This is a genomic window from Reyranella sp. (genome assembly GCF_965279465.1).
In the GTDB taxonomy this organism is placed as follows: Bacteria; Pseudomonadota; Alphaproteobacteria; order Reyranellales; family Reyranellaceae; genus Reyranella.
In genome coordinates this window covers 1,785,906-2,683,570 of record NZ_OZ257242.1, presented here as the reverse complement: position 1 = coordinate 2,683,570, position 897,665 = coordinate 1,785,906, and the positions used below count along the sequence as shown (strand labels likewise).

The 897,665-nt window shown below is 65.9% G+C and carries 879 protein-coding genes, 2 tRNA genes, 3 pseudogenes and 4 riboswitches (2 of these 888 cut by a window edge); of the genes and pseudogenes, 401 read left to right on the top strand and 483 right to left on the bottom strand.

The window, feature by feature from the left end:
• From ACQY8M_RS13155 to ACQY8M_RS13140, 4 genes are all read left to right on the top strand, one after another.
• Positions 1-140: the 3' portion of a serine hydrolase domain-containing protein gene (locus ACQY8M_RS13155; RefSeq protein WP_428672634.1), read on the top strand. 1,090 nt of this gene lie to the left of the window's left edge; only the last 140 of its 1,230 coding nucleotides appear in the window; its start codon lies beyond the left edge, outside the window; the stop codon is at positions 138-140.
• An 8-nt stretch (positions 141-148) separates the two neighbouring features.
• A complete protein-coding gene (locus tag ACQY8M_RS13150) occupies positions 149-1,024 on the top strand; it encodes a TauD/TfdA dioxygenase family protein (protein WP_428672632.1) in 876 nt (291 codons plus the stop codon).
• 163 nt (positions 1,025-1,187) lie between these two features.
• Entirely contained in the window at positions 1,188-2,549 is a 1,362-nt protein-coding gene (locus ACQY8M_RS13145; protein WP_428672630.1) for an MFS transporter, read from the top strand.
• A 94-nt stretch (positions 2,550-2,643) separates the two neighbouring features.
• The gene (locus tag ACQY8M_RS13140; RefSeq protein WP_428672628.1) at positions 2,644-3,999 is read left to right on the top strand and encodes an MFS transporter; all 1,356 of its coding nucleotides are present in this window, start codon (positions 2,644-2,646) and stop codon (positions 3,997-3,999) included.
• A gap of 27 nt (positions 4,000-4,026) precedes the next feature.
• On the opposite strand, the gene ACQY8M_RS13135 is transcribed toward ACQY8M_RS13140, so the two are convergent.
• Both ACQY8M_RS13135 and ACQY8M_RS13130 read right to left on the bottom strand, forming a co-directional pair.
• Positions 4,027-4,470, bottom strand: a complete 444-nt coding sequence (locus tag ACQY8M_RS13135; protein WP_428672626.1) for a GFA family protein — start codon at positions 4,468-4,470, stop codon at positions 4,027-4,029.
• A 138-nt stretch (positions 4,471-4,608) separates the two neighbouring features.
• Positions 4,609-5,568, bottom strand: a complete 960-nt coding sequence (locus tag ACQY8M_RS13130) for a GlxA family transcriptional regulator (protein ID WP_428672624.1) — start codon at positions 5,566-5,568, stop codon at positions 4,609-4,611.
• A 62-nt stretch (positions 5,569-5,630) separates the two neighbouring features.
• Between ACQY8M_RS13130 and ACQY8M_RS13125 the strand changes: the two genes are divergently transcribed.
• On the top strand, positions 5,631-6,305 hold the full coding sequence (locus ACQY8M_RS13125; protein WP_428672622.1) for a DJ-1/PfpI family protein: 675 nt from the start codon (positions 5,631-5,633) through the stop codon (positions 6,303-6,305).
• 49 nt (positions 6,306-6,354) lie between these two features.
• Here the strand turns inward: ACQY8M_RS13125 and ACQY8M_RS13120 are convergent, their stop codons facing one another.
• From ACQY8M_RS13120 to ACQY8M_RS13105, 4 genes are read right to left on the bottom strand one after another with little or no spacing between them, the layout of a single operon-like run.
• Positions 6,355-6,900 (bottom strand): hypothetical protein, encoded by a 546-nt coding sequence (locus ACQY8M_RS13120; protein ID WP_428672620.1) that lies wholly within the window; start codon positions 6,898-6,900, stop codon positions 6,355-6,357.
• Between the two features lie 9 nt (positions 6,901-6,909).
• Complete coding sequence (locus ACQY8M_RS13115) at positions 6,910-8,079, bottom strand: acyl-CoA dehydrogenase family protein (RefSeq protein ID WP_428672618.1); 1,170 nt, start codon at positions 8,077-8,079, stop codon at positions 6,910-6,912.
• 9 nt (positions 8,080-8,088) lie between these two features.
• Positions 8,089-9,108, bottom strand: coding sequence for an ABC transporter substrate-binding protein (locus tag ACQY8M_RS13110; RefSeq protein WP_428672616.1), 1,020 nt, complete (start codon positions 9,106-9,108; stop codon positions 8,089-8,091).
• Positions 9,105-9,893: a YdcF family protein gene (locus ACQY8M_RS13105; RefSeq protein ID WP_428672614.1), complete on the bottom strand. Its 789-nt coding sequence runs from the start codon at positions 9,891-9,893 to the stop codon at positions 9,105-9,107. The genes ACQY8M_RS13110 and ACQY8M_RS13105 overlap by 4 nt, the downstream gene beginning before the upstream one ends.
• Positions 9,894-9,948: 55 nt before the next feature.
• Here ACQY8M_RS13105 and ACQY8M_RS13100 point away from each other — a divergent pair, with 55 nt between their 5' ends.
• A complete protein-coding gene (locus tag ACQY8M_RS13100; RefSeq protein ID WP_428672612.1) occupies positions 9,949-11,187 on the top strand; it encodes an aminotransferase class III-fold pyridoxal phosphate-dependent enzyme in 1,239 nt (412 codons plus the stop codon).
• A gap of 40 nt (positions 11,188-11,227) precedes the next feature.
• Here ACQY8M_RS13100 and ACQY8M_RS13095 read toward each other — a convergent pair whose 3' ends face one another.
• The 6 genes from ACQY8M_RS13095 to ACQY8M_RS13070 all read right to left on the bottom strand — a co-directional run bounded on the left by ACQY8M_RS13095 (position 11,228) and on the right by ACQY8M_RS13070 (position 17,088).
• Positions 11,228-12,088: a hypothetical protein gene (locus ACQY8M_RS13095; protein ID WP_428672610.1), complete on the bottom strand. Its 861-nt coding sequence runs from the start codon at positions 12,086-12,088 to the stop codon at positions 11,228-11,230.
• A gap of 215 nt (positions 12,089-12,303) precedes the next feature.
• Positions 12,304-13,191: a TonB-dependent receptor gene (locus tag ACQY8M_RS13090; protein ID WP_428672608.1), complete on the bottom strand. Its 888-nt coding sequence runs from the start codon at positions 13,189-13,191 to the stop codon at positions 12,304-12,306.
• 38 nt (positions 13,192-13,229) lie between these two features.
• Positions 13,230-14,783, bottom strand: coding sequence for a TonB-dependent receptor plug domain-containing protein (locus ACQY8M_RS13085; RefSeq protein WP_428675355.1), 1,554 nt, complete (start codon positions 14,781-14,783; stop codon positions 13,230-13,232).
• 84 nt (positions 14,784-14,867) lie between these two features.
• The gene (locus ACQY8M_RS13080) at positions 14,868-15,890 is read right to left on the bottom strand and encodes a FecR family protein (RefSeq protein WP_428672606.1); all 1,023 of its coding nucleotides are present in this window, start codon (positions 15,888-15,890) and stop codon (positions 14,868-14,870) included.
• 108 nt (positions 15,891-15,998) lie between these two features.
• Entirely contained in the window at positions 15,999-16,457 is a 459-nt protein-coding gene (locus tag ACQY8M_RS13075; protein WP_428672604.1) for a sigma-70 family RNA polymerase sigma factor, read from the bottom strand.
• 328 nt (positions 16,458-16,785) lie between these two features.
• Positions 16,786-17,088 carry an HU family DNA-binding protein gene (locus ACQY8M_RS13070; protein WP_428672602.1) on the bottom strand — a complete coding sequence of 101 codons (303 nt, stop codon included), beginning with the start codon at positions 17,086-17,088 and terminating at the stop codon, positions 16,786-16,788.
• A gap of 182 nt (positions 17,089-17,270) precedes the next feature.
• Here ACQY8M_RS13070 and ACQY8M_RS13065 point away from each other — a divergent pair, with 182 nt between their 5' ends.
• From ACQY8M_RS13065 to ACQY8M_RS13055, 3 genes are read left to right on the top strand one after another with little or no spacing between them, the layout of a single operon-like run.
• On the top strand, positions 17,271-18,167 hold the full coding sequence (locus ACQY8M_RS13065) for an acyl-CoA thioesterase (protein ID WP_428672600.1): 897 nt from the start codon (positions 17,271-17,273) through the stop codon (positions 18,165-18,167).
• A gap of 12 nt (positions 18,168-18,179) precedes the next feature.
• Complete coding sequence (locus tag ACQY8M_RS13060) at positions 18,180-18,380, top strand: hypothetical protein (protein WP_428672598.1); 201 nt, start codon at positions 18,180-18,182, stop codon at positions 18,378-18,380.
• A complete protein-coding gene (locus ACQY8M_RS13055) occupies positions 18,377-19,798 on the top strand; it encodes an amidase (RefSeq protein ID WP_428672596.1) in 1,422 nt (473 codons plus the stop codon). Before ACQY8M_RS13060 ends, ACQY8M_RS13055 begins: the two co-directional genes overlap by 4 nt.
• Before the next feature lie 144 nt (positions 19,799-19,942).
• Here ACQY8M_RS13055 and ACQY8M_RS13050 read toward each other — a convergent pair whose 3' ends face one another.
• Positions 19,943-21,421: an aldehyde dehydrogenase family protein gene (locus tag ACQY8M_RS13050; RefSeq protein WP_428672594.1), complete on the bottom strand. Its 1,479-nt coding sequence runs from the start codon at positions 21,419-21,421 to the stop codon at positions 19,943-19,945.
• A gap of 452 nt (positions 21,422-21,873) precedes the next feature.
• Here ACQY8M_RS13050 and ACQY8M_RS13045 point away from each other — a divergent pair, with 452 nt between their 5' ends.
• Positions 21,874-22,068: a hypothetical protein gene (locus tag ACQY8M_RS13045; protein WP_428672592.1), complete on the top strand. Its 195-nt coding sequence runs from the start codon at positions 21,874-21,876 to the stop codon at positions 22,066-22,068.
• A 153-nt stretch (positions 22,069-22,221) separates the two neighbouring features.
• Here ACQY8M_RS13045 and ACQY8M_RS13040 read toward each other — a convergent pair whose 3' ends face one another.
• From ACQY8M_RS13040 to ACQY8M_RS13030, 3 genes are all read right to left on the bottom strand, one after another.
• Positions 22,222-22,773, bottom strand: coding sequence for a carboxymuconolactone decarboxylase family protein (locus ACQY8M_RS13040; protein WP_428672590.1), 552 nt, complete (start codon positions 22,771-22,773; stop codon positions 22,222-22,224).
• A 10-nt stretch (positions 22,774-22,783) separates the two neighbouring features.
• The gene (locus tag ACQY8M_RS13035; protein WP_428672588.1) at positions 22,784-23,323 is read right to left on the bottom strand and encodes a peroxiredoxin; all 540 of its coding nucleotides are present in this window, start codon (positions 23,321-23,323) and stop codon (positions 22,784-22,786) included.
• A gap of 98 nt (positions 23,324-23,421) precedes the next feature.
• Positions 23,422-23,856: a VOC family protein gene (locus ACQY8M_RS13030; RefSeq protein WP_428672586.1), complete on the bottom strand. Its 435-nt coding sequence runs from the start codon at positions 23,854-23,856 to the stop codon at positions 23,422-23,424.
• Between the two features lie 58 nt (positions 23,857-23,914).
• Here ACQY8M_RS13030 and ACQY8M_RS13025 point away from each other — a divergent pair, with 58 nt between their 5' ends.
• The gene (locus tag ACQY8M_RS13025) at positions 23,915-24,907 is read left to right on the top strand and encodes an LLM class flavin-dependent oxidoreductase (RefSeq protein ID WP_428672584.1); all 993 of its coding nucleotides are present in this window, start codon (positions 23,915-23,917) and stop codon (positions 24,905-24,907) included.
• Positions 24,908-24,920: 13 nt separating this feature from the next.
• Entirely contained in the window at positions 24,921-26,177 is a 1,257-nt protein-coding gene (locus ACQY8M_RS13020; protein ID WP_428672582.1) for an amidohydrolase family protein, read from the top strand.
• An 89-nt stretch (positions 26,178-26,266) separates the two neighbouring features.
• Here the strand turns inward: ACQY8M_RS13020 and ACQY8M_RS13015 are convergent, their stop codons facing one another.
• Complete coding sequence (locus tag ACQY8M_RS13015) at positions 26,267-26,848, bottom strand: hypothetical protein (protein ID WP_428672580.1); 582 nt, start codon at positions 26,846-26,848, stop codon at positions 26,267-26,269.
• Between the two features lie 76 nt (positions 26,849-26,924).
• Here ACQY8M_RS13015 and ACQY8M_RS13010 point away from each other — a divergent pair, with 76 nt between their 5' ends.
• Positions 26,925-29,558 carry a DUF6600 domain-containing protein gene (locus tag ACQY8M_RS13010; protein WP_428672578.1) on the top strand — a complete coding sequence of 878 codons (2,634 nt, stop codon included), beginning with the start codon at positions 26,925-26,927 and terminating at the stop codon, positions 29,556-29,558.
• A 4-nt stretch (positions 29,559-29,562) separates the two neighbouring features.
• Here the strand turns inward: ACQY8M_RS13010 and ACQY8M_RS13005 are convergent, their stop codons facing one another.
• Positions 29,563-30,531 carry a D-2-hydroxyacid dehydrogenase gene (locus ACQY8M_RS13005; RefSeq protein WP_428672576.1) on the bottom strand — a complete coding sequence of 323 codons (969 nt, stop codon included), beginning with the start codon at positions 30,529-30,531 and terminating at the stop codon, positions 29,563-29,565.
• A 67-nt stretch (positions 30,532-30,598) separates the two neighbouring features.
• Complete coding sequence (locus tag ACQY8M_RS13000) at positions 30,599-31,825, bottom strand: NAD(P)/FAD-dependent oxidoreductase (RefSeq protein ID WP_428672574.1); 1,227 nt, start codon at positions 31,823-31,825, stop codon at positions 30,599-30,601.
• Positions 31,826-32,503: 678 nt separating this feature from the next.
• Between ACQY8M_RS13000 and ACQY8M_RS12995 the strand changes: the two genes are divergently transcribed.
• From ACQY8M_RS12995 to ACQY8M_RS12985, 3 genes are all read left to right on the top strand, one after another.
• Complete coding sequence (locus tag ACQY8M_RS12995; RefSeq protein ID WP_428672572.1) at positions 32,504-34,213, top strand: P-loop NTPase fold protein; 1,710 nt, start codon at positions 32,504-32,506, stop codon at positions 34,211-34,213.
• A gap of 178 nt (positions 34,214-34,391) precedes the next feature.
• Positions 34,392-35,252: an HpcH/HpaI aldolase family protein gene (locus tag ACQY8M_RS12990; RefSeq protein ID WP_428672570.1), complete on the top strand. Its 861-nt coding sequence runs from the start codon at positions 34,392-34,394 to the stop codon at positions 35,250-35,252.
• Complete coding sequence (locus ACQY8M_RS12985; RefSeq protein WP_428672568.1) at positions 35,249-37,360, top strand: S9 family peptidase; 2,112 nt, start codon at positions 35,249-35,251, stop codon at positions 37,358-37,360. Before ACQY8M_RS12990 ends, ACQY8M_RS12985 begins: the two co-directional genes overlap by 4 nt.
• 45 nt (positions 37,361-37,405) lie before the next feature.
• Here ACQY8M_RS12985 and ACQY8M_RS12980 read toward each other — a convergent pair whose 3' ends face one another.
• From ACQY8M_RS12980 to ACQY8M_RS12955, 6 genes are all read right to left on the bottom strand, one after another.
• Positions 37,406-38,614: an adenylate/guanylate cyclase domain-containing protein gene (locus tag ACQY8M_RS12980; protein ID WP_428672566.1), complete on the bottom strand. Its 1,209-nt coding sequence runs from the start codon at positions 38,612-38,614 to the stop codon at positions 37,406-37,408.
• 43 nt (positions 38,615-38,657) lie between these two features.
• On the bottom strand, positions 38,658-39,506 hold the full coding sequence (locus ACQY8M_RS12975) for an SMP-30/gluconolactonase/LRE family protein (RefSeq protein WP_428672563.1): 849 nt from the start codon (positions 39,504-39,506) through the stop codon (positions 38,658-38,660).
• 10 nt (positions 39,507-39,516) lie between these two features.
• Complete coding sequence (locus ACQY8M_RS12970; RefSeq protein WP_428672561.1) at positions 39,517-40,269, bottom strand: ABC transporter ATP-binding protein; 753 nt, start codon at positions 40,267-40,269, stop codon at positions 39,517-39,519.
• Between the two features lie 99 nt (positions 40,270-40,368).
• Positions 40,369-42,150, bottom strand: a complete 1,782-nt coding sequence (locus ACQY8M_RS12965) for an ABC transporter permease subunit (protein WP_428672559.1) — start codon at positions 42,148-42,150, stop codon at positions 40,369-40,371.
• 31 nt (positions 42,151-42,181) lie between these two features.
• Entirely contained in the window at positions 42,182-43,051 is an 870-nt protein-coding gene (locus ACQY8M_RS12960) for a branched-chain amino acid ABC transporter permease (RefSeq protein ID WP_428672557.1), read from the bottom strand.
• Between the two features lie 3 nt (positions 43,052-43,054).
• Positions 43,055-44,227: an ABC transporter substrate-binding protein gene (locus ACQY8M_RS12955; RefSeq protein ID WP_428672555.1), complete on the bottom strand. Its 1,173-nt coding sequence runs from the start codon at positions 44,225-44,227 to the stop codon at positions 43,055-43,057.
• Positions 44,228-44,344: 117 nt separating this feature from the next.
• On the opposite strand from ACQY8M_RS12955, the gene ACQY8M_RS12950 reads away from it, so the two are divergent.
• Both ACQY8M_RS12950 and ACQY8M_RS12945 read left to right on the top strand, forming a co-directional pair.
• On the top strand, positions 44,345-45,694 hold the full coding sequence (locus tag ACQY8M_RS12950) for a sensor histidine kinase (protein ID WP_428672553.1): 1,350 nt from the start codon (positions 44,345-44,347) through the stop codon (positions 45,692-45,694).
• 1 nt (position 45,695) lies between these two features.
• Positions 45,696-46,040, top strand: coding sequence for a response regulator (locus ACQY8M_RS12945; protein ID WP_428672551.1), 345 nt, complete (start codon positions 45,696-45,698; stop codon positions 46,038-46,040).
• Positions 46,041-46,042: 2 nt separating this feature from the next.
• Here the strand turns inward: ACQY8M_RS12945 and ACQY8M_RS12940 are convergent, their stop codons facing one another.
• The 3 genes from ACQY8M_RS12940 to ACQY8M_RS12930 all read right to left on the bottom strand — a co-directional run bounded on the left by ACQY8M_RS12940 (position 46,043) and on the right by ACQY8M_RS12930 (position 48,644).
• A complete protein-coding gene (locus tag ACQY8M_RS12940; protein WP_428672549.1) occupies positions 46,043-46,957 on the bottom strand; it encodes a polysaccharide deacetylase family protein in 915 nt (304 codons plus the stop codon).
• A 92-nt stretch (positions 46,958-47,049) separates the two neighbouring features.
• On the bottom strand, positions 47,050-47,883 hold the full coding sequence (locus ACQY8M_RS12935) for a phytanoyl-CoA dioxygenase family protein (protein WP_428672547.1): 834 nt from the start codon (positions 47,881-47,883) through the stop codon (positions 47,050-47,052).
• Positions 47,883-48,644 carry an SDR family oxidoreductase gene (locus tag ACQY8M_RS12930; RefSeq protein WP_428672545.1) on the bottom strand — a complete coding sequence of 254 codons (762 nt, stop codon included), beginning with the start codon at positions 48,642-48,644 and terminating at the stop codon, positions 47,883-47,885. The genes ACQY8M_RS12935 and ACQY8M_RS12930 overlap by 1 nt, the downstream gene beginning before the upstream one ends.
• Positions 48,645-48,732: 88 nt before the next feature.
• Between ACQY8M_RS12930 and ACQY8M_RS12925 the strand changes: the two genes are divergently transcribed.
• From ACQY8M_RS12925 to ACQY8M_RS12915, 3 genes are all read left to right on the top strand, one after another.
• Positions 48,733-49,896: a serine hydrolase domain-containing protein gene (locus tag ACQY8M_RS12925; protein ID WP_428672543.1), complete on the top strand. Its 1,164-nt coding sequence runs from the start codon at positions 48,733-48,735 to the stop codon at positions 49,894-49,896.
• A 56-nt stretch (positions 49,897-49,952) separates the two neighbouring features.
• Complete coding sequence (locus ACQY8M_RS12920; protein WP_428672541.1) at positions 49,953-51,143, top strand: MFS transporter; 1,191 nt, start codon at positions 49,953-49,955, stop codon at positions 51,141-51,143.
• A gap of 125 nt (positions 51,144-51,268) precedes the next feature.
• On the top strand, positions 51,269-51,592 hold the full coding sequence (locus ACQY8M_RS12915) for a response regulator (protein WP_428672539.1): 324 nt from the start codon (positions 51,269-51,271) through the stop codon (positions 51,590-51,592).
• Positions 51,593-51,595: 3 nt separating this feature from the next.
• On the opposite strand, the gene ACQY8M_RS12910 is transcribed toward ACQY8M_RS12915, so the two are convergent.
• Positions 51,596-52,576 carry an aldo/keto reductase gene (locus tag ACQY8M_RS12910; RefSeq protein WP_428672537.1) on the bottom strand — a complete coding sequence of 327 codons (981 nt, stop codon included), beginning with the start codon at positions 52,574-52,576 and terminating at the stop codon, positions 51,596-51,598.
• A gap of 104 nt (positions 52,577-52,680) precedes the next feature.
• On the opposite strand from ACQY8M_RS12910, the gene ACQY8M_RS12905 reads away from it, so the two are divergent.
• Positions 52,681-52,842: an Rdx family protein gene (locus ACQY8M_RS12905; protein WP_428672535.1), complete on the top strand. Its 162-nt coding sequence runs from the start codon at positions 52,681-52,683 to the stop codon at positions 52,840-52,842.
• Positions 52,843-52,899: 57 nt separating this feature from the next.
• On the opposite strand, the gene ACQY8M_RS12900 is transcribed toward ACQY8M_RS12905, so the two are convergent.
• Positions 52,900-53,886, bottom strand: coding sequence for a hydroxyacid dehydrogenase (locus tag ACQY8M_RS12900; protein WP_428672533.1), 987 nt, complete (start codon positions 53,884-53,886; stop codon positions 52,900-52,902).
• A 69-nt stretch (positions 53,887-53,955) separates the two neighbouring features.
• On the opposite strand from ACQY8M_RS12900, the gene ACQY8M_RS12895 reads away from it, so the two are divergent.
• Together ACQY8M_RS12895 and ACQY8M_RS12890 are read left to right on the top strand one after the other, a co-directional pair.
• Positions 53,956-54,627: a hypothetical protein gene (locus ACQY8M_RS12895; RefSeq protein ID WP_428672531.1), complete on the top strand. Its 672-nt coding sequence runs from the start codon at positions 53,956-53,958 to the stop codon at positions 54,625-54,627.
• Positions 54,587-55,222: a hypothetical protein gene (locus ACQY8M_RS12890; protein WP_428672529.1), complete on the top strand. Its 636-nt coding sequence runs from the start codon at positions 54,587-54,589 to the stop codon at positions 55,220-55,222. Before ACQY8M_RS12895 ends, ACQY8M_RS12890 begins: the two co-directional genes overlap by 41 nt.
• 103 nt (positions 55,223-55,325) lie before the next feature.
• On the opposite strand, the gene ACQY8M_RS12885 is transcribed toward ACQY8M_RS12890, so the two are convergent.
• Positions 55,326-55,805, bottom strand: a complete 480-nt coding sequence (locus ACQY8M_RS12885; RefSeq protein WP_428672527.1) for an Lrp/AsnC family transcriptional regulator — start codon at positions 55,803-55,805, stop codon at positions 55,326-55,328.
• 91 nt (positions 55,806-55,896) lie between these two features.
• Between ACQY8M_RS12885 and ACQY8M_RS12880 the strand changes: the two genes are divergently transcribed.
• The 3 genes from ACQY8M_RS12880 (at position 55,897) to ACQY8M_RS12870 (ending at position 57,433) form a co-directional block, all read left to right on the top strand.
• Positions 55,897-56,148, top strand: coding sequence for a DUF6356 family protein (locus ACQY8M_RS12880; protein ID WP_428672525.1), 252 nt, complete (start codon positions 55,897-55,899; stop codon positions 56,146-56,148).
• A gap of 62 nt (positions 56,149-56,210) precedes the next feature.
• The gene (locus tag ACQY8M_RS12875; protein WP_428672523.1) at positions 56,211-56,984 is read left to right on the top strand and encodes an alpha/beta hydrolase family protein; all 774 of its coding nucleotides are present in this window, start codon (positions 56,211-56,213) and stop codon (positions 56,982-56,984) included.
• Positions 56,985-57,049: 65 nt separating this feature from the next.
• Positions 57,050-57,433: an HPF/RaiA family ribosome-associated protein gene (locus ACQY8M_RS12870; RefSeq protein WP_428672521.1), complete on the top strand. Its 384-nt coding sequence runs from the start codon at positions 57,050-57,052 to the stop codon at positions 57,431-57,433.
• On the opposite strand, the gene ACQY8M_RS12865 is transcribed toward ACQY8M_RS12870, so the two are convergent.
• Genes ACQY8M_RS12865 through ACQY8M_RS12855 form a run of 3 tightly spaced genes read right to left on the bottom strand, consistent with a single transcriptional unit; the run spans position 57,430 to position 59,994 of the window.
• Positions 57,430-58,029: a DsbA family protein gene (locus ACQY8M_RS12865; RefSeq protein WP_428672519.1), complete on the bottom strand. Its 600-nt coding sequence runs from the start codon at positions 58,027-58,029 to the stop codon at positions 57,430-57,432. The genes ACQY8M_RS12870 and ACQY8M_RS12865 overlap by 4 nt on opposite strands.
• Complete coding sequence (locus ACQY8M_RS12860) at positions 58,019-59,194, bottom strand: M20 aminoacylase family protein (protein ID WP_428672517.1); 1,176 nt, start codon at positions 59,192-59,194, stop codon at positions 58,019-58,021. The genes ACQY8M_RS12865 and ACQY8M_RS12860 overlap by 11 nt, the downstream gene beginning before the upstream one ends.
• Positions 59,195-59,199: 5 nt before the next feature.
• A complete protein-coding gene (locus ACQY8M_RS12855) occupies positions 59,200-59,994 on the bottom strand; it encodes an alpha/beta fold hydrolase (RefSeq protein ID WP_428672515.1) in 795 nt (264 codons plus the stop codon).
• A 73-nt stretch (positions 59,995-60,067) separates the two neighbouring features.
• On the opposite strand from ACQY8M_RS12855, the gene ACQY8M_RS12850 reads away from it, so the two are divergent.
• Positions 60,068-60,427, top strand: a complete 360-nt coding sequence (locus tag ACQY8M_RS12850) for an MliC family protein (protein WP_428672513.1) — start codon at positions 60,068-60,070, stop codon at positions 60,425-60,427.
• A 93-nt stretch (positions 60,428-60,520) separates the two neighbouring features.
• Here ACQY8M_RS12850 and cydB read toward each other — a convergent pair whose 3' ends face one another.
• The 3 genes from cydB to ACQY8M_RS12835 are packed head-to-tail and all read right to left on the bottom strand — an operon-like array spanning position 60,521 to position 64,329.
• On the bottom strand, positions 60,521-61,528 hold the full coding sequence (gene cydB / locus ACQY8M_RS12845; RefSeq protein WP_428672511.1) for a cytochrome d ubiquinol oxidase subunit II: 1,008 nt from the start codon (positions 61,526-61,528) through the stop codon (positions 60,521-60,523).
• 1 nt (position 61,529) lies between these two features.
• Positions 61,530-62,939 carry a cytochrome ubiquinol oxidase subunit I gene (locus ACQY8M_RS12840; protein ID WP_428672509.1) on the bottom strand — a complete coding sequence of 470 codons (1,410 nt, stop codon included), beginning with the start codon at positions 62,937-62,939 and terminating at the stop codon, positions 61,530-61,532.
• A 13-nt stretch (positions 62,940-62,952) separates the two neighbouring features.
• Entirely contained in the window at positions 62,953-64,329 is a 1,377-nt protein-coding gene (locus ACQY8M_RS12835; RefSeq protein WP_428672507.1) for a PLP-dependent aminotransferase family protein, read from the bottom strand.
• A 73-nt stretch (positions 64,330-64,402) separates the two neighbouring features.
• On the opposite strand from ACQY8M_RS12835, the gene ACQY8M_RS12830 reads away from it, so the two are divergent.
• Entirely contained in the window at positions 64,403-64,777 is a 375-nt protein-coding gene (locus ACQY8M_RS12830) for a DUF983 domain-containing protein (RefSeq protein ID WP_428672505.1), read from the top strand.
• Here the strand turns inward: ACQY8M_RS12830 and ACQY8M_RS12825 are convergent.
• The 4 genes from ACQY8M_RS12825 to ACQY8M_RS12810 form a co-directional block, all read right to left on the bottom strand.
• Entirely contained in the window at positions 64,774-65,790 is a 1,017-nt protein-coding gene (locus ACQY8M_RS12825) for an asparaginase (RefSeq protein ID WP_428672503.1), read from the bottom strand. The genes ACQY8M_RS12830 and ACQY8M_RS12825 overlap by 4 nt on opposite strands.
• Positions 65,790-66,293, bottom strand: coding sequence for a hypothetical protein (locus ACQY8M_RS12820; protein WP_428672501.1), 504 nt, complete (start codon positions 66,291-66,293; stop codon positions 65,790-65,792). The genes ACQY8M_RS12825 and ACQY8M_RS12820 overlap by 1 nt, the downstream gene beginning before the upstream one ends.
• 20 nt (positions 66,294-66,313) lie before the next feature.
• Positions 66,314-68,002 carry a hydantoinase B/oxoprolinase family protein gene (locus tag ACQY8M_RS12815; RefSeq protein WP_428672499.1) on the bottom strand — a complete coding sequence of 563 codons (1,689 nt, stop codon included), beginning with the start codon at positions 68,000-68,002 and terminating at the stop codon, positions 66,314-66,316.
• 111 nt (positions 68,003-68,113) lie between these two features.
• The gene (locus ACQY8M_RS12810) at positions 68,114-69,349 is read right to left on the bottom strand and encodes an acyl-CoA dehydrogenase family protein (protein WP_428672497.1); all 1,236 of its coding nucleotides are present in this window, start codon (positions 69,347-69,349) and stop codon (positions 68,114-68,116) included.
• A 144-nt stretch (positions 69,350-69,493) separates the two neighbouring features.
• Between ACQY8M_RS12810 and ACQY8M_RS12805 the strand changes: the two genes are divergently transcribed.
• Together ACQY8M_RS12805 and ACQY8M_RS12800 are read left to right on the top strand one after the other, a co-directional pair.
• The gene (locus ACQY8M_RS12805) at positions 69,494-71,830 is read left to right on the top strand and encodes a xanthine dehydrogenase family protein molybdopterin-binding subunit (RefSeq protein ID WP_428672495.1); all 2,337 of its coding nucleotides are present in this window, start codon (positions 69,494-69,496) and stop codon (positions 71,828-71,830) included.
• Between the two features lie 222 nt (positions 71,831-72,052).
• Positions 72,053-73,405, top strand: a complete 1,353-nt coding sequence (locus tag ACQY8M_RS12800) for a bifunctional 3-(3-hydroxy-phenyl)propionate/3-hydroxycinnamic acid hydroxylase (protein ID WP_428672493.1) — start codon at positions 72,053-72,055, stop codon at positions 73,403-73,405.
• An 89-nt stretch (positions 73,406-73,494) separates the two neighbouring features.
• Here ACQY8M_RS12800 and ACQY8M_RS12795 read toward each other — a convergent pair whose 3' ends face one another.
• Positions 73,495-73,890, bottom strand: a complete 396-nt coding sequence (locus tag ACQY8M_RS12795; protein WP_428672491.1) for a Zn-ribbon domain-containing OB-fold protein — start codon at positions 73,888-73,890, stop codon at positions 73,495-73,497.
• Between the two features lie 4 nt (positions 73,891-73,894).
• Positions 73,895-75,067 (bottom strand): thiolase domain-containing protein, encoded by a 1,173-nt coding sequence (locus ACQY8M_RS12790; RefSeq protein ID WP_428672489.1) that lies wholly within the window; start codon positions 75,065-75,067, stop codon positions 73,895-73,897.
• A gap of 121 nt (positions 75,068-75,188) precedes the next feature.
• Between ACQY8M_RS12790 and ACQY8M_RS12785 the strand changes: the two genes are divergently transcribed.
• On the top strand, positions 75,189-75,998 hold the full coding sequence (locus ACQY8M_RS12785; RefSeq protein ID WP_428672487.1) for a metal-dependent hydrolase: 810 nt from the start codon (positions 75,189-75,191) through the stop codon (positions 75,996-75,998).
• A gap of 41 nt (positions 75,999-76,039) precedes the next feature.
• Here the strand turns inward: ACQY8M_RS12785 and ACQY8M_RS12780 are convergent, their stop codons facing one another.
• The 4 genes from ACQY8M_RS12780 to ACQY8M_RS12765 all read right to left on the bottom strand — a co-directional run bounded on the left by ACQY8M_RS12780 (position 76,040) and on the right by ACQY8M_RS12765 (position 80,418).
• On the bottom strand, positions 76,040-77,206 hold the full coding sequence (locus tag ACQY8M_RS12780; RefSeq protein WP_428672485.1) for an ABC transporter ATP-binding protein: 1,167 nt from the start codon (positions 77,204-77,206) through the stop codon (positions 76,040-76,042).
• Positions 77,203-78,033 (bottom strand): ABC transporter permease, encoded by an 831-nt coding sequence (locus tag ACQY8M_RS12775; RefSeq protein ID WP_428672483.1) that lies wholly within the window; start codon positions 78,031-78,033, stop codon positions 77,203-77,205. The genes ACQY8M_RS12780 and ACQY8M_RS12775 overlap by 4 nt, the downstream gene beginning before the upstream one ends.
• A 180-nt stretch (positions 78,034-78,213) precedes the next feature.
• Entirely contained in the window at positions 78,214-79,122 is a 909-nt protein-coding gene (locus tag ACQY8M_RS12770; protein ID WP_428672481.1) for an ABC transporter permease, read from the bottom strand.
• Positions 79,123-79,137: 15 nt separating this feature from the next.
• Complete coding sequence (locus ACQY8M_RS12765) at positions 79,138-80,418, bottom strand: ABC transporter substrate-binding protein (protein WP_428672479.1); 1,281 nt, start codon at positions 80,416-80,418, stop codon at positions 79,138-79,140.
• A gap of 132 nt (positions 80,419-80,550) precedes the next feature.
• Here ACQY8M_RS12765 and rutA (ACQY8M_RS12760) point away from each other — a divergent pair, with 132 nt between their 5' ends.
• Positions 80,551-81,642 carry a pyrimidine utilization protein A gene (gene rutA / locus ACQY8M_RS12760; protein ID WP_428672477.1) on the top strand — a complete coding sequence of 364 codons (1,092 nt, stop codon included), beginning with the start codon at positions 80,551-80,553 and terminating at the stop codon, positions 81,640-81,642.
• Between the two features lie 90 nt (positions 81,643-81,732).
• Positions 81,733-82,614: a TauD/TfdA dioxygenase family protein gene (locus tag ACQY8M_RS12755; protein ID WP_428672475.1), complete on the top strand. Its 882-nt coding sequence runs from the start codon at positions 81,733-81,735 to the stop codon at positions 82,612-82,614.
• On the opposite strand, the gene ACQY8M_RS12750 is transcribed toward ACQY8M_RS12755, so the two are convergent.
• On the bottom strand, positions 82,562-83,200 hold the full coding sequence (locus ACQY8M_RS12750; protein WP_428672473.1) for a TetR/AcrR family transcriptional regulator: 639 nt from the start codon (positions 83,198-83,200) through the stop codon (positions 82,562-82,564). The two genes, ACQY8M_RS12755 and ACQY8M_RS12750, sit on opposite strands and share 53 nt — an antisense overlap.
• Before the next feature lie 188 nt (positions 83,201-83,388).
• On the opposite strand from ACQY8M_RS12750, the gene ACQY8M_RS12745 reads away from it, so the two are divergent.
• From ACQY8M_RS12745 to rutD, 9 genes are all read left to right on the top strand, one after another.
• A complete protein-coding gene (locus ACQY8M_RS12745; RefSeq protein ID WP_428672471.1) occupies positions 83,389-84,186 on the top strand; it encodes an ABC transporter ATP-binding protein in 798 nt (265 codons plus the stop codon).
• The gene (locus ACQY8M_RS12740; protein WP_428672469.1) at positions 84,179-84,988 is read left to right on the top strand and encodes an ABC transporter permease; all 810 of its coding nucleotides are present in this window, start codon (positions 84,179-84,181) and stop codon (positions 84,986-84,988) included. Before ACQY8M_RS12745 ends, ACQY8M_RS12740 begins: the two co-directional genes overlap by 8 nt.
• Positions 84,985-85,752 (top strand): ABC transporter permease, encoded by a 768-nt coding sequence (locus ACQY8M_RS12735; RefSeq protein ID WP_428672467.1) that lies wholly within the window; start codon positions 84,985-84,987, stop codon positions 85,750-85,752. Before ACQY8M_RS12740 ends, ACQY8M_RS12735 begins: the two co-directional genes overlap by 4 nt.
• 20 nt (positions 85,753-85,772) lie before the next feature.
• On the top strand, positions 85,773-86,792 hold the full coding sequence (locus ACQY8M_RS12730) for an ABC transporter substrate-binding protein (RefSeq protein ID WP_428672465.1): 1,020 nt from the start codon (positions 85,773-85,775) through the stop codon (positions 86,790-86,792).
• A gap of 24 nt (positions 86,793-86,816) precedes the next feature.
• Positions 86,817-88,358 carry an AMP-binding protein gene (locus ACQY8M_RS12725; protein ID WP_428672463.1) on the top strand — a complete coding sequence of 514 codons (1,542 nt, stop codon included), beginning with the start codon at positions 86,817-86,819 and terminating at the stop codon, positions 88,356-88,358.
• A gap of 68 nt (positions 88,359-88,426) precedes the next feature.
• Complete coding sequence (rutA, locus tag ACQY8M_RS12720) at positions 88,427-89,518, top strand: pyrimidine utilization protein A (protein ID WP_428672461.1); 1,092 nt, start codon at positions 88,427-88,429, stop codon at positions 89,516-89,518.
• The gene (rutB, locus tag ACQY8M_RS12715; RefSeq protein ID WP_428672459.1) at positions 89,515-90,270 is read left to right on the top strand and encodes a pyrimidine utilization protein B; all 756 of its coding nucleotides are present in this window, start codon (positions 89,515-89,517) and stop codon (positions 90,268-90,270) included. The genes rutA (ACQY8M_RS12720) and rutB overlap by 4 nt, the downstream gene beginning before the upstream one ends.
• Positions 90,270-90,659, top strand: coding sequence for a pyrimidine utilization protein C (gene rutC, locus ACQY8M_RS12710; protein WP_428672457.1), 390 nt, complete (start codon positions 90,270-90,272; stop codon positions 90,657-90,659). Before rutB ends, rutC begins: the two co-directional genes overlap by 1 nt.
• Entirely contained in the window at positions 90,656-91,438 is a 783-nt protein-coding gene (gene rutD, locus ACQY8M_RS12705) for a pyrimidine utilization protein D (protein WP_428672455.1), read from the top strand. Before rutC ends, rutD begins: the two co-directional genes overlap by 4 nt.
• Before the next feature lie 16 nt (positions 91,439-91,454).
• Here rutD and ACQY8M_RS12700 read toward each other — a convergent pair whose 3' ends face one another.
• Positions 91,455-92,666: an LLM class flavin-dependent oxidoreductase gene (locus ACQY8M_RS12700; RefSeq protein ID WP_428672453.1), complete on the bottom strand. Its 1,212-nt coding sequence runs from the start codon at positions 92,664-92,666 to the stop codon at positions 91,455-91,457.
• A 51-nt stretch (positions 92,667-92,717) separates the two neighbouring features.
• Here ACQY8M_RS12700 and ACQY8M_RS12695 point away from each other — a divergent pair, with 51 nt between their 5' ends.
• From ACQY8M_RS12695 to ACQY8M_RS12645, 11 genes are all read left to right on the top strand, one after another.
• On the top strand, positions 92,718-95,090 hold the full coding sequence (locus ACQY8M_RS12695; protein ID WP_428672451.1) for a CoA transferase: 2,373 nt from the start codon (positions 92,718-92,720) through the stop codon (positions 95,088-95,090).
• A 2-nt stretch (positions 95,091-95,092) separates the two neighbouring features.
• A complete protein-coding gene (locus ACQY8M_RS12690) occupies positions 95,093-96,058 on the top strand; it encodes an NAD(P)H-dependent flavin oxidoreductase (RefSeq protein ID WP_428672449.1) in 966 nt (321 codons plus the stop codon).
• A gap of 105 nt (positions 96,059-96,163) precedes the next feature.
• Positions 96,164-96,409, top strand: a complete 246-nt coding sequence (locus ACQY8M_RS12685; RefSeq protein ID WP_428672447.1) for a CopG family ribbon-helix-helix protein — start codon at positions 96,164-96,166, stop codon at positions 96,407-96,409.
• On the top strand, positions 96,406-96,696 hold the full coding sequence (locus ACQY8M_RS12680) for a type II toxin-antitoxin system RelE/ParE family toxin (RefSeq protein ID WP_428672445.1): 291 nt from the start codon (positions 96,406-96,408) through the stop codon (positions 96,694-96,696). Before ACQY8M_RS12685 ends, ACQY8M_RS12680 begins: the two co-directional genes overlap by 4 nt.
• 81 nt (positions 96,697-96,777) lie before the next feature.
• On the top strand, positions 96,778-97,890 hold the full coding sequence (locus ACQY8M_RS12675; protein WP_428672443.1) for an S-(hydroxymethyl)glutathione dehydrogenase/class III alcohol dehydrogenase: 1,113 nt from the start codon (positions 96,778-96,780) through the stop codon (positions 97,888-97,890).
• A 10-nt stretch (positions 97,891-97,900) separates the two neighbouring features.
• Positions 97,901-98,782, top strand: coding sequence for an MBL fold metallo-hydrolase (locus ACQY8M_RS12670; RefSeq protein ID WP_428672441.1), 882 nt, complete (start codon positions 97,901-97,903; stop codon positions 98,780-98,782).
• The gene (locus tag ACQY8M_RS12665; protein ID WP_428672439.1) at positions 98,779-99,594 is read left to right on the top strand and encodes an SDR family NAD(P)-dependent oxidoreductase; all 816 of its coding nucleotides are present in this window, start codon (positions 98,779-98,781) and stop codon (positions 99,592-99,594) included. Before ACQY8M_RS12670 ends, ACQY8M_RS12665 begins: the two co-directional genes overlap by 4 nt.
• A 97-nt stretch (positions 99,595-99,691) precedes the next feature.
• Positions 99,692-100,246, top strand: a complete 555-nt coding sequence (locus ACQY8M_RS12660) for a carboxymuconolactone decarboxylase family protein (RefSeq protein ID WP_428672437.1) — start codon at positions 99,692-99,694, stop codon at positions 100,244-100,246.
• Between the two features lies 1 nt (position 100,247).
• On the top strand, positions 100,248-101,048 hold the full coding sequence (locus tag ACQY8M_RS12655) for an SDR family NAD(P)-dependent oxidoreductase (RefSeq protein ID WP_428672435.1): 801 nt from the start codon (positions 100,248-100,250) through the stop codon (positions 101,046-101,048).
• 28 nt (positions 101,049-101,076) lie between these two features.
• The gene (locus ACQY8M_RS12650; RefSeq protein ID WP_428672433.1) at positions 101,077-101,835 is read left to right on the top strand and encodes an SDR family NAD(P)-dependent oxidoreductase; all 759 of its coding nucleotides are present in this window, start codon (positions 101,077-101,079) and stop codon (positions 101,833-101,835) included.
• 160 nt (positions 101,836-101,995) lie between these two features.
• Positions 101,996-102,466 (top strand): DoxX family protein, encoded by a 471-nt coding sequence (locus tag ACQY8M_RS12645; protein WP_428672431.1) that lies wholly within the window; start codon positions 101,996-101,998, stop codon positions 102,464-102,466.
• Positions 102,467-102,501: 35 nt separating this feature from the next.
• On the opposite strand, the gene ACQY8M_RS12640 is transcribed toward ACQY8M_RS12645, so the two are convergent.
• From ACQY8M_RS12640 to ACQY8M_RS12610, 7 genes are all read right to left on the bottom strand, one after another.
• Positions 102,502-103,095: a TetR/AcrR family transcriptional regulator gene (locus tag ACQY8M_RS12640; protein WP_428672429.1), complete on the bottom strand. Its 594-nt coding sequence runs from the start codon at positions 103,093-103,095 to the stop codon at positions 102,502-102,504.
• A gap of 2 nt (positions 103,096-103,097) precedes the next feature.
• A complete protein-coding gene (locus ACQY8M_RS12635) occupies positions 103,098-103,520 on the bottom strand; it encodes an ester cyclase (protein ID WP_428672427.1) in 423 nt (140 codons plus the stop codon).
• A gap of 79 nt (positions 103,521-103,599) precedes the next feature.
• Positions 103,600-104,523: a ketopantoate reductase family protein gene (locus tag ACQY8M_RS12630; RefSeq protein ID WP_428672425.1), complete on the bottom strand. Its 924-nt coding sequence runs from the start codon at positions 104,521-104,523 to the stop codon at positions 103,600-103,602.
• Positions 104,524-104,644: 121 nt separating this feature from the next.
• A complete protein-coding gene (locus ACQY8M_RS12625) occupies positions 104,645-104,989 on the bottom strand; it encodes an antibiotic biosynthesis monooxygenase family protein (protein WP_428672423.1) in 345 nt (114 codons plus the stop codon).
• A 324-nt stretch (positions 104,990-105,313) separates the two neighbouring features.
• Complete coding sequence (locus tag ACQY8M_RS12620) at positions 105,314-106,492, bottom strand: 3-hydroxybenzoate 6-monooxygenase (protein ID WP_428672421.1); 1,179 nt, start codon at positions 106,490-106,492, stop codon at positions 105,314-105,316.
• Positions 106,479-107,693: a CoA transferase gene (locus ACQY8M_RS12615; RefSeq protein ID WP_428672419.1), complete on the bottom strand. Its 1,215-nt coding sequence runs from the start codon at positions 107,691-107,693 to the stop codon at positions 106,479-106,481. Before ACQY8M_RS12615 ends, ACQY8M_RS12620 begins: the two co-directional genes overlap by 14 nt.
• Complete coding sequence (locus ACQY8M_RS12610) at positions 107,690-108,841, bottom strand: NADH:flavin oxidoreductase/NADH oxidase (RefSeq protein WP_428672417.1); 1,152 nt, start codon at positions 108,839-108,841, stop codon at positions 107,690-107,692. Before ACQY8M_RS12610 ends, ACQY8M_RS12615 begins: the two co-directional genes overlap by 4 nt.
• 79 nt (positions 108,842-108,920) lie before the next feature.
• Between ACQY8M_RS12610 and ACQY8M_RS12605 the strand changes: the two genes are divergently transcribed.
• Positions 108,921-110,627, top strand: a complete 1,707-nt coding sequence (locus ACQY8M_RS12605) for an N-acyl-D-amino-acid deacylase family protein (protein WP_428672415.1) — start codon at positions 108,921-108,923, stop codon at positions 110,625-110,627.
• A gap of 9 nt (positions 110,628-110,636) precedes the next feature.
• Here ACQY8M_RS12605 and ACQY8M_RS12600 read toward each other — a convergent pair whose 3' ends face one another.
• The 16 genes from ACQY8M_RS12600 to ACQY8M_RS12525 form a co-directional block, all read right to left on the bottom strand.
• The gene (locus ACQY8M_RS12600; RefSeq protein WP_428672413.1) at positions 110,637-111,020 is read right to left on the bottom strand and encodes a type II toxin-antitoxin system VapC family toxin; all 384 of its coding nucleotides are present in this window, start codon (positions 111,018-111,020) and stop codon (positions 110,637-110,639) included.
• Positions 111,017-111,274 carry a type II toxin-antitoxin system Phd/YefM family antitoxin gene (locus ACQY8M_RS12595; protein WP_428672411.1) on the bottom strand — a complete coding sequence of 86 codons (258 nt, stop codon included), beginning with the start codon at positions 111,272-111,274 and terminating at the stop codon, positions 111,017-111,019. Before ACQY8M_RS12595 ends, ACQY8M_RS12600 begins: the two co-directional genes overlap by 4 nt.
• Positions 111,275-111,392: 118 nt before the next feature.
• Positions 111,393-112,088 (bottom strand): urea ABC transporter ATP-binding subunit UrtE, encoded by a 696-nt coding sequence (gene urtE / locus ACQY8M_RS12590; protein WP_428672409.1) that lies wholly within the window; start codon positions 112,086-112,088, stop codon positions 111,393-111,395.
• A 3-nt stretch (positions 112,089-112,091) separates the two neighbouring features.
• Positions 112,092-112,862, bottom strand: coding sequence for an urea ABC transporter ATP-binding protein UrtD (gene urtD, locus ACQY8M_RS12585; RefSeq protein ID WP_428672407.1), 771 nt, complete (start codon positions 112,860-112,862; stop codon positions 112,092-112,094).
• Positions 112,859-113,977, bottom strand: a complete 1,119-nt coding sequence (gene urtC / locus ACQY8M_RS12580) for an urea ABC transporter permease subunit UrtC (RefSeq protein WP_428672405.1) — start codon at positions 113,975-113,977, stop codon at positions 112,859-112,861. Before urtC ends, urtD begins: the two co-directional genes overlap by 4 nt.
• A gap of 13 nt (positions 113,978-113,990) precedes the next feature.
• Positions 113,991-115,604: an urea ABC transporter permease subunit UrtB gene (urtB, locus tag ACQY8M_RS12575; protein ID WP_428672403.1), complete on the bottom strand. Its 1,614-nt coding sequence runs from the start codon at positions 115,602-115,604 to the stop codon at positions 113,991-113,993.
• Positions 115,605-115,681: 77 nt separating this feature from the next.
• Complete coding sequence (gene urtA / locus ACQY8M_RS12570; RefSeq protein ID WP_428672401.1) at positions 115,682-116,989, bottom strand: urea ABC transporter substrate-binding protein; 1,308 nt, start codon at positions 116,987-116,989, stop codon at positions 115,682-115,684.
• 315 nt (positions 116,990-117,304) lie between these two features.
• Entirely contained in the window at positions 117,305-117,922 is a 618-nt protein-coding gene (ureG, locus tag ACQY8M_RS12565; protein ID WP_428672399.1) for an urease accessory protein UreG, read from the bottom strand.
• A gap of 13 nt (positions 117,923-117,935) precedes the next feature.
• Positions 117,936-118,355, bottom strand: coding sequence for a DUF3995 domain-containing protein (locus ACQY8M_RS12560; protein ID WP_428672397.1), 420 nt, complete (start codon positions 118,353-118,355; stop codon positions 117,936-117,938).
• Positions 118,352-118,780, bottom strand: coding sequence for a DUF3995 domain-containing protein (locus ACQY8M_RS12555; RefSeq protein WP_428672395.1), 429 nt, complete (start codon positions 118,778-118,780; stop codon positions 118,352-118,354). Before ACQY8M_RS12555 ends, ACQY8M_RS12560 begins: the two co-directional genes overlap by 4 nt.
• On the bottom strand, positions 118,777-119,475 hold the full coding sequence (locus ACQY8M_RS12550) for an urease accessory protein UreF (protein WP_428672393.1): 699 nt from the start codon (positions 119,473-119,475) through the stop codon (positions 118,777-118,779). The genes ACQY8M_RS12555 and ACQY8M_RS12550 overlap by 4 nt, the downstream gene beginning before the upstream one ends.
• 49 nt (positions 119,476-119,524) lie before the next feature.
• A complete protein-coding gene (locus ACQY8M_RS12545; RefSeq protein WP_428672391.1) occupies positions 119,525-120,013 on the bottom strand; it encodes an urease accessory protein UreE in 489 nt (162 codons plus the stop codon).
• 127 nt (positions 120,014-120,140) lie between these two features.
• A complete protein-coding gene (gene ureC / locus ACQY8M_RS12540) occupies positions 120,141-122,192 on the bottom strand; it encodes an urease subunit alpha (RefSeq protein WP_428672389.1) in 2,052 nt (683 codons plus the stop codon).
• A gap of 12 nt (positions 122,193-122,204) precedes the next feature.
• The gene (locus ACQY8M_RS12535; protein WP_428672387.1) at positions 122,205-122,507 is read right to left on the bottom strand and encodes an urease subunit gamma; all 303 of its coding nucleotides are present in this window, start codon (positions 122,505-122,507) and stop codon (positions 122,205-122,207) included.
• Positions 122,508-122,588: 81 nt separating this feature from the next.
• Positions 122,589-123,395 (bottom strand): hypothetical protein, encoded by an 807-nt coding sequence (locus ACQY8M_RS12530; RefSeq protein WP_428672385.1) that lies wholly within the window; start codon positions 123,393-123,395, stop codon positions 122,589-122,591.
• A gap of 89 nt (positions 123,396-123,484) precedes the next feature.
• Positions 123,485-124,303, bottom strand: coding sequence for an urease accessory protein UreD (locus ACQY8M_RS12525; RefSeq protein ID WP_428672383.1), 819 nt, complete (start codon positions 124,301-124,303; stop codon positions 123,485-123,487).
• A gap of 27 nt (positions 124,304-124,330) precedes the next feature.
• Here ACQY8M_RS12525 and greB point away from each other — a divergent pair, with 27 nt between their 5' ends.
• Positions 124,331-124,882 (top strand): transcription elongation factor GreB, encoded by a 552-nt coding sequence (gene greB, locus ACQY8M_RS12520; protein ID WP_428672381.1) that lies wholly within the window; start codon positions 124,331-124,333, stop codon positions 124,880-124,882.
• A gap of 97 nt (positions 124,883-124,979) precedes the next feature.
• On the opposite strand, the gene ACQY8M_RS12515 is transcribed toward greB, so the two are convergent.
• The 6 genes from ACQY8M_RS12515 to ACQY8M_RS12490 form a co-directional block, all read right to left on the bottom strand.
• Positions 124,980-126,566 carry an ABC transporter substrate-binding protein gene (locus ACQY8M_RS12515; RefSeq protein ID WP_428672379.1) on the bottom strand — a complete coding sequence of 529 codons (1,587 nt, stop codon included), beginning with the start codon at positions 126,564-126,566 and terminating at the stop codon, positions 124,980-124,982.
• A gap of 67 nt (positions 126,567-126,633) precedes the next feature.
• Entirely contained in the window at positions 126,634-127,998 is a 1,365-nt protein-coding gene (locus ACQY8M_RS12510; protein ID WP_428672377.1) for an ankyrin repeat domain-containing protein, read from the bottom strand.
• Positions 127,999-128,147: 149 nt separating this feature from the next.
• A complete protein-coding gene (locus ACQY8M_RS12505; RefSeq protein WP_428672375.1) occupies positions 128,148-129,806 on the bottom strand; it encodes an N-acyl-D-amino-acid deacylase family protein in 1,659 nt (552 codons plus the stop codon).
• Positions 129,807-129,829: 23 nt separating this feature from the next.
• The gene (gene pcaG / locus ACQY8M_RS12500; RefSeq protein WP_428672373.1) at positions 129,830-130,393 is read right to left on the bottom strand and encodes a protocatechuate 3,4-dioxygenase subunit alpha; all 564 of its coding nucleotides are present in this window, start codon (positions 130,391-130,393) and stop codon (positions 129,830-129,832) included.
• A 2-nt stretch (positions 130,394-130,395) separates the two neighbouring features.
• Positions 130,396-131,094 (bottom strand): protocatechuate 3,4-dioxygenase subunit beta, encoded by a 699-nt coding sequence (gene pcaH / locus ACQY8M_RS12495; protein ID WP_428675354.1) that lies wholly within the window; start codon positions 131,092-131,094, stop codon positions 130,396-130,398.
• A 17-nt stretch (positions 131,095-131,111) separates the two neighbouring features.
• A complete protein-coding gene (locus ACQY8M_RS12490; RefSeq protein ID WP_428672371.1) occupies positions 131,112-132,647 on the bottom strand; it encodes an alkaline phosphatase family protein in 1,536 nt (511 codons plus the stop codon).
• A 70-nt stretch (positions 132,648-132,717) separates the two neighbouring features.
• On the opposite strand from ACQY8M_RS12490, the gene ACQY8M_RS12485 reads away from it, so the two are divergent.
• Positions 132,718-133,764, top strand: coding sequence for a C-terminal binding protein (locus ACQY8M_RS12485; RefSeq protein ID WP_428672369.1), 1,047 nt, complete (start codon positions 132,718-132,720; stop codon positions 133,762-133,764).
• Between the two features lie 29 nt (positions 133,765-133,793).
• Here ACQY8M_RS12485 and ACQY8M_RS12480 read toward each other — a convergent pair whose 3' ends face one another.
• Both ACQY8M_RS12480 and ACQY8M_RS12475 read right to left on the bottom strand, forming a co-directional pair.
• Complete coding sequence (locus ACQY8M_RS12480; RefSeq protein ID WP_428672367.1) at positions 133,794-133,994, bottom strand: hypothetical protein; 201 nt, start codon at positions 133,992-133,994, stop codon at positions 133,794-133,796.
• Complete coding sequence (locus tag ACQY8M_RS12475; protein WP_428675353.1) at positions 133,987-134,964, bottom strand: NAD(P)-dependent oxidoreductase; 978 nt, start codon at positions 134,962-134,964, stop codon at positions 133,987-133,989. The genes ACQY8M_RS12480 and ACQY8M_RS12475 overlap by 8 nt, the downstream gene beginning before the upstream one ends.
• A 122-nt stretch (positions 134,965-135,086) precedes the next feature.
• Here ACQY8M_RS12475 and araD point away from each other — a divergent pair, with 122 nt between their 5' ends.
• From araD to ACQY8M_RS12455, 4 genes are read left to right on the top strand one after another with little or no spacing between them, the layout of a single operon-like run.
• Positions 135,087-136,829, top strand: a complete 1,743-nt coding sequence (gene araD, locus ACQY8M_RS12470) for an L-arabinonate dehydratase (RefSeq protein ID WP_428672365.1) — start codon at positions 135,087-135,089, stop codon at positions 136,827-136,829.
• Positions 136,830-136,834: 5 nt separating this feature from the next.
• Entirely contained in the window at positions 136,835-138,100 is a 1,266-nt protein-coding gene (locus tag ACQY8M_RS12465) for a 3-phosphoshikimate 1-carboxyvinyltransferase (RefSeq protein WP_428672363.1), read from the top strand.
• A 27-nt stretch (positions 138,101-138,127) separates the two neighbouring features.
• Positions 138,128-138,838, top strand: a complete 711-nt coding sequence (locus ACQY8M_RS12460; protein WP_428672361.1) for a ribonuclease activity regulator RraA — start codon at positions 138,128-138,130, stop codon at positions 138,836-138,838.
• 12 nt (positions 138,839-138,850) lie between these two features.
• A complete protein-coding gene (locus ACQY8M_RS12455; RefSeq protein ID WP_428672359.1) occupies positions 138,851-139,402 on the top strand; it encodes a hypothetical protein in 552 nt (183 codons plus the stop codon).
• On the opposite strand, the gene ACQY8M_RS12450 is transcribed toward ACQY8M_RS12455, so the two are convergent.
• The 9 genes from ACQY8M_RS12450 to ACQY8M_RS12410 form a co-directional block, all read right to left on the bottom strand.
• Positions 139,399-141,126 (bottom strand): N-acyl-D-amino-acid deacylase family protein, encoded by a 1,728-nt coding sequence (locus tag ACQY8M_RS12450; RefSeq protein WP_428672357.1) that lies wholly within the window; start codon positions 141,124-141,126, stop codon positions 139,399-139,401. The two genes, ACQY8M_RS12455 and ACQY8M_RS12450, sit on opposite strands and share 4 nt — an antisense overlap.
• A gap of 18 nt (positions 141,127-141,144) precedes the next feature.
• Positions 141,145-141,543 (bottom strand): oxalurate catabolism protein HpxZ, encoded by a 399-nt coding sequence (hpxZ, locus tag ACQY8M_RS12445; RefSeq protein WP_428672355.1) that lies wholly within the window; start codon positions 141,541-141,543, stop codon positions 141,145-141,147.
• Between the two features lie 205 nt (positions 141,544-141,748).
• Complete coding sequence (locus ACQY8M_RS12440; RefSeq protein ID WP_428672353.1) at positions 141,749-143,131, bottom strand: AtzE family amidohydrolase; 1,383 nt, start codon at positions 143,129-143,131, stop codon at positions 141,749-141,751.
• A complete protein-coding gene (locus ACQY8M_RS12435) occupies positions 143,128-143,316 on the bottom strand; it encodes a DUF4089 domain-containing protein (RefSeq protein WP_428672351.1) in 189 nt (62 codons plus the stop codon). Before ACQY8M_RS12435 ends, ACQY8M_RS12440 begins: the two co-directional genes overlap by 4 nt.
• A gap of 23 nt (positions 143,317-143,339) precedes the next feature.
• A complete protein-coding gene (locus ACQY8M_RS12430) occupies positions 143,340-144,293 on the bottom strand; it encodes an oligopeptide/dipeptide ABC transporter ATP-binding protein (RefSeq protein ID WP_428672349.1) in 954 nt (317 codons plus the stop codon).
• Entirely contained in the window at positions 144,290-145,258 is a 969-nt protein-coding gene (locus ACQY8M_RS12425; protein WP_428672347.1) for an ABC transporter ATP-binding protein, read from the bottom strand. Before ACQY8M_RS12425 ends, ACQY8M_RS12430 begins: the two co-directional genes overlap by 4 nt.
• Positions 145,255-146,100 carry an ABC transporter permease gene (locus ACQY8M_RS12420; RefSeq protein WP_428672345.1) on the bottom strand — a complete coding sequence of 282 codons (846 nt, stop codon included), beginning with the start codon at positions 146,098-146,100 and terminating at the stop codon, positions 145,255-145,257. Before ACQY8M_RS12420 ends, ACQY8M_RS12425 begins: the two co-directional genes overlap by 4 nt.
• A gap of 1 nt (position 146,101) precedes the next feature.
• Positions 146,102-147,115, bottom strand: a complete 1,014-nt coding sequence (locus ACQY8M_RS12415; RefSeq protein ID WP_428672343.1) for an ABC transporter permease — start codon at positions 147,113-147,115, stop codon at positions 146,102-146,104.
• Between the two features lie 24 nt (positions 147,116-147,139).
• Complete coding sequence (locus tag ACQY8M_RS12410) at positions 147,140-148,744, bottom strand: ABC transporter substrate-binding protein (protein ID WP_428672341.1); 1,605 nt, start codon at positions 148,742-148,744, stop codon at positions 147,140-147,142.
• A 307-nt stretch (positions 148,745-149,051) separates the two neighbouring features.
• Here ACQY8M_RS12410 and atzF point away from each other — a divergent pair, with 307 nt between their 5' ends.
• The gene (gene atzF / locus ACQY8M_RS12405; RefSeq protein ID WP_428675352.1) at positions 149,052-150,824 is read left to right on the top strand and encodes an allophanate hydrolase; all 1,773 of its coding nucleotides are present in this window, start codon (positions 149,052-149,054) and stop codon (positions 150,822-150,824) included.
• Here the strand turns inward: atzF and ACQY8M_RS12400 are convergent.
• Positions 150,821-152,320, bottom strand: coding sequence for an alkaline phosphatase D family protein (locus ACQY8M_RS12400; protein ID WP_428672339.1), 1,500 nt, complete (start codon positions 152,318-152,320; stop codon positions 150,821-150,823). The genes atzF and ACQY8M_RS12400 overlap by 4 nt on opposite strands.
• 84 nt (positions 152,321-152,404) lie before the next feature.
• Here ACQY8M_RS12400 and ACQY8M_RS12395 point away from each other — a divergent pair, with 84 nt between their 5' ends.
• A complete protein-coding gene (locus tag ACQY8M_RS12395) occupies positions 152,405-153,157 on the top strand; it encodes an SDR family oxidoreductase (RefSeq protein ID WP_428672337.1) in 753 nt (250 codons plus the stop codon).
• A gap of 116 nt (positions 153,158-153,273) precedes the next feature.
• On the opposite strand, the gene ACQY8M_RS12390 is transcribed toward ACQY8M_RS12395, so the two are convergent.
• A complete protein-coding gene (locus tag ACQY8M_RS12390; protein WP_428672335.1) occupies positions 153,274-154,359 on the bottom strand; it encodes an alpha-hydroxy acid oxidase in 1,086 nt (361 codons plus the stop codon).
• Between the two features lie 56 nt (positions 154,360-154,415).
• Here ACQY8M_RS12390 and ACQY8M_RS12385 point away from each other — a divergent pair, with 56 nt between their 5' ends.
• From ACQY8M_RS12385 to ACQY8M_RS12375, 3 genes are all read left to right on the top strand, one after another.
• Complete coding sequence (locus tag ACQY8M_RS12385) at positions 154,416-155,384, top strand: TauD/TfdA dioxygenase family protein (RefSeq protein ID WP_428672333.1); 969 nt, start codon at positions 154,416-154,418, stop codon at positions 155,382-155,384.
• 177 nt (positions 155,385-155,561) lie between these two features.
• Positions 155,562-155,792: a hypothetical protein gene (locus tag ACQY8M_RS12380; protein ID WP_428672331.1), complete on the top strand. Its 231-nt coding sequence runs from the start codon at positions 155,562-155,564 to the stop codon at positions 155,790-155,792.
• A 22-nt stretch (positions 155,793-155,814) separates the two neighbouring features.
• Positions 155,815-157,719, top strand: a complete 1,905-nt coding sequence (locus tag ACQY8M_RS12375) for an ABC transporter substrate-binding protein (RefSeq protein WP_428672329.1) — start codon at positions 155,815-155,817, stop codon at positions 157,717-157,719.
• 76 nt (positions 157,720-157,795) lie between these two features.
• Here ACQY8M_RS12375 and ACQY8M_RS12370 read toward each other — a convergent pair whose 3' ends face one another.
• The 3 genes from ACQY8M_RS12370 to ACQY8M_RS12360 are packed head-to-tail and all read right to left on the bottom strand — an operon-like array spanning position 157,796 to position 160,041.
• Positions 157,796-158,401 (bottom strand): alkylhydroperoxidase domain protein, encoded by a 606-nt coding sequence (locus ACQY8M_RS12370; RefSeq protein WP_428672327.1) that lies wholly within the window; start codon positions 158,399-158,401, stop codon positions 157,796-157,798.
• 8 nt (positions 158,402-158,409) lie between these two features.
• Positions 158,410-159,006, bottom strand: coding sequence for a CMD domain protein (locus ACQY8M_RS12365; RefSeq protein ID WP_428672325.1), 597 nt, complete (start codon positions 159,004-159,006; stop codon positions 158,410-158,412).
• Positions 159,007-159,018: 12 nt separating this feature from the next.
• Entirely contained in the window at positions 159,019-160,041 is a 1,023-nt protein-coding gene (locus ACQY8M_RS12360) for a putative FMN-dependent luciferase-like monooxygenase (protein WP_428672323.1), read from the bottom strand.
• A 233-nt stretch (positions 160,042-160,274) separates the two neighbouring features.
• Here ACQY8M_RS12360 and ACQY8M_RS12355 point away from each other — a divergent pair, with 233 nt between their 5' ends.
• Genes ACQY8M_RS12355 through ACQY8M_RS12340 form a run of 4 tightly spaced genes read left to right on the top strand, consistent with a single transcriptional unit; the run spans position 160,275 to position 164,831 of the window.
• Entirely contained in the window at positions 160,275-161,432 is a 1,158-nt protein-coding gene (locus ACQY8M_RS12355) for an ABC transporter substrate-binding protein (protein ID WP_428672321.1), read from the top strand.
• Positions 161,433-161,434: 2 nt separating this feature from the next.
• Positions 161,435-163,258, top strand: coding sequence for an ABC transporter permease (locus ACQY8M_RS12350; RefSeq protein WP_428672319.1), 1,824 nt, complete (start codon positions 161,435-161,437; stop codon positions 163,256-163,258).
• The gene (locus ACQY8M_RS12345; protein ID WP_428672317.1) at positions 163,255-164,106 is read left to right on the top strand and encodes an ABC transporter ATP-binding protein; all 852 of its coding nucleotides are present in this window, start codon (positions 163,255-163,257) and stop codon (positions 164,104-164,106) included. Before ACQY8M_RS12350 ends, ACQY8M_RS12345 begins: the two co-directional genes overlap by 4 nt.
• Positions 164,103-164,831: an ABC transporter ATP-binding protein gene (locus tag ACQY8M_RS12340; RefSeq protein WP_428672315.1), complete on the top strand. Its 729-nt coding sequence runs from the start codon at positions 164,103-164,105 to the stop codon at positions 164,829-164,831. The genes ACQY8M_RS12345 and ACQY8M_RS12340 overlap by 4 nt, the downstream gene beginning before the upstream one ends.
• Positions 164,832-165,028: 197 nt before the next feature.
• On the opposite strand, the gene ACQY8M_RS12335 is transcribed toward ACQY8M_RS12340, so the two are convergent.
• Positions 165,029-166,216, bottom strand: a complete 1,188-nt coding sequence (locus tag ACQY8M_RS12335) for an acyl-CoA dehydrogenase family protein (protein ID WP_428672313.1) — start codon at positions 166,214-166,216, stop codon at positions 165,029-165,031.
• 158 nt (positions 166,217-166,374) lie between these two features.
• On the opposite strand from ACQY8M_RS12335, the gene ACQY8M_RS12330 reads away from it, so the two are divergent.
• Positions 166,375-166,569: a hypothetical protein gene (locus ACQY8M_RS12330; RefSeq protein WP_428672311.1), complete on the top strand. Its 195-nt coding sequence runs from the start codon at positions 166,375-166,377 to the stop codon at positions 166,567-166,569.
• A 30-nt stretch (positions 166,570-166,599) separates the two neighbouring features.
• Here the strand turns inward: ACQY8M_RS12330 and ACQY8M_RS12325 are convergent, their stop codons facing one another.
• From ACQY8M_RS12325 to ACQY8M_RS12315, 3 genes are all read right to left on the bottom strand, one after another.
• Positions 166,600-167,574, bottom strand: coding sequence for an SDR family NAD(P)-dependent oxidoreductase (locus ACQY8M_RS12325; protein WP_428672309.1), 975 nt, complete (start codon positions 167,572-167,574; stop codon positions 166,600-166,602).
• On the bottom strand, positions 167,574-168,155 hold the full coding sequence (locus ACQY8M_RS12320) for a 3-keto-disaccharide hydrolase (RefSeq protein ID WP_428672307.1): 582 nt from the start codon (positions 168,153-168,155) through the stop codon (positions 167,574-167,576). Before ACQY8M_RS12320 ends, ACQY8M_RS12325 begins: the two co-directional genes overlap by 1 nt.
• 62 nt (positions 168,156-168,217) lie before the next feature.
• Positions 168,218-171,556, bottom strand: coding sequence for a carboxyl transferase domain-containing protein (locus tag ACQY8M_RS12315; protein WP_428672305.1), 3,339 nt, complete (start codon positions 171,554-171,556; stop codon positions 168,218-168,220).
• Positions 171,557-171,570: 14 nt separating this feature from the next.
• On the opposite strand from ACQY8M_RS12315, the gene ACQY8M_RS12310 reads away from it, so the two are divergent.
• Together ACQY8M_RS12310 and ACQY8M_RS12305 are read left to right on the top strand one after the other, a co-directional pair.
• Positions 171,571-172,029 (top strand): flavodoxin family protein, encoded by a 459-nt coding sequence (locus ACQY8M_RS12310; protein WP_428672303.1) that lies wholly within the window; start codon positions 171,571-171,573, stop codon positions 172,027-172,029.
• Positions 172,030-172,071: 42 nt separating this feature from the next.
• Entirely contained in the window at positions 172,072-172,482 is a 411-nt protein-coding gene (locus ACQY8M_RS12305; RefSeq protein ID WP_428672301.1) for a RidA family protein, read from the top strand.
• Positions 172,483-172,502: 20 nt separating this feature from the next.
• On the opposite strand, the gene ACQY8M_RS12300 is transcribed toward ACQY8M_RS12305, so the two are convergent.
• Both ACQY8M_RS12300 and ACQY8M_RS12295 read right to left on the bottom strand, forming a co-directional pair.
• On the bottom strand, positions 172,503-173,804 hold the full coding sequence (locus ACQY8M_RS12300; RefSeq protein ID WP_428672299.1) for an LLM class flavin-dependent oxidoreductase: 1,302 nt from the start codon (positions 173,802-173,804) through the stop codon (positions 172,503-172,505).
• A 130-nt stretch (positions 173,805-173,934) separates the two neighbouring features.
• Positions 173,935-174,705, bottom strand: coding sequence for a glucose 1-dehydrogenase (locus tag ACQY8M_RS12295; RefSeq protein ID WP_428672297.1), 771 nt, complete (start codon positions 174,703-174,705; stop codon positions 173,935-173,937).
• Between the two features lie 97 nt (positions 174,706-174,802).
• On the opposite strand from ACQY8M_RS12295, the gene ACQY8M_RS12290 reads away from it, so the two are divergent.
• The 4 genes from ACQY8M_RS12290 (at position 174,803) to ACQY8M_RS12275 (ending at position 178,635) form a co-directional block, all read left to right on the top strand.
• Positions 174,803-175,276 (top strand): tripartite tricarboxylate transporter TctB family protein, encoded by a 474-nt coding sequence (locus tag ACQY8M_RS12290; RefSeq protein WP_428672295.1) that lies wholly within the window; start codon positions 174,803-174,805, stop codon positions 175,274-175,276.
• A gap of 2 nt (positions 175,277-175,278) precedes the next feature.
• Complete coding sequence (locus ACQY8M_RS12285) at positions 175,279-176,778, top strand: tripartite tricarboxylate transporter permease (RefSeq protein ID WP_428672293.1); 1,500 nt, start codon at positions 175,279-175,281, stop codon at positions 176,776-176,778.
• A gap of 19 nt (positions 176,779-176,797) precedes the next feature.
• Positions 176,798-177,763, top strand: coding sequence for a tripartite tricarboxylate transporter substrate binding protein (locus ACQY8M_RS12280; RefSeq protein WP_428672291.1), 966 nt, complete (start codon positions 176,798-176,800; stop codon positions 177,761-177,763).
• Between the two features lie 104 nt (positions 177,764-177,867).
• Complete coding sequence (locus tag ACQY8M_RS12275) at positions 177,868-178,635, top strand: SDR family NAD(P)-dependent oxidoreductase (protein ID WP_428672289.1); 768 nt, start codon at positions 177,868-177,870, stop codon at positions 178,633-178,635.
• A gap of 45 nt (positions 178,636-178,680) precedes the next feature.
• On the opposite strand, the gene ACQY8M_RS12270 is transcribed toward ACQY8M_RS12275, so the two are convergent.
• Entirely contained in the window at positions 178,681-179,733 is a 1,053-nt protein-coding gene (locus tag ACQY8M_RS12270) for an Ldh family oxidoreductase (RefSeq protein ID WP_428672287.1), read from the bottom strand.
• Here ACQY8M_RS12270 and ACQY8M_RS12265 point away from each other — a divergent pair.
• Complete coding sequence (locus tag ACQY8M_RS12265; protein WP_428672285.1) at positions 179,719-180,963, top strand: LLM class flavin-dependent oxidoreductase; 1,245 nt, start codon at positions 179,719-179,721, stop codon at positions 180,961-180,963. The genes ACQY8M_RS12270 and ACQY8M_RS12265 overlap by 15 nt on opposite strands.
• A gap of 101 nt (positions 180,964-181,064) precedes the next feature.
• Here ACQY8M_RS12265 and ACQY8M_RS12260 read toward each other — a convergent pair whose 3' ends face one another.
• The 3 genes from ACQY8M_RS12260 to ACQY8M_RS12250 form a co-directional block, all read right to left on the bottom strand.
• Entirely contained in the window at positions 181,065-182,639 is a 1,575-nt protein-coding gene (locus ACQY8M_RS12260) for an ABC transporter substrate-binding protein (protein ID WP_428672283.1), read from the bottom strand.
• A gap of 136 nt (positions 182,640-182,775) precedes the next feature.
• Complete coding sequence (locus tag ACQY8M_RS12255; RefSeq protein WP_428672281.1) at positions 182,776-183,999, bottom strand: acyl-CoA dehydrogenase family protein; 1,224 nt, start codon at positions 183,997-183,999, stop codon at positions 182,776-182,778.
• Positions 184,000-184,116: 117 nt separating this feature from the next.
• Positions 184,117-185,217, bottom strand: coding sequence for an acyl-CoA dehydrogenase family protein (locus ACQY8M_RS12250; protein ID WP_428672279.1), 1,101 nt, complete (start codon positions 185,215-185,217; stop codon positions 184,117-184,119).
• An 86-nt stretch (positions 185,218-185,303) separates the two neighbouring features.
• Here ACQY8M_RS12250 and ACQY8M_RS12245 point away from each other — a divergent pair, with 86 nt between their 5' ends.
• Together ACQY8M_RS12245 and ACQY8M_RS12240 are read left to right on the top strand one after the other, a co-directional pair.
• Positions 185,304-185,651 carry a DOPA 4,5-dioxygenase family protein gene (locus ACQY8M_RS12245; protein ID WP_428672277.1) on the top strand — a complete coding sequence of 116 codons (348 nt, stop codon included), beginning with the start codon at positions 185,304-185,306 and terminating at the stop codon, positions 185,649-185,651.
• 3 nt (positions 185,652-185,654) lie between these two features.
• Complete coding sequence (locus ACQY8M_RS12240) at positions 185,655-186,137, top strand: CinA family protein (RefSeq protein WP_428672275.1); 483 nt, start codon at positions 185,655-185,657, stop codon at positions 186,135-186,137.
• Here the strand turns inward: ACQY8M_RS12240 and ACQY8M_RS12235 are convergent.
• The gene (locus tag ACQY8M_RS12235) at positions 186,134-186,832 is read right to left on the bottom strand and encodes a hypothetical protein (RefSeq protein WP_428672273.1); all 699 of its coding nucleotides are present in this window, start codon (positions 186,830-186,832) and stop codon (positions 186,134-186,136) included. The genes ACQY8M_RS12240 and ACQY8M_RS12235 overlap by 4 nt on opposite strands.
• A gap of 119 nt (positions 186,833-186,951) precedes the next feature.
• On the opposite strand from ACQY8M_RS12235, the gene msrB (ACQY8M_RS12230) reads away from it, so the two are divergent.
• Genes msrB (ACQY8M_RS12230) through ACQY8M_RS12220 form a run of 3 tightly spaced genes read left to right on the top strand, consistent with a single transcriptional unit; the run spans position 186,952 to position 188,124 of the window.
• On the top strand, positions 186,952-187,446 hold the full coding sequence (msrB, locus tag ACQY8M_RS12230; RefSeq protein ID WP_428672271.1) for a peptide-methionine (R)-S-oxide reductase MsrB: 495 nt from the start codon (positions 186,952-186,954) through the stop codon (positions 187,444-187,446).
• An 11-nt stretch (positions 187,447-187,457) separates the two neighbouring features.
• Positions 187,458-187,865, top strand: coding sequence for a peptide-methionine (R)-S-oxide reductase MsrB (gene msrB / locus ACQY8M_RS12225; RefSeq protein WP_428672269.1), 408 nt, complete (start codon positions 187,458-187,460; stop codon positions 187,863-187,865).
• A 13-nt stretch (positions 187,866-187,878) separates the two neighbouring features.
• Entirely contained in the window at positions 187,879-188,124 is a 246-nt protein-coding gene (locus ACQY8M_RS12220) for a type II toxin-antitoxin system Phd/YefM family antitoxin (protein ID WP_428672267.1), read from the top strand.
• A gap of 136 nt (positions 188,125-188,260) precedes the next feature.
• On the opposite strand, the gene ACQY8M_RS12215 is transcribed toward ACQY8M_RS12220, so the two are convergent.
• Together ACQY8M_RS12215 and ACQY8M_RS12210 are read right to left on the bottom strand one after the other, a co-directional pair.
• Positions 188,261-189,064: an SDR family NAD(P)-dependent oxidoreductase gene (locus ACQY8M_RS12215; protein ID WP_428672265.1), complete on the bottom strand. Its 804-nt coding sequence runs from the start codon at positions 189,062-189,064 to the stop codon at positions 188,261-188,263.
• A complete protein-coding gene (locus ACQY8M_RS12210; protein ID WP_428672263.1) occupies positions 189,065-189,838 on the bottom strand; it encodes an enoyl-CoA hydratase/isomerase family protein in 774 nt (257 codons plus the stop codon). It lies immediately after the preceding gene.
• Between the two features lie 78 nt (positions 189,839-189,916).
• Between ACQY8M_RS12210 and ACQY8M_RS12205 the strand changes: the two genes are divergently transcribed.
• Positions 189,917-190,846, top strand: coding sequence for a 3-hydroxyacyl-CoA dehydrogenase family protein (locus ACQY8M_RS12205; protein WP_428672261.1), 930 nt, complete (start codon positions 189,917-189,919; stop codon positions 190,844-190,846).
• Here ACQY8M_RS12205 and ACQY8M_RS12200 read toward each other — a convergent pair.
• The 3 genes from ACQY8M_RS12200 to ACQY8M_RS12190 all read right to left on the bottom strand — a co-directional run bounded on the left by ACQY8M_RS12200 (position 190,843) and on the right by ACQY8M_RS12190 (position 198,805).
• Positions 190,843-192,417 (bottom strand): DEAD/DEAH box helicase, encoded by a 1,575-nt coding sequence (locus ACQY8M_RS12200; RefSeq protein ID WP_428672259.1) that lies wholly within the window; start codon positions 192,415-192,417, stop codon positions 190,843-190,845. The two genes, ACQY8M_RS12205 and ACQY8M_RS12200, sit on opposite strands and share 4 nt — an antisense overlap.
• Before the next feature lie 231 nt (positions 192,418-192,648).
• Positions 192,649-196,968 (bottom strand): DEAD/DEAH box helicase, encoded by a 4,320-nt coding sequence (locus ACQY8M_RS12195; protein WP_428672257.1) that lies wholly within the window; start codon positions 196,966-196,968, stop codon positions 192,649-192,651.
• 145 nt (positions 196,969-197,113) lie between these two features.
• Complete coding sequence (locus tag ACQY8M_RS12190; protein WP_428672255.1) at positions 197,114-198,805, bottom strand: N-acyl-D-amino-acid deacylase family protein; 1,692 nt, start codon at positions 198,803-198,805, stop codon at positions 197,114-197,116.
• 52 nt (positions 198,806-198,857) lie between these two features.
• Between ACQY8M_RS12190 and ACQY8M_RS12185 the strand changes: the two genes are divergently transcribed.
• The gene (locus tag ACQY8M_RS12185; protein ID WP_428672253.1) at positions 198,858-199,931 is read left to right on the top strand and encodes an LLM class flavin-dependent oxidoreductase; all 1,074 of its coding nucleotides are present in this window, start codon (positions 198,858-198,860) and stop codon (positions 199,929-199,931) included.
• Positions 199,928-200,803: a DMT family transporter gene (locus ACQY8M_RS12180; protein WP_428672251.1), complete on the top strand. Its 876-nt coding sequence runs from the start codon at positions 199,928-199,930 to the stop codon at positions 200,801-200,803. Before ACQY8M_RS12185 ends, ACQY8M_RS12180 begins: the two co-directional genes overlap by 4 nt.
• Here ACQY8M_RS12180 and ACQY8M_RS12175 read toward each other — a convergent pair.
• Positions 200,784-201,572: an SDR family NAD(P)-dependent oxidoreductase gene (locus tag ACQY8M_RS12175; protein ID WP_428672249.1), complete on the bottom strand. Its 789-nt coding sequence runs from the start codon at positions 201,570-201,572 to the stop codon at positions 200,784-200,786. The two genes, ACQY8M_RS12180 and ACQY8M_RS12175, sit on opposite strands and share 20 nt — an antisense overlap.
• 55 nt (positions 201,573-201,627) lie before the next feature.
• Here ACQY8M_RS12175 and ACQY8M_RS12170 point away from each other — a divergent pair, with 55 nt between their 5' ends.
• Positions 201,628-202,107, top strand: a complete 480-nt coding sequence (locus tag ACQY8M_RS12170; RefSeq protein WP_428672247.1) for a GFA family protein — start codon at positions 201,628-201,630, stop codon at positions 202,105-202,107.
• A complete protein-coding gene (locus ACQY8M_RS12165) occupies positions 202,059-202,586 on the top strand; it encodes a hypothetical protein (protein ID WP_428672245.1) in 528 nt (175 codons plus the stop codon). Before ACQY8M_RS12170 ends, ACQY8M_RS12165 begins: the two co-directional genes overlap by 49 nt.
• A gap of 142 nt (positions 202,587-202,728) precedes the next feature.
• Here ACQY8M_RS12165 and ACQY8M_RS12160 read toward each other — a convergent pair whose 3' ends face one another.
• Positions 202,729-203,760, bottom strand: coding sequence for an alpha/beta fold hydrolase (locus tag ACQY8M_RS12160; RefSeq protein ID WP_428672243.1), 1,032 nt, complete (start codon positions 203,758-203,760; stop codon positions 202,729-202,731).
• A 14-nt stretch (positions 203,761-203,774) separates the two neighbouring features.
• Between ACQY8M_RS12160 and ACQY8M_RS12155 the strand changes: the two genes are divergently transcribed.
• A complete protein-coding gene (locus ACQY8M_RS12155; RefSeq protein WP_428672241.1) occupies positions 203,775-204,587 on the top strand; it encodes an enoyl-CoA hydratase-related protein in 813 nt (270 codons plus the stop codon).
• 93 nt (positions 204,588-204,680) lie between these two features.
• Here the strand turns inward: ACQY8M_RS12155 and ACQY8M_RS12150 are convergent, their stop codons facing one another.
• The 5 genes from ACQY8M_RS12150 to ACQY8M_RS12130 all read right to left on the bottom strand — a co-directional run bounded on the left by ACQY8M_RS12150 (position 204,681) and on the right by ACQY8M_RS12130 (position 208,343).
• Positions 204,681-205,670: an NADP-dependent oxidoreductase gene (locus ACQY8M_RS12150; protein WP_428672239.1), complete on the bottom strand. Its 990-nt coding sequence runs from the start codon at positions 205,668-205,670 to the stop codon at positions 204,681-204,683.
• 4 nt (positions 205,671-205,674) lie between these two features.
• Positions 205,675-206,478: a crotonase/enoyl-CoA hydratase family protein gene (locus ACQY8M_RS12145; protein WP_428672237.1), complete on the bottom strand. Its 804-nt coding sequence runs from the start codon at positions 206,476-206,478 to the stop codon at positions 205,675-205,677.
• Complete coding sequence (locus ACQY8M_RS12140) at positions 206,475-206,693, bottom strand: hypothetical protein (RefSeq protein WP_428672235.1); 219 nt, start codon at positions 206,691-206,693, stop codon at positions 206,475-206,477. Before ACQY8M_RS12140 ends, ACQY8M_RS12145 begins: the two co-directional genes overlap by 4 nt.
• Positions 206,690-207,445: a TSUP family transporter gene (locus ACQY8M_RS12135; RefSeq protein ID WP_428672233.1), complete on the bottom strand. Its 756-nt coding sequence runs from the start codon at positions 207,443-207,445 to the stop codon at positions 206,690-206,692. Before ACQY8M_RS12135 ends, ACQY8M_RS12140 begins: the two co-directional genes overlap by 4 nt.
• Before the next feature lie 67 nt (positions 207,446-207,512).
• Positions 207,513-208,343: an ABC transporter substrate-binding protein gene (locus tag ACQY8M_RS12130; protein ID WP_428672231.1), complete on the bottom strand. Its 831-nt coding sequence runs from the start codon at positions 208,341-208,343 to the stop codon at positions 207,513-207,515.
• 87 nt (positions 208,344-208,430) lie between these two features.
• Here ACQY8M_RS12130 and ACQY8M_RS12125 point away from each other — a divergent pair, with 87 nt between their 5' ends.
• From ACQY8M_RS12125 to ACQY8M_RS12105, 5 genes are all read left to right on the top strand, one after another.
• Positions 208,431-209,876: an amidase gene (locus ACQY8M_RS12125; RefSeq protein WP_428672229.1), complete on the top strand. Its 1,446-nt coding sequence runs from the start codon at positions 208,431-208,433 to the stop codon at positions 209,874-209,876.
• Between the two features lie 59 nt (positions 209,877-209,935).
• Positions 209,936-210,133, top strand: coding sequence for a YgaP family membrane protein (locus ACQY8M_RS12120; protein WP_428672227.1), 198 nt, complete (start codon positions 209,936-209,938; stop codon positions 210,131-210,133).
• A gap of 215 nt (positions 210,134-210,348) precedes the next feature.
• A complete protein-coding gene (locus ACQY8M_RS12115; protein ID WP_428672225.1) occupies positions 210,349-210,576 on the top strand; it encodes a hypothetical protein in 228 nt (75 codons plus the stop codon).
• A gap of 115 nt (positions 210,577-210,691) precedes the next feature.
• A complete protein-coding gene (locus ACQY8M_RS12110; protein WP_428672223.1) occupies positions 210,692-211,513 on the top strand; it encodes a DUF692 domain-containing protein in 822 nt (273 codons plus the stop codon).
• Positions 211,510-212,100, top strand: coding sequence for a hypothetical protein (locus tag ACQY8M_RS12105; protein ID WP_428672221.1), 591 nt, complete (start codon positions 211,510-211,512; stop codon positions 212,098-212,100). The genes ACQY8M_RS12110 and ACQY8M_RS12105 overlap by 4 nt, the downstream gene beginning before the upstream one ends.
• 848 nt (positions 212,101-212,948) lie before the next feature.
• Here ACQY8M_RS12105 and ACQY8M_RS12100 read toward each other — a convergent pair.
• A complete protein-coding gene (locus tag ACQY8M_RS12100; RefSeq protein WP_428672219.1) occupies positions 212,949-213,260 on the bottom strand; it encodes a hypothetical protein in 312 nt (103 codons plus the stop codon).
• Entirely contained in the window at positions 213,212-213,781 is a 570-nt protein-coding gene (locus ACQY8M_RS12095; protein WP_428672217.1) for a hypothetical protein, read from the bottom strand. Before ACQY8M_RS12095 ends, ACQY8M_RS12100 begins: the two co-directional genes overlap by 49 nt.
• A gap of 111 nt (positions 213,782-213,892) precedes the next feature.
• On the opposite strand from ACQY8M_RS12095, the gene ACQY8M_RS12090 reads away from it, so the two are divergent.
• Together ACQY8M_RS12090 and ACQY8M_RS12085 are read left to right on the top strand one after the other, a co-directional pair.
• A complete protein-coding gene (locus ACQY8M_RS12090; protein WP_428672215.1) occupies positions 213,893-214,864 on the top strand; it encodes a Bug family tripartite tricarboxylate transporter substrate binding protein in 972 nt (323 codons plus the stop codon).
• Positions 214,865-214,872: 8 nt separating this feature from the next.
• Complete coding sequence (locus ACQY8M_RS12085; RefSeq protein ID WP_428672213.1) at positions 214,873-215,232, top strand: DMT family protein; 360 nt, start codon at positions 214,873-214,875, stop codon at positions 215,230-215,232.
• 217 nt (positions 215,233-215,449) lie between these two features.
• Here ACQY8M_RS12085 and ACQY8M_RS12080 read toward each other — a convergent pair whose 3' ends face one another.
• The 3 genes from ACQY8M_RS12080 to ACQY8M_RS12070 all read right to left on the bottom strand — a co-directional run bounded on the left by ACQY8M_RS12080 (position 215,450) and on the right by ACQY8M_RS12070 (position 218,962).
• Positions 215,450-216,748 (bottom strand): PepSY-associated TM helix domain-containing protein, encoded by a 1,299-nt coding sequence (locus tag ACQY8M_RS12080; RefSeq protein WP_428672211.1) that lies wholly within the window; start codon positions 216,746-216,748, stop codon positions 215,450-215,452.
• Positions 216,749-216,812: 64 nt separating this feature from the next.
• On the bottom strand, positions 216,813-218,690 hold the full coding sequence (gene feoB / locus ACQY8M_RS12075; RefSeq protein ID WP_428672209.1) for a ferrous iron transporter B: 1,878 nt from the start codon (positions 218,688-218,690) through the stop codon (positions 216,813-216,815).
• Positions 218,687-218,962, bottom strand: a complete 276-nt coding sequence (locus ACQY8M_RS12070) for a FeoA family protein (RefSeq protein WP_428672207.1) — start codon at positions 218,960-218,962, stop codon at positions 218,687-218,689. Before ACQY8M_RS12070 ends, feoB begins: the two co-directional genes overlap by 4 nt.
• A gap of 58 nt (positions 218,963-219,020) precedes the next feature.
• Between ACQY8M_RS12070 and ACQY8M_RS12065 the strand changes: the two genes are divergently transcribed.
• The 3 genes from ACQY8M_RS12065 to ACQY8M_RS12055 are packed head-to-tail and all read left to right on the top strand — an operon-like array spanning position 219,021 to position 221,367.
• Positions 219,021-219,731, top strand: coding sequence for an alpha/beta fold hydrolase (locus ACQY8M_RS12065; RefSeq protein ID WP_428672205.1), 711 nt, complete (start codon positions 219,021-219,023; stop codon positions 219,729-219,731).
• The gene (locus tag ACQY8M_RS12060; RefSeq protein WP_428672203.1) at positions 219,728-221,104 is read left to right on the top strand and encodes a CoA transferase; all 1,377 of its coding nucleotides are present in this window, start codon (positions 219,728-219,730) and stop codon (positions 221,102-221,104) included. The genes ACQY8M_RS12065 and ACQY8M_RS12060 overlap by 4 nt, the downstream gene beginning before the upstream one ends.
• A gap of 26 nt (positions 221,105-221,130) precedes the next feature.
• Positions 221,131-221,367 carry a type II toxin-antitoxin system Phd/YefM family antitoxin gene (locus ACQY8M_RS12055; protein ID WP_428672201.1) on the top strand — a complete coding sequence of 79 codons (237 nt, stop codon included), beginning with the start codon at positions 221,131-221,133 and terminating at the stop codon, positions 221,365-221,367.
• 279 nt (positions 221,368-221,646) lie between these two features.
• Here the strand turns inward: ACQY8M_RS12055 and ACQY8M_RS12050 are convergent, their stop codons facing one another.
• The 4 genes from ACQY8M_RS12050 to ACQY8M_RS12035 form a co-directional block, all read right to left on the bottom strand.
• Positions 221,647-223,041, bottom strand: coding sequence for an alpha,alpha-trehalose-phosphate synthase (UDP-forming) (locus tag ACQY8M_RS12050; protein ID WP_428672199.1), 1,395 nt, complete (start codon positions 223,039-223,041; stop codon positions 221,647-221,649).
• Entirely contained in the window at positions 223,026-224,828 is a 1,803-nt protein-coding gene (locus tag ACQY8M_RS12045; protein ID WP_428672197.1) for a glycoside hydrolase family 15 protein, read from the bottom strand. The genes ACQY8M_RS12050 and ACQY8M_RS12045 overlap by 16 nt, the downstream gene beginning before the upstream one ends.
• Positions 224,829-224,852: 24 nt before the next feature.
• A complete protein-coding gene (otsB, locus tag ACQY8M_RS12040) occupies positions 224,853-225,554 on the bottom strand; it encodes a trehalose-phosphatase (protein ID WP_428672195.1) in 702 nt (233 codons plus the stop codon).
• A 230-nt stretch (positions 225,555-225,784) separates the two neighbouring features.
• Positions 225,785-226,030, bottom strand: coding sequence for a DUF1127 domain-containing protein (locus tag ACQY8M_RS12035; protein WP_428672193.1), 246 nt, complete (start codon positions 226,028-226,030; stop codon positions 225,785-225,787).
• A 161-nt stretch (positions 226,031-226,191) separates the two neighbouring features.
• Here ACQY8M_RS12035 and ACQY8M_RS12030 point away from each other — a divergent pair, with 161 nt between their 5' ends.
• The 3 genes from ACQY8M_RS12030 to ACQY8M_RS12020 all read left to right on the top strand — a co-directional run bounded on the left by ACQY8M_RS12030 (position 226,192) and on the right by ACQY8M_RS12020 (position 231,220).
• Positions 226,192-227,340, top strand: a complete 1,149-nt coding sequence (locus ACQY8M_RS12030) for an aminotransferase class V-fold PLP-dependent enzyme (protein WP_428672192.1) — start codon at positions 226,192-226,194, stop codon at positions 227,338-227,340.
• Between the two features lie 146 nt (positions 227,341-227,486).
• Positions 227,487-229,565 carry a hydantoinase/oxoprolinase family protein gene (locus ACQY8M_RS12025; protein WP_428675351.1) on the top strand — a complete coding sequence of 693 codons (2,079 nt, stop codon included), beginning with the start codon at positions 227,487-227,489 and terminating at the stop codon, positions 229,563-229,565.
• Positions 229,562-231,220: a hydantoinase B/oxoprolinase family protein gene (locus ACQY8M_RS12020; protein ID WP_428672190.1), complete on the top strand. Its 1,659-nt coding sequence runs from the start codon at positions 229,562-229,564 to the stop codon at positions 231,218-231,220. Before ACQY8M_RS12025 ends, ACQY8M_RS12020 begins: the two co-directional genes overlap by 4 nt.
• A gap of 125 nt (positions 231,221-231,345) precedes the next feature.
• Here the strand turns inward: ACQY8M_RS12020 and ACQY8M_RS12015 are convergent, their stop codons facing one another.
• On the bottom strand, positions 231,346-231,828 hold the full coding sequence (locus ACQY8M_RS12015; protein ID WP_428672188.1) for a GFA family protein: 483 nt from the start codon (positions 231,826-231,828) through the stop codon (positions 231,346-231,348).
• A 50-nt stretch (positions 231,829-231,878) separates the two neighbouring features.
• Positions 231,879-232,181 carry a DUF1330 domain-containing protein gene (locus ACQY8M_RS12010; RefSeq protein ID WP_428672186.1) on the bottom strand — a complete coding sequence of 101 codons (303 nt, stop codon included), beginning with the start codon at positions 232,179-232,181 and terminating at the stop codon, positions 231,879-231,881.
• Positions 232,182-232,349: 168 nt separating this feature from the next.
• Here ACQY8M_RS12010 and ACQY8M_RS12005 point away from each other — a divergent pair, with 168 nt between their 5' ends.
• From ACQY8M_RS12005 to ACQY8M_RS11990, 4 genes are all read left to right on the top strand, one after another.
• Positions 232,350-233,828, top strand: a complete 1,479-nt coding sequence (locus ACQY8M_RS12005) for a helix-turn-helix domain-containing protein (RefSeq protein ID WP_428672184.1) — start codon at positions 232,350-232,352, stop codon at positions 233,826-233,828.
• A 191-nt stretch (positions 233,829-234,019) separates the two neighbouring features.
• Positions 234,020-234,970, top strand: a complete 951-nt coding sequence (locus ACQY8M_RS12000; RefSeq protein WP_428672182.1) for an SMP-30/gluconolactonase/LRE family protein — start codon at positions 234,020-234,022, stop codon at positions 234,968-234,970.
• Between the two features lie 13 nt (positions 234,971-234,983).
• The gene (locus tag ACQY8M_RS11995; RefSeq protein WP_428672180.1) at positions 234,984-236,189 is read left to right on the top strand and encodes an MFS transporter; all 1,206 of its coding nucleotides are present in this window, start codon (positions 234,984-234,986) and stop codon (positions 236,187-236,189) included.
• A complete protein-coding gene (locus ACQY8M_RS11990; RefSeq protein WP_428672178.1) occupies positions 236,176-237,393 on the top strand; it encodes an MFS transporter in 1,218 nt (405 codons plus the stop codon). The genes ACQY8M_RS11995 and ACQY8M_RS11990 overlap by 14 nt, the downstream gene beginning before the upstream one ends.
• Before the next feature lie 43 nt (positions 237,394-237,436).
• Here ACQY8M_RS11990 and ACQY8M_RS11985 read toward each other — a convergent pair whose 3' ends face one another.
• Complete coding sequence (locus ACQY8M_RS11985) at positions 237,437-239,977, bottom strand: HWE histidine kinase domain-containing protein (RefSeq protein WP_428672176.1); 2,541 nt, start codon at positions 239,975-239,977, stop codon at positions 237,437-237,439.
• Complete coding sequence (locus ACQY8M_RS11980; RefSeq protein ID WP_428672174.1) at positions 239,970-240,659, bottom strand: biliverdin-producing heme oxygenase; 690 nt, start codon at positions 240,657-240,659, stop codon at positions 239,970-239,972. Before ACQY8M_RS11980 ends, ACQY8M_RS11985 begins: the two co-directional genes overlap by 8 nt.
• Here ACQY8M_RS11980 and ACQY8M_RS11975 point away from each other — a divergent pair.
• On the top strand, positions 240,652-240,987 hold the full coding sequence (locus ACQY8M_RS11975) for a response regulator (RefSeq protein WP_428672172.1): 336 nt from the start codon (positions 240,652-240,654) through the stop codon (positions 240,985-240,987). The genes ACQY8M_RS11980 and ACQY8M_RS11975 overlap by 8 nt on opposite strands.
• A gap of 33 nt (positions 240,988-241,020) precedes the next feature.
• Positions 241,021-242,181, top strand: coding sequence for a mandelate racemase/muconate lactonizing enzyme family protein (locus tag ACQY8M_RS11970; RefSeq protein ID WP_428672170.1), 1,161 nt, complete (start codon positions 241,021-241,023; stop codon positions 242,179-242,181).
• Between the two features lie 3 nt (positions 242,182-242,184).
• On the opposite strand, the gene ACQY8M_RS11965 is transcribed toward ACQY8M_RS11970, so the two are convergent.
• Together ACQY8M_RS11965 and ACQY8M_RS11960 are read right to left on the bottom strand one after the other, a co-directional pair.
• The gene (locus ACQY8M_RS11965) at positions 242,185-243,144 is read right to left on the bottom strand and encodes a Bug family tripartite tricarboxylate transporter substrate binding protein (protein WP_428672168.1); all 960 of its coding nucleotides are present in this window, start codon (positions 243,142-243,144) and stop codon (positions 242,185-242,187) included.
• 147 nt (positions 243,145-243,291) lie between these two features.
• Positions 243,292-243,483, bottom strand: coding sequence for a hypothetical protein (locus ACQY8M_RS11960; RefSeq protein WP_428672166.1), 192 nt, complete (start codon positions 243,481-243,483; stop codon positions 243,292-243,294).
• Positions 243,484-243,613: 130 nt separating this feature from the next.
• Between ACQY8M_RS11960 and ybaL the strand changes: the two genes are divergently transcribed.
• Entirely contained in the window at positions 243,614-245,227 is a 1,614-nt protein-coding gene (gene ybaL, locus ACQY8M_RS11955; RefSeq protein WP_428672165.1) for a YbaL family putative K(+) efflux transporter, read from the top strand.
• A 163-nt stretch (positions 245,228-245,390) separates the two neighbouring features.
• A complete protein-coding gene (locus tag ACQY8M_RS11950) occupies positions 245,391-245,840 on the top strand; it encodes a YHS domain-containing (seleno)protein (RefSeq protein WP_428672163.1) in 450 nt (149 codons plus the stop codon).
• Between the two features lie 5 nt (positions 245,841-245,845).
• Here ACQY8M_RS11950 and ACQY8M_RS11945 read toward each other — a convergent pair whose 3' ends face one another.
• Complete coding sequence (locus ACQY8M_RS11945) at positions 245,846-247,708, bottom strand: tetratricopeptide repeat protein (protein WP_428672161.1); 1,863 nt, start codon at positions 247,706-247,708, stop codon at positions 245,846-245,848.
• Positions 247,709-248,148: 440 nt separating this feature from the next.
• Positions 248,149-249,153 carry an aldo/keto reductase gene (locus ACQY8M_RS11940; protein WP_428672159.1) on the bottom strand — a complete coding sequence of 335 codons (1,005 nt, stop codon included), beginning with the start codon at positions 249,151-249,153 and terminating at the stop codon, positions 248,149-248,151.
• 303 nt (positions 249,154-249,456) lie between these two features.
• On the opposite strand from ACQY8M_RS11940, the gene ACQY8M_RS11935 reads away from it, so the two are divergent.
• From ACQY8M_RS11935 to ACQY8M_RS11915, 5 genes are read left to right on the top strand one after another with little or no spacing between them, the layout of a single operon-like run.
• Entirely contained in the window at positions 249,457-250,623 is a 1,167-nt protein-coding gene (locus tag ACQY8M_RS11935; protein WP_428672157.1) for an ABC transporter substrate-binding protein, read from the top strand.
• Between the two features lies 1 nt (position 250,624).
• Positions 250,625-251,386 (top strand): ABC transporter ATP-binding protein, encoded by a 762-nt coding sequence (locus tag ACQY8M_RS11930; protein ID WP_428672155.1) that lies wholly within the window; start codon positions 250,625-250,627, stop codon positions 251,384-251,386.
• Positions 251,383-252,114 carry an ABC transporter ATP-binding protein gene (locus tag ACQY8M_RS11925; RefSeq protein ID WP_428672153.1) on the top strand — a complete coding sequence of 244 codons (732 nt, stop codon included), beginning with the start codon at positions 251,383-251,385 and terminating at the stop codon, positions 252,112-252,114. Before ACQY8M_RS11930 ends, ACQY8M_RS11925 begins: the two co-directional genes overlap by 4 nt.
• Complete coding sequence (locus ACQY8M_RS11920) at positions 252,111-252,965, top strand: branched-chain amino acid ABC transporter permease (RefSeq protein ID WP_428672151.1); 855 nt, start codon at positions 252,111-252,113, stop codon at positions 252,963-252,965. Before ACQY8M_RS11925 ends, ACQY8M_RS11920 begins: the two co-directional genes overlap by 4 nt.
• A gap of 10 nt (positions 252,966-252,975) precedes the next feature.
• On the top strand, positions 252,976-253,959 hold the full coding sequence (locus ACQY8M_RS11915; RefSeq protein WP_428672149.1) for a branched-chain amino acid ABC transporter permease: 984 nt from the start codon (positions 252,976-252,978) through the stop codon (positions 253,957-253,959).
• Here the strand turns inward: ACQY8M_RS11915 and ACQY8M_RS11910 are convergent.
• The 6 genes and pseudogenes from ACQY8M_RS11910 to ACQY8M_RS11885 form a co-directional block, all read right to left on the bottom strand.
• Positions 253,856-254,833: a CobW family GTP-binding protein gene (locus ACQY8M_RS11910; RefSeq protein ID WP_428672147.1), complete on the bottom strand. Its 978-nt coding sequence runs from the start codon at positions 254,831-254,833 to the stop codon at positions 253,856-253,858. The genes ACQY8M_RS11915 and ACQY8M_RS11910 overlap by 104 nt on opposite strands.
• Complete coding sequence (locus tag ACQY8M_RS11905) at positions 254,826-255,155, bottom strand: hypothetical protein (RefSeq protein ID WP_428672145.1); 330 nt, start codon at positions 255,153-255,155, stop codon at positions 254,826-254,828. The genes ACQY8M_RS11910 and ACQY8M_RS11905 overlap by 8 nt, the downstream gene beginning before the upstream one ends.
• Before the next feature lie 115 nt (positions 255,156-255,270).
• Complete coding sequence (locus tag ACQY8M_RS11900) at positions 255,271-256,152, bottom strand: polysaccharide deacetylase family protein (protein WP_428672143.1); 882 nt, start codon at positions 256,150-256,152, stop codon at positions 255,271-255,273.
• A 127-nt stretch (positions 256,153-256,279) separates the two neighbouring features.
• On the bottom strand, positions 256,280-256,516 hold the full coding sequence (locus ACQY8M_RS11895; protein ID WP_428672141.1) for a hypothetical protein: 237 nt from the start codon (positions 256,514-256,516) through the stop codon (positions 256,280-256,282).
• Positions 256,517-256,879: 363 nt separating this feature from the next.
• Positions 256,880-258,253, bottom strand: a complete 1,374-nt coding sequence (guaD, locus tag ACQY8M_RS11890) for a guanine deaminase (RefSeq protein WP_428672139.1) — start codon at positions 258,251-258,253, stop codon at positions 256,880-256,882.
• Between the two features lie 149 nt (positions 258,254-258,402).
• Positions 258,403-258,492 (bottom strand): annotated as a pseudogene (locus ACQY8M_RS11885) (nicotinamidase); the annotation flags it as partial.
• Between the two features lie 268 nt (positions 258,493-258,760).
• On the opposite strand from ACQY8M_RS11885, the gene ACQY8M_RS11880 reads away from it, so the two are divergent.
• The 4 genes from ACQY8M_RS11880 (at position 258,761) to ggt (ending at position 261,953) form a co-directional block, all read left to right on the top strand.
• Entirely contained in the window at positions 258,761-259,579 is an 819-nt protein-coding gene (locus ACQY8M_RS11880; protein ID WP_428672137.1) for a metallophosphoesterase, read from the top strand.
• A 78-nt stretch (positions 259,580-259,657) separates the two neighbouring features.
• Complete coding sequence (locus tag ACQY8M_RS11875) at positions 259,658-259,867, top strand: type II toxin-antitoxin system VapB family antitoxin (RefSeq protein ID WP_428672135.1); 210 nt, start codon at positions 259,658-259,660, stop codon at positions 259,865-259,867.
• Between the two features lie 5 nt (positions 259,868-259,872).
• Positions 259,873-260,253: a type II toxin-antitoxin system VapC family toxin gene (gene vapC / locus ACQY8M_RS11870; RefSeq protein ID WP_428672133.1), complete on the top strand. Its 381-nt coding sequence runs from the start codon at positions 259,873-259,875 to the stop codon at positions 260,251-260,253.
• 14 nt (positions 260,254-260,267) lie between these two features.
• Positions 260,268-261,953 carry a gamma-glutamyltransferase gene (ggt, locus tag ACQY8M_RS11865; RefSeq protein WP_428672131.1) on the top strand — a complete coding sequence of 562 codons (1,686 nt, stop codon included), beginning with the start codon at positions 260,268-260,270 and terminating at the stop codon, positions 261,951-261,953.
• On the opposite strand, the gene ACQY8M_RS11860 is transcribed toward ggt, so the two are convergent.
• Complete coding sequence (locus ACQY8M_RS11860; protein WP_428672129.1) at positions 261,954-262,808, bottom strand: ribokinase; 855 nt, start codon at positions 262,806-262,808, stop codon at positions 261,954-261,956.
• 122 nt (positions 262,809-262,930) lie between these two features.
• On the bottom strand, positions 262,931-263,440 hold the full coding sequence (locus ACQY8M_RS11855) for a hypothetical protein (protein WP_428672127.1): 510 nt from the start codon (positions 263,438-263,440) through the stop codon (positions 262,931-262,933).
• Positions 263,441-263,931: 491 nt separating this feature from the next.
• On the opposite strand from ACQY8M_RS11855, the gene ACQY8M_RS11850 reads away from it, so the two are divergent.
• Positions 263,932-264,432 carry a hypothetical protein gene (locus ACQY8M_RS11850; protein WP_428672125.1) on the top strand — a complete coding sequence of 167 codons (501 nt, stop codon included), beginning with the start codon at positions 263,932-263,934 and terminating at the stop codon, positions 264,430-264,432.
• 105 nt (positions 264,433-264,537) lie between these two features.
• On the opposite strand, the gene ACQY8M_RS11845 is transcribed toward ACQY8M_RS11850, so the two are convergent.
• Both ACQY8M_RS11845 and ACQY8M_RS11840 read right to left on the bottom strand, forming a co-directional pair.
• Positions 264,538-267,261: an eCIS core domain-containing protein gene (locus tag ACQY8M_RS11845; protein ID WP_428672123.1), complete on the bottom strand. Its 2,724-nt coding sequence runs from the start codon at positions 267,259-267,261 to the stop codon at positions 264,538-264,540.
• Between the two features lie 183 nt (positions 267,262-267,444).
• Positions 267,445-267,618, bottom strand: coding sequence for a hypothetical protein (locus ACQY8M_RS11840; RefSeq protein WP_428672121.1), 174 nt, complete (start codon positions 267,616-267,618; stop codon positions 267,445-267,447).
• Between the two features lie 613 nt (positions 267,619-268,231).
• On the opposite strand from ACQY8M_RS11840, the gene ACQY8M_RS11835 reads away from it, so the two are divergent.
• The 7 genes from ACQY8M_RS11835 to ACQY8M_RS11805 all read left to right on the top strand — a co-directional run bounded on the left by ACQY8M_RS11835 (position 268,232) and on the right by ACQY8M_RS11805 (position 274,061).
• Positions 268,232-268,363, top strand: coding sequence for a glutamate cyclase domain-containing protein (locus tag ACQY8M_RS11835; RefSeq protein ID WP_428675350.1), 132 nt, complete (start codon positions 268,232-268,234; stop codon positions 268,361-268,363).
• Between the two features lie 119 nt (positions 268,364-268,482).
• Positions 268,483-268,638 carry a hypothetical protein gene (locus tag ACQY8M_RS11830; RefSeq protein ID WP_428672119.1) on the top strand — a complete coding sequence of 52 codons (156 nt, stop codon included), beginning with the start codon at positions 268,483-268,485 and terminating at the stop codon, positions 268,636-268,638.
• A gap of 116 nt (positions 268,639-268,754) precedes the next feature.
• Entirely contained in the window at positions 268,755-270,236 is a 1,482-nt protein-coding gene (locus ACQY8M_RS11825) for an ABC transporter substrate-binding protein (RefSeq protein ID WP_428672117.1), read from the top strand.
• Between the two features lie 24 nt (positions 270,237-270,260).
• Positions 270,261-271,211, top strand: coding sequence for an ABC transporter permease (locus ACQY8M_RS11820; RefSeq protein ID WP_428672115.1), 951 nt, complete (start codon positions 270,261-270,263; stop codon positions 271,209-271,211).
• Positions 271,212-271,213: 2 nt separating this feature from the next.
• Entirely contained in the window at positions 271,214-272,119 is a 906-nt protein-coding gene (locus tag ACQY8M_RS11815) for an ABC transporter permease (protein WP_428672113.1), read from the top strand.
• Positions 272,116-273,102: an ABC transporter ATP-binding protein gene (locus ACQY8M_RS11810; protein ID WP_428672111.1), complete on the top strand. Its 987-nt coding sequence runs from the start codon at positions 272,116-272,118 to the stop codon at positions 273,100-273,102. Before ACQY8M_RS11815 ends, ACQY8M_RS11810 begins: the two co-directional genes overlap by 4 nt.
• A complete protein-coding gene (locus ACQY8M_RS11805) occupies positions 273,099-274,061 on the top strand; it encodes an ABC transporter ATP-binding protein (protein WP_428672109.1) in 963 nt (320 codons plus the stop codon). Before ACQY8M_RS11810 ends, ACQY8M_RS11805 begins: the two co-directional genes overlap by 4 nt.
• Before the next feature lie 18 nt (positions 274,062-274,079).
• Here the strand turns inward: ACQY8M_RS11805 and ACQY8M_RS11800 are convergent, their stop codons facing one another.
• From ACQY8M_RS11800 to ACQY8M_RS11775, 6 genes are all read right to left on the bottom strand, one after another.
• Complete coding sequence (locus tag ACQY8M_RS11800) at positions 274,080-275,390, bottom strand: NtaA/DmoA family FMN-dependent monooxygenase (protein ID WP_428672107.1); 1,311 nt, start codon at positions 275,388-275,390, stop codon at positions 274,080-274,082.
• Between the two features lie 106 nt (positions 275,391-275,496).
• The gene (locus ACQY8M_RS11795) at positions 275,497-275,622 is read right to left on the bottom strand and encodes a hypothetical protein (RefSeq protein ID WP_428672105.1); all 126 of its coding nucleotides are present in this window, start codon (positions 275,620-275,622) and stop codon (positions 275,497-275,499) included.
• 245 nt (positions 275,623-275,867) lie between these two features.
• A complete protein-coding gene (locus ACQY8M_RS11790) occupies positions 275,868-276,677 on the bottom strand; it encodes an alpha/beta fold hydrolase (RefSeq protein ID WP_428672103.1) in 810 nt (269 codons plus the stop codon).
• A gap of 14 nt (positions 276,678-276,691) precedes the next feature.
• Positions 276,692-277,762: an amidohydrolase family protein gene (locus ACQY8M_RS11785; protein ID WP_428672101.1), complete on the bottom strand. Its 1,071-nt coding sequence runs from the start codon at positions 277,760-277,762 to the stop codon at positions 276,692-276,694.
• A 12-nt stretch (positions 277,763-277,774) separates the two neighbouring features.
• Positions 277,775-279,046: a CaiB/BaiF CoA transferase family protein gene (locus tag ACQY8M_RS11780; protein WP_428672099.1), complete on the bottom strand. Its 1,272-nt coding sequence runs from the start codon at positions 279,044-279,046 to the stop codon at positions 277,775-277,777.
• 5 nt (positions 279,047-279,051) lie between these two features.
• Positions 279,052-280,758, bottom strand: a complete 1,707-nt coding sequence (locus tag ACQY8M_RS11775; RefSeq protein ID WP_428672097.1) for an N-acyl-D-amino-acid deacylase family protein — start codon at positions 280,756-280,758, stop codon at positions 279,052-279,054.
• Between the two features lie 180 nt (positions 280,759-280,938).
• Between ACQY8M_RS11775 and ACQY8M_RS11770 the strand changes: the two genes are divergently transcribed.
• Genes ACQY8M_RS11770 through ACQY8M_RS11760 form a run of 3 tightly spaced genes read left to right on the top strand, consistent with a single transcriptional unit; the run spans position 280,939 to position 283,759 of the window.
• The gene (locus tag ACQY8M_RS11770) at positions 280,939-281,958 is read left to right on the top strand and encodes a TRAP transporter substrate-binding protein (protein WP_428672095.1); all 1,020 of its coding nucleotides are present in this window, start codon (positions 280,939-280,941) and stop codon (positions 281,956-281,958) included.
• Positions 281,955-282,488 carry a TRAP transporter small permease gene (locus tag ACQY8M_RS11765; protein ID WP_428672093.1) on the top strand — a complete coding sequence of 178 codons (534 nt, stop codon included), beginning with the start codon at positions 281,955-281,957 and terminating at the stop codon, positions 282,486-282,488. Before ACQY8M_RS11770 ends, ACQY8M_RS11765 begins: the two co-directional genes overlap by 4 nt.
• A complete protein-coding gene (locus ACQY8M_RS11760; RefSeq protein ID WP_428672091.1) occupies positions 282,485-283,759 on the top strand; it encodes a TRAP transporter large permease in 1,275 nt (424 codons plus the stop codon). The genes ACQY8M_RS11765 and ACQY8M_RS11760 overlap by 4 nt, the downstream gene beginning before the upstream one ends.
• Positions 283,760-283,767: 8 nt before the next feature.
• On the opposite strand, the gene ACQY8M_RS11755 is transcribed toward ACQY8M_RS11760, so the two are convergent.
• The 5 genes from ACQY8M_RS11755 to ACQY8M_RS11735 all read right to left on the bottom strand — a co-directional run bounded on the left by ACQY8M_RS11755 (position 283,768) and on the right by ACQY8M_RS11735 (position 288,605).
• Positions 283,768-284,499 (bottom strand): IclR family transcriptional regulator, encoded by a 732-nt coding sequence (locus ACQY8M_RS11755; protein ID WP_428672089.1) that lies wholly within the window; start codon positions 284,497-284,499, stop codon positions 283,768-283,770.
• Between the two features lie 314 nt (positions 284,500-284,813).
• Entirely contained in the window at positions 284,814-285,368 is a 555-nt protein-coding gene (locus ACQY8M_RS11750) for a cupin domain-containing protein (protein WP_428672087.1), read from the bottom strand.
• Positions 285,369-285,554: 186 nt separating this feature from the next.
• A complete protein-coding gene (locus ACQY8M_RS11745) occupies positions 285,555-286,433 on the bottom strand; it encodes an efflux RND transporter periplasmic adaptor subunit (RefSeq protein WP_428672085.1) in 879 nt (292 codons plus the stop codon).
• 5 nt (positions 286,434-286,438) lie between these two features.
• Complete coding sequence (locus tag ACQY8M_RS11740) at positions 286,439-286,639, bottom strand: DUF1656 domain-containing protein (RefSeq protein ID WP_428672083.1); 201 nt, start codon at positions 286,637-286,639, stop codon at positions 286,439-286,441.
• A gap of 4 nt (positions 286,640-286,643) precedes the next feature.
• Complete coding sequence (locus ACQY8M_RS11735) at positions 286,644-288,605, bottom strand: FUSC family protein (RefSeq protein ID WP_428675349.1); 1,962 nt, start codon at positions 288,603-288,605, stop codon at positions 286,644-286,646.
• 331 nt (positions 288,606-288,936) lie between these two features.
• Here ACQY8M_RS11735 and ACQY8M_RS11730 point away from each other — a divergent pair, with 331 nt between their 5' ends.
• From ACQY8M_RS11730 to ACQY8M_RS11715, 4 genes are all read left to right on the top strand, one after another.
• Positions 288,937-290,157 (top strand): helix-turn-helix transcriptional regulator, encoded by a 1,221-nt coding sequence (locus ACQY8M_RS11730; RefSeq protein ID WP_428672081.1) that lies wholly within the window; start codon positions 288,937-288,939, stop codon positions 290,155-290,157.
• A 392-nt stretch (positions 290,158-290,549) separates the two neighbouring features.
• Complete coding sequence (locus ACQY8M_RS11725) at positions 290,550-291,203, top strand: UbiX family flavin prenyltransferase (RefSeq protein WP_428672079.1); 654 nt, start codon at positions 290,550-290,552, stop codon at positions 291,201-291,203.
• On the top strand, positions 291,194-292,675 hold the full coding sequence (locus ACQY8M_RS11720; RefSeq protein WP_428672077.1) for a UbiD family decarboxylase: 1,482 nt from the start codon (positions 291,194-291,196) through the stop codon (positions 292,673-292,675). Before ACQY8M_RS11725 ends, ACQY8M_RS11720 begins: the two co-directional genes overlap by 10 nt.
• Before the next feature lie 30 nt (positions 292,676-292,705).
• Positions 292,706-293,233: a phenolic acid decarboxylase gene (locus tag ACQY8M_RS11715; protein ID WP_428672075.1), complete on the top strand. Its 528-nt coding sequence runs from the start codon at positions 292,706-292,708 to the stop codon at positions 293,231-293,233.
• Between the two features lie 99 nt (positions 293,234-293,332).
• Here ACQY8M_RS11715 and ACQY8M_RS11710 read toward each other — a convergent pair whose 3' ends face one another.
• On the bottom strand, positions 293,333-293,809 hold the full coding sequence (locus ACQY8M_RS11710) for a hypothetical protein (RefSeq protein ID WP_428672073.1): 477 nt from the start codon (positions 293,807-293,809) through the stop codon (positions 293,333-293,335).
• 50 nt (positions 293,810-293,859) lie between these two features.
• Between ACQY8M_RS11710 and ACQY8M_RS11705 the strand changes: the two genes are divergently transcribed.
• Both ACQY8M_RS11705 and ACQY8M_RS11700 read left to right on the top strand, forming a co-directional pair.
• Positions 293,860-294,207, top strand: coding sequence for a hypothetical protein (locus ACQY8M_RS11705; RefSeq protein WP_428672071.1), 348 nt, complete (start codon positions 293,860-293,862; stop codon positions 294,205-294,207).
• Positions 294,204-294,572 (top strand): nitrile hydratase subunit alpha, encoded by a 369-nt coding sequence (locus tag ACQY8M_RS11700; protein ID WP_428672069.1) that lies wholly within the window; start codon positions 294,204-294,206, stop codon positions 294,570-294,572. The genes ACQY8M_RS11705 and ACQY8M_RS11700 overlap by 4 nt, the downstream gene beginning before the upstream one ends.
• Positions 294,573-294,609: 37 nt before the next feature.
• Here ACQY8M_RS11700 and ACQY8M_RS11695 read toward each other — a convergent pair.
• From ACQY8M_RS11695 to ACQY8M_RS11685, 3 genes and pseudogenes are all read right to left on the bottom strand, one after another.
• Positions 294,610-294,930: pseudogene (locus ACQY8M_RS11695) on the bottom strand (CoA-transferase); the annotation flags it as partial.
• A gap of 75 nt (positions 294,931-295,005) precedes the next feature.
• Positions 295,006-296,592 carry a benzoylformate decarboxylase gene (gene mdlC / locus ACQY8M_RS11690; protein WP_428672067.1) on the bottom strand — a complete coding sequence of 529 codons (1,587 nt, stop codon included), beginning with the start codon at positions 296,590-296,592 and terminating at the stop codon, positions 295,006-295,008.
• A gap of 241 nt (positions 296,593-296,833) precedes the next feature.
• Positions 296,834-297,304, bottom strand: coding sequence for a MaoC family dehydratase (locus ACQY8M_RS11685; protein WP_428672065.1), 471 nt, complete (start codon positions 297,302-297,304; stop codon positions 296,834-296,836).
• 327 nt (positions 297,305-297,631) lie between these two features.
• Here ACQY8M_RS11685 and ACQY8M_RS11680 point away from each other — a divergent pair, with 327 nt between their 5' ends.
• Complete coding sequence (locus ACQY8M_RS11680) at positions 297,632-299,248, top strand: GMC family oxidoreductase (protein WP_428672063.1); 1,617 nt, start codon at positions 297,632-297,634, stop codon at positions 299,246-299,248.
• 120 nt (positions 299,249-299,368) lie between these two features.
• On the opposite strand, the gene ACQY8M_RS11675 is transcribed toward ACQY8M_RS11680, so the two are convergent.
• The gene (locus ACQY8M_RS11675) at positions 299,369-301,588 is read right to left on the bottom strand and encodes a hypothetical protein (RefSeq protein ID WP_428672061.1); all 2,220 of its coding nucleotides are present in this window, start codon (positions 301,586-301,588) and stop codon (positions 299,369-299,371) included.
• A gap of 253 nt (positions 301,589-301,841) precedes the next feature.
• Here ACQY8M_RS11675 and ACQY8M_RS11670 point away from each other — a divergent pair, with 253 nt between their 5' ends.
• Complete coding sequence (locus ACQY8M_RS11670; protein ID WP_428672059.1) at positions 301,842-303,311, top strand: glycosyltransferase; 1,470 nt, start codon at positions 301,842-301,844, stop codon at positions 303,309-303,311.
• Positions 303,308-303,430 carry a hypothetical protein gene (locus ACQY8M_RS11665; protein ID WP_428672057.1) on the top strand — a complete coding sequence of 41 codons (123 nt, stop codon included), beginning with the start codon at positions 303,308-303,310 and terminating at the stop codon, positions 303,428-303,430. The genes ACQY8M_RS11670 and ACQY8M_RS11665 overlap by 4 nt, the downstream gene beginning before the upstream one ends.
• On the opposite strand, the gene ACQY8M_RS11660 is transcribed toward ACQY8M_RS11665, so the two are convergent.
• The 5 genes from ACQY8M_RS11660 to ACQY8M_RS11640 all read right to left on the bottom strand — a co-directional run bounded on the left by ACQY8M_RS11660 (position 303,417) and on the right by ACQY8M_RS11640 (position 308,096).
• The gene (locus ACQY8M_RS11660; protein WP_428672055.1) at positions 303,417-304,022 is read right to left on the bottom strand and encodes a histidine phosphatase family protein; all 606 of its coding nucleotides are present in this window, start codon (positions 304,020-304,022) and stop codon (positions 303,417-303,419) included. The two genes, ACQY8M_RS11665 and ACQY8M_RS11660, sit on opposite strands and share 14 nt — an antisense overlap.
• The gene (locus tag ACQY8M_RS11655) at positions 304,007-304,978 is read right to left on the bottom strand and encodes an ATP-grasp domain-containing protein (protein WP_428672053.1); all 972 of its coding nucleotides are present in this window, start codon (positions 304,976-304,978) and stop codon (positions 304,007-304,009) included. The genes ACQY8M_RS11660 and ACQY8M_RS11655 overlap by 16 nt, the downstream gene beginning before the upstream one ends.
• A gap of 20 nt (positions 304,979-304,998) precedes the next feature.
• On the bottom strand, positions 304,999-306,108 hold the full coding sequence (locus ACQY8M_RS11650) for a PIG-L family deacetylase (RefSeq protein ID WP_428672051.1): 1,110 nt from the start codon (positions 306,106-306,108) through the stop codon (positions 304,999-305,001).
• Between the two features lie 4 nt (positions 306,109-306,112).
• Complete coding sequence (locus ACQY8M_RS11645) at positions 306,113-307,447, bottom strand: tetratricopeptide repeat protein (protein WP_428672049.1); 1,335 nt, start codon at positions 307,445-307,447, stop codon at positions 306,113-306,115.
• Positions 307,448-307,664: 217 nt separating this feature from the next.
• A complete protein-coding gene (locus tag ACQY8M_RS11640; RefSeq protein ID WP_428672047.1) occupies positions 307,665-308,096 on the bottom strand; it encodes an FKBP-type peptidyl-prolyl cis-trans isomerase in 432 nt (143 codons plus the stop codon).
• 321 nt (positions 308,097-308,417) lie between these two features.
• Between ACQY8M_RS11640 and ACQY8M_RS11635 the strand changes: the two genes are divergently transcribed.
• The 10 genes from ACQY8M_RS11635 (at position 308,418) to ACQY8M_RS11590 (ending at position 313,897) form a co-directional block, all read left to right on the top strand.
• On the top strand, positions 308,418-309,014 hold the full coding sequence (locus ACQY8M_RS11635) for an NUDIX domain-containing protein (protein WP_428672045.1): 597 nt from the start codon (positions 308,418-308,420) through the stop codon (positions 309,012-309,014).
• Between the two features lie 350 nt (positions 309,015-309,364).
• Positions 309,365-310,324, top strand: coding sequence for a Bug family tripartite tricarboxylate transporter substrate binding protein (locus ACQY8M_RS11630; RefSeq protein WP_428672043.1), 960 nt, complete (start codon positions 309,365-309,367; stop codon positions 310,322-310,324).
• Positions 310,325-310,762: 438 nt separating this feature from the next.
• Positions 310,763-310,969, top strand: coding sequence for a hypothetical protein (locus ACQY8M_RS11625; RefSeq protein ID WP_428672041.1), 207 nt, complete (start codon positions 310,763-310,765; stop codon positions 310,967-310,969).
• A 384-nt stretch (positions 310,970-311,353) separates the two neighbouring features.
• Positions 311,354-311,815, top strand: coding sequence for a DUF433 domain-containing protein (locus ACQY8M_RS11620; protein ID WP_428672039.1), 462 nt, complete (start codon positions 311,354-311,356; stop codon positions 311,813-311,815).
• 16 nt (positions 311,816-311,831) lie between these two features.
• Positions 311,832-312,212, top strand: a complete 381-nt coding sequence (locus ACQY8M_RS11615; protein ID WP_428672037.1) for a hypothetical protein — start codon at positions 311,832-311,834, stop codon at positions 312,210-312,212.
• A 112-nt stretch (positions 312,213-312,324) separates the two neighbouring features.
• A complete protein-coding gene (locus ACQY8M_RS11610; protein ID WP_428672035.1) occupies positions 312,325-312,504 on the top strand; it encodes a hypothetical protein in 180 nt (59 codons plus the stop codon).
• Between the two features lie 365 nt (positions 312,505-312,869).
• A complete protein-coding gene (locus ACQY8M_RS11605) occupies positions 312,870-313,046 on the top strand; it encodes a hypothetical protein (protein ID WP_428672033.1) in 177 nt (58 codons plus the stop codon).
• Positions 313,043-313,315, top strand: coding sequence for a hypothetical protein (locus ACQY8M_RS11600; protein WP_428672031.1), 273 nt, complete (start codon positions 313,043-313,045; stop codon positions 313,313-313,315). The genes ACQY8M_RS11605 and ACQY8M_RS11600 overlap by 4 nt, the downstream gene beginning before the upstream one ends.
• Positions 313,293-313,571 carry a hypothetical protein gene (locus ACQY8M_RS11595; protein WP_428672029.1) on the top strand — a complete coding sequence of 93 codons (279 nt, stop codon included), beginning with the start codon at positions 313,293-313,295 and terminating at the stop codon, positions 313,569-313,571. Before ACQY8M_RS11600 ends, ACQY8M_RS11595 begins: the two co-directional genes overlap by 23 nt.
• A 2-nt stretch (positions 313,572-313,573) precedes the next feature.
• The gene (locus ACQY8M_RS11590) at positions 313,574-313,897 is read left to right on the top strand and encodes a hypothetical protein (RefSeq protein WP_428672027.1); all 324 of its coding nucleotides are present in this window, start codon (positions 313,574-313,576) and stop codon (positions 313,895-313,897) included.
• 254 nt (positions 313,898-314,151) lie between these two features.
• Here the strand turns inward: ACQY8M_RS11590 and ACQY8M_RS11585 are convergent, their stop codons facing one another.
• The 3 genes from ACQY8M_RS11585 to ACQY8M_RS11575 form a co-directional block, all read right to left on the bottom strand.
• Complete coding sequence (locus tag ACQY8M_RS11585) at positions 314,152-314,391, bottom strand: hypothetical protein (RefSeq protein ID WP_428672026.1); 240 nt, start codon at positions 314,389-314,391, stop codon at positions 314,152-314,154.
• 491 nt (positions 314,392-314,882) lie between these two features.
• The gene (locus ACQY8M_RS11580; RefSeq protein ID WP_428672024.1) at positions 314,883-315,029 is read right to left on the bottom strand and encodes a hypothetical protein; all 147 of its coding nucleotides are present in this window, start codon (positions 315,027-315,029) and stop codon (positions 314,883-314,885) included.
• Positions 315,030-315,121: 92 nt separating this feature from the next.
• The gene (locus tag ACQY8M_RS11575; RefSeq protein ID WP_428672022.1) at positions 315,122-315,373 is read right to left on the bottom strand and encodes a hypothetical protein; all 252 of its coding nucleotides are present in this window, start codon (positions 315,371-315,373) and stop codon (positions 315,122-315,124) included.
• A 97-nt stretch (positions 315,374-315,470) separates the two neighbouring features.
• Between ACQY8M_RS11575 and ACQY8M_RS11570 the strand changes: the two genes are divergently transcribed.
• Complete coding sequence (locus ACQY8M_RS11570) at positions 315,471-315,674, top strand: hypothetical protein (RefSeq protein ID WP_428672020.1); 204 nt, start codon at positions 315,471-315,473, stop codon at positions 315,672-315,674.
• A gap of 45 nt (positions 315,675-315,719) precedes the next feature.
• Complete coding sequence (locus ACQY8M_RS11565) at positions 315,720-316,616, top strand: hypothetical protein (RefSeq protein ID WP_428672019.1); 897 nt, start codon at positions 315,720-315,722, stop codon at positions 316,614-316,616.
• 109 nt (positions 316,617-316,725) lie between these two features.
• Here the strand turns inward: ACQY8M_RS11565 and ACQY8M_RS11560 are convergent, their stop codons facing one another.
• A complete protein-coding gene (locus ACQY8M_RS11560; protein ID WP_428672017.1) occupies positions 316,726-317,127 on the bottom strand; it encodes a hypothetical protein in 402 nt (133 codons plus the stop codon).
• Between the two features lie 561 nt (positions 317,128-317,688).
• Between ACQY8M_RS11560 and ACQY8M_RS11555 the strand changes: the two genes are divergently transcribed.
• Both ACQY8M_RS11555 and ACQY8M_RS11550 read left to right on the top strand, forming a co-directional pair.
• Positions 317,689-317,925 carry a hypothetical protein gene (locus ACQY8M_RS11555; RefSeq protein ID WP_428672015.1) on the top strand — a complete coding sequence of 79 codons (237 nt, stop codon included), beginning with the start codon at positions 317,689-317,691 and terminating at the stop codon, positions 317,923-317,925.
• 314 nt (positions 317,926-318,239) lie between these two features.
• The gene (locus tag ACQY8M_RS11550; protein WP_428672013.1) at positions 318,240-318,542 is read left to right on the top strand and encodes a hypothetical protein; all 303 of its coding nucleotides are present in this window, start codon (positions 318,240-318,242) and stop codon (positions 318,540-318,542) included.
• Positions 318,543-319,553: 1,011 nt separating this feature from the next.
• Here the strand turns inward: ACQY8M_RS11550 and ACQY8M_RS11545 are convergent.
• The 3 genes from ACQY8M_RS11545 to ACQY8M_RS11535 all read right to left on the bottom strand — a co-directional run bounded on the left by ACQY8M_RS11545 (position 319,554) and on the right by ACQY8M_RS11535 (position 322,774).
• Positions 319,554-319,742, bottom strand: coding sequence for a hypothetical protein (locus ACQY8M_RS11545; RefSeq protein WP_428672011.1), 189 nt, complete (start codon positions 319,740-319,742; stop codon positions 319,554-319,556).
• A gap of 389 nt (positions 319,743-320,131) precedes the next feature.
• Positions 320,132-320,428, bottom strand: a complete 297-nt coding sequence (locus ACQY8M_RS11540) for a hypothetical protein (RefSeq protein ID WP_428672009.1) — start codon at positions 320,426-320,428, stop codon at positions 320,132-320,134.
• Positions 320,429-321,211: 783 nt separating this feature from the next.
• Entirely contained in the window at positions 321,212-322,774 is a 1,563-nt protein-coding gene (locus ACQY8M_RS11535) for a hypothetical protein (protein ID WP_428672007.1), read from the bottom strand.
• Positions 322,775-323,177: 403 nt separating this feature from the next.
• On the opposite strand from ACQY8M_RS11535, the gene ACQY8M_RS11530 reads away from it, so the two are divergent.
• Positions 323,178-323,561 (top strand): hypothetical protein, encoded by a 384-nt coding sequence (locus tag ACQY8M_RS11530; protein WP_428672005.1) that lies wholly within the window; start codon positions 323,178-323,180, stop codon positions 323,559-323,561.
• A 64-nt stretch (positions 323,562-323,625) separates the two neighbouring features.
• Here the strand turns inward: ACQY8M_RS11530 and ACQY8M_RS11525 are convergent, their stop codons facing one another.
• From ACQY8M_RS11525 to ACQY8M_RS11515, 3 genes are all read right to left on the bottom strand, one after another.
• Positions 323,626-323,946: a hypothetical protein gene (locus tag ACQY8M_RS11525; RefSeq protein WP_428672003.1), complete on the bottom strand. Its 321-nt coding sequence runs from the start codon at positions 323,944-323,946 to the stop codon at positions 323,626-323,628.
• A 418-nt stretch (positions 323,947-324,364) separates the two neighbouring features.
• A complete protein-coding gene (locus ACQY8M_RS11520; RefSeq protein ID WP_428672001.1) occupies positions 324,365-325,093 on the bottom strand; it encodes a hypothetical protein in 729 nt (242 codons plus the stop codon).
• A 137-nt stretch (positions 325,094-325,230) separates the two neighbouring features.
• Positions 325,231-325,605 carry a hypothetical protein gene (locus ACQY8M_RS11515; protein WP_428671999.1) on the bottom strand — a complete coding sequence of 125 codons (375 nt, stop codon included), beginning with the start codon at positions 325,603-325,605 and terminating at the stop codon, positions 325,231-325,233.
• A 180-nt stretch (positions 325,606-325,785) separates the two neighbouring features.
• Between ACQY8M_RS11515 and ACQY8M_RS11510 the strand changes: the two genes are divergently transcribed.
• Entirely contained in the window at positions 325,786-326,430 is a 645-nt protein-coding gene (locus ACQY8M_RS11510) for an SOS response-associated peptidase family protein (protein ID WP_428671997.1), read from the top strand.
• Between the two features lie 4 nt (positions 326,431-326,434).
• Positions 326,435-327,073, top strand: a complete 639-nt coding sequence (locus ACQY8M_RS11505; protein WP_428671995.1) for an SOS response-associated peptidase — start codon at positions 326,435-326,437, stop codon at positions 327,071-327,073.
• Between the two features lie 399 nt (positions 327,074-327,472).
• Here ACQY8M_RS11505 and ACQY8M_RS11500 read toward each other — a convergent pair whose 3' ends face one another.
• Positions 327,473-328,324 (bottom strand): S1/P1 nuclease, encoded by an 852-nt coding sequence (locus tag ACQY8M_RS11500; RefSeq protein WP_428671993.1) that lies wholly within the window; start codon positions 328,322-328,324, stop codon positions 327,473-327,475.
• Between the two features lie 133 nt (positions 328,325-328,457).
• Here ACQY8M_RS11500 and ACQY8M_RS11495 point away from each other — a divergent pair, with 133 nt between their 5' ends.
• The 4 genes from ACQY8M_RS11495 to ACQY8M_RS11480 all read left to right on the top strand — a co-directional run bounded on the left by ACQY8M_RS11495 (position 328,458) and on the right by ACQY8M_RS11480 (position 331,178).
• The gene (locus ACQY8M_RS11495) at positions 328,458-328,751 is read left to right on the top strand and encodes a putative quinol monooxygenase (RefSeq protein WP_428671991.1); all 294 of its coding nucleotides are present in this window, start codon (positions 328,458-328,460) and stop codon (positions 328,749-328,751) included.
• A gap of 162 nt (positions 328,752-328,913) precedes the next feature.
• A complete protein-coding gene (locus ACQY8M_RS11490; RefSeq protein WP_428671989.1) occupies positions 328,914-329,690 on the top strand; it encodes a DUF4760 domain-containing protein in 777 nt (258 codons plus the stop codon).
• A gap of 579 nt (positions 329,691-330,269) precedes the next feature.
• A complete protein-coding gene (locus ACQY8M_RS11485) occupies positions 330,270-330,521 on the top strand; it encodes a hypothetical protein (RefSeq protein ID WP_428671987.1) in 252 nt (83 codons plus the stop codon).
• A 240-nt stretch (positions 330,522-330,761) separates the two neighbouring features.
• Positions 330,762-331,178 (top strand): DUF2721 domain-containing protein, encoded by a 417-nt coding sequence (locus ACQY8M_RS11480; protein ID WP_428671985.1) that lies wholly within the window; start codon positions 330,762-330,764, stop codon positions 331,176-331,178.
• Between the two features lie 59 nt (positions 331,179-331,237).
• Here the strand turns inward: ACQY8M_RS11480 and ACQY8M_RS11475 are convergent, their stop codons facing one another.
• The gene (locus ACQY8M_RS11475) at positions 331,238-331,633 is read right to left on the bottom strand and encodes a hypothetical protein (RefSeq protein ID WP_428671983.1); all 396 of its coding nucleotides are present in this window, start codon (positions 331,631-331,633) and stop codon (positions 331,238-331,240) included.
• Between the two features lie 303 nt (positions 331,634-331,936).
• On the opposite strand from ACQY8M_RS11475, the gene ACQY8M_RS11470 reads away from it, so the two are divergent.
• Positions 331,937-332,242 carry a hypothetical protein gene (locus tag ACQY8M_RS11470; RefSeq protein ID WP_428671981.1) on the top strand — a complete coding sequence of 102 codons (306 nt, stop codon included), beginning with the start codon at positions 331,937-331,939 and terminating at the stop codon, positions 332,240-332,242.
• A gap of 317 nt (positions 332,243-332,559) precedes the next feature.
• Here the strand turns inward: ACQY8M_RS11470 and ACQY8M_RS11465 are convergent, their stop codons facing one another.
• On the bottom strand, positions 332,560-332,739 hold the full coding sequence (locus tag ACQY8M_RS11465; RefSeq protein ID WP_428671979.1) for a hypothetical protein: 180 nt from the start codon (positions 332,737-332,739) through the stop codon (positions 332,560-332,562).
• 261 nt (positions 332,740-333,000) lie between these two features.
• Here ACQY8M_RS11465 and ACQY8M_RS11460 point away from each other — a divergent pair, with 261 nt between their 5' ends.
• Both ACQY8M_RS11460 and ACQY8M_RS11455 read left to right on the top strand, forming a co-directional pair.
• The gene (locus tag ACQY8M_RS11460; RefSeq protein ID WP_428671977.1) at positions 333,001-333,192 is read left to right on the top strand and encodes a hypothetical protein; all 192 of its coding nucleotides are present in this window, start codon (positions 333,001-333,003) and stop codon (positions 333,190-333,192) included.
• Between the two features lie 216 nt (positions 333,193-333,408).
• Positions 333,409-334,200: a Hint domain-containing protein gene (locus ACQY8M_RS11455; protein ID WP_428671975.1), complete on the top strand. Its 792-nt coding sequence runs from the start codon at positions 333,409-333,411 to the stop codon at positions 334,198-334,200.
• A 321-nt stretch (positions 334,201-334,521) separates the two neighbouring features.
• Here the strand turns inward: ACQY8M_RS11455 and ACQY8M_RS11450 are convergent, their stop codons facing one another.
• The 4 genes from ACQY8M_RS11450 to ACQY8M_RS11435 all read right to left on the bottom strand — a co-directional run bounded on the left by ACQY8M_RS11450 (position 334,522) and on the right by ACQY8M_RS11435 (position 336,403).
• Positions 334,522-335,397, bottom strand: coding sequence for a Hint domain-containing protein (locus tag ACQY8M_RS11450; protein ID WP_428671973.1), 876 nt, complete (start codon positions 335,395-335,397; stop codon positions 334,522-334,524).
• A 104-nt stretch (positions 335,398-335,501) separates the two neighbouring features.
• Positions 335,502-335,627 (bottom strand): hypothetical protein, encoded by a 126-nt coding sequence (locus tag ACQY8M_RS11445; RefSeq protein ID WP_428671971.1) that lies wholly within the window; start codon positions 335,625-335,627, stop codon positions 335,502-335,504.
• Positions 335,628-335,667: 40 nt separating this feature from the next.
• A complete protein-coding gene (locus tag ACQY8M_RS11440; protein ID WP_428671969.1) occupies positions 335,668-336,126 on the bottom strand; it encodes a thermonuclease family protein in 459 nt (152 codons plus the stop codon).
• 37 nt (positions 336,127-336,163) lie between these two features.
• Positions 336,164-336,403, bottom strand: a complete 240-nt coding sequence (locus tag ACQY8M_RS11435) for a hypothetical protein (RefSeq protein ID WP_428671967.1) — start codon at positions 336,401-336,403, stop codon at positions 336,164-336,166.
• A gap of 340 nt (positions 336,404-336,743) precedes the next feature.
• On the opposite strand from ACQY8M_RS11435, the gene ACQY8M_RS11430 reads away from it, so the two are divergent.
• Genes ACQY8M_RS11430 through ACQY8M_RS11415 form a run of 4 tightly spaced genes read left to right on the top strand, consistent with a single transcriptional unit; the run spans position 336,744 to position 337,771 of the window.
• Positions 336,744-336,920 (top strand): hypothetical protein, encoded by a 177-nt coding sequence (locus tag ACQY8M_RS11430; RefSeq protein ID WP_428671965.1) that lies wholly within the window; start codon positions 336,744-336,746, stop codon positions 336,918-336,920.
• A complete protein-coding gene (locus ACQY8M_RS11425) occupies positions 336,917-337,189 on the top strand; it encodes a hypothetical protein (protein WP_428671963.1) in 273 nt (90 codons plus the stop codon). Before ACQY8M_RS11430 ends, ACQY8M_RS11425 begins: the two co-directional genes overlap by 4 nt.
• Complete coding sequence (locus tag ACQY8M_RS11420; RefSeq protein ID WP_428671961.1) at positions 337,167-337,445, top strand: hypothetical protein; 279 nt, start codon at positions 337,167-337,169, stop codon at positions 337,443-337,445. The genes ACQY8M_RS11425 and ACQY8M_RS11420 overlap by 23 nt, the downstream gene beginning before the upstream one ends.
• Before the next feature lie 2 nt (positions 337,446-337,447).
• Positions 337,448-337,771, top strand: coding sequence for a hypothetical protein (locus ACQY8M_RS11415; RefSeq protein WP_428671959.1), 324 nt, complete (start codon positions 337,448-337,450; stop codon positions 337,769-337,771).
• A 762-nt stretch (positions 337,772-338,533) separates the two neighbouring features.
• Here ACQY8M_RS11415 and ACQY8M_RS11410 read toward each other — a convergent pair.
• Positions 338,534-338,821 (bottom strand): DUF1330 domain-containing protein, encoded by a 288-nt coding sequence (locus tag ACQY8M_RS11410; RefSeq protein ID WP_428671957.1) that lies wholly within the window; start codon positions 338,819-338,821, stop codon positions 338,534-338,536.
• A gap of 548 nt (positions 338,822-339,369) precedes the next feature.
• Positions 339,370-339,495, bottom strand: coding sequence for a hypothetical protein (locus tag ACQY8M_RS11405; protein ID WP_428671955.1), 126 nt, complete (start codon positions 339,493-339,495; stop codon positions 339,370-339,372).
• A gap of 903 nt (positions 339,496-340,398) precedes the next feature.
• On the opposite strand from ACQY8M_RS11405, the gene ACQY8M_RS11400 reads away from it, so the two are divergent.
• From ACQY8M_RS11400 to ACQY8M_RS11380, 5 genes and pseudogenes are all read left to right on the top strand, one after another.
• Complete coding sequence (locus tag ACQY8M_RS11400; protein WP_428671953.1) at positions 340,399-340,812, top strand: hypothetical protein; 414 nt, start codon at positions 340,399-340,401, stop codon at positions 340,810-340,812.
• 387 nt (positions 340,813-341,199) lie between these two features.
• A pseudogene (locus ACQY8M_RS11395) lies at positions 341,200-342,267 on the top strand (ATP-dependent DNA helicase); the annotation flags it as partial.
• A gap of 350 nt (positions 342,268-342,617) precedes the next feature.
• Entirely contained in the window at positions 342,618-343,070 is a 453-nt protein-coding gene (locus ACQY8M_RS11390; RefSeq protein ID WP_428671951.1) for a DUF2924 domain-containing protein, read from the top strand.
• Positions 343,071-343,138: 68 nt separating this feature from the next.
• Entirely contained in the window at positions 343,139-344,383 is a 1,245-nt protein-coding gene (locus tag ACQY8M_RS11385) for a recombinase family protein (protein ID WP_428671949.1), read from the top strand.
• Positions 344,380-344,775: a hypothetical protein gene (locus ACQY8M_RS11380; RefSeq protein ID WP_428671947.1), complete on the top strand. Its 396-nt coding sequence runs from the start codon at positions 344,380-344,382 to the stop codon at positions 344,773-344,775. Before ACQY8M_RS11385 ends, ACQY8M_RS11380 begins: the two co-directional genes overlap by 4 nt.
• A gap of 281 nt (positions 344,776-345,056) precedes the next feature.
• On the opposite strand, the gene ACQY8M_RS11375 is transcribed toward ACQY8M_RS11380, so the two are convergent.
• The 13 genes from ACQY8M_RS11375 to ACQY8M_RS11315 all read right to left on the bottom strand — a co-directional run bounded on the left by ACQY8M_RS11375 (position 345,057) and on the right by ACQY8M_RS11315 (position 365,432).
• Positions 345,057-345,545, bottom strand: coding sequence for a hypothetical protein (locus ACQY8M_RS11375; protein ID WP_428671945.1), 489 nt, complete (start codon positions 345,543-345,545; stop codon positions 345,057-345,059).
• Positions 345,546-345,589: 44 nt separating this feature from the next.
• Positions 345,590-346,279, bottom strand: a complete 690-nt coding sequence (locus ACQY8M_RS11370) for a DUF3482 domain-containing protein (protein ID WP_428671943.1) — start codon at positions 346,277-346,279, stop codon at positions 345,590-345,592.
• A gap of 108 nt (positions 346,280-346,387) precedes the next feature.
• Positions 346,388-347,605, bottom strand: a complete 1,218-nt coding sequence (locus ACQY8M_RS11365; RefSeq protein ID WP_428671941.1) for a hypothetical protein — start codon at positions 347,603-347,605, stop codon at positions 346,388-346,390.
• A 72-nt stretch (positions 347,606-347,677) separates the two neighbouring features.
• Positions 347,678-348,946 carry a hypothetical protein gene (locus ACQY8M_RS11360; RefSeq protein WP_428671939.1) on the bottom strand — a complete coding sequence of 423 codons (1,269 nt, stop codon included), beginning with the start codon at positions 348,944-348,946 and terminating at the stop codon, positions 347,678-347,680.
• A gap of 15 nt (positions 348,947-348,961) precedes the next feature.
• On the bottom strand, positions 348,962-350,770 hold the full coding sequence (locus tag ACQY8M_RS11355) for a S1 family peptidase (protein WP_428671937.1): 1,809 nt from the start codon (positions 350,768-350,770) through the stop codon (positions 348,962-348,964).
• A gap of 171 nt (positions 350,771-350,941) precedes the next feature.
• A complete protein-coding gene (locus tag ACQY8M_RS11350) occupies positions 350,942-352,669 on the bottom strand; it encodes a formylglycine-generating enzyme family protein (protein ID WP_428671935.1) in 1,728 nt (575 codons plus the stop codon).
• Positions 352,662-353,867 (bottom strand): FtsX-like permease family protein, encoded by a 1,206-nt coding sequence (locus ACQY8M_RS11345; protein WP_428671933.1) that lies wholly within the window; start codon positions 353,865-353,867, stop codon positions 352,662-352,664. Before ACQY8M_RS11345 ends, ACQY8M_RS11350 begins: the two co-directional genes overlap by 8 nt.
• Complete coding sequence (locus ACQY8M_RS11340; RefSeq protein ID WP_428671931.1) at positions 353,864-354,577, bottom strand: ABC transporter ATP-binding protein; 714 nt, start codon at positions 354,575-354,577, stop codon at positions 353,864-353,866. The genes ACQY8M_RS11345 and ACQY8M_RS11340 overlap by 4 nt, the downstream gene beginning before the upstream one ends.
• A gap of 44 nt (positions 354,578-354,621) precedes the next feature.
• Positions 354,622-356,589: a vWA domain-containing protein gene (locus tag ACQY8M_RS11335; protein WP_428671929.1), complete on the bottom strand. Its 1,968-nt coding sequence runs from the start codon at positions 356,587-356,589 to the stop codon at positions 354,622-354,624.
• Positions 356,586-357,617 (bottom strand): hypothetical protein, encoded by a 1,032-nt coding sequence (locus ACQY8M_RS11330; protein WP_428671927.1) that lies wholly within the window; start codon positions 357,615-357,617, stop codon positions 356,586-356,588. The genes ACQY8M_RS11335 and ACQY8M_RS11330 overlap by 4 nt, the downstream gene beginning before the upstream one ends.
• A gap of 22 nt (positions 357,618-357,639) precedes the next feature.
• Positions 357,640-360,315 (bottom strand): virulence factor SrfC family protein, encoded by a 2,676-nt coding sequence (locus ACQY8M_RS11325; protein ID WP_428671925.1) that lies wholly within the window; start codon positions 360,313-360,315, stop codon positions 357,640-357,642.
• Between the two features lie 30 nt (positions 360,316-360,345).
• Positions 360,346-363,291, bottom strand: a complete 2,946-nt coding sequence (locus ACQY8M_RS11320; protein WP_428671923.1) for a virulence factor SrfB — start codon at positions 363,289-363,291, stop codon at positions 360,346-360,348.
• A 1,223-nt stretch (positions 363,292-364,514) separates the two neighbouring features.
• The gene (locus tag ACQY8M_RS11315) at positions 364,515-365,432 is read right to left on the bottom strand and encodes a LysR family transcriptional regulator (protein ID WP_428671921.1); all 918 of its coding nucleotides are present in this window, start codon (positions 365,430-365,432) and stop codon (positions 364,515-364,517) included.
• A 109-nt stretch (positions 365,433-365,541) separates the two neighbouring features.
• Between ACQY8M_RS11315 and ACQY8M_RS11310 the strand changes: the two genes are divergently transcribed.
• The 3 genes from ACQY8M_RS11310 to ACQY8M_RS11300 are packed head-to-tail and all read left to right on the top strand — an operon-like array spanning position 365,542 to position 367,409.
• Positions 365,542-365,916, top strand: a complete 375-nt coding sequence (locus ACQY8M_RS11310) for a hypothetical protein (protein ID WP_428671920.1) — start codon at positions 365,542-365,544, stop codon at positions 365,914-365,916.
• A gap of 34 nt (positions 365,917-365,950) precedes the next feature.
• On the top strand, positions 365,951-366,406 hold the full coding sequence (locus ACQY8M_RS11305) for an SgcJ/EcaC family oxidoreductase (protein WP_428671918.1): 456 nt from the start codon (positions 365,951-365,953) through the stop codon (positions 366,404-366,406).
• Positions 366,407-366,422: 16 nt separating this feature from the next.
• Entirely contained in the window at positions 366,423-367,409 is a 987-nt protein-coding gene (locus ACQY8M_RS11300) for a Bug family tripartite tricarboxylate transporter substrate binding protein (protein WP_428671915.1), read from the top strand.
• A 901-nt stretch (positions 367,410-368,310) separates the two neighbouring features.
• On the opposite strand, the gene ACQY8M_RS11295 is transcribed toward ACQY8M_RS11300, so the two are convergent.
• Positions 368,311-368,652 carry an H-NS family nucleoid-associated regulatory protein gene (locus ACQY8M_RS11295; protein WP_428675348.1) on the bottom strand — a complete coding sequence of 114 codons (342 nt, stop codon included), beginning with the start codon at positions 368,650-368,652 and terminating at the stop codon, positions 368,311-368,313.
• Positions 368,653-368,947: 295 nt separating this feature from the next.
• Here ACQY8M_RS11295 and ACQY8M_RS11290 point away from each other — a divergent pair, with 295 nt between their 5' ends.
• Positions 368,948-369,472 carry a hypothetical protein gene (locus tag ACQY8M_RS11290; RefSeq protein ID WP_428671913.1) on the top strand — a complete coding sequence of 175 codons (525 nt, stop codon included), beginning with the start codon at positions 368,948-368,950 and terminating at the stop codon, positions 369,470-369,472.
• 911 nt (positions 369,473-370,383) lie between these two features.
• Here ACQY8M_RS11290 and ACQY8M_RS11285 read toward each other — a convergent pair.
• The 6 genes from ACQY8M_RS11285 to ACQY8M_RS11260 all read right to left on the bottom strand — a co-directional run bounded on the left by ACQY8M_RS11285 (position 370,384) and on the right by ACQY8M_RS11260 (position 377,235).
• Positions 370,384-373,659 (bottom strand): DUF7146 domain-containing protein, encoded by a 3,276-nt coding sequence (locus ACQY8M_RS11285; protein WP_428671911.1) that lies wholly within the window; start codon positions 373,657-373,659, stop codon positions 370,384-370,386.
• On the bottom strand, positions 373,656-374,039 hold the full coding sequence (locus tag ACQY8M_RS11280) for a hypothetical protein (protein WP_428671909.1): 384 nt from the start codon (positions 374,037-374,039) through the stop codon (positions 373,656-373,658). Before ACQY8M_RS11280 ends, ACQY8M_RS11285 begins: the two co-directional genes overlap by 4 nt.
• Positions 374,036-374,242 carry a helix-turn-helix domain-containing protein gene (locus ACQY8M_RS11275; RefSeq protein ID WP_428671907.1) on the bottom strand — a complete coding sequence of 69 codons (207 nt, stop codon included), beginning with the start codon at positions 374,240-374,242 and terminating at the stop codon, positions 374,036-374,038. The genes ACQY8M_RS11280 and ACQY8M_RS11275 overlap by 4 nt, the downstream gene beginning before the upstream one ends.
• A gap of 84 nt (positions 374,243-374,326) precedes the next feature.
• On the bottom strand, positions 374,327-374,845 hold the full coding sequence (locus ACQY8M_RS11270) for a hypothetical protein (protein ID WP_428671905.1): 519 nt from the start codon (positions 374,843-374,845) through the stop codon (positions 374,327-374,329).
• 857 nt (positions 374,846-375,702) lie between these two features.
• Entirely contained in the window at positions 375,703-376,947 is a 1,245-nt protein-coding gene (locus tag ACQY8M_RS11265; protein ID WP_428671903.1) for a tyrosine-type recombinase/integrase, read from the bottom strand.
• 198 nt (positions 376,948-377,145) lie between these two features.
• A tRNA-Ser gene (locus tag ACQY8M_RS11260) sits at positions 377,146-377,235 on the bottom strand.
• A 237-nt stretch (positions 377,236-377,472) separates the two neighbouring features.
• On the opposite strand from ACQY8M_RS11260, the gene rplU reads away from it, so the two are divergent.
• The 12 genes from rplU (at position 377,473) to ACQY8M_RS11200 (ending at position 388,733) form a co-directional block, all read left to right on the top strand.
• Positions 377,473-377,772, top strand: coding sequence for a 50S ribosomal protein L21 (gene rplU / locus ACQY8M_RS11255; RefSeq protein ID WP_428671901.1), 300 nt, complete (start codon positions 377,473-377,475; stop codon positions 377,770-377,772).
• 24 nt (positions 377,773-377,796) lie between these two features.
• A complete protein-coding gene (rpmA, locus tag ACQY8M_RS11250) occupies positions 377,797-378,069 on the top strand; it encodes a 50S ribosomal protein L27 (RefSeq protein WP_428671899.1) in 273 nt (90 codons plus the stop codon).
• A gap of 72 nt (positions 378,070-378,141) precedes the next feature.
• Positions 378,142-379,155: a GTPase ObgE gene (gene obgE / locus ACQY8M_RS11245; protein ID WP_428671897.1), complete on the top strand. Its 1,014-nt coding sequence runs from the start codon at positions 378,142-378,144 to the stop codon at positions 379,153-379,155.
• The gene (proB, locus tag ACQY8M_RS11240; protein WP_428671895.1) at positions 379,155-380,282 is read left to right on the top strand and encodes a glutamate 5-kinase; all 1,128 of its coding nucleotides are present in this window, start codon (positions 379,155-379,157) and stop codon (positions 380,280-380,282) included. The genes obgE and proB overlap by 1 nt, the downstream gene beginning before the upstream one ends.
• Before the next feature lie 16 nt (positions 380,283-380,298).
• The gene (locus ACQY8M_RS11235) at positions 380,299-381,579 is read left to right on the top strand and encodes a glutamate-5-semialdehyde dehydrogenase (protein ID WP_428671893.1); all 1,281 of its coding nucleotides are present in this window, start codon (positions 380,299-380,301) and stop codon (positions 381,577-381,579) included.
• Complete coding sequence (locus ACQY8M_RS11230; protein WP_428671891.1) at positions 381,576-382,634, top strand: nicotinate-nucleotide adenylyltransferase; 1,059 nt, start codon at positions 381,576-381,578, stop codon at positions 382,632-382,634. The genes ACQY8M_RS11235 and ACQY8M_RS11230 overlap by 4 nt, the downstream gene beginning before the upstream one ends.
• Positions 382,631-383,089: a 23S rRNA (pseudouridine(1915)-N(3))-methyltransferase RlmH gene (rlmH, locus tag ACQY8M_RS11225; protein ID WP_428671889.1), complete on the top strand. Its 459-nt coding sequence runs from the start codon at positions 382,631-382,633 to the stop codon at positions 383,087-383,089. The genes ACQY8M_RS11230 and rlmH overlap by 4 nt, the downstream gene beginning before the upstream one ends.
• A gap of 205 nt (positions 383,090-383,294) precedes the next feature.
• Positions 383,295-383,888: a hypothetical protein gene (locus tag ACQY8M_RS11220; RefSeq protein ID WP_428671887.1), complete on the top strand. Its 594-nt coding sequence runs from the start codon at positions 383,295-383,297 to the stop codon at positions 383,886-383,888.
• The gene (gpmI, locus tag ACQY8M_RS11215) at positions 383,888-385,480 is read left to right on the top strand and encodes a 2,3-bisphosphoglycerate-independent phosphoglycerate mutase (protein WP_428671885.1); all 1,593 of its coding nucleotides are present in this window, start codon (positions 383,888-383,890) and stop codon (positions 385,478-385,480) included. Before ACQY8M_RS11220 ends, gpmI begins: the two co-directional genes overlap by 1 nt.
• 130 nt (positions 385,481-385,610) lie before the next feature.
• Positions 385,611-387,008 (top strand): S41 family peptidase, encoded by a 1,398-nt coding sequence (locus ACQY8M_RS11210; protein ID WP_428671883.1) that lies wholly within the window; start codon positions 385,611-385,613, stop codon positions 387,006-387,008.
• A 31-nt stretch (positions 387,009-387,039) separates the two neighbouring features.
• Positions 387,040-388,158, top strand: a complete 1,119-nt coding sequence (locus ACQY8M_RS11205; RefSeq protein ID WP_428671881.1) for a divergent polysaccharide deacetylase family protein — start codon at positions 387,040-387,042, stop codon at positions 388,156-388,158.
• A complete protein-coding gene (locus ACQY8M_RS11200) occupies positions 388,155-388,733 on the top strand; it encodes an RNA pyrophosphohydrolase (RefSeq protein ID WP_428671879.1) in 579 nt (192 codons plus the stop codon). Before ACQY8M_RS11205 ends, ACQY8M_RS11200 begins: the two co-directional genes overlap by 4 nt.
• Here ACQY8M_RS11200 and ACQY8M_RS11195 read toward each other — a convergent pair.
• From ACQY8M_RS11195 to ACQY8M_RS11165, 7 genes are all read right to left on the bottom strand, one after another.
• The gene (locus ACQY8M_RS11195; RefSeq protein ID WP_428671877.1) at positions 388,657-389,475 is read right to left on the bottom strand and encodes an acyl-ACP desaturase; all 819 of its coding nucleotides are present in this window, start codon (positions 389,473-389,475) and stop codon (positions 388,657-388,659) included. The two genes, ACQY8M_RS11200 and ACQY8M_RS11195, sit on opposite strands and share 77 nt — an antisense overlap.
• Before the next feature lie 134 nt (positions 389,476-389,609).
• A complete protein-coding gene (gene atpC / locus ACQY8M_RS11190) occupies positions 389,610-390,023 on the bottom strand; it encodes an ATP synthase F1 subunit epsilon (RefSeq protein ID WP_428671875.1) in 414 nt (137 codons plus the stop codon).
• A 4-nt stretch (positions 390,024-390,027) separates the two neighbouring features.
• The gene (atpD, locus tag ACQY8M_RS11185; protein WP_428671873.1) at positions 390,028-391,452 is read right to left on the bottom strand and encodes a F0F1 ATP synthase subunit beta; all 1,425 of its coding nucleotides are present in this window, start codon (positions 391,450-391,452) and stop codon (positions 390,028-390,030) included.
• Between the two features lie 37 nt (positions 391,453-391,489).
• The gene (locus ACQY8M_RS11180) at positions 391,490-392,377 is read right to left on the bottom strand and encodes a F0F1 ATP synthase subunit gamma (protein ID WP_428671871.1); all 888 of its coding nucleotides are present in this window, start codon (positions 392,375-392,377) and stop codon (positions 391,490-391,492) included.
• An 18-nt stretch (positions 392,378-392,395) separates the two neighbouring features.
• Positions 392,396-393,922: a F0F1 ATP synthase subunit alpha gene (gene atpA, locus ACQY8M_RS11175; RefSeq protein WP_428671869.1), complete on the bottom strand. Its 1,527-nt coding sequence runs from the start codon at positions 393,920-393,922 to the stop codon at positions 392,396-392,398.
• Positions 393,922-394,479, bottom strand: coding sequence for a F0F1 ATP synthase subunit delta (locus tag ACQY8M_RS11170; RefSeq protein ID WP_428671867.1), 558 nt, complete (start codon positions 394,477-394,479; stop codon positions 393,922-393,924). The genes atpA and ACQY8M_RS11170 overlap by 1 nt, the downstream gene beginning before the upstream one ends.
• A 174-nt stretch (positions 394,480-394,653) precedes the next feature.
• Entirely contained in the window at positions 394,654-396,804 is a 2,151-nt protein-coding gene (locus ACQY8M_RS11165; protein WP_428671865.1) for a primosomal protein N', read from the bottom strand.
• A gap of 94 nt (positions 396,805-396,898) precedes the next feature.
• Between ACQY8M_RS11165 and fsa the strand changes: the two genes are divergently transcribed.
• The 3 genes from fsa to ACQY8M_RS11150 are packed head-to-tail and all read left to right on the top strand — an operon-like array spanning position 396,899 to position 399,244.
• Entirely contained in the window at positions 396,899-397,555 is a 657-nt protein-coding gene (gene fsa / locus ACQY8M_RS11160; RefSeq protein ID WP_428671861.1) for a fructose-6-phosphate aldolase, read from the top strand.
• Entirely contained in the window at positions 397,552-398,277 is a 726-nt protein-coding gene (locus ACQY8M_RS11155) for a DUF484 family protein (protein ID WP_428671859.1), read from the top strand. Before fsa ends, ACQY8M_RS11155 begins: the two co-directional genes overlap by 4 nt.
• Before the next feature lie 10 nt (positions 398,278-398,287).
• Positions 398,288-399,244, top strand: coding sequence for a tyrosine recombinase XerC (locus tag ACQY8M_RS11150; RefSeq protein WP_428671857.1), 957 nt, complete (start codon positions 398,288-398,290; stop codon positions 399,242-399,244).
• Between the two features lie 22 nt (positions 399,245-399,266).
• Here ACQY8M_RS11150 and ACQY8M_RS11145 read toward each other — a convergent pair whose 3' ends face one another.
• Positions 399,267-400,109 (bottom strand): dienelactone hydrolase family protein, encoded by an 843-nt coding sequence (locus tag ACQY8M_RS11145; protein WP_428671855.1) that lies wholly within the window; start codon positions 400,107-400,109, stop codon positions 399,267-399,269.
• 47 nt (positions 400,110-400,156) lie between these two features.
• Positions 400,157-400,732, bottom strand: coding sequence for a VOC family protein (locus ACQY8M_RS11140; protein WP_428671853.1), 576 nt, complete (start codon positions 400,730-400,732; stop codon positions 400,157-400,159).
• Between the two features lie 150 nt (positions 400,733-400,882).
• Here ACQY8M_RS11140 and ACQY8M_RS11135 point away from each other — a divergent pair, with 150 nt between their 5' ends.
• The 3 genes from ACQY8M_RS11135 (at position 400,883) to ACQY8M_RS11125 (ending at position 402,675) form a co-directional block, all read left to right on the top strand.
• Positions 400,883-401,263, top strand: coding sequence for a COG4315 family predicted lipoprotein (locus ACQY8M_RS11135; RefSeq protein WP_428671851.1), 381 nt, complete (start codon positions 400,883-400,885; stop codon positions 401,261-401,263).
• 111 nt (positions 401,264-401,374) lie between these two features.
• Positions 401,375-401,881, top strand: coding sequence for an RNA polymerase sigma factor (locus ACQY8M_RS11130; RefSeq protein WP_428671849.1), 507 nt, complete (start codon positions 401,375-401,377; stop codon positions 401,879-401,881).
• Positions 401,878-402,675 carry an anti-sigma factor family protein gene (locus tag ACQY8M_RS11125; protein WP_428671847.1) on the top strand — a complete coding sequence of 266 codons (798 nt, stop codon included), beginning with the start codon at positions 401,878-401,880 and terminating at the stop codon, positions 402,673-402,675. The genes ACQY8M_RS11130 and ACQY8M_RS11125 overlap by 4 nt, the downstream gene beginning before the upstream one ends.
• Here the strand turns inward: ACQY8M_RS11125 and ACQY8M_RS11120 are convergent.
• The 10 genes from ACQY8M_RS11120 to zapE form a co-directional block, all read right to left on the bottom strand.
• Positions 402,639-402,908 (bottom strand): hypothetical protein, encoded by a 270-nt coding sequence (locus ACQY8M_RS11120; protein ID WP_428671845.1) that lies wholly within the window; start codon positions 402,906-402,908, stop codon positions 402,639-402,641. The two genes, ACQY8M_RS11125 and ACQY8M_RS11120, sit on opposite strands and share 37 nt — an antisense overlap.
• A gap of 92 nt (positions 402,909-403,000) precedes the next feature.
• Entirely contained in the window at positions 403,001-404,413 is a 1,413-nt protein-coding gene (gene lpdA, locus ACQY8M_RS11115) for a dihydrolipoyl dehydrogenase (RefSeq protein ID WP_428671843.1), read from the bottom strand.
• A gap of 121 nt (positions 404,414-404,534) precedes the next feature.
• The gene (gene odhB / locus ACQY8M_RS11110; protein WP_428671841.1) at positions 404,535-405,797 is read right to left on the bottom strand and encodes a 2-oxoglutarate dehydrogenase complex dihydrolipoyllysine-residue succinyltransferase; all 1,263 of its coding nucleotides are present in this window, start codon (positions 405,795-405,797) and stop codon (positions 404,535-404,537) included.
• Positions 405,798-405,809: 12 nt separating this feature from the next.
• Positions 405,810-408,704 carry a 2-oxoglutarate dehydrogenase E1 component gene (locus tag ACQY8M_RS11105; protein ID WP_428671839.1) on the bottom strand — a complete coding sequence of 965 codons (2,895 nt, stop codon included), beginning with the start codon at positions 408,702-408,704 and terminating at the stop codon, positions 405,810-405,812.
• Between the two features lie 107 nt (positions 408,705-408,811).
• Complete coding sequence (sucD, locus tag ACQY8M_RS11100) at positions 408,812-409,687, bottom strand: succinate--CoA ligase subunit alpha (RefSeq protein ID WP_428671837.1); 876 nt, start codon at positions 409,685-409,687, stop codon at positions 408,812-408,814.
• Positions 409,687-410,883 carry an ADP-forming succinate--CoA ligase subunit beta gene (sucC, locus tag ACQY8M_RS11095; RefSeq protein ID WP_428671835.1) on the bottom strand — a complete coding sequence of 399 codons (1,197 nt, stop codon included), beginning with the start codon at positions 410,881-410,883 and terminating at the stop codon, positions 409,687-409,689. The genes sucD and sucC overlap by 1 nt, the downstream gene beginning before the upstream one ends.
• A 152-nt stretch (positions 410,884-411,035) precedes the next feature.
• Positions 411,036-412,001, bottom strand: coding sequence for a malate dehydrogenase (gene mdh, locus ACQY8M_RS11090; protein WP_428671833.1), 966 nt, complete (start codon positions 411,999-412,001; stop codon positions 411,036-411,038).
• Between the two features lie 90 nt (positions 412,002-412,091).
• Positions 412,092-412,952 carry an alpha/beta fold hydrolase gene (locus ACQY8M_RS11085; RefSeq protein ID WP_428671831.1) on the bottom strand — a complete coding sequence of 287 codons (861 nt, stop codon included), beginning with the start codon at positions 412,950-412,952 and terminating at the stop codon, positions 412,092-412,094.
• Positions 412,953-412,959: 7 nt separating this feature from the next.
• Positions 412,960-413,835, bottom strand: coding sequence for a dienelactone hydrolase family protein (locus ACQY8M_RS11080; RefSeq protein ID WP_428671829.1), 876 nt, complete (start codon positions 413,833-413,835; stop codon positions 412,960-412,962).
• An 82-nt stretch (positions 413,836-413,917) separates the two neighbouring features.
• Positions 413,918-415,081 (bottom strand): cell division protein ZapE, encoded by a 1,164-nt coding sequence (zapE, locus tag ACQY8M_RS11075; protein WP_428671827.1) that lies wholly within the window; start codon positions 415,079-415,081, stop codon positions 413,918-413,920.
• Between the two features lie 50 nt (positions 415,082-415,131).
• Between zapE and fmt the strand changes: the two genes are divergently transcribed.
• Both fmt and truA read left to right on the top strand, forming a co-directional pair.
• Positions 415,132-416,094 carry a methionyl-tRNA formyltransferase gene (gene fmt / locus ACQY8M_RS11070; protein ID WP_428671825.1) on the top strand — a complete coding sequence of 321 codons (963 nt, stop codon included), beginning with the start codon at positions 415,132-415,134 and terminating at the stop codon, positions 416,092-416,094.
• Between the two features lie 3 nt (positions 416,095-416,097).
• The gene (truA, locus tag ACQY8M_RS11065) at positions 416,098-416,886 is read left to right on the top strand and encodes a tRNA pseudouridine(38-40) synthase TruA (RefSeq protein ID WP_428671823.1); all 789 of its coding nucleotides are present in this window, start codon (positions 416,098-416,100) and stop codon (positions 416,884-416,886) included.
• Here the strand turns inward: truA and ACQY8M_RS11060 are convergent.
• The 5 genes from ACQY8M_RS11060 to ACQY8M_RS11040 all read right to left on the bottom strand — a co-directional run bounded on the left by ACQY8M_RS11060 (position 416,842) and on the right by ACQY8M_RS11040 (position 424,198).
• Positions 416,842-417,420 (bottom strand): hypothetical protein, encoded by a 579-nt coding sequence (locus ACQY8M_RS11060; protein WP_428671821.1) that lies wholly within the window; start codon positions 417,418-417,420, stop codon positions 416,842-416,844. The two genes, truA and ACQY8M_RS11060, sit on opposite strands and share 45 nt — an antisense overlap.
• 6 nt (positions 417,421-417,426) lie before the next feature.
• A complete protein-coding gene (dapE, locus tag ACQY8M_RS11055) occupies positions 417,427-418,626 on the bottom strand; it encodes a succinyl-diaminopimelate desuccinylase (RefSeq protein ID WP_428671819.1) in 1,200 nt (399 codons plus the stop codon).
• 121 nt (positions 418,627-418,747) lie between these two features.
• Positions 418,748-422,404 carry an AAA family ATPase gene (locus ACQY8M_RS11050; protein ID WP_428671817.1) on the bottom strand — a complete coding sequence of 1,219 codons (3,657 nt, stop codon included), beginning with the start codon at positions 422,402-422,404 and terminating at the stop codon, positions 418,748-418,750.
• 22 nt (positions 422,405-422,426) lie between these two features.
• Positions 422,427-423,086: a DsbA family protein gene (locus ACQY8M_RS11045; protein ID WP_428671815.1), complete on the bottom strand. Its 660-nt coding sequence runs from the start codon at positions 423,084-423,086 to the stop codon at positions 422,427-422,429.
• A 53-nt stretch (positions 423,087-423,139) separates the two neighbouring features.
• Positions 423,140-424,198 carry a DciA family protein gene (locus tag ACQY8M_RS11040; protein ID WP_428671813.1) on the bottom strand — a complete coding sequence of 353 codons (1,059 nt, stop codon included), beginning with the start codon at positions 424,196-424,198 and terminating at the stop codon, positions 423,140-423,142.
• A 46-nt stretch (positions 424,199-424,244) separates the two neighbouring features.
• Here ACQY8M_RS11040 and mutY point away from each other — a divergent pair, with 46 nt between their 5' ends.
• Positions 424,245-425,300, top strand: a complete 1,056-nt coding sequence (mutY, locus tag ACQY8M_RS11035) for an A/G-specific adenine glycosylase (protein ID WP_428671811.1) — start codon at positions 424,245-424,247, stop codon at positions 425,298-425,300.
• A 21-nt stretch (positions 425,301-425,321) separates the two neighbouring features.
• Here the strand turns inward: mutY and ACQY8M_RS11030 are convergent, their stop codons facing one another.
• From ACQY8M_RS11030 to ACQY8M_RS11015, 4 genes are all read right to left on the bottom strand, one after another.
• Entirely contained in the window at positions 425,322-426,407 is a 1,086-nt protein-coding gene (locus ACQY8M_RS11030) for a site-specific DNA-methyltransferase (RefSeq protein WP_428671809.1), read from the bottom strand.
• A 135-nt stretch (positions 426,408-426,542) separates the two neighbouring features.
• Entirely contained in the window at positions 426,543-427,169 is a 627-nt protein-coding gene (locus tag ACQY8M_RS11025; RefSeq protein ID WP_428671807.1) for a glutathione S-transferase family protein, read from the bottom strand.
• 94 nt (positions 427,170-427,263) lie between these two features.
• The gene (locus ACQY8M_RS11020) at positions 427,264-427,494 is read right to left on the bottom strand and encodes a hypothetical protein (RefSeq protein WP_428671805.1); all 231 of its coding nucleotides are present in this window, start codon (positions 427,492-427,494) and stop codon (positions 427,264-427,266) included.
• 16 nt (positions 427,495-427,510) lie between these two features.
• Positions 427,511-428,155, bottom strand: coding sequence for a ribonuclease HII (locus ACQY8M_RS11015; RefSeq protein WP_428671803.1), 645 nt, complete (start codon positions 428,153-428,155; stop codon positions 427,511-427,513).
• Positions 428,156-428,185: 30 nt separating this feature from the next.
• On the opposite strand from ACQY8M_RS11015, the gene ACQY8M_RS11010 reads away from it, so the two are divergent.
• The gene (locus ACQY8M_RS11010) at positions 428,186-428,722 is read left to right on the top strand and encodes a nucleotidyltransferase family protein (protein WP_428671801.1); all 537 of its coding nucleotides are present in this window, start codon (positions 428,186-428,188) and stop codon (positions 428,720-428,722) included.
• 2 nt (positions 428,723-428,724) lie between these two features.
• On the opposite strand, the gene ACQY8M_RS11005 is transcribed toward ACQY8M_RS11010, so the two are convergent.
• The 3 genes from ACQY8M_RS11005 to ACQY8M_RS10995 form a co-directional block, all read right to left on the bottom strand.
• Complete coding sequence (locus tag ACQY8M_RS11005) at positions 428,725-429,162, bottom strand: hypothetical protein (RefSeq protein WP_428671799.1); 438 nt, start codon at positions 429,160-429,162, stop codon at positions 428,725-428,727.
• 142 nt (positions 429,163-429,304) lie between these two features.
• The gene (locus ACQY8M_RS11000) at positions 429,305-429,928 is read right to left on the bottom strand and encodes a glutathione S-transferase family protein (protein ID WP_428671797.1); all 624 of its coding nucleotides are present in this window, start codon (positions 429,926-429,928) and stop codon (positions 429,305-429,307) included.
• Between the two features lie 12 nt (positions 429,929-429,940).
• Positions 429,941-431,074, bottom strand: a complete 1,134-nt coding sequence (locus ACQY8M_RS10995; protein WP_428671795.1) for a PA0069 family radical SAM protein — start codon at positions 431,072-431,074, stop codon at positions 429,941-429,943.
• A 67-nt stretch (positions 431,075-431,141) separates the two neighbouring features.
• Between ACQY8M_RS10995 and ACQY8M_RS10990 the strand changes: the two genes are divergently transcribed.
• Positions 431,142-431,606, top strand: a complete 465-nt coding sequence (locus tag ACQY8M_RS10990; protein WP_428671793.1) for a GNAT family N-acetyltransferase — start codon at positions 431,142-431,144, stop codon at positions 431,604-431,606.
• Here ACQY8M_RS10990 and ACQY8M_RS10985 read toward each other — a convergent pair.
• Complete coding sequence (locus ACQY8M_RS10985; RefSeq protein WP_428671791.1) at positions 431,601-432,554, bottom strand: phosphotransferase; 954 nt, start codon at positions 432,552-432,554, stop codon at positions 431,601-431,603. The genes ACQY8M_RS10990 and ACQY8M_RS10985 overlap by 6 nt on opposite strands.
• A gap of 28 nt (positions 432,555-432,582) precedes the next feature.
• Positions 432,583-433,131 (bottom strand): molybdenum cofactor biosynthesis protein B, encoded by a 549-nt coding sequence (gene moaB, locus ACQY8M_RS10980; RefSeq protein WP_428671789.1) that lies wholly within the window; start codon positions 433,129-433,131, stop codon positions 432,583-432,585.
• Between the two features lie 59 nt (positions 433,132-433,190).
• Here moaB and ACQY8M_RS10975 point away from each other — a divergent pair, with 59 nt between their 5' ends.
• Positions 433,191-433,655 carry a cupin domain-containing protein gene (locus ACQY8M_RS10975; RefSeq protein WP_428671787.1) on the top strand — a complete coding sequence of 155 codons (465 nt, stop codon included), beginning with the start codon at positions 433,191-433,193 and terminating at the stop codon, positions 433,653-433,655.
• A 101-nt stretch (positions 433,656-433,756) separates the two neighbouring features.
• Here the strand turns inward: ACQY8M_RS10975 and ACQY8M_RS10970 are convergent, their stop codons facing one another.
• From ACQY8M_RS10970 to ACQY8M_RS10940, 7 genes are all read right to left on the bottom strand, one after another.
• The gene (locus tag ACQY8M_RS10970; RefSeq protein ID WP_428671785.1) at positions 433,757-434,212 is read right to left on the bottom strand and encodes a hypothetical protein; all 456 of its coding nucleotides are present in this window, start codon (positions 434,210-434,212) and stop codon (positions 433,757-433,759) included.
• Between the two features lie 17 nt (positions 434,213-434,229).
• Entirely contained in the window at positions 434,230-434,775 is a 546-nt protein-coding gene (locus ACQY8M_RS10965) for a T4 RnlA family RNA ligase (protein WP_428671783.1), read from the bottom strand.
• Positions 434,776-435,062: 287 nt separating this feature from the next.
• On the bottom strand, positions 435,063-435,674 hold the full coding sequence (locus tag ACQY8M_RS10960; protein WP_428671781.1) for a cysteine dioxygenase: 612 nt from the start codon (positions 435,672-435,674) through the stop codon (positions 435,063-435,065).
• The gene (locus tag ACQY8M_RS10955; protein ID WP_428671779.1) at positions 435,671-436,792 is read right to left on the bottom strand and encodes a CaiB/BaiF CoA transferase family protein; all 1,122 of its coding nucleotides are present in this window, start codon (positions 436,790-436,792) and stop codon (positions 435,671-435,673) included. Before ACQY8M_RS10955 ends, ACQY8M_RS10960 begins: the two co-directional genes overlap by 4 nt.
• Positions 436,793-436,804: 12 nt before the next feature.
• Complete coding sequence (locus tag ACQY8M_RS10950; protein WP_428671777.1) at positions 436,805-437,209, bottom strand: type II toxin-antitoxin system VapC family toxin; 405 nt, start codon at positions 437,207-437,209, stop codon at positions 436,805-436,807.
• Complete coding sequence (locus tag ACQY8M_RS10945; RefSeq protein WP_428671775.1) at positions 437,103-437,471, bottom strand: type II toxin-antitoxin system Phd/YefM family antitoxin; 369 nt, start codon at positions 437,469-437,471, stop codon at positions 437,103-437,105. Before ACQY8M_RS10945 ends, ACQY8M_RS10950 begins: the two co-directional genes overlap by 107 nt.
• 48 nt (positions 437,472-437,519) lie before the next feature.
• The gene (locus ACQY8M_RS10940) at positions 437,520-439,436 is read right to left on the bottom strand and encodes a lytic transglycosylase domain-containing protein (RefSeq protein WP_428671773.1); all 1,917 of its coding nucleotides are present in this window, start codon (positions 439,434-439,436) and stop codon (positions 437,520-437,522) included.
• 51 nt (positions 439,437-439,487) lie between these two features.
• Here ACQY8M_RS10940 and ACQY8M_RS10935 point away from each other — a divergent pair, with 51 nt between their 5' ends.
• From ACQY8M_RS10935 to ACQY8M_RS10905, 7 genes are all read left to right on the top strand, one after another.
• Positions 439,488-441,689: a rhodanese-like domain-containing protein gene (locus ACQY8M_RS10935; protein WP_428671771.1), complete on the top strand. Its 2,202-nt coding sequence runs from the start codon at positions 439,488-439,490 to the stop codon at positions 441,687-441,689.
• A 107-nt stretch (positions 441,690-441,796) separates the two neighbouring features.
• Complete coding sequence (locus ACQY8M_RS10930) at positions 441,797-442,186, top strand: AtpZ/AtpI family protein (RefSeq protein WP_428671769.1); 390 nt, start codon at positions 441,797-441,799, stop codon at positions 442,184-442,186.
• An 18-nt stretch (positions 442,187-442,204) separates the two neighbouring features.
• Complete coding sequence (locus ACQY8M_RS10925) at positions 442,205-442,933, top strand: F0F1 ATP synthase subunit A (protein ID WP_428671767.1); 729 nt, start codon at positions 442,205-442,207, stop codon at positions 442,931-442,933.
• Positions 442,934-442,988: 55 nt separating this feature from the next.
• A complete protein-coding gene (locus ACQY8M_RS10920) occupies positions 442,989-443,213 on the top strand; it encodes a F0F1 ATP synthase subunit C (protein WP_428671765.1) in 225 nt (74 codons plus the stop codon).
• Between the two features lie 110 nt (positions 443,214-443,323).
• Entirely contained in the window at positions 443,324-443,818 is a 495-nt protein-coding gene (locus tag ACQY8M_RS10915) for a F0F1 ATP synthase subunit B' (protein ID WP_428671763.1), read from the top strand.
• Positions 443,815-444,345: a hypothetical protein gene (locus tag ACQY8M_RS10910; RefSeq protein WP_428671761.1), complete on the top strand. Its 531-nt coding sequence runs from the start codon at positions 443,815-443,817 to the stop codon at positions 444,343-444,345. The genes ACQY8M_RS10915 and ACQY8M_RS10910 overlap by 4 nt, the downstream gene beginning before the upstream one ends.
• Before the next feature lie 296 nt (positions 444,346-444,641).
• On the top strand, positions 444,642-445,457 hold the full coding sequence (locus ACQY8M_RS10905; protein ID WP_428671759.1) for a YkgJ family cysteine cluster protein: 816 nt from the start codon (positions 444,642-444,644) through the stop codon (positions 445,455-445,457).
• Here ACQY8M_RS10905 and ACQY8M_RS10900 read toward each other — a convergent pair.
• Positions 445,420-446,457, bottom strand: coding sequence for a TIGR03617 family F420-dependent LLM class oxidoreductase (locus ACQY8M_RS10900; protein WP_428671757.1), 1,038 nt, complete (start codon positions 446,455-446,457; stop codon positions 445,420-445,422). The two genes, ACQY8M_RS10905 and ACQY8M_RS10900, sit on opposite strands and share 38 nt — an antisense overlap.
• Positions 446,458-446,575: 118 nt before the next feature.
• Between ACQY8M_RS10900 and ACQY8M_RS10895 the strand changes: the two genes are divergently transcribed.
• The 3 genes from ACQY8M_RS10895 (at position 446,576) to ACQY8M_RS10885 (ending at position 447,584) form a co-directional block, all read left to right on the top strand.
• Positions 446,576-446,815 (top strand): type II toxin-antitoxin system VapB family antitoxin, encoded by a 240-nt coding sequence (locus tag ACQY8M_RS10895; RefSeq protein WP_428671755.1) that lies wholly within the window; start codon positions 446,576-446,578, stop codon positions 446,813-446,815.
• The gene (locus ACQY8M_RS10890; protein WP_428671753.1) at positions 446,815-447,216 is read left to right on the top strand and encodes a type II toxin-antitoxin system VapC family toxin; all 402 of its coding nucleotides are present in this window, start codon (positions 446,815-446,817) and stop codon (positions 447,214-447,216) included. The genes ACQY8M_RS10895 and ACQY8M_RS10890 overlap by 1 nt, the downstream gene beginning before the upstream one ends.
• Positions 447,217-447,380: 164 nt before the next feature.
• Positions 447,381-447,584, top strand: a complete 204-nt coding sequence (locus ACQY8M_RS10885; protein ID WP_428671751.1) for a hypothetical protein — start codon at positions 447,381-447,383, stop codon at positions 447,582-447,584.
• Positions 447,585-447,625: 41 nt separating this feature from the next.
• Here the strand turns inward: ACQY8M_RS10885 and gcvPB are convergent, their stop codons facing one another.
• Genes gcvPB through gcvT form a run of 4 tightly spaced genes read right to left on the bottom strand, consistent with a single transcriptional unit; the run spans position 447,626 to position 452,059 of the window.
• Positions 447,626-449,194 (bottom strand): aminomethyl-transferring glycine dehydrogenase subunit GcvPB, encoded by a 1,569-nt coding sequence (gene gcvPB, locus ACQY8M_RS10880; protein ID WP_428671749.1) that lies wholly within the window; start codon positions 449,192-449,194, stop codon positions 447,626-447,628.
• The gene (gene gcvPA / locus ACQY8M_RS10875; protein WP_428671747.1) at positions 449,194-450,540 is read right to left on the bottom strand and encodes an aminomethyl-transferring glycine dehydrogenase subunit GcvPA; all 1,347 of its coding nucleotides are present in this window, start codon (positions 450,538-450,540) and stop codon (positions 449,194-449,196) included. The genes gcvPB and gcvPA overlap by 1 nt, the downstream gene beginning before the upstream one ends.
• A 13-nt stretch (positions 450,541-450,553) precedes the next feature.
• Positions 450,554-450,928, bottom strand: a complete 375-nt coding sequence (gene gcvH / locus ACQY8M_RS10870; protein WP_428671745.1) for a glycine cleavage system protein GcvH — start codon at positions 450,926-450,928, stop codon at positions 450,554-450,556.
• A 9-nt stretch (positions 450,929-450,937) separates the two neighbouring features.
• Entirely contained in the window at positions 450,938-452,059 is a 1,122-nt protein-coding gene (gene gcvT, locus ACQY8M_RS10865) for a glycine cleavage system aminomethyltransferase GcvT (RefSeq protein ID WP_428671743.1), read from the bottom strand.
• 57 nt (positions 452,060-452,116) lie between these two features.
• Positions 452,117-452,221: riboswitch (glycine riboswitch) on the bottom strand.
• A 4-nt stretch (positions 452,222-452,225) separates the two neighbouring features.
• A riboswitch (glycine riboswitch) is annotated at positions 452,226-452,316 on the bottom strand.
• Between the two features lie 244 nt (positions 452,317-452,560).
• On the opposite strand from gcvT, the gene ACQY8M_RS10860 reads away from it, so the two are divergent.
• Both ACQY8M_RS10860 and ACQY8M_RS10855 read left to right on the top strand, forming a co-directional pair.
• Positions 452,561-453,136, top strand: coding sequence for a TetR/AcrR family transcriptional regulator (locus ACQY8M_RS10860; RefSeq protein ID WP_428671741.1), 576 nt, complete (start codon positions 452,561-452,563; stop codon positions 453,134-453,136).
• 3 nt (positions 453,137-453,139) lie between these two features.
• Complete coding sequence (locus ACQY8M_RS10855) at positions 453,140-453,862, top strand: adenosylcobinamide amidohydrolase (protein ID WP_428671739.1); 723 nt, start codon at positions 453,140-453,142, stop codon at positions 453,860-453,862.
• 117 nt (positions 453,863-453,979) lie between these two features.
• Here ACQY8M_RS10855 and ACQY8M_RS10850 read toward each other — a convergent pair whose 3' ends face one another.
• Positions 453,980-455,320, bottom strand: coding sequence for a (Fe-S)-binding protein (locus ACQY8M_RS10850; protein ID WP_428671737.1), 1,341 nt, complete (start codon positions 455,318-455,320; stop codon positions 453,980-453,982).
• Positions 455,321-455,421: 101 nt separating this feature from the next.
• On the opposite strand from ACQY8M_RS10850, the gene ACQY8M_RS10845 reads away from it, so the two are divergent.
• Positions 455,422-455,733, top strand: a complete 312-nt coding sequence (locus ACQY8M_RS10845) for an NIPSNAP family protein (RefSeq protein WP_428671735.1) — start codon at positions 455,422-455,424, stop codon at positions 455,731-455,733.
• On the opposite strand, the gene ACQY8M_RS10840 is transcribed toward ACQY8M_RS10845, so the two are convergent.
• Both ACQY8M_RS10840 and ACQY8M_RS10835 read right to left on the bottom strand, forming a co-directional pair.
• Positions 455,734-456,264: a hypothetical protein gene (locus tag ACQY8M_RS10840; protein WP_428671733.1), complete on the bottom strand. Its 531-nt coding sequence runs from the start codon at positions 456,262-456,264 to the stop codon at positions 455,734-455,736.
• 8 nt (positions 456,265-456,272) lie between these two features.
• Positions 456,273-456,515, bottom strand: a complete 243-nt coding sequence (locus ACQY8M_RS10835) for a CDGSH iron-sulfur domain-containing protein (RefSeq protein ID WP_428671731.1) — start codon at positions 456,513-456,515, stop codon at positions 456,273-456,275.
• A 90-nt stretch (positions 456,516-456,605) separates the two neighbouring features.
• Here ACQY8M_RS10835 and ispH point away from each other — a divergent pair, with 90 nt between their 5' ends.
• The 3 genes from ispH to rnhA are packed head-to-tail and all read left to right on the top strand — an operon-like array spanning position 456,606 to position 458,966.
• Complete coding sequence (gene ispH / locus ACQY8M_RS10830) at positions 456,606-457,556, top strand: 4-hydroxy-3-methylbut-2-enyl diphosphate reductase (protein ID WP_428671729.1); 951 nt, start codon at positions 456,606-456,608, stop codon at positions 457,554-457,556.
• A complete protein-coding gene (locus ACQY8M_RS10825) occupies positions 457,556-458,506 on the top strand; it encodes a homoserine kinase (RefSeq protein ID WP_428671727.1) in 951 nt (316 codons plus the stop codon). Before ispH ends, ACQY8M_RS10825 begins: the two co-directional genes overlap by 1 nt.
• Before the next feature lie 10 nt (positions 458,507-458,516).
• Positions 458,517-458,966 carry a ribonuclease HI gene (gene rnhA, locus ACQY8M_RS10820; RefSeq protein ID WP_428671725.1) on the top strand — a complete coding sequence of 150 codons (450 nt, stop codon included), beginning with the start codon at positions 458,517-458,519 and terminating at the stop codon, positions 458,964-458,966.
• A 62-nt stretch (positions 458,967-459,028) separates the two neighbouring features.
• Here the strand turns inward: rnhA and ACQY8M_RS10815 are convergent, their stop codons facing one another.
• Together ACQY8M_RS10815 and ACQY8M_RS10810 are read right to left on the bottom strand one after the other, a co-directional pair.
• Positions 459,029-459,679 carry a hypothetical protein gene (locus ACQY8M_RS10815; RefSeq protein ID WP_428671723.1) on the bottom strand — a complete coding sequence of 217 codons (651 nt, stop codon included), beginning with the start codon at positions 459,677-459,679 and terminating at the stop codon, positions 459,029-459,031.
• Between the two features lie 33 nt (positions 459,680-459,712).
• Positions 459,713-460,570, bottom strand: coding sequence for a tetratricopeptide repeat protein (locus ACQY8M_RS10810; protein ID WP_428671721.1), 858 nt, complete (start codon positions 460,568-460,570; stop codon positions 459,713-459,715).
• A 36-nt stretch (positions 460,571-460,606) separates the two neighbouring features.
• Between ACQY8M_RS10810 and ACQY8M_RS10805 the strand changes: the two genes are divergently transcribed.
• Complete coding sequence (locus ACQY8M_RS10805) at positions 460,607-461,461, top strand: SDR family oxidoreductase (protein ID WP_428671719.1); 855 nt, start codon at positions 460,607-460,609, stop codon at positions 461,459-461,461.
• Positions 461,462-461,532: 71 nt separating this feature from the next.
• Here the strand turns inward: ACQY8M_RS10805 and ACQY8M_RS10800 are convergent, their stop codons facing one another.
• Complete coding sequence (locus ACQY8M_RS10800) at positions 461,533-462,288, bottom strand: alpha/beta fold hydrolase (protein WP_428671717.1); 756 nt, start codon at positions 462,286-462,288, stop codon at positions 461,533-461,535.
• A gap of 21 nt (positions 462,289-462,309) precedes the next feature.
• Here ACQY8M_RS10800 and ACQY8M_RS10795 point away from each other — a divergent pair, with 21 nt between their 5' ends.
• The 4 genes from ACQY8M_RS10795 to infC all read left to right on the top strand — a co-directional run bounded on the left by ACQY8M_RS10795 (position 462,310) and on the right by infC (position 466,648).
• Positions 462,310-463,443 carry a glycosyltransferase family 4 protein gene (locus ACQY8M_RS10795; protein WP_428671715.1) on the top strand — a complete coding sequence of 378 codons (1,134 nt, stop codon included), beginning with the start codon at positions 462,310-462,312 and terminating at the stop codon, positions 463,441-463,443.
• A gap of 2 nt (positions 463,444-463,445) precedes the next feature.
• Positions 463,446-463,898 carry a hypothetical protein gene (locus ACQY8M_RS10790; RefSeq protein ID WP_428671713.1) on the top strand — a complete coding sequence of 151 codons (453 nt, stop codon included), beginning with the start codon at positions 463,446-463,448 and terminating at the stop codon, positions 463,896-463,898.
• A gap of 200 nt (positions 463,899-464,098) precedes the next feature.
• Positions 464,099-466,054 (top strand): threonine--tRNA ligase, encoded by a 1,956-nt coding sequence (gene thrS / locus ACQY8M_RS10785; protein ID WP_428671711.1) that lies wholly within the window; start codon positions 464,099-464,101, stop codon positions 466,052-466,054.
• A 57-nt stretch (positions 466,055-466,111) separates the two neighbouring features.
• Positions 466,112-466,648 carry a translation initiation factor IF-3 gene (gene infC, locus ACQY8M_RS10780; protein ID WP_428675347.1) on the top strand — a complete coding sequence of 179 codons (537 nt, stop codon included), beginning with the start codon at positions 466,112-466,114 and terminating at the stop codon, positions 466,646-466,648.
• Between the two features lie 245 nt (positions 466,649-466,893).
• Here infC and ACQY8M_RS10775 read toward each other — a convergent pair whose 3' ends face one another.
• From ACQY8M_RS10775 to ACQY8M_RS10730, 10 genes are all read right to left on the bottom strand, one after another.
• The gene (locus ACQY8M_RS10775) at positions 466,894-467,649 is read right to left on the bottom strand and encodes an SDR family NAD(P)-dependent oxidoreductase (protein ID WP_428671709.1); all 756 of its coding nucleotides are present in this window, start codon (positions 467,647-467,649) and stop codon (positions 466,894-466,896) included.
• Between the two features lie 14 nt (positions 467,650-467,663).
• A complete protein-coding gene (locus ACQY8M_RS10770; protein ID WP_428671707.1) occupies positions 467,664-468,881 on the bottom strand; it encodes a CaiB/BaiF CoA transferase family protein in 1,218 nt (405 codons plus the stop codon).
• A gap of 12 nt (positions 468,882-468,893) precedes the next feature.
• Positions 468,894-469,871 (bottom strand): ABC transporter ATP-binding protein, encoded by a 978-nt coding sequence (locus ACQY8M_RS10765; RefSeq protein WP_428671705.1) that lies wholly within the window; start codon positions 469,869-469,871, stop codon positions 468,894-468,896.
• A gap of 10 nt (positions 469,872-469,881) precedes the next feature.
• Complete coding sequence (locus tag ACQY8M_RS10760) at positions 469,882-471,201, bottom strand: TRAP transporter large permease (RefSeq protein WP_428671703.1); 1,320 nt, start codon at positions 471,199-471,201, stop codon at positions 469,882-469,884.
• A 3-nt stretch (positions 471,202-471,204) separates the two neighbouring features.
• A complete protein-coding gene (locus tag ACQY8M_RS10755; protein ID WP_428671701.1) occupies positions 471,205-471,744 on the bottom strand; it encodes a TRAP transporter small permease subunit in 540 nt (179 codons plus the stop codon).
• Between the two features lie 5 nt (positions 471,745-471,749).
• Positions 471,750-472,790, bottom strand: coding sequence for a TRAP transporter substrate-binding protein DctP (gene dctP / locus ACQY8M_RS10750; RefSeq protein WP_428671699.1), 1,041 nt, complete (start codon positions 472,788-472,790; stop codon positions 471,750-471,752).
• A 128-nt stretch (positions 472,791-472,918) separates the two neighbouring features.
• On the bottom strand, positions 472,919-473,896 hold the full coding sequence (locus tag ACQY8M_RS10745) for an ABC transporter ATP-binding protein (protein ID WP_428671697.1): 978 nt from the start codon (positions 473,894-473,896) through the stop codon (positions 472,919-472,921).
• Positions 473,893-474,798 (bottom strand): ABC transporter permease, encoded by a 906-nt coding sequence (locus tag ACQY8M_RS10740; RefSeq protein WP_428671695.1) that lies wholly within the window; start codon positions 474,796-474,798, stop codon positions 473,893-473,895. Before ACQY8M_RS10740 ends, ACQY8M_RS10745 begins: the two co-directional genes overlap by 4 nt.
• A gap of 111 nt (positions 474,799-474,909) precedes the next feature.
• Positions 474,910-475,827 carry an ABC transporter permease gene (locus ACQY8M_RS10735; RefSeq protein WP_428671693.1) on the bottom strand — a complete coding sequence of 306 codons (918 nt, stop codon included), beginning with the start codon at positions 475,825-475,827 and terminating at the stop codon, positions 474,910-474,912.
• A 13-nt stretch (positions 475,828-475,840) separates the two neighbouring features.
• Positions 475,841-477,481: an ABC transporter substrate-binding protein gene (locus ACQY8M_RS10730; protein ID WP_428671691.1), complete on the bottom strand. Its 1,641-nt coding sequence runs from the start codon at positions 477,479-477,481 to the stop codon at positions 475,841-475,843.
• A gap of 222 nt (positions 477,482-477,703) precedes the next feature.
• On the opposite strand from ACQY8M_RS10730, the gene rpmI reads away from it, so the two are divergent.
• From rpmI to ACQY8M_RS10700, 6 genes are all read left to right on the top strand, one after another.
• Positions 477,704-477,907, top strand: coding sequence for a 50S ribosomal protein L35 (rpmI, locus tag ACQY8M_RS10725; protein WP_296390567.1), 204 nt, complete (start codon positions 477,704-477,706; stop codon positions 477,905-477,907).
• A gap of 3 nt (positions 477,908-477,910) precedes the next feature.
• Positions 477,911-478,267, top strand: coding sequence for a 50S ribosomal protein L20 (gene rplT / locus ACQY8M_RS10720; RefSeq protein ID WP_428671689.1), 357 nt, complete (start codon positions 477,911-477,913; stop codon positions 478,265-478,267).
• Between the two features lie 99 nt (positions 478,268-478,366).
• The gene (gene pheS, locus ACQY8M_RS10715; protein ID WP_428671687.1) at positions 478,367-479,446 is read left to right on the top strand and encodes a phenylalanine--tRNA ligase subunit alpha; all 1,080 of its coding nucleotides are present in this window, start codon (positions 478,367-478,369) and stop codon (positions 479,444-479,446) included.
• Complete coding sequence (gene pheT / locus ACQY8M_RS10710; RefSeq protein ID WP_428671685.1) at positions 479,443-481,839, top strand: phenylalanine--tRNA ligase subunit beta; 2,397 nt, start codon at positions 479,443-479,445, stop codon at positions 481,837-481,839. Before pheS ends, pheT begins: the two co-directional genes overlap by 4 nt.
• 63 nt (positions 481,840-481,902) lie before the next feature.
• Positions 481,903-483,705: a translation elongation factor 4 gene (gene lepA / locus ACQY8M_RS10705; protein ID WP_428671683.1), complete on the top strand. Its 1,803-nt coding sequence runs from the start codon at positions 481,903-481,905 to the stop codon at positions 483,703-483,705.
• Between the two features lie 49 nt (positions 483,706-483,754).
• Entirely contained in the window at positions 483,755-484,492 is a 738-nt protein-coding gene (locus ACQY8M_RS10700; RefSeq protein WP_428671681.1) for a hypothetical protein, read from the top strand.
• Between the two features lie 44 nt (positions 484,493-484,536).
• On the opposite strand, the gene ACQY8M_RS10695 is transcribed toward ACQY8M_RS10700, so the two are convergent.
• The 3 genes from ACQY8M_RS10695 to ACQY8M_RS10685 are packed head-to-tail and all read right to left on the bottom strand — an operon-like array spanning position 484,537 to position 486,416.
• Positions 484,537-484,887 (bottom strand): hypothetical protein, encoded by a 351-nt coding sequence (locus ACQY8M_RS10695; RefSeq protein ID WP_428671679.1) that lies wholly within the window; start codon positions 484,885-484,887, stop codon positions 484,537-484,539.
• 11 nt (positions 484,888-484,898) lie between these two features.
• Positions 484,899-486,005: an LLM class flavin-dependent oxidoreductase gene (locus ACQY8M_RS10690; protein ID WP_428671677.1), complete on the bottom strand. Its 1,107-nt coding sequence runs from the start codon at positions 486,003-486,005 to the stop codon at positions 484,899-484,901.
• 51 nt (positions 486,006-486,056) lie between these two features.
• Positions 486,057-486,416 carry a hypothetical protein gene (locus tag ACQY8M_RS10685; protein ID WP_428671675.1) on the bottom strand — a complete coding sequence of 120 codons (360 nt, stop codon included), beginning with the start codon at positions 486,414-486,416 and terminating at the stop codon, positions 486,057-486,059.
• Between the two features lie 109 nt (positions 486,417-486,525).
• On the opposite strand from ACQY8M_RS10685, the gene ACQY8M_RS10680 reads away from it, so the two are divergent.
• Positions 486,526-486,615, top strand: a tRNA-Ser gene (locus ACQY8M_RS10680).
• Positions 486,616-486,636: 21 nt separating this feature from the next.
• On the opposite strand, the gene ACQY8M_RS10675 is transcribed toward ACQY8M_RS10680, so the two are convergent.
• Together ACQY8M_RS10675 and ACQY8M_RS10670 are read right to left on the bottom strand one after the other, a co-directional pair.
• A complete protein-coding gene (locus ACQY8M_RS10675; protein ID WP_428671673.1) occupies positions 486,637-487,923 on the bottom strand; it encodes an alpha/beta hydrolase in 1,287 nt (428 codons plus the stop codon).
• A 67-nt stretch (positions 487,924-487,990) separates the two neighbouring features.
• Entirely contained in the window at positions 487,991-488,719 is a 729-nt protein-coding gene (locus ACQY8M_RS10670) for an esterase/lipase family protein (RefSeq protein ID WP_428671671.1), read from the bottom strand.
• Positions 488,720-488,807: 88 nt separating this feature from the next.
• Between ACQY8M_RS10670 and ACQY8M_RS10665 the strand changes: the two genes are divergently transcribed.
• Positions 488,808-489,122 carry a hypothetical protein gene (locus ACQY8M_RS10665; protein ID WP_428671669.1) on the top strand — a complete coding sequence of 105 codons (315 nt, stop codon included), beginning with the start codon at positions 488,808-488,810 and terminating at the stop codon, positions 489,120-489,122.
• On the opposite strand, the gene ACQY8M_RS10660 is transcribed toward ACQY8M_RS10665, so the two are convergent.
• Positions 489,100-490,011, bottom strand: a complete 912-nt coding sequence (locus tag ACQY8M_RS10660; protein WP_428671667.1) for a LysR family transcriptional regulator — start codon at positions 490,009-490,011, stop codon at positions 489,100-489,102. The genes ACQY8M_RS10665 and ACQY8M_RS10660 overlap by 23 nt on opposite strands.
• A 121-nt stretch (positions 490,012-490,132) precedes the next feature.
• Here ACQY8M_RS10660 and ACQY8M_RS10655 point away from each other — a divergent pair, with 121 nt between their 5' ends.
• The 11 genes from ACQY8M_RS10655 to ACQY8M_RS10605 are packed head-to-tail and all read left to right on the top strand — an operon-like array spanning position 490,133 to position 500,435.
• The gene (locus tag ACQY8M_RS10655; protein ID WP_428671665.1) at positions 490,133-491,152 is read left to right on the top strand and encodes a glutamate cyclase domain-containing protein; all 1,020 of its coding nucleotides are present in this window, start codon (positions 490,133-490,135) and stop codon (positions 491,150-491,152) included.
• A 29-nt stretch (positions 491,153-491,181) separates the two neighbouring features.
• Complete coding sequence (locus ACQY8M_RS10650; protein ID WP_428671663.1) at positions 491,182-492,210, top strand: glutamate cyclase domain-containing protein; 1,029 nt, start codon at positions 491,182-491,184, stop codon at positions 492,208-492,210.
• A gap of 15 nt (positions 492,211-492,225) precedes the next feature.
• Positions 492,226-493,794: an ABC transporter substrate-binding protein gene (locus tag ACQY8M_RS10645; protein WP_428671661.1), complete on the top strand. Its 1,569-nt coding sequence runs from the start codon at positions 492,226-492,228 to the stop codon at positions 493,792-493,794.
• 6 nt (positions 493,795-493,800) lie between these two features.
• Positions 493,801-494,751 carry an ABC transporter permease gene (locus ACQY8M_RS10640; RefSeq protein ID WP_428671659.1) on the top strand — a complete coding sequence of 317 codons (951 nt, stop codon included), beginning with the start codon at positions 493,801-493,803 and terminating at the stop codon, positions 494,749-494,751.
• A 2-nt stretch (positions 494,752-494,753) separates the two neighbouring features.
• Positions 494,754-495,656, top strand: a complete 903-nt coding sequence (locus ACQY8M_RS10635) for an ABC transporter permease (RefSeq protein WP_428671657.1) — start codon at positions 494,754-494,756, stop codon at positions 495,654-495,656.
• Positions 495,657-495,659: 3 nt separating this feature from the next.
• On the top strand, positions 495,660-496,628 hold the full coding sequence (locus tag ACQY8M_RS10630) for an ABC transporter ATP-binding protein (RefSeq protein ID WP_428671655.1): 969 nt from the start codon (positions 495,660-495,662) through the stop codon (positions 496,626-496,628).
• The gene (locus tag ACQY8M_RS10625; RefSeq protein ID WP_428671653.1) at positions 496,625-497,599 is read left to right on the top strand and encodes an ABC transporter ATP-binding protein; all 975 of its coding nucleotides are present in this window, start codon (positions 496,625-496,627) and stop codon (positions 497,597-497,599) included. The genes ACQY8M_RS10630 and ACQY8M_RS10625 overlap by 4 nt, the downstream gene beginning before the upstream one ends.
• Complete coding sequence (locus ACQY8M_RS10620) at positions 497,596-498,315, top strand: DUF1028 domain-containing protein (RefSeq protein WP_428671651.1); 720 nt, start codon at positions 497,596-497,598, stop codon at positions 498,313-498,315. Before ACQY8M_RS10625 ends, ACQY8M_RS10620 begins: the two co-directional genes overlap by 4 nt.
• A complete protein-coding gene (locus ACQY8M_RS10615) occupies positions 498,312-499,028 on the top strand; it encodes a DUF1028 domain-containing protein (RefSeq protein ID WP_428671649.1) in 717 nt (238 codons plus the stop codon). The genes ACQY8M_RS10620 and ACQY8M_RS10615 overlap by 4 nt, the downstream gene beginning before the upstream one ends.
• Positions 499,025-499,729 (top strand): DUF1028 domain-containing protein, encoded by a 705-nt coding sequence (locus tag ACQY8M_RS10610; RefSeq protein WP_428671647.1) that lies wholly within the window; start codon positions 499,025-499,027, stop codon positions 499,727-499,729. The genes ACQY8M_RS10615 and ACQY8M_RS10610 overlap by 4 nt, the downstream gene beginning before the upstream one ends.
• Before the next feature lies 1 nt (position 499,730).
• Positions 499,731-500,435, top strand: a complete 705-nt coding sequence (locus ACQY8M_RS10605; RefSeq protein WP_428671645.1) for a DUF1028 domain-containing protein — start codon at positions 499,731-499,733, stop codon at positions 500,433-500,435.
• Positions 500,436-500,606: 171 nt separating this feature from the next.
• Here ACQY8M_RS10605 and ACQY8M_RS10600 read toward each other — a convergent pair whose 3' ends face one another.
• Entirely contained in the window at positions 500,607-500,981 is a 375-nt protein-coding gene (locus ACQY8M_RS10600) for an H-NS family nucleoid-associated regulatory protein (protein WP_428671643.1), read from the bottom strand.
• Between the two features lie 639 nt (positions 500,982-501,620).
• On the opposite strand from ACQY8M_RS10600, the gene ACQY8M_RS10595 reads away from it, so the two are divergent.
• Positions 501,621-502,088 carry a hypothetical protein gene (locus ACQY8M_RS10595; RefSeq protein WP_428671641.1) on the top strand — a complete coding sequence of 156 codons (468 nt, stop codon included), beginning with the start codon at positions 501,621-501,623 and terminating at the stop codon, positions 502,086-502,088.
• A 42-nt stretch (positions 502,089-502,130) separates the two neighbouring features.
• Here the strand turns inward: ACQY8M_RS10595 and rfbA are convergent, their stop codons facing one another.
• The 6 genes from rfbA to grrA all read right to left on the bottom strand — a co-directional run bounded on the left by rfbA (position 502,131) and on the right by grrA (position 507,317).
• The gene (gene rfbA / locus ACQY8M_RS10590) at positions 502,131-503,003 is read right to left on the bottom strand and encodes a glucose-1-phosphate thymidylyltransferase RfbA (RefSeq protein ID WP_428671639.1); all 873 of its coding nucleotides are present in this window, start codon (positions 503,001-503,003) and stop codon (positions 502,131-502,133) included.
• Entirely contained in the window at positions 503,000-503,854 is an 855-nt protein-coding gene (gene rfbD, locus ACQY8M_RS10585) for a dTDP-4-dehydrorhamnose reductase (RefSeq protein ID WP_428675346.1), read from the bottom strand. The genes rfbA and rfbD overlap by 4 nt, the downstream gene beginning before the upstream one ends.
• A 105-nt stretch (positions 503,855-503,959) precedes the next feature.
• On the bottom strand, positions 503,960-504,514 hold the full coding sequence (rfbC, locus tag ACQY8M_RS10580) for a dTDP-4-dehydrorhamnose 3,5-epimerase (protein WP_428671637.1): 555 nt from the start codon (positions 504,512-504,514) through the stop codon (positions 503,960-503,962).
• Positions 504,515-504,841: 327 nt separating this feature from the next.
• Positions 504,842-506,362 carry a DHA2 family efflux MFS transporter permease subunit gene (locus tag ACQY8M_RS10575; protein WP_428671635.1) on the bottom strand — a complete coding sequence of 507 codons (1,521 nt, stop codon included), beginning with the start codon at positions 506,360-506,362 and terminating at the stop codon, positions 504,842-504,844.
• Between the two features lie 355 nt (positions 506,363-506,717).
• On the bottom strand, positions 506,718-506,876 hold the full coding sequence (locus tag ACQY8M_RS10570; protein WP_428671633.1) for a hypothetical protein: 159 nt from the start codon (positions 506,874-506,876) through the stop codon (positions 506,718-506,720).
• Between the two features lie 75 nt (positions 506,877-506,951).
• Positions 506,952-507,317, bottom strand: a complete 366-nt coding sequence (gene grrA, locus ACQY8M_RS10565) for a GrrA/OscA1 family cyclophane-containing rSAM-modified RiPP (protein ID WP_428671631.1) — start codon at positions 507,315-507,317, stop codon at positions 506,952-506,954.
• Between the two features lie 243 nt (positions 507,318-507,560).
• On the opposite strand from grrA, the gene ACQY8M_RS10560 reads away from it, so the two are divergent.
• Genes ACQY8M_RS10560 through glmS form a run of 3 tightly spaced genes read left to right on the top strand, consistent with a single transcriptional unit; the run spans position 507,561 to position 509,931 of the window.
• Positions 507,561-507,827 carry a hypothetical protein gene (locus ACQY8M_RS10560; RefSeq protein WP_428671629.1) on the top strand — a complete coding sequence of 89 codons (267 nt, stop codon included), beginning with the start codon at positions 507,561-507,563 and terminating at the stop codon, positions 507,825-507,827.
• The gene (locus tag ACQY8M_RS10555) at positions 507,824-508,102 is read left to right on the top strand and encodes a hypothetical protein (protein ID WP_428671627.1); all 279 of its coding nucleotides are present in this window, start codon (positions 507,824-507,826) and stop codon (positions 508,100-508,102) included. Before ACQY8M_RS10560 ends, ACQY8M_RS10555 begins: the two co-directional genes overlap by 4 nt.
• Before the next feature lie 8 nt (positions 508,103-508,110).
• Entirely contained in the window at positions 508,111-509,931 is a 1,821-nt protein-coding gene (gene glmS / locus ACQY8M_RS10550) for a glutamine--fructose-6-phosphate transaminase (isomerizing) (RefSeq protein WP_428671625.1), read from the top strand.
• 96 nt (positions 509,932-510,027) lie between these two features.
• Here the strand turns inward: glmS and ACQY8M_RS10545 are convergent, their stop codons facing one another.
• The 8 genes from ACQY8M_RS10545 to ACQY8M_RS10510 all read right to left on the bottom strand — a co-directional run bounded on the left by ACQY8M_RS10545 (position 510,028) and on the right by ACQY8M_RS10510 (position 518,697).
• Positions 510,028-510,816, bottom strand: coding sequence for a maleate cis-trans isomerase family protein (locus ACQY8M_RS10545; RefSeq protein ID WP_428671623.1), 789 nt, complete (start codon positions 510,814-510,816; stop codon positions 510,028-510,030).
• A 13-nt stretch (positions 510,817-510,829) separates the two neighbouring features.
• Positions 510,830-512,008 (bottom strand): amidohydrolase, encoded by a 1,179-nt coding sequence (locus ACQY8M_RS10540; protein ID WP_428671621.1) that lies wholly within the window; start codon positions 512,006-512,008, stop codon positions 510,830-510,832.
• A 16-nt stretch (positions 512,009-512,024) separates the two neighbouring features.
• On the bottom strand, positions 512,025-513,632 hold the full coding sequence (locus ACQY8M_RS10535; protein ID WP_428671619.1) for an ABC transporter substrate-binding protein: 1,608 nt from the start codon (positions 513,630-513,632) through the stop codon (positions 512,025-512,027).
• 128 nt (positions 513,633-513,760) lie between these two features.
• A complete protein-coding gene (locus tag ACQY8M_RS10530; protein WP_428671617.1) occupies positions 513,761-514,717 on the bottom strand; it encodes an ABC transporter ATP-binding protein in 957 nt (318 codons plus the stop codon).
• Positions 514,717-515,520 (bottom strand): ABC transporter ATP-binding protein, encoded by an 804-nt coding sequence (locus ACQY8M_RS10525; protein ID WP_428671615.1) that lies wholly within the window; start codon positions 515,518-515,520, stop codon positions 514,717-514,719. Before ACQY8M_RS10525 ends, ACQY8M_RS10530 begins: the two co-directional genes overlap by 1 nt.
• Positions 515,517-516,383, bottom strand: coding sequence for an ABC transporter permease (locus tag ACQY8M_RS10520; RefSeq protein ID WP_428671613.1), 867 nt, complete (start codon positions 516,381-516,383; stop codon positions 515,517-515,519). Before ACQY8M_RS10520 ends, ACQY8M_RS10525 begins: the two co-directional genes overlap by 4 nt.
• Positions 516,380-517,396, bottom strand: coding sequence for an ABC transporter permease (locus ACQY8M_RS10515; protein ID WP_428671611.1), 1,017 nt, complete (start codon positions 517,394-517,396; stop codon positions 516,380-516,382). The genes ACQY8M_RS10520 and ACQY8M_RS10515 overlap by 4 nt, the downstream gene beginning before the upstream one ends.
• Complete coding sequence (locus tag ACQY8M_RS10510; protein WP_428671609.1) at positions 517,396-518,697, bottom strand: NtaA/DmoA family FMN-dependent monooxygenase; 1,302 nt, start codon at positions 518,695-518,697, stop codon at positions 517,396-517,398. Before ACQY8M_RS10510 ends, ACQY8M_RS10515 begins: the two co-directional genes overlap by 1 nt.
• A gap of 91 nt (positions 518,698-518,788) precedes the next feature.
• Here ACQY8M_RS10510 and ACQY8M_RS10505 point away from each other — a divergent pair, with 91 nt between their 5' ends.
• Entirely contained in the window at positions 518,789-519,871 is a 1,083-nt protein-coding gene (locus tag ACQY8M_RS10505) for a PLP-dependent cysteine synthase family protein (RefSeq protein WP_428671607.1), read from the top strand.
• 121 nt (positions 519,872-519,992) lie between these two features.
• On the opposite strand, the gene ACQY8M_RS10500 is transcribed toward ACQY8M_RS10505, so the two are convergent.
• Positions 519,993-521,558, bottom strand: coding sequence for an AMP-binding protein (locus ACQY8M_RS10500; RefSeq protein WP_428671605.1), 1,566 nt, complete (start codon positions 521,556-521,558; stop codon positions 519,993-519,995).
• Positions 521,559-522,086: 528 nt separating this feature from the next.
• Here ACQY8M_RS10500 and ACQY8M_RS10495 point away from each other — a divergent pair.
• The 3 genes from ACQY8M_RS10495 to ACQY8M_RS10485 all read left to right on the top strand — a co-directional run bounded on the left by ACQY8M_RS10495 (position 522,087) and on the right by ACQY8M_RS10485 (position 525,193).
• Positions 522,087-522,977 (top strand): alpha/beta hydrolase, encoded by an 891-nt coding sequence (locus tag ACQY8M_RS10495; protein ID WP_428671603.1) that lies wholly within the window; start codon positions 522,087-522,089, stop codon positions 522,975-522,977.
• A gap of 7 nt (positions 522,978-522,984) precedes the next feature.
• Positions 522,985-524,067 (top strand): LLM class flavin-dependent oxidoreductase, encoded by a 1,083-nt coding sequence (locus ACQY8M_RS10490; RefSeq protein ID WP_428671601.1) that lies wholly within the window; start codon positions 522,985-522,987, stop codon positions 524,065-524,067.
• A 61-nt stretch (positions 524,068-524,128) separates the two neighbouring features.
• Entirely contained in the window at positions 524,129-525,193 is a 1,065-nt protein-coding gene (locus ACQY8M_RS10485) for a hypothetical protein (protein ID WP_428671599.1), read from the top strand.
• Between the two features lie 28 nt (positions 525,194-525,221).
• On the opposite strand, the gene ACQY8M_RS10480 is transcribed toward ACQY8M_RS10485, so the two are convergent.
• The 4 genes from ACQY8M_RS10480 to ACQY8M_RS10465 are packed head-to-tail and all read right to left on the bottom strand — an operon-like array spanning position 525,222 to position 529,603.
• Positions 525,222-526,535: an amidohydrolase family protein gene (locus ACQY8M_RS10480; protein WP_428671597.1), complete on the bottom strand. Its 1,314-nt coding sequence runs from the start codon at positions 526,533-526,535 to the stop codon at positions 525,222-525,224.
• Positions 526,536-526,537: 2 nt separating this feature from the next.
• Positions 526,538-527,569: an LLM class flavin-dependent oxidoreductase gene (locus tag ACQY8M_RS10475; protein WP_428671595.1), complete on the bottom strand. Its 1,032-nt coding sequence runs from the start codon at positions 527,567-527,569 to the stop codon at positions 526,538-526,540.
• A 2-nt stretch (positions 527,570-527,571) separates the two neighbouring features.
• Positions 527,572-528,717, bottom strand: a complete 1,146-nt coding sequence (locus tag ACQY8M_RS10470; RefSeq protein WP_428671593.1) for a Gfo/Idh/MocA family protein — start codon at positions 528,715-528,717, stop codon at positions 527,572-527,574.
• Between the two features lie 13 nt (positions 528,718-528,730).
• Positions 528,731-529,603, bottom strand: coding sequence for a 3-keto-5-aminohexanoate cleavage protein (locus ACQY8M_RS10465; protein WP_428671591.1), 873 nt, complete (start codon positions 529,601-529,603; stop codon positions 528,731-528,733).
• A gap of 44 nt (positions 529,604-529,647) precedes the next feature.
• Here ACQY8M_RS10465 and ACQY8M_RS10460 point away from each other — a divergent pair, with 44 nt between their 5' ends.
• Together ACQY8M_RS10460 and ACQY8M_RS10455 are read left to right on the top strand one after the other, a co-directional pair.
• A complete protein-coding gene (locus ACQY8M_RS10460; RefSeq protein WP_428671589.1) occupies positions 529,648-531,210 on the top strand; it encodes a GMC family oxidoreductase in 1,563 nt (520 codons plus the stop codon).
• A gap of 114 nt (positions 531,211-531,324) precedes the next feature.
• Positions 531,325-532,518, top strand: a complete 1,194-nt coding sequence (locus ACQY8M_RS10455) for a glycosyltransferase family 61 protein (RefSeq protein WP_428671587.1) — start codon at positions 531,325-531,327, stop codon at positions 532,516-532,518.
• 97 nt (positions 532,519-532,615) lie between these two features.
• Here the strand turns inward: ACQY8M_RS10455 and ACQY8M_RS10450 are convergent, their stop codons facing one another.
• Positions 532,616-534,289, bottom strand: a complete 1,674-nt coding sequence (locus ACQY8M_RS10450; RefSeq protein WP_428671585.1) for an N-acyl-D-amino-acid deacylase family protein — start codon at positions 534,287-534,289, stop codon at positions 532,616-532,618.
• A gap of 111 nt (positions 534,290-534,400) precedes the next feature.
• On the opposite strand from ACQY8M_RS10450, the gene ACQY8M_RS10445 reads away from it, so the two are divergent.
• The 6 genes from ACQY8M_RS10445 (at position 534,401) to ACQY8M_RS10420 (ending at position 541,352) form a co-directional block, all read left to right on the top strand.
• Positions 534,401-536,017 carry an AMP-binding protein gene (locus ACQY8M_RS10445; protein ID WP_428671583.1) on the top strand — a complete coding sequence of 539 codons (1,617 nt, stop codon included), beginning with the start codon at positions 534,401-534,403 and terminating at the stop codon, positions 536,015-536,017.
• A gap of 88 nt (positions 536,018-536,105) precedes the next feature.
• Positions 536,106-537,080, top strand: coding sequence for an ABC transporter ATP-binding protein (locus ACQY8M_RS10440; protein ID WP_428671581.1), 975 nt, complete (start codon positions 536,106-536,108; stop codon positions 537,078-537,080).
• The gene (locus ACQY8M_RS10435; protein ID WP_428671579.1) at positions 537,074-538,042 is read left to right on the top strand and encodes an ABC transporter ATP-binding protein; all 969 of its coding nucleotides are present in this window, start codon (positions 537,074-537,076) and stop codon (positions 538,040-538,042) included. Before ACQY8M_RS10440 ends, ACQY8M_RS10435 begins: the two co-directional genes overlap by 7 nt.
• Positions 538,043-538,064: 22 nt before the next feature.
• The gene (locus tag ACQY8M_RS10430) at positions 538,065-539,561 is read left to right on the top strand and encodes an ABC transporter substrate-binding protein (RefSeq protein ID WP_428671577.1); all 1,497 of its coding nucleotides are present in this window, start codon (positions 538,065-538,067) and stop codon (positions 539,559-539,561) included.
• Positions 539,562-539,571: 10 nt separating this feature from the next.
• Positions 539,572-540,492 (top strand): ABC transporter permease, encoded by a 921-nt coding sequence (locus tag ACQY8M_RS10425; RefSeq protein WP_428671575.1) that lies wholly within the window; start codon positions 539,572-539,574, stop codon positions 540,490-540,492.
• Entirely contained in the window at positions 540,489-541,352 is an 864-nt protein-coding gene (locus tag ACQY8M_RS10420; RefSeq protein ID WP_428671573.1) for an ABC transporter permease, read from the top strand. The genes ACQY8M_RS10425 and ACQY8M_RS10420 overlap by 4 nt, the downstream gene beginning before the upstream one ends.
• 89 nt (positions 541,353-541,441) lie before the next feature.
• Here ACQY8M_RS10420 and ACQY8M_RS10415 read toward each other — a convergent pair whose 3' ends face one another.
• The 4 genes from ACQY8M_RS10415 to ACQY8M_RS10400 all read right to left on the bottom strand — a co-directional run bounded on the left by ACQY8M_RS10415 (position 541,442) and on the right by ACQY8M_RS10400 (position 546,813).
• Positions 541,442-542,746: an NtaA/DmoA family FMN-dependent monooxygenase gene (locus ACQY8M_RS10415; protein ID WP_428671571.1), complete on the bottom strand. Its 1,305-nt coding sequence runs from the start codon at positions 542,744-542,746 to the stop codon at positions 541,442-541,444.
• Between the two features lie 140 nt (positions 542,747-542,886).
• A complete protein-coding gene (locus tag ACQY8M_RS10410; RefSeq protein WP_428671569.1) occupies positions 542,887-544,194 on the bottom strand; it encodes an NtaA/DmoA family FMN-dependent monooxygenase in 1,308 nt (435 codons plus the stop codon).
• 1 nt (position 544,195) lies between these two features.
• A complete protein-coding gene (locus tag ACQY8M_RS10405; protein ID WP_428671567.1) occupies positions 544,196-545,503 on the bottom strand; it encodes an NtaA/DmoA family FMN-dependent monooxygenase in 1,308 nt (435 codons plus the stop codon).
• Positions 545,504-545,508: 5 nt separating this feature from the next.
• A complete protein-coding gene (locus ACQY8M_RS10400) occupies positions 545,509-546,813 on the bottom strand; it encodes an NtaA/DmoA family FMN-dependent monooxygenase (RefSeq protein ID WP_428671565.1) in 1,305 nt (434 codons plus the stop codon).
• A 207-nt stretch (positions 546,814-547,020) separates the two neighbouring features.
• Here ACQY8M_RS10400 and ACQY8M_RS10395 point away from each other — a divergent pair, with 207 nt between their 5' ends.
• The 8 genes from ACQY8M_RS10395 (at position 547,021) to ACQY8M_RS10360 (ending at position 564,513) form a co-directional block, all read left to right on the top strand.
• The gene (locus ACQY8M_RS10395; protein ID WP_428671563.1) at positions 547,021-550,089 is read left to right on the top strand and encodes an alpha-1,4-glucan--maltose-1-phosphate maltosyltransferase; all 3,069 of its coding nucleotides are present in this window, start codon (positions 547,021-547,023) and stop codon (positions 550,087-550,089) included.
• Positions 550,086-553,376, top strand: a complete 3,291-nt coding sequence (gene treS, locus ACQY8M_RS10390) for a maltose alpha-D-glucosyltransferase (RefSeq protein ID WP_428671561.1) — start codon at positions 550,086-550,088, stop codon at positions 553,374-553,376. Before ACQY8M_RS10395 ends, treS begins: the two co-directional genes overlap by 4 nt.
• Positions 553,373-555,562: a 1,4-alpha-glucan branching protein GlgB gene (glgB, locus tag ACQY8M_RS10385; RefSeq protein ID WP_428671559.1), complete on the top strand. Its 2,190-nt coding sequence runs from the start codon at positions 553,373-553,375 to the stop codon at positions 555,560-555,562. The genes treS and glgB overlap by 4 nt, the downstream gene beginning before the upstream one ends.
• A gap of 2 nt (positions 555,563-555,564) precedes the next feature.
• A complete protein-coding gene (gene glgX / locus ACQY8M_RS10380) occupies positions 555,565-557,664 on the top strand; it encodes a glycogen debranching protein GlgX (protein WP_428671557.1) in 2,100 nt (699 codons plus the stop codon).
• Positions 557,661-559,367 (top strand): malto-oligosyltrehalose trehalohydrolase, encoded by a 1,707-nt coding sequence (gene treZ / locus ACQY8M_RS10375; protein WP_428671555.1) that lies wholly within the window; start codon positions 557,661-557,663, stop codon positions 559,365-559,367. Before glgX ends, treZ begins: the two co-directional genes overlap by 4 nt.
• Positions 559,364-561,205, top strand: coding sequence for a 4-alpha-glucanotransferase (gene malQ, locus ACQY8M_RS10370; protein ID WP_428671553.1), 1,842 nt, complete (start codon positions 559,364-559,366; stop codon positions 561,203-561,205). The genes treZ and malQ overlap by 4 nt, the downstream gene beginning before the upstream one ends.
• Positions 561,202-563,544, top strand: a complete 2,343-nt coding sequence (treY, locus tag ACQY8M_RS10365; protein ID WP_428671551.1) for a malto-oligosyltrehalose synthase — start codon at positions 561,202-561,204, stop codon at positions 563,542-563,544. The genes malQ and treY overlap by 4 nt, the downstream gene beginning before the upstream one ends.
• Before the next feature lie 228 nt (positions 563,545-563,772).
• A complete protein-coding gene (locus tag ACQY8M_RS10360; protein WP_428671549.1) occupies positions 563,773-564,513 on the top strand; it encodes a glutathione S-transferase family protein in 741 nt (246 codons plus the stop codon).
• A 188-nt stretch (positions 564,514-564,701) separates the two neighbouring features.
• On the opposite strand, the gene ACQY8M_RS10355 is transcribed toward ACQY8M_RS10360, so the two are convergent.
• Both ACQY8M_RS10355 and ACQY8M_RS10350 read right to left on the bottom strand, forming a co-directional pair.
• Complete coding sequence (locus ACQY8M_RS10355) at positions 564,702-565,568, bottom strand: isocitrate lyase/PEP mutase family protein (RefSeq protein WP_428671547.1); 867 nt, start codon at positions 565,566-565,568, stop codon at positions 564,702-564,704.
• Positions 565,569-565,588: 20 nt separating this feature from the next.
• Positions 565,589-566,134, bottom strand: a complete 546-nt coding sequence (locus ACQY8M_RS10350) for an ester cyclase (RefSeq protein WP_428671545.1) — start codon at positions 566,132-566,134, stop codon at positions 565,589-565,591.
• A gap of 65 nt (positions 566,135-566,199) precedes the next feature.
• On the opposite strand from ACQY8M_RS10350, the gene ACQY8M_RS10345 reads away from it, so the two are divergent.
• Genes ACQY8M_RS10345 through ACQY8M_RS10335 form a run of 3 tightly spaced genes read left to right on the top strand, consistent with a single transcriptional unit; the run spans position 566,200 to position 569,317 of the window.
• On the top strand, positions 566,200-567,849 hold the full coding sequence (locus tag ACQY8M_RS10345) for a GMC family oxidoreductase (protein WP_428671543.1): 1,650 nt from the start codon (positions 566,200-566,202) through the stop codon (positions 567,847-567,849).
• Positions 567,849-568,226: a DUF1304 domain-containing protein gene (locus ACQY8M_RS10340; RefSeq protein WP_428671541.1), complete on the top strand. Its 378-nt coding sequence runs from the start codon at positions 567,849-567,851 to the stop codon at positions 568,224-568,226. The genes ACQY8M_RS10345 and ACQY8M_RS10340 overlap by 1 nt, the downstream gene beginning before the upstream one ends.
• The gene (locus tag ACQY8M_RS10335; protein ID WP_428671539.1) at positions 568,223-569,317 is read left to right on the top strand and encodes a phospholipase; all 1,095 of its coding nucleotides are present in this window, start codon (positions 568,223-568,225) and stop codon (positions 569,315-569,317) included. The genes ACQY8M_RS10340 and ACQY8M_RS10335 overlap by 4 nt, the downstream gene beginning before the upstream one ends.
• A gap of 88 nt (positions 569,318-569,405) precedes the next feature.
• On the opposite strand, the gene ACQY8M_RS10330 is transcribed toward ACQY8M_RS10335, so the two are convergent.
• Together ACQY8M_RS10330 and ACQY8M_RS10325 are read right to left on the bottom strand one after the other, a co-directional pair.
• The gene (locus tag ACQY8M_RS10330; RefSeq protein WP_428671537.1) at positions 569,406-571,496 is read right to left on the bottom strand and encodes an adenylate/guanylate cyclase domain-containing protein; all 2,091 of its coding nucleotides are present in this window, start codon (positions 571,494-571,496) and stop codon (positions 569,406-569,408) included.
• Position 571,497: 1 nt separating this feature from the next.
• Positions 571,498-572,760, bottom strand: a complete 1,263-nt coding sequence (locus ACQY8M_RS10325) for a patatin-like phospholipase family protein (protein ID WP_428671535.1) — start codon at positions 572,758-572,760, stop codon at positions 571,498-571,500.
• Between the two features lie 66 nt (positions 572,761-572,826).
• Here ACQY8M_RS10325 and ACQY8M_RS10320 point away from each other — a divergent pair, with 66 nt between their 5' ends.
• A complete protein-coding gene (locus ACQY8M_RS10320; protein ID WP_428671533.1) occupies positions 572,827-574,212 on the top strand; it encodes an amidohydrolase family protein in 1,386 nt (461 codons plus the stop codon).
• Between the two features lie 89 nt (positions 574,213-574,301).
• On the opposite strand, the gene ACQY8M_RS10315 is transcribed toward ACQY8M_RS10320, so the two are convergent.
• Both ACQY8M_RS10315 and ACQY8M_RS10310 read right to left on the bottom strand, forming a co-directional pair.
• The gene (locus ACQY8M_RS10315) at positions 574,302-575,267 is read right to left on the bottom strand and encodes a Bug family tripartite tricarboxylate transporter substrate binding protein (protein WP_428671531.1); all 966 of its coding nucleotides are present in this window, start codon (positions 575,265-575,267) and stop codon (positions 574,302-574,304) included.
• Entirely contained in the window at positions 575,264-576,115 is an 852-nt protein-coding gene (locus ACQY8M_RS10310; RefSeq protein ID WP_428671529.1) for a TauD/TfdA dioxygenase family protein, read from the bottom strand. Before ACQY8M_RS10310 ends, ACQY8M_RS10315 begins: the two co-directional genes overlap by 4 nt.
• A gap of 226 nt (positions 576,116-576,341) precedes the next feature.
• Between ACQY8M_RS10310 and ACQY8M_RS10305 the strand changes: the two genes are divergently transcribed.
• On the top strand, positions 576,342-576,851 hold the full coding sequence (locus ACQY8M_RS10305; RefSeq protein WP_428671527.1) for a hypothetical protein: 510 nt from the start codon (positions 576,342-576,344) through the stop codon (positions 576,849-576,851).
• Between the two features lie 27 nt (positions 576,852-576,878).
• Here the strand turns inward: ACQY8M_RS10305 and ACQY8M_RS10300 are convergent, their stop codons facing one another.
• From ACQY8M_RS10300 to cbiE, 12 genes are all read right to left on the bottom strand, one after another.
• Entirely contained in the window at positions 576,879-577,571 is a 693-nt protein-coding gene (locus tag ACQY8M_RS10300; RefSeq protein ID WP_428671525.1) for a hypothetical protein, read from the bottom strand.
• Positions 577,572-577,650: 79 nt separating this feature from the next.
• The gene (locus ACQY8M_RS10295) at positions 577,651-578,394 is read right to left on the bottom strand and encodes an ABC transporter ATP-binding protein (RefSeq protein WP_428671523.1); all 744 of its coding nucleotides are present in this window, start codon (positions 578,392-578,394) and stop codon (positions 577,651-577,653) included.
• Positions 578,391-579,371 carry a FecCD family ABC transporter permease gene (locus ACQY8M_RS10290; RefSeq protein WP_428671521.1) on the bottom strand — a complete coding sequence of 327 codons (981 nt, stop codon included), beginning with the start codon at positions 579,369-579,371 and terminating at the stop codon, positions 578,391-578,393. The genes ACQY8M_RS10295 and ACQY8M_RS10290 overlap by 4 nt, the downstream gene beginning before the upstream one ends.
• On the bottom strand, positions 579,368-580,231 hold the full coding sequence (locus ACQY8M_RS10285) for an ABC transporter substrate-binding protein (RefSeq protein WP_428671519.1): 864 nt from the start codon (positions 580,229-580,231) through the stop codon (positions 579,368-579,370). The genes ACQY8M_RS10290 and ACQY8M_RS10285 overlap by 4 nt, the downstream gene beginning before the upstream one ends.
• Positions 580,232-580,272: 41 nt before the next feature.
• Positions 580,273-582,408 (bottom strand): TonB-dependent receptor, encoded by a 2,136-nt coding sequence (locus tag ACQY8M_RS10280; RefSeq protein ID WP_428671518.1) that lies wholly within the window; start codon positions 582,406-582,408, stop codon positions 580,273-580,275.
• 200 nt (positions 582,409-582,608) lie between these two features.
• A complete protein-coding gene (locus ACQY8M_RS10275; protein WP_428671516.1) occupies positions 582,609-583,367 on the bottom strand; it encodes a methyltransferase domain-containing protein in 759 nt (252 codons plus the stop codon).
• 109 nt (positions 583,368-583,476) lie between these two features.
• Positions 583,477-583,658: riboswitch (cobalamin riboswitch) on the bottom strand.
• Between the two features lie 16 nt (positions 583,659-583,674).
• A complete protein-coding gene (gene bluB / locus ACQY8M_RS10270) occupies positions 583,675-584,325 on the bottom strand; it encodes a 5,6-dimethylbenzimidazole synthase (protein WP_428671514.1) in 651 nt (216 codons plus the stop codon).
• Positions 584,322-585,638 carry a cobyrinate a,c-diamide synthase gene (locus ACQY8M_RS10265; protein WP_428671512.1) on the bottom strand — a complete coding sequence of 439 codons (1,317 nt, stop codon included), beginning with the start codon at positions 585,636-585,638 and terminating at the stop codon, positions 584,322-584,324. Before ACQY8M_RS10265 ends, bluB begins: the two co-directional genes overlap by 4 nt.
• A 94-nt stretch (positions 585,639-585,732) precedes the next feature.
• Positions 585,733-586,521 (bottom strand): uroporphyrinogen-III C-methyltransferase, encoded by a 789-nt coding sequence (gene cobA, locus ACQY8M_RS10260; protein ID WP_428671510.1) that lies wholly within the window; start codon positions 586,519-586,521, stop codon positions 585,733-585,735.
• Positions 586,518-587,279, bottom strand: a complete 762-nt coding sequence (cobM, locus tag ACQY8M_RS10255) for a precorrin-4 C(11)-methyltransferase (protein ID WP_428671508.1) — start codon at positions 587,277-587,279, stop codon at positions 586,518-586,520. Before cobM ends, cobA begins: the two co-directional genes overlap by 4 nt.
• On the bottom strand, positions 587,276-587,659 hold the full coding sequence (locus tag ACQY8M_RS10250) for a cobalamin biosynthesis protein (RefSeq protein ID WP_428671506.1): 384 nt from the start codon (positions 587,657-587,659) through the stop codon (positions 587,276-587,278). Before ACQY8M_RS10250 ends, cobM begins: the two co-directional genes overlap by 4 nt.
• Positions 587,656-588,888, bottom strand: a complete 1,233-nt coding sequence (gene cbiE / locus ACQY8M_RS10245; protein ID WP_428671504.1) for a precorrin-6y C5,15-methyltransferase (decarboxylating) subunit CbiE — start codon at positions 588,886-588,888, stop codon at positions 587,656-587,658. Before cbiE ends, ACQY8M_RS10250 begins: the two co-directional genes overlap by 4 nt.
• Positions 588,889-588,892: 4 nt before the next feature.
• Between cbiE and ACQY8M_RS10240 the strand changes: the two genes are divergently transcribed.
• Entirely contained in the window at positions 588,893-589,642 is a 750-nt protein-coding gene (locus ACQY8M_RS10240; protein ID WP_428675345.1) for a cobalt-precorrin-6A reductase, read from the top strand.
• Here the strand turns inward: ACQY8M_RS10240 and cobJ are convergent.
• Genes cobJ through ACQY8M_RS10205 form a run of 7 tightly spaced genes read right to left on the bottom strand, consistent with a single transcriptional unit; the run spans position 589,615 to position 597,293 of the window.
• Positions 589,615-590,358: a precorrin-3B C(17)-methyltransferase gene (gene cobJ / locus ACQY8M_RS10235; RefSeq protein WP_428671502.1), complete on the bottom strand. Its 744-nt coding sequence runs from the start codon at positions 590,356-590,358 to the stop codon at positions 589,615-589,617. The genes ACQY8M_RS10240 and cobJ overlap by 28 nt on opposite strands.
• Positions 590,355-591,113, bottom strand: a complete 759-nt coding sequence (locus ACQY8M_RS10230) for a precorrin-2 C(20)-methyltransferase (protein ID WP_428671500.1) — start codon at positions 591,111-591,113, stop codon at positions 590,355-590,357. The genes cobJ and ACQY8M_RS10230 overlap by 4 nt, the downstream gene beginning before the upstream one ends.
• Positions 591,110-591,733 carry a precorrin-8X methylmutase gene (locus ACQY8M_RS10225; protein ID WP_428671498.1) on the bottom strand — a complete coding sequence of 208 codons (624 nt, stop codon included), beginning with the start codon at positions 591,731-591,733 and terminating at the stop codon, positions 591,110-591,112. The genes ACQY8M_RS10230 and ACQY8M_RS10225 overlap by 4 nt, the downstream gene beginning before the upstream one ends.
• 1 nt (position 591,734) lies before the next feature.
• Entirely contained in the window at positions 591,735-592,775 is a 1,041-nt protein-coding gene (locus tag ACQY8M_RS10220) for a precorrin-3B synthase (RefSeq protein ID WP_428671496.1), read from the bottom strand.
• Positions 592,772-595,888, bottom strand: coding sequence for a cobaltochelatase subunit CobN (locus ACQY8M_RS10215; protein WP_428671494.1), 3,117 nt, complete (start codon positions 595,886-595,888; stop codon positions 592,772-592,774). Before ACQY8M_RS10215 ends, ACQY8M_RS10220 begins: the two co-directional genes overlap by 4 nt.
• A gap of 2 nt (positions 595,889-595,890) precedes the next feature.
• Positions 595,891-596,937, bottom strand: coding sequence for a cobalamin biosynthesis protein CobW (cobW, locus tag ACQY8M_RS10210; protein WP_428671492.1), 1,047 nt, complete (start codon positions 596,935-596,937; stop codon positions 595,891-595,893).
• Positions 596,934-597,293 carry a DUF1636 family protein gene (locus ACQY8M_RS10205; RefSeq protein WP_428671490.1) on the bottom strand — a complete coding sequence of 120 codons (360 nt, stop codon included), beginning with the start codon at positions 597,291-597,293 and terminating at the stop codon, positions 596,934-596,936. The genes cobW and ACQY8M_RS10205 overlap by 4 nt, the downstream gene beginning before the upstream one ends.
• A 36-nt stretch (positions 597,294-597,329) precedes the next feature.
• Positions 597,330-597,524: riboswitch (cobalamin riboswitch) on the bottom strand.
• Between ACQY8M_RS10205 and cobO the strand changes: the two genes are divergently transcribed.
• Both cobO and ACQY8M_RS10195 read left to right on the top strand, forming a co-directional pair.
• Entirely contained in the window at positions 597,509-598,120 is a 612-nt protein-coding gene (cobO, locus tag ACQY8M_RS10200) for a cob(I)yrinic acid a,c-diamide adenosyltransferase (RefSeq protein WP_428671488.1), read from the top strand. Its footprint overlaps the riboswitch before it by 16 nt.
• 29 nt (positions 598,121-598,149) lie before the next feature.
• The gene (locus ACQY8M_RS10195; RefSeq protein WP_428671486.1) at positions 598,150-599,595 is read left to right on the top strand and encodes a cobyric acid synthase; all 1,446 of its coding nucleotides are present in this window, start codon (positions 598,150-598,152) and stop codon (positions 599,593-599,595) included.
• Here the strand turns inward: ACQY8M_RS10195 and cbiB are convergent.
• Positions 599,579-600,550, bottom strand: a complete 972-nt coding sequence (gene cbiB, locus ACQY8M_RS10190; RefSeq protein ID WP_428671484.1) for an adenosylcobinamide-phosphate synthase CbiB — start codon at positions 600,548-600,550, stop codon at positions 599,579-599,581. The two genes, ACQY8M_RS10195 and cbiB, sit on opposite strands and share 17 nt — an antisense overlap.
• Positions 600,551-600,580: 30 nt before the next feature.
• On the opposite strand from cbiB, the gene cobD reads away from it, so the two are divergent.
• A complete protein-coding gene (gene cobD / locus ACQY8M_RS10185; protein ID WP_428671482.1) occupies positions 600,581-601,540 on the top strand; it encodes a threonine-phosphate decarboxylase CobD in 960 nt (319 codons plus the stop codon).
• A gap of 221 nt (positions 601,541-601,761) precedes the next feature.
• Here the strand turns inward: cobD and ACQY8M_RS10180 are convergent, their stop codons facing one another.
• The 4 genes from ACQY8M_RS10180 to ACQY8M_RS10165 all read right to left on the bottom strand — a co-directional run bounded on the left by ACQY8M_RS10180 (position 601,762) and on the right by ACQY8M_RS10165 (position 605,590).
• Positions 601,762-602,901: a glycosyltransferase gene (locus tag ACQY8M_RS10180; RefSeq protein ID WP_428671480.1), complete on the bottom strand. Its 1,140-nt coding sequence runs from the start codon at positions 602,899-602,901 to the stop codon at positions 601,762-601,764.
• Positions 602,898-603,593: a hypothetical protein gene (locus tag ACQY8M_RS10175; RefSeq protein ID WP_428671478.1), complete on the bottom strand. Its 696-nt coding sequence runs from the start codon at positions 603,591-603,593 to the stop codon at positions 602,898-602,900. The genes ACQY8M_RS10180 and ACQY8M_RS10175 overlap by 4 nt, the downstream gene beginning before the upstream one ends.
• Entirely contained in the window at positions 603,590-604,723 is a 1,134-nt protein-coding gene (locus tag ACQY8M_RS10170) for a hypothetical protein (protein ID WP_428671476.1), read from the bottom strand. Before ACQY8M_RS10170 ends, ACQY8M_RS10175 begins: the two co-directional genes overlap by 4 nt.
• Positions 604,724-605,098: 375 nt before the next feature.
• Positions 605,099-605,590, bottom strand: a complete 492-nt coding sequence (locus ACQY8M_RS10165) for a hypothetical protein (RefSeq protein ID WP_428671474.1) — start codon at positions 605,588-605,590, stop codon at positions 605,099-605,101.
• Between the two features lie 76 nt (positions 605,591-605,666).
• Between ACQY8M_RS10165 and ACQY8M_RS10160 the strand changes: the two genes are divergently transcribed.
• Positions 605,667-606,527: a TauD/TfdA dioxygenase family protein gene (locus ACQY8M_RS10160; RefSeq protein ID WP_428671472.1), complete on the top strand. Its 861-nt coding sequence runs from the start codon at positions 605,667-605,669 to the stop codon at positions 606,525-606,527.
• A gap of 224 nt (positions 606,528-606,751) precedes the next feature.
• Here ACQY8M_RS10160 and ACQY8M_RS10155 read toward each other — a convergent pair whose 3' ends face one another.
• A complete protein-coding gene (locus tag ACQY8M_RS10155) occupies positions 606,752-607,447 on the bottom strand; it encodes a dienelactone hydrolase family protein (RefSeq protein ID WP_428671470.1) in 696 nt (231 codons plus the stop codon).
• A gap of 607 nt (positions 607,448-608,054) precedes the next feature.
• Here ACQY8M_RS10155 and ACQY8M_RS10150 point away from each other — a divergent pair.
• On the top strand, positions 608,055-609,041 hold the full coding sequence (locus ACQY8M_RS10150) for an MBL fold metallo-hydrolase (protein ID WP_428671468.1): 987 nt from the start codon (positions 608,055-608,057) through the stop codon (positions 609,039-609,041).
• 84 nt (positions 609,042-609,125) lie between these two features.
• Positions 609,126-610,424 carry a tetratricopeptide repeat protein gene (locus ACQY8M_RS10145; protein ID WP_428671466.1) on the top strand — a complete coding sequence of 433 codons (1,299 nt, stop codon included), beginning with the start codon at positions 609,126-609,128 and terminating at the stop codon, positions 610,422-610,424.
• On the opposite strand, the gene ACQY8M_RS10140 is transcribed toward ACQY8M_RS10145, so the two are convergent.
• From ACQY8M_RS10140 to ACQY8M_RS10115, 6 genes are all read right to left on the bottom strand, one after another.
• Positions 610,421-610,816, bottom strand: coding sequence for a cupin domain-containing protein (locus ACQY8M_RS10140; protein ID WP_428671464.1), 396 nt, complete (start codon positions 610,814-610,816; stop codon positions 610,421-610,423). The genes ACQY8M_RS10145 and ACQY8M_RS10140 overlap by 4 nt on opposite strands.
• A complete protein-coding gene (locus ACQY8M_RS10135) occupies positions 610,813-611,658 on the bottom strand; it encodes an SDR family NAD(P)-dependent oxidoreductase (RefSeq protein WP_428671462.1) in 846 nt (281 codons plus the stop codon). Before ACQY8M_RS10135 ends, ACQY8M_RS10140 begins: the two co-directional genes overlap by 4 nt.
• 42 nt (positions 611,659-611,700) lie before the next feature.
• Entirely contained in the window at positions 611,701-612,279 is a 579-nt protein-coding gene (locus ACQY8M_RS10130; RefSeq protein WP_428671460.1) for a hypothetical protein, read from the bottom strand.
• 226 nt (positions 612,280-612,505) lie between these two features.
• Complete coding sequence (locus ACQY8M_RS10125; protein ID WP_428671458.1) at positions 612,506-613,564, bottom strand: ABC transporter ATP-binding protein; 1,059 nt, start codon at positions 613,562-613,564, stop codon at positions 612,506-612,508.
• Entirely contained in the window at positions 613,561-615,267 is a 1,707-nt protein-coding gene (locus ACQY8M_RS10120) for an ABC transporter permease (protein ID WP_428671456.1), read from the bottom strand. Before ACQY8M_RS10120 ends, ACQY8M_RS10125 begins: the two co-directional genes overlap by 4 nt.
• A 3-nt stretch (positions 615,268-615,270) precedes the next feature.
• The gene (locus ACQY8M_RS10115; RefSeq protein ID WP_428671454.1) at positions 615,271-616,350 is read right to left on the bottom strand and encodes an ABC transporter substrate-binding protein; all 1,080 of its coding nucleotides are present in this window, start codon (positions 616,348-616,350) and stop codon (positions 615,271-615,273) included.
• A 127-nt stretch (positions 616,351-616,477) separates the two neighbouring features.
• Here ACQY8M_RS10115 and cofD point away from each other — a divergent pair, with 127 nt between their 5' ends.
• The 3 genes from cofD to cofH all read left to right on the top strand — a co-directional run bounded on the left by cofD (position 616,478) and on the right by cofH (position 620,412).
• Positions 616,478-617,434, top strand: a complete 957-nt coding sequence (gene cofD / locus ACQY8M_RS10110; RefSeq protein WP_428671452.1) for a 2-phospho-L-lactate transferase — start codon at positions 616,478-616,480, stop codon at positions 617,432-617,434.
• A 64-nt stretch (positions 617,435-617,498) separates the two neighbouring features.
• Positions 617,499-618,008, top strand: coding sequence for a DUF2064 domain-containing protein (locus ACQY8M_RS10105; protein ID WP_428671450.1), 510 nt, complete (start codon positions 617,499-617,501; stop codon positions 618,006-618,008).
• Entirely contained in the window at positions 617,998-620,412 is a 2,415-nt protein-coding gene (cofH, locus tag ACQY8M_RS10100) for a 5-amino-6-(D-ribitylamino)uracil--L-tyrosine 4-hydroxyphenyl transferase CofH (protein WP_428671448.1), read from the top strand. Before ACQY8M_RS10105 ends, cofH begins: the two co-directional genes overlap by 11 nt.
• A 189-nt stretch (positions 620,413-620,601) precedes the next feature.
• Here the strand turns inward: cofH and ACQY8M_RS10095 are convergent, their stop codons facing one another.
• Both ACQY8M_RS10095 and ACQY8M_RS10090 read right to left on the bottom strand, forming a co-directional pair.
• Entirely contained in the window at positions 620,602-621,384 is a 783-nt protein-coding gene (locus ACQY8M_RS10095; protein ID WP_428671446.1) for an IclR family transcriptional regulator, read from the bottom strand.
• A gap of 10 nt (positions 621,385-621,394) precedes the next feature.
• Positions 621,395-622,534, bottom strand: a complete 1,140-nt coding sequence (locus ACQY8M_RS10090; protein WP_428671444.1) for an ABC transporter substrate-binding protein — start codon at positions 622,532-622,534, stop codon at positions 621,395-621,397.
• A gap of 144 nt (positions 622,535-622,678) precedes the next feature.
• Here ACQY8M_RS10090 and ACQY8M_RS10085 point away from each other — a divergent pair, with 144 nt between their 5' ends.
• The 7 genes from ACQY8M_RS10085 (at position 622,679) to ACQY8M_RS10055 (ending at position 631,077) form a co-directional block, all read left to right on the top strand.
• Positions 622,679-623,566, top strand: a complete 888-nt coding sequence (locus tag ACQY8M_RS10085) for a branched-chain amino acid ABC transporter permease (protein ID WP_428671442.1) — start codon at positions 622,679-622,681, stop codon at positions 623,564-623,566.
• Entirely contained in the window at positions 623,563-624,516 is a 954-nt protein-coding gene (locus ACQY8M_RS10080) for a branched-chain amino acid ABC transporter permease (RefSeq protein ID WP_428671440.1), read from the top strand. The genes ACQY8M_RS10085 and ACQY8M_RS10080 overlap by 4 nt, the downstream gene beginning before the upstream one ends.
• Positions 624,517-624,526: 10 nt before the next feature.
• A complete protein-coding gene (locus tag ACQY8M_RS10075; RefSeq protein ID WP_428671438.1) occupies positions 624,527-625,324 on the top strand; it encodes an ABC transporter ATP-binding protein in 798 nt (265 codons plus the stop codon).
• A gap of 91 nt (positions 625,325-625,415) precedes the next feature.
• Positions 625,416-626,150, top strand: coding sequence for an ABC transporter ATP-binding protein (locus ACQY8M_RS10070; RefSeq protein WP_428671436.1), 735 nt, complete (start codon positions 625,416-625,418; stop codon positions 626,148-626,150).
• Between the two features lie 5 nt (positions 626,151-626,155).
• Positions 626,156-628,237: a hydantoinase/oxoprolinase family protein gene (locus ACQY8M_RS10065; protein ID WP_428671434.1), complete on the top strand. Its 2,082-nt coding sequence runs from the start codon at positions 626,156-626,158 to the stop codon at positions 628,235-628,237.
• A complete protein-coding gene (locus ACQY8M_RS10060) occupies positions 628,234-629,970 on the top strand; it encodes a hydantoinase B/oxoprolinase family protein (RefSeq protein WP_428671432.1) in 1,737 nt (578 codons plus the stop codon). Before ACQY8M_RS10065 ends, ACQY8M_RS10060 begins: the two co-directional genes overlap by 4 nt.
• A 99-nt stretch (positions 629,971-630,069) precedes the next feature.
• Complete coding sequence (locus ACQY8M_RS10055; protein WP_428671430.1) at positions 630,070-631,077, top strand: LLM class flavin-dependent oxidoreductase; 1,008 nt, start codon at positions 630,070-630,072, stop codon at positions 631,075-631,077.
• On the opposite strand, the gene ACQY8M_RS10050 is transcribed toward ACQY8M_RS10055, so the two are convergent.
• The 3 genes from ACQY8M_RS10050 to ACQY8M_RS10040 form a co-directional block, all read right to left on the bottom strand.
• Positions 631,058-632,113: an LLM class flavin-dependent oxidoreductase gene (locus ACQY8M_RS10050; RefSeq protein WP_428671428.1), complete on the bottom strand. Its 1,056-nt coding sequence runs from the start codon at positions 632,111-632,113 to the stop codon at positions 631,058-631,060. The genes ACQY8M_RS10055 and ACQY8M_RS10050 overlap by 20 nt on opposite strands.
• Before the next feature lie 92 nt (positions 632,114-632,205).
• Positions 632,206-633,270: an LLM class flavin-dependent oxidoreductase gene (locus ACQY8M_RS10045; protein WP_428671426.1), complete on the bottom strand. Its 1,065-nt coding sequence runs from the start codon at positions 633,268-633,270 to the stop codon at positions 632,206-632,208.
• Between the two features lie 32 nt (positions 633,271-633,302).
• Positions 633,303-634,163 (bottom strand): TIGR03620 family F420-dependent LLM class oxidoreductase, encoded by an 861-nt coding sequence (locus ACQY8M_RS10040; RefSeq protein ID WP_428671424.1) that lies wholly within the window; start codon positions 634,161-634,163, stop codon positions 633,303-633,305.
• A gap of 37 nt (positions 634,164-634,200) precedes the next feature.
• Between ACQY8M_RS10040 and gnd the strand changes: the two genes are divergently transcribed.
• The 4 genes from gnd to ACQY8M_RS10020 all read left to right on the top strand — a co-directional run bounded on the left by gnd (position 634,201) and on the right by ACQY8M_RS10020 (position 637,946).
• Entirely contained in the window at positions 634,201-635,181 is a 981-nt protein-coding gene (gene gnd / locus ACQY8M_RS10035; RefSeq protein ID WP_428671422.1) for a phosphogluconate dehydrogenase (NAD(+)-dependent, decarboxylating), read from the top strand.
• 14 nt (positions 635,182-635,195) lie between these two features.
• Positions 635,196-636,041: an LLM class F420-dependent oxidoreductase gene (locus ACQY8M_RS10030; RefSeq protein WP_428671420.1), complete on the top strand. Its 846-nt coding sequence runs from the start codon at positions 635,196-635,198 to the stop codon at positions 636,039-636,041.
• Positions 636,038-636,979 (top strand): LLM class flavin-dependent oxidoreductase, encoded by a 942-nt coding sequence (locus ACQY8M_RS10025; RefSeq protein WP_428671418.1) that lies wholly within the window; start codon positions 636,038-636,040, stop codon positions 636,977-636,979. The genes ACQY8M_RS10030 and ACQY8M_RS10025 overlap by 4 nt, the downstream gene beginning before the upstream one ends.
• 127 nt (positions 636,980-637,106) lie before the next feature.
• Positions 637,107-637,946: an LLM class F420-dependent oxidoreductase gene (locus tag ACQY8M_RS10020; RefSeq protein ID WP_428671416.1), complete on the top strand. Its 840-nt coding sequence runs from the start codon at positions 637,107-637,109 to the stop codon at positions 637,944-637,946.
• A 92-nt stretch (positions 637,947-638,038) separates the two neighbouring features.
• Here ACQY8M_RS10020 and cofE read toward each other — a convergent pair whose 3' ends face one another.
• The 3 genes from cofE to ACQY8M_RS10005 all read right to left on the bottom strand — a co-directional run bounded on the left by cofE (position 638,039) and on the right by ACQY8M_RS10005 (position 640,161).
• The gene (gene cofE, locus ACQY8M_RS10015) at positions 638,039-638,785 is read right to left on the bottom strand and encodes a coenzyme F420-0:L-glutamate ligase (RefSeq protein ID WP_428671414.1); all 747 of its coding nucleotides are present in this window, start codon (positions 638,783-638,785) and stop codon (positions 638,039-638,041) included.
• Positions 638,785-639,792: a glucose-6-phosphate dehydrogenase (coenzyme-F420) gene (gene fgd / locus ACQY8M_RS10010; protein WP_428671412.1), complete on the bottom strand. Its 1,008-nt coding sequence runs from the start codon at positions 639,790-639,792 to the stop codon at positions 638,785-638,787. The genes cofE and fgd overlap by 1 nt, the downstream gene beginning before the upstream one ends.
• A 168-nt stretch (positions 639,793-639,960) precedes the next feature.
• Positions 639,961-640,161, bottom strand: coding sequence for a DUF433 domain-containing protein (locus tag ACQY8M_RS10005; protein ID WP_428671410.1), 201 nt, complete (start codon positions 640,159-640,161; stop codon positions 639,961-639,963).
• 136 nt (positions 640,162-640,297) lie between these two features.
• Between ACQY8M_RS10005 and ACQY8M_RS10000 the strand changes: the two genes are divergently transcribed.
• The 6 genes from ACQY8M_RS10000 (at position 640,298) to ACQY8M_RS09975 (ending at position 644,831) form a co-directional block, all read left to right on the top strand.
• Positions 640,298-641,083 (top strand): alpha/beta fold hydrolase, encoded by a 786-nt coding sequence (locus ACQY8M_RS10000; RefSeq protein WP_428671408.1) that lies wholly within the window; start codon positions 640,298-640,300, stop codon positions 641,081-641,083.
• 5 nt (positions 641,084-641,088) lie between these two features.
• Complete coding sequence (locus ACQY8M_RS09995; RefSeq protein WP_428671406.1) at positions 641,089-642,333, top strand: LLM class flavin-dependent oxidoreductase; 1,245 nt, start codon at positions 641,089-641,091, stop codon at positions 642,331-642,333.
• A gap of 4 nt (positions 642,334-642,337) precedes the next feature.
• Positions 642,338-643,240: an LLM class F420-dependent oxidoreductase gene (locus ACQY8M_RS09990; RefSeq protein ID WP_428671404.1), complete on the top strand. Its 903-nt coding sequence runs from the start codon at positions 642,338-642,340 to the stop codon at positions 643,238-643,240.
• A complete protein-coding gene (locus tag ACQY8M_RS09985) occupies positions 643,237-644,115 on the top strand; it encodes an LLM class F420-dependent oxidoreductase (RefSeq protein WP_428671403.1) in 879 nt (292 codons plus the stop codon). The genes ACQY8M_RS09990 and ACQY8M_RS09985 overlap by 4 nt, the downstream gene beginning before the upstream one ends.
• An 87-nt stretch (positions 644,116-644,202) precedes the next feature.
• A complete protein-coding gene (locus ACQY8M_RS09980) occupies positions 644,203-644,412 on the top strand; it encodes a FitA-like ribbon-helix-helix domain-containing protein (RefSeq protein ID WP_428671401.1) in 210 nt (69 codons plus the stop codon).
• Positions 644,412-644,831 carry a type II toxin-antitoxin system VapC family toxin gene (locus ACQY8M_RS09975; RefSeq protein ID WP_428671399.1) on the top strand — a complete coding sequence of 140 codons (420 nt, stop codon included), beginning with the start codon at positions 644,412-644,414 and terminating at the stop codon, positions 644,829-644,831. The genes ACQY8M_RS09980 and ACQY8M_RS09975 overlap by 1 nt, the downstream gene beginning before the upstream one ends.
• Here the strand turns inward: ACQY8M_RS09975 and ACQY8M_RS09970 are convergent, their stop codons facing one another.
• The 9 genes from ACQY8M_RS09970 to ACQY8M_RS09930 form a co-directional block, all read right to left on the bottom strand.
• Complete coding sequence (locus ACQY8M_RS09970; RefSeq protein WP_428671397.1) at positions 644,832-645,098, bottom strand: hypothetical protein; 267 nt, start codon at positions 645,096-645,098, stop codon at positions 644,832-644,834.
• A 31-nt stretch (positions 645,099-645,129) separates the two neighbouring features.
• Positions 645,130-645,831 (bottom strand): class I SAM-dependent methyltransferase, encoded by a 702-nt coding sequence (locus ACQY8M_RS09965; protein ID WP_428671395.1) that lies wholly within the window; start codon positions 645,829-645,831, stop codon positions 645,130-645,132.
• A 9-nt stretch (positions 645,832-645,840) separates the two neighbouring features.
• Entirely contained in the window at positions 645,841-646,947 is a 1,107-nt protein-coding gene (locus ACQY8M_RS09960; protein WP_428671393.1) for a CobW family GTP-binding protein, read from the bottom strand.
• Positions 646,944-647,396: a Fur family transcriptional regulator gene (locus ACQY8M_RS09955; protein WP_428671391.1), complete on the bottom strand. Its 453-nt coding sequence runs from the start codon at positions 647,394-647,396 to the stop codon at positions 646,944-646,946. The genes ACQY8M_RS09960 and ACQY8M_RS09955 overlap by 4 nt, the downstream gene beginning before the upstream one ends.
• 44 nt (positions 647,397-647,440) lie before the next feature.
• Positions 647,441-648,568 (bottom strand): iron-containing alcohol dehydrogenase, encoded by a 1,128-nt coding sequence (locus ACQY8M_RS09950; RefSeq protein WP_428671389.1) that lies wholly within the window; start codon positions 648,566-648,568, stop codon positions 647,441-647,443.
• A 14-nt stretch (positions 648,569-648,582) separates the two neighbouring features.
• The gene (locus tag ACQY8M_RS09945; RefSeq protein WP_428671387.1) at positions 648,583-648,828 is read right to left on the bottom strand and encodes a hypothetical protein; all 246 of its coding nucleotides are present in this window, start codon (positions 648,826-648,828) and stop codon (positions 648,583-648,585) included.
• A gap of 38 nt (positions 648,829-648,866) precedes the next feature.
• A complete protein-coding gene (gene zigA / locus ACQY8M_RS09940; RefSeq protein WP_428671385.1) occupies positions 648,867-650,075 on the bottom strand; it encodes a zinc metallochaperone GTPase ZigA in 1,209 nt (402 codons plus the stop codon).
• Positions 650,065-650,610 carry a DUF1826 domain-containing protein gene (locus ACQY8M_RS09935; protein WP_428671383.1) on the bottom strand — a complete coding sequence of 182 codons (546 nt, stop codon included), beginning with the start codon at positions 650,608-650,610 and terminating at the stop codon, positions 650,065-650,067. The genes zigA and ACQY8M_RS09935 overlap by 11 nt, the downstream gene beginning before the upstream one ends.
• An 86-nt stretch (positions 650,611-650,696) precedes the next feature.
• Positions 650,697-651,665: a CobW family GTP-binding protein gene (locus ACQY8M_RS09930; protein ID WP_428671381.1), complete on the bottom strand. Its 969-nt coding sequence runs from the start codon at positions 651,663-651,665 to the stop codon at positions 650,697-650,699.
• A gap of 768 nt (positions 651,666-652,433) precedes the next feature.
• On the opposite strand from ACQY8M_RS09930, the gene ACQY8M_RS09925 reads away from it, so the two are divergent.
• A complete protein-coding gene (locus ACQY8M_RS09925) occupies positions 652,434-652,775 on the top strand; it encodes a hypothetical protein (RefSeq protein ID WP_428671379.1) in 342 nt (113 codons plus the stop codon).
• Here ACQY8M_RS09925 and ACQY8M_RS09920 read toward each other — a convergent pair.
• From ACQY8M_RS09920 to ACQY8M_RS09905, 4 genes are all read right to left on the bottom strand, one after another.
• Positions 652,754-653,053: an ArsR/SmtB family transcription factor gene (locus tag ACQY8M_RS09920; RefSeq protein WP_428671377.1), complete on the bottom strand. Its 300-nt coding sequence runs from the start codon at positions 653,051-653,053 to the stop codon at positions 652,754-652,756. The two genes, ACQY8M_RS09925 and ACQY8M_RS09920, sit on opposite strands and share 22 nt — an antisense overlap.
• A gap of 150 nt (positions 653,054-653,203) precedes the next feature.
• Positions 653,204-654,196: an LLM class flavin-dependent oxidoreductase gene (locus tag ACQY8M_RS09915; protein WP_428671375.1), complete on the bottom strand. Its 993-nt coding sequence runs from the start codon at positions 654,194-654,196 to the stop codon at positions 653,204-653,206.
• Positions 654,193-655,134, bottom strand: a complete 942-nt coding sequence (locus ACQY8M_RS09910) for an LLM class flavin-dependent oxidoreductase (protein ID WP_428671373.1) — start codon at positions 655,132-655,134, stop codon at positions 654,193-654,195. Before ACQY8M_RS09910 ends, ACQY8M_RS09915 begins: the two co-directional genes overlap by 4 nt.
• Entirely contained in the window at positions 655,127-656,266 is a 1,140-nt protein-coding gene (locus tag ACQY8M_RS09905) for a pyridoxal-phosphate dependent enzyme (RefSeq protein WP_428671371.1), read from the bottom strand. Before ACQY8M_RS09905 ends, ACQY8M_RS09910 begins: the two co-directional genes overlap by 8 nt.
• Positions 656,267-656,459: 193 nt before the next feature.
• Between ACQY8M_RS09905 and ACQY8M_RS09900 the strand changes: the two genes are divergently transcribed.
• From ACQY8M_RS09900 to ACQY8M_RS09890, 3 genes are all read left to right on the top strand, one after another.
• Positions 656,460-657,155 carry a YoaK family protein gene (locus ACQY8M_RS09900; RefSeq protein ID WP_428671369.1) on the top strand — a complete coding sequence of 232 codons (696 nt, stop codon included), beginning with the start codon at positions 656,460-656,462 and terminating at the stop codon, positions 657,153-657,155.
• Position 657,156: 1 nt separating this feature from the next.
• On the top strand, positions 657,157-658,122 hold the full coding sequence (locus tag ACQY8M_RS09895) for a histone deacetylase family protein (RefSeq protein ID WP_428671367.1): 966 nt from the start codon (positions 657,157-657,159) through the stop codon (positions 658,120-658,122).
• Positions 658,123-658,196: 74 nt separating this feature from the next.
• On the top strand, positions 658,197-659,558 hold the full coding sequence (locus ACQY8M_RS09890; protein WP_428671365.1) for a carbohydrate porin: 1,362 nt from the start codon (positions 658,197-658,199) through the stop codon (positions 659,556-659,558).
• A gap of 66 nt (positions 659,559-659,624) precedes the next feature.
• On the opposite strand, the gene ACQY8M_RS09885 is transcribed toward ACQY8M_RS09890, so the two are convergent.
• The 6 genes from ACQY8M_RS09885 to ACQY8M_RS09860 form a co-directional block, all read right to left on the bottom strand.
• Complete coding sequence (locus tag ACQY8M_RS09885) at positions 659,625-660,341, bottom strand: ABC transporter ATP-binding protein (RefSeq protein ID WP_428671363.1); 717 nt, start codon at positions 660,339-660,341, stop codon at positions 659,625-659,627.
• Positions 660,338-661,063, bottom strand: a complete 726-nt coding sequence (locus ACQY8M_RS09880; protein WP_428671361.1) for an ABC transporter ATP-binding protein — start codon at positions 661,061-661,063, stop codon at positions 660,338-660,340. The genes ACQY8M_RS09885 and ACQY8M_RS09880 overlap by 4 nt, the downstream gene beginning before the upstream one ends.
• On the bottom strand, positions 661,053-662,006 hold the full coding sequence (locus ACQY8M_RS09875; protein WP_428671359.1) for a branched-chain amino acid ABC transporter permease: 954 nt from the start codon (positions 662,004-662,006) through the stop codon (positions 661,053-661,055). Before ACQY8M_RS09875 ends, ACQY8M_RS09880 begins: the two co-directional genes overlap by 11 nt.
• Complete coding sequence (locus tag ACQY8M_RS09870; protein WP_428671357.1) at positions 662,003-662,866, bottom strand: branched-chain amino acid ABC transporter permease; 864 nt, start codon at positions 662,864-662,866, stop codon at positions 662,003-662,005. Before ACQY8M_RS09870 ends, ACQY8M_RS09875 begins: the two co-directional genes overlap by 4 nt.
• A gap of 182 nt (positions 662,867-663,048) precedes the next feature.
• Positions 663,049-664,308: an ABC transporter substrate-binding protein gene (locus tag ACQY8M_RS09865; RefSeq protein ID WP_428671355.1), complete on the bottom strand. Its 1,260-nt coding sequence runs from the start codon at positions 664,306-664,308 to the stop codon at positions 663,049-663,051.
• Between the two features lie 63 nt (positions 664,309-664,371).
• A complete protein-coding gene (locus tag ACQY8M_RS09860; protein ID WP_428671353.1) occupies positions 664,372-665,508 on the bottom strand; it encodes a mandelate racemase/muconate lactonizing enzyme family protein in 1,137 nt (378 codons plus the stop codon).
• Positions 665,509-665,674: 166 nt separating this feature from the next.
• Here ACQY8M_RS09860 and ACQY8M_RS09855 point away from each other — a divergent pair, with 166 nt between their 5' ends.
• From ACQY8M_RS09855 to ACQY8M_RS09835, 5 genes are read left to right on the top strand one after another with little or no spacing between them, the layout of a single operon-like run.
• Positions 665,675-666,688: an NADP-dependent oxidoreductase gene (locus tag ACQY8M_RS09855; RefSeq protein ID WP_428671351.1), complete on the top strand. Its 1,014-nt coding sequence runs from the start codon at positions 665,675-665,677 to the stop codon at positions 666,686-666,688.
• A gap of 9 nt (positions 666,689-666,697) precedes the next feature.
• Positions 666,698-667,882 carry a CaiB/BaiF CoA transferase family protein gene (locus ACQY8M_RS09850; RefSeq protein WP_428671349.1) on the top strand — a complete coding sequence of 395 codons (1,185 nt, stop codon included), beginning with the start codon at positions 666,698-666,700 and terminating at the stop codon, positions 667,880-667,882.
• Positions 667,879-668,424 carry a HutD/Ves family protein gene (locus ACQY8M_RS09845; RefSeq protein WP_428671347.1) on the top strand — a complete coding sequence of 182 codons (546 nt, stop codon included), beginning with the start codon at positions 667,879-667,881 and terminating at the stop codon, positions 668,422-668,424. The genes ACQY8M_RS09850 and ACQY8M_RS09845 overlap by 4 nt, the downstream gene beginning before the upstream one ends.
• Positions 668,415-669,338 (top strand): ketopantoate reductase family protein, encoded by a 924-nt coding sequence (locus ACQY8M_RS09840; RefSeq protein WP_428671345.1) that lies wholly within the window; start codon positions 668,415-668,417, stop codon positions 669,336-669,338. Before ACQY8M_RS09845 ends, ACQY8M_RS09840 begins: the two co-directional genes overlap by 10 nt.
• Positions 669,335-670,087 carry a molybdate ABC transporter substrate-binding protein gene (locus tag ACQY8M_RS09835; RefSeq protein WP_428671343.1) on the top strand — a complete coding sequence of 251 codons (753 nt, stop codon included), beginning with the start codon at positions 669,335-669,337 and terminating at the stop codon, positions 670,085-670,087. The genes ACQY8M_RS09840 and ACQY8M_RS09835 overlap by 4 nt, the downstream gene beginning before the upstream one ends.
• A gap of 129 nt (positions 670,088-670,216) precedes the next feature.
• On the opposite strand, the gene ACQY8M_RS09830 is transcribed toward ACQY8M_RS09835, so the two are convergent.
• Both ACQY8M_RS09830 and ACQY8M_RS09825 read right to left on the bottom strand, forming a co-directional pair.
• Positions 670,217-671,506: an aspartate aminotransferase family protein gene (locus ACQY8M_RS09830; RefSeq protein WP_428671341.1), complete on the bottom strand. Its 1,290-nt coding sequence runs from the start codon at positions 671,504-671,506 to the stop codon at positions 670,217-670,219.
• Between the two features lie 9 nt (positions 671,507-671,515).
• Positions 671,516-671,866: a hypothetical protein gene (locus ACQY8M_RS09825; RefSeq protein WP_428671339.1), complete on the bottom strand. Its 351-nt coding sequence runs from the start codon at positions 671,864-671,866 to the stop codon at positions 671,516-671,518.
• Positions 671,867-671,915: 49 nt separating this feature from the next.
• On the opposite strand from ACQY8M_RS09825, the gene ACQY8M_RS09820 reads away from it, so the two are divergent.
• Entirely contained in the window at positions 671,916-672,578 is a 663-nt protein-coding gene (locus tag ACQY8M_RS09820; RefSeq protein ID WP_428671337.1) for an HAD family hydrolase, read from the top strand.
• A gap of 101 nt (positions 672,579-672,679) precedes the next feature.
• On the opposite strand, the gene ACQY8M_RS09815 is transcribed toward ACQY8M_RS09820, so the two are convergent.
• Positions 672,680-673,381, bottom strand: coding sequence for an SDR family NAD(P)-dependent oxidoreductase (locus ACQY8M_RS09815; protein ID WP_428671335.1), 702 nt, complete (start codon positions 673,379-673,381; stop codon positions 672,680-672,682).
• 71 nt (positions 673,382-673,452) lie between these two features.
• On the opposite strand from ACQY8M_RS09815, the gene ACQY8M_RS09810 reads away from it, so the two are divergent.
• Entirely contained in the window at positions 673,453-674,127 is a 675-nt protein-coding gene (locus ACQY8M_RS09810; protein WP_428671333.1) for a DsbA family oxidoreductase, read from the top strand.
• A 52-nt stretch (positions 674,128-674,179) separates the two neighbouring features.
• On the opposite strand, the gene ACQY8M_RS09805 is transcribed toward ACQY8M_RS09810, so the two are convergent.
• The 4 genes from ACQY8M_RS09805 to ACQY8M_RS09790 all read right to left on the bottom strand — a co-directional run bounded on the left by ACQY8M_RS09805 (position 674,180) and on the right by ACQY8M_RS09790 (position 681,463).
• Positions 674,180-677,401: an AsmA family protein gene (locus tag ACQY8M_RS09805; protein WP_428671331.1), complete on the bottom strand. Its 3,222-nt coding sequence runs from the start codon at positions 677,399-677,401 to the stop codon at positions 674,180-674,182.
• Between the two features lie 112 nt (positions 677,402-677,513).
• The gene (locus ACQY8M_RS09800; protein ID WP_428671329.1) at positions 677,514-679,154 is read right to left on the bottom strand and encodes an ABC transporter permease; all 1,641 of its coding nucleotides are present in this window, start codon (positions 679,152-679,154) and stop codon (positions 677,514-677,516) included.
• Between the two features lie 8 nt (positions 679,155-679,162).
• Positions 679,163-680,155: an ABC transporter ATP-binding protein gene (locus tag ACQY8M_RS09795; protein WP_428671327.1), complete on the bottom strand. Its 993-nt coding sequence runs from the start codon at positions 680,153-680,155 to the stop codon at positions 679,163-679,165.
• Between the two features lie 300 nt (positions 680,156-680,455).
• On the bottom strand, positions 680,456-681,463 hold the full coding sequence (locus ACQY8M_RS09790) for an extracellular solute-binding protein (RefSeq protein WP_428671325.1): 1,008 nt from the start codon (positions 681,461-681,463) through the stop codon (positions 680,456-680,458).
• A gap of 130 nt (positions 681,464-681,593) precedes the next feature.
• Between ACQY8M_RS09790 and ACQY8M_RS09785 the strand changes: the two genes are divergently transcribed.
• A complete protein-coding gene (locus ACQY8M_RS09785) occupies positions 681,594-683,189 on the top strand; it encodes an ABC transporter substrate-binding protein (RefSeq protein WP_428671323.1) in 1,596 nt (531 codons plus the stop codon).
• A gap of 62 nt (positions 683,190-683,251) precedes the next feature.
• Here ACQY8M_RS09785 and ACQY8M_RS09780 read toward each other — a convergent pair whose 3' ends face one another.
• From ACQY8M_RS09780 to ACQY8M_RS09765, 4 genes are read right to left on the bottom strand one after another with little or no spacing between them, the layout of a single operon-like run.
• On the bottom strand, positions 683,252-684,211 hold the full coding sequence (locus ACQY8M_RS09780; RefSeq protein WP_428671321.1) for a Bug family tripartite tricarboxylate transporter substrate binding protein: 960 nt from the start codon (positions 684,209-684,211) through the stop codon (positions 683,252-683,254).
• Entirely contained in the window at positions 684,208-684,669 is a 462-nt protein-coding gene (locus ACQY8M_RS09775; protein ID WP_428671319.1) for a YaiI/YqxD family protein, read from the bottom strand. The genes ACQY8M_RS09780 and ACQY8M_RS09775 overlap by 4 nt, the downstream gene beginning before the upstream one ends.
• On the bottom strand, positions 684,666-685,769 hold the full coding sequence (locus ACQY8M_RS09770; protein ID WP_428671317.1) for an enolase C-terminal domain-like protein: 1,104 nt from the start codon (positions 685,767-685,769) through the stop codon (positions 684,666-684,668). Before ACQY8M_RS09770 ends, ACQY8M_RS09775 begins: the two co-directional genes overlap by 4 nt.
• Positions 685,766-687,283, bottom strand: coding sequence for a carboxylesterase/lipase family protein (locus ACQY8M_RS09765; protein WP_428671315.1), 1,518 nt, complete (start codon positions 687,281-687,283; stop codon positions 685,766-685,768). The genes ACQY8M_RS09770 and ACQY8M_RS09765 overlap by 4 nt, the downstream gene beginning before the upstream one ends.
• Positions 687,284-687,323: 40 nt before the next feature.
• Between ACQY8M_RS09765 and ACQY8M_RS09760 the strand changes: the two genes are divergently transcribed.
• The 4 genes from ACQY8M_RS09760 to ACQY8M_RS09745 all read left to right on the top strand — a co-directional run bounded on the left by ACQY8M_RS09760 (position 687,324) and on the right by ACQY8M_RS09745 (position 695,985).
• Complete coding sequence (locus ACQY8M_RS09760) at positions 687,324-688,049, top strand: transporter substrate-binding domain-containing protein (RefSeq protein WP_428671313.1); 726 nt, start codon at positions 687,324-687,326, stop codon at positions 688,047-688,049.
• Between the two features lie 167 nt (positions 688,050-688,216).
• Complete coding sequence (locus ACQY8M_RS09755; protein WP_428671311.1) at positions 688,217-693,667, top strand: HAMP domain-containing protein; 5,451 nt, start codon at positions 688,217-688,219, stop codon at positions 693,665-693,667.
• 34 nt (positions 693,668-693,701) lie between these two features.
• Entirely contained in the window at positions 693,702-695,573 is a 1,872-nt protein-coding gene (locus ACQY8M_RS09750) for an HWE histidine kinase domain-containing protein (protein WP_428671309.1), read from the top strand.
• Between the two features lie 199 nt (positions 695,574-695,772).
• The gene (locus ACQY8M_RS09745) at positions 695,773-695,985 is read left to right on the top strand and encodes a hypothetical protein (protein WP_428671307.1); all 213 of its coding nucleotides are present in this window, start codon (positions 695,773-695,775) and stop codon (positions 695,983-695,985) included.
• 6 nt (positions 695,986-695,991) lie between these two features.
• Here ACQY8M_RS09745 and ACQY8M_RS09740 read toward each other — a convergent pair whose 3' ends face one another.
• The 5 genes from ACQY8M_RS09740 to ACQY8M_RS09720 all read right to left on the bottom strand — a co-directional run bounded on the left by ACQY8M_RS09740 (position 695,992) and on the right by ACQY8M_RS09720 (position 701,193).
• The gene (locus tag ACQY8M_RS09740; RefSeq protein WP_428671305.1) at positions 695,992-697,323 is read right to left on the bottom strand and encodes an NAD(P)/FAD-dependent oxidoreductase; all 1,332 of its coding nucleotides are present in this window, start codon (positions 697,321-697,323) and stop codon (positions 695,992-695,994) included.
• A 9-nt stretch (positions 697,324-697,332) separates the two neighbouring features.
• The gene (locus ACQY8M_RS09735) at positions 697,333-698,112 is read right to left on the bottom strand and encodes an ABC transporter permease (protein ID WP_428671303.1); all 780 of its coding nucleotides are present in this window, start codon (positions 698,110-698,112) and stop codon (positions 697,333-697,335) included.
• Positions 698,109-698,924 (bottom strand): ABC transporter permease, encoded by an 816-nt coding sequence (locus ACQY8M_RS09730; protein ID WP_428671301.1) that lies wholly within the window; start codon positions 698,922-698,924, stop codon positions 698,109-698,111. Before ACQY8M_RS09730 ends, ACQY8M_RS09735 begins: the two co-directional genes overlap by 4 nt.
• 175 nt (positions 698,925-699,099) lie before the next feature.
• Complete coding sequence (locus ACQY8M_RS09725) at positions 699,100-700,137, bottom strand: ABC transporter ATP-binding protein (RefSeq protein ID WP_428671299.1); 1,038 nt, start codon at positions 700,135-700,137, stop codon at positions 699,100-699,102.
• Between the two features lie 3 nt (positions 700,138-700,140).
• Positions 700,141-701,193, bottom strand: coding sequence for an ABC transporter substrate-binding protein (locus tag ACQY8M_RS09720; RefSeq protein WP_428671297.1), 1,053 nt, complete (start codon positions 701,191-701,193; stop codon positions 700,141-700,143).
• Positions 701,194-701,303: 110 nt separating this feature from the next.
• Here ACQY8M_RS09720 and ACQY8M_RS09715 point away from each other — a divergent pair, with 110 nt between their 5' ends.
• From ACQY8M_RS09715 to ACQY8M_RS09695, 5 genes are all read left to right on the top strand, one after another.
• Positions 701,304-702,206 (top strand): ABC transporter substrate-binding protein, encoded by a 903-nt coding sequence (locus tag ACQY8M_RS09715; RefSeq protein ID WP_428671295.1) that lies wholly within the window; start codon positions 701,304-701,306, stop codon positions 702,204-702,206.
• Positions 702,207-702,241: 35 nt separating this feature from the next.
• Positions 702,242-703,165, top strand: coding sequence for a hypothetical protein (locus ACQY8M_RS09710; RefSeq protein ID WP_428671293.1), 924 nt, complete (start codon positions 702,242-702,244; stop codon positions 703,163-703,165).
• A 22-nt stretch (positions 703,166-703,187) separates the two neighbouring features.
• A complete protein-coding gene (locus ACQY8M_RS09705) occupies positions 703,188-703,499 on the top strand; it encodes a tripartite tricarboxylate transporter substrate-binding protein (protein WP_428671291.1) in 312 nt (103 codons plus the stop codon).
• 104 nt (positions 703,500-703,603) lie between these two features.
• Complete coding sequence (locus tag ACQY8M_RS09700; RefSeq protein WP_428671289.1) at positions 703,604-703,789, top strand: hypothetical protein; 186 nt, start codon at positions 703,604-703,606, stop codon at positions 703,787-703,789.
• Between the two features lie 68 nt (positions 703,790-703,857).
• On the top strand, positions 703,858-704,022 hold the full coding sequence (locus tag ACQY8M_RS09695) for a hypothetical protein (RefSeq protein WP_428671287.1): 165 nt from the start codon (positions 703,858-703,860) through the stop codon (positions 704,020-704,022).
• 61 nt (positions 704,023-704,083) lie between these two features.
• Here the strand turns inward: ACQY8M_RS09695 and ACQY8M_RS09690 are convergent, their stop codons facing one another.
• The 4 genes from ACQY8M_RS09690 to ACQY8M_RS09675 all read right to left on the bottom strand — a co-directional run bounded on the left by ACQY8M_RS09690 (position 704,084) and on the right by ACQY8M_RS09675 (position 708,465).
• A complete protein-coding gene (locus tag ACQY8M_RS09690; RefSeq protein ID WP_428671285.1) occupies positions 704,084-704,986 on the bottom strand; it encodes a carbohydrate ABC transporter permease in 903 nt (300 codons plus the stop codon).
• Positions 704,979-705,935, bottom strand: a complete 957-nt coding sequence (locus tag ACQY8M_RS09685; RefSeq protein ID WP_428671283.1) for a carbohydrate ABC transporter permease — start codon at positions 705,933-705,935, stop codon at positions 704,979-704,981. Before ACQY8M_RS09685 ends, ACQY8M_RS09690 begins: the two co-directional genes overlap by 8 nt.
• A gap of 67 nt (positions 705,936-706,002) precedes the next feature.
• Positions 706,003-707,331 (bottom strand): ABC transporter substrate-binding protein, encoded by a 1,329-nt coding sequence (locus ACQY8M_RS09680; protein ID WP_428671281.1) that lies wholly within the window; start codon positions 707,329-707,331, stop codon positions 706,003-706,005.
• An 81-nt stretch (positions 707,332-707,412) separates the two neighbouring features.
• Complete coding sequence (locus ACQY8M_RS09675; RefSeq protein WP_428671279.1) at positions 707,413-708,465, bottom strand: ABC transporter ATP-binding protein; 1,053 nt, start codon at positions 708,463-708,465, stop codon at positions 707,413-707,415.
• 171 nt (positions 708,466-708,636) lie between these two features.
• Between ACQY8M_RS09675 and ACQY8M_RS09670 the strand changes: the two genes are divergently transcribed.
• From ACQY8M_RS09670 to ACQY8M_RS09615, 12 genes are all read left to right on the top strand, one after another.
• A complete protein-coding gene (locus ACQY8M_RS09670; RefSeq protein WP_428671277.1) occupies positions 708,637-709,029 on the top strand; it encodes a DoxX family protein in 393 nt (130 codons plus the stop codon).
• A 13-nt stretch (positions 709,030-709,042) separates the two neighbouring features.
• Positions 709,043-709,192: a hypothetical protein gene (locus ACQY8M_RS09665; protein ID WP_428671275.1), complete on the top strand. Its 150-nt coding sequence runs from the start codon at positions 709,043-709,045 to the stop codon at positions 709,190-709,192.
• Between the two features lie 16 nt (positions 709,193-709,208).
• The gene (locus ACQY8M_RS09660; protein ID WP_428671273.1) at positions 709,209-710,192 is read left to right on the top strand and encodes a tripartite tricarboxylate transporter substrate binding protein; all 984 of its coding nucleotides are present in this window, start codon (positions 709,209-709,211) and stop codon (positions 710,190-710,192) included.
• Positions 710,193-710,303: 111 nt separating this feature from the next.
• Positions 710,304-710,642 carry a Lin0512 family protein gene (locus ACQY8M_RS09655; RefSeq protein ID WP_428671271.1) on the top strand — a complete coding sequence of 113 codons (339 nt, stop codon included), beginning with the start codon at positions 710,304-710,306 and terminating at the stop codon, positions 710,640-710,642.
• 10 nt (positions 710,643-710,652) lie between these two features.
• On the top strand, positions 710,653-710,997 hold the full coding sequence (locus tag ACQY8M_RS09650) for a Lin0512 family protein (protein ID WP_428671269.1): 345 nt from the start codon (positions 710,653-710,655) through the stop codon (positions 710,995-710,997).
• Positions 710,997-711,776 (top strand): glutathione S-transferase family protein, encoded by a 780-nt coding sequence (locus tag ACQY8M_RS09645; protein WP_428671267.1) that lies wholly within the window; start codon positions 710,997-710,999, stop codon positions 711,774-711,776. The genes ACQY8M_RS09650 and ACQY8M_RS09645 overlap by 1 nt, the downstream gene beginning before the upstream one ends.
• 185 nt (positions 711,777-711,961) lie before the next feature.
• Positions 711,962-713,620, top strand: a complete 1,659-nt coding sequence (locus ACQY8M_RS09640; RefSeq protein WP_428671265.1) for an ABC transporter substrate-binding protein — start codon at positions 711,962-711,964, stop codon at positions 713,618-713,620.
• Entirely contained in the window at positions 713,617-714,564 is a 948-nt protein-coding gene (locus ACQY8M_RS09635) for an ABC transporter permease (protein ID WP_428671263.1), read from the top strand. The genes ACQY8M_RS09640 and ACQY8M_RS09635 overlap by 4 nt, the downstream gene beginning before the upstream one ends.
• Positions 714,564-715,577: an ABC transporter permease gene (locus tag ACQY8M_RS09630; protein ID WP_428671261.1), complete on the top strand. Its 1,014-nt coding sequence runs from the start codon at positions 714,564-714,566 to the stop codon at positions 715,575-715,577. Before ACQY8M_RS09635 ends, ACQY8M_RS09630 begins: the two co-directional genes overlap by 1 nt.
• 7 nt (positions 715,578-715,584) lie before the next feature.
• Positions 715,585-716,571 (top strand): ABC transporter ATP-binding protein, encoded by a 987-nt coding sequence (locus ACQY8M_RS09625; protein ID WP_428671259.1) that lies wholly within the window; start codon positions 715,585-715,587, stop codon positions 716,569-716,571.
• Positions 716,568-717,608, top strand: a complete 1,041-nt coding sequence (locus ACQY8M_RS09620; RefSeq protein ID WP_428671257.1) for an oligopeptide/dipeptide ABC transporter ATP-binding protein — start codon at positions 716,568-716,570, stop codon at positions 717,606-717,608. The genes ACQY8M_RS09625 and ACQY8M_RS09620 overlap by 4 nt, the downstream gene beginning before the upstream one ends.
• Before the next feature lie 28 nt (positions 717,609-717,636).
• Positions 717,637-718,383, top strand: a complete 747-nt coding sequence (locus tag ACQY8M_RS09615; protein ID WP_428671255.1) for an SDR family NAD(P)-dependent oxidoreductase — start codon at positions 717,637-717,639, stop codon at positions 718,381-718,383.
• Between the two features lie 23 nt (positions 718,384-718,406).
• Here the strand turns inward: ACQY8M_RS09615 and ACQY8M_RS09610 are convergent, their stop codons facing one another.
• The 5 genes from ACQY8M_RS09610 to ACQY8M_RS09590 form a co-directional block, all read right to left on the bottom strand.
• Complete coding sequence (locus ACQY8M_RS09610) at positions 718,407-718,655, bottom strand: hypothetical protein (RefSeq protein ID WP_428671253.1); 249 nt, start codon at positions 718,653-718,655, stop codon at positions 718,407-718,409.
• Positions 718,656-718,665: 10 nt separating this feature from the next.
• Positions 718,666-719,190 carry a UGSC family (seleno)protein gene (locus tag ACQY8M_RS09605; RefSeq protein ID WP_428671251.1) on the bottom strand — a complete coding sequence of 175 codons (525 nt, stop codon included), beginning with the start codon at positions 719,188-719,190 and terminating at the stop codon, positions 718,666-718,668.
• Positions 719,191-719,206: 16 nt separating this feature from the next.
• Complete coding sequence (locus ACQY8M_RS09600; protein ID WP_428671249.1) at positions 719,207-720,265, bottom strand: hypothetical protein; 1,059 nt, start codon at positions 720,263-720,265, stop codon at positions 719,207-719,209.
• 83 nt (positions 720,266-720,348) lie between these two features.
• Entirely contained in the window at positions 720,349-721,263 is a 915-nt protein-coding gene (locus ACQY8M_RS09595; RefSeq protein ID WP_428671247.1) for a LysR family transcriptional regulator, read from the bottom strand.
• A complete protein-coding gene (locus ACQY8M_RS09590) occupies positions 721,263-722,339 on the bottom strand; it encodes an LLM class flavin-dependent oxidoreductase (RefSeq protein WP_428671245.1) in 1,077 nt (358 codons plus the stop codon). The genes ACQY8M_RS09595 and ACQY8M_RS09590 overlap by 1 nt, the downstream gene beginning before the upstream one ends.
• A gap of 56 nt (positions 722,340-722,395) precedes the next feature.
• Here ACQY8M_RS09590 and ACQY8M_RS09585 point away from each other — a divergent pair, with 56 nt between their 5' ends.
• A complete protein-coding gene (locus ACQY8M_RS09585; protein WP_428671243.1) occupies positions 722,396-724,009 on the top strand; it encodes a gamma-glutamyltransferase family protein in 1,614 nt (537 codons plus the stop codon).
• A 21-nt stretch (positions 724,010-724,030) separates the two neighbouring features.
• Here the strand turns inward: ACQY8M_RS09585 and ACQY8M_RS09580 are convergent, their stop codons facing one another.
• On the bottom strand, positions 724,031-724,450 hold the full coding sequence (locus ACQY8M_RS09580; protein WP_428671241.1) for a CBS domain-containing protein: 420 nt from the start codon (positions 724,448-724,450) through the stop codon (positions 724,031-724,033).
• A gap of 91 nt (positions 724,451-724,541) precedes the next feature.
• Here ACQY8M_RS09580 and ACQY8M_RS09575 point away from each other — a divergent pair, with 91 nt between their 5' ends.
• The 3 genes from ACQY8M_RS09575 to ACQY8M_RS09565 are packed head-to-tail and all read left to right on the top strand — an operon-like array spanning position 724,542 to position 728,279.
• Positions 724,542-725,168 carry a 2Fe-2S iron-sulfur cluster-binding protein gene (locus ACQY8M_RS09575; RefSeq protein WP_428671239.1) on the top strand — a complete coding sequence of 209 codons (627 nt, stop codon included), beginning with the start codon at positions 724,542-724,544 and terminating at the stop codon, positions 725,166-725,168.
• 3 nt (positions 725,169-725,171) lie between these two features.
• Positions 725,172-726,155, top strand: a complete 984-nt coding sequence (locus tag ACQY8M_RS09570; protein WP_428671237.1) for an FAD binding domain-containing protein — start codon at positions 725,172-725,174, stop codon at positions 726,153-726,155.
• Positions 726,156-726,158: 3 nt separating this feature from the next.
• On the top strand, positions 726,159-728,279 hold the full coding sequence (locus ACQY8M_RS09565) for a molybdopterin cofactor-binding domain-containing protein (protein ID WP_428671235.1): 2,121 nt from the start codon (positions 726,159-726,161) through the stop codon (positions 728,277-728,279).
• A gap of 34 nt (positions 728,280-728,313) precedes the next feature.
• Here the strand turns inward: ACQY8M_RS09565 and ACQY8M_RS09560 are convergent, their stop codons facing one another.
• The gene (locus ACQY8M_RS09560) at positions 728,314-728,646 is read right to left on the bottom strand and encodes a hypothetical protein (protein WP_428671233.1); all 333 of its coding nucleotides are present in this window, start codon (positions 728,644-728,646) and stop codon (positions 728,314-728,316) included.
• 76 nt (positions 728,647-728,722) lie between these two features.
• Here ACQY8M_RS09560 and ACQY8M_RS09555 point away from each other — a divergent pair, with 76 nt between their 5' ends.
• From ACQY8M_RS09555 to ACQY8M_RS09510, 10 genes are all read left to right on the top strand, one after another.
• Positions 728,723-730,312 (top strand): ABC transporter substrate-binding protein, encoded by a 1,590-nt coding sequence (locus ACQY8M_RS09555; RefSeq protein ID WP_428671231.1) that lies wholly within the window; start codon positions 728,723-728,725, stop codon positions 730,310-730,312.
• Positions 730,313-730,376: 64 nt separating this feature from the next.
• Complete coding sequence (locus ACQY8M_RS09550) at positions 730,377-731,309, top strand: ABC transporter permease (protein WP_428671229.1); 933 nt, start codon at positions 730,377-730,379, stop codon at positions 731,307-731,309.
• Between the two features lie 3 nt (positions 731,310-731,312).
• Positions 731,313-732,137: an ABC transporter permease gene (locus tag ACQY8M_RS09545; RefSeq protein WP_428671227.1), complete on the top strand. Its 825-nt coding sequence runs from the start codon at positions 731,313-731,315 to the stop codon at positions 732,135-732,137.
• The gene (locus tag ACQY8M_RS09540; RefSeq protein ID WP_428671225.1) at positions 732,134-733,111 is read left to right on the top strand and encodes an ABC transporter ATP-binding protein; all 978 of its coding nucleotides are present in this window, start codon (positions 732,134-732,136) and stop codon (positions 733,109-733,111) included. Before ACQY8M_RS09545 ends, ACQY8M_RS09540 begins: the two co-directional genes overlap by 4 nt.
• Positions 733,104-734,072: an ABC transporter ATP-binding protein gene (locus ACQY8M_RS09535; protein WP_428671223.1), complete on the top strand. Its 969-nt coding sequence runs from the start codon at positions 733,104-733,106 to the stop codon at positions 734,070-734,072. Before ACQY8M_RS09540 ends, ACQY8M_RS09535 begins: the two co-directional genes overlap by 8 nt.
• Before the next feature lie 58 nt (positions 734,073-734,130).
• Positions 734,131-735,348, top strand: coding sequence for an adenylate/guanylate cyclase domain-containing protein (locus ACQY8M_RS09530; RefSeq protein WP_428671221.1), 1,218 nt, complete (start codon positions 734,131-734,133; stop codon positions 735,346-735,348).
• A 108-nt stretch (positions 735,349-735,456) separates the two neighbouring features.
• Positions 735,457-736,782 carry an ABC transporter substrate-binding protein gene (locus ACQY8M_RS09525; protein ID WP_428671219.1) on the top strand — a complete coding sequence of 442 codons (1,326 nt, stop codon included), beginning with the start codon at positions 735,457-735,459 and terminating at the stop codon, positions 736,780-736,782.
• A 47-nt stretch (positions 736,783-736,829) separates the two neighbouring features.
• Entirely contained in the window at positions 736,830-737,759 is a 930-nt protein-coding gene (locus ACQY8M_RS09520; protein ID WP_428671217.1) for a carbohydrate ABC transporter permease, read from the top strand.
• A 1-nt stretch (position 737,760) separates the two neighbouring features.
• Positions 737,761-738,612, top strand: a complete 852-nt coding sequence (locus tag ACQY8M_RS09515) for a carbohydrate ABC transporter permease (RefSeq protein ID WP_428671215.1) — start codon at positions 737,761-737,763, stop codon at positions 738,610-738,612.
• A 6-nt stretch (positions 738,613-738,618) separates the two neighbouring features.
• On the top strand, positions 738,619-739,710 hold the full coding sequence (locus ACQY8M_RS09510) for an ABC transporter ATP-binding protein (RefSeq protein ID WP_428671213.1): 1,092 nt from the start codon (positions 738,619-738,621) through the stop codon (positions 739,708-739,710).
• A 21-nt stretch (positions 739,711-739,731) separates the two neighbouring features.
• Here ACQY8M_RS09510 and ACQY8M_RS09505 read toward each other — a convergent pair whose 3' ends face one another.
• From ACQY8M_RS09505 to ACQY8M_RS09420, 18 genes are all read right to left on the bottom strand, one after another.
• Positions 739,732-740,850 (bottom strand): LLM class flavin-dependent oxidoreductase, encoded by a 1,119-nt coding sequence (locus ACQY8M_RS09505; protein WP_428671211.1) that lies wholly within the window; start codon positions 740,848-740,850, stop codon positions 739,732-739,734.
• Positions 740,851-740,872: 22 nt separating this feature from the next.
• Positions 740,873-741,388 (bottom strand): SDR family NAD(P)-dependent oxidoreductase, encoded by a 516-nt coding sequence (locus ACQY8M_RS09500; protein WP_428671209.1) that lies wholly within the window; start codon positions 741,386-741,388, stop codon positions 740,873-740,875.
• Positions 741,389-741,553: 165 nt separating this feature from the next.
• On the bottom strand, positions 741,554-742,192 hold the full coding sequence (leuD, locus tag ACQY8M_RS09495; protein ID WP_428671207.1) for a 3-isopropylmalate dehydratase small subunit: 639 nt from the start codon (positions 742,190-742,192) through the stop codon (positions 741,554-741,556).
• Positions 742,192-743,598, bottom strand: coding sequence for a 3-isopropylmalate dehydratase large subunit (gene leuC / locus ACQY8M_RS09490; protein ID WP_428671205.1), 1,407 nt, complete (start codon positions 743,596-743,598; stop codon positions 742,192-742,194). The genes leuD and leuC overlap by 1 nt, the downstream gene beginning before the upstream one ends.
• 8 nt (positions 743,599-743,606) lie before the next feature.
• Positions 743,607-744,464 (bottom strand): isocitrate lyase/PEP mutase family protein, encoded by an 858-nt coding sequence (locus ACQY8M_RS09485; RefSeq protein WP_428671203.1) that lies wholly within the window; start codon positions 744,462-744,464, stop codon positions 743,607-743,609.
• A 21-nt stretch (positions 744,465-744,485) separates the two neighbouring features.
• Positions 744,486-744,914: a GlcG/HbpS family heme-binding protein gene (locus ACQY8M_RS09480; protein ID WP_428671201.1), complete on the bottom strand. Its 429-nt coding sequence runs from the start codon at positions 744,912-744,914 to the stop codon at positions 744,486-744,488.
• A 30-nt stretch (positions 744,915-744,944) separates the two neighbouring features.
• Positions 744,945-745,754 (bottom strand): IclR family transcriptional regulator, encoded by an 810-nt coding sequence (locus ACQY8M_RS09475; protein WP_428671199.1) that lies wholly within the window; start codon positions 745,752-745,754, stop codon positions 744,945-744,947.
• Between the two features lie 106 nt (positions 745,755-745,860).
• Entirely contained in the window at positions 745,861-747,066 is a 1,206-nt protein-coding gene (locus ACQY8M_RS09470) for an ABC transporter substrate-binding protein (RefSeq protein WP_428671197.1), read from the bottom strand.
• Between the two features lie 208 nt (positions 747,067-747,274).
• Complete coding sequence (locus ACQY8M_RS09465; RefSeq protein ID WP_428671194.1) at positions 747,275-748,126, bottom strand: 5'-nucleotidase, lipoprotein e(P4) family; 852 nt, start codon at positions 748,124-748,126, stop codon at positions 747,275-747,277.
• Entirely contained in the window at positions 748,123-749,082 is a 960-nt protein-coding gene (gene add / locus ACQY8M_RS09460; RefSeq protein WP_428671192.1) for an adenosine deaminase, read from the bottom strand. The genes ACQY8M_RS09465 and add overlap by 4 nt, the downstream gene beginning before the upstream one ends.
• Positions 749,079-749,876: a phytanoyl-CoA dioxygenase family protein gene (locus ACQY8M_RS09455; RefSeq protein ID WP_428671189.1), complete on the bottom strand. Its 798-nt coding sequence runs from the start codon at positions 749,874-749,876 to the stop codon at positions 749,079-749,081. The genes add and ACQY8M_RS09455 overlap by 4 nt, the downstream gene beginning before the upstream one ends.
• On the bottom strand, positions 749,873-751,195 hold the full coding sequence (gene deoA, locus ACQY8M_RS09450) for a thymidine phosphorylase (protein WP_428671186.1): 1,323 nt from the start codon (positions 751,193-751,195) through the stop codon (positions 749,873-749,875). The genes ACQY8M_RS09455 and deoA overlap by 4 nt, the downstream gene beginning before the upstream one ends.
• 4 nt (positions 751,196-751,199) lie before the next feature.
• Positions 751,200-751,982 carry a purine-nucleoside phosphorylase gene (locus ACQY8M_RS09445; RefSeq protein ID WP_428671183.1) on the bottom strand — a complete coding sequence of 261 codons (783 nt, stop codon included), beginning with the start codon at positions 751,980-751,982 and terminating at the stop codon, positions 751,200-751,202.
• Positions 751,979-752,368: a cytidine deaminase gene (locus ACQY8M_RS09440; protein WP_428671180.1), complete on the bottom strand. Its 390-nt coding sequence runs from the start codon at positions 752,366-752,368 to the stop codon at positions 751,979-751,981. Before ACQY8M_RS09440 ends, ACQY8M_RS09445 begins: the two co-directional genes overlap by 4 nt.
• A gap of 1 nt (position 752,369) precedes the next feature.
• Entirely contained in the window at positions 752,370-753,290 is a 921-nt protein-coding gene (locus ACQY8M_RS09435) for an ABC transporter permease (protein ID WP_428671177.1), read from the bottom strand.
• Positions 753,290-754,357: an ABC transporter permease gene (locus ACQY8M_RS09430; protein ID WP_428671174.1), complete on the bottom strand. Its 1,068-nt coding sequence runs from the start codon at positions 754,355-754,357 to the stop codon at positions 753,290-753,292. The genes ACQY8M_RS09435 and ACQY8M_RS09430 overlap by 1 nt, the downstream gene beginning before the upstream one ends.
• Positions 754,354-755,901, bottom strand: a complete 1,548-nt coding sequence (locus ACQY8M_RS09425) for an ABC transporter ATP-binding protein (protein ID WP_428671171.1) — start codon at positions 755,899-755,901, stop codon at positions 754,354-754,356. The genes ACQY8M_RS09430 and ACQY8M_RS09425 overlap by 4 nt, the downstream gene beginning before the upstream one ends.
• On the bottom strand, positions 755,898-756,905 hold the full coding sequence (locus tag ACQY8M_RS09420; protein ID WP_428671169.1) for a BMP family lipoprotein: 1,008 nt from the start codon (positions 756,903-756,905) through the stop codon (positions 755,898-755,900). The genes ACQY8M_RS09425 and ACQY8M_RS09420 overlap by 4 nt, the downstream gene beginning before the upstream one ends.
• Positions 756,906-757,027: 122 nt before the next feature.
• On the opposite strand from ACQY8M_RS09420, the gene hydA reads away from it, so the two are divergent.
• The 3 genes from hydA to ACQY8M_RS09405 all read left to right on the top strand — a co-directional run bounded on the left by hydA (position 757,028) and on the right by ACQY8M_RS09405 (position 762,439).
• A complete protein-coding gene (gene hydA, locus ACQY8M_RS09415) occupies positions 757,028-758,473 on the top strand; it encodes a dihydropyrimidinase (RefSeq protein WP_428671166.1) in 1,446 nt (481 codons plus the stop codon).
• A 712-nt stretch (positions 758,474-759,185) separates the two neighbouring features.
• Positions 759,186-761,249, top strand: coding sequence for a hypothetical protein (locus ACQY8M_RS09410; RefSeq protein ID WP_428671164.1), 2,064 nt, complete (start codon positions 759,186-759,188; stop codon positions 761,247-761,249).
• Between the two features lie 821 nt (positions 761,250-762,070).
• Complete coding sequence (locus ACQY8M_RS09405) at positions 762,071-762,439, top strand: hypothetical protein (protein ID WP_428671162.1); 369 nt, start codon at positions 762,071-762,073, stop codon at positions 762,437-762,439.
• Between the two features lie 184 nt (positions 762,440-762,623).
• Here the strand turns inward: ACQY8M_RS09405 and ACQY8M_RS09400 are convergent, their stop codons facing one another.
• Positions 762,624-764,180, bottom strand: a complete 1,557-nt coding sequence (locus tag ACQY8M_RS09400) for a Fic family protein (protein ID WP_428671160.1) — start codon at positions 764,178-764,180, stop codon at positions 762,624-762,626.
• 344 nt (positions 764,181-764,524) lie between these two features.
• On the opposite strand from ACQY8M_RS09400, the gene ACQY8M_RS09395 reads away from it, so the two are divergent.
• The 5 genes from ACQY8M_RS09395 (at position 764,525) to ACQY8M_RS09375 (ending at position 768,343) form a co-directional block, all read left to right on the top strand.
• The gene (locus tag ACQY8M_RS09395) at positions 764,525-764,977 is read left to right on the top strand and encodes a (2Fe-2S)-binding protein (RefSeq protein ID WP_428671158.1); all 453 of its coding nucleotides are present in this window, start codon (positions 764,525-764,527) and stop codon (positions 764,975-764,977) included.
• A gap of 2 nt (positions 764,978-764,979) precedes the next feature.
• On the top strand, positions 764,980-767,268 hold the full coding sequence (locus ACQY8M_RS09390; RefSeq protein WP_428671156.1) for a molybdopterin cofactor-binding domain-containing protein: 2,289 nt from the start codon (positions 764,980-764,982) through the stop codon (positions 767,266-767,268).
• A gap of 88 nt (positions 767,269-767,356) precedes the next feature.
• Entirely contained in the window at positions 767,357-767,518 is a 162-nt protein-coding gene (locus ACQY8M_RS09385) for a hypothetical protein (RefSeq protein WP_428671154.1), read from the top strand.
• 247 nt (positions 767,519-767,765) lie between these two features.
• Complete coding sequence (locus ACQY8M_RS09380) at positions 767,766-768,161, top strand: SMI1/KNR4 family protein (RefSeq protein WP_428671151.1); 396 nt, start codon at positions 767,766-767,768, stop codon at positions 768,159-768,161.
• Entirely contained in the window at positions 768,158-768,343 is a 186-nt protein-coding gene (locus tag ACQY8M_RS09375; protein ID WP_428671149.1) for a hypothetical protein, read from the top strand. Before ACQY8M_RS09380 ends, ACQY8M_RS09375 begins: the two co-directional genes overlap by 4 nt.
• A 242-nt stretch (positions 768,344-768,585) precedes the next feature.
• Here the strand turns inward: ACQY8M_RS09375 and ACQY8M_RS09370 are convergent, their stop codons facing one another.
• Positions 768,586-769,257, bottom strand: a complete 672-nt coding sequence (locus tag ACQY8M_RS09370; RefSeq protein WP_428671147.1) for an isochorismatase family protein — start codon at positions 769,255-769,257, stop codon at positions 768,586-768,588.
• The gene (locus ACQY8M_RS09365; RefSeq protein ID WP_428671145.1) at positions 769,257-772,112 is read right to left on the bottom strand and encodes an FAD-dependent oxidoreductase; all 2,856 of its coding nucleotides are present in this window, start codon (positions 772,110-772,112) and stop codon (positions 769,257-769,259) included. Before ACQY8M_RS09365 ends, ACQY8M_RS09370 begins: the two co-directional genes overlap by 1 nt.
• Positions 772,113-772,148: 36 nt before the next feature.
• Here ACQY8M_RS09365 and ACQY8M_RS09360 point away from each other — a divergent pair, with 36 nt between their 5' ends.
• Together ACQY8M_RS09360 and ACQY8M_RS09355 are read left to right on the top strand one after the other, a co-directional pair.
• Positions 772,149-773,057 carry a dihydrodipicolinate synthase family protein gene (locus tag ACQY8M_RS09360; RefSeq protein WP_428671143.1) on the top strand — a complete coding sequence of 303 codons (909 nt, stop codon included), beginning with the start codon at positions 772,149-772,151 and terminating at the stop codon, positions 773,055-773,057.
• A 102-nt stretch (positions 773,058-773,159) separates the two neighbouring features.
• Positions 773,160-773,816: an FABP family protein gene (locus tag ACQY8M_RS09355; RefSeq protein WP_428671141.1), complete on the top strand. Its 657-nt coding sequence runs from the start codon at positions 773,160-773,162 to the stop codon at positions 773,814-773,816.
• A gap of 68 nt (positions 773,817-773,884) precedes the next feature.
• On the opposite strand, the gene ACQY8M_RS09350 is transcribed toward ACQY8M_RS09355, so the two are convergent.
• From ACQY8M_RS09350 to ACQY8M_RS09295, 12 genes are all read right to left on the bottom strand, one after another.
• Positions 773,885-774,592: an amino acid ABC transporter permease gene (locus tag ACQY8M_RS09350; protein WP_428671139.1), complete on the bottom strand. Its 708-nt coding sequence runs from the start codon at positions 774,590-774,592 to the stop codon at positions 773,885-773,887.
• Positions 774,593-775,429: an ABC transporter substrate-binding protein gene (locus ACQY8M_RS09345; protein WP_428671137.1), complete on the bottom strand. Its 837-nt coding sequence runs from the start codon at positions 775,427-775,429 to the stop codon at positions 774,593-774,595. It lies immediately after the preceding gene.
• A 58-nt stretch (positions 775,430-775,487) separates the two neighbouring features.
• Entirely contained in the window at positions 775,488-776,702 is a 1,215-nt protein-coding gene (locus tag ACQY8M_RS09340; protein WP_428671134.1) for a M20 family metallopeptidase, read from the bottom strand.
• A gap of 84 nt (positions 776,703-776,786) precedes the next feature.
• Positions 776,787-777,554 carry an aspartate dehydrogenase domain-containing protein gene (locus ACQY8M_RS09335; protein ID WP_428671132.1) on the bottom strand — a complete coding sequence of 256 codons (768 nt, stop codon included), beginning with the start codon at positions 777,552-777,554 and terminating at the stop codon, positions 776,787-776,789.
• Positions 777,551-778,714 carry an LLM class flavin-dependent oxidoreductase gene (locus ACQY8M_RS09330; protein WP_428671130.1) on the bottom strand — a complete coding sequence of 388 codons (1,164 nt, stop codon included), beginning with the start codon at positions 778,712-778,714 and terminating at the stop codon, positions 777,551-777,553. Before ACQY8M_RS09330 ends, ACQY8M_RS09335 begins: the two co-directional genes overlap by 4 nt.
• Before the next feature lie 218 nt (positions 778,715-778,932).
• On the bottom strand, positions 778,933-780,384 hold the full coding sequence (locus ACQY8M_RS09325; RefSeq protein WP_428671128.1) for an amidase: 1,452 nt from the start codon (positions 780,382-780,384) through the stop codon (positions 778,933-778,935).
• A 238-nt stretch (positions 780,385-780,622) separates the two neighbouring features.
• Positions 780,623-782,272 carry a DUF4157 domain-containing protein gene (locus ACQY8M_RS09320; protein WP_428671127.1) on the bottom strand — a complete coding sequence of 550 codons (1,650 nt, stop codon included), beginning with the start codon at positions 782,270-782,272 and terminating at the stop codon, positions 780,623-780,625.
• A 153-nt stretch (positions 782,273-782,425) separates the two neighbouring features.
• On the bottom strand, positions 782,426-783,118 hold the full coding sequence (locus ACQY8M_RS09315; RefSeq protein ID WP_428671125.1) for a glutathione S-transferase C-terminal domain-containing protein: 693 nt from the start codon (positions 783,116-783,118) through the stop codon (positions 782,426-782,428).
• Positions 783,119-783,193: 75 nt separating this feature from the next.
• The gene (nthB, locus tag ACQY8M_RS09310; RefSeq protein ID WP_428671123.1) at positions 783,194-783,853 is read right to left on the bottom strand and encodes a nitrile hydratase subunit beta; all 660 of its coding nucleotides are present in this window, start codon (positions 783,851-783,853) and stop codon (positions 783,194-783,196) included.
• A complete protein-coding gene (gene nthA / locus ACQY8M_RS09305) occupies positions 783,850-784,485 on the bottom strand; it encodes a nitrile hydratase subunit alpha (RefSeq protein ID WP_428671121.1) in 636 nt (211 codons plus the stop codon). Before nthA ends, nthB begins: the two co-directional genes overlap by 4 nt.
• Before the next feature lie 10 nt (positions 784,486-784,495).
• Positions 784,496-785,728, bottom strand: a complete 1,233-nt coding sequence (locus ACQY8M_RS09300) for an MFS transporter (RefSeq protein ID WP_428671119.1) — start codon at positions 785,726-785,728, stop codon at positions 784,496-784,498.
• Positions 785,725-787,956, bottom strand: coding sequence for an arylsulfatase (locus tag ACQY8M_RS09295; protein ID WP_428671117.1), 2,232 nt, complete (start codon positions 787,954-787,956; stop codon positions 785,725-785,727). The genes ACQY8M_RS09300 and ACQY8M_RS09295 overlap by 4 nt, the downstream gene beginning before the upstream one ends.
• An 86-nt stretch (positions 787,957-788,042) precedes the next feature.
• Here ACQY8M_RS09295 and ACQY8M_RS09290 point away from each other — a divergent pair, with 86 nt between their 5' ends.
• Complete coding sequence (locus tag ACQY8M_RS09290; protein ID WP_428671115.1) at positions 788,043-788,807, top strand: alpha/beta fold hydrolase; 765 nt, start codon at positions 788,043-788,045, stop codon at positions 788,805-788,807.
• A 6-nt stretch (positions 788,808-788,813) separates the two neighbouring features.
• Positions 788,814-789,530: a DNA-3-methyladenine glycosylase I gene (locus ACQY8M_RS09285; protein ID WP_428671113.1), complete on the top strand. Its 717-nt coding sequence runs from the start codon at positions 788,814-788,816 to the stop codon at positions 789,528-789,530.
• A 203-nt stretch (positions 789,531-789,733) separates the two neighbouring features.
• On the opposite strand, the gene ACQY8M_RS09280 is transcribed toward ACQY8M_RS09285, so the two are convergent.
• Genes ACQY8M_RS09280 through ACQY8M_RS09250 form a run of 7 tightly spaced genes read right to left on the bottom strand, consistent with a single transcriptional unit; the run spans position 789,734 to position 794,496 of the window.
• Positions 789,734-790,333, bottom strand: coding sequence for a hypothetical protein (locus ACQY8M_RS09280; protein WP_428671111.1), 600 nt, complete (start codon positions 790,331-790,333; stop codon positions 789,734-789,736).
• Between the two features lie 31 nt (positions 790,334-790,364).
• Entirely contained in the window at positions 790,365-790,943 is a 579-nt protein-coding gene (locus ACQY8M_RS09275; protein ID WP_428671109.1) for a hypothetical protein, read from the bottom strand.
• A 5-nt stretch (positions 790,944-790,948) separates the two neighbouring features.
• Entirely contained in the window at positions 790,949-792,205 is a 1,257-nt protein-coding gene (locus ACQY8M_RS09270) for a hypothetical protein (protein WP_428671107.1), read from the bottom strand.
• 6 nt (positions 792,206-792,211) lie between these two features.
• Positions 792,212-792,667 (bottom strand): hypothetical protein, encoded by a 456-nt coding sequence (locus tag ACQY8M_RS09265; RefSeq protein WP_428671105.1) that lies wholly within the window; start codon positions 792,665-792,667, stop codon positions 792,212-792,214.
• Between the two features lie 36 nt (positions 792,668-792,703).
• On the bottom strand, positions 792,704-793,075 hold the full coding sequence (locus ACQY8M_RS09260) for a hypothetical protein (RefSeq protein ID WP_428671103.1): 372 nt from the start codon (positions 793,073-793,075) through the stop codon (positions 792,704-792,706).
• Between the two features lie 53 nt (positions 793,076-793,128).
• The gene (locus tag ACQY8M_RS09255; protein ID WP_428671102.1) at positions 793,129-793,485 is read right to left on the bottom strand and encodes a hypothetical protein; all 357 of its coding nucleotides are present in this window, start codon (positions 793,483-793,485) and stop codon (positions 793,129-793,131) included.
• 12 nt (positions 793,486-793,497) lie between these two features.
• On the bottom strand, positions 793,498-794,496 hold the full coding sequence (locus tag ACQY8M_RS09250) for a hypothetical protein (RefSeq protein WP_428671100.1): 999 nt from the start codon (positions 794,494-794,496) through the stop codon (positions 793,498-793,500).
• A 506-nt stretch (positions 794,497-795,002) separates the two neighbouring features.
• Here ACQY8M_RS09250 and ACQY8M_RS09245 point away from each other — a divergent pair.
• Complete coding sequence (locus ACQY8M_RS09245) at positions 795,003-795,743, top strand: aspartate/glutamate racemase family protein (protein WP_428671098.1); 741 nt, start codon at positions 795,003-795,005, stop codon at positions 795,741-795,743.
• A 9-nt stretch (positions 795,744-795,752) separates the two neighbouring features.
• Here the strand turns inward: ACQY8M_RS09245 and ytfE are convergent, their stop codons facing one another.
• Positions 795,753-796,430: an iron-sulfur cluster repair protein YtfE gene (gene ytfE / locus ACQY8M_RS09240; RefSeq protein WP_428671096.1), complete on the bottom strand. Its 678-nt coding sequence runs from the start codon at positions 796,428-796,430 to the stop codon at positions 795,753-795,755.
• Entirely contained in the window at positions 796,427-796,903 is a 477-nt protein-coding gene (locus tag ACQY8M_RS09235) for a group III truncated hemoglobin (RefSeq protein ID WP_428671094.1), read from the bottom strand. Before ACQY8M_RS09235 ends, ytfE begins: the two co-directional genes overlap by 4 nt.
• A gap of 58 nt (positions 796,904-796,961) precedes the next feature.
• Between ACQY8M_RS09235 and ACQY8M_RS09230 the strand changes: the two genes are divergently transcribed.
• From ACQY8M_RS09230 to ACQY8M_RS09200, 7 genes are all read left to right on the top strand, one after another.
• Positions 796,962-797,387 (top strand): RrF2 family transcriptional regulator, encoded by a 426-nt coding sequence (locus tag ACQY8M_RS09230; RefSeq protein ID WP_428671091.1) that lies wholly within the window; start codon positions 796,962-796,964, stop codon positions 797,385-797,387.
• A gap of 390 nt (positions 797,388-797,777) precedes the next feature.
• Positions 797,778-798,932 (top strand): hypothetical protein, encoded by a 1,155-nt coding sequence (locus ACQY8M_RS09225; RefSeq protein WP_428671089.1) that lies wholly within the window; start codon positions 797,778-797,780, stop codon positions 798,930-798,932.
• Positions 798,933-799,070: 138 nt separating this feature from the next.
• A complete protein-coding gene (locus ACQY8M_RS09220) occupies positions 799,071-799,901 on the top strand; it encodes a fumarylacetoacetate hydrolase family protein (protein WP_428671087.1) in 831 nt (276 codons plus the stop codon).
• Complete coding sequence (locus tag ACQY8M_RS09215; RefSeq protein WP_428671084.1) at positions 799,885-801,129, top strand: MFS transporter; 1,245 nt, start codon at positions 799,885-799,887, stop codon at positions 801,127-801,129. The genes ACQY8M_RS09220 and ACQY8M_RS09215 overlap by 17 nt, the downstream gene beginning before the upstream one ends.
• Complete coding sequence (locus tag ACQY8M_RS09210; RefSeq protein ID WP_428671082.1) at positions 801,117-801,956, top strand: NADPH-dependent oxidoreductase; 840 nt, start codon at positions 801,117-801,119, stop codon at positions 801,954-801,956. The genes ACQY8M_RS09215 and ACQY8M_RS09210 overlap by 13 nt, the downstream gene beginning before the upstream one ends.
• Positions 801,957-802,054: 98 nt before the next feature.
• On the top strand, positions 802,055-802,549 hold the full coding sequence (locus ACQY8M_RS09205) for a Spy/CpxP family protein refolding chaperone (protein WP_428671080.1): 495 nt from the start codon (positions 802,055-802,057) through the stop codon (positions 802,547-802,549).
• Positions 802,550-802,561: 12 nt separating this feature from the next.
• Positions 802,562-802,840, top strand: coding sequence for a hypothetical protein (locus tag ACQY8M_RS09200; protein WP_428671078.1), 279 nt, complete (start codon positions 802,562-802,564; stop codon positions 802,838-802,840).
• Between the two features lie 92 nt (positions 802,841-802,932).
• On the opposite strand, the gene ACQY8M_RS09195 is transcribed toward ACQY8M_RS09200, so the two are convergent.
• The 3 genes from ACQY8M_RS09195 to ACQY8M_RS09185 are packed head-to-tail and all read right to left on the bottom strand — an operon-like array spanning position 802,933 to position 805,298.
• The gene (locus ACQY8M_RS09195; protein WP_428671076.1) at positions 802,933-803,373 is read right to left on the bottom strand and encodes a potassium channel family protein; all 441 of its coding nucleotides are present in this window, start codon (positions 803,371-803,373) and stop codon (positions 802,933-802,935) included.
• Positions 803,370-804,500: a zinc-binding dehydrogenase gene (locus ACQY8M_RS09190; protein WP_428671074.1), complete on the bottom strand. Its 1,131-nt coding sequence runs from the start codon at positions 804,498-804,500 to the stop codon at positions 803,370-803,372. The genes ACQY8M_RS09195 and ACQY8M_RS09190 overlap by 4 nt, the downstream gene beginning before the upstream one ends.
• Positions 804,501-804,554: 54 nt before the next feature.
• Positions 804,555-805,298 carry an SDR family NAD(P)-dependent oxidoreductase gene (locus ACQY8M_RS09185; protein WP_428671072.1) on the bottom strand — a complete coding sequence of 248 codons (744 nt, stop codon included), beginning with the start codon at positions 805,296-805,298 and terminating at the stop codon, positions 804,555-804,557.
• Between the two features lie 74 nt (positions 805,299-805,372).
• Between ACQY8M_RS09185 and ACQY8M_RS09180 the strand changes: the two genes are divergently transcribed.
• From ACQY8M_RS09180 to ACQY8M_RS09155, 6 genes are all read left to right on the top strand, one after another.
• Entirely contained in the window at positions 805,373-808,735 is a 3,363-nt protein-coding gene (locus tag ACQY8M_RS09180; protein ID WP_428671070.1) for a DUF2126 domain-containing protein, read from the top strand.
• 138 nt (positions 808,736-808,873) lie between these two features.
• The gene (locus ACQY8M_RS09175; RefSeq protein WP_428671068.1) at positions 808,874-811,387 is read left to right on the top strand and encodes a circularly permuted type 2 ATP-grasp protein; all 2,514 of its coding nucleotides are present in this window, start codon (positions 808,874-808,876) and stop codon (positions 811,385-811,387) included.
• Positions 811,388-811,391: 4 nt separating this feature from the next.
• Positions 811,392-812,270, top strand: coding sequence for a transglutaminase family protein (locus tag ACQY8M_RS09170; RefSeq protein WP_428671066.1), 879 nt, complete (start codon positions 811,392-811,394; stop codon positions 812,268-812,270).
• 39 nt (positions 812,271-812,309) lie between these two features.
• Positions 812,310-812,615 (top strand): type II toxin-antitoxin system RelE/ParE family toxin, encoded by a 306-nt coding sequence (locus ACQY8M_RS09165; protein ID WP_428671064.1) that lies wholly within the window; start codon positions 812,310-812,312, stop codon positions 812,613-812,615.
• Positions 812,612-812,980: an addiction module antidote protein gene (locus ACQY8M_RS09160; protein WP_428671062.1), complete on the top strand. Its 369-nt coding sequence runs from the start codon at positions 812,612-812,614 to the stop codon at positions 812,978-812,980. The genes ACQY8M_RS09165 and ACQY8M_RS09160 overlap by 4 nt, the downstream gene beginning before the upstream one ends.
• 294 nt (positions 812,981-813,274) lie before the next feature.
• On the top strand, positions 813,275-813,406 hold the full coding sequence (locus ACQY8M_RS09155) for a type II toxin-antitoxin system HicA family toxin (protein ID WP_428671060.1): 132 nt from the start codon (positions 813,275-813,277) through the stop codon (positions 813,404-813,406).
• Positions 813,407-813,411: 5 nt separating this feature from the next.
• On the opposite strand, the gene ACQY8M_RS09150 is transcribed toward ACQY8M_RS09155, so the two are convergent.
• Complete coding sequence (locus ACQY8M_RS09150; RefSeq protein WP_428671058.1) at positions 813,412-814,272, bottom strand: isocitrate lyase/PEP mutase family protein; 861 nt, start codon at positions 814,270-814,272, stop codon at positions 813,412-813,414.
• Positions 814,273-814,421: 149 nt separating this feature from the next.
• Between ACQY8M_RS09150 and ACQY8M_RS09145 the strand changes: the two genes are divergently transcribed.
• From ACQY8M_RS09145 to ACQY8M_RS09115, 7 genes are all read left to right on the top strand, one after another.
• Positions 814,422-815,804, top strand: a complete 1,383-nt coding sequence (locus ACQY8M_RS09145) for an MFS transporter (protein ID WP_428671056.1) — start codon at positions 814,422-814,424, stop codon at positions 815,802-815,804.
• Positions 815,805-815,819: 15 nt separating this feature from the next.
• Positions 815,820-817,028, top strand: coding sequence for an acyl-CoA dehydrogenase family protein (locus ACQY8M_RS09140; protein WP_428671054.1), 1,209 nt, complete (start codon positions 815,820-815,822; stop codon positions 817,026-817,028).
• An 11-nt stretch (positions 817,029-817,039) separates the two neighbouring features.
• Positions 817,040-817,441 (top strand): VOC family protein, encoded by a 402-nt coding sequence (locus ACQY8M_RS09135; RefSeq protein WP_428671052.1) that lies wholly within the window; start codon positions 817,040-817,042, stop codon positions 817,439-817,441.
• Positions 817,442-817,491: 50 nt separating this feature from the next.
• The gene (locus ACQY8M_RS09130; RefSeq protein ID WP_428671050.1) at positions 817,492-819,333 is read left to right on the top strand and encodes an alpha/beta hydrolase domain-containing protein; all 1,842 of its coding nucleotides are present in this window, start codon (positions 817,492-817,494) and stop codon (positions 819,331-819,333) included.
• Positions 819,333-820,097, top strand: coding sequence for an alpha/beta fold hydrolase (locus tag ACQY8M_RS09125; protein WP_428671048.1), 765 nt, complete (start codon positions 819,333-819,335; stop codon positions 820,095-820,097). The genes ACQY8M_RS09130 and ACQY8M_RS09125 overlap by 1 nt, the downstream gene beginning before the upstream one ends.
• A gap of 104 nt (positions 820,098-820,201) precedes the next feature.
• Positions 820,202-821,266 (top strand): ketopantoate reductase family protein, encoded by a 1,065-nt coding sequence (locus ACQY8M_RS09120; RefSeq protein ID WP_428671046.1) that lies wholly within the window; start codon positions 820,202-820,204, stop codon positions 821,264-821,266.
• Between the two features lie 122 nt (positions 821,267-821,388).
• Entirely contained in the window at positions 821,389-822,501 is a 1,113-nt protein-coding gene (locus tag ACQY8M_RS09115; RefSeq protein ID WP_428671044.1) for an endonuclease/exonuclease/phosphatase family protein, read from the top strand.
• A 12-nt stretch (positions 822,502-822,513) separates the two neighbouring features.
• Here the strand turns inward: ACQY8M_RS09115 and ACQY8M_RS09110 are convergent, their stop codons facing one another.
• From ACQY8M_RS09110 to ACQY8M_RS09070, 9 genes are all read right to left on the bottom strand, one after another.
• Positions 822,514-823,017 (bottom strand): flavin reductase family protein, encoded by a 504-nt coding sequence (locus ACQY8M_RS09110; RefSeq protein ID WP_428671042.1) that lies wholly within the window; start codon positions 823,015-823,017, stop codon positions 822,514-822,516.
• A 146-nt stretch (positions 823,018-823,163) separates the two neighbouring features.
• Positions 823,164-824,780 carry a GMC family oxidoreductase gene (locus ACQY8M_RS09105; RefSeq protein ID WP_428671040.1) on the bottom strand — a complete coding sequence of 539 codons (1,617 nt, stop codon included), beginning with the start codon at positions 824,778-824,780 and terminating at the stop codon, positions 823,164-823,166.
• A gap of 37 nt (positions 824,781-824,817) precedes the next feature.
• Positions 824,818-826,449, bottom strand: a complete 1,632-nt coding sequence (locus ACQY8M_RS09100; RefSeq protein WP_428671038.1) for a GMC family oxidoreductase — start codon at positions 826,447-826,449, stop codon at positions 824,818-824,820.
• A 54-nt stretch (positions 826,450-826,503) separates the two neighbouring features.
• On the bottom strand, positions 826,504-827,475 hold the full coding sequence (locus ACQY8M_RS09095) for an ABC transporter ATP-binding protein (protein WP_428671036.1): 972 nt from the start codon (positions 827,473-827,475) through the stop codon (positions 826,504-826,506).
• On the bottom strand, positions 827,468-828,457 hold the full coding sequence (locus ACQY8M_RS09090) for an ABC transporter ATP-binding protein (protein ID WP_428671034.1): 990 nt from the start codon (positions 828,455-828,457) through the stop codon (positions 827,468-827,470). Before ACQY8M_RS09090 ends, ACQY8M_RS09095 begins: the two co-directional genes overlap by 8 nt.
• Positions 828,454-829,347 carry an ABC transporter permease gene (locus ACQY8M_RS09085; protein ID WP_428671032.1) on the bottom strand — a complete coding sequence of 298 codons (894 nt, stop codon included), beginning with the start codon at positions 829,345-829,347 and terminating at the stop codon, positions 828,454-828,456. Before ACQY8M_RS09085 ends, ACQY8M_RS09090 begins: the two co-directional genes overlap by 4 nt.
• 4 nt (positions 829,348-829,351) lie before the next feature.
• The gene (locus ACQY8M_RS09080; protein WP_428671030.1) at positions 829,352-830,296 is read right to left on the bottom strand and encodes an ABC transporter permease; all 945 of its coding nucleotides are present in this window, start codon (positions 830,294-830,296) and stop codon (positions 829,352-829,354) included.
• Positions 830,297-830,430: 134 nt separating this feature from the next.
• On the bottom strand, positions 830,431-832,032 hold the full coding sequence (locus ACQY8M_RS09075; protein ID WP_428671028.1) for an ABC transporter substrate-binding protein: 1,602 nt from the start codon (positions 832,030-832,032) through the stop codon (positions 830,431-830,433).
• A gap of 87 nt (positions 832,033-832,119) precedes the next feature.
• Entirely contained in the window at positions 832,120-832,479 is a 360-nt protein-coding gene (locus ACQY8M_RS09070; RefSeq protein ID WP_428671026.1) for a VOC family protein, read from the bottom strand.
• A gap of 74 nt (positions 832,480-832,553) precedes the next feature.
• Between ACQY8M_RS09070 and ACQY8M_RS09065 the strand changes: the two genes are divergently transcribed.
• Complete coding sequence (locus tag ACQY8M_RS09065) at positions 832,554-833,339, top strand: HpcH/HpaI aldolase family protein (RefSeq protein ID WP_428671024.1); 786 nt, start codon at positions 832,554-832,556, stop codon at positions 833,337-833,339.
• Positions 833,340-833,426: 87 nt separating this feature from the next.
• Here the strand turns inward: ACQY8M_RS09065 and ACQY8M_RS09060 are convergent, their stop codons facing one another.
• A complete protein-coding gene (locus ACQY8M_RS09060) occupies positions 833,427-835,073 on the bottom strand; it encodes a thiamine pyrophosphate-binding protein (RefSeq protein WP_428671022.1) in 1,647 nt (548 codons plus the stop codon).
• Positions 835,074-835,112: 39 nt separating this feature from the next.
• Here ACQY8M_RS09060 and ACQY8M_RS09055 point away from each other — a divergent pair, with 39 nt between their 5' ends.
• From ACQY8M_RS09055 to ACQY8M_RS09045, 3 genes are all read left to right on the top strand, one after another.
• Complete coding sequence (locus ACQY8M_RS09055) at positions 835,113-836,579, top strand: FAD/NAD(P)-binding protein (RefSeq protein ID WP_428671020.1); 1,467 nt, start codon at positions 835,113-835,115, stop codon at positions 836,577-836,579.
• A gap of 76 nt (positions 836,580-836,655) precedes the next feature.
• The gene (locus ACQY8M_RS09050) at positions 836,656-838,266 is read left to right on the top strand and encodes a GMC family oxidoreductase (protein ID WP_428671018.1); all 1,611 of its coding nucleotides are present in this window, start codon (positions 836,656-836,658) and stop codon (positions 838,264-838,266) included.
• Positions 838,263-838,598: a hypothetical protein gene (locus ACQY8M_RS09045; protein WP_428671016.1), complete on the top strand. Its 336-nt coding sequence runs from the start codon at positions 838,263-838,265 to the stop codon at positions 838,596-838,598. The genes ACQY8M_RS09050 and ACQY8M_RS09045 overlap by 4 nt, the downstream gene beginning before the upstream one ends.
• A 37-nt stretch (positions 838,599-838,635) precedes the next feature.
• Here ACQY8M_RS09045 and ACQY8M_RS09040 read toward each other — a convergent pair whose 3' ends face one another.
• Complete coding sequence (locus ACQY8M_RS09040) at positions 838,636-840,318, bottom strand: thiamine pyrophosphate-binding protein (protein ID WP_428671014.1); 1,683 nt, start codon at positions 840,316-840,318, stop codon at positions 838,636-838,638.
• A 68-nt stretch (positions 840,319-840,386) separates the two neighbouring features.
• Between ACQY8M_RS09040 and ACQY8M_RS09035 the strand changes: the two genes are divergently transcribed.
• Positions 840,387-841,409 (top strand): zinc-dependent alcohol dehydrogenase family protein, encoded by a 1,023-nt coding sequence (locus ACQY8M_RS09035; protein WP_428671012.1) that lies wholly within the window; start codon positions 840,387-840,389, stop codon positions 841,407-841,409.
• Between the two features lie 171 nt (positions 841,410-841,580).
• Here ACQY8M_RS09035 and ACQY8M_RS09030 read toward each other — a convergent pair whose 3' ends face one another.
• Entirely contained in the window at positions 841,581-842,555 is a 975-nt protein-coding gene (locus ACQY8M_RS09030) for a Bug family tripartite tricarboxylate transporter substrate binding protein (protein WP_428671010.1), read from the bottom strand.
• A 20-nt stretch (positions 842,556-842,575) separates the two neighbouring features.
• Positions 842,576-843,331, bottom strand: a complete 756-nt coding sequence (locus ACQY8M_RS09025; protein WP_428671008.1) for an alpha/beta fold hydrolase — start codon at positions 843,329-843,331, stop codon at positions 842,576-842,578.
• A 119-nt stretch (positions 843,332-843,450) separates the two neighbouring features.
• Here ACQY8M_RS09025 and ACQY8M_RS09020 point away from each other — a divergent pair, with 119 nt between their 5' ends.
• Positions 843,451-844,611: an acyl-CoA dehydrogenase family protein gene (locus ACQY8M_RS09020; RefSeq protein WP_428671006.1), complete on the top strand. Its 1,161-nt coding sequence runs from the start codon at positions 843,451-843,453 to the stop codon at positions 844,609-844,611.
• A 119-nt stretch (positions 844,612-844,730) separates the two neighbouring features.
• Complete coding sequence (locus ACQY8M_RS09015; RefSeq protein ID WP_428671004.1) at positions 844,731-845,216, top strand: DUF3237 domain-containing protein; 486 nt, start codon at positions 844,731-844,733, stop codon at positions 845,214-845,216.
• A gap of 130 nt (positions 845,217-845,346) precedes the next feature.
• On the opposite strand, the gene ACQY8M_RS09010 is transcribed toward ACQY8M_RS09015, so the two are convergent.
• The 11 genes from ACQY8M_RS09010 to ACQY8M_RS08960 all read right to left on the bottom strand — a co-directional run bounded on the left by ACQY8M_RS09010 (position 845,347) and on the right by ACQY8M_RS08960 (position 854,366).
• Positions 845,347-846,144, bottom strand: a complete 798-nt coding sequence (locus ACQY8M_RS09010) for a class II aldolase/adducin family protein (protein WP_428671002.1) — start codon at positions 846,142-846,144, stop codon at positions 845,347-845,349.
• Between the two features lie 140 nt (positions 846,145-846,284).
• Positions 846,285-846,782 (bottom strand): Lrp/AsnC family transcriptional regulator, encoded by a 498-nt coding sequence (locus ACQY8M_RS09005; protein ID WP_428671000.1) that lies wholly within the window; start codon positions 846,780-846,782, stop codon positions 846,285-846,287.
• Between the two features lie 45 nt (positions 846,783-846,827).
• A complete protein-coding gene (locus tag ACQY8M_RS09000) occupies positions 846,828-847,142 on the bottom strand; it encodes a hypothetical protein (RefSeq protein WP_428670998.1) in 315 nt (104 codons plus the stop codon).
• Positions 847,143-847,200: 58 nt separating this feature from the next.
• Positions 847,201-848,148, bottom strand: a complete 948-nt coding sequence (locus ACQY8M_RS08995) for a TAXI family TRAP transporter solute-binding subunit (RefSeq protein ID WP_428670996.1) — start codon at positions 848,146-848,148, stop codon at positions 847,201-847,203.
• Between the two features lie 177 nt (positions 848,149-848,325).
• On the bottom strand, positions 848,326-849,099 hold the full coding sequence (gene soxA / locus ACQY8M_RS08990) for a sulfur oxidation c-type cytochrome SoxA (RefSeq protein WP_428670994.1): 774 nt from the start codon (positions 849,097-849,099) through the stop codon (positions 848,326-848,328).
• Complete coding sequence (soxZ, locus tag ACQY8M_RS08985) at positions 849,096-849,416, bottom strand: thiosulfate oxidation carrier complex protein SoxZ (RefSeq protein WP_428670992.1); 321 nt, start codon at positions 849,414-849,416, stop codon at positions 849,096-849,098. Before soxZ ends, soxA begins: the two co-directional genes overlap by 4 nt.
• On the bottom strand, positions 849,416-849,856 hold the full coding sequence (locus ACQY8M_RS08980; RefSeq protein WP_428670990.1) for a SoxY-related AACIE arm protein: 441 nt from the start codon (positions 849,854-849,856) through the stop codon (positions 849,416-849,418). The genes soxZ and ACQY8M_RS08980 overlap by 1 nt, the downstream gene beginning before the upstream one ends.
• A gap of 94 nt (positions 849,857-849,950) precedes the next feature.
• Positions 849,951-850,364 (bottom strand): sulfur oxidation c-type cytochrome SoxX, encoded by a 414-nt coding sequence (gene soxX, locus ACQY8M_RS08975; RefSeq protein WP_428670988.1) that lies wholly within the window; start codon positions 850,362-850,364, stop codon positions 849,951-849,953.
• The gene (locus ACQY8M_RS08970) at positions 850,361-851,617 is read right to left on the bottom strand and encodes an FCSD flavin-binding domain-containing protein (RefSeq protein ID WP_428670986.1); all 1,257 of its coding nucleotides are present in this window, start codon (positions 851,615-851,617) and stop codon (positions 850,361-850,363) included. Before ACQY8M_RS08970 ends, soxX begins: the two co-directional genes overlap by 4 nt.
• Before the next feature lie 118 nt (positions 851,618-851,735).
• A complete protein-coding gene (locus ACQY8M_RS08965) occupies positions 851,736-853,898 on the bottom strand; it encodes a molybdopterin cofactor-binding domain-containing protein (protein WP_428670984.1) in 2,163 nt (720 codons plus the stop codon).
• Positions 853,899-853,913: 15 nt separating this feature from the next.
• The gene (locus ACQY8M_RS08960; RefSeq protein ID WP_428670982.1) at positions 853,914-854,366 is read right to left on the bottom strand and encodes a (2Fe-2S)-binding protein; all 453 of its coding nucleotides are present in this window, start codon (positions 854,364-854,366) and stop codon (positions 853,914-853,916) included.
• Positions 854,367-854,515: 149 nt separating this feature from the next.
• Here ACQY8M_RS08960 and ACQY8M_RS08955 point away from each other — a divergent pair, with 149 nt between their 5' ends.
• The 5 genes from ACQY8M_RS08955 to ACQY8M_RS08935 all read left to right on the top strand — a co-directional run bounded on the left by ACQY8M_RS08955 (position 854,516) and on the right by ACQY8M_RS08935 (position 862,823).
• Positions 854,516-856,606, top strand: coding sequence for a hydantoinase/oxoprolinase family protein (locus ACQY8M_RS08955; RefSeq protein WP_428670980.1), 2,091 nt, complete (start codon positions 854,516-854,518; stop codon positions 856,604-856,606).
• Entirely contained in the window at positions 856,596-858,326 is a 1,731-nt protein-coding gene (locus ACQY8M_RS08950; RefSeq protein ID WP_428670978.1) for a hydantoinase B/oxoprolinase family protein, read from the top strand. Before ACQY8M_RS08955 ends, ACQY8M_RS08950 begins: the two co-directional genes overlap by 11 nt.
• Positions 858,327-858,458: 132 nt before the next feature.
• Entirely contained in the window at positions 858,459-861,833 is a 3,375-nt protein-coding gene (locus ACQY8M_RS08945) for a carboxyl transferase domain-containing protein (protein WP_428670976.1), read from the top strand.
• 104 nt (positions 861,834-861,937) lie between these two features.
• The gene (locus ACQY8M_RS08940; RefSeq protein WP_428670974.1) at positions 861,938-862,393 is read left to right on the top strand and encodes a MarR family winged helix-turn-helix transcriptional regulator; all 456 of its coding nucleotides are present in this window, start codon (positions 861,938-861,940) and stop codon (positions 862,391-862,393) included.
• Positions 862,394-862,421: 28 nt separating this feature from the next.
• Entirely contained in the window at positions 862,422-862,823 is a 402-nt protein-coding gene (locus tag ACQY8M_RS08935) for a DUF1398 domain-containing protein (protein ID WP_428670972.1), read from the top strand.
• 178 nt (positions 862,824-863,001) lie between these two features.
• Here the strand turns inward: ACQY8M_RS08935 and ACQY8M_RS08930 are convergent, their stop codons facing one another.
• The 5 genes from ACQY8M_RS08930 to ACQY8M_RS08910 form a co-directional block, all read right to left on the bottom strand.
• Positions 863,002-864,060, bottom strand: coding sequence for a redoxin domain-containing protein (locus ACQY8M_RS08930; protein WP_428670970.1), 1,059 nt, complete (start codon positions 864,058-864,060; stop codon positions 863,002-863,004).
• A 115-nt stretch (positions 864,061-864,175) separates the two neighbouring features.
• Positions 864,176-865,810, bottom strand: a complete 1,635-nt coding sequence (locus tag ACQY8M_RS08925; RefSeq protein WP_428670968.1) for a thiamine pyrophosphate-requiring protein — start codon at positions 865,808-865,810, stop codon at positions 864,176-864,178.
• Between the two features lie 100 nt (positions 865,811-865,910).
• The gene (locus ACQY8M_RS08920) at positions 865,911-867,092 is read right to left on the bottom strand and encodes a vWA domain-containing protein (protein WP_428670966.1); all 1,182 of its coding nucleotides are present in this window, start codon (positions 867,090-867,092) and stop codon (positions 865,911-865,913) included.
• 15 nt (positions 867,093-867,107) lie between these two features.
• Positions 867,108-867,956 (bottom strand): AAA family ATPase, encoded by an 849-nt coding sequence (locus tag ACQY8M_RS08915; protein ID WP_428670964.1) that lies wholly within the window; start codon positions 867,954-867,956, stop codon positions 867,108-867,110.
• Between the two features lie 99 nt (positions 867,957-868,055).
• Positions 868,056-868,742, bottom strand: coding sequence for a cytochrome b/b6 domain-containing protein (locus tag ACQY8M_RS08910; RefSeq protein WP_428670962.1), 687 nt, complete (start codon positions 868,740-868,742; stop codon positions 868,056-868,058).
• A 189-nt stretch (positions 868,743-868,931) separates the two neighbouring features.
• On the opposite strand from ACQY8M_RS08910, the gene ACQY8M_RS08905 reads away from it, so the two are divergent.
• Positions 868,932-869,387, top strand: coding sequence for a c-type cytochrome (locus tag ACQY8M_RS08905; protein ID WP_428670960.1), 456 nt, complete (start codon positions 868,932-868,934; stop codon positions 869,385-869,387).
• A 170-nt stretch (positions 869,388-869,557) separates the two neighbouring features.
• On the opposite strand, the gene ACQY8M_RS08900 is transcribed toward ACQY8M_RS08905, so the two are convergent.
• Complete coding sequence (locus ACQY8M_RS08900; protein WP_428670958.1) at positions 869,558-870,127, bottom strand: TetR/AcrR family transcriptional regulator; 570 nt, start codon at positions 870,125-870,127, stop codon at positions 869,558-869,560.
• A gap of 362 nt (positions 870,128-870,489) precedes the next feature.
• Between ACQY8M_RS08900 and ACQY8M_RS08895 the strand changes: the two genes are divergently transcribed.
• From ACQY8M_RS08895 to ACQY8M_RS08880, 4 genes are all read left to right on the top strand, one after another.
• Positions 870,490-870,792, top strand: coding sequence for a hypothetical protein (locus ACQY8M_RS08895; RefSeq protein WP_428670956.1), 303 nt, complete (start codon positions 870,490-870,492; stop codon positions 870,790-870,792).
• A gap of 307 nt (positions 870,793-871,099) precedes the next feature.
• Entirely contained in the window at positions 871,100-871,486 is a 387-nt protein-coding gene (locus ACQY8M_RS08890; protein ID WP_428670954.1) for a hypothetical protein, read from the top strand.
• Positions 871,483-872,688 carry a tetratricopeptide repeat protein gene (locus tag ACQY8M_RS08885; protein WP_428670952.1) on the top strand — a complete coding sequence of 402 codons (1,206 nt, stop codon included), beginning with the start codon at positions 871,483-871,485 and terminating at the stop codon, positions 872,686-872,688. The genes ACQY8M_RS08890 and ACQY8M_RS08885 overlap by 4 nt, the downstream gene beginning before the upstream one ends.
• Before the next feature lie 17 nt (positions 872,689-872,705).
• A complete protein-coding gene (locus ACQY8M_RS08880) occupies positions 872,706-873,170 on the top strand; it encodes an MmcB family DNA repair protein (RefSeq protein ID WP_428670950.1) in 465 nt (154 codons plus the stop codon).
• Positions 873,171-873,297: 127 nt separating this feature from the next.
• Here ACQY8M_RS08880 and metK read toward each other — a convergent pair whose 3' ends face one another.
• From metK to ACQY8M_RS08860, 4 genes are all read right to left on the bottom strand, one after another.
• Positions 873,298-874,584, bottom strand: a complete 1,287-nt coding sequence (metK, locus tag ACQY8M_RS08875) for a methionine adenosyltransferase (RefSeq protein ID WP_428675344.1) — start codon at positions 874,582-874,584, stop codon at positions 873,298-873,300.
• A gap of 183 nt (positions 874,585-874,767) precedes the next feature.
• On the bottom strand, positions 874,768-875,226 hold the full coding sequence (locus ACQY8M_RS08870) for a helix-turn-helix domain-containing protein (RefSeq protein ID WP_428670948.1): 459 nt from the start codon (positions 875,224-875,226) through the stop codon (positions 874,768-874,770).
• 167 nt (positions 875,227-875,393) lie between these two features.
• Positions 875,394-877,010, bottom strand: a complete 1,617-nt coding sequence (gene lnt / locus ACQY8M_RS08865; RefSeq protein WP_428670946.1) for an apolipoprotein N-acyltransferase — start codon at positions 877,008-877,010, stop codon at positions 875,394-875,396.
• The gene (locus ACQY8M_RS08860) at positions 876,943-877,815 is read right to left on the bottom strand and encodes a hemolysin family protein (protein WP_428670944.1); all 873 of its coding nucleotides are present in this window, start codon (positions 877,813-877,815) and stop codon (positions 876,943-876,945) included. Before ACQY8M_RS08860 ends, lnt begins: the two co-directional genes overlap by 68 nt.
• 129 nt (positions 877,816-877,944) lie before the next feature.
• On the opposite strand from ACQY8M_RS08860, the gene ACQY8M_RS08855 reads away from it, so the two are divergent.
• Entirely contained in the window at positions 877,945-878,772 is an 828-nt protein-coding gene (locus ACQY8M_RS08855; protein ID WP_428670942.1) for an aldo/keto reductase, read from the top strand.
• 14 nt (positions 878,773-878,786) lie between these two features.
• On the opposite strand, the gene ybeY is transcribed toward ACQY8M_RS08855, so the two are convergent.
• From ybeY to ACQY8M_RS08825, 6 genes are all read right to left on the bottom strand, one after another.
• Entirely contained in the window at positions 878,787-879,248 is a 462-nt protein-coding gene (gene ybeY / locus ACQY8M_RS08850) for an rRNA maturation RNase YbeY (RefSeq protein WP_428670940.1), read from the bottom strand.
• Positions 879,217-880,161 (bottom strand): PhoH family protein, encoded by a 945-nt coding sequence (locus ACQY8M_RS08845; RefSeq protein WP_428670938.1) that lies wholly within the window; start codon positions 880,159-880,161, stop codon positions 879,217-879,219. The genes ybeY and ACQY8M_RS08845 overlap by 32 nt, the downstream gene beginning before the upstream one ends.
• Positions 880,158-881,507 carry a tRNA (N6-isopentenyl adenosine(37)-C2)-methylthiotransferase MiaB gene (gene miaB, locus ACQY8M_RS08840; RefSeq protein WP_428675343.1) on the bottom strand — a complete coding sequence of 450 codons (1,350 nt, stop codon included), beginning with the start codon at positions 881,505-881,507 and terminating at the stop codon, positions 880,158-880,160. Before miaB ends, ACQY8M_RS08845 begins: the two co-directional genes overlap by 4 nt.
• A 100-nt stretch (positions 881,508-881,607) precedes the next feature.
• Positions 881,608-882,369, bottom strand: a complete 762-nt coding sequence (locus ACQY8M_RS08835) for a lysophospholipid acyltransferase family protein (protein WP_428670936.1) — start codon at positions 882,367-882,369, stop codon at positions 881,608-881,610.
• Between the two features lie 62 nt (positions 882,370-882,431).
• Positions 882,432-883,280 carry a GNAT family N-acetyltransferase gene (locus ACQY8M_RS08830; RefSeq protein ID WP_428670934.1) on the bottom strand — a complete coding sequence of 283 codons (849 nt, stop codon included), beginning with the start codon at positions 883,278-883,280 and terminating at the stop codon, positions 882,432-882,434.
• 65 nt (positions 883,281-883,345) lie between these two features.
• Positions 883,346-883,783 carry a Fur family transcriptional regulator gene (locus tag ACQY8M_RS08825; RefSeq protein WP_428675342.1) on the bottom strand — a complete coding sequence of 146 codons (438 nt, stop codon included), beginning with the start codon at positions 883,781-883,783 and terminating at the stop codon, positions 883,346-883,348.
• Between the two features lie 97 nt (positions 883,784-883,880).
• On the opposite strand from ACQY8M_RS08825, the gene ACQY8M_RS08820 reads away from it, so the two are divergent.
• On the top strand, positions 883,881-884,063 hold the full coding sequence (locus ACQY8M_RS08820) for a sulfurtransferase TusA family protein (RefSeq protein WP_428670932.1): 183 nt from the start codon (positions 883,881-883,883) through the stop codon (positions 884,061-884,063).
• On the opposite strand, the gene rimI is transcribed toward ACQY8M_RS08820, so the two are convergent.
• Positions 884,047-884,523 carry a ribosomal protein S18-alanine N-acetyltransferase gene (gene rimI, locus ACQY8M_RS08815; protein WP_428670930.1) on the bottom strand — a complete coding sequence of 159 codons (477 nt, stop codon included), beginning with the start codon at positions 884,521-884,523 and terminating at the stop codon, positions 884,047-884,049. The genes ACQY8M_RS08820 and rimI overlap by 17 nt on opposite strands.
• Before the next feature lies 1 nt (position 884,524).
• Positions 884,525-885,187, bottom strand: coding sequence for a tRNA (adenosine(37)-N6)-threonylcarbamoyltransferase complex dimerization subunit type 1 TsaB (tsaB, locus tag ACQY8M_RS08810; protein WP_428670928.1), 663 nt, complete (start codon positions 885,185-885,187; stop codon positions 884,525-884,527).
• Between the two features lie 39 nt (positions 885,188-885,226).
• Between tsaB and ddpX the strand changes: the two genes are divergently transcribed.
• Positions 885,227-885,784, top strand: a complete 558-nt coding sequence (gene ddpX, locus ACQY8M_RS08805; protein ID WP_428670926.1) for a D-alanyl-D-alanine dipeptidase — start codon at positions 885,227-885,229, stop codon at positions 885,782-885,784.
• A gap of 44 nt (positions 885,785-885,828) precedes the next feature.
• On the opposite strand, the gene ACQY8M_RS08800 is transcribed toward ddpX, so the two are convergent.
• The 6 genes from ACQY8M_RS08800 to ACQY8M_RS08775 form a co-directional block, all read right to left on the bottom strand.
• Entirely contained in the window at positions 885,829-886,923 is a 1,095-nt protein-coding gene (locus ACQY8M_RS08800) for a glucosaminidase domain-containing protein (protein WP_428670924.1), read from the bottom strand.
• Positions 886,924-887,045: 122 nt separating this feature from the next.
• Entirely contained in the window at positions 887,046-887,597 is a 552-nt protein-coding gene (locus ACQY8M_RS08795) for a NifU family protein (RefSeq protein ID WP_428670922.1), read from the bottom strand.
• 288 nt (positions 887,598-887,885) lie between these two features.
• Positions 887,886-888,371, bottom strand: a complete 486-nt coding sequence (locus tag ACQY8M_RS08790; protein ID WP_428670920.1) for a universal stress protein — start codon at positions 888,369-888,371, stop codon at positions 887,886-887,888.
• 28 nt (positions 888,372-888,399) lie between these two features.
• Positions 888,400-889,251, bottom strand: coding sequence for a TIGR02186 family protein (locus tag ACQY8M_RS08785; RefSeq protein ID WP_428670918.1), 852 nt, complete (start codon positions 889,249-889,251; stop codon positions 888,400-888,402).
• A complete protein-coding gene (locus tag ACQY8M_RS08780; protein WP_428670916.1) occupies positions 889,248-890,174 on the bottom strand; it encodes a sulfite exporter TauE/SafE family protein in 927 nt (308 codons plus the stop codon). Before ACQY8M_RS08780 ends, ACQY8M_RS08785 begins: the two co-directional genes overlap by 4 nt.
• A gap of 9 nt (positions 890,175-890,183) precedes the next feature.
• Positions 890,184-891,215, bottom strand: a complete 1,032-nt coding sequence (locus tag ACQY8M_RS08775) for a DUF2333 family protein (protein ID WP_428670914.1) — start codon at positions 891,213-891,215, stop codon at positions 890,184-890,186.
• 59 nt (positions 891,216-891,274) lie between these two features.
• Between ACQY8M_RS08775 and ACQY8M_RS08770 the strand changes: the two genes are divergently transcribed.
• Together ACQY8M_RS08770 and ACQY8M_RS08765 are read left to right on the top strand one after the other, a co-directional pair.
• Positions 891,275-892,228 (top strand): alpha/beta hydrolase, encoded by a 954-nt coding sequence (locus ACQY8M_RS08770; protein WP_428670912.1) that lies wholly within the window; start codon positions 891,275-891,277, stop codon positions 892,226-892,228.
• A gap of 93 nt (positions 892,229-892,321) precedes the next feature.
• Positions 892,322-893,494, top strand: a complete 1,173-nt coding sequence (locus tag ACQY8M_RS08765) for an MFS transporter (RefSeq protein WP_428670910.1) — start codon at positions 892,322-892,324, stop codon at positions 893,492-893,494.
• A 41-nt stretch (positions 893,495-893,535) separates the two neighbouring features.
• On the opposite strand, the gene ACQY8M_RS08760 is transcribed toward ACQY8M_RS08765, so the two are convergent.
• Positions 893,536-894,597 (bottom strand): Bug family tripartite tricarboxylate transporter substrate binding protein, encoded by a 1,062-nt coding sequence (locus ACQY8M_RS08760; protein ID WP_428670908.1) that lies wholly within the window; start codon positions 894,595-894,597, stop codon positions 893,536-893,538.
• 122 nt (positions 894,598-894,719) lie between these two features.
• Between ACQY8M_RS08760 and ACQY8M_RS08755 the strand changes: the two genes are divergently transcribed.
• Positions 894,720-895,499, top strand: coding sequence for a GntR family transcriptional regulator (locus tag ACQY8M_RS08755; protein WP_428670906.1), 780 nt, complete (start codon positions 894,720-894,722; stop codon positions 895,497-895,499).
• A gap of 7 nt (positions 895,500-895,506) precedes the next feature.
• Here ACQY8M_RS08755 and ACQY8M_RS08750 read toward each other — a convergent pair whose 3' ends face one another.
• Positions 895,507-896,691: an amidohydrolase family protein gene (locus tag ACQY8M_RS08750; RefSeq protein ID WP_428670904.1), complete on the bottom strand. Its 1,185-nt coding sequence runs from the start codon at positions 896,689-896,691 to the stop codon at positions 895,507-895,509.
• A 175-nt stretch (positions 896,692-896,866) separates the two neighbouring features.
• Here ACQY8M_RS08750 and ACQY8M_RS08745 point away from each other — a divergent pair, with 175 nt between their 5' ends.
• Positions 896,867-897,313: a MarR family winged helix-turn-helix transcriptional regulator gene (locus ACQY8M_RS08745; protein WP_428670902.1), complete on the top strand. Its 447-nt coding sequence runs from the start codon at positions 896,867-896,869 to the stop codon at positions 897,311-897,313.
• Positions 897,310-897,665, top strand: the 5' portion of a protein-coding gene (locus ACQY8M_RS08740) for an AAA family ATPase (RefSeq protein WP_428670900.1). Its footprint extends 151 nt past the window's final position; 356 of the gene's 507 nt are visible here — the first part of the coding sequence; the start codon lies at positions 897,310-897,312; its stop codon lies beyond the right edge, outside the window. The genes ACQY8M_RS08745 and ACQY8M_RS08740 overlap by 4 nt, the downstream gene beginning before the upstream one ends.

Here is an 897,665-nt window from a genome sequence, read left to right as displayed (position 1 = left end):
GCGGCGCCGCCTCGACGGCCTTCTGGTGCGACCCGGTGGAAGACATGGCAGTCGTGATGCTGACCCAGCTCATGCCGTCCTCGACCTATCCGATCCGCCGCGAGCTGCGCGTGCTGTCGTATCAAGCCATCGTCGACTGAGGCCCACCATGCGCAACACAGGACCGATCAAGGTCACGAAGCTCCATCCGCTGTTCGGTGCCGAGGTTTCCGGCATCGACATCACGCGGCCGCTAAGCCAGCGCGAGTTCGGGCCGATCCGTGCCGCCTTCGAGGAGCATTCGGTCCTGCTGTTCCGCGACCAGCCGATGGACGACGACAAGCAGATCGCGTTCAGCGAGTACTTCGGCCCGCTCGAGACGACGGGCAGCGCCAACCCTGCTTCCGGCACCAAGTTCGCGCGCCAGTCGAACCTCGACATCCTGACCGGCGAGCCGATCCCGCCGGACGACATGCGCATGATCTACCAGAAGGCCAATTACTTCTGGCATTCCGACTCGTCGTTCAAGCGCGTGCCCTCGTTGTGCTCGATCCTGACCGCGCGCATCTGTCCGCCAGAAGGCGGCAACACCGAGTTCCTCAACATGCGCGCCGCCTGGGACGTCCTGCCGCCGGCGCTGCAGGCGACGATCCATCCGCTGGTCGCCGAGCATGCGCTCGCCCATTCGCGCGACCGGGTACAGAAGGGCATCCTGAGCGCCAAGGCGCTCAGCGAGCTGCCGCCGGTCAAGCAGCGCCTGTTCCGCGACAACCCGATCAACGGCCGCCGCGCTCTCTATATCGGCGCCCATGCCGGCCATATCGTCGATTGGCCCGAGCCGATCGGCAAGGCGCTGCTCTACGAGCTGTCCTATCGCGCCGAGCAGCCGGAATTCATGCTCTCCCACGCCTGGCGCGAGGGCGACGTGATCGTCTGGGACAATCGCGCCGTCCTGCACCGCGCGACCTATTACGACGCCATAAAGCACAAGCGCCTTATGCAGCGCACGACGATCGGCGGCGACGAGCTGACCGTCCTTCAATGACGCCATCAGATGTTCACCTCCCCCGTAATCGGGGGAGGTGGCGCGGTAATCCGCGACGGAGAGGGAGGGCAAACGAGATCGTGCGCCACACCCCCTCCGTCGGCGTATGACGCCGACACCTCCCCCGCGAGCGGGGGAGGAAATAACTGCGCCATACGACGGCATGCCGCCCGGCCTGCCGCGCGGCATGGCGATCGCCACGGTGACCATCGGCCTGTCGATGGCCGTGCTCAGCAACTCGATGACCAATCTTGCGCTGCCGTACATCGCCCACGACCTGGGCATCTCGGCGGAAAACTCGATCTGGGTCGTGAATGCCAGCCAGATAGCGCAGATGGTGTCCCTGTTGCCGATCGCGGCGCTGGCCGACATCCTGGGCTACCGGCATGTCTATCGCAGCGGCATCCTGGTTTTCTGCATCGCCTCGATCGCCTGCGTGCTGTCGCCGACCCTGCCCTGGCTGATCGCCGCCCGCGTCTTCCAGGGCCTGGGTGCGGCGGCCATGATGGGCATCCAGCCGGCGCTGGTGCGCGCGATCTACCCGCGCAACATGTTGGGCCGGGGCCTCGGCTTCAACACCACCGTGATGGCCACGATGCTCGCCGCCGGACCGACCCTGGGCGCCGTGCTGCTCACGATGTCGTCCTGGCCGATCCTGTTCGCGGTCTACATCCCGCTCGGCATCATCTCGTTCCTCCTCGGCGAACGCTTCCTTCCCCGCACCGTGCACGTCCGGCGCCCGTTCGACATACCGTCGGCCATCCTGTCCGGCTTCACCTTCGGCCTGCTGATCTTCGCGATCGATGGCGTGGCGCACGGCCACTCGTGGAAAGTGATCGTCGCCGAGCTCGCCGGCACCGCGCTGTTCGGCACGCTGTTAATCATGCGTCAGAAGCGCCTCGTCCATCCCATGATGCCGATCGACATCTTCAACCGGCCCATCTTCTCGCTGTCGCTCGCCGCCTCGACCTGCACCTTCACGGCGCAGGGCCTCGCCTTCGTCAGCCTGCCGTTCTTCTTTCACACCGTGCTGGGGCGCAGTCCGACCGACACCGGCATCCTGTTGACGGCATGGCCCGTCGCCCTGGCCACCATCGCGCCCATCGCCGGCCGCCTGGCCGACCGCCACCACCCGGGCGTGCTGGGCGCGATCGGCCTCACCAGCATGACGGCAGGCCTGGTGCTCACCGCCCTGCTGCCGCCCGACCCGTCGGCCCTCGACGTGATGTGGCGGCTGGTGCTGTGCGGCGCAGGCTTCGGCATCTTCACCTCGCCAAACAACCGGCTGATGATGAATGCCGTGCCGCGCGAGCGCAGCGGCAGTGCGGGCGGCACGATCGCCACCTCGCGCACGCTCGGCCAGACGATGGGCGCCGCCCTGGTGGCCCTGATCTTCGGCCTCTTCGACTTCTCCGCCGGCGGCGAAGCGGCGTCCACCGCAGCGAACGCCGCGCTCTGGCTGGGTGCCGCCTTCGCCGGCACCGCGTTGGTAATCGGCAGCTTCAGGCTCAGGATGCAGCGCTGACCCGCGCGACAACGGCCTGCAGGACCAAAGTGACACCATGACGGAAACGGCAGCCCCTCACGCAAGGCCCGGGGACGAGAGTCTCCAGGACGGCATGCCCTCGGGCTGGCCGCGCTTCTTCGCGGTCGTGACGATCACCATCGGACTGTCGATGTCGGTGCTCGCCAATTCGATGACCAACCTGGCGCTGCCCTACATCGCGGACGATCTCGGCATCTCCGCCGAAGCCTCGATCTGGATCGTCAATGCCAGCCAGATCGCGCTGATGGTCACCTTGCTTCCGATCGCGGCGCTGGCCGACATCATCGGCTACCGGCACGTCTACCGCGCCGGTCTGGGCCTGTTCACCGTGGCCTCGCTGGGATGCGTGCTGGCGCCGTCGCTCCCCTGGCTGATCGCGGCGCGCACGCTGCAGGGGCTGGGCGGCGCCGCCTTGATGTCGGTCCAGCCGGCACTGGTGCGCGCGATCTATCCGCGCAACATGCTGGGCCGCGGCCTTGGCTTCAACACGACGGTCGTGGCCACCTCCCTTGCTGCCGGTCCCTCGCTCGGCGCCGCCGTGCTGACCCTGTGGTCATGGCCCGCTCTCTTCGCAGTCTATATCCCGCTCGGCATCGTCTCCTTCATCCTGAGCGAACGCTTCCTGCCGCGCACTACGCACGATCATCGGCCTTTCGACATCCTGTCGGCGGTCCTGTCGGGCGCCACTTTCGGCCTGCTGATCTTCGGCATCGACGGCATCGCGCACGGTCATGGTCCGGCGCTGATCATGGCAGAGCTGGGCGGTTCGATCGTCATGGGCGCCCTGTTCGTCTGGCGTCAGGCGCGGCTCGCGCACCCCATGATGCCGATCGATATCTTCAAGCGGCCGATCTTCACCCTGTCGATCACGACCGGCAGCTGCACCTTCACCGCACAGGGCCTCGCGTTCGTGAGCCTGCCGTTCTTCTTTCATACGGTGATGGGCAAGACTGCGACCGAGACCGGCCTCCTGCTGACGGCCTGGCCATTGGCAATCGCCGCGATGGCCCCTCTCGCCGGCCGCCTCTCCGATCGCTACCACGCCGGCGCGCTGGGGGCCGTGGGTCTCGCCTGCATGACCGCGGGCCTTTTCCTGACGGCAATGCTGCCGCCCAACCCCGGCGCGGCCGACATCATGTGGCGGCTGGTGCTGTGCGGCGCGGGCTTCGGGATCTTCTCCGCCCCCAACAACCGATTGATGATGAGCGCCGTGCCGCGCGAGCGCAGCGGCAGCGCGGGCGGCATCATCGCCACCGCGCGCACGCTCGGCCAGACCCTCGGCGCCGCACTGGTCGCGCTGGTCTTCGGTCTGTTCGATTTCTCCGGCGGGGGCGCCGCCGACGCCGCCAAGGCCGCGATGTGGCTCAGCGCCGGCTTCGCCGCCACCGCCCTCGTGATCGGCAGCCTGCGGATGCGGCTGCAAAGGTAAAGGAATCGCAACGGCCAGGAAGATCGTTCAAGAGTCCGCTTGCAGCATCGCCAGCATATCGGGCAGCTCCGGCAGCGTGTCGAAACAGGGCGCACCGGTAGCGGTCGGATCCCAGCTCGCCTTGGATGCCGTGTGGAAATGCGCGACGATCTCCAATCGGTCGCCGTCCTCGAGCAGGCCCGCCGGCACCCAGACATAGGGCAGGCCTCGCAGTGGATTGGGAACGGGCGAGCCGCACGTCGAGCAGAAATCCGACCGGAAGCCGCTGTCCCGTCGCCACGAAGAAACGAGGGTGGCGCCGGAAATCCAGCGAAACCTGGACGCGGCGACGACAGTCGCCGCGTTCGACATCGCGCCGCCCTGCCGCCGGCACAATGAGCAATGACACTGGTAGAGACGCAGGTCATGGCCGTCGATCTCGAATTCGACCTGTCCGCACAGGCAGTTGCCACGCATGAAGTGACCGCGCATATCGCTAACCTTTCCCAGCCTACGCCCTGTGTCATCCCGAGCGCAGCGAGGGATCTATGCCGCTCCGACCGTAGATCCCTCGCTGCGCTCGGGATGACACAGGGCGGGAAGCAGGACACGAAGATGGGTATTTATCCCTCAGCTCGCCAATTCCGGGGACGCGTGCATCTCGCGGAACAGAGAGGGCGCCATGCCGAAACGGCGCTCGAAGGCCTGGCCGAGCCGGGCCGATGATTTCAGCCCGACCCGGCCGGCGATCAGCTTCAGCGACAGGCCCTTCGACAACAGCGTGCGGGCCGCATCGAGGCGCAGGTCCTCGACGAAGTGCGCCGGGGTCTTGCCTGTCGCCTCGGTGAACTTGCGGTAGAAGCTGCGCTCGCTGTAGCCCGCATGCCGCGCCAGGGTCGGTACGTCGAGCTCGCGGTCGAGATGGTCCTGCATCCAGTCGATCAGTGCGGCAAACGGGGCGTCGGCGGCCGCCTGCGCCTGGAGCATCGGGCTGAACTGCGACTGGTAGCCGGGACGGCGCGCATAAAGCACGAAGTGGCGGGCGATCAGGTTGGCGGTCGCCGCGCCGAGATCGGCTTCCACAAGCGCCAACGCCATGTCGATGCCGGTGGTGACGCCGGCCGAGGTCCAGACCTTGCCGTCGACGACGTAGAGCGCCTCGGCATCGACCGAGACGGCGGGAAAGCGCTCGGCGAGACGGGCACAGCTTGCCCAGTGCGTCGCGACCCGTTTGCCGTCGAGCAGGCCGGCCGAAGCGAGCACGAAGGCGCCGGTGCAGACCGAGCCGTAGCGGCGCGTGCCCGGTGTCACCTTCTGCAGCCAGCGCCGCACGTCCGCGTTCATCATCGCGGCCTTCAGCCCGCGCGAGCCTCCGGCGACCAGCAGCGTATCGGGCTGGCCACCGATCTTCCTCGACTGCACGGCCACGCCGCAGTTGGTGGTCACGAGGCCGCCCTCGGCGGAGACGATCTGAAGGTCGTAGGCAGGCTTCTCAATCGCATCGTTGGCCGCGCCGAACACGGCGGCGGGGCCGGTGACGTCCAGCAGCTGGCAGCCGTCGTAGGCAAGGATGAAGAGCTTGTGCGTCATTGGCAGAAAATAGGCTCTCTTTGTCATTCCTGCCAATCGCGTTTTCAGCCAATGTCAGCCGCATGCATATCGGTATCCTGATCTTTCCCGCCGTCACCCAACTCGACGCCACCGGACCTGCACAGGTCCTCGCCCGCACGCCGGGCGCCACGATGCACATGATCTGGAAGACCCGCGATCCGGTGAAAACCGACGCCGGCTTCTCGATCGTGCCCACCACCACCTTCGCGGATTGCCCGCAGCTCGACGTGATCTGCATTCCCGGCGGCGCCGGGCAGATCGACCTGATGACCGACGCCGAGACGCTCGCCTTCGTCGCGGCACAGGGCGCCAAGGCGCGCTACGTCACGTCGGTCTGCACCGGCTCGCTGGTGCTGGGCGCCGCGGGCCTGCTGAAGGGCTACAAGTCGGCCTGCCATTGGGCGTCGCGCGACCTGCTCGCGGCGTTCGGCGCGATCCCCGTGGCCGAACGCGTCGTGCACGACCGCAACCGTTTCTCGGGCGGCGGCGTCACGGCGGGCATCGACTTCGGCCTCACCTTGCTGGCCGAGCTCGCGGGCGAGGAGGTCGCGAAATCGGTGCAGCTCGGTCTCGAATACGACCCGCAGCCGCCGTTCCAGTCGGGCAGCCCCGAGAAGGCCGGCCCGGATCGCACCGCTCGGGTTCGCGCGCAGATGGAGAAGATGATTGCGCGACGCCAGGAGGCCAATGCCCGGGCTGCCGCGCGCGTGGCATAAGCAAAGCCGGTTCCTCCCTGGGCCCTGCGCAGGGAGGACAGATTGAACATCAGGCGCTGGCGGAAGCGCTTTCGATGGTGATCGCCTTGCCGGCGGCCATGTCGTATTTCAGCCGCCGCACATGGTCGAGGTCGCGACCGGTGACCCGGACGAAGCGGCTGCCTTCGGGATAGTCGATCGCGTGCACGTCGCCCACGTCGTAGACGCCGGCATGGCCGGGCTCCAGGCGATAGGACTTCACCTTCTCGAGCTTCGCGTCGCCGGCGTCGTTGCCGCCGTCGAGCCGCTTGTAGACGCTCATGTCGGTGTACTTGATCGCCTGGCCGTACACCGCCCAGGACGACCCGTGGTCGTGCGGCGGGCTCTTGTGACCTTTGGCGTTGACGTGCGCCAGCACGACGAAGCCGAGATCCTTGTCCTCGTAGAGCTTGCGCGTGCCCATCGGCGCGGCGGGACCAACCGCCTCGTCGACGAACTGCTGATTGGCCAGCAGCTTCTCGAGCAGCACACGCACCTGCTCGCGGCCGGCGGGGCTGTTGTCGGCTGCCAGCGCGGCCTTGGCGTCCTTGGTGAAAGCGTCGAGCGTGTAGGTCATGGCTGCCTCCTAGCGGCCGCCCAGAACGCGGCGCGCGATGACCATACGGTGCACCTCGGTCGGGCCTTCGTAAACCCGCATGGTGCGGACCTTCTGCGCCATGATGGCGAGCGGCAGCTCCTGGGTGACGCCCATCGCGCCGAACGACTGCTGGGCGTGGTCGATCACCTCGGTCGCCATCTCGGTGGCGAAGACCTTGATCATCGAGGCTTCCATACGCACGTCGCGGCCCTCGTCCTGCTTGACCGCGGCATCCATCACCATCAGGCGGCAGGCGTGCAGCTTGGTCGCGGCATCGGCGATCCACCACTGGATCGCCTGACGATCGGCGAGCTTCTGGCCGAAGGTCTCGCGCTGGCTGACATGCTCGACCATCATGTCGAGCGCGCGCTGCGCCATGCCGATGCACCACGAGCCCATCTGCAGGCGGCGCACGGTGAGGCGGAGCTGCATCGGCGCGAAGCCGGCGCCGATGCGGCCCAGCACCTGACTCTCGTGCACGCGGCAATCCTCGAACACGACCTCGTAGGTGCGCTGCCCGGCCAGCATCGGGATGGCGCGCGCCACGACCAGGCCCGGCGTGCCCTTGTCGACCAGGAAGGCGGTGATGCCGCCGCGCGAGCCGCGCTCGGGATCGGTCACCGCCATCACGATCGTGAAATCGGCCTTGGCGATGCGGCTGATCCAGATCTTGCGGCCGTTGATCAACCAGTGATCGCCGTCCTTCACCGCCCGGGTCTTCATGCCGGCCGGATCGCCGCCCGCGCCCGGCTCGGAGATGGCGATCGCCGAGGTCGTCTCGCCGGCGGCATAGGGCTCGAGGTATTTCTTGCGCTGCTCCGGCGTCACCGTCTGCAGCATCATGTGCAGGTTGGGCGAATCCGGCGGGAAGGTGAAGGGCACGCAGGTGTAACCCAGCTCCTCGTTGACGCCGACCAGCGCCACCGCCGGCAGGTTGGCGCCGCCCGCCTCCTCCGGCACGTCGAGTGCCCACAGGCCGAGATCCTTGCACTGCTTGAAGAGCTTCTGGTTCTCCTCGTCGCTGAGCGCCGCGGGCTGGCCCGAGGCGAAGCGATCGAGGATGTTCTTCTCGAGCGGCATCAGCTCGTTGCGCACGAACTTCTTCACGAGGTCGCGCAGCATCCCCTGCTCTTCCGTCACCTTGAACATCCCGTCCATCGCGTCCTCCTACTTTCTGCCAATGCCCTTGTTCACGAATTCCAGCGTATAGGCCTGCCGCACGTCCAGCCCCTTCGGGAGCACGTCGACGTCGGTCATCGAATCGTAGAAATTCTTCCAGCGCGCATCCGACATGGCGCCGACGCCGCCGGTCAGCGCTTCGCCCGAATTCACGATGCCGCGCTCGTTCAGCACCTTGATGGCGTAGGCGATGCGCGCGTCGGTCTGGTCGGGATTGTGCTGCTTGATCAGCGCGTTCGCCGCCTCGATCGCCGGCCCGCCCTGCAGATATTGCACCCAGCCTTCGAGCGTGGCGTCGACGAAGCGCTGCACCATATCCTTCTTCTCCGTCGCGAGCGCTCGCGAGGTGGCGATCGTGGTCTGGTAGGCGCTGAAGCCTGCATCGGCGATCAGCATCACCTCGGGCTGATTGCCCAGCGCCTCGGCGATCGAGAACGGCTCCGACGAGACGAAGCCCTGCTGGATCGCCTGGGGGTCGGCGAGGAACGGCGACATATTGAAATTGTACGGCCGGAGCTGCGCATCGGAGAGTCCGTATTTCTTGCGCAGATAGGGCCAGAAGGTGGAACGGCTGCCGTTGGAGATCAGCAGCGGCCGGCCTTTCATCTTCTCGAAGCTGTCGAACCCGGAGCCCGGATGGGCGATCAGGACCTGCGGATCCTTCTGGAAGATCGCCGCGATGGTGAAGAACGGCGCGCCGACGCGCACGTAGGTGAAGGCCTCGAAGCTGTTCGACATGGTCATGTCGACTCGGCCGGCCAGCAGCATCTGTCCAATGTTGAGGCTTGGCCCGCCCTGGCGCAGGTCGACCTCGAGACCGCGCGCCTTGTAGAGGCCGGCGGCGACCGCATGGTAGAAGCCGCCATGCTCGGCCTGGGCGCGCCAGTCGGTGTGGAAGGAGAGCCTGTCCAGCGTCTGCGCCCGCGGCGGCCGCGCGAGCGGCAGCAGCAGCGGAGCGGCGATGAGGCCGAGCGCGGCGCGCCGGTCGAGGCGAAAGGCACCTGTCATGGAATGGGACTCGCACGTCGGAAATCGAGGTTCAGGGCGATGAGTTCCTTGATCGCCGTGATCGACGAGTACAGGCCGTTGATCGAAGGCAGCCAATTGTCCCACGGCAACCGCGCCGAAGGCGTGGCCCGGTAGTCGGTCGGAAAGGCGCCGGCGTTGAGCTTCGCCTGTGCGGCAATCCGCAACGCGCGCGGCATGTGATAGGCCGATGTCACCAACGCCACGAGGCCGTCGCCGACCGCGGCACGCACGTTGCGGATATTCTCCAGCGTGTTCAGCGATCCGGGCTCCTCGACGATCGCCTCAGCCGGCACGTCGAGATCGAGAAGGAAGGCGCGCATCGCTTCGGCCTCGGTGGCCGGTGGCCCGCCGTGCCGGGCGAGAAACGAGCCGCCGCTGACGAGGATGCGGGGCGCCAGGCCGCGATGATAGAGCCGCGCGGCGTGCCAGATACGATCAGCGCTATCGGACAGGTCGGGCAGCGGCTGCTCGGGCGGATAGGCGGGCGAGATTCCGCCGCCCAGCACGACGATTGCCGCGTAGCAGCAGGCTGGCGCCCGTCGCTCCTCATCTCGCGCCCGGTCCTCGAGCAGGCGCATGAGCGCGTCGCCGACCGGCTGGAACGAGAGGACTATCGTTTGAGCGACTCCCAGCGCCATCACGCCTTGAGCCGTTCGCCGCCAACCGGACAGCGCCAGGATCAGTGCCAGGGCCGCCGCCAGGCCGAGCGACGCCGGCGGGAAGATCAAGGCAAAGAGAATCTTGGGAATGGAGAAGGTTTCCATGCGGCCGGCTGTTGCCCGGCTATACTAGGCGCCATCCTGTCAGGCAAAGAGTTCCATGATTTCCAATTCGCTTCCCAACGATACCGCCCTGCGGACACGCGCCAAAAGCGTGATCCCCGGCGGCATGTACGGCCACCTCAATGTCGCGCGCCTGCCGCCCGGCTATCCGCAGTTCTTCGCCCGCGCCGAAGGGGCGACACTCTGGGACGTCGACGGCAACGCCTATGTCGACTTCATGTGCGCCTACGGCCCGATGGTGCTGGGCTACGGCAATCGCGAGGTCGAGGCGGCAGCCGATGCCCAACGCAAGCTGGGCGACGTGCTGACCGGCCCGTCGGAGCGGCTGGTCGAGCTGGCGGAAAAGCTAGTCGGCATGGTGGCCCATGCCGACTGGGCGCTGTTCCAGAGGAACGGCACCGATGCCACGACGCTGTGCGTCGTGATCGCCCGGGCCGCGACGAAGAAACGGAAGATCCTGGTCGCGCGCGGCGCCTATCACGGATCGGCGCCGTGGTGCACGCCGCATCCCGCCGGCACGACCGCCGAAGACCGCGTCCATCTGGTGCACTACGAATACAACGACGTCGCCAGCCTGCAGGCCGCAGCGCTGTCGGCCGAGGGCGACATTGCGGGTGTCATCGCCTCGGCGTTCAAGCACGATTACGGCCACGACCAGGAGCTTCCCACGCCGGCATTCGCGCAGGCGGTGCGCGCCTTGTGCGACACGACCGGCGCGGCCCTGATCCTCGACGACGTGCGCGCGGGCTTCCGCCTGCATCTCGGCGGCAGCTGGGAGACGGTCGGCGTGCGCCCCGATCTCGCCGCCTACTCCAAGGCGATCGCCAATGGCCATACGCTCGCCGCCGTCACCGGCAGCGACAAGTTCCGCGATGCCGCCGCTTCGGTGTTCATGACCGGTTCGTTCTGGTGCGGCGCGGCGTCGATGGCGGCGTCGCTCAAGACGCTCGAGATCTTCGAGCGCGACGACACGATCGCCCATATCGAGCGCATCGGCCAACGCTTCCGCGACGGCCTCGCCGCGCAGGCAAGCGCCCACGGCCAGGTGCTGAAGCAGACCGGCCCGGTGCAGATGCCGACAGTGCTGTTCGCCGACGATCCGCAGGTCGAGAAGGGCCGGCTGTTCACCGTCGAAGCCCTGCGCGGCGGCGCCTGGCTGCATCCGCAGCACAACATGTTCCTGTCGGCAGCGCACACGGAAGCCGATATCGACCGCGCGCTGCAGGCCACCGATTCGGCAATGGCGGCCGTGCGCAAGAGCTTCGGGCGGGGGTAGATCTTGCTTCCCCGCGCGCAAGCGCGGGGAAGAACGATTTCTATCGCCGCCAGGGCTCCGGCATGCTCGAAGACGGGCAGTAGCGCGCTTCCGTCGCGCCGGAATGCTCGCCGAAGCGGAAGGTGGTCGGGTTCACGATCACATAGACGTCCGTCATGGTCTCCGGCTTGGATTCGCGCGGATCGACCAGTTCCTGGGTGACGCGATATCGGGTCGGGTCGATCTTCTCGACCTTCCTGAAGGTGCCCGCCTGATGCCCGATGCTCACGCCGGTCGGGTCGACGTACCACAGCGTCGCGAAGCTCGCCTTGCCGCAGGGCGTGTCGGCGTTCACGTAGAAGCCGGGCTTCAGCGGCAGGCCTCCCGTTGGCGCCGCGGCACCCTTGCCCTGTGCCGATGCCTGTGGGCTCGGCGTCGCCGGGGCGGCCGGTAGCGGCGCAGGCGCGGAGCCCGGCCGCGTGAAGCGGTCGACGCAGGAATTGAGTTCGGCGAGCGCCATGCTGGTCCCGTCTAGGCTCAAGCCGAGCTGCCCTCCCGGCGCGAAGAGCGTCATCTGGCGACCCTGCCGCATCGTCTCGAACAGGCTCGCATTGGCCGGCAGCTCAGCGGCCACCAGTGTCTTGTTCTTCGCGGCCGCCGCAAGCTCGGCGGGCGGACCGCCATCGATCGAATAGCGCAGATGGATCTGCTGGCCGGGCCGCAAGTTCCACGACGGATAAAGCCAACCGACGTTCCAGCGCCGCTGCGCGCTGATCGAGAAGATCATCATGATCCCGCTGCGATAGCGCGCAAAGATCGTACAGTGGGAGAAGCCCTTGCCCGGCTGATCATGCGCGTCGAGGGTCCAACCCTGGATGGTCCGCTGGCTTCCCGGAATGATGTCCGCCCTGACCTCGGCCACAAGCCCGCACAGGCAAAGGATCGATAACGCAAGAACGCGCAATGCAGGTCCACCCCAGTATCGCGGGGAGTTTGGCACACGGATGCCGGCGGGCGCCAGACATCCAAGCTGCGGGACCGAAGCCGGAATTGTTCCGAAGCTCGCGGTGAGCGCGGAATTGCGGACGGGCCCCTGCCGTCCAGACGCCTGTCTTGTCGGTCCGAGGCGCAGGCTCGCTAAAAGCTCGCCGTCGCCGACAGCTTGAAGGTACGGGGAGCGCCTTGGATGAGATACCCATAGAAGGACGTCGCCCAATAGCTCGCCCCAAGCAGGTTCTCGGCGTTGAGACGCAGCGTCACCGGCTTGCCGGTCGGGCTCTGCGCATTGTCGAAGGTATAGCGCACACCGGCATCGAAGCGCGCCCAATCGGGGATCGTGCGGCGCGGATAGGACGTGTCGATGTACTGCGCCCCCGTGTAGATCATGCGCCCGTTCACCGTCTCGCCACGTGCGAAGGGCACATCCCATTCGCCGGCGAGATTGACCTGGACGTTCGGCGTCCCGAACGCCTGCCAGCCGTCGGTCAGGCCGTCCTGCGTCTGCGTCAGGATCGGTTCGAGAAACATCGCCCCGCCCAGCACCCGGACACCCTTCGTGGGCTCGCCGAATAAATTGAACTCGATGCCTCGGTTGCGCTGCTGGCCAGCCGGGACGTAGCTGTTGCTCGCAGTGTCGACGATCGCGACGGGCTGCGTGATCTGAAAGGCACTCACCGTCGTCGTCAGCTTGCCCCAGTCGATCTTGAATCCGACCTCGAGCTGGTTCGCCTTGTACGGCGCGAAGGCCTGCCCGGCGTTGGCAAAGCCGGCCGGCACGACCTCGCCGGGCTGCAGACCCTGGATCCAGTTGCCGTAGATCGACACGTCGCGCCACGGCTTGAAGACCAGTGCAAAGGCCGGCGAGAAGGCGTCCTGATCGTAGGCCGATGTCTGGGCACCGGTCGCGGCGTCGTAGTTCGTTGCCCGCACGTTCTGCAGGCGCCCCCCGGCGGTGAGCTGGATGCGCTTGTCGGCAACCGACAACGTATCGGCAAACCCCAAGCCTGAAAGGATCAGAAGGCTCACCTTGTTTGCCGTCGGCATGGCGAGGTCGGGCCGCGCGATCAGGTTGGGCGAATAGATGTTCGAGGTAAAGGCCGTGCCGTTGACCGAGCCCGCGCCTGCCTCCTGCTGCAGGGTCGTGGCGCTGACGGCGAGCTCGTGGCCGATCGGCCCGTGTCGAACAGCGCCCTCACCCCGGCCTCGCCGGTCAGGAAGGTATTGTAGACGGCTTGCCGGAACGGCGACTGCACGATGGTGCCGTCGGCGGAGGTTGCTACGGGGCTGCCACCCGCGAAGCTCATGACGCGGTTGTCGTGCACGCCGAACGCGGCGTAGGCGGTGATGCTTTCCGTGACGTCGATCTCGCCGCGCACCACGGCGAAAAGATCGCGCTTGGCAGTGTCGGTCCAGGTCTGCCCGAAATTCGACGAGTTGCGCGGCGCCGCCGGGACGGCCACGCCGACATCAGGCGCCACGAAGGAGACGAGGCCGCCGATGTACTGCAATTGGAAGCCCAGGTCGGCCGACAACCGCACCCGCTCGCCGCGAAAGTCGAGGCCGAGCGAGCCCACCCCGACCTGTTCGGTGTTGCGGTCGACAGCGGTGTTGCCCGCGCGGAAGACGCCGTTGAAGCGCAGGCCGATCGACTCGTCCGGCGCGAATCGGCGTCCGAAGTCGACGTGGCCGCTGAACTGACCGGAATAGCCGTAACCCGCAGTCGCCTGGTTGAGCGGCTCGCTGCCAGCGCGCTTGGGGACGACATTGATGGTGCCGCCGATGCCGCCGCCCGGCGGCATGCCGTTCAGCATTGCGCTCGGCCCCTTCAGCACCTCGACCCGTTCGGCTATCTCCGCCGGGACCGAGGCGACCGGCAGGATGCCGTAGAGACCGTTGAAGGCGGTGTCGAGGCTACTGACCGAAAAGCCGCGAATCCATACCGTCTCGTCGAGGCTGCCGCCGGTCGGCCAGAGGGGTCGGATCGAGGGATCATCGACCAGCACATCGCGTACCGTGCGCGCCTGCTGGTCCTGTGCCTTGCGCGCGGTGTAGCTTATCTGATTGAACGGCGTGTCCATCACGTCGCGGTTGCCGAGCAGGCCCAGCTGGCTGCCGGTAGCCACCTGCCCGCCGGCATAGGGCGGCGGCACGTTGTCGATCAGCGCCTGTGGCGGCGTGGCGGCCTGCACGCGCACCGGGTCAAGCTGCAACGCGCCTTGATCGCCGGCACCAGCCAAACGATGGATGGATATCGTGGTGCGGCTGGGCAGCGAGTAGGTAAGTCCCGTGCCCGACAGCAGGCGATCGAGTGCCGCGCCGATCACCATCGAGCCCTGAACGCCCGGGGTGTTGATGTTGCGGACGAGCGCGCCATCGACCGTGATCTGGCGGCCGGACTGCTGGCCGAAGATGCCCAAGGCCGCCGCAAGCGGCTGCGGAGGGATGTCAAAGGTACGCGCTTCGGTGGCCTGGGCGATGGCCGCCGGCGCCTGGCCGTCTTGTGCGAGCACCTCCGCTGGAAGCGCGCAAACGACGGACGCCATCGCGATCGTCACAGCCGGAATCTTCCGGCGCAGCCGTACACTGGTCTTCACCCCGATCTCCATCGGGGTGAACACGCGCAACGCGCGCCTCTCACTCACCCCCATTCAAAAGGACGAGCCAGCAAAAGACGTTTCCCAAAATACTGCCGACGAGCACGGTCAGGACGACGAGATTACGATCAGCCACGGAGTGACGCGGCGGACGACGGCGCCGTGCGCGCGCGCCATGCCGCGCAAGGCATCCTCGGGGTCATTCAGGTTATACGCCCCTGTGATCGGCTTGCCTGCCAGCGCGTCGTCGGCAAGCACGATGGTGCCGCCGTAGTAGGGACGTAGTTGCGCCACCGCATCGCGCAGAGGCTCGTCCTGCAGGATGAGCTGTCGCCGGCGCCAGGCGGCAACGAGCTGCGGTGGAACGCTCGAGCGCAACGCGCCGCCCTGCCAGGACAGATGGATCGCCTCGCCAGGTCCGAGAGTATGGACGGTTCTGCCTGCGGTTGCAGAGGTGACTTCGACGGTGCCCTCCTCAACGGTTACCTTGACGCCTGCCGAATCCCGACGGACATCGAAGCGTGTCCCGATCACCGTGCTCTCGACGTCGCTTGTTCCAACGCGAAACGGGCGCGAGGCGTTGGGCGCAACCTGGAAGAAGGCCTCGCCCTTGAGAAGATCGACGCGCCGCAGGTCGGCGGCGTAGGACATCGCCACCGCACTTCCTGCCGCCAGCGTGATCCGGCTTCCGTCCGGAAGGTCCAGCTGGCGGATTTCAGCCGTGTCGGTAACGGCGTCGGATTGCAGGCGGAGAATCAGCGATGGCCCGACCACCAGCCCAAGGCAGGCAGCGATGGCGACGGCGGCTGCCGCAAGCCTTGCGCGCCGATGCCCTCGGCCAAATCTGCGATCCGGCGAACCCCTCGCCTGCACCCTCGCCGCGCGCTCGGCGGCACGGTGGCTCGCGAGCAGCGGCTCCCATTCGGCCGCCAGCTCGGGTTGCACGGCGGCGGCGACCTGCGTGAGATGCTGAACGGCCGCCCAAGCCCGCGCATTCGGAAGGCTGGTGATCTTCCATGCCTCGAAGCGCCGACGCAACGCCACATCATCCGGCGACTCCTGCAGCATGATCAACCAGGCAGAAGCTTCCCGTGAGGCACGCGTTGCCGCCGGCTCCGGCGCAGATCTCATTCCATCCCTCACGGCAAGCATAGTGCACTTTTCAGCGGGCGACGTAGAGGCCCTACACTGTAAGACGAGGCATCCGCCCTCGATTACCAAAATAGTGAGGTGTCTTCTCTACGGCCAACCGAGCCGATGCTTGCAGTGCTCGAGCCCGTCCATGACGAGGAGCTGTGCGGCAGTCACCGAGATGCCGAGCACGGCGGCGATCTCGTGCAGCTTGCAGCCCTTCAGGCGATGCATCTCGAAGGCGACGTGCGTCCGATTCGGCAATTCCCGCAGGGCTTCCTGCAGCAGACGGAGATCGTCCTTGTGGACGACGACGGCTTCCGCTGTCGGCCGCGCATCGGGAAAGGCAGCGATCGCCTCTTCGGCACTGCCCTTGAATATCCGCTTCTCGACGTCGAGCCGGCGCTTGCCGTCGAGCGCGAGGTTGCGAACGATTCGGTACAGATAGTTCAGCGGCTCGTTGAGGAACTGGCGGCCCGTCGCTTCATCGAAGCGCACCCAGGCTTCCTGGACGAGATCTTCCGCCTGCGCCCGCGAGCCGACGATGCCCGCCGCATAGTCGATCAAGGCGCGCCGGTTCTCCGAAAAGATCGTGAGTGCATTCGCAGGCACAGCTGTCCGGGCTTCCCTGGCGGCCCGCCAATCGGGCCATCACGGGCCCTTAGCGCATATGCGAATGATTCTCAATACCAATCACGTCGTTCATCGTCGATGCGAGCACTTACTCTTGCACCGCCGAGCGGGTGATTTTTTCAATGGAGAGGCTTGTAGCCTGTCTCGCTGGGCAGCGCGGCTCCGCGCGATCGACAAATTTACAAACTTACGAGAGAGCCGGATAAAGAAAAGGGCGGGCTCGGTCGTGTGCCGATGCCCGCCCGATTCCTGGATGAAGCGCCTAGATCGCTTCCTTGAGATCCTTGGCGACGCGGAAGGCGACCTTCTTCGACGCCTTGATCTTGATCGCCTCGCCCGTGGCGGGGTTGCGGCCCATGCGAGCCGGACGGGCGCGCACCTGAAGGATGCCGAGGCCCGTGATGCGGACCTTGTTACCCTTCTTGAGGTGCTTCACGACCAGGCCGACGAAATCGTCGAGGGCGCCGGTGGCGTCCTTCTTGGTCATGCCCGTCTTCTCGGCCAATTCGGCCGCGACCTTGGACAGCGGGACGGTCGGAGCAGCGGGTTTGGTTGCGGTAGCCATGGTGGAGGGGTCCTTACATTTTTTGTTTCGCCAGCGTCTCCTGACGCCCCAGGAAGCGCTGACACCCCAAGGTTATCCACGAATCGCGGTCCCGCAAGCCCTCAAAGCGCGAAAAATGTCGATTTCTGGGGCTTTTTCGGCCATTTGAGGCGGCCATCCACAACGAAAAGCGAGTGTTTCGCGTGTCTTCAGCCGAACTCGTCCCGACTTTCGCTACCGCCGTGAACACCTGGCAGTGCGACGAAAACGACCATTTGAACGTGCAGCACTATACCGAGTTCGGCCACGAGGCGTCGGCTCACCTGCTTCACCAGCTGAGCTTCGGACCGCGCGCGCAGCGCGTCGCCGGCACAACCCTGCATATCGTGGACGACCATATTCGCTATCTGCGCGAGTTCCGGGTCATCGATTCCGTCGAGGTCCGCTCAGCGCCCGTCGAGATCTCGGAGTACGGGCTCACCCTCTACCATGAAGTCCGCAACCCGGCCGACGGCACCGTCGCCTCGACGATCCGCCGCCGTGTCGTAAGCGACGAACCCTGGCCCGCCGCGATGCGTGAGCGTGCGGAAAAGGCACGGGTGGCGCTGCCGGCCAATGCACGGCCGCGCAGCGTCGGCGAACTCGCCCTGCCCGAGCTGTCGCTCGCGCAGGCGGCGAGGACCGGCCTGATCGATGTCGGGCGCACGGTGGTGAAGCCCGGCGAATGCGACGAGCACGGCGAGTTCCTGCCGCGCCACCAGTTCGGCCGCTACTCCGACGGCGCGCCGTGGCTGTGGAATCATCTCGGCTTCGATCGCACGGCAATGCAGGAGCGCGGAGAAGGTTCGGTCGTGGTCGAGATGTTGAACCACTATCGGCGGCCGCTGCATGCCGGCGACCTCGTCGTCGTGATGAGCGGGCTCGCGGACTTCAGCGACAAGGTGCTCAAGTTCACGCACTTCCTGTTCGAGGCCGAGAGCGGCATGCTTGCTGCTTGCGCCGAGGCGGTGGGGATGAAGTTCGACCAGAAGATCCGCAAGATCATGACCTTCACGGCCGAGGACCAGGCGCGGCTCGCCAAACGCAAGCTGCGCTTCTGACGGGAGATCGAGATGGATGACAAGACGAAGACGGCGGCCGGCATCGCCGCGGGACTACAAGGGCTGAAGTACGACGACAAGCGGCTGGCGGAGATTGCCGCCGAGGTCGAGGTGCTGAACGACGCGGTGCGCAAGGCAGCCGAAACCCGCCTCACCTTCGACGACGATCCCGCGGCGTTCGCGAGCATCATGGCCAAGGAAGCGCGCTCATGAGGAACGATGATCTCGCGCTTTGGGAGCTGAGCGAAATCGCAGACGCTATCGCGGCGAAGCGCATCACTTCCGTCGAAGCGACGGAAGCCTGCCTGGCCCGCATCGAGATCTGGCAGCCGCGGGTGAATGCCTTCCTGAGGATCTACAAGGAGAAGGCGCTGGCGCAGGCCAAGGCGATGGACGCCGAGCTTGCCGCCGGCAAGCGCCGCGGGCCGCTACACGGCGTGCCGATGGCGCACAAGGACATGTATTACCGCAAGGGCGAGCTCTCGACCGGCGGCAGCGCGATCCGCAAGGATTGGCGCGCGCCGGTGACGGCGACGGTGCTCGACAAGCTCGACGCGGCCGGCGTGGTCGAGCTCGGCTTCCTCAACATGGCTGAGTTCGCGGCGGGCCCGACCGGCCACAACGTGCATCACGGCCATTGCCGCAATCCGTGGGACCAGACGCGCGTGACGGGTGGCAGCTCGAGTGGTTCGGGAGCCTCGGTCGGTGCGCGCATGGTGTTCGGCGCGCTGGGTTCCGACACCGGCGGCTCGATCCGCCTGCCCGCCGCAGCCTGCGGCGTGGTCGGCATGAAGGCGACCTACGGGCGGGTCAGTCGCGCCGGCGCCGTGGCGCGCTCCTGGAGCCTCGACCATGTCGGGCCGCTGACCCGCACGGTGCGCGACAATGCGCGGATGCTGGCGGTGCTCGCCGGCTACGATCCCAACGATTCGACAACCAGCGAAAAGCCGGTGCCGGATTACGAGGCGCTGCTCGACGGCGGCGTCGCCGGCCTCAAGATCGGCCTCGCCTTGCCGACCGACGGCCCCGCGCCGCTCGATGCGCAGGTGGGTGCGGCGGTGCAGTCCGCCGCCGACGTGCTCGGCCGCCTGGGCGCGAAGATCTCGACCGTGATCTTGCCCGACTTCACCGCGCTCTACCGTTCGGCCGAGGTGATGGTGAAGTGCGAGGCCGCTGCCATGCACCGGCCGTGGATGGAGAAGACTCCTGAACTCTACGCCAACCAGGTGCGCACGCGCATGGAGGCGGGCTTCTTCATCCCGGCGACGCAGTACATCGACGCCTTGCGCCTGCGCGCGCATTTCGTGGCGGAGTTCCTGGCGACCTCGATGGCCGGCGTCGATGCCATCGTGCTGCCGGCGATCCCCTTCCCCATTCCCACGATCGAGGAGACCGACACCGAGGAGAAGGGCGGCCCGGCCGTGCTCAAGATGGTCGCCGGCTTCACCGGCCTCACCCGCCCGTTCAACACGCTCGGCGTGCCGGCGCTATCGGTGCCCTGCGGCTTCGACAGGAACGGCGCCCCGATCGGCCTGCAACTCGTCGGCCGCCCGTTCGACGAAGCCATGCTCTACCGCATCGGCCACGCCTACCAGGGTGCGACTGACTTCCACCAGAAGGTGCCGGTGTAAGGCGGGAGCTGAATTGTAGAGCCGCCTCATTAGAGCTGCCTCATAGAGCCTCCCTCCCCCGCTTCGCGGGGGAGGGAAAACCTCATTACCAAGTGCTTTTCTGATCGGACTCTCTGATCAGATCCCAGATCACCCTGCGTCTGATCACACCGCCAGATTCACCGTCACGCTCTTCCTCTGCGTGAAGCTGTCGAGCATGCCCTCCAGGGAGAATTCACGGCCGAGGCCGCTCTGCTTGTAGCCGCCGTAGGACATGCCCGGCGTCTGGCCGCCGCCCTGGTTGACCTGGACCCAGCCGGACTCGATTGCGTGCGCGGCGCGCAGGGCCTTGCCGATGTCGTGCGTCCAGACATAGGCCGCGAGGCCGTAGTGGCTGTCGTTGGCCATGCGGATGGCCTCGGCCTCGTCGCTCCAGCGGATCGCGACCAGCACCGGCCCGAAGATCTCCTCGCGCGCCAGGCGCCAGTCGTTCGAGCGATCGGCGAAGACGGTCGGGATGGTGAAGTAGCCCTCGCTCAGCGGGCCGGTCTTGGGCGGCAGGCCACCGAACACCAGCCTGGCGTCGGAGCGGTCGAGGCCGTCCTGCACGTACTTGCAGACCTTGGTGTACTGCTTGTTGTTGATGATGGTGCCGATGTCGCTCGCCTCGTCGAGCGGATCGCCGATCTTGAGCGCGGTCGTCTTCTTCTCGAGCTTCTCGAGGAAGCTGTCGAAGATGTCCTCGTGCAGGAACAGGCGCGATCCAGCCGTACAGCTCTGGCTTTGCCGGGTGAAGCGCATCGCATTGATGATGCCGTCGACCGCCCAGTCCTCGTCGGCGTCGGGATAGACGATCGACGGGCTCTTGCCGCCGAGCTCGAGCGACACCGGCACGATGCGCTCGGCCGCCGCGCGCATGATGATCTTGCCGACCTCGGTCGAGCCGGTGAAGGAGAGCTTGCGCACCTTGGGGTGGTTGGCGAGCGCGCCGCCGGCTTCCGCGCCATAGCCGGTCAAAACGTTCAGCACGCCAGGCGGCAGGAACTCCTGGCAGATGTCGGCCATCATCAGCACACCCATCGGCGCGTCCTCGGCCGCCTTCATCACCATCACGTTACCGGCGCACAGCGCGGGCGCGATCTTGAGCGCGCCCAGCATGACGGGCGCATTCCACGGGATGATCGCGCCGACGATGCCGATCGGCTCGCGTCGGGTGTAGGACAGCACGGTCTCGCCGAGCGGCACGGTCTCGCCCTTCAGCTCCGAGGCGAGACCGCCGAAATAGCGGAAGATGTCGGCCGTCATGTTGGCCTCGCCACGCGCCTGGGTGCGCAGCGCGTTGCCGGTTTCGAGCGCAATGGTGCGAGCCAGTTCCTCGGTGCGCGCCTGGATCGCCTCTGCGATCTTGAGCAGCAGCTTGCCACGCTCGCGCGGCACGACCTTCTTCCACGATGCGAAGGCTTTGTCGGCGGCCTCGACCGCGGCATCGACATCGGCCGCGTCGGCGCGCGGCACATCGGTGATCCCCTTGCGCTTGGCCGGGTTCTCGACAGTGAAGTGCGCGCCGGAAGCACTGGCGACCCACTTGCCGCCGATCAGCATGCCCTTGGGCTGGTACGTGTTCGCGGGCTGGGCAGTGGACATGACTCACCTCTGTTTCTTGAAGGACGCGGAGTTTCGCTTCTCGATCTAGTCGGAAAATGCCTACTCTTGAGATCTCACGTGATGTCGGAACCCCAGCCCACCATTTCACCCACCCGGCCCGGATGGAACAGGCTTCGTCGACGCAGCGAGTGTGAGGTGAGCCGCGTGCGGCTTCCATGTCGGGCAAGATCGTGGCCGAGCACGTCCCAGACCGTCTCTCCTGGTCAGATGGTGGCGCCTTGTCTGCAGGCCGGGCCGTGCACCGCCAGCGGCAGCGTGGCACTGCGCGGCACCATCGATACCGCGACCCAATAGTTTCCTAATGTGACTTACTATCGCGACAGTCCGCTATCCGGCGGCCGCGCACACTACCCGAAAGGGGTACCCCCACAGCGACCTCCTTTCCTCCCGCTAATTAACATATGATGGTTGCATTCATGAGGAGAGATGCAATGCAGTTGTATGCTGGCCGGTCCGACCACCACGCGTGGTACAGCGTCGAAACAAGCCAAGCTTTTCATGAGATCAAGTTGCCGGTTGAAGAACGGCTCATGACCGCCGAACAGCGGCGCGCCTATCACGCTCTGCTCGAACTCTCCGAGCAGTACGGCACTGGCATCCGCCAGTCGCCGCATAGGAACCGGTGACTGCGAGCTCGGACTACTGAGGCGCCGGCGCGAGCGGTATCCTCGGCGCCGGGGCGACTCCAGGCACCCCACAGAATTTCGGCGGCTATATCGCCGCCGAAATAAGGCGTTGGAAGAAGGTCGCCCAAGATGCCGGCGTCAAGCCGGAGTAAGCTACGCCGCCTGCGCGAGGGCCGGCGTCAAGGCCTCCTCGGCCGCCAGGGTGCGGGCGGCGGCATGGACCGTCGCGGCGATCCGTACGCCGGCCTGCACCTGCTCGGCCGAGAGGCCGTGGTCGCGCAACACCTTCTCATGCGCCTCGAGGCACATGCCGCAGCCGTTGACGGCCGAGACGACCAGCGACCAGAGCTCGAAGTCGGCCTTGTCGACGCCCGGCTTGGCCATCGCGGTCATGCGCAGCTTGGCCGGCAGGGTCTTGTAGTCGGCTGCGTGCACGAGATGCACGAAGCGATAGTAGATGTTGTTCATCGCCATCAGCGATGCTGCGATCTTGACGGCGTTCAGCGCCTCGGGCGAGAGATCGCCCGAGAAGGCATCGACCACGGCTTGGGTGGTCGGTGCGTGGTTGGCAGCAAGCGCAGCAGCGATGAAGCTGCCGGCCTTCTGCTGCGGCGTCAGGAGCTGCTCGGACGCGAGGCTCGATAGATTGAGCTTCACGTCGCGCGCATAGTCCGGCAGCCGGTCCTTCAGCGTGTCGATCGACATGATCGCCTCCTTATGCGGCCTTCAGGACCTCTTCGCCCTTCTGCCAGTTGCAGGGGCAAAGCTCGTCGGTCTGCAGCGCATCGAGCACACGCAGCACTTCCTGCGGATTGCGGCCGACCGAGAGGTCGTTCACCGACACGAAGCGGATGATACCTTCGGGATCGACGATGAAGGTCGCGCGCAGGCAGACGCCCTCGCTCTTGTCGAGGATGCCGAGCGCCGTCGACAGCTCGCGCTTGAGATCGGCCAGCATGGCGATCGGCAGGGTCTTCAGGTCGGCGTGGTTCTGGCGCCAGGCGAGATGGACGAATTCGCTGTCGGTCGACACGCCGTAGACGACGGCGTCACGCTCGACGAACTCCTTGTTGAGCTTGCCGAAGGCCGCGATCTCGGTCGGGCAGACGAAGGTGAAGTCCTTCGGCCAGAAGAACACGACCTTCCACTTGCCCGCGTCGGTCTTGTCGTTGACCTGCGTGAAGGCCGTCTTGGCATCGGTGCTCACCACCGCCTTGAGGTCGAAGGAAGGAAACTTGTCGCCAATGGTCAGCATGAAACGCTCCGGTTAAGATTCCAGTTTGGAACGTTTCTAAATTTAGAGAGTTCAACCTCAATTGCAAGTCATTCGCAGAACTATTTCAAGGTATAAAACTATCCGTTCGTTTTCCGTGGTTTACGCTTCTTCTTCGCGGTCAGTTCGCCGTACTTCATTCCCTCGAGCTTGATTCCGTCGGGGTCGAGGAAGAACACGGCGTAGTAGTCCTCGTAGTATTCGTCGGCCGGATCGACGATCCGGACCTTCGCCTTCTCGAGGAACGCCTGCAGCGCATCGACATCGCGGCGGCTGCGCAGCTGGAAGGCGTAGTGGTGCAGCCCGACATCGCCGATCCTGTATTTCTTCCTGCCCTCGGCACCGGCGATCCAGTAGCGGGTCTTGCCGTTGGTCCAGCCGATCGTGCCGGGATATTCGTCCGAGACCTCGAAGCCCAGGAACTCGAACAGCTTCGAATAGAAGGCCTTCGACTTCTCGTAGTCGCTAACCCTGATCGAGATGTGGTCAATCCCGACGACCTTCGACACGAGCATGGCTTCCTCCTCTCGCTGGATGTTGGACAACCGGCCGGCAGTCCCTAAGTTCCTCGCAATGCGCCTTTCCGTTCTCGACCAGTCCGTCGCCGTCGACGGCCGCCCCCACGACCAATCGATCCGCAACACCGTGGCCCTCGCCAGACACTGCGAGATGCTGGGTTACGATCGGTTCTGGGTGTCGGAGCATCACAACCATCCCACCATCGTCGGCACGGCACCGGAGATCGTGATGGCCGCGATCGCCGCCACCACCGAGCGCATCCGCATCGGCAGCGCCGGCATCATGCTGCCGCACTACGCGCCGTTCAAAGTCGCCGAAGTGTTCCGTGTTCTCGACGCCCTGGCGCCGGGCCGCATCGACATGGGACTTGGCCGCGCCCCGGGCTCCGACGGCCGCACTGCCTTCGCGCTCAATCCCGCAGCCAACGAGCGACCCGAGCATTTCCCTTCCGATGTCCGCGACCTGATGGCCTGGGTGCAGAACGAGCCGCTGGTGACCGGCCATCCCTTCGCCGCGGTGAAGGCGTTCCCGCAAGGCGCCACCTCACCCGAGGTCTGGATCCTCGGCAGCTCCGACTACGGCGCGCAGGTCGCCGCCCTGTTCGGCCTGCCCTACTGCTACGCTTGGTTCTTCAGCGACGGCGCCGGCGGCGAACGCGCGATCGACCTCTACAAGCGCACCTATCGGCCGAGCGAACGCCATCCCAAGCCGCACTCGGGCCTCTGCGTGTGGGCGCTCGCCGCGCCGACCATGGAAGAGGCGCAGTACCATCTCACCTCGCGCGTGCTGTCGCGCATCAACCGCGACCGCGGCCTGCTCGGGCCGCTGGTGTCTCCCGACGAAGCCGCGCAGGCTTTGAAGCCGCATGACCAGGCACGCATCGCGAAGATCCGGAAGGATACATTCGTCGGCACCGGCCCCGAGGTGATGGCCCGCATCGTCGAGCTGAAGGACAAGGTCGGCGTCGACGAGATGGCCGTCGTCACCTGGACCTATGACGAAGCCATCCGCCGCCAGAGCTATGCGGAGCTTGCCAAGGCATTCTAACCGGGCGGAAGCGATGACACAGACGCTGTTCACCAACGCAAACCTCGTCCTCGACGGGTTCGCCGATCTGCAACCCTCGTTCAACGTCCTGGTGAAGGACAACCGCATCGTGTCGGTGTCGGCGGAGCCGTTCAGCGCGCCGGAAGCGACGGTCGTCGATGCCGGCGGAAGGACGTTGATGCCAGGGCTGATCGACGCCCACGCCCACATCACCGGGCTGTCGCTGACGCCCAAGAACATCGCCTATCCCGCCGCGGAAATCGCCATTGCGTCGGCGAACTACCTGCGCAACTGCCTGATGGACGGTTACACGACCATCCGCGAGGCAGGCGGCGCCGACCACGCGACGGCCCGGCTGCTCGCCGAGGGGCACATCGTCGGCCCGCGGCTGTTCTATTCGGGAAAGGCGCTGACCCAGACCGGCGGCGGCGCCGATTTCCGGACACCCGACGAGGCGATCGATCCCTGCGGCCATATCGGGCCGTTTTCGAACATGTCAGTGATCGCCGACGGCACCGCCGAGGTGCGCAAGGCTGCCCGCGAAGAGCTGCGAAAAGGGGCCACGCAGATCAAGCTGTTCGCGTCGGGCGGTGTGGTGTTCCCCGCAGAGGGTCATGCGACGCGCTACGAGTTTTCCGTGGAAGAGCTGGAGGCCGTCGTCGAGGAGGCGACGGCACGCGACACCTACGTCATGGCGCACGTCTATACCGACGAGGGGGTGCGGCGTTGCCTCAAGGCCGGTGTGCGCTCCATCGAGCATGCCAACTTCGTGACCGAAGACACCGTGGCGATGATGGCGGACTACCATGCGTTCTACGTTCCGACCTTCATCTCGCTCGTGCAGCGGGTCGAGAGCGCCGCCGAGACCCATCTGCCGCCCACCATCGTCGACACCCTGCAGCGCACGATCGCTCGCGGCAGGCAGGTCTACGGATGGGCCCGCAAGCACAAGGTGCCGGTCGGCTTCGGCACCGACCTGTGGGGCCCCGAGGCACAAAAGGCCCAGCTGCGCGAATTCGAGATGCGTCAGGATCTCGATCCTCCGGCCGATATCCTGCACTCGGCCACCGTGACCAATGCCGAGTTGCTGATGGAAAAGGGCACGCTCGGCGTCATCGCCGAAGGCGCCTACGCCGATCTGCTGATCGTCGACGGCAATCCCCTGCAAGATCTCGGCGTCCTGATGAATCCGCAGAAGAACCTGAAGTTCATCATGAAGGACGGCGTGGTCTACAAGAACGAGCTGACGGCCACGACCCACGAGCCCTGACTGTGGAGGTCCCTGGGGTGGGTGCCCCGGAAACTCCGCAAAGACTTCGCGGAGTTTCCGGGGCCCTACCGGCGCGGCTCTCGAGCAGGCTAGCGCGGCTCCGTCCAGCTTTCGGAGAAGGCCAGCGCGCAGGTGCTGAAGGGCTGGCCCTCGCGCTCCCGCGCCCAAGGCTGGCCCTTGGCTTCCTTGCCGTCGACGGTCAGCCGTGCGCCGAGCGCGGGGATGAGCAGCGTGCACACGCCGTAGGGGCGCGGGTTCGGGGCCTGGTTGGGCTGCGTATGGATCAGCAGCGGCTCACCGATATCGTACCAGGTGAGCGCAAGCTCGGAATCGATGGCCGAAACATGTTCGGTCCAGAAATAGCGCGGATCGCCCGACTTCTCGAACGCAGCGTCGGTGACCGGAATCGTCAGGTCCTTCAGCTCCGGATTGAGCATGCCCTGCACGGTCTTCTGCAGCCAGCGCGCCATCGCGATGTTGTCGGAATAGATGCGCCAGCGGCCGTCGGTCAGCTCGCTTTTGACATACAGCACATGGCCCGGCCCCATCGGGCAATGGATGATCCGCCAGTAGCTGGCATCGGTCGAATTGGGATCGCCGTCCTTGCTGCTGAGGCGAATGAACGGGTTCTCTCCCGTCAGGATCGTTCGATTGGGGTCGGCAACGCTCATCTCGGTCCTCCTGTTCCGGAACTCGCTCGTCGAGTCCGGCGTTGTTCCTGCTGCTGGAGAATGCAGGAGCGCTCCCATGGTCGTATTTCGCCGCGCCATTGTCATCTTCGTTACGGGAAGCTTGGGTTACGCTGGCGCTACGGTCGCACAGACGGGACCGGGCGATCCGCCGGGCCGCGTCGGGCGGCTGGCCTTCATCCAGGGCACCGTCTCGTTCCACGACAACGAGCAGACCGACTGGGCGCCCGCTCTGGTGAACACGCCGGTGACGAGCGGCGATGCGATCTGGACCGAGCCCAATGCCCGGAGCGAGATCTCGATCGCTGGCACGCGCCTGCGCATGGACAGCGCAACTCAGCTCGACATGCTCGCCCTCGACGACACGCAGACGCGGATGCAGCTCGATCAGGGCCGCATCGACATCAGGACCTTCACCTACGACACCAGGCAGCCCTACGAAATCGTCACCCCGCGCGGCACCATCTCGTTGCAGCAGCAGGGCGACTACTACGTCGAGGCGGGCACGACTGAGGATCCGACACGGCTCGGCGTGCGCCAGGGCGCGGCACAGATCCAGGCGCCCAACGGGCACGTACTGGCGGTGCGCGCGGGCGAAGTCGGCGAGATTTCCGGGGATGGCAGCGCGCCGCAGCTCCACACGATCCAGACCGCCCCGCCACCAATGCCGGCGTCGTGGGCGGAGCGCGACCGACAGGTCGTCTACGACAAGCCGCCGCAGTACCTCAGCAGCAGCATCACCGGATACGAAGATCTGAATGCCTACGGTACGTGGAGCAACGATCCGGAATACGGCCAGGTGTGGTCCGCCCGGTCGGTGCCGGCCGGCTGGTCGCCCTACAGCACCGGCCGCTGGAGCTACGAGCGGACCTACGGCTGGACCTGGGTCGACGAGCAGCCATGGGGCTTCGCGCCCTATCACTACGGCCGCTGGGCACAGCGCAACAACCGCTGGTTCTGGGTCCCGCCGGAGCGCCAGCAGCGCGCCGTCTATGCGCCGGCATTGGTCGCCTTCGTCGGCGGCACCGAGCTCGGCGCGGCGATCGGGCAGCAGAATCGCGCGCCGGTCGGCTGGTTCCCGCTCGGACCACGTGAAGCCTACGTCCCGCCCTACACCAGCAATCGCGATTACTACCGTCGCCTGAACGCCGGTGCGCGCGTCCAGCAGCAGGTCCTGGAGGATCGTTGGCAGCGGGCCCAGCGGCGTGAGGCGATCGCCAACGACAATCGGCAGTTCGCACTGATGAACCGCCGCTTCGCGACGGTGGTGCCGGCCGAGGACTTCGCCCGGTCACGCCCCGTCCAGCGGGTCGCGATCCGGGTGCCGGCCGACAGGCTCGCCACCGCGCCGGTGGCCTTGCTCGCGGCGCCTCCCTCGCCGACACAGTCGATCCGGGCAAGCCGCGGATGGGATGACGACAACCGTCGGGACGGCGTCAATCGCCCGAACGATCCGCGCGGGAACGATCGCACTGTGCGGGACAACGACCGCAATACCCGCGACAACGATCGGAACGGCCGGGACAACGATCGGAACCGCCCGGATCAGGCAAACGCGCCCGGCGCTCCGTCGCGTCTCGCCACCATGCAAGCCATCAAGCCCGAGCCGGAGCGGGAGAAGGCGCCCGGTCCGAAGTTCACCCCGCGCGCCGCCGTAGCTGCCAATGCTACGGAACCCGGCAAGACCGCCGAGCCCGCGAAGCCGGGCGAGCCCTCCAAGGCCGCCGACGGCAAGGTGCCGCTGCCGCTCCTTGCCCCGCGCAACGCATCCGCTCCGCCCCCCGCCAAACTCGAGGGTGAGCGCCGGCCGGTGCAGGGCCAACAGGGCAATGCTCCTGACAAGCGGCCGGCGGACGCTGATCGTCCGGGAACGCCGCCACGTCCGGGCGAAGCCAATCGCCCCGAGCCGCAGCGGCCCGATCAGCCCGGCCAGGCCAACCTGCCCCCGGTCCGTGATCGCAGCACGAATCGTCCGGAGACGCCGAGGACGGGCGACGTCCAGCGCACGGAGCCCAATCGCGCGGAACCCTCGCGCCCTGCGGCACAGAGTCCAGAGCCGCCGCGCCCAGGGCAGCCGGACCAGGCCAAGCTGCCGCCGGTACGTGACCGCAACGAGCAGCGGCCGGAGTCGCCGCGGACGGGCGATGCCCAGCGCAACGAGCCCAACCGCGCGGAGCCTCCGCGTGCCGCCCAGCCAGCACAGCCGCCGAAGGCTGCCGCGGAGCCGCCGCGCCAGACAGAGGCCCCGAGGCCTCCGCAGGCCCAGCCCGCCCCGCAGCAGCGTCCAGCTGAAACTCCGAAGCCGCCGCAGGTCGCAAAGCCGGCCGAGGCTCCCAAGCAGCCACAGGCTGCACCGCAGGCTCCTCATCAGGCGACGCCGCCGGCTCCCGGGCCGCAGCGCGACCGTGAGACTCGCGCGGCTCCCCCGCCTCAGCCGCAGCGTCAGGCGCCGCCTCCCCAGCAGCAGACTCGTGCTCCGGCACCCCAGCCGCCGGTTCAGCACGCAGCGCCACCGCAGCAGGCTCAGGCGCCGCGCCCAGCTCCTCAGCCGCAGCAGCAGGTCCAGCGGCCGGCGCCCCAGCCGCAGCAGGCCCAGGCGCCTCGCCCCCAACAGCAACAGCAGCAGCCGCAGCACAATCAGCAGGCGCAGGCGCCACAGAACGATAAGAACGACAAGAACGACAAGAAGTAGTGGTCTACAGCACCTGATTTCGGAGAACCTGGTCGCCCTTCCAAAGGCGGTCCAGGTTTTCGACCAGGATGTCGATCACGTTGTCCTCGTAGGCGCGCGTCTCGCCCGCCGTATGGGGCGTGATGAACACATTGGGCATCGTCCACAAAGGCGATGCCGCCGGCAGCGGCTCCTCGGCGGTCACGTCGAGCGCCGCTGACGCGATCTTGCCGGCCTGCATCGTGGCGATCAGGGCGGCCTCGTCGGCGACCTTGCCGCGCGCCACATTCACGAACATCGCCGACGGCTTCATCGCCGCGAACGCCGCGGCGCTCATCAGGCCGGTGGTCTCGGGCGTCAGCGCACAGGTCAGTGCCACGATGTCCGCCTGCGGCACGAGCGTCACCAGCTCGCCCATGGCGTGGATCGAATCGGCGCCGTTGGTGCCCTTCCCCGGATCCTGGCGGATGCCGATCACCTTCATGCCGAACGCCTTGCCGAGCATGGCGAGATGGCTGCCGATGCGGCCCATGCCGACCACCAGCAGGGTCTTGCCGCCAAGCTCGTCCTCGCGCTGCGTCAGGTCGCCGATCATGCCGCGCCAGAACTTCTTATGCTGGTTATCGCGCGCCTCGGGCAGGCGCCGCGCCACCGCCAGGATCAGGGCGATCGCATGCTCGGCCACGGCGCGCGCATTGACGCCCGCCGCGCTGCACAGCCGCACGCCCTTGGCAGCAAGCTGCTCCTTCGAATACTGATCCATGCCCGAGCTGATCGACTGGATGAACTTCAGCTTCGAGGCGGCAGGGATCAGGTCGTTCTTCCACATGCCGGAGACGACCACGACATCGGCCTCGCCGACGCGCTTCTGGAAGTCGTCGTAGTTCCAGACCTGGAAGTTGCGGATGCCGGTCTGGCGCAAATCGAATCGCGCCTGCATCTGATAGGCCGCGTGCGCGAAACAGATGGTCAGGTCCTGCTGTGCCGGAAACATGTCTCTCCCCTTGGATCAGGAGGGACGCCGTACGCGGGTTCTTCCGCGCCAGCAAGAGTGTTCCGCGTCAGAAGCGATCGGGCCGGAACGGCGCCAGGTCGACGGTGGTCGGCTGGCCAGTGGCGAGCTCGGCCACCAGCTTGCCGGTGATGCCGGCCATGGTGAGGCCGAGATGGTCGTGGCCGAAGGCGAAGAAGACGTTCCTGTGGCGCGGCGAGCGGCCGATCACCGGCTTCGAATCGGGATGCGACGGACGCGGCCCCATCCAGCGCGACACCGGCTCGCCCCGGAGGCCCGGCACAAGCGCCCTGGCATGGCGCATCACCCGGTCGGCGATACGCATGTCCGCCGGCGCATCGGGCGCGGCGAACTCGGCGACGCCGGTGGCGCGGATGCCCTCGTGCATATGGGCCAGCGAGACGCTGCGGTCGGCCGAGACCAGCGCGCGCTTCAGCCCGAAGTCCTGCGGCGCGAACATGACGTGATAGCCGCGCTCGGCCTCGAGCGGCACCGAGGTGCCGAGCTGCCGGGCCAGCGGCCGCGACCAGACGCCGGCCGCGAGCACGACCTGCTCGACATCGATCGGCGCGCCGTCGGTCAGGAGCTTCGTCGGACCCTCGCTGCCGATCGCGAAGCCGCGCACCTCGGCCGTCACGATCTCGCCGCCGCGACGCCGGAAATCCTGGACCAGCGCACTGGTGAGCCGGAACGGATCGATGGTGCGGCTGACGTCGGGCAGCGACACCGCCTTGATCACGCTCCGGGCCAGCGCCGGCTCCATCTGCCGCGCCTCGTTGCCGTCGAGGATGTCCATGTGCACGCCGTTGCGGCGGCGCAGGTCGAGCGCATACGCCGCGCCCTCGAACGCCGCCTCGCTCTCGAACACCATCATCAGCCCGTTGTGGTCGACCCATTGCGCGGCATCGGCGCCCTCGATCAGCGGCGCGTAGCCGGCGTGGGTATGGACCAGCAGGCTGTTGCGCGCCGCGGCGATCGCCTCGACCCGCGACGGCCGCGACGCCTCGACGAGGCGCAGGAAGAACGGCAGCGCCTTCGGCACGTGGCTCCAGCGCAGCTTGAGCGGCGATTCGGAGTCGAGCAGCATCCCCGGCACCTTCTTCAGCACCCCCGGCAGGGCGAAGGGCACGCAGGAGGCGGTGCCGAAGCTGCCGGAGTTGCCGAACGAGGTCTTCATCCCCGGCTCGCCCTTCTCGACCAGCCGGACTTTGAAGCCCTCGCGTTGCAGATGCAGCGCGCAGCAGACGCCGACGATCCCGGCGCCGATGACCGTCATGGATCTTTCAGGTGCCATTGAGCGCGTCCTCTCGCTAAGCTCAGGCTGCCAGTTTCATCTCACACGAGGTACTGCTGTCATCCTGCGAAGCGAAGATCTTATCGAACGATTGGACTCGGGTCGCGTAGTCGGTGTGAGGTCCTTCGGTTCGCTGGGATCGGCGTCACCCCCCACCGCAAGACTTCCCAGACCTGTGGGAGAAGGGCGTAGAGCGCGTAAAATCGTTTATTCGTAAGCTTGGCCAGCGCGAGGTATCGACAGGCTCGGACTAGAAGATCAACCCACCCGTTAGATGAGCTTCTGGAAGAGGGTGGGCAGTGGCGATGGCTCTTGGGTGCTGACCGAGAAATCCCCGATTGCCTCGCAACCAGGCTTCAGCTCAACCAGTCGAGTAACGCTAAGGACGACGGGATTTCGACTCCAGTTCCGCCGCCAAGATGAATCATGTGCGATCTGTGGACAGTTTGCTGTTGCTCTCCACAGGCAAGCGGCATCAATCAATGAATAGCTCGCCGGTCACCTCGCCCGTCGGAGCGCCCATGTACATCAGCATCGCGATTTCGCTCGAAGCTCTCGTGCTGGTAGCAATACCACTGCGTGTATTCGGGCATTGGTGATAGCATGTCCCTGCTCGCCGGGGGTACACCGGCCTAACGTCGAAGCGATCCTATACCTACGATGTCCCTGACAGCCATCGAGAGCGAACTCGCTCGATTCATTACGTCAACAGAGCCTGAAGTATTGTGCTTGAGAGGCCAATGGGGCGTTGGAAAATCTTACCTTTGGGAGCGGGCGATAAGGAATTCCGCCACGGCAGGGAGGGTTGGACTACAGAAGTATTCGTATGTTTCTTTGTTCGGTTTAGACTCGCTCGACCAGCTTAAATATGCCGTGTTTGAAAATAGTGTAGATGCTAAGTCTATGAGTACGGGGCCGACCGTCGAGACTTGGGACAAGAATGTATCAGAGCTTGGCAATCGGTTAGGACGAAAATTCGGGACGCAGCTAATTGCCGTGCTCAGAGGGAAAGATGCCGCCACCATCGCTCAGTCTCTGGCATTCCTTTCATTCAGCGAGACCATCGTCTGCATCGATGACCTTGAGCGAAAAGGTCGCAATCTATCCATTAAAGATGTCTTGGGTTTGGTTTCTCATCTTAAAGAGAAAAAGAAGTGTAAAGTTGTTCTCATTTACAACGATGTGCAGTTGGCTGAGGATGATGCTGAAGCGAAGGACTTTGGAAAGCATAGCGAGAAAGTTGTAGATATATCGGTCAACTACGCGCCTACAGCTGAAGAGAACATCGCTGCGGCATTTCCAAAGGCAACTGAGCTGGGAAATATGCTCGCGTCGCGATGTAGGACTCTGAAAATATCGAACATTAGAGTTTTAAAGAAGATTGAGCGGATTGCTATTCGCGTCGCTCCTCTGCTAGAAGCTCTCGACCATCGTGTTCTGGAACAGGCTGTTCACACGCTCTCTCTATTCGGCTGGCTGATCTACACTGGCCAAGATGCGATGGCCGCTTTTGCGAAAGCAAAGCGGGGCCGGGGGATGTACGGCAAGACCGGCGGAAAATTGACCGCCGAAGAACAGGAATGGGACAACCTTCTGGACCGCTGTGAATTTTCGAATGCTGACGCGTTCGACCTTGTCTTGATTGACGGTATTCGTTCAGGGTACTTCGATTTCGCCACCATAAGGCAAGCGGCTGAGGAGCGGGATAGGGCAATCAAGGCTGGCGACGCCGAAGCATCATTCCAGGCGGCATGGCGACTTTATCACGACAGTTTTGATGATAATGAAGCTGAATTGGTGGAGAGGCTGCTTTCTTCGTTTATGCAGTCTGCAAGGCAGATCAGTCAAAGTAACTTAAACGGGACGGTTGTCTTCCTAAAAGAGCTCGGCCATGCGGACAAGGCCGCGCAAATAATTGAGCACTACATGGCTGACCACCAAGCTGAAGGCCGAGACTTTTTCGACGTGTCGGAAATATCATCTTTTGGTGAGATATCCGATCCTGATGTTCAGCAAGCGTTTACGAAAACGCTTCAAACATTTGATGCGGAGCACAGCCCAGAAGAAGCCCTTCGCGCTATAGGGGGCAGTCAAGGCTGGAATGCGCAAGATGAAAGGATAGCAAATGCGCTTACCGCGGATCGACTCTACAAGATTTTCAAGGGCGCTAACGGCCGGGAGTTGAGACAACTAATTCGAGGCGCCCTAGTCGGCAAACGGACAGCGGGTGCAGAGAGATTAAAGCCACTCGCCGACCGAGCCGAGGGCGTACTTCAACGGATCGCCAGCGAGTCAGCTTTGAACCGGTTGCGCGTTGAGAAGTTCGGAGTCCGAGTCAACGAGACGCCCGATAAGGAAGAGTCGCCTTAGCCGCGAGCACCACCTAGTTACTGATATTCTGTAGCAGCGACAAGCCCACTCTCGCACACGTTACTTTCGCATGGCGCGCTCGCGTAATCCGCCGCCCATGCTCACGCCCAGTATCGCCGTGCTGGCCTTCCGAGCGACAGCCGCGCACTATGGAGGCGACCAACCTCGAGGGACCGCCATGGCCATGCGCCGCAATCTGCTTCGTGAACGTCTCAACGCCGGCCTGCCGACCGTCGGCACGCATATCCTGTCGTGCTGGCCGACGCTGGTGGAGTTGATCGGCCATTCCGGCCAGTACGACTATGTCGAGTTCACCGCGGAATATGCGCCGTTCGACATGCACGATCTCGACAATCTCGGCCGGGCCTTCGAGGTCGCGGGACTGGGCGGCATGATCAAGATCGAGCAGACGCAGTACACGCACCAGGCGATGCGCGCGATCGGCTCGGGCTTCCAGAGCGTGCTGTTCGCCGACATCCGCTCGGTCGAGGACGCGAAGCTGGCCGTCGACGCGGTGCGCGCCGAGACGACGATGGCGGCGGGCGCACGCGGCCGCGGCCGGCTCGGCGTCGGCATGCGGCGCGACGTCGGCACCGTCCGCCACGGCGGAACGCCGGCCTATGTCGATGCGCTGAACGAGGTCGTGATCGCCATCATGGTCGAGAAGAAGTCGTGCGTGGACGATCTCGAGAGGATCCTGTCGGTGCCCGGCATCGACATGGTGCAGTTCGGCGGCTCGGACTTCTCGATGAGCATCGGCAAGCCTGGCCAGCATGGCGACCCCGAGGTCGTGGCGGCCGAGAAGAAGACGATCGAGATGGCGCTGAAGATGGGCAAGAACCCGAGGGTCGAGCTGCGCGATCCGAGCCAGGCGGCGAAGTATCTCGACATGGGCGTCCAGCACTTCTGCATCGGCTGGGATGTGCGCATCCTCGCCGACTGGTGGGATGCCAAGGGCGTCGAGATGCGCAACCTGGTCGAAGGCAAGGCCAAGCCGGCTGCCGACGCGAAGCCCGCCAAGGTCGGCAACTACGCGTGAGTTCGCCGCCGGTCGCCCCGAGGCGCCCGGCGCCGTTCACCCGGCACGGCGTCACGGTCGCCGACGACTACGCCTGGCTGAAGGACCCCGACTGGCAGAAGGTGCTGCGCGATCCGTCGCTGCTGCAGCGCGACATCCGCGCCTATCTCGAGGCGGAGAACCGCTTCGCCGAGGAGATCCTCGCGCCGACCGACGCGCTGCAGAAGCAGCTCGTCGCCGAGATGCGCGGCCGCATCAAGGAGGACGATTCCGGCGTGCCGATGCCGGACGGGCCGTTCGCCTATGCCTGGAAATTCCGCGAGGGCGGGCAGCATGAGCAGATCGGCCGCCTGCCGCGCGACGGCGGTGAGTTCCGGACCATTCTGGACGGCGATGCGCTCGCCAAGGCGTCGGACTACTTCAAGTTCGGCGGACGGCGGCATTCGCCCGACCATCGCCTCGAAGCCTGGAGCGCCGACCTGCGCGGCTCGGAGTATTTCACCCTTCGTGTTCGACGCTGGGACACCGGCGAGGACCTGCCCGACACGCTGGCCCAGACCGGCGGCAGCGTGGTGTGGAGCCGCGATTCGACGTTCTTCTTCTATGTGCTGATCGACGAAAATCACCGGCCGCTCAAGGTCTTCCGCCATCGGCTGGGCACACCGCAAAGCGACGACGTGCTGGTCTACGAGGAGCCGGACGCCGGCTGGTTCATTCACATCGAGGAAAGCGCCAGCGGCCGTTTCTGCATCATCGCCGGCGGCGATCACGACACATCGGAGCAGCGGCTGGTCGATCTCGCCGATCCGAACGCGACGCCGCGCCTGATCGCGCTGCGCGAGAAGGGCGTGCGCTACAGCGTCGCCGACCGCGGCGACGAGCTGTTCATCCTGACCAACGCCGATGGTGCGGTCGACTTCCGCATCGCCACGGCTCCGCTCGCAAATCCGGACCGCACGCAGTGGCGCGAGCTGGTCCCGCACCGGCCCGGCGTCTATATCCTGTCAACGGAACTCTATGCCGGCCATCTGGTGCGGCTGGAGCGGTCGAACGCCCTCCCCTCGATCGTGATCCGCGACCTCGCGACGGGCGCCGAGCACGGCATTGCCTTCGACGAGGCGGCCTATGCGCTCGACATGCAGAGCGGCTACGAGTTCGACACGACGACCTTGCGCTTCTCCTACTCGTCGATGACGACGCCGGCCGAGGTCTACGATTACGACATGGCGAGCCGGCAGCGGACCCTGCGCAAGCGCCAGGAGATCCCGTCCGGGCACGATCCGTCGACCTACGTCACCACCCGCATCTTCGCGAAGTCCTACGACGGCGCCGAAGTGCCGGTGTCGCTGCTGCATCGGCGCGATTTCGTGCCCGACGGCAAGGCTCCCCTGCTGCTCTACGGCTACGGCTCCTACGGCATGGCGATGCCGGCGTCGTTCTCGGCCAATCGCCTGTCGCTCGTCGATCGCGGCTTCGTCTATGCCATCGCCCATATCCGGGGCGGCGCCGACAAGGGCTGGAACTGGTACCTCGACGGCAAGCGCGAGAAAAAGACCAACACGTTCGACGATTTCGCGGCGGCAGGTCGCGCCTTGATCGAGCGTCGCTATACCTCGGCCGGGCGCATCGTCGGTCACGGCGGCAGCGCGGGCGGCATGCTGATGGGCGCCGTCGCCAACCGCGCGCCCGAGCTGTTCGCCGCCATCGTGGCCGAGGTGCCGTTCGTCGACGTGCTGAACACCATGCTCGACGAAACGCTGCCGCTCACGCCGCCGGAATGGCCCGAATGGGGCAACCCGATCACGGATGCCGAGGCGTTCCGCACCATCCTCGCCTACTCGCCCTACGACAATGTCACAGCCCAGCGCTACCCCGCGATCCTCGCCATGGCCGGCCTGACCGATCCCCGCGTCACCTACTGGGAGCCGGCCAAGTGGATCGCCCGCCTGCGCGCGACCATGACCGGCGGCGGCCCGGTGCTGCTGCGCACCAACATGGGGGCAGGCCACGGCGGCGCGTCGGGCCGCTTCAGCCGCCTCGACGAGGTGGCGATCGCCTACGCCTTCGCGATCTCGATCGTGGGTCTCGGTCTTCCGGACCGCGAGCCTCTGGCTCGCTCAAGCGCATGAGCGAGCCGGAGGCTCGCGGTCCGGAAGAGCATGATCCGAAGATGACTATCCGGCGAGCGTGAAGAGTTCCGCCTCTTCCCGCACGCCGCGCAGGCGGTGGCGGCCGAGCGACACCAGATGGCTGCGGCTGTCGGCCGCCGCCTCGGCGAAGGCCTGGGAAACCAGCAGCGGATGGCCGAGCGCCTTGCACAGGGCCTCGATGCGTGCGGCCTCGTTGACGGCCGGCCCGATCACCGTGAAGTCGAGCCGCGCGGCGGTGCCGACATTGCCGTACTGCACCGTTCCGACATGCAGCGCGATGTCGAGGCCGGGCGTCGTCTGGCCGGCCTCGCGACGGCGCGCAGCCAGCAGGTCCATCAGGTCGAGGGTGTCGCTGGCAGCCGATAGGGCGGCGGCGCAGGTCGCGGCCCGCCGGCGGTCGTCGGTGCGGAAGATCGCGAGCAGGCCGTCGCCCAGGAATTTCAGCACCTCGCCGCCGCGCCGCGCCATCGGCCGGACCATGCAGTCGAAGCACTCGTCGAGCAGGGCGATCAGCTCGCGGCCCGGCAGCGTGTCGGCCAGTGCCGTGAAGTCGCGCAGGTCGGCATAGAACAGCACCGCCTCGACCTCGTGCACCTCGCCGCGCCGCACCGCACCCGACAGCACGCGCGCCGCCGGGTCCGTGCCGAGATAGGCCTCGAGCAGTCCCTGCCCGACCGCGCGCATGGCGACCGCCTTTACCGCGAGGGCAAAGACCGGCAGCAGCTCGCGCAGCCTGGCGAAGGCGGCGTCGTCAAAACCGTCGACCGAGTCAGTCGCGACCGAGCAGACGAGCCAGAGCTGGCCGACCCCCTCTTCGGCACGCGGGCCATCGCCGGGCGCCAACTCGCCGAACGGAAAGATGTTGCCCAGCCAGTCCGTCATGCCGAGGCCGCGCAGTTCGTCGAAGACCGGCTCCTCGTCGTCTGGCGGAGGTTGCCGGAGATCGAGGCGCCGCTCGGACGTGCCTGCCCTCAGCATCGCAGCGAACGGGCTTTGCTGCATGATCGGCCGATCTATCTCGGCATGCTGGAACTCGAAGCGCGTGGCCGGTCCCGTCGTGCGATCCCAGGTGAGGGCCCGCGCCAGCACCATGGGGTGCAGCGCATTCATGCCGACGAAGATCCGCGCGACCGGCACGCCCTCGGCGCCGAGCCGGCGCGCGAAGCCGTCGACCAGTTCCTCGAGCGGCAGGTTGCGCAGGCCCGACTCGGCCAGCCAGAGGGACAAGCTCATCGCATCAGCTTAAGGCAATTCCTCTTCGCCGGGAGCGCGGCTCTTACAGCGCGACCTTGGCGAGCGGCAGCGGCATGCCCGGGACGTCGGCGCGCGTCTTGAAGATGCTGCCGCAATTCTCGTGCGGCCCGCCGCGTGAGCCGGTGACGATGTAGAGATCGCGCAAGTCGTCGCCCGCAAAGCAGAGGCTCGTGACCATCGGCAACGGCACCGCGATGTCCTGGCGATGCGAGCCGTCGGGATTGAACACGGCGACCCGCCCGCCGTGGGCGTCGGCGACCCAGACCGAGCCGTCCTGCGCCACCTTCAGGCCGTCGGGCACCTTGTCGTCACCGAGCGACACGAATTTGCGCCAGGGACCGACGCTGCCGTCGGGTTTCGCGTCGTACACGCGCACGTATGGCCCGCGCGCATCGCAGTGATAGAGGAGCTTGCCGTCCGGCGAGAAGCCCAGTCCGTTGGTCAGCAGCACGCCGTCCGACAGGGTGCGCATCGAGCCGTCGAGGTCGATGACGTGCAGATGGCCGGGCTTGGGCGTCTCGCCACCGAACACCCTGAAGGCGAGCGAGCCGACGTAGATGCGGCCAGCGGCGTCGGTCGTGAGGTCGTTGAAGCCGGTCGCGCCGGGAATCGCGTCGAGCGACAGCAGCGGCTTCGTCGTGCCGTCGGTCAGCGACACGCAGGCGATGTCGCGGCCGCCGACGACGATGCCGCCCGACTCGTGCAGCGCCATGCCGCCGATGCCGCGGCGCTTTGGAACGGCGGTCGAGACCTCGCCGGCCCGATCGAGCAGGAAGACGCCGCCGTTCATCACGTCGCTGAAATACAGGCCGCGTTGCGGATCCCAGACCGGGCCTTCGATCAGGCCGTAGCCGGTGGCCACTCGCTGCATGGGTCCACCTCTAGTGTGCGGCCAGCGGGGCGCTGGCATCCGCGCCGAAATAGGCGTGCTCCAGGCGATTCGCGAGATCGCCCTCGTTCGCCCGCGCCTCGAGGACGATCGAGCCCCGCGCCAGGGCGTAGACGCGATCGACCACGGCGACCGCCTTCTCGATCAGCTGCTCGACGAGCAGCACGGCAGTGCCGGCTTCGCGCAGCCGCACGACGGCGGCGAGCACGCGGTCGACCAGCACGGGCGACAGGCCAGCGGAGGGTTCGTCGAGCATCAGGAGGCGCGGACGCGCAACCAGTCCCTGGGCAACGGCGAGCATCTGCTGCTGGCCGCCGGACAGGGTGACGGCGCGATCGTTGCGCTTGGCGGCGATCTCCGGGAAGAAGGCCAATGCCTCCTCGACGGACGTTGCACGCACGTCACGCGACAGGCCGTAGCCCGCGAGCAGGAGGTTGTCGAAGACGCTGAGCTGCGTGAACACGCGATGCCCCTCGACCACATGGACGAGGCCGGCACGCACCGTCTCGCGCGGGCTGGCGGTCGAGATGTCCTGGCCCGCAAAACGCACCTGCCCGGTGCGCGGTAGCAGGCCGGACATGGCGCGCAGCAGGGTCGTCTTGCCCGCGCCGTTGGGGCCGAGCAGCGCCACGGCCTCGCCGGCGGCGATGGTGAGCGCGATGTCGCGCAATACCACGATCTTGCCGTAGCCGGCCGTCAGGCCGCTCACCTGCAGCAGGGGGCCCTGATTAGCTGTGCCGTTCAAGCCAGGCCTCTTTTGCTGGGAGCGCGGCTCTCCAGAGCCGCTCTTCTTCGTATGGCCACATTCCACGAGCGGCTCAGGAGAGCCGCGCTCCCAGCAGGGTTAAGCGCCGAGATAGGCACTGACCACCTCCCGATGCGAGCGGATCTCGGCCGGCGTGCCGGCGGCCAGAACCTTGCCGAGATTGAGCACGGTCACGCGATCGCAGATGTCGAAGATCAGGTCGGCATGATGCTCGACCAGCAGCACGGCGGTGCCCGCGCGGCTGACCGCCTTGATCAGCGCGCCGAGGCGGCGGATCTCCTCGGCGGACAGGCCCGCGGCGGGCTCGTCGAGCATCAGGCAGGCAGGCCGCAGCATCAGCGCGCGGGCGATCTCCACGAAGCGCAGCTCGCTGTGCTGAAGGCGGTCGGCGCGCACCGCGGCGAGCGCATCGAGGCCAACCGTGGCGAGGGCCAGCATCGCCGCCTCACGCAGCTGCGCCTCGTCGCGGCGATGGCGCGGCAGGGTGAGAAGCGATTCGGCGAAGGTGCCATGCCCGTCGATCGTGCCGCCGATCATGACATTCTCCAGCACCGAGGCGCTGCCGATCACGCGCGGCGTCTGGAAAGTCCGGGCGATGCGATGCGGCGCGCGGAGGTGCGGCGCAGCCGGCGGCAGCACCGCCGCGCCCAATTTCACCTCGCCTCTCTGGGGTGCATAGTAGCCGGAGATCACGTTCAACGTCGTGGTCTTGCCGCTGCCGTTCGGGCCGATCAGACCATGGACCTCGCCGGGCCGGATCTCGAGATCGAGGCCGGCGATGGCGCGTACGCCGCCGAAGGAGAGCTCGATGCCCTTGAGCGTCAGCAACTCGCCGGCACGCCGGTCGCCGAGCAGGTGCGGCAACAACTCGGGCCGCGGCGCAATCTCGCGATGCTGCTCGAGCGGCCGGCGGTTCTTGTAGTCGAGCAGGTCGGCGATCCCGCCGGGAATTACCAGGACGATGACCAGCAGCAGGGCGGCGTAGAGGAACGTCGACCATTGCACGAGCGGCGCCGCGAACTCGGGCAGCGCCGTCAGGAGGATGGTGCCGAGCGCGGGTCCCAGGATCGAGCCGCGCCCGCCGATCAGGATGCCGATGAAGAACAGCACCGACATCTCGAAGGTGAAGGCGTCGGGCGTGATGTAGGATTGCAGCGACGAGAACAAGCCGCCCGCCACGCCGCCCAGGGCACCCGCGAGCAGGAAGACCATCACCAGCAGCCTGGGCTTGGCGACGCCCGAGGCTTCGGCCGCCACCTCGGCGTCGCGAATGGCGATCAGGGCCCGGCCGTAACGGCTCGAGGCGATGTTGGCCGTCATCCAGGTCGCGATCGCCGCGAGCAGGAAGCAGAAGTAGTAGAAGCCCCAGCCCGGGTCGAATGGCCAGGGGAACACCGGACCGGGCGTGCCGACGCCGCCGCCTGTCACGCTCTTCCAGGCCAGCGCCACCTGGGTGACGATCGTGGCAAAGCCCAGCGTCGTCATGGCGAAGTAGAAGGTGCGCAGCCGCAGTGCCGGCAAGCCGACGATGACGCCGAATGCCGCACCGACCACACCGCTCGCCACCAGCGCGAGATAGGGATGCCAGGGTTCACCGACGTTGCCGGCGGCCAGAGCGGCCGTGGTGTACGCGCCGAGCGTCAGCATCGACACCCAGCCGATCGCGATCTGGCCGGCATAGCCGACCACCAGGTTCAGGCCGGCGCTCAGGACCCAGTAGATGTAGGCGCGTTGGGCGATGACGCCGATGTAGGAATCGTCGAGCAGCGGCAGCAGCAGGCCGACCAGCCCGAGCACGATCCACGACAGCTTGCCCTCGAGCTTGCCGAACAGGCCCGCACCGACGGTTCGGGTTTGCATGGGGGCGGTGGTGTCCGTCATACGCCGCCCCTCATACCCGTCTGGCCGTCGCCGCGCCCGCCAAGCCCTCGGGCCGCAGCAGCAGGACGACGATGAAGACCACGAACACCGCGACCGCAGCGAAGATGCCGCCGACCAGGAAGTTCGCCGCCTGCTGGAAGAGCCCCAGCGCCAGGCCGCCGATCACCGCGCCCCGGTTGGAGCCCATGCCGCCCAGCGCGACGGGCACGAAGCCGTAGAAATTCAGGATCGCCTGGTTGCCGATGAAGGCGAGCAGCATCTGCGCCCCGGTGAAGCCCGCCAGGGCGCCGATCATGCCGGCCAGCGCGTAGCTCGCCATCCTGAGCCGCGTCTCAGGCAGGCCGAGCGCGCGGGCCGCGTAGCTGTCCTCGGCGATGGCGAGGAAGGCGCGGCCGATCAGCGTCTTGCGGTAGAGGAACTCGAGGCCCGCGATGGTGACGGCGCAGGCCAGCACGGGCAGCCAGAATTTCTGGTCGATCCTGCCCCAGATCGAACCCGGGTCGATCGGGATCAGCACTGGGAAAGGATAGGCCTCGGTGCCGTATTCGATGGCAGTGACCTGCTGGACCATCAGCGCGAAGGCGAGCGTCGACAGCACATAGAGGTGCTGCTCGATGCTCTTCAGCACCGGGCGCACGGTCAGCACCTCGGTGACAATGCCGAGCAGCGCGCCGCACGCGAGCACGAGCACCAGCGCCACCGCGGCATTGAGGCCAAATTTGTTGATGAAGAGCGCGCCCAGCACACCACCCAGCATTCCCAGCATGCCAGCGGTGAAGCTGAACACACGCGACGCCGAGAACATCACGTTGTACGTGATGCCGATCAGTGCGTAGACCGCTCCTACCGCAAGCCCGTAGGAGACGATCGACTCGAACATGGCCTAGCTGCTGTAGCCCGGAGCGACGTTGAAGGCGCCATCCTTCAGCGAGTTGACCTCGCACATCACCACCTCCGAATCGGGGAAGCCGTTGTGCTGCTCCGGCGTCCAGGTGACGGTGCCATAGATGCCCGGCCAGTCCTTGACCTTGTTCATATAGGCCACGATGTCCTCGTTCTTGGTGCCGGCGGTCTTGAAGATCTCGGCCATGAGCGTGGCACTGTCCCAGCCCAGGGCCACCCACCACAGCAGAGTGTCGCTGAACTCGATCTTCGCCTTCTTCAGCCGCTCGACATAGTCCGCCGCCTTGGGGAGCAGCTTGCCGTTGATGTAGCAGACCTGGCGGAAATTGTTCGAGTAGACCTTGTTCCAGTACTCGGGCTTCTCGAGCAGGGCCTTGGTCTGGCCCGAGCCGAGCGTGGTCTGGCCGACGATCGGCACATCCCAGCCCATGGCGCCGCGCGTATTGCAGATGCGCGACAGGAAGCCGGCATTGACGCTCCACGGCATGATCACCTGAGCGCCGGCATTCTGCATGCGCAGCAGTTCGGGCTTGAGATCGGGATTCGCCGCGTCGATATGGTTGGTGTAGACGACGTCGGCGCCCTTGGCCTTCAGCATCGGCACGTAGGTGTTCACGGAGGCCGTGCCGTAGCCGGTGGTGTCGCTGACGACGGCGATCTTCTTCAGCTTCAGCACGTCGACCACGTAATGGTTGGCGCCGCCGCCGATCTGGGTGTTGGTCGGAGCGATCCGGTAGGCCATCGGGTACTTCTTGACGTCGATCAGCTCGTCGACCCAGCACGGATGCAGCATCGGCACCTTGTCGCGCGCGATCAGCGGCGTCGCTGCCAGCGCCTCGCCCGAATTGACCGGGCCGAAGATCATGGCAACCTTCTGCCGCTGGGTGAGCTCGGCGACGGCGTTCACCGCCTTTGTCGGGTCGCTCTGCGTGTCGCGGCTGATCAGCTCGATCTTGCGCCCGTTGACGCCGCCGGCATTGTTGATGGCTTCGACGCCGAGCTGGACACCCCGGTTGATGCCGACACCGGTCGACGAGCTCGGCCCGGTCAACGCCGGGAGGTATCCGATCTTGATCGGTTCGTTCTGTGCGATGGCAGGCGCAGAGAGCCCGGTTGCAAGTGAGACGGCGCCGGCGGCCGAGCCGGACAGCATTTGTCGACGCTTTATTGGCATAGCTTTCCCTTCCCTAACGGCGATTCATTTGTTGGAGCACAGCATAGACGTTGGCCCTTGGCGGTCAACGAGAGACGCCGCTAAGGTACCGCTTGCATGCTCGCCGAACGCGACGCCGATACGCTGCTCGCCACGATCCTCGATGGGATCGGCCAGCCCTTCTATGCGGTCGACGGCAACTGGCGCATCTATTTGTACAATCATGATGCGGCGCAGCATTTCGGACGCCCCGCCGAACAGATGATTGGCACGATGCTCTGGGACAGTTTTCCGCAGGATGTCGACTCCGAGCGCAGCCGCATCCTGCATGACGCCATGTCACGGCGCGAGACCGTCAAGGGCGAGACGATGTCGCTCGTGGGCCGCTATGTCTCGTACGTCATTTTCCCGCTGGGCGACGGGCTGGGCGTGGTCTTTCGCGACGTCACCGACCGGCGCGTTGCGGAGAAGCAGCGCGAGATCGCCGAGGACGCGCTGCGCAAGCGCTCAGCCGAGCTCGAGGCGGTGCTCGAGACCATCCCCACGGCGGTATGGTTCACCACTGACCCTGAAATGCGCAACGTGATCGGCAATCGCCGCGCCACCGAGATGTTACGCATGTCGCGCGAGGCAGACCTGTCGTCGGCGCTGCACCAGCCGTCCCACTTCACCGTGTTCCGCGACGGGCTGGAGATCGCCCCGGACGCGCGGCCGCTGGATCGCGCCGCCCGTGGCGAAGAAGTCTCCGACGAGGTGCTCGAAGTTCGCTTCGACAACGGGGACCGAAAGGTCCTGCTGCTGCGCGCCTCGCCGCTTCGCAACACCGACGGCACGCTGCAGGGTGCGGTGTGCGCGGCCGCCGACGTCACCGAGCGGCACCGCTACGAGGATCACCTCAAGCTCCTGGTGAACGAGCTCGATCATCGGGTGAAGAACACGCTGGCGATCGTGCAATCGATCGCCACCCTGACCCTGAAGGATGTCGATCCGGTCGTGCGCGCCGCCTTCGAGCAGCGGCTGCTGACGCTCAGCGCCGCGCACGGCCTGCTGACCGACGAGAGCTGGGACGGCGCCCATCTCGCTGCGGTGGCCCGCGCCTCGCTACGCGCCGCCCACGAGCGGGTCAGCTTCGAGGGCGGGGATCTTCGCCTCAAGCCCAAGAGCGCTGTCGCGCTGTCGATGGCGCTGCACGAGCTCGGCACCAACGCCTTGAAGTACGGCGCGCTCTCCGTCGAGCAGGGCTCGGTCACGGTGCGCTGGTCGACCGGCGGCGGGCGCTTCCGCCTGCGCTGGGAAGAGAAAGGCGGGCCACCGGTCTCCCCGCCCACTGATCGCGGCTTCGGCTCGCGCATGATCGAGCGCGGCCTGGCGGCCGAGCTGCGCGGCGAGGTCCGCATCGACTGGCGTCCGGAAGGCGTGGTCTGCACCGTCGACGCGCCGCTGGTGGCGATCCATGAGAAGGACTGACATGCGGCGCGCGCTGGTCGTCGAGGACGAAGTGCTGGTCGGCATGCTGGTCGAGGAGATGCTGCAGGAACTGGGCTATCAGCTTGCGGTGCTCGCGACGCATCTCGACGAGGCGCTTGCGCTTGCGCGAACGGCGTCGTTCGACTTCGCGGTGCTCGACGTCAACCTCAACGGCAAGCAGAGCTTTCCCGTGGCCGACGTGATCCGGGCGCGCGGCTTGCCGTACCTGTTCGCAACCGGCTACGGCAGCCGCATCCTGGAAACGCCCTACACCGACGTGCCCGTCCTGCAGAAACCGTTCAGCCTCGAAGAACTGCGCCGAGCGCTGGAGCAGGCCGGCCTTTAGCGTCAGGTCGCCGGGGGCACCATCGTGCCCTTGGGCAGCGACGCGCAGTGATCGTAGATGTCGGACGGCCGGGTGAACCAGACCTTGTCCTTCTGCGGATGGTTGGCGATGTGCTGCAGCGCCTCGCGCAATGCGCGCAGTCGGTAGGGCTGGCCGACGATCATGGTGTGGAGCGCGATGCCGCAGACCAGCGGCTGCTTCGCCGACTGGCGCAACAGCTCCTCGAACTGGCCGATGATCATGTCGCGGAAATCGTCGCCGGTGTGGTGGCGCACCAGGATCTGCGGGCTGTCGTTGACCTCGATCGGATAGGGCACACTCATCAGCGGCCCCGAACGGGTCTTCATCCAGATCGGCTGGTCGTCGTTCGGCCAGTCCATCAGGAAATCGTATCCCGTCTCCTTGAGGAGATCGGGCGTGACGCGCGTGGAGGCCATCCACGGCGCCATCCAGCCGCGCGGCCGCTTGCCCGAGGCCTTCTCGATCGAATCGCGGATCTCTTCGAGGAAGCGCCGCTCGTCGGCTTCCCACATGCCGCCGTGGCGCTCGGCATTGGTGCGGCCGTGGCCGATGAACTCGTCGCCACGCGCCTTCAGGGCGTCGACGATCTGCGGCGCGTAGTCGAACACCGTGGTGTTGATCAGGTGCGCGGCCGGCAGGTTGAGCTCATCGAACAGCTCCAGGCACCGCCACACGCCGACCCGGTTGCCGTAGTCGCGCCATGCGAAGGTGCGCGGATCGGGCGGCGGATTGGCGACGGTGAGCAGATGCCCCTCGCCCGCACCGAAGGCAAAATGCTCGATGTTGAGGCCGAGATAGACGGCGAGCCGCTTGCCGCCCGGCCAGGAGTAGTCCTTGCGCTCGACGATCGGCGAATAGGGATAGCGGTCGTGATAGGGCAGGCGGATCGTATGCATTATTTCCTCGCTGGGAGCACGGCTCTCCAGAGCCGCTCTTTGCTTCGGCTTGCCACAGACCATGAGCGGCTCTGGAGAGCCGCGCTCCCGGCTCAGGACGGCAGGATGGGTTTGGCAATCTCTGCATTCATCCGGCGGAAGGTGGCGACGGCGTTCGCGTGGAATGTCCGCTCCTCCGGCCCGGCCTCGACCAGCGGCCGCCGCTCCTCATCGAAGTGGCCGTAGGTATCCTCGCCGCGCACCAGCATCGCGCTGACGCGCGTCGGCATGGTGCAGCGCGCGTGGGTCGGGATGTAGCTGATGCCGAGCCCAACGCGACGCTGCGTCGAGCGATTGGGCCGCGAGTTGTGGACCAGGTGTGTGTGATGGAGCGAGAACTGTCCGGCCTTGACCGCCATGTAGGCGGTGCGCGACTGGTCGACTTCCGCCGCCAGAGTCTGGCCGCGTGACAACAGGTTGTCGGTGTCCTGCATGTCGGAGTGGCGCAGTTGCCCGAGCTTGTGCGAGCCCGGCACGACCTCCATGCAGCCCGCTTCGACCGGCGCATCGGTCAGCGCCACCCAGGCGGTGACGTGACAGATCGGATCGAGTGCGAAGTAGGTCGCGTCCTGATGCCAGCTCACATAGGTGCCGGTGCCGGGATCCTTCGGCCAGACCGAGAGGTGGAACAGGCGGATGCTCGGGCCGATCAGGTCCTCGACCGCATCGAGGATCTCGGGCGAATGCACGATCTCGTCGACCCACGGAAACAGAAGATGCGGCTTGAAATTATGGCCGCGCGTCATCTTCTGGCCCTCGGCACGCTCGAACGCCTGCAGTCTCTCGTGCCAGGCCGCCGCGCGTTCGGGAGAGAAGGCATCGACTGGGCAGACGAATCCATCGCGCTCGTATTGCCCGATCTGATCGGGTGTCAGCTTCTTGGACATCAGTGCGCCGTCCAGCCGCCGTCGACGAACAGCAGCGTACCGGTTACGAAGGACGAGTCGTCGCTCGCCAGGAACAGGGCCGCCTTCGCCACCTCCTCGGGCTGGCCGATGCGGCCGATCGGGTGGCGCTGCTTCCAGAAGCTGCGCGCCGCCTCGGGATCGGCCTGGCGCTGCAGCGAGCGTGCCGGCATCGGCGTGTCGATGACGCCGGGCATCAGCGCATTCACGCGGATGCCTTGCGGCGCATGATCGACGGCGATGGTCTTGGTGAAGGAGGCGATTGCGCCCTTCGAAGCGACGTAGGCGGCATTCTTGCCGAGGCTCGATTGCGCGAGCTGCGAACCGACGGTGACGATCGCGCCCGACCTGGCAACGATCATCGGCTGGATGGCGTGGTGGATCCAGAGATAGGTGCCCTTTACGTTGATCGCGAAGGTGCGGTCCCAGGTCGCCTCGCTCAGCATGTCGACGGTTCCGCCGAGAGAGATGCCGGCGGCGGTCATCAGCACGTCGATGCGGCCCCATGTCTCCATCACGCGTGCCACGCCGTCGCGCGCCGCCTCGGCCTGGCTCACGTCTGCGGCGATGGTGATCGCCTTCCCGCCTTTGGCCTCGATGTCGGCCGCGACCTGGCCCAGCCCGACCTCGTCGAGGTCGACGAGCGCAAGCTTCGCACCCTCCGCCGCGAACAGCCGCGCCGAGGCGGCGCCGATGCCGGAGGCGGCTCCCGTGACGACGGCAACGCGATCCTTGAGCTTCATGTGACGCGAGCTTAGCCTGTGCACCCGGCCTCGCTCCAGTGGCGCGCAGGCAGCTCAAGACAAGAAATTTACATCCCGGAGGAACGCCATGAGGGTCGCGGTGGACAGGCTACTCGAGGACAGTGTGGGCAAGGGCGAGGTACCGGGCGTCGTCGCCGTGGCGACAGACTCCAAGGGAACGACCTATGAGGGTGGTTTTGGCAAGCGCGTGCTCGGCCAGCCTGCCGAGATGACGCCCGATACGGTGGTGTGGATGGCCTCGATGACGAAGGCGATCACCGGTGCAGCCGCGATGCAGCAGGTCGAGCGCGGCAAGATCGGCCTCGATGCGCCGGCCAAGGAGGTGATCCCGTACCTCGGCGAGGTCGAGGTCCTCGAAGGATTCGGTGCAGACGGCAAGCCCCGGACGCGCAAGCCTCGGCGCGACATCACCCTCCGGCACCTGCTCACCCATACCGCCGGCTTCAGCTACGAAATCTGGAATGCCGACATCATCAGCTACCAGACGGCGATGGGCGTGCCGGGCATCACCGGCTGCGAGAACAAGGCTTTGACAACCCCGCTGCTGTTCGATCCCGGCGAGCGCTGGGACTACGGCATCAATATCGACTGGGCCGGCAAGATGGTCGAAGCGACCAGCGGCAAGAAGCTCGGCCAGTATCTGAAGGACAACGTGCTCGGGCCGCTCGGCATGGACAGCACGGCCTTCTTCATCACGCCGGCGATGCGCGAGCGCCTCGCCCGCATCCACCATCGCGGCCCGGATGGCTCCCTGACCCCCGACATGGCCCTCGAGATCCCGCAGCAGCCGGAATTCGAGATGGGCGGCGGCGGACTCTACGGCACGGCCGGCGACTACGCGAAGTTCGTCCGCATGATGCTGAACCAGGGGCGGTCGGACCGCGGCGATCAGGTGCTGAAGCCCGACACCGTGGCGCAGATGTCGAAAAACGCGATGGGCGACACCAAGGTCTGCCTGCTCAAGACGGCGATCCCGCCGCTGTCGAACGACGCCGAGTTCTTCCCCGGCATCGACAAGCAATGGGGCCTTTCCTTCATGATCAACAATGCGCCGGCGCCGACCGGCCGGTCGGCCGGCAGCCTCGCCTGGGCGGGCCTCGCCAACACCTACTACTGGATCGACCAGGCCAAGGGTGTCGGTGGCGTATACGCCACCCAGATCCTGCCCTTTGCGGACACCAAATCGCTGCCGCTTTTCCACGCCTTCGAAAAGGCAGTCTACGACGCCTGAGCGACCGCTGACGCGGCGCTGGGCGCGACCGCAAAAGTGAGCTAAGGGACGGACCAGTGTCGCGTCCCGAAGCTCAGCGTTCCGCCCCCGCCTTTGCAATCGTCCTGCTGTCGGTGGCAGCCTTTGCTTCCGCCGCCAACATGCGCGTGATCGACCCGCTGCTGGTCCAGCTCGGCCTCGAGTTCGGCGTGACGGTGGGCGCCGCCTCGGTCGCCGCAACGGCCTTCCTGCTCGCCAATGGCGTGTTCGTGCTGGTGCACGGCCCGTTCGGCGACCGCCATGGCAAGATGCCCGTGGTCGCCATCGCCTGTCTCGCCGCCGCCGTGTGCTGCGCGCTCAGCGCAGTCGCCAGTTCACTCGCTCTGCTGGCCTTCGCACGCTTCCTCACCGGCGTGACCAGCTCGGCGATCATCCCGCTCGCCATCGCCTGGCTCGGCGACAACGTCCCCTACGACAAGCGCCAGGCGACCCTGGCCCGCTTCCTGACCGGCCAGACGCTCGGCCTGATGACAGGCTCCGCGATGGGTGGCGCGCTCGGGGATTGGCTGGGCTGGCGGTCCGTCTTCTGGGTGCTGGCGGCGATCTATGTCGCAGCCGGCGTCGCGCTGTTCGCCGTGATGAGGGCGCGGCCCGAGATCGCGCGGCCCGGGGAGCGCGCCGCGGGCTCGATGGTCAGCCAGATGCTGGGCGTGCTGAAGCGGCGGTGGGCGCGCACGGTGATCGTCGTCGTGGCGCTGGAGGGCGGCGTGTTCTGGGGCAGCTTCACCTTTGTCGGCGCCGACCTGCACGAACGCTTCGGGCTGGGCTTCGCCGCCGTCGGGCTGGCGGTCGCGGCATTCGGTGGCGGAGGTTTCCTTTATGTGACGGTGGCTCACGTCCTGGTCCGGTTGCTGGGCGAGCGCGGCCTCGTGCTCTGGGGAGGCTGCGGGCTCGGGCTTTCCTTCGCGATCCTGGCCCTGGCGCCCAACGCGATCGTGGCCTTCGCCGCGATCGTCGGCTGCGGCATCACCTTCTACATGCTGCACAACACGCTTCAGACTCACGGCACACAGATGGCGCCTGAAGCGCGCGGCTCGGCATTGGCGCTGTTCGCCCTCTGCCTGTTCGTCGGCCAGGCGGTCGGCGTGCCGGTCGCCGCACCGATCGTCGACCGCTGGGGCGCCGTCCCGATATTCTGGGGGGCCGCCCTGTTCCTGCCGGCGTTGGCGCTCTACTTTGCCTTTGCTCTTCGCAATCATCGCGCGTAACTGTCGATACACTTCGCGTGTTGACAGAATTCGGCTCTTGTCCGCCTATCGCACCGATGACCGATATATCCTCCGGCCTCAACTTCGAACCTTGCGACGTGCTTGTCGTGGAGGACGAACTCTCGTTGGCGGAAACGATCAGCCAGTTCCTGATGCGCGGCGGCTTGCGGGTCCGGACGGCGCATGGCGCCGCCTCGGCGTTGCGCACGGCCAGCATCGCGCCGCCACGCGTCGCCATCATCGACTATCAGATCCCCGGCATGAACGGCCTGGACCTCGCCGCGAGGCTTCGCGCCGACTTGCCGACGCTCCAGATCATCCTGATGTCCGCGAACGACCTGCATTTCGACCGGAAGACCCTCGATAGTGCGGGCGTGAAGGTGTTCGTCAACAAGCCGATGCCGCCGGGTCCGCTCCGGCAGGCCGTGCTGCGGCTGCTTCAGGCCTGATGGTCAGTTGGCCGGCGAAACCCGGAACTGGTAAGGCTCCTCGAGTGCCTTCGCTTCGTCGGACGTGATCGTGAATTCGGTCGCCTTGGCGGCCGAGCTCAGCTGCTCGAGATCGGTAGCGCCGATAATCGGCGCGGCCATGTAGGGCTTGCTCAGCAGCCAGGCGAGGGCTGCCTGTGCCGGCGTGCAGTTCTTGCCCAGCGCGATCTTCTTCAAGCGGTCGACGATCTCCCAGTCGCTGTCGCGATAGGTGCCGGCCTGGACCTGCGCGTCGTTCCTGGAACGCTCGGTGGCGCCGCCGCCTTCCTTGTTGCGGTTGCCCGCCAGGAAGCCGCGCGCGAGGGGCGAATAGGGAATGAGGCCGACGCCCTGCTCCTCGCACAGCCGATTCATCTCGCGCTCTTCCTCGCGCTGGATCATGTTGTACAGGTTCTGCATCGCAATCGGCCGGGCGTAGCCCTTCCAGTCGGCGATCATGATCATCTGCGCGAACTTGTAGGCCGGCATGGTCGAGCCGCCGATGTAGCGGACCTTGCCCGAGCGCACGAGCTGGTCGAGCGAATACATCGTCTCCTCGATCGGCGAGTAAGGGTCGAGGCGGTGGACCTGGTAGACGTCGATGTAATCGGTCTGCAGGCGCTTGAGCTGCTCGTCGACCGCCGCCATCAGATGCTTGCGGCCGGTGCCCTGGTCATTCTGCGCGGGGCTCATGCGGATGCCGACCTTGGTCGAGAGCACAATCTCCTCGCGCTTCACCAGCTTCATGAGGGTGGCGCCCATGATCTCCTCGGACCGGCCCGCGTTGTAGGCGTCCGCCGTGTCGAAGAAGGTGATGCCGACATCGAGCGCGCGCCTGAAATAGGCAGGCGCCTCGGCCTCGTCGAACTTGCCCCAGCCGCGGCGGCCCTTGGCGCCCCACGAATTGCCGCCGAGGCAGATCCGGCTGACGATCAGGCCGGAGCGGCCGAGAGGTCCGTACTTCATCTCAAGCTCCCCTTGCTGGCGGCAGCTTAAGCTCCCACCTTGAGGGCATGAAAGTCCTGATCGAATATTGCGGCGCCTGAGGCTACAAGCCGCAAGCCCTCCGTGTGAGGGAACGCCTCGAGAAGATGGGCGCGACCGACTTCGAGTTGCGCCCCGGCAGATCCGGCCAGTTCGACATCACCGTCGACGGCGCGCTCAGATATACCCGCAGCAAGACCGGCCGCTTTCCGACCGATGCCGAGATCGCAGACCTTCTGCCGGGCTAGACTCATGTTCCCTCCGAAGCGATGGAGGGAAGTTAAGCTCGCTCACACTCCAAGGCGTCAGCCATAGATCTCCTTGTTCACGCAATGGGCGACGATCGGCTTGCCGTCGAACACCGAGAGGATGTTCTCCATCACGGCGATCGCCATGCGATCGTTGGCCTCCTTGGTCACACCGGCCATGTGCGGGCTGAAGATCACGTTGTCCAGGCCGAGCAGCTTGTTGCCCGGATCGGGCGGCTCGCGGTCGAGCACGTCGAGACCGGCGCCGCGCAGCGTGCCCTTGGTCAGGGCGTCGTAGAGCGCGTCTTCGTTTACGATGCCGCCGCGCGCGGTGTTCACCAGGAACGCGCCGGGCTTCATCAGGCCGATCGTCTCGGCATTGAACATGTCGACCGTCTCGGGCGACTTCGGGCAGTGCACCGACACGAAATCGACCTTGGGCAGGATTGCCTTGAGATCGGTCACCTTGGTGGCACCGGCCGCCTTGATGTCGGCCTCGGAGATGTTCGGATCGAGGACGTGGACGTCCATGTCGAAGGCCACGCAGCGCTTCACCGTGCGCGAGCCGATGCGGCCCATGCCGACCACCAGAATCGATTTGCCGGCGAGGTCGGCCGGCTGGTCCGACAGCCGCTCGTGCCAGGTGTTCTCGCGCACATAACGGTCCATCTTGCGCGTCAGGCGCGCCGAGGCGAGCAGCATGTACATGGCATGCTCGGCAACCGACACCGAGTTGGCAATGCCGGTGGTCATCAGCGGGATCTTTCGCTTGCTGAGCGCCGGAACCTCGACCTGGTCGAAGCCGACGCCGAGCCGCGCCACCACTTCCATGACCGGCGAGACGTCGAGTTCGGCCTGCTTGTACGGCGTGCCGCCCAGCGTGACCGCGTGGGCGTCCTTGAGCTTGGCATGGTACGATGAGGCCACATCCTTGAGCGGCAGGATCTCGAAGTCGACATCGTCGCGCTTCTGAAGGACCTCCATACCTGCCTGTGGCATCCAGCCGACGATCAGCACTTTCTTGCGGTTCTTGCCCGTGGTCATCGTTTCCCCTGCCGTTCGCTATCGGCCACGATCCTATCAAGGGGCAACGGGAGGCGCGACCCCGCGTTGATGGGCATGGAATTCCGCGACGCAATCGAGAAAGATGCCGAGGACCTGCACGCACTCGCCGATCGGGCAGCCGCCGCATCGCGACAGGACGATCTGCTGCCCCGCCCCGTCAGGAGCGGCAACGACTGGCTGACCCAGGAACGGCAACTCGACGCTGCGGCCATGACCCTGCGCCACAATTGGCTCGGCGTGGCCCATCGGCCGGGCGACGCCACGCTCAAGAGCCCGCGCGCCGGGCACATCGCCCATGTCGCCTGCGGCTCCGAGGTGAGCTTCGGCTACGAGCGGGACATCGACGTCTCCATGCTGGAGCAGCGCAAGGGCTACCTGCGAGCGCCGGCTTGCTGGGCGGCCGACCTTGTCCTGTTCCGCAGCGGACAGGCGGCCCTCGCCTGCCTGGTCCACTTCGCCGCCGCGCAGTGGGGCAGGACCGGTCCGCTCACCGTTGCCCATGCCGGCTCCTATTTCGAGACGGCGTCGCTGCTCGCTTCATGGCCGCAGCGCATGATCCGGCAAGTCGACGATGCGGCCGTCGCCGATGTCGTCATCGCCGAACCCGTATGGTGCGACGGACAATTCGGCTGCGGAGAGCGTCTGCCAACGGCGTCACGCGCTCCTGCTCGACATTACAATGTCCGGCCCGACGTACGATCTCGAGCCGCATCTCGGTGACTGTCCCCTGGTAATCGCCTACAGCTCCGGACTGAAGCTCGACCAGGCTGGCCTCGAACTCGCCAATGCCGGGATCGTTCGTGTGCTGGCGCGCGATGACGCCAAGAACGTGGGCATGGCGCTACGTCAACTCCGCGGACTCACGGGAAGCGGCCTCACGCTCGACGAGCTGTCGGCCCTCTCCGCGCCGTGGTTCATGGATCGCGCCTATGCCGATCGCTACACCGCAGCCATCTTCACCAACAACCGCGCGCTCGCCGACGCAATCGGCACGCGCTCACCGGTCTTCGGCGCGCGCTGTCATCCTTCCCTCGTCGATCCCGCCGCCGAAGCGCCGTTCTGCGCACTGACGCTCAATGAGCCCTCACCCGAAAACTATCGCGCCCTCGAAGCGAGGGTCGCTCACGAATGCAAGCGCCGCGGCCTGCTCGCCGCCAAAGGCGGTTCGTTCGGCTTCCGCGGCCATCGCTTCGAGCTCATCGAGCCGGAAGGCTCCCCGACGTTCTTGCGCGTAGCATTGGGCTGGCGAGACGGCTGGAGCCGGCAAGGCCTGTGCGAGCTGTTTGCCGAACTGGCAGCACGGCCGTCGTCCTGAGCGAAGCCAAGGACCGCACTCTTCTCCGGAGAGCATCTTTGCAGGTAACGCTGATTCTTTGGCTCCGCTCGGGATACCAGGAATTTCACTTTCGAGTCGGGCACTACGGCAGGTAGGTCAACGGCAGCCGTGTCGTCGATTTGATCTCCTCCATGGCGAACATCGAGGTGACGTCGCTGAGCTCGACCTTGGCGATCAGACGTTTGTAAAACGCGTCGTAGGCATCGATGTCGGGCAGCACGAGCCGGATCAGATAATCGATCTCGCCGCTCATGCGATAGCAGTCCATCACCTCGGGAAACGAGGCGATCGCCTTGGCGAAGCGGCCGAGCCATGCCGCATTGTGCTGCGCGGTGCGCACCGCCACGAACACCGTGACGCCCGCATTCAGCGCCCGGCGGTCGAGCAGCGCCACCCTGGCACGGATGACGCCCTGGTCCTGCAGGCGGTTGATGCGGCGCCAGCACGGCGTGGTCGACAGGCCGACGCGCCTGGCGATCTCCGCCAGCGGCATGTCGGCGGTGTCCTGGAGGCAATCCAGGATCTTTCTGTCGAATGAATCGAGCGATATTTTCTCGACCATTGGCACATCCTTGGAACAGATTTCTCCAGATTGGCCAGATCCGCGGAAACCAAGCAACCCGTTTCCTGCCGCAGCGCGTAGAATTACTTTTATGTTGCGCCGCTTCACCGATCACCCCTCTACGGTCAACGAGACTTACTTCGAGCATATGGCCATGGCCTTCGGCTTCGGCGGCCGCATGCTGCTGGGCAGCCTCGCCTGTTTCCTGCATGGTCTCTTCCCATGGCTGTGCCTGACTCGCGGCAGCGACACGATCCGCACGCTGCACCATCGCATGGTGACGCATCGCACAGCGTCGCCGGAGAGCCCGGTCGGCACCACGGCCGCCGCGGCCGGCGATTAGCCCCGCTTCTCCTCGTCAGCCTGCTCGCGGCGGCCCTTCCCGCCACCGCGCAGGAAAGATCGATGGTGCCGGTTTTCATCGACGGCGAGCAGGTGAAGCTCGCCGTCATCACCTACAAGCCGGCCGGCGACGGCCCCTTCCCCACGCTGGTCTTCCACCACGGCTCGACCGGGCGCGGTGACAATCCCTCCTACTTCGCCCATCCCTCCGATCCCAAGTTACTTGCCGGTTGGTTCACAACGCGTGGCTGGGCCGTCCTGCTGCCGTCGCGACGTGGTCGCGGCGGATCGGAAGGCCTCTACGATGAAGGCTTCTCGCTCGATAGGACAGGCTACAGCTGCAATCCGACGCTGGCGCTCCCGGGTGCCGACCGCGCCTTGCGCGACATCGATGCGGTGACGCCCGTGCTCCTCAGCCAGCCCTTCGTCGACCGCACCAGGGTGGCGGTCGGCGGCCAGTCGCGCGGAGGCATCCTCTCGATCGCCTGGAGCGGCCATCGGCCCGCAACGCCGCGCGCGGTGATCAATTTCGTGGGCGGCTGGACGGGCGCAAGGTGCCGGACCGCCAGCACGATCAACCAGAACCTGTTCATCCGAGGCGCGGCCTTCGCCCAGCCCACGATCTGGCTCTACGGAGAAAACGATCCGTTCTACCCTCTGTGGCACAGCCGGTCTAATTTCGCGGCGTTCGAAGCCGCCGGCGGCAAGGGTACCTTTCACGAATACGGCGTGTCTGCAGTCGTGAACGGACACGACATAGCCACCGTTCCCTCGCTGTGGAGCAGCACGCTGCAAGCCTATCTCGAGGAGCATGGGTTGCCGGCCAGGGCGAAGTGACGGCTTGCAACCGGCCTGTCCCATCCCACGTTCACTAGGAGAGTGAACGAACCAAGGAGGGCACGATGGAGACACCCCTGAAAATCAGCTTCCAGGGTGGCGATGCCAGCGAAGCCCTCAGCATCCTGATCGGCGAGAACGTCGAGGCGCTCGAGAAGCTCTATGGCCGGATGACCGCTTGTCACGTGGTGGTGCGGATCCCCGACCGTCATCACCGGACGTCCCAGTTCGCCGTCAATGTTCACCTCAGCCTGCCGGGCGGAATCGACGTGAACATCGACCACGCGCCCCAGAACGACAACCATTTCGCCAACGCCCAGGCAGCCGTGCACGACGCGTTTCGCCGCGCCAAGCGATTGCTCAAGGACCGTGCCAGCAAGCAGCGCGGCGAGGTGAAAACCCTGCACGAGCGCATCGAACGGACTGTCGACCAGCCGCCGGACGCCTAGCGCCGCCTGACGGCCTTTTCGTCCAGCCGCTCACGCAGCAGGCCGATCCGGTCGCCACCCCAGAACAGCTCGCCGTCGAACACGAAGGTGGGAACACCGAACACTCCCGAGGCCTCTGCCTCGGTGCGGAGCTGGTCATGCAGCGCTCCGCCCTCGCCCGCCAGGAACGCAGCGAAGCCCGGCGGCGCGCCGGCTTCGATCAGAAACGCTTCCACCGCAGCGACATCTTCGGGATTGAGCTCGCGCCGCCAGAAGCGGTCGAAGACGAGGTCGTTGTAGCGGCGGAAGGCGCCGTGCTGTTGCGCGTAGAGCATTCCGGCGTTGGCGGGCCGGGCATAGAACACCTTGGTCGGTCCCTTCAGGATCAAGCCCTGCTTGTTGGCGAACCGGCGCGCGTCCATGTAGGCGTAACGCACCCGCCGCCAGTGATGCGGATCGCGCTCGGCGACCGATTGCTGGAACGAAGCGATGTCCAGCGTGTACGGCCGCCATTCGAGCACGAGGTCGTAGTCGCGCTCGAGGTCATAGGCCCACGCCTTCGCAACGAAGGCATAAGGGCTTACATAGTCGATCCAGAGCCGAACGTTAGCGGGCATCCTTCGCCAGCCTGGTTTCCACCACACGCGACCACAGGGTGGCGCCGAGCGTGATGATCTCGTCGTTGAAATCGTAGCCCGGATTGTGGACCTCGCAGCCGCCTTCGCCGCCGCCGTTGCCGATGTTGATGAAGGCGCCCGGCACCTTCTCCAGCATGTAGGAAAAATCCTCGGAGGCCATCACGTACGGCCCTTCGCGATTCATGTTCTCGTCGCCGACGATCCTGGCCGCGACGTCGGCGATGAACTTCACCGCATCCCGGTCGTTGACCAGCGGCGGAAAGACCACGCGCACATCGGCTTTGGCGCTGCCGCCCAGCGTCTTGGCGATACCCTCGGAGATCGTCTCGATGCGCTCTTTCACCAGAGCCATCGTCTCCTTGCGGAAGGCGCGGATAGTGCCGCGCAGCACCGCCTCCTGCGGGATCACGTTGTAGGCGTCGCCGGCATGCATCTGGGTCACGGAGATCACCGCCGAATCGAGCGGCGCGACGTTGCGCGACACGACGCTCTGTAGTGCCGAGATGATCTGCGTGGCGATGATCACGGGATCGATGCCCGACTCTGGACGTGCGCCGTGCGCGCCCTTGCCGGTGATATGGACGTCGAACAGCCCGCCACCGGCCATCTGCGGTCCGGAGCGGATCGCGAACTTGCCAACATCGAGCTTCGGACGATTGTGCATGCCGAAGATCTGCTCACAGGGAAATTTGTCGAACAGCCCGTCCTTGACCATCGCCTCGGCGCCACCACGGCCCTCCTCGGCCGGCTGGAAGATGAAGTGGACAGTGCCGTCGAAGTTGCGCGTCGCCGACAGATACTTCGCGGCGCCGAGCAGCATGGTGGTGTGGCCGTCGTGGCCGCAGGCATGCATGCGACCCTTGTGCTGGCTGCGATGGTCGAAGGTGTTGTGCTCGTCCATTGGCAGCGCATCCATGTCGGCGCGCAGGCCGATTGCGGTCGGATTGTTGCCGACCCGGATCGTGCCGACCACGCCGGTCTTGCCGATCCCGGTGGCGACCTCGACACCCCATTCCCGGAGCTTCTCGGCGACGATGCGGCTGGTGCGCTCCTCCTCGAAACCCAGCTCGGGATGCGCATGGATGTCGCGGCGGATGGCGGTCAGCTCGGCGGATGCGGCGGCGATCTTGGGCTCGATGTTCATGCGATTCAGGACTCCAGCAGGAAGGACGTCATTACACGCCGAAATTCGCCGCCATGCACGTTCGGATAGAAGTGCCCGCCATCCGGCAGGACGTAAGCGCGGGCGTTGGGGATCGATCGAACCAGCTCTTCCGTGAAATAGAGCGGCGTCACCATGTCGTCGCGCGCACAGATCGCCAGGGTCGGCGCCCTGACCTTCTGCAACTGATCGCGCCGGTCGTGCGCCACGATCGCCGCAATGCGTGACAACACGATCTCCGGGATCGGAATGGTCTCGTTTGCCTTCGCCTCCGCCGCCGTGAGCTCGGCATCGTGATCGCGCACCCACCAGGGCGAATTGAGCGACAGCGCGCTCGACTTCTGGTAGGCGGCCGGCCCCAGCTCTTTCAGCATCAATGCACGTGTCTCGAACAGTCGCCGGAAGAAGGCGTCGGTCCTGGCCCAGGTGGCGCTCAGCACCAGCCGGTCGATCCGTTCGGGGTGCTCGATCGCCAGCACCTGGCCCATCGCGCCGCCGGTGGAATGGCCGCACCAATGAACCTTCTCGAAGCCCAGGGCGTCGATCAGCTGCAGCGCATCGTCGGCCATCTGGGCGACGCTGTAGTCGATCTTCGAGAGTGTGCTGCGGCCGGTGCCCCGGTGATCGTGCACGACGACCGTGAATTCCCCGGCGAGCTTTGCCGCATTTTCGCCCCACCATCGGCCGTCGCCGCCCAGTCCCGGCACGAGCAGCAAGGGCGGTCCGTTGCCGTACTTCTCGTAATAGAGCTCTGCGCCGTCGCGCAATTTTACGTGTGGCATTTGTTGCATTGCTCCCTCACGCGAGCCAGATAAGCTCGCGCCGCTGAAATTCGCCCCGGGAGGAAACCGCAGGATGCGTCGCTTGTCGATTGCCGCTCTCGTGCTGCTCACGCCGCTCGGAGCCTGCAACCAGGGTCCGACGACGGCCTGGACCCCGATCGCACGGCCAGCACCCGACGATGCGACGCCGGCGGGCATCGCCTATGTTTGCGAGGGCCGCAAGGAAGTGGCCGTGGTCTACGCCAAGAACCGCGCATCGGTGACTTTGGACAATAGGACCTGGCGCACCGAGTATCAGCCGACCGGGGACGGCTTCCGCTATGCCGACGCCACGGTGGAATGGTCGGGGCGCGACGACCTCGCCGTCCTGCGCCAGAACGGCAGCGCCAAGCCGTTGGCCTTCAATTGCAGGCCAGCCCGACGGACTACATGAGCCAGAGCTTGATCGCGTAGCCGACGATCGCGGTCACCCCGACGCCGCCGGCCCAGAGAGCGACGAACCACAGCCACTGCCGCGGCGCGGGCATCAGTGGTAGCCCTCATGCCCGGTCTTGCCGCGGAACACCCAGTAGGCATAGCCGGTGTAGATCAGGATGATCGGCACCATGATCGCGGCACCGACGAGCATGAAGCCGAGGCTCTTGGCCGGTGCTGCGGCGTCCCAGATCGTGAGCGCGCGCGGCACCACATAGGGATAGAGGCTGATGCCGAGCCCGATCAGGCCGAGAGCGAACAGGCCGAGCGCGATCAGGAAGGGCCAGTAGCTGCGCTTGTGGCGCAGCGCGAAGAAGAAGCCGACCGAGGCCACCGCCACCAGCAGCGGCACCTGCGCGGTGAACAGCACCTGCGGCCAGGCGAACCAGCGAAGGTAGTAGTCGTTGGCGAGGAACGGCGTCCAGGCGCTCACTGCCGCCATGCCGACGATGGTCGCGACCGCGAAGCGCAAGGCCAACCGGTAGCAATGATCGAGCAGCGAGCCTTCGCTCTTCATGATCAGCCATGTGGCACCAAGCAGCGCATAGCCGCAGACCAGCGCCACGCCGACCAGCAGGCTGAACGGCGACAGCCAGTCCCACCAGCCGCCGGAATAGGAGCGTGCGTCGACGGAGATGCCCTGCAGCAGGCCACCGAGCGTGATGCCCTGCGCGAACGCCGCCACGATGGAACCCAGGGTGAAGGCGGCGTCCCAATACTTGCGATGGCGCGGGTCGCGCCAGCGGAACTCGAAGGCGACGCCGCGGAAGATCAGGGCCAGCAGCATGGCGATGATCGGCGTGTAGAGCGCCGACAGGATCACGCCATAAGCCATCGGGAACGCCGCCATCAGCCCGCCGCCGCCCAGCACCAGCCAGGTCTCGTTGCCGTCCCATACCGGGGCAATCGAATTCATTGCGGAGTCACGCTCGCGGCCTTCGGAGAAGGCGGGGAAGAGGATGCCGATGCCGAGGTCGAAGCCGTCCATCACGACATAGGCGAAGATCGCGAAGGCGATGATGAAAGCCCAGATGGTGGGCAGGTCGAAGGCCATCGGCATGTCAGACCTTCCCTCGCGTGACCGCGACGGCGGAGGCCGGCGTGATGCCGGCGGCGCGCGCCGGCATGCTGCCGTGCGGACCTTCCTCGCCATGGTGCGGCGGCTGGCTCATCAGCCGCAAGATGTAGTAGACGCCCGCACCGAACACGATGAAATAGACGCAGATGAAGGCCACGAGCGACGTGGCGACCGCCGGCGCCTGCAACGGCGACACCGAATCGGCGGTGCGCAGCAGGCCGTACACCGTGTAGGGCTGCCGTCCGACCTCGGTCGTGACCCACCCCGCGATCACCGCGACGAAGCCCGCGGGCCCCATGGCGAGCGCGAGGCGATGCAGCCACGTCCAGTCATAGAGCGCCCGGCGCGTCCGCGCGAGCAGGCTCCAGCCGGCGAGCAGCAGCATCAGCATGCCCAGCCCGACCATGATCCGGAACGCCCAGAAGACGATCGGCACCGGCGGCCAGTCGCTGCGCTTCACCGTGTCGAGCCCCGCGAGCGGCGCATCGAGCGAATGCTTCAGGATCAGCGACGAGAGCTTCGGAACCGAGATGTCGTAGAGGACCTTGCCTTCCTTCATGTCGGGCCAGCCGAACAGCACCAGCGGCGCGCCGTCGGAATGGCTCTGGAAATGGCCTTCCATGGCCATGACCTTGACCGGCTGGTGCTCGAGCGTATTGAGGCCGTGCTGGTCGCCGGCCAGGATCTGGATCGGCGCGACGACCGTGATCATGCCCATCGCCATCGAGAACATCACGCGAGTGCCCTCGGTCTTGCGGCCCGCGAGAAGATGCCAGGCACCGACGCCGCCCACGACCAGCGCTGTGGTGAGATAGGCCGCCAGAACGGTATGGACGAGGCGATAGGGGAACGATGGATTGAAGATGACCCCGAACCAGTCAACCGGCACGAACTGGCCGTTGGCGGCGATCGCATGGCCGGCCGGCGTGTGCATCCAGCTGTTGGCGGAGAGGATCCAGAAGGCGGAAATGAAGGTGCCGACAGCGACGGCCAGCGTCGCCGTGAAATGCAGCGACTTGCCGACCCGGTTCATGCCGAACAGCATGACGCCCAGGAAGCCGGCCTCGAGGAAGAACGCCGTCAGCACCTCGTAGGCCATCAGCGGGCCGATCACCGGCCCGACCTTGTCGGAGAACACCGACCAGTTGGTGCCGAACTGGTAGGACATAACGATGCCCGATACGACGCCCATGCCGAAGGCGAGCGCGAAGATCTTCAGCCAGTACTTGAACAGGTCGAGATAGACCGTGCGGCCCGTCCACAGCCACAGCGCCTCGAGCACCGCGAGATAGCTCGCCAGCCCGATCGAGAACGACGGAAAAATGAAATGGAAGGAGACGGTGAAGGCGAACTGCAGCCGCGCCAGCAGTGTTGCGTCGAAAGCGTCGAACATGGCGTCCCCCGTCTCAGACGATACGTGACACCGACACGGGCGACTTCAATGCGACACTTAGCACATCGAGTGCGCCCGCCAGGTCGGCCCTGCTGCGCGCCGCACCCAACGCGATGCGAATCGCATGCTCGGGCGCGTCGTCGACAGAGAAGCTGTCGCTGGTTACAACAGCAAGTCCCTGTCGTTGGACATGAGCGGCGAATTCCAGGCGGCTCCAGGCTGCCGGCAGGCGCAGCCAGACGTGATGGCCGCGCGGGTGCGCGGCATAGTCCTGCCCGGCCAATGCCCTGGCCGCGAGCTTCTGGCGCGCCGCCGCTTCCGTGGCAATGGCAGCGATGATCGCGTCAGCGCTGCCGTCGGCCAGCCAGCGCAAGGTAAGCGCGACCATCAGCGGCACGGGCATCTGCGCCACTGTGCGCAGCGCGTTGCCCAGCAATGCCGCCGCAGCGCGATCGGGCGTCACCATCAGCGACATGCGCAGGCCGGGCGCGATGCACTTGGACAGGGTCGCGGCAAGATAGCTGCGCTCGGGAACGAGCGTCGCGATCGGTGCGAGCCTGGGCTCGAATGCGCCATAGGCGTCGTCCTCGAACAGCAGCAGGCCGCACTTGCGAAACATTGCCGCAAGCTGTTCACGCCGGGCCGACGGCAAAGTGAGCGTTGTCGGATTGCTGATGGTCGGCACGAGATAGACGGCCTTGGGCTTGTACCGCTCGCAGGCTTCCTCCAGCGCCGCGGGAATCATGCCCGACTGGTCCGCCTCGACGCCAATGAGGCGCACCCCGGCGGCCGAAGCGGCCGACTTGAAGCCGGGATAGGTCAGGCGGTCGGTCAGCACCGCATCGCCCGGCTTCGTGAGAGACAGCAGCAGCGCCATCAGCGCGGTTTGCGTGCCAGGGAAGATCAGCAGCCGGTCCGGGGCCGCCGTCCGCACCCGCCTGCGCAGCCAGTCGGCCGCGACGCCACGATCGGCCTCGCTGCCACCAGCCTGCTGGTAGCTTAGGAAATCGGTCAGGCCGTAATCGCGCCGCAACCCATCGAGGCCGCGCGCGATGCGGCCTTCGAGATCGGCCTCGACCGGCTCCGGCGGCAGGTTCATCGACAGGTCGAATTCGATGCCGGCCGCGGCGGCGCGCGGTGCGCGCGCCTGGCTCTCGGCAACGAAGGTGCCCTGCCCGACCCGCGCCTCGGTCAGGCCACGGCGGCGCGCCTCGTTGTAGGCGCGCGTGACAGTGGTGAGATCAACGCCCAGCGCCTTGGCCAGCGCCCGATGGGTCGGCAGCCGCTCGCCGCGATGCAGGCGCCCGGAGGCCACATCGGCGGCGAGTGCTTCGACGATGGCTTCATAGACCGGGCCGGGCCGGTCGCCGAGTGTCGGGAGCCAATCCATACAATCCTCGTTCTTACCCTTGAATGTATGGCATATTGTACGGATATTCAACCGCACACGAAGGGAGTGTTCGATGACCGGTGCGGCCACCTACCTGATGCGCGGATTTGCGGGGCGCTGCCCGAACTGCGGCGAAGGCCATCTGTTCCGTGCCTTCCTGAAGGTCGCCGACCATTGCGAGAAGTGCGGCGAGCCATTCCGCTATCATCGCGCGGATGATTTTCCGGCCTATCTGGTGATCATCCTCATCGGCCACATCGTCGTGCCGATCGCGATGTGGATCGAGATTGCCTACAGCCCGTCCTACTGGCTGCAGGCCGCGATCGGGCTGCCGCTGATCGTCGGCATGGCACTCGGGCTCTTGCAGCCGATCAAGGGTGGGGTGGTCGCGCTCCAGTGGCACATGGGCATGCACGGCTTCGCCGAATCGAAGCTCTCCCGTTCCTAGCCAAAGGCGTCGAACAGCTCCGCGATCACCGCACGATCGAGGCCGGCGCGCAGGCAGGTTTCCAGCAACACGCGGGCCTTCAACGGATGCAGCCGGCCGCCCCAGATCAGGCCGGCCTCGCGCAACGCGATCTCCGAGCTTGGCCCGCCATAGGTCTTGCGCAGCATCGGCCCGCCGCCGGCGCGCGGAGAGACGACAGTCGGCATCGACTTGGCGAGACGGATGACATTCTCCGTGGCGCGCTCCGGCGTATGGCCGCCGCCCATCGCCGCGATCACGGCACCGCGATAACCGAGACGATCCGGGGCCGCGAGCATCAGCGGCATCAGCGCGGCATCGTCGTCGAGCGACATCCAGAACAGCGCAATCGGCGCGGCCTCGCCGCTCACCCCAGCAAGCTTCTTGCGCGCTTCGATAACGGCATCGCGCACCGGCAGTGCGAACGGCACGACGCGATCCTCGACCAGTGCGGCCAACGGACCGGTCTGGGTCGAGGCGAAGGCATTGAGCCGGGTCGGATGGACCTTGAGCACGTCCGAAGCCGCATAGACCTCGTCGAGCATCACGGCGATCACGCCCAGCGCCTTCGCGTTCCTGCGCACCCATGGATCGGCAGCGACCCGCACGGCGGCCAGCAGGTTGCCGGGCCCGTCGGGCGAGGTCAGCGCGGGATTGCGCATCGCGGCCGTAACGATCACGGGGATGTCGAGATCGAGCAGCAGGTCGAGCAGGAAGCTCGTCTCCTCGAGCGTGTCGGTGCCCTGCGTGACGACCACGCCATCGGCCTTCAGGCCGCGGATCCGGCCCGCGAGCGCATGGATCTGGTCGAACGACAGCGAGTGGCTGCCGACCCGCGACACGGTTTCGGCACCGATCTCCGCGACCTCATTGAGCAACGGGACGGCAGCGACGAGATCGTCGGCACCCAACCCCATCTGCATGGCGCCGGTCGGATCGGGACGCGTGGCGATGGTGCCGCCCAGCGCGAGGATATGGATACGCGGCTTGCTCATCACTTCAACTTCAGCGACTGGAAGAAGCGGTTGGCCTCGGGGCCGGTGACGCTGGGGCCGAGGAAGGCAAGCGACACGAAACGCCGCTCTCTCAGAAGCGAGATCATGCGCAGCATCGTGCCGGCGTGAACGGTGCCGATCGCTTCGACGCCGGCATCGGTCTGGCGCCAATCGACGCGATCCCATTGGCGGCTGGCCAGTTGCGCCGCGCGGCCATCGAGCGACGCCTGCAGCACGCGCCGCGGCTGGGCAACGTCGACGTCGGCCGGATAGAGCGCGGTCTGAGCGACGTAGGAGAAGCCGCCGCTTTCGAGGCTGTAGGAATGCAACGCGAAAGCCGTGCCGCGCGCGGACACATCGTTGATGATCCTATGATCCGGGATACCCGGCATCTCGACGGTGAAGGCATTCTCCTCGACCTTCACCGCATACCACTTCGTCGGGACATCGAGTTTCTTCTGGGCATGAACGATCGAGGGCGCCGCGATTGCTGCCGCGGCCAAGACGAAACGACGCCTACAGCTCATGGTCGAACGCCGAACTTCTCGCGGGCCTGTTCCGGCGTGTAGTAGCCGCGGGCGACGTCGCGCTCGACCAGCTCGGTCTTGCGCCTGGCGGGATCGCCGAAGCCGCCGCCGCCCGGCGTCTGCACACGGACCACGTCGCCGACCCCGATCTCGATATCCTGGTCCTTGGAGAGATGCGGCGGCTTGTAGGTCTTGTCGCCTTGCGTCACGACAACGGTGTTGACGCCGCCCGCCTCGCCGCCCAGCACGCCCTGCGGGCCGGTGCGGCCGTGGTCCATCACCATCGACACCCTCGCCTCGCCGCGGCGGAGCTTGATCGCATAGTTGATGCCGAAGCCGCCGCGGAACTCGCCGGCGCCGCCCGAGCCTTCGCGCAGGGAGAACTCCTCGAACAGGATCGGATAGAACTGCTCGAGCACCTCGACCGGCGGCATCTTCGAGATGCCGATGGTCGAGCAGCCGTTGCTGAGGCCGTCGCCGCCCTGGAAGCCGCCGTATCCTCCGCCGGTGAAGAGATACATGATGTAGTTGCGCTTGCGCTCGGGATCGTAGCCGCCGACGCCGAGATTGCCCGAGGTGCCGGCGGGCGCCGCGAACAGCAGGTCGGGGATCGCGTGGGTGAGCGCCGCGAACACCGCCTCGGCGATGCGCTGGCTCACCTCGGCCGCGCAGCCCGACACCGGCCGCGGATACTTCGCATACAGGAACGTCCCCTCGGGCTCGATGATATGCAGCGGCTCGAAGGTGCCGCGATTGATCGGCACGTCGGGGAAGATATGCTTGATGGCAAGGTAGATCGCCGACTTGGTGGTGGCGATGACGCTGTTCATCGGCCCGCGGCAGGGCGGGCTCGAGCCGGTCATGTCGAAGGTCAGGTCCTCGCCCTTCTTGGTGATCTTCATCCGAATCAGCAGAGGCTCGTCGACGACGCCGTCGCTGTCGACCTGCGAGCTGCCCTCGTACACGCCATCGGGAATGTCGGCGATCTTCGCGCGCATCTGGCGCTCGGCGCGATGGCGCATCTCGGCGATCGCCTGCTTCACCACGCCGGCGCCGTAGCGGTCGATCAGCATGGCGAGCCGCTGCTCGCCGGTGGTGAGCGCCGCGCCCTGGGCCTTGATGTCGCCGATGCGCTGGTCGGCGATGCGCATGTTGCTCATCAGGATGGCCAGGATCTCCTGGTCCAGCACGCCTTTCTTCCAGAGCTTGACCGGTGGCAGGCGCAGGCCTTCCTGCTCGACCTCGGTGGCGCTGGCCGAGAAGCCGCCCGGCACCATGCCGCCGATGTCCGGCCAGTGGCCGGTGTTGGCCAGCCAGGCGAACAGCTCGCCCCTGTAGAAGAACGGCTTAACGAAGCGCACGTCCATCAGATGCGTGCCGCCGAGATACGGGTCGTTGACGATGAACACGTCGCCCGGATCGACCGTGCCGGCGTAATGCGACTTCACCCGGTCGATCACCGCCCCGGTCGAGAACTGCATGGTGCCGACGAATACCGGCAGGCCGAGCTCGCCCTGCGCGATCAGCGAGCCGTCGATTGCATCGTAGATGCCGTCCGACCTGTCCATCCCCTCGGAGATCACCGGCGAGAAGGCCGCGCGCACGAAGGCGAGGTCCATCTCGTTGCAGACCTGGATCAGGCCGTTCTGGATGACGGTGAGCGTGACGGGATCGAGGTTCGACATCGCTCAAGCCTATCGTGTCATCCCGAGCGAAGCGAGGGATCTATGTTGCGGCCGTTAGATCCCTCGCTTCGCTCGGGATGACACGATGTTACGCTCGGGCATGACGGATAATCACAGCTCTGTGTCCCCCTTCAGCAGCCGCTGCACGATCGAGCGGTTGAGGATCTCGTTGGTGCCGTCGGCGACGTTGACGATGCGCAGCGAGTGCCAGGCGTGGTGCAGGCCCAGCTCGTTGGTGAAGCCCATGGCGCCATGGGTCTGCATGGCGCGGTCGACCGCCTTATAGCCGACCTGCACGGAGTAGGCCTTGGTCATGGCGAGTTCCTTCACCGCCGGCGCGCCCTGGTCGAGCAGGGCAGCGACATTGAGGCCCATCAGGTGCGCGCCGTGCAGCTCCATGGCGCTCTCGGCCAGCGGGAAGGTGACGCCCTGGTATTCCGCGATCGCCTTGCCGAACGCCTTGCGCTGCTGGGCGTAGTCGAGCGCCTTCTCGAGCGCCCAGCGGCCGTAGCCGACGGCGCGCGCCGAATTGTAGATGCGGCCCAGCGACACGCCGTACAGCGCCGCCGCGAAGCCCTGATGCAGCTCACCGACGAGCTGCCACGGCTCGACCCGCACGTCCTCCAGCCGCAGCTCGGCCTCGTCGCCGCCGATATGGCCGAACAGCTTGATGATGCGCTGGACCTCGAAGCCCGGTGACGCGGTCGGCACGAGGAAGGCCGAGATACCGCCCTTGCGCGCCGCCGCCCGCTCGGGATCGGTGACCGCAAAGACGATGCAATAGTCGGCGACCGGGGAATTGGACGTCCAGATCTTGCGACCGGTCAGGCGCCAGGCATTGCCGTCGGGCACGGCCTTGGTCGAGAGCGCCGCGGCATCGGAGCCGGCGCCGGGCTCGCTGAGGCCGAAGCACATCGACGCCTCGCCCGCCATCATCGGCGCGAGGATCTTCTCACGCGCCTCCTCCGTGACTTTTTCGAGCAATCGGCTCGGTCCGAACGCCCAATGGCTGATGACATAGAGCATCAGCCAGTTCTGCGGCCCGCACAGGTGGAACAGCGCCTCCCAGCCCACGTAGTAGGCAAGATGCGCCAGCCCGCCGCCGCCCAGCGCTTCGGGCACGCACATATTGTAATAGCCGGCTTTGGCGGCGGCGCGCCGTACCTCGCCGATAAGACCCTTCAGTTCGTCGGAGAATCGCCCGTCCTCGCGATAGAGCAGCCGCGGATTCTCGAACAGCTCGCGGTGCCTATCATGCCGCGGCAACACTTCCCTGCGGGCGAAATCGATCAGCCCGTCACGCACCGCACGCACGTCTTCCGGCAGTTCCCATGCAATCGCGGACATCAGCCCTCCCGACAATGGATGGGCACCATTCTTGCAGCGGTAACCGAGAGGGACTACAGGACGAACACGCGATGAACCGCGATACGAGACCGTTTTCGCGCTATAGTCGACGGGATATTACCCCACCTTTTTGATGGACGGCCCATGAACGCGCCTTTCGCTGCGGACTCTCTCGACTCGATAAAATTCGCCGTCGGCCAGCCGGTGCCGCGCAATGAGGACCCCACCCTGCTGAAGGGTGAGGGCCGCTACAGCGACGATGTCAACATGCCGAACCAGGCCTGGTGCGTGATGGTGCGCAGCCAGGTGGCGCACGGCATCATCAAGGGCATCGACACGGAGGAAGCGCGCAGGATGCCGGGCGTGCTCGGCATCTGGACGGGCGCCGACCTCAATGCGGCGGGCTATGGTGCGCTCAAGACCGTGATGATGGTGCCGCAGCGCGACGGCTCGCCGATGAAGACTCCGACACGTTATTCGCTGGCCACCGACAAGGTCCGCTTTGTCGGCGATCCGGTGGCCTTCGTCGTCGCCGAGACCCAGGCGCAGGCCAAGGATGCGGCCGAGGCGGTCGCGGTCGACATCGAAGCCCTGCCCGCCGTCACCGAGGCCCGCGAGGCCGCGCAGCCGGGCGCGCCCGAAGTGTTCGACGACGTGCCGGGCAATGTATGCGCCGACTACCACTACGGCGACACGCCCAAGGTCGACGAGGCCTTCGCCAAGGCCGCACACGTCACGCGCCTGCGCCTGATCAGCAACCGCATCGTGGTCTGCGCGATGGAGCCGCGCTCGGCCGTCGCCTTCTATGACAAGGAGACCGACCGCTATACGTTCCAGGCCGGCAACCAGGGCGCGTTCGGCCTCAAGAACCAGATGGCCCAGCTCCTCGGCGTCAAGCCGGCGCAGGTCCGCATCCTCACCGGCAATGTCGGCGGCTCGTTCGGCATGAAGGGCTCGCCCTATCCCGAATATGCCGGCATGTTCCATGCCTCGAAGCTGCTCGGCCGGCCGGTGAAGTGGACCGACGAGCGCAGCGGCAGCTTTCTCAGCGACCAGCACGGCCGCGACCACGACTTCGACGCCGAGTTGGCGCTCGACAAGGACGGCACCTTCCTCGCCGTGCGCCTCGTCGGCTACGCCAACCTCGGCGGCTACCTCTCGAACGTCGGCGCCGCGATGGGCGCTCTCGGCGTGACGCGCAATCTCGCCGCGATCTACCGCACGCCGCTGATCTCGGTGTCGACCAAGGTATGCTTCACCAACACCTCGCCGATCGGCGCCTATCGCGGCGCGGGCCGGCCCGAAGCCAACTATTTCATGGAACGGCTGATCGCGACGGCCGCGCGCGAGATGGGCATCGATCAGGTGGAGATGCGCAGGCGCAACCACATCAAGCCGGAAGAGATGCCCTACAAGACCGCCTCGGGCACGGTCTACGATTCGGGCGAGTTCACGGCGCTGCTCGACAAGGCGCTGGAGCTGGCCGATGTCGACGGCTTCGCCGCGCGCAAGGAAGAGAGCAAGGCGCGCGGCAAGCTGCGCGGAATCGGCATCGGCGACTATCTCGAGGTCACCGCGCCGCCGATGAACGAGATGGGCGGCATCCGCTTCGAGCCCAACGGCGATGTCACCATCATCACCGGCACGCTCGACTACGGCCAGGGCCACTGGTCGGCTTTCGCCCAGGTGCTGACCACCAAGCTCGGCATCCCGTTCAAGAAGATCAAGCTGATCCAGGGCGACAGCGACCTGCTGATCGCGGGCGGCGGCACCGGCGGCTCCAAGTCGATCATGGCATCGGGTGCAGCGATCATCGAGGCCTCGGACAAGGTGATCGACAAGGGCAGGCTGATCGCGGGCGTGGCGCTCGAAGCCTCGGCGGCGGACATCGAGTTCAACGCCGGCCGCTTCACCATCGTCGGCACCGACCGCGGCATTGGCATCATGGAGCTGGCGGAGAAGCTGCGCAGCGGCATGAAGCTGCCCGAGGGCGTGCCCGATTCGCTCGATGTCAGCCATGTCCACGAGGCCGCGCCATCGGCCTATCCCAACGGCACGCATGTCTGCGAGGTCGAGATCGATCCCGATACGGGCATCGTCGACATCGTGAAATACACGATGGTCGGCGACTTCGGCACGGTCATCAATCCGCTGCTGGTCGAAGGCCAGAGCCATGGCGGGGTGGTGCAGGGCATCGGCCAGGCGATGCTCGAGCATGTCGTCTACAGCGAGGAAGGCCAGCCGCTGACCGGCAGCTTCACCGACTACGCCCTGCCGCGTGCAGACGATGTGCCGTTCTTCGCGATGGGCTATCACTCGGTGCCGGCCACGACCAACGTGCTGGGCGCCAAGGGCTGCGGTGAGGCAGGCTGCGCGGGCTCCCTGCCCTCGGTGATGAACGCCATCGTCGACGCGCTCGGCGGCAAGCACATCAACATGCCGGCCACACCGGAGCGGGTGTGGGAAGCGCTGCAGGGGTGAGGCGTATCACAACGCCTGATGTATGATCATCCTCCTCCTCGCGCGCCGCTGCGCGGGGAGGGGCGCCATCTTACGGCCACCGAGGGGCATGGCCCGCACCATGATTGTGGCCCTTGACCCCCACGCCCCTTCGGGGCACCTCCCCGCGCAGGGAGGAACGAGAGACATGCCGAATAAAGGGCGCTCACCGATCGGGTCGAAGCGCGGACGAGGGATCTGCCGGTGAGCCCGAAACACGACGTCGCCATCGTGGGCTATGGCCCGGTCGGTGCGCTACTGGCGAACCTGCTGGGGCAGGCCGGGCTCTCTGTCGCGGTGTACGAACGCGACACCACGATCCATCCGCTGCCGCGCGCGGTCCATTTCGACGGCGAGGTCATGCGCATCTTCCAGTCGGCCGGGCTAGCCGAGCATATCGCGCTGGCGGCGCGGCCGTCGTCGCAGGGCATGCACTTCGTCAACGCCACCGGCCAGACGCTGATCGTGCGCCGCGGCGTCGACGGGCCCGGCCCGCAGGGCTGGCCGAACAACTGGTATTTCCACCAGCCGATGCTCGAGCAGATCCTGCGCGAGGGCGTCGGCCGATTCCCCCACGTCGAGGTCAATCTCGGCCACGAGGTCACCGACGTGGCCGATCTCGATGCGCACTACGTCGTGGGCTGCGACGGAGCGCGCTCGCTGGTGCGGCGCGCGATCGGCAGTCGCACCTTCGATCTCGGTCTGCACCAGCCGTGGCTTGTGGTCGACCTGCTGTGCGACCCCTCCTCCCGCCGCGTCAAGGAGCTGCCCAACTACACCGTCCAGCTCTGCGACCCCGGGCGGCCGATGACGATCGTCAATGTCGGCGGCGCGCGGCGGCGCTGGGAGATCATGCTGATGCCGGGCGACGATCCGGCGCGCGTGGCCGAGCCCGCGACCTTCTGGCCACTGATCGAGCGCTGGCTCCGCCCGGAGGACGCTCGTATCGAGCGCGCCGCCGTCTACACCTTCCACTCGATCGTGCAGGAAGGCTGGCGCAAGGAGAACCTGCTGCTGGCCGGCGACGCCTGCCACCAGACGCCCCCCTTCCTCGGTCAAGGCATGTGCGCGGGCATGCGCGACGTGGCCAATCTTGCCTGGAAGCTCACCGCCGTGCTGCGCGGCAGCGCGCCCGATTCCCTGCTCGACACCTACGAGAGCGAGCGCGTGCCGCATGTCCGCACCTTCATCGAGCTCGCCGTGACGCTTGGCGCCGTGCTGCAGGAGACCGACCCGGCTGCTGCCGCGGCGCGCGATGCCCGCTTCGCCGCGGGTGCGGAGATGTTCGACTTCCCCCAACCACAGCTCGGTCCTGGTTGCCGCGCCGACAGACCGTCGCCGGTCGGCACGATCTTCCCCCAACCGCGCCTGCCCGACGGCCGGCTGATGGACGAGGCGATCGGTCCTCACTTCGCGATCGTCGGCGAAACCGGCCTGCTCGCGGCCGAAAGACCGGACGCGGTGCTGCTGCCCGGCGTTGGCGAGGTCTGGCTCGCGCAGAACGGCGTGCGCGCGGCGCTCCTGCGCCCTGACCGGTATATATCGGCCGTTCGCTGACCTCGAACCCTCGACCGCGGGCGCGACGAGGCAAAAGGGTCATACGTGCCAGGGCGCGGCTCTGGAGAGCCGCGTCCGGGCGATCGCTCTCAGGCCGGCGTAAACATCGGCAGCGGCGGACCGCCATCGGTCGGCTTGAAGACCAGCTTCACCGCCTGCTCGCACTTAAGCTTGTCGAAGTCGCAGTCGACGATATTGGTCACCATGCGCGGCCCCTCGGCCAAGGTCACGTAGGCCATGGCGTAGGGCACCGGCGCGCGGCGCATCACGCTGTAGGAATAGATCGTGCCCTTGCCCGAAGCCTCGATCCATTCGGTCTTGTCGCTGAAGCAGAACGGGCAGATCGTGCGCGGATAATGGTGCGCCTGCCCGCAGCTCGTGCACTTGCGCACCAGCAGCTTGCCCTGTGCGGCGGCATCCCAATAGGCCTGCGTTTCCTGGCTCACGGCCGGCGCCGGCAGCTTGCGTTCCTTGGTGTCGGCCATCGGACTATTCCCTCTCCAGAATGACGGTCGAACTGCCGTGACGCAGTCCCAGCGACCCACCGGTGCCGTGCGCGATGGCGAGGTCGCAATTCTTCACCTGCACCTTCGGATGCGCCTCCCCGCGCAGCTGGCGCACGGCCTCGAGCACCTTGGTGAGGCCGCCGCGATTGGCAGGATGGTTGCTGCACAGCCCGCCGCCGTCGGTGTTGAACGGCAGCTTGCCGACGCCGGAGATCAGGTTACCGTCCGCCACGAAGGCGCCGCCCTTGCCCTTCTCGCAGAAGCCGAGATCCTCGAGCTGCATCAGCACCGTGATGGTGAAGCTGTCGTAGATCGCGGCGAACTTGATGTCCGAGGGCTTCACGCCCGCCTCGGCGAAGGCCGTTGCGCCGCTGAAGCGCGCACCGGAATAGGTCAGATCGACCTTGCCGCCCATCTGGGTCTTCACGAATTCGCCGGCGCCGATCAGCTTGACCTTGGGCCGCTTGAGCTTTGCGGCGATCTCCGGCGCGACGACGACGATCGCGCCGCCGCCGTCCGTGATGACGCAGCAGTCGAGCCGGTGCAGCGGGTCGGAGATTATCGGCGAATTCACGACCTGCTCGACCGTGACCACGTCCTTCAGCAGCGCATGCGGATTGTATTGTGCATGGTGCGAGGCTGCGACCTTGATCCAGGCGAGTTGCTCGGCGGTGGTGCCGAACTCGTACATGTGCCGCATTGCGCACATCGCATACATGTTCACCACGGTCGGCCCGTAGGGGAACTCGAACGGGTCGTCCGGCGTCGGCGTGCCGCCGCGCGAGCGCGGCACGGTGCCGGTCGCCATGCCCTCGGCGCGCGGCCGTCCGGCCAATGTGATCAGCGCAACTTTACATTTGCCCGCCGCAATGGCCTCGGCCGCATGGCCGACATGGATCACGTAGGACGATCCTCCGGTGTCGGTCGAGTCCACATGGCGCGGCTTCAGCCCCATGTACTCGACCATCGACATCGGGCCCAGGCCAGGCGCATCGCCGGCGCAGAAGTAGCCGTCGACGTCGTCCTTGGTGAGGCCCGCGTCCTCGAGCGCGCCCTTGGCCACCTGTGCGTGGATCTGCGCGAGCGAGATGTCCGTCGCGAGCCGCGTCGGATGCTCGTAGATGCCGGCTATGTAGGCTTTGCCCTTGATGCTCATCGGTGGGCGATCTCCCTGGTCAATGTTGCGCCGCATCGTAGGCGAATGTGGCTCACGGAAAAGCGACTTCTTTCGTCAAGAGGAACCCGTATTAATGTCGGCGATTGATAGGGAGGGAAGAATGATGCTTCGGTTTTTGGGGATGATCGTTGCTGCCTGCCTGGCCTTTGCGGGGACCGCACAGGCACAGGGCAAGACCGAAGTGCTCTGGTACAGCCAGGCTGCCTTCAAGATCACGACACCCGGCGGCAAGGTGATCATGATCGATCCCTGGATCATGGGCGCGACCAGGATTCCGCCCGAGCTGAAGGACCTCGGCAAGATCGGCAAGGTCGACCTGATCCTGGTAACGCACGGTCACGGCGACCATCTCGGCGACGCGCTCGAGATCTCGAAGACCAACAGTGCGCCGATATGGGGACCGGCAGGCATGAACCAGTGGCTGGCCACGCTCGGCAAGATGCCGGCCAATCTCGTGCCGCGCATGAACAAGGGCGGCACGATCGAGCCCTTCCCCGGCGTCAAGATCACCATGACCCACGCCGAGCATTCTTCCGAGATGATCCTCAAGGACGAGCACGGCAAGGACACGAGCTATCCGGCCGGCGAGCCGGCCGGCTTCATCATCCAGATGGAGAACGGCTTCAAGATCTATCACATGGGCGACACGGGCGTGTTCGGCGACATGAAGTGGATCGGCGAGTACTACAAGCCCGACCTGATCCTGATCCCGATCGGCGGCCATTTCGTCATGGACCCGAAGGATGCCGCCTACGCCACCAGGGAACTGATCAAGCCCAAGATGGCGTGGCCGATGCACTACGCTTCCAACCCGATGCTCAAGGGCACCCCGGCCGAGTTCAAGGCGGCGCTGGGCGACAGCAAGATCGAGATGATCGTCGCCGAGCCGGGCACCAAGATGGAATTCTGATCATTGGACCGCGCGCATCCCTGCGCGCGGTCCAACGCTGATCAATTTCCCGAGGCAGCCCTCGCCTCGGTCGCGGCGGCCTCGAGCGCGATCGGGCCGTCGTCGAGCAGCTTTATGTCGGAAGCCGACCACCGGGCCTCGACCTTGTCGCCAATGTCGAGCGGGCCGCGGAAGAAGGCGTCGTCCGGCACATGGGCGACGAACTCTTCGCCATTGTCGAGGTCGATGGTGACCTTCACGTAGGATCCCTGATTCTCGAGCGTGTGCACCTCGCCGACGATCGAGTTCAGCCCGCCGGCTGGCTTTGCCCCGGGCAGCACCTTCTCGACGCCGATACGGTCGCGGCGGATCGAGCCATACAGCTTCGAGCCGCGCGCCGGCCGGATGTCGCCGACCGGAAACGCGAAGCGCGCTCCTTTGTCGCTCGCAATGGCCGCCGTTCCATTCATCGTGCTCTCGACCGTGCCGGACAGCACGTTCTGGCCGCCGACGAAGCGCGCGACATAGGCGTTGCGCGGCGCGACGAAGATGTCGCGGGCGCTGGCCGCTTGCTCGATGCGGCCCTGCGCCATCACCACGACCATGTCGGCGACAGCGATCGCCTCGAGCTGGGTGTGAGTCACATGGACGAAGGTGATGCCGAGCTCCTTCTGCACGCGGCGCAGCTCGCCGCGCATGCGCAGGCGAAGATATTCGTCGAGCGCCGACAGCGGCTCGTCGAGCAACAGCACCTTCGGGTTGGTGATCAGTGCGCGGGCGAGAGCCACGCGCTGTTGCTGGCCGCCCGACAGCTCGGCCGGCAGCCGGTTGGCGAACTTCTCGAGCTGCACCTTGGTCAGCAGTTCGCGGGCCGTGTTGTGGCGCGCCGGCAGGCCGATGCCGCGCACCTTGAGCGCGAAGGCCACGTTGTCGAGCACGGAGCGGTGCGGGAACAGCGCATAGCTCTGGAACATCATCGCCGTGCCGCGCTCGACCTGCGGCAGGCCGACCACCGACTTGCCGCCGATCCGGACATCTCCGGTCGTGGGATTCTCGTGCCCCGCGATCATGCGCAGGATCGTGGTCTTGCCGCAGCCGCTGGGGCCCAGCAGGCAGCAATAGGAGCCGTGCGGAATGGTGAGGCTGAGTTCCTTGACCGCGACGGTCTCGCCGAAACGCTTGGTGACGCCTGCGACTTCTACCTGACCGCTGCCCGTTACCTGGGTCATGTCTTGCTCCGACTACGCCGGCGCTGGATGGCGCCAATGGAGGTGAGGGCCACGACGATCACGACGAACGAAACGATGGTGGTGACCGCGCCGACCGCATAGAGCGTCGGTGAGGTGACGTTGGTCGTCATCGCCCAGATCTCGAGCGGCAGCGTGTTCTTGGCGCCAGCTGCCAATGCCGTCCGCGCGATCTCGTCGTAGCTGAGGGTAAATCCGAACAGCGCCACGCCGATGATGCCGGGCAGCAGCATGGGGATCGTCACCTCCTTCAGCTTCTGCCAGTTGGTGGCGCCGAGATCGGTCGCCGCCTCCTCGTAGGAGCGGTTGAAGCGGCCCAGGACGGCGAACATGATCAGCAGCCCAAACGGGAGCGTCCAGGTGAGCTGGGCGCCGAGGCCCGACGCCCACCAGCTCGTCGGCAGGCCGAGCAGCCGGAAGGTGAGCGCGATGCCGAGGCCTACGAAAAGGCCAGGCATGATCAGGCTCGCGATCGCGAGATAGAAGGCGAAGGCCGAGCCGCGGAACGGCCGGCGGAAGGCGAGACCGGCCAGGACCGACACCAGCACGGTGATGATCGCCACTATCGCCGCCAGCCCGATCGAGCGCTGGAAAGAGCCGGCGATGTCGCCCACCCGGGACTGCGAGATTAGCGCGTCGAACCAGTGCAGCGACACGCCATTTAGCGGGAAGGTCATGCCGCCGTTCGGGCCCTGGAACGACAGGATGTAGATCACCACCATCGGGCCGTAGAGGAAGGCCACGAACAGCGCGAAGAACGCCGCGAAAGCGTAGAAGGTCCAGGGGCGGGAGCCGTCAGCCGCGTACATCAGCGCCTCTCCTTACCGGATGAGTGCTCCCTCCCCCGCTCGCGGGGGAAGCGGCGCGGTAATTCGCGACGGAGGGGGTGTGACGCACCATCTCGCGCCACGCCCCCTCCGTCAGCGTAAGACGCTGACACCTCCCCCGCGAAGCGGGGGAGGGAGAGCTATGGCTATGAACGTGCGCCGTCATCGCGCCAGCTCCTTGCGCACATCGACCAGACGCAGGATACCCGCCACCATCAGCGTGACGATGATCACCATGATGACGGCGCTCGCTGCTGCGGGTGGATACTGCAGGGCCGCGACCTCGTTCTGCAGGGCAGAGACGACCGAGGCGCTCTGCCCGCCGCTCATGGTGCGCACCACGAAGGAATCGCCCATCACCAGGGTGATCACGAAGATCGAGCCCAAGGCGATCCCGGTGCGCGACAAGGGCAGCACGACCTCGAATACCGTGCGGATGCGCCCCGCTCCGGCGTCTCGCGCCGCCTCCAGGAGGCTTTTGTCGATGCGCGCCATCGCATTGAAGATCGGCACGACCATGAACAGGGTGAACAGGTGGACGTAGGCCACGACCACGGCGAAGTCGGAGAACAGCAGGAACTCCAGCGGCTGGCTGGTCACGCCCGCGCCCTGGAGGGCCTGGTTGAAAATTCCATTACGGCCGAGGAACGGGATCCACGAGATCATGCGGATGATGTTCGAGGTCAGGAACGGCACCGTGCAGAGCAGAAAAAGGCCGATCTGGAACAGCAGGCCGCGCACGTGGAAGACCAGGAAATAGGCAATGTTGAACCCGAGCAGCAGGGTGATGGCCCAGACGATGAGCGCGAACTTGATCGAGCTGGCGTAGAGCCGCAGCGTAACCTCTCGGGTGAAAAGCTCGACGTAGTTGTCGAAGATGAAGGCCGGGATGATGTCGCTGCGGCTGAAGTCGAAGAAGCTTACAACGAACACCACAAGCATGGGCAGGCCGAAAAACAGCGCCAGCACGGCAACCATTGGCGCGACCTGCCACCAGGAGGCACGTTCACCGGCATTCTCGGCCGGCGGCGCCTCGTGCAGGAGAGACGCCGCATGTTCGATGCTTGTCATGGCTGGAGGTGACGCTCAGGACGAGATGAACTCGTTCCAGCGCCGCGTCAGATAGCGATCCTCATCCATCACGGTGTTCCAGCAGGCAATGTTGCCCATGCGGTCCCAGATCGCGCCGCCGTCGCGGGTCGTGCCCTTCTTCTCCATCAGCGCGCCGTACGGGTCCTTGATGTCCACGGCGGCCGGCTTGCCGTCGTACCAGTAGTCCCACTCCTCGGGCGTGAGGAACTTCTTGGCCGTCGCCGGGACCGCCGAGTAGTAACCCTGCTTGGCGATGAAGCCGCCCTGCCAGCCCGAGTTGAACCAGTTCATGTATTCGTAGGCGCAATCGAGCTTTAGCCCGCTGAGATGGGCCATCGGCGCCAGCCCGACGAACCAGCCGCGATAGCCTTCCTTGAGCGGCACGTAGTAGCAGTCGATGCCGCGGCTGCGGACGGCGGTGACGGCCGGCGACCACATGGACTGGACGACCACCTCGCCGGAGGCCATCAGGTTCACCGACTGGTCGAAGGTGCTCCAGAAGGAACGGAAGTGGCCGCCCTTCTTGAGATCGATCATGATCTTGACGGTCTTGTCGATCTCCTCCTTCGTCATATTGCCCTTGTCTTTGTACGTGAAGTCGCCGCGCGCCTCGAGCGCCATGGCGACGTCCATCACCCCGACCGGGGCGTAGTCGACCAGCGCCGACTTGCCCTTGTATTTGGGATCGAGCAGGTCCTTCCAGCTCGTGATCTTGTCGCGGCCACCGACCAGATCCGGGCGGATGCCGAGCGTGTCGGCGTTGTAGATCGTCGGGATCATGGTCAGGAAGTCGGTCGGCTTGGATGCGAGCTTCTTGCCGTCGGCGGCCTCGTAGAACATCGCCTCGATCGGGGCGAGACCTTGGGTGGAGGCCATCTGGCCATTGGGATAGCTGCCCTTGGTGAAGAGCGGAACCGTCTCGCCCCACAGCTTGTATTTCGACACAGGGATCGACGCGAGGACGCCCTTGCCCGCGAGGTAGGGCAGCTTGGTGCTGTCGATGTTGTTGATGTCGATCGTGGTGGGCTGGGTCAGCGAACGGTTGAGCTGCACGTCGTCGGTGATCGCCTGCATCACGATCTTGAAGCCGAGGTCCTTGGTCGCCTGCTCGCCGATCTCCTTGATCGCCGCGTACGAGCCGCCGGCATGGACCAGCGTAATGTCCTTCGCATTTTGCGCCCACACCGTGGGAAATCCGGCGACCGCTTCGGTCGCCGCGATCGCGCCGCCAGCGGCGGCTCCCTTGAGAAGAAGCCTTCTGTTGATCCGCCTCATGAGCCGCCCTCCGTATCGACCCCGTTGCAATGTTGGGGCGGCATCGCATTCGCAAGAAATATGCCACCGACGCGAGGAGCGCTTTCACATGGAGCGAAGACGAGAAGGCGCGCGTCTTGCATCGCCGCCGGCATGGAAATCGGCGTCTTCATTCCGATCGGCAGCAACGGCTGGCTGGTCTCCACCACCTCGCCGCAATACAAGCCGAGCTTCGAGCTCAACAAGCAGACGACGCTCAATGCCGAGCGTTACGGTCTCGACTTCGTCCTGTCGATGATCAAGCTGCGCGGCTTCGGCGGGAAGAGCGAGTTCTGGGACCACAATCTCGAGTCGTTTACCTTGATGGCCGGCCTCGCCGCGGTGACGTCGCGGATCAAGCTCTTCGCGACCGTGCCGACGCTCGCTGTCCCGCCGGCGATCTGCGCGCGCATGTGCTCGACGATCGATTCGATCTCGAACGGGCGGTTTGGCCTGAATGTGATCACCGGCTGGCAGATCCCGGAATATTCCCAGATGGGGCTGTGGCCGGGCGATGCCTATTTCAGCCACCGCTACAAGTACGCCACCGAGTACGTCCGCATCCTGCGCGACCTCTGGGAGACCGGCGTATCCGATCTCAAGGGCGAGTTCTTCACCATGAACGACTGTCGCCTCAGCCCGCGCCCGCAGGCCGACATGAAGATCATCTGCGCCGGTCAGAGCGATACCGGCCTGGCCTTCACCGCGCAGCATGCCGACTACAATTTCAGCTTCGGCAAAGGCCTCAACACGCCGACCGCCTGCAGCGACATCGTAGGGCGCATGCAACTGGCTGCCGCGAAAACCGGCCGCAAGGTCTCCTCCTACTGCCTGTTCATGGTGATCACCGGCGAGACCGACCAGGAGGCGATGGCCAAGTACGAGACCTACAAGGCCGGCGCCGATCTCGAGGCACTGGCCTGGATGGTCACGCAGGCAACCGCCGACAAGGCGTCGGGCACGCACAGCGGCGTGCACCAGGCCATCATCCCCGACTCGATGGTCAATCTGAACATGGGTCTGCTGATCGGCTCGCACAAAACCGTGGCCCAGCTGCTCGACGAGGTGGCAACGATTCCGGGCCTGGCGGGCGTCCTGCTGACCTTCGACGAGTTCATCAGCGGCACCGAGATTTTCGGCGAACACATCCAGCCGCTGATGAATTGCCGCCGCCACGTGACCCCGCTTGCGAAGGCCGCCGAGTAGCAGTCGCGCCACGGATCGACGAACCGTTCTTGACTGTTTGGTCAGCTTCCATCTACCGTGCGAGAGGTGGAAGTTTCCGAGGAGGATGGCATGGCTCAGTACACGACACGCGAGATCACGCCTGAGATCGGCTGCGAGATAAGCGGTCTCGACGTCCGCCGCCTCGCCGATCCGGCAATCCTGGCGGAGATCAAGACGCTGATCGGCAAGCATCACATGCTCTGCTTCAAGGACCAGAACCTCGGCGCGCAGGAGCTCGTCGATTTCACCGAGCGTTTCGGCGAGCCCGACTCCCACATCCTTCGTCAATACACCCATCGCGACCATCCGGCCGTCTACGTGATCTCGAACGTCGAGGACCGGCTTGCCAACGTGAACGACGTGTCGCTCAACTGGCACACCGATCTTGCCTTCAAGACGCATCCCTCGGCGTTCGTCGTCCTCCATGCCGAGAAGGTGCCGGAAGTCGGCGCGGATACCTGCTTCGCCAGCATGCAGCGGGTCTACAAGGCGCTCACGGACGAGGAGAAGGCACGGCTGCGCGGCCGGCTGGCGACGTACAGTTACGTCAGGCTCCACGCAAAGCGCACCAGGATCGAGCCGCTGACCGCTCCGCTCTCACCGCAGCAGCTCGCCGAATCGCCGGACGTGTACCACCCCCTCCTCCGCCGTCATCCCGACACCGGCGAGGAAATCCTCTATCTGAACTTGCCGGACTGCATGGGCATCGAGGGCTTCGCGGAGGACGAGGCGCTTGGCATGATCAAGGGCCTGTTCGACCGCATCACCGATCCGGCCCATGTCTACGCCCACAAATGGTCGGTCGGCGACCTGGTGATCTGGGACAACCGCACCCTGCTGCATTCCGCTACCTGGTTCGACCCCGAGCGCTACCAGCGGCGCATGCTCAGGACCTGCGTCAAGGGCGAGAAGCCGATGCCTTCCGTGCCGCTGCAAGCTGCCGCGGAGTAGATCGGCTCTTCACGCCACAGCCCTGCAGCACGAGCTTGATGATGGTCTCGGCGCCATCCTCGTAGACGCTGTTGCCGAGCTTGCCGACGCCGAGCACCGGGGCGATCTGGGCTTCGAAATCGGCATAGGTCTGGGTCATCGCCCAGATGGCGAACAGCAGATGCGGCGCATTCACCTTCTCCATGAGGCCACGTTCGGCCCACTGGTCGAACACGCGGGTCTTCTCCTTGACCAGCGCCCGCAGGTCGTTGGCCAGGAAAGAGCGGAGCTGGGGAGCACCGTTCAGAATTTCGTTGGCGAACACGCGCGAGGCATGCGGCCGGTCCTTCGACAGCGCGATCTTGGAGCGAATGTACTTAGACAGCGCTTCCGCCGGATCGTTGTCGGGCAGGATATGGTCGGTGGCGGAGATCCACACCGACATGATGTTCGCAAGAACTGCGCGGTATAGACCTTCCTTGTTGCCGAAGTAGTAATGCAGGTTGGGCTTGGGCAGCTCGGCTGCCCTGGCGAGGTCGGCCATGCTGACACCGTTGAAGCCCGCCTGGGCGAACACCTTTTCCGACGTGGCAACGATGTGGGCCATCGTCGTCTTGCGAATGCGTCCGCCTAATTCAGCGCCGTCATTCGTGCCGTCTGATGGCTTTTTGCTCATCTTCATTTGCATTCTGCCGACAAGACAACCAGCCGATTAGTTGACTGATCGGTCAAATTTCTCCTAGTCTCGATGCGTCGCAGGGTGGTCTATCGGTTCCGTATAGGGAGCGCAACGCAATGATCGATGCAACCGAAAGGTTGCGCCTGAGTGGCGTCAGCAAGACGTTCGACGGCAGCGGCAACGCCACGCGCGCGCTATCCGAGGTGAACGTCTCGATCAAGGAGGGCGAATTCGTCACGCTGATCGGGCCTTCCGGCTGCGGGAAGAGCACCCTGTTCAACATCGTCGCCGGCCTGCTGGTGCCCGATCCCGGCGGCCGCATGTTCCTCAACGGCGCCGAGCAGGCGTTCGACCATCTCCTCGGCAAGGTCGCCTTCATGCCCCAGCGCGACCTGCTGCTGCCGTGGCGCACCGTGCTCGACAACGCGATCCTGGCCATTGAGATCGAGGGTCGCAGCAAGAAGGAAGCGCGCGAGCTTGCCCGCCCCATGGTGCGCGAGTTCGGGTTGGGCGGGTTCGAGACACACTACCCCCAGCAGCTTTCCGGCGGCATGCGCCAGCGGGTGGCGCTGATGCGCACCTTCCTGTTCGACCGCGACCTGATGCTGCTCGACGAGCCGTTCGGCGCGCTCGACGCACTGACTCGCACCATGATGCAGCGTTGGCTGCTCGACATCTGGTCGCGCCATCGCCGCACCATCATCTTCGTCACGCACGACATCGACGAGGCGATCTTCCTCGGCGACCGCGTGCTGGTGATGGCCGCCCGCCCGGGCCGCGTCACCCTCGACGAAGCGATCGCCCTGCCGCGGCCACGCGATGCCGCCGTCCTGACCACGCCGGAATTCATGGAGACAAAGCGCAAGCTCCTGTCCGTGATCGAGAGCGAGAGCCTCAAATCTTTCAATGGCTGACGCAGTCATCAGCGGGCCGGCGGCGGCCAGCGGCCTTTCGCCGGGCAGGAAAGCCGGATTCCGCCGCGCCGGATCGCTTCTGCTCTCGATCCTGATCCTCGCCTTGCTGTGGGAAGGCGCGACCCGGCTCTTCAATGTCAGTCCATTCTATCTGCCGCCACTGTCCACGGTGATCGGAACCATCGCGGAGCACCCCGGAGACTTCCTCGCTGCCGCGCTGCGTACCCTCACCGAAACGTTGATTGGTTACGTCGCCGGAGTCCTGGTCGGCGTGGCCAGCGGAGCCCTGTTCTTCCAGATCAGGTTGCTGCGCGAGCTGTTCTTCCCGCTCTTCATCATCTCGCAGACCATTCCGGTCATTGCCTTTGGGGCGATCATCGTCATGGTCTTCGGCAACACGTTGGCATCGAAGGCCATCATCGCCTTCTACCTGACGTTCTTCCCGGTGACGGTGAACACCCTGGCCGGCCTGTCCTCGATCAAGCACGACCAGGTCGCCGTGCTGAAGAGCTTCGGCGCAACCGGCCCGCAGATCTTCTGGAAGCTTCGGCTGCCGGCGGCACTGCCGCAGATCTTCGTGGCGCTCCGGCTTTCGGCCACCCTGGCGTTGATTGGCGCCATCGTCGGCGAATGGTTCGGCGACACGCTCGGGCTCGGCGTGACCCTGCTCAACGCCATGTCCAACGAGAACGTGCCGGTCCTGTGGGCCACCATCCTGTGCTGCGCCATCGTCGGCTCCGGCCTCTACGGCGTGGTCGCCGCGATCGAGCGCGCGGTGGTGTTCTGGAAGGAGGAGATGTGAGCGCCCTTCGTCTCGCCGCCGCCGATCGCAGCCGCGCGTTGTTGCTGGGCCTCGCCGGCATCGCCCTGGTGATGGTCGTGTGGGAAATAGCGGTGCGCGCCCTCGACGTGCCCAGTTACATCCTGCCACCGATGTCCGGCATCGTAGCGATGGCGATCGCCGAATGGCGCAGCCTTCTTGCCGCCGCCTGGGTGACTGCGCTCGAGGTCATCATGGGCCTCGGCATCGGCATGGTGGTGGGCGTCGCGATCGCCATCCTCCTCGTAATCGTGCCGCGCGCCAAGCCGCTGGTGCTGCCCCCGTTGATCGCCATCAACGCGGTGCCATCCGTCGCCTATGCGCCGCTCGCGCAGCTCTGGTTCGGCATGGGGCCCGAAGGCAAGGTCTTCATGGTCGCATTCGTGGTCAGCTATACCGTGCTGCTCAACACGCTCGACGGTCTCGAGCGCGTCGACAACGCAGCGGTCAATCTGCTCAGAAGCTTCGGCGCCGGCCGGATGGCAATCCTGTGGCGCCTGCGCTTCCCGTCGGCCGCCGCAGCGGCGGCGACAGGCATCCGCATCTCCGTCGTGCGCGGCATGATCATCGCCGTCGTCACCGAGATGCTGGGCGCCTACCGCGGTCTAGGCTGGATCGTCTTCCAGTCGGTTCAACAGATCGACTATCTGCGCGTCTGGGCGGCCGTGCTCGTCACATCCGTCACCAGCCTCGCGCTGTTCGCCATCGTCAGCATGGCCGAACGCAAGCTCATCTACTGGCGTTGATATCGGGAAGGGGAAGGAACATGGTGAAACTCACACGGCGCACGGCGGGATTGGGTCTGGGTGCGATGCTGGCGGCGCCCGCGGTCGTCAAGGCGCAGGGCAGCAAGGAGAAGGCGACCTTCCGGCTGAAATGGCTGCCCCAGGCGCAGTTCGCCGGCTACTACGTGGCCAAGGCCAAGGGCTTCTACGATGCCGCCGGCGTCGACCTCACGATCAATCCGGGCGGCCCCAATCTAAGCTCCGAGGCGCTGGTGGCAGCGGGCAACGACACGCTCGGCGTCGGCTCCGGCACCGATTCGATCCTGGTCGCCCGCAGCAAGAACCTGCCGCTGGTCGCCCTGGCCCTGACGTTCCAGCTGTCGGCCAACATCTGGGTGGCGCGGAAATCCTCGGGCATCACCGGTCCCAAGGACTTCCGGGGCAAGAAGGTCGGGACGTTCTTCACCGGCGCGCAGTATTCTCTCTATTCGATGCTGGCCAAGGCGGGCGTTCCGCAGTCGGAAGTGACCATCGTGCAGCTCGGCGCGTCGGTCGCGCCGTTCGTCGATGGTGAGCTCGATGTCATCACCACCGTTTCCTACAATACGCTGATCGCCCTCAAGAGCCGCGTGAAGGAGGACGACCTCGTCTTCATGACTGCGGAGCAGTTCGGCCTGGTGCGCCAGGACGATCCGATCATCACCTCGGAGAAGGTCATGGCCGAGAAACCGCAGGTCGTGCAGGCGGTGCTCGGCGCCTCGCTCAAGGGCTGGAAGTATGCCCTCGCCAACAAGAAGGAAGCGATCGACATCGTGATGGCGGCGGCTTCCGGCGGCAACCTGGTGCGCTCGCATCAGGAAGCCATGCTCAACGAGATCGAGCGGCTGATGCTGGGCTTCAACGGCAAGACCAAGGGCCTAGGCTACATGGACAAGCCGACAATCGCCAAGCAGCAGGACGTGCTGATCGAGTTCAAGGCACTTCCCGGAGCGGTCGATATCGACAAGGGCTTCGTCACCCGTTTCTGGGATGCCGTGCCGGACGCCGACAAGAAAGTCTGAAGCCGGACCGTCCCCGCTTCGCCGATGCACCCTTCGATTCACGCCCGTCGTACGCCCGACAAGCCCGCCTACATCATGACGGGCTCCGGGGAGGTCGTGACCTATCGCCAGCTCGACGACCGGTCGAACCAGGTGGCGCGGCACTTGCGGGCGCTCGGCCTGAAGGCGGGCGACACGATCGCCCTGTTCATGGACAATAGCCCGCGCTACCTGGAGATCGTGTGGGGCGCACACCGTGCCGGGCTGATCTACACCGCCATCCCCTTCCGCTCGACGGCAGAAGAAGCGGCCTACATCCTCAACGACAGCGGCGCGCGCCTGGCCGTGGTGTCCGCGTCCAAGGCGCTACTGGGCGACGACCTGAAGCAGCTCGCACCGAACGTCGCCCTGTGGGCTGCGGTGGACGGGGCGATCGACGGGATGTCGTCCTGGGAGGCCGGCACGCGATCGATGCCCGCCCGTCGCATCGAGGACGAGAAAGCGGGCGGCGACATGCTCTATTCGTCCGGCACCACGGGGCGCCCCAAGGGAATACGCAACGAGCCGGTCGGCGACGACATCGAGACGCCGCCGGTCCTCCTGCATTCGACGCAGAAAATCTACGGCTTCGATGAAGGCACCGTGTATCTCTCGACGGCGCCGCTCTATCACGCCGGACCCTTGCGGGTGGCCATGGTGATCCACCGCCTCGGCGGCACCGTGATCTTCATGGAGCATTTTGACGCCGAGCAGGCGCTCGCCGCGATCGACCGCCACCGGGTCACCCACAGCCAGTGGGTCCCGACGATGTTCGTACGACTGCTCAAGTTGCCTCCGGAGGTGCGAGCGCGATACGACGTCTCCTCGCTCAGGGTGGCGATCCACGGCGCGGCGCCGTGCGCCGTGCCGGTCAAGGAGCAGATGATCGACTGGTGGGGGCCCGTGCTCTACGAGTACTACACGGGCACCGAATGCAACGGCTACACCTCCTGCGACAGCGCCGAGTGGCTGGCGCGCAAGGGCACCGTCGGCCGCGCCACGCTGGGCGAGCTGCGCATCCTGGGCGAGAATGGCGACGTGCTTCCAGCCGGCGAGCCGGGCACGATCTACTTCGCCGACGGACCATCCTTCGAATACCACAACGATCCGGTGAAGACGGCGGAGTCGCGCAGTGCGGAGGGTTGGACGACGCTCGGCGACATCGGCTACGTGGACGGGGAAGGATGGCTCTTCCTGACCGACCGAAAAGCGCACACCCTCATTTCGGGCGGCGTCAATCTGTACCCACAGGAAACCGAGAACGTCCTGATCACCCATCCCAAGGTGGCGGATGTGGCCGTGATCGGCGTGCCCCACGACGACCTCGGCGAGGAAATGAAGGCGGTGGTGCAGCTCGTCGATCCCGCCGAGGCGGGTCCCGTGCTCGCACGGGAGCTGATCGCCTTCTGTCGGGAAAGGCTGTCGCCGTTGAAGTGTCCGAAGAGCGTTGACTTCGAGCCGAACCTGCCGCGGCAACCCACCGGCAAGCTCTACAAGCGCCTGATCAGGGATCGCTATTGGCAAGGACGGTCGAGCAGGATCATTTGAACTCCGGGCTGGCACAATCCTGACCGAACGGTTAGGTTTTAATGTCAGCGCGGCAATTGGAGAAGCAAATGGAAGTCGGTGTGTTCATTCCGATCGGCCGGAACGGCTGGATCGTCTCGACCACCTCGCCGCAGTACAATCCGAGCTTCGAGCTGAACAAGCAGACGACGCTCAACGCCGAGCGCTACGGCTTCGACTTTGCCCTGTCGATGATCAAGCTGCGCGGCTTCGGCGGGCAGAGCGGGTTCTGGGACCAGAATCTCGAGTCCTTCACCCTCATGGCAGGTCTCGCCGCCGTGACCTCGCGCATCAAGCTCTTTGCCACCGTCCCGACGCTGGCCATCCCGCCGGCGATCGCTGCCCGCATGGCCTCGACGATCGATTCGATCTCCAACGGCCGCTTTGGCCTGAACATCGTCACCGGCTGGCAGCGGCCCGAATATTCCCAGATGGGCCTCTGGCCGGGCGACGAGTACTTCGCACGCCGCTACGACTACGCAGCGGAGTATGTGCAGATCATGCGTGACCTGTGGGAGACGGGCGTCAGCAACCTTAAGGGCGAGTTCTTCCAGATGGAGGACTGTCGCCTCAGCCCGCGACCGCAGGTGCCGATGAAGCTGATCTGCGCGGGTCAGAGCGACGCCGGCATGGCCTTCACCGCCAAGTATGCCGACTACAATTTCTGCTTCGGCAAAGGCTTCAACACGCCGACCGCCTGCGCCGATACGGTCCAGCGCATGCAGGCGATCTCGACCAGGGCTGGCCGCACCATCGGGAACTACGGCCTCTTCATGGTGATCACCGGGGAGACCGACGCCGAGGCCGAGGCCAAGTGGGACCTCTACAAGGACGGCGCCGATCACGAGGCCCTGCGCTGGATGACCGCGCAAGGCAGCGCCGACACCAAATCGGGGGCCGACACCAATGTGAAGCACATGATCGACGCCAGATCGGCGGTAAACCTCAATATCGGCCTGATCGTGGGCTCGCACGCCACCTGCGCGCGCCTGCTGGACGAGGTCGCGACGGTGCCGGGACTGGCAGGCGTCTTGCTTACCTTCGACGAGTTCGTGACCGGCACGGAGATCTTCGGCGAACGCATCCAGCCGCTGATGAAGTGCCGCCAGCACGTCGCCCCGATGGTGAAGGCCGCCGAATGACCGACCCCAAGCCCGTCAGCTACTTCCCGATCGACGACCCCGCCGCCCGCTGCCTCCCGGCGAAGCCCGAGCCGATCATGCTGCGTCCGTCCGAGACGGCGCTGATCATCGTCGACATGCAGAATGCCTATGCCTCGCCCGGCGGCTACACCAGCCTGGCCGGGTTCGACGTCTCGGGCGCGCCGGCCGCGATCGCCAACATCAAGCAGGCTGCGGCCGCCGCGCGCGCCGTCGGCATGCCGGTGATCTATTTCCAGAACGGCTGGGACCCCGACTATGTCGAGGCCGGCGGGCCGGGCTCGCCCAACTACCACAAGTCCAATGCGCTAAAGCTGATGCGTCGCAAGCCCGAGCTGCAGGGCAAGCTTCTGGCCAAGGGCGGCTGGGACTACGAGCTGGTGCAGGAGCTGCCGCCGCAACCCGGCGACATCGTCGTCGAAAAGCCGCGCTACTCGGCCTTCTTCAATACCAATCTCGACAGCGTGCTGCGCAGCCGCGGCATCCGCTCGCTGGTCTTCACCGGCATCGCCACCAACGTGTGCGTCGAGTCGACTCTGCGCGACGGCTTCTTCCTGGAGTATTTCGGCGTCGTCCTGCACGACGCCACGCACCATGCCGGTCCCGACTTCATCCTCGACGCCTCGCTCTACAACATCGAGAAGTTCTTCGGCTGGGTATCGTCGACCGCGGAGTTCCTCGATGCGCTGAAGGCCAACGCCAACCCAATGGCAAGCACGAAGGGAGAAACCTGATGCCCAAGACCGCAATCTTTCCGCCGGGCGCCGGCCCGACGCTGGCGCCCTACTCGCCCGGCACCTCGGCCGACGGCATCGTCTATGTCTCGGGCACGCTGGCGCTCGACAAGGAGTTCAACGTCGTCCATGTCGGCGACGCCGCCAAGCAGACGGAGTTCGTGCTCGAGCAGATCAAGGCGGTGATCGAAGCGGCTGGCGGCACCATGGCCGACGTCACCTTCAACCACATCTTCCTCACCGACTGGGCGAACTACGGCGCCGTCAACGGCGTCTACGGCAAGTACTTCCCGGGTGACAAGCCGGCGCGCTATTGCATCCAGTGCGGCCTGGTGAAGCCGGACGCCCTCGTCGAGATCGCCTCGGTCGCCCATATCGGCAAGAAGTGAGCTTCTTCGACGTCCACGAGAGCGAGCGGCCGGGCGCACCGACCGTCCTGCTCTCGGCCGGACTGGGCGGCGCGGCCGGCTACTGGGCGCCGCAGCTCGCGGCCCTCAAGGCACGCTATCGCATCGTCGCCTACGATCAGGCGGGCACCGGCCGCAACAAGCGCGACCTGCCCGACGATCACAGCATCGCGGCAATGGCCGACGAGGCGCTCGCGGTCATGGACGCGACGAACACCCACAAGGCCCATTTCGTCGGCCATGCGCTCGGCGGTCTTGTCGGGCTCGATCTCGCGGTCCGTCACCCCGACCGCCTACGTTCGCTCACCGTCGTCAATGGCTGGGCGGCCGCGCACGCCCATACCAGGCGCTGCTTCGAGCTGCGTTTGATGCTGCTGAAGCACGAAGGCCCCGCCGCCTATGTGCGCGCCCAGCCAATCTTCCTCTATCCCGCCGACTGGTTGGCGAAGAACGCCGCCCGCGCCGCACAGGAAGAGGCGCACGGCCTCAGCGGCTTCCAGGGCGTCGACACGCTGAAGCGCCGCATCGCAGCGCTGCTAGCGTTCGACGCCACGCCGCATCTCGCACACCTGCGCACACCGACGCTCATTTCCGCCGCCCGCGACGATGTGCTGGTGCCCGCTTCGATGTCCGAGCAGCTTGCCGCTGCGATACCGGGCGCAACGCTCGACATCGCACCGTGGGGCGCTCATGCGATCAACGTCACGCAGCCCGCCGAGTTCAACGCGAGGCTGCTGAAATTTCTCGATGTGAGTTCCTAGCGGCTCCCAGCAAGACTCACTCGGCCACGTCGCGGGCGCCGACGGTCCGGGAACGGAACTCTTCCGGCACCTCGCGGCCGACGTCGGTGAACGCCTTCTTCACCGCGGCCACGGTCGGGCCAAAAACCGCCTTGCGGTTCTCGCGCGCCCAGCTGTTCGAGCCGACGATGGTGTCGAGCGAGCCCTGGAAGCGCGGCATCACGTAGCGCGCGAACAGCTCGTAGGAGCGCATCGTCGCTTCGCGGTCGGCCCATTCGTGCGCGCGGAACAGGATGCCGCCGAAGCCGCCCTGCGAGTAACCAAGCAGACGCTCGATGCCCTTGGCGACGGTGTCGGGCGAGCCGACCAGGGTCGTGCCCTGCTTCACGCCTTCGCGCAGCGGATCGTCGGAGCGGCCCGGCGGGCGGCCCAGCGTATCCTCGAAATAGGTCACCGTTTCGCGCCGTTCGCCGGCATGGACCTCGCGCAGCGCCCGCTCGTCGTCATCGGCAACGTGCGCGTTGACCACGATTCGCCATTTCGAGCGGTCGGCCTTGTGACCGTGCTTGGCTGCGGTCTCCTCGTAGATCGCCCATTGCTTCGCCATCGCCTCCGGCCCGCCCGGTAGTCCGGCGCCGATCGACAGCACGCCGACACCGTGCTTGCCCGCCGCGATCATGCCCGACGGCGTGATCGTGCTGGCGCAGGCGATCGGGAAATGCGGATAGGAGTAGGGCGCGAGATGCAGCCGCGCCTCCTTCAGCTCGAACCAGTCGGTCTTCATCGTGACCGGTTCCTCGCACTTCAGCAGCGCCATGATGGCGGCGAGCGACTGCTCCATGCGGTCCCGCTGGGTCGAGGGGTCGATGCCCATCATGTAGGCGTCCGACGGCAGCGCGCCCGGGCCGCAGCCCAGCATGGTGCGGCCGCGCGACATGTGGTCGAGCTGCACGAAGCGGTTCGCGACCATCAGCGGGTGATGATACGGCAGGCTGGTCACGCCCGAGCCCAGCCGGATGTAGCGCGTCCGCTCGATCAGGGCGCCGATGAAGACCTCGGGCGACGCGATCGTCTCCCATCCGGCAGAATGGTGCTCGCCGATCCAGGCCTCGTCGTAGCCCAGCTCGTCGATCCATTCGACCAGCTCCATGTCGCGCGCCATGCCCAGGGTCGGGTTCTCGCCGACCCGATGGAAGGGGGCGAGGAAGATGCCGAACTGCAGGCCCTTGTGATTGCCGGTCTGTGCCATGAAAACCTCCGTGGACAGCCAGCCTAGCACGGGATACGCGGAAACCATCCCATGAGCATGCCCGACACCCTTCCTCTTGCGCGCTTCACGATCGTCGAGGCGAACGATCGCGACGTGCCGCTCTGCCTGAGGCTCGCCGCGTCCCTCGCCGGCAAGATCGCGGCCGATCTCGGCGCCACGGTGATCAAGGTCGAGCCGCCCGGCGGCGATCCGGTGCGCCGCGCGCCGCCGTTCCTGCCGCAAGGCGAAAGCGCGCTGTTCCAGTTCCTCAACACGTCGAAGCGCTTGCTGGTCCTCGATCTCGGTGACGAGGCCGGCCGCACCGTCCTCGGCAAACTGCTCGATACGGCCGACGCGGTGCTGTTCGAGGAGCCGAGCTCGATCGCTGCTCTCGCCCGCGCCGGCCGCGCCACCCCGATCGAGATCGCCTCTTTTCCGCTGGAGATGAACGCCGTCTCCCGGCCGGTGAGCGAATTCACCCTGCAGGCGCTGGGCGGGCTGCTGCACATGGTGGGCGAGCCGGAGCGCAAGCCGCTGCGGCTCGGCGGCCATCAGGCGTCCTACCCCGCCGGCCTCACCGCCTTCACGGGCCTGGCCGCCGCTCTCGCCGCGCGCGATGCGGGGCGGAGGCCGCCTTCAGTGCGTGTATCGCTCGCCGAAGTGCTGCAGTGGGTCAACTGGAAGGCCGCATCCGGCGCGGAGGCCAGTGGCATCTCGCCCGGCCGCGAGGGCAAGCAGTCGGAGTTCCAGATCCTGCCGTGTCGAGACGGCCACGTAGCCGTCGTCTACACCGCCACGCAATGGGCCGCGACGCGCGCGCTGATCGGCGATCCTCGACTCGAAGCCGCGAAGTTCAATACGCGTGCCGGGCGGCGCCAGCACATCGCCGAACTCTACACGATCATCACGCCGTGGTTCGCCGACAAGACGCGCGCCGAGATCCAGAAGACGGCGCAAGCCAAAGGAGTCCCGTTCGGGCCGGTCTTCTCGCCCGCCGAGCTGCTCGATACCGAACAGTATGTGGCGCGCAGCTTCCTTGCCGATGTCGAGCATCCGGAGTTGGGAGCGCTGCGCATGCCGCAGCTTCCCGTGCAGTGGAACGGCCGGTCGTTTGCGCCGAAGCCGGCGCTTTCGCTTTCGTCTTCTTCAACTCTACTCCCTCCCCCGCTCGCGGGGGAGGTGTCAGCGTCTTACGCTGACGGAGGGGGAGGGAGGCAAGGCTCGTGCGTCACGCCCCCTCCGTCGGCGATTACGCCGACACCTCCCCCGCGAGCGGGGAAGGAACGTACAGAAGAAGGAAAAGCCAAGCCCCTCGCCGGCATCCGCGTGCTCGATTTCGGGCTGTTGACGGCGGGCGCCAACACCTCGGCGATGCTGGCCGACCTCGGCGCCGACGTGATCAAGATCGAGTCGGGTGCCTACCTCGATCCCTTCCGCGTCGTCGGCAAGCCCGACGATGCGGACAACTGGTGGAACCGCTCGCCGCAGTTCCGCTTCACCAATCGCAACAAGCGCGGCCTTGCACTCAACCTCAAGGCACCCGAAGGCCAGCGCGTGATCCGCGAACTGGCGCAGCATTGCGACGTGGTGGTCGAGAATTTTCGCCGCGGCGTGCTCGATCGGGCGGGCCTCGGCTACAAGGACCTGAGCGCGATCAATCCGCGCCTCGTGTTCGCCGCGATCTCGAGCCAAGGCGACACGGGACCCGAGCGGATGAACGTCTCCTTCGGAAGCACGCTCGACGCCACATCGGGTATTGCCTCGCTCACCGGCTACGAGGACGAGGAGCCGCGCATCTCTGGCATGGACGTGAACTACCCCGACCAGATCGTCTCGCTGTTCGCTACTGGGATCGTAGTCACCGCCGTCATGGAGGCGCGCCGCACCGGCAAAGGCTGCTTCCTCGATTTCTCGCAACGAGAAGTGGCGTCCTTCACGATCGGCGAGGAGATTCTCGCAGCAGCCGCAAATCCGGCCCATCGCCCAGCCCGCCGCGGCAACCAAGAGGATGGGGCTGCCCAGCAGGACGCCTATCGCTGCCGCGACAGCCGCTGGATTGCCGTAACGCTCGCCACACCCGATGACGAGCTCTCGGCCTGGTGCGCGGCGACGGACAGCGCCGAGGCGGTCGTCCGCCTGCTGGCGAAGGGCATCCCGGCGGCGCTATGCCACGACGGCCTGGACCTGCTGCGCGACAAGGCGCTCGCCGGCGTGACGCTCGTCCGCGACGAGCACGGCGGGCTGGTCAAGGGCCTGCCCTACCGACTCGACGGGCGGGGCATCGAAATCGAGCGTGCCGCGCCCGAGCTCGGACAGCACACCGCAGAGGTATTGCGGGCCCTGTTGGGCTACAACGACGCTCAATTAGACGCGCTCGCCGCCGCGGGCGTGACCTCGACGACGCCAAGCGTGGGAGACGTTTGATCATGGCCAGGGCCGAAGTCCGCAAGCTGATCGATCGCATGACGGCGCCCGTGATCGCCGCGCCCATGTTCCTCGTCTCCAATCCCGCGCTCACCCTGGCCTGCTGCGCCGAAGGCATCATGGGAAGCTTCCCCGCTCACGGCACGCGCAGCCGCGAGGAATTCCAGGCCTGGCTCGACGAGATGCAGGACGGCATGAAGCGGCTCGAGGATGCCGGACGCAAGCCCGCACCGTGGGCAGTGAACCTCGTCGTCCACGCCTCCAACCCGCGCTATCCCGGCGATCTCGAGCTGGTCGAGAAATACCAGGTGCCGGTCGTGCTCACCTCGAAGGGCGCGCCGGGCGATGCGATCAAGCGAATCCACGGCTGGGGCGCGGTGGCGCTGCACGACATCGCCAACCGCCGCCACGCCGAGAAGGCTCTGGAAGCCGGCGTGGACGGCGTGATCGCGGTCGCGGGCGGCGCCGGCGGCCACACCGGCACGCTCAATCCCTTCGCGCTGATGAACGAGGTGCGGCAGCTCGGCGACCACTTCGCGATCGTGCTGGCCGGCGGCCTCACCACCGGTCGCGACGTGCTCGCGGCCGAGACCATGGGCGCCGACCTCGGCTACATCGGCACACGCTTCATTGCCACCCGCGAGGCAATGGCGGCCGACGCCCACAAGAAGATGATTCTCGACACGCGCGCGACCGACGTCTTCCTCACCGCCTCGATCGACGGCGCACCGGCCAACTGGCTCACGCCCAGCCTGCTGGCAGCCGGCATCGATCTCGACGTGCTGCGCACGACCTTGCCCGGCAAGATCGTGTCGAGCCACGAGAACAAGAAGCGCTGGAAGGATATCTACACCGCCGGGCACGGCGTCGGGAACATCGACGACATTCCCGCCGCAGCCGAGCTCTGCCGACGACTGGTCGCGCAGTACCGCGAGGCCAAGGGTGCGCTGATGCGGGCTGCGGCGTGACCTTCTCCAGGGTCGTAGCGGCAATGCGAGCGACAGCGGGTCCACCGACCATTGCAAGTCAGGGCTCTTTGGTGCATGTTGATTTGAATTGAACCGAAGTGAACCATGTCAGCTTTTACGGTACGTTTGCCAGATGATGTGACAGAAAAGCTCGATGCACTGGCAGCCAAGCTCGATCGATCGCGGTCCTACGTCGCGGCCAAGGCCATTGGCGATTTTATTGCCCGCGAGGAGTGGCAACTCGCCGATATCGAGGCAGGGCTGCGCGAAGCGGATAGGGGCGATTTCGCAACCGATGCAGAAGTTGCCGCCACCATCGCCAAATACACGAGGCGCGGGCGCAGCAGGTGACGCGCGTCGTCCTCTGGACGAGGCGCGCTCGCCGCCGACTTGATGAGATCGGCTTCCGAATCGCTGAGGACAACCCCGACGCCGCAGCACGAGTTGTAGCCGCCATTGCCCATGGCATCGAGCAACTCCGCGACGCTCCTGCCCGGGGTCGGCCAGGCCGTAGCCGAGACACGCGCGAACTGGTAATCGTCGGCACGCCCTACATCGTTGCGTATCGTGTCCACACGAACGACATCGAGATCCTGACCATCCAGCATGGCGCTCAGCTTTGGCCGGACACGCTATAATTCCGCTGCATGACCGGGCGAGCATGGACTGATGCCATCGCCCTGCTCTAGGCTCCGCGCCTTGAGATTCGGGGAGGATGCGTGAAGACCAAGGCTGCGGTCTGCTACGAGGCGGGCAAGGAGCTCGAAATCGAGACGGTGGATCTCGAAGGGCCGAAGTTCGGCGAGGTGCTGGTCGAGATCAAGGCGTCCGGGGTCTGCCACACCGACGAGTTCACGCGCTCCGGCGGCGATCCCGAGGGACTGTTCCCAGTGATCTTCGGCCACGAGGGCGCGGGCGTCGTGGTCGATGTCGGACCGGGCATCGTGTCGCTGAAGAAGGGCGACCACGTGATCCCGCTCTACACGCCCGAATGCCGTCAATGTAAGTCGTGCCTTTCCGGCAAGACCAATCTCTGTACCGCGATCCGCGGCACGCAGGGCCAGGGCGTGATGCCCGACGGCACCTCGCGCTTCTCGATCGGCGGCAAGAAGATCCATCACTACATGGGCTGCTCGACCTTCTCGAACTACACGGTGCTACCCGAGATCGCCCTTGCCAAGATCCGGCCCGACGCACCGTTCGACAAGGTGTGCTACATCGGCTGTGGCGTGACGACCGGCATCGGCGCGGTGATCAACACCGCCAAGGTCGAGGCCGGCGCCAACGTGATCGTGTTCGGCCTGGGCGGTATCGGTCTCAACGTCGTGCAGGGCGCGCGCCTGGTCGGTGCCAACATGATCGTCGGCGTCGATCTCAATCCCGACCGCGAGGCGCTCGGCCGCACGTTCGGCATGACGCACTTCGTCAATCCCGCGGCGCTGGACGGCAAGGACCTGGTTGCGCACCTGGTCGAGCTGACCGACGGCGGCGCGGACTATTCCTTCGAATGCGTCGGCAACACCAAGCTGATGCGCCAGGCCCTCGAATGCTGCCATCGCGGCTGGGGCAAGTCGGTCATCATCGGCGTCGCGGGCGCCGGCCAGGAGATCTCGACGCGGCCGTTCCAGCTCGTCACCGGCCGGAGCTGGATGGGCACGGCGTTCGGCGGCGCCAAGGGACGGCGCGACGTGCCGAAGATCGTCGACTGGTACATGGACGGCAAGATCGACATCGATTCGCTGATCACCCACGTCATGCCGGTCGAGAAGATCAACGACGCGTTCCACCTGATGCATGAGGGCAAGTCGATCCGCAGCGTCGTGACGTTCTAGGGAGGAAGCCATGACCGTTCGCACGATCGGCAACGCCACCATCGAGAAGGTCGAGGAAATCTGCGGCGCGGGCTTCAAGCCCGCACGCATGTTCCCCAGGTTCGACCAGGAAGCGTTCGACGCCCAGAAGGGCTGGATGGTGCCCGACCATGTCGAGCCGGGCAGCGACCGCCTGGTCGGCTCGGTCCACACCTGGATCGTCAAGACCGGCCGTCACACGATCCTGATCGACACCTGCCTCGGCAACCACAAGGATCGGCACAATCCGGGCTGGAACAAGCTCAACACGCCTTTCATCGAGCGGCTCTCCGCGTGCGGCTGCAGGCCCGAATCGGTCGACTTCGTGATGTGCACGCATCTCCATGTCGATCACGTCGGCTGGAACACCAAGCTCGAGAACGGCCGCTGGGTGCCGACCTTCCCCAACGCCAAGTACCTGTTCGCCAAGCGCGAGTACGCGCACTGGGAGACAGAGCACAAGGCGCACGGGAAGGAAACCAACGGCGGCTCGTTCGAAGATTCGGTGCTGCCGATCGTCGAGGCCGGCAAGGCGGTGATGATCGACAGCGACCACCAGCCCGACCCGCTGCTCACCATCAAGGACTATCCGGGTCATACACCGGGCTCGATCGCCATCAACCTCGAGGACGGCGGAAAGCAGGCCTGCTTCTCGGGCGACATCATGCATCACCCCATTCAGGTCTATCACCCCGACTGGTCGAGCCAGTTCTGCTCAGACCAGGAGCTGTCGGCGAAGAGCCGCCGCAAGCTTCTGGAGGATTGCAGCGAAAGCAACGCCCTGCTCTGCCCGGCTCACTTTCCCGGCGCCAATGCGGGCTTCATCAAGCCGGCCGGCAACGCCTTCAGGATCGAATGGGATGTCGTGAAATGAGGGGCCCAGAGGACGACGCCGGCCTCGCCGGCAAGGTTGCGATCGTATCGGGCGGTGGCGCGGCAGGCGACGGCATCGGCAACGGCCGCGCGGCGGCGATCCTGCTGGCCCGCGCCGGCACCAAGGTCGTGGTCTCCGACCTCGACAAGAAGCTTGCCACGCGCACCGTCGAGATGATCAAGGCCGAGGGCGGCACCGCCGTGGCCGAGGCCTGCGACGCGACCAACGAGGCCGACTGCAAGCGGCTGGTCGACGCCGCGGTCGATCGCTGGGGCCGGCTCGACTTCCTCGACAACAATGTCGGCATCGGCAGCCGTGGCAGCGTGGTCGAGGAGAAGCCCGAGGAATACCGCCGCGTGATGCAGGTCAATGTCGAGACGATGTTCCTGCTCTCCAAGCACGCCATTCCGGCGATGATCAAGACGGCCAAGGGCGGCTCGATCGTCAACATCTCGTCGATCTCGGCGCTGCGGCCGCGCGGCCTCACGACCTACTCGGCGTCGAAGGCGGCGGTGATCGGTCTCAGCCAGGCGATGGCGGTCGATCACGGCAAGGACCACATCCGGGTCAACTGCATCTGCCCCGGCCCGATGTACACACCGATGGTCAATCGCGGCAACGGCATGAGCGAGGCCAACCGCACCCAGCGCGCGCAGGCCTCGGTGCTGAAGATCGAGGGCACCGGCTGGGACATCGGCCACGCCGTGCGCTTCCTGATGAGCGCGCACGCTCGCTACATCACCGGCCAGGTGCTGGTGGTCGACGGCGGCGTGACGCTGCAGGGACCGGCGAGAGAGAGCCAGGATCATTAGGCTGGGAGCGCGGCTCTCCAGAGCCGCTCTTCTTCGCGTTGCCACATCCCAAGAGCGGCTCTGGAGAGCCGCGCTCCCAGCAAAGAAGGAGAAGTGAATGGCCCGCCTGCCCTATCTCGACGCCGATGATCTGCCGCCCGAGCACCGCGACCTGCTCAAGCGGCCGATCAACCTGACGCGGCTTCTGGTCAATTCTCCCGGCATGGCGAAGGCCTTCCACGGGATCGGCGGCTACATCCGCAACAAGAGCACGCTCGATCCGCGGCTGCGCGAGCTGGCCATCCTGCAGGTCGGCTGGATGGAGAAGTCCGAGTACGAATTCACCCATCACGTGAAGATCGGCAAGGAATTCGGCGTCACCGACGAGGACATCCAGGGCCTGTTCGCCGAGACCGAGGGCAAGCCCTCCAGGCTCGAGCCGCTTGCCAAGGCCGTCCTCAAGGGCGCCCGCGAGATGGTGCGCGACATCGGCATGTCCGACGCCACCTTCGCCGAGATCAAGCAGCACCTCAGCAACGAGCATATGACCGACCTGGTGCTGACGATCGCCTTCTACTGCGCCGTGGTGCGCGTGCTGGCGACCATGCAGATGGACAACGAGCCCTATTACAAAGAGGTACTGAAGCAGTACCCGATCCCGGGAGTGAACTGACATGCGTCTCCAGGACAAGGTCGCCATCGTCGTCGGCGCGGGCCAGAGCCCGGGCGAAGGCACGGGCAACGGACGCGCCACGGCGCTCACCTTTGCTCGCGAGGGCGCCAAGGTCGTCTGCGTCGATCACAACCTGGCCTCGGCGCAGGAGACCGTCGACATCATCGGCCAGAACCAGGGCACCGCGGTCGCCTTCAAGGCCGACGTGACCAAGGAAGCCCAGATCAAGGCTCTGGTCGCCGACACGCACGCCCGCTGGGGCCGCATCGACATCCTGCACAACAACGTCGGCGTTTCCCTCTCCGGCGGTGACGCAGAGCTTCTCGACATCACCGAGGAGGCGTTCGACCGCTGCGTGGCGATCAACCTCAAGAGCTGCATCTTCGCCGCGCGCAACGTGATCCCGATGATGCGTGAGCAGAAGAGCGGCGTGATCATCAACATCTCCTCGATGGCGGTGATCACGACCTACCCGTACGTCGCCTACAAGGCGACCAAGGCGGCGATGGTCTCCTTCACCGAGCAGCTCGCCTACCAGAACGCCCAATACGGCATCCGCGCCAACGTCATCCTGCCCGGCCTGATGAACACGCCGATGGCGGTCGACACCCGCGCCCGCGAATTCAAGAAGACCCGTGCCGAGATCGAGGCGATGCGCGACGCGCAGGTGCCGCTGGGCAAGAAGATGGGCACCGGCTGGGACGTCGCCAATGCCGCCCTGTTTCTCGCTTCCGACGAAGCGAGGTTCATCACCGGCGTGACTCTGCCGGTGGATGGCGGGGCGAGCGTGCGGCGGGGATGAGCGTATCCGCCTCGAGAGCGAGCCGGGCATGAAGCGTCTCGTCGGCAAGACCGCCCTCATCACCGGCGCCTCCTCCGGCATCGGCCGCGCCATCGCCAAGAAGTTTCATGAGGAAGGTGCCGAGCTCCTGTTGATGGACATCACCGAGCAGGTCGTCGAAGGCGGCGAGCCGACCCACCGGATTCTGAACGTGCCGTTCTTCCAGGGGGACGTGTCGAAGGAAGCCGACGTCGAGGAAGCGGTGCGCCAAGCCGCGGCCCCGCGCAACCGGCTCGATATCGTGGTCAACGACGCCGTCGTGCGCTCGGGCAAGAAGCTCACCGACACCAGCCTGGAGGAATGGAACCGGGTCATGGCGGTGAACGTCACCGGCGTGTTCCTGATGTGCCGCGCCGCGGTGAGCCGCATGCTGACGCAGGAAATCCGCAACGAGGCGCGCGGGCGCATCGTCAATATCTCCTCGCAGCACGGCATGATCTCCTCGCCGGAAGATTGCTCCTACGGCGTCTCCAAGTCGGCGATCGTCTATCTGACGCGCCAGATCGCGTCCGACTACGGCAAGGACTCGATCATCTGCAATGCCGTGGCGCCCGGGAAGATCCTCACCGGCAAGGGCGGCCGTGCAGTCGAGCCGCGCTGGCTCGACTACAGCCACCAGCGCACGCCGCTGCCTCGTCTCGGCCGCTCCGAAGATGTGGCCAACGCCGCCCTGTTTCTGGCGTCGGACGAGGCGAGCTTCATCACCGGCGAGAACCTGATGGTCGATGGCGGCTGGATGGCGAGCTAACGGACAACGTCCTCGCCGACGGCGACAAGCCGGTGATCAACAGCCTCCACAACGGTCGCCGTTTCGAAGACCTCTGGCTCGACAAGCAGATGTGATTGTCGCGGGCGATCCGCCCGGGGGACACTGCGCGTGGCACGGCAGTCGTCGCTCGGGGGAGAGAATGAACGCCATAGTCACCGTCTTCTATGACTGGTCGCGCATCGTTGCCGGCTGGTTCAGCTGGGCCGCCCCACTGGCGGTGCGCGTTACGGTCGGCGTGGTGTTCATGGGCACCGGCTGGACCAAGCTGCAGAACCTTCCCGCCATCACCAGGAACTTCACGGCGCTCGGCATCCCGGCGCCGGAGATCCTGACACCCTTCGTTTCGGGCGTGGAATTCGTCGGCGGCATCCTGCTGCTGGTCGGCCTGCTCACGCGCTTCGCCGCCGTGCCGCTGATGATCGTCATGGTCGTCGCCATCATCTCCGCCAAGGCAGCCGACATCGATTCGCTCGAGACGCTGCTGGGCTTCGAGGAAGTCTCCTACTTCGTGATGTTCGCCTGGCTCGCGATCGCCGGCCCCGGGCCTGTATCGCTCGATCACTTTGTCCTGAGAGCAAGCGGTCGAAACCCGGCCGAACACGGCGCTTAGCTCAGAGGAGCGTGCCACTGGAATGCGCGCCTAGTCTAAGACGTCTTACGCGCCGCCTCGACCAGCGCCCGGATCGCCCAGCGCTTAACCCGGCGCGCCTCGGCGTCGTCGAGCTGCAGGACGTCCTTGACCACCACCATGGACTCAGTGCCGACGATCAGCGCCAGCGCCTTCTGCAGCACGTCCAGCGAGGCCGGCTTGAACTGCTTGCGCGCCGGCGCCAGCGCCGCCGCGATCAGCGGTGAGCGCCGGTTCTGGCGCGGCGGCACGCCGGCCGCCGGCCGTTGCTGCAGCGAATTGGCCAGCATGACCCTGAAGGCCGGTTCGTTCGCGGCGACCACATCGTGCAGCGCCGTGTCGACCATCTCCAGCCGCACCACCGGATCGTCGCCCTCCTTGCCCGTGAACAGTGTCTCGGGTCCGGGTGTTGCGATGTCGAGCACCGCCTCCGCAAGCAGCGCCTCGACGCTCGGGAAGTAGCGATAGGCGGTGGCGCGCGACACCAGCGCCTCCGCCGCGATGTCCTCCAGGCTCGGGCTGCGGCCTTGCCTGGCGAGTTGCGCGGCAGCCTGCAGCAAATCCTTGCGTGTGCGCTTGCGCTGGTTGGGCCGGATCGCGTCGCCGGCCATCGTCAGACCTGCGGCAGCTGGCGCTGGATGGCGGCGAGGTCGAGCCAGACATTCTCGCGCCTGATGTCGCCGGTCGGCGCGAATTCGACAATGTGCAGCAGGCGGAACTTCAGCGGCCGACCCTTGCCTTCGAGTCCGAAAGGCCGACCCGGCGCGGTGCCGCTCCATTCCGATTCGTCAACCAGGAAGTTCTCGCCGTAGAGCCGCTTGAGAGTACGCACCTTGCCATCCTGGAGGTCGGCGAACAGGCTCACGTAGAACGGCCGAGCGGCGTCCGGACCGCGCGTCGGGCCGGTCGGCCAGCCGACGATGTCGTGCACTACGTCGGGCGACAGGGTCGCCAGCACGCCGTCGACATTGTCGTTCGCCTCGAAGCCGAAATGCTCGTCGATCTTCGCATCCATCTGCGCGCGGGTGAGCGCCATCGTCGTCTCCTGTCGTCCGAAGTCTCTTTGGAACGACAGCCGTATAATGAGACAATCATCTCATTTCAAGAAAAAAGTATCATATCGCAATCCGAGCCCGCCGTGCCTCATAGGCCTTGAGATGGGCATAGGCCGCCGTGAGAACCGGATAGCGCCCGTCCTTGCCGCGCTTCAGCAGCTCGCCCAGCACATGATCGGCCTCGACCGCGCGATTGCCCTCGACGTCGCGCAGCATCGAGGCGGTGAAAGGCGAGCCGGCCGCCGTGAGCATCGCCCGCGCCCGCTGTGCCGACGCCGGGCGCGGCAGGAAGCCGTTCAGCGTTGCGATCGCGGAGATCTCGTCGAGCAGCGTCACAGCGAGCGGCGCGCCGCCGCCGGCCACGATGTCTCCGATCGAGGCGCGCATCAGGCAGGTGATACCGGCGGCCGAAGCGATGAACACCCACTTCTCCCACATGTCCTGTAGGATGGTCTCGCTCCGTCCCGCCTGGATACCCGCCGCAGCGAACTCGGCGGCGATCGCCTCGATCCGCGGCGTGCGCGAACCCGCAAGCTCGCCGAAGCTGAGGCTGAGGCCGTCGTTCAGATGCTGGATGCGGCCTTCGGGATCGAGCGTCAGCGAGATCGCGACCTGCCCGCCCAGCACGATGTCCTTGCCGAAGCGCCGGCCCAGCATGTCGAGATGGCCAATGCCGTTCAGCAGCGGCAGGATCGCCGTGCCCGGACCGATGACGGGTGCAAAGGAGGTCATCGCGCCCTCGAGATCGAAGGCCTTGCAACTCAGCAGGACGAGATCGTACGGGCCTTTCAGCTTCTCCGCCGACACGGTGGGCGGGGCCGGCAAGGCGATGTCGCCGAGCTTGCTCTTCACTACCAGGCCGGTCTTGGCGAGCTCCGCCGCTCGGCGTGGCCGCACCAGGAAGGTAACGTCGCGCTCAGCCCGTAACAGGCGAGCGCCGAAATAACCGCCGATCCCACCGGCGCCGACAACCAGGATTTTCATGCCGCGGACGATAGCGAAGCGCCTCCGCCGCTCCCGCGACAATTCCTCGGAGAGGGACGAGGAATCCTGCTCATTGGACCGCGCCACTCCAGTGGCGCGCTCCTTTGAGTCCGAGAAGGCTTCAGCCGTTCTTCGCCCGCGAATCGGCGGGCGCTTCGGCGCGCTCGGTCATGCCGTAGTCGCGCGCGACGGCGGCGACGCGCAGGTGATAGTCGCGCAGCACACCGCCGCGTCCGGCGGCCTGTGCCTGGCGGTGATGCTCGACATTGCGCCAGGCCTTCACCGCCTCCTCGTCGCGCCAGAAGGAGAGTGAGAGCAGCTTCCTGTCGTCGACCAGGCTCTGGAAGCGCTCGATGCTGATGAAGCCCTCGATCCGCTCCAGCTCGGGCTTCAGGCGGGCGGCGATGTCGAGATAGGTCTGCTTGCGGCCATCGGCCGGCCACACTTCGAAGATCACAGCGATCATGGCGGGTCTCCTTTAACGCAAGAGATAGGCGTTTGCGGGCCGCCGTCATTTCGGCGTGCGTCGAAGGATGCTAGGATTCTGGCGCGTCGTCGTGCACTTCGCCGCAAATGAGGCGCCTCATGTTTTCAGGCACGGAAGATCCAGGCATGGTCTATGCTCTCGCCGGACTGGCATCGCTGGCCGCAGTGCTGCTTGCATGGCGCGCCTATCGCCAGGCAGCGGACGAACATCGCCGGCGAAAGGATGAGGGGACGCGGCGACGCGATCAGTAGGGCTTCTGCGGCACGCTGATGGCGAGCGACTGGAAGTCTCGAGGACCGGCGATCAATCCAGCCCGCTGCCGCCATAGAGCCAGTCGAGCACCGCGTACCAGTCGGGCTGGTTCTTCGCGCTCATGATCGCATTGCGCAGCGCCGCGTGCGGGCCGGCGGGATGGTAGACATGGTCGCCCATCGCCCGCGACATGAGTTGAACCCGCGCGGTGCGCAGCACGCGGCGGGCGCTATAGGTCTCGAGTCCCGATTCGAGCGTGTCGGTTTTCGCGAGCGAATCGGCGAGGCAGACCGCGTCCTCCATCGCCATGCAGGCGCCTTGGGCCATGTATTGCAGCATCGGATGGGCGGCATCGCCCAGCAGCGCAACTCGGCCGTCGACCCACCTGTCGACCGGATCGCGGTCGCACAGCACCCACATGCGCCAGTCCCTGCCGTGGCGAATGATGTTCTGCGCCCGCTCGCAAACGTGGACGAAGCCACGCCGCACCTCTTCCTCCGACACCGGCTTGCCGGCGACCGGCTCGGGAGCATCGTTGTGGTAGGTGACGACCAGGTTGAACACCTTCCAGCCCGACAGCGGGTAATGGACGATGTGGCACTTCGGCCCCGCCCACAGCGTCGCCGCGTTCCAGCGCAAGTCTTCGGGCATCTGCTCGGTCGGGATCACCGAGCGGTAGGTCGTATGGCCCGAGACACGCGGCGCGCTGTCCCCCACCACCTGGCGGCGGACGTTGGACCACAGGCCGTCGGCGCCGACCAGCGCCGCGCCGGTCACCCTCTCGCCGGTGCCGAGGCGGGCGCTGACGGTCGTGCCGTCCTGATCGTAGCCGGTGACCTCGCTCGAGACCCTGAGCTCGATCAGCGGATGCTCGCGGCAGGCTGTCAGCAGAACGCCATGCAGGTCGCCGCGATGGACCACGGCATACGGATTTCCGTAGCGCGCACGGAACGCCTCGCCAAGATCGATATGGCAGATCTCACCATCGGCCAGCGAGTCCATGAGCCGGAGCTGGTCGATATAGACCGCCATCTTGCGGGCGGTCTCGCCGACGCCGAGGCGATCGAAGCAATGAAACGCATTCGGGCCGAGCTGGATGCCGGCGCCGATCTCGCCGAGCTGCGCGGCCTTCTCCAGCACCAGCGACGGGATGTTCTTCTGGGCCAGCGCCAGCGCGGCCGCCAGGCCACCGATGCCACCGCCGGCGATGAGAATTCTATCTCGGACCACCCACTACCTTCTCGTCATGCAGCCGGGCGATCTCGTGCGCCGGCAAGCCGAGGATACCGGACAAAATCTCGTCGGTATGCTGGCCCAGCGTGGGCGCGGGTTTGGGTGCCTCGCGCGGGACCGCCCCGAACTGCAGCGGCGTGGCGGCAACCGGGTAGCGGCCGATGCCCGGCTGATCGAGCACGGTGAACATCGGGTTGTCGAGCACCGCCTCGCGATCATGGCTTAGCTCGCGGAAGGTTTTGTACGGCGCCCACAGCGCGCCGGCCTTCCTGAGCGCGGCGCTCACCTCGTCGGCCGTATGGGCGGCGACCCACGGCTCGATCACGGCACAGAGCTCGGCCCGTGCGTTCCAGCGTCCGGCATCGGTCTTGAGGTCGTGGCCGGTCTTCTTCTCGATCACCGCGAAGGCGTCGGCGAATCCACCTGCCGCCGCCAGCGCATCGACATGGCGGTCGGAGAAGATGCAGATCATCACCGAACGGCCGTCCTTCGTCCTGAAGTCGCGGCCGAAGGTGCCGAAGATCTCGTTGCCGAAGCGCGGCCGGTCGACGTCGTTGACCACCGCCTCGCCGAGGTACCCCAGCGCCGAGGTGGCCGCGAGCGCCATGTCCTGCAGCGGCAGCACGATACGCTGTCCCTGCCCGGTCATGCGGCGGTGCCGCTCGGCGGCGAGGATTGCCATCGCGCCGGCGTAAGCCGTCGCGAGGTCCCACGGCGGAGCGACGGCATTCACCGGTCCGTCATGGCCGGCCGGTCCGGTCACCATTGGAAAGCCGGTGATGGCGTTCACCGTGTAGTCGACATGCGCCGAGCCGTCGCGCGCTCCCACGATGTTGAGTGCGATCAGGTCGGCACGCTTCTTCGACAGCTCCTCGTAGGCGAGCCAGCCGCGCGCCGGCATGTTGGTGGTGAAGATGCCCGCGCCCTCGCCCGGCGCGTTGATCAGCGCGGTCAAGAGCTCGCGGCCTTTCGGGCTGCGCAGGTCGACGGCGATCGAGCGCTTGCCCTTGTTGAGGCCCGCCCAATAGATCGAGCGGCCATCCTTCGTGATCGGCCATCGATCGCTATCCAGCCCGCCCTTGATGTCGTCGAAGCGGATCACGTCGGCGCCGAGCTGTGCGAGCGTCATGCCGCCCAGAGGCGCGGCGATGAAGGCCGAGCCCTCGACGATGCGAAGGCCAGCAAGAATGCCTGTCATTTGATTGCCTGTCCTGTGGCGGCGCGGTCAGCTGGAAGGTTGTTCTTGCGCTTGTCGAGCCACCAGCCGTACTCGGGGTTCCACATCCCGAAGTCGAGGTCGCAGCCCAGCTCCTGCGCCGCATGCAGCGGCCAGAACGGGTCGTAAAGCGCCTGCCGCCCGATCGCGATCAGGTCGGCGTCGCCGTCCTGCAGGACCTTCTCGGCCTGCGGCCCGTCGAGAATCAGGCCGACGGCCATGGTCGGGATGCGGGCGCCGCGCTTCACCGCCGCCGCGAACGGCACCTGGAAGCCGAGGGCGCGCTTGATGGGCGCCGCCGTCGACAGGCCGGTGAGACCGCCCGACGAGGTGTCGACCACGTCGATGCCCAGCGCCTTCAGCTCATGCGCATAGGCGACCGTATCGTCGACGTCCCAACCGCCTCCGCCGTCGACCGCCGAGACGCGGATGAACATCGGCTTGTGCTCCGGCCAGTTCTCGCGCACCGCCTTCGCCGCCGCGAGCGGGAACTTCATGCGGCCGGCGCGATCCCCGCCATACGCGTCGTTGCGCTTGTTGCTGATCGGCGAGAGGAATTGCGCCAGCAGATAGCCGTGCGCGCCGTGGATCTCGATGATGTCGTATCCGGCGGCGTCGGCGCGGCGCGCCGCTTCGCCGAATTTCTTCACGATCGCTTCCATCCCCGGGACGTCCAGCGCGAGCGGCGACTCCGAGTAGCGTTCCCCGGCCGACAGCTCCGAGGGACCGACCACCTGCCAGCGTTCCCAGCCGCCGTCCTTGGGGCCAAACTCGTCCGGCTTGTCGAACTGGCGCGGCGAGGAGGCCTTGCGGCCGGCATGGGTGATCTGGGTGGCGGCCAGCGACCCCTCCCGCTGCAGGAAGCGCGTCAGCCGCCTGTGCCCTTCGATCTGGCTATCGTCCCACATGCCGAGATCGCCCTGGGTGACCCGGCCGCGCGGCTCGACGGCGCAGTTTTCGGTGAAGACGATGCCGAACTTGCCCAGTGCGAACTTGCCGAGATGCACGATGTGATAGTCGTTCACCAGCCCGTCGGTGGCCCGGTACTGCACCATCGGCGAGACCACCGCCCGGTTGGGGGCGGTGACGCCGCGCATGGCGAACGGCGTGAACAAAAGCGGCTTCGACAACTCCGAAAACTCCCTCTCCCGCTTCCTGGCGGAACGGGGGAACATAGACCGCGCCGACGACCGGGCCTATCCTTTGACCATGTTTGACCTCGTCATCCGAAACGGAACCGTTATCGATGGCTCCGGCGCCCCGCGCCGCGTGGCCGATGTCGCCGTGCAGGACGGCAAGATCGCCGCCGTCGGGCCGAAGCTCGGCGCGGCCAAACGCGAGATCGAGGCTGACGGACTGATCGTTGCGCCGGGCTTCGTCGACATCCACACCCACTACGACGGCCAGGCAACCTGGGACCCGTTCGTCACGCCGTCGTCATGGCACGGCGTGACCACGACGGTGTTCGGCAACTGCGGTGTCGGCTTCGCACCGGTGCGGCCCGGCCAGTCGGGCTATTTGATCAACCTGATGGAAGGCGTCGAGGACATTCCCGGCACGGTCCTGAGCGAGGGCGTGAAGTTCAACTGGGAGAGCTTCCCCGACTATCTCGACGCGCTCGGATCGATGACGCGCGCGGTTGACGTGGCGGCGCAGCTGCCGCACGGCGCGCTGCGCTTCTACGTCATGGGCGATCGCGGCGCCGACCATGCCGAGGTGCCGAACCAGGGCGAGCGCGAGGAGATGACGCGCCTTGTCGAGGAAGCCCTGCGTGCCGGCGCGCTGGGGGTCACCACCTCGCGCACCACCAAGCACAAGGCGCGCGACGGCCGCTTCACCCCGTCGCTCAGCGCGCGCGAGGTCGAGCTCTTCGCCCTGGCCGAGGGCATGAAGCGCGCAGGCAGGGGCGTGCTGCAGGTCAATTCGGATTTCGGCCCGGGCGAGTTCGAGGCGCTCGACGCGGCGGCGAAGCTTGCCGGCCGGCCGCTATCGGTGTTGCTGGTGCAGGTCGACGCCCAGCCGAAGCTATGGCGCGAGACGCTGGACCAGATCCACGGCGTGCGGGCGCAGGGCCGTGCCGCCAACGCGCAGGTCGGCTCGCGGCCGATCGGCGTGATCATGGGTTTCGAGACCACGGTTCATCCCTTCGCCGCCCATCCGGTGTGGCGCGAGCTGCGTAAGCTCTCGCCGACCGAGCTGCACGCACGGCTCAAGACCGATGCCGACCTGCGTCGGCGCCTGACCGCACCGCGCGAGGGCGACGATGCGGCCGCCTACATGGGCGAATGGTTCCACAAGATGTTCCCGATCGGCGACCGGCCGGACTTCGAGCCCGCTGCCGCCAACTCGGTGGCCGCGGTCGCCCAGCGTACCGGCCGCACGCCGCAGGAAGTGGCACTCGAGGCTATGATGGCGCACGGCGGCAAGGGCCTGCTGATGCTGCCGTTCGAGAACTACGCCTACGGCAATCTCGAAGTTGTGCACGAGATGATCACCGATCCTGCGACCGTGCTCGGCGTGGCCGACGGCGGCGCACATGTCGGCGTGATCTGCGACGCCTCCTCACCCACCTCGCTGATGACCCTGTGGGCTCGCGACCGCCAGCATGGGCCGAAGCTCGGGCTCGAGTTCCTGATCGCCAAGCAGACCCGCGGCACCGCCGAGGCCTACGGCCTGCTCGACCGCGGCCTGCTGGCGCCGGGCCACAAGGCCGATATCAACATCATCGATTTCGACGCCCTCACCCTGAAGCGTCCGGAGGTCGTCTACGACCTGCCGGCCGGCGGCCGCCGCCTGATCCAGCGCGCGTCGGGATACCGCCACACTTTCAATGCCGGCGTCGAGACCCTACGCAACGACGAGCTGACGGGCGCGACGCCCGGCGGTGTAGTGCGTGGGGCGCAATCCCCGGTCTAACTCTCCTTCTCAGAGCACCCTCTCGATGTCTGTCTTTGCAAAATCGTCGCCGACATACAGCAGGCGACAAGCATGTTCTTTCGCCACTTCATAGGCGAAGCAGTCTCCAAAATTCAGCGCCGCCGGATGCACGCCCTTCCCCCACTTCGCATAGGCGTGGGCGACACGCCGGGCGGAAGCGGGCGTAAGACTCACTATCTCGAAGCCGAGCCCGTCGATCAGGCGCGTCATCTCCTCTCCGACATGCCGCCGGGCAGAGACGATGAGAGCCTCTGCCACCGTGCCTGCGGAGATCAGGAGATCACCTTCAGCTTCAAGTGCGCCGATACAGGAGTTTGCTTCCGGCTCGTCGAGCACAATTGCCATCAGCGCCGACGTATCTACTGCGATCATTCCGGAAGGCCATCAGCCCCGTAGAGAAAATCCTGGCTGCGCGCCGCGCTCGGTCCGGTGGTCGCCTTCGCGGACGCTGCGGCTCGAACGGCTTCGAGTAACGCCCGGCGAGATTTTCTATCCTGCGCAGCCTTCACAGGGACAAGGCGTACCGCCGCATGGCCATGTCTGGTCAGGATGACCTCTTCTCCCGCTTCTGCACGCCGGACCAACTCGGTCAATTGACCCTTCGCCTCCGTTACGGACACCTGCACCGCCTCACCCCCATTTCGGACCAGTCAGAAGTCCAATTTGCAATAAATAGACTATCTTATGGTCCAGATCAATGGCTTCCCTTGACCGAGGAGTCGGCAAAGCGGAGGAACGCGTTGTTCAAACGGTCATGTGCCGGCGCACGGCTTCCTGGTCGAACGTCTCGCGCGTTCCGGACATCACGACTTCGCCGCGGTCCATCACCGCGAAATCGTCGGCCAGCTCGTGGGCGAACTCGAGATATTGCTCGACCAGCAGGATCGCCATGTCGCCGCGCTGGCGCAGGTAGATGATGGCGCGGCCGATGTCCTTGATCACCGACGGCTGGATGCCTTCGGTCGGCTCGTCGAGCACCAGGAGCTTGGGCCGCATGGTGAGGGCGCGGCCGATCGCAAGCTGCTGCTGCTGGCCGCCCGACAGATCGCCGCCGCGCCGGCGCAGCATCGACTGCAGCACCGGAAAGAGCTCGAACACCTCGTCAGGCACCTTCTTGTGCTCGCGGCCCACCGGCGCGAAGCCCGTCTCGAGGTTCTCCTTCACCGTCAGCAGCGGGAAGATCTCGCGGCCCTGCGGCACCAGTGCCACGCCACGCCGCGCGCGCTCGTACGCCGGCAACTTCGAGACCTCCTGGCCATCGACCTGGATCGAGCCCGACGCAATCGGCTGCAGGCCCGAAATCGCCCGCAACAGGCTGGTCTTGCCGACGCCATTGCGGCCGAGCAGGCAAAACACGCGACCGATCGAAGCCGAGAGCGACACGCCGCGCAAGGCCTGGGCGGCACCGTAGTAGAGATTGACGTTCTGGACCGTGAGCATGGATCAGCGCCCGAGATAGACTTCGACGACGCGCGGATCGGCGCTCACCTGGTCGAGCGAGCCCTCGGCCAGGGTCGAGCCCTCGTGCAGCACCGTCACCTTCACACCGAGCGCGCGCACGAAGCTCATGTCGTGCTCGACCACGACCACCGAATGCGCCTTGTTGACCTCGCGCAGCACCTGCGCCGTGGTCTCGGTCTCGACGTCGGTCATGCCTGCGACCGGCTCGTCGACCAGCATCAGCTTGGGGTTCTGCGCCAGCAGCATGCCGATCTCGAGCCATTGCTTTTGTCCGTGGCTGAGCCGGGCACCCAGCATGTGCTGCTGCGCGCCCATGCGGATGATCGCCAGGATCTCCTCCAGCCGATTGTTCTCGGCCTTGCTGGGTGTAGCGGTCAGCAGCTGGTACCAGCTCCGCATGCCGGCCAGCGCCAGCAGGAGATTGTCGCGGACCGTGTGGTTATCGAACACGGTGGGCTTCTGGAACTTGCGGCCGATGCCGAGCGTGGCGATGTTCGCCTCGTCGAGCTTGGTGAGGTCGGCGGTGCCGTCGAACACTACCTCGCCCGAGTCCGGCCGCGTCTTGCCGGTGATGACATCCATCATCGTGGTCTTGCCGGCGCCGTTGGGGCCGATGATCGCCCGCATCTCGCCCGGCTCGATCAGCAGCGAAAGATTGTTCAGCGCCCTGAACCCGTCGAACGAGACGGTGACGCCGCTGAGATAGAGCAGCGCCGAGGTGGTGCGCGCATGGGTGATGTGGGGGGCCTTCATGCCGTAGCCCTCGCCTTGCGCTCGCGCGAGCGGGATGTGAACTGGTTCCACAGGCCGACGACGCCCTTGGGCAGCAAGAGCGTCACGACGATGAACAGCGCGCCGAGCGCGAACAGCCACACCTCCGGCAGCGCGCCGGTGAGATAGGTCTTGCCGAAGTTCACGATGAACGCCCCGATCACCGGCCCGATCAGCGTGCCGCGCCCACCGACGGCGACCCACAGCACCGCTTCGATCGAGTTGCCGGGCGCAAACTCGCTGGGATTGATGATGCCGACCTGCGGCACGTAGAGCGCGCCCGCGATGCCGGCCATCGCCGCCGACAGCACGAACACGAACAGCTTGTAGTGCTCGACCCGATAACCGAGGAACCGCATGCGGCTCTCCGCGTCGCGCACGGCGGTCAGGGCCTTGCCGAAGCGCGAGCCGATGATGGCGGCGGAGATCACCAGGAAGATCGCCAGCGCGAGCGCCGAAACGAAGCACAGCACGGCGCGGGTCGTATCGGATTGCACGGAATAGCCGAGGATATCCTTGAAGTCGGTCATGCCGTTGTTGCCGCCGAGCCCCATGTCGTTGCGGAAGAAGGCGAGCAGCAAGGCAAATGTCATCGCCTGGGTGATGATCGACAGGTAGACGCCGGTGACGCGGCTACGGAAGGCGAACCAGCCGAGCGCGAGCGCCAGCACGCTGGGCACCAGCACGATCATTGGTGCGGCGAACCAGAAGCTGTCGAAGCCGTGCCAGAACCAGGGGAGTTCCTTGTAGTTCAGGAAGACCATGAAGTCGGGAAGGATCGGGTTGCCGTACACGCCGCGCGTGCCGATCTGGCGCATGAGATACATGCCCATGCAGTAACCGCCGAGCGCGAAGAAGGCAGCGTGACCGAGCGTGAGGATGCCGCAGAAGCCCCAGACGAGATCGACCGCCAGCGCCAGCGACGCGTAGCAGAGATACTTGCCGATGAGCTGCAGCGCCCAGGACGGCGTGCGGAAGGCGCTGTCCGGCGGCAGGAGCAAGTTCGACAGCGGCACGAGGATGCCGACCGCCAGGACCAGCAGAACGAAGAGGCGCAGGTTGCGGGTCATGCCCTGCCAGAGGAAGCGCGTGATCATTGTTCGACCGCCCTCATTCGACCGAGCGGCCCTTCAGCGCGAACAGGCCGCGCGGCCGGCGCTGGATGAACATGATGATGAACACCAGCACCAGGATCTTGCCCAGCACCGCGCCGGCGTAGGGTTCGAGGAACTTGTTGACCACGCCGAGCGTCAGCGCGCCGATCAGCGTGCCGAACAGATTGCCGACGCCGCCAAACACGACGACCATGAAGGAGTCGATGATGTAGCCCTGCCCGAGGTTGGGACTGACATTGTCGATCTGGCTCAGCGCCACGCCGGCCAGGCCGGCGATGCCGGAACCGAGGCCGAAGGTCAGCGCATCGACCCGCGGCGTTCGGATGCCGACGGCCGACGCCATGGGCCGGTTCTGGGTCACGGCGCGCATGTAGAGGCCGAGCGGCGTCTTGCGCAGCACAAGGATCAGGGTGACGAAGACCATCAATGCGAACACCACGATCCAGAGCCGCCCGTAGGTGATGTTGAGCTGGCCGACCTGAAAGGTGCCCGACATCCAGGACGGCGAGCCGACCTCGCGGTTGGACGAGCCGAAGATCGAGCGCACCGCCTGCTGCAGCACGAGCGAGAGGCCCCAGGTCGCGAGCAGCGTGTCGAGCGGCCGTCCGTAGAGGAAGCGGATGATGGTGCGCTCGATCAGGATGCCGACGGCACCCGAGACGACGAAGGCGAGCGGCAGGGCGATCACCAGGGAAATATCGAACAGATTGGGCGCCGAGGTTCGGATGATCTCCTGGACGACGAAGGTCGTGTAGGCGCCGAGCATAACCATCTCGCCGTGCGCCATGTTGATCACGCCCATGGTGCCGAAGGTGATGGCGAGGCCGATGGCGGCCAGCAGCAGCACCGAGCCGAGCGAGATGCCGTACCAGACATTCTGCGCCATCTGCCAGGCTGCCAGGGTCTGCTCGATCGACGCGGCCGCGGCCATCGCCGCCGCCTTGACCTCGCCGTCGGAGGCCGAGGCGGCCACCTGCAGGACGCCAAGCGAATCGCGGTCGGCGCGGTCGCGCACCAGGGCGATCGCCTCCAGCTTCTGCGCCGCCGGAGAGTCGGGGGTGGCGAGCACGATGGCGGCGCGCGCCTCGCTCATCGCGCGCTTGATGCGCGGGTCCCTTTCGGCGGCAAGCGCCTGATCGAGGGCTGCCAGCGCCGTCGCATCGCGTCGCTTGAACAGGGCGTCGGCAGCGCCGAGGCGCACTCTTGGATTGGGGCTCATCAAGGTGAGCGAGCCGACCGCGGCTTCGATGGTGCCGCGCAGGCGGTTGTTGACCCGGACACGATCGAGATCGGCCTCGACCGCACTGCCCGCCGCCTTGCCGGAGATGGCCTCGCTCAGCGCCAGCTTGTTGCCGTCCGTCTTGCCGATGACCACGAGCTTGTCGGAATTGCGGACATAGAGCTGACCGGCCGCCAGGGCTTCGAGGATTGGCGCCGCGCGCTCCTCGCCCGAGGTCGCCAGCGCGGCGATCGCCGCCTCGCGCTCGCTGAAACCACCGGTGGTAAGATTGCCAACCAGCGTAGCGAGATCGGCCGCGAGGGCCGCTCCGGCCAGTGCCAGCGAGGCCAGCACCGAGATCAGAACCGCGAACGGTCGCAAAAGAAGCATGTGCTGTGACTTAACCCGGAGATGGAAACGGGGCGACCGGAAAGTCGCCCCGTCTTGTGAGTCTTGCGCGTCGAACCCTACTTTGCCGCCGTCTTGCCAATGCACTTGTTGGCCACGGTGTCGAAGTTTCCGCAGTTCACGGGCTTCGTCCAATCGGCCTTCAGGTTCTTGGAGTCGTCGAGAATTGGCGACCAGGCAGCGCCCGGCACGAGGCCCGGGGTTTTCCACACCACGTCGAACTGGCCGTTGGCCTCGATCTCGCCGATCAGCACCGGCTTGGTGATGTGGTGGTTCGGCAGCATCTCGGAGACGCCGCCCGTCAGGTTCGGCACCTTGATGCCGATGATCGTGTCGATCACCTTGTCGGGGTCAGTCGTGCCGGCCTTCTTGACTGCCTCGACCCACATGTTGAAGCCGATCACGGTGGCTTCCATCGGATCGTTGGTCACGGCATTCGACTTCTTCTTGAAGGCCTGCCAATCCTTGATGAACTTCTCGTTCGCCGGGTCCTTGACCGACTGGAAGTAGTTCCAGGCCGCCAGATGGCCGACCAGCGGCTTGGTGTCGATGCCGGCGAGTTCTTCTTCGCCCACCGAGAAGGCCACGACCGGGATGTCCTTGGCCTTGATGCCCTGGTTGCCGAGCTCCTTGTAGAACGGAACGTTGGCATCGCCGTTGATGGTCGACACGACGGCGGTCTTCTTGCCGGCCGAGCCGAACTTCTTGATGTCGGCCACGATCGACTGCCAGTCGGCATGACCGAACGGCGTGTAGTTGATCAGGATGTCTTCCTTCGCGACGCCCTTCTGGAGCAGGTACGCCTCGAGGATCTTGTTGGTGGTGCGCGGATAGACGTAGTCGGTACCAGCCAGGACCCAGCGCTTCACTTCGCCGCCGTCCTTGCTCATCAGGTAGTCGACCGCCGGGATCGCCTGCTGGTTCGGCGCAGCGCCGGTGTAGAACACGTTACGCTGGCTCTCCTGGCCCTCGTACTGGACCGGATAGAACAGGATACCGTTCAGCTCCTCGAACACCGGCAGCACCGACTTGCGGCTGACCGAGGTCCAGCAGCCGAACACCACGGCGACCTTGTCCTTCTGCAGCAACTCGCGCGCCTTCTCGGCGAACAGCGGCCAGTTCGAGGCCGGATCGACCACCACGGCCTCGAGCTTCTTGCCCAGCAGGCCGCCCTTCTTGTTCTGCTCCTCGATCATCATCAGCACGGCGTCCTTCAGGGTCGTCTCGCTGATCGCCATCGTGCCCGACAAGGAATGGAGGACGCCGACCTTGATCGTCTCCCCCGCCTGAGCGAACGCGCTGGTCGCAGCGCTGGCCAGCAAGCTGGCCGCGACGACGCCCGTCCGGATCATTGAACCCAATTTCATCCCGCTTCTCCTTATTCTTCCCGACGGAAGCCCCGCCGAAACGAGAGGGAAGCGAAAGTCGTGCCAAATCGCTCCGAAGCCCGGAAAACAAGGCTGGGCGGACACCGGGCCACACGCTCGGCCGACCAGCAGGAGCCCTCCTGCGATGCGCAAATCCGAGTTGCCGATGCGCTGCGACCTTCTCGCAACCCGCGCCAGCGGACATCGCCTCGATCAACGCGCCTCAGGGAAGGGCAGTTTTATGCCCGCGAATCCGGCAGCTGCCCGTGGCGGCATCAGCACCTGAAGCGGGCACACCCGGCATCCAACCGGTTCTCAGCGCCCCGGCAGGCCGCCTTGGCGGACGATAAACGCCGCGACCTCGTCGACGCCCTTGTTCTCTTTCAGGTTCGAGAACAGGAACGGCCGCTGGCCCCGCATCCGGCGGGCGTCGCGGTCCATCACCTCGAGATTGGCGCCGACCAGCGGGGCGAGATCGATCTTGTTGATGATCAGCAGGTCGGAGCGGGTGATGCCCGGCCCTCCCTTGCGCGGAATTTTCTCTCCGGCCGCAACATCGATGACATAGATCGTGAGATCAGCCAGCTCGGGAGAGAAGGTCGCTGCAAGATTGTCGCCGCCGGACTCCACGAAAACGATCTCGAGGCCGGGCCACTTGCGCACGATGTCCGACACGGCCGCGAGATTGATCGAAGCGTCCTCGCGGATCGCCGTATGCGGGCAGCCGCCGGTCTCGACGCCGACGATTCGATCGGGAGCGAGCGCGCCGGCCCGGGTCAGGAACTCGGCATCTTCCTTGGTGTAGATGTCGTTGGTGACGACGGCGATGTCGTAGGTCCCGCGCATCGTCTTGCACAGCCGCTCGACCAGGGCGGTCTTGCCCGAGCCGACCGGCCCCCCAACGCCCACCCGCAATGGACCCCGCAACGTCATCTTTTCAGTCCCCTCAGTGCATCTCACTCGTCAGCAGCTTGATGAAGCCCACACCCAACGCCAGGCAAAGCGGCGAGTAGAGGTAGAAGTCGAGGGTGCGGAACGGTCGGCCCGGGAATCGCCCGCGCCAGCGCGGACTATAGCCCGCGGTGCCGCGCAGGAAGAACATTGCGCCGATCACGATCGACCCGACGAGGACGAGCGCGCTGTCGGGCCAGCGCAGTACGACCCATGGCCAGACCGCGATGGCGGCAAGCGCCGCGGCGACGGCGGCGCACTGCCAGGGCGCAGGCATGCGGTTGCGGCCGTCGCCGATCACCGCGTGCGCCAGCGCGGACGCATTGACCGCCGGCCAGATCCGGCCCGTCGCCCACCAGGCGTGCGCAGCCGCCAGCAGCGCGACGACGAGGGACAGGACGATGGGTAGCGTCATGCGCCGAATTCTCCGGAGGCAAAGGCAGCGTAGCCCAGGCCGAGCAGAAGGCAGAGAGGGGAGTAGTATCGCTTGTCGCGCGTCGTGAAGGGTTGGTCGTAGAAGTATGCGCGCCAACGCGGAGTATAGCCTGCAATGCCACGCGCCACGAATGTGCCCGCGATCACCATGGACACCTGGCGCATCGACAGTTCGGTCGCGCGGTCCACGACGCAGAGCGGCCACAGCGCCACCATAGCCAGCACAAGCGATACGGCGAGACAGGCGAAACGAGAGGGCATGCGCTGGCGACCATTGCCGATGACGGCCCGCGCCAAGGCGGCCTCGCTTTCCTCCGGCCAGTGACTGCCGCGGCTCCACCGGAAATGAACGAACGACAGGGAAAATACGACCGCAAACAGGAGGAAAGCGAGCAGTTCCCTCATGAGCGGAACAGCCGCGTGTACTGGATTTCATGGCGCAGCGAGCACCAGTCGAGCAAGGGTGTCGACGTGCCGACCTCGTCGAGATCGGTGACGGCCAGCGCCGCCTCGACGGTGCGCCGCACCGCGCCTTCGAGACCTGCCAGCGCCCGCTGCCCGTCGGTTTGCCCGAGCGGCACCGCGCGCACCGCCGCCGAGATAAGGTTGGCCATGAAGGCATGCAGGTAGCCGCCCAGCGCCATCTCGAGGGCGATGCCGTGGGTTGCTGCCGCCAACGCCACAGCGACCGGCAGGGCGATCTCGCCGGCCAGCCGCTCGTGTACCGCGTCGAGATCGGCATGCGGCCAGGCTGTGCGGGTGATCGACAGGAACGAGCCGCCTTGCTGACGCGATTCGAGCGCCATCTCCGAGGTGCCGCGCCAGGCGGCGGCACGCTCAGCGATAGAGTCGAAGGCCGGCCAGTCCTGTGCTTCGGCGGCGCGCCAGGCGGCCGCGAACAGGGCGCCATCGACCGCGCCGGTGCCGACCGTGAGCACCGATTCGAGCCAGGCCACGAGCGAAGCGCGGTCCCTGATGAAGCCCTCCTCCACCGCCGTCTCGACGCCGTGGCTATAGCTGAAGGCACCGATCGGATAGGCGGGAGAGAGCCACGCCAGCAGGCGATAGAGCGGGTCGACGGCCATGTCAGCGCGGACCACGATCTCTCAGCGGGGAGAGGGACCGCACCCTCTTACTCCAACCGAACCATCAGCCATGACGCTCGGCGTGCAAGGCGCCATGGCGATGGTCGGGATCGTGGTTGTGCTGGCCGTAGGCGCCGCCTTCGGGGTCGAACGGTGCACTCACCTTGCGGACCTCGGCGCCCAGTCCGCGCAGCATGTCGACGATGACGTGGTCATCGCGAATCAGGATGCGGTCGCCCTCGATCTGCGCCGGGAGATGGCGATTACCGAGATGCCAGGCGAGCCGCGCGAATGCGGCCGGGTCGCGACCGCGCACCTCGACCAAGTCCTCCTCGGCCGCTCTCACTTCGACGAAGCCGCCATCTTCCAGCCTGAGCCCGTCGCCGGTGTGCAGCACGATTGGCTCGATCAGGTCGAGCAGGAAATCGAGACCGCCGTCGCCCAGCATGCGCAGGCGGCGGCGATAGCGGTCATCGAACAGCAGGGTGACACTGTCGATCCTCTCCGCCGTCGGCCAGGCGCCGGCGCGGACGACGTCCGTTGCGCGTTTCATTGCCTCCTCGTCCCCCCGAGCAACCGATCCCTGTCATCCCGAGCGCAGCGAGGGATCCTTGAGGCAACAGGAAAGATCCCTCGCTGCGCTCGGGATGACAGCATTGGTGTCGCAACGAAGGGAGGCATCAGAACAGGAAATACCGTTGCGCCATGGCCAGCACCTGCGCAGGCTCACAGGTCAGCAGCTCGCCGTCGGCACGGACCTCGTAGGTCTCGGGATCGACCTCGATGTTGGGGCAGAGCGAATTATGCACCATGTCCTTCTTGCCGATCTTGCGCGTGCCCTTCACTGCCGCCATCGGCCGTGTGATGCCCCATTTCTTCGCCACACCCTTGGCGATGGCCGCGGCCGACGTGAACAGCACCGGGCTCGCGACGAGGCTCCTGCCGAAGGCGCCGAACATCGGCCGGTAGTGCACAGGCTGCGGCGTCGGGATCGAGGCATTGGGATCGCCCATGGGAGCCGCCACGATCGAGCCGCCGATCAGCACCATGTCGGGCTTGGCGCCGAAAAAGGCTGGCGCCCACATCACCAGGTCGGCGCGCTTGCCCGCTTCGACCGAGCCGACATGGCGCGAGATGCCGTGCGTGATGGCCGGGTTGATCGTGTACTTGGCGACGTAGCGCTTGGCGCGGACATTGTCGTTGTCGCCCTGCTCTTCCTTTAGCCGCCCGCGCTGCTTCTTCATCTTGTCGGCGGTCTGCCAGGTCCGGATGATCACCTCGCCGACCCGGCCCATGGCCTGGCTGTCCGACGACATCATCGAGAAGGCGCCCATGTCGTGGAGAATATCTTCCGCCGCGATCGTCTCCTTGCGGATACGGCTTTCGGCGAACGCCACGTCCTCGGGAATGCGTGCATCGAGATGATGGCACACCATCAGCATGTCGAGATGCTCGTCCACGGTGTTCACCGTGTAAGGCATCGTCGGGTTGGTCGATGACGGCAGCACGTTTTTCTCGCCGGCGAGACGAATGATGTCCGGCGCATGGCCGCCGCCGGCGCCCTCGGTGTGGAACGTGGCGATGGCGCGGCCCTTGAAGGCGGCACGTGTGGTCTCGACGAAACCCGACTCGTTCAGCGTGTCGGTATGGATCGCGACCTGCACATCCATCCGGTCGGCGACCGTCAGGCAGTTGTCGATGGCGGCCGGCGTGGTGCCCCAGTCCTCGTGCAGCTTGAGACCGCAGGCGCCACCCTCGACCTGCTCCTTGATGCCGGCCGGCTTGCTGGTGTTGCCCTTGCCGAAGAAGCCGAGATTCATCGGCAGGCCTTCGGCGGCCTGCAGCATGCGGCCCATGTGCCACGGGCCCGGCGTCACCGTGGTGGCGAGCGTGCCGTGCGCGGGCCCGGTGCCGCCGCCCATCATGGTGGTGACACCGCTATAGAGCGCGTCGTCGACCTGTTGCGGGGCGATGAAGTGGATGTGGCAGTCGATTCCGCCCGCGGTGACGATCTTGCCTTCGCCCGCGATCGCCTCGGTGCCCGGCCCGATAATGATGTTCACGCCCGGCTGGACGTCGGGATTGCCGGCCTTGCCGATGGCGAAGATGCGGCCGTCCTTGAGGCCGATGTCGGCCTTCACGATGCCCCAGTGGTCGAGGATCAGCGCGTTGGTGATCACGGTGTCGACCGCGCCCTGCGCGCGCGTGCGCTGGCTCTGTCCCATGCCATCGCGGATCACCTTGCCGCCGCCGAACTTCACCTCCTCGCCGTAGGTCGTGTGGTCCGTCTCGACCTCGATGAAGAGATCGGTGTCGGCAAGCCGTACCTTGTCTCCCACGGTCGGACCGAACATGCCCGCATAGGCCGCGCGCGAGATTTTCGTCGGACCTTCGTTCGAAGGACCGACCTTGGCGATGGATCCCAGCTTGCCCGAGACCTTTGCCTGGAAGCCGTGGCTCTCGCGCGAGCCCAGGTAAGGCGTCAGCCGCACGGTGCGCGACTGGCCGGGCTCGAAGCGCACTGCGGTGCCGGCGGCGATGTCGAGGCGCATGCCCTTGGCGCGCTTGCGGTCGAACTCCAGCGCGTCGTTGGTCTCGAAGAAATGATAGTGGCTGCCGACCTGGATCGGCCGGTCGCCGGTGTTGGCGACCTCGATGGTGATCGGATTGCGGTTCTTCGCGACGTTGAGCTCGAGCTCGCCCGCCGCCGGAAGGATCTCACCTGGCTTCATGGCGGTGTTCCTTCAGCGAATCGGATTGTGGACGGTGACGAGCTTGGTGCCGTCGGGGAAGGTCGCCTCGACCTGGATGTCGTGGATCATCTCGGCGACGCCCTCCATCACCTGCTCGCGGCGGATGACCGTGCCGCCGTCGCGCATCAGTTCGGCGACCGAGCGCCCATCGCGCGCCCCCTCGACGACGAAATCGGTGATCAGCGCCACAGCCTCGGGATGGTTGAGCTTCACGCCGCGCTCGAGCCGGCGGCGCGCCACGTTGGCCGCCATGGCGACCAGCAACTTGTCCTTTTCCCGAGGCGTCAGATTCATGTTTCCCCCGTCAGCCGAGCCGACTATAGCGCGCCGCAGGCTGCATCAAATATGCCAAAGGCGCCGCAGGCGCCGGCGCGGTCAATCGAAGGGCCAGAAGGCGCGCCTGAGGCATGTCCTGGTCGACGCCAGCTGTAGTTGCGCATCGTCGGCCGTGAAAGCGGCGAAGCCGTTCCCCAGGGCACGCGCCCAATCCGAAACGGTGGCGAGGCTTGCCGACTGATGCTCGACCCGCAGCACCCGGTGGACCACGGTCCAGCCCGTCAGCAGGTCGAAAACGCCACCGGGCGCGGCCATTCCGGCGACCGATGCCGTGATGCCGGGGCCGGGCGGATCCTTGAGGATGAATTCGAGGTAGGTCTGCACGCTGAATGGCTGACCATCGGCCGCGGAACCGGCCATGGCCTTCTTCATCAGCTCGGTGGCCCGATCGCGCGACGCGACCTCATAGGCTGAAAGTTCCCTGGAATGCCACTTGCGCAGCAACTGACGGGCTTCGGCGACCAGCTCGTTCGGCAGCCTGTCCTTGAACTCCGCGAACAGGTACGTCTGAGCCGGATCCAACACGGAGAGCACCGCCGCGATATCCGTGTCCGCTCCACGCGCGATGCCGTAGATCGCGCCGCTGCGGAAGCTCAACTCCTCGACCAGGCGCATATAGCGCGCGGAGTCCGTGTCCACCCGTGCCCGGCAGGTCGAGAACTGGGTGTAGGTGAAACTCAGCACGCCCACCGCGATCGTGCTCAACGCCCACAGCGTGATCGGCCTGTTGACCCAGCCCCAGTTCCAGCGACGGGCCCGCGCCTCGATCTCCGCCGCTTGCAGCTCCGCTTCGAGCGCTTGCTCATCCATGGGCATCGCCGGCCGTGCCGGATCGTCGTGAGCCACCTGCGCCCTCCCGAGGTATTGAACAGCGGAAGTTGAGAAAGCCGAGCTTTTCCTGTCCACCGGAGATCACTGCAGTCGCGCTCGTCGCCTCAGATATGCCAGACACGCGGCAGCCGTTTGCCGCGGAAATCGCCGAGAAAGCGCGTCGTCGCCGCCCGGACCGCTGTCGCCTCGCCCAACAGGCGGGCGACCAATACCCCATTTACCAGGGTCACCCCTGCCCTCACCCTGTCTGCGAACTCGAGCAGCGCGCGGGCGTTCTCGAAGCGGGTCTGGGGCTCGTCCCAAACGCCGATCACGGTCGCGAGCGCGTTTGCGGCGCCGAAGCCCGCACCGGTAGGCGTCTCGCCTTCGACGCGGAGCGTGTCAGTCCAGACCAGCTTTCCGGCACGGCGCACCGACCAGGCATCGAGCAACAGGCCACCGGTGAAACGTTCGCCCGAGGCTGCACGGCCCAGCACCACCATCTCGCAGGCGAGGAGCGATCCGCCCGCGGCGACCTCCGCGACGGTGCGGCGCTTCAGGTGGGCACCCTGGAACACGATCGTCTCCTGCGGGAACCAGTCGAGGATCGCGCCCTCGCCTACCGTCACGGCGATATCCATCGTGCAGGGATCGCTCGACTTCGAGGCGCGGTAGATCTTCTCGGCCGCCTGGGTCGCGACCATTGCTTCCCCGCCGGGCCCGACCTCGATCGCCATTTTCAGCACGTCGCCGCCGGTCACGCCCCCCGATGTGGTCACCAGGACGGCCTGCGGCGGCTCCCCGGGTTCAGGATCGGGGAACAAGACCCTGCAGGGATCGCGTTGATAGAGGTCGGTGAGCCGCGTTGCCCCGTCGCGCACCGCGAAGACCACCCGGCTTTCGCCGGAGGACCGTTGCATGCGAGGAAGGGCGGGGGCGTTCATCGACTCCGTGATAGATTAAGGACCGAAATGAGCAAGGCCTTCACCAGAGAAAGCGACGGTGACGACGAGGACGACCTGCCGGAAGAGTCCGGCGGGCTGCCGATCACCGCCAAGAACTACATGACCCCGGAGGGCTTCGCGCGCCTGCGGGACGAGCTCGACGCGTTCTTGCGCAAGGAGCGGCCGGAGGTGGTGAAGGTCGTGAGCTGGGCCGCTGGCAACGGTGATCGCTCGGAGAACGGCGACTACATCTACGGCAAGAAGCGGTTGCGCGAGATCGACCGCCGCGTCCGTTATCTCAGCAAGCGGCTGGCCAATGCCGAGGTCGTCGACTCGGCCAAGCGCGGCAAGACCGACAAGGTATTCTTCGGCGCCACCGTCACCACCGCCACTGAAAAAGGCGAGGAGCGCACGGTCAAGATCGTCGGCGTCGACGAGGTCGATCTCGCCAAGGGCCACGTGAGCTGGATCTCGCCGATCGCCAAGGCGCTGCTGCGCGCCGAGGAAGGCGACGTGGTGAAGCTGCGCACGCCGGCCGGTGTGGAAGAGCTGGAGATCGTGAAGGTCGAGTATCGTTAGGCTGAAGAACTCGCTCACCTCTTCGGAGGGCGGTTTTCACAGCATCGGCTTTGCCACTCGCGCAGCGCATTCACGATCTTGCTGGGAGCGCTCTTGGTTACATCGAAAGCAGCGCCAGGTCCTGGAACCAGCTCTGGGCCTGGACGAAAGTCTTGATCCGGGGTGACAGCGCGCGCGGCGTGGTGTCGTGATAGACCCAGATCATCACCGCGTCGTCGACCGCCCTGGCGTGGGCCAATGCCGCCAGCTCGTCCTGCTTCGCCGGATCGAAGGTGTTCTGCATCTCGAGCACGAGCTTGTCGATCTCGGGGTTCCTGTAGCCGCTCCAGTTGACGCCCACCGGCGCGGCCTGGTCTGACGCAAAGAAGCGATTTACGGCATAGACCGGGTCGGAGGTGACGTGCGTGACGTTGGTCGCGGTCACGTCCTTGTTCATGTCGGCCTTGGCGCCGCCGCGCCATCCGGTCATCAGCATCTCGAGCTCGACCGGCTTGAAGGAGATGTCGATATAGACCTCCTTCAGCATCTCCTGGAGCGCTTCGTTGACGGTCTGGTTGGTGCCGCTGGCCTGGATCGAGATGCGCGAGGCCATCGGCTTCGATTTGCTGTAACCGGCTTCCACCATCAGCTTGCGCGCCTCGTCGGGCGCATACCTGATCTCGAAGGTCGGCTTGCCGAACCACGGGCTGGTCCTGTCGACCTCGCCGTAGGCGGGCCGCACCATGCCGTTCAGCAGCTTCACGATCGCGTCGCGGTCGATCGCGAGGTTCGCCGCCTTGCGCACCCGCACGTCGGCCCAGGGCGAGCCTTCATAGACCGACGGATGGTACTGGAAGACATGCGGCGTGATGTTGCTCGAGATCCGCGCGCCGCTCTGCTTCAGCCGGTCGATCATGTCGGGCACGGGCGCGTCGATCATGTCGACCGTGCCGGAGATCAGCGCCGCGCTGCGACCGGAATCCTCAGGCACGCACATCAGGATGATGCGATCTACCTTTGGGATGCGCTTGGGGTTCCAATAGCCGTCGTTCCTGACGAGCTCGGCGCGCTCGCGCGGCACCAGGCGCGAGAGCTTGAACGGCCCGGTGCCGGCGGGCTCCGAGGCGAACTTGTTCCAGTCCCTGCCGACCTTCTCCCACTGCGCGGGGCTCGAGACCAGGAACCACAGCAGCTGATAGGGGAACAGCGAATCGACCGACTTGGTCTTGAGCTCGACCGCCATGTCGCCGGCCTTGCGGTAGCTCGCCAGGCTCGGCAGGCGCGGCCGCACCTGCACGGACTGGCGCGTATCGAACTGCGGGCAGTCCTTGTTGAAGATCTTGTCGAGGTTCCAGATCACCGCATCGGCGTTGAAGGCCGAGCCGTCGTGGAATTTCACGCCGTCGCGCAGCTTGAAGGTCCATAGGGTCTTGTCCGATTCGTCGACCGACCATTCGGTCGCAAGACCGGGGATCATCTTGCCCGGCCGGTCGGTGACGTCGAGTTCCCACGCCACCAGCGGATCGTAGATCGTCAGGCCGGTATAGACATAGGCGTAGGCGCCGCGATCGGGCTGGCCCGTGGTGAGCGGGATGTCGGTCATGTAGATGCCGTAGCGCACGACCTTTTCCTGCTGCGCCCGCACGGACGGCGGCAGCGCGAGCGCCGCAGTCCCGGCGAGAAGCGAACGGCGTCTGATCTGCATGGCGGCACCCTCAATGATTGGCGCCACGACCATGCGACTCCCGTGCCAAGCGCTCGCACACACGCTGTCAGGGTTTCGTGAGGCGCTCGAGATAGGCCCGCGCCCGGGTCTTGCCGTTGTGGATCGCCCAATCGAGCGGCGTGGCGCCCCACAGCGGATCCGCAATGTCGGTGCGAGCGCCGCGCGAGACCAGCAGCTCCATCAGCTCCAGGTTCTCGTCGATCGCCGCCTGGTGCAGCGGCAGGCTATGCGTGTGCACGGGCAGAAAGCCGTTGGGGTCGGCGCCGGCGTCCAGGGCCATCCGTGCGGCGACGTTCTCGCGATTGATTGCCGCGAGCCCGAGCGCGCGCTGGATCTCCTCGCGCGACGCTTCCGCCAGCAACGCGGGCAAACGATCGAGATCGCCGAGCGCGGCTGCAATGCCGGCCGTCAGCGGCAGGCCGCCGGCGAGCAGAGTCCGCACCGGCTCGAGTTCCCAATGCGCGAGGGTCGTGTCGATCGCTTGCGGCGAGGCGGTCGCTCCAGCCTCGATCAGGCACGCGATCAACGGCCCCTGCAGGCCCTGCTCGCGCGCGGGTGAACTGGTCATCACCAGCTCGAGCGCATAGTCGAGATCGGCCTTGTCGACACCGCGCGCGATCATGGTCTGCGCGACCTCGACCATATTCGCCGGCATACGCTTCATCAGCGTCGGATTGTTGGCGATGAACCAGAAGAGCCTGGGGTCGCGGAAGTACTGGAAGCGGCTCGCCTTGCGATAGGCCTCGGGACCCAGGATGCGCTCGCGCAACAGGCGCGGCTCGGCGTCGAGGAGGCGTCCCAATCGCCCAGAGTCGCCCTTCTGCAAGGCCTTCACGGCCGCCCGAAAGGACGGGTCTGCGATCCGTGCGCGGTCAAGTAGTGCGACGATCTCCGCCTTGTCGGCGGCCTTGCCGCGCTTCGCCGATCCAAGAGCCACCCTGCCCTTGCGATCAGGCTGCCATTCGAGTGCATTGCCGACGATCAGCCGTTCGACCAGCGCCAAGGGCCCGCGGGCGGCCGCGGCATGCAGTGCCGTCTCGCCGGCCGCGTCGTTGCGCGGATTGGCGCCAGCGTCGAGCAGTGCGTCGACGATCGCGAGACGGGTCTCGGCCGGAGCCCGTGACGTACAGGCGTGCCAGAGCGGCGGGCCATTATCACTCGACTCGCCTTCGGGACTGGCGCCGTCTGCCAGCAGGCGACGCACCGAAGCGACATCGCCGGACCTTGCCGCCGCGCTCAGAGGCGACAGCGGCACGGCAGCCTCCACCTGCCGCTTGAGATCGGCCCAGCTCGCAGCACCATGCTCGGCGGCAAGCTGGCGTTGCGCGACGGCGAGCTTCAGCGACTTGTCCCTGGCCAGACGCTTGGCCTGCTTGCGCAGATGTTCCTTCGACGGATTTGGGGGCAACACGTGATTCTCCCTTTCCCAGAGGCCCGGTGTCCGCGCGCGGGCAGGAAAGGTCGAAAGACCGAAGAATCTTTGGCAGGCGGGCTGAGCCCTTTCCGCGGACGGGTGGCCGCCTTGTCCGGCCACCCGTACTCTAGCGGTTCAGCTTCGGCTCAGCCAGCGTGGCGCAGCACCGCTCCGGCGCGAGCGCCGGTATGCTCGCCGTCGACCACGTTGACGTGGCCGTTGACCAGGGTCGCCTTGTAGCCGGTCGCGCGCTGGATGAAGCGCGCCGCGCCGCCCGGGAAGTCGTTTACCAGCTCGGGGTGCTTCTCGGCCACGGTGGCGGCGTCGAACACGTTGATGTCGGCGCGCTGGCCAACCGCGAGCGTGCCGCGGTCCTTCAGGCCCATGATGCGCGCCGGCACCTTCGTCATCAGGCGCACCGCTTCCTCGAGCGAGAAGAAGCCGGTCTCACGCACCCAATAGGACAGCATGAAGGTCGCCCAGCCGGCATCCATCACCTGCGTGACGTGCGCGCCGGCATCGCCGAGGCTCGGGAAGCAGCGGTCGCTCTTGAACATGTGCCGCAACGCGTCGAGGTTCGAGTTGAACATGCGCAGGGTGAACAGGCCCTTGCCGTTCGACTCGCGGCCGATGCGCAGGAAGGTTTCCGCCCAATGCTCGCCGCGCGCGGCGGCCATGGCACAAAGGTTCATCTCGTCGCCCGCCGTATAGGCCGGCGTCGGGCCGTCGCCGAGATAGAAGACCTTTTCGACCGGCGTGCCGAGATTCTGCTTGAAACCGTTGGCCTTGGCCTCGGCCATCAGCTGTGCATGGAACTCGGGATCGCCGACCGCGGCGACGCGCTCCGCGAGGGTGGGCATCCTGCGCAGCCGCGACCAGGCCGCGCCGCGCACCGGCAGTCCAGCCTGCAGCCCGTAGATCATGCCCGACGCGCGGACCTGGGTGATCGCCGTCATGTCGCGGCCCACGCACAAGGCCTCGAGCGCGGTCCTGCGTTCCTGTGCCATCGCCAGGTCGGCGCCGCCCGTTCCGTAGCTGAACAGCAGGCGTCCGTCGGCGGCATCGGCGATGGTGCGCAGCACGTCGCCGTCGGCGCCGACCGCCTGCATCAGCGCACCGCGGGGCCCAACGACCCTGGCGATCGCCACCAGCTCGGCGGGATCGGCGAAGGTGCCAGGGATCGAGCGGCCATCGGGCAGCTTGTGCGGCGCGAAACGGTTGGTCGAGAAGCCGACGGCGCCGCGATCGATCGAGCGCGCGACGACATCGGCCATCTCGGCACGCTCCGCGTCGGTCGCCTGCTCCTCGACCGCGCGCTCGCCCATGACGTAGAAGCGCACCGCGCTGTGGCCGACGAGGCCCGCAATGTTGATGCCGGGCCGGAGCTTCTCGACCGCATCGAGGTAGCCGCCGTAATCCTCCCACGACCACGGCAGGCCGTTCAGGATCGCATGGCGCGGAATGTCCTCGACCGTCTCCATCATGCCGGCGAGCAGTTCCTTGTCCTGTGGCCGGCAGGGCGCGAAGGTCACGCCGCAATTGCCGAGCAGCGCGGTGGTGACCCCGTGCCAGCTCACCGGCGTGCAATTCGGGTCCCATCCGATCTGCGCATCGAGATGGGTGTGGATGTCGACGAAGCCCGGCGTGACGGTCAAACCGTCGGCGCCGATCTCGCGCCGTCCCTTCTCCGCCACCCTGCCGATGGCGACGATCTTGCCGTCACTCACCGCGACATCGCCGGTGAAAGCAGAACTGCCCGTTCCGTCGACGATGCAGCCGCCGCGGATGACGATGTCGTAGGTCATGGCGTTTCCCCTGTCGTTGTTATTCAGCAGTCGAAGAAGACGGTCTCCTTTGGGCCGCCGAGATGGACGGGAAGGCCCCACACGCCCTTGTCGTCCTGCTTGGCGAGCAAGGTCGCGCGGCGCTCCGGATCGATCATCTTCAGCACAGGATCTTCGGCATTGGCCGGATCGCCGTCGAAATAGAGCCGCGTCGCGACGCGGTTCAGGAGCCCGCGCGCGAAGATCGAAATGCTGATGTGGGGCGCCTGCATGCCGCCCTGGGGCCACGGCACCCGGCCGGGCTTCACCGAGCTGAATCGCGCACACCCCTTGGTGTCGGTCGAGGCGCGACCATAACCATCGAAGCCGGCATCTAGCGGCAGGTTGCGGCGATCCTCGGGATGGTTGTAGCGGCCATGGCTGTTGGCCTGCCAGACCTCGAACAGCCCGTCCGGCACGATCACGCCCGCTCCGTCATACAGGGTCAGCGCGAGCTCGATCCGCTCGCCCGCCACGCCCGGAGGGGCGAGCTGATGGTGATAGGCCTTGATGATGGTGCCGAAATAGAACGGCCCGATCGTCTGCGATGGCGTCAATCCTTGCGACATATCTAGCCTTCCATCGGCGTGGCATTGCGGCCGCGCAGAACGATATCGAACTTGTAGGCGAGCGCCCATTCCGGCCGCGTCGAGTCCATGTCGAACGACGCCTGCAGCCGTTTGCGCGCACCCTCCGGCACCGAGTTGTAGATCGGGTCGTAGCCGAGCAGCGGATCGTTGGGGAAGTACATCTGCGTGATCAGGCGCGTGGCGAAGGCGGGGCCGAACAGCGAGAAATGGATATGCGCCGGCCGCCAGGCATTGTGGTGGTTCTTCCACGGATAGGCGCCGGGCTTGATGGTGATGAACTGATAGCGGCCATCCTCGTCGGCTCGTACGCGCCCGCCGCCGTAGAAGTTTGGATCGAGCGGCGCGTCGTGCTGGTCGCCCGGATGATGGTAGCGGCCCGCGGCGTTGCATTGCCAGATCTCGACGATGGCCTTCGGCACCGCCTTGCCGTCCTGATCGAGCACCCGGCCGTGCACGATGATGCGCTCACCCAGCGGTTCGCCGGAGCGCTGCCTGGTGAGATCGTTCTCCAGCGCGTCGAGCCGCTCGCTCTCGAGCAGCGGACCGGTGATCTCCGACAAGGTGTGCGGCAGCACGATCGCGGGCTGGCGCGGCGCGCGGCCGACCGTCGACTTGTACTCGGGCGACAGATTGGGCGGATGCGCGTCAGCCGGCGCGCGACGGTAGATTTCCTTTTCCATGGGCCCGAGTTTACCGCTCACGCGGCGCGCACCTCCAGCCCCTTCGGCGTGGCGCGGTATCCGGTCAGCGTACGATCCGCGAAGCCGATGCGCCAATTCAGCATCTTGTGGGCGTATTCGCCCATCCGGGCGGCGTAGGCCGGATCGGCGGCACGGTTCACGAACTGGCCAGGATCCTTCTTCAGGTCGAAGAAGAGGGGCGGCAGGGCGGCGAAGTGGACATACTTGTAGTGCTCGTCCTGGACGACGGCGAGGCCGCACTTGTCCATCGGAACACCGAGCGAGGATTCAGGCTTGCTGTAATGCAGGTCGCGGAAGTCGTACTCGTAGTGCACCTCGGTGCGCCAGTCGGGCGGCACGTCGCCCTCGCAGAACGGCAGCAGCGAGCGGCCGTCGACCTGACGCGGGATCGGCAGGCCGAGCCAGTCGAGGATGGTCGGCGTGGTGTCGACGGTCTCGGTGAATTTGTCGACAATCGTGCCGCGCGTGCCGTTCGCCTCCTCCCTCGGATCGCGGATGATCATCGGGATGCGATACGACTCGTCGAAGTAGGCGATCTTGCCCAGCAGGTGATGGTCGCCTGCCTGCTCGCCATGGTCGCAGGTAAACACGATCAGCGTGTCGTTCCATTGGCCGGTCGCCTTGAGGTAATCGAACACCCGGCCGAGATGATGGTCGATCTCGCTCATCAGCCCGCAATAGGTCGCGCGCATTTGGGCGATCTGCGCCTCGGTCATCTCCGAGCCCAGCCCCTTGCCGTCCTGGAAGAAGCTCGCCTGGTTGATGTTGTTCACATAGTAAGCGAGCAGCGCGTTCTGCTTGGCCTCCTCGGCCGCCGACGCCGCGCGCACCGGCTTGGGCATGTCCTCCGGCTGGTACATCGCGTTGTACGGTTCGGAGGCGATGAACGGCGGATGCGGCCGGTAGTAGCCGAGATGCAGGAACCACGGCGGCCGTCCCGCACGGCCCTGAAGGTAGGCGAGCCCGCGCTCGGTGAACCAGGCGCTGTCGGAGAGTTCCTTCGGGATTACGGCCGGCTGTGCCGTCGCGCCGCCGTCGGACGCGCCCTGCGGCTTCCAGATGTCTTCACGCACCGCGGGGAACTTGAAGCCCTGGCCCGCGACCCAGCCGAAATAGGCGTCGCGATTCTCGAACGCGCCGACCGAATGGAAGCCGTCCATGATGTCGCCCAGCACGAAGAAGCGCGGATCGTTGGGCGCCGTCCTGCGCGGGTCGGGCGTAGTCGTGGTGTAGCCGACCAGCGCGGGATCGTAGCCGCCGCGGCGCAGCTCGTGCGCCAGGTTGGTGAAGCGCGAATCGAGCGGGATGGTGTTCTGCACCGCCCGATGGTTCATCATGTACATGCCGGTCAGCAGGCTGGCGCGCGCCGGCCCACACGGCACTGCTTGCGTGAAATGGTTGCGGAAGGTGACGCCCTCGGCGCAGAGCTTGTCCAGATTGGGCAGCTTCAGGTAATCCGCCCCGAGCTTGGGCAGCATCAGGCCGCGCCACTGGTCGACCACGATCAACAACACGTTCTTGGCGGCTGGCATGCGTTTCCTCAAGGTTGGACCGGCACGATAATACGCTAGAGTGCCGTCAAGGCACTGGAGGAGACTAGACGTGGCGAAATTCAAAATAGTGACAACGGCCGGCCCCGGTACCGGCGTCCCGGGCGCCGACCACTCGCTCGAGATGGAGGCGCTGGCGGGCATCGGAGCGGAGATCGTCGAGGTCAAGGGCGGCGAGGACGAGCTCGCGGCCGCGGCCGTCGATGCCGACGCGATCTACGGCAAGGGCCGCCCGCGCATCACCGCCAAGGTGATCCAGGCCGGCAAGAAGCTGAAGGTCGTCTCGCTCGCCAGCGTCGGCGTCGACTCGGTCGACGTCGAGGCTGCGACCGCGCTCGGCATTCCTGTGACCAACTGCCCCGACACCTTCATCGAGGAGGTGGCCGACCATGCCATGACCCTGATCCTCGCGTCGTGGCGCCGCCTCGTGGTGCAGGACCAGATGGTGCGCAAGGGCGAATGGGGCAAGGCGCGGCCGATGCTCTATCAGTTCCCCCGTCTCATGGGCATGACGCTGGGCTTCATCTCCTTCGGCCATGTCGCGCGCGCCGTCGCCAAGCGCGCCGCGCCGTTCGGCTTCCAGATGCTTGCCTACGATCCCTACATCGAGGAGCTGGTGATGTCCGACTACGGCGTGCAGCCGGTCGGCTACGACGAGCTGCTGCAGCGCTCCGACATCGTCTCCATGCATGCGCCCGGCACCAAGGACGCGCATCACCTGATGAAGGAAGCGCAGTTCCGTAAGATGAAGAAGACCGCGCTGTTCGTGAACACCGGCCGCGGCTCGACCGTCGACGAGCCGGCCATGATCAAGGCGCTGCAGGAAGGCTGGATCGCCGGCGCCGGCCTCGACGTCGTGGAGGTCGAGCCGATCGGCCACAACAACCCGTTGCTCGGCATGGAGAACGTGATCCTGACGGCGCACGTCGCCTCGGCTTCGAGCCGCTTCGATACCGCCCGCAAGCGCCGTGTCGGCGCCGAGATGGCACTCGTGCTGGGCGGCAAGTGGCCGCGCGCCTGCGTCAATCCCGCGGTGCTGGAAAAGTCCAAGCTCGAGCGTTGGCAGCCCTACTCGATGGAACGTGGTCCGGGCAACTAGGCAACGCGCTAAACGCCCAGGACCACTGGCTACGCGGTCTTGGGCGTCATCCGGTCACGGTCGCGCATGTTGCGTTCGCACTCGGCCAGGCTGGCAAACGGGCCGAGCACGACCTTCTCGCCGTCGTCGAGTGCGTACCAGCCAGGCTCGGTGACGTTGTAGTCGCCGACGTCCTCGGACGCGATGTAGGCGGCGAAGAGATCGTGCTTGTCGACCGGCAATTCAACCACGGCGCGTCCAATCCTTGAGGTTCGCCGCGCCCGGAGGCACCTCGCCTTTGACCAGCGCCTCGACCTGACGGACCGTGTCGAAGGCTTGGCTTTCACTCGCGGGCGGCGTCAGCCCCCCAATGTGGGGCGTCGCGATAACGTTCGCCAGCCGTGCGAGTTCCGGCGAGGGCATCTGGTCGGGCGCGCGGCCGACATCCATGGCGGCGCCGGCGATGCGGTTCTCCGTCAGGACCTTCAGCAGAGCCGCTTCGTCGACGAGGTTGCCGCGCGACATGTTGATGAAGAAGGCGTCCGGCTTCATGCGGGCGAAAGCCGCTGCGTCCAGCAGATTCTCGGTCTCCTCATTGGCGATGGCGAGGCAGATCACGTAGTCGGCGCGGCCCAGAAGGTCCTCCATCGGCACCTTCTGGAAGCAGCGATCGTCGACCTGGGCGTAGGGATCGGACACCAGCACCGTCATGCCCATCGCCGCCAGCACCGGCGCCAACTCGCGCGAGATGCGGCCGTAGCCGATGATGCCGACCGTGCTGCCGCCGAGCTGGCGGCCGACCCTGATCTCCGGCTTGCGGCCCTCGCGATAGTCCGTCGCCGCGCGCGTGATGCCGCGCGCGAGATCGACCAGGAACCCGACCGTCAGCTCGACCACCGACGTCACGAAGCCCGGCTCGGCATGCGTCACCAGCACGCCCGCCTGCGACGCCGCGGCGACGTCGATGTTACGGATGTCGACGGCGCTCCGCATCACGACCTTGAGCCCGGGCAGGCTCTCGAAGATCACGGCCGGCACTGCCGTCGCGCGATCGGCAATGATGAAGTCCACCTCGCGCGCCGCGGCGATCACGCCCTGCGAATCGAGCGGGACATCGCCTTCATGCAGCGTCACCTCGGCCAGCTCCTGCAGCCGCGCGAGCGCCCGGGCGCCGTAATATTGTTGGCGGGCCTGCGGAACATGGGTCAGCAGCAGCTTCATCATTTGGCGTAGGTCTCCTGTCGTCGGGCTTTGGCGCCCGAACCTCCCTCCTGTCGAGAGAGTCGACCTTACGCCAGGGCGCGGGCGATAATGCGCAAAATCGCCCTTGGAGGAACACGCCGATGACAGCCGCCCGCAAGAAGCCCGAGGAGCTGCGCAGCGCGCGCTGGTTCGCACCCGACGACCTGCGCGCCTTCGGCCATCGCTCGCGCGCCATGCAGATGGGCTATGGGCCGGAGGATTGGGTCGGCAAGCCGGTGATCGCGATCCTCAACACCTGGTCCGAGGCCCAGCCCTGCCACATGCACTTCAAGAGCCGCGTCGACGACGTGAAGCGCGGCATCCTGCAGGCCGGCGGCTTCCCGATGGAGCTGCCGGCGCTGTCGCTGTCGGAGAGCTTCCTGAAGCCGACGACGATGCTCTACCGAAACCTGCTCGCCATGGACGCCGAGGAGCTGTTGCGCGGCCATCCGGTCGACGGCGTCGTGCTGATGGGCGGCTGCGACAAGACCACGCCGGCGCTGCTGCTCGGTGCGATCAGCATGGGCATCCCGGCGATCTACCTGCCGGCCGGACCGATGCTGCGCGGCAACTGGAAGGGCAAGGTGCTGGGCTCGGGCTCCGACGCCTGGAAATACTGGGACGAACGCCGCGCCGGCAAGATCTCCGACGACGACTGGCTCGACGTCGAGGCGGGCATCGCACGCAGCTACGGCACCTGCATGACGATGGGCACCGCCGCGACCATGATGGCGATGGCCGAGACGCTCGGCATGACCCTGCCCGGCGCCTCGTCGATCCCGGCCGCCGACGCCAACCACATCCGCATGGCCGCCGAGACCGGCCGGCGCATCGTCGACATGGTGTGGGAAGACCTCACGCCGAAGAAGATCCTGACCCGGGAGGCGTTCCTCAACGCCATCACCGTCGCCATGGCGGTCGGCTGCTCGACGAACGCCATCATCCACCTGATCGCGATGGCGCGCCGGGCCGGCCACGAGGATGTCGGGCTCGACGATTTCGAGCGCGCGAGCCGCATCGTGCCGGTGATCGCCAACATCCGGCCGTCGGGCGACAAGTACCTGATGGAGGATTTCTTCTATGCCGGCGGCTTGCCCGGCCTGCTCGAGCAGATTCGCGGGCAGCTGCATCTCGACGCGATGACCGTCACCGGCAAGACGCTGGGCGAGAACGTGAAGGGTGCGGAGGTGTACAATGACGACGTGATCCGCCCGGTGGCCAATCCGATCTACAAGGAAGGCGCGCTGGCGGTTCTGAAGGGCAATCTCGCGCCCGACGGCTGCGTGATCAAGCCGAGCGCCTGCGCGCCCAAGTTCCTCAAGCACACCGGACCGGCGCTGGTGTTCGACGACTATACTTCGATGAAGGCGGCGATCGACAGGGACGACCTTGACGTCACCGAGGACACTGTGCTGATCCTTCGCAACGCCGGGCCGCAGGGTGGGCCGGGCATGCCGGAATGGGGCATGTTGCCGATCCCCAAGAAGCTGGTGAAGCAGGGTGTGCGCGACATGGTTCGGCTCTCCGATTCACGCATGAGCGGCACCAGCTACGGCGCCTGCATCCTGCACGTCTCACCGGAGAGCTACATCGGCGGACCACTGGCGCTGGTGAAGACCGGCGACATGATCTCGCTCGACGTCGACAACCGCACGATCGACATGAATGTTTCCGACGAGGAGCTGGCCCGGCGCCGCGCCGCCTGGAAGCAACCCGAGGCGCGTTACGAGCGCGGCTACGGCTGGATGTTCACCCGACACATCAAGCAGGCCAACGAAGGCTGCGACTTCGATTTCCTCGAGACGAAGTTCGGAGCGCCGGTTGCCGAGCCCTCCATATACTGACGTTCATGCTGCCCGATCTCATCGAAATCGTTCCGCCAACCGGGCGCCGGACGTCGACCGTCATCCTGCCAGGCTCCAAGAGCATCACCAATCGCGCCCTGATCCTGGCGGCCGTTGCCGAGCAGCCGGTGACGCTGCGGGGCGCACTGTGGAGCGAGGACACGCAGGCGATGGTCGAGTGTCTCGAGCGGCTGGGATTCGCAATCGAGGTTGCCGGCGATCCTGCTGAGCCGGCGAACCGAACGCTCGCGGTGCGCGGCCACGGCGGCACGGTTCCCAATGCGGGCACGCCCGGACAGCCGATCGAGCTCTTCGTGGAGAACGCCGGCACTGCGGCGCGCTTTCTGCCCCCGCTTCTCTGCCTCGGTCGCGGCAGCTACCGGGTGAGCGGCGTGCCACGCATGCATCAGCGGCCTCAGGCTTCCCTGATCGAGGCATTGCGCGCGCTCGGCTATCGCGTCGACACGCCCAATGACCGCCTGCCGGCCGTGGTTCACGGCGACGGCCCGCACCCGGGCGCAACGTGCACGGTCAGCGTCGAGGAGAGCTCGCAGTTCGCGTCGGCCCTGCTGCTGTGCGCGAGGATCGGCGGCTGGACGGTAAACGTCGCCGGCGCCAACGAGGACGAGCTGCCGTACGTCGACATGACGCGCCGCATGGTGGACGACTTTCCGTGGCAGGGCGGGGTCTACGATGTGGAGGCGGATGCATCCGGCGCGAGCTACTTCTGGGGTGCCGACTGGCTTCTGCGCGACTTAGGCCACCGGGTCGCCGTCGTGCCCGCGCCGGCAAGCGGGCTGCAGGCCGACCAGAAATTCCGCGATCTGATCGTCGACCGGCCATGGCGGGCCGCCTATTCGCGCCGCACCGACCTGGCCGACAGCATCATGACCGCGATCGTGCTCGCGCCCCTCGCCCCGGCCGCCACCCGGTTCGCCGATCTGGGTCGCCTGCGAGTCCAGGAATGCGAACGGGTCGAGGCCCTGCGCACCGAGCTGACCAAGTGCGGCGCGCGCGTGGACGAGGCTGGCGACATGTTGACCGTCCATCCCGGCGCCCTGCACGGCGCCGAGATCGAGACCTACAACGACCATCGCGTCGCCATGTGCTTCGGCATGCTGGCCCTGCGCGTCCCCGGCATCCGTCTGCGCAACCCTGCCTGCGTGCGCAAGACATTCCCCAATTTCTTCGTCAAGCTCGCCGATCTCGGCGCCATCATCCGCGATGCCGCGACCGGTCGGCCACTGAGCGGCGACGATCTGCTGGCGTAGCGGCGAGCCGATAAAAGGGATGAGACCATGAAGACCGGGACTCGCGACAAGCTCCGCACCGTCAGCACGCCGACCGTGGCGACCGCGTTGTTCAAGCGCGGCTTTCGCGTCCAGGCGATCCAGGACGTGCACCCGCTCTCGCCCGACCAGCCGACGCTGGTCGGCGAGGCCTTCACCTTGCGCTACATGCCGGCACGCGAGGATCTCAACACGCTCGACGTCTTCCGCGACCGGAGCCATCCCCAGCGCAAGGCGATCGAGGATTGCCCGCCCGGCGCGGTGATGGTGATGGACAGCCGCAAGGATGCGCGCGCGGCCTCGGCCGGCGCGATTCTCGTCACGCGGCTGATGAAGCGCGGCGTCGCCGGGGTGGTGACCGACGGCGGCTTCCGCGATTCGGCGGAGATTGCCGCCCTCGGCTTCCCCGCCTACCACCACCGGCCCAGCGCTCCGACCAACCTGACCTTGCACCAGGCGATCGACATCAACGTGCCGATCGGCTGCGGCGATGCACCGGTATTCCCGGGCGACGTCATCCTGGGCGACAAGGACGGCGTGATCGTGATCCCCGCCCACCTCGCCGACGAGATCGCGGCCGAGGCGGTCGAGATGACCGCCTACGAGGACTTCGTGGCGGAGCGTGTGCACGCGGGCCAAGGCATCTTCGGCCTCTATCCCGCGACCGATCCGAAGTCGTTGGAAGACTTCGCGGAATGGCGGAAGAAGAACAACCGATAGGGAGGCGGGACCATGTTCAGTGTCGATCAGTTTGTTGCCGACTTGCGCGCGACGCTCGGCGAGCGCTCGCGCATGGCAACGCGGGACGTCGTGGCGCGCGCTGTCTCCGATCCCTCGGCGGTGCTGCGCGCCCTGGGCGAGCCGGAGAAGCCGGGTGTGAAGGTGTTGTACCGCGCGCCCGACCTGACCGTGCTGACCCTGGCGTGGGCGCCGATGCAGGTCACCCTGCCGCACGATCATCGGATGAGTGCGGTGATCGGCATGTATGGCGGTCGCGAGGACAACACCTTCTGGCGCCGGACGAACGACGGCTCAAAGTTCGCGATCCGGCCCGCCGGCGGTGAAGCGCTGGGGACCGGTGACGTGACGCTGCTCGGCCCCGACATCGTGCATTCCGTGGTCAATCCGCTCGGCAAGATCAGCGCGGCGATCCACGTCTATGACGGCCCGTTCCTCACGGCCGAGCGCAGCATGTGGGCGGCCGAAACCTTGCAGGAGCAACCCTACGACATCAACGCGGTCGCCAAGGGCATGCCGCTGTCGGCTGGGCCGGCTCCGCGCTAGGCCGACCGCGCGCCGCGGACGAGGCGGCCCGGCAAAGCCCCTGTGAACTCGCCGTCTCGGTAGGTGATCGCGCCGCCAACCACGGTCGCGCGATAGCCTTCGGCCTTCTGCTCGAGACGGCGGCCGCCGCCCGGCAGATTGTGCACGGGATGCGGTGCCGCGACTCGCAGGTTGTCGAGATCGATCACATTCAGATCGGCCTTGTAGCCGGGCGTCAGCCGGCCGCGATCGCCGAGGCCGATCATGCGCGCCGGCGTGTCGGTGAGCTGCTTCACCGCCCACGGCAGCGACCAGCGCTCGCCCGCACGGTCGCGCGTCCAGTAGGTCAGCGCATGCGTGGTGTAGCTCGCGTCGCAGATCATGCCGTAGTGCGCGCCGCCGTCGCCCAGCGCCATCACCGTATGATCGTGATGCAGCATGCTCGCCATATTGGCGTCCGACGCGTCCGTGTAGTTCGCGCCGGGATGGAACAGGATGGTACGGCCGTCACCCGACACCAGCAGGTCGTAGGCCAGCTCCAGCGGCGTGACACCGGCCTTCTCCGCCCGCGCATCGAGCCGCTGCTCGCGCGGCGGGGTGTAGTTCGGCGGATCGCCCAGCACATACATGTTGCCGACGCTGCGCATGAAGGCGAGCATCTGCGGATTGCGATAGGTCGGCTTCTCGGCCAGCAACCTCGCTCGCATCGCCGGATCGCGCAGCTTCGCGAGCTTCTGCTCCAGGACCAGGCCGGCGACCCCGACGTAGCTCGGACAGGTCGAGAACGGGTTGAACGACAGCTCGAGCCCGTACAGCAGCGCGACCGGCCGGCCCGCAACCTGGCCACGGATCGCCAGTCCGTCGCGGTTGGCCCGCTCGACTTCGCGCAACAGCGTCTTCCACCGGCCGGGATAGATCGAGATGTCGAGCAGGGTGAAGGAAAGCGGCCGGCCCGACGTCTCGACCAGCCGTCGCAGCATGGCGAACTCGGTCGACCCTTCGTCGGTCGTGTCCGCGAAATCGTCGAGCAGCTGGATCACGCCCTTGGCCGCGCGGCCCATGCCGCGGGCGATCGCGGTCAGCTCCTCCTCGGCGGCGGTGATGGTCGGGGTCAGCACGCCTTCGGGCGTGCGATGAAACAGCGAGCGCGAGGTCGAAAAGCCGAGCGCGCCGGCGGCGAGCCCTTCCTCGACGAGCGCCGCCATGGCCGCCATGTCCTGCGCCGTCGCCGGCTCGCGGTCGACACCGCGCTGGCCCATGACGAAGACGCGCAGCGGCGCGTGCGGCACCTGGGCGGCGAAATCGATGTCGCATCGCCGCGCGGCCAGGGCATCGAGATACTCGGGGAAAGTCTGCCAGTTCCACGGCACGCCTTCCTGCATGACGATCTCGGGGATGTCCTCGACCCCCTCCATCACCTTCATCAGGGTCTGGCGGTCCTGCGGCCGGCACGGCGCAAAGCCGACGCCGCAATTGCCCATCAGCACCGTCGTGACGCCGTGGCCCGATGAGGGCGAGAAGCGCTCGTCCCAGGTCGCCTGGCCGTCGTAGTGGGTGTGGACGTCGACGAAGCCCGGCGTCACGGCGAGACCCTTGGCGTCGATCTCCTCACGGCCCGAACCGGCGACACGCCCTACGGCGGCGATGCGGCCGTCCTGAATCGCGACATCGGCCTCGCGTGGATCGCCGCCGGTGCCGTCGAGCACCGTGCCATTGCGCACCACCACGTCGTATTGGGCTGCCATGCGCCCTCCCGGGATGATTTAACTTTTCATGACCGTCGCCTCGCCCAGCAGCGAGACGTGTGCGGCCACGATACGCCAACCCTCGGGCGTCCGCATCCAGGTGTGGCTCTGGCGGCCGTTTCGCGTGGCGCCGTGACGACGGAACTCGCAGTTCGCCGTGCCAAAGTCATGACCGTAGGTGACGATCCACAGCTTCAGCAGGTCGCGCCCGACCACGAAGCCGGGATCGCGGCCGGCGCGGAAGGCGGCGATCTGGTCGTAGCCGTAGAGCTGCTCGCCGACGCCGTAGCGCAGGGTATGTGGGCTGTTCCAGAACAGCTCGTCGAGCGTGGCAACATCGTTGGTGTTGAGCGCCGTCTCGTAGCGGTTGAACGCAGCCGTGACTTCCGCAACGACCGACGGGATGTTGATATCCATGACTGCTCCTCTTTGCTTCAGAGCCTTCCTCCCCTCGGCGGACTTCGCCGAGGGGAGGTGTCGGCGTCTTCGCCGACGGAGGGGTCGTGACGCACCGTCCGTGCCTCATGACCCCTCCGCCCGCGTAAGACGCGGGCACCTCCCCTTCACGGACTCCGCGAAGGGGAGGAAAGCGATATCGATTAAGGCGGTTTCGATGTGGGCTCTAAGCCGGTGTCGAGACGCAGACGCCTTGCTTCTCCAGGAACGCCGCCACCCGCAGCGCCGCCGCCTCGTTGAACGGCCGCGCGATCACCTGGACGCCGATCGGCATCGCGCCCGCCTTGCGCGTCGGGACGGCGACAACCGGCAGGCCGATGAAGGAGATCGGCTGGGTGAACAGACCGAGGTTGGCGCGCACCGGCAGCTCGACGCCGCCGATGGTCATCATCACCTGGCCGAGCCTGGGCGCGCTGCACGGCGTGGCCGGCGCCAGCACGATGTCGACCTCGTCGAACAGCTTCAGCACCTCGGCGCGATACTGGCGGCGGAAACGTTGCGCCTTCACGTACCAGGAGCCCGGCAGCAGGTTGCCGGCCATCAGGCGTTCGCGCGTGTCGGGGTCGAAATCCTGCGGCCGCGTCTTGAGCCGTGGCAGATGAAGCTGCCCTCCTTCCATCGCGGTGATGACATAGGCTGCCGAGCGCGCAGCGGCGGCATTGGGCAGCACGATCGTCCTGGTCGCGCCTAGCGCCTTCGCCACGGTCGCCACGGCCTCGAAGCACTCGGGCTCACCGCCTTTGGCGAAGTAGTCGCCGACGATCGCGATCCTCAGGCCGTCTATTCCGTCGTGCAGCGTCGGGAGAGTCGGCTCGATGTCGCGATCGGTGCAGGCCGGATCCTCGGGGTCCCAGCCCTGCATCGCGTCGAACGAGAGAGCGAGGTCCTCGGCCGAACGGGCCAGCGGGCCGAGATGGTCGAAGGCGTCCACGAACGGAAACGAGCCGGCACGGCTCAGCCGTCCATAGGTCGGCTTCAGCCCGAACAGGCCGCACAGCGACGACGGCACGCGGATCGACCCATTGGTGTCGGAGCCCAGTGCGATCGGCACCTCGCCCGCCGCGACAGCGGCCCCCGAGCCGCCCGACGAGCCGCCGGTCATGCGCGTCGGATCGTGCGGATTGCGCGACGGGCCGTAATGCGCGTTCTCGCCGGTGAAGTCGTAGGCGTATTCGCCCATGTTGAGACCGCCGACGAGAATGGCGCCGGCGTCTTCGAGCTTGCGCACCAGCGCGCCATCGCGTGCGGCCTTCGGGCCATCGATGTTGATCTTCGAGCCGGCGCGCGTCGGCAAGCCCTCGATGTCGAACAGGTTCTTGACGGCGAACGGCACGCCGGCAAGCGGGCCCTTGACCTTGCCGGCATCGACCCCGGCAGCGCGCTTCGTCGCGCGCCCGGCCACGATGTCAGTGAAGGCGTTGACAGTCGGCTCGGCCGCTTCGATGCGCTTCAGCGCTGCCTCGACGACGGCGGTGGCCGTGACCGCACCGCTCGCGACAGCACGAGCGATCTCGGCCGCCGTTGCGGCCTTCGACAGGGGATCGCTCATGGCCGGTAGACCGGCAGCGAAGTCAATTCGTCATCGAGCTCGACCGCCAGCAGCGGCTGGGCGATCGCAAGCGAACGCTCGACGTTCAGGATCACATTGGCGCGGTATTCCGGCGCGATCACGAGACCGATCGCCTTGGCTCCCTCATCGACCCAGCGCGCGACATCAGGCTTTTCGTCAGCCACGTTTCCCCCTCGTGCAAAGTGACCTAAGCAAAGTGACAGGCAACTTGCCTGCCCGGGCCCACGTCGCGCAAGGCCGGCATCTGTTCGGTACAGCGTGGCTCGCCCGTAGGGCAGCGGCCATAGAAGCGACAGACCTTGGGATCGGGATCGATCGGGCTGCGCGGCTCGCCGCCGAGCCGCAGCCGGCCGACCCGCTTGTCGGGATCGGCCTGCGGGATCGCCGAGATCAGGGCACGTGTGTAGGGATGCTTGGCAGCGGCGAAGACCTCGCCCGCCGGGCCGGCCTCGACGATCTTGCCGAGATACATCACCAGCACGCGGTCGCACAGCAGGCGCACGACGTTGAGGTCGTGGCTCACGAACAGGTAGCTCATGCCGAGCTCGCGCTTGAGCGTCTGCAGCAGTTGCAGGATCACGACCTGCACCGAGACGTCCAGTGCCGCGGTCGGCTCGTCGAGGATCAGCAGCTCCGGTTCGACGGCGATGGCGCGGGCGATGCCCACCCTCGCCTTCTGGCCGCCCGAAAGCTGGTGCGGGAAGCGGGTCAGCAGCGCGCGCGGCAGGCCGGTCATGTCGGCCAGCGCCTCGACCCGCGCGGTCAGTGCCGCGCCGGACAGGCTCTTCAGGCGGCGCAGCGGATCGGCGATGGCATGAAACGCCGTAAAGCGTGGATTGAGCGAGTCGCCCGCATCCTGGAAGACCATCTGGACGCGCCGGCGATTGGTGTTGCGGGCGAAGCCGCTGGCGCGGATCGCGGCAAGGTCCGTATCGCCGAGACGAATGCTCCCGGAGGTCGGGTCGAGCAGGCGATTGATCAGGCGAACGAGCGTGGACTTGCCACAGCCCGACTCGCCCACCAGCCCAACCGTCTCGCCCTTGCCGATGGTGAAGCTGACCTCGTCGACCGCGTACAGCAGGCGCTTGCCGCCGACGTCGAAGCGCTTGGCCAGCCGGCCGATATCGAGCAGGCCGGTCATAACGGATTCCAGCAGGCGACGTCGTGGCGTTCGCCCACGAGCTGGTGCGGCAGAGGCTCCGTGCAGCGGTCGACGATGCGCTCGCAACGCCCGCTGTAGCGGCACGCCGGCAGGTCGTCTCGGCGCAGGTCCGGCAGATTGCCCGGAATCGACACGAGCTCGGCCAGCGACGCGGTCTCGCCCGGCGTCGCGGCCAGGAGCTTGGCTGAATAAGGATGCCGCGGACCGGCGAACAGCGCCTGGCTCGGCGCCGATTCGACGATGTGGCCGGCGTGCATGACCACGATACGGTCGCAATATTCGCCGGCCAGGGCGAGATCGTGCGTGATGAAAATCGTCGCCATGCCGGAATCGCGGCCCAGCTCGCCGATCAGGTCCATGATCACGGCCTGGGTGGTGACATCGAGGCCCGTTGTCGGCTCGTCGGCGATCAGCAACGCCGGCCGGCAGGCGAGTGCGATGGCGATCATGATGCGCTGGCACATGCCGCCCGACATCTCGAAGGGGTACGCTTCGGCGCGACGCTCGGGATCCGGAATGCGCACCTTCTTCAGCATCTCGATCGCGAGCTTGGGCGCATCGGCGCGCGTGGCGCCGCCGTGGCGCACCAGCACGTCGGCGATCTGCTGGCCGACCCGGCGGATCGGGTTCAGGGCCGTGCGCGGGTTCTGAAAGATCATCGACAGCTCGCGGCCGCGCAGCTCGGCCAGCTCGCGTTCGGACTGCCTCAGGAGATCGGATCCGCCGAACATCGCCGTGCCTGAGGTGACCCTGCCGGCGGCATCGAGGATACCCATCACGGCGAAGGCGGTGACCGACTTGCCCGATCCCGACTCGCCCACCAACGCGATCGTCTCGCCCTTGCCGACCGAAAAGCTCACGTGCTCGAGGACCTTCACGATGCCCGAGCGCGTGCGGAACTCGACCGAAAGATTGTCGACGGCCAGTGCGGGGATCGCGCTCATGTCCGCTGCCTCGGATCGATGATGTCGCGAAGCCCGTCGCCCAGCAGGTTGAAGCAGAACACCGCGAGCATCAGCGTCGCGCCGGGAAACAGCGCGATCCACCATTCGCCGGACTGGATGAAGTTGGCGCCCTCGGCGACCATGATGCCCCACTCGGCGTCGGGCGGCTTGACGCCCAGGCCGATGAAGGAGAGGCCGGCAGCGTTCAGGATCGCGTAGCCCATGGTGAGCGACATCTGCACCATCATGATCGGCATGATGTTGGGCAGGACGTGGCCGAGCAGCACCCGAGCCTCGCCGTTGCCCGACAGGCGCGCCGCCTCGACGAAGCCCGCATCGCGCCGCACGTTGGCCTCGGCGCGCGCGACGCGGACATAGAGCGGAAAGTTGATGATGGCGGTGGCGAGCACGATGTTCACCACCTTGTTGCCGAGCGCCGCCACGATGCCCATCGCCAGCACGAACAGCGGGAAGGCCATGATCGTGTCGGCCAGCCGACCAACGATCCGGTCGGTCCAGCCGCCGAAATAGCCCGCCGCCACACCCGACAAGGCGCCCAGCAGGAAGGCCAGGATCACCGAGGAGAAAGCGATGGTGAGGTCGAGCCGGGTCGCCACCAGCACACGGCTGAAGATGTCGCGGCCGAGCTGGTCGGTGCCGAACCAGTGCGCCGCTGACGGCGCCTGAAGCGCGTTCGCCGCGTCCGACTGCAGGGGATTGTAGGGCGCGATCGCCGGCCCGAAGATCGCCGCGAAGAGGAAGAGCGCGAACAGGCCGAAGGAAAGCCCTGTGACAGGGTTCTCCGACAGCACGTAGCGGGTGTGGCGGACCATCGCGATCATATCAGGCGTCCAGCCGTACGCGCGGATCGACCAGCCCGTAGAGCAGATCGATCAGCAGGTTGAGCGCAACGTAGAGCACCGCCATGGTGAGCACGAAGCCCTGCACCGGCGCGTAATCGGACGTGATCAATGCATTGACGGCATAAAGGCCGATGCCCGGCCAGGCGAACACCGTCTCGACCAGCACGTTGGCGCCGAGCAGGAAGGAGAAGACCATGCCCAGGGTCGTGATCACCGGCAGCACGGCATTGCGGAACGCATAGGTGAAGATGACGGTGCGGGAGCTGAGCCCGCTCGCCCGCGCGGTGCGCACGAAGTCGCTGCCCAGCACCGCCAGCATCGAGCCGCGCGTCATGCGCGCGAGCGGCGCCAGCGAGAAGATCGCCATCGAGATCGCCGGCAGCGCGAGCTGCTTCAGCGCGCTCCAGAAGGTCTCCATGTTGCCTGTGAGCAACGAGTCGATGAGATAGAAGCCGGTGATGTCCGGCGGCGCCGAGAGAAAGACATCGAGCCGGCCGGTCGGCGCCGGCGCGATCTGTAGCAGATAGTAGAAGACATAGGCCAGCAGCAGGCCGGTGAAGAACACCGGCAGCGACACGCCGGCGGTCGTCACCACCCGGCAGAGATGGTCGATCCAGGTGCCCTGCTTCACCGCCGCCAGCACGCCGAGCGGAATGGCGATCGCGACGGCGACGATCAGTGCCACGAGGGTCAGCTCGGCCGAGGCCGGCAGGCGGTTGACGATCTCGGCCACCACCGGCTGGCCGGTGCTGAGCGAGTTGCCGAGATTGCCGTGCGCGAGGTCGACGATGTAGGCGACGAACTGCTCGGGCAGCGACTTGTCGAGGCCGAGCTTGGTGCGGACCTCGGCGATCGCCTGCGGGCTCGCCGCAAGTCCGGCGAAATACGCCGCCGGGTCACCCGGCAGCAGGCGCGTCAGCATGAAGGTGACGACCACCACCCCGACGATGCTGGGCACCGACGTCGCCAGCCGCGCCAGGAGGAGCTTCAGCATGGCCTTTGGCCCGCCGCTCTCACGTCAGCCCTTCGCCAGCTGGCGGTAGTCGAGCTGGCGATGGAACCAGTAGCGGTATCCGGTGATGTTCTTCTGCATCGCCACGTTGAGCAGCGGCTGGAACACCGGAACGCGGGGGACCTCCTCGAAAGCGATGTCGACGAATCCCTTCACCGCCGCATCGTACTCCGGGCCGGTGGTGAAGCGCGCCTTGTCGATCAGCGCGTCCATCTTGGGGTTCTTGTAGGACATCGTGTTGAAGACGGCGTTCTGGCCGTGATAGCACCAGAAGAAGAAATACTCCGGATAGTTGAGCCAACCGCCAAAGGCGTTGACGATCAGCGGCATGCTCTTCTTCAGGAGCTCGGCGCGCCAGTTGGCGCCCGGCACCTTGTTGATCGTCGTCTTGATGCCGATCTTGGCGAGGTTCTCCTGGACCAGGATGGCGAACGGCTCGTTGGTGCTGGCGGCGCCCAGGTCGAACGACAGCGTGGTCTCGAGCCCGTTGGGGTAGCCCGCTTCGACCATCAGCGCCTTCGCCTTGTCGAGGTTGGTGCTGTAGCCATCCTTCTGCGGCCACACCGAGCCCTTGGACTTGTTGTCGGCGCCACCGAACAGCGGGATGGCCTGTCCGAACATCACCGTGTCCATGATCTCCTGGTAGGGGATCGCCCAGGCCACGGCCTGGCGCAGCTTCTCGTTGTCGAACGGCTTGGTCGCCACGTTCATGCCGACATAGATCATCGCGTTCTCGATCGGCGTGCCGATCACAGTGAGCTTCGGCAACTTCTTGAGCTCGGCGAAGTCCTTCGACGGCAAGTCGAAAGAGATGTCGGCATCGCCGCGCTCGAGCAGGGCACGCCGGTTGCCGGCCGACGGGATGATGCGCTGAATCACACGCCGAACCTTGGGCAGCGGGCCGTTCTTCCAGTCGTCGTTGCGCACGAAGACGACTTCCTGGCTGGGCTGCCACTTCTCGACCTTGTAGGCGCCGCCCGAGGCGTGGTTGTTCTTGCACCACTCCATCGCCCAGGGGTCCTTCTCGGTCGCGTTCTTCTTGCACAGCTCGGAGTTCATGATCACCGGCACCGGCACGCCGATGTCGGGCATGGTGAGCTTGTCGGCGCGCAGGAAGTCGACGCGGAAGGTGTGGTCGTCGACGGCGACGAACTGTTCAGGCTTCTGGAGCGAGCCTGCGGCCATCTGGAAGGTCGGGAAGCCGCCCACCGTGACCGCGCGGTCGAACGACCATTTTACGTCCTTGGCGGTAATCGGCGTGCCGTCGTGGAACTTGGCGTCGCGGCGCAGCTTGAACGTGACCGAGTTGGGCTTGAGGTCCCATTCGGTCGCAAGCTCGGGCTCCAGCTTGGTGTAGTCGTAATGATCGTTGCCGTTGGCGTCCTTCTTGACGCCATAGGTCATCAGCCGGTCGTGGGTGTTCCACGACACTTCGTAGGCCGGCCGGTTGGCGCCGACGCCGTGGATGTCCTGCGAGTTGGGCGGGCTCTCGGTGACGATCAGCAAGGTCTCGTTGCGCGCCTGAGCCTTGGCCTCGGACCAGATCGCCGGGGCGGCCGTGGCTGCCGCGCTCGCGGCCGCCGTCGTCTTGAAGAATGTGCGACGCTTCATCGGAAGATCCCCCCACAACACCCAAACGTGAGCCAGCTTGCAGAGAGGCAGCAAGCCACGTGCCAGCCACTTTCGAATCTGCGGCACACGCGAATCGGCCCGGATTCATTGGGTTTTCGGCGCCTTCACGGCGCAGCGCCGGCCTCGCCGGAAACACCGATTCCGCCCAAATTGTATGCAATCTGGTTGTTTTGCATGCGATTTAGAACCTTTTGTTCATTTGGCACTCAAATTGTATGTACAGGGCTTGCGTGCACAGCCCTCGTGCACGTCCGCTGGACTTTTCGAGCGTGGTCCCTAGAGAAAACTGATGAACTTTGCCCTCGATCTCGGTGTCCACGCTCTCCTCGCCCGTTACCGTCTCGGCAGCCTGACCTGCCGTTCCGTGATCGAGGAGGTGCTCGCCCGCATCGCCGCGGCGGGCGACGACAAGGTCTGGCTCTCCCGCGTGCCGGACGACGCGTTGCGTGCACAGGCGGATGCGCTCGACAGGACGGGCGACCGGTCCTTGCCCCTGTTCGGCATTCCTTTTGGGGTGAAGGACAATATCGACGTGGCAGGCATGATGACCACGGCCGCCTGTCCCGGCTTCGCGTACAAGGCCGAAGTCTCCGCCGAGATCGTGCAGCGCCTGGTCGCAGCCGGCGCAATCGTGATCGGCAAAACCAACCTCGACCAGTTCGCGACCGGCCTGGTCGGCGTACGCTCGCCCTACGGCGTGCCGCGCAACCCGTTCAACGCCGACTACATTCCCGGCGGCTCGAGCTCCGGCTCGGCGGTCGCCGTCTCCGCCGGGCTCGTGAGCTTCTCGCTCGGCACCGACACGGCAGGCTCGGGCCGCGTGCCGGCCGGCTTCAACAACATCGTCGGGCTGAAGCCGACGCCGGGCGCGCTCAGCACCGAGGGGCTGGTACCGGCCTGCCGCTCGCTCGACTGCCCCTCCGTCTTCGCACTGTCGTGCGCCGATGCCGCCGCCGTGTTCGACGTCATCGCGCCGGTCCGGACCACGCCATCGATGGGCAAGAACTTCCGCTTCGGCACGCTGATGGCCAAGGACGCCGAGTTCTTCGGCGATGAGGCCTATGCCAGCCTTTACGAGCAGGCGGTCGGGCAGTTGGCGAAGATGGGCGGCATCGCCGTTCCATTCGACTACACGCCCTTCCGCGACGCCGCCCAGCTGCTCTACAACGGTCCCTGGGTGGCGGAGCGCACCGCCGCGGTCGGCGCGTTCATTACCGGCGCCGACGACGATGCCGGCGTCTGGCCGGTGACGCGCGACATCATCCTCGCCGGGCGGGAGTACAGCGCCGTCGACGCCTTCGAGGGCCAATACGAACTTGCCGACCTGAAGGCCCGCGCCGACGCCGGAATGAAGGACCTCGACATCCTCGCGGTTCCGACCGCCGGCACGATCTATCGCCTCAGCGACCTCGAGCGCGAGCCCGTGCTCTACAACTCGCACCTCGGCCGCTACACCAACTTCGTCAACTTCTTCGGCATGAGCGCCCTGGCCTTGCCGTTCGGCTTTCGGCCGGACGGGCTGCCGTTCGGCATCACCCTGATCGCCCGACCCCATGCCGAGCGCACCCTGCTCGCCTTCGGCGCGCGTTGGCAGCGCGCCCTCGGCCTGCCGCTCGGCAAGACCGTCGGCAAGCTTCCGCCTGCCGACGCCGATCCGATCGCCGCCGATGACCGCATTTCCATTGCCGTGGTGGGAGCGCACATGAGCGGCCTGCCGCTCAACGGTCAGCTCACGGAGCTCGGCGGCCGGCAGGAAAGCACGAGCCGGACCGCCCCGCTCTATCGCTTCTACGCCTTGCCCGGCGATCCGCCGGCGCGGCCCGGCTTGCTGCGCGTGGCCAAGGACGGCGCCGCCATCGAGCTCGAAGTCTGGAGCCTGCCCGCCGCGACGGTCGGTGCGTTCGCGCGCCAGATCCCGTCGCCGCTTGGGCTCGGCAGCATCGCACTGGAGGATGGCTCGTCGGTGCTTGGCTTTCTCTGCGAGAGCTACGCGACCGAGGGCGCAAGCGACATCACTGCCTTGGGCGGCTGGCGCGCCTATTTGAAGAGTATCGCCTAAACCCGCTGCACGCCGGGGCGGCCGGACTCCACGGCGAAGCGTGTCAGGGTTGAAATGGGCGAGTTCATTTCCTTGACCGACTGGACGGTGCGGAACGCCACCTGCGCGCTCCCCGGCTCGAGCGTGACGAGGCCATAACCGTTGACGCCGGTGCGCCCGTAGCGCAGGTGCGGATTACGCGACAGAAGCGTTTTCACCCGCGCCTCCGCCGGTCCCTGAGAGGTGATCGAGCCGCCGACGAACTCCGTCGCGAGGACGGCACGGTCGCGTTCGAGGTCGGCTGCCCAGAAGGAATGGACGTCGCCGCCCAGCACCAGCGTGTTGCGCACCGGCGATGCCGCCACCGCATCGAGCAGCAGGCGCCGTGCCGCGGGATAGCCGTCCCAGCCGTCGGCCCAGTAGCTGTGCTGCCCGTCCCGGCCGCGGTCGACTTCCGCCATCAGGGTTTGCTGCGCGACTACGTTCCAGCGCGCCGACGCGCGCTTCATGCCATCGGCAAGCCACATCTCCTGTTCGGCCCCCAGCATCGTGCGCGCGGGATCGTTCCTCTCGTCGCAGCCCGTGAGAAGCTTGCGGCGTGCGAGCATGGCGCGGCAGGCATGGTGCGACCGGTACTGGCGATCGTCGAGCACATGCAGCTCGGCGAGATCGCCGAAGCGATAGCGGTCGTAGAGACGGAGCGACGCCCCGCTCGGCTGCATCGCGTTGGGCAGCGGCATGTGCTCCCAGAACGCCTGATAGGCCGCGGCGCGCTGCGCCAGGAAGCGCGCAGGATCGGGATCGGCCGGTGAGATGTCGCTGGTGTAGTCGTCGGTAACCTCATGGTCGTCCCACGTCACGATCCAGGGATGTGCGGCGTGCGCTGCCTGCAAATCGCGGTCGGACTTGTAGAGCGCGTAGCGGTCGCGGAATTCGAACAGCATCGTCGGTCGTCCGGTGCCGTGATGGCGCACCAGCTCGCGGCCCCACGAGATGTCGTAGATGTAGTCGCCGACGAACAGCACCGCGGTCAGTTCCTCTGCCGCCATGTGGCGCAGCGCGGAGAAATAGCCCTGCTCGTATTGCTGGCACGAGGCCAAGGCAAAGCGCAGCGCCGGCACGTGCTCGCGTGGATCGGGTGCGGTGCAGGTGCGGCCGATCGGGCTCGTCTTGCCCTGCACGGTGAAGCGGTACCAGTAGGGTCGTTTGGGTCGCAGCCCCTCGACCTCGACATGCAGCGAGTGCGCCCAGCGCGCATCGGCCGTTGCCTCGCCAGAGCGCACGACCTTCTGCAACGCCTCGTCCTCGGCAACCATCCATTGTACGGGAATTGCTCCGGCCAAGGTCGCCGAGGGGTCCGTCGCCATGAGGCGCGTCCAGAGCACGATGCCCGTTGGCGACGGATGCCCGGAGGCCACGCCCAGCCCGAACGGCTGCTCGGCGAGCGGCGCCTGGGCCCGCGCCATCGCGGGCAGCCACAACGCGCCCGCGCCGGCAAGGAAGGAGCGGCGATGCATCGCCCGATTCTGCGCCCGCGAAACGGCCGCTTCAACCGGGCGCCGTCGGTCTGCTAGGGTCCGGCTTTCGAGGAGGAAACATTCATGAGCGGTAAGATCGCAGTCGTCACCGGCGCGGGCAGCGGCATCGGCCGGGCCTCGGCACTGGCCCTGCTGAAGAACGGCTACAAGGTGGCTCTGGCCGGCCGACGCAAGGATGCGCTCGACGAGACGGCGACGATGGCGGGCAACAATGCGCCGAACGCCCTCGCCGTGCCGACGGACGTCACCAAGCGTGACGACATCGTGGCGCTGTTCGCCAAGGTTAAGGCGACGTTCGGCCGGCTCGACCTGGTGTTCAACAACGCCGGCGGCGGCGCGCCGCCCGTGCCGCTCGAGGAGTTGCCCTACGAGACCTGGCTCAACGTCGTGGCCGCCAATCTTACCGGCCCATTCCTATGCACCCAGGAAGCGATGAAGATCATGAAAGATCAGTCGCCCAAGGGCGGGCGGATCATCAACAACGGCTCGATCTCGGCCCATGCGCCGCGGCCGTTCTCGGTCGCCTATACCTCGACCAAGCACGCCATCACCGGTCTCACCAAGTCGACTTCGCTCGACGGCCGTCAGTACGACATCGCCTGCGGCCAGATCGACATCGGTAATGCAGTGACGCCGATGACCGAGCGCATGACCAAGGGCGTGCTGCAGCCCGACGGGTCGACGCGGGTCGAGCCGCGCATGGACGTCGAGGCGGTTGCCAATGCGATCGTCTACATGGACAGCCTGCCGCTCGATGCGAACGTGCAGTTCATGACGGTCATGGCGACCAAGATGCCGTTCGTCGGGAGAGGCTGACCCCCATCCGCCCCTTTGGGGCACCTTCCCCCGCAGACGGGGGAAGGCAAAGAATCATGCCTTCCCTCGTCTGCGGGGGAAGGCGGCACGTCTCGTCGGTCCGACGCGCAGCCTCGTCAGTACCCCTCGTGCATCAGCGGGAAGGCTGAGTGCACGCTGGGCAGGTTGGTCGGCATGGCCTGGGTGATGTAGCTCTTGTCGAGCTGCTTGAGGCTCGAGACGCCGAGCAGTCCCATCACCTCTTTCATCTCTTCCTCGAGCAGCTCGACCACGCGCTCGATCCCGGCCGCTCCGTTGGCGGCGAGGCCGTAGCAATAGAGGCGGCCCAGGCCCACCCAGTCGGCACCAAGGCAGATCGCTTTTACGATGTCGGTGCCGCGGCTGAACGAGCCGTCGACGATGATCTTGGCCTTGCCTTTCGCCACCTCGACGATCTCCGGCAGCACCGCCGCCGAGCCGCGGCCGTGGTCGAGTTGGCGGCCGCCGTGGTTGGAGCAATAGACGCCCCAGGTGCCTTCCTTGATCGCGATCTCGGCATCCTCGGCACAGCCCAGACCCTTGAGGATGAATTTCACGTCGGGAAACTGGCTCTTCACACGCTTGTAGTTGTCCCACGAGAACGCGGCCTGGTGATCCTGCCCGGTCGCCGCGGTGCGCCACGATTTCACGAAGCGCTTGGCGATGTCGCGCTCGCGGCGCGAATAGACGGCGGTGTCGACGGTGATGCAGAAGGCGTCATAGCCTGCGCCCATTGCCTGCTTGACCCGCTCGGCCACCCACTTGTCGTCGCCGCGGACATAGAGCTGATAAATCTTGGGGCCGTCACCGCCCTTGACGATATCCTCGAGCTTGAGCGTGGTCACCGAGCTGATCAACATGCCGACGCCGCCCGCGCCGGCGCCTTTCGCGACGGTGATGCCGCCGCCGGGCTCGAAGGATTCCAGCGAGCCGACCGGCGCCAGCAGCACGGGAATGCGCAGCTTCTTGCCGAAGATCTCCGACGACGGATCGATCTTGCTCACGTCGCGCAGGACGCGCGGCTTGAAGGCGATCGAATCCAGCGCCAAACGGTTGCGCCGCATCGTCGTCTCGGTCTCGGTGGCGCCGACCAGGTAATCCCAGATATTGCCGTTGAGCCGGATCTTGGCCGCCTTAACGACCTCGTGCAGCGTTACGTATTCGTTTTCCAGACCGCTTGCCATGGTTCCCCCGCTGTCGAGGCGCTAGACTTAGCGCAACAAACAAGGCGGAGGAAGCAATGGCAGCATCAGCAGCGGCCGTGCTGCAGAGCGAAGCGGAAATCCGCGTGCGTCCGATCAACGGCTTCATCGGCGCTGAAATTGAAGGCGTCGATCTGCGCCGTCCACTCTCGCCAGCACAGTTCAGGATCGTCCACGACGCCTTCGTGAACTACGAGGTGATCGTGTTGCGCGACCAGGACATCACGGTCGATCAGCAGATGGCGTTCGGCGCGCTGTTCGGAGAGCTGTCGATCCATCCCTTCTCGCCCAACCTGCCGGACAAGCCCGAAGTCATCATCCTCGACTATTCGGCCGACAATCCGCCGGCATTGACCGACATCTGGCATGTCGACGAAACCTTCCGCGAGGCACCGCCGATGGCCACCATCCTGCGCGGCAAGGTCATCCCCGAGGCCGGCGGCGACACGCTGTTCGCCTCGATGAGCGCGGCCTATCGCGGCCTCAGCGAGCGTATGAAGCAGCACATCCATGGGCTGGAGGCGCTGCACGACTTCAAGCCATGGCGGCCGCTGTTCGGCCAGAGCGATCGCGCCAAGCTGCGCAAGCTCGAGGACGATTTCCCCAACCCGTGGCATCCGGTGGTGCGCGTGCATCCGGTGACCGGACGGCGGGTGCTCTATGTCAATCGCCAGTTCTGCACGCGCATCAAGGGCCTCAAGGCCGACGAAAGCGATGCGCTGCTCGAGTTCCTCTACCGCCAGGCGACGATCCCCGAGTACCAGCTTCGCGTGAAGTGGCAGCCCGACACGCTGGTGATGTGGGACAACCGCTCGGTCCAGCATTACGCCAGCCACGACTACTACCCGGCGCGGCGCACGATGGAGCGGGTCACGGTGAAGGGCGACAAGCCGCAGGGCGTCACCGGCGTCTACACGGAGGACACGGTGCCGGCCAACGGCACGGTGAAGCCCGCCATCGCCGACGGCACTCGGCCCGGACCGAAGCGCGCCTTCGACCGCTACTGACGTGCGGCGGCGGTCGCTTCTGGTCGGCGGGCGCTTGCAGGCGGGCTTCGGCCAGCCGGCGGTGATCGACAACAAGCAGGGCGCCGCCGGACGGCCATACGCCGCTGCTGGCAACCGTCGGCACGCCCCGGCGTCCCCACGGCCCATCACCTCCTGACCGAACTGATCTGCTCGAAGATGCCCTTCTCGGCCACCCACGTACCCTATTTCGGCTCGGCCAGGGCGGTGGTCGAGCACCTCGATGGCGAATTGAACAAGGCCCTTGCCGACCCCATCTTCATCCAGTGCCTGCGCGATGTCGGACTGGCGGGCGCGCCGTTGGCAGCCGAGGCTTTCGGCGAGTTCGTCAAACGTGATGCCGTCCGATGGGCCGAACTGGTAAAACTGTCCGGTACGAAGGCCGAATGAAGAGTAGAGGCGAGGTTTCGACATGAAGAGGCGCGTATTCACGGCGGCGATTGCCCTCGCCATCTGGAGTCCGCTCGGCGCCGAAGCCGATCCCCTGCCCCCGATGCGGGAGACGCCGATGTTCGCCGATCAGGTGAAGTCGGGGGCGCTGCCGCCGGTCGACAAGCGCATCCCCGAAGCGCCGTCGGTCGTGAAGCATTTCTCCGGTTCGGACGGTCCCGGCCGTTCGGGCGGACAGGTCAACATGCTGATGGCCACCGCGCGCGATACGCGCATGATGACGCTCTACGCCAACGCGCGGCTGATCGTGTACGACGACCGTTTCAGGCTGCAGCCCGACATCCTCGAGAGCTACGAAGCCAAGGAGAGCCGCGAATTCACCCTCAAGCTCCGGCCCGGCCACAAATGGTCAGATGGTCAGCCGTTCACGACCGAGGACTTCCGCTTCTTCTGGGAAGACATCGTCAACAACAAGGAGCTGTCGCCCGGCGGGCCGAGCATCGAACTGCTGGTCGATGGCAAGCCGCCCGTGGTCGAGATCCTCGATCCGGTGACGATCAAGTTCACCTGGGAAAAGCCCAATCCCTACTTCATCGAGAGCCAGGCGCGCGCCGCCCCGCTGTTCCTGTACCGGCCGGCGCACTACCTCAAGAAATTCCACACGAAGTACACGCCGGCCGAAGAGATCGCCAAGGAGGCCAAGGGCGGCCAAACCAGCTGGGTCCAGATCTTTCGTCGCGTCGACGTGATGTACAACAACGACAACCCGGACCTGCCGACGCTCAACGCCTGGAAGCTGATGACGTCGGCGCCAGCGCAACGTTTCGTGTTCGATCGCAATCCCTACTATTATCGGATCGACGAGAAGGGCGTGCAGCTGCCCTATTTCGACCGTGTGATCTTCACCCTGGCAGCGACCAATCTGATACCCGCAAAGGCGGGACTGGGCGAAGCCGACCTGCAGCCGCGCTACCTCAACATGCGCGACTACACCTTCCTGAAGAAGAGCAGCAAGAGCTCGGGCGTCGAGGTCCTGCTCTGGGAGTCGGGGTCGGGCTCGCAGCTCGCCCTTTATCCCAACCTGAACGTCAAGGACGAGGTGTGGCGGAAGGTGATGCGCGACGTGCGCTTCCGGCGGGCCTTGTCGCTCGCCGTCGACCGCGATGAGCTGAACGAGGTCGTCTATATCGGGCTGGCAAATCCCTCCAACAACACGATCATGCAGCGCTCGCCGCTGTTCAAGCCCGAGTACGCGACCAAGTGGGCGATCTACGATCCCAAAGCGGCAAACGCGTTGCTCGACGAGATGGGCCTCACCCAGCGCAGCGACCTCGGCTTCCGTCTGCTGCCGGACGGCCGGCAGGCGACCATCATCGCCGAGCATGCCAGCGAGGAGACCGAGGATGCCGATGCGCTGTCCCTGATCGCCGACCAGTGGAAGCAGATCGGCATCAAGCTGCTGTTCAAGCCGCAGACGCGCGAGAACTTCCGCCTGCGCACCTTCTCCGGCGAGGCGCTGATGACGGCCTATGCCGGCATCGTCACCGCGGCGCCGACGGTCGATACCAGCCCCAAGGAATTCGCGCCCACGACACAGGGCGGCCTGCAGTGGTCGCGCTGGGGCATGTTCATCGAGAGCAAGGGCAAGCAGGGTGAGAAGTGCGACCTGAAAGAGGCTTGCGTCCTGCTCGACTATCTCCGGGAATGGGAAACCTCGACCAATGAGGCCACGCGCCTCAAGGCGTGGGAGAATATCCTCGAGACCAATGCCGACCAGGTGTTCACGATCGGCACCGTAAACGGCATCAGGCAGCCGATCGTCGTCGGGCCAAAGGTCAGGAACGTGCCGAAGGAAGGCTACTACGCCTGGGATCCGGGCGGCTACATCGGCCTCTACAAGCCCGACACGTTCTGGATGTCGCAGTAGTCTTCCGCCGGGGGCGCGTCACCCCAGTGACGCGTCATGATCATGATCGCGCCACTGGAGTGGCGCGCCCCCACGCTCAAGACGCCGCCGGGACCGGCTCTCCGAGCGACAGCATCAGCCGGTTCGCCCAATTGAAGAACGAGGCGGCGTTGATCACGTCGACGATGGCGTCGTCGTCCAGCCCGACCTCGCGCAGCGCATCGATGTGCCGCGGCCCGAACGAGATCGGCGTCTCGGTCAGCGCCACCGATGCCGCCACGATCGCGTTCCAGCGCTTGTCGAGATCGGCGCCGACGCCTTCGGCCAGGAGCCTGTCGACGTCGCCGGCCCTCTTGGAATAGGTCGCCGCAAACCTCGCGTGGACGGAAGCGCAGTAAATACAGCCGTTCAGCCGCGACGTCGCCGCCGCCGCAAGCTCGCGCTCGGCGCGCGGCAGGCCCGCGTCGGGATTGTAGAAGATGTCCTTGTCGGTGCGGGTGCGCGCCTCGAGCACGTCGGGATCGCGTGCCAGCAGGCGGAAGTAGTCGGACTTCACGCGGGCGGCGTCGACCAGGCTGGCGAGCTGCCGCTCGGTCATCTGGTCGGCGGCAACCGGCTCGAGCCACGGCAACCAGTCGAGCATGTCGCGGGTGAAGACGGCCGGCACCACGTGGCCGGATTGCGGAACGGTCTTGTCGGTCATGCTGGGCCTCACGACTTGGCGGCGAGGACCTTGAGGCCTGCCACCACCCGGATCTGGAAGGAGAGAAACGCGACGAGCTGCGACAGCGTCACGACGGAGTCGGTCGTCCAGCCGGCATCGAGCATCGCCTGCAGCGAGGGTGGAGCCGCATCGCGCGGATGGAAGACCAGCATGTGCACGTGCTCGAAGGCCGCCGACAAACGGGGCCCCAGCGCCTCGCGATGCGCGTCGGCGACGCGATGGATGGGCCCCTGCGTGTCTTCCTTGCTGAGCGGACCTTTCGGATAGGCGCCGTAAGGACCTTTGGTTGCCGCCGCGGCGATCTCCGCATCGATCGACGCGCGGGTCGCGTCGGTCGCAGCCGCACCCCTGAGCTTGGCGGCATAGAACTCCTTGATCGCCGCCTGCCCGTGCAGGCCGGCCACGAACACCGCAACGGCGAAGCGCTCGAGCAGCCCGAAGCCGCCGGTGTCGCCCGGCGCGAACAGCGAATCGTAGCTCTTCTGCGCGTGCTCGCGCGCCACCGCGCGGCGCGTTCGCCGCACCGAGTCGAGGTGCGAGCCGGGCGCGATGCCGGCCAGGGTGTCGATGACGTCGGCTTCCATTCTCGTCCTTCCTCAGGCGACGCGGCGAACGCTCGCCGTCTCGTCGCGTACCCAGCCTAACGCGGGCGCCACCTTCTCCGCCATCAGCTCGATCGAGCGCAGGATGAAGGGATGCGGCGGGTCGATCGAATGGACCTGCATCGTGAGGTCGGTCGCACGCTCCAGTGTCGTGTCCGCGGCGAGCGACTCGATCACCTCGTCGGCCGTGCCGAGATGGACGTCGAATGCCTTGATCAGGTCGTGCACGGAACCTGTCGGCGTTGGACCACCCATCGCCGCGCGCTTGTTGACCAGGCGCGGCAGGCCGGTCTCGGCGAAGCGATAGGCATCCCTGCGATCGTCGACCACGAAGACGGTGCGCGAGGCGAGAATGCGCGGTCCACGATTCTCCGGCAGCGCCTCGAAGTAGGCATCCAGCATCGGATTCTGCATCGCGTCGAGCGCAAGGAACGGCGCGCTCGGGTCGCGCGGCTGGGTGCGCGACAGCATCAGCCCGTCGCCGGCAGCGCCCGCCCGGCGCGAGCCTTCGACCGAGAACGTCGCCTGCCAGATGCGATCGACCAGCGTGGGACTCGACGGGTAGAGCCGGTCGCCACCCGGCAACTCGCCACCGGCCCACGCCAAGCGCATGATATCGAGATTGCCGTTCATCAGGCGATGACGGTCCCTGCTGTCGAGGCCGAAGGCGGTGAAGGCGGTGAGGTTGCCGCCGGGCCCGACGCCGATTTCCAGACGATGGTTGCTCAGCAGATCGAGCACCACGGCATCTTCTGCCACCCGCACCGGCAGCTCGAGCGGCAAGGTGACGATTCCCGTGCCGAGCCGGATGCGCGAGGTCGAGGCAGCAACGTGGGCAAGAAATACGAATGGTGCCGGCAACCCACCCTCGGCCTCGTGGAAGTGATGCTGTGCAATCCATGCCGAGTCGAAGCCGCTGCGCTCGGCTTGCACAATCTGTGCGGTTGCGAGGCGGTAGCGTTCTGCCGCATTCGTTTCATCGAGCAGGCGCGTGAAAAAACCCAGACGCTTGATCATGCGCGCGACCCTCGCGCGAACGTTGGCCTCATGCAAGCACCAGCATGTCTCATGCGCCCTGTGCCCCGGTCGCTGGTACAATCCGTGCATGGTTCTTGCCGTAATGTGATTGCACGACGTGAGGATGTGGTTTCCGGCAGCGATTCTTCGACACGAACATTCTATTGGCCGGGAAGTCCACGACTGCCACGTTTTGCGCCCCGTTCGCCACGGACCCCAGTGTGAGGTGTTCCATGCCTGTGCTTCATCGCCGTCTCCTGCTCGGCGCCTCCGCCGCCGCACTCCTCGTCGCCATTGCCCCGGCCGGTGCCGAACCGGCCAAGGGCGAGCCGATCTACCTCGGCGTGAGCGGCCCGCTCACCGGCCCCAACGCTCAATACGGCGCGCAATGGAAGATGGGCTTCGATCTCGCGCTCGACGAGATCAACGGCGGCGGCGGCATCAAGGGCCGGCCGCTCGCCTATCAGTTCGAGGATTCGCAAAGCGACCCGCGCCAGTCGGTGGCGGTGGCGCAGAAATTCGTCGCCGACCCGAAGATCGTGGCCGAACTCGGAGATTTCTCCAGCCCCGCGTCGATGGCCGCCTCGCCGATCTACCAGAAGGCCAAGCTGGTGCAGTTCGGCTTCACCAACTCGCATCCCGATTTCACCAAGGGCGGCGACTACATGTGGAGCAACTCGGTCAGCCAGGCCGACGAGCAGCCGCTCAGCGCCGCCTACGCGGTCAAGCGGCTCGGCCTGAAGCGCATCGCCGTGCTGCACCTCAACACCGATTGGGGCCGCACCAGCAAGGACATCTTCGTCAAGGCGGCCAAGGACATGGGTGCCGAAATCGTCGCCACCGAGGGCTACCTGGCCGACGAGAAGGATTTCCGCTCGACCCTGGTGCGGGTGCGCGACGCCAAGCCCGATGGGCTGATGCTCATCTCCTACTACTCCGACGGTGCGCTGATCGCGCGCCAAGCCAAGCAGGCTGGCCTGACGCTGCCCATAGTGGCGGCGAGCTCGGTTTATTCGCCCAAGTTCATCGAGCTGGGCGGCGACGCAGTCGAGGGCATCTACACCGCCTCACGCTACTTCCCCGGCGACTCGCGGCCGCTGGTCAAGGAATTCGTGGCCAAGTTCAAGGCCAAGTACGGCAAGGAGCCGGACGCCTTCAATGCCTACGCCTACGACACGATGATCCTGATGGCCGCGGTGATGCGCGAGTCCGGCACCGACCGCAAATCGATCCATGACGGCCTCGCGAAGGTCAAGGACGTGCCGAGCGTGATCTTCGGCAAGACGACCTTCGACACCAAGACACGCCGTGTCGACGGCGCCATGAACGTCGAGCTGGTCGTCAAGGATGGCACGTTCCAGCTCAACGAGGCCCACGCCGCGGTGCGCTGATCTTGGCCTCCTGGATCGACTACACCGTCAATGGCATCATCATCGGCAACATCTATGCGTTGCTGGCGGTCGGCCTTGCCCTCATCTTCGGGGTGAGCCGGCTGATCAACTTCGCCCACGGCTCGGTTTATGTCGTGGGTGCCTACGCCGGCTTCCTCGCCGTGACGAAGTTGGGCACACCGCTGCCCCTCACCATCGTCATCGTGGTCGTGGTCGGCGCTCTGCTCGGCCTCGGCATCGAGCGCTTCGGCCTGCGGCCGCTCCAGGGCTATGCCCACATCGCGCCGCTGCTGGCAACCATCGGCATCGGTTTCGTGCTGGACCAGCTGGTGCAGCTGTCCTTCTCGCCCGATCCGCGCGCCCTGCCGAGCTCGCTGCTCGACACGCGCTTCCAGATCGGCAACGGCACGATCGGCGCGCTCGACCTGTTGATCGCCGGCATCGGCCTGATCAGCGCTGGCCTGCTCTACTACTTCCTGCGCTACACGCGGCTCGGCTGGGCGGTCCGGGCGACGGCACAGGACCGCGACGCTGCGCAGCAGATGGGCGTCGACGTGGACGCCGTGCATCGCGTGGTATTCGCGATCGCCTCCGGGCTGGGTGCCGTGGCGGGCCTGCTGGTCGGCATGTACTACAACTACATCGACCCGGCGATGAGCTTCCAGGCGACGCTCAAGGGCGTCGTGGCGCAGGTCGTGGGCGGCGTCGGCAACGTGCCGGGCGCGATCGCTGGCAGCCTGCTGCTGGGCCTGGTCGAGAGCTATGGCATTGCGCTGTTCGGCACCAGCTACCGCAACCTCTTCGCCTTCATCCTGCTCGTGGTCGTGCTGGTGCTGCGGCCCAACGGCCTGTTCGCCAGCCGCCGCCAGACCCCGCCCGAGCCGATGACCGGCACCTTCATCGCGCCCAGCAGGCCGATCGTCATCCCGCCCAAGGCGCTGGTCGGCGCGGCCATCGTGGCGGCGATGGTGCCATTGGTGTTCCCGCATCCCTACGTGATGCAGACGCTGATCAATTCCTGGCTCTACGCGCTGCTCGGCCTCAGCCTCACCTTGATCGCTGGCACGGTCGGCCTGATATCGCTCGGGCATGCCGCGCTGCTGGCAATCGGCGGCTATACCTCGGCCCTGCTGGCGCTCAATTTGGGCGTTCCGGTGGCTCTCGCCATGCTGTCGGCCGGCCTCTTCACGGCCCTGCTTGGCACTGTCCTGGTCTTTCCCTCGTTCCGCCTGCGCGGCCACTACTTTTCCATCGCGACGCTCGCGATCGGCGAGATCGTATCGCTGGTGATCCTGAACTGGGAGACCCTGACGCGCGGCCCGATCGGCGTCTCGGGCATCCCGTCTCTGTCCCTGTTCGGCTTCGAGCTCGATACGGACCGCTCGGTTTACTGGTTCACCCTAGCGGTGATGGTTGTGCTGGCGGCGCTGCAGTTCCGTCTGCTCGGCTCGCATCTCGGCCGCGTGTTGCGCGCGGTGCGTGACGACGACGTAGCGGCGCGTTCCTACGGCATTCGGCTCGACCGCTACAAGGCGCTCGCCTTCGCCGTCGGCAGCTTCGCCGCGGGTGTAAGCGGCGCGATCACCGCGCACATCTATTCCTACATCAATCACGAGACCTTCAATGCCCAGCTCTCGATCCTGGCGCTGACCATCGTGATCCTGGGCGGCATGGGCAACGTCACCGGCGCCATTGTCGGCTCGGTGCTGCTGGTTGGCCTGCCGGAGGTGTTTCGCGTCGCCGCCGAGTACCGCGTGCTGATCTACGGCCTCGTGCTGCTGCTGCTGGTCCGATTCCGGCCGCAGGGCATCATGGGCACGGTATGACCAGCATGCTCGAGGTCCGTGGCCTCACCCGCCGCTTCGGCGGCCTCACCGCCGTCGATGCCGTCGACCTCGACGTCGCCGAGCACGAGTTCGTCTCGATCATCGGGCCGAACGGCGCGGGCAAGACGACCCTGTTCAACCTCGTCACCGGCCTTGACGAAGCCGATGCGGGCAAGGTCTCGCTGGAGGGCCATGACGTCACTGGCATGCCGCCCGACCGGCTGGCAGCACGAGGCGTCGCGCGCACCTTCCAGCATGGCCGCGTGTTCGCGAACCTGACGGTGCTCGACAATATCCTGGTCGGTGCGCATGTCCGCTTCAAATCCGTGCGGCCGTCGTGGCCGGGCCCGCTCTCCCTGCTCGAACCGGTCGCCGAGCTGGCGCTCGCTCTCGTGCGGCCGGGCAGGGTGAAGGCCGAGGAAACCCGAATGCGCGAAGAGGCGCTGCAGATCCTGGCCCGCTTCGGCGAGCGCCTGCTGCCGCGCAAGGACAATCCCGCCTACAGTCTATCCTACGCCAATCGTCGCCGGGTCGAGATCGGCCGTGCGCTCGCCCTCGGTCCGCGCCTGCTGATGCTCGACGAGCCGACCGCCGGCATGAACCAGACCGAGACCGCCGAAATGCAGGGCCTGATCGGCGACCTCAAGAAGACCGGACTCACCATCCTGCTGATCGAGCACAAGCTCGACATGGTGATGCAGCTCTCCGACCGGGTCGTGGTGATGGACGAGGGCCATGTCATCGCCAACGGCAAACCCGCTGACGTGCGCAACGACCCCAAGGTGATCGAGGCCTATCTCGGCCATCGCCGTGCCGACCGTGCGCCGGTCGAGGAGGCCACCGAATGAGCGAGCCGCTGCTCTCGATCGAGGGCGTGAACACCTTCTACGGACCAGTGCAGGTCCATTTCGACTTCTCGTTGGTCGTCGGGCGCGGCCAGATCGTCTGCCTGCTGGGCGGCAATGCGAGCGGCAAGTCGACCACCATGAAAATCATCCTGGGCCTGGTGAAGCCCCGGTCGGGTGTCGTGCGGTTCGACGGGCAGCCCATCACCGGACTGCCGACGCCGCAGATCGTGCGCCGCGGCGTGGGCTCAGTCCCCGAGGCCCGCCGCCTGTTCGGCGAGATGAGCGTGCGCGAGAACCTGCTGATGGGCGCCTTCACGCGCAAGGACCACAAGGCGATCGCCGAGGACCTCGACCGCGTGCTGACCCAGTTCCCCAAGCTCGCCGAGCGCCTCAGTCAGCGCGCCGGCACCCTGTCGGGCGGCGAGCAGCAGATGGTGGCGATGGCCCGTGCGCTGATGGGCCGGCCCAGGCTGATCTGCATGGACGAGCCGACCATGGGCCTCTCGCCGCTGTGGGTCGACCGCGTGCTCGACCTGATCGCCGCGATCAACAAGGAAGGCGTCACTGTCTTCATGGTCGAGCAGAATGCCAGCCTCGCCCTCGAGATCGCGCACCACGCCTATGTGCTGCAGACCGGCCGCATCGTGCTCGACGGCCCGGCCGCGGAGCTGCGCGCCGACCCGCGCATCCGCGATGCCTATCTCGGCGGGCAAGAGGCGGCTTGAGTTGCAAGTGTAGTTGCAGCTTTCACCGTAGCTCTCCTCCCCCGCTTGCGGGGGAGGTGGCGCGGTAATCCGCGACGGAGGGGGCGTGACGCACCATCTCCGCCGCCCTCCCCCTCCGTCAGCGTAAGACGCTGACACCTCCCCCGCGAAGCGGGGGAGGGAGGCTACTATCGCTTCTCGTACCTACCCGCCTGTCTTCACATCAGCGGTGGTGGGCCGGACATGCCGAGCTGGTGGGCGCCGAACAGTGGGGCCTGCACGTCGGGTGAGAACATGACATGCGCGTTGCAGGCGTGGGCATCGCGGAACAGACGCTGCATGGAGTTCTTGAGATAGAGGCCGCTCGAGCCCGCGACATTCATCAGGATGTTCACCGCCTCAAAGGAGAGGCGCACCGAGAAGAAGGCGTCACGGCGATAACGCAGCTTGTCGGCATGCTGCGGCTCCTGGCCGCTGCGCGCGACCGCCATCGCGTGGCCACAAACCGCGCGCATCAACATCTCCGCAGTATCGATTCGCGCGCTCGCCTCGGCGACCTTGATCTGGATCGCCTGGCTGGCGCCGACCGGCTGGCCGCTCGACGTCGCGTTGCGCTTGCGGGCCGCACCGACGACGGTTTCGTACGCGCCCTGCGCGCAACCCAGCATCACACCCGAGAGCACGTAGGGGCCCAGCGCCAGCAGAGGCAGCCGCCACAGCAGGCCCGGATTCACCGCAGAGCCCGCATGGGGTTTGCCGTTCATCGCCCAGGCGGAGATGGTTCTGTAATCCGGCACGTATAGCTTGGTGGTCGCAACGTCCTTCGAGCCCGTGCCGGCGAGGCCCACTGCATGCCATGTGTCGATGATCTCGTATTGCGAGCGATGGCAGAGCGCGAAGCGGTGATCGACCGGCGGCCCATCGTCGCGTTCACGCACGATGAACCCCAGCATGTTCCAGTCGGAGTTGTCGACGCCCGAGGACAGCGGCCAGCGGCCGGTCACTTCCCAACCGCCGTCGACCTTGCGGCCCTTGCCACAGGGAAAGGCAAGCGACGTGGCGATCAGCGTATCGGGCGAAACGTCCCAGATCTCGTCCTGGATGCGCGGGTCGCAATAGCCCAGCATCCAGTGATGGCTTGCGAGATTGCCGAAGTTCCAGGCGGTCGACGGACAGACCTGCGCCAGTTCGGCGGCAGCATCGACGAAAATCCGGACATCGAGCTCCGCTCCGCCGACGCGCTTGGGTTGCGCGACACGAAAGAGCCCGGCCTCGTGCAGGTCTCGCTCGGTCTCGTCGGGCAGGCGGCGCAGCCGCTCGCAGGTTTCGGCACGCTCGGCCAGCACCGTTTTCAGCGCGCGCGCCCGCGACAGCATTTCCTCGTAACCAACATCTGCGAAAGACATTGGGGTCTTGGGCAGCACGGGCGAGGGAGTCCAACTGATCGGCCCCGAGTCGGGCATGGTCTTTTCCTCTCAGGAAACACTGCGAATTCGCAAAGCGATTCTATTGCGGCGGGAACGAGCTGCCCCCATCTGTGAACTGAGCAAGAGCGGAGTGAGTCATGTCGGAACCGCTAGTCGTCGAAGTCTGGGGCAAGCCCGCGGGCTTCATCCTCAAGGAAGGCAACACCTTCCGCTTCCACGCCTTCGCCCGTCCGTTCTCCGAGCTGGACGGCACCGAATTCAACACGTTGGGCCACGCCCGGCTGGCTGCGGCGAAGCTGCAGCCCGCGCCGGACTGTCGGCCCGAAGCGTAGCCGGCCCCCACCGCGTAGGCCGCTGCATCGCTAGCGCGCAATCTTCCAGCCGGCTTCGGCCGCAAAGCGCTCGAAGAAGTCGACATCGTAGGCCTGCTCCGGAGTCCGTCTCACCCATTCGTCGATCTTCTTGGCATCCTCGCCAACCAGGATGCGCCAGCGGTCTTCTTTGACCCCGTCGAGTATGACCGTGGCGGCCTGAGCGGCGGTCATCGGCGCTTCCTCGAGGAACTTACGGGCGCGCTCGCGGATCATTTGCTCGACCTGGGCATTCGACAGCTTTGACTCGTCCATGCCCATGGCCTTGATGCGGGCTCTCGCCTGCTCGATCTGCTTGGGCGTCAGGGCATCGCTTTCCGTGTTGCCGCTCTGGACCCTCCCGGTGTTCGAGGCGATGCCGGTGCCGATATGGCCGGGCATCACGACAGAGCACTTGATGTGCGGTGCGTTCAGCCGGAGGTCGGTCTGCAGCGCCTCCGAAAAGCCCTTCACCGCAAACTTGGCGGCGGCGTAGGCGGTCTGCGGGATATGGACGCCGATCTGCGCCCAGAAGCCGTTGACGCTGCTGGTGTTGATGATGTGGCCCTTGTCGGCCTTCTGCAGCATCGGGAGGAAAGCACGCGTGCAGAGATAGACGCCGCCCCAGCAGATGTTGAAGGTCCGCTCCCATTCGTCGCGGCTGTTGACGAACATCGACGAACCGCCGCCTATGCCCGCGTTGTTGAACAGCAGGTGAATGCGGTCGGTGTCGTGCAGGGTCCCGACCTCGTCGCGGAACTTCAGCACCTGTGCCTCGTCGGCGACGTCGACGATATGGGTGGTGATCTTGAGTCCCTGTGGCAGGCGCTCCTGCTCGCACAGGCGCTTGGTCTCCGCCAGCCCGCTCGCGGAGACGTCGCAGGTCGCGATGCTGCAGCCCTCGGCCACGAGCTGACGCACCAGCTCGCGGCCCATTCCCGAGCCGCCACCGGTTACAACGGCCAGACGGCCCGACAGGTCTTTCATCAGAGTGCCCTTATCTGGACTTTGCGCCACTTGAGTGAGCCGGAGCCGTACTGAAGCGCGATCGGCCCCGCGTCGAGGAGCTGCTTATCGGTCACGTCGACCGTCTTCTGGCCGTTGAAGACGACCACGAGATGGTCGCCCTTGGCGGTGATGTCGAAGGTGTTCCACTTGCCGGCGGCCTTGGGCATCGGCACGACCTTGGCAACGTCGACGATCGCTCCGGTGCCGTAGGTCGGGTCGGGACGCTTGTCGAAGATGTTCACCTCGTAGCAGTCCTTGGCGTTGATCACCGTGGGGCTCTTGCAGCGGATGAAGATGCCGCTGTTTACGTCCTCGTCGGCCCAGAACTCGGCCTGGATCTGGAAGTCCTTGTACTTCTCCTTGGTCACCAGGTAGGAGGGATCCTTCCCCTCGAGCTTGTCGGCGACCAGCGCGCCGTCCTCGATCCGCCAGTTGGCGGCACCGACCTTGCCGAAGTCGCCCATCGTCTTGCCGTCGACAACGGTGATCCACTTTTCCTGGGCGGATGCAGCAACGCTGAGCGACGCAACGCAGGCAGCAATGGCAATCATACGCTTCATGGCGTTTTCTCCCTTTGCCTTGTTATCGTCATAACCATAGCAACCGAAAAAGCCGTCGGCACCTACCACGTGTCGATATTGGGGCGCCGCTTTCGGCTGTGTCGCGGCTTGCGCTCCGCTCCCAGCAGGGCGGTGGCGATCCAGCGTCGCGAATCGGCCGGGTCGATCACCTCGTCGACCTCGAAATAAGTTGCCGTGCTGAGTGCCTTGCCGCGCGCATAGGCGTTGGCGACCATCTTGTCGAAGGTGGCGCGGCGCTCGGTCGGATCGGCGATCGCCTCGAGCTCCTTGCGATAGCCGAGCTTGACCGCCCCTTCGAGCCCCATGCCGCCGAATTCGCCGGTCGGCCAGGAGATCGCAAAGGTGCCGGCATGGAACGAGCCGCCGGCCATCGCCTGGGCGCCCAGCCCATAGGCCTTGCGCAGCACGATGGTGCCGAACGGCACGCCGAGATTGGCGCCCGTCACGAACAGCCGCGAGCAGTGCCGCACGAGCGCCGTCTTCTCGACCTCCGGCCCGACCATCATTCCCGGCGTGTCACACAGGAACAGCACCGGCAGATCGAAGGCATCGCACAGCTGGATGAAGCGCGCCGCCTTGTCCGAGCCGTCCGAGTCGATGGCACCGGCGAGATGCATCGGATTGTTGGCGACGATCCCGAACGGCTTGCCCTCGATACGGCCGAGCGCCGTCACCATGCCGAGGCCGAAGGCGCGGCGGATCTCCAGCACCGAGCCTTCGTCGCACAACGTGCCGATCACGTCGCGCACGTCGTAGACGCGCAGCCGGTTCTCCGGGATGGCGCGGCGCAGCAGCCGCTGGTCGGCGGCCCGCCACTCCGGCAAAACGCCCTGAAAATACGAAAGATACTTCTTGGCGACGGCGACGGCTTCCGCCTCGTCCTCGACGGCAATGTCGACCGTGCCGTTGGGCACCTGCACGCTCATCGGGCCGACTTCCTCGGGCGCGAACACGCCGAGATTGCCACCTTCGATCATCGCCGGCCCGCCCATGCCGATCGTCGAGTTCTTCGTCGCGATCACCACGTCGCAGCAGCCCAGCAGCGCCGCATTCCCGGCGAAGCAGCGGCCGGAATTGATGCCGACCAGCGGCGACACACCGCTCAGCCGACCGAATATATGGAACGCCATGGTGTTGAGGCCGGCGACCGACTGCACGTCGACGTCGCCCGGCCGGCCGCCGCCGCCCTCGGTGAAGAAGACCAGCGGAATGCGCTGGTCCTCGACGATCTCGAACAGCCGGTCCTTCTTGTGGTGGTTGGTCTTGCCCTGGGTGCCGGCGAGCACCGTGTAGTCGTAGTGCGCAACGGCAACCCTCGACTTGTCCGGCCCGAACAGCGAACCGTTGATCCGCCCGATACCGGTGATCAATCCGTCCGCCGGCGTCTTCTCGACCAGGTCCTCGATCGTGCGGCGCGTGCGCTGGCTGGCGATGGCGAAGGCACCGTATTCGACGAACGAGCCGGGATCGACGAGATCGTCGAGGTTCTGCCGCGCCGTGCGCTGGTTGGTCTTACGCCGACGCGCCACCGCATCGGGCCGCTTGTCGTCGAGCGTCATCGCGCGACGCTCGAAATACTCGGCAAGATCGGGCCGGACATGGTCGAGGTCGATCTTCTCCTCGACCGCCGTGCCCTTCACCTCGACATCGGCTTCCTCGACGAACAGCAGCGCATGGCCTTCGTAGACCGTTTCGCCGGCCTCGACCGCGATGCGCCGGACGTAGCCACGCGCGGGACTCTTGATCTCGTGCTGCATCTTCATGGCGTCCATGATCAGAAGCGGCTGGCCTGCCGCGACGGCATCGCCCTCCTTTACCGACAGGCTGACGATCGTGCCCTGCATCGGCGCGGGCACCGGCACCGTTCCTTCCGGGGCATCGCCGGCCGCGGCCGGCTCCGGCTGGGCCGCCGTCTTGCCGAACGCCAGCACCGCCAGCGGATCCACCGCATCCACGCGCGCGCCAACCTGCCGGCTGCCGGCCGGAGGCGCCGCGGCTGCTTGAACCGGGGCCGCCTCGAAATACCGCCCGCGGTCCACCATGGCGGCTGCCGCGATCAGCTTCCCCGCATGCTCATCGACGAAGCGCGTATGAACCTTGTCCGCCCGCACGTCCTTGTCGGCGAGCAGTGCCCGCAGGAAGCTTATGTTGGAAGGTGCGCCTTCCAGACGGAACGACGCCAGGGCCCGCTCCGCCCGCGCCAGGGCTGCCTCGAAAGTCGCTGCCTTGACGATCACCTTGGCAAGCAGCGAGTCGAAGTTGGGATTGGTGCGGTAGCCGGCGTAACCGTAGGCGTCGACGCGCACGCCCGGTCCCGACGGCGGCTCGAACACGGTGAGAGTCCCACCCCCGGGCTTGGCCGAGCCGTCCGCGGTCATCGTTTCCATGTTCACGCGAAGCTGGATGGCAGCGCCGTGTGGCGCGGCGCCCACCTGCAGCTCGCCGCGCAGCTGGGCCTGTACGAGGTCCACGCCCCACACTTCCTCGGTGACGGTGTGCTCGACCTGCAGGCGCGGATTGGCCTCGATGAAGAAGAACGCGCTGCCGTCGACCAGAAACTCGAAGGTGCCGAGGCTGCGATATTTCACGGCCTTGGCCATCGCGGTCGCGGCATCGACGATCTTCTTGCGCATCGCGGGCTTCAAATGCGGGCTTGGCGCCAGCTCGACGATCTTCTGGCTGCGCCGCTGCAGGGTGCATTCCCGCTCGCCCAATGCTGCGATGCCGCCCTTGCCGTCGCCGACGATCTGCACCTCGATGTGCCGCGCCTGGCGTACCAGCCGTTCCGCGTACAGCGCGCCATTGCCGAAGGCAGACCGCGCCTCGGCAGACGCGCGCTCGAAGGCGTCGGCGATCTCGCCTTCCTGCGTGACCAGCCTCATGCCCCGACCGCCGCCCCCGGCGATCGCCTTGAGAGCAATTCCGGACTTTGCATGCGTCTTGAAGAATGCCGTTGCGCCCGCGACATCGACCGGGCCATCGGTGCCCGGCAGCACCGGCACCTTGCTCTTCTCGGCCTGGGCGCGCGCCCGCGCCTTGTCTCCAAACAACTCGAGCTGCTCGGGTGTCGGACCGACGAAGGTGATGTTCGACTCGGCACAGGCGCGGGCCAGGCCGGCATTCTCCGACAGAAAGCCGTAGCCTGGATGGATCGCGTCGCACCTGGTGCTCTTCGCGGCCGCGACCACTGCGGCGATGTCGAGATAGGCTGACGCGCCGCGCCCCTTGAGCGCCACCGCCTCGTCGACCCGTTTCACGTGCAGCGAGGCGGCATCGTCCTCGGAAAAAATGCCGACCGTGGCGATGCCGAGCTCCGATGCCGCCTGGGCGATGCGAATGGCGATCTCGCCGCGATTGGCGATCAGAAGTCTCTTGATCATGTTAGAACCTGGCTATGACGAAACGGCTGCTGATCGTGGCACATGCCCCGTCGGAGAACACTCGGGCGTTGCGCGCCGCCGTGGAACGGGGTGCGCGGAGCGAAACCGGCATTGACGCCGTGGTCGCGGCTCCCCTGCAGGCCGGGCCGGACGATGTGCTGGCCGCGCAGGCCGTCATCCTCGGCACCACCGAGAACCTCGGCTACATGAGCGGCGCGCTGAAGGACTTCTTCGACCGCTCCTACAATCCCCTGCTGGAACGCACCCAAGGCCTGCCCTGCGCCCTCTATATCCGCGCCGGCAGCGACGGCACCGGCACGCGGCGCGGTGTCGAGACCATCCTGACCGGCCTGCGCTGGCGGGCCGTGCAGGAGCCGCTGATCTGCCGCGGCCCCTGGCAGCCCGCCTTCGTCGAGCAGTGCGAGGAGCTCGGGGCCGCAATGGCGGCCGGCCTTGCCGCCGGCATCTTTTAGCGACCGCGGTGCGCACCGCCCCGCAAGACCGGAAGGACGAGCATGGCCCACGAACGTTTTCGCCGATTCAACACGATGGGCCGCTGGCCAAACCAGAAGATCGATTACGACGTGTCGCTGATGGTCCGCGCGAGCGGGCGCAGCCTGTTTATCGCCGGTCTGACCGGCTTCGACCTCGATGGGACATTCCACGGCAAGGACGACCCTGCCGCGCAGGCAGACCAGGCGATGAAGAACCTCAAGATCCTCATCGAGGAAGCCGGCGGGACGCTCGAGCACGTCTGCAAGGTGACGACGTATTTGCTCGACCGCGCGCACCGCGATCCCGTCTACAATACCGTCGCCCGCCACTTGCACGGGATCGCCCCCTGCGGCACCGGCCTCATCATCTCCGGGCTCGCGATGGCCGACATGCTTGTCGAGTTTGACGTCGACGTCGTCATTCCGGATTGAGCGAGCGGCCCGGAGACAGATTACTCGGCGGCCTGCTTCTTCTTGTCTTCGGCGACATCGGTCATCATCACCGCGATGTCGGCATTGACGTGGTGCGTAGGGCCTTCCGTCGCCTGCTCGGCCTGCACGACGCTGCGCCCATAGGCCGAGACGGTGGGAATCGCCGACGCCTCCACCGGGGCCATCCGCTTCTTGCGCTTGAGCGCCGCCTCGATGAAGGGCGCGAGCTCGGCTTGCTTCTTCGCATCGCGCGCGGCCTGGTCGGCCTTGAGCGCGGGCATCACCTGGGCGGCGAAAAGCTCGAGCGCCTCGCAAATATGCTCGTGCTTGTTGCGCCCGCCCTGCTGGATGAACACGACCTGGTCGACGCCGGCCTCCTGGTACTGGCGCAGATGCTGGGTCAGCTCGGCCGGTGTGCCGATGCCGCTGCCGCGCCCCGCCGCCGGGAGCTTATCCTTCGCCGCCTCGAAGCGCTCCCAGATGTCGGTCGTGCCCGGCTGGTGATGGCCGTAGACGTAATAGTGGCCGAGCGAATAGCCGAAGAACTGGAAGCCCTCCGAGCCGCGCCGCCGCGCCTCGGCTGCGTCCTCGTGCACTGAGAAGCCGGTCACCATGGCGATGTTGGCATTCACGGTATGGCCGATCGGCACGCACTGGTCGCTCTTGATGATGTCATAGTATTCGTGTGCCCACTTGCCCGCTTCCGCCGGATCGACGAAGGCGAAGGTGAGCGCGCCGATGCCGGCACGCGCCGCGGCGTGGATCGTCTCGCGCTTGGAGCAGGCGACCCAGATCGGCGGATGCGGCTTCTGCAGCGGCTTCGGGACCACGTTGCGCACCGGCATGGAGAAGTATTTGCCCCGGAAGCCGGGATACGGGCTCATCGCCATCATGTTGGCGGTCTGCTCGACCGCCTCGGCCCACATCGCCTTCTTCTGCTCGGGATCGATGCCGAAGCCTTCGAGCTCGACCCTCGAGGCCGATTCACCGGTGCCCCAGTCGACTCTTCCGTCGGCGATCAGGTCGAGGGTCGCGATGCGCTCTGCCACGCGCGCCGGATGGTTGTAGCCGGGCGGCGCCAGCACCACGCCGTGGCCGATGCGAATGTTTTTTGTGCGCGCGGCGCAGGCAGCGAGGAAGACCTCGGGCGCCGAGGAATGCGCGTATTCCTCGAGGAAGTGATGCTCGACCTCCCAGATATGATCTATGCCGAGCCGGTCGGCGAGCTCGACCTGGGCGAGCGCGTCCTTGAACAGCTTGTGCTCGGAGTCGCCGGTCCACGGGCGCGGCAGTTGGTGCTCGTACAGAAGTCCGAAACGCATGTGGCCTTCTCCTATGAGTCCGATGTTGGCTCAGTCTCGGTGTCATCCCGAGCGTAGCGAGGGATCTATGCTGCAACCCATAGATCCCTCACTACGCTCGGGATGACACTGCACACTCGCGACGACGGCACTAGTGCGCCGTCCAGCCGCCGTCGACGACGAGGCCTGCGCCGGTCATGAAGCTCGCATCGTCCGACGCCAGGAACACGATGCCCTTGGCGATGTCGTCGGCCTCGCCGAGCCGGCCGATCGGGTGAAGGGCGAGCGTGTTCTTGCGCGCCTGCTCGGTATCGTTGGTGCCGACCTGCTGAGCGCGCATCACGAAGGTCTTCTCGCCCATGTCGGTCTGGATCAGGCCGGGATGGATCGAGTTGACCCGGATGCCGTAGCCCTTGCGACCGAACTCCAGCGCGGTCGACTTGGTGAACAGGGTCACGCCGCCCTTGGTCAGCGAATAGAGCGGATCGAGCTGCGAGCCGACGAGTCCCGCGATCGAGGCGAGATTGACGATGTTGCCCTTGGTTTTCTTGAGGTGCGGCAGCGCCGCGCGCGTGCCCAGCACCACGCCGGTCAGGTTCACCGCGACGAGCTTGTGCCAGTCGTCGAGCGAGGCGTCCTCGATGCCCTTGCCGACGAAAATGCCGGCATTGTTCACCAGCACGTCGAGCTTGCCGTAGTGCTTCACCGTGGCGTCCATTGCGTCCGCCCAGCTCGCCTCCTGGGTGACGTCGAGATGGACATAGAGTGCACCGATCTCCTGCGCGAGCTTGCGGCCGGTCTCGTCGAGCACGTCGCCGATGGCCACCTTGGCACCGGCCTCGACCATGCGCCTCGCCGTCGCCCCGCCGATGCCACGCGCCGCCCCCGACAGAAACGCGATCTTGCCATCCAGCCTGTTCATTTGTCGTTTCCTCCGTCAGTCGTTGTGCAAACCATCCCAAGCTGGCTATGGTCGGGCAAGACAGAAGACGACCAAAGAACCACGGGGAGAAACGGCCATGCCATCAGGCGCCCGTCAGGGCTGGCTGATCGCGACCGGCGTCATGCTGGCGCTCTGCCTGTTTGCCCTCTGGCAATCGTCCCTGCTCGCCCTCACCGATAAGCTCGGGCCGGGTCCGGGCTTCTTTCCGTTCTGGCTCTCGCTGATCGGCTCGGGCTTCTCGCTCGCACTGCTGGTCGGCGTCTACCGTGCTCCAGCCGATCCGCCGGACGCCGAGCCGATCCTGCCGCGCGGCTACGGCGCACGGCGCATCGGCGCAATCATCGGAACGCTCGCCGTCACCACGCTGCTGATGGAGGTGCTGGGCTTCCAGCTCGCCATGCTCGGCTTCAACGCCGTCTTGCTGGTGGCGCTGGGCGAGCGGCGCTGGCTCGCCATCGGCCTGTTCGCCCTCGCCGGCAGCTTCGGCGTGCACTACGTCTTCACCCGCTGGCTGGACGTGCTCCTGCCGGCCGGCCTGCTGGGGCTCTGACGATGGACGCCTTCCAGCACCTGATGGCGGGCCTCGGCGCGGCGATGAGCCCCGGCAACCTGATGTTCGCGTTCGCCGGCTGCATGCTCGGCACCCTGATCGGCCTGCTGCCCGGCCTCGGGCCGGCGGCAGGCACCGCGATCCTGATCCCGCTCACCTTCAGCCTCGACGCCACCGGCGCCATCATCATGCTCTGCGCCATCTACTACGGCGCGATGTACGGCGGTACGATCACCTCGGTGCTGATCAACGTGCCGGGCGAGGCGGCGTCGGTCATAACCTGCATCGACGGCTACGCCATGGCGCGCCAGGGCCGCGCTGGCTCGGCGCTCGCCATCGCCGCGATCGGCTCGTTCGTCGGCGGCACCGCGGCCACCATCGCGCTGGTCGTGGTCGCCATTCCGCTCGCGCAGCTCGCCTTGAAATTCGGGCCGGCCGAATTCTTCGGCCTGATGGTGGCTGGACTCTGCCTTGTGATTGGCTTGGCGGGTAAGAACCTGCTGGCCGCGCTGCTGATGACCGTGCTCGGCCTGCTGCTCGCGATGATCGGCCTCGACCCGGTGCGCGGCGCGCCGCGCTTCACCTTCGGGCTGCCCGAGCTCTATGACGGCATCGGTTTCATCCCGGTGGTGATGGGCCTTTTCGGCATCGGCGAGCTGCTGATCGCAGCCGAAAGGCGCGAGACGCGCATGATCGAGGCCGATCTCAAGAAGTGGAATCCGACGAAGAAGGAATGGCGCGCCTCGGCCGGCGCGATCGGCCGCGGCACGATCGTCGGCTTCGTGCTCGGCCTGATCCCCGGTGTCGGAGCGATCGTGCCGACCTTCATGGCCTACGTGCTGGAGAAGCGCGTCTCCAAGACTCCGGAGCGCTTCGGCAACGGCGCGATCGAGGGCGTGGCCTCGGCCGAGACTGCCAACAACGCCTATGCCAATGCCTCGATGGTGCCGCTGCTGGCCCTTGGCGTGCCGAGCTCGCCGACCATCGCGGTGCTGATGGGCGCCTTCATCGTGAACGGCATTACGCCCGGCCCCTTCCTTTTCACCGAGCGGCCCGAGCTGGTGTGGACGGTGATCGCCAGCTTCTTCGTCGGCAACGCGATCCTGCTGATCCTCAACCTGCCGCTGGTCGGGCTGTGGGCCAAGCTGCTCAAGATCCCGTTCAGCTACATGTGCACGGGCGTGCTGATCTTCTGCGTGATCGGCGCCTACGGGCTGAAGCAGAGCCTTTTCGACGTCTGGATCATGCTGGGCTTCGGCGTGCTGGGCTACCTGCTGCGCAAGCTCGACTTGCCACTGGCGCCCGCGATCCTGGCGCTGATCCTGGGGCCGATGATGGAGCGCTCCTTGCGGACCACGCTCGAGATTTCGGCCGGCAGCTTCGCCATCTTCCTCGATCGGCCGCTGGCGCTCGCGCTGCTCGCCGTTCCCGTGCTCGTGCTGGGCTTCATGCTGCTGAAGCCGCGAGCCTTCGCCCCGGTCCGGCAAGCCGACGCCGAATGAAATCAAACAGGAGGGAACCATGTTGAATCGCCGAACCCTGATCGCTGCCTCGGGCGCCGCCGCGTTGGCAGGCCCTGCACTCGCCCAGAACTTCCCGCGCAAGGCGATCCAGATGATCGTCGCCTTCCCGGCCGGCGGCAGCACCGACATCGGGGCGCGCATCGTCGCCGCTTCGGCGGAGAAGGTTTTCGGCCAGCCGGTCGTGGTCGTCAACAAAGCGGGCGCCGGCGGCCAGCTCGGGTTCACAGAAGCCGCACGGGCGCGCCCGGACGGGTACACGCTCGCCTTCCTCAACCTGCCTGGCATCAACACCATCATCCTCGATCCCGAGCGCAAGGCGATATTCGGCATCGATGCGTTCATACCGGTCATCAACCAGGTCCTCGATCCCGGTCTCGTCTGGGTGAAAGCCGACAGCCCCTACAAGACCTTCGCCGACCTGATCGAGGGCGCGAAGAAGAACCCGGGCAAAGTCAGCGCCTGCACCACCGGCATCCTGAGCGACGACCACCTCGCCATCCTGATGACAAACGAGGCCGCGAAGGTCGACTTCCGCATCGTTCACTTCGATGGCGGCGCACAGCAGATCACCGGCGTGATGGGTGGCCATGTCGACGTGGCGTTCGACAATGTCGGCGGCGTCTTCAAGCGCATACGTTCCGGTGAGCTGCGCGGGCTGGTGGTGCTCGACAACGAGCGCTCCAAGTTCCTGCCCGACGTGCCGACCGCCAAGGAGCTCGGCTATCCGACCATCATCTCCTCCTCGACGCGCGGCATCGGCGTGCAGAAGGGCACACCGCCCGACGTCATCAAGGCGCTCGAAGCCGGGCTGCTGAAGGCGATGCAGAACCCCGACCACATCCAGAAGCTCGAGGAGGCGGGCCTGGGCTTCAAGCCGATGGTCGGCGCGGAATACGCCAAGTACTATGCCGACCTGCACGCACAGGCGGCGAAGTACACGGAGTGGGCACTAAGGATGCGCTAGGAGCGCGACAGGCAGGCTCGGTCGGGTGGGAGTAGCGTTCTCCCCAATCGGAATCGTGCGGCCGAGTCGATGCCGAAGGCGGCGCAAGCGAACGGGAGGGCAGGATGGCTGGAATTCTGGACGGCAAGAGCGCGCTGGTGACCGGCGGCGCGTCCGGCATCGGTCGGGCGACGGCACTCGCCATGGTCCGCGAGGGCGCGCGTGTCGCCATCGCGGACCAGAACGAGACGGGCGCCGCCGAGACGGTGGCGATGATCAACGCAGCGGGCGGCCAGTCGATCGCGATAGCCGTCGACGTCTCGGACGAGGCGCAGATCGAAGCCATGGTGACGCGCAGCGTCGCGGCTTTCGGCAGGCTCGACTGCGCGTTCAACAATGCCGGCATTGCGTCGCGGGGTGCCGGCCAGCCCGGCCTGCGCACGCACGAGATGACCCGCCAGTCGTTCGACCGCATGATCGCAATCAACCTGACCGGCGTGTTCCTGTGCATGAAGCACGAGATCGTCCAGATGCTGAAGCAGGGCGGCGGAGCGATCGTCAACACGGCGTCGGTCGCCGGTCTGGTCGGCCTGCCGACATCGGCCAACTATGTCGCCGCCAAGCACGGCGTGGTCGGGCTCACCAAGACGGCGGCGATGGAGTACGCACGCGAGAACATCCGCGTAAACTGCGTCAACCCCGGCTACATCAAGACGCCGATGACAGATCCCATCATGGGCGAACGTTACGAGAAGTTGATGCCCAAGGTCCCGATGAACCGGCTCGGCGTGCCCGAGGAGATTGCCGAGGCGGTGGTCTGGATGTGCTCCGATCGTGCCTCGTTCATGACAGGCGCGTCGCAGGTGGTCGATGGAGGTTACTACGCGGCGTGAGAGCGGGACGGGAAGCGCCGCTCGGTCGGGCGGCGATTGCTGCGCTCAGGCAAGACCCAGCTCGTCAGCGATCCTGTATTCGGTAGCGAGCGCGCGCAGCCTGTCCCAGGTCGCGTCCTCGACCTCGATGCCGTTTCTCCGACGCTCCTGCTCGCGCAAATATTCGATCTCGCCGGGATAAAGCACGCCTTTCGATCCTCCGGACGGTGCTGTGGCTTGGAGATAGCGCGCGAACTCGGCCACTTCCTTCTTGAAATCCTGCAAGGGCCGGAACGCGGCGACATTGAACACGGCCATGAAGCATCCGTCATTGTGACGGCCGGTCGGCTCGACGCCAAATCCCAGGCCCGTCAACAATCCGCACAGCACCTCGACCATCGCGGCGAGGCCACTTCCCTTGTAGCCCTCGGTGCCGCCCAGCGGCAGCAGCGCGCCGCCCTTGCGGTAATCCGTGGGGTCCGTCGTGTGCCGACCGGCAGCATCGATGATCCAGCCCGTCGGGATTTGCTCGCCACGCGCGACAGCCAGCGAGATCTTTCCGGCCGCAACCGCCGAGGTCGCCATATCGAGATAAAAGGGACCCTCGAGATCCGAAGGTACCGCGATCGAAAGCGGATTGGTGCCGAGGCGCGGCTCCCGACCTCCGAACGGCGCGACGTGCTTGGGCGAGCGACCGGAATCAGCGGTGGCAAGCCCGATCATGCCCTCGCGTATCGCCATCATCGGATAGGCCGCGAGCCGGCCGACGTGGCTTTGACGGAACACCGTGCAGGCCGCGACATTGGCCGTCCTGGCCTTCTCGATCGTGAGGGCCATCGCCTTTGCGTTGACGTGGAAGCCAAACCCCCAGTGACCATCGATCACCGTCGTCGTGGGCGACTCCCGCACGATGGTCCACTCCGCGCCCGGCACGATGTGGCCGGCTTTCACACGATCGATATAGGTCGGGATTCCGATCACGCCATGTGAGTCGTGGCCGGCGAGGTTGGCGTTCACGCAACCATCGGCGACCGCGCGCGCCTCTTCATCGGAGGCGCCGGTCGCCCTCAACAATGCCGCGCCGATGCGCGAGAGACGATCAGCTTGGATGATCGGCATGGTGTCCCCTCAGGCCTTGCGCACAGCCCCGAGGCTACCACTCAATGTCCCTCCAGGCAGCATCCATGGCGCACGCCGACGCGCCGGCCACGGCCGCGGACCGAAAGCCATCGAGCGCCAGGTTGCCGATTTGACAATCGGTTCTGCCATCGGGAAGGTCGACGGATGGAGTACGGGATCAATCTCGCCACAGCTGCCGATTCATGGAAGGTGGTGAAGCGCGCCGAAGAGCTCGGCTTCACGCGTGCCTGGTTCTACGATACGCAGTTGCTCAACGCAGAGATCTTCGTCGCCATGGGCGCGGCGGCGGTGACGACGTCCAGGATCCGTCTGGGAACCGGCGTGCTGATCCCGTCGAACCGCATCGCGCCAGTCGCGGCCAGCGCTCTCATGTCGCTCAATGCTCTCGCGCCGGGGCGTATCGACTTCGGCATCTCCACCGGCTTCACCGCTCGGCGCACCATGGGCGTTGGTCCGGTCCGGCTCGCCGACATGCGGCGCTACATCGAGCAGGTCCAGCGGCTGATCGCCGGCGAGATGGTGCAATGGGAGTTCGAGGGCGCCGAGCGGAAGATCCGGTTCCTGAGTCACGACATTGGCGTGGTCAACAACCGCGACCCGATTCCGCTGCATATTTCCGCGCTCGGCCCACGGGCCCGGACGCTCACGGCCGAGCTCGGCGCACACTGGATCAACGGCGTCGGCTACATCGACGCAGCGAAGGCGGCGATCGCGGCAATGCAGGTCGCCTGGCGCTCGGCCGGCATCGAACCGGCAACGCGTGTCGCCACGGCATTCTGCGGAGGCTGTGTGCTTGCCGAGGGTGAGCCATTCGACAGCCCGCGCGCCCGCGCGCAAGCGGGCCCGCACGCGACCATCGTGTTGCACAACCTTGTCGAGCTGGAACAGTTCGGCGATCTCGGCCGCGGCATCCCGCCGGCACTCGCGCCTCTGGTGGAGCAATACCGGAAGATTTATGAGCGCTACGAGCCGGCCGATGCGCGCTACCTGGAGAACCACCGCGGCCACCTGATGTTCCTGCGCCCGGAGGAGCATCAGGTATGCACCGCCGAGCTGATCCGTGCCGTGACCATTACCGGCACCAGGCCGGCGCTACAGGAACGGCTGCGCGAGCTGCAAGCGGCGGGCTACACCGACTTTTCGATTCACATCCGTCACGGCCATTCCGCGATGCTCGAGGAATGGGCGGAGGTGATTGCCGGCGTCTGAGGCGCATTTGCCTTCGCAGCGGGCCAAAGCCCGTCCAAGCAGGCCCGGTCGACGAGGATCGGCTACTTCCTTCCGCTGTCTCGGCGGTTTCGTACCGGGACTCAATGCTTCTCGACGTTCCAGAATACGGTGGGGCCGGCCGATATGAAGCCGGTGACATTCTTGCGAGCGGCGGAGATCAAGCGCCATTCGCCGAGGTGGACATAGGGCGTCCATTCGAACGCGCGAAGCTGCGCGGCTTCGGCGATTGCCTTCAGCTTCGCCGGATCGGTCTCGCGCGCGAACAGGTCACGCAGCTTCTCCATCTCCGGATCGCAGGGCCAGCCGCTCAGCGCCTTCTCGCAGGAAGAGTTCAGGAGGATGTTCGAGACCGGATTGACGAGACCCATCGCCGACGGCGAGACGAGATAGGCATTCCAACCTCCCGCTTCGGGCGGGCTCTTGTTGGCGCCGCGGATGACGATGCTCTGCCAGGTCATGGCCTGCATGTCGACCTTGAAGCCGGCCTGCTCCATCAACCGCTTGGCAACAGGAGCGAGGTTGGTCTGCCAGAACAGATCGCTCGACTGCAGCAGGACGACCGGCGTTCCGTCGTAGCCGGCCTCCTTCAGCAGCGCCCTGGCCTTGTCGAAGTTCGATTCCAGGAGCCCCGCCGTGCCCTTCTCGGACGCGTAGGTCGTGCCGCAGATGAACAGCATCTTGCAGACCTTGTACCTCGCCGGGTCGCCGACGACGGCCTTCAGGAAATCCTCCTGGTTGAAGGCGTACCAGAGCGCCTGACGGATGCGGGGATTGTCGAACGGCTTGTGCAGATGGTTGATGCGAAAGACGTTCTGGCTGCCGACCGGGCTGAGCGTCATGAGTTGGATGTTGCGGTCGCGCTCGAGCAGGCGGTGCAGGTCGAAAGGCGGCGCCTCGATGAGGTCGATCTCGCCCGCCAGCAGCGCGTTGATCGCCTGCAGATGGTCGGACATCGCATGCAATTCGATCCGGTCGACCAGGGCGCGCTTGCCGCCGGCGAGCCGCGAAACAGGCTCGTTCCGCGGCTTGTAGTCGGGGTTGCGCACATAGACGGCGATCTGGCCCGGCCGCCACAGTTCGCGCCTGAAGATGAACGGGCCCGACCCCACGGTGTCGGTGATCTGGGCATTGCCCGGTGTCTCGGCGATGCGCTTGGGCATCATGAAGGGCACGTTGACGTCAGGCTTGCCCAGGGCCGGCAATACGAGCCCGCTCGGCTCCTTGAGTTTCAGTTCGATCGTCTTCGCGTCCCGGGCCGTGACGGAAGCGGTGACATTCATAAGCTTCTGGCCCACGGCATCGCGCGTCGCCCAACGCTGGATCGAGGCAACGCAGTCCTCGGCCGTCACCGGCTGGCCGTCGTGCCACTTCAATCCGTCGCGCAGGGTAAAAGCATAGGTGAGCCCGTCCGACGAGACCTCCGTGCGCTCGACCATCTGAGGCCGAATCTCGCCGTTCGCATCAGTCGCGAACAGAGTGTCGTAGATCATGTAGCCGTGGTCGCGGGTAACGTACGCGCCGCTCCAGATCGGATCGATGATCTTGAGATCCGAGTTCATCACGACACGCAGCACCGTCTCGGCCCGAGCCGACACGGCATTCGCCAACAACGCAAGCACAACGAGAAGCAAACGCGTGAGCTGTCGTCCGTTCATGGCGTTCTCCGTCGTCCTGGGACAACGCAACGCGACACAACATATACGCAATGCAGTGGGACTGTGGCAGGCAGGCCAGCCGCCGACAACAGGGATTCGGCGGCGCTATCCGTCGTGAGGCATCAGCGCTGACGCGCTAAGAGCGCGTCAGCTTATTGAACGGGATGTCCTTGTCGACGCGCACATCCGCCGGCATGCCGAGCACGCGCTCGGCGACGATGTTGCGCAGGATCTCGTCGGTGCCGCCGGCGATGCGGAAGCCGGCGCCGCCGATCCACTGCGCCTGGAAGCCGGCCGCCTGCGGCACGTCCTCCTTCATGATACCGGCGGGGCCCATCAGCTCCATGGCGAACGCGCCCATGTCCTGCATCTTGGGTGCCGCCACGATCTTGATGATCGACGACTCCGGCCCTGGCGTCTGGCCCTTCGACAGCGCCGTCAGCGTGCGGTAGCGGGTCAGCTTGAGCCCCTGCTGCTGGACGTACCAGTCGGCGATCTTGCCGCGGACCTGCTGGTTGCGGATCGCCGGCCCGTCATCGAGGTCGGTGTCGCGCGCCAGCTCCATCAGCTCGTCGATGTCGAGGCCGCCCGACGGCAGGCCGACCGCCAGCCGCTCGTTCATCAAGGTGGTGAGCGCCGCCTTCCAGCCCTCGCCGACCTTGCCGAGCCGCTGCGTGTCGGGAATGCGCACGTCGGTGAAGAACACCTCGTTGAAGTTGGCGCCGCCGGACATCTGCTTGATCGGCCGCACCTCGACGCCCGGCGTCTTCATCGACAGGAAGAACATCGTCAGGCCCTGATGCTTGGGCACGTTCGGGTCGGTGCGGGTGATGATGATGCCGTAGTCGGAATAATGCGCGCCCGAGGTCCAGACCTTCTGGCCGTTGATGACCCAGCCGTCGCTGTCACGCTCCGCTCGCGTGCGGATGCCGGCCACGTCGGAGCCGGCGGCCGGCTCGGAGAAGAGCTGGCACCAGACCTCCTCGCCATACAGCGCGGGCTTCACGTAGCGCTCCAGATGCTCCTTGGAGGCATAGGCCATCATGGTCGGGATGCACATGCCCAGCCCGATGTCGAAGAAGCCGAGCGGCACCAGGAAGTTCGATTTCTCCTGCTGGTAGATCACCTGCAGGATCGGCGACGCGCCACGGCCGCCGAACTCCTTTGGCCAGGTCATGCGGGCGTAGCCGGCGGCGGCCTCCTTGGCCTGCCACTCCTTGGCTTTCTTGAGCAGCTCGGGATCGTCGTTGCGGGCGCGGAAAGCCTGCTTGTCGTCGCTCTTGCGCGTCGCATTGGCATCGAGCCAGCTGCGCACTTCCTTGCGGAAGGCGGCCTCTTCGGGTGTGTCGTTGAAGTCCATTTCTTCCTCCAGTCTTCGTCGTCCTGAGGCGAAGCCGAAGGACCTGGCGTCAACCCCAGCGGAGTTCCGTGGGCATGCGCTAGGTCCTTCGCTGCGCTCAGGACGACAGCACTACGTTCAAGCCGCGTTCTTCTGCTCCAGCCGGGTGACCAGCTTGTCCTTCCAAGCCATCGGCCCACCGAGCGACAGTGCCATCACGCGCGCGCGGCGGTAGTGGAACTGCGTATCGGCCTCCCAGGTGAAGCCGATGCCGCCGTGGGTCTGGATGTTCTCCTTCGAGGCGAAGTCGTAGGCCTCGGTCGCGGCAATCCTCGCCGCCGCCGCCGCCAGCGGCAGGTCCGCCCCGCCGTCGGTCAGCATCATTGCGCCGTAATAGGCGTTTGATCGCGCCAGCTCGAGCTTGACGTAGCAGTCGGCCAGCTTGTGCTTGATCGCCTGGTACGAGCCGATGGCTCGGCCGAACGCCTGGCGCTGCAGGGCATAGTCGCGCGCCATCCACATTGCGGATTCCGCGCCACCGACCTGCGCGAAGGCGAAGTACACCGCCGCGGCATCGTAAAGCCGTTCGAGCAGGCTCCAGCCCTCGCCCTCGGCGCCGAGCAGCTCGGCCGACGCGCCGTTGAAGGTGAGCTCGGCATGCTTGCGCGCCGGATCGATCGTCTCGACCCGCTTCTTCGTCACGGACTTCTGCGAGAGATCGACCAGCGCGAGCGAGTTCTTCGCCACCACGACGGCGAAGGTCGCCGCATCACCATCCGCCACCGGCACCTTCCTGCCGTTGAGGAAACCGCCGCCGAACGTAGTGGTGAGATTACGCGGCCGTGGCGGCTGCGGGCCCTCGGCGACGGCGAGCGTGCCGATGGCCTTGCCCGAAGCGAGCTCGGGCAGCCACTTCTTCTTCTGCGCTTCAGAGCCCGCGAGCTTGATTGCTTCCGTCGCCAGCACGACAGAGGTGTCGAACGGCACCGGCGCGGCGGCGCGGCCGATCTCCTCCGCAACGACGCAGAGCTCGAGCGGCGAAAGGCCCAGCCCGCCATACGCTTCCGGAATGCCGACGCCCGGCACGCCCAATTCGACGAGGCCCTTCCAGACCTCCTCGGCATACGCTTCCTGTCCGTCCAGCACGCGGCGCACGACTTTCGTCGGGCACTTGTCGGTGAGGAATTTGCGGACCTGCTCCTTGAGCAGCTTCTGGTCGTCTGAGAAATCGAAGTTCATGATGGTTGAGCCTAGCAAGCGAACCGGGTCCGGGGAACGGCTCTAGGTTCCGTCAGGCGGGTTGGGCGTTGTGATAAGGTGAGACGATGAACACGGCAGAAATCAGAGACTGGCATGCTCATGTCTACTTCGATCCGGCGACGCGCGATCCCGCCTGGGCGTTGCGCGAGCGGATCGAGAAGGAATTCGAGATCCAGATGGGCCGCTTCCATGAGCGGCCGGTCGGCCCGCATCCGATGTTCAGCTACCAGGTCACGGTCCGAAACGAGCAGATCGGGCCGATGATCTCGTGGCTGACCCTCAACCACGGCGACCTCATTGTCTTCATCCATCCCAACACCGGCCACGACCTCGAGGACCATCGCGACCGCGCGGTGTGGATCGGCAAGTCGGTGCCGCTGGCCCTCGATATCTTCACGAAGAAAAAGGACTGACCCATGGATTCGCTTCTGCCCCTCGCCCAAAAGGTCGGCGAGAAACTGAAGGCGCGCAAGGAGACGGTCGGCGTGTCCGAATCTTCGTCCGGCGGCCTGATCTCCGCCGTGCTGCTCGCGGTGCCCGGCGCCTCGGCCTATTTCATAGGCGGCGCCGTCGTCTATACGCGGCCCGCTGGCGAGACCTTCCTCGCCGCCACGCCGTCGAAGCGCGCCGGCATCCGCTCCTCCTCCGAGCCGTGGGCGACGCTTGCCGCCGAGCTCGTCCGCGAGCGGCTCGGCACGACCTGGGGCCTCGCCGAAACCGGCGCGTCGGGGCCGACCGGCAATTCCTACGGCGACCCCGCCGGCCATACTTGCGTCGCCGTCGTCGGTCCGAAGGGCAAGATCGCGCGAACGCTGCGCACCGGCTCGAACGCCAGGGTGGCCAACATGCGTGCCTTCGCCGCCGAAGCGCTCAAGCTGCTGGACGAGCAGCTTTCCTAGCGAACCCGGAAGAGCCGCACGGTCCAGCTCTGCCCGGCGCTGGTGCACAGTGCGCCTTCGACGCCGTCGCGGCAGGTGAGCTCGGCCGGCGCATTGGCCGAGCCGTCGTCGCAGGCGAGCTTTACGCCCCGTAGCTCCAGCGCGCCGGCGTTCCACGACGCCTGCGCCAGGGCGCGGCAGAAGAAGACATTCGGCTGGTCGGTGCGCGTGTAGAGATAGCGGCCGCCGCCCTTGTCGTCGAAGCACCAGGTGATGGTGCCGCGATGCTGGGCATAGGCGAAGTTGTCGGTACGCCAGCAGCCTTTGACGAAAACCACGCTGCCGTTCGGCTTCTCGGGCAGCACCAGCGGGATGGTCGCCGGCGGCCTGACACTGCTCGTCGGATAGGGCTCGTTCGGCTGTCGATAGGATGAACCGCCGCCGGTCGACGGGGCAGCGACCGATGGCGACGGCATGTAGGTCGACGGCGGCGCAGGGCTCGGATAGCCGCCGGGCGGGACCGAATATACCGGCGGTTGCGGCGCCTGGTTGGTGCCGTTGGGCCAGCTCGGCCCAGTGCCGCCGACGCCGCCCAGCCCGCTGCCGATGCCGGTCGATCCGCCGATCGGCCCGCCGGGCGCGACGCCTTGGGCAAACGCCGGGATGCCCGCCAAAGCCAGAGCGGCCACTGCCGTCACGATGCGGAGCCCGTGCATTCATCGCATATCGACGCTGATCGGCAGAACGTCAAGCAGCGCACGAGAAGGTTACCGGCATCCGTTATTCCAATTTTACCATAGCGAGCCCATCTCGGGAGCGATCGAGGAGAGCAACCATGCTGAGACGACGGCACTTGCTAATCGCCGGTGCGGGCGGTGCGGTGGCCCTCGCCGCGCTGCGCTTCGGCATGCCGGCGCCGCGCGCGGCCGACGCGCATTTCGAGGTCATGCACACCGACGCGGAATGGCGGGCCATGCTGACGCCCCAGCAATACAAAGTGCTGCGGCAGTCGGGCACGGAATGGCCCTATTCCAGCCCGCTCGACAAGGAGAAGCGCGCCGGCACCTTCGCCTGCGCCGGGTGCAAGCTCGCGCTGTTTTCATCCGAGACCAAGTTCGACAGCCGCACCGGCTGGCCGAGCTTCTGGAAACCGCTCGATAACGCCGTGGCCACGGAAGCTGACAACTCGCTCGGCATGAGCCGCGACGCGGTGCACTGCCGCCGGTGCGGCGGCCATCTCGGCCATGTCTTCAACGACGGGCCGCCACCGACCGGCTTGCGTTACTGCATGAACGGTGTTGCCATGACCTTCACACCCCGCGCCACCTGAGGACCCGATCGATGGACAAGGCTTATCCCGTCACGCGCAGCGACACCGAATGGCGGAAGCTCCTGACCCCCGAGCAGTATTACATCATGCGCGAGCACGGGACCGAGATGCCCGGAAGCTGCGCCCTGCTCGTCGAAAAGCGGCCGGGCAAGTTCACCTGCGCCGGCTGCGGCAAGACATTGTTCGAAACCGGGCGGAAGTTCGAGAGCGGCACCGGCTGGCCGAGCTTCGACAAACCGGTCGCGGGCAGCGTCGAAACCTCGGTCGACGAGAGCTTGGGGATGGAGCGCACCGAGGTCCATTGCGCAACCTGCGGCAGCCATCTGGGACATGTCTTCGACGACGGCCCGCCGCCGACCCACCAGCGCTATTGCATCAACGGCGTGGCGATGAACTTCAAACCGGACCGGGATTCCTAATCGGTTTGAGGCCGTGAAATCAGTCGACATCCGCGAAGCGAAGGTCAACCTCTCCAGACTGGTGGCTCAGGCCGCCAAAGGGGAGCCTTTCGTGATCACGAAAGCCGGCAAACCGCTGGTCAAAGTCGTGCCCGTCGACGCGCCTTCGCCTCGCAAGGTGCGCCGCCTGGGCTTCATGATGGGGCGCATCAAGGTGCCGGACGACTTCGATCGAATGGGAGAGGAAGAAATCGCCGCCCTGTTTGACCCGGGATCGTGAGGACATATTGATCTCACAGGCTCGGGGGAAGCGGATCACGCCGAGTAGTGTTCATACTCTTCCGGACCGCGAGCGTCTCGCTCGCTCATGATCATGAGCGAGCGAGACGCTCGCGGTCCGGAATACGATCTGACGACTACGTTGTCTGCCGCGTCGGTCGTCCGCCGGCCGTCATGCCGCCGTCAATCACCAGCTCCTGGCCGGTCATGTAGTTCGCCGCATCCGTGCACAGGAACAGCACGCCGTTGGCGATGTCCTGCGCCTCGCCGACCCGCGGCAGCGGCACAGAGGCTGCGGCGCGCTCGCGCGGATCGATCGGCGCATTGCTGCGATTGCCCTGGGCGCCGGTCGGGATCTTCTCCCAGATCGGCGTGGCGATGATGCCGGGATGCACCGAGTTGCAGCGGATGTTATCCTCGGCATGCTCGAGCGCCACCGACTTGGCCAGCAGCCGCACGCCGCCCTTGGTCGCCGAATAGGCCGCGAGGCCCGGCGCACCGCGCAGGCCCGCGACCGAGGACATCAGCACGATCGAGCCGCCGCCCTGCTTCTTCAGCGCCGGGATGGCGTGCTTGATCGACAGGAACACGCCATCGAGGTTGATCGCCTGCTGTTTCTGCCAGTCGGCGAGCGTCATCGTCGCAATCGGCGCCATGATGCCGATGCCGGCGTTGGCGACCATGATATCGAGCCGGCCGAAACGCTTCTCGGCCTCGGCGATCACGCCCGGCCAAGCGGCTTCGTCACGCACGTCGTGGTCGAGGTAGTGCGCCTTGCCCCCGGCCCTGGTGATGCGCGCGACGACATCCTTGCCGCGCAACGGGTCGATGTCCGTGATCAGGACTCCGGCACCCTCGCGCGCCAGCGTCTCGGAGCAGGCCTCGCCGATGCCGGAGGCGCCCCCGGTTACAACGGCACCCTTGCCGGCGAGCAGGGCCACCTAACGGCCCTTCCAGTTGCCGGGGCGCTTCTCGGCGTAGGACTTGATGCCTTCCTTGAAGTCCTCGGTCTTGCGGGTCCAATCCTGCTCGGTCAGCTCGCGCTCGGTGGCGATCTCGGCGCCATCGGCGAAGCCGCGGCGCACGGTCTCGCGCGTCGACATGATCGCGAGCGGTGCGGATTCGGCGATCTCGGCGGCAAGCTTCATCGCCTCCTTGCGCACGTCGGCGAGCGGCGCCAGCACGTCGGCCAGGCCCCACTCGACCGCCTGCTCACCGCCGATACGGCGGCCGGTATAGAACATCAGATTCGCCTTCTGCTGGCCAATCAGCCGCGGCAGCGTGAAGGTGAGCGAGAAGCCGGGATGGAAGCCGAGCCGCGTGAAGTTGGCGGCGAAGCGCGCTTCCGGCGCGGCGACGCGGAAGTCCGGCATCAAGGCGAGGCCGAGGCCGCCGCCGATCGCCGGGCCCTGGATGGCGCCGATGCTGGGCTTCTTTGAGCGGAACAGGCGGGTCGCTTCCTTGTAGAGGTGCTTGCCCGACTCGGCAGCGCCGGTCTGCGGCCGGTTGGCGAAATCGGCACCGGCGCAGAACGACTTGCCCTGCGCGCACAGCACATAGGCGCGAATCTCGTTGTCCTTGTCGAACGCCTCGAATGCATCGGCGATCTGGTTGATCAACGAGTTGTCGAAGAAATTGTGCGGCGGCCGCTGGATCTCGACGACGCCGACATGACCTTCGCTCGAGACGCCGATATCCTTGTATGTGCCGCTCATGTGCTTCCCCTGCGGGTTATAAGTGAGCGGCGATATTGCCCCGCGCCGGGGCCGTCCGTCGAGTTGGGAGGATAATTAATGCCGCAACGCGAACGCCACGCCCTGGTCATCGGGGGCGGCACCATGGGCGTAGGGATCATCGCCATGTTCATCGGTGGCGGCTGGACGGTCGATGTCGTCTCCCGCTCCGCCTCGACGCGAGACAGTCTGGCCGCGGCGACGGCGAAGGCATTGGCCGGCATGGGCAAGCCGACCGATACCGCCGGGCTGAAGACCTTTGCCACCCTACCCGAAGCCGACTGGTCGAAAATCGACGTCGCGGTCGAAACGGTGACCGAGGATCTGCCTCTGAAGCAGAGACTGTTCGCCGAGATGGAAGCGCTCGCTCTGCCGGCTACCGCGCTCACGTCGAATTCCTCGAGCTTCCCGATCAGCGAGATCGGCAAGGGCCTGAAGACTCAGGGCCGCATGATGGGCCTGCACTTCTTCATGCCGGCGCATCTCATCCCGCTCGTGGAAGTGGTGAGCTCCATCCACACCGATCCGGTGGAGGCCGAGCGGGTCGGCGCGATCATGAGGGATCTCGGCAAGCGGCCGGTGCAAGTCCGCAAGGACGTGATCGGCTTCCTCGGCAACCGCATCCAGGGCGCTTTGATGCGCGAGGCGCTCTGGTTGATCGAGCAGGGCGTTGCCTCCCCGGAGGACGTCGACGCGACGGTGCGCCTCAGCTTCGGCTTCCGCTACGCCGCGGCCGGCCCGATCGTGCAGAAGGAGCATTCGGGCTGGGACACGACCTGCGCGGTCGCCAAGATCATCTGGCCCGACCTCACCAATGCAGACGGCCCGCCGCCGATCCTGCAGAAGAACGTCGACGAGGGCCGCATCGGCTTCAAGACCAAGCACGGCTTCTTCGAATGGAACGACGAGTCCATCGCAAAAGAGCGCGCCCGATATGAGCGCGCTCTTCGCAAGTGTCTCGAGATCTTCAAGGAAGAAGGGATCGTTTAGGCGGCCCGGCCGCGACCGCGGCCGCCACCGCCGCCGCCACCACCAAACCGACGGCCGCCGTTGCCGCGCGGCGGTCCGCCGAACGGGCGGTCGCCCTGCGGGCGCGGCGTGTAGGGACGATTGACCTTCGGGCGCGCGCCGTAGCTGTCGCCCGCGGAAGGACCGCCCTGGGGACGGTCGCCTTGCGGACGATCGCCTTGTGGCTGGTCGCGATAGTCGCCGCGCTGCCACTGGTGCTCGGCCGGTGCCGACGGCGCGCCGCCGGACCGATCGCCGAACGGGCGATGATTGCGGCCACCGCCACCACCGCCACCGGGACGGCCACGACCGCCGCCGGGACCGCCATAGCCACCACGCGTATGGTTGTTCGGACGCTCGTTGTCGCGCGCCTCGCGCTCTTCGCGCGGACGCTGCGGCGGAGCGGCCGGCATGTCCTCGTTGGCCGGCGTGGGGATCACCGCAATGCGCTGGTTGGTCAGCCGCTCGATGCTCTTGAGCTGACCGCGCTCGCTCGAATCGCAGAACGACAGCGCGATGCCCGAGGCGCCGGCGCGCGCCGTGCGGCCGATGCGATGGACGTAGCTCTCGGCATCGGCCGGCAGCTCGTAGTTGATGACATGCGTCACGCCGGTCACGTCGATGCCGCGCGAGGCGAGATCGGTGGCGACCAGCACGCGGGCCTTGCCGCGGCTGAAGTTGTCGAGCGCCTTCTGGCGCGCGTTCTGGCTCTTGTTGCCGTGGATCGCCTCGGACGACACGCCGCGGTCCTCCAGCGCTTCGGCGACGCGATTGGCGCCGCGCTTGGTGCGGGTGAAGACGATGACGCGCTCCAGCGCGGCGTCGCTCAGCAGATGGCTGAGCAGGGCGCGCTTGGTCGCCGAGTTCACGAAGTAGACACCCTGGTCGATCTTCTCGATCGCGCGGCCCTGCGGGGCGATCTCGACCTTCTCGGGATTCTTCAGGATCTCGTTGGCGAGCTTGGCGATGTCGTTCGGCATGGTGGCCGAGAACAGCAGCGTCTGGCGCTGGCGGGAGACCGACGCCGCAATGCGGCGCACGTCCTTCACGAAGCCCATGTCGAACATGCGATCGGCTTCGTCGAGGATGAAGAAGGTCACGCTGCCGAGCTTCACGTTCCCGCGCTCGACGAGATCGAGGAGGCGGCCGGGCGTGGCGACGAGGATATCGACGCCGCGTGCCAGGGTCTCGATCTGACGACCATAGCCCAGGCCACCGACGACGGTGCAGAGGCGAAGGCCGAGGCCGCGTCCGTAGGTGTCGAAGCTGCGCGCGATCTGGACGGCGAGCTCACGGGTCGGCGCGAGGACGAGCGCGCGAGGGCTCTTGGGCTGGGCGCGCTCCTTGGTGGCCGAGAGGTGCTGCAGCACGGGCAGCGCGAAGGCCGCCGTCTTGCCGGTGCCGGTCTGGGCGATGCCGAGAACGTCACGGCCCTGGAGAAGCGCCGGAATGGTGCGCGCCTGGATCGGCGTGGGCACGGTGTAACCGGCAGTGTCGAGGGCACGCAGCAACGGCTCGGACAGGCCGAGATCCGCAAACGAAACATTACTCACTGGGAAAATAGTCCTTACGGCCGCTCAAATGGTTCGAGCGGCTTTTGGCTCACTCTCCGGCGCGGCGGAGGCGGCTCTTTCTTCTGGGAGATTGTCTCGGGATGAAGCGCCGTCACAAAGAAATGGGGCGCGTCGCGCAATCGCGAGAAACCTGATCGACCCGCAAGCGCGCGGGCTGCGGCGTATATGATGGTGCGCCGCAGCGAAGTCAAGCGATGAGAATAAGGCAGCCTATTTCGGCGCGCCCGTCACTTCTTGCACCGCAGGCTCTTCGGCTGGCTGCCGCTCGATGGACTCGGGCCTCATCGTTCCAAGAAGCGCCTTCCGCGTCAGCCAATCGGTCGCCGGATCGACCTCGCCGAACAGCCGGACCTCACCGGCGCTCAGCATCGCGGCCGGAACGCCGTCCTCGAACAGCAGACGATTGCCGGCCAGCGCCGGCAGGCGCGCGCCCGGAGTCAGGACGCCGGCGAGATTGAGCGGGTCGGCGCCCGAGACCACGGTCCATTCCCTGCTCGCCGGACGCCGCCGCACCTCGCGCAGCGTGCCGATCGCCTCCGGCAACGCGAACTGCTCGCCGGTGAAGCCGGCCACGAAACGTCCGCCGCGGATCTCGCCGCGACTCTCAAGCCGCCGATAGACGCGCAGCAGCTCGCGCCACGGCGGCAGCCAGGGCGATTCGCGCTCCAGCATCCGCCAGAAGACGACGCCGTACCGGCGCAGCAGCGCGCGCGCCACGTGCTCGATCGCGGCGGCGTCGGGCGCAGCGGCGGATCGCACCAGCGACCAGCGGCCGGTCTCTTCCATCCCGTGCTCGACGCGACGGCGACGCCTGCTGGGCCGCCGCTCGGCGGCAGGCACCAGCAGCGCCCGCAGGCCGGCGAAGCTGTCGGAGGTGACGAGCCCGAGTGCCACGAGCTCAGCCAGCGATTCCTCGAGCTGTGACCGCAAAAGACCGCAATTCTGCAGCATCTCGTCGAAGAAAGACGCACCATTTGCGGTCATGAAGTCCACTATTGCGCGCGCTTTGCGGCTGGTTTGCCCCTCATTTGCGGGCAAAAGCGAGCGCCACAGCGCCACATGGCGGCGCGGCGACAGGGTAATGGGCGTCGTGCGCACCGGTCCCGTCCGCCGCGCGCCGTCGCTGCCGCCACCGCGCGATCGCAGGCGCGTCCACGTCGCCTGTCCGGCGAGGCATCGCGCATCCAGCCAGCCCGGCGAATATCCCGCGAGTCTCGCCGGCAATATCTCGCTTTCCCACGCAGCGGCGGGCGCGCCGAAGCCTTCGAGCTGCTCGATGACCGCGTCGAGCGCCTTTGCACCCTCCATGCGTGCGCCGGGCGCGACGTGCTGCCACTGGAACAGGAAACGCAGGAAGTCGCGCGCGGCGACCGGCTCGATCTCCGCGCGCAGCCGCTTGATCGTGTAGCGATGGATGCGCGCCAGCAGGCGGCGCTCGCACCACTCTTCGCCGGTTGCCCCGGCCGAGAAGCGGCCGCGCATGGCGAAGCCTTCGGCTTCCAGGGTCGCGAGACCGGTCGCGATCTCGAGACCAAGCGGCGCCGCGAGCGCTGCCGCGGTCACCGGTCCCAGCCCTTCGAGACGTCCGCGCAGGAGCTCGAGGAGAGCGTCGTCGCTCGATAGCGTCTTGTCGTAGCCCGCCGGCGCAGCAATGGCCGGCTCCGTCGCGCAATCGGGCCACAGCGCGCGGAAGAGCGACAATCGCTCCGCCGCAATCCACAATGTCACGCTGGCGCACTCGATCCGCGCCGCGCGCTTCTGGCCGGCAAGATCGGCCAACCAATCGCTCCAGCCGGCGTTGGTCTGGACCTCGGCGTCGGTCAGGAAGCCCAGCCATACCAGCGCATCGTGCAGCTCGTCGGCGTTGGCGGCATCGGGCCACACCTCGGCCTTCACCCGCGCGATCGCCTCCGGGTCGAGGCGCCCGAGATCGGAGGCTTCCTCCGGAGCAAGCCAGCGGCGCGCCATCACCGCCTGGGTGCGACGTTCCTCGAGCGGCGCGTCGTCGAGGTAGGCATAGGGACGTGCTGACAGGACCTCGATCGCCAGCGGCGACGGCTGCGTCAGCTCACGGGTGACGACATCGATGGCGCCGGACTCGATTCCGCGGAGCAGCGTCTCGAGGCCCTCGATATCCATCGCCTCGTTCAGGCAGTCGTCGAGCGCCTGCCGCACCAGCGGATGATCGGGGATTTCCCGGTCGCCGGGCAGGTTCTCGGCGCAGGCAATCTGGTCGGGGAACACGGAGCCGACGAGGTCTTCCGCCGCCATGCGCATGAGCTGCGGCGGCACCTTGTGGCCGCCGCGGAAGCGCGGGAGGGCAAGCGACACGCCGCTCACCCAGCGCCAGCGCGTGGTGAACATCGGCGAGTCGAGCACCGCCTGGGTCAACACGCCACGAGCGGTGTTGGAGTTGAGATAGCGCGGCACGTCGGCCAGCGCGAAGCTGTGTGCTTCGGTGAGCGAGATGACGATGTTGTCCTCGGTCGCCGCCGCCTGGATCTCGAAATTGAACGTGGCGCAAAAGCGCTTGCGTAGGGCCAGCCCCCACGCCCGGTTGAGCCGGCTGCCATAGGGCGAGTGCATCACCAGCTGCATGCCGCCCGCCTCGTCGAAGAAGCGTTCGAGCACGATCGTCTCGCGCGTCGGCAGGCAGCCCAGCGCGCCGAAGCCCGCGCGCAGGTAGTCGACCAGCTGCTCGGCCGCGGAACGGCCGAGCGCGAGTTCTTCCGTCAGCCAGTGCAGCGCGCTCTCGCCGGACGGATCGAAGCGCAGGCGCCGCTCCATATCGGCACGCAGGCGCGACACAGAGGCCGAGAGCGCGTCGCTGCGGCCGGGCGCCTCGCCCAGCCAGAACGGAATGTTCGGCGGCTGGCCCTGGGCATCCTCGACCCGCACCGTGCCGCGCTCGACCCTCTGGATCTTGTAGCTGCGGTTGCCGAGCTGGAAGACGTCGCCCGCCAGGCTCTCGACCGCGAAATCCTCGTTCACGCTGCCGATGACGTTGTTCTCGGGCTCGAGCAGCACCCGATAGTCGGCATTGTCGGGAATGGTCCCGCCGGCGGTGAGCGCCGTCAGCCGTGCGCCGCGACGGCCGCGCAGCTGATGGTTGACGGCGTCGTGGTGGATCAGCGCGCCGCGCCGGCCGCGCCGCGTGTTGAAGCCGTCGGCCAGCATCGCGACGATCGAATCGAACGCCTCGCGCGGGAGATTGCGATAAGGCGAGGCCCGCCGCATCAGCGCGAAGAGATCGTCCTCGCTCCACTCCCGGGCCGCGACCTCGGCGACGATCTGCTGCGCCAGCACGTCCATCGGCTGCTCGGGAATCTCCAGCCGGTCGAGCTCGCCGCGCTGGACCGAGTCGAGCAGCGCCGTGCATTCGACCAGGTCGTCGCGCGACAGCGGGAACAGCCGACCCTTCGGCGTACCGTCGACCGCGTGGCCCGAACGGCCGACCCTCTGCAGGAAGGCGGCAATCGACCGCGGCGAACTGAGCTGGCAGACCAGGTCGACGTCGCCGATGTCGATGCCGAGCTCGAGCGAGGCGGTAGCAACCAGCGCCTTCAGCTTGCCGTGCTTCAGCCGCTGCTCCGCATCGAGGCGCTGCTCCTTGGCCAGGCTGCCGTGATGCGCGGCGACGTCGGCCTCCCCCACCAGCTCGGACAGCCGGCGGGTCACCCGCTCGGACAGGCGCCGCGTGTTGACGAAGATCAGCGTCGTGCGGTGCTGCCCGACCAGGGCTGCCAGCCGGCGATAAACCTCATCCCAGACCTCGTGCGACATCACCCCGCCGAGCGGCGACTCGGGAACCTCGATCGCGAGATCGCGCGCGCGTCGGTGGCCCGAATCGACGATGGCGCAGTCGCCGCCCTTGGCGCCGACCAGGAAGCGCGCGACCTCCTCGATGGGGTTCTGCGTTGCCGACAGGCCGATGCGCAGCAGCCGGCCATCGCCGAGCGCGTTCAACCGCTCCAGCGACAAAGCGAGATGGCTGCCGCGCTTGTTCGGTGCGACGGCGTGGATCTCATCGACGATGACGCTGCGGGTCGTGGCCAGCATCTTGCGGCCGGATTCCGAGCCGAGAAGGATGTAGAGCGATTCGGGTGTCGTGACGACGATATGCGGCGGCCGGCGCCCCATGCGCTGGCGCTCGCCGGCGGGCGTGTCGCCGGTGCGGACCCATGTCCGGATCTCGACATCCGGCAATCCGCGCCGGCGCAGCTCCTCGCGGATGCCGGCCAACGGCGCTTCCAGGTTGCGTTGGATGTCGTTGGAGAGGGCCTTCAGCGGCGAGACATAGACGACCTGCGTCTCGTCCTTGAGATCGCCGGAGACGCCTTGGCGCACCAAGTCGTCGATCGCCGCCATGAAGGCGGCGAAAGTCTTGCCCGAGCCGGTCGGCGCCGCAATGAGCGTATGTCGTCCCGCCTTGATCAGCGGCCAGGCATCCACCTGCGCCGCGGTTGCCCGGGCAAAGCGGCTTTCGAACCAGTCGGCGACGGCCGGGTGAAACAGGGAGCGGAAATCCATGGGCGTGAGATCGCCCTGGAATATGGTGCCCGAAAGGCCGGATGCAACGCGTCATGCTCTTCCGGACCGCGAGCCTCCGGCTCGCTCGGATTCATGAGCGAGCCGGAGGCTCGCGGTCCGGAAGAATCCGAGGGAAGAAGACGTTCTAACCGCGCCGCTTGCGCAGAAGCTGGCCTGGCAAATTGCCGGTCGGCTCGTTGTCGCGCAGCAGGATCTGGCCGTTGACGATCGTGGCCCGCATGCCATCGGCCTTCTGGCGCAGGCGCTTGGCCTGTGCGGGAAGATCGGTGACGACCTCGGGCATGCGCGGGCCGACGGTGTCGGGATCGAACACCACGATGTCGGCCGCCATGCCTTCGCGCAGCAGGCCGCGGTCGTGGAAGCCAAACTGGGTGGCGGTGTCGCACGTGATCAGCTTGACCGCTTCCTCCAGAGTGAAGGCCTGCTTCTCCCGCACCCAATGGCTCAGCAGATGCGTCTGCAGGGAGGAGTCCATGATCTGCGAGACATGCGCACCGGAGTCCGAGAACGTCACGACCGAGCGCGGATGCTTCATCAGCTCGAGCGCTTCGGTCTGGTTCTCGTTGGCGATCGGCTGCATCATGAAGAACTTCATGTCTCTTTCGAGCGCCATGTCGATCATCAGATCGACCGGATGGGTGTTCTTCTGGCGTGCCAGCTCCGCCATCGTCTTGTGCGGGCCCTTCATGTCGGTCATCGCGTAGATGTAGTCCCACTCGGGCGGCCGGGCCTCGGTACCGCGCACCTCCGGGCCCTCGTAGGGCTTCGATGCGACCTCGACGAGGCGGCGGCGCATCTCTGGATCGAGCAGCATCTTCTTCTGCTCGGCGAGAGGCTTGGCGCGCATCTCCTTCCACACGTCCCACTTGTCGAACGGCAGATGGGTCTCGAACGAGAGCAGCACGCTCAGCGCGCGGCTGTGCACCTGGGCGAACATGCGTCCGCCGGCTGCAGCGGTGCGCTCGATGATGTCGAAGGTCGAGCGCCAGCCGCCCGGCCGCGTGCGGCGGTTGAACAGGCCGAAGGTGATCGGGCGGCCCGACTCGATCGCGAGCTTGGACAGGCCGTCATAGTAGGCGCGCGCCTTCTCGCTGTCGGCGCCGCGCGGCTCTCCCGCGACCTCGACCATGCCCGCGCCCATCGCCTTCACGAGCGTCTCGAACTCGTGCCAGCTGGCGAGGCGGCTCGCGACCGGCTTGTCGTCGGACGTCTGGTGATTGACCGAGCGGGTGGTCGAGAAGCCGTGCGCGCCGGCGTCCACCGCCTCCTTCACCAGATGCACCATCTTCGCGAGCTCGTCCTCGCTCGCCTCGTCGGTGAAGGCGCGCTGGCCCATCACATAGGTGCGCAACGCGCAGTGCCCCATGTAGCCCGCGTAATTGATGCCCTTGGGCAGCGACTCCAGCACGTCGAGGAATTCGGGGAAGCTTTCCCAGCGCCACTTGATGCCGGCCAGCATCGCGGCGCGGCTGATGTCCTCGGCGCGTTCGAGGTTGCGGAACACCATGTCGGCCTCGGCCTCGCGACACGGCGCAAGGGTGAAGCCACAATTGCCCATCACCACGCTGGTGACGCCCTGGTAGCAGGAGCTGGTGCCGATCGGATCCCAGAATATCTGCGCATCCATGTGGGTGTGGCCGTCGACGAAGCCGGGCGACACCACGTGGCCCTCGGCGTCGAGCGTCTCCTTCGCGCTGCCGCCGATGCGGCCGATCTCCGCGATCTTGCCGTCCTTCACGCCGATGTCGCCGCGGTAGCGCGGTAGCCCCGAACCATCGACGATCATGCCGTTCTTGACGAGCAGGTCGAATGCCATTGGCGGTCCTCCGGTGTGCCGCATAGGATAACTCAACCAAAAGCGAGGAAACATGGAATTCGGCGTCCTTTTCACGTCCCATCCGAATCCGAAAGAGGAGCCATATCCGCACCGCGATGTTCATGCCCGCACGACGGAAGAGGTTCTGGAGGCCGAGCGGCTGGGCTTCGACACGGCGTGGATTGCCGAGCATCATTTCGCGACGAGCTACGGCATCATGCCGGACTGCTTCGCCTACATGGCCTATCTCGCGGCCAAGACCAGCCGCATCAACATCGGCGCGGCTGTCATCACCCTGCCGCTCTACGATCCGATCCGCGTGGTCGAGAACACCTCGTTCGTCGACATATTGTCGAACGGCCGCGTGCGGCTCGGTGTCGGCTCCGGCTACCGGCCGTACGAGTTCGAGGGGTTGGGCAAGGACTTCGAGAACCGCCGCGACATGGTCGAGGAGGCGATCGGCCTGATGTTCGACGCCTGGCATCGCCACCGCTGGGATCACAAGGGCAGGTATTTCGCGGGCACGGTGAAGGACCAGTACGAGATGCTGCCGCATCCCGTGCAGATGCCGCATCCGCCGCTCTACATGGCGGGCGGCACCGACCGCTCGATCGGCTACAGCGGGCGCAACGGCTTCGGGCTCATGCTCTCGACACTGCCCGGAGTCGAGACGCTCGCGGCGCAGACCGCGCTCTACAAGCGCGAGCTTGGCGCGGCGAGCGCCGAGCGGCGGCAGAACCCGGCGGCCGGCAACATCGACATCGCGCGCTGGGTCTATATCGCCGACAGCGATGCACAAGCGCGGGCCGATACCGAAGAAGCGGTCGTCCGGCATATCGCGCATTTCGGCGGCACGGGCACCAGCGGCTATCTCGGCTCGGTGTCGGAGAAGGGCACGGCGCTCAACTACGATGACCTGCTCGCCACGACGCTTCTGCACGGCTCGGCCGAGACGGTGATCGCGCGCCTGCGCGAGATGCAGGCGCGCACCGGCATGACCTCGCTGCTGCTGCACTACCCGCCCTACTATGGCCGCGAGAAGACGATGCAGAGCCTGAAGCTATTCGCGGAGCGCGTGATCCCGGCGTTCCGTCCGCCGGCGCGGAGAGCGGTCGCGGCGGAGTGACCCTCAGCAACAACGCGCTCGGCGCCCTGCTCACCATGCTGGCGATGCTGTGCTTCGCCGTCATGGATGCGATCAGCAAGTCGCTGGTGGCCGAGTACGCCGTCGGCCAACTCATGTGGGTCCGCTACGGGCTGCTCTGCCTGTTCGCCTGGTTCGTCGTGCGCCGCCGTGGCTTGCGCGCGGCGCTGCGCAGCCGGCGGCCGGGGTTGCAGATCTTCCGCTCGCTCGTCGCCGTCATCGAGGGCGCGATGTTCGTGCTCGCCTTCCGCTACCTGCCGCTCGCCGACACGCATGCGGTCGCCGCGACATCGCCGCTGATCGTCATCGCGCTTGGCGTCCTGTTCCTCGGTGAGCGCGCCGGCCTCGCGCGCTGGCTCGCCGTCGCGGCGGGCTTCCTGGGCGTGCTGCTGATCGTACGGCCCGGCTTCCGCGCCTTCGACTGGCCGCTGGTGCTGCCGCTGGCCGGCGCGGTGCTATGGGCCGGCTACCAGATCCTGACGCGTCTTGCCTCGCGCAGCGATCCGCCCGACACGGCGCTCATCTGGTCGGCGATCGTGGCGTTCGTCGCGTCGAGCTTCGTCGGCCCGCTCGACTGGAAATGGCCGACGCCCGCGGCCTGGGCGCTGATGGCCACCGTCGCCGCGATCGGCACCGTCGCCCACTATGCGCTGATCAAGGCGCTCGACTACGCCGAAGCGGGTTCCGTGCAACCCTACAGCTATACGCTGCTGGTGTGGGCGACGCTGACGGGGTGGCTGGCCTTCGGCGACGTGCCCGACGGATGGACGATCCTGGGCGGCGCGGTCGTGGTGGCGAGCGGCCTCTACACCTGGCACCACGACCGCCGCAGGGTTATCGCGGCCACGCCCTGAGGTTCACCAACCCGCCCTCGATCGGCAGAGTGATGCCGGTCACCCAGCGCGATTCGTCCGATGCGAGATATACAGCGCCATAGGCGATGTCCCAGGCCGTGCCCTCGGTCTGCATCGGCACCATCTTGCGCCGCCGCTCGCGCGCCTCGGTGCCCATGTGCGCCACCATCGGCGTATGGACCGAGCCGACGACGATGCAGTTGGCGCGGATGTTCTGCGTCGCGTAGTCGGCCGCGACCGACCGGGTGAAGCCGTGCAGGCCCGCCTTGGCGGTCGAATAGGCGACCGCGCCCGCGCTGCCCATCAGGCCGACCGCGCCCGCGATCGACGACACCATGATCACCGAGCCGCCGCCGCCCGCCTTCATGCGCGGCAGGCAGGCCTTGGTGCACAGCATCGTCGTGGTGAGGTTTGCCGCGATCACCTTGTTCCAGTCGTCGAGAGTCACCGTCTCGGGCGTGCCTGGCGCGCCGATGCCGACATTGTTGTGCAGGATGTCGAGCCGGCCGTAGGTCTTCATCGTGAACGCGGCCATCGCCTCGCAGGCATCGAGATCAGCGACATCGGCGGCGAAGACCGAGGCCTCGCCGCCCTCGTCCTTGATCTGCGCGGCGAGCTTCTCCGCCCGCTCCGCGCTGCGGTTGACCAGCACCACCTTGGCGCCCTCGCGCGCGAACAGGATTGCGGTCGCCATGCCGTTGCCCACGCCCTCGCCGCGCGGCGCGGCTCCCGTGACCACCGCGACCTTGCCCTTGAGACGATCCGTCATTCCTTTTTCCTCCCGCCATTTTCGTCCAGAGCGCCAAATGCTATGGCTTTGCGCCATGGCCAGCAACGATACCTTCGAGGGCGGCTGCACCTGCCGCCAGATCCGTTACCGCGTCACATCCAAGCCGATGTACGTGCATTGCTGTCACTGCCGCTGGTGCCAGCGTGAGACAGGCACGGCCTTCGCGCTCAACGCCATGATCGAGGCCGACCGGGTCGAGCTGACGGCCGGCACGCCCGAGCTCGTGAACACGCCCTCGGCAAGCGGCAAGGGCCAGAAGATCTGGCGCTGCCCGACCTGCAAGGTCGCGGTGTGGAGCAACTACGGCGGCGCGGGCGACAAGGTGCGCTTCGTGCGGGTCGGCACGCTCGACGATCCCGACGCGATGCCGCCCGACATCCACATCTTCACAATGTCCAAGCAGCCCTGGGTCGCGCTGCCGGCCGGCACGCCGGCGGTGCCCGAGTACTACAAGCCGAAGGAGATGTGGCCGACGGAAAGCCAGGAACGCTTCGCAGCCCTCCGGGGGAAATGACACCCGAAACGCGCGACAAGCTCCTGCGCGTCGGCAGCAAGCGCATCGTTGCCGCCCTCGCACAACATGGGATTGCGGATCGCGTCGTCGAGAGACTTCCAGCCTGCGATCCCTTTGCAGGTTCCGCGAGCATCACCATCGAATCCTGTCGCGAGGGCAGCGTCCTGGTCGGCGAAGCAGCCGATCGCATGGTCGAGCGTCTCCGGCAGCGAGGCATCGCGGGCATCGTGCGCCGAAGCGACCTGCGCGATATTCCCGTCGAAGCAGGCGACGCGATCCTTCGAGATCGCGAGAGCCTCGTCGTGATCCCTGCGGCGCTCGTCGAAACGGTTGCCGAAGAAGCCGCCGAAGCGATCGCCTTCGAGGAGTTTACCGCCGACCAGGTCGCCCAGGGCGGCGGCGTCTACGGCCTCCACATCCCGAGTGGTGATCGTGCCAAGCAAGCCTTCGCCGCCTGGCGCCGGATGAAGGGAAAATGACGTCTCCTGAGAGCGTGTGACCTTTTCTGCTGGTGTCGAACGGCTGGGAGCGCGGCTCTCCAGAGCCGCTCTTTTTTCGGTTTGCTACAGCTCATGAGCGGCTCTGGAGAGCCGCGCTCCCAGCCCAAAAGGTCACAGCCGCTCAGGATAACGGCGGCCAGTAGTCGGGTAACTTCGTTGCGAGCCAGCGCGCCAGCGCGGCATTCACGTCGATCGGCTTTTCCTGCGCCATCCAGTGGCCCGACTTCACCACGACCTCGGTGAGGTCGGCGCAATCCTTGCGCATCGGCTCGGCGAGGCGGGACTGCACCGTCTCGCAGGTCTGGTCGTAGAGGCCGTGCAGGAACAGCACCGGCATCGCGAGCTTGCCGCCGTTCGGCGCACGCCGGGCGTAGGCGCCGTTGAGCTTGTGGTTCATGTACCAGGAGTCCGGTCCGAAGAAGCCGTTGCGCGTCAGCGCCGCGACGTATGAATCGAGATCCTGCTCCGTCAGGACATCGGTATCGCGCGGCACGTCGGGCCATGCGCCGCCGCCCAGCCAGCCGCCGGCCTTGCGCACCGCGGCGGTGCGCGACGGCTTGCCGACGCCGTCGGGATTGCCCTTGCGGAACAGCGCCTTCACCGTGTTGCGGATGTTCCCTTCGAAGCTCGCATGCGCCTTGTCAAAGCTCTCCTCGTAGAAGAACTGGTAGTCCCACTGGCCCGCCGGATACTCCGCCTCGGGATAGACCGAGCGGTCGACCAGCGGCACGACCGTGTCGAGCGTGAAGCCCGACGACAGGTACGGCACGCACAGACTCGCGACACCGACCGTCCGGTCGGCGTGATGCGCCGCCATGTTCCAGACGACGGGGCTGCCCCAGTCGTGGCCGATCCATACTGCCTTCTCGCGGCCCAGCGACGCCAGCAGCTCGAGCATGTCAGCGACGATCAGCTCCTGCGCGAAGTCTTCGTGCCGCGTGTAGGTGCTCGACCGTCCATAACCGCGCATGTCGGGCGCGATGCAGCGGAAGCCGAGCGCGGCGAACGCCGGGAGCTGATGCCGCCACGAGAGCGAGAGCTCCGGCCAGCCGTGGCAGAAGATCAGCAGCGGTCCGTCTTCCGCTCCGCAGGCGAGATAGCCCGTGGTGTGGCGCGGCGTCTTGACGGTGTGTTCGGTGACCGGGAATGTCATGGCAGGAGGCTCCCATGGATATCGATACCGGCACAAATGAACTTTTGTGCGCCGTGCATGACGGCGTCGCGACCATCACCCTCAACCGGCCCGAGGCGCGCAACGCCATGTCGCCCGACCTGACGGGCGCGCTGCGCACGCAGATCAAGGAGCGCGGCAACGATCCCGCGGTCGGCGTCCTGCTGATCACCGGCGCCGGCACCGCCTTCTGCTCCGGCGGCGACGTGAAGGGCATGGGTGGCCGCGGTCCGCGCGGACAGATGAGCTTCGAGGAACGGCTCGCCGACCTGCGCTGGCGCCAGACCGGCCTGACGGGCGCGCTGGTCGCGGTGCGCAAGCCGACGATCGCGGCGCTGCCCGGCGCGGCAGCAGGTGCAGGCTTGGCGATCGCGCTGGCCTGCGACATGCGGATCGCGGCGAAGTCGGCGTTCTGCGCGACCGGCTATGCCCGCATCGGCCTCTCGGGCGACTACGGCATCGCCTGGCTGCTCACCCGCACGATCGGCTCGATGCGGGCACGTGAGCTGATGTTCACCGCCGAGCGCGTCGACGCCGAGCGCTGCGAGCGGATCGGCCTGGTCAACCGCGTGGTCGACGACGCCAGGCTGCAGGACGAGGCCTTCGCGCTGGCGAAGTCGATTGCTGGCGGCCCGGCGCTCGCACTGCGCGCCATGAAGGACAATCTCGACGAGGCACTGCACATCGACTACGGCACCGCGCTGCATCGTGAGTCGGAACGGCTGGTTGGCTGCTCGCGTACGGAAGATCACAAGGAAGCGGTTCAAGCCTTCGTCGAGAAGCGCAAGCCGGCGTTCAAGGGGCGCTAGGCGTCCAAAGAAATCTTTCATGCTCTTCCGGACCGCGAGCGTCTCGCTCGCTCATGCTTATGAGCGAGCGAGACGCTCGCGGTCCGGAAGAATTCAGACGCGCACCGCGCGCTTGCCGCGGTTGGTGCCTTCGAACAGGCCGATCAGCGCCTCGGGCGCACGCTCCAGCCCGTCGAAGATGTCGACCTGGGCCTTGATGCGGCCGTCGGCGATCCAGCGCGCCAGCCGTGCTTCGGCCTCGGCACGGCGGTCGTAGAAGTCCATCACGATGAAGCCTTCCATCCTGATCCGCTTGGTCACGATCAGGCCGGGCACCGCCATGGGGCCGGGCGCGGGCTTCTCGACGTCGTATTGCGAGACGTTGCCGCAGCAGGCGATGCGGCCCTTGAGGTTCATCAGCCCCAACGCCGCGTCGAGCACTGGCCCGCCGGTGTTGTCGAAATAGACGTCGATGCCCTCGGGGCACACCGCCCGCAGCGCGCGGAACACGCCGCCCGCCTTGTAGTCGACCGCCGCGTCGAAGCCGAGCTCGCGCACCAGCCAGTCGCACTTGTCCTGCCCGCCGGCGGTGCCGACCACGCGGCAGCCGGCGATCTTGGCGATCTGGCCGACCATCGAGCCGACCGCGCCCGCCGCTGCCGATACCAGCACCGTGTCGCCCGGCTTGGGCCGGCCGACCTCGAGCAAACCGAAATAGGCCGTGAGGCCGGTGACGCTGAGCGGCCCGATCAGCATCTCGAGCGGCACGTCGGTCGTGCGCCTGGTCAGCCGCCGCGCCGGCATCGCCGCATAATCCTGCCAGCCCCAGTCGCCCTCGACGATGTCGCCTTTGGCAAAGCCGGGTGCCTTGGACTCGACGACCTCGCCGATCACGAAGCCGCTCATCACCTGCCCGGGCTCCAGCGCGTCGCGATAGGTCTTGCCCATCATCCAGGCGCGGTTGGCCGGATCGAGCGACAGCATGCGCGTGCGCACCAGCACCTCGCCTTCGCGTGGCACCGGAATCGCCGTCTCGGTCCACTGGAAGGTGTCCTTGCCGATCTTGCCGGCCGGCTGCTTGGCGTAGAGCCATTGGCGGTTCATGGCATCAATCCTTGTAGTTCGCAGCGCGCTTCTGGAGGTTCGACATCACGGCCTCGAGCTGGTTGGGCGAGCCGATCAGTTTCTGCTGTTCCACCGACTCCGCCATCAGGCCGGTCGCGGCATCGACGGCGACAGCATCGTTCAGGATGCGCTTGGCCGCGCGGATCGCGTCGGGGCTCTTGCCGGCGATCTCCCTCGCCGTCTCGAACGCCGCGGCCCGCGGGTCGGCCACGACCTTGGTCACGAAGCCGAGCTTGTATGCCTCTTCGCCGGTGAAGATGCGGCCGGTATAGGTGAGCTCGCGCACGACATCCTCGCGCGCGAGATGACGCATCAGCTGCGTGCCGGCGAGGTCGGGCACGAGGCCCCACTTGATCTCCATCACGGAGAAGCGCGTGTCGGCGGTGGTGTAGCGCATGTCGGCACCGAGCATGATCTGGAAGCCGCCGCCCAACGCCACACCGTGCACCGCGGCGATCACCGGTACCGGCAAGGTCCGCCATTGCCAGGCACATTGCTGCGGCCGGTTGGCGATCCCATGAGTACGGGCAGTGAGATCGCGCACGCCGGGCACCGCATCGCCTTGCGCCTTCATCGCCGCGAACGAGCCCATGTCGAGGCCGGCGCAGAAGCCCTTGCCCTCGCCCGACAGCACGACGCAGCGCAGCCCCTTCATCGCCGCGAGCTGCGCGCCGGCTTCGAGGATGCCCTCGAACATTGCCGGATCGAGCGCGTTCATCTTGTCGGCGCGGATCAGGCGGACGTCGGCGACGCCGTCCTTGAGGTCGATCGAGACGCGGTCCTTCATTTTTCCCCCTCCGATTTCAGCCAGGCGCGCAGCCGTTCCTTCACTTCGTCGGACGACAGGCGCTTGGGCGGCGCCAGGCTGCCGTCGTCCTTCTTGGGCCACATCATCACCGCAATCGCACGCTGGATGTCAGCGAACGTGGAATCCTCGGGCAGCCGGTCGAGCAGTGCCCGGACCTGCTCCTTGTCGCTCGGTTTGGTCGTCGTGTCGCTCATTTGGCTGCCATCTGCCAGAGACCCTGTGTGATGTACACCGCACCGAGCACCAGGATCACCCGCCGCGTCCAGTAATAGAACTGCTTGTCGGACAGCCGGTCGAGGAATCCGCGCGACAACGTGGTGCCGATCACCGCGAATACCGCGGCAAAGGCCATGACCGCCCATTGCTGCCAGTCGCGGCCGGCCGGATCAGCGATCAATGCGCCGAAATAGGTCACCTTGGTGAGATGGCCCATGACCTGCGCGGCGGCCTTGGTCGAGACATTGACCTGCCGCGTCATGCCGGTGCGCACATAGAAGATATCGAGGATCGGCCCGGTGACGCCCGACACGAGCTGCAGTGCGCCGCCGATCGCGCCAGCGAGGAAGGCCTGCCCGCGACGCTCGATGTTAGGCGCGAGCGTCTGCGGCACGGACAAGGCGACAAATGGGGTGAGGCCGACCGCCATCAGCACCGTCCACTTCGGCGGCACGAAGGCCAGCGACGAGAACACGACCAGCGAGAAGACCGAACCCATCCCGAAACCGAGCACGACGCCCCAGTTGATGTGACGGCGCCACAGCCACGACCGCCAGCCATTGGCCGCGATCTGGATCACGCCATGGAACACCATCGCGACCGGCACCGGCAGGATCATCAGCAGGAAGCCGATCAGCAGCATTCCGCCGGCCATGCCGAAGATTCCCGAGATGAACGAGGTCACGACCGCGACGACGGCGAGCGCGGCGAGAATCAGCGGGGTGAACATCGGCCTGCGGGTTAGCGCGGCCCCAGGGCGTTGTCGAGGTTGGCCTCAGGTCTGCGAACGGATGGGGTCAGGGACCTTTGACGTCGAAAGGCTCCTCGTAGAGCTTGCGGCCATAGGCGACGAACATCTTCTGATAGGCTCCGTCGGCCTTGAGTTCCGTCATCGCCCCGGCGACCGCCTCGGCAAGCGCCTTGTTCTTCAGGCCAAAGGCGATCAGGGTCGGATAGAGGCCGGGGACGGCCTCGGCGAACTCGCCCTTCTCGCCATAGAGGCGCGCAACCGCATCGACACTGACGGCCGCGTCGACCTGGCCGGCACGCAGCGCCTGATAGGCGGTAGCGAAGTTGTCGAAGGTCCGGACAGTGATGGGCTTCAGCCCCTTCTCCTCCAGGGACTTCGACAATTCGCGGGCCCGGCGTTCCGGGGCACCGCCCATTTCGACGCTGACGGACCGGCCGGCGAGGTCTTCGGGCTTGGTGATCTTCAACGGATTGCCGGCCTGCGCGGAGATGCTGATGCCATCGTAGCCGTAGCGCACGAGCTGCATGATCTTGGCGCGATCCTCGGTGAAGAACATGCCGGTGTTGATCATGTCCCATCGTCCGCTCTGCACGCCGGGCACCATGACCGAGAATTCGACCCTCACATGCTCAGGTTTGAGGCACAGCTTGCGGGCGATTGCCTCGCCCAGCTCGACATGCAGGCCCCGCAGCTGGCCTTTGTCATCGACCCACTGCACCGGCGGCAGGGTCGGGTTGATCGACATGACCAGGGTACCAGGCTTCACGAGCAGCGAGTCAGGCACCTTCTGCGTGCACGTCTGGGAAAATGCCGACGTGGAAAATGCCAGCACGCCGGCTGCTCCCAAGGCGATGGCGGTCGCTCGGTTGGCGATCATGTGAATTACCCCCGGCTTGATTGGCCAAGGGGTGCAAGGCTCGTGCCGCGAAGCTCGCCTTCCGCCAATTCTGCTATAGCTGTCGCCATGTCCGATACCGATCTGCTTTTCACACCGGCCGCCAAGGCCGCCGCGCTCATCCGTGCCAAGAAGCTTTCGCCCGTCGAATACCTCGACACGATCCTGAAGGCGGCCGATGAGGCCAACCCCAGGCTCAATTGCTTCCGTGCCGTGATGGCCGCCGATGCCCGCCGCGACGCGAAGAAGGCCGAGGAGGCGGTGATGCGCGGCGACCCGCTCGGGCCGCTGCATGGCGTGCCGATCAGCGTCAAGGACCTGGTCGATGTGAAGGGCGTGCCGACGCGGCATGGCTCGGCGATCTTCGAGGGCAATCCGCCGGCCGCGGCGGACGACATCCTCGTGAAGCGGCTGCGCGATGCAGGCGCGATCATCTTTGCCAAGGCGACCACTCCGGAATTCGGCAACAAGGGGCTGACCGACGGGCCGTCGTTCGGCGTCACGCGCAATCCATGGAACCTCGGGCGCACGCCGGGCGGCTCGAGCGGCGGCGGCGCGGCGGCCGTGGCGGCGGGCCTCGGCCCTCTCTCCCTCGGCACCGACGGCGCAGGCTCGGTGCGGGGGCCGGCCTCGTGCTCGGGGCTGGTCGGGTTGAAGCCGACCCTCGGCGTCGTACCCTACGACACCACGCGCGACGCCTTCGGCAACAATATCTACGCGGGCCCGATCAGCCGCACGATCACCGACGCCGCAATCATGCATTCGGTGATGGCGGGGCCGAGCGAAAAGGATCCATGGGCGCTCAGCAGCGCGGGCCAGCGGCCGCTCTCGCCCAAGCTCTCGGGCGAGGACCTGTCCGGCGTCCGTATCGGCTATGTCGAGCGTTGTGCCAATCCGCGGGTCGCCGCGGACGTGCGCAGCAATACCCTCGCGGTACTCGGGGGCTGGGAAGCGATGGGCGCCGAGATCGAGGAAGTCACCGAGACGATCGACTGGATCGAATACGAGGGCCGCGTGCTCTATCAGGCCGGCTTCGCCGTATCCTGCGCACAATATTTGCCCAAGTGGCAGAACCAGATGGACCCGGTGACGCTCGCCTTCATGCAGCGCGGCGACAGGTTCACGCTGGCCGACTTCCGCAACGCGCAGTTTGCGCGCACCGCGCTGTTCCGCAGGATCCAGACGCTGTTCGAGCGTTACGATTTCATCGTGACGCCGACCAACGCGCGCACCGCGCTCGACGTCACGCACGACGCCGCCAACGACGACGTGATCATCGACGGCGTCAAGTGCGGCATCACCCGCCAGGGCTGGACCTCGTACCAGTATCCTTTCAACCTCACCGGCCACCCCGCCATGGCCGTGCCGTCGGGTTTCGGCGCCGACGGACTGCCGACCTCGGTCCAGATCGTCGGCAAGTGGCAGGCCGAGACCGACGTGCTGCGGCTCGGCGCGCTGCTCGAGCGGATTCGGCCATGGGCGGAGCTCCGGCCGGAGAAATTCCTCACGGCCTGACCCTTCTCGACAACGCCAGGCCTCTTATGGGCAGGACCGCAACAAACGAGGTTCCGCCCATGGGTTTCACACGCAATGTCCCAGGCCGGGAGCGCGCTGCAAGGGCGCTGCCCGGCATCTCTCTTCTCGCCAGCGTGGTCGTCGTGCCGCCGGCGGGCTGGGCGCTGTGGGCCGCCCTCGCGACGGGCGTAGCGCTCATCCTCACCGCGCTCGCGGGCTTGTGTCCGGCCTGCGCGATGATCGGGCGGCGGCCATGAGCGCCCTCGCCCGAGACCCCGCGCTACCCCGGACATTGACGACGGATGCAACCAAGCTCTCACGCGCATCGATTGCATTTTATTGCAACGTTCGCCGTGCTTCTCCTGCTTGATTGGGGCTTGACTTGCACCGCTCCCAGGTTGAAGCTTCCATATTCTTAAATTAGTGGGTTGCGTTGAGAGTTGTTTCCTGTTGTCGATAGAGGAGAGCTGTCATGCAATCATTTAATCCATTCAACACGAAGGCACGCGTCGTGTTGGCTTTCGACCCGGACCACCTGCAGAAAATCGAAAAGGAGCACCTCGCGCGGATTGTAGAGGTCGCCATCGATCTTTCGAAGATTCCCGGTTTCCGCGGGTGCCTCCCATGCGCGGCCTCCGGCTTCGACGAGTTTGCTTGGAACAGCCGGGTCCTCCCGGCACTGAGGGAAGGGCAGAGCTGACACACGCTCTCCCAGGGCGCCGCGATTGCACCGGGCTGACGCGCAGCCGCGTCAGTTAGGCGTGGGCCTAACCTATCAAAAGGAAATCCATGATTTCCTTTTGGCGCATTTGGACGTGGTCGACTACCTCGAGGTTGTTCCCGATACCGCGTGGACGGATCACGGTCCGGGCCATGCTCCGCAGTATGTCGACGATCGCGAAGCACTACGCTTCTTCACGGCATTTCGAGAGCAGAAGCCGATCGTTGCCCATAGTATCGGGCTTTCCATTGGCAGCGCCCATCGATTTCGAGAAGAGCATATAGAACAGGTCAGGCGCTGGGATGGGTTGCTCGATTTTCCCTGGCACAGCGATCACTTGGCGTTCAACATTGTTGAAGACGAGGACGGGGAAGAGGCACTGCTTGGTGTTCCGTTCTCGGTGACGCATGACGAGGACATGCTTGCAATGCTCGCAGCGCGCGTCCTGCGAATCCGATCAGCGATCGACAAGCCCTTCCTGCTCGAAAACAATGTCTCATACATTCGGTATGCAGACGAAGGCTTCGACCCGCCCATCTTCCTGAACGAACTTTGCCGGCGCGCCGGCTGCGGCGTGCTGCTTGACCTGCACAATCTTTATGTGGATTGGCGCAACGGGGCAGTCGACGCGGAAGCGTTTCTGGCTTCGCTCGACCTCTCCCGTGTCGTTGAGGTGCATTTGGCCGGCGGCCTCACCTACGAGGGCACCTATCTCGATGCCCATTGCGGAGGCGTTCCGGATGACCTTTGGCCAATTGTCACGAGGGTACTGCCGGAATGTCCGAACCTGCGCGGCGTGACCTTCGAGCTTCTCGGCTCCTGGTACGCAAGGTTCGGTGAAAGAGCGTTGGTCGACACTCTGGCGCGAATTCGAGACCTGGAGCGTGCCTCCCGCCACAGGAGACTCCGGGCATGACGATAGCCCGGTTCCAATCTTCCCTCGCCAAGCTCGTCGCCCATGGAGGCGCAATCGACGATAACCAGGGAGCGCTGTCGGATCTGGAAAAGCAGCGACTTGCCGATATCGGAGGTCAGCATGGAAAGGCCATCATGCAGACACTCTACTTCGGCTGGCGCCTGACCAAGGTGCTGTCTCTTCTGCCCTTGACCACCAGGCTGCTGGGTGACGAAGCTTTGGCCGCCAGTCTCAAGGGCTTCTGGAAGCAAAGAATGGCGAAGAGCCTTTACTTCGTCGAGGAGTGCCTCGCGTTTCTCGATTTCCTCGAGGGCGACATCAAGGATCGTCCGGCTTTCTTTGAGGAGGTAACCGGCTTCGAAAAGGCCCGGCTCCAGCTCCGCGATCGCCAGTCGAAAGGAAGGCCGTGCCAGCCTGTGGAAGTCCGATTCCGATGCCATCCCGACGCGCTCCTGTCCGCTCTGATGTCTGGAACAGACGTTTCGACCATAGTCCCAGATGACATCGTCCTGCGCGGTGAACTCGGTGAGGACGGCGAAGAGCGATGGACGCTGTTGCAGTCGGCGGCAGAGGAGCTGCGGGCATAGCACCGGCGGCGATTGCGCTCAATCGCGGCCAAATCACCTGACTGCTCTCCGTGTATCGGTGGTGTCCCTGCTTGAGCAATTTCCCGGGAGCGATTTTCCGATTGCTCGATCACAATCTCCTCGGAACGCTATTCAATTCCAGATTACGATATCAGTAGCGTTTGACTTGAACTGCGCGGCTCCGGCATGGCCAATGCCGTCCCGCACCCTCCGGCAACCATTCAGGCCCCTTCGCAAGATAGGCATGACTCAGCATGGGAGGCCCAGGCGACACCCGCGGGTGAAGTATGACCAGGTGAAATATGACAACCATCACGGGCGGCGATCCCGCGCAGGCCATCGAGCGCCATGAAACGTTGGGCAGCGAACCGCTGCGAACCTTCCGCTTGGTGTCCGCCTCTCACGAGCGAAAGCGACGACGGACCGCCCCATAGCCACCATCGCCTCCAGGTCAAACGCGGAAAGGTGCGATGTCACCTGCTCGGCGAAGTGCCGTATATCGCCCGGAGCATCCACGTTCACCGGGGCTGTCGCAATCGAGCAATAGCGGTAATGCCAGCGGCCAATAGTCCGGACTCTTAGTGAAACCCAAGCAACGCCGAGCAGTGTAGGAGCTCTGCCCAATCTGCCGCAGGCAACGATCGCCAGGGATGACGAGGTCCTTCACTTCATCGACGGAAACGGTCTGGAGGAACAGGCTTGGGCGATGTCGATACACATCGGCTTGCATGGGCCCAGCTCGTGGCCGGGGCTGTCATACTGGCTCGCGACAAGAGACTTCAAAAAGCGGCGATCCGGATCGGCCTCGCCACGCGAGGGAAAAATTCCGCCTCATAGCGCTTGGCAGATCAGTCGGCGGTCAGGGTATTCACCGTCCGTTGCGCGCGGCGACCGAGTCCTGGGAACAGCGGCTCGCCCGCGTGCACCTTCATGCAGCGTTCGAGCTGCTCGCCGGTCGCGGCGTCGATGTCGCGGCGCGCGTCGAGGTCGTCGGCCGATCGGTATCGCTCGCTGGCTTCGCTCCAGAGGATATCGCACGGTGTCGTGGCGTCTTCGGCTTCAAGCGAAGCGGGGAACAGGGAGAGATAGACGAGGCCGTTCCTGACGACGGCTACGACGATGTGCAGAGGCAGCCGGGTGAGGCTTCGTCCCTTGACCATGAGGCGCGCAATCGCGAGATCCGCCCCCGGCGGCGTGGCGGCGTGGCGACGGGCAACGGTGCAAAAATCCTGACCGCCGCGTCGGCATTGAGAGCTCGAAGATGGCCAATGTCGTCGCGCTCGAGTGCGGCCCTGGGGTCGCGACCGCCCAGCCAGAGCTGCAGGATGCCTTCCGTGGTCGCCACCGCGCGGATGCGGCCGTTCGAGAGAAGGAGGCCGTCGAGGGCGCCGGCGGCCGTGCTGCAGCACACGGGATCGGGATGGAAGCCGATGACGGAAGAGCCCTTCGGCAGCGGGAAGCGCGCCATGACGCCCTGCAGCCGTGCCTTGAGCTCGCCTTCGACGGCCTGCGCCTCCCGCCCCCAGGCCGTTTCGCCGATCGGCCGAGGCAGCGACTTGTATCTGGTCTCGAGCCCCGCACCCGCCTGCCCGCGCGCCGCGACGTAGGCCCGGTCCCCGGACGTCTGGGCTTGGGCCAGCGGCACTGCGGCCAGCATAAGGAGGACGAGAATGCTGCGCATGGCGGCAGGATACACTGGCCGGAGGTCATTGTGCCGCTGATCAACAAACTCGGCATCGAGGCCGAATAGGCTAAGCTCTGCCGGGATCAAAACACACAGGGAGTGAAAAGGATGCGCCTGAGATCAGCGCTGCTCGGCCTGCTCGCCACGATGTCAATCGCGGGACCGGCGATGGCAGAGTTCCCCGACAAGCCGATCCGCATCATGGCGCCCTATGCGCCGGGCGGGAACATCGACGTCACCGCGCGCATCATCGCCGACAAATTGAAAGACGTGCTGGGCGTCACGGTGCTGGTCGAGAACAAGGCCGGCGCCTCGGGCATGATCGGCGCCGACATCATCGCCCGCTCGCCGCCGGACGGCTACAACCTGCTGGTCTCGGCCAACTCGATGGTCGACATCCCGGTGATCTACGGCAACGCGCCTTACGACTGGAAGACGGCGTTCCAGCCGATCAGCCATATCCAGGCGGTGCCGGCCGTTCTGGTCGTCCATCCTTCCTCGCCGATCAAGACGCTCGCCGACTTCATCAAGGTCGGGCGCGAGACGCCGGCCAAGCTGGCCGTCGCGGATTCCGGCGTCGGCACCACCAACCACATCGTCCTCGAGCTGATGAGCGATGCCACCCAGGCCAAGTATACGGTCATCCATTACAAGGGCAGCGGACAAGCCTCGATCGACGTGATCGCGGGCCAGGTGCCGGCCCAGGTCGACCAGCTCAACAGCTCGCTCGGTCATATCAGGGCCGGCAAGCTGCGCGCCATCGCCGTCACCTCCGACAAGCGCATGCCGGAGCTGCCCGACGTCCCGACCGTCAAAGAGTCGGGCATCCCCGAGCTCAAGGACTTCACCTATTCGACCTTCACCGGCCTGTTCGGCCCGGCGAAGATGCCACCTGAAGTGCTGAAGAAGCTCAACGAGGCCATGGTGAAGGTCCTGACCGACCCGGTGACAGTCAAGAAGTTCGCCGACCTCACCGCCGAGGCCAAGCCCAGCACGCCCGAGGAACTCCGTGCGATGCTGGACGTAGAGGACCGCACCGCCGTGCCGCTGATCAAGAAGCTCGGCATCAAACCGGAGTAGCACATCCAATGACCTGGCTTCCGCCGTCGGTCGCGCCGATCGTCCTGCTGCTGTGCTCCAATGTCTTCATGACGTTCGCCTGGTACGGGCACCTGAAGTTCACCGACCGCCCGCTTTGGCTGGTGATCATGGCGAGCTGGGGGATCGCCTTTATCGAATACTGCTTCGCCGTGCCGGCCAACCGCTGGGGGCACGAGGTCTATAGCGCCGCGGAGCTCAAGACCATGCAGGAGGTGATCACCCTGCTCGTGTTCGCCGCCTTCTCGGTGTTCTATCTCGGCGAGCGCCTGACCCTGAACCACGCGGTCGGCTTCGCGCTGATCTTCGGCGGCGCGTTTTTCGTCTTCAAAGGCCCGCTGCCGACCTGAAACTTCGGGATGAAACGCCCGCTCTCCGCGTAACCTCGGGGGGCGGATGGTGCCAGCATCACGCCGAAGCGGCTCGATGCCGTCATCCCGGTCGATTAGGCCCAGTCGCGGTCCGTCGCTATCGAAGGGTCGGCGGCCGCTGATGCTCTACGACATGCGGCCCGGCCAACCAGCGGATTGACCCGACAATCCGCTGTCTAAGCCGCGGATTGACCCGTCAGTCGGCCGACTGAGCGGCGGCGAGGATCGCGGCCTTGGCCCGTTCGCCGGCGCGCCGGTTGCGGCGCTTCAGCCACCACATCAGGAAGCCGGTGACGGCGAAGAGCGGGATGATCACGCCCGACACGAAGACGAGGAACTTGTAGCCGCCGCCCAGCCCCTGGCCGTAATGCAGGGCGCGCTGCCAGGCGATGATCGATTCGCCGGTCGAGAGCGTCTGCGGATCGAAGACATCGACGATGCTCTTGCGCCATGGATCGATGATCACGGTGATGGCCGGCGCGCCCTCGCCGTGCCCGGGACGGATCATGCCGATGCGCAGCGCCTGGTCGGGCCGCGTCGGCAGGAAGGCGTTGAGGAAGCGCGCGTCAGGCACGCGCTCCTTGGCCAGTGCCAGCGCCTCGTCGAGGTTGATTGCGGTCGCGCCGCGCATCGGCTCGACCCGCGCCTGGAACTGGGCGACGCGCATGTCGCGGCCCGGCCATACGGTATTCACCGCGGCGGAGATCTGCTGCGGGAAGGCGAGATAAACGCCGGTGAAGTTCACCACCATGAACAGCACCAGGCTCCAGATGCCGACCGCACCATGCAGCTCGCGATTGAAGCGAATACCCTTGGCGGTGCGGCGGACCGTGAAGGCCGCCTTCCACTGGCCGGCCTTGGGCCACCAGAGATAGAGGCCCGAGCAGCCGAGGACGAGCATCGCCACACCCAGCCAGCCGACGATCTCGCGGCCCAGGCCACCGGCGATGAAGATGTGCCCATGCAGGTCGTGGAAGAAGCGTACCCAACCGGTCATCGCCTGCTGCGTCTCGAGCAGCTCGAGCGACACCGGATCGATCAGGATCTGCAGGCTGCCGGCGAACGGGCTCCGCACCGGCACACGGCCTTGCGCCTGCCCCTGTGACTGCCCTTGCGCCTGGCTCTGGCCTTGCCCGCCCTGCTGCCGGTCGCCGCCGCGGAACTGGCCGCGCTCATTCGCCATGCCTGGGCGCGAGAGGCGCACCGCGGCAGGTTCACCAACCTCGATCGGCCAACGCACGGCGATCGGGATCCGGCCGGGTTCCTTGGTTGCCGCTTTCGCTGCCTCGATCAGTTCGCTGGGCGAGCGCCACTCGCCGACGGTCTTTGCAGCCGGCTCGCCTTGACCAAGCAGATGCTCGATGTCGTGGGCATAGACCAGCACGGCGCCGGTGATGCCCATCATCACCAGCGGCAGCATCAGGATCAGGCCGATCCAGAGGTGAAGCTGCAGGAGCCAGTAGCGGACGGTGCGGCGTTGCGGCCTGGGAGCCATCGAAGTCCTCGTTTGCCAAGTAAGCACGCTGGCTGGCGATGGCTGGCTGCGTGGTGAAAGACTGTTACCCCGCGCCAAGGGCGCGGGCGATCTGGTTGGTTGCCAGCGCCGCCGCATAGGCCAGCGCCAGCATGTAGAAGAAGGTGACCGCCACCCACTTCCAGCCGCCGGTCTCGCGGCGGATGACGGCGAGCGTCGAAGCGCATTGCGGCGCGAAGACGTACCAGGCGAGCAGGGCCAGCGCCGTGGCGAGCGACCATTGGCCGGCGACGACCTTGCCGATTTTCTCCGCTGCTTCCTCGCCGCCATCGATCGCGTAGATCGTGCCGAGCGCGCCGACCGCGACCTCGCGCGCTGCCATGCCGGGGATCAGCGCGACATTGATCTGCCAGTTGAAGCCGAGAGGATCGGTGACCGGCTCGATGGCGCGGCCGATCTTGGCAGCGAGGCTGTAGCTGATCGCGGGCTCAGTGGCGCCCTCGGGCGGCTGCGGGAACGAAGCAAGCGCCCAGATCAGGATCATCATCGACAGGATCGTCGTGCCAGCACGCTTCAGGAAGGCAAGCGCCCGCGTCCAGACTCCGAAGGCGAGGCTCCTGGCCTGCGGGACCTTGTAGTCGGGCAGCTCGAGCATGAAGGGCTCGCCGGCCGTGGTTCGCCAGAAGAAGCGCTTGGCCACGAACGAGACGCCGAGCGCGCCGGCGATGCCGGCGGCGTAGAGGCCGAACATCACCAGCCCCTGCAGGCCGATGAAACCCCAGACCTCGCGGTCGGGAATGAAGGCCGAGATGATCAGGGTGTAGACCGGAATGCGCGCCGAGCAGGTCATCAGCGGTGCCACCAGGATGGTGGTCAGCCGGTCGCGCCGGTCGTCGATCACCCGCGTCGACATGATGCCGGGAATGGCGCAGGCAAAGGAAGAGAGCAGCGGGATGAAGGCGCGGCCGTGCAGCCCGGCGCCGCCCATGATCCGGTCCATCAGGAAGGCGGCACGCGCCATGTATCCGAGATCTTCGAGTAGCAGGATGAAGAAGAACAGGATCACGATTTGCGGCAGGAAGACGATGACGCTTCCCACGCCGGCAATGACGCCGTCCTTCAGGAAGCTGCGGACCAGCCCCGGCAGGGGCGCCTGGCCGACCAGCGCGCCGAGCCAGGTGAAGGCTTCGGAGATCGCCTCCATCAGCGGACTCGCCCAGGCGAATACTGCCTGGAACATCACGAACAGGATCGCGAGCAGGATCACCAGCCCGCCGACCCGATGCAGCAGCACGGCGTCAGCCTTCGCCGTGCCGGGATCGAGATGGCCGGCTTTGCGGATCGCCGCGCGCAGCACGCGGTCGGCTTCGCGCTGGCTACCGCGCAGGGCGGTGGCATCGGGCGCGCGCCACTCCGACGCAATGGTCGCCTGGTTTGCGGCGAGCCGGGCGTCGAGGGCGGCGAGCAGCGCATCGGTCCCGCCGCGGCGCACGGCGACCGAGCTCACCACCGGGATGCCAAGCTCGCGTTCGAGGGCCGCACTATCGATCTCGATGCCGCGCTTGCGGGCGATGTCCATCATGTTCAGGGACATCATCACCGGCCGGCCGACCTGCTTCAGCTCGAGGGCGAGACGCAGCGCGAGCCGCAGGTTGGAGGCATCGGCGACGCAGACGATCAGGTCGGGCGCGCGTTCGGTCGCCAGCTTGCCGAGCACCATGTCGCGCGTGATCTCCTCGTCCGGCGAGCGGGCGCGCAGCGAATAGGTGCCCGGCAGGTCGACGATCTCGATCGACCGTCCAGCGGGCGTCGTGAGCCGCCCGACCTTCTTCTCGACCGTGACGCCGGGATAGTTGGCGACCTTCTGGCGGCTGCCAGTGAGGGCGTTGAACAACGCCGTCTTGCCGCAGTTGGGATTGCCCACCAGGGCGACGACGGGAGCGAGTTCGACAGCGGCATTCATGACTGGTCCGTTACCATCACCGCCATGGCCTCGCGGCGTCGCAGCGCAATCGTCGTGGCAGCCACGCGAACGGCGATCGGATCGCCGCCGAACAAGCCCTGATGCAGAAGCTCGACCGTCGCACCTTCGACGAAGCCAAGCTCGATCAGCCGACGTTCCAGTTCCGGTGGCGGCAGGCCGGCGGCCGGTGCCCGCGCCAGGTCGAGCGCTGTAATGCGACCGCGAAAGCCCACACGGGCGTCGCCGAGTGCTATGGTTGGAATTGTGGTCATTGCGAGTGCTTCCTACTAGCACCCGACAACGAGACCCGCCAGCAGGGGAGAGCACGGCATGGCATCTATTGTTCTGGCGCATGGCGCCTGGTCCGCGGCCTGGGCCTGGAAAAAAATGCGGCCGCTGATGCGGGCCGCCGGGCACGAGTTCTTTTCGCCGACCTACACCGGCCTTGGCGAGCGCGCCCATCTGGCGCGGCCGGAGATCGACCTTTCGACCCATATCCAGGACGTGTTGTCGGTGCTGGAATTCGAGGATCTGAAGGACGTCACCCTGCTCGGCCATTCCTATGGCGGCATGGTCGCTACCGGCGTCGCCGACAAGGCAGCCGACCGCATCGCCCGTGTAGTCTATATCGACGCCTTCGCACCCAGGGACGGGCAGAGCTTGTTCGACCTGGTCGGGCCCAAGGCCGAAGCCAACATGCGCGCGGGCGCGCAGAAGGAGGGCGACGGCTGGAAGCTGCCGCTCAACCCCATGCCGCCCGATACGGCGCCGGAAGACGCCGCCTGGGCGGTGCCGCGCCGGCGGCCGCAACCGATCAGGACGTTCGAACAAAAAATCACGCTCCAGTCCCAATACGCACCGGCGCGCCATTACATCTACGCAAAAAAGAACGGACCGGGCGATGTGTTCCGCCAATTCGGTGAACGGGCCAAGAGCGAGGCCGGCTGGAGGTATTACGAGATCGACGCCAGCCACAATCCGCACATCACCTGTCCCGACGTGCTGATGGCGCTTCTGACGGAGATCATGGCGGCCAAATGAGCGGAACCCTGGCCTACGACGTCCTCGGTCAGCTCGACCGACCGGAGCGCGCCGACGACTCGCTCACCTTCACCCAGGGTGAAGACCCGGTCTTCGTCACGCCCTGGCGCATCGCGCGCGCGGGGTCGGCGGCACTGGGCGCCATCGGCCTCGCCCTGTCCGACCTTTGGCGGCTCAAGACCGGGAAGCCCCAGGCCGTGACGATCGACCGTCACGCCGCGGCTGCGTCGCTGCGCTCCAACACCTACGTCCTGCAGGATGGCAAGAAGCCGGTGTCGTGGGATCCGCTCGCGGGCCATTACCCGACGCGCGACGGGCGGGTGATGTTCCTGCACACCAACCATCCGCACCATCGCGAGGGCGCGTTGCGAATCTCCGGCGCGAAGGAAGGCACGCGCGAGGCGCTGGCCGAGGCCGTTGCCAAATGGAATGGGCTCGAGATCGAGGCGGCGATCGCCGACGGCGGCTGCGTCGGCGGCCTGGTGCGCAGCCGCGAGGAGTGGATGGCCCATCCGCACGGCATCGCCGTTGCCAGGCTGCCGCTGCTCGACATCGTGAAGATCGGCGAGGCACCGCCGCAGCCTTTGCCGAAAAGCGACCGGCCTCTCGGCAGCGTGCGCGTGCTCGACCTGACCCGCGTGCTGGCCGGCCCGACCAGCGGCCGCGTGCTGGCCGAGAACGGCGCGGAAGTGCTGCACATCGCGGCGCCTCACCTGCCCTATCAAACCGAAATCCTCATGGATACCGGCCACGGCAAGCGCTGCGCCTGGATCGACCTGCGCGAGCCGGCCGGCATCGCCACGCTCGAGGGCCTGGTACGCGAGGCCGATGTTTTCACCCAAGGCTATCGCCCCGGCACCCTCGCCGCACGCGGCTTCTCGCCGGAGCGTGTTGCGGAGCTGCGGCCGGGCATCGTCTGCGTCAGCATCTGCGCCTACGGCCACGAGGGCCCATGGGCCGCGCGTCGCGGCTTCGATTCGATCGTGCAGAACGTGACCGGCCTCTCCTCGACGCAAGGCACCCTCGCCCAGCCGCGCAACCTGCCGGTCCAGGCCCTCGACTACATCGCAGGCTACCTCGCCGCGCTCGGCGCCATGGTCGCCCTTGCCCGCCGCGCCGAACAAGGGGGCTCGTGGCTGGTCCGCGTCTCACTGGTCCAGGTCGCCCATTGGATCGCGAGCCTCGGCACGATCGACGGCGGGACCGGCCTCAAGGAACTGCCCGAGCCGGAACTCGCCGCGTTCCTGATGGAAAGCGACGGCCCGTTCGGCCATCTGCGCCACCTGAAGCCCGTCGTGCAGCTCAGCGAGACGCCAGCGTTCTACGCCCGCCCCGCCGAACCGCTCGGCTCCTCGCCGGCGCGATGGGCTTGAACGCGCTTCGCGTGTATTCTGCGGCCATGCCGACCTTCACCCTAAGGGCTGCTTCCACTCAGCTCTCGGCGCTCATCAAACGTGCCGAAGCTGGGGAAGAGATCATAATCATGCGCGGTACCAAGCCAGTGGCCAAGCTGGTCGCGATTCCAGCAAAGCCGAAACGTCAGTTCGGGCTTCTGAAGGGGCTGGTGAAGATTGGCCCTGAGTTCTTCGAACCGCTTCCTGAGGAAGAACTGAAGCTTTGGAACGGAGAAGAATGAGGGTCGTGCGCGATATCATCACCACCACCGCCGAGCCGGAAGCATATCGTTCAGTTTCATGCTCTTCGCTGGGACGCGCCACTCCGGGGTTGTGAATGTATGGTTGGGCGCGCTGGGAGCGCGGCTCTCCAGAGCCGCTCTTCCTTCGGTTTGCCACATCCCATGAGCGGCTCTGGAGAGCCGCGCTTCCAGCCGTTCCATGCGGTCGATAAATTCACAAGCTCTGCGTGGCGCTCATGATCATGAGCGCCACGGAGTGGCGCGGTCCCAGCCTGAGGCCTAAGCCGCAGCCCTCGGCACCGACTGGGCCTTGACCTGACCGAGCGCTTCCATGAAGTGCTGGCTGTAGGCATGGGCGGTCGTGCGGAACACCTTCTCCTTCAGCGCCAGATGCCGCTCCCGGCGCTCCGGCGCGGGCATGGAGAGAGCCAGATGCATCGCGTCCGCAATGGCGTCGGGATCGAAGGGATTGACGATCAACGCTTCGGTGAGCTCATGCGCCGCACCGGCGAATTGCGACAGGATCAGGACGCCAGGATCCTCGTCGCCCTGGGCAGCGACGAACTCCTTGGCGACCAGGTTCATGCCGTCGCGCAACGGTGTCACGACGCCGACGCGCGCGGTCCGATAGAGACCCGCCAGCGTCGTGCGCGGCGCCGCGCGGGTCGAATAGCGGAGCGGCGTCCAGTCGAATTCCGAGAAGCGCCCGTTGATGCGGCCGGCGAGCCGGTCGAGCTCCGAGCGCAGCTTGCGGTATTCGTCGACCTCTTCGCGCGAGCGCGGGCAGATCTGCAGCAGATGGATCTTGCGATGATGCTCGGGATGTTTCTCGAGCAATCGCGCATAGGCTTCGAAGCGCTGCGGCAGGCCCTTGGAATAATCCATGCGATCGACGCCGATCGCCAGCGCACGGCCGGTCAGGCTGCCGGCGAGGCGCTGGACGACCTTGTCGCTCACCGCGCGATCGGCATCGCGGCTGAAGGACTCGGCATCGATGCCGATCGGGCAGGCGAAGGCACGCATCGAACGCCCGTTCAGCCGCACCCATTCACCCTGCACCGTGGCGCCCAGCATGCGCTGGGCGCAGTCGCGGAAGTCGCGCGCGTGCTCCTCGGTCTGGAAGCCCACCAGATCGTAGGCGCAGAGATCGGCGATCAGTTCGCGCGCGACGGGCAGGGCCTCCATCATCGACGGCGGCGCGAAGGGAATATGCAGGAAAAAGCCCAGTGGCCCGTGGAAGCCGCGCTCACGCAGCATGCGGCCGAACGGGATCAGGTGGTAGTCATGCGCCCACACCGTGTCGTCCGGCTGCAGCACGGCGCCAAGCGAATCGGCGAAGCTGCTGTTAACCGAGAGGTAGCCCTCGTAGTCCTCGCGGTGGAAGCGCATCAGGCCGATGCGGAAATGCAGCAGTGGCCACAGCGCGCCGTTGGCAAAGCCGATGTAGAATCCGCGATAATCCTCCGAGGTAAGGTCGATCGTGGCGTAGGTCACGCCACGCGCCTCGACCAGCGCCGGCTGAGCCGAGGGCTCGGAGGCGAGACGTCCGCTCCAGCCGAACCATACAGTGCCGGGGTGCAGAAGATCGCGCAGCGCCACGGCAAGGCCGCCCGCCGATGCCCCGCGTGCCTTGGGGATCGGGACGCGGTTCGAGACGATCACGACGCGTGCCATAGCCCCTCCTCCCAAGTCCGGGACAAGCGCATGGCGGACAGGATCAGGCCGACCTGCGAATAGGTCTGCGGGAAGTTGCCCCACAGCTCGCCGGTCTTGGGATCGATATCCTCCGACAGCAATCCAACGTGGTTGCGTCGCCCCAGGACGTTGTTGAACAATTCCAGCGCCTCTTCCCGACGACCGACGCTCGCCAGCGCGTCGATGTACCAGAACGTGCACAGCAGGAAGGCATTCGACGGCTTGCCGAAATCGTCGGCCTCGACGTAGCGCATCAGGAAGCCGTTCTTCATCAGCCGCTTGCCGATGACATCGAGCGTGGCGTGGAAACGCGGGTCGTCGGAGCGCAGCAGGCCGATCTCCGGCAGCACCAGGCTCGACGCATCGGCCATATCGCGGTCGAGCACACCCGACAGCCAGCCTCCCTCTGGCATCGCTGCACGCTGCAGAATCTCCTGGCGCAATACGCCGGCGCGGGCCAACCATTCGCGCGATTCGCTGTCGGCGCCGACCCGGCGCGCGATCATGCCGAGCCGATGCTGGGCGGCCCAGCACATCGCGGCGGAGAAGGTGTGGATCTCCTCGCGCTCGCGGTATTCCCAAAGCCCGGCATCGGGAGTCAGCGCGGCCTTGTGGGCCTCGTTGCCGACGACGCAAAGCTGGCGGTAGAGTTCCATGTCGCCGTGGCGCGGCAGACGCTCGTCCCAGAACATCTGTGCCGCGGTCATCACCATCGAGCCGTAGGTGTCGTTCTGGCGCTGAATGACGGCAGCGTTGCCGATGCGCACCGGCCCGTAGCCGCGGTAGCCCGGCAAGGTGTCGATCAGCTTCTCGGCGGTGTCGGTGCCGGGCGCGATGGGAAACAGCGGCGCGATCTGGTCAGCCTCGCCGCGCGAGCTGCCGCCCTCGACGATGTCGACGATGAAGCGCACGAAGCCTTCCATCGTACGTGTCGCCGACAGCCGGTTGAGCGCGGTCACGGTGAAGAACGAATCGCGCAGCCAGGAAAAGCGATAATCCCAGGTGCGCGGCGTGCCGGCAGCCTCGGGCACCGACGTCGTCAGCGCCGCCAGAACCGCACCCGTATCCTCGAAGCTGCAGAGCTTCAGCGTGATTGCCGCGCGAATCACCGCCGCCTGCCAGTCGAACGGGATGTTGAGGTCGCGCACCCAGCTCTGCCAATAGGCCTCGGTCTCCGCGAGGAAGCTGCGCCCCAGCGAATCAGGGTCTTCCGTGATGCTTTCGTCGGCGCCGACGATCAGCGTGAGCGGCCGGTCGAGCCCGAATTCGGTCTCGTGCAGGATGTAGGAGATGGAGGCATCGGTCGTCAGCCGCAGCACCGCAGCGTCGCCGACGAAGCGGGCGTGATGGCTGCCGCTGGTGACCTGCGGCTTCAGCCCGCCGTAGTTGAAGGTAGGCCGCAGCCGCAAGGTGACCCTCGGCCGTCCAGCGGCCGGCTCGAGCCGGCGCACCAGCATCGGCGGACGGAACATCCGCCCGAAGCGGCGGAAACGCGGCGCGAAATCGACGATCCGCAGCGTCCCGGTTGTGCCCTCGACGACCGTCTCCAGGATGGCCGTGTTGGGCAGGTAGCGCTGACGACCTTCCTTGCCGCCGGCAACTGCCGCTTCCATGTAGCCGCCATGGGGCTCGCTGCCGCCGAGCAGCGCATTGAACACCGGATCGCCGTCGAGACGGCCCAGGCCGTGCCAGACATGGCGTCCGCGCCGATCGATCAGGCTGGCAATGGCGCAGTTGCCGATGACACCGAGCTCGAGGGTACTCATTCGATGCTCACGGCGAAACGCTGCTCATGGCGAAACGCTCGTCGGGGCGGCAGGCGGCGCCGGACGACCGTCCATGCGCTCCATGCCGCGGGTCAGCCAGGCACGGACTTGCGCAGGATCCCCCCCGAACACTTCGGCGACGCGCAGGCCGAGCCCGCCGAACCGGCGCGCCATGCTCATTCCGGCCTCGTCGGTGAAATCATCGCCGATAAAGATGGGCTTGCGGCCATGGAACGGCGCATGGCCCATGAGGCGCTCTACGGCGTGCCCCTTCGAGGCCGCGCGCAGGCCAATCTCGACCGCTTCGCGGGCGGGGATCAGGCGGAACCACGGGTGATCGGGAGCGACCAGCGCCCGCACGAGCTGCCACACGTCGTTTTCGCGCTCCGGTGCGAGGCGATAATGAACGGCGACGCCATGCGGTTTGGTCTCGACCCGCACGCCAGGCCAGCGTTCGACGGCGCCGTTCAGCGCCTCGCGCCAAGTGTCCGGAACAGCGATGCCGACCGGTAGTTCCTCGAGCGTACCATCCGCATAGCGGATGGAAACTCCATGCTCACCCGCGGCGGAAGCGAGGAAAGGTGCCAGCAATCCATCGATCTGGCCGATCGGGCGGCCGCTCACGATCGCTACGGCGCCGTCGAGCTGGTGATGGAGATGGGCGAGCACCGCCGGAAGCGCGGGCGGAACCACGACCAGCTCAGGCGTCGCGGCGATCTCGAGCAAAGTGCCGTCGAGATCGAGAAACAGCGCAGATTTCCGGTCGAGCTCCGGCGGTGCCATTCTGCGAGTTCCCCTGCGCGTTGATCTCTATTCTTACGCGACGGGTACTCGGTTGAATACGCCGCCCGCAGCCGCCCAAAACGATAGGCGACACGCATGCGCGCGAGAGTAACGGTCGGAGCCGCGCAGGGTTGCGAGCGGAAACGTGACGATTTTGTGGCGATTTGAGGAACTCAGCGCAAGAAGCCGATTTTCTCCCAAAAGGGCTTGCCCGATTCGTAGGCAGCCGCAGCCGGCGAAATCCCCGCATCCCGCAGGCTGCGCGCATCCATCTTGGCCAAACAGCGCCGCATCGCGGTCCGCTCCCGCCACACCGCCCAGCTCAGGGCGAGCCGTTGCAGCGGACCGCCTTTGGGCGTGGCGGCCGTGGCATAGAGGTCGACGGGGATGGAGAGGCGATCGCGGGACTGATAGCTCATCTTTGGCCTGCTTCGTGAGGTGATGCGCCGAACATGGTCTCGCCCCCCTGCGCTCTCAATTACATCGCAGGTAATCGGTGCAAGAGAGCTCCTCATGCAGCGCGAGAGAAAACTTGCGCAGCCAGCGCGCATGCTAAGGTCCATCGCCTGAAGGAGTTCGCATGCTGCCCTCTCAACGTGCCCTGTTCGACATGCCGCGCGATGTCTGTTTCCTGAACGCCGCCGCCTGGAGCCCCCTGCCGCTCGCCTCCCAGGAGGCCGGCCGCGCCGCCATGGCGAGAAAGGGACAGCCGTGGAAGCTCCCCGACGGCTTCCAGTCCGCGCAGTACGAGCGCACGCGCAAGGCGGCCGCGGCGCTGATCGGCGCCGATCCCGACGACGTCGCCCTGATCTCGTCGGTCGGCTACGGCGTGTCGACGGCGGGCAAGGTCCTGCCGATCCCGCGCGGCAGCCGCGTCATTGTGCTCGAGAACGATCACACCTCGCCGGTGCTGGAATGGATCGGCCGCGCCGAGGCCGGTGGATTCACCGTCGACACCGTCAAGCAGCCGGGCGACGGCGACTGGACGTCGGCCGTTCTCGACACGATCGAGCGCACGGGCGCGGCACCGGTGGCGCTGGCGTCGATCTCCTCGGTGCACTGGTCGGACGGCGGTGCACTCGATCTCACGCGCATCCGCGACGCGCTGAAGAAGCAGGGCGCCGCGCTGCTGGTCGATGCAACACATGACGCGGGTGTGCGTCCCATCGATGTGAAGACACTCGATCCCGATTTCCTGATCTTCCCGACCTACAAGTGGGTGCTCGGCCCCTACGGGCGCGCCTTCCTCTATGTCGCCAAGCGCCACCAGAACGGCGTGCCGCTCGAGCAGACCGCCGCGGCGCGCAAGGCGGTCAACGCCGAGGACACGATCTATTTCCGCGACACCTCCTACCGCGACGACGCGCGGCGCTACGACATGGGCGAGCGCGACCACTTCATCACCATGGAGATGGCCGCGATCGGCATGGAGATGATGGCGGGCTGGGGCAACGACGCGATCGTCGAGCGGCTGTCGATGCTGACCGGCAAGCTGGCCGACGGCCTGGGCAATCTCGGCGTCGGCCTGCTCGACCCCAAGCTGCGCGCGCCGCACATCCTGTGCGTCAGCTTCCCCAAGGGCATGGCGCCCGACCTGGCGAAGAGGCTCGCCGCCGAGAACGTGCACGCCGCGCCGCGACTTGGTCGCCTGCGCATCAGCCCGCACGTCTACAACGACGAGCAGGACGTCGACCGCTTCGTCGACGTTTTCCGCAAGGTCGCGGTTTGATGCTTCATACCGAAGCCTAGTCGGCTTAGTGAGAGTCTCTATCACGACCACCCGGTGTCATCCCGAGCGCAGCGAGGGATCTATGGAGCAGCGCATAGATCCCTCGCTGCGCTCGGGATGACACCGTTTTTGGGCCAACATCAAGGCTGACGGATAGCATGCAAGCGCGACTGGCCGTCGATATCGGCGGCACCTTCACCGACCTCGTGCTCGAGACGGCGGAGCGTGCTCACGCCATCAAGGTGCTGACCACGCCCGATGCGCCCGAGCGCGCCGTGATGGCGGGGGTTCGCAGCGTCCTGGCCGAGGCGAAGTGCACGGCGTCCGACGTGGCGCTGGTGGTTCACGGCACGACGCTCGCCACCAACGCGCTGATCGAGCGCAAGGGCGCGCGCACCGCCCTGCTCACCACCGAGGGGTTTCGCGATTCGCTGGAGATCGCCTGGGAGCATCGCTTCGAGCAGTACGACATCTACATGGAGCGGCCCGATCCGCTGGTGCCGCGCGACCTCCGCTTCGGCGTGCCTGAAAGGGTTGCCGCCGACGGCGCCGTGCTGCTGGCGCTCGACGAGGCGGCGGTGCGCCGCGTCGCTGACGAATTACGGCGCGAGAAGGTCGAAGCCGTCGCCGTCTGCTTCCTGCACAGCTTCACCAACGAGGCGCACGAGCGGCGCGCCGGCCAGATCCTCGCCGAGGAGTTGCCCGGCGTGGCGGTCTCGCTGTCGTGCGAAGTCTGTCCCGAGATCCGCGAATACGAGCGCGCCTCGACGACGATCGCCAACGCCTATGTGCTGCCGCGCATGGCGGGCTATCTCGGCCAGCTCGAGACCGACCTGAAGAAGGAGGGCATCGCCGGTCCGCTGCTGTTGATGATGTCGTCGGGCGGCATCACCACCGTCGACACGGCACGGCGCTATCCGGTGCGGCTCGTGGAGTCGGGGCCGGCCGGCGGCGCGATCCTGGCGCTCACGGTTGCGGCCGAGAACGGCCTCGACAAGGCGGTGGCCTTCGATATGGGCGGCACGACGGCCAAGCTCACCCTGCTCGACGGCCTCGAGCTGCAGCGCTCGCGCCAGTTCGAGGTCGCGCGCGCCTATCGCTTCGTGCAGGGCAGCGGCCTGCCGGTGCGCATTCCCGTGATCGAGCTGGTCGAGATCGGTGCCGGCGGCGGCTCGATCGCGCGCATCGACGCGCTGGGCCGCATCCAGGTCGGCCCCGATTCCTCGGGTAGCGTGCCGGGCCCGGCCTGCTACGGCAACGGCGGCACCGAGCCCACCGTCACCGACGCCGACACGATGCTGGGCCGGCTCGACCCGGCGCGCTTCGCCGGCGGCGCGATCCCGCTCCATCCCGCCAAGGCCGCGGCGGCGCTCGAGGCCATCGCAAAGCCGTTGCGGACCGATGCCGCCGGTGCCGCCGTGGGCGTGGCGGAGATCGTCGACGAGACGATGGCCAGCGCCGCGCGCGTGCACGCGGTCGAGAACGGCAAGGACACGGCCGAGCGCACGCTGATCGCCTTTGGCGGCGCGGCGCCGCTGCATGCCGCCCGGCTCGCCCGCAAGCTCGGCATGAAGAAAGTCGTGGTGCCGGTCGGCGCCGGTGTCGGCTCTGCCTTCGGCTTCCTGCGCGCGCCGATCGCCTACGAAGTTGTCCGCACGCGCCACCTGCGGCTCGACCAGTTCGACGCCAAGACCGCCAACGAGCTGTTTGCCGCCATGCGCCAGGAGGCCGAAGCGGTCGTGCGGACCGGCGCACCGACCGAGGATCTCGTCGAAACGCGCCACGGCTTCATGCGCTATCGCGGTCAAGGTCACGAGATCGCCGTCCCGTTGCCAAATACGCCGTTCTCCAGCACCGCCGTCGCCGAGCTGCGACGGCGCTTCGAGGAAACCTACGCCGCCGTATTCGGGCGTGTGATCCCCAAGCTCGAGGTCGAGGCGCTGACCTGGACACTGTCGCTGGCGACCGCGCGGCCACTGCCCAAGCCCGCCGCCGAGCCCGCCCGGCTCACGGCCCCGGCGGCGAGCGGACACCGCGAGCTGATCGATTCGGCCACCGGCACGCGCGAGACAGCGGCCATCCATGAACGCAAGGCCCTCGCACCGGGCATGAGGCTCGACGGACCGGCACTGATCGTCGAGGATGGCACGACCACCGTCGTGCCGACGGGTTTCTCCGCCCGCATGAATGCGGTCGGCCAGATCGTCCTGGAGGACGTGACATGAGCGCTCCCGCCGACATCCGACTGCAGGTGATGTGGAACCGCTTGCTCTCCGTGGTCGAGGAACAGGCGCGCGCGCTGGTGCGCACCGCCTTCTCGACCAGCGCGCGCGAGGCCGGCGACATCTCGGCCGGCGTGTTCGATCTCGAGGGCCAGATGCTCGCCCAGGCCGTCACCGGCACGCCGGGCCACGTGAACTCGATGGCGCGCAGCGTCATTCATTTCATCCGCGAGTTTCCCGTCGAGACGATGAAACCGGGCGATGCCTACGTCACCAACGACCCATGGAAGGGCACCGGCCATCTCTACGACATCGTCGTCACCTCGCCGGCGTTCCATGACGGCAGGCTGGTGGCGCTATTCTCCTGCACCACGCACGTGGTCGATATCGGCGGGCTGGGCCAGTCACCCGACGGAAGGCAGGTCTATCACGAGGGTTTGTTCCTGCCGCTGCTGCCGCTGATGCGCGAAGGCAGGATGGACGAGAGCGTGATGCGCATCATCCGCTCCAATGTCCGCGAGGCGGTTCAGGTCGAGGGCGACATCCATGCCCTGATCGGCTGCAACCTGATCGGCGAACGGCGGCTTTCGGACATGATGCGCGAGCACGGCATAGCCGATCTCGACGAGCTCGGCCGGCACATCATCGACAAGAGCCGCGCCGGCATGGTGGCGGCGATCGGCAAGCTGCCGCGCGGCACCTGGAAGGGCCATATGCGGATCGACGGCTACGATGCGCCGATCGACCTGCATGCGGCGGTCACGATCAACGCCGACCATATCGCGGTCGACTATGCCGGCACCTCGGCCTCGTCGATCTACGGCATCAATTCGCCAATGTGCTACACGGAGGCCTACACCGCCTTCGGCATCAAGTGCGTCGTGGCGCCGACTATCCCCAATAATGCCGGCACGCTCGATTCGATCCTCGTGACCGCGCCCGAGAACACCATCGTCAACGCGCTGCATCCGGCGGCGGTCAACGCGCGCAGCACGATCGGCCACATGCTGCCCGACGTCTGCTACGACGCGCTGCACCAGGCGCTGCCCGGCCGGGTACCGGCCGAGGGCACCAGCAATCTCTGGAACCTGAAGCTCGGTGCCGGGCATGGCATGACCGGCACGATCGGCAACAGCCGGCCATTCATGGTAACGACTTTCCATTCTGGCGGCGCGGGTGCGCGCCCGGGCCTCGACGGCCTGTCGGCGACGCCCTTCCCGTCGGGCGTGCGCAACGTGCCGGTCGAGATCACCGAGACGATCGCCCCGGTGGTCATCTGGAAGAAGGAATACCGCCCCGACTCGGGCGGTCCCGGCGAGCGCCGCGGCGGGCTTGGCCAGGTGATGGAGGTCGAGCATCGCGAAGGCGCGCCGTTCGGCATCTTCGCCACCTTCGAGCGGGTCAAGCATCCCGCCCGCGGCCGCGACGGCGGCAAACCCGGCGGCAACGGCCGGCTGTCGCTCGCCTCTGGCGAGGTGATGAAGGCCAAGGGCTTCCAGACGATCCCGGCCGGCGAGCGCCTCGTGGTCGAGATGCCCGGCGGCGGCGGCTTCGGCGACCCGAAGAAGCGCGACCGCGCCGCCGTGAAGCGCGACGTCAAGCTCGGGCTGGTGAGCGAAGAGCAAGCGAAGGCGGTGTATGGGGTCGACGGCGACTAGGGCCGACCCATAAGGCCGTGCACCGCCGTGCCCTGTTTCAGCCCGATACCAGACACCGAACGCGTCCTCGCGGTCTGGCACGGATGCGCGGGCACTCGACATCGGCGGATGGTCATGGATGGCAATCAGCCGCTCGATGGCTGCCTCGCCGCAAAATAAGCCACGATTCGATCACGAACAGCCTGCGGTGTTGGTCTCTCCCCGAACTTCAGCGTATCGGGATGAAACGTGTGCCATGGATACGCACGCGACACCCAATCCTCGACGGTGGGGGAGAACGTCGAAGGATCATCGAGACTGCCGGCATAAAGCGCCTGCAACTTCGAGTAGATCGAGTCGCCTTCCCATCGGGCCGAGACCGGTGATCCACAGGCGGGACAGAAACCGCGGGAAAGCCTGTTCCCGGAGGCGGTCGTTACAGCATGGAAGGCCTGGTCCGCTCCTTCGAAGATTACCCGATCGCTCGCTATCAGGAGCACCGCGGCGGAGGCGCCGCCGCTCGCCCGTTGGCAGTCCCGACAATGACAGATCAGCTCGACGATCGGCCTATCGCGGCACCTGTAACGGATCGCACCACATGCGCACCCGCCCGTTGCTTCCTTATTCATGGATGCGCTCCCCCCAAGTGGCAGTGTTGTCGGTTGGTGGACTTGGCCCTTCAGTCCGGCATCGTGAACTCTGGCGCCATGACTGCATTTCCATTCTTCGTGAGGCTGATCCGCACTTTGAGGATCGGCTGATAGTCCGGATCGTGCAGGAAGTCCCGGATCGCCTGTTCGGATGGGAACCGTATAACGACGACACTCTTGGCCGGATCGCCTTGCAGGGGCTTCGCATCAAAGTCAGCAACAAGCACTTCGGCCTTGTGCTTCGCGAGGAGCGGCACGACCTTGGCGATGTACGCCTGGGTGTATTTCTCCAGATCGATGACCGTCTGCGTAAGAATGTAGTAGGCGCTCATTGCAGTCCCCCGTGGCCCGGACGACGTCGCCGGCGGCGCGACGCCCTGTCGGTTCAAGAGATCCCAACCAGGGACTGTCAGGACAAGCAGGTGCGCCGGCATGCGAAGGGTTGCGAGGCAATTCGTCAAAGGCGATCCTGAGCGCGATTGGTCGAGGGTGGGGGCGGCATGGCAGCGGTCTCGGACTTCGCGCACAAATTCGGCCTCGTGCTGAAGGCCTGCAATCTCAGTCGCGTGCGAGTGGCCCAGGCCGTCGGGGTAGACAAGTCCGTTGTCAGCCGCTGGGCATCTGGCGGGCAGGTGCCGACCGACCACAATCTTACGCTGCTCACCGAGGTGGTCGGGCGCCACAGGCTGGGCTTCGCACGCATCGACTGGGATCTCGCCGCTCCTGCATTTGCGGTGCGTCTCGGCCTGGGCGATGCTGCAGCAGGCGGCGAACCGGAGCTCGCATTGCCGGCGCACCCTTCGATCGCCGTGCTGCCGTTCACCAACCTGAGCGATGACCCCGAGCAGGACTACTTTGCCGACGGTGTGGTCGAGGAGATCACCACTGCGCTCTGCCGGCTGCGTTGGCTCTTCGTGATCGCACGCAATTCGAGCTTCACCTACAAGGACAAGCATACCGACGTGAAGCTGGTCGGACGCGAGCTCGGCGTGCGCTACGTGCTCAAGGGATCGGTGCGCAGGATCGCAAGCCGTGTGCGCATCGCCGCACAGCTCATCGATGCCGGATCGGGCGTGCACATCTGGGCGGACAGGTTCGACGGCACGCTCGACGACATCTTCGCCCTGCATGACGCGGTGGCGTGGCAGGTTGCCGGGGCTGTCGAGCCGAACCTGCGCGAGGCTGAAATCGACCGCAGCCTGCGCAAGCCGACGACGAGCCTCGATGCATACGACCTTTACATGCGGGGCTTGGTGGCTTTCAGGAGCCTGTCACCCGACAGCCTGCTTGTCACCATGGAGCTGACACGGCAGGCGATCGTGCTCGACCCGAACTTCGCGCGCGCACTCGCGCTGCGCGGCCTGTGCATCCAGCACCTCCAGTCGGGCAAGGAAGACGACCCCGTCGCACGGGCGGAGGCGTTGAGGCTGGCGCATGCCGCGCTTGCCGCGTGCAGAGACGATTGGGAAGCCGCGAGCATCGCCGCGACCGTCATTTCCTCGATGGGCGGGAGCATCGAGACGGCCTTGGCAGCCTCGCAGCGCGCGCTCACGCTCAATCCGAGCGGCTTTCTGGCCCTCCAGCACAATGGCTGGATCCAGTGCATCGCCGGCAATCCTGCCGCCGCAATAGAACCCTTCACCCGTGCCCTGCGGCTCAGTCCGCGCGATCCGTTCCTGGGATACTGCGAAGCCGGGCTCGGCGTGGCCTATCGCGATGCCGGCCGTCCGCAAGAGGCCCTGGTCTGGGCACAGCGGGCGATCATGTCGCTGCCGAGATTGCCGGCCGGATATCGTGCAGCAACCGTTGCTCTGGTCGATCTCGGCCGTATCGACGATGCGAAGGAACAGATAGCGCAGTTGCTGAAGGTGTTTCCCGAGCATCGCATCCGCCCCGAGTTCGTTCGCCGCCACAATCGCAACGAGGCGACGGCGGAAGCCTGGATCGCAGCGCTGCGCGCGGCGGGCCTGCCGGACTGAGCCGGGCACATTGCGCCATAGGCGGGCGATGGAGAGCGAATCGAAGCTGCTCGTATCCTTCGTGACGTCATGGATATCTCCCGACATCTTCCTCAGTCATTGCAGCCATAAGCGAAAATACGGCTGCTCCCTCTTCCCTCGCGTAGCCGGGAAGCCCTAGCATCCGCGCCAACAATCGGAGGGGACACGACATGACGAGCTGGCAGCCCAACGAGCGATACCCCGATCCGGCGGTGCGCGTGCTCGATCCGGCGTTCAACAAGTATCGCCTGCCGCTGGCGTCGGTCGAGCGGCTCTACACCGGCTGCCGCTGGTCCGAGGGACCGGTTTATCTCGGCGACAACCGCTGCCTTCTGTGGAGCGACATTCCCAACAACCGCATCCTGCGCTGGGACGAGGAGACGGGTGTCGTCTCGACCTTCCGCAAGCCGTCGAACAACGCCAACGGCCACACGCGCGACCGTTATGGACGGCTGGTCGGCTGCGAGCACGACACCCGCCGCGTGGTGCGCACCGAGTATGACGGCTCGATCACCGTGCTGGCGGACAGCTACAACGGCAAGAAGCTCAACTCGCCCAACGACGTGGTGGTGAAGTCCGACCATTCGGTGTGGTTCACCGATCCGACCTTCGGCATCCTGGGCTACTACGAGGGCCACAAGGACGAGAGCGAGAACACACCCGCCGTCTATCGTCTCGACGCGACGACCGGGAAGCTTGCCATGATGACCGACGAGGTGCCGGGGCCCAACGGGCTCGCCTTCTCGCCCGACGAGAAGAAGCTTTATGTCGTGGGTTCACGCGCCGAGCCTCGCCGCACGATCATGGTCTATGATGTGATCGATAACGGCACCAGGCTGGCCAACGGCAAGGTCTTGATCGACGCCGGGCCGGGCGGCTCGCCCGACGGCTTCCGTGTGGATGTCGACGGCAACCTGTGGTGCGGCTGGGGCATGGGCTCGGACGAGCTCGATGGCGTGCGCATCTTCGATCCGGAAGGCAAGCCGATCGGCCATATTTCCCTGCCGGAGCGCGCCGCCAACCTCTGCTTCGGCGGCCGCTACCGCAACCGGCTGTTCATCGCCGCCAGCCATTCGCTCTACGCGCTCTACGTCAACACGCAGGGTGCGCTCGGCGGCTGATCCGGCAAGTTCAATGTCCGGTGTCGATTCGCGGTACGCCTGGTGGCGACTGGCCGCCAGTGCTGCCATGAGCATGCTCGGCAGCTTCGGCATGTGGGGTGTCGTGGTGGTCTTCCCCGCGGTCCAGGCCGACTTCGGCATCTCGCGCGCCGATGTCGCCTTCTCCTACACTACGACCATGCTCGGGTTCGGCGCGGGCTCGATCCTGCTCGGCCAGCTGATCGACAAGCGCGGGGCTTTCGCAACCATGCTGCTGGCGACCCTGCTGCTGGCCGCAGGTTGCCTCCTGGCCGCGCTCGCACCGGTCTTCTGGGTGTTCGCCCTGGTCCAGGGAGTCTTGATCGGCTTCGGCTCGGCGGCGATGTTCATGTCGCTGGTCGCCGACATCTCGCACTGGTTCCTCAAGCGCCGCGGCCTCGCCATGGCGATCTGCGCCTCGGGCAACTACGTCGGCGGTGCGCTGTGGCCCCAGATCGTCGAGGGACTTACCCGCGCCTACGATTGGCGCACGGCCTACGTCATCGTCGGCGGGATCATTCTGGCCGGCATGTTGCCGTGCTGCCTGGCCTTGATGCGCCCGTCGCCGGTGCATGCCGCGGGGGGAGCGACGTCCGCCGCACCGCATTCGACACAGGCGCTCGGCCTGTCGCCGAACGCGCTTCAGGCGCTGCTCGCTGTGGCCGGTGTTGCGTGCTGCATCGCCATGGCGATGCCGCAGGTCCATATCGTCGCCTACTGCGTCGACCTCGGCTATGGCCCGGCGCGCGGCGCGGAGATGCTGGCGATCCTGAGTGCCGGCGGCGTCATCAGCCGGATCGCGTCGGGCTGGATCGCAGACAGGGTCGGCGGAATCCGCACCTTGCTGCTGGGCTCGACCCTCCAGGCGATCGCGCTGCTGTTCTATCTCGTCTTCGACGGGCTGACCTCGCTCTTCCTGGTATCGACCCTGTTCGGGCTCGTCCAGGGCGGCATCATCCCGTCCTACGGCATGATCGTGCGAGAGTATTTCCCGCCGCGGGAAGCTGGCATGCGCATCGGCATCGCCATCTCGGCAACGATCGTCGGCATGGCCCTGGGCGGATGGATGGGCGGCGCCCTGTTCGATCTCACCGGCTCATATCGCGCCGCCTTCATCAACGGCATCGCCTGGAACGTGCTCAACGGCGCGATGATCTGGTGGCTGCTGGCGCGTCAGACAAGGCGGAATGTCTATGCATAGCGCGTCGGGAATCGATTCGGCCTACGCCTGGCGGCGGCTCGCCGCCAGCGTGCTGCTCAGCACTCTGGGCGGCATCGGCATGTGGGCTCTGGCGGTCGCGATGCCCGCGGTGCAGGCCGACCTCGGCGTCAGCCGCGCCGACATCTCCTTCGCCTACTCGCTGAACATGCTGGGCTTCTTCGCCGGCGGCGTCGTGACCGGACGTCTGGTCGACCGGCGCGGCATCGTCTTCGTCTCGATCGTGAGCGCGCTCGGGCTTTCCGCAGGCTTCGCGCTGGCGGCTCTCGCCCCCACGCTGGCCCTGTTCGCCGCGGCCCAGGTGCTGGTCGGCTTCAGCGCCGCCGCCACCTTCGCGCCGCTGGTCGCCGACATATCGCACTGGTTCGAAAAACGGCGCGGCCTCGCCGTCGCCATCGCCGCGTCGGGCAACTACCTCGCGGGCGCAATCTGGCCGCCCATCGTCGGCTTGATGATCCAGCATCATGGCTGGCGGGTGACCTACGGCTCGGCAGCGGTGCTCTGCTTTCTCACCATGATCCCGCTGGCGCTGACGTTGAAGCGCCGGGCGCCCGACCATGACGCCGCGCACGCCGCCTCCGTTGCGAACCAGTCGCTGGCCGCACTCGGCCTGTCGCCCCGTGCGCTGCAGACACTGCTCATCGTCGCCGGCCTGTCCTGCTGCGTCGCCATGTCGATGCCGCAAGTCCACATCGTCGCCTACTGCTCGGACCTCGGCTACGGCGTGGCACGCGGCGCTGAAATGCTGTCGCTGATGCTGGGCTTCGGCATCGTCAGCCGGGTCGCCACGGGCTGGCTCGCGGACCGGGTCGGCGGCGCGATGACCTTGCTGATCGGTTCGACACTGCAATGCGTGGCGCTGGTCTTCTATCTATTGTCCGACTCGCTGTTCTCACTCTATCTCGCCTCGGCGCTGTTCGGCCTGTTCCAGGGCGGCATCGTGCCGTCGTACGCGATCATCGTGCGCGAGTATTTCCCCCCGCGCGAGGCGGCGTCGCGGGTCGGCCTCACCGTCTCGTCGACCATCGTCGGCATGGCGCTGGGCGGCTGGATGGGCGGCGTGATGTTCGACATCACCGGATCCTACCGGGCCGCCTTCATCAACGGGATCGCCTGGAACGTGCTGAACGCCGCCATCGCCTGGTGGCTGCTCAGCCGCCAGATGCGCCGGCCCGCCGTCGCCTGATTCCTCGATGTCGTGAAGCTCTTAGCCGGAAGCTCAAACGACCTTATCGGCGCAGCACCGCCGTCAGGGCGTCGCCGGTGTAGGGCTTCCGCACGCGTGCCACGCCCAACAGCTTGGGCGGAAAGGCGATGTCCTCGCCATAGCCGGTCGTGAATGCGAAGGGGACGCCCATCCCAGCCAGGCGCTCGGCGACGGCAAAGCTGGTTTCGGTGCCGAGATTGATGTCGAGCAGGGCGTAGTCCGGCGTGTGCACATCGATCGTCGCCATCGCCTGCGCGACGCTGGCCGCGGTGCGGACCGATGGAACGCCGATCCGGCGCACCATGTCCTCGGCATCGAGCGCAATGATCATGTTGTCCTCGACGATCAACACGTCCTTCGGCAGATCGGCGGCTGTCGGCGGCGGCGCGGCCTTTTCGGGCGCGGCGACCGCCGTTCCTGGAGCGGCCCGCACGTAGGTCGACGGAATGATGAAGCCAGCGCGCACGCCCGATGATGCGTAGTCCACTTTTGCCTCGCCTTTCAGGTCATAGGGGATCGAACGCTCGATCACCGTCGTGCCAAAACCTCGCCGCGTCGGCGGCTTGACCGGCGGGCCGCCGCTTTCGCGCCAATCGATATGCAGGCGGCGCAACGGGTCGAGCGAGGTGTCGATGTCGATGTGGCCGCGGCTGTCGCTCAGCGCGCCGTACTTGGCCGAATTGGTCATCAGCTCGTGGATCACGAGCGCCACGGTCGTGAAGCCCTGCGGCTCGAGCAGCACCTCGGGGCCGGCGATCCGCACCCGGTTGGCCTTGCCGCCGAGATAAGCGCCGGCTTCCGCCGTCACCAGGCCTCGAAACGAGGCCGGTTGCCAGTTGTCGGCGGTGATCTGGTCATGGGCCCGCGCCAGCGCCTGGATGCGGCCGCCGACCACGTCGGTGAAACCCTCGATGGTCAGCGACGGATCCTTGCTTTGCGAGATGATGCCGCGAATCAGGCCGAGGATGTTGCGGACGCGATGGTTCAGCTCGGCGATCAGGATCTCCTGCCGCTCCTGCGCCCGGCGCCGCTCGACCTCGGTGATGTCCGACAGCCGCAGGATCACCTCGAGCAGACTGACCCGCAGGCTTTCGGCGATGCGGATATCGACCGGCTGCCAGGGGATCGACTGGCCCTGCACCGTCTCGCGCCACAGCTCGAAGCTCTTGCGCGGCGTGAGCCGGGCGCCGAGCGGACCGATCGTGACCGGCTTGCTGGGATCGCCCGCCCAGTTGACGGTGCGGGTCACCTCCTTGCGGAAGAACACCAGGTAGTCGCGCGCCGGCCGCGACAGCGGCACGGCCAGCATGCCGGACGCCTTGTCGGCGAACTGCCGCGCCGGCGGATAGGCCGCGCCGATCTCGTGCGTGGCATGGACCTCGGCGATCTCCTGCCCGTTGAGATGGCCGACCAGGCCGGTGAACTGCTCGACGGTCGGCGTCATGCCCTGCAGGGTGGCGCGCCCCGAGACCGACACGCCGATGCCGTCGCACGCCAGCAGGTCGGCGATCTCGTCGAGATGCGCCACGATGCTCTCGAAGCGGGTCGCCTCGCCCGCCATCACGGTGACGAGCTGGTTGTGCCGCTTGCGCGCGCGCGCCTCATAGCTCGCCTCGCTGTCGCGCTCCCGGCTTTCCATGAGGAGCGAGAACATCTGGCCGAACAGCTCCGCGGCGGTGCGGCGCTCGAACGGAACGAGATGCGTGCCATAGTGGTGGCAGGCGAACAGGCCCCACAGCTTGCCCTCGCGCAGTATCGAAACCGACATGGAGGCGCCGACGCCCATGTTCTGCAGGTACTCGATGTGGATCGGCGAGACCGAGCGCAGCACGCTCATCGAGAGATCGAGCGGCTGGCCGGCAGCGTCGAGCGCCGGTTCGACCGGCGAGGGCTTCGCCCCGATGTCGGGAATGATGCGCAGCCAGTTGCGCTCGTAGAGGACGCGCGCCTGCCGGGGGATGTCCGATGCGGGATAGTGCAAGCCGAGATACGATTCGAGCCCGCCACGCGCGGCCTCGGCAATCACCTCGCCCGAGCCGTCGTGATCGAAGCGATAGATCATCACCCGGTCGAAATTGGTCAGGCCCCGCATCTCGCGCGCGGCCACCCGGTAGAAGGTGCGGAGATCGGGCGTCTGCTGCAGTCGTGCGATCATGGCCCGGACCAACGCGCCCGAATTGACGCTCTGCTCCGCGATGCAGGGTTCGCATTCGATCACCACCGTATCGCCCACCACATGCACGGCGAGGTCGAAGCGCGAACCGTCGGCCAGTATCGGCACCGAGAAGGCCCGCGCGACGGCGTTGGTGAAGACCGCGGTCTGGAGATAGCCACGGATGCTGTGGATTGCGTCGTGGGTGAAGAACTGGTCGAGCGGTCGTCCCAAGAACCTGTCAGGCGTCACGCCGATCCAGTCGAAGACGTTGCGCGAGGCCCGCATCACCGTCCAGTCGGCGATGGAGACAGCGATCAGGAAACCGAACGGCTGGACCGAGCCCAACAGATGGATCGGCTCGCGGTCGCAGTTGGTGAGATCGACGGAAGCGATAACCGGCTCAGCCATGGGCCACACGATCATGGCCCGCACGATCGCCGAACAGGGCGAAGGCCGCCCGGGCGCCGGCCACGGCTTCGTCCGGTGCGCTGCTCACTGCCGGCGATGACTCGAGGCGCAGCAGGAAGCTCGACCATAGATCCCGGCCGGCGCCGTGCGAAAGATACCGCGTGGCCGTTCGCACGCGCGCATCGGGATGGCCGAGCGCACGCCGCAACAACAGCTTGCCGCCGATCCGAGAGCCCTCGAGCACGTAGACGACGCCGAGCTGACGGGCTTCGCCCTCGACCGAGGGCGGATCGAGCTCACGCGGCGGTGTGGCCCCGAGCCCTTGCAGGTCGTCCAGCAGCAAGAAGGCACGTCGGCGCTCATCCCAGTCGGGCACGGTCATGTGGACAGAGGCGCGCTCGAGCGCACGCTCCAGCGGCAACAGCACGGCGGCCATGGCGGACAAAAAGCCCGTGTAGTCCGCCAAACTGCCATCGAAGGACCCGGCAAAGCGGGCGTCGACTTCGGCATGGAGGTGGGCGGTGGCGGTACGCAGTATCCGTCGCGCGGACGGTTGCGTAGACGAAGGGATGGTTGGCATAGGACTTGGCCAACGCAAAATGCCATACTGCGGCACCGTCGAAAGCAGGATTATTATTGCGGCAACTTTCGTCGACAGGGAGCGTTGGAGGGTTATGAGCAAGCGCGTCCTCATCGTCGAAGACGACGCCTTCGTGGCCGACCAGCTGGCGGCCCTGGTCGAAGATCATCTTGCATGCGCACCTATCGTGACTGCCAGCGCGCGCGATGCGTTGGCCTTCGTCGATGTGGATTTCGGCTTTCTCGATATCACGGTGACCGACGGCCAGACGTTCGGCGTGGCTCAACGGCTGCGCGAGCGGGGCATTCCGTTCGTGTTCGTGTCGGCGAGCGACCGGTCCCGCCTCCCCCTGGAACTCGCGGAAGCACCCTTCCTGCGCAAACCGGTGGCAGCCCCGGCCCTGCTGGCGGCGGCTCGCGCGCACCTGTAGAACGGCGGGACCCTTCCCAGCCCGGACTCCTCCATGCGCATCGTCGCCATCCGCGACATCGTCTCGCCGATCCGTTCCAGCATCGCCAACGCCTACATCGACTTCAGCCAGATGACCGCCTCGGTCGTGGCGGTGGTCACTGACTTAAAGGTGGATGGCAAGCCGGTGGTTGGCTACGGCTTCAACTCCAACGGCCGCTATGCGCAGCATGGGCTGCTGAACGAGCGCTTCATCAAGCGCGTGTCGGAGGCCAAGCCCGATTCCCTGCTCGACAGCGACGGTCTGCTCGATCCGGCCAAGTGCTGGAAGGCGATGATGGCCAACGAGAAGCCCGGCGGGCACGGCGAGCGCTCGGTCGCCGTCGGCGTGATCGACATGGCGATCTGGGATGCCATCGCCAAGGCCCGGCGTGTCCCGCTGTGGAAGCTGCTGAGCGACCGCTACAACGGCGGCCAGTACGACGACAAGGCGTGGGTCTATGCCGCCGGCGGCTACTACTACCCCGGCAAGGACCTCGAAGCGCTGCAGGACGAGATGAAGTATTATCTCGGCCTGGGCTACTCCTGCGTGAAGATGAAGGTGGGCGGCGTGCCGCTCGCTGAAGATCTCAAGCGCATCGAGGCGGTGCTGAAGATCGTCGGTGCGGGCGAGCGGCTGGCGGTCGACGTCAACGGCAAGTTCGACCTGATCACGGCGATCGAGTTCGGCAAGGCGATCCAGGGCTACGGTCTGCGCTGGTACGAGGAGCCGCTCGATCCGCTCGACTATCTCGCCCATGCCGCGCTGGCGACCGAGTACGGCCAGCCGCTGGCGACCGGCGAGAACCTGTTCTCGATGCAGGACGCACGCAACCTGATCCGCCATGGCGGCCTGCGCCCTGACCGCGACATCCTTCAGTTCGACCCGGCGCTAAGCTACGGCCTGGTCGAGTACCTGCGCACGGTAGACATGCTGAAGGCCAACGGCTGGTCGCCGCGGCGCTGCGTGCCGCACGGCGGCCACCAGTTCGCGCTCAACATCGCCGTCGGCCTGCAATGCGGCGGCAACGAGTCCTATCCGCAGGTCTTCGCGCCGTTCGGCGGTTTCGCCGACGATTGCCCCGTGGTCGACGGCCGGGTTGCCCTGCCGGACGCACCTGGGATCGGCTTCGAGCGCAAGGCCGACCTCTGGGCGGTGATGAAGGAAGTCGCTTGACGGTCAGTCGGGCTTGAGCAATCCCTTCTGCAGCAGTTCCGACACGTTGGCTTCGTCGGACTTCAGAACTTCGGTGAACTGCTCGGGCGTGGACGGCCGGACGATCGCGCCGAGCTCTCGCAGCCGCTTGTTGGCAGTTTCGTCCTTCAGCCCGGCGATCACGCCGGCATTCAGCCGCTCGACGATCGGCTTCGGCGTCTCGAGCCGAACGAACACGCCGGCCGTCGTGCCGCCTTCGAACGGCGTGCAGCCGACCTCCTTGAGAGTCGGCACCGCAGGAAGGTCGGGGATTTTCTCCAGACCGAAGTTCATCAGCGGCCGCAGCTTGCCCGACTGGATGTGCGGCATCGAGCTGGTGAGCTGGTCGGCGAAGCAATCGACGTTGCCCGCCAACAGGTCGGCAATGCCGGGGCCCGACCCCCGATAGGGGATGATGTTGAACTTGACCTGCTCGTTGAGCTGCAGGCGCAGGATGGCGACATGGTTGGTGGTGCCGTTGCCGGAATGGCCCATCGTCACCGTGCCCGGCTTGGCCTTGGCCTCGGCCAGCAGCGCCTTCATGTCGGGGAAGCGGTCGGGCCGCGCCACCACCAAGGTCGGCGCGGTGGTCAGGATGCTGATCGGCGCCAGCACCTGCAGCATCTGCTGCTTGCCGGCAAAGATCGGCGCCACGTAGCCGACGGTGAAGCTCGCCATCACGATCGTGTAGCCGTCGGCCGGGGCGGCGACCGCAGCATCGAGGCCGACCACGCCGCCGGCGCCGGGACGGTTGTCGATCAGCACCGTCTGACCGAGCTGGCGGCCCATCGGATCGGCCACGATGCGCGAGGTGACGTCGTAGTTGCCGCCCGGCGCGAAGGGGATGACCCAGCGGATCGGCTTCGACGGAAATGTGTCCGCTCGCGCCGTCCCGGCAAGCGCCAGCGCACCCGCTCCGATGAATCCGCGTCTCTTGAGACTCATGTGATCTACTCCGGTTTCAACAGGCCCGACTGGACCAGAGGCACGAGGTTCTCCCCGTCGGCCTCCAGCATGTCGGAACATTGCTCGGGCGTCGTCTACCGCGTGATCGCACCAGTTCCGCAAACCGGCTGCGCACCGCGTCGTCCTTCAAGGCGAAGGTACCGCCTCGTTCAGCCTGGCGATCAGCTTGCCGCTCCCGATGTGCGGCAGAAGGGTCGAGAGCTGGTCGGTGTAGAGGTCGCGGCTGCCGCCCATCAGCTCGTTGAGGCCGGGCGCCGCCCTTGGAACGCCAGGCATCGCCGCACCTGCCGCCAACAGGCTGCGTCTCGCGAATTTCATTCCATCCCTCCCATTTCCCCGCCAATATCAAAGAGCCCGTCGACGATTGAAATGATTGTCTACCGGGCCACATCGAAGCGCGCGGCGGGGAGAAGAGGCGATACCCGAACATCATACACCCCTGATTTCCATGATCGCGGCCGGCTTGATGCTGGCCTATGTGTTCGGGTTGCTAGCCCATCGCCTGCGCATCCAGCCGCTGGTCGGGTATCTGATCGCCGGCATCGTCGTCGGTCCATTCACGCCGGGCTTCACTGCCGACCTGAGTCTCGCCGCCGAGCTGGCCGAGATCGGCGTTATCCTGCTGATGTTCGGCGTCGGGCTGCATTTCTCCCTCAAGGACCTGATGTCGGTGGCGCGCATCGTCGTGCCCGGAACCATCATCCAGATCATTATCGCTACCCTGATGGGCGCGGTCCTTGCCCGCCTGCTGGGCTGGTCATGGCAGGCAGGCCTCGTGTTCGGCCTCGCCCTGTCGGTCGCCAGCACTGTCGTCATGGTACGCGCCTTCCAGGACCGTCGCCTGCTCGATACCGAACGCGGCCGCATCGCGGTTGGCTGGTTGATCGTCGAGGACCTCATCATGGTCCTGGCGCTGGTGCTGCTGCCGACCGCCGCCATGGTGGCTTCGAACGACTCGGTGCCGCTCAGCCGCATGGTCTTCCAGCTGCTGATCACGCTGGTCAAGGTGAGCATCTTCGTGACGGTGATGCTGGTGGTGGGCCGTCGCGTGATCCCGTGGCTGATGCACTACACCGCGCATACCGGCTCGCGTGAGCTGTTTCGGCTCGCCGTCTACGCCATAGCCATCGGTGTCGCGTTCGGTGCAGCGAAGATGTTCGACGTGTCGTTCGCGCTCGGCGCCTTCTTCGCCGGCATGGTGATGGGGGAAAGCAACCTCAGCCAGCAAGCGACCGAGGAAGCGTTGCCGCTGCGCGATGCCTTCGCGGTGCTGTTCTTCGTATCGGTCGGCATGCTGTTCAATCCGCACGTGTTCGTCGAAGCGCCGATCGCGCTGGCGGCGACCGTGGCGATCATCGTCGTCGGCAAGGGCGCCCTCGCCTGGGCCATCGTACGGGCTTTCAAGCTGTCCGATACTACTGCGCTCGCCGTCGCAGCGGGCCGGGCCCAGATCGGCGAATTCTCGTTCATCCTGATCGGACTCGCCATCGACATCGAGCTTATTCCGCCGCTGGCGCGCGACCTGATCCTGGGCGGCGCCATCATCTCGATCGTGCTCAACCCCCTGCTGTTCGCCTTGCTCGTCCGTCGGCCGCACCCCGAGGGCGGCATCCCCGATGCGACGGAACCGGCGGAGCCGCTGACGCCGACCACCCTGTCGGACCACGACGTGCTGGTAGGTTACGGGCGAGTCGGATCCCTCGTCGGTGCTGCGCTCGCCCGGAGCGGCGCCAGGATGGTGGTGATCGAGACCAGCGAGGACAGCCTGGAAAAAGCGCGCCGGGACGGCGCCGAGGTTTTCACGGGCAACGCCGCCGACCCCGAGATCCTCGCCGCCGCCAACCTCAAGCAGGCACGGCGGCTGTTCGTCACCATCCCCGAGCCGTTCGAAGCCGGCCAGGTGGTGCAACAGGCGCGCAAGACCAACCCTTCGATCGACATTCTGGCACGCGCCCATTCGGACGCAGCCGTCGAGCATCTCTCAGGGCTGGGCGCCACCCTCGTCGTGCTGGGCGAACGCGAGATCGCCGAACGCATGCTGGAACGCGCCGCCGAAAGCTGAATCAACTCTGATCCTGGCCGGGACCGCGCCATTCCATGAAAAGAAGCGATGCGCTGGGGGCGCGGAGACGGAGGCGGTTGCGGATCGTTGAACGGATATTCATATGTTGCCCAGCTGCGGCCTCATTCAGGGGCATCATTCCGATGATCTCCGGGAGATTTGCATGGTAACGCGTCGCACTGCATTTCGGATCGCCGCCTTCGCCACGATTCTCATCGCCGCGAACGAGCCCCTGCTCGCCGAAGCCGCGCCGCTGGCGCTCAAGGGCTACGATCCGGTCGCCTACTTCACCGAAGCCAAGCCGACGCCCGGCCTCGAGCAATTCGAGCTGCTGTGGGACGGCCAGCGCTACCGCTTCGCCAACGCCGTGCATCGCGAGATGTTCAAGTCCAGCCCGGACAAATATGCGCCGCAGTTCGGCGGCCTGTGCGCAATGAACCTGTCGAACGGCGTGAAGCGGGAATCGGACCCGCACAACTGGGTGATCTCCAACGGCAATCTCTATGTTTTTGCCGGGGAACGCGGAATGCAGAACTTCACCAAGGCGCCCGCGGAGACGGCAGCCAAGGCTGCCGCTCACCTGAGATCATTGAAGGCGTCGGCGACGCAATAGCGCCGTCACTTGAGGCCGGCCTTGCGCAGGCTCTCCCCGATTCGGCGCTTCAGCGCCGGATCCTGGAAGCGTGTGCCGAAGCCCGCGAGGTCGAGATAGGGATCCTTGCGCTGGCCCTGCTCCAGTGCCGCTTTCGCGTCATCGGCACGGCCGAGCTCGGCATAGGCGCCGGCGAGAGGAAAATCGAGCGTCGAATACGCAGGATAACGCGTGCGCGCCGCCTCGAGCAGGACGACCGCATCGGCATAGCGGCGCTTGAGCATGTAGGCGAGGCCAAGATTGAGCGCCGGTTCGGGCCCGAGGTTACCGTTCAGCCGCCCGGCCAGCTCGCCAGCGGCGATCGATTCGTCGATTTGCCCGGTCCACAGCAGCACCGCGGCGCGCGTCGCCAGCACTTCGGAATCGCTGGGATTGATCTGCAGGGCACGCTCGGACTCGGCCAGGCCGAGGTCGTACTTCTGCTGCACCGTATAGGCCCGCGCCAGCACGCTGTGCGCCAGCACGTTCTCCTCGTCGATCTCGAGCGCCTTCTGCGCCAACCGGATCGCCGCCTCGACATCCTGTTGCGCGAACTCCGACCAGCCGTAGACGGCGCGCTGGAAGGTCGCCTCGGCGAGCTCGGCCTGCGCGTCGGCATAGGTCGGCGCCAATTTGATCACCCGCTCGAGCAGCTCGCGCGCCATGCGGTTGCCGGCACGCGTCGACTCGTTGCCCTCGGCGCGGGCGCGCAGCACCAGGTCGTAGGCGTCGAGGCTGGCGGTCGGCTTGCGCAGGCTTCGTGCCAGGGCGATCTGCTGCAGGTTCGTCGCCAGCGTGCCGGCGACCCGGCGAGCGATCCGTTCCTGGACCTCGAAGATGTCGGTGAGCTGATCGTCGTAATGCTCGGCCCAAAGCTGGGTGCCGCTGGCGGCATCGGTGAGCTGGACCGTGACCCGCACCCGCTCCCCCATGCGGCGCACGCTGCCGGCCACCAGGAAGCGGGCGTTAAGGGCTTTCCCCAACTCCATCGGCGCCAGCTGCTTGTTGCGGTAGGGCAGCACGGCTCCATAGGCCAGCACGGTAAGAGGCCGGAACCGCCCGAGCGCGCGGGTGATGTCCTCGGTGAGACCGTCGGCGAAATAATCCTGTGTCGGGTCGCCGCTCTGATTGGTGAACAGCAAGACCGCGACCGAAAGCCCGCTTTCCGTGCTGTCGCGCGCTGTCTCCGTCCTCGAGGTCGCAAGATGGAACCGGGGCACGAGCAGCAGTGCGGCACCCACGACGATCAGCAGGACCGCCGCGGCGAGGCCGGCCAAGAGCCAGCGCCGCCGCCCCGGCCGGACCGCAGCGTCGCCGTCCACGGCATAGACCTGCAGCGGCCGGTCGAGATTTTTCAATCCGCGCGACCCGAGATCGCGGAACGGCAGCGAGAGCTTGTCGCGCACCTGGTCGTGGACGCTGCGCGACAGAACGATCGAGCCCGGCTCGGCCAGCCCCTGAAGGCGCGCGGCAACATTCACCGTGTCGCCGAACACGTCCTCGTCGGCGATGATCACGTCGCCGAGATGCAGACCGATGCGAAAGGTCTGGCGGCGATTGGCCGGCAGATCGGCGTTGCGCTCGACCATGCCGCGTTGCAGCTCGACTGCCGAGCGCATGGCCTCGACGGCACTGCCGAACTCGACCATTACGCCGTCGCCGACTGTCTTGACGATCCGGCCATGGAAACGCGCGACCACCGGCGCCACCAGCTCCGCGAGATGCGCGCGCAGATCGACCAGCGTCTGCTCCTCGTCGGCGCGCATCATCCGGCTGTAGCCCGCCACGTCCGCAAACAGGATGGTGGCGAGCCGCCGGGTGCCGGAATCGGTCTCAGCGATCACCGTCATCCCGGCCCGATGCGCTGGAAGGCGGGCTCGTTTTCTGTCGTCCTGAGAGCTTGTGAAAAAGTCGACGTCGCGACTCAATGACGATCTCGCCACCCACTTGCCTCACCCTGAGGAGCGCAGCGCAGCGGAGCGTCTCGAAGGGTGGCAACGCGCATGACCTTGCTGAACTCCCGTGTTTCCAGCACCGTTGCCACGTCCTTTCGAGTCGCCATCCTTCGAGACGCTCCGCTGCGCTACGCTCCTCAGGATGAGGCGGGAGGGTTGCCAGACCGGTCATTTCATCGCTGGCCAATAAATTCACAAACTCTGAGCGCAAAGGACCTGGCGCCAACTCCGCGGCCCGCGTCCGATCGTTCGGTGAGATCCTTCCCTGCGCTCAGGATGACAAGAAAGAGCATGAGAGATCTTCCATACGTCTCGTTGGTCCGACCCGCAGCCTCCTAGAGATAGACTGCCCTCATCTGTGCTTCGGCATAGCGGGTGCCCGCTGCCGCGCCGGGCGGAATCGCCGCGGCAAGGCTGGCCACCTCGTCGGCCGACAAGACGACATCGAGGGCACCGATATTCTCATCGACGCGTGCCGTGCGCTTGGTGCCGGGGATCGGCACGATATCCATGCCCTGTGCCAGCAGCCAGGCGAGCGCGACCTGGCCGGCCGTGCAACCCTTGGAGTTCGCCATCGCCTCGACCCTGGCCACGAGTTGAAGATTGCGCGCAAGATTGTCGGCGGCGAAGCGCGGATGACGGCCGCGCCCGTCGCCTTCCGGGATGTCGGATAATTGCCTCACCGCGCCGGTCAGCAGGCTGCGCCCGAGCGGTGAATAGGCAACGAAGGAAATGCCGAGCGCCCGCGTCGTCTTGAGCGTGGTCTCGGCATCCTTGCGATAGAGCAGAGAGTATTCGCTCTGCACCGCGGTGATCGGGTGCGTCCTGTGCGCGCGGCGAATCGTCTCTGGCTTGGCTTCGCTGAGCCCAAGGGTCCGGACCTTGCCGGCCTTCACCAGCTCGCCCATCGCGCCGACGGTCTCCTCGATCGGCACAGAGGGATCGACACGGTGCTGGTAATAGAGGTCGATTACGTCGACGCCGAGACGCTTGAGGCTGGCGTCACAAGCCTCCTTCACATAAGCCGCGCTGCCGTTGACGCCATTGGCCCCGCCCGGCTTTTGCGTCTGGCCGAACTTGGTGGCGAGCACGACCTTGTCGCGCAGGCCGCCGGCCAGCGCCTTGCCGATCAGGATCTCGTTGTGGCCCCAGCCGTACATGTCGGAGCTATCGAGGAAGTTCACGCCGTGATCGATCGCGTGATGGATGACACGGATACCCTCGGCGTCGTCACTCTTGCCGTAGGCGCCGGAGAGCGACATGCAGCCGAGCCCGATCGGGAAAACATCGAGGCTGCTGCCGGCGAGCTGGCGTAACGCTTTGGTGTCAGTGACAGTCATGTCATCTCCAGGTCAGGTGGCATTTCGGCCGCCTTCTACCATCAGGACCGACCCCGTGGTGAAGGGAGACTCCTCACCGGCAAGGAACAAAGCTGGCTTGCCGCCTCCTCTACCGTACCCGCATGACGTCAAGAGGGCTGCGCATCTGCGGCATGATCGACTTCATTTCCCGTCGTTCCCAGCATAGACGAAGCATCTCATCCTGCGGCATGGCGGACAGAAGCCGCGCCACGAGCGCGTTGACACCACCGTCGACGCTCGGCAACTTGCCATGAATAAACGACCATTGATGGGAAAGCATTCATGACGGCGATCAGGTTCGGGCGACGCCATTTCACCATCGGTGCGGCCGCCAGCGCCGTATCGCTGGGCATCCCCGCTCTCGCACAGGGCGAACCCATAAAGGTCGGCGTCATCGTTCCGCTGTCCGGCCCGGCCGGTCCCAACGGGCAGGGCGTGGCCAATGCCGTCTCGATCGCGGCCGAGATGATCAATGCCAAGGGCGGCGTCCTGGGACGCAAGATCGTGGTCGTCGCCAAGGACGACGAAAGCACCCCGGCCGTCGGCGTGACCCGCGCCAACGAGATGGTGGCGGAGAAGGTCGCGCTGGTGATCGAGGGCTGGAACAGCCCGGTGACGCTCGCCATGCAGCCGGTGCTGGCGCGCGCCGACATCCTCGACATCACAGCCGTATCGAAGGCCGATCCGATCCTCGCCGGCACGGCCAATCCCTTCGCCATCCGGATCAACAGCTCGAACGGGCAGGACGGCGGTGTGATAGCGGATATCCTCGCCAATCATCTCGGTGCCAAACGGATCGGGTTCCTGTCACAGAACGACGCCTACGGCAACGGCGCGCAGGCGGTGATCGAGGCCGAGCTCAAGAAGATCGGCAAGCCCTTCGAGAAGGTCGTCGTCGAGCAGTTCCCGTTCAAGCAGACCGATTTCCGCGTCAGCCTGGCCAACGTCAAGCAGGCCAAGCCGGATGCCGTGGTCGCGATCAATGCCGCCGAATCCTCGGGCATGCCGGCGCTGATCCAGCAGTACCGCCAGGCCGGCATCGAGGGCACCTTCGTCGGTGCGGTCGGCACCATCCTGCCGACGGTCTTCAGGATCGCCGGCGAGGCGATGACCGGCGTAGTCTCGGCCGACATCTACTTTTCCGACCTGCCGCCGTTCGACGGCATCAAGGAGAACCTCGATTTCGTCGCCGCCTTCAAGAGGGCTCACACCCACGCCCCGGACAAGGGCGACGCGATCGGCGCCCAAGCCCTCATGTGCTGGGCGAGCGCGGCCAATGCGACCAAGAGCCTCGACCGCAAGACCGTGGCCGGCGCGATCCGTGGCCAGACGATCAAGGGCACGATCTTCGGCGACATGACCTTCGAGGCCAACGGCCAGGCGCAGCACAAGGCCACCCTGTTCAAGGTCACCGACGGCAAGACCGCCAAGCTCGAGGTCTTGAAGTAGCTTGGCGCTTCTTCGCGTCGACAAGCTGACCGTACGCTACGGGGCGCTGACCGCGCTCTCAGACATGTCGTGGCAGGTCGAAGCGGGCGAGATCCTGGGCATCATCGGGCCGAACGGTGCCGGCAAGAGCTCGTGCTTCGCAGCCGTCACCCATGCCGTGCGCCGCGATGGCACGGTCCGGCTCGCCGACGAGGACGTCACCGCCCTGCCGACGCACGTGCTGGCACGGCGCGGCCTGCGCCGCACCTTCCAGCAGAACGCTTTCTTTGGCGAGCTGACCCTGCTCGAGAACGCGATGGCGGCGATGCTGCGCGAGCATTCGACGTCGCTGCCGCGCTCGATCGCCCTGCCGTGGCAGGAACGCGCCACACGCCGGCGCGCCGAAGCCGCCGCCGCCGAACTTCTGACGTCCTTCGGCATCGGACCCGACGACCACGGCAAACGGCCAGGCGACATCGCTTACGGCACGCAGCGGTTACTGTCGGTGGTGCTCGCCTACGGAGCGGGAGCACGGGCGCTGCTGATCGACGAGCCGGCGGCGGGCACCGGCGGCACCGACATGCAACGGCTGGCCGACCTGCTGGTCGAGCTGCGCCGCCGGGGTGTTGCCGTCGTGGTGATCGAGCATCACATGGACCTGATCATGGCCATTGCCGATCGAATCGTGGTGATCGACCAGGGCCGCAAGCTGGCTGAAGGCACGCCGGCGGAAGTCCAGCGCAATGCCGCCGTGCTGGAAGCCTATCTCGGGCGCGCGGCATGACAAACGCGCTCGACGCTGCCGGGATCTCCGTCCGCTATGGCGGCAACCTCGCGGTCGACGGCGTCGATGTCACCGTGCCCGCGGGCAAGATGATCGGCATGGTCGGCGCAAACGGCGCGGGCAAGAGCACGCTGATCAATGCCCTCGCGGGCTGGTCGCGCGGCGCGCCCCAGGTGCGCGGCACGGTGCGGCTCGCCGGCGAGAGCATGGACGGGCTGCCGCCGCATCGCCGCGCCGCGCACGGGCTGGTGCTGGTGCCGGAAGGCAAGGGCATCTTCGCCGACCTCACGGTCACCGAGAATCTGGCGCTGGTGAAGCCGCCGGCCGACACGACCGGCCGGCATCTCTTCACGATGGAAGAGATCCACGAGCTGTTCCCGCGGCTCGCCGAACGGCGACAGCACAAGGGCGGCATGCTGTCCGGCGGCGAGCGGCAGATGGTGGCGGTGAGCCGCGCGCTGCGCGCTGCACCGAAGGTTCTGCTGCTCGACGAGCCGTCGGCGGGCCTGGCGCCGCGGCTGGTCTACGAGCTGCTCGACACGATGCGCAAGCTGGTCGATCGCGGCCTGTCGCTGCTGCTGGTCGAGCAGAATGTGCGCGCCACCCTCGAACTGGTCGACGAGCTCTATCTGCTGGAGCGCGGCAAGGTCGTGGCCAAGGGGCCGGCGGCGTCGATGAAGGACGATCCGCGCATCCTCGAAGCGTATCTTGGAAGCCTCACCGCATGAACCTCGCGCAGCAGCTCATCAACGGCCTGGTGCTGGGCTCCGGTTACGCGCTGATCGCGATCGGCTGGACGGTGCTGCTGGGCGCGGCGCGTCTGGTGAACTTCGCCCATGGCCAGCTCTACATGCTGGCCGCCTTCATCGCCTGGGCCGTGATGGCAAAGCTCGGCGTAAACTACTTTCTCGCCGTGCCGATCGCGGTGCTGGCGCTCGGCCTGCTGGGCGTCATGCTGCAGGTCATGATGCTGCGGCTTGTCATGCAGCAGAACCTCACCAGCCTGATGATTGTCACGCTGGGCTTCGGCTATGTCTTCCAGGGCGGGGCGGCGCGAATCTTCGGCGGCAATCCCGAGCGCTTCATCAGCCCGCTGCAGACCAGCGAAATCCGGTTTGGCGACGTTTGGTTCACCTGCCAGGACGTCCTTACACTGGCCTGTACGCTGCTGCTGTTTGGCGCGCTGTGGCTGGTGCTCAACCGCACCCGTCTCGGCGCCCTGGTGCGCTCGGTCGCCGAAGATCCCAAGCTGGCCCAGCTCTTCGGCATCGATGCCGCACGCGTTTACATCGGCGTCTTCGTCTTCGAATGCGCCGCGGTGGCGCTCGGTGCCGGCCTGGTGGCGCCGCGCAGCCCGATCCTCGCCAGCATGGGCTTCGACGAGGTGATCCTGACTTTCGTGGTCGTCGTGCTCGGGGGCATCGGCAGCGTCGGCGGCAGCCTGCTGGCCGGCCTCGGCCTCGGCATGTTCACCGCACTGTTCGGGGCGCTGGTCTCGCCCGCCTACACCACGGCGGCTGCGTTCCTGGTCTTGCTCGTGGTGTTGGCGGCGCGGCCGCGCGGCCTCGGCGCTCGGTGAGGACGGCTCGATGAAGCACCTCGCCACGCCAGCCGCCTTGATCCTGGCGGCGCTTGCCTACTTCGTGCCGTCGGTCGCGGGCGGCGCGCCGGTCGCCTACGCGGCCTGCACCACGATCGCCATCCTGGCAGTGATGGCCTACGGGGCCGACCTGATCTTGTCCTATCTCGGCGAGGTGAGCCTTGGCCACACCATATTCTGGGCGGCCGGCGGCTATGCCGCGTCGATGCTGGCGGTGAATGCCGGCTGGAACGGCTGGCAGACGGCCGGCGCGGCGATCGTCGTCTCTCTCGCCCTCGCCGCCGTGCTCGGCCTCGTGACCTTGCGTACGCGCGAGTTCGTGTTCTCGCTGGTGACCTATGCCGCCGCCGTCGTCGCGATGGAGGTCGCCTTCAACTGGTCGTTCCTCGGCGGCTCCGACGGCATCGTCGGCATACCGCCGCTCGAGCTCACCCTGTTCGGCCGCGGCATCACCAGCGCCGGCGACGCCGCGCTGTGGCCGGTCGCCTGGGCGCTGCTGATGCTGACGCTGCTGTTCATACAGCGCTTCCGCCAGTCGCGGCTCGGCACCTCGGCGCTGATGGTGCAGATGAATCCCGACCTCGCCCAGGCGCTGGGCGTCGACGCACGGGCGGTGCGCTTCCTGGTGTTCGTAACCTCGGCGCCGATCTCGGCGTTGGCCGGCTGGCTCTACGCCTACCAGCGCGCCTATGTCGGGCCGGACATGTTCGAGAGCTACTTCCTGGTGCTGATGCTGACCGCCATCGTCGTGGTCGGCCGGCGCCTGCTGCTCGGACCGCTGATCGGCACCGCCCTGATCATCACGCAGCAAACCTTCTTCTCGATCGGCGGCGACGGCGACAAGATCATCCTGGGCACGGTGCTGGCCGCTATCCTGCTGCTGTGGCCGCGCGGCTTGATCGGCCTATGGGACGTCCTGAGAAGGCCGCGAGCGAGCGCGCGATCGCCGACCGCTCCAGCCCCTCGACTATAAAGACCAGCCGGGAGCGGCGGTCCGAGTCGGGCCATGCCGCCATGTGCTTCGGCGGATGCACGAGGTGCTGCACGCCATGCACGGCAACTGGCGTGTCCGATCCCTCGACGTTCAGGATGCCCTTCACGCGCAGCACCTTTTCGCCGTGGCGATTGAGCAGCATGGTCAGCCAGACCCCGAACATCGTCCAGTCGAGCGCGCCGTCGAATGTCAGGGTGAACGACTGCACCGATCCGTGCGGCGCCTCCGCGGCAGCCGGGAAGGCGCGCAAAGGCGAATGGGCGCCGTCATCGAACAGCATCGCCGCGTCGATCGGCTGCTCGGCGGCCCGCAACAGCGGCGCGTCGGGATTGAGACCGCGCAGCTCGGCGATCAGCGCGTCGCAGTCCGGCGCGAGATCGGTCTTGGTCAGCACGAGCCGGTCGGCCACGGCAACCTGCTTGATGCTCTCCGGACGGCCGAGGCCGTTCACGGCATCGACAGTGGTGATGACGTTGCCGAGACGGAAATGGTGTCGCAGCACCGGGTCTGCCTGCACCGTCGACAGGATCGGAAACGGGTCGGCCAGACCCGAGCTCTCGACCACCAGCCGGCGGAAGCCCGGCACCACACCGCGCTCGCGCTTCGAGTGGAGGTCCTTGATGGCCGCCGACAACTCGCCGCGGATGGTACAGCACAGGCAGCCCGACTGCAGCAGCACCATCGTCTCGTCGATGCGCTCGAGCAGATGATGATCGAGCCCGACCTCGCCGAACTCGTTGATCAGCACAGCGGTGTCGGCCAGCGCCGGATCGGCCAGCAGCCGCTGCAAGAGTGTCGTCTTGCCCGACCCCAGGAAGCCGGTGATCAGGTTGACCGGCGTGAAATCAACCAACGGCCGCCTCCAGCCGATCGATCAACCGCGGATCGAGCGGGTCGCAGGGCCGGCCGGTCAGCTTCTCAGCCGCCGCCCAGAGGTGCGTGAGATTGTCGACGATCTCGCTGTTGCCGGTGAGAGTCGACAGGACGAACGACGTGGCCTGCCAGTCCGACAAGGTGAGGCCGTAGAAGGACAGCACCTTCTGCGCACAAGCCACCCGATTGGCGCGCTCGCGCCGACGCTGCACCGAATCGACGTTGCGCGTGAAGACGCCGGGCCGCGCGGCAGCGTCGGTCCAGTCACCGCCGCCGCCCAGCACGCCGCAGAGCGCGCACATCAATCCGTCGTCCCGAGCGAAGCCGAGGGACCTTGTCTCGACATGCGAGCAGCTCTCCGATGGAGAGGAGGTCCCTCCGCTCCGCTTCGCTCCGGTCGGGGCGACGGGGCCGGAGTCATTTCTTCCGCGGGAACCGCTTGGCGAAGTCGTCGGCCATCTCGTTCATGGTGACGAACTTCACGCCGGGATGGCCGGCCATGTAGTGATAGAGCCGCTCCAGCATCGCCAGCACGTGCGGCCGGCCCGACACGTCGGGATGGATAGTCATGGGGAACACCGCGTAGTCGTACTCGCGGTAGACCCAGTCGAACTGGTCGCGCCACATCTCCTCGATGTCGCGCGGATTCACGAAGCCGTGGCTGTTCGGCGACTTCTTGATGAACATCATCGGCGGCAGGTCGTCGAGGTACCAGCTCGCCGGGATCTCGATCAGGTCGGTCTCATGCCCGCGCTTCAAGGGCGTCATCCACTCGGCAGGCTTCTTGGCATAGTCGATCTTGGTCCAGCTGTCGCCCACCCGCACGTAATAGGGCGTGTGGTCGTTGTGCATCAGCGAATGGTCGTACTTGATGCCGCGCTCGAGCAGGAGCTCGTTGGTGACCGGCGAGAATTCCCACCAGGGAGCAACATAGCCGGTCGGCCGCTTGCCGGAGAGCTGCGTGACCAGCTCGATACATCTGTCGAGGATCTCGGTCTCCTGCTCGCGCGTCATGGCGATCGGGTTCTCGTGGCTGTAGCCGTGGATGCCGATCTCGTGGCCTGCGTCGGCCACCGCCTTCATCTCCTTGGGGAAGGTCTCGATCGAATGGCCGGGAATGAACCACGTGGTCTTGATGCCGAGCCGCTGGAACATCCTGAGCAGGCGAGGGCTGCCGACCTCGCCGGCGAACAGGCCACGGGAAATGTCGTCAGGCGAGTCCTCGCCGCCGTAACTGCCCAGCCAGCCGGCGACCGCATCCACGTCGATCCCGAATCCGCAGAGAATATCCTTGGCCATGTCAGCTGCTCCTCCTCAATCCACGTACCCAAACAGCAAAAAGCGTTCCGGACCAGGGGTCCGGAACGCTCTTGCTCAGCCTATGGAAATCGCGCCAGGCGGCCCCAAGCCTCCGCCCGTACCGCGCCTACAGGCCGACTTGTGCCGACGTCGTATGAGCGCTGCGCTCGCGGAACAGCGATGTTGCCCTATCCTTGTTGGTCGCGCCCCGCACCAGGGCCGGCTTCGCCGCCTCGACGATGACAAACGGCTCCACACTCGACGAACCAGCCGCAACGGCCCTTCCTTGAAGGAAGCTCGCCACCCCGAAAGTGACCACCAAAGCGACAACCAACATGGCGAATGCAATAATGATATGACGCATTCCAAACTTTCCCCGGAATCTTAGCGGAGTAGGCTTGCGCCGGGCCTCGCCTCGATCTTTCGTGCCGAAACATTGAATATGTGTCTGCACTCCGGGAGCGGTAATATGCATATTCCCCGTCGAACGCCAGCGGATTCGGCGCATGGAGGTCCTGTCGTACGGCCCGGAAATCGCTTCTGGAGCGGCCCGTGCAAGAATGTGTTAACCCGCCGTAAATAAGCCAAAAATTGGCTTAAGCCCTGATGCGACTGCAAAATCAAGACGGCTTCAGAGTCCAATAATATCATCGACGATGCGAACTATTGTGGGTCGGCTAATTGTATCGTCAATATGTCGCGTTCAGACGATACATCTCGCACGCGTTCACATTTTCTTGAACAACCGCCGGCCCATGACCCATGTTTCGTCGATCGCTCGGTCATCACCCACCATCATCAAGCCGAAAAGCAGGTCCGCAGCCTGCTCGAGGGTCGACGGGCCGGCCTCATCGACGACGAGCGATTGTCGCCACGACTGCGCCAGGGGACCGCCCTTCCAGTCGAGGACGACGAGGTCGGCTTCCTTGCCCGGTGCGAAGTTCCCAATCATTTCATCGAGATAGAGGGCTTCTGCCGCGCCCAGGGTGATCGACCAGAAGCCGCGGTACGGGGAGATCCTGTTGCGCTCTGCCTCGGCAGGCTCGGCGACGGTGCCGTTGTTGACCATGCCGACCTTGTAGGCGTCGTCCAGGACGTTGAGCATCGAGAAGCGGTTTCCGCCACCGACATCGCTCCCGAGCGCCATTCGGACCCTGTGCCGGGGATCGGTTGCCTGGCCGATGCGGAAAAGGCCGCTCCCGAGAAAGAGATTGGAGCAGGGGCAAAACACCACGGCCGCGCCGCTTTCGGACATCCGGCGGAATTCGCCGTCGCTCAGCCAGACTCCATGCCCGCCCGAGAATTTCGGCCCGACCAGACCATATCGCTCGTAGACCGCCAGATAGTCGCCGCTGTCGGGATAGGCATCTTGCACGCCCCGGCACTCGTCGACCGTTTCGGAGATATGGGTATTGACCCAGCAGTCGGGATGCTCGCGCTTGAGCCGCTCGCAGGCGGCGAGGAGGTCGGGCGATGCGCCGAGCGCGAAGCGCGGCGTGATGGCGTAGAGGTTCCGGCCGCGGCGATGGTAGCGCTCGATCAGCCGTTTGCTGTCGCGGTAGAAATTGTCGGCACTGTCGACATAGTCCGGCGGCGCCAGCCGGTCGATACCGGTGAGGCCCGCGATCAGCCGCACGTCGCGACGCCCGGCTTCGTCGAACAGCTCTTCCGTGGCGACCGGTGACGAGGTGGTGAAGGCCTGGCAGGTCGTGGTGCCCGACGCGAGCAGATTGTCGAAGAATCGTCGCGCGCCGTCGCGCGCATAGGCACGATCCTTGTACTTGATCTCCTCCGGGAAGATCCACTTCTGCAGCCACGGCAGGAGGTGCTCGCCGAAGGCGCCGATCACGCGGGTTTGCGGAAAGTGGATATGGCCGTCGATGAAACCCGGCAGGATCAACCTGTCGCGGATCGTCGTGACCGCCAGGCCCGCGTGCCGCGCCGCCACACCGTCATATGTTCCGAAGTCGGCGATCCGCCCGTCCTCGACGACCAGCAGCCCATCGACGAGGAAGCGCGCGGCATCCTTCTCCCTGCCGACATGCTTCCACGGGTCGTCGATGAAATCGAGGAACGTTCCCCGGATGCCGAATGCCGTCATGACCAGCATGCTGTCGCAGAGAGCGCTCGCGCACCATGATTTTCGAGCGTTTTCCTCACAAGACGATTAGCGGTAAGCGACGCAAGAAGAAAGCAGTTCAGCCCGTCTGGATGTCGCCGGACTGGATGCACTTCACGCCCGCATCATAAGTCGGTGGCGAGCCCGGCCAGGAACACCGTGTCGATGCCACGCTCCTTGATGTAGCCCGCCAACCCGGTCGCGGTCTTACCGTCAGCCTCCTTTGGAGAATTCCCCCGGTTGGATGACGGAGTGGACCGCTGCGATCCAATGGCTCCAATCCCCGGCCATCGGACTTTGTTCAAGCACCGGGTTCAGGTCATGCTCTTGGCTGGGACCGCGCCACGGTGCGCGGTCCCAGCCAAGGAAAACGAGGTCTTCCTGACACAGGACGATGCAGCGACAGGATGGGCCGCCGGCCGCCGCGCGATGGAGACCTCGCGCTATTGGAGCGGCCCCGACGGCGTGCGCCCGCGATGGCCCCAGCGCGTGTTCTCGGCCCTGCTCGAAGTGTTCGGGCGCACCCTGCAGCTGACGCCGCTGTATCGCCGCGGTCTCCGCAACGCGCTCGACCTCAGGCTCACTGAATTCGAGGTCGCTCTTGCCCGATTGCCCGCCGCTTTCGATGGCTATCGCATCCTCCATGTCAGCGACACGCATCTCGACAGCTTGCCGGCCCTCGCCGGGGTGGCGAAGCGGATGCTCGACGGCGTCGAGGTCGACCTGCTGGTCCTGACCGGCGACGTGCATGGGCTGGCGCGGCATCCGGCTGCTCTTTCGGTCGAGCTGCTGGCCCACGCCTTGAGCGGTATGGTCGTCCGCGACCGGCGGCTTGCAACCCTCGGCAACCACGATGCGGTCGACATGCCCGCGGCGCTGCAATCCCTCGGTTTCGAGACACTGGTCAACCGGTCGGTGGTGTTGACGCGCAACGGCCACAGCATCCGCGTCACCGGCCTGGACGACGTCCACGCCTTCTACACGCCCCAAGCGCGTGCGGCGCTGGAGGCAGAAGCCGAAGGGTTCCGTATCGCCCTCGTCCACTCGCCGGAGATGGCAGATCATGCCGCGGCCGCAGGATATGGCTTCTATCTCTGCGGCCACACCCATGGCGGCCAGATCTGCCTGCCGGGCGGCAAGATTGTCTTCAGCCAGCTCGTGCGGTGCCGTCATGCCGCGTCGGGCCTGTGGCGCGAGGGAAACATGGTCGGCTACACCTCGACAGGCCTCGGTGTCGCGTCGCCGCCGGTGCGCTTTAACACCCGCGGCGAAGCAGCTTTTATCACCCTGCGATGCTCGCGGTCATGACACCGCGTGACGCTAATTGCGCGGCACGGCAGTGTGTATATATTATAAGAATTATACACATTGCCTGGGCAAGCTTCGATGCGGACCAATATCGAGATCGACGACGAGCTATTGTCCCAAGCCATGAAGGCAACAGGCCTGTCGACCAAACGCGCCACGGTGGAAGAGGGCCTGCGTCTGCTCGTTCGGATGCGCAAGCAGGTCCGGGCCCTTGCCGAGCTTGAAGGATTGGGCTGGGAGGGAGACTTGGACAAGATGCGCGAAGGCCGCCGGTTCGATCCGCTGTGATTCTGGTGGACAGCTCGGTTTGGATCGCCCGCTTGCGCGGCTATCGAACGCCGGGGGTCGAAAAGTTGGAGATCGCTGCTGCACAAGAGATGGTTCTGGTGGGCGATCTCATCCTGCTCGAAGTCCTGCAAGGTGCCCGCGACGAAATCCATGCAAGGCGTATCGAGCGTGCCTTGCGCGCGTACGCAGTCGTATCGATTCTGGATGGCAAGCTGGCCTCTGTGGCAGCACGGAATTTTCGCACGCTCAGAGACCGAGGCATCGCGATGCGCAAGACAATTGACGTCATCATCGGCACCTTCTGCATCGAACAAGGCCATGCGTTGCTTCACGATGATCGCGACTTTGCGCCGATGGAGGCCCATCTCGGCCTCAAAGTCATATGAGCGGGGAGCACAGCATGAGCGAGGCGGGTTGGCGGCAGCGGGCCGGCACACAGTTCAAGTGCGAGAAGCAGTCGGCGCACGGCCGGAACGGCATGGTGGTGACGAACCATCCGCTGGCCTCCGCTGCGGGCATGGAGATGCTGGCCGCCGGCGGCAACGCGATCGACGCCGCCGTCGCCGCCCAGTTCGCACTGACGGTCGTCGAGCCGATGATGGTCGGGCTGATCGGCGGCACCACCTCGCATATCCGCCTCGCCGACGGCAGCCACAGGATCGTCGACGGCATGAGCGCCGTGCCGCTCGCCGGCCATCCGACGATGTACCGTCCGATCCCCGGCACACTGCCACAGGTCTATGACGTCGAGCGGCGCGAGAACCAGGTCGGGCCGAAGGCGGTGGCGACACCGGGGTCGCTGCGCGCCTGGTGCCACGCCCTCGACACCTACGGCACGATGGCGCTGGCCGACGTGATGCAGCCCGCGATCCGGCACGCCGCGCGCGGCTTCACGGTCACGCCCTATCTTTCCGACTGCATCGAAAGCGCCGCCGACGACCTGCTCGACGATCCCTTCGCTGCCGACCGCCTGCTGCCCGACGGCACGCCGCTCAAGGCCGGCGAGCGGCTGGTGCAGGGCGATTACGCCGAGGCCCTGACCCTGATCGCCCAGCAAGGCGAGAGCGCGCTGCACGGCGGACCGCTCGGCGACCTGCTGGTCGAGTGCATGGAGCGGACCGGCGGCTTCATCTCGCGCAAGGATCTCACCGACTATCGGGTCGTCGAGCGCGCGCCGATCCGCGGGCGCTATCGCGGCTGGGAGATCCTGGGCCCGCCGCCGCCCGCCGCGTCAGGCGTGCACATCGCCCAGATGCTGAACATCATCGAGGGGTACGACATCGCGAAGATGGGCTTCGGCACCGTCGAGACGCTCCATCTGCTGGCCGAAGTGCTGAAGATCGCCTTTGCCGATCGTGCCGAGGCGAGCGGCGATCCGGACTTCGTGAAGGTGCCGGTCGAGCGCATCACCTCGAAGGCCTATGCCGACGATCGGCGCGCGGACATCGATCCGGCGCGCGCCCGAAGCTGGACCGGCGGGCTGCTCGCGAAGGAAGGCGCCGACACCACCCATCTCACCGTCGCCGACGGCATGGGCAATGTCGTCACCACGACGCAGACGATCAACAGCCTGTTCGGTGCACGCTTCATCGTGCCCGGCATCGGCATGGTGCCGAACGACTACATGTCGAACTTCGATCCGCGGCCGGGCAGCCCGCTCTCGATCGCGCCGGGCAAGCGGGTCACCACCTCGATGTCGCCGGTGATGGCGCTGAGGGACGGCAAGGTGGTGTATGCGCTCGGCCTGCCGGGTGGCCGCAAGATCTTCCCGTCGGCCTGGCAGGCGCTGATCAACCTGATCGATCACGGCATGACGCTGCAGGAGGCAGTCGAGGCGCCGCGCATCTGGACCGAGGGCGTCGTGCTCGAGGTCGAGCATGGTGTTCCCGAAAGCGTGCGCCAGGAGTTGCGCGACCGCGGTCACACGCTGCAGATCATGCCGACCGTGGCCGGCGGCATGAACGCCATCCAGTTCCACGACGACGGCAGCATGACCGGCGCGGCCTGCTGGCGCGCCGATGGCGCGGCGGTCGCCCTCGGCGGCGGGCTCGCCCGGGCCGGCGTGCGGTTCGTTCTGCCGAGCTGATTAACCGGCGAGGATCTCACAAAGCTCCTCGCGCGAGGGCAGCGCCTCGAAGGCGCCCGCCCGGGTCGCTGTCAGCGCGGCTGCCTTCTGGGCCGAGCCGATCGCCCGGTCGATCGCGATGCCTCGGGAAAGTGCCGCCGCCATCACGCCGCAGAACACGTCGCCGCAGCCCGTCGTGTCGATGGCGGTGACGTTCTCGGCCGGGAAGATGCGCGCGCCGAAGCGGCATCCCGCGGCACCGAGCGTGACGATTGCGGCATCGGCCCGATCGATCGAAGAGCCCAGGGCCTCGGCCTCGAGACGGTTGGCGATGACGAGGCTGCACCCGTTCATCAGTTTCTCGGCGCCCGGCCAGAACGGTGCGGGCGTGAAGATCGTCGTCGCCTTTCGTTGCCGCGCCGTTGCGAGAAGGTAGCCGGTCAGTTCGAGCGAGAGGTTGCCCTGGAGCAGCACGACGTCGCCCTCGCCCACGTCGTGCAACACCGGCTCAGCCTCGGCGACGGTCAATGCCAACGAGCAGGCGCTGGTGCTCACGATGCTGTTCTCGCCGCCCGGCTGGACCATCAGGAGGGAAAAGTCGGTGGCGTACGGCAGGTGCGGCAGGATCAGCTCGTCGAAGCCTTCGAGCGACAGATGCCGCTCGACGTCGCTCGCCTCGGGCGCATCGTTGCCGAGCGGGGCGCAGAAACGCACCCGCGCGCCGCAGCGCGCCGCTACGACGGCCTGGTTCAGCCCCTTGCCGCCCGGCGCCCGCGCAGCGTCGCTTCCAATCAGCGTCTCACCCGGCAGCGGCAGGCGCGGCACGGCCAGCCGCAGATCGAGGCCCGCATTGCCGATGACGACGACGCGGCCCATGCTAACCCCAGTCGTCGTCGATGAGTGCAGCAAAGGAGCGTCCTTCGGGAAGGGCATGGCCAGTCACCAGTCGCGGAGCAACTCGCGGGCCACCCTCGGTCCGCCCTGCCGACGCAGGGCGCTCAGGGCAGCGACACTCTCACCTGCCGTCCGCCGCGCAAGTCGACCCGCTGCATCATCGAGCCGCCTTCGATCTGCGAGGCGCCCTGCCACTTCACGCTGCTCGTGACATACCAGACGCCGTCGGGCACGCGCGAGAACGAGAAGCTGCCCGAGGGGTCGCAGCTCGTCCGGCGCAGGGTCGAGACATAAAGCGGATCGTCGCGCTCGAACTTCTCCGCGCCGAGGCTGGCGGCACGCATGCCCCTGGTCGCGTTGCCGAAGATCGCCGTCATGCGGGCGCGGGCGTAGGCGCTGTCCGGGATGAGGTTCGCCGACTGTCCGGCGCACGTATGACTCGTGCCGCCGGCCCTGATGAGAGCGATTCCGCTTACGGTGTTCGCGCCGCTCTTGCGCGCCCAGTCGACCTCGGACGGCGCGACCGGCGTGGAAAGAGCGGATTCCTGCGGCCCAAACTGGCCACACCCGGCAAGGGCGAACGTCAGTCCCAGGAACAGGGCAGCAGGCTTCATTGACCGGATTCTTTCTGCTTAAGGGGGCTGCACATATAGTCCGGACGTTCCGCACGAGGCTTGTGTTCCTTTGGTGATTCGCGCCGACGGTAGCCCTCTGGCTTTGACATCTCACGGCCGTGCGGCTCTGGAGTGCCGTTCACCGTTGGGGATTTGATCGCATTTCTCAGAGTTCGGCTCGCCTGAGCCTCGGCTCCCAGGCGTTTCGCGGCAAGGCTCCTGCTCAGCGGCGTCCGGCAAAGGCCACCGTCGACCATGTTCGGATCGTGCTCGCGGGCAATCTGGCATGCGCGACTTCCGCCGCAGCAGGCGAACCATTGCGCCTGGCCATCCACGCTCGCGCCAAGCAGGCGTCTCACATCTTGTGTTTGGAACGGGACGTCGTTGCGCGAGGTAAGATGGAGAGAGTAGGCGGGATATGCCTTGACCTTGCCACATGTACAATCGACGGTGACGACACTCTTTCCTTCGCCTGATGAGGAGTTGGCCCAATGGGAACGAAGGGCTTTTTTTCGATTGCTGCAGTGCTGATTATCGGCGTCGCCACCAGTTCCGACGTTGCGGCAGCCGATCCACCGACCCAGACGGCCCGTGTCGGCGGGGGCGAAGTCATCGAATTCGGCAGCTTTCATTGCACGGCGCAAAAAGCGGATGGCGAAAAACTGGTCTGGAGCTGCCCCGCGCAGTCCTTCGCGTCGAAGTTCAAGGAGTCACCCACGGTGTTCTTCTCGATTGCCGGCTTCGATCGTCTCGTGCCGACCGATACGGGATTCAGCCTGGATATCGACACCAAGGAGGACGCCACCAAGGATGGCTTCAAACCGGTCGTCGACGACACCTCCAACAGGCCTGCCGCCGAGAAAAGCACGGTCAGCGTAACGTGGATCGCCATTGGCGAAGGCGAGCGAGCGACGAGAAGGCCGCGGATCAGCCGCGAGGAACGTCTCAAGCTGCGCGAGATGCGGCAGCAGGAAAAGTTGAAGGACCAATAGGACGCACTCTATCGCTGGCGGGCGAACTTGCCGGCGAACCATCCTCCATCAGGGATGCAACCGCCACGAGAGCGACTCCGGTCGCCATCGCGATGGTGGCCAGTTTCAGCGTGCTGTCTGGGTGGTCCCGCGATAGATCCGCACCACGTTGTGATAGGCGCCTGCGCCCAGCCCTCCCGTATCGGCCGCCGCGTCGCGGATCATCTCCTGCTGCCTTATCCCGTAATCGGGGGGATATTCTCCGGTCCTGACGTAGGCGTCGATGTCCTGTTGGCGTACCCGGTAGATGGTCGCTCCGTCGATCTCCCGGGCCAGAACCGACGCCTGGTCGGTTGCCGCGGCGGCTTGACGCCGCAGGTTGAAGTCGGTGGCGCGGGTTGCCCTGATCTCGACAAACCCACCGGGCCGCAGCATGGCGTTGATCTGGCGTCCCATCTGGGCCGTCGTCACATCGTCGGCCAAGCCTAGAGCGAAGGGGCGACGCAGATAGATTCGATCAACTCCGGCAATACGACCGCCGCCCGGCAATCGGAGCGCCGGGGTGACCTGCAACGGCAGCTGGCCCGGACCGCGCGGCACGTCCTCCAGGCCGAACGGTATGAGCCGCGGGGCGCGCGGTGGTTGCGCGCCGCCCCTGGCAGGGAAGAATGCTTGGCCCGCAGTGGGCGTGACCAGGTCAGGCAGCATGGTCACCGCGCCTGATCGCGGAAAGATGTGGGAGGCCGGGTCGAGTTCCCACGGCAACGCGTGCGGCAACGCGTCCAGCCGCGTCACGCTCGCAGGCGTATTCGGCCACACGGGAGAGTTGCGGGCCACCTGGAGCGCAAGCGACAAGTCGCCCGGATTGATTGGATATTTTCCCTGATATGCCAGAAGCCAGTTGCCCGGCTCGACACCAATGCCGCGGCTACCAGGGATCTGCGCGGTCTGCGCTTGCAGGAAGGCAGGCGTGCCGGCCTGCAAGTCGACGATTAAGGGTCCACCCTTCGGCGGCGTCAGATCGATCGGGCGTCCTGCCGAATCGAGCAGCGTGACCGGTGGGCGGACCTGCTGCCGCGCCGGCTGCCCCCCTGGCCCGTACAGGCGCGGCTCGCCCGCCAGCGTGGTCGCGTCCGCGATTTGGGCTCTCGGTCCGTTCGCGCCCCTGGTCGTACTGATCACGCGCCCTCCCTCGTCGCGCAGTATGAGACGCCCCGCCATGGAGGAATCGACGGCGCTGCCCAACGTGCCTGCGTCGGCCGGCGCGCCGCGGCCGGGAACGTACAGCGTCACCGGCTCGGTTCGGCGTGTTGGGCTTGGTGCCGGGCCTGCCGAAGTGCCATGCGGTGTCGGGCGGGGTGCTGCTCCCTCCGGAGGGGCCCGAAGTCTGGTGTATCTGCTCACCCCTGCCTCGAGCACTGTCCCGGCGGCGCCGAAAGCCGCCCCGTATTTTGCCCCGGACTTGCCCGACTCCCATGCATTGCTGAGGAGTTGTCCGCCACTTATGTCGCCGCTGTACACGTATCCGGCATCGACGATTGCGCTCGACCCGGCCCCCGTTGCGAAACCGAGTCCTGTCCCTGTCGCCGTGTTCACGGCAAGTCGAGTTGCGAACGACCTGGTGGCAGCGGACCTCGCCACATTGCCTGCAACCGCGCCCGAACCTGCGCTCAGGGCGGTTGCGACGATGTTCGTGTAGACCGCCCTGTCGCTGGCTCTGGCGAACTCCAGCAACTGTCTGGCTTCGACGACAATCACCTTCTCGCCCTCGTCGTAAAGCCTGACGCCGACGAGTTCGTCGGGGCGCAGCCGACCACCTTGGTTGGAGAAGACGTTGCCGTACACGTTGCGCTCGATCGACCGCACGTCCTTTGCGAACCTGCGGGTATTCTTGACTGAATTGATTGGTTGCTGGACGATTATGCTGTCGCCCTCGCGCCGCGCCATGATCGGCGCCGCGTCAAATTCCCAGTCCCACGGCATCAGCGCGCCCAGGCCGTGGCTCGGCAGGAACGGAAAGACCGGCAACCAATGGGGAATCCGGCCCGCCTCGACGGCCTGAACAACCTTTGCAATCTGTTCCTGACGCCTCTGCTTTTTTTCGGCTTTCTGGTTTCGCCGCCACTGTTCGCCCTCCAGGCGGGCGAGCTCGTCCGAAAGCTGCTTGTACTCCAGCCCGCTCGAGGGATTGACCAGCAACCATTCAGAAATGAGGGCAATTTCTTCCGTCAGCGCCCAGTCCGTCAGCCCGCTGACTTTCAGACTTTCCCTGAGCGATCGCGGTTTCTTTTCCGCGCTGCCCGGCAGGGGCTGCCGCGCCAGGCCAGGGGCGCTTGCGCCGCTCACCCGGATTGAGCTTCGGCCCGCCGCGAATGCTGCGGCTGCGGACTCGGCGGCCCGTTCCAGCGCGCCGCCACCGAGCGCGGGACGTTCACTGCCTCCCCGATTCTGCTGAATGACGTGCGCCAGTTCATGCGCCAACGTCGCCTGTCCAGTCCCGGTGTGCTCGATGGCCCGCCGGTCGCCAAAGACTATATGATTCCCGACGGTATAGGCTCTTGCATGAACCGCTCGCGCCGATTCCGCCGCTTGCACGTCCCGGTGCACGCGCACCGCACTGAAATCGAAGCCGAACCTCGGCTCAAAATGCGCCCGCGTGAGCCCATCCAGCTGCTCGCCCGGTGCCCTGAGGACATCGCGAACCACTGCCGGTACTTCGGCCGGTGCCACTGTCGCCGGTTCAGCCAGCTTCTGGAGCATTGTGGCAGACGTGCTTTCTGCCAGGCCCTGCTTCTTCTCCAATAGCTGGAGTGCCGCCTGATTCCCGCCGGTTCGCTGGTGCGCGAGCATCCGTACGGCGGAGCCTGGCCTCGGCTGCACCGCTCTTTGCTGCAGCGATTTACCAGAAGCATGTGCCGGGGCGGCCTGCGAGGCAGCTTTCTCCTTTGGTGCCCTGGCAGGATGAGCAAACATAGCTCCATCTCCTCGTCGGCAGGATGCGGCAGCGCAAATAAGAAGCCTATCCTCGGCCGATTATATCCACAGCAGCGAGAAACTGAAAGGAACGACCGTCGGAATGTCGCCCGAACGCTTTGCCATGCTTTGGTGGACAATTAACCGTAGGCAGTTGCGGTATGCCCGCTCTGGGGTGTCGAGAAAACCGCTTGCCCAGAATCGGAAGTCGCATGGCGGGCCGGTCTTGCTCATGCGCTTATCCTTTCTTAGCGTCGGCCTCGCACTTTCTCTTCACGATGGCGTAAACGCACATATTCTTGATCCAATCATGGATTTTCTGATCGGAGAACACTGTGACAGACAGATCGTGCGCAAACTTGTTTTGACGCGACTGCCTACAAAAAAGTCCTTGTTGATTTCAGGAGATAACAGCCTCAACGGTTCAGTCCCGTGCCGGGGAATATACCTAGATAGTCTCTGCTTAAAGAAAGATGCCGCATATCAATGGCTTATATGAAATGCTGGTTGAGAAAGCGGATCGGCGCTCTAGTGTTTTCCGTTGATGTGCACAGCGCTGCAGGGTGCTGCGCGGGACACATTCTCTGATACCGGCCTCCTGCCCCGCTACTGCAGCACCGTGCAGCGGCATGTGACTCGCGCTCAAGCGCACCTACACTCTTGCGCTGCGGACAATGCTGTCAATTACCAACGTCCGGCACCTTCCGTACTGTTGACGAGAGTCTGGCGCGCGCATTGGCGGTAGCGGCAGGCGTGGTAACCGCCTCCGGCGTGAAGCAGGCAGCGGTCACCCCAATAGACAGCGTCACCATCAGCTGGGCCCACATCTTCGGTTTCGGCGTCGGGCATCCCCACGATCGGCATCGGTGACGGCGGCAACGAGCTCGGCTGCGGCCACATCAACGAGGCGGTGGCGGCGATCCAGCCTTTCGGCAAGGAATGCGGCTGTCCGCCATGGCGGCGTTGGCACGGTTACTGAATGTGATGTCCCGGTCTTTGCCGGGTGTCGAACCGGGGTGCCTACGGCATCGCGGCGGCACTGGCGGGCCATTTGGAAGACCGAGAGATATTGCCGACGAGCCGACGGAATTCCGGATCGTGCCGGCGAGCGTCGGTGGTGAGGCGAAGGACGGGACCTATTCCCGCCTCATCCCCTACGTCGACGGCACGTCGGACGGAATGCAGGCCGCGTTGATCACGATGCTTCACCAGATCGTCGAGAACGGGCTGAAGGAATACGACCGAGGGTTCTGAGAACTGGAATGGGGGCAGCGATGGGCAAAGGGTTCCAAACGACGAGCGGCCAAGGCAGTAACCGCGGCATTACGCGTCGCGGCTTCGGAGCCGGCGCTCTTGGGGCCGGCCTCCTATTGGGCACAGGCCGCGCGCCGGCGCTGGCACAAGGCAAGCGCGATCTCCGGGTCGGCACATGGGGTGGCGAATTCGGCAATCTGAGCCCCGTGATCCGCTCGGACATCCAGGGCAGCCTGGTCATGTACAACGTGTTCGACGGGTTGGTGGGCATAAACTACCAGGACCGCTCCATCGTGCCGCGCATGGCGCTCGAGTGGAGCAATCCCGATCCGCTCACCTGGCGCATCAAGATCCGCGAAGGCGTGAAATGGCAGAAGGGCTTTGGCGAGTTCACAGCCGAAGACGTGGTCTACACCTTCGAATTCCACATGTCGTCGAGGAGCTTCCAGATGGGAACCGCGCTGTTCCCGATCGACACGGTGAAGACCGACGGCAAGTACGTGGTCGAGATGAAGACCAAGCAGCCGTTCGGCGCCTTCCCCGGCGTAACCATGGGATACGGCGGCACGATCGTGTCGGCGAAGGCGCATAAGGAGATGGGCAACGACGCCTATAGCGCCATGCCTGTCGGCAACGGCCCGTTCCAGATCGAGAGCAAGAAGGGCACCGAGGTCGTGCTCGCCAAGCATCCGGAGTACTGGCGCCCGGGCTTTCCGAAGCTCGATCGCGTCGTCTATCGTGCCATTCCCGACTCGACCACCCGCTTGCAGGCGCTGCAGAAGGGCGAGCTCGACTTCGTGACTCATCCCGACCCCAAGGACATGAAGGCCTTGCGCAAGGAAGCCAAGTACACGATCAAGTCGACGCCGGGCTGGGCGTGGGACTACCAGCAATTCAACCTCAAGGCCAAGCCCGAAGCGGCCTACCACAACAAGCTGGTGCGCCAGGCGATCTCCTATGCGATCGACCGCGAGGCGATCGTGAGCGAGATCTACTACGGCGAGGCCATCCCCACCGACAACCAGATCCCCGCCGGCTACATGGGTCACCGTCAACCGCTGCTGAAGTACCCGAAGAACGGGGATCTCAAGAAGGCCAAGGAGCTGATGGCCCAGGCCGGCGTGAAGGGCTACGAGGTCGAGGTCATCACCTCCGACAAGGACTGGCTGCGCAAGGAGCTCGAGCTCGTAGCCGCGATGGTCAGCCAGATCGGCATCACCTACAAGATCAAGAGCATGGACATGGGCGGCTTCAACAGCCTGTGGCTCAACCGAAAATTCGACCAGCATCTCGAGGACATCACCCTGGTGGCGCCCGATCCCGACGCGACCTCGTGGTGGTTCCTGAACAGCAAGGGCAACGCGTCGGGCTACAGCGTGCCGTCCATGGACGCGATGCTCGACGGCGCGCGCAGCGAGCTCGATCCGGCCAAGCGCGAGGCCATGTACCACAAGATCGTCGACACGACGCTCGAGGAATGCCCGATCATCTATCACTGCAACACGAACAACATCCAAATCTACAACAACAAGCTGGTGGGCTTCGAGCCCGCGCCGCAGGAATACACCGAAAAGCTCGACACGGTTTCGTGGTCCTGACGCCGCACGAGGGATAGTCTGGCGATGTGGTCCTATCTCGGCCGTCGCCTGATCCAGGTGCCGCTCGTCCTGCTCGTCGTGTCGCTGATGACCTTCGCCATTACCCGCGCGACGCCGGGCGACCCGGTGACGATCATGCTGGGCATGCAGACCTCGCCCGAGGCCGCGACGGCGATGCGCAAGGAGTTCAACCTCGACCGCTCGCTGCCCGAGCAGTACGGGCTGTGGATCGCCAAGGTCGTGACTGGCGACCTCGGCCGCTCGATGCGCCTCAACGATCGCGTCACGACCCTGATCGCCGAGCGGCTGCCGATCAGCCTGCAGCTGGCCCTCGCCGGCATGCTGTTCGCGCTCGTGGTCTCGATCCCGCTGGGCGTGATCGCGGCGCTGCGGCGCAACAGCTGGATCGACTATCTGTGCACCGGTTACACGGTGATGGGTTTTGCCGTGCCGAACTTCGGCCTGGCGCTGATCCTGATCTATGTCTTCTCGATCAAGCTCGACTGGCTGCCGATCACCGGCATCGGCTCGTCCGAGGCCGAGCAAGGCGGGTTGTGGAAGCACTACAGCCCCTTCATCCTTCCCGCCGTTGCGCTCGGCGCCCTGCAGACGGCGATGCTGACCCGACTGCTGCGCTCCAGCATGATCGACATCCTGTCGCAGGATTACATGCGCACCGCGCGCGCCAAGGGCCTGCTGCCGGCCACCATCGTGATCGTCCATGCGCTCAAGAACGCGATGATTCCCTTCGTCACCATGGCCGCCGTCCAGTTCGGCTACATGATCGGCGTGCAGGTCACGATCGAGTACATCTTCGCGGTGCCCGGCATGGGCTCGGCGGTGCTGAACGCCGTGGTCAACCGCGACTTCCCGGTGATCCAGGGCTTCACGCTGGTGATCGCGGTCTTCTTCCTGCTGATGAATATCTTCGCGGACATCATGTACGCGTTGCTCGATCCGCGAATCCGATACTGAAGATGGCCGAGACGCGCGCCCTTCCCCTGCAATTCCGCGGCTCGCTGGCGCTGGCCGTGCGGCAGTTCCCGCGCAACCGTGCCGCCACGATCGGCCTCGTCATCCTGCTGGCCGTCTGCCTCACGGCCGCCTTCGCACCCTGGGTCGCGCCCTACGATCCCGTCCAGATCAAGCTTTCGATGAAGCTGAAGCCACCGTCGTTCGATCACCTGATGGGGACCGACCATTTCGGCCGCGACGTCTTCTCGCGCATGCTCTGGGGCGGCCGCACCTCGCTTTCGGTCGGCCTGCTGGTCGTGGGCTTCGCCTTCGTGCTGGGCGTGCCGCTCGGTCTCTCGTCGGGCTATTTCGGCGGCAAGGTCGACAACGCGCTGATGCGGCTGGTCGATGCCTTCCTCACTTTCCCGCCCCTGCTGCTGGCCGTGGCGCTGGTCGGCCTGCTGGGGCCGGACATCAAGAACGTGATGCTGGCGCTCGGCCTCGTGCAGGCGCCGATCCTGGCGCGCATGGTGCGCGGCAGCACGCTCGCCGTGCGCGAGGAAGTCTATGTGACGGCTGCCCGCGCGCTGGGCGCCAGTCCGCTGCGCATCGTGCTCTCGCATCTGTTGCGCAACATGGTCTCGCCGATCGTGGTCCAGCTCACGGTCGTCTTCGCGGCCGCCGTCGTCTCGGAGGCGTCACTCAGCTTCCTGGGCTTCGGCACGCAGCCGCCCGCGCCGAGCTGGGGCCGCGACATGAGCGAAGCCCGCCGCTTCCTGGGCGACGCCCCGTGGATGTTCCTGGCGCCGACCTCGATCATCGCGATCTGCGTGCTCAGCATCAACTTCATGGGCGACGGTCTGCGCGATGCGCTCGACCCGCGCGCCTGGCGCACGCGCCGCAGCGTCGCGTCGGAGACTTCGACATGAGCCTGCTGCGCGTCCGCAACCTTCGCACCCGCTTCGCCACGGATCGCGGCGACGTGCGCGCGGTCGACGGCGTGTCGTTCGATCTCGAGGAGGGCGAGATCCTGGGGCTGGTGGGCGAAAGCGGCAGCGGCAAGAGCGTGACGGCGCTCTCGATCATGCGCCTCGTGCCCGAGCCGCCGGGCCACATCGCTGCCGACAGCCTGGCCTTCGACGGCCGCGAGCTGCTGGGCCTCAGCGAGGCCGAGATGCGCGAGGAGCGCGGCGCGAGCATGGCGATGATCTTCCAGGACCCGATGCGTTCGCTCAATCCCGTGCTCACCATCGGGCGGCAGATCACCGAAGTGCTGCGCCGCCACCAGAAGCTCGACGGACCGGCCGCGAAGCGCCGCGCGATAGAGCTGATGGAGACGGTCGGCATTCCCTCGGCAGAGAAACGCCTCGGCGCCTATCCGCACCAGTTCTCCGGCGGCATGCGCCAGCGGGTGATGATCGCGATCGCGCTGTCCTGCAATCCGCGCCTGCTGATCGCCGACGAGGCCACGACCGCGCTCGACGTCACGATCCAGGCGCAGATTATCGACCTGGTGAAGCGCCTTACGCGCGAGCGCGGCACCTCCGTGATCTGGATCAGCCACGATCTCGGCGTCGTCGCGGGCCTGTGCGACAAGGTCAACGTCATGTACGCGGGCAACGTCGTGGAATCCGGCCCGATCCGTGAGCTGTTCCATCGCCCGAGCCACGGCTATACGCTCGGCCTCATGGGTTCGACGCCGAGGGTCGACGGCACCGGCGCGCGCCGCCTGACGCCCATCGACGGCATGCCGCCCAGCCTGATCGGACCGATCCCGCTCTGTCCCTTCCTGCCGCGTTGCCGCGTCGCCGTCCCCGTCTGCCAGACGATCCCGCCGGAGCCCCGCGACTTCGGCAGTGGTCACTGGGCCCGCTGCCTCGCCGACTTGATGCCTGGAGTCCGGGCGCCATGAGCACGCTGCTCGAAGTCGAGGACCTCGACGTCCACTTCGGCCGGCCGGACGCTCCGGGCACGGTGAAGGCCGTCGACAGCGTCTCGTTCAAGGTAGAGAAAGGCCGCACGCTCGGCCTCGTGGGCGAGTCCGGCTGCGGCAAATCGACGACCGGCTACGCGATCCTGCAGCTCGTGCGCGCCACTTCGGGCCGCGTGCTGTTCGGCGGCACGGACCTCTGCGGGATGAACAAGCGCGACCTGCGCCGGATGCGGCGCAAGCTGCAGATCATCTTCCAGGACGCGCACGCCTCGCTCAATCCGCGCATGCCGATCGGCGATCTCGTGGGAGAGGCGCTCGACATCCACGGCCTGTTTCGAGGCAGCACGCGCGCCGGCCGCATCCGCGAGCTCCTCGACATGGTGGGCCTCTCGGGCTCTCTCTTCGAACGCTACCCGCACGAGCTCAGCGGCGGCCAGGCGCAGCGGGTCGCGATCTGCCGCGCGCTCGCCGTCGAGCCCGAGCTGATCATCTGCGATGAGCCGGTGTCGGCGCTCGATGTGTCGATCCAGGCGCAGATCGTGAACCTGCTGCAGGATTTGCAGGAGCGGTTGGGCCTCACCTACATCTTCATCTCCCACGATCTCAGCGTCGTGCGTCACATCAGCGACCAGGTGGCCGTGATGTATCTCGGCAAGATCGTCGAGATGGCCGGCAAGGACGAGATCTACGCCGCACCGGCGCATCCTTATACGAAGTCGCTGATGTCGGCTGTGCCGGTGCCCGATCCCGACGTCGAGGCGCAGCGCCAGCGCATCATCCTGAAGGGCGACCTGCCCAATCCGGCCGACCCGCCCTCGGGCTGCCGCTTCCGCACGCGCTGCCCGATCGCGATCGACGAGTGCGCGAAGATCGATCCGCCGCAATATCCGCTCGCAAACGCGCATTGGGCGAAGTGCATCCGCCTCAAAGACGTCTAAACCGAAAAAATCGCCGCCTCAGAACTCCAGGAGGTTATCGCGCAGATGCTTGTGCGCATAGGCCTTGCGGGTCAGGCCACGGCGCTGCAACTCGGGAACCAGCCCATCGCAAACCTCCATCACCGAGCGACGGTCGATCGGGGTATCGGATATCAGGAAGCCGTCACCACCCACTTCTTCCATGATCTCCTGCATCACCCCTGCCACGTGATCGGGCGTACCGGTGTAGTCGAGGCTGCCCTTGCTGGCGTAGGTGCGCACGATCTCGCGCAGAGGCTTGCCGAGCCACCGGGCGAGCGAGGACTGGTGGCCATTGGTCGTCAGGGTGAGCGGCAGCGGCTCGTCGAGATCGAACTTGGAGAAGTCGATGCCGGTCAGCCGCGACATTCCGGAGAGCTGCATCTCGACGTGCTTCAGCGAGTCTTCCTGCTGCAACCGACGCCGCTCGATCGCCGCCTCCATCGTCGTGTCGACGATCGGAGAGCACAGGAACAGGAGCTTGATGTCGTCCGGATTGCGACCGATCGCGGCAGCGTTGCGGCGCACCTCCTGGCGATACTCCTTCATCTTCTCGATGTTGCTGCCTTCCGTGATGATGGTGTCGGCCCACTTGGACGCAAACTTCTTGCCTGCCGCCGAGCCGCCGGCCTGCACGATCGGCACTCGCCCTTGCGGCGAGCGTGGCGCGTTGAGCGGCCCGCGCACCTTGAAGTACTTGCCTTCGTGATGGATCGGCCGGACCTTCTTGCCGTCGGCGAACATCGGGATGGTGGGATCGAGCACCACCGCGTCCGCGTCCCACGCCTCCCACAGCCTGGTGACCACGTCGGCGAATTCGTCGGCGACCTCGTAGCGCTCGTCGTGCGGCCGGTGCTTGTCGTGACCGTAGTTCTGCGCCGTTCCATCGTTGCTGCCGGTGACGCAGTTCCAGCCGATCCGGCCCTCGGTGACGTGGTCCAGGGAATTGATGAGACGCGCCGCCAGGTAAGGCGGGTATTCCGACACAGAAAGAGTGGGCACGAGACCAAGATGCTGCGTGGCCTGCGCAAGCCACGGCACGAGGACCGCAGGGTCGAGCTTGGGGCTGCCTTGAGCGTATTGCAGATAGGTGTCGTGGTTGCCTTTGTAGGTGTAGGGGACGTTCGAGGAATCCTCGATGATCATGTAGTCCATGCACGCGCGCTCCATCCCCTTGGCAAGGTCGATGAAGATGTCGGGCATCATCCAGCGCTGGACGTCGGAGGCACTGCCGGCCCACATCGAGCGCCAGTTCTTGGAGGCGAAACTCTGGCCAAGGAACCAGGCGAGATGGAAAGGACGAGTGCTCATGACCTGCAGCTTGCAAAACGCCTGCCAGCCATGCCTGCAACACCGCGCGGAATAGCCCCGGTCGTTGTCGACGGCAACCTTGTCCGGCGTCCTGGGCGTCCAGCCGTCAAACGTCGCTGCCGCGCCTGGCAAAGCGCAGGATGAAAGTCGTAGCCATCGCGAGGACCAGCACCATGCACAGCGAGATGGCGGCGCTCATCGGGAAAGTGCCGGCGGCACCCGCGGCCCACACGACCCCGCGCCCAGGAATCGATCACCGGCATCACCGGTTGCGCCCGCGCGACGAGCGGCCAACCGGCAGCCGCACCGCCACGAAGTCCGCCGCATCGCGGTCGGACTTGCTCGAAAGCGCCTCCAATCCGCGAATGTCATCGCATGGTCATTCAGGCGAACGGCTCATCAGCGGCCGCTCAACGCGCTCACCTCAGAGCAAGACGGCAACCGTAATGCACAGGGCGACCCCACCCCGCTTCGCCGTCACGACGGCAGCGCGGCTGAGAACGCCTGAAACAGGTCGGCGCACGCGGAGGCGTGCGAGAAAGCCAGCCCATGTCGCGTGCCCGCAAAGATCTGCAGCGAGCTTGCCGGCATTATGCCATGCAGCTCGGAGACCAATTCAGCCTCGACAAAGGGGCTGGAATCGGGCGCGATCAGCAGCGCTGGCAGATCGAGATCCCGCAGCAGCGGCGTCAGATCCATGGTTCGCACCAGCTGCGCAACGCCGCGGACCAGACAAGGATCGGTCTTATCTTGCAGGACCCGAAACCAATCGAGCGCTTCGGGCCGCACCGCGCCGTCGAAGAAGCGGTAGGCCATCATCCGCTCCGACCACTCGCGCATGCTTTCCGGATCGTCGGCCAACTCCTGCCAGCCGTCCAGGATGCGCATCCGGGCGCCGCGATGGGGGGACGAGATGGTGGTTACCGACACCAGTCGCTCCCGGCACGTCGCCCCGGTGAACAGCGCGACGGTGCCACCGAACGATTCGCCGATCAAATGGAAGCGCTCCGCGCCAGCGGCATCGGCCACCGCCAGCACATCTTCCCGGAACGGCTCCAGGCTCAGCGGTTCGGCGCGATTCAAAGGGCCGGAGCGACCACAGCCACGCATATCGAAGCGCACGACACGGTGGTGCGCGGCAAGCCGCGGCAGCCATCCGCTCCACATGTCTGCATTGGTGCCGAGCCCGTGATGCAGGATGACCGTGCTTGGAGTGGCCAGCCAAGGCGGCGTCAGGTCGACGACGTCCCAGGCCAGGGTGCCATCGGCAACGGCAATCTCTCGCATGCGTCCCTGTTCCTTCAGATCACAATGCCTTGGGCGGCAAGGTCGAGACCGTATATCCGGCAGGCGTTGCCGTGGAAGAGGGCCTGCTTCTCGTCGGCGCTGCTGCCGGACGCCAGTCGCTTGAAGGCGTTCCACAGCACCAGCCAACTGCACGTTCCCTTGTCGACCGGGAAGTTGCTCTCGAACATGGCGCGACCGGCACCGAATGCGTCGAGGCACAGCTCGACATAGGGCTTCCATGCCTCGGCGAGTTGCGCCGACGAAGGAGGACGCGGGCGGTGCGGGAAGTCGAAGCCCAGCACATGCATGCCCATGCCGCCGAGCTTGACGTTGACGTTGGGACAGCGCGCCAGCTCACGCATGGATCGGCTCCAGTCGGCGAACACTTCGTCCCGCCTGCCGGCGTAGGGCCCGAAGGTGGCGGGGCCGCCGATGTGGTCGCAGATGATGGTGGTGTCGGGAAAGGCGTGCGCCAGATCGATCAGATCCGACAGCTGGGTATGCAGCAGCCAGGCATCGAATGTCAGGCCAAGCGGAGCCAGCGCCGCGAAGCCCTTTCGGAACTCGCGATCGCGCAACAGACCCTCTGGCGGATTGGCGCTGGTCGCCCGCAATCCGTCCTTGTGCCATGCCGCCACGTTGCGGATGCCGCGAAAGCGCCCTCCGGCCGCCGCCACATGCGCCTCTAGCGCCCCTCGGACCCGATCGCCAAAGCGCAGGTCGACATTGCCAATAATTCCCGCGCAGGCGCGCGTCGGACCGTAAAGACCGCTGGCGCTCATCGCCGCCACGCCGTTGACGAATTCAGTCTCGCCAAGGGATTTGCGGTCGTCCGGACCCCAGGGCCGATAGAAGACGCGGCACTCGACGAAGAGCGAAGCAACCAGCCGGTGCCCCGTGGCAACGTCGGCCAGGAAGTCCGGCAGCATGTATTGATGGCCGCGCATGTCCATCAGGTGGTGGTGCGGATCGACGATCGGCAGATCCGGCTCGAGCACCGTCTCCTCGGCCTGCAGAGCGAGCCATTCCGGCCGGACGGACAGGAAGGCATCGGGAATTTTGCTGCCCGTGGCGCCATCACTCATCGCGATCTCCATTTACCGGCCGTGTTGCGCCTTGCCGAATGCGCCGCCGGCGGCGAGTGCCGCGCAGCGCGTCGCGTCGTAGCCGAGCAGCTCCTCGAGCACCGTCTGTGAGTGCTGGCCGAGGGCCGGCGCGGGCACAGGCGCGGCGGTAGAGGTGTGTGAAAAGCGAACGGCCGGTCCAATGTTGGGCACGGTGCCTGCGATCTCGTGCGCCACCGCCCGGGCGAGGCCGCGAGCCTTCATCTCGGGGCTGGCATAGGCCTCGGCCACGGTGCGCACCGGGCCTGCCGGCACGTTGGCGTCCTGCAGGCGTGCCATCCAGTCCTCACGCGAACGGCCCGAAAAGATGGCGGCGAGATCGGCGAAGAGCGCAGGCCGGTTGGCAGCCCGCGCGCGGTTCCGGGAGAAGCGCGGATCATCTGCGAGGTCGGGACGGCCCAGCACGTCGACGGCGAGGCGGCGGAACAGCCGGTCGTTGACGATACACAGATAGAACGGCCCGTCGCTCGCTTCGAACAACCCGACTGGCGCGGCGCCGGGAGGAGCCTGGCCGAATCGGGCGGGAACGCCGCCGTCGATCAGATGGCTCATGCCGTAGAGCGCGCCGAGGTTGGCTGCGGTGTCGAACAGCGCGACCTCGACATGCTGGCCCCGGTTGGTGTGCTGGCGTGCAAGAAGGCCAGCCAGCACGGCGTTGCAAGCCATCATCCCGGTCGAGACATCGACCACCGGCGGCCCGACACGCACAGGCGGGCCGTCGGCGAAGCCGTTGAGCGACATCAGGCCGCTTTCGGCCTGAATCACCGGGTCGTAGCCCGATCGACGGGCCGCGGCGCCGGTCTGACCGTAGGCCGAGACCGAGCAGTAAACGAGGCGCGGGTTGGTCTTCGCGACGGCATCATAGTCGAGCCCGAGGCGCTTCATGACCCCGGGGGTGAAGTTCTCGACCAGCACGTCGGCTCGGCTTATCAAGTCGATCGCTACTGCGTGGCCAGCCGGGGACGAGAGATCGAGCACGAGGCTCTGCTTGCCGCGATTCAACGCCAGGAAGGCGGCAGTCAATCCGCCAATCGAGGCCTGGCTCGCATGGCGCATGTCGTCGCCGTCGGGATGCTCTATCTTGATGACGCGCGCGCCGAGATCGGCGAGCAGCTGGGTACAGACCGGACCGGCCAGCACGCGCGAGAAATCGGCCACCAACGTGCCGTTGAGCGCCGTCGGTGCGCCCGCGGGGCGCGGCTCATGTGGGGGAAGCTCGGGGCGGCTCGAGGGACTGCCGTCCATGGCCGTCAGGCCCCTCCGCCGCGAACCAATCTCCCCGGCAGTGCGCCGGTCGGCCGATCGTCGCGCTGGGTAACGACTCCCGCGACGATCGTCGCGCGATAGCCGGTAGCGTCCTGCAGCAGCCGGCGGCCTCCGGCCGGCAGGTCGTAGGCGACCCGCGGCGCATGCAGCTGGAGGCGGTCGTAGTCGATCACGTTGAGGTCAGCCTTCGCCCCTGGCGCGATGACGCCACGGTCGACGAGGCCCACCGCGCGGGCGTTGTCGTGCGAGAGTGCCTTGACGATTTCGGGAATCGAAAAGCGATGGCCGGACCGCCGGTCTCGGGTCCAGTGGGCGAGCATGAAGGTCGGCAGGCTGGCATCGCAGATGAAGCCGCAGTGCGCGCCACCGTCGCCCAGGCTGACCAGGCTGTCGCGATGACCCAGCATCTCGGCGCAGGCGTCGAGGTTGCCGGCAGCGTAGTTGAGGAGCGGGCGGTAGAATGTGGCCTGCCCGTCGCGCTCGAGCAGCATCTCGTAGGCGAGCTCGGCCGGGTCGCGGCCGAGGGTCCGGGCTCGGCTGGCAATGCTGTCGGAGGCTGGCGGCTCGTAGTCGGGCCGTTCAGCAAAGGGAAAGAGGCGCTCGAAGTTGAACAGCCGCTCCCGGCTGGCGCGGTCGGTCGGCTGTTCGGCGAGCAGGCGTGCCTTGAAGTCGGGTGCGCGCATTGCGGCGACCTTCTCCGCCAGAGCCAAGCCAGCGATCGCGGCCCAGCTCGGATGGCTGGAGAACGGGTTGAGCGACAGTTCCAGGCCGTAGACCAGACCGACGGCGCGGCCGCACACCTGTGCCTTGATCGGCAAGCCTGAGTTCACCGCTTCCTCAATCAGCTCCAGCGCGTGGCGCCAGCGGTCGGGTGCGCGGTCAGCCTGGCCGAGCGAGATCGAGAGCGGCCGGCCAGAGCGGCGGGCGAGTCCGCTCAGCATGGCGAATTCGGCATCGTCCGAGGGATGGTCGGTGACGATCTGCAGCACGCCGCGGCCGGTCCGACCGATCGCCTCGGCGATGGCAACGAGTTCCGGCTCATAGGCATTGAGCGTCGGTGTCGGCATGCCGTCGCTGCTGCGATGGGCGAGCGTGCGCGAGGTCGAGAAGCCGAGCGCACCGGCGCGTATGCCCTCGGCGGCCAGCCGCGCCATCGCCGCGGCATCCGCCTCCGTGGCCAGCTCGCGCTCTGCGGCTCGCCTGCCCATGACATAGATGCGCAGCGCCGCGTGCGGGACCTGGGTGCCAAGGTCGATGTCGAACCGGCGCTTCGCCAGCGCATCGAGATAGTCGGGGAAGGATTCCCAATTCCACGGCAGCCCCTCCTCGAGAACAACGCCCGGGATGTCCTCCACGCCTTCCATCAGACGCACCAGCATGTCGCGCTCGTCGGGCCGGCAGGGTGCGAAGCCGACACCGCAATTGCCCATGATCGCGGTGGTGACGCCGTGCGAAGACGACGGCGCAATGCGGCTGCTCCAGGTCGCTTGGCCATCATAGTGGGTGTGGATGTCGACAAAGCCCGGCGTGACGAGCAGGCCCCGGGCATCGAGCTCCTCTTCCCCACGGCGAGTGACCTGACCCACCTCGACGATCTGGCCGTCCTCGATCGCGACGTCGGCCTCGCGCGACTCGGCGCCGGTGCCGTCGACCACAGTCCCGCCGCGGATGACAAGCCTGCCCGTACCCATCGGATCCTCCCTCTGTTCTGAGTCAAGACTGCGGGCCGAGCCGCTTCGCCTTCAATCGATTTCGGAGAATGTGTCTTATGCATTCACATATGTGAACGCGCATGGCTGGGTTGCGAGAGCATCGCTTGAGAGATCGGATTCGCGACCGCCACACTGGCGCGCAATAAAGGGAGGTAATCAATGAAGAGGATCACGTTGCGCCGCCGTCCGCTCTTGGCGGGACTGGCCGCTCTGCCCCTTGCCGCGCCGGCGGTGGTGCGAGCGCAGGCCAAGATCGTCATCCCGCTCGCCACCTGGGGCAGCCCGACACACATCAACATCGTGCAGTTCCTGGGGCCGCTCGAGGCGGCGCTGCAGCGCGAGAGCAACGGGCGCATCACGGTAAAGCACTATCCAGCGGGCCAGCTGGCGCAGGATGTCGATATGCCGATTGCGATCCCGACCGGCAAAGTGAAATTCGGCTGGATCACCGTGCAGGGCTGGTCGGGGCTGATCAAGGATGTCGGCGCCCTGTCCCTGCCGACAGCCATGACCATGGAGCAGGTCGCCACGGCGTGCGATCAGCCGGGCGGCTTCAAGGAAGTGCTCGACAAGCAGTTCCGCACCAAGGGCGCGACCCTTCTCGCCATGACCGATATCGGCTCGCCGGCCATCGCCTCATCAAAAAAGATCCTCGCGCCTGAGGACGTCAAGGGACTGCGCATGCGCGCTCCGGCTGAGATGCATGCGGAGTTGATCAAGCTGCTCGGCGGCTCGCCGGTCGCAATTCCTTTCGCCGAGGTCTACACCGCGCTGCAGCACGGCACGATCGAATCGGCGATCATCGGCTTTCAGGGAATCCAGTCGCAGCGCGTCTACGAAGTCACCAAGTTCGCCATCATCCCCGGCTCGTTCACCGGAACCGGCATGCAGGGCTTTGCAGCCAACCTGCAATGGTGGAACGGCTTCTCGGCGGCCGACCGTGAGACGATCGGCAAGGCGATCCGCGAAGCCGAGCTGGCCTGCCGCGCCGAGATCATCAAGGACCGCGCCGGGCTCGCCGACCTGTATCGCCAGAAGGGCATGGAGGTGACGCTGCTCGATCCCTCGATGCCGCAGTTCGCGCAATGGGCCAAGGCGACGGCGCCCCTGCTCGCCAAGGGTGACAGCTTCAGCAAGGAGATGATGGCACCGATTCTCGCCGCGAGCGCCGCGAAGTGAGCATCGAGGCGGAAGAGGCCCCGGAGGTTCGCGAGCAGGGCTTCTTCTTCAAACTGGTGGGAGGCATCAGCCGCTGGGGCGCGTACCTCGGCGGCATGACGCTGATCATCATCACAGCGATCGTGACCTATGACGTTTTCGCCCGCTTCCTTGGCCATCCGACCGACTGGGCAACCGAGGTCGCGGGTTACATGGTGATCGGTGTCGCCGTTCTGGGCGCGGGCGAGACCCTGCGCCACAACGAGCACTTCGCCATGCATCTGGTGATCGACGTTCTGCGGCCGCGTGTGCGCCGACTCGTCGGGCTGGTGGTCTGGTGCCTGGTAACGGCGCTGGTCACCGGATTGTGCTGGGGTCTGCTGGCGCTGGTCGACAATTCACTGCAGTACGGGCTGCGCTCGTCGACAATCGTTGGCGCCCCGCTCGCCGTGCCGCAGCTCGTGCTGTTGCTGGGCTTCGTCGTGCTGCTGCTGGCGCTGGTGGCGCGGATCGTGGCGCTGGTCCATCGCATCCGGAAGGAGCCGCGATGATCGCGCTCGGCGTCCTGCTGTTCTTCTTCGCGCTCGTGATCGCCGGCACGCCGATCTTCGGTGCCATGGGGATCGCGGCACTCACCGGGGTGTGGCTGCTCGACGAGAGCACCTCGCCCCTGCTCAATCTCGGCCTCACCGTCTATCAATCGCTCGGCAATTTCCTGTTGATCGCCGTGCCGCTCTACATCTATGCCGGGACGCTCATGGAGGTGGCCGGCCTCAACGAAAAGCTGTTCAGGTTCGCCCGAGTCTGGGTCGGCGCGGTGCCGGGCGGACTGGGCGTTGCGACCGTGGTGGCGTGCGCCATCTTCGCCGCCATCTGCGGCTCATCGGTAGCGACCGCCGTGACGATCGGCCTGGTTGCCTTCCCAGCCCTGGTGCGCGGCGGCTACACGCCGCATTTCAGCGGCTCGCTGATCGCCGCCGGTGGCACGCTCGGCATCCTGATTCCGCCCAGCATCGCCATGATCATCTTCGGGGTGCTGACCGAGCAGTCGATCGCCCAGCTCTTCATTGCCGGCGCGGTGCCGGGCGTGCTGCTGGCGATGCTGATGGCGATCTACGCCATTTTCTTTTCCGGCGTGCGCTCCGATCCGACGCCGATAACATGGATCGAGCGCATCCAGGTGACGCGCGAGGCGATCCTGGTGCTGCTGCTGCCCCTCGGCGTGCTGTTCAGCATCTACAGCGGGCTCGCCACGCCGACCGAGGTCGCGGCGTTGGCCGTGGCTTACGTCCTCGTCGTCGGCGTCGCCACTCGCATGCTGACCTGGCAGCATTTCTGGAGCGCGACCATGAAGGCGACGCGCACGAGCGTCATGATCTTCATGATGATCGCCTTCGGCCAGGCGCTTACCGAGTTCTTTACCCTGACCGGGCTGCCGCAAATGGTGGTCGACATGGTTTCCTCTTCAGGGCTCGGCTATCTCGCGATCGTCACCTTGATGGTGCTGATCTACATCCTGCTCGGAACCTTCCTCGAGGCGACGTCCATGATGCTTGTGTCGGTGCCGATCATGTTCCCTCTCGCCAAGGCGATCGGCATGGACCCGCTGGCGTTCGGCGTCTTCGTCGTGCTGGCAGTCGAGGTGGCGCAGATCCATCCGCCCTTCGGCATCAACCTTTATGCGCTCTCGGGCATAGGCAAGGTCCACATCGGGCGCATGTCGATCAGCGTCATCCCCTATGTCGTGATGATGATCTGCATGATGTTCGCCATCTCGATATTCCCGCAGATCGTCACCTGGTTGCCCAAGACGATGAGATGAAGCCTCAGCTATGGCTTGCCGAAATGCCGGTTTATGGCAGCACGCATCAAGCGAACGATCTCGCGTTCGCGTGACTGGAGCCTGTCGACCGGCCCTCCGGCGCCGATGGCGACCCTGCGGTCGTGGGACGTGCCGGGAAGGTTCATCGCGATGATGCCGCTTCCTGCCACATAGGTGCCGTAAGACCGCGCGTAGCCGAGCGTCCTCACCTCCTTGAGTGTGGCTATGAGTTCCGTGTGGTCGATCGGCGACCCGCGTCCATCGGCTTTGACGCGCTCGACGATGGCGCGGATCTCGGCCTCCTCGCACTGGCTCAGCAACGCCCAACCCATCCCGGAGCGATGAAGCGGCCGCACTGTCCCCGGCGGTACATTGAGCATGATCGGATAGATGCCGGGAATGATGTGTACGTATTGGGCCTCGAGATCCTTTCGGATGCCGAGAATGATTGTTTCGCCGATCTGGCTGTGCATGTCCCCCATCAGGGCCATCAGGTTGCCCTGGCCGAATAGCGCACCGTGCAAATACTCGGAGATGATGGCGATGCGGATCGTTGGAAAGTACCGGCGGTCGCGCTGATCGAAACTGAGGTAGCCAAGCTTGACCATGCTCTTGAGGAGCGCTGCAGTGCTCGACGCGGGGAAGCTAAACCGCTTGGCAATTTCGATGGCCAGCATCGGTTTGCGCACCTCGTTGAAGGCCTCAAGGACTTCGAAGGCACGACCGACCGATTTGACCACAGAATTCTCGCCGACTTCAGAGGCAGGCGTTCTCCGCATCGATCTTCTCTACACCGCCGACATGAGATGCTCAGCAGAATAAGGCGGATTTGCCAGCGGACACGCTCGGTGAACTGGTTGTGAATCCGCTTGCTCCCACCGGGCCGCGAACGGACTGGCAGCGGCTATTTCGCGTCGTCTCAGTCACCGAGCCGTTCCTCCACCTTCGCCCCACATCTTTTCGCCGCCTCGTTGGCTCGACGGTGGCCTATGACATTTCAGGGCGCGCGCCGGCCGGAAGACCCCGACCACCCTTCGGAGCTCGAGTGACGGGGTCAGCTGGTCGGGCGGTCGCGTGGGCTCAGGGGCGGTCCGAGGAACTCGACGTTCCACTTGATGCCGAAGGCGTTGAGTGCCGTTTGATCCGGCACGCCATCCCGCATCGCTTCCGCAAGTTCCCTGAAGAACGCCGCGGCATCGAGTGCCGGGGTCATGAGGATGTACTGGCGGGCGGGCATTTCCGTTACGTTGACGAAGCCGTGGGCCACGCCGCCCGGAATGCTGACGACATCACCCGCCTCGGCGAAGAAGCGTCGACCTTCCACTTCATAGAGGTAACGCCCCTCGATGACGCGGAAGATCTCCGCCTCCCGGTGGCGATGCAGCGGCGGGCCCGCACCCGGCGCATTGATCGTTTCGATGAAGCAGAACGCGCCATCGCTGGAGGCAGGAGGCAGGCGGACGAATAGATCGAGGCCGATGGCGGGGATCTCTATTGGGGACTGCGTCCCATGGGAATGGACAAAGGATATGCTCATGGATTGGTCCTCTTGGTGCCTGGGCTCCGGCGCGACGACAACCAGCTCGCCCCGACAGGCACACGGCAGCAATTACCCCAACGGCTCCGGGACAGCATCGACAGAACTGATGATGAATACGTCCGCGACATGCGTTTTCCGAAGGCAAGCATTCAATCTAAAGTTGCTCGTCATGCGGTCGGCTTGCACGATGATAGCAGATATCCGGCGGCCGCCGCAGCCCAAGCTGCTGTGGTGGGATCTGCTGGTGCCGGCCACTTAGCGGCTACCGCTGGGTGTCACCACCACCGTCGCCGTCCGGCCGGTGATGAGGCGGATGCCTTCGGGCACGCGATCGAGCGCGACGCGCACCGGCACCCGCTGGGCGAGACGGACCCACGAGAAGGTTGGATTGACGTTTGCCAGCCGGGTGGGACTGTCAGAGAGCTCACGGTCGGCGATGCCGCCGGCAATGCTCTCGACGTGCCCGTCGATCGTCCTGCTTTCCCCCATCAGATGGACGCGAACTTTGTCGCCGACGTGAATATCGGGCAGCTTCGTCTCCTGGAAGTAACCCGCCACGTAGAAGCTGTCGGTATCGACCAGCGCGAACACTGCATTGCCCGCCGTCGCGTAGTCGCCGGGACGCATGCTGAAATTGGAGACGATACCGTTCACGGATGCGCGGACCGTGGCGCGCCTCAGGTTGAGCTTGGCGACATCGAGGTCGGCAAGCGCCTTCTGGTGGGCGGCGCGCGCTTGCGTCGCCGTGGCAGTGCGTTGCTGCTGGGTCTCGGTGGATACTTCGAGCCTCGTCAGGGCGAGCACGCGGTTCATCTCACGCACCGCTTCCTGCGCCGCCGAGTCAGTCGAGGCCACCATCGCCTCGGCCTCCCTGAGGGCGAGCTCGAACCGCAAGAGGTCGATCCGGAACAGGACGTCGCCCTGCTTCACCATCTGGTTGTTGCGCACCACGACCTCGGTGACGAGACCGGAAACGTCGGGGGTCACCTGGACGATGTCGGCGCGCACGCGCCCGTCCCGCGTCCATGGCGATTCCATATAATATATCCACAGCTGCCACCCGACCACCGATGCGATGACCGTGACGGCGAGAGTGACCGCGAGGCGGCCGGCCAGCGTTTCAAGGCGTTCCATGGCGATCACCACGGCGTGGCGGCGGCGACACCGCCCAGCAGGATGACCAGCAGGGCGAGGTCGAACAGCGGCTTGTGCCACACGAACCGGTAAAGGCCGAGCCGGCTCATCGCCAGGCTCAACAATCCGGTGAGCAGGACGGCGACGCTTACCCAGAGCATCATCGGCGAAACGAACATTCCGTAAAGGTCGAGCTCGTGAATCATGGCATCACCCCGTAGCCTTGGCGATCGGCACATCGGGGATGGATGCCCCGGGAAAGATGCCCTGCCGGATGGCGAGCAGCTCCATGAGCAGCGTCTGGGCCGATCGCGCGCCAGTCTCGGCCACGACGGCGATGGTATGGTCGATGCGCGCGAGCAGCGCCGGTACGGGCGAGTCGGACAACGGCCGAGCATAGTGAACGCCCACCTCGACCAGCGTTTGCTGTACGCTCTCGCGGGCGCCGGGAGGCAGCGCGGCGCAGTCGCGCTGCAGGTCGACGACGCTCTGGCCGACGCCCAGGTCGCGGAGCACGCGCTGCATCCTCAAGTCGGAGTCGGCCGCCGCGAGCCGCGGCATGAGGTCGGCGAGCCGGTCGAGGAGCACGGCGGCGAACATCGGCCGCTGGACGGCGCCCCGGCGCGAGGCGGCATGGGCGACATCGCGCCGACAGGCACCCTCCAGTCTCCGTGCGGTTACACTCACCCCTACGGAGCGCACCAGCGCAGTGACGGCGGCGGCCACAGCGATACCGAATCCCGATGCCAGGCCGCTGTTGAGGAAGGTCGCGAAGTCGGCGCTGTAGGCGTCGGTCAAGGTCAGCATCATGGTCGTGTTCAACACGATCGACATGCTGCGAAGGAAGGTCGCCGGAACGGCCATCAGCGCACCCAGCACCAGGTAGGCGGGCGCGAGCACAACGATCAGCACCGCGAAGCCCTCGATCTGGGGCAGCACCAGGAAGAGATAGATGGCAGCAATGAAGAATGCGACCACCACATCGCGCAGGAAACGAAGGATCTCCGGAACCGGGTCGTCTAGCGTCGCAAAGAAGCTACACAGGATCGCCGCCATGAGCACCGCGATCGCGCCGTCAGGCCATTCAGCGGCAATCCAAAAGGCGCACAGGAGGCTGATCGCGAGCGCTGCGGCGAAACCCGAGAGAAGTGCCATCGCGCGGTCGTGATTGCGCGTCGCGTCAGGGCCGATGCCGCGCGCCAGCTCGAGCGGCGGCACGTGGACGGTGCCCGACCGCACCTGTCGGCGCAGCGCGCCGATATCCTGCTGCAGGTCGACATACTCGGCCAGTCGCGCCAACAGCGCCGACCGCAGGATCGTCGGCCAATCCGCCCCTGTCGCCGGCATCGCGCCGGCCAGGTCGGCCCTGAGCCGCCTGCCGGTTTCCGGCGTCCCCTCCGGACCGGAATGCAGCCAGGCGGCAAATCGGTCGAGCAGGACCTGGATCTCGGCCGTGATACCATCAGCAGCGCGCAGCGCCGCGACGCGGTTGGACACACCGGACAGCACCGGCAGCAGATAGGTCATCTTCGCGGCGAGCACCTCGAAAAGTCTTGCCGTGCCCTGCCGGTCCGAAGCCTCGTGGGACAAGTACACAATCAGCATGCGAATCTCGCCCGATGCGCTCGCGATCGTCTGGCGCGCGGCCAGGGCTTCCATTTCTCCGCGTTGCCCGGCCAGCACGGCGAGCGCCCAACGGCGGGCTGCCGTGAGGCCGGTGTCGATGCGTTCCTGGAGCACCGGGACGACGGAACGGGGGAAGACGGTCGAGCCGATCACGGTCGCGCAGATGATGCCGAGGCCGATCTCTTCGATGCGTGCGCCTGCCGTTTCGAAGATCAGGTCCGGTTGGTCGACCGAAGGAAAGCCGATGATCGCGGCGGTGTAGCCCGCCAGCATGAAGACGTAGCTGCGAGGGGTACGATCACACAGCGAAAAGTACAGGCATACGCCGAGCCACAGGGCGAGCGCAGCGCTCAGGAGCACTGGCGCATCGACGAGATTGGGCACCATCACGATGGCCGCGCTCGCTCCCAGAAGCGTACCACATAGGCGATATACTCCCTTCGAGCGCATCGCGCCCGAAAGCGGTTGCGAGACGATGTAGACGGTCGCGATCGACCAGTACGGCCTGTCCAGGTCGATGGACAAGGCGATGTAGAAAGCGGCCATGGCGGCGGCGAAGGTCTTCAGGGAAAATATCCATTCGCGCAGGCCCGGTATCGTCATTCTTGGCCCTCCACAGCGCCGGTGCCGGCCCCTTTCGACAGGTCCGCGCATTCAGCGTCGCCGGTTTAGCCGAAGCAAAGCCGGCCCCGCGTCATCACAAGTGAGGATGAACCCGCGACTTCGGGAACTGGCGCTCGTGGTAGCTGGGGCGGAGCATCCGGTGCGTGCTTTGGCCGGCGGCTCGAGGTCGGCCGCGGTTGAAGAGGTGATGCGCAATCACAATCAGGTAAGGCCGGCCGCAGAATATTGACACTGGCCGATGGATTGCTAGGCATTGAGCGATCGCGAAATGCTCCAGAGGCGTATCGTGCCAGAGACCGAGCGTGACCTCGCCGATTGCGTCGGCGCTATTTACGAAGCTGCCACCGGCAGCGGCAGCTGGCAGCTTGTAGGGGAACGCTTGCGGCGGCTGATGAATGCCCGGCGGGCCACGCTTCGGATTTCGGACGGAACGAGCCCGTCTCGAAACGTGCTCATGGCTGTCGACGAGAGCGAAACGGTCTACGCGGCCTACTATCGCTTAATCAACCCCTATAGCGTCCAGGCACAACGCGACTTCACCGACAATCGCGCCAATCACATGGAGCGGGCCATGATCGGTGCGGAACTCGTGGCGGAGGATGCCTTCCTGCGTAGCGAATACTACGTCGACTTCGCGCGTCGCTACGAGCGGCGCCATATGATCGGCGGCATGGTGGGTATCAGCGAGCCAACCCCCGTCTCCCTTTTCCGGGCTGACGATGGCGAGCCGTTCGGGCCGAATGAAATGCGCCGTCTCCAGATGCTGCTGCCACATGTGCAGCGTGCGCTCGAGCTGCGCGAGCGTCTCGGACGCCAAGAGCAGGTCACCTGGATGACTCGCGCCACGCTCGACAGCCTTCCGGTTGGGGTGGCGATCGTTGATGCGGGGTTGAAGCTGCATTTCCTCAACGATGCCGGTCGCCAATGCCTCGGCCAGACCGGGTCTGGCCTGCGCTCCATGCGTTCCGGCCCCTATTCCGGAAGCGGTGTGTATCTCGCCGCTACGTCGCGGCAGGAGGTGTCCGGGCTGCGGCGTCTCGTTGCGTCGGCGACCTCCGGAGGTCCCGGTGGCGCCATGAGGGTCAGCGGCATCGACAGGGCAGCCTGGGCCATTCTGGTGTCGCCTGCGCCACGCACACTGGCGAATGATCAGGGCGGGGATGATCGAGGCGGGCTCGCCGAGAGCCTTGCCATAGTCGTCATACGGCAACTCGGCCGCGCCGCGGCGCCTTCGGCGGGCATGCTTTGCGACGTCTATGGCTTCAGCCGTGCCGAGGCGGAGGTTGCTGCCGCACTATCCGGAGGAGCGAGCGCCGAGGATGTAGCGCAGTTCCGCAATGTCTCGCTGACGACGGTCCGCAGCCAGATCCGATCGATTCTCGGGAAATCCGAGTGTGAGAACCTGCGCGACTTGGAATCGTCGATGGCGTCGTTGGCTGCCCTCACGCCACGAAGCCGCACCGACGACCATTAGGCTCGTCCGGACTACCCAATATTCAAACCGAAGCAATCTCCGGATCGAGCAGCTAAGACGATGCTTGCTGAGAACCGCGACCGCCACAGCGCCATCCGGTTGACAGCCTTCGAGCCAGACGAGAAGGCCGCAGGCCGCGGCGCGCGCCATGATCGAGGAGGGTCTGGATTTCCCGAAGTCTGACAGATGCCTGAACTGCCTCTTGCTACGAATGAGGCGATCCATCGTGCCCGGCGTCCGGCCGTGAAGCCGCCGCCGGGCCAATTTGGCGGAGGAGGCAATTCCAGTCGCGAATCTCGCGGGCGAGCCCAGATCATCCTCAGTTGTGACGATGTCGCGGAGGCGGCCGGCGACTAGTTTCCCGGCAGTCGTCCCACAGCCAGGAACACTCCATGCATGAGCCCCCCACCGTCTCGCCGCGCCGGCGCATGATCGTCGGCATAAGCGGCGCCACCGGCATCATCTACGGCCTGCACCTGCTGGAAGCGCTGAGCCGTCTCGATATCGAAAGCCATCTCGTCATCACCAAGGCCGGTGAGCGCACGCTGTCCTACGAAACGGACCATACGGTACGCGAGGTGCGCGCCATGGCGGACCACTGGTATTCGGACGCCGACATCGGCGCCGCCATCGCTTCCGGCTCCTTCCGCACGATGGGCATGGTCGTCGCGCCGTGCTCGGTGCGCAGCCTCTCGGCAATCGCCGGCGGCGGCACCGATGGCCTGCTCACCCGCGCTGCCGACGTGTGCCTCAAGGAGCGACGGCGCGTCGTCCTGATGTTCCGCGAGGCGCCGTTGCATGCCGGCCATATCCGCGCCATGGCCCAGGCGACGGAGAATGGCGCGATCGTCCTGCCCCCCGTGCCGGCCTTCTACGACCGTCCGCAATCGATCGATGAGATCGTGAATCATACCGTCGGGCGGGTGCTCGACCTTTTCGATGTCGATGCCGGGCTCGTACGCCGCTGGAGCGGCCGGCCCGAACCGGCCGCGGACGCTGTCGAACGCCTCCCCGAGCCCCTCGAAGAGACGATGCCATGCCGTTGACGGATCTGCGCCAATACATCGAGGGCTTGCGCAGCCTCGGCGAAATCCAGGAGATCGACGTACCGGTCTCGCTCGACCTCGAATTGGGCGCCATCACACGGCGCTGTTACGAGAACGGCGCGCCCGCGCCGTTGTTCAAGGCCTTTTCCGATCATCCGTCCGGCTTCCGCATTCTCGGAGCGCCGGCCGGCACCAGCCGCCAGCCGGGTCTCTACCTGTCCCGGGTGGCTCTCTCGCTGGGGTTGCCCCCGAACAGCAGCGGGCTGGAGATTGCCGAAGCCATGGCCGCGAGCCTCGATCTGCCGCCGGTCCCGCCGGTCGTCGTCGACGACGCGCCCTGCTTCGAGAACACGACGACCGGCGACGATGTCGATCTCACGCGCTTGCCGGTGCCGCTGCTGCATCACGGCGACGGCGGCCGTTACCTCAATACCTGGGGTTGCATCGTCGCCCGTACGCCGGACGGCTCGTGGACCAACTGGTCCATCGCCCGCATGATGCTGGTCGACAGCAGGCGCATGAGCGGAATTGTCGCCGCCGAGCAGCATGTCGGCATGGTGGCGCAGGCCTGGGCGGATATCGGCAAGCCGATGCCCTTCGCCCTCGCGCTCGGAGTCGAGCCGGCGATCCCCTTCGTCTGCGGCATGCCTCTGCCGGCGCACGTGAACGAGAGCGATCGGCTGGGTGCCTTTCTCGGCAGGGCGATCGAGACCGTACGTTGCCGATCCGTCGATCTCGAGGCGCCCGCCAGCGCAGAAATCCTGATCGAGGGCTACCTGCATCTCGACGAAAAGGTCGCGGAAGGACCTATGGGAGAGTTTGCCGGCTATGTGCCGGTCGAGCCGTCCATGCGCCGTCCGGTCTATCGCGTCACCGCGATGAGCCATCGCAACAACGCCATCCTGCCCGTCGTCGTCGCCGGTGAGCCGGTCGAGGAGAATCACACCGCGTGGGGCATCCCCACGTCCGCCCAGATCCTGCACGATCTGCGTGCTTCCGGCATCCCCGTGACGGCGTCGTGGATACCGCTGGAGGCCGCGCTGCATTGGCTGGTCGTGACCGTCCCGCGTGATTGGCGCCGCCGGACGGGCATCGAGGACAGTGCGGCGCTGTGCCAGCGCATCGGGAAGGAGGTGTTCACCACCAAGGCGGGCGCCGTGATACCGAAGGTTATCGTCCTGAACGATGATGTCGATCCGACCAACACCAGGGAACTCGTCTGGGCCTTCGCGACGCGCTGCCATCCGCTCATGGGGCACGCCACCTTCGAGCACATCCCGGCGGCGCCATTGCTCGCCTACCTGAGGACCAGCGAGAAGGTGGCCTCCGCCACCGGCAAGGTCGTCTACAACTGCCTGCCGCCCGACGAATGGGGGGAAGCGCTCCCCATCCGGGCGTCCTTCCGCCACGGCTATCCCCCGGAAATCGTCGACCGAGTGAAGCGGCGTTGGCACGAGTACGGTTTCCACTGAAGCACCAGCGCCTCGAACCAGGAGTCATCCATGTCCAACTCTTTTGAATCCACGCGACCGGCCGAGATCGCCCCCTTCGTCGGCAAGCATATCATCTACATGTACGACAACGACTGGCAGTATGAGATGTATCTCAAGAACGAGCGCACCATCGAGTATCGGGTGCACGGCGGCCTGGTCGGAGGACGATGGGTCAAGGGACAGGAGGCTCACATTGTCCGGATCGCGCCCGGCACCGTGAAGCTTTCCTGGAGCGAACCGACGGGCACGTGCGTGAGCGTCACCTACAATCTGATCGAGAATCGCGCCCACGGCGCGACCTTCTTCCCGCACTGGATCACGCTCGAACCAACGAAGATCATCGGATTCCAGAACGAGAAGATCGACCAGATGCGTCGCTTCAGGGACGCAGGCCCGGCCTATCCGACACTGTTGGTCGACGAGTTTGCGACCATCACGTTCGTGGAGGACTGCGGCCGTGACAACGAGGATGTCATCTCCTGCGCTCCGGAGGACCTTCCTCCGGGCTACGTGCTTCGCCGGAATACCGCCGGCTGAGGCCGAGCGCGTACACGCATTCGCTCGCGCAGCGGCTTGTCGCGCTTTGCTGATTCCGGCCAATTCTTTGTCACGCCGACCGAAGTCCGGCGTGCAGGATCAATCACCGTGGACACTGTATTTTCCGACGTCACCGTTCCCCGCGACGAGCTCGTTGGGCAGAAGCCAATTCAGGACGAGCCCGCGCTCATCCGGGAATTCCAGGCCATCGTCGGCAGGTCGCATGTCCTGACCAGCCCGGAGGCGACTCGCCGCTTTCGCACGGGCATCCGCTTTGGCAGCGGTCCGGTCATTGCGGTGGTAAGGCCCGGCTCGCTTGTCGAGCAGTGGCGCGTCTTGCGGGCCTGCGTCGGCGCCAACAAGGTCGTCATCATGCAGGCGTCCACCACCGGGGTGACCGGTGGTTCGACGCCCGATGGCGACGACTACGATCGAGGCGTCGTCCTGATCAACACCATGCGCATCACCGGCCTGCACCTGATCAACGATGGAATGCAGGTTGTTTGCCTGCCCGGCAGGACCTTGCTTCACCTCGAAAAGGCTTTGGAGCGGGTTGGCGACGGGGCAGTTGGCCATTCTCGCGACTATGGCGCGTACGCATCACTGAACACGGAAAGGACGATACAGTGCAGAACCAATCGAAAAAGGAAGGCGCCTCACTGGAACGGCGTCTGGTCGAGCTCGCATGGACGGATCCGGCGTTCGCCGCGCTGCTGCAGACGGATCCACGGCAGGCGCTGGCCATCATCGGTGTCGAGGTCTCGCCTGGCGTCAAGATCGATATCCGGCAACAACGGCGCGACACGCTTTACTTCGTGATTCCACCGCTCGCGGCGAAGCCGGAGGACGCGGAGACCGTGATCAATCAGATGGATCTGTGGCAGAGCGGCGAGCTGTTCTGCTGGATGATGCCGCAGGCTTTGAAGCTGGAGTTGTTGAGCATGCGCCAAAGCTTCCGGAGGAACAATCCATGAGCGACCGGCAGGATCTTTTCACCGCTCACTATCGCACGCTGCGGCGTGACGCAGCGGCGCGCCGTCGCCTGGTCGAGAATCCGATCGAGGGCCTGAAAGAGCATTTTGGATCGATACCCGACGGCGACTACCGAATCGAAGTCGTGCCGCAAGAGCCGGACACCATTACCATCGTGCTGCCAGCGCCGCAGCCCAACGGCGAGCCGACGGCGGCGGACATCGACGCCGTGAGCCGGCGGATCTACGACATGCTGTTCACCGACGGTATCGGCGGCTACCTGATCCCCGAGGAGGCCCTCACCTGGGTGCTGCGCGATATGCGGTCACGCTGGGCCGCAGCCGCCGCGCCCAAGCAAGGAGACTGAGGTCTCGCGAGTTCCGGGCGCGATTGCACTCGATCGAGGGCAGCGGTCTCGTTTCGATGTCGCCGCCCAGGGCGAGCTCACCGAGCTTCGGAACCAGCCCCCAGTGGCCTCCGATCGCCCGCTTTACCAGGCCAGGATGGGCAAGCCGATTGAGGCCACGCTCCTTGCCATCGCCCGGCGCAGCCGCGAACACGAGACTGAGGTTTGATGGCGAACTGGCCTTGCGGAATCGTCGCTCGACGGCGATCAGCAACTCGTCCGGTGTGCCGACGCCCACGAAACCCGAAATGCAGACGGTGTCGCCGTCGCGCATGATTGCGACAGCCTCGTCCGCTGAAACGATTTTTCCTTGGCTCATCCCCACCTTCATCTACACAGTCGCAAAATGGTGAGGCGTCCCTCGCCCGCCCGCCTCGGGCGGCCCAAGCGGAGCTTAGGATGAGTGCCAAGAGGTGGCGACCTCGATCAAGGACGGACCGCCGGACTTGAGCGCGCGGGTGAACGCGGCGGCGAAGGCGTCGTCGGTATCGACCCGTACCGCCTCCACGCCGTAACCTGCGGCAATGGCGACGAAGTCGATGCCCGGCACGTCGAGGCCGGGCACTCGCTCCGCCTGCAGCACGCCGGCGAACCACCGCAGGGCGCCGTAGGTGCCGTTACGCATGATGACGAACACCACCGGTACGCCATGCTGCGCCGCCGTCCACAACGCGGTGACACTGTAATTGGCCGAGCCGTCGCCGATGACCGCGATCACCTGTCGGTCCGGTTCGGCGAGCTGGACCCCGACGGCGGCCGGCATGGCGAAGCCGAGGCCCCCCGCCGCCCCGAAATAGTAGCTCCCCGGCTTTTCCCAGCGCATCCGCTCCCACATGGCCTCGATGGTTGAGGTGGATTCGTTCACGTAGATGGCATCGGGCGGAGCGAGCTCATCCATGAGGTCGAGGACACGCTCGGAGGTGAGCGGGGTTGCGCCCGGCGCGCCCCGCGGCGGCACCGCCCGCGGCTGCGGCGCCGCCCGTGCCGCCTCGCCCACTGCGTCGGCGAGCGCCGCGAGGATGAGGCCCACGTTGCCGACGACCGCGTTGCCCATGGGCGCACGAGAGGCCTCGTCGGGATCGCAGGTGATCTGGATCAGCTCGGCCCCGGGCGGCAGGAGGGGGCCGGGATCGTACTGGTGATAGCGGAACACCGGCGCACCGGCGACCAGCACCAGATCGTGGCCCTCGAGCAGCCGGGAGATCGCGGCCATGCTGGCGGGCAGGAGGCCGCGGAAGTTCGGATGGATGGTGGGAAACGGGCAGCGCGGTGCCGAGGGGGCGATCCACACTGGCGCCTTCATCCGCTCGGCGAGGCGCACTGCATGCCCGTTCGCCCGCGCCGCGTCCACGTCCGGCCCGAGGACGATGACGGGATTGGTGCTGCGCTCGAGGCGTGCGACGAGGGCGGCCGTCGCGCCGGCATCGAGGGCGCCTGCGGCGAAGACGGCGCGCTCCAGCAGCCGCAGCGATTCCGGCTCGGCGGGCTTGGCCCAGTCGTCATAGGGGATGGAGAGATAGACCGGCCCGGGCGCAGGCAGGCTGGACAGGTGCAAGGCGCGGCTGATGGCGAGCGGCACGTCCTCGGCACGGGCCGGCTCGTAGGACCATTTCACCAGCGGCTTGGGCAGCGTGGTCGCGTCGAGGTTGGTCAGCAGCGGCTCGATGCCGATCATGGCGCGGATCTGCTGGCCGGCGGTCACCAGCAGCGGCGAATGGGCGTTCCAGGCATTGGCGAAGCCGCCCATGGCGTTGCCGGTGCCGGCGGCGGAGTGGAGGTTGACGAGCGCGGTGCGGCCCGTCGCCTGCGCGTAGCCGTCAGCCATCCCGATGGCCACTCCCTCATGCAGGGCGAGGATATAGCGGAAGTCGGACGGGAAATCCTGAAGGAAAGGGAGCTCGTTCGAGCCGGGATTGCCAAAGATGGTGGTGATGCCGTGACGGCGGAGCAACTCATAGGTCAGGTCGCGGATCGTCGCCATGATATGCCTCTGGAACCGCCCAGTGGTCGCCGATGCGCCGCCTGGCCGTGATCAATGAGGCCTGAACCTACCTCGACGCCACCACGGGCCACATCAACAGAAATGATGATGCGCCTTGCCCGCTCCTCCTGGCCCTCGCGACTGATGGGTCGCGACGAGAGCGGCACACTGGCGCAGCTCCGCAAGCATCGCAGCAGCGCCTCGAGCCGATCCTCGCGCGCCATGGCGGGTACCGGATTGCCTATGTCTTGGCGTAGGCGATGCTCATGGTCTCGGCAATGCAGGCTGGACGCTCCTTGCCCTCGATCTCGACCGTCCATTGGTATGTCATGCGAACGCCGCCGTTTGGCATGTCGTCGGCGGCGAGCAGCTTCTGGCGGCCGCGAATGCGCGCACCGACCTGTACGGGGCTGGTATAGCGCACCTTGTTCGATCCGTAGTTAATGCCGTTCCGCACATTCTCGATTTTGAGGACATCCTTGCCGAAGGTGGAGATCACGGAGAATGTAAGATTGCCGTGCGCGATGGTCTTCCCATCCGGCATGTCCGTCTTGCAGCGCTCGACATCGACATGGATCCATTGATGGTCGCCGCTTGCCTCGGCAAATGTATTGATGCGCTCCTGGGTTATTTCCAGCCAGTCGCTGACCCCTAGCTCCTGCCCGACCAGCGACTTCATCGCCTGCGGACTCTCAACGATTCGTTTTGCCACACTATCCTCCGTCCAGCCGACCTGGCGCGTATCCCGTACTGCTACAGGAAGGCGCGTCCTGCGATTATGGCTACCGGCGCTGCGCTCGCAATGGCGCCGCCAACTGCAACAACGTGTCGTGTCTGCTCTGTTCTGCCCCTGCCTTCCCTGCAGAGGCTACCTGATGGAGCCATGCCGTTGAAGCAGGGGCGTAGAGTGTTAAGCTGGGCATATCGTTCCGGGTACGTCTGCAACGATAAGGCCCGGCAATGCCATCGCTCGCCTTCGAGCAGTTGCGCTCACCTGGGTGCCGCGCTTGTTGGCTGAAGCATATCGCGGGGGGAAACAATGGACCAGCAGAGCTTCGATTTCATCGTCGTCGGCGCCGGCTCGGCCGGCTCGGTGCTGGCCAACAGGCTGAGCGCCGATCCCCGGAACAGGGTGCTCGTGCTGGAAGCCGGGCGCGAAAGCCATCCCTGGTCATGGATTCCCGTCGGCTTCGCCAAGCTGATCGACAATCCCAAGGCGAACTGGCTCTATGCCTCGGAGCCGGAGGCGTCGACCGGCCAGCGCCGCATTCCGATCCCGCGCGGCAAGCTTCTGGGCGGCTCGTCGTCGATCAATGGCATGGTGTTCGTGCGCGGCCAAGCGCAGGACTACGACGGCTGGGCGCAGCTCGGCAACCGCGGCTGGAGCTATCGCGACGTGCTGCCGATCTTCCGCGACATGGAAAGCTTCCAGGGCGATGCCGACGAGGAGTATCGCGGCCGCAACGGCCCGCTGAAAGTGACCGAGAGCAACGAGAGCGGCGCGCTCTACGACGCGCTGATCAAGGCCGCCGGCCAGGTCGGCATCGGCTACACCAGGGACTACAACGGCGCCACGCAGGACGGCATCGGCATGACCCAGGCGACCATCCGCGGGGGTCGCCGCATGAGCACCGCGGTCTGCTACCTCGATCCCGCCCGCAAGCGGCCGAACCTCACGATCGTCGCCAACGCCCTGACCGAAGGCCTATTGTTCGACGGCAAGCGCTGCGTCGGCGTGCGCTACACTGTGAATGGCCAGCAGCGCGAGGCGCGCGCCGGCCGCGAGGTGGTGGTCAGCGCCGGCTCGATCAACTCGCCGCAGCTGCTCGAGCTCTCCGGCATCGGCCAGCCGGAGCGGTTGAAGGCGGCCGGCATCGAGGTGCGCCACGAGCTCAAGGGCGTGGGCGAGAACCTGCGCGACCACTACTCGCCGCGCATGAAATGGACGGTGCCGCCGGCGCTCGGCATGACCTACAACGACAAGATGCGCGGTCTCGGTCGCGTAGAGCAGGCGCTGCGCTACGCGCTCACCCGCAAGGGCCTGCTCGGTCTGCCGGCGGCGCCGATCCGCGCCTATGTCCGCACCCGCGTCGGGCTGGAGGCTCCCGACGCGGCGATCTCCTGGATCCCGTTCCTGGTGGGCGAGAACTTCCAGCTGGCCAAAACTTCCGGCATCACCTCGATCGTGAACATCCTGCGTTCGGAGAGCACGGGCAGCATTCATGTGACGTCGAACCGGCCTGACACGCCGCCGGCGATCCGATTCAACTTCCTGAGCGCGTCGCTCGACCGCGAGGTGACGCTGGAGGCGATGCGCATCTGCCGGCGCATCATGACGGCGCCGGCCATGGCGGGCATCGCCACCGACGAGATCGCGCCGGGCGTGAACATCAGCGCCGACGACGAGCTGCTCGACTGGGTCAGGAACAACGCCGAGACCACCTACCATCCGGTCGGCACCTGCAAGATGGGGGCGGACCCGATGGCAGTGGTCGACGACCAGCTTCGTGTCCGCGGCCTGGCGGGGCTGCGCGTCGCCGACGCCTCGATCATGCCGACCCTGACCTCGGGCAATACCAACGCGCCGTCGATCATGATCGGCGAGAAGGCCGCGCGGATGATGCTGGCTTCGACCGGTGAAGCCGTCGCGGCGTAGGCGGGAGAGGCTGTTTGCTCAGACGGCACTGTCGGATTAAGCGAACCTGAACTCCAACGTTCTCCGTTTCGCCCCTACCTGCCGCGGTCGTCACCGTGAAGCCGCTCATCGGCCCGTAAACTATTGGCGCCACAGAACCTGGGCGTGCGGCGTTCCGGGCCCAGCGTAGGCGAGGATGTTCCACGCCGCGCCAATCAAGCACGGGAAAGTATTGATGTCGTTGATCGGATCGCGAGCGAGGGCGTAGGGATACGACCCGTCCGCGTTCTGCCCAACGGCCAGCGCCGCCATCAGGCGATTTGCGCTCGCGGGATCCTGTGATCGGATGGCGCAGACCGCCCCGAAACTGCCCTCATACCAAGGGGTCAGAACAGTGTCCTGCGGATAGCCGTCGAGAGGGACGAACGTCGTAAAGCCTGACAGTCCCGTCCGCCCATCGGTCACCAGGTAATGCCGGAACATTCGAGCGATTGTAGCGGCCGCATCGGACCGCCTGCCCCACCTATCCAGCAGGATGCCACCCCAGGACATCATGTCGAGGGCATGCTGGCCGTCGGGGACATTGCCCCCCGCGGTGTACGTACCGCCCTGCCAGAATGCTCGGGACGATGGGTTCCAGGCATGCGTCTCGAGCGCGTCCTTCAGCGCGTCGGCCGCGACACGGTATCGATCGATGCCATACTGCGTCGCCGCCAGGTCGAGGCACCACCATGTGTTGATGTTGTGTTCGGTGCTCCACCACGGCACGACGCGATCCGGGTCGAGCACGCGATCGACATGGATCCCCGCGCCACCATTCATCAGCCCCAGCCCGTTTCGGAACGTCAGGAGGTAGTCGAGGCAGGCCTGTGCGGCAGCATCGGTCCGGTCGGCAAACCAGCCGCGGAATCTCGGCTGGTCAGCCAGCAGGAGGCTGTAGCAGACCCAGGCGACGGCACCGGTCCGCGTGAATGCCTTGCCACGTGCCAGGATCGCCGCCTGGTCGGTGGCAAAGGGAAAGCCTCCGTCGGGGTTCTGAACGGCCCTGAGCGCCGCTACGAGGTCCGCAGCGGCCTTCCTTTCACCGAGTTGAAGGAAGGCGATCAGCGCGACGGCCTGGTCGTAGAGGAAGCAGCAATCGTTGAAGCCGTCATGATAGACGTCGCGCAGTGACTGACCCATTCCAGTCGCGGGCACGTTGTAGGATCTCAACAGGCCCGACGGCATCGTGCACTCGCCGTAGACCCGCAAGGTGTTGAGGTCGACGAGTGAAACGCGTCCGATCGCACCCGGCACGAGCGTGGCCCGCCACGTTCCATCCCTATCTGCGGGTGTCGTACTGGTCGGGCAGAACGGGATCGTGGAGGTGATGGCCCGGTACTCGACACGAAGGTCGGGGTATGCCGAGCGCAGGACAGCGTTCTCCTCCGCCCACACCTGTCCGACAACCCGTACCGGACAGCCGTCGACGCGTTCCACCAGCCGCAACCTGATCCTGCCGCCGAACGGGTGCGGTCTGCAGATCTCGAATGGGCCGGGCTCTGCGGGCTCCAGCGCCCACGCCTCCTCGATCTCGCTCTCGCTCGTCACCAGGATCCTGTAGGACCGCGAAGGGTCCCTGGTGAAGTTGCCGAGCGTACCGGTGATGGTGCGGCTTTCACTGTCCAACGCGATGCCGACGAAGAGCGGTGCCCGCTCTTCGTACGCCAGCACATCGTGGTCCCTCACGTCGCCCGGACGGTCGGCTTCCCGCCATGGAAAGCCAACCGGTATGCGTCGCGAATCAGCCGCCGCGTCGCATGCATTGGCATAGGTGACGAGCTGGAACGACCACTTGCCCTGTGGCGGCACCTCGACCGTCGCCGACCAGGCACGGGTGAAGGATACTGGCGCGATGAACTGCGTGACATCGTCGACACTGCCGACGACGAAGAAGCTTCCCCAGTTGATACCGCCGTCGGCAAACACCGTCCCCGGGTCGTTGGCCGGGAAACCGCCGATTGCCGCGCCCTTCGCCGACCGGATGCCCGCCCATCCACCCATGGAACCGAAGGGCGCATCGACCAGGCCCATGAAGGTCGCAGGGTGATTCGCCAATAAGGGGAAGAACCGCGGCCCGGTGAGAAAAACGGGTGTGTAAGGCGCCGAAGGCCGAGCCGACGGCAGCGTGAAGGTGCCGGACCATTCCCCAGCCGATGTCCGGTTGATCGTGGGATCATCAGGCACCAGCAAGGACGAGCGGTGAGCCGATCGAGGGCTCGTTTGAGCCAGCAAGAAGTCCTTCGACCTGTCGACGCTCGCCTGGATCGCGGGGTCGGTATCGGACGCGAGTTCCTCGTTGTCGCCGCTGGCGAGCGACATCGGGTCAGACAGCGCACGCTTGCTCCCGAAAGCCGGGAGGAGCGTCAAGCTTGCCAGCAAATGACGACGCCGCATGACCTTGGCTACAAGAGGTCTCAACCAGATTCAAGGCCGCCCGGGACTGTGATGGCCACGCCAACGAGGTCCTGCAGCAACTTCCTGTGTTCGGTTCGGAGATACGGCCGGCGCAAGCTAAGGAACCAGCACGGCGTGCCGCTTGCCCAATGGGACGGAATCGGACAATGAACGTTGTATGGCCGACGTTCTGACCGTCCTCTGCCTTGGGCTGGTATTGCTGGGCATGGTGCCAACGTTGGCGGCCGTCGCCCAGTTCCTTCTCGTGGGCACCCACGGTATTTGGAACCATTATTCGAAGTGCCGCGATTACACACCACGCGTGGCCTTCGTATTGCCGGCCTGGAACGAGGCCGACGTGCTGGGAGCCAGCATCGATTCATTGATGGCTATCGACTATACCGCCGGGGCGTGGCGGATCTACGTCGTCGACGATGCCAGCACGGATCACACACCCGATGTGATGCGCGAAAAGGTGGCGCAGTATCCTGGCTCGGTCTTCCATCTGCGACGAGAGAAGGGAGGCCAGGGCAAGGCGCACACGCTCAATCACGGGATAAGCATCATTCTCGAGGAGAATTGGGCCGAAGCTGTCATGATCATGGACGCCGACGTGCTGTTCGAGCCCGTCACCCTGCGGCGCATGGCGCGGCATCTCGCCGATCCCAGGATCGGCGGCGTCACGGCCTACGTGAAGGAAGGCAGTTATCCCGGGAGCCTGCTGTCGCGCTTCATCGCCTTCGAATACGTCACCGCCCAGGCGGCGGCGCGGCGGGCGCAGAACGTCATGGGCGGCCTCGCCTGCATGGCGGGCGGCGCGCAACTGCACAGCCGCGACAACCTGATCGCGATCGGCGGCGCGATCGACACCACCACCTTGGCCGAGGACACCTTTACCACCTTCAAGACCCAGCTCACCGGCCGGCGGGTCTTGTTCGACGCCAACGCCATCGTCTGGGCTGAAGAACCCGACAGCCTCGTGGCGCTGTGGAAACAGCGCATCCGCTGGGGCCGGGGCAACTTGCAGATCACGTCGGCTTTCCTCGATTTTTGGTTCCGACCAAAGAAGAACATGCTGCTGGGCGACCCGGCATTCGGCGTCCTGTGGTTCAGCGTCACGCTGATGCCGCTGTTCATGTTGGCAGGGTCGTTCGGCCTGGTCGGGCTCTACTGGCTCTGGACGCCGTTGGCCTTGAAGGCCTTTACCTGGACGTGGGGCGTGACGTTCGTCAGCTATCTCTTCCAGACGCTGTTCTCCTTCGCCATCGATCCGGCGGAGGCCAAACGCTCCTGGTTCGAAGGCCTCGCCTTTCCCGGCCTGCTCTCGGTCGCCGTCATGATGCTCGCCGTGCTGAAGCCGTTCACCGGCTTGGCCTGGGCACACCCCGGCTATTGGCCAGGGGCTGAGCTTGTTGCCCCGGTCGTCCTCGGCTGGACTGCGATCTCCACCGCCGCCGCCTGGGGCGTCTATCGGCTCGACAAGGCTGGCGCGCCCAAATGGCTGCGCGATCCATTGCTGGTGCTATTTGGCTACGGGCCGCTGTTGTGTGCCATCGGCTTCGGCGCGATTGTGGCCGAACTCAGAAAGGCCGACCTGAAATGGGACAAGACGATCAAGTCGGGCAAGGCCAGGATACAAGCCAAATGAGCGTCTTCGACCGGCTGCAGCGTCAGGACACCAGGAACGAGACCCGCATCCTCTGGAGCGAGGTCGGCATCGTCATCGTCACGACCCTGCTGGTGACGGTCTATCTCATGATCCTGTAAGGACCTCGCCACGAAGCTCGACGATCTCGCAATTGCTGAGCGGCTTGGCGATTTCGCTTGCGCGGTATCCCTTCATCCAGTCCGCCGTCACGACGAAGCCTTTGCTCAAACCCAGCAGAAAGCCGCTGAAGAACTGGCCGTGGCCGACGACGATCACAAGGCCGCCCTCGAGCGTCAGCAGGCGTTGGTGGAAGGCGTTCAACCGCTCCATGAACGCCCGGAAGGATTCGGCATCCGCTCCATCGAGGTAATCCGGGTCGCACGCCTGCCAGTAGGCGTCGACCCATGGCTGTCGGGTCTCCCTGGTCGTGCCGACACAGCGCGCCGGGCTGAGGTACGTAAGTTCGTGGATCGGCCAGGTTTCGCAGCGTGCGAAAGGCCAGCGCTCACGGATCGGCTCGGCGGTCGCCTGGGAGCGGACGAAGGGCGAGACGATCAGCAAATCGGGCTCGCGCTCGACGCGGGCCGCGAGCGCGCGCGCCTGCTCGCGACCAAGGTCCGTCAGCGGTACGTTCTCGGCGCCCACGGCTGGCAAACCCGCATTCGAGGCGCTCTGACCGTGCCGGATCAGCCAGGTCATTGCCGGCGGCACAGCGCCTCCCACTCGCGCGCATCGAAGTAGTGTTCGGTCCAGTAGCGCACGACCATCAACTCCTTGAAGGGCATCAGGCCGTCCGGCAGCGACTTGCCAGCCAACTCGTCGGCCATAAGTTTCGGCATGTCGATGCCGGCCGCGCCAGTCAGCGGCAGGGTTCCGGGGAAGCGTGGATTGACCTCGAGCAATTTGAACACGCCATCGGCCGCGCGCTTGAACTGTACGTTGGCCGTCCCGCGAATGCCGATGGCCTCGGCCGTCTTCACCGCCGATTCGATCACCTCGGGCAGGTTGATCGTGCGCGAGGCGACAGCGATGCCGGAGTCGACCTTCATGCGCTCGCGCGGCACGGCGCCGACGACCCGACCGTCGCGCCGGACATAGACATCGACAGAATATTCCTCCCCCGGCAGGAACTCCTGCAGCAGGAACGATCCGTCCTTGGGAACCCCTTCAAGGTCCTCCCGGCTTGCTATCTTGGCGACACCGCGCGAGCCGGCACCCGAGCGCGGCTTGACCAGGAGCGGGAAGGAGTCGGCGCGATCCGCCGCTGCCTGGGTCAGCGGCTGGTTGTCGGGGATCGGCACGATGCCCTTGACCTTTTCCAGAAGCAGCAGCTTGTCGCGGCAGATGCGCAGGCATTCGACCGGGGAAATCGGCAGCTGGACCCCGATCGATTCGAATTGCTCGCGCACCGCGGCGAGCGGCGCCAGTTCGGCATCCACGGTCGGCAGCAGCGCCTCGATGCGACGCGTCTTGCAAGCCTCGCGCAGGATCGGAATCAGCGTCGGATCGTCGCCACGCGGGATTAGCAGGCGACGGTCCACCGGTACGAGATACAGGCCCGCGGCCAGTGGGTCCATGTCGGCCATGTGTATCTCGTGTTCGGCCCCGAGACTCTTCCAGACACTGATCGCGGCGGCACCGCCGGCGCCGGTTATCAGGATGCGCATCGATTGCCTCGGCTAGCCCGTCAGTCAGCGACGGTGCTCATGGATTGGGGTGCCGCGGCTTGTCGGGCGCTCTCGGGCACCATGTCGCTGTCGCGCTGGCGGACGATCCTCATCGGCTCGGCCAGCACATAGCCTGCGAAGCGGCCCCAATAGCGTGCGGTCGACAGGATGACGTCGTGCTGCAGCGCGTCCATGCGCTCGACCTGGCTCTTGTAGGTGTCGATCGCCTGGATCTTCAACTTGATGAAGTCGGTGATATCGACAAAGCGATGCGGTCGGAATTCGACTGTCGACGAGGGCGCCTGATAGCAATAGACATTGGGCACGCTACGCGCTGCGACCAGGCTGGCAGCATGGACCGCGCGATGGTCCTGATGGGTGTCCTCGTCGCAGTGGGTGTAAACGTGAGTCGGCTGCAGCTCGCGGATCGCTGCCTGGATGATGTCGATCGTCTCGATGCCCGAGCCGACCCGCGTGTCCGGCAGGTTGGTGATCTCGAGCGTGGCGCCGAGCAGCTCCGCGGCGCGGTGCGCCTCGACCGTGCGCTGGTTCACGTCGCCGCCCGCCGCTCCCCGGGTCAAGGTCAGCACATGCAGCACGTCTCCACGGGCGTGATGCTTGGCGAGCGTGCCGCCGCAGCCGATCTCGACGTCATCGGGATGGGCACCGATCGCCAGCACGCGATTCTGCTGCTTCCTGCGGCGTGTGCTGACCGCCTCGGCGAGCAGCAGCGCCTGATCCACGAACTCAGCAGACGTCGTCGGCCTAAATAGAAGTCCATCGATACGGCACTTCACTGCCTGGCGCAGGAACTGCGGCTCCTGGTTGCCGGTAGCGACCAGTGTGGCAATCCAACGATAGCGATCCTTGACGTGCTTGAGCAGCTCGAAGCCGCCGGGAGAAACTGCCGGATCTACAGCCACGAGGTCATAGGGCCCGGACGCCAGCATGCGGATGGCGGTCTCGGGATCCGTCGCGAGGGTCAGCGAGGCGGTGCTGACGGAGGCGAACGCCCGTTTGAGCTCGGTCGATACGGCGTCATCGTTGTTGACCACCAGGATGCTCGCCTGCTTGTCAGTGCCTTTTTTGACGACGCTCAGCAGCGGTTTGTCTTGGGTTTGGGCCGGCATGAACTCACCAGGTGAAGCGAAGACCGAATGTCGCGCGCGTGTCGTAGTTGATCGAGTTGTGAGCGACTATGAGCTGGAGGGCAATGCGGTCGGTCATCGGCAGGATGGTGCGCGCGTGCAAGTCGACGTTGTTGATCAACGGGCTGTAGCCGACGCCGGCGACAACAAGCGTGTTGCGAGGGCCATGATAAGTGACGTCGAACACCCAGCTCAGTATCTGCTGATAGTTGTTGAAAATGGCCTGTGCTGCATCAAAGAACGTAGCGCTCACTTCCCATGAGTCGGACAGCGAAGCGCTGAGCCCGGTCCGGATCAGGCGACCATCGTACTGAAAGCCGCCAAACGCCTGGCGGTAACCGCCGAACCAGCGCAGGTAGTCGGTAATGTAGATCGCCACGCCGCCCTCGATCCAGTGCTCGGCCGGCAGGGCCCTGTGACCTCGGTAATCATAGGTCAAGGAGACGCTATAGCTCAGCGGCACCAGACGGTGATAGCCGGCGCGAAGGTCATCCGACGGCAGCACGGAAACGCCGATGGCGGAAAGTGTCTGCAGCTCGTTCGTGAAGTGCATCCAGCCGACTTCCAGCGTATCGAACGGCGAAACTCCAATCAGGCCTCGTCCGCCGAAGCCCCATGAATTCCCGCTCCCGGTCGAGACAAAGGCGCCGTCGGCGTCGAACGAATAGCGATAGACATTCTCGACCTTGGACAGGCCGATTTTCGCCTCTTCGTTCAGCGGCTCGATCGCCAGGACCTGCTCGAAGCCCGCACGCGCCGGTTCGCGCTTGCGGCTGGCAAGAGCCAGCCACGCCATGCCGTTCAGTGCTTCGGTGTCGTTGGGATTGGCCGCGAGCAGACTCTGGTAGATCCCACGCGCCTCGTCGATGCGGTTCTGCCCGCGCGCGACACGGGCGAGGCCGAGCAGGGCCGGCCGGTTGGCCGGCTCGCTCTTCAGAATCTCCTCGTAGACCTGGCGGGCTTCGGCGCCATGCGCGGCCTCGAGGGTGAAGCCGAGCTCAAGGGCCGGGTTGATAGCCTGCGGGTCGGCCTGACGCGCTTTTTGCAGTCGTTCGATCGCCTGCTCCCTGTTCCCGGCGTCGCGCGCCATGACCCCTTGGAACATGAAGATGCGATAGTCGTTCGAGCCGGCGTCGAGGCACGCCGCAAGCATCCGTTCGATCGTGGCGACCGGGCGCGGCTGCTGGCCAAACAGTCGTTGTGCCTCGTCGATCTCGCATCTTGGCTGAGCGGCCGCGATCGATACCAAGCCCATCGACCAGACGACAGCCAGCACCAACGTCGCGCCGAACGTATTGGACAGCCTTCTCCTGATCAGCATTGAACGGAGCAGAATATTAGGGCTGTCATTCGGGTAAAAATGCAGCGCATTGGCTGGCTGATGTCAATAAATGACGTCAAGCCGATAGGGAATAAAGGCGGAGGAAACGAACTCAAGACCAACGTTCTCCGCCTTTTTGCACTGCACACACCCTGATTGCAGGGCCAAAGCTCAGAGTCAGGAACGCCAGTTCGCCTCCCCCGGCTTTACCATTTGCTTACTTGATCGCCAGCAGCTCGACGTCGAAAATCAGCGTGGCGTTCGGCGGAATGACCCCGCCGGCGCCACGCTCGCCATAGCCGAGCTGCGGCGGAATGATCAGCGTTCTCTTGCCGCCGACCTTCATGGTGGCGACGCCCTCGTCCCAGCCGGCGATGACGCGCTTCATGCCGATGGGAAACTCGAACGGTGCGCCGCGGTCGACGGAGGAATCGAACTTCTTGCCTTTCGCCCCTCCGTCGGAGAGCCAGCCGGTGTAGTGCATGACACATGTCTGGCCGCTTTTGGGGCTCGCGCCCGTCCCTATGGACGTGTCGATGAATTTCAGGCCGGTCTCAGTCGTCATGGCTTTTCCTTGCGTTTGTGCGGCAGCCGGGCGGGCGGCGGCGAGTATTGCGGTCGCGATCACGACACGGCGGGTCACTGGCATGTGGCGGCTTTCCTCGAAGGGGTCGCGTGCGGATCAGCGATACGAAACAATGGCGAAGAAGCCAACCCTGATCACGGCGGCGCGCGGCGCTGATCCTGCGCAATAAAATTGCGCAACTTCCCCCAGCCTCCTCGCGGAGGCTGGCGCAGACGCAGCCGGTTGGGGCCAAGGACGGAAGGGCCATCGAACGGATGGCACTCTGAGCGAGCGTCGCCGCCTGGCCGACAGCCTGCGGGGCGCGCCACAGTTGGTCCCGCCGGGCTAGGTTTGACACCACGCGTGCAAGAGATGCAGGAGACCCGCGCACCCAGGAGGCTCCATATGCACCGCGGCGACGGCGATCAAAGCAATCCCTGGGCTTTGATCCGGCGAGAGGAAAAGTTCGACTGCCACTACTACACCGCGCGGCGAGACGTCGTCACGCTTCAGGGTGGGGAAGAGCGCCTCTACACCCACATTCACATGAAGCAACTGGGGGTCGCTGTGGTGCCCATCGACGATGACGGCACGACGACGCTGGTCGGCCAGTACCGATACGTTCTGAACCGCTACACATGGGAAATACCGAAGGGCGGAGGGAGACGCGACCGACCACCCCTCGAGTCGGCCAAGCGGGAACTCAGCGAAGAGACGGGTTTCCGCGCCGATCACTGGTTGCAGCTCTTTGCCGCTTCCCCCTCCCCCGGGCTCACGGACGCCGCCGCCTCGGGGTTCGTGGCCTGGGGACTTCATGGTGGCGACGCACATCCAGATCCAGAAGAAATAATCACACCGCGTCGTGTCCCGTTTTCGGCGGCCGTCAACATGGTCCTGTCGGGAGAGATAGCCGACTACGGCAGCATGGCCGCCATCCTCACGATTGAGACGAGGCTCAGGCGTGGCGAGCTTCCTTCCGATCTTGCCGCACTTCTCAGGTAACGTGACTCTCCGGCGCCCCGCCTTCCGGGTCCGAGCCATCGTATCCGAGCCGATCGCGGAGTCGGCGTTCGTCTGCGCGTTTGCAGTGGGCGGTTCGTCTTGCGCGGGACACGACCTACGAACCTTGGCGCCCGCAAAGAGGCATCGCAGGCACAGCGGGTTGCATCGATCCCAAAAGACAAGCTCACCGCGCATCTCGCGGAGGTGATGGGAAGCGAGGGCGAGAATATCACCTGGTTGGCGATCGAGTGAATCTGCTGCGAAAACTTCCTGATGGCTCACCCGTTCGGATGATGCGGGATTGGGCCGTGCCGCGTAGCGTCACGTCGGTTCGAACAGGGGAGAATCCGATGCGTCGTCGCTGGTTGTTGATGTCTGCGGCCGTCCTCGCTCGCCCAGCTGCTGCAGCAGACTGGCCCCAGCGATCCGTTACGTTCGTTGTGCCGTTCGGCGCCGGAAGCTCACCTGACGTAATCGGCCGGCTTCTGGCCGAGCGGCTGTCGGCCATATGGGGCCAACCAGTTATCGTCCAGAACGTTCCCGGAGCGGCTGCCACGATTGGAGTTGACCGTATCGCCAAGGGACCGGCAGACGGGTACACGGTCGGGCTTACCGGAGACGCCGCCATGGTGGTTAGGGTCAGCATGGAGCCGCCACCGCCTTACAACCCGTTAACGGACATAGCGCCAATTACCCTTCTTGTCCGAACGCGCAATATTCTCGTTGTCCATCCCGCCGTGCCGGCAACGACCTTGCCGGAGCTCATCGCATTGGCGCGTGCCGAGCCTGGCAAGCTCTCTTACGCACACTCCGGTGCGGGGTTCTCGACCCATCTGGGAATGGAGATGCTGAAACAGGCAGCCAAAATCGATATCACCGGTGTTCCGTACGGCAACGAAGGCCAGATGATTGCCGACCTCAGTCAGAATCGCGTGCAAATGGCAATCCAGAGCGGCCCAGCGATGATCGGGCGGGTGCGTGCGGGTGAATTGCGCGCCATAGCGGTCACGTCGCGCGATCGTTCCCCATCGCTGCCCCAAGTGCCGACTGTAGCCGAACAGGGCTTTCCGGGGTTTGAGGCGGTGGCCTGGTTCGGCGTGATCACGCGAAGCGGCATTCCTGGCGAACAACTGGCCCGCATCCATCGGGATGTGACCCAGGTGCTCGGCGATCCAACCTTCACTGCTCGGTTGGAAGACATGGGACTTGTTCCCGTAGGCTTGGGGCCGCAGGAATTTAGCGAGCTTCTCCCGAAAGAGATTGCTCGCATGCAGGCAGTCTTGGCCCCGCTCGGGTTGAAAGCTCGGTGACAACAACTCGCACGATATCGACTTCCGAACGTATTAGGTGGAGCGTCCAGCCCGCTTTGATTCTGTCGCAGCTTGCGAGTGGAACGCGCCAGTGAAAGAAAGAAGGTGACAGACGCGATCCGGTCCTTTCCGGCGTGAACAAGGGCGATTGGGTCCTCGTGCTGGTGCTGCACCACGACGGCACGCAACTCATACCCACCGACGCGATTGTCCGCTGGTGAAACGACGCACCGCCGGCCGCGACCAACGCGGCCCTGCCCTACCGAGCGCCGCCGGCTGAGGATATCTACGCCGCCAGACTGCCCGTCCCGCTCTGACCTGGTGGCGGAATCCCCCGCCTGTAACGCTCGCCGTGCTATCATCTCGACGTGCGCTTCACATCGGCGGCCGCTGCTTCTCGTTCGAGATCCCGGGCGACTGGTTGGCAGCAGCCAACTGGTGGGCAGCAGCCGGCGTGGCTGGCTTTGCGCCAAGGGCCACATTCTCCAAGGCATCGCAACCGAAGCCATTATCCCGGCAATTGCGGTACGGCGGATATTCGACGAGGGAAGCCGTTTTTCGCATCAGCTTTATGACGGATTTCACCGATTCAGCGCTTCGCTCGCCATTGGCTTCACGCACATTCCGGTCGAGCCGGGCATTTGAAGCGTGCGCAGAACTGTGCGCAGATATTGCTGCAGCTCATATAGCCTTTGGTTCTCAATGATTTACAAGGGGCAGTGGCGGAGAGGGTGTCCGCGCATTTTCTTTATATAACAAGAGATTAGGACGTTATGTTAGTGGCTACCCATCATCGGACCCCACATACCCTTCGCCAAAGGAGACCGTTACCCAACGAACAGAAGTGAGGTAAGATTCCCACTGTCTCTTGCGTCGTCCGGCCCAGAAGAAGCATGGCGCCAACGCCTGAGGGTCCCTCACTATCAGGTCGGCGAAGCGGCGCGCAACTCCCAACTCACGCCGTCTACCATCGTCAGTTGGCAGAGGAAGGCCGTGTCTGCGCGGGAAACCAGATCAGAGCTCTCGTACGTGCAGCTGATCGAGGTAGCGGTCGTGGCGGCAATGAGGCGCGGTGGCATTCGCATGCCTGAGATACTTGCGACCCGCGCCTTTATGCAGAACCACTTCAAGGCCGAACACCCATTCGCCGAGTATCGTCACGGGCACCTGATTCGGACTGGTCAGCAGGGGCAGCTCGCGTGGGCAGAAGTTATAGGCCGCCTTAAAGAATTTGAGTATGGGCGGCGCGGAATCGTCGTTAGGTGGCGTGTTGCCGGCAACCAATCAGCGGTCGTCATCGATCCTCGAGTTTCTTATGGCTCGCCCAATGTGCGCGGCGTGCCGACGTGGATCATCAAAGGCCGTTGGGATGCGGGGGAAGTCTCGGGCGAGATCGCGGACGACTTCAGACTTAAAGAGCGCGAGGTGTCGGATGCCCTTAAGTTTGAGGGCCTGGACCCGAACACGCCGCGTCCCAATTGGCCGAACTAACGTTCTTCTTTGACCGTTGCTTTGGCAAACGTCTTCCGCGGAAGCGATCCGGCACGCCGACCCGCCCTTCCGAGTCGAATACTTCCACGATCCCAAAGGGCCATTCCGGTTCAAGCAGGACACACCAGATGACGTTTGGATCCCCATCATCGCCCAGCAAAAATGGTTCATCCTGAGCCACGACAACCAGTGGCACAAAAATCAAGTCGAGCACGCCGCGCCAAAGCAGCATGCAGCGGGCTGCTTCTACTTGTACGGCAACAACTCACTGACGTGGTATAAACTCCGCGCCTTCATGTGGGCCTCCGACAAAATCACGGGTCTTGCAGAGGCGACCGCGCGACCGTTCGTATTTCGAGCAGCAGCCACCGGCCACGTAACTCACATAAAAATATGACTGGCCTTCGCAGCCGAAGCAGAAAACTCCGGCCCCGGCCGCCATTTCCGTAAGCACGACGTATGGACACCGCGATCGCCGCCGCCCGCCGCTATGGAGGATGCCCCAGCCGATGAGAAAGCTTGTCGATGTGTTCATATCGGACCGGCTGCGCGCGACCTATCACGTGGTCTTAGACGAGCCCGCGAATCCGTCGGACCAAGACTTCATTGCCTACGTCAAATCCAGGCTGCTGCAGTCGTTCACAGCAGACGAGATCGCCACCGCGAAGTTCGTGGTGCGGCAAGCCTGAAGGGGGCCCGGCGATCGCGCTCGATGCCCTGACGGGGGTGACGGCACGAGACGCGCAACTTTCCGCAGCCGGCGGAGTTCAATATATGCGCGCGCGACACCCCACCTCCCGTAGCGCAAATACCTAAAAAGCCCGCCAGCGTGCCCCGCATGGCGGGCTTCTTCTTGTCGGCCGCGATGGCGCCGCAACGTCCCAGCCGTCGCGGCATTTAGTCCCCGCAAGTTCGTGGAGGGGTCTATGGAACTGCAAATGCAGCTGCCTGGCGAATGGCCGGTCGGCATAGGAAGGCGTGTGCCGGTCCCCGAGCCCGAGGGCGACGACCTCGAGGCGGTGCTGACCTGGCTACAGGCGGTTGAGATCAATGCGTGGATCCAGACCACGCCGCCGGCGCACATAGCGGCCGCATCCACCATCCCGATGGCGGCGAAGATATCTGGGAAGTCTTCCATCCCGTCGGCGGTTCATGGCCGCGCGGCAAGATTGCCCGATGGCTGCTCGACGCGGCCCGCCACCACTACGCCCGCGCCAGGGGGACGCAATGACGGTCCAGCTGCCGCTGCCCGGCGTCTGGCCGCGCAACATGAGCCGCCGCGATCCGATTGCCGCACTCGATGAGATCAGGCGAGACAAGGTCGCGGCAACCTACGAGATCGAGCTGCTGCTCGACCGTCTCGCCGAGAAGCACGGCATCAGCCACAAGGTGATCGCCAAGGCGGTGGCGGGCTATGTCGACGACATGCTCGGTGACGTCTTCTTCGACCTGCAGGATGAGCTGGAGCGCGAGCGGGATGAAGCACCGGAAATCTGTTGAGCGCGCCCGCCGCTTCTGCAGTGCCCTCGCGACCGAAACCCGCGACCGCCCGAATTGGTGGGTGGCGATCCAAACCGTCGCCGATCGGCTCGGCATGCCGGGCGACGATGCCATCGACCTCGCGGATGACTGCGCCCGCGAGGGGCTGGTTATGCACGACCAGTCGCAGCACACTGCCGAAGATCGACGCGCTGCCCTGCGGCCGCACAGCGTCACGCTGAAGGAAGCCGGCCGGGCGCTGGCGAAGGGTAAATAGGCTTGCGGCTGCCGCGCGACGCCTTCATCGGCCATTTCTCGCCCGTCTTTCAGGCCCACGGCCTCAAGTTCTGGAGGCGACGCGCGAAGGAGCCCCCAGAGACGATGCCGCGATGCCTGCTCGAGTGGACAAGAACGGCCAACGGACGGACGGACGTCTTCCCGGAGGACTTCCGCTCAATCGTGTGGCCGGTGATCGAGCGCCTGCATCGGGAGGGCAAGGGCGAGCGCCCGACGCCGGCCGAGCTCACGGGCGCGGTGGACGACGCCCTCAGCGCGGCGGAGGTCGAGGTAACGATCGGGCCGGCGCGGCACGGGCACGACTAGACCGACCGCGCGCGAGCGGCAGGCCCGTCGCTGGGCGGCCGTTCGAAAACCTTCTGCGCGCGTAACACAATCTTGCCCCGGAACCGCTATCCAGGCGCCCCGTTGCCCGTGGGGGTCCGGAGGATCTCATGACAAACCTACTGTGGCGCGAACCTTCCACTGCGTGGTTATGGGCGGCCGTCGTCGCGGCGGACGTCGTTCTCTTTGGAGCTTTCGGCCTTCTGATCGGGGTCATCTGAGGCAGTCACGCGATATCAGAGCTTACGCGGCTTGATCTCTTTCTCGGGCACGGCGAAGCTGCCGGCCCGGCGGCCATTGGCCGCCCGGATTCCGCTGACGTTCCACCAGCCCGGCCCGAGCAGCGACGGCCCGACGATCTTTCCCACCCATTCCACCGGGTCCTTGCGTTTGCTGTCTTTGCGCGGCCGCCTTACCGACAAACCCCTGTTGACGGTGACGACGGTGACCAAGTCGCCGGGCTTCCATTCGCGCATTGCGCCTCTTTCTGGTCCGTCCTGCGGAGCCCGATGGCAACGCGCCGGTTTCGCAATCGCTGCCAAATGGAAAGGCCCCGTTGAGCGGGGCCAGCGCATCGCCGGGGAGAGCCGCAGCCCGCCCCGGCCGGTGTCGTGTCGTCAGCCGTCGCGGATCGCGTCGCTGCATATGGCCGACCCACGATCGGTCACCTTCAGTGCGCAAATAGTGCCGTTGCAGCCAACGGTCCCAGGGTCATGACCGCGGCAACCAAAAACCCAAAAAATCCACCGTGCCAAGCCCAGCCGGCTCGTGTCGCGCATCGCCAGTGTAGGTCATTGCCATCTCCGCGAGAGGAACATCTACATTTTCAACGACAGCGCGGAGACCGTTGTTCCGCTGCGTCGGGCCGAGCCTGCAACCACGAAAAAAAGCCCCGCCGAGCGGGGCCAGTAGGATTGCACTCAGCCGGGGCAACACCGCCGCCCCGGCCAGTTCGTGTCGGCGGCCGTCAGCAGGCGCGGTCAAGCACCTCGGTCCCCAGCACGGCCCGGATCTTGGCCATCTCTTCGGTGGCCATCATCTCGAGCGTCACGCATGAACTGCCGCGGCCGGGGAACGTATCGCCAGCAAGGGCAATAGCCTGCATCCCTGCCATGAGGGCCTTAACGCGGTCGAGCCTCTCCTCGACCGTCAACGTGTCGTGGCCGTGCCCTCAAGGTCGCCATAGGGCGTCATCGAGCTGATCGCCTAGGCCTTCGCGGAGCTTCTTTGTGCGCCCCTACATGCTGCGACGGCCGCCAGCAGCGCCTTGCCGACCTTCTCGGCGTCGTCCGGTGCCAGCCAAAGCGACATGTGCAGCAAGGCGGCGCGGGTTTGGCCGTGTGCCGCGTGCAGGCCGATGAGGCCCCGCCGGTGGTCGATTTCCGGTATCCAGCAGAAGTCGCCGATGGTGCCGCCGCGCGGCGGGCAAGGTGGTGGTGAATGTTCGCAGGTAGCCATGATCCGGGTTCTTCCAAGGGTGTCCGGGTTGCGGCTAGAGCCTTAGGGTCGGGGTCCAGGCTTCCCCTTGGGCTCGCCTTTTTGGTAACATGAACCCATGAAAAGCGCCAAGGTTTCTGTTACCAAAAAGCCAATTGGCCGGCCGCCGACGGGCGTCGGGACTCAAATCGGAATGCGCTGGCAGGCATCGGATCTCGCGGCCATTGATGAATGGCGCAGGCTTCAACCAGAACTCCCATCGCGAACGGAAGCAATCCGCCGGCTGGTCGAGCTGGGGCTGGCGAAGGGCGGGAAAATATGACGTTCGATACCCGGTACCTTTGATATCCTGCGGGGAGTCCAGGCATTGCAAAGCGTTTGGAGTGCGGTTGGGGCGGCTGGCGGTCTTGCTTTTATCGGGCTCCTAATCGACTTCGTATTGTCGCGTCGATCGAAGGCCGCGCTCAAGTCCACGCTCGAGGATTGGTGGTTGCGCTTCAACGATGTGCGATGGGGAAACTTCGGCAGCAAAGAAGCTGCAGCTACGATTGCAATTCTCGACCGGTGGGCCGGACCTCGGCTCTGGTCGCTGAAACGATGGAGGTTCAGCTTTCTTTTGAATCTCGTCCTATGGGTTCTGGCGATGTCTCTTCATTATTATTTTCGCCCGTATCTCGACCTATATCCTTTACGGAGACAAGCAGAGGAAAGCGTCCTCCTTTATCCCGCAGCAGTCGTGACATTTCCGTTTTCAGTTAGTCTGACGCGATGGATTGCATTATCCGTCGGCCGGATGTGCGTGGGCAGCATCCGAGACGTCGTACTTTTTATTTTGTTGTTAAGTATGCATTGGTTGATTTGGTGCTATTGGAGTGTTGTAGTTTTCTTTTTCCAGACGGCATCGATGATTTTGATAATGACTTTATTCGGTGTTCGGGGACTTAAACCTCTGGGAATCCTGGTTTCTGAGTATCTAGAGCAATTGATGCCTCACTTTGCGGGAGGATGGTTCCCAGTGCCCGAGTTTAATTTTTTTGACCACGATGCCTTCTGGCTGTTCAAGCTGATGATCGACCTTGTCGCCAACGGCCTTCGCATTGGCTTCGCCATCGCATTTCTAGGCTCATTCTTGTTTCTCCCGCTGATACAAAAACCGATCAGCTGGTTGTGGCTCAGAGTACTTGAATCGAACTTGCCGGTCTTCACGCTGGTGCTCGGAATTTCGGGCGGGTTAATCAAGTTCGGGGTTTCACTATTGAGTTGACTGCAAGAACTATCCAGCCGACGAAGTGAGAGAACGCCGCCCGCTTCGTTCCTTGCCGTCCGGGCGCTGATTCTTTTGGCCGTCGAGATCGCTCGATTGGCAGCAAGTTTCAGCTTCGTTCGGCTGACAACCGATCGAGTCCCGCGTATCCCAGCAGGCGATCCCGCAGCGCCCACATGAGGAGGCCCCCGAAAGCGGCACCGGCACTGCTGGACGCGAAATCGAACAACACCGCGGTCCGTCCGGGGGCATAGAGCTGCCCGGCCTCGAGGATTCCCGCGAGCGCAACGAGGACGATGGTTTGAACGAAGAGCCGCGGCCGCTTGCGATAGGCCAGGGCCATCATGACGGCCGTCCCGAAGTACGCCACGGCATGCTCAGCGCGGCCATTCGCGCCGGTTCGGACCATTTCGTCGCCGGGCAGCCACGACAGCAGCACAAGCGCCAGGATGCATGCGAAGAATGCGGACCGAAAGGCCAAGGCCAACAGGCCGGCATAGTTGCGAAGCATTCGGATCTTCCCGGGCGGCACGGCGATGCACTCTTTTCGCTGTCCCGCTTTCTGGCCGCCATGGCTCTTCCGGGGCAGCCCGCCGGGGAATGCTCGCCTGCAACGATCGACGCCAAGGCGCGGATCTCCTCCAAGGGGCGCGCGGAGGCAGCGTGAGCAACGTTAGTTCTTCGGCGGGCGTTCACCAATCTAACGAATGGTACATGGCTATGCCCGAAACGCTGAGCGACCGGGCCGCCGCCGCCCGAGGTCGGGCCTCACAAGCCAGACGACTATCGAAGACTCAAACCAACGCGGCAGACACCGCCCGACTGTCACAATATGCGGCAGAGCTTGAGGCGAAAGCAGACGAGATGGAGGGCCCGTTGGCTCGCCTGGGGCGAGTCCAGATCCCGTCTAATTGCTCGCGCGTGCGCTAGCCCGGGTCGGCCCGGCAAGACGCTTCCGAGAGGGCTTCACCTCGGCCTCCTCATGGACACGACAAACGACAATCTCGCCGCGATTGTATCTTGATTCGGCGCTCTGGCCGCGCTCTCCTTCCCGTCAACAAGGGAGGTAAGTATGGTGCGTGGCCTACGCGCCCCGCTCAGCCCCCGGGAGGAATCGGCGCTACTCCGGGTCGCCCAGGGCAATGCGGGTGCGCATGACGTGGCCGACGAATATTTTCGCCGGCTTGTGCTGCTAGAACTCGTGCAAGAGATCGATGGAAAACTCGTGCTGACCGAGCTGGGGCGCGAACGGGTTGCGCCAAAGCCGGAGAAGTGGATCGCCGATGAGGTGACCCTCAAGCGGCCGTAGGCGGCTGCTCCTGTCCGTTCATCGACACATCTCCGCGACGCGCATTGCTACGGTGCGCTGTTTAGCTCCGGGAGGTGGGGGATAATCTGGGAGCGCAAGAGCGACGGCCAAGACGACGGCCGCAACATAGAAGTCGACCAGAACGATTGTCGAGGATCCACTCGAAGGTTTGCCGACAAATTCCGTCAGCATTGCACCCACCACCGCCTGCTATGCAGGTCACCCGTGTTGTTAAATGCCGGCGGTGGAATGCGGGTTGCTGTGGATAGTTTGACGCCCCGCCCACGGGCGCGCCGCCCTGCTATGGGCTCGCCATGATCCTTCGACCCCGCGATCGGATCACCCTGCTGACGGCCCTAGCGTTCGCACTGCTGGCCGGCGAAATAGTGCTCGTGCACCTGCTGTTTGCGGAGTCGCCGCTCGGGCCGTCTGGAGCGCCAATGTTATCCACCGACGCCTTAGCTCGGCCGCATTGCCAGTTCGACGGTCGGTGCGTTCTCTACCTCATCAACCAGGAGGGCCCGATGGATAAGCTGCTTCGCGACCCGTTTACCCTGATTGTTGCACTGACGGTTATCGTCCTGGCGGTCGAGATCGCGGCCGTGCGCTGGCTGTAGCGGAGGAAACGCCGGGATCGCATGGCGCATCTTCGAGGCGCGATCCTTGCATCCCCCCGTCCGCTGTCGGCGAGAACCCCAACTCCCTCTCTCCGCCGGCCGCCAGCCCCTCGACTGAGGATCTCACCCATTCGCGGTCGAGGGCGCCAGGCCGACGCCAGGGCCGGAAATCTGCCCGTAGAGCGCCTCGGTCGTGGATGGCCCCCATCAGCGTCCCGCGCCACGGGCTCGCTTGAGCCCTAAATTTCCCGTGCTGCTCGCGAGGCGTTGCCGTCGGTCTGCCGCACCTGCCGCCGAGTTATCTCAAACGTGCGATGGAACCCACGGCATCGAAGAGCATTTTCACAAGCGGCCGCAAGCATACTCCCCGTCTGCTCAGGCCAGGCCCTCGGCCGGGTTGGTGGCCCATATCTTAACCCGGCCGAGAGCCACCCACGCCCAGCAGGATCTCGACGTGCCGCAGACCACACCCGCGCCGGCCCCGCCCGCCGAGCGCCTGGCTACGCGCATCTGCAGGTTGGCCAACGCCAAAGGCAGCGCGAACGCCGGCCCGCCATTGCCGAGACAAGCCGCCGAACGACCATCGGCGAGATGGGCGCGGCACTCAATGTTGGGATCGAGCGGGGGTGGCTGCGCCGCAATGGAGACGCCTACGTGGTCACGCCGGCCGGCGCCGCTCTCGGGCTGCGAAGATGGGGAAGCGAGCTCGGCGCGTGATGCCGTTCTGAGGTGGTCCGACGATCGACCTAGGAGTTGCCGGCTTCGTGAGCGCGACGCTCCAGGACGACAGCTTCCTCTTCCAGCACATCGGCATATCGCATCAAGTCCTGTCGCTCCGGCTCGGCGGTCTGGCCGTTTGCCAGCCGTCTCGCCATTCGCGCGAGTTTCCGTGCGGCAGCGGCCCGCCTGTCAGGTTTCAGCGACATCATTCGGTTCCGTAGCATTACAGGGATTTGAATGGACAGCACTTACAGAGGTTGCCGTCGCGCGCCCTCGGCGCCGGCCTCTATGTCATTCCGACGTCGTTCCCATCGGCGGCTTCATCCGATTGCGCCGGAACTGTCTCCAGCGCCGCCGTCCAGTTCCGACGACCATGAGCGCCACCAGCGACAGGAGGCACAGTGCGGACACCGAGACGGCCAGCACGCTCACCCATTCCAGCGTGTCCAGGCCGCGCAGACGAGACAGCGCGTCGCCCATGGTTCGCTCCTTCAAATTCTGAAGCAAAGGCGCTGCGCCCGAGTTGTTCCGCGACCACACGTTTCGCGCAAGTCAGGATAGCGCTGAACCTCCAGCAGGGCCGTCGTTCTGCCCGGAGCAGTCCTACTGCAGCGGCCCACGCCACGGGCTCAACACTACCCCGCGGGAGGCTGGCGGCCGCGCGCGGCCAACCCCTGATGTAAGTGGCGCTCAGGCGTCTTTATCGACGGCTAGCGTGAGCGTCCTCAGGTCGACGAGATGGAGACCTTTGCACGCCAAGCACTCTACAGCTTCGCACAGCCGGTCGCCATCGGACGAGGGCACTTCACCTTCGACAAACCCCTGGACGTTTTGGCCGGTCGTCGGGCAACGGTAGAGGAACGGTCGGATCATGCTCCAACAATGGCGCGTCCGCCCAGGGCGGCGTTGCGCCAGATCAATGAATCGGCCCAGCCGCGATGATAATCGACGAAAGAATTCATTGACTCACAAGCGAGGCGAGAGCCGGATACGCGGAAATCGTCTTGGCGGATATACTCTTTCATCCAACCAGCGGCTGCCGGAGGGAAGGCTTGGCAGCTGCGAAAGGTGGTCGAATGTTGGAACGATCGCACGAGATGGCCGCTCATGTGGAGGAGCTGGAGATAATGGTCGCGAGGCAGCGCGAGATCGTGACCGTTCTTCATGGCGCCGGACGGCCCGATCAACTGGCCAAAGAGACACTACAGGCCATGCAGTGCGCGTTGACCTCGGCCCAGAATCACGTGACCGGACTTTCGCAAAGGGACGAGCAGCGGACGGATCGGGCTGATTGCTAAAGGCTTTCGCCTTTGTTCGCTGATACTTGCCCGCTTCCCCCAGCGTCGGCGAGCCTCGCCGCGCGCCGCAGATCCGCCTTCGCTGGGGTACTGTGCCTTCACCGCCGCCTGATGGTCCGACAGGCGGTCGGGGTCGCACCGGTCGCGGACATACTGCCGCGCGCGCTTGACCATCGCCGCGCGCTCCAGCGGCACGACCGACAGGGCTAGCGGCTGTAAGAAAGGGCCATGAAAGGCAGGCAACGGACGCTGCATGGCGCTTGCGTACGGAATTGGCTCTCATCTCTGCTGCGGTCATAACGGCCCGACCCCGCCTTTCCCGATCCTTACAACGTGGCCCATGACCAAGGTTGTGAACCACCTGGAACGACTCCCGATCGCAAGCATTGAGTTAGGCAGTTCGTGAGGGGTCACGCATGGAACTGCAATTGAGGCTGCCCGGCGATTATCGGCGGGTCCGGTCGTAAAACGCCCGCGCAAGCTGGCGACCGATCGCGCCCGGCCGTTCTGCAGCGCGCTGGCCACCGAGACGCGGGACCGCCCGAATTGGTGGCTATGAAGTAAACGTCGCCGAATAAGGCGACAACGCTGTCGAGCTGGCGCTGGCACCGCGGCGGAGCCAGCCCGCTCAATCAGTGGCATGATACCATTCTACCGAACAACGAAATCTGCATTGGTCAAGGCCAGCCCGGCGTCGACCTGTGCGAACTGCACAGATCCGCCAGCGGCGCTGCCGTTGCTGTCGTAGAACAGTTTGCCGGTGTCGGTTTCGTAGATGATGCGGTCGCTGGCGTCCTGCGCCGTTCCACTGGCATTGGCGGCGAATTGAGCCACGCTCAAGCGCGCCCCGGTTGCGATGGCGCCAAATGTGGTGTGTCCCAACTGGATCCTGTCGTCTGCGACATTGAAATCAGTGATCGTATCGACGGTGCCCGCAACAAGGCTGTCCCGGATGACGAAGGCGTCCGCTCCCAACCCGCCGGTCAGTACGTCCGTACCCGCGCTACCGTTGAGGTAGTTGTTGCCGGCATTGCCGGTGAGGGTATTGTCGAGGGAGTTGCCCCTGCCATAAGTGTTGCCGCTCCCTGTCAAGGTCAGCCGTTCGATGTACTGGCCCGTCAGGTCGAAGCTGACGGAACTGTCGACCTGATCGGTTCCCTGGCCGATTTTCTCGATCACCGTGTCGCCGGCATTGTTGACAATGTAGGTGTCGTTGCCGGCGCCGCCTGCCATCGTGTCGGCCCCGGCGGTGCCCGCGAGCGTGTCGGGTCCGGAGGTGCCGAAGATGGTGGAAGTGTCGCCGAGCCAGGGCGCGCTGGTGTCGAGTGTCGGGCGCGTGGAGAGGAAGGCCGTGCCTGAGACACTCGCAGGACCAGAAGCGATCTGATTCGACGTGAGACCGTAGATGTCGTTGCCCGACAAGCTCGCGGTGACCGTCGTGGCATTGCCTAGCAGGACCGCGCTGCTGGTCCGGTCGTTCACAACCACATTGTCGGTGATGGTGAGGCTGGAGCCGCCGTAGGCCGCGCTTTCGCCGCCGTAGTGGATGATGGTGGGGTTATCGGTATTCGGTCCCTGCTGAATCACATTGTCGCTGACGATGCCTACACCGCCATTGGGCAGGTCGATGCTGTAGCTGCCCGTGCCGGTGTTATCGTAGATGCGCGAATTGGTAATGGTGGTGGAGTGCGCACGGCTCTTGATCTGATGGCCGATGACGGCGTCATGGAAGTAACTGTCGTCTATGACCAGCGACGCGATCTCGCCGACGTAGAGGTTATGCGTATAGCCATCGCCGGTGCCGTTGTGGTCGAATTCCGAGCCGGTGATGCGGATCGTGCCGTTGGAAACAGGATTCGCCAGGAGGCCATTCTGGTTATCATGGAAATAGCTGTCGATAATGACCAGGTTGCCGCCCTCATAGCGAATTCCAGCGCCGTTGCCGTCAGGCACGGCGGTGCCGGAGAAGCTGAGATTCCGGACCGTCACGTCCGTCTCCGTGACGAGGATACCCTTGCCGTTAGGCGGTGCCTGGGTGGCGACGAAGTTCGCCATCCCGCCAACGCCCTCGATGGTGATCTTTGTGCGGACTGTCGCGAAGTCGTTCACGTAGGTGCCAGCCTCCACAGCGATGACGTCGCCATCGTGCGAGGCGGCGACCGCTGCGGCGAGCGTCGCATAGTCCTGCCCGGCCCCGACATTCAGTGTTGCCATGAGAAATTTCCTTGAACGGTTAAGCTACATGCGATGAGGCAAAGTTGAAGCCTTGAGCATCGCGCTGAGATTGACTGCCCTTGAAGTCGCACGCTTCAGGAAGTCACTGGGGAGGTCCTGGCATACTCACCCCGCGCATGCGAGCCAAGTGACCGAAGTGTGTCATCGCGCACTGTCAATGAAGCATCGCGGATCCTGATAAAACGCTTCATTGCGTTCAACGATCGAGCATTACCAGCACCCAGACTTGCTCGCGCCGCACAATCAATCGCAGCACACCGCGGCCTACAGGCGCGGAGCAGTCCGGCCGCATAGTGTTACCCTGGCGGGGCCAGGCTGGGCGCAGAGAGGGAGAAGTAGCAGTGAAAACAATCTCTCCGGCGGTGCCGGGACTGAGAGTCCGATGAGCGCGAAGGCCGATATCCCGGAAGGTGCGGTCGCGTATCGCGAATACAAGGTGACCTTCGGCGGCGAATCGGGAAGCATAACGATTACGCTTGGCCAACCCGATGCCGACACGATGCCCGGTCGGTTCGCGCGGCATATGAGGGCTCATGCATACGGCGTGATTTCGATAGTCGGCCTTGACGCTGCTCCGCGCTTTCCGATCGTTTGGATTATGGTGGACACAAAAGTTGCGCTCACCATGATGGGTGAAGGTGCCGAACTAAGCGGCGACCTGAAGCGCTTCGTCGCGCGGTACATCGGAAGGTTTTTTGCTGATATCGAGCCCGAAGTGACCGCGCTTCGCCGAAAGCTAACCGGAGGCCCGGAGTCGCTTCACTAGGTCTTGCCACACAAGCACCCCCGCGCGGCTCGCGCCGGCGGGGGTGTGGTGAGATGCTGTAGGCCTAGCGATAGGGGTTTGAGGGCTTTCGATCGTACCGGTTCGGAACGCCGTCGCCGTCCTTGTCCCTGTCGTAGCGATTCGGCACGCCGTCGTGGTCGCGGTCGCCCCAAGCCTGTTGCCTATTGTTGTTGCGCGCATCGTATGCGTTGGGAACGCCGTCACGGTCACGGTCGCCCCATGCGCCACCGCGCGGCGGCTGGGGCTGCGGCTGCGGTGTGCCGATGTAGACGTCAACCTGCGCCTGCGCAGGCGTGATCAGCGTTGGAATTGCGATCGTGGCGGCGGCAGCGGCGATGGTAGCGATCACAAATGGGCGATTCATGATTGGCTCCTTTGTTGTTGATCCGAGTGCCACTCAAACGGTCCGCGTCGGCAAAGGTGGCGAGAAAAACGGCTTGCAACTGAGGCGCGCCACCCGCGTTCGCGCTCGTGTACGTCTTGCATCGTGGTCATGACGGGAAGTTGATCCCCGGCGGTGGACAGTCCGCATTTGGGATGACGAAGCAGTAACGCCTACTATTCAACCGTGTTTGGCGTATTCCTCGATCCCGAGTGGGAAAGCACCTTGGAGTGGGTCATGCTGATCTCCGCGGGGGCGTCTGGCGTCTGCGTGGCTGCCCTGTTATCGATGCCGCTAAATCGGCGGTGGCGCCTCGCTTTCAATCGACGCGCGCGCTCCAGGCGGCACCACTAGGGCCGGCAAACCCTCCTAGACGGCGCAGCACCCGCTTGGGCGGCTACTACTTCGGCCTGTATCCTTCCGTGCCCGGCACTATGCTGCCTCCGCTCCAATGGCCGCTCACCAAGCCGCCGCAGCCGGGGCAGCAATACCGCTCGCTGGCGCTCTTGATCGGATATGCGCTCCAGGGCGGTTGGTCCTGCCGCACATCGTAGATTTCCCAACCGCATCGACCGCACCACAGGAGAACGCGCTTGATACCGCTGTTCGGAGAAATGCGCTCTGGCGGCTCCAGCCCGAGCAAGCCCCGCGTCCCGCACACTCGGGGCGGCATCGTAGGCCATCGCTGCACGACGCTCTGGCAACGAAACGACAGCCTGGCGAAGCAGCGGTCGAGCGCCGCCGGCGGAAGCTCCGGGCGCGCGTGGCGTCGGCACTCCCGGCAGTAGACGTTGATCACTAGACCGGCCGCCAGTGCTTCGCCGAACGTTCGGAAAGGCATCGGCTTCAATTGGTAGCGCGGCTGCGGTTCGTGTCTCGGCTTCTCACGTTGGGATAAATCCTCGCGCGCGGCCTTCTTGTGTCCAAACGGGTCGTGCAGCCGGTCGACAAGCCGCAAGCGCAGCGCCCGGTCCGGGTGCCTCACCGGGCGGGGGCGAGGATCGTATTGCAATCCTTCTTTTGCCGGATCGTCGAAGGTGAGCGCTCCCTCGCTTCCGCACAGGCAACAACTGAAGGTCGTTGTCCGCGTGTCACGATCGTCGGAGACGCGGAGATCGACGAACCGCAAGCACGGATGACACGCCACCCAGGCCCGTCCCACGATCGCCCGAAGCTCCCGGAACGAATGGAGCCTGTAGGGGTTGGGGCCGACCAAGGATGCGCGCCAGCGTCAGCGGCTCGCCTCTGTGGAATGTGCCTTGCGGATCAGGACATCAGCAGCCGGTTCAACTCGCCGACGTCGTCGCGCCACTCGATCCCACCGTTCTCGATCGCAGGATAGCTCGCGCTATTCATGCGGCGCATAGTCACCGCCTCGCTATCGCCCGCGAAATCGAAGTCGTAGTCCAGGTAAACATGACGGCCATCGTGCAACAGCAGCACGAAGCCCAGTGCCGTCCAGTCGCCATCCCCGATCGACCACACCGCCTCTACGCGCTGCACGTCCGCACGCGTCACGCCCAATCCGTCATTCTCGGCAATCTCAAGGGCGCGCCGCAGATAGGTGACTTCCAGCACCTCAGGATGCATCAGCGATTCCGCCCACTGAACGGAGCTGGTGTTGGATTCGGGCTTGGCCATGTCGTCCTCCTTGGTCGGTGGAGGCCGACTCGTAGACCAGGATTGGGGACCAGAACAATACAGGAACATTGCCTGGGCGCATTTTGGCACTAATGGCGCTACGACCGTTCGCCGAGGCCCGATATCTGGGCCGGCAGGCCTCGATTGTCGCGGCAGCGCTCGTGGCTATGCTCTCTGCCTGTGAGCAACCTCTATCGCCTCGATGCCGGCATCGTGGATCTGGCGCGCCAGTTCGGCGCCGAACCGGCGCCAGAGCTGCCGGTGCCGTCCCCTGTGCAGCCGGGCAAACAGGGCCTGATCGTGCGTGGCACATCGCGCCGACGATCGATGCATGTCCTGCAGTGGGGCTTTCCGCGGCCTGGCCGCAACGTCGAGCCGTCGCCCGTCAATCTGGTCGCCGACCTGACAAACCCGATGTGGGACGGTATGGCGCCGGAGCCGCGCTATCGCTGCCTGATCCCGGTGTCTGCGCTGGGCCAGCCGGACGGCCCCAAAGGCTGGATGACCCGCACCTGGTTCTCGATCCCCGAGTGGCCGGTGTTCGCCCTGGCGGGCTTCTGCCGCAGCGTCCCGGAATGGGGCGCCGTCTATGCCGCGATGACGGGCGAAAGCAACGCGCTGGTGAAGCCACTCAACGACCGATCGCCGATCATTTTGGCGCCGGATGAATACGATCTGTGGCTGACCGCATCGATTCGGGACGTGATCGGTTTTCAGTTCCGCCCGCCTTTCCCCGCCGACAGGATGGCGATGGCGCGTACCGACGAACTCTGGGTTCCGCTCAGCGAGCGCAGCAACCGGCCACGCAGGAAGCAGGAGGGCTAACGCCTTGTGCAATCTCTACACCGTCCGCAAGAGCGTCGATGAAGTCGCTCGTCACTTCGGCGTCACGCCGCTCGCTTCATTCCCGAACGTGCCCGCTGAGGCCTACCCTGGCACACCCGGCCTCGTGATCCGCGAGCAGGATGGCCACCGTGTGCTGCAGTCGATGACTTGGGGTTTTCCACTACGACTCAAGTTCATGAAGCCCGAATCCAAGCCCAAGCCGGTCAACAACATCGCTGACCTTGGCAAGGGCATGTGGAAAGGCCTCGCCGCCAAACCACAATGGCGCTGCCTTATCCCCGTGACACACTTTGCTGAAGCAGAGGGGCCGAAAGGGGCGATGACGCGAACCTGGGTCAACATAAAGGATCACCCGATCATCGCCTGGGGTGGCCTGTGGCGCGACAGTGCCGAGTGGGGACCGGTCTACTCCGGCGCGATGACCGATGCCAACACCGCGATGGTGCCGCTGCACAACCGTATGCCGGTGTTCCTGTTCGAGAACGAATGGGACACCTGGCTCAACGGGTCTTTCTCTGATCTGGCGACATTCCAGCAGCGTGAGTTTCCCAACGAGCTGATCGAGATGGAGCGAACGCCGGAGCTTTGGGTGAAGAAGAAAGCGAAGGCGACGGCTCCGTGACTGAGCACAAGTCGGAGGTAGCGCAGGCCAGGTGCGTCGCCTGGGATCACGGAGGCTTGAGGCGGCGTGAACCGTCATGGGGCTTAGACTGCCTCATGCGCATCATGTTTCTGCCGATAGCGTTACTTTTGGTGCCGATCGTCGCATCCGGCCAGGCAGCGCCTAGCGACTTCGCTTACTGCAATCGATTGGCAGATCTCTACGTCCACTATATCGGCCGCTCCGAGGCGAGCCCCTATGACTTCATCCACCGTGGCAGTAACGACACCCAGGTCGCAGCCGCCCAATGTCGGCAGGGAATAACCGGTCCAGCAATACCAGTGCTTGAGCGAGTGCTGCTCAACAATGGCTTCACACTGCCGCCGCGAGGTTGAGTCCAGATCGGTAGAGTGCCGGAGTCTACCGGCGTGCGCACTGGCCCGGCGCCTGCACATCGTTCAGGAACCGAGCCAGCCTCAGCCCCGCGAGGCGTAGCTGCCTATCGAGCGTCGGCAGAATCTTGCCGTAGTAGGCATCGTCGACTACCCGGCTCTCCGGTAGCTGCTCCCACACGAACCGGGCCGCCCGATGCGTCTCCTCTGCCCACTGTGCGGGTGTGCCTCCGTCAGTGCCCCGCGCCGCCGGCGATGCCAGCCACCCGCCCTCGAGCCTGTCGACGTACGCGCCCCAGCTCCAAGTCGTGGCCTTGATCAAAGTGCTATCCCACACGCGGTGGAGGTTAGAGCGGTACGGCATGACCGGGCACGGCCCGCCGCGGCATGACTTGGCGCCGGCAAGCCGGACCTCGACGGTGACGTCATTGCCGCCTCTGCCTTCGCCCATCGTATGCATCGGCTGGTGAATGTCGCCGACGAAGTGGACGGCGAACCGAAGGGCTTCCCGCTTCTGGTCGTCATTCGGGGCGCACCGAAGAGCCAACTGCAGGCGATCTAGCGCGGCGACGATGCAGTCTCCCTTCGCGGAGGGCTGGCAGTGCTTCGCGGAGTCGTATCTATCTTCGGCCAGGGCGAGATCGACGAAGTGCCAGTTGTAGGTTTCTGGCCGATTGTCGCGCACGTCGTCGGCCCAGCTCGCGACCGATGCCAGGGAATGGCCAGGACCTAGCAGGCGCTCAACCATCGCCGCGGCACCGGGTGACAGCCGGCGCTGGGCTAGCTCGGCAACGATCGAATGGCCCTCCGGCCCCCACGCCAGCGCTTGCACCGGCAACAGGACGGCGGTGACAACAGCCAGAATAGCTCGAAATTTCATTTGATCCCCGTGCGTCCGTTGGTGGTACGATCACAGCGATACACGACCGCGCGGGGGAGACATTGCGGCGACGCTGAGGCTTTCCGCTCATCACGTCGCTCGCCATGTCACGAGGCGCGGAAGGGGAGGAGCTATGCCTAAGCTGGCCATTGTTGCCACCATCGCGACGGCACCGGGGAAGCGCGACGAATACCTGAAGCATCTGCGCGCCCATGGAGAGCGCTGTCGCGCGACAGAACCGGGAACGCTCGGCTTTGAGATCCTGGTGCCGCATGACCAGCCCGACTCGATCATGCTGTATGAGCTGTACGCAAGCAGCGAAGCGTTCGACGCCCACTGGAACGGTCCCTCGATCCAACAGCTACGCAAGGAGGGCGAAGGCTTGTTCGTCAGCCTCAAGGCAACGCGTTGCGACCTGGTCGAATGAGATGCTGCCCCTCGTCGTGCTCTTGCTGGCGTTGGGGGGAACGCCAGCGCAAGCGGCCAGCTACTCACCTTGGGTCGATCGCCCTGGCGATCCGATCGAGTTGCTGACCCAACTCGCCCGAAGCCCAGACGCCTGCTGCAAGCACTGCACGAAGGGCCAGCCATGCGGAAATACCTGCGTCAGCGCCAAGGCCCGGTGCAAGAGCCCGCCGGGGTGCGCATGTTGACGCTTGTCATTATCGCCTCACTCCTTGCAGTCGGACTTCTAGTAGTAACCACCTGCTTTCTTGTGTTGAACCCCACGCGCTTTCCCAAACTAGAACACGAGCGTCTCCGCACCGTCGCAAATGTCGTAGCCGCGGGCGCCGCAGTTGCAATTCCTATTGTCGTTTTTCAAGCAGCAGAGAGAAGTCGCACCAGCGAGATGACCACGGCAAGAGATACGCGAACCCTCGAAATTATGAACGGTTCGGAGGCCCGCCTTTCAGCCCTCCTGATAGAGAAACGTAGGCTTGACCAAAATGCCAATAGAGAAGGACATTCTAGGTTCGAATATGAATATATTAGTCAGTCTGATGCAGTCAGCAGTATTGTTGATGAAATTCTTAACGAGCACGAGACTATCTGCATTGGCGTAAACCAAGGTATGCTTTCTTACCGTATTGTCTGGGCCATCCGAGGGGACGCCCTCCTCGCCACATTCGAGAACTATGACGCCTACATAGGTAAATTGAGGAGCAAGCACGGAAGTGCGAATGCCTGGTCCGACTGCGTCGATCTGACTAACGCGCTTAGGGGCCGGCAAGGAGCTTTGAACGAAGAGGGCGCCAAAATCAAGATGCGACAGATGAAGCTATTGCCGCGCATCGGTGAAGCAACGACATGCATCGATTTTCATAGTTGCGAAGCAATTTGGTGGCCTTGGCTTACTAGGCTATAGAGGCCGCCACAGACGGAGTAATCCAGCGCTTTGATTCCATTATCAGACGTTAGAGCCCCGCGGGCTCGTCAATGGGGCTGGTGTTCACTTTCAGGACGAGCAAGCCGCGATCGAGAGCCCCAGGGGCGAGATGCCGTACGCTGTCAGGCGTCTGGCGCGACATCGACCAGTCAGCAGCGCGGATGCCACGCGCGACCCCGATTGATGTGACCAGCAGGACTGCGGCGGCGACTACGATTTTGATGACCACCGTGCGCTCCTCGTCACGTATTCAAGTTCCCCAATCTATCGCGGTAACGAGCACTTTGCCCGATGCCCGAGCTGATCGTACACGCGTATGAAGGAACGCGAGCGTGCGCTGTCGAGGTAATCCGAACTGCACAGAGGGAAGCGGGCCGCGGTCAAGCGCGAAGAAGAAAAGCGGAAGTTGAGATGGCGATCGGGCCGCCGCGGCGCCATTCTCTCGCTGTTGGGTCGCTCGCCTTCATCTACGAAACAGTTGGGTCGTAAGAAGGGGCTTCTCAAGCTTGCAGCTATCGTGCGTCGTATCTTGGACGACTAGATTGAATGGGAGGGCAAATGGACAACGCAGCAAAGGCTATGGCCGCAACAGGGATGGCCTCGTTCGCGGTCGTTATGGAACTGCTGACGACGCTGAATCGCTCTGGCCTGGTCCCGGACCAGACGGCGATCGATATCATGGATGGCGCTCTGGCGTCGGTTGAGTCTTGGGATGCTGGCTCAGAGAATGAAGAGATGCGCGACGTTTTCCGCCGCGCTCGCGACTTGCTTGGACGCCAGCTAGAGGGCTTTCGGAAGCGCAAGTCCTGAGCCGTAGGACTCCGGGCCCCAAGCCAAGACCTGCATCGGCAGCAGCATAGTGGCTAACACCGCTGAAACCCAGAATTTCACTTGATAGTACCTCTCCTATTGGTGGTACGATTCTGCCCGGATACGACCGAATGGAGGATAGTGCGGTTAAGCTGGGCTTAGTGTTCTTCCACTGCCACGGCGCCCAGCGATGACGTGACGAATGCTCTCGCACCAAGCACAGCGGAGGATGTTGTGATCTTGCCCAACTTCGAGACACTTCTTCCATTGTTGATATCTATAGCGTCTCTGCTTGCGATGATCAGCATTCGGAACACTGACGTTGCTACGCGTGCACGAAACTGTCGGTCTGAACTCCTTTACCAAGTAGACAAGCTCGACGCTAACGCACGGGATCGCCGTAAAGCCAATTTGAAGAAGCAAATTCAGCATTTCCAATGGCGCTACAGGCTGATGTCGGCCGCGTTCATAGTGCTTGTCTTCGCAGCCTCTGGCGTTGGCTTATACGCCACCGCGACACTAGATGTCTTGATCGGTGCTGCTAACAACAAGGCCATTCTGTACGCATCACTATGCCTGTTCGTCTTGGGAATGTTGGCGACAATAATAGAGATGTGGGTGGGGCCGACTTCGCTGGATTTGAACTCGCAGGATTGACACTGCAGGCAAGAAAACCCCGGCCGAAGCCGGGGCGAGGTCGTCGCGATAGCGGTCGGTCAGGGCCGCCTGTTCACGATGCGCGGGATCGCTCGTATCTGTTCGTCGGTGAGCGGGGGCGGCAGAGGACCGTTTTTCCGGTCAGCCAACTCGACGGCCGCCAATAGCGCTGCGTCTCCCAAAGCGACCGCGTCGCAGTGAGCGTTGATGTAGCGACTGCAATGCTGGAGGCGGATGCGCCATGCTGGCCGCCAGCGCGCACGAGAGAGCCGTTTCATGGTGTGGCGTGGGTGACCACGATACTGCCCGATGAGCCAAGTCTTGGCTGACCAGTCCAGCAGCGTGCACAGGACCATGTTGCCGCGGTCGTTGACCAAGACGAAGTCCCGGCCCTTCTTCGGTCGAAAGCACCGCGCGATGCCGAGCCACTCGCCCTTGCAATAGCGCTCCTTCATGCTGCAGTCCGGGGTGCGCATCATGCGTGTACCGTAGCACTAGCGGCTACGCGGCAGCGTACTTGCGAAGCATCCCATCTCCGGCGGCACGATACCGTGGTCTTGTCGCCTGCCTCGCCTCATTGCGGCCAGGGATCTTCCGGGGCAGCCCGCCGGGTGTAGGACCGACCAGCCGCAGGACCGAGGTAAAGGCCGATCGCCAGCCGATAACTCAAGGCCGTTCTTCCCCGGCAGTGGCGCGCCGGCAACCCGGCGGCCGCTGAATGGTTGAAACCTCTATCCACGGCCAGACAGGAGAACGACATGGAAAGCACAATCGTCGCGGAGTTCGAGTCCCGGCGACAAGCCGAGCTCGCCGTTGAGCGCCTGGTCCAGGAGCACCGCATTCCGCGCACCGATGTCTTCGTCCGCGCGCGCGGCGAGGCCAACTCTTCGGGCGTGAAAGCCGCGGGCGCTGATATCGAGAGCGGCCATCCCGGCGTCGAAAAACAGGCGCGTCCGGAACTCGCCGGCATGATCGAGGTCTCGGTCGATTGCCACGGGGAGCATTCCGGCAAGGTTCGCCACGCCCTGCAGGCAGCCGGCGCCAGTTCACTCAGGGCTCGTTGACCAGACGATCTCGGGGATCGCCGCAAGGGCCGGGAATTTGGCCGCCAGAGCCCTGCCTCCGGTTTTTCCTGCCTCATCCCCTGAGGTGTGGCCCTGCCGCATGCCCGGAACCGCCGGAGGTGCTATGCAGGCGGACGATTGATCGCCTCCGCGACCGCGTCTTCCTGATCACTCTGGCCGCGCTCGCCCTGCTGGCCGGTGAAATCCTGTTGGTGCGCTGGCTGACCTAATGCCTCCCGGGGACCTGGCGTGCAACAGCTTGGAGCTGTGGAAATCACGATCCCCCAAACAGGACAAGGCTGGGCGATCAGGTACGTCTATTCCATGAGCGCTTCGGCAGAGCCCGAGCGCCGACCCAAATGGTAGAGCGCATCGAGTAAAGCGCGGGTGGTCACTGCGTCCTTCAATCCGAGAAAGTCATCCTCCATCTCTCCGTTCTCCCGTGCCACTTCCACGGCAACGCGTCGAAGTTCATCCAAGGACGTGCTGTCGCTCATGTGGAGGTCTTTCAGGCGCCGGCCAAAGGAAAATGGCGGACTAAGCCGGGGAAGTCGTGGAACGCGGACCGTCAGTCGCAGGTTGCTCGCCAGTGGCTACGGACTCCGCGATTCCTGCTTGGGTAGTAGTTGCTCGCTAGCGCGTAGTGTTGGAGTCGACCTCAGCGGGTCCGGCGCGCCTCTTTGGCACCCTCGCTCACCATGGCACTTTCCGCTTCGAGGGCGCGTTGAACATCAAGGAACCCGCAACAGGAGATGGACATGTCCAATACCCGCTTCGTCATCCGAGTCCCCGGCCGAACCGACATCGGATGCAACACCGCCGATGAGGTCATCGACGCGCTGAATGACCTGAAGGACGCCAAGGGCGCCACCGTTGACGATACTGAGACTGGGATGCGCGACCTAACGAGGGAAGCGATCGAGGAACTTGCGAATGACGAGCGAGAGTAACTCGCACCTTTGTCTTGAGGGCGGCCCGGTTGGCTGCGCGACAATCGACACCGATTCGACGGCGCCGGTAACGTCCGAACAGCGCTTCGGGTTTCGTCCATGCTGCACTCCTTTGGCGTAACCATAATGCTCCGCCCCCACGCTCGATTGCGTGTGGCTTAGAGGCCGCTGGACGCTCAAGGTTATTGCATTGAATGCAATTGAGTGGAGGTCGGCGTGAGTGAGACTCCCAAATTTGATCGCGCGCGGCGCAACGCGCTTAAAGCAGTCGGATTGATAGCAGGCTCGGCCATAGCAATTGGCATTCCGCACAAGCAGGCAGCGGCGCAGTCGCAGCCCAATGGTCTTGGCAGCCTTCTCGACCTTCTCCTCGACCTCTTGAAAGGTAAGAAGCCGGGGACTGGCGGTTCATCCGGCGGCGGCAACTGCTTTGCGCGAGGCACGTTTGTCCGAACGCGCGTGGCCTACCGGCCGATCGAAACGTTGACCGTGGGCGACGAGGTCGCGGTGTGGTTCGGGGGCTTCGCGCCAATCAAGGCCATGGTCGGCCACACCCTGACCCGCACGGCAGGGCAATGGGACGGTAACCCGGACAACCTACCCGTCGTCATCCGGCGTGGCGCTCTTGGTGAGAGCCTGCCGACATCGGATCTTTGTGTCACGGCTTCTCATCCGGTCTATGTCGATGGCTTCCTGATGAAAGCCGGCGACCTGGTCAACGGAAGCAGCATCCACGTCAAGGCGGCCGACGGCCAGGGCAGCCTCGACTTCTTCAACATCGAGCTTGAGCGCCACGACATCCTGGATGTGCAAGGTGCATCCTTCGAATCGCTATACAGGGTTGGGATGGACCGCTGTGCACCGCTGCTGGGCTTCGACGGCGGCCGCAGCAAGCTTCGCTCCCATCTGCGCAGCGTGGCATCGTTGGTGATCGACCGGCGGCAGCCCATTGACATCATTCGCGACCGACTCGAAGAGCATGGTCTCAGCTTCGCGAGAGCCGCATAGCTACTCAGTTCGTTTCGGAACACGAGAGCTAGGTGTCCCACCTATCAAGCGTGGGACAGTGAAGCGGCGGACGGCGTCTCTGCCGCCGCCGCACCAGGATGCCCATAGCTGCTCACTGAGCGCCGCGCCCTCAAGATCGAGCCCAGAGGGCAGATTTGCGGCCCTAGCGGCGAAGCTCGCTCGCCTCCACCATCTCCGTCTGAAGGCTGGCCCATACCGGCGTCACTCCGGCCGCCATCGCGCGGAGCTTGACGCGATACCGCTCGTGTAGATCGGGATGTCAGACAGGCCGTGGCAAATGTGAGGCGATCGGGACGACGGCTACGACAAGACCCAATTCTCCCCTTGATCGGCAGAGTTACCGAACTTTGCCATCCGCAACCCCCGTTCTTCCAAGTTGTCACGAATGATGTCGAGGGGCTGACGACGGTCGATGACGATCGACGCGGCGCTGCGCAGGCGCGAGTGCACCTCGTCGCGGCCGCCGCAATAGCTCAGCATCGGTACGCACGGCGCCTCGACGGCGGCATCGCGCCACGATTCGCAAGGCGCGCCTTGGGCATCGAGCACGTCGTGCCGTGCGAGCGCGATGTGGAAGAAGTCGAGCGTCTCGTGCCCGTCGGCTGTCTCGAATACGATGGTCGTGCCGTTGACCAGGTTGACCACCGGCACCAGCACGCCGCCGGTGAAGACCGAATGGGAGGCGGTGAGCATTATGTCCTGTGCCGGAGAGTTGTCGCCCAGCGCGCCCGCCCTGACCCGCACCGGCCGCGACGCCCCGGCCCAGCTCGCATTCGGCCCCGTCCGACGCAGGGTGAAGTTCGTGACCTCCCGGATCGGGGACAAGTCGGCGAACCGCGCGACAACTTCGTCGCCCGCCACGAGGCTTTCAACCGGGCGGTAACCTTTCGCCGTTCGGATACGCGTGCCTCTTGCGAAGCAGACCTTAGTTCCGGAAGGGTCTCGGGAGGGAGATGAGGTTGTGGTGGTAGAAGTGTCCTTAGTTGAAGTGCTGGATTCCTTGATGGAGGTCGCAGTGTCCTCCTTGAATGTCGGGATATCAGCAGGGGCGGGAGTTAGGAACTGCGCATCAGCCGGCTTGCGATAGGTGCTCGCTGCAAACACGGCCGCCGCGGTTATGCCGACAGCTCTGAAAATGCTGCGCCGCGCGCGACTGATCTTAAGACCTGCTGACATCCTCATCCTCATCAATCCTGAAGATTGTTGCAGGTTGAATTCAAGAAGTCGATGAGTTGGCCACTAATCTCTCGCCATCTTTCCATCTCCAGGCGCCTCAAGTCTCACCCGATGTCGATCGCGCCCGGCGCCAGATGCCCGGGTTCGAGGTGCTTCGCCGCTTCGTCGAGGTCGCGCACGTCGATCACCCGGTGGCACATCGGGCAGAGACGTTGGTGCTCGTCGATCACTGCTAGCGGGGTCGAGACGTAGGGTCGCGCTGCTCTTCGCTCATCGTGGCGCTGCCTCTGACACTGGCGGCCGGCTCTGTTCCTGGGCCCGCCAGTCCCAAGGTCTCGCGCAGTCGTGGGCATGCACGCCGACGCGTTCGGCGCTTGCCGCCCGCTCTTGCTCGACATAGTCGCCGCTGTACTTGACGAACGCCCAAGCCATGCCGGCGCGCACCATCGCCGCGCCGAGATCCTCCCCGTCGGCCCGGCATAGGGCCACGATGCGGCCGTAGCGGTCCCTGTCGCGCGGCTCGCAGGCGATGGCGTGTCCGGCGATGAGGCGCCTCAGCTCGGTTCGCGCCGCGACGCCAGCCCGCCATCCACCGGCGCATCGCTGGCCCTTCTCCGCGGCGTCGATGCCCCAGAGGCGATAGAGCTTGCCGTCGTCGAGCTTGAGGGTATCGCCGTCGACCGTCCGGACCTCGGCGGCGGCCGGCATCGCGAGCAGCGGGGCGATCAAGGCACTAGCGAGATGCTTTAGCCGCAGCAGAGAACGCCTACCACTTCGGCGTCTTGGTGCCCGTCGCGCCCGTGTAGGGGTTGTAGTTCCCCTTCGTGCTGTAGTTGTCGTACTGCGTGCCGTTCGGGTTGGTCTGCCGGTGTGGCTGGACATAGGTTCCGTTCCCGGTGGTGTAGCCGCGTGTGCCGTGGCTGCTGGAATTGCTGCCAGTGCCATACTGCGCGAACGCCGGGGCTGTCGCCAGAATCGCGACGCAAGCCAAAGTAAGAATTCGCATATCAACTTTCCCCAAGTAGTTGTGCTGCTCCAAGCTACAGATAGCTGGAGCCAGCGCTATGACTCATTAGGCTTACTATCTCCGTGCGGGTATGGGCCATCAACTCCTCAAGGGCGCAAGCCATGAATTCATCGTGGCACGATAGCAGCTGGACGGCGGGAACGTCTCTCCCGGTCCCGGCATTGAGTCCCCGCAAGTTCGTGGAGGGGTCTATGGAACTGCAAATGCAGCTGCCTGGCGAATGGCCGGTCGGCATAGGAAGGCGTGTGCCGGTCCCCGAGCCCGAGGGCGACGACCTCGAGGCGGTGCTGACCTGGCTACAGGCGGTTGAGATCAATGCGTGGATCCAGACCACGCCGCCGGCGCACATAGCGGCCGCATCCACCATCCCGACGGCGGCGAAGATTTCTGGGAAGTCTTCCATCCTGTCGGCGGTTCATGGCCGCGTGGCGAGATCGCCCGGTGGCTACTCGACGCGGCCCGCCACCACTACGCCCGCGCCAGGGGGACACAATGACGGTCCAACTGCCGCTGCCCGGCGTCTGGCCGCGAAACATGAGCCGCCGCGATCCGATTGCCGCACTCGATGAGATCAGGCGAGACAAGGTCGCGGCAACCTACGAGATCGAGCTGCTGCTCGACCGTCTCGCCGAGAAGCACGGCATCAGCCACAAGGTGATTGCCAAGGCCGTCGAGGGCTATGTCGACGACATGCTCGGCGACGTCTTCTTCGACCTGCAGGACGAGTTGGAGCGCGAGCGGGATGAAGCACCGGAAATCTGTTGAGCGCGCCCGGCGGTTCTGCAGCGCCCTCGCGACCGAAACCCGCGCCGCCCGAATTGGTGGGTGGCAATCCAGACCGTCGCCGAATCGGCTCGGCATGCCGGGTGAAGACGCGATCGAGCTGGCCGACGACTGCGCGCGCGAAGGGCTGGTGATGCATGATCAAAGCCAGCACACTGCGGACGACAGGAAGGCCGTCACCCGGCCGCATAGCGTGACATTGAAGGAAGCCGGTCGGGCCTTGGCGAAGGGGAAATAGGCTTGCGGCTGCCGCGCGACGCCTTCATCGGCCACTTCCAGACGGTCTTTCAGGTCCATTGCCTGAAGCTGTGGCGCAAGCGCGGGAAGGAACCGCCCGAGGCGCTGCCACGATGCCTCCACGAGTGGATAGGAACGGCCAACGGGATCATGGACGTCGACCTCCAGGCGTTCCGGGCGGCCGTTTGGCCTGTCGTCGAGGAGCTGCATCGCAAGGGAGAGGGCGCGCGGCCCACGCCTGCAGAGCTTACCGGCGCCCTCTTTGACGTCCTCAGCGAGGCGGCAATCGAGGTTGCTATCGGGCCGTCACGATACGGGCACGGCTGAGACGGCATTGTCCTGGCCGATCAGATCGCGGAGCCGGTGGCTAGGGCATGGGCGCGAGTCAACGGCGCTTGCGCGGACCGATCTCAGCGTCGCTCGCCGAACCGCCTCTACGAGAGCGACCGTCAATGGCGTCGGCTTGCTCCACAAGGGACGACGCCTCCGCCTGAAGTTTGCGCGCGGCCTCGAGCAAAGACGTCCGGCCTCGAGCCAGGGACATGCCGGGCGCAACGCGCCGGGCCACGCTGGCTAGGTGTCGCTTGCTCTTGGCCTTCGCTCGCAACTCATCTTGCTTCGCCACTGCGCCGCCCCCCCTTCTCACCGATAGACAACGTCTACCGGCGATCAAAGGTTCTCTGGCGGAAGCGTCAGGGCAATCGCGACACGAGGCGCGCAAAGAGCGTCACCGCGACGGAGGCGGCTCCCCGGCAATGAGGCGGCGCCCCGGCAACGAAGCCCAGCCTCCTTCACTTCTCGCTACGGCGCGGCGCCGGCAGCGCGAAGAGCACACACAACACTACGCCCGCAACGATGGACGCTGACCACGTCCCATTATCGAGGATCCACCCGAAGGTGTCCCGTATCACGTCTGCCACGCTTGTCACCCAATACCCGGCCCGCGCGCTGCGCACAGGCACCAGGGCTACAAACGCCCATGGTGACGGTAGGTTACCGAAGGAACTGAGATCATTTGGCGGCGGAATGTTGCGCTCCAGCCGCAAAGAAAGCCCCGCTCGTCGGGGCCGGAAGGTATGCCGCTCGGCGCTACACGCCCTCGACCGCCCAAACATCGAGCGCGGCGGCCCCCTCTCTGATTTTCTTCACCGGGACATAGTCCGGCGAATTCCAAAAGGAGTGAATTGCGTCCATCGAGGGGAACTCGAAGATCACCATCCTTCGCCCATCGTGCTGACCCTCTAGCGCCTCGACTTTGGCCCCTCGGACGATGATCTTGGCGCCGAAACGAGCCATCAGCGGGATGACCGCATCTCGGTATTTCTGATACTGAGCCTCGTTGCTGATCGTGCTCTGAACGATGAAGTACGCTGGCATGTCCCCTCCCCTTTTGGCGAATTCACGCGACGGTAGCATCGGGCGCGCCACCGCAACAATTCCCGGAAAAGCTCAGCCGAAGTCCGAAGAGGGTCTTGCCGCAGCGTGAGTCATCGGCGCTTGCGAGGCTTAATCTCATTCTCGGGCACGGCGAAGCCGCCGCGACGGCCGCCATTGGGCCCGATTCGGCTGACTCCACCAGCCTGGCCCGAGCAGCGACGGCCCGACGATCTCACCGACCCATTCCACCGGGTCCTTGCGTTTGCTGTCTTTGCGCGGCTGCGGTACCGACAAACCCCTGTTGACGGTGACGACCCAAGTCGCCGGGCTTCCATTCGCGCATTTCGCCTCTTTCCGGTCCACATGTCGGAGCCCGATGGCAACGCGCCGGTTTCGCAATCGCTGCCAATTGGAAAGCCCCCGTTGAGCGGGGCCAGCGCATCGCCGGGGAGAGCCGCAGCCCGCCCCGCCGTGTCGTGTCGTCAGCCGTTAGGAGTCGCGGATAGACGCCGCGTCGCCGCATATGGCCGACCCACGATCGGTCACCTTCAGTGAGCAAATAGTGCCGTTGCAGCCAACGGTCCCAGGGTCATGACCGCGGCAACCAGAAACCCCAAGAAATCCACCGTGCCAAGCCCAGCCGGCTCGTGTCGCGCATCGCCAGTGTAGGTCATTGCCATCTCCGCGAGAGGAACATTTACACTTTCAACGACAGCGCGGAGACCGTTGTTCCGCTGCGTCGGGCCGAGCCTGCAACCACGAAAAAGGCCCCGCCGAGCGGGGCCAGTAGGATTGCACTCAGCCGGGGCAATACCGCCGCCCCGGGCCCAGGCGCGCCTCCCTGCTATGACCACGCCATGATCGTTCGACCCCGCGACCGAATCATCCTGCTGACGGCCCTAGCGTTCGCACTGCTGGCCGGCGAAATGGTGCTCGTGCACCTGCTGTAAGCGGAGGCGCCGCTCGGGCCGTGTCGAGCGCCAATGTTATCCACCGACGCCTTAGCTCGGCCGCATTGCCAGCTCGACGGTCTGTGCGTTCTCTACCGCATCAACCAGGAGGGCCCGATGGATAAGCTGCTTCGCGACCCGTTCACCCTGATTGTTGCACTGACGTTCGTTATGTTGGCCGTCGAGATCGCAGCCGTGCACTGGCTCTAGCGGAGGAAACGCCGGGATCGCATGGCGCATCCGTTGCGGCGCAGTCTTTGCATACCCTGTGTCCGCTGTTGGCGCGAACTCCAACTTTCTCTCCGCCGGCCGCCAGCCCTCACCGAGTTTCATTGCCCCCGGTCGAGGGCGCCAAGCCCAGAAATCTGCCCGTAGAGCGCCTCGGTCGCGAATGACCACATCCGCGCGCGTCTCGCAGCGGGGGCTCGCTACGGCTTCAAATTCTCCGGGCTGCCCCAAGATTCCCCGCCGACCCGCCTCACCGCCGGCGGGATGCGCCCGCGAGGTTCCAAAGTGCGATGTAACCCCCGGCATCAAATGGCATTGTCACGAGCAGCCGGCAGGGACTCCGCACGTTGAGTCGCGCCGTCGGCGATGCTCGCGACGCCCCCATCAGAGAGGTCGCTGATGCCCATTCATATGGATATCCTGCCCATTGAACGCTTGGTCGTGATCATCGCCCGCGGCCAAGTCACTGCCGAGGAGATGGCCGAGAATACGAGGAAGTTGGTCGCCGCCAACGTGCCGACATACGCCAAGATCATCGACGTGACGGGCTCGCACTCTGATCTGACACCGGAGCAGGTGGAAAGGGTGGCGGCGATGTTGCGCGGAGATCCGACTGCCAAGACGCGGGGCCCCGTGGCCTTCGTCGTGGATCCCCGCCGCCGAGGTTTTGCTGAGGCGTTTGCAGAGGTGACGCGCGGCGAGCGTCCCATCAAGCTCTTTAAGAGCCTCCATGTGGCGCGGCGATGGTTACGTGAGGGCGCCCCGGACGTCCGTGCCAACAATATCCATGGGGGCATTCCGGTTTGGGAGTGACCGCGAGCGTTCGCCCTTCTGTGGGAGCGTCGCACGCCCCCGGCTACCCCGGAAGCGCAATGGATCGTACGGCGCCGAGGGCATGTTACGACCAGCCGTGAGCATTCTCCGTCTGCTCCGGCCAGGCTCTCGGCCGCGAAGTTCATCCGCTTTTCGGTCGAGAGCCACCCCTGCGGCTTCAGGGCGGTCTCGGCCGCTACCAGGTCCGACGCGTATGCCAGCAGGATCTCGTAGTGCCTCCAGGCAGCCCCGAGCGCCTCGCGGTGATCGACCAGCCGGTCGCCGTCGCACTCTTGCCAGCAGTAATCGGCGGCCCGCTCGACATCGCCGCGCGGTCCAGCGGCATGCCCGACAGCGCCAGCAGATTCTTGAAGAGCCAGGGCAACATCTTCAACGCGCATGACGGAGGCAACTGGCTTCGAAGCCAAGACCATTCACCGGCTGCTCGAGGTTGATCCCAAGGGTGGTGGCTTCAAGCGCAACCGACAACCCGCTCGACTGCGATCTGCTGGTCATCGACGAGACTTCGATGGTCGACATCATGCTGATGCAGGCGCTGGTGAAAGCCGTTCCTGACGATGCCGCGCTGCTGATCGTGGGCGAGTTCGACCAGCTGCCGTCCGTCGGCCCGGGCCAGGTCCTGGCCGACGTGATCTCCTCTGGAGCGGTGCCGGTCGTCCGATTGACCGAGGTGTTCCGACAGGCCGCCAGAGCCGGATCATCTCCAGCGCGCACAGGATCAACCAGGGGGCGATGCCGGATCTTGCGAAGCCGAATGGCGACAGCGACTTCTACTTCGTCCAGGCCGAGGATCCCGAATCCGCCGTGCTGCGGATCGTCGAGCTCGTCAAAACCCGGATCCCGGCGCGCTTTGGCCTCGATCCCATCCGCGACATCCAGGTGCTGTGCCCAATGAACCGCGGTGGCGTAGGCGCCCGTTCGCTCAACATCGAACTGCAGAAGGCCCTGAACCCCGCCGGCGAGCGCAAGGTCGAGCGCTTCGGCTGGACCTTCGCGCCCGGCGATAAGGTCATGCAGATCGAGAACGACTACGACAAAGAGGTCTATAACGGCGACATCGGCTACGTCGACGATGTCGACCCGGATACCGGCGAACTGATTGCCAGCTTCGACGGTCGGGCGGTCACCTATGGGTTCGGAGAACTCGACACGCTGTTGCCAGCCTACGCAGCGACGATTCACAAAAGCCAGGGCTCCGAATACCCGGCGGTGGTGATCCCGGTCCTCACCCAACACTATGCGATGCTTCAGCGAAACCTGCTCTATACAGGCGTGACGAGGGGCAAACGCCTGGTCGTCCTGGTTGGGCAGAAAAAGGCCGTTGCTATCGCGGTGAAGAACGTCTCGGGCCGGCGACGGTGGTCCGAGCTCAATGAGTGGCTTGGTGCTTCCCGACGCTCCGCCGCACCGGGTCTCGCGAGAGCCGTTCAATAGTGAGCAGCCGCCTTCCGCCGAGACCTGCGCCGATCTCGCAGTGCGCATACCCGCATAAACACGCAGAACCCCGCACAGACCCGCTCATTGCGGCCAACATGATCAGGCAGGAGAATTTCCAACTAGATTGGTCACACCGCAACTTCGGTGCGATTGATCGTGAATCCTCTTCACCCTGAACAAATGACAGCTGACGAGCGCATCGCCGAACTCGGCGAGCGGCTGGCGCTCGGCCTCATGCGTCTCCACGCGCGTAAGTCCAGTCGACTATCTGCCGACCATGGAGACAGTTCCGTCGACTTCCTGCCCGACCAGAGCGGTCATGCCGACGCTCCGAAACGGAGAACGGCATGAAGGAAAACGACACCGTACTGGCTCGCGTCGCCGCCCTGAAGGCGATGCCGACGCCCAAGCTGAAGGAGCAATGGCGAGCGCTCTTCGACACGCCGCCCCCGCCCTACAACAGGCGCTTCCTCGAGAGCCGGCTGGCGTACCGCATTCAGGAACTGGCCTACGGCGGGCGGAAGCCCGAGACGGTCCGCCGGCTCGAGCAACTTGGCGAGCAACTCGACGGCGGCAACATCACCGTGAGGAAGGTGCGTGGCAGCGACCTGCCGATCGCCGGTACTCGCCTGCTTCGGGCGTACCAGGGCGTCGAGCACACAGTGACGGTAATGGAGGACGGCTACGAGTGGCAGGGCCGACCGTACAAGTCGCTTTCGGCGATCGCGCGAGCGATCACCGGCACGCGATGGAACGGGCTGGTCTTCTTCGGCCTGAAGAACCGGCGAGCCGCGGCATGAAGAAGCCGGTCGTCCGCAAGCTCCGTTGCGCCATCTACACGCGCAAGTCGACCGAGGAAGGTCTCGACATGGAGTTCAACAGCCTCGACGCCCAGCGCGAGGCCTGTAGCGCCTACATCGCCAGCCAGCGCGCCGAGGGCTGGGTCGAACTGGCTGACCAGTACGACGATGGCGGCTTCTCGGGCGGCACGCTGGAGCGGCCCGCCCTGAAGCGCCTGCTCGATGACATCGAGGCCGATCGTGTCGACGTGGTCGTCGTTTACAAGATCGACCGACTGAGCCGGGCGCTCATGGATTTTGCCCGGCTGGTCGAGGTGTTCGATCGGACCGGCGTGACCTTCGTCAGCGTCACCCAGTCGTTCAACACCACCACCAGCATGGGGCGGCTGACGCTGAATGTGCTGCTCTCCTTCGCCCAGTTCGAGCGCGAGGTGATCGGCGAGCGCATTCGCGACAAGGTCGGGTCCTCGCGCAGGCGCGGCATGTGGATGGGTGGCTTCGTGCCGATGGGCTACCGTGTCCAGGACCGCAAGCTGGTCATCCATGAACCGGAGGCCGCGGTCATTCGAATGATCTTTGAGCGGTTCCTGAAGATTGGCTCGGCAACTGTGCTTGCCCGGCAGCTCAGGGCCGACGAAGTCCGCAGCCACCGCGGGCGGATAATCGACAAGGGCAATCTCTACCGGATCCTGCGCAACCGCGTGTACGTCGGCCTCGCCGTTCACAAGGGCATCGCCTATCCCGGCCAGCATGCGCCAATCATCAACCAGTCCCTCTGGGACAAGGCGCAGTCGATCCTGCGCGAGAGCCCGAGGATGCGCGCATGCCGCTCGCGGGCGCCGACGCCGGCGTTGCTGAAGGGGCTACTGTTCGGTCCAAGCGGCCGGGCCATGAGCCCGACCCACAGCCGCCGAGACGACAAGCTCTATCGCTACTATGTCTGCCAGGCGGCGCTGAAGGGTGAGATCTCCGACGCCGCGATACGGCGCGTATCGGCCGCTGCGATCGAGGCCGCGGTGATCGAGCAGCTAAGGATTCTACTCAAGTCTCCGGAAGTCGTCATGGCAACGTGGCGCGGGGCAAATGCCCAAGGTGCTGAGTTGCCAGAGGAAGCGATACGCGAAGCGCTGGAGCGCCTCGATCCGCTGTGGAAGGAACTATTCCCGGCGGAGCAAGCCCGCATCGTGCAGCTGCTGGTGCAGAGGATCGAGCTTAAGCCGGACGGTCTGGAGTTGCGGCTTCGAACGCAAGGGTTGGGCCACATTGTGCAAGAACTTGGGGCCATCGGTGACGTCGTCCGGAGAGCCGCATGATGCCCGCACCAGATGCAGCCATAGTCACCATCAAGGTCCCTTTTGCCGTCCGTAAGCGCGGCGGTCGCAAGATCGTATTGGCGCCTGACGGCATGCCCGTGCCGCCTCTGGCGCCTGAGATCGACAGAACATTGCTCAAGGCAATTGCGCGCGCGTTCCGGTGGCAGAAGATGCTTGAGACTGGTCGGTACACGACGATCAAGGAGATCGCCAAGGCGGAGAAGATCAATTCATCCTATATCAGCCGGGTGCTAAGATTGACGCTCTTGGCCCCCGCGACTGTGGAATCTGTCCTAGACGGGCGTGCAGATGCGGCGCCGACACTCGCGGAGGCGATGAAAGTATTTCCCGCGGAGTGGAAACTTCAGAGAGGTGCGCGCCTCGAGGCATGATGGCCTCGAGAATTGTGTCGGACACCCTGTCTGAACTTGTCGCATTCAGTTACGCATCCCAATCAGCCCCGGCGCTGTCGGATGATCGACTACGCGTCTCAATGTCCCGGCGATATCCCGTCCGTCTGGATAACAGGCCGCGCCAGATCGGTTTTTGCTCCATCTCGATTGCGACGCTCGGGCTGTTGGCCCACTGCTCGATTGGTTGTGGATGCTCCGCCAGTCGATGCTGCCGGCGCCTACCCGGAACTAGTGCGGGCGACAATTAGCTCAAAGTTCCCTTAAACCGCTCCAAGCCGATCCAGCGCAACACCGATTGCACGGGTCCGTTCTTCGAGATTACGCAACGTTGCCGTCGTTACGGCGGTGCTGGCGTCCTGCGCGGCACGCCGCTCCCGCTCGAGCGCGTCGAGTTCCTTCTGGAGCCGAGCGGCCTCCTCGGCAGATGAACCCGACGGCGATCCAGCCCGCAGGGCAGCCAAGCGCTCCTTCTGCCGCTGCAGATCGCTTCGAACGGCCGCGAGCCGTTGCTCGGCGGCCTGCACCTGCACCTGGGTACGCGCGGCGTCCGCGTTGGCCGCTCCCAGGCGTGCCTCCAGTTGCTGCTTCTTTCGCTCGGCATCGGTCGCGCTTTGTTCCAGGCCGGCGGCGCGCCTCTCGTCGCTACCGCTCACCGCTGCGCCGATCCCGCCGAAAAACCCGCGTTGACTAGCCGGCGTGTTGCTGGTGTCGGCGCAGGCCGATACCGCCCCACAAACCGCCAGCGTCATGAGCACTTCGCGCCCGAAACCAAGGCATCGCACGCAAGCTGCCATCATGTCGTCGGGATCCGGTTGAGCTTCTCCTCGATCTGGTCGGCAGATTGCTCGAGCCGCCGCTGCGCGGCGCTCATCTTCGGCTCCTCGGCCATGAGTCCGGGCACCTGTTGGCTGCTCGTGACGATCTTGCTGCGCGCGCTCTGTGCGTCGTTGGCGCTTTCCTTGATGAGATCGACATCCTTGCGCATGCCGGACGCCTCGGCGCGATACTGGGCAGCGGTGATCTGGTTCGAGCGATACTGCTGGTCGAGCTGATCCAGGCGGGCGCGATTCTTCACCGCAAGCGCCTCCGAGGTCACTGCCCGCGATTCGAGATTCTGGGATGATTCCCGGGCCGCAGCGATGCGCTGCTCCGCGCTGAGCTCGCGATTCTCGAACTTGAGATTGCGATCCGCGACGGCCACTCCGGCAAGACCTCCCACCGCGGCTCCCAGCAGCCCTCCGACAAGAGCCGCCGCACCTCGGTTCGAGCCACCCGCGGCAAGGCCGATACCTGCCCCCAGTGCCGCACCCGCAAGCGCCCCCGTGGCCACGGTCCGGTTCCAGTTTTCCTTCTGCTGACGCAGCGCGGCCTGCTCGGGAGTCAAGCCGACTTCCGGTGTCGACGTCGTGACACAACCACCAAGCAACGATGCACATAGGACTACAACCAAGGCTTTCCTGCCCCATGATGTCGTCACGCTCATGTCCATGTCTCCCCCCGGTGCCCGAGTAACATACACGCCCCGCCACCCGCACCGGTTGATCCTAGCGATTATCAATCGCAAAATTCAATCGGAATCTGCAGTCACCGTTCATCGTGCAGGGCACCCGAGATTGTAGCGCCAGATCGTTGTGGCGACTCCGGGCGTTCCGGTCACTTCCACGTTGACGACGTAGTCGCCGGCCGGTGCGTTCGGAGGCGGATTCCAGTCGAACTCGAAGGCGCCAATTCCCGGGACGAAGCCTCGAGTCTGCGCCAGGACGCGACCTTTGTAGATGACGACGATCCGATCGGGCGCCTGCAGGGTGTTGTAGTTGAGTCGCACGCGGCCCGGCTGAGGGCCGAGATAGTGCTTGGTGTTCGTGATGCCGGCGCCGCCGCTCTGCGTCTCGACATTGCAGGGTTGCGTGTTGGGCGGAGGGCGTGGCGCGGGGGCCGGCGGCGCCGGCGGAAGTGGCTTGGGCGGCTCGACCTGCGCCCGAGGCGGCGGTGGCGGCGGAGGTGGAGGCGCCACCTGCGGCCCCGGCTCGGCTTTCTGCACCGGTGGGGGCGGCGGAGGCGGCGGTGGAAGAGTCGGAATCGGGCAGGCCGAGCGCTTCTCGCCCGCTTCCTGTTGCAGCGAGGCCAGCCTGCGCCGCAACTCCTGCTCGCGCTTCTTTTCGGTGTCGAGCTGCAGGAACGCCTGCTGATCGCCGGGCGCGATCCGGCATACGGCCTCCGGCGGATCAAACAAGGCGACGAGGAGCGGCGTCGCGACGGCGGCCATGCCGCCCAATACCATCAGGGCGAGCAGCGACAGGACCGCCGCCCAGATCGGAAAGGCGACGCGGCGCTCGGCTGCCCGGCCGTCGTCCAGCACGCGCAGCAGGCCGAGGCCGGACGGCGCCGTCGCAGGCGTCAGCCCCCACGCCGCGAGCACCGGACGACCTTCACGGGCAAACACCAGCTCGAAGCTCGGGATCTCGATGGCGCCTGAAACCAGAGCGGGCCAGCCTGCACTTCGGGCCGGATCGCGCTGTGCCGCCTGCTCGGCCGCGCGCCGCAGCAGGCTGATCAACCGGCCGATTTCGGCACGCAGCGCGGTGCGTCCTTCGCCGTCCAGTTCGTCGAACCGGGCGACGCGTCCCTCCGGCATGACGTATTCGATTCCGGCGGCGGACTGCCGCGGCTCGCCGAACAAGCCGGCCGCCTCCGGGCCCGCGGCCTGCGCCAGCAGGGCGGTCAATTGGGCGTGCGCGGTCGCGTGGTCAATTCCGGCGGGAAGAGAGACACGATGTCCGAACAGCGGAACGACGGCCAGGGTCTGCATGCGGCGCCTAGCGCCTCCCTCGTCTCGCCTGCGACGGCTGTCCGTCGACGATGCCACGTCCCGGCTTTGTCCTCATCGCGCGCCCTCGCGGAAGAACCGATGATTCGTCACGCCCGGTCTCGACTCGTCCTCGCCGGTGTTGTCGCAATGGGCGGTACCGTCGGCGTCGGGTCGGCACTGCGTCGTCGCGGCAGAGAACGTGCCGCCATTGGAACAGGGTGCGCGATTGGCCTTGATCTCGAGCTTGGTGCCGTCGAGCCGAGCTTTGGCCAGCCCCTTGCAGGTGCTGCCATTGGCATAGGTCAAAGTGCGCTGTCCGTTGCCGTCGGCATCGAAGCAGAAAGTGATGGTGATCGGCTTCTTGGTGAGCGTTTCCAGGATTCCGGCATCCGATTTCCAGCAGCCCTCGAGGAACTTCATCGGCGTCGGACCCGATTTCTCGGTCGGGATCTTCAACTCGTTGCTGCCGACCGTCGGCGGCTCCTTCTTCGGTTCGGGCGTCTGCGCGGGTGTGGGCGTGGGCGCCGGCCGCGGAGGACATGCGGCCCGGCGGTTGCCCATCTCTAGCGCCACGCGGGCAATCTGATCGCGCAGGCTGCTTTCGCGCTGGGTCTCGGTGCGCAACTCGTCGAGCAGTGCGACATCGGACGGAGCGACGACGCACTGCGCTGCCGTTGCCCGAAACAGATGCAGGGGATCGAGCAGCAGGAACAGCAGCGGCAGGAACAGCAGCAGGCACGCCAGCAGGAGCGCCCCCAACACGTACTTCCACGCCTGCGATACCGGTGGCGGCGGCGGCCCGACGATTCGCATTGGGCCAGCCCCGGCGGCGCCCTGCGGAGCAGGCCCGCGCGCCGCGCGCGACGGAAGCCTGCCGATCAGCAGCTCCGGATTCATCGCCGCATTGACCAGGGTGTGCCCCCAGGCGACCAGAACGGGCTGCTTTCCGACGACCCGAATGTAGTCGGACGCCGGCGTGATCAGGGCCAGAGCCAGCATCTCGCCGAGAAACCGTTCTTCTTCGCGGCCGCTCTGGCGCAGCCGCTCGCTGGCCGCGCTGATCTCATCATGCAGTCGCGTCAACGTCGCTGTCGCCGCCTCCCGCTCGGGCGGCGCCAGGGTGTCGAGGACCGCGGCCTCTCCTGGCACTGACGCATACCAGTCGGTGACGCCCCGGTTGGGATCCTGGTTCGGCTCGGCGAACAGCGCCGCGTGCTCCGGCCCGAGCGTATGGCGAACGAAGCCCACGATCTGGTCCCAGGCGTGGATCGTGCGCTGTCCGCCGGTGCCGAGGGTCTGCAACTCGGCGTTGACGGTCGTGGCGATCAGGATGCCATCCATCTCGGGATCCCGCCGCTACTTGGCCGTCGGACCGGCTTGTGGCTTGGCCGATCCCGGCACGGCACCCGACGGGTCGGCCGCGGCGGAAGGACCGGGTGCCGGCGCACTGGCAGCAGCGGGACGGCAGTCGCCCGGGCGCTGCTGGAAAGACACGCCTTGCTGCGTCAGCCACTGCATGATCGCATCTGACCGCAAGGCATACTTCGTCCTGTCGACGTAACGGTCGGCGGCAGTGACGAACGTGTTGATGCCGAGCACCGCGCCGCACAGGTCGACAAGCGGCCCGCCGCTGTTGCCGGCCGAGATGTCGGCGGAGTGCGGAATGATGGTGAGACCGTTGGGCAACTGCTGCATGGAGCTGATGCTGCCTCGGGTCAGGACGAGCTCCGGCGCTCCGGTCAGGTGGCCTTGCGCCAGCTCACGGACGGCCTCCTCCTGCTTGATAATCGCCGAGGGATATCCGGCCGCAACGACGTCAGTCAGCTTCTCCACTTTCTCGCTGAACGCCAGCGGCTGGGCGCCCGGCACGAGCTCGGACAGGCGGACGACGGCGAAGTCCTGGCCGCCGACAGCGACATGACCGCCGTCCGCACCGCGGGTGATCGCCGCTACCTGCCCCCGGAAAACCCGGCCCATCGCCTTGGACGTGACGTACACACGCCCGTCGGCGGCATCCTGCACGACATGCGCATTGGTGACGATCGTATCCGTGTTGACGAAAAATCCGGTGCCCGAGGTGATGCCCTTCGGCGTCTGGACGACGATCCATGCGGTAGCGTGCTCGAGAAGGCTCGCGAGCGATCCGTTGAACGGTGTCGGCGCCTCCCCTTTCTTCTGCGGTGCCGGCGTCGGCACCGTGCTGGGGTTGATCGGTTGCCGTTCCGGCAGCGGCGCCACACCGCCGCCCGGACCGCCGTTCGGAAAATCCGGCGAGCAGACATTCGCCGACTCCAGCAGGCGCCGCGCATTCGCCAGCTCGCGCTCCAGGGCCGCGTTCGTGTCACGCTGCGTCTGGATCGCCAGCTGGGCCGACTTCTCGTCGCCGAGCGATGCTTGGAACTGGCGGCTCGAGAGATCCTTCACGAAGTGCGACCAGGCCAGCCAGAATCCGAGTATGAGAAAGAGGGCTGCGACGGCGGCGAACAATGGCACCAGCCAGAAGCTTTGCCGCCCGCGGCCGGCACCGGTCGCCGGTAGCGCGAGGGGCATTGCGACCGCGGCGGCGGTCCTGCCGGCCGCCGCGCCGGCGGCTGCCGACGCCACGGGCACTCTCGCGGGCGCAGGCGCCCCGACGGCGCTGCTGCCGACCGGGCGGCTCCCCGAGGGCACCTCCCTGAAGAAGTCCTCGGTGATCGCGGCGAGCCGCGCGCTGTAGTCGCCGAAGATCGAGCGCACATGGCTTGCGAGAGCCGCCGGATCCTCGCTGAGATCGGCCGGGGCGAACCCCCATTCGGTCAGGACCACGGCATCGTCGAGCGTCAGGACCGACTGCAGCGAGGGCACGACCAATGCCCGTCGCAGCAAAGGTCCCATTTCGCGGTCGTCCAGCAATGGATCGAGCGCCTCCAGGGCCCGCGTCAGAAGAGTTCCTGCGGCGGCCTTGCTGGTAAGCGGAAGGTCGGCCATCGGCACCGGCTCGCCGCTGCCTTCGCCATACCATGAGCGATTCGTGCCGCTTTCCACGGGCTCGGCAAACAGCTGAAGGGACTGACCCCGGAGAAAGGCCGCGATCCGATCGTACGCCGCCGAAACCGGCTGCCCCTCGTACGTTACCGGGCGGAGCGCCGAAATATCCGTCTTGAGCACGAGACGAGGTATGGCCATCTTTCCCCCAACCAGCCCTCGGGCGTCAGCGCCCGAACCGTCGCTCGGGCACGCGCCGCACCCCATCACCGATCATGCAATAAAGGCTGCCTGCATGCAATCGAAGGGGGCCGCCTGCCCCGCTCAGACGGGCATCGGTCGTCATTCGAATCGCGCTCATCCGATTCAAGCTCATTTGCGCGTCGGCGGGCGCTGCAGAGCGTTCGCGGTGGCGATCAGATCGGCCTCGACCTGCGCGGGCGGCGGTGGAGTCCCCGCTTTCGCCGCTTTCATGTGTCCCAACGCCACCCTGGCGAAGGCGATGAGATAGCCATCGCGCGACTGCGGCTCGAGTTCCTGGATGACGACCTTGCCTTCCCGATCCAGCCCTTCCCGATCGGCCATGCCAGCCGCCATCGTCACGACTCGCTGATACTCGGACATTATGGACGCCATCGCCGCCGATCGTCTGGCCGTGTAGTCGGTCATCATCTTGGCGATCTTGTCGAATGTGTTGGCGATGTTGCGCGTCTGGTTCTCCTGGCTGCGCACTACGCCGCGCACCGAGTCGTCTCGAACGCCTGCCGCCAGCTTCTGCTGGCTCACAATCAGTTCCTGTAGAGCTGCGCCGACGACCTTCTGCCATTCGGCAATCCCGGTTGCGACGTCCTGCGTCGTGCGTTCCACCACGATCTGGCGGGCGCTCTGCACCGCCGTCCTGATCACGCCGCGCAGCACCAGGGCGTCCTTCTCCCTCATTTCGCGGTTGGTCGTCTGCAACGATGCCTCTAGGCGCTCCAGTCCGGACTTGAGCTTGTCGTCGGGCACGTCGCGCCGGAGAAGCTTGAGCAGCTCGACCGGATCGTCGGCCGCACTCGCGTTCGATTGCGTCTCCTCGGCAAACGCCTGCTGCATGGCCTTCACCTCGCCGTCGCTCGTCGTGGTCGTGCGCGCCAGGACCGGCCTGAAGCCGATCTGCGGCGAGCGCGCCGGCTCGCCGGTCGAGGCACTGAAGGCCGGCACTTCGCGTCTCAAGGCGCTGCGGATTCGTCCTTCGGGAGTAAGATAGTCGCCGCCGCGCGCGACCGGGCTGCCGGCCAGGCCGTGGGCACGGCCGACCCTGTTCAGCCGATAGGGCTCGATCATCCATTCGGACACGTTGCCGAGGATGTCGAAAATCCCCAGAGGATTAGGCTCCAGCCGGCCGATCGGATGGGTGGCGCCGCCGGCCGACTTCGTTCCCTGGAACCAGACGTAGCGCTGAATGCCCTCGGGCATCCGGAATGTCTGGGCGCCGAACTCGACATCGTCCTTCGCTTCGTTGCCGCCCCGCGCGGCATATTCCCATTCCGGCTCCGTGGGCAACCGCACGAAGGCGATGGCCTCGCCCTCCCGGGGCAACGCCTGCCGGGCGTTCTTCATCAGCCAGGACGACAGCCGGACCGTGAAGGTCACGGCTTCGTGCCACGCGACATTGGCCTTGGGCAGCCGGCCGCCGGCAGTCGGCAGCGCGCCGCATTCGGCGTCGGCGACCGCTGCATACTGGTCGACGGTCACCTCGTACTTGGCGATGAAATAGCGGCGGGGCGCCCCCGGCGTTGTGCCGGCAAAGCCGCCGGCAACGAACGAGCGGTGCAGGAATTCGCTGTAGTCGGTGTCGGGATTGCTCCATCCCAGCATGGCTTGGCGATCCGAAAGCGCCCCTGGCGGCGCCGGCGTCTCGACGGGTCGAAAGGCCATGGCACCGCCGCAGGGCAGAGGCAGCACCAGGTCGCCGGGCAACGGCCTGGGATTCCACGCCTCAACGGGCCAGGTCGGCGCGCCGGCCTGAGCCATGGCGTTGCCCGAGGCAATGACGCCGCACAGGACGGCGACCGCAGCGGCCGTCCGCCGCCATTGATTTCCGGATCGTTCAGGCATCTGCCAAACCCTCCGCCGGCATGATCGCCGCTGCCCGCCTCCCCGCAAACGCGGCCGCGAAAACGGCGCCCACGATCGAGATCGCGGCCGCCGCCAGCAGATGCCACGGTTCGATGAGGCAGAGGGGACGCCCTCCATCCTGCGTCTGGTCCACGAGCGGCAGCCGGTTGAGCAGGCCCGATCCCAGGATCGCCACGAGGGCCGCAACCGCCGCCCCGATCGCGCCGACGGCCGCCGCCTGCAGGATGGGCAGCAGCATGACGTTGCGCTTCAACAGGCCGATCAGGCGCAGCAGCGAAAGCTCGCGCTGCTTTCGTTCGACGTTTGCATAGAGCCCGACCCCCAGGGACACGAGGAAGCCGACGGCGCCCAGGGCAGCGAGCAGGACGAACAGCAGGTTGAGGCTGCGCTCGAGGCCGAGGAGGCCGAGGACCTCGGCGGCATGAGTTTCGACTTCCACATCCTGCTGCCGCAGGGCCGTATCGAGGATCGGGACATCCTCGAGCCTGCGCGTATGGGCCCGAAACCCTGCATAGGTTCGCCCGCGCACGGCGACGTCCGAGATACTCGCGTTCGCCGCGATCCTGCCGTCCATGAAATCGTCCGCCAGCAGCATAAGCGGGAGCGAAACGAAGACGGCATCGCGCGCGAACGAAGCGCGGGGCGCGACGCCGACGACCGTCAGGCGCTGCGTCATCACCTCCGTATCCCGGGCGCGCGAGACACGCATGACGAGAGTCGCTCCCGCGGAAACGTCGAGGCGCGCCGCGAGCGACTCGCTCAGGACGGCTTCCAGGCCGTTCGGCGACGGCAGGGGGCCGAGAAGCGGATCGCCCGCTCCGCTCGCCAGGAGCTCGCCGCGGCGCACCTGCCCCGGCCGATCCGGTCGCTCGAAGCGCGCTTCACTGTTCAATGTCCGCAGCCGTGGCGCGACGAACACGACGTCCGGGCGCGCCGCCAGCCGCTCGAAGAAGGCGTCGTCGAACCCGCGGTTGGCGCTGTTGACGACGGTCCTGGTCCGTGGATTCTCGATGAGGCCCGCCCGCAAGCCTTCGATCAACCCGTTCTTCAGCCCGAACAGGAGAATAAGTGGAGCCAGCACGGCGGCGAGCGAAGCGATAGAGCAGACGGTGAGCCGCGTCTCGTGGAGCAGATCGCGGAGCGACAGATACGCCACCAATCCGACGCGGTTGCTCACGAGGGCCTTGCCGTCTGCACGATCCGCGACAGGACCGAGCTTTCGGCCTGCTCCGCTCCGGCCGAGCTGTTGACATCGACGATCTCGAAGCCCTTGCGGGCTGCCAGTTCCGGGTCGTGCGTGGCGACGACGACCGTCGTCGCTTCCTCGATGCACTGCTCGACGAGCAGGCCCAGGATCTCCGCAGCGATCGAGGGATGGACGCTGGCGGTCGGCTCATCGGCCAGCACGAGATCGGGCCGGTGAACGAGCGCGCGCGCGATCGCCGCCCGCTGGCGCTGGCCGACGGAAAGGGCCGCCGGAGGGCGATCCAGCAGCCTGGCGATTTCCAGCCGCCCGGCGACGTCCTCGACCCGCTGGCGATCGACCTCGCCCAGGATCGACTGTCCGAGGGCGATGTTCTGGCGAACCGAAAGATACGGCAGGAGGCCACCCTGCTGCAGGACATAGCCGAGGTGCGCGGCGCGGATGGCGGTCAGGCCGTCATCGTCGCCGCTGTCCCACAGCGCGCCGATGTCATAGCCCTGGCCGTGGCGCTGGAAGAAATGGAACTGGCCGACCCTGGCGGGCCTCCGCGCGAGCGCGAGCAGGTTCATGATCGTCGACTTGCCAGAGCCGGACGGGCCGGCGAGTGCGATCGCCTCGCCGCGCAGGACATCGAACGCATCGACGAGGAGCGTGAAGCGCTCCCGTTCGCCGAGGACGCACACGACGTCCCGCAAGGAAAGAACAGGCCCGCCGTTGTCCCCAGGCGTCATGGGAGCTGGTCGATGGGCAAGGGATAGAACGTGTCACCGCCCTGGCGGCCGTCGATGTTGACCCAGAGCGAGGGCTGACCGTTCAGTTCCTCGTACAGCCTGAGCTTCGCGGACAGGCCATTGATCATCTCGGTGCGTTCGCTCGGCGCCATGCCGTCTTTCCATTGATCGGGCGTGATCTCCATCACCGGACTCTCGTAGGGAAGGTCGCGGAGGAAATCGCCGAACATGCCGGCGAGCCGCTGCGATTCGACAATGCGACGCGGGTCGCGCGCGGCAGCGGCCGTGGCCGCCCTGACCTGGCCGAAGAAATCCTGGGGGGACAGCTTGTTCGCGTTGTGGGTGGCGATGATCGTCTTCACGGTCTTCGCGAGATCCGACAACTGGTTCTTGGTGATCAGGACCCGGACGTCGAGGGGCTTGCGGAAGGGCTTGGGATCGACGGGATCCTCGTCGAGCACGAAGCTGCGCACGACATCCGGTACCGTCTGCTCGCGCGAGCGGCCCAGATAGGCCAGGCGCATCGCCGTGCCCACGACCTCCGACTGGGCCGAAATTTGCCGCTCGGTTGCCGTCTGGGCCGGACGAATCCCGCCGATCGGCCGTCCGACCGCATTCGACACCTGCTGCAGCAAGGCGTCCGTCAGCGAGTCGACGACAGCCTTGAAATCCGACTCGCTGCCTCCCGGCACGGGATAATAGAGGCTGCCGGCGCCGGAGAACTCCGTGAGCTCGCGGTATTGCCGTTCTGCCCGCGCATGGTTGTTGTTGCCCTTGCCGACGGGAGTCTGCAGGTGGATCGCGCTGATGGCGACCCGCTTTGCTTCGGAACGCGCCAGGGCCTTGACCTCCGGAATCCCGAGATGGGTTTCGCTCAGGGGATCATGGGCATCGCGCGTGCCGGCATCGGTGATCAGGATGAGGAAGCGACCGGCGAAGTCCTGCCAGTTCACCTTGTCCAGGGCCAGCTTCACCCCGGCGAGAGCGTCCTCGTCGAAATCCTGATTGTTGGCCTTCGCCTCCTGGATCTTGTCGATGTTCTCCAGGACCTTTTCGGCGGGATCGACGAAGCTCGGCAGGTAGAACGGCCTGGTGACATACTCGAGCGCCGCATTGCCCTGCATGGCATCGCGGTAGGCGATGATCCCGAAACGAAAATTGTCCCGGACCGCGGTATCGCGCATGCGGGCGATGACCCGGCGTATCGCCGCGCGAGTCTGCTCGATGTACGGCCCCATGCTCGTGGTCGAATCGATCACGAAAACGATCACACCCTTGTAGTTCTTGAGCGCCTCGGAGTCCGCGATCGGCCGTTGCGGCGGAGGTGACGCGGGTGCCGATATCACCTCCAGCAGCCGCGCCCGCTCCGTCCGCTCGTTCTCGATGCGCTGGGCCGACAGGATCGGCAGGAAATAGAACTGCCGCGTGATGTCGACAAACGTTTCCGGCTCCAGCGCGACCACGTTGTCGTCGCGGCCCGCCTGGACTTCCTGGCGAAACCGGGCCACGGCGGCAGGGCGTTCGGGGGCCTTCAGCCACAGGTCCTTGAGCGTTGCCACCTCGCGGAAGAACATGGCCCGCTCGCGGCCTGCCGGATTGTTGAACGCGAGAACGAGATTGTGCTTCCAGTCGATCGCTTTCGACGCCTCGACCCAACCTTGGGTGCGACCGTCGAGCGCCGATCCCACCTCGAGCCACTCGCCTCCGTCAGGGCGTGTGTAGACGTAATAAACAGAGAAGCCGGGAACGGGGCGCGAGGACGATGCTCGTTCAGGTCGCTCGAACAGCGCCGCACCGGGCCTCAGGATCACCCGCTGGAAAAGTCCATCGAGGCCCTGAACCCCCAGCGGACGCCGGGCTGCGGCTGGAGCCGCGGTCGTCTGGGCTGTCGCAGGCAGGATCGACGCCGCGAAGCCGGCGAGCAAGCCGAGGATCATCCAAGAGACAACGAATTGTCTTCTCATGGCCAGAAATCCTTCAGTGCAGTGGCGGCGGTCCCGTTGCCCTCCGCGGCCTCCTTCTCGAGGCGCTGCCGTAGCGACTCGCGTGGTGCAGCCGCGCTGGCGTCGCCCCGGGTTACCGCTTCCTTGTAGTAGCTCGCCGCGGTCCGGCCGTCGGGATTGCGGAACGGCTTGCCCGGTTCGAAGCCGTTGGGATCGTACATGCGCGCCAGCGCCGTGGACGCGGCCGCGACTCCGCGCTCCGCGGCCTGCTCGAAAAGCTGAAGGGCATCTTCGTAGCGGCCGGCCTGAAAGCGCCGCTGGGCGACGGCGAGAATCGCCTCCCCATTGGATGCACGCTGGACGACCTCGATCACCGTCAACGGGTCGGTGCCCTCCGGCCAGCCCGGCACCGGCATCGGCGCCGGCGGGTCATCCGCTTTCTTCTCGGGAACCGACTTCTCGGGCTTCGGCACCAGCTGCGGCTTCGAAGGCTCGCCGAACACGAACCATGCCACCGCGCCGGCGACCACAAGGAGCAGCAGCACTCCCGCGGCAACGTAGATCGGGCGCCGGTTCGGACCGGGCGCGGGCTTGACGACTTCCGGAGGTTTCTCCGGCTTGATCGGCTTCGGCGGATCGGGTTCCTGTGGCTTGTCCAACTTGATTATCGTCTGTTCGTCAGCCTCCCGAGGCTTGGCAGCCGCCTTCTCCGGCGGCAGCTCGCCGTCGAAGATGTCGATGTCGTCGGGCCAGAAGACGTGCTGGTGCACGCGAAGGGACGGAATCCTCAGCAGGTAGGGCGCGGACTCCAGGTGACGGGTCACCTGCGGACCCAGCAGCAGTATCGTGGCATCCGCCGTTCCCGCGACTTCGGCTGGAACGAGCTCCTCCTCCCGGACTTGCCAGCCGCGGTGACCCAGGTTCTGTTCCTGATACCCTTCGCGACGAATGATGACCCCGGGCGCCGTCTCCGGCGCCGCGAGCGGCGAGATGACGATCCGGGCGTAGCCCGGCCGCTCAGCCACCTTCTCCACGCGGATGTCGACCATACCCTCCCCCGGCGGCAGGCCCCTAGGCCGTTGCCGCAGACCTCAACGTACCGAGCACCTTGCCCAGCCGCTCGTTCGACGCAACATCAATCATGAGGCCCTGCGCGCCCCTCACGTTGTCCTCCACGGCGCGGACGAAGCTGGTCGCCCAGTCGACATAGAAGACGGAATCATATGGCAGCGGCACCTCGGACAGCACCGGCATGTCTTCCGCCGGCGCCGGCGGAACGAAGACCGCGCGCTTCTCGCGGCCCGCTTGCGGCCGCTTGTCCGGAGCGGCCTTGTCGAAGCCGAGCCAGGTGACGAAATCGTTCAGGTTGCGCTCGGCAACGATCACCGGCTTGACGAGTCGATCCGCCAGCCGCTCCTGATAAGCCGCGCGGCTGCGAATCTCGGCGGCGATCCCTCCGCGCAGGTTATGGCGCCGGGCGGCGGCGAACACATGGCTCACCAGGATCGAGGCACTTTCCTTCTCGATCCGGAAGATGGACGGCACGTCGTCCTGCGCCGCCCAGCGGTTCATGCGTTCCAGCCACGTCCTGACGGCGGCGTCGGCAAAGACGTCCGCCATGTCGTTGGCCTCGTGCACTTCGTCCTCTTCCTGCTTGCTGGCGGCAGGCGGCGGTGTGGCAACTGGTTCGTCGTCCTCGAACCCGGCGTCGAAGTCGTCGGCCATCGTCTTGCTGCTGGCGCGCCTGCCGACCGGCACGTTGATGATCGACGGGGCCTCGGTGGCAGCGAGCTGCTGGCGCCGAAACACGTGGCCGAGCTCCTCTCCCGTGACCTGGAGCTCGCGCAGCAGCACGCCGAAGGCCTGCGCCTGGGCGCAAGCGAGCAACTGGCGGCCGACGATGCGCGCCTCGTTGCGCCGCTTGGCGAGCTCCTGGTCGATGTCGTTCGAGACGAAGTAGGGCTCGAGCTTGCCGATCAGCCGGCCGGCGAGATCGACGAGCTGGCCCGTGACCTGGCGCCGCTTGAGCGCCGGATTGCACACCGGCCCGAGCCGCTCGGCGATGTAGGCGATTCCGCCGTCGTTCAATGCCAAGCCGGCATCCCAGGCACGGCCGGGATCTGCGAAGTGCCGCCGCACATCCTCGTTCGCGACGAAGTTCGTCCGCAGCATCGCCAGCCGGTCGGGTTCCCGGAAACCGAGCTCCATGCCGCCGGTCTCGTAGTCCAGCAGGCCCTTGTCGACGATCGACGGATTGCGCAGCCAGAAGATGTTGTTGAACGGACGCCCGTCCACCCAGTCCTTGATCCAGGTGTGGCTCTTGCCGAGAAAGGAGAAGAGCGCCGTGTCCAGCCTCGTCGACCAGCGCTCGACGCTGTCGTCGCGCTGCCCGGCCTTGATGCCGAACTCGGTGTCGAACATCGTGAAGATGATGAACAGCGCCTCGGTCTGGTTGCGCCGCTTCTCCGGCGACGCGCCGTGCGTGCTGGAGATCCAGTCGTAGACCATGTGCGGCACCTGGGCGACGTCCTGGTTGCTGTGCTTGAAGCACAGCAGCATCGACGTCAGCTCCTGCTCCGCCAGGTAGCGCTGGTACAGGTACGAGACCTTGCCGCGGCGGACCAGCAGGAAGATGTTCTTCTGCGCCTCCTTCTCGGCATCCTGCGCCTTCTCCACTCCGCGCGAGCGTGCGCCCGGAAAGTCCAGCAAGTCGGTGTACTCGAAGAATGGAAAGGGCGTGTCGGCAAGCTGGAGCTGGAGCTCGGCGATGATCGCTGTCAGCACCGAGCGCGGCAGGTCGGCGCGCCGGCCGGCCCGTGTCGCCACCGTGACCTTCGATCCCGCCCCCGACTCGAGGCCGCGCATGGTCTCGACGTCGATGACGCTGGTTTCCCGCGGCTCCACCGCCGCCAGCGGCGCAAATGCCTCCTCCGGGAAGCCGAGCGACGCCAGCGCCTCGACCATGGCCGTGGCCACGAGCGTCATCGTCGGCGTCGACTGCCAGAGCAGGGCGAAGAGCTCGACGCGGTCGCGCACCGGCAAACGGGGCGCCAGCGACTCGATCTCGTCCCAGAACCCCCTCAGGGCAGTGTGGCAGACATGGTTGCGGAAGTAGCGATCGAAATATTCCCGTAGGTCGTAGACGTCGTCCTCGCTGAGATCGCCGACCGGACCGGCAGCCGCGCGGGGGCGCAGCCGCGCGAGCGTCGCCTCGATGACGCCATCCTCCAGCGGCGTCACGCTGTCGGGGTCGAAGTCCGCCATGAAGGCGTTGGCCATGATCTTGATCACGTCGGTCTGCGACAGCATGCGGAAGCAGACCGGCATGCCCGGCAGGCCGTTGGTCGGCCGGATCGTGAAACGCGTGACGACGCCGGTCGACTCCTTGTTCCCCGCCGGATTGAGGTCGCGAACGAAGTCGCGGATCTCGCCGCCGAACGTGATCCTGGTCGATTCCACGCCGCGGCGGGCCAGCGAGCCCACCAGGTAGCTCTTGCCCTGCTGGCTGGGCCCGAAGACGGAGACGCACATCGGACGGCGCGCGGCGACCGCGAGCTTGCGCGCGTGGATCGCCTCGCGCCGGAACTCGCGGGACAGCACCGGCTTGAGGTCGTTCATCTGGTCGCTGGCGCCGGCCAGCCAGTCGACCGCGTCCTGCGCGGCCCGGGCAACCGCCTCGCACCGATTGGCCAGCGCTTCGTTGGCGGCTGCTTCCTCGACCGCCGTCGGCCCGCCCGTGGATACCATCGGATTCTCCCTCAACCTCTGGACCGAGGGCTACGGAACGGCCAGGGCGCCGGTGTCGCGCCAGTAGCCGGCCTCGCTCTGCTCCGTCTGCAGCCGCATGACTACATCGCTCTTCCTCAGCGTGTCGCCGGCAGCATCGACGATGCCTTCGATCGAGAATTCCTCGCGCAATTCCTCGGCATTCCCGCGGCCTGCCATCACCCGCGCGGGATTGGTGTCAGATCGCAGGATCGTCAGCCGGAGCGGCAGCTTGAGCTGCGGGATGCTGTCGGGATTGCGGTATTCGAGCACGTAGAGCTTGGCTGCCGGCCAGCGTTCCAGCGGAAGCTGGCGGAAGCCGAGCGAAACCGGCGCCCGGAACTCCATCTCGAACTTGATCTCGGGCGCTTCGCCATCGGCGGGCAGCGCGGCGACCTCGCGATCGGGATCCTGCAGCAGGACGTTCGACTGCAGGATCTGCCCAGACAGCTCCATGCGTCCGAGAAAGCGCGCCGTCGACTTCATGGAAAGCGAGCTCGTGCGCATCAGGAAGCCTTCGAGCCGTCCTTCGGCCATGGCGCAGAGCATGGCGCCGACGGCAGCGGTGGTCTTGGGATCGTCGACCCGGCCTGCCGCGTCACGGAAGGGATACCAGCTTCCGGCCATGTAGTGATGCAGGCCGACCACCCGGTGCGGCGGCACCGGCAGCTTGGCGAGCACGAGATCCGTTACCGCACGCAGGCGCGACGGCCGGCCCGAGAGCAGCAGCCAGTCGCAACCGAAGGAATACACGACCTCGCACATGTCGGCGATGGACGGGCCGAGTGCCGCCTGGACCACCGCATCCATCCGCCGCGCGGTAGCGGAAACCTCGACCGCAGCGATCGAGAATTGGTTTGCTCCGACGCGAACGGCCTGCTGCTGGAAATATCGCGAGGAGGCGGAAACGTCCTTCCCCTTCAGGAGCGCGCCAATCGTGGACCGCAGGATCTCGTTGGCGTTGCGATCCGCAACCTGCTCGTAGGCATGAATCATCGCCAGGCCAACCGGCTCGAGGACCTGGGAGACGAACTGCCGCCTCAGGTGACGCTCCTGCTCGCTCTGCGCTCCACGGTCGCCGCCGAGAACTTCGCGCAGCAATGACTTCGCATCGCGCGCGCCCGCCTGCGAGAGGGCATCCTCGATTTCCGGCAGCACGATGGTCTGGATCACTTCCTGCAGCACCTCGTCGCCAGCGGTGCGGAAACCCTCGCGGAAATTCTGCTTCGGCTGAATGTGCTCACCGCCGTCCGCCACATAGGTGCAGATCATGAGGTCCGTCGTGCCGCCGCCGATATCGATGCTCGCGATGCGAAGCGACGGACCGGTCCCGTACAGTTCCCTTTTCTGCCCGGTCAGCGCAAAGAAGCTGCCGGGATCCCCCTTCAGTCGCTGCGCCGCCTCCGCATAGAGGAAGACGAGCTGCGTCGCGGTTGCCTCGTCGAGATTGGCGACGACACGCGGCTCTGGAGTCACGGCGCTGGCCCCTGGTCCGCTCCATCCACGCATATCCCAGGCGAGCTTTACGGCTGCTTCCGCCCGTTCCTTGAAGATGCGCTGTTCGGGAAGCGCCATGGCCGGCGGCATCGTGAGCAGGATCCGGCGCAGCCGTCGCGGCACGTCCGGGAAACTCCGCGAATAGCGGGTTTCGACCGAATTGATCTGTCCCAGTACCTGCAGCAACACCTCGGCCAGCAGAAACGTCATCAGCGACGAGCGGCTGAAGCGCGCCCGCACCGCGAGTTGATTGACCCGGCGTTGCGCGCGCAGCACCAGGCCCTCCTCGGACACGAAGGCCATGAAGCTTCCGCTGACCGGAGGCTCCGTCGTGATGCCGTCCGGCGCGACTCCGTTGAAGCGCCACACCTGCGTTCGCGGCCGCTCGTCCCAAAGATAGCGTTTGGGCGATGACAGGCCGGTCGCTCCCTCGGTGCCGCGCGAGGCAGCGGAGAGGCGCACGGCTTCGGGGCCGACGCGCAAGGGGCTTGGCCACTGAAAGGCGTTGCGGCCCGACCGGCGGCTGAGCACCTCCTTGCCGAACGACGCGCGCGAAAACTCGACGCGGCTATCAAACGGCAGGGCATAGCTGTTCTGAGGCCGGCTCAGGTCGCGCAACTGCAGTGGATAGCTGTTGTTCAGGTTGAGCCGCGACGCGCGGTCGTCCTCGACCAGGATGCCGCAGGTTCTGGTATTGCCGATGTCGAGCACGAGATCGACACTGATCGGGTCGTAAGACCGGCTCTCCGAAACCACGTCGACTAGCCGCAATCGCGGCAGCAGGCTGGCCTGTGCCAGGAGTTCCAGGAGGCAGATATACCGAGCCCAATGCTCGCAGGCCCGCCCGCCGACGATTTGCCGGCCGTCGCGCAGAAGCTCCTCGAGCCATTGCGACAGCCAAGGCTCGATCAGATACCATCCGAGCGCCTCCCGGTCCGAGACAAGGGCGAATTCGCCAGCGCTCTTGCTGTCTTCCGGCGAGAGGGTGGTATAGGGCTGTGCCTTGTCGCGCTCTCGCAATGCCGTATCGAACGCTAGAACGGCTTGGTGAGTATTGCCATCGCTGTCTGGCTCCGCGAGGTGCACCAGATGGACGCGCGCCCAGTTGGTTGGGCCGTTCGCGTAGATCTCCTTGCCGCCGGCAGCGATTGCGGTAACGCCGAAATACGGCAGCGGCACCCACTGATTGAGGAAGGGCTGAAGCGCCTGGGGCTTGCCGACCGGGTAGATCTCCTCGTCCGGCGGGGCTTGACCGCTCACGGGATCGACCAGCACCCCATCCTGTTCGCGAAGGAGCCGGAGATTTACCAGCCTCGTCGCATCTGTCGTCTCCGCGGCAGGAAGCGGCTGCTCCCAGAACATGCGCGTGGCAAGGGTAAGCTTCGCGAGATTGAACCGTATGTCCAGAAACTGGACACCGCTCTGGGGAACCAGGCTGACGACCGTGGGCAAGCCACTCATGAAATTCCAATTCCCCCCAACTTGAGAGCACCATCCGCCGAGCACGCTCATCGACATACGAAACTGCCATAGCGTTCACGCGCTCTATTTGTTGTGCTGGCCCCTTCTATGCTCTCTCACGCGCAACCTCCCCGCGCCTATGTGGAAGCCTACTTTCCAGCGTCTGAACAAACAAGGCTTATGCGGGACTAGGGCGTGTCGTCAGTCGAGCCAAACGAGGGCGGAGACCAGTTGGATACTGACGGCGCTAACGCGGGACTCAGAGGATCAGCGTCGGCGCGGCTATTCGCGGAGAAGCGGATGACGTAGGTCGAGGCGTCGATCAGGCGTCCGGGCACGGCCAACGGCACGTAGTCGTCAGCATGGCCTCGCAGGAGACGAGCGTGAACGCGAGGCAGCGGCCGGACCGTCTTTGCGAGACCGCAGGCTAGGGCCGCAGCAGTTCGCAGAATTGCTACCAAAGGAGATTGTTCGCGTTCAGGCCATCTTGGCGCCCCTCGGGAAAGCTCGATGGCACAAAGGCCGCAACAGCCCGCTGACGGCTCAATGGCGCTAACTCGCAGCCGATGATTCCAGACGAAGGCGGCTCGGCGACCGCCGACGCGGACCTGAGCGGGCCGCCACGACTTGGTGCTGGAGAGGCCGTAGTGAGAGGCCAAATCATTCACCGAGTGCGATAGCCAGGGACGTCTTCCTTGAGCGTTGTGGCAGGCCCAGTACTGCGTATTGGAGCCTCTACATTATTAATTGAAATCAAGGAGTCGGTTGGATCTCAGTGGCGTTCGCTCTGGCGGACGAACTCAACACAAACCGCGCCAATTGTCAGTCATTGGGTCTCAGCTTTACCGTCCGCAGTGCCCGTGGCTGCTCTGCTACCCCTAGTCGCCTGCGCGGACCTGCCGATCCGTGCTGAGAACACCGGCTGAGCTGGCCCACCAGATCGGGCTGCGATTCGGCCCCCTTACTTGGACGCGCTGTTCCCGGACTCGCAGGCGGCACCACCCGCATCCTGCTGGCCTATGGCGCCGATGCGCAATGGCGCAATGCCAATGGGCGAACCCCGATCGATTCCGCACGCGACCATGAGTTCCACGAGGCGGCCGCTTTGACGGCGGCGAGCATTGCCACCTCGTTGATAACGCCACCTCCTTCCAGTTGCCGAAAGTCGGCAGTTATAGGCAAAGCGCCGTCGGCATGACGCCAAGCAAGTCTCACGCAGGTGCTCACGACGGAGCAATCGGCGTGCGTCGATGGCCCGCCCTCACCAGGGAACGGGCAAATTCGACGAATGATCGAACCTTTGCAGGCACGTTCCGGCGCCCAGGCAGTAGGGCATAGACGTCCTGCGATCCCGCGGACCAGTCCTGGATGATCGCCTCCAACTCGCCGTTCGCCACATGATGGGCTGCGGAAACGTCGAAAATCCTCGCCACACCACCTTCGCCGATGCAAGCGTCCGTCACGCCGACCCCGTCGCGGATCACGACGGCGACCGGCACTTCTACGGTCTCGTGCTCCTCCAGCCTGGTGAAACTCCATTGCGTCAGGAGTTCCTCGTCGCGGCGTCCTGGAGCGATGGCAACATGATCTCGAAGATCGCCGGGGTGCGCGGGACGGCCGCGGCGGTCGAGGTAGGCCGGCGCGGCGCAGGTGACGTACTCGGTAGAGCCCAAGCGGTTGGCGACGAGGCTCGAGTCGGACAATCGCCCGATGCGCAACACCACGTCGAGTCCTTCCTCGACCAGCGTCGACGGCGAGTTGGCGATGACGAGCTCGACGTCGACGCCGGCATTCTGCGCCAGATACTCGCCCATCCCCCGTAGCAGGAGCACGCGAAACGCCGGATGATATCCGACACGCAACGTGCCCGAGGGTCGGGCGCTTCCCTCGCGTGCCACAGAGTCGGCTTCCTCAATGTCGAGAAGTATCTGTCGGCTCCGGTCATAGTAGGCCACACCCGCCTCGGTCAGCGACAAGCGCCGCGTTGTGCGGTTGAACAGGGTACATTTCAGATCGGTCTCCAAGGCCGATATCACCCGGCTCACCACCGAAGGGGGTGCCTGGAGGAGATGCGCTGCGGCGGCAAAAGACTTTGCCTCTACGACGCGGCAGAAGAATTTGATCGCCCGAAACTTGTCCATCTGTCTCCCGTTCGGTCGGCCTCGACGCCGGGCATTGGTCGCAAATCTGCATCAGTAAAGTGCTCGACAACCCGTCGATCAACCCGCTGCGGCTGCATAGGTTCGCAGTATGGCAATCACCCTCCTCGACCTGATCGCAATCGCTTTCGGCGCCTCCAATGCCCTGAGGCTCGTGTCCTATCTCCCGCAGATCGTTGCAGTCGCGCGCGACCGGCACGGAGCGGCGACGATCTCGGTCTCCTGCTGGTCGATATGGATCGGCGCCAATGTCAGCACCGCCCTCTATGCCTGGGCCCACCTCGACGACCTTAGCCTCGTCGCGGTGAGCGTGCTCAATGCGGCAGGTTGCGGCACCGTGCTCGCCCTGGCCCTTGCCAAGCGGTTCGGCGCCAAACGACCGCTGGGCATACTGGCACTTTTCGAGGGCTGCATTCGTCGCAATTCTGCATTTGTGAAGTACCGCGCGTCGGATCGATTGCGGTAAGGGGCAAGCCTAATGTCGGCGAATGGTTTGTGGGATGACCGATCTTCTTCCGTCCTTGAGCGGCGCAATGCCCTGTGCAGCGCTGGCCGCCGAATGGCAGGACGCCTGGAACCGGCACGATGCGGGGTTGCTGGCACGGCTCGTGGCGGGCGATGTCGACTTCGTCACGGTGGCTGGCCGCTGGTTGAGCGGGCGTACGGAATTCCGCGAATGGCACGGGCTGATCCATCGCGCGCACCTGCGGGACAGCCACTGGACGAACCTCGCCTGCCGCTCCCGGCCCTTGCCCGGTTCCCTGATGCTCCTTCACCTGGAATGGCGAATAGACAACGAGACCCGGCTGGATTTGCCCCGCCCTCTGTCGCGGCTCGGTGTCTTCACCTGGATCGTTTCCAGGGAAGACAAGGCGTTGGAAATCGTGGCGGCGCACAACACCAATCTTGCCGAAAGCACGTCGCATCGTCTGGCGGGCGTCGGGCAATGCGAGTGACCAACAGGAGGCGGCCATGACGGCTTTAACGCGGCGGATCACCCTGGCGGCAGGGACCGCCTTCTGCTGCCTCGCGCCTGCCTTGCGGCGCTCTGTTGCACAGGTCTGGCCGGACAGGCCGATCCGTCTGTTCGTTGGCGGAGCGCCGGGAAGCGTGCCCGACACCTTGGCGAGAGTGATAGCTGAGCGTCTGGCGATGGCGTTGAACCAGCCGGTGATCGTCGAGAACAAGCCCGGCGCCGCGGGCAGCCTTGCGATCGGCGCGATGCTGGCGGCCAAGCCGGATGGCCATACGCTGGCGTTGGCCACGATGTCCCAGGCCGTGTTCAACAGCTATCTCTTCCCGAAGCTGGCCTACGATCCGCTACAGGACTTCGCCCCGGTTTCCCTGCTGGCGACGGGCGCCATGGCGGTGGCGGCCCATCCCGCCTTTCCGCCGACCACGTTTCGCGCATTCGTCGATCTCGCCAAGGCGCAGCCCGGCAGGATCATGTTGGGCACCACGGCCGTCGGATCGCCGCCGCACGTCTTCTGCCATCTCATGCTTCGTGCCGCGGGCATCAAGGTCACGATCGTTCCCCACACGTCGGGCGCCGAAGGAATGCGAAGTGTCATGCGCGGTGACGTGCAGCTCTTCCTCGATGCGCCGACCATCATATCTCCCCAGGTGGCGGCCGGCGCGGTCAAGGTGCTCGTGGTGACCGGGCGATCGCGCGAAAAGGTCCTGCCCGACGTCCCGACGATTGCGGAAGCGGGCTTGCCGGATGCGACCGCCGAAGCCTGGATCGGTCTGGTTGCCAATGCACAGACACCGCCTCATCTCGTCGAGCGTCTCAACGCCTCGTTGACCGAGCTTCTGGCTCTGGACAGTGTCCGTCGAAGGCTCGAAGGATTAAGCTTCGTGGCTACCGGTTCAACTCCGCAGGAATTCGCCCAAAGCCTCCGAGACGACCATGGGCGCTGGGGCCCAATCATCACGGCCAGCGGCATCAAACTCGAGTAGATTTCTGCAATCGGCACAGAAAGCAGCTCGGCATCGACTACGCCCAAGTTCGAGCTACTTGTTGAGAATGTCGTCCGAGGATCCGATTTTCCAGGCGGGCGAGTGGGAACAGGCGGCAATTCCCCCAATCCACCCGCACGATGCTCGGAGGGGTCTCATCTTGTGCTTGCTCGCAACCCGGCTCCCGCGCCAGAGACTCGAAATTACTCAATGAAATCAACGAGCGGGTTGGATTTCGGCGTCGCTCGCTCGTCCAAACTCCGGTTTCGAAGTACGCTTTTCAGCGACCGAAAAACGCGCGCCAAATCAACGGCTTACAGGAAGCGTACTAAAACATGCGAGTCATCAGCTTTGGAGAGAATGGGCCTGAGAGAGAGCCTTTGGGGCGTCCTGGGCTCGAAGCCGGTCAACAGGTTTGGGGCGAAAAGCCCGCGGACATTGGGCTTTTTAGACCTCCGCCCAAGCGGCAGAGACTGTTGGTTCAAGGGGCAGTGGCGGAGCGGTCGAGATTCGAACTCGTAGTACGCCGGTGCGAGACCGCTTCTTGGTCCACCGGTGGTACTAGGTCCGGTCTCTGGACTGTTTCGACAAGCAGGGAGGGCCGTTGCCGGTCTCGTCTCTGCCCTGAACGCCCGCCCGCGGCGCCACGACCGCGAACCGATCTCTTCGGTATTAGGTGTGCGTCAGGTTGGCAGGCGCAAGCGACCTGGCGTCAATTGCATGGAGAACATCCGTCGTCTCGACCGCCACACAGGCGCACCCTGATCGCCGTTCCTAAGATGCTCACACTTGGCCGCTGAGCGCCATCGACCAATTTTGGTCAGGCCGGGCCAATCACGAGCGCCAGCGGGCAGATTTCCGGCCTCCTACGCGCATCTGGGAGACAACCGACTAATCCAGGCTAACTCGCTTCGTCGGAGGACTCTTCCTGCTGCTCTCGGATGGCAAGTTCCTCAATAGACCTATCGGCGTTGAGCGCCGCAATCAGAAAAGCCGGCCTACGACCGCGACCCGACCAAACATCCGCTTCATGGTCCGGGTTACGATACTTGGGCGCCGTTTTCAGTTTGCTGCGGGAGCGCGCATTGCGAGGCATCCCGATGCCGTTCATGGCCATTTTGAAATGATCAGGCCCCAGCTTATACTTCTCGATAACGGCACGAAGCCGATTTACTCCCTCTTGCTCGCTTCGCCTGATTGCCGCGGCCTCTGCCTGAAGCTCCTTAATCTTCCGCTCGATCACTACGTTCAAGCTGGCAGGCGAGCAGAGCGGTCGTACCAAAATAATCCCGCCAAGCGACGCATAAGGCTGAGCAAGTTAGGCCACTCAGTGCCCAGCAGTTCAGCGATGGAGTTGGATAGGCGGGGCCGCGAACCAGGACAACTCACGTGCGATCTGATAGGATCGCAGTTTATCGGCGTTCGAACCGTCCGTCGCCGCACTGAACGCGAAGGCACAAGGCCGATTATGACGCTTTGACCTCGACTTCTACAGCCGCGCCGTCCTGAACCGCGGACGCGATTTCCCGGTGCACCCTATGAACGATTCCGCTGCTGCTCCCAAGCGTCAACGCCGCTCCACACCAGCCAAGGCAAAGATACTGCGAAACGCACAGACAGCCGCCAAGAACGCCATCCGCAAGGTCGGGCGTCCGTCAGCTTACGACCCTGCCCTGTGCGAACCCGTTATGGCCCTCGGCATTCAAGGCAAATCGCTTGCCGGCATCGCCGCGGCCCTCCATGTCGACAAGGGCACACTCGTTAAATGGGCGAATGAATTCCCGCAGTTTAGCAACGCGCTCGCCCGCGCGAAGACTTATGAGCAAGACCACTGGGAGACCAAAGGTTATAAGGCATTGGGCCGTAAACACTTTCAGGCTCAGGTATGGCGCACATCCATGGCGGCGCGCTTCAAAGACGACTACACAGAGCGCTCTGGATCCGGGCTAGCTGACGCCCTTCCCGACTTCCTGGCGGCCATCACGGAAGCTGCCGATCGCAGGCGACAAAAGGCGCTCGAGGCGCGCAATGGGGACGATGCCAAGCCCGTGAATAGAGGTTGATCCCGAGAAGCGATAGGCGGAGTTCCTGTCCGCCGTCTGTTCAGACTTTATGCAGTGATATCAATGCACTAGGCTTGCGCCACGAACGCCTACCCATCATGGTACCCACCATTGTCCGCTCATCGGAGGCGCGGAGCTTTGTGTAGACGCCCAGTGCCGGGCAAGAGGAAGCGGCGCGGCAGGGAGTGGCTGGGGCGCCCAGATCGAGTTGGCGAAGGGGTGCCGGGGGTGGGGCCCGTACTTTACAGCATACCCTTCCAGCCTCTCCTCAATTCTCTATAGAAATTACTAATGAACTTTCAGAAAATCTTGCGACGCTCAGGGGCACATTTGAACACGCGTAGGGCGCGACTCACGCCGTAGGCATTCGCGACGAAATTTTTTTGTGTGCATTCGGCTCGAGACCAACCGGGGAAAGAGGCGCGCCGCTTGCACAGCGGGCGATCGACCAGTTCGAAACCCGCAATCGCTGACATGAGGGCATCGCGCCTATCGACGATGGCAGCAATCGGCCTCGAGGTCCGCGGCACATGACAGGCTGCGGCAGGTGTGTTCGCGACATCGCGGCGCGATCGGCTACGGCTTGCTGACTGAGGCCGCGAGTGCGCCATGCTTTGGGAATGGGCGACCAAGGCGGCCGGCATGGTGCGCCCGTCATCCAAAATGGACACGCGACGAGGTCAGCCCGGACTTTCAGGTTTCTTCGAGTTGGCGAGCGCCTGTCCAGGGTTTGCTTTTGTAGGTTTCGGTCCGGCTGAGAAGGCCCCATTCAACGGCACCAGAAAGTTCGGGTGATGCGGTCCCCGTATCGGCACCCGAACATTCGGCCGGCAGCGGCAAGGCGTTGGCGATCGGCGGCAACATGAACCGCGGGCCGTGCCATGCCATTGGGCCTGCCGCGCCCCTCGAGGCTATCGAAGGTGCTGGGGCGGGTTTTCGGGCCGCTGGACGCGATCCCGCTGGCGGATCGTATCGGGTAGGTCGACGCCGTTGAAATGCACCAAAGGGCCTAGGCGGGCCTCCAGCCATGCGCGCGGGTCAGCAATGCGGGCCGGGTCAAAAATCATGCGTTGCTCAGCTCGGCCGGCGCCCGCACGCTGGTAGGTCACGATGGCCAATCCTACAGGGAGGTCACCCCCGTGCCCGTATAGAAGAATCTCCTTATACGGGCACGGGGGTAACCTCGCCCGATGATGTTCTACGGCCTTGGCCGTCCGTCCGGTGACCGTCGCTGCATCGCCGACGGCAGAAAGCATGGCCCCGTAGTCGGCCAGCATCGCGCGGTCGAAGTCCACCGGCTGCCAGTCCGAAAGGGTCGCCAGCGGCAGCGGCAGGGGCGTGTTGCCATACACGACGATGCTAAGCGGCATTGCCGGCCCGCGCTGAACACCGCGCCCTCGGCCGGTCCCCTGGAGCAGTTCGCCCACCACCAACGCCTTGCGCACCGCCTCGGCCAGCGCGTTGGGGTGCCGATCGGCGTCAACCGTGCGCGAGGTGCTATCGGCGGCCTGCAGGGTGATGGTCTCGGTGGGGTACCAGTCCTTGCCCGGCAGCCGCTCGACGGCGCGACCGGACAGGACCGCCGCCAACCGGCCCACGGTGTTGGGCCTTACGCCCCAACGTCCGACGACGAACAGGCCGTGCACGTCGCCGTAGGCGTCGATGCCGCGCAGATTGCCGAACCACTCGACGGCGACATGCGCGGGTAAGATCGTGCGCCAATGAAGCGCCAGAGCCTTGGGCGCAATCACCAGCGCCCGCCCGCCCAAGGCAGAGACCCTCGACAGGATGTCGCGCCGCACATCCTCAGCTAGGTCCGTTTTCGCCAGACCGGTTTTCCATTCGCCGCCGGCGTCCTTTGCACGCCGGACGCCCAGCGCATGACAACCGAATGTATTGCCTACGACCTGGTGGACGGTAGCATGCGGTTCGGCGGCAGCGATATCGGCGACCAGCTCGGAGTGCGGGAAACGTCTTCGCAGCAGGTCCATGTCGGCCGTCGCATCGAGATGCAGCGTCGGTATCGTGCGCCAGCCGTCGCCAAGCTTGTCGAGGACGAACAGGCGGAGGGCGCGTGTGCCGTCCTCTAGCTCGACAACATCGACGCGACCCGCGGCCACCGCGTCGGCATCGGTCAGGAAGTCACGGATATGCTCCCACACGCTTGCCGCCTGCGCAGCTGCCTGGTTTTCGATGGTGACATGCTTCAGCGCCCGCACCAGGTCGTCTCTTGTCGGCGCGTCCAGCTTGTTCAATCCCCGAATGCGCTTGTTGTGGAGGCTACGGGCCTTGTCAGCCATGGCCGCGTCGATGCCCGCGCTTGCCAGTACTTCGCGCCGCAGCGGTTCGCCGTCGGGCGATGCTACATGGTCAGCGTCGAGCAGCTTCCGATGTATGGGCATCAAGTCGACGTTCAGGTCGTCCGACAGGTCGGATCTTTTCGGCGGTCTTGCGCTCTTCTTCGACTTCGGACGACGGCCGCGCATCACCGCTTTGTCGAGATTATCGAAGCGTACCAGCGTCCGGGCGCTCAAGCCGCTCAGGGCAATGCCTTCGTCTATGACGAGCAAGGCCGCGGCCCTCATCGTGTCGGGTAGCGCGGCGAACAGAAGCGCGTGAGGCACCAGCCATAGATCTGCAGTAGCCTGCGTCTGGGCGATGTAGCTGCAGCCGGATCGATGCTCGCAGTTGGCGCAGACGTTTTCGCTCACGTTGAGGCGGGCAGTGCGGGCCAGTTCGACGGCCTCGAGATCGAGGCACATCTTCGCATCGTTCGAGCCAGGATCGTCAACCGAGCGGCCATACCATATGCGAACGTTGATGTTGCTGCCGCGCTCGACTGCCATCGCCCTGGCGCGCCCGGCGATTTCCCCGGTGAGCTTGTGCATCGGCACGCTGTAGACGATGGGCTTCCCGGTACATGCGGCCTCGACGGCGTCCCGCAGTGAATCGAAGATGGCAAGCAACGTCTCTTCCGACTTGCCGAGCCCGAGCGATGCCCGAATCACCTTGAAGGCCGGTGCGCCGAGCGCGGATGTGTCCAGCAGATCGCCAAATGTGCGGCGAACGCTGCCCGCGAGCTCGACAACTGCCTTTAACCGTGGCTTGCCCTGTGGTGCCACCATCGGCGTCAGCGCGGCGTTGAAGCGTTCGCGCACGGCATCGGGTCCGAGCTGCTGCAGAACGTTATTGAAGTCCGTCTTGTCGCCGCGCGACAGCAGCCAGGGCTGCACCTCGACCACGCGCCGACCCTCAGCTCGCCGCTTGGCGATCGCCTTACGCAAAGCGATTCGCGAAGGAGAGCGCGACGGGTCGTCGTCGCGCGCGACGATTATCGTGCGATCGATCGGCACTGAGTTGAGCGGCGCGCTGCCGATCGCGCCGAGCATCGCCCAAGTCTCGTGTCCGGTTGCCAACCATGGAGAGAGCCCGGTTTCGCCGCCTTCGGTCAGCACCAGAGGACCATTTTCGTTGCCCGGCATTCGGAAGGCGACGCCTGCTTTCGGCCCGCGCGTGACCTTGATCTTGCCGCCGTGCTCCCAGTGCTTCACCGCGCTGCCATCATCGTAAAGCGCCACGAGCTGCACTGCCCTCACGTCGCCGGCGTCGTTGGTGAGCGGGAACATCAACGCGAGCCAGCGCCACCAGGTCCAACGCTTGCGCGCCCTGCCTTTGACGCCGGTGCTGGTGACGATCTGTGCGACGTCGCGCGCCGCGATGATGCGCACGGCGTCAGCGGGCCATTTGTCGATCGCGCGGCCCTCGAGGTATTTGGCGGCAGCAGTGCCGACGATGCTGAGACCTGCGCGCCACAGGGCCCGCGCTTCGGCGATCGCGAACTGCTGCTCGGCGTCGGCATTGAATGCGGGCCGCGGCATTTCTCGAGGTGTCGGCCTGGTCTCGATGTTGCCCAGCCAGCTCTGCGCCCAGGTGATGGCCTGCAAGAAGCTGCAGCCGTTGCGGAACATAATGGCGTCGAGCAACGAGTGCGCGCGTGGGTCCTGCTGGAAGTCGAAGAACTGGTTGCGATCGAACCGATATGCGACACCGCCCTTACTGCCCCATCGCCATTCGCGGCCGCCACCGAGGCGGCGCGTCGGCTGGCCGAACAGCACGAGCAACAGCGGCCCGGCCTGGTCGACGAGATCGGCCTTCAACTGGTCGAGCGTGTTGGCCGAGCAGTTCAAGGTGCGGACCGCACAACCTTGCGCTGGATCTCGGCCAGCGAGCAGAGCTGCATGGCCGAGAGCCACCGGAACGTGGTGTAGTCGTCGAGGAACCGCCGCTCCCATTCCGTGAGCGGGTCGCCTGCGTCGCGTGCCAGCTCGGCCGCGAATTGTTGAGGGAACTCCTTGGCGTGTGCTGTCTCCGCGCCTGCCCCTGCCGGCTTGCCGAAGAACTCCTCCCATGATGTGCCGCCTGCATCGAGCAGGCAGCCGAATTCCTCTAAGGCAGGATCCTGGGACGGCTGAAGGCGGCCGGCGACATTTGCGAGGAGGCGGCAGTCAAGGCGCCGTCTGTCCAGTGCTCGCCCGGATGCTGGGTGGCGGGGGCCGAGCACGATCAAGCTGCAGGGTTATTCGTTCCCATCAGCAGTAATTCTTCAGCCGAATCTCGAAGAATGAGGCGCCTACCGCCGATGACCACAGAGGCGAGCTGGCCCTGCCCGATAAGCTTGTACGCGGAACTTCGGCCAATCCCGTACAGGCGACAAAACTCGTTAACGCGAAGGGCGCGAGGCTGTTCGACGTGGGTTTGCTTGGTGTTCAAGTGACCATCTCCGGGTGAGATGGTCCGCGATTGTATGCACGGCGCCGCGGCCGACTAGCGAATAGCGGGTCAAAGAATTAGTGATTATTTTCGATTCTCGCTTTTTCTCCGGTCGTAGGCGTCCTTGATTGTCTTTTTGCCGATAGTCCCTCGCCAACATTCCTCTTTGGCGGTCGCCCATATCTGATCAAGCGTGCCCAGGATTGCGGAGTCGTAGCCATGGTCGAGGCTCATGCGGTGTTCAACGAAATCCGCAAGAACTCTGTCACGCTCCCCAAGCTCTGGGTTCGGGCGTCTTCCTCGGCGGCCATCGATCTGGACGATTTTTACCGTGAAGGGGAGTGACGTTTTGAAGATTTCTCGAAACAGCGCGGGATTATTTGTCTCCATAAGCCCGGCCCGAAGACATCCCCAGAAGTGCGGATGAGGCTGAAGTCCTTCGGACATCTTCGTGGTGTCAGCTTTCCAATGAACACGAAATCTCGCGGAGCTTCCTCGACGTCGGCCGCCTTTCGGGCGCCCTCGCATGCGTCTGTCCTCGAAGCGGATTTCAAACGTCAATTGTTCATCGGCAAGTCGTGCCCTACATTCGGGATCGATCATGGCCGCGAGATACCGGAGAACATCACGGCCCGGAATTTTCGCCTGGGATAACAGCTGGAGTAAGGGCCTAGAATCTCCCAGGCGCAGATATCTAAGCAGAACAAAATCAGTGACCGCGGCCGAGTCTAAGCCTCCTGGCTGCCTTATCAATCGCCGCGCTTCGGTTCCCCATGCGGTGTCAGGAGGTAGCGGTGTATCGTCTTCCATCGTGAATCCGCGAGCATCGGGTGCGGGGATGCGGAACTGGGGCGATGCGTCCCCGGCTTTTCGGCTGACCGGCCTATCCGCGTGCTGGCAATTCTGCGCCTCTTGTCGAAAGCGGGACAACATTAGTTTCGGCATTAGCCCGCAATCCAGCCCAAGCTTCAGGAGCACTATCCTTGGCGCAGGGCTGCGCCGGCAGACTTGTCAGTCTTGGTGCCGAAGACATTGGAGAGGCCGCCTACGAACTTCGATCCTCCGCGTTGCAGCGTCGGTAGTGGCGAAGTGTCGGCTCGCCAAGGTTCAAGACACCTTCGGCTTGGATCACGATATCCGAATCGACGCACAATCGACTCGTAGAATGTCCGGCAGTGTAAGCGAGCATACCGGGTATGCTGCTGGTTGGCTCGTTCCTCACGGCATCCTATTTCAGATCGAAGCTATCGCGGGGCGACGGCCCGTCGATCCATTTGTCGTCGTGGCGGTCATACATCGCCTTGGCGACCCTTTTTGAGGCCGGTAGGTAAGTAATCCAATTAAGTGGCGCATTGCGATTTCACCACGCCCTCCGCAAGAGCGTCCGCTTGGCCGTCCTTGCGGCGGACCCTTACGTAGGATCTTTTCCACCCGTCGGTTTAAACCGCACCGATTCGAGACTAGCGCTCGATTCCCACGAGCTGCACGACCATCGCGTACTTCGGCTCGGTTACGAACTCGGCCCACGCCTTCATCATCTCGCGGCGTTTTTCGAACATGGTGCCACGCTGGTAGGCGGCGACGGTCTTGTCGCCAATGGTGTGCGCCAACGCCGCCTCGGCGAGCTCATGCGCGAAGCCGGTCGTGTCGGCGACCCATGTCCGGAATGTCGCTCTGAAGCCGTGCGGCGTGACGTCCACCTTCATCCGCCGCAGCGTCAACTTCATCACCATGCGCGACAGTGAAACGCCCTCGCGCTGGCCGGGGAACACGAAGTCGTCGATGCGCACGGCAGCCAGCTTGCGAAGCAGTGCCATCGCAGGATCCGATAGCGGGACACGATGCTCGAGGCCCGACTTCATCCTTTCCGGCGGGACCGCCCACACGCGACCATCGAGATCGACCTCGTGCCAGCGGCCCCCGAGAACTTCTCCGGTCCGACACGCCGTGAGGATCGTGAATTCAAGTGCGCGCGCGCCCATGCCGTCCTGCATCTGCAGCTTGGGCCAGAACGCGGGCAGCTCGGCGTAGGGCAAGCTGGCGTGATGGACGACGCGGCGGACCTTCCCCGGCGCCGGCAGGATCTTGGACAGCACACCTTTCCATCGGGCCGGATTGTCGCCCTCGCGGGCGCCGCGGGCGGCGGCATAGTCAAGGATGGCCTCGATGCGTCCGCGCACCCTGCTCGCCGTCTCGGTCTTGGTCGACCAGATCGGCGACAGCACCTTGAGCACGAGGCCGTTGTCGACGGCGCCGACCGCGAGATTGCCGATCTCCGGATAGGCGTATGTCTCGAGGGTGACGCTCCACTGGCTGGCATGCTTCGCGTTGCGCCAGCCGCTCCGCATCGAATCGATGTAGGCCTCGGCGGCCTGCTTGAACGTCATCGCCTTGGCCGCGGCGGTCGCCGTCGCTGCCTGCCGAGCGGTTCGGTGCTCGATCGGATCGACGCCATTCCGCACGAGCGTCTTTGCTTGAGCGGCGAGTTGCCGGGCCTCGGCCAGCGAGACCGCGCTCGACGTGCCGGCGGCTGGACCGAGCCCCATGTCGCGCCGCCTACCATTGATCTGAAAGCGGAACGTCCAGCTCTTCGTGCCGGTGTTCGTGACCTGCAAGTAAAGGCCGTCTCCGTCGGCGTGCAGGCCCGGCCGCTGCTCGGTCTGGACCTTTCGGGAATTCAGCGCAGACGCCACCCGCTTGGGCATTCGACCCTCCGCATGATGGGTCGCCTGCGAGCGGGTCTAGCCACCCATCAGCTTGACCTTGCCGCACCCACCACTCCACCCATCATCGGACGGTGGATTGTGGCGGTCAAGGGTGGATGGGAGTGGACGGTTGAAGCTGAATTTTGGCCATTTTTTCTGCGTTCTGTGGACGGTGGCGGAACACTATGGACGGGTTTCTGGCGGAGAGGGTGGGATTCGAACCCACGGTACGCTTGCACGCACAACGGTTTTCGAGACCGTCCCGATCGACCACTCTGGCACCTCTCCGGGGCCCCGCTTATAGGGGTGCGGCTTTGGACGAGCAATACCGTCGGAACGAACCCGAATAGAGCCGTTCCGGCGTTGACTCCGAGGGCTTCCTGCGTATATTCCGCGCTCCTTCGGCGGGTCTTCAGGCCCGCCGCGTTCTTTCGTGCCTTGCGGCATTTGGGGGCCAAGATCCCGCCAAACCCCTAGGGGTGGTGGGATTGGTCCTGAGCAGCAAGGCTTCAGTCGGGTGCAGTCATGATCGCCGTTATCCGCACGGGTGGAAAGCAGTACACCGTCGCCGCCGAGGAGACCCACACCATCGAGCGTATCGAGGGTGAAGCGGGCTCCACGATCGAGTTCACCGACGTGCTGATGGTCGGCGAGAAGGTCGGCGCGCCGACCGTCGAGGGCGCCAAGGTCGTGGCCTCGATCGTCAAGCAGGCGCGCGGGCCGCACCTGATCGTCTTCAAGAAGCGGCGCCGCCAGAATTCGCGCCGCAAGAACGGTCATCGTCAGGACCTGACGGTGGTCAAGATCGAACAGATCGTCGCCTGAGCTGGAGCGACCGGGAGTAGTACGATGGCACACAAGAAAGCAGGCGGCTCCTCGCGCAACGGCCGCGATTCCGACGGCAAGCGGCTGGGCGTGAAGCGCTTCGGCGGCGAGAAGGTCTTGTCGGGTAACATCCTGGTCCGTCAGCGCGGCACCAAGATGAACCCGGGCCAGAACGTCGGCCTCGGCCGCGACCACACGTTGTTCGCCACCATCGACGGCGTGGTCAGCTTCCGCACCCGCTCCGGCGGCAAGGTCGAAGTGAACGTTCTGCCGGCGCCGGCCCTCGCGGCCGAATAACCGTTCCCATCGAAGGCTTACGAAGGGGGAACGGCTCGGCCGTTCCCCCTTTTTCTTTTCGGACCCCAACCCATGAAATTCCTCGACCAGGCCAAGATCTACCTCCGCTCCGGCAACGGCGGGAACGGCTGCGTGGGCTTTCGCCGCGAGAAGTTCATCGAGTTCGGTGGCCCGGACGGCGGCGACGGCGGGCGCGGCGGCGACGTGGTGCTGGAATGCGTCGATGGGCTGAACACGCTGATCGACTATCGATACGCCCAGCATTTCCGTGCCGAGACCGGCCACCAGGGCTCGGGCCAGCAGCGCACCGGCGCGGCAGGCAAGGACATCGTGCTGCGCCTGCCGCGCGGCACGCAGATCTTCGACGACGACAACGAGACCCTGCTGGCCGACCTCACCGAGATCGGACAGAGGATCGTGCTGCTCAAGGGCGGCGACGGCGGCTACGGCAACCTGCACTTCAAGACCTCGACCAACCGCGCGCCGCGCCGCGCCGACAAGGGCTGGCCGGGCGAGGAGCGCTATGTCTGGCTGCGGTTGAAGCTGATTGCCGACATCGGGCTGATCGGGCTGCCCAACGCCGGCAAGTCGACGTTCCTGGCGGCCAACAGCAACGCACGGCCCAAGATCGCCGACTATCCCTTCACGACCTTGCATCCCGGGCTGGGCGTGGTGCGCGTCGGCGAGAGCGAGTTCGTGATGGCCGATATTCCCGGCCTGATCGAGGGCGCACATGAGGGCGCCGGCCTCGGCACGCGCTTCCTGGGCCACGTCGAGCGCTGCCGGGCACTGCTCCACCTGGTCGATGGCACGCAGGATGACATTGCGACCGCCTACAAGACGGTGCGCGGCGAGCTGAAGGCCTATGGCGGCAATCTTGCGCGCAAGAAGGAGATCGTGGCGCTGAACAAGACCGACGCCATGACACCGGAAGACATCGAGACCAAGCGCGCCCAGCTCGCCAAGGTGAGCCGCAAGACCGTACACGTCATCTCGGGTGTGTCCGGTCAGGGCGTGCAGCCCCTGCTGCACGAGCTGATGAAGCTCGTCGACAAGCAGCGCGTCTCCGCCCGGGAAGCAGCCTGATGTCCCGAGCTGGCTCTGCTTTGGCCGGCTCAAGACGGCTGGTCGTGAAGATCGGCTCCTCTATCCTCGTCGATGAAGCCAAGGGCCAGATTCGCCGCGATTGGCTGGAAGCGCTGACCAGCGACGTCGCGCGCCTGCACAGGGACGGCTGCGAGGTCGTGCTCGTCTCGTCCGGCGCGATCCGGCTGGGCCGCACGTATCTCAAGCTGCCGTCCGGGCCGTTGAAGCTCGAGGAGAGCCAGGCCGCGGCCGCGACCGGCCAGATTCAGCTCGCCCACGCCTATCAGGAATCGCTCGCCCGTCACGGCATCACCGTGGCCCAGGTCCTGCTCACGCTCGACGACTCCGAGGAGCGCCGCCGCTATCTCAACGCGCGCCAGACCATGGCTACCCTGCTCGGGCTGGGGGCGGTGCCGGTGATCAACGAGAACGACACGGTCGCGACCGACGAGATCCGCTTCGGCGACAACGATCGCCTCGGCGCGCGAGTCGCCGAGATGATCTCGGCCGACACGCTGGTGCTGCTCTCCGACATCGACGGCCTCTACACCGGCGATCCGCGCAGCGACGCTTCGGCCCGGCACATTCCCGAAATCCACGAAATCACGGCGGAGATCGAGGCGATGGCGGGGGCTGCCGCATCGGTGATGTCGAACGGCGGCATGGTGACCAAGCTGATGGCGGGACGCATCGCCATGGCGGCCGGCTGCCGAATGGCGATCGCCGACGGCCGCGCGGTCGGCGCGCTGGGCAAGCTGATCGACGGCACCGCGCGCTGCTCGTGGTTCCTGCCGGAAGCCTCACCGCTGTCGGCGCGCAAGAAATGGATCAAGGGCTCGCTGAAGTCGTCGGGCAGCCTGGTGGTCGACGACGGCGCCGTGCGCGCGCTCTCGACCGGCAAGAGCCTGTTGCCCGCCGGCGTCACGGCCATCGACGGCGAGTTCAAGCGCGGCGACGTGGTGGACGTGAAGGACAAGGTCGGCAGGATATTGGCGCGCGGGCTGGTCGCCTATGCTGCCGAGGACGCCCGCCGCATCGCCGGCCGCAGGAGCGCCGAGATCGAGCGCCTGCTGGGCTTCCGCGGCCGAGACGAGATCGTCCATCGCGACGACCTCGTGGTCGAATGACACATTGGAGCGGGTCATGAACGTGCAGATCAAGCCTGCCGAGGACGCGGCCGCCATCGTCGCGGTGCTCGGCCAGCGCGCCAAGGCCGCGGCCGTCGCGCTGCGCAATGCCGGCACCGAAGCGAAGAACAGGGCTCTGATCGAGGGCGCGCGCCTGATTCGCGCCGAGAAGGCTGCGATCCTCGCCGCCAACGCCCGCGACATCGACGCCGCCAAGGCCGCCGGCATGAGTAGCGCGTTGCAGGACCGCCTGCTGCTCAACGAAGCGCGGGTCGAGGCGATGGCCAAGGGCCTCGACGAGATCGCTGCCCTGCCCGATCCGGTCGGCGTGGAGATCGAGCGCTGGCAGCGGCCGAACGGCCTGGAGATCAGCCGCGTGCGCGTGCCGATCGGCATCATCGGCGTGATCTACGAGGCGCGACCGAACGTGACCGCAGATGCCGGCGCACTCTGCATCAAATCGGGCAACGTCGTGGTGCTGCGCGGCGGCTCCGACAGCTTTCATTCCTCGCGCGTGATCGTCGAGCTTCTGCGCCGCGCCCTGAAGGACGCCGGCCTGCCCGAGGATTGCGTCGCGCTCGTGCCGACGACCGACCGCGCCGCCGTCGGCGAACTGCTAAAGGCGATGGACTGGCTCGACCTGATCGTGCCGCGCGGCGGCCGCTCGCTGATCGATCGCGTGACGGTCGAGAGCCGCGTGCCGGTGCTGCGCCATTACGACGGCATCTGTCACGTCTATGTCGACCGCGACGCCGACGTCGCCATGGCGCGCGACGTCGTGGCCAACGCCAAGATGCGCCGGGTCAGCGTCTGCGGCGCCGCCGAGACGTTACTGATCGACCGCGCCGCGTTGGATACCCATCTCGCGCCGGTATTGGCGAAGCTGCACGAGCTGGGCTGCGAGGTGCGCGGAGACGCCGAGGTGCAGAAACGCGATCCCAAGGCCGTCGCCGCCAGCGAGAAGGACTGGCGCACCGAATATCTCGAGCCGATCATCTCGGTCGCCACGGTCGACGGCGTCGAGGGCGCGATCCACCACATCGCGAGCTACGGCAGCCAGCACACCGAATCGATCGTGACCGCCAACGCGGCGACCGCCGAACGCTTCCTGCGCGAAGTCGACAGCGCCATCGTCATGCACAATGCCAGCACCCAGTTCGCCGATGGTGGCGAGTTCGGGCTCGGAGCCGAGATCGGCATCTCGACCAACCGCATGCATGCTCGCGGACCGGTTGGGTTGGTCGAGCTGACGACCTACAAGAACATCGTGCGCGGCACGGGCACGCTGCGGCCTTGACCTCGATCCACCATCCGATGCCGGGCGTGCCGCGCGATACGCGCCGCCGCATCGGCCTGCTTGGCGGCTCGTTCAATCCCGCCCATGACGGCCACCGGCACATCAGCCTCGAAGCGCTCAGGCGGCTCGGCCTCGACGAGGTATGGTGGCTGGTCTCGCCGCAGAACCCATTGAAGAGCGACGACGGCATGGCGCCGCTCGCGACCCGCGTCACCCGCGCCCGGCAGGTCGCGCACCATCCGCACATCAGGGTCGACGCGCCCGAACTGCTGCTCGGCACGCGCTACACCCTCGACACGGTCCGGACCTTGAAGCGCCTCTATCCGCACGCGCATTTCGTCTGGCTGATGGGCGCCGACATCCTGCCCCAGCTCGAGCATTGGCTGGGCTGGCGCGAGCTTTTCCAGGAGGTCGCAATTGCGGCTTTCGCCCGGCCGGGCTGGAGCTATGCTGCACTCCAGTCGGCAGCCCCGCGCGCCTTCGCCCGTTACAGGCTCGATGCGGGCCAGGCCCGCCGCCTGGCGACTTGCACTACGCCGGCCTGGTGCTTCATACCGAGCCGGCTCGACAGCCATTCGGCCACGGCGCTCCGCGCGGGGCGACCCAAGCGGACCAGAGCGAAAGGAAAGACCATCCCAGACCAGATCCCATCCGAGGGGGCCCGCACGCTTCCCGACCGGAGCAAGGAAATCGGCGAACAGCTCGCACTGGTGCGCCGCTCGCTGGACGACGACAAGGCCGAGGACGTCGTCATCATCGACCTCGCCGGCAAGTCGGCCTTCGCCGACTACATGGTGATTGCCTCGGGCCGTTCGACTCGCCAGGTGGTGGCGATCGCGGACCATCTGGCAGAGCGCCTGAAACAGGCCCGTTACCGCGTCATCTCGGTTGAAGGCAAGGAGGTCGGCGATTGGGTGCTGGTCGATAGCGGCGACGTCGTCGTCCACATCTTCCGTCCCGAACCGCGCGCCTTCTATGCGCTCGAGAAGATGTGGGCGCTGGAGAACGTGGCGACATCCAAGCCCGCGAAGGCCGCCCGGCGCAAGCGGGCTTGAAGCTCACGATCGCCTGCATCGGCCGCGCCGGGCGTGGTCCCGAACGCAATCTCTACGAGCACTATGCCGGCCGCATCCGCTGGCCGCTCACCCTGCGCGAGCTCGACGAAAAGAGGAAACTGCCGCCCGCCGAGCTGATCCGCCGCGAAGGCGAGCTACTGCTGGGTGCGGTTCCGGACAAAGCCGTGCTGGTCGCCCTGGACCGCCGCGGCAAGGTCCTGGACAGCGAGGCCTTTGCCAAGCGTATCGAACGCTGGCGCGACGATGCAGTGGCGGACATTGCCTTTGTGATCGGCGGCGCCAACGGCCACGGCGAGCCCCTCCTGGCGAAGGCGTCTCTGATCTTGTCGTTCGGCGCCATGACCTGGCCGCACCTCCTCGCCCGCGCCATGCTCGCCGAACAGATCTACCGGGCCCAGCAGCTATTGGCGGGACACCCGTACCATCGGGCCTAGCTACTTGTGCTAGATCACGATGGGTTGAGCTTGTCCCAAACTCCCTCCCCCGTCTTCTGGGGAGGTGTCAGCGTCTTACGCTGACGGGGGGAGGAAGTGTGGAAAGACTTCCGTGATTTCGACCACAAGCACCTTTTGCTTGCAGATCGCAATAAGCGTCTATTTTGCCTCTGTTCTGACGAAAAACCGGGGCTACATTGCGCTCATGCGCTTCCCCTTCCCGCGGCTTGCCGCCGCCTCTGCCGGGCTTGCCCTGGCTGTCCTTGCGACCACCGCCATGGCGCAGACCCCGGTAGCCGATACGCCCGCGGCCAAGGCGAAGCCGGTGCGCAGCATTCCCTATGTCTCGATTACCGGCGATGACGGCCAGCAGCGCCATTACGAGACCAACGCCATCCCGCTCCTGTTCAATCGGGCCTGCTTCGGCTGGCGGATGTATCTCGGCGGCCCCAACCGGACCATCACCCTGACCGAGGTGCTGACCACCTCCCAGCCGGCCGAGCAGGTGATCGCCGGCCCCGAGACCGAGGTCAGCGCCGACAAGACCAAGGCCACCACCCGCATGCGCGAGGTCGTGCAGGACGGCGTGCTGCAGCGTTCCTGGTGCATCATCCCGGGTGATCCGCCGGGCACCTACACCTACGACATCTCGATCGATGGCGAGCCGCGCGGCGAGTTCGTGTTCTGCGCGATCGAGGTGCCCGACCAGAATCCCAACACCGATCCGCGCGAGCTGAGCTGCCCGAACAAGTTCAACTCGGTCGAGCGCGCCCGGCCCTCCTCGCGCAAGGCCTCGTGATGGCAGCGTCCCGCCCGCGTCCCGCTCTCCTCTGCATCCTCGACGGCTGGGGTTACCGGCCGGATCCCAAGGACAACGCCATCCTCGATGCGCGGACGCCCAATTTCGACCGGCTGGTCGCGACCTGCCCGCAGGGGCTGATCGACGCCTCGGAGAGCTTCGTCGGCCTGCCCAAGGGGCAGATGGGCAATTCCGAGGTCGGCCACATGAATCTCGGCGCCGGCCGGGTTGCCGTGCCCGACATGCCGCGCATCGACAAGGCGATCGAGGACGGCTCGCTGGCCAAGAACCCGATCCTCCTCGAGCTGATCGCGACTCTGAAGAAGAACGGCGGCGCCTGTCATCTCCTCGGCCTCACGTCGCCCGGCGGCGTGCACGCGCACCAGGATCAGCTAATTGCGCTCGCCAACATGATCGCCGCAGGCGGCGTGCCGGTGTGGATCCACGCCTTCCTCGACGGCCGCGATACGCCGCCACGCAGCGCGCAGGAGTATCTCGAGCAGGTCGCTGCCGGGCTTGAGAAGAGCCTGCCGATCAAGTTCGCCACGATCAGCGGCCGCTACTACGCCATGGACCGCGACAAGCGCTGGGACCGCGTCGAGAAGGCGTACGACTGTATCGTCGACGCCAAGGGCGAGACGGCAATGACTCCCAAGGAAGCGGTCGACAAGGCTTATGCTACCAAGCTCGACGACGAGTTCGTGCTGCCGACAGCGATTGCCGGATATCGCGGCATGAAGGACGGCGACGGCGTCCTGATGTTCAACTACCGCTCCGACCGTGCGCGGGAAATCCTGACGGCGCTGCTCGATCCGCTGTTCGACGGCTTCAAGCGCGCCCGTCTCGTGAAGTTCGCCGATGCCGTCGGGATGGTCGAATACTCGGCAGCGCTGAACGGTTTCCTCAAGACGCTGTTTCCGCCCGCCGTCATCAAGATGGGCCTCGGTGAAACCATCGCTCGGGCCGGCCTGAAGCAGCTGCGCATCGCCGAGACCGAGAAGTACGCGCATGTCACCTTCTTCTTCAACGGCGGCGAGGAGCGGCAGTTCGAGGGCGAGGAGCGCATCCTGGTTCCTTCACCCAAGGTGCAGACCTACGACCTCAAGCCCGAGATGAGCGCGCCAGAAGTGACCGACAAGCTCGTCGAGGCGATCGGCTCGGGCAGGTTCGACCTGATCGTGGTGAACTACGCCAACACCGACATGGTCGGCCACTCCGGCATCCTGCCCGCCGCGATCAAGGCGGTGGAAGCCGTTGATCGCTGCCTCGGCCGCCTGATGGAGGCGGTGAAGAAGGCTGGCGGCGTCATGTTCGTCACTGCCGACCATGGCAACGCCGAGCAGATGTACGATGAAGAAAGCCATCAAAAGCACACGCAGCACACGCTGAATCGCGTTCCTGCAATTCTGTACAACTCGCCTGCGAATATCCGCTCGCTGAACGACGGCAAGCTGGCCGACGTCGCCCCCACTTTGCTGGCCTTGATGAAAATTCCCCAGCCGCAGGAAATGACCGGCCATTCGCTGCTGTCGGAGACCGCCCGGCCGCACCTCCTGGCGGCGCCGCGTCCTGCTGCCGCAGCCTCCGCGTGATAGTTGACGACCGTGTGAGCCCTCTCGCCTTGATCCGGTCAAAGACCGGCTAGTATTCTCGCCTCCGACGCCCGAAACCCGCTTACGCCGCCGGGACCTTTCCCGCGGCGCGCTCTGCAAAGGCATTCCAATGACTCGTATGCGTCTCGTCACAGCTGCCGCAGTCCTGGCCTTCGGTGCCGGCGTGGCGCTGGCTCCCGTCCTGGCCCAGGACAAGACCGAGCCCAAGTCGGGATCGGACAAGAGCGAGCTCTATCAGCAGCTCAACCTGTTCGGCGACGTGCTGGAGCGCATCCGCCGCGACTATGTCGAGCCGGTCGACGAGAAGACGCTGATGGAGAACGCCATCAACGGCATGCTCGCGGCGCTCGACCCGCATTCGAGCTATATGAACCCGAAGGTCTACAAGGACATGCAGGTCCAGACCCGCGGTGAGTTCGGCGGGCTCGGCATCGAAGTCACGATGGAGAACGGCGTCATCAAGGTGGTATCGCCGATCGACGACACGCCCGCCTCGAAGGCCGGCGTGCAGTCGGGCGACCTGATTTTCGCACTCGACGGCGAGCCGGTGCAGGGCCTCACCCTGCAGGAGGCGGTCGAGAAGATGCGCGGCAAGGTCGGCACCGCAATCAAGATCTCGATCCGCCGCAACAACGTAAAGGACCCGATCGACCTGTCGCTGACGCGCGAGACGATCAAGGTAAAGGCAGTCCGCTTCCGGCTCGAGGGCGACGTCGGCTACATCCGCGTCACTTCCTTCACCGAGCAGAGCACCTCAGGTGTGCTCGACGCGGTGGAGAAGATCAAGAAGGAGGCCGGTCCGAAGCTCAAGGGCTTCGTTCTTGACCTGCGCAACAATCCGGGCGGCCTGCTCGACCAGGCGATCTCCATGTCCGACGCCTTCCTGGACAAGGGCGAGATCGTCTCGGTCAAGGCACGCAAGGCGGAGGACGTGCAGCGCTGGAATGCCAAGGCGGGCGACGTCACCGGCGGGCTGCCGATCGTGGTGCTGATGAACGGCGGCTCGGCCTCGGCGTCCGAGATCGTGGCCGGCGCCTTGCAGGACCATCGCCGCGCGATCATCCTCGGCACCCGCTCCTTCGGCAAAGGCTCGGTGCAGACCATCATGCAGGTGACGGGCGGCGGCGCGATCCGCCTCACGACGGCGCTCTATTTCACGCCGTCGGGCCGTTCGATCCAGAAGGAAGGCATCAAGCCCGACATCGAGGTCGAGCAGGCCAAGGTCGAGACCATTCAGCAACGCTCGGGCTTCCGCGAGGAGAATCTGCGCCGCTCGATCACCAATCCGAACGACAAGCCGGCTGCCGACAAGAAGGACGACAAGACGTCCGAGGCCAAGCCGCCCGTCGACAAGCCTGCGGACAAGAAGGACGACAAGACCACGGCCGCGACGCCGGCTGCGGGCGATCCGGACGAGCCGCCGAAGGACGCGGTCGCCGACTACCAGCTGCTGCGCGCCGTCGACCTGATCCGCGGCATCTCGCTCTACACCAGCCGCGCCAACTAGGCGCGGCACCGAGCAAGGCTGGCCCGGCGGCATGGCGAAGAGGCGAGAGCACGACCGCCAACGCCTGCCGGCCTTCCTCTCGAGCGGCTTGACGAGAGCCTATGTCCTCGTCATCGGCCTCACGTTGGCCTGTGCCGCCATGGCTTATGGCAACAGGGAAGCCGAGGCCGTCGAGCAGGCGCCCCAATACAACGATTCGCTCGTGGCTGTGACGGCACCTCAGCGGTCCCTCGGCTCGCTGAAGCTGCCGGCACGTTCGCAGATGCGCGTCGACTTCCGCCAGCTGCCGCCGGCCGAGCGCGACGGGATGATCGAGGTCACCGACGACGGCCAGCGTCTGCCCAGGATCTCGGCGGGCGGCTGGATGCCATGGATTGCCTATGCCCGGCGCTTCGATCCGGACGGGCCGGCGGCAAGAGTCGGCCTGCTGATGCTGAACCTCGGCGCCGATGAAGCGCTGATGCGCCGTGCGATCGAGGAATTGCCGCCGGAAGTGAGCCTCGCCTTCCTCGCCGGCACGCCCGACCTGCGTGGCTGGCTCAAGGTGGCCCGCGAACGCGGCCACGAGTGCTACCTGATGCTGCCGGTCGAAGATCCGGCCGGTCCCGCGGAGCGCGGCATCCGCCCGATCGAGGCCTCCGCCGACCCGGCCGAGAATCTGCGCCGCCTGCGCACGGCCATGGCGCGCGGCGAGGGCTGCCTCGGCTTCGTCGTTCCCGGCCCGGTGCTGGTCGCGCAGTCCGACCTGATCGCCCGCCCCCTGATCAAGGAGATCGCCGAGCGCGGACTGTCGCTGATCGAGATCAATCCGGCCGGTGTGTCGGCGATGTATCGCCTCACCGTCGACCTGGGCGTGGCCTATGCGCGCAGCTCCACCGTGCTGGACTACAAGCTCGCGGGCCAGGGCAGCATCGACAGCAACCTCGAGCGGCTGGCCGAGTGGACCGCCCAGCGCTCGAGCGACCGGGCGCCCCGTCATGATTTCGGGGTGCTGCAGCCGACCGACGCGGCGATCGATGCCATTGTCAGCTGGCGCAAGCGGCTTCAGGACCAGAACGCCGTGGCTCTGGTGCCGATCATCGGCCATTTCGAATGCCGCGAAGCCTGCATGACCCGGGTGCGCGTCCAGCCAGCGCAGCTTCGTCCATGAAGACCGTCGCCCCCGAGTTCTACCGGCCGAATGTCGGGCTGATGCTGATCGGCCCGGAGCGGCGGATTTTCGTCGGCCGTCGCCTGAACCAGTCCGATGCCTGGCAGATGCCGCAAGGCGGCGTCGACAAAGGCGAGACGCCGGTCGAAGCGGCCTGTCGCGAGCTACGCGAGGAAGTCGGCACGGCCAAGGCCCTGCTGCTGCGGGAGACGCGCGACTGGGTGACCTACGACGTGCCGCCGGACCTACATCCACCGCACTGGAAAGGCCGTTGGCGTGGTCAAGCGCAGAAATGGTTCGCGCTGGCCTTCACCGGCCAGGACTCCGACATCGACCTCGCCGCACACGACCAGGAATTCGACGCCTGGCGCTGGGCACCGGCGGACGAGTTGCTCGAGGTGATCGTGCCGTGGAAGCGTCCGGTCTACGAGATCGTGCTGAGCGAGTTCTCGGACCTTCTCATGCCGGACCGTGCGCAGGATGCGCGCGGTCCAATGACTATGAGCCTTGTGCGGCGTACTTGCTCGCCCGGCTGCGCAGAAACCACAGACCAGCGCGGGTCAGCAGGGCGTTGAGGCGGCCCTGCGGCTCGAGGCCGATCGCCTTCAGCACCATCGCCATGGCGCGCTGGACGTGCCCGGCGCGATACAGCGGATAGGCGCGGCGCGCATAGGCCCGCTGGGCGCGCTTGCGATCGTACGGCGTGCCGTCCGGCTCGTTGGCGGCGTAGTAGGCATAAGCGAGCTCGTCGTCCTCGCTCTCGGCGATGCGGCTCCAGCCGACGCGCAGCCGCGCCCACTTGCCGAGGCGATCGCGTTTCAGGCAGCGGCGCATGTGCTCGTAGAAGAGCTTGTAGTGGCGGAACTCGTCGGCGGCGATCTTCGAGCAGATCTGCTTCAGCACCGGTTCCTCGGTCGCGTCCTTCAGTGCGCTGTAATAGGAACTCGTGCCCGTCTCGACGATGCAGCGCGCCATCATCTCGCCTGCCTGGCTGCCCCGTACCGATCGGGTAGCGCCGAGCGGCACCTGATAGCCCGAGCGGAAGCGCGCGAAGGCCGCGTCGAAATCCCATGAGGGATCGGCGAGCTGAGCCCAGCGGCCAAGTGCCATGCCGTGCTGAATCTCCTCGTCGACCCAGCGACGCACATCCGCGACGAAAGCCGGATCGTCAGCGAACACGCGTCCGAGATAAATCCCGTAGTCCCCGCCGTTCCGCTCCACCATGGCCGCAGCCTTGATGTTGCGCAGGATTTCGGGATCGACCTTTGATGCGTCGAACCGACCCCAATCGATGGTGTCGAGTGTCCAGTTGCCCATCGTTCTCGTTGCCCTTGGCGACAACCCTCGTCGCAGAAAGCGACAGTAGTGTAACCGTAATAAAGCGATCCCCGCATCGGCTTGCAATGGCCGGGCGGGGCAACTTTGCTATTTAGGCGTACGGTCCGAAGGAATCAGCGGCTGGCGTAGTACGCTTGCGCACGGCGCAAGTCCCTGATCACACTGAGATTTTTCTGGGCGGCGGCCGTCTCGGCGTCGGTCGAGGCATCGCTCAGCTCCACCTCGGCCGCCCGCTCGCGCTCGACGAGTTGATCGGGCGTCACCTGCTCGAACGGCATGGCCTCCTCCGCCAGCACCGTGCAGCGCTCGGGCGTTACCTCCGCAAAACCGCCCGCGATCAGGAAGCGCTGCTCGGCCTTGGTGCCCTGATAGACCTCGAGCACACCGGGACGGACCGTCGAGATAAGCGGCGCATGGCCGGGGAGAACCCCGAAGTCGCCCTCGCTCCCCGGCACCACGACCATGTCGGCCTCGGTGTTGAGCAGCTCGCGCTCGGGCATCACGAGCCGGAAGATGACCTTCGCCATCCGACTAGGCCGCCTCGGCGGCGAGCTTCTTGGCCTTGGCGACTGCCTCGTCGATCGTGCCGACCATGTAGAAGGCGGGCTCGGGCAGGTCGTCGTATTCGCCCGCGACGATGCCCTTGAAGGCCTTGATCGTATCCTCGAGCTTCACGAACACACCGGGCGTGCCGGTGAAGACCTCGGCGACATGGAACGGCTGGCTGAGGAAGCGTGCGATCTTGCGCGCGCGGCTCACGACCAGCTTGTCCTCTTCGGAAAGCTCGTCCATGCCCAGGATGGCGATGATGTCCTGCAGCGACTTGTATTGCTGCAGCACGCGCTGGACCGAACGGGCGACGTCGTAGTGCTCCTGGCCGACGACGCGCGGGTCGAGCATGCGCGAGGTCGAGTCGAGCGGATCGACGGCCGGGAAGATCGCCTGCTCGGCGATCGAGCGGCTGAGCACGGTCGTCGCATCCAGATGGGCGAAGGAGGTCGCCGGCGCCGGATCGGTCAAGTCGTCGGCGGGCACGTAGATCGCCTGCACCGAGGTGATCGAGCCCTTCTTGGTCGAGGTGATGCGCTCCTGCAGCGCGCCCATGTCGGTCGACAGCGTCGGCTGATAGCCCACCGCCGACGGGATGCGGCCGAGCAGCGCCGACACTTCCGAGCCGGCCTGGGTGAAGCGGAAGATGTTGTCGACGAAGAACAGCACATCCTGGCCTTCGGCGTCGCGGAAGTACTCGGCGACGGTGAGGCCGGACAGCGCGACGCGGGCGCGCGCGCCCGGCGGCTCGTTCATCTGGCCGTACACCAGCGCCACCTTGGAGCCCGGACCGTCGAGCTTGATGACGCCGCCCTCGATCATCTCGTGATAGAGGTCGTTGCCCTCGCGGGTACGCTCGCCGACGCCGGCGAACACCGACACGCCGCCGTGCGCCTTCGCGACGTTGTTGATCAGCTCCATGATGGTCACGGTCTTGCCCACGCCGGCGCCGCCGAACAGGCCGATCTTGCCGCCCTTGGCGTAGGGCGCGAGCAGGTCGATGACCTTGATGCCGGTGACCAGGATCTCGGCTTCGGTTGACTGGTCGACGAACTCGGGCGCCGAACGATGGATCGGCAGCGTCTTGGTGTTGCCGACCGCGCCGCGCTCGTCGACCGGGTCACCGATGACGTTCAGGATGCGGCCGAGCGTCTCCGGGCCGACCGGCATGGCGATCGGGCCGCCGGTGTCGACCGCCTTCTCGCCGCGCACCAGGCCGTCGGTCGTGTCCATCGCGATCGTACGGACCTCGGATTCGCCGAGATGCTGCGCGACCTCGAGCACGATGAGGCGGTTGTCGGCCTTCACATGCAGGGCGTTCAGGATGTTCGGCAGATCGGCGTCGAAGCGCACGTCGACGACCGCGCCCGTGATCTGGGTGATCGTGCCGATATTGTTGGTTGCCATGCAGTTCCCTTTCCTTCGATTGCTGTCGGGGCGCGGCCTAGATGGCCTCGGCGCCCGAGATGATCTCGATCAGTTCCTTGGTAATGGACGCCTGGCGCGACCGATTCATCTGCAAGGTCAGCTTCTTGATCACGTCGCCCGCGTTGCGCGAGGCGTTGTCCATCGCCGTCATCTGCGAGCCGTAGAAGCTGGCGGCGTTCTCCAGCAGGACGCGGAAGATCTGGACGGAGAGGTTGCGCGGCAGCAGCTCGGCCAGGATCTCGCCCTCGTCGGGCTCGAACTCGTAGACCGCTCCGCCGCTCGTCGCGGGAGCGGCCGTCGCGCCCGTTGCCGGCGCCGGCGGCGGGATGAGCTGCTGGGCGGTGACGATCTGGGTCATCGCCGACTTGAAGCGATTGAACACGACATGGGCGACGTCGAACTCGCCGGCCTCGAACATCGCCAGCAGGCGCGTGGCAACCTTCTGGGCGTCGGCGAAGCTGAGCCGCGGGCGGCCAAGATCTGTGATGGTCTCGACGATCATGCTGCCGAAGTCGCGGCGGAGCTGGTCGCGGCCCTTGCGCCCGACGCAGAAGATCTTGACCGTCTTGCCCTCGGCCAGCAGCGCACGGATCATCCGCCGCGCCTCGCGCACGATCGTGCTGTTGAAGCCGCCGCATAGGCCGCGATCGCCGGTGGCGACGATCACGAGATGGGTCTTGTCCGAGCCGGTGCCGGCCAGCAGGCGCGGGCCTTGCCCGCCTTTGAAGCTCGCCCCGAGCGAGGCCAGGATCTTGTCCATCGCCTCGGCATAGGGTCGGGCTGCGAGGGCCTGCTCCTGGGCGCGCCGCAGCTTGGCGGCGGCGACCATCTTCATGGCCTTCGTGATCTTCTGCGTCGACTGCACGCTTCGGATGCGAAGGCGGAAGGTCTTCAGACTGGGCATCGGAGCCTCGGCGGTCCCTTAGGCGAACTTCTTGACGAAATCGCCGAGGAACGTCTTGAGCTTGTCGTCGGTCTCCTTGACGATCTCGCGCTTCTCGCGGATCGACGCGAGGATCGAGCCTTCGGCCCGCACCGCATCGAGCATCTGGCGCTCGAACTCGTTGATGCGGCCGACCGGCAGCGTGTCGAGGAAGCCGCGGGTGCCGGCATAGAGCGACACGACCTGCTCCTCGACCGGCATCGGCACGAACTGACCCTGCTTCAAGAGCTCGGTGAGGCGCTGGCCGCGGGCCAGCAGGCGCTGGGTCGAGGCGTCGAGATCGGAGGCAAACTGCGCGAAGGCGGCCATCTCGCGATACTGCGCGAGCTCGAGCTTGATCGTGCCGGCAACCTGTTTCATCGCCTTGATCTGCGCGGCCGATCCGACGCGGCTGACCGACAGGCCGACGTTAATCGCCGGGCGGATGCCCTGATAGAACAGTTCGGTCTCGAGGAAAATCTGGCCGTCGGTGATCGAGATCACGTTGGTCGGGATGTAGGCCGACACGTCGCCGGCCTGCGTCTCGATGATCGGCAGCGCGGTCAGCGAACCCGAGCCGTTCTTCTCGTTCAGCTTGGCGGCGCGCTCGAGCAGGCGCGAGTGGAGATAGAACACGTCGCCGGGATACGCCTCGCGGCCCGGCGGGCGGCGCAACAAAAGCGACATCTGGCGATACGAAACGGCCTGCTTGGAGAGATCGTCATACACGATCACGGCATGCATGCCGTTGTCGCGGAAATACTCGCCCATCGCGCAGCCGGTATAGGGCGCGAGGAACTGCATCGGTGCCGGATCGGAGGCGGTCGCCGCGACAACGATGGAGTATTCCAGCGCGCCGTTGTCCTCGAGCGTCTTCACGATCTGCGCAACAGTCGACCGCTTCTGGCCGATGGCGACGTAGACGCAATAGAGCTTGCGGCTCTCGTCGGTGCCCTGGTTGATCGGCTTCTGGTTCAGGAAGGTGTCGATCGCGACGGCGGTCTTGCCGGTCTGGCGATCGCCGATGATCAGCTCGCGCTGGCCGCGGCCGATGGGTACCAGCGAGTCGATCGCCTTGAGGCCGGTCTGCATCGGCTCGTTCACCGACTTACGCGGGATAATACCCGGCGCCTTGACCTCGACGAGCTTGCGCTCAGTCGTGGCGAGCGGTCCCTTGCCGTCGATCGGATTGCCGAGACCGTCGACCACGCGGCCGAGCAGACCCTTGCCGACCGGAACGTCGACGATGGTGCCGGTGCGCTTGACGGTATCGCCTTCGCGGATCGTGCGATCCTCGCCGAAGATCACGACGCCGACGTTGTCGCTCTCGAGGTTCAGCGCCATACCCTTGATGCCGCCGGGGAACTCCACCATCTCGCCGGCCTTGACGCTGTCGAGGCCGTAAACGCGGGCGATGCCGTCACCGACAGAAAGGACCTGGCCGACCTCGGCAACTTCGGCTTCGTTGCCGAAGTTGGCGATCTGTTGCTTCAGAATGGCCGAGATCTCGGCGGCGCGAATATCCATTAGGCAACTCCCTTCATAGCAAGCTGCAAGCGCTGCAGCTTGCTGCGGATGGACGAATCGAACAGGCGCGAGCCGACCTTCACGACGAGACCGCCGAGAATGTCGGGTTCGACGTGCGCGTCGACGGAAACCTTTGTGCCGCCCAGGACGGAGCGCAGCGTGTCGGTAAGCTGCTGGAGCTGGGCGGGGTTCAGCGCAACGGCCGAAGTGACGGTGGCCGTGGTCTCGCCGCGGCGACGCGCCAGCTCGGCGAGGAAGCCGATGGCCATGGCGGGCAGCTCGCGGGCACGGCCGTTTGCGGCGACAGTTCCGATGAAGCTGCGGGTCAGCCCCTTGATGCCGGCGGCATCGAGGACGGCCAGCAACGCCTTGCCCTGCAGCTCGCGGCTGATCACCGGGCTGGCGATCAGGCGGCTTAGGTCGGTGCTCTCGGAGAGCAACTTGCGAAAGGTGTCGAGATCCTGCGCCACGGAATCGAGCGCTTTGGCGTTGTCGGCCAGCTCGAAAAGAGCGCTGGCATAGCGGCCGGCAACGCCGGTCGTGGCGGTTGTTGACACGATAACAGCCTCTCCCTGCCCGTGGTGCGGGGCGGCAAGCTCTTGAATCCCCGTCACTTTTTCTCGGGGGAACATCAAAGCCCACCCCGGAAAAGCGCGCGTTGCTACCATGCGCCCTTGTCCGGCGCAAGATTGCCAAAACCCGCGGATTACCTGCCTTTTCCGCGCGTTCCGTCACAGGAATGAATAGGGATCGACGTCGATTTGCAAGCGTACTGAAGCGGGCAGGCCAATTTGCCCGAGCCATGCACGCAATAAAGGTTGCACTGCGGTATCCCTGCCGGTCTTGAGAAGAAACCGCCGCCGGTGCCGTCCGCGCAGCAGGGCCATGGGTGCGACCGATGGGCCGAGCACGGTGACGCCCTCCTTGTGCGGGGCGTGGCGAGCAATGGCGGCGCAGACATTATCCACAGCGGCGGGGTCGGGACCGGAGACGATGAGAGAGGCCAGCCGGCCGTAGGGCGGCATGCCCGCGCCTGACCGGCCCGCCAGCTCGGCGGAAACGAAGCGGTCGCGATCGTTGGCGACCAGCGCCTGCATTACCGGGTGCTCGGGCGCGTGGGTCTGGATCAGGGCGCGGCCGGGACGCTCGTGCCGGCCGGCGCGACCCGCGACCTGGTAGAGCAGCTGGAAAGTGCGCTCGGCCGCACGCAGGTCGCCGCCGTTGAGGCCGAGATCGGCATCGATCACGGCGACCAGCGTGAGGTTGGGGAAGTGATGGCCTTTCGCGGCCATCTGCGTGCCGATCAGGATATCGATCTCCCCGGCGATCATGCGTTCGATGGCCGCGGTCGCCTCCTCGCGGTTCATCAATGAGTCCGAGGTGAAGAGCTCGACCCTCGCCTCGGGAAATGCGGCATGCGCCTCCTCTGCCAGCCGCTCCACGCCCGGACCGCAGGCGACGAAGTGATCGACAGCGCCGCATGATTTGCAGGTCGCCGCCGGCGGCTCGCTGTAGCCGCAGTGATGACAGACCAGCATGCGGCGAAAGCGATGCTCGACCAGCCAGGCGGAACACTGGGGACATTCGATGCCCTTGCCGCACGATCGGCAGAGCGTGATCGGCGCGTAGCCCCGTCGATTGAGGAACAGCAGCGTCTGCTCGCCCGCAGCCAGCGTCTTCCTCATCGCGTCGAGCACCGGCGGCGACAGCCACCGGTTGCGCTCGGGCGGATGGCGCTTGAGGTCGATGGCGGCGATCGTCGCGAGCTGGTTGCCGCCGTGCCGGGCCGGCAGATGCAGCGCGCCGTAGCGACCCGAGGCGACGTTCACCACGCTTTCGAGCGACGGGGTCGCCGAGGCCAACACGACCGGCGCACTTGCCAATCGCGCGCGCACCACGGCCATGTCGCGCGCGTTGTAGCAGACGCCCTCCTCCTGCTTGAACGACGTGTCGTGCTCCTCGTCGACCACGATCAGCCCGAGATCGGCGAACGGCAGGAACAGCGCCGAGCGGGCACCGACCACGACTCCGATGCGGCCTTCGGCGATCGCCCGCCAGGTCTCGCGCCGCTCGAGGCTGGTCAGGCCCGAATGCCACGCCGCCGGCGAACAGCCGAAACGATCCTCGAAGCGCTTCAGCCACTGCGCGGTGAGCGCAATCTCCGGCAGCAGCACCAGCACCTGGCGGCCGATCGCCAACGCGGCGGCGATCGCCTCGAAATAGACCTCCGTCTTGCCCGCGCCGGGCACGCCGTCGAGCAGGGTCGCCGAGAAAGTGTGCGCCTTCACCTTCTCGATAAGCGCATCGGCCGCCGTCTTCTGCGCGGGCGACAGCGCCGGCCCGCCGCGCCCGCCATCGGGCCGCGGGAAGGATCGGCGAACGATGCGCTCCACGCTGGCGAGCAGGCCGGCCGCCGCCATCGTCTTGACCACCGAGGTGCCGACGCCGGCGAGATGGGCCAGTTCCGCCGCCGCCATCGCCGGCCCATCCTTCAGCGCCTCGAGCACGCGACGGCGTGCGGCGGTCAGTTTCAGCGTGTCGCCTGCACCGGCCGACGGCCGGTAGACGAGCTCGATCTTGGGAGCCTCCAGCGCTGACGGAGAGCTCATCGCCATGCGCAAGACGGCGCCCGGCGGAGCCAGCGTGTAGGCCGCAACCCAGTCGATGAAGCGGCGCAGCGGATCGGCCATCGGCAGGGCCGGCAGGACTTCGATCACGTCGCGCAGTTTGGCGACCGCCACCTCGCCTGTGCCGTCGCCCCAGACCACACCCAAGGTCTCGCGTTTGCCTAGCGGCACGATCACGAACTGGCCGGCGGCAACGTCCAAGCCTTCGGGAACGCTGTAATCATAGGCGTCTGCCAGCGGCAGAGGCAGCAACACGCGCACCGTCCGAACGGTGTTTTCGGGTGCCGCCCCTTCTGCTACAAATTGTACTGCGCGCGCGTCCGAACCACTCGCCATTGGGGTAGTTTATATGAAGTTCTTCGTCGATACCGCGGATGTCGCCGAGATCAAGGACCTTGCCGCTTCGGGCCTGCTCGACGGCGTGACCACCAATCCCTCGCTGATCATGAAGGCCGGCCGGCCCATGCTCGAGGTGATCAAGGAGATCTGTGCCATCGTGCCGGGTCCCGTCAGCGCCGAAACGGTCGCCACCGACCACAAGACGATGCTGGAAGAAGGCAGGAAGCTCGCAAAGCTCGCCAAGAATGTGGCGGTCAAGGTGCCACTGACGCCGGACGGCCTCAAGACCTGCAAGGCGCTGCGGGCCGAAGGCAACATGGTGAACGTGACGCTTTGCTTCTCGGCGGGACAGGCGCTGCTTGCCGCCAAAGCCGACGCCAGCTTCATCTCGCCCTTCGTCGGCCGGATCGACGACAACGGCCATGACGGCATGGCGCTGATCGCCGAGATCATGACGATCTATCGCCAGTACCCGCACTTCAAGACCGAGGTGCTGGTGGCCTCGATCCGTCACACCCAGCACATCATCCAGGCGGCCAAGCTCGGCGCCCATGTCGTGACCGCGCCGCCCGGCGCGCTGCGCGGGCTGTTCAAGCACGTGCTGACCGACAACGGATTGAAGGCCTTCCTCGACGACTGGAAGAAGACCGGGCAGTCCATCCTGTGAGCGGCGAGGGCACCGTAACGGCCCCCGACGGCTCGGGCCGGCAGGTCAAGCTGATCACGGCCGACGACGTGGTAGCCTATCTCAAGGCCCATCCCGACTTCTTCGAGAAGCATGCCGAACTTGCGGCCGAGGTCACGCCGCGCGCGCAGGGCCCCGGCGTGATCGACATGCAGCAGGCGATCCTGAAGCGCTTGCGCACCGAGATCGACAAGCTCAAGACCGAGCGCACCGAGATCATCGCCAACTCCAAGCAGAACCAGATCGTCCAGAGCCGCATCCAGGCGGCGGTGATCAGCATCATCCAGGCGGCGACCTTCGAGAAGATGATCCATGTCGTGACGCACGAGCTGCCCGAGCTGCTCGACGTCGATTTCATCACGCTCGCGATCGAGGCCAACGCCGACGCCCCCAAGCGGGCGCCGGTACGCGGCGTCTATGTGCTGGCGCCCGGCGCGATCGACGCAGCCATCGGCCCCGAGAAGCAGGCCCGCCTGCGCAGCCATATCATCGGCGAGGATGCTTTCTTCGGGGACACCTCGCGCTTCGTGAAATCCGACGTGCTGATGCGGCTGCGCGTCTCGTCGGGCTCGCCCGATGGCGTGATGTGCTTTGGCGCGCGCGACCCGGAGGCCTTCGGTCCGGACATGTCGACCGAGCTGCTGTTCTTCCTGGCCAAGGTGCTGGAGAACACCATCCGCGCCTGGCTCGACCTGCCCGAGTGAGACGAACGGCGTGACGGAGAGCCTCGCGAGCGATGGCCTCGCCGGCGCGCGCGAGGCTTGGCGCGACTGGCTGAAGAGCGAGCGGCGCCTGTCGGACCACACCCTCATCGCCTACGAGCACGACGTCGACAGCTTCCTTGGATTCATGGCGGGCTATCTCGGTGCTGCCCCGACGCTGCCCGCCCTGGGCAAGCTGAAGCCGGCCGAGTTCCGCGCCTGGCTGGCCGAGCGCGGCCGGCAGGGCATGGCGCGCACCTCGACCGCACGCGCCTTCTCCTCGGTGCGCTCGTTCTTCCGCTTCCTCGACAAGCGCGGCCTGGCGCACAACGCGAGCATCGGCGCTATCCAGACGCCCAAGCTGCCGCGCTCCGTCCCCAAAGCGCTCTCCGAGCACGACATGGGCGAGCTGCTCGACACGCCATCTGAGCAGGAGCGCGACGCCTGGGTCGATCTGCGCGACACTGCGGTCCTGGTGCTGCTTTATGGCGCGGGCCTGCGCATCGGCGAGGCGCTCGGCCTCGCCAAGGGCACGGTCGACGGACTGCTGGCGCGCGGCGACGACACGCTCGCCATCACCGGCAAGGGCAGCAAGACCCGGCTGGTCCCGCTGCTGCCCCAGGCCCTCGAGGCGATGATCGCCTATCGCGACGCCTGCCCGCTGATGAAGACGCTCGGACCGCAGGACGCCTTCTTCCTCGGCGCACGCGGCGGCCCACTAGATCCGGCGATCGTTCAAAAGCGGGTGCGCGAGCTGCGCCACCAGCTTGGCTTGCCCGACAGCGTGACGCCGCATGCGCTGCGCCATTCGTTCGCCACCCACCTGCTCGGCGCCGGCGGCGACCTGCGCACCATCCAGGAACTGCTCGGCCACGCCAGCCTCTCGACGACGCAGCGCTACACCGATGTCGATGCCGCCCGCCTCAGCGCCGTCTATCGCGCCGCCCATCCGCGCGCCAAGGCCCGCTGACTGCTGCCGATCGCGAAGGCGCCTACTGTCCCAATTCCTTCGCCAGGAAGGCCTTTACGTCGGCCACAAAGGCTTTCCAGGCTGCCTCGTTGGCGCCGTAGTGCGCGCCGCAGCAGCCGCCCGGCTTGCTACGGTTGCCGACGCCCTCGAGATAGCGCACCGGCAGGCCGAGCGCGTCGAAGCTGTGATGGGCATTGGGATAGACATGCGTCTCGACCAGCTCACGATCGGCGACGATGCGGCCGAGCAGCGCCTCGCATTGCCGGATCGGCGTCCAGTCGTCGAGCGCGCCCATCGCGATCATCGTCGGCAGGCTTGGCCGGAGCCTGGGTCCGATCGCCTCGCCCAGCCCGCAATCGGGATAGACCAGCACGGAGGCGCTCCAGCCGCTCGGGGCCCGGGCATCGGTACGGGCCGACAGGGCGCGCAGCAGCCCCACGCCGCCGCCGTAAGAATAGCCCATGAAGGCACGCTGCGAGGGTTTGACGAAGTCCTGGCGATCGAGCCACAGGCCGGCGGCATCGATGTCGAATGCCCGCTTCTCGGCATCGGCCTGGCTCGGCCAGTGGCGGCCGCAGACATCCTTGAGGCCGCGCGACGAGAAGCTGTCGACGACCAGCGCGACATAGCCCCAGCTCTTCAGCAGTTGCGCCATCCGCGTGTTGTTGGCGCCGACGCCGCCGCAGCCATGGAAGATCGCCACGGCCGGCGCCTGCTTCGTCCCTGCCGGACGATACAGCTGGGCAGGAAGGTCGACCCTGAGGTCGGGCGACGCTCCGTCGACTTTTAGACGAACTGATTGCTGGGCGAGCGCAGGAGCGCCAGCCAACAGCAGGGACAGCAGGATGATCACGGCAAGACGCATCGGGCGACTATGCCATGACGCGCGCCTTCGATGGGCGCGCGAAGCGATTACTTCGCCAGCACCGGCTGCTTGAAGACCGGCACGCCCTCGACGCGGTCGTCGAGCGCCTCGGCACCCTCGGTCGGCAGGACCTTGACGAAGTTCAGCGCGGCGTTGATGTCGTCCTTCCAGACCTCCTTGGGAAGATCGTAGACGAACTCGACGCCGTAGCCGTTGGGATCGTGGATATAAAGGCTGTGGGTCATGCCGTGCTCGACCCGGCGGTCGAACTTCACGCCCTTCTTCTGGAGATAGGCGAGATGCTCGAGCCAGGCCTCGCGGCTCGGCATGGTGATGGCAATGTGGTTGACCGCGACCGGCATGCCGAACATCGACCAGTCCTCCGGCGGCTTCGGCAGGGCCGTGTTCTCGACCAGCGCGACGTCGTGGTGGTGGCTCGTGCCGTCCTCGCGGACGCCGCTGTAGAAACGCATCTTGGGTGGGTTGGGCCGCTCCGCGGTCGGCGTCAGCTGGCCGACCTGGTGGAAGCCGACGATCTCGGTCCAGAAGCGGTGCGATTCCTCGATGTCGCGGACGTTCAACACAAGATGGTTGATGCCGCGCGGTGTGACCGGCTTATCCATGGCAAGGTTCCTCCTGCGGCCGATCATACCCGGTCCTCCCCATCAGGGAAAACGCCCGGCGACCCCGGAAAAACAAATAATCGGTCCCCGGGAATAAACCGGCCCCCGGGGACGTCTCCCTCCCGGCACATCGCCAGAACGGGAGAATTCATGCTCAGATCACTCGCCACCGCCGCCTTTGCCCTGGCCCTTGCGGCCGGCACTGCCCTCGCTGCCGAACCGGCCTCGCCCGCGCCGACGGCCAAAAACGGCATGTTCGTCACCGCCAAGGGCATGACGCTCTACACCTTCGACAAGGACAGCGCCGGCAAGTCGGTCTGCAACGGCCCCTGCGCGGCCAACTGGCCGCCGGCCCTCGCGGTCGACGACGCCAAGCCGATGGGCCCATGGACGATCGTCGTCCGCGACGACGGGCTGAAGCAGTGGGCCTACAACGGCAAGCCGGTCTATGCCTTCGCCAAGGACACCAAGGCGGGCGACACCACGGGCGATGGCTTCCTGAACGGCGCCTGGCACATCGCCAAGCCGTAGCCGGATTCTTGCGCCGGGGACGCGCCACTCCAGTGGCGCGTCTTCTCATGATCATGAATCGCGCCACTGGAGTGGCGCGCCCCCAGCGTAAGACCGCTTTAGAGTAAGCCAATGGCCGACCCTGGCCCCCTGATCGAGCCGCACATCCCGGCACTGCGTCGCTATGCCTTCGCGCTGGTGCGGGACCGCGACCGCGCCGACGACCTGGTGCAGGACACGCTGGAGCGCGCCCTGTCGCGCTGGCTGCTGCGCCGGGCCGATGGCGACGTGCGCGCCTGGCTGTTCGCCATCCTGCGCAACCTCCACGTCAGCACTTGGCGGCGCGATCGAAGGCACGGCGCCGCCGTGGCAATCGACGAGACGACGATGCCCGCCGTCGCCGCTCGGCAGGATACTGCGCTGGAGGTGCATGACGTGCTGGCGGCGCTCGACCAGTTGCCGGAAGAGCAGAAGTCGCTGCTGCTTCTGGTCGGCGTCGAAGACTTCTCCTATGACGATGCCGCGCGCATCCTCGACATGCCGATCGGCACCGTGATGTCACGGCTGTCACGCGCCCGGCAAAGGCTTCGCTCGGTCGTGGAGACCGGGAAGGTCACGCTGCTTCGGAGAGTGAAATGACCAACGATGTCCCCATCGTTGAAAACGAGCTGCAGGCGTATGTCGACGGCCGGCTGCCCGAGGCACGGCGCGTGGCGGTCGACGCCTATCTGGCACAGCACCCAGAAGCGCGCGAGCGCGTGACCCTCGAGTTGCGCCAGCGCGCCAGCCTGCGCGGCCAGCTCGAGGGCAAATTCGCCGAGCCGGTGCCGCCGCGCCTGTGGATCGCCAACATCCAGGCTGCCCGCCGCGCCACGATGATGCGGCGGCTGAGAGCAGTGGCAGCGGGTGTGCTGATCTTCGCCGTCGGCGCGGGCGCGGGCTGGCTGGCAGCCGATCACGGACCGGTGGCATCGGTGTCCGTGCCGCCGGCCACCACCGGCGTGGCGCAAAACGCGACGGCCGCCTATCGCACCTTCGTGGTCGAGGTCGCCCACCCGGTCGAGGTCGCGTCGACGCAGGAAGGCCATCTTCTGCAATGGCTGTCGCGTCGTCTCGGCAAAGCCCTGGTGGCTCCCGATCTCGCGCCGTTTGGCTATAAGCTGATGGGTGGGCGCTTGCTGCCGGGAAACGGCAGCGGGGCCGCACAGCTCATGTACGATGACGCGAGCGGCAAGCGCCTCACGCTTTATGTCCGGGCCGCCGAAGGCAGCGAGACGGCCTTCCGCTTCCAGCGCGAGGGCGATGCGGCGACCTTTGCCTGGATCGACCGGGGTTTCGGCTTCGCGGTGACGGCACCGGTCGCGCGCGAGGAGCTGATGCCGATTGCCGAAGCGGTCTATCGCAGCTTCGGATCCGTGAGCTCGTCGAAGTGACGCAGATGTCGCGGCGCCCAGCGATGATTTCGGGCGCCAGCGATCCAGCGCGATAGCGCAGGCCACTTGCGGCGTGCGCGCATGACCCAATCGCGTCCTGTCTCGAATTCGCTGGCGAGCAGGTAGAGCGCGATCACGAAGAATATCCAACCCTGCAGGAAGGGCAGCAGGCCGCCGACTACCGTCATCATCAGCAGAACGACGATTGCCAGAGCCATCAAGGGTTTGCGCATGCGAGCAGAAGCCTCCGTCGTCCCAAGCGCATCAATGCTTTGCGCTTCCTTCAAAACGCTCCGCGAGAACTATCGCTGCATTCAGGATGACATCACAGATGGATAGGCTTCTCCCACGCTGCAAGGGCGGCTTCCTTCATGGCCTCGTTGACAGTGGGATGGGCGTGGCAGACGCGACCGATATCCTCGGCCGACGCTGAGAATTCCATCGCCATGGCAGCTTCCGCAATCATCGTGCCGGCTTCGGAGCCAATGATGTGCACGCCAAGCACCTGGTCGGTGGCTTTGTCGGCCAACACCTTCACGAAGCCATCTGTCGCGCCGTTGGCACGGCTGCGCGGATCGGCGGTGAAGGGGTATTTCCCGATCTTGTACGTAACGCCCGCGGCCTTGAGCTGTTCCTCGGTCTTGCCGACCCACGCGACCTCGGGCTGGGTATAGATGATCGAGGGTACGAGGTCCCAGTTTACGTGACCCTTCTGGCCGGCAATGGTTTCGACGCAGGCAACGCCGTCCTCGCTCGCCTTGTGGGCCAGCATCGGGCCGTCGATCACATCGCCGATCGCATAGATGCCGGGCACCGACGTCTGGAAGTGCGCATCGACCTCGATGCGGCCGCGCGGCGTGAGCTTCACGCCCGCCTTGTCGACGCCGAGGCCCTCGACGTAGGGGCGACGGCCGATGGATACCAGCACGATGTCGGCCTCGACCGTCTCGGCCGCGCCGCCCTTCGCAGGCTCGACGCTGAGCGTGATGCCGGCGCCGCCGACTTCCGCCTTCGTCACCTTGCTGCCGAGCTTGAACTTCAGCCCCTGCTTGGCGAGCAACCGCTGGAAGTGCTTGGTGATCTCGTCATCGACGCCTGGCGTGATGCGGTCGAGGAATTCGATCACCGTCACGTCAGAACCCAGCCGGCGCCATACCGAGCCCAGCTCCAGCCCGATGATGCCCGCGCCGACCACGACCAGCCGCCTGGGCACCTCCGTGAGCTCGAGTGCGCCCGTCGAGGAGACGATCTTCTTCTCGTCTACCGTGACGCCCGGCAGCGGCGTCACTTCCGAGCCCGAGGCGATCAGGATGTTCTTGGTCGTAAGCGTGTCCTTGATCGCGCCGTCATCGCCGAGGACTGCAACCGCACCCGCCGCCTCTATGCGGCCGGTGCCCTGGAACGACGCGATCTTGTTCTTCCTGAACAGGAAGGCGACACCCTTGGTGGTCGCTTCGACGACCTCGGCCTTGCGCTTCATGAACTGGGCGAAGTCGAGCGTCGGCGGCGCGACCTTGATGCCGTGCACGGCAAGATCGTGGCCCGCCTCCTCGAACAGGTGCGAGGATTGCAGCAGCGCCTTGGACGGGATGCAGCCCACGTTCAGGCAGGTGCCGCCGAAGGTTGCGCGCTTCTCGACGACCGCCACCTTGAGGCCGAGCTGGCTTGCGCGGATCGCCGCCACGTAGCCGCCGGGGCCGGAGCCGATCACGATCAGATCGAAGAGTTCGTTCGCCATGTGCTCACCTGATCGCCATGCACACCGTGTCATCCCGAGCGTAGCGAGGAATCTATGCTGATCCGCCTGGATCCCTCGCTACGCTCGGGATGACACGGTGCAAGTTGCCACTGCTTGCGTTCTAAACCCCGAGCAGAAGGCGCTCGGGATCCTCGATGCATTCCTTGACCCGCACCAGGAACAGCACGGCCTCGCGACCGTCGATGATGCGGTGGTCGTAGCTGACCGCGAGATACATCATCGGCCGCGCCTTGATCTCGCCGCCCACGACCATCGGCCGCTGCTGGATCTTGTGCATGCCGAGGATGGCGGACTGCGGCGGGTTGAGGATCGGCGTCGACATCAGCGAGCCGTAGACACCCCCGTTGGAGATGGTGAAGGTGCCGCCGGTCAGGTCGGCGATCGACAGCTTGCCGTCGCGCGCCTTGCGGCCGAGCTCGCCGATGCCCTTCTCGATGCCGCCGAAATCGAGCGTGTCGGCGTCGCGCAGCACCGGCACGACCAGGCCGTTGGGCGTGCCGACGGCGACACCGATGTCGTAGTAGTTCTTGTAGACGAGATCGTCGCCCTCGATCTCGGCATTGACCGCCGGCAGCTCCTTCAGCCCCGCGATGCACGCCTTCACGAAGAACGACATGAAGCCCAGCCGCGCGCCATGCTTCTTCTCGAAATCCTCCTTCAGCCGCTCGCGCAGCGCCATGACGTTGGTCATGTCCACCTCGTTGAAGGTGGTCAGCATGGCGGCGGTGTTCTGCGCCTCCTTGAGGCGGTTGGCGATGGTGCGGCGGAGCCGCGTCATCTTCACCCGCTCCTCGCGGTCGGCGCGGGGGCGCGGACCGGCCGGCACGGCGGGCTTGGCGGCCGGCGCTGCAGCCGGGGCCGGGATCGACGACAGCGCAGCCATCACGTCGGACTTGGTGGCGCGGCCGTCCTTGCCGCTGGGCTGGATCGCGGCCGGAGCGACACCCTTCTCTTCGGCGAGCTTGCGGACCGCGGGCCCCGAGGCAGCGACATTAGCCACCGGCGGAGACACTGAGGCCGGACCAGGTGCAGAGTATGGGTTCGGAACGACAGCCGTGGCCGGCTTGGGGGTGGATGCAGTGGGAGCGGGAGGGGTGATCGCAGGCTTAGGCGCCGCAACGGCGCCGCCCGCTTCGATGCGGCAGAGTACCCCGCCGACCTGCACCGTGGCGCCCTCCTCGACCGCGAGCTCGGAGATCGCGCCGGCCGTGGTCGCCGGCACCTCGACGGTGACCTTGTCCGTCTCGAGCTCGCACAACGGCTGGTCGACGGTGACACTGTCGCCCACCTTGACCATCCATTTGGAGACGGTTGCCTCGGTGACCGATTCACCCAATGCAGGAACCTTGATCTCGACGGCCATGACTTGCTCTCCTCAGCCGACCGTCAACGCGCGGTCGACGAGATCGGCCTGTTCCTTCAGATGGGTGCGTGCCGAACCGGTCGCGGGCGACGCCGCTTCGGGCCGGCCGACGTAGACTGGCCGGCGCGCGCGGACCGAGAGGGTCGACAGCGCGCGATCGATGCGCCGATCGACGAAGTGCCACCCGCCCATGTTCTCGGGCTCCTCCTGGCACCACACCACTTCGGCGTTGGGATATTGCGACAGCCGCACGCCGAGCCGGTTGATCGGGAAAGGATAGAGCTGCTCGATGCGGATGATGGCGATGTTGTCGATCTTGCGCTTGCGCCGCTCGGCCACGAGATCGAAGTAGACCTTGCCGCTGCACAGCACGACCCGCTCGATCTTGGCGTCCGGCGCGAGCTGGTCCGTCTCCGGAAGGATGCGGCGGAACGAAGAGCCCGGCCCGAAGTCGGCCAGCGTCGAGACGCAATCCTTGTGGCGCAGGAGCGACTTCGGCGTCATCACGATCAGCGGCTTGCGGAAGGTGCGGCGCATCTGCCGGCGCAGCGCGTGGAAGTAGTTGGCCGGCGTGGTCGGCACCACGACCTGCCAGTTGTCCTCGGCGGAGAGCTGCAGATAGCGTTCGAGGCGCGCCGAGCTGTGCTCGGGACCCTGGCCCTCGTAGCCGTGCGGCAGCAGCATCACGAGGCCGTTCATGCGCAGCCACTTACTCTCGCCCGAGCAGATGAACTGATCGATGATCACCTGCGCGCCATTGGCGAAGTCGCCGAACTGCGCCTCCCACAGCACCAGTGCATTGGGCTCGGCCGACGAATATCCGTACTCGAAGCCCAGCACGCCCGCCTCGTTCAGCGGGCTGTCGATCACCTCGAAGTTGGCCTGCCCCTCGGCCACGTGATTGAGCGGAATATACTTGTTCTCGTTGCTCTGGTCGGTCAGCACCGAATGGCGCTGCGAGAAGGTGCCGCGTGCCGAATCCTGGCCGCTGAACCGCACCGGCGTGCCCTCAGACAGAAGCGTGCCGAACGCCAGCGCCTCGCCGGTCGCCCAGTCGATGTCCTTGCCGGTATCGATCGCCTTGCGCTTCTCCTGCAGGAGCCGCGTGATCTTGCGGTTGAGCTCGAAGCTCTTCGGCGGCTCGGAGATCGCGCGACCGACCGCCAGCAGATTCTCGGTTTCGACGGCGGTGATCCCCTTGCGATCCTCCTCGCCCGGCGCGATCGTCATGCCCGACCACTTGCCTTCGAGCCAGTCGGCCTTGTTGGGCTTGTAGTTGGTCGCTGCCTCGAGCGCCTTGTCGAGCTTGGAGCGCAGCTCGGCGTCCATCGCCTGGACGTCCGCCGCCGTCACGACGCCCTCGGCCTCGAGCCGCGCGGCGTAGACTTCCTTCACCGTCTTGTGGCCGCCGATCTCCTTGTACATCAGCGGCTGGGTGAACATGGGCTCGTCCGATTCGTTGTGCCCGTAGCGCCGGTAGCAGAACATGTCGATGACGATGTCGCGCTTGAAGTGCTGACGGAACTCCGTGGCGATGCGGCTGACATGCACGACGGCCTCAGGGTCGTCGCCGTTCACGTGCAGGATCGGCGCCTGCACGATCTTGGCGACTTCGGTGCAATACGGGCCGGAGCGCGAATAGGTCGGAAGGGTCGTGAAGCCGATCTGGTTGTTGACCACGAAATGGATGGTGCCGCCGATGCGGTAGCCGCCGAGGTCCGAGAGATCGAGGCTCTCGGCCACCAGACCCTGGCCCGCGAAGGCCGCGTCGCCGTGCATCAGGATCGCCATCACCTGGCTGCGCTCCGTGTCACCACGCTGGTCCTGCTTGGCGCGCGCCTTGCCCAGCACGACCGGATTGACCGCCTCGAGATGCGACGGGTTGGGCGCCAGCGACAGATGGATCACAGAGCCGTCGAACTCGCGGTCGGCCGAGGCGCCGAGGTGATACTTCACGTCGCCCGAGCCGCGCATCTCCTCCGGCTGGGAGGAGCGACCCTGGAATTCGGAGAACAGCGCGGTGTAGCTCTTGTGCATGACATGCACGAGCGTGTTGAGGCGGCCGCGATGGGGCATGCCGAGCACGACTTCCTTGACACCCAGCTGGCCGCCGCGCTTCAGGATCTGCTCGATGCCGGGGATCAGTGATTCGCCGCCGTCGAGGCCGAATCGCTTGGTGCCGACGAACTTCAGTCCGAGATACTTCTCCAGCCCTTCCGCCTCGACCACGCGCTCCATAATCATGCGACGGCCGGTCAGAGTGAAGTCGGTGCGATTCTCGATGTGCTCGATGCGCTCCTGGATCCACGCCTTTTGATCGGGATCGGAGATGTGCATGTATTCGACGCCGATCTTGCCACAATAGGTCCTGCGCAGCCGGTCCATGATCTGGCGCAGGGTCGCGGCATCGCCCAGCCCGAGCGAGCCGAAGATCAGGATCGGGCGGTCCCAGTCGGCCTCCTTGAAGCCGTAGGTCGCGGGATCGAGCTCCTGGTGTGGGGCCTGATGCACCAGGCCAAGCGGATCGAGGTCGGCGGCGAGATGGCCGCGGATCCGGTACGAGCGGATCAGCAGGAATGCGCGCGAGGTGTCGTAGGCCGCAGCGCGGATCTCTTCCTCGCTCCGGCCGGCCAGCGGCATGGCCGCACCCTTGCCGGCATTGACGTTGCGGTTGGCAGCCACGCGCGGCATCTCTGCGTCGGGCACATCGAGGACCCGCGCACCGTTCGGTGCCCACGATGCGCCGCGCACCCCGGCGAGCACGTCGCCACGCTCCTCGGCAAGCGCCTCGAAGAAGGTGCGCCAATCGGCATCGACGCGAGTCGGATCGTCCAGGAAGCGGGCGTAAAGTTCCTCAATGAACGGTGCGTTGGCGCCGAACAGGAATGACGTCTGCTCTGCTTGCATCGCATTTGCTCCTTTAACGCTCTTCGGACCACGAGCCTCCAGCTCGCTCATACGCGCAGATGAATGCGCTCAAATCATGAGTGAGCTGAAGCTCGCAGTCCTGAAGATCAGCCCTTCATCGCCTTGAGCATTTCCTCGCCCAACGCGGCCGGCGAATCGGCAACCTTGATGCCGGCCGAGCGCAGGGCTTCGACCTTGAACTCGGCCGTATCATTGCCGCCCGAGATGACCGCGCCGGCATGGCCCATGCGGCGCCCGGGCGGGGCCGTGCGGCCGGCGATGAAGCCGACGACGGGCTTCTTGGTCCGGGAGGACTTGATGTAGTCGGCACCCTTGACCTCGGCGTCGCCGCCGATCTCGCCGATCATGACGATGCCCTCCGTTTCCGGATCGGACAGCAGCATCTCGAGGCACTCGACGAAATTCGTGCCGTTCACCGGATCGCCGCCGATGCCGATGCAGGTCGTCTGTCCAAGGCCGACCGCGGTGGTCTGCGCCACGGCCTCGTAGGTGAGCGTGCCGGAACGCGAGACGATGCCGATCTTGCCGCGCTTGTGGATGTGGCCCGGCATGATGCCGATCTTGCACTCGTCCGGCGTGATGACGCCGGGACAGTTGGGGCCGATGAGACGCGACTTCGAGCCCACCAGCGTGCGCTTCACCTTCACCATGTCGAGCACGGGAATGCCCTCGGTGATGCAGACGATCAGCGGGATCTCGGCATCGACCGCCTCGAGGATCGAATCGGCGGCGAACGCCGCCGGCACGTAGATAACCGTCGCCGTCGCGCCGGTCTTCTCGACCGCCTCGGCAACGGTGTCGAACACTGGCAGGTCGAGATGCCGGGTGCCGCCTTTGCCGGGCGTCACGCCGCCGACCATTTTGGTGCCGTAGGCGATCGCTTGTTCGGAATGGAAAGTGCCCTGGCTGCCGGTGAAGCCCTGGCAGATGACCTTGGTGTTCTTGTCGACCAGCACGGCCATCAGTTGGACTCCTTGACCGCTTGGACGATCTTCTGCGCGGCATCGGCGAGATTCTCGGCGGATGTGATCTTGAGGCCCGATTCTTTCAAGATCTTCTTGCCGAGCTCGACATTGGTGCCTTCGAGCCGCACCACCAGCGGCACGTGCAAATTGACCTCGCGCGCCGCGGCGACGACTCCCTCGGCGATCACGTCGCAGCGCATGATGCCGCCGAAGATGTTGACCAGGATGCCCTCGACGTTTGGATCCTTGAGGATGATCTTGAACGCCGCTGTCACCCGCTCCTTGGTGGCGCCGCCGCCGACATCGAGGAAGTTCGCCGGCGAGGAGCCGTAGAGCTTGATGATGTCCATCGTCGCCATGGCGAGGCCGGCGCCGTTGACCATGCAGCCGATCTGGCCGTCGAGCTTGACGTAGTTCAGCGCGTACTTCGCGGCCTCGGTCTCGGAAGGATCCTCCTCGTCGAGGTCGCGCAGGGCCTCGAGCGTCTTATGCCGCTCGAGCGCGCTGTCGTCGAAATTCATCTTGGCATCGAGCGCGATCACATCGCCGGCGCCGGTCACGACCAGCGGATTGATTTCGATCAGCGAGCAGTCGAGCTCGGTGAACGCCTTGTAGAGGCCACCGGCAAGCGCCACGAACTTGCCGACCTGCTTGCCGCTCAGGCCGAGCGCGTAGGCGATCTTGCGGCCCTCGAAGGCCTGGAAGCCCGCCGCCGGATCGATCGCCTGCTTGACGATCTTTTCCGGCGTTTCGTGCGCCACGGCCTCGATGTCCATGCCGCCTTCGGTCGAAGCGACGAAAGAGATCCGGCCGACGGCGCGATCGACCAGCAGCGAGATATAAAGTTCGCGCTTGATGTCGCAGCCTTCCTCGATATAGAGCCGCTTGACGGCCTTGCCGGCCGGACCGGTCTGCTTGGTGACCAGCTCATGGCCCAGCATGGAGGCAGCCGCCACGCCGACCTCGTCGATCGATTTCACGACGCGGACGCCCCCTTTGCCGCTCGAGTCGTCCTTGAAGCGGCCTTTGCCCCGACCGCCGGCGTGGATCTGCGCCTTGACGACGGTGACGGGCGTGCCGAGATTGCGCGCCACGTCCATCGCCTCGTCCTTGGTATAGGCGACCCCGCCCTTCAGCAGGGGGATGGCAAACTTGGCCAAGAGCGACTTGGCCTGATACTCATGGATGTTCATGCGGTCCTATTGCGCTGCCGATCAGCAAAAAGCGTGCACGTTGTCAGTTGCTAAACGCAACTAGCTCGCAGTAGCGGCACTTTATGAGTGCCGCTCCGGCTTGGCAACGACGGACTGGTGACGCTTTTAAGTCCCCTCAGGGACCGTGCGACTTACCCTGCGGCGACGATCTTCTTCGTCGCCTCGACCAGCGACTTTACCGCCTCGACCGACTTCTCGAACATGCCGCGCTCCTTGGCGTTCAGCTCGACATGGACGATGCGCTCGACGCCGCCGGCTCCGATCACCACCGGAACCCCGATGTAGAGGCCCTTGACGCCGTACTCGCCGTTCAGCAGGGCCGCGCAGGGCAGGACGCGCTTCTTGTCGCGCAGATAGGACTCTGCCATCGCGATTGCCGAGGCGGCCGGCGCGTAGAAAGCCGAGCCGTTGCCCAGAAGTCCCACGATCTCGGCCCCGCCGTCGCGGGTGCGCTGGACGATTTTCTCGAGCTTCTCGTGGGTGGTCCAACCCATGTCGACCAGATCATGGAGAGGAATGCCGCCAACCGTCGAATAGCGGATCAGCGGCACCATGGTGTCGCCGTGGCCGCCCAGCACGAAAGCGGTCACGTCCTCGACCGAGACGTTGAACTCCTGAGCAAGGAAGAGGCGGAAGCGGGCGGAATCGAGCACGCCGGCCATGCCAACCACCTTGTTGGCCGGGAAGCCGGTGACTTCCTGCATCAGCCCGACCATGGCATCGAGCGGATTGGTGATGACGATGACGAAGGCGTCGGGCGCGTTCTCCTTGATGCCCTTGCCGACCGCGTTGATCACCCTGGCATTGATGCCGACCAGATCGTCGCGCGTCATGCCGGGCTTGCGCGGCACGCCGGCGGTCACGATCACGACATCGGCACCGGCGATGTCCTTGTAGTTCGACGAGCCCGAGTAGCTCGCGTCGAAGCCCGCGACCGGCGAGAGCTGGGCGATGTCGAGCGCCTTGCCCTTGGCCGTGCCCTCAGCCTGCGGAATGTCGAACAGGACGATGTCGCCCAGTTCCTTCTGGCCCGCTAGCAGGGCAAGGGTGCCGCCAATCTGTCCAGCGCCGATCAGCGCGATCTTCTTGCGAGCCATGCTAAGTTCTCCCGATTCTGAAGGCGGCGCGTGGTAGCGCGATTTCGGGAGGGCGGCAAGAAGACGTGAGCTTGCGGCGGCTCGGTGTCTCTAGACTGGATGGCGCTTGATGTGCGCCAGCATCAATTCGGTCGCCTTGGCCGCCGCCTGGTCCATCACGAAGTGGCCGACGCCCGGCAGCACTTCCATGGCGTAGGCTGCGGTCACGAACTCGCCGGTGCCCTTCGCGGCATCGGGGCCGACGGTCGCGTCGGCATCGCCCCAGATATAGAGCGTCGGCACCTCGATGGGACCGAAGTCGCCGGACAGGCCCTTGTTGGAGCGGTACCACGCGAGCGCGGCCTCGATCGCCTCGCGGCTGCCCAACACCGAGACATGATCCTCGATCGCGGCCTTCGAGACGTCCTGGCCGAACAAGCCCTCGCGCAGGCGACGGGCATTGTCCTCGGTCAGCAATCGGCCGGTCTCCGGCTCGAGGAACTTGCCGTGGTGGCGCGAGCGGTGCTTCTGGTCGCCGTTCGGATCCTGTAGCGCCCGCCGGAAGGACAACGGATGCGGCCGCGACAGGACGGTAAGTGAGGCAAGTCGCCCGGGATGAGCGTTGGCCACCCCCCACGAAACCTGTCCGCCCCAATCATGCCCGACGAGATGGAAACGCTTGCCATCGTAACCGGCGGCCGCGGCAATCTCGAGCGCGTCGTTGACCAGCCTGTCGAACGCATAGTTCGAAAGATCGACCGGGTCCGGCCGCGCGCCGCGCGAGTAGCCGCGCTGATCGGGCGCGACGGCGCGATAGCCGGCTCTTGCGAGCGCGGGCAAGGCTTCGCGCCAGCTATGCCGCGACTCCGGAAAGCCGTGCAGCAGCAGGACCAGCGGTCCATCGGTCGGGCCTGCAACATCCGTGGTGAATGTCAGGCCCGACCGTGTCGCGAGTCCGATCGTCTCGGTCATCGTTCGATCAGCCGACGCCGTTTGCCTTGAACCAGGCCAGCGCGATTTTCCAGCCGTCCTCAGCCTGCTCCTTGCGGAAGGACGGACGGTAGTCGGCGTTGAAGCCGTGCGGCGTGTCCGGATAGACTTTGATCTGCGACTTCTGGGCGGCTGCGCTGCCGGCCTTGAGCGCGGCGCGCATCTTCTCGACCGATTCCTGGCTGATGCCGGTGTCGGCGCCGCCGTACAGGCCCTGCACCGGGCCGTGCAGGCTCTTGGCGATGTCGACCGGGTTGGTCGGCGAGAGCGGCGTGGCGTCCTTCGCGAGCGGGCCGTACCAGGCAACACCGGCCTTCACCGCGGGATTGTGCGCGTCGTACATCCACACGATACGGCCGCCCCAGCAGAAGCCGGTGATCCCGAGCTTGGCGGTGTCGGCCTTGCCTTCGCCCTTGGCGAAGGCCACGGTCGAATCGAGATCGCCCATGACCTGCGCGTCCGGCACCTTGGAGACGATGTCCTTGATGAGGGTCGGGATATCGCTGATCTTGGTGGCATCGCCCTGCCGGAAGTAGAGATCGGGCGCGATGGCGTAGTAGCCCGCCTTGGCGAAGCGGCGGCAGATGTCGGCGATGTGCGCATGCACGCCGAAGATCTCCTGCACCACCAGGATGGTGCCGAAGCCGGTGCCGGACGCCGGCATGGCACGGTACGCCATCATGTCCTTGCCGTCCGAGGTCTTCACCGAGACCGTGCCGGCCGTGAGGCCGTCGGCCGGCGTGGTGATCATGGTCTGAGCCTGGATCGGCTGCGCGGCCAGCGCGAAGGTCGTCCCGAAGGCAGCGCCGAACAGGGCCTTGCGGCGCGAGACGTTGTCGTCGAAGGAAATGCTGTCGCCGTCCATGATAGGCCTCCCGAAGGGGGTTGAATGCGGCGGGGAGCCTAGGCTGCCGCTGCCGCCACCCACAATCACAATCCGGCGAGTATCAGGCCGCCTCGATATGCGACAGCGCGAGATAGTCGGGACTCTGCATCTCCATGAGACGCGACACGGTACGCTGGAACTCGAAGGCGCCGTCGCCTTCGGTATAGAGCTTCTCCGGCGATGCGGCAGCGGAGCAGATGAACTTCACTTTCCGCTCGTAGAAGCTGTCGATCATGGTGACGAAGCGTGCTGCCTTGTCCTGGCTGTCCGGCCCCATCTTGGGGATGCCCGCCATGATCACAGTATGGAAGTGATCGGCGATGCACAGGAAGTCAGCGGCACCCATCGGCCTCGCGCACCAATCCATGTAGTCCGCCATGGCGACGCCCGGCGCAGCGCGCGGCACCGGGACATCGCGGCCCTGGGTCCGCAGCACGCGCGGCTCGCCGTCGGCGCCACCCGACAGCGTGCGGAACGCCTCGTCGAGCTTCGCCGCCGCCCAGGCGCCGAGCGGCGTGAGATAGACGTCGAGCTCGCGGATGCGGTCCATGCGGTAGTCGCGGCCACCGCCCAGCTCGAGGATCTCCAGCCGCTGCTTCAATAGCTCGATGAAAGGCAGGAAGCGATCGCGCTGCAGGCCGTTCCTGTAGAGATCGTCGGGCGCGCGGTTCGACGTGGCGACGACCGTGAGTCCCTCCTCGAACAGCGTCTCGAACAGGCGGCCGAGGATCATCGCATCGGCGATATTGGTGACCTGGAACTCGTCAAAGCAGAGCAGCCGCGTCTCCTGGGCGATCGCCCTGGCGATCGGCACGATCGTGTCGGCCTCGGCCGGCGCGCCCTTTGCCGCAAGCTCCTCGCGCCGCCGGTGAAGGCGGTCGTGCACCTCGAGCATGAATTCATGGAAGTGCACGCGGCGCTTCTTCTTGACCGGCGCGTCGTCGAAGAACAGGTCCATCAGCATCGATTTGCCGCGACCGACCGGTCCCCAGATGTAGAGGCCGTGCGGACCGGCGGCCGGCTTCTCGCGGGAGCCGAAGCCGAGCCGCGCCCAGAGACCCTGCTTCGCCGGCAGAGGCGCCACTGCGGAGAGCTGATCGTGCACCGCCTGCAGGCGCGCCACGATCTTTTCCTGCACGGGGTCGGAGCGCACCTGCCCCGCGGCACGGCGCGCGGCAAGGTTGGCGACAGGCCCCTTGCCGGTCGAGGGGGTATCGAAGTCCATTGGTGGCCATACCTAGCTCAGGCCGATGCGCCTGCCTATAAGATGCGGCAATGAAGATCGCCTTTCTCGGCACGTCGGAATTCGCCGTCCCCGCGCTCCAGGCGCTGGTCGATGCCGGCCATGACGTGGTCGCCGTCTATTCGCGCGCGCCCAAGCCCGCCGGCCGCGGCCAGCAGGAGCGCAAGACGCCGGTGCATCGGCTGGCCGACGCGCTCGGCCTGCCCGTGCGCACACCTAAGACGCTCAGGACCAACGAGGAAGCGGCCGCCTTCGAGGCGCTCGATCTCGATGCGGCGGTCGTCGTGTCCTATGGCCATATCCTGACCAGGCCGTTCCTCGAGGCGCCGATACTGGGCTGCATCAACATCCACGGCTCGCTGCTGCCGCGCTGGCGCGGCGCCGCGCCGATCCATCGCGCGATCCTCGCTGGCGACGCCGAGACGGGCGTCACCACCATGCGCATGGACGAAGGCCTCGACACCGGCCCGATGCTGCTGGCCGAACGCACGCCGATCTCCGCCGCCGACACGGCGGAAAGCGTGCATGACCGGTTGGCGGCGCTCGGCGCGACACTGATCGTCTCGACGCTCGACGGGTTGATGCGCCGCTCGATCGATCCCACGCCGCAGCCCGAGCAGGGCGTCACCTATGCCCACAAGCTCGGCAAGGAAGAAGGTGTGCTCGACTGGCGGCAACCGGCAGCGGAACTCGAGCGCAAGGTGCGCGCGTTCCATCCGTGGCCGGGCACGTCCTTCACGTTCGACGGCGAGCAGATCAAGGTGCTGGGCGCGGCGCTCGCGCTGGCCGGCGGCGCGCCGGGCACGGTAAGCGTCGCGCGCGACGGCTTCCCCGTGGTGGCTTGCGGAATCGGTGGCTTGCGGCTGCTCAAGCTGCAGCGGCCCGGCAAGGCCGCGCAGGCGGCCGACGCCTTCCTGCGCGGCTTCGCTTTGCCGGCTGGCACGGTCCTGCCCTCGCCCGACGTCGTGTCGCTGCCCCAGACCCGCCCGCGCTGAGCCGTGCCGCGCTACAGGATCACCGTCGAGTACGACGGCGGGCCTTTCGTCGGCTGGCAGCGCCAGGATACCGGCCCGTCGATCCAGGCGGCCCTCGAGGACGCCGTGTTCGCCCTCAGCGGCGAACGCGTCCATGTGCAGGGCGCAGGCCGGACCGACTCCGGCGTCCATGCGCGGGGCCAGGTCGCGCATTTCGACATGGCCGCGGAGAAGCGCGCCGAGGAGGTGCGTGGCGCGCTCACCTTCCACCTCAAGCCGAACCCGATCGTCGTGATCGCGGCGGAACTGGCGCCGAAGGGATTCCACGCGCGCTTTTCGGCGACATACCGACGCTATCATTACCGCATCCTGAACCGGCGCTCGCCGGCGGCGATGGAGCGCGGCCATGTGTGGCACGTGCCGGTACCGCTGGAGATCGAGGCGATGCAGGAGGCGGCGTCCGTGCTGATCGGCACGCACGACTTCAACAGCTTCCGTTCGGTGTCGTGCCAGGCCAAGTCTTCGATCAAGACGCTCGAAGAGCTGTCGGTGACGCACTGCGGCGAAGAGATCCATCTCGATGTCGGCGCGCGATCGTTCCTGCACAACCAGGTGCGTATCCTGGCCGGCACTCTCCAGATGGTGGGCCGCGGCCAATGGAGCAAGGACGATGTCGGGGCGGCGTTGGCCGCGCGCGATCGCACGCGGGCCGGGCCGACCGCACCGCCGGCCGGGCTCTGCCTGATGGAGGTGCGCTACGACGGACGCTCAGACGCCGAGGGCGACCCCGAGGAGTCGATTGACGAGAATTGACAGGAAGTAGGACGGCACCCAGTTCACGACCATCAGCACGGCCGCGAGCGTCCAGGGTGCGCCGAGCGCCATCCGCGTCGTTGTCATGAACCAGTAGAAGAAGAGAATCTGCAGGACGACCTGCAGCAGCGCCGTTACGCCCGTCGGGGCCACGCTGGCCACCAGCTCGCCCAGCAGCAGCAGGACCACCGCCGGCAGGTTGATCCAGTTGAGGGACGCGATGTAGCGCGGATAGCGTTCGAGCCAGCCGCGCCGTCGTGCGATCTCGTAGAAGATCACCGGAAACAGCAGCCAGTCGACCACGAAGCGCAACGCCTCCACGAAGGCGATCTCCCAATCCTCGGCGGTGGTGATGAGCGACGCATAGTGGAGGAAGAGGTAGAGCGCGTAGAACGGCGCCACCACGAGCATGACCTGGAACGAGCGCAGGCAGCTTTCGAGCGTGTTGTCGAAATGCGCCAGCGCCGTGGGATCACGCAGCAGGAACTTGACCGCGCCCCGGCTGCCACGGGCGATTTCAGCGCCGCTCAACATCGGTGATCAGGCGGCGAAATAACGGTCGAGCACCGTTTCGTAGACGCGCGCCAGGGCCTTGAGGTCGGCGACGGCACTCTTCTCGTCGACCTTGTGCATGGTCTCGCCGACCAGGCCAAACTCCAGCACCGGACAATAGGAACGGATGAAACGCGCATCGGAGGTCCCGCCGGTGGTCGACAGCTCGCACTCCACGCCCGCCACGTCGCGCACCGCGCCGGCCACCAGCTCCGAGAGCGGGCCGGGCGGCGTGTAGAAGGACTCGCCCGAGACCTCGACCTTGTACTCGACCGTGCCGTTGCCGCCGAGAGCCGCCAGGGCGCGCTCGATACGCTCCTGCAGATGAGCCAGCAGCGTTTTCGAGGTCCAGAGATCGTTGAAGCGCGTGTTGAAGCGCGCCTTGGCGGTGCCCGGCGCGATGTTGGTCGCCTTGTTGCCGACATCGACCGTGGTGAACTGCAACGAGGTCGGCTGGAAATGGGTGCTGCCCTTGTCGATCGGCTCGCGCACCAGCGCCTCGATGATCGCGGACAGGCGATGGATCGCATTATCCAGCCGCTCGGGATAGGCGACATGGCCCTGGATGCCGTGCACAATGAGGTCGACGGTCATGCTGCCGCGCCGGCCGATCTTCATCATGTCGCCGAGGCGCTTCGAGCTGGTCGGCTCGCCGACGATGCAGGCGTCGATCGTCTCGCCGCGCTCGGCGAGCTTCTTCAGCATCTTCACCGTGCCGTTGACCGCGGGGCCTTCCTCGTCGCCGGTGACCAGCAGGCTGATCGCGCCGCCGAAGTCGTGGCCGCGCTTCGCCAGGAAGCGGGCTGAGGCCTCGGTGAAGGCCGCTATCGCGCCCTTCATGTCGGCGGCGCCGCGCCCGAACAGGTAACCGGCCGACAGCTCGGCCGAGAAAGGCCCGATCGTCCAGGACGAGAGATCGCCCACCGGCACGACGTCGGAATGGCCGGCGAAACAGAAGTGCTTTCCGCCTTCGCCGGGCTCCCGCCCGATGCGGGCGTAAAGGTTCGCGACATCGTCGGTGCCGGCCTGGGTGAAATCCATCCGCTCGCAGCGGAAGCCGAGAGTGCCGAGCGTGCGTTCGAGAAGCTGCAGCGCGCCGCCTTCCGCCGGGGTCACGCTCTCGCAGCGCACCAGCGCGCGCGTCAGTTCAACCACGTCGGAGACGGAAGGAGCCAGGGTGTCGGGCATGGCCGGACACTACAACCGCAAGCCCGCAAAGAGAAGAGCGCCGGCCCGCGTTCCAAGGCCGACGCTCAGTCGAGATGAGAGGAAGATTCAGTCTTTTTATTCTACGAAGCGATTGTCCGAGTCAGGCCACCATGCGGTCGGCCTCCTGCAGGTTGACCGAGACGAGCTGCGATACGCCCTGCTCGGCCATGGTGACGCCGTACAGCCGGTCCATGCGCGCCATGGTGACGCGATGGTGGGTGATGATCAGGAAGCGCGTGTCGGTACGGCCGGCGATCTCGTTCACCAGGCCGCAGAAACGCTCGACGTTGAGATCGTCCAGCGGCGCGTCGACCTCGTCGAGCACGCAGATCGGCGCGGGATTGGTCATGAACACGGCGAACAGGAGCGACAGCGCCGTCAGCGCCTGCTCGCCGCCCGACAGCAGCGACATTACCTGCAGCTTCTTGCCCGGCGGGCTGGCATGGATCTCGAGGCCAGCCTCGAGCGGATCTTCCGACTCGGTGAGGCGAAGCTCGGCCTTGCCGCCGCCGAACAGCTTGGTGAAGAGCTGCTGGAAGTGCGTGCTGACCTGCTCGAAGGCAGCGAGGAAGCGCTCACGGCCTTCGCGATTCAGGCTCTGGATGCCCTGGCGCAGGCGGCCGATGGCGGCGATCAGGTCGTCACGCTCGGCGGTCATGCCGGTGATCTGCTGCTCGAGCTCGGTGGCCTCTTCCTCGGCGCGCAGGTTGACCGCGCCCATCGTCTCGCGCTCATGCACCAGCCGCTCCAGCTTGTGCTCGGCCTTCTCCAGGTCGGGCAGCTCTTCGACCGACTGCACCTCGGCCAGCGCCAGAACCTCGTCGATCTCGACGCGCAGCCGCTCCTGGATGCGATCGACCACCGCCTCGCGATCCTTGATCGCCTGCTCCATCAGGCCCTCGCGCCGCACCCGGCTCTCGCGCGCCCCGGCGAGCTCGGCTTCGACCGTGCGCATCGCCTTGTCGGCCTGGGCGAGCCTGGTCTCGCCGATGGCGAGCTGGTCGGCCGCCTCCTGGCGCTTCGCCTCGGCCTCCTCGATCGCCTCTCCGAGCGCGAGTTGCTTGGCTTCGATCTCGGCCGGCCTCGCCTCAAGCTCGGCCAGGGTCCCCGCGATCTGCTCGCGCCGTGCTTCGAGCTCGACGATCTGCCCATCCGCATCGGTCAGGCGCTTGCTCCAGCCCGCGTGATCCTGCGCGACGCGCCCGAGCCGCTCGACCCGCATCTCGGCTTCGCGCGCCAGGCGGCTGCAGTTGCCTTCGGCCTGGACCAGCGCGGCCCGCAGCTCGGCGATGCGGGCGCGCAGCATGCCGGCCGTCGCGCGGTCGGCCTGGGTATCGGCAATCGCCGACAGCCGCGCCTGGCGAAAGGTGCGGCGCATCTCGGCCTCGGCCACGTCGCCGACAATCTCGGCCATCATCTGCTCGGTGCCGACCTGGCGCGTATGTAGCTGGTCGATGCGGCGCGATACCTCGGCATGCCGGTCGCGCGCCTGGGTGGCCACGCGTTCGGCTGCGGCGATGGCGCTCTGGGCGCCGCGCTCGGCCGCACGGGTCGCCTCGCCGGCTTCCTGAGCCTTGCGCCGCGACGCCTCGGCGACCTGCCGCTCGTTCTGCCGCGCATTGTCGACGCAAAGCTTTTCGGCCTCGCGCACCGCGGTCAGCCAGCGCTTCTTGTCGTCGACCTTGGCCTGTGCCTTGGCCTGCTCGGCCACGACGCCGTCGATCTGCTGGCGGATATCGGCCAGCCGGTTGCGCTGGCTGAGGCGCACCGCCGCGGTCGACGGAGCGCCGGCCCGCATCGTGTAACCATCCCAGCGCCATACCGCGCCCTCGACCGTGACAAGCTGCTGGCCGGCCTTGAGGCTCGGCTGCAGCGCGGTACCCGTCGCATCGTCGGAAACGATGCCGATGAAACCGATGCGGCGCTCGAGCTCCGGCAGTGCCTTCACGCGCGTACCGAGCGGTGTCGCCCCTTCTGGCAGCGCCGGCACATCGGCCAATAGGCCGAGCGGCAGCCAATGGGTCGGCGCGCCGCGATCCGACGAAGCTTCGAGATCCTCGCCGAACGCCGCGCCGAGCGCCTTCTCGAACCCTGGCGCCACGGTCAACGCGTCGAGCAACGGCGGCCAGAGCGAACCGGCCGCCGACTTCAATGCCGCGGCGACGCCTGCCTCCTCGGCCCGCAGCTTGGTCAGCCGCGCGTTGACCTTCTGCAGCAACTCATTGGCGGTGGCGTGGCTCGCCTCGGCAGCGGCCCTCTCGGCTGCACGAGCCTGCTCCATCTCGATGCGCTCGGCTTCGGCGCGGGCGACGGCCCGACGCGCGGCATCCGATTCGTACCGTTCGGCTTCGCGCGCCTGCTCGATCGACTCGGCGCCCTGATGGCGGGCTTCTTCCCAGGCCATGCGGGCGGCTTCGAGTTGGGCCTCGACATCCGGCAGCGCCGGCAGGCTCGACATCTCGTTCTCGATCTGACGCTGCTGCCCGGCGACTTCGGCGCGGCGGCTCTCCAGCCGGCGCAGGCGTTCCTGCACTTCGGCGATCTCGCGGTTGACGCTGTTGCGCAGCGCCTCGTCGTCGGCGATCTGGCGGTTCAGGCGATCGTGCTCGCTTTCGGCGACGACCGTTGCCTCCTTCGCCTCGTCGCGCGCTTCCTCGGCCGCGGCGGCGCGCTCGTCCTCGCCGACCCGCTCCTCCTCGAGCCTGGTGCGCTGGGCGTCGAGATCGGCGATCGCCGTCTCGGCATCGCTTTTGCGCCCGCGCTCGCGGCCGAGATCGCCTTCGGTCTGCCGCAGGCGGGCCTGCGCTTCCTGCTGGGCAGCCGCGACCCGCTCGCCTTCGGCGGCTAGTGCATCGTGCGCGATGCGCAGGCGCTGCAGGCCCGCGGCGGCGGCGGCCTCCTCATTGCGCAGCGGCGGCACCGCGGTCGCGGCTTCGGCCTGCGCCGTCGTGGCGAGGCCCACCAGCCGCGTCAGGTCGGCAACCTGCGCCTCGGCTTCCTTCAGTCGCTCGCCGGCTTCAGTCCGCTCGCTTTCGGCCTTGGCGAGCTTCAGCGCCAGCACGGACGCTTCGGCGCGGCGGATGTGATCCGACAGGTTGCGATAGCGGCTGGCCTGGCGCGCCTGGCGCTTGAGGCCCTTGTGCTGCTCCTCGAGGGCAACCAGCACGTCCTGCACGCGCGCGAGGTTCTGCTCGGCGGCACGCAACCGCAGCTCGGCCTCATGGCGGCGGGCGTAGAGGCCGGTGATGCCGGCCGCCTCGTCGATCACGCCGCGACGGTCGATCGGCTTGGCATTGATGAGCGTGCCGATGCGGCCCTGGCTGACCAGGGCGGTCGAACGCGAGCCGGTCGCGGCATCGGCGAACAATGTTTGCACGTCGCGCGCACGAATCTCGCGGCCGTTGACCGAGTAGGCCGAGCCATGGCCGCGCTCGATGCGGCGCGTCACGTCGAGTTGATCGGCGTCGTTGACCATTGCTGGGGCGGTGCGCGTCTTGTTGTCGAGGGTCAGCATGACCTCGGCGATGTTGCGCGCGGGGCGGGTGCCGGCGCCGGCGAAGATCACGTCCTCCATCTCCGAGCCACGCATCTGCTTGGCCGACGTCTCGCCCATCACCCACTTCAGCGCTTCGACCAAATTCGACTTGCCGCAGCCGTTCGGTCCCACGATGCCGGTCATGCCGGATTCGATGGCGAGCTCCGTCGGGTCGACAAAGGACTTGAAGCCGGAGAGCCGAAGCTTGTCGAACTGGACCATCTACACCACGCCTGTTTTCTGGCTACTTCGCGAGCTTGCTGAAGACGGCGTCCAGTTCCTCGACGGAACGTGCGCCCTTGAACTGCTCGCCGTTGATGAAAAGCGACGGGGTGGAGTTGACCCCCAGCGCCTCGCCGCCGCGATAGTCCGCGATGACGCCGTTCTGTACCGCATCGTTGGCCAGGCACGCCTTGACCTCGGCGTCCCCCATGCCGGCGATGCGCAGCGACTTGGCGAGATCGGCGATCGGGTCGGAAGCGGTGGCCCACTTCGCCTGTGTGCTGAAGATCACGTCGATCACGCCGAAATACTTGTCGTTGCCGGCGCATTCGGCGAGCTGGGCAGCCTTCACCGCTGTCTGGTCGAGCGGGAAATCGCGATAGATCAGCTTCACCTTGCCGGTATCAACCCACTTCTTCTTGATCTCGGGCAGGACCGTCACGGCGAAATGCGCACAGTGCGGGCAGGTAAAGGAGGCATATTCGATCAGGGTGATCGGCGCCTTGGGATCGCCCAACACGTGATCGCCGGGTTGGATGCCGAGCAGCGCCGACTTGTCGGTCGTCTGGGCAACCGCCACCGGCGCCAGCCCCGTGGAAGATGGGCGGGTTCCGAAAAACACCCCGGCAGCAATCGCGGCCACGGCAACGGCGCCGCCGGCGACGATCAAGATATTCCGCATAACGCCTTCCTCTCCACCATATCTTGGGAATTCAGCCTGTGGGGAGTCAACGACTACCGCCCCACCTGGCGCAAAATAGAATCGATGCCCTTGGCTCCACCTTCAGGGTTGCCGTAGCTCTGTTCATTGATGAACAGGGTCGGCGTGAACTTGACTCCTAGGGTTTGACCCGACTGGACGTCGCCGATGACCTTGTCGAAAAGGCGGTCGTCGGTCAGGCACGCTTGGGCCGGCAAGCCTGCCCGCTCCATGATCTTCACCATCTCCTCTTCCGGAGCGGGCGCCGTCAGCCAGTCGACCTGCGACTTGAAGAGCGCGTCGATCGTCTCGAAGAACTTCTCCGCCCCGCACTCGGCCAGCAGGCTGCCGCGCGTGGCGACCGCGTCGGACGGGTAGTGGCGATAGATGAAGCGCAGCCGGCCGGTGTCGATCCACTCGCTTTTGATCGCCGGCAGCACCGCGGCATGGAAGTTGGCGCAATGCGGGCAGGTCAATGAGAAGTAGTCGATGATGATGTTGGGCGCATCGGCCTTGCCCAGTACATGATCGGTCTCCAGCACGCCGAGCAGCTTGTCGACGTCCTGCGCGCGGGGCTCGCGCGGCAGCATCAACGTCCCCAGCGCTCCCAGCATCAAACCGCGCCGGCTGGTCGCGATGCGTGCGCCCAACCGCACCAGCGCCGCGCGCAGCTCGGGGTCCTTCACGTCGGCGGCGCTGCCGGCGATCCGTTGCATCGCCCGGGGATCGGGTTCCGTCGGGGGCGGCGGCACCGGCCGCAGCGACAGACCGCCCTGCACGATGCGGATGTCGTCGATGAAGCCGTGGCCGAAATAGGCGTTCACTCGCTCGACGATCTGCGCGCCGCGATGCTGGATCTCGAGCGCCGCCGCGCCGGCGACCTTCAGCCGGAGCGCCTTGCCGGAGCGGCCGCCACGGCCAGGCAGCAGCGCCTCGGGCTGCGTCAGGCGCGCGATCTCGACGCCGACGACGACGCTCCACTCGGCCCGGAGGCGGGCGATCGAGGCGCCGCGTCCCTTGGTGCGCTTCTCGGCGAGACCCGACGTCAGACGCTGGGCGAGACCGCCGAGGGCGCGGAAGCCGTTTTCGCGCATGGACCCTTTCAAATGCCGTTCCTTATGGTAGGGCACGGTGCTCCTCATGACCACGTCCCACGCCGCCCGTCTGCTCACCTGGTACGATCGTCATCGTCGCACCCTGCCGTGGCGTGCGCCGCCCGGCGATCGCACACCGCCTTACCTCGTCTGGCTGTCGGAGATCATGCTCCAGCAGACGACGGTGGCGACCGTCGGCGACTATTTTCACCGATTCGTGACCCGCTGGCCGACGGTCGAGGCGCTGGCCACCGCACCGCTCGACGAGGTGCTCTCGGCCTGGGCTGGTCTCGGATACTACGCACGCGCCCGTAACCTGCATGCGTGCGCGAACGCGATCGTGGGCCACTACGGCGGCGAGTTTCCCGAGGACGAGGCGAGCCTGCTCGCCCTGCCCGGCATCGGCCGCTACACGGCGGCGGCAATCCGCGCCATCGCCTTCGACCAGCCGGCCTCGGCGGTCGACGGCAATGTCGAGCGCGTGATCGCCCGCCTCTACGCGATTGAGACGCCACTGCCCGACGCCAAGATCGAGATCGCCGCGCGCGCCGTCGAGTTGGTGCCGCAGCAGCGCCCTGGTGACTACGCCCAGGCGATGATGGACCTCGGCGCTACGGTTTGCACGCCGCGCAATCCGAGCTGTGTGATTTGCCCCTTGCTCAAGGGCTGCCGCGGTCGTGTCCAGGGCATCGCCGAGCAGCTGCCGCGCCGCCTGCCCAAGGCCGACAAGCCGACCCGCCGCGGCCTCGCCTTCGTGCTGATGCGCAAGGACGGCGCGGTGCTGCTGCGCAAGCGGCCGGCCAAGGGGTTGCTCGGCGGGATGGACGAAGTGCCGTCGAGCGCCTGGCGCGAAGGCAAGCTGTCGATCGCGGACGCCCTCAAGGAGGCGCCCGTGCCGGCCAACTGGAAGGTGCTCGACGGCGGCATCCGGCACACCTTCACCCACTTCCACCTCGAGTTGGCGATCGCCCGTGCCATCGCAGCGACCGCGGGCCTGGCCAGGCTCGCCCCCGGCACGGACTGGGTGACCGTCGAGAAGATGACCGAGCGCGCGCTGCCGACGGTCATGCGCAAGGTCATCGCGCACGCCATCCAGGCATAGCGCCGCCGCGGGACGGCCGCGCTACAGGCCGGCGCGGACCTGCTGGCGGAGTTGGTCGATCGGCCGGCGGCCGCCCTCGGCGTCGAAGTGCCAGAACGTCCAGCCGTTGCAGGCCGGCGCGCCCTGGACGGCGGCGCCGACCTGGTGGATCGAGCCGCGATGCTCGCCCAGCGCATTCGACGAGGACAGGGTGCCGTCGGCATGGACGCGCGCGTGCAGGCGGCCGCTATGATCGCTCAGCCGGGTGCCGGGATTGAGCAGCCCGGCCTCGATCAGCACGCCGAACGGGATACGCGGCTCCGAGCGCTTGCTGGGCTTGGGTGCCACGTCCTCGAGCAGCAGCGGCTCGATGTCCGCAATCCGTTTGCGGGCGATCGCGGCATAGGTCGGATCGCGCTCCAGCCCGATGAAGTGCCGGCGATGCCGCTTGGCCACCGCGCCGGTCGTGCCGGTGCCGAAGAACGGATCGAGGATCGTGTCGCCCGGATTGGATGCGGCCATCAGGCAGCGGAATAAAAGCGCCTCGGGCTTCTGAGTCGGATGGGCTTTCTTGCCGTCCTCGCCCTTCAGCCGCTCGCCGCCGGTGCATAGGGGAAAGAGCCAGTCGGAGCGCATCTGCAGCCCCTCGTTCAGTTCCTTCATCGCCTCGTAGTTGAAGGTGTAGCGCTTGGCCTGGCGGTCCCGCGCCGCCCAGATCAGCGTCTCGTGCGCGTTGGTGAAGCGCTTGCCCTTGAAGTTCGGCATCGGGTTGGTCTTGCGCCATATGATGTCGTTCAGCAGCCAATAACCTTCGTCCTGCAGGGCCGTGCCGATGCGGAAGACGTTGTGGTAGCTGCCGATCACCCACAGCGTACCCTCCGGCCTGAGCACGCGGCGCGCGGCCTTCAGCCAGGCATGGGTGAAGGAATCGTAGCGGGCGAAATCGGCGAACTTGTCCCAGTCGTCGTCGACCGCATCGACCTTGCTGTTATCCGGCCGCAGCAGGTCACCGCCGAGCTGGAGATTGTAGGGCGGGTCGGCGAAGACCATGTCGACCGACCCGGCCGGCAGGCCGTTCATCAGCTCGACGCAGTCGCCGACAAGGATGACGTCTTTATCCATAGGCATCGGTGGAGGATGAGTCATCCATCGATTCCGGGTCAAGGAAAATACAGCCAATTCAATCGTTTACAGAATCTATCTACAAAATGTCGTCAGTTGTGGATCAGCGTCCCTCACGGCCGGCCGGTGGGGGCGATCGATCTAGGCAAGCTCCTCGCCGATCGCCTCCTTCACGGTGCCCCGCTCCGACATGCGCCGACGGTGGTCGACGACCTTCGGGATCTTTTTCGGGTCGACGCCGTCGGCTTCGAGCCATTGTGCCAGCGTGAAAAGATAGGGATCGCAGATCGTGTAGCGCTCGCCCATCACCCACGGGCCTTTCAGCATCTCGCTCTCGATCATCTCGAAGGCGCCACCGACCGCTTCGGGCACCTTGCGCTGCATGGCGGCGATCGAATGCGTGTCGGCGGCGTCGACCCAGCGATAGCCGCGCATGCGATGGGCGTGCGCGACGTGCAGGTGCGAACAGAGATAGGCGTTGAAGGCCTGGACCTGGGCGAAGGCAAAGGGATCGTCGATCAACGCGAGGTTCGCCTTTGGGAAGCTCTGCGCCACGAAGACCAGCATTGCCGGCGTCTCGGTGAGAATGCCCTGGTCGGTGACCAGCGCGGGCATTCGCCCCTTCGGGTTGACCTTCAGGTATTCCGGCGAGCGCTGCTCGGTCTTCCCGAAATCGATGCGCACCGTCTCATAGTCGGCGCCGACCTCCTCCAGCAGGATGTGCGTGGCGAGCGAGATCGTATGAGGGGCGTAGTAGAGCGTCAGCACGGCGAGGTCCTCCTGCCCGCGAGACTAGCGCCTCGCCACCGGGGCCGCCCCCCGCCCGATCGCCGGTCCCCTCGAGTTATTCGAGGGCTCGCGCTTACGGCAGCAGGCCCGACAGCCGCGACATGAAGGGGGCGAGCTCAAAGGCCTCTTCCTCGGCCTCCAGGATCAGCGCCTTGATGTGATCGGTGAACGAACCGGTGGTCTCGGCGTTCTCGAGCTGGTGCAGCCGCGCCAGCAGGCGCTCGCGCCGCTCGCCGCCGGGACTGGCCTCGATGGCGGCGCGCAGCTCCGCGATCAGCGCTTCGTGCTTCTTGCTGTCAGACATGGTTCGACGCCTTTCTTCAATCCGCTTCGACGGGTTCGCCGCGCGGGTCGCGCACGGGCGCGAAGCTCGTACGATGATGGGGCGTCGGACCCAGTCGCCGCAAGGCGGCAAGATGCTCGCGGCTGCCATAGCCGCGGTTGGTGTGCCAGCCGTAGCCGGGAAAGGCCTCGGCCAGCCGAAGCATGTACCGATCGCGCGTGACCTTGGCGAAGATAGAGGCCGCGGCGATCGAATAGGATGTCGCATCGCCGCCGATGATGGACTCGGCCCGGCAACCGAGCTCGGGCGGCACCTGGTTGCCGTCGATCAGCACGATGTCGGGCTGCTCGGCCATCGCCTGCAGGGCACGGCGCATGGCCAGGAACGTCGCCTGCAGGATGTTGATCGTGTCGATCTCCGCCACGCTCGCCTCGCCGACCGCAAAGCGCACCGCGCCCGAGCCGATCATGGCGTCGTAGGCCTTCTCGCGATCCTCGAGTGCCAGCTTCTTGGAATCGCCGATCAGCCGCAGCAGCTTGCGCTTGGCCAAAGTGCGGTCGATCACCGCCACCGCGGCCATTACAGGCCCGGCGAGCGGCCCGCGACCGACCTCGTCGATTCCGGCGATGCGGATCGAGCCTCTCTCGATCTCGCAGCGCATTTCGTAGCGGAAGCTCGGCATATCCCCCGACGCACCAAGTAGACTGAGCGGATGTCGCTCATCGCCAGCATCATCGCGCAGGACCCTGTGGGCATGAAACAGCTTCGTGCAGCGCGCACGCTCGCCCTGCCCGACTGGTGCATCGCCGCAGGCTTCGTGCGCAACCGGGTGTGGGATCATCTGCACGGCATTTCGCCGCCGCGCGCGCCGGCGGATATCGACATGCTCTATTACGACGCCGCGGACCTGTCGAAGGAGACCGAGCAGGCCCTCGAGGCCTGCCTGTCGGCGCTCGAGCCCGCGCCCTGGCAGATCCGCAACCAGGCGCGGATGCATATCTGGAAGGAACTGCCGCAGCACAAGAGCACGGCGGATTCGATGACCTACTGGCTGGAGACGGTGACCGCCGTCGGCGTGCGGTTGGAGCCAGACGATTCATTGACCGTCATAGCCCCGCTCGGCATCGACGACTTGCTCGGCCTGCGGTGCTGTCCGACCGCCTACGGCCGCACGAGGCTCCACGAATACGAGGCGCGCATCGCAAGCAAGGGCTGGCGCGCACTGTGGCCCAAAGTGCAGTTCGCTTAGAGCTACCGCAAAGCCGGCAGCTCGACATTCCAGCTATTGAGCACCAGATCGCGCGCAGCATGTGCCAATTGAAGCGAAAGACTCTCGAGCTGAGACATGGGAAGGGTCGGCGCTATAGCACCTGGCCTGGGGACAACCCCACCCAGCGCCATCATCGCGTTCTTGACAGCCTGATCCTCGACGATGCCGAGCGGGCCCCAATAAAGACGCCAGAACACGGCCTGAGCTTCTCGCCATTTGACCGGATCGGTCTCCGTGGCAAGGCGCGCGCTTGCGTCGGACACTTCGAAGCACAAGGCCAGCTGCTTCTCCAGGAAGGGGCGCCTGTTCGCCTGCTTTTGCGTATCCCAATTCACCCAGATGCCGCTCGCGACAGTCAGAACACCCGCAAATATCGCCGCGCTTGCGGCTATGACCGACGTTCGGATTTCAACGGACATCTGGGCCCCTTCATCCGCGAATGCCTGGCGACGGAGCGGATCGGCTCTCGCTGCGAGATATGCTACCGTAGCGTGTTCAAACTTCCTTCTCAACAATTTGAAGCCGGGGCGCGAGCCGCGGCGGAACGGGCGGTTCGATCAGCTAACCTGCCTGCGCGACCAGCTTCGCCGCCTTCTCCTCTGCGCGCCTGGCGGCCGGGCGTTCGACATGGGGCTTCACGTAGGCCTCGAAGACCGGCCGCTTCTCGACCACGCCGAACATCATCCCCCAGTGCAGGAACGACGCCATGTAAAGGTCGGCCGCGGTGAAACGGTCGGCGGCGATAAAGCGCTTGCCGTCGACCGCCTTGGCGACGGTGTCGATTGTCTGCTCATAGGTGCCATAGCCGAAGCGGACCTTCAGCTCCGGTGTCTCGGGATTCCAGCCGGTCGCCTTGTTCGACATCGCCGGCTCGCAACAGCCGGCGACGAAGAACAGCCAGCGATAATAGGCGTCGCGCTCCGTCGCCGGCGGCGCAAGGCCCGCCTGCGGGAAAACATCGGCCAGGTAGCACAGGATGGCGCCGGTCTCGGTGACGACGCGCCCGCCGTGCACGATCGCCGGCACCTTGCCCATGGGATTGATGGCGAGGTAGTCGGGCGTCTTCATGTCCGGCCCGAACGCCTTGACCTCGGTGCGGTAGGGACAGCCGACCTCCTCCAGCATCCAGTGGGTCATCGCGCCGCGAGATTGCGGGTTGGTATAGAAGACGATCTCGTCGGTCATGGCATACTCCGGTCACAGAAGTTTCATCTGTCGCGCATCGCGCTTCGCATCGACCAACGCCGTGCGTGCGGACTCGGGCACCGCGAAACGCAGAGTGTCGAGACGATAGCGGATCTTGTTCAGGCCGAGCCGCTTCACGCCGGCCTGGAAGCGCGCGCTGAGCAGCTGCGCGATCGGCCCCTCGCCCTTCATGCGCAGCCCGAACTCGGCCTGGTAGAGCGCGCCACCGCGCATCTGGCGGATCAGCGACAGGACTCTCTCAGCGCGATCGGGACGATTGGCACGCAGCCACTCATCGAACAGATCCTTGATCTCGAGCGGCAGACGCAGGACCGTGAAGCCCGCGCGCGTGGCGCCGGCCTCCGTCGCCGCCTCGAGGATCGCTTCCATCTCGTGATCGTTGAGGCCCGGGATCATCGGCGCCGTCATCACGCCCACCGGCACGCCTGCGTCGGCCAGCGCCTTGATCGCGTCGAGCCGGCGGCGCGGCGTCGAGGCCCGTGGTTCCATATCGCGCGCGAGCTCCTTGTCGAGCGTGGTGATCGACAGGAACACCTCGGAGAGGTTGCGCCCGGCCATGTCGGCCAGGATGTCGATGTCGCGCGTCACCAGGTGGTTCTTGGTGACGATGCCGACCGGATTGTTGAACTCGCTCAGCACCTTCAGGATCGAGCGCGTCACCTTGAGCTCGCGCTCGACCGGCTGGTAAGGATCGGTGTTGGTGCCCATAGCAACAACGTCGGGCCGATACTTCGGCGCGGCAAGTTCCGCGGCCAGCAGCTTTGCCGCGTCCGGCTTGAACAGGATCCTGGTTTCGAAATCGAGCCCGGGCGACAGACCGAGGTAAGCGTGCGTCGGCCGCGCGAAACAATAGATGCAGCCATGCTCGCAGCCGCGATAGGGATTGATCGAGCGATCGAACGGCACGTCGGGCGAGGTGTTGCGCGCCAGGATCGTGCGCGTGGCGTCGCGCGTCAGCGTCGTGCGCAAGGGCGGCAGCTCGTCCTCGATGTCCCAGCCGTCGGTCGTGCGGATCTTCTTCTCGTCGTCGTAGCGGCTCGATGCATTCGACAGGGCGCCGCGGCCCTTGTGCTCTGGCTCGGGGATTGCGTCGTCGGGGTAGAGCGGCTCGCCGGGTTTTTTCATGGCCGACCGACAATGGGAACGAATAGGGAACGAGTCAAGCCACTGCCCCTAGTGGTATAGAGTGGCAATGACCACCGTCACCTTGCGTCCGGCCACGGCCGACGACTGCGCTTTCATCGACAGCCTATCGTCGCGCCTTTCCAGCGTGCCCCGACCCGCCTGGCACGACCTCGCCGCGATGGAGGGTTTCCAGGACCGCCACATGTCTGCTTCGTTCGCGCCGGTGGACGGCGCATCGACCTTGATCGCCTGCGCCGAGGATGGGCGTCGGCTGGGCTACATCCGCCTGCGGCCCGGCAAGGATGGCGTCACCGACGAGCCGTGCGGCTACATCTCGCTGCTCGCCACGACGAAGGAAGCCGAAGGCTCGGGCGTAGCGACCCGCCTCATGACGGCGGCCGAGGACTGGGCCCGCGGGCACGGGTATCGGCTGCTCAGCCTCGATGTCTTCGCCGACAATCGCCGCGCCGTGGATTTCTATCGCCGCGGTGGCTTCAAGACCGAAACCCGCCGCATGGTGAAGCCGCTATAGCCATTCCGCACGCGCGGCGCGGATGGTGTCGCGTTCGAAGCATTGATCGATGCGCCGGTCATAGAGCGCCCGCATCGACGGCTCGAGGCCAGCGTCGCTCCATTGCGACGGATCGGAAGGATCGCGCGGAGCGCGCGTCTGCACCCGCCAGCGCGCCATGAAGAGCGTGGTTCGCAGCCAGGTCAGCCGCCGCATCGGCACCAGCCATGGCTTCAGCCTCTCGGCCGCCGTCTCGCATATGCGGTCGAGATAGGTCGCATGGAAGCCGCGCACCTCGTCGGGCGACAGGGGCCTGCCCTCCGCTGACGCCCACAAAGTCGATGTCGGCAACGTCGCGTGCGCAAGATCGATCGCCGCCGAGCCGACATGCACTTTCTCGAGGTCGACGAACCACGCAATGCCGGCGCGATCGACGATGAAGTTGCCCGGGTGGGTGTCGGCCAGCGCCATGGTGAGCGGCTGGGCGCGCTGGCCGATGTCGCTCGCCAGGGCGCGCATGAGATCGAGTTCCGCGGCGATCTCTGCGCGCGATGCGGGATTGGTCACCGCCTTGTCGAGAAAGCGCCTGGCGTTGGACTCGATACCGTCGAGCGTTTCGAGGAATGGATTCTTCTGGCGCGGAATCGGCGAGCCGTCGGCGGGCAGCGGCAGAGAGTGAATGGCCGCCAGCGTTTCAGCCAGCGCGCCCAGCTCATCCGGCAAGCGGGGCGCATGGCCATCGATGTAGTCGACGATCAGCGCGCCGCCAGGCAATCCCGGCCGCGGCTCGATCACCTCGTGCAGGCGCGGCGCGCGGCCCGCCGGCTGGAGGTGGCGAAAGCCTTCGGCCTGCACATGCAGACGCGCCGCCGCCGTCGGGTCGCCGTCGTAGGCATAGGCGATCCGCGCCAGCCGGCCGTCGGCCAGTCGCACATGGCCGTGCGCCGTACCGGTCGCAGGCAGCTTCACGCCATCTCGTATGGCGGCGAACAGCGCCTCAACCACTCCGAGGCATCTTCCCTTCGTTCAGGCGCGGCATCAGCTCGGCGAAGTTGCAGGGGCGGAAGCGGATGTCGAGTTGCTGGCGGAGGATGTCGTCCCAGCCGTCCTTGCAGGCGCCCGTGGAGCCCGGCAGCGCGAAAATATAGGTCGCGTTGGCGACGCCGGCGGTGGCGCGGCTCTGCATGGTCGAGGTGCCGATCTTCTGGAAGCTGATCCAGCGGAAGGTCTCGCCGAAGCCCTCGATCTTCTTCTCGAACAGGCCTTCCATCGCCTCGGGCGTGACGTCGCGGCCGGTGACGCCGGTTCCGCCGGTGCTGATCACGACCTCGACGTTCGGATCGTCGATCCACTTCCTCACCTGGGCGCGGATCTTGTCGATGTCGTCGGTGACGATGGCGCGGTCGACCAGCACATGGCCGTCGCGCGCGATTCGCTCGACCAGGGTATCGCCCGACTTGTCGGTTTCGAGCGTCCGCGTATCGGAAACCGTCAGCACGGCGATGTTCACCGGCTTGAAGGGCTTGGTTTCGTCAATTTTGTTCATGCGAGCATAGTAACGATCCTCGCTTGCCGAGGCGAGACGGCCGGCCTAGATCAAACTTCATGACCGACTGGAAACATGACGGCGTGCGGGTCATCCCCGCGGGCTCCCTCGACACCAACACCGCCCAGACCCCGGGCATGAACCGCGCCGCAGCGATCAACTTCGCCAGGGTCGGCGCGCAGAAGCTATGGGCGGGCACGGTGACCATCCATGCCCACGCCAAGACCGGCGCACACCATCATGGCCATCTCGAGAGCGTGATCTACGTCGTGAAGGGCAAGGCGCGCATGCGCTGGGGCGACCAGCTCCAGTTCATCGCCGAGGCCGGACCGGGCGATTTCATCTACGTGCCGCCCTACGTGCCGCACCAGGAGATCAACGCCTCGGAGACCGAGCCGCTGGAATGCGTGCTGGTCCGCTCCGACAACGAGGCGGTGGCGATCAACATCGACATCACACCGGCCGAGAAGGTCGAGGAAGTGTACTGGGTCGATCCGACCCATCCTCATCCGCACAAGCACTAACGCGAAGCGTTAGTGACGGCGGGCGGCAGCGCATTCACATGCGCGAGAAAGCTGCCGCGGACGGCAGCGACCCGCGCCGAGCAGAATAGATAAGAAGTGGACTAGCCGTCGGAAAAAGACGGCCGCGTCCAGCGCGCGCCGAACAGCCGACGGGCTGCTTCGAGCCGCGGAGCCGACTGGTATTCGCGCAGGACATGGTCGCGGACCAGCGCCAGCGCATCGGCGCCGCCCAGCATGCGAAAGATGAAGGGAGTATCGGGGTCCTTGCCGAGAGCAAGGGCGATTTCCTTGCGGCCGGGGTAGCGCGCCTGCAGCTCGGCGAGCTTCTGCTTCAGGCGCTCCGCGTTGCTCGCCAAGCCCGCATCGAGCTCGGCGGCGAACCGACGGAGCGCTTGCGCATCGGTAGCCGGCAGGAACGGCAGCACGTCGTCCATGTTGCCGTTCAGCAGGATTTCGACCGCATCGGGTTCACGCGACAGGCGATCGAGAACGCCGTGGATGCGCACGTACCACGGCGTCTTCAGCTTGAGCATGTGGCCATCGTCGAAGCGCAGCACGATTCCTTCCCGCCCGGTCAGGGAATCAAGTTGTTGCGGCAACGTTTGCTATCCGGATCGAGTCCCTCCCAGGCGGTCACGACCGGCAGGCCCGCTCGCGCCGCCGCCTCGCGGACGGTGGCAAACGGCCAATAGGTTCCGGGCAGGAGGTCGCGAACGGCAAGCAGCGTCAGCACGGGCTCACCATGCTCGACGACCACGCGGTTTTCCGGCGAGCACCATTCGAAGATCGGGTTGGCGCCGGCCGAGAGCAGCTCGTCGGCCAGCCGGATGAGTTGCGGCCGGTCGGCGACGAAGCGGGCCGCACCGGCCGCGACATCGGTCTCTCCCAGCATCGTCGTCCAGGCGAGTCGCCCGCCGGGCCGGATGGGTGAAACCATCGAGCCATCGAGCTTCTCGAGCATGACATGCGGGCAGCCGAGATCGATCCTGTCGGGCCGCGTCTCGTCTCGTTCGCCGAGATTGAAGACCTTGTGAAAGCGCCGCCCCAGCACCTTGCCGGTCGACCGTTCAAAGATCAGGCCCCTTGCCTCGCGCCGCAGCGCCGCCGTCCTCGCCAGCACTGCATCCCCGGCTAGCTCGACATCAGGAAAGCTCGTCGAGGTGACGAACCGCTAATCGAAGATGATGTGATCAGATCGGGTCGATATGCTCGATCGATGGGAATTTATACCACATGACGATCCCCTTCGACGGAGATCGCCCGAGCGACGGCTCCGCCTCAGCTATTGCGAAAGACTGGACGCGCCGGCGGATATCCGTCGTCGCGCGCAAGGAGCTCGTCGAATAAGCATGCGGAGATTCCCCCTATGACCGAGGCAATAGCGACCCGAACCGCCAGGCACAAGCTTCAGCCGGCCGCGCGGACCTCGGACGAGCGGTCCCAGAGGTTCGGCACGGCCTTGTTGGTGTAGCCGGACACGAACAGGTTCTCCTTGCCGGTCGCCGGATCGAAGGTGTAGCGGCGCACGGCGCCGATATTGCCGCCGTAGACATGGATGCTGAGCGAGCCGCAGTCGCTGAGCGCATTCGTCACCTGATGGATGTCGCCGACCGACGGCCGCAGGATCTCGACGTCGCCCGGCGCCAAGGTCGAGCAGTTGCCCTTCGTCAGCTCGCCGGTCTTCCCGTCGCGCGCAAAGGCTTGCGAGGTCTCCGAGCCGCGCAGCATGCCGACGAGGCCCCAAACCTGGTGATCGTGCACCGGCGTCTTGGCGCTCGGCGCCCAGACGAAGCTCACGACCGAGAACCGCTCGAACGGATCGCACCACAGCAGGTTCTGCACATAGCCGTGCGGCGGGCACTCGGCCATCGCCTCGGGTAACCAATCGTCGTTCTTCACCAGCTCGCCAAGCAGCCTGGCGCCGACTTCGACCGTCGCGGTCTCGTCATTGTCCTGCCAGGCGCCTCCGACCAGCGAGGTCATGTCGCCGATGAAGCGGCGCAAACGTGCGGGATTCATAGGAACTCCTTGCTATTTGCGCCGAGCGCGGGCGGCTCGCGGCGCTTGGAGAGATCGAGGCCGGAGATCTTGACCGGGACGCCAAAGGTCCGGGTCTTCACGCCCGACGGCAGCTCCATCGGCTCGACCCAGCCCATATGCCTGACTTGCGGATCGTCGAGGATCTGGCTGTAGCTGTTGATGCGGCCCTGCGGCACGCCGGCCTTCTCGAAAGCGACGAGCCAGTGATCGACGCCGTGGCGGGCAAACTCGACCTCGAGCAGGTCCTTCAGCTCGACCTGGTTGGCGGCGCGCGATTGCGTGGTCGCGAAGCGTGGATCGGCGAGCAGGTCGGGCCGATGCACGACCTCGGTCACGCTTTGCCACAGCTTGTTGTTGCCGGCGGCGATGACGAAGTAACCATCGGCGGCGCGAAAGGCCTGGTAGGGCGCGTTGCGCGGATGGGCGGAGCCGAGCTTCCTCGGGTCGCGGCCGGTGCCGAAATATTCGCTGGTCTGCAGCGCCGCCATACCGAGGCTGCAGCCCAGCATCGAGGCGTCGATATGCGCGCCCTCGCCGCCCGCCGCCACGCGGCGCAGCAGCGAGACGATCGCGAAGGCGGCATAGAGGCCGGTGCCGGTGTCGGAGACCGGCACGCCGCATTTCACCGGCACGCCACCTTCCTCGCCGGTGACGCTCATGATGCCGCTCATCGCCTGCACCGTGACGTCGAAGCCGCCCTCGCCCGAGCGCGGTCCCGTCTGGCCGAAGGCAGAGATCGAGCAATAGACCAGGCCAGGCTTCTCTTTCCGGAAGGACTCGTAGCCCAGGCCGAGGCGGTCCATCACACCGGGCCGGTTGTTCTCCAGCACGACATCTGACTCGAGCACCAGCCGGCGTGCTGCCGCCTTGTGCTCCGGCTTCTTCAGGTCGAGCACGACCGAGCGCTTGTTGCGGTTGATCGAGGCGAAATTCTCGCTGTAGCCATCGCTGATCGGCGGCCATTGCCGCATCATGTCCCCGTCCGGCGGCTCGATCTTGACCACGTCGGCGCCCATGTCGGCCAGCAGCATGCCGCAATAGGGCCCGGCCAGGACCTGGCAGAATTCGACGACCTTCACACCCTCGAGCGGCAACATCCGTAATCACCCCTAACGCTGCGCATCCTGCCGGCGCACTTGCCCCGGCCAATCGAGTAACCCGCCATCTGTCGTCAGCAATACTGCGTCCTCAACCAGTGCGGAGGCAACGACGATGCGGTCGACTGGATCGCCGGGCAAGTTCTCGATTTCGCTGGCTCGAATGGCGATTTCGGTTACTAAAGGCAGCTCGCGTACACCCAAAGCGTGCACAGCGGCACGCCAATCGCGCAACGAAACCGATGGCTTCAGCTTGCCACGCTTCAGGAGGAACCCAACCTCGAAATAGACAATTGAGGGGACAACCAGATCATTTGCCGCGAGGGCGGCGTCGCACGCGCGGCGTGCTTTTCTTCCGAGCCTCTGCGATCCCTCCATGACCCAAAGCGCGGTGTGCGTATCGAGCAGGAGGGTCATCGAATTGTCCGTTGATGCGGCGCCACTTGCGATCCAGTTGTTCCTCGTAGTCCTCAAAGGTCGGACCGATGATGTCGCCGACGATCTCGAATGATCCCTTCAGAGCCCCGAAAAGCGTTTTCGGCTTCTCGCGCACGGCGACGATCTGCACCTTCGCCTTGCCGCGCTTGGTGACGGTGATCGGCTCGCCCGTCTCGGCAACCTCGTCGATCAGGGCGAGGCACCGCGCCTTGAAGGCGGCGGCGTTGATCTTGCGGTCCATGGCCAAATCCCTACGTGACCATATCATACGGTCACATAGGCCAGCGCATCAACGGCCGGTGGTGTCCTGCGCGGTGTAGCGCGGCCATTCGTGGGCCGCGATCTGGTCGAGCGACGGCGTCGGCTGGCCGAGCCGGATCTGGTACATCCAGTAGTTGGCCAGCACCCGCTGCACGAAGTCGCGCGTCTCGTTGAGCGGGATCGAGGCGATGTAGAGGAGCGGATCGGCCGACGCGTTCAGGGAATTGTCCCAGCGGTACACGTTGCCCGGTCCGCCGTTGTAGCCCGCGACGGTGCGCACGAGGTTGTTGTCGGCATCGCTCAGCAGCGAGGCGATGTAGCCCTGCCCGAGCGAGATGTTGATCGACGGATCGTATGGATTGCCGCCCGCCGCCTCCGGTGCGTATTTGTTGGCGACGAGGCGGGCTGTCATCGGCATGAGCTGCATTAGCCCCATGGCGCCGACGAAGGAGCGCGCCTTGGGATTGAAGGCCGATTCCTGGCGCATGAAGCCGTAGACCAGCGCCTTGTCGACGGTGAATCCGGCCGCCGGCTGCCACGGCGGCAGGGGATACATAGCCCCGTCATAGCCCGTGATCTTGTCGCGCTGGTCCCAGGCGGCATTGCCGACCCGGACCGACAGAGCGGGCAGCGCGGCCTTCTGGGCGACGGCCATGACCGTCTCGATATACTGCGGGTCGGCGTCGAGCGAGGCGGCGAACAGCTCGCGCTCGGCGGCGGTCGAGGCGCCGAGCTGGAACAGCGCCAGCGCGCGGCGACCGGCGCGGTCGTTGCGCAACACGTCGGCCCGCTTGCGGTCGATCGCCGGCACGTTCCAGTTGGCGACGATCTGCATGCCCAGCATCTTCTGGGCAACCAGGCCATGGAACGTCCGGCCGTGCAGAGCGGCACGCTTGAGATACGGCGCGAACTTCTGCGGATTGCCGGCCAGCAGGTTGGTGCGTGCCGCCCAGAAAGCACCCGCCGCCAGGGTCCAGGACGAGGCTTGGTCCGGCAGCGCGTCGGCCACCAGCTCGAAGCGCCGGGCGGCCTCGGGCATGTTGCCGCTGGTGAACGCGGAAAGGCCCGCGTTCCAGTTCGCGTCGGGTGGCGCGCTGACATCGACCGGAACCTGCATGCCGCGCTGCGAATCGGCCTCCAGCGCGCGGGTCCGGACGCGGCCGCGCCACAGCTCGACTTCCGGCCCGCCCAGCACGGCGACCGTCTCCTTCTGGTCGAGCAGTGCGAAAGCGGCGTTGGAGCCGCCGTCGTCAACCATTCGCTGCAGGCGCGCGCGCAGCTCCGCGGCGCGGGCCGCATCGGCGCCGGTCACGGTGCGCGCGGCGGCGAAGGTCGGTGAGCCCGGGGTGCTGCCGACGAAGCTCGCGGGCGTGAGGTCGCCCGAACCCGGCGTACGGCGCGCTTGCGCCAGCCTGTAGATCGCGGGCGCGTCGGGATGGTCGTTGTAGTCCTGCAGCCAGGCCGCGAGCTGTTCATAGCGCGCGGTGTAGCCAGGGCTGAGCAGGCGCTGGGCATCCACATAGCCCATCAGCGTCTTGTCGCTGACCTTGGCGATCTCGGCGTCGGCGGTCGCCCAGTCCCGGCTCGCCTGCGCCTGGAAGATACGACGGTAGCGGTCGCGCTCCTCGGTGCTCAGCACCGTCGGCAGGTCGGGGGGCGCGATCTCGTCGAGCTCGATCACCGGCGGCGGCGGCACGAAGACCGGGTGTCGCACAGGTGCAGGGCGGACTGGCGCAGGACGGAAGCCGGCGTACCGCGCGCTTGGCGTGGACTGGGCCGACTTGCCTGCGGCCGCCGACAAAGGCGACTTGGCGATCGGTGCCGTCGCGGCAGCTTTGGCCGCCGTGGCGGGCTTGTGCGGCGGTTTGGTCGCGGTCTGGGCCAGGGTCGAAGCAGCGAACGCAGTCCCGGCGCCAACCAAAACCACAAGAACAAACTGTTTCATGGGCGCCAACCTAAGCGGCAGCCGGCTATACTGCAACAAACGGAGGACCCCATGACGATGTATCAGGAACGCGCCGCAGCAGTACGGCAGCTGATCGACCAGGCGCGACAGATCGAGAAAAGCGGGGTCACCCCCTCGAATCTCGAGAAAATCGGCGTTCTGTTGGCGACCCTGGCGCGGCGTGCCGATCTCTTTCCGCAAGAGGAGTTTCCGCTCGGGCCCGACGGCGGCATCTATCGTCTGAGCGAGGACCCCGACCATCGCTTCGCCCTCTATGCCTCGGCCGGCGGGCCGGGCAAGAAGGTGCCGCCACACAACCATACGACCTGGGCGATCATCGCCGGTGTCCACGGCGAAGAGCGCAATGTCGTCTACGACCGGCTCGACAACGGTTCGCAGGCCGACAAGGTGGAGCTGCGCGAAGCGACCGCGAAGGAAAAGACGCTGCGCAACGGCGACGTCATCGCCTACCTGCCGGACGACTTCCATCACATCGAGACGCCCGCCGGCTACGGCAACGCGCTGCATCTCCATTTCTATGGGCTGAGCCTCGAGCACCTGCCCGATCGCGTCTCGGTCGACTTGGCAAGCGGCACGGCCAAGCGCTTCATGGCCAAGGCCAGGATACTGACCCCGCTGCTCACCGTGCAGCAGGTCAAGGCGATGTTGAAGTCGGGCGAGGTCTTCGCGTTCTTCGACGTGCGCGAGGAGGGCGAGTTCTCGATCAAGGGCCATCCGCTGTTCGCCACGCCGCTGCCCCTGTCGCGGCTCGAGCCCCGCGCCTTCGCCCTGCTGCCCGATCCGAACACGCGCATCGTGCTGATGGACAGCGGCGAGGAAGCGCTGGATCCTCAATGGGCCGGCCGCGCCAACCGTGCCGCCGCGCGCCTCAGCGAGATGGGCTACACCAACCTCGCCGTCGTGAAGGACGGGCTCAAGGCGTGGCGCGACGCAGGCTACGAGGTCTTCACCGGCGTCAACGTGCCGAGCAAGGCGTTCGGCGAGGTCGTCGAGCACGACAACGACACGCCGCGCATTGATGCCGCCGATGTCCAGAAGCTGATCGATTCCAGGGCCGACATGGTGATCCTCGATTCGCGGCCGATGCCGGAATTCAACAACATGTCGATCCCCGGCGGCGTCGACTGCCCCGGCGCCGAGCTGGTCTATCGCGTGAAGGACTTCGCGCCCAATCCGGAGACGCTCGTGATCGTGAACTGCGCCGGCCGCACGCGCTCGATCATCGGTGCGCAGTCGCTGATCAATGCCGGCCTGCCGAACAAGGTGATGGCGCTGAAGAACGGCACCATGGGCTGGCATCTCGCCGGCCTCACGGTGGCGCGCGGCGAAACCAAGAGCTTCGGACCGCAGGGACCGGAAGCAGCGAAGTTCGCGCAGAACGCAGCGGCGAGCGTCGCGAGCAGCATGGGTATCAAGAAAGTCGACATGGCGGGGCTGACCGCGCTCGAAGCCAAGGGCGGCCCGCTCTACAAGCTCGACGTGCGCGATCCGGCCGAATACGCGCAAGGTCACATCAAGGGTTTCCGCCATGCCGCGGGCGGCCAGCTCGTGCAGGCGACCGACCAATATGTCGGCGCGCGTCACGCCACCATCGTGCTGCACGACAACGACGGCGTGCGCGCCACCATGACGGCGCACTGGCTGCTGCAGATGGACTGGAAGAACACCTACGTGCTCGACCACAAGCCCTCAGCCAGCGAGATCACGACCGAATCGGAGCCGCGCTTCCCGAAAGGCTTCGAGGTGCCGACGCCGAAGACGGTGACTGCCGCGAAGCTGAACGGCGCGCGCTCGAGCACGCTGGTGATCGATCTAGACACCAGCCTGCGCTATCGCGACGGCCATGTGCCGGGGGCGTGGTTCGCCGTACGGGCAGGCCTCGGCAAGACGATTGCCGACATGCTGAAGCAGCAGCCGGGCGCGACGAGCATCGCACTGGTCTCGCCCGACGGCGAGATCGCCGCCCTCGCCGCCTCGGAAGCCGCGGAGGCGGCCGCCGAACTGCCCGTCGCAATCCTCGCCGGCGGCATGAAGGCCTGGCGCGACGCCGGGTTGCCGGTCGAGGCAGGCCACGTCCGCATGGCCGATCCGCCGACCGACGTCTGGTATCGCCCCTACGACTTCAAGGAGGATGTCGAGGCCGCCATGCGGCAGTATCTCGATTGGGAGGTTGACCTGGTGCCGCAGGTGGAGCGCGACGGAGACGCGAACTTCTCGGTATTCCACCGCTAGACCCTTGGAATTTCTCGCATTACCGGGGTTCCGCCGGCCGCGCCGCAGGCTTGACACCCCGTGCGCCGGACAATAGGTTCCGGCGCGCTTTTCATTGGGACCGCAGCGTGCAGCGGCGGCCCGGTGGGAAGCCCGGAGCGGAGCATCCGGCGATGGCTGAAGGTGATCGAAAGACGGCCTCCGACGACCTGGACAAGCGCCTGAAAGGCGTCCGCCAGGCATACGAGGAGGGGACCGGGCGATCGTCGAAGCCGACGACTCCGGGCACCGGCGGCGAGAAGCTGGGTGTCGGGATGCGTATCGCCGTCGAGATGGTCGCCGGTGTTGTGGCGGGGGCCTTCATCGGGCTGATGGCCGATCATTGGCTGGGGACGAAGCCCTGGCTTCTGATCGTCGGATTCATTCTGGGATGCTGTGCAGCATTCCTGAATGTCTACCGGGTCGCGCAGGCCGAGGAGCGGCGCAACAAGGCGGCCTCCGCGGTGAAGAAGAGCTGATTTGGGGATAAGTACACCGTGGCCAGTCCGCTTGAGCAATTCACCATCCAGAATCTGAGCGCCCCGCTGTTCAGCGTCGGCGGCCATCACATCGCAGTCACCAACTCCGCTGTCTTCATGATGGCCTCCGTGGTCGCGGCGGCCGGCTTGCTGATGGCAGGCGCCAGCAAGGGCGCCATGGTGCCGGGCCGCATCCAGGCGATGTCGGAGCTGTTCTACGAATTCATCGCGAACATGATCCGGGACAACGTCGGCGACGGCGGCAGGAAGTTCTTCCCGTTCATCTTCTCGCTTTTCATCTTTACGCTGTTCGGCAACGTGCTGGGGATGATCCCCTACGGCTTCACCTTCACCAGCCACATCGCCGTGACCTTCTTCATGGCAATGGTCGTGTTCCTGGGCGTGACGCTGATCGGCGTGTTCAAGCACGGCCTGCACTTCTTCTCGCTGTTCTTCCCGCACGGCGCGCCGCTGTTCACGGCACCCATCCTGATCCCGATCGAGCTGGTATCCTATCTCAGCCGTCCGATCAGCCTCTCGGTCCGCCTGTTCGCCAACATGACGGTCGGCCACGTGCTGCTGAAGGTGCTGGCCGGATTCGTGGTGGCGCTGGGCATCTTCGGCGTCGTGCCGCTGGTCGTGCTGGTGGCGATCACCGCGCTCGAGCTGCTGGTGGCCGTCCTGCAGGCCTACATCTTCACGATCCTCTGCTGCATTTACCTGAACGACGCGCTGCATCTGCACTGATCGCAGCGCCCGTACCCATCATCCACCGCATTCACTATCGAGACAGGAGACAGAAATGGACGCCTCAGCAGCCAAGTTCATCGGTGCAGGCCTTGCCGCGATCGGCATGATCGGCGCCGGTATCGGCGTGGGCAACGTGTGGGCGAGCTACATCTCGGCGCTGGCACGCAACCCGGCCTCGAAGGCTGAAATCGGCGCCAACATCTGGATCGGCTTCGCTGTCACCGAAGCGATCGCGCTGTTCGCGCTCATCGTCGCGCTGATCGCCCTCTTCGCCTGAGCTCGATCGTGCCCGTTTCGGCATTCCGGGCCTGGGGGTCGGCAGCGCTTGCCGCCGGCTTGCTTGGCGTCGGCCCCGCTTTTGCGGCCGGCGCGGAGCATTCAAGCGGCATGCCGCAGTTCGACCTCCGCAGCTTTCCAAGCCAGATCTTCTGGCTGGTGGTGAGCTTCGCCGTCCTCTACTTCCTGATGGGGAAGATGGTCCTACCGCGCATCGGCTCGATCATCGAGACGCGTGAGCGAACGATTCTGAACGATCTCGAAGCCGCACAGAAGGCCAATGACGCCGCCCGTGCCGCCGGCGTCGAGCAGGACAGGACACTGGCCGCCGCGCGGACCGAGGCGTCCGGGATCATTCGCCAGACGGCCGAAGCAGCAGCTGCCCAGACCACGGCGAAGATGCACGAGATCGGCGACAAGCTCGCGGCGGACATCGCGGCAGCCGAGCGGCGCATCGCGGAGCAGCGATCAACCGTCTTGGCCGGTCTCGGGCAGATGGCGGGCGACATTGCCCAGCAAGTCTACGGCAAGGTGGCCGGACAGCCCGCCGATACGGCGGCGCTCAATGCCAAGGTGGCGGCCGCCTTGAAGGGAGAAAGCCGATGATTGGATCGGCATGGGCCGCCGACGGCCACGCGGGCAGCTATAGCCTGTTCGCCGACCCGGCGTTCTGGGTGGCAGTCTCTTTCGTCCTGTTCCTGCTGATCGCCGGCAAGACGCTGTGGAAGGGTATCACCGAGACGCTCGACAAGCGCACGGCGGCGATCGCCAAGGCGCTGAGCGATGCCCAGCAGCTGCGCGCCGACGCTCTCAAGGCCAAGGCCGAAGCCGAGCAGATGCTTTCGCAGGCAGCGGCCGATGCCAAGGCCATCATCGACCAGGGACGCGTGGAAGCAGAGCGCATGCAGGTCCGTGCCAAGGCCGACCTCGAGACCTCCCTTGTGAGGCGCGAGCAGCAGGCGCGCGATCGTATTGCGCAAGCCGAGTCGGCCGCCAGCAAGCAGATCCGCGACGCTGCGATCGATGTGGCGCTCTCGGCAACGCGTTCGCTGCTGCGCGATCAGGCTGCCGGTGCCAATGCGCAGGCGCTGCTCGACCAGGGCATCGCGGAACTGCCTCGTCGCCTGCACTGAGCAGATATTCGGAAATTCGGATCGCCCGCACAAAATTAATCGCGGGCTACCTGTGCCCCCGTCGAAAGACGGGGGTTTTTCTTTGCGTCGAATCTCGCGCCTCTTTGCCCGGGAGCTCACTGGGTGCGAGCGCCCGAGCGCTCCGCCGTCGCCGCCGCAAGGGCAATCGCGGGCCACCCGGGCCCCTGTCGCAAGATGGGAGGCTGCGATACGCTCGCGACTACGTGGTCCAACGAGACGAACCCGCCCGCCTCTCGGCCGGCGTGCCGGGGGCGGCGCAGAGGAACTCTCAGGTCGTGCTGGTCGTCGGCGGCAAGCGTGTGCCGCTGGAGCTCACGGTCCCGGCGGGGTCCGTGACGGTCGAACAGGTTCTGCCCATCCTGGCGGCCTCAGCGGGCTGTTTGCCGAACCCGGAACGACCCGTGCGGAGGCCGAGGGCCGCGAAATTCCTGCCACGCCGGCTGCGGCGCCTGCTGCCGCCAGCTCGTCCGGCTCCGTCGCCGAGCGAAGCCCGCGCCCTCGCCCGGCTGGTCGATGCCATGCCCGTACCGCGCCGCACGGTGATCATCCACCAGCGCTTCGACGCAGCATCGCGGTGCCTCGGAGACCTGGTCGACCGCAGGCCGAGAGGTACGGCGAAGGAACGCGTCGAGTTCTCTCACGCGTACTTCAAGCTCGGCATCGCCTGCCCCTTCCTCGAGGACGAAGCCTGCTCGACCCATCCCGATCGGCCAATGGCCTGTCGCGAACATCTCGTCAGCTCGCCGCCCGAGAATTGCCGCACGCCACGGCCCGACAATGCCGACAAGCTGGCGCTGGATGCCTACATGCTGCCGACGCTGGTCGAAGCCGGCGGCCGGACGCGGCTGCTCCTGGCCCTTCGCTTCCGCGCCGAAAACCCCGAACCTGCGCCGTCCCGAGAGGCGCCGGCCATCCTGCGCGAGAGGGTCGGCAGGCTCGTCACCGAGCTGCCGCCCCGATCAGCGACCGGGCATGCGCGATCCGCCTTGGGCGACGGAGCGGACATTGCCGCAAGAGCATCGACCCTCCAGCTACATCTCTTGCTCCTCCCGATCAGGCCGCTGGCCGGTAGAGCGTCGGTATCCGGGTGATGTCCTGGATCAGATCGGGCGGCAGGTCCGATGGCTTCGATGCGCTCGCGCTGGCGCTGACCGAGTCGACCAGCCCGCCGAAGCGCGCCTCGATTGCCTTGGCGATCTGGTCGTGCCGGCCGACGGCGGCAAACAGGTGCACGACGTCGTCCGACACCTCGGTAGCGATCTTGTCCCACTGGCCGGCCTTGGTCATGGCGTTGAGCTTTCGACCGAGATCGCCAATCCCGTGCTCCTCGAACACCGGCCAGTAGGCCGGTGTCGAGCCGTAGAACGCCACGCGGTAGCGCACCCAGTCGAACAGCTTGGCGACCGCCTCGTCGTCCTTGCCGGTGACGAGGAAGCCGCCGCCCGAGATTTCGAAGTCCTCCCGCTTGCGGCCGGCCTTGGCGATCCCTTCTGCGAGGATCGGCATGATCCGATTCTCGAGATACTGCCGCGTGCAGAAGACGTGAAGCTTGGCCGCGTCCGATTCCTCTGCGGCGACCTTCAGCATCGCGGGACCGACCGCGGCGAGCCCGATGCGCGGCGCCGGGGCGTCGTAGGGTTCCGGAACGAAGTTCGGCGTCATCAGGGTGAAGCGATAATGCTTGCCCTCGTAGCTGAGCTTGCCGTCGCCCTTCCACGCCGCCCAGATCGCCCGTACTGCCTGGATGTACTCGCGCATCCGCGGTGCCGGCGCCGACCAGGGCACGGAGAAGCGCTTCTCGTTGTGCGGCCGGATCTGCGAGCCCAGCCCGAGCGTGAACCGCCCGTCCGTGCTGGCGGCGAGGTCCCAGCCGATATTGGCCGCGACCATCGGCGAGCGCGGGAAGGAGATCGCGACACCGGTGTGCAGCTCGATCCTCTTCGTCGCGACACCGGCAACGGCGAGCGAGAGGAACGGATCGTGCCGGTTCTCTTGAGTGCTGACGCCGGTAAAGCCGTCGGCCTCGATCGCCTGGGCAGCGGGGCCGACTTTTCGCAGGTCTTCCTGAGGCAATGTCGTGAAAACTCGCATGAGGATGCACCTTCCCAATCTTTGCTTATGGTCCTTTCTCGCCCATCCCGCGACAAGCGGCGAGCACGACATGTCAACACGTGTTGACAGTGTTGTGTTGACGACACTACCAATAGCTATGCCCCTCAATATCCGAGACGAAGAAGTTAACCAACTCGCCAAACGCTTGGCCGCGCGCAAGGGGCTCAACAAGACGGACGCGGTAAGGGTCGCCTTGGAGAACGAGCTACGGCGCCTCGACGAGGCCGTGCCCCTTCGGGAGCGGGTGCGCGTGATTCAACAACGGATACGGAGACGGCCCGCCACGGGATTGGCAGCAGACAAGGCCTTCTATGATGACCTGAGCGACGAGCACTGATGTTCGTCGACGCATCTGCCATTGTTGCGATCCTTGGCCAGGAGCCGGAAGCCGACACGTTTTTGGACGCGATCGAAGAAGCCAGCGTAGCGATCACGTCGCCGATTGCCGTGTTCGAAGCGACCCTCGCCGTGTGCCGTATCCGTCACGCGACGATCGAAGAGGCCACGGCCGACGTGAACGAGTTCCTGACCATCGCCTCTGTTCGATGCGTGCCGATCACGGCCGGCCAGGCACGCACAGCCCTCGATGCGTTCGCGCGCTACGGGAAGGGCCGTGGTCATCCGGCACAGCTGAACCTCGGTGACTGCTTCGCTTATGCCGTGGCACGCGATCAGGACGTTCCATTGCTGTTCAAGGGTAACGACTTCTCCCAGACGGACATCGAGTCCGCCGTCTGACGTCATTTGAAGTGTTGCTCGACGGGTCGGCTTGATCAGAAGCACCGCCAAACGCGTCCATGGGAGCAGGAGTTGCATGGCTTTGCCGCGGCAACGCCATCTTGGCCCGACACCTCGTCCGCTTTGCGCGTACTTTCGACAGGCCAACAACCAAGGAGCAAGCCATGCGGCTCTTCTTCATCATTGCGATTGGCGCCGGCGCGTTTACGCTCGGTTCGACGGCGGTCGATGTCATCAGTGACGTGAGCGCGCAACGCCGCGACCGCACCGTTCAGGCGCAGCGGGTGCAATACCAGACCATGGAGCAGTGCCTGCAGGCGGCGGCCCAACAAGGCCTGCCGGCAGGGTCGTGCCAGCAACGGTCGTAATCGCATCTTCCGGGAACCAGGGGCCCACAGGGGCCCCTTTTCTATTCCGCCGCCTGCTTGAAGCTGTTGCTCGGCCGCCAGCGCAGGACCGGCTTGCGGGCGGCGAGCGTCTCGTCGAGGCGGCGGCGCGGGGCGTAGCGCGGCGCTGCCTTGAAGTCCTCGGCCGCTGTGCCAGATTTTGCGCGTTCGGCGAGCGAGCGCAGGGCGCCGATGAACTGGTCGAGGTCTTCCTTGGCCTGGCTTTCGGTCGGCTCGATCAGCATGGCGCCGTGCACCACCAGCGGGAAGTACATCGTCATCGGATGATATCCCTCATCGATCATCGCCTTGGCGAAGTCGAGGGTGCTGACGCCAGTATCCTTGAGGAAGCCGTCGTCAAATAGCGCTTCGTGCATGCACGGACCGTCGAACGCCGGCGTCATGACGTCCTTCAACGCCGCCATCACGTAGTTCGCCGACAGCACGGCATCCTCTGACGCCTGCTTCAACCCGTCAGCGCCGTGGCTCATGATGTAGGCGAGCGCGCGCGTAAACATGCCCATCTGGCCATGAAACGCCTTGAGGCGTCCGAGCGGTTGGCCGTCGACCGTGGCGCCGTCCTCGGCGACCGTCCAGCTGTCGCCTTTCCTCACGATCCAGGGATAGGGCGCGTAGGGCGCCAGTGCCGCCGACAGCACGACCGGACCGGCCCCCGGGCCGCCGCCGCCGTGCGGCGTCGAGAAGGTCTTGTGCAGGTTGATGTGCATGCAGTCGACGCCGAGATCGCCCGGCCGCACCCGGCCGACGATGGCGTTGAAGTTGGCGCCATCGCAGTAGAAATAGGCGCCCGCCGCGTGCACGGCGGCCGAGATCTCGATGATGTCAGACTCGAACAGGCCGCAGGTATTGGGGTTGGTCAGCATGATCGCCGCCACGTCCCGACCGAGGGCGGCCTTCAGCGCGGCGAGATCGATACGGCCGGTCTCGTTGGCCGGGATCGGCTTCACGGTGAAGCCCAGCGCCGCCGCAGTCGCCGGATTGGTGCCATGCGCCGACTCGGGCGCGAGCACGGTGCGCCGCTGAGCGCGCTCGCCCTTGGCTTCGAGGGCGGCGGCTATCGCCATCATCCCGCACATCTCGCCATGCGCGCCGGCGGCGGGCGACATCGCCACGGCCGGCATGCCCGTCAGGGTCTTGAGCCAGTGCGCCAGACGATCAATCAGCTCCAGCGCGCCCTGCACGGTCGAGACCGGCTGCAGCGGATGGAGGTCGCCGATGCCGGCGAGGCGCGCCACTTTCTCGTTGACGCGCGGATTGTGCTTCATGGTGCACGAACCCAGCGGGTAGACGCCCATGTCGATGGCGTAGTTCTTCTGGCTCAGCCGCGTGTAGTGCTGCACGACCTGCGGCTCGCTGAGGCCCGGCAGGCCGATCTCGCCGGTACGGCGCAGGCCGTTGAGACGGTCCTTCACCTTCGGGGGCACGGGAAGATCGACACCGCAGCGTCCCGGCTGGCCCATCTCGAAGATCAGCGGCTCCTCGATCTGCAGCGCCCGGTTGCCGGTGAAGGTCGCCGGCGCCGACGCGCCACCTGAAACAATGCCGCCGGTGCGACCCTGGGAGCGGTCCATTACAGCACCTCCTTCAGGCCGGCGACGAGTGCGTTCATCCCGTCGTCGGTCGCGGTCTCGGTGGCGGCAAGCAGCAACAGGTTGGCAACGGACGGATCGTCGGGAAGCAGCCGCGACACCGGCACGCCAGCAAGGATTCGCTTGGCCGCCAGCGCCTCCACAACGGACGCCGCCGCCCTGGGCAAGCGCACGGTGAATTCGTTGAAGAAGCTGTCGTTGACGACCTGCACACCCGGAACGGCAGCGAGCTTGTCCGCGAGCGTCGACGCCTTGGCATGATTGAGCTCGGCCAAGCGGGTGAACCCCGCCTCGCCCAGCAGAGTCAGATGGACGGTGAAAGCCAGCGCGCAGAGGCCGGCATTGGTGCAGATGTTCGAGGTCGCCTTCTCGCGGCGGATATGCTGCTCGCGCGTCGACAGCGTCAGCACGAAGCCCCGCTTGCCGTCGGCATCGACGGTCTCGCCGCACAGCCGGCCCGGCATTTGGCGCATGTATTTCTCCCGTGTCGCGAACAGCCCGACATAGGGGCCGCCGAAGCCCAGCCCGTTTCCGATCGATTGACCCTCGCAGACTACGATGTCGGCACCCATCTCGCCCGGCGGCTTCAAGAGGCCGAGCGAGACGACCTCGGTCACCACGACGATCAGCAGCGCGCCCACCGCGTGGCAAGCCTCCGCCAGTCGTCCGAAATCCCTGACATGGCCGAAGAAGCTCGGATTCTGCACGACGACGCAGGAAGTTTCCTTGTCGATGTTCGCGATCAGGTCTTCGAGCCCTTCGACGTCGGCCTTGCCGATCACCGCCTGGTATCCTTCCCAGTGCGCGGTCGTCTGGATGATGCTGCGATAGTGCGGATGCAGGCCGCCGGAGATCAGCGCCTTGTGGCGGCGGGTCACGCGATTGGCCATCAGTACGGCCTCGGCCGCGCCGGTCGAGCCGTCGTACATCGAGGCGTTGGCCACCTCCATGCCGGTGAGCATCGTCACTTGCGTCTGGAACTCGAACAGGTACTGCAGCGTGCCCTGCGTGACTTCGGGCTGATACGGCGTGTAGGAGGTCAGGAATTCGCCGCGCTGGATCATGTAGTCGACGGTCGACGGCACGTGATGGCGATAGGCGCCGGCGCCGATGAAGAACGGCGCGACCGAAGGCGACACGTTCTTCGCCGCATAGGCCTGGAAGGCGCGCTCGACCTCGAGCTCGCCCTGATGGTCGGGCAGGCCCGCCACCTTGGCGCCGAGCCGCGCCGACGGCGGCACGTCACGGAACAGCTCGTCGACCGACTTGGCTCCGATGACCGACAGCATCTCGCGGCGGTCGGCTTCGGTGAGCGGCAGATAACGCATCGGCCCTGATCCCTTACGAAAGGCTCTTCACGAAATCGTCGTAGGCGGCCTGGTCCATCAACCCGTCCAGGTCGGCCGGATTGCCGAGCTTGACCTTGAAGATCCAGCCCTTGCCCATCGGATCGGCGTTGATGTCGCCCGGCGCGTCGCCGAGCGCGGCATTGCCCTCGATCACCTCGCCGCCGGCGGGCGTGTAGATGTCCGACGCCGCCTTGACCGATTCGACGACCGCGACGGATTCGCCCTTGGCGATCTTGCGGCCGGCCTGCGGCACGTCGACGAACACGACATCGCCCAGCTGCTCCTGGGCGTACTGGCTGATGCCGACCGTGCCGACATCGCCCTCGACGCGGATCCATTCGTGTTCGTTGCTGTACTTGACGCTCATCCGGGTCTCCTATCCGCGGTAGTAGGCATGCTTGACGAAGGGCATGGACACGATCTCGGCCGGCACGGGCTTGCCGCGCACCAGAAGCTCGAGTTTCGTGCCGTTGGCTGATTGGGCTTTTTCGACGTATCCCATGGCGACCGCGCGCCCGAGGGTCGGCGCGAAGCCGCCCGACGTGACCTTGCCGACGATCCTGCCGCCGATCACGATCTCCACGCCCTCGCGCGCGATCGCCTTGCTCTCGGGCAGGAGGCCGACCCGCTTGCGCGGCGCACCCTCGGCGATCTGCTTCTGGATGACGGAGGCCCCGGGGAAACCGCCCTGGACGCGGCGCTCCTTGCCGATACTCCACAGCAGCACCGCCTCGATTGGGGTCGTCGTGGTGTCGATGTCGTGGCCGTAGAGGCAGAGGCCCGCTTCGAGGCGCAGTGAATCGCGCGCGCCCAGCCCGATCGGCTTGACCTCCGGTTGGGCAAGGAGGAGGCGTGCGATCGGGTCGGCCCTGTCGGCCGGAGTCGATATCTCGTAGCCGTCGCCGCCGGTATAGCCCGAGCGCGTGACGTAGCACTGCGCGCCGTCGATCGTGATGAAGGCGCCGGTCATGAACTTCATCGTCGCGACCGACGGCACGAGACGCGCCAGCGCCTGTGATGCAAGCGGCCCCTGCAGGGCGAGGAGCCCGCGCGAGAACATCGGCTCTATCTCGCAGCTCACCGACAGGTGCTTCTGGATATGCGCGAGGTCGTCGTCCTTGCAGGCGGCGTTGACGACGACCAGCAGGTGATCGCCGGTCGAGGTCACCATCAGGTCATCGAGAATTCCGCCGCTCTCGTTGGTGAATTGCGTATAGCGCTGCTGGCCGGGCTGCAGGCCCGCGATATCACCCGGCACCAGCGTCTCGAGCGCCTTGGCAGCGCTCTGCCCGGCCTTCCCGGTCAGCCGGATCTGCCCCATGTGCGAGACGTCGAACAGGCCGGCCGCCGTCCGCGTCTGGGCGTGCTCGACAAGAATTCCGGTCGGATACTGGACCGGCATCTCGTAGCCGGCGAACGGCACGAGGCGCGCCCCCAGTTCCTTGTGCAATGAATGCAGCGGCGTGCGCTTGAGAGGGCCGGCGGTGGGTTCGCTCAAGACGGTCTCCACAGAGTCGCGTTATCCCGACGCAAGGACTGCGCCGTTCGCGACCCCCTCTGTCCGGAGACCTGAAAGATTCGGCCACTAAGCGCCTTCCGAGGCGCGCGACGGCCTTACTTCGTCGGTGGGCAACACTTGAGGCGCCGCCGCTTTCCAGAGACCCAATCCCCCTGCGGTCCGTTTGCCTGAGAGTTTCCGGGGCCGGTTGCTCCTTCGGCGCCGCTCCGAAAAGCGGTCTCTTCCACAGGGTTCGTCTGAGTGATCCGACCTTAGAAGGCGCCAACGATTCCGTCCACCGTGATAACGCACCTCTTGAAATTGAGCGTTTGCTCATTTATTATGAGTGCATGCTCACTTTAAGGAGGGCATCATGCATATCCGGAAGGCGCTGTTCGTTTACCTGCTGATCGAGAGCCTGGCCGAGACAGAGGAGTGGGTGGTCGACTGGCGCTGGCTGTCTGACCTTTCATAGCCCGGCGCCGCCTCCTAGAATGGCTGATGGGCAAGGCCGAGGAAACCAAGGCGCGGGTCGAGCGCGCCGCGCTCACGCTGTTCGTGGCACGCGGTGTCGCCGCGACGACGACCAAGGAGATCGCCATGGCGGCGTCGGTCGCCGAGGGCACGATCTACCGCTACTTCCCCAGCAAGGAGCAACTTGCCCTGGACCTCTTCCTCGGCCATCACCGCGCGCTGGCCGAGGCGCTGACGGCAGCACACAAACCGCTCAAAGGCCTCAAGGCCAAGATCGAGGCGATCGTGCGCTGCTATTGCGAGTGGGCCGACGACGACTGGACCCTGTTCGCCTACCACCTGCTGAACCAGCACTCGTTCCTGATCCAGGTACCCGACGGCACGCCCAATCCGGTGAACGTCGTGCGCGAGGTGATCAGCCAGGCGATGAAGGCGGGCGAGATCCCTCGCCGCAACGCCGACCTCGCGGCCGCGGCTGCGATCGGCGTCGTGATGCAGCCCGCGACCTACAAGGTCTATGGCCGCTTTACCGGGCCACTCTCGGCCCACGCCCGCTTCTTCGCCGACGCCGCCTGGGCGGTGCTGTCGGTCAAGGAGACGTAGATTTTGTCCGATGATGTCGATTCGGCCTTCGTCGTGAATTGCGCGCCGCCGTTCCTGATGGCTCGCTTTGCCGAACCCCAACGCACCCTCGGTTGGTCACTGCTTCACCCCGGTTTTGCGATCGCCAGCGATGTCGTCTGGGTCGAGGTTCGCAACAGCGATCTTGGCCTTTCGATCGATCCGCAGGCATTCCTGAAGGCGCGGCTGGCCCGGGCGGGATTTCCTAACGCGCTGGCCTTCATGACCTCTCGCGATATCCGCCGTCATCATTTTTGCCAGCGGCGTGCCGGGGGCGTCGAGGCGGCCTGCCTGACCACGGTCGGTCTCTCGAACAGCGAGCGCGTTGGATCTCGCAAGCCGCACGGACCGCACGCCGGCACGATCAACACCCTGGTGCATGTTTCCGTGCCCCTGACCGACGGCGCCATGGTCGAGGCGATCTCTATCGTGGCGCAGGCGAGGACGGCCGCAGTCATTGAATTTCAGAACGTGCAACAAGGAACTGCCGTCACCGGCACAGGGACGGACTGCATCGTGGTGGCAACGCCACGGCGGGGCGAGCCTATTGCCTGGGCCGGACTCCATACGGACGTTGGCGAGGCGATCGGCGGCGCCGTCTACGACGCCACGCGGGCCGGTGCAGAGCAATGGCGCCAGGATTTTCAGCAACTGGCATATGACAAGTTCAACTTGCCTTCCCCGCTTGCGGGGGAGGTAGCGCGGTAATCCGCGACGGAGGGGGCGTGACGCACCATCTCGCGTAACGCCCCCTCCGTCAGCGTCAGACGCTGACACCTCCCCCGCGAGCGGGGGAGGGAATTTTGAATGAACTCTCCGGGACGTTCAGGACTGCCGCGCCAATGCCGTGAACGCGTTGCGGAAGTCGTCGCGCGAGCCGCCGAGGCCGGTCTCGTTGAAAATGTCGGCGGTGAGCGACTGCACCGAGCTCTCGTCGACCCGCACGCCGTTGTCCTGCAGGAATTTCCGGGCCGCGGCGACCGCCTCGTCCATCGCGCCGCCCTTCTTGTAGAGCCGGTAGTAATCCGGATGCCCGCCGCGGCCCAGCGCCTCGGCGAGCACATCGGTGAAGTTGACCACCTTCAGCGGATAGATCACCTCTGCGCCCGACAGCGCGCGATGGCAGGAGTGGTACATGGTGACGATCGTGTCGGCGCCCGCCGCGACCGCACCTTCGGCCAGCGCGCGATGGATCGCCTGTTCGCGGTCCTTGAACTTCGCCGCTTGCCCGCCGCAGGCGTAGGAAAATCCCGAGTCCTGCGGCAGCTCGACCAGCTCGAGATTCGGCACCGCCTTCAAGAGGTTGGCGATGCTCGAGAGCGTCGCGCCGATACCGAGATGCTCGTGAATCACCACACGGCGCCGGGGCTGGTCCGGCTTGAAGCGCGCCTTGAGCGCCTCGAGGTTGGCAGCCAGGAACTCGCTGACATGGCCGAGATCGAACGATGCCGGTTCGACCGCCTGCTCCAGCTCGTCGAAGTTCTTGGTGCAGGTCGGGCACCAGGTCAGCACCTTGGAGGCGCCGGACTGGCCGAAGCGCTGGAAGGTGCGATGGCCCATCCGCTCGTAGGTCGGCAAGTCGGCTTCCTGGAACTGGTAGACGCCGCAGCAGTGCGCCGTCCCGCCGACCACGTCGAAGTCGAGCTCGAGCGAGTCGAGGATGTCCATAACGTTGAGCACGATGTGCGGCGTCCGCAGCACATTGCATCCGGTATAGAACAGCACGTCCGCGGTGCGCTTCTCGGCCGGCGCCAGGATCTTCTGCAGGGTCTCCGACGGAAGCTGCATGCTCGCCAGCAGCCGCACTGCCTGCGCCATATGGCGGAAGCGGCTCGCCGCCGCCGTCGCCCCTTCGGAGAGCGGACGCGCCGTTTCCAGCGCCTTCATCTTGGCAATGGTCACCCACTGGCGGACATTGATGTCCTCGGGACAGGCGTCGGTGCAACGCGCGCTGCCGTCGCAGGCATTGAGCCACTTCATCACCCCGTCTGCCGCAGGACCGCCGTGCGTCAGGGAGGAGAGCTCGGCGATGCGCATTTTCGCCTCGCCGGCATCCAGCCCGATCTCGCGCGCCGTCGGACAAACTTCGAAACACTTGCCGCAGCCGGTGCAACGATCCGCTGCTTCCGCCGCCAAAGCCTCCAGCCGGTCCGCATATGCGCTCACGCCGCTCTCCTCATGTACCGGGAAGATTGTAGCCTTTCGGCGGTCGCCGAAACATCCGCCGCCAGGGTGACATTAGCTTGGGTCATCCAATAGGAGGCTCCATGACCGTCACCTGCGCCATCCGCTACGTCCTCGATCCGTTCAAGCGCGAGGCCTTCGAGACCTATGCCCGCAACTGGCTCACCATCATCCCGGCTTGCGGCGGCGACCTGATCGGCTATTTCATGCCGCACGAAGGCACCAACAATATCGCGCACGCGCTGATATCGTTCGAGAATCTTGCGGCCTATGAGGCCTATCGCACGCGGCTCAAGGCAGACGCGGCGGCGATGGCCAACTTCCGCTTCGCCCAGGAGAAGCAGTGCATCCTGGTCGAGGAGCGCACATGGCTGACGCCGGTGACGGCCGGATGACTACCGCACCCCGGAACTGCGATTGTAGTCGAGCTCCTGCTGGGAGGGCTTCAGGCCGACGGCGATGCGGTAGCCGCCGAGATCCGAGACGTTCGCGAACGGCAGCGTGACCGCCATCTCTTCCTGCGACAGGCCGCGCGGGCTGGCGGCGCTGATCTTGTAGTCGGCAAGCTGGTCGCTGCCCTGGACAACCGCGCCGTTGCCGTCGAGCACGCGGACGAAGAACGGCACGCGCGTCACGCCGGTGCCGACCGATGGACCGGCATTGACCGCTATGCGCAGGAGGACCTCGACTTCCAGCTTGTTGCGGCTGATCTGGCATTTCGTGCCGGCGCTGACGAGAGACGCCTCGAACATCACGTCACGCGGATCGCGCCCGGGCCCTTCCTTGAAGCGAGTGAGCCTCTGGGCGTCCTGAACCGTGAGCGGCTGCGGGCAATAGGACGCCGCCTGCTGCTCCCTGGCCGAGCTGCCGCAGCCGGCCAGCAGCAGGGCGGCCAACGCGAACGAAGCATATTTTCCGATGGTCATGCCGATATCTAAGCCAGTGTCCTGTGGGTGCCGTCACAAAGCGGCTTCTTGCTCGACTGCTTGCAGGCACAGAGCCAATAGTCGCCGGACTTTTCGGGAGTGTATTTCATCGGCGCGAGGCCGGTGCCCTTGTGGCTGCCGTCGCAGAAGGGCTGGCTCTGGCTCCTTCCGCAGGCGCACCACCAATAATCCTTGCCCGCCTCCAGCGCCATTTTGATGGGCGCCTTGGCCGCGACGACCGGCTCGGTCATGTTGTTTCCCCGTTGCGTTGCCGTTGGACTCTAGGCAATGGTCCGCAGGCCTGCAAGCGAGCGGGCCAGTCCGCAGCACAGTCGTTCTTCATGACCCACCTCAAGAAGCCGCTCACGATCCTGCTTGCGAATCCGCGCGGCTTCTGCGCGGGCGTCGAGCGCGCGATCCAGATCGTCGAGCGCGCCCTCTCGCGCTACGGCCGGCCGGTCTATGTCCGGCATGAGATCGTCCATAACCGCTTCGTGGTCGAGAGCCTGGAGGCCAAGGGCGCGATCTTCGTCGACGAGCTCGACGAGGTGCCCGACGACCGGCCGGTGGTCTTCTCCGCCCATGGCGTCCCGAAGACGGTGCCGGCCGAAGCGTCGCGCCGCAACCTGCTCTATGTCGACGCCACCTGCCCGCTGGTCTCCAAGGTCCATCGCGAGGCCGAGCGCCACGCCGACTCCGGCCGCACCGTTATCCTGATCGGCCATGCCGGCCATCCCGAGGTCATCGGCACCATCGGCCAGCTCCCCGAGGGCAAGGTGCTGCTGGTCGAGGACGTGACGCAGGCCGAGACGCTCGACGTGGCCGACCCGTACAACCTCGCCTATGCCACGCAGACCACCCTGTCGATCGACGACACGACCGCGATCGTGGCCGCCCTGCGCCGCCGCTTCCCCGCGATCCAGGGCCCGAAGATGGAAGACATCTGCTACGCCACGACCAACCGGCAGACCGCGGTCAAGGCGATCGCCGAGCGCTGCGACGCGCTGGTGGTGATCGGCGCGCCCAACTCCTCCAACTCCATGCGCCTCGTCGAGGTTGCGGCGAATTACGGCTGCACCCGGTCGCGCCTGGTGCAACGCGCCGCCGACATGGACTGGGCGTGGCTGGGCGATGCCTGCCGCCTCGGCATCACCGCCGGCGCCTCCGCGCCGGAGCTTCTGGTCGACGAGCTTATCGCTGCCTGCCGCCAGCGCTACGACGTGACCGTCGAGGAAGTGCGCACGACCGAGGAACGCGTGGTCTTCAAGCTGCCCCGCCAGCTGGTGGCCTGATGGCGGTCTACACTGAGGTCAGCGACCAGGAGCTCGAGGCCTTTCTCGCCGACTACGACATCGGCGACCCGGTCTCCTTCAAGGGCATCGCCGAAGGCGTCGAGAACACCAACTACGTGCTGACCACGGACCGCGGCCAGTACATGGTCACGCTGTACGAAAAGCGCGTCGATCCACGCGACCTGCCGTTCTTCCTCGGCCTGATGGATCATCTCGCCGAGCGCGGCATCAACTGTCCGCGGCCGATCCATGCCCGCGACGGCAATGCGCTGCGAACGCTCGTCGGCAAGCCCGCTGCCGTCACCAGCTTCCTGCAGGGCATGTGGCCGCGACGCATGACCGTGCAGCATTGCGGCCCGGTCGGCGAGGCGCTGGCCGGCTTGCATCGGGCCGGCCGCGATTTCGCTCTGAAGCGTCCCAACGCGCTGTCGGTTGCCGGCTGGCGTCCGCTGTTCGAGGGCTCGCGCCACCACATCGATCCAGCGCTCGATCAGGAGCTGTCGGCCGAGCTCGACTTCTTCGAGACGAACTGGCCGAAGGAACTGCCCTCCGGCGTGATCCATGCCGACATGTTCAACGATAATGTCTTCTTCCTGCACGAGCGGCTGTCCGGGATCATCGACTTCTATTTCGCCTGCAACGATTTCCTTGCCTACGACGTGGCGATCTGCCTGAACGCCTGGTGCTTCGAGCCGGACAACGCCTTCAACACGACCAAGGCGCGCGCGATGCTGCAGGCCTACGACAAGGTGCGCCCGCTCGGCGAGGACGAACGTCGGGCCTTGCCGATCCTGGCGCGCGGCTCGGCGCTGCGCTTCATGCTGACGCGGCTCTACGACTGGGTGCACACGCCGCCCGACGCGCTGGTCAAGCGCAAGGATCCCAACGAGTATCTCGCCAAGCTGCGCTTCCATCGCGGCGTGCAGTCGCTGGCGGATTACGGCCTGTGATGGGGGGCCTGTGAGCGAGCGTCCCGACATCGAGCTGTTCACCGACGGCGCGTGCAGCGGCAACCCCGGCCCGGGTGGCTGGGCCGCGATCCTGCGCATGGGGGAGAAGGAGCGCGAGCTGTCAGGCGGCGAGACGCCCACCACCAACAACAAGATGGAGCTGATGGGCGTGATCGCCGGGCTCGAGGCGCTGAAGCGCCCCTGCACCGTGCGGATCCACACTGACAGCAAGTATGTGATGGACGGCGCCACCAAGTGGATCCATGGCTGGAAGAGGAACGGCTGGCGCACCGCCGACAAAAAGCCGGTCAAGAACGTCGAGCTGTGGCAACGCCTCGCCACGGCAAGCGCACCGCACAAGCTGCACTGGACGTGGGTGAAAGGCCACAGCGGCCACGTCGAGAACGAACGCGCCGACGTGCTGGCGCGTAGCGAGATCGCGAAGCTTCGCAGTCGCTGATTCCACGCCCGTCGGAAAGTCACCTTTGAGCTGGCCTCCCCCGCTCGCGGGGGAGGAAAGTCTCAGGTTCGCTTACCCTGGGCCGGGACGGGCCGCTTCTCGGCGGGCTTTTCGTAGGCGAGGTCGAACATCTCCCGCGTTCCGTCGCAGGGATTGTCGCCTTCGGCCAGGCGCCAGACGTGCGACTTGCCGGAGCGGCGGAAGTGCAGCAGGCCGCCCACCTTGCAGGCCGTGCCGTTCTGCACCTTGGCGACGCGGAAGGCGACCTCGCCCCGGATGTAGACGTTGTTCGCAGCGATGCGCTCGACTACCCCATCGATCGCAACCCAGTCGCCCTCGGTACCGGGCGCCACGCTGTCGAGCCGGCCCTTGATCGTCCACAGCGCACCGGTCTTGGTCACGGTGGCGACGCCGGGCTTGGCGCCCTTGATCTTGCTGTAGCGGCCCCAGACCATCTTGGTGGCATAGGCGAAAAGCTGCGCCTCGGCCTCCGAATCGACAGCGGTACGGGTCGGCGCGGTCTGCCCACCGGCCAGGGGCGACGAGAGGTTGCTGACCGGCGCGCCCTTCTCGACCGTCGGCGCCTGCAAGGGTGGCGGCGCGGGATAGTAGGATGACGGCGGCTGCGTCGAATCGGTACCGGCCGGCGGCGTCTGGGCGAGGGCCGACCCGGCCAGAACCAGGAGGACGAGCGAGAGGGCGATACATTGCATTGGCTTGGTCTTAGCCGACCGACCCGCCGCTTGCTAGGGCTTGCGCGGGTCGTTCGGAGGACGACTGGCCGCAGGCGAGGGGGCCACCCCGGGCAGTTCGCCGCGCAGGCCCAGCTCGGCCCGCCTGGCCGCGTCCGATCCCTGCGGAACAGCCTTCAGCACCTTGGTGAAGTCGGCACTGGCCGCGTTGCGGTCGCCGCGCGCCAGCAGGGCGAAGCCGTGTTCGAGCAGCGCCTCGGAATGGTCCGGCGCACGCTTCAGCACACGATCTGCATCGGCCAGCGCCTTGGCCGGATCGCCGGCGTTGCGCCAGGCTGCCGCGCGCAGGATCAGGATCTCGACCTTGTCGGGCTCGATCCGCAGCGCCCGGTCGAAGTCGGAGATGGCGCGTGGCCAGGCGCGCATCGCGGCATAGCTCAGTCCGCGATCGACCCAGAGATCGACATCGGTGGGTTTGAGGTCGAGCGCGCGGCTCTGCGCGGCAGCGGCATTCTCCGCCTGGTTGGCCTCCATCCAGGCCTGCCCCGCCTGCGCCAGCAGTTCCGCGCGCACGCCCGGCCGATCGGCGCCCATGTCACGCTCGATCGCTTCGAGCTGGGTCGCCGCCGGCACGAACTTGCCGCTTTCGAACATTGCGATCGCGACGCAATGGCGTGCGCCCAGCCCGCCGCCCTCGCCCTTCCATTTTTCCGCCACCGGCAAGGCCTTCAGTGGCTCGCTGCGTGCAAGCTGCATGCATTCGGTGTAGCGCCGCAAATGATTGGGCGTCAGCGCGAAGGGGTCGAGCTTCTGCTGGTTGGGAGTCAGCGAGAAGGGCTCGACCCTCTGCGCGAGTGCCGGCATCGCCGCGGCCGTCAGTATCATCGAGAGGGTCAGGCGCGAGAACAACATGGTTGAAAAGAACCTCGCGGCGGCGTTCCTGACAAGATGACCAAACGGCTTTTCATTTTCGGCCTGGGCTACAGCGGCCTTGAAATCGCCAAGCTTGCGGCGGCGAGGGGTTGGAGCGTGTCGGGTACCGTGACCGGTGCGGACAAGGCCCAACGTCTGGCTGCCGAGGGCATCGAAGCCCATCTGTTCGACGGCACAGCCCCCCTCGCCGCCCGCGTGCTCGAAGCAGCGAGCCACGTGCTGTGCACCATCGCCCCTGGGACCGCGGGCGATCCCGCGCTTCGGACAAGCGCCGCGCAACTACGCGACATGCGTTGGCTGGGATATCTCTCCACCACCGGTGTCTACGGCGACCACGATGGCGGCTGGGTCGACGAGACGACTCCGCCGCGTCCCGACCAGTCGCGCAGTATCGAGAGGCTGGCGGCCGAGCGCGCGTGGCAGGCGATCGGCGCCACAATCTTCCGGCTGCCTGGAATCTACGGCCCGGGCCGCAGTGCCGTCGACCGGGTCAGGGCCGGCACCGCGCAGCGCATCGACAAGCCCGGCCAGGTGTTCTCGCGCGTCCATGTCGAGGACATCGCGGCCGCGGTGCTCGCCGCGATGACGCATCCGGCGTCCGGTGCGATCTACAACGTCGTCGACGATCTGCCCGCGTCGAACAGCGAGGTGATCGCCTATGCCTGCGAACTTCTCGGCCTCCCCGTACCGCCAACCATTCCGTGGGACGAGGTCGCGCCGACGATGAGCGCCATGGCCCGCTCCTTCTATGCAGAGAACCGGCGGGTGCGGAACGACCGCCTCAAGCGCGAGCTCGGAGTCACCTTGCGCTATCCGACCTATCGCGAGGGCCTGCGCGCGATTGCCGCCCATTCGTCGTCCCGAGCGTAGTCGAGGGACCCCTTCAAGCGGCATCAATCCCATGAACAGGTCTCTCGGCTACGCTCGGGACGACGGGAACTCTATCCAGAAAGCTCCTCGACGGTCGCGATCAGGCGGGCGATGTCGGCAGGGGTGCTGAGGCGGTGATCGCCGCCTTTGACGAAGGTCGTCACGACCTCGGGTGCCTCGAGGTGCTGCGCGATCTGAAGCGAATATTCCCATGGCACGTCGGGATCGCTCTGGCCGTGCAGCAGCCGCACCGGGCAGGGCAGCGCGAGCTTCTTGTCGAGCACCAGATGGTTGCGCCCTTCCTCGATCAGCTTCCAGGTGAAGACCGACGGCTCGGGCGAGTATTGCGACGGCCGCACCAGCCGGCCCTCGCGCTGCAGCAGGACGCGATCCTCGGGTGACAGCTTCGTGAGCAGCATGCGTTCGGTGAAGTCGGGCGCTGCTGCGATCAGCACCAGGCCCGCAAGACGCTCGGGACGCCTGAGCGCCACCAGCAGCGACAGCCAGCCGCCCATGCTCGATCCGACCAGCACGAGCTTGCCAGTAGCCAGCGCGTCGATCGCGGCGAGCGCATCGTCGAGCCAACGGCCGATCGTGCCGTCCTCGAAGCGGCCCGACGACTGGCCGTGGCCGAGATAGTCGAAGCGCAGGTAGGCGCGGCCGGTGCGGCGCGCCCAATCCTCCAGCGCCATCGCCTTGGTGCCCGTCATGTCGGAGCGGAAGCCGCCCAGGAAAGCGACCGTCGGCCCCCGGCCGTCGGTCTTCGCATAGGCCACCGTGTTGCCGTCGGGGCGGGCCAGCCGCTGCACCCTATCTCCGTTGCTCATGGCGTGATACCTGCCACAGTCGTGTCACGTCCGCATCTGCTTCAGATCGTGCCGTCGCTCGCCGGCGGCAGCCTTGCCCGTACCACGCTCGACGCTGCGCACGCCGTGATCGCAGCCGGCGGCTCGGCGACCGTCGCGTCGGCGGGCGGCCTGCTGGTGCCCGAGCTGCTGCGCCTGCGCGGCAGGCATCTCGACCTTCCGAACAGTCGCCATCCATTGTGGGCTCGCCTGTCGCTGCCGGCGCGGCTCGCCGTGCGCTTACGCGACGGCGACGTGACTGTCGTGCAGGGCCGCACGCCTGCGACGGTATGGGTTGCGCGCGCCGTGGCGCGACGGCTGGGCGTCAGGAGCATCGCCACGCTGCACCGGCCGTTCGTCGGCGTGAGCGCGACAGACCGCTTCGTCGAGCACCGCCAGGCGCGTGCCGACGCGCTGATCGCGGTGTCGGACCCTGTCGCGCGCGACGCGCTTGCGCAGATGCCTTCGGCCGCAGACCGGCTCGAGACCATCGAGCCCGGCATCAATCTCGATCGCTTCAATCCGGCGGCGATCCGTGTCGACCGCGTCATCCGGCTCGCCGCCGACCTGCGCATCCCCGATGGCCGCCTGGTCGTGCTCTGCGCCACGCGCGAGGGACGCGATCGCCTGACCCTGATCGAGGCGATCAAGCGCCTCGGGCGCGACGACGTGTTCTGCCTGCTGCTCGGATCGAGCGGCGCCCCGACGGCCTTCGAGAAGGCGCTCGAGCGCGCCATCCTGCAGGCCGAGCTGCAAGGCCGCGTCCAGCTCGGCCCCTATGTCGAGGACATGCCGGCGGCTTACATGTTGGCCGACGTCGTCGTGGCCACCGGCGGACTGCAGCAGGGATTCAGCCGCGCACTGATCGAGGCGCAGGCGATGGGCCGGCCGGTGGTCGCCGCCGACGGCAGCGGCGCCGCCGAGGCCGTGCGCCCGGGCATCACCGGCTGGTTGGCGATCCAAGGCGATGCCGCATCGCTGACGCAGGCGATCGACAATGCACTTTCCTTGACGGCCGAGCGTCGCGGCGAGCTCGCCCATGCCGCGCAGGCGCACGTGCGCGGCCGTTACGCGCTCGCCCCCAGCAACGCGCGCCTGCTGGCACTCTACGAACGTCTGTCGGACACGGGAGGCTGACCATGCCGGTTTTGCGTCATACGCTTCTTGCCCTGCTCCTCCTCGCGGCAGCGCCGCTGCAGGCCCAGCTGTCCGGACCGCCGGCAGGCGGGCCCACCGGCCAGTTCCTCGGGCCGCCGACCGGCAATGCCGGCGACTTCCTCGGCGTCTGGTCCATGACATGGGACGGTCCAATGGGAACGAACTGCCCCTGCCGCGGCAGCCTCACCATCTTTGTCGACAACAACGGCGATCTGCGGGGGACCTGGAAGACGAACGGGCCTGGCGCGACCTTGAGCGGCTCGGTCGGCTACAATCAGAATGTCTGGACCGGGCGCTTCGCCCAGCCCGACGACGCCGATTTCCCCATCCGCGGTCATTTCCGCCTCGAGGCACGCGGCGAGCGCAGCGTGACAGGCTCCTATCAGCCCGACGGAACCGCCATTCCGTTCAGCTGGAGTGGCACGCGGCTATAGGAGCAGGCTTGACGGCGATGCCCGGCGTCTCTATTTCCGGCGCATGGGCCGGTTGTTTTTCCCCGCTCCGACGACACTGACCACCGTTCGAACTTGATTCGGCCGGGCGCGAGCCTTTGTGCCGCCTCCCGGTCTCCGTCCGCCGACGCCTCGCGTCGGCCGGTCAATCGTGTTCGAAATCTTCTTCTCAGGTGGTTGCCATGATCAATATTTCCCTGCCGGACGGTTCGGTCCGAAAATTCGACAAGGCCGTGAGCGGCGCAGACATCGCTGCATCGATCGGCCCCGGCCTCGCCAAGGCCGCGCTGGCCGTGAAAGTCGACGGCAAGATGAAGGACCTTTCGACGGTCGTGGATCACGACGCGAAGATCGGCATCGTGACGTCGCGCGACCCGGAAGCGCTGGAGCTGCTGCGCCACGATGCGGCGCATGTGCTCGCCCAGGCGGTGCAGGAGCTCTATCCCGGCACGCAGATCACGTTCGGCCCGTCGACGGACGAAGGCTTCTACTACGACTTCGTGCGCGACCAGCCGTTCTCGCCGGAAGACTTCGGCAAGATCGAGCAGCGCATGGCCGAGATCGTCGACCGCGATCTGCCGATCACGCGCGAGGTGTGGGACCGGCCGAAGATCAAGCAGTACTTCGCCGACCACGGCGAGAAGTTCAAAGCCGAGTGGGCCGACGAGCTGCCGAAGGACGAGGAGATCTCCGTCTACAGGCAGGGCGACTGGCTCGACATGTGTCTCGGCCCGCACCTGCCCTCGACGGGCAAGCTCGGCAAGGCGTTCAAGCTGACGAAGGTGTCGGGCGCCTACTGGCGCGGGGACAAGAACAACGCCCAGCTCCAGCGCGTCTATGGCACGGTGTTCTTCTCCGACAAGGATCTTAAGGCATACCTCCATCGGATCGAGGAGGCGGAGAAGCGCGACCATCGCCGGATCGGCAAGGAGATGCATCTCTTCCATCAGCAGGAAGAGGCGGCCGGCATGGTGTTCTGGCACCCCAAGGGCTGGACGTTCTGGCGCACGATCGAGGGCTACCTCCGGCGCAAGCTCGAGGCGGGTGGCTATGTCGAGGTGAAGACGCCGCAGCTCGTCGACCGCAAGCTGTGGGAGGAGTCGGGCCACTGGGAGAAGTTCCGGCAGAACATGTATCTCGCCGAGAACGAGGAAGGCCTGAAGGAGTTCATGGGCCACGGCGCGACGGAAGGCGAAAGCCGGATCTTCGCGCTGAAGCCGATGAACTGCCCCTGCCATGTGCAGATCTTCAACCAGGGCCTCCGCAGCTATCGCGAGCTGCCACTGCGCATGGCCGAGATGGGATCGTGCCATCGCTTCGAGCCGTCAGGCGCGCTGCACGGCATTCTGCGCGTGCGCAACTTCACGCAGGACGACGCCCACATCTTCTGCACGGAAGCCGACATCGAGAGCGAGACGATCCGCTTCTGCGGGCTGCTGGGCGAGATCTATCGTGACCTGGGCTTTCCGGATTACTTCGTGAAGTTCTCGGATCGCCCGCCGGTGCGTGCCGGCTCCGACGAAGTGTGGGACCAGGCCGAGGGTGCCCTCAAATCCGCCTCCAAGGCGGCCGGCCTCGACCTGATCCTCAATCCCGGCGAGGGGGCGTTCTATGGCCCCAAGCTCGAGTTCGTGCTGCGCGACGCCATCGGCCGGGACTGGCAGTGCGGCACGCTTCAGGTCGATTTCGTGCTGCCCGACCGGCTGGGGGCGGAGTACGTGGCCGAGGACGGCGCACGCAAGCGACCGGTCATGCTGCACCGCGCCATTTTCGGAAGCTTCGAGCGCATGATCGGCATCCTGATCGAGCATTACGCCGGCCGCTTCCCGCTCTGGATGGCGCCGACGCAAGCGGTGGTAGTCACGGTCGTGAACGATGCCGACAGCTATGCCAACGAGGTGGCTGCGAAACTGCGGGCTGCCGGCATGCGGGTCGAGACCGACGTGCGCAACGAGAAGATAAACTACAAGGTCCGCGAGCATTCGCTGGCCCACGTGCCGCTGATCCTCGCGGTCGGCCGGCGCGACATGGAGAACCAGACGGTGGCTGTGCGCCGTTTGGGCTCGGAAAAGCAGGAGGTCCTTGAATTGGGGGCCGCCGTCACTACACTTTCAGCTGAGGCGCGGCCGCCCTTCTAGGGCGGCTGCAGTCTCGTATCCGCCCTCGCAAGGGCTTAGACAGAGGAGAAGCAAGCCATAGCTCGACCCGCACAACAGAGCGCGCCGACCAAGGACGGTCCGCGCGTCAACAACGAGATCAAGGCGCCGCAAGTCCGCCTGATCGACGAAAACGGCGACATGGTCGGTGTGCTGAGCACACGCGAGGCGATCGAAATGGCCGAGGAGGCCAGCCTCGATCTCATCGAGATCTCGCCGAATGCCGTTCCGCCAGTCGCCAAGATTTCCGACTACGGCAAATACAAATACGAGGCGCAGAAAAAGGCGCACGATGCTCGAAAGCACCAGAAGGTGATCGAGGTCAAAGAGATCAAGATGCGCCCGAACATCGATGAGCACGACTACGAGGTCAAGATGCGGGCCATGAAGCGGTTCATCGACGAAGGCGACAAGGTGAAGGTCACCCTGCGCTTCCGCGGCCGCGAGATGGTCCACGCCAACCTCGGCATGGAAGTGCTGAACCGCGTTCGCGGCGAGATGGATCCGGTGACCAAGATCGAATCGATGCCGCGCATGGAAGGCCGGCAGATGGTCATGGTGCTGGCACCGAAATGACTATCGGGTAAGGACGAGGATCTGGCGGGCGACGGCATCGGCCATCGCTTTCGCCGCGTCTCCCAAGTCCAGCGTATGCTCTCTCACCTTTATGCCGGTCGGCCATCGACATTATGCGTGGGCGCGCGACTCACGTCTTCTCATGATCTTCCGGACCGCGAGCATCCTGCTCGCTCATGATCAAGCGCATTCACATGCGCGTATGAGCGAGCAGGATGCTCGCGGTCCCGAACATCCGTCATGCTCTACGGCATGTATGAGCCGCCATTTACGTGCAGTACCTGGCCGGTCGTGGCGCTCGAATCATCCGAAGCCAGATAGACCGCAGTGCGTGCAATCTGATCCGGTGTCAGCATCCTGCCACCCAGCGGGATGCTCTCACGTGCCATCTCGATCAGCTCGGGATCGCTGTTGCCGTAGCGCGGTTGCGCGGTGTCGGTCAGGCCGGGGGCGATTGCATTGACCCGGATGTCATGCGGCGCGAGTTCGAGCGCGAGGGCGCGCGTCATCGATACGACGCCACCCTTGCTCGCGCTGTAGTGCACGCCGCGAATGGCGCCGCGCACCGACTGGGACGAGAGGTTGATGATGGAACCGGCCTTCTTCCCGGCAATCAGGGCCTTGGCCACCGCGATGGCGGCGAAGCAGCCAGCCTTGAGGTTGATGTCGAGCACGAAGTCCCAGTCGCTTTCGCGCATCTCGAGCAGCGGCACCCTCGGATAGACGCCGGCGTTGTTGACCAGAATGTCGGGTGTGCCGAGCTGGCGGGCCGTCTCGGCAACCATCATCTCGATGTCGGAAAGCTTGGAGACGTCGGCCCGGAACAGCGCCGCCTTGCAGCCCTTGTCACGCACGCCCTGGGCGACGGCTTCGGCTGCCTTCTCGTTGTCGTGCCAGGTGACGGCAACGTCAGCCCCTTCACCCGCCAGTGCCAGGGCGATGGCCGCGCCAATGCCCTGCTGTGCGCCCGTGACGAGCGCGACCTTGCCCTTTAGTTTCATGCCGACTCCGCTGCTCAGATGATCTTCCGCGCCCGCAAGTCCGCAATTTCCGCGCCACTGTAGCCAAGCTCGGTGAGCGCGGCCTCATTGTGATCGCCGAGCTCCGGTGCGATGCCCGGCTTGGCCGGGGTCTCGGAGAACCGCCACGGCGTGCCGTGCACCTTCAGCTTTCCGTGCTTGGGATGGTCGACATAGGTGACATGGCCGTTGGCGATCACGTCGGGATCGTTCGACGCCTCGAGCATGGTGTTGATCGGCGCCGAGACGATGTCGGCGCCGCGCAGCCTGGCGACCCAGTCGTCGCGCGTACCGGTGGCGAACAGATCGTCGAGCAGCGCCAGCAGCTCCTCGCGCTTGGCATCGTTGTCGACGATCACGCCGAGATTGCCGAAGCCCCTGGCCTCCAGCCGATCGAGGAAGCCGAGCGAGGTCATGGCGTCCTTCCAGTCTTCCGGACCGGTCAGCTGGAAGACCAGCGGCTTCCCGTCCCTGTCGTTGAACGAGGCGCTGATGCCCGCCCGCTCCGCCGTGCCGGTGACGCGGGCCTGGCCGGTGACCGGATTCTTGTCGCGCCACATCGTGGTGGTGAAGGTCCAGCCCAGCAGCCGGACCAGAGAGCCGAGCAGCGACAGCTCGATCTTCTGGCCGATACCGGTGGTGCGGGCATAGGTCAGCGCCGCGAGCGCGCCGCCGAACGCCAGCATGGCGGTCGATTCGTCGGCGACCGAGGCAATGCCCGTCCGCATCTTCTGGCCGGGCATGGAATAGGCCTCGGCGATGCCACCCAGCGCCTGCGCCATCGAATCGGTGCCGGGCAGATGGCCGTTCGGGCCCTTGGTGCCGTAGCCCGAGATCGAGACGTAGACGAGCTTGGGATTGATCTTGCGCAGCTCCTCCCAGCCGAAGCCGTTCTTCTCGGCCGCGCCCGGCCGGAAGTTCTGGCCGAAGATGTCGGCCTTGGCGACGAGCTTGTGCAGGATCGCCCTGCCTTCAGGCGTCTTGAGGTTGAGCGTTACGCTCTTCACGCCGCGGTTGTTGGTTTCGAAAAAGGTGCTGCCCTTGCCCGGCAGCACGGTCATGCGGCGCGAGCCGTCGCCGCCGTCCGGCGTTTCGATCTTGATCACGTCGGCGCCGAGGTCGGCCATCAGCATGTAGGGCACCGTGCCGGCCTGGGCGGTGGAGCAGGACACGACCTTGACGCCCTGCAGGGGACCATGCGGCGGCTTCGACATCGACGCGTTCTCCTATTCGAACAAATGACACGCCACGGCATGGCCGGGCGACACCTCGCGCAGCGCCGGTTCGACCTGCGCACAACGCGGCATGACATACGGACAGCGCGTATGGAAGCGACAGCCGGACGGCGGATCGAGAGGCGATGGCACCTCACCGGAAAGCTCGACCTCCCCGGCCGCTTGCCCCGGGCCGGCCACCAGCACCGCCGAGAACAGCGCCTTGGTGTAGGGATGGCGGACTTCCTCGAACAGCGACGCCGTCGGGGCCTGCTCGACGATCTTGCCGAGATACATCACCACCGTGTGGTCGGCCATGTGGCGCACCGTGGCGAGATCGTGCGCCACGAGCAGGTAGGCCACGTTGTCCTGCGCCTGGATGTCCTTGAGGAGGTTCATCATCTGCGCGCGGATCGACACGTCGAGCGCCGAGACCGGTTCGTCGAGCACGATCAGTTGCGGCCGTGAGGCGAGGGCCGCCGCCAGCGCCACCCGCTGGCGCTGGCCGCCGCTGAACTCGTGCGGATACTGCTCGGCCTGCTCGGCCCGCAACCCGACCTGCAGCAGGAGCTCGCGCACCCGCTCGGTGATCTTCGCCTTGTCGCCCCAGGCGTTGACGATCAGCGATTCGGCGATCGTCCGGCCGACCTTCATCCGCGGATTGAGCGACGACCAGGGGTCCTGGAACACGGCCTGCACCTTGGCGCGATAGGCGCGCAACGCGTCTCCCTCCAGGCCCTCGATCGGCTGACCGTCGAGCAGGATGCGGCCCTCGGTCGGTGTCTCGAGGTTGAGGATCATGCGCGACGTCGTGGTTTTGCCGCAGCCCGATTCGCCCACCAGGCCGAGCGTCTTGCCCGCCGCAATCTCGAACGAGACGTCGTCGACCGCCTTGATATGGCCGAGCACCTTGGTGAACAGGATGCCCTTGGTCAGGGCGAAGTGCTTGCGCACATGCTCGACGCGCAACAGGGGCGTTGCGGCGGTCACGGCCAGACCCTCAGCGTATCCCGGTGAGTACGGTGTCCGGCAACCAGGTGACGGCCTTGGGGAAGTAGACCAGCAATCCGACGACCAAAAGCTGCAGACCGATGAACGGCCAGATTCCCGTGTACATGTGCCTGAGGGTGATCTCCGGCGGGGCGATGCCGCGCAGGTAGAAGATCGACGGCGCCATCGGCGGCGTCAGGTAGCCGGTCTGGAGCATGACGAGGAAGAGAACGCAAAACCACACCTTGTCGAAACCCGCCGCCTCGATGAGCGGCACGGTGATCGGGACGACCATCAGGATAATCACCAACGGCTCCAGCATGAAGCCGGCAAGGAAGACGATGAACATGACGAGGAACAGCAGGCCCCAGCGGCCGACGCTGAATTCCTTCAGGAAGTCCTGTAGCGTCTCCAGCCCACCCGAGCCGACGAAGACCGCCGCGAACATCTGGCCGCAGGCCACGATGGTCAGGATCATGGCGGTGATGCGGACCGTGCGCATGGTCGACTCGACCAGCACCGACCATGACAGCCGCCGATAGGCGAGCGCCAGCAGCACGGTGCCGAGCGCCCCCGTCGCCGACGCTTCGGTCGGCGTCGCAATGCCGGCCATCATCGAGCCCAGAACAGCGACGATCACGACCACCGGCGGAACCAGCACCTGAACAGTCAGCAGCAGCTTGGCCCCGAGCGGCGGCTCGTCGGGGGCGCGTGGTATGCGCGGACCCGCCGTCGGATCGACTGTGCACAGGATCACGATGTAGGTGATGTAGGCGATTGCCAGCATGAAGCCTGGGATGAACATGCCGAGCAGGATATTGCCGACCGAGGCATTGGCGACCGGACCGATGACGACCGCCAATACCGACGGCGGGATGATGGTTCCGAGCGAACCGCCGGCGCAAATCGTGCCGCTGATCAGGCTCTTGGAGTAGCCGTATTTCAACATGGCCGGGATCGCCAGCAGGCCCACCACGGTCTCGGTAGCGCCGACCACGCCGCTGGTCGCCGCGAAGATCACGCACATGATGACGGTGCCGACGGCCATGCCGCCCGGAATGCGCCGGGTCCACATATGGATGGCATCGAACAGACGCGAGGCGATGCCGGAAGCCTCGAACATGGCGCCCATGAAGATGAAGAGCGGGACCGCGGCCAGGACCTGTGCGGTCGCCACCTCCTCGATCTTCTGGATGAACTGGTACTGCAGGCCCTCGAGACCGAACGAGTGCAGCCCGAAGACCACCGCCAGCGCCATCATGGTGAGGGCAACCGGGAAGCCCGTCAGGATCACCGCGATGAGCGCCGGAAACATCCACAGCGCGCTCATGCCCTAGACTCCGTGAGCATCGGCGGCTTCTTCCGGCGCTTCGAACGGCCGCCCCATCAGGGAAGCGATGCGCTTGATGATCTCGGCGGCGATCTGCAGGGTGAAGATGGCGAAGCCGACGAAAATGATCAGCTTGAACGGCCAGACGACCGGATTCCAGCCGCCCGACCCGGAGCGCTCGGCGGTCCGGTAGGCCGTCAGGAAATGGTCAGAGAGACCGTAGGTGATCCAGGCGACCGTCGGCAGGACGATCAACGCGAGGCCGATCAGATCGAAGATCCTGATGTGCCGCCGTGTCTGCCGGGTGTAGAGCAGGTCAACCCGGACATGGCTGTCGGTCGACATGGCATAGGCGATCGACAGTACGAACGACGAGCCCATCAGCCAGGTGTTGAGGTCGTTTCCCCACTCGGTTGGCGCGTTCAGGACGTAGCGCAACACGACATCATAGAGCATCAGGACGACGAGGACGATCACCAGCACGGCAGCGATCGCTCCGAACAGGCGGCTCACCGCGTCGGCGCCGCGCACCACGGCGCGCACGGCGTCTACCTGAACTCCGAGCGATACTGCGTGGAGCCCTTCCACCGCACCATGAAGGCGCGCTGACTCTCGACGACCTTCTTGAACCAGCCGCCCTCCGCCGCGATGTACTTGTCTTCCCAATCGCGAGTCGCCTTGGCCACGCCGTCGATGTAGCTCTGATCGACGCGGATGAACTCGACGCCCTCGGCCTTGAGCTTCTCGAGCGCCTCGATGTCCATCATGTTGATGTTCATCCAGGACTCGATGGTCGACAGCTTGGCCGCGGCTTCGACCAGCTTCTTCGTCGTCGGGTCGAAGCCGTCCCACAGCGCCTTGTCGAAGATACATTCCAGGACCGCGCCGGGCTGGTGGACGCCGGGAAGGATGACGTACTTGGCGACCTTGTGGAAACCAAGGCTGACATTGATACCCGGGGTCGCCCATTCGATGGCATCGACGACGCCGCGCTCGAGCGCCGGATAGACCTCGCCGCCCGGCAGGATGACGGTCGAGGCGCCCAGCGTATTGGCGATCTCGGCCCAGGCGCCCGACGTCCGCAGCTTGAGACCCTTGAGGTCCTCGAGCGTGCGTACCGGCTTGCGCGAGTGCATGTGGATCTCGTCCGAGTGGGAGCCGCAGGGCATCCCCACCACGCCGAACTTCTCCATGCGCCACTGGCGCCACATCTCGATGCCGCCGCCGGCATAGATCCAGTGCAGCAGCGCCTCGGCCGGCGGCGATCCGACATAGCCGCCGAAGATCGCCGCGGTCTTGTCGATGCCCCAGTCGTAGCCGGACCAGGTATGGCCGGCCGGCGCCACCTTCTTCTGCACCGACTCGGTGATCTTCAGCGGGCTGCCGATCGTCCCCGCGGGGAAGATTTGGAACTTCAGCTTGCCGCCGGTCAACGAATCGACCTGCTTGGAAAAGCCCTGGGCAAACTGCTCGAGATGCGGGCCGCCGGGCCACGAGGTGGCCGTTCGAATGGTCTGCTGCGCGCCAGCTGTGCCGGCAGCGAAAAGCACCATTGCCACTGCCGCAGCGGCAATCTTGGACGCTGGCATGTATTCCTCCCTCAGTCGTTTCTTGTCTTTTTACGCGGGGACTGGACTCATACGCAGACGCAGAACTTCACTCACGCTGAAAGACGAGACTGCAACCTGCAGACGACGTTGGCAAGAAAGACCACGCCTCAGCCCGGCGTCACCTTCCAGCAATCCGCCGTGTGCTCGTCACCGACCTGGACGCTGCCGGGATACGCTTCGAGGCATCGCTGTTCCACCTGGGGACAGCGCGAGGCGAAGCGGCAGCCGACCGGCAGGTTCATCAGCGATGGTGGCTGGCCCTCGATCGTCGTGAGCCGGCCGATCGGGCCGGTCATCTTCGGCACCGAGGCAATCAGCGCGCGGGTATAGGGATGCGCGGGCGCCTCGAAGATCTGGCGCACCGGGCCGCATTCGACGATGCGGCCGGCATACATCACCGCGACCCGGTCGCACATCCGGCCGACCACGCCGAAATCGTGGGTGATGAACAGGATCGCCATGCCGGTCTCGACCTGCAGCCGCTTCAGCAGCTTGAGGTACTGGAGCTGGATCGTGACATCGAGCGCTGTGGTCGGCTCGTCGGCGATCAGAACCTTGGGCTGGCCGCTGATCGCAATCGCCCCCACCACCCGCTGCTTCATGCCGCCGCTCATCTGGTGCGGATACTGGGCGATGCGCTGCTCGGGGGCAGCGATCTCAACGCGGCGCAGCGCCGTCACCGCCTCCTGCATCACTTCGGTATTCGATGCCCTGCGACGGCGCAGGATCGCCTCGCGCAACTGATCGCCGATCGAGAAGACCGGATTGAGCGAGGTCTGCGGGTCCTGCAGCACCATCGAGATCTTGCGGCCGCGGATCTCGCGCATCTCCGCCGGCGAGCGCTCGAGGATGTTCTCGCCATCGAGCAGCACCTCGCCCTTGACCGTCTGGGCGCCGCCCTTGGGCAGCAGCCGCATCACTGACAGCGCGGTGAGGCTCTTGCCGCAGCCCGATTCGCCGACCAGCCCCAGCACTTCGCCACGCCGGAGCGAGAAGCTCACGCCGTCGACCGCCTTGATCACGCCGCGGCGCAGGAAGAAGTGGGTGTGCAGGTCGCGGACTTCGAGAACTGTCTCTGCCGTCATAGCTGGCGCAGCCTCGGGTCGAGGCGGTCGCGCAGCCAGTCACCGAACAGGTTGACCGACAGCACCATCAGGGTGATCGCAATGCCCGGGATCAGTGCCACCCACCAGGCATCGGTCAGCCGGCCGCGACCCTCGGAGATCATCAGGCCCCAGGTAGGGGTGGGCGGCGGGATGCCGGCGCCGAGGAAGGAAAGCGTCGCCTCGGCGATGATCACCACGCCGATGTTGAGCGTGACCAGCACCATGAAAGTGTTGAGCACATTGGGCAGGATATGGGTGAGCATGATGCGCGTGGCGGAGCATCCACGCACCTTCGCGAGGGCCACGAAGTCACGCTGTCGCAGCGAGAGCACCTCGCCACGGATGACGCGCGCGAAGCTCGCCCACAGGAGCAGGCTGATTGCCGTCACCAGCGTACCGAGGCCCTGTCCCATGGTGACGGCAAGCAACAGCGCAAACAGAATGGCTGGAAAGGTGAAGGCCGCGTCGACCAAACGCATCAGGATGCTGTCGACCGCTCCCCCGATATAGCCCGCAACGATGCCGACCATCAGGCCGATTCCCCCGCCCGCGGTCAACGCCAGAAGCGCCACGATCAGGCTGACCCGCGCGCCGAAGATCAGGCGGCTCAACACGTCGCGGCCGAACGCATCGGTGCCGAGCAGGTACTTGGCACTGCCGCCCTCCATCCAGACCGGCGGGAGCAGCTTGTCGCGCAAGGTCTGGTCGATCGGCGAATAAGGCGCCAGCAGCGGCGCGAACACCGCCATGATGACGATCGCCGAGATGATCACGATCGGTATCCAGGGCACGCGCGCGGTCCGCCGCGCCCCGCCCGGCACCCGCGCCGGCCAGACCAGGCGCCACAATGAGGCGCGCGCCGGAGGATCAGCGATGGCCATGAGTGTCTTTCGCTGGGAGCGCGGCTCTCCAGAGCCGCTCATGGGATGTGGCAATGCGAAGAAGAGCGGCTCTGGAGAGCCGCGCTCCCAGCAATGAGTCGCGTGGTTTCATCACGCCAGCCTTATGCGGGGATCGACGTAGGCGTAGAGGATGTCGACGCCGAGGTTGATCGCCAGGATGAGGATCGATTTCAGGATGATCACCGCCTGCAACAGGGGGAAGTCGCGGTAGATCACCGCCTCGTAGGTGAGGCGCCCGATGCCGGGCCAGGCGAACACCGTCTCGGTGACGATCGCGCCGGTGATCAGGTTGCTGACGAACACGCCCCACAGGGTCAGGACCGGGATCAGGGCGTTGCGCAGGCAGTGCTTCCAGATCACCACGCCTTCGCTCAGGCCCTTGATGCGCGCGAGCTTCACAAACTCGCTCTCCATCACCTCGAGCATTGCCGAGCGCGTGATGCGCATGAAGCCCGCGACCAGGAAAGTGCCAAGCGTAATAACCGGCAGGATGAAATGCTCCGGCCCGCCCATTCGGCCCGACGGCAGCCAGCCCAACTCGACGCTGAACACGAAGATCAACAGCACGCCCAGCCAGAAGCTCGGCACGGCGACGCCAAGCACCGCGACCGTGCCCGCCGCACGGTCGAGCATGCCGCCGCGATTGAGCGCCGCCACCACGCCGAGCGGGATGCCCAGCATCATGCCGAGCAGCAGCGCCCAGGGGATCAGCACCAGCGTGTTTGGGAGGCGGTCGAAGAAGGCCTCGACCGCCGGCTGCTTCATGCGGATCGAGGTGCCGAGATCGCCGTGCAGCGCCCTGCCGACGAAGATCACGAACTGGTCGGTGACCGATCCGTCGAGGCCCAGCGTCTTGGTGAGCGCCGCGCGGTCCTCGGCGGTGGCGTCCTCGGGTAGCATCAGGTCGACCGGATTGCCGGTCAGCCGGCCGAGAAAGAAGACGATCGTCGCCACCATGCAGAGCAGGACGGCACCCTGCATCAGGCGGCGCGCGATGTAGCGCTTCATGTTGCGCGGCTGCTCACTTTTTCCACGGCGCTTCTTCCGGGCGCGGGATCCGCTCAAATACATCGCCCAGCTCGTGCCGGCCGGCGATCGGTTCGAACCGTCCGACCTTCTTGGTGTTGATCGCGTAGTAGCCCATGCCCTCGAGGATCGGGATCACCGTCCATGTGTTGGCGACCACCTCGACCATATGGTCGGTCAGCGCCGTGCGCTTGGTCCGGTCGAGTTCGGCCAGAAGGGCACGATAGGTTTTCACGAAGTCCTGGCACGCAGGATCGCAGTTCTCCTTGTCGCCCAGGAGACGCTGGGTGCTCTCGGGCGAGAAGGCGCCATCGTAGCGCCACGGCGCATCGGGCCGGCCGGCCGTGCGGTACATCGAGGCCCAGCCGATCAGCCCGGCCTGGTCGCCGCGCTCCATCGGCGCGAATGAGCCCCACTCGTAGTGCTTGAGCGTCACCTTGACGCCGATCTTGGTCCACATGTCGGCGATCGCGGTGCCGATATCGACCATGAACTGCGTGCCGGGCAGGGCGGTGTTGGCGAACTTCAGCTCGAAGCCGTTGGGATAGCCTTCATCGGCGAGGATCTTCTTCGCCAGCACCGGGTCGTAGCGGTAGGCCTCCGCCGCCCATTTCTCCCACCGGTCGGCGCTGAAAAAATCGGTGTAGCCGAACGTGGCGAAGGGATAGGGCAGGCGTGCCTTGCCGTTCATGACGTGCTCGATCACCTGCTTGCGGTCGATCGCCAGCGACAGCGCCTCCCGCACGCGCGGCTTGGCAATCGGCGAATCCTTCACGCCCGGCTTGTAGGTGCCCCAGAACTGGAAGACCGCCTGCATGGTACCCGGCACCGCCAGGACTTCGAGTCCGGCGCGCGAGGCGCCAATCATTGTTTCAGGCCCGATCGAGGCGATCGCCGCTTCGCCGGTGCGAACCATCGCCACCCGCGTGCTCTCCTCCGGCACCAGGAGGATCGTCAGGTCCTTGAAGTGGGGCCGGCCACGCCAGTGCGGCGTGGTCACCGCCGTGAACTCGATACGGTCGCCCGGCACGTTACGCACGAACTTCCACGGGCCGCTGCCGATCGGCTTCTTGCGGAACTCTTCCTCGCCGACCTTCTCGATATAGGCCTTGGGCATGATGGCGCCTTCGGGTGCCACCGCACGCGACAGGCCGGCCGGCAAGCCGATCTGCGGAGAGGTCGTGTTCACCTTGACCGTCAGGTCGTCGACCACTTCGATGCTCTTGATCGTGCGCCGCATGCTCGCGGCGGCGGAGGCGAGCGAGCCCGGCCCCATTTGGCGCTCGAGGCTGAACTTCACATCATGGGCGGTGAGCTTGTCACCGTTATGGAAGGTCTGGCCGGGCCGGATGAAGAATGTCCAGGTGAGGCCGTCGGGAGAGAGTTCCCAGCGCTCCGCCACGCCGGGGCCGACGCCGCCTTTCGCGAAGTTGAAGCCCACCAGCGAGTCGTACATCGCCGCCTGGTAGACCGCATTGCCCGGCCGACCTTCCAGGATCGGGTCGAGCGTCTGGGCGCTGAGCGTCTCGACAGCGAAGACCAGCGTGCCCTTCTGGTCCTGGGCGCTAAGCGGCGCGACGGCTGCGAAAACCAAGGCGAAGGCAAGCGTCATCATTTTCGGCATTTGCCGCATCATGCGCGTCTCCCTAATGTCGGCCCGTCTTGTTGTGTTTTTGCGATGCAGCCGACGTGAATCGACTATCCGTCGCGCCTCAAAAGCTTGTCAATACCGTGGGCTTCGCCCTGCGGTGTCGGCTTGCACCGAAGCACCCTCATCGCTATAAGCCCCTTTCTTCGGCGGTCTGGCCAAAGGGCATTGCCTCGACTGCTAATCGTAACCCTTTGAAAAGGAACAAAAATGCCCAAGATGAAGACCAAGAGCGGTGCCAAGAAGCGTTTTCGCTTCACGGCGTCCGGCAAGGTGAAGCATGGGGTCGTGGGCAAGCGCCACGGCATGACGAAGCGGGGCAACCGCTTTCTGCGTCAGGCGACCGGCATGGCGATCGTGTCCGAGCCCGATACCCGGATCATCAAGCGCAACTTCTTCCCGTACGAGAGGTAGACCATGGCACGCGTCAAGCGGGGCGTGGCTGCACACGCTCGTCACAAGAAGGTCCTGAAGCTCGCCAAGGGCTATCGCGGCCGCGCCAAGGCGGCATTCCGCGTCGGCATCGAGAAGGTCGAGAAGGGCCTTCAGTACGCCTATCGCGACCGCCGCAACAAGAAGCGCGCGTTCCGCGGGTTGTGGATCCAGCGCATCAACGCTGCGACCCGCGAGCATGGCCTGACCTACTCGCAGTTCATGAACGGCATCCTCAAGGCCGGGATCGAAGTCGACCGCAAGGTGATGGCCGATCTCGCCGTGCGTGAGCCGGCAGCGTTCAAGGCCCTGGTCGAACAGGCACAAGCCGCTCTCAAGTAAGGGCCCGCCCTCAAGTAGTCCGCGCGTCGCAAGGCGCTCGGAGTTGATTTCCAAGAGGGAGCCTGGCCACAGGCTCCCTCTTTTCGTCTGGAGTTGGCGATGGAAGATCTTTCGACGATACGCAACGAGGCGCTCGGCGCCGTCGAGCAGGCAGCCGATCTCGGCGCGCTCGAGACCGTGCGCGTGGCCGCCCTCGGCAAGAAGGGCAGCGTCACCGGCCTGATGAAGACCCTGGGCGCGCTCGCCCCCGAGCAGCGCAAGGAATTCGGCGCCCGGGTCAACCAGCTCAAGGGCGAGATCGAGGCCGCGCTCGAAGCGCGCAAGTCGATGCTCGGCACCGCCGCGCTTGCCGCCCGGCTGGCTGCCGAGAAGGTCGACGTCACCCTGCCGGCGCGGCCGGAAGGCCGCGGCACGTTGCATCCGATCGGCCAGGTGATGGATGAGCTTGCAGCGATCTTCGGCGAAATGGGCTTCACCTGGGCCGAGGGGCCAGACATCGAAGACGACTGGCACAACTTCACCGCGCTCAACATCCCCCCCGACCATCCGGCGCGCCAGATGCAGGACACCTTCTATCTGCCGCCACGCGCCGACGGCACGCCGACGGTGCTGCGCACCCACACCTCTCCGGTCCAGGCGCGCACCATGCTCGACAGGAACGTGCAGAAGATGCTGGCCGACGGTGGCGCGCTGCGCATCATTGTGCCGGGTCGCACCTTCCGCATCGACAGCGATGCGACGCACACGCCGATGTTCCATCAGGTCGAAGGCCTCGTCATCGACCGCACGACGCACATGGGCCATCTCAAGGGCTGCCTGGTCGATTTCTGCCGCGCCTTCTTCGAAGTGGACGACCTGCCGCTGCGTTTCCGCCCCTCGTACTTCCCCTTCACAGAGCCGTCGGCGGAAGTCGATATCGGTTGCTCGTGGAAGGGCGGCGAGCTCAAGATCGGCGCCGGCGATTCCTGGCTCGAGATCCTGGGCTCGGGCATGGTCCATCCCAATGTCATTGCCAACTGCGGCCTCGATCCTGCCATGTACCAGGGGTTCGCCTTCGGCATGGGCATCGATCGCATCGCCATGCTGAAATACGGCATCCCCGACCTGCGCAGCTTCTTCGACTCGGACCTGCGCTGGCTGCGCCACTACGGCTTCTCCGCGCTGGAGGGCGTGCGATGAAATTCACGCTGTCCTGGCTGAAAGAGCATCTCGACACCAACGCGGGCCTCACCGAGGTGCGCGACCGCCTGACTATGCTCGGCCTCGAAGTCGAGGGCATCACCAATCCCGCCGAAGCCCTGAAGGGCTTCGTGGTCGGCTACGTGATCGAGGCGAAGCAGCATCCCAACGCCGATCGCCTCCGGGTGTGCACGGTCGACACGGGTGCGGGCGTGGTCCAGGTCGTGTGCGGCGCACCCAATGCACGGACCGGCATGAAGGGCATCTTCGCGCCGAGCGGCAGCTACATCCCCGGCACGGACTTGCATCTGAAAGCCAGCAAGATCCGCGGCGAGGAGAGCAACGGCATGCTGTGCTCCTCGCGCGAGCTGCAGCTCGGCGATGACCATAGCGGCATCATCGACTTGCCGGCCGAGACCCAGACCGGCATGCCCGCCGCCGAGGCGCTCGGCCTCGACGATGCGATCATCGAGATCAAGGTGACGCCGAATCGCGGCGACTGTCTCGGCGTGCACGGCATCGCGCGCGATCTCGCGGCGGCGGGTGTCGGCACGCTGAAGCCGTTCGCGGCAGAGCGGATCAAGGGGACGTACGAGAGCCCGATCAAGTGGACGCACGGCTACGAAGCCAAGCCCGACAGCCCCTGCCCGATCGTGGTCGGCCGCCACTTCCGCGGCGTGAAGAACGGGCCCTCGCCGGATTGGCTGCAGCGCCGGCTGAAGGCGATCGGGCTGCGGCCGATCTCGACCCTGGTCGATATCACCAACCTCGTGACCTTCGACCTGAACCGGCCTTTGCACGTTTTCGACGCGAAGAAGCTCAGCGGCGATCTCGTCATGCGCCAGGCGCGCGAGGGCGAGATGATCCAGGCACTCGACGGCAAGGTCTACGAGCTCGATCCGTCGGTCTCGGTGATCGCCGATTCGAAGGCAGCGCACGGCATCGGCGGCGTGATGGGCGGCGAGGAGACCGGTGTGCAGGACGGCACCACCGAGGTGTTCCTCGAGGTCGCGTACTTCACGCCGATCAAGGTTGCCGCGACTGGCCGCAAGCTCGGCATCCAGTCCGACGCGCGCTACCGCTTCGAGCGCGGCATCGATCCGCAGTCGGTCGAGTGGGGCACCGACGTCGCCACGCGCCTGATCCTCGAACTGTGCGGCGGCGAGGCCAGCGAGATCACCCGCAGCGGCGTGATGCCCGACTGGGAGCGCAGCTACACGCTACGCGCCGACCGGGTGAAGACCCTGACCGCGATCGACGTACCGGCAACGGAAACCGCCGACATCCTCACCAAGCTCGGCTTCGGCATCAGCGGCACCGGGCCGTGGACAGCCACGGTGCCGTCATGGCGTCCGGATATCATCGGCGAGGCGGATCTGGTGGAGGAAGTCACGCGGGTGCACGGCTTCGACCACATCCCGACCACGTCCCTGCCCGCGCTGGCGGCGACATCCAAGCCGGTGCGCACGCCGATGCAGCGGCGCGCCCCGCAGGCGCGACGGGCGCTCGCGGCACGCGGCATGAATGAGGCCGTGACCTGGTCGTTCCTGCCGCGCAAGCAGGCCGAGCGGTTCGGCGGCGGCGCCGAGGACCTGCGCCTTTTGAACTCGATCGACGCCACGCTCGACACGATGCGGCCCTCGATCCTGCCCAACCTGATCGACGCCGCGGCGCGCAACGAGGCGCGCGGCCTGTCCGATCCCGCCCTGTTCGAGGTCGGCCCGCAATACAAGGACGCGACTCCGGCCGGCCAGCGCACGATGGCGACGGGCCTGCGCCATCACATGGCCGTGCCGCGCAACTGGGCGGGCCCGGCGCGGACTGTCGACCTGTTCGACGCCAAGGCCGACGCGCTCGCCGTGCTGGCCGCCATCGGCGCGCCGGACACCCTCTCGGTGCAGTCGGGCGCACCGGACTGGTATCACCCTGGCCGCTCGGGCGCCCTGAAGCTTGGCGATCGGGTGATGGCGTACTTCGGCGAGATGCATCCGGAGATCGTGGCGGCTGCCGACCTCAAGGGACCGGTCGCGGCCTTCGAGGTTTTCCTCGATGCGCCGCCGTTGCCCAAGGCGAAGGCGAGCAAGGCGCGGCCGAAGCTGGTGCTCTCGCAATTCCAGCCGCTCGAGCGCGATTTCGCGTTCCTGGTCGATGCCGGCGTCGAGGCCGACAAGCTCGTCCGCGCCGCGCGCAATGCCGACAAGGCGCTGATCAAGGGCGCGCGGGTATTCGACCTCTATGCCGGCAAGGGCGTGCCCGACGGCAAGAAGTCGCTCGCCATCGCCGTCACCCTGCAGCCGGTCGAGCGCACGCTCACCGACGCGGAGATCGAGGCCGTTTCGAACAAGATCGTGGCGCAGGTCGTGAAAGCGACAGGCGCCGTACTTCGTGGTTAGAATTCCCGTCGTCCTGAGCATAGCGAAGGATGACCGGGCATGTTGAGTTAGGTTCAGGCTGAAATGACCGACCTGTCGTTGATCCGCAATTTCTCGATCATTGCCCATATCGACCATGGCAAAAGCACGCTGGCCGACCGCCTGCTGATGCGCTGCGGGGCGGTGACCGAGCGCGAGTTCCACGACCAGATGCTGGATTCGATGGACATCGAGCGCGAGCGCGGCATCACCATCAAGGCGCAGACCGTGCGGCTCAACTACACGGCACAGGACGGCAAGACCTACGTGCTGAACCTGATGGACACGCCGGGCCACGTCGACTTCGCCTACGAGGTCAGCCGCTCGCTCGCCGCCTGCGAAGGCTCGCTGCTGGTGGTCGATGCTTCCCAGGGCGTCGAGGCGCAGACGCTCGCCAACGCCTATCACGCGATCGAGGCGAACCACGAGATCATCCCGGTGCTCAACAAGATCGACCTGCCGTCGGCCGACCCGGAGCGCGTCTCGAAGGAGATCGAGGACGTGATCGGCATCGACACGTCCGAGGCCATCCAGGTGTCGGCCAAGACCGGCATCGGGATCGACGACCTGCTCGAGGCGATGGTCAAGCGCCTGCCGCCGCCGAAGGGCGACCGCAACGCGCCGCTCAAGGCGCTGCTGGTCGACAGCTGGTACGACCCGTACCTCGGCGTCGTCACCCTGGTGCGCGTGCAGGACGGGGTGCTGAGGAAGGGCATCCGCATCCGCATGATGGCGGCAGCAGCGTCCTACGACCTCGACAAGGTCGGCATCTTCGCGCCCAAGGCCACCGACGTCGCCGAGCTCGGCCCCGGCGAGATCGGCTTCATCATCGCCGGTATCAAGACGATCGCCGACTGCAAAGTCGGTGACACGATCACCGACGACAGGAAGCCCGCGACCGAGATGCTGGCCGGCTTCAAGCCGTCGGTACCGGTAGTGTTCTGTGGCCTGTTCCCCGCCGATGCCGCCGAATTCGAGACGCTGCGCGAATCGCTCGGCAAGCTGCAGCTGAACGACGCGTCGTTCCATTTCGAGGCCGAAACCAGCGCGGCGCTCGGCTTCGGCTTCCGTTGCGGCTTCCTCGGCCTGCTGCATCTCGAGATCATCCAGGAACGACTCGAGCGCGAGTTCAACCTCGACCTCGTCACGACAGCGCCGTCGGTCGTCTACAAGGTCAAGATGACCGACGGCACGGAGATGGAACTGCACAATCCGGCCGACTATCCCGACCCGATGCACATCGAGAGCATGCAGGAGCCGTGGATCAAGGCCACGATCATCACGCCCGACGAGCATCTCGGCGCGGTGCTGACGTTGTGCCAGGACCGGCGCGGCCAGCAGGTCGAGCTGACCTATGCCGGCACGCGCGCCATGGCGATCTACCGCCTGCCGCTGAACGAGGTGGTGTTCGACTTCTATGATCGTCTCAAGTCGGTGACGCGCGGCTATGCCAGCTTCGACTACGAGATGGCGGGCTACGAGGAGAGCGATCTGGTGAAGCTCTCGATCCTGGTCAATTCCGAGCCGGTCGATGCGCTCAGCATGATCGTGCACAAGAACGCCGCCGAGAGCCGCGGCCGCGCGCTGTGCGAGCGGTTGAAGGACCTCATCCCGCGCCAGCTGTTCAAGATCGCCATCCAGGCCGCGATCGGCGGCCGGGTGGTGGCCCGCGAGACGATCAGCGCCCTGCGCAAGGACGTGCTGGCCAAGTGCTACGGCGGCGACATCAGCCGCAAGAAGAAGCTCCTCGAGAAGCAGAAGAAGGGCAAGAAGCGGATGCGCCAGATCGGCGACGTGGAGATCCCGCAGTCGGCCTTCATCGCGGCGCTGAAGATGGACAACCGTTAGGCGACGCGTTGCGCGGCCTGCGTCCTGCTCTCGCACCCGTATCGCGCCCGTGAACCCGCTGGCGATCGCTTCGGTCGTTTTCGTCTGTGCCCTCGGCAGCGCGCTCGCCGGCACGCTCATCACCCTGCCCGATCGTCATCGCGACCAGGACACCAAGGATACGGTCAAGCTGGTGATGGGCCTGATTGCCACCATCTCCGCGCTTGTCCTGAGCCTGCTCATCGCGTCCGCGAACGGCACGTACAATGCCCAGCGCAGCGAACTGCAGTCGCTCGCCGCGAATGTCATACTGCTCGACAAACTACTGGAGTCGTACGGCCCGGAAACCCGGGAGACACGCGAAATGCTGCGGAGCGCCGTCGCCGCAAGTCACGAACGGCTCTGGGCTCCGGGCGGCGTCGAGCCGATGGCGGCAAATCTCGTGACCGGTTTCCTCAACAAGATTCAGTCGCTTTCTCCAACCACCGACGCCCAGCGCATCATTCAGGGCCGCATCGTTCAGATAGGCGAGACTCTCGTGCAAACGCGGCTGCTCATGTTCGAGCAGCTGGGTGACGAGGTCTCGCTCCCCGTCCTGACGGTGCTCGTCGGCTGGATCTGCATGCTTTTTCTGGGGTTCGGTCTCTTCACGCGGTTCCACCCGACCGTCGCCATAGCCGTGATGTCAGGTGCGGCATCCGTCTCCGGGGCGATCTTCCTCATCCTCGAGCTGAGCGATCCATTCGGTGGGCTCCTGAGACTTTCCGATGCCCCCATTCAGCATGTCCTGACGCAATTGGGTCGATAGCATCCCGGCGGAAAGGGCGTTGCCGCCCTCGCCGCCGCGCGGCCTCAGATCACCTGCCGCACCACGTGGCTGCGGTTGGACGTGAACGGCCGCACCTCGCTCGGCCACCGTCCCTGCTCGCCGGCGGCCGCCCATTCCTTGCTGAGCAGCACTTCGGGGCTGTCGATCTCATAGATCGCCACGTAGTGAGCCATTCCCGCCCCGTCGAGCACCTTGCGTTCGCCGCCGATGTTGAAGGCGGCCGGCACGGTCTTGAGCCGCGTCACGGCGCCAACACCCGGCACCTTCTGCAGGAGCGGCACATGCTCGGTGTCGTAGACCTCGTTGAACAGCGCTTCCTTGTCCGGCTGGACGTCCATGCTGACGATGAAAAGGTATTTCTTGGCGAGAGGCATCTCGATCTCCGTTATTCGGCAGCCTGGGCGGTCGGCGCCTTCGCCGGGCCCCATTTCTTCACCACCGGCAACACTTCTTTCGCGAACAGCTTCAGGCCGCGCTCCGAGACCTCGTAGGGCGTGCCGCCGAAGCGGAAGGCGACGTTCATCTCGAAGTCGCCCAGCACCTTCCGCCGTGCCTCGAGCCCGCGCAGGATCTTGTCGGGCGTGCCCCAGCTCGCCGCCTGCATGAAGCCGTTGACCGCGCCTTCGAGCCCACCGCCGGACTTGCGGGCAAGGTCGGCTTTCTGCTGGTAGGAGTCGTAGCCCTTCACCGTCTTGAAGTGCTCGCCCAGGAATTCGTAGTGATGGAAGTTGCTCTCGACGAACTTTCCCTGGTAGCGGCGCGCCTCGTCCTCGATCGACGTGGCGTTGGCGCCACAGACGCAAAATTCGGTCAGCATGACCTGCGGCGGCTCGGTGCCGTGATACTGGCGATGCAGCTCGCGGCCGCGATTGATCACCGGCGCGCGCATTTCCCAGGGACGGTCGGCGAACATCACCATGTGGGCGCCGAGCTTGGCGGCCGAGTCGACGGAGTCCTCGCTCGAGGCCACTGCATAGATGCGGTTGTCGAAGGAATGCTGCGGCCGCGGGCGGATCTCGATGCGGGGCTGCTTGTAGTGCGGCCCGTCGCCTTCCATGAAGCCGGTCTTGAGCGCCTTGACGATCATCGGCGCGGCCTCGTCGAAGCGGCCGCGCGACTCATCCATGGAGATCCCGAAGGCATTGAACTCGCGACGGGCCAGGCCTCGGCCCATGCCGAAGCGGAAGCGGCCGCCGCTCAGCATGTCGAGCACGGCGGCGTTCTCCGCCACCCGCAACGGATTGTGCCAGGGCAGGATGACGGCCGCGGTCCCCACATCGATGTTGGGATGACGCGCCGTCAGGTAGGTCATCAACTGGATGTTGTCGGGCACGAAGGAGTAGTCATTGAAATGATGCTCCGCCGACCACAGGCAGTCGAAGCCCGAATCGGCAGCGATTCGGGCGAGCCGGATCTCTTCGTTCCAGACGCGATCATCGGAGCAGTTCTCCCAGCCGTAGCTGGCGAAGACCATCATCATCCCTACGTCCATGGCGTTTCCCTTCGATCGTTTGTTGGGCCAGATGGTTCCACGGACGGGCGCTCAGGACAATCCGCGACTCCGCCGTCGGCGCGGGCGCGACATGCCCAGGAAATCCGCCTCGCCCGGCCGGCCGCCGATGCGCCCGCCGAGCCAGAGGCAGAGGACGCCTCCGACGACGAAGGCCGGAAGCACCGGAATCTTCAGGATCGGCAGCAGAAGACCTGTCCACAGGATGCCCGAAAGCGTGTGCTGCAGGCCGGCCTGCACCGCAAGCAGAGAGCCGAGATCGAGCCGGGACCACAGATCACCCAGGCCCATCAAGCGAAATGCGCCCTCGGACCACCAGGACAGGCAATCGTGGACGACGGCTCCCGCGGCGAACGCCAGCAGCAGCCACCCCAAGGCCCGAAACAGGACCATTTCACCCCCCAAGCCACATGGCCGCGGAAGCTACCCAAGGGACGATCCCAAGGGAAGATGGCGTTGCTCATGCCGGACGGCACGCTATAAGAGCGGCGACTGCGCTTGAGGACAGGTGGCCGAGTGGTTTAAGGCACACGCTTGGAAAGCGTGCGTGGTGTAACAGCCACCGCGGGTTCGAATCCCGCCCTGTCCGCCAGTCCAGGCGAGATCAGGTTCTTCATTTCACCGCTTCCGAGGGAACTCGCGGCTTTTCTCCCTGCAATCGGGCCAGAACGGCCGCAAGTCGGTTTCGATAGTCCGGCGGAAACGACCAGTAGGGAGTCCCGGATCGGGAATTTCCTTCGACCAGGCCCCGGTCGCCAGGGCGCAGATGCCAGAAAAGAGTGAGCAGGACATCGCTGCTGACCCAGGGATCGTCGTACCAGAACGTGTGCGAGCCCCGGGATAGGCCGGGAATGCCCTCCGGCCGGACCCGCACGACATTGAGGCCGTAGTCTGCGGCGGCCCCCAGCAACCAGTCCGTCGCCTCGGTATCGAGCTCCGCCATGTCGGGCCGGCCGGCACGCGACGCCCGGTTGACGAATTGCGACAAACGGAGCGCCGCGTCCGACAGGTTCACCCCGACCGTTATTCGCCGAACCTGACCGGCGTAGACGCGCATGTCGTCGACAAAGCTCCGGAAGTCGGCATCAGGCGCCGCATGGTAGATCTCGCCTAGACGAAAGCCCTCTGGCCCCTGGTCCCTGGCCTTTGCGCCGACCAATGCCAGCCCGTTGCTGCCGACGGTCGCGCCCGCACTGTAGGTCAGGACGTCGATCTTCTCGGCCGAGGTGTTTTTAGCGAGCAACTCGATGAGCGTTGCGAGATGCGGAGCCGCCCCCAGGGACGTGATCATGTCGCGGGTGTAGCGTAGGAAGTTTTCCGCCGTCGGCCAGACGAAGAGCACGACGACGGTATCGCGTCCGGTGAAATGGTGGAGCTGCGCCGCCTGCCCGGCGGCGCGTTCCACTGTCGTATTGGCACCGTGGACGTAGACGATGATGTCCTTGTTGCGGCTATGGGCCAAGGCATCGTTGATTTGAGCGAACCATGCCGAAGCTTCTTCCGGCAATGGATTGGTGTCCGCCAGCGAAGCCTGCTCGGCCATGTTCTCGAGATGGAGAAACGGCCGCCGGTCGTCGCTCGCCCCAGTCGACCATTCGTAGATTCGTTCCCAGGTCGTCGTCTCGTTGCCAATCCTGATGGTCGCCACGCCGAGATTGAGGTCGCGGCCGGGCACCACGGTGTAAATCCTGTTGTCGCGCGGACCGATAGGCAGGCGGTTGGTCGCGTAAAACAGGGAAATTTGCGGGTCGGTCGTCTCCGGTGCGTCAGAAAATGTGTTCGTCTGTCCGTTGAGGAACAGCGCAGGTGCCGGCATCAGCCGCATCGGCGGCTGATAGAACGAGATCCCGACGATGGCGCTGACGGCGATCAGGCTGAAGATGACGATGTAGCGGCGCATTATCTTCTCGATCGGTCAAAGGCAGGAGTCCACGGCGGAGCTGGCCCTGCGCTGAAGACAGCAGACTTCAATTACCGGTGATCCGGCGGAACAGGTCACGGAGCGTCAACTGATGATCGAAATGTCCGTTACGGATGAAGTGCAGAACCTGCGCGATCACCAGCGGATTGTTCATCATGAAGGTGTGGGTCGTATGCAGGACGATATGATCGCGCATGCCTTCGAGCTTTGTGCTTTCCACCGAGACTTTGCCGTCGTTCGGCCCCTTGAATGCGGTCGACAGGATGGGATTGACGGACCGGTCGCCCGCGATGATGCCGACCTCGAAGTCGGCGCGGGCAAGTCTTTTGGGCAGGCTGGCTGGGCCTGTGCCGAGTTGCATGCCGGCGGGACCAGTCAGGAACTCGAAGAGCTGAAGGTCGCCGAATGTGTCGACGGTTTCCGATCCCTGGTTGGGCGGCCCCAGCATGACGACGCGACCCAGGTTTGGCGGGCGGCTCTTAAGCAACCACGCCCTCAACAGGATGCCGCCCATCGAGTGAGTGACGAAATGTACGCTATCGACTTCGCCGCATCTGGCGACCGATTCGCCGACATGGCTAACCAGCTCCTCGATCGGCGCAACGGTCGAAGGATAGGTTTCGCTGACGACGTTGAAGTCGAAAGCCGTCAGCGTCTCCTCCATGACAGTGAAGGACGCGTCCGTCCGCCCCAGCCCATGAAGAAGGACGACGCAATCCCGTGCGAACGCGGGCGACGCAAGGAGGATAAAGAGGAGCAGCACAGCGAAACGCATGCGGAGCAGTTAGCCTGAATTCGTCGCGGCCCTCAAGGATCGGCGGATCTCCCAGCCAATGCCACGTGCAGATCGGCAATGACAGGTGATGGGCGAAGAGAACGACCATGAGGAAAGCGACGAAGGCCGCTGGAAAAGCCGTCTGTGGAGCTTGATCGACCTTGGCGGAGGCAACGGCATCATCGTCAGAACGTCAACGCGGCGAGTGATGCATTCGTCAGCCACATTCATTGGTACGATGGGGCATTCTTTGCCGCGCAGGATCATCGAGAGCTGGAAGGGCTGGGAAGACGGCTGCAACCCTGGGGCGCGGCAGTCCACCGACTTCCGGCGCAGAGCGCAACTCGTCTGGTGTAAATCGTTCAACGCTCCTCGGGCGATCATGCCGCCTCCGAACTCCTGAGCGACTGCAACTCGCCTTGAACGGCGCGCAGGAATTCTTCGGCCGCCAAGGGCAAGTGGCGGGACACATGCGTCACCGCGTCGATAGTCGAGGTGTTGGCAACACGCTCCCGAATCGGAACCGCGACCAGCTCCCCCGCTCGCAGCTTGCCCCAGATGGAGATGCGGGGAATGAAGGTGATGCCGTTGCCCGTGTGTAGAAATTCGAGACGGAGCGGGACCGAGTTGGACTCGAGCTTTGGCTTGAGATGCACGCCACTGGCCTTGCAGGCCATGTCGATCACGATGCGACTGCCTGTATTCGGCATCGGGGCGGCGATCGGATATGCCGCACATTCCGCCAGCGAAACCTTGCTCTTCCCTGCCAACGGATGTTGCGCCGACATCGCGGCGATGAGCGGTGCCCGCACCTTGAATACCATCGCCAGCTCGGGATCCGGTGGGGCGTAGTAGGTGAAACCGATATCGGCACGGCCTTCCCGTACGGCGGCGACCACGCGATCCGAGCCGTCGATGGAAATCACGAAGTTGATCCCGGGATAACGACGGCTGAATCGCGCAATCACCTGCGGCAGCAGGTGAGGCACCAGCGACTCGATGGCAAAGATGTGCACGCTGCCGCGTCGCAATCCCTTGAGAGCGTCGACCTCCGACCGCACCTTTTCCACCTGGCGCAGGATCGTCTGCGCAAAGCCCAGGAGAATTTCCCCGGCGGAGGTCAGCTCGACACCGCGCGCATGACGCTGGAACAAAGGAGCGCCCAGTTCCTCCTCGAGCTTCTGTATCTGCCGGCTGAGCGCGGATTGAGCGACATGCAATTCCTCTGCCGCCTCGCGAATCGATCCGTGGCGCGCCACCGCCGCAAAATAGCGTAAGCCGGCATTGATCATGGTCGGAACCTCCCCAAGGAGGCTGATGCCGATTCGGCATCACTTCAACGCCAAAATTGCACTTGTGCGATCGCTTCCCGCAGCGCCCAATCCGTCACGCCCGAACCGAGAGGAATGGATCATGATCGACTACGTTGGTGAGGCCGTCGACAAACTCATCACCATCGAGGCGAAGAACCATGGCATGCCGCACGGTATCCTGCAGCCGATGTACGATGCCGCGCGCAAGGCGGCCGGCAACAAGCCGGTGACCATGACCGCCGCGGAGGGCCTGATGAAGGCGCTCGGCAAGGGCGACGTCGTCTTCATCATGACCGGCGCAGGCTACGAACCCACAATGCCAAAGGGTGAAAGCGATGGCCCGCCGGGCGCCGCGTCGCTGGCGCGCATCCTCTACCGCGGCCTGGGCGCGGTGCCCGTCTACGTAAACGAGGCCTGCCACGCCGACCCCATCATCGCCTCGAGCGAGGCGGCGCACCTCATGGTGAAGCCGTTCGAGCAGGCGCGCGACCGCCACCTCGGGGCGGCCATCGAGAATGCGCCGACGGATCAGTCCAGGATCCCGGCCTGGGTCCACGAGATTTACGCCAAGTACAAGCCCAAGGCGGTCGTCGCCGCCGAGCGGCTGGGCGCCGGCGCCAACGGCATCGTTCACAGCGCGACCGCGTTGCCGCTTACCGGGCCGGACGCGAAGTTCCAAGGCTGCATCGATATCGGCGAAGTCGTCACCGAGGCCAACAGGCGCGGCATCTTCTCGGTCGGCATCGGCGACCACGGCAATGAGCTGGGCTTCGGCACGATCTACGACACCGTCGTGAAGACCATGCCGAAGGGCGACCAGATGGCGACCGTGGTCAAGACCGATGTCGTCATCCCGGCGATGATGTCGAACTGGGGTTGCTACGGTATCGAAGCCTGCCTCGCCTACCTCCTGAAGAAGCCGCAGCTCATCCATTCGCCGGAGATGGAGAAGCGCATCGTCCAGGCCTGCCTCGACGCCGGCGGGCTGGAGGCGATGTACTGCACGACCGAGTTCATGGTCGACGGCCTCGACGGCGAGACCTCGATGGCCTGCATGCAGTTCCTGTCCAACATCGTGCGCAAGAACCTCGAGCCGGCCGATGCCGGGCTCACGCACTGACCATGAGCGTCCCGGGAGGTAGTGGTTCAATGGCTATCGACGAAATCGTCGGCGATTCGATCGACCGCGCGGTCAACATCGAGATGCGGTTTCGCGCCGGCTTGCCGCGTGGCGTGACCTATCCGCTCTACGAGGCGGCCCGCAAGAAGCAGAAGAAGCCGCTGACCTGGCTCGCCGCCAAGCTCCTCAAGGAGTCGATCAAGCCCGGCCAGAACGTATTCGTCGTCACCGGCGCCGGCACGCCGCCGGGTCTGCCCGCAGGCGAGACCGATGGCCCGCCTGGCGCGGCGGCGATCGCGCGCGCCATCGAATTCGGTCTCGGCGGCAAGCCCATCCTCATCAGCGAGGAGCGCAACATGCCGGCGGTCATCAAGTCCACCGAGGCGGCCGGCATTGCCGTCGTCGACGAGGAGCTGTTCAAGCAGCGCCGTTCCTGCGCCATGTCGATCAACTTCCCGCTCGGCGACGCCGCCGGCAAGAAAGCCGCCGAGCAGCTCATCAAGAAGTACAAGCCTGCGGCGATGGTCTTCATCGAGAAAGTCGGCCCCAACACCAAGGGCGTCTATCACTCGATCATGGGAACGCCGCGCACCCCGGACAAGATCGCCAGCGCCTATCACCTGGCCGAACAGGCGAAAGCAGCCGGCATTCCAACGGTCGGAGTCGCCGACGGCGGCAACGAGATCGGCTGCGGCCTCATCAAGGAAGCCGTCGCGACCATCCAGCCCTTCGGCAAGGATTGCGGCTGCCCCTGCCACGGCGGCGTCGGCACGGTCACTGAGTGCGACGTGCTGGTGTTCGCGGCGGTCTCGAACTGGGGCGCCTACGGGATTACGGCGGCGCTGGCGGGTCTCCTTGGTGACCGCGAAGTGCTGCACGACGAGGCGACAGAACTGCGCATCGTCCACGCGAGCGTGGCGGGCGGCGCGATGGACGGCGCCTATTCGCGTCTCATCCCCTACGTCGATGGGACGTCGGACAGGATGCAGGCCGCCCTCATCACGACGCTGCATCAGATCATCGAGAACGGACTGAAAGAATTCGACCGGGGCTTCTGACGAGGGGAGAGCGCGATGAGCAGGATTATCGGACCATCAGGCAGCCGAGGAGGCATCACGCGCCGCGGCTTTGGCTCGGGTGCCCTCGGCACGGGCCTTCTGCTCGGCACCGGCCGGGCGCCTGCCATCGCGCAGGGCAAACGCGATCTGCGGGTCGGCGTCTTCGGCGGCGAGTTCGGCAATCTCAGCCCGGTCATCCGCTACGACATCCAGGGCGGGCTGGTCGTCTACAACATCTTCGACCTGTTGCTGAAGATCGACTTTGCCAAGCATTCCATGGTGCCGATGCTCGCCCTGGAGTGGGCGAACCCGTCACCCCTCGTCTGGCGCGTCAAGCTGCGCGAGGGCGTGAAGTGGCACAAGGGCTTCGGCGAATTCACGTCCGACGACGTCGCCTACACGATCAACTACCACCTCGAATCGAAGAGCTTCCAGGTCGGCACGGCGCTCTTCCCGATCGACACCGTGAAGGCCGACGGCAAGTACGTGGTCGAATTCAAGACCAAGCAACCTTTCGGCGCCTTCCCCGGCGTCACCCTGGGCTATGGCGGATTGACCATCTGCCAGAAGGCGCACAAGGAGATGGGCAATGATGCCTACAGCGCCATGCCGATCGGCACCGGCCCCTTCCAGATCGAGAGCAAGCGCGGAACAGAGATCGTCCTCGCCAGGAATCCCGACTACTGGCAGCCCGGCCTGCCCAAGCTCGATCGGGTCGTCTACCGCTCCATTCCCGATTCGACGACGCGCCTGCAGGCGCTTCAGAAGGGCGAGCTGGATTTCGTCACCCACCCCGATCCCAAGGACCTCAAGGCGCTGCGCAAGGACGGCAAGTTCACCGTTCAGTCGACGCCGGGCTGGGAATGGGACTACCAGCAGTTCAATCTGAAGACCAAGCCGGACGCGGCCTACCAGAAGAAAGCGGTGCGCCAGGCGATCTCCTACGCCATCGACCGCGAGGCGATCGTCAACGAGATCTACTACGGCGAGGCGCTGGCTACCGACAACCAGATCCCGGCCGGCTATCTCGGCCATCGCAAGCCGATGATGAAGTATCCGAAGAACGGCGACCTCAAGAAGGCCCAGGAGCTCATGGCGCAGGCGGGCGTCAAGGGATACGAGGTCGAGGTGATCACCTCCGACAAGGACTGGCTGCGCAAGGAGCTTGAGCTGGTCGCCGCGATGGTGAGCCAGATCGGCATCACCTACAAGATCCGTAACCTGGACATGGGCGGATACAACAATCTCTGGCTCAACAACCGCTTCGACCAGGTTCTCGAGGACATCACGCTGGTCGCCCCCGATCCCGATGCGACGTCGTGGTGGTTCCTCAACAGCAAGGGCTCGATATCCGGATACAGCAACCCGGCGATGGATGCCCTGCTCGACGGCGGGCGAATGGAGCTCGATCAGGGCAAGCGCGAGACGATCTACAAGAACGTCGTCGACCTGACGCTGGAAGAATGTCCGATGATCTATCACTGCAACACGAACAACATTCAGGTCTACGACAAGAAGCTCGTCGGTTTCGTGCCGGCGCCACTGGAATATACCGAGAAGCTCGACACCGTTTCCTGGTCCTGACGGCCGATGTGGACCTACCTCGGACGCCGTCTGATCCAGGTCCCGCTGGTCCTCCTCGTCGTGTCGCTGATGACGTTCCTCATCACGCGCGCGACGCCGGGCGATCCGGTGCAGATCATGCTCGGCATGCAGACTTCGCCGGCAGCGGTGGCGGCGATGCGGGCGGAGTTCAACCTCGATGAGCCGCTGCCCGTCCAGTACGGGCTGTGGATCGCCAAGGTCGTCACCGGCGACCTCGGCCGTTCGATGCGCCTCAACGACCGGGTGACCGGCCTGATCGGCGAACGCCTGCCGGTGAGCCTGCAACTCGCCGCCGCCGGGATGGTGTTCGCGCTGCTGGTTTCGATCCCGCTCGGCGTGATCGCGGCGCTCCGGCGCAACACCTGGATCGACTATCTCTGCACCGGCTACACCGTGCTGGGCTTCGCGGTACCGAACTTCGGGCTGGCGCTGATCCTGATCTACGTGTTCTCGATCAAGCTCGACTGGCTGCCGATCACGGGCATCGGCTCGGCGGAGGCAGCGGCGGGTGGCTTCTGGAAGCATATCAGCCCGTTCATCATTCCTGCCATTGCGCTCGGTACGTTGCAGACCGCAATGCTCACCCGTCTCCTGCGCTCGAGCATGATCGACGTGCTTTCGCAGGATTACATGCGAACCGCGCGCGCCAAGGGCCTGCTCCCTTCCACCATCGTCATCGTCCACGCGTTGAAGAACGCCATGATCCCCTTCGTGACCATGGCCGCCGTGCAGTTCGGCTACATGATCGGCGTCCAGGTCACGATCGAGTACATCTTCGCGGTTCCGGGCATGGGCTCGGCGGTGCTGAATGCCGTCATCAACCGCGACTTTCCCGTGATCCAGGGCTTCACCCTGGTGATCGCGATGTTCTTCCTGGCGACGAACATCGTCGCCGACATGCTCTATTCCCTGATCGACCCGCGCATCCGGTACTGATCGTGGCCGAGACGACGCAATCCCTCCCCTTTCAGTTCCGCGGCTCGCTGGTCCTGGCGGCACGGCAGTTCCCGCGCAACCGGGCTGCCATCGTGGGCGCCGTCTTCCTGCTGCTGATCTGCCTTGCCGCGATCTTCGCGCCGCTGATCGCGCCCTACGACCCGATTCAGATCAAGCTGTCGCTGAAGCTCAAGCCGCCCTCGCTCGAGCACCTGATGGGCACCGACCATTTCGGCCGCGACATCTTCTCGCGCATGCTCTACGGGGCTCGCACGTCGCTGTCGGTCGGCTTGCTGGTGGTAGGCTTTGCCTTTGCCTTCGGTGTGCCGCTCGGTCTGGCTTCGGGTTATTTCGGCGGCAGCGTCGACAATCTGATGATGCGGCTGGTCGATGCCTTCCTGACCTTTCCGCCGCTCCTGCTCGCGGTTGCGCTCGTCGGCCTGCTGGGGCCCGACATCCAGAACGTCATGCTCGCGCTGGGGCTGGTGCAGGCGCCGATCCTGGCGCGCATGGTGCGCGGCAGCACCCTCGCCGTTCGCGAGGAGGTCTATGTCACCGCCGCCCGCGCGCTCGGCGCAGCGCCGGTCCGCATCGTTCTTTCCCACGTGCTGCGCAACATGATCTCGCCCATCGTCGTGCAGCTCACGGTGGTCTTTTCCGCCGCGGTCGTCGCCGAGGCGTCGCTCTCCTTTCTGGGCTTCGGCACTCAGCCGCCCAACCCGAGCTGGGGCCGAGACATGAGCGAGGCGCGGCGCTATCTGGGCGACGCGCCGTGGATGTTCATCGCGCCGACCGCGATGATCGCGCTCTGCGTGCTCGGCATCAACTTCATGGGCGACGGCCTGCGCGACGCGCTCGATCCCCGCTCCTGGCGCACGCGGCGCCGCGTTTCCGGAGAAGGCTGAGCCATGTCCCTGCTCAGCGCCCGCAACCTGCGGACCCGCTTCGCGACCGATCGCGGCGAGGTCCGGGCGGTCGACGGAGTCTCGTTCGACCTTGCCGAGGGCGAGATCCTCGGATTGGTGGGTGAGAGCGGCAGCGGCAAGAGCGTAACGGCCCTGTCGGTCATGCGCCTGGTGCCCGAGCCGCCCGGCCGGATCGCCGCCGACAGCCTGACCTTCGACGGCACGGAGATCCTGGCGCTATCCGAGGCGCAGATGCGCGAGATCCGCGGCTCGAGCATGGCCATGATCTTCCAGGATCCGATGCGCTCGCTCAATCCGGTGCTGACGATCGGCCGCCAGCTCACCGAGGTGCTGCGCCGGCACCAGAAAATGGATGGCACGGCCGCGCGCCGGCGCGCCATCGAGTTGCTGGAGATGGTCGGCATTCCGATGGCCGAGAAGCGCCTCGCGGCCTATCCGCATCAATTCTCCGGCGGCATGCGCCAGAGGGTGATGATCGCCATCGCGCTGTCCTGCAATCCGCGCCTGCTGATCGCCGACGAGGCGACCACTGCCCTCGACGTCACCATCCAGGCGCAGATCGTCGAGCTGGTGAAGCAGCTGACGCGCGAGCGCGGCACGTCGGTGATCTGGATCAGCCACGATCTTGGCGTCGTGGCTGGCCTGTGCGACCGGGTGAACGTCATGTATGCCGGCCGCGTCGTCGAGACGTCGCCGATCCGCGACCTGTTCAAGCATCCGCGTCACGGCTACACGCTCGGTCTCATGGGCTCGACGCCGCGGGTCGACGGCATGCAGAAGCGCCTGACGCCGATCGAGGGCCTGCCGCCCAACCTGGCCGAACCGCAGACGCTCTGCCCGTTCCTGCCGCGCTGCCGGGTCTCAATCGAGGCGTGCCGGCAACGCCCGCCCGAGCGGCGCTCCTTCGGGCCTGGTCACACGGCCGTCTGCCTCGCGGAGCTCGGCACATGAGCCCGTTGCTCCAAGTCGAGGACCTGCGCGTCCACTTCAAGACGCCTGGCAGCACGGTGAGAGCTGTCGACGGCCTGTCATTTTCCGTCGAACGCGGCCAGACGCTCGGACTGGTGGGCGAATCGGGCTGCGGGAAATCCACGACCGGCTACGCCATCCTGCAGCTCATCAAGCCGACCGGCGGCAAGGTGCTGTACGGCGGCACCGATCTCTGCAAGCAGTCGCCGCGCGAGATGCGGCGGCTGCGCCGCAAGCTGCAGCTGATCTTCCAGGATGCCCACGCCAGCCTCAATCCGCGCCTGCCGATCGGCGACCTGGTCGGCGAGGCGCTCGACATCCACAACCTCTATACCGGACGGGCGCGGCGCGGCCGCATCCGCGAGCTGCTCGACATGGTGGGGCTCGCCAGCCATCTCGCGGAACGGTACCCGCACGAGCTGAGCGGCGGCCAGGCGCAGCGGGTCGCGATCTGCCGCGCGCTTGCCGTCGAACCCGAACTGATCGTCTGTGACGAGCCGGTGTCGGCGCTCGATGTGTCGATCCAGGCGCAGATCGTCAACCTGCTGCAAGACCTGCAGGAGCAACTGCATCTCACCTACATTTTCATCAGCCACGATCTCAGCATCGTGCGCCACATGAGCGACCGGGTCGCCGTCATGTACCTCGGCAAGATCGCCGAGATGGCGACCAAGGAGGCGATCTATGCCGCCCCGGCCCACCCCTATACCAAGGCGCTGATGTCGGCGGTGCCATTGCCGGATCCCGATCTCGAGGCGCAACGCCGTCGCACGATTCTCGTGGGCGATCTGCCAAACCCTGCCGACCCGCCCTCCGGCTGCCGCTTCCGCACCCGGTGTCCCGTCGCGATGCCGGCCTGCGCCGGTGTCGAGCCGCCACGCCATGCGCTTGGCCCGGATCATTGGGCACATTGCATCCGCCTTTCAGAAACAATCACCGGAGGAAATTCATGACATTCACCTTGCTTGCCAGATGTCCGAAGACCGGTCAGGTCGGGATCGGCATCGCCACCTATTCGATCTGCGTCGGCCTCTACTGCAACGGTTTGCGCGGCAATGTCGGCGCCACCATGAGCCAGGCCTTCGTCAACCAGGGCAACAACACCCTGGCGCTGCGGCTGCTGGCGCAGGGTTACACGCCGCAGCGCGTGCTCGACGACCTCAAGGCGAACGATCCGAACCACGAGTACCGGCAGATCGCGGTGATCGATCGCAACGGCAGGGTCGCTGCATCGACCGGCGCCAAGAACCGCGGCTGGGCCGGTCACCAGGTCGGCGACGGCTACATCGCGATGGGCAATGTCCTCACCGGCGAGAGGACAATCACGGCCATGGCCAAAGCTTATGAAGCGGCGGCGGCGCTCTCCTTCGAGCGGCGCCTGCTGGCGGCGATCGAGGCGGGCCGCGATGCCGGCGGACAGTCCGGCGTCGACGGTCATCTGCCCGAACGTTCGGCCGCGCTGATGGTTTATGGCGACTATGACCATGCCGAGATCGACCTGCGGGTCGACCTGCACGACACCGCCGTCGCGGAACTTCGCCGCGCCTTCGAGGAATACGACCCTTACCGCACGTATTACAGGGAGCGCAGCAAGAACCCCAAGGACGCCGTCCCGCAGTATCAATTCGTCGCCGAGCTCGAGAAGAAGCAGCAGGAGGCCGCTCAATGACTTTCTCCCTCATCGGGCGCTGCGCGCGCACCGGCCGGCTGGGCCTGGGCATCACGACCTATTCACTCGCCGTCGGTGGACGCTGCGAGGGCGTGGCGGCCAATATCGGTGTCTGCAAGACGCAGGCCTTCCCGAACCGGACCAACGACCCGCTTGGCATCAAGCTTCTCGCGCAGGGCTACCTGCCCCGGCGCGTGATGGAGATGTTCGCGATCAACGATACCGAGCACGACTATCGCCAGATCGCGATCATGGATCGCGACGGCCACATCGCCGCCCATACCGGCCCAGGCTGCCGGGGATGGGCCGGCCACAAGGAAGGCAAGGACTGCGTTGCCTTCGGCAACGGTCTCGTCGGCCCGCAGGTGCTCGACGGCATGATCGCGGGCTTCCTGGAAAATCCCGTCGACGCCCTGGAGTACCGGCTGATGCGCGCCATCGAAGGCGGCCGCGACGCAGGCGGCCAGGGCACGCCGGATGCCCATCGTCCCGAGCGGTCGGCCGCGATCAAGGTCGTCGACCGCCGCGACTATCCCGACGTCGATGTCCGGGTCGACGTCCATCCGACGGCCGTCACCGAGCTGCGCCGCGTGCTCGAGGAATTCAAGCTCTATGAGGATTTCTATCGCGGCCGCGATACCGACCCGAGCAAGGCGATCCCGCAGGATGTGTTCGTCAAGGAGCTCGACGCCAGGCGGAGGGTGCGCGCATGACCTACACGATCCTCGGACGCTGCGCGCGCACCGGAAGGCTCGGCATCGGCATCGCCACATTCTCGATCACGGTCGGGCGCTACGCGCGCAGCGTCCGCCCCATGGTCGGTGTGGTGATTAGCCAGGCCTTCCCCAACGAGAACAACAACCAGATCGCGTTGCGCCTGCTCGACCAGGGCTTCAGCGCGAAAGCGACGCTGGAGCATCTCAAGACCAATGACGCGTTCTATACCTATCGCCAGATCGGCGTGATCGACCGGACCGGCGCCTCCGCCGCCTACACCGGCCCGGGCGTACGCGGCTGGTGCGGCGAGGTCGCGGGCGAGAATCATGTCGCCACCGGCAATGGCCTGGTCGGCCAGCCTGTAGTCGAGGCAATCGCCAAAGGCTTCCTCGCCGAGCCCGACGCCGACCTCGAGCATCGCCTGCTGATGGGCATTGAAGCCGGCCGCGATGCCGGTGGCCAGGGCACCGCCACGGAGCACAAGACCGAGCGATCCGCTGCCCTGCTGGTCTATTCGCGCGATCCCTATCCGGACATCGACCTGCGCGTCGATCTGCACGAGAAAGCCGTGGACGAGATGCGCCGGATCTATGCCGAGTACAAGCAGTACGAGGGCTATTACCGGCAGCGCGGCGAGCATCCGCGCGGTGCGCCCTCTCAAGAGGCCTTCATGGCGACCCTTCAGAGGGCGAGTTGACATGACCTTCTCGATCATCGCCCGCTGCCCAAAGACGCGCCGCCTGGGCCTCGGCATCGCGACCTTTTCCATTGCCGCGGGCGGCCGCTGCGAGGGCATCCGCCATGGCGTCGGCATCTGCAAGACTCAGGCCTACATCAACCGGGGCAGCGACCTGCTCGCGCTGCAGATGCTGGAACAGGGCCTGAGCCCGGCCGCTGTCATGAAATCGCTAGAGGCCAACGATCCCGAGCACGAATTCCGGCAGATCGCCATCATCGACCGCGAGGGCAATGCCTGCGCGCATACCGGCAGCGGTCCGCGGCCATGGGCCGGACACCATGTCGGCGACGGCTTCGTAGCTTTCGGCAACGTGCTAGCTGGCCCACAAGTGATCGAGGGGATCGTGGAGGGCTTCGTCACCGATCCGGAGGATGAGCTCGAGTTCCGGCTGCTGGCCGCCCTCGAAGGCGGCCGCGACGCCGGCGGCCAGGTCGGCAAGGATGGTCCTCTACCGGAGCGCTCAGCGGCGATCTGCGTCGTCTCCGAGCCCGACCATCCGGATATCGACGTGCGCGTCGACCTCCATCCCGAGGCGGTCAGCGAGCTGCGACGCGTATTGGAGGAGTTCAAGCTCTATGAACGCTTCTATCGCGAGCGCGGCTATCGGCCTGATCTTGCCATGTCGCAGGGAGAGTTCGTTGCCACGCTGGCCAAGCGTCAGTGAAATCTCGACGCTCGGTGTCGGCTCCTCTGCCGCCAGCCTGGCTCCGCAGCAAGCCTTCTCGGTATCTTTGGGGAACGCACCCCGTTGGGCTTGGTCCCGTGAAGCCATCGAGAGAGTCGGGATGGCAGCTCGGGACATTCTCGAAAGAACCAATTCGTGACGCGTGGCCAGCTAATTCACGGCCGAAGAAGTCTTGGACTGCTCTTCCTGCCCCTCTCGGACAATGAATTCATCGATAGTCCTGCCGTCGTTGAGCGCTGCAACCAACCAGCCCGGCCTCCGGCCGCGGCCGGACCAAACAGCCGCTTCATTGTCCGGACTACGGTATTTTGGCGTCGCCTTCGGTTTGCTGCGGGCGCGCGTACTGTGTTGGGACCCGATGGCGCTCATGGCGATCTTGAAATGAGCAGGCCCCAGCTTGTACTTCTCGATGACAGCACGAAGCTGCTCTACGCCTTCCTGCTCCTTTCGCCTGATTTCGGCAGCTTCGGCCTGAAGCTCCTTGATCCTTCGCTCGATCGCCTTCAGAGACTTGGTGCTAGGCATACCCTCATCCAATCTGCAGGCCCCCAATCAGAAGGATAAAGCGCGGAGCATTCGCACACCATAGGCCAGTTCCATGTTGCGTGATCGCGTCATTCATTGGCAGGTTGGGCCAGGGGGCTCGACCCACGAGGCCGTCGGGAGGAGCGTACGGGGCGCTTTGCCCTTCCTTTCGGCCGCAGCTTGAGAATTGCCCGACCCTTGTCCGTGAGGACCATGAAACCTGCCTTGCGCCGCCGCAGCATGTTCTCCTTGATAAGCAGTGCTATGAGCGGATGATGGGGGTCCAGCCGGTAGCCTTCGGACGTCCTCCCGCAGCGCTCAAGAGTGGCCCACATGAGCACTTCGAGATCATCTTCCATGGTGGCTGAATCTAAATCGCGTCGTGATCGAGTGCCAGTAAGGTATCCGTGAGGCTATCGCGAAGGTGCCCTTGTCTGCCTGGGATGTACTCAAACCCGTGTTCCCCTTGTGCTGGAGACCTTCGACGAGGGCTGCTGGAGGCCTGCCTCGCTCGACTGTGGCCGTTTCCGGCCATTCGCTGACGCCGCCATTTGGTCTGGATGAATCGATCGGCACCAACGGTGTGACGCCCGTTATGCGAACCGCAATGTCCCCAACCTCATCTCTTTCCGGTGTAGAATGAATCGCCTTGTCCTGCTCGTTTCCGCTCTACTGGTGGGATCCGCCGGAGAGGTCGCGGCCGAGATGACCCCGGCGCGCTGGGCCGCCAACAAGAACGTCAGGATGTTCTTCGACGATGACGTGTTGAAGGCGGCAACATCGGAACTCGACCTGGCCTATCGCTACGAGGTGGAGGCCGTGGCGCGCGTTCTTGCCGACTGTGACGGCGCCCAGCTGTTGCCGACCCTGCCCGAGGCCTGTTCGAGGTCCCTCAACTATTTCCTGGTGGTCATATCGAGAAGCGATGGCGCACTGCCGCGCCTCATCCTGGCGATGAGCTCGGCAGCCCGGGAGATCCGCCCACAGGAGTCAGATCAGCTCGACGGTGATCAGAAGCGAGCGCTCGCACGATGGATAAAAGTGCAGGGAGCTTTGGCCAACAGCGCGAGGAGCCGCCTTCTCGAGCTTGCCAAAGGAGGCCACTGACCCGGCGGCACCCGCCAGATTCCAGCGTCGCCACAGATAGTCTCATGGCCCCTTCGTGAGGAGCGACAGAAGATGCCGCCCGTAGGCCGTCTTCTCAAAGAAACGACCTCGGGATTCGAGCATCTCGCGATCGATGTACCCCTTCTGGTAAGCGATCTCCTCGAGGCAGGCAATTTGAACGCCCTGGCGCCGCTGGATGACGCGTACGAACTCCGCGGCATCCAGAAGATCGTCATGGGTGCCGGTATCGAGCCACGCGAAGCCGCGCGACATCAACTCGACGTTGAGAGTTCCGTTCGCCAGGTAGGCATTGTTCACGTCGGTGATCTCGAGTTCGCCCCGGGCCGAAGGCTTGACCCGGCTCGCAATGTCGACGACCCGGTTGTCGTAGAAATACAGGCCGGTGACCGCCCAACGGGACTCCGGAGCGGTCGGCTTCTCGATTATCCTTATCGGCCGGTTCTGTTCGTCGAGGGTGATCACGCCATACTGCTCGGGCCGGTCGACATGGTATGCCACCACCGTGGCCCCACTCTTCCGCAGCCGCGCACGCGTCAGCAGTTCCTGCAGTCCGGCGCCGAAGAACAGGTTATCGCCCAGAATGAGGGCGACGGAAGCTCCGCCGATGAACTCCCTTCCCAGTATGAAGGATTGCGCCAGACCTTGCGGCTTCGGCTGTATCGCGTAGCTGAAGGATACGCCGAACTGCTCGCCCGTTCCGAGCAGGAAACGGTAATTGTCGATATGCTCGGGAGAGGAGATGATCAATATATCGCGGATCTCGGCAAGCATCAGCGTCGATATCGGATAATAGATCATCGGCTTGTCGTAAATCGGCAATAGCTGCTTATTGATGGCCAGCGTTGCCGGGTGCAAACGGGTGCCGGACCCTCCAGCCAGGACGATGCCTTTCATTTTGCCTCACCGGAGAGCTTTGGAGAGCACAGCAGAGCGTCGAGGACTTCCTCGAGCGCGTGCTGCCATGGGCGCGGCCATATTGCGTAGTCACGCGTCAAGGTGTCCGTCGCAAGCGCCGAATTCGCCGGCCTGACGGCCTTGGTCCTGAAATCTGCCGTCGCAATCGCCTCGACCGGCACGCTACGGGCGCCCCGTCGTCGGGCTCCCGCCATGATCTCGCGAGCCAGGCCGCACCACGTCGTTTCGCCGGCATTCACGAAGTGATAGGTGCCGCACGGACCCGTCGGATCGTCAAGCACACGCCGGCAGATGTTCATGAGAGCGGACGCAAGATCGGCCGCAGAGGTAGGACAGCCGTGTTGATCGTCGACGACGCGCAATACGTCGCGCTCGGCGGCAAGGCGGAGCATCGTCTTGACGAAATTCGATCGATGCGGACTGAAGACCCAGGCCGTACGTACGATGACATGGTGCGGATTGGCCGTGCGGACCGCATGCTCGCCGCCGGCCTTGCTCGCCCCATATACGCTTTTCGGCCGCACTGGATCCTCGGGCCGATATGGCCTCCCGGATTCGCCATCAAAAACGTAGTCCGTCGACACATGGATGATCGGCGTCTGTGACTTCGCGGTCGCCGCCGCAAGCAGGGCAGGCGCAAGGGCGTTGATCCTCCACGCACTGCCGACGTCCGTTTCCGCGTTGTCGACGGCCGTATAAGCCGCGCTATTGATCACGCAGGCCCATCGACGGGAAGCAATAATGTCGCCGACGGCACCTTCGTTCGCAAGATCAAGCTCGCCGCGGTCTGGCGCGTAGACCTTGACTTGGTTTGGCCAGGCTTGGCGCATCAGTTCGGTGCCGACTTGACCGGCCGCCCCCAAGATCAGGACATTCGTCTGGTCTTTCACTGGCCAACTCCATCTCCGAGCGCGATTCGGGCAGTCGAGTATGTCCTATTCGAACGCTCTCTCGAGCTTGGCCCACTCGGGGGCGGCGCGATCCTTTGCGGACAGAATTGCATCTGAGGCGGCAACAGGCCATTCAATGCCAAGGGCAGGATCATTCCACGCCAGGCTGCGGTCGCACGCGCCATCGTACGTCGAGCTGACCTTATAGGAAAGCAGGGTGCCGGGTTCGAGGGTACAAAAGCCGTGGGCGAAGCCTGTCGGAATATAGACCAGTCGACCCAACTTTGCGTCGATTTCGACAATCACATGCCGGCCGTAGGTCTTCGACGAAGGCCGGAGATCGACTGCGACGTCGAACGCGCTGCCGACGAGCACGCGAACCAATTTCGCCTGTGCAGACGGAGGTGTCTGAAAATGCAATCCCCGAATGGTGCCACGAGAGATCGAAAAGGACACGTTGTCCTGTACGAATACATCATGAATACCCGCCGCAGCCAAGATATCCTGACGGTATATTTCCTCGAACCATCCTCGATCATCGCCGAAGCGATTTGGTGAGATCACCTTTACGTCAGGAATCTCCGTTTCGGCCACCTTCATGTAGCACCTTCTTGTCGAGCTGAAAAATGCAGGTGCCACAGAGTATAGCAATATGTCGAAGGCCAAAGATGATTTAGTGCCGCCATTGCAATCGCGCCGACGTGGATGCTGATCGGAATGGGCTGGTGCCGTCGAACCGTGCCGCTTCGACGTCTTCTGGCCAGATGGCACGCTCGTCGTCGATTTGTGTACAATATATTAGCTGTGCATCGTCGCCTATATTCGTCGGCACATCTGTGCTTTGACAAATCCCACTTGGCCAGATGTTGCTTTGGCGGATGAAAGCATAACGCTCTTCCTGCAGGGAAGGACGGATTTGACTCATGATCACTGCTCCCGCTTGACCCGACGCATCAGGACTGCAAGCGGCACGGCTGCGAGAGCGGTGAAAGCCATCAGGTAGAACGCGTTCAGGTATCCGATCATTGCGGCTTGGCGCAGGATCTCGTTCGACAGGCTGAGCAGGCTGTTGGTGTTGTCCAGGCTCCATTGCTGGGGCAATCCCGGCATCGACAGGCTCTTGTTGTAGGGGGTGAAGACCTCCGTCAGCCGCGAATAGTTGGAAGCGGTCGAGCGACTCACGACCAGCACGGCGATCGAAATGAACAGGCTGGACCCGAAATTGCGCATCAGGGTGAAAATGGCGGAGCCTTCCGTCACCTGGCGTGGCGGCAGGGTCGAGAAGGCCATCACCGTCATCGGCGTGAAAGCGATCGACTGGCCGAAACCCAGCAGCAGGTTGCTCCAGAAAATGTCCGAGTCGGTCAGGTTGATGTCGAACTGCGCCATCCAGAAGCCGCCTGCCGCCTGGATAGCCATGCCGCAGACGATTGCCAGGCGCGGGGCGATGCGGGTGAACTGCGCGATGAACAGGAAGGCCGCCCAGTTGCCCAGACCGCGCGCGGCGATCAACCCGGCGATGGCGTTGTCGGGATAGCCCCGCAGATCGTGGAGCAGGGTTGGGAACAGCACCAGGCTGGTGAAGTTCAGCATGCCCATGACGAAAGCGAGCAGCACGCCGATGCTGAAGTTGCGATCGAGCAGCAGCCGCGGATTGAGGAACGGCTCGGACACCGTCAGGCAATGCACGACGAATATCCAGGCGGCCAGGGCGCCAATGAAGGCGAAGAGAATGATCTCCCCCGATTCGAACCAATCCAGCCGATGGCCGCGATCGAGGATCAGTTGTGCGGCCGTGATCGCGACCGACAGCGCAATGAACCCGACCCAGTCGAAGCGGACGATGGTACGCGCCGTATGATCGCGCAGCGCGAACCAGATGCAGACCAGCGCACAGATCCCGGGCGGCACGATCATGAAGAAGGCGGCGCGCCAGTCATAGGCTTCCGTCGCGATGCTGCCGAGGATGGGGCCGAGCACAGGGCCGAACACCGCGCCGATGCCCCACATCACGAGGGCGGTGGGCTGCAGGTGCTTCGGGAAGGTCGCCAGCAGGATGGCCTGGCCGAGCGGCATGATCGGCGCGCCGAACGCGCCCTGCGCGACACGGGCAAAGATCAGCGCCTCCAGGCTTGTCGCCACGCCGCACAGAAGGGAGGTGACGGTGAAACCGAGCACGGTGAAGAACATCAGGTTGCGCCAGCCCAGCCGGCTCGAGAGCCAGCCTGTCATCGGCGTGGCAACGGCGGTTGCGACCAGGTTGAGCGTGATCACCCAGGAAATCTCTTCCTGCGTCGCCGACAGGTTGCCGCGCATCTGCGGCAGCACCAGATTGGCCAGTGTGATGGTCATGCCGAACAGCATGTTGGCGAGCTGCACCATCAGCAGGATGAGCCACTGCCGCGGGCTGATCGTGAAGAGCCCGCCCTTCTCGGCGATGGCCGTCATGCGATCGGATCAGGTGGCGGTGGAGGCCACGCTTATTCCGCCAAGGTGACGGCGATCTTGCGCCTGGCGAGGATGAAACCGGGCAGGCCCGCCTCCACTCTAGCCGGATTCTCCGCGGATGCGGGGGGCCGGACAAATGCACGGCGTCTCATCTGTTCCCTCCAGCAGGCCTTCGTAAAGGTGGGCCCTGTTGTCGGAACATCTTGCGCGATCATATTCGAATCGGCCACTGCGCAAGCGCGCCTCCTCAACTGGCGGCCCGCTTGGCGGTACGATCGGCACTTTCGATGACGGCTGTCGTGTCCGACTGCCCGCTCGCCCGCGAGCCGTACCAGAAGCGACTCAGGAAGGCCTCCTAGCGGTGGCGCAATTCCAAGCCCTCGAACAGCGTGGAGACAAGCGATCCTTCTGATTCCGCTACGTTCAAGCTGAACTGCCCGATGCCCTCGGACAGGTGGAAGGCCAGCATCTCGTCAGGCATCGCGAGGGTGTCGCGCGACAGCACCGCGATCACGTAAAACGGCACCTTCTCCTGACGGAGCAGGCGGATTACGCGTCCAGCCGCTCATGTCGCGGCGGACATCCGGCGTCACCAATTATGCCAGCCGTTGCCCCAGTTATGCCAGCCGCCGTTGCCCCAATTGTGCCAGCCGCCGTTGCCCCAGCCACCGTTCCGCCAACCACCGTTGCGCCAGCCACCATTGCCCCACCAGGCGAGCTGGATGTCGCGATCGACGGTCGGGTCGTCAGCCTCCTTTGCCGCCTCGTTCAGCACAGAGGAAACTGACTTTCGGATCGATTGGAGTCGCTGTCCGACCGACGCCGGAGCTGGCCGATCAGCTCCACTAGCCTTCGCAGCGCCGGCATCGGCGGCCGCCAGGCTCATCGAAAGGCCCAGCGCTCCCGCAGGCAGCAGGGCGGCAAGCGCTCGCAGAGTACGACGGTCGTTGGCCATATGCTCCCCTTGATGTGGTCATTTAACCTAAGCCGAACGCGGCGACCAAAACCACATCCTTTTGCATGCCCCCGATGGAACGATGCGCTCGGAGCGAATGTCGCGGGCCGATGACCGGATCGATCCGCAGCATCGTGCCCGATCGTGGAGGACCGACGCTGCGCAAGGCGGCGACGATGAACGGCGCGTAGCCAGCGGGCGCAGGTCGATACCGGCCGCATCCATGGTGACACTCCGCGGGTCATGGAAGTCGGCCAGCCGGCGCGCGATATCGGCGAGCAGCATGTCGGAGTTGGTCGGCTTGGCGAGCAGACCACGCTTCACGAGGTCGGCCGTCGAGAAGTGCTCCTCGAGTGCGATCTTTCGGGGTCAGCGTTGCCGCTTGCGACCGCGCGCCGGTCGCCCACCGCCAATTTGCGCAAGGACGTTGGCCAGGCTCAAACGGGACGTCTTGCCCGAATTCGGGCAAAATACTTCCATGAGAAGCCCGATTCCCGGAAGTTGGCGTGAACAACGCTGAGCCGACCGACTTGGACGAACTGGTGGAATACCTCGCCCGAACGACACGATTGGAGCGCGGGCAAGCCGAACGGTTGGTCGACGAGGTGTTGTCGTTCCTGGGCGAGCAGCCGGAGCAATTCGTTCGACGGCGACACCTGGAGCTTCAGCGCCAGGGCCTGTCGAACGCGCTGATCTTCGCGCGCCTCGAACAGGAACTCTCCCGCCGACGTTTTGCTGCGCCGGCTTACTCCAGGCGGCAACTGCGCCGCATCGTCTATGGCTAGGAACTTCCATGTGCGGAATCGTCGGCTATATCGGCAAGCGTCAGGCTGCCCCCATTTTGCTGGAGGGCCTGCACCGGCTCGAGTATCGCGGCTACGACTCGGCCGGCATTGCGGTCGGCAGCAAGGGCCAGCTGCGGATCGTCAAGCGCAAGGGCCGCGTGCGTGAGCTCGACGCGCTGCAGCCGCAGAAGTTCAAGGGCACGTTCGGCATCGCCCATACGCGCTGGGCAACCCATGGCGAGCCGAGCGACCGTAACGCCCATCCCCATTGCGACAGCACCGGCCGCTACGCCGTCGTGCACAACGGCATCGTCGAGAATGCCGCGGCGCTACGCGCGCAACTCGCCGAGCGCGGCTGTGTGTTCACGTCAGACACCGACACCGAGCTGTTCGCCCACCTCATCGCCCTGATGGACGACGGCTCGCCGCTCGAGAATGTCGTGGCGGAGGTGCTTCGGCGCATCGTCGGCGCCTATGGGCTGGCCGTCATCGACGCGGAGCGCCCCGACACGCTGGTCGTGGCGCGTAACGGAAGCCCGCTCGTGCTGGGCATCGGCGATCGCGAGATGTTCTTTGCCTCCGATCCTGCGGCGCTCGTGCGGCATACGGCCAGCGTCGTCCATCTCGACGATGGCGAGATCGCCGCGGTCCATGCCGACGGCTACGAGACGCGCACGCTGGAAGGCGCGGCGACCGTCAAGACTCCCTCGACGATCCCGTGGAAGGACGAGGCCTTCGACAAGGGCGAATATAGCCACTACATGCGCAAGGAAATCGCCGAGCAGCCCGAGGCGGTGCGGCGTACTCTCAGCGGACGGCTGGATATGCGCTTCCAGACGACACATCTTGGCGGCCTCTCGCTTGCCGCGCGCGATTTGCTCGACGTGCGGCGGGTGAAGATCCTGGGATGCGGCGCGGCGTATCTCGCCGGTGCGATCGGCGCACAGCTGATCGAAACGCTTGCGCGCATTCCCGCCCACGCCGAACCTGCCTCGGAGTTCCGCTACCGCAATGCCGTCGTCGAGCGCGACACGCTCTATATCGCCGTCAGCCAGTCGGGCGAGACCTTCGACACCCTGGCCGCGGTGCAGGAGATCAAGCGCAAAGGCGGCCGCATCCTGGGCATCATCAACGTGGTCGGCAGCACGATCGCGCGCGAGTGCGGCCAGGGGATATATCTCCATGCCGGACCGGAGGTTGCTGTCGTCTCGACCAAGACCTTCACCTGCAGCGCCGTGGCGCTGGCCCTGCTGGCGATCCACCTCGGCCGGCTACGCGATCTCTCGGTTGCGACCGGCGCGCGCCTGGTCAAAGCGCTGCAGGCGCTGCCGGATCACATCGCTGCCATCCTGGAACGCGAGCCCGAGATCGCCCGGCTGGCCGAGGGCTTCGAGGGCGCTGAGCACGCCTTCTACGTCGGACGCGCAGCCGGCTTCGCCGTCGCCGCCGAAGGCGCACTGAAGCTCAAGGAAGTGAGCTACCTCCATGCCGAAGCCTATCCGGCATCGGAGCTGAAGCACGGCCCCCTGGCGCTGATATCGCCGCAGACGCCGTCGGTCATCGTGCTGCCGCGCGACGACCTGTTTGCCAAGAACATCTCGACGGTCGAGGAGATCAAGGCGCGTGGCGGGCCGGTGATCGCCATCACCCACCCCGGTGAGGCGACGACGGCCTTCGACCGATCGTTCGAGATCCCCGCCCTCGAGCCGGAGCTCGATCCTCTTCTGCTGAACATCCCGCTGCAGCTACTCGCCTACCATGTGGCCCTGCAGCGCGGCACCAACATCGATCAGCCGCGCAACCTGGCGAAATCGGTCACGGTGGAATGATGTCATGCCCGCTGGGAGCGCGGCTCTCCAGAGCCGCTCTTTCTTCGGCTTGGAACAGCCCATGAGCGGCTCTGGAGAGCCGCGCTCCCAGCAGGATCAGATGCGCAGCAGGCTGCCGTAGCCGCTGATCGGCGTATGGACGCCGGCCGATCTCAGGCAGTGCCAGAGGCTCGCCTGGTTCGCCGAGATGACCGGCCGCTTCAGGTCCTGCTCCAGAGTCTCGAGGATCGCGACGCAGCGAAAGCCTGTGCCCGCGATCAGCACGCCGTCGGCGTCAGCCGGACAGGCTGAGCGGATCTGCGCGTAGAGCGGCTCGACTTCCTGCTCGAGCCCCATCCCCTGGCCGACCAGCTCGCCCGGCGCGAGGTCGCGCCACTTCCGGCCAGGGTCGTAGCGCATGTGCCCGGCCGTCGCGAGGCCGTGGTCGGCGTAGTAGCGCAGGCCCGCGGCCACGGTGTCGTCGTTGAACCACGGCGGCAGGACAAGGAACGGCCGCTTTACACCGCAAGTACGTAGCGCGACCTGGGTATCGAGGCCATTGGTGGTGACGATGGTTCCCGCTCCCAGCACCGGGGAGAGGCTTGCGACGGTCGCCGCGTCCCAGCCCTTGCCGCCCAGGATGCTGCTCGAGCTATGCCCGACCGTGACGGCGGCAAGCCTCATCGCCGCGAACTGCCGCGCGCCGCGCAGCAGATCCTCTTCGAGGTCGACGCCGCCGCGATCCTCGCGCCAGCGCGCCCACGGCGCGCGCGCCGTCACGCGGGCGGCGTGGATGGAGACGCCCGCCGACGCCATCGCCCACCATTCGGCCTCGGGCACGGCCTCGTTGCCGACGATGAACATGCCGATGCGGGCTCGCCAGCCCCAGTTATCCCGTCCCGTCACCCCAAGGCTCCTCCTATGCGGCGGAGAATTCCGCGCGCACTTTTTGCAACAGCGCCGCGTCGGTGACGAGATCAATCGCCGTCATGGCCATCGCCTTGGCCGAATCGAGGATGCAGGCATCCGCTGCCGGCCCGATCGAAGCGGCGTGGAATTCGTGGCTGTGCGGCGGCACATCCCGCGCCGTCATCGCCATCTGCGGCTGGATGGTCGGCACGTACCAGCTGACGTTGCCTGTATCGCCCGACCAGGCGCCCGAGAGCTCATCGCGCGAGCGCGTCGTGCGACCGAGCGCCCGGAGATTCCGGTCGAAGCTCTCCGCCATAGCGAAATTGCTCAACAGCTCGCGGCCGGGCTTGTCGCGCCAAGTCCGCTCGAGCCGCGCGCCGGTCATCAGCGCCGCGCCCTGCAGGCAGGCATCGATGCGCGGGATGACCGCGTTCAGGGTGTCGGGATTGTTGGCGCGGACGGTGAGCACCGCCGTGGTGTGATCGGGCACGACCTGCGGCAGGGTTCCGCCCTTGGTGATGATGGTATGGACGCGCACGTCGGACGGCAGCTGCTGGCGCAACGCGCTGATGCCGTTGATGGCCAGCAACAGGGCATCGAGAGCATTGATGCCGAGCTCCGGCCGCGCGGCTGCGTGTGCCGCCTTGCCGTGATAGTCGACCCGCACCCGCGTCACGCAGAGCGAGCGGGAATGGGCGATGTTGTCGAAGCCGGGATAGACCAGCATCATCGCATCGATACCCTCGAAGTAGCCTTCGCGGTGCATGATGTTCTTGCCGCCGCCGCCCTCCTCGCCCGGCGTGCCGAGCGCGATGGCGGTGCCGCCGATCTCGCCGATCACCTTCGCAAGCCCGATCGCCGCGCCGACCCCCGCGGCCGCCACGACGTTGTGGCCGCAGCTCTGCTGGTAAACCGGCAGGCCATCGTACTCGCACAGGAACGCAATGCGCGGACCGGGCTTGTTCGACGCAACGATGGCGCGGAAGGCCGTCTTCAGCGAGCCCAACCCCTCCTCGACCGTGAAGCCCGCCGCGCGCAACGCCGCGCACTGCCAAGCCTGCGCCTTGACCTCCTCGAACGACAGCTCGGTCTCGGCATGCATCTTCGCGCTGATGTCGAGCAGGGTCGCCGAGGCCGCGTCGATCGCCTCGCGCGCCGCCTGCTTGATAGCCGCGGTGTCCGTCACGTGTGGGCCGCCTTCCTCATTTCGGATGAAGGTAGACGTAGCGTGCGTAGGGGTCCTGCGAAAAGGTGACGCCGGTGATCTTCGGGCTCACCACGATGGTCCGGCCGACCAGGATGATCGGGTTGAGGGTCGAGGCCGACTCGACCGCCTTCTCCTGGATCTTCGCATAGGCCGCCTTGCGCCCCTCGCGGTCGCTCGAGTTGCGGAACTTGAGATGCAGCGCGTCGGCCTCGGGATCGCTGAAGCGCGCCCAGTTGGTGAAACCCGCCGTCGGCGTCTTGGTGACCAGCCCGAGATTGGCCAGGGTCGACGGATCGTTCAGCCAGATCACGAACTCGTTCAGGTACATGCCGCTCATGTTCTGGTCGACGCCGTTGATGCGCGCGCGCACCGCGTCGAGTAGCTGCAGCGCCGGCGTCGGCTTGAGGTTCGCCGTGACGCCGATCGACTTCAGCGAATCGGCGATGATGATGGCGATGTCGCTGTTGTAGGGCAGCGCCGTCGAGTACCAGAAATCGAAGGAGAACTTCTCCTTGCCGGCCTGCTTCAGCAGCTCCTTCGCCTTGGCGAGATCGAGCTTGTACCTCTCGTAGTTGTTGATGCAGGTCCAGTCCTCGGCATTGAACATGCAGACCTGCCGCTTGCCGCGGCCGGCCAGCGCCGTCTTGATGATGCGGTCGTGCGGGATGGCGTAGAGCATCGCCTGGCGCACGCGCTCGTCGGTGAAGGGCTCCTTGTCCATCGCCATGTGCAGCCGCATGATCGATGGCGTCTCGCCGTGCAGCACGGGGAAGCCGGCGGCCGCCAGCGCGTCGTACTGCCGGCCAGTCAGGCCCTCGGCCGCATAATCGACAACGCCGCCCTTGATCAGCGACACCAGGTCGGCGTTACCGGTGATGCGCAGCACCACGTCCTCGAACGGCGGCTGCTTGCCCGACCAGTGGTTCGGGACGGCCTTGAGCTCGAGCTGCTGGCCGAGCTGGCGGTTGGCGATGTAGTACGGGCCGGTCGTGGCGAGGTTCTTCTTGAGCCATTCGTTGGCCCACGGATCCTCGGCCGTCACGTGCTTCTTGACCTCGACCGAGTCGATCACCGCGAACTGCTGGAACTTCATCGAGGTCAGCGCCACTGGGATCGCCGTCGGCACACCGTTGCCGTCGGTGAAGGTGATCTTGACCGTCATCGGGTCGACCACCTCGATCTGCTCGGCCTTGAACAGGCCGGCGATGCCCGCCTGGTTGCGGCCGTTGCCGACGATGCGGGTCAACCGCTCGAACGAATAGCGCACGTCCTCCGCGGTCATCGGATTGCCGGTGGGATAGAACTTCACGCCCGAGCGCAGCTTGAAGGTGATGACCGGCCCGTCGACGGTCCAGGATTCCGCAAGCTCCGGCACGACCTCGACCGGATCGGCCATCAGGGTGCCGTCCGGCTTGGGGTTGAACTTCATCCTGACCAGGCGTTCGTAGACGTTGACGCCGATCTCCTGGTCCTGCTGGCCGCGGATGTCCGCCGGATCGAGGCTCGCGATGTCGGCCGGGATGGCATGGACCAGCGGCTTGGCACCGACGGCCGAGGCAGAGAACGCCAGCGCGACCAGCGCAACGAATATTCGTCTCATCATGACTTACAATCCTCTCAGCAAATTTTTTGTCGTCCTGAGCGTAGCGAAGGACCTAGCGCTCGCCGCAAAGGAGTTCTTTGATGCCGGCGCTAGGTCCTTCGCTACGCTCAGGACGACAAGAGAAGCGATCATTCGACAACCACGGGACAGGCGACGGAACGGCCGTCACCGATATCGATGAGGGGCGGCTTGCCCGTCGAGCAGGCGGGCCGGGCGAGCGGGCAGCGGCCGACGAGCCTGCAGGCGTCGGGCGGATCGATCGCGCTCGAGATCTCGCCCGACAGCCGCGTGCGCGTGCGCTTCACGCCCCAGCGCGCGACCGGCGCGGCGGACAGCAAAGCGCGGGTATACGGATGCCGGGGATCGGCAAACAGCTCCTTGGTCGGCCCGGTTTCGACGATCCCGCCGAGATACATGACGGCCACGCGATCGGCGACATGCTGCACCACCTGCAGGTCGTGTGTGATGAACAGATAGGCGAGGTGCAGCCGCTCCTGCAGCTCGAGCAGCAGGTCGAGGATCTGGCCGCGCACCGAGACGTCGAGCGAAGAGGTCGGCTCGTCGAGGATGACGATATCGGGCGACACGGCAATGGCACGCGCGATGCCGACCCTCTGGCGCTGGCCGCCGCTCAGCTCGTGCGGATAGCGATCGAGATGAGCTTCGGTCAGCCCGACCATCTCGATCAGCTCCTTGACCCGCGCCATCCTCTCGCTCTTCAGCAGGTAGAGATGGAGCTTGAGCGGCTCGTCGAGCACCTGGCGCACGCTCATGCGCGGATTGAGCGAGGCGTTGGGGTCCTGGAACACCATCTGGATGCTGCGATAAACCGCGGCCAGTCGGCTCGGCTGCAGCGGCAGAATGGAGTCTCCGCGGATCACGACATCACCGCTGCTCGGTTCGATCAGCCGCACGATGCAGCGAGCCACCGTCGACTTGCCCGATCCGCTCTCGCCGACCAGCGCCAGCGTCTCGCCAGCCACGATCTCGAGATCGACGCCGTCGACGGCCACCAGCCGCCGGCCGCCCTCGACCGGGAAGATCTTGCTGAGGTCGCGGACCTGCAGGAGCGGCTGGCCAAGCATCACGCCGCCTCGACCAGCTGGCTCGCCGACAACAGGCGTTGCGTATAGAGGTCGCGCGGTGTGGTGAAGATCGCCTCGGCGCTGCCGGTCTCAACGACCCGTCCCGCATTCATCACCACGACCTCGTCGCACGTCTCGGCGACGACGCCGAGATCGTGGGTGATCAGACAGGTGGTAAGGCCGCGCGTGCGGCTGAGCTCGACGATCAGCTCCATGATGTCGGACTGGATCGTCACGTCGAGCCCGGTCGTTGGTTCGTCGAGGATCAGGAGCGACGGCCGGCAGATCAGCGACGCCATCGCGATCATCGCCCGTTGCGCCATGCCGCCGGAGAATTCGTGCGGATACTGCCGCGCGCGCCGCTCCGGTTCGGGGATGGAGACTTTCCGCAGCGCCTCGATCGCCTGCTTCATCGCGGCGCTGCGGCCGCCGCCGTGCTGGAGCTGCCAGACATCCGCAAGCTGGCGGCCGACGGTGAACACCGGATTGAGCGCGGCACGCGCGTCCTGGAACACCATGCTGATCTGCGCACCCCGGATGCGGCGCATCTCCTTCTCGTCGAGCCCGAGCAGATCGGTGCCGCGGAACAGGATGCGGCCCGCGCTGCGCTCGAAGGCCGGCGGCTGGATGCCGAGGATCGACAGGGCGACCAGCGACTTGCCACTGCCTGACTCGCCCACCACGGCGGTCATCACGCCGGTCTTCAGTCGGTAGGAGACGCCGTGCAGCACCGGCATGAAGTCGCCGATCTCCGAGCGGAAGCCGCCGCTGTAATCCTCGATCTCGAGCAGGACGTCGCTCATCGCCCGCGCCGCCGCGGATCGGTGATGTCGGACAGCGCATCGCCGAGCAGATAGAGCCCGCCGGTGAGCCCGAGGATCGCAAGGCCGGGGAAGAACGAGACCCACCACTGGCCGGTCATCACGCCGTCCTGGCCGCGCGCGATCATGTTGCCCCACTCCGGCACGTTTGGCCCGAGGCCGAGACCAAGAAATCCCAGGCTCGCCGTCACCAGCGCCGAGAAGGCAGCGTTGATCGACGTGAAGGCGAGCAGCGGTCCGATGCTGTTGGGCAGCAGATGGCGGAAGGCGACCCGCCACGGCAGGTTGCCGGTCATGCGAGCGGCCTCGGCATACTGCCAGTCCCGCTTGGCGTGAATTTCGGCGCGCGCCAGCCGCAGATAGTCGGGGATGCCGACGAACGATAGAACGAGGATGACGTTCACGATGCCGGCGCCGACCGCCTGCACCACCAGCATCGCGAACAGCAGGCCGGGAAAGGCCTGGAAAATCTCGACGGCGCGCATCACGACCGTGTCGAGCGTGCCGCCGTGATAGCCGGCGAACGTCCCGATCGTCGTGCCGACCGTGAGCGCGATCAATACCGCGACAAAGGCGATGCCGAGGTCGTAGCGCGCACCGACCATCAGGCGCGACAGCATGTCCGAGCCGAGACGGTCGGTGCCGAGCGGGAAGGCCCAACTCGGCGCATCATAGCCGTCTCCGATGCCAGGCGTCAGCGGATCGTAGGGTGTCCAGACGAAGGAGATCAACGCGACCGCGGCATAGAAGACCAGGATCGCGATCCCAATGCGCAGCGCCCAGTACGATCGCGGCCGACGCTTGCGCCGCGGCACCGCCTTGGTCGACTCGAGCGCGACCGTCATGCCCGGATCCGTGGATCGATGAACATGTAGAGAAGATCGACCAGCAGGAACGCAAGCACGTAGAGCAGCGAAGCGTAGATCACGAAGCCCTGCAACGCGGCGAAGTCGGAGCGTTCGATCGCCTGCAGCGCATACTGGCCCAAGCCCGGCCAGGCAAAGATCGATTCGAGCAGCACGGCACCCGCGAAGATGTGACCGGCCACGCCGCCGATCAACGTGATCACCGGCAGCAGCGCATTGCGCAGGCTGTAGCGGAACCACACGACGCGGCGGCCGTGGCCCATGGCGATGGCGGTGCGGACGTAATCGCTCTGCAGCGCCTCGGCCATTGCCGAACGCGTGACCCGCGCGATCGGCGCCGCGCTGCTGAAACCCAGGGTCAGCGCCGGCAACGTCAGCTGCTTGACCGCCAGCCACCACAGATCGGGCTTGCCGGCGAGCAGCGTGTCGACCAGCAGGAAGCCGGTGATCTTTGGCGGCAGGGGAATGCCGATCGGCAAGCGTCCGACCGGTCCGGGCAACACGCGCAAATCGACGAAGAAGATCGCGATCAGAACCAGCCCGACCCAGAACTGCGGCAGCGCCATGCCGCTCAAGGTCGTGCCGCGCACCAGGAAGTCGGGCCAGCGCTCGCGATGGACGGCGGCCAGCACGCCGAGCGGAATGCCGACAGCAATGCCCAGGGCCAGCCCGATCAATCCGAGTTCGAGCGTGGCCGGAAGCCGGTCCCAGAGATCCGACGCCACGCTCTGGCCGGTCGTGAAGGAGGTCCCGAGGTCGAGGTGTAGCAGGTCCCAGAGATAGTGGATGAACTGCAGCGGCAGCGGATCGGCCAGCCCAAGCTTGGCGCGGATCTCGGCCCGCAACGCATCGCTCGCCTCGGGCGGGGCATAGAGTTCGGTCGGGTCGCCGTTCAGCACGCGCGCCATGAAGAAGGTCATGGTGACGACCCCGAACGCCACCGGGAAAACCCAGAGCATGCGTCGCAGGATCATCTTGCCGAGCGGCGGCATCAGAACGCCAAAAGATTGTCGCGGAAGTGCTCGTGCTCGTAGGCGGTGCGCACCAGTCCCCGCTTCTGCAAAGCAGGAGTGAGCCCGTCGGTGATCTCGGCGACGAAGCGGCGGGAGACGTTGCCCTGGAAGACGAAACCGTCGCCGCCGACCTCCTGCATCACCTCGGCCATCTGCGCCGCGACCGTCTCGGGCGTGCCGACCAGGTCCTCGTAGGAATAGCGATAGTTCTCCGCGATCTCGCGCAGCGTATTGCCTTGCTTGAGGAAGCGCTTCAGCGTGCCTTGCTGACCGTTGGTGGTGAGCTCGCCGATCGGCGCGTCGATGTCGAACTGCGCGAAATCGATGTCGGTCAGGCTGGCCATCTGCGCCAGCGCCATTGCGGGAGCGGCCTTGCGTCCCGCCGCGCGTCGCTTCACCCGTTCCTCGGCTTCCGACTGGCTCTCGCCCACCGTCGGCATGATCACGTAGAAGATCTTGCAGTCGTCGGGGTTGCGCCCGGCGGCGGCGACCTTCGTACGCAGGTCGGCGCGGAACGCCTTCATCTCCTCGATTGTGCTCACGGCGCAGAGCACGGCATCCATGTGCTTCGAGGCGAAGGCCTGTCCCTGCGGCGAGGTGCCCGCCTGGATGAGCACGGGACGACCCTGCGGCGGGCGAGCAGTGTTGAGCGGCCCGCGCGAGGAGAAGAAGCGGCCCTTGAAGTCAATCGCCCGCACCTTGGCAGGATCGACGAACATGCCACGCTCGCGATCCATCACGATCGCATCGGCATCCCACGACTCCCAGAGCTTCGTCACGACCTCGACGAACTCGTCGGCCATCTCGTAGCGCAGGTGGTGCTCGATATGGGTATCGAGGCCGAAGTTCTGCGCCGCGCGCTCGGCTGTCGAGGTCACGAAGTTGCAGCCCACCCTGCCCTTCGACATCAGGTCGAGCGTGGCGATCAGGCGCGCGAGCAAATACGGCGGATAGAAGCTGGTCGAGATCGTCGGCACGAGGCCGAGGCGGCTGGTCGCCTGCGCCATCAGCGGGATCAGCGGCAGCGGATCGTTCTTCGGCGCGCGCAATGCACGCGCCAGGTAGAAATCCATCGAGCTGCCGTAATTGTCGGGGACGAACACCGAATCCTCGAGCAGCAGGAAGTCGAAGCAGGCCCGCTCCACCGCCCTGGCGAGATCCATGTGAAGATCCGGCTGGGCCCAGTCGCCGCCATCAGCGCCGCTCCATTGCTGGTTCCAGCCATGCACCCCGTAGCTATTTCCAAGAAACCAGCCGAGGTGGAATGGATTTGCCGCCAAGACGTGCTGCCCCTCATGTTACCGTCGATTTCCCGATGCAATCTGCGGACCAGTTGATAGGGTCGCTGGTCGAACTCTGGAGGGATGGGAAATGAGCGATAGCAAGCAGGTCAGGACCACCCATGGGCGCGGTCGTCTGTTCGACAGCGTGCTCGACACGATCGGTGACACGCCCTGCATCCGGGTCAACAACATCGGGCCGAAGAATGTGCGGCTCTACGTCAAGGCCGAGGCCTTCAATCCGGCCTCGTCGGTGAAGGACAGGCTCGCGGTCAACATCATCGAGGCGGCCGAGCGCAACGGCACGCTGAAACCCGGCCAGACGGTGGTCGAGGCGACCAGCGGCAACACCGGCATCGGTCTCGCCATGGTGTGTGCGCAGAAAGGCTATCCGCTGGTCGTGACCATGGCCGACAGCTTCTCGATCGAGCGGCGCAAGCTGATGCGCATCTTCGGCGCCAAGGTGGTGCTCACGCCGCGCGCCCAGAAGGGCTTCGGCATGTACCAGAAGGCCGTCGAGCTCGCCAAGACGCACGGCTGGTTCCTCGCGCACCAGTTCGAGACGCCGGCCAATGCCGAGATCCACGAGGCGACGACCGCGCGCGAGATCCTCGCCGACTTCAAGGGCGAGAAGCTCGACTTCTTCGTCACCGGCTACGGCACCGGCGGCACGTTGTCGGGCGTCGCGCGCGTGCTGCGGCGCGAGCGGCCGGAGACCAAGATCATCATGTGCGAACCGGCCAACGCACAGCTGGTCGGCAGCGGCAAGCCGCAGGAACGCACCGCCGACGGCTCGCCCGCGGTCAGCCATACGGCATTCGAGCCGCACCCCATCCAGGGCTGGACGCCGGACTTCATCCCCCTGGTGCTGCAGGAAGCGATCGACAAGAAATACTACGACGAGCGCGTGCCGATCGCCGGCGCCGAAGGCGTCAAGTGGGCCAAGGCGCTGGCGCAGAAGGAAGGCATCTTCACCGGCATCTCCGGCGGCTCGACCTTCGCGGTGGCGCTGCAGGTCGCCGAGAAGGCGCCGGCCGGATCGGTCGTGCTCTGCATGCTGCCCGACACCGGCGAGCGCTACCTCACGACGCCGCTGTTCGAAGGCATCGCCGAGGACATGAACGAGGACGAGGTCAAGATCTCCAAGTCCACGCCGGGCTATCAGATGCCGTAGGCGGTTGACGCCTGCTGGGAGCGCGGGTCTCCAGACCCGCTCTTCTTCGGCGTCCGATACCGCATGAGCGGCTCTGGAGAGCCGCTCTCCCAGCAATGATCAAGCTTGGACGGCATACTTCTCACCCCACCATTCGCGTCTGCCCGGCCCAGTACCGGGCGCGCAGCACCTTCTTGTCGACCTTGCCGACGGCGGTGAGCGGCAGCGCGTCGACGAATTCTACCTGCTTGGGCGCATGGGTGCCGCCCTTGCGATCCTTCACCAGCTGCATGAGGGTTTCCGCTTCCGGCCGAGCGCCCTGCCTGGGCACGACCAGCGCAGCCACCGCCTCGCCCCACTTCTCGTGCGGCACGCCGATCACCGCCACCATCGCGACATCGGGATGCGAGGAGATCACGTCCTCGACCTCGCGCGGGAAGATGTTGAAGCCGCCGCTGACGATCATGTCCTTCTTGCGATCGACGATGTAGAGATAGCCGCGCTCGTCGGCGCGCGCGATGTCGCCGGTGTGCAGCCAGCCGCCCTTGAAGGTCTCCTCGGTCTGCTCGGGGCGTTTCCAGTAACGCTCCATCGAATGAGCCGAGCGCAGGCAGATCTCGCCCGCTTCGCCCGGCTTCACTTCCTCGTTGTCCTCGTCGCGCAGGCTGACCGAGCATGACGAGAGCGGGAAGCCGCACGAGGCGAACAGCTCGGGCCGCCTCGCATCGTGGTCCTCGCGGCGCAGCACGCTCACCGGATAGCATTCGGTCTGGCCGTAGAGCTGGCTGAACACCGGCCCGATCCGCTCCAGCCCCTCGACCAGCCGCGTCGGCGACATCGGCGAGGCGCCGTACAGCAGCAGCTCGAGCGAGGAGAGGTCGGTCTGGTCCAACCCAGGATGGTCGAGCATCACGTAGATCATGGTCGGCACCATGAGCGTGAGGTTGATCTTTTCGCGCGAGAGGGTGGCGAGGAACTTCCCGGGATCGAAGCCTTTCAGGAGATGCACCTCGCCGCCGCGCAGGAACGACGGCAATACCTTGGTGCCCGAGACGTGGGTGATCGGCGCCGCCGCGAGGTAGCGCGGGCGGGCGGGGAACTCGAAATCGGCGGAAACTGCCAGCACGCCGTCGGCGCTGGCCTGGTGGCGACGGATCACGCCCTTGGACTTGCCGGTCGTGCCGCCGGTGTAGTTGATGATCGCATAGTCGCCGGCCGACGCGAGATTGACCGGGCTCGCCTCGCCGATCTTCTCGGCCGCCGCGAGCAGATCGCGACCGAAGTCGGCCTTGCCCATGGTGAACACGACCTTCAGGCGATCGGACGCCTTCACCGCGAGCTCGCCGCCGCGCTGGGCATGCGTCTTCGGATCGACGACCAGCGCATCGACATCGGCGTCCTCGATGACGTCGAGATGATCGTCGAGGGCGCCGAGCGGATGCAGCCAGGTGATCACCAGCCCGAGTCCCTGCGCAGCAACGCCCGCACACCAGGTCTCCGCGCTGTTGGCGCTGAGGAGTGCCACCGTCTGGCCCTTGCGCAGGCCGGCCGCCGCCATGCCTGCCTGCAGACGGCCGATCAGCGCGTAGGTGGCACCATAGGTCAGGCTGCCGCCATCCCACACGAACGCCCGTCGGTCGGGAAAACGTGCCAAGGCCCGCAAGGTCATGGTCACGACGGTGGGCGCCTGTGCGATGCTGCTGTTCATTGTCGTTTCCTCCCGGAACTTGCCTTACTTGGGTTCGGTGGCCTTTCGGGACCAGCTTGGCTTCTTCGGCGACGGCTGGCCATGACTTCGCTCGTCCAAGGCGCAACGTCGCGCTTGAGCGATGTCACCAGGTTGTTGCGCGGGGCCCGGAGGTCGACATGCGCCGGCTCGCGGTGTGCTAGGCCGGCTCGAAGACCGATTCGGTATGGTCGAACACGGGATGGGCCTCCTCTATCGACGCCACGACGACGGGCGGGCGATAGCCGACGAAACTCGGGTACTCGCTGCTGCGGCAACAACTCTAGATGCGCAGGCGCCCGGAGCGCGCGTCATTGCTTGCCTGGAACTATCGCGATTTCCTTGTTGCAGTACCGAACTCCGGGACCGGCGGTCCGATCCCGCGAAAAGCGGCGCTCCTGTTCGGTTGGCGCGCATCGCTGACCGGAAAACCTCTACGCTCCGCCTTGATCTTCCGTCGCGAGAGGGTCGAAATGTGCGGAAGATATCTGCTTGGAGGAGCGCCTTACGATGACCGTTGCCCAGCTCGACAGCCTCGTTACCCTGCTGCGTTCACGGCCGGCCCCCGAGAAGCCGGACGTCGGCGAGTCCCGCATCGGCTTCGAGAAGATGGCGGGCGTCCTGGGCGGCGCACCGGACGCCAGGTGCGAGAAGGTCGATGCCGGCGGCGTGCCGGCCGAGTGGGTCGCCGCGCCGGGCATCGACGCCGAACGCGCGGTGCTGTACCTGCATGGCGGCGGCTATGCCATCGGCTCGCTCAACACCCATCGCCGGCTCGCCTACGACATCTCGGCGGCCTCGGGCGCACGGGTGCTGGTGATCGACTACCGGCTCGCGCCGGAGCATCCCTTCCCGGCCGCGGTCGACGACGCGGCCGCGGCCTGGCGCTGGATGCTGGCGCAGGGTCTCGATCCGAAGCGCATGGCGATCGCGGGCGATTCGGCCGGTGGCGGCCTCACGATCGCCACCCTGGTCAATCTGCGCGACCTGAAGCTCGGCCTGCCCGGCTGCGCCGTCGCCATCTCGCCCTGGGTCGATCTCGAAGGTCTCGGCGCCAGCATCGCCGGACGCGCCGCGCAGGATCCGATGGTGCAGAAGCAAGGGCTGCTCTGGATGGCCGGCATGTATCTCGGCGGCAAGGACGCGAAGACGCCGCTAGCGGCGCCGCTGTACGCGGACCTGAAAGGGCTGCCGCCGATCCTCGTCCAGGTCGGCACGGCCGAGACGCTGCTCGACGATGCAACGCGCATTGCCGAGAAATTCCACACGGCCGGCGTCGACGTGAAGCTGGCGATCTGGCCGAACATGGTGCACGTCTTTCCCTTATTCGCGCCAATCCTCTCGGAGGGTCGTGACGGTTGCCTCGAGATCGGCAACTTCATCCGTAGCCGCACGGTCTGAGGTCGCCATGAAATTCGGCGTCACCGTCGCCCCACGCGTCACGGACTGGCAGCTTTTCGTCGACCTCGAGACGATGGGCTACGACTGCGCCTGGGCGGCCGATTCGCAGATGCTCTACTCGGACGCCTATGCCGTACTGGCGCTGGCTGCCGCCAACACCTCGCGCATCCGGCTCGGCACGGGCGTCGCGGTCGCGCCCGTGCGGTTGGCCCCCGTCGCGGCGCATTCGATCGCCACGATCAACCAGCTCGCACCGGGCCGCACCTTCCTGGGCATCGGCACCGGCCACACCGCGATGCGCGTGATGGGCCAGGATCCGATGAAAGCGGGCGCCTTCCGCGAGTATCTCCGCGTTCTGCGGGCGCTACTGCATGGCGAGGAGGTCGAGTACGAGCTGAACGGCGAGCGGCAGGAGATCCGTTTCCTGCATCCCGACCGGGGCTTCATCGATGTCGCGCATCCGGTGCCGATATACGTCGCCGCCGACGGTCCGCTCGCGCTCAAGACCGCCGGCGCCTACGGCGACGGCCGCGTCTGCTCACACAATCAGACTCGCGCGCGTCTGCAGAAAAGCCTGGAGACGATGCGCCAGGGGGCGTCCGCTGTCGGCCGCGAGTTTCCCAACGACTTCCATACTGCGGCGCTGAGCTATGCCTGCGTGCTGCGGCCGGGCGAAAGCATGACCTCCGACCGGGTGATCGACGAGATCGGCCCGATGGCTGCCGCGACGCTTCACTACTGGTGGGAGTATTATCAGAAGGACGGCGACACCAGCACGGTCGCCCAGCGCTGCCGCAACCTGTGGGACGAGTATCTCGCCTTCACCGAGAAGATGGAGACGCCGCCGGCCAAGCGCTACCAGCAGGTCCATCTCGGCCATTGCGCCTTCCTGCCGCCGGAGGAGCGCCGCTTCATCACCGAGGACCTGATCCGCGCGACCGGCGGGCTGGTCGGCACGCCGGACGAGATCATCGCCATGCTGCGCGAGCGCGAGGCGATGGGGCTGAACGAGATCACGCTGCTGCCGGCGATGGCCGAAGCGCGCCGCAACCTGAAGGACTTTGCCGACCAAGTGATCGCGCGTTATTGAACACGGCGGCGGCGTGGCGCGACGAGAGCGGAGCGAAAGCCTCCCGGGCTTGGGGGAGACCTTGAACAAGGCAAACATGGCGCTCGGCCTGATCGTGGCCGCCCTTCTGACCGTCGGCTCGATCTTGAGGCCGGCGAGCGCGCAATCCAGCGGATCGACCGTCATCGACACCGATTTCAACTTCGAATCGGTTGCCCTTGCCCAGATTACGGCCTTCGGCCAGGCGGCGACCACCGTGCTGTCGATCGCCAACCAGAATCCGATGAATATTCTGGCCACCTTCGGGCGAAGCTGCCCGGTGTTCGTCGGGCCAGGCACCCTGCTGGGCGAGACATCCTGTGCCTGGACAAAGGTCACCGGCGAGGCGGCCACGCAGGGGTCGACGACCTCGCAGGCTGTGGACTGGCGCGGTGCGGGCCAATTCGAATTCGGACCGGGCTGGTTCGTGGGCGGCGGCGTGGGCACGACGGCGACATCGGCGCAAATGTCCTCGGGGCCGTCGAGCGTCGGTCGATCGTTCAGCGCGGGGACCGTCCTGAAGCGCGTCGATGGACCCTGGTTCTTCTCCGGCTCCTTCGTGCTGTCGACCCGGACCGATTGGAACAACTGGCCGGTGCAGTTGCCGGGCGGGGGGACGGCTGCGATGACCGGCGCCGTCTATACGTTCGGCCTGGGCGCGATGGTGCGCGGCGCGTACCAGATCCCGCTCGACTCCGTGTACCTGCGCCCGTCCCTCGAGACCGGCCTGCAGCTGACCAGCCGATCGGCGCTTCGCGAGCAGGGGCAGGGCCGGGCAGTGACGGTCGATCCGATCAGCAAGGCGCTCCTTGTTATCACGCCCATGCTCGAGATCGGCGCTCGCCACGACATCGGCGCGCTCGTCCTGCGGCCGTATCTGGCCGGCGGGGCGACCTTCCTGCCCGACAATTCGACGAACATCAGCGGCACGGTGGGCGCCACGCGGTTCTCGGGCACCGCCTATGGCCAGAGCGTCCTGGCCAATGTCGAGGCGGGGCTACAGCTCTACCAGGCGAAGTCGTGGGAGACGAAGCTGGAGTACCGTCTCAGCGCCGCCGACCAGTATCTCGACCAGCTCATCAGCCTTCGCGGCGCGCGGTACTTCTGATCGCGCGCCGGGAACCACGGATTGGACTCTAAGCGGCCAGGATCCGCTGGCGTGACGCGCGGATCATCGAGGCCGCGCGGCTGGCATCGAAGCCGGCCAGCACGCCGCCGCGCATGCGGATCTCCCCGTCGACGATCACGGTGTCGATGTCGCGCGGGCTGGTCTGCAGCAGGACGTGGGCGCAGGCGTCCGGCACGGCCGAGCCGCCGAACGGCCCCTTGCGAATCAGCACGATGTCGGCCCGCTTACCGGGCGTCAGCGAGCCGATCCGGTCATCGAGGCCGAGGACACGGGCCGCGGTGATGGTCGCCGTCTCGATCAGCTTGCGCGGCGTCAACAGCGGCAAGCCGGGCCGCACCGTCGGCCGGCGGCCGATCACCGTCGCGAAGCTCCGCTCCATGGCGCCGTCGAGGAAGCCCTGCACGTTGAACATCACACGCAGCTGCCCGAGCGTGTCCGACGCGATCGAGCAGGGGATGTCGCAGCCGAACACCACGTCGACGCCGCGATCGTGCGCGCGGCGCACGACGTCGGCGGGCGTCCCTTGCGTGTCGGCGGTCGGGGTGAAGCAGAGCGGCATGCGCGCCGCGGCCATCAGGTCGAGCTCGGCATTGGTGATCAGGTTGCCGTGGATCACCAGGAAGTCCGGTCCGAGCAGGCCGTCCGCGTGCAGCCTGGCGATCGTGCCGGTCTCGTTGACGTGGATGCAGCTCGGCGCTTTCAGCGTCCGCGAGAAGGCGAGCTGCTGGGCGAGATGCGGCCCGCCGATCGAATCGACACCGAAGCCGATCGTGGTGAGACCATTGGGATCGTGGAACTTGTCGTAGATCCTCCGCGCATCCTCGTAGCGCGCCGTCATCGGGAAATTGTCCGGCTCGAACGTCATGAAGGAATAGGTGAAGAGGTGCCGGATGCCGGTCGTTTTCAAGGCCTCGATCGAGTGCGGCGCATGGTCGGGGCCGCTGATGTCGTGGCAATAGTCGACGACCGTCGTCGTGCCGTAGGACAGCATTTCATACGCGCCGACATAGGCGGCGTTGAAATTGTCCTCCGGCGTATAGTGCCGCCGCAGCGGCAGCAGCTTGGTGTTGTAGGTGCCGGGCCACAAATCCGGCACATAGCCGCGCAGGACGGTCTGCCACAGGCAGGTGTGCGCATCGATGATGCCCGGCAGGGCGATTATGCCGGTGCCGTCGATCCGCTCGGCATCCCCGGCATCGAGCGATGGCCCGACGGCCATGATCGCGCCGTCCTCGATCAGGATGTCGGCCGAAGGGAAGTCGCCCAGCGCCGGCTCCATGGTCACCGTATCGGCGCCGGTGATGATCGTTCTCCTGGCCATGGCTACTCCACTCCTGCAAAACGCGCCCGCAGGCGCGGCGCCACATCGCGGGCGTAGCGTTCGAGGCTGGGGTTCATCTCGTCCGGCCGCATGCCGGGCGGCACCGCCCAGCTCACGATGTCGGTCAAGCCGTACTGCTCGATGAAGGACGAGAGCTCGGCGACACAATGATCGGCGTCGCCGACGACCCAGGTCTGCGGGATGCGCTCGGCCTCGGCGATGCCGGCGACGCCGCCGTGACCGCCCGATTCGGCGCGGAACTTGTTGTAGATCTCCATGCGCCGCCGCTCGGCCACCCGCACCGCGGCCCAGTCGCGCTCGCGGTCGTCGGTCACGAGGCAGGAACGGATGATGCCGATGCGATGCGCCGTCGGATCGCGTCCCTCTTCCGCGAGCTTCGCCAGCCACGGATCGAGCGAGCGTGCACGCTCCCCTTGCGGCAGCAGGTTGGTGCCGAAGCGCGCGGCGCGCAACGCGCCGGCCTCTGCCATCGCGGCGATCCAGAGCGGCGGGCCGCCCGGCTGGACGTAGCCCGGCGTGATCTTCACGTCCTGAAAATTATAGCGCTTGCCTTCGAAGCTGAACTTTTCGCCGGTGAATGCGCGCTGCAGCACCTCGATCCCCTCGTCAGTCAGTGAGACGCGGCGCGAGACCGGCATGCCGAAGCCGCGAAACTCGTGCGGCGCGTAGCCCATGCCGACGCCCATCTCGACCCGGCCGCCGCTGATGTTGTCGAGCACCGCGAGATCCTCGGCGAGCCGGACCGGATGGTTGAACGGCAGCAGGCAGACATCGCACGAGAAGCGCACATGCGTGGTCCGCGCCGCCATCGCCGCGGCGACGGGAATCCACGATGGCAGATAGCCGTCGTCGACGAAATGATGCTCGGTGAACCACACCAGATCGAGCCCGAGTCCGTCGAGCCAGGCCACCTGGTCCATGATCGCGGCGTAGAGCGCCTGGTGGCTGAGGCCCGACTCCGGCGGATTGCGGAAGTCGTAGGCGACGCCGAGGCGGAGCGGTTTGCGGGCCATGGTCAGAGCCTCAGTTCGGGGACATCGATCCAGCGTCGCTCAGCGAAGCTGCGATAGGCAAGATCGGCGAGCTGCACCGCCTTGGCGCCTTCGATCAGCGTCGGCAGATAGGGCGCGTCCTCGCCGACATGGCGCAGGAACAGCTCCCAGCACTGGCGGAACGGAGGCTTGACGGGAATGGCGTCGGGCACTTCCTGCCAGTGCGCCATCAGGTCGACGCCTCCGGGTACCGCGGCCTTGATGAAGGCTTCGGGCGTGTTCACCGCCGACTGGGTGTAGCAGCGGAAGCGGCCGGCAACGGCCGAGCCGTTGCTACCGTCGATCTGCACCATCATCGTGTCCTCGCGCCGGGGCCGGGTCGCCCAGCTGTTCAGGATCACGCCGATGGCGCCGCCTTGCATCTGCAGCAGGGCATAGTTGGTGTCCTCGGCATCGACCGTGTAGCGCTGGCCTGCCTCGTCGACCCGCTCGGGCATTGCCGTGCTCATCAGCGCGCTGACGGCGGTGACCGGCGCCACGAGCCGGTCGATCATGTAGCGCCAGTGCGCCATCATATCGAGCGCCAGCCCGCCGCCGTCGCGCTTGCGATAGTTCCAGCTCGGCCGCTGGCACTCTTGCGTCGCGCCGTCGAAGATCCACGAGCCGGCATCGATCTTCACCGACAGGATGCGGCCGAAGAAGCCAGAGTTCTTGACGAACAGCAGCTTGGCGAAGCCGGGCAGGAAGAGCTTGTCCTGGATGACGCCGTGCTTGAGGCCGGCCTTGTCGGCGAGCCGCGCCAGCTCCATCGCCTCCTCGACGGTCGGCGCCGTCGGCTTCTCGATATGGATGTGCTTGCCCGCTGCGATCGCCTTGCGTACCCGCTCCGGCCGTCCCCCGGTGGCAGAGCAATCCATGAAGATCCGGTCAGGACCGGCCAGCGCCTCGTCGAGGTTCGTCGTCCAGCGCTGGTTGCCGTGCGCCGCCGCCAGCGCCGCCATCCGCCTGGCATCGCGCCCGACCAGCATCAGCTCGGGGATCAGGCGATCGCCATTCTTGAGCTTAAGCCCACCCTCCGCGGCGATGGCCAGCAGATGGGCCATGTGCTGCGTCGTGCCCATGCGCCCGGTGGCGCCGTTGATGATGATACCGATTCGCCGGTCCGCCATGTTTCCCCCGCCTCTACCTTGCTTGAACTAAGGAACCTGCGAGCGCCACGCGCATCTCCGCCGCGGTAGCCGGCTCCCCGCCGGCGGCACGCACCAGGCGCACCGCGTCCTCGACCCAGGCGAGGTTGTTCATCGTGGTGCCCATCGGCGCATCCTCCAGGCCGACGCGCACGTGACCGCCGCGCGCCACCGTCTCGCCGATCAGCGGGCGGACGTCGACGGCCAGACCCGCGATCATCCATGGTGCCGGGCCGGCTTCCTCCTCCAGCAGCGCGAGATGAGCGGCCAGCGCATAGGGTCGCGGCGGAAAATTGAAAGCAAATCTGTCGGAGAACATGAAGCGATAGATCGGCGCCTTGACGCCTGTCGCCCGCGCAAGCGCAGCACCCGCACGCGTGAAGCCGGGCTCGTAGATCGCGAAGGCCGGGTGGAAGCCCTTGCGCGCGGCGAAGTCCAGGGCGTAGCGCACGTGCGCTTCGGGGTTGAGATAGGTGAAAGCAGGCTTGGTCGTTGCCGTCGCCGTGGTCGTGGTGAAGTTGACGCTGCCGGGATCGATCACCGCGAAATCGATCAGGCCGCGTTCGGCCAGCACCTCGACATGGGCAAAGCGCTCGGCGGGCGTCATGCCGGTGGCGGGAATGGCGGGGTAGGACGGATAGACCGGCACATCGACCTTGGCGCGGATGCCTTCGATGATCCGGGCGTAGACCTGCCAGTCGAAGGTGTGCGTGCCGTCCTCGAAGGCGTGGGTATGGATGATCGACGCGCCGGCGCGAGCGCAGGCGATGCCCTCGGCGACGATCGCGTCGACCGTATCGGGAAGGAGCGGCTGTAGCTTGCGGTTCCAGGCGCCGTTCAATGCGACTTCGATCCAGACCTTGTGCATGGGGACTCCTTTGCCGGACGGACTGCGGATAATAGGATCACCGCATGGAAACCGAGTACGATTTCGTCATCATCGGCGGCGGCTCAGCCGGCGCCGTGCTTGCAGCCCGACTGACCGAGGAGCCCGCGATCCGCGTGCTTTTGCTCGAAGCCGGCCGCGACTTCCGCACCGCCGAGACGCCCGAGCATATCCGCATCCCCAACCCACTTCGCGCCATCGGCGACGACAACTACCGCTATCCGAAGCTGCTGGCGCGGCGCACCGAGCGGCAGGAACCGAAGCTGCTGTGGCGCGGCCGCGCGATCGGCGGCAGCTCGACCATCAACGGCCAGATCGCGATCCGCGGCATCCCCGACGACTTCGAGGACTGGGCGCGCGAGGGCGCCGCGGGCTGGGGCTGGAACGACGTGCTGCCCTACTTCCGCAAGCTGGAGAGTGACGGCGACTATGGCGATGAACTCTGGCATGGCAAGACCGGCCCCATCCCGGTTTATCGCGCGCCGGTCGAGGCGTGGGGCCATGTCGACCGCGCGGTGATGAAGGCCGGCCTCGCCCTCGGCTATGGCTGGTGCCCCGACCACAACGCGCCCGAAGGCACCGGCGTCTCCCCTTACGCGATCAACAGCCGCGCCGGCCTGCGCATCTCGACCAACGACGGCTATCTCGAGCCGGCGCGCGGACGGTCCAACCTCACCATCGTCGGCAACGCGATCGTCGACAGCCTGACATTCGAGGGCAATCGCGCTCATGCCAACGGCGTGAAGGTCACGGTTGGCGGCGAGAGCCGCAGCGTGCGGGCGCGGCGCGAGGTGCTGCTGTGCGCCGGCGCGATCCATTCGCCAGCGGTGCTGCAGCGCTCGGGCATCGGCCCGCGGGGCTGGCTCGACAAGCTCGGGATCAAGGTCGTTGCCGACCGCCCCGTCGGCCAGCACCTGCTCGATCACCCGATCCTGAGCGTCCTGCTTGACCTCAAGGACGGCGCGCAGGCCAGCACGCTCGCCCATCGCCACACTAACTGCTGCATCCGCTACTCGTCGAACCTCGCCGGCGCCGGAACCAACGACATGATCGTGATCGCCGGCAATCTGCGGCCGGCAGAGGACGGCGGCACCGCGCGAGCGCGCGTCGCGGTGTCGGCCTTCCAGGCCTTCAGCGAAGGCACGGTGCGGATCACGACGCGCGACGCCGCCATCGACCCGCAGGTCGATGAGCGCATGCTGTCCGACGACAGCGACCTCGTCCGCATGCGCGACGGCGTGCAGCGCTTGCGCGACCTCTGCCGGCATCCGGAGGTGCGGGCGATCTCGACCCGCGGCGAGTACGGCTCATCCGGCCTCTCGATCGAGGAGATGCTGTCACCGCAGGCGCTCGACGACTGGATGTTCGCCGAATGCTCCGACGCCCAGCATGCCAGCGGCACCTGCCGCATGGGCGCCGCCGACGATCCGCGCTCGGTGGTCGATCCCGACTGCCGGGTGATCGGCGTCACGGGCCTGCGGGTGATCGACGCCTCGATCATGCCCACGGTCGTACGCGCCAACACGCATTTCACGACGGTGATGATCGCCGAGAAGATGGCGGATGCGCTGAAGCGTGGCCCACACTGACCTCCGCCTTTGAGGTCAGTATTGCGGCAGAACTGATGCTTGCCCTCACACTTTGTGTATCTATACATTCCCTCTGCAATTGGATCGCAAGATGCCGCAGGGGGACAGCGCTGGATGGCTTCACTCAAAGGCATCTCGGTCAGAAACGGGCTTTTCTCCGATCTCCGCTCGGAAGGTTTCAAGGTCCATACCGTCGCCGAGGCAGGGCCTCCCTTCATTCTCAGCTCGAAAATCGATCTGCCGCTCCCCGCAGCCTGGCGGCCTCCGCATGACATCGGCTCCCTGCCCGCCGAATATGCGGTCGTCGAGGATTGCTATGTCTTTCCGAACGGCGCCGTCCTGGTTGGTGACCGTTACTTCTATCGCGAAATGCTCTTTCTGAATTGGAAGAGGCGCGACCGAATCCCTCACCTGTCGCGCAATACGCGCTACGACCCCGTAGAGGACAAGGTCTACATTGAGGCTGACTATCCGGTCGTCCGGATGGACGGACCCATGTTCGTCGCCACCAACTTCCGCAATAAAAACTTCTACCATTTCGTGCACGATGTCCTGGCCCGCTCGCTATGTCTCGAAGCCGCAGAACGACAGCTCGATGCCAAGCTTCCGGTACTGATGTCCAAGACCGAGTTCCAGATGCAGGCCGTGCTGTCGAGAGCGGTATTTGGCAGGCGCGCGGTTCGTCACCCGAAAGGCGCAATCGTCCATCTTGCGCGAGCGATCATCCCACGGAAGGCGGCGGACGGGCCGAACATCTGCCGGCCCGCCTTCGATCATCTGCGCGCCAAGCTGGCACGCGCCTTTCCGCACAACCCGCGGCCTCGCCGCAAGCTCTATGTCTCCCGGAAAGACGGCACGAACACCTCCTTCAACCGTGAGCTGGCCAACGAGGAAAGCCTGCAGGAACGGCTCGCTCGATACGGCTTCGAAGTCATGACCCTGTCGACGCTGTCTCCGCAGGCACAGCTCGAAGCATTCACCTCGGCAGCGGTCATCGCCGGAATGCATGGTGCCGGCCTGACGAACATGATCCTCATGCCGGAGGGCGGAGCGGTGCTGGAGATATCCGGCGTGCCCCTGACGCCACCGCTCTACGCTCGCGATGCCCGGATGCTCGACTTCGAATACTTTCTCGCGCAGACGGAAATGACGGAAGGCGGCGTGTGCGTGGACCCGGACGCAGTCGAGGGCGCTCTTATCCGCTTCGGTGGCGAATCGAAGCTTTTGCCTCCGATACGGCAACGCGCGAGACTCTTTCGGTCCGACGAAGAGACTCGACACATGCCCCGTCAGAATATCGAAGAGTAAGCACGGAGCGCCCCGAGAATCCGGAGGATCTCGTCCGAGCGAAAGAAGGACCTTAGAAGCCGCGGTCCCGCCGCTCCGCTCGAGATGGCAACAGAGCCTAACCGCGCAGCACCACGCCGGCCTTGGCGTCATGCAGCTTGCCCTGTTCCCAGGTCAGCGCGCCGTTGACGATCGTGTATTCGACACCGGCCGACGGCATGACGATGCGCTTGGCGCCGCCGGGCAGGTCGTAGCGGCGCTCGCCGTGGTTCTTCGAGCCGATGCGGCCCGCGTCGAAGATCGCCACGTCGGCCGGCGCGCCCTTCACGAGGCGGCCACGATCCTTTAGGCCGAACAGGTCGGCCGGATCGGAGGTCAGCTTGCGCACGCCCTCTTCCAGGGTGATCGCCTCCTTCTCGCGCACCCAGGTGCCGAGCAAGTAGGTCGGGTAGCCGGCATCGCACAGCATGTCGACATGCGCGCCGCCGTCGCCCAGCGCCATCAGGATCGACTTGTTGTTGAGCAGCTCGCGCATGCGGTCCTCACGGCTGTTCCACGAGGAGATGGTGAACTCGACCTTGAGATCGTCGGCCAGGACCAGGTCGAGGAAGGCGTCGACCGCGTCCTTGTTCTGCAGGCTCGCGACCTCGGCGATCGACTTGCGCTCGAGATGCTTCAGCGTGGGGTTCTTGACGTCGTGGACGACGATGCGGCGCCAGTCGCTGAAGCCGGTCGGATTCTTGAGGTCGTGACGGAACGCATTGCGGAAGGCCGGATCGGCATAGACCTTCTTCTGCGCCTCCGGATTGGTGTCGGCAAAGACGCGCTTCCACGACGGGAACGCCGCGAAGGCGAACGGGTTCTCCATGGTGCATTCGCGGGTGAGCGGCAGTGGCGAGGTCTGCGGCCGCGCGCCCTTGGCGATCATCGGCGCGGCGAGCCTCAGCGTGTTGCGCACCGCCTCGGGAATGTCGTCGCGATCGAACAGGGCGATGAAGGTTACCGGGCGGCCGCTCTGGTCGAGCAGAAAGTCGAGCAGCTCGCACTGGTCCTGCTCCAGGACGCCGACCTGCCGGGTCAGCGCGATCTCGATGGCACCCTTGCCGCGCTTCTTGAGCTGCTGGCAATAAGCCGCCAGCTCCTCGCGGCTGGCGTTGCGGCAGGCCAGCGGCTTGCCTTCGAAGCCCATGTGCTGGTTGAGCGTGGTCGAGGAGAAGCCCAGCGCGCCCTTGTCGACCGCTTCGCCGATCAGCGCGGCGATCTTCGCCGTCTCCTCCGGCGTCGCCGCGCGGTCCATCGACGCCTCGCCCATCACGTAATGACGGAAAGGCGTGAGCGGCGCGATGAAGGCCAGGTTGAGCGACGGCCTGCGCGCCGCGGCGGCGTCCATGAACTCGGGAAAGGTTTCCCAGTCCCAGGTGATGCCCTTGTTCAGCACGTCGAAGGGAATGCCTTCGACATTCACCAGATCCTTCATCGCGATCTCGCGCGTCTCGGGCTTGCAGGGCGCTATGCCGACGCCGCAATTGCCCATCACCACGCTGGTCACGCCGTGCCACGACGAGGGCGTCACCGCGCCGTCCCAGCAGATCTGCGCGTCGTAATGCGTGTGCGGATCGACGAAGCCCGGCGTCACGACCAGCCCGTCGGCGTCGATCGTGCGCTTGGCGCCTTCCGTCACTTTGCCGATCTCGGCGACCTTGCCGTCCTGGATCGCGACATCGGCCTGGTAGCGCTTGGCACCGGTGCCGTCGACCACCATGCCGTTCTTGATCACGAGGTCGTAGCTCATCGATTCCTCCCGGGAATATTGCACCACGCTACTACCCAACCGTTGGCGCCGATAGACCCTGCGCGGGCCTGCCGTCACTATGCGGCACTGCCCCGCCAGCCCGAGGAAAGCATGTCCCGCTCCTGGTTCGACCCCCGCGTGCCCGATGCCGACCGATGCGTGCTGCGTCCGCTGCTCGATCGCCACGCGGCGGCGATGCCGGACAAGGTCTTCGCGCGCTTCGCCGACGGCAGCGAATGGACCTACCGTCAGACGCAGGCGATCGCACGCCAGACGGCGATCGGCCTCGCCGCGCTCGGCGTGCGTCAGGGCGACAATGTTCTGTCCTGGTTGCCCAATGGGCCCGACGCGATCCGGATCTGGTTCGGCCTGAACTACCTCGGCGCGGTCTATGTGCCGGTCAACCTCGCCTATCGTGGCGGCGTGCTCGCCCATGTCGTGGCGAACTCCGATGCGCGTCTGATCGTGGCGCATGCCCATCTCGTCGGCCGGTTCGCGGATATCGATCGGGCCGCGCTGACGACGGCCGTCGTGCTGAATGGCGTGGCGCCCGCCATTCCGGGCCTCGCGATGTACGCGCGCGACGTCCTCGAGCCTGCCGATGGCGAGTTGCCGCCGCTGGTGCGCGAGATTGCGCCGTGGGACATGCAAAGCATCGTCTACACCTCGGGCACGACCGGTCCCTCGAAGGGCGTGATGTCGTCGTACCTGCAGCTCTACACGATGGGCGGCGAATCCTTCCCGTCGCTTGGCGCAGACGATCGCTTCATGGTCAACCTGCCGCTGTTCCATGTCGGCGGCACGGCCGGGGTCTATGCGATGCTCGCGGTCGGCGGCTCGATCGCCATCGTCGAGGCGTTCGACACCGCCTCCTTCTGGAGGGTCGTCACGGAGACCGGCACCACGGCCTGCGTGCTGCTGGGCGTGATGGCCACTTTCCTCGTCAAGCAGCCGCCCGCCGCGCAGGATCGCAGCCATGCACTCACCACCGCCATCATGGTGCCGCTATGCGAGGATGCCGCTGCCTTTTCGAAGCGATTCGGATGCGACGTCTATACCGTCTTCAACATGACCGAGGTCTCGACGCCGATCCGGTCGGAAAAGAATCCGTCGCCGCTCGCCACCTGCGGCCGGCCGCGTCCCGGCGTCGACGCCCGGATCGTCGACGAGAACGACTGCGAGGTCGCGCAAGGGGCAGTCGGCGAGCTGATCGTGCGCACCGACCGGCCCTGGGCGATGAATCACGGCTACTACAAGAACCCCGAAGCGACCGCCAAGGCGTGGCGTAACGGCTGGTTCCATACCGGCGACGCCTTCCGCGTCGGCGAGGACGGCCAGTTCTTCTTTGTCGACCGGATGAAGGACGCCATCCGCCGCCGCGGCGAAAACATCTCGTCCTTCGAGGTCGAGACGGAAATCTGCGCCCATCCTGCTGTGAAGGAAGCGGCAGCCGTCGCCGTGCCGAGCGAGTTCGCCGAGGAAGAGGTGCTCGCGGCAGTCTCTCTGGTCGAAGGCGCGTCGCTCGATCCCGCCGAGCTCATCGCGTTCCTAACGCCTCGCATGGCCCATTTCATGGTGCCGCGCTACGTCCGCATCGTGCCGGACCTGCCGAAGACGCCGACGCAGAAGGTGCAGAAGCACCTGCTGCGCAGCGAGGGCGTCACCGCCGACACGTGGGATCGCGAGAAGGCCGGCATCCGCCTCAAGCGCCAGCGCCTGTCGGCTTGACGGCAAACACTTTCCTCCCCACGCGTAGCGCGGGCAGGAACATGAGCTGCGCCCGACCGTGGTGCAGTTCTTGCTTGGGCAGCCGGGCATGGCTGATCCACCACTATTGTCAGTGCACGACCTCACCGTCGCGTTCGATACGCGCCGCGGACCGTTCGAGGCCGTTCGCGGCGTGAGCTTCGACGTCCAGCCGGGCAAGACCCTTGGCGTCGTGGGTGAATCGGGCAGCGGGAAGAGCGTGACGGCGATGGCGTTGATGCGCCTCCTGCCAGATGCCGCGGAAGTTACCGCCGGCACCGTGCAGTTCGCCGGACGCGACCTCGGCAGCTTGAGCGAACGCGACATGCAAGCGGTGCGCGGGCGCGAGATCGCCATGGTGTTCCAGGATCCGATGGCCTCGCTCAATCCACTGTTCACCATCGGCCATCAGGTGATGGAATCGCTGCGACTCCAGCTCGGCCTGTCGCGCGTCGCAGCAAGAGCACGGGCTGAGGAGTTGCTGGCGCTGGTCCGCATCCCCTCGCCGAGGGACATCCTGCGCGCTTATCCGCACGAGCTGTCGGGAGGCATGCGTCAGCGGGTCATGATCGCCATCGCGCTGTCGTGCGGCCCGAAGCTGCTGATCGCCGACGAGCCGACCACGGCACTCGACGTCACGACCCAGGCGCAGATCCTCGAGCTGCTGCGCGACCTGCAGGGCAGCTTGCACATGGCGGTGCTGCTGATCACGCACGATCTCGGCGTGATCGCCGAGTTCGCCGACGATGTGATGGTGATGTACGCCGGCCGCGCCGTCGAACGCTCGCCGGTCGAGGCCTTGTTCGAGAAACCGGGCCATCCCTATACCGAGGGCCTGCTGCGCTCGATGCCGCCGCTCGACGATGAGGACCCCGAGGTGCTGCCGGCGATCGAGGGTAATGTCGCGAGTCCCTTCGACCTGCCGTCCGGCTGCTCCTTCCATCCACGCTGCCCTTATGCGTGGGACGCCTGCCGCCTCCAGTCTCCGCCGCTCGCACGGCTGGCCGACAATCATGATGCTGCGTGCCTGCGTGTGACATGCTGATCCGCGCCGACAATCTCGCCAAGCACTATCCGATCATGGGCGGCTTCTTCGGGAACAAGGTGGCGGGACAGGTGCGTGCGGTCGATGGCGTATCCTTCGCCATCGAGCGCGGCGAGACGCTCGCGCTGGTCGGCGAGAGCGGCTGCGGCAAGTCGACGACCGGCCGGCTGCTGACGCGGCTGATCGAGCCGACCGCTGGAACCGTGCGCTTCGACAACACCGAGATCTCCGAACTCGGCGCCGAGGAGCTGCGCACCGTGCGCCGGCGCATGCAGCTCGTCTTCCAGGACGCCGGCAGCTCGTTCAATCCCCGCATGACCGTCGCCGCCCTGATTGCCGAGCCGATGCATCTCGCCGGCGCCTCCGCCGCCGACTGCAAGGCGCGGGTGCAGGAGCTGCTGCCGCTGGTCGGCCTCGCCGCCGAGCATGCCGAGCGCTATCCGCACGAATTCTCGGGCGGACAGCGCCAGAGGATAGGAATTGCGCGAGCGCTGGCGCTGCGGCCCGACTTCGTGGTGTGCGACGAGCCGGTGTCGGCGCTCGACGTCTCGGTGCAGGCGCAGGTCATCAACCTGCTGACCGGCCTGCAGCGCGACTTCGAGCTGACCTACCTCTTCATCTCGCACGACCTGCGCGTGGTGCGCCACGTCGCCGACCGGGTCGCGGTGATGTATCTCGGCCGCATCGTCGAGATCGCCGACAAGGCCACGCTCTACCGCTCGCCGCAACACCCCTACACGCGTGCGCTGCTGAGCGCGGTGCCGGCACACCGGCCGGGCAAGGCCCGCGCGCGCACCGAGGTTGTCGGCGAAGTCGCCAGCGCCCGCGCCGTGCCGTCGGGTTGCCGCTATCACACGCGCTGCCCCTACGTCATGCCGGTCTGCCAGACCGACGACCCCGAGCTGACCGATCTCGGCGGCGGCCATCGTTCCGCCTGCCATCTCGTCCGCACCAGCCACTAGTCATTCGTTAGAGGACATATCGATGAAGCGCCGTTCCCTGCTCGCCTCCGCCGCCGTTGCCCCGTTGCTCGCACTCGGCAAGCCCGCTCTCGCCGCCGACAAGGTGCTAACCGTCGCCGCCGCGGTGTTCCCCGACAGCCTGCGCGCCGGCACCGGCTCCTTCGCCTCGCTCAGCCTGATGACGCAGACCAACGACCCGCTCATCCTGCGCGACAACAAGAGCGGTCTGCATCCCGGGCTCGCGACGAAGTGGGAGCAGATTGATCCGCTCACCATGCGCTTCCACCTGCGCCAGGGTGTGAAGTTCAGCGACGGCACCGACTTCACCGCGGACGACGTCGTCTACACGCTCAACTTCGCCCTCGATCCGCAGAGCGCCTATGCGATGGCCGCCCGCATCAACCAGATTGCGAGCGTGACCGCCGTCGACAAATACACCGTGGACATCAAGACCAAGGCGGTGTTCCCGACGCTGTTGCGCGGCCTGTCGGACATCATCATTCAGCCCAAGGCCTATGTCGAGAAGGTCGGCGTCAACGGCTTCACGGCCAAGCCGATGGGCACCGGACCGTTCGTCTTCCAGCAGTGGGTGCCGGGTGATCGTTACGTGCTGACGGCCAACAAGAACTACTGGGGCGGCGCGCCCAAGGTCGACAAGATCGTGATCCGCACCATTCCCGATGGCTCGACCCGCGTGGCCGCGCTGATGGCGGGCGAAACCAACATCATCGAGGAAGTGCCGATCGACCTGCTCGACCAGGTCACCGGCTCGGGTGCCAGGATCGACGAGATCGGCACCACGGCCGGGCTGGTGCTGACCTTCGATCCAACGATCAAGCCTTTCGACAACGTCAAGGTCCGCGAGGCCTTCGACCTTGCGATCGACAAGGAGCTGATCCTCAAGCAGATCCTGAAGGGTCACGCCGAGGTCCTGCAGGGCCAGGTCCTGACCAAGGGCGTGCTGGGCTTCGATCCCGCGTTGAAGGCGCGGCCCTTCGATCCGGAAAAGGCCCGGCAGATGCTCAAGGAGGCGGGCTACGACTTCAATACGCCCGTGCCGATCACGACCCAGAACGGCAAATACGTATCGGACACCGACATCTGCCAGGCGATTGCCGGCATGCTGAACAAGATCGGCGTGAAGGCGACGGTGAACATCGTCGAGGGCGGCGTCTTCCAGCAGATGAACAACGCGATGAAGTTCGGCCCGCTGTACATGGTCGGCTGGTACAGCCTCGGCGACGCCGATTTCGCGACCGTCTGGTACACCAAGGCCGGCAAGCGCACGAACTGGAACAGCGAGGAATACGACAAGCTGTTCCTCGCCGCGCGCTCGACCAACGACGAGAAGGAACGCGTGAAGCTCTATCACGAGATGGCGGCGCTGGCCTACAAGGAGAACCCGTCGATCTTCCTGTTCGGCCTGCCCAGCATCTACGGCGTGACCAAGAACGTGAAGGGCTTCGGCGCCGCCGCCGACAAGGTCCTGCGCCTCTCCCAGGTCGAGCTGACCAAGTAGCGGCCGTTCCTTGATCCTCGGCTACATCCTGCGGCGGCTGGCCTTCCTGCCGGTCACCCTGCTGCTGGTCGCCTTCGCGACCTTCGTCGTGCTGCGCCTGACGGGCAACCCGGTCGACATCTTCCTCGACATCAACCGGACGCCCGAGCAGGTCGCGGCATTGACCAAGCGGCTGCATCTCGACGAGCCGATCCCGATCCAGTTCCTGATCTTCCTGCGCGACCTGCTGCAGGGCGACTTCGGCGAATCGCTGCAGTTCAACAACTCCGCCTCCGCCGTCGTCTGGGGACGGGTCGGCGCGACCCTGCAGCTCGCCGGCACGGCCCTGGGCCTCGCCGTCTTCCTGGGCGTGCTGGGCGGCATCGTCTGCGCGGTGTGGCGCGACCGCGCCGCCGACGCGATCATCTCCTCGATCGCCGTCGCAGGCCAATCCATGCCGTCGTTCTGGCTCGGCATGCTGCTGATCGAGTTCTTCGCCCTGCAGATGCGCTGGCTGCCGACCTCCGGCTACGGCGAGCCGCGCCATCTCGTGCTGCCGGCAGTCACCTTGGCCACCATCCTGCTGCCCAATTTCGTGCTGATCACCCGTACCTCGATCCTCGAGCTGATGAGCGAGCAGTTCGTCGTCACCGGCCGCTCCAAGGGTCTGTCGCGCAAACGCGTGCTCTTCACCCACGTGCTTCCCAACGCGGTCAATCCCGTGCTGAGCTTCCTCGGCGTGCAGGTCGGCACGCTGATGGCAGGCTCGATCATCACCGAGACGATCTATGCCTGGCCAGGCGTCGGACGGCTGCTGATCGGCAGCATCTCCAATCGCGACGTGCCGGTGGTCGAGGCGGCGGTGTTCTTCATCGCCACCGCCATTGCGCTCGCCAACCTCACCGTCGACGTGCTTCAGATGCTGATAGATCCAAGGATTCGACGCGCTTGATCAAGACGAAAAAGAAAAAGCGCGCCCTATTCGGCAAGCGGTTCAAGATGACCGTCGGCGGCATTGTTCTCGTGCTGGCGGTGTTCTGCGCCGTCTTCGCGCCGCTGATCGCGCCCTACGATCCCTACCAACAGGACCTGATGGCCCGCCTCAAGCCCGGATTCTGGTCGGAGAAGGCCGTGGCCGGACACATCCTCGGCACCGACAACTACGGCCGGGACCTGCTGTCGCGCCTCATCTACGGCTCGCGCCTCTCGATCCTCGTCGGCGTTGCCTCGATGCTGATGTCGGCGCTGATCGGCACCGTCGCCGGCATCATCGCCGGTTTGCGCGGCGGTGCCACGGAGCAGGCGATCATGCGGTTCGCCGATGCTCAGATGGCCTTTCCCGACATCCTGCTGGCCATCCTCATGGCGGCAGCGCTCGGCGGCAACGCGCTGAACCTGATCATCGTGCTCGGCTTCTCGCGCTGGATGGTCTACGCGCGCGTCGTCTTCGGCCTCACCCGCACCCTCAAGCAGCGGCCGTTCGTCGAGGCGGCGACGCTGTACGGCGGCAACGATCGCTACATCATGCGCCGGCACATCCTGCCGCAGGTCGCGCCGGTGCTGATCGTCGTGGCGACGCTGCAGGTCGCGCAGATGATCCTGCAGGAGACCGCGCTGTCCTTCCTCGGCCTCGGCCTGCCGCCACCGGCCGCGACCTGGGGCAACATCCTGGCCGAGGGCAACACCCGCCTGTTCATTGCGCCGTGGATCGCCAACTTCGCCGGCCTGTCGATCATCCTGCTGGTGTGGGGCGTCAACATGCTTGGCAACGGCCTGCGCGAGCACTACGACCCGCGGATGGTGAGTCGGTAACAGGTTCAGGCTCTTCCGGACCGCGAGCGTCCCGCTCGCTCAAGCTCATGAGCGAGCGGGACGCTCGCGGTCCGGAAGACGATGAGCGGTCAGAACTCCAGCAGGTTGTCGCGCAGATGCTTGTGCGCATAGGCCTTGCGCACCAGGCCGCGGCGCTGCAGTTCTGGCACCAGCCCGTCGCAGATCTCCATCACGTAGCGGCGGTCGAAATAGGTGTTGAAGATCAGGAAGCCGTCGCCGCCCACCTCCTGCATGATCTCCTGCATGCGGCTGGCGACGCTGTCGGAAGTACCGACAAGCTCGATGCCCTGCCGGCTGTTGCCGGTGGCGAGCGTGCGCGGCGTCTTGCCGATCCAGCTGGCAAGCGAGGACTGGTGGCCGTTGGTGGTGAGACTTGCCGGTAGCGGCTCGTCGAGGTCGAACTTCGAGAAGTCGATGTTGGTCAGCCGCGACAGGCCCGACAGGTTGAGGTCGAGATGGCGACCGTCCTCTTCCGCCAGCAACCGCCGGCGCTCGCGCGCCGCCTCGATCGTGGTGTCGACGATCGGATAGGCGAGGAACAGCACCTTGATGCTGTCGGGATCGCGGCCCCAGCCGATCGCGCGCTGGCGCACGTCCTCGCGGAACTTCTTCATACCCTCGACGCTGAGCGCATTGGTGATGATCGTGTCAGCCCACTTCGAGGCGAAGGCCTGGCCGCGCGGCGAGCCGCCGGCCTGGCAGATCGGCACCCGGCCCTGCGGCGAGCGCGGCGCGTTGAGCGGCCCGCGGCACTTGAAGTACTTGCCCTCGAAGTTGATCGGATGGACCTTGCTGCCGTCGGCGAAGAAGTGGTTCTCGCGATCGAGCACCACGGCATCCGGCTCCCATCCTTCCCACAGCCCGGTCATGACCTCGGCGAACTCGTCGGCCACGTCGTAGCGCTCGTCGTGCGGCCGCTGCGCCTCGTTGCCGTAGTTCTCCGCTGCGCCGTCGTTGCTGCTGGTCACGCAGTTCCAACCGATCCGGCCCTCGGTCACATGATCGAGTGTGTTGATCAGCCGCGCCGCCAGGTAAGGCGGGTATTCGCTGGTCGACAGCGTCGGCACGAGGCCGACCGTCCTGGTCGCCTGGGCGAGATAGGACACCAGCACGGCCGGATCGAGCTTGGGCGAGCTGGCCGCGTATTTCAGATAGGTGTCGTGCGAGCCCTTGTAGGTGTACGGCACCATCGAGGAATCCTCGATGATCATGTAGTCGAAGCAGCAGCGGTCGAGCCCCTTGGCGAGGTCGATGAAAAGGTCCGGCATCATCCAGCGCTGGAGATCGCTGCTGCTGCCCGGCCATTGCGAACGCCAGGTCTTCGGCCCGAAGCCCTGCGACAGGAACCAGGCGAGGTGGAAATGGTCTTTCATCGTCTTTCCTAGCTTCGTTTAAGTGCACACCCCGTCGTCCCGACCGGAGCGGAGCGAGGCGAAGTGGAGGGACCTCCTCATCCCTGCCGGGATGAACAGGTCCCTCGACTTCGCTTCGCTCCGCTCGGGACGACGGGGTGCTAGAACTCCATCAGATTGTCCATGAAGTGCTTGTGCGCGAACCTCTTTCGGGTGAGTCCGCGGCGCTGCAGCTCGGGCACCAGCCCGTCGCACACTTCCATGATGTAGCGGCGGTCGAAATAGCCATTGAACAGCAGGAAGCCGTCGCCGCCGACCTCCTCCATGATGTCCTGCATCATGCCGGCGACATGGTCCGGCGTGCCGGTGAAGTCGAAGCCGGCCTTGCGGCTGTAAGACCGCACGATCGCGCGCGGCGTCTTGCCGATCCATTTGGCGAGCGACGACTGATGGCCGTTGGTCTGGAGCGCCGGTGGCAGCGGCTGGTCGAGATCGAACTTGGAGAAATCGATGCCGGTGATGCGCGACATGCCCGAGAGCTGCATGTCGACGTGCTTCTCGGCGTCGATCTCGTCGAGGTGCCGGCGTTCGCGAGCCGCCTCCATCGTCGTGTCGACGAACGGGTTGGCGAGGAACAGCACCTTGATGCGGTCGGGATCGCGGCCGAGCTCGACCGCACACTTGCGCACGTCGTCGCGATAGGCCTTCATCGAGGCGACGCTGCCGCCGCCGTCGGTGATGATCGTGTCGGCCCAACGCGAGGCGAACTGCTGGCCGCGCGGCGAGCCGCCCGCCTGCACGATCGGCACCCGGCCCTGCGGTCCGCGCGGGGCGTTCAGGGGCCCGCGGACCTTGAAGTATTTCCCCTCGTGATGGATCGCGTGCACCTTGCTGCCGTCGGCGAACATCGGTTGCTCTGGATCGAGCACCACCGCGTCCGGCTCCCAGGACTCCCAAAGCCGCGTCACGACGTCGGCGAACTCGTCGGCGACGTCGTAGCGTTCGTCGTGCGGCACCTGCTTTTCGCGGCCGTAGTTCTGCGCACCGCCGTCGTTGCTGCCGGTGACGCAGTTCCAGCCGATCCTGCCCTCGGTGACGTGGTCGAGCGAATTCACCAGCCGCGCCAGCAGGTAGGGCGGATACTCGGTCACCGACAGGGTCGGCACGAGACCGAGATGCTTGGTGTGCGCGGCGAGATAGGGAACCAAGACGGCAGGATCGAGCTTGGGTGTGCTGGCGCCGTACCTGAGATAGGTGTCGTGCGAGCCTTGGTAGGTGTAAGGCAGGTTCGACGAATCCTCGATGATCATGTAGTCGAAGCCGCCGCGATCCAGCCCCTTGGCGAGATCGATGAAGATGTCGGGCATCATCCATCGATTGACGTCCGCACCCGGCCATACCGATCGCCAGCTCTTCGGCCCATAGCCCTGCGACAGGAACCAGGCGAGATGAAAAGGACGCTTCGCCAACTCAGAACTCCAGCAGATTGTCCTTGAGGTGCTTGTGGGCGTAGGCCTTGCGCGTGACGCCGCGGCGCTGCAGCTCGGGCACCAGCCCGTCGCAGACTTCGATCACGTAGCGCCGGTCAAAGTAGCTGTTGAAGATCAGGAAGCCGTCACCGCCGACCTCCTCCATGATCTCCTGCATCATGCCCGCGACATGATCGGGCGTGCCGGTGTAGTCGATGCCGTCCTTGCGGGCGTAGCTGCGCACCAGCGAACGCGGCGTCCGACCGATCCACTTGGCCAGGGCGGACTGGTGGCCGTTGGTCGTCAAGTCCGACGGCAGCGGCTGGTCGAGGTCGAATTTGGAGAAATCGATGCCGGTGAGCCGCGACATGCTCGAGAGCTGCATCTCGACATGCGCCTCGGCCGCCACTCCCTCGAGCCGCTGGCGCTCGCGCGCCGCCTCCATCGTCGTGTCGACGATCGGATGGGCGAGGAACAGCACCTTGATGTCGTCGGGATTGCGCCCCATCGCCCGGGCACGCGTACGAATGGTCTCGCGGTAGGCCTTCATCGAGGCGACGCTGCCGCCGCCCTCGGTGATGATCGTGTCCGCCCAGCGCGAGGCGAACTCCAACCCGCGCGGCGAGCCGCCAGCCTGGCAGATCGGCACGCGTCCCTGCGGTCCGCGCGGTGCGTTGATCGGTCCGCGCACCTTGAAATACTTGCCCTCGTGATGGATCGGATGAACCTTGCTGCCATCGGCGAAAAGATGCTTCTCGCGGTCCAGGACGACCGCGTCGGGCTCCCACGCCTCCCATAGCTTCGTCACCACGTCGGCGAATTCGTCGGCGACGTCGTAGCGCTCGTCATGCGGCCGATGCTTCTCGTGCCCGTAGTTCTGGGCGGCACCGTCGTTGCTGCCGGTGACGCAGTTCCAGCCGACGCGGCCCTCCGTCGTGTGGTCGAGCGTGTTGACGAGGCGTGCCAGCAGGTACGGCGGATACTCGCTGACCGACAGCGTCGGCACGATGCCGACCGTCTTGGTCGCCTGCGCCAGCCAGGGCACCAGCACGGCCGGGTCTAGTTTCGGCGCCGAGGCTGCGTACTTCAGGTAGGTGTCGTGCGAGCCCTTGTAGGTGTAGGGCACGTTCGAGGAATCCTCGATGATCATGTAGTCGAAGCAGGCGCGGTCCATGCCCTGCGCGAGATCGACGAACAGATCCGGCATCATCCACCGCGCGATGTCTGTGCCGGGAAAATCGGACCGCCAGCTCTTGGGGCCATAACCCTGCGACAGGAACCAGGCGAGGTGGAACATACGCTTCGGCATCGAGACTAGAACTCCATCAGATTGTCGGCGAAGTGCTTGTGCGCATAGGCCTTGCGCGTGAGGCCGCGGCGCTGCAGCTCCGGCACCAGACCATCGCACACTTCCATGATGTAGCGCCGGTCGAAATGCGCGTTGAACATCAGGAAGCCGTCGCCGCCGACCTCTTCCATGATCTCCTGCATCATGCCCGCCACGTGGTCGGGCGTGCCGGTAAAGTCGATGCCGTCCTTGCTCGTCATGGTCCGCACCAGCTCGCGCGGCGTCTTGCCGATCCATCTGGCGAGCGAGGACTGGTGGCCGTTGGTGGTGAGTTCCGGCAGCGGCTCGTCGAGCGGGAAGCGGGAGAAGTCGATGCCGGTCAGGCGCGACATCGTCGACAGCTCCCGCTCCATGAGCTTCTCGGAGCCGGCCTGCTCGAGGCGGCGCCGCTCGCGCGCGGCGTCCATCGTGGTGTCGACGATCGGATAGGCGAGGAACAGCACCTTGATGCGGTCGGGATCGCGCCCGTTCTCGATCGCCTTTCGGCGCACCGTGTCGCGATACTCCTTCATCGAGGCGATGCTGCTGCCGCCGTCGGTGATGATCGTGTCGGCCCAGCGCGAGGCGAACTGCTGGCCGCGCGGCGAGCCCCCGGCCTGCACGATCGGCACCCGTCCCTGCGGCCCTCGCGGCGCATTGATCGGTCCGCGCACCTTGAAATACTTGCCCTCGTGGTGAATCGGATGAACCTTCGAACCGTCGGCGAACATCGGCGTCTCGCGGTCGAGCACCACCGCATCGGGCTCCCAGGCTTCCCAGAGGCGCGTCACCACATCGGCGAATTCGTCGGCCAGGTCATAGCGCTCGTCGTGCGGCAGATGCTTGTCGCGTCCGTAGTTCTGCGCGGCGCCGTCGTTGCTGCCGGTTACGCAGTTCCAGCCGACACGACCTTCCGTGACGTGATCGAGCGAGTTCACGAGGCGCGCGAGCAGATACGGCGGATATTCGGTCACGGAGAGGGTCGGCACGAGGCCGAGATGCTTCGTATGCTGCGCCAGCCACGGCACCAGCACGGCGGGATCGAGCTTGGGCGTGCTGGCGGCGTATTGCAGGTAGGTATCGTGCGAGCCCTTGTAGGTGTACGGCACCATCGAGGAATCCTCGATGATCATGTAGTCGAAGCAGCAGCGGTCGAGCCCCTTCGCCAGGTCGATGAAGAGATCGGGCATCATCCAGCGGGCGAGGTCGCTGCCCGGCCAGTCCGAAAGCCAGCTCTTGGGGCCGTATCCCTGCGACAAAAACCAGGCGAGGTGGAAAGGTTTTTTGGCCAAGGAACGCGCTCCGGACTGAAGTGAGCCCGAAACCTTGCAAAACACCTGCCATCCGCTGCGCTTTCGTCGCGGGCAAAATGTATTTTGCGTGACGATGGAACAATTCGTCCGGTTCCGCCTTTTATACGCATGCAGGCTCCGGGGGTGATCCAGCAGGGCGTAACGTCGCCTGCGATTTATTACGTGCCAGGTTTCCTGGCTGGCCCGTTGTCCTCGTGGACACGGCACTTCGAGCGCGCCCGCGCCATGGGCTTCCGTCAGATTTGCACAGCCCCTGTCAGCCTGCCCGGGCAAGGCGGCGACCTGTTCCTTGCCGCCGATTTGGACAAACCCGACCCGCGATTGGGTTTTTACGGCAGCACGACGGCGCTGATCGCCGATCTAGCCGCGACGGCCGCACAGTACGAGCTCGAAACGCTGGTCGATGTCGTTCTCGATCGCGTCGCAATCGATGGCGCCGATAGCCGCACGTATGAAGCGCCATCCCGGGGCGCAGCCGTGGTCGATCCCCGGATCAAGTCATCGGACGTCGATGCTGCCATCGCGCGCTTCGACGATCGAGAGGCCTCGAAAGTCCTTCTGGAGCAGTGGAGCGAACGGCTAGCTTCATGGAAGCAGGGCGGTGCGGCGGGCTTCCGGGTGCTGGGCCTCGAGCGCGTTCCGCCCGAGTTCCTTGCGGCGCTGATCGAAGGTGTCGGCGGCCGCTTCCTCGCCTGGACACCCGGCCTCGACTGGAAACACGTCGAGCGACTGGCCGGTATCGGCCTCGATGGCGCCTTCGCCTCCACACCGTGGTGGGATGGCCGCGCAAGCTGGTATACCGAGGAGCACGAGCTGCTGCGCCGGGTGGGCCCGATCATCGCCCCGGTCGAGGCGCCGTTCGGTTCGCGGCTCGCGCAACGCGCCGGCAACTATGAGACGAGGCGGCTTCTGTACGAGCAGGTCTTGCTGGCCGCGGCTGCAACGTCGGATGGGCTGTTTGTACCGATGGGCTTCGAATCCATGGTGCAGCAGCCCCTGGAAGCGCGCTTCGCGACGGCCGTGCCAGACGGCGACGCGGCCTTGGCAGACGACATCGCGAAAGCCATCGGTTCGATCGGTGGTGGGGCCATGCGCGGGCTGACCGGATCGAGCAGCAAGGTCACCGCGCTGAACATGACGGAGCGCCGCACAATGGTGCTGATCAACACGGATTTGGCCCACACCCAGCCGTCACCCCTGTCGCTCGAGCAGGACGGCGGCCCGCTCGCCCCCGGCGAGGTGCGCATCGTGCAGCAGCCTGCGCGGCCACCCGTCCTGATCAAGCGCCGGGCAGCCGCACGCGACGCGGCGAAGGCACCGCGGGTGATCATCGAGAACATCTCACCGCGCGTTTCGGGCGGTCCCTTCGCCGTCAAGCGGATCGTCGGTCAAGTCGTTACCGTCGAAACCGACACCTATACCGACGGCCACGACGTGCTGGCCGTAGAGCTTCTCTGGAAGGCGGCCGACGAGGACGAGTGGCAGCGCGTGCCGATGATCTCGCTCGGCAACGCCCGCTGGCAGGCGCGCTTCGCTCCGTTCCGGGTCGGACGCCACCTGTACACCATCGAGGCCTGGCTCGATGAATACGCCACGCTCTGCCGCGCCATCCAGCTGAAGCAGGAAGCCGGCGTCGACATATCGGTCGAGCTTACCGAAATACGGCAGGCGCTCGTAGCGGTCGGCCACGACCCGTCCGCGCGTTCGGCGCTGTCCGACACTCTGGCGATCCTGCAGGAAGACGACGTCACAGCCGGCGTGCAGGCGCTGATCTCGGCGGAGACGCGCAAGATCGTCTCCGATGCCGGCGAGCGGCCCTTCGTGGTACGACACGAACCGCTGGTGCTCGAGGTCGAACGCGAGGCGGCAGGCTTCGCCGCCTGGTACGAGCTCTTTCCACGCTCGATGACCGACGATCCGGCACGGCACGGCACCTTCGACGACGTGATCGCGCACCTGCCGCGCGTGCGCGACATGGGCTTCGACGTCCTCTACTTCCCGCCGATCCATCCGATCGGCACCAAGGCGCGCAAGGGACGCAACAACACGCTGACGCCTGGTCCGACCGACGTCGGTAGCCCCTATGCGATCGGCAACCCGGAAGGCGGCCACGACGCGCTGCATCCCGCACTGGGCACGTTCGAGGATTTCCGCCGCCTAGTCGGCGCGGCGCGCGGGCACGGGCTGGAGATCGCGATCGATTTCGCGATCCAGTGCTCGCCCGACCATCCATGGCTGAAAGAGCATCCCGACTGGTTCAAGCACCGGCCAGACGGCACCATCAAATACGCCGAGAACCCGCCCAAGAAGTACGAAGACATCGTCAACGTCGACTTCTATGCCGAAGGCGCAATCCCCGGCCTGTGGCAGGCGTTGCGCGATGTCGTGCTGTTCTGGATCGGCCACGGCGTCACGATCTTCCGTGTCGACAATCCGCACACCAAACCGCTTCCGTTCTGGCAGTGGATGATCGCCGATGTCCGAGGCCGTCATCCCGGCGCGATCTTCCTGTCGGAGGCTTTCACCCATCCGAAGATGATGTACCGGCTGGCCAAGGTCGGTTTCTCGCAGTCCTATAGCTACTTCACCTGGCGCAACACCCGCCAGGAGCTGACGGAGTATCTGACGGAGCTTACGACCACCGAGCCGGCGGAGTTCTTCCGGCCGAACTTCTTCGTCAACACGCCCGACATCAATCCGATCTTCCTGCAGAGCTCGGGCCGCGCCGGGTTCCTGATCCGCGCGGTGCTTGCCTCGACCCTGTCGGGCTTGTGGGGCGTCTACTCCGGGTTCGAGATCTGCGAAGCCGCCGCACTCCCCGGGCGCGAGGAATATCTCGACTCCGAGAAGTACGAGATCCGCGTCAGGGACTTCGGCGCCCCCGGCAACATCGTGAGCGAGATCACGCGGCTCAACCGCATCCGCAAGGCCAATCCCGCCCTGCACAGCCATCTCGGCGTGCGCTTCTACAACTCCAGCAACGACCGGGTGCTCGTCTACGGCAAGGCGCTGCCGTCGCACGAGGACATGGTTTTCGCAATCGTCAGCCTCGACCCGCACCAGCCGCAGGAAACCAGCTTCGAGATCCCTCTGTGGGAATGGAACCTGCCCGACAATGCCGCGCTGCAAGCCGAGGACTTGATGACCGGCAACAGATTCACGCTGCACGGCAAGGGGCAATGGCTGCGGCTCGATCCCGGCGCATCTCCCTTCGCCCTGTGGCGCCTTTTCCCTGAGGAGGGAACCCGGTCATGAATGCGCCCTCCCCCGAACTCGCCCGCGTGCTTTCGTCCGACCAGCTCTGGTACAAGGATGCGATCATCTACCAGCTGCATGTGAAGTCGTTCTTCGATTCGAACAACGACGGCATCGGCGACTTCCCCGGCCTGATCTCCAAGCTCGACTACATCGCCGACCTGGGCGTCAACACGCTGTGGCTGCTGCCGTTCTATCCGTCGCCGAGGCGCGACGACGGCTACGACATCGCGGACTACCGCGACGTCCACCCGGAGTACGGCAAGATGGCCGACGTGAAGCACTTCATCGCCGCCGCCCACAAGCGCGGCCTGCGGGTCATCACAGAGCTTGTGATCAATCACACCTCGGACCAGCATCCCTGGTTCCAGCGCGCGCGACAGGCCAAGCCGGGCTCGGCCGCGCGCGACTTCTACGTCTGGTCCGACAGCGATCAGAAATATCCGGAGACCCGCATCATCTTCATCGACACCGAACGGTCCAACTGGACCTGGGATCCGGTCGCGGGCGCCTACTATTGGCACCGCTTCTACTCGCACCAGCCGGACCTCAACTTCGACAATCCCAAGGTGCTCGAGGCGGTGCTGAGCGTGATGCGCTTCTGGCTCGACCTCGGCGTCGACGGGCTGCGGCTCGACGCCGTGCCCTATCTCGTCGAGCGCGAGGGCACCAACAACGAGAACCTCGCCGAGACGCACGCGATCCTGAAGAAGATCCGTGCCGAGCTCGACCGCACCTACCCCGATCGCATGCTGCTGGCCGAGGCCAACCAGTGGCCGGAGGACACCAAGGACTATTTCGGCCAAGGCGACGAGTGCCACATGGCGTTCCACTTCCCGCTCATGCCGCGCATGTACATGGCGCTGGCGCGCGAGGACCGCTTCCCGATCACCGATATCATGCGGCAGACGCCGCAGATTCCCGACGCCTGCCAGTGGGCGATCTTCCTGCGCAATCACGACGAGCTGACGCTCGAGATGGTGACCGATTCGGAGCGTGACTATCTCTGGCAGACCTATGCCACGGACCGGCGCGCCCGCATCAACCTCGGCATCCGCCGACGGCTGGCGCCCTTGCTCGAGCACGATCGGCGCCGCATCGAGCTCCTCAACTGCCTTCTGCTCTCGATGCCCGGAACGCCGGTGATCTATTACGGCGACGAGATCGGCATGGGCGACAACATCCGCCTCGGCGACCGCGACGGCGTGCGCACGCCGATGCAGTGGTCGCCCGACCGCAACGGCGGCTTCTCACGCGCCGACTGGAATGCGCTGGCACTGCCCACCATCCAGGACCCGCTCTACGGCTACGAGACGGTGAACGTCGAGGCCGCCACACGCGATCCCTATTCGCTACTGCACTGGATGCGACGCATGCTGACGGTGCGCCGCAGCCATGCCGCCTTCGGCCGCGGTACCCTCCGCTTCCTGTATCCGAAAAACCGCAAGGTCCTCGCCTATCTGCGCGAGGACCAGAACGAAACCCTCCTCTGCGTGGCCAATGTCTCGCGCACGCCGCAGGCAGTGGAACTCGACCTGTCCGAATTCGCCGGCCGGGTGCCGATCGAGCTGAACGGCGGATCGCTGTTTCCCCCGATCGGCCAGCTCACCTACCTGCTGACCCTGCCGCCCTACGGCTTCTACTGGTTCATCATCGCCAAGGAGAGCGAAGCCCCCTCATGGCATACACCAGCACCCGAACCGATGCCTGACTTCGCCACGCTGGTCTTGCGCGACGGCCTCGCCAATGGTTTGCGCCAATTGGCGAGTAGCCTGCTGGAACGCGAGGCGTTGCCGGCCTACCTCACGAAGCGGCGCTGGTTCTCCGCCAAGGACCAGACGATCGAGTCGGCACGCATCGCCTACACGGTACGGCTCCCGGGTGGAGACCGCGAGCTGCTGCTGGCGGAGCTGGAAACACGGATCGACGGCGCGACGCAGCGCTGGCAGATGCCGCTGTCGATCGTGTGGGAAGACGAGACCAGCGGACCTTTGCCCGGCCAGCTCGCCCTCTCGCGCGTTCGTCGCGGCCGCCGGGTCGGCCTGCTGACGGACGCGTTCGCCGTCACCTCCTTCGCGGTGCAGATGCTGCAGGCGATGGCCGAGGGCACGCAGATCGAGACGGAGGACGGCCGGATCGTTTTCGAGCCCATGCCGGGAGCCGAGCCGGTTCTTCGACAGAAATCCGACGCCACCGTCAATTGGCTGACAGCCGAGCAGTCCAACAGCTCGCTGATCGTCGATGACGCCGCGATGCTCAAGATCTTCCGCAAGGTCACACCCGGCGAACATCCGGAAGCCGAGATGGGCCGCTATCTGACCGCGAACGGCTTCGCCAATTCGCCCACCCTGCTTGGCGAGGTGACGCGCATCGACAAGCAGGGCGAGCGTCATTCGCTCGCCGTTGCGCAGGGCTTCATCCGTAACCAGGGCGACGGCTGGACCTGGACGCTGAACCAGTTCGAGCGTGCAGTCGACGATCTCGCCACCCACGAGGCCGACGCGCGCGCCGACAAGGTCGAGGACTACCAGACCTTCGCCGCCACCATCGGCCGCCAGCTCGCCGCGATGCATACGGTGCTGGCGCGCGACACCGACGACGAGGCTTTCGCGCCCGGGACGGCCGGCGCCGAGGACGTGTCGCGCTGGATCGAGCGAGCGCTGGGCCTGCTGAACCAGGCGTTCGACATCCTGGCCACGCTCAAGACCGGCGAGAACGAAGAGGACGACAAGGCCGTCGCCGCACTGACCCTCAACAGGACGGCCCTGATCCAGGCGCTGGAGCGTTTGGCCAGGTCGGGCGAAGGGGGGCTGATGACCCGCATCCACGGCGACTTCCATCTCGGGCAGGTGCTGGTCGTCAGCGGCGATGCCTATATCATCGACTTCGAGGGCGAGCCTGGCCGGCCGCTCGCCGAGCGCCGCGCCAGGATGAGCCCGCTGGTCGATGTCGCGGGGTTGATGCGCTCGCTCGACTACGCCGTTGCCACAACGCTCGATCCCAGGACGCCGACCTCCGCGCCCCTGCCCGAGGCCACGCGCGCCAAGTTCGTCAAGCGCCTGCGCGACGGTGCGCAGCAGTATTTCCTCGACGCCTATCGCGGCGGCGTCACCGACCTGCCAGGTCTCGACAATCTGGATCTGCTGGCGTTCTTCATGCTCGAGAAGGCGGCCTATGAGCTGCTCTACGAAGCGTCCAACCGCCCGGCATGGCTATCGATCCCACTGCACGGCTTGCAGCGGCTGATGATCAGGATCCTGGGCGACGATCTCAGGAGCGTACCATGACGGCGCAAGCAGCCATTCTGCCGGAGCTATCCCGCCCGGAAGCCGACGCCATCGCGCACGGTCGCCATGGCGATCCGTTCAAGGTGCTGGGCCCACGCGACACCGCCGAGGGCCGGGTCATCCGCGCCTTCCTGCCCGGCGCACAGGCGGTCGAAGTGCTGCGGCGCAGTGACCGCATGGCGATCGGCACGCTCGAGGCGCGGCAACCCGACGGCATGTTCGACGGCACCGTCGTCGATCGCGCTCCGTACCTGTTGTGCATCACCTGGCCGGGCGGGGTGCAGGAGACCGAGGATCCCTATTCCTTCGGTCCGCTGCTCGGCGATCTCGACCTGCACCTCCTCGGCGAGGGCCGCCACTTCGAACTGGCCAAGGTGTTCGGCGCTCGCAGCATGACCTTCGAAGGTGTCGACGGTGTGGGCTTCTCGGTCTGGGCACCCAACGCCAGCCGGGTCGCCGTGGTCGGCGACTTCAACGCCTGGGATTCACGGCGGCATCCGATGCGCCTGCGCTTTCCCGCCGGCGTCTGGGAGCTGTTCGTGCCGCGCGTGACGCCGGGCGCACGCTACAAGTTCGACATCGTCGGCGCGGGCGGCGTGCCCCAGCCGCAGAAGGCCGATCCGCTCGCCAACCAGACCGAGATGCCGCCGGCGACGGCTTCTGTCGTCGCCTCGCCGAAGCCATTTCAATGGCACGACCAGGCCTGGATGAGGGGCCGCGCCGCGCGGCAGGCGAAGGATGCGCCGATATCGATTTATGAGGTTCATCTCGGCTCGTGGATGAGCGCCGGCAAGACGTGGGACGACGCGGCGGACCGGCTCATCCCCTATGCCGTCGACATGGGCTTCACCCATCTCGAGCTGCTGCCGATCACCGAGCATCCGTTCGGCGGTTCGTGGGGTTACCAGCCGCTGGGCCTGTTCGCGCCGACCGCACGGTTCGGCTCGCCCGAGGCCTTCGCCCGCTTCGTCGAACGCGCCCATGCCGCCGGGCTCGCACTCATCCTCGATTGGGTGCCGGCGCACTTCCCGACCGACGCGCACGGCCTTGCCCGCTTCGACGGGACCGCCCTCTACGAGCATCTCGACCCGCGCGAGGGCTTTCATCGCGACTGGAACACCTACATCTACAACTTCGGCCGCCGCGAAGTTCAGGGCTTCCTGATCGCGAGCGCGCTCCACTGGCTTGAACACTTCCATGTCGACGCCTTGCGGGTCGATGCCGTGGCCTCGATGCTCTATCGCGACTACAGCCGCAATGCCGGCGAATGGGTGCCCAACATCCATGGCGGCCGTGAGCATCTCGAGGCGATCGACTTCATCCGCCACCTCAACGCCGTCGTCGCCGAGCGCTGTCCCGGCGCCATCGTCATCGCCGAGGAGTCGACGGCATGGCCCGGCGTCACCCAGCCAGTGTCCGAGCTCGGCCTCGGCTTCGCCTACAAATGGAACATGGGCTGGATGCACGACACGCTGCGCTACATGGCGCACGATCCGGTCCATCGCTCCTATCACCATGACGACATGACCTTCGGACTGGTTTATGCCTTATCCGAACGATTCATCCTGCCGATCTCGCATGACGAGGTGGTGCACGGCAAAGGATCGCTGCTCGGTCGCATGCCGGGTGATCGATGGCAGAAATTCGCCAACCTTCGCGCCTATCTCGGCTTCATGTGGGCCCATCCGGGCAAGAAGCTGCTGTTCATGGGCTGCGAGATCGCCCAGGAGCGCGAATGGAACCATGACGGCGAAGTCGACTGGTTCCTGCTCGACGATCCCAATCACGCCGGCATCCAGCGGCTGGTCCGCGACCTCAACCGGGCCTATTGCGCCGAGCCGGCGCTGCACCGCCGCGACGCCAACCCCGAGGGCTTCCGCTGGATCATCGGCGACGATCGCGCCAACTCCGTCTTTGCCTTCCTGCGCCAGGGCGAGACGGGCGATCCGCCGGTGCTGGTCGTCTGCAACATGACGCCGGCGCCGCGCGCCTCCTATCGCATCGGCGTCCCTTGCGCCGGCCAGTGGCGCGAGATCGCCAACACCGATTCCCGCTTCTATGGAGGTAGCGACATGGGCAATGACGGCGGCGCCGCGACAATACCGGTTCCCGCGCATGGCGAGCAACAGTCGCTCGAGCTTACCTTACCGCCCCTCAGCACAATCATGCTGCGCGCCGACGGCTGATTGTGCCGCCGTTTCCAGACCGCCTGCAGGCGGGCTCGTCCTATCCGCTGGGGGCCACCTTCGATGGCCTCGGCATCAACTTCGCCGTCTTCTCGGCCAATGCCCACCGGATCGAGCTCTGCCTGTTCGACCCGGCGGGCCGGCGCGAGATCACGCGGCTCGCCTTGCCGGAATATACCGACGAGATCTGGCACGGTTACCTGCCCGGCGCCCGCCCGGGCCTGATCTACGGCTACCGCGCACACGGCCCCTACGAGCCTCAACATGGCCATCGCTTCAATCCGCACAAGCTGCTGCTCGATCCCTACGCGCGCCGCCTCACGGGCGAGATCCGCCGATCGGATGCCATCTTCGGCTATCGGGTGAACTCGCCGCGCTACGACCTTTCGTTCGACAGGCGCGACAGCGCGCCTGCCGTTGCCAAGGGCGTCGTGGTCGCGGAGGACTTCAACTGGGGTGACGATCGCCCACCCAAGGTGCCGTGGTCGGACACGGTCATCTACGAGGCCCATCTGAAAGGCCTGACGATCCAGCGGTCCGAGCTGCGGCCGCGCGAACGCGGCACCTTCGCCGCCCTCGCCGACCAGGGTGTCATCGATCACTTGCGGCGGCTCGGCGTCACGGCCGTCGAGCTGATGCCGGTCCACGCCTTCGTTCAGGACCAGCACCTGCTCGAGAAGGGCCTGCGCAACTACTGGGGCTACAACACGCTGGGCTTCTTCGCGATCGAGCCGCGCTACCTGTCCGACGGCACTGCCGAGGACATGCGCATCGCCGTGCGCCGGCTGCATGCCGCCGGCCTCGAGGTCATTCTCGACGTGGTCTATAATCACACAGCGGAGGGCAACGAGTTCGGCCCGACGCTGTCGTTCCGCGGACTCGATAACGCCAACTACTACAGGCTGCTGCCCGACAATCCGCGCCACTACATCAACGACACCGGCACCGGCAACACGGTGAACCTGTCCCATCCGCGCGTGCTGCAGATGGTGATGGATTCGCTGCGCTACTGGGTGACGTCATTCCACGTCGACGGCTTCCGGTTCGATCTCGGCACCATCCTCGGGCGCGAAGGCTACGGCTTCGACGCCGGTTCCGGCTTCTTCGATGCCGTGCGCCAGGACCCGGTGCTGTCGCGCGTGAAGCTGATCTCCGAACCCTGGGATCCCGGTCCGGGTGGGTACCAACTCGGCCAGCACCCGCCGGGCTTCGCCGAATGGAACGACCGCTTCCGCGACAGCGTGCGCCGGTTCTGGCGCGGCGACGAAGGCCAGCGCTCGGACTTCGCCGCTCGGCTCGCAGGTTCGGCCGACCTCTTCGGGCACCGCGGTCGCCGGCCTTACGCCTCGATCAACTATGTCGCCAGCCACGACGGCTTCACCCTTCTCGACACCGTGAGCTACGCCGAAAAGCACAACGAGGCCAATGGCGAGGACAACAACGACGGCCATTCGGAGAACCTTTCGGCCAACTGGGGCACAGAGGGTCCCAGCATCGATCCGGCCACGAGGGAGATACGCACCCGGCTGCAATGCGCCATGCTGGCCACGGTGTTCCTGGCTCAGGGTACCCCCATGCTGCTGGCCGGCGACGAGTTCGGCCGCACGCAGAACGGCAACAACAATGCCTATGCCCAGGACAACGAGACGTCGTGGATCGACTGGACGATGGCCGACAGCGACGAAGGCCGCCTCCTCACTGACTTCGTGGCGCGCGTGATTGCGTTGCGCCACGAGCATCCGATCCTGCGTTGCGCCGCCTTCCTGCACGGCAAGGACCAGCCGGCGCCGAATGTGCTCGACATCGCCTGGTTCGACGAACAGGGCGAGGTCATCTCGGCCGAGGCCTGGGATAATCCGGCGGAGCGTACGATGGTCTTGCGCCGGGCCGCCGCCGCTGCGGACGGCAGCGTTCCGATCCTGACCTGCTTCTTCAATCCCACTCCCGAAGACCAGTCCTTCCGGCTGCCGGCGCCCCAGCTGCCGACGACGGTGCTGATCGACAGCGCCGACCCGGCTGCGATGGAACGAGCGCTCGAAGGCGACATCGTTCCGGTGAAGGCACGCAGCGTTGTGCTGACCCGCAGCGTTTATGTGAAATGAAGTTCGGAGCAACCTATCTCGGCGACCATCGCACGCGTTTCCGGCTTTGGGCGCCCGGCCAGAAGAGAATCGGCCTCGAGATCGATGGCCGGTCGACCACGATGGCGCCCCTGGCCGACGGCTGGTTCGAAGCCGAGGCCGAGGCCGCCCCCGGCGCCTCCTACCTCTATCGTCTCGAATCGGGCCAGGCCGTGCCCGATCCGGCATCCCGCGCTCAGGCCGAAGACGTCCACGGCCCAAGCCTTGTCGTCGATCCGAACGCCTATCGCTGGCGCCATCCAGGATGGCAGGGCCGGCCCTGGCACGAAACCGTGCTGTACGAGCTGCATGCGGGCACCTGTGGCGGCTTCGCCGGCGTGCAGGCCGACCTCGATCGCCTGGCCGGGCTTGGCATCACCGCCATCGAGCTGATGCCGATCAACGATTTTCCCGGCACGCGCAATTGGGGCTACGATGGCGCGCTGCCCTTTGCGCCCGACCGTTCCTACGGCACGCCCGACGAGCTGAAAGCGCTGATCGATGCCGCTCATGGGCGCGGACTCATGATGTTCCTCGATGTCGTCTACAATCACTTCGGGCCGGACGGGAACTATCTCGGCGCCTATGCGCCTGATTTCTTCCGTCACGACGTGAACACCCCATGGGGCGCCGCGATCGATTTCCGCCAGGAGCCGGTGCGGCGCTTCTTCATCGAGAACGCGCTCTACTGGCTGACGGAATACCGCTTCGACGGGCTGCGGCTCGACGCCGTGCACGCCATCGCCGACCAGACGTGGCTCGACGAGATGGCGGCCGAGGTGCGCCGTACCGTCGACAAGAGCCGTCAGGTCCATCTGGTGCTGGAGCATGACGGCAATGAAGCCGACCACCTGCGCCACGGCTACGACGGACAGTGGAACGACGACGCCCACCACGTGCTTCATGTGCTGCTGACCGGCGAAAGCGACGGCTATTACAGCGACTACGCCCAGGCGCCGGCCCGGCAGCTGGCGCGGGCACTCGCCGAAGGCTTCGTCTTCCAGGGTGATCCCTCGCCCTATCGCAAGGGCGCGAGGCGCGGCACGCTCAGCGCCGACCTGCCGCCGACCGCGTTCGTGCTGTTCCTGCAGAACCACGACCAGATCGGCAACCGGCCGTTCGGCGACCGGTTGGCGACAATCACCGATCCCGATGCGCTGAAGGCGGCGATCGCCTTGCAACTTCTCGGCCCGAACATTCCGCTGATCTTCATGGGCGAGGAGCGGATGAGCGAGACGCCCTTCCAGTTCTTCACCGACTACCACGGCGACCTCGCCGATGCAGTGCGCGAGGGGCGGCGTCGAGAGTTCGCCAGTTTCACGCGCTTCGGCGGCGAGGACATCCCCGATCCCAACGCCCGCGAGACCTTCGAACGCTGCCGCGTGCCGCCGACCGGCGACGATAGCCTGTATCGAACCCTCCTGAAGGTGCGCCATGACACCATCGTGCCGCGCCTGCCGGGAGCTCGGACGCTCGACAGCCAGGTCCTGGGGCCGGCTGCCGTGCTGGTGCGCTGGAGGATGGGCGACGGTGCGATCCTCGCCGTAGCCGCCAATCTCGGTCCCGAGCCAGCAGCGATCGCATCACCGGCCGGCAAGCCGCTCTTCACCACTTCGGGCGAAGCGATCGTCGACGGCATACTGGCCGCTCGCAGCACTGCCGTCTTCCTCGAGCCCGCACCATGAACGACGAGACGATCCTCGCGCAGGCTCACAAGGCCGGGATCGCGGTCGACTGGACGGATGCCAACGGGCAGCCGCAACGCGTCTCCGTGGCATCACTGAACCGCATCCTGGACGCACTGGGCGACATCGGGCCGCGACAACCTCCCCCGTTGATAACGGCGACCGTCGGCCAGCCCATCGACATCGTCGCGGAAGGCCCTGCCGAACTCGTGCTCGAAGACGGTTCGCGCCTGTCACTCACCCTGCAGTCGATGGTCCCGCCGATCGACACGCCCGGCTACCACACACTGCGCTACGCTGATCGCGAGGTCACGATCGCCATGGCGCCGCCGCGCTGCGTCACGATCGGCGACATCGCGCCCGGAAAAAAGCTTTGGGGCATCGCCGTCCAGCTCTATAGCCTGAAACGTGCGGACGACGGCGGCATCGGCGACACGACCGCGTTGGCCACTCTCGCCCAACAAGCGGCAAAGCAGGGTGCCGATGCCATCGCGCTCAGCCCAACGCACAGCCTGTTCCCCGACGATGCGAGCCGCTTCGGGCCCTATTCGCCGTCCAGCCGTCTGTTCCTCAATCCGCTGCTCGTCGATCCCGTCACGATGCTGGGCGAGCACCGTGTGGAGGCGGAGACAGAACCCGAGGAACCCCTGATCGACTGGCCGAGCGCGGCGCGGCGCAAGTATGCCCTGTTCGGCCGGCTGTACGATGACTTCCGCAATGGCAAATCCTCGCGCAAGCCGGCATTCGACGCCTTCCTCCGCGACGGCGGTCCGACGCTCGCCGGCCATGCCGGCTTTGAAGCCCGCAACGGCGGCGATCCGCGCTACTACGCCTTTCTGCAATGGCTGGCCGACGGCGCGTTCGCCGCGGCACAGACGGCCGCCAGGGACGCCGGCATGCGGATCGGCCTGATCAGCGATCTCGCCATCGGCCTCGACGGCGGCGGCGCACAAGTTGGTGCAAATCCAAAGGAGTTCCTGACCGGCCTCGCCATCGGCGCTCCGCCCGACCTGTTCAATCCGCAGGGTCAGAACTGGGGCCTCACCTCCTTCTCGCCACAGGCGCTGGTCGCCGGCGGCTTCGCGCCCTTCATCGCCACCCTGCGCGCCAACATGCGCCACGCCGGCGGCGTGCGGATCGATCATGCGATGGGACTGATGCGGCTCTGGCTGGTGCCGCACGGCGCGCCCGCGTCGGAAGGCGCTTACCTGTCCTATCCGCTCGACGATCTGCTGCGGCTGCTGGCGCTCGAATCGCATCGCCACAAGGCCATCGTGGTCGGCGAGGATCTCGGAACGGTGCCGCCGTCCTTTCGCGCACGCTGCCGTGAAGCCGGCATCGCCGGCATGGACGTGCTCTGGTTCCAGCGCGAGCGTGATCGCTTCCTGGCGCCGGGCGAATGGCGCGCCGACGCGGTCGGCATGACCACGACACACGACCTGCCGACCGTCGCCGGCTGGTGGCGCGGCGCCGATCTCGAACTGCGCCGGGGCATCGGCACCGTCGAGGAATCCGAGATCGCGCAGCGCCCGGCCGAACGCGCCGCGTTGTGGCGGGCTTTCACCGACGCCGGCGCCGCCAGCGGCACGCCGCCAGCGGCGGACGACACCGATGCGGTCGTCGATGCTGCCGTCGAGTTCGTCGCCCAAGCCCCGGGCCCTCTTGCGATCGTCCCGCTCGAGGACATCATGGGCGTTGCCGAGCAACCCAACCTGCCGGGCACGACCGACCAGCATCCCAACTGGCGGCGGCGCTTCCACCTTCCGGTGGATGAGATGCTGCGTCACCCTGCCGCCGAGAAGCGCCTTGGCCTGCTGAAAGCACGACGCTCGTCATGACACCGCGCGCCACGCTGCGGCTGCAGTTCCACAAGGGCTTTACCTTTGCCGATGCCGAGGCGCTTGTGCCCTACTTCGCCGCGCTCGGCGTCAGCCATCTCTACGCCTCGCCGATCACCACGGCGCGTGCCGGCTCGCTGCACGGTTACGACGTCACCGACCCGACGCAAGTGAGTCCTGAACTGGGCGGCGAAACCGCGCTGAAGCGGCTCGTCGATGCCCTGCGCCGCGAGAAGCTCGGCCTTATCGTCGACATCGTGCCGAACCACATGGCCGCCACGCTGGAGAATGCGTGGTGGGTGGACGTGCTGCGCAATGGCCAAGACAGTCGCTACGCTCGCTGGTTCGACATCGATTGGGAGCCCGGCACGGTCTTCCTGCCCTGGCTCGGCAAGCCCGCCGCAGACGTCACGGCGAAGGAGGTCGACGCGCTGAACCTCCCGAAGCCCGGGGCCTATCGCCTCGGCTGGTGGCGCACCGCCAGCGACCGCATCAACTGGCGGCGCTTCTTCGACATCAACGAGCTGGTCTGCCTGCGCATGGAGGACGACGAGGCGTTCGAGGCCGCGCATGCGATGATCGCGCGGCTCTATGCCGAGGGCACGATAGACGGCGTGCGGGTCGACCACATCGACGGCCTCGCCGATCCGGCAGGCTACTGCCGAAAGTTGCGCCAGCGGCTTGATCCCACGAACCCTGCCCGGCCTTATCTCGTGGTCGAGAAGATCCTGCTGCGCGGTGAGACGCTGCCGGCCGAGTGGGGCTGCGACGGCACCACCGGCTACGATTTCATGGACGAAGTGAGCGCCCTGCAGCACGACCCGGCCGGCGAGCCGGTGCTCGCCGAGGCATGGGCGACGCTGAGCGGCCGGCCGGCCGATTTCGCGACCGAGGAGGAAGCAGCCCGTCGCGAGATCATTGCCCGCAGCTTCTCAGCTCCGCTCGAAGCCTGCATCGCCGCGTTCCATCCGGGCAAAGACAGCGACCTCAGCCGACCGGCGTTGCGTCGTGCCCTGACCGAACTGCTGGTGCATTTTCCGGTCTACCGAGGTTATGGCACGGCCGGCGACGCGCAGTTCCTCAGGCAGGCCGCCGAGGCGGCGAAGAAAACTGGCTTGCCCGGCGACCGCTGGGTGATCGACTGGCTGCACGGCCGGATGCGCGCGCCGGGCGGCGCCGTCACCCGCTTCCAGCAATTGAGCTCGCCGGTCGCCGCCAAATCGGTCGAGGACACGGCCTTTTATCGCTACGGCAAGCTGCTCTCGCGCAACGACGTCGGCTTCGATGTCGAACGCTTCGGCGACACGGCGGCGGACTTCCATGCCCGCATGCAGCGCCGCCAGGCGACGCAGCCGCACGGCCTGCTCGCCACCGCCACGCACGATCACAAGCGCGGCGAGGATTCGCGCGCGCGCCTCGCGGTGCTGAGCGAGAAGCCGGAGGAATGGACCCGGCGGCAAGCACGCTGGATCGAGCAATGCGCCCTGCTGCGAACCGGCGGCATGCCCGATCCCGGCGACATCGCGATGCTGCTGCAGATGATCGTCGGTGCCTGGCCGCTCGATCTTGCGCTCGAAGACACGGTGGGGCGCGCCACCTTCGCCCAGCGGCTCGCCGGCTGGCAGCAAAAAGCCCTGCGCGAGGCCAAGCTGAAAAGCGACTGGGCCGATCCCGACACCGCTTACGAGACAGCCGCGCAAGACCTCCTCCACCGGCTGGTCGTCGATGAAGCGGCCCCCGCGTTGCGCGCCGAGATCTTCGCCTTCATCCAGGAGATCACGCCGGCCGGGGCGATCAATGGTCTTTCCCAGACCTTGTTGCGATTGACGGCGCCCGGCGTGCCTGACCTCTATCAGGGCACCGAGCTCTGGGACTTCAGCCTGGTCGATCCCGACAATCGCCGACCGGTCGACTTCGTGTTGCGCCAAAAGATGCTGGGCGCCGAGACGACGCTCGCGTCATGGCGGGACGGTGCGATCAAGCAAAAGCTGATCGTGCAGGCGCTCGCCTTGCGTCGCGCATTGCCCGATCTGTTTGCCGAGGGTAGCTACGAGCCGGTCAAGGTCGAGGGGCGCCTCACCGACCACATCGTCGCCTTCATGCGTCGGCACAAGTCCGACGCGGTCTTGACGGTGGTGCCTCGCCTGCCGGGCACCTTGATCCGGAATTCGGCCGATCTGTCCCTCGACCTTCAGGACACCAGACTATCCCTTTCTGACGATATGAAACTGTTCAATGCGCTCGACGACCGGTCAACGCCGATCACCTCGCGGAATGTCGCACTGCAGCAAGTATTCACCCGATGGCCACTAGCCCTTTTTTCCACACGTAAGCCTTAAGTGGGATTTCACATTGTCTTTTTGCGCCGTAAGAAGATGGTTCTCGCGGCGGCGTGGAATGCAGACACGCAGCTAAACGCACGGGAGCCGAGGGGAGGGAAGAAGACCCAAGAGCGGAAATCCGTCAGCAAGCGGCCATGACCTCACGGTGCGTAGGTAGCAAAAACATGGCCAGCCGGAGTGGCGCCCGGCCCGCGAGTAAAATCCTGCACAGAATCGAGTTGCCGCATGTTGGTGTTGCATCACGCCTGGAGATCGAGCGCCTCACGCCGCGTGCGCCTGTGCCTCGCCGAGAAGGGCCTCGCGTTCCAAAGCCATCTCGTCGACATGATGAGGATGGAGCACCATTCACCCGAGTATCTGAAGATCAATCCCAACGGTGTCATCCCGACCTTGATCCTGGAAGACGGCCGCTCGCTCTACGAGAGCGGCACGATCTGCGAGTATCTCGACGACACCTATCCCGATCCGCCGCTGCGGCCCGCCGATTCCTACGAGCGCGCCGTGATGCGCAACTGGATTCGCTACGCCGACGAGCGCATCGGCAATCTGATCATCTTCAACTGGGTCCATTCGCTGGCCAAGGTCGCCGCGACATGGTCCGACGCCGAGCTGGCCGAGAAGCTCAAGAAGGTGCCGAGCAAGGAGCGGCAGGACGCGTGGATCCGCGCCGCCCGCAAGCCCTACACCGAGGAGGAGCGGGCCGCCGCGCGCGGCAAGCTGGTCGCGATGCTCGACAAGATGGATGACACGATGCGGCAGACCAAATGGCTCGCCGGCGATGCCTATTCGATCGCCGACATCGCCGTGGTGCCGTTCATCAAGCGCATCGACGAGGAGATCGCCCCCGACGAGATGACACCCGCGCGCCATCCCCGGGTCGCCGCCTGGTGGGCGTCGATCCAGTCCCGCCCGGCCTTCGCCACGGCGCGCATCGAGGGCTTCCAGGACGAGCTGGCGAAGACGTAGTGAGACGACGTCCCGCCACCCCAAAACCTCTCCCTCCCCCGCTTGCGGGGGAGGTGGCGCCGTCATACGGCGACGGAGGGGGGCGTGACGCACGATCTCGACCGCCTTCCCCCTCCGTCAGCGTAAGACGCTGACACCTCCCCCGCGAAGCGGGGGAGGGAGGCTCAAGAGGCTTTTGGCGTTGAGGCTCAGCCCTTCACGATGAACGGCTTGGCCTGCGCATCATAGGCCGGATAGCCGAGCAGCGTGCGCAATTCCGGCGGCGGCATCGCGGACTTGGCCTCCGCGTCACCGGCCTTCAGCGCGGCCAGCCCCGCCTTCATGCCTGCCGCGGCAGGCGCCAGCATGCCCGTCGGATAGGTGCCGATCTTGAAGCCGAGCTTGGCCGCTTCCGTCTGCGACGGCGTCGCACGCGGCGCACCCGGGGACAACACGGCGAAGCTCGGGCGGCCCTTGGCGGCGGCGATGCCGCGCTTGATCTCCTCGTCGTCGGCCGGCGAGTCGAGGAACAGGATGTCGGCGCCCTCCTCGACGTACATCTCGATACGGGCAACGGCTTCGTCGATGCCCTGCGTCGGGCGGCAGTCAGTGCGAGCCATCACCAGAACGCCCGATTCCTTGGCAGCCTGGACGGCGGCGCGGATCTTCATGCGCGCCTCCTCGCGTGGCAGGCAGGGCTTGCCGGCAGCGGTCAGCGCGCGCGGCGTGATCTTGTCCTCGATCAGCACGGCGCCTGCGCCGGCGCGGCCGTAGCTGCTCACCGTGCGCTGCACGTTCATGGCGTTACCGTGACCGTGGTCGCCGTCGGCGAGCACGATCAGGTCGGGCGCCGCGCCGCGCACCATGTTGAAGGAATCGAACATCTCGCCGAACGAGACGAGGTCGAGATCCGGGCCACCCAGACGGCTCGCTGCGACGCAGGAGCCCGACAGGAACGCCGTCTTGAACCCGGCTTCGAAGGTGAGCTTGGCCGTCAGCCCGTCCCATACCGCCGGCATCACCAGCAGGCCCGGCTCCTTCAGGATGGCCCGCAAACGATCAGGTGCGCTCGTCATGTCCGTCTTTCCCCCTATTGCTAGATCGGCTTGCCCGCGCTGGTGCTCCAGCGCGTCATCAACTCGTTGCTGGGCCGGGCCGCGTCGACGACCTTGGCGGCCGTCTCGGCGCCGGCGACCGGCAGGCCCTTCGGATCGAGCAGACCGACCTGCACCAGCACCGACGCCTGGTCCCAGTAGATATGCTCATGCGCCACCTTGTCTCCGACGAATCGCACAATGGCGACCAGCGGAATCTCTACTTTCCTCCCGGTAGGCGGAACGCCCGGCAGCATCCAGTCGACTTCGCTCGTATGGGTGAAGCTGAAGATCATCTCGTCGACGATCTGGTCGGCACCGACGGTGCGGCTCACCGGCGTCAGGCCCGTATCCGGCGGATTGCCGCCGATGAAATGGTACTTGTAGAAGCGCTTGAGCTGGTCGTGGCCGACGCCGCCGGTCATGGTCGGCACGTGGTTGACGTACGGTGTGGCGACCATCGTCGCCATGGTGGCGTCGACGTCGCGGGTCTCGAATTCGTGCCGGCAATGAGCCTCCCACAAAGCGACGAGATCGATGTCCGGCATGTTGCTTCTCCCCGTTGTCGAGGAGGAGAATAGCCATTCGTCTGGGCGATTGCTAAAGGCTGGGTATGGAGACTTTCGATTATGTCATCGTGGGTGCCGGCTCGGCCGGCAGCGTGCTCGCCAATCGCCTCAGCGAGGACGGCAAGACCACGGTCTGCGTGCTCGAGGCGGGGCCGCGCGACTGGCACCCCTTCATCCATATCCCGGCCGGTTTCATGTACACGCTGGTAAATCCGACCGTGAACTGGCTCTACACCTCGGAGCCGAGTGAATGGACCGGCGGCCGGCGCATCGCCGCGCCGCGCGGCAAGACGCTGGGCGGCTCGAGCTCGATCAACGGCCATATCTACAATCGCGGCCAGCGGCTCGACTTCGACGGCTGGGCGCAGCGTGGCAATCACGGCTGGGGCTATTCGGACGTGCTGCCCTATTTTCGGCGCAGCGAGCGGCGCATGGCGCCCGATGCGGTCGCCGCCGACGACACCTTCCGCGGCAAGGAAGGCAACCTGCCGATCAACGACCTCGACTGGCGCGATCCGATTTGCGAGGCCTTCATCGAGGGCGCGCAGCAGCTTGGCATCCCGCGCAACCGCGACTACAACGGCGCCCAGCAGGCGGGCGTCAGCTACGTCCAGCGCATCGTGCAGAACGGCCGCCGGGTCAGCGCCGCGCGCGGCTACCTGAAACCCGCCATGAAGCGCTCCAACCTCACCGTGCGCACCCATGCTCACGCGACCTCGATCGTGCTCGAAGGCAAGCGTGCGGTCGGCATCCGCTACAACAAAGGCGGGCGGAGCGGCACGCCGGTCGAAGTACGGGCGGCGAAAGAGGTGATCCTGTGCGGCGGCGCGGTGAACAGCCCGCAGCTGCTGCAGGTCTCGGGCGTCGGTCCGGCCAAGCTGCTGGGCGAGCTCGGCATACCGGTGAAGCACGAGCTGGCCGGCGTCGGCGAGAACCTGCGCGATCACTACGCGCCGCGCTTTGTGGCACGGGTCAAGAACGCCGAGACGATCAACGAGCTGTCGCACGGCATCAAGCTCGTGGGCCAGGTGCTGAAGTACGCCGCCACCCGCAAGGGCATCCTTTCGCTCAATCCGACGCTGGTTTACGTCTTCTGGAAGTCCGACGAGCGGGTCGACAACTACGACCTTCAACTCACTTTCACACCGGCCAGCTACAAGGAAGGCGTGCAGTCCAAGCTCGACGACTTCCCGGGCATGACGATCGCGTCCTGGCAGCAGCGACCCGACAGCATCGGCTGGGTGCGCGCGAAATCGGCCGACCCGTTCACCGCCCCTCTGATCCAGCCGAACTATCTCGCCGCGGAAAGCGACCGGCAGGTGCTGCTGGCCGGCATGAAGCTGGCGCGCCGCCTGCTCCATTCGCCGGCACTCAGCAAGTTCTACGACCGCGAGGAGTTCCCCGGTCCGCAGGCGCAGTCCGACGAGGATCTCATGACCGCCGCCAAGCAGCGCGGCACGACTACCTTCCATCTCATGGGCACCTGCCGCATGGCGCCGGACACTGATCCGACGGCGGTGGTCGACGACCAGCTTCGCGTGCGCGGGCTCAAGGCGCTGCGCGTGGTCGATGCCTCGATCATGCCGACCATGCCGTCGGCCAACCTCAACGCCTCGGTACTGATGATCGCGGAAAAGGCCGCCGACATGATCCGCGGCCGGGCGCCGCTCGAGGCGACGATAGTGAGGGATTGATGCGCTTCCTGTCCCACCTGATGGTGCTGCTCGTCGCCTTGGTCCATTTCTGGTTCATGGCGCTCGAGATGCTGCTGTGGAACCATCCGGTGGGACAACGGATCTTCGAGATGACTCCTGAATACGCCGCGTCCTCCGCCGTGCTCGCCGCCAACCAGGGCCTCTACAACGGGTTCCTCGCGGTCGGCCTTCTGTGGGGATTGCTCGCCGGACGCCGCGACCTGAAAGTGTTCTTCCTCGCCTGCATCATTGTGGCGGGCGTCTATGGCGGCCTCACCGCGAAGATGACCATCCTTTATGTGCAGGCCCTGCCCGCGTTCATCGCCCTGCTCCTGGTCGCCTTCGTGCGCGCACCGACGCGGCGGTCGACCCTGTGAGCGAGGCCACCGAACCGGCGGTGGACATCATCTCGCGGCTCGTGCCGGCCGTCCTCAAGGCGCTCTATGCACTGGAATTCACGGGCCGCCATCTCGCCCCTCACACGCTGCAGCAACTGATCGAGGCGGTCGCCGGTCGCGACATCGAACTCGACGCCACGCTGCAGTCCTCGCGCGCGCTCGACTGGCCGGAACGGCTCGCCCCTGCGCGCGACTGTCTCGAACGCGCCGCGGCAGCGGCCGGGGAAGGCCTGGCCAACCTGATGTCAGCGCCGCAGGACGCACAGCCGATGCTCGCGGCCTATCGCGCGCTGCGCACCTACGCCCGCGCCTGCGAGGCGCTCTATCCGATGACGCCGCACCTGCGGCCGGTCAGCCAGTTCTTCCTCGAGCCAGCGGCACGCGAGGACAAGGTCCGCCTCGCCGAGCTCGCGGCGCTCGACCCGATGCGTGATGACGTCGGCACGATGCATGTCGGCGGCCCGGCCGGCACGCGCGGCGCCTTTTCGCTCTATGTGCCGGAATACTACGAACCGTCGCGCGCCTGGCCGCTGGTCGTGGCGATGCACGGCGGCAGCGGCAACGGCGGCGCCTTCCTGTGGAGCTGGCTGCGCGAGGCGCGCACGCGGGGCTTCATCCTGCTCGCGCCGACGGCGAGCGGCTCGACCTGGTCGCTGATGGAACCCGACGTCGATGGCACCAACATCGACCGCATGATCGGCGAGGTCGGCGAACGCTGGAACCTCGATCCGGCGCACCAGCTCCTCACCGGCATGAGCGATGGTGGCACCTTCAGCTACGTACTGGGCCTGCGCGAGGGCTGCCGCTTCACCCACCTCGCGCCGATCGCGGCGGCGTTCCATCCGCTGATGATGATGACCATGGCCGACGCCGACCGCGTGCGCGGCCTGCCGATCCACATCATCCATGGCGCACAGGACTGGATGTTCCCCGCGCAGCTGGCGCGCACCGCCGAGCAGACGCTCGCGCAGGCCGGCGCCGAGGTCGTCTACCGCGAGATCGCCGACCTCTCGCACACCTATCCGCGCGACGAGAATGGCGCGATCCTCGACTGGTTCCTGAAAGCGTAGCCGGTCATGCTCTTCCGGACCGCGAGCTTCCAGCTCGCTCATGATCATGAGCGAGCTGGAAGCTCGCGGTCCAGGAGAGCATGAGCACTCACTTCGTGTCGAAGCGCCATGCGCCGTCCCAGCCGGCGGGCAAACCGGTGCGTGCGAAGTCCGCGCAGCGCGCGATGAAGACGCGGCAGGGACCGTCGCCGGTCCGAAGGGCTGCCGCCGCCTGGAAGGCGGCGATCGCCACCTCGAACCGGCCGTCGGCATAGGCCACACGACCGGCCTGCCAGTGGCCCAGGAAATCGGCATGCGCCTCGGCCGTCGAGGCCTCCCCGAGCGGCTCGAAGATCTCCAGCGCCTCGGTCGTGCCGGCGGGTACGATACGATCGATGTGGCGCCAGACGAACTGGTGCGACGTGCGGCCGGCGATCTCGCCGCTCGCGAGGATGTCGGTGCCGTAGACCTTGTTCAGCCCTTCCAGCCGCGACGCCTGGTTGGCGACCGCGCCGACCAGCGTGTAGTTGATGCGCTCGCGCGCGCCGACATTGCCGACCACGGCAAGACCCGCATGCAGGCCGAACCGGGTACGGAAGACCGGACGGCCGCGTTCGCGCCACTTGTCGGCCAGGGCGCGGCTGGCCGCTGCCGCCTGCAGCGCGGCGCGGCAGGCATGGACCACATGGTCGGGGTCGAGCTCGGGCGCGTTCCAGAAGGCCATCACGCTGTCGCCGATATACTTGTCGATCATGCCGTGATTGCCGGAGATCGCCGCGCCCAGCGCCTCGAAGTAGCGCGACAGGCGGCTGGTCAGCAGCTCCGGCGCGATGTCCTCGCTGATCCGCGAGAAGCCTTCGATATCGGTGAACATCACCGTGACGTCGCGCCGCTCGCCGCCCACGCCGGTGCTCGCGGGCGAACGCATGATCTGCCGCACGAGATCTTTCGAGACATAGTGCCCGAACACCTCGAGTCCCTCGCGCATGCGTTCGACCGCCTCCGACAGACGCAGCACCTCGGTGATGCGGCTGGTCACCGGCACCTTGTCGGAGAAGTCGAGATCGCGGATGCGTTGCGTCTTGACTGCAAGCCGCGCCATCGAGCGCGACAGCAGCAGCGAGACCAGCAGCGTCGCCAGGATGGCGAGGCCGATCGCCGTTCCCGCAACGACGACGGCCCGCTCGACCAGTATCCGGGAGGCGGCCGTGAGCTCCTCGAGCGGCACCGCCGCAGCGATCGCGAAGCCCCGGCCGTAGATCGGCGGGACCTGATGCACGATCAGCTTGTAGTCGCGCCCGGCGATCTGGACGTCGCGCTCGACACGCGCGCCTGCCGCCTCGGTGGCGGTGCGGCGCACCAGCGAGCGCACCGCCTCGTCGCCCGGCAGGCAGGTGTCATCGCTCGAATCGCAGGGTCGCGTCTCGATGAAGATGTCGGACGTGCCGGTCGCGATCAGGATGATCGAGTTGGCGGTCAGCTTGTACTGGACGATCAGCCGGCTGAGCGTAGCGAGCGAGACATCGAAGCCGATGACCCCACCCTGCGGCATCGGCACGCCGACCGAGACGCCTGCCTCGTTCGACCAGGCGAAGCGATAGGGCTCGGTGAGCGTCGGCGAGTGGCTCTGCTCGGTGCCGACATACCAGGGGCGCTGGCGCGGATCGAAGTCGCTCGGCTGCGTGTGCGGCGCCCCGGGCTTGCCGTCGGGACCCGCGAAGCGCCAGGTATCTCGGCGCGCAGCGCCGTCCCCCTCGATGACGCGCAGCACGATTGGATCACCCGCCGGGACGTTGAATTCCTTCCGCTGTGCAGGCGAAAAGGAGTCGGTGCGCCCGGCATAGAGCAACCGTCCGTCGGGATAGCCGACGAAGGTCGCGTCGACCGTCGGGTGGCGGCCCAGCACCGCCGCGAGCTGGCGCAGGCGCTCGTCGTCCGCGGCAGAGCCGGTTTGGGGCGAGAAGAGCGGCGTCTCGCCCATCGCCTGGCCCACCAGGACGATGATGCGCAGTCCGTTGCCCAGGAAGCCGATCACGGCGTCGTCGAGCGCCGACATGCCCTGCTCGACGTCTCGCTGCTCCATCCGGTCGACCGCACGCCAGCCGAGCCACAGCAGGGTCGACGACAGCGGCACCACGATCAATGCCATCAGCGTCAGGATGTGGATGCTGAACGGGATGGACCGGCGTCGTCCGGTCACGTCAGCCTGCCGCCGGCGACTTGATCTGGCTGAGCGGCGTAGGATTGTAGCCCGGCGGGAACTTGCTCCATGCCGTGCCGTTCTCGATGGCGGTGCGCCCGATCCGGAAGAGCTTGTTCATGTACTCGGTGTCGAACGGTTCGCGCAGCTTGTCGGTGAAGCTCGCAGGGATGAAGCTGACATTGTAGTCGATGTGGTCGCGCTGGGCGACGACGTAGAGCTGGTAGAGGTCGCCGATTCCCTGGGTGCTGATCAGGGTCGAGACGGCGCGTCCCGCGATCTTCATCGTGCTTCGATCGACCGTCTCGAGATCGGCGCCCGGCCGCGAGTTGCGGATGACGTAGATCCGGCGCTGGCGGTCGAGGACTGTCCGGCGCAGGCGCTCGGCGTCGGCCGTATTCGCCATCAACAGGTCGTTGCCCGCGAAGGACGGCGGATAGAACACCACCTGTGCCACGGTGCCGCCATCGACATGCATCTCCTGGAAGTGCTCGCCGCCTGCCTCCATGTCGATCATGACCGGCGGGAAGGCGCCGGGGATGGAGGCCGAGGCGAGCAGGATCTTGGCGATCAGCTCGGCCGCGTCCTTGTGACCGCTGGCCGCGATCAGGCCGATGTTCCACAGCACGCCGACGGGCACGTCGAGATTGGTCGTGGCGACGCAGAGCAGCCGGCCCTTCTCGCTATATTCACGCGCGATGGCCGCCACCATCTCCGGAGTCAACACGCCGCGAATGAGGCGCAGCAGCGGTGTAGAATCGTAAAGCGACTCGCCCAGCACCGCCAGGACGAGACCTCGGGAGACCATCACGTCCTTCTTGCCGATCGTCGTATAAAAGCGCTCGAGCGCGGCGTCGTAGGCCGGGCCCAGGAAGGCGAAGGGCGCGATCAGGGCGCCGGTGCTGACGCCGGTCACCGCCTTGAATTCCGGCCGGGTGCCGAGCGCGCTCCAGCCAGTCAGCAGGCCCGCGCCATAGGCGCCGTTCTCGCCGCCGCCAGAAATCGCCAGATAGTTCGCGGGGTCGAGTTCCTTTGCGCCCATCCTGTCCGCATAGGCCAGCTCGCGGCGCAGCGCAGCCATCGCCATGTGCCCCATAAGCTCGTCGTCCGGCCCATCGAGCACCATTCGCGAGCCGACCGGAAGCCCCTGGAACGAGGCCGTTCCGCGCAGCTTCTCCGGCAGAGACGCCAGCCGCGCCGGTGCGTCGCATCCCGCCACCGTCATGCTGGCGCCAATTCCGCCCAGCACCGCTCGCCGCCTCATGCCCGCTCCCCTTGATCCGGGGCCCAGTATATCGTCGCAGTGCTCAAGCGACAGTTGGGGGAAGCATTGACCACAATCGTTCACGACACCGTCATCGTCACCGGCGACGACAACGACGCGGTGCATTACGGCGCCTCGATCGCCATCGACGGCAAGAAGATCGCCGCGATCGGCGCCAACGCCGACCTCCAGGCACGCTATCCCTCGGCCGACCGCATCAACGGCCGAGGCAAGATGGTGATGCCCGGCTTCGCCAACACCCACACCCACCTCACCATGACCCTGGCACGCGGCGTATTCGAGGACCTCTCGCCGCCGCACAAGCCGCCCTTCTCCGGTGGCCTCTCGCCGATCCCGCTGCCCGACATGACACCCGACGAGCGCCGCGTGATGGCCCAGCTCGGCGCGCTCGAGTGCCTGCGCAGCGGTGTCACCTTCATGCTCGAGGATTCCGACAACATCGACGACTACGCCGAGACGCTGGGCAAGTCGGGCCTGCGGTTCCTGTTCGGCGAGCGCGCCTACGACCGGGTGGGCACCTCGATCGGCGATCCGGCGCCCTATCAGCTCGACCGCGCCCTCGGCCGGAAGCACATCGAGACGATCGAGAAAACCTTCGCCAAGTGGAACGGCAAGGCGGACGGCCGCATCCGCATCGCTATCTCGGCCTGGGCGCCCGACATGTGCTCGCCCGGGTTGCTCGAGGACCTGAGCGCGCTGCAGAAGAAGCTCGGCACCTGGATGACCATCCATCTCAATCAGATCTGGGGCGAGGTCGCCGCGGTGCGGGCGCACCGCAACCGGTTGCCCACCGAGTATCTCGCCGAGCTCGGCTTCCTGAACGAGAAGGTGATCTGCGCCCATTGCCGCTGCATGGATCCGCGCGAGGAGAAGCTGCTGGGCGACGCGAAGGTCATCGTCGCCTTCAACGCCGCGATCGCCGCCCGCCGCGGCCTCAGCCCGCGCATCCAGTCGCTCGAGTCGCAGGGCTGCACCATCACCATGGGCTCGGACAACATGGCCGAGGACATGGTCGAGGTGATGCGCACCGGCATGTTCATGGAGCGCATCCGCCGCGAGGACGGACGGCAGCCGACACCCGAGCAGGCGCTGCGCTGGGCGAGCCGCAACGGATACGAGGCGTTCGGCATGGCCGACGGCGGCTGGCTCGCCGCCGGCAACAAGGCCGACTTCATCATGATCGACACCCAGCGGGCGCACCTCGTGCCGATGCTGCGCGCCGTCTCCAACTTCGTGCACAACGGCCAGGCGCGCGATGTGGAGTCGGTGATGGTCGATGGTCAATGGCTGATGCGCGACGGCAAGGTGCTCAGCATGGACGAGCCCGCGATCATCGCCGCGGCGCAGGAGGTCTCGAACAGGGCATGGTCACGCCAGTTCAAGGCGAACTTCAAGCCCCCCGCCGGCTTCTCGCCCGAGGCGCTGCCGTAAACTTCCTCTCTCGCTTTCTTCCTCCTCTCCCAATCGCAGGGAAGAGGAACATGAGAAGAGGAGCGGCTGACGGCGCGCTATTGGACGCTTCAGTCCACGGTCATCCCCGCCTCGCGCACGATCGTCTCGTAGCGCTTGCGTTCGGCCGCGATGAAGTCTGCGAATTCCGCCGGCGTGCCGCCGACCGCGACACCGCCCGAGGTCGCGATCACCGCGCGCACGCCAGGCGCCGCAACGGCGCGGATCGTCTCCTCGCTCAGCTTCTTCAGGACAGCGTCCGGCATGTTCTTCGGGCCGACCAGCCCATACCACGCCACCGACTGGTAGCCCGGCACGCCCGCCTCCGAAACCGTCGGCACGTCGGGATAGTCGGGGCTGCGCTGCGGCGAGCTGACGGCCAAAGCACGCAGCTTGCCCGAGGTCACGACTTCCCTGGAGTTGGGCTGGATGATCACCAGATCGAGATTGCCCGCCATCAGATCGAGCTGCGCCGGGTTGCCGCCCTTGTAGGCAACATGGGTCATGGTGAGCCCCGCCATGTGCGCGAACAGCGCGCCCGCGAGATGCTGCGAGGAGCCGTTGCCGCCGGAGCCGTAGTTCAGCGGCTTGGGCGATTTCCTGGCGAGATCGATCAGCTCGGCCAGCGTCTTCACCGGCAGCGAGGGGTGCACCAGCACGAGTTGCGGGAAGGTCGCGAGCAGGCTGATCGGCGTGAAGTCGTTGACGCCGTCGTAAGGCAGCTTCTTGTAGATCAGCGGATTGATGGCGTGGCCCATCGCCACCGTGGACAGTGTGTAGCCGTCGCCCGGCGCCTTGGCGACGATGTCGCCCGCCACCACGCCGTTGGCGCCGGCGCGGTTGTCGGCGACGACGACCTGGCCCCACGCCTCCTGCAGGTGCTGGCCGACCGCGCGCGCCAGCAGGTCGGTCGTGCCGCCCGGCGAGAAGGGGATGACCATGCGGATCTGCTTCTCGGGATAGGCGCCTTGCGCGCGAGCGAGCGCAGGCGCAAGGGCCGCCGCAGCGACCCCCTTGAGAAAGACCGAGCGCTTCATTGCAGGTAATAGCCCGACGGCGTGCCCTTCACCGTGGTGCGCTCGAGATGGCGGATCTCGCCTTCCTGATAGTCGCCGAGCGCGATGTGCATGGTGCAGCGGTTGTCCCACAGGACGATGTCGTCCTGCCGCCACTGATGGCGATAGACGAACTGCGGCCGCGTCGCATGCTTCACCAGGTAGTCGATCAGCGGCTTGCTCTCCTCGACTGTCATGCCGACGAAGCACGACACCTTCTCGCCGATGTAGAGCGCCTTCCTGCCGGTCTCGGGATGCACGCGCACCACCGGCTGGGCGATCGGTGGGTTGATCTTCTTCTGCTCCTTCTCGCGGTCGGAGTTGGGATCGTCGACCTTGCGCGTACCGGTATGGATGCCGTGCAACGGCTCGATCATCTTCTTCATGCCGTCCGACAGCGTATCGTAGGCACGGTACATGTTGGTGAACATGGTGTCGCCGCCGACCGGCGGGATGGTGATGCCGCGCAGCAGCGAGCCGAGCGACGGCACCGGCGTGAACGACATGTCGGAATGCCATTGCTGGCCGGTGTATCGCGAGTCGGACGGCTTGCCGTTTTCCTTCGGGATATTCGTGACCAGCAGCAGCTCGGGATAATCGGGATGGCGGTCGCGCGGCAGCGAGGCGTGATTGTCCAGTTCGCCGAAGCGGCGGCTGAAGGCGATGTGCTGCTCGCGCGTGATCTTCTGGTCCCGGAACAGGAGAATGCCGCTCTGGAGAAAGGCGCGATGGATCTGGTCGAATTCGGAGTTGCTGAGCGGCTTGCCGACATCGACGCCATGAATTTCGGCGCCAAGCGCATAGGACAAGGGACGCACGGAAATGGACATGACGCTGACCTCGTGGATCGAATGATTGCATACCGTGCGTACCGCTGTTTGCGGCGTCAAGGCATGGCACTGCAATCCCGTGCCGTCATTCCGGGCCTCGAAAGCCTGTCGGCTGCGTCAACGCAGTGCACGACGACTGAACATTGGAGCAGCGTCGATTTCTCTGTTGTGAGCGAAATCATCAAGGAGAATAGTGCCTCGTGATCTCCATTATCGAAGTGGCCCGATGATCTCGCCGCTCAGTCTCGCCAACGTGCTGATGCTGTTCGCTGCCTTCTTCTGTTTGTGGACCACGTCGCCGCAATCACGCGGCGGCGTCGTACGACTGTGGCGTCTGGCAATGCCGGCGGCTTTTGCCGCGGTAGTTGCATTGATGCTCCTCTCCAGCATGTTCGACGCGACCTTGCAGCACGATGCAGAATGGGTGATTGCATTGTTGCTGGGCGGCTTCATCGGCCGCACACGCGGCTGGACCCTCCAGGTCGAAATCGACCGGATGTGGGGCCTGGCGCGCTTGCCGCGCACGGTCGACGCCCTTGTGATCGCAGGCGGAGTCGTTACCGTGGCGGCCATCGATTTCATATCCTCTGTACTGGAGGAGGCACTGATCGCCCCGGTCCATGTTGCCGCCGGGTCGGCATTCTGCGCGGGCTTCCTGGCGTGCCGCGCCCTGGCGATCATCGTGCGCGCCACCCGCGCCCCGCACGTCGGCCTGCGCGACGCCACCCACGGCTGAGTTCTTCGGTGGGCATGAGAATGTGCGTCAGCGCTGCGCCGCCATCGGCTCGCGATAGCTGCCCTCGGGGTAGGGAGCCTGGACCATCGGGGTGCGGGTGTCGCCGCCGCCGGGTCCGACACACCAGTTGAGCCGGCCGAGCGGCAGTCGATGCACGGAAGCGACCAGCGCCACCGCCTCGCGGTCGATGCAACGGCCCATCGCCGGATTGTAGACCGGCGCCATCAGCCCCGAGCCGCCATGGCCCGCGCCCAGCACGTGGCCGAACTCGTGCATCACCACTCCGGTGAGGTCGCGCTGGCCGATGCGGTCGCTGATGACGTAGACGAATCCGCCGTTTCCGCCCGCCGTCACTGCAAGGGCATTCACCCCTTCGCCCTGGCGAGCCATGGGATGGCGGCTGTCGACACGGGCTACGACCCAGCCGCCCGAACGCTTGATTCGGGCCAGCATTGCGCGCGTGGGATTGTCCGGGAGCGTCCTGGCGTGAAATCGCACGAAGCCGTTCAGCACGTAATTCCACTGGCGCATCGCCGCCACGATCCGCCCACGCTCATAGTTGTCGAAATCGCGATCCACATAGAGGTCGATCGTGCGGCCGCTCGTGGCCGGCGCAGCGTGGTCGGTATAGCGCCAACCGCCCATGGTGGCGGCGCTGGCCGGGACGGCGGAGACAAGTATCGCAACGGCCAGAAGCGCAAAGCCGCTGGCCAGAAGCATCGCGATCAACCGGGGAAGACGCAAAGACGTTCTCCTTACATGCGTCATACGCGGGCAGCCGTCCCGCCATCCCTCGCCGTCAGCGAGAAGCCCGCAGGTGCCATCCGCCCTCGGTTCGAAGCCGCTCGAACCTCACGCCAAACGCCTCGTCCAGCCGCCGATCACCGACCAGCCCGGCCGCCGGCTCGTCGGCGACGACCTGCCCACCAGCGAGCAGCACGACCCGCCCGAAGCAACTGAAGGCGAGATCGAGATCGTGCACGACCACCACCGACAGCCGGTCCCGGCCGCGGGCCGCCAGCGCCTCGACGACGTCCAGCCGATGCCCGATATCGAGGCTCGCCGCCGGCTCGTCGGCCAGCAGCACCGGCGGATCGACCACCAACACGGCGGCCAGCAACACCCTCGCCCGCTCTCCGCCTGACAGTGTCGACCAGCGCCGCGGCTCGAGGCCGGCCAGCTCGAACGCGACGATCGCCTGCTTCAGCGCATCGGCAGGCAGGCGTTCACCGCGCTCGGCGCCGAGGCGGAGAAGCTGAGCCACGCTGAGATCCCAGTGCGGCTCGAAATGCTGCGGCAGGAAACCGATGGTGCGCGCCCGCACGGCCGCCGACAGGTCGGCCAGGGAGCGCCTGCCCAACCGCACCTGTCCTTCCGTCGGCGTCTCGATGCCTGCGAGAATCTTCAGGAGCGTCGACTTACCGGCGCCGTTGGGCCCAATTATGGCAACTGATTCGGTCGCATCGAGCGACAGTGAAAGCCCCTTGAGCAGCGTCGCCGCACCGCGCCGCACCACCAGTCTTTCGGCGGTGAGGACGCTCATGTCCGCAGCCGTCGCGCGAGCAGCAGGATGAAGAACGGCCCGCCTGCCACCGCCGTCACCAGGCCGAGCGGGATCTCCGCCGGCGGCAGGGCCGCGCGCGCGATCGCATCCGCCAGCACGACCACGATCGCACCGACCAGCGCCGACGCGGGCAGCAGCGGACGGTGCAGCGGACCGACGATCCAGCGGGCGACATGCGGCGAGGCCAGCCCGACGAACGCGACCAGCCCGCCGAAGGCAACGGCCGCCGCCACGATGACCGATCCCGCCAGCACCGCGACCATCACGAAGCGGCGCACGTCGAGGCCGAAGGCGACTGCCATGGTCTCGCCCAGGCCCAGCACGTCGAGGCGGCGCGCGAGCGCCTGCGCGAGGCCGAGGCAGCCGGCTGTGATCAGCGCGATCCAGCCGATGCCATTCCAGGTCGGTGTCTGGATGCCGCCCAGCACCCAGCTCAGCACGACCTGCAGGTTCACCGTGTCGTCCGACAAGGCGAGCATGAGGAACGAGCGCAAGGCGCCGAGGATTGCCGCGATCGCCACGCCGGCGAGCAGCAGGCCCGCCGCATCGACCGCCCCGGCCACCCGCGCGATGCCGATGACAAGCATCGTGGCGCCCCAGGCGCCGGCAAAGGCGAGCAGCGGCAGCAGCCAGGCCTGCGGCAGGACGAACGGCGCCAGCAGCGCCACCGTGGCACCGAGCGCCGCGCCGCCGGCGGAGCCCAGCAGGTACGGCTCGGCGAGCGGATTGCGGAAGACACCCTGGTAGATCGTGCCGCCAAGGCCGAGCAGCGCGCCCACGAAGGCCGCGGCGATCACGCGCGGCAGGCGCCATTCGAACAGCAGCCGGCTGCGCAGCGCCTGGTCCCCCGCGATCGCGCGCATCAGGTCGGCCGGCGAGGCCCATTCATGGCCGGCACAGGCCGCGACCACGACGGCGAGCAGCAGCATCGCGCCGAGGCCGAGCCAGACCTTCATGGCTTCATCGCATCCGGGTGGAAGATCGCGGCGAGATGCTCGATGCCGTCGATGGTGCGCGGACCGGGAATCAGAAGCTCGACCCGGCTCACCGTGCGAGCCCGGCCTGCGCGGACCGCACGCGTGTCCCGCCAGCCCGGCTGCGCGATCAGATCCTTGAGGTCGCGCTCGTTGCCGGCCCACAGCAGCACGTCGGGATCGGCATTGAGGATCGCCTCGGGCGAAACCTGCGCGAGTGTCGCGGTTCCGGGCAGGGCGAAGCGTGCCCCGGCCATCACCATGGCGTCGCCGGTGTAGGTGCCCTCGCGTGCGACCAGCAGCAGCCCGTTGCCGAGCCGTCCGGTGATCATGATCGTGCTGGGCGGCTTGCGTCCCTCGACCTTGCGCCTGACCGCGGCCATGCGCGCCGCGAAGCGCGCCGCGACCTCCTCGCCGCGTTCTGGCACGCCGGCGATGCGCCCCATCAGCCGGACATTGGCCAGGATCTCGGGCACGCTGCGCTGCAGGAACACCACGATCGGCACGCCGAGCCGCTCCATCGGATCGACCAGCTGGTTCGCCGCCTGACGCGACGGCGTCACGACAACGAGATCGGGCTTGAGGGCCACCACCGCGTCGACCGAGAAGCCGAGCCGCCCGCCGACCAGCGGCCGGTCGAGCACCTCGCGCGGATAACGGGTGAAAGCCTCGATGCCGACGATCCGGTCGGCCAGGCCGAGCGACGCCACGATCTCCACGTTGGAGGCGAAGATCGGCACGATACGTTGCGGCGGCGCGGCAACGGTGAAGCTGCGGCCGAGCGCGTCACGGACGGTGACCGGCTCGGCCGCTTGCGCGGGCAAGGCAAGAGCCAGCGCCATCACAACAGTCATACGCTGGGGGCGCGCGGAAGGCACTCTCGTCAGAACTTCACCTGCGCACCGACGATCAGCTCGCGGCCCGGCATCGAGTTGCCGCAGGCGCCGTTCTGGTTGGCCAGGTTGTTGCCGCACGGCGAGGAATCGAGACCGATGAAGATCGGATGGTCGTTGACGTCGAAGATGTTGTTCACCGCGGCGAACAGCTTCACACCCTTTTTCACATCGATCTCGCCGCGCATGTTGAAGACCCAGAATGGCGGCTTGCGATAGACCGTCGAGGAACGGATCTGGCCGGGATACAGGATCGGGTTCAGAGATTCCTCGGTATTGTACCACATCGGCCCGCGCAGGATGCCGAGAACCTGGAAGCTCCACGGCATCTCGACGCCGGCCTGGCCGAAGCGCGTGCCGATCGCCGTCTCGTACTGGTTGATGCGCGTGGCGGTGTCGGTGCCGAAAGCGGCCGGCGCACCGTAGTCGATCATCTTGAAATTGTAGTAGCCGTTGCCGAACAGATTCCAGAGCCAAGTCCCGGGCACGTTGAGTCCGAGCGTGCGGATAACGCTGGCATCGAATTGGTACTCGAGGCCCTGCACGACGAGATTGCCGGGATTGTTCCGCTGCTGCTGGATCACCACGCCGCCGATCGACGAAATGGTGGTGGCCGTGATGCGATTGCTGATGATGTTCTGGAAGATCGCCAGATCGAGGCGGCCGCCGTCCCAGTTCGCCGTCGCGCCGGCTTCGATCTGGTGCGCATACTCCGGCACCAGATTCGGATTGCCGAAGATGGTCGTGCCGATCGGCGTGACCGTGAAGTTCGCACCGAGCTCGGTCGCCGTGGGAGCGCGGAAGCCGCTCGAGGCGCCGATCCGGGTGTTCAGCCAGCTGGTGGCCGCGAAGGTCGCGCCGGCCGAGTATGTCGTCGCCCGGTAGTTGTTGCTGCCGGGCAGCAGGGTCGGCGCGTTCGGCGTCCAGTCGACCGCCGTGTTGCCGTAGGTCTGGCGCACGCCGGCACGCACCGTCACGCGGTCGTCGAAGAAGGTCTGCGCATCCTCGATGTAGAAGGCGAAGACGTTTTCGGTCTGGTTGTTGTCCTGCGGCGAGACCTGGTTCGAGACCGCATTGGTGAGGCGATAGCGGTTGGAGCGGACCGTGCTGCGCTCCCAGTCGATGCCGAGCAGCAGCTCGTTGCCCGTCCAGGGCTTGTAGCCCGGTTGGAAGCGCGTGCCCATGACATCGACCTGGCGGCGGTTGCGGTCGAGGTAGCTCCGGGAGCCGAAGGCGTTGAGCGCGCTGAGCGGGCTCGGGTTGCTGAGGTCGTCGACGTCGCGCACGTAATAGCCTTGGAAGAACAGGCTGCCGCGGCCGTCAGGCGTCTTGGCGGAGTAGGACAGATCGGCCGACTGGTTGTAGCGGTTGTCGAAGGCGAAGACGTTGGAGGAAGAGCCGCGGAACCCGGCGTCGTAGACGCCGTCGCTGCGGACCGTGACGTCGATCCTGCTGTTCTCGTCGATCTGCATGCCGAAGGCGCCGGTGCCGCCGTAGCGCGTCCAATGCGTGTTCTGTTCGGTGACGTTGCCGCTTCTGTCGTAGTCCTGGCGCGAGCCGCCCTGGACGCCGACATACCAGTCGTACTTGCCGGTGGTGCCGCCGCTTTGCGCCTTGCCCTGGAACAGCGACCACGAGCCGACGGCGCCTTCGACCAGCGTGCCGGGCGCCGTCCGGCCGGTCTTCAGGATGATGTTGATCACGCCGCCCATGTTCTGGCTGCCGTAGATCACCGAGGACGGGCCGCGCACGACCTCGATGCGCTCGACGTCGGCGATCGACAGCTTGGACACGTTGGCCGTGCCGGCGCGATGGCCGTTGATCAGGATCAGCACCTGGCTGCGAAAATCACGCCCCTGCCCCTCGGTCGAGGCGCCGCGGATGTTGATCGAGGTCTGGGCCGCGGTCCATTCGCTCATGAAGCCGATCGAGTTCTCGGCCAGGAGATCGGTCACCGACTTGGCGGTCGAGCGCTTGATGCGCTCCTGTGGAATGATCTGGATGGTGCCGGCGATTCGGCTCACTTCTTCCGGCCGGCCGGTGGCGGTCACCACCGTGGGCGGCATGGTCGTGGCGGTGGAGTCCTCCCTCCACTCCTGTGCGACGGCGGGCGAGGCAAGCAGCATGGCCGCAAGTGCGATCCGCGACAGCTTCCTTCCCCTGCTACGGGGGCTGCTCGCAAATCCATAGAGACCTCCGTCGTCCCGACCGGAGCCGAGCGTAGCGAGGCGGAGCGGAGGGACCTGCTCTTGCAACGTCTGCCGGGATGAGCAGGTCCCTCGACTGCGCTCCGCTCCGCTCGGGACGACGGAATTTGGTGACGCGATCATGAGTTCCCCCAAACGAGCACAGCGGATTTCCTTGGAATATTGAGCCGGACACCGGCGGCATCGGGCAGCGCCTGCGCTGCGAGATGCGCAGCCAGGGTGGCCCGGCGGTCGTCGGACGGGCTCCAGCCGAGGCGGTCGGCGAGATAGGCGGAAAGTCGTGGCAGGTCCTGCACGACGCCGGAGAAGGTCCAGTTGGCGAAGGCCATCGCGTGCGGCCGCGAGGCAAGACCGAGGCCGCGCATCACGATGTCGAGCCCCGGCGTCTCGTCCTCGCGATGCCATTCCGATGGCAGGCAGCCCGCAAAGCAGAGGCCGCGCGGCCCGGCATGCGCCGGCACGACCCAGATGACGGTGTGCCGCGCCCAAATCCGACAGCGTGCGAGGAACCGCTCCGGATCATCGAACAAGGCGGGCATCGTTGCCGCCAGCACGGTGTCGTGCGCACTCGAAGCGACGTCCGCTTCTTCCCAACTCTCGGGCACGATGCGAGGCGGCACGTGAAGGCGGGCGAGACGCGCGCGCATGGAGGGCGACGGCTCGATCGCCGTCCACGGCAGCGCGCGATCCTGCAGTGCCGCGCCGAGCTGCCCGCCGCCGGCGCCAACATCGAGCAGACGGCCGACCTCGGGCACCAGCCGGCGCACCCGCGGCGCAATACGCGCCACGTAGTCGGAGGTATCGATCGCCGAGGCATAGAGCTCGAGCGGATCGATGTCGTGCCGTCGAGCGGTTGATGGAAACGAGGAGACAGTCACGACAGACTCGCGGCGCACGTCGAACCGTCACCGCGAACCGTAGCCATCGACGCCCATTGCCGGGACGCCGTCAGTTTCTACATAAGGACACCCCGCCCCATGCGTTCGCGCGTGACCGCGGCTAGTGGCAGGTCTCCTGGCTCGCGGGTCGTTGCCTTCGACCACCTTCCCGGAAAGTATTTCCAGTGGCTTATCGGTCGTCAGCTCGTCGCTTACAGTTGCGGGGGCAGCCGCGGCGTTTACCGCGTTCCCTTTTGTTCCCTTGCGGGAACCACTGGTTCAATCGTGGCAGCGGGTGTGAGAATCGTCAACGCGTAAAGACGAGATCGCCGGTGTAGTGGCGCTCCTCCCAGTGATGACGCTCGAGCTCGGGGTCGATGTGCTCCTCGGCAGGCCAGCCGAGATCGAGATAGGCAACCAGCCGCCAGCCCTCGGGCACGTCGAGCGCGCGCGTCACCTCGGCCGGATCGAGGATCGAGACCCAGCCCATGCCGAGCCCTTCGGCGCGCGCGCCGAGCCACATCGTCTGCACGGCAGCGACCACCGAATAGCGCAAGGTCTCGGGCATGGTCTGGCGGCCGAGCCCGCGGCCGGTGTCGGTCGATTCGTCGGAGAAGACGGCGAGATGGATCGGCGCTTCCTTGAGACCAGCGAGCTTCAGCGACACGTAGTTCGCACGTTGCTCACCTTCGTAGCCGCCCAGCGCCTTCTCGTTGGCCTTGGCGAAACTCTCCCACACCGCGCGCCTCCGCTCGGGTGATTTCACCTTCACGAAGCGCCACGGCTGGCTGAGCCCGACCGAGGGCGCGTGCGTGGCCAGCTCGATCAGGTCGTCGAGCAGCTTTTCGTCGACCGGATCGGTGCGGAAGCGGCGCACGTCGCGGCGCCACAGCACGAGGTCGCGGAAGGTCTTGCGGAAGGTTGCATCGAACGGCAGGTGCGACGGCGGCGGCTTCATGACGATCCTTTGCTCACGATGAGGCCCCTGCTGATGGCGTGAAAGAACGTGCCGCTCACCGAGCCGCGGCACGCACCCACCTCCGGAACGACCGCGCCGGACACGTCGCGGCAATCGACCAGCGGCTCGTCGCCGATCGACAGCGTGCGGGCGTAATGAAACTCATGACCCATGATTTCGTTCCCCGCCGATCCGAGCGCGCAATCGACGCAAAGGCGGGCGCGGCGGTAACCGATGTGCAGCCGGCGCCGGGCGAACGAGGTTTCGAGCTGCAGCAGCCCGGCCATCGCGTGGCGCCGGCCATCGGCGTCCTCGAGCCCCTGCCCCAGCACCATGTAGCCGCCGCACTCGCCGTGGATCGTGACCGATCGCGCGGCCGCCCGCCGCAGCCCGTCGAGGAAGCGGGAGGCGGCAGCGAGGGCGCCGGCATGCAGCTCGGGGTAGCCGCCGGGCAGCCAGATCGCGTCGGCGCTTGCGTCCGGCGCCTCATCCGCCAGCGGCGAGAACGGCAGGATCTCCGCACCGGCCGACCGCCAGTGATCGAGCAGGTGCGGATACATGAACGAGAACGCCCGGTCCTGCGCGAGTGCGATGCGCTGGCCGGGCGGAGGCAATCCGCCAGCCGCCGCGTCGGCGAGCCTGGCGGGATGCGCGCTGTGGCGGATCGCCTCGAGATCGAGCGACTGCTCCAGCGCATCCGCCACCGCGTCGAGGCGCGTCTCGATGTCCGCGGTTTCGACGGCCTGCACCAAGCCGAGATGCCGTTCAGGCAAGGCGAACCGGACATCGTTCGGGACGCCGCCGAACAGCTTGATGCCGACCCGGTCGAAGGCCGGCCGGATCATCGCGAGATGCCGCGCGCTCGCGACCCGATTGAGGATTACCCCCGCGATGCCGACATCGTCGCGAAAGTTGGCGCAGCCCAAGGCGACCGCGGCTGCCGTTTCGATCTGGCCCTTCACGTCGAGCACCAGCACGACCGGCCAGCCCAGGGACGCTGCCACGTCGGACGTGGCCCCTCGCCCGCCGGCGCCGTCGAACAGTCCCATCACGCCCTCGGTGACGACGAGCTCGGCGGGATGACGCGCGACAAGGTCGGACAAAAACCCGCGCGACATCGCCCAGCTGTCGAGATTGAAGCTCGGCCGTCCGGCGGCGAAGGCATGGAAGGCGGGATCGATGTAGTCCGGCCCGCATTTGTACGGCTGGACCGTGAGCCCGCGCCGCGCGAAGGCGCGCATGAGGCCGAGCGCGATCGTCGTCTTGCCGGCGCCCGATCGAACCGCCGAGACGATCAGGCCTCGCGATGTCATCTGCTGGGAGCGCGGCTCTCCAGAGCCGCTGTTCCTGGTATCGCCGCATCCCATGAGCGGCTCTGGAGAGCCGCGCTCCCGGCAAGCTGATGAGTCATCGCCAGCCGACCAGTCCCGACAGGACCTGCCGGCGCAGGCCGGCGACGGCGCCGATCACCACGATCGCCGGCGAGCCGATGCCGTTCACCTGCGCGTCCTCGACCAGGCGGGCGAGCGTGCTGTCGACGACCTTCTCTTGTTCCGTTGTCGCCGCGTGCAGTAGTGCGGCCGGCGTGTCGGCGGCCATGCCGCCCTTCATCAGCGCGACTGTGATGCCGGCGAGCTGAGTCATCGGCATGTAGAGGATGACCGGCTGGCCGAGCCGGGCGAGCGCCACCCAGTCTGCACTCGACTGATCGTCGTCGGCGCGGTGGCCGGCCGCGAGCACGACGGCATGATTGGTATCGCGCGTCGTGGCGGGGATGCCGGCCAGCGCCGTTGCCGCGAGGCCAGAGGTGATGCCCGGGATCAACCGATAGCGGATGCCTGCCTCGGCCAGCGCCAGCACCTCGTCCCAGCCGCGCCCGAAGACGAAGGGATCGCCGCCCTTCAAGCGCAACACGCGGCGGCCGGCGCGGGCGCGGTCGATCAGGATGCCGTTGATCTCATTCTGATGGGGCGACGGCCGGCCGCCGCGCTTGCCGGCCGGGATAAGCTCCGCGCCGTCGCGCCTCAGGGTCAGCACCCTCGGATCGATCAGCGCGTCGTGCACGATGTCGTCCGCCGCTGACACGGCATGCAGCGCGAGCAACGTCAGCAGGCGCGGATCGCCAGGACCGGCGCCCGCCAGCCAGACTTCGCCCGGCGGGAAGTCGGGCATCGGCGGGAAATGCGCGAAGCTCACGCGCCGCGTCCCCGGAAGCGGCGCTGATAGGCCGCGTCGTAGAGCGACGAGTCGCGGAAGTCGCGCGCCGACAGGACCTTGCCGACCAGGATCAGCGCCGTGCGTTCGATCGGATGCCTGGCTACTTCGGCCGCGATGGTGGCAAGCGTGCCGCGAATGATCGTCTCGTCCGGCCAGCTCGCGCGATAGACGACGGCGACGGGGCAGTCCGCGCCGTAGAACGGCGTCGTCTCAGCAACGACCTTCGCTAGGACATGGATCGACAGATGAATGGCGAGCGTCGCGCCGGTCGCGGCATAGGCCGCGAGCGTCTCGCCCTCCGGCATCGCCGAGGCGCGGCCCGACGTGCGGGTCAGCACCACGGTCTGCGCTGTTTCGGGCAAGGTCAGCTCCTGGTTCAAGGCCGCCGCCGCGGCCGAGAACGACGGCACGCCGGGCGTCACGGTGTAAGCAATGCCTGCCGCATCGAGACGCCGAAGCTGCTCGCCCATCGCGCTCCAGATCGAGAGGTCGCCGGAATGCAGCCGCGCCACGTCCTCGCCCGCATCCGTCGCGCGCCGGCACTCCGCCACGATCTCGTCGAGCGACATCGGCGCGGTGTCGACGATCCGCGCGCCCGGCGGGCAATGATCGAGCAGCGCCCTGGGCACCAGAGACCCGGCATAGAGGCAGACCGGACAACGGGCGATCAGGTCGCGGCCGCGCACCGTGATCAGGTCCGGCGCACCCGGACCAGCGCCGATGAAGTAAATGGTCACCGCCCGTCTCCCCTGGCGATGGCACAGGTCGCCAGCATCGTCGCAACGCGCGCGCCGAGCAGCCGCGCGTTACGGCCGGCGGCGACCAAAGCCGAAGCCTCGGCGATCGACGGCACGCCCTTCGCTTCGAGCACCCGATTTGACCGCGTCAGCACCTGTCCTCCGACCTCTTCAAGCTCGTCAACCGTGCAGGCCACAAGTTCCGCCGACAGTCGGCGCGAGACTTCCGCGAAGGCCGGATCGGTGGCCTTGTCCGACTCGGTCGCAACCGCGTCGAGTCGGTCGGCGGGCAGATCGAACATTCCCAGCGCCCTGCGCACGACCTTCTCGAGGTCATCGGCCGTGATCTCGCGGCGGCAACCGATACCGGCGACAATCATGGCTTGGTCACCCGCCACTGGATGATCGGCGCGGCCGGCCGCCAGACGAAGACCTTGCCGCTGGTGCCCGCCTTCCCCGACTTGGCAATCTCGACCCGAGTCAGTTCCCCACCGTGACGCTGGAAGAGTTCAATCAGCCGCGCCTCGGAGCCGAGCGACACCGCGTTCGCGACGAGCCGTCCTCCCGGCTTGAGCACCGACCACACCGCCTCGAACAAGCCCGCATCGCCGAGCCCGCCGCCGATAAACACGGCATCGGGCGCCGGCAATCCCGCCAGTGCTTCGGGCGCATGACCCTGCACGATGCGAAGATCGGGCGTGCCGAGCGCCGCGGCGTTGCGCGTGGCACGGGCCGCGCGTTCGGCACCTTCCTCGATGCCGATGGCCTTGAGCGACGGATGGCGCAGCAGCCATTCGATCGCGATCGAGCCCGCGCCCAAGCCGACGTCCCAGAGGAGCTCGCCTTGCCGCGGCGCCAGCGCCGAAACCGTGATCGCGCGCACGTCGCGCTTGGTGAGCTGGCCGTCGTGCTCGAACAGGCTGTCGTCGAGCCCGGGCGCGAGGCTGAGCGCGGAGGACGCAGCGCCGACCACCTCCACCGCGATCGTGTTGAGCGCTTCGACCGTGCCGAGATCGAAGCCGGCGGCCGTCGTCCGCCGCACGCGTTCGTTCGGCCCGCCCATGCGTTCAAGCACCGCCATCGACGAGTCGCCAAAATCGCGCGCGCGCAAGAGCGCCGCCAGCTTCGCTGGCGTCTCGCCGTCCCACGACAGCGCAAGGATGCGGGCGCCCGGCTGCAGGTAGCGCACGATCCCCTCCAGCGCGCGGCCATGCAGGCTGACCGGCGACACCTCCTGCAGGGACCAGCCGAGCCGCGCCGCCGCGAGGCTGAAGGCGCCGGCCTGCGGCACGCACAGCATCTCTTCCGGCGAGAACGAGCGCATCAGCATATCGCCAACGCCGTAGTGGAAGGGGTCGCCGCTCGCCAGCACGGCCACCGGTCGGCCGCGGTGCTTCTCGATGTCGGGCAGCACGGTGCCGATCGGGCTCGGCCACGAAAGCCGCTCGCTCTTGATCAGCGGGTCCGCCAGGGCGAGGTGCCGCTTCCCGCCCAGGACCAGCTCGGCGTCGGACACCAGCCGGCGCGCGATCGGCGAGAGCCCGTCGACGCCATCCTCGCCGATGCCGACGATGGACAGCCAGCGCTGCGGACGGCTACTCACGGCCATGGCCCTGCGCGTCCTGATTCTTGGCGGCACGACGGAAGCCTCCGCGCTCGCCCAACAGGTCGCCGGCGATCCGCGCCTCGCGCCGATCCTCTCGCTGGCCGGCCGCACCGTCAGTCCGCGCGCGCAGCCGATCGCCACCAGGACCGGCGGCTTCGGCGGCATCGACGGGCTCTTGCGCTTCCTGCACGACGAGGCAATCGAAGCGGTGGTCGATGCCACGCATCCCTACGCCGACCAGATATCGGCTCACGCCGTCGCGGCCTGCCGCGAGACCGGCGTGCCGCTGACCTCGCTGGTGCGGCTCGAGTGGCAGCCCGAGGCGGGCGACCGCTGGCAGGTCGTTCCGAGTTTCGATGCCGCTGCCCACGCGCTCGGCACGCCCCCGCGGCGCGTCTTCCTCAGCCTCGGGCGCCAGGAACTGCACATCTTCGCTGCCGCACCGCAGCACCACTACATCGCGCGACTGATCGAACGGCCGGAGCGCGAGGACTTGCCGCCCGACCTCCGCCTGATCCAGGCGCGCGGCCCGTTCGACCGGGAGGCCGAACTGCGCCTGCTGATCGAAGAGCGGATCGACGTGATGGTCTCGAAGAACGCGGGCGGCAACGCCACTTACGCCAAGATCGCAGCGGCGCGTGCGCTCGCCCTGCCCGTCGTCATGATCGCGCGGCCACACAAGCCGGCAGGCCATATCCTGACCAACGTCGAGAAGGCCGTTGCCTGGCTTCACGGCTTGGCTCCGCGCGGCGTGTAGATCCAGCGGCCGACCCGGCGTGTCGTGCTCGAGCCGACGATGACGAGCGTCCGCATGTCGGCCACGCTTGCGTCGGCGTCCGCGAGGGTCGTTACGACGACCTTCGAGTCGGCGCTGCCCGCCGCGCGCACGAACAGCACCGGCGTCTCGCCGGCCTTGATCGAGCGCAGCAGCGTGAACGCCTCGCCGAGCTGATGCGGTCGGGCCTTCGAGGCCGGATTGTAGAGCGAGATCACGAAGTCCGCCTCGGCGGCGGCCTTGAGGCGGCGCTCGATGGTGGCCCAGCTCTTGAGATTGTCCGACAGCGAGAGGGCGCAGAAGTCGCCACCCAACGGCGCGCCGGCTTCGGCTGCCGCTGCCAGCATCGCCGTGACGCCGGGCTCGACCCGGATGTCGAGTAAGTGCCATTCGGGGTCGCCGGACTCGACCGCCTCGAAGATCGCTGCGGCCATGGCGAACACGCCGGGATCGCCACCCGACACCACGGCGACGCGGCGGCCAGACGCCGCGAGAGCCAGCGCGTGGCGTGCGCGGTCGAGCTCGACCCGGTTGTCTGAAGCATGGCGGCACTGATCGGCGCGCAACGCCGGCACGCGATCGAGATAGGGACCGTATCCCACCAGATCCGTCGCCGCGGCGAGGGCCTCCTGCGTCGCGGGAGTCATCAGCTCGGGCTTGCCCGGGCCGGTGCCGACGACGACGAGCGAGCCGGTCACAGCCGCCTCCCCTCGCCCGGGATCAGCACCATGGCGAAGTATGCGCCCCTCGGCGCGTCGCAGTCAGCCAGAGGCACGATGCGCTCGTCCTGCATGGTGCCGCGCTCGACATAGACCGCCCGCGAGAGAAGTCCCGCCCGCTCGACGGCGCGGCGCACCTTCGCGAGGTTCTTGCCGACCTTCATCACGACCGCAGCGTCGGTGCGCTGCAGGCGCTCGACCAGCATGTCCTCCGCGAGCGTCCCCGGCAGCACGGACAGGGTGTCGTTGCCCCAGGTCATCGGCAGGTTGGCGCGCGTCCAGCATCCCGACATGCCGGTCACGCCGGGCACGACCTCGACCGGGAAACCCGACGCCAGCCGCCGCCACATATGCATGAAGGAGCCGTAGAAGAACGGATCACCTTCCGCGATCAGGCCGACCGACTTACCCTCGTGCAGCAGCGCCGCCAGCGACTCGGCAGAGGCACGGTAAAAGCCGGCGATCCGGGACTGGTAGTCCGGATGCTCCGCGGGGATCTCGTCGGTCACGGGATATTCCAGCCGCGCCTCGGCCTGGCCATCCTTCATCAGCGGCGCCACGATGCGGCGCGCATTGCCGACCTGCCCACGCTTGGCGAAGAACGCCACGACATCGACCGCACGCACCAGCCCCGCGGCGCGCAAGGTAAGATACCGCACGTCGCCCGGCCCGACACCGATGCCGTACAGCGTGCCCGCGCGCGCCGTCCCGGCCAATTCGTCGAGGCTGGTCATTCGATCTCGCTCGCCAGCGCATTGACGGCGGCCACGGCCATCGCGCTGCCGCCCTTGCGGCCCTTCACGATCAGGAACGGCATCCTGCCGTCTGCCGCCAGCGCGTCCTTCGATTCGGCGGCACCGACGAATCCGACCGGCAGGCCGATCACGGCGGCCGGCGGCCTGGCCCCTGCATCGAGCAGCTCGAGCAGGCGGAACAGCGCCGTCGGCGCATTGCCGATCGCGACCACCGAGCCGGCCAGCCGCTCGCCCCATAGTTCCATTGCCGCCGCGGTGCGCGTGTTGCCGATGCGGCGCGCGATATCGGGCACGGCCGGATCGTCGAGCGTGCAGACGATCTCGTTGCCGGCCGGCAGGCGCGAACGCGTGATGCCGTTGGCGACCATCTTGGAGTCACACAGGATCGGCGCGCCGGCGAGCAGTGCCCAGCGCGCATTGTCGGCGAAGCCGTTCGACATGACGATGTCGCGCGCGATCTCGACCATGCCGCTGGCATGGATGATGCGCACCGCCACGCGCTCCTCGGCCGGCGTGAAGCGCGCGAGGTCGGACTCGGCGCGGATAATGGCGAACGAACGGCGATAGATTTCCGCGCCGTCGCGGATATAGCTCGGCATGTCAGGCGTCCAGGAGCGATGCCAGTTCGTCGCGCGCAACCGTCCGCACCACCCGATCGCGCGCGGTGCCGTTGCGCACCACGCCATAGCGGCCCTCGCTGCCGACCAGCACGAGATCAGCCGGCGCCGACCGCGCGCAGCCCTTGGCGCAGCCGGAAACGTGGATGCTCCCGGGAATGCCGAGCGCCGCCACTTGCCGCGCGGCCGACCGCGTGTCGACGGTCGCCGAGCTGCAGGCCGACGCGCCAGGACAGGCCTCGATGCGCAGCAGCGGATCGTCGTCGTCGACGATCAATCCAGTGCCGTCGATCACGGCGTCGATATAGAGCGCGCGCCACGGCGACAGGCGAATCTCCGACGCACCGGCCTCGGCGCACCGCTCCACAAGCTCACGCAACTGCGACGCTTCGAATCGGCCGAACGGTACGGCAACACCAGTGAAGCGGCCGAGCCGACCCAACCGCCGCCGCCCCGGCACCGGCATGACGATCATCTTCGAGAGCGATCCCGTGCTGCCGAGTGCCGCAGCGACCGCTCGGTCAGGCGTCGTCACGCCCCGCCATTCGCCGTCTATTCGCAAAGCAACGCCCTCGGTGGTCATGCACAAAGCGATGTCGGCGCGTTCGCCCGCGATCGACAGCGGGCCACCGCCATCGACCAGGCAACCGAATTTGGCCGGCACGTCGTGCGGCAAGGCGCGGCCGAGCGTCAAGGCCAGCGCGCGCACCTCGGGACCGGCGAGCGGGTCGACCATTACGTTGCGCGCCTCCTCGGCTTCGAGCAGGCCGAGTCGATCGAGCGCGTCACGCAAGGCCGGCGAGCGTTCCTCGCTGAGGCCGCGGATCTGAAGATTTGCGCGCCGCGTCAGGTCGATGTGGCCGTTGCCCAGTGTCGCAGCAATGTCGGCCAGCCCCGCCGCCTGTTCCAGCGTGAATGCGCCGACCCACGGTCGCACGCGCACGAGCAGGCCGTCGCCACTTTGCATCGGGCGCAGCACGCCGGGGCACCAGCCCTTGATCTCATAGGGAACGGTCAGACTCATGAACGAGCCTTCTTTATCGCCCGATCGAGGTCCAGCGCGACCGAATTCAGCCGCGTGACCCAAAGGCCGCGGTCCAGCGCGTCGCGCAATCGGGCCGCAATCGCCGCCGCGGCCACCGGATTCTTGTCGAGCATCGCGGCCAGCACCGCGTCGTCCGCAATCAACGCCGCGTGCGTCGCATCGAACAGGGAACCCGGGACGGCGTCGGCCGTCGCGGCGAAGGCGTAGAGCGCATCGACGCTCTGGGCGATCTCGGCGACGCCGCGATGGCCGTGGGACAACATGCCGGCCAGCCAGCGCGGATTGGTGAGACGGCCGCGCACGACCCGCGCGATCTCCTCGGCGATGCGGCGTGCCTTGGGCGTCTCCGGCTTGCTGGTATCGAGGTGATAGAGTTCCGGCGTGTTGCCCAGCATCGCCGCGGCCGCCGCAAACCCGCCGGCGAAATCAGCGACTCCATCGCCGTCCAGCAGATCGCGTTCGCGGTCGTCCTGCGGGTGCACCAGCAGGTCGGCGGTCGAGACGCTGGCGCGGAAATCGTCCCCCGCGTCGCGCTGGCCATCCGCGCCGCCATAGGCATGCGTCACGGCGGCGAGATAGGCCTGGCCGAGATCCTCGCGCGTCTGCCAGGCACCGTCGAGCGCGAGGTCGCCGGCCTGTGCGCCGTAACTGCCGGGCGCGCCGCCGAAGATGCGCGCGAGATCGGCGCCCGCACGGCGGGCAGTTGCCAGTGGATTGTCCGAATCGTCCTCGTCGAGGTCGGCCACGCGGCGCACCGCAAGATCGAACAGCGCGATCTGGCTTTCGAAGATGTCGCGGAACAGACCGGAAATGCGCAGGGTCACGTCGATGCGCGGCCGGTCGAGCGTCGCCACCGGCATGACCTCGATGCCGGTGACCCGATTCGACTGGTTGTCCCACACCGGCCGGACCCCGAGATAGGCCAGCGCCTGCGCGAGATCGTCGCCGCCGGTGCGCAGCGAAGCCGATGCCCAGAGGTCGATCACCAGAGCGCGCGGATAATCGCCGTGATCCTGGAGATAGCGACGCACGACCTCGTCAGCGGCGCGCCCACCGATCGCCGACGCGGTGCGCGTCGGGATGGCGCGCGGATCGATCGAGGTGAGGTTGCGGCCGGTCGGCAGCACGTCCGGACGCCCGCGCGAGGGCGCGCCCGCCGGCCCCGGCGGCACACGCCGGCCGGCGAGCGCCGCCAGCAGCCCGGCGCGCTCGCCTGGTCCGCATTCGCCGCGACCAAACACATGCAGGCTGTCGCGGATCGAGAGATCCTTGATGTCGCAGAGCTGCGCATCGAGCTTGGCGATGGCTTCATGGTTGGCCTCCCCGCGCACCAAGCCGCAGTCGGCCGCCAGCCCGCTCGTCCAGGCGCGATCGACGATCTCCTCGCCGAGATAGCGCAGGCGGCGCGAATCGAGGCCATTGGCGGCAGCATATTCCTCGACCAGGCCTTCGAGCTCGGCCATCGGCCCGTGAAGCCCGGCGGCGCTGAGCGGCGGCGTGAGATGGCCGATGGTCACCGCCGCCAGCCGGCGCTTGGCCTGCACCGCCTCGCCGGGATTGTTGACGATGAAGGGGTAGATCACCGGCAGAGCGCCGAGCACCCGCTCGGGCCAGCACTCGGCCGACAGCGCCAATGCCTTGCCGGGCAGCCATTCGAGCGTGCCGTGCGTGCCGAGATGCACCAGCGCGTCGATCTTCTCGACGTTGCGCAACCAGGTGTAGACGGCAACATAGTCGGGGTGCGGCTCGGCCGCCGTGTCGTGATAGCCCGAGCCGCGATCGGGCTGGAGCAGGACCGTCACCTTGCCGCATTTCAGATGGGGTCGCATGCGGTCCAGCAGGGCGCCAACGTCTGCGGCCGTCCATTCCTTTCCGCCGGTGTCGTAGCCTTCATCCGCCAGCAGCCGCAGGATTTCCAGCGCACTCTCCGTCGTGTCGAGGCCGACGGCATAGCCGGTGCGGCCACCGCGTGCGGGGTAGTCGCAGAGCATGAGGGCGAGCCGTCGCTCAGTCGGCTGCTTGCGCCCGAGCCGCGCCCACGCGGCGGCGAGCCGCGCCACATAGTCGACGCGATCGGGCTCGGACTGATGGCGGACGCTGGCGAATTCCAGGCGCGGATCGGTCGGCGCTTCGGCCTTGAACGAGATCGCACGTGTCAGCAGACGGCCGTCGAGTTCCGGCAGCACGACATTCATGGCGAGGTCGGCTGGCGACAGACCGCGGCCGGACTCGCGCCACGCCTCGCGCGCACTTCCCGACAGGACAACCTGCAGCACCGGCACGTCGGCGGCATCGAGCACCGTCGTGTCGTCCTCGCGCATCGCCGAAAAAGCCGTGGTGTTGAGGATGACCGCAGGCCGCCGGCGCTTGATCAGCTGCGTGAGCGCCGCAGCGATCGCCGGGTCCTTGAGGCTGCTCACGGCGACGGCCAGCGGCGCCAGACCTTCGCGATCGAGCGCCGCCATCAGCGCGGTCACCGGCTCATAATCGGCCGCCATGAGATTGGCGCGATAGAAGACGACCAGAGCGGCCGGGCGCACGTCGGCGGCATCGCCCAGCACCGAGATCGGGCCGACCGCGACCGGCGGCCGCCAGGGTTCGTCGCGTCCCAGCAGGGTGCCCGTGAAGCGCAGGGCCTGGCCGAGATTTTCGACCCCGCCCTCGCGGAAGAACCGTTCGAGCAGCGCCAGCACGCGCGGCGGCAGGGTCGACATCGAGGCGAGCCGCGGATCGGAGCGGTCGTCGCCCGGCAAGGCCGCGAACAGGATGCCGTTTTCACGCGCGGCATCGGCGATCCGTTCGAGTCCGTAACGCCAGTAATCGACGCCGCCGAGGCAGCGCACGATCACCACCTTCGCGCGCGCCACGACGCTGTCGACATAGAGGTCGACCGACATCGGATGCCGCAGGCGCTTGAGGCTGGCGAGCCTCAAGGTCGGCAGCGCGACCGCGTCGCCCTGCCAGGCGGCGGCGAGCGCCGAAAGATCGCTGTCGGAGAAGGACAGCACGACCACTTCGGCCGGCGACTGGCCGAAGTCGACGGCGGCGTCAGCCTCCTCTAGCGTGGCAAGCTGGGTGGCCAGGACATGCATGATCAGCCGAGAATCAGCGCCTCGATGCCCGCCTTGTCGAGGCCCTTCTCGCCGATCACGACCAGCCGGCCGCGGCGCGCCTCTTCGGTCGCCCAGCGCCGGTCGTATTGATGCTGGAACCGTGCGCCGACACCCTGCACGAGCAGGCGCATCGGCTTGCCGGCGATGTCGACGAAGCCCTTCAGGCGCAGGATGTCGTGCGCCGCCGTCGCCTTGGCGAGGCGGTCGATCACGGCCTGCGGCGAGTCGAAGGACGGCAGCTCGACGATGAAGGTGTCGAAGTCGTCGTGGTCGTGCTCGCCCTCGATCTCGTGATGCGACGGCCGTCCCTCGAGATCGGCTTCGGCCTTGGCGCCAAGACCGAGCAAAACGGCGATCGGCACCTGGCCGTTCTGCGCCTCGACAACCTTTACAACACGCGGCAGGGTCCGGCCGATCTCGGCCGTGACATCGAGGCGCTGCCGCGCCGACATCAGGTCCGACTTGTTCAGGATCACCAGGTCGGCGCAGAGCAGCTGGTCCTCGAACACTTCTTCGAGCGGGTTATCGTGGTCGAGCGAGTCGTCGTTGGCGCGCTGCTGCGCGATCGCCTCGGGGTCATCGGCGAACCGGCCCGCGGCAACCGCCGCACCATCGACGACCGTCACCACGCCATCGACCGTCACGCGCGAGGCGATTTCGGGCCAGTTGAAGGCCTTCACCAGCGGCTTGGGCAGGGCAAGGCCGGAGGTCTCGATCACGATATGCTCGGGCGGGTTCGGCCGGTCGAGCAGGCTCGTCAGCGCCGGCACGAAGTCGTCGGCCACCGTGCAGCAGATGCATCCGTTGGCGAGCTCGACGATCGCATCCTCGGGGCAGCTCTCGATGCCGCAGCTCTTCAGGATCTCGCCATCGATGCCGACATCGCCGAATTCGTTCACGATCACCGCGAGGCGGCGGCCGCCGGCATTCTCCAGCACGTGGCGCACCAGAGTGGTCTTCCCGGCGCCGAGGAAGCCGGTGACGATGGTGCAGGGCACCTTGGCCAGAGTGCCGGCGAGATTGCTCATGACGGTTCCTTCACGGTTGGCATCGGCGGGACGCGCGCGATGGTGTTCTTGCGGACATGCACCGGCCGCTCGCGCCAGACGGTGAGGCCATCGGCGCTCGCACCATGAAGGCGTGCGAACTGCAGCACGTCGTCGACGTTCTGCTCGGGATCGAGATTGCCGACGATGTAGGTCCACTTGCCCGGCGCCGCGACCGCGACGGTGCAGGAGCGCGTGCAGTTGGACAGGCATTCGACCGGCTGGATGTCGAGGTCAGCCGCCTGCTGGCTCAGCGCCGCGAAGAGGCGCGCACCGGGACGCGGCTCGGAGGGATCACCCTCGCGGCGGCAACTGACGCAAACGAACAATGTCGACACACGATCCTGCTTTCATTTGGCGGTTCCCCGCGCCAGTGACTGGGCTCTCCGACGGCAGGTTTCCTGGCTCTCGGGTCAACGCCGCGGGCCGCCTTCCCAGTTTCCCCTAAGGGACGACCAGTGGCATCCGGCCCGAAACTCGCCGACTACAGTTGCGGGGGCAGCCGCGGCATGACCGCGTTCCCTTTCCGTCGCCCGCTTGATAGCGTGGCCGCATGACCGACGCAATCGACGAGGCCGACCGCCACAAGGCCAAGATGGCCAACCGCAAGGCCGCTCAAGATGCAGAGGTCGCGGCCAAGACGATCGAGAAAGGCCTGCTGATCGTCCATACCGGCAAGGGCAAGGGCAAGTCGACGGCGGCCTTCGGCCTGATGCTGCGCGCGCTGGGTCGCGGCTTCCGCTGCGGCGTGGTGCAGTTCGGCAAGGGCGCCTGGCAGTCCGGCGAACGCACCGCCATCGAAACGTTCGGCGACCAGGTCGAATGGCACACGCTGGGTGAAGGCTTCACCTGGGAGACGCAGGACCGGGCGCGCGATGTCGCCGCCGCCGAGCGCGCCTGGGCCGCCGCCCGGAAGATGATGGCCGATCCGGCGATCCGGCTGATCGTGCTCGACGAGCTCAATATCACCTTGCGCTACGACCATCTCGACGCCGCAGCGGTGGTTGCCGCGCTGCAGGCGCGTCGCGCCGACCAGCACATCGTCGTCACCGGGCGCAACGCCAGGCCCGAGATGATCGCAGCGGCCGACCTGGTCACCGAGATGACTCCGGTGAAGCATCACTTCGCCGCCGGCGTGAAGGCGCAGGAAGGCATCGAGTTCTGATGGCCGCCCCGGTTCGTCCGAGGGCCTTGATGATCCAGGGCACGGGGTCGGACGTCGGAAAATCGATGGTGGTGGCCGGATTTGCCCGCATTTTCACGCGCCGCGGCCTCAAAGTGCGCCCCTTCAAGCCGCAGAATATGTCGAATAACGCCGCCGTTACCCCAGATGGGGGCGAAATCGGTCGCGCCCAGGCGCTGCAGGCGCGAGCCGCGCGGGTGCCGCTCAGCGTGCACATGAACCCGGTGCTGCTGAAGCCCCAGAGCGAGACCGGCGCGCAGGTCGTGGTGCAGGGCAAGGTCGTCGGCACGGCCAAGGCGCGCGCCTACCAGACGATGAAACCGAAGCTGCTCGGCGCCGTCCTGGAGAGCTTCGGCATCCTCGCGACCGAGGCGGACCTCGTGCTGGTCGAAGGCGCGGGCTCGGCCTCCGAGGTGAACCTGCGCGCCTCGGATATCGCCAACATGGGCTTCGCGCGTGCCGCCGACGTGCCGGTCGTGCTGCTGGGCGACATCGACCGCGGCGGCGTGATCGCGAGCCTCGTCGGCACGCAGGCGGTGATCGATCCGGCCGATGCGGCAATGATCGTGGGCTTCATCGTCAACCGCTTCCGCGGCGATCCGGCTCTTTTCGCCGACGGCATGAAGGAGATCGAACGGCGCACCGGCTGGCCGGCGCTCGGGCTGCTGCCGTTCTTCGAGCACGCCCATCGGCTGCCGGCCGAGGACGCGCTGGGCCTGTCGACGGCGCGGCGCGGGGAGGGCGTAAAGATCGTCGTGCTGGCCTATCCGCGCATCGCCAACTTCGACGACTTCGATCCGCTGCGATTGGAGCAAGGCGTCGATCTCGTTTTCCTGCGGCCCGGCGAGGCGATCCCCGGCGACGCCGCGCTGGTCATTCTGCCGGGCTCGAAGGCCACCATCGCCGACCTCGCCGCCCTACGCGCGGCGGGCTGGCACATCGATCTTCAGGCCCACGTGCGGCGCGGCGGGCAGGTGCTGGGAATCTGCGGCGGCTACCAGATGCTCGGCCGCACTGTCGCCGATCCGCACGGCATCGAGGGTCCGCCGTCGACGGTCGACGGCCTCGGCCTGCTCGCCGTCGACACGGTGCTGGCGGGCGACAAGGTCCTGATCGAGGTCTCCGGCACGGCGCAGGGCGTGCCGTTCAAGGGCTACGAGATGCATGTCGGCCGCACGAGCGGTAGCGCGAAAACATTGCTTCGTCTCGACGGCCACGACGAGGGCTCGGTCAGCAATAACGGCCGGATCGCGGGCTGCTACATCCATGGCCTGCTGGCCGACGACCGCCAGCGACGCCATTGGCTCGAACGCCTGGGAGCGGCGACCTCGGGCCTCGACTACGAAGCCGATGTCGACGCCACGCTCGACCTGCTGGCCGACCACGTCGAGAAGCACATCGATTGCGACCGGCTGCTCGCGCTGGCGCGGCCGCCGCGGTTCACCAGAAGAACGTGAGCACGAACAGGATCGCGAGCACGCCGAGCTGGATGCCGCAGGCCACGCGATAGAGCCGGAGCGCGGTGCGGACGTCTGAGATCCTGATGAAGACGCGGCCGTCTCCCATCCACCCTTTGTTGACCGGTTCACCGTCGTAGGTGCGCGGGCCCATCAGCCGCACGCCGAGCGCGCCCGCCATCGCTGCTTCCGGCCAGCCCGCGTTGGGCGAGTCGTGCAGGCGCGCATCGCGCCGCACCACAGTCAACGCCCGCCACGGCGAGGTGCCCGGCACCACGACTGCCGCCAGCACCAGCCACAGCACCGACAGGCGCGCGGGCAGCCAGTTCAGGACGTCGTCGGTGCGCGCCGCCGCCCAGCCGAAATCGATGTATTTCTCGGTCTTGTGCCCGATCATGCTGTCGGCGGTGTTGACCGCCTTGTAGGCGATGCCGCCCGACAGGCCGGCGACCGTCAGCCAGAACATCGGCGCGACGACGCCGTCGGAGAAGCTCTCCGCCAGGCTCTCGATCGCCGCGCGACAGACGTCCGATTCGCTCAGTTCCCCGGTGTCGCGGCCGACGATCATCGACACTGCCTGACGGCCGCGATCGAGGCTCTGGTCGAGGCCGGCGGCAACGGCGTCGACATGATCGTAGAGGCTGCGCTGTGCCAGCAGGCTGCTGGTGAGGATCGCGATCGGCACCAGGGCAAGGAAGGACGGCAGGAAGGAATGGAAGAACTGCGAGATCAGCAGCCCGGCGAACAGGCTGATCGCCAGCAGGGTGACCACCAGCGCGATGCCCTGGCTGCGCTGCTGGGCGGGCGGATCCTGCTGCGAATTCCACCTCGCGTCGGCCCATGCTATGAGCCGCCCCAGCCACGTCACGGGGTGGCCGATCGCGCGATAGACGACGTCGGGGTAGCCGACACCGGCTTCGACAGCGCCAGCAACGAGGGCGAGACCGAGGAACATGGCGCTTTGCGTAGCATGCGGACTATCGCCATGAAACCGTTGGCCCATGGCGGCGATCTCGGCGAGGTCATGCGCCGCTTCGCGGACGCGCCGCGGCCGTGGATCGATCTGTCGACCGGAATCAATCCCGTGCCCTACCCCGTCCCGGCACTGCCGGACACGGTCTGGACCCGCCTGCCCTCGCACGCCGACGAAGCGGCGCTGCGGACCGCCGCGGCGGCGCGTTACGGCGTGCGCGATCCCGCGACTATCGTCGCCGCGCCCGGCACGCAGGCGCTGATCCAGCTCCTGCCCCGCCTCGTGCCGCGCGGCACGGTCGCCATCGTCGGACCGACCTACGAGGAGCACGAAGCCTGCTGGTCGCGGCACGGCCACGCGGTGCGGATCGTTCCGTCGCTCGAGGACGCCGACGTCGTGATCGTGGTCAACCCGAACAATCCGACCGGGCGGCTGTTCCCGCCGGCCGACCTGGCCGCGGTCAAGGGCCTGCTCGTCGTCGACGAATCCTTCATCGACTTCCTGCCGCGCGAGATGAGCCTGGCCGGCGACCTGCCGCCGCGCGCCGTGGTGCTGCGGTCGTTCGGCAAGAGCTACGGTCTGGCCGGCGTGCGGCTGGGCTTCGCCATCGCCTCGCCGGACATCGCCATGCAGCTGCGGGCAGAGCTGGGGCCCTGGGCGGTCTCGGGGCCGGCGCTCGAGATCGGCCGCGTGGCCTTGAACGACGGCGCCTGGCTGCGGACGGCGCGCGACCGCGTGGTGGCGGACAGCGCGCGCCTCGACGATTTCCTGCGGGGAGCCGGATTCGAGATCCTGGGCGGCACGGTGCTGTTCCGCCTCGCCCGTCACGTGGCGGCACCGGTTGTCGTGCCGCGGCTCGCCCGCGAAGGCATCCATGTGCGCGCCTTCGCCCATGCGCCCGACCGGCTGCGCTTCGGATTGCCTGGCGATGATGAGGCCTTCCTGCGATTGGCAAAGGCGCTCGGCCTCTAGGGCGCAAAAGCTCGTCGGCGCTGATTTTTGCTTTGATCACTCACTGTGGGGCAGCCAGCGCCGCGTCTCGGCCAACCGCAACACACCCCACCTCACCCTGAGCAGAAACGCGTTGCGGCCTCAGCGGCCCAACAGTGCTTGAGCAGGTGCCGTTGAGGCACGGATGAGGCCGCGCGCGGCGTCGGCGCAGCCCCTCGCCGAGTTCAACCCGGACAACCTTGCTATTTCCAGGTCTGGAGACGGAGCAGCCTTGCTCCCATGCCATGCCAGAAGCTCACGAAATTGATGAGCTGCATCAGCAATAACGCCCCCAGAACCTGGCGAAGACTTCGGTTCCGCACCACTCGGAACCGTCGTGTAAGGACGATTCGTCCAATGGTTGCCAAGCTTAGGCCGCCTGCAGCAACAACATCCGCGACGCCTACATCGAGCAGAATGAGACGCGCTACCATGACCGTAGCGATGATATATCCGAGCAAGTTCAATAGGCTTACCGCCGCCATTGCAATTGCCGCGCGCCGATTCGCATTGCCCCTCGCGGATGCTCCAACAGCATACCATGCCGCTTGGAAATTACCCCAGATCCAGCGCCCACGTTGCTTCACAAGGCTCCAGAACGTCCCCGGGCAATCCGTCAGCGCCACGATGTCCGACCGGACTCGAACGCTCCATCCGGAAATTTGGAGGCATAGCGTCGCGTCGGTGTCTTCCGCCTCCGTGCGTGCCGAGAAGCCGCCGATGTCGCGAAGCGCTGCGGTCCGCCAGATCGACGCCGCGCCAGGAACGGTCAGCACGACACCAAACCCGGCGAGCGCTTCACGCTCCAGGTTCAGCACGTATTCGTACTCCCTCGCCTGCACCGACGCGAGAAAGCCAGCCTCCACAGCGACGATTCGACATGCGACCGCCGCTTCGCGCTTTGCCAGACATACGCCGTCACGCCAGTTCGCGGGCAAGCTCGTATCGGCGTCGAGCAGCAACACGAAAGGAGCGGCGGTCGATTCAACGCCTGTGCGGACCGCGGCCGCTTTTCCCCGGTTGAGCGAATGGCGCAGCAGCCGCGCGCCCGTTCCAAGACACAGCTCGATCAGCTCCCCGCTGCTGCCGTCCCGCGATCCGTCGTCGACGACGCAGGCTCGGGTGCCTGTCCGCCGCACGGCAGCCAGATTGGCGCCAATCGTCGGGAGATGGCGGCGCTCATTGAACGCGGGGATGACAACTTCTGCCAACACGGCATGCGTCGTGCTCGCAGGCACTTGCAGCGAGTCAAATCGCCGGATGCCGACGAACAGAAGCGCCCAATAGGCAAAGAGTACGGCCAACCAATAACCGAGTAGCAAATCGAAGAATGCGTCACTCAACTTGGGCGCAGCGCAGCCAGCCGCCATTTTCGCAACGACATGCCACGACCCGGCAGTTTCGAATCGTACGTCCAGCAATCGTTCGTCAGATATTCAGTTCGGAACGATTGAAAGACTTCGCTTGGCGTCGCATCGAGTTCCTCCTTCGCGGTCACCGCGAAGAAGCCTCGCCTGCCCAGCTTGGCGACATCGCAGACTGGCGCGGGCCAGACATCGACAGGCATCGGCAGCCCACCTGCGTCCACTCGCCCGAGCGTGTATCCGAGAGAAGGGCACTCCTCGTTGGACGATTTCTTGCAGGGCGTCTTGACGTCCCATATGGCAACGAGGAAGTGCGTATGCTTGGCGGGCGTGAACTTGAAGGCGATTGAGCTCGAGGCAGTCGTCTTGATCTCCTGAGCAGGCAGATGCAGCTGGCGAGCCCGTTCACCATCGTAGTCACTGTACTCGGCATCGCCCGTTGCCGAGCCGCTGGCGAGCGTGAAAAGCGTCAGCCCGACAAACAGGGGGCCCGGTGGGTACGCGAAGCGGTCCGAATCGGGTTTGCCGCTCTGGCAATCCAGCTTGACCACGATTTGGCCGGCCGAAACGGCCGGCGGTTCCATGCGGCAGCTCTGTTGCGCCTGAAGATCGAATCCGAAGGCGAACGACGCCATCGCTGCCAACGCGCAGCGCAGGGGAGTCCAGTTCATCGCGCGACCTCGCCTGTTTGTTTCAGCATCCTCATGGCAAGCTCCTCTTCGAAGACGTAGCGAGCGGCCAACAATGTCTTGGCGGTTGCGTTCAGGTTGGGGAAATATCGGTCGATCAGCTTGCGCTCGGTGTAGATGGCACCAATCAGCCGCCCGTCCGTCGCGGCCGACATGTCGATCCCGTCAAACGCCCGGATCACGACATTGCTGCCTGGTCCGTGTTGCACGGCGGCGGACCATATTACCGCGACGAAGGCCTCCGACCTGCGCTCCGGCTCGAAGGTCACGCCTTTCCCCCTGAAATGCGACCTGAGGCGCTCCACAAAGGGATCGAACTTGGTGGTCTCGACGAATGCATCCTGCGCAGCCATGAACTCGGCATCGCGCGACAAGGACTTCCATTCGTACCTGAAGTCATCTCCGCCTTCCGCGGCCGCCTTGGCTCCTCCGGCCTGTTCGAGCCGACTGGCGAGGGTCGGGAATGTCCGCGCCAGTGCCTTCAGGAAGTCAGCCATATGGCCACCCGGCATCCGGTACGGGCCATAGTACAACGCGCCTTCGGCATCCCGCGACACCGCGTCGGCCTGGGCATTTTCGAAGCGGCGAGAAAGCTCGCGCCGGTCGAGCGACACGGCACCCTGCTGCGGTTGCGCGACGAACCGCGCGAGCCGGTCGGCTGCATCGATTGCGCCTTCGGCCGCCCAGACTTTGCGCTCCAGCGCGCCTATCGTGCCCTCGAGATCACGTTGCTGGCGTTTTGCGTCCTCCAGCTCGCGCTGTGCTTCTCGAACCTTGGAAGCCGCAGCTTCCTGATTCTCGCGTTCCTTGACCAGCTCCTCCCGGGCCGCGCTCAGCGCGGCCTGGTTCCTCGCAATCGCTTCCATCACCGACGTATTCACCTTGGAGAAGTTCCCCAAGCCGTCAAGCTGGGAGGTTCGCAACGCCTCCAGCTGGGAGAAGGTGGTTTGCTGGAGCTTGTTCAGCTCGGTCGCGCGGGCGGCGAACTCCTTCGTCGCTGCTGCTTGGCCGTCCTGATAGCTCTTGCTGACCTCGATGCTCGTATAGAGAGCCAGCGCCAGTACAACCACCCAAGGCAGCGCCCGTCCCAGCAAGCCGAACAGCTCGGCCAAGGCGTCGTACGGTGTCCGACCGACCACTGGCTGTGGCCGGGGTATCGGCGCTTGCGAATTGCCAGAATCACTCACATTTGCCCCCACCACTCTAGCGCGAGCCAGCAAATTTTCCGCCAGTGGCTACCGAATGTACTCCTATCGTGCGGGCGAGCAACGTGCGCACTTCGCGCTGACTAATGCTCACGTCAACACGCTATTGATCCAAGGCAGTAGCTTCTGCTTCGGTTCGGCACCGATCTTCGTAGCTTGACCACTCCGTCCTTTAGTATGAGCAGCGTCGGAATAGATCTCACGCCATATTTTGTGGCGAACTTCGGATCCTTATCGATGACTACTCGTCTCAATATCGAACTTTCCGTATTGAACATTGATTCACCCGCGTGCTGTTTCCTTCGTATTCTCAGATATGGTCGAATAGGACGCCTTTCCTTGCTGTGCATGGGCCGTCGGCGCACCGCCAAGTATTGCCAGCAGCGGCCGGCTCGACATCTCCATCGCATGGATGTGCAGGTGAAGGATCGCGAGATGCGGGCGCTGGCCCGCGGCGTCGGTCATCGCCATCGAGCGCTTGCACAGCGCTACGGCTTCCAGCGTGTCGGCGTTGCGGGCGGGCAGCCCCGTCCGGACGTCCCACAGGCGGCGCGGCGTTCGGGTGATTAGCGCCTCGACCAGCAGCGCCATGATGTCGTGATCGTCGGGAAAGGCGTGATGCACACGGCGCATCGCAGCGGCGTAGTCGTCGTCCCACCGGTCGAATTGCTCGGGTGCGACGCCGTTCGGCTCCTGGAAGCGACGCGCCAGCGCCTCGACCAGGTGGCGTTCGGCATCTTCCGTCCCGGCGCTCAGCGCGAGAGCGATCTGCAAGACTAAGGCGGTCCATGGTCAAGGATGTCATGCCCAAACCATATCGCGGAACGCGGCGTCTTCAGCATTGCCCGCCGTGTCGGGACAGACCTATCCTGACAGGATGATCCACAGCGAGAAACTCGGCGGCCACATGGCTGCGGCGGTCAGCGGACTCGATCTCAACCGGGCCGACACCAAGACGTACGCCGATCTGCTCGATGCGCTGCACGCGAATCTCGTGCTCTGCATCCGTGACCAGACGCTCGCGCCCGTGCCGTTCCGCGACGCCATGGCGCGTTTCGGCACGCCGGTGCTGCGCAAGCAGCTTGCGGCGACGCCGGACTGCGCCGAGGTCAACATCATCTCGAGTGAGGACCGCGACGAACTGGGTGACGGCAAGAAGTTGGTGAACGGTGCGTCGTGGCACACCGACGACAGCTTCATGCGCGAGCCCTGTTCGCTCACCATGCTCTACGGCGTGGTCGTGCCGTCACGCGGTGGCGATACGCAGTTCACCAACATGTACGCCGCCTACGACGCGCTGCCGGACGAAACGAAGGCCCGCATCGCCGACCTGCAGGTGATCCACAAATACCAGTCGAGCCGGCAGACCAACCGCGTCTCCAAGCGCCCTGCCTCGGAGATGGCCGCCATGCCGGAGGCCACGCATCCGCTGGTCCGCACCCATCCCGAGACCGGCCGCAAGGCGCTCTATCTCAACGCCAACCGCATGGAGCAGGTCGTCGGCCTGGAGCGCGCCGAGAGCGACGCGCTGCTCGACGCTCTGATTGCCCATGCGATCGAGCCGCGCTTCCAGTACCGCCATGTCTGGCGCCAGGGCGACGTGGTGATCTGGGACAATCGCTGCACCATGCACAAGGCAAACGCCGATTATCCCGAGGGCGAACGCCGCCTGATGCACCGGGTGATCGTGGCAGGGACGGCGCCCGTCTGAACTCTCCTCCCCCCACTCTTCGGGGCTTTAGCTGGAAGCGCGGGTCTCCAGACCCGCTCGGACTCATGAGCGGGTCTGGAGACCCGCGCTCCCGGCAAGACCATGAGCACCGCTCACGTGCTGGCGCTTCCGTGTTCCAGCCGGTGACGCGCCGTGAAGTGTGGCGCGACCGACAAGAAACAACCCCTCATGCCTGCGGTCCAATGAGCCGCGTGCACGCGACCCTACGACAGGAGACGGCGGAAATGCGCGATCGTGCGCTGCCGTGCCTCGGTCGCGGCTGCCTCGTTGTACGGCGGGTAGCCCTGGCGATTGAAGCCGTGCTCGGTGCCTGGATAGATATGGATGCTCACCTTGCTTAGCCCGCCGAGGCGCGCCTGGATCGCTGCCACGGTCTGCGGGGGCACATGCGGATCGTTCTCGGCGAAATGCATGAGGAGCGGGCACCCGAGGCGGTCGGCCTCGCCGAGATACTGATCGATCTGCACGCCGTAGTAGGTGACCGCCGCTTCGATCGGCAGCCGCGTGCCGGCCAGCCAGGCGAGCAGGCCCCCCAGGCAGAAGCCCATCACCCCGACCTTGCCGTTGCAGTCCGGCCGCGCCCGCAGCATGGCGATGGCGTCGCCCAGGTCGCGCGTGAACTGGTCATTGTCCAGCTTGGCGCGGAGCGCATACGCCTTCGCACGACCTTCGTCGGTATAAGGCAAGTAGCTTCCCGCTTCCTGCCGCCAAAACACGTCGGGCGCGAGGGCCACGAAGCCGTCCGCCGCATAGCCGTCGGTCACCGAGCGGATGTGTGCATTGCTGTTGAAGATCTCCGGCAGCACGATCAGGCCAGGAGCCGGTTTTCCTGCCGGCAACGCCAGATATCCTGCGAACGTCCCGCCATCGGCGGCCGTGATCCTGATTTCCTCACCCACTGTTCTCTCCCGTCTTGCCCTAAGGCAGGGTTTTCTTGCCCGAGCCACATATCGTATGGCTTTCGCCTCCGGTGACAAGCTGTCGCCTTACAGGCCCGCTGAACTACACCTCAACCTCACGCTGAGCGCTTGTGAAAAATTCGACTTGGCGATTCTAAGATGATCTCGCCACCCACTTACCTCATCCTGAGAGCTTGTGAATTTATCGGCCGGCAGTGAGAAGACCAATCTGGCTACCCCTCCGCCTCATCCTGAGGAGCGCAGCGCAGCGGAGCGTCTCGAAGGATGGCGACGCGAAGGACGCACGGAAAGTGCTGCGATCTCGGCATTTTTTCGAGGTTGTACGCGTTGCCACCCTTCGAGACGCTCCGCTGCGCTGCGCTCCTCAGGGTGAGGCAAGTGGGAGCGAGATCATCTTTGAATCGCTAATTCGATTCTTTCACAAGCTCTCAGGGTGAGGTGGGTGGGTAGCCATTCAGCCGAAACATTCACAAGCGCTCCGGACAACAAAGTCGAGCGTGGGCGACCGGTACGCTGTCTTGCCCAGCGAGGATGCGCTCCTGTTAAATGAGCGGATCCAACGAGACTTCCGAACAAGGGATAGCGCATGACCGGCATTGCCCCAGTCGACTCCGTCGACGTCCAGATCATCGTCGACAATGTCACCGATTCGCTCTCGTCCGTTCCCTCCTTCGTCGAGACCGAGCTGGGCGGCCTCGCACGACGGCGCGGTGGGGCATGGGTGCTGGGCGGTGCCTGCCTGTGTTGCGCCGCGCACGGCCTGTCCTGCCTGCTCACCTTGCGGCGCGGCGACAGCGTGCACACCGTCCTATTCGATTCCGGGCCGGAGGATCGCACCTTCGAGCAGAATGTGTCGCGGCTCGGCATCGATCTCGGCCCGGTCGAGGCCATGGTGCTCAGCCATGGCCACTGGGATCACGCCGGCGCCATGCTTCGCGCCCTGCAGCTCGTGCGCGATCGCAACGGCGGGCGCGAGGTGCCCTGCTACATGCATCCCGACATGTTCCGCAGCCGCTCGGCCAAGATGCCCGACGGTTCGTTCCGGCTGATGGAGGACGTGCCCTCGGAGGCGGCGCTCACCGCGCACGGCGGCCGCGTCATCGTCACGCGCGAGGCGCAGGCAATCGCGGGCAACACCGTCTACGTCAGCGGCGAGATACCCCGCCGCAGCGGCTTCGAGGTCGGCATGCCCGGCCAGCATCGTCGTACCCTGGACAACAAGGGCTGGGAGCTCGACGAGCTGCTGATCGACGAACGCTTCGTCGCCTTTCACGTGCGCGACAAGGGTCTGGTGGTGCTCACGGCCTGCAGTCACGCCGGGGTGGTCAACGTGCTGGCACACGCGCGCGACTGCTTTCCGGGTGTGAAGCTGCACGCCGTGCTGGGCGGCTTGCACCTGAGCGGCATCAATGAACGCATCATCCCGCAAACGGTGGCGGCGCTGGGCGACTTCGGCCTCGACGTCATCGCGGCCGGCCACTGCACCGGGTGGCGCGCCATGACGGCGCTGGCCAACGCCTTCGGCGACGGTAAACTCGTTCCCCTGGCGGTAGGCAAGCGGATGCGATTCTGATCGCGAAACGCCGTCGAATGGAGCGCCGGGAGCAACACGCCCAGAACGTGGCTCCGAACGAGAATACTGATGAGGGGGGGTGACATGCTGACCGACCGCTACGGCCTCGCCGTATCCACCACCGTCGCAACCGCGCGTGATGCCTACATCGAAGGCGTCGACCTTCTGCTGACCGTCTACCCCGGTGCCGCCTCGTCTTTCGATCGCGCCATCGCCGCCGATCCAGGGTTCGCCCTGGCCCATATCGGCAAGGCTCGTGCCCTGCAGCTCGCGGGCAACCTTGCGGCCATGCGGGAGTCCCTCGCCACGGCACTGTCCCTCAGTGACGGCGTTTCCGAGCGCGAGCTCAGCCACATCGATGTCTTTCGTCACCTGTTTTCCGGCCAGGCTGTTGCGGCGTTGGCCGCGATCCGCGTCCATGTCGGAACGTGGCCGCGCGATGCGCTGGTGCTGAGCCTCGCCGCCAATCAGGGCGGGTTGATCGGGATGTCCGGCCTGCCCGGCCGGGAACAGGGCCTCGTCGACTTTCTCGACCCGCTCGCCCCGCACTACGGTGAGGACTGGTGGTTCGAGGCCCATTACGGCATGGCGCTATCGGAAATCGGCCAGCATGACGCGGCGCGCCCCAAGATAGAGCGTTCCCTGGCCCAGGTCCGGCGCAACGCCTACGGCGCCCACGCCTTCGCCCATCTCTGCTATGAAACCGGCGAGCGGGACAGCGGCATCGCCTTCATGCGCGACTGGCTGCCGCTTTACGATCGCGGTGGCGGGCTGTTCGGTCACCTGAACTGGCACCTCGGCTTGTTCGAGTTGCATGCCGGCAATCTGGAAGCGGGGCTTCGCCTCTACAACGACGCCTTTTGCGCGGACGATCATCGTGGCGCGGTGCATCAGAAGCTCTCGGATTCCTCTTCATTTCTGTGGCGATCGGAGCTGGCGGGTCATCCCCGCGATCCCGCACGCTGGGCGAAGCTCGTTGAGTATGCGCGCGAGAAGATTCCCCGCCCGGGCTTTTCCCTTGCCGATTGGCATGTTGCGCTCGCCTATGCCGCCGCGGGCGATGAGGCCGCATTGGAGGGCTGGGTCCGGGCCATCGAGGAGCTGATCAGTGGTGGCCGCTATCCCTCCGGCTCGACCATCCCCGTGGTGGCGCGTGCCTTCGCGGCTTTCCAGCGCGGCGATCATGCCGCGGCAATCGACCTGATCGTGCCCATGCTGCCCGAACGGGAACGCATGGGCGGCAGCCGGGCGCAGGTGGACTTGGTGGAAGCGACGCTGCTGCGGGCCTATCTGAACGCGGGACGTGTGGCGGAGGCCCAACGTCTGCTCGCGGACCGGCGCCCTGGCCCGGCGAGCCTTCCGGTCACGGGGCTCGAGACCTAAGAGACGGTAGGTTGCCACTCGCCTTGCACAACGATCGCTTCATCTTCGCCGGGCCATGGAGGCATCGTGACGCCGATGGCAGCAAGAGGCTCGAAGCCGAAAGATCTGAACTGGAAGCGCGTACCAATTGGCACTGTCAGGCAGATCCCCGGGTAGACATCGACAATGTGGGATGCACCCTGCTGTTGCCGCCACATTTGCCCGCGACCGGACAGGAAGTACCAGATCTCCTCAACGGTGCGGTGGACGACGGCTTTCGATGTTTGACCGGGTCCGAGCTCGAAGTGGGCCATGCTACCGCGCCCAAGTTGCAACAGAAGCCTTACGTCCGATCCATCCGGAGCAACCGCATCCGGCTGCACGGGCAAGCGCTTGTCGGCAAAGTTCGTCACCGCTTCGGTCCGCCACCCGGCCAGACAGGGCTTTTTGCCAAATCAGGCCATCCGGCCGGTGCGCCCGAGGCGGCGATCGCGTCGGCGATGGAAGCAGAGGAATCCCACTTCGCTGCAACGAAGCGCATGCCCGTGATCGCCCCTCCAGCATCGGATACGAGATGCAGCATTGGGGGAGCCATCTTTTCCGGGCGGATCAACTGGCTGCGTTCCATGGTCCCGTCGTCCGGCACCATCGGTGTGTCGGTAGGCCCACCGGGCACCACGACATTGACGGTGATGCCAGAGCCCCTCAACTCTCCTGCCAGGCTCGTGCTCCAGGCTTCCAGGCCGGACTTGGCCGGACCGTAGGGCGAGAAGCCGGGATTGAGCATGGTGAAGTAGCTGGTGGTGACGTTGATGATCCGCCCGAATCGCCGGGCGCGCATGCCGGGCACGGCAGCGCGGGCCATGTAAAACGGACCGGACAGGTTGACCGCCATGAAGCGGGCCCAGAGTTCCGGCGAAATGTCCTCGATCTGCACGACGCGGCGCATATGGTCTTCGCGTACCGTGGACATCCCCACGGCGGCATTGTTGACCAGGACATCGAGCCGGCCGAAACGAGCGATCGTACGGTTGACGCTATCGCTGCAGGAACCAGGGTCCGACACGTCGGTGGGCAACGCGATGGTCCGGTCGGCGCCGAGTTCGTCCCCAAGACGCAGCACGCCCTCCTCGGAAGTGTCGCATAGCGCCACCCGCATGCCAGCCTCGACAAAGGCGCGAGAGAGAGTCCGGCCGATGCCGCCGGCAGCGCCGGTAACGAGCGCGATGCGACCGTCGAGGTCAGGCGAGGACATATGGCTTACCTGTCAAATCGTGGTGCGCGGACGCGCGTGGCATCAAACGCCCAAAGGGGCATCCTGACCGACAACCTGCTTGTACAGCGCCCGAACCTCGTCCGAGACGCGGTGCGTGTCTTCCTTCAGGTTGCGCGGCGTGATCGCGATGAAGGCGATCTCCCAGTTGTCCGGTTTGGGCACGCCGACTTTCGGCACGAAGGCGTGCGGCGCGCCGGGCGCGTTGTGGAAGTGGCCGCCGTCGACCACCGGCGTCAGCAACGGCCTGCCATTCTCGTCGATGGAAAAGCCTTCCGCCTCGCCCGTGACATACATCGGGAACTGATCGGTGCGGCTGGCGATGTGCGTGTGAAGCTCGACTTTCGGCAGGAACACCGCCGCGACGCCGCGGCCGTGCCGGTTCTGGCCCAGACGCCACGGGCCGGGACCGGTCAAATCCGGCGCAGCGGACAGGTGATATTCCATGCGGGCCAGAATGGCGCGCAGGGCTTCCTTGGGGTCGAATTCGGGACCGGCCGCAGCGCGAGCTTTGCTCAGGTCCGCGAAAACGGACTTCATCCATTGCAGCTCGTCATCGGCCAGTTCGTGGTCGAGAACCGGGAGAGTCGCGCCATCGGGCATGGAGGCACCTCTGCATTATTCTACCCTTCTTCTTATCCGGGATTTCCCAAATAGTCAGCGGTTTCTGCCCGGATTTGACGCAACGCCTATGCTGCCCCCGCGTTCGCCCCTCTCTGCTGCGAAACCGGCGAGCGAAACCGCGGCATCGCTTTCATGCGCGACTATCCGCAAGGCAAAGGGCTTGGCGCCGTCTTTTCCTCCCGTCTCACGGGGAGGCGGTTGAGCGTCAATCCTTCAGTACAACCGTGTGTTCGGGCGAGAAGGACACCGTCACCGGTGTGCCCTCGTCGAGCAGGTTGACCGGCGGGCGGCGCACGATCAGGCGGCCGGCGGCGCATTCGACGATGTATTGCACGAAGTCGCCGTGGAACATGCGCTGGCGTACGGTGCCGGGGAGCTGGTTGTCGCCCGGCTGCGGCACGAGGTCGATATAGGCGGTGCGCACCGCCACCTCGGTCCCCGACTCGGCGCCGCCGGCGGCGACACGCAGGATCGTGCCGCCCTCGGTCTGGAACGTGTCGGGACCGGCGCGGCGGCCCTTGAGGAGATTGGCCGAGCCCACGAAGTCGGCGACGAAGCGGCTCTTCGGGCGATTGTAGATATCCTCCGGCGTGCCGATCTGCTCGATCACCCCGACATTCATAACGATCACCCGGTCGGAGATGGCGAGCGCCTCCTCCTGGTCGTGCGTGACATAGACCGAGGTGATGTCGAGCCGCCGCTGCAGCTCGCGCAATTCCACGCGCATCTCGGCACGCAGCTTGGCGTCGAGGTTGGACAGCGGCTCATCGAACAGCACGACGGTCGGCGAGAAGGCGATAGCGCGGGCGAGCGCGACCCGCTGCTGCTGGCCTCCCGAGAGCTTGGAGGCGCCGCGGTCGGCGAGATGGCGCATCTGGACGAGGTCGAGCGCGCGCTCGACATTGGCCCTGATGTCCGCCGCGTTCTGCTTCCGCACCCGCAGGCCGTAGGCCACGTTGTCGAACACCGTCATGTGCGGCCACACGGCATAGGACTGGAACACCATCGACACGCCGCGCTGCTCGGTCGGCATGTTCTTGCGCTCGGCGGCGCTGTAGATGGTCTGGCCGTCGATGCTGATGCTGCCGCCAGAGGGCTGCTCGAGGCCGGCGATGGCGCGCAAGGTCGTGGTCTTGCCGCAGCCCGAGGGACCGAGCAGGGTCAGATGCTCGCCGCGACCCACCGTGAAGCTGACGCCGTTCACCGCCACGGCGTCGCCGTAGCGCACGACCAGGTCACTGACATCGATACGCACCGTGCTCACGCGAGCTCCTTGGTCATGCCGCGCGCAACGCGGAACAGGATCACCAGCGCCACGATCACGGTGAAGGTCTGGATCAGCGCCATCGCCGCCGTCAGCTCGGTGCCGCTGGTGGCGAAGGCATTGACGATCGACGGCGCGATGACCTTGGCGTTGGGACCCATCAGGAAGGCCGAGGCGCCAAGCTCGCGCACGCAGGCCATGAAGATCAGCAGCCACGCCGCCAGGATGCCGGGCTTGAGCAGCGGCAGGGTAACGGTGCGCATCTGGTAGCCCCACGAGGCGCCGCACACGCGGGCGCATTCCTCGAGGCTCTTGTCGATCTGCAGCACCACGCCCGCCAGGGTGCGGACGCCGAGCGGCAGCATCACGGTGAAATAGGCGAGTGCCAGCAGCCACAACGTGCCGTAGATGCCGACCGGGATATTGAGCCAGGCCCACAGGAGGGCGAGGCCAAACACAAGGCGCGGCACCGCCTGCGGGAACATCACGAGATACTCGATGCCCCCCCGGCCCTTGAGCTGCGACCGATAGATGATCCAGACGAGGATAGCCATGATCGGGACGCCGACGCTGGCGACGCCGAAGCCCAGCATCAGGCTGTTGCCCAGCGCCGTGCGCACCGGACCGAGCGACAGCGCTGTTTGATAGTTGGCGAGGGTCCACTGCGCCTGGCTCAGGATCACGGTGGCGAAGCGCTGCAGCGAGGTCATGAGCAGCGCCGCGATCGGGAAGACCACCGCCAGCGCGACGTACAGGGCGCAGACGCTGAACAACACCCAGGCAAGCCGTCCCATGTCCATCGGCCGCGGCCGGAACGCCTTGCCGGAGATGGTGGCGAAGCTGCCGCGGGCGATGACGCGGCGGTAGAATGTCAGCATGCCGAACATGACGACGAACAGCGAAAGCCCCATGGCCGAGGCGCGGCCATAGTCGGGCGGATAGGCGAGCGTGGAATCCCAGATTGCCGTCGTGATGACGTAGATGCGGCCGGGAATGCCGAGCACCAGCGCGGCGGCGAACGAGCCCAGCATCTCGGCAAAGACGAACAGCATGGCGCCCAGCACGCCCGGCATGACCAGGGGCAGGGTCACCGTCAGCATGGTGCGGAGCTTGGAGGCGCCCATGACCCGGGCCGATTCCTCGAGCGCGGGATCCATCGACTTCATCGACGCCGAGATCATGACGAAGGCGACCGTGCCCTCGAACAACGCCATCACCCAGGCGATGCCGAAATGGGTATAGATATCGGCAATGTCGCCAGTGCCGCCGACCGCCTTCCACAGCTGATTGATGAAGCCGCTCTTCGGTCCGGCGATCACCGCCCAGGCGAGCGCGCCGACGAGCGGCGTCATGTAATAGGGCAGCTCCATCAGACGCTCGAGCTTCTCGCGGCCCGGCACGTTGGTGCGCGTCAGGATCCAGGCCAGGATGAAGCCGATCAGGATGGCCATCACGGTGGCCATCACCGCGATGATCACCGTGTTCCAGACGGTCTTGATGTCCTCCTGGAAGATCGCGACGTAGTTGGCGATGCCGAACTCGACCGGCGGAAACGCCATGGGGTCGCCGACGTTCAGCGACTCCTCGACCAGGAAGACCAGCGGCAGCAGGACCAGGAAGCCGACGATCGCGAGGACCGCGAGCGTCGTCAGGGCCTGCCCGTTGATGCGTGGGCGCAGGATGCCCGTCAGCGAGTCAGCCAATGCCTAGCGCCCGGTGCCGACGATTCGGTTCCACTCTTTGGCGAAGGACGGACGATCCTTCTCGAAGTCGTTCCAGTCTGCGGGAGAGAGCAGCTTCATCTTGCTGAGCGGAACGGTGTCGGCCCCACCCGGCGGCGGCACGTCAGCACGCGGCGAATGCAGCAGCAGCGCTTCGGCCAGCGCCTTCTGTCCGACCGGCGAGAGGAACCAGTCCATGAACAGCTCGGCGGCGTTGGGATGCGGCGCTTGGTCGACGATGCCGTAGGTTTCGGGCACGGCCGGCACGCCGGTGTCCGGGAAGACGAAGGCGAGCGGCGCGCCCTTGGCCTTGAACTCGATGTAGCCCGAATACTGCGCGCCCATGATGATCTTGTCCTGACCGTCGACCAGGCGGCCGTACTGCTGGACGTAGGAGTCGAAAGCACGCGGCTTCTGCTCGCCGAACTGCTTGAAGTAGCCCTCGCCCAGGATCGGCTTCAGCATGTACCAGACGCCGTGCTGGAGACCCGAGTTGGAGACCTTGACGTTGATCGCGTCCTTCCACTTCGGATTGAGCAGGTCTTCCCACTTCTTGGGCGCCTCGGCGGCCGGCACGTTGTTCGGATTGTAGGCGATGCCGGCCATGATGACCGAGCCCCAGGTCCAGAAGCCTTCCGGCTGGCTCTTCGCCTCCTTGGGGAAGAACTGCATCTCCGGCGAGATGTACTGGCGGAAGCCGCCCTTGCGCTGGAAATCCAGGATCATGCCCATGTCGGAGATCTGGATGACGTCGACGAGGTAAGACTTGGCCTGGCGCTCCGAGAGCACCTTGGCGTAGAGCGCGCCGGCCTGCAGGCGGACGTAGCTCGTCTTGATCTCGGGGAAGAGCTTGTTGAAGGCGGCCAGCAGCTTGACCTGGCCCTGCTCGGGATCGGTCGAGTAGAGCGTGAAGGCGCCTTCGGCCTTGGCCTTGGCCACGTCAGCGCAACTCTTGAAGCCCTCCATCTGGACCGGCTTTTCGCACAGCTTGGCATTCTGGGCTTGCGCGAGTCCCGACCAGCCGATGGCGCAAACGGCCATACCCATGACAGCCAACAGCCTCATGACGTTCTCCCTCCTATGATTTGGAGGCGACCCTAAAGGCGAGCGACAATCGATTCAATCGTTGTGTAGCCAGAGCGATGAGGCGCGGCACTGCTCCCCGGCCAGCAGTGCGCTATAAGCTCCCGCGATGTCCGGAAGAATTCTCGCTCTTGCAGGCGGCGTCGGTGGCGCCAAGCTGGCGCTCGGCCTCTCGCAGGTCCTGCCGTCCGACGCGCTGACGGTCGCGGTCAACACGGCCGACGATTTCGAGCATCTCGGCTTCAGCATCTCGCCCGACCTCGACACGGTGATGTACACGCTGGCCGGCGTCGCCAATCCCGAGACCGGGTGGGGCCGGCAGGGCGAGAGCTGGACCGTGATGGAAGCGCTCGGCGCGGTCGGCGGCGAAACCTGGTTCCGCCTCGGCGACAAGGATCTCGCCACCCACATCGAGCGCACCCGCCGGCTGCGCGCCGGCGAGAGCCTGTCGTCGGTGATGCGCGATCTCGCCGCGCGCCTCGGCGTGAAGCCTGCCATGGTGCCGATGTCGGACGATCCGGTGCGCACGATGGTCGCGACGGATCAAGGCGAGCTTGCGTTCCAGGACTGGTTCGTCCGCCTGCAGTGCGCGCCGGCGGTGAAGTCCGTTCGCTTCGCCGGCGCGGACACGGCACGGCCGCATTGTGCCCTCCTCGATCTCGGCGGCCTGCGCGGCATCGTCGTCTGTCCGTCCAACCCCTTCGTCAGCGTGGCGCCGATCCTTGCGCTGCCCGGCGTACGAGCGGCGCTCGAGCAAGCCAAGGCGCCGAGGGTAGCCGTCACACCCATCGTCGGCGGCCAGGCGATCAAGGGCCCAGCCGCGAAGATGCTGGCCGAGCTCGGCCACGATGTCTCGGCATTGGGCGTGGCGCGCTATTATAGGGGATGGGTCGACGGCTTCGTGCTCGATGCCCAGGATGCCGCCCTCGTTGCGGACATCGCCGCACTGGGCATGCGGGTAAAGGTCTCCGACACCATGATGCGAAACGACGCCGACAAGAAGCGCCTGGCGGCAGAAGTGCTCGATTTCGTGGACGAACTCGCCATCTCTGGGCAACACTCCTGACGCCATGCTCGCTGCCGTCGTTCCGATGAAATCCATGGACCTCGCCAAGAGCCGCCTGTCCGGCATGCTCGACGCGGGCGGCCGACGCGCGCTCGCGCGCCAGATGTTCGAGCACGTTCTGGCGACGCTGCGCGAGGCGGGCCTCGAAGCGGTCCATGTCGCCAGCGGCGACCAGGGCACGGGCGATCTCAATGCCGACGTCGCCGCTGCCGCACGCCGCGTGCAGGACGAGGGCGCCACGGAGCTGCTGCTGGTGATGGCCGACCTGCCATACCTCACGGCCGCCGATATCGCCGCCCTGATCGAAGCCGGCCGCAAGAGCCCTGTCGTCATTGCCGAAGCCAAGGACGGCGGCACCAACGCCCTGCTCCTGCGGCCTCCGACCGCGCTCCCGTTCGCCTTCACGACCGGCCGGCCGAGCGCCGCGTTCCATGCAGACCACGCGCGCAACGCGGGTATTGAGCCCATTTTCATTCGCCGTCCGGGCCTTGCGCGCGACATCGATACGCCGGACGATCTGAAAGTTCTTGTTTCCGATCACCCTGCGTACCAGGTCTTTCGCCATGTCGCCTGATTTCCTCTCCCGCGATCTCGCTTCGCTGATGCGCGAGGCCGCGGCCGTGCGCGACGCGGCGTTCGGCGATCGCATCACCTTCTCCAAGAAGGTGTTCATTCCGCTGACGCATCTCTGTCGCGACACCTGCGGCTACTGCACCTTCGTGCATCCGCCGCGGCGCGGTGAGGCGGCCTATCTCACGCCCGAGCAGGTGCTCGACATCGCGCGCGCGGGGCAGGCGGCCGGCTGCGCCGAAGCGCTGTTCACCTTGGGCGACAAGCCCGAGCTCAAGTGGAAGCCCGCCGCCGAGTCGCTGGCGGCGATGGGCCATGCGACGACGCTCGACTATCTCGCGGCGATGGGCGCGCTGGTCTTCAAGGAGACCGGCCTGCTGCCGCATTTCAATCCCGGCCTGATGGACGCGGCCGATCTCGCCAAGCTGCGCAAGTCGTCGGTCTCGATGGGCATCATGCTCGAAAGCACGGCCGAGCGACTAGGCGAGCGCGGCGGCGCCCACTATGGCGCGCCGGACAAGGTGCCGGCGCTGCGCCTCGCCACGCTCGAGGCGGCGGGCAAGGCGAAGGTGCCGTTCACCTCGGGCATCCTGATCGGCATCGGCGAGACGCGCGCGGAGCGGATCGAGGCGATGCTCGCGCTGCGCGACCTGCATCGCGCGCACGGCCATCTGCAGGAAGTCATCATCCAGAACTTCAAGGCCAAGCCCGACACGCGCATGGCAGACGCGCCCGAGCCCTCGTTCGACGAGCTTCTGTGGACCATCGCCGTCGCGCGCCTGATCTTCGGCGACACGCTGTCGGTCCAGGCGCCGCCCAACCTGCAGGAGCCGGGCTACGGCCGCCTCATCGAAGCCGGCATCGATGACTGGGGCGGCGTCTCGCCCGTCACGCCCGATCACGTCAATCCCGAGCGGCCCTGGCCGCAGCTCGACGCGCTCGCCGCCGAGAGCGCGCGTTACGGCAAGGTGCTGACGGAGCGGCTCGCGGTCTATCCGCGCTACATCCACGACAAGGCCTGGATCGATCCGGCGCTGCGTCCGCGCGTCCTGGCCATGAGCTCGGCGAGCGGTCTGCGGCGCGACAACGACTGGCGGCCCGGCCTGGTCCTGGCGATGCCGGCCGAGGATGTGGCGACGCTCGCCACGCCGTCGGTCCGTCCGAGCGCCAGCCTGGCGCCGATCCTCGATCGCGCGGTACGCGGCGACGATCTCGGCGAAGGTGACATCGTGCGGCTGTTCGAGGCGCGCGGTCCGGACTTCGCCGCGGTCGCGCAAGCGGCCGATGCGCTGCGCAAGGAGATGGTGGGCGACACGATCTCCTACGCCGTCGTGCGCAACATCAACTACACCAACATCTGCTACTTCCGCTGCGGCTTCTGCGCCTTCTCCAAGGGCAAGCTCGCGGCCAACCTGCGCGGCTCGCCCTACGACCTCACCACGCAGGAGATCGTGCGGCGCGCGAGCGAGGCGTGGGACCGCGGCGCCACCGAAGTCTGCATGCAGGGCGGCATCCATCCCGAATACACCGGCCAGCATTACCTCGATGTCTGCCGCGCCGTGCGCGAGGCGATCCCGGGAATGCACATCCATGCCTTCTCGCCGCTCGAGGTCTGGCACGGCGCCACCACGCTCGGCCTCTCGCTGTCGGAATACCTGACGCAGCTGCGCGACGCGGGCCTCGGCAGCCTGCCCGGCACCGCGGCCGAGGTGCTCGACGACGAGGTGCGCGACATCCTCTGTCCCGACAAGGTTTCGACCGACCAATGGCTCGAGATCATGCGCGCCGCGCACGGCGTCGGCCTGAGGTCGACTGCGACGATCATGTTCGGCCATGTCGACAGGCCAGAGCATTGGGCACGCCATCTGCTGCGCGTCCGTAATCTCCAGAAGGACACAGGCGGCTTCACCGAGCTGGTGCCGCTGCCCTTCGTCGCCGCCGAGGCGCCGATTGCGCTGAAAGGTCAGGCGCGCATGGGCCCGACCTTCCGGGAGTCGGTGCTGATGCATTCGATCGGCCGGCTGGCACTCCACCCGCACATCAAGAACATCCAGACCTCCTGGGTGAAGATGGGCATCGAAGGCGCGAAGCATTGCCTGCAGGCCGGCGCCAACGATCTCGGGGGCACGCTGATGAACGAGTCGATCACCCGTGCCGCCGGCGCCGAGCACGGCGAGGAGCTGCCGCCCGACGCGATGGAAAGCCTGATCGCAAGCCTCGGCCGCACCTCGCGCATCCGCACGACGCTCTACGGCGAGGCCGACCGGGAGCGCCACGACGCCGCCCACGCCGCCAAGGCGCTGGAGCCGATCCAGCTCGAGGTCGCCGAGCGCTGGACCGGCTCGCTTAGCGAGAGCGAGAAGCGCCGCGTCCTGCCGAAGCCCAGAGCCGTCGCCCGCGCCCGTTGAGTCTTGCCATCTTCTTCCGGACCGCGGCGTCTCGCTCGCTCATGCTCATGAGCGAGCGGGACGCTCGCGGTCCGGAAGAGCATGAGAAAACGTCGGAGTCTTTGCTGGGAGCGCGGCTCTCCAGAGCCGCTCTTCTTCGGATTGCTATAACCCCATGAGCGGCTCTGGAGAGCCGCGCTCCCAGCGGTCCTATGAGGTAGCGCCGCCGACGGCGCGGGAGACGCGTTGGGCGGCTTCGACGACCAGGGGGGTGACGGTCTGCAGCGTCTGGCTGGCGTCGAGGTATTTCGGGAAGGCGACGCTGAGCGCCGCGAGGACCTTGCCGGTGCGGTCGCGGATCGGGGCGCCGACGGAGAGAACGCCGCGGATGTTCTCCTCGGCGACGGTCGCGAAGCCCTGTTTGCGGACCTTGGCGAGCGACGCCACGACCGCAACCGGGTCGGTGATCGTGTGCGGCGTGATCGCGGCGAGCTTGCCGTGGCCCAGCAGCTTGCGCGCCTCGGCATCACTGAGTGCCGCCAAAAGGACCTTGCCGGCAGCGGTGCTGTGCAGCGGCATCTCGCTGCCCGGCGCCACCTTGATCGCCACCGGCCCCTCGGCTTGCACCGCCAGCAGATAAACCGCGCGGCCGCCGTGCAGCACCGAGATGAAGCCGTTCAGGCTCTGGCCGCGTGCCAGAAGCTCGAGCTCGCGGCGCGCTGTGCCGATGTAGTCGGAGCCGTGCTTGCTGTTGGCGCCCAGCGCCAGCGCCCGATAGCCGAGACGATAGCGCGCGGTCTCGGCATTACGGTCGACATAGCCGCGCCGGGCAAGCGAGGTCACCATGCGCTGCACGATTGTCGGGCTGAGCTCCAGCCGGCGGGCGATCTCGCGCACGCCGATATCGCCGCCCTCGGCCTCGACGACCTCGAGCACGTCGAGGCCGCGCTCGAGCGATTGCGATCCCGACGCAGCCTTGGGCGTGCGCGGCATCGGTCGCGGGCTACTTGACCTCGACGAGATCGGCCAGCGTCACCTTCCGGTTCAGCACGGTGTGCAGGGCGACCCAATGGCCGGCCTGGTTGTACTCGTCGAACTTCACGGTCTTGCCCATCACGTTGGTGAAGGTCATCGCCTTGATCGCGTCCTTGATCTTGGTGCCGTCGGTGCTGCCCGCGTCCTTGATCGCCTGCGCCAGCACGCGGATGCAGTCATAGCCGGCCCACGTCTGCAGGTACGGCTCGGCCTTGTATTTCGCCTTGATCTTCTCGGCGAAGGCCTTGTTCGACGGTGCATCGGCAAACGGGCTGTACTGCCAGGCGCTGATCGACTTCTCGAGTCCACCGGCCTCGATGATCGGCATGTTGCGGCCGCCGAGCTCGATGCGGCCGGTGAAGGGGATGCGCACGCCGATCTGCATCGCCTGGCGCAGGAAGTTGAGGGAGTCGCCGCCCAGCTGGAAGGTGGCAATGGCGTCCGGCCGGCGCTGCTGCAGGCGGGTCAGGATGCTGGTGAAGTCGGGCGTGTTCTGCGGATGGATGTCGGTCGAGACGACCTCGAGGCCGGCCTTCGTGACAACGGCGGCCTTGAAGGCGTCGGCGCCGCCGCGGCCGAAGTCCGAATCCTCGGCGACGATCGCCACCGTCTTGAACGGCTTCTTCTCGGCGAGATAGATGCCGAGCGCCTGCATCATGCCCGCGTCGGACGCGCTGATGCGGAAGGCATAGTCGTTGCCGCCCTTGCCCGACAGAGTGGTGATCTGCGGGTTGGACGCGATGCCGGTGATCATCGGAATCTTGGCGTCCTGGATGATCTTCATGCTGGCGAGATGACCCGAGCTGCAGTGCGCGCCCTCGATCGCCACGACCTTGGCCTCGACCAGCTTGTTGGCGACGTTGACCGCCTCGGACGGGTTGCACTTGTTGTCCATGACGAGGACTTCGAGCTTGCGGCCGAGCACGCCGCCGTTGGCATTGATCTCCTCGATCGCGAGATTGACGCCCCATAGCTCCCATTCCGCAGCCACCGCCGCCGGTCCGGTCTGGGCCGTCGACACGCCGATCACGATCGGCTGCGCCACTGCGGGCGCGGCGCCCAGAACGGCCGCGGCGACCCCCGCCATCACCCAGGATTTGACCCCCATCATCGTCTCCCTTGCCTGTTCCTGATATCGGTACATCGTTTCGATGGTTGAACGCTCGCAAGACCTTCGCTAGGTGTCAATGCGGAATGGCTTGGGTGGAATGGTTTTGGGCACTGGTCCGGTAATTGCAATGCGGCGCGGATAATGACCATCGATGCGGTCTACCTCCTTCAGCTCACCCTGAACGGCCTTGCGCTCGGCCTGCTCTATGCGCTGATCGCCGTCGGCCTGTCGCTGATCTTCGGCGTGATGGAGATCATCAACTTCGCGCATGGCGAGCTGTTGATGCTGGGCGCCTTCGCCATGTGCTTCGCCCTGCCGGTCATGGGCCTGCTCTACTGGCCGGCCATGGCGGTCGCGATCCTCGCCACCATGCTGGTCGGCTTCGTGGTCTACGAGCTGCTGCTGGTGCGCCTGAAGCCCGACGAGTTCGAGCGCAGCATCCTGGTCACGCTCGGCCTGTCGATCATCATCATCCACGTGATGCAGTACGTCTTCACGGCAACGCCGCGCATGGTGGATTCGCAGTACGGCTTCGACGGCGTGGAGATCGGCGCGATCCGCATCACCTGGACGCGCGTGATCGGCGCAGGCTCGGCGCTGGTCGCCTTCGCCGGCCTCTATCTCGTGCTGCGCTACACCCAGTTCGGCCGCGCGATGCGGGCTATTGCCCAGAACCGCGATGCCGCGCTGATGGTCGGCATCCGGCCGCGCGTCGTGGCGCGCAACGCCGTCATCCTGGCTGCCGGGCTGTGCGGGCTGGCCGGCGCGGCGATCTCGCCGATCCAGCTGGTCACGCCCTACATGGGCCAGTTCATGATCTTTAAGGCCTTCGCCCTGGTGATCATCGGCGGGCTGGGCAACATCCCCGGCGCGGTCGCGGCGGCCATCGCGCTCGGCCTGATCGAGAGCTGGATCGGCGGCTTCTTCGAGATCGTCTGGCAGGAAGCGGCGGTGTTCGTGGTCATGGTCGTGGCGCTGTTCCTGCGACCAGAGGGGCTGTTCAAGCGCGGCGGGATGAGGGTCGGATGAAGCTTGCCGTCGCCCTCCCTCTCGCGCTGATCGCGGCGCTGGCGTTCGGCGCGCTGCCGCTGCTCACCGCCTCGAACTACATCGTGGGCGTGGCCCTGTCGGCGCTGATCTTCACCGTCGCGGCCGCGGCGCTCAATCTCGTCTACGGTTTCACCGGCCTGCTCTCCTTCGCCCAGCTCGGTTTCTGGGGCATCGGTGGCTATGCCACGGCGCTCACCGTCATGACGTTCGGCGGCAATTTCTGGATGGGCGTGGTCTATGCCGGGCTCATCAACGCCGCGGTGGCGCTGGTGATCGGCTTCCCGATCCTGCGTACCAACCGCCACGCGTTCGTGATCTCGACCCTCACCTTCGCCCTGCTGGTGGCGCTGATCGCGCGCGACTGGGTCAGCCTGACGCGCGGGCCGCTCGGCATCCCCAACCTGCCTGCACCGGAGGCCTTCGGGGTCATCTTCAACACGACGGCCAAGTTCTACTGGATCGCCTGGGCCTTCTCCGTCGTGATGCTCGGCTTCCTCTACGCGCTGTGCAGCTCGCGCATCGGCCGCACCCTGATCGCAATCAAGCAGAACGAGCCGCTGGTCCGCGCGCAGGGCATCTCGCCGATGCCCTACAAGCTCGCCTCCTTCGCCATCAGCGCGGCCATCACCGGCATGGCGGGCGGCGTGTTCACTTTCAATCTCCGGGTGATCGATCCGCTGTTCCTCGATTTCTATTACATGCAGACCTTCCTGATCATCGTGATCATCGGCGGGGCAGGCAGCTTCTGGGGCGTGGTCGTCGCCGGTATCGCCTTGTCGGCCCTGCCCGAGGTGCTGCGTTTCTCCGCCGATTTCCGCATGATCATCTACGGCGTGATCCTGGTGGTGGCGATGTTCGCCATGCCATCCGGCGTCGCGGGCTGGCTGCGCGAGCGGCAGGTCGCGCGCATGCGCCAGGCCCTCCAATGAGGGCTCTCCAATGAGCGCGATCCTCAGCGTCGCCGACCTGCGCAAGGCCTACTCCGGCGTGCATGCGCTCGACGGCGTGTCGTTCGAGGTCGAGGCCGGCAGCATCACCGGCCTGATCGGCCCCAACGGCTCGGGCAAGAGCACGGCGATCGACTGCATCTCCGGCTTCCAGAAGCTCGACGGCGGCAAGGTCGTGCTCGCCGGCAACGACATCACCGGCAAGGTCGCCCATCACATTGCCCGCGCCGGGCTCATGCGCACCTTCCAGACGGTGCGGATCTATGAGCGCCTCAGCCTGCGCGACAATCTCGCCATCGCCGCGCAGCAGTTCGATCCCGCCACCTGGGTCGATGAATTTTTCCGGACCCGCCGCTATCGTGATGCGGTCGAGGCGTCGGAGAAGCGCGCCAACGCCCTGGTCGACCTCATTGGCCTGCGCAAATACTACGAGATCGAGACCGGCATCCTGTCCTACGGCCAGAAGAAGCTGGTGGCGCTGGCCGCCGCGCTGATGCCGCATCCGAAGATCGTCGTGCTCGACGAGCCTGTCGCCGGCGTCAATCCGAGCCGCATCCGCGAGATCGAGGTCGCGCTGCAGCAGCTCAACCGTGCCGGCGAAACCTTCCTGATCGTCGAGCACAATGTCGAGTTCATCACCACCCTCTGCCACCGGGTGATCGTGCTCGAGCAGGGCCGCAAGCTGGCTGAAGGCACCGCCGCCGAGATCCACAAGGATTCGCGCGTGCTCGAAGCCTATCTCGGCATGACGCCGGAAATGGCCGAGGCAGAGATGCGGGGTGCCGCATGACCGGTTCGCTGGGAGCGCGGCTCTCCAGAGCCGCTCATGCGGTGCGGCAAGCCCAAGAAAGAGCGGCTCTGGAGAGCCGCGCTCCCGGCACATGACCCAGCCAGCGCTCGAGCTCGTCTCCGTCACCGCGGGGTACGGCGACAATCCGATCGTGCGCGAGTTCTCCGCGCGCCTGCAGCCCGGCAGCATCACGACGCTGATCGGCGGCAACGGCGCCGGCAAGTCGACGCTGCTGCGCGCGATCTACGGCACCAACCGGTTCTTCTCCGGCCAGGTCGTCTTCAAGGGCCAGCCGATCGAGCGCCTGCCGCCGTGGGAGCGATTGAAGCGGGGCGTCGGCTTCGTGCCGCAAGGCCGCTGCAACTTTCCGGCCATGAGCGTTGAGGAGAACCTCCAGATGGGCTGCTACACGCTGCCCGGCGCGAAGCACGCGGCGGCAATCGGGCGAGTCACCGGCCTGTTCCCGATGCTGCGCCAGAAGTGGCGCACCGAGGCCGGCAATCTCTCGGGCGGCGAGCAGCAGATCCTCGAAATGGCGATGGTCCTATTGGTCGAGCCCAGCCTGCTGCTGCTCGACGAACCTTCGCTCGGCCTGTCACCGCGCATGCAGGGCGATGTCTTCACCACGGTGCAGAAGATCGCGGCAACAGGAGTCACAGTGCTGGTCGTGGAGCAGAATGTGCGCGGTGCGCTGCTGATCTCCGACCGGGCGCTGGTGATGGAACAGGGACGACTCTTCATGGAAGGCCCGGCGGCCGAGGTGCGCACCGATCCGCGCATCCGCCAAGCCTATCTGGGCGGCAACATCCAGCACACGGCGGCATAGGATTCATGGAAAAAGCACGTTTGGCGGTCGATATCGGTGGCACCTTCACCGACCTGTTCCTCGAATGGGACGGCAAGCGCTCGAGCGCGAAGGTGCTGACCACGCCGCGCGCGCCCGAGGAAGGCGTGATGACCGGCATGGCCGAGATCCTGAAGCTGTCCGGCGCCACACCCGCCGACCTCGGGCTGATCATCCACGGCACGACGCTCGCCACCAACGCGATCATCGAGCGCAAGGGCGCGAAAACGGCGCTGGTCGTCACCGAAGGCTTCCGCGATTCGATCGAGATCGCGTTCGAGCACCGCTTCGAGCAGTACGACATATTCATGATGAAGCCGTCGCCGCTGGTGGCGCGCGAGTTGCGCTTCGGCATCCCCGAGCGGATGGACGGTCGCGGCAATATCCTGATCCCACTCGATGAGGACGCGGTTCGCACGCTGGCGCCGAAGCTGAAGGCCCAGGGCATCGAGGCGATCGCGATCGGCTACATGCACGCCTATCTCGACGGCAAGCACGAGCGGCGCACGCGCGACATCCTGGCCGAGACCCTGCCCGGCGTGTCGTTCTCGCTGTCGAGCGAGGTCTCGCCCGAGATCCGCGAGTACGAGCGCTGGTCGACCGCCGCCGCCAACGCCTACGTCCAGCCGGTGATGGACCGCTATCTCGGCCGGCTCGACGAGGCGTTGCGCAAGCTCGGCGTCGCTTGCCCGCTGTTCATGATGACCTCGGGCGGCGGCCTCGCGGCGCTCGAGACGGCACGCAAGTTCCCGATCCGGCTCGTCGAGTCCGGTCCTGCCGGCGGCGCGATCCTCGCCGCCGCGCTCGCCCGCCGCTGCGGTCTCGACAAGGTGCTGAGCTTCGACATGGGCGGCACGACGGCCAAGATCTGCCTGATCGACAATGGCGAGCCGCAGCATTCGCGCACCTTCGAGGTCGCGCGCCAGTATCGATTCCTGAAGGGCAGCGGCCTGCCGCTGCGCATCCCGGTGATCGAGATGGTCGAGATCGGTGCCGGCGGCGGCTCGATCGCCTCCGTCGATTCACTGAGCCGCGTGAATGTCGGGCCCGAGAGCGCGGGTGCCGAGCCCGGCCCGGCGAGCTACGGCCGCGGCGGCACCAAGCCGACCGTCACCGACGCCGACGTCGTGCTGGGTCGGATCGATCCGGGCTACTTCGCCGGCGGCAGCATCAAGCTCTCGCCCGAGAAAGCCGGCGTCGCCGTCGACGAGGCGGTCGGCAAACCGCTTGGCCTCGCCCGTCTCGACGCCGCGTTCGGCGTGAGCGAGATCGTCGAGGAGAACATGGCGAATGCCGCCCGGGTTCATGCCGTCGAGCGCGGCAAGGAATTGCAGAACCGCACCATGATCGCCTTCGGCGGCGCCGCCCCGATCCATGCCGCGCGGCTGGCCGAAAAGCTCGGTATCAGCCGCGTCATGGTGCCGAGCGGCGCGGGCGTGGGCTCGGCGGTCGGTTTCCTGATGGCACCGGTGGCCTACGAGGTCGTGCGCAGCCGCTATGTCCAGCTCGACGAGGACAAGTTCGATCCGGCGTTCGTGAACAAGCTGTTCGCCGAGATGCATGCCGAGGCCGAGGCTGTCGTGAAGGCTGGCGCGCCCAACGCAAAGCTGATCGAGGTCCGCACGGCCGACATGCGCTATCGCGGCCAGGGCCACGAGATCACCGTCGATCTGCCGGCCGGCGAGTTCACGGCCGCCTCTCGTGCCAAGCTGATCGAGCTCTACGAGACCGGCTATGCCGCGACCTTCGGCCGGACGATTCCGGGCCTCGGCGTCGAGATCATGAACTGGACCCTGCGGCTCGCGGCCGAGCAGCAGCCGGTGGCCAAGGCGCCGCCGCAGCCGGCCGACATCCCGTCCAAGGCGCGCGGCAGCCGCCCGGTCTACGATCCGGCCGGTCAGGACATGAAGGACGTGTCGGTCTATCATCGCGCCGACCTTGTGATCGGCAGTTGCGTGCCCGGCCCGGCGATCATCGCCGAGGACGAGACCACGACCATCGTGCCGAAGAGCTTTACCGCGCGGCTCACCCCGATCGGTGCCCTCCTGTTGGAAAAGGTGGAAACATGAGCATCAACGATCCGCTGTCGCCCATTCGCCTGCAACTGATGTGGGACCGCCTGATCGCGGTCGTCGAGGAGCAGGCGCTGGCGCTGATGCGCACCGGCTTCTCGACCTCGACGCGCGAGGCGGGCGACCTCAGCGCCGGCGTGTTCGACCTCGACGGCGCGATGCTGGCGCAGGCGGTGACCGGCACGCCCGGCCACATCAACTCGATGGCCCGCGCGGTCTACCACTTCCTCGACCGCTTCCCGGCACACACGATGAAGGAAGGCGATATCTTCCTGACCAACGACCCGTGGAAGGGCACCGGGCATCTGCACGATTTCACCTTCGTCACGCCGACCTTCCGGCGCGGCAAGATGGTCGCGCTGTTCGCCTCGACCTGCCACGTGGTCGATATCGGCGGCCGCGGCATGGGCGCCGACGCCCGCCAAGTCTATGAGGAAGGCCTCTATATCCCGCTGATGCACTTCGCCCGCGAAGGCAAGGTCGACCAGACGCTGACCGACATCGTCGCCGCCAACGTGCGCGAGCCCGTCCAAGTGGTGGGCGACCTCTACTCGCTGGCGACCTGCAACGAGATCGGCTGCCGCCGCCTGATCGAGATGATGGACGAATTCGCCATCGACGATCTCGACCGGCTGGGCAAGCACATCCTGGAGAAGTCCAAGCAGGCCTCGCTCGAGCAGATCCGCAAGATCCCGTTCGGCGACTACAAGTTCTCGATGACGGTCGACGGCTACGACAAGCCGATCGATCTGGTCGCGACGATGACGATCGGAGATACGGGCATCGACGTGTCCTTCGACGGCACTTCGGGCGTGTCGGCCTACGGCATCAACGTGCCGGTCTGCTACACCGAGGCCTATGCCAGCTTTGGCGTGAAGTGCATCGTGGCGCCCAAGGTGCCGAACAACGAGGGCTCGCTGTCGGTGATCCGCATCACCGCGCCGGAAGGCTCGATCCTGAATGCGAAGCATCCTGCACCGGTCGCCGCACGCCACGTCACCGGCCAGATGCTGCCCGACGTGATGTTCGGCTGCCTGCACCAGGCGCTGAAGGGCGGCGTGCCGGCCGAAGGCGCCTCGTGCCTGTGGAACCTCTCGGCGCTGGGCGGACCCGGGCGTGCCGACGGCGATCCGGCCGAGACGGTCAACGCCAAGGTGTTCACGATCATGAGCTTCCATGCCGGCGGCACCGGCGCGCGGCCCGGGCGTGATGGTCTCTCGGCCACCGCCTTCCCGAGCGGCGTGCGCAACGTGCCGATCGAGGTCAACGAGACGATCTCGCCGATCGTGGTGTGGAAGAAGGAATATCGCCAGGATTCGGGCGGTGCCGGCGAGTTCCGCGGCGGCCTCGGCCAGATCATGGAAGTCGGCACGCTCGACGACGCGCCCTTCGCCATCGCTGCGTATTACGACCGCATCGACCACCCGCCGCGCGGTCGCGACGGCGGCCAGAACGGCATGGCCGGCCGGGTCGCGCTCGAATCGGGTCACAAGCTGCGCGGCATGGGCCAGCAGACCGTGCCGAAAGGCGAGAAGCTGATCATCTCGATGCCGGGCGGCGGCGGGCTGGGCAATCCGCGCAAGCGGCCGACGACGGTGGTGGCAGAGGACGTCCGCCAGGGCTTCATCTCGTCCGACGCCGCGCGCCGCGACTACGGCGTGGCGGTCAACGACGACGGCTCGGTCGACGAGACCGAAACCGCGAAGCTGCGCGCGGTCGCGGCGGAATAGTGCTGGGAGCGCGGCTCTCCAGAGCCGCTCTTCTTCACTTTGCAATACCCCATGAGCGGCTCTGGAGAGCCGCGCTCCCAGCACAAGACGGAGACGACGATGCGTGTGAGTGCCGGCCTGCCGACCGGGATGGAAGGACTGACCTATCCGATCCCGTTTTCCGATCCGGAGAACGTGATCAAAATCGCCCAGGCGGCCGAGAAATTCGGCTACGACTCGGTCTGGGGCAACGATCACATGACGACCCAGAACTACGTGCGCGCCGAGTTCCCGGTGCCGCCGCGCTTCTGGGAGCCGCTGGTCACCTACGCCTTCGTGCTGTCGGAGACGAAGACGATCAAGGTCGGGACTGGCATCCTGGTGCTGCCGATGCGCCACGACATCGTCGTCGCCGCCAAGCAGATCGTCACGCTGGATCACTTTGGCAAGGGCCGGCTCGAGCTGGGCATCGGCATCGGCGCCTATCGCGAGGAGTTCAAGGCGCTGCAGCCCGACGCCAAGATCGATCGCGGCGACATCGTCGACGAGGGACTGCAGGCGCTCAACCTGCTGTTCAAGGAGAGGGTCGCGAGCTTCGAGGGGCAATACTACAAGTTCAAGGACGTCGAGCTCTTCCCCAAGCCGTTCCAGAAGAAGCTGCCGATCTACGTCAGCGGCAACCACGCCAACAACATCGAGCGCGCGGTGAAGTGGGCCGACGGCTGGCTGCCGGCCGGCATGCATGTCGACCGCATCCGCGCGGGCGTAAAGAGCCTGCGCGAGCAGGCCGACAAGGCCGGGCGCGACTGGAAGGAGATCGAGGTCTGCCCGCAGTTCGTGGTCCATGTCGGCAAGACTCGCGAGAAGGCGCTCGAAAGCTTCCGCAAGAGCCAGATGAACAAGCACCTGGTCTCGCTGCAGAAGTCGACCCTCAAGGGCCAGGGCGCCGCGACGCACGAGGAGATCAATCTGATCGGCACGCCAGCCGAGGTGATCGACAAGGCGCTGGCCTTCAAGGAGGCGGGCGTCACCCACCTGCTCGGCCTCTACTTCGCCGCCAACTCCGTGCCGGAGCTGCTCGACCAGATGCAACTCTTCGCCGAAGAGGTCATGCCGAAGGTGAAGTGAGCGCCTTCGCGATAGCCTCGATCTCGTCGACCGCCTGGCGCAGCGACATGCCGGGCGGGCGCGGGGTGAAGATCAGGTGGTCCATGGCGAGGCGAGGCTGCCATTGGGAGAGCTTGGCGGCGATCTCCTCCGGCGTGCCGAGCAACCAGCGGTCCTGCATGAAATCCTCGGACATGAAGTGGGGATGGTCCGAGGTGAGCGGCTTGCGCTCCTTCGTTTCCTTGTCGATGTAGGTCAAGCCAATGCGCTCGGGCTTGTACTGGACGCGATAGACCTCGTCGATGAACGGCTGGTGCCGCTTGATGGCGTCGGCCGGGGAGTCGCCGACAAGGATCTCGCGCATCACCGCGCGCGGCAGTCGGCCCGCCTCCTGACGCGCGGCTTCCTCGTCGAACGACTTGAACTGGTATTCGACCAGGCCCCACTCCGCGAGCGGCGCAACGAGGAAACCGGCGCGACGGCGGACGGCGCGGGCGCGCGCCTTGGGATGGGCGGCGCCAATCCACAGCGGCGGCCGGCCGGGCTTCACCGGCGGCGGGCGCAGCAGGCCGCTCTTCACGCCGTAGATCTTGCCGGCGTAGTCGAATGCCTCGCCCGTCCAGGCGCGCTCGAGAACGTCGAGCGATTCCTCGAAGGCACGCGTACGCGTCGTGTAGTTCCAGCCGAACTGGTCGAACTCCGCCGGGCGATAGCCCTGGCCCAGCCCGATCTCGACCCGGCCGCCGGAGAGGTTGTCGATCACCGACAGGTCCTCGGCCATGCGCATCGGATGGCCGTGCAGCGGCGCCAGCGCGACCGCCTGGCCGACCCGGCAGTTCGGCGCAGCGACGGCGAGCGCGGCGCAGGCCACGACCGGCGACGGGCAATAGCCGTCGGCCTCGCCGTGATGCTCGCTCGCCCAGACCGAGTGATAGCCCAGCCGGCTCGCTTCGGCGGCAAGCTCCAGCGCCTCGCGGTAGGCCTTGTCGTAGGGCTCGCCCAGGCCGCGATGAGCCTGGAAGCTGAAGGAGATGCCGAGCTTGGGAGATGCGGTCATGGTCGTCTCTTCGCTGGGAGCGCGGCTCTCCAGAGCCGCTCTTTTTCGGCTTGCCACATCCCATGAGCGGCTCTGGAGAGCCGCGCTCCCAGCTACATGAATGCCTTGGCGATGCGACCCCAGTCCTCGATCGCGGCTTCGTGGCCGGGGATGAGCTGGATGGTGAACTGGGAATAGCCCGCATCGCGCAATGCAGCGATCCGCGACTTGATCTCCGCCTCGCTCGCGGTGAACGAGGTCTCGGCGATCATCTTGGCGGTGACGAACTTCTTCTCCTGCTCCTTCACGAACATCAGATGCCCACGATGGTTCTCGAGATAGGGCGCGTCCTTGGGCTCGAAGCCGCGCGCGTATTCGACATAGCCTTCGATCTCGGGCGTGGAGAGCATGGCGACGCCGGGCTTCAGCCCGGCCAGCGCCTCGTCGGCGGCGCGGTGCAGCATCACCGCCGCGCGCGGCCCGGCCTGCGCCATGGCACGCGGCGAGTCGGCCGGCTCGCCGTCCTTCAGCACGCAGCCCAGCGCGAAGGCCGTCGTGTAGAGGTCGGACATCGCATGTCCGGCATCGCGCCAGGCCGCCTGCATCGCCTGCACTTCCTTCACACCGTTCTCGACCTTGCCGACGAAGTCGATCCAGCCCGCCTTGAACTTGGCGGTCAACGCCCGCGTGCGCGGCCCGAAGGCCGAGAAGTGCAGCGCGATCGGATCGGTCGTGTTGAACACCGGCAGCTCGGGATTGAGGAAGCGGATTTTCCGTGTCTGCCCCTCCATCTCGAACGCGACCGTCTCGCGGCGCAGCAGGCCATAGACCTGATGCACATAGGTCTCCATGTCCTTGACCTTGATGGCGCCGAAGCCCATCGCGCGCCGCGCGGTGAAGCCGGTACCGACGCCGAAGTCGACCCGGCCCGGCGCGAGCTGGTTGAGGCTCGCCAGCGCATTGGCCGTGACCGGCGCGATGCGGTTGGACGGCACCAGCACGCCGGTGCCGAGCCGGATCTTCTTCGTATGAACGGCCGCGGCGCCCATCGCGACGAAGCAGTCGGCGCTCAACATCTGCGTGTCGTAGAACCAGGCGTGGCTGAAGCCGAGTTCTTCCGCGCGCTGCACGACCTTCCAGCAGTCCGCCCAGGTCGGGATCGCGATTCCGAAATCCATTTCTTGTTTCCTCCGCTTCTTGCCCTGTTCGATCAAACGTCGGCCAGGGTTTCGATGATCTTGTCGCGCGCGGCCATGTTGCCCTCCTCGTGGACCGGCTGCAGGCAGACGTGCGTTGCGCCGGCGTCGAAGTGCGCGCGCAGGCCGCGGCGCACCGTGTCGGCGTCGCCCCACAGGCACATTGCATCGATGAACCGGTCGCTGCCGCCGTTGGCGAGCTCGGCCTCGGTGAAGCCCTCGCGCAGCCAGTTGTTGCGGTAGTTCGGCAGCACCATGTAGCGCGCCAGCTCCTTGCGCCCGAGCGCGCGGGCCTTTGCCGGGTCGGTCTCGATCGTCACCTTCTGCTCGACCGCGAGGATCTTGTCCGGCCCGAGGATCTTCTTGGCGATGGCCGTGTGCCTGGGCGTGACGTTGTAGGGCACGGCGCCCATCGTCTTCCGGGCGGCGAGCTCGAGCATCTTCGGGCCGAGCGCCGCCACCACCACCGGTGCCGCCGTGCCCGTCGGCAGGCCCTTGTGCACGCCGTCGAGATAGGCGCTCATCGTGCCGATCGGCTTGTCGTAGGTCTGGCCGCGCAGCCCTTCGACCATCGGCTTGTGGCTGACGCCGAGCCCCAGGATGAAGCGGTCGCCGTAGAACTCGTTCAGGAACAGCATGCCCTGACGGGCGCTCCAGGGATCGCGCGCGTAGATGTTGGCGATCGAGCTGCCGACCATGAGCTTCTCGCTCTTGCACAGCAGATGGCTGGCCAGCGCCATCGATTCGTGACCGCGGCCCTCGGGATACCAGTACGCCGAGTAGCCATTTCGCTCCACGACGCGAACCAGCTCCCCGACCTGCGTGGCGTTGCATTTGTCGGCCGAATACCACACGCCCAACCGTCCCAGCTTCATGATGCGCCCTCCGTTGGATTGTGTGTAGCATAGGACCATGCAAATCGGAGTCATCGGCCTCGGCCGCATGGGCGGTAATATCGTGCGGCGGCTTGCCAAGGCGGGCCATTCCAGCGTCGTCTACGACGCCAATCCGGCGCCCGGAGCGGCGCTGGCGAAGGAAGGCGCGACAGCGGTTCCTTCCCTTCAATCGCTCGTCGAAACGCTGCAAGCGCCACGCACCGTCTGGGTGATGCTGCCCGCCGGCAAGATCACCGAAGACACGATCGCGACGCTCGCGAACCTGATGAAGCCGGGTGACACGATCATCGACGGCGGTAACACAAACTTCAAAGACGACGTGCGGCGCGCCCGCGAGCTGAAGCCCAGGGGCATCCACTATCTCGACGTGGGCACATCGGGTGGCGTGTGGGGCCTGCAGCGCGGCTACTGCCTGATGATCGGCGGCGATACCGAGACGGTGCAGCGCCTCGATCCGATCTTCTCGACGCTTGCGCCGGGCATCGGCGACATCGAGCGGACCGGCGGCCGAGAGGCGCTCGATCCACGCGCCGAGCGCGGTTACATCCACGCCGGCCCGGCCGGCGCCGGCCATTTCGTGAAGATGATCCATAACGGCATCGAGTACGGCATGATGCAGGCCTTCGCCGAGGGCTTCGACATCATGAAGCATCGCGCCTCCGACAAGCTTCCGGCCGACGAGCGCTTCGACCTCAACCTCGCCGACATCGCCGAAGTCTGGCGCCGCGGCAGCGTAGTGACCTCCTGGCTGCTCGACCTCACGGCCGCGGCGCTTGCCCAGGACGGCCAGCTCGAGGCGTTCTCGGGCAATGTCGAGGATTCTGGCGAGGGCCGCTGGACCATCGAGGCCGCGATCGAGGAAGCGGTGCCGGCCGACGTGCTGGCCGCATCGCTGTTCGTGCGCTTCCGCTCGCGCCAGCAGCACACGTTCGCGGAAAAGGTCCTGTCGGCGATGCGGCTCGGTTTCGGTGGCCACGTCGAGCCACCCAAGAAATAACGGAGGATACGACGATGAAGGTTGGCGTTTTCTATTTCCCGACGGATTACGGCATCAACATCGCGGAGCTGGCAACGGCGCTGGAGGACCGCGGTTTCGACTCGCTCTTCGTGCCCGAGCACACCCACATCCCGCTCAGCCGCAAGTCGCCCTTCCCCGGCGGCGGCGAGTTGCCCAAGCGTTACTCGCACACCCACGATCCGTTCGTCGGTCTCGCCTTCGCCGCAGCGGCGACCAAGAAGCTCAAGGTCGGCACCGGCATCCTGCTGGTCCCGCAGCATGAGCCGATCGCGACCGCCAAGGCGATCGCGAGCCTCGACCAGCTTTCGGGCGGCCGCTTCGTCTTCGGCATCGGCGCCGGCTGGAACGAGGACGAGATGAACAATCATGGCGTCCAGTTTGCCGATCGCTTCAATCAGATGGGCGACTACGTGAAGGCCATGAAGGCGATCTGGACCCAGGAAGAGGCTGGCTACCACGGCAAGTTCGCGAAGTTCGATCCGATCTGGTCCTATCCCAAGCCGCACCAGAAGCCGCATCCGCCGATCCTGCTGGGCGGCGAGAGCGACCACACCTTGCGCCGCGTGGTCGACTATTGCGACGGCTGGTTCCCGCGCACCCGCAAGGGCTTTGACGCCAAGGAGTCGATCGCTCGCCTGCACAAGGCGGCCGAGCAGAAGGGCCGCGATCCCAAGACGCTCAGTGTCACCGTGTTCGGTGCGCCGCCCAAGGAAGACGTGCTGGCCGGCTATGCCAAGGCCGGCATCGACGGCGCCCTGATCGGCATCAACGACGACAGCCCGGACGACATCCTGCGGTATCTCGACAAGATCGCGCCGCTGGCCAAGGCGTACGCGTGAGCGTCGCCGTCGGCGTCGGCCTGCTGGATTTCCCGTTCGCGGGGGCCGGCGACTATTGGCGCTGGGTCGATATGTGCGAAGCCGGCGGCGTCGATTCGATCTGGCAGACCGACCGGCTGGTGAGCCGCACGCCGATCCTCGAATGCATGGCGACGATGGCGGCCCTGGCCGGCCGCACCCGCCGCCTGCGCTTTGGCATGAACGTGGTGTCGCTGGCGCTGCGCGATCCGGTGCTGCTGGCCAAGCAGTGCGCGACCATCGACGTGCTGTCGGAAGGCCGGCTGCTGCCGGCCTTCGGCATCGGCAGCCCGCAGGGTCCGGAATGGGCGGCACTCGACATCGACACGAAGACACGCGGCCGGCGGACCGACGAGAGCCTCGAGATCATCGCCCGGCTGTGGCGCGAGGAGAGCGTCGATTTCGCCGGCAAGTATTATCGCCTGAACGGCGCGTCGATCCTGCCGAAGCCGGTGCAGCCCGACCTGCCGATGTGGATCGGCGGCTCGTCCGACGCCGCGGTGAAGCGCACGGCGAAGTACGGCACCGGCTGGCAGGGCGGCGGTGAGACGATGGAAGACGCGATCCGCGTCGTTGCCGAGATCAAGAAGGCTTTGCCCGGAGCCGGCCGCACCATCGACGAGGATCACTATGGCGCGAGCTTTCCGTTCTATTTCGGCTCGCCGAGCGATGCCGTGGTCGGCAAGGCGATGGAGGCCTACGCCAAGCGCACGGGCCGCGATCCGAGCCGGCAGTTTGCCGTGGGCGATGCCGGCACCATCCTCGATCGCGTCGGCGAATACGTGACGGGCGGAATCCACAAGTTCATCCTGCGCCCTGTCGGCACGGGCGAGGCGGTGATCGCGCAGACCAGGATGCTGATCGAAAAGGTGCTGCCGCACGTCGGCACGCGATGGCCAAAGCCCGCGAAGGCTGCCTGATCCCGTCGTCTCGACCGGAGCGAAGCGAAGCGGAGAGACCTTCTCTCCATAGGCACGGTCATGATCGCGGAGAGAAGGCCCATCGGCTGCGCTCGGGGCGACGGAAAGATTCTGGAGGAACGCTATAATGAAAATCGGCGTCGCGATGTTCTTCACCGACTACTCGATGACACCGCAGGAGCTGGCGGTCGAAGCCGAGGCCCGCGGCTTCGATTCGGTCTGGTCACCCGAGCACAGCCACATTCCGCTGTCGCGCGAATCGGCCTTTCCGAGCGGCGGCGACCTGCCGAAGAAATACTACGACGCAATGGACCCGTTCGTGGCGCTGATGGCGGCAGCGGCGGTGACCAAGACCATCCAGGTTGGCACCGGCGTCTGCCTCGTGGTGCAGCGCGATCCGATCCAGACGGCGAAGCTCGTCGCCTCGATCGACCAGCTGTCGAACGGGCGTTTCCTGTTCGGCGTCGGCAACGGCTGGAACAAGGATGAGATGCGCAACCATGGCACGGTCTTCGAGACCCGGCACAAGCTCGCCCGCGAGCGCATCGAGGCGATGAAGGTGATCTGGGCGAAGTCGAAGCCCGAGTACCACGGCGAAATGGTCAACTTCGATCCCATGATGACCTGGCCAAAACCGGCCCAGAAGCCGCATCCACCGATCCTGGTCGGCGGCGCCTTCCCGTACGGCGCGCGACGTGCCATCCGCTACGGCGACGGCTGGATGCCGCATCGCGCGCGGCCGCACTATCCGAACGTGCGCGACTTCCTGCCCGAATTCCGCAAGATGGCAGCCGCCGAGAACCGCGACCTGCCGGTGACCATCTGGGGAGCGAAGGACGAGGACATGCTGAAGCAGGACCGCGACGCGGGCGTCGTGCGCGTCATCGTCAGTCTTGATTCGGCGAAATCGGACGTGATCCTTCCCGAACTCGACCGCTGGGCAAAGCTCGCCGAGAAAGTGGTGTAGTTCTCCGTCGTCCCGAGCGAAGCCGAGGGACCTGTTCATGCAACGTCTGCCGGGATGAACAGGTCCCTCGACTTCGCTCGGGACGACGAATTCTATCTGAAAAGATCTTCCGTCGCCGGACGCACCAGCTCCGACGCCGGGTTGGCCGGCGCCTTCCAGGTGAGGCCGCGCACCAGCACAACCGGCTGCGCTTCGTCCCCCTGCCCCATCACCAGTGATGCCGCCGCGGCGATCTCGTCGGCGAAGGCGCTGATGCTGACCTGCAGGATGCGGCCAAACAGGTCGGGATTGCCGCGCAGATCGAGCATCGACGGCAGACCGGCCGCACCGATCGCCACGCCGGTCGTGCCGCGCCGCCACGGACGGCCGAAGCTGTCGATGATCAGCAGCGCCGTCGCGCCGATCGCGGCGCGCAACGCTTCGGCGCTGGCGTCCGGATCGACCGGCAGCAGCAGCGCGCGCTCGACGCCGTCCTGGGGCGCGACGTTCGACTGGTCGATACCGGCATTGGCCATCACGAAGCCGCGCTTGTGCTCGACGATCAGCACGTTCGGACGCGAGCGCACAACCCTTACCGATTCCGACAGGATGAGCTCGACCAGCCGCGGGTCCTTCTGGACCTCGGCGCCCAGCTCGATCGCGCGCTGAGACGGCGTGACGGTCGCGATCTCGACCATCCGGCCCTCGGCCTTGGACACGATCTTCTGCGCCAGCACCAGCACGTCGCCGGGACGCAACGCCAGCTCGCCCGTCAGCCGCTCCCTGATCAGCGCTGCCAGATCGTCACCGGCCTTCACCATCGGCAGGCCGGGAACGGCCAGCAGCTCGACCTTCTGCATCAGCCGAACTTCTTGCGCATCCGGGGCGCGACCTGCTCGGAGAACAGCTTGAGGAAACGCTCCTGGTCCGGCCCGGGCGCATGGAACACGAGGTGCTTGAAGCCCAGCCCGACATAGCCGCCGACTTTCTCCACGACCTCGTCCGGATCGTTCGACACGATCCAGCGGCTGGCGGCCCGTTCGACGGGCAGCGCATCGGCGAGCCGCTGCATCTCGACCGGATCCTCGACCGACATCTTCTCCTCGGGCGTGAGCGCGAGCGCCGCCCAGTGGCGCGTGTCGTCGAGCGCGCGCGCCTTGTCGGTGTCGTAGGACACCTTGATCTCGATCATGTTGTCATACGGCAGCTTCTTGGGCTCGACGGCCTTGGAGATGCCCTCAGCGACGCTCGGCATCAGCGTCTCGGTGTAGAGGTCCCATTTCTTGCCGCTGGTGCAGATGAAGCCGTCGCCGGTGCGACCGGCATAGCGCGCCACGACGGCGCCCGCGGCGGCGACATAGATCGGGATCTCCTGGTCGGGCCGGTCGTAGATCGTGGCCTTCTCGGTCTTGTAGTATTCGCCCTCGAAAGTGACCCGCTCCTCGCGCCACAGCTGGCGGATCAGGGTCACTGCCTCGCGCATGCGAGCAAAGCGCTCCTTGAACTCGGGCCACGGCGCGCCGGTCGACGGCACCTCGTTCAGCCCCTCGCCGGTGCCGATGCCCAGGATCACGCGGCCCGGGCACATCGCGCCCAGGGTGCCAAAGGCCTGCGCCACGATCGACGGGTGATAGCGGAAGGTCGGCGTCAACACGCTGGTGCCGAGAATCAACCTCGTGGTCCGCGCGCCGACCGCACCCAGCCACACGAGTGACGAGGGCGCGTGCCCGTCGACGTGCTTCCACGGCTGGAAGTGATCGCTGACAAATGCCGAGTCTAGCCCGACCTGCTCCGCCATGACGGCGAAGTCCAGGAGCTTCGAGGGCGCGAACTGTTCGGCCGATGCCTTGTATCCGAGCTTGAGCACGGTGCTGTTCCTTATCCTGATAGGCGGCGATTCCTAGCACATGGGGGCAGGAGGTCCACGCCAGATGCCATGACGCACTTGCTGGGAGCGCGGCTCCCCAGAGCCGCTCTTCCGTCGGGCTGCCCTATCCCATGAGCGGCTCTGGAGAGCCGCGCTCCCAGCACATGATCAGAGATCGACGAACTCCTCGCCGGCAAGGTAGTCGGCCGCGAAAGCCCGTGAGGCGCGAATATCGTCGGCTTCAAGCGTCGGATGATCGGCAAGGATTTCCTGCACCATCATGTCCGCGCCGAGCTTTCGCAGCACCAATTCGACGGTGATGCGCGTCCCGCGGATTACCGGCCTTCCGCCCATAATCTTGGGGTTCATCTCGATCCGCCCGTGCTTCATCCTTCCAGCTTAGCGCGGAATGTCATTTCAAACCTCGTCTATCGCACAACGGCTCCGGTGGTTTGACTCGCCTCAGCCCGGTTGCAACCATCCGCGGCAATAAGGAGGGACGCGTATGGCCGGTGTGAACTGGACGGACTCCACCATCGAGGCGGCCGGCACGAAGGTCCATGTGTCGCGCGCCGGGCGGGGACGTCCCCTTCTGGTCCTGCATCATGAGACCGGCACGCTGGACCGGCTGCCTTTCTACGACGCCCTCGCCGCGCAGTACGACGTGCTGGTGCCGCACCATCCCGGGTACAGCCGCTCGCCGCGGCCCGACTGGATGCGCAGCGTGCGCGACATCGCCGTCGTCTATCGCGGGCTGCTGAGCGAACTGAAGGTCGCCAAGCCGGCTCTGGTCGGGCTGGGCTTCGGCGGCTGGATCGCAGCCGAGATGGCCGGCATGGCGCCGGCCGATCTTTCGCATCTGGTGCTGGTCGGCGCGATGGGCATCAAGCCGCCGCAGGGCGACATCCTCGATCTCGCGATCACCGGTTACATGGATTACGCGCGCGCCGGCTTCCACGACCAGAAGGTGTTCGACAAGGTTTACGGCGCGGAGCCGCCGATCGACCAGCTCGAGATGTGGGACATCTGCCGCGAGATGAGCTTCCGCATCGCCTGGAAGCCCTACATGTACAGCCAGACCCTCCCTCACCTGCTGGGCTCGGTGCGCGTGCCGGCGCTGGTCGTCTGGGGCGACGACGACAAGGTCGTGCCGCAGAGCGCCAGCGAGCGCTATCTCGCGGCACTGCCCAATGCCAAGCTCGAGGTCGTCAAAGCCTGCGGTCACTGCGTCGACATGGAGCAGCCCGAGGCGCTCGCCAAGCTCGTTACAACCTTCATCGGTCGGGAGTAGTCGCCATGCACCTGATGTATTTCACCGAGCAGCCCATGTCGGCCTACCCCGAGCAGGCCGGCCGCGATTTCGGCGCCACCGCGCTGATGTTCCCCAACACCAATTTCGATCCGGTGGAGGGCTCGCGGCTCTACAACAACTACATCGAGCAATACATGCTGGCCGAGGAGGTCGGCGTCGACGGCATCATGCTGAACGAGCACCACAACGCGCCGTTCTGCATGCAGGCCAAGGCCAACATCTTCGCCGCCATCCTCGCCGGGATGACCAAGAAGGTGAAGATCGTGATGCTGGGCAATCCGCTGCCGCTGGCGGAGAACCCGATCCGGCTGGCCGAAGAGCTCGCCATGATCGACATGATCTCCAAAGGCCGGCTGGTCTCGGGCTTCGTGCGCGGCGGCGGGCAGGAGCAGCTCGCCACCGGCGTCAATCCCGCCTTCAACCGCGAACGCTTCGAGGAAGCGCACGAGCTGGTGACGCAGGCCTGGACGCGGCCCGGCCCGTTCCGTTTCGAGGGCACGCACTATCAGCATCGCGTCGTGAACCCTTGGGCGGTGCCGCTGCAGAAGCCCTATCCGCGGGTCTGGATCCCCGGCGTGATCAGCAAGGAGACGATCATTTGGGCGGCGCAGCAGCGCTATCCCTACATCGCCCTCAACACCTCCATCGAGCAGACCAAGAAGATCTGGGAGTTGTACGATCAGGTGGCTCTCCAGAGCGGCTATGTCGGCGGCCCTGAGAATCGCGGCTACCTGATCCAGGTCCACATCTCGGACAACGAGGAAAAGGCGATTGAGAATGCGCGCCAGTTCCGCTGGATGCAGGGCGAGTTCACCGGCCTGGCCCATCCGGTGTGGAGCACGCCGTCGGGCTACGGCTCGCCGACCGCTCGTCGCGCCTTCGTCGAGTTCGCCTCGGGCCGCGCCAAGAACCCGCGCGGCGAGACCAGCTTCGAGCAGCAGATGGCCGACCTGCGCATCATCGCCGGCACGCCCAAGACCGTCGTCGCCAAGCTGAAGCGCATCCTCGAGGAGACGCGGCCGGGCATTCTGGCGCTGTGGGGCAACGACGGCCGGGTCAGCCAAGAGGATTCGCTGACCTGCATCCGGCTGATGGGCCAGGAGGTTTTCCCGGCGATCCGCGAGATCGCCAAGGAGCTCGACCTCAAGAGCCCGTTCGAATCGAACGCGCCGGTGCATCTGAAGTACTCGACCGACCTCAAGCAGACGGCCAAGGCCGCGGCGGAATAAGGCGATGGCCATGCAGCTCGGGGCCTCTCTCCCCGTCGGCGATATCGGGACCGGTCCCGTCGTCATCCGCGATTATGCCCAGGCGGTCGAAGGGCTGGGCTACGATTTCCTCGTCGCGCCCGACCACGTGCTGGGCGCCGATCCCGACAAGATCCCGCCCGGCGTGCGCATGGGGTCGAACGCGACCGCCTATCACGATCCGTTCGTGCTGTTCGGTTACCTCTCGGGCGTGACGCAAAAGCTCGGCTTTGCCGCCAGCGTGCTGATCCTGGCGCAGCGCCAGGCGGCGCTGGTCGCCAAGCAGGCCGCCTGCCTCGACGAGCTGTGTGAGGGCCGCTTCCGGCTCGGAGTCGGCGTCGGCTGGAACGAGATCGAGTTCCAGGGGCTGGGCTACGATTTCCACACCCGCGGCAAGCGCTCCGAGGAACAGGTGCGCTTCATGCAGGCGCTGTGGAAAGAACCCTCGATCAATTTCAAGGGCCAGTTCCATGAGCTGACCGACGGCGGAATCAATCCGCGGCCCAAGTCGGGCAAGGTCCCAGTCTGGTTCGGCGGCCATGCCGAGGCGACGCTGAAACGCGTAGCGAAGTACGGCGACGGCTTCATGCCGAACCGCTGGCCGCCGGGCGACGAGGCGCTGGCGGTGTTCGACAAGCTGCGTGGCATGATCAAGGCGGCTGGCCGCGACCCCAAGGATGTTGGCCTCGACGTCTGGCTCTCTCCGGCCAAGGGCACGGAGGACGACTGGCGCAAGGAGATCGCCTTCTGGAAGAAGGCGGGCGTCACGCACATCACGGCGCACACGACGTTCGTCAGCGCCATCCACCAGCGCATCGCCGGCAAGACTTACGACGATCATCTCACGGCGATCACGCGCTATAGAAATGCAGTGAAGGATCTGCTGTGAAGTTCACGCTGCACTTCGGCAACAACACCTTTCCCGACCTTCCGAGCGCCATCCGCATGGTCAAGGCGGCCGAAGCGGCGGGGTTCGACTCGGTCGTCGCAGTCGACCACGTCGTGTTCCCGCACCGCTACACCTCGGTCTATCCCTACGCGCCCGGAGGCCGGCTGCCGGGCGGGCCGGGCTCGCCTTTGCCCGATCCGCTGATCTGGATGGCGGCGATGGCCGCGGTCACCACCAGGCTGCGCTTCATGACCGGCGTGATCATCCTCCCGCTGCGCGATCCCTTCGTGCTGGCCAAGCAGGTCGCTACGCTCGATTCGATGAGCAGCGGACGGGTCGAGCTCGGCATCGGCGTCGGCTGGCTCGAGGAGGAATTCGAGGCGCTGGGCGTGCCATTCGAGAAACGCGGCAAGCGCTCGGACGAGTACATCGCCGTGATGCGCAAGCTGTGGGCCGAGGACGGCGCGAGCTTCAAGGGCGAGTTCGTGTCGTTCGACGAGGTCAGCTCCAATCCGAAGCCGGTCAATCGCGCCGTGCCGATCGTGATCGGCGGCCATTCGGCAGCAGCAGCGAAGCGCGCCGGCCGTCTGGGCGACGGCTTCTTCCCATCGATCGGCGCGCAGGTCGACACCGTTCCCCTGTTCGACGTGATGCGCCGCTCGGCCGAAGCCGCCGGCCGCGATCCGAAGGCGATCGAGATCATGGCCGGCTGCCCCGACCTCCTGCCCGGCTCCGGCAAGGACCCACGGCCCGCGATCGAGGAACGCGTCCGCCAAGGCGTCGGCCGCATCGTCCTGCCACTCCCCCGTTTCCAGCCCGATCTCGAAGACAATCTTGCCCGCTTCGGCGAAACGATCATCAAACAGCACCGATAACGAGAAGCACAACTTGCAGGCAGTGCCATCAACGCCTACGTTGATGGCATTGTGGCTAACCTGACAATCCGCGGCCTCGACGACGCTGTGAAAGCCCGCCTGCGCGTGCAAGCCGCACAGCACGGCCGCTCGATGGAGGAGGAAGCGCGCACGATCCTGCGTGCGGCATTGACCGAGACGCCTCCCCAGACGGAGAATCTCGCACAAGCGATACGGCGGCTTTTCGAGCCGCTAGGCGGTATGGAACTGGAACTGCCGCCCCGCGAGAAGATGCGGGAGCCTCCGAATTTCGACTGATGTTCATCGTAGATACGAACGTTCTTTCGGAAGGCAGCAAGCCACGGCCATCGGCAAAAGTGCTCGACTGGCTAGCCGAGCAACCCCGGGCTTTGTTGTTTACGACGACGATCTGCGAAGCCGAATTGCGGCTCGGCCTCGCGCTGTTGCCTGCAGGTAAACGCCGCTCATCTCTCGAAGAAGCTACTCGCCGCCTTTTCGGCGAGTTGTTCGAGGCGCACGTCTTGACGTTCGACCGCGCCGCAGCCAGCGCCTACGCAACAATTAGCGCCGAGCGACGACGGCTCGGGCGATCGATCGCGACGCTCGATGCCCAGATCGCCGCAATTGCCCGCGCCCATGGTGCAGCCGTAGCGACCCGGAATGTTGCGGACTTCACGGATTGCGGCATCGACGTCGTCGATCCCTGGCAAGGCTGACTACATCACCGTCTTGGCGAACCACTCGACCTGATCTTCATACTCGGCCATCGAGTCCGCGGGGATCATCAGCGCGCAGGCATGGTCGACGCCGATCGCCTCGAGCCCCGCGACTTTCTCCCGGATCTGATCGGGCGAGCCGATGAGGTTGGCGACCATCTGCTTGGAGAGATCTCTGCCGGTATAGGCGAGCGACTTGCGGTGATGGACGAGGCCGGACGCCATGTAGCGCTTCTCGGCCTCCTCCGCCGTCTTCGCGATCGTCACCGAGAACTGCGACTTGGTCTCTGTGGCCTGATCAGGCGTAAGCGATCCAGCCACGCCAGGTTAATGCAGCATAGAACAAGGAGACACCCCCAAAACCGGCCTCACGCAGGACGGCATCATCCTGCTCGGGGTCGAGAACCGGCAGATGCGCATCGACGGCGGCGCGCATCTTCTCCACTTGTTCGGGGTCGGCTCCCGACGCGACGGCGAATGCAGCATAGCGTGACAGCCAAAGCGCACGCTCACCCCGTCCCTGCGGAAAGCTGGAATGCGCTGCGACGAATGGCGCTGCAGGCTTGAGCCGGCGGTGGATTTCGCGGACTGTACGTGTCCGTTCATCGGCCTTCAGAAAGTGCAGCGTCAGAAGGCAGATGGCGGCGTCGAATGGCCCTTTGGGGGCGTCGTCGATGTATCCCTTGCAGAACTCGACGCGCGCTGCGTCGGGACCGAGCAGGCGCTTGGCCTCCTCCAGCATGGCGGCTGCCGGATCGACCCCGACGAACGTCCATCCCGGTCGCGCATCGGCCAGCGCGCGCAGCTCCAGGCCGCCGCCCGCACCAAGCACCAGCACACGCGCGTCTTGGGGCACACGCTCGGCAAGCAGGATTGCCGTCATGCGATACAGTTCGGCGAGGCCAGGCACGAAACGCTGCGGGCCGTCGCGATAACGCTTCGCGGCTTCGGGATCGTCGAAAGATGCGAGCAACGATCTCATCGCCTCGTCATGCGGCATGGATCACGCTCACGATACCGCCGCCGTGACACCAGGGTCATCGGTGAAGACACTCAGACTGTCGCGCAGCTGTCCTTCGTCGATGTCACGGGTAATGAAGACGATGCGCGACCGGCGGTCGCGCGACGGCCACTTCTTCATGAGAAGCGGCGGATGGAAGACGTGCTGGACGCCGTGAATCACGAGGGGGCCATCGAGCTCCGCAATGTTGAGGATTCCCTTGATCCTGAGAAGATCCGCCCCTCGGAGCGCTCGAAGCGCATCGAGCCAGGCATAGAAGGCAATTGCCGGGATTGGATCATCGACCGCCAGGCAAAGGGCTTTGATGTGCTCGTCGTGGCGGTTCACGTCATGACGGTGCGCGTGCCCATGATGCCCATGATGATGGTCATGTACATCTTCACTCGGCGACTCGTACGCCTCCGCCTTGAGCCAGCGTTGCACGTCGATGCTCTTGATGGCGGGGTTGTAGAGGCCAGCGTCGAAGATCTCGCCCGGAGGCACGCGGCCATGGGGGGCGATCGCCAGCGGAGCCCCGGGATTGATGACGCGCAAGCGATCGATCAAGGCCTGCATCGCAGCAGGCTCGACGAGGTCGGTCTTGGTCAGCAAGAGCCGATCGGCTACCGCTGCCTGCTTCAAGGATTCGATCTGGCGGTCCAGAGTGGCGTCGCCCGTCGCGGCGTCGATTGTCGTGATCACACCATCGAGCCGAAAGGCCGAGATAAGGGCCGAATCCGACATCAGCGTGTGCAGGATGGGCGCCGGATCGGCCAGACCGGTCGTCTCGATGACCACGCGGTCGAACGGCGCCATCTTTCCCCCGATACGCCGCGCCATCAGACCGCGCAGGGTGTCGACGAGGTCGCCGCGAATGGTGCAGCAGAGGCAACCGCTCTGCAGCAGGACCATGTCCTCGTTCGAACTCTCGACCAGATCATGATCGATGCCGATCTCGCCGAACTCGTTGATGATCACGACCGTGTTCGCGAGTTCGGGCCGGCGGACGAGATTGTTCAGCACGGTCGTCTTTCCGCTACCCAGGAAGCCTGTTAGCAACGAGACGGGCACAAGGTCCCTGCTGCCGTTCGCGCGCATGCCTACTTTCGGCTTCATCCGATTGCCTCCCTGTTCCCGGCGCAGCGCGCACAGGTACCGCTGCATTCAATGATCGGCGTACCCACGCGGAATCCGCGGGCAGCGGCGGCGTGCTCGACCAACTGCTGAATCTCGGCTTCCTCGTACTGGACGGAAGTCCCACAACAATCGCACAGGAGCAGGATGGAGATTTTCTCCTGCCCAGGTCGCTCGCGGATCACATACGCGCCTTTGGATCCGAGGCGGCTGCACAGACCGGCGCCCATCAGGAAATCCAGTGCGCGGTAGGCGGTAGGAGGGTCGATGCGCCGCCCCAGTCGATCGCCCAGCAGCACCATCAGCCGATAGGCGCCGATTGGGCCGTTCTCGGCGACCTCCTCCAACATCGCAAGCCGAAGAGCGGTGAGACGCAATCCCCTTTCATGGGAGAACTGCCGCGCGGCCTCAACGGCCGCAGTCCGTTTCATGATTCTTGCTGGCAGGCGAGAATTCCTTGCATCCATTTCAGAGCCTACAGCGCGGCCGTGAAGAGGTCCGTGTAAGCAGCGGCGTCGGCCGGTCGCGGATTGGTACGGGTCGACAGATCGGCGACGGCATGCGGCACGAGGTCGGCGACCATGCTGTCGGTGACGCCCATCGCGGCGAGCCCGCTCGGCAGACCGAGTTCCCGGTTGCGGATGGTCACGGCCTCGGCGAGGTCCGTGCGTTTTGGCAAGCCCATCGCTTCGGCCAACCGCTCGTACTTCTCCGGCGAAACACCCTCGTTAAACCGCAGGATCGTCGGCAGGATAACGGCATTGAGCGTGCCGTGATGCAGCTTGAGCTTGGGAAGGCGGCCGGCGGCATGGCTCATGGAATGAACCGCGCCCAGGCCCTTGACGAAGGCCATGGCGCCCTCGGTGGAGGCCATCATCATGTGCCAGCGCGCGTCGCGGTCGGCGCCATCGCGCACGGCGGCTTCGATATGCCGCCAGGCCCGACGGAGCCCGTCATAGCCGATGCCCTCTGCTGGCGGGTTGACCACAGGCGAAAGGATCGCCTCGATGCAGTGGGTAACGGCGTCCATGCCTGTCGCGGCAGTCAATGCGGGCGGCAGACCGAGCGTCAGTTCGGGATCGCAGATCGCCACACGCGGGATCATCTTCGGACTGGCGAAGGTGAGCTTCCGCCCGTCGTTCATCACGATGACGAAGCCCACGGAGACCTCGCTCCCGGTCCCGGATGTCGTGGGAATGGCGACGATCGGCGCGACCATGGCGATATGCCGTGCGCCTCCGGTGAGCGGATCGTAGCGGTCGAGCGGCCCGCCGCTGCCTGCCAGCAGCGCCACCGCCTTGCCGAGATCCATCGCCGAGCCGCCGCCCAGCCCGATCACGCCGTCGCAGCCTGCCGACCGGTAGAGCTCGAAGGCAGAAAGGGTTGCCGCCTCGGTCGGATTGGGAGGCGTATCGTCGAACACTGGAAGCGCCCCGCCCTGGTTGAGCGTGCCGAGAACCACATCCAGCAAGCCGGCGGCGCGCACGCCCTTGTCGGTGGCGAGTAACGGCCGCCGCACACCCAGCTTCTCCAGCTCCTTGGGCAGCAGGCGCACGGCACCGAAGTCAAAATGCGTCGTGGTGAGATAGGAAAGGATGGCCATGATGCTCTCCTGCTTCAGTGGGCGGCGGCCGTCGCGACGGAACGCTCGATCAGCGTCGCCAGCCCGCGGAGATAGGCCGACATCCGGGCCGGCTCGGAACCCTTCGCCGTGCATTCGACGAGTTCCTGGACGAGCGCGTCGGCGATGGCATTGATCGGAATCCAACGTTCCCGGGCAGCCGAAAGGGCATCCCCCAGGAGCTGGCGAGCGGTCGCGACATCGGCCGCGTGAACCTGGGCGATGGCTTCGTCGGCAGTCATGCGATGGATCTCGGTTGCGAGGGATGAGGAATGGGCGCTCAGCCGTGGCTGTCCAACTTCCACACCGGAAAGGGATCGCTGAAGCGCGCCCAGATCGAGGGCCCCAGTGCCATTTCCGCGTCCGTTAGCAGGCAAGCATCGAGACGCTCGGTCAGCGTCTTACGATCCATACCTTGCGTGCCGATGAAGACGATCTCCTGGCGGCGATCGCCGTAGGGGCTCTTGAAGGAGTTTCTGATGGTCGAGCGCCATGTCGAGTCCTGCGGCCACTCCTCGCGATCGACCGCTGCCCACCAGGCGCCGGCCGCCTCGTGGCGGAGCATGCCGCCGGCCTGGCTCACCGATCCCGCAATGTTCATGCGGGAGGCCAGCCAGAAGAAGCCCTTGGAGCGGATGACGCGGTCCCACCTGCCGTTCAGAAGAGCGTAGAGCCGATTGGGATGGAAGGGCCGACGCGCCTTGTAAACGAAGCTCCAGAATCCGTAGGTTTCCGTCTCCGGCGTGTGGATGCCGCGCATCTCCTGCAGCCAGCCCGCAGCCTGGCTCGCCTTTTCGTACGAGAACAGCTTGGTATCGAGGATCGTCCAGAGCGGCACCCGGCCGAACTCCGAGGTGACGATGCGCGCCTTGGCGTTCAACCGGCGCAGCATCGACATCAGGAAGACGAGATCGTCCGCCGGGACGAGATCGGCCTTGTTGATCACGATCACGTCGGCGAACTCGACCTGCTCGACGAGAAGATCGACCACCGTGCGCAGGTCTTCGGCCTGGGCTGTCTGACCGCGATCCCTCAAGAAGTCCGCGGTGCTGTAGTCCTCGAGAAAGGCACGCGCGTCGACCACGGTGACCATGGTGTCGAGACGAGCGACATTCGCTAGGCTCTTGCCGGTCTCGTCCTCGAACTCGAACGTGGCCGCCACCGGCATCGGCTCGGAAATGCCCGTCGACTCGATCAGCAGATAGTCGAAGCGGCCTTCGCCCGCCAGGCGCTCGACCTCCTTCAGCAGGTCCTCGCGCAGCGTGCAGCAGATGCAGCCGTTCGACATCTCGACGAGCTTTTCCTCGCTGCGGCTGAGCTCCGCCCCGCCCTGCCGCACCAGGGCGGCGTCGATGTTGACCTCGCTCATGTCGTTCACGATCACGGCGACCTTGCGATCCTCGCGATTGTTGAGAACATGATTGAGCAAGGTCGTCTTGCCGGCGCCCAGGTAGCCCGATAGCACAGTGACCGGCAGCTTATTCATCATCGTCGACCTCGTTCAGGCAAAGGAAGAGCCTCGTCCGGCCGCTGCCGGCCACTGGCGGCGAGCGATGCACGATGGCCCCGGCGCCCGCGCGCCGGACGCCCTTGAAGACGCCCGCAGCAAAGCGCGGCAGTTCTTGCACCGGCCCTCGATAGCGCCGCTGGGCGCGCAGCGCCCGACCGGTATCCGCTTCGGCGAGCCACTGCGTCCCGGGGCCGCGATAGGTAGCGTTCAAGCGAAAACCGACATTGTCGCGATGGAAGCGCCAGCAGGAATCGTGGTCGATCGGCTCGATTCGCAAGTCGACATCGCGACTGCCGATCAACGTCGCGAAAGCGCGCGCCAGTCGGGACGTATCGCCGATCAGTGTTCGCCGCTGCGGGTCATTGGCGAGACCGACCAGATCGCAGAGTGCAGCCATCCGCGCCGGCACGCACGCGACTGGACCGATGAATCGACCCTCCGGAAGGCGCTCGGCAGGCAAGGCGTCAAGCCATTGAGCGAACCCGGGCGGGACCTGTCGCCTCCAGATCGCCAAGGCAACTCCTACCTCTTGCATCCTAGCCAGGACCGCCACGTCTGTGCCTTCGACGATCCGGGGTTCCGACGGGCCCATGCTTCGTGTTAGGACGCCAGGCAATTGTCGAAACCCGTCTTCAATTGCGCTTCGTCGAGGCCGCGCCCGATCAGCACGAACTTCGATTCGCGGGTCTCACCTGCCAGCCAAGGCTTGCCCGGGGCGCCCTCCATCAACATGTGAACGCCCTGGAAGACGAAACGATTGCGACTACTCTTCAAGTCGAGAATGCCTTTGGATCGCAGGATGTCGACACCACGGATCCGCAGCAGATCGGAGATCCAGACGTTGAACTTTTCCGGGTCCAGAGGTCGCGTCGCCCGTAGCGACACGCTGGTGATCGCATTGTCGTGCTCGTGGTCGTCCTCGCCGAGGAAATTCGGCTCGATTTCGAGGATGCGATTGAGATCGAAAGCCCCGCAGTCGAGGAGCTCGGTGACCGGCATCACGCAATGATCCGTCTTGTGCAGTCGCGCCATCGGATTGATCGACCGAATTCGCGCCTCGACCCGCGCCGCCTCCTCCGATGACACGAGATCGATCTTGTTGAGGAGAACGATGTCGGCGAAAGCCACCTGTTCCTCGGCCTCGTGGCTGTCCTCCAGTCGCTGCAAAAAATTCTTCGCGTCGACCACGGTGACGATGGAATCCAGCTTCGTTCGGCTGCGCACGTCATCATCGACGAAGAATGTCTGTGCGACCGGCGCCGGGTCCGCGAGGCCGGTGGTTTCTATGAGGATCGCATCGAACCGGCCCTTGCGCTTCATCAGACCTTCGATGATGCGGATGAGGTCGCCCCGCACCGTGCAGCAGATGCAACCGTTGTTCATCTCGAAGACCTCTTCCTCGGCATCGACGACTAGTTCGTTGTCGATGCCGAGCTCCCCGAACTCATTGACGATGACGGCATATCTCTTGCCGTGCTGTTCACTGAGAACGCGGTTGAGCAAGGTCGTCTTGCCGGCGCCGAGATAGCCGGTCAGGACCGTAACGGGAACGGGAACGGGATCTAGCATCGATCTTCCTCCTTGATGTCAGAACACACGCAAGCCTTTCTCCGGCGTTGGTCGCGCACGGCGTCTATGCTCTGGGTCAGGGCACCTTCCAGCCGCCGCAGCAGTCGTTGCGCGGGACCGCTCTCCCGCACCGCAGGATCTCGAAACAGGGCGATGACAAGGCCAGCCTCATGGCGACTCAATCTGGGCACGAGATCTCAATCTATATGATATGATATGATATAACATATCAATTCTTACCGATCTGCCAAGGCCAGCATCGTCACCGGGGCATTTTATTCGGGTCTGCGTCGAACCATGTCGATCCGCGCGTAGAGCGGTGACTTCAGCAAGCTGGCGATCACGCGTGCAGCCTCATCAATGGCGCTTGCCCAGCATTCGGTCTCGGTCAAAGCTGCCGAGCAGCAGGGCCGCTGACACACGTGTCGCCGTTGCAGCGACGATGATTGATCTCGACGGATCTGAATGCCGCTTATCGTAGCCCCTGTAACCGCAACAAGGTCAAGCCAACGAATGTGAGCAATGCCGACCGGCAGGAACTATCAATCCCATGGCGAGCCGAATGTCGACGGCTGAGCTTCGATAGACAGGCGCGCGGGCTTGACCTCGCGTTCGATCAAGCGCAGCCGCTGCTTCGCTCGTGCAACCAGCTGAGAAAATTACGACGCGGCACCATTTGTAGGCGCCGCGCCAGCATCTGCCTTAGCGCGACGAAACCACCTCGACAGGACCATGGTCGTCGCAATGTGCGCCATGGGGATGGTGTAGATGTCCGTTGACCAGGTAGTCCACATGGTCGCCGTGGGGCACGGCGTCATGGCCGCAGCCCGGTTCATGCTGGTGCTGGCTATCACGGGCTCCGCAATCATCGTCAGGCGTGCACCGGTCGGGATTGCGCGCGGCGATTTCGATCTCGTGCTCGTCGATATGCCCTCCATGGGGATGATGGAGATGCCCGTCGTGCAGGTAGTCGACGTGGTTGCCATGCTTGACGGCGATATGCCCGCAATCCGGTCCGTGGGTATGCGGATGATCTTCGTGGATTCGATGCTCGTGGTTGGCCATGACTGCATTCCTTCTGCTGTGGCTCAGTGGTGTTCGCTCGCGTGAGCAAGCGCATTTCTGACGAGTGTCAGAACGTGATCGTCCGCGATGCTGTAGATAATGCTCCTGCCTTCACGCCGGCGCGCCACCAGACGGGCCCCATGCAAGACTTGCAGACGCGCCGAAACGGTCGTCATTGCCTCATCCATCCGATCAGAGAGCTCGCCAACACTGTGCTCTCTTTCCGCCAGGAAGATGAGGATATTGAGCCGAGACGCGTCGGCGAGGGCGCCGAACATCGTTGTCACGGCTTGGATCTGGGCAGGTGTGGCTTTCTCTTTCATTCCGTTGATCAATGGAATGTTGCATAATAGACGGCGATGCGGCGGTCAAGACCGAAGGCTGCAGGCGAAATATGTGCGGAACGTCAGCGTCCAAAGCACTTCGCTTCCGGCAATCGGCACACCGACGCCTTCAATTTCCAGCAGGCCTGATTACATCACCGTCTTCGCGAACCACTCGATCTGGTCCTCGTACTCGGCCATCGAGTCGGCGGGGATCATCAGGGCGCAGGCGTGGTCAACGCCGATCGCCTCGAGCCCCGCGACTTTCTCCCGGATCTGATCGGGCGAGCCGATGAGGTTGGCGACCATCTGCTTGGAGAGATCGCGGCCGGTATAGGCGAGCGACTTGCGGTGATGGACGAGTCCGGACGCCATGTAGCGCTTCTCCGCCTCCTCTGGTGTCTTCGCGATAGTGACCGAGAACTGCGGCGCGATCTCGATCTCCTTCGGATCGCGGCCGAGCTCGGCGGCGCGGTCCTTGAGGATCCTGATCCATTCGGCGAGCTCGGGCCACGGCCGCCAGCCCGGCAGCCAGCCGGTGGCGAAGCGCGCGGTGCGCTCGATGGTCGGCTTGTTGTGCCCGCCGAGCCACAGCGCGAAGGGATCGCGCTTCGGCTTGGGATACATCTCGATGTCCTTGACCGCGTAGTACTTGCCCTCGTGCGTGACCCGCCGCTCGGTGAACAGCCGCTGCATCAGCTCGAGGCCCTCGTCCATCATCTCGCCGCGCTGCGCCGTAGGCGCGAGCCGCGGCGCCCAGGCGGCGAACTCCTCGCGATAGGCACCAATGCCCAGCGCCAGGATGAGCCGGCCGTTCGACAGCTGGTCGATGGTCGCCGCCGTCTTGGCGAGCCAGAACGGATCGCGCATCGGCTGGACGGCGAGCGCGGTGCCGACCTCCAGCGTCGTCGTCGCCGCGGCGCAAAACGACAGCACTGTCAGCAGCTCGTAGAAGTTGGGCGGCGAATCGGGATAGAGTTCGCGCACGTAGTTCTGACTCTGGATGTGGTCGTTACCCCAGACCGAATGGTAGCCAAGCTTCTCGCAGAGCTTCGCCATGCGCACGAAATCGGAGGGATCGACGAAGGGAACGGGGTACATCACCCCTTCAAAGCCGGTCGGCAGGCTGACGCTGAATTTCATGAGGTTGCGGCCTTCAGTGATTGCGCGATGGACGACGCATCTTCCATGCCGCCGATGATCACCTCGTCGAGCCCGATCGAGCGGTACTCCTCGAGCTTGGCCTTGACCTCGGCCGGCGTGCCGCAGGCCGCGTGGCGGCGCACGACGTCGTCGCTCACCAGCCGGTCGACTTCGCTCCAGTGCTCCGCCGCATAAGCCGCCGCCAGCGCTGCCTGGTCGAGGCTCGCGCCGCCCAGGCGGATGTTCTCGGCATGATGCGCGCCGCGCAGCACGAAGCCGATCGGCCGGCGGATCGACTCGGTCGGGCCAAGGCGTGTGTAGACGATGCCGGCGCGCAGGAACGGCTGGCCCGACGCCGGCGCCGCGTGATCGAGGCAGGCCTTCACGAACGGGGCCGAGGTCGCGGCCGAGATCAGCACGCCGTCGCTGTCGCGGCCGGCGAGCTTCAGCATGGCGGGCCTCGACGCGGCGATCACGATCGGGATGTTCCGCCCGCCATTGGCCAGCCGCCGGCCCGAAACCTTGAATGCCTGACCCTGGAAGTCGGCCATGTCTCCGGCGAAAAGCTGGCGGCAGACTTTCACCGCTTCGCCGATCGTCACCAGCGGCTTGGGTGAGTCGATGCCGGCCACCTTGAGATCCGCCGGCGCGCCGGCACCGAGGCAGAGGATCACACGGCCGGGATACATCTCGTCGAGGCTGGCCGCCGCCATGGCGATGTAGACGGGATGCGTCGTGTACGGGCTCATCGCCATCAGGGCGATCCTGATCTTCTTCGTGGCGGCGAGCGCGAGGGCCGCGCTCGTCACCGGATCGCGCAGGAAGAGATGACAGGCGATCCACAAGGTCGAGGCGCCGCCTTCCTCCGCCGCCTGCGCCTGCGCCGCAATGCTGGCGATCGGCGCGCGGCCGTCCATGGCAATTCCAAGCTCAGCCATTGGTGAATCCGTAGCTCTTCTTCAGCGCTTCCATCAGCTCGGGCAGCCCGCCCTGGACGATCGGTGGCTCGGGCAGCGCCTGCTCGATCGGGCCGGGATCTTTCATGCCCGCCGCCGTCATCAGCGCCACGCAGCGCTCGTGCGGCTTGATCGTGCCCTGAGCCCGCAACCGCTCGATCGCCGCAAAGGGCGCAGCGGAAGACGCTTCCGGCCAGAGGCCTTCCTTTGCGGCCAGCGTCAGCACCCAGCGGCGCAGGTCATCGTCGCCGACCGTCACCGCCGCACCGTTCGACCGGCGCAGCACGTCGAGGCCCTGGACGGTGCCCTGCAGCGCGCCGATCGAGGTCGCGATCGAGGGCGCGTTGCGCGGCGATTCGGGCGGCATGGCATCGCCGCCTTCCATCGCGGCGGCGAGCGACCCCGAAACCTCGGCGGCGACGAAGCGCGGCGTGCGGTGGATCCAGCCCAAAGCCTTCAGCTCCTCGAAGCCCTTCCACATGCCGTAGAGGGCGTCGCCGTAGCACACCGGCAACACGCACCAGTCGGGCGGCTGCCAGTCGAAGGCCTCGGCGACCTCGTAGGCGATCGTCTTGTAGCCCTCCATGCCGTACGGATTGCTACCGACCACCGGTCCGAAGAACGGCGAGGTCGGATACCAGCCAAGCTCGCGCACGCCGAGCGTCTGCAAGCGCCAGCGGTCCATCCTGTCCATGACCTTGACCAGCATGGCGCCGTAGGCGCGCATCTGCAGGACCAGAGGACCGGCGGAAGTCGTGACGGTGAAGACCACGCACGGCAGTCCCGCCTTCGCGGCAAAGGCCGCGGCGGAAGCGCCGGCATTGCCGGAGGAGCTCGAGACCACGACCTTGGCGCCGAAGCGCCTGGCCATGGTGACCGCGCCGGAGCCCAGCCGGTCCTTGAACGACCAGGTCGGGTTCCGCGACTCGTCCTTGATCCAGACATCGCCGAGGCCAAGCGACGGCGCGGGCAGGAGCGGCGTGTTGCCCTCGCCCAAAGTCACCGCTTCAGAGGCCGAGGCATGAAGAAAGGCCTCCCAGCGCCACATCGAGCCGCGATCCCGACGGATGGCGGCACGGTCCATGCCGATACCGGGAACGGAGTCGTAGGCCACACCAAGGTTGGCGGGCGCGCCACGTGCCCGGCAGGCCGGGCAATCCTGGGCATAATGGTCAATGGGAAAACGGGCGCTACAACGAACGCAGGCAAGCGCAGAGGGTACAGGCATGGCGCGGCCAAGTTGGCGTTCCGCATCCGGGGCGTCAACCGCAGATGCCTCGATGTCCGACGCGTCCTAAGATGACGGTGTGCAGAAGCAGAACACACTCAGCGCCCGCGCGACCATGTCGCTGCTGGGCTACATCTCCGGCTTCGTCGACACGCTGGGCTTCATCGCCCTGTTCGGGCTGTTCCCCGCCCACATCACCGGCAATGTCGTGCTGCTCGCAGCGTCTTTCGCCGACTATCGGTCCGGCTTGCTGCTCAAGCTTCTCGCCATTCCGGTCTTCATCGCCGCGGCGATCGCGACCCGACTGTACCTGATCCACCACGAGCGCCGTTCACGCGACGCCTCGCCTCACATCCTGATTGCCGAGGCAGCGCTGCTTGCCGTCTTCATGGCGGTCGCGCTCGCCGCGACGCCTTTCGAAAATCAGGACGGTGTCGCGACGATCGCCACGGGCCTGCTGGCCGCCACCGCCATGGCGGTCCAGAATACCGCCGCTCGCACCTTCCTCAACGGCCTGCCCCCGACCACCGTCATGACGGGGAACCTGATGCAGATCATCGTCGATATCCTGGACGTCATGCACAGCCATGGAGCCGTCGACGCCAAGCGCGCCCGGCTCGCCAACCTGGTGCCGCTGCTGCTCTCCTTCTCCGCCGGCGCCCTGTGCGGCGCGATCGGCTACCTCACGATCGGCTTCCTCGCCCTGATCGCCCCGATCCTGGCGGCCTTGACCCTCGGCCTCTTCGCGAGACCGCATCCCGCAACGGTGGCCTGACATGTCGACGCTCCTGCTCACCCATCCCGCCTGCCTCGGCCACGAGCCTGGGCCCCATCATCCCGAACGGCCCGACCGCCTGCGCGCGGTGCTGGCAGCGCTCGACGACGCGGCGTTCGCCGGCCTCGCGCGCGCCGAAGCACCGGCGGCCACCCTCGAGCAGCTCCTGCGGGTCCATCCGGAGAACTACGTCCAGGCCATGATCGGCGCCAGTCCGGCCCCGGGCGAGTACGCGATGATCGACGGCGACACGGTCATGAGCAGCGGCAGCATCGACGCCGCCCTGCGCGCCGCCGGGGCGGTGGTCGCCGGCGTCGATGCCGTGATGGGCGGCATGGCCGACACAGCCTTCGCCGCGGTCCGGCCGCCCGGCCATCACGCGACGCCGGACGTTCCCGGCGGCTTCTGCCTGTTCAACAATGTCGCGATCGGCGCGCGCCATGCCCAAGCCGTGCACGGCGTCGAGCGGGTCGCGATCCTCGATTTCGACGTCCACCACGGCCAGGGCACCCAGACCGTGGTCGAGCCCGACCCGTCGCTGTTCTACGGCTCGACCCACCAGTATCCGCTCTATCCCGGCACCGGCCATGCGCGCGAGCGTGGCATCGACGGCAACGTCGCCAACGTGCCGCTGCGGCCCAACAGCGGCAGCGCCCAGTTTCGGCTGGCCTGGGGCGACATCATCCTGCCGCAGCTCGACCGCTTCGCACCGGAATTGGTGATCATTTCGGCAGGCTTCGACGGCCACAAGGCCGACCCACTGGCGCAGCTCAACCTGGAAACAGAGGATTTCGTCTGGATCACACGGGAACTGCTCGAGATCGCGGACCGCCATGCTTCCGGGCGTGTCGTTTCCGCGCTCGAGGGCGGATACGATCTCGATACCTTGGCCGAAAGCGCCGCCGCGCACATACGGACATTGATGCGCCTGCGCGAAGGCGGCGGACGCCCCGTCTCGGCTGTCTGAAGGGCCGGCCGATGTGCAAATCACCCTGGAAGTTTCATCGTGCCGTAGAACAACCGGTGTAGGCTTGGGGGCAGATGCGCCGGGTCTGCCAAATCCTCGCCGCCCTGCTGGTCGGGCTGATTACTTCGACCACAGTGCGCGCGCAGGCCTGGTGGACCGAGTTGCAGGATGGCTTCCTGCCCATTCCCTCAGTCGGCACCAGCCTTCCCAACCGTGGCGATCCGGGCGGAGCCCGCAAGTGGTTGGGCGACCGCGGCATTGTCCTTGGCCTCGAGTACACCTCGGACGTGCTGTCGGTCGTTTCCGGCGGACTCCGAACCGGCACCGTCTTTCAAGGCAAGCTGCAGGGCATACTGACGGTCGACTTCGGCAAGATCGGCCTGGACGGCCTGTCGCTGTTCGCGAACTTCTTCCAGATCCACAATACAGGCCTCATCCGCCAAGACTACGTCGGTGGGCTCGACACCATCGCCGCCATCGAAGCCCTGCCGTCGACCAGGCTGTCGGAGCTTTGGGTCGAGCAGTCGTTCCTGCGCGGCAAAGGCAGCCTCCGGGTGGGCCAGCTCGCCGCGGACAGCGAGTTCTTCTTCAGCGACCTGGCCACGATATTCCTGGAGGCCGACTGGCCGACGATCGCCGCAGCGAACCTGCCCAGCGGCGGTGCCGCCTATCCGCTGGCGACGCCAGGCATCAGATTGATGGTCCAGCCTCTGCCTTCGCTGACGATGCTCTTCGCCGTGATGAACGGCGACCCGGCCGGACCCGGCCCAGGGAACCCGCAGCTGCGAAACTACAATGGTTTCAACTTTCGTTTGAGCGATCCTCCCTTCGTCATCGCCGAAGCACAGTATCGCCTGCACACCGGCGACAGCGACAGCAGGCTGGCGACGACCCTGAAATTGGGCGGATGGCATAGTTTCGGGTGGTTCGACGATCAGCGCATCGCCAACGACGGAACCTTGCTGGCCGACCCGTCCGGGTCCGGAATCCCGCTGCAGCGGCGTGGCAATTCCGGACTCTATGGCGTGCTCGACCAGCAGCTCTGGCGCCCCAAGGGGGGCGATTCCCAAAGCGGCGTATCGTTCTTCACGCGAGCATCGATCAGCCCTTCCGCCGGTAGCCTGATCGACCGCTATATCGACGGAGGCATCGTGTTCGGGGGGATTTCTGCCAAGCGGCCCTACGACAGGTTCGGAGCGAGCGTCGTGCATGCGAGATTCTCCCCCAGCGCAACCGCGTTCGACCGGGATACGGCGCTGTACACAGGCGAACCTGTCGTCATCCGCGACAGCGAGACGAACCTGGAGCTTACCTATGTCGCGCAGATCGTGCCCGGCTGGACGGTGCAGCCGACGCTCCAGTTCGTCTGGCATCCCAATGGCAACTCCCTGTTGAATGCCGTCGTGGTCGGAGCTCGCTCCCTCATCCGATATTGAGTCGGTGATGATGGGGCCGTCCAACGGACCTCGAGAATCTGTCCGCCACAATCGACACTCTGCCGATCACTCCATCCCGAGATAGATCCGCTGGACATCCGGGTTGTCGGCCATCGTCTGCGCCGGTCCTTCGAGCACCGTACGGCCCACCTGCAGAACATAGGCATACTGAGCGGCCTCGAGCGCCAGGTCGACCGACTGCTCGGCCAGCAGGATCGTCAGGCCCTCTTTGTGGAGCGTGGCGAAGCTGTCGTACATCGTGTCGACGATGGCGGGAGCGAGGCCCAGGCTCGGCTCGTCGAGCATCAGCAGCTGCGGCTCGCTCATCAGCGCCCGGCCGACCGCCAGCATCTGGCGCTCGCCGCCCGACATCGTGCCGGCGCGCTGCAGGCGTCGCTCGGCCAGGCGCGGGAAGACGGCGTAGACGCGCTCGAGCAGACGCGGGATGCGGCTCCTGTCGGCGAGCGGCGTGGCGCCCAGCATCAGGTTGTTCTCGACACTCTGCTGGGTGAACAGCCGCCAGCCTTCGGGCGACAGCGCCAGCCCCTTGCGCACGATCGCATAGGCCGGCTGCCCGGCGATGTCCTCGCTACCGAAAGTGACGCTGCCTTTCGAGACCCGGGCGATGCCGGCGATGGCGTTGAGTGTCGTGGTCTTGCCAGCGCCGTTAGAGCCGAGCAGGGCCACGACGGAACCCTTGGGCACTTCGAGCGAGACGTCGGCCACGCCGATCAGGTCACCATACTTGACCTCCAGGTGCTCGATCCTGAGCAGCGCGGTCATGCGTGCCGTACCTTGCGGCGGCCGAGATAGGCTTCAATCACGGCGGGGTTGCTGGTGACCTCGCGCGGCGTGCCGCGGGCGATCTCGCGGCCCTGGTGGAACACCACCACCCGGCTCGCCAGCGAGACGATCACCTCCATGATGTGCTCGACGATCACGATGGTGATGCCGCCGCCATGGACGCGCTTCACCAGCTCGATGGCGTCACGCACCTCGGTCGGCGTCAGCCCGGCCATGGCCTCGTCGAGCAGCAGCGCCTTGGGCTCGGAGGCGAGCGCACGGGCAATTTCCAGCCGCTTGCGGCCCGGCGTGCCGAGGCTCCGGGCAGGGGTGTCGATCATCGGGCCGAGGCCGACCCGCTGCAGCACATCGCGCGCCTTTGCGCGCGCGTCGCGCGCCTGGGGATGCCGCAGCAAGGCGCCGATCATCGCGTTGTCGAGAACCGACATCGATTCGAAGGTCAGCGGCACCTGGAAGGTGCGGGCAAGACCGAGTGCCGCGCGCGCCTCCGGCGGCAGGCGTGTGACGTCGGCGCCGTCGAAGGAGACCGTTCCTGACGTGACCGGCAGGTCGCCCGTAAGGCAGTTGAAGAAGGTCGACTTGCCCGCGCCGTTGGGCCCGATCAAGCCGAGGATGTCACCCTCCTCGACCGATACGGAGGCGTCGTCGACCGCCTTGAAGGCGCCGAACGCCTTGACAACGTTCCTTGCGTCAATCAGCACGGTTCACCTTGCGGCGCGCGAGCAGCGACAGCAGCCCGCTCGGCAGGAAGCGGGCGATGATCACGATGATCGCGCCATAGACCACGAAGGTGAGGCCGGCGCCCTGTCCGCCCAGCAGGCTGTTGGACAGCTCCTCGAGCGGCACCAGGATCAGCGCGCCCACGAGTGGACCGAACAGCTGTCCCGCGCCGCCGAGGGCGGCCATCACCACCATCTTGACCGAGATCAGGATGCCGAAGCCGGACTCCGGATCGACGAAGCCGAACATGCAGAGATAGAGGGAGCCCGCGAGCGAGGTGAAGGCGCCGCTCAGCATATAGGCGTAGAGCTTGTAGCGGCCGGCCGAAACGCCGAGCGAGCGAGCCGCACGTTCGCTGTCCTTGATGGCACGCAGGTAAAAGCCCATGCGACCCCGCTCGATTGCCCAGGTCAGCCACAACAGCAACAGCAGCACGGTAAGGAAGATATAGTAGAACGGTGTCGCCGAAAGGAACGACAGATCGAAAACGGTACGCGGGATTGCCGGACCGCCGAGGCCCTGCGCACCTCCCAGGAACTCGCTGGTCGATGACAGCACCCTCACCAGCTCGCCGACCGCGATGGTCGCCATGCTGAAATAATGGCCCGAGAGGCGCAACGTCGGCACACCGATCACCGCAGCGAGCAGCACCGAGAGCGCCATGCCGAGCGGTGCGCCGGCGATCGGCGGCCAGCCGAGATGGGTGTAGACAACGACCGCGGAATAGGCGCCGAAGCCGAAGAACACGGCGTGGCCGACCGAGACCTGGCCCGCATAGCCACCGACGATGTTCCAGGCCGACGCGCCGATCGCGCCGAGCAGCACCAGTGCGCCCAGCCGTTCGTAGACCGGCAGGCTCTGGACCAGCAGCGGATAGACCAGCGCCAGCGCCAACAGCGCGCCCGGGATCAGGAAGCGGTTCACGCCTTGCCCATCAAACCCTGTGGCCGGAACCACAGCACGAGCACGAACAGGATGTAGACGATCACGTCCTTGTAGACCGGCCCGACGAAATAGGCCGACAGCGATTCGACCATGCCGATGATCAGCCCCGCGACCAGCGCGCCCAGAACGCTGCCGAAGCCGCCGAACGAGACGGTGACGAAGGCGAGAATGGCCAAGGTCTCGCCGACCGTCGGCGAGGTGTAGAAGAAATTGGCGATCAGCGCGCCGGCGATGCCGGTCGCGGCACCCGCCATGCCCCATGCGAGTGCCTGCATGCGCTGCGGCCGGATGCCCATGAGCTGCGCCGCCGTCGCGTCCTCCGACACGGCGAGCATCCGGCTGCCCACGGCGGTGCGGGTCAGGATGAAGTGGAGCAGTAGCGTGATCGCCAGCCCCATCGCACCCGCCAGCACGCGCGAGCCCTCGAAGCGCAGGCCCATGAACACGAAGGAGCCGCCGACGAGAGTGTCGGGCAACGTCTTGAAGTTGGCGCCGAAGTACCAGAAGGCGGCGTAGCGCAGGAACAGCGCGAGGCCGAACGTGCCCAGGATCTGGGCCAGCATTGGGCCTTTCATGATATGGCGCACCAGCAGGAAGTAACTCAGCACGCCCAGCGTCGCGATCAGCATCGCTGCCACCGGAACGGCGGCGAACGGCCCGCCGCCCAGTGCCGTCCAGACCATCACGGCGCTGTACATGCCGAGCATGACGAAGTCGCCGTGCGCGAAGTTCACGACGTTCATCATGCCCCAGATCAGCGTGAGGCCGGACGAGAACAGGGCGTAGACCGCGCCGAGCAGCAAACCCGACACGATCACCTGCACCAGGGTCAGCGACATGCCGACGGCTCCGCGCCCTTGCCTACACAAAGACAGTGATGTGCTGGGAGCGCGGCTCTCCAGAGCCGCTCATGGGGTGTCGCAGGCCGAAGAAGAGCGGCTCTGGAGAGCCGCGCTCCCAGCGACCTGAGGAGGAGCGGAGGAAACATTCTACGGAAGCAGTTCGACGCGAAGCCGCCCACTCACCAGCCCTTGTACGGCAGGATCACCTCGGCGGTGGCGCGGTCCTTGGGCGCGATGGTGACGTACTTGCCGCCGCGCATCTGGGTGACGACGCTCGCCGCCTTGACGTTCTGGCCCTTGTCGTCGAACTTCACGCCGTCATATCCCGCGACCATCTGCTCGGCCGGCAGGTCGGTCGCCTTCAGCGCCGCCTGGATCCTGGCGGGCTCGGTCGAGCCGGCACGGTTCAGCGCATCGGCCAGGACCATGAAGGCCTGCAGGCCGCGCACCGACACGTCGTCGAGCTCGTCGCCGCCGGTCTTCTTGACGTACAGCTTGTTGAACAGGTCGGGCACGCTGCCCGGCTTGCCGGGCGAGAAGGCCGAGCGGTTGATCAGTCCCTCGACCTGGCTGCTCATGTTCTTCACGAAGGCCGGGTCGTTGAAGCCCGCATTGTCGGCGATCAGGATGCCGGGCTTCCAGTTCAGCTCCTTCATCGTCTTGGTGTAAAGGATCGCATCCGACGTATAGGAGATGAAAATCAGCACGTCGGGGTTCTTCTCCTTGAGCTGCAGCACCTGCGGCTGCACGTCCGAGGAATTGGCCGAGTAGGGAATCTTCAGCCCGACCTTGAAGCCGTCCTTGGCAAACTGGTCGACGATGACGCTGCCGACCGAATTGCCGTACTCGGTGTTCTCGTGCACCAGCGCGATGTTTTCGGTCTTGAGGCCCGCCGCCTTCTGCGCCGTGAGGAACGCCGAGTAGGCGCGGGCGAAGTCGAGCGCCACCGGGGTCACGCGGAAGAACCACTTGAAGCCGCGCTCGGTGAGGTTGGCCGCAACCGATTCGCCGTTGACGAACGGGATGCCGTGGCGCTCGGCGATCGCCGAGGCGGTCAGTGTGATGCCCGACTGGTAGGCGCCGATCAGCGCGGCGACCTTCTCCTCGGTGATCAGGCGCAGCGCCTGGTTCTGGCCGGCCGCCGGGGTGCCCTGGTTGTCGGCAAAGATGAGCTGGATTTTCGCATTCTTGAGCCCCGGCAAGCCACCGCCCTTGGCCAGCGGAATGAACTTGGCGAGATCTGCGTTGCCGTTGTTGATGACGTCGGCGCCGACCTCGTAGGCCATCTTGGAATAGTTGCCGGCGGTCGCCGAATTGCCGCTCAGCGGGTAGATGACGCCGATCTTCACCGTTGCGTCCTGGGCCATCGCCGGCCGGCCCAAACCGGCCGCCAGCGTCGCAGCGCCCACCATCGTCGTCCGACGCGTCGTCTTGATCATGCGTTTTTCCCCAGAAGAAGCTTTCTTTTCCCGTGCCGAAAGATTGGCACGGGGCCCCGCCCTTTAGCAAACCCGGTATCGCTCGATCGCCACCGGATCGAGCTCGATGCCGAGCCCCGGCCCCTCGGGCAGCAGGACGTGACCGGCCTCTAGCGTGAGCGGTTGCTTCAGGAGCTGGGTGCGCAGCGCGTTGTCGCTCATGTCGTATTCGAGCATCTGCGGCCACGGCGGGTGCGCCGTATGCGGCCCGCGCGGCAGCGCCGCAATGAAATGCAGGGCCGTCGCCAGCCCCACCGCCCCGCCCCAGACGTGCGGCGCGACGCGCAGGTTGGCCGCCTGCGCCAGGACGGCGATGCGCTTTGCCTCGGTCAGGCCGCCGGCCGTCGGGATCGAGGGCTGCACGATGTCGATGCAGCGGCCGTCGATCAGGGCGCGGAAGTCGCGCACGGTGTGGTGCGCCTCGCCGGCGGCGATCGGAATCGGCGAACGCGCGCGCAGCTCGGCATAGCCGCGCAGGTCGCCCGGCGGCAGCGGCTCCTCGATCCAGTGGATGCCGAACGGCTCGATCGCGCGGGCACATTCGAGCGCCACGTCGGGCGTATAGGCGCCGTTGACGTCGACCAGCAACAGCTTGTCCGGACCGAGTACCTCGCGGCTCTGGCGCACGCGTTCGACGTCACTTTTGATACCGCGGCCGATCTTGATCTTGGCGCCGGCATAGGGATGACCAGCCGCCTCGGCCAGCATATGCGATAGCTGGCGGTCGGGATCGTCGGAGAAGAATCCGGTCGAGGCATAGGCCGGGATGCGCGTCGTCCCGCAGCCGCCGATCAGGTCGCAGACCCGGATGCCGAAGCCGCGCGCGACGGCGTCGAACAGCGCCACGTTGATGGCGGCCAGGGCCGCGGTGAGCTGGTTGCCGACGCCCAGGTGATACATCGAATTGCGGATGCGGGCTTCGATGTGCTCGAAGTCGAACACGCTTTGACCGACGAACATCGGCTCGATCATGCGGAAGTATTCGCGCGTGACGAAAGGATTGCCGAAGGCTTCGCCGATTCCCTTCACGCCCTGGTCGGTCTCGATCTCGACCAGCCCGCCCTGCCGCCGATTGCCGCCGCCACGCGACATGCCGTAGGCCTTTTCCGGCGGGAAGACGTATTCGAGGCCAATGAAGCTGAGACGGCGGATGCTGGGCATGGCCGCACTCTGACGTAGTATCCGCGAACGGGGAAGGTCGCTGCGTGACCCGCTCTCTATCGCCGCCTGGCAGCCCATCAGGGAAAGATCATCGGAGCGCGCCACTGGAGTGGCGCGCTCCGATGAGTGCTAGGATGCCGGCCAAAGCGAACTGGAGCGAACGTTCATGACTGCCATCCCCAAGACCCACCGCCGCGTCGTCCTCGTGAACCGTCCGCCGGGCGAGCCGGCCGAATCCGACTTCCGCGTGGAGGAGGTGGCGATGCCCGAGCCGAAGCACGGCGAGGTGCTGGTCAAGGTCGCCTATCTCTCGCTCGATCCCTATCAACGCGGGCGCATGCGCGATGCGGCGTCCTATTCGGCGCCGGTCGGGCTGGGCGAGGTGATGACCGGCGGCATCGTCGGCGAGGTGGTGAAATCGAGCAATTCGCGTTTCGCCGTCGGCGACATCGTCGAGGACCGGCTGGGCTGGCAGGAATACGCGATCGGCGGCGCGGCCTCGATGCGCAAGGTCGATGCCGCGCTGGCGCCGATCTCGACAGCCAATGGCGTGCTCGGCATGCCGGGCATGACCGCCTATTTCGGCCTGCTCGATGTCGGCCAGCCCAAGCCGGGCGAGACCATCGTGGTCTCGGCAGCGTCCGGCGCGGTCGGCCAGGTGGTGGGCCAGATCGGCAAGATCATGGGCTGCCGGGTCGTCGGCATCGCCGGCGGCGCGAAGAAGTGCACGTTCGTGACGGACGAGCTCGGCTTCGATGCCTGCATCGACTACAAGGCCGAGAAGGACCTCGACGCGGCGTTGCGCGCCGCCTGCCCCAACGGCATCGATGTCTATTTCGACAATGTCGGCGGCGAGATCACCGACGCCGTGCTGCGCAACATCAACTTCTTTGCGCGCATCGCGCTGTGCGGCTCGATCTCGCAATATAACGCCACCGGCCCGTCGATGGGCCCGCGAATGCTCGGCACCTTCGTTGGCAAGCGGGCGCGCGCGCAGGGCTTCATCGTCACCGACTTCGCCGGCCGCTACGAGCCCGCGATGCGCCAGATGGGCGAGTGGATCAGGAGCGGCAAGCTGAAGTACCGCGAAGACGTGGTGCAGGGCATCGACAAGGCTCCGCGCGCCTTCATCGGCCTGCTGCGCGGCGAGAACTTCGGCAAGCTGCTCGTGAAGATGTAGGAGGGTGCCATGAGCTACGATGCACCCTTCGCCGGGCTGAAGGTCGTCGATCTCAGCCAGGGGATCGCCGGCCCCTATTGCGCCATGCTGCTCGCCCAGCATGGCGCCGACGTGATCAAGGTGGAAGGCATCGGCGACGGCGACTGGGCACGCACGCTCGGCGTCTACTACGGCAGCCACTCGGCCTTCTCGATCATCGGCAATCTCGGCAAGCGCAGCCTCTCGGTCGATCTCAAGAATGAGGCCGGCAAGCAGGTCGTATGGCGGCTGCTGCAAGGCGCCGACGTCTTCCTCGAAGGCTTCAGGCCGGGCGTCATCAAGCGGCTCGGCTTCGACTACGAGGCCGTGTCGGCGCGCGAGCCGCGCATCCTCTATGTCTCGATCTCGGGCTTCGGCCAGAAGGGACCGCTCGCCGAACGGCCGGCGATGGACCCGGTGCTGCAGGCCTACACCGGCCTGATGGCCGAGAATCGCGGCGAGGACGGCATCCCGCACAGGGTGCCGGTGATCGTGGTCGACATGTCGACCGGCCTCTATGCGTTCCAGGGCGTGTCGGCGGCCCTCTATGCCCGCCGCGACGAGGCGCGCGGCCGCTATATCGACGTGAGCCTGATGCAGGCCGCGACGGCGCTGCAGTCGATCCGCCTGATGGGCTCCTATCTCGAGGGCGGCGCGATGAAGCCCGGCGGCGTGCCGGGCGGCGTGTTCAAGACCGCCGACGGCTGGATGTCGATCCTGGCCCTGAACGATCGCGACTGGCGAAGCCTCTGCCAGGCGATCGACATGCCGGCGCTGGCCGACGATCCGCGCTTCACCACGCCCGCGTTACGACTCGCCAACGATGTCGCGCTCTACGCCATCATCCGTCCGGCGGTGGCCGCGCGCCCCTCGGCCGAGTGGAGCAAGCGGCTTACCGAGGCACGGCTGATGCACGAGCGGCTGAACAGCTACCTCGATTTCATGGAGCAGCCGCACGTGAAGGAAACCGGCCTGATCCAGTGGCTGGCGCAGGCCGGCCTCGACCGGCCGGTGCCCGTCCCCGCCCTGCCCGGCATGCTGCCGCAGGCCGACGGCTCGCCGCGCGGCACAGCACCCGTGGCGGGCCAGCACACACGGGCGATCCTGGCCGAGCACGGCTACGGCAGCGCGGAGATCGACGCGCTGCTCGCCCAGGGCGTCGTCGCCGCCGCATGATCACTCGGCTCGATCCCTCGCAATACCGCCGCACGCCATGGAAGAACGGCGGCGGCGTCACCGTCGACATCGCCGAGCAGGGCGATGTCTGGCGCTTCGGCCGTACACCGATCACCGCAGCCGGGCCTTTCTCCGACTATTCCGGCTTCGACCGTCTTCAAGTCCTCGTCGCCGGCCGTGGCCTGGTGCTCGACACACCCGACGGCGAGATCGACGTGCGCACCCCGTTCAAGCCCGTGCGCTTCACCGGTGAAACCCGTATCGTCAGCCGGCTTGAAGCTGGTCCCGTCGAGGTCGTGAACCTGATCGGCGCCCGCGACAAGGTAAGGCTTGCACTCGATGTGCTCACGGCCGGCAGCACGCTCAACATCGAAGCCGGCACGCACCTTGCCTATGCCGCTCACGGAGACTTGACTCTGGAAGTCGACGGCGCACCGCTGGACCTCGCGCTCGATCACGCCTTGCGCGTCGAAACCTCGAGCCCGTCGATGATCGCCTGCACGGGCGGCGTGCTTTTGCTGGGGAGCGTCATATGCGTATAGCGGTCGTGGGCGCCGGTGGCGTCGGGGGCGGATTTGGAGCGGCGCTGGCCAAGGCTGGCGCGGACGTCACCTTCATCGCGCGCGGCGCGCATCTCGCGGCGATGAAGGACAAGGGCCTGCGAATCGAGGGCGGTCGCGGCGAGACCCATCTCATGCCGACCCGCGCAACGGATGATCCGAAGACGGTCGGACCCGTCGACTATGTGCTGTTCTGTGTGAAGCTCTGGGACGTCGAGAGCGCCGGCGAGCACATCAAGCCCCTGGTCGGCCCCGACACCGCGGTGATCCCGCTGCAGAACGGCATCGACGCGCCCGAACGGCTGCTGCCGATCCTCGGGCCGCAGGCGGTGATGGGCGGCGTGGCACAGATCAGCGCTTCGATTGTCGAGCCCGGCGTGATCCGCCAGGTCGGCACCTTCATGCGCATGCTGTTCGGCGAGCTCGACGGCAGCCGCAGTCCGCGCGGCGAGGCGCTGCTGGCGATGTGCGGCAAGGCCGGTTTCGACGCGGTGCTGTCCGACCAGATCGTCACCGAGCTGTGGATGAAGTTCATCCTGCTCGCGACCAATGCCAGCCTTCTCGCGCTGGTTCGCCAACCGATCGGCAAGGTGCGCGACGATCCCGATCTGAAGCAGCAGTGGGCGTCCGCCTACAACGAGGTGATCGCGGTCGGCAAGGCGCGCGGCGTGAAGCTCCCGGCCGACGCGCTCGAGCGGGCGCTGGCCTTCAATGACAGCGCGCCGCCGGCGATGAAGCCATCGATGGCGCTCGACCTCGAGCGCGGCAACCGCATCGAGCTGCCGTGGCTCGGCGGCAAGGTGGTCGAGCTCGGCCGCCAGCTCGGCGTGCCGACGCCGAGCCATTCGCTGATGTACGCCGCGCTCAAGCCCTACGTGATGGGGACACCGGCATGATGAAGTTGCCGCTCGTTGCGCTGCTGGTCTTCGCGGGCCTTGGCGCGGCGTCGGCCGATACTCTGAAGGTCCTCACGGCCGGAGCCTTCAAGCCGGTGATGATCGACTTGATCCCCGGCTTCGAGAAGCAGACCGGGCACAAGATCGTGGTGATCAACGACACGGCCGGAGCGCTCAAACAGCGTATCCGCACCGGCGATCCGTTCGACATCGTGATCGCCCCGACGACGACACTCGAGCCGCTGGCTGCCGAGGGCAAGGTGGTTGGCGAATCGGTGATGCCGTTCGGCAAGGTCGGAATCGGCGTCGCCGTGGCGCTGAGCGCCCGGCAGCCCAATATCGGCAGTGTCGAGGGTCTGCGCCGCACCTTGCTTGACGCGCGCAGCGTCGCCTATGTCAATCCCTCCTCCGGCGGCACCAGCGGCATCCATGTCGAGCGTATGTTCCAGTCGATGGGCATTCTCAGCGACATGCGCCGGAAGGCTGTGCTGGCCAACGGCGGACTTGCCGTCGAGAAGGTGGCGCGCGGCGAGGCCGAGATCGCGCTGCAGCAGGCCAGCGAGTTGCGCCTCGTCCCCTCGATCCGCTTCGCCGGCATGCTGCCGGAGGGCGTGCAGAACTGGACGATCTACGCAGGCGCGGTGAGCCCGGCGGCTCAGACCAAGGACTCTGCGCTCCTGTTGATGTCGATCTTCGCCGATCCGAGCATCGATCCGCTGTTGAGGAAGCGTGGGTTGGAAGCGCCTTGATCACTTTCAGATAATGATCCGAAACAGGCAGACGCTGCGACTGGGGCTTTCCCCCTCCGCCCTTCGGGCACCTCCCCCGTCGGACGGGTGAGGCCGGGTGGGGGAAGGCGACGTGGCCGTTCTCTCCAGCTAACCTTTCTTCAGCTCGGCGACCGCTTCGGTCCAGGCGCCGATCGTGTGGTCGATGTCGGCGCGGGTGTGGGCCAGGCTGACGTAGTACTTGCTCTCGCCCTTCATGATGCCGCGCTCGCGCAGGGCCTTGTTGAAGCGCGTGGCGATCGCCTTGTCGCTTTTCAGCGTGTCGCGGTAGTCCTTGGCCGGCTGGTCGGTGAACAGCACATCGAACAGAGGCGGCTCGCCGATCACCTGCGCCGCGATGCCGGCCTTCTTCAGGAGACCGTCCAAGGCGGCCATCAGCTCGCGGCCGGTGGCGAAGACCTGCTCATAGGCGCCGGGGCGCTTGAGCACTTCGAGGGTCGCGAGCCCCGCGATCGAAGCAACCGGATTGCCCGACAGCGTGCCGACCTGGAACAGGTAGTCCTCGTCGGCCATCGCCAGACGGTCGAAATGCGCCATGATGTCGGCGCGGCCCGCGATCGCGGCGAGCGCGAAGCCGCCGCCGACGATCTTGCCCAGGGTGCAGAGGTCGGGCGTGACGCCGTAGTATTCCTGCGCGCCGCCATAGGCGAAGCGGAAGCCGGTCACGACCTCGTCGAAGATAAGCGGAATGCCATGTTCCTGGGTGATCTTCCTCAGGCCCTGCAGGAAGCCGGGCTTGGGCGGCAGCAGCCGCTGGAACGGCTCGACGATCACGCCGGCCAGCTCGTCCTTGTGCTCGCGGATCAGGCTCTCGACCATCTCGAGATCGTTGAACGCCGCGACCAGCATCTCGTCGGCGACGCTCTTGGGGATGCCGGCCGAGTCGGGAATGGCGCGCGGGAAGTTTCCAGGATTCTTGGGCGCCATCGACATCAGCGCGTAGTCGCTCATGCCGTGATAACCGCCCTCGAACTTCAGGATCTTGTCGCGCTTCCGGAACGCCCGGACGGCGCGCATCGCATAGAGATCGGCCTCGGTACCGGAGCAGACGAAGCGCACCTGGTCGGCGCAGGGCACCGCATCGACGATCGCCTTGGCGAGCGCGATGCCATGGCGGTTGTTGCCGAAATAGGTCGTGCCGTGCGGCAGCTGGCTCTGCACCGCCGCCGTCACCTCGGGATGGGCATGGCCGATGAACATCGGGCCGGAGCCGAGCAGGAAGTCGACATATTCCTTGCCGCGCTCGTCCCAGATCCGCCCGCCCTGACCGGAGCGCAGCAAGACCTCGGCGGGCATGTTGCCGAAGCTGCCGCCCGGCAGGACGCGCCGGGCTTCGTCGATCAGGTCATCGACGGGGTCGAGGGCGGTCTGGACGGTCATGAGGAACTCCTACTCGATAGGGACGAAGATCGAACGGCGCATCTTGCCTTCGACGGCCTTGGAGAAATGGCCCTTGCCGTGGGTGTCCTCGACCAGGAAGACCTCACCGGGGCCGATGACGCGCTTCTCGCCGTCGCTCGCGGTGATCTCCACGGCGCCGTCGAGATTGATGATGTACTGCCGGCGCGGTGCGGGATGCCAGGAATAGTCGTAGGTGCCGGGCGTCTCACGGAAGATGATCCCGGTGGCCGGGAAGGTCGCCGAGGTCTTGCCGCCGGGGCCTTCGTTCTTCCATTCGATCTCGATCTCACGGAAGTGAGTTTCGCCCTTTTCGTCGACATATAGGTTATGGATGCGCATGATTTTTTCTCCCGCTGTTCGTTTCCGGCCGCGAGCTTAGAACGAAACCATGTTCGAGGAACCCGTTGAGGCCGTCATTTTCGACATGGACGGTACGCTGATCGACAGTGAATCGGTCTACATCGCCGGCATGCAGGACGCCGCCCGCACCCTCGGCCTTCCGCTGCCTATCGAGCTATGCCACGCGATGGTCGGCGTGCCGTCGCTCGAGTGCAATCTGATGCTTCAGGAGCACTATGGCGCGGGCTTCGATCTCGCCGTGTTCCGCGGCCACTTCTCGACCAGCGTGCAGCGCCAGATGAGCGAGCGCGTCCCGGTGAAGTCGGGCGTGGTCGAGCTCCTCGACTTCCTCCGGGACCGGGGATTGCCGCTCGCCATCGCCACGTCGGCGGGCCGGGCAACCGCAGAGCGCAACCTGGGCCGCGCGGGACTGCTGGACCGGTTCGCCGCACTCGCGACGCGCGACGACGTCGAGCACCCCAAGCCGGCGCCCGACCTCTATCTCGAAGCGGCTAAGCGGCTGGGCGTGGCGGCAGAGCGATGTGTCGCGTTCGAAGACTCCAGCATCGGCATCATCGCCGCCCACGCCGCCGGCATGCGGGCGGTCATGGTCATCGACATCCTGCCGCCGACCGAGGAGGCGCGGGCCAAGTGCTTCCACATCGCCGAGGACCTGCATGAAGTGCTGCGACGGATGAACGGCGGCACGTAGGCAGGTTCATACTCATTGGACCGCGCGCATCCTTGCGCGCTCATGATGTAGCGCATTCATAGGTGCGTATGAGCGCGCTGGAAGCGCGCGGTCCAACGAGCTTAGAATTTCTCGACCCACGGCCGGACCTCGACCTCCCAGCTCCACGCGCTGCGATGCTGCTGCATCGTGGCCCAGTAGGTCTCGGCGATGGCATCGGGATCGAGCAGGCTGTCGGGGTTGTCTCCCGGCACCGGCCGCGCGGCGCTGCGGATGCCGCCGTCGATCACGAAATGCGCGACATGGATGCCCTTGGGGCTGAGCTCGCGCGCCATCGACTGCGCCAGACCGCGCAGGGCGAACTTTCCCATCGCGAAAGTGGCCGAGAGAGCGAAACCCTTCACGCCGGCGGTGGCTCCCGACAGCAGGATCGCGCCCTCGCCCTTGGGCAGCATTCGCCTGGCGGCCTGTTGGGAGACCAGGAAGGCGCCGAAGGCGCTGACCTCGATGGCACGCTTCACGTCTTCCGGCGGCAAATCAACCAGCGGGCCACGCACCCGGGCGCTGGCGTTGTAGACCACAACGTCCGGCGCGCCGGATTTCGCCTCGACCGCCTCGAACAGGGCCGCAACATCCTTCGGATCGGCGGCGTTGCATTTGTGAACGGCTGCGCCCGTCTCGCCGGCCAGTGCCGAGAGCTTGTCGGTTTGGCGGGCGGCAATGGCGACGGCGAGCCCGTTGCGGGCAAACAGTCGCGCAAGCGAGGCGCTGAGCCCGGGTCCGGTTCCGACAATCAGCGCAGAGCGGTATTTCGGCTTGTCCATCAGTGGTGCCCTCATTGCTCGGGTAGCAAGTCCGGTATAGGCTAAACCTTGTCGACGGAAAGGACTTTCCCATGGACAGGATCGCAGTCGCCGGACGTATCGACGTTATCTCCGATGTCATCTGCCCCTGGTGTTATATCGGCAAGCGCCAACTCGAACGCGCCCTCGATATCCTGGAAAGAACTCACAAGCAGCACTTCACCGTCGCCTGGCATCCCTTCCAGCTCAATCCCGAGATGCCAGCCGAAGGCGTCGACCGCGCCAAGTATCGCTTGGCCAAGTTCGGCAGCGCCGAGCGTTCGCGGCAGATGGACGAGCGTATCACCGAGACCGCCGCGGGCGTCGGCATTGGATTCCATCTCGACAAGCTCACCCGCACGCCCAACACCTTGAAGGCCCATCGCCTGATCCGCTTCGCCGGCCAGAAGGGCGCGCAGGACGGCGTGGTCGAGGCGCTGTTCGACGCCTATTTCTGCAACGGCGCCGACATCGGCGACGACAAGGTCTTGGCCGACATCGGCCAGCGCGGCGGCCTCGAATACGACGCGGTGCTTGCCATGCTGGCGGGCGACGAGGGCAAACGCGAGGTGCTGGCGGGCGACCAGATGGCGCGCAACTGCGGCATCAACGGCGTGCCGAGCTTCGCGCTTCAAGGCCGTGTGCTGTTCTCCGGCGCCGTGCCGGCCCGCGAAATGGCGGACACCTTCCATCGCGCCTGGGAACTGCTGAAGAACAAGGCGGCGTAAGCTGCCATCCCGAGCGAAGCGAAGGACAGCATCGTCATTGGTCCAATGACGATTACCGCGACGGCCCTCGCCCGGTCGTTATCATGGGCGAGGCGAGGGGGCCCTTCACGTTGATCACGAAGTCCGATTTCGTCTGATCGTTACCGCTGTTGATGCTGACAACGGTGTCGGTGGTCGCTGCCGTAAGGCTGGTGCTGCCGGCGATGGTCGCCGTCGTGCCGGCTCCCGTCACGGTCGGGTTTTGCAAGGTCACGGCGCCGCCGCCGATTGACATCTGGCCCTGGATAGGATTCTGCCGATTGACGAAACCCCGCAGCATTGCCGAGATGAAAGCCATGTCGTCGCTGAAGATGCTGCCGACGCTGGTGGCGAAGCGCGCAAAGTCGATCGAGCCTTGCGTGACGGCGGGATAGACGTAGCCGCTCAGGCCCGCCGTCGCCGTCAAGTTGTCGCGGATCTCTTCGGGAGATTTGCCCTGCGCCTTGAGCTGGATTCCCATGGCGCTCAGCTTGCCGTCGATCGAGAGGCTGAGATTGGGATTGTTGAAATTGTTGGTGCCTGCCGTGCCGCGCAGCATCTCGCCGACATAGATGCCTTGCAGGGAGCCCGTCATGTCGACCATCACGGTCTGTCCCGAGGCATCGACGGTGCCGGTGAAGTCGACCGCACCGCCGTAGAATTGCCCGGTGAGCTTGGAGATCTTCAGCACGCCGTTGCGCAATGTTGCCTCGAGGTCGGCATAGGTGACGTTCAAGGACGCAATGCTCGTGGCGCTGGTCTCGAGCGAGATCGTCGCGTCGAAGGCCTTGAGGCCCGACAGGTCGATCGGCTTGCCGGTGGCCACACCTGGTTTCCGAATCGCAAGCGGCGCGGCGCCCGCGGCCGGCACCACGGTGGCAGGGGTTCCAGGTGCGTCCGCAGAGACGCCCAGCACCTGATCGACATCGAACGTCCCCGGCACCCGCCACTTGACGGTGATGTTCGGACGCATGCCGAGCGTGGCCGCCAGCGAGCCCTGGGTCCTGACCCCGAACGCATCGAGCTCGCCATCGAAAGTTGCCTGCTTGTCGGTGCCCTTGAGCGTACCATTGGCCCCGATGGCGCCGACGCTGGTGGTGGGCGCGCGGCCGGCCGCGACTGCGATCAGGCGACCCGCGTCGGCCGTCCGGAGAGAGAAGCTCGAGAAATCGTAGCTGAATGCATCGCCCAGCTTGAGCGCGCCCGTGGCAACTGCGGTCGAGCCCAGCATCGACACGGTGGCGTTGCGCAGGCTGAACGCATCGAACGTGCCGGCCACGCCGCCGCTCGCCGAGGAGGGCCCGATCTTGCCGTTGATGAACTTCGGCAGCTGCGCGTAGGCGAGCAGCTTCTCGGTGTCCGGCATGGTGGCGTTGAAGGTAAGATCGAAACGCGGCTGCCGGGCGAAATCGACAACGCTGCCCTTGAGGTCGATCTTCGCACCCAGCAGGTCGGCGACCTTGACGCCATCGAGGGTGAGAAGGTTGCCCTGCACCGTGCCGTTGGCCTCCACGCCGTTCAGCGTCTCGCTGCGATAGATGAGCTTCGCGATCCTGGACTTGAGCTGCAGCTTCGGCGTGGACTTGTCCGGCGCTGCACCAGGCTTGGTCGGCGGAACGGCGTCCACGGCATCGGCTGGGGCCGACACCACCGGCGCGCTCGATTTCGGCATGTAGGCATCGAGGTCGAACCGGTCGACATCCAGCGTCGCCGACAGCGTGAACGGCGGACCGAACGTCAGCGATCCGCCACCCTTGGCCGGCTGGCCGTCGAGTTCCAGCGTCGCATCGGTCACGTTGACGCTGCCGGCAGTCGAGGCGGCCTTGCCCTTCACCGACAGGCTGTGGAGCTTGTCCTCGGGCACGCCGCTCGCATCGATCGCGAGCCAGGCCAGCGTGTCGCGCAGCTTGCTGCCCGTCAGGGTGAAGGTGCCCGCCCCTTTGCCCGCGGCATCCACCGCCGCATCGGCCTGCACGAGCATCTCGCCCGGCAGCACCGCCTCGAGGCGAGGTACAGTGATTGCGCCGTTGCGGACCTGCAGCGCCAGAACGAGATCGCGGATCGTGCCCTTGCGAAAGGTCGTCTCGCCGACGTCGAGATCGAGATCGACGCCGAGCTGCGGCGGAAACGGCGACAGGCTGGCGGTCGGCGCCGCGGGCTTGGCCGCAGTCGCCGGCTTGGCCGGCGGGGTCGAAGGTGTCGTCTTCGGCAGGAACACGCCGGGCTGCGCCAGAAGCTCCAGCCACTTGTCGAGATCGACCTGGCGCAACGACAGCTTGCCCTGCAGCGACGGCTGCTTGCCGTACGCCAGCGCCAGCGTGCCGGCCGCCGAGTCGCCGCCCAGCGACGCCTTGAAGTCGTTGACCGCGAGGCGGGTCGGCGAGATTTCGACGCCGCCGGTGAAGGCGAAGCTGCCGACGACCGAAGAATCGAAGGCAGGCATCGCTTCACCGATCGCGCGCAACAGCGCCGCGATGAACTCTGTCAACCCGCCGGTCGTCACCTCGAGTTGACCGCTGATCGTCGCATCGGACGCGATCGCGCTCGTCCGGCCATCGAAGGACAGGTGCCCGTTCGGGACCTTCACCGCGAGCTTGGCATCGTTCGCGCCATCGTCTCTCGGCGCATTGACTGAAATCCCGAGCGACAGCGGCACGCCGTTGACGGTCGCGGTGCCGTCGATCGAGAACGGACCCTTGAGCGAGCCGACCGAGGCCGTGGCCTTGACCTGCTCGGCCCTGATCGTCTTTTTGGTCAATGGATTGGTGTAGCTCAGCGTCCCGTCGACGATGTCGAGCTTGCCGACCGCCAGATGCAGGCCCTCGCTCGGTGCGCCCGCCGCCTGCTCGGCACCGGCGCCCGGCTTGAACTCCCAGTTGGGCACGCCGTCGGCATCGGCCTCCAGCACGACGACCGGCTTGTACAGGATCAACCTGCCGATCTCGACCCGGCCCTGCAGGAGGGCCGACCACGACGGCGAGGCGCCGATCCATCGCACCTCGACCATCTGGGCGCCCGTGCCGCCGACCGCATTGGCGAAATGGACGCTGCGGGCACTGACGCGCGGCACGGGCAGCAGGGTCAGCTTGAGCGGGCCGTCGATCACCAGCTCGCGGCCGGTCGCCCGCTTCACCGCGTCGGCCAGCGCCGGCTTGTAGCTCTCGACGTCGAGAAGGCGCGGCACCGCATACGCCGCGCCCAGGAGCGGCACGACAATGGCGGCGATGATCAGGAACGGCTTCAGTCGCAAGCGCATGGCGTAGCTAAACGTTGGCGGACCGCATTAAGTTCATTGATTCGAGCGACACGCCAGACGCTTTCACCGCCACTGCCGGTTTTCTGCCCTGTCCCGTCATCCCTCCACCTCCTCAGCCGAGCTCGTAGCGCCGCAGCAGACGGTAGAGCAGCGCGACCGGGATCAGGGTCACCACGATCAGGGTCGAGGCGGCCGCCGTCGCGATGCCGGCCCCTCCGCCTTCGAGCGCCTGGAACATCACCACCGTCATGGTACGCCACGGGCCGCTGTAGAGCACGACTGTGGCGCTCAGCTCCGACGCCACCGTCACCCAGGTCAGCACCACGCCGCTCAGGATGCCGCCCAGCATCAGCGGCACGACTATGCGCAGGAAGGTCTGCAGCGGCGAGCGGCCGAGGCTGATCGAGGCCTCCTCGAGGGATACGTCGATCTGGTGCACGATCGCGCTGGCCGAACGCACCGCGAACGGCACCTTGCGGACCGTGTAGGCGAGCACGAGGATCAGAGGGCCGCCGGTCAGGATCACCGGGCCGGCGTTGAAGGACACGACGAAGCCGATGGCGAGCACGGTGCCGGCGACGGCAAAGGGCAAGGTCGCCACGACATCGAGCACGGTCGCCACGCCAGCGCGGTAGCGCGTCACGACGTAGCCGATCGGCACGCCGATCAGGGTCACGCACAGCGCCGCCGCCGAGGCGAAGGCCAGCGTGTTCACCAAGGGACGCAGGTCGCGGTCGAACAGGGTGGCGAAGTTGGCGAGGCTGAAGTTGCCGTGCAGCACGGGGCCGCGGAATTCGAGGAACGACAGCGCGACGATGGCGAAGAACGGCACCAGCGCCAGCAGCACGATCGTCCAGCAATAGACCGTCGCCAGGATCCGGAAGGCCGGGCCGATCTTCAGGATGGGCGGCGCCTGCCGCGCGTTGGTCGCGAAGCGGCGCGACGACAGGAAGCGGCGTTGGACCAGCAGCACGAGCACGGTCGTCAGGATCAGCAGGGTTGCCAGCACGCCGGCGGAGGCAGGGTTCGGTGCGGTCTCGCCGATGAACAGCTTGAAGGCCTCGACCGCGAAGATCGGCAGGTCCTCGGCCAGCACGAAGGGCACGCCGAAATTCTCCAGGGTCTCGATGAAGACCAGCAGCGCGCCGGCCAGGATCGCGGGCAGCACGATCGGCAGGATCACCGTGCGCACGGTACGGCCGGGCGAGGAGCCGAGGCCCTGCGCGGCCTCCTCGATCGACACGTCCACCGCCTTGAAGGCCGCGACCGTGGGCAGCAGCACGTAAGGATAGAGGGTCAGCGTGTAGACCAGCACGATGCCGCCCGCGCCGTAGATCGAGCCGATATTCAGGCCGACCCCCTGGAGTGCCTTGGTGACGATGCCGGAATTGCCGAGCAGCAGCACGATCGCGTAGGCGCTGACGAAGGACGGCAGCACCAGCGGCATGGCGGCCAGCGCCAGGATCGCCGCCTTGCCCGGGATCGGCAGGCGGGCCAGGGCGAAGGCGAGCGGCACGGCGAGCACCGTGGTGATCACCGTGGCCGCGGCGCCGATGCCGAGCGTGTTGACGATTGCGGCGCGATAGAACGGGCGGCCCAGCATCTTGACGTAGTTGGCGAAGGTGAAGGACTGCCCTTCCGAATCCAGCAGGCTGGCGCCGAAGACATTGAACAACGGGTAGAGCAGGAAGACACCGAGGAACAGCAGGCCGAGCGCCGCGATCGCCAATGGCAGGCGCTGCTGATGCGGCACCGCGAGCCTCACGGAACGACCGTCAACCGCGCCGTATCGAAAGCGAGCGAAACGACGGTGCCGACCGTCGGGGCGGAATGCGGTGCATCGAGGGTCGCCATCCGGATCAACGTGCCGTTGGCAAGCGTGGCATCGAGGCGGGTGAGCGGCCCCAGCATCTCGAGCCGGACGATCGTGGCGGCGAACCGCTGCCAGCCAGCCGGCGCCTCCTCGGCGAAGCGCAGGGCTTCGGGGCGCAGCGACACCCAGACCGGCGCAGCCAACCCGAGCTCCGTCGCCTTGACGAGATTGGTCGTGCCCATGAACTCGGCCGCGAAGCGCGACACAGGATGGCGATAAATGTCGACCGGCAGGCCGACCTGCTCGAGCCTGCCGGCGTTCATCAGGGCGATGCGGTCGGACACCGACATCGCCTCCTCCTGGTCATGGGTGACGTAGATCGCGGTGATGCCGAGCGACTTCTGCAGCCCGCGGATCTCGGCCCGCATGCTGACCCGCAGCCGCGCATCGAGGTTGCTGAGCGGCTCGTCGAATAGCAGCACCTGCGGTCGGATCACCAGCGCGCGGGCAATGGCGACCCGCTGCAGCTGCCCGCCTGACAGCTCGTGCGGCTTGCGCGCGCCGTAGCCCGCGAGCTGGACCAGCGCCAGGGCCTCGTCGACCCGGCGGGACTCTTCGTCAGCCTGAATCCGCCGAGCCTTGAGTCCATAGGCGACGTTGCCGGCAACCGTGAGGTTGGGAAACACCGCATAGTTCTGGAACACCATGCCGATATCGCGCCGATGCGCCGACAACCTGTCGATCCGGTGCTCGCCGAAGCGGATCTCGCCGCTGTCGAGCTCGCAAAAGCCGGCGATCATGCGCAGCAGGGTGGTCTTGCCGCAGCCCGATGGGCCGAGCAACGTGAAGAACTCGCCCTGTTCGATCGTCAGGTCGACGTTGTCCACTGCGAGGACGGAGCCGAAGCGCCGGCTAACGCCTTGTATCGTGATCCCGCTCATTCTCCTCCCCCGTAATCGGGGGAGGTGGCGGCGTAATCGCCGACGGAGGGGGAAGGCACCGGAGTTGGTGCGTCACACCCCCTCCGTCGCGGATTACCGCGCCACCTCACCCGCAAGCGGGGGAGGGAAGCTTTGAGCGAGGCGCCCACAATGATGATACCGGTCATACTCCGTCGTCCCGACCGGAGCCAAGCGCAGCGAGGCGGAGTGGAGGGACCTCTTCATGCAACGCCGGCCGGATTAAGCAGGTCCCTCGACTACGCTTCGCTTCGCTCGGGACGACGGGGCAATGGGTCATCTTCAGCGCGATTCCTGCAGGACGTCCTTGATCTTCTCCAGCGTCTTGGCGCGCTTGTCGGTCCAGCCGTCCTCGTCGTACTTGATGATCTTCACCGCCGACATCGACGGCATATCGCCCGGCAGCGTCGACAGATCGACGTCGCTGCGCGTCGGGCGGCGGAAGGTCGCCTTCAGGATCATCTCGCGCACGTCCTTGCGATTGATGTAGTCCACGAAGGCCTTGGCGGACTCGTTGTTCGGCCCGCCCTTGACGATCGCCACGCCCTCCATCGAGGCCGTGGTGCCGTCGGCAGGATAGACCACCTTCACCTGAGCGCCGCCCGCGGCCCACATCGGGCCGGCGTACTCGAGCGAGATGCCGAGCGGATACTCGCCGTTGCCGACGCCCTGGAAGACCAGCGACGAGCGGTTCAGCACCTTCAGGTTCCGGAACAGATCGCCGACCTTCTTCCAGCCGGCGTCGCCGCCGCCCCACAGGTCGACGAGCATGGTCACCGTCGCATAGGCGGAGCCCGAGTTGGCCGGATCGGTGAAGGCGATCTTGCCCTTCCACTTCGGATCGAGCAGGTCGGCCCAGCCCTTGGGCCCCTGGTCGGCCGGCACCAGCCTGGTGTTCTGCAGGATCACCAGCAGGTGCAGGTTGTTGCCGATCCAGAGATCGTCGGGATCGCGATACTCCGCGGGCGTGGCGTCCCTGTTCTTCGAGGCATAGGGCTCGAACAGCGCCTTGTTGGTCTGCAGCAGCGAGCGGCTGACGCCCCAGATGATGTCGCCCAGCGGCCGCGCCTTCTCGGCCTGCAGGCGGCGGATCACCACGCCCGATCCCGCAGCGACCGGTTCGACCTCGATCCCGGTTTCCTTCCTGAAGGCACCGAACACCAGGTCGTTCAGCGTGCTTTCGTTGGAGGTGTAGACGACCAGCTTCTTCTCGGCCTGCGCACCGCCGGCGCCCAGGGCGACAACAAGTGACACAAGCGTCACGAGCCAATGAACCTTCGACGTCTTCATTAAGGCTTTCCCGTTTGCGGTGCAGCGGCGATTTGAACCTGTCGCGTTCGGGCGAGCAATGTAGAATGTCGCCGCAACGACGCCGCAGCTCCCATTTGTCGGGAAACATGCGGCGCGATCAGGGAAGGAAATGTTCATGCGTCCAATGTTGTTGGGGGGCGCCCTTTTGGCCGCCCTTGTCTGCTCGAGCAGTTTGGCGTTCGCCCAGAAGAGCGGCGGCGTCCTCAAGATGTACCACCGCGACAATCCGCCGACGCTCTCGATCCACGAATCATCGACCAACTCGACCGTCATCCCGATGATGGGGGTGTTCAACAATCTTGTGGTCTACGACCAGACCGTGGCCCAGAACAGCCCGAAGTCGATCGTGCCGGAGCTCGCCAAGTCGTGGGCGTGGAGCGCCGACGGCAAGGACCTGACGTTCAAGCTGCAGGAAGGCGTGAAATGGCATGACGGCAAGCCCTTCACCGCCAAGGACGTGGTCTGCACCTTCGATCTGCTGACCGGCAAGGGCGAGGACAAGCTGCGCACCAATCCGCGCAAGACCTGGTACGGCAACGTCGACAAGGTCACGGCCAACGGCGACTACGAGGTTACCGTGCATTTGCAGCGCCCGCAGCCGTCGCTGCCCTCGTTGCTCGCCTCGGGCTACTCGCCGATGTACCCCTGCCACGTGCCGGCGGCGCAGATGCGCACCAAGCCGATCGGCACCGGACCCTTCAAGTTCGTGGAGTTCAAGCAGAACGAGAGCATCAAGGTCACGCGCAACACCGACTACTGGAAAAAGGGCAAGCCCTATCTCGACGGCATCGACTACACCATCGTGCCCAACCGCGGCACCGCGATGCTGAGCTTCATGTCCGGCCGCTTCGACATCACCTTCCCGTGGGAAGTGACGATCCCGCTGCTGAAGGACATCAAGACCCAGCTGCCGACCGCGCAATGCCAGGTCACGTCGATGAACAACAGCACCAACCTGATCCTGAACCGCGACGCCCCCCCGTTCGACAACCCGGACCTGCGGCTGGCGCTGAATCTCGCCATGGACCGCAAGGCGTTCGTCGACATCCTGAACCAGGGCGATGCCGAACTCGGCGGCACGATGCAGCCGCCGACGGACGGCGTATGGGGGCTGCCGAAGGAAATCTTCACCGCCGTGCCGGGCTACGGACCGGACGTGGCGAAGAACCGCGAGCAGGCGCGCGAGCTGATGAAGAAGGCAGGTTATGGGCCCGACAAGCATCTGGCGCTCAAGATCTCGACGCGCGGCATCTCGCTCTACAAGGACCCGGCGGTGATCCTGGCCGGCCAGCTCAAGGAGATCTGGATCGACGCCGACGTGGATATCATCGAGACGGCGCAGTGGTTCACCAAGATCGGGCGCAAGCAGTACTCGGTCGGCCTCAACACCACCGGCAATGGCGTCGACGATCCCGACCAGAACTATTTCGAGAACTTCTCCTGCAAGTCGGAACGCAACTACACCGGCTACTGCAATCCCGAGATCGAGAAGCTGATGGAGAAGCAGTCGGCGATGACCGACCCGGCCGAGCGCAAGAAGGTCGTGTGGGACATCGACCAGAAGCTGCTCGAGGACAACGCCCGCCCGGTCATCATGTGGAACCGCGCCGCGATCTGCATGCAGCCCTATGTGAAGGGCTACGTCGCCAACGTGAACAGCGTCTACAACGGCTTCCGTTACGAGGACGTCTGGCTCGACAAGTAGCGCACGCTTCACACGCAAACGACCGATCATGTTCCTCCCCGCGGGCGGCGCGGGGAGGAAGATTATTCCAGCTTGATGTTCGCCTTCTGAATCACCGGCGTCCAGGTCGCGGCCTGCCTGGCCAATGCGTCGCGCAGACCGTCGGGCGTCGAGAACTTCGCATCTCCGCCCATCTCGGCAAAGCGCGCGACAATCGCCGGATCGGTCAGCACTTTCTCCATCGCCTTGCTGAGGATTGCGATCACGTCGGGCGGCGTCCTCGCCGGCGCGATCAGGCCGAACAGGGTGACGGCCTCGAAGCCCGGGAAGCCGGCTTCGGCCATGGTCGGCACGTCGGGCAGCAGCCTGGAGCGCTGCAGGTAGGTCACCGCGAGCGGTCGGACCTTGCCGGACCGCAGCACCGGCAGGGCGGCACCGATCTGGTCGAACTGAATCTGGATCAGGCCGCCCATCAGGTCGGCGTTGGCAGGAGCGGCGCCCTTGTAATGCACCATTTCCCATTTGGCGCCGGTGATCTGCGCCAGCCATTCGCCGGCGAGATGATTGATCGAGCCGGCGCCGGACGTGCCGAACGAAAGCTTGGACCCGTCACGCTTGGCGAGTGCTACCAAATCGGCCACCGACTTGGCCGGCGTTTCGAGATTGACCTCCAGCACCATCGGCTGCTCGAGGATCGTTGTGATGAAGGCGAAGTCCTTGCGCCAATCGAACGGCGCGCGGCCAAACAGCGTCGGGCTGTTGACCAGCGAGTTCGAGGTGAGGAGCAGCGTGTAGCCGTCAGGCGGCGCTTTGGCGACGATCTCGGCGCCGATCATGGCGCCGCCGCCCGGCTTGTTCTCGACCAGAACGGGCTGGCCCAGGATGTCCTGCAGCTTCGCTCCCACCAGACGCGCCGCGATATCGACCCCGCCGCCCGGCGCGAAGGGCGCGATGAGCCGGATCGGTTTTGTCGGCCAAGCCTGCGCCCACGCCGGAAAGGCCAGCGCGCAGAACGCAACGACGAACGAAAGCAATCTGATCATCTTGTTCCTCCCTTTCTCCTGATCTTCTGGATGGCCTCGTCGAGCGCCGAGAGAAAGCGCGAGCGGTCGCGCTGGGCCATCGGCTTGGGCCCACCGGTGATCTCGCCCATGGCGCGCAGGTTCGACAGCAGCTCGCGGTTGGCCATCGCCATGCCGATCGACGCCGGGGTGAAAGGCACCCCGGTATTGCCGATCACCGAGGCACCGGCCTTGATGCTGCGGTCGGCGAGCGGGATGTCGGCCGTGACGACAATGTCGTCAGGCCCGACCCGCTCGGCGATCCAGTTGTCGGCCGCATCGAAGCTGTCGGTCACCACCACCAGCTCGTGCCGGGGATCGCGCGGCACGTTCAGGTACGAGTTGCTGACGACAAAGACCCTGAGCGCGTAGCGCTCGGCGACTCGATAGATCTCCGCCTTCACCGGGCAGGCGTCGGCATCGACATAGATTGCGGTCAAGACAGGATGGCCACCTTCTTCCGTTCGATCAGCTTGAAGTCGATGGCGGCGCCGAGGCCGGGGCCGTTGGGCACATGCACCATGCCGTCGCGGCCGACGACGATGTCCTGCTCCAACCCGTACTTTTGCGCCGCGTCGGGCAGCAGCACCTCGAAGAAGGTCGTGTTGCGGATCGAGGCGATGACGTGGAGGTTGGCGACATTGTTGAGCGAGTTGCCGCCGTGATGGACCTCGTAGTTCATGCGGAAGGCCTCGGCGAGGTGCGCCGTCTTCACCAGTGTGGTGATGCCGCCCTTCACCGCCACGTCGCCGCGCAGGAAGTCGGTCGCCTGCAGCATGATCCACGGCTGGTAGGATTCGAGGCCCGCGATCGGGTACTCGGTGGCGAGGATCGGGATCGACAGCGCCTGCTTCAGCTTCACGTAGTTGTAGACGTCCTGATCGTGCAGCGGGTCCTCGTACCAGAAGTAGCCGAGGTCCTGCGCGGCGCGGCCGACCCGCACCGCGGCCGGATAATCGTAGGCCCAGGTCGAATCGAGCATGATGGTGTAGTCGCCGACCGCCTTGCGCACCGCCTCGCAGACCTTGATGTCCTCCTGCCAGCGCGTCGGCGGATGGATCTTGTAGGCGGCCCAGCCGTAGTCCTTGTATTCGACCGCTTCCTCCGCATACGCCTCGGGTGATTTGAGCACGGCCGAGCTCGCATAGGCCGGCACCGATTCGCGGAAGGTGCCGAGCAGCCGATGGATCGGCTGGCCCATTGCCTTGCCGACGAGATCCCACAGCGCCACGTCAACCGCGCCGATGGCGCGCACGCCGCAGGCGCGCTGCTTGCGCCACAGGTCGACGACGATCGCTTCGCGATGCATCGGATCCCTGCCCATCAGCACCGGCTTGAGATGGGTGATCAGCCCCTGCCCGTCGGTCGTCGCCGAGTTCGAGGCGGAGCCCAGGAAGGCATTGCCCTCGACGCCGTCGTCGGTGCGGATGCGCAGGAGGCCCAGCGCGCTCGAGCCGGCGAAGCGGCTGTGCAGGCCGTACTGCGTCGGCGGGATGTCGTCCCAGGCAAAAAGCGTCAGGGAAACGTCGGTGATCTTCATCGCTTTTCCTCCCAAATTCGCCGTTCTGTGCCGAACGGGTCGTTTTCAACTCGGCTCTTGAGGTCGAATATCATCGTCGGCCGATCGGCAAGATCGTAGGCTGGCCAGCCGGGATTGCCGCTCCTGGCAAAGGCGATCCATGCGCGGGCCATCGTTTCTCCAAGCGGCAGCCGCGCCGGATCGTCGCCGGTCAACGCGGCCGTGTCGGCCGTGTTGAAGACGAAGGGGATTTCGAGCGTGTGGCAGGAACGCAGGCGACCGCCGAGCACCGGCGTCTCCCAGGTGAACAGGTAGACGAAAACCTTGGCCGCCTTCTGCGCCAGCTTACGCTCCGCCATCTGCAGCGACATCATGCGTACGCCGAGATCGCCGACGATGATCAGGCCGAGCTGGTCGGCGGACAGCGCCGGCTGTGCGGTGCGATATCTTCCAACGATCTCCGCCGAGCGTTCCCCCAGATAAGGCTTCATCGCCTCCGGAAGATTATCGAACGTCGCGCCGGTGACCCACGGCAGATGGCCGAGGAACAGGGATTGCTCGTCCTTGTTGGAGCCGATCATCAGCGGCACGTCGGCCGAGGCCGCCGGCGCGGCCGGCGCGAACGGGCCGCCGGGAAAGAACGTTCCATCGATCACCGGATTGAAGCCCAGCCGCCGCCGATCGGCGATCGAGGCGCCGCTGACCGACGCCTGGACGGCCGTCTGTGCCGCGAGGATCTTCTCGGCGGGCAGGCTGCGCAGCTTGGCAGCATCCTTGTCGCCGAGGCCGAGTTCGCCCAGGAACTGCCGCGCAGTCTTCGTGCCATCCTCGCGCGTGGCCATCTGCAGCGCGGGGCCGCTCTGGATGATGGCCTTGTGGAACAGACCTTTGGCCGAGGGCAGCGCCATCAGCACGCTCACCTTCGCGCCGCCGCCCGACTCGCCGAAGATCGTGACGTTTCCCGCATCGCCTCCGAAGGTGGCGATGTTATCGCGCACCCATTCGAGTGCGGCGACGATGTCGCGCACGCCCGCTGTCCCTGCCCCGGCGAAATCGCTGCCGGCAATGTCCTCGAGATGGAGATAGCCCAGCGCGCCGAGGCGATGATTGAACGACACGACCACGACATCGTCGAGCCGGCAGAGATTGGCGCCGTCCGTCCATGGCGACGAGCCCGAGCCGGTGAAGAATCCGCCGCCGTGGCACCAGAACATCACCGGCCGCGACGCCCCCGACGTACCTGACGTCCAAACATTGAGATAGAGGCAATCCTCGCTCGTCTTTTCGACACCGCCGAGCGGCCAGATCGCCAGGAGATCGGGCGGCAGGGCGAACGCATTGTCCGCCTGGATCGCGAGATTGCCGTAGGCCAGCGCATCGCGCGTGCCGGTCCACGCCTCGATCTTCCGGGGCGGGCGAAATCGATTTTCGCCGAGCGGCGCGGCGGCATAGGGAATGCCCTTGAAGATGCTGACGCCGCGCTCCTTTTGGCCACGCACCTTGCCGGACGCCGTCTCGACGATGACCTCTGCCATACGCATTTCACTCCCCTCGTCGGCAGTATAGACTGGCTTCATGTCCGACCAAGCCCGAGCTGAGCTCGCTCCCACCGGCGTCCTGCGCGCCGGCATCAACCTCTCCAACTTCCTGCTGGTCACCGGCCGCAGCCCGACGGGGGAGCCCGAGGGTGTGGCGCCCGACGTGGCGCGCGAGATCGCCAACTCGCTCGGCGTGCCGATCCACTACGTCACCTTCAAGAGCCCGGGCGAACTGGCCGACCAAGCCGGCAAGAACGTCTGGGACATCGGGCTGATCGGCGCCGAGCCGCAACGCGCGGCAGTGATGACCTTCAGCGCGGCCTATGTCGAGATCGAGGCGACCTACATGGTGCCGCCGGGCTCGCCGATCAAATCGATCGCCGAGGTCGACAGGAAGGGCGTGAAGGTCGTCACCTCGGCGCGCTCGGCCTATGGCCTGTGGCTCGAGAACAACATCAAGAATGCCGAGCTGATCCAGATCGCGGGCCTCGACGGCGCGTTCAACAAGTTCGTCGAGGACAAGATCGACGTGCTGGCCGGCCTGCGCCCGGGCCTGCTCAAGGACATCAAGAAGATGCCGGGCGCCACCATCCTCGACGGCAAGTTCAGCGCCGTGCAGCAAGCCGTTGGCTGCAACAAGCCGGCCAGGGCGGGCGCCGAGTACATTGCGGCCTTCGTCGAGCAGGCGAAGAAGTCCGGCCTGATCGCGAGCCTGATTGCAAAGCACAAGGTCAACGGCTTGTCGGTCGCCCCGCCGGCCTGATACCAAAGCTGGCTGCGGGATTTATTCGATCCTTCCACGCAACCGAAGCCACCCCGCGGCGTTTGTATCGAGTTGCGGGGCGGGTTCAGGGTGAACGGGATGGGTTCCCGCACGCCCGTGTGACTTTTTCGGGTCCTGCAGCGCTCTAGCAGCCTTGGGGATTCGCAATGAGCATCGACACGGTTTCGCCCGCCAAGGGTGCCCCTGTCCCGGCGGGGTCGCGAAACGATGCCCAGCACGCCTCCGACCTCCGCGAGCTGCTGCGCGCCATGGAGGGAATGCGCGCCGGCGATTTCTCGGTCCGCCTGACGCGCGAGAGTGAAGGTCCCCTCGGCCGCATCGGTGTGCTGTTCAACGAGATCGTCGCGGCCAACCAGAACATGGCCCAGCAGCTCGAGCGTATCGGCAAGGCCGTCGGCGAGCAGGGCCGAACCCGTCAGCGGGTGAAGTTCGGCATCTCCACCGCCGCCTGGGGCGAGATGGAAACCTCGGTCAACAGCCTGATCGACGATCTGGTGTGGCCGACCACCGAAGTGACCCGAGTGATCTCCGCCGTGGCGCAGGGCGACCTGCTGCAGACCGTGCGGCTCGACGTCGACGGCCGGCCACTCAAGGGCGAGTTCCTGCGCTCGGCCAACATCGTCAACACCATGATCAAGCAGCTCTCGGTATTCACCTCGGAGGTGACCCGCGTAGCGCGCGAGGTCGGCACGGAGGGCAAGCTCGGCGGCCAGGCCAAGGTGAGCGAAGTGACCGGGGTGTGGCGCGAGCTGACCGAGTCGGTCAACTCGATGGCCAACAACCTGACGGCACAGATGCGCAACATCTCAGACGTGACCATCGCCGTGGCCAACGGCGATCTGTCGCGCAAGATCACTGTCGATGTGCGCGGCGAGATCCTGCAGCTCAAGGAAGCCATCAACACCATGGTGGACCAGCTCCGCTCCTTCGCGTCGGAAGTGACGCGCGTGGCGCGCGAGGTCGGCACCGAAGGCAAGCTCGGCGGGCAGGCGATCGTGCCGGGCGTCGCCGGCACCTGGAAGGACCTCACCGACTCGGTGAACGCCATGTGCGGCAATCTCACCGACCAGGTGCGCAACATCGCCGAAGTGACTACCGCCGTGGCGCGCGGCGACCTGTCCAAGAAAATCATGGTCAACGTGTCCGGCGAGATCCTGCAGCTCAAGGAGACCATCAACGTGATGGTCGACCAGCTCAACGGCTTCGCCGGCGAGGTGACCCGCGTCGCCCGCGAGGTCGGCACCGAAGGCAAGCTCGGCGGACAGGCCCAGGTCCCCGGCGTCGCCGGCACGTGGAAGGATCTCACCGACAACGTCAACTTCATGGCGACGAACCTGACCGGCCAGGTGCGCAACATCGCCGAGGTGACCACCGCCGTCGCGGGCGGCGATCTGTCCAAGAAGATCACCGTCGACGTGCGCGGCGAGATCCTGCAGCTCAAGGAGACCATCAACACGATGGTCGATCAGCTCAACGGCTTCGCCGGCGAGGTGACCCGCGTCGCCCGCGAGGTCGGCACCGAAGGCAAGCTCGGCGGACAGGCGCAGGTGCCGGGCGTCGCCGGCGTATGGAAGGACCTCACCGACAACGTCAACCTGCTGGCAGCCAACCTCACCACCCAGGTGCGCAACATCGCCGACGTGACCACCGCCGTCGCGGGCGGCGACCTGTCCAAGAAGATCACCGTCGATGCCTCGGGCGAGATCCTGCGCCTGAAGGAAACCATCAACACGATGGTCGATCAGCTCAACGGATTCGCCGGCGAGGTGACCCGCGTCGCCCGCGAGGTCGGCACCGAAGGCAAGCTCGGCGGACAGGCCCAGGTCCCCGGCGTCGCCGGCACCTGGAAGGACCTCACCGACAACGTCAACTTCATGGCGACCAACCTGACCGGTCAGGTCCGCAACATCGCCGAAGTGACCACCGCCGTCGCCGGCGGTGACCTGTCGAAGAAGATCACCGTCGACGTGCGCGGCGAGATCCTGCAGCTCAAGGAGACCATCAACACGATGGTCGATCAGCTCAACGGCTTCGCCGGCGAGGTGACCCGCGTCGCCCGCGAGGTCGGCACCGAAGGCAAGCTCGGCGGACAGGCGCAGGTGCCGGGCGTCGCCGGCGTATGGAAGGACCTCACCGACAACGTCAACCTGCTGGCAGCCAACCTCACCACCCAGGTCCGCAACATCGCCGACGTCACGACTGCCGTCGCGGGCGGCGACCTGTCGAAGAAGATCACCGTCGATGCCTCGGGCGAGATCCTGCGCCTGAAGGAAACCATCAACACGATGGTCGATCAGCTCAACGGATTCGCCGGCGAAGTCACGCGCGTAGCGCGCGAGGTCGGCACCGAGGGCAAGCTCGGCGGACAGGCCCAGGTGCCGGGCGTCGCCGGCACCTGGAAGGACCTCACCGACAACGTGAACATGCTCGCGGCGAACCTCACCACCCAGGTTCGCAATATCGCCGAGGTGACCACGGCCGTCGCGACCGGCGATCTGTCGAAGAAGATCACCGTCGATGCCTCGGGCGAGATCCTCCGTCTCAAGGAGACCATCAACACGATGGTCGATCAGCTCAATGGCTTCGCCGGCGAGGTGACCCGCATGGCGCGCGAGGTCGGCACCGAAGGCAAGCTCGGCGGACAGGCGCAGGTGCCCGGCGTCGCCGGCGTGTGGAAGGACCTCACCGGCAACGTGAACAACCTGGCGGCCAACCTCACGACCCAGGTCCGCGCCATCGCCGAGGTGGCGACCGCGGTGACCAAGGGCGACCTGACGCGGTCGATCCAGGTCGACGCGCTGGGCGAGATGGCCGAGCTGAAGGACAAGCTCAACACCATGATCGACAATCTCCGTCTCACGACGGAGCGCAACACCGAGCAGGATTGGCTCAAGACCAACCTCGCGAAGTTCACCAACATGCTGCAGGGCCAGCGCGACCTCGGTACCGTGGGCCGGCTGATGCTGTCGGAGCTGACCCCGCTGGTCGGCGCGCACCAGGCGGTGATCTACCAGACCCAGAACGAGGGCCTCGACAACGCCAGCCTGCGCCTTCTCTCGGTCTACGCCGATTCGGTCGGCGACGGCCATCCCGAGATGCTGCGCATCGGCGAGGGACTGATCGGCCAGTGCGCCGCCGACCGCCGCCAGATCCTGATCGCCGACATTCCGCCTTCGGCCCGTCCGATCACCTCGGGCCTGTTCACCGCGGCACCCAAGAGCATCATCGTCCTGCCGGTTCTGTTCGAGGGCCAGGTCAAGGCGGTCATCGAGCTCGCCTCGTTGAGCGACTTCACCGAGCTTCAGATCGCCTTCCTCGAGCAGCTCACCGCCTCGATCGGCATCGTGCTGAACTCGATCGAAGCCACGATGCAGACCGAGGACCTGCTGCAGCAGAGCCAGAAGCTCGCCGGCGAGCTGCAGAGCCAGCAGAGCGAGCTGCAGCAGACCAACGAGCAGCTCGAGCAGAAGGCGCAGCAGCTCGCCGAGCGCAACACCGAGGTCGAGCGCAAGAACCAGGAGATCGAGCAAGCCCGCCGCGCGGTGGAGGAGAAGGCGACCGAGCTGGCGCTCACCTCGCGCTACAAGTCGGAGTTCCTGGCCAACATGAGCCATGAGTTGCGCACGCCGCTCAACTCGATCCTGATCCTGGGCCAGCAGCTCGCCGAGAATCCCGACGGCAACCTCAAGGCCAAGCAGGTCGAGTTCGCCCGCACCATTCACGGCGCCGGCACCGACCTCCTGAACCTGATTTCGGACATCCTCGATCTCTCCAAGATCGAGTCGGGTACCGTCACGGTCGATGCCGAGGAGATCTTCTTCACCAATGTGCTCGAGACCGTGGCGCGGCCGTTCCGCCACCAGGCCGAGTCGCAGCGCCTCGGCTTCGACGTCCAGGTCGATCCGTCGCTGCAGCGCAGCCTGGTCACCGATTCGAAGCGCCTGCAGCAGATCCTCAAGAACCTGCTGTCGAACGCGCTCAAGTTCACCGCCCAGGGCAGCGTTCGATTGCGCGTCCTGCCGGTGAAGAGCGGTTGGCGATCGGACAACACCGCTCTCAACCAGGCCAGCTCGGTGGTGGCCTTCGAGGTCACCGACACCGGCGTCGGCATTCCGATCGAGAAGCAGAAGATCGTGTTCGAGGCGTTCCAGCAGGCCGACGCCTCGACCAGCCGCAAGTACGGCGGCACGGGCCTCGGCCTCGCCATCAGCCGGGAGCTGGCCCAGCTGCTCGGCGGCGAGCTCACCTTGCGCAGCACGCCAGGCATGGGCTCGACCTTCACGCTCTTCCTGCCGACGATGTACACCGGTCCGCGCACGGCGGTCCGCCAGCCCGCTCCGGGCGCCGCGCCGGTGCCGCAGGTCGCCTTGCCGGAGCAGTTCGCCGACCAGTTTCCCGACGACCGCCACAACCTGCTACCGGGCGAACCGACATTGCTGATCGTCGAGGACGACCCGAACTATGCCGGTATCCTGGTCGATGCCGCGCATGCCGCCGGCCTCAAGGCGCTGGTCACGGCACGTGGCGCGGAGGCGCTCGACCTCGCGCTGGAATACAAGCCGGTTGCCATGTCGCTCGACATCTTCCTGCCCGACATGCTGGGCTGGAACGTGCTCAGCCAGTTCAAGCGCACGCTCGAGACGCGCCATATCCCGGTGCAGATCCTGAGCATGGACGAAGATCGCCAGCAGGGCCTGGCGCGCGGCGCTTTCTCCTACATGAGCAAGCCGACCACCACCGAGGGCTTGAGCATCGCTCTGTCGAAGATCAGCGACTACGTGAAGCCACGCAGGAAGCGGCTGCTGATCGCCGAGGACAACGAAGCAGAGCGCTTCGGCGTCAGTGAGCTGCTGTCGCACCCCGACATCGAGATCGAGACCGCCGAGACCGGCCGCGGTGCCCTCGACAAGCTGCGCGAGGGTCGCTTCGACTGCATGGTGCTCGATCTGCGTCTACCCGACATGACGGGCTTCGAGGTGCTGGAGGAGCTGCAGAAGGACACCACCCTCGCCGACCTGCCGGTGGTGGTTTTCACCGGCCGCGATCTCTCGCCCGAGGAGGATGCGCAGCTTCACACCATGGCGCGCTCGATCGTGGTCAAAGGCGCGGCCTCGCCTGAACGGCTGTTCGACGAGACGGCGCTCTTTCTGCACCAGGTCGCTGCCGACCTGCCGGCAGACAAGCAGCGGCTGCTCGAGCGCCTGCACGCGTCGGACGAGATGCTGGCCGGCCGCACCGTGCTGGTGGTCGACGACGACACCCGCAACATCTTTGCCCTGTCGAGCGCGCTCGAGCGGCGCAACATGCACGTACTGACCGCGACCACCGGCCGGGAGGCGATCTCGATCCTGGAGACTTCACCGGAGGTCGCGATCGTTCTGATGGACATCATGATGCCGGAGATGGACGGCTACGAGACGATCACGCTGATCCGCAGCAACTCCGCGCTGCGCCGCCTGCCGATCATCGCGCTCACGGCCAAGGCGATGAAGGGTGACCGCGAGAAGTGCCTCGAGGCCGGCGCCTCCGACTACCTCGCCAAGCCGGTCAACACCGAGCAGCTGTTCAGCGCGCTGCGGCTCTGGCTGCATCGCTGAGGCGAGCGTCTAGGATCCGCTCCCCAAGGACGCCATGGACAAGGTCAACATCCTCCTGGTCGACGATCAGCCCGCCAAGCTCCTGTCCTACGAGGTCATCCTCGAGGAGCTAGGCGAGAACCTGATCAAAGCGAACTCGCCGCACGAGGCGCTCGGCATCCTGCTCAAGACCGAGGTCGCCGTCGTGCTGATCGACGTGGTGATGCCGCAGATCGACGGTTTCCAGCTGGCCGCGATGATCCGCGACCATCCGCGCTTCCAGAAGCTGGCCATGATCTTCGTCTCGGGCGTGCAGATCGCCGAGACGGACCATCTGCGCGGCTACGAGATCGGTGCGGTCGACTACGTCACCGTGCCGGTGGTGCCGGAAGTGTTGCGCGCCAAGGTTCGCGTCTTCATCGAGCTTTTCCGCAAGACCCGTCAGCTCGAGACGATGAATTCCGAGCTCGAGAAACGTGTCGCTGCCCGAACCGCCGAGCTGGAAGCCCAGACCGAGAAGCTGCGCCAAAGTGAGGAACGCCGCTCGATCGCCTTGTCGGCGGGCAACATGGGCTCGTGGGAAGTCGATCTCACGACCGGCCATGTCGAATGGGACGAGGGACCCTACCGGATCTTCGATGTCGATCCGAAGACGTTCCATCCGACGGCGGAACGCATCGAGGCGATGATGCATCCGGAGGATCGCGACAGGAACTCGGTGACGGCGATCGTCGCCACCGGCGAGCCGCGCTTCCAGGTGGAGTTCCGCATCGTCCGGCCGAGCGGCGAGGTGCGCTGGTGCTACGGCGCCGGCATCATCTCGCACGACGCCGACGGCAAGCCTGTGCGCATGACCGGCGTCACCGTCGACGTCACCGACCGCAAGCGCGCCGAGGAGCGTCAGCTCCTGCTGGCCCGAGAGGTCGATCATCGCGCCAAGAACATGCTGGCGGTCGTACTGTCCGTGCTGCGGCTCACCAAGGCCAAGACCACAGCCGACTTCATATCGACCGTCGAGGGCCGCATCCATGCGCTCGCGGCAACGCATAATCTCCTGTCGGCAACGCGCTGGCAGGGTGCCAATCTGCGCCAGATCGTCGATGAGGAGCTGGCACCTTATCGCGCCGACCACCGCGAACGGGTAACGGCCGACGGCCCCGCCGCGATGCTGCTGCCGGCGACGGCGCAGGCCGTCGCGCTCGCCGTGCACGAGCTTGCGACAAACGCCGCCAAGTACGGCGCGCTGTCGACGGACACCGGCAAGCTGACGCTCACCTGGTCGATAGGGCCCGACGCGCTCGACCTCGAATGGCTGGAGACCGGCGGACCGCCGGCCGCGCCGCCCTCGTCGCTCGGCTTCGGCCTCTCGATCGTGCGCTCCAGCATCGAGGCGCAGTTCCGCGGCGGCGTTCACTACGATTGGCGCCCGGAGGGCCTGTGCTGCCGGCTGCTCATTCCCCGCGCCCAGATCGTCAATCCCGAGCCGGCGCCGCAGAAGACAGCGCCCTCGCCGAAAGCCGACGGCAACGGCCACGCCCTCAGCCTGTCGGGCAAGCGACTGCTGATGGTCGAGGATGAATTCCTGGTCGGCATGATGGCCAAGAAGCTGCTCGAGAGCCGGGGCGCCACCGTCCTCGGCCCCTACGCGCGGCTCGCCGACGGCATCGCGGCCGCACGCAACGAGCGTTTCGACGGCGCCCTGCTCGACTTCAATCTTGCCGGCGAGCTCGCTGAACCGCTCGCGGACTATCTGATCGCCAACGGCGTGCCCTTCATCTTCCTGACCGGATATCAGCGCGACAGCATTGATCGACGGTACGCGAACATCCCGCTGCTGCAGAAGCCGATCGAGCCCGAGTCGCTTGAGCGGGTTCTGGTGTCGCTGCTCGATTCGCCTACCGCCGTGCACGCGCTCGACGCGAACTGACGTTGGCATTCTCCCGCTGGGAGAGCGGGTCTCCGACCCGCTCATGATTCCGAGCGGGTCTGGAGACCCGCGCTCCCAGCACGAATTCGGCTTGAAGGATTGGGACCAAACGGCGGCAGTTCCCACCGCCCCAAGAATATCGCAACCAAACTTCCGGCGCGACGCCGCGTTGAACCCCTCACGACAAAGGAGGTTTGACATGGTTCGCGATATCCGAAGTATGCCGCGCGGTCTTATCGCGCCGCTCAGCCAGGCCCAACTCAACTCGTTGCGCGAATTGGCCGAGGGCACTCTCTCTGCGCTGCCAGACGATCATCGCATACGGCTTCTGGATCTAAACCTCATCGAAGAGGACAGCGGACTTCTTGCCGTCACACGCCTCGGACATGAGCGCCTCGTCTCCGATCGATGACCACAATCATGCCGTAGCACGATCCCACCAATCGCGGGTGCGGTACCAGGCACCGACGAGCGGCAGCACCCATTCGGGATTGCCGTTGTAGAACGGCACGGTCTGGAAATCCTGGCCGTCGAATGCATTGACTGGCGCGTTCGAGCCGCCGGCGATCTTGCGGGCGGTCTGGTAGCCGAGATAGCTCATCATCGCCACACCCGAGCCGTTGCACGCCATCAGGTAATGCATGCCCTGCTCCATGCCCATATGCGGCAGGAAGTCGAAGGCAAAGGCGACGTTGCCGGTCCAGGCGTGGGTGACCTTCACGCCCCTGAGCTGCGGCCAGCGCTCCAGCATGTAGCCGTGCAGCACGGGCGCACTCACCTCGGGCGGCACCTGGGTGAAGCGCGCGCGACCACCGAAGATCACCCGCTTGTTGTCGGGCGACTGGCGATAATAGCAGAGCACCCGCTTGGTATCGCTCACCACCCGGTTCTTCGGGATCAGGCTCTGCACCAGGTCCTCGGGCAGTTCCTCCGTCGCGATGATGTGGCTCGCCACCGGGACGAGCTTGCGCCGCAGCGTCGGCGTCAGCTCCGTTGTGTAGCCGTTGGTCGCGATCACGACCTCGCGCGCCTCGATCGGGCCCTTGCTCGTGAGCACGCGGAAGCCACCGGTCTTGCGCTCGATCTTTTCCGCGTCGCAATTGGCGCAGAGCCTGGCGCCGGCGCGATGCGCTGCCTTCAGGAGACCGCCATAGTAGAGCGCCGGATGGAGCTGCCCCGTGCGCTCCACGACCATCCCGCCATGATAATAGTCCGACGCGATTTCCTCGCGCTGTTGCTCGCGCGGCACCATGTAGGTGCCAAGCCCGGCGCTGGCGTTGTAGGTGCCGACTTTGGCCGCCTGCTCCCTGAAGTGGCGCGGCGTGTAGGCGCCGCTGAAACGGCCGTTCATGCGCCAGTGGCACTCGATGCCCTCGCGCTGGATCACGGTCTCGACCTGGGTCAGCGAATCGGCGGCGTCGGCCAGCATGCGCTGCATGATCTTCTTCCAGGCCTCGGAATCGCCGCCGACGCCCTTGCCCGAGAAGCCCTTGCCCATCGTCGTGCCGCCGCTCACCCCGCCGCCGTTGCGGGTCGAGGCGCCGACGCCGAAATCGCCGCGCTCCAGCACCGTCACCTCGACGCCGGAGCGCGCCAGCTCGAGCCCCGTCGACAGGCCGCCGTAGCCCGCGCCGACCACCAGCACGTCGGTCTTGAGCGGCGGGTCCTGGCTCAGCTCGTTGGACGGATGCCACCATTCCCACCACCACGGCATGCTCTTGAAGTCCTTGTGGAAGACGCTGTCGGCCATGGTGCTCCCCTAACGCGCGCTGCCGCTCAGTCCCCGCCCGAAGCGGCCGATCAGAACGAGCACGATCGAAACCAGCAGGATCTGCATCACCGACACCGCGGCGATCGTCGGATCGATCTCCATCAGGATGTTGTCGAACATCTTCTTGGGCAAGGTCATGTTCGGCCCGGCCAGGAACAGCGCCACGACCAGTTCGTCGAACGAGGAGATGAAAGCCAGCAGGCCGGCGGACACTAGGCTCGGCCGCAACAGCGGAAGCGTGATTCGCAGAAGGGTCTTCACCCGGCTGGCCCCTAGCCCTTCGGCGGCCTGCTCGAGCGCACGGTCGAAATCGCGCAGGCCGGCCACGATCACCAGCACAACGAACGGCAAGGCGAGGACGGTGTGCGCCAGAACCAGACCGTACCACTCGCCGATCAGCTTCAACTTGGCGAACAGGCCGTAGAGGCCTACCGACAGGATGATGGTCGGCACGACCAGCGGCGCGAGGGCGATGCGATCGAGCAGCGCGCGGCCGATGAACCTGCCGCGAGCCAGGCTGAAGGCGAGCGGGACGCCCAGCGCCAAAGCGAGCACGGCCGTGGCGGCGCCGATGTAGAGCGAACGGACCGTGGCATCGATCCATTGCGGATCGTCGAGATAGCGCTCGTACCACTGCGTGCTGAAGCCGGGCGGCGGAAACTGCATGTAGGGCGCCGAACTGAGTGAGATCGGAAACACCACGAGCAGCGGCAGCATGAGAAAGAGGTAGATCGCCGCGCAGGCGAGGACGAGGGCGCGGCGGCTCATCGCTGCGCCTCCCGCCCGGTGAAGGACTGCGCGACGCTGTAGACGCCGAGCGTCAACGCCAGAAGCACGGCGGAGAGAGCCGCCGCGAAGGGCCAGTTCAGCGTCTGGCGGACCTCCTGCTCGATCATCACGGCCACCATCATGACCTTGCCGCCGCCGAGCAGCGCCGGGGTGATGTAGAAGCCGAGCGACAGCACGAACACGATCACCGCGCCGGCGAAGATACCGGGCAGGGTGAGCGGCAGGTAGATGCGCCAGAAGATCCGCCAGTTCGAGGCGCCCAGCCCCTCTGCCGCCGCGACGAGAGCAGGATCGAGCCGCCGCACCGCGCCGTAGATCGGCAGCACCATGTAGGGCAGCAGGACATGGACCATGCCGATCAGCACGCCGTTGAAGTTGTGCAGCAGCGGCAGCGGATCGGAGATGACGCCGGTCTCGATCAGCCAGCGATTGAACACGCCGTTGCGGCCGAGCAGCACCATCCAGGCGTAGGTGCGCACCAGCACCGAGGTCCACAGCGGCAGCAGCACGAAGATGAAGCCGAGCGTCGCCCAGCCGGGCGTCGTGGTGGCGATCAGGAAGCCCAGCGGGTAGCCCAGGAGCAGGCATATCGCTGTCACCAGCAGCGCGATCTCGAAGGTATTCCAGAAGACCTGCAGGTAGAGGCCTTCGCTCAGCGCCTTGGCGTACCAGTCGAGCGTGCCGGCCTCGATGCTGAAGCCCAGCATGCGCACGACGGGAAAGAGGAAGAAGAGGAAGAGCAGGATGAGCGCTGGAAGCGCCGGCCAGAAGCCTCTGATCTGCCCGCTCAAGTCTCACCTCCCTCCCCCGCTCGCGCGGGCGGTGGCGCGGTAATCCGCGACGGAGGGGGAAGGCAACGAAGATGGTGCGTCACACCCCCTCCCTCAGCGAAGACGCTGCCACCTCCCCCGCGAGCGGGGGAGGTGAAGAAAAGGAAAAAGGAACAGGGCGCCTCAGAACACATACTCAAAACACATGGATCGACTCGCGCTCGATGGCGATGCTGACCCGGCTGCCGGTCGCCGGCAGCGGACCGCGCACCGGCTGGCGCACGATCAGCTCGAGGCCGTCGTCGCACGCGACCCTGAGCTTGAGCGAGGAGCCGAGATAGACAGCCTCCTTGACCTCGCCGTTGAAGGAATTCACGCCCTGGCCGAAACGCTCCGGCCGCATCAGCACGCCGACGCGCGTGCCGACCGGTGCACTATGGGCAATCAGAAGGCGGCGGCCTGATTCGAGCGTGACCGAGCCGACCTCCGTCACCGTGCCATGGAAGATGTTGCTCTCGCCCACGAAGTCGGCGACGAAATCGTTGGCCGGTCGCTCGTAGATCTCCGTCGTCGACGCGACCTGCTGGATCGCCCCCTTGTTCATCACGGCGATGCGGTCGGACAGGACGAGCGCCTCTTCCTGATCGTGGGTGATGAAGATGGTGGTGAGGCCGAGCCGGCGCTGAAGGCGGCGCACCTCGAGCTGCATGGTCTCGCGCAGCTTGCGGTCGAGCGCGCCGAACGGCTCGTCGAGCAGCAACAGGCGCGGGTTGAAGACGATGGCGCGGGCCAGCGCCACTCGCTGCTGCTGACCGCCCGAAAGCTGGCGAGGCAAGCGCTTTCCATAGCTCCCGAGCTCGACCAGTCCGAGTGCTTCGGCGACCCGCCGCTCGATCTCGGGCCGCGCCACGTTGCGCATCTCGAGCGGGAAGGCGACGTTGCGTTCGACCGTGAGATGCGGAAACAAGGCATAGTTCTGGAACACCATGCCGATGTCGCGCCGGGCCGGCGGCAGGGCGGTGATGTCCCTGCCATCGACCCGCACCGTTCCGGCATCGGGCGTCTCGAAGCCCGCCACGACCTTCAGCAGCGTTGTCTTGCCCGAGCCGCTCGGTCCAAGGATCGTCAGCAACTCGCCGGAAGCAATCTCGAGCGATACGCCGTCGAGCGCCATGACCTCGCCGAAGCGCTTGACCAGACCTTCGACCTGCAGATCAGCCGACCGTGACGCCACTCATCAGCCCTTTTTGAGCTTCCAGGCATTCCACAGCTCCAGCGCCTTGCTGCCGTTCTCGGCGTACCAGGAGTCGTCGATCCAGAACTGCTTGTCGATGTACTGGGTCGGCAGGTAGGGCTTCACCTTGGCGTCGACGAAGTTCAGCGCCTCGAGATTCAGGCCGGGATAGCCGAGCTCGCTGGCATAGACCGCCTGCTGCTGCGGCACCGACATCTCGGCGAGCATCTTCTGGCCCCAGTACGGGTTCTTCGCTCCGCGCGGGATGACGAAGCTGCCCTGCTTGAGCGCCCCCTGGTTCCATTCGATCTCGATCGGCCCACCCTTCTTGATCAGGTCGTAGAAACGGCCGTTCCAGCCGGTCGCCAGCACGACTTCCTTGTCTAGCAAGAGCTGCGCCGGTTGCTGACCGGTCGCCCACCAGACGCTGACATGCGGCTTGATCTGGTCGAGCTTCCTGAAGGCGCGGTCGAAGTCGATCGGGTAGATCTTGTCCATCGGCACGCCGTCGGCGATCAACGCGAACTCGAGATTGTCGGTCGGATGGTCGCGCATCGAGCGCGCGCCAGGGAATTTCTTGACGTCCCACCAGTCGGCCCAGCTCTTGGGCTGGGTGCCGCCTTTGAAGACGTCGGTGCGGTAGCCGATGATCGTCGTGTAGACCGAGGAGGCGAAGACGTAGGGCGAGCGCGCCTTCTCGGGATACTTCGAGCGGTCGACGATCTTGTCGTCGATCTTCTCGACAAGCTTCATCTGCGTGGCGCGGATCGCATCCTGGCCGCCGATTTCGGTCACGTCCCATTCGACATTGCCGGAGTCGACCATGGCGCGCAGCTTGCCGAAATCAGCCGGGCTCGTCTCGACCACGCGAATGCCGTACTTTTTTTCGAAGCCGTTGAAGAAGGCCTTGCGCATTGCCGTGCCCATCGAGCCGCCCGAGTGGTTGACGACGATCTGGGCAGGCTTCGGCGGCTCCTGGGCCATGGCCTCGCTGCTTGCCGTGAATGCCGCAGCGCCTCCCAATATCAGTGCCTCACGCCGGTTCATGCTCTTCATTGGTTTCTCCCTCCCGGTTCATGCAGACTGTATGTGCGCGTCCGCACAAAGAAAAGGCCCGCCGAAGCGGGCGCGCCAGTGTTGCGCTCCTGCACCGAGGTCCAAATCGAATGGCAATCCGTCTGTCCGAGAATTTTCGCGCGCTCTTCTACGCGCCATTCTATGCCACCCATGCCACGGGGGCCTTCACGGAAGCCGGCGTCGACGTGGTCCTGGTGCCGTCGCCCAGCCCACCGGCTGCGGTGAAGGCGCTGCTCGCCGGCGAGGTCGATGTCATGTGGGGCGGTCCGCTCCGGGTGATGATGTCGCGTGACAGCGATCCCCGGTCCGATCTCGTCTGCTTCTGCGACGTCGTGGCACGCGACCCGTTCTTCATCATCGGCGCTACGCCGCGGCCCCACTTCCGCTTCGCCAACCTGAAAGGCCTGCGCTTCGCCACGGTCTCCGAAGTGCCGACACCATGGATTTGCCTCGCCGACGATCTCCGCCGCACCGGAGTAGATCCGGTCGCGCTGGCGCCCATCGCCGATCGCACGATGGAGGAAAACGAGGCGGCCCTGCGCGCCGGCACCCTCGACGCCGTCCATCTGTTCCAGCCCCATGCCGAGCGGCTGCTCGCCTCCGGCGCGGGCCATCTCTGGTACGCCGCCGCCACGCGCGGCCGCACCGCCTACACCACCCTCGTCACCCGCCGCGGCGTGCTCGAGCGCCACCACGATGAACTTCTGAAGATGACCCGTGCCGTCCATCGCACGCTGGGCTGGTTCGCGCGCACGCCGGCCTCGGAGATCGCAGACCGACTGCGCGATTACTTCCCTGACGTGGCGCCGACGGTCTTTGCCGGGGCCATCGAACGCTATCGCGCGCTCGGCCTGTGGGGCAGCGATCCGGTGATCCACCGCGAGGGATACGACCGATTGCATTCTGCGATGCGCGCAGCGGGTGCGCTCCGTCGCGACATCGCCTTCGAGGAGTGCGTCGATACAAAGCTCGCCGAGCAGGCCATGTCCTGACGTGATACGGTCGCTGTGATCGAGCGGAGGATGCGATGCGGTTGATCAGGCTTCTCATGACGGCCGTGCTGGCCTGGACAGTGCTGGCGGCCGGCGCGTTGGCGCAGAACGGGCTGGAGCGTTTCGAGCGCGAGATCAAGCCACAGATCCAGCTCGAGAAGTTCGTCTATGGCGGCTCCCAGCCGCTCGGCAACGCCGGTTTCGTGCTGACCGACGTGGTCGCCGTGATGCCCGCGAGCTCCTCCACCGGCGACAAGGCGAGCACGCTCAAGATCGACAGGCTGACAGTCGAGGAACTCGACTTCGACCGCATGAAGGACCTCGACGACGACGAGATGCCGCGCTTCGCCAAGCTGAAGATCGAAGGCATGACCGGCGACGAGGAGATGTTCACCGTCCTCACGCCATACGGCGTGCCGCGCGTGCCGGTCGACGTGGTGCTCGACTACCGGCTCGACGGCAAGGCCAAGACCTTCACGCTCAACAAGCTCGAGGTCGCCCTGCGCGGCCAGGCCAAGCTCGGTCTCAACCTCGTGATCGAGGGAATCAGCGAGAAATCGAGCGAGGTCGCTGAAGCCATGGATGACGGCCGCCTGGGCATCGCCTCCCTCACGGTCGACGACAGCGGCCTGCTCGCCAAGCTGCTGCCGCCGCTCGCCCGGGAACAGGGCCAGACGGCCGAAGGCCTGGTCGGCGTGGCGCTCGTCTCGCTCGCCGCTTTCTGCGACGGGCAGGGTCCCGCGACGCTCAAGGCGCTCGACGCCATCGCCTCCTTCATCGGCGACTGGCAAGCGCCGAAGGGGACGCTGGCGATCAACCTTGCACCGTCCAAGACGGCAGCCCTGTCCGATATCGACCGGGTCATGGAGCCCAATGCGCTGGTCGACATCTTCGGGCTCAGCGCCACCTATCCGGCCACACGAGAGGGAGCGGCGAAAGCCGGCCCGACCGGCAAATGAACCGCCGGCTCCTCCTGGGGCAGTGGCCGTCTGGGGCGACAAGCGGCTCGCCTCCCTGCCCGACGTCCCGAGCATGAAGGAACTTGGCTACGACGCCATTCTCCATATCTGGTCGGGCCTGTTGGCGCCGGCCGCGACCCCCGCTCTGGTGATGACTATCCTGCGCGACGCAGCGCGGCGCACCGCCGAGAATCCCAAATTCAAGGATGCCATGGCAAAGGTCGAGACGCCGATCGCCTATCTCGACGCGCCGGCCTTCAAGTCCTTCCTGGAATACGATGCCAGGCGCCTCGAAGTCGCCGTCCAGCGCATCGGAAAAGTTGCGGAAAACTAACCGAGTCAAAGGCTTGGGGGCCGGGCAACCCCGGCGCTTCGAGGGGCGTTTTCTCTTTAGTGGCGGCCATGGTGGCCGTTGCCTGCGAACGCGGAGAGGAAACCATGAACCAGCAGAACAACAATCCGAACCAGAACCCGTCGCAACAGCAGCGCGAGCAGCAGCAGCGCGAGCAGCAGCAGAGGGAACAGCAGCAGCGCGACCGGCAGAACAATCCGGGCCAGAAGCCCGGCCAGGGCGGCCAGCCCGGCGACAAGCCGGCCGCCGACAAGGGCAACCACGATCGTTAGGTGCCGGTTGAGTCGGAGAATGCCCGCCGCTTCTGGCGGGCATTCCTTTTTCGGAACGAGGAGCCACCATGAACGACAAGCCCGATTTCCCCGCCGACGTGCCGGCCACGCCTCCGACACCCGGCAAGACCGAACCAATTCCGCCGGAAATGCCGCCCGCCCAGATCCCGACACCGGAAGTCAACCCGACGCCGACGCCCCACCCAATCGGGCCCGGGGGAACAGTGGCTTGAGAGATCCTTGGCTGCGATCAGGAGCTACGGGATCCATCGCGCCCCTGTCGCCGTGGACATTTTACTCCTTCACAGCGCCGGTCAACGAGGACACGTAGTAGTCGACGAAGAACGAATAGAAGATCGCCACCGGCAGGGAGCCCAGCAGCGAACCCGCCATCAGCGAGCCCCACTGATAGACGTCGCCCGACACCAGCTCGGTCAGAATGGCGACCGAGACGGTCTTCTTCTCGCTGCTCTGGATGAAGGCGAGCGCGTAGACGAACTCGTTCCAGGACAGTGTGAAGGAGAAGATGCCGGCCGAGATCAGCCCGGGGACCGCGAGCGGCAGCGTAATGCGGCGCAGGATCTGCAGGCGCGTCGCACCGTCGATCAGTGCGCATTCCTCAAGCTCGTACGGGATCGACTTGAAGTAGCCGATCAGCAGCCAGGTGCTGAACGGCACCAGGAAGGTGGGATAGGTCAGGATCAACGCCAGCGGCGAGTCGAACAGCCCGAACTGGTGGATCGTGGTCGCCAGCGGAATGAACAGGATCGACGGCGGCACCAGATAAGCAAGGTAGATCGCCAGGCCGACGTACTGGCTGCCCTGGAAGCGCAACCGCTGAATCGAGTAGGCGGCCAACACGCTGGAGAACAACGACAGCGTGGTCGAGCAGATCGCCACCCCCATCGTCACGATCAGCCAGCGCGGATAGGCGGTGGCGAACAGGAGCTTGTAGATGTGGTCGAGCGTCGGGCTGCCGATCCAGAACGGATTGTACTTCTTGTAATCGTACAGCTCGGCGTTCGGCTTGAACGACGTGATCGCCATCCAATAGAACGGGAAGAGCAGCACGATCACGAACAGCGCGAGCGGCAGATAGATGGTGACAAGCCGCCGCGAGCGGCTGTCCCACGTCATCTGGTCGGGCGCTATGGTCGCGGACGACTTGGCCTCAGGCGCAGCGGTCGTGTCAGTCATCGGCCTCTCCCTGCTGCCACTTGCGACGTGCGAGGGCGAAATAGCTGAACAATGTCGCACCGACGAGGAACGGGATCATCGCCACCGCGATCGCCGCGCCCTCGCCCAGCTCACCGCCGGAGATGCCGCGCTGGAAGGCGAGCGTCGCCATGAGATGGGTCGAGTTCAGTGGACCGCCGCGCGTGATCGCATAGACGAGCTGGAAGTCGGTGAATGTGAAGATGATCGAGAAGGTCATCACGATCGCGAGGATCGGCAGCAGCAGCGGGAAGGTGATGTAGCGGAAGCGCTGCCACGCCGAGGAGCCGTCGAGCAGCGCCGCTTCATAGAGCGACGGCGAGATCGTCTGCAGACCGGCCAGCAGGGAGATCGCGACGAAGGGAATGCCGCGCCAGATATTGGCGGCGATCAGCGACCAGCGGGCGGGCCAGGTCGTGCTCAGGAAGTCGAAAGGCGTGCTGCGGATGCCCAGCACATCCACCGCGACATAGGAGAAGATCGAGAACTGCGGATCGTAGAGCCACCAGAAGGCCAGCGCCGACAGCACGGTCGGCACGATCCAGGGCAGCAGGATGATGGCGCGCAGCAGGCTCTTGAACGGCACGTGGTTGTTGAGCAGCAGGGCGAGCCAGAGGCCCAGCGCGAATTTTCCGAAGGTCGCGACCGCCGTGTAGAACACGCTGTAAAACACCGCGCCCCAGAACTGCGGGTCCTCGAGCAGGTATTCGAAGTTGTCGAGGCCGATGTACTTGCCGGCACCGCCGATCTTGGTGTCGGTGAACGACAGCCAGATGCCCAGACCGAGCGGGTATGTCAGAAACACCAAGAGCAGGCCGAGCGCCGGCGTCAGGCACGCCACCACAAGGAACGGCTTGTAGTCGAAAAGGCGCGCCAGCCAGTGGGGCTGTGGCCGGCGGCGGGTCCAGTCGGTCATCGTGGCGACGGTCATGCTTCCTCCGAAGGGCCGGAGAGCGACGCGACCGGGATCCGGTCGCGCCGTTCGGTGCCTTGGCGTCCTAGCGGTAGTAGCGGCGCGTGCGGCGCTCGGCTTCCTTGGCCGCATCCGCAGGCGTCGCCTGGCCGGATGCCACCGAGGCGAACATCTGGACCAGGACGTACTCGGCGGTAACCGTGCCGGCAGCCTGGGTGATCGGACCCTTGTAGCCACTCCAGAACTGGTTGTTCATCGTGTCGCGGTAGAGCGCGATCTTCGGGTCGCTCTCCCATACCTTGCTCTTGTCGTAGGCCTTGAGCGGATGCGACCAGTAGCCGAGGCACCCCGTCAGCCACGGATCGTACTGCTCGGCTTCCATCATGAAGGCCAGGTAAGCCTTCGCGGCATTCGGGAACTTGGTGTGCTTGAACACCATGCCGTTCAGGACGGTCGCCGACATCGGCGCCGTGGCGGCAAGGCCCTTGACCAGCGGCGCATGCTCGGTGTCGTCGGCGATCGCCTTGGTCGCCGGATCGTTCTTCAGCGAGAAATACAGCGACACGCCGTTCGAGGTGAAGAACAGCTCGTTCGACGCGTAGGCGCGGTTGTTGCTGATGTCGTTCCACGACATCGTGCCCGACACGAAGTTCGGATAGAGTTCCTTCACGAAGTTCAGCGCGTTCAGGGTTTCCTTGCTGTTGATGATGACCTTGCCGTCGTCATCGACCAGCGCGCCGCCATGGCTCCACAGCATCCAGTTGGCGAAGCCGTTGGCGTCGCCCACCGCGTTGCCGAGCGCGAAGCCTGCCGGCTTGTTGATCTTCTTGAGGGCCTGGCAGAGCTTGAGCAGGCTGGCGTGATCGGTTGGAACCTTGTCGAATCCGGCTTCCTTGAGGGCCGACACGCGATAGACGAGGGGTCCGCCCGAGCCGCCCATCGGGATGCCGATCCAGTTGTTGCTCTTGGCTTTCTTGCCGAACTTCTCGCCGAGAAACATCCATCCGCCGTACTTCTTGCCGAGATATTCGGCGACGTCGGAGAGCTCCATCACCTTGTCGGCATAGATGTGCGGATCTTCGGCCCAGCCGAGGATGATGTCGGGGCCGGCGCCGGTGTTGGCCGACACCGCGGTCTGCTGGCGGATGTCTTCCCAGCCCACCAGGTCGACCTTGACCTCGACGCCGGTTTCCTTGGCGAACTTGGCGCTGTTGGCGCGGAAGATCACCTCGTCCGGCTCGACGAAGCGGGCCGGACGCAGCAGGCGCAAGGTGGCGCCCTTCTCGATCGGCAGGTTGAGCGGCGGCACGTCGCCCTTGGGAATGGTCTGGCCGGTCGCCTGTCGAGCGAGCGCCAGAGCCGCCGCGGATGCACCCAATGCCATCGCCTCGCGGCGCCTGATCACGAACACCATTGTCGTTTCCCTCCTACTTTTTACTTACGCACCAACATCCCCTCCCCCGTCAGACGGGGGAGGGAGATAGAGCCCGGTCGTTCAAAGCCGCGCGCCCGACTGCTGGTCGAACAGATGAACCAGCGCCGTGTCGGGCCGCACGGGCAGGATGTCGCCAGGTCGCGCCATGACGCGCTCGCGGAAGGCGCCTATCACCGGTTGGCCGCCAATGCGCATCAGCACCTGGGTTTCCGACCCGGTCGGCTCGACCACCTGCACGGTGGCGCGAATGCCTTCGCCGTCGAGCTGCAGATGCTCAGGCCGCACGCCGTAGACGGCGGGCCCTTCCTTGTGCGTAGCGCCATTGGCCGGCAGCGGCCACAAGGTGCCGTCGTCCATGCGCAGCGAGCCGCCGGCGATCGTGCCCTTCACCATGTTCATGGCCGGCGAGCCGATGAAGCCCGCGACGAACAGGTTGGCCGGCCTGTCGTAGAGATCGAGTGGCCGGCCGGTCTGCTCGATGTTGCCGTTGTTCATCACCACGATCTTGTCGGCCATGGTCATGGCCTCGATCTGGTCGTGGGTGACGTAGACCGTCGTCACCTTGAGCCGCTGATGCAATTCCTTGATCTCGCCGCGCATCTGCACGCGCAGCTTGGCGTCGAGGTTGGAAAGCGGCTCGTCGAACAGGAAGACCTGAGGGTTGCGCACGATGGCGCGGCCCATGGCGACTCGCTGGCGCTGGCCGCCCGAAAGCTGACGGGGATAGCGATGCAGCAGCTGCTCGAGGCCGAGGATCTTGGCGGCGCGACCGACCTCCTGCTCCATCACCGACTTCGGCGCCTTCGCCAGCGTCAGCGAAAAGGCCATGTTGTCGAACACGGTCATGTGCGGATAGAGAGCGTAATTCTGGAACACCATGGCGATGTCGCGATCCTTGGGCGGCACGGCGTTCACCACCTTGCCGCCGATCGCGATCTCACCGCCCGTGATGTTCTCCAGGCCCGCCAGCATGCGCAGCAGGGTGGACTTGCCGCAGCCGGACGGTCCGACCAGAACGACGAATTCGCCGTCGGCGATGTCGACGCTGACCCCATGTAAAATCTCGACCGGGCCAAACGCTTTCCGCACGTCGCGGATCTCGACCGTCGCCATTACGCCCTCCCAACGCTTACACACTGCGGTTCTTCCGGCCGCTTCGATGCCGTGACTATAGCAAACATCAGTTTCGGTGCGAGCACTTGGTAACATATTGGTGGCCTGACAAGGACGAATACGAACTGATAGTCGTTCCCATCGCTTGTCGAAAGAATGGGGACTGAGTGGATGGAAAAATTGGGTAAGTCATGGGCGCCGATGCTGCTCAGCGTGCTGCGGATCATGTCGGGGCTTCTGCTATTGCAGCACGGCGCCGGCAAAATCCTGAAATTCCCCGCCGGTGTCGTGCCGCCAACATTCAACCTGAACTCGATGCCCGGCTATGCCGGCGTCATCGAGCTGGTTTGCGGCATCCTGCTGGTGTTGGGGCTGTTCACCCGGCCTGCAGCCTTCCTCGCTTCCGGCATGACGGCCGTTGCCTATTTCCTGGTCCATGCCCCGCTGGGCTTCTACCCCATCCTGAACAAGGGCGAGCTCGCGGTGCTCTATTGCTTCGTGTTCCTGTATCTCGCCGCCGCAGGCGCCGGGCCGTGGAGCATCGACGCGATTCGCAGGAAGTGACCCGTGCGGCGCGATGACCGATCCGCGGGTCGATGCGCTTCTCGATTCCTCCGGTCAGGCGCCATGGTACAAGACGCCAGCTGAATACCGCGCGTTTGCGGAAAAGCACGAGGCCGAGGTGAAGCCGCTCCTGATCAAGGCAGGGCTCGCCAAAGGCCGGTGAGCTTAGGAGGATCGTCTTGTCTCAATCTGTCGTCATTGGTCGCCGTCGTGCCGCCGCCCTCGCAGGCGCTGCCGTTCTCGCCGCGCCGATGGTCGCGCGCAGCCAGCCCAAGTGGAAGCCCGAAAAGCCGATCACCATCTACAATCCTTTTGCCGCGGGCGGCGTTACCGACGTGCATATGCGCCTCCTGGGCGAAGCGGTGACCAAGATCCTGGGGCAGCAGATCATCATCGATGTGAGAGCGGGCGCGGCCGGAACGCTGGCGCCGGCGATGCTGATGAACGCCAAGCCCGACGGACAAACGCTCGCGGTGATGAGCATCAACAGCCTGCGCTATCCGCATTATCAGCAGGTCAACTGGGATCCGCTCAAGGACTTCACCTATATCTGCGGCCTGTCGGCCTACACGATGGGCATCGTCGTACGTTCCGATTCGCCGTGGAAGACCTTCGAGGACATGATCGGCTCGGGCAAGAAGGAGCCGGAGAAGGCCAATTTCGGCACCTCGGGCGTCGGCGGCACCGGCCAGCTCATGATGATCGAGGTCGAGCAGGCGACCGGCGCGAAGTTCACGCACGTTCCGTACAAGGGCGGCGCGGAATGGATGCAGGCGCTGATGGGCGGCGAGATCCAGTTCATCGCCGATGCGGCCCAATGGGCGCCGTTCGTCGACGACGGCAAATGCCGCATCCTGGCCTTCGCCACCGAGCAGCGCATCGAACGATACAAGGACGTTCCGACCATGATCGAGCGCGGCGTCAACGTGGTCGGCCAGAGCCCGTACGGGCTGGTCGGCCCGAAGAACATGCCGCCCGAGATCGTCGAGGCGATCTACCAGGCCTTCAAGCAGGCGATGAGCGAGCCGAAGGTCAACGAATACCTCGCCAAGTTCATCCAGGGCCCATGGAACAAGAACCCGGCCGAATACCGCGCCTTCGCCGAGAAGTACTATGTCGACGTGAAGCCGCTACTCATCAAGGCAGGCCTCGCAAAGGCATAGCATTCTGCTGGGAGCGCGGCTCTCCAGAGCCGCTCATGGGTTGCGGCAAACTGTAGGAAAGAGCGGCTCTGGAGAGCCGCGCTCCCAGCCCGAAAGCAGGAGGAATCGACGATGGCATTGAAACGTGTAGCCCTCGAAATCGGCATGGGCACGGATATCCGCGGCGGCGACTACACCAAGGCCGCCGTCCGCGCCCTGCGCGACGCGCTGTGGCACAACTCGCTCACCGTCGCGACGGCGGTCGGCAAGTCGAGCGACGACATGCAGGTCGAGGTGCTGATCGGCGTGCCGCAGCCCGATAAGGTCGACACCGCCGAGGTGCTGAAGGTGCTGCCGCACGGCACCGGCACCGTGACGGTATTCGAGGGCGGGCTCGAGATCATGAACGAGGCGGGCACCGACAAGACGGTGATCGCCCAGGCCGCCGCCATCGTGCGGCTCGATCTGTAAGGAGGCGTCAATGGCCCAGAAACGCGTCATCCTCGAGCTCGGCACCGGCAACGACCTGCACGGCGGCGATTACACTAAGGCCGCACTGCGTGCCGTGCAGGACGCCCTGCATCATTCCTCGCTGACGATGCTCCGGGCACTGAAGGTCAACCCCAAGACCGACATGTTCGTGACCGTCACGATCGGCGTGCAGCAGCCCGACAAGGTCGACGCCGAAAAGGTGAAGGCCTCGCTGCCGCATGGCATCGTCACGGTGAAGGTGGTGAAGGGTGGGCTCGACGTCGCCGATCCCGAGAATCACGATCCGGCGGTGATCGCCAGCGCCGCCGTCGAGGTGAAGCTGGAGCTGCCGTGATGCTGCTCTACGAACATCCGCTGTCTTCCTACGCCCAGAAGGTCAAGATCGCGCTACGCGAGAAGGGTGTGGCGTTTGATGTCGAGACGCCCGCGGCGCTCGGCTCCGGCGGAGCGACCGGACCGTTTGCAGCGGCCAGTCCACGCAACGAGGTGCCGGCGCTGATCGACGGCGAGGCCCGGATCTTCGATTCGACGATCATCCTCGAATATCTCGAGGACAAGTTCCCGACGCCGCCGCTCCTGCCGCCCGATCCGGCAGCACGCGCCGAGGCGCGCATGATCGAGGATGTCTGCGACACGCTCTACGAAGCGATCAACTGGGGCCTGAGCGAGATCAGCTGGTTCAAGCGCGCCGAGGGAGCGAAGGCCGAGGAGATGCGCGCCACGGCGGCGCGGCAGACGGCCGAGCTGCAGGCCTGGCTGACGGACAAGCTCAACGGTCGCGACTGGTTCAACGGCGATGATTTCGGGTGGGCGGACCTCAGTGTCGCGCCCTACCTCAATCGCTCGTTCCACTACGGCCTCGGCACGCCCGACAGCTCGCAGCTCGCGCGCTGGCGGACGCGCATTCGCGAACGGCCCTCTGTCGCTGCGACCTTCAAGGAGTTCGACGCTGCCGCCGCGCGCATGGGCGATGCGTCTGGCCGGCTCTCGTCAGGCGCGATCAAGCGCGAATACCGCGATCATCGTCTCGAATGGATGATGAAGTCCGGCGGCGTGCAGATCGTCCTCGACGGCCTTGCCAGGAAGAATATCCGCTTCACCTGGCCGCTATAGGCCTGCCTCCCGGGCAGCGCCGGGCAGCTCGCGCGCAGGACGGAACCTGATCTCCGATCGCCACGGAAGCTACCCGTGGCATGCATCTTGCTGACCTCATCGCGGCCGATCGGCACGAGATCTTCGGGAACATAGCATTTCGAGCCACCACCACCCGAATGTGATCTCGCAAGGAGGGCAAGCACATGACGATGCGAGATCAAGGTAGCCGTTCATTCCGCCGCCGCGAGGTCCTCAAGCGCGGCGCCGCACTTGCCGGCAGTGCGGCCCTGCCGGGAGGATTGGCGACGCAGGCCTCGGCCGCACCGAGCGGCACCTTGGTCGTCGCCGCGCCGGCGACGCCACAAAGCCTCGACAGCAACTTCGACGTCAGCCTCGGCACCTTCGAGGCGATCGCCGCGCTCTACGACAATCTGCTCGAATTCAAGAAGATGCCCGACCCGAAGGTGCCCGGCGCGTTCCGCGAGGACATTGCCGATCACCCGGACATGCCGGCCGGCTTGGCCGTGCAGGGCAAGCTCGCCGAGTCGTTCGAGCTCGATCCGGCCGGCAAGTTCATCCGCTTCCAGTTGCGCCAGGGCGTGAAGAGCAACTGGGGCAACGAGCTCACCGCAGAAGACGTGAAGTGGACGTGGGACCGCAAGTTCGGCCTGAAGGCGATCGGCGCCTTCTATCTGTCGACCCTGGGTCTCGACAAGCCGGAAGGCGTGAAGGTCGAGGGCAAGTACACGGTCTCGATCAATCTCGACAATCCCAACCCGCTGCTCGCCAAGCTGCAGCCCAATCTCTACGCACCAATCTACGACTCGACCAAGTGCAAGCAGATGGCCACCGCGGACGATCCGTGGGCGCGCAAGTTCATCGAGAACAACTCGGCGGGCTTCGGCCCCTATCGGCTGGACCAGCTCCAGCGCGGGCAGCAGGCCGTTTTCAAGGCACGGCCGGACTACTATCTGGGCAAGCCGGCGATGGACACGGTGATCTTCCGCGAGGTGCCGACATCGGCCACGCGCGCCTCGCTGCTGCAGGGCGGCGCCGTCGACATCGCGCAATATCTCCAGCCGCTGGAGATCATGAAGCTGCGCGACCAGAAGGGCGTCGCGGTCGACAGCGTCGATTCCTCATTCATGATCTGGCTCGAGCTCAATGCCAAGATCGAGCCGTTCGGAAATCCAAAGGTGCGGCAGGCGATGAACTTCGCCTTCCCGCAGCAGCAGGTGCTCAAGACGGTGTTCCAGGGCCTTGCCGAGCCGCTCACCGGCTGCATGCCCAACATTTATGCCGGCTTCACCGACAAGTTCTGGAAGTACAAGTACGATCCCGAGATGGCCAAGGCCCTGCTCAAGGAAGCCGGCCTGGGTTCGGGCTTCAAGACCAGCCTGGCCTACAATGCCGGCGATCCGGTTCAGGAGCCGATCGCGATCCTGTACCAGACCGCGTTGCGCGAGATCGGAGTCGAGCTCGAGCTCAAGAAAGTCCCGGCCGCGACATTCTACAACGCCGTATCGGAACGCAAGCAGCCGATGATCTTCTACGTCGACAGCCCATGGTGCCCCGACGTCGGCTATTCGATGACGCTCTACTTCAACTCCGACTCCTTCGTGAACTACAGCAACTACAAGAACGACGAGGTCGACAAGCTGATCAAGGATACCGCGCGCACCAACGACCAGAAGGCGCGGGTGGAAATGATGACCAAGGCGCAGGAGATCGTGATGTCCGAGGCGCCCTGGGTGTTCATCTCCTATCCGGGCTACCACTTCGCGCGGCGTTCGAACCTCAAGGGCTTCACCTACTACACGGCCAACAATATCCGCTTTCAGGACTTCTCCCGCGACGCATGACCGTCGGAACCCGTTTCGGATCCGACGCCGCGACTCCGGCGGTCGGCGTCGACCCGCTCTGGCGCCGCCGCCTCAGGTTCTTCTTCGCGGTGCTCCGGGCCCGACCGAGCTTCGCCGTCGGCTACGCGATCGTCGGCAGCGCGATCCTGGTCGCGTTGCTGGCGCCGTGGATCGCGCCTTTCGACCCGCTGAAGGCGGACCCGTCGGTCTATCTTCTGCCTCCTGGCGGACGCCATCTGCTGGGCACCGATGGCGCGGGCATGGACATCCTGAGCCGCATCCTCTACGCGCCGAGGATCGATCTCACCATTGCCGTGCTCGGCACGCTGGTCTCCGCCCTGGCCGGCGGCGCGATCGGTGCGGTCGTCGGCTACTACGAAGGCCAGCGCGCCTGGCGCCGCGCGCTCAGCGCGGCGGTGATGCGCTCGGCCGACGTGCTGCAGGCCTTTCCGGTCTTCGTCTTCGCCATCGCCCTGGTTGCCGTGTTCGGCCAGAGCGTGCGCAGCATCGTGATCGCCATCGCCTTCGTGAACGTACCGATCTATCTGCGGCTGATGCGCAGCCAGGTCCTGTCGATCCGCCAGCTGCGCTACGTCGAGGCGGCCTACGTCGCGGGCGCCTCCGATGTCGCCATCCTGGGACGCCACATCATCCCCAACGCCATCGCGCCCCTCGTCGCGCAGCTCTCGATCAACATCGGCTGGTCGGTCCTGCTGACGGCCGGGCTCAGCTTCGTCGGCGCGGGCGTCGTCGCACCGACGCCCGAATGGGGCAGCATGATTGCGATGGGCTTCCAGAACGTCGTCACCGGCCAATGGTGGCCGTCCGTTTTCCCCGGCATCGCGCTCGGCCTCACTGTGTTCGGCTTCGCCCTGGTCGGTGCGAGCATCGAGGTGCTGGCCGATCCGGCCCGCCGCCGCGTCCTCTCGGGCACGATGGCCTGATGCTTCCGCTCGTCCGCTACGTTGCGCGCCGCATCATTTTCGTGGTGCCCCAGCTCTTCGGCATCGTCCTGGTGAGCTTCTTCCTGGTGAAGCTCATCCCCGGCGATCCGGCCGTCATGATGCTGGGGCCAACGGCCAGCGCGCAAAGCCTGGCCGAGCTTCGCGACAAGATGGGCTTCACCAAGCCCTTGATGGAACAGTTCACGCACTATCTCGCCGACGTGGCGCGCGGCGATCTGGGCACGTCCTGGCAAACCACGCGTCCCGTCACCGAGGATCTGTTCCAGCGTTTCCCCGCCACCCTCGAGCTGGTCACGTTCGGCCTGCTGCTCGCCATCGCCATCGGCTTCCCGCTGGGCGTCGCGGCGGCGCGTCTCAAGCGCGGCGTGACTCGAAAGGTGGCGGACTACTACGGCCTGTTGGCCGGCGCCCTGCCGGACTTCTGGCTGGCATTGGTGCTGATCTACGTTTTCTACACCGTGCTCGGCTGGATCCCCGCGCCGCTGGGCCGGATCGACATGGCGATCCTGCCGCCGCCCACGGTCACCGGCAGCCTGGTGATCGACAGCCTGTTCGCCGGCGACTGGGATGCGCTGCGTTCGTCGCTCGGCCATCTGGCGCTGCCGGTCCTGACACTGGGGGTGATCAACGCCGGCCCGATCCTCAAGATGACGCAGTCGATGACCGAACGGACCTTGTCCTCCGATTTCGTGCGATATGCCGAGATGTGCGGCCTGCCGCGCCGGATCGTGCTCCGGCAGGCCGTGCGCGCCGCCCTGCCGTCGGTCGTCACGATCATCAGCGTGCTCTACGGATTCCTGATCGGCGGTGCCGTTCTGGTCGAGATCGTCTTCTCGTGGGGCGGAGCGGGCCAATATGCCGTGCAAGGCGTCCTCAACGCCGATCTCAATCCCGTCCTCGGCTTCGTCGTCTTCTCGGCGGTCCTGTCGCTGGCGACCTACCTGATCGTCGACCTGATCTACTTCGCCCTCGATCCGCGGCTCAGGGGCTGAAGGCCCCATGGTCGCCGGCGCACCGATCCTCGACATCTCCGATCTCTGGGTGAGCTTTCCGGCCTACCGGGCCGATCCGGTACGCGCGCTGAAAGGCATCGACCTCGCCATCGCGCCCGGCGAGTTCATCGGCCTGGTCGGCGAATCGGGTTCGGGCAAGACCACGCTGGCACGCGCCGCGATGGGACTGGTGCCGCCGCCCGGAGTCGTCGAGCGGGGCGAGGTGCTGTTCGACGGCCGCAACCTGGCGCGCCTCGACGAGGAGGCCCACCGCGCCGTCCTGGGCCGCGAGCTCGCCATGGTCATCGCCAATCCGCGCGCCGAGCTCAATCCGGTCCTGACGGTGGGACGCCAGATCTCGAACATCGTCTTCTACCACATGGGTGTCGGCCGGGCCGAAGCCGACCGGCGCGCCCTCGAGATGCTGCGCGCGGTCCGCATTCCCGATGCCGAACGGCGTTTCGCCGCCTATCCGCACGAGCTGAGCGGCGGAATGGCCCAGCGCGTCGTGATCGCCATTGCGCTGGCCTGCGCGCCGAAGCTGGTGATCTCCGACGACGCCACCAGCGGGCTCGACGTCACGGTCCAGACCCAGGTGCTGGACCTGCTGAAATCCATGGTGACCGAGAAGGGGGCCTCGGCGCTGTTCATCACCCGCGATATCGCCGTCACCGCGCATTACTGCTCGCGCATCGCGGTGATATACGCCGGCGAGATCGTCGAGCTGGCGCCCGTCGCGACCTTCTTCGAGCGACCGACGCATCCCTACAGCATCACTCTGCTCGCCGCCTTCTCGCACAGCCCCGAGCTCCGCCAGCGCTGGACGCGCAGTGCCGATATCGACGCCGCGCCGATACCGGCTGGCGGTTGCAGCTTCGCGTCGCGCTGCGTGCGCCGGCGCGAGCGCTGCCTGGCCGAAGCGCCGCAGGCGCGCCCATTGGCCGGCGGCCGCTCCGTGCGGTGCCATTTCCCGGTCGACGAGAGCGTGACGTGACCTCCCTCCTCGAGGTCCAGGATCTGGTCAAGCGCTTCCCGCTCAGCGGCACGCGCAAGACGGTGCAGGCGGTGAACGGCGTCGAGTTCTCGATCGGCCGCGGCGAGACGCTCGCGCTGGTGGGCGAATCGGGCTCGGGCAAGACCACGATCGGGCGCTGCGTCACCGGCCTGATCGAGCCGACCGCGGGAATCATCTCGTTCGACGGCAAGCCGATGGGGCGCGGTCGCGACATCCGCTCGAAGGAGCTGCGCGGACGGATCCAGTTCGTGTTCCAGGAGCCCGCCGAATCGCTCGATCCGCGCCAGCGCATCGGCGAGACGCTGGGCGAACCGCTGCGCTATCTCGGCGTGCCGCGCGCCGACCGCGAGCAGCGGGTGCGCGAGGTCGCCCGCCGGCTGGCACTGGCCGAGAGCACGCTCGATCAGTTCCCGGCCGAGCTCAGCGCCGGCCAGCAGCAGCGCGTCGGCATCGGCCGCGCGATCATCACCGATCCGGCGCTGATCGTGCTCGACGAGCCGACCTCGGCGCTCGACCCGACGGCGCGGGCCGAGATCGTCGACCTGCTGATCCGCCTGCAACGCGAGTTCGGCACGGCCTATCTCTTCATCTCGCACGACCTCAGCACCGTGCGCTTCCTCAGCCATCGCGTCGCCGTTCTCTATCTCGGCGCCATCGTCGAGCAGGCGAGCGCCGAGGCCCTGTTCGCCCGGCCGCTGCATCCCTACTCCGTCGGCCTGCTCGCCTCGGTGCTGCTGCCGAATCCCAGGCTGAAGCCATCGAGCGCCGTCACGCTGGACGGCGAGATCCCGAGCCCCATCGACCTGCCGCCCGGCTGCTCGCTGGCAGGGCGCTGCCCTTTCGTCGGCGAGCGCTGCCGCACGACGCGGCCGCCGCCCGATGCGGTGGGACCGGCGCACTATGTCAGCTGCTTCCATCACGAGCGCGTCGCCGCGCTCGATCGCACAGTCGATCATTTCGCCCGGTTCCAGCAGGAGTCGAACCGTCTCCTCAGCGTCGGCGCCGATGGCAATTGAAGGGTCTCAACACGAAAGGACAAGGACGATGGGCAAACTGAGCGGAAAGGTGGCGCTCGTCACGGGCGGAGCGAGCGGGATCGGGCGCGCAACGGTCGCGGCTCTGGCGGCCGAAGGCGCCGACGTCGGCATCGTCGATCGTAATGCCGAAGGGGCCAAAAAGGCTGCCGAGGAAACCGCGAAGCTCGGCGTGCGCAGCCTGTCGGCTTCGGCCGATGTGGGCGACGACGCCGAGATGAAGGCGGCATTCGGCACCATAACCGCGGCGCTGGGCGACATCGACATCCTGTTCAACAACGCCGGCATCGACACGATCAGCTACCTCGACGACATGCCGATCGCGATGTGGGACGAGATGATGAGGGTCAACCTGCGCAGCGTCTTTATCGGCACGCAGTTGGTGCTACCGGCGATGCGGCGCAAGAAATGGGGCCGCATCATCAACACCGCCTCGCAGCTCGGCCACAAGGGTGCGCCGCAGATGGTGCATTACTGCGCCGCCAAGGCCGGCGTCATCGGCTTCACCCGTTCGCTCGCCTACGAGGTGGCGCGCGACGGCATCACGGTGAATGCGATCTGCCCCGGACCGATCAACACGCCGCTGGTCGAGGGCATTCCGCAGGCCTGGCGGGATGCCAAGCTGACGGAACTTGCGATCGGCCGCTTCGGCAATGTCGAGGAAGTCGCCCCGACCGTCGTGATGCTCGCCTCCGACGCCGGCTCCTACTACATCGGCGCGACCATGAACATGAACGGCGGCGACTACATGATCTGACGCCCCGATCGGAACCCGGTCGGCTAGGCGCTCTTGCGAGCACCCATAAAGCAGAGGCCAAGGCCGACGATCACGGCAGCAACGCCGGCAATCGTCGGGATCGGGATGGTCCTCTGCTCGGCGGCGGTGACCTTGAGCGGGCCGGCGTCGATCACTGTCTTCTGTTCGGTGAAGGAGATGTTGTCGACCGCGAGGCCGACGACACCGAGAGCGATCAGGGCGATGCCCACGAGAACCAGGGGTTTCATGCCCCACCAAACGCGGTGGGGCATGCGAGGTTCCCTACCGCTTCACCAGCAGCTTGCAGCCCTGCTCGATCGCGGCGCGGGCGCGGGCCTTCAGCTCGTCATCGGTGGCGCTGCTCACCGGGTGCTCGATGACCGGGAACGCATAGCCGGGCATGCCCAATACCCGGCCCATCATCTCGGCGGCGCTGGCGAAGCGCGTGGTCATGACCCCGAAGGCGGGGACCCCTGCTTTCTCGGCAGTGACGGCGTCGTGCAGACTGCACGATGAGCAGCTGCCTCAATCGCCAAGGCCCGAGATGACAGCATCCCATTGCTTGATCTCGGCGACGATATGGGCGTCGGCCGGCGCGCTGTAGTTCGACTTGGTGCGGCTCACCACCTTGGCGACACCGTAGTCCTCGCGCAGCATCTTCTCGAGATGGGTGAAGAAGCCCTTGGTGCCTTCCTTGCCGTTGGAGATGAAGCCGACCGTCTTGCCGGCAAGCGTGTCGAGGCGCGGGGCGAGCTGGCCGGTCGCCGGCGCTTCGCCGGTCGTGGGGTCGAGGACGCGGAAGGTCATGATGGACTCCCTATGATCACTTTTTCGGCGGTTCGCAATCGATGCAAGCGCCGATCGGCAGGGTGACGGCGTGGCTCTTGTTGCCCAGCCACGGTGGGATGACGGCGCCGAAGCCGCCGGCCGGACCGCCGGCGGCGATCACCAGCAGCTGGTCGGGCGATTCCATCGCCGGATAGACGCTGTCGCCGCGGTCGCGCACCACGGCTCCCTTGCCGACCTCGGCCCATTCGCGGCGATGGATGCGCGCGCGCTCGTGGATGAAGCTGGCGACGTCGGTCTTGCTCCAGTTCGCGGCCTGCAGATGCTCGCGCAGCTGCTTCGGCACGACGATGGCGTAGTTGCCGGGATGGATCGAATAGTGCCGCAGGTTGGCGCGCATCTCGGCGGCGAAGGTCTCGAGGATCTCCTCCGGCTTCGTCGTCCACTCGTTCATGATCTGGCGCGGCGCGCCCGCGGCCATGACGGTGACCGCCGAGGCAGCGCGTTCGACGCCGCGTTGCTCGGACAGCGACTTCCAGGACGAATCTTCCTCGTCCTCGGCGAGGCAATAGCTGAACTTGCCGGGATGACCGAGGGTCGAGCGGTCGATCACGCCCGGCCGCACGTCCATCAGGTTGATCAGGCAGAGCCGGATCGCGCGCCCGATCACGGCGGTCGCCCGGTCGCTGTTGCCCAGCGCATTGAAGGTGCCGGTGGCGCCGATCTCGAGCCGGATCGGCCCGTTCAGCACGACGAGCACGGCACAGCCGCCGGTGCTGGCCGTGGCGCCGTGCATCAGGAACTCGTCCTGCATCATCGCCGTCCAGGCGGTGATCACGACCGGGAAATGCATCGGCAGGCAGCCGGCCATCACCGAGTTGATCGCGAGCTTCTCGGCGGTGATGGCGAGCCCGCGCACCGGCTCGATGCCGATCAGCTGGTCGGGCGGCATCATCGCCCATTCGAGGCACGCGCGGACAGCCTCTTCCGTCGGCGGCACGATCGGCAGGCCATCGGTCCAGCCGTTGGAGTGATAAAGCTCCTGAACGGCCGAGATGCTGTCGGCTTCGTAGACGCGGGATGCGAGATGCTGCACGAGAACCTCCGAACGCCCAGCATAGAACGGCAGACCGCTATGCCAAGGCCATCTTGATAAGCACAATTATTGCGAGATGCGCATCAATCGCTTTGCCGCCACTGACGGCGCAGCAGCGTGACGAAGCCGGACGCCGCAGGCGTCGGTTCGCGCTCCCGCAATGTGATCAGCCCGAGTCGGCGCGAGAGCCTCGGCTCGGTCAGCGGCACGCTGCGCAGCTTACGCGCCAGCGGCCCGCGTGTGGCGCCTTTCGGCACGATGGCAATACCGACGCCGGCGCCGACCAGCGCCATCAGGGTGGCGAACTGGCTGACCACGACCGCCTGCCGCAGCGGCACGCCCGAGGTCGCGGCCGCCGCGTCGATGGTGCGCCGGGTGCGCGCCTCGGTCGGCAGCCCCACCATCGGCTCGTCGCGCAGCTCGGACAGCGACAGGCCGCGCCGGGCGGCCAGCCTGTGGCGCGCCGGCATCACGACGCAGAAGGTCTCGCGGCTGAGCGCCGTGCCGGCGGCGAAGTCGGGCAATTCGTCGACATAGCCGATGCCGAAGTCGGCGACCCCGCTGCGGACATCCTCGAGCACGGCGGCATGCACGCCCTCGCGGACATGGATCTCCACGCCCGGCCGGTCGGCGCGGTAGGACGCGACGATGCCAGGCAGCAGGCCGCCCGCCACCGACATCACGCTCGATATGACGACCAGCCCACGCCGCTCCTCGGCCACCTCACGCACGCTCTGCACGGTGATGTCGAGATCGTTCAACATGCGCTCGGCGACGGCCGCGAACTCGCGCCCCGCTGCCGTGATCTGCGCCCGCCGCGTGCTGCGCTCGAACAGCCGTACGCCGAGCGCCGCTTCCAGCCGCTGGATCGAACGGGTCAGCGCCGGCTGCGACAGACGCAGCCGCGCGGCGGCAGCGACGAAGCTGCCATATTCGGTGAGGGCGAGGACGGCCTCGAGCTGGCGCGCGCTGAAGTCCGGAAGTGCCGCGCGCGGCATCAAGCCGCCAGCATGCGCTCGCGATTGCGGCCGCGCAGGATCGGCATCACCCACTTGCCGAAACGCTCCGCTTCCTCGTCGTGCAGGTAGCCCGAGAGGCAGAACGAGTGGCAGCCGAGGTCGATGAAGTTCTGCAGCGTGTCGGCGCATTGCTCCGGCGTGCCGACCACGGCGATGCCGGCGCCGGGCCGCACCTTGGTGATGCCAGTGAACAGGTTCTTCTCGATCACCTCGCCGACCGCCGCCAGCTCGCGCACGCGGCGGTTGGCTTCCGAGGTCGCGAAACGCTCCTTCACGAATGCCTTCTGCGCCTCACTGGCATGGGCGACAAGCTCGTGCGCAAAATCCCACGCCTCCTCCTCGGTCTCGCGGCAGACGATCTGCAGCCGCATGCCGAAGCCGATGTCGTTCTCGCGGCCGTGCGTCGCCGCCATGCCGCGGATCTCCGCCATATTGGCGCGGATGCGCTCGTAGGTGTCGCCCCAGAACAGGTGAACATCGGAATGCTTGGCCGAAATCTCCCAAGCCTGCCGGCTGCCGCCGCCGAGGTAGAACTTCGGATAGGGTTTCTGCAGCGGGTGCGGCCGGATCTGCGCCTTGTCGAGCTTGTAGAACTTGCCGTCGTGGGTGACGGAATGCTGAGTCCACAGCTTCTTCAGGAGCGTCACCTCCTCGTCCATGATCTCGTAGCGCTCCTCCTTGCCCCACCTGATGCCCTCGGAGGCGTTCTCCGCCTCGCTCTGGCCCGCGATCAGGTTGATGCAGATGCGCCCGCCGGAGAGCTGGTCGAAGGCCGAGATCATCTTCGCCAGCAGCACGGGATTGATATAGCTCGGCCGCGCCGCCACCAGCATGCGGATCGACTTCGAGCGTGCGACCATCATCGCCGAGGAGATCCACGCCTCCCAGCACGCGGTCTGCACCGGGACCAGCATGTATTCGAAGCCCGCCGCCTCGGCCGCGGCCACGACCTTGTCGAACAGCTCGAGCGACGGCGGGATCTGGGCGCTCGCGAGCCCATAGGCGGTGGTGTCGCCGGCGGTCGGCAGGAACCATCCGAATTCGAGTTTGCGCATGACACCAGTCTAGTGCCTATTTCGGGTCGACACACGCATCGGGAACAGGGCGATAGATGATCCAGCACGGCAAGCGACCAACCATCGCATCGCGGCACGGCATGGTGGCAGCAGCGCATCCGATCGCAGCGGCGGCGGGCGCGCGCGTGCTGTCCAACGGCGGCAACGCCTTCGACGCGGCGGCAGCGACGGCGGCGACGCTCAACGTCGTCGAGCCCTACATGTCCGGCCTCGGCGGCCAGGGTTATGCGACTTGCTACGTCGCCTCCGAGCGCCGCGTGCGTTCTTTGAACTTCATGGCCCGCATACCGCGCCGCTTCCCGCTCGATCGGCTGAGCCGCCGCGAGCAGATCCTGCGCGGGCCGGTCGCCGTCGGCGCGCCGGGCAATCTCGGCGGCTGGTGCGAGATGGTTGCCCGCTACGGCACGAAGAAGCTGCCCGAGTTGTTCGCCCCGGCGATCCGGGTGGCGCGTGACGGCTTCGGGCTGATCGAGTTCAATGTCGAGGAGTATCGCGGCGTCACCGGCGAGCTGCGCGGCCAGTCGGCGCTCTACCCCGAATGGTCGAGCACCTATCTCGGAGGCATCGAGGGCGGCCAGCCCAGGCTCGGCGCGGTGCTGAAGCAACCCAACCTCGCCAACACGCTCGAGGCCCTCGGCAACGAAGGAGCCGGCCTGCTCTACGGCGGCGCGCTCGGCAAGAAGCTGCTCGAGCGGCTGGCCGAGCTGGGCGGCTGCCTGACCATGGACGACCTGCTCGACTTCGAGCCCGAATGGGTCGATCCGGTGGCCGTGAGCTATCGCGGCCGCGTGGTGCATGTGCCGCCGCCGCCCTGCGAGGCGTTCCAGTATCTCGTCACCCTGCGCATCCTCGAAGGCTTCGATCTCGGCCGGATGGAACGCAACGGGGTAGAGCACGTCGACACAGTGCTGCGGGCCATACGTGTCGCGGCGGGAGTGCGCATCGCCAACGGAGCGCCTTCGCCGCAGAAGCTCGCCGAGCTTCTGTCCGACGGTCACATCGAGAGGCTGCGCGCCCGCGTCCGCGACGGCAAGCCGGTGACCGGCCCGACCGAACAGTGGACGCCGCCGCCGGCCGACGGCTCGGGCGAAGGTCACACCACCTCGTTCTCGATCGCCGATGCCGACGGCAACGTCGTCTGCGTCACCCAAAGCCTCGGCAGCGTGTTCGGCTCGGGCGTCGTGGTGCCCGGCACCGGCGTCTGCCTGAACAACTTCCTCTATTGGGCCGACGTCACGCCGGACAGTCCGAACCGCGCGAAGCACGGCGACCTGATGCCGGTCTGCGTCGCACCTTCGATCGTCACCCAGGACGACAAGCCAGTGATGGCACTGGGCACGCCGGGCAGCTATGGCATCCTGCAGACCCAGCCGCAGGCCTTTGTGCAGTACGTCGATTTCGCCATGCCGCTGCAGCAGGCGATCGAGGCGCCGCGCGGCCGTCTTACCGACGGGCGCGACGTGCTGCTCGAGTCGCGGCTGGCGGCTGATGTGCAGGCCGGGTTGCGCAAGCGCGGACACAATGTCCTGAGCGGCCCCGACTGGACGATGAAGGTCGGCGGCATGCAGGGCATAGCGATCGATCCCACAACCGGGGTCATGACCGGCGGCTGCGATCCACGGCGCGACGGCTACTGCGTGCCGGCGTAGAGATCGGAGAAACTTGTGAGGCTACTTGCGCGGCCGCGACGGTTCGGAGATTTCCGCGACCGCCGCACCGACGGTGCCGAGGGCGGCGGCGCGAGGTTCGGTCGCGATGTCTCCGAGAGAAATGATCCCAGCTAGCGTCTTGTCGCGATCGAGAACGGCCAGACGCCGGATCTGCAGCGTCTTCATGCGCTCCAGCACCTCGTCGGCCTCCTCGTCACAGAAGGCATAGACGATGTCCTCGGTCATGCAGTCGCTGACCAAGCCGTCCATGGGCGATATGCCCGCAGCCACGCCACGGACGACGATGTCGCGGTCGGTGATCGCGCCGACCAGGCGTTTGCCGTCGCAGACGGGCAAGGAGCCGACCCCCAACGCCTCCATGGCGGCGGCCGCTTGCTGCAGCGAGGCCTCGGGCGGGATGGTTTCGACGTCGCGCGTCATGATCTCGGAAACCTGCATAAGGCCGTAATGCTTCGGGAGCCGATTGGTTCCCGCGACGCAACAAGGCATCGGGCTCGGTCGTTCTCTCCGCATGAGCAACACGTCAGTCACGCGGCGCGGCCTGTTCGGCGGTGGAGCCGCCCTCGGCGCAACCCTGCAAAGTGGTAGCACTCTTGCCCAATCGCCTCCTCCGGGAGAGGGCGCATCGCCGGTCGCTGTCAACCTCAAGGTGAACGGATCGCAGCACGAGTTGAGGCTTGATTCGCGCACCACGCTGCTCGACGCCCTGCGCGAGCATCTCGCCCTCACCGGAACTAAGAAAGGCTGCGATCACGGCCAGTGCGGTGCCTGCACGGTGCTGATCGACGGGGTCCGCAAGAATTCGTGCCTGAACCTCGCCCTCTCCTGCGACGATCGCGAGATCACGACCATCGAGGGGCTCGGGAGCGAAGATGCGCTGCATCCCGTACAAGCCGCCTTCGTCGAGCAAGACGGGTTCCAATGCGGCTTCTGCACGCCGGGACAGATCTGCTCGGCGGTCGGCATGCTGGCGGAACTAAAGCGCGGCCTGCCGTCGGCCGTGACGCCGGAACTCACCGCCGCCGCGATGGAGGTCGCGGAAACCGAGCTGCGGGAGCGCATGAGCGGCAACATCTGCCGGTGCGCTGCCTATCCCAACATCGTCGCGGCGATCCTCGACGCTTCAGGAAAGGCCTGACCGATGCACGCCTTCACTTACGAACGGCCGGGCGACGTGGCCGCCGCGCTGACCGCGATCGGCAAGCCCGGCGCGAAGTTCCTCGGCGGCGGCACGAACCTGCTTGATCTCATGAAGGTCGACGCCGAAGCCCCGCAGCATCTGGTCGACGTCTCACGTTTGCCGCTTGCCCAGATTTCCGACGAGGACGGCGGTCTGCGCATCGGCGCCACGGTGACGAACTCCGACCTGGCGGGCGATTCTCGGGTGCGGGAGCGCTATCCGGTATTGTCGCGCGCCGTGCTCAACGGCGCTTCGGGACAGCTGCGCAATCAGGCGACCACCGGCGGCAATCTCCTGCAGCGTACGCGCTGCTATTACTTCTATGACCCGTCCATGCCCTGCAACAAGCGGGTGCCGGGAAGCGGCTGTTCGGCGCTGAAGGGCTACAACCGCATCCACGCCGTGCTGGGCGCCAGCGATGCGTGCATTGCGGTGCATCCCTCCGACATGGCGGTCGCGCTGGCGGCGCTCGATGCCGAGGTCGAGGTGCAATCCGCCTTGGGCCGGCGGCGCATCGCGATCGCCGACTTCCATCGCCTGCCCGACACAGCGCCCGAGAAGGACACGACCCTCGCCAATGGCGAGCTGATCACCGCTGTGATCCTGCCGGCGCCACCGGCCGGCGGGCAGGTCTATCGCAAGGTGCGTGACCGTGCATCCTACGACTTTGCGCTCGTATCGGTCGCCGCCGTGGTCGAGACGGACGGCGATCGCATCCGCTCGGCACGCATCGCGATGGGCGGCGTCGCGCACAAGCCGTGGCGTGCGCACGAGGCCGAACGCCAGCTCGCCGGAGCCGGGTTGTCCGACGATTCCTTCGCCGCGGCCGGCGAGGCAGCCGTGAAGGGCGCACAGGGTCGTGGTCACAACGACTTCAAGATCGCCTTGGCCGCACGCACCGTCGCCCGTGCGCTTACCGAAGCCGCCACGCAGAAGAGAGCCTGAACCATGCCAGATACCTTTATCGGCCAGCCTATCGACCGGATCGACGGCAAGGCCAAGGTTACCGGGACCGCGCGATATGCGGGCGATATGCGCGCCGAGCACCCTGCCTTCGGCGTCATCGTCACCAGCACGATCGGCCGCGGCACCATCACGAAGGTCGACATCACCGCCGCCGAACAGGCGCCGGGGGTCGTCCTGGTGATGAGCAACGAGAACGCGCCAGCGCAGGCGCCGTTCAAGCAGGAGGGCGAGGACCGCCACGCCCGGCCCAAGCCGCAGCTCGCCGAGGCACGCGTCCACTACCATGGCGAGCCGGTGGCGCTGGTCGTTGCCGACACGTTCGAGCAGGCCACCGCCGCGGCGCGGCTGGTCAAGGTATCGTACCAGACGGAAGTCGGTCTCTTCGATCTGGAGTCGAGCCGCAAGCTCGCCTATCCGCCGAACAGGATGGCGAGCGGAAAGGCCGATTCGAGGATCGGTGACCTCGAGCGCGGCCTCGCCGAGGGCACCGCCCGGATCGACGCGACCTACACCACGCCCTATCAGAGCCACAACCCGATGGAGCCGCCGGCCAGTCTCGCCCTGTGGTCGGGCGACAGGCTGACGATCCATTGCGCCGCCCAGCTTGTCGACAGCGCACATCATTCGATTGCCTCGACCCTCAAGATTCCGCTCGAGAATGTCGAGCTCGTGAGCGAGTTCATCGGCGGCGGCTTCGGCGGCAAGCTGCCGATCTATGCCGACGCAATTCTGGCGGCCCTCGCGGCCCGCCAGCTCAAGCGGCCGGTCAAGGTCACGCTGACGCGCCAGCAGATGTTCAGCGTCACCACGCATCGCGCCGCGACCGTGCAGCGCGTTCGGCTGGCGGCCAGACAGGATGGCACGCTGACGGCGATTGCGCATGAGGTGGTCTCGCAATCCGCACGGATGGATGAATATGCGGAAACCGCCGCAGCCAGCACGCGCGCCATGTATTCCGCGCCCAACCGCCTCACCACCCACCGCGTTGTGCCGCTCGATCTGCCGATCTCCGATTCGATGCGCGCGCCGGGCGACGCGGTCGGACAACTTGCGCTCGAACAGGCGATGGACGAATTGGCCTACAAGCTCGACCTCGATCCGATCGAGCTCAGGTTGCGCAACGAGCCCACGGAGGATCCGGAGAAGCACGTCCCCTTCTCCACGCGCACGCTGGCGGCCTGCTTCCAGTCCGGCGCCGAGAAGTTCGGCTGGACCCAACGGCCGCGCTTCCCCGGCACGCTCAAGGACGGCCAATGGCTGGTTGGCCTGGGTATGTCGGCGGCGATCCGCCCCAACCTTCGGCGGCCCGCGACCGCAAAGGTCCGCATGGACGAAGGCGGCCAGATCACCGTCGAGATGGACATGACCGATATCGGAACCGGCTCCTACACGATCTTCGCGCAGGTTGCGGCCGAAACGCTCGACCTGCCGCTCGAGAAGGTGACGGTGAAGCTTGGCCACAGCTCCTACGCCAAGACGCCCGGCTCCGGCGGGTCTTTCGGCGCGGCGAGCTGCTGTTCAGCGGTGCGCGAAGCCTGCCTCGAGCTCAAGAAGAAGCTCGGCGCCGGCCAGGGCCCGGGCAATCTGCAGGCGGAGGCCAAGGCCGCACCGGGAGAGGAATTCAAGAAGTTCTCACAGCATAGCTACGGCGCGCACTTCGCCGAGGTCGGCGTCGATTCCGCCACCGGCGAAGTCCGCCTGCGCCGCATGCTCGGCGTATTCGACGCCGGCCGCATTCTCAACCCCAAGACCGCGCGCTCGCAGCTGATCGGCGGCATGATCTGGGGCGTCGGCTCGGCACTGCATGAGCAGGCGGTGGTCGATCCGCGCTTCGGCTCCTTCGTCAACCACGATCTCGCCGGCTATCACGTGCCGGTCCACGCCGACATCCCGGCAATCGAGGCGATCATGCTGGCCGGCTTCGACGACAAGTCCAATCCCCTGGGCTCGAAGGGCGTCGGCGAGCTCGGCATCTGCGCGGCAGGCGCGGCCGTGGCCAACGCCATCTATAACGCATGCGGCGTGCGGGTACGCGACTATCCCATCACGCCGGACAAGATCCTGAACGGCTTCCTGCGACCCAACGTGGCGCAGGGGAGGTAGCGCTGGGGTTGCGCGTCCGCAGCATACCACCCAGTCAGCGAAGCGCCGTCACGACGCGCGTCTGTGAACGAACATGGGAAGCGAAGCGACCCCATCCCCGCATGGCGGCAAATTCGCTGGTTGTCACGGCGGCCGGGGAGTCGAGTTCATAGACCGTCGTCCAGAGCTTGGCTGCTATCCGCCTGCCTTGGCCACGGTCGCTCTCGGAGATTTCGCCGACGGACCCATACCGCCGGCCCGCCAGCACGCCAGGACAAGCGAGCGCGTCGGGAAGGTGGACCTCATCATACCAGCGGCTCCAGTCGGCTTCGACCTCGGCATCGACTTCAGCGGTCACGATCAGTAGACAGTTCGGCAACGGGCTCATCGGCATTCCTCTTGCACCGGAAGGGCGGGCACGATGGAATGCCGCCCGACAGAAATGTTCAAGAGGGGGAACGATCATGCGCACATTGGCTTGGCTGGCGGCCGCTTTAGCCATTTGGGGCGCGGGTGCCGCAGACGCGCAGCAAACGCCGCGCAAGGGCGGAACGATCCGCATGACGGCGCCTTACGCCGCGAGCTTCGGCAGCCTCGATCCCCACACCACGCCGCGAGCCCAGGACGAGATCGTCGGCAAGGCGCTGAACCGCACCCTCTACAACTGGGATTCGGTGAACAACAAGCTGGTGCTCGAGCTTGCCACTTCGGTCACCGCCTCGCCCGATGGCCTGGTCCATACCTACAAGCTGCGGGACGACGTCTACTTCCACAACGGCCGCAAGATGACAGCGGACGACCTGATCTGGTCGTGGACGCGAATCATGGACGGCAGCAAGGGCTATCCCGGCGCGCGCTATGTGCGCCTGATCAAGGGTGCGATCGCCGTCGAGAAGGGCGAAGCGAAGGAAATCGCCGGGCTGAAGAAGATCGACGATTTCACGCTCGAGATGACGATCACGGACATCACCGACCCAAGCTTCTCCTTCTTCGACGGCACGACTGCAATCCTGCCCAAGGAGGAAGTCGAGAAGGGCAACTTCGCCAGCAACCCCGTCGGGCTCGGGCCCTTCAAGTTCAAGGAGCACATCCCCGGCTCGAGGGTCGTGCTCGAGCGCTTCGACAAGTTCTACAAGCCCGGCAAGCCCTACATGGACCGCATCATCGTCGTGCTGATGGCCGAGGCGGCGGCCCGCGACGTGGCGTTCCGCAACAAGGAGATCGACACCTCGATCCTGGGTCCGGCCCAATACGTCGCCTATCGGGCCGATCCGGCACTCTCGAAGGGCATCCTCGAGGTCGCCGAGATGTTCACCCGATCGATGCGCATGAACCCGTCTTTCAAGCCGTTCGCCGACAAGCGGGTGCGCCAGGCGATCAACCACGCCATCGATACCGACCTGATCGTCAAGCGGCTGGTCAAGGACAAGGCCTACCGCGCCGTGAGCTGGCTACCGCTCAGCTCACCGTCCTTCGACAAGGCGATGAAGCCCTACGCCTTCGATCCGGAGAAAGCCAAGAAGCTGCTGGCCGAGGCGGGTTATCCCAGCGGATTCGAGTTCGAATGGACGACCAGCCAGAACGAGAGCTGGGGCCTGCCGATCGTCGAAGCGGTGATCCCGATGCTCGACAAGGTCGGCATCAAGGTCAAGCCGAAGCTGATCGAGGTCACCGTGCTGACCGATACGCTGGCCAAGGGCGATTTTCAGGCGATCATCAGCTCGAGCCTTACCGGGCCCGACTCGCTGGCCCAGCTCAAGTGCTTCTATTCCAAGACGCCCCGCACGGCCTGCAACTACGTGTCGTTCAACAATCCGGCATTCGACAAGCTGATCGACGAGGCCGGCCAGACGACCGACACCGCCAAGCGCAACGACCTGCTGCGCCAGGCGAACAACATCCTCTATGACGAAGCGCCGGTCTGGTTCTTCAACTACAACAAGGCCGTGCTCGCCTATCAGCCGTGGGTCCACGGCCTGCAGGCCAACCCGACCGAAATCACGCACCAGTACGTCGAGGACATCTGGATCGACGACAAATCGCCGGCGAAGTGATGGTGCCAATGCGCATCGGAACCCCTCCCCCGTCTTTCGGGGGAGGGCATCACGAAATGACTTGATGCTCCTCGTCCTCGTCCGCCGTCTCGCCAACATCGTCCCGACGCTGCTGGCCGTCATCGCGCTGATCTTCCTGCTGTTCTCCGTCCTGCCCGGCAGCTTCATCTCCGGCATGTCCGAGGAAGGCCGCACGATCGATCCCGCCGTGATGGAACGGATGCGCAAGGAGATGGGGCTCGACGATCCCCTTCCCGAGCGGTTCGCCAAGTATGTCCTCCATATTGCCACCGGCGATCTCGGCACCTCGTTCCGCACCCGCGAGCCGGTGACCAAGCTGGTCGGCGAACGGGTGTGGCCGTCGCTAAAGCTGGTCTTTGCCGCGATGCTGTTTGCGATCGCCATCGGCGTACCGCTGGGTTTCATCGCCGCGCTGAAGCCCGGCAGCCTGGTCGATACCGCCTCGATGGTCGGGGCCATTTCGGGGTTGTCGCTGTCGCAGTTCTGGCTCGGCCTGATGCTGATGTACCTGTTCGCTCTCAAGCTACAGTGGCTGCCGAGCTTCGGCTACGGCGATGGCGGGCTGACCCATATTGTCCTGCCGGCCGTGGCGCTGGGCGTCGGACCGATGGCGCTGCTCGCCCGTACCACCCGCGCCGCGGTGCTCGACGTGCTGAATGCCGACTTCGTGCGCACCGCCCGCAGCAAGGGGATGAGCGAGCAGCGGGTCGTGACGTGGCACGTGCTGCGCAACGCGCTGGTTCTGGTCGTCACCACTGTCGGCCTGCAGTTCGGCTCGCTGATGGGCGCCGCGGTCGTGGTCGAAAAGTTGTTCGCCTGGCCGGGCGTCGGCTCGCTGCTGGTCGACTCGGTGTTCCAGCGCGACATCCCCACGGTCCAGGGCTGCATCCTGCTGATCGTGCTGTTCTTCCTCGTCATCAACACGCTGATCGACCTCGCCTATGTCGCGATCGATCCACGCATCCGCTACGGCTGAGCGATGAAGGGAGGCTCCTCGCTCTGGATCGGCGGAACCCTGGTCGCGATCGCCATTTTCGTGGCCATCATGGCGCCCTGGATTGCCCTTACCGATCCGGTCATGGCGGCCAACCTGATGAACGCCGAGATTCCCCCTTGCGCGGAATTCCCGTTCGGCACCGACATGCAGGGCCGCGACATCTATTCCCGCATCGTCTACGGTGCGCGCATCTCCCTCACGGTCGGCATCGTCAGCCAGATCTGCAACAGCATCATCGGCGTGTCGCTGGGCCTGAGCGCCGGCTACTGGGGCGGCTGGTGGGACGACCTGGTGAGCGGTCTCACCAACCTGATGCTCGCCATCCCTTCTTTGATCTTCGCGCTCGCCATCATGGCGATCCTCGGTCCCGGCCTCGTGAGTCTCCTCATCGCGCTCGGCCTCACCAACTGGTCCTATTCCTGCCGCCTCGCCCGCGCGCAGGTGCTGTCCCTGAAGAGCCAAGGCTACGTCCAGGCCGCACGCATCCTGGGCTATGGCGACCTGCGGATCATGTTCACCCAGCTCCTGCCCAACATCCTGGGGCCGCTGATCGTGATCGCCACGCTTGGCATGGGCGGCGCCATCCTAGCCGAAGCGGCGCTCTCCTTTCTCGGCCTCGGCATCCGCCCGCCGTTCCCGAGCTGGGGCAGCATGCTGTCTGAAGCGCGCGACCAGATCACGACCGCGCCGTGGCTGTCTGTCTTCCCGGGCCTCGCGATCTTCCTCACCGTGCTCGGCCTCAATCTCCTGGGCGACGGGCTGCGCGACATCCTCGACCCGCAATCCACGACACGGCGCGGCGCATGAGCGATCCTCTCCTCGAGGTCGATGGGTTGCGCATCGCGCTTGCCGGCAACAGGACGACCTACAATGCCGTCGAGGAGGTCTCGTTCGAGATCGGCCGCGGCGAGGCTTTCGGGCTGGTGGGCGAGTCGGGCTGCGGCAAGAGCATCACCGCGCTCGCCATCATGGGGCTGCTGCGACGGCCGCTGTCGCTGGCCGGCGGGCGCATCGTGCTCGACGGCGAGGAGATCCAGGATGCGTCGGCCGCCGAGATGCGCCGGCTGCGCGGCAAGCGCATCGCCATGATCTTCCAGGAGCCGATGACGGCGCTCAATCCGTTGTCGCCGGTTGGCAGGCAGATCGCCGAGATGTTCGTGCTCCACGAAGGCCTGGGCTGGACCGAGGCGATGGACCGCGCCGAGGAGGCGCTGCGCCAGGTCCGCGTGCCCTCGCCCGAGCGGCGCATCCGCGACTATCCGCATCAGCTTTCCGGCGGCATGCGCCAGCGCGTGATGATCGCGATCGCGCTGGCCTGCAGCCCCGAGCTTCTGGTCGCCGACGAACCGACCACCGCGCTCGACGTCACCGTGCAGGCGGAGATCATCGACCTCATGGCCGAGCTCTGCGCGGCAAAGGGCACCGCCATCCTGATGATCAGCCATGATCTCGGGCTGGTCGCCAACATGTGCCGCAGGGTCGCCGTGATGTATGCCGGCCGGATCGTCGAGGCGCAGCCGGCCGATGCGATCTTCGCCACGCCGCGCCATCCCTACACGCGCGGCTTGATCAATTCCCTGCCGCGACTGGGCGAGCGCTCGCGTCGCGGCCGCCAGAAGCTGCAGGAGATCGCCGGCACGGTGCCGTCGATTGCCGGCTATCCGGCGGGCTGCCGCTTCAACCCGCGATGCCCGGAGGCGACCGACGTCTGCCTCGCGGTCTCCCCCGCGGCGACGCCGTTGCCCGCCGAGGGACTCGTGCGGTGCCACCATCATGGCTGAGCCGCTGCTCGCCCTCGACGATCTCGCGGTCCACTTCAGGGTGGGCAGCGCGCTGGCCGGCGGCGTGCGCACGCTGAAGGCCGTCGACGGCGTCACGCTCGACGTGAAGCCCGGCGAATGCCTGGGGCTGGTGGGCGAGTCCGGGTGCGGCAAGTCCACCCTGGCGCTCGCCATCATGGGCCTGATCCCGCCGACCCGGGGTCAGATCCGGCTCGACGGCGTGGACCTCAGCCAGCGCCAGCGGCTGGAGACGGCACGCACGGTGCAGATGGTCTTCCAGGACCCCTACGCCTCGCTCAATCCGCGTCAGACCGTGCGACGCACCCTGGCCGATCCGCTGCGCCTGCACGGCGTGACCGACAGGACCGAGGTCGATGCCCGCGTGAAGGACATGATGGACCGGGTCGGCTTGCGTCCCGAGCAGGCCGACCGCTACCCGCATGAATTCTCCGGCGGGCAGCGCCAGCGCATCGGCATCGCGCGCGCCCTGATCCTGAAGCCCAAGCTGGTGATCTGCGACGAGCCGGTGTCGGCGCTCGACGTCTCGATCCGCGCCCAGATCATCAACCTGCTGCTCGAGCTCAAGGACGAGATGGGTCTGGCCTACATCATGATCAGCCATGACCTGGGTGTGGTCGAGCATGTCAGCGACCGGGTCGCGGTGATGTATCTCGGCCGCATCGTCGAGCAGGGCGGCTGGCAGGAGATCTTCGAGAACCCGCGCCATCCCTACACGCGCGCGCTCATTGCCGCGATCCCCGACCCGTTCCACCGCGCCGCCGTTTCGGCGCGGGCCAAGGCCAAGGGCGAGATCGCGAGCGCGCTGAACCCGCCGCCCGGCTGTCACTTCAATCCGCGCTGCCCGCTCAAGGCCGAGCGCTGCGTCGCCGAGGTGCCGGCCCTGGAGCCGGTCGCGATCGGCCATCGCGCCGCCTGTCATTTCCGCGACCGGACCGGGTAAAATCGGCGCGGCCAGCGCCTGGCCTCGACGGCCCTCGGAGACCGCTCCATATAGGGACATGACCCCCGCCGATATCGATCGCCTTTCCGACCTGATTGTCCGCCGCGGCCTCCAAGGAATGGCCGTGCCGGCATTGCTGCAACTGTTCTGCGAGAAGAGCGGCTCGCTCGGCCTGCCCATCAATCGCGCCCTGATGGTCATCGATACGCTTCACCCGGTGCACGAGGGACACGTTTTCCGCTGGCGGAACGACGGCCAGGAGGACGATGGGCCGGTGCGCGAGTACGGACCGACCAACGAAGGCGAGGCGGCACTGTCCTGGCAACGCAGCCCGTTCTTTCACCTGCTGCAGATCGGCCAGGAGGAGCTGCGACGGCGGATCGGTTTCGGCGAGTCGTCTGACTTCGCGGTCATCCAGGACATGAAGGACGCCGGTCACACCGACTACATGGTGTTCGTCCACCGCTTCGCGGCCGAAGGCACGATCGGCGAGATGGATTGCTTCTACTCGGCCTGGTCGACCCGGCACCCGGACGGGTTCAGCGACGCCGATATTGCCGCGCTGCGCCGGTTGGTCCCCGTGCTCGGGCTCGCCGTGAAGAGCGCGTCACTGGCGCAAATTGCGAGCACGCTCGTCGATGTCTATCTCGGCCGCGATGCCGGCCAGCGCGTGCTGCGCGGCCGCATCCAGCGCGGCGTCGCCGACCGGATCGACGCCGTGCTGTGGTTCTCCGACCTGCGCAGCTTCACGACCATCACCGACACCGCGCGGCCGAACGAGATCATTCCATTGCTCAACGACTATGCCGAGGCTGTCATCACCGCGATCCACGAGGCGGGCGGCGATGTGCTCAAGCTGATCGGCGACGGCACGCTCGCGATCTTCCGCGCCGACGATCCGGCCGCGGCCTGCGCGAGCGCGCTCGCGGCCGAGGCCGACATGCGCCGCCGCGTGCAGGAGCTCAATGAGCGGCGCAAGGCCGGGGAACAACCGACCACGTCGGTCTATGTCGGCCTGCATATCGGCGAGGTGTTCTACGGTAACATCGGCAGCGTCGATCGCCTCGATTTCACCGTGGTCGGGCCGGCGGTCAACGAGACCAGCCGGATCGCCTCGATGTGCCGCTCGGTCGACCGGCCGTTGCTGATATCATCGGATTTTGCCGAGATGCTGCCCGAGGCGCCGCGCGCCACGCTGGTGTCCGTCGGCCGCTATGCCCTGCGCGGCGTTGGGCGGGCCAAGGAGCTATTCACGCTCGATCCCGCGGTTTTGTAGGGACCGCCTGTAAAAATTCCGCCGCCCGGCTTGCGCGCCCTCCCGGCCGCTGCGTACGATGCTCGCAATAAGTGTCGCCCAATGAGGCGATGGTCCTGGGAGGGAATTATGGTGAGTGCTAAGCGTCGTAGCGTGATCAAGCTTGCCGGCAGCGCTGCTGCCGTGGCGTCGACCGGCATGGCCGGCATCCTGGCCACCGGCCGAACCCCGGCTTACGCGCAGACGAAAACCGTGCACTGGTTGCGCTGGGTCGATTTCGTTCCGGCATCGGACCAGCTGATGCGCAAGGAGCTGATGCCGCAGGCCGAGAAGGAACTCGGCATCAAGATCAATTACGAGACGGTGAACGGCAACGACCTGCAGCCGCGCGCGACGGCGGCGATCCAGTCGGGCGCCGGTCCCGACCTGATCCAGGCCTTCAACAACAACACCTACATCTACGCCAATAGCGTCGTAGACCTCACCGATCTTGCCGAGAGCGTCGGCAAGGCGGAAGGTGGCCTCTACAAGTACTGCCGCGCCATGTGCAGCGACGGCAAGATGTTCATGGCCATGCCGTGGGCGGTGATCGGCGGCATGATCGCGTACCGCAAATCATGGTTCGACGAAGTCGGCGCGACCTCTTTCCCCAAGACCTGGGCCGAATATCGCGACGTCGCCAAGAAGCTCAAGGCCAAGGGCCATCCGATCGGCCAGACGCTCGGCCACACCTTCGGCGATGCACCGACGTTCACCTACCCCTACATGTGGTCGTGGGGCGGCAAGGAGGTCGATGCCGACGGAAAGACCGTCGTCATCAACTCCAAGGAGACGGTGGAGTCGGTCAAGTTCATGCAGGGCTTCTGGAAGGACGGCTGCGACGAGGGCGCCCTCGCCTGGGACGATACCAACAACAACCGCGCGTTCCTGTCGCAAACCATCTCGGCGACCCTGAACGGCGCCTCGATCTACATCGAGACCCTGCGCAAGCCCGACCAGTACCAGACTGAAAAGGGCACGCCGATGAACAAGGACATCCTGCATTCGCCCCTGCCGGCGGGACCTGCCGGACAGTTCGGCATGCATCTCAACCAGTCCGACATGCTGATGAAGTATTCCAAGAATCAGGATGCGGCGAAGGAATTCCTGAAGTGGATCCACACCGAGAAGAACTTCGAGAAGTGGTTCATCTCGCAGAAGGGCTTCGCGACGCCGCCCACCGCCAAGTGGGAGACACACAAGGTGTGGGACGAGGATCCGGTGATGGCGCCGTACAAGGTCGCCGCCAAGCTGGGCCAGACGCCGGGCTTCGCCGGCCTGCCGAACCAGAAGGCCGCCGAGGCGCTGTCGAAGTACATCATCACCGACATGTACGCCAAGGCCGTCCAGGGCATGCCGGCGGAAGAGGCCGTCAAATGGGCCGAGGGTGAACTGAAGAAGATCTACTCGGCGTGAGATAGGTCCGCGATCGCGGTCGTCCGAAGACAACGAGTAGGTAGGCGATGGCAGTGACTGCACTGGGAGCCACGGAGGTCATTCGGCCGACCGTGCGCCAACGCAAGCTCGAGGACGAGCGCTGGCTCGCCCTCGTCCTGCTGATGCCGACAGCGATCCTGCTCGGCCTGTTCATCGCCTATCCGTTCTTCGAAGGCGTGATGCTGTCGCTCAGCAGCGCGCGCGTCGGCGATCCCGGGAAGTTCGTCTGGTTCAAGAACTTCGTGAAGCTGTGGAACGACAACATCTTCTGGACGGCCGTCTGGAACACCTTCTGGTACACCGGCGTCACGACGGTCTTCAAGCTGGGGCTCGGGCTGTGGCTGGCGATGCTGCTAAACCGCCATTTCAGGGGCAAGGCGATCATCCGCGCCTTCATCCTGCTGCCGTTCATCATCCCCACGGTGCTGTCGACCTTCGCCTGGAAGTGGATGTTCGATCCGACCTTCAGCGTCATCAACTGGTCGCTGTTCAAGCTCGGGCTGATCAGCGCGCGCATCAACTGGCTGGGCGACGCCGACCTCGCCATGGCCTCGATCATGGTGGTCAACATCTGGCGCGGCGTGCCGTTCTTCGCCATCAGCCTGCTGGCCGGCCTGCAGACCATCAGCCCCGAGCTGAACGAGGCCGCCGCGATCGACGGCGCGCGCCCGTGGAACCGCTTCTGGTACGTCACATGGCCGCTGCTGCTCCCCGTGACCATGGTGGTGATGCTGTTCTCGGTGATCCAGACCTTCGCCGACTTCCAGCTCGTCTACGTTATGACGGGCGGCGGCCCGGCCAACGCCACCCATCTCTTCGCCACCTACGCCTACCAGATCGGCATCGTCTCCGGATTGCTGTCGGAAGGTGCGGCGGTGTCGCTCGCGATGTTCCCGTTCCTGTTCATCATCGTGGTGGCCCAGCTGCTCTACATCCGCCGGGTCGAGGTACGCTGACATGATCGAAGGTGCCCTCTGGCGGCGGTGGACGTTCAACTACCTGCCGCTGATCCTGTTCGTCGTCGTGCTGCTGTTCCCGTTCTACTGGATGATCATCACGACCTTCCGGCCGGACGGAGAGCTCTACCGGCCGTGGAATGCAGCGAACAACAACCCGTTCTGGACCACCAAGCCGACGCTCGAGCACATCACCTACCTGTTCGAGGAGACAAACTTCGCGCGCTGGATGTTCAACACCATGTTCATCGCCGGGGTCTCGACCCTGATCTCGCTGTTCTGCGGCGTGCTGGCGGGCTACGCCCTGGCGCGGCTCAATTTCCCGTGGGCCGGCAGCCTCGGCACGCTGATCTTCATCACCTACCTGGTGCCGCAGACGCTGCTGTTCATCCCGCTGGCCGAGATCATCCGCGACTTCCGTCTGGGCGACACGCCGTGGTCGCTGATCCTCACCTATCCGACCTTCCTGATCCCGTTCTGCACCTGGCTGATGATGGGCTACTTCAAGGCCATCCCCAAGGAGCTGGAGGAGTGCGCCCGCATCGACGGCGCCTCGCGCTGGAAGGCGATGCTCTACATCATCATCCCGGTCGCCGTGCCCGGCATCCTGTCGTCCGGGATCATCGCCTTCACCCTGTCGTGGAACGAATTCATCTACGCCCTCGTCTTCCTGTCCTCGCCGGACCAGAAGACCGTGGCGGTCGGCGTCACCTCGGAGCTGATCCGCGGCGACGTGTTTTTCTGGGGCTCTCTGATGGCCGGCGCCCTGCTTGGCTCGATCCCGGTGGCGATCGTCTATTCGTTCTTCGTCGAGCATTACGTTTCGGGCCTCACCGGCTCGGTCAAGGGGTAGAGGATCATGGCCGAGGTCAGCCTGCACAAGCTGAACAAGAAGTTCGACACCACGCATGTGGTGAAGGACGTCGATCTGCAGATCCGCGACAAGGAGTTCATGGTCTTCGTCGGCCCCTCGGGCTGCGGCAAGACCACGACCTTGCGCATGATCGCCGGCCTCGAGGCGATCACCGCCGGTGAGATCCGGATCGGCAACACCGTGGTGAACGAGGTCCCGCCGATGGACCGCGACATCGCCATGGTGTTCCAGAACTACGCGCTCTATCCGCACATGAGCGTCGCCTCGAACATGGCGTTCGGGCTGAAGATGCGGAAGTTCGAGAAGGGCGAGATCGAGAAGCGGATCAAGAATGCCGCCGCCATCCTCGGAATCGAGCAGCTGCTGCATCGCAAGCCGCGGCAGCTCTCGGGCGGCCAGCGCCAGCGCGTCGCCCTCGGCCGCGCCATCGTGCGCGACCCGGCGGTTTTCCTGTTCGACGAGCCGCTCAGCAACCTCGACGCCAAGCTGCGCGTACAGATGCGGGTCGAGCTGAAGAAGCTGCACGAGCGGCTGGCCGTAACCTCGGTCTACGTCACCCACGACCAGGTCGAGGCGATGACCCTGGGCGACCGCGTGGTGGTGATGAAGGACGGCGTGGTCCAGCAGGTCGGCGAGCCGCTCGAGCTTTACAACACGCCGGCCAACCGCTTCGTCGCCGGCTTCATCGGTTCGCCCGCCATGAACTTCGCCGACGTGACCCTGGCGGAAAACGGCGGCCATCCTGTCGCCGAGGCCCCGGGCCTGCGCATCGTCCTGCCTGACGCGCTGGCGGCGCGGGCCCGAGCAAAGGTCGGCCGCAAGGCCACGCTCGGCATCCGGCCGGAAGACATCCACCTCGCCGGCGCGGCCGACTCGGCGGACCACTGCTTCGAGGCCAGCGTCGAAGTCGTCGAGCAGCTCGGCTCGGAGATCCTGCTCGACACGAGGGTCGGCGCCGCGACGATCGTGGCCAGCGTCGACCCGATGGTGAAAGTCCGTTCGCACGACAAGCTCAAGCTGGCGCTAAATCCCGCCCGCCTGCACCTGTTCGATGCGGAAAGCGAAGCCGCGATTTAGGTTCGATCCTCCAGCCTGCCTTCAATGACGCAGGCCGGCCTGCTTCATCAGCGGCAAGACGCGATCGCAGAAATATTCGAGTTCCGCGTGATAGTCCTCGAAGTAGAGGACGACGCCGTGCAGACCGCGGCGCGAGTAGTCCGCAAGCTGGTCGACGATCTGCTCGGGCGTGCCGACGATGGGATGAGTTCCATAGCCGGCGCAGAAGCGCTTCACACGATCCTCGAAACCGTGCGTGAACGACTGGCTCTGCACGCCCAGCACTGAGAGCATCCGCCTCGCCGCTTCCCAATCGCCGTGCTCGAGAATGCGTGCGTAGGCGGCGCGCGCCTCGTCCTCGGTATCGCGACAGATGATCAGGGCGGAGCACATGAGGCCGACGTCCCGATCGTACTTCTCGTCGGCGATCTTGCTGACCGAGAGCAACCGGTCGATGTCCTCGGGCTTCGATACCGACCCGAAGCTGATGTCGATGTGCTTGGCGGTGAATTCCATCCCGGCCGGCGAGGTGCCCGCATTGATCAGGACCGGCCCCGGCTTCTGGACCGGCTTCGGCTCGGCTTCCAGGCCGGCGAGATCGAAATAACTGCTCTTGAAGTCGAAGCTGCCCGGCTCGGTCCAAAGCTTCTTGACCACCGTGATCCATTCCTCGCCATAGCGATAGCGGTCGTCGTGCTCGCGCAGGTCGACGCCGAACATCTTCATCTCGTCGGCAAACCAGCCCATCAGGACGTTGAGGCCGAACCGTCCGTTCGAGACATGATCGATCGTGACCGCCTGCTTGGCAGCGATCACCGGATGGCTGAGCGAGACGTGCGAGGTCGCAAAGCACGTGATGTTCTGGGTCATTGCCGCCATCGCGGCCGCCCACGTATAGACCTCGAAGGTGCTGCCATTGTGATTCGACGGCCCGCCCTGGCCCTTGTATCGACCCAGCGGTAGTGCGATTTCCATGCCGACGCGATCGGCGAGCTGGATGACCTTGCGGTTGTAGTCCCATGTCATCTGGTCGCCCTTGGGCAGGGTCGTGATGACATTTCCGCCGCTGCAGTTCAGCGCAAAGATGCCGAGCTTGAGCTTCTGGTCGTTGAAGACGGGGACGTGGCGTCGTCGATAGTCACGCAGCTCTTCGCGGTTCATGATGCTTCCCCTCTTTCTCCGCTCACGCCGAGCGACCGCCGTCGATCAGGTACTCGGCAGCGGTCACGTAGGACGAGTCGTCGCTCGCCAGGAACAACGCCAGGTGGACGATCTCGTCCGGCGTCGCCGCACGCTGCAGCGGCCGGCTGCGGCTGAGCGAGGTCCAGGCCCCCTGCTGCTGGTCGGCCGGCAGGCCGCTGAAGAAGTTCTTCGGCATGTTGGTGTCGACCAGACCGGGCAGGATGGCATTGACTCGAATTCCGGGAGCGAGCTCGATCGCCGCCACCTTGGTCAGCATCAGGACGCCCGCCTTGGACGAGCTGTAGGCTGCCATGTTCGGAAGCGCCCGCACGCCGCCGCCCGACGACACGTTGACGATAGAGCCCTTGCCCGAGGTCATCAGCGGCGCGAAGGCCTTGATCATCAGGAAAGTCGCCCGTGTGTTCACCGCATGCAGCCGATCCCATTCCTCGATGCTGGTCTGCAGCAGCGGCTTGCCGAGGATGATGCCCGCATTGTTGTAGAGGATGTCGACCACGCCCCATTGCCGCCGTGCCGCCTTCGCCCGGGAGGTCGGAACCGATCACCTCGGCGCCCGCTTCGCAGAATAGGCGGCACGCCGCACGGCCCATGCCGCCGGTCGCGCCGGTGATCACCGCCCGCTTGCCCGTGAGGCGGCCGCGTACGGTCGGATAATCAGGGGTCATCGTGAGCCTTTCTTCGTGGCGCTCTGGAAGAGCCAGGGGCGTCGCGTGCGATAGGAGGCCGCGAAGCGCCGGATCTCCGGGAGGTCCTGCAAGGTGGTCTGGATATCGTCGAGCCCGAGCAGCAGGCGGCGCTTGCGGCCCGGCTCGATCTCGAAGCCATGGATCGCGCCATCGGTCGCGGTCCAGCTCTGGGCCTCGAGATCTACGACGAGATGGGCGCCCGGCGAGGCCTGAAGGGCGCAGCGCTCGGCTTGAAGCACCGTCGGGGCGGCCCTTACCAGCAACAGCCCGTGCTTGACGGCATTGTTGTAGAAGATGTCGCCGAAGCTCTCGGCAATGACGCACCGGATGTCGCAGTCGACGAGCGCCCATACTGCCTGCTCGCGGCTGGAGCCGACACCGAAATTGCGATCGGCGACCAAAATTCCGGCCGACCGAAAGGCCGGCTGGTTCAGCACGAAATCGGGCCGTTCGCGCCTCTCCCCGTCGAAGCGCAGATCGTGGAAGAGGATATCGCCATAGCCTTCCGACCGCGGCCGCCGCAGGAAACGGACGGGCGCCAGCTGATCGGTATCGACGTTCTGCCAGTCGATCGGCGCCGCGACAGCGGACAGGCTGCGGAAGGGTTGCGGCATCAGCCCGCTCTCGCGACGTCGCGAACGTCGACGATCCGTCCGGCCAACGCCGCGGCCGCGGCCATTGCCGGGCTCATCAGATGCGTGCGGGCGCCGCGGCCCTGCCGTCCCGGAAAATTCCGATTCGAGGTCGATGCGCAGCGCTTGCCAGCCCGCACCAGGTCACCATTCATCCCGCAGCACATCGAGCAGCCGGACTCGCGCCATTCGAAGCCGGCTTCCTTGAATATACGATCGAGGCCTTCCGCCTCCGCCGCGCGCTTCACCAGGGTCGAACCCGGCGAGACGATGGCGGGGACGACCGTCCGGCCGCGGCGAGCTACCTCGGCGGCGGCACGCAGGTCCTCGATACGCGCGTTGGTGCATGAGCCGATGAACACCTGATCGATCGGCAGGCCCGCGAGCGGCGTGCCCGGTGCCAGCCCCATATAGTCGAGCGAGCGGGCGATGACCTCGCGACGCGACGCGTGGACGTCCGACAGTTGCGGCACGGCCCCGGTGACCGGCACGGCCTCCTCCGGCGTGGTGCCCCAGGTGACCATCGGCGCGATCTCGGCGGCATCGATCGCGACCTCGGCATCGAACTGAGCGCCCTCGTCGGACGGCAGCGACTTCCAATAATCGAGCGCCGCCTCCCAATCGGCCGGCGCCGGCGCATAAGGCCGTCCGCGCAGATATTGGAAAGTGCTGGCGTCGGGCGCCACCATGCCAGCACGTGCACCCGCTTCGATCGCCATGTTGCACAGGGTGAGACGGCCTTCGACCGACAAGGCCCGCACCGTGCTTCCGGCAAACTCGAGGACGTGACCTGCCGCGCCATTCACTCCGAGCCGGGCGATAACGAACAGCGCGAGGTCCTTGGCGGTGACGCTCGTGCCCAGCTCGCCCTCGATCGTCACACGCATGGTCTTCGGCTTGCGCTGCCACAGGGTCTGCGTCGCCAGCACATGCGCGACTTCCGACGCGCCGATGCCGAAGGCCAGCGCGCCCAGTGCGCCGTGGGTCGAGGTGTGGCTGTCGCCGCAGACCATCAGCAGGCCCGGCTGGGTGAGACCCTGCTCGGGACCGACCACATGCACGATGCCCTGGCGCGGATCGCCCAGATCGAAGAGCTGAAAGCCATGCCGGCGTGCGTTGGCCTGCAGGGTGGTCACCGCCGCGAGCTGGGCCGGATCCCCGATGTCCGCCAAGTCATGACTGACGGTCGGCGTGCCGTGATCCGGAGTCGCGAAGACCTGATCGGGATAGAGCACCGACTGGCCCTTTTCGTCGAGGAAGCGAAAGGGATGCATCGAGCCGTCATGCGCGAGGTGCCGACCAACGAACAGCAGGGTCTGGCCGTCGGCATCCTCGAGGATCGCGTGGTCGCTCCAGATCTTCTCGAACAGGGAGCGAGGACCGAGCACTGCCTGCGTCACCGGTAACGGTCCCGCAGCGCGTCCCACTCGTCGGCGCCGACCCGACGGAAACCTTCCTCGAGGCCGACCTCGCCCGGCAGGGTCGGATGCCTTCCCAGCCGCTTGGCGTCGGCGAGCACCTGGTCGCCGATGCCGTAGACCGTCTTCAGCAGGATGCTGGGCAGGATGACGATCCGGTAGCCCATGCGCTCAGCCTCGTCGAACGCGATGTCCGGCGTCTTGCCGCGATAAACGATGTTCAACAGGCACGGCCCGTTCACTGCGCGCGGGACCGCCGCCATTTCCTCCAACGTCTGCGGCGCTTCGACGAAGGCCACATCGGCGCCGGCCTCGAGCGCTGCGTTGGCGCGGCGGATCGCCTCCTCCAGCCCGAGCGAGGCTCGGCTATCGGTCCGCGCGATGATGACGAAATCGGCCGTCCGACGGGCGGCGGCGGCGGCGCGGACCTTGGGGATGTACTCGTCGAGCGGGATGATGCTCTTGTTGTTGAGATGGCCGCACTTTTTGGGGAAATCCTGATCCTCGATGTGCAGGGCGGCTACGCCCGCCGCCTCATAGGCCCGCACGGTGCGCGTCACGTTCAGCTCGTTGCCGAAGCCGGTATCGGCATCCGCGATCAGCGGCAGCTTGATCGCGCCGGCGATGCGAGCCGCGTTGGCCGCCATCTCCGACATCGTCACCAGCCCGTAATCCGGATAACCGAGCGAGGCGGCGGTTCCCGAGCCCGTCATGTAGCAAGCGGGAAAACCCGCCATCTCGATCGTGCGCGCCGTTATGCAGTCGTAGGCACCCGGTGCGATGACGAGTTCGTCGCTCGACAGCAATCGGCGGAGTTCCTGGGCAGCATGGGACATTGGGTTACTCGCTCGAGGGTGTCAGGGGACAGGCGCGCCGATGGCCGCCAGGGCCGCACGGGCGCATTCCATGTCCTGCATGTAATGACCGCCGCTGAGACCGATGGAGCCGACCACGGCTCCTTCCTCGCGGATCGGGAAGCCGCCGCCGAAAACCGTAAGCCGCGGCGTATGCACGATGCCATGCAGCAACGGCGGATCGTTCTTGATGAACTCGAACCAGGCATGCGTCGCCATGCCGGTGACGGCGCTGGTATAGGCCTTGTCCTGCGCGATCGACGCCGACAGGGTCGAGGCGCCGTCCATCCGATGGAAGTGCTTGAGCACCCCGGATTCGTCGCAGATTGCGATCGACATCCGCAGCTTCATCTCGACCGCCTTCGCCGCCGCCGCCTCGACGGCCTTCACGGCCGTGGCAATGTCGATACTTCTCTTCACGAAACTGGACATGAACTCTTCCTGACTTGCCTTGCTTGAACGTCAGCCCATCCGGTTCGCCAGCTTGGCGTTGCCCAGCGAGGCGTCCTGGATCTCGGCGGCAGTGGCCTTCACCAGCCGGCCGACCCGCTCCACGTCCCGCAGGGTCGTGCGAGACGCAGGGATGCAGACGGAGATGGCGATGTTGCCGAGTCCCAGCGAGTTCAGCACCGGCGCGGCGGCGCACCAGACGTGGTTGAACCGCTCGCCGCGGCTGATCGCGAAGCCGCGGCGGCGCGCCTCGACGAGATCGCGCTCCAGGCTATCCACCGTGGTGAGCGTGCTCTCGGTGTGCCGGGTCAGCGGCTGATCGAGGAACAGCTCGGCGATCTCGGCCGCCGGCCGGGTCGATAGCATCGTTTTGCCCAACGCGCTCGCATGGGCATCGATCCGCATGCCGACGCGGGTCGGCACGCGCGCCGAACTGCCAGCGGGAACACGGCCGCGGATGACGATCTGAACACCGTCGAAGGCGGCGATATGCACGGTCTCGCCCAGCCGGGCCGCGAGGCCCTGCAAGCGCGGCTGGGCCAGTCGCACCAGGCTGCGCAGGTATGTCTCCCGGTGCGCCAGACGATACAGGCGCGTGCCCAATGCGTACCGCGTGGTTTCGGTGTCCTTGCTGACATAGCCGAGGCGCACCATGATCGACAGCATTCGATAGGCCGTCGGCGCCGCCATTCCGCAACGCCGTGCAATGTCCGCCAGGCGCATATGGTAGGGCGAGCGCCCGAGCACCTCCATGATCGCGAACACGCGGTCGATCGATTGGTTCTGGTACGGAACCTCTTTGGTCGGGCGCTTCGCAGGCATGCCGAGGACGCTGTCCGGAAAAGGAGCGGGCTCGAGACCCGGCGCGCGTGGGAGGGTCACTCCCCCGCTGCGCCAAGTGATGTCATTGCCTCGAAGCATGACGTGCTCAGGGCTTGGAGACCAGCGGGCAGCCGCCTTTGTCCATCGGGCGGAACGCCTGATCGCCGGGGATGACCTTGACCACGTCGTAAAGATCCCACTCACCCTTGGGTTCTGTCGGCTTGCGGGAGCGGACGAGATACATGTCGTGAACCATGCGTCCGTCGGCCCGAACGTAACCATGGGGCGTAAAGGCGTCCTTGAACGGCCCGGACTTCATCTGGGCGATGACCTTGCCCGCGTCATCGGTGTTCGTCTTGTCGATGGCCCGCAGGTAATTCAGCACGGCCGAGTAGGAACCGGCCTGTGCCTGTGCCGGCGGCACCTTGCGCTTCTCGATGAAGCGCTTGGCGAACGCGCGGCTCTCATCGTTGAGATCCCAGTAAAACGCCTCGGTGTGGAGCATGCCTTGCACGGTATCGAGGCCGATCGCCTTGATGTCGGACAGCGCAACGGCAAGCGCGGCGATCTTCGTACCGCCGGCGAGGATGCCGAACTCCTTCGCCTGCTTCATGACCTGCACGAAGTCGCGGCCTGAATTGGCGACGGCGATGACCTTCGCCCCGGAAGCCTGCGCCTGCAGCAGGTAGGACGAGAAATCCGCCGTGTTGCTGGGATGCTTGATGCTGCCGAGCACCTTGCCGCCGCGCGCCGTGATCACGGCGGTAGCGTCGGCTTCGGCCGACTTGCCGAAGGCATAGTCGATGGCGATGAAGAACCAGGTGTCGAGCCCCTGGTCCATCAGCGCCGTCGCCGTCGCGGTCGCGGTCGCAAAGGTGTCGTACGTCCAGTGGATGCCGTTCGGCGAGCAGGCCTTGCCGGTAAGGTCCGCCGTGCCTGGACCGGAAAAGAGGGCCACCTTGTTGCGCTCGCGCGCCACGTCCTGAACCGCGAGCGCAACGGCAGAGCTCGCGAGGTCGACCACGACATCGACGCCTTCGCTGTCGAACCAGCGCCGCGCAATGGTCGCGCCGACATCGGCCTTGTTCTGATGGTCGGCGCTGACCAGCTCGATCTTGGTGCCTGCGACCGCGCCCTTGAAATCCTCGATCGCGAGTTCCGCACCGGCCACCGATCCCCGGCCGGTCTGGTCGCTGAAAGGTCCCGACATATCCGTGAGGACGCCGATCTTCACGACGTTGTCGGACATCTGGGCCGCCGCCGGAGTCGCAAGAGCGAACAAGGCGAGCGCGCCACAAGTCAACCGTCTCATGTTTCCCCTCCAAATGGCTTGCTTGACTGCAAGCTATCAGGAAGGCGCGAAAACAAAGATTGGCTGGCTCCCTCCATTACCGAGGGTGAAATGAATTCGAATCAAGCTATTGCAGCACGGACCCTGAATGGATCGTCCACTCGCGCTTCAATTGATGCGCGAAACGCGCGGAGACAGGGGAATGCCGCCCGCCACGACGCGCACGGCCCTAAGGTTTCGGCCCTGCCCAGCCTTCAAGCGCATCCCACTTGGCCTTGCGCTGTTCCTCGCGCGACTTCTTGAAGTCGTGGCCGAACGGCGCACTCTCGAAGCTGCCGTAGGTCGGGTTGGCTAGCACCAGCCATTCGCGGCCCCAGCGCTCCTTGTTCTCGTCGAACGCCTTCTCGCGCTCCGCCTCGCTGAGCCGATAGCGGTCGTCGAAGTCGCCGAAATTATCGCCGAAGTTCAGCAGCAGGCGATAGTCCTTGGTGATCGCTGCGCGCCGCGTGCTCTTGGCGCTGCCCCAGTCCTTCTGCTTGCCCTGCATCAGGAAGGTGTCGACGTTACCGCCCATCGGGAAACCGAGCTTCTCCATGTTGGCCCGCGTGTCCTTCTCGGTCTCCACGCCGCGGCCGGTGAGATAGAAGACCTTCACGCCCTTCGAGTCAGCGAACTTCGTGAACTCGACGGCCCCCGGGACTGCGCGCGAGATCTGCGCCGCGCAGAACTCGTTCCAGGTCTTGAGGCCGAAGGTCTGGTTGTTCTTCAGCAGCCAGACCTCGTAGGGCGAGTTGTCCAGGACCGTCTCATCGACGTCGAGTACGACAGCCGGCGGCAGGTTCGCGAAGTCGCCCTTCTGCTCAGCCGGCGCCGCGGTCCAGCTCTTGTCGGCCAATGCCTGCTCGAGGCGGATCTTCGCCAGGGCATAGACCGTGAGCGCGTTGCCCTTGTACTCGACCGAGCGCTGGTTCCACAGCGTGGCCAGCAGCATGTCGTGAGGCGTCGGCTCCTGCGCGACGGCCGTTCCTGCACCGAGCACGAGCGCGACGGCACCGAGCGCCAGAATCCTGCTTGCGATCATGACTGCACCCCCTTCAACAGTTTCGCCTTGGTCGCATCGTCGGCGAACGACGCCTCGATCGCCGTCCGCGTAATCGTACGCAACACTGACTCGCCCAGCCCTGCCTCGTCGTATTCCGTCCCGAGCGTGGTATGGAAAAAAGGCGGATCGTCCGAGCCGAGCGTGACCCGCACCCCACCCGCGATCAAGCGCGCCAGAGGATGCGCGGCCCGGTTGGGATAGAGGCCGAGGGCGACGTTGCTCCCCGGGCAGACTTCGAGCGCGATGGCGCGCCGGGCCAGCTCCTCGACAAGCGCCGGATCCTCGATCGAGCGCACGCCATGGCCGATGCGGGTCACCGGCAGGTCGCGGATGGCCGCCCATACGCTCTGCGGTCCCACCACTTCACCGGCATGGATGGTGCAGCCCAGACCGTTTTCGTGGGCGAGCCGATAGGCCGGCGCGAAATCGGCCGGCGCAAACCTCGCCTCGTCACCGCCCATGCCGAGAGCCACGACATAGGGGTGCGGCTCGGCGATCACTTGTTGCGCCAGGGCGAGCGCGCGCTCGGGCCCGAGATGACGGATGCAGATGCCGATGATCCGGGCCTCGATTCCGAAGTCGCGGCGCGCCCGGTCGATCGCATCGACCAGCGCGCCGAGCCAGGCGGCGTAGGGGATGCCCAGCGACTTCGGTCGCTCGGGCGAGCAGAACATCTCGACGTAGACCGCGCCCTGGGCCGCCGTGCGCTGGAGGTAGGAATAGAGGATGTCGCCGAAATCACGCGGCGTTCGCAGCACGCCGCAGACCCGATCGTAGGCGTCGAGGAAGCTCAGAAAATCGCGCCAGATGTAGTGGCCGTCGGCTCCGAACAGATTGGCCGGCAGCTCGAGGCCGTTACGCGCCGCGAGCTCGCGCGCCAGCTCAGGGGGGACAGAGCCTTCGAGATGGCAGTGAAGTTCGGCCTTGGGAATCACGTAAATCCTCGTATCGGGAAGTCGGCTCGTTGCAACCAGTTGTCCAAGCCGTACGACGCGCACCCGTCGATCAGATGCAGCGTATAGGCATGACGCGGCCGAGACGAGCGGTTGGCGCTGCTGGCGTGCGGCAACAGGCCATGCAGCACGACCAGGGAGCCGCGTCGCACCTCGATGGGCACCGGCTCGACCGCCGGCCATGGCGTAGCGTCCAGCTCTTCGGTGACCATTGCATCGCCCGACCGGCGGAAGCGTTTGCGCAGGGGACCGCCATGAGCGCCCGGGAGGGCGATCAGGCAGCCGTTCTCCCGATCGGCGTCGTCCAGGGCGATCCAGAAGCCGGTCACGCTGACGGGCGTCGTGTGCAGGTACGTCGCATCCTGATGCCAGCCCACTTCGCCGCCGATACCGGGATGCTTGAAGATGTACATCGATTGCAGCAGCAGCGGCTGCACCATACCGATCTCCCGCGCGAGCGCGGCAAGCGCGGGCTGGCGCGAAAAGCGGCCGAACACCGGGTCGAGGTCGTGCAGCGCATGGCCGATCTTGTTCAGCTGATCGGGCGCCTCCTCCTCGAAGAAGAAGCGGATGTCGCCGCCCGACTCCAGGAAGTACCGGTCGCGCGCATGGCCGTGGTCGACGGTGGAGAAGATCGTGCGTGTGGGACCCGGATCGAAGCCCGCCACCAGCTCGGCGGCGCGTGCCTGCAGGGCGTCGCAGTCGGCGGCGGACAGGAAGTCCGGCAGCACCAGGAAGCCGTCGCGCTCGTAGGACGAAAGCTGGGCCGCGTTCATTCGACGATCCGGTCGATCACGACCGGCCGGGATGGCGGCGCAGGCTCGCCGATGCGAATCGCCTTGCGCAGCCGGGCGATCGCCTCGTCGGCATCGGCGTCGGTCGCGGCATGGACGAGGCAGAGCGGGCTGCCGGTGCGGACCTGGGTGCCGATATCGATGAACTCGGTGAAGCCGACCGAAGGATCGATCGCGTCGTCGGCGTGGCTGCGGCCACCGCCCAGGCCCACCACCGCGATACCGACCTCGCGCGCATTCATGCCGATGACATGGCCCGGCCGCGTCGCCGTACAGGACCTGACCACCGGTGCTCGCGTCAGATAGCGGCCCGGATGCTCGAGCACGTCGTCGGGCCCGCCCAACGCCGCGACCATGCGGGCGAATTTCTCCGCCGCGCGACCGTCCTCCAGCGCCGCTTCGGCGCGTACGCGGCCTGCCGCGACGCTCGGTGCCAGATCGCCCAGCGCCAGCATCTCGCTGGCAAGCGCCATGACGACTTCATGTAGGCGCGGATCGCGCGCGCCCTCGCCGGTAAGGTAGGCGACGGTCTCCGTGACCTCGAGCGCGTTGCCGACATTGCGGCCCAGCACCTGGTCCATGTCGGTGATCAGCGCCGTGGTCGACAGCCCCGCCTGGTTGGCGACGGCAACCAGGCTTTCGGCGAGGTCGCGCGCCATCGCCTCGGTGTCGCAGAAAGCGCCCGAGCCGCATTTCACGTCCATCACCAGCCCGTCGAGGCCGGCCGCGATCTTCTTGGACAGGATCGAGCTCACGATCAGCGGGACCGATTCCACGGTCGCGGTGACATCGCGCACGCCGTAGAGCCGGCGGTCGGCGGGCGCGAGATCGTCGGTCTGCCCGATGATGGCGCAGCCGACCTCGCGCACGACCCGGCGGAAGGTCGCCACGTCGGGCTGTACGTCGTAGCCCGAGATCGACGACAGCTTGTCGAGCGTGCCGCCGGTGTGGCCCAGCCCGCGGCCGGAGATCATGGGCACGAAGGCGCCGCACGCCGCCACGATCGGCGCCAGCATCAGGCTCACCTTGTCGCCGACCCCGCCGCTCGAATGCTTGTCGATGATCGGGCCGGGCAGGTCGAGGTCGGTCCAGTCGAGAGTGATGCCGGAGCGCACGAGGCCCAGGGTCAGGGCCACCCGTTCGGTCGTGCTCATCCCGCGAAAGAACACCGCCATGGCAAAGGCGGCGACCTGGCCCTCGCTCAGGCTGTTGTCGGTGATGCCGCGCGCAATGAAGGCGATCTCCTCGCCCGACAGTTCCTGTCCGTCACGCTTCTTGCGGATGATCTCCTGCGGCAGCATGCGGCTAAGAGTAGCCTTCGAGGAAGCGCCGCAACAGGCGTTGCACCCGGCCGGCCGCTTCTTGCGCGACCGCAAGCGTCTGAGCGTGGCCGAGCTTGTCCTGCGTGAGGCCTGCCGCGTAGTTGGTGATCAGCGACAAGGCGGCGACCCGCAGCCCGGCGTGGCGGGCCAGGATCGTCTCGGGCACGGTCGACATACCGACGGCATCGGCGCCCAGGGTGCGGGCCGCGCGGATCTCGGCGGGCGACTCGAAGCTCGGGCCGCTGAACCAGATGTAGGTGCCCTCGAACACGCCTTCACCGGAGGCAATCAGCGCGGCCCGCAGTGCCGGATCATAGGCATCGACCATGTCGACGAAGCGGCCGTTCCCGGTCTCGCCGAACAGCGGATTGACGCCGGTGAAGTTGATGTGGTCGGCGATCGCCATCACGGCGCCCGGCGGCATGTCGAGCCTGAGGCTGCCGGCGGCGTTGGTCTGCAGCAGCGTCTCGCAACCGAGATCGGCCATGGCGCGGATCACCGGCTTCATCTCGTCGGCCCGGCCGCGCTCGTAGTAGTGCGCGCGGCCCTGCAGCACGGCGACGGGAGTCCTTCCGATGTGACCCAGGACGAGGCGGCCGGCATGGCTTCCGACCGTCGTCGGAGGAAAACCCGGCAGCTCGCCATAGGGTAGCGTCGCGACGGCCTCGACCTCCTCGGCGAAGTCGCCGAGGCCGGAGCCCAGCACCACGGCGACCTTCGGCTGGAATCCGGGCGCCCGGGACGCGATGGCGTCGAGCACGGTCACCCGAAGTGCTGCGGGCCGAAGGACATCGGCAGGAGCATGCCAAGGGTTACGGTGCGATGCAGCCCGTCGGGACCGCAGAGATGGATCTTCATGTCGTCCGCCGCGAACTCGCGCAGCTTCTGGCGGCAGCCACCGCAGGGCGTGATCACCTCCGGCCCCAGCCCAATCACCACGCATTCCAGCACGCGCTTCTTGCCCGCGGCCACCAGCGCGGCAATCGCACCGGCCTCGGCGCAAAGCCCCTGCGGGTAGGCCGCGTTCTCGACGTTGCAGCCGCCATGGATGCCGCCGTCCTCGTCGCGCACCGCGGCGCCGACATGGAACTTCGAATAGGGCGCATAGGCGCGCACCATCATGGTGCGGGCCAGATGCAACAGGTCGTCCATCTCAGTGCTCCTTCTCGTAGGGTATGCCGATCGCCTTGGGGGCCACGGCGCGACCGATGAAGCCGGCCAACAGGAACATGGTCAGAAGATACGGCAGTGACTGGATCAGCTGCACCGGCACCTCGCCGATGGCCGGCACCCTCACGCCCTGCAGTCGGATCGCGACGGCATCGAGCAGGCCGAACATCAGGCAGGCGCCGAACGCCGGAAACGGCCGCCATTTGCCGAAGATAACGGCGGCCAGCGCGATGAAGCCCTGGCCCGCCGTCATGTCGCGACTGAATCCCGCATTCTGCGCGATCGCGATGTAGGCGCCGGCCAAGCCCGCGAACAGGCCGCACAGCAGCACCGCGCGATAGCGCAGCCACGGCACCGAGATGCCGGCCGAGTCGACTGCCAGCGGCATCTCGCCCACGGCGCGCAGGCGCAGGCCGAAGCGCGTGCGCGCCACGATCCACCAGGTGAGCGGCACCGAGAGGAGCGCGAGGTAGACCAGGATGTTGTCGCCGGCGCGGGGGAAGAACAGCGGCAGCAGGCGCTCGCCCTCCTCCAGCGCCGGCGTCTGCCCGCCGCGCGCGAACCAGGCCGTGCCCCACACCACCGTGAGGCCGGCGGCGATGATATTGAGGGCGACGCCGCTCACCACCTGGTTGCCGCGATAGGTGATGCAGGCCAGGCCATGCAGCAGCGCCAGCACCTCGGCCGCGGCGATCGCGGCGGCGACGCCCCACCATGCCGAGTGCGTCGTCGCGGCGACGGCGGCGGCGAAGAAGGCGGCCATCAGCATCTTGCCTTCGAGGCCGACATCGATGATGCCGCTGCGCTCCGAGAACAGCCCGCCCATGGCGCACAGGATCAGAGGCGTCGCCGTGCGCAAGGTCGCGGCGGCCACGAGGAAGACGAGGGACAGCGGGTCGTCCATCACGCGCGCCGGAACGAGAAGAGCGCCTGCAGCCAGGGCCGCGGCAGTTGGACCAGCGCACCGGAGAACAGGATCACCAGCCCCTGGATCAGCACCACGGTTTCGCGGGTGATCTGGGGAATGTCGAAGGCGAGCTCGGCGCCGCCCTGCTGCAGGGCGCCGAACAGCAGCGCCGCGAGAGCGATGCCGAACGGATGGTTGCGCCCCATCAGGGCGACGGCGATGCCGGCGAAGCCGTAGCCGGCGGGGAAATCGAGCACGATGCGATGGTGCACGCCCATCAGCTCGTTGACCCCGACGAAGCCCGCCAGCCCGCCGCTGATGCACATCGCCAGCATGGTCATGTGGCGCAGGTTGGTGCCGGCATAGACCGCCGCCTCGGGATTGTGGCCCATGGTGCGCAGCGCATAGCCCCACGGCGTGTGCCACAGGAAAACCCAGACGGCGACGCAGCAGGCGAGCGCCAGCAGCAGCGACAGGTTGAGCGCGTTTCCGCCCATCTGCGGCAGGAAGGCCGACGGCTCGAAGCCGCGGCTCTGCGGCGTCATCGAGCCGGGCGCGATCAGCACGTTGACCATCAGATAGACCATCAGCGCCGCGGCGACAAAGTTGAACATGATGGTCGTGATGACGATGTGGCTCCCGCGCCACGCCTGCAGCCATGCCGGCACGGCAGCCCAGGCCGCGCCGAACAGGGCAGCGGCAATGATACCGACGGGGATCATCAGCCAGATCGGCAGATAGCGGTCGAGGGCAAGGATCGCCAGGCCGCAGCCCAGCCCGCCGAGATAGGCCTGCCCCTCGCCGCCGATGTTGAACAGGCCGCCATGAAAGGCGACGGCCACGGCAAGGCCGGTGAAGATGAAGTTGGTGGCGTAATAGAGCGTGTAACCGATCGACTCGGGCGAGCCGATCGCGCCGGCGACCAGCAGCTCGAGCGCATGGAACGGATCGACGCCGATGATGCGCACGATGATGCCGACGATCAGGAAGGCGAGCGCGACGTTGACGACCGGCAGCAGCACGATGTCGGCCCACGCCGGCAGGGGACGGCGGGACGACGTCACCCTTCGGCTCCGCTCAGGGCAGGCGCCGCTTTCGCTCCTGCCATCATCAGGCCGAGCGTGCGCTCGTCGGCACGGCTGCCATCGACCTCGCCGACGATGCGGCCGGCGAACATCACAAGGATGCGATCGGCAAGCGACAGGATCTCGTCGAGCTCGACCGACACGATCAGCACCGCGCAGCCCGCGTCGCGGCTCTTCACCAGCTCGCGATGGATGAATTCGATGGCGCCGATATCGACCCCACGCGTCGGCTGGCCGACCAGCAGGACCTTGGGGTCGCGTGCCATCTCGCGCGCCAGCACCAGCTTCTGCTGGTTGCCGCCCGAGAAATTCGACGAGCGCAGGCCCGGCACCCTCGGACGCACGTCGAAGCGCTCCATCAGATTCGCACAGTGGGCGCCCACGGCCGGACCGTTCAGCAGGTAGTGCTGGCTGAACGGCGGCAGCTCGTGATAGCCGAGGATCGACGTTTCGGAGGCGCGGAATGCCGCGACCATGCCCTGTCGCTGCCGGTCCTCCGGAACATGGGCGACGCCCAGATCGCGCATCTCTGCGGGATCGCCCGGATGCCGGGCATCGATCCTGCGGCCGCACACCGTGAGCGTGCCGCTGCTCGGACGGCGGATGCCGGCCAGAACCTGCAGCAGCTCGGTCTGGCCGTTGCCCGAGACGCCCGCGATGCCGACGATCTCGCCGGCCCGCAACTCCAGCCCGATATCGTCGAGCAGGACGACGCCGCGCTCGTCGACCAGACCGAGATGCTCGGCCCGCAGCCGCACCTCGCCCGGGTGAGGCGCCGCCTTGTCGAACCGCAGCCGCACCTTGCGGCCGACCATCAGCTCGGCCAGCTCCTCGGCATCGGTGTCGACGGTCCGGCGCTCGGCCACCATCTGGCCCTGGCGCATCACGAACACCCGGTCGGTCGCCGCCATGATCTCGCGCAGCTTGTGCGTGATCAGCACGATGGTGACGCCGCGCGCCTTCAAGGTCGCGAGGATGCGGAACAGCTGGTCGGTCTCCTGTGGTGTCAGCACCGCGCTCGGCTCGTCGAGGATCAGGATGCGGGCGCCGCGAAACAGCACCTTGAGGATCTCGACCCGCTGCTGCTCGCCGACCGACAGGTCGGCGACCTTCGCGTCCGGATCGACGGTGAGGCCATAGTCGCGCGACAGCCGCGCCAGCTCGGCCCGCGCCGCGGCAAGGCCGCCCGCCAGCATCGGCCCGCCCTCGGCGCCGAGCACCAGATTCTCGAGCACGGTGAAGCTGTCGATCAGCATGAAATGCTGGTGCACCATGCCGATGCCATGGCGGATAGCGTCGCGCGGGCCGTCCATCTGCACCGGCTCGCCATCGACCCGGATTTCACCCGCATCCGCCCGGAAAAGCCCGTAAAGGATGCTCATCAGGGTCGACTTTCCGGCGCCGTTCTCCCCGACGATCCCGGTTATCGCCCCCTTTTCGACCGCAAGCGACACGCCACGCACCGCATGCACGCTGCCGAACGACTTGTCGATGCCGTCGAGCTCGATCGCCGGAACGCTCACTTGCAGCTGTTGTTGCTCATGTAGTCGATGACGGTGATCTTGCCCGAGATGATGTCGGCCTTGGCTGCATCGACCTTGGCCTTCATCTCCGGCGTGATCAGCTTTTCGTTGTACTGGTCGAGCGCCCAGTCGACGCCGCCCTCCTTCAGCCCGAGCACCTGCACGTCGCCCTTCCAGGTCCCGTCCTGCCTCGCCTTGAAGCTGTTGTAGGCCGCGACGTCGACCCGCTTCAGCATCGAGGTCAGCATGTTCCCCGGGTGAAGGTAATTCTGGTTCGAGTCGACACCGATGCCGAGCATGCCTCGATCCTTTACCGCCTGGAGGATTCCGATGCCCGTGCTGCCTGCCGCCGCATAGACGACGTCGACGCCGCGATCGAACTGGCCCTTGGCCAGCTCCGCGCCGCGCCCCGGATCGTTCCACGCGGCAGGCGTCGTGCCTGTCATGTTGGTGATCAGCTCGGCATTGGGATTGGCGTACCTGATGCCCTGCTCGTAGCCACACTGGAACTTGCGCACCAGCGGGATATCCATCCCGCCGACGAAGCCCACCTTGCCGGTCTTGGACGCCATCGCGGCCAGCATGCCGACCAGGAACGAGCCCTCATGCTCGCGGAACACGACCGACTGCACGTTGGGCAGCTTCACCACGCTGTCGATGATGGTGAAGTGCGTGTTGGGGAATTCCTTACCGACCTTCTCCAGTGCGACGGCCTGGGAGAAGCCGACCGCGATGATCGGGTCCTGCCCGCGCTGGGCAAAGCGGCGCAGCGCCTGCTCGAACTGGGTCTCGTTGCTCGGCTCGAAGTCGGCGACGGCGATCTTCGTCTCGTCCGAGAACTTCTTGGCACCGTTGGAAACGCCTTCGTTGAACGACTTGTCGAACTTGCCGCCATTGGCATAGACGATCGCCGGCTTGACGGCGGTCTGCGCCTGGGCGAACCCGGCCATCGGGAGGCCAGTCACGGCGACCAGCGCGAGCAGCGATACTGTCCAACCTCTCATGAAGGCTCCCCTTGTGGCGCGTGAGATGGTGAATGTCACAAGTGTGGACCGGCCCGGCCCGCTGGTCTAGGCGGGATGGTCCGGCACGCCCCTTGCACGCCTCGTGCCGCCCGGGAGGAACCATGGCCGACTACGAAACAGTGATCCGCAACACCACCATCGCCACCGCCTCGGACGTGGTGAAAGGCGACATCGGCATCGTGCGCGGCCGGGTCGTGGCGCTCGGCGAGCATCTCGACAAGGGGCAAAAGGAGATCGACGCCACCGGCCTGATCGCCGTGCCGGGCGGCATCGACGCCCATGTCCATTTCGACCAGGACACCGCCGACGGCTCGGTCTTCGCCGACGATTTCGAGAGCGGCAGCCGCGCGGCCGCGGCCGGCGGCACCACGACCATCATTCCCTTCGCCTACCAGAGCAAGGGCCAGCCGCTGCGCGACGCGGTCAACAAGTACCACAAGCGCGCCGAGGGCAAGTCGCTGATCGACTACGCCTTCCACGTGATCCTCTCGGACGCCAGCGAGAAGATCATGGGCCAGGATTTCACCGCCCTGGTCGCCGACGGCTACACCTCCTTCAAGGTCTACATGACCTACGACGACGTGAAGCTGACCGACCGCGAGGTGCTCGACGCGCTCGCCGCCGCGCGGCGCGAGCAGGCCATGCTGATGATCCATGCCGAGAATTCCGACTGCATCGCCTGGCTGACCGAGCGGCTGGAATGGAAGGGCATGACGGCGGCGAAGTTCCACGCCACCTCGCGGCCCTACGTGGTCGAGCGCGAGGCAACCCATCGCGCGATCTCGCTCGCCGAGCTGCTCGACGTGCCGATGCTGCTGGTCCACGTCTCGGCCAAGGAGGCGATGCACGAGATCCAGCGCGCCCAGGCACGCGGCCTCAAGGTCTATGGCGAGACCTGCCCGCAGTACCTCTTCCTGAGCGAGGAGGATTTCGACAAGCCAGGCGACGAGGGCAGCAAGTGCGTCTGCTCGCCGCCGCCGCGCGGCACCGAGAACCAGGAGCATATCTGGACCGGCCTCAGCGCCAACACCTTCCAGGTGCTGTCGTCCGACCACGCCGCCTTCAAGTACGACGACCCGCGCGGCAAGAAGCTGCCCGGCGCCGACAAGAGCTTCCGCCGCATCCCCAACGGCGTGCCGGGCGTCGAGACCCGCCTGCCGCTGCTGTTCTCCGAGGGCGTCAACAAGGGCCGCCTCACCCTGCAGCAGTTCGTGGCGCTGAGCTCGACCAACGCCGCCAAGATCTACGGCCTGCATCCGCGCAAGGGCACGATCGCGGTCGGCGCCGACGCCGACATCGTGCTGTGGGACCCGACGCGCCGGGTGAGCCTCACCAACTCGATCCTGCACCACAATTGCGACTACACGCCCTACGAGGGCCGCGAGCTGACCGGCTATCCGGTGATGACCCTGTCGCGCGGCGAGGTCGTGATGGACGAAGGCCGGATGAGCGGCTCGGCCGGCCGCGGCCTGTTCCAGAAGTGCGACCGCCCCGAGCCCGCCCGCCCGCGCGGCAAGCCGCTGATCGATCCGTCGATCTTCAGTTGAACTCCCTTGCCCACTCCTTGTGCATGCGCCCACCTCGCCACACGAAAGGTGTCAGCATCTTCCCCTGCCAGGGATGAGGTATGACGAAAGATGGTGGGGAAGCCCGCTACGACCACGCTCAAAAGCAAGTCTCGCAGTGAACCGCGGATTGAACTGAGCCGGTAACCGGCTGGCAGAAGCCGCCCGGAAGCGGCATGGCCAAACCGGGCGATGCCGCACTGTGCAAGGTCTTCGACCGAGCTGATCGGTGCCGGCCATTGGGACGGCTATCGGCCGCGCGAGTCGGTGCACGAACGCAACACCGATGTCGTCCATCACCGGAGCGAGCACTATCGCGGGCCGACCGGGAAACGACGAGCCTGCTCGTTTGCATTCCCCGTCGCGGTAGGGAAACGCGAAGAACCTGATCGCTTTTCGGTTGATCCGGCGAGTTACAGTTTCCCCATATCCGCGTCATGTCATGCCATGGCGGAACATTCGCGATGAACGGGCACCGTTGGACCTGCGCCACTACGCTGGCGCTGGATCTCGGTGGTGAAGAAGCGCGGCCACGTGATGGATGCGATCCGCTCCTTCCTTGGGTCCGCCCTGCCGCTCTGTCTCTTCCCCTCGCTGCGGCTGCCGCCTCCTTCGACGGCCAGCACGAGAGCGACGACGACCCGTTCGACGAGCTGCGCGAGCGATGAGCACCACCACAATACAGGAGCGCTGAATGCCGATCGTCCGCCTCTATCCCGACAGCGACTTCTTGCCGCTGCGCATTCCCGACGCCACGCCGAACGTGCCGGCGGCAGGAGACATCGACCTGTTCGGTGGCAACCGGGCGCGCGACCTGCAGGCGGCCGGCCAGAACCTCGGCCAGACGAGCGACACGCTGTTCGCGCTCTACGAACGTCACACGCAGCAAGCCAACGACATCCGCGTGCAGGACTTCAACAACCGGTTCATCACCGGGATGCAGCAGATCCTGCGGACAGGTCCGGAAGCCTACTTCAACCAGAAGAGCGCGGACGCGATCAGGGGCGCCGGCACCGCGACGGAGCGGCTGGCGAAGCTCAAGGAGGAGGTGATCGGACAGGCGCCCAACGACTATCAGCGGCGGAAGCTTGCGCCTATCCTCGATGCGCATTTCGCCTCGGGGTCTGAGCAGATCGCCCGGCACGTCGACCAGCAGCAGCAGGTCTACGAGCGCAATGTTCATCTGGCCTCGATCGAGGTGGCGGAACAGGAGGCGATCAGCAACCCGGGCAACCTCGCCGGAGCCATAGCCCGTGCCGCGGACGCCACCCGCGCGCTCTACAAGGGCCAAGCGCCGGAGGTTATCGAGAACGAGGCGCGCAAGGCGGCGTCGCGGGTCGTGTCGAGCCTGATCAAGGATCGCCTGGTGAGGAACGATCGCGCGGCAGTCGGACTTTATCGGCAATACGAGCGCCGGCTCGACCGGAACGAGCGCACGTCTCTGCGCATGGCGGTCGAGACGCTGTCCAACAGTGTGGAGGCCGCCGACTGGGTCCGCGGTCGCAGCACCACCTTATCTGCCCCGATAGACGCCGTGAGCGCCACGAGCGCCTCGACCGTGAGCACGCTGCTCGATGAGGATGGCGTCGCCGGCTATCGCCAGCGGCTGGAGGAGATCGAGGCTCGCCGCCAAGCGCTGATCGCGTTGAACGAACAGGAGTTCACTGCTCATCCGGCGCGCCTGCGCGCCAACCGAACGGCGATCGAAACCGACAGCGCCCAGGCGCGCGCGGCAGTGAATGCCGATGCAAACGGGCTTCACGCCAAGCTGCGCCGCCACCTGACGACGGGCGGTCCGAATGGCGGACCCGCCGTGACGCTCCCGTCGGCGACGATCATGAGCCGCCTCACCGAGCCGCAGCAAGACGCGGTAACCGCTCAGATCAATGCCGCCATCGAAGGCCGCAAGCCGAGCACCGATCCTCAGACCTGGCACACGATCCACCAGGGCCTGATGGCCGACGACGCCGAAGAGCGGCAGCGTTGGGCGTCGAAGAACCTGGTCTCGTTCATGGGCCAGCTGTCTGAGGAGGACCTCGCCGGCCTCGAGAAGCTGCAGGCATCGGTCCGTGGTAACGGCGCCGAGTCGACCCGGCTGCAGGCCATCAATCGAATAGCCAACCGAGCGCTTCAGTCGTTGGGCATCAATCCTGCGTTTGCACCAGATAGCAATTCGGCCGAATCGGCGACGTTTCACCGTGTACTGCAGGACGAGCTGTCGGCGTTCGAGAGCAGCAAAGGGCGGCCGGCCACGGCGGCGGACGCGCAGGACATCGTCGACAGACTAGCGGCGACAGCAAAGAGAAGCCGCTGGCTAGTAGGCAGCGGTCCGAACGCGCCTCTGAAAGATATGATGGTTCACCGGTCCCCCGACACTGCTTCAAATGAGGATAACACGCCGCAAGCCGACGAAAACCCGGCTCTTCCTCGGACCGACTCGACTAGTCTTAGTCCGGCGGAAGTAGCTCGTGCAACCTACCAGCTGGTCGGCACGAAGACGATTCCAGCCGCAACAGAGCCATCCGAATTTGTTAAAGCGGACCCGCAAGATGTCCACTTCGCTGCCGCTGGAGATCTGAAATGCGAAGGCTTTTCTGCGGGATGTCAAAACCGCGGTAGTTGGGGCACTACAGCGACGTATGGCATCTCAGGTCGTAAACTTTGTTATGATTGTGCCGTAAAAATTTTAGGGATCGGAGATGAGCCAGCCGGAGAGAAATCCAACATTCTCCAGCCATTTCTTCTCAAAGGGCGCTAGGAGCCTGTTAGACAGCTCAGATTTGTGCCCGCGACGAATGTAAGTGTCCTATTTTGGCTTTACGAGCAATAATTCTTGAGCATGGAAGGCCGACGAAGGGGGCAGTCTCAGCTGGCCAGCTGGCGGATTGCGCTCCGCAGGGCCACCTATCGCGGCTATCGTGTGGTTAGCTTGAGGAACGCTGGACCGATCGACGATCGAGTGAGTGCAAATGCGGCGTGGGTCAGCACCGCTTGATCCTGCATTGCTTCTCAATGGATACGCACGCGCGATGTGCGTGTCTCGGCAGATTGCGCAGTGAGCCGGAGGCGCGTGGACGTGGCAATCTTCGCGGGTGATCTGCCGCACTCATGCACAATCAGTGCGTTCCGGCGGCGACACTTGGAGGCGCTGCCCGGCGCTCGCTAAAATGTTAAGGCTTGCCCAGAAAGCAGGCTGAACAAGCTGGAGCACGTGGTGCGGAACGGCGGGAAGCCCAAGGCAAGTACCTCTAGCCGAGGCGATGAGCTATGCTCATATGAAAGGTGGGAAGCGGAGCACCGGGTGGAGGTCGATCGCGTGCGGGCGGGCCACCGATGTAGCCGATTAGGAGAAGGAGAGGTCGAGGCGAATATCAAGGCGCCGCAGAGGCGCAGAATCGGTGTGAGTCGTAGGAGCGCAAAGCGGGCAATTCCGGCTCCCGCACAAAAGTGAACGCCGAGCAGCTACCCGATTCACCAGCAGAATCTCAACGAACTGAAAGACGGAAACATGACTCGTCTATATCTCTTCATTCCTTAGGCATCTAGGTTATCTGGACGGGGTTCCTAAAGAGCAAGAGCATGCCGGATCGCGAAGATGAGCTGAGAAAACTTGCCGTCGGTGACATTTTCCATGCCAACAGCCCCAACGGGGCGAGCCTGATTTGTCTGGTTTTGTCAGTGACAGAAGAAGCGATTCAATCGAGGACTGTGACCACGCAGGTGTACCTTGAGTTTGATCGTCGAACAGGTAACGCGGAATGGGGTGAAGACCCGATCATATGTACTATAGATTCGATAACTCCTCTGCCCGTGGAAATTCATAATACTATGTTGGGAATCGATCGAAAGTTTAGGCTGGAGCGAAACTTAGAACGGTTGAGGTTGACTGACGCGGAGAAACGCGCGCTCGTATTCGTGGCTAGTCATTACCCATCAAATCAGCTGTAGTTCTGCAATTTATGGTGCATAGAGTGTACTAAGATGATAATCGGCTGACAGAAGTCGCCCCCTGCGGCGCGGCAGGCCGCTGATCGACCCGTCGATCGTCAGCTGACCTCTTCTCTCCTCCCCATTCTCATTGGGAGGGAAAGAGCTTGGGTCTTCGGGTATTCGAGCTGCGGCCCTCTACCAATCACAACCTGGGAATGCTGGCGACGGGTTTGCCTCGCTGCCCTTGCTTGACGAGCTGGGCCAGGAAGTGCGCAAACGGCACGATGTCCTGCCCAACACTCGCTTGCTCCAGCGCGGCCATGTAGGCGTCCCGCCGTTGCAGCGGCACGACCGTCCAGGGATAGCCGCCGGCAGCCATCATCACATTCATCAGGAAGCGACCCATGCGGCCGTTCCCGTCCATGTAGGGATGAATGTAGACGAAGACGAAGTGCCCGAGCACGACCCGCACGGCAGGTTCGGGTTCCTGCGTCAGCATGTCGAAGTATGCTGCCATCGTATCGACGACCGCTTCGCGGCGCAGCGGTACATGCATGGAACGACGGATATGGACCTGGCCGTCGCGGTAGCCGGCCAGATCGGCGGCGCGCAGCAGACCCGCCGTCACGCCCGGCGAGAACATTTCCCGGTACCAGGTGCCATGATCGTCGTCGGCAACGGTGCCTGGAGTCTCGCCGCGCAGGACGCGCTGCAAGCTCCTTTGGACCGCTTGAAAAGCCAGCCAGTAGCCGCGCGCAGCAAGGGCGTCGCGATGTTGGCGGTCGTTCTCGTCGAGGTCCGGACTCCAGTTCCCGCTCCGCACCAGCTCGATAAGCTCCGGGCTGACGCGATAGCCTTCAATCGACAAGGAGTGATACGCGTCGGTGACGTAGGTCTCCTGGACATGCGTCATGTAGGCGTCCAAGTCGTTCGGGCGGCCGGGCGGATTCGGAAACCTGTCGACGACCGGACCGCGCATGGCCTGCCACATGAGGCGGATGCGGCTTGCGTAGGGGGATGCCTCGCGACTCGGCAGGGTGATGTCGACCCTGGTCTCGAACGGATCCTCCTCTCTAACGGCGTACCCGGCGGCGCGCATGGCGCCCAGGATGTCATTGGCGATCCGGTCGCGGCCGATGTTGCGGAACGCGCCGACAAGACGCCCGGCGATCGTGCTGTGACCGCCGTCGAGAAGCCTGGGGAGGACCTCGGACGCATTGCGGATGCTGGCGAGCGCCGCGCGCGCATCGGTGGGATTGTGCTGGAAGAACGCCGGAGAGCTGACGATCAGGGCCACGGGCAGAGAGAAGAGCCGCAGGCCATCCTTGATCTCGACGTCGCGGCCATCGGGGAGCGCTGCCCGGATGTCGAGGAGAGACGTGCCGTGAGGCAGCTGGGTGGGATGGTTCCCGGCCCTGGGAGACCGCACCACGAGCTGCCGGGGCACGGTCTGGTTTCCGACGTGCAGGGACAGGGACTGTTCGGGCGACAACGCCCAGTCGCGGTCGAACCGCTCGTGCAGGTAGGCGCCCGCAAAGTCCCAGAAGGCAGAGTACCACGCCGTACTCTCGCCGGCTGTGCCATTGGGCCGGGAGGGGATGTACCAACCCTTCATCACCTCCTGCAGGAATCCGTTCTTCTGGAGCCGTTCGCGGTGCACCCGGCTGAGGTCTTTGGCTCGAATCGCGACAAGTCCCCGCTTCTGCAGCGCGTTGAGCGCGTCCAGGGACTCCGCTAGCTTCTGCTGTGGCGTGGCCATCGGCTTTTCGCGCGCTCTTGCCGCTGCACGATTATTCGCTTTTCGTGCTGTGCGATTGTTAGCTTATCGTGTTGTGCGGCCGTTAGCTTATTCTGCTTAAGACAAGATGGAAAGGTCTCGCTGCCACCGACTGGAGTGGAAGGGCATGACGGCCGCCAAGTGCACGCCACCGCGCGGCCCTGCGTGGGCCGAGCGCGAGGCGGCCCCCCTGCAGAAGGCTGGTCTCGCCCGCAACCACGTTTCAGTGTGTGGCGAGCGGTTCCGACACGTGATAGGAAATGGCAACAGGCAGGGCGAACGTCCCGCCGCCGATCTCGCGTTCATATCGATGGAATGGTGACGGCATGAGCACATTCACGATCAACGGCAAGAGCCACACCTTCAACGGCGATCCGGAGATGCCGCTTCTCTGGTACCTGCGGGATGTCGTCGGCATGACCGGCACCAAGTTCGGTTGCGGCGCGGCGCTGTGCGGCGCCTGCACCGTCCATGTCGACGGCTCGGCCGTCCGCTCCTGCCAGATGCAGGTAGGCGATCTCGAGGGCCAGGCCGTCGTCACGATCGAGGGGCTTTCGCCGGACGGCATGCATCCCGTCCAGAAGGCTTGGCGCGACCTCAATGTGGCCCAGTGCGGCTACTGCCAGGTCGGCCAAATCATGCAGGCCGCGGCGCTCCTCAAGGACACGCCCAAACCGACCGATGCCGATATCGACTCGGCCATGAGCGGCAACATCTGTCGCTGCGGCACCTATCCGCGCATCCGCGCCGCCATCAAGCGCGCCGCGCAGGGAGGCTGACCATGGCCACGACTCCCGAACTCGGCAACCTCAGCCGCCGCGCGCTCGTCCTCGGATTGGCCGCCGGCTCCCTCGTCCTCGCCACGCGCGTCCCGCCCGCGACGGCGCAGGAAAAGAAGTATGCCGGCGATGGCATGAAGGGCGGGATCAAGGACGATCCGCGCCTCATCCTCTCGGTCGCCAGCGACGGCACCGTCAACCTGCTGTGCATCCGGGCCGAGATGGGCCAGGGCGTCCGCACGGGATGGGCGACGGTCGTCGCCGACGAGCTGGAAGCCGACATGGCGCGGGTCAAAGTCCTGCAGGCGCAGGGCGACGAGGCGCGCTACGGCAATCAGGACACAGACGGCTCGCGCAGCATGCGCCATCATTTCATGGCGCTGCGCCGCATGGCCGCCGCGGTTCGGCAGATGCTGGAGCAGGAAGCGGCCAGCCGCTGGACTGTGGCCGTCGCGGAGGTCAAGGCGCAGAACCATGAGGTGGTGCACGCCGCGAGCGGCCGGCGCGTGGGCTTCGGCGAGCTTGCGTCGGGCGCCGCGGCGCGGCCGGTACCGGCGCGGGAGACGCTGGTGCTCAAGACGCCGGACCGTTTCCGCTACATCGGCAAGGACGTTGCCCTGGTCGACAATCTCGACTTCACCACCGGCAGGGCCCAGTACGGCATCGATGCCCGCCTCGACGGCATGGCCTATGCCGTCGTCGCCCGGCCGCCGGTGTTCGGCGGCAAGGTGAAGAGCTTCGACGCGGCCGAGACCCTGAAGGTGCCGGGCGTGCTGAAGGTCGTGCCGATCGACGCGCCGCCGATGCCGCCGGTGTTCATGCCGCTCGGCGGCATCGCCGTGGTGGCGGAGAACACCTTTGCCGCCATCAAGGGACGGTCGCGCCTGAAGATCGAATGGGACGACGGGCCGAACGCCAGCTACGACTCGGCGGAGTTCCGCAAGACCCTGGAAGCGGCCGCGGCCAAGCCAGGCAAGGTCGTGCGCAACGATGGCGACGTCGACAAGGCGCTGGCCGGCGCGGCACGGCGCATCGACGCCTCCTACTATATCCCGCACCTCGCCCACGCGACGATGGAGCCGCCGTCGGCTACCGCGCGGGTGTCCGACGCGGCGTGCGAGATCTGGACCAGCACGCAGAACCCGGAGGCCATCCGCGGCCATCTCACCAAAGTCCTGAACATGCCGGTCGACAAGATCGTCGTGAATGTCCTTTTCCTCGGCGGAGGCTTTGGCCGCAAGTCGAAGGGCGACTACGCCATCGAGGCGGCGATCCTCTCCCGCGCCATGGGCGGACGCCCGGTGAAGGTCACCTTCACGCGGCCGGACGACCTGCAGAGCGACTACTTCCACACCGTGTCGGTCGAGCGGGTGGAGGCCGGTCTCGATGCCAACGGCAAGCCGGTCGCCTGGCTGCATCGTACCGTGGCGCCGACGATTCTCTCGATCTTTGCACCGGATCAGAAGCACGAGGCGCCGTTCGAGCTCGGCATGGGCGCTGTCGACACGCCCTTCGCCATCCCCAACCTCAGGGTGGAGAACCCGGAAGCGACAGCGCACACCCGGATCGGCTGGCTGCGCTCCGTTTCCAACATTCCACACGCCTTCGCCGTCCAGAGCTTCGTCGCCGAGCTCGCGGCCGCGCTCGGGCGCGACCCGAAGGACTATCTCCTCGAGCTGATCGGCCCGAACCGGCTGATCGACGCCGGCGCGCTGTCGGATGGGTGGATCCATGGCGAGGATCCGAAGCTCTATCCGTTCGACACGGGGCGGTTGCGCCAGGTCGCCGAAACGGCGGCGAAAGAGGCAGGGTGGGGGCGCAAGCTGCCGGAGGGAAGCGGCCTCGGCATCGCCGCGCACCGGAGCTTCGTGAGCTACGCGGCATGCGTGGTCGAGGCGACGGTCAGCCCGAAGGGCGAGCTCACGATCCCGCGCGTCGACTTCGCCTTCGACTGCGGCGCCGTGATCAGTCCCGATCGCGTGCGGGCGCAGATCGAGGGCTCCGTGGTGCAGGGCGTCAGTCTCGCGACCCTGGGCGAGATCAGCTTCAAGAACGGCCGCGCGGAACAGACCAACTTCGACGGCTATGAGCTGACCCGCATCGATGCCGCACCGAGGGAAATCCACGTGCACCTGGTCAATACGGCCGGCTATGACAAGCCGCTGGGCGGGGTCGGCGAACCCGGCGTCCCGCCCGTCGCGCCGGCCCTGGCCAATGCGATCTTCGCTGCCTGCGGCAAACGCATCCGCACGCTGCCGATCCGCGACCAGCTCGTCCCGCGAAGGACGTGACGTCGGCGCACGTCGCGGTCCTCTACCAGGGCCGCATGTGCACCGGTTGGCCCGACGCGGTGGGGTTGCGCGATTGGGACCGTCGACGATGCAGGGTATCGTCTGCCTCGCGCTGCTGTTTTCCGAGGGCGTCAACAAGGGCAGCCAGCTGTTCGTGGCGCTGAGCTCGACCAGCGCCGCCAAGATCTACGGCCTGCATCCGCGCAAGAGCGCGGTCGCGGTCGGCGCCGACGCTCCTCGCCTGCGATAGGGAAAAAGGGGGGTTGGAGATGGCTTCGCCGTACCAACAGTCGCTGAGTCAACAATCGCCGGGCCGTTGGAGCCAATCGGCAACTTGTTGGGCGGCCTGTCGAAGAATCAGACACAACCGGTGATTTTCGGCGGTAGCCCCACAGAAACTGCCAACACGGTCGTTCTACCGCGCAAATCGCAAGCAGCAGGTGACGCTCTCGTGGAACAATTGCAAAAGGCCTAGGATACTAAAGGGGGCGCGGCTTATGACCTACAGTCTGACAGAAGGGCAGCTTGATCCGCCGGCAGATCCACGTTTAGTCGAGGGACTTTCTTCCAGTGTGCAGGTGGCTCTTTCCGGTGAGTATCTTGACTTCCTTCGGCAGCACAACGGAGGCGAAGGCTTCATCGGGGATCACTACATTATCCTTTGGAAAGCTGAGGAACTGGCTGACTTCAACCGAGAATATGAGGTCGACAAGTACGCTCCCGGCATACTCCTGTTCGGCTCCAGCGGTGGCGGTGAGGGCTACGGCTTCGATACTCGATCGCCGTCGATGCCCATTGTTGAGATTCCTTTCATCGGGATGGAGCTTCGCTATGCGAGGCCCGTCGCCAAGGACTTCCGGGACCTCTTTGTCCAGCTTGCGATGCCACTATGAGCGATCGTCCGCATACGCACCCGAAAAAGGGCATGGAGCTGGTGGAGATCAAGCCCATCATCGTCGGAGGAGATCCGACCGACCCCAAGAACAAGACCTGGGTAACGCGGCAGCAGCACTTTGAGCTTGTGCGCTTCTGGAATCGCATAATCAGCGATCTTCGCAAGCAGGACGACCAGTGAAGTAGGCGCAGGCTGAGCTTGCTGCCGCGCTACCATCTTCTTCTGTGGTCATGTCGTTTCCGTTCGAGACGGATGGGTTGTGTGCAAAACCATCCCACCCCGGCCGGGAGCGGCGTGGCCCACCGGGCGTCCTCTGTCAGCTCAACACCGTCTCACTTCAGGTCGCGTTCCGTCGAGGGCCGCATCGGCGGCTTTGCGACAAGGCGCACCCGGGTATGCCGCGCACGATCGACGGTGACGGATCAATTCGCCGGCCGGTACTGCTCCATGAAGGCCAGGACCTCGGCGACCGGTAGCACGTCGGCGTACTTCACGGCCATGTCGTAGAGGTTGGCGAAGTGCGGGCTCTCGTGCTTGTCGGAGACGCACTCCTCCGGGACGATCATGCGATGGCTGCGCGACAGGCCGTCGACGACCGTCGCGCGGACGCAGCCCGAGGTCGAGCCGCCGGTCACCACCACCGTGTCGACCCGGTGGAAGGTGAAGAGCGACGACAGATTGGTTTCGAAGTACGCGGACGCCATGCGCTTGTTGATCACGATGTCGCCGCGCTCGATCTCGCAGCGCTCGTCGAGCCCGGCGCGACGTGAATCCGCCTTGATGTTCTGCAGCGAATCGGGTGTGTCGGTGCGCGTGCCCCACACGCCGCAATCCTCGCCCGAGTCGAGATACGACACGTAAGTCCAGACCACCGGGCAGCGATTGGCGCGGAACAGGCGCGCCAGCGCGTTGACGTACTCGATCTGCCGCGGATCGGTCTCGTAGGCGGTGACGAACTCCGCCGGCCGCGTATAGGCGTTCTGGATGTCGACATTGACCAGTGCAGGTTTGCGGCCGAAGCCAAAGCGGGGGCGACCCGGGTTGGCCTTGAGCGCCTCGTACATCTCGCGTGCCGTCATGCTGGACGTTTCCATCAGCCGAACCTCCGGATCGAATAGGGCTCGACCGGCAAGCTGGTCGAGCGGCCGGCGATCATCTCCGCCGTGAGCCGCGCCAGCACCGGGGCCAGGGTATAGCCGTTGGAGCTGACGCAATTGTAGAAGCCGGGCAGGCCGGGCACCTCGCCCAGGATGGGCGCGCGGTCGATGTTCACGTTCATGCCGGCCCAGATGCGAATTGCGTGCAAATCCCTGAGCGCCGGCACCGCGCGCGACGCAATCCAGAGATTTCCCTCGACGCTGGCCCGCAGCGCCCGCGAGAGCTTCTGCTTCTCGTCCAGCCCGGCCGTCCAGCCGCCGCCGATCATGAAGGCGCCCGACGCCATCTGCTTCAGCGTCAGGTGCCGGCCGGCATAGGCGACCAGCCGGGTGAGCGTCGGCGCCGTTGGCTCGGTGACGATCATCTGCAAGGGTGCGGCGCGGACGGGAATCGTCACGCCGGCCAGCGCCGCGATCTGCGCGGCCCAAGGCCCTGCCGCATTGACGATCCGTCCGCAGCGGATCTCGCCGCGGCTGGTCGTCACCTTCCAGCCGGCGCCGTCGCGGGCGATGGCCTGCACGTCGCTGCCGCGCCGGAACCGCGCGCCCAGCTCCTTGGCCCGCGCGATCACCGCATAGGTCCCGCGCAGGGGATTGATCTTGCCCTCGCCGGGACACCATTCGGCAGCGATCGCCTTCTCGCCGATCGACGGCTCCATCCGGCGCAGCTCGTTGCTGCCGATCAGCTCGGCCTCGATGCCCCGGCTCTTCTCCAGAGCGATCTTTCCCTCGAGGAACGCGATGTCGCGCTCGCTCTCGCCCAGCATCAGCCCGCCGGTGACCTTGATCTCGAGATCCTCGCCGGTGTCGCGCTGGATCTCCTGCCACAACGCGATCGAGGCAGGCCCGAGCGGCAAGGTGTCTGCCGCGCGGTTCCCGGCGGGCGGCGCGCCGGCGACGAAGTCGAAGGCCAGCAGCTGGACATGCAGGCTGCCGGCATTGGCGCCGGAGGCCTGCAGGTTCATGTCGTCGCGCTCAACGAGCATCACGTCGATGCCCTCGTGCGCCAGCCAGTAGGCCACGCAGGAACCCGCGACGCCGCCGCCGATCACCAGCGTGTCCACGGTCTCGACCGGAAGCCTCCCGGTCTCGCGCGGCCGCGCCATGTCCGGCGGCACGAAATCGACATGGCCGGTCCATTCGGGCTGCTCGATCGTGAGCGCGCGGATCGGCACCGGCTTGGCCGGCGGCCGGGGTGCAAACAGGTCGAACTCGCCCGGCTCGCCCGAGCAGATGCGGGCAATGAGCGCCCCGCAGTAGCGGCCCTGGCAGCGTCCCATGCCGGCCCGCGTGGCGCGCTTGAGCGCCGCCGGCGTGTCGTGACCGGCCTTCACCGCGTCGCGCATCACGCTGGCCTTCACCTCCTCGCAGCGGCATACGAGCGCGGCCGAATCGATCGCGGCGGCCTGCTGCGGCGCTGCCTCGAACAGGCGCCACAAGGCCTTCTGGAAGCGCTGGGCACGCGCCAGGCTCCGGCGCGCGCTGCGCGGCTCCGGAACAGCCAGGCCGAGATCGCGCGCGATGGCTGCAGCGGCGATCGAGCCTGCCGCCATCGCCGCCTGGGCGCCGCCGAACCGCGCGCCGTCACCGATGGCGAAAACCTCGGGCACGCTGGTGCGGCCATCGGCATCGGTCACCGTTTCCATCGAGCCGCTGCCGCGCAGCACGAAATCGTGTCGGCAACCGAGCGAGCGGGCGAGCTCGCTCGACGAGGAGAAGCCGTAGCCCAGCGCCACGACGTCGGCATCGATCGACAGATCGGCCGCCTCGACCCGTCGCACGCGATCGTCGCCGAGCAGGCGTGTCACGCGACGGCGCCAATGCAGCAACGGCTTCAGCCGCGACACCAGCGCAAGGCCGCTGGCCAGCAGCGTCGGCGCAGCCCAGCCGGCCTGCAGGAACTCGGGCAGGTTGCCGGCGCCCGGGCGCGACGCCGATTCCAGCACCGCCACGACATTGGCGCCACCGTCGAGCAGCTCGGCCGCGGTCTGCAGGCACAAGGGCCCGTTGCCCGCGATCACGATGCGCTCGCCAGGCGCCACGCGGTAGGAGCGCGCCAGGGTCTGCAGCGCGCCGACCGTCATTACGCCGGGCAGGGTCCAGCCGGGCACCGGCAACGACTGTTCGTAGGCGCCGGTCGCCAGGACGAGGCGCCTGGGCCGGAACAAGGTCGACCGGCCGGCGACGATGGCGGCCACCTCGATCGCCGAGAAGGCCGCCCACACCGTGGTTTCGCTGAGGATACGGACGCCGGCCTGCAGCGTCGCCTCGTGCAGCGCGGCCCCGTCGCGGAACTGGCGATCGAGGTGCTGGCGCTCGGCGGCCAGCGAAGGCGCCAGAGGCTTGAAGAACTGGCCGCCGGCATGCAGGCGCTCGTCGGCAACGATCACATTGGCGCCGGCGCGGGCGAGGTCGCGTGCCGCCGACAGGCCCGCCGGGCCGGCGCCGACCACCAGCACATCGCATGCGATCTCCTCTGCAGCCGGAGCCGGCGCATTGGCCGCAGGACTGGCGATGGGTTCGGAGAGCACTTCCATACCGTCCGCGACCCTGGTCAGGCAGGCGCGCTGGTTGGGCCGGCCGTCGACCGTCACCAGGCAGTCGAAGCAGGCCCCCATGCCGCAGAACGGCCCCCGCGATGCACCCGACCGCGCCTGCCGCACCGACACGATGTCGGCTGCCGCAAGGGCGGCGGCTATGGTCTCGCCGGTCAGCGCCTCGATCTCGGCCCCGTCGAAGCGGAGGCGGACCGGCGCGCCGGCCGGCCGCATGTTCGGGTGCTTCAGGCGCATGGCGGATGGTTTACACTGGCCGCGAAGAGGAACGACATGAAGAAATTTCGCGGCACCTACACGGTTCTGATCACACCCTTCACGGCCGACGGCAAGAAGGTCGACGAAGCAGCCCTGAAACGCCTGGTCGATTTCCAGATCGAGGAGGGCATCCACGGCCTGATCCCACTGGGCAGCACCGGCGAATTCCTGAGCGTGACGCCCGACGAGCGGCGCCAAGTCGTCGAAACCGTGATCAAGCAGGCGGCCGGCCGCGTGCCGGTGCTGATCGGCACGGGCGCGGAATGGACCGACGAGGTGGTGCGCACCAGCCGCGAAGCCGAAGCGATGGGCGCCGACGGGGTGATGATCATCCCGCCGTTCTACAGCGTGCCGACCGACGACGAGCTCTTCGCACACTACAAGAAAGTGTCGGACGCGATCGGCATCCCGGTCATGGTCTACAACAATCCGGCGACGGCGAACGTCGACATGCAGCCGGAGCTGATTGCGCGGATCGCGCAGATCCCCAATTGCCTCTATGTCAAGGAATCGACGCTCGACCCGACGCGGGTGCGTGACATCATCCGGCTCGCCGGCGACAGGATGACGGTGTTCGCGGGCGTGCTGGGCTACGAATCGTTCTGGCTCGGCGCCGAGGGTTGGGTCGCGGTCTGCTCCAACGTGATCCCGCGCTGGTCTGCCGAGCTGTTCAACCTGGTTGCCGACAAGCGCGACATGGACGCCGCTCTCGCACTCTACATGAAGATGACCCCGCTGTTGTGGTGGGTCGGCGGCCCGCGCTACGTCTCGGGCACCAAGGCCGCGTTCGAGATGATGGGCATGCCGATGGGCCCGCCGCGTGCGCCGCGCCTGCCTCTGCCGGAAGCGCAGCGCCCGGCGCTGCGGGAGGTGCTGCGGCAGATGGGCATCCTCGCCGAGGAAAAGGCACGCGCCAGGGCGTAGGCGCGTCGATGAGCCTGCCCCTCGCGGTGCAAGGCATCACATCACTTGTCATTGCAACGGCGAGCAAGCACTGTGGGATGAGCAGACGCTACACGAGACCCCATGCTGACCTTCTCTGACGACGTCTTCACCGAGCCCGAAGACGTCTCGCCCGATACGCTGGCGAACCTGGGCCCACTACGTCGACTGGCCGGCGTCTGGCAATCCGATCACGAGGGGGTGGACGTCAGCCCCAAGGCGGAGGGGCCCGAACGGCGCGTGTACCGCGAGCATATCCGGATGGATCCGATCGATCCGCAGGCCAACGGCCCGCAACTTCTCTACGGCCTGCGCTACCACATCCATATCACCACGGCCGAAGAGCTCATCACCTTCCACGATCAGGTCGGTTACTGGCTGTGGGAGCCGGCCACCGGACTGATCATGCAGACCATCGCCATCCCGCGCGGCCAGGTGGTGCTGGCGGGCGGCCAGGCGGCGGCCGACGACAAGCGCATTTCGGTGGAGGCGCGGCGCGGCGACACGCGCTTCGGAATCTGCTCGACGACGTTCCTCGAGGAAGCGTTCCGCACCGACTACTACCGTATCGACATCACCTTCAACGACGACGGCAGCTGGACCTACCTCACACGCACGGACCTGGCCGTCCGCGGCCAGGAGCCGGCATTCAATCACCACGACACGAACACTCTGCGGCGGGTCGCACCGCCCACGCCGAACCCGCTCGTCGATCTGCTGAAGGGCGGCAAGGCAGGTTAGGCCTGAGTGGGTCGGGCCTTCCGGCTCGCCTCATTGGAGCGCCGCGGTCCCCGCAAGAGATTCGCGCTCTACCGATCGTCCCTTGCGAGCTGATGGTCGGCGGTAGCGCCGTAGGCCTTGCCGTAATAGGCCTCGATTCGACGCTGCACGAAGTCCCAGCAGGTGGTCATGGCGAGATAGATGATCGCCACCACCATGAAGACCTCGAGCACTTGGAACTTCTGCTGCATCAGGATCTGGCCGCGGCGCAGCACTTCCTCCATCGAGATCACCGAGGCGATGGAAGTCGTCTTGAGCAGGCCATTCACCGAATTGCCGAGCGGCGGGATGATGACCCGCAGCGCCTGGGGCAGGACCACCAGCCGGAAGATCTGAAACGGGCTCAACCCCATGGCGCGGGCCGCCTCGGTCTGGCCCTTGGCGACCGACAGGATACCGCCGCGCAGGATCTCCGAGAGATAGGCTGCCTCGTTCAGCGCCAGCCCGATGATCGCCGCTTCGAGCACGCTGAAGCGCACCAGCCCGAGCTGCGGCAGGCCGGTGTAGATGATGATCAGCTGCACCAGCAGCGGCGTGCCGCGGAAGATCCAGATGTAGGCCTGCGCCGACCGCGACAGCGCCTTGTGCTTGCTGAGGCGCATCACGGCGAGGCCGAGACCGATCAATCCTCCCAGGATGAGCGTGCTGATCGTCAGCCCGATCGTCCACAACGCGCCTTCAAGAAGGTAGAGATTGGTGAAGTAGCTCCAGAAGCCTTCCCAATTCCAGACCTTCATCTAAGTAGGGCCGGGTCCACTGATGGCGAAGGTCGAGCCGTCCATCTTGAGCACGCCGTACTGGTCGAGCAGCTTGTCGTAGAAGCCATCCTTCTTGAGGTCGTTGAGCGCGCCGACCACTGCGTCGGCCAGCGTCCTGTTGGCGAAGGCAAAGCAGGCGGTCTGCGGGAAGACGCCCGAGATCGCGCGCGTGAAGTCGCCGCGCTGCTGCATGAACATCGCCGTGGCGTCGATCGAGGTCGCGGCATCGGACTGGCCGGCGCGAAGTGCCTGGAAGGCCTCGGCGAAGTTGTTGAAGGTCATCACCGTGATCGGCTTCAGGCCCTTGTCCTGTGCCATCTTGGCGACCTCACGGGTGCGCCGTTCCTCGATGCCGCCGAGCTCGACCGAGATCTTCTTGCCGGCGAGGTCCTCGACCGTCTTCAGCCCGAGCGGATTGCCCTTGGCGGCAAGGAAGCTGATGGCGGCCTGCTCGTAGGGCACCATGTACATCAGCTTCGACCGTTCCTCGGTGAAGAAGATTCCGGTGTTGATCATGTCCCAACGCCTGGCCGCGAGACCTGGGATCATGGTTGCGAACTCGGTGCGGATATATTCCGGCGTCAGGCCGAGACGCTTGCAGATCTCGTTGGCGAGCTCGACCCGCATGCCCTGGAGCTGGCCCTTGTCGTCGACGAACTGCAGCGGGGGCAAGGTCGGATTGATGGACATCACCAAAGTGCCGGCCTTGATGATCGTGGGCGGCGCGAGCTTTGCCTGGGCGCGCGCGGCTACGGGCGCGATGGCGAGCGCGGCGCCGGCGGCAAGCAGGCCACGGCGGCGAATGGTCTTCTTCATCTGTTCCCCCTCGTCGGTTCCCGGCAGCATGCAAGTTTGACGCCGAACCTCGAGGCGATCAAACCGTCCCGCACCAACCGTCGATTATGGCAGCTGCAACTTTGACCGCCCGCCGGTAGTCCTCGACGTCGACCCATTCGTCGGTGAGGCCGTTCTGCGTGAGGCCGCCGCCGAGCGGCCCGAAACCGACGGTTGGTATGCCGGCCTGCACGATTGGATTGCGGATATCGCTGGCGGTATGGAGCGGATTGACGTGCGGCGGCTGGCCGGTGACGGCCGCGATCGATTGGGCGACCAGTCGATAGAGCGGGCTGTCGATCGGCACTTCCGCGCCCGAGACGCCCGACACCCAGTCGAGCCGCGCTCCTTCGCCCACCGCGGCCGCCATGTCCCTTTGGACCGAAGCCATGTCTTCGCCCGGCAGGAGCGTCAGTGCGCCCTCCATGATGCCCTGCGCGGCGATCCGCGTATGCGCTCCCGCGCGGCCGACATCGAGGTGGGAGATCAGGAGATTGGCGGAACGCTCGAGCAGAGGATGACGGAGCATCTCGCCGCGCCGAGCAACCAAGGCGCTCAGCCGTCGATGGATGTCCGTCAGGAGATCGGCGGGGTTGCTCGCCTGGTGGGTGAAGGCGAGATGGCTGATCTCGTTGGTCTCGGGAGGCGTGCCCTGCACGGTGATGCGGAAGTCGAGCTGGCCGAGGCAGAACGCCTTGATCTCGCGCAGGCCCACGCCCGACTCGGCAGGGTGGAGGTAGACCGCGGCGTCGGCGCGCAGCCCGCCATGAAGCAGAGCCGACACGCCCCGCGCATGGCGCTTGCTGGGCGTGCTGGCGAGAATGACCTCGCCTGCCGGCGCGCGGCCGCTCGTCAAAGCGGCGCGCAGGCCTTCGATCATGATTGCAACGCCGGACAGGTCGTCCGCGGCCCCCCATCCGTGGATGCGCCCGCCGTCGACAATGCCGGCGAAGGGATCGCGCTTCCACCGCTCGGTGCCGGCCACCGGTTCACCGTCGGGATGGGCGAAGAAAATCAGGCTGCGGCCGCCGCCGGATCCCGCGAAACGCGCCACGACGCTCTCACGTTCGCCGGCATCGATTGCCCGCGCGCTGGCGAACTCGCCGACCATCGGGACGTCGCCGGGCCGGTAGCGCACCAACTCCACGCTGCAGCCGAGCGACCTTGCTTCGGCCGCAACGAGCCGTTGGACAGCCGCTTCGCCGTCGCGCTGCGCGCGGATCAGGGCCTTCAGGAACGTAATTGGATCAGTCATTTCTTCGCCGGGAGCGCGGGTCTCCAGACCCGCTCAGAATCTTGAGCGGGTCTGGAGACCCGCGCTCCCGGCCATGAGCTCATTTCAGATCACCACGCGCGCACCGCGCCGGCGCAGCACGCGCATCAGGCTGAAGGTCGTATAGTCGACCGGGTCGCCGTCGGGCGGCACGTCGCGGCCGCCGAGCTTCAGCACCGCGTTGCCGGGCGAGGCATGGATCTCGAGCTCGTGCGCCGTTTCGGTCAGTTCAGGATCGGCGACCAGCTCTGCCTCGGTGCGGTCGAGGCCGAGCCCGGCCAATGCGACGCCAACCGCGGTGTTCAGGTTGTTGGTGAAGTCCATCGCCAGCTCCCGAACGCTGCCGCGCCGGAACACGGTGCGGGTCCTGACCCCATCGAAATCGACGCCGCGTGTCGCGGCGATCAGCTTCCACATCGTTGGCGACTTGAGCTGGCGATAGACGACGCGCGTGATGCCCTCCTCGCGCGCCGTTGCCAGCAGGTCGAGCGTGCCGATCGCTCCTGGCGCGATCTCCAGACGGCCGGGACCAGCCTCGGCGGCGGCCATCAGGCGGCGCTCGACGGTGCGATCGGCCAAAGCCGTCAGCGACAAGGGCACGAGATCGCAGCCTGCCGCGAGTATCGCCGGCCCCATCCCGGCCAGCGTATCGCGCGACGCGCATTCGACGACGACTTGCGGCCCGTAGTCGAGGAAGGTGCGGAGGTCGTGGCAGACCGGAATGCCGCCGGCAGCCGTGACCGGCGACCGGGCCAGCACGGCAACCGCGCCCGGCAGGCGCGCGGCGAGCCTTCGTCCGATCCGGCCAAAGCCGACGATGCCGTACCGGGTCACTGGAAACGCGGCATCACCTTGGTCCAGAACGCCTCGATCGACTTCATCAGCTTCGGATGCGGCACCAGGGCGTTGTAGGTGTAGGCGAACACCCAGTCGACCGGCTGGCGCTTCTGCTGGACTTCCATGCCCCGCAGCACGGTATCGACCGTGCCGACGCAGGCGTAGCCCATCTCGACGATCTCGTCCGGCGTCAGCATCTTGCCGGTCTTGGGATCGGTGACGCCCTTGCGGAAGCCGAACGGCTCGAACCAGGCTCGGCCGGTGAACTGGCCGGAATCCTGCCACAGGGCCCGAGCCTCCTCGTCGGTGTCGCAGATGATGACGTCGCGCAGCACGCCGACGCCCTCACCCTTCTTCTTCCCCGAGACCTCGGAATACACGCTGTAGAGCTTCTCCTCGAAGACTGGCAGCATCGGCGGCAGGATCGGCGTCACGTTCTCCTGCGCACAGAAGCGCACCGTGCTCTCCGAGCTCGCGAACGGCTGGAACAGCGGCGGGTGCGGCTTCTGCAGCGGCTTGGGGACGACGCCAACCGACTTCAGGATGCCGTTCTCAACGCCCTTGCCCCACTTCTCTGTGGTATCGAGCGTCCACGGCGTCGGGCCGGCCGGCACCTTCCAGAACTTGCCATCGACGGTCAGCATCTCCTCGGTCCAGCACTTCTTGACGATGCGGAAGTTCTCCTCGAACGCGAGCCGGTTGGCGTCGTCGATCTGGTCGTGCTGGTGCGGCAGCGCGCCGTGGATGCCGTGCGTCTGCTGCGCCATCACGTCGACCCAGCGGCGCTGGTAGCCGCGCGCAAAGCCGGCATTGGCACGGCCTCCGGTCATGTGGTCGAGCATGGCGATGTCTTCGGCGACGCGGATCGGATTGGACGCCGGCAGCACGATGCCGAGCTGGCCGACGCGGATCCGCTTCGTCTGCATCGCGAAGTAGAGGTCGAGCAGGACGGGGTTGTTGGAGAGCTCGAAGCCCTCGATGTGGAAATGATGCTCGGTGAAGGACACCGAATCGTAGCCCAGCTCGTCGCCGAGCTTAATCTGCTCCGTCAGTTCCTTCAGCATGCGCTGATAGAAGTGCGGGTTCATGCCCGCCATGCCCTGCTCGATCTCGGCCCGGCTGGCGATGCTTGGCAGATAGAAAAGCGACGCTTTCATTCGATCAGATTCCTCCCACTGGTCGGGAAGATGGTGACACGAATGCCGAACGACGGTCGATGCCCCGCGCGCCGATCAGCTTTCCTTGCGAAACGATTTCGACCAGGACTGACCAAGAACGTCATGGACTGCTGGGAGCGCGGCTCTCCAGAGCCGCTTTTCCTTCAGGTTGCCACAGCCCCTGAGCGGCTCTGGAGAGCCGCGCTCCCAGCGTTTTCTCACGCAGAAGGCGGCACCGTGCCCGGCTTCGGGTCGATCGGCAGGAGCTTCGACAGGCCAACCAGGCTCTCGTACATTGACGCAGCCTGCAGCAGGGCCGCCTCGCCACGGGGCTTGCCGACGAGTTGCAGGCCGACCGGGCGGCCGTACGGATCGAAGCCGCAGGGCACGGCGACGGCGGGGCTGCCGGTCACGGTGATCGCCGAATTGAGCGTCGAGCCCGACATATAGTTGTCGAGCTTCTTGCCGTTGATGGTCGGCGGGGCGCGCAGGTTCACGTCGAAGGCCGCGGTCGGCGCGCTCGGGGTCACCAGCAGGTCGTATTTCTGCCAGAACTCGACCATGCGCCGATACAGGGCGGCGCGCTCGCGCTCGGCCCAGGCGAGCTGGCGGGTGGTCTGCTTGAAGCCGAGCTCGGTGTTCCAGATGATGTCGGGCTTGATCTTGTCGCGGTGCTGCTCGAGTTGCAGCTCGCGGTCGACGACGAACTGCTGGCTGCGCAGCGCCATGAACACCTCGTCGACCGGACCGAAGTCCGGCGTCGCTTCCTCGACGATGCAGCCCAGCTCCTCGAAGCGCCGCGCCATACTGGTGCAGATCTCGCGGACATCGCGGTCGAGTTCGAAGCGGCCGCCGAAATCGGCCGTCCAGGCGACCCGCTTCGGCGCGACCGGATTGGCCACGGCGGCGCTGAACGACACGGCTGGCGCGTCGAAAGTCATCGCGTCGTGCGGGCAGAAACCCGCCATCGTGTCGAGGAACAGCGCGAGGTCGGGGATGTTGCGCGCCATCGGGCCCTGCACCGACTGCGGCGAGTAGAGGTTGTTCGACGTGCCGCGCGTCACCCGCCCGGCCGACGGGCGGATACCGACGGTCGAGCAATAAGTGCCCGGCCGGCGCAGCGAGCCGCCATGGTCGGAGCCGTGCGCCAGCCAGACCTCGCCGGTCGCGACCGACACCGAGCCGCCGCCGGTCGAGCCGCCGCAGGTCAGCGAGGTGTTCCACGGATTGCGCGTGCGGCCGAACACCTCGTTGAAGGTGCTGCCGCCGGCGCCGAACTCGGGCGTGTTGGACTTGCCCATCACGACGCCGCCCTTGCGCTCGATGCGCTCGACCAATGGGTTGGACTTGGACGGCACGTGGTCGGCGAAGATCGGCGAGCCGTAGGTCGTGCGTACGCCGGCCACGTCGGTCAGATCCTTGATCGACACCGGCAGGCCGGCGAGCCAGCCCGCTTCGCCGGCGGCTTCGCAAGCCGCGCCGCCGGCCATGATCCTCTTCGCGTGATCGCGCGCGCGCTCGAGGCAGAGCGTCGGCATGGCGTTGACCGAGGGCTCGACTTCCGCAATGCGCCGAGCCGAGGCTTCGACCAGCTCGAGCGGACTGATCTCCTTCTTCTTGAGCTGTGCCACCGCTTCAACCGCGGTCATCTTCCAAAGCTCGCCACTCATCGCGCCCATCCTCTTTTCGGCAGACCATGCTTGCCGGACATCGAACTCTTGCCTATGCGACACTGGCATCGAGAAAACACCAGAATGACCGACAAGGCTACAGGCCCGCTTCGCGGGCTGAAAATGCCTCCTGCGCAGAATTCTCGTTGCAGTGAGCAGCTCGTGGCGGAACGATCGGCGCGCCGTAATGGCTTGAACCGAAAAGGTACGGATTTGTTCCGACAGCGCCATCAACGCGCTAGGGAATCAACCTTCCGTCCGGTATCTTGCTGAGGAAGGCCTTCAATTCCGGCCCGAAATCGGCCGCGTTCTTCGAGATCAGCTCGACGCTCATCTTGCGAGCCTGGATAGCGGCGGGCCCGCCATTGTCGATCATCCGGTACAGCGCAGTCATGGCATTCTGGGCCGCTAGAAAAATCTTGTCACCGTTGCTCACGCGATCGAGCTGATCATCCGTGTAACGCCGTTCGATGAAGTCGGCCCGCGCCTTATTTCCCATACGATACATGAAAAGAATCTCGATGCCGTAAGCCTTCGCCTCAAATTGCGCCGCGGAGACCGGATCGGACGTCGGTTGGGGCGTGTGCGTGTATTCATGAATCAGGGTGCCGCTCAGCAGCGTGAACGGATCATCTGTCGGGAACTGCTTGGGTGGATAGAGCAGCAGCACGTTTTTGTTGATGACGGTGTTTCCTCGGGCCGTTGCACCGAGCATCCTGTCGCTATCATAGTTTATTCCGTCGCCCCAGGAATCATCGTCCTTGAGGTCGTGTGTTTGATAATAGCGGTAATAGGCGATCATCAGGTCCGGGTTGCGTTTCGTAATCGTTTGTAGTGCATGGTCGATGTGGTCGAGCACGGCGTCCTGGTGTCCGTCATGTGCCTTTCGAAACGCGGCGCGAGCGTCCTTGACGGCCGAGCTTTCGGTCTTCTCATCCTCAAGGCCGTGCGCGATGAATAGTTTGGCGACCGACGGCTCCATTGCGAACGATCCCGGAAGCTGCAGCGTGTCATAGCTGAGACCGGTCATCTTGAACCAACCGCGCGTGAACGGCTCGGTGATGGCCACAACGAGAGTGATCTGGATGCTCGGCGGAACGAGTCGGGGCCACATTACATGCAGCAGGTATTCTGCATCACTCGCGCCCTCCACGGTCAACATCCAGGTGTCGTTGTCGCGGCTGACCTCCGAGAACCTGTCCGCGACCTGATACTGGGGATAGGTCTTCGCTGCCGCGCCGTCGTCCTTCGATTTTTCATTCTTCGGGGCCCGTTGAAGAAGCGGTCCAGACGCGAATTGCTGTACGACGTGCGTCAGTTCGTGAGCCAACAGATGAGCGCCCTCGCGTGCGCGGGGAGCAAACTCGGCGCGGCCAAAGACGATATCCCGTCCAACGGTAAAGGCGCGCGCGTCGACGGCGTCGGCTGCGGCAGCCGCCTCGGCGTCGACATGCAGGCGGACATCGCCGAACGCACGGCCAAACAGCGCTTCGTATCGAGCCCGTATTGGCGGCTCCAGCGGCTGGCCGGGGCGGCGCAGAACATCGTACACGACGTCCGGGACACCATTCTCCGCGAGGCCCCCTGCTTTCTCTGGCTCGCCCCCGGGGCGTGCGATGATTGGAGGTCTTGGTGCCAACGCGCCAAGCGTACCCGGGGCGCGCACCGTCTGATCTGCGATGCGATCAGCTTCGATCTCAGAGCGATCATTCGGCAAGCCTTGCCGAAGCGACGTTAAATTGCCGGTGCCGGCAAGCTTGCGCAGTCTTGCTTGATTACCGAGAGGAGCACCCCTGCTCGACGAGGACTTAGCGGGCGTCATATACCCGAAACTAGGGTTCTTCGATTTCGGTGCAGATTTCGATTTCGGTGCAGCGAATGTCCTCATGTCGGCGCACCTCAACAATTTCGTCATGACGATGACGAGCCGAGACGTGGTTGGACGCTAGCACTCCAACACCTGTTGTCAATGCACCCAACTATCGAGGGGCCGGGTGAAAGTGCGCAATTATGGAGGTGGAATTTCGAAAAGCGATTCAGGCTAGTTGGCAACCGCGTCGTGAATCTCGGTGCAGTGCCGGACGAGATTGCGATGCGCCGCCACAAACGTCCTGAGGGGCGTCTCGATCTCGTAGAAGTAGATGTTGGCAATAAATCCGTAGATGGCCGCATCGATGCTGGTAGGTTTTGGACCATGGACAAAGCCGGTTGACGGAACAAGATTTGCCAACACCTGGAGGTCGGCGATTCCGCGTGCGTATGCGGCAGGCGGAGAGTAGCGGCCTATGCCTTGATAGTAGTAGCGCTGGGCGTTGTACTCCTGTGCCTTCAGCAGTCCTTCCTCCGTCAGATTTGGATGCTCGCGGAGGAGAGCCGCCAGGAAGGCGGGTCGGAATTGCTCATCTTTCCAGCGTGAATAGGACATGACCCAATAAAGGTCATCAAGCATACGGTCGATCAAGTGGCTCATGTCGCGTTGACGGAGCGTCAGTTGAGCGTCGATCGTGAGTCGATACTTCTCAATTGAATGGGTAACGATGGCGTCGCTGCCGCCAATCTCCTTTCCATCATCGACAGCATAGGGCAACTGCCCCCGGGGAGCTCCGGAGCTGTCGAAGATGTGCTTGTGGGCGAAAGGAACGCCGGCGAGCTTGAGGAACGCGTAAACCTTGAGGCCGTAACCATTATTGTCGGCCACTCCAAAGAGCTGCGGATAGGAGTAGAGAGTAAGCATGTTCACCTGTCCCCGGGTGTCCAATCCGGATCACCCCGACATCGACATCCAGCGGTTCGAATCAAGGCAGGCCGATCAAACGGCGTCGAGATAGTCGTCCCAGAGATCGAGATAGACGGCGTCGGCGGGATTTGCCGCCTCGCCCCACAGGTCCCGCGCCTCGAAACGCACCGTGTAGAGGAACTGCGGGTTCTCGCCTTCGAACCTCGCATTCGAATCGGGAAACACGTGAGCACCGTGATCGCACTCGATCGTGCCGCGCCGCCCCCGGACGTAGCGCGGCAGGCGCGTATGCCCGATTGGATTGATATCGCGCGCCCGGACTGCCTGTCCTGGGGTGAAGCGCGGTTTGGCCGACGTTTCCCGCAGGGTCGGACCGCCGGCCATGATCGCCGGCATGACCTTGTCGACGGTAAGAGGTGGCGTTGCCACGGGCTTCGACGGATCGCGATGGCCGGTCTCCAGTTCGCGCTGCGTAACGAGCCCCGCGTCGAGCACCAGCTTGATCGCCGATTCGAACCACTTCTCATAGTAGCTCAGACGCAGGTAATCGGCCGGCGGCAGGGTCTCGATGCTGTAGCGCCCGGCATCGATGTTCCAGCGCCGCCAGGCGCCGACGGCGCGGCGCAAGGCGAGCACCCTGCCCTCCCACGGCGCATGAAACACCGGCTCGTTCGCCTCGGGCTTCACCGGGCCGAAGCCGTGCATGCCGCCCATGTCGTGCACGCCGTTCATGGGCCGGCCACCCGGGCGGTGCCGATCATGGCGTCGCGGGTCACCAGGTCGGCCAGCGCCTCGGCGCTCAGGCCGTCGGTGCCGGCGGGCCGCTCGGGCAGGACGAGGTAGCGGATCTCCGCCGTGGAATCCCAGACCCGCACGGCGACCTCGTCGGGCAGCGACAAGCCGAAGTCACGCAGCACGCCGCGCGGATCGATCACCGCGCGCGAGCGGTAGGCGGAGGACTTGTACCAGACTGGCGGAAGGCCGAGGACCGGCCACGGATAGCAGGAGCACAGCGTGCAGACGACCAGGTTATGGACGGCCGGCGTGTTCTCGACGACGACCATGTGCTCGCCCTGGGCGCCGGAATAGCCGAACTCGGCAATCGCGGCGGTCGCGTCCTTCATCAGCCGTGCCTTGTAGTCGGCGTCGGTCCAGGCGCGGGCCACGATGCGGGCGCCGTTGCGCGGGCCTATCTTGTTCTCATAGGCGTCGACGATCGCGTCGAGCGCCGCCGGATCGACCAGGCCCTTCTCGACGAGCAGGGACTCGAGGGCCTTCACCCGGAGCGCCGTCTCCGGCATCTCCTGGCCGTGGTCATGATCGTGGGGGTCGTGGTCGTGGGGATGGTCATGGTCGTGTGCCATGGCCGCGATCCTACATCGAAATCGACGCCAATGTCCGCCGCCGTCCGCCGAGATAGAGCAGGCCGAGCAGCATCAGGTTCAGGAGGTTGAAGGCCAGCGCAGCCTGGAACGCGGCCCGATAATTGAGCGTAACGTCGAAGATCGCCCCGCCCAGCCAGCCGCCGACCGCCATGCCGGCCATCGCGAACAGCATCACCACGCCCAGCCGCCACCCCGCGATCGCCGCGCCATAGAGGCGGCGCAGGATCAGGGCGTAGCCCTGGACGATCGCGATGTACGGGATGCCGTGGATCACCGAGAGCGTGTAGATGCCCGACAGGCTTTCGACGAACACGAAGCCGACCAGCGACGTGATCTGGATCAGGGCACAGAGGATGCTGACCCGCAGCGGCCCGATGTGGTCGGACAGCCGGCCCATGGCGAAAGTCGCCGCCACTGCCGTCAGCAGGATCAGCGAGATCGCCTCGGTTCCGCGCGCCGGAGACAGGCCGAGATCGCCGCAGAACGCGACCATGTGCACGAACGGCACCGCCATCGCCGCGCAGCAGCAGAAAGCTGCAGCGCCGAGCAGAACCATGATGACCTTCGACGGCATCGGCAGAGCGGACAGGTCTTCCACCGGCCGCGTGCCCTTGCTGCGCTGCATCGGCGAGGCGCGGACATAGAAGGCGCAGAGGAAAAGCAGCACGCCGGAAACGACGCCGTAGATCACCAGCGATTCGCGCCAGCCGAAGCGCGGCAATAGCCAACTGTAGACCTGCGGCCACGTAACGCCGGAAAGCGCCGGACCCACCGAGATGAGCGATACGGCGGTGCTGCGCCGGCGCTCGAACCAGCCCTGGATGTTGTTCAACGCCGGCGTGAAGGTGGCGGCATTGCCGAGAAAGCCGAGCGGGATCATGTAGCCGAGATAGAGCAGCCACTCGCCGGTGCCGCGCGTAGCGAGCCAGCCGCCCGCCAGGATCGACACGCCGGCAATCAGCAACGGCACGCGCGGGCTGGTGCGGTCCGCCAGCCAACCCATGAATACCCCGCCCAGGCCCATGGCGAAGAAGCCGAGCATGTAGGCCATCGACGGCACCGCGCGGCGGTCGCCGAACTCGGCGGCGATCTCCTTCAGCGCCACAACTGGCAGGTAGAGCGCTCCGCCGCCCAGCACGATGCAGAAGGTCGAGACGAAAGCCAGGCGCCAGGCGTAGGGGCTGTCGACGCCGGGCTGCCGTTCGAGAATTGTCGTCATCATTCGCGCGCGAGCACGGCGTCGGCTGCGGCCTTCGCGTCGAGCATCTGATCGTCGTCCATCACCATCGTGACCTTGCGCAGCCTGCCCGTGAAGCTGAACGGCGCCTCGTAGTGCGAGACGGGGCTTCCGCGATCGCGGCCGACATCGAGGCCCGACCATGAGATGAAGCTGACGAAGCCGTGCGGCTCGTCGAAGCCGCCGGCCGGCTCACCGTCGATCAGCAGGGTCGCGACGTTGCGGCCTTCCTTGCGCCGCATCCGGACGCCAAGCCGGCGATTGCCCGCCGGCACCGGCCGGTCCGATACGGCGATATGGTGCTGGCCGCCGATATTCATGTCGTAGGTCAGCCGGTTGTCCTTGAGGTAGAGCGAGTAGCCGCAGGTCATGTCGCCATGGGCGATCAGCACGCCCTCGGTCGCCGGGCCGTCGATCCGGGCATCGGCCTCGATCGTGTAGGTGCGGCTGCGCACGTCGGGCGCGACGTCGGTCGGCACGTGGCCCATGCCGGCATGGAACACGAACCGCTTGCGCGGGCCGTGGAAGCGCTTCGCATTGTCGGCGAAGCGCGGGGCGAAACGATCGTCGAGCGGCAGCACCTTGTGCGCCTCGGCCTGCTTCCACCATTCGGCGATCATCGCCTTCAGCCGCTCCGGCTCCTTTGCGGCGAGGTCGTCCGTCTCGCTGAAGTCGCGGTCGAGGTGGAACAGCTCCCATTTGTCCTTGTCGAAGCTGGTGCCCATCGGATGGAAGGCCACCGCCTTCCAGCCGTCCATGACGAGGCCGCGATGGCCGAACATCTCGAAATACTGCGGTGTCTTCTTGGAAGGCGCCTGCGGGTTCTTGAGGCTGGGCGCGAAGCTCGTGCCTTCGATCGGCATCTGCTCGATGCCGTTGATCACAGCCGGCGGGGTGACGCCGACGATGTCGAGCAGGGTCGGCGTGAGGTCGCTGGCATGGCAGAACTGGTGGCGCAGCTCGCCCCGCGCGGCGAGGCCCTTGGGCCAAGAGATCACCAGCGGGTCGCGGATGCCGCCGCCATGGGTGTTCTGCTTGTAGCGCCGCAGCGGCGTGTTGGCCGCCATCGCCCAGCCGAGCGGGAAGTTGGAATGGGTGTCCGGGCCACCGATATCGTCGATGCGCGCGATCTTCTCCTCGAGCGTCTCGCGGCGCAGGTTGTAGGGGCCCATCGCATTGACCATGCCGAGCGGCCCGCCCTCCTGGCTGGCGCCATTGTCGGACATCACGATGACCAACGTGTCGTCGAGCTGGCCCGCCTCCTCGAGGAAGCCCATCAGCCGCGCGAGATGCTGATCGGCGTGCTCCAGCATCGCGGCATAGGCCGCCTGCAAACGTGTATAGAGACGCTTCTCGCCGCCGGGCAGTTCCGCCCACGGTTTCACCGCGTCGTTGTGCGGGGGCATGCGGGTGTCCTGCGGGACGATTCCGGTCTTCTTTTGCCGCGCGAGGCGCTGGTCGCGCTCGTTGTCCCAGCCGTTGGCGAACAGCGCGTCGTACTTGGCGATCAGATCGGCCGGCGCCTGGTGCGGCGCATGGCAGGCGCCGAGCGCCACCCAGGTCAGCCACGGGATCCCGGCATCGTCCGCCAGATGGTCGGCAAGGTAGCGGATCGCCTGGTCGACGAGGTCTGCCGTCAGGTGATAGCCGGTCGCGAACGTGCCCGGCGGATCGACCGGCGTGTTGTCGCGCACCAGCTCCGGCGCGTACTGGTCGGTCTCGGCATCCATGAAGCCGTAGAAGCGATCGAAGCCGCGGCCCAGCGGCCAGCCGTCGAACGGCCCGGTCGCGCCCGATTCGGTGAGCGGCGTGACGTGCCACTTGCCCAGCATGTAGTTGCGATAGCCGTGCGGCCGCAGCATCTCGGCCAAGGTCCCGGCCTCCTTCGCGATCTTGCCGCGATAGCCGGGATAGCCCGAATCGAAATTGGCGAGGCAGCCGACGCCGACCGAATGATGATTGCGGCCGGTCAGCAGAGCGGCCCGCGTGGTGGAGCACATCGAGGTCGTGTGGAAGCCGGTGTAGCGCAGACCGCGCTGCGCGATCGCGTCGATCGTCGGCGTCGCGATCGGCGAGCCGTAGCAGCCGAAATCGGAGAAGCCGACATCGTCGAACAGCACGACCAGGATATTGGGGGCGCCTTTCGGGCGCTTGGGCGCAGCGGGCCAGTACGGCTGGGAATCACCCACCGTCTTTCCGATCTTGGCCGTCATTGTCGTTCCTCCAGTTTCCCCACTTGTCCGATACTCGGGGCCCGCAATCAACTTGTGAGCCCTTATGGCTCGGGTTAGGGAAAGTCATGGCTCAGTTCATCTCCGACGGGCTGTCGCTCGCCTACGACGACTTCGGACCCAGGGACGCCCGCAAGGCGGTCGTCCTGGTCCATGGCTTCTCCGCCAACAAATATGAAAACTGGAAGCGCATGGGCTGGTACGACGCCATCGCCGGCAAGGGCATGCGCGGCCTGGCGATCGACAATCGCGGCCACGGCGAGAGCGCCAAGCCGCACGAGCCGGAGAAATACGCCCGCGAGGCGATGGCGCGCGATGTCTTCGCCCTGATGGACCATGCCGGCATCGAGCGCGCCCACCTCGTCGGCTTCTCGATGGGCTCGCACATCGCGCTGACGGCCGCGCTGCTCGACGGCGGCCGCATCGATCACCTCGTGGTGAGCGGCGTCGGCGGAAAGATCTTCGAGCCGGCGCGCGATCCCGACGCCATGGCGCAGGCGATGGAAGCGCCGACACCCGATGCGATCGCCGATCCGATGCTGAGGAGCTTCCGCCACTTCGCCGACGAGCAGAAGGAGGACCGGCTGGCGCTGGCCGCCTGCTCGCGCGGGCCGCGCACGCCCTTCACGCCTGACTCTTTGATGGGTATCCGACGCCCGACCCTGGTGATCGCCGGCATGCGCGACCAGCTCGCCGGCCCGCCGCAGGGGCTGGCCGACGCGATCCCCGGCGCCAAGGCCGTCACGGTGCCGGGCTGCGATCACTTCTCCCTGATCAGCCACGGCCTGTTCAAGGCGAACGTGTTCGACTTCTTCGACGGCTGGCTCGAGTAGCCGGCCGTGGCGACGGTCTCGTTCCAGTCGATCCGCGAGCGCGCGGCCGCGCGCAAGGGCGGCGACAAGGTGCTGGCGAGCCTGCTGCCGAAGAAGCCGAGCAACAAGGCGCTGGCCAAGCTGGGCGACGATCGTGTCCTGTCGGAGATGGCGGCGCGCGTGTTCTCCGCCGGCTTCGTGTGGGACGTGATCGACAAGAAGTGGCCGGGCTTCGAGGAGGCGTTCCTCGGGTTCGATCCCAAGCGGCTCCTGTTCCAGCCCGCCGAGTTCTGGGACAAGCTCGCCTCGGACACGCGCATCGTGCGCAACGCACAGAAGATCCGGTCGGTGCGCGACAATGCGAAGTTCGTGACCGAGATCGCGGCCGAGCATGGCAGCTTCGGCAAGTTCCTCGCCGCCTGGCCGGCCGACGACCAGGCCGGGCTGCTGGACGTGCTCGACAAGCGCGGCTCGCGGCTGGGCGGTTTCAGCGGCCAGTATCTGCTGCGCTTCCTCGGCTGGGACGCGTTCGTCCTGTCGGGCGACGTGCTGCTCTGCCTGCGCGATGCCGGCGTGGCGATCGGCAGCGGCACCTCGAAGAAGGACCTGCGCGCTGCACAGGCCCAGCTCAACGCCTGGGCGAGGGAGAGCGGCCTGCCGATCACCCATGTCTCGCGAATCTGCGCCCTGTCGATCGGCACCAACCACGCCGTGGCACGGCTCAAGGAGATCATGCAGCTATGATCCACTACGACGGCGGCACTCAGAAGCACCGCTGACGCACTCGGCATCTCGATCCACGGTCATCAGGTGTTCGGCCGCAATGGCCACGCGAGCTTCATGAGCCTGGGACTAATATCGTGAGGATCGGAGCGTCAGACTATGCTTACAATTAAGATAGAGTGCGCCCGATCGGCAGGACGGTCCGAGCCTCTTGTGACAGCTCGTCAGATTGCCTCGTAGATGTCGACCAGAATCGCTCCGGATACGTCAGCCATGCGACTGGGGTCGTCGTTAACGCCCAGGAACAACGAGCCTGTCGGCTTCTCCGGCACGGTGAAGACGCACTTGCGGCCAATGGCAAAGACGATGCGCGCCGGAGCCGTCTCCGATGGGTCTGGCCCCTGATCGGCCGTGCTCCCGCCGATGCGCGCGATAAGGGCACCTCGCGGCGCGCTCGGCACGAGGGTCGTTCCGGTGGCAGGCGCCGCAGTTGGTGAAGCAACGGGAGCCGCGGCTGGCAGTGGCGCGACAGGAACGCCCGCCGGGGCAAGGGTCGCGAGCGGCGGCGGCGAGGCCAGTGGCGGATGAACGGGGGCATTGGGCGATTGGGCGGTTCCGTTAAAGTCGCCATCGGCGGTGCAGGGGCTGACGAACCCTTTGGGTGTCCACGTGCCCGTCGCCGCAAGGCCCCGCGCAGGATCGACGACAACCTCGATCTTCATGAGCTTGCTCGAGGTTATCACCTCCAGCGCCAGTGCCCATTGCTGTTGGACCTCGGGCACCCGCAACTCGGAAACAAGCTTACGCCAAACAGGCTGAGTCATCTGGCCACTCCTCCCTCAAGGCTCCCGCGCCTCACCGCTTCGACGACAGCAGGAGCTGCATGCTCGGATCCTGCAGAACGTCCTGGGTCCTGTTCTCGTCGATCTGGAGCACCGGATAACAACCTTCCGCCTCGCTCTTGCCCAACTGACAGACGATTGTGAGAACTGTTGCCGGGACTGGTACCGTGGCCTTTTTGTCCTTGCTGACCAGAACGACTTCAGAACCGACATTGAGCAGCGCCAACATCGGCGAATTGGCCGGCAGCTGGAAGGGTAGCGCGTGCTGCTTTGGCGAAACGTCGAAGGTTGGCCACTCGGCAATTTGTTCGGACAGTTGCGAGCCGACAGCGAGCGACGGCTCGGCCTTTATGTACTTGCCTGCGAACGACGCTGGCGGCACGGTATAGAAGCCCAGCGAGGCTGCGAATTCGTTCTGCCGCCGCACATCGCCAATCGTGACGCGATGATTGTGCTTGAGCTCGCGGGCTGCCACATAGGGGCCCGAGTCGAAGCACCCGAGCATCCATCCCGCGCCGAGCACGACAATGTAAAGCCCCGCGGCAAGTCCGTAAGGACGCTCGCCAAGGAAATCGCGGGACTTCCGAGCCATGGCCCTCATGACGATTTGGGCGGCATATACCGCAGGTCGCGCATCTCATGGAGTGCATGCAACGCATCGATCGTCCCCCACAGTTCGCGTTCCTGCAGGACGGCGTCGGGCTTGGGATAGCCAAGCGACGCCAGCAGGTCGAAGCGGAACAGATCGATCGAGCTGCGTAACAGGTCGTTCAGCGTGCGGTACTGCGCAACGGCGATGCGATACCAGAAGTAGGCAGCGAGCGGACCCAGGACGGCTACACCCATGAAGAGCTCGACCGGCCCCGACGACAGGAACAGCCACAAGCCCCAAATCACGGTCCACAGGAAAGTCAGCGCCGAGCAGGAGACCAGGAAGTCGAGCTGCGTCTTGGCGCCGAGCAGCACGGGGCCGAAATCCTTGTCCTTCTGGACCGGCAGCTGCAGACGCGACCAGAACAGCTCGAAATTGAAGTCGTAGCGCTGGACCGCGTAGTTCTGCACGGTGCGCGCCACGTTGCCCATCCGCGTCGGCGCCAGCGGCAGGGCGCCGAAGTCGAACTGGCCGCGCGTCACCAGCAGGCGATACTGGTTCGTCGCATACTCTTCGGCGTACTCGATGAGGGTGATGAGGAGCGTGTGGACATTATCCAGGTCGCGCCCGTGATCAGGGGGGCCCGCTCGGTTCGCGTTGTTGGCGCGCAAGGCTAGCACCACCAACGTCACCGCCTGTTCGAGCTCCCCTCCGGAGATAGAGCGAGCGCGCCGGCGCAACCCCGCCAACCGATCGACCGCGACCCCACTCTGCTCCGTGCGCCTGTAGCCGTTGGCCGCCTGCGTGTACCCTGCCGTCCTGGCGGTTAGCAGCGACTTCTTCCATTCCTCGGCCTGCGGGCTGCCCGCCGCCGTGGTTCCGAACCGGCCGAGAAGGTCGGCATTTCTCTTTCTCAGGCGCTCGAGCCGCTCGTAGCGCCTCATCTCGGCCGGCACGAAGAACCAGGCGATCCATGATGGCCAGTTCCCGCCTTCCATCACGGACTGGATGGTCGGCAGCAGTGCCGATTCGGCATACGCGGAGAAGACAATGGCGATGAGGACCGCGACGAACACGACCGTTGCAAGCCCCCCGCTCTGCTCGACGATGCCCGACGCCCATTTCTGGAACGGCGCGTTGAACAGGTAGAGCATGAGGGCATTGAAAAACCAGAACGCCAGGACCGGAAGAAAACTGCCGATGAAGAATCGGCTTGGGCTCGCGATCAGGTTCTGCAGATTGGTGAGCAGGCTGGTGAACACGGCGACCTACAGGACGGAAGACCCGCAGACCGGGCATATGGCCGGGTAGGGAAAAGGCTGCGGATGCGGCGCAAATCGATTGGTGCACATCTTCCCGGCCCCTAATTTGAAGGCATAGCCGCCGCCCCTGAGCGCACTGACGGCCTCGCTTCCATAGCCGAGCAGAGCATTGGCCTTGCTCAAGATCGAGGTCGCATTGGTCATGACGGCCGCAGTCGCGTTGAGCCTGTCCGTCACGGCTTTGAGTGCAGCAAGTGCGGCCTCGAGATCGGGACCGTCCGCGACATATTCTGTCGCGGCCGCCAGGATATCGTCCTGCATGCTTGCCATTGCCGCAATGTGCGATTCAAACGCCGGCGACTGCTCCTGGATAGCCATCGCGGCCATGCGTGGGCCATCGAATGCTTCGGCTGCCTTCCTGGCCTGGACAACGACATCAGCCACGGTCACTTCGTTCGCCATGTCTCGGTCTCCTTCCCCGCTCCCCAACGCAGTGATCTATCGGACAGGCGCTCCGCAAACCGGGCAGGTGGCTGGATAGGGACAGCATTTCTGCGAGTGTGGCGTGCTGGGATTGCTGCACATCTTGCCGGCCGCGAGCTTCAAGATCCGGTCGGTGAGATCGGCGATCGACGCCTCGTCACCCAGCCCGGCGATGATATTGGGATCTATCCTGTGCTCGAAGCGCCGGACGCCGACTTTGGGATCCGAAACGATCGTCATGACAAACCTGCCGAACATGTCCTTCTTGATGCCGGCCGCTTCCAGGTTCGAGCCGCTGGGGAGACTTACCACCTCGTCCCGCTCCTTCCCCCCCGCCGCGGTGATGCTGCTGTGGACGATCAGGTGGGCTTGCTCCTCGGTCAACATTCGCGCCTCCACAACGTTCTGCTGGAACGGCAACCTGTGCCGTCAAACGCCCATCACTTCGGCTTGAAGACCGTTTGGATGGCGCCGACGGCATCGGTTCCAAAGCCGAGCAGGGAATTCACCTTGTTCACTATCGCCGTTGCGTTGGTCATGACCTGCGCAGTCTTGTTGAGATTCTCGGTCGCGGTCTTGAGTGCGGAGAGGGCGGCATCGAAGGCCGGATTGTCCAGGATCTGCTGCTCGGCAGCATCCAGGATGTCTGTCTGCTTCGTGCCCATGTCCGCAATGCTTTGCACCAGCTCGGGCGACGGCTGTTGGACGGCGGTGCCCCTCTTGATCGGGCCGTCGAACTCATTGGCCGCCAGCTTCGCCTGGGCAACGACCTCGGCCACGGTAGCAACGTTTGCCATGATTCAGCCTCCTCACTTGCTGTTTGTCGCGGCGGCTTTCGCCGGCGTCGACGCGGCGGCGATCGCCGTCTCGAGGGCCGTCACCTTGTCCTTGAGATCGCCGAGCGCCTGCATCAGGGCGCCGATATCCAACTTGGGGTTGTTGACAGCCTCGACCAGGGCCGCATGTGCGGCAGGCAGCGCTTTGGCGGCGCCTTCGGGATCGCTGAGACGCAGGCCTTCGTACGTCGCCAGCACCGCTCCGAGGTCGGCAAGGCGCGCCTTGTAGGTTTCCGGGCCGAGTCCGGGCCCAAGCTCGGCGCGAATTACGTGGGCGGCGAGGTAGAGCCGGGTGCGTCGTTTGCCGACCAAGCTGGTCAGGTGGACGCTCAACTCGGCGGCGAAGATGTCCATCGGCTTTTCGTTGGTCGGCGCGACGGGCTTGTCGACGCGATTGACCGCATCGCGGAGCGCCTGGAAGCGCTGGATGTCGAGGCTGGTACCGACCAGCCAACCGGCCAGGTTGATGCCGGCCGCGACGATCGGCGCCACGACCGTGCCGGGTCCTGCCGCCGCGCCGACGAACGCCGAAGCCGAGGCCGAAAGTTTGCCGACGGCGGTGGTGAAATCGGTCCTGTCGCTCGCTTTGGTGACCGCCGCCAGCGCGGCGGTATAGTCCTTCAGGCCGGCAAGCATAGCTTTGAGCTTCGGCGGAATCGGAGATGGATCAGCCAGCTCTTCGGGGCTGCCGCCGACCTTATAGGCTGCGCACGGCAGATCCTTGGGGCTCGACCGCACCGTGCCAGGCGTGCAGCTCGGTGACAGGGCCACCGGCCGCTGACGATAGATCAGGTCGAGATTGCGCCCGTTCGTGGTGTCAGAGATCAGCGCCTCGTGACCAGACTTAACCGAATTGGCGAGACCGGTGACGCTCTTGTCTAGGTCGCCGATTTGACTGGAATAGCCGTACGGCGAGCAGCCCCAGAGGGCGGCAAGCATCGCCGTAAGAAGGATTGCCCTAACAATATCCATGAAGCCCCCGCCTCAACTTTTGTTATTCTCTCGTTAGTTGCATTCTTTGTCAAGCAACAACCTATTAGAACCTATCAGCCGTGGCTCGAGAGTAGCCAAAGAGAGCTTCGTGATTGAGGCGGACAATCACATAACCACTGTGAGTAATCGCCCCTAGTGCGTGTCTCCCGCGTAAGTCTCTAGCGTGAAGAGTGCGATCAGTACATTCAATGCGATGGTAGCTTCGGGCAAAAAGTAGCCCGCTTGAGACCTACACCCTTGGCCGGCGCATCTCACACTTCGCGCGTACGTTCGCACCACTCAGGCGGTATAGGTATCGCTTTTCCAACAAGAATTGTATTGCGGCGACGAGCAATTGCCCAACAGATGCATTCATCTATACGATTCATTTACATTCACGAATGGCCCACAGAGGCCGAAGAAGCGGCACGCAGAGGGTACGAACCCTCCTCCGCCGTACTCGCCAACCAAATAGGAGGCGCCACTGGAGTGGCGCGGTCCCAGCCATGACCGAAATCCTTCTCATCAATCCCAACACGACCACGTCGATCACCGACCTCGTACTGAAGACGGCCAAGACCTTCGCCTCGGGAGGCACCACGCTGCGTGCCGTGTCGGGCGCGTTCGGGCCGCGCTACATCGCCTCGCGTGTCGGCTACGCGATCGCCAGTCACGCGGCGGTCGACGCATTGGCAAACGACGAAGGCCACAAGGACGCCGTCGTACTCGCCTGCTTCGGTGATCCCGGCCTCGCGGCGCTGAAGGAGATCAGCCCGGTGCCGGTGGTCGGCATGGCCGACGCGTCGATCCTGCAGGCCTGTGCGCTCGGCGGGCGCTTCTCGATCGTAACCGGCGGCGAGCGCTGGCAGTCGATGCTCGAGGACTTCGTTGCCGGCATGGGTCTCTCCTCCCGGCTGGCCTCGGTGCGCACCGTGGCGCCGACCGGCGCGGATATCGCGCGCGATCCGGAGGCTGCGATGGCGCTGCTCGCCGCTGGTTGCCAGGCCTGCGTGACGGAGGATCGCGCCGACGTCGTGATCCTGGGCGGCGCCGGCCTCGCCGGTCTCGCAGCCAAGCTCGCGAGCAAGGTCGAGGTCCCGCTGCTCGACGGCGTCGCCTGCGCAATCTCCATGGCCGAGAGCCTCGCCGCGCAAAAGCCTGCCAAGGCCCGAACCGGCCAACTGTCGAAGGCGGCGCCTGTCGACAGCATTGGCCTGTCCAAGGCGCTCGCGAAGCTGATTGCCTGAAGCTGCCCTTCAGGTCGAGAAGCGCGGGAACAGTACGTTGTTCTCGAGGTGGATGTGCTGCATCAGGTCCTCGTTGAGCTTGGCGAGGCCGGCATAGAGCGCTTGCCACGTCCGGCAGGCACCGGGCGGGAGGGTGATACCGTTGGTGAGCGCATCGAGCTCGCGGAGATGCTCGCCGTGGTCGTCGTGCTCGTGGCGCATGCAGGCAATCGGCGCGTCGAGCCGGACACCGCCGCCCTGCAGCCTCATGGCCGGGAACAGGATCAGCTCTTCCTTGCACATGTGCTGCTCCAGCTCCGATGCCATCCGCTCCAGCAAGGCAGCGAGGCCGGCCGGCACGCCCGCCTTTCCGGCATGGACCTTCTCCACCTGCTGGGCGAGCCGGATCAGTTCCGGCAACTCGCGCCGATGAGTCTCGTGGTAGTGCGCGACGATGTGATCGATCAGTGCCGTAGTCGCCGTCGGCACCGCCTCGCCGTCGCTGGCGCAGCCGAGCGCGGACAGAGCCCGCTCGACCTCCGCCACGTCGACCCCACGCTGTCGCGCCGAGTCCTCCAGCGCCACGTTCCCCTTGCAGCAGAAGTCCATCCCGAACCGGCGGAAAACATCGGTGGCGCCCGGCAAAGCGGCGGCGATCTCGCCGACTGTGGCGTGGCGGGCAAACAGATCGTTGGCAGGCGTGGTCATGACAGGTCTCCTTGCTGGACAGGACTGGTGGTGCGGCGATGGAAGCGTTGTCCCCGGGCCGGCAGGGCGCCGGCGTGGACCGCGATGCCGAGCTCGAAACTGCGGGCGATGCGCCGCGCGCGCTCGATGACATGGGCCGCCGCGTCGGGCGCGCAGGTCTTCGTCGCCGCCGCTTCGAACAGCGCGAGCCAGCGGTCGAAATGCTCGGCATCGACCGGCAGGGCGATGTGCCTGGCCATCGGATTGCCGTGATAGGTGCCCGACATCATCGCCACCGACGACCAGAAGCGGCACATCCGCTCGAGATGCTCGTCCCAATCGGCGATCTTCGAAGCGAATATCGGTCCAAGAAGCGCGTCCTGGCGCACCTCGGCATAGAAGCCGTGCACGAGACGGTGGATCGCCGCCTCGTCGAGGCCGAGGCGGGCCATGGATTGGGCGTGCACCTCGGCGAAATTCGAAGTAGTATTCATAATGTCTATTTAGGGCTGCCAAAGTGGTATTCACAATGCCTGATTGGACGGAGTGACAATGCGCCTCACGGCGTTCACCGATTTCGGGCTGCGCGCCCTGATGCGCCTCGCCGGCGAGCCCGACCGCTCGTTCACGACCGACGAGATCGCAAGCGAGTTCGCCATTTCGCGCCATCACCTGGTCAAGGTCGTGCGCCGGCTGGCGGAAGCGGGCTATGTGCGGACCCAACGCGGCGCGGGCGGCGGCTTCGCGCTCGCGCGACCGGCAGGCGCGATCACCCTGGGCGAGGTCGTGCGCGACCTGGAGGAGGACCAGCCTCTCGTCGAGTGCTTTCGCGCCGATGGCGGCAGCTGCGTGCTCACCCCGCGCTGCCGCCTCAAGAAGAAGCTGGCGGCGGCGCGCGAAGCGTTCCTGAAGGAACTCGACGCCACGTCTCTCGCCGATTGCGCCTATTCGCCCCCTCCGCGCCGGACGCTTGCCTGACGGCCGAGAACAGCCCATGACCGCCGGGTATTCGGAACCCCGTCAGGGGCGTGCACTATGAGTTACAGGACAAAGTAATTGCATGCGCGTGCAGTGAGGACCACTCCCAGCCGCGCACATGCAGATCGAGTGTGGCTGAGAATGTTCCCGCAATAGGGAAACCTCGAGATGAGGAGACCGAAATGGCATGCCATCTTTGAATGTGTCACGGTGCGCGTCACATCGATCAACCGACGGAGCGATCTGTCGATACGCTCTCGCCGATGTCGTCTTCGAGGACCGCTGGAGGCAGGCCGTACCAGGGTCCGCAATGCCGGCAAGAAGCCGAACAAGACTAGTGTGACGGAAAAGAGAGACTGAGGAAGCTGAGACACCACGAAGGGATCCCCGATGTTCCTCTCACCGCCAGCATTGCATCCGCCGCTGATCACCACCGACCAGGACAACGACCTCGTGCGCAGCAAGATTGCAGCCCTCACCGCAGGCCAGCCGAAGAGAGCGGGCAGACCCATCGCGGCCGGGGCGTCGTTCTCGATTGCGCTCACCACCTTGTCGAAATCGGGAAACTTCGACTCCTATATCGATGTGCAATTCCCCAACCAGAGCGGCAATCCGATCACGGCGTCGCTGCTGGTGGACTCCGGCAACAACAACATGATCATTCCCAACGGCGATGAGCTGGTTGGTGTGCCGGGATACACCATCCTCGGGACGGCGCTGTCGCCGTTTACGAGTTGCCCGGCGAACGTCGTGCAAGGCCCACTGCAGATTGTTGCAACCGATGGTGGGGTCTATCAGATAGATAATTGCGTGTTCTATGCCTGCACACCCAAGAGCAAGAAGGATACGCCGGAGAGCAATTTCGGCATGGGAAGAATCCATCCGTGGGGTTCGTCGCACCCTTGGAACAAGCCCCTGCCTAACGTTGTCCTGCAGAGCCCGCTTTCCTACGGAACCGACTACCGATACGCCGAGATCATCTTCGAGGAGGCAGCGACGATGCTCTCGAGCACGGCGGACATCCTGGTGCGCCGAGGGTCGAGGCTCGTGATGCATACCGCCCTGCCGCCCGGCTACACGTTGCTCAGCACCATCCCCCATAAGGCATGGATGTCGGTCGTGCCGACCTCGTTTGGGATTGGCGGCACGCCGACAGGCTGGCCGGGCACCGTCTCCCCGCTGATTGCGATGATCGACACCGGTGGCGGACCCGTCATCCTGAGCGACCCGGACGGTTATGTCTGGCCCAAGACGTGGCCCGATCCGGTTGCCTGTCCGAGCTGGACCGGCAGCTCGAAGAACTGCAACTGCATCAGCGATCCCCTGCAGATCAGCCTCGCGGCGGCGAGCGGCTCCGGAACCTATGCCTACACGATCGACACCAGCGCTCTGCCGCCGCAACGCCTCACCGCCGTGGCGTGCGAGAAGGCCTTCTACCTGGAGGGTGAGCAGGGCATGAATGTCGGCGGCATCACCTTCTTGTTCAATCGGCTCCTGATCGACTATGCGGGCACCCGGATCGGGCTGGCGCCAAAGATGTCCTGAGCGGCAGGTTTGCCGGTCTGCGGTCATACTCCTAGCGGTATGCTCCATTGCGCTCGTTCGTCTCTTCCTCGGCAGGCGCTTATCTGACGGCGGATCGGCGCATGACAACATGCGGGCACTGAGAGTATTGCTTTTTACATGCGGTTGGTCAGTTTTCGCCATGCGGACACTTCGAAGTTCGGCGTGTTCGTCGACGGTGGCATCGTCGATCTCAGCGCGCGCTGGCCGAGCCTGCGCGACGCCATTGCGGGCAAGGGGCTGGCCGACGCCGCCGCGGCGACGCGGAATGCGGCGGCCGACTTCAGGCTCGACGAGGTCGAACTGCTGCCGGTGATTCCGAACCCGGACAAGATCCTGTGCGTCGGCCTCAACTATGCGAGCCATGTCGGCGAGGTCGGGCGCGCGCTGCCCACCGTGCCCAGCATCTTCGCGCGCCTGCACAACACGCTCGTGCCGCACGGCGGCAACATCATCCGGCCGTCCGCCTCGACCAATTTCGATTTCGAGGGCGAGCTCGCGATCGTGATCGGCGAGCGCTGCCGGCATGTACCGCGCGCCAGCGCGCTGTCGGTGATCGCGGGATACACCTGCTTCCTCGATGTCAGTGTGCGCGACTTCCAGAAACATTCGGTGACCGCGGGCAAGAACTTCCCCGGCACCGGGCCGCTCGGCCCCTGGATGGTCACGACCGACGTCATCCCCGATCCGCAGGCGCTGACGCTGGTGACCCGCCTCAACGGCGCCGAGGTCCAGCGCGACACGACCGATCACATGATCTTCGATGTCGCCACCATCATCGAATATGTCTCGACCTTCACGGTGCTGGAGCCGGGCGACATCATTGCTACCGGCACGCCCGACGGCGTCGGCCTGGGACGCAAGCCGCCGCTGTGGATGAAGGGCGGCGACAAGCTCGAGGTCGAGATCTCCGGAATCGGGACTTTGCAGGTCAATGTCGTCGACGAGTGAACCGCTCCACGCCGCGGCCGACGCCAACTGGCTCCGCGATGCCAAGGTCATCTCGATCGTGGCGGTCGCGCACTTCGTCAGCCACGTCTACATCATGCTGCTCCCACCGATCTTCCTTCTGGTGAAGGATCATTTCGGCGTCGGCTACACCGAGATCGCGCTCGCGCTCACCGCCTACAACGTCATGTCGGCGCTGCTGCAGACTCCGGCCGGCTTCCTCGTCGACCGTATCGGCGCGCGGGTCATGCTGACCGGCGGACTCATCCTGAGCGGCGTCGCGATCTGCGTCGCGGCCCTGCTGCCGGGCTACTGGTTCTTCCTGATCGGCTACGCGCTGCTCGGCATCGCCAACACCGTCTATCACCCGGCCGACTATTCGATCCTGTCGGCCACGGTGGACGGCAAGCGCATCGGCAAGGCGTTCTCGATCCATACCTTCGCGGGCTATCTCGGCAGCGGCGTGACGCCTGCCCTGGTCATCGCCGCGGTGGCCTTGTGGGGCTGGAACGGCGGCTTCATCTGCGCAGCGATCCTGTCCTTTGCCGCGGCGCTGCTGCTGCTGGTGGCCGGCAGCGTGCTGCCGCGCGCGCCGCGCAAGGCCGCGCCCGGCGCGGGCAAGCCGGGCGACGCCAAGGTCGGATGGGACCTCCTGCTCAGCGGCCCGATCCTGCGCAACCTGCTGTTCTTCTTCTGCCTCGCCATGGCCAATGGCGGCATCCAGACCTTCGCGGTGGTGTCGCTGGGCGCGATCCACGGCACCTCGGCGGAGGTTGCCAACATCGGCCTGTCGGGCTTCCTGCTGTTCAGCGCAGCCGGCGTGCTGCTCGGCGGGATCGTCGCCGACCGCACGCCGCATCACGAGAGGGTCGCGGCGGTGGGCTTCGCCTGCACCTCGACCATGGCGGTGCTGCTCGGCTGGGTCGACATGCCGGCCGCCGTGCTGATCTTCGTGATGTCGCTGGGCGGCCTGCTGAACGGCATGATCCAGCCGTCGCGCGACATGATGGTGCGCGCCGTCACGCCGCCCGGCTCGTTCGGCAAGGTGTTCGGCTTCGTCACCACCGGCTTCAACCTCGGCGGCATGGTCGCGCCGCTGATCTATGCCTGGCTGATGGACCACGGCCAGCCGCGGACGATCTATGCCATCGTCGTGGTATTCATCTTGCTGGCAATGGTAACGGCCATGACACGCCGCAAACCCGAAGGTACTCCGACATGGACTCGATAACCCCCGCCACCTCTTCCCAGAAGGAGGCGCTGGTCCGCCGCTATGGCGCCGCCTCGGTGCCGCCCGCCGGGCCGTGGAACGAGGTGATCGCCACGATGCTCGATCACCGGTCGGTGCGCGGCTACAAGCCCGATCCCGTCCCGCCCGGCACACTCGAGACGATGATCGCCGCGGCCCAGTCGGCCGCCACCAGCTCGAACATGCAGTGGACCTCGGTCGTCGCCATCACCGACCCCGAAAAGAAGAAGAAGCTGGCCGAGTGGGCCGGCAACCAGAAGCACATCGAGCAGTGCCCGCTCTATCTGTGCTGGGTCACCGACATGGCTCGCAATGCCGCGATCTCCAGGTCCGAGAAGGTCGAGTTCGAGACCATGCCCTGGCTCGAGACTTTCCTGGTCGCCAGCGTCGATGTCGCCCTCGCCGCGCAGAACGCCGTGGTGGCGGCCGAGTCGATGGGGCTCAGCACGGTCTATATCGGCGCCATGCGCAACGAGCCGGAGAAGGTCGCCGACCTGCTCGGCCTGCCGCCGCAATGCTTCGTCCTGTTCGGCCTGTGCGTCGGCTATGCGACCGAGCAAGCGATAGGCGAGGTCAAGCCGCGCATGCCGCAGGCGATGATGCTGCACCACGAGCGCTACGATGCCTCGAATGCCGACGCCCATCGCCAGGCGCACGATGCCGAGATGATGCAATTCTCGGCCCGGCAGGAAATGCAGGCCGGGACCTGGACCCAGCGTGTCCTGAACCGGCTGGGGCCCATCAAGTCGATGAACGGTCGCGAGCGGCTGCGGGAAGCGCTCAATCGCATGGGCTTCGGGATTCGCTGACGAAGGGGAACCCTCGAGGGCACGAGGTCGTTTGAATCCTACAGCCGCTGTCGTCCACCCGCGACAGCGGCCATTTCCGTTTGGAAAAGGAATTCAAAATGACCTCGTCCTCGAAGCACGTGGGCCGCTCGCTCGCGCTCGCAACCCTGGTCGGCGCATCCCTGACGCTGGGACTGCTCGGCCAGGCATCGGCCCAGACTGCCGCCACCCCGAAGGACGGCGGCAAGCCGCCGGCGGCCACTGCCGCGACCTCGAGCAAGCCCGAGACGGTCGAGCAGCGCATCTCGACGTTGAAGACCGCCCTCAAGATCACGCCGGACCAGGAGAGCAAATGGGACGGCGTCGCCAAGGCGATGCGCGAGAACGCCGCTTCGATGGAAAAGCTCGTCCAGGAGAAGCAAGGCAAGATGGCAAACATGAACGCCGTCGACGATCTCAAGACCTACCAGGAGTTCAGCCAGGCCAATCTCGACGGGCTGAAGAACCTGAGCGCGGCGTTCAAGACGCTGTACGACTCCATGCCCGCCGACCAGAAGAAGAATGCCGACGGCGTGTTCGACAGCTTCGGCCCGAAGCCCGCTCAGCGCGGCTAGGGGGACGCCATCATGATCGGTCGCATAACACTGGCGCTCGCCCTGGCGATCGCTGCTTCTGGCGCCCTCGCCCTGCCCGCAAGCGCCCGCTGGGACGGCGATGGCCGCTGGCACGAGGACAATCGCTGGCACAACAACAACAACAACCGAAACTATAACAACAACCGCACCTACGGTTACCAGTACCGGCCGCCGCCGGTGGTATATGCCACGCCGTACAACTACGGGTACCAGCCTCCGCCGGTTGTCTACTACAACAACACGCCGGGCTTCTCGATCCAGATAAGGTAGCTCGACCAAACCGGATCGAATACGGCGGGCTCAGGCCCGCCGTATTCTGTCGTATGGAGCCTGCTTCGCCGACGGTGCTACGCGAGATGGCATCACGAGCCCTCGAGCCAGTCGTGCTCCAAAGCACGCAGCCGGCCAATCACAGAAAACAGGAAGGCCGTCGACCATCCGAACAGCAGCAGACCGTTGGCACCCTCGATGGCGCCGAACAGCCGCCAGTGCCGGTCGAGCACGACATCGCCATAACCAATGGTCGTGAAGCTGGTGGTCGAAAAATAGAGCGCCGATTCGAAGTCCGCCAACGCCCCGACCGCCAGAAAGGCCCAGGCGTAGAGCCAGATCTCGGCGGTATGGATCGCCACCAGGCCGAGCACGACGAAAAGAATCGACAGACCCTGTCCCATCAGTTTTTCCCGCGGGGGAAGGCGATGGCCGTGCTCCCGCAGGAACCAGAGCAGCCCCAGCAATCCGAAGAAATGGACCGTGACGGTCAGCACCACCATGAAGGTGGCAGCAGCGAAGTTGGCGATCATCCGTGCGGGACGAGGATCTGGCGCACCGTGGCCACCTCCTGCAACCGGTCGAATCCCTCGTTCAGCTCGTTGAAGCCGATGCGGCTGGAGACCATGCGGTCGACCGGCAGCTTGCCCTGCTGGTAGAGCGCGATGAAGCGCGGGATGTCGCGCACCGGCACGCAGCTTCCCATGTAGGAGCCCTTGATCGTCTTCTCCTCGCTGACCAGCTGGCTCTGCCTGAAGGAGAAGTCGGCGGCGATCGGCGACAGGCCCGCCGTCACCGTCGTGCCGCCCCAGCGCGTCACGAGATAGGCCGTCTCCATCGCCTTGATGGTGCCGGCAAGATCGAAGGCATAGTCGACGCCGCCGTTGGTCAGGTCGCGCACCTGCGTCACGTGATCGGCGTCCTTTGCATTGACCGTATCGGTCGCGCCGAGCTGGCGGGCGAGGCCGAGCTTGTCGTCGGAGAGATCGATGGCAACGATGCGGCCGGCGCCGGCGAGCACCGCACCGAGAAGGCCGCTGAGGCCGACGCCGCCCAGGCCGACGATGGCGACCGTGCTGCCGGGCTGGATCTGCGCGGTGTTGACCACGGCGCCGACGCCGGTCACGACGGCGCAGCCGAACAGGGCGGCGAGGTCGAGCGGCAGCGACTGATCGATCACCACGACCGAGCCGCGATCGACCACGGCATATTCGGCGTAGCACGACACGCCCGACTGGTGGTTCACCGCCTTGCCGTCGTGATGCAGCCGGTGATGGCCCGAGAGAAGCTGTCCCGCCGCGCGCGGCGTGACCGAACGCTCGCAGATATAGGGCCGGCCTTCGAGGCAGCGCCGGCAGCGGCCGCACGAGACATTGAAGGTGAAGCAGACATGGTCGCCGACCTTGACGTCGTGCACGCCAGCGCCGACCTCGACGATCTCGCCCGAGCCTTCATGACCCAGCACGATCGGCACCGGCCGCGGCCGGTCGCCGTTGATCAGCGACAGGTCGGAGTGGCAGAGCCCGGCACCGCCGACCTTGACCAGCACCTCGCCCTCACCCGGCGGATCGAGCTCGACCTCGAGCACATGGATGGGCTTCGACTTGGCGAACGGACGCGGCGCACCGCACACGGTGAGCACTCCAGCTTTCATCTTCATCTCAATAATCCTCCCGCAACAGTCCCTGACCGTAGCCTCTCGCTTGGCCCGGCCTCAGGCAATTCCTCCGTCGACACGGACCAGCGAGGCCGTGGTGAAGCTCGATGCATTCGACGCCAGATAGAGCGCCGCTGTCACGATCTCTTCGGGCCGGCCGCTGCGCTTCAGCGCCGCCGTCGCGTTGAGCTTGTGCTCCTCGCTCCACGCCTTGCTCACGTCGGTGAGGAACCGGCCGGGCGAAATCGTGTTGACCCGCACCTTGGGTCCATATTCGAAGGCGAAGGCCTCGGTCAGGGCGTTGAGTGCCGCCTTGGCGCCGGCATAGGGCGCAATCGACGGGCGCGGCCGGAGTGCGCCGGCGCTGCTGATGTTGATGATCGAGCCTCCGTCGCCCGCCGCCATGCGGCTGCCGACCAGCGACATCAGGCGGAACGGAGCCTTGAAATTGAGCGACACGATGCGGTCGAAGAGCTGCTCCGACGTCTCCAGCGACGACGGGGCAAGCGGTGACGACCCGGCATTGTTGACCAGGATGTCGACCTTGCCGAAGGCGGCATAGGCAGCATCCGCCAGCCCTTCCAGCTCCTGCCAGTTGGCGACATTGCAGGCATAGGTCGACGCCCGCCGGCCCATCGCCCTCACCTCGGCCGCCACTTTTTCGCAGGCGTCGAGCTTGCGGCTGGTGATGAAGATATCGGCACCATGGGCGGCGAAGGCCTTCACCATCTGGTAACCGAGGCCCCGGCTGCCGCCGGTTACGAGGGCAACCTTGCCCGAAAGATCGAAGAGGTTGGTCATGGGATGAATCAAGACGTTTGACGCTGGCATGTCACTTGCTAAGTGTACTGGGGAGCGAAACAAATTGGGCCGTCATGAGCATCCACGTCGCGTTGCATCATCGAACGACCTACCTCTATGACCGGCCGGTGTCACTTGGGCCGCAGATCGTACGGTTGCGTCCTGCCCCCCATAGCCGCACGCCGATCCTGTCCTATGCGCTCAAGGTCGAGCCGAAGGACCATTTCATCAACTGGCAGCAGGATCCGCAGGGCAATCACCTTGCGCGGCTGGTGTTTCCGGAGAAGACGACCAAGTTCGAGGTGACAGTCGACCTCGTCGCCGACATGTCGGTGATCAACCCGTTCGACTTCTTCCTCGAACCGTCGGCCGAGGAATGGCCGTTCGCCTACGACCCCTCGCTCGCCGAGGAGATCGCGCCCTTCCGCAAGCTGGAACCGGCGGGGGCTCTCCTGACGGCCTGGCTGGCCAAGGTCGAGCGCAAGAAGCAGCGCACGATCGATTTCGTTGTCGGCCTCAATGCGCGCCTGCAGAGCGAGATCGGCTATATTGTGCGCCTCGAACCGGGCGTGCAGAGCTGCGAGCAGACGCTGGAGCTGGCCAAGGGCTCGTGCCGCGACACGGGCTGGCTACTGGTCACCATCCTGCGCCATCTCGGCTTCGCGGCGCGCTTCGCCTCGGGCTACCTGATTCAGCTCACGCCGGACGAGAAGCCGCTCGAAGGTCCCGAGGGCCCCACGCACGATTTCACCGACCTCCATGCCTGGTGCGAGGTCTATCTGCCGGGCGCCGGCTGGATCGGCCTCGACCCGACTTCCGGCCTGCTGACCGGCGAAGGCCACATCCCGCTCGCCTGCACGCCCGAACCGTCGAGCGCCGCGCCGATCGAGGGCGCGGTCGACGAGAGCGAAGTGGAGTTCTTCCACGAGATGTCGGTGAGCCGCGTGCGCGAGACGCCGCGCACCACCAAGCCCTATACCGAGGAACAGTGGGAGAAGCTGCTCGGCGTCGGCGAGGCGATCGAGCGCGACATCGCCAAGGCCGGGCTGAAGCTCACCATGGGCGGCGAGCCGACGTTCGTGTCGATCGACGACATGGACGGCGCGGAATGGAACACCCTGGCGCTCGGCCCGGACAAGCGGCGCCTGGCCGGCGTGCTGTTCCGCAAGCTGGCCGACCGCTTCTCCAAAGGGTCGCTGCTGCACTTCGGCCAGGGCAAATGGTATCCCGGTGAGCAGCTGCCACGCTGGGCGCTGGGCTGCTTCTGGCGCAAGGACGGCGAGGTCATCTGGCGCAATCCGGCGCTCACCGCACTCGAGTCCAAGCCGACCGGCGCCACCCCGGAAATCGCGCAGAAATTCGCGCAGGCGTTCGCCGAACGGCTGCAGCTCAGCCCCGGCTATCTGTTCGATGCCTACGAGGACACCTGGTATTATCTGTGGCGCGAGCGGCGGCTGCCGTCGAACGTCGAGGTCGACGGCAGCAAGGCACGCGATCCGATGGAGCGCGAACGCATCGCCCGCGTGTTCGAGAAGGGTCTCGAGACGCCGGTCGGCACGGTGCTGCCGGTGGCGCGCGAAGCCAACGGCCGCGGCCGGTGGCGCAGCGGGCCGTGGTTCCTGCGCACGGAGAAGTGCTACCTGATCCCCGGCGACTCGCCGATCGGCTATCGCCTGCCGCTCGATTCGCTGCCCTGGGCTGCGCCCGGTGACATGGACGTGGTGAGCGAACCCGATCCGATGATCAGCTACCCCGCGCTGCCGCCGCTCGACGCCTTCCGCCGCGCGCCCGTGCTACGCCGCCAGGCCGAGGCCATGCCGTCCGACACCACCGCAGGTGCCGACGGCGAGGCCGCACGCCGCGAAGCGTGGCGCCGCGCACTGGCGCCCGATTTGGGCCCCAAGCCTGGCGTCGGCGCCTCGGCCAGCGGCATCGTCCGCACCGCGATCTCGTTCGAGCCTCGCGACGGTCATCTCTATGTCTTCATGCCACCGACCGAGCGTACCGAGGACTATCTCGAGCTGGTCGCGGCCGTGGAGGACACGGCCCAGGAGCTCGGCCAGCCGGTGTTCCTCGAAGGCTATCCGCCGCCGGTTGGCGACGCGCGCCTCAACCACTTCAGCGTCACGCCCGATCCCGGCGTGATCGAGGTCAATATCCATCCGTCGGCCGGCTGGCGCGAGCTCGTCGACAAGACCGAGATCGTCTACGAAGAGGCGCGCACCACGCGGCTCGGCGCGCAGAAGTTCATGATCGACGGCCGCCATACCGGCACCGGCGGCGGCAATCACATCACCCTGGGCGGGCCGTCCGCACCGGAATCGCCGCTGCTGCAGCGGCCCGATCTGCTGAAGAGCCTGCTCGGCTACTGGCTCAACCACCCGTCGCTGTCGTACCTGTTCTCCGGCTTGTTCATCGGCCCGACCAGCCAGCATCCGCGCATCGACGAGGCACGCAACGACGCGCTGCACGAGCTGGAGATCGCCTTCCGGCAGATCGAGCCTGGCCGCCAGACGCCACCCTGGCTGGTCGACCGCATCTTCCGCAACCTGCTGGTCGATGCGACCGGCAACACGCACCGCACCGAATTCTGCATCGACAAGCTGTTTACGCCCGACGCTGCGTCCGGCCGGCGCGGCCTGCTCGAGATGCGCGCCTTCGAGATGCCGCCGCACTGGCGCATGAGCGTGGCGCAGCAGGCGGTGCTGCGCGGCATCGTCTCGACCTTCTGGCAGAGGCCCTACGAGAAAAGATTGAGCCGCTGGGGCACCCGGCTGCACGACGATTTCATGCTGCCGCATTTCGTCTGGCAGGATTTCTCCGACGTGCTCGACGACCTCAAGTCGGCCGGCTACCGCTTCCAGCCCGAATGGTTCGCGCCGCATTTCGAGTTCCGCTTCCCGCGAATCGGTGAAATCGCGCAGCGTGGCGTCGAGCTCGAGCTGCGCCACGCCCTGGAGCCCTGGCACGTGCTGGGCGAAGAACCCGGCGGCGGCGGCACCGTCCGCTATGTCGACAGCACGGTCGAGCGCCTGCAGGTCAGGGTCGAGGGGCTTAACGACGCGCGCCACATCATCGCCTGCAATGGTTGGCGCCTGCCGCTGCACGCCACCGGGAACGCGGGCGAATACGTCGCAGGGGTGCGCTACCGCGCCTGGGCGGCGGCGAACTCGCTGCATCCGACCATCGGCGTGCATGCGCCGCTCACCTTCGACATCCACGACACCTGGAGCGGCCGCTCGATCGGCGGCTGCACCTATCACGTCGCCCATCCCGGCGGCCGCAACTACGACCGCATGCCGGTCAACGCCAACGAGGCCGAGGCACGCCGCCGCGCCCGCTTCTTCCCGATCGGCTTCACCGGTGGACCGGCGCCCGAACCGAGGCAAATCGACAATCCCGAGCACCCGCTGACCCTCGATCTGCGGCGGGCTTGAGCACCTCGACGGCATCTTCTCTTCCTCCTCTCCCCCAATAGGGGGAGAGGGCGGGCGAGGGGGTTACGCACGTCGCCCCACCTTCTCCCGGCCTCTCCCCCTAGCGGGGGAGTGGAACATGAGGTCTAAAGGGACTGTATGGAGTCGTTGCGCGGCCTTTCTTCCTCGCCGGCGAGCGCTTACGACGAGCTGGTTACTGGCCAGAAGTCGATTCGCTACCACTGGCAGGGGATACTGAGCGTGATTCGAGCCCTGCCGGGCGGCGGATTGAGCGAACGTGTCGAAAGTGCGCGGCGCCAGCTCGAGGAATCGGGCGCCACCTTCAACCTGCTCGACGACCGCGGCAAGCCGTCCTGGACGTTCGATCCCCTGCCCTTCGTCATCACGCCCGACGAATGGCCGGCGCTTGAAGCGGGCCTGATCCAGCGCGCCAGGCTGCTCGACGCGATGCTGGGCGACCTCTACGGACCGCAGACTCTGCTCGCGGAGCGGCTGCTGCCGCCGATGCTGGTCCACGCCAACCGTCATTTCCTGCGCGCCTGCCGGGTCACCGACGGCAGGCCGCCGGTCCGCCACCTCGGCCAGTATGCCGTCGACCTGGTTCGTCTCAGCAACGGCCGCTGGCACGTGCTCGCCGACCACACCGAGATGCCATCGGGGGTGGGCTATGCGCTCGAGATCCGCCGCGTGCTGGCGCGCAGCCTGCCCGAGGCGTTCCGCTCGATCCCGGTGCGTCATCTGCGGCCGTTCGTCGACCGCTGGCACAATGCGCTCGAGGGCCTCGCACCGCCCGACGTCGCTCTGCCCAGCATGGCCGTGCTGACGCCCGGCTCGCTCTCGGCGACCTACTTCGAGCACGTCTATCTCGCGCGCGCGCTCGGCGTGCCGCTGGTCGAAGGCGGCGATCTGGTCGCGCGTGACGGCGAGGTCCTGATCAAGACCCTGGCCGGCCTTCGTCCGGTCCATATGCTGCTGCGGCGGCTCGACTCGGCATTCGCCGATCCGCTCGAGCTGCGGGCCGATTCCGCGCTCGGCGTCACCGGGCTCGTGGAAGCAACGCGCACCGGCAAGATCTCGCTCGCCAACGCGCTGGGCTCCGGCCTGGTCGAGACGCCGGCCGTGATGCCGTTCCTCGAACGGCTCTGCCAGCACGTGCTCGGGCAGCCACTGCAGCTTCCGTCGCTCGACGTGTGGTGGCTGGGCGAGCCGACCGCCTATGCCTTCGCGATGGCGCATCTCGATTCGATGATCGTGCGGCCCTGCCTCGGCCACGACCGCGAGCCGATCGTTGTCGGCATGCTCGAACCGCCCCAGCGCAAAGCGCTCGAGCAGCGGATCGCCGCCCAGCCGGGCCAGTTCGTGGCGCAGTATCCCGTCGCCCCCTCGCTCAACCCGAAATGGGATGGCAGAGCGCTGGTGCCCTCGGCTGTCGTGCTGCGTTGCTTCGTCGTAGCCGATGGCGATGGCTATCGCGTGCTGCCGGGAGGGCTGGCGCGCGAACCAGCCGGCGATACGGCGCTGCGGCAGCTTGGCCGCCTGAACGGCACGTTGAAGGACGTCTGGGTGCTGGCCGAGGATGCGTCCGACGTGCAGATCCCGACCAGCCGGCGCTTCCATCAGCTCGCCGTCGATCGCGGCAGCGCCGACCTGCAGAGCCGCGTCGCCGACAACCTCTACTGGCTCGGCCGCTACATCGAGCGGCTCGACAACGACGCGCGCCTGCTGCGCACCACCGCGACGCGCGTGACGCAGGGCGTGATCGGCGGACGCGAAAGCGTCGAGCTCCGGATGCTCGGCAAGCTGATCGATCGCGCCAACCTGATGCCCCCGTCGGCCGCGCTCGCCATGCCGGAGAGCGCGGTGTTCCAGCAGGGGCTGATGGCTGTGGCCTCGGAGAGGCGTGGCCTTGCCACCGTGTTCGACAATATCCGGCGCCTCGGGGGAACCCTGCGCGATCGCTTCTCCCCCGACATGACCGCCGCGGTCGGACCGGTGATGAGCGAAGTCCGAAACAGGCTTCTGAACGCGCGCGGCAACCTCGATCCGCTGCTGGCGGCGCTCGACGATATCGTGCGCTTCGTCGCCACGCTCTCCGGTCTCGCCCAGGAGAACATGACGCGCGGCACCGGCTGGCTTTTCCTCGATCTCGGCCGGCGCATCGAGCGCGGCCAGTTCGTGCTGGGCTCCGCGCTCGGCCCGTTCCAGCAATCGCCGATCGACTGGGACGCCGCCATGCGCATCGCACTCGAGCTGTGCGACAGCACCATCACCTACCGTACGCGCTATCTCGGCCAGCTTCAGCCCGCGCCGGTCCTCGACCTGGTGGTGCTCGATGACAGCAATCCTCGCGCCTTCGCCTTCCAGGTTCGATCGATCACAAATCATCTCGAGCGGCTGGGTCGGGCGTCCGGTACCAAGGTGCCGGATATCCTGGCCTCGCTCGACACTGACCTCGGCCGCGCCGTTCAGCTCTTCAGCGGCGAGGAGAAGTCGTGGCGGCACGAGGGGCTGGCGCTCGCCGTACTGCGCGAGATCGCCGCCGACGGCCAAGAGCGGCTGGAGGAACTTTCCGAGGCGATCACCCGCGCCTACTTCAGTCATGTCCCGATGGCGCAGGCCGTCGGCTCGATGCCATCCCTGGCGGCGAGCTGACGCGATGCATTACCTGCTGTCGCACCGCACGACCTACACCTACGCGAGCAGTGTCGACTCCGCACACCACATCGCACATCTGCGGGCCCGAGCGTTTCCCGGCCAGAAGGTCACCTCGATCGGTATCGTCACGCATCCGCAGCCGGCGCTCGCCGTGGAGCATGTCGACCATTTCGGCAACCTGATCGACATCTACCGTCTCGACCAGCCGCACCAGCGCTTCGACATCGAGGTGCGCGCGGACATCGAGGTGAAGTTTCCCGACCCGCCGCCGGAGAAGGAGACTCCGCCCTGGGAGGAGATCCGCAAGGCACTGGGCGGCGCGGGATTTCCCGCGCCGATCGAGGCCAGCGAATTCGTCCATGAATCGCCGCTGGTGCCGATCGAGGACGCCTTGCGCGCTTACGGCGCCGAATCCCTGACCCCCCGCCGGCCCATCCTCGAAGCGGCGCGCGACCTCACCACGCGCATCAAGAACGATTTCGACTACCATCCCGGCGCCACCGACATCTCGACCCCCTTGCACGAGGTGTTCGAGGGCAAGGCCGGCGTCTGCCAGGATTTTGCGCATGTCATGATCGCGGCGCTCCGAGCCCACGGTCTCGCGGCGGGTTACGTCTCGGGCTACATTCGCACCGTCAATTCGAAGGAAGAGGCCGCGCTGCGCGGCGCCGACGCCAGCCACGCCTGGGTTGCCGTGTGGTGTGGCGAAAAGGCGGGCTGGGTCCACCTCGACCCGACCAACGACCTCGTCGCCAGCCAGGATCACGTCGCCATCGCCTGGGGCCGCGACTTCTCCGACGTGAGCCCGTTGCGCGGCGTCATCCTCGGCGGCGGCCGGCACACCTACAGCGTGGCTGTGACGCTGGTGCCGACGGGGTGAGCTTGCCGAGCCGTATCCAAATGGATACATATGCGAACGATGAATGTCTTCATCCGTTCGTCCGATTTCGATCGATGGCTGCAAGCGCTGAAGGACGATAGGGGCAAGGCACGCATCTCGGCGCGCCTGCGCAGCGCGATATTCGGAAATTTCGGCGACTGTCGGCCGGTCGGTGAGGGCGTGTCGGAGATGCGCATCCATGTCGGACCGGGATACAGGGTCTACTTCGTGCGGCGGGGAGCAACTGTCTATGTACTGCTCGGGGGCGGCGACAAGTCCACCCAAAAGCAGGACATCGCTCGAGCGCTTCGTCTGGCGCGCGATCTGAAGGAGAGTGGAGAATGAAAGTCACCTACGCACCGTTTGATGCCGCAGACTATCTCGACAACGATGCGGTGATAGCGGAATACCTGACGGCAGCTGCCGAGGATCCCAATCCCGAGGTCTTCCTCCTTGCCCTCAGTGATGTCGCCAGGGCAAAGGGCATCGCGAAAATCGCAAAGAGTGCAGGTCTGGGCCGTGAAAGCCTTTACAAGGCCCTGAGCGCCGGAGCGCACCCGCGCTACGAGACAGTCAGCGCCGTGCTGCGCGCGCTTGGCGTAAAGCTGTCCATGGCCATCGAACCGCGTCGGCCCGCTCGCCGGAAATCCCCCGCCGCACGGGCTGTTGTGGGTCGTCCGAAGAAGCGCACGGCAAGTGCTCGCGGGTAAGAAGGCCTTCTTTCGCCACCCAGAAAGCCGTTCGTCCATTCGTACAATACGCCGATGCCGACGGGTGAGGACGGCTGGTACGTGGCAAGCGTGCCGACTTTGCCGGGCCGCCATACTCAAGCGCGGTCCCTCGACGAACTAATGGTCCGCATTCGCGAGGCTATCGAGGCCTGCCTCGAAGCCGGCGACACTCCGACCTCACCGGAATTTGTCGGCGTTCAGCGCGTGTCAATCGCGGCATGACACGTCTCCCGGCAGTTTCGGGCCGGGAATTGCGTCAAGGGAAGTCACCACTTGCTTCGCCATGCTGATGGACGGGTAACTGTCGTTCCCGTCCATGGAAGAGAAGAGATTGGCCCCGGTTTGCTGAGCAAGGTCCTGCGCGACTGCGACATCGACCGCAACGAGCTGATCGAAACTCTGTAGCACCCTCAGCCGCCCAGGAACTCCTTGGTCCATCCCGTGTAGTCAGCCTCGCGCGTGACCCGCCTCATCAGCTCGGCATCGGCGACCCCCTGCAGCTTGCCGGGCTGCACGCCGTCACGCAGCGCCTTCAGCGTCTCGTAAGTCGCCTTCACGGCGGCCGCGAAAGGCTGATGGCCCTGCAGCGCGATGCGCACACGGCGGGCAGCGAGGTAGTCCTTGTCGGTGAGCTCGCCCGCCACCCCGCCCATGATGAGCGGCAGGGTCGTCGCCGCCGAGATCGCGTCGAGCTCGGCGCGGGTCTTGATGCCGACGAAGAACAGCGCATCGACGCCGGCTGCCTCGTAGGCTTTGCCGCGTGCGATGGCATCGTCGATGCCGGTGATCTGGATCGCACTTGTGCGGCCCGCGATCGCGAGCAGTGGGTCCTGACGTCCGGCGAGAGCAGCCTTCATCTTGCCGACGCCCTCCGCGATGGTCGTGAGACGCGGCTTGGTCGTGCCGAACGGCGTCGGCAGCTCGGTGTCCTCGATGCTCATGCCGCCGATGCCCGCGGTCTCAAGCTCCTCGACCGTGCGCTTCACGTTCAGCGCATTGCCGTAACCGTGGTCGGCATCGACCATCAGCGGCAGCTTGCCGGCGCGGTTGATGCGGTAGGCCTGCTGCGCGAATTCGCTCAGGGTCAGCACGATCAGGTCGGGCGCGCCGAGCACCGTCAGCGAAGCGACAGAACCGGCGAACATGCCGAGCTCGAAGCCGAGATCCTCGGCGATGCGCGCAGAGATTGCGTCGTAGACCGATCCCGGATGAACGCAGCGATTGCCGTTCAGGACTTCGCGGAAGCGCGTGCGGCGGTCGGTCCAGTGCATAGCGAAATTCTCCGATGTTGCTCGCATTTCGACGAGCAAATCGAGCAGTCTTCCGCTCTCCCCGTCGAAGGCGTAGCGTTCTAACACTGGTGGCTCGAACGCGCGACGGGCCAGCCGGAAACAAGAATAAGCGCTTCGGGGGAAAAGCCATGTTCGAGGTACTAGACCGGCAGACTCGTCTGACCGGCAACCAGAAGAAGATTCTCGCCGCCGCGATCATCGGCGACGCACTGGAATTCTTCGACTACTTTCTGATCGGCTTCGTGCTCGCCTTCCTGATCGGGCCATGGAAGCTCACCTTCGGCCAGTCCGCCATCGTGCTGATGTCGTCGGGCGTCGGGGCCATCCTGGGCGCCTACATCTGGGGCTGGCTTGCCGACAAGGTCGGCCGCCGCAAGGTGTTCATCGGCACTGTGCTGAACTTTTCGATCGCCACCGGCCTGCTCTACTTCACGCCGGACAATGGCTGGATCTACCTCACCGTCATGCGCTTCTTCGTCGGCTTCGGCGTCGGCGGCCTCTATTGCGTCGATCTTCCTCTGGTGCAGGAATTCATGCCGAGCAGCAAGCGCGGCTGGGTCGGTGGTCTTGTAACCTGCGTGATCCCGCTCGGCGTGGGCATGGGAGCGGTGCTCGGCGCCTTCATGGGTCCGACCGAATGGCGCCTTCTCTTCCTGATCGGCCTGGCCCCATCGCTGCTGGTGCTGCTGGTCCGCCTCTGGGTGCCCGAATCGCCCTGGTGGCTGGTGCGCCAGGGCCGTTACGAGGAAGCCCGCAAGTCGCTTGCCTGGGCTCTGCAGGTCAGCCCCGGCAGCCTGCCGCTGCCCGACACGACGACCAACCCTCGCCCCGCAACACCATCGTTTTTCGAGCTGTTCAAGTATCCGCGCAGCTTGCTGGTCTCGTGGCTCGGCAATGCCGGCGCCCAGACCGGCTCCTACGGCATCAACCTGTGGGCGCCTTCGCTGTTCGTGCTGCTCCTGCATGTCACTCCGCAGGAAGCCTCCAAGATGTTCATCCTGCTGACGGTGACCGGCTTCATTGGCCGGCTCTCCTTCTCCTGGCTGTCGGACGCGATCGGACGCCGCCACGCAGGTGGGCTGCTGGGCTTCGGCGCCGGCATCCTCACGATCGTGGCAGGCTACAACTACGACGCCATGTGGTTCGGCGTTTCGGCCTTCTGGCTGATCCTGGCGGCGACAATGTTCTTCGCCGACGGCGGTTTCGCCATCGTCGGCCCGTACGCCGCGGAAGTCTGGCCGTCGCATTTGCGCACCACGGGCATGGGCTCGGCCTACGGCTTCGGCGGCATCGGCAAGATCATCGGCCCGGTCGGGCTCGCCCTCATCGTCGGCTCCGGCAACTACCTCAAGCCCGACGTTCCGTTGCCGCAGATCCCGACCGCCTTCCTCTATCTCGGATGCTGGTTCCTGATGGCCGGGTTGGTCTATTATTTCATCGGCATCGAGACCAAAGGGAAGTCGATCGACCAGATCGACAAGGAACTGCTTGCCGGCGCCGCCGCCCGCTGAACGAGGGAGGACACCTTGGACACGTTGATCATGACCGCCGCCGATCTTGCCGGCGATCCAGCCGTGATCGCGCGAGCCCAATCGGTCCGCCCGACCATCGAGGCGGCCGCAAGCATCATCGAGGAGACGCGGCGGCTGCCGACCGATCTCCTCGACCGGCTGCATGAGCAAAGGCTCTTCCGCCTGCTCATGCCGCGCTCCTCCAACGGTATCGAAACCGATCCGATCACCTTCTTCCACGTGATCGAAACCATCGCGAGCGCCGATGCCTCGACCGGCTGGTGCCTGAGCCAGGCCGGCGGCTGCGCCATGTCGGCGGCCTATCTCTCCTTGCCGGTGGCGCAGGAGATCTTCGGCGACGACCCGCGTGCGGTGCTGGCGTGGGGCCCCGGACCGAAGGTGAAAGCCGTCGAATGCGAGGGCGGCTACAAAGTCACCGGCGTATGGGCCTTCGCCTCGGGCGGCCGGCATGCCACCTGGCTCGGCGCGCACTGCCCGATCTTCCTGCCCGATGGCACGCGGAAGCTCGATGAGAACGGAAAACCGGCCGAGCGCACCATGCTGGTCCGCAGCGGCGACGTGCAGTGGACCGATATCTGGGACACGGTCGGCCTCCGCGGCACGGCGTCCGACCAGTTCGCTCTCACCGACCACTTCGTGCCCCACGACCATTCGATGTCGCGCGACTACTCCCAGCCGGAGAAGGAACGCCGCGAGTCCGGACCGCTCTATCGCATGTCGGCGATGACCTGCTACGAGACAGGCTTTGCCGGGGTGGCCCTCGGCACTGCCCGAGGGGCCTTGGACAGCTTCGTCGATATGGCCAGGACCAAGGTCGTGCGCGGCGGCAAGAGCCCGATCCGCGACAGCGCCGTCGTCCAGACCAACCTCGCCCAGGCCGAGATCGGCGTGCGGTCGGCGCGTGCCTATCTGCTGCAGTCGCTCGCCGGAATCTGGAAGCGGATATCGGCCGGCGAAGAGCTTGCCATGCAGGACCGTATCGTCATTCGCGGCGCCTCGACCAATGCCATCCACAAAGCGCGCGAAGCGGTCGATTTCGCCTACAATGCCGCCGGTGCGACGGCGATCTTCGGCGGCCATCCGCTGGAACGGCGCTTTCGCGACATCCATACCGTGACCCAGCAACTGCAGGGCCGGCTCAGCCATTTCGAGACCGTCGGCGCCTGGATGATGGGCGCCGAGACCGATCTAACGTGGGTCTAAGGGAGCAAACCATGCCGCTTGGCGTTCTGCAGCATTTCACGATCGAGCCATCCGACCTCGAAGCCACAAAGGACTTCTATTGCGACGTGCTGGGCCTCGAGAACGGCGACCGTCCGCCGCTCGGTTTCCCGGGCTACTGGCTCTATTCCGGCGGGATCCCGACGGTGCATCTGCTGGGAGAGCGCAAGCCGCGTGAGGGCATCGTCGTGCGCGGCAACGAGAAGAAGTTCGACGACACCGGCCGCTTCGACCATATCGCATTCGCCGCCACCGACATCGACGGCGTGCGCAAGCGTCTTCAGTCGAAGAACGTCAAGTTCCGCGAGCAGATCGTGCCGCGCACCGGCGCAGCGCAGATCTTCCTCTACGATCCCGACGGCGTCGGCGTGGAGCTGAACTTCCCGCCGGCGTAGCTTTCGTCCCTCCCCCGCGGGCGGGGGAGGAACTCTAAGAGGATGACAGCGTGATTGTTTCCGTCGAAATCCAGACCATCGAGCCGCTGGCCGACAGCGCCCCGTTCGGTGCGACCGGCGCCTACGAGCGCGTGATCGGCGTCGCGAAGGGCGAGGTCGATCCCAACGCGCCCGGCAACAAGGGCATCGCGTTGATTGACAAGGCGCCGCGCAACGAGCGCGGCAGGGTCGAGTACATCACCGACATCTTCGTCCTGCGGCCCAAGGACCCCGCGAAAGGCAATGGCCGCCTCCTGTACGAAGTGAACAATCGCGGGCGCAAGATGCTGTTCGGCAATATCGCCGACGGGCCGCAGGGCGTGAACGATCCCAAGACGATGGCGGATGTCGGCAACGGTTTTCCGATGCGCAGGGGCTGGACGATCGTCTGGTCCGGCTGGGATCCCGATGCACCGCGCGCCAACAAGGGGCTCGGGCTGACCGCACCGGTCGCGACCGACAACGGCAAGCCGATCGTCCAGACGGTGCGCGAGGAGTGGGTGTCCGGCACGCGCGGCGGCGCGCTGGAAAGCTTCAAGCTCAGCTACGAGGCGGCCTCACAGGACCAAGGCAGCGCGATGCTGACGGTGCGCGGACGCGCGTCGGATCCTCCGCAACCGGTGCCTGCCGACCAGTGGGCCTTCGTCGACGGCAAGTCGATCAAGCTCAAGGACAAGGCCAAACCGGGCTTCCTCTATGAATTCACCTACGAGGCCAGGAACCCGAAGGTGCAGGGTCTGGGCTTCGCCGCCACGCGCGATTTCGTGAGCTGGCTGAAGCACGATCCCAAGGCGATCGAGGTCACCGGCCGCCCGGTCAGCCATGCGCTGGCCATCGGCTTCTCGCAGGCAGGACGCTATCTCCGCCATCACATCACGGCCGGCTTCAATCGCGACGAGCAGGGCCGCAAGGTCTTCGACGGCATCCACAGCCACATCGCGGGCGTCGGGCGGCTGTTCTTCGACATGCCGTTCAGCCAGCCGGCGCGCACCAACACCCAGCACGAGGACCACACCTTCCCCGAGAGCTGGTTCCCCTTCTCGACCGCGACGCTCGAGGATCCGCTGACCAAGCAGAAGGGCTCGGTGCTGCGCGGCGACGGCAGCGATCCGCTGCTGATCGAGACCAACACCTCGACCGAGTATTGGCAAAAAGGCGCGTCCCTGCTGACCACCGATCCGCTCGGTACAAGGGACGTGGCGCTGCCGGATAACAGCCGCGTCTACATGATTGCCGGCACGCAGCATGGCGGCCGTGCCGGGGCAACCACCGACGCAGGTCCCAACGTCAATCCGCGCAACCCACACAATCCGATGCCCGCGGTGCGCGCGCTGCTTGTGGCGCTCGACGAGTGGGTGGTATCCGGCAAGGCCCCGCCCCCCAGCCGTGTACCGACGCTGAGCGACGGCACACTGGTCGACCCCGACAAGACCGGCTTTCCGGCGATCGAAGGCGCGGCGATCGTGAAGATGACCAACCAGGTGGCACCGGCTGGCGACTGGGTGAAGCCCAAGGCTCCGGAACGCGCATACCGCACGATGGTGAGCAGGGTCGATCCGGACGGCAACGAAGTGGCCGGCATCCGCCTGCCCGACATCGCCGTGCCGCTGGCTGCCTATACCGGCTGGAACGAATACAAGGCGCCGTATCCGGCGGGTGAGATCGCCGACCGCGACGGCAGCTACTTCGCCTTCCCGGCCGCCAAGATCGCCCAGCGCTACAAGAACCGCGCCGACTATGTCGCCAAGGTGCAGGAAGCGGTGGACACGCTGAAGAAGGACCGCCTGCTGCTGCAGGAGGATGCCGACAAGTTTCTCGAGAAGGCACGCAACGAGAGTCGCGTGAATCCCTGATGGCCAAGCTCGACCGCAACGGCGTCGCGATCCACTACGAGGTCCACGGAAGCGGGCCGACCATCCTGCTGAGCCACGGCTACAGCTCGACGTCGCGCATGTGGGACGACCAGGTCGCGGCGCTCAAGGACCGCTATCAGGTCGTCGTCTGGGACTTCCGCGGCCACGGCGAGTCGGACTATCCAAAGGATGGCGCGCAATATTCCGAGGCGCTGACGGTCGGTGACATGCTGGCGCTGCTCGACCTGGTGGGCGCAAAGAAGGCGATCGTCGCCGGCCTGTCGCTCGGCGGCTACATGTCGCTCGCCTTCAACGCCAGTCATCCCGACAGGGTGCGGGCGCTGATGCTGTTCGACACCGGCCCGGGCTTCAAGAAGGACGAGGCGCGCGCGAAATGGAACGAGACGGCGCATCAGCGCGCCGCCGACTTCGATGCGCGCGGCCTCACCGCGCTCAATTCCTCGGACGAGGTCAGGCTGACCCGCCATCGCGACGCCACCGGCCTCGCCGGCTCGGCGCGCGGCATGCTCGCGCAGGAGAACGACCGGGTGATCCAGTCGCTCGACAGGATCACCGTGCCGACGCTGGTGCTGGTCGGCGCCAATGACACCAACTTCCTCGCCGCCACCGATTACATGGCGGCCAAGATCAAGGGATCGACCAAGGTGGTCATCCCCGACGCGGGCCACGCAGCCAACCTGCACCAGCCCGCCCTTTTCAATCAGGCAGTCGAGGCTTTCCTCGCCGGGCTGCCGGCAGCGTAGAATCGTGTCATCCCGAGCGCAGCGAGGGATCCATGCGCCGTAGCATAGATCCCTCGCTGCGCTCGGGATGACACCGGGAACGGAACAAACAATAGGAGAGCGAGATGGGCAAGCGCATTGCAGTCGTCGGTGTCGGCGCGCTGGGTGGATATGTCGGCGGATGGCTCGCCCATACCGGCGAGGACGTCACGCTGATCGACTTCTGGCCGGAGAACATCGAGACCATCCGCAGCAGGGGCCTCTCGCTCGACGGCGTCACGCCGGAGGAGAAGGTCACGGTCAAGAACGCCAAGACCATGCATCTCACCGAGATGGAAGCGCTGTCGCGCCAGAAGCCGATCGACATCGCCTTCGTGTCGATGAAGTCCTACGACACCGAATGGGCGACGGCACTGATCAAGCAATACCTGGCGCCGGACGGCTTCGTGGTGTCGCTGCAGAACTGCCTGAACGAGGAGCGCATCGCCAACCAGGTCGGCTGGGGCAAGACGGTGGGCATGATCGCCTCGCTGATCTCGGTCGACATGTACGAGCCGGCCACCATCCGCCGCACCGTCGCCAAGGGTGGAGACAAGCACACCGTGTTCCGCGTCGGCGAGGTCCATGGCCGCATCACCAAGCGGGTCGAGGAGCTGCGCGACATGGTGGGCCGTATCGATTCGGCCAAGACCACGACCAATCTCTGGGGCGAGCGCTGGTCGAAGCTCTGCCAGAACGGCATGAAGAACGGCGTCTCGGCGGCGACCGGCCTCACCGGCGCGGACTGCGACCGCAACGACGCGATCCGCCGCTTCTCGATCAAGCTCGGCGGCGAGGCGGTGCGGGTCGGCCAGGCGCTTGGCTACCACATCGAGAAGATCGGCAAGTTCGAGCCCGAGCAACTGGCCAAGGCGAGCGAGGGCGACAAGACCGCGCTCGACGAGGTCGAGGCGATCCTGCGGCCCGGCTCCAACACCAACCCCAACCCGCGCGCCGACATCCAGCGCCCGTCGATGGCCCAGGACATCCGCAAGGGCCGCCGCACCGAGATCGAGTTCATGAACGGCTACATCGCCGAGCGCGGCGCCTATATCGGCGTGCCCGCGCCGACCCACACCAAGCTCACCGAGATCGTGAAGAAGGTCGAGCGCAAGGAAGTCGCCGCGGCGCCGGCGCTGCTCGGCGGCTAAACCGAAGCGGCCGGCGGCACGAGTGCGGCTGTCGGACTGTTGCACTGATATGACACTTGCGCCTCCTGGTTGCGAGGCGCAGCCTTTGTTCTTCTGCATGACCGCAGGAGACGGAGGCAGTCATGAAGGTCGCCAGCTACAATCTCGAGAACCTGTTCATGCGGCCGGTCGTCATGAACCAGCAGGGCCAGGCCGCCGGCAAAGCCGCCCTGCAGGCGCATGCAACACTCAACGCCATCCTGAGCAAGACGGCCTACAGCGCCGCCGACAAGAAACGCATCATTGCGCTCCTCAAGGAACTCAAGCTCGACAAGAAGGACGACGGTGGCCCGTACGCCCTACTGCGCCAGAACCGCGGGCATCTGCTGAAGCGGCCCCGGTCGGGCGGCATCGAGGTGGTGGCCAATGGCCGCGGCGACTGGATCGGCTTTGTCGAGCTGAAGCGCGAGGAGGTGAACGAGGTGGCGACGGTCAATACCGCCCGCGTCATCAACGACGTCGACGCCGATATCCTGGGCGTCATCGAGGCGGAGAGCCGCCCCGCCCTGCTGCGCTTCTCTCAGAACGTGATCGGCAAGGTGCTGGGCGGCAGGCCCTACGCCCATGCCATGCTGATCGACGGCAATGACGACCGCGGCATCGACGTCGCGATCCTGACCCGCGACGGCTACGACATCCTGTCGATCAACAGCCATGTCGACGACATGGACGACACCGGCCGGATCTTCAGCCGCGACTGCGCGCAGTTCGAGATCGCCACGCCACACGGCACGCCGGTTCACGTGCTGGTCAACCATTTCAAAAGCAAGGGCTACGGTACCGCGGCGGACTCCAACGAAAAGCGCCGGCGCCAGGCAGCAAGGGTCAAGGCGATCTACGATAAGCTCCGGCAGACACAAGAGCTGGTCGCGGTGCTGGGCGATCTCAACGACACGCCGGACAGCAAGCCGCTCGCACCGCTGATCGACGGCACCGACCTCAAAGACGTGAGCAAGCACGCCAATTTCAACGACGACGGCCGTCCCGGCACCTACGCCAATGGAACCGCCGGCAACAAGATCGACTACATCCTGCTGTCGCCGGCGCTGTTCGCGAACATCAAGAGCGCCGGCGTCGAACGGCGGGGCGTTTGGGGCGGCGTCAACGGCACGCTGTTCCCGCATTATCCGGAAGTGACGAAGGCCGCCGAAGCGGCGTCGGATCACGCCGCAATCTGGGCCGACATCGAGCTCTAGGCCCGACGAGGGCTATCCGCCGTAGAAGACGTTGTCGCCGAGTTCCTTCATCTCGAGGATCGCGGCGTCCGGGCGGCCAGTGAACGGCTTGGCTTGATGTGCCTCGATCACCTCGCCGACCACGATGTGATGGTCGCCCTGCTCGACGATCGAGGTAACCTTGCATTCGACCGCGCCGGGTGCCACGTCGAGCAACGGCGCACCGGTCGTGCCCTTGCGGTAGGCCTGCCCGCTGATCTTGCCGTCGGCGACGGCGGCCGGCTTGAAGAAGGTGAAGGCGAGTCCCTTGTGCTCCTTGCCCAGCATGTTGAGGGCGAAGGTCCCGGCGTCCTTGAGCACCTTGTAGGCGCCCGAGTCGGTCTTCACGCCAACCACGACCAGCGGCGGCGCGAAGGCCGTCTGGGTCACCCAGTTCACCGTGGCGGCGGCGACATTGCCCTTTCCGTCATCGGCAGTGAGCACGTAGATCCCGTAGGGAATCATCCGCAGGACGGCTTTCTTGGCATCGGCGTTCATTGACTTCCTCCTATTGCCTGTGACGTTCGTTCATCGCGTCGAGAAAGCTGGGAGCGCGGCTCTCCAGAGCCGCTCATGCGATTGGGTTCATCGGAAGAAAGAGCGGCTCTGGAGAGCCGCGCTCCCAGCGGACAGAAGGTATTCCTCTAAGCGGCGAGCTTCACGCCTGACTTGGCGTCTTCCTTGATCATATCGGCGCCCTTCTCGGCGATCATGATCGTCGGCGCGTTGGTGTTGCCCGACGGAACGGTCGGCATGATCGAGGCGTCGATCACGCGCAGGCCGGCGATGCCGTGCACCCGCAGGCGGTCGTCGACTACCGCCATCGGATCGCTGCCCATCTTGCAGGTGCCGACGACGTGGAAGGTCGTCTGGCCGGTGCGGCGGGCATAGTCGATCCACTCGTCATAGCCCTGCACCTTCTCGCCCGGTCCGGTCTCGAAGGCGACGTACTTGGCGATCGCCGGCTGCTGCATGATCGCGCGGGCCATCTGCATCCCCGCCACCGCGGCATCGCGGTCGATCCGGGCTGACAGGAAGTTCGGCCGGATCGCCGGTTCGGCTCCCGGCGTCGCCGACTTGATGTGGATCGTGCCGCGCGACTCGGGCCGGCACTGGCCGAGGATCACGGTAAAGCCGGGCTCGTTCTCCAGCATCCGCCTCTTGGCGACCTCGTAGCTGGCCGGCAGCACGTGCATCTGCATGTCGGGCGTCTCGAGGCCGGGGCGGGTTCGTACGAAGCCGCACACCATGCCGGCGTTGTAGGTGAGCACGCCCGAGCGCGTGGTGTAGTACTGGGCGATCGCCTTCAGGAGCTGCAGCCCGCGCGTCTGCTCGTTCAGGCTGATCGGCTGGTTGATGCGGTATTTGACCCGCGGTGCGAAGTGATCGCCATAGTTCTCGCCGACACCCTTCAGCTCGTGATTCACCGCGATGCCGTGCTTGCGTAGCAGCTCGGGCTGGCCGATGCCCGAATGCTCCAGCACGCCGGGCGACTGCACGGCGCCGCACGACACGATGACCTCGCGGCCGGCGCGCGCCTCGCGCTTCTGGCCGCGCGCAGTATAGGCCACGCCGACCGCGCGCTTGCCTTCGAGCAGGACCTTGTCGGTCAGCGCCTCGGTCTCGATCCGGAGGTTGGGCCGCGACCGGGCCGGGTCGAGGAAGGCGCGCGCCGCCGACCAGCGCTTGCCGTTCTTGATCGTGACCTGGAAGTAGTTGAAGCCGTCCTGGATGCCGCTGTTGTAGTCCGCGTTTCGCGGATAGCCCGCCTGTTCGGCCGCCTCGAGGAAGGCGTCGCACAGCACGTGGCGCTCGTGCATCTCGCCGACATGCAGGGGGCCGCCCTTGCCGCGGCTGTCGTCACCCTTGCCCGAGAAGTGCTCGGACTTCTTGAAATAGGGCAGCACGTTCTCATACGACCAGCCGCGGTTGCCGAGCTGCCTCCAGGTGTCGTAGTCGAGCGGCTGGCCGCGCACATAGACCATGCCGTTGATCGACGACGAGCCGCCCAATGTCTTGCCGCGCGGACAGGGGATGCGCCGGCCGGCCATGCCCTCTTCCGCCTCCATCTCGAAGTTCCAGTTATAGGTCTTGTGATCGAAGAGCTTGGTGAAGCCCGCCGGGATGTCGATCCACATCGACTTGTCGGCCGGTCCCGCCTCGAGCAGCAGCACCTTGGTGTTGGGATCCTCGCTCAGCCGGTTGGCCAGAACGCAGCCGGCCGAGCCGGCACCGACGATGATATAGTCCCACTCGGCCATCGGTCCCTCCTTCGCGCCCTCGCGGGCGGCGCGCGCCCTACGCCGCGAGCTTCACCCCGGCCTTGGCGTCTTCCTTGATCATGTCGGCGCCCTTCTCGGCCACCATGATCGTCGGCGCGTTGGTATTGCCCGACGGCACGGTCGGCATGATCGAGGCGTCGATCACGCGCAGTCCGGCGATGCCATGGACCCGCAGCCTGTCGTCGACCACGGCCATCGGATCGCTGCCCATCTTGCAAGTGCCGATGACGTGGTAGGTCGTCTGGCCGTTGCGGCGAGCGAAGTCGAGCCACTCGTCATAGCTCTGCACCTTGTCGCCCGGGTTGTTCTCGAAGGCGATGTAGCGCGCGATCTTCGGATTCTGCACGATCTTCCGTGCGATCTGCATGCCCGCCACGGTGGCCTCGCGGTCGGTCTGGGCCGACAGGAAGTTCGGCCGGATCGCGGGCTCGGTGCCCGGCGTCGCCGACTTGATGTGGATCGAGCCGCGCGAGTCCGGCCGGCACTGACCGATCACGACCGTCATGCCGGGCTCCTTCTCCAGCTCGCGCTTCTGCGCCGTGTCGTAGCTGGCGTGCGCCATGTGGAACTGCATGTCCGGCGCCTCGAGGCCCGGCCGCGTGCGCACGAAGCCATAGACCACGCCGGCCGTCAGGCTGAGCGCGCCCTTGCCCGTGGCGTAATACTTGAGCACCTCGCGGACGAGGTTGAGGCCTCGCGTCGACTGGTTCAGGGTGACCATGTCCTTCACCCGCCAGTTCATGCGCGGCGCGAAGTGGTCGCCGTAATTCTCGCCGACGCCCTTCAGCTCGTGCTTCACCGCGATGCCGTATTTCTTCAGCAGCTCGGGCTGGCCGATGCCGGAATGCTCCAGCACGCCGGGCGACTGCACCGAGCCGCACGATACGATGACCTCGCGATTGACCCGCGCCTCGCGCTTCTGGCCGTGCACGCTGTAGGCCACGCCGACCGCGCGCTTGCCGTCGAGGATGATGTTGTGGACCAGCGCGTCGGTCTCGATCTTGAGGTTCGGCCGGCTGCGCGCCGGGTCGAGGAAGGCGCGCGCCGTCGACCAGCGTTTGCCCTTCTTCATCGTCACCTGGTAGTAGCCGAAGCCTTCCTGGTTGCCGTTGTTGTAGTCCTTGTTCCTCTGGAAGCCGGTCGCCTCGGCCGCGTCGATGAAGGCGTCGCAGAGCGGATGGCCTTCGCTCATGTGAGCGACATTCAGCGGACCGCCCTTGCCGCGGCTGTCGTCGCCGTCGCCCTCGAAATGCTCCGACTTCTTGAAATAGGGCAGAATCGACGAGTAGGACCAGCCGCGATTGCCGAGCTGGCCCCAGGTGTCGTAGTCGAGCGGTTGGCCGCGCACGTAGAGCATGCCATTGATCGAAGAGGAGCCGCCGAGCGCCCGGCCGCGCGGGCAGGGAATGCGCCGGCCGGCGACGTTGTCCTCGGCCTCCATCTCGAAATTCCAGTTGAACTTGTCGTGGTTCAGGAGCTTGGTGAAGCCGGCGGGGATGTCGATCCACATCGACTTGTCCTGCGGCCCCGCCTCGAGCAGCAGCACCTTGACGTTTGCATTCTCGCTCAGCCGGTTGGCCAGCACGCAGCCTGCCGAGCCGCCGCCTACGACGATGTAATCCCAATCGGCCACGTATTCCTCCCTCATATTCCTCTCCCCTGGCGGGGGAGAGGTGATCGAGGGCATCTTAGCGCAAGCGGCTTAGCGCAAATGACAGGAAACGTGATGCCCGGGTGCAATTTCGCGCAGCAAAGGCGTCTCGACCTTGCAGCGCGCGATCGCATAGGGGCAGCGGGTGTGGAAGTGGCAGCCTGAGGGCGGATTGACCGGGCTCGGCACATCGCCCTGCAGCACCCGCTTCTGGCGCTTGATCGCGGGGTCGGGCACCGGCACGGCCGAGAGCAGCGCCTCGGTATAGGGGTGCTGCGGCCGGACGAAGATCGAGCGGGTGTCGGCATACTCGACGATCCGGCCGAGATACATCACCGCAATGCGGTGGCTGATATGCTCGACCACGGCGAGATTGTGCGAGATGAACAGGTAGCTGAGCTGCCGCTCGCGCTGCAGGTCCTGCAAGAGGTTGATGACCTGCGCCTGAATCGAGACGTCGAGAGCGGAGACCGGCTCGTCCCCCACGATCAGCTTGGGCCCCAGCGCCAGCGCCCGGGCGATGCCGATGCGCTGCCGCTGGCCGCCTGAGAATTGATGCGGGTAGTTGGCCATCTGCGCCGTCCGCAATCCGACGCGCGCAAACAGAGCAGCCACCTGGTCCTGGCGTTCCTTGCTGCCCTTGACCCCGTGCACGTAGAGCGGCTCGCCGACGATGTCGCCCGCCGTCATGCGCGGATTGAGGGAGGAGAACGGATCCTGGAAGATGATCTGCATCTGCTGCCGGAACGGCCGCAGCTCTTTCTTGCTGAGCGGGGCGATGTCCTGGCCCAACATCTTCACGACACCGCCGGTCGGCTCGATCAGGCGCAGGATGGCGCGGCCGGCGGTCGACTTGCCGCAGCCCGATTCGCCGACCAGGCCGAGCGTCTCGCCTTCGTTGATGGTGAAGCTGATGCCGTCGACGGCATAGACGTGCCCCACCGTGCGGCGCAGCAGGCCCTTCTTTACCGGGAAGTGCTTCTTGAGGCCGGTGACCTCGAGGACGGGAACGGGCTCAGCCATGGGGGTGCCAGCACGCGGCCCAATGGCCCGGCTGCTTCTGTTCATAGGAAGGCCGCTCACGGCGACAATGATCGTCCGCCTTCGGGCAGCGCGGCGCGAAGGCACAGCCTTCGGGCAGCGCGAACAGAGGCGGCACGATGCCCGGAATCTCCTGCAATCGGTCGGTCTCGACCCGGTCGGCGCCGCGCAGCAGGTCGAGCCGCGGGATCGAGGCCATCAGGCCCACCGTGTAGGGATGCAGCGGACGGGCGAACAGCTCGCCGACCGTGGCTTCCTCGACCTTGCGGCCGGCATACATGACGATCACCCGCCGTGCCGTCTCGGCCACCACGCCGAGATCATGGGTGATCAGGATCACGGCGGCGCTGAACTCACGCTGAAGCTCGACGATCAATTCGAGGATCTGGGCCTGGATGGTGACGTCGAGCGCGGTGGTCGGCTCGTCGGCGATCAGCACCTTGGGATTGCAGGCCAGCGCCATGGCGATCATGGCGCGCTGGCGCATGCCGCCGGAAAGCTGGTGCGGATATTCCTTCGCGCGCTGCACAGGCTCGGGGATCTTCACCAGGTCGAGCATCTCGACCGAACGCTTCCACGCCGCCTTTTTGTCCATGTCGCGGTGCAGGATCAGCGCCTCGCTGATCTGCTTGCCGATGGTCATCACCGGATTGAGCGAGGTCATCGGCTCCTGGAAGATCATCGAGATCTCGTTGCCGCGGACCTTGCGCATCTCCTCGTGGCTGAGCTTCAGCAGGTCCTTGCCGCCGAGCTTGATCGTGCCCGAGACGATGCGGCCGGGCGGGTCGGGGATCAGGCGCATCAGCGAGAGCGCGGTCATGCTCTTGCCGCAGCCCGACTCGCCCACGATGGCCAGCGTCTCGCCCGACGCCACGTTGAAGCTCACGCCGTCCACCGCCTTGACGATGCCTTGCCGCGTATAGAACCAGGTGCCGAGGTCTTCGACTTCGAGCAAATCCGTCATGAACGCTGCCGCGGGTCGAGAATATCACGCAAGGCGTCACCTAGCAGGTTGGTGCCGAACACGGTCAGGCTGATCGCGACACCGGGGAAGATCACCAGCCACGGCGCGGTGCGCACGTACTCGGCGGCCGACTCCGACAGCATGCGGCCCCAGGACGGATGCGGCTCGGGGATGCCGAGACCGAGGAACGACAACGACGCCTCGGTCAGGATGGCCGAGCCGAGCTGCGCCGTCGCCAGCACGATCAGCGGCGCCAGCGTGTTGGGCAGCACGTGGCGCACCGCGATGCGCAGCTCGCCCATGCCGACCGCCTTGGCCGCCTCGATGAAAGGCTGCTCACGCAACGACAAGGTCGAGGACCGCACGACGCGCGCGACCGTCGGCACCAGCGGGATGGCGATGGCAATGATAGTGTTCTTCAGCGACGGTCCCAGCGAGGCCGCCATCACGATCGCCATCACCAGCAGCGGCAGGGCCTGCATGATATCGAGCAGGCGCTGCACGATGAGGTCGAACCAGCCGCCGAGATAGCCGCTGGCCAGTCCGATGCTGATCCCGATCAGGGCGCCCAAACTCATGGCTCCGGCACCGACCGCGAGCGAGATCCGCGCGCCGTGCACGATGCGGCTGTACATGTCGCGGCCCATGAAGTCGGCGCCCAGCCAGAACAGGCTGCTCGGCGCGGCGAGCGAGTATTTGGCGTTGGTCGCCGTCGGGTCGGTCGGCGCGATGATGTCGGCGAACACTGCCGTGAAGACGAAGAGGGCGACGATGACCGCGCCGACCGCGCCCAGCGGATAGCGCCGGGTGAAGAAGATGACGCGGCTCAGCCAACCGGTGACATTGGCGCCGGCACGAGCGAGCTCGGCCTCGTGATTTATGACGGCCATGGGGTCACTCCGCGAACTTGATGCGGGGATCGAGGGCCATGTAGGCCATGTCGACCAGGAAATTGACCATGACCACCACGAAGGCGATCAGCATCACCAGGTTCTGCACGATCGGATAGTCGCGCCATAGGATAGCCTCCACCAGGAACCGCGCTACGCCCGGTATGTTGAACACCGTTTCGGTCACGATCAGACCGCCGACCAGGAATGCCGCCTCGATGCCGATGATGGTCACGACCGGCAGCAGCGCATTGCGCAGCGCATGGTCGTAGTTGACCGAGGCATTGGAGGCGCCCTTCGACCGCGCCGTGCGAACATAGTCCTGGCGCAGCACCTCGAGCATCGACGAGCGAGTCAATCGCATGATCAGCGCCGAACTTCGGAAGCCCACCACCAGGGCCGGCAAGCCGAGCATTGCGACGTCCTGCAGGAAGCCATGCGGATTGCTGTCATAGATCGGGATGGTGCCGAACCAGTGGACGGACGCCATCAGGACAAGGAGGCCGAGCCAGAAGCTTGGTAACGACAACCCGCTCAGACTTATGACCCTCAGGAAATAGTCGAGTCCCGAGTTCTGCCGCACAGCGCTGATCACGCCGAACGGCACACCGAGCAGCACGGAGATGAGCACCGCCATGCCGGCGAGCTTGGCGCTGATCGGGATGCGCGGCGCGATCTCCTCGATCGCCGGCCGCTCCGACACATAGGCGAAGCCGAGGTCGCCACGGCTGAGGCCGCCGATCCAGCTCACGTACTGCTCGGCGATCGGCCGGTCGATGCCGAGATCGCGTGCGATCTTGGCTTTCTCCTTGGGGTCGGCACCGGAGGCGTCGACCAGGATGTCGGCGATGTTTCCGGGAACCAGCCTCAGCATGACGAAGATCAGCACCGACATCCCGAACAAGGTCAGGACCATCAGCAGGAAGCGTCGGACGAGATATGACCCCATGGCGGCCCTCCTACTGCTCTGAACCGCAGGTGCTTGATGCAGTAAGCCGTGTCATCGCGGGCGAAGCGAGGGATCCAGGATCATGCAGCGCCGTAGATCCCACACTGCGCTCGGGATGACACGAGAGCTTCATCTTATTTGTCCAGCCAGATGTCTTCGAAACGCCAGCCGTTGTAGATGCTGTTCACCTGCAGCAGCACGCCCTTCACCTTGGGATCCCAGCAGGTGTTGGCGACATTGTAGCCGATGATCGGCCGCGCCACGTCGTCGGCCAGGGTCTTCTCGATTTCCCAGACCAGCTTCTTGCGCTTCTCGCGATCGACTTCCGCCGACTGCGTGTCGATCAGCTTGTCGACCTTCTCGTTCTTGTAGCGCGTGTAGTTGCGGTCCGAGGTCGAATAGTAGTTCTCATAGAAGTTCACATCCGGATCGTCGATCCCGACGCCGGTCAGGTTCATGCCGACCTGGTAGTCGCCGCGCGCCAGCTTGGTGTACCAGACGGTCGTGTCGATCGGCTCGAGCTCGCCGTCGATGTAGATCTGCTTGAGCTGGTCGATCAGGATCACCGCCGGATCGCGATAGATCGCGATGTTCCGGGTCGCGACCTTGATCTTGAGCGGCTTGTCGGGCCCGTAGCCCGCCTTCTTCATGATCTCGCGCGCCTCCGCCCGGCTCTTCTCCATATCCGGCGAATGGCCCGGCAGGCTCGGCAGCATCTCCTTGGGCATGCCCCAGAATCCCTGCGGCGGCGGCAGCATGACGGCGCCGTCGAGGTCATGCCCCTGGCTCAGGATGTCGTGGAACGCCTTGTTGTCGAGCGCGAGGACCATGGCGCGGCGGATCTCGGCGTTGTTGAACGGCTCCTTGTCGCGGTTGACCAGCAGGTTCGAGCTGACGTTGGTCGGGCGCGCCTCGCAGATGGCGTCAGGCTTGTTGGCCTTCACGTCCTTGAGCAACGGGAAGGTGACGTCCGAATCGAACGTCATGTCGAACTCGCCCGACTGGAAGCCGAGCATGCGCGTGCTGCGGTTGGGCACGATCTTCCAGTCGATGGCGTCGAGGTACGGCTTGCCCTTCTTCCAGTAGTCCGGATTTTTCACCAGCTTGATCGACTCGTTGCGCTTGAAGTCGACCACCTTGAACGGTCCGGTGCCGATCGGCTTGGACCGCATCACGCGGTCGGGCACGTGGCAGGAATAGACCGGCGAGTAGCCGCCGGCGAGCATCGTCAGGAACGACGGCTGCGGCCGGCCCAGGACGAAAGTGACCTCGAAGTCGCCGTTGGTCTTCACTTCCTTGAGGTTGGAGTACCAGAGCTTGCGCGGGTTCTTGCGGATGAGCGACTTGTCCTCCGCCGCGTGGCCGGCCAGCGAATCCCAGGTACACTTGACGTCGGCCGAGGTGAACGGCTTGCCGTCGTGCCACTTCACGCCCTGGCGCAGCTTGAAGGTGAGTTGCGTCAGGTCGGGATTGTAGGACCAGCTTTCGGCGAGTTCCGGCACGATGTGGTCAGGGCTGTTCACCTTCTCCTTCGGATCGAAGAAGACGAGATTGTTGAACACCGCCATGAAAGGCTGGTTCACCGAGATCGTCGATTCCTCGTGGATCGAGGCGCTCGGCGGATTGTCGCGATGTGAGATGCGCAGGGTGCCGCCTGCCTTTTGAGCAAGAACCGGTGACGCCGCCGTCACAAAGGCAGCACAAGACGCAGCCAGAATCGCCAAACGCATACGCATCGATTTTCCTCCCAGAACGCGAACGCTGAACTCTATTGGTCTTCTTTTTTATTGTAACGCCAGCAGACCATCTGCAACTGGCTAGCGTCAAGGCGACGCGGGCATCTTTGACGGACCCTTTAGCTCTATTTGATTTCCCTCGGGATCGTTGAAATAGACCGAGGAACCGGTCCCTTCCGCACCATAGCGCTCGAGCGTTTCGCCAATCGCAATGCCGAGCGGCGAAAGTCTGCTTTCGATCGCCACACGATCGAACGGCTCGATGCGAAAGCAGAGATGATCCATGTTGCCACCGCTCTGCGGTCGCTCCCCGAGGATCAGGTCAAGCATCGACGCGCCGGCGCGCATTTGCACGAGGCTTAGTCGCTCCAGGGTGCGCTCGACCTTGAAGCCGAGCGCCTGCTCGTAGAATTTCACCATGGCAGGCAGGTCGCGCACGCGCAGCACGACATGGTCGATCCGTTCGACATGGAATGTCATGGCGTCTAGCCTAGCGCAAAATCCACCCCGGAGGGAGAGACATGGCTCAGACAATCAACGCCGCCAAGGCACGGCTGCGCAAGGGCGAGCTGGCGCTCGGCGTCGGCATCCGCCTCGTCCGCAATGTCGATATCATCAAGATCATGAAGGCGGCCGGCTTCGACTGGCTGTTTCTCGACCTCGAGCATGGCTCGATGTCGATCGAGACGGCCTGCGAGATCTCGGTAGCGGCCCAGGACTCCGGCGTAGCGCCGATCGTGCGCGTGCCCTACGGCCAGCTCACCATGGCGACGCGCGTGCTCGACGGCGGCGCCCTCGGCATCGTGATCCCGCACGTCGACACTGCCGAGGAGGCCAAGGAGATCGCCGACAAGCTGCGCTACCCGCCGCGCGGCCACCGCTCGGTCGGCGGCAGCGAGGCGCAGTTCGATTACGCGCCGCCCCCGCTTGGCGAGATGACCAAGGCGATCGACGAGAACACGCTGGTCACGGTGATGATCGAGACGCCCAAGGCGGTCGAAAACGCCGAGGCGATCGCCGCCGTGCCGGGAATCGACTGCCTGCTGGTCGGCTCGAGTGATCTCTCCATGGAACTCGGCATCCCCGGCGACCGCGGCCATATCAAGATCCAGGAAAGCGTCGACAAGGTCGTCGCAGCCTGCGCCAAGCACGGCAAGTGGCCCGGCATGGGCGGCGCCTATTCCGACGAGCTGCTCAAGCTCTACATCGGCAAGGGCATGAAGCTCATCCTGTCCGGCAACGACATGCCGCTGATGATCGGCGCGACCAAGGCGCTGCAGAGCAGGGTAAGGGCGTTCCAGAAGTAGGATCTTTGCTGGGGGCGCGTCACTCCAGTGACGCGTCATGATTCATGAGAAGACGCGCCACTGGAGTGGCGCGCCCCAGCGCATGACCTACCGCTTCCCTTCGATCTCGATCTCCAGCAGGTGCGGCTTGCCGGAGGCGAAGGCGGCGGCGACCGCGGCCTGGATGTCGTCTGCCTTGGTGATATGGGTGCCGGCGATTCCCATGCCCTTGGCGAGATCGACGAAGCCCAGCACCGGGCCGGTCAAATCCATGTGCGCGTAGGGCTTGTTGCTCTTCACGTCGAAGCGCGTCCGGTACGCGTCGATATTGTGCTTCAGCACGCGGTATTCGCGGTTGGCCAGGATCACGAACACGATCGGCAGGTCGTGATGCGCCGCCGTCCAGAGCGCCTGGATCGAATACATCGATGAGCCGTCACCCGAGAGGCAGAGGATCGGCCGCTTGGTTTGCGCCACCGCCACGCCGATCGCGCCAGCGACGCCCTGGCCGATGCCGCCGCCGCGACCGCTGAAATAATCGTCCGCTCCGTTGAAGGTGAAGGTCTTGAACAGGTCGAGATTGGCCGTGATGGTCTCGTCGACCACGACGACGTCCTTCGGCGAGCCCGCCCTGATCTCCGCCATGCAGCGCGCCATCGAGGTCGGCGTGCGGGCCCAGGCCTTCTCGACGCGGGCCTTCTGCGCCGCGTCGTCAGCCTCCTTCTGCGCCTTCAGCGCGTCGTTGCGCTTGGCGGCTCCGGCGATCTTCGGCAGCGCCCCATCCAATGCCTCGAGCGCCGCCCCCATCTCCGCCAGCACACCGGCATCGACCGCGAAGTTGTAGGCCAGCCGCCGTGCACCGGCTTCGACCTGGAGGACCTTGCAGCCCGCCGGAAAAGGCGAGCCGGCCGCGTACCAGACTTCCTCGAAGAACGGCCCGCCCAGCAGCAGCACGGCGTCGTTGCTTGCGAAGTTCTTCGCAAGGCCCACTGCATCGAAGGCGACCGTGCCGCGATAGGCGGGATGATCGGTCGGAAAGGAGTTGCGCGCCCGCAAACCTTCGAACCATACGCCGGCCCCCAGCTTTTCGGCGATGCTGACCAGCGTCTCTACGGCACCGGCGCGCGCGACGTCGTCGCCGGCAACGATGACCGGGCTTTTCGCGGCCTGCAGGAGCTTCACCATCGCCTCGATACCGGCCGGATCGGGCCGGCTCCTGTCGAACACCGTCGCGGGCCTGCCCGGCGGGATGTCGGTCTCCTGCTCCATCACGTTGATCGGCAAAGCCACGAATACCGGACCCGCCGGCGCCTCGTTGGCGATCTTGAAGGCGCGCTGCAGGATCGGCCCGAGCTCGTCGGCGCGCTCGACCTGCACGCTCCACTTGGTGACCGGCGCGGCCATCGCTGCCAGGTCGTGGCCCAGCACCGGATCGCGCAGCCGGGCGCGGGTGTCCTGCTGGCCCGCCGTCACGACCATCGGTGAATTCTCTTTGAGAGCGCCGTAGATCATGCCGATCGCGTTGCCCAGCCCGGGCGCGACATGCAGGTTCACGAAGGCCGTCTTGCCGCTCGCCTGGGCATAGAAATTGGCCGAACCGACCGCGACGCCCTCATGCAGATGCACGATGTACTGCAGGCTCGGGTAGTCGAGCAGCGAATCGAGCAGCGGGCTCTCGGTCGTGCCCGGATTGCCGAAGATGCGGTCGACGCCATGATTGACGAGCGTTTGCATCAGGACCTGGCGTCCGCGCATGGCATTTCTCCCTTGGTGTTGCCCTGCTAGAAGCATGGCATGGCCGATATTGTCGAGGGCGTAACCGGTTTGGAAGCTGCGGAGCGGATCGCGCGGCACGATCTCGCTCGGCTGAACTACCCGCCGGCCAACTGGGTGCCCGAGCGCATCGGCCCGGACGGCAAGCGGGTGCTCGACGTGCTGGTGGCCGGCGCCGGCATGTGTGGCCAGACCGCAGGCTGGAACTTGATCCGGGAGGGCATCCGCAACATCCGGGTGATCGAGCGCAATCCGTACCGCAAGGAAGGCCCCTGGAACACCACGGCGCGCATGCCGATCCTGCGTTCGCCCAAGCACCTGACCGGCCCCGATCTCGGCGTGCCCTCCCTGACCTTCCGCGCCTGGTACGAAGCCCAGCACGGCACCGACGGCTGGGAGAAGCTCTACAAGGTGCTGCGGCTCGACTGGCTGGATTACCTCCTGTGGGTGCGGAAGGTCGTCGATCTGCCGGTCGAGAACGGCGTCGCGCTCGTCTCCACCGAGCCCGCCGGCGATCTCCTGAAGGCGACGCTCTCGACCGGAGAGGTCATTCATGTCCGCAAGCTGGTGCTGGCGAACGGCCGGGACGGCTCGGGCGGCTTCCGTTGGCCGAGCTTTCCGTCGTTCGATCCCGAAAATCCGAAGCGCATCGGCAAGGTCTTCCATACGCTGGAGGAGATCGATTTCGCCCCGCTGGCCGGCAAACGCATCGGCGTGCTGGGCGTCCTCGCCACCGCGATCGACAATGCCGCGACCGCCCTCGACGCTGGCGCGCGCGAGGCGATCTGCTACGCCCGCCGACCGCACCTGCCGCAGGTCAATAAATCGAAAGGCCTATCCTTCCCCGGCTTCCAGCGCGGCCACGGCATGCTGGACGATGACTGGCGCTGGCGGATCTACACCTACCTGCTGGCCGCCGGCTCGCCGCCGCCGCACGAATCGGTGCTGCGCGCGCAGAAGCTGCCCGGCTTTTCCTTTCACTTCTCCGAGCCGTGGCTCGACGTGATCGTCGACGACACCGGCGTCACGGTGAAGACGACCAAGGCGACCGAACGGTTCGACGCGGTGCTCTTCGGCACCGGCTTCGACGTCGACATCGCGCGTCGCACCGAGATCGCGTCCTTCACGGCCAACGTGAAGCTCTGGGGCGATGCGCGCTCGCCCGAGGAAACGAAGGCCAATCCCGAAGCCGCGCAGTATCCCTATCTCGGCCCCGGCTTCGAGCTGATGGAGAAGGAGCCTGGCCGCACGCCGTTGCTCGGCAACATCCACCTTTTCAACTGGGGCAGCATCCTGAGCCAAGGCGCCCTGGCCGGCGACATTCCCGGCCTCCATGTCGGCTCGCCACGTCTGGTGCAGGCAATTTCGCATAGCCTGTTCAAGGCCGACGTGGCGCGGCACGTCGAGAACATGTTCAATCAGGAAGATCCCGAGCTCGCGCCCACGGACTACTTCGTGCCGAGGGAGAAGAGGTCGGGGACGTTGTGATCGGACTCTTCCGGACCGTGAGCATCCTGCTCGCTCATGCTCATGAGCGAGCAGGATGCTCGCGGTCCGGAAGACCATGAAGGGGAACGAGATGCAGGCGGATTATGTCGTCGTCGGTGCGGGATCGGCCGGCTGCACCGTGGCGTCGCGGCTGTCGGAGACAGGCGCTTCGGTGATCCTGCTCGAGGCCGGGCCAAGCGACTGGTATCCGATGATCCACATTCCCGCCGGCATGCGTTCGCTGCTGCGCAATCCGCTGGTCAACTGGAACTACACGACCGAGCCGGAGAAGGGCTCGGGCGACCGCCGCATCGACTGGCCGCGCGGCCGCACGCTTGGAGGCTCCTCGTCGATCAACGGCATGCTCTATGTCCGTGGCGCGCCGGCCGATTTCGACGGCTGGGCGCAGATGGGCTGCCGCGGCTGGAGCTACGACGACGTGCTGCCCTACTTCATGAAGTCGGAGCATTACGTGCAGAAGGGCGATCCCGAGGTGCGCGGCCAGGGCGGCCCGCTCAAGGTCGAGGATTACCGCACCATCCTGCCGCTCACCCATCGCTTCGTCGAAGCCGCGCAGCAGGCCGGCTTCCCGTTCAATCCCGACCTCAACGGCACGCAGCGTTACGGTGTCGGCTACTCGCAGATGACGCGGCGCGGCCAATGGCGCGGCTCCACGGCGCAAACCTACCTGCGCGAGGCGCGGAAGCGGCCCAACATCCGCGTCGAGACCAACGCCCAGGGCGGGCGCCTGCTTTTCGAGGGCAAACGTTGCGTCGGCGTCGAATTCATCCGCGGCGGCAACACCACGACAGTCAGGGCCAACCGCGAGGTGATCGTCTCGGGCGGCGCGGTGAACTCGCCGCACATCCTGCAGATCTCGGGCATCGGCCCGGCGTCGCACCTGCAGTCGCTCGGCATTCCGGTCGTGCACGACCTGCCCGGCGTCGGCTCGAACCTGATCGACCACTACGTCGTCCGCTTCGTCCATCGCGTGAAGGGCGCGACCAGCGTCAACGAGCTGGCGCGCTTCCCGGGCGTCGTGCCGGAGATCTTCAAGTTCTTCCTGACGGGGAAGGGCGCGCTCACCTTCGGCGTAACTACGGCCCAACTGTTCTGCGACAGCCGAGAGGGCCTTGCCTCGCCCGACCTCCAGCTCCTGTTCACGCCGGGCAGCACCAACACGCTGAAGTTCGGGCAGCTCGACGACAAGCCGTCGATGAGCTGCGTGGTCTGCGTGGTGAAGCCCGACAGCCGCGGCACCATCATGGCCGCCTCCGCCGATCCGTTCGCCCGGCCACACATCAAGCCGAACTATTTCACCACCCACACCGACGAGCTGGCCCTGCTCGGCGGTGCGCGCCATGTCCGCCGCGTGTTCGCAGCCCCTGCACTCGCCCAGCACAGCATCGGCGAAACCTCGCCCGGTCCGGACGTCAAGACCGATGCCGACCTGCTCACCTACGCCCGCAAGTTCGGCAACACGCTCTATCATCCGGTCGGCACGTGCAAGATGGGCGAGGACCCGCGCGCCGTCGTCGATTCGCGCCTGCGGGTGCGCGGCATCCAGGGCCTGCGGGTGATCGACGCCTCGGTGATGCCGACGCTGACGACCGGCAACACCAACGCGCCGACGATCATGATCGGGGAGAAGGGCGCGGCGATGATCAGGGAGGATGCGGCGGCATGACATCTCGCCCGCTGTTTTCCCTGCCGGCGCTATTGCTCCTTGCCGGCTGTTACCAGGTCGGCTCGCTGCCGGGCACGCAGGTCGAGCTGATCAGGGTCGATGCCCGCCAGTTCGAGGTACGCCTCCGCCCCACCGACATCGCCCCAAACCAATGGCGCCTGGAGATCAATCGCGCGACCATCGTGGTCAACCCCGACCTCGAGCTGGAAGGCGATCGCGCCCGCGAGGTGGCCAAGCGCATCATGGACCGAACCTGCAAGGGCAGGCCCCACAACCAGTCGGTCGACGGCATGCGCGGCATCAACTACTACACGGTCTTCACCTGCGAGTGATGCAACAGCTTTCCTCCCTGCGCGCAGGGAGGAACTTTCAGTGCTGGCGGGTCTCGAACTCGTGGAACTCGCTCATGAATGGAGCGGCGACGGCGGCGTTCAGCTTGCAGTCGAGGAACACCGGCCCGTCCGGCTTGGCCAGCATCGGCGCCAGCTTCTGGAGATCGTCGAGCGTGCGGACGGTCGCCGCCTGGAAGCCGAAGGCCTCGGCGATCGGCGCGTAGTCAACGTCCGGAAAGACCGACTTCGCCACCGGCAGGTCGCGCATCTTGAGGAAGTGCAGCTCCGCGCCATAGGCGCAATCGTTCATCAGCACGACAACCAGCGGCAGGTCCTCGCGCACCACCGTCTCGAGCTCGCCCATCGTCATCAGGAAACCGCCGTCGCCGATCACCAGCACCGTGGTCTCGGCCGGCCGCGCCTTGGCGACGCCCAGCGCCGTGCCGAAACCCAAGCCGATCGAGGCGAAATCGCTGGTCAGCTTGAAGTGGCCCGGACCCGGCACCGAGAGATAGGGCACGATGCCGAGGAAATTCCCGGCGTCGTACACGATGTTGCGGTTCTGCGGCAGCAGCTTCTCGAGCGCCACGCCGAGCGAGCGCGGATCGACCGTGCGCGCGGTGTTGGCCGGCTGGAAGTCGCGCGCGATGTCGAAGTCGGCGAGGAACTTGAGCGTCTCCTCGGAGCGGAACGGCCGCTCGGCGTTCGAGCCGGCGGGCAACGCCGCCAGAAGCGCTTCCGCCGCGAGCCGCGCATCGCCGACCACGGCAACGTCGGCCGGATGCCAGCGGCCGATGTTGCTGCGGCTGACATCGACCTGGACGAGCGGCACCTTGGGTAGCGAATGGCCGAAGCTCATGGTGAGAAGGTTGAGGCCGGCGCCGAACACCAGGACGCAATCGGCCTCGGCGATCATCCGGCGTGCCGCGGAGTGCGAGAACGAGCCGACGATGCCGAGATTGCACGGATGCCCGCGGAACAGGTCCTTGCCGCGCGCCGAGGTGACCAGCAGCGCGCCGATCCGGTCGGCCAGCTGCTCCAGCGCCTCCTTGGCGCCGGCGCGATGCGCGCCCAGGCCGGCGACGATCAGCGGCTTGCGGCTCTGGCGCACCAGGGCGACGGCCGCGTCGATCGCCTGCGACCGCGGTGCAGCCGGAACCGGCGGCGGGCGCTTCGACACGGGAGGAACCGCCCCGTCAGCAAGATCCATCGCGGCCAGTTGCACGTTGACCGGCAGCAGCAACGCTGCGGCTCCGCCCTGCAACGCCGCGGCGACGGCATCCGCCAGAGCGCCGCGGGCGGTGGTCGGGCTGGTCGCGACGAAGGTGCGAATGCCGGCGGCGCCGAGCACGCCGGTGGCGTTGAAACCCTTGTAGTCGGGGCCGAGCCCGTTGGCGACGCCGGTCGACGCCGCCGCCTCGCCGTAGATGATCAGCACGCGCGAACCGGTGCGGCTGGCATAGGTGGCGGCATGCATTCCGTTCGCCGTTGCGGGGCCGCGTCCGATGACCGCCACACCGAGACCGCCGGTGCGGTAGGCGTATCCTTCGGCCATCGCGATGGCGTTGTTCTCGTGCCGCGCGCCGTAGAAGCGAATGCCGGCGCTGTCGAGCGCCGTGGCGAAGACCGCCGTGTCGTCGCTCATCAGGCCAAAGACATGCTCGATGCCGAGCGCCTTGATGTCGTCGACGAGCACCTGATAGGTCGGCGTAGTGGTCATGGCGTTGCTCCCTCGGATTTGTTGGCGAAGCGTACTACTGTTGGGCCACAAACACAGGAGGGAACGCCATGCAAGGCGTCGTGTTCACAGGCGACCGCACTCTCGACTTCTCGAGTTTCCCCGACCCGACGCCGGGACCGGGAGAGGTCGTGCTCGAGATGAAGGCGTCCGGCATGTGCGGATCGGACCTACATCAATACCGCCGGCCGAAAAGCCAGGTGACCGGGACCATCGCGGGGCACGAGCCGTGTGGCGTGGTCGTCGCCGTCGGACCCGGCGTGTCCGCGGCCGAGGCGAAGGTGGGCGATCGCATGATGGTGCACCACTACCAGGGCTGCACCCAGTGCAGCCACTGCCGCTCCGGATGGCAGCAGCTCTGCCAGGAGGTCCCGGTGAAAGTGTACGGCGGAAACGCGCACGGCGGGCATGCCCGGTACCTGAAGGTGCCAGCCAACACGATGGTGCCGCTGCCCGAGGCGCTGAGCTTCACGGCCGGCGCGGCGATCTCCTGCGGCTCCGGCACCGCCTATGGCGCGCTGCGGCGCATGAACCTCTCCGGCCGCGACACGATCGCGATCTTCGGCCAGGGACCGGTCGGCCTCGCAGGCACGCAATTCGCCAAGGCGATGGGTGCGCGGGTGATCGCGCTCGACGTCAATCCGCAGCGGCTGGAACGCGCCAGGGAGTTCGGCGCCGACGAGCTGGTCAATCCGGGCTCGAACGATCCGGTCGCGGCGATCAAGGAACTGACCCACGGCAAGTACGCCGACCTCACGCTCGACACGTCCAGCAATCGCGAGGCACGCCTCAACGCCATCCGCAGCACCAAGGTCTGGGGCACGATGTGCTTCGTCGGCGAAGGCGGCGACGTGACGATCGAGGTCAGCCCACATCTGCTGCGCCGGCAGATAACGCTGCTCGCCTCCTGGACCTTCTCGACGATCATCCAGGCGGAGTGCGCCCAGTTCTGCATCGACCGCAAGATCGACGTCGACAAGCTTTTCACGCACCAGTGGACGCTGGACCAGGCGGAGGAGGCCTACCGGCTGTTCGACAAGCAGGCGGACGGGAAGGGCGTGTTTCTTATCTGAATGAGCGGTTCTCCCGTCGTCCCGAGCGGAGCGAAGCGTAGTCGAGGGACCTGTTCATCCCGGCGGGCGTTGCCTGAGAAGGTCCCTCCACTACGCTGCGCTCCGGTCGGGACGACGGAGTTTTCATGCGGATAAGACGTGAAAGAAAGGCGTTGAAGTCGGCGCCGGGACTCACTCGATGGTCACGCCGACCGCCTTCACCACCTCGGCCCACTTCAGCCGGTCGCGGTGCACCGTCTCCTTGAACTGCTGCAGCGTCTCGTAGCGCGGGGTGTTGCCGAGGTCGGCCATCTTCTTCTGCGTCCCGGGATCGTCGAGCGCGACCTTGATGGCGGCGTTCATCTTCGCGGCGATCGCCGGATCGAGGCCCTTCGGACCGAAGACACCGAACCAGGTGTAGCTCTCGTAGCCGGGCACGCCGGCCTCGGCGATCGTCGGCACGTCGGGGATCGCCGGCACGCGCTTGGCCGTGGTGACGCCCAGCAGCCGCACCTTACCGGCGCGCCACTGCGGCAGCGCCGTCTGAACCTGGTTGAAGATGCAGCACGTGTCGCCGGCCAGCACGCCCTGGATCGCCTCCGGCCCGCCTTTGTAGGGCACATGCACCATGTCGAGGCCGGCCTTGTGCACGAACTCGGCGAAGGCGAGATGGGTGCCGGTGCCGTTGCCGGTCGAGGCGTAGTTGTACTTGCCGGGCGCGGCCTTCACCTTGGCGATGAAATCCTTCACCGACCCGGCATCGATCACGTTGGGGTTGATCATCAGCACGTTCGAGACATCGTTCATCGTGGAAATTGGCGTGAAGTCGGCCTCGACATCGAACGACAGCCGCTTGTAGAGCGCGGCATTGACGCCATGCGTCGCGGCGGTCGCCAGCAGGAAGGTGTAGCCGTCGGCGGGCGCACGGGCCACGACCTCGGAGGCGACGTTGCCGCCGGCACCGGGCTTGTAGTCGATCACCAGGCGCTGGCCGAGCGATTTCTCGAGCGACGGCTGCAGCATGCGCGCCACGACATCGACGCCGGAGCCGGCCGGGAAGCCCATATAGAGAGTAATCGGCTTGGTCGGCCACTCCTGCGCCTGCACGGCGGCGGGCAGGAGCAGCGCCGCAAGGGCGAGCGCGGCACGGCGCAGCAGGCGGGGCATGGCGGTCTCCGGATGAGGGATCAGATCGATTGCTCGGCCTTTTCGATGCGTTCGAGCCAGTCGTCAACGAGCGCGGCAAGCAAATCCCTCGACTCCATGGGCCACCCATGGGTCGCCCGGTCGATCACGGCGAAGGTGGCGCGCGGGTAGCTCTCCAGAATGTCCCACGCGTCGCGGTAACCGACGGTCGTGTCTTGACGGGCCGCGATCACCAAGGCCGGTTTGGCGAAGGATTTTTCTACGGCGGCAAGATCGAAGGAAAAGCCGTACCGGGCCGGATCGGCGCGCATCTCCAGCGCCCATGGTGCGGTACCGTCGATCGCGGGCTGAACCAGCGCACGGAATCGGCGGCGCGCCATTTCGACATAGGCCGGCGCCTCGACCAGCATCGGTCCCATCGCTGTCCGCTCTGCCGGATCAAGAGCTGCAAGGACGCTCTCCTCGCGCACCAGCGGCTCGAACGCCGGCAGCGTGCGTCTGGCGGTATCGGTGATGATCGCCGGCACTTTCAGCAGCAGGCCCCTCACCTGCTCGCGCCGCCGCGCGGCGATCGCGCGGGCGAGATAGCCGCCAAGCGATGTGCCCGCCAGCACGAACGGCGTCCCTGACAGCCGACGGTCGAGAAAGTCGAGCATCGCCGCCAGTACATCGTCCTGGTTCCGGATGGCCCTGGCGACCGACTGTCCCATCCCCGGGAGATCGGGGTAGATCCGCTGCCAGCCGGGGCGCGTCGCAAAGATCGGCTCGTAAGTGTCGATCTCGACCTGACGGTTCATCGTCCAGCCGTGCAGGAAGACGATGGCGCGGCCTTCGCCGTGCGCCTCGTAGTCGATCGTCGCGGTGTCCGTCTCACACTTCACGGCTACTATGCTGCGGCAACACAGAAGGAAAGACCATGGGCTACATGACCGACGAGCGCCGGATGATCCAGGAGACGGCGCGCGCCTTTGCCATGAAGGAGGTGTTGCCGCTCGCCAACAAGCTCGACCCCGAGAAGGGCGACATCCCGCGCGAGCTGATCCAGAAGCTCGCCGACATGGGATACTTCGGCATCGTCATTCCCGAGCAGTACGGCGGGCTGGGGCTCGGCGTCTTCGAATACTGCCTGATCACCGAGGAGCTGGCGCGCGCCTGGATGAGCGTCGCCTCGATCATCGCCCGCGGCAACGGCCTCAGTGCCGGCCGCGGCATGACCGACGCGCAGCGCGCGGTTTTCCTGCCGCGTGCCGCCCGCGGCGAGTTCCTCGGCGCTGCGGCGATGTCGGAGCCGGACGTCGGCTCGGACCTCGGCAACATCGCCTGCCGCGCCCGCAAGGACGGCGACTCCTGGGTGATCAACGGCAACAAATACTGGTGCACCTTCGCCGACGGCGCCGATTACATCATGCTGGTGGCACGCACGTCGGATGCGCCCGATCCCAAGCGCAAGCATGTCGGCCTCTCGTCGTTCCTGATCGAGAAGCCGCGCGGCACGCTGCCGCCGGGCGTGAAGGGCGCGCCGATCCCCAAGATCGGATACTTCGGCTGGAAGACCTGGGAGCTCGCCTTCGACAATTGCCGCCTGCCGGCCGAGGCGCTGATCGGCGAGGAAGGCCGCGCATTCTATTACATCTCCGCCGGACTGGAGCGGGCGCGCGCGCACACCGCGGCGCGGGCGATCGGCCTGGCGCGCGGCGCGCTCGAGGACGCGACCGCCTATGCGCAGGAGCGACGCCAGTTCGGCCAGGCGATCGGCGAGTTCCAGAACACCCGTTTCCGGCTCGCGCGCATGGCGACCGAGATCGAGGCATCGCGCCAGCTCATGTATTTCGTCTGCGACGAGATCGACCAGAAGCGGCGCTGCGACAAGGAAGCGGCGATGGTGAAGTTCTTCGCTTCCGAGATGGCCGAGAAGGTAACGTCGGAAGCGCTGCAGATCTTCGGCGGCGCGGGCTACACGACGCTCCACGCCGTCGAGCGCTACTGGCGCGACGCCCGCCTCACCAAGATCTTCGAGGGCACGTCGGAGATCCAGCAGCGCATCATCTCGGATCATCTGCTTGGGAAGCCGAAGTAAGCGCGTTCATACGCGCTGGCGGGCGGCAGCGCCTTCTGAGGCGCGAGAGCCTGCGCCCCCGCAATAAGAGCAAGAACGCCCCCCTTGGCCCAGCCCCTCAAGGAGAGGAGACTGACGCCATGACCGACGAGATAGATCGCTTCATCGCTACGGCTCCGCAGCTGCGCTTCGCCTTCGCCATCAAGGCCAAGGTCGGACCGATCCAGGACCTCGGCCAGACTGCGCGCGGGCACCGGCGGATCATCGACATCCTGGGCGGCGAGGTGCACGGGCCGAAGCTGGTCGGCGAAATCCTGCCGGGCGGCGCCGACTGGCAGATCGTGCGACCGGACGGCACGATCGAGGTGGTGGCGCGCTATACGATCCGCGCCCGGTCGGGGGCCCTGATCTACGTGCAGAACGAGGGGGTGCGGGTGGCGAGCCCCGAGGTCCTGGCCCGCATGTCGCGTGGCGAGTCGGTGCCGTTCGACAGCTACCACTTCCGCACGGCGCCGCACTTCGAGACGGCCGAGCCGACCCTTGCCTGGCTGCAGCGCGCGACCTTCGTCGGTGTCGCCGCCCGCGCGCCCGACCGGGTCGCGATCGGCTTCCACGAGGTGCTGTAGCCCCTGGTCGACTCCATCCGCGCAAGCGCGATTCCGATATTCGCGCCCACCGGCACGATCAAGCCGGCGCTGTCCACTAACCGCACGCAACGACGGCGAAGGCCCGTACGAGCTGTGCGGCGTGTCCAAATCAATCGCGGAAGCCGGGATCGATCCGGTCGAGCTTCCTCAGCAACGCCGGCCAGTCGAGCAGGCCGAACGGCCGGCGCGTCTTGGGCTGGTAGTTCATGTAGGTCGCCTCGACCACGTCGGTCGGGACTTCGATCAGCTTGGTGTTGCAGGACATCGCCGCGATCTGCGTCTTGCACGACAGCTCGAGGCGATGCATGGCGTTGAACGCCTCGGGAATGGTCGCGCCCGTGGTGAGCAGGCCATGGTTGCGCAGGATCAGCGCGTTGTTGTCGCCGAGGTCCTTCACCAGCGCCTCGCGCGCATCGAGGTTGATCACCACGCCGTCGAAGTCGTGGTAGCTGATCTTGGCGAAGCGCATCGAGGTCTGGGTGTTGGGCAGCAGGCCGCATTCCATGGTCGACACCGCCATACCCGCCCAGGTGTGGGTATGGATCACGCAGGCGACCTCGGGCTTGGCCATATGGATCGCGCTATGGATCACGAAGCCGGCACGGTTGACGCCGTATTCGATGCCCTCGACGAACTCCGGCTTGGTGAGGATCTTGCCCTCGTGGTCGATCTTGATCAGGCTCGAGGCGGTGATCTCCTCGTAGAGCAGCCCGTAGGCATTGATCAGGAACGCGTCATGCTCGCCAGGGACACGGACCGAGACGTGGTTGGCGATCAGGTCGGACATGCCGTAGAGGTCCATCAGCCGGTAGCAGGCGGCGAGGTCGACGCGGGCTTGCCATTCCTCGGGCGAGACCTCGGAACGAAGATTGGCGACTTTCCCGGTCTTCAGCGTGTGCACGGCCATTGAAACGCTCCTCGATGGAATGGATTGCCCGACCGTACCCCCCGGCGCGTGCCGCCGTCCAATCTCCCGCGAAGCAGGTTGAGATCTGCTCGGACTCCCTCCCCCGTCTTCGGGGAGGGAAAACTGAGCTGATCCGCGCCCTATCGCTTGCGCGGGACTTTCGTCTCGGCTGGCAGGGGATAGGCGGTGGTCGACTTGATGCGCTCCATGGCGAAGCGCGAGGTTACGTTCTTGAGCGGCATGGTGTCGATCAGCCGCTTGTAGAAGGCGTCGTAGGCCTGCATGTTCGGTACCGCGACCCGCAGCATGTAGTCGATGTCGCCGGCCATGCGATGGAACTCCATCACCTCCGGCATGGCGGTCAGGGTCTGGGCGAACTTGGCGAGCCAGGCGGTCGAATGATCGCCGGTCTCGATCGACACGAACACGGTGAGGCCCATGCCGACCGCCTCGGGTGAGACCAGTGCCACCCGCTTCAGGATCACGCCGGCCTTCTCCAGCCGCTGGATGCGCTTCCAGCATGGGCTTTGCGACAGGCCCACCCGGTGGGCGATCTGCGCCAGCGAGAGGCTAGCGTCGTCCTGCAGGAGGACCACGATCTTGCGATCGATGGCGTCCATGTCCTGGCCGGTGCTCATGACATCACTTTCGGGCCGCGCGGGCCAAATCTCAACCGCCGTCGTTCAGCTCGGCAACGACTGCAGCTCGACCGACGCCCCGAGCCGGCGGCCGAGCGCGGCGGCAAGAGTCTCGATGTCGCTGGTCACCGGGCCAGTATAGCCCACCAGCCGGGGGTCGGCCCCGGCGAACCACGACAGTCGACAGCCATCGGCATCCCGCACCAGCGAGCCGACGATCCGGCCTCCGGTCGAGACGGTCCACAGCGCGGGCTCCTCGGCACCGATCACGTATCGGGTCGCACGGGCGACGGCGTTGGTAAACGCGAACATGCCCCACTCTAGGGCGGATGCCGCGCCGGCCTCAATGAAAGGGGTCATCGAAAGCGCCGCCTGCAGCAGCAGGAAAATCCCTAACCCCGCGGCTGACGGAAAACTCTCACTTCACCAGCTTGATCTCGCGATAATAGCGCAGGACGCCGGGCTGCAGTTCGTCGACCGACTTGATCGCCATGAGCGTGTTGCGCGCCGTCGTCTGCGCGAGCTGCCTCATGGGCATTCCGCTGCGCTCGACCTTGTAGAGCGCGACGGCCATGCGGCGACCGATCGAGTCGTCGAGGCCGGGCCGCGCCAGGATGAAGCTCCAGGCGCCGACGGTGTCGAGGGGGGCATACTGCCCGGGATAGAGGCTGGCCGGCACGGTGATCTTTTCGAGGAAGGGATACTTGCCGCGGATGCGCGCGATCTCCTCGGCGGTCGGCACGATGAAGCGTGCTCCGAGCGGCCGGTTGGCAATCTCGACGAAGCCCGGCCAGCGCAGGCCGATGCCCCAGATGGCAGCGGCGCGGCCTTCGAGCACCATGGACGGCCCATCGGTGAAATTCTCCGGATAGATCGCCTCGAAATCGCGATCCATGTCGAGGCCCATGCCGTCCATCACGTAGCGGGCCTGCACGGCGCCGCCGGCGCCGCGCGGCCCCCAGACGATCGGCCGGCCCTTGAGGTCGGCGATGCTGCGATGGCGACTGTCGGCCCGCGCGCAGAACATGCCGGGCGCCGAAGTGATCGCGCTCACGACCTTGAGCGGTGGCGCATTGCGATTGGCGGCGAGCCAGTCGTGCACCACCTCGCCGCCGACGAGGCCCATGTCGAAGTCGCCGGCCTGCAGCCCCCGGGCGTTCTCGGTCGACCCTTTGGTCTGTTCCGTCTTGATCTCGAGGATCGGATCGACCGCCTTCAGGGCATCAATCAGCGCCACGCTATATGCATAGAAGCCGCTGCCCTCGGTGGCGGTGCCCATCCGGATCGCCAGCGACTGGCCCACCGCGGAAGCGGGTGCGATCGTTATGGCGGGAAGGGTGGAGAGCAGCGTGCGGCGCTGAATCATCTGGCCGGGGTCTTACGGACCATGAACAGGCCCGTCAATCGAAGCCAGCGTCGCGAGCCTGCCCGAGCAGGCACGAAGGCGAGTGTGCGGCCCGGCTGCGCCGCGCCGGGTACCGACGCCGCTGCAAGGTCTGGCGCAGACGGGAGAAACGTCCGGCGTCGCATCATCGGCCGATCGTCAGGGTCTCACGCCGGGCGCGTCCATGGGCATTCCGCGCGCACGATCCATCAAATAGGCCTCCAGCGCCAGATATTCCGCTGCGTCGTAATCCCACGGTTCGGCCCGCATGCCGACGATGCAATTGCGCAGTCGCCGCTTGAGCGATCCAAGCGCCTGCCATTCCAGCCGATAGATCGGATAACCGGTCGGATGGGCCTGCGGGATGGTCGCGCCGGCGAGCTTGCGGCCGGCATTGTCGTCGTGGCAGTTGGCGCAGGAGAGATTGAGCTGGCCCTGGCGGCGCTTGTAGAGATCCGCGCCCTGCGCGCGCAGGGCCGCGAGCCTGGAATCGTCGGGTGGGGCGATCGGGAGGCCGCGGGACTGCAGGGTGACCAAGACGCTGAGAGCCAGCAGACGGTCGCTCTCCGGCGCCAGTGCCGGCGCCTGCTGATGGGTCGTGCGGCAGAGATTTATTTTGCCCTCCAGATCGACCGGCCTGCCCAGGGCCGGCGCGACGGCTGGATAGCGTGCGGCCACGCCTTTCATGCTGGCGGCGGCGTCGCCGTGGCAGTCCGCGCAGGACTTGCCAGCAGCGCCGGCCTTCTCGGCCCAGATGGCAGCGCCCGCCTGCACGAACAGCATTGCCGGATTGGCGGTGTCATCGTTCTGCATCTTCTGCAGCGCCGGGCCCATCTCCAGGTAACCCGAACGGCGCGGGTCGCCGGCCTGTGCCACGGCGAGCGAAGCACAGAACACTCCCGCCAGGATGACGGCCAGCTGCAGGCGGGTCATGTCACCGTGATGGCGACCCGATGCTCCGCGACGAAACCCTCGTCGCCGCTCCAGCGCAAGGCGATCGTGCCGCTCTCGGTCGCGACCGTGAAGAACGACACGAAGGGATTGGCGGCAATCGCGGGTGACATCTTCATGCGGAAGATCTCTCGGCCATTCCAGGTCGCGCTGAAGTCCTCGACGATGTTGCGCGGAATGATGCGGCCGTTGGTGCCGGGCCGGAAGCCGGTCTCCATCGGATGCATGATCAGCGCCTTGATCTCGACGGTGTCGCCCTTCTTCGCCGTCTTGGGCACATTAGCCAGGACATTGGCCATCAGGTCACTTCCTCGATGCAGGCGGCGATGGTGATGATCACCTCGGCGCTGGCGGACCAATACTCGCCTTTGCTGGTCTCGGCGATGGCCACGATCTTCTGGGTGTCGGCGAGCTTGATGCGCGTACCGACCGCCGCCTTACCGTTGCCCGGCGAGAGCCAAGCGTTGAAAACGTGCGGCTGCGGGTTCTTCTCGTTGAAGACATGAATGGCCTTCACGTAGTCATCCGCCGTCATCGGGCTCTCGACGCTGACCGTCATCGGCACCGTGTTGCCGTTCTCGACGATCGGCGGAATATCGAGCGTGACCTTGCCGGCGCGCAGCGGCGCGCCACCCGTCACTTCCTTGATGGCGTCGGACAGCGCCTCCGGCGTCGCCTCGGCGGCGAACGGCAGCAGCGTGACAGCAGCAGCACTGGCGAGGAACAGGCGACGACGCAAATCCGTCGCCCCGAGCACAGCCGAGGGGCCTGTTCTTTGTCGGCCAGAGGATAAGGTCCCTCGGCTGCGCTCGGGACGACCGGTTGATTTCATGTCAGTCCTTCAAGGTCGCGAGATAGGCCACGACGTCCTCGATCTGCGGGGCGGTGAGGATGGTCTTGCCCTGGAAATTCTTGGCAACACGGGTGAGCCCGTCCACGCGGTAATAGGGCGGCATGATCGTGTCGGGATTGAGACGTGCGGCATCGACCAGCCGTAGCCGCAGCTGGCCCTGAGTAGAGCGCGATCCCGCACCCGCGAGGCTCGGCGCCAGGTTGCCCTGGAAGCGCTCCTCGGGAATCGGGCCGCTATGGCAGAGCAGGCAAAGTCCGACCGTGCGATTGGCGACGATCGCCCGACCACGCGTGGCGTCGCCGGGTTGGCCGGTCAGCGACTGGGGAATCGAGTCCTGCTGCGACCACGCAGCCGTGGGCAGCAGCAGAAGAGCAGCGAGCGCGCGCGCCATCATCCGAACGTCTCCGCAGTGACGGCACGAAACCACGCTTCGTCTTCGCTCGCCTCCTGCGCCCGCATCGAGACACTCGCGCGGACCGGGCTGGTGTTTACCGCTCCGGGCACGGCGAGCAATTGCCCCTTCTCTGGGCGGTATTTGTTGACCTCTACGAAACCGTACGCCGGCCCTGCCAGGCTGTAGCAGATGTTGTCGAGCGTCGGCTCGGGTGCCTCGCGACCGGCAAGGCGGGCGACGACCGCCGTGGCGCAGACCTTGCCTTGTTCGACGGCGGCATGCGCGGCCTTCGGCATGGCCCCCATCAGCGCCGCGTCACCCAGCACATGGATACCGGGCTGCAGGGTCGATTCGAAGCCTACCGGCTCGATCGGACACCAGCCGGTACGATCCGTCACGCCGGCGCGCGCGGCGATGGCGGCCGCCTTCTGCGGCGGCACGATGTTGGCCACGGCGGCCTTGTAGTCCTCGAAGTCGGTCTTGACCGTCATCGTCGCGGGATCGACCGAGGTGACACTGCCGCCCTTGCTGAGCGGCACCCGCTCGATCAGGCCGGGATAGAGCGCGGCCCACGCCTCCTCGAACAGGTGCTGCTTGGAATAGCCGTCCTTGGCATCGAGGATCAGCACCTTCGACTTCGGCTTGGTGGCCTTGAGATAATGCGCGATCAGGCTCGCCCGCTCGTAGGGCGCCGGCGGGCAGCGGTAGGGCGTGGCGGGAGCGGAGATCACCACCAGCCCGCCGTCGTCCATCGCCTCGAGCTGGCGGCGCAGCAGCAGGGTCTGCGACCCGCCCGTCCAGGCATGCGGCATCTTCTCGGCCGCCGCTTCGGTGTAGCCCGGAATCGCCGTCCAGTTCATGTCGACGCCCGGCGCGACGACCAGCCGGTCCCAGGCGAGTTTTTCGCCGCCGGCAAGCGTCACGGTCTTCGCGGCCGGATCGACGGCCGTCGCGCCGACGGTCGCCACCTTGACGCCGAGCGCGGCGAGGGAGTCGTAGGAGAACTCCTGCTGCGCCGGGTCGCGCAGGCCTGCGATCACCGAGCTGTTGAACGGGCACGCGCTGAAGGTCTTGCTCGACGCGATCACAGTGATGTCGAGATCGGGATCGAGCTTGCGCAACGCCCGCGCGCAGGCCGCGCCGGCGAAGCCACCACCGACCACGACGACCTTCGCCGTACCCCGAGCCAACGCAACTGCCGGCGTCGCGCCGGCAGTTGCCATCAGCTTGATGAAGGAACGGCGCGTCGCCATGAGGTGCCGGTTTCCGTCGTCCCGAGCGTAGTCGAGGGACCTCATCTTCTGCAGACCCACAAGACGAGATCCCTCCGCTGCGCCTCGCTACGCTCGGCTCCGGTCGGGACGACGGACTTCAAGCGCCCTTCTTCAGCTCCTGATGCATCAGGGGCAGCTCGCGGACGCGCTTGCCGGTGGCCTTGTAGATCGCGTTCAGCGTCGCGGGAGCGGCCACGGCGATGGTCGGCTCGCCGACGCCGCCCCAGAAGCCGCCCGACGGCACCAGGGCGCACTCGACCTCGGGCATCTCGTCCATGCGCATCACGTTGTAGCTGTCGAAGTTGGTCTGCTCGACGACGCCGTCCTTGACGGTGATCTCGCCGTAGAGCGCCGCCGACAGGCCATAGACGAACGAACCCGCGATCTGGCGCTCGATCTGCGCCGGATTGACCGTGTAGCCCGGATCGGTCGCGGCCGTGATCTTGTGGATCTTGAGGATGCCGTCGGAGCTGACGGAGACTTCCGATACGCCGGCGACGTAGCTGCCGTAGCCCATGACCTGCGAGATTCCATGGAAGTGGCCGGCGGGCAGCGGCTTGCCGTAGCCCGCCTTCTCGCACGCGGCCTTCAGCACGGCGGCATACTTGGGCTTCAGGTTTTTCAGCCGGAACTCGAGCGGATCGACGCCCGCCGCCTCCGCGACCTCGTCCATGAAGCATTCCATGTAGACCGCGTTCTGGTTGACGTTCACGCCGCGCCAGAAGCCTGCCGTGAGGTGCGGGTTGCGCATGGCGTGATCGATCAGCAGGTTCGGCACGTTGTAGCCGTAGGCTGCCTCCGGCCCGCTCGGCATCAGGCCCTGGAAAGCCACCGGGTCCATGCCGTTCTGCAGGTTCTGGGGCGCCAGCGAGGCCAGGATCGACTGGCCCGAGATGCGGACGCGCAGGCCGACGATGTTGCCCTGGGCATCGAGGCCGGCCGTCAGCTTGCACATGGTCGTCGGATGATAGAGGCCATGCAGCATGTCCTCCTCGCGCGACCACAACGTCTTGATCGGTGTGCCCGGCATCTGCTTGGCGATCAGCACGGCCTGCCGCACATAGTCGGCACGACCGCGCCGGCCGAAGCCGCCGCCCAGCATCAACTTATAGACGTCGCACTTGGCGACCGGCAGGCCAGAGGCTTCCGACGCCGCGGCCAGCGCCGCCTCGCCGTTCTGCGTGCCGCACCACACTTCGCACTTGTCGGCGGTGTAGAGCGCTGTCGCATTCAGCGGCTCCATCGTGACGTGGTGCTGATACGGGAAGACGTAGGTCGCCTCGACCTTCTTGGCCGCGCCGGCGATCGCGGCGTCGGCATCGCCCGCCTTGTTGCCGATGAAGGCTTCCTTGGCGGTGAGCCCTTCCTTCAGCATGGCTGTGATGTCGTCCTGCTGAACGTCGCCCAGCTTGCCGACATCCCATTCGACCGGCAGCTTCTCGAGCGCCGTCCTGGCGTTCCACCAGGTGTCGGCGATGACCGCGACGGTGTTGCCGTCGACCGATACCACCTTCTTCACGCCCGGCATCTTCTCGACCTTGGCGGCCTCGAAGCTCTTGAGCTTGCCGCCGTTGACCGGACAGGCCTTGACCGCCGCGTTCAGCATCCCCGGCAGCTTTACGTCGATGCCGTAGATCGTGGCGCCAGTCAGCTTGTCGAGCGTGTCGAGCCGCTTGACCGGCTGGCCGACGATCTTCCAGTCCTTGGGATCCTTGAGCTTCACTTCCTTCGGTGGCTCGAGCTTGGCCGCCGCCGCAGCGAGATGGCCGTAGGTCAGCGTCTTGCCAGAGCCGTGCTTGACGACACTGTTTGCCGCCGAGCACTCTGCCGCCGGCACCTTCCATTCGGCGGCGGCCGCCGCGATCAGCATCTCGCGCGCGATCGCGCCGCCCTCGCGGACATATTGCTGGCTCTCGCGGATGCCGCGGCTGCCGCCGGTCGAATAGTTCCGCCAGACACGGTTGCGGCGGATGTTCTCGCCCGGCGTCGGATATTCGGTCGTGACCTTCGACCAGTCGCACTCGAGTTCCTCGGCCACGAGCTGGGCGAGGCCAGTGAGCGTGCCCTGCCCCATCTCGGAACGGGCGATGCGGATCACCACCGTGTCGTCGGGCTTGATCACCACCCAGGCGTTGATCTCCTGCACCTCGGCGGCCTGCGCCGAGGCATAGGGAAACGAGAAGCCGAGCGAGAAGCCGCCGGCGATGGCCGCACCGCTGGCGATGAAGCCGCGGCGGCCGAGAGAGGTCTGGATCGTCATGGTTATGTCCTCCCCTCAGGCCTTGGCGGCGGCGTGGATGGCTTCGCGGACCTGCTTGTAGGTGCCGCAGCGGCAGATGTTGGTCATCGCCGCGTCGATGTCGGCATCGGTCGGATTCGGCTTGGCGGCGAGCAGCGCGGTCGCGGCCATGATCATGCCGCTCTGGCAGTAGCCGCATTGCGGCGTGTCGTTCTCGAGCCAGGCCGCCTGGATTCTGTTCAGCTTGCCGTTCTCGGCAAGTCCTTCGATGGTGACGATCTTCTTGCCGCTCGAGACCGAGTTCAGCGGCACCTGGCAGGAGCGCGTCGCCACGCCGTCGATATGCACGGTGCACGCGCCGCACTGGGCGATGCCGCAGCCGTACTTGGTACCGGTGAGGCCGAGCGTCTCGCGCAGCACCCACAGCAGCGGCGTGCGCGGATCGGCGTTGGCCTGGAGCGATTTACCGTTGACGTTGAGCACGGCCATGTCGGTCTCCTGCGAGAAAGCGTTGTTCGGAATAGGGAAGACCCTATCGCACAGGCAAACGTGCCGCAAAGCGACACACCGATTGCCAGCGTCACAGACTCGTGAGGGTTCGCTGGACATCACGCCTCTGCGATGGGAAATGCGTAGCAATGAGTACACAAGCGGGTGATGTGCGCGTCGGCGTGGATATTGGCGGCACTTTCACCGACATTGCGGTGCAGATCGGCAGCCGATTTGTCACCACCAAGGTCCTGACGACGCCACGGGCGCCCGAGCAGGCCGTCATGCAAGGCATCGCCGCGGCGCTCGCCGAGGCGGGCGTCTCGCCGAACGAGGTCGACCTCGTCATCCACGGCACGACGCTTGCCACCAACGCGCTGATTGAGCGCAAGGGCGCGCGCACGGCGATGATCGGCACCGAAGGCCATCGCGACACCCTGGAGCTGGGCTACGAAGACCGATTCTCCGAATACGATGTGTTCATCGAGAAGCCCGCGCCGCTGATCCCGCGCGACCTGCGCTTCACCGTGCCCGAGCGCATGAGCGCCAAAGGCGAGGTCTTGCGCCCGCTCGACGAAGCGGCGGTGATGGCACTGGTGCCGGAGCTGCAACAGCTCCACGTTCAAAGCCTCGCGATCGGCCTGCTGCACGCCTATGTGAATCCCGACCATGAACGGCGGGTGCGCGACATCCTCGCGAAGCAGCTGCCGGGTATTTCCATCAGCCTGTCGAGCGAGGTCTGCGCCGAGGTGCGCGAGTATGACCGCTTCTCGACCACCGCCTGCAACGCCTATGTCCAGCCGTTGATGGCGGGCTATCTCGACCGCCTGTCGCGCCAGCTCAAGGAGACCGGCCTCGCCTGCCCGCTCTACCTCATGCTCTCGGGCGGCGGGCTGGCGACGCTCGAAACGGCGATGCGCTTTCCCATCCGCCTGGTCGAATCGGGGCCGGCTGGCGGCGCCATCCTGGCCGCAGGCATCGCCGCCGAATCCAATCTGCCGCGCGTGCTGTCGTTCGACATGGGCGGCACCACCGCCAAGATCTGCCTGATCGACGACTTCCGGCCGCAGGCGTCGCGCAGCTTCGAGATCGGCCGCATCTATCGTTTCTTGAAAGGCAGCGGCCTGCCCGTACGCATTCCCGTGATCGAGATGGTCGAAATCGGTGCCGGCGGCGGCTCGGTCGCGACCGTCGACCAGCTCAAGCGCCTCAAGGTCGGACCGGAGAGCGCCGGCGCCGAGCCGGGACCGGCGAGCTACGGCCGCGGCGGCACCGCCCCGACTGTGACCGACGCCGACCTCGTGCTCGGCCGCATCGACTCCCGCCGCTTTGCCGGCGGCAGCTTCTCGCTTGATGTCGAAGCGGCCAAGAGCGCGCTCGAACGGGATGTCGGCGAGCGGCTCGGGCTCGCGGCGATCCATTCCGCCTACGGCGTCAGTGAAATGGTCGACGAGAACATGGCCAACGCCGCGCGAGTGCACGCCATCGAACGCGGCAAGACCTTGGGCGACCGCACGTTGATCGCCTTCGGCGGCGCGGCCCCCTTGCATGCCGCGCGGCTTGCCGAGAAGCTCGGGATGGATCGCATCGTCATCCCGACCAGCGCAGGCGTCGGCTCGGCGGTCGGCTTCCTGCGCGCACCGGTCGCCTACGAGGTGGTGCGCAGCCGCTTCTTCCGTCTGAGCGGCTTCGACTCGGGCGCCGTCAACGGCATGCTGCGCGAGATGCAGGATGAGGCGCGCCAGATCGTGGCGACCGGTGCTCCCGGCGCGGCGATCCAGGAGCATCGTCATGTCGAAATGCGCTACATTGGCCAAGGCCATGAGATCGCCGTCGATCTGCCATTGCGCGATCTCACCACCGACGACGCGCCGCTTCTGCGCACCCTGTTCGAGCAGCGCTACGCCGAGATCTTTGGCCGCGCCGTGCCCGGGGTCGAGGTCGAGATCCTGGCATGGTCGATCACGATGAGCGCGTCGGTCGGCGGCAAGACGAGCGATCCCCCGGCGCCTGCCGAATCACACCCCACGGCCAACGATCGGCGCCGGCTGTTCGACGGGCTGCTGGGCGAATACAAGGATGTGGGCGTGCATTGGCGCGACCAGCTGGTACCGGGCAGCCGGATCGCCGGGCCCGCCATCATTGCCGAAGCGCAAACAGCGACCGTCGTGTCCGCGGTCTTCGACGCCCGCATCGATCGGTTCGGCCATATCGTATTGGAGCGCCGCCATGACGCGTAACGATCCCGCTGCAGCCATCCATATGCAGATCATGTGGAACCGCCTGATCGCCGTGGTCGAGGAGCAGGCGCAGACGCTGATCCACACCGCCTTCTCGACGGCGGTGCGCGAAGCGGGTGACCTCTCGGCCGGCGTGTTCGACCCTGCCGGCCGCATGATCGCGCAGGCGGTCACCGGCACGCCGGGCCACGTCAATTCGATGGCTTTGTCGGTCGGGCACTTCCTCAAGAAGTATCCGGTGGAGGTGATGAAGCCGGGCGACGTCTATCTGACCAACGATCCCTGGCTCAGCACCGGGCACCTCTACGATTTCACCGTCGTGACGCCGGCGTTCAAGAAGGGCCGTCTGGTGGCGTTGTTCGCCTCGACCGCGCATGTCGTCGATATCGGTGGCATCGGCTTCGGCGCCGACGGCCGCTCGGTGTTCGAGGAAGGGTTGTGCATTCCGATCATGCCGCTCGCCGAGGCGGGCATCCTCAACAAGCACCTGTTCGCCGTCGTCGAGGCCAACGTGCGCGAGCCGATCCAGGTGAAGGGCGACCTGCATTCGCTTGCCGCCTGCAACGAGACCGGCTGCCGGCGCCTGGTCGAGATGATGGACGAGTTTTCGCTCGCGACGCTCGAGGAGATCGCGCAGTTCGTTATCGGCAACTCGCGCGAGGCGATGCTGGTCGAGATCGGCAAGCTGCCCAAGGGGACCTGGCATCACAGCATGACGGTCGACGGCTACGAGGAGCCGATCGAGATCACGGCGGCACTGACGATTTCGGAGTCGGGCATCCATGTCGACTACACCGGTACCTCGCCGCACTCGGGCTACGGCATCAACGTGCCGTTCTGCTACACCGACGCCTATACCGCGTTCGGCGTGCGCTGCATCGTGGGGTCGGCGATCCTGAACAATGCCGGCTCGCTCGCCACCGTGACGGTGAGCGCACCCGAAGGCTCGATCCTGCATGCGCCGCGGCCCAGCGCGGTGACGGCGCGCCACGCGGTGGGCCAGATGCTGCCTGACGTGATGTTCGGCTGCCTGCACCAGGCGCTGGGCGGCGGCACGCCCGCAGAGGGTGCAGCGAGCCTGTGGGGCATGCCGCTGTTCGGCGGGCCCGGCATCGCGCCGGGTACGCAGCATCGCACGGACATCACGCGCTTCACGGTGATGGGCATCATGGCCGGCGGCACCGGCGCGCGGCCGCGCCAGGACGGCATGTCGGCAACGGCCTTTCCGAGCCGGGTGCGCTGCATTCCGATCGAAATCACCGAAACGATCTCGCCGGTCGTGGTCTGGCGCAAGGAGCTGCGCGCCGATTCGGGTGGCGCCGGCCGCCAGCGCGGCGGGCTCGGCCAAACCATCGAGATCGGCCTGACCGAGGACGCGCCCTTCATCATGTCGGCCGGCACGATGGACCGCGTGCTATTCCCGGCTCGCGGCCGCGACGGCGGCAAGCCCGGCGGCGCGGGGACCTTCGGCCTGTCGTCGGGCAACCTGTTCAGGGGCAAGCAGAAGCACACCGTACCAGCGGGCGAACGGCTGCTGCTCGAACTGCCGGGCGGCGGCGGCTACGGCGACCCGCAACAACGCGAGGTCTCCCGCGTGGCGGACGACGTGCGGCTCGGCCTCGTCTCGCCCGATGGCGCGCGGCACGAGTACGGTGTCGTTGTCGATGCTGGCGGCACGGTGGACGGGCAGGCGACGGAAGCGCTGCGCAGCACGAGCTGAATTTGAACGGCTGGAAGCGCGGCTCTCCAGAGCCGCTCATGGGTAGCGGAACCGAAGCAAGAGCGGCTCTGGAGAGCCGCGCTCCCAGCAGGCTATTGTCTGGAGGCAAATAAATGAATCCAGGGAGCGAAGATGTTCAAACGCGTACTGATCGCCAATCGCGGTGAAATCGCCATTCGCATCGCCCGGGCAGCGGCATCGCTCGGAATCGAATCGGTTGCCCTTTTCTCGCCGGCAGATTCGCAGTCGCTCCATACCAAGCTCACCGACAAGGCCCACGAGATCGGCAAGAATGTTGCCGATCCGCTGCGCGCCTATCTCGACATCGAGGCCGTCATCGCAGCGGCCAAGGAAGTTGGCGCTGATTGCGTCCATCCCGGTTACGGCTTTCTCTCGGAGAATGCCAAGTTTGCCGAGCGCTGTCGGGCCGAGGGCCTGCGCTTCATCGGCCCTTCTCCTGCTGCCCTCGCGCTGTTCGGCGACAAGGTCGCGGCCCGCGCCTTCGCCGAGAAGCAGGGCATTCCGGTCGTCCCCGGCGCAGCGGGAGCGCTCGCCTCGAGTGCCGAAGCAAAGGCTGTCGCCCAATCGATCGGCTATCCGGTGATGCTGAAGGCCTCCGCGGGCGGCGGCGGGCGCGGCATGCGCATCGTGACGGCCGATGCGGAGATGGACGAGGCGTTCGCCCGCTGTCAGGGCGAAGCGCAGGCCGCGTTCGGCGACAACGCGGTCTTCCTCGAGAAGATCGTGCCGCGGCCGCGCCACATCGAGGTCCAGGTCCTGGGTGACGGCCAGGGCAACGTGGTGCATCTGTTCGAGCGCGACTGCTCGGTCCAGCTGCGCCATCAGAAGGTGGTGGAGGTGGCACCCGCGCCCAACCTCGACGAAGGGTTGCGTCAGCGCATCCTTGCCGACGCCGTGACGCTCACCCGCGCCGCCGCCTACGAAAATGCCGGCACGGTGGAGTTCCTGGTCGACCCTGCGAGCGGCCGGCATTTCTTCATCGAATGCAATCCGCGCATCCAGGTCGAGCATACGATCACCGAGCAGGTCACGGGACTGGACCTCGTCGAGGCTCAGTTCCGGATCGCATCAGGCGCCTCCCTCGCGGCGATCGGCATGGCCGACCAGAAGGCCGTCGGTCAGCCGCGCGGATTCGCGATCCAGGCGCGGGTCGTGGCGCAAGGCACCGGCACGCTCATCGCCTACCGCGAGCCCTCCGGTCCAGGCGTGCGGGTCGATGCCTGCGGCTATCTCGGGCTGGCGCCGCCGCCGCAGTTCGATCCCCTGCTGGCCAAAGTGATCTGCCAATCGGGTTCCTCGGGCACGTTCGAATCGGCGGTCGACCGGACGGAGCGGGCGCTGGCCGAATTCCACATCGCTGGTCTGCCAACCAACGTCGAGCAACTGCGTGCGATCCTCGCCAATGCCGAGTTCCGGCGCGGCGATGCTCGGACGACCTTGCTTGCGGACGCGATCGAACCTGCGAAGGGCGAGCAGACGACACTGAAGTTTCTCGACCAGCAGGCCAGCGCGCTCGGGCGCGTTGGACGCAACGCGCAGGCACCTGCCCGGCCGCTTCCCGTCCCTCCTGGCCATCAGGCGATCGAGAGCCCGCACGCCGGCGCGGTCGTCGACATCAAGGTGCGCGCTGGCGACACGGTAAAAACAGGCCAGACGCTCTTCGTCGTCTCGGCGATGAAAATGGAAAGCTCGATCGGCGCGCCGTGCGCAGGCGTTGTCGAGAGCGTGGCGCCGATCACGGCCGGCAGTTCCGTGGACGGCGGGCAGATCCTCGCCGTGATCAAGCCGTCCGCCTCGATGCAACCAGCGCCGGTCGTGCCGAGGGACGAGAGCTGGACCCCGATGCTCGAGAAGGTCGCCGCACTGCAGGCAATCGCCCATGAGCGACTCGCTCCAGGCTCGCGCGAGCCGGGCGTGGTGCGCCAGCGCAACCGCAACAAGCTTACCTGCCGCGAGCGCATCGACGCGTTGCTCGACCGTGGCAGCTTCCGCGAGGTCGGCAGCCTGGCGGGCTTCGCGACCTTCGACGACGACGGCGAGATCGCCGCCTTCACGCCGGCCAGCCATGTCGGCGGACAGGGCCGCATCGAGGGCCGGCCATGCATCGTCTGCGCCGACGACTTCACCTCCCGCGGCGGCCATGCCGACGGCGCGATCGGCCAGAAGTCGCGCTATCTCGACCGGTTGTCGATCGAGATCAGGACACCCTCGATCCGCCTGCTCGACGGCTCGTCGGGCGGCGGCAGCGTCGCGACCATGGTGCCCAAACAAGGCAGCAGCGCGGAGTCGGCGGCCAAGGAAAGCACCGGCGCCATCAAGGTCGGCCAGCCGCGAGTCGTGGGCAGCGGCGGCTCGTTCCTGCCGGGCCATCTCGGCAGCTCCTACTACGCCGACCAGCTGGCGACCGTGCCGGTGGTCAACCTACTGCTGGGCAGCGTCGTCGGCATCGGCGCAGCGAAAGCGGTGCTCGGGCACTTCTCGGTGATGGTGCGCGACATCTCCCAGCTGTTCGTCGCCGGTCCGCCGGTGGTCAGCCATGCCATGGGTTACGACGTAACCAAGGAGGACCTCGGCGGCTGGCACATCCACTGCCGCAACGGCTCGGTCGACAACCTCGCGGAGAGCGAGGAGGAGGCGATGGAGCAAACCCGCCGCTTCCTGAGCTACCTGCCCTCGAGCGTCTACGAGGTCCCGCCGGTGCAGGCGACGACCGACAAGGCCGATCGCCGCGAGGAGGAGCTGCTCACCCTGGTGCCGCGCAAGCGCATCGCCACGTTCGACGTCCGGCACGCGATCCGGCTGCTCGCCGACAAGGACAGCTTCTTCGAGATCGGACCGCTGTGGGGCACCGACCAGGTCACGGGCTTCATCCGCCTGGCCGGCCATCCGGTGGGCGTGATCGCGTCCGACAGCCGGCACGTGAACGGCGGCGCGTTGACCGCGGACGGCTGCGACAAGCTCAAGCGCCACCTCGACCTCTGCGACCTGTTCCACATTCCGCTGCTCAACCTGGTCGACAATCCCGGCTTCGCGGTCGGCATCGAGCACGAGATCGCCGGCACGATCCGCAAGGGGGGCGAGTGGATGATCGCCTTCGCCCAGGTCCAGATCCCGATCTTCACGGTGCTGATGCGGCGCAGTTTCGGCGTCGCTGGCAACAACTACGCCACGCCGCGTTCGGCCGCGTCTGTTCGGGTGACGTGGCCCGCCGCCGACGTCGGCGGCATCCCGCCCGAGGGCGGCATCGAGGCGGCCTACAAGCGCCAGCTCGCCGAGGCCGCCGATCCCGCCGCCCTGCGTGCCGAGATCAACGCCCGCATCGAGAGCGTGCGCGGGCCCGTGGGTCCGCTCAACCGCTTCGAGATCGAGGAGATGATCGACCCGCGCGACACCCGCCCCCTCGCATGCGAATGGGTGGCCGACGCCTACCGGATCGTGAGCCAGCCCTCGCGGCTGCAGCCTCGGGCGCTTGCCTTCCGGCCGTAGGTAGTCTCGGCGGTCGTCTCGAGACAGTCGCCGCCGACGCCGAGAAAGAGATTGACTAGGAAACTTTATCGGGATAGTTTCCTAGTCAACTTTATGGTGAGCGCGTGGCTGCCAATCCATCCGAATTGACCGACCATCTCGGCTACTGGCTTCGCCAGGTTTCCAATCACGTGTCGCACGCCTTCGCCCGCAAGCTTGCGGCCAAGGATGTGACAGTTGCCGAGTGGGCGCTGCTGCGCGTGCTTCATGGTGGCGCACCGATATCGCCCAGCCGGCTGGCTGACGATATGGGCATGACTCGCGGGGCGATCACCAAGCTGGCGGACCGCCTCCTCGCGAAGTCGTTGATTGCCCGAGAGCCCAGCCCGGTCGACGGGCGCTCCCAGACGCTTCGACTGACCTCGAAGGGCACGAAACTGGTGCCCCGATTGGCCGCCCTCGCCGATGAGAACGAAACCGAGTGCTTCGGCTCCCTGACGGACGCAGAGCGCAAGGCCCTCCGGCGCATTCTGCAGGAGACCGCCGCTCGCCTGGGGCTCGACGCCATCCCGATCGACTGACCAACGCATGACCAAGAGGAAGACAGCCATGGACAGCCGCCTGATCCAGATTGCTCAAACGTGTCTCGATGGCGCGGAGCGCAACACTATGACCTTCCCTCAGATCGTCGGAACGCTGATGGAGGAAGGCTTTGAAAGCTACGCAATCGATTATCGCCGGTCGACCGCTACCTATTTCCGTGCGGATGGCGACAGCGTCATGCTGCCGATATCGCAGGGCAACAGCCCGATTGCGGCCGCGATGGACATCGACGCGGTGCGGGCCGCCATAAGGGACGCGCAGCAGCTCGTGCCGGGCTACACCTACGCAGGGTTCTCCTCGAAGATCATGGCGGCCGGATGTGCGGGCTATATGGTCTCGTTCAGCGGGCGGCGGGCCGTCTATTTCGGGCGCACCGCCGAAATCCACGTCGAGCGCTTTCCCGAGTAGGCTCAGATTCTCGATGCCCCGCCGATACGCCACACAAGCCGCGAAGACGCGGCGGTCGCTGCCGGCGAGCGCGGCCGATGCCGACATGGTCGACGCCGATCATTCGGGAAAGGCTGTTGGCGTACGCGGCGACCTCCCCGAAGATGGGGGAGGGAAAGCTCAACGTGCGGTCGTCCTGCTAAAGTTTGGGCGGCGGATAGTACGGCTTGTCGCCGAGCGCTTGCACGCGCTTCCAGAACTCGGGACCGCCTGCCTTGCCGACCTCGTCGAGGTCGGCGGCCTGGCGCCACAGGCTCCATGATTCGGGATGGAGTCGGCTGGCCTCGGCCATCTGCAGGTCGCCTTCGGCCGCGCGGCCATCGGCGCGCAGCCAGACACCGAGGCGGAAACGCGCGCGGGCCTCGGCGATCTCGGGCGTGACCTTCGGTAGGGCCGCACGAGCGGCACTGGCCGGCAGGGCGTGCTTGCCGGTCGTGACCCACGCGCGCACGGCCTCGATGTAGGCCTGGCGCGCGGCGAGACGGTCGGCCTGGTCCTCGGGAGCCATGGTGCGGGTCGCCAGATCCATACGCCGGAAGTGATCGGTCGAACCCGCCGTTTCGGGCGGACGGACGATCCTCCCTGCCTCGTCGATCCAGATCGCCTGCGGCACGTTCACGAGATTGTAGAGGTCCTCGAGCCGGTGCTCCTTGTCGATGAGCTGCCAGTAGTCGGACCGGGCCTGCTCGATCCACGGACGCGCGTGATCGGCGCCGCGGCTCTCTTCGGCGACGGCCACGACCATGAAGTTCCTGTCCTTAAGCTCGGCGTAGAGTTGCTGCCACACGGGCAAGTCGAACCGGCAGCCTCACCAACTGGCCCAGGTGGCGAGGAAGACCTTCTTGCCGCGAAGCTGCGACAGCGAGCGCGGCACGCCGTCGACATCCGGCAGGGTGAAGTCGGGCGCCTCGAGCCCTTCGAGCGCGGCGTTGCGTTCGTCGGCGGGTGCGCCCAGCGCCCACACGTCACGCCGCTCGCTCGCGACGACCGGGCCGCCGAGCTTCGTCCAGAACGCCGCGACATCGACCTCGTTGGTGCCAAGCGCCGATGGAGGCAACGGCACGCAGAGGTCGGCGCGGCACATGCCCTCGGGCTTGAGCGTCCAGCCGGTGACCGCCTCGGCATCGACCGGGCTCATCCAGAGGCCGTCGCGCGTGGCGACGTCGTGTTCCGCGAGCGGTGTCAGGATTTTCGTCATGCCGGAAGGCTACCCAAGCCACCGCACATTGTCATCCCGAGCGCAGCAAGGGATCTATGCTGTGGCCCCATAGATCCCTCGGCTACGCCTCGGGATGACACGCAGTGCGCGCGTGTCACTTCGGTGTCGAGATCGTCACTTCCTTCGACGTGATGAACTCGAGCAGCACGGGCACGCCCTTCTTCGTCTGCTCGATGCCGCGCTTGATCGCCGGGATGATGTCTTCCGGCTTGGTCACGCGCTCGCCGTAACCGCCGAAGGCACGGGCCATGGCGGCGTAATCTCCCGAGATGTCCGTCGAGCGGTACTTCTCGGTCGAGACCTTCATGATGTGCAGCTCGATCGCCATCGAGAAGTTGTTGAGCAGGATCGACATGATCGGAATCCGCTCGCGCACGGCGGTCTCGAAGTCCATGCCGGTGAAGCCGATCGCCGCATCGCCCCACACGTTGATGCAGAGCTTGTCCGGGCACGCGAGCTTGGCACCCATGGCGAGGCCGAGGCCGTAGCCGAGCTGCGTGGTCTTGCCCCAACCGATGTAGGTGTGCGGCGCGGTGGTTTTCCAGAACGGCGAGAGCTGATCGCGCGGGCTGCCGGCGTCGTGGGTGATGATGGTGTTGGCCTTGTCGACCGTATTCTGCAGGTCCCACAGAACGCGGTACGGATTGAGCGGCGCCTCGTTGCTGGTGAGCTTGGGCATCCACTCCTTGAGCCATTCGTCGGCCATCGGCTTGATCTCGGCCACGACCGGCGCCGCATCGCGCTTCTTGCCGCCGACCAGCTTGCTGCACTCGTCAATCATGGCGCGCAGCGCGAGCTTGGCATCGCCGACCAGCCCGTGCTGGGCACGCACGTCCTTGTTGAGATGGTTGGGATCCAACGTGGTGTGGATCACCGTCTTGCCCTTCGGCATCGAGATGCCGAAGTTGGTCTCGGTGAACGAGCAGCCGATGCCGAACAGCACGTCGCAATTGTCGAGGAAGTGGCGCACCGCCTTCGGATAGGCGCGCCCGCCCGAGCCGAGCGACAGCGGATGGGTCTCGTCGAAGCTGCTCTTGCCCTGGAGCGAGGTGCAGACCGGGATGGCGAGCAGTTCGGCCAGCTCCTTCAGCTCGTCGTAGGCTTCCGCCCAATGCACGCCGTGGCCGGCATAGATCACCGGCCGCTTGGCCGCGACCAGCACCTTGGCGGCTTCCTTCACCGCGGTGGGGTCAGGACCGTACTTGGTGGCGATCACCGGCTCGTAGGTCAGCGGCTCGGGCGCGTCCTCCGTGTTGGCCTCGGCCGGGAACTCGATGATCACCGGCGAGCCGCGGCCGTTGCGCAGCAGGCTGAAGGCCCGGCGCATGATGTTCTCGATCTCCTTGCCCGAGGTGATCGGCTCGGCGTGCTTGGCGACATGCGCCATGGTCAGGGTCGAGTTGAAGTTTGGCGGCACATGCGCGATGCGGCGCGGATAGCCCGCCGGGATGACCAGCAGCGGCACGGATTCGCCAAACGCCTGGGCGACCCCGCCATAGGCATTCTCGGAGCCCGGACCGCTCTGCATGCAGAACACGCCCATCCGGCGGCCCTTGGTCAGGCGCGACATGGCGTCGGCCATGTGCAGGCCGATGCGCTCCTGGCGCACGATGATGGGGCGGATGTCGAGCGCCGCGCAGTGCTCGATCAAATGGTTGACGGGGTAGGCGAAGAGATATTCGACGCCCTCGCGCTTCAGGATTTCGGCGATCGCCGGCCCGGTCTTCATCCTTGTTTCCTTCCCTTGAGTCGTGTCATCCCGAGCGAAGCGAGGGATCCATACTGATCAGCATAGATCCCTCGCTTCGCTCGGGATGACACCGTGCTTCTTACTTGTTCAGTTCCTTCATCGCGCTGTCGAGCCCGCCCAACGTCAGCGGGAACATGCGGTTGCTCGAGAGCTGCTGCAGCAGCTGGATCGACGGCGTGTAGCTCCAGTGCCGCTCGGGCACCGGGTTGAGCCACACCATCGACCGGTAGGTGTCGGCCATGCGCTGGATCCAGACCTGGCCCGCTTCCTCGTTCCAGTGCTCCACCGAGCCGCCCGGATAGGCGATCTCGTACGGGCTCATCGAGGCGTCGCCGACGAAGATGATTTTGTAGTCGGACGGATAAGTGTGCAGCAGCTGCTGAGTCGAGAAGGTGTCGACATGGCGACGGCGGTTGTCCTTCCACAGCTTCTCGTAGAGGCAGTTGTGGAAGTAATAGAACTCGAGGTGCTTGAACTCGGTGCGCGCCGCCGAGAACAGCTCCTCGCAGACGCGGATATGGGCGTCCATGGAACCGCCGATGTCGAACAGCAGCAGCAGCTTTATCTTGTTGCGCCGCTCCGGGACCATCTTGATGTCGAGATAGCCCGCGTTGCGCGCCGTCGAGCGGATCGTGTCGGGCATGTCGAGCTCGACCTCGGCACCCTCGCGCGCAAACTTGCGCAGGCGGCGCAGCGCGATCTTGATATTGCGCGTGCCGATCTCGACCGTGTCGTCGAGGTTCTTGTACTCGCGCTTGTCCCACACCTTGACCGCGCGGCCCTCGCGGTTCTTGTCCTGGCCGATGCGCACGCCTTCCGGGTTGAATCCATAGGCGCCGAACGGTGAGGTGCCGGCCGTGCCGATCCACTTGCTGCCGCCCTGGTGGCGCTTCTGCTGCTCCTCGAGACGCTTCTTCAGCGTCTCCATCAGCTTCTCCCAGCCGCCCATCGCCTCGATCTGCGCCTTCTCCTCGTCGGTCAGGAGCTTCTCGGCGAGCTTGCGCAGCCACTCTTCCGGGATCTCGGCCGTGACGCCCTCGGCGGGCAGCGCCTCGAGGCCCTTGAAGACGTGGCCGAACACCTTGTCGAACTTGTCGAGGTTGCGCTCGTCCTTCACCAGGATGGCGCGCGACAGATAATAGAAGTCGTCGATGCTGTAGTCGGCGACGTTCTTTTCCATGCCTTCCATCAGGGCCAGATACTCCTTGATGGAGACCGGCACCTTGGCCGAGCGCAATTCGAGGAAGAAGTTCGTGAACATGGGGCGCTCCCCTCGTTACTGGCGTTGCTCCCGGCGGGCCATGAAGGCCAGCCGCTCGAAAAGATGGACGTCCTGCTCGTTCTTGAGCAGCGCGCCGTGCAACGGCGGAATGAGCTGCTTGGAATCCTTCGACCGCAGCGCGTCGGGCGACATGTCCTCGACCATCAGGAGCTTCAGCCAGTCGAGCAGCTCGGAGGTCGAGGGCTTCTTCTTGAGGCCCGGCACCTCGCGGATGTCGTAGAACACGTTCAGCGCCTCGCGCAGCAGGTTGCGCTGCAAGTCGGGGAAGTGGACGTCGACGATCTGTGTCATGATCTCGCGATCGGGAAAGCGGATGTAGTGGAAGAAGCAGCGGCGCAGGAAGGCGTCGGGCAGCTCCTTCTCGTTGTTCGAGGTGATCATCACGATCGGGCGCTGCTCGGCCTTGATCGTCTGCTGCGTCTCATAGACGTAGAACTGCATGCGATCGAGCTCGAGCAGCAGGTCGTTCGGGAACTCGATGTCGGCCTTGTCGATCTCGTCGATCAGCAGGACAGGGCGCTGCGGGGCAGTGAAGGCCTCCCACATCTTGCCTTGCTTGATGTAGTTGCCGATGTCCTTGACTCGCCCGTCGCCGAGCTGGCTGTCGCGCAGGCGCGAGACCGCGTCGTACTCGTAGAGACCCTGCTGCGCCTTGGTGGTCGACTTGATGTGCCATTCGATGATCGGCGCGCCGAGCGCCTTGGCCACCTCGTGCGCCAGCACGGTCTTGCCGGTGCCCGGCTCGCCCTTGATCAGCAACGGACGCTGCAGCGCGATCGAGGCGTTGACCGCCACGCGCAGGTCGTCGCTCGCAACATAGGAGTCGGTACCGGTAAATTTCATGATGCAAAATCCAGGTTCACTAGGGTGTGTCACTACCCTAGAGGCGCCCCTTCCGGCCCACAAGGCCGGGGCTCGGGCGACGCCCGCCAAGCGGTCGAGCTAACGGACGATGAAGTAGACGACCGCCGCGCAGACGATCAGCAGCGAGATCGCGAGCCGGCCCGAGGCAAACTGCAGACGAGGCGCAGGCGTCCCGGTTGGAACGACGTCATCGAGTGGCTTGTGGCCGTGGATCATGGCGCCGATCAGGTTCTGCCGCTTCCAGGCGAGATAGATGATCGCGGCCAGCACGTGCAGGCCGACCAGAACCAGCAGCACGTTGATCCAGTACTTGTGGAAGGCGGTCGCCGTGTCGACCCACTTGTCGGCGACGAGATGGGTGAGCGGGCCATTGACCATGCCGGTGTCGGTGTCGGCCGCGAAAAGGCCGGCCACGACCTGGGCCAGCACCGCGAAGATCAGCACCACCACCATGGCCCCGCCCAACGGATTGTGCCCCGCCTCGCGCGGACGATCGGCGCCCACCATCTCGGCGATGTGGCGGAAGGCGGCCGACGGCCCTTTGACGAAATCGGAGAACCGCGCCGTGGTGCTGCCGAGGAAGCCCCAGAGAATGCGGAACAGCAGCAGCGTGAGGATGGCGTAGCCGGACCAGAAGTGAAACTTCATCCAGTCGCCGCCGGCCCGTCCGCTGAAGTACGACACGGCCATCAGGATCACGAGCGTCCAATGGAACAGCCGTACCGGAAGATCCCAAACGCGAATCCTGTCCTCTCTGGTCGCCATGATCTCTCCTATCGGGTAACACTCATTGGCAGCCAGTACCGTGGGCCAGCAAGGGTAAGTCCGGCATACACGCAGTCGTGAAGCAAGTTTGAGAGTGGGCCGGTTCGCTTTGTCGCCGACCTCTGCGACAACTGGCGGGACTGCCGGAGAGGATATCCCTCGCCTACTTGCATCGAACAGGGGATCGAAATGAAGAAGCAGACATTGGTTGGGGCCGTGATCGGAGTGCTGGCAGCCGGCATGATGGCCGGTGGGGCGACAATCGCTCTGGCGCAGGCCGACGTGGTCAAGGAACGCCAGGAGAATCGCAAGGCGACTGCCGGCCAGATGCGGGCAATCAAGGGGGTGATCGACTCCAAGGGCGACATGAAGGCCGTTGTTGCCAGTGCCGCCAAGCTCAAGGAGCTCGAGGCGGCCTTCGTGAAGCTGTTCCCGGCCGGATCCGACAAGGACAGCAAGGCGCTGCCGACCGTGTGGAGCGACATGCCGGGCTTCCTCGCCGCAAGCAAGAATGCGGATGCCGCCTACGACAAGCTCGCCATCGCGGCAGGCTCGGGCGATCTTGCGGCCGTGACGGCGGCATTCGGCGACACCGGCAAGGCGTGCGGCGCCTGCCATGACAAATTTCGCGCCAAGGCCAACTAAGCTTCCGCTCCCGCGGACGAAACAAGGCGACGGAAATCCGTCGCCTTTTTTGTGCCTGTAGACCGCTCATATAATTTTTATAGGAGCGCCGGTCCAGTGGCGTGCTCCAATGACCCGGCCGGGAGGTCTGCCCCGATCGGTGTGGAAAATGCTTCGCCGTCCGTGGCCTGTCAGGCTGCCGCCACGGGCTGGATTGGAACGGTGAGCGCCTGAAGCACGATCGCCTCTGCGGTAAAGCGCCAGGTGCGCGACGCATGAACCGGCGTTAGCCGAAGCTGCTCGCGCATGTTCATCCAGCTGTCGAGCCCGAACGCGAGATCGAGTGAGTCGAGCACGAGATTCTGCGACGCGGGCTCGAGATTGCCGAGCTCGGTCGCGAACCACGCAGCCAGGCGCTCGCGCAGCAGCTTGCGCAACTGGGTGATGCCGAGGCCGACCGCCGGCGCGACGGAACGAACACGCTCGGCAAAGTGCCATATAGGGAGCCATTCCTCGAACAGCGCCGAACGGTCCGAGACCAGCAGGTCGATGCGGGTCGACAATGGCGCGCCGCTGTCGACCGGACGCGTGCGGTCGAAGGCGCGACTCACCGCAAGATCGAAGGCCGCAGCGTAGAGATCCGCGAGGCTGGTGAAATGCTGAAAGAGGGCGCGGCTGGAAACGCCGGCGATGGTCGCAATGGCCGCAGACGTCGGCTCGACATCTCCTGCCTGGACGAGGTCCAGGGTGGCCTGGATCAACGACTGGCGGGTGCGAAGGCCACGTACGACCCGGCCGTCTTGCGACCGCGAGACATCAACTGGGAAGCCAATGATTTTCATAGGGAAACCAAAGCAATATGAGCATCTTGAATGGCAACCACCCTAAAGACCGCGAATCGGACACGTAAGTTGCAAAAATGCATAGCTTGTGGGGTGGAAAAACCCAATTTTTCTGCATTATCCGGAAGCTAGATAGGCATTTTTGAGTATCTCGATCTACGGATCCCACCCCTCGCTCATGCGCTTCGGAGCATCCGAAGAGAGCCCCGGCAACGACAGCTCAAAAACAGGAAAGGCCGGTCGCTTGGGGAACGACCGGCCTTCCTTGGGAGCCCGCCTGGGTGTGGGATATCGAAGCCTTGGGGTGTGTGGGAAGGGGGGCTTCGACGAAGCGGCCTGGGGAGCCGCCGGCGGGCTATCTGGATTATCTTTGGAAGCGCCAATCAATCAGCGTCAAATTTCAAAACAAAGCCTTTCTCAAACAAATGCGATTGGCCAAGAAGGTGTCTAACGGACAGAAGCTTATCAAGCCGGCTCAGCTTCTGTCACTTGCAAAATTGCATATCTCGATTTTTCAGACGCTTCAAATTGCTCACGAATTTGGATTCTCCGCGATACACGACAAGCAAAAAGGGGCACTCTGATTTCCCGTCTGATATGAATTTTGTTCACTTTATTAAGAAATTTCAAGGGATTAGCTATTCAGGCACATTTCAGAAAGTCTGTTTCGAGTGCAAAATATATCGAGCGTCGCGCTGCCGACCTTATCGTGCCAAAGAGCCGCCGTGCCTTCGACCTGCGTTCCATGCTAGACGAACCACGTCTTCTCGAACCATCCGGAGTCTCCTTGTGAGCCCAGTCTTCCGTTCTCTCGCCGTTCTCGGCCTTGGCATCGTCGCAGTGGCGTCCGCGCAGCCTGCCTGGGCAGGTCTCGAGGAGGCCGTCAAGGCGATGCAGGCCGGCGACATGGCGGCCGCCGAAAAGGATCTGCAGGTCCTCGTCAAGGAACGCGACCCTCGCGCGCAATTCCTGCTTGGCCTGTACGTCTACGGCAATCCGGATTCGAAGATGTTCGATCTCAACAAAGCCGCGCCACTGCTGCTCGATGCGTCCGAGCGCGGCTATATACCCGCCATGATCCCGCTCGCCGGCGCCTATGCCGAGGGCAAGGGAGTGCCCAAGAGCATGTTCGAGTCCTACAAGTGGCTGGCCGTCGCCGAGCGCTGGAACTCACCGAACTCTGCAGGGCTGCTCGAGCAGGTGGGTCGCGAGCTCAAGCCGGACGAACTCGAGAAGGCCAAGGCTGCAGCCATGGCTTTCACCTTCAAAACCAAATGATCCCGGCCCGGGTGGCGCTGCTTGCGGCGCTGCTCGCCGCCGCAGCGACCGTCCGCGCGCAACCGAACGACGCCTCGGACGTCGCGCCGCCGCTCCGGGCGGCCGTTGTCGCCTATCGTGCCGGCGACCTCACCACGGCGGAGGCCCGCCTTCGCACCCTGGCCGCCGGCAATGCCGATGCCGAGGCGTGGCTCGGCGCCGTGCTGCTCGACCGCGGCAGGACGCCGGAGGCGCTGCAGGCTCTTCAGCGTGCGGCCGATGCGGGTTCCGCCGAGGGTGCTCATCGCCTGGCGCTGGTCTTCGCCCAAGGCACCGGCGGCACGCCGCGCGATGACGCCAGGGCGCTGGCCCTGTTCGAGAAGGCTGCTGCCGCCGGACATCATCGGGCGCAGATCAACGTCGGCACGCTCTACTTCCGCGGCCAAGGCACGCCGCGCGACCTCGTGCGCGCGCGCGCCTGGCTCGAAAAGGCCGCCGCGCAGGAAGACCCTTATGCCCTTTACGCGCTGGGACGCGCGATGGACGACAGTGTGGGGCAAGCCGTGGCCGACCCCGTGCGATCCGCCGACCTCTATCGCCGCGCCGCGCAACTCGGCCATCCGATCGCCGCGCTGCGCTATGGCCTGGCGCTGAACGAAGGGCTCGGCGTGCGCAAGAATCCCGTCCTGGCCCAGCAGTGGCTGATCTATGCCGACAAGTGGGGGGTTCCGGAAGCAGCCCTCGCGATGGGCGACATGAACGCCCGCACGCCCGCCTCGCGCGACAAGGCGGCCAACGCGAAGGCCGTGCACGCCGCGATCACCTGGTACGAACGGGCGGCTCAGGCCGGCGTGCCCGCGGCGCAGTTCAAGCTGGCCAACGCCTATTTCGCGGGCGCAGGCGTCGCCCGCGATCCGCAGCAGGCGCTGCGATGGTACGAGCGCGCGGCGGCTCAAGGACAACCCGAAGCCCAGCATGCGCTCGGCATCTTCCTCATAGGCGGCCTCGCCGGCCCTCCCGACGCCGTCGAGGGCTACAAGTGGCTGCTCCTGTCCGATCGTGCCGGCATGCCCGACAGCAGGGGCGTGCGCGAGAAGGCGGCGGAAAAGATCAGCGCCACCGATCGAAAGCGCGCCGAGGCGCTGGCAGCCAGTTTCGTCGAACGTCCCGAGCGGCCGCTCGATGAAGCGCCGCCACGGCTGGGCCCGCCAACCAAGCCTTAACCGCGCGGAGACGCCGCGTGGAGTCCCCTCCTCTTCCGCGCCTGGCCCGACCCGATATCACGGTTGCTGTCTGCCGCGGCGCCTGCCGGCTGATGCGCCAGGCGGGCCAGTCGGTGCTGCTCGAAATGCCGCTGCCCAACGGACGGCGCGCCGACATCTTTGCGGTAGGACGCGGCGGGGAACTGACGATCGTCGAAGTAAAGTCGTCGATCGAGGACTGGCGGGTCGACATAAAATGGCCGGAGTATCTCGGCTGGTGCGACCAGCTTTATTTCGCCGTGCCCGTCGATTTCCCGCAGCCGCTCATCCCCGACGAGATCGGATTGATCGTGGCCGACGCGTACAGCGGCGAGATCCTGCGTCACCCGCCGAAGCGGCCGATGGCGCCTGCGCGCCGCAAGTCGCTGCTGATCGATTGCACGAGGCTTGCCTCCGAGCGGCTGGCACGACTTGAAGATCCCGATTTCATCGATTTCGCCTGAGCAGGCTTGATGGGATCTGCGTGCTGGGAGCGCGGCTCTCAAGAGCCAATCATGGGACGTAGCAATACGAAGAAGAGCGGCTCTGGAGAGCCGCGCTTCCGGCAGACCAAAGCCGGTGACAACGCCCCTAGCGCGCGCCGAATGCCCCCTTGAGCTCAGACACGAGATCCAGCCGCTCCCAGGAAAAGGCGCCGTCCTTCTCGGGCTTGCGGCCGAAGTGACCGTAGGCGGCGGTCCGCTGGTAGATCGGCTTGTTGAGTTGAAGGCCGCGACGGATGTTCGTCGGACGCAACGGAAAGACGTCGCTCAGCACCTTCTCGAGCTTGCGCTCGTCGACCTTGCCGGTCCCCTCGGTGTTCACATAGAGCGACATCGGATCGGCGACGCCGATCGCATAGGCAACCTGGATCAGGCAGCGGTCGGCGAGGCCTGCGGCCACGACGTTCTTGGCGAGATAGCGGGCGGCGTAAGCGGCCGAGCGATCGACCTTGGTCGGATCCTTGCCGGAGAAGGCGCCGCCGCCGTGCGGCGCATAGCCGCCGTAGGTGTCGACGATGATCTTGCGTCCGGTCAGGCCGCAGTCGCCGTCGGGACCGCCGACCACGAAGTTGCCCGTCGGGTTGACGAAGAAGTCGGATGCCTTCTTGGGCATCCATCCCTTCGGCAGCGACTTCGCAACATGCCCGGCGATCATTTCCCGGACCATGTTGGAGTTGTATTTCTTGCCCTTCGCGGTGGTCTCGCGATGCTGGGTGGAGACCACCACCTTGGTCGCGCCGACGGCCTTGCCGTCGACATAGCGCACGGAAACCTGGCTCTTGGCGTCGGGCTGCAGATCCTTCAACTCGCCCGAGCGGCGGGCCTTGCTCAGCACTTCCAGAATCTTGTGCGAGAAATAGATCGGCGCCGGCATGAAGGAGTTCTTCTCGTACTCCTCCGAGTCGCGGCAGGCGAAGCCGAACATCAGGCCCTGGTCGCCCGCGCCTTCCTGCTCGCCCAGGTTGCCACCCTTGTTCTTGGCATTGACGCCCTGGGCGATGTCGGGTGACTGGCCGTGCAGCAGCACCTCGACGTCGGCGCCGTGGTAGGAAAAGCCGTCCTGGTCGTAACCGATGTCCTCGACGACCCCGCGAGCGATCTCGGTCAGGGCCTCGCGGTTGACGACCGTGTGACTGCCATACTTCTTCATGTACGGGTCGGACGCCCGACCTTCACCGGCGATCACGATCTTGTTCGTGGTGACGAGCGTCTCGCAGCCCAGGCGGGTGTTGGCGTGGCTGTCGTCGGCGATACCGAGCTTGATGTCATTGGCGATGAAGGCGTCGAGGATCGCATCCGAAATCTGGTCACTGACTTTGTCCGGATGACCTTCGGACACCGATTCACTGGTAAAAATATAGTCCTTGAGCGCCACAAAGCCCTCCACAGATGTCACTGGACCTCCGGGCAGGGCGGATGGGCCGCCTAAGTCCGGCTTAGCCTTTGTTTACGCGGTGGCAAGTCGTCCAAATCCGTCCGCGTCGGCGCCGGCTGTCGGGCCGCGCCGCAAAAAACTCCAAACAGCCGCAAAAATCAAGAGGACAAAGCTGCGCCGTTTTCAGCGCGCCTTGCGTCCTCCCAGGACTTCGGCATGGCTCGCCGCACCCACGGCCTTGACCATCTCGAAGATACGCTTGCGCACCTTGCTCTCGCGAATCTTGTAGTAGGCACGCACCAACTCGAGCGTCTCGCGCTTGATCAGCGGATCCTTCTCCTGCTCGAACGGCGTGGCCGCCTCGCCGAAACCGCCCTTGCGGCCGCGCCCCGACATCGGCCGGCCAGCCAGCGCATTGGACGGCATCTCGTCGAAGAAGTAGGACACCGGCACATCGAGCACCTTTGCGAACTCGAACAGGCGGCTAGATCCGATACGGTTGGAGCCACGCTCGTACTTCTGGATCTGCTGAAAGGTCAGACCAACCGCGGTACCGAGCTTTTCCTGGCTCATTCCAAGAAGCGTGCGGCGCTGGCGCATCCGCGCGCCAACATGGACATCAACCGGATGCGATCTTGCCATTTATCCCTTCATCCTTCCCAGGGTTGTTTCAACGGCCCGGCCGTTGAATTGACTGACAGCCGGACACGTTCAAATTGCACCGACCGAAATCATCTGCTCGTGCAAAAATGCATATCTGTGTGTCAATGGTGCGTATGGCATATCCATCACGGATTGCAAGCTGAACCTCAACTCTTTGAATTCGCGGTGAGATTACGCACGGATGTTTTCCGTTCCTGCCCCACCAGAAACACACACGACACGAGTATCGTCAGAAGCATGAGCAACGTCCAATCGTGCCACCTGGCGTACGGCGTTTCTGTCCGCGGTTGTGGCAGGACATGATCGATCACGCCCTCGTGTTCCATCTCGAGCGAGGCGAGGATACGACCATAGGCATCGATCACGGCTGATACGCCGGTATTGGCCGCCCGAATCGTCGGGAGGCCTTCCTCGATCGATCGCAGGCGCGCGCTGACGAGATGCTGGTAGGGGCCGCTCGACACCCCGAACCATGCATCATTGGTGATATTGAGGAGCCATGCGGGACGTGCGCCGGGTCCAGTCACCTCGCCGGGGAAAAGCGCCTCATAGCAAATGAGCGGCGAAAAGCCCGGCAGTCCGGGCACTGTCAGAGTTGTGAAAGACTCGCCCCTCTCGAATGAGCCGCGGCCGATCAGCCCGCCGAGCGGCGGCCACTCCTTGTGGAACGGAATGTATTCGCCGAACGGCACGAGATGCACCTTGTCGTAGGTCGCCACCACGGCGCCGGCGGAATCGATCGCCAACAGCGAATTCCAGACGCCTTCTTTCACATCGGGGCCGGAGCGCGCCGCGCCCGCCAGCAAGTAACCGCCCGGCGGGGCGGCCGTCGCCAGCATTGGCAGGCCCAGCGATCCGGGCTGGACGATGAAGGGAATGGCGGTCTCCGGCCAGATGACGGCGGTGACCCGCTCGAAGCCGTCGCGCCGGCTGAGGTCGATCAACTTCTGCAATTCGCGTGCGCGGCTGTCGGGTTGCCACTTCTCCGCCTGGGGCACATTGGGTTGCACGATGCGCACGACCGGCCCCGCGGTTGCGGGTGCGCTCGATTCCATCGCTTGCTGGCCGGCGACACCGGCAAGTCCGACGACAGCCAGCGAGGCAAGCGACGCCCGCCATCCGGCTGCAGGCGATGCGAGAATCATGAAGGTCAACGTTCCCAGCCCGTACACGCCCACCAGCGAAGCGCCCTGGAGCAAAGGCGTGGCAAATGCCCACACATGCGCAAGGGGGTTCCACGGGAACCCGGTGAAGATGTGGCCGCGCAGCCATTCGGTTACAGTCCAGGCGACAGCGAGCAGAATCAACCGACGATAGTGCCCGCCGAGATGAGGCCAACGCTGCACGAGGATCCTCGTCGTCCAGGCCGCGGCAGCCGGAAAGGCGCCCAAGACCATCGCCAAACCGAGGACCGCGGGCGGGCCCAGCAACGCAAAGTCGGCGGGCGGCACGAAGAAGGCCTCCACCATCCAGTAGGAGCCGACCGTAAAATGACCGATCCCCCAGAACCACGCACGCAGTGCGGCAATCCGCGCGGTCGGCGCATCCGCCCACAGCCAGACCAGAAGGACGAAGCCCACCACCGCCAACGGCAGCCAGAACAGCGGCGGCATCGCGAGCGCGGCAAGCGCGCCCGCGATCAAGCCGGCGCCCAGCGCACGCCATCCCTGGAGCTTGAGCACGGCGATGCGTCGATCAGGCGGCGGATTGGGCCGCCGCGGGCGGCCGAACACGCAGGCGGCGGATGCGTCGCGGATCGACATCCAGAATCTCGAACTCGACACCGGACGGATGACTCACCACCTCGCCGCGCTCGGGAATGCGGCCCAGCAGAGAGAAAATCAGCCCGCCGACCGTATCGATCTCACGCCGCTCGTCCTCCGACAGCACGTTGCCGATCTCCTGCTCCAGCATCTCCACCGGCGTCCGTCCGTTCATGTCGATCGTGCCGTCGGTCCGGCGCTGCACCGTCGGCGCCTGGGCGACGTCATGCTCGTCCTCGATCTCGCCCACGATTTCCTCGACCAGGTCCTCGATGGTGAGGACGCCGTCGGTCCCGCCGAACTCGTCGACCACCAGCGCCATGTGGGTGCGCGAGCGGCGCATGTCGAGCAGCATGTCGAGCACCGGCAGGGTCGGCGCCACGAACACCACCCTCCGCAGGATGTCGCGCAGATTGAACTTCTTGGGCGCCCCCCAATAGGCCAGCACGTCCTTGATGTGGACCATGCCGATCACGTCGTCGAGTGACTCACGATAAACTGGATAGCGCGAATGCGCCTCGGCCTGGATCAGCCGCACCACCTCGTCGAGCGGCGTATCGGCGGAGATGGCCACGATGTCGACCCGCGGCACCATGACGTCGCGCACGGTCTTGTCGCGCAGCTTCAGGATGTTGGCGAGCAGGACGCGCTGGTCCTCGCTGATCGGCGTGTCGCTTTCGGGCGTCTCCTCGATCAGCTCCTCGATTGCCTCGCGCACCGCCTCGTTCTTTTCGCGGCGGCGGAGGCGGCGCAGGATGGCCCGTAACAGGCCGCCGTTGGAAACGACATCGGCCGCCGGCGCCAAGATCAGGGGATGGGGCTCCCCGTCCGAAGCACGGCCGCCAGGGCCTGGCAAAGCGTTGCGCGCTGTGGAGTCCGGCATGGTTGATAAGATAAGGTAAAGGCCCTGCGTTGCAATCGGCGGAAGTAATTGATGCATTTCTGCAAAATGCCCTCCGGCGCCCAGATGCCGGCATTCGGGATCGGGACCTGGCGCATGGGCGAAAGCCGCCGCCGCCGCGCCCAGGAACTCGAGGCCGTGAAATACGCACTCGAGCTTGGCTATCCGATGGTCGACACCGCCGAGATGTATGGCGACGGCGAGGCCGAGGAGATCGTCGGCGAAGCGCTGATTGGGCAGCCGCGGCCGTTCGTCGTCAGCAAGGTCTATCCGCACAATGCCACGCTGAGCGGCACGATCGCGGCCTGCGAGCGCAGCCTGAAGCGCCTGAAGCTGGAGCGCATCGACCTCTACCTGCTGCATTGGCGGGGCGGCGCACGGCTCGAACAGACCTTCGAGGCATTCCATCGCCTGCGCGACGCCGGAAAGATCGCCGATTTCGGCGTCAGCAACTTCGACACCGACGACATGGAAGCTGCAGCCGGCCTCGACAAGGGGCTGACCGCGTCCAACCAGGTGCTCTACTGCCTGTCGCGGCGCGGACCCGAGTACGACCTGCTGCCCTGGATGCGCCAGCGCTCGATCCCGCTGATGGCCTACTCGCCGCTCGACCAGGGCGGGCTGCTCGGCTCGGCGCCACTGCTAAAGATCGCCGCCGAGGTCGGCTGCACGCCCGCACAGCTGGCGATCGCCTGGGTGCTGGCCCAGCCCGGCGTGGCGACCATCCCCAAGTCGTCGACCCGCGAACGGGTGAAGGAAAACCTCGGGGCGCTCGCCGTCACGCTCTCGCCCGAAGTGCTCGCCGCGCTCGACCGCGCCTTCCCGCCGCCCAGACGCAAGCAATCGCTGGAGATGCTCTGAACCCGGCGGGATCTTCATACTTCAAGATACGGGTCGCTGATCCCGAGCTTCCTGAGGATGCGTCGCTCGAGCGCTTCCATGCGGTCGGCATCGGTGTCGCTGGTCTCGTGGTCGTGGCCCAGCAAATGCAGCGTACCATGCACCACGAGATGGGCGAGATGGTCGGCTGGTGACTTCTTCTGCGCCCGCGCCTCGCGCAACACGGTCTGGCGGGCCAGCACGATGTCGCCGAGGAACGTCTTCTCGCCGGAAGGATAGGACAGCACATTGGTCGGCTTGTCCTTCTTGCGGTCGCGCTTGTTCAGGGCTTGGACGCGCCGGTCGTCGGAGAGCGCAACCGTCAGCGATCTCACCCGTACGCCGAGCGCGGCGCGCGCGGCCTTGCGCACCAGCCGCTCGACACCGGGCAGGGCCTTCACCCACGCCGCGTCGAGCAGGACGACCTCAACCCTTGATCTTCCTGTCGCGCGCGTCATAGGCCTCGACGATGCGGGTCACGAGATCGTGGCGTACGACGTCCTTCGAGGTCAGCCGCACGAAGCGGATGCCATCGATCCTGCCCAACGTATCGACAGCGTCGTTGAGACCAGATTTCTGGCCGCCCGGCAGGTCGGTCTGGCTGGGATCGCCGGTCACGATCATGCGCGAACCTTCGCCCAGCCGCGTCAGGAACATGCGCATCTGCATCGGCGTGGTGTTCTGCGCCTCATCGAGGATGACGTAACAGTGCGACAGGGTGCGGCCGCGCATGAAGGCGAGCGGTGCGATCTCGATGTCGCCGGCTTCCATGCGCTTGGCGATCAGCTCGGCCGGCAGCATGTCGTGCAGCGCGTCGTAGAGCGGCCGCAGGTAGGGGTCGATCTTCTCGCGCATGTCGCCGGGCAGGAAGCCCAGCCGTTCGCCCGCCTCGACCGCGGGCCGCGACAGCACGATGCGCTCGACCTTGCCGGCCAGCAGCAGCGATACGCCCCAGGCGACCGCGAGATAGGTCTTGCCGCTGCCCGCCGGCCCCAGCGCGAACACCATGTCGCGCTCGCGCAGCGCCTCGAGATACTCGCGCTGGCCGGGCGAGCGCGCATTGACGGTGCGCTTGCGGGTGCGGATGCCCTCTTCCTCGCCGGCGACGCCGGAGCGCGCGAAGCGGATTGCGGCATCGACGTCCGCCGTCTCGACCGTGAGGCCGCGCTTCAGCCGCTCGTAGAGGCCGGTAAGGGCCTTGTGGGCAGCGGCGACGTCGTCGGGCTCGCCGGTGATCTCGACCTGGTTGGCGCGGGCGCGCAGCTGCACCTCCGCGAGCTGCTCGATGCGCGCGAGGTTGCGGTCGTGGACGCCGTAAAGCTCGACCAGCACCGTATTGTCCTCGAACGCGACGCGGCGGGTGACGCTCACGCCGCGGCCTCGTAGGTGCCGGTGACGATCTCACCCGCCAGGCTATTGGCGTGGCCTTCGACGAGCCGTGTCTCGGCGATGCGGCCGATCAGCCGTGCATCGCCCTCGGCGAAGACCGATTGCAGCCACGGCGTCTTGCCGATCAGTTGGCCGGGCTTGCGGCCGGGCTCGGCGAACAGCACCGGCACGATCAGGCCGGCCTTGGACTCGTTGAACGCCCGAGCCTGCCGGCCAAGCAGCGCCTGCAAGGCCGAGAGCCTGGCTGACTTCACGGCCTCGGGAACCTGCTCGCCCATGGCCGCGCCCGGCGTGCCCGGACGGCGGCTGTACTTGAAGGAGAAAGCCGAGGCGAAGCCGACCTGCTCGACCAGCCGCATCGTGTCGTCGAAATCCGCGTCGCTCTCGCCTGGAAAGCCGACGATGAAGTCGGACGACAAGGCGAGATCCGGCCGCGCCGTGCGCAGGCGATCGACGAGCCCAAGGAACAGGTCGCGCCCGTGCTGGCGATTCATCGCCGCGAGGATACGGTCCGAACCGGACTGCACCGGCAGGTGCAGGTACGGCATGAGCTGCCGCACTTCGCCATGCACGGCGATGAGATCGTCATCCATGTCACGCGGATGGGAGGTCGTGTAGCGGATGCGGGCGACTCCCTCGATCTCGGCCAGCGCGCGGATCAGGCGCGCGAGCGACCAGGTCGAGCCGTCCTCTGCCTCGCCGTGATAGGCATTGACGTTCTGGCCGAGCAGCGTGATTTCGATGGCGCCGGCGTCGACGAGCTGGCGTGCCTCCGCCAGAACCCTGGCGGCCGGCCGCGAATATTCAGCGCCGCGCGTGTAGGGCACGACGCAGAAGGTGCAGAACTTGTCGCAGCCTTCCTGGATCGACAGGAACGCCGAACCCGCGCGCACGCCCAGCGGCGCCGGCAGGTGGTCGAACTTGCTCTCGACGGGGAACTCCGTGTCGAGCACGCCGGCGCCCGGCAGACGCTTGCCGGCCTTCAGGATCGCGGCCTTGCGCTCGGCCTCAGCCAGCAGCTGGGGCAGACGGTGATAGGCCTGCGGGCCGACCACGATGTCGACCGCCGGCTGGCGCCGGGAAATCTCCTTGCCCTCGGCCTGGGCGACGCAGCCCGCCACGGCGATGGTAAGGTCACCTCCCTCGGCTCGGCGCTCGACCTTGAGGTCGCGCATGCGGCCAAGTTCGGAATAGACCTTCTCCGAGGCGTGCTCGCGGATATGGCAGGTGTTCAGCACGACGAGGTCGGCCTGCTCCGGCGTCGCAGCCAGCGCATAGCCGAGCGGCCGCAGGACGTCGGCCATGCGGTCGGAGTCGTAGACGTTCATCTGGCACCCATAGGTCCGGATGAACACGTGCTTGCGCTTCCCGTCGGTGCGCACGAGGGCCTTCTCGATCTGTTGCCGGAACGGGCGGGGTTCTAGCAAATCACGCGAGCCGGGGCAAAAGCTCGTAACGGCCGGAATTGGCCGCCTGCACGCCGAGCGACACTTGCCTGAAACAGAATTCGGCAAGTTTCTTGCGGTCGCCGAGCTGGTCGATGTCGATAGGCGGAAAGAAGGTCACCACCGCCTCGGTCTCGCCCAAGCACACCATCTGCCAGAGATGAGGAACCAGGTCGAGATCACCGAACCAGGCGAACAGGGGCCGCCAATAGCGGCCGAGCGGAATGCCGTCGAGGCGGGTGTAGGCGATCGCCACCGGCTGGACCACGATCGGCTTCTCATTACGCCGCAGTTGAGCCACGCCGAACAGGGCGCTGCGGAAGGGAAGCACCCGGGTGCCGTCGCTGCTGGTGCCCTCGGGGAACAGCATCAGATTGTCGCCGGTGTTCAGCCGCCGCATCATCTCGTCCCGGCTGGCACTGGTCTTGCCGGAGCTGCGCTCGATGAAGATGGTGCGCTGCGCCTTGGCGAGGGTCGAGAAGAACGGCCAGGTCGCAACCTCGGCCTTGGCGACGAAGCTGCCCGGCACGAGCCCGCCCATCACCTCGATGTCGAGATAGGAGACATGGTTGCAGACGAACAGGGTCGGCGTCACGTCCGAGCGCGTGCCGCGCACCTGCACCTTGATGCCGAGGATGAAGCAGACGATGCGGTGATACATCACCGGCATCCAGCGCATGATCGGCCGGATGCCCATCGCCATCGCCAGCAGATAGGGAGGAAGCAGCACGAGCGTCAGCGTCATGTAGCTGAGAAGCCGGAATGCGCCGCGCAAAGGAGATCCGATCCACATCGAGGCGGAGCGTCTCAGTCCTTCTCGTGCACGCCGCGCTCGTAGTGCCGCATGTACTTCTCGGTCACGAGCTCGGTCTTGACGACAATGAAGACGTCGGTCGAATTGAATTCGGAATCAATGACTGCGCCGTCGCCGACATAGCCGCCAAGCCGCAGATAGCCCTTGATCAGGGGCGAGACGCGGGCAAGCGCCTTGCGCGGTTCGTAGCTGCCGGGCTCCAGCATATCCATCTTCACGTAGCGCTCGCGCAGCGCGCGCACGCGCAGCTCGGGCGGCGCGAGATGATGATGATAAAGGTAGGACAACGCCTGGGCGTGCTGGCCCGGATCGGTGCCAGGCATGCTCGCACAGCCGAACATGAGCTGGACGTTGTAGTGATGGGCGTAGAGCGCGATGCCGCGCCAGAGCATCTGCATCGTCGCGGTGTTGCGCGCGTCCCTGGCGATGCACGAGCGGCCGACCTCGAGCACCTCGCCGGGATAGTCGACGATCTTCTGGATGTCGTATTCGGCCGCCGAATAGAATCGGCCCATCTTCGCCGCCGCGGAACGGCGGATCAGGCGATAGGTCCCGACGATGCCTTCGGGCCCTTCGCCGCGGCGACGGTCGAGCACCAGCAGGTGATCGCACACCTCGTCGAACGGGTCGAAGTCGCGCTGTTGCGCCGCCACCTCGGGCGACGGATGGGCCGCCATCTCCTGGTAGAAGATGCGATAGCGCAATGCCTGTGCCGCTTCGATCTCGGCGTCGGTCTGCGCCAGGCGTACTTCGAAATCGCCGGCAACGACCTTGACGATCTCCCGATTGGATATGGGAGGTCCAAGGAGCTCGGCTTCGCTGTCAGCACGGTCAATGCGCATGAACTATCCGCAAGGGGCCGCCCCGATCATCCGGCCATTATCGGGGTGGCAAGAAGCTCGTCCACTCATTTTTGCCGGTCGGATTTCCCGTTCAAAGGCACGCCGTACAGTTCGAGACGATGGCCGACGAGCCGGTATCCGGCCTTCTCGGCGATCCGCCGCTGCAGGTCCTCGATCTCGTCGTTATGGAACTCGACGACCTTGCCGGTCTGGATATCGATCAGGTGGTCGTGGTGTTCGTTGGGGGTCTCTTCATAACGCGCGCGACCGTCGCCGAAATCATGCTTGGCGAGAATGCCCGCTTCCTCGAACAGGCGCACGGTACGGTAGACCGTGGCAATCGATATGTTGGCATCGACCGCCGTAGCGCGCTTGTGCAGCGCCTCGACATCGGGATGGTCGGACGATTCCGACAGCACCCGGGCGATGACCCGCCGCTGGTCGGTCATCTTGAGGCCGCGTTCGGCGCACAGCGTCTCAAGCTTGGATTTTTGATCAGGCATCTTGATGAAGCCTACACTGGAGTGCGGGCGGGGTATAGTTGAAGCCATGCCCGGCACCCCTGACCAGACAATAGACATCACCGGCGAAGTCTGTCCCATGACCTTCGTGCGCACCAAGCTCAAGCTGGAACGCATGCAGCCCGGCGAGGTGCTCCACGTCCGCCTGCGCGGCGACGAGCCGTTGCGCAACGTACCGCGAGCGGCGCGTGACGAGGGACACATCATTATGCGGATCGTAGCGGCCGGCAATGACCATATCGTGACTATCCGCCGGCAGTGAGAGTGAAACGCAGGACGAGCGCATCGGCAAAGCCGGCGTGGCGCTGGTAATAGCGCGGGCGGCGACCAACCTCCACAAAGCCCGCCTGTGCATAAAGCGAACGCGCCGGTGCATTGTCAGCGCCGACTTCGAGGAAGAGGTTTCGCACGCCGCCGTGCCGTGCCCGCTCGACGACGGAAGCGAGCAGCGCGCGCCCGAGGCCATGGCGCCGGCGGCCGGACTGCACGGCAATGGTCAGCAACTCCGCTTCGTCCGCCGCCGTCCGCCACAGGACGAAGCCGTCCTCCCGGCCCTCAACCTCGAGGAACAGGCCGGCCACACCGGGCGAGGCCAGCAGCTCGGCCATGTCCCGGCGCGTCCATGGACGTTCGCCCAAGGGCTCGAAGGCCTGCCGGTGGAGCGCGGAAGCGCGGTCGAGATCGAGCGCCCCGATCGGGCGGAGGACGAAACCGTCGTTCATTTCAGTCGACCGTGCGACGCGTGCCATCCGGTGACGTGACGTTGACGCCGCGCAGATAGAGCGGCCGCGGCAGGCCGTCGGTCCGGTTGCGGTCGCGCCAGCCTTCGGCGCCGTCGACCGATGCCAACCGGGCAAGCAGCCGGGGATCGGGCAGGGCGGTCTGCCCAACCGCGTCGGCGATGAGCGGGGCGAGCACCTCGGCCTGTGGGCCGACGATCCTGCACGCCTTTCCGGCCAGCCGCTGCGCAAGCGCTTCGGTCGAGGCCAGGAATGGCGCCCGGTCGCCTGTTGAGAATGCGCAAAACCAGTCCCCGAGATGGGTGTCGATGGCGGCAACGGCGAGACGGTCGTCGGGATCGGCTGCCGCCAGCAGGACGGCCGTCGTGGTGACGCCGGCCAGCGGCGCACCAAGAGCCACGGCGAGCCCGCGCGCGGCCGCGAGGCCGACGCGCACGCCGGTGAAACTTCCCGGCCCGACGGTGACAGCGATCATCGACAGCGTGCGGCGATCGACGCCGGCCTGCTGCAGCACGGCGGCAATCGCCGGCAGCAACGTCGCCGCCTGGCCGCGTCCCTCCTCCCGATGATGCGCAAGGCAGACATCGTCGCGCATGACGGCGACGCTGAGGCCACTGATGGCGCAGTCGAAGGCCAGGATCGTCATCCGCTGGCGCTCCCCGAAGCGGCTGGGCATTGTTCGGTCATGAAATTCGACTTGGTTGAGATCGCCCCGCCCGACTTCGATGTCGACGTGACCCTGGCCTACGCGACCGAGGCCAATCTAACGGGCCTGCCGGTCTATCGGAATGCTGAATGCTGGCTGCGGCGCGAGGCGGCCGAGGCACTGGCGGCGGCGATCGCCCTCGCCCGTCCGCTCGGCCTGCGCCTACGGATCTTCGATGCATTGCGGCCAGTCGAAGCGCAATGGAAACTATGGAACCACACGCCCGACCCCGAGTTCCTCGCCGATCCGCGGCGTGGCTCGCCCCATTCCCGCGGCGTGGCGGTCGATCTCACCCTGCTCGACGGTGAGGGGTGCGAGCTCGACATGGGCACAGCGTTCGACGCCTTCACTCCGCTGTCGCATCACGCCCGCACCGACCTCCCGCTGGAAGCGCAGCGCAACCGGTTACTGCTGATGGGCCTGATGACCGCGGCCGGCTGGGACTTCTATCGCAATGAATGGTGGCACTATCAGCTGTTCGACGCGCGCCGCTTTCCGCTGATCGGCGATGCCGACCTGCCGCGGCCGATGATGTGAGCACACGCAGCAGCGCCAGCAAGATCCGACTCCACGGAAGGGGCTCAGAAGCTCGACAGCCTCGCCTTGTCGAAGTCGGTGAGCTGGTCGTCGCGCATCACCTGGCGCACGAAGCCGACATATTGCTGGCCGAGCTCCGAATAGCGCAGCAACTTGCCGATCAGGCGATAGCCGTCGGGCGTCTCGCCGCGCTCGCGCATCACCGCGCGCTCGCTGCGGAAGGCACTGTAGGCGGGGTGCGTATTGAGATTGGTGACATAGGCCTCGGCCGCTTCGCCGACGTTGGAGAAGGGCTGCGGCATGCCCGCACCCGGCTTCCAGGGCACGGCGACGGCGTGGCGCCCGACCGACTGGATCTGGCCGAACAGGGCGTTGCCGGTGCGCGCGGCAAACGAGGTGCCCCAGCCCGATTCGATGCCGCTCTGGGCGATCGCCATCGAGGGTGGCACGATGTCGACGCGGCGCACCAGCTCGTCGAGCTTATCGATCGGCGAGTCGTACCGGTCGGCGAGCTGCTCGAGCCAGATGCGCTCGATCGGCGAGATGCCGGCCGGTCCGGCGACCTTGTCGCGCAGGAACAGAAGCTGCTCGCGCTCGGCCAGTACGCGCTGATTGACCTCGAGGATCACGGGCAGCAGCGCCGTGATGAACAGTGCCTTGCGCACGCTACCGTCCTTGCCGGCGAGATCATCGGGCACGCGCTCGACCTTGATCGGCGGCACGGCTTCGCCGAGCCGCACGTCGGTCAGCGTGTAGGACACGTCGCGGAAGAAGCCGGCCAGCTCGTCGGCCGTGCGAGGGTTGATCGCCCGCACCTGGATCTGGCGGCGCACCGCATTGGCGGGCGCGGCGAAGCGGCCGTGGCCGCCCGCCACGTCGCGCGGGCTGGAGGGCACTGCCTCGTCGGGCTCGATGTCGTGGCGCACGAAAGTCAGCTGCGGCTCGGGATCGGCCGACGGGACGGTCAGGAACGGCTCGGCGGCGGCAGGCGCGACGACGTTGAAGGACAGCAGCAGACTCGGATCGAGATCCGGGAGCGGCCGCTGGAGCCCCACTCCAGTAGCGAGAACGGCGGTCCAGACGACCGGGAAGGAGTATTGGCGCCCGCGTTCTAGAACGGGCCGGACCGACAATCGCATTCAGGCACTCTCAATTTTTCGGCGCAAGCGAATCGCCCGCGTTTTCGGCGCAAGCGACCGCTCGCGGCCCGATGGGGCCGACGACAAAGCTTTTCTACGCTGCAGGCTCGAGAGTGAGCGGCTTACTGGACCGCTTGCACTTCCACCACTTCAGGCACGTAGTGCTTGAGAAGGTTCTCGATGCCCATCTTGAGCGTGGCCGTCGAGCTGGGGCAGCCCGAGCATGACCCCTGCATATGCAGGTAGACCACACCATCCCGGAAATCCTGGAACACGATATCCCCGCCGTCCTGGGCAACCGCCGGACGGACACGGGTTTCGAGAAGGTCCTTGATCTGTGCGACAATCTCGTCGTCGTCGACCGCGGCATCGCTGCCAGCCTGTAAATCGGTGGCGACCACGGGTTCGCCGGACGTGAAGTGCTCCATGATGCCGCCCAGGATCGAGGGCTTCAGGACCTGCCAATCCTTGTCGGCGGCCTTGGTCACAGTCACGAAATCGCTGCCGAAGAACACACGCTCCACGCCTTCCACCGCAAACAGCCTCTTGGCCAGCGGTGAATCATGCGACGTGGTGGCGTCGCCGAAATCCAGGGTTCCCTTGTCCATCACCACGCGGCCCGGCAGGAACTTCAGGGTCGACGGATTAGGCGTCTGCTCGGTCTGGATAAACAAACCTACCTCCTTCTCGAACGCTTGGGCGGTAGGCCCTCTGCGTCGCTCAGGGTTGGGGACGGGACGTCGCCGCCCCCTCAATGACTTCAGACGTAGGAACCGGTGTAAGGGCGATCAAGCAGATTCTTGAACGAGCATTCTTCCGTATTATGGATAAACGAATTATTAATTCGCAATATCAGATACTTACAAGTGATTCTCTAATATTTCAGCGTCCGATAGTGTGTGATGCAAATTCTAATCCTGGGGAACCTTTCGGAAAAAAGTCGCAGGAATTTGTCGCATGCATCATGAAATCGCGTCGATCTCTGCCTCCGACAGCGCGCCCGGCACGATGGTGAGCGGGATGCGGAGCTGTGCACCGGCCTTGCCGGTGAAGGCAGCGACGAGCGGGCCGGGACCTTCGCTGCTCGACGAGGCGCCGAGCACGAGGACGCAGATCGAGCGATCCTCGCCGAGGAGCTTGACGAGCTCGTCGCGGCTCTTGCCCTCACGGATATAGATCGCCGGCGGCTGGCCGGTGAGGGTCGCCGCCACGTCGGCATAGCGGGCGACGATTTCCTCGGCCTGATGGCGGGCTTCCTCGCGCATCAGCTCGACGACCGCCCCCCATTGCTGACCCTCGGGCGGCAGCATGACGTAGAGCAGGGCGACACGCCCGCCGGTGCGCTTGGCGCGCCGGCAGGCATACCGCAGGGCGTTGCTCATCTCGGGACTTTCGTCGACCACCACCAGGAAGACGCGCTCGGTGATCCGTTCAGGCTGCACGGCCATGGTTTCCCTCCCCCTATGCTTTCTCCGACTAGAGCCGCCGCATGACGGCGCCGCCCAGCCAACCCATGATCAGCGCCATGACGATGGCGCCGAGGCCGTAAAGAATGCCATCCTGCCGCGACCAGCCGGCCAGCTGGGCATTGAAGCCGACCTTGCCGACCGGCAAGGGTCGCGACACCGCCGCCACGATCCTGCCTTCGCGCAGGAGATAGGCCCTGACATCGTATACGCCTTCCGGCAGGCGCGACGGGAAAGGCAGCTCGGCGCGGAACAACCGGCCCGCCTGCACCGTCACCTGGCCGAAGGCAGCCGGATAGAGGTCCTCGCGCCGCTTCACCTCGACGAGCCCGCCGCGGAACTTGGCGAGTTCCTCGGTCGAGCGCCAGCGCACCGGCCGGATGCTTGCCAAACGATCCTCGAGCGACAGGATCTCCCCGCCCGCGCCACGCGCAAGAAGGCGTTGGAGCGGCGCGCTGGCGGCGATGAAGTAATAGGCCGGCACGTCGTCGAAGGACTGGCGGCCGGTATTGAGCCAGAGCCCAAGGAAACGCTCCTTGCGCATCACCGTCTCGCGCGCCGGTGGCCCCTGCACCACCACCACGATCTCGCCCGGCGGGTCGAACATGCCGAACAGCAACAGGCTCTCGCCCTGGAAGGCCGAAGTGATCGAGACCCGCGCCTGCGACAGGTCGACGATCAGCTCCGGCACGGTCGGCGCGCTCGGCACCGACGGTGGCACGCTGGAATCGCCCGGCCCGCCCAGGCTCGGCGCCGGCAGCGCCGGCCCCGGCCGCTCGACACGCTGCGACGAGGCGGCGGTGGCGATGAGGCAGAGGAGAACCGCGCCAACGATACCGAGCGAGGCGCCAAGTCCCCTCACTGCAGCACCTCGCGGACGCCGAGCGAAAAGGGCGAGGCCGGGGTGCGCAGCAGTTCGAACAGCAGCTCGACCGCCACGCCCAGCACCAGCACGGCCATCAGGCCGCGCAGCACGACTCCCGGCAGCTTGGCGGCGATGCGCGAGCCGATCGGGGCGCCGACCACGCCGCCCAGGATCAGCAGCAGCGCCAGCACCACGTCGACTGTGCCGTTGGTCGCCGCCTGCAGGAAGGTGACGTTGGCCGCCACGAACAGGATCTGGAAGTTCGAGGTGCCGATCACGACGGTGGTCGGCATGCCGAGCAGATAGATCATCGCCGGCACCAGCACGAAGCCGCCACCCACGCCCAGGATCGCCGACAGGACACCGATCGCGAAGCCCAGCCCGATCGGCAGGAAGGCGCTGATATAGAGCTTCGACTTGTAGAACCGCATCTTCCACGGCAGGCGGTGCACCAGATAGTGGGTGTGCAGCTTGCCTCGCGGGCCGGTCGGATCGCGGCGGCGCCTGAAATAGGTCCGCAGGCTCTCGAACAGCATCAGCAGGCCGATCGAGGACAGCATCAGCACGTACATCACGGCGATCACGAAATCGATCTGGCCGATCCGCTTAAGCCAGGTGAACAGCGAGACGCCGGCCGACGAGCCGAGCATGCCGCCGAGCAGCAGCACCAGTCCCATGCGCAGGTCGACATTGCCGCGCCGCCATTGGACCTGCAGCGAGGAGATCGAGTTGGCGACGACCTGGTTGGCCTGGCTCGCCACCGCGACAGTCGGCGGGATGCCGACGAAGATCAGCATCGGCGTCGCCAGGAACCCGCCGCCGACGCCGAACATCCCGGCCAGCAGGCCGGCCGCGCCGCCCAGCGCGAACAGGACGAACACGTTCATCGACTGTTCGGCGATCGGCAGATAGATCTCCACGCGGCGGCCCTATTTGAGCAGGATGGAGCTGATCTCGCGCAGCTGGGTGCGCGCCCGCAGCAGGTAGAAGCCCTGCGCGGCGAGATGGTTGGGGATGAGGAACGCATCGGGCCAGCCGTTCCACACGACCCAGGGATCGAGCTGCGAGGCGATACGGAAGGTCTCGACGGTGCCGTTCCACGCGTTGGTCAGGCCCTTGTCGCGGATGATCGACTCGAAGTCCTCGCCCAACGCGCGCAGCAGCAGGAAGTTTGCGTAAAGCCGGCCCTTGTTGAAATAGAAGATGTCGTCGCATTGCCGGTCGAACAGGTTGCCGGCCTGCTCGATGATGTGCTGGTCGATCGCCGCCGAATCCGAGCCGTGGTCGTTGGCGATACGGTCGATCAGCGCCTGAAGGTTGTCTGCGCGACGCTCGAATACCGCCTGTCCCGAGGCCAGCCGCTTGTTGTAGGCCAGCAGCTTGTCGCGGCCGGCGCGGTACTTCTGCGCCGAGGTGGCGGACGGCCAGATCGACACAGTGGGCTGCCAGATCCAGACGTTCGGCTGCTCGTTCAGGAAGCCGCGCGCCTGCTCGAGGTCGCGGTCGGTCTGGCTCGAGCCGCGGGTGCGGCCGAGCTGATCCATCAGCTCGGTCGAGAAGCGGCCGAGCGCCGCCATGATGCCGCGCTGGAAGTTCGGCATGTTGTCGAGGATGCCGGCCGGCGTGAAGAACGGCATCATCGGCGTCCAGGTGTTGACGTCTACCTCTCGGGTGACGAGCTCGGCGGCTGTGGCGACTGCCACACTTTCGCCGGGCGCGACGCCGCGCGCCTGAAACTGGGGATCGTCGTCGATGCTGTGCACCACCAGCGCGCCGATCGGATAGTAGAGGATCAGCAGCACCAGCAGCAGGCGCCAGCCCCAGCGCCAGGCCTGCCGCAGGCCGCTTCCGGCGGCCTCCGTCCGGGGGCCGGGGCGCCAGCTCCGCATGCCGGTCCAGATCCGGCGCCACCAGGGCGGCCGGGTTGGCGGCGGGACGGCGGGATCTGCTTCGAAGGTCATTCCGCACCTTAGCATTCAGTGCGTGACGAAACAGGGGCAGGGGCTGTTAGACTATCACCATGGCTCTCGATCCCGAATCCCAGCGACTCCTGGACCTCATGGCGGCGGCTAACCGGCCGGCGTGGATCACGCTTACGCCCGAAGCGGCGCGCGAGCAGTATCTCTCGACCCGCGCCGGGGCGCAGGGGCCGCGGCCCGACGGCGTCACCGTCATCGACCGCGGCATCCCGAGTCCGTCCGGCCCGGTCAAGGTGCGGATCTACCGTCCGATCTCGGCGCTGGGCGACGCGGAACTGCCGGCCCTGGTCTTCGCCCATGGCGGAGGCTGGGTGTTCGGCAATCTCGACAGCCATGACGTGCTGTGCGCGCAGCTCGCGATCGAGGCCGGCATCGTGGTTTTCGCCATTGACTATCGACTCGCGCCCGAGGCGCCGTTCCCCGGCGCGTTCGACGACGTCGTCGCGGCGCTGAAATGGGTGGGAGACAACGGCCGGCAGATCGGCATCGATTCGAGCCGGCTGGCGATCGGCGGCGACAGCGCCGGCGGCAACCTCGCCGCCGCCGCCTCGATCTGGGCACGCGACAACGATGGCCCCAGGCTCAGGCTGCAGGTGCTCGCCTATCCGGTGACCGACGCGGTGGCGCGGGCGGAGTCCTACCGCCTCTACAACGACGGCTTCGGGCTCAATGCGCCGACCATGGAATGGTTCTTCGACCACTACACACCGGACAAGGCAACGCGCGACGACTGGCGGGTCTCGCCGCTGCGCGCCAAGTCGCTGGCCGGCCTGCCGCCGGCGCTGGTGATCACGGCCGGCTACGACCCGCTGCGCGATGAGGGCCGCGCCTATGCCTGGCGCCTGCAGAAGGAAGGCACGCTCGCCGACCTCGTCGAGTTCGGCGGCATGCTGCACGGGTTCCTGAGCTCGCCCATGCTGCTGCATGGTGCCCGCCGCGGTGCGGCGATCTGCGCGGCGGCGCTGCGCGAAGCGCTGGTGCTGCGCGCCGGGTAGGGCAGATGATTTGATCGCCCCCTTCACCTTCCCTCACCCGCTTGCGGGGGAAGTGTCGGCGTAATCGCCGACGGAGGGGGCGGACAAACGAAGATGGTGCGTCACACCCCCTCCGTCGCGGATTACCGCGCCACCTCCCCCGATAACGGGCGAGGAGTCCCCCTCATCGGCGGCCGCGCCGTCGCTCTATCAGGTGCCGTCATCGGGCTCGGCCTGCTCGGCGACACGCTGATCTATGCCGTGCTGCCGCTCTACCATGTCGAGCTCGGCATGAGCCTCGCCATGGTTGGCGTGCTGCTGTCGCTCAACCGCTGGACCCGGCTGCTCGCCAACTCACTGGTCGCCGGGATCGGCGAACATGTCGGCGCGCGCCGGATGATGGTCCTGGCCGCCCTCGGCTCGGTGATCTCGACCACCTGCTACGGGCTGGACGGCGGCGAGGCGCTGCAGATCGCCGCCCGTATCCTGTGGGGCATCTCCTTCGCCGCGCTCAATCTCGGCTCGCTCGCCTATGCGGTGGCCGACCGCGCCAACGCCGGCAAGCGGGTCGGCGCGAGCCGCGGCTTGATCGGGGTCATCCAGGCGAGCTGCTTTATTGGCGGCGGGCTGCTGGTGCTCCAGATCGGTCCGCGCCACGTGTTCCTCGTCCTGGGCGCCCTCACCCTGCTGGCCGTGATCGCCGCCCTGAGGCTGCCGCCGCTGCACAGTGAACCCTCGGACAGGCGCGGCTTTCGCCTGCCCATGCCGCACCGGCTGGAGATCTGGGGCTTCCTGCTGGGTTTCTCCGGCGACGGCGTGTTCCTGCTGACGCTCGCCTTCCTGCTCAAGGACTCGGTGACCTCCGTGGCGCCGATCATGGCGACCGCGCTCGTGCTGTCGCTGCGCTGCGTGATGGAGGCGAGCGGCGGCCCGGTCGGCGGCTGGATGGGCGACCGCTTCGGCGCGCGCCTGGTCGCCACCGTGACCGGCACGGTGCTGGTGGCAGGCTACCTTCTGATCGCCTGCCACATCGATGTCGTAGGCAGTATCGTGATCGTGCTGAGCCGCGGCCTGTTCAACACGCTGATCCCGGTCATGGTGATGCAGCGCGTCACCGGCGGCTACCTCAGCTCGCAGGCGAGCTATTCGACCTGGCGCGATTTCGGCGCCGCCGTCGGCCCGCTGACCGCGCCGTGGCTGTTCCTCAACATCCCGCAGAGCTGGCTGTTCGCCGCGCTGGGGGTGATGATGGCGGCCGGCGTGACATTCTGCCTGGCACGGAAGTAGCGCTCATCGAGATCAGGCGAATGGCCGCGCGGAAGCGCGATTCAGTCGAGCTTCACGTCAGCCGCCTTGACGCGCAGACGCTGGACTTCCCTGTCCTTCTGGAGGAACGCCCTGAACGATTCCGGTGTCTCCGTGGCAACCTTGAAACCGAACGGATCGACGTTCTTCTCCTGAAAAGCCTTGTCGGCCACGACGATGGCAACTTCCGATGCGATGAACGTCGCGACATTCGGCGGCATCCTGGCCGGCCCTACGAGACCCAGCATGAACTGGCTGATCGCCTTCTCGTAGCCGAGCTCGGGAAAGGAGGGAACGTCAGGAAGTGGCGCCAGCCTGCCCGGACCGCTGACCGCGAGGGCCCGCATCTTCTTGGACTCCAGGAACGGCGCGACCACGGAGAGCGGCGCGGCCGTGAATTCAATCTGCCCCGCAAGCAGGTCCGTCATCGTCGGAGCCGATCCCTTGTAGGGCACGTGAAGAAACTGAATGTCGCCGGCGACGGTACCCAGCCACGCCGTAGCCAGGTGGATCGCCCCGCCGGGGCCGCTCGATCCGTACGATACGGTGTTGGGCTTGGCCTTCGCTTGCGCCAACAGATCCTTCATCGTCTTGTACGGGCTGTCGGCCCTGACGACGTAGACCAGCGCGCCTTCGACGACCCGCGTGATCGGCAGGAAGTCCTTGTCGGGATCATAGGGCAGCTTGGAAAAGAGGTAAGGGTTGGTCTCCAGGCCGACCTCGGTCGCGAGGAAGATCGTGTTGCCGTCGGGCGGCGAATCCTTGACGAAAGTGGCCGCGACGATCTCCGACCCCCCGGTCTTGTTGTCGACCACCACCGCCTGCTTCCACCGGGCGCCAAGCCTGTCCGCCAAGACCCGGCCCATGATGTCGACCGCCCCACCGGGAGAATAGGGCACGATGATCTTCACGGGTTGCTGCGGCCACTGCTGTGCGCCGGCCGTCGTACCGAACAACACTGCAACGGTCGTGACAGCCGAAGACAGGATGGATTTGAGCGTCATGGCGTTTAACTCCCCTTGGCTATTGCTGGCATTCACCAGATTGTCGGACAATATCCTCCGACAATGCAGCAGCCGGCGCAAGGACGACGGGCGTTGCTCGCCGCAAATCGCCGGACCGTACAGGGGAGTTGCCGGCCTAGGAATGATCATGAGAACCTTCTACGGTGAACACCGAAGGACGGCGCATCCGGTGAAGGATTCGAGTGGCAAGGCTCAACAAGGGTTTGACGTCTCGCGCGGCGATTGGAGGGCAGGGTTTTCGCCGAGCCCTGAAGGCCGGCACGGCCACCTTGCCGGGCGACCGCGCCGCATTCGACGCCGCGGCCAAGGTCAGCACGGCCGATCAGATCGTGACCCAGATCGTTCGGGGACTTTATGAGGGACAGTACGTGGCGGGCCAAAAGCTCGTCGAGGCCGACCTGACACAGCGTTTCGGGGTGGGTCGCAGCACCGTACGCGAAGCCTTCAAGCGCCTGGAGGCGGAGGGACTGATTGCGGTGAGCCTTCACAAGGGGGCAAGCATTCGATCGCTGTCGCGGGACGACGTCCGCGACATCCTCCAGGTTGTCGAGACGCTGACGGGATTGGCGGCGCGGCTCGCGGCCGAGCGCATCTTCCGGGGCGACGAGAAGAAGATGCTGCGCCATCTCATGACCGCCCTGGAGACCCTGGCCGCAAGAGACAGCTTCGAGTTTGGCCGGCAGCGCGGCAGGTTCTATCTGTTACTGGCCCAGATCGCGGGCAACCGCGAGCTCGTGCGTCTGTTGGCGATGGTCCAGGTCCACCTGGTGCGCGCGCAGTTCAGAACCACCGCCGGAATCGAGGCTCGCAAGCAGCTGATCGAGGACTACGCACGTGTCGTGGACGCAATCGTCGCCAAGAAGGGCATGCAGGCCGAGCGGGCGATGCGACGGCATATCCGCAACACTTCCCGAACCATTCAGCAGTTGCCAGATCGGTACTTCGCTTTGTCAACGCAATAGCCGGCCGTCATCCGGGCAACGAAAGGCCCAGGCGATACACCCGGTTCGCGGTGCCGCTGAAAAAATCGTTCTTCTCGCTGGCTGAGCAACCCGCAGTGATGCGCTTCAGCGCATTCCACATGCCGCCGTAGCTGACGCCCATCTTGTCGACGGGGAAGTTGCTCTCGGCCATGCAGCGATCCGGCCCGAACAGCTCGATGCAGGTCGATACATAGGGCGCCCATAGCCGGGCGAGCATGGCGGTCGACGCGGGCACGGGCTCCTTCAGGTAATCGTAGGCCGCATGGCGCATCATCACGCCGGCCACCTTGACCGATACGTTTGGACAGCTGGCCAGCTCCTTCATGCCGGCCTTCCACGACGCAAAGACCTCGTCTGTCTTTCCGGCGTACGGGCCATAACCGAGCGGCCCACCCATGTGACACATGACGATGTTTGCCGCCGGGAAGACGCGCGCGAGGTCGACGGCGTCACCGAGCTGGGTATGGTAGAGCCACGCATCCAGAGAAAGCCCGCGCTTCACGAGCTGGGCCATGCCGGCGCGAAAATCGGGCCCTAGATACAGGCCGGGGCCTGGATTGGTATGGCTGTTGCCGATCACCGGGTCTGCATGCCAGCCAGCGGCATGTCGAACGCCTCGGAAGCGCCCGCCTCCCACGGCGATCTGCGCGTCCAGCACGTCGGCGACGCGATCGCCCAGTGTCAGATCGGCGAAACCCACGATGCCGGCGCAGATCCGGGTCGATCCATAAATGCCGCTTTCGCTCATCGCCGCGACGCCGGCGCAGAACTCGACCTCTCCCACCGAACGCATCTCGACGGGGCCACTCGACCGATACATGGCATGACATTCGTTGAAGACCGTGGCGACCACGTTGTGTCCGCAGCGTACGTCGGCGAGCAGATCCGGAAGAAGATAACGGTAGCCCGGCAGGTCCCAAAGATGATGATGCGTGTCCACGATTGGCAGCTCGGGCTCCAGCACGGGCTCCGGGGAACTCTTGGCAAGCCACTCCTCATCCGGCTTGAAGATGCGACCGAACGGCGTCGGCGCCGCTGGATCGCGCTTTGCTTGAAAAATGCCCCCGAGGACCTTCGCGTCCTTCGAGACATCACGTTCATTGCTGTTTGTCATCTTGCCCGCCCTTTGCTGACCGATGGTCGCCCCCCGGCGGCTGCAAAGCCAGTGCACCGTCTCTCACTGAGGAACAGGCTGCGGACACGCGCGGCTCTCGTCTGGAGCGTCCGCCCGGCGAATGAACCCGATGAGTCCTCTGCCCGTTCTAGACGGACGTGGCGATCCTATTCGCTGCATTATTACTTCCTTAATGCTTGCATACGGAAATATACTGGCTTACATTTGTGGCATGTCCAATCCTTCTCTCGCCTCAGTGCTGGCTCTGCTGCGCGCCCACGCGCGCATCGAGGAGCAGTTCGGTCCCTTGCTCGGCTCCGTCCACGGTCTCGCGCTGAAGGAACTCTTGCTCCTGATGCATCTCGAGCGCGCGCCGAAGGCGCGGCTGAGCCGCATCGACCTGGCCAAGCGCCTGCATGTCAGCGCCTCGACGGTGACGCGCATGACCGCGCCGATGGAGAAGCTTGGCATGGTTGGCCGTCAAGCCGATGCGCGCGACGCGCGGCTCGCCTATGTCGTGCTGACGCCGGCCGGCCAGAAGCTCGTCGCCAACGCGCGCGCCACGCTGGAACGCATGGCCGGCGACCTGTTCAAGGACCGCTGGAGCCGGCAGGAGATCGCGACACTGGCGGAGTTGCTCGGCCGCCTGACCGCCGGCCTGCCGGGAGACCTCGCATGACCGCGCCCGCGACCTTCCATCTGGTGTGCGGCTCGACCGGCGCGGGGAAGACCACCCATGCGCTCCGGCTGGTACAGGAACTCGGCGCGCTGCACTTCTCGATCGATGACTGGATGGTGCGGCTGTTCGGGCCGGACCAGTCGCCGAAGCGCGACTGGCCGTGGATCGCCGAGCGCCTTGGCCGCTGCGAACCGCTGATCGTCGAGACAGCGGTGGAGGTTGGCCGACGCGGAGTCTCGTCGGTCCTGGACCTGGGCTTCCAGCGTGGAGACCATCGCCAGCGCATCGCCCAACGGGCACAGGGAGTCGGCCTTGCCGTGCGCCTGCACTTCATCGACGTCTCCGCCGAGGA

Excerpts from the sequence above, each read along its gene's own strand:
- ACQY8M_RS13080 (WP_428672606.1), bottom strand. The coding sequence starts at position 15,890 with ATGAGATCTGCGCCGGAGCCGGCGGCAACGCGTGCCTCACGGGAAGCT.
- ACQY8M_RS10695 (WP_428671679.1), bottom strand. The coding sequence starts at position 484,887 with ATGCCTCTCGCCAAGAAATACCTTTTCATCGTCAGCATGGACGTCCAG.
- ACQY8M_RS12855 (WP_428672515.1), bottom strand. The coding sequence starts at position 59,994 with ATGCCACACGTAAAATTGCGCGACGGCGCAGAGCTCTATTACGAGAAG.
- ACQY8M_RS09745 (WP_428671307.1), top strand. The coding sequence starts at position 695,773 with ATGGTTCGCGATATCCGAAGTATGCCGCGCGGTCTTATCGCGCCGCTC.
- ACQY8M_RS10150 (WP_428671468.1), top strand. The coding sequence starts at position 608,055 with ATGACCGGCATTGCCCCAGTCGACTCCGTCGACGTCCAGATCATCGTC.
- ACQY8M_RS12250 (WP_428672279.1), bottom strand. The coding sequence starts at position 185,217 with ATGAACTTCGATTTCTCAGACGACCAGAAGCTGCTCAAGGAGCAGGTC.
- ACQY8M_RS11130 (WP_428671849.1), top strand. The coding sequence starts at position 401,375 with ATGGCCGACCCTGGCCCCCTGATCGAGCCGCACATCCCGGCACTGCGT.
- ACQY8M_RS09160 (WP_428671062.1), top strand. The coding sequence starts at position 812,612 with ATGAAAGTCACCTACGCACCGTTTGATGCCGCAGACTATCTCGACAAC.
- ACQY8M_RS11145 (WP_428671855.1), bottom strand. The coding sequence starts at position 400,109 with ATGCGTCTTGCCGTGATCATCCTGCTGTCCCTGCTGTTGGCTGGCGCT.
- ACQY8M_RS11105 (WP_428671839.1), bottom strand. The coding sequence starts at position 408,704 with ATGCAAGCAGAGCAGACGTCATTCCTGTTCGGCGCCAACGCACCGTTC.
- ACQY8M_RS12150 (WP_428672239.1), bottom strand. The coding sequence starts at position 205,670 with ATGAACCGCCAATGGCTCTACGCCAAGCAGCCGGCCGGCAAGATCGGC.
- ACQY8M_RS11595 (WP_428672029.1), top strand. The coding sequence starts at position 313,293 with ATGAAGCACCGGAAATCTGTTGAGCGCGCCCGCCGCTTCTGCAGTGCC.
- ACQY8M_RS10435 (WP_428671579.1), top strand. The coding sequence starts at position 537,074 with ATGCTGATCCGCGCCGACAATCTCGCCAAGCACTATCCGATCATGGGC.
- ACQY8M_RS08915 (WP_428670964.1), bottom strand. The coding sequence starts at position 867,956 with ATGAAATTTACCGGTACCGACTCCTATGTTGCGAGCGACGACCTGCGC.
- ACQY8M_RS10115 (WP_428671454.1), bottom strand. The coding sequence starts at position 616,350 with ATGAGGCTGTTGGCTGTCATGGGTATGGCCGTTTGCGCCATCGGCTGG.
- urtB (WP_428672403.1), bottom strand. The coding sequence starts at position 115,604 with ATGCTTCTTTTGCGACCGTTCGCGGTTCTGATCTCGGTGCTGGCCTCG.
- ACQY8M_RS12605 (WP_428672415.1), top strand. The coding sequence starts at position 108,921 with ATGTTTGACCTCGTCATCCGAAACGGAACCGTTATCGATGGCTCCGGC.
- ACQY8M_RS12135 (WP_428672233.1), bottom strand. The coding sequence starts at position 207,445 with ATGTTCACCCCGCTGATTCTCGCCGCGCTCGCCGTCGTCGCGGTCGTG.
- ACQY8M_RS08970 (WP_428670986.1), bottom strand. The coding sequence starts at position 851,617 with ATGGCGACGCGCCGTTCCTTCATCAAGCTGATGGCAACTGCCGGCGCG.
- ACQY8M_RS11405 (WP_428671955.1), bottom strand. The coding sequence starts at position 339,495 with ATGACCTACACTGGCGATGCGCGACACGAGCCGGCTGGGCTTGGCACG.
- ACQY8M_RS11665 (WP_428672057.1), top strand. The coding sequence starts at position 303,308 with ATGAGCGTCTTCGACCGGCTGCAGCGTCAGGACACCAGGAACGAGACC.
- ACQY8M_RS11305 (WP_428671918.1), top strand. The coding sequence starts at position 365,951 with ATGACCGATCTTCTTCCGTCCTTGAGCGGCGCAATGCCCTGTGCAGCG.
- mdlC (WP_428672067.1), bottom strand. The coding sequence starts at position 296,592 with ATGGCGACGATCCGCGACCTGACCTATGAGTTGCTCCGCCGTCACGGC.
- ACQY8M_RS09400 (WP_428671160.1), bottom strand. The coding sequence starts at position 764,180 with ATGGCCACGCCACAGCAGAAGCTAGCGGAGTCCCTGGACGCGCTCAAC.
- ACQY8M_RS08955 (WP_428670980.1), top strand. The coding sequence starts at position 854,516 with ATGAGTACACAAGCGGGTGATGTGCGCGTCGGCGTGGATATTGGCGGC.
- rutA (WP_428672477.1), top strand. The coding sequence starts at position 80,551 with ATGGAAATCGGCGTCTTCATTCCGATCGGCAGCAACGGCTGGCTGGTC.
- ACQY8M_RS11965 (WP_428672168.1), bottom strand. The coding sequence starts at position 243,144 with ATGAGTCTCAAGAGACGCGGATTCATCGGAGCGGGTGCGCTGGCGCTT.
- ACQY8M_RS12155 (WP_428672241.1), top strand. The coding sequence starts at position 203,775 with ATGGATATCGATACCGGCACAAATGAACTTTTGTGCGCCGTGCATGAC.
- ACQY8M_RS10055 (WP_428671430.1), top strand. The coding sequence starts at position 630,070 with ATGCGTGTGAGTGCCGGCCTGCCGACCGGGATGGAAGGACTGACCTAT.
- ACQY8M_RS10225 (WP_428671498.1), bottom strand. The coding sequence starts at position 591,733 with ATGCCGAGCTATATCCGCGACGGCGCGGAAATCTATCGCCGTTCGTTC.
- ACQY8M_RS11540 (WP_428672009.1), bottom strand. The coding sequence starts at position 320,428 with ATGAAGAACGGTCACGATCTCGCGCTGCCTCGCGACCATTATCTCCAG.
- ACQY8M_RS10350 (WP_428671545.1), bottom strand. The coding sequence starts at position 566,134 with ATGCCGGACATCGATCTCGTCGCTTTGTGGGAGGCTCATTGCCGGCAC.
- ACQY8M_RS12795 (WP_428672491.1), bottom strand. The coding sequence starts at position 73,890 with ATGGCCGACACCAAGGAACGCAAGCTGCCGGCGCCGGCCGTGAGCCAG.
- ACQY8M_RS11580 (WP_428672024.1), bottom strand. The coding sequence starts at position 315,029 with ATGGCAGGGATGCAGGCTATTGCCCTTGCTGGCGATACGTTCCCCGGC.
- ACQY8M_RS10645 (WP_428671661.1), top strand. The coding sequence starts at position 492,226 with ATGAGCAGGATTATCGGACCATCAGGCAGCCGAGGAGGCATCACGCGC.
- ACQY8M_RS11840 (WP_428672121.1), bottom strand. The coding sequence starts at position 267,618 with ATGAGCAAGACCGGCCCGCCATGCGACTTCCGATTCTGGGCAAGCGGT.
- ACQY8M_RS11380 (WP_428671947.1), top strand. The coding sequence starts at position 344,380 with ATGATGCCCGCACCAGATGCAGCCATAGTCACCATCAAGGTCCCTTTT.
- ACQY8M_RS12260 (WP_428672283.1), bottom strand. The coding sequence starts at position 182,639 with ATGAACGGACGACAGCTCACGCGTTTGCTTCTCGTTGTGCTTGCGTTG.
- ACQY8M_RS10075 (WP_428671438.1), top strand. The coding sequence starts at position 624,527 with ATGAGCGCGATCCTCAGCGTCGCCGACCTGCGCAAGGCCTACTCCGGC.
- ACQY8M_RS08995 (WP_428670996.1), bottom strand. The coding sequence starts at position 848,148 with ATGATTCAGCGCCGCACGCTGCTCTCCACCCTTCCCGCCATAACGATC.
- hpxZ (WP_428672355.1), bottom strand. The coding sequence starts at position 141,543 with ATGGATATCAACATCCCGTCGGTCGTTGCGGAAGTCACGGCTGCGTTC.
- ACQY8M_RS10845 (WP_428671735.1), top strand. The coding sequence starts at position 455,422 with ATGACCGTCACCTGCGCCATCCGCTACGTCCTCGATCCGTTCAAGCGC.
- ACQY8M_RS09120 (WP_428671046.1), top strand. The coding sequence starts at position 820,202 with ATGGGCAAGCGCATTGCAGTCGTCGGTGTCGGCGCGCTGGGTGGATAT.
- odhB (WP_428671841.1), bottom strand. The coding sequence starts at position 405,797 with ATGGCCGTCGAGATCAAGGTTCCTGCATTGGGTGAATCGGTCACCGAG.
- ACQY8M_RS10475 (WP_428671595.1), bottom strand. The coding sequence starts at position 527,569 with ATGGCCCGCAAACCGCTCCGCCTCGGCGTCGCCTACGACTTCCGCAAT.
- ACQY8M_RS11005 (WP_428671799.1), bottom strand. The coding sequence starts at position 429,162 with ATGTCCGTTGAAATCCGAACGTCGGTCATAGCCGCAAGCGCGGCGATA.
- ACQY8M_RS11265 (WP_428671903.1), bottom strand. The coding sequence starts at position 376,947 with ATGCCCAAGCGGGTGGCGTCTGCGCTGAATTCCCGAAAGGTCCAGACC.
- thrS (WP_428671711.1), top strand. The coding sequence starts at position 464,099 with ATGATCAATATTTCCCTGCCGGACGGTTCGGTCCGAAAATTCGACAAG.
- ACQY8M_RS08855 (WP_428670942.1), top strand. The coding sequence starts at position 877,945 with ATGCATTTCTGCAAAATGCCCTCCGGCGCCCAGATGCCGGCATTCGGG.
- ACQY8M_RS12885 (WP_428672527.1), bottom strand. The coding sequence starts at position 55,805 with ATGGTCGAGAAAATATCGCTCGATTCATTCGACAGAAAGATCCTGGAT.
- ACQY8M_RS10655 (WP_428671665.1), top strand. The coding sequence starts at position 490,133 with ATGATCGACTACGTTGGTGAGGCCGTCGACAAACTCATCACCATCGAG.
- ACQY8M_RS12070 (WP_428672207.1), bottom strand. The coding sequence starts at position 218,962 with ATGACCACAATTCCAACCATAGCACTCGGCGACGCCCGTGTGGGCTTT.
- ACQY8M_RS10230 (WP_428671500.1), bottom strand. The coding sequence starts at position 591,113 with ATGACCAGCCTCGACGAATTGGCCGGGACGGCGCGCGCGGGCACGCTG.
- ACQY8M_RS10460 (WP_428671589.1), top strand. The coding sequence starts at position 529,648 with ATGGAAACCGAGTACGATTTCGTCATCATCGGCGGCGGCTCAGCCGGC.
- ACQY8M_RS09395 (WP_428671158.1), top strand. The coding sequence starts at position 764,525 with ATGAGCACATTCACGATCAACGGCAAGAGCCACACCTTCAACGGCGAT.
- ACQY8M_RS12975 (WP_428672563.1), bottom strand. The coding sequence starts at position 39,506 with ATGCAGCGAGTGGCCACCGGCTACGGCCTGATCGAAGGCCCGGTCTGG.
- ACQY8M_RS09385 (WP_428671154.1), top strand. The coding sequence starts at position 767,357 with ATGCAGGGTATCGTCTGCCTCGCGCTGCTGTTTTCCGAGGGCGTCAAC.
- ACQY8M_RS10105 (WP_428671450.1), top strand. The coding sequence starts at position 617,499 with ATGCTCGACGCGGGCGGCCGACGCGCGCTCGCGCGCCAGATGTTCGAG.
- rimI (WP_428670930.1), bottom strand. The coding sequence starts at position 884,523 with ATGAACGACGGTTTCGTCCTCCGCCCGATCGGGGCGCTCGATCTCGAC.
- ACQY8M_RS08920 (WP_428670966.1), bottom strand. The coding sequence starts at position 867,092 with ATGTTCACGAACTTCTTCCTCGAATTGCGCTCGGCCAAGGTGCCGGTC.
- ACQY8M_RS11935 (WP_428672157.1), top strand. The coding sequence starts at position 249,457 with ATGACGGCGATCAGGTTCGGGCGACGCCATTTCACCATCGGTGCGGCC.
- ACQY8M_RS11860 (WP_428672129.1), bottom strand. The coding sequence starts at position 262,808 with ATGGGCCGCGTCGTCGTCATCGGCAATGCGGGCCTCGATCTGCGGCTG.
- ACQY8M_RS11525 (WP_428672003.1), bottom strand. The coding sequence starts at position 323,946 with ATGAATCGCCCATTTGTGATCGCTACCATCGCCGCTGCCGCCGCCACG.
- ACQY8M_RS11300 (WP_428671915.1), top strand. The coding sequence starts at position 366,423 with ATGACGGCTTTAACGCGGCGGATCACCCTGGCGGCAGGGACCGCCTTC.
- ACQY8M_RS12385 (WP_428672333.1), top strand. The coding sequence starts at position 154,416 with ATGGCAGCATCAGCAGCGGCCGTGCTGCAGAGCGAAGCGGAAATCCGC.
- ACQY8M_RS11465 (WP_428671979.1), bottom strand. The coding sequence starts at position 332,739 with ATGAGCGACAGCACGTCCTTGGATGAACTTCGACGCGTTGCCGTGGAA.
- ACQY8M_RS11775 (WP_428672097.1), bottom strand. The coding sequence starts at position 280,758 with ATGGGTACGGGCAGGCTTGTCATCCGCGGCGGGACTGTGGTCGACGGC.
- ACQY8M_RS08835 (WP_428670936.1), bottom strand. The coding sequence starts at position 882,369 with ATGACGCTGACGCTCGTGCTGCTTCCTCCCTATCTGCTGGCGATGGCG.
- ACQY8M_RS11205 (WP_428671881.1), top strand. The coding sequence starts at position 387,040 with ATGGCGAAGAGGCGAGAGCACGACCGCCAACGCCTGCCGGCCTTCCTC.
- ACQY8M_RS09525 (WP_428671219.1), top strand. The coding sequence starts at position 735,457 with ATGGTGAGTGCTAAGCGTCGTAGCGTGATCAAGCTTGCCGGCAGCGCT.
- ACQY8M_RS11060 (WP_428671821.1), bottom strand. The coding sequence starts at position 417,420 with ATGTTGAGCGGCGCTGAAATCGCCCGTGGCAGCCGGGGCGCGGTCAAG.
- ACQY8M_RS10690 (WP_428671677.1), bottom strand. The coding sequence starts at position 486,005 with ATGGACGTAGGGATGATGATGGTCTTCGCCAGCTACGGCTGGGAGAAC.
- ybeY (WP_428670940.1), bottom strand. The coding sequence starts at position 879,248 with ATGACGCGCGCGACAGGAAGATCAAGGGTTGAGGTCGTCCTGCTCGAC.
- ACQY8M_RS12095 (WP_428672217.1), bottom strand. The coding sequence starts at position 213,781 with ATGCGCAGCATTCTCGTCCTCCTTATGCTGGCCGCAGTGCCGCTGGCC.
- ACQY8M_RS10175 (WP_428671478.1), bottom strand. The coding sequence starts at position 603,593 with ATGAACTGGACTCCCCTGCGCTGCGCGTTGGCAGCGATGGCGTCGTTC.
- ACQY8M_RS09515 (WP_428671215.1), top strand. The coding sequence starts at position 737,761 with ATGATCGAAGGTGCCCTCTGGCGGCGGTGGACGTTCAACTACCTGCCG.
- ACQY8M_RS12850 (WP_428672513.1), top strand. The coding sequence starts at position 60,068 with ATGCGTCGCTTGTCGATTGCCGCTCTCGTGCTGCTCACGCCGCTCGGA.
- ACQY8M_RS12125 (WP_428672229.1), top strand. The coding sequence starts at position 208,431 with ATGTCCGATACCGATCTGCTTTTCACACCGGCCGCCAAGGCCGCCGCG.
- ACQY8M_RS10745 (WP_428671697.1), bottom strand. The coding sequence starts at position 473,896 with ATGACGGCAGAGACAGTTCTCGAAGTCCGCGACCTGCACACCCACTTC.
- ACQY8M_RS10685 (WP_428671675.1), bottom strand. The coding sequence starts at position 486,416 with ATGGTCCTGTTTCGGGCCTTGGGGTGGCTGCTGCTGGCGTTCGCCGCG.
- ACQY8M_RS09975 (WP_428671399.1), top strand. The coding sequence starts at position 644,412 with ATGTTCATCGTAGATACGAACGTTCTTTCGGAAGGCAGCAAGCCACGG.
- ACQY8M_RS09485 (WP_428671203.1), bottom strand. The coding sequence starts at position 744,464 with ATGTCCCATGCTGCCCAGGAACTCCGCCGATTGCTGTCGAGCGACGAA.
- ACQY8M_RS09925 (WP_428671379.1), top strand. The coding sequence starts at position 652,434 with ATGTCCGTTGACCAGGTAGTCCACATGGTCGCCGTGGGGCACGGCGTC.
- ACQY8M_RS09955 (WP_428671391.1), bottom strand. The coding sequence starts at position 647,396 with ATGAAACGGACTGCGGCCGTTGAGGCCGCGCGGCAGTTCTCCCATGAA.
- ACQY8M_RS12755 (WP_428672475.1), top strand. The coding sequence starts at position 81,733 with ATGGCTCAGTACACGACACGCGAGATCACGCCTGAGATCGGCTGCGAG.
- ACQY8M_RS11375 (WP_428671945.1), bottom strand. The coding sequence starts at position 345,545 with ATGACGCTGGCGGTTTGTGGGGCGGTATCGGCCTGCGCCGACACCAGC.
- cobO (WP_428671488.1), top strand. The coding sequence starts at position 597,509 with ATGACCGACGCAATCGACGAGGCCGACCGCCACAAGGCCAAGATGGCC.
- ACQY8M_RS12825 (WP_428672503.1), bottom strand. The coding sequence starts at position 65,790 with ATGAGCAAGCCGCGTATCCATATCCTCGCGCTGGGCGGCACCATCGCC.
- ACQY8M_RS09520 (WP_428671217.1), top strand. The coding sequence starts at position 736,830 with ATGGCAGTGACTGCACTGGGAGCCACGGAGGTCATTCGGCCGACCGTG.
- ACQY8M_RS09950 (WP_428671389.1), bottom strand. The coding sequence starts at position 648,568 with ATGGCCATCCTTTCCTATCTCACCACGACGCATTTTGACTTCGGTGCC.
- lepA (WP_428671683.1), top strand. The coding sequence starts at position 481,903 with ATGACCGACCTGTCGTTGATCCGCAATTTCTCGATCATTGCCCATATC.
- msrB (WP_428672269.1), top strand. The coding sequence starts at position 187,458 with ATGGACAAGGCTTATCCCGTCACGCGCAGCGACACCGAATGGCGGAAG.
- ACQY8M_RS13050 (WP_428672594.1), bottom strand. The coding sequence starts at position 21,421 with ATGTCCACTGCCCAGCCCGCGAACACGTACCAGCCCAAGGGCATGCTG.
- ACQY8M_RS10500 (WP_428671605.1), bottom strand. The coding sequence starts at position 521,558 with ATGAACAGCAGCATCGCACAGGCGCCCACCGTCGTGACCATGACCTTG.
- soxZ (WP_428670992.1), bottom strand. The coding sequence starts at position 849,416 with ATGGCCAATGTCCTGGCTAATGTGCCCAAGACGGCGAAGAAGGGCGAC.
- ACQY8M_RS12490 (WP_428672371.1), bottom strand. The coding sequence starts at position 132,647 with ATGCCAGCCGCCAAGAACGTGTTGTTGATCGTGGTCGACCAGTGGCGC.
- cobD (WP_428671482.1), top strand. The coding sequence starts at position 600,581 with ATGAAACCGTTGGCCCATGGCGGCGATCTCGGCGAGGTCATGCGCCGC.
- ACQY8M_RS12020 (WP_428672190.1), top strand. The coding sequence starts at position 229,562 with ATGAGCGCTCCCGCCGACATCCGACTGCAGGTGATGTGGAACCGCTTG.
- ACQY8M_RS10955 (WP_428671779.1), bottom strand. The coding sequence starts at position 436,792 with ATGTTGCCGCTCGAGGGTGTGAAGGTCGTCGAATTCTGCCAGGTCCTG.
- ACQY8M_RS13070 (WP_428672602.1), bottom strand. The coding sequence starts at position 17,088 with ATGGCTACCGCAACCAAACCCGCTGCTCCGACCGTCCCGCTGTCCAAG.
- ACQY8M_RS12505 (WP_428672375.1), bottom strand. The coding sequence starts at position 129,806 with ATGACCTACGACATCGTCATCCGCGGCGGCTGCATCGTCGACGGAACG.
- ACQY8M_RS10770 (WP_428671707.1), bottom strand. The coding sequence starts at position 468,881 with ATGTCGAAGCCGCCGCATGGTCCCCTGCAGGGCGTCAAGGTCGTGTCC.
- ACQY8M_RS11815 (WP_428672113.1), top strand. The coding sequence starts at position 271,214 with ATGGCCGAGACGCGCGCCCTTCCCCTGCAATTCCGCGGCTCGCTGGCG.
- ACQY8M_RS11015 (WP_428671803.1), bottom strand. The coding sequence starts at position 428,155 with ATGCCGAGCTTCCGCTACGAAATGCGCTGCGAGATCGAGAGAGGCTCG.
- ACQY8M_RS11970 (WP_428672170.1), top strand. The coding sequence starts at position 241,021 with ATGCGCATCGTCGCCATCCGCGACATCGTCTCGCCGATCCGTTCCAGC.
- urtA (WP_428672401.1), bottom strand. The coding sequence starts at position 116,989 with ATGAAATTGGGTTCAATGATCCGGACGGGCGTCGTCGCGGCCAGCTTG.
- ACQY8M_RS12515 (WP_428672379.1), bottom strand. The coding sequence starts at position 126,566 with ATGCAGATCAGACGCCGTTCGCTTCTCGCCGGGACTGCGGCGCTCGCG.
- ACQY8M_RS10080 (WP_428671440.1), top strand. The coding sequence starts at position 623,563 with ATGAAGCTTGCCGTCGCCCTCCCTCTCGCGCTGATCGCGGCGCTGGCG.
- ACQY8M_RS09005 (WP_428671000.1), bottom strand. The coding sequence starts at position 846,782 with ATGAGCACCGGCCAGGACATGGACGCCATCGATCGCAAGATCGTGGTC.
- gcvH (WP_428671745.1), bottom strand. The coding sequence starts at position 450,928 with ATGAGCGTCAAGTACAGCAACGAACACGAATGGATCCGCGTCGAGGGC.
- ACQY8M_RS09340 (WP_428671134.1), bottom strand. The coding sequence starts at position 776,702 with ATGACTGATCCAATTACGTTCCTGAAGGCCCTGATCCGCGCGCAGCGC.
- ACQY8M_RS11010 (WP_428671801.1), top strand. The coding sequence starts at position 428,186 with ATGTCGCTCATCGCCAGCATCATCGCGCAGGACCCTGTGGGCATGAAA.
- ACQY8M_RS13045 (WP_428672592.1), top strand. The coding sequence starts at position 21,874 with ATGCAGTTGTATGCTGGCCGGTCCGACCACCACGCGTGGTACAGCGTC.
- ACQY8M_RS09465 (WP_428671194.1), bottom strand. The coding sequence starts at position 748,126 with ATGATCGCAAGCAGGATTCTGGCGCTCGGTGCCGTCGCGCTCGTGCTC.
- ACQY8M_RS12160 (WP_428672243.1), bottom strand. The coding sequence starts at position 203,760 with ATGACATTCCCGGTCACCGAACACACCGTCAAGACGCCGCGCCACACC.
- ACQY8M_RS09435 (WP_428671177.1), bottom strand. The coding sequence starts at position 753,290 with ATGGACGACCCGCTGTCCCTCGTCTTCCTCGTGGCCGCCGCGACCTTG.
- ACQY8M_RS11500 (WP_428671993.1), bottom strand. The coding sequence starts at position 328,324 with ATGAAATTTCGAGCTATTCTGGCTGTTGTCACCGCCGTCCTGTTGCCG.
- ACQY8M_RS09345 (WP_428671137.1), bottom strand. The coding sequence starts at position 775,429 with ATGAAGAAGACCATTCGCCGCCGTGGCCTGCTTGCCGCCGGCGCCGCG.
- treS (WP_428671561.1), top strand. The coding sequence starts at position 550,086 with ATGAATGCGCCCTCCCCCGAACTCGCCCGCGTGCTTTCGTCCGACCAG.
- ACQY8M_RS10615 (WP_428671649.1), top strand. The coding sequence starts at position 498,312 with ATGACTTTCTCCCTCATCGGGCGCTGCGCGCGCACCGGCCGGCTGGGC.
- ACQY8M_RS09670 (WP_428671277.1), top strand. The coding sequence starts at position 708,637 with ATGGAAAAATTGGGTAAGTCATGGGCGCCGATGCTGCTCAGCGTGCTG.
- ACQY8M_RS13010 (WP_428672578.1), top strand. The coding sequence starts at position 26,925 with ATGGTCGTATTTCGCCGCGCCATTGTCATCTTCGTTACGGGAAGCTTG.
- ACQY8M_RS10670 (WP_428671671.1), bottom strand. The coding sequence starts at position 488,719 with ATGCGTTTCGCTGTGCTGCTCCTCTTTATCCTCCTTGCGTCGCCCGCG.
- ACQY8M_RS09330 (WP_428671130.1), bottom strand. The coding sequence starts at position 778,714 with ATGAAAGCGTCGCTTTTCTATCTGCCAAGCATCGCCAGCCGGGCCGAG.
- ACQY8M_RS09035 (WP_428671012.1), top strand. The coding sequence starts at position 840,387 with ATGCAAGGCGTCGTGTTCACAGGCGACCGCACTCTCGACTTCTCGAGT.
- ACQY8M_RS09805 (WP_428671331.1), bottom strand. The coding sequence starts at position 677,401 with ATGCGCTTGCGACTGAAGCCGTTCCTGATCATCGCCGCCATTGTCGTG.
- ACQY8M_RS12880 (WP_428672525.1), top strand. The coding sequence starts at position 55,897 with ATGTTGCGCCGCTTCACCGATCACCCCTCTACGGTCAACGAGACTTAC.
- ACQY8M_RS09105 (WP_428671040.1), bottom strand. The coding sequence starts at position 824,780 with ATGGCCGAGTGGGACTATATCATCGTCGGTGCCGGCTCGGCCGGCTGC.
- ACQY8M_RS12630 (WP_428672425.1), bottom strand. The coding sequence starts at position 104,523 with ATGAAAATCCTGGTTGTCGGCGCCGGTGGGATCGGCGGTTATTTCGGC.
- ACQY8M_RS11635 (WP_428672045.1), top strand. The coding sequence starts at position 308,418 with ATGCACCGCGGCGACGGCGATCAAAGCAATCCCTGGGCTTTGATCCGG.
- ACQY8M_RS09410 (WP_428671164.1), top strand. The coding sequence starts at position 759,186 with ATGCCGATCGTCCGCCTCTATCCCGACAGCGACTTCTTGCCGCTGCGC.
- ACQY8M_RS09830 (WP_428671341.1), bottom strand. The coding sequence starts at position 671,506 with ATGACCGTCCAGACCGCCCTCGACCCCGTCGATGACCTGATCGACGAA.
- ACQY8M_RS10975 (WP_428671787.1), top strand. The coding sequence starts at position 433,191 with ATGACCGACTGGAAACATGACGGCGTGCGGGTCATCCCCGCGGGCTCC.
- ACQY8M_RS10050 (WP_428671428.1), bottom strand. The coding sequence starts at position 632,113 with ATGACCGCATCTCCCAAGCTCGGCATCTCCTTCAGCTTCCAGGCTCAT.
- ACQY8M_RS10265 (WP_428671512.1), bottom strand. The coding sequence starts at position 585,638 with ATGACATCGCGAGGCCTGATCGTCTCGGCGGTTCGATCGGGCGCCGGC.
- ACQY8M_RS11915 (WP_428672149.1), top strand. The coding sequence starts at position 252,976 with ATGAAGCACCTCGCCACGCCAGCCGCCTTGATCCTGGCGGCGCTTGCC.
- treZ (WP_428671555.1), top strand. The coding sequence starts at position 557,661 with ATGAAGTTCGGAGCAACCTATCTCGGCGACCATCGCACGCGTTTCCGG.
- glmS (WP_428671625.1), top strand. The coding sequence starts at position 508,111 with ATGTGCGGAATCGTCGGCTATATCGGCAAGCGTCAGGCTGCCCCCATT.
- ACQY8M_RS12030 (WP_428672192.1), top strand. The coding sequence starts at position 226,192 with ATGCTGCCCTCTCAACGTGCCCTGTTCGACATGCCGCGCGATGTCTGT.
- ACQY8M_RS11675 (WP_428672061.1), bottom strand. The coding sequence starts at position 301,588 with ATGTCGCTCGCCAGCGGCGACAACGAGGAACTCGCGTCCGATACCGAC.
- ACQY8M_RS10340 (WP_428671541.1), top strand. The coding sequence starts at position 567,849 with ATGCGCTTCCTGTCCCACCTGATGGTGCTGCTCGTCGCCTTGGTCCAT.
- ACQY8M_RS11780 (WP_428672099.1), bottom strand. The coding sequence starts at position 279,046 with ATGGACGGCAGTCCCTCGAGCCGCCCCGAGCTTCCCCCACATGAGCCG.
- ACQY8M_RS09710 (WP_428671293.1), top strand. The coding sequence starts at position 702,242 with ATGCGGTTGATCAGGCTTCTCATGACGGCCGTGCTGGCCTGGACAGTG.
- ACQY8M_RS11745 (WP_428672085.1), bottom strand. The coding sequence starts at position 286,433 with ATGGAACGCCTTGAAACGCTGGCCGGCCGCCTCGCGGTCACTCTCGCC.
- ACQY8M_RS11700 (WP_428672069.1), top strand. The coding sequence starts at position 294,204 with ATGAGCGACCGGCAGGATCTTTTCACCGCTCACTATCGCACGCTGCGG.
- ACQY8M_RS09030 (WP_428671010.1), bottom strand. The coding sequence starts at position 842,555 with ATGCCCCGCCTGCTGCGCCGTGCCGCGCTCGCCCTTGCGGCGCTGCTC.
- ACQY8M_RS11560 (WP_428672017.1), bottom strand. The coding sequence starts at position 317,127 with ATGCTTCGCAACTATGCCGGCCTGTTGGCCTTGGCCTTTCGGTCCGCA.
- ACQY8M_RS09765 (WP_428671315.1), bottom strand. The coding sequence starts at position 687,283 with ATGGCAGAGGTCATCGTCGAGACGGCGTCCGGCAAGGTGCGTGGCCAA.
- ACQY8M_RS11820 (WP_428672115.1), top strand. The coding sequence starts at position 270,261 with ATGTGGTCCTATCTCGGCCGTCGCCTGATCCAGGTGCCGCTCGTCCTG.
- ACQY8M_RS09455 (WP_428671189.1), bottom strand. The coding sequence starts at position 749,876 with ATGAACGCGGCCCAGCTTTCGTCCTACGAGCGCGACGGCTTCCTGGTG.
- ACQY8M_RS10470 (WP_428671593.1), bottom strand. The coding sequence starts at position 528,717 with ATGGCGGACCGGCGAATCGGTATCATCATCAACGGCGCCACCGGGCGC.
- ACQY8M_RS12670 (WP_428672441.1), top strand. The coding sequence starts at position 97,901 with ATGACCGTTCGCACGATCGGCAACGCCACCATCGAGAAGGTCGAGGAA.
- ACQY8M_RS09195 (WP_428671076.1), bottom strand. The coding sequence starts at position 803,373 with ATGATCGCCAACTTCGCTGCTGCCACCTTCATGGTGGTGCTGACCGTC.
- ACQY8M_RS12185 (WP_428672253.1), top strand. The coding sequence starts at position 198,858 with ATGGAATTCGGCGTCCTTTTCACGTCCCATCCGAATCCGAAAGAGGAG.
- ACQY8M_RS11320 (WP_428671923.1), bottom strand. The coding sequence starts at position 363,291 with ATGAGTGGCTTGCCCACGGTCGTCAGCCTGGTTCCCCAGAGCGGTGTC.
- ACQY8M_RS11220 (WP_428671887.1), top strand. The coding sequence starts at position 383,295 with ATGCGCTTCCCCTTCCCGCGGCTTGCCGCCGCCTCTGCCGGGCTTGCC.
- ACQY8M_RS11925 (WP_428672153.1), top strand. The coding sequence starts at position 251,383 with ATGACAAACGCGCTCGACGCTGCCGGGATCTCCGTCCGCTATGGCGGC.
- ACQY8M_RS10885 (WP_428671751.1), top strand. The coding sequence starts at position 447,381 with ATGCGGCTCTTCTTCATCATTGCGATTGGCGCCGGCGCGTTTACGCTC.
- ACQY8M_RS09810 (WP_428671333.1), top strand. The coding sequence starts at position 673,453 with ATGGACAGGATCGCAGTCGCCGGACGTATCGACGTTATCTCCGATGTC.
- gcvPB (WP_428671749.1), bottom strand. The coding sequence starts at position 449,194 with ATGGACCGCTCCCAGGGTCGCACCGGCGGCATTGTTTCAGGTGGCGCG.
- ACQY8M_RS11040 (WP_428671813.1), bottom strand. The coding sequence starts at position 424,198 with ATGCGCGAAAACGGCTTCCGCGCCCTCGGCGGTCTCGCCCAGCGTCTG.
- ACQY8M_RS10950 (WP_428671777.1), bottom strand. The coding sequence starts at position 437,209 with ATGACCCTCCTGCTCGATACGCACACCGCGCTTTGGGTCATGGAGGGA.
- ACQY8M_RS11400 (WP_428671953.1), top strand. The coding sequence starts at position 340,399 with ATGCCCATTCATATGGATATCCTGCCCATTGAACGCTTGGTCGTGATC.
- ACQY8M_RS09920 (WP_428671377.1), bottom strand. The coding sequence starts at position 653,053 with ATGAAAGAGAAAGCCACACCTGCCCAGATCCAAGCCGTGACAACGATG.
- ACQY8M_RS11410 (WP_428671957.1), bottom strand. The coding sequence starts at position 338,821 with ATGCCAGCGTACTTCATCGTTCAGAGCACGATCAGCAACGAGGCTCAG.
- ACQY8M_RS10040 (WP_428671424.1), bottom strand. The coding sequence starts at position 634,163 with ATGAAGCTGGGACGGTTGGGCGTGTGGTATTCGGCCGACAAATGCAAC.
- ACQY8M_RS08890 (WP_428670954.1), top strand. The coding sequence starts at position 871,100 with ATGCAGGCCGGCGACATGGCGGCCGCCGAAAAGGATCTGCAGGTCCTC.
- ACQY8M_RS12780 (WP_428672485.1), bottom strand. The coding sequence starts at position 77,206 with ATGACCCAGGTAACGGGCAGCGGTCAGGTAGAAGTCGCAGGCGTCACC.
- ACQY8M_RS10090 (WP_428671444.1), bottom strand. The coding sequence starts at position 622,534 with ATGGGGGTCAAATCCTGGGTGATGGCGGGGGTCGCCGCGGCCGTTCTG.
- ACQY8M_RS11080 (WP_428671829.1), bottom strand. The coding sequence starts at position 413,835 with ATGGACGGCGACAGCATTTCCTTCGACGACAACGTCTCGCGCCGCAAG.
- ACQY8M_RS12275 (WP_428672289.1), top strand. The coding sequence starts at position 177,868 with ATGGCTGGAATTCTGGACGGCAAGAGCGCGCTGGTGACCGGCGGCGCG.
- ACQY8M_RS10805 (WP_428671719.1), top strand. The coding sequence starts at position 460,607 with ATGACCAAACGGCTTTTCATTTTCGGCCTGGGCTACAGCGGCCTTGAA.
- ACQY8M_RS10250 (WP_428671506.1), bottom strand. The coding sequence starts at position 587,659 with ATGATTGTCGCCGGTATCGGTTGCCGCCGCGAGATCACGGCCGATGAC.
- ACQY8M_RS11550 (WP_428672013.1), top strand. The coding sequence starts at position 318,240 with ATGATCCTTCGACCCCGCGATCGGATCACCCTGCTGACGGCCCTAGCG.
- ACQY8M_RS12235 (WP_428672273.1), bottom strand. The coding sequence starts at position 186,832 with ATGCACGGGCTCCGCATCGTGACGGCAGTGGCCGCTCTGGCTTTGGCG.
- urtC (WP_428672405.1), bottom strand. The coding sequence starts at position 113,977 with ATGATCACGCGCTTCCTCTGGCAGGGCATGACCCGCAACCTGCGCCTC.
- ACQY8M_RS08885 (WP_428670952.1), top strand. The coding sequence starts at position 871,483 with ATGATCCCGGCCCGGGTGGCGCTGCTTGCGGCGCTGCTCGCCGCCGCA.
- ACQY8M_RS10095 (WP_428671446.1), bottom strand. The coding sequence starts at position 621,384 with ATGCCGCGCACGCCCAAGGCTGCGTCGGGATCGCAATCGCTCGAGCGC.
- cofD (WP_428671452.1), top strand. The coding sequence starts at position 616,478 with ATGTCCGGAAGAATTCTCGCTCTTGCAGGCGGCGTCGGTGGCGCCAAG.
- fsa (WP_428671861.1), top strand. The coding sequence starts at position 396,899 with ATGAAGTTCTTCGTCGATACCGCGGATGTCGCCGAGATCAAGGACCTT.
- ACQY8M_RS10595 (WP_428671641.1), top strand. The coding sequence starts at position 501,621 with ATGAATCGCCTTGTCCTGCTCGTTTCCGCTCTACTGGTGGGATCCGCC.
- ACQY8M_RS08950 (WP_428670978.1), top strand. The coding sequence starts at position 856,596 with ATGACGCGTAACGATCCCGCTGCAGCCATCCATATGCAGATCATGTGG.
- ACQY8M_RS09540 (WP_428671225.1), top strand. The coding sequence starts at position 732,134 with ATGAGCGATCCTCTCCTCGAGGTCGATGGGTTGCGCATCGCGCTTGCC.
- ACQY8M_RS09825 (WP_428671339.1), bottom strand. The coding sequence starts at position 671,866 with ATGCGCATCCATAACCTATATGTCGACGAAAAGGGCGAAACTCACTTC.
- ACQY8M_RS09135 (WP_428671052.1), top strand. The coding sequence starts at position 817,040 with ATGCCGCTTGGCGTTCTGCAGCATTTCACGATCGAGCCATCCGACCTC.
- ACQY8M_RS08825 (WP_428675342.1), bottom strand. The coding sequence starts at position 883,783 with ATGCCTGATCAAAAATCCAAGCTTGAGACGCTGTGCGCCGAACGCGGC.
- ACQY8M_RS10610 (WP_428671647.1), top strand. The coding sequence starts at position 499,025 with ATGACCTACACGATCCTCGGACGCTGCGCGCGCACCGGAAGGCTCGGC.
- ACQY8M_RS10285 (WP_428671519.1), bottom strand. The coding sequence starts at position 580,231 with ATGGCGCTGGCTCTTGCCTTGCCCGCGCAAGCGGCCGAGCCGGTCACC.
- ACQY8M_RS10310 (WP_428671529.1), bottom strand. The coding sequence starts at position 576,115 with ATGTCCATTTCCGTGCGTCCCTTGTCCTATGCGCTTGGCGCCGAAATT.
- ACQY8M_RS12650 (WP_428672433.1), top strand. The coding sequence starts at position 101,077 with ATGAAGCGTCTCGTCGGCAAGACCGCCCTCATCACCGGCGCCTCCTCC.
- ACQY8M_RS09535 (WP_428671223.1), top strand. The coding sequence starts at position 733,104 with ATGGCTGAGCCGCTGCTCGCCCTCGACGATCTCGCGGTCCACTTCAGG.
- ACQY8M_RS13130 (WP_428672624.1), bottom strand. The coding sequence starts at position 5,568 with ATGACGCACAAGCTCTTCATCCTTGCCTACGACGGCTGCCAGCTGCTG.
- atpA (WP_428671869.1), bottom strand. The coding sequence starts at position 393,922 with ATGGATATTCGCGCCGCCGAGATCTCGGCCATTCTGAAGCAACAGATC.
- ACQY8M_RS12830 (WP_428672505.1), top strand. The coding sequence starts at position 64,403 with ATGACCGGTGCGGCCACCTACCTGATGCGCGGATTTGCGGGGCGCTGC.
- rfbA (WP_428671639.1), bottom strand. The coding sequence starts at position 503,003 with ATGAAAGGCATCGTCCTGGCTGGAGGGTCCGGCACCCGTTTGCACCCG.
- ACQY8M_RS09260 (WP_428671103.1), bottom strand. The coding sequence starts at position 793,075 with ATGTTGACCGAGGAGCAAGCCCACCTGATCGTCCACAGCAGCATCACC.
- ACQY8M_RS09855 (WP_428671351.1), top strand. The coding sequence starts at position 665,675 with ATGACTGCCATCCCCAAGACCCACCGCCGCGTCGTCCTCGTGAACCGT.
- ACQY8M_RS09150 (WP_428671058.1), bottom strand. The coding sequence starts at position 814,272 with ATGCACTGGACCGACCGCCGCACGCGCTTCCGCGAAGTCCTGAACGGC.
- ACQY8M_RS12635 (WP_428672427.1), bottom strand. The coding sequence starts at position 103,520 with ATGGCGCTCACCCGCGCGCAGATGGATGCGAAGATCGACGAGCATTTC.
- ACQY8M_RS13110 (WP_428672616.1), bottom strand. The coding sequence starts at position 9,108 with ATGACAGGTGCCTTTCGCCTCGACCGGCGCGCCGCGCTCGGCCTCATC.
- ACQY8M_RS09290 (WP_428671115.1), top strand. The coding sequence starts at position 788,043 with ATGGCTCAGTTCATCTCCGACGGGCTGTCGCTCGCCTACGACGACTTC.
- lpdA (WP_428671843.1), bottom strand. The coding sequence starts at position 404,413 with ATGGCGAACGAACTCTTCGATCTGATCGTGATCGGCTCCGGCCCCGGC.
- ACQY8M_RS11845 (WP_428672123.1), bottom strand. The coding sequence starts at position 267,261 with ATGCTCGCGCACCAGCGAACCGGCGGGAATCAGGCGGCACTCCAGCTA.
- ACQY8M_RS09795 (WP_428671327.1), bottom strand. The coding sequence starts at position 680,155 with ATGAGCGGGATCACGATACAAGGCGTTAGCCGGCGCTTCGGCTCCGTC.
- cbiE (WP_428671504.1), bottom strand. The coding sequence starts at position 588,888 with ATGGCCGTGAGTAGCCGTCCGCAGCGCTGGCTGTCCATCGTCGGCATC.
- ACQY8M_RS12190 (WP_428672255.1), bottom strand. The coding sequence starts at position 198,805 with ATGGCATTCGACCTGCTCGTCAAGAACGGCATGATCGTCGATGGTTCG.
- ACQY8M_RS09555 (WP_428671231.1), top strand. The coding sequence starts at position 728,723 with ATGCGCACATTGGCTTGGCTGGCGGCCGCTTTAGCCATTTGGGGCGCG.
- ACQY8M_RS12745 (WP_428672471.1), top strand. The coding sequence starts at position 83,389 with ATGATCGATGCAACCGAAAGGTTGCGCCTGAGTGGCGTCAGCAAGACG.
- ACQY8M_RS12900 (WP_428672533.1), bottom strand. The coding sequence starts at position 53,886 with ATGACCACGGGCAAGAACCGCAAGAAAGTGCTGATCGTCGGCTGGATG.
- ACQY8M_RS09865 (WP_428671355.1), bottom strand. The coding sequence starts at position 664,308 with ATGATCAAGACGACGCGTCGGACGACGATGGTGGGCGCTGCGACGCTG.
- ACQY8M_RS12725 (WP_428672463.1), top strand. The coding sequence starts at position 86,817 with ATGCACCCTTCGATTCACGCCCGTCGTACGCCCGACAAGCCCGCCTAC.
- sucD (WP_428671837.1), bottom strand. The coding sequence starts at position 409,687 with ATGGCCGTGCTGGTCGACAAGAACACCAAGGTCATCTGCCAGGGCTTC.
- ACQY8M_RS12210 (WP_428672263.1), bottom strand. The coding sequence starts at position 189,838 with ATGAGCGGCACATACAAGGATATCGGCGTCTCGAGCGAAGGTCATGTC.
- ACQY8M_RS11895 (WP_428672141.1), bottom strand. The coding sequence starts at position 256,516 with ATGCGTCATATCATTATTGCATTCGCCATGTTGGTTGTCGCTTTGGTG.
- cofE (WP_428671414.1), bottom strand. The coding sequence starts at position 638,785 with ATGCAGAAGGTCGAGCTGCTGGCCGTTCCCGGCCTGCCGATGGTGAAG.
- ACQY8M_RS10900 (WP_428671757.1), bottom strand. The coding sequence starts at position 446,457 with ATGCGAGTTTTCACGACATTGCCTCAGGAAGACCTGCGAAAAGTCGGC.
- rfbC (WP_428671637.1), bottom strand. The coding sequence starts at position 504,514 with ATGAAGGTGGCCGAAACGGAGATTCCTGACGTAAAGGTGATCTCACCA.
- ACQY8M_RS12660 (WP_428672437.1), top strand. The coding sequence starts at position 99,692 with ATGGCCCGCCTGCCCTATCTCGACGCCGATGATCTGCCGCCCGAGCAC.
- ACQY8M_RS10505 (WP_428671607.1), top strand. The coding sequence starts at position 518,789 with ATGAGCGATAGCAAGCAGGTCAGGACCACCCATGGGCGCGGTCGTCTG.
- ACQY8M_RS12130 (WP_428672231.1), bottom strand. The coding sequence starts at position 208,343 with ATGATCGCCAACCGAGCGACCGCCATCGCCTTGGGAGCAGCCGGCGTG.
- ACQY8M_RS10575 (WP_428671635.1), bottom strand. The coding sequence starts at position 506,362 with ATGACGGCCATCGCCGAGAAGGGCGGGCTCTTCACGATCAGCCCGCGG.
- ACQY8M_RS11020 (WP_428671805.1), bottom strand. The coding sequence starts at position 427,494 with ATGTCTGACAGCAAGAAGCACGAAGCGCTGATCGCGGAGCTGCGCGCC.
- ACQY8M_RS09845 (WP_428671347.1), top strand. The coding sequence starts at position 667,879 with ATGATCACTCGGCTCGATCCCTCGCAATACCGCCGCACGCCATGGAAG.
- ACQY8M_RS08790 (WP_428670920.1), bottom strand. The coding sequence starts at position 888,371 with ATGGCCGTGCAGCCTGAACGGATCACCGAGCGCGTCTTCCTGGTGGTG.
- ACQY8M_RS09715 (WP_428671295.1), top strand. The coding sequence starts at position 701,304 with ATGGCAATCCGTCTGTCCGAGAATTTTCGCGCGCTCTTCTACGCGCCA.
- ACQY8M_RS09990 (WP_428671404.1), top strand. The coding sequence starts at position 642,338 with ATGGCCATGCAGCTCGGGGCCTCTCTCCCCGTCGGCGATATCGGGACC.
- ACQY8M_RS12730 (WP_428672465.1), top strand. The coding sequence starts at position 85,773 with ATGGTGAAACTCACACGGCGCACGGCGGGATTGGGTCTGGGTGCGATG.
- ACQY8M_RS09080 (WP_428671030.1), bottom strand. The coding sequence starts at position 830,296 with ATGGGGTCATATCTCGTCCGACGCTTCCTGCTGATGGTCCTGACCTTG.
- ACQY8M_RS12410 (WP_428672341.1), bottom strand. The coding sequence starts at position 148,744 with ATGAAGCGTCGCACATTCTTCAAGACGACGGCGGCCGCGAGCGCGGCA.
- ACQY8M_RS11545 (WP_428672011.1), bottom strand. The coding sequence starts at position 319,742 with ATGGGCGACGCGCTGTCTCGTCTGCGCGGCCTGGACACGCTGGAATGG.
- ACQY8M_RS10195 (WP_428671486.1), top strand. The coding sequence starts at position 598,150 with ATGATCCAGGGCACGGGGTCGGACGTCGGAAAATCGATGGTGGTGGCC.
- ACQY8M_RS10940 (WP_428671773.1), bottom strand. The coding sequence starts at position 439,436 with ATGAAACAGTTTGTTCTTGTGGTTTTGGTTGGCGCCGGGACTGCGTTC.
- ACQY8M_RS11475 (WP_428671983.1), bottom strand. The coding sequence starts at position 331,633 with ATGAAGGAGCGCTATTGCAAGGGCGAGTGGCTCGGCATCGCGCGGTGC.
- ACQY8M_RS09575 (WP_428671239.1), top strand. The coding sequence starts at position 724,542 with ATGAGCAACACGTCAGTCACGCGGCGCGGCCTGTTCGGCGGTGGAGCC.
- ACQY8M_RS09315 (WP_428671125.1), bottom strand. The coding sequence starts at position 783,118 with ATGCTTACTCTCTACTCCTATCCGCAGCTCTTTGGAGTGGCCGACAAT.
- ACQY8M_RS09350 (WP_428671139.1), bottom strand. The coding sequence starts at position 774,592 with ATGAAGGTCTGGAATTGGGAAGGCTTCTGGAGCTACTTCACCAATCTC.
- ACQY8M_RS08830 (WP_428670934.1), bottom strand. The coding sequence starts at position 883,280 with ATGCGCATTGACCGTGCTGACAGCGAAGCCGAGCTCCTTGGACCTCCC.
- ACQY8M_RS09815 (WP_428671335.1), bottom strand. The coding sequence starts at position 673,381 with ATGGACAAGCCGAAATACCGCTCTGCGCTGATTGTCGGAACCGGACCC.
- ACQY8M_RS11135 (WP_428671851.1), top strand. The coding sequence starts at position 400,883 with ATGCTCAGATCACTCGCCACCGCCGCCTTTGCCCTGGCCCTTGCGGCC.
- obgE (WP_428671897.1), top strand. The coding sequence starts at position 378,142 with ATGAAATTCCTCGACCAGGCCAAGATCTACCTCCGCTCCGGCAACGGC.
- ACQY8M_RS09995 (WP_428671406.1), top strand. The coding sequence starts at position 641,089 with ATGCACCTGATGTATTTCACCGAGCAGCCCATGTCGGCCTACCCCGAG.
- ACQY8M_RS11470 (WP_428671981.1), top strand. The coding sequence starts at position 331,937 with ATGGAAAGCACAATCGTCGCGGAGTTCGAGTCCCGGCGACAAGCCGAG.
- msrB (WP_428672271.1), top strand. The coding sequence starts at position 186,952 with ATGCTGAGACGACGGCACTTGCTAATCGCCGGTGCGGGCGGTGCGGTG.
- rfbD (WP_428675346.1), bottom strand. The coding sequence starts at position 503,854 with ATGCGCCAAGCCTGGCCAAACCAAGTCAAGGTCTACGCGCCAGACCGC.
- ACQY8M_RS11420 (WP_428671961.1), top strand. The coding sequence starts at position 337,167 with ATGAAGCACCGGAAATCTGTTGAGCGCGCCCGGCGGTTCTGCAGCGCC.
- ACQY8M_RS11950 (WP_428672163.1), top strand. The coding sequence starts at position 245,391 with ATGGTAACGCGTCGCACTGCATTTCGGATCGCCGCCTTCGCCACGATT.
- ACQY8M_RS12365 (WP_428672325.1), bottom strand. The coding sequence starts at position 159,006 with ATGGAAGCCGACGTCATCGACACCCTGGCCGGCATCGCGCCCGGCTCG.
- ACQY8M_RS13005 (WP_428672576.1), bottom strand. The coding sequence starts at position 30,531 with ATGTTTCCGGCACAGCAGGACCTGACCATCTGTTTCGCGCACGCGGCC.
- cydB (WP_428672511.1), bottom strand. The coding sequence starts at position 61,528 with ATGCCGATGGCCTTCGACCTGCCCACCATCTGGGCTTTCATCATCGCC.
- ACQY8M_RS12465 (WP_428672363.1), top strand. The coding sequence starts at position 136,835 with ATGCTGCCCGATCTCATCGAAATCGTTCCGCCAACCGGGCGCCGGACG.
- ACQY8M_RS09040 (WP_428671014.1), bottom strand. The coding sequence starts at position 840,318 with ATGACCACTACGCCGACCTATCAGGTGCTCGTCGACGACATCAAGGCG.
- ACQY8M_RS11655 (WP_428672053.1), bottom strand. The coding sequence starts at position 304,978 with ATGCGCATCCTGATAACCGGCGCCGGCGGTGCCGCCGCGATCAGTGTC.
- ACQY8M_RS09265 (WP_428671105.1), bottom strand. The coding sequence starts at position 792,667 with ATGGCGAACGAAGTGACCGTGGCTGATGTCGTTGTCCAGGCCAGGAAG.
- hydA (WP_428671166.1), top strand. The coding sequence starts at position 757,028 with ATGGCCGACTACGAAACAGTGATCCGCAACACCACCATCGCCACCGCC.
- ACQY8M_RS13035 (WP_428672588.1), bottom strand. The coding sequence starts at position 23,323 with ATGCTGACCATTGGCGACAAGTTTCCTTCCTTCGACCTCAAGGCGGTG.
- ACQY8M_RS11785 (WP_428672101.1), bottom strand. The coding sequence starts at position 277,762 with ATGAGTGATGGCGCCACGGGCAGCAAAATTCCCGATGCCTTCCTGTCC.
- ACQY8M_RS09655 (WP_428671271.1), top strand. The coding sequence starts at position 710,304 with ATGGCATTGAAACGTGTAGCCCTCGAAATCGGCATGGGCACGGATATC.
- ACQY8M_RS09065 (WP_428671024.1), top strand. The coding sequence starts at position 832,554 with ATGGCTCAGACAATCAACGCCGCCAAGGCACGGCTGCGCAAGGGCGAG.
- ACQY8M_RS12960 (WP_428672557.1), bottom strand. The coding sequence starts at position 43,051 with ATGTTCGAGTCGATCGTCTCCTACGGGCTTGCGGTAGGAGCGGTCTAC.
- ACQY8M_RS09275 (WP_428671109.1), bottom strand. The coding sequence starts at position 790,943 with ATGGCTCGGAAGTCCCGCGATTTCCTTGGCGAGCGTCCTTACGGACTT.
- ACQY8M_RS12295 (WP_428672297.1), bottom strand. The coding sequence starts at position 174,705 with ATGAACAGGCTGGATGGCAAGATCGCGTTTCTGTCGGGGGCGGCGCGT.
- ureG (WP_428672399.1), bottom strand. The coding sequence starts at position 117,922 with ATGACGTTGCGGGGTCCATTGCGGGTGGGCGTTGGGGGGCCGGTCGGC.
- ACQY8M_RS10600 (WP_428671643.1), bottom strand. The coding sequence starts at position 500,981 with ATGCCTAGCACCAAGTCTCTGAAGGCGATCGAGCGAAGGATCAAGGAG.
- ACQY8M_RS12950 (WP_428672553.1), top strand. The coding sequence starts at position 44,345 with ATGCTCGCCGAACGCGACGCCGATACGCTGCTCGCCACGATCCTCGAT.
- ACQY8M_RS08935 (WP_428670972.1), top strand. The coding sequence starts at position 862,422 with ATGGACAGCCGCCTGATCCAGATTGCTCAAACGTGTCTCGATGGCGCG.
- ACQY8M_RS12050 (WP_428672199.1), bottom strand. The coding sequence starts at position 223,041 with ATGGCACGCGTCGTGATCGTCTCGAACCGCGTCCCGATCCCCAAGGCA.
- ACQY8M_RS11805 (WP_428672109.1), top strand. The coding sequence starts at position 273,099 with ATGAGCACGCTGCTCGAAGTCGAGGACCTCGACGTCCACTTCGGCCGG.
- ACQY8M_RS09645 (WP_428671267.1), top strand. The coding sequence starts at position 710,997 with ATGCTGCTCTACGAACATCCGCTGTCTTCCTACGCCCAGAAGGTCAAG.
- ACQY8M_RS09735 (WP_428671303.1), bottom strand. The coding sequence starts at position 698,112 with ATGAGCCGCCGCGCCCTCGTCCTCGCCTGCGCGGCGATCTACCTCTTT.
- ACQY8M_RS10005 (WP_428671410.1), bottom strand. The coding sequence starts at position 640,161 with ATGAACCCCAAGATTATGGGCGGAAGGCCGGTAATCCGCGGGACGCGC.
- ACQY8M_RS09215 (WP_428671084.1), top strand. The coding sequence starts at position 799,885 with ATGTCGTCGACGAGTGAACCGCTCCACGCCGCGGCCGACGCCAACTGG.
- ACQY8M_RS12450 (WP_428672357.1), bottom strand. The coding sequence starts at position 141,126 with ATGGCAGCCCAATACGACGTGGTGGTGCGCAATGGCACGGTGCTCGAC.
- ACQY8M_RS09020 (WP_428671006.1), top strand. The coding sequence starts at position 843,451 with ATGGGCTACATGACCGACGAGCGCCGGATGATCCAGGAGACGGCGCGC.
- ACQY8M_RS08960 (WP_428670982.1), bottom strand. The coding sequence starts at position 854,366 with ATGGCCGTGCTCAACGTCAACGGTAAATCGCTCCAGGCCAACGCCGAT.
- ACQY8M_RS12290 (WP_428672295.1), top strand. The coding sequence starts at position 174,803 with ATGCCATCAGGCGCCCGTCAGGGCTGGCTGATCGCGACCGGCGTCATG.
- ACQY8M_RS10840 (WP_428671733.1), bottom strand. The coding sequence starts at position 456,264 with ATGACCATCGGAAAATATGCTTCGTTCGCGTTGGCCGCCCTGCTGCTG.
- ACQY8M_RS12085 (WP_428672213.1), top strand. The coding sequence starts at position 214,873 with ATGACCTGGCTTCCGCCGTCGGTCGCGCCGATCGTCCTGCTGCTGTGC.
- ACQY8M_RS09210 (WP_428671082.1), top strand. The coding sequence starts at position 801,117 with ATGGACTCGATAACCCCCGCCACCTCTTCCCAGAAGGAGGCGCTGGTC.
- miaB (WP_428675343.1), bottom strand. The coding sequence starts at position 881,507 with ATGAACGTCTACGACTCCGACCGCATGGCCGACGTCCTGCGGCCGCTC.
- fmt (WP_428671825.1), top strand. The coding sequence starts at position 415,132 with ATGAAGATCGCCTTTCTCGGCACGTCGGAATTCGCCGTCCCCGCGCTC.
- zapE (WP_428671827.1), bottom strand. The coding sequence starts at position 415,081 with ATGGACTTCGATACCCCCTCGACCGGCAAGGGGCCTGTCGCCAACCTT.
- ACQY8M_RS10070 (WP_428671436.1), top strand. The coding sequence starts at position 625,416 with ATGACCCAGCCAGCGCTCGAGCTCGTCTCCGTCACCGCGGGGTACGGC.
- ACQY8M_RS10625 (WP_428671653.1), top strand. The coding sequence starts at position 496,625 with ATGAGCCCGTTGCTCCAAGTCGAGGACCTGCGCGTCCACTTCAAGACG.
- ACQY8M_RS11325 (WP_428671925.1), bottom strand. The coding sequence starts at position 360,315 with ATGGTATCCACGGGCGGGCCGACGGCGGTCGAGGAAGCAGCCGCCAAC.
- ACQY8M_RS09045 (WP_428671016.1), top strand. The coding sequence starts at position 838,263 with ATGACATCTCGCCCGCTGTTTTCCCTGCCGGCGCTATTGCTCCTTGCC.
- ACQY8M_RS10325 (WP_428671535.1), bottom strand. The coding sequence starts at position 572,760 with ATGAGGCGGCGAGCGGTGCTGGGCGGAATTGGCGCCAGCATGACGGTG.
- ACQY8M_RS09885 (WP_428671363.1), bottom strand. The coding sequence starts at position 660,341 with ATGACCGCGCTGCTCAGGATCGAGCACCTGGAGGTCAAGTATGGTGAC.
- ACQY8M_RS09390 (WP_428671156.1), top strand. The coding sequence starts at position 764,980 with ATGGCCACGACTCCCGAACTCGGCAACCTCAGCCGCCGCGCGCTCGTC.
- ACQY8M_RS12685 (WP_428672447.1), top strand. The coding sequence starts at position 96,164 with ATGTCAGCTTTTACGGTACGTTTGCCAGATGATGTGACAGAAAAGCTC.
- ACQY8M_RS11640 (WP_428672047.1), bottom strand. The coding sequence starts at position 308,096 with ATGCCAGTGACCCGCCGTGTCGTGATCGCGACCGCAATACTCGCCGCC.
- ACQY8M_RS11905 (WP_428672145.1), bottom strand. The coding sequence starts at position 255,155 with ATGTGCGCGCTCTGCGGCGTGCTGGGCGGCGGCGGTGACTGGACCGAC.
- ACQY8M_RS11670 (WP_428672059.1), top strand. The coding sequence starts at position 301,842 with ATGGCCGACGTTCTGACCGTCCTCTGCCTTGGGCTGGTATTGCTGGGC.
- atpC (WP_428671875.1), bottom strand. The coding sequence starts at position 390,023 with ATGGCGAAGGTCATCTTCCGGCTCGTGATGCCCGAGCGCGAGCTGCTC.
- ACQY8M_RS10945 (WP_428671775.1), bottom strand. The coding sequence starts at position 437,471 with ATGGACCGCAAGATCAACGCCGCCGCCTTCAAGGCGCGGTGCCTCGCC.
- ACQY8M_RS12415 (WP_428672343.1), bottom strand. The coding sequence starts at position 147,115 with ATGCTGAAGCTCCTCCTGGCGCGGCTGGCGACGTCGGTGCCCAGCATC.
- soxX (WP_428670988.1), bottom strand. The coding sequence starts at position 850,364 with ATGATGGCGCGCGCGCTCGCTGCTCTTCTGCTGCTGCCCACGGCTGCG.
- ACQY8M_RS12940 (WP_428672549.1), bottom strand. The coding sequence starts at position 46,957 with ATGCATACGATCCGCCTGCCCTATCACGACCGCTATCCCTATTCGCCG.
- ACQY8M_RS12770 (WP_428672481.1), bottom strand. The coding sequence starts at position 79,122 with ATGACAAGCATCGAACATGCGGCGTCTCTCCTGCACGAGGCGCCGCCG.
- ACQY8M_RS11030 (WP_428671809.1), bottom strand. The coding sequence starts at position 426,407 with ATGCCTATGGATAAAGACGTCATCCTTGTCGGCGACTGCGTCGAGCTG.
- ACQY8M_RS09420 (WP_428671169.1), bottom strand. The coding sequence starts at position 756,905 with ATGAGAGGTTGGACAGTATCGCTGCTCGCGCTGGTCGCCGTGACTGGC.
- ACQY8M_RS09085 (WP_428671032.1), bottom strand. The coding sequence starts at position 829,347 with ATGGCCGTCATAAATCACGAGGCCGAGCTCGCTCGTGCCGGCGCCAAT.
- ACQY8M_RS09250 (WP_428671100.1), bottom strand. The coding sequence starts at position 794,496 with ATGGATATTGTTAGGGCAATCCTTCTTACGGCGATGCTTGCCGCCCTC.
- ACQY8M_RS09470 (WP_428671197.1), bottom strand. The coding sequence starts at position 747,066 with ATGAGACGGTTGACTTGTGGCGCGCTCGCCTTGTTCGCTCTTGCGACT.
- ACQY8M_RS11310 (WP_428671920.1), top strand. The coding sequence starts at position 365,542 with ATGGCAATCACCCTCCTCGACCTGATCGCAATCGCTTTCGGCGCCTCC.
- ACQY8M_RS12555 (WP_428672395.1), bottom strand. The coding sequence starts at position 118,780 with ATGAGGGAACTGCTCGCTTTCCTCCTGTTTGCGGTCGTATTTTCCCTG.
- ACQY8M_RS10520 (WP_428671613.1), bottom strand. The coding sequence starts at position 516,383 with ATGACGGTCGCGCTCGAGTCGACCAAGGCGGTGCCGCGGCGCAAGCGT.
- ACQY8M_RS12640 (WP_428672429.1), bottom strand. The coding sequence starts at position 103,095 with ATGGCCGGCGACGCGATCCGGCCCAACCAGCGCAAGCGCACACGCAAG.
- ACQY8M_RS09280 (WP_428671111.1), bottom strand. The coding sequence starts at position 790,333 with ATGACTCAGCCTGTTTGGCGTAAGCTTGTTTCCGAGTTGCGGGTGCCC.
- ACQY8M_RS09295 (WP_428671117.1), bottom strand. The coding sequence starts at position 787,956 with ATGACGGCCAAGATCGGAAAGACGGTGGGTGATTCCCAGCCGTACTGG.
- ACQY8M_RS09965 (WP_428671395.1), bottom strand. The coding sequence starts at position 645,831 with ATGCCGCATGACGAGGCGATGAGATCGTTGCTCGCATCTTTCGACGAT.
- ACQY8M_RS10290 (WP_428671521.1), bottom strand. The coding sequence starts at position 579,371 with ATGAAGGTCTGGCTCGGCCTCGGCGCGATGCTGCTGCTCGCCGTCGTG.
- ACQY8M_RS11720 (WP_428672077.1), top strand. The coding sequence starts at position 291,194 with ATGCCGTTGACGGATCTGCGCCAATACATCGAGGGCTTGCGCAGCCTC.
- ACQY8M_RS10560 (WP_428671629.1), top strand. The coding sequence starts at position 507,561 with ATGGAAGTCGGCCAGCCGGCGCGCGATATCGGCGAGCAGCATGTCGGA.
- ACQY8M_RS10730 (WP_428671691.1), bottom strand. The coding sequence starts at position 477,481 with ATGATGCGGCAAATGCCGAAAATGATGACGCTTGCCTTCGCCTTGGTT.
- ACQY8M_RS10815 (WP_428671723.1), bottom strand. The coding sequence starts at position 459,679 with ATGCAATGTATCGCCCTCTCGCTCGTCCTCCTGGTTCTGGCCGGGTCG.
- ACQY8M_RS09680 (WP_428671281.1), bottom strand. The coding sequence starts at position 707,331 with ATGGTGTTCGTGATCAGGCGCCGCGAGGCGATGGCATTGGGTGCATCC.
- ACQY8M_RS11125 (WP_428671847.1), top strand. The coding sequence starts at position 401,878 with ATGACCAACGATGTCCCCATCGTTGAAAACGAGCTGCAGGCGTATGTC.
- ACQY8M_RS09475 (WP_428671199.1), bottom strand. The coding sequence starts at position 745,754 with ATGCCTGCGAAGCGCCCGACCAAAGAGGTTCCGTACCAGAACCAATCG.
- ACQY8M_RS12600 (WP_428672413.1), bottom strand. The coding sequence starts at position 111,020 with ATGATCGCAGTAGATACGTCGGCGCTGATGGCAATTGTGCTCGACGAG.
- ACQY8M_RS09375 (WP_428671149.1), top strand. The coding sequence starts at position 768,158 with ATGAGCGATCGTCCGCATACGCACCCGAAAAAGGGCATGGAGCTGGTG.
- ACQY8M_RS09050 (WP_428671018.1), top strand. The coding sequence starts at position 836,656 with ATGAAGGGGAACGAGATGCAGGCGGATTATGTCGTCGTCGGTGCGGGA.
- ddpX (WP_428670926.1), top strand. The coding sequence starts at position 885,227 with ATGAAATTCGACTTGGTTGAGATCGCCCCGCCCGACTTCGATGTCGAC.
- ACQY8M_RS13025 (WP_428672584.1), top strand. The coding sequence starts at position 23,915 with ATGCGCCTTTCCGTTCTCGACCAGTCCGTCGCCGTCGACGGCCGCCCC.
- ACQY8M_RS10130 (WP_428671460.1), bottom strand. The coding sequence starts at position 612,279 with ATGCCCGATGGCGCGACTCTCCCGGTTCTCGACCACGAACTGGCCGAT.
- ACQY8M_RS11315 (WP_428671921.1), bottom strand. The coding sequence starts at position 365,432 with ATGGACAAGTTTCGGGCGATCAAATTCTTCTGCCGCGTCGTAGAGGCA.
- ACQY8M_RS09380 (WP_428671151.1), top strand. The coding sequence starts at position 767,766 with ATGACCTACAGTCTGACAGAAGGGCAGCTTGATCCGCCGGCAGATCCA.
- ACQY8M_RS12890 (WP_428672529.1), top strand. The coding sequence starts at position 54,587 with ATGTCCGGCCCGACGTACGATCTCGAGCCGCATCTCGGTGACTGTCCC.
- ACQY8M_RS10890 (WP_428671753.1), top strand. The coding sequence starts at position 446,815 with ATGTTCGTCGACGCATCTGCCATTGTTGCGATCCTTGGCCAGGAGCCG.
- mutY (WP_428671811.1), top strand. The coding sequence starts at position 424,245 with ATGACCACGTCCCACGCCGCCCGTCTGCTCACCTGGTACGATCGTCAT.
- ACQY8M_RS09915 (WP_428671375.1), bottom strand. The coding sequence starts at position 654,196 with ATGAAATTCAGCGTCAGCCTGCCGACCGGCTTTGAAGGGGTGATGTAC.
- ACQY8M_RS10515 (WP_428671611.1), bottom strand. The coding sequence starts at position 517,396 with ATGCCGCCGCTCGGCAAGATGATCCTGCGACGCATGCTCTGGGTTTTC.
- ACQY8M_RS09325 (WP_428671128.1), bottom strand. The coding sequence starts at position 780,384 with ATGAGTGGCGAGCTTTGGAAGATGACCGCGGTTGAAGCGGTGGCACAG.
- pcaG (WP_428672373.1), bottom strand. The coding sequence starts at position 130,393 with ATGTCGCAAGGATTGACGCCATCGCAGACGATCGGGCCGTTCTATTTC.
- ACQY8M_RS11390 (WP_428671951.1), top strand. The coding sequence starts at position 342,618 with ATGAAGGAAAACGACACCGTACTGGCTCGCGTCGCCGCCCTGAAGGCG.
- ACQY8M_RS09695 (WP_428671287.1), top strand. The coding sequence starts at position 703,858 with ATGAACGACAAGCCCGATTTCCCCGCCGACGTGCCGGCCACGCCTCCG.
- ACQY8M_RS13135 (WP_428672626.1), bottom strand. The coding sequence starts at position 4,470 with ATGCGCGGTCACTTCATGCGTGGCAACTGCCTGTGCGGACAGGTCGAA.
- ACQY8M_RS10300 (WP_428671525.1), bottom strand. The coding sequence starts at position 577,571 with ATGCTTCTGGCCAGCGGCTTTGCGCTTCTGGCCGTTGCGATACTTGTC.
- ACQY8M_RS11650 (WP_428672051.1), bottom strand. The coding sequence starts at position 306,108 with ATGCCGGCCCAAACCCAAGACAAACCGCTGCTGAGCGTCGTCAAAAAA.
- ACQY8M_RS09740 (WP_428671305.1), bottom strand. The coding sequence starts at position 697,323 with ATGGCCGACAGCGTCTTCCACAAGGACTTCAAGAGCATGCCGTGGTGG.
- ACQY8M_RS12380 (WP_428672331.1), top strand. The coding sequence starts at position 155,562 with ATGCCCTTCTCGGCCACCCACGTACCCTATTTCGGCTCGGCCAGGGCG.
- ACQY8M_RS11760 (WP_428672091.1), top strand. The coding sequence starts at position 282,485 with ATGATCGCGCTCGGCGTCCTGCTGTTCTTCTTCGCGCTCGTGATCGCC.
- ACQY8M_RS12625 (WP_428672423.1), bottom strand. The coding sequence starts at position 104,989 with ATGATCGCTGTGATCTTCGAAGTGTGGCCGGCCGATGGCCGCAAGCAG.
- ACQY8M_RS12990 (WP_428672570.1), top strand. The coding sequence starts at position 34,392 with ATGGCCATGCGCCGCAATCTGCTTCGTGAACGTCTCAACGCCGGCCTG.
- ACQY8M_RS09910 (WP_428671373.1), bottom strand. The coding sequence starts at position 655,134 with ATGGCTGAGCTTGGAATTGCCATGGACGGCCGCGCGCCGATCGCCAGC.
- ACQY8M_RS09780 (WP_428671321.1), bottom strand. The coding sequence starts at position 684,211 with ATGATCAGATTGCTTTCGTTCGTCGTTGCGTTCTGCGCGCTGGCCTTT.
- ACQY8M_RS13100 (WP_428672612.1), top strand. The coding sequence starts at position 9,949 with ATGATTTCCAATTCGCTTCCCAACGATACCGCCCTGCGGACACGCGCC.
- ACQY8M_RS12430 (WP_428672349.1), bottom strand. The coding sequence starts at position 144,293 with ATGACCGGCCTGCTCGATATCGGCCGGCTGGCCAAGCGCTTCGACGTC.
- ACQY8M_RS13115 (WP_428672618.1), bottom strand. The coding sequence starts at position 8,079 with ATGGACGGGATGTTCAAGGTGACGGAAGAGCAGGGGATGCTGCGCGAC.
- ACQY8M_RS09025 (WP_428671008.1), bottom strand. The coding sequence starts at position 843,331 with ATGAACCGTCAGGTCGAGATCGACACTTACGAGCCGATCTTTGCGACG.
- ACQY8M_RS10280 (WP_428671518.1), bottom strand. The coding sequence starts at position 582,408 with ATGCTGCTTGCCTCGCCCGCCGTCGCACAGGAGTGGAGGGAGGACTCC.
- ACQY8M_RS10895 (WP_428671755.1), top strand. The coding sequence starts at position 446,576 with ATGCCCCTCAATATCCGAGACGAAGAAGTTAACCAACTCGCCAAACGC.
- ACQY8M_RS13040 (WP_428672590.1), bottom strand. The coding sequence starts at position 22,773 with ATGTCGATCGACACGCTGAAGGACCGGCTGCCGGACTATGCGCGCGAC.
- ACQY8M_RS13030 (WP_428672586.1), bottom strand. The coding sequence starts at position 23,856 with ATGCTCGTGTCGAAGGTCGTCGGGATTGACCACATCTCGATCAGGGTT.
- ACQY8M_RS10045 (WP_428671426.1), bottom strand. The coding sequence starts at position 633,270 with ATGGATTTCGGAATCGCGATCCCGACCTGGGCGGACTGCTGGAAGGTC.
- cbiB (WP_428671484.1), bottom strand. The coding sequence starts at position 600,550 with ATGTTCCTCGGTCTCGCCCTCGTTGCTGGCGCTGTCGAAGCCGGTGTC.
- ACQY8M_RS10430 (WP_428671577.1), top strand. The coding sequence starts at position 538,065 with ATGAAGCGCCGTTCCCTGCTCGCCTCCGCCGCCGTTGCCCCGTTGCTC.
- ACQY8M_RS12750 (WP_428672473.1), bottom strand. The coding sequence starts at position 83,200 with ATGGCCCACATCGTTGCCACGTCGGAAAAGGTGTTCGCCCAGGCGGGC.
- ACQY8M_RS11555 (WP_428672015.1), top strand. The coding sequence starts at position 317,689 with ATGGTGCGTGGCCTACGCGCCCCGCTCAGCCCCCGGGAGGAATCGGCG.
- ACQY8M_RS12355 (WP_428672321.1), top strand. The coding sequence starts at position 160,275 with ATGCCTGTGCTTCATCGCCGTCTCCTGCTCGGCGCCTCCGCCGCCGCA.
- ACQY8M_RS12115 (WP_428672225.1), top strand. The coding sequence starts at position 210,349 with ATGCAATCATTTAATCCATTCAACACGAAGGCACGCGTCGTGTTGGCT.
- ACQY8M_RS09100 (WP_428671038.1), bottom strand. The coding sequence starts at position 826,449 with ATGAGGGAGGAATACGTGGCCGATTGGGATTACATCGTCGTAGGCGGC.
- ACQY8M_RS11195 (WP_428671877.1), bottom strand. The coding sequence starts at position 389,475 with ATGGGCAACTGGACACTCGACACCATCGATTGGGGTCGGTTCGACGCA.
- urtE (WP_428672409.1), bottom strand. The coding sequence starts at position 112,088 with ATGCTCACGGTCCAGAACGTCAATCTCTACTACGGTGCCGCCCAGGCC.
- ACQY8M_RS12875 (WP_428672523.1), top strand. The coding sequence starts at position 56,211 with ATGGTGCCGGTTTTCATCGACGGCGAGCAGGTGAAGCTCGCCGTCATC.
- ispH (WP_428671729.1), top strand. The coding sequence starts at position 456,606 with ATGACCCACCTCAAGAAGCCGCTCACGATCCTGCTTGCGAATCCGCGC.
- ACQY8M_RS09510 (WP_428671213.1), top strand. The coding sequence starts at position 738,619 with ATGGCCGAGGTCAGCCTGCACAAGCTGAACAAGAAGTTCGACACCACG.
- ACQY8M_RS08945 (WP_428670976.1), top strand. The coding sequence starts at position 858,459 with ATGTTCAAACGCGTACTGATCGCCAATCGCGGTGAAATCGCCATTCGC.
- ACQY8M_RS12690 (WP_428672449.1), top strand. The coding sequence starts at position 95,093 with ATGGCCAGGGCCGAAGTCCGCAAGCTGATCGATCGCATGACGGCGCCC.
- guaD (WP_428672139.1), bottom strand. The coding sequence starts at position 258,253 with ATGACGGCATTCGGCATCCGGGGAACGTTCCTCGATTTCATCGACGAC.
- ACQY8M_RS09945 (WP_428671387.1), bottom strand. The coding sequence starts at position 648,828 with ATGACTGCCGACGAAGCCATCGCCCAGGTTCACGCGGCCGATGTCGCG.
- ACQY8M_RS10860 (WP_428671741.1), top strand. The coding sequence starts at position 452,561 with ATGGGCAAGGCCGAGGAAACCAAGGCGCGGGTCGAGCGCGCCGCGCTC.
- ACQY8M_RS10305 (WP_428671527.1), top strand. The coding sequence starts at position 576,342 with ATGATCTCGCCGCTCAGTCTCGCCAACGTGCTGATGCTGTTCGCTGCC.
- cobW (WP_428671492.1), bottom strand. The coding sequence starts at position 596,937 with ATGAGCAATCTCGCCGGCACTCTGGCCAAGGTGCCCTGCACCATCGTC.
- ACQY8M_RS10000 (WP_428671408.1), top strand. The coding sequence starts at position 640,298 with ATGGCCGGTGTGAACTGGACGGACTCCACCATCGAGGCGGCCGGCACG.
- ACQY8M_RS12815 (WP_428672499.1), bottom strand. The coding sequence starts at position 68,002 with ATGTCGAACCTCGATCCCGTCACGCTCACCGTCATCCAGAACGGCCTG.
- ACQY8M_RS11725 (WP_428672079.1), top strand. The coding sequence starts at position 290,550 with ATGCATGAGCCCCCCACCGTCTCGCCGCGCCGGCGCATGATCGTCGGC.
- ACQY8M_RS10995 (WP_428671795.1), bottom strand. The coding sequence starts at position 431,074 with ATGAAAAAACCCGGCGAGCCGCTCTACCCCGACGACGCAATCCCCGAG.
- ACQY8M_RS09115 (WP_428671044.1), top strand. The coding sequence starts at position 821,389 with ATGAAGGTCGCCAGCTACAATCTCGAGAACCTGTTCATGCGGCCGGTC.
- ACQY8M_RS11570 (WP_428672020.1), top strand. The coding sequence starts at position 315,471 with ATGAAAAGCGCCAAGGTTTCTGTTACCAAAAAGCCAATTGGCCGGCCG.
- ACQY8M_RS11200 (WP_428671879.1), top strand. The coding sequence starts at position 388,155 with ATGAAGACCGTCGCCCCCGAGTTCTACCGGCCGAATGTCGGGCTGATG.
- ACQY8M_RS12790 (WP_428672489.1), bottom strand. The coding sequence starts at position 75,067 with ATGAGCATCAAGGGCAAAGCCTACATAGCCGGCATCTACGAGCATCCG.
- ACQY8M_RS11960 (WP_428672166.1), bottom strand. The coding sequence starts at position 243,483 with ATGAAATTCGCGAGACGCAGCCTGTTGGCGGCAGGTGCGGCGATGCCT.
- ACQY8M_RS08745 (WP_428670902.1), top strand. The coding sequence starts at position 896,867 with ATGTCCAATCCTTCTCTCGCCTCAGTGCTGGCTCTGCTGCGCGCCCAC.
- ACQY8M_RS10990 (WP_428671793.1), top strand. The coding sequence starts at position 431,142 with ATGACCACCGTCACCTTGCGTCCGGCCACGGCCGACGACTGCGCTTTC.
- ACQY8M_RS10215 (WP_428671494.1), bottom strand. The coding sequence starts at position 595,888 with ATGCATGTCCTGGCCACCCAGCTTGCCACGCTAGAGGAGGCTGACGCC.
- ACQY8M_RS10060 (WP_428671432.1), top strand. The coding sequence starts at position 628,234 with ATGAGCATCAACGATCCGCTGTCGCCCATTCGCCTGCAACTGATGTGG.
- ACQY8M_RS09235 (WP_428671094.1), bottom strand. The coding sequence starts at position 796,903 with ATGAATACTACTTCGAATTTCGCCGAGGTGCACGCCCAATCCATGGCC.
- ACQY8M_RS09145 (WP_428671056.1), top strand. The coding sequence starts at position 814,422 with ATGTTCGAGGTACTAGACCGGCAGACTCGTCTGACCGGCAACCAGAAG.
- ACQY8M_RS12440 (WP_428672353.1), bottom strand. The coding sequence starts at position 143,131 with ATGAGCGATCCCCTGTCGAAGGCCGCAACGGCGGCCGAGATCGCTCGT.
- ACQY8M_RS10535 (WP_428671619.1), bottom strand. The coding sequence starts at position 513,632 with ATGATGAGACGAATATTCGTTGCGCTGGTCGCGCTGGCGTTCTCTGCC.
- ACQY8M_RS12395 (WP_428672337.1), top strand. The coding sequence starts at position 152,405 with ATGAGCGGTAAGATCGCAGTCGTCACCGGCGCGGGCAGCGGCATCGGC.
- ACQY8M_RS12865 (WP_428672519.1), bottom strand. The coding sequence starts at position 58,029 with ATGCCCGCTAACGTTCGGCTCTGGATCGACTATGTAAGCCCTTATGCC.
- ACQY8M_RS12270 (WP_428672287.1), bottom strand. The coding sequence starts at position 179,733 with ATGCCGATCATCCAAGCTGATCGTCTCTCGCGCATCGGCGCGGCATTG.
- ACQY8M_RS09565 (WP_428671235.1), top strand. The coding sequence starts at position 726,159 with ATGCCAGATACCTTTATCGGCCAGCCTATCGACCGGATCGACGGCAAG.
- ACQY8M_RS12065 (WP_428672205.1), top strand. The coding sequence starts at position 219,021 with ATGGCATCTATTGTTCTGGCGCATGGCGCCTGGTCCGCGGCCTGGGCC.
- ACQY8M_RS12315 (WP_428672305.1), bottom strand. The coding sequence starts at position 171,556 with ATGATCAAGAGACTTCTGATCGCCAATCGCGGCGAGATCGCCATTCGC.
- ACQY8M_RS09560 (WP_428671233.1), bottom strand. The coding sequence starts at position 728,646 with ATGAGCCCGTTGCCGAACTGTCTACTGATCGTGACCGCTGAAGTCGAT.
- ACQY8M_RS12005 (WP_428672184.1), top strand. The coding sequence starts at position 232,350 with ATGGCAGCGGTCTCGGACTTCGCGCACAAATTCGGCCTCGTGCTGAAG.
- ACQY8M_RS11425 (WP_428671963.1), top strand. The coding sequence starts at position 336,917 with ATGACGGTCCAACTGCCGCTGCCCGGCGTCTGGCCGCGAAACATGAGC.
- malQ (WP_428671553.1), top strand. The coding sequence starts at position 559,364 with ATGAACGACGAGACGATCCTCGCGCAGGCTCACAAGGCCGGGATCGCG.
- ACQY8M_RS13000 (WP_428672574.1), bottom strand. The coding sequence starts at position 31,825 with ATGACGGTCATCGGCGCCGGGATCGTCGGCGTCTGCTGCGCGCTGCAT.
- ACQY8M_RS09370 (WP_428671147.1), bottom strand. The coding sequence starts at position 769,257 with ATGGAAACGTCCAGCATGACGGCACGCGAGATGTACGAGGCGCTCAAG.
- ACQY8M_RS09365 (WP_428671145.1), bottom strand. The coding sequence starts at position 772,112 with ATGCGCCTGAAGCACCCGAACATGCGGCCGGCCGGCGCGCCGGTCCGC.
- ACQY8M_RS13020 (WP_428672582.1), top strand. The coding sequence starts at position 24,921 with ATGACACAGACGCTGTTCACCAACGCAAACCTCGTCCTCGACGGGTTC.
- ACQY8M_RS09055 (WP_428671020.1), top strand. The coding sequence starts at position 835,113 with ATGGCCGATATTGTCGAGGGCGTAACCGGTTTGGAAGCTGCGGAGCGG.
- pheT (WP_428671685.1), top strand. The coding sequence starts at position 479,443 with ATGAAATTCACGCTGTCCTGGCTGAAAGAGCATCTCGACACCAACGCG.
- ACQY8M_RS10020 (WP_428671416.1), top strand. The coding sequence starts at position 637,107 with ATGAAAATCGGCGTCGCGATGTTCTTCACCGACTACTCGATGACACCG.
- ACQY8M_RS08925 (WP_428670968.1), bottom strand. The coding sequence starts at position 865,810 with ATGAAGACCGGGCCGGCGATCGCCGAAATCCTGAAGCGCGAGGGCGTC.
- ACQY8M_RS10800 (WP_428671717.1), bottom strand. The coding sequence starts at position 462,288 with ATGAGCAACGGAGATAGGGTGCAGCGGCTGGCCCGCCCCGACGGCAAC.
- ACQY8M_RS11995 (WP_428672180.1), top strand. The coding sequence starts at position 234,984 with ATGTCCGGTGTCGATTCGCGGTACGCCTGGTGGCGACTGGCCGCCAGT.
- ACQY8M_RS12310 (WP_428672303.1), top strand. The coding sequence starts at position 171,571 with ATGACGAAACGGCTGCTGATCGTGGCACATGCCCCGTCGGAGAACACT.
- greB (WP_428672381.1), top strand. The coding sequence starts at position 124,331 with ATGAGCAAGGCCTTCACCAGAGAAAGCGACGGTGACGACGAGGACGAC.
- ACQY8M_RS12965 (WP_428672559.1), bottom strand. The coding sequence starts at position 42,150 with ATGCAAACCCGAACCGTCGGTGCGGGCCTGTTCGGCAAGCTCGAGGGC.
- ACQY8M_RS09075 (WP_428671028.1), bottom strand. The coding sequence starts at position 832,032 with ATGCGTATGCGTTTGGCGATTCTGGCTGCGTCTTGTGCTGCCTTTGTG.
- ACQY8M_RS11120 (WP_428671845.1), bottom strand. The coding sequence starts at position 402,908 with ATGCGCAAACCCTTGATGGCTCTGGCAATCGTCGTTCTGCTGATGATG.
- ACQY8M_RS09610 (WP_428671253.1), bottom strand. The coding sequence starts at position 718,655 with ATGCCCCACCGCGTTTGGTGGGGCATGAAACCCCTGGTTCTCGTGGGC.
- ACQY8M_RS10295 (WP_428671523.1), bottom strand. The coding sequence starts at position 578,394 with ATGAGCGTCCTCACCGCCGAAAGACTGGTGGTGCGGCGCGGTGCGGCG.
- cofH (WP_428671448.1), top strand. The coding sequence starts at position 617,998 with ATGTCGCCTGATTTCCTCTCCCGCGATCTCGCTTCGCTGATGCGCGAG.
- ACQY8M_RS09890 (WP_428671365.1), top strand. The coding sequence starts at position 658,197 with ATGCGCCGGGTCTGCCAAATCCTCGCCGCCCTGCTGGTCGGGCTGATT.
- ACQY8M_RS11460 (WP_428671977.1), top strand. The coding sequence starts at position 333,001 with ATGTCCAATACCCGCTTCGTCATCCGAGTCCCCGGCCGAACCGACATC.
- ACQY8M_RS12170 (WP_428672247.1), top strand. The coding sequence starts at position 201,628 with ATGGCCAGCAACGATACCTTCGAGGGCGGCTGCACCTGCCGCCAGATC.
- ACQY8M_RS13055 (WP_428672596.1), top strand. The coding sequence starts at position 18,377 with ATGAGGAACGATGATCTCGCGCTTTGGGAGCTGAGCGAAATCGCAGAC.
- ACQY8M_RS09835 (WP_428671343.1), top strand. The coding sequence starts at position 669,335 with ATGATGAAGTTGCCGCTCGTTGCGCTGCTGGTCTTCGCGGGCCTTGGC.
- ACQY8M_RS09615 (WP_428671255.1), top strand. The coding sequence starts at position 717,637 with ATGGGCAAACTGAGCGGAAAGGTGGCGCTCGTCACGGGCGGAGCGAGC.
- ACQY8M_RS12700 (WP_428672453.1), bottom strand. The coding sequence starts at position 92,666 with ATGGCACAGACCGGCAATCACAAGGGCCTGCAGTTCGGCATCTTCCTC.
- ACQY8M_RS12860 (WP_428672517.1), bottom strand. The coding sequence starts at position 59,194 with ATGAACATCGAGCCCAAGATCGCCGCCGCATCCGCCGAGCTGACCGCC.
- ACQY8M_RS09320 (WP_428671127.1), bottom strand. The coding sequence starts at position 782,272 with ATGAGGACATTCGCTGCACCGAAATCGAAATCTGCACCGAAATCGAAG.
- ACQY8M_RS09850 (WP_428671349.1), top strand. The coding sequence starts at position 666,698 with ATGAGCTACGATGCACCCTTCGCCGGGCTGAAGGTCGTCGATCTCAGC.
- ACQY8M_RS13145 (WP_428672630.1), top strand. The coding sequence starts at position 1,188 with ATGCCGCCCGGCCTGCCGCGCGGCATGGCGATCGCCACGGTGACCATC.
- feoB (WP_428672209.1), bottom strand. The coding sequence starts at position 218,690 with ATGAATGCCGCTGTCGAACTCGCTCCCGTCGTCGCCCTGGTGGGCAAT.
- ACQY8M_RS10220 (WP_428671496.1), bottom strand. The coding sequence starts at position 592,775 with ATGAGTCTGACCGTTCCCTATGAGATCAAGGGCTGGTGCCCCGGCGTG.
- ACQY8M_RS09440 (WP_428671180.1), bottom strand. The coding sequence starts at position 752,368 with ATGGACGACCTGTTGCATCTGGCCCGCACCATGATGGTGCGCGCCTAT.
- ACQY8M_RS12665 (WP_428672439.1), top strand. The coding sequence starts at position 98,779 with ATGAGGGGCCCAGAGGACGACGCCGGCCTCGCCGGCAAGGTTGCGATC.
- ACQY8M_RS12000 (WP_428672182.1), top strand. The coding sequence starts at position 234,020 with ATGACGAGCTGGCAGCCCAACGAGCGATACCCCGATCCGGCGGTGCGC.
- ACQY8M_RS12980 (WP_428672566.1), bottom strand. The coding sequence starts at position 38,614 with ATGAGCTTGTCCCTCTGGCTGGCCGAGTCGGGCCTGCGCAACCTGCCG.
- gnd (WP_428671422.1), top strand. The coding sequence starts at position 634,201 with ATGCAAATCGGAGTCATCGGCCTCGGCCGCATGGGCGGTAATATCGTG.
- ACQY8M_RS12995 (WP_428672572.1), top strand. The coding sequence starts at position 32,504 with ATGTCCCTGACAGCCATCGAGAGCGAACTCGCTCGATTCATTACGTCA.
- ACQY8M_RS09010 (WP_428671002.1), bottom strand. The coding sequence starts at position 846,144 with ATGGCCGTGCACACGCTGAAGACCGGGAAAGTCGCCAATCTTCGTTCC.
- ACQY8M_RS09870 (WP_428671357.1), bottom strand. The coding sequence starts at position 662,866 with ATGTCGCTGACCCTGGTGCAGGTGATCGTGTCGGGTTTGCTGCTCGGC.
- ACQY8M_RS12175 (WP_428672249.1), bottom strand. The coding sequence starts at position 201,572 with ATGACGGATCGTCTCAAGGGCAAGGTCGCGGTGGTCACGGGAGCCGCG.
- ACQY8M_RS11385 (WP_428671949.1), top strand. The coding sequence starts at position 343,139 with ATGGAGTTCAACAGCCTCGACGCCCAGCGCGAGGCCTGTAGCGCCTAC.
- treY (WP_428671551.1), top strand. The coding sequence starts at position 561,202 with ATGACACCGCGCGCCACGCTGCGGCTGCAGTTCCACAAGGGCTTTACC.
- ACQY8M_RS10030 (WP_428671420.1), top strand. The coding sequence starts at position 635,196 with ATGAAGGTTGGCGTTTTCTATTTCCCGACGGATTACGGCATCAACATC.
- ACQY8M_RS12120 (WP_428672227.1), top strand. The coding sequence starts at position 209,936 with ATGGGTTTCACACGCAATGTCCCAGGCCGGGAGCGCGCTGCAAGGGCG.
- ACQY8M_RS11945 (WP_428672161.1), bottom strand. The coding sequence starts at position 247,708 with ATGACGGTGATCGCTGAGACCGATTCCGGCACCCGGCGGCTCGCCACC.
- ACQY8M_RS09405 (WP_428671162.1), top strand. The coding sequence starts at position 762,071 with ATGCCGGATCGCGAAGATGAGCTGAGAAAACTTGCCGTCGGTGACATT.
- ureC (WP_428672389.1), bottom strand. The coding sequence starts at position 122,192 with ATGAAGCCAGGTGAGATCCTTCCGGCGGCGGGCGAGCTCGAGCTCAAC.
- ACQY8M_RS12695 (WP_428672451.1), top strand. The coding sequence starts at position 92,718 with ATGAGCATGCCCGACACCCTTCCTCTTGCGCGCTTCACGATCGTCGAG.
- ACQY8M_RS12145 (WP_428672237.1), bottom strand. The coding sequence starts at position 206,478 with ATGAAGGACCGCGTCTCGATCGACCTCAAGGACGGCGTCGCCGACGTC.
- rpmA (WP_428671899.1), top strand. The coding sequence starts at position 377,797 with ATGGCACACAAGAAAGCAGGCGGCTCCTCGCGCAACGGCCGCGATTCC.
- ACQY8M_RS09530 (WP_428671221.1), top strand. The coding sequence starts at position 734,131 with ATGACCCCCGCCGATATCGATCGCCTTTCCGACCTGATTGTCCGCCGC.
- ACQY8M_RS12425 (WP_428672347.1), bottom strand. The coding sequence starts at position 145,258 with ATGAGCGCGATCCCCGCACTGGCCGTCGACAATCTTTCGGTCGAGTTC.
- ACQY8M_RS11180 (WP_428671871.1), bottom strand. The coding sequence starts at position 392,377 with ATGCCCAGTCTGAAGACCTTCCGCCTTCGCATCCGAAGCGTGCAGTCG.
- rplT (WP_428671689.1), top strand. The coding sequence starts at position 477,911 with ATGGCACGCGTCAAGCGGGGCGTGGCTGCACACGCTCGTCACAAGAAG.
- ACQY8M_RS10660 (WP_428671667.1), bottom strand. The coding sequence starts at position 490,011 with ATGATCAATGCCGGCTTACGCTATTTTGCGGCGGTGGCGCGCCACGGA.
- ACQY8M_RS10405 (WP_428671567.1), bottom strand. The coding sequence starts at position 545,503 with ATGCCGAAGCGTATGTTCCACCTCGCCTGGTTCCTGTCGCAGGGTTAT.
- ACQY8M_RS11485 (WP_428671987.1), top strand. The coding sequence starts at position 330,270 with ATGGACAACGCAGCAAAGGCTATGGCCGCAACAGGGATGGCCTCGTTC.
- ACQY8M_RS12400 (WP_428672339.1), bottom strand. The coding sequence starts at position 152,320 with ATGCATCGCCGCTCCTTCCTTGCCGGCGCGGGCGCGTTGTGGCTGCCC.
- ACQY8M_RS13105 (WP_428672614.1), bottom strand. The coding sequence starts at position 9,893 with ATGGAAACCTTCTCCATTCCCAAGATTCTCTTTGCCTTGATCTTCCCG.
- ACQY8M_RS13150 (WP_428672632.1), top strand. The coding sequence starts at position 149 with ATGCGCAACACAGGACCGATCAAGGTCACGAAGCTCCATCCGCTGTTC.
- ACQY8M_RS12390 (WP_428672335.1), bottom strand. The coding sequence starts at position 154,359 with ATGGCAAGCGGTCTGGAAAACGAATACGTAACGCTGCACGAGGTCGTT.
- ACQY8M_RS09640 (WP_428671265.1), top strand. The coding sequence starts at position 711,962 with ATGACGATGCGAGATCAAGGTAGCCGTTCATTCCGCCGCCGCGAGGTC.
- ACQY8M_RS12015 (WP_428672188.1), bottom strand. The coding sequence starts at position 231,828 with ATGAATAAGGAAGCAACGGGCGGGTGCGCATGTGGTGCGATCCGTTAC.
- ACQY8M_RS09840 (WP_428671345.1), top strand. The coding sequence starts at position 668,415 with ATGCGTATAGCGGTCGTGGGCGCCGGTGGCGTCGGGGGCGGATTTGGA.
- ACQY8M_RS09175 (WP_428671068.1), top strand. The coding sequence starts at position 808,874 with ATGGAGTCGTTGCGCGGCCTTTCTTCCTCGCCGGCGAGCGCTTACGAC.
- ACQY8M_RS11360 (WP_428671939.1), bottom strand. The coding sequence starts at position 348,946 with ATGGATGGCATCCTGATCGCCACGACCGTCAACGCCGAGTTGCAGACC.
- ACQY8M_RS08820 (WP_428670932.1), top strand. The coding sequence starts at position 883,881 with ATGACCTTCGTGCGCACCAAGCTCAAGCTGGAACGCATGCAGCCCGGC.
- ACQY8M_RS12140 (WP_428672235.1), bottom strand. The coding sequence starts at position 206,693 with ATGAGCGACACGACGACCAAACCGAGCGACAAGGAGCAGGTCCGGGCA.
- ACQY8M_RS09690 (WP_428671285.1), bottom strand. The coding sequence starts at position 704,986 with ATGACTGACACGACCGCTGCGCCTGAGGCCAAGTCGTCCGCGACCATA.
- ACQY8M_RS11770 (WP_428672095.1), top strand. The coding sequence starts at position 280,939 with ATGAAGAGGATCACGTTGCGCCGCCGTCCGCTCTTGGCGGGACTGGCC.
- ACQY8M_RS11140 (WP_428671853.1), bottom strand. The coding sequence starts at position 400,732 with ATGGATAAGCCGGTCACACCGCGCGGCATCAACCATCTTGTGTTGAAC.
- ACQY8M_RS11365 (WP_428671941.1), bottom strand. The coding sequence starts at position 347,605 with ATGCAGACCCTGGCCGTCGTTCCGCTGTTCGGACATCGTGTCTCTCTT.
- ACQY8M_RS10465 (WP_428671591.1), bottom strand. The coding sequence starts at position 529,603 with ATGCACAAGGTCTGGATCGAAGTCGCATTGAACGGCGCCTGGAACCGC.
- ACQY8M_RS09480 (WP_428671201.1), bottom strand. The coding sequence starts at position 744,914 with ATGTCCAGTTTCGTGAAGAGAAGTATCGACATTGCCACGGCCGTGAAG.
- ACQY8M_RS10345 (WP_428671543.1), top strand. The coding sequence starts at position 566,200 with ATGGAGACTTTCGATTATGTCATCGTGGGTGCCGGCTCGGCCGGCAGC.
- ACQY8M_RS11790 (WP_428672103.1), bottom strand. The coding sequence starts at position 276,677 with ATGCGAGAGATTGCCGTTGCCGATGGCACCCTGGCCTGGGACGTCGTC.
- ACQY8M_RS12360 (WP_428672323.1), bottom strand. The coding sequence starts at position 160,041 with ATGATCAAGCGTCTGGGTTTTTTCACGCGCCTGCTCGATGAAACGAAT.
- ACQY8M_RS09200 (WP_428671078.1), top strand. The coding sequence starts at position 802,562 with ATGATCGGTCGCATAACACTGGCGCTCGCCCTGGCGATCGCTGCTTCT.
- ACQY8M_RS10085 (WP_428671442.1), top strand. The coding sequence starts at position 622,679 with ATGACCATCGATGCGGTCTACCTCCTTCAGCTCACCCTGAACGGCCTT.
- ACQY8M_RS09570 (WP_428671237.1), top strand. The coding sequence starts at position 725,172 with ATGCACGCCTTCACTTACGAACGGCCGGGCGACGTGGCCGCCGCGCTG.
- ACQY8M_RS10650 (WP_428671663.1), top strand. The coding sequence starts at position 491,182 with ATGGCTATCGACGAAATCGTCGGCGATTCGATCGACCGCGCGGTCAAC.
- ACQY8M_RS08775 (WP_428670914.1), bottom strand. The coding sequence starts at position 891,215 with ATGACCTTCGAAGCAGATCCCGCCGTCCCGCCGCCAACCCGGCCGCCC.
- ACQY8M_RS12785 (WP_428672487.1), top strand. The coding sequence starts at position 75,189 with ATGATGCTTCGGTTTTTGGGGATGATCGTTGCTGCCTGCCTGGCCTTT.
- ACQY8M_RS12320 (WP_428672307.1), bottom strand. The coding sequence starts at position 168,155 with ATGAAGCGTATGATTGCCATTGCTGCCTGCGTTGCGTCGCTCAGCGTT.
- ggt (WP_428672131.1), top strand. The coding sequence starts at position 260,268 with ATGAGCGAGGCGGGTTGGCGGCAGCGGGCCGGCACACAGTTCAAGTGC.
- ACQY8M_RS11610 (WP_428672035.1), top strand. The coding sequence starts at position 312,325 with ATGAGAAAGCTTGTCGATGTGTTCATATCGGACCGGCTGCGCGCGACC.
- ACQY8M_RS12245 (WP_428672277.1), top strand. The coding sequence starts at position 185,304 with ATGAACACGGCAGAAATCAGAGACTGGCATGCTCATGTCTACTTCGAT.
- ACQY8M_RS11920 (WP_428672151.1), top strand. The coding sequence starts at position 252,111 with ATGAACCTCGCGCAGCAGCTCATCAACGGCCTGGTGCTGGGCTCCGGT.
- ACQY8M_RS09185 (WP_428671072.1), bottom strand. The coding sequence starts at position 805,298 with ATGACCAACCTCTTCGATCTTTCGGGCAAGGTTGCCCTCGTAACCGGC.
- ACQY8M_RS12285 (WP_428672293.1), top strand. The coding sequence starts at position 175,279 with ATGGACGCCTTCCAGCACCTGATGGCGGGCCTCGGCGCGGCGATGAGC.
- ACQY8M_RS09360 (WP_428671143.1), top strand. The coding sequence starts at position 772,149 with ATGAAGAAATTTCGCGGCACCTACACGGTTCTGATCACACCCTTCACG.
- ACQY8M_RS10735 (WP_428671693.1), bottom strand. The coding sequence starts at position 475,827 with ATGAAGCGCTACATCGCGCGCCGCCTGATGCAGGGTGCCGTCCTGCTC.
- ACQY8M_RS10630 (WP_428671655.1), top strand. The coding sequence starts at position 495,660 with ATGTCCCTGCTCAGCGCCCGCAACCTGCGGACCCGCTTCGCGACCGAT.
- ACQY8M_RS08905 (WP_428670960.1), top strand. The coding sequence starts at position 868,932 with ATGAAGAAGCAGACATTGGTTGGGGCCGTGATCGGAGTGCTGGCAGCC.
- ACQY8M_RS09245 (WP_428671098.1), top strand. The coding sequence starts at position 795,003 with ATGACCGAAATCCTTCTCATCAATCCCAACACGACCACGTCGATCACC.
- ACQY8M_RS13125 (WP_428672622.1), top strand. The coding sequence starts at position 5,631 with ATGCATATCGGTATCCTGATCTTTCCCGCCGTCACCCAACTCGACGCC.
- proB (WP_428671895.1), top strand. The coding sequence starts at position 379,155 with ATGTCCCGAGCTGGCTCTGCTTTGGCCGGCTCAAGACGGCTGGTCGTG.
- ACQY8M_RS10445 (WP_428671583.1), top strand. The coding sequence starts at position 534,401 with ATGTCCCGCTCCTGGTTCGACCCCCGCGTGCCCGATGCCGACCGATGC.
- mdh (WP_428671833.1), bottom strand. The coding sequence starts at position 412,001 with ATGGCTCGCAAGAAGATCGCGCTGATCGGCGCTGGACAGATTGGCGGC.
- ACQY8M_RS11630 (WP_428672043.1), top strand. The coding sequence starts at position 309,365 with ATGCGTCGTCGCTGGTTGTTGATGTCTGCGGCCGTCCTCGCTCGCCCA.
- ACQY8M_RS12195 (WP_428672257.1), bottom strand. The coding sequence starts at position 196,968 with ATGGATTTCCGCTCCCTGTTTCACCCGGCCGTCGCCGACTGGTTCGAA.
- ACQY8M_RS09635 (WP_428671263.1), top strand. The coding sequence starts at position 713,617 with ATGACCGTCGGAACCCGTTTCGGATCCGACGCCGCGACTCCGGCGGTC.
- ACQY8M_RS12525 (WP_428672383.1), bottom strand. The coding sequence starts at position 124,303 with ATGAACGCCCCCGCCCTTCCTCGCATGCAACGGTCCTCCGGCGAAAGC.
- rutA (WP_428672461.1), top strand. The coding sequence starts at position 88,427 with ATGGAAGTCGGTGTGTTCATTCCGATCGGCCGGAACGGCTGGATCGTC.
- ACQY8M_RS10910 (WP_428671761.1), top strand. The coding sequence starts at position 443,815 with ATGATTGGATCGGCATGGGCCGCCGACGGCCACGCGGGCAGCTATAGC.
- ACQY8M_RS09960 (WP_428671393.1), bottom strand. The coding sequence starts at position 646,947 with ATGAAGCCGAAAGTAGGCATGCGCGCGAACGGCAGCAGGGACCTTGTG.
- ACQY8M_RS09755 (WP_428671311.1), top strand. The coding sequence starts at position 688,217 with ATGAGCATCGACACGGTTTCGCCCGCCAAGGGTGCCCCTGTCCCGGCG.
- ACQY8M_RS09595 (WP_428671247.1), bottom strand. The coding sequence starts at position 721,263 with ATGCCGCGCGCGGCACTTCCGGACTTCAGCGCGCGCCAGCTCGAGGCC.
- ACQY8M_RS10530 (WP_428671617.1), bottom strand. The coding sequence starts at position 514,717 with ATGCTTGGCCAGCCGCTCCTGCAGGTCCGCGACCTCAGCAAGATCTTC.
- ACQY8M_RS11855 (WP_428672127.1), bottom strand. The coding sequence starts at position 263,440 with ATGAAGCCTGCTGCCCTGTTCCTGGGACTGACGTTCGCCCTTGCCGGG.
- ACQY8M_RS12775 (WP_428672483.1), bottom strand. The coding sequence starts at position 78,033 with ATGTACGCGGCTGACGGCTCCCGCCCCTGGACCTTCTACGCTTTCGCG.
- ACQY8M_RS09625 (WP_428671259.1), top strand. The coding sequence starts at position 715,585 with ATGGTCGCCGGCGCACCGATCCTCGACATCTCCGATCTCTGGGTGAGC.
- ACQY8M_RS12375 (WP_428672329.1), top strand. The coding sequence starts at position 155,815 with ATGAAGAGGCGCGTATTCACGGCGGCGATTGCCCTCGCCATCTGGAGT.
- nthA (WP_428671121.1), bottom strand. The coding sequence starts at position 784,485 with ATGGCACACGACCATGACCATCCCCACGACCACGACCCCCACGATCAT.
- soxA (WP_428670994.1), bottom strand. The coding sequence starts at position 849,099 with ATGACCCGCCTGCAGCTGGCCGTCATCCTGGCGGGAGTGTTCTGTGCT.
- ACQY8M_RS09685 (WP_428671283.1), bottom strand. The coding sequence starts at position 705,935 with ATGACCGTCGCCACGATGACCGACTGGACCCGCCGCCGGCCACAGCCC.
- bluB (WP_428671514.1), bottom strand. The coding sequence starts at position 584,325 with ATGAAGCCGCCGCCGTCGCACCTGCCGTTCGATGCAACCTTCCGCAAG.
- ACQY8M_RS12325 (WP_428672309.1), bottom strand. The coding sequence starts at position 167,574 with ATGAAAGACCTGTCGGGCCGTCTGGCCGTTGTAACCGGTGGCGGCTCG.
- ACQY8M_RS10455 (WP_428671587.1), top strand. The coding sequence starts at position 531,325 with ATGGCTTCACTCAAAGGCATCTCGGTCAGAAACGGGCTTTTCTCCGAT.
- ACQY8M_RS10835 (WP_428671731.1), bottom strand. The coding sequence starts at position 456,515 with ATGACCGAGCCGGTCGTCGCGGCCAAGGCGCCCATCAAAATGGCGCTG.
- ACQY8M_RS13060 (WP_428672598.1), top strand. The coding sequence starts at position 18,180 with ATGGATGACAAGACGAAGACGGCGGCCGGCATCGCCGCGGGACTACAA.
- ACQY8M_RS11975 (WP_428672172.1), top strand. The coding sequence starts at position 240,652 with ATGAGCAAGCGCGTCCTCATCGTCGAAGACGACGCCTTCGTGGCCGAC.
- ACQY8M_RS12910 (WP_428672537.1), bottom strand. The coding sequence starts at position 52,576 with ATGAAGTACGGACCTCTCGGCCGCTCCGGCCTGATCGTCAGCCGGATC.
- ACQY8M_RS12475 (WP_428675353.1), bottom strand. The coding sequence starts at position 134,964 with ATGAAGCTGCTGCTGACCCATGTTCCGCAGGCCCGCCAACAATATTAC.
- glgB (WP_428671559.1), top strand. The coding sequence starts at position 553,373 with ATGACGGCGCAAGCAGCCATTCTGCCGGAGCTATCCCGCCCGGAAGCC.
- ACQY8M_RS11435 (WP_428671967.1), bottom strand. The coding sequence starts at position 336,403 with ATGCGAATTCTTACTTTGGCTTGCGTCGCGATTCTGGCGACAGCCCCG.
- moaB (WP_428671789.1), bottom strand. The coding sequence starts at position 433,131 with ATGAACAAAATTGACGAAACCAAGCCCTTCAAGCCGGTGAACATCGCC.
- dapE (WP_428671819.1), bottom strand. The coding sequence starts at position 418,626 with ATGCCCGACACCCTGGCTCCTTCCGTCTCCGACGTGGTTGAACTGACG.
- ACQY8M_RS12615 (WP_428672419.1), bottom strand. The coding sequence starts at position 107,693 with ATGACAGGCATTCTTGCTGGCCTTCGCATCGTCGAGGGCTCGGCCTTC.
- ACQY8M_RS12420 (WP_428672345.1), bottom strand. The coding sequence starts at position 146,100 with ATGATCGCGATGGTCCGCCACACCCGCTACGTGCTGTCGGAGAACCCT.
- ACQY8M_RS09110 (WP_428671042.1), bottom strand. The coding sequence starts at position 823,017 with ATGAACGCCGATGCCAAGAAAGCCGTCCTGCGGATGATTCCCTACGGG.
- ACQY8M_RS11735 (WP_428675349.1), bottom strand. The coding sequence starts at position 288,605 with ATGGCCGCTTTCTACATCGCCTTGTCCATCGACCTGGACAGGCCGTAC.
- ACQY8M_RS10825 (WP_428671727.1), top strand. The coding sequence starts at position 457,556 with ATGGCGGTCTACACTGAGGTCAGCGACCAGGAGCTCGAGGCCTTTCTC.
- lnt (WP_428670946.1), bottom strand. The coding sequence starts at position 877,010 with ATGTCGATCCGCGACGCATCCGCCGCCTGCGTGTTCGGCCGCCCGCGG.
- ACQY8M_RS11490 (WP_428671989.1), top strand. The coding sequence starts at position 328,914 with ATGCGGAAATACCTGCGTCAGCGCCAAGGCCCGGTGCAAGAGCCCGCC.
- nthB (WP_428671123.1), bottom strand. The coding sequence starts at position 783,853 with ATGAACGGCGTGCACGACATGGGCGGCATGCACGGCTTCGGCCCGGTG.
- ACQY8M_RS09700 (WP_428671289.1), top strand. The coding sequence starts at position 703,604 with ATGAACCAGCAGAACAACAATCCGAACCAGAACCCGTCGCAACAGCAG.
- ACQY8M_RS08800 (WP_428670924.1), bottom strand. The coding sequence starts at position 886,923 with ATGCGATTGTCGGTCCGGCCCGTTCTAGAACGCGGGCGCCAATACTCC.
- ACQY8M_RS11645 (WP_428672049.1), bottom strand. The coding sequence starts at position 307,447 with ATGCTGATCAGGAGAAGGCTGTCCAATACGTTCGGCGCGACGTTGGTG.
- rpmI (WP_296390567.1), top strand. The coding sequence starts at position 477,704 with ATGCCCAAGATGAAGACCAAGAGCGGTGCCAAGAAGCGTTTTCGCTTC.
- ACQY8M_RS10145 (WP_428671466.1), top strand. The coding sequence starts at position 609,126 with ATGCTGACCGACCGCTACGGCCTCGCCGTATCCACCACCGTCGCAACC.
- ACQY8M_RS08910 (WP_428670962.1), bottom strand. The coding sequence starts at position 868,742 with ATGGCGACCAGAGAGGACAGGATTCGCGTTTGGGATCTTCCGGTACGG.
- ACQY8M_RS12740 (WP_428672469.1), top strand. The coding sequence starts at position 84,179 with ATGGCTGACGCAGTCATCAGCGGGCCGGCGGCGGCCAGCGGCCTTTCG.
- ACQY8M_RS11350 (WP_428671935.1), bottom strand. The coding sequence starts at position 352,669 with ATGCCTGAACGATCCGGAAATCAATGGCGGCGGACGGCCGCTGCGGTC.
- ACQY8M_RS09820 (WP_428671337.1), top strand. The coding sequence starts at position 671,916 with ATGTTCGAGGAACCCGTTGAGGCCGTCATTTTCGACATGGACGGTACG.
- gcvPA (WP_428671747.1), bottom strand. The coding sequence starts at position 450,540 with ATGCGTTATCTGCCGCTCACCGAAGCCGACCGCCGCGAGATGCTGTCG.
- ACQY8M_RS13015 (WP_428672580.1), bottom strand. The coding sequence starts at position 26,848 with ATGAGCGTTGCCGACCCCAATCGAACGATCCTGACGGGAGAGAACCCG.
- ACQY8M_RS10065 (WP_428671434.1), top strand. The coding sequence starts at position 626,156 with ATGGAAAAAGCACGTTTGGCGGTCGATATCGGTGGCACCTTCACCGAC.
- atpD (WP_428671873.1), bottom strand. The coding sequence starts at position 391,452 with ATGGCAACCAACAATATCGGCACGATCACCCAGATCACGGGCGCGGTC.
- ACQY8M_RS10495 (WP_428671603.1), top strand. The coding sequence starts at position 522,087 with ATGACCGTTGCCCAGCTCGACAGCCTCGTTACCCTGCTGCGTTCACGG.
- ACQY8M_RS11290 (WP_428671913.1), top strand. The coding sequence starts at position 368,948 with ATGAACGATTCCGCTGCTGCTCCCAAGCGTCAACGCCGCTCCACACCA.
- ACQY8M_RS10415 (WP_428671571.1), bottom strand. The coding sequence starts at position 542,746 with ATGAAAGACCATTTCCACCTCGCCTGGTTCCTGTCGCAGGGCTTCGGG.
- ACQY8M_RS09785 (WP_428671323.1), top strand. The coding sequence starts at position 681,594 with ATGTTCATGCGTCCAATGTTGTTGGGGGGCGCCCTTTTGGCCGCCCTT.
- ACQY8M_RS11530 (WP_428672005.1), top strand. The coding sequence starts at position 323,178 with ATGAGCGCGAAGGCCGATATCCCGGAAGGTGCGGTCGCGTATCGCGAA.
- ACQY8M_RS10740 (WP_428671695.1), bottom strand. The coding sequence starts at position 474,798 with ATGGCCATCGCTGATCCTCCGGCGCGCGCCTCATTGTGGCGCCTGGTC.
- urtD (WP_428672407.1), bottom strand. The coding sequence starts at position 112,862 with ATGAAGGCCCCCCACATCACCCATGCGCGCACCACCTCGGCGCTGCTC.
- ACQY8M_RS12560 (WP_428672397.1), bottom strand. The coding sequence starts at position 118,355 with ATGACGCTACCCATCGTCCTGTCCCTCGTCGTCGCGCTGCTGGCGGCT.
- ACQY8M_RS12645 (WP_428672431.1), top strand. The coding sequence starts at position 101,996 with ATGAACGCCATAGTCACCGTCTTCTATGACTGGTCGCGCATCGTTGCC.
- ACQY8M_RS10480 (WP_428671597.1), bottom strand. The coding sequence starts at position 526,535 with ATGGCCAGGAGAACGATCATCACCGGCGCCGATACGGTGACCATGGAG.
- ACQY8M_RS10760 (WP_428671703.1), bottom strand. The coding sequence starts at position 471,201 with ATGAGCGCGCTGTGGATGTTTCCGGCGCTCATCGCGGTGATCCTGACG.
- ytfE (WP_428671096.1), bottom strand. The coding sequence starts at position 796,430 with ATGACCACGCCTGCCAACGATCTGTTTGCCCGCCACGCCACAGTCGGC.
- ACQY8M_RS11990 (WP_428672178.1), top strand. The coding sequence starts at position 236,176 with ATGTCTATGCATAGCGCGTCGGGAATCGATTCGGCCTACGCCTGGCGG.
- rutB (WP_428672459.1), top strand. The coding sequence starts at position 89,515 with ATGACCGACCCCAAGCCCGTCAGCTACTTCCCGATCGACGACCCCGCC.
- ACQY8M_RS11210 (WP_428671883.1), top strand. The coding sequence starts at position 385,611 with ATGACTCGTATGCGTCTCGTCACAGCTGCCGCAGTCCTGGCCTTCGGT.
- ACQY8M_RS11270 (WP_428671905.1), bottom strand. The coding sequence starts at position 374,845 with ATGATCGATCCCGAATGTAGGGCACGACTTGCCGATGAACAATTGACG.
- ACQY8M_RS11575 (WP_428672022.1), bottom strand. The coding sequence starts at position 315,373 with ATGGCTACCTGCGAACATTCACCACCACCTTGCCCGCCGCGCGGCGGC.
- ACQY8M_RS10775 (WP_428671709.1), bottom strand. The coding sequence starts at position 467,649 with ATGAAACTAAAGGGCAAGGTCGCGCTCGTCACGGGCGCACAGCAGGGC.
- sucC (WP_428671835.1), bottom strand. The coding sequence starts at position 410,883 with ATGAACATCCATGAGTATCAGGCCAAGTCGCTCTTGGCCAAGTTTGCC.
- ACQY8M_RS11985 (WP_428672176.1), bottom strand. The coding sequence starts at position 239,977 with ATGGCTGAGCCGGTTATCGCTTCCGTCGATCTCACCAACTGCGACCGC.
- zigA (WP_428671385.1), bottom strand. The coding sequence starts at position 650,075 with ATGATGAATAAGCTGCCGGTCACTGTGCTATCGGGCTACCTGGGCGCC.
- ACQY8M_RS12060 (WP_428672203.1), top strand. The coding sequence starts at position 219,728 with ATGAGCGGAACCCTGGCCTACGACGTCCTCGGTCAGCTCGACCGACCG.
- ACQY8M_RS11940 (WP_428672159.1), bottom strand. The coding sequence starts at position 249,153 with ATGACTGTCACTGACACCAAAGCGTTACGCCAGCTCGCCGGCAGCAGC.
- ACQY8M_RS09225 (WP_428671089.1), top strand. The coding sequence starts at position 797,778 with ATGTTCCTCTCACCGCCAGCATTGCATCCGCCGCTGATCACCACCGAC.
- ACQY8M_RS12080 (WP_428672211.1), bottom strand. The coding sequence starts at position 216,748 with ATGGCTCCCAGGCCGCAACGCCGCACCGTCCGCTACTGGCTCCTGCAG.
- ACQY8M_RS09580 (WP_428671241.1), bottom strand. The coding sequence starts at position 724,450 with ATGACGCGCGACGTCGAAACCATCCCGCCCGAGGCCTCGCTGCAGCAA.
- ACQY8M_RS10315 (WP_428671531.1), bottom strand. The coding sequence starts at position 575,267 with ATGAAGCGCTCGGTCTTTCTCAAGGGGGTCGCTGCGGCGGCCCTTGCG.
- leuD (WP_428671207.1), bottom strand. The coding sequence starts at position 742,192 with ATGCCGCAACCCTTCCGCAGCCTGTCCGCTGTCGCGGCGCCGATCGAC.
- ACQY8M_RS11680 (WP_428672063.1), top strand. The coding sequence starts at position 297,632 with ATGGACCAGCAGAGCTTCGATTTCATCGTCGTCGGCGCCGGCTCGGCC.
- ACQY8M_RS12870 (WP_428672521.1), top strand. The coding sequence starts at position 57,050 with ATGGAGACACCCCTGAAAATCAGCTTCCAGGGTGGCGATGCCAGCGAA.
- ACQY8M_RS10920 (WP_428671765.1), top strand. The coding sequence starts at position 442,989 with ATGGACGCCTCAGCAGCCAAGTTCATCGGTGCAGGCCTTGCCGCGATC.
- ACQY8M_RS11515 (WP_428671999.1), bottom strand. The coding sequence starts at position 325,605 with ATGGCCAAGCCCGAATCCAACACCAGCTCCGTTCAGTGGGCGGAATCG.
- ACQY8M_RS11900 (WP_428672143.1), bottom strand. The coding sequence starts at position 256,152 with ATGGCCAAGGATATTCTCTGCGGATTCGGGATCGACGTGGATGCGGTC.
- ACQY8M_RS12255 (WP_428672281.1), bottom strand. The coding sequence starts at position 183,999 with ATGGACTTCAACGACACACCCGAAGAGGCCGCCTTCCGCAAGGAAGTG.
- ACQY8M_RS11450 (WP_428671973.1), bottom strand. The coding sequence starts at position 335,397 with ATGTCAGCAGGTCTTAAGATCAGTCGCGCGCGGCGCAGCATTTTCAGA.
- ACQY8M_RS09230 (WP_428671091.1), top strand. The coding sequence starts at position 796,962 with ATGCGCCTCACGGCGTTCACCGATTTCGGGCTGCGCGCCCTGATGCGC.
- ACQY8M_RS12345 (WP_428672317.1), top strand. The coding sequence starts at position 163,255 with ATGACCAGCATGCTCGAGGTCCGTGGCCTCACCCGCCGCTTCGGCGGC.
- ACQY8M_RS09675 (WP_428671279.1), bottom strand. The coding sequence starts at position 708,465 with ATGGCGACGGTCGAGATCCGCGACGTGCGGAAAGCGTTTGGCCCGGTC.
- ACQY8M_RS10360 (WP_428671549.1), top strand. The coding sequence starts at position 563,773 with ATGTTGGTGTTGCATCACGCCTGGAGATCGAGCGCCTCACGCCGCGTG.
- ACQY8M_RS09255 (WP_428671102.1), bottom strand. The coding sequence starts at position 793,485 with ATGGCAAACGTTGCTACCGTGGCCGAGGTCGTTGCCCAGGCGAAGCTG.
- ACQY8M_RS10440 (WP_428671581.1), top strand. The coding sequence starts at position 536,106 with ATGGCTGATCCACCACTATTGTCAGTGCACGACCTCACCGTCGCGTTC.
- ACQY8M_RS08770 (WP_428670912.1), top strand. The coding sequence starts at position 891,275 with ATGGCTCTCGATCCCGAATCCCAGCGACTCCTGGACCTCATGGCGGCG.
- ACQY8M_RS09000 (WP_428670998.1), bottom strand. The coding sequence starts at position 847,142 with ATGACCCCTTTCATTGAGGCCGGCGCGGCATCCGCCCTAGAGTGGGGC.
- ACQY8M_RS11335 (WP_428671929.1), bottom strand. The coding sequence starts at position 356,589 with ATGAGAAGACAATTCGTTGTCTCTTGGATGATCCTCGGCTTGCTCGCC.
- ACQY8M_RS11235 (WP_428671893.1), top strand. The coding sequence starts at position 380,299 with ATGAACGTGCAGATCAAGCCTGCCGAGGACGCGGCCGCCATCGTCGCG.
- ACQY8M_RS11330 (WP_428671927.1), bottom strand. The coding sequence starts at position 357,617 with ATGGTCGACATCCGCGTGGAGAAGGTGGCTGAGCGGCCGGGCTACGCC.
- ACQY8M_RS11000 (WP_428671797.1), bottom strand. The coding sequence starts at position 429,928 with ATGACCGACGAGATCGTCTTCTATACCAACCCGCAATCTCGCGGCGCG.
- ACQY8M_RS10450 (WP_428671585.1), bottom strand. The coding sequence starts at position 534,289 with ATGAGCTACGACCTCGTGATCAAGAACGGCATGGTGGTCGACGGCACC.
- ACQY8M_RS12535 (WP_428672387.1), bottom strand. The coding sequence starts at position 122,507 with ATGAATCTGACGCCTCGGGAAAAGGACAAGTTGCTGGTCGCCATGGCG.
- ACQY8M_RS08965 (WP_428670984.1), bottom strand. The coding sequence starts at position 853,898 with ATGACGATCCAGACCTCTCTCGGCCGCCGCGGCTTCATCGCCAGCGGT.
- ACQY8M_RS11740 (WP_428672083.1), bottom strand. The coding sequence starts at position 286,639 with ATGATTCACGAGCTCGACCTTTACGGAATGTTCGTTTCGCCGATGATG.
- ACQY8M_RS10525 (WP_428671615.1), bottom strand. The coding sequence starts at position 515,520 with ATGAGCGACGTCCTGCTCGAGATCGAGGATTACAGCGGCGGCTTCCGC.
- ACQY8M_RS08765 (WP_428670910.1), top strand. The coding sequence starts at position 892,322 with ATGGTGCGTCACACCCCCTCCGTCGCGGATTACCGCGCCACCTCCCCC.
- ACQY8M_RS09300 (WP_428671119.1), bottom strand. The coding sequence starts at position 785,728 with ATGATGACGACAATTCTCGAACGGCAGCCCGGCGTCGACAGCCCCTAC.
- dctP (WP_428671699.1), bottom strand. The coding sequence starts at position 472,790 with ATGCCAGCGTCCAAGATTGCCGCTGCGGCAGTGGCAATGGTGCTTTTC.
- ACQY8M_RS12840 (WP_428672509.1), bottom strand. The coding sequence starts at position 62,939 with ATGTTCGACGCTTTCGACGCAACACTGCTGGCGCGGCTGCAGTTCGCC.
- ACQY8M_RS11810 (WP_428672111.1), top strand. The coding sequence starts at position 272,116 with ATGAGCCTGCTGCGCGTCCGCAACCTTCGCACCCGCTTCGCCACGGAT.
- ACQY8M_RS09170 (WP_428671066.1), top strand. The coding sequence starts at position 811,392 with ATGCATTACCTGCTGTCGCACCGCACGACCTACACCTACGCGAGCAGT.
- ACQY8M_RS12340 (WP_428672315.1), top strand. The coding sequence starts at position 164,103 with ATGAGCGAGCCGCTGCTCTCGATCGAGGGCGTGAACACCTTCTACGGA.
- ACQY8M_RS12805 (WP_428672495.1), top strand. The coding sequence starts at position 69,494 with ATGAACGCGCCTTTCGCTGCGGACTCTCTCGACTCGATAAAATTCGCC.
- ACQY8M_RS09090 (WP_428671034.1), bottom strand. The coding sequence starts at position 828,457 with ATGACGGATTTGCTCGAAGTCGAAGACCTCGGCACCTGGTTCTATACG.
- ACQY8M_RS09650 (WP_428671269.1), top strand. The coding sequence starts at position 710,653 with ATGGCCCAGAAACGCGTCATCCTCGAGCTCGGCACCGGCAACGACCTG.
- ACQY8M_RS09165 (WP_428671064.1), top strand. The coding sequence starts at position 812,310 with ATGAATGTCTTCATCCGTTCGTCCGATTTCGATCGATGGCTGCAAGCG.
- rplU (WP_428671901.1), top strand. The coding sequence starts at position 377,473 with ATGATCGCCGTTATCCGCACGGGTGGAAAGCAGTACACCGTCGCCGCC.
- ACQY8M_RS12370 (WP_428672327.1), bottom strand. The coding sequence starts at position 158,401 with ATGACCGACAAGACCGTTCCGCAATCCGGCCACGTGGTGCCGGCCGTC.
- ACQY8M_RS12280 (WP_428672291.1), top strand. The coding sequence starts at position 176,798 with ATGTTGAATCGCCGAACCCTGATCGCTGCCTCGGGCGCCGCCGCGTTG.
- ACQY8M_RS12455 (WP_428672359.1), top strand. The coding sequence starts at position 138,851 with ATGTTCAGTGTCGATCAGTTTGTTGCCGACTTGCGCGCGACGCTCGGC.
- ACQY8M_RS09180 (WP_428671070.1), top strand. The coding sequence starts at position 805,373 with ATGAGCATCCACGTCGCGTTGCATCATCGAACGACCTACCTCTATGAC.
- ACQY8M_RS09665 (WP_428671275.1), top strand. The coding sequence starts at position 709,043 with ATGACCGATCCGCGGGTCGATGCGCTTCTCGATTCCTCCGGTCAGGCG.
- ACQY8M_RS12895 (WP_428672531.1), top strand. The coding sequence starts at position 53,956 with ATGGGCATGGAATTCCGCGACGCAATCGAGAAAGATGCCGAGGACCTG.
- ACQY8M_RS09590 (WP_428671245.1), bottom strand. The coding sequence starts at position 722,339 with ATGCGCAAACTCGAATTCGGATGGTTCCTGCCGACCGCCGGCGACACC.
- ACQY8M_RS09545 (WP_428671227.1), top strand. The coding sequence starts at position 731,313 with ATGAAGGGAGGCTCCTCGCTCTGGATCGGCGGAACCCTGGTCGCGATC.
- grrA (WP_428671631.1), bottom strand. The coding sequence starts at position 507,317 with ATGGCCAACGACCGTCGTACTCTGCGAGCGCTTGCCGCCCTGCTGCCT.
- ACQY8M_RS12305 (WP_428672301.1), top strand. The coding sequence starts at position 172,072 with ATGGCCCACGAACGTTTTCGCCGATTCAACACGATGGGCCGCTGGCCA.
- araD (WP_428672365.1), top strand. The coding sequence starts at position 135,087 with ATGACAGCCGCCCGCAAGAAGCCCGAGGAGCTGCGCAGCGCGCGCTGG.
- ACQY8M_RS12035 (WP_428672193.1), bottom strand. The coding sequence starts at position 226,030 with ATGAGCTATCAGTCCCGCGATCGCCTCTCCATCCCCGTCGACCTCTAT.
- ACQY8M_RS09205 (WP_428671080.1), top strand. The coding sequence starts at position 802,055 with ATGACCTCGTCCTCGAAGCACGTGGGCCGCTCGCTCGCGCTCGCAACC.
- ACQY8M_RS09550 (WP_428671229.1), top strand. The coding sequence starts at position 730,377 with ATGCTCCTCGTCCTCGTCCGCCGTCTCGCCAACATCGTCCCGACGCTG.
- ybaL (WP_428672165.1), top strand. The coding sequence starts at position 243,614 with ATGATCGCGGCCGGCTTGATGCTGGCCTATGTGTTCGGGTTGCTAGCC.
- ACQY8M_RS12810 (WP_428672497.1), bottom strand. The coding sequence starts at position 69,349 with ATGTCCGCGATTGCATGGGAACTGCCGGAAGACGTGCGTGCGGTGCGT.
- ACQY8M_RS10355 (WP_428671547.1), bottom strand. The coding sequence starts at position 565,568 with ATGACGAGCGCACCTGATCGTTTGCGGGCCATCCTGAAGGAGCCGGGC.
- ACQY8M_RS12205 (WP_428672261.1), top strand. The coding sequence starts at position 189,917 with ATGCCGCAACGCGAACGCCACGCCCTGGTCATCGGGGGCGGCACCATG.
- ACQY8M_RS09015 (WP_428671004.1), top strand. The coding sequence starts at position 844,731 with ATGACCGACGAGATAGATCGCTTCATCGCTACGGCTCCGCAGCTGCGC.
- ACQY8M_RS10675 (WP_428671673.1), bottom strand. The coding sequence starts at position 487,923 with ATGCGCCGCTACATCGTCATCTTCAGCCTGATCGCCGTCAGCGCCATC.
- ACQY8M_RS11850 (WP_428672125.1), top strand. The coding sequence starts at position 263,932 with ATGGGAACGAAGGGCTTTTTTTCGATTGCTGCAGTGCTGATTATCGGC.
- ACQY8M_RS13120 (WP_428672620.1), bottom strand. The coding sequence starts at position 6,900 with ATGACCTACACGCTCGACGCTTTCACCAAGGACGCCAAGGCCGCGCTG.
- ACQY8M_RS09720 (WP_428671297.1), bottom strand. The coding sequence starts at position 701,193 with ATGAAGAGCATGAACCGGCGTGAGGCACTGATATTGGGAGGCGCTGCG.
- ACQY8M_RS09585 (WP_428671243.1), top strand. The coding sequence starts at position 722,396 with ATGATCCAGCACGGCAAGCGACCAACCATCGCATCGCGGCACGGCATG.
- ACQY8M_RS10135 (WP_428671462.1), bottom strand. The coding sequence starts at position 611,658 with ATGTCCTCGCCTGACCTCGACGGTCGCATCGCGCTCGTTACCGGCGCT.
- ACQY8M_RS09630 (WP_428671261.1), top strand. The coding sequence starts at position 714,564 with ATGCTTCCGCTCGTCCGCTACGTTGCGCGCCGCATCATTTTCGTGGTG.
- pcaH (WP_428675354.1), bottom strand. The coding sequence starts at position 131,094 with ATGGAAAAGGAAATCTACCGTCGCGCGCCGGCTGACGCGCATCCGCCC.
- ACQY8M_RS10665 (WP_428671669.1), top strand. The coding sequence starts at position 488,808 with ATGGGCGAAGAGAACGACCATGAGGAAAGCGACGAAGGCCGCTGGAAA.
- ACQY8M_RS12055 (WP_428672201.1), top strand. The coding sequence starts at position 221,131 with ATGCCGACCTTCACCCTAAGGGCTGCTTCCACTCAGCTCTCGGCGCTC.
- ACQY8M_RS12935 (WP_428672547.1), bottom strand. The coding sequence starts at position 47,883 with ATGTCCAAGAAGCTGACACCCGATCAGATCGGGCAATACGAGCGCGAT.
- ACQY8M_RS09790 (WP_428671325.1), bottom strand. The coding sequence starts at position 681,463 with ATGAAGACGTCGAAGGTTCATTGGCTCGTGACGCTTGTGTCACTTGTT.
- ACQY8M_RS11535 (WP_428672007.1), bottom strand. The coding sequence starts at position 322,774 with ATGGCAACACTGAATGTCGGGGCCGGGCAGGACTATGCGACGCTCGCC.
- ACQY8M_RS11495 (WP_428671991.1), top strand. The coding sequence starts at position 328,458 with ATGCCTAAGCTGGCCATTGTTGCCACCATCGCGACGGCACCGGGGAAG.
- ACQY8M_RS09760 (WP_428671313.1), top strand. The coding sequence starts at position 687,324 with ATGTCCGACCAAGCCCGAGCTGAGCTCGCTCCCACCGGCGTCCTGCGC.
- ACQY8M_RS12100 (WP_428672219.1), bottom strand. The coding sequence starts at position 213,260 with ATGGTCAAGGGACGAAGCCTCACCCGGCTGCCTCTGCACATCGTCGTA.
- ACQY8M_RS12010 (WP_428672186.1), bottom strand. The coding sequence starts at position 232,181 with ATGAGCGCCTACTACATTCTTACGCAGACGGTCATCGATCTGGAGAAA.
- ACQY8M_RS12090 (WP_428672215.1), top strand. The coding sequence starts at position 213,893 with ATGCGCCTGAGATCAGCGCTGCTCGGCCTGCTCGCCACGATGTCAATC.
- ACQY8M_RS09125 (WP_428671048.1), top strand. The coding sequence starts at position 819,333 with ATGGCCAAGCTCGACCGCAACGGCGTCGCGATCCACTACGAGGTCCAC.
- ACQY8M_RS12925 (WP_428672543.1), top strand. The coding sequence starts at position 48,733 with ATGAGGGTCGCGGTGGACAGGCTACTCGAGGACAGTGTGGGCAAGGGC.
- ACQY8M_RS09770 (WP_428671317.1), bottom strand. The coding sequence starts at position 685,769 with ATGAAGATCACCGACGTTTCCCTGACGCTTTTTGCCTGGGACGACATC.
- ACQY8M_RS10935 (WP_428671771.1), top strand. The coding sequence starts at position 439,488 with ATGACGATGTATCAGGAACGCGCCGCAGCAGTACGGCAGCTGATCGAC.
- rutC (WP_428672457.1), top strand. The coding sequence starts at position 90,270 with ATGCCCAAGACCGCAATCTTTCCGCCGGGCGCCGGCCCGACGCTGGCG.
- pheS (WP_428671687.1), top strand. The coding sequence starts at position 478,367 with ATGGAAGATCTTTCGACGATACGCAACGAGGCGCTCGGCGCCGTCGAG.
- ACQY8M_RS09860 (WP_428671353.1), bottom strand. The coding sequence starts at position 665,508 with ATGCCCAGCATCCGCCGTCTCAGCTTCATTGGCCTCGAATACGTCTTC.
- ACQY8M_RS12655 (WP_428672435.1), top strand. The coding sequence starts at position 100,248 with ATGCGTCTCCAGGACAAGGTCGCCATCGTCGTCGGCGCGGGCCAGAGC.
- ACQY8M_RS13140 (WP_428672628.1), top strand. The coding sequence starts at position 2,644 with ATGCCCTCGGGCTGGCCGCGCTTCTTCGCGGTCGTGACGATCACCATC.
- ACQY8M_RS09505 (WP_428671211.1), bottom strand. The coding sequence starts at position 740,850 with ATGAACCGCGAAGAGCTGCGTGACTATCGACGACGCCACGTCCCCGTC.
- ACQY8M_RS11875 (WP_428672135.1), top strand. The coding sequence starts at position 259,658 with ATGCGGACCAATATCGAGATCGACGACGAGCTATTGTCCCAAGCCATG.
- ACQY8M_RS09930 (WP_428671381.1), bottom strand. The coding sequence starts at position 651,665 with ATGCTAGATCCCGTTCCCGTTCCCGTTACGGTCCTGACCGGCTATCTC.
- ACQY8M_RS10790 (WP_428671713.1), top strand. The coding sequence starts at position 463,446 with ATGCCGGTTTTGCGTCATACGCTTCTTGCCCTGCTCCTCCTCGCGGCA.
- ACQY8M_RS11710 (WP_428672073.1), bottom strand. The coding sequence starts at position 293,809 with ATGGCCAACTGCCCCGTCGCCAACCCGCTCCAAAGCCTTTTCGAGGTG.
- ACQY8M_RS12955 (WP_428672555.1), bottom strand. The coding sequence starts at position 44,227 with ATGCTGTCCGGCTCGGCCGCCGGCGCCGTCTCACTTGCAACCGGGCTC.
- ACQY8M_RS12335 (WP_428672313.1), bottom strand. The coding sequence starts at position 166,216 with ATGTCTTTCGCAGATGTTGGTTACGAGGAAATGCTGTCGCGGGCGCGC.
- ACQY8M_RS11370 (WP_428671943.1), bottom strand. The coding sequence starts at position 346,279 with ATGAGCGTGACGACATCATGGGGCAGGAAAGCCTTGGTTGTAGTCCTA.
- ACQY8M_RS11585 (WP_428672026.1), bottom strand. The coding sequence starts at position 314,391 with ATGCGCGAATGGAAGCCCGGCGACTTGGTCACCGTCGTCACCGTCAAC.
- ACQY8M_RS09190 (WP_428671074.1), bottom strand. The coding sequence starts at position 804,500 with ATGAAGATGAAAGCTGGAGTGCTCACCGTGTGCGGTGCGCCGCGTCCG.
- ACQY8M_RS10915 (WP_428671763.1), top strand. The coding sequence starts at position 443,324 with ATGCCGCAGTTCGACCTCCGCAGCTTTCCAAGCCAGATCTTCTGGCTG.
- ACQY8M_RS12300 (WP_428672299.1), bottom strand. The coding sequence starts at position 173,804 with ATGCGTTTCGGACTTCTGTACGAGCACCAACTGCCGCGCCCGTGGACC.
- ACQY8M_RS08870 (WP_428670948.1), bottom strand. The coding sequence starts at position 875,226 with ATGGCAAGATCGCATCCGGTTGATGTCCATGTTGGCGCGCGGATGCGC.
- ACQY8M_RS10810 (WP_428671721.1), bottom strand. The coding sequence starts at position 460,570 with ATGTTGTTCTCGCGCCTGACCCTCTCGATGATACTGACGGCCGCGGCG.
- ACQY8M_RS11600 (WP_428672031.1), top strand. The coding sequence starts at position 313,043 with ATGACGGTCCAGCTGCCGCTGCCCGGCGTCTGGCCGCGCAACATGAGC.
- ACQY8M_RS10960 (WP_428671781.1), bottom strand. The coding sequence starts at position 435,674 with ATGAATCCCGCACGTTTGCGCCGCTTCATCGGCGACATGACCTCGCTG.
- ACQY8M_RS12460 (WP_428672361.1), top strand. The coding sequence starts at position 138,128 with ATGAAGACCGGGACTCGCGACAAGCTCCGCACCGTCAGCACGCCGACC.
- ACQY8M_RS10490 (WP_428671601.1), top strand. The coding sequence starts at position 522,985 with ATGAAATTCGGCGTCACCGTCGCCCCACGCGTCACGGACTGGCAGCTT.
- ACQY8M_RS11050 (WP_428671817.1), bottom strand. The coding sequence starts at position 422,404 with ATGGTCCAGTTCGACAAGCTTCGGCTCTCCGGCTTCAAGTCCTTTGTC.
- ACQY8M_RS09895 (WP_428671367.1), top strand. The coding sequence starts at position 657,157 with ATGTCGACGCTCCTGCTCACCCATCCCGCCTGCCTCGGCCACGAGCCT.
- ACQY8M_RS09220 (WP_428671087.1), top strand. The coding sequence starts at position 799,071 with ATGCGGTTGGTCAGTTTTCGCCATGCGGACACTTCGAAGTTCGGCGTG.
- ACQY8M_RS09750 (WP_428671309.1), top strand. The coding sequence starts at position 693,702 with ATGGACAAGGTCAACATCCTCCTGGTCGACGATCAGCCCGCCAAGCTC.
- ACQY8M_RS12835 (WP_428672507.1), bottom strand. The coding sequence starts at position 64,329 with ATGGATTGGCTCCCGACACTCGGCGACCGGCCCGGCCCGGTCTATGAA.
- ACQY8M_RS11715 (WP_428672075.1), top strand. The coding sequence starts at position 292,706 with ATGTCCAACTCTTTTGAATCCACGCGACCGGCCGAGATCGCCCCCTTC.
- ACQY8M_RS12545 (WP_428672391.1), bottom strand. The coding sequence starts at position 120,013 with ATGAAACGCGCAACGGACGTCGTCCGCGCCGGCGCCTGGCCGACGGCG.
- ACQY8M_RS12330 (WP_428672311.1), top strand. The coding sequence starts at position 166,375 with ATGTCGGAACCGCTAGTCGTCGAAGTCTGGGGCAAGCCCGCGGGCTTC.
- ACQY8M_RS12765 (WP_428672479.1), bottom strand. The coding sequence starts at position 80,418 with ATGAGGCGGATCAACAGAAGGCTTCTTCTCAAGGGAGCCGCCGCTGGC.
- ACQY8M_RS10605 (WP_428671645.1), top strand. The coding sequence starts at position 499,731 with ATGACCTTCTCGATCATCGCCCGCTGCCCAAAGACGCGCCGCCTGGGC.
- ACQY8M_RS10620 (WP_428671651.1), top strand. The coding sequence starts at position 497,596 with ATGACATTCACCTTGCTTGCCAGATGTCCGAAGACCGGTCAGGTCGGG.
- tsaB (WP_428670928.1), bottom strand. The coding sequence starts at position 885,187 with ATGACGATCCTGGCCTTCGACTGCGCCATCAGTGGCCTCAGCGTCGCC.
- ACQY8M_RS11800 (WP_428672107.1), bottom strand. The coding sequence starts at position 275,390 with ATGAGCACTCGTCCTTTCCATCTCGCCTGGTTCCTTGGCCAGAGTTTC.
- ACQY8M_RS10640 (WP_428671659.1), top strand. The coding sequence starts at position 493,801 with ATGTGGACCTACCTCGGACGCCGTCTGATCCAGGTCCCGCTGGTCCTC.
- deoA (WP_428671186.1), bottom strand. The coding sequence starts at position 751,195 with ATGCTGCCGCAGGAGATCATCCGCAAGAAGCGTGACGGACAGGAACTG.
- ACQY8M_RS12045 (WP_428672197.1), bottom strand. The coding sequence starts at position 224,828 with ATGAGTACCCTCGAGCTCGGTGTCATCGGCAACTGCGCCATTGCCAGC.
- ACQY8M_RS09095 (WP_428671036.1), bottom strand. The coding sequence starts at position 827,475 with ATGGCTGAGCCCGTTCCCGTCCTCGAGGTCACCGGCCTCAAGAAGCAC.
- ACQY8M_RS11355 (WP_428671937.1), bottom strand. The coding sequence starts at position 350,770 with ATGGCCATACCTCGTCTCGTGCTCAAGACGGATATTTCGGCGCTCCGC.
- ACQY8M_RS09355 (WP_428671141.1), top strand. The coding sequence starts at position 773,160 with ATGCTGACCTTCTCTGACGACGTCTTCACCGAGCCCGAAGACGTCTCG.
- gpmI (WP_428671885.1), top strand. The coding sequence starts at position 383,888 with ATGGCAGCGTCCCGCCCGCGTCCCGCTCTCCTCTGCATCCTCGACGGC.
- ACQY8M_RS12240 (WP_428672275.1), top strand. The coding sequence starts at position 185,655 with ATGGATTCGCTTCTGCCCCTCGCCCAAAAGGTCGGCGAGAAACTGAAG.
- ACQY8M_RS11045 (WP_428671815.1), bottom strand. The coding sequence starts at position 423,086 with ATGCGGAATATCTTGATCGTCGCCGGCGGCGCCGTTGCCGTGGCCGCG.
- ACQY8M_RS09060 (WP_428671022.1), bottom strand. The coding sequence starts at position 835,073 with ATGCGCGGACGCCAGGTCCTGATGCAAACGCTCGTCAATCATGGCGTC.
- ACQY8M_RS11085 (WP_428671831.1), bottom strand. The coding sequence starts at position 412,952 with ATGACCGAGACGATCGGACTCGCGACACGGTCGGGCCTGACATTCACC.
- ACQY8M_RS12945 (WP_428672551.1), top strand. The coding sequence starts at position 45,696 with ATGCGGCGCGCGCTGGTCGTCGAGGACGAAGTGCTGGTCGGCATGCTG.
- ACQY8M_RS12930 (WP_428672545.1), bottom strand. The coding sequence starts at position 48,644 with ATGAAGCTCAAGGATCGCGTTGCCGTCGTCACGGGAGCCGCCTCCGGC.
- ACQY8M_RS12105 (WP_428672221.1), top strand. The coding sequence starts at position 211,510 with ATGACGATAGCCCGGTTCCAATCTTCCCTCGCCAAGCTCGTCGCCCAT.